Here is a 913,958-nt window from a genome sequence, read left to right on the forward strand (position 1 = left end):
TTCGAGCCGGCGATCGACTATGTAGTCACCAAGATTCCGCGTTTTGCCTTCGAGAAATTCCCCAAGGCAGATGCGCGCCTGACCACCCAGATGAAGTCGGTAGGTGAAGTCATGGCCATTGGCCGCACCTTCCAGGAATCGATCCAGAAAGCTTTGCGCGGTCTGGAAGTTGGGGTCTCCGGCTTTGATCCGATGCTTGACCTGAATGATCCCGAGGCGGAAAGCACGCTACGTCGCGAGCTTACCGTGCCGAGTGCCGATCGCGTCTGGTATGTGGCTGATGCCTTCCGTGCCGGTAAAACAGTCGCCGATGTGTTCGAGCTGACGCGCATTGACGAATGGTTTCTGGTGCAGATCGAGGATCTGATCAAGGAAGAAGAGGCCATCAAAACCCAGGCCCTGTCGACCATAGATCGCGAGCGCATGTACAAGCTCAAGCGCAAGGGTTTCTCCGATGCACGTCTGGCCAAATTGCTGGGCGTGACCGAGAAAACCCTGCGTAGCCATCGGCACAAGCTGAAAGTGTTGCCGGTGTACAAGCGGGTGGATACCTGCGCCGCCGAGTTTGCCACCGATACCGCCTACATGTACTCGACCTACGAGGAAGAGTGCGAAGCCGCGCCGTCCGCTCGCGAGAAGATCATGATTCTCGGCGGCGGCCCCAACCGTATCGGTCAGGGCATCGAGTTCGATTATTGCTGCGTGCATGCCGCGCTGGCCATGCGTGAAGACGGTTACGAGACCATCATGGTCAACTGCAACCCGGAAACCGTATCCACCGACTATGACACTTCCGATCGCCTGTATTTCGAGCCGGTGACGCTGGAGGATGTGCTGGAAATCGTCCGCGTCGAGCAGCCGAAAGGCGTGATCGTGCAGTATGGCGGTCAGACGCCGTTGAAGATCTGCCGTGCTCTTGAGGAGGCGGGTGTGCCGATTATCGGTACTTCGCCGGATGCCATTGATCGTGCCGAAGACCGTGAGCGCTTCCAGCAGATGGTGCAGCGCCTTGGTCTGCGTCAGCCGGCTAACGCCACTGCACGCAGTGAAGATGAAGCACTGAGTCATTCCAAGGTCATCGGTTATCCGCTGGTGGTGCGCCCGTCCTATGTACTGGGTGGCCGTGCCATGGAGATCGTCTACCAGGAAGACGAGCTCAAGCGCTACATGCGCGAGGCGGTAAAAGTCTCCAATGACAGCCCGGTGTTGCTCGATCACTTCCTCAATTGCGCTATCGAGGTAGATGTCGACGCCGTCTGTGACGGTGAAACTGTCGTGATCGGCGCGATCATGCAGCACATCGAACAGGCTGGCGTGCACTCGGGTGATTCCGCGTGTTCGCTGCCACCCTACTCGCTACCGATGCATATCCAGGACGAGATCCGCGACCAGGTCAAGAGAATGGCTCTGGAGCTCGGCGTGGTTGGCCTGATGAATGTGCAAATGGCGGTGCAGGGTGAGGATATCTTCGTTATCGAAGTCAATCCGCGCGCTTCGCGTACCGTGCCGTTCGTCTCCAAATGCGTTGGTGTCTCACTGGCCAAGGTGGCGGCACGGGTCATGGCTGGCAAGTCGCTGGCCGATGCCGGCTACACCACGGAAATCATTCCACCCTTCTTCAGCGTCAAGGAAGCGGTGTTCCCGTTTGCCAAGTTCCCCGGGGTTGACCCGATCCTCGGCCCGGAGATGAAGTCCACCGGCGAAGTGATGGGCGTCGGTGACACCTTCGGCGAGGCCTTCGCCAAGGCTCAGCTGGGTGCCAGTGAGCTTCTGCCGACCTCCGGTTGCGCTTTCATCAGCGTGCGGGAGGACGACAAGCCAGAGGCAGTGCAGGTTGCACGTGATCTGGTGAGTCTAGGCTTCCAGGTCGTAGCCACTGCCGGAACCGCGCGGATCATCGAGGCTGCCGGCTTGCCGGTGCGGCGGGTGAACAAGGTCACCGAAGGCCGTCCGCATGTGGTCGACATGATCAAGAATGAAGAAGTTACCCTGATCATCAATACTACCGAAGGTCGTCAGTCGATTGCCGACTCTTACTCCATCCGGCGCAATGCGCTGCAGCACAAGATTTGCTGCACCACGACTGTTGCCGGTGGGCAGGCTATTTGCGAAGCATTGAAGTTCGGCCCCGAGAAGACCGTGCGCCGTCTTCAGGATCTGCATGCAGGAATCAAGGCATGAATAAATACCCCATGACCGTGCAGGGCGCGCGCGCCCTTGAAGAAGAGTTGCAGCACTTGACCAAGGTCGTGCGGCCCAAGCTCAGCCAGGACATCGGAACCGCCCGCGAGCTGGGCGATCTCAAGGAGAATGCCGAGTACCATGCGGCCCGCGAGCAGCAGGGCATGGTTGAAGCGCGTATCCGCGACATCGAAGGTCGTCTGCAAAATGCCGTAGTGATTGATGTCACCGGGATTGCCCATACCGGCAAGGTGATATTTGGCACAACGGTCGAGATCGCCAACTGCGAAACGGATGAAAGCGTGACCTACCAGATCGTTGGTGAGGACGAAGCCGACATCAAGCAGGGCAAGATTTCTGTCGGCTCTCCGATCGCGCGCGCGCTGGTAGGCAAGGAAGAGGGCGATGTCGTGGTGGTCAAGACACCCAACGGCCTGATCGAGTACGAGATTGTCCAGGTCCGTCATCTTTAAGCAGCCACTGCGGGCAGCCGCCGCAAGTTGGCAGCTGGCACAGATCTTCTGGGTCGGCGGTTTGTGGCTGCTGCACTTTGTCCTGCTGCCGGCGCTTGGCAAATACGGCCTGGCGCCATTGCTGGTCGATGAGCTGGGTGGCGCATTAAGCCGTTTGCTGATCGGGTTTTCGGCATTCTGTGCGCTATTGCAGTTGCTGGTGCTGGTGCAGATCACCCGGCTCAAAGGTTTCTGGCGTGATGTGCGTGGCCAGTTGCTGGTAACCGTGGAGCTTCTGGCGCTGACCTATCTGCTGGTCGGTCACTGGCTGCCGGATGCCTATCGCTGGCTGTTGTTCAATTATCTGCTGCTGGCATTTTGCGGGCTGCTGCTGGTGCTGCAGCCCATCCCGGGAGCGGGCGCCGAGTCGCCAGCTCGGGCGCCCTGACCCGGCGTGCTTCAGCTATTCAAAGTGCCTTGAAGCGGCTGATGTTGGAGAGGTTTTTGTTCGGACGGGCATTTTTTCGATAAATCAGCGCCATTTTGCCTATGGCTTGTACCAGCTCGCAGCTACTGTTCTTGCAAAGCTCGTCGATAATGCTGCGACGCTCTTCGCGCTCCGTGATGCGGAACTGTACCTTGATCAGTTCGTGATCGTTGATGGCGCGCTCAAGTTCTGCCATGACGCCTTCGGTGAGGCCGTTTTCGGCAACAATCAGTACCGGTTTCAGGTGGTGACCGATAGATTTGAATTGTTTTTTCTGCTCCTGAGTGAGCGGCATAATCTGAACCCTTAGTTTGAACCGGTAAAAAGTGGCTGCCAGTGTACCCGAGCAGCCCTGTGAGAGGTATCCAGTGGCACGTTCCAAGACCAGCCCGCGTTGGCTGAAAGAGCATTTTGATGATCCGTTCGTCAAAATGGCGCAGAAAGACGGTTACCGTTCGCGGGCCAGTTACAAGCTGCTGGAAATCCAGGAAAAGGACCGCATCCTGCGGCCGGGGATGACCGTGGTCGATCTGGGTGCAGCGCCGGGAGGCTGGTCGCAGGTAACCAGTCGCTTGATTGGTGGCCGCGGGCGCCTGATTGCATCCGATATCCTGTTGATGGACAGCATTCCGGATGTCACCTTCATTCAGGGTGACTTCACCGAGGATGAAGTGTTCAGTCAGATCCTTCAGGCTGTTGGCGATCAGCCGGTAGACCTTGTGATTTCGGATATGGCCCCCAATATGAGTGGTGTAAGGTCTGCAGATCAGCCGCGGGCCATGTATTTGTGTGAGCTGGCGCTGGACCTTGCCGCACGGGTGCTGGCGCCGGGAGGCGATTTTCTGATCAAGATTTTCCAAGGGGAAGGTTTTGACGAGTATCACAGGCAAGTGCGGACCCTGTTCGATAAGGTGCAGATGCGTAAACCGGTGTCTTCGCGAGACCGTTCCCGCGAGCAATACATGCTGGGTCGCGGGTTTCGCGGCGGGCTGGACGAGTGAAAGTTGCAAAGGGTTACAGAGTGCGCCTGCATGACGAAGCGCAGGTGTAGTAGCTTAGACTTGGTAACTATCAGAGTTAGAGATGCGGTCTGCTGATTCCCAGCCGCTGCACAGAAGGTGATTAATTGAACGACATGGCGAAAAACCTGGTCCTGTGGCTGATCATTGCAGCCGTGCTGGTCACGGTGATGAACAATTTTTCCGGCAAGGCTGAAACCCATCGGCTGAATTATTCCGAGTTCATCGAGCAGGTCAAGGAAGGCAAGGTTGAGCAGGTCACTGTGGATGGCTATGTCATCAGTGGCAAGCGTGCCGATGGCTCGACCTTCGAAACGGTGCGGCCGGCGATTCAGGACAATGGTCTGATCGGCGATCTGATCGACAACAAGGTCACGGTGGTTGGCAAGCAGCCCGAGCAACAGAGCATCTGGACCCAGTTGCTGGTGGCCAGCTTTCCGATCCTGGTGATTATTGCCGTCTTCATGTTCTTCATGCGCCAGATGCAGGGTGGCGCCGGCGGCAAGGGCGGGCCAATGGGCTTTGGCAAAAGCAAGGCGCGCCTGCTCTCCGAGGATCAGGTCAAGACCACCTTTGCCGATGTCGCCGGTTGTGACGAGGCCAAGGAAGAAGTCAGCGAGCTGGTCGAGTTTCTGCGTGACCCCGGTAAGTTCCAGCGTTTGGGTGGGCGGATTCCGCGCGGCGTGCTGATGGTCGGCTCGCCGGGTACCGGCAAGACGCTGCTTGCGAAAGCGGTGGCTGGCGAAGCCAAGGTGCCGTTCTTCACCATTTCCGGTTCTGACTTTGTCGAAATGTTTGTCGGTGTCGGAGCCAGTCGTGTGCGCGATATGTTCGAGCAGGCCAAGAAACACGCCCCCTGCATCATTTTTATCGATGAAATCGATGCCGTCGGTCGGCATCGTGGTGCCGGTATGGGCGGTGGTCATGACGAGCGTGAGCAGACCCTCAACCAGTTGCTGGTGGAGATGGACGGCTTCGAAATGAATGATGGAGTAATTGTTATCGCCGCCACCAACCGGCCGGATGTACTTGATCCTGCGCTGTTGCGGCCAGGGCGTTTCGATCGCCAGGTGGTAGTGGGTCTGCCGGATATCCGCGGTCGTGAGCAGATACTTCAGGTGCATATGCGCAAGGTGCCGATGGGCGATGATGTGCAGGCCGCAGTGATTGCCCGCGGTACGCCAGGCTTTTCGGGGGCGGATCTGGCCAATCTGGTCAACGAGGCTTCGCTGTTTGCAGCCCGTGCCGGCAAGCGTCTGGTCGAGATGAAGGAGTTCGAGCTGGCCAAGGACAAGATCATGATGGGCGCCGAGCGCAAGTCGATGGTCATGTCGGACAAGGAAAAGCTCAACACCGCCTACCATGAGGCGGGGCATGCGATTGTCGGACGCCTGGTGCCCGAGCATGACCCGGTCTACAAGGTCTCCATCATTCCGCGCGGCCGCGCTCTGGGCGTAACCATGTTCCTGCCGGAAGAGGATCGTTACAGCCTGTCCAAGCGTGCGCTTACCAGCCAGATATGCTCGTTGTTCGGTGGTCGAATCGCCGAAGAAATGACCCTCGGTTTCGATGGGGTCACCACGGGGGCCTCGAATGACATCATGCGTGCTACCCAGCTGGCAAAGAACATGGTGACCAAGTGGGGGCTTTCAGAAAAGCTCGGCCCGATGATGTACGCGGAAGAAGAAGGTGAGGTTTTCCTCGGGCGCAGCATGGGCACCCAGCACAGCAATGTGTCTGGAGACACTGCCAAGCTGATTGATCAGGAAGTACGTGGCCTGATTGATCAATGTTACGGGACGGCCAAGCAATTGCTCGCCGACAATCGCGACAAGCTGGACTTGATGGCGCAAGCGTTGATGAAATATGAAACCATCGATGCCGACCAGATTGACGACATCATGAATGGTCGCCCTGCGCGTGAGCCCAAGGACTGGAATGATGGGGGCTCCGGAGTGACCGCAGCACCCGAGCCAGACAAGGCCGAGTCCGGGCCTGATGCACCCATTGGCGGCCCTGCAAGCGAACATTAAGGCTTTTGCATGAGTTTGCAGAATCTTGCGCGGCTTTCCTGTGGAAGCCGCGTTCTTGATTTAAGCCTGCCGCAGGTGATGGGAGTGCTCAATGTCACTCCTGATTCCTTTTCCGATGGCGGTCGTTTTCTAGATATCGACACTGCGTTGCACCATGCCGAAAGCATGGTTGCCGCAGGCGCTGCACTGGTGGATGTGGGGGGTGAATCAACCCGGCCGGGAGCACGCAAGATATCCGAAGCGGAAGAGTTGCAGCGGGTCGCGCCAGTGATTGAGGCGATTGCTGCCCGTCTGGATGTGATCATCTCGGTGGATACCTCTTCGCCTGCCGTGATGCGTGAATCTGCACGGCTTGGTGCCGGCATGATCAATGATGTCCGTGCCTTGCGTGCTGAAGGAGCGTTGCAGGCTGCGGCAGACAGCGGTTTGCCGGTGTGTCTGATGCATATGCGAGGCGACCCTGACACCATGCAGCAGCAGACATGCTACGAAGACCTGCTGGCAGAGGTGCAAGGTTTCCTGTCTGGGCGCATCCAGGCATGCGAGGCGGCCGGCATTCCTGCCGGGCGTATAGTGCTGGATCCCGGTTTTGGGTTTGCCAAGACGCTGGAACAGAATTTGAGCCTGTTCAAGCACCTTGAGCGCCTGCAACAGCTTGGCCGGCCTTTGCTGGTTGGAGTGTCGCGCAAAAGCATGATCGGCGCCGTGCTGGGTCGCGAGGCGAATGATCGGCTCTATGGTAGTTTGGCGCTAGCGGCCCTGGCGGCTGCCCGTGGCGTCAATATCCTGCGTGTGCATGATGTTGCCGAAACCCTGGATGTGGTGCGCATGGTTAATGCAGTGGTTGCTGCAAAATAATAAAAAGGATTTGCTGATGAGCAGAAAATACTTTGGCACCGATGGCATTCGTGGTCATGTCGGCCAGTACCCGATCACGCCGGATTTCATGCTCAAACTGGGCTGGGCTGCGGGTATGGCATTCCGCAAGCAGGGTAGCTGCAAGGTCATGATCGGCAAGGACACGCGAATATCCGGCTACATGTTCGAATCTGCGCTGGAGGCGGGCTTATCTGCTGCCGGAGCTGACGTGATGCTGCTCGGCCCAATGCCGACACCGGCCATTGCCTATCTGACGCGTACTTTTCATGCGGATGCCGGGATTGTTATCAGTGCCTCGCACAATCCGCATTCCGACAATGGCATCAAGTTTTTCTCCGGACAGGGGACCAAGTTGCCCGATGAAGTCGAGTCGATGATCGAGGAATTGCTCGATCAGCCAATGACAGTGGTGGACTCGGCCAGTCTGGGCAAGGTGTCGCGCATTAATGATGCTGCAGGTCGTTACATCGAATTTTGCAAGAGCAGTGTGCCGACCGGCACCGAGTTCTCCGGACTCAAGCTGGTCATTGATTGTGCCCATGGGGCAGCCTACAAGGTTGCGCCAAGCGTATTTCGCGAGTTGGGCGCGCAGGTTGAGGTGCTCTCCGCGCAACCCAATGGTCTGAACATCAATGACGGCTGTGGTTCGACTTATTTGCAACCGTTGCAGGCGGCAGTGGTTGAGCGTCAGGCTGACCTGGGGATAGCCTTTGATGGTGATGCCGATCGGGTGTTGATGGTCGATCGTCATGGCGCGATTGTTGATGGCGATGACCTGCTGTTCCTGATTGCCAAGGACCTGCATCAGCGCGGCAAGCTGAACGGCGGCGTGGTCGGCACGCTGATGAGTAATCTGGGTCTTGAATTGGCATTCAAGGATCTGGGTATCCCGTTTGTGCGTGCAAATGTCGGTGATCGTTATGTCACGGGTGAGTTGCTCGCCCGGGGCTGGCAGTTAGGCGGTGAAAATTCCGGTCATATTCTTTGTTGTCACTTCACGACAACGGGTGATGCGATCATTGCTGCGTTGCAAGTCCTGATGGCGCTCAAGCGTGCCGGGACGGATCTGGACCTGGCGTTGCAGGCGCGCGAGAAGTGCCCGCAGGTCTTGATCAATGTCCGCTACAAGGGCGACGTGAATCCGGCGGAACACCCCGTTGTGGTAAGGGCATCCGAGGAAGTGACGGCGAAAATGGCCGGGAGGGGTCGGGTCCTGTTGCGCAAGTCAGGCACCGAACCGCTGGTCCGGGTGATGGTGGAGGGTGACGATGCGGCGCAGGTGCAGGCTTATGCCGAGCAATTGGCAAAGGTGGTAATTGACGTCTGTGGCTGATTCGGCTTGCCACATTCAGGGTGCTTGGGTAACATCTGCGCCCACTTTGATCGGCGAGGTTGAGTATGCGTCGCGCCATGGTTGCTGGTAACTGGAAGATGCACGGTACCCGCTCCAGCGTACGTGAGCTGATCGGTGCGCTTTTGCAGCAGAAACTTCCGGACAATGTTGATGTGGCGGTGTTTCCACCCAGCCTGTTCATTGCGGAAGTGGTGCAGGCCTTAGCGGAAACTTCGTTGGCTGTTGGTGGGCAGACCTGTGCGGCGCAAGCCGGGCAAGGTGCGCTGACCGGTGAAATAGCTTCATCCCAGTTGGCTGATGCAGGATGCGAACTGGTACTGGTAGGGCACTCCGAGCGACGTCTGATTCTTGGTGAAAGTGACGAGCTGGTTGCGCAAAAGTTTGCTGCAGCATTGGCTGCGGGATTGACTCCGGTGTTATGTGTCGGCGAAACCCTTGAGCAGCGCGAAGCAGGGGAAACCTTGCAGGTCGTGTCCCGGCAGTTGGCTGAGGTGATAAGGGTTTCGGGGATTGCTGCAATGGCTCGAGCGATAATCGCGTACGAGCCGGTATGGGCGATCGGGACAGGGCTTACGGCTTCTCCCGAACAGGCTCAGGATGTACATGAAGCGATACGCCTGCAACTGGCTGCGCAGGATGCTGGTGTGGCGCAGGTTACAAGAATTCTGTATGGCGGCAGTGTCAAGGCCGCCAATGCTGCCGAGTTGTTCGGTATGCCGGATATCGATGGGGGGTTGATTGGTGGTGCCTCCCTCAATGCGAATGAGTTTGGCGCGATTTGTCGTGCCGCAGGAAATTGAGAAATGCTTGAGTCTGTAGTTGTCGTTTTTCACCTTTTGGCTGCGCTGGGCGTTGTCGTGCTGGTATTGCTGCAGCAGGGCAAGGGTGCTGATGCGGGTGCTTCGTTTGGTGCAGGAGCTTCGGCTACTGTATTTGGCAGCCAGGGATCATCTACTTTTTTGAGTAGGTTTACTGCTATACTCGCGGCCGTTTTTTTCGCCAGCAGTTTGAGTCTTGGCTATTTCGCCAAGGAAAAAGCTGCTGCGATGGGTTCGCAGGGTCTTCCTTCGCCAGCAGCGCTTGAGATTCCTCAGGAGCAGCCAGCGGTCAGTGATGTACCTGTGCTCGAGTCGCAAACAAAGGCTGCCGGTGATTCTGCCGACGTGCCGGCGGCTCCGGAGCAGAAGTAAGAGTTTTGCCGAGGTGGTGGAATTGGTAGACACGCTACCTTGAGGTGGTAGTGGCCTTAGGCTGTAGGGGTTCGAGTCCCCTCCTCGGTACCAATTAACAAGAAAGCCCGCCAAGTGCGGGCTTTCTTGTTGCAGGGTGTTTGGTTGACCCTAATGTAGCCTGGCCGTATACTTCGTGCCCGGCTTTGCTCCTGGGTTCTTAACCTGGTAGCTAGTCGGGCATGAAGCTCTTGCGAGCGTCAGGTGCGCTGGCTCTGCAGGTAGCTGTCTCTGAGCCCCTTTTTAGGGGCTTTTTGTTAGCTGGACAGACTGTTGTCGATTTTGTGTCGGGCGGTCTGAATGGATGGGCGTTTCGCCCATTTTTTATTTTTAGGCGTGTGTGAGGAGTGGGCCAGGTGTCGAGCAAGCTAGAACAGTTGCAAGCCTTGTTGGCTCCGGTTATCGAGGCGCTGGGGTACGAGTGCTGGGGTTTGGAGTTCCTTTCACAGGGTCGCCATTCCTTGTTGCGTATCTACATTGATCATGCGAACGGCATCCTCGTTGAGGATTGTGAGAAAGTCAGTCGCCAGGTCAGCGGCGTGCTTGATGTTGAAGACCCCATAAGCAATGAGTACACGCTTGAGGTTTCTTCTCCGGGTATGGACCGGCCCCTGTTTACGCTTGAGCAATTTGCCAAGCATGCCGGAGAGCTGGTGAAGATAAAGTTGCGCTCACCCTATGAGGGGCGGCGCAATTATCAGGGCTCCCTCCGGGGGGTTGAAGAGCAGGATGTAGTGGTGCTGGTGGATGATCACGAGTATCTGTTGCCGATTGATTTGATCGATAAGGCCAACATCGTTCCGCGTTTTGATTAAGGCGCGGATTACGCGGATCCAATGGATTGCGAAACACGAGGCGTGCAATGAGCAAAGAAATACTGCTAGTTGTTGAGTCGGTGTCCAATGAAAAGGGCGTACCGGCGAGCGTTATATTTGAGGCGCTTGAATTGGCGCTGGCGACGGCAACCAAGAAAGGCTATCCCGACGAAGCAGAGTTGCGGGTCGCGATTGATCGGCATACCGGTAACTACGAGACCTTCCGTTGCTGGACGGTTGTTGAAGATGCCGATCTGGAAAACGATGAAGCCGAATTGACCGTCGAGCAGGCCCAGGAACGCAAGCCTGGAGCGAAGGTTGGTGATGTCCTCGAGGACAAGATCGATTCGATCGAGTTCGGCCGGATCGCTGCGCAGACCGCCAAGCAGGTCATCGTGCAGAAGGTTCGTGAAGCCGAACGCGCCATGGTCGTGGATGCTTACCGCGACCGTATCGACGAAATCATTTCCGGCACGGTCAAGAAAGTTACTCGCGACAGTGTGATTGTTGACCTGGGTAACAATGCCGAGGCCATGCTCGCCCGCGAAGATATCATTCCACGCGAAACCTTCCGCGTCGGCACGCGTCTGCGTGCTTTGCTCAAGGAAATCCGCAGCGAGAATCGCGGGCCGCAACTGATTCTTTCGCGTACCGCGCCGCAGATGCTGATCGAACTGTTCAGCATCGAAGTGCCGGAAATTGCCGAAGGGTTTATCGAGATCATGGCTGCGGCACGGGATCCTGGTTCGCGCGCCAAGATCGCCGTGCGTTCAAAGGACAAGCGGATTGATCCGCAAGGTGCCTGCATCGGCATGCGTGGTTCGCGTGTTCAGGCTGTGTCCGGCGAGATCGGTGGCGAACGGGTGGATATCGTCCTCTGGGATGACAATGCTGCGCAGTTCGTGATCAATGCCATGGCGCCGGCTGAAGTGGCTGCGATTATCGTCGACGAAGATACCCACACCATGGATATCGCCGTAGCCGAGGATAATCTGGCTCAGGCTATCGGCCGTGGCGGTCAGAATGTACGACTGGCCAGCCAGCTGACTGGCTGGACGCTCAATGTCATGAGCGAAGAAGACATTCAGGCCAAGCAGCAAGCCGAGACCGGAGACATTCTTCAGCACTTTGTTGCAGAGCTGGATGTTGATGAGGAGCTTGCACAGGTGCTGGTTGACGAGGGCTTCACCAGCCTCGAAGAGATTGCCTATGTGCCGATGGAAGAGATGCTCAGCATTGATGGTTTTGACGAGGATATCGTCAATGAGCTGCGCGCCCGGGCAAAAGACCGTCTCTTGACCAAAGCGATTGCTACTGAAGAAATTCTGGCGGATATCCATCCGGCGGATGACTTGCTTTCGCTTGAAGGCATGAATAGTGAACTGGCGGTGGAGCTTGCCCAGCGAGGCGTAGTGACCCGTGAAGATTTAGCCGAGCAGTCAGTTGATGACCTGCTCGACATCGGCGGTATCGATGCAGATCGTGCCGGCAAGCTGATCATGGCAGCCCGGGCCCACTGGTTCGAATAAGTTGCTGCCACAGGAGAGAAGTGCATGACGCAAGTCACGGTGAAAGAACTGGCCCAGGTGGTCAACACGCCCGTGGAGCGCCTACTGCAGCAAATGCAAGAGGCAGGACTGCCGCACGCCAGTGCCGATCAGGTTGTAACTGATACAGAGAAGCAAGCTTTGCTTGCGCATCTCAAGGGCAGTCACGGCGAAAAAGTGGAAGAACCGCGCAAGATTACCTTGCAGCGCAAAACCACATCCACGCTGAAAGTTGCTGGAAGCAAAACTGTCAGTGTGGAAGTCCGCAAAAAGAAAACCTACGTCAAGCGCAGTCCTGCTGAGCTTGAAGCGGAGCGCCAGCGCGAGCTGGATGAGCAGCGTGCCATTGAAGAGGCGGCGCGGGTTCAGGCAGAAATAGCTGCAGCCAAGCAGGCAGAAGCTGGTGCCAAAGTCGAGGAGCCGGTGGCTCCGGTCAAGCCGGAATTGCCTGCAGCGCCAAGCGACGAGATGGTGCTTGCAGCGGTAGCTGACGCGATTCCGCTGGACGTCAAGCCGGCCGAGCGCAAAAAGAGCGATGAAGTCCGTCGCCCCGAGCGTGCACGCAGCGACGATGAAGAGCGTCGTGATCGCAAGCATGTGCAGCACCGGCCGTCGATCAAGGAAAAAGAAAAAGTACCGGCACCGCGGGTTGCTCCGCGTACTACTGATGATGAAAGCGACAGCTTTGGCCGTCGTGGCGGTCGTGGTGGCAAGTCGAAGCTCAAGAAACGCAATCAACACGGGTTCCAGAGCCCAGCAGGACCCATAGTGCGAGATGTAAACATCGGCGAAACCATCACAGTGGCTGATCTGGCTGCACAGATGACGATCAAGGGCGCCGAAGTTGTAAAGTTCATGTTCAAGCTCGGCACCCCGGTTACCATCAATCAGGTGCTGGATCAGGAAACTGCCCAGTTGATCGCCGAGGAGTTTGGCCACAAGGTCAAGCTGGTCAGTGACAACGCGCTGGAAGAAGCCCTGGCCGAATCCCTGAAGTTCACTGGCGAAGCGCAATCGCGTGCTCCGGTAGTGACCGTCATGGGTCACGTCGATCATGGCAAGACTTCCCTGCTCGACTACATTCGTCGCGCCAAGGTGGCTGCCGGCGAAGCGGGCGGGATTACCCAGCATATCGGTGCCTACCATGTGGAAACCGATCGCGGCATGGTCACTTTCCTGGATACTCCGGGTCACGCGGCGTTTACTGCCATGCGTGCCCGTGGCGCCAAGGCGACCGACATTGTCATCCTGGTGGTGGCGGCCGATGACGGCGTAATGCCGCAAACCATCGAAGCGGTGCAGCATGCCCGTGCAGCGGGTGTTCCGCTGGTAGTGGCGGTCAACAAGATCGACAAGCCGGGCGCCGATCTGGATCGCATCCGCAGTGAGTTGTCAGCCCACGAAGTGACTTCCGAAGAGTGGGGCGGTGATACGCCGTTCGTTCCGGTATCGGCCAAGCTGGGTACCGGCGTGGACGAGTTGCTTGAGGCGGTATTGCTGCAGGCCGAAATTCTAGAGCTCAAGGCAACCCCTTCGGCGCCAGGTCGTGGTGTGGTAGTTGAATCGCGTCTGGACAAGGGCCGCGGACCGGTGGCAACTGTGCTGGTTCAGGACGGTACTCTGCGTCAGGGCGATATGATTCTGGTCGGTTCCAACTTTGGCCGGATCCGCGCCATGCTGGACGAGAATGGCAAGTCCATCAAAGAAGCCGGTCCGTCGATTCCGGTCGAGATTCTCGGCCTGGATGGCACTCCGGATGCCGGTGACGACATGACCGTACTGGCTGACGAGAGAAAAGCCCGTGAAGTGGCGCTGTTCCGTCAAGGCAAGTTCCGCGAAGTGAAACTGGCGCGTGCCCATGCGGGCAAGCTGGAAAATATCTTCGAGAACATGGGTCAGGAAGAGAAGAAAACCCTCAACATCGTGCTCAAGTCCGATGTGCGCGGTTCGCTGGAAGCCCTGCAGGGGTCGCTTACCGGTCTGGGTAACGATGAAGTGCAGGTGCGTGTCGTTGGTGGCGGTGTCGGTGGTATCACCGAGAGCGATGCTAACCTGGCGCTGGCCTCGAATGCCGTTCTGTTTGGCTTCAACGTGCGGGCCGATGCCGGTGCGCGCAAGATTGTCGAGCAGGAAGGTCTGGATATGCGTTATTACAACGTGATCTACGACATCATCGAGGACGTCAAGAAAGCCCTGACCGGCATGCTCGGCAGCGACGTACGGGAGAACATCCTCGGTGTGGCTGAAGTGCGTGACGTGTTCCGCTCGCCGAAGTTTGGTGCGATTGCCGGTTGTATGGTCATCGAGGGTACGGTTTATCGCAACCGTCCGATTCGCGTTCTGCGCGACGATGTGGTGATCTTCGAGGGCGAACTGGAATCGTTGCGTCGCTTCAAGGACGATGCTGCCGAAGTGCGCAATGGCATGGAGTGCGGTATCGGCGTGAAGAGCTACAACGACGTCAAGGTTGGCGACAAGATCGAAGTGTTCGAGAAAGTACAGGTAGCCCGCAGCCTCTGAGGCGTGCAGTTGCAACACGCAGCGCCCGATCAGGCTTAGGCCTGATCGGGCGTTTGCCGCTTAAAGAGTCCCGCGGCCGCACAGCCCGGGGCGCATGCAGGTAGTTGAAATGCCGAAAGAATATAGCCGTACCCAGCGTATCGGCGATCAGATGCAGCGCGAGCTGTCACAGCTGATTCAGCGTGAAATCAAAGACCCCCGTGTTGGTCTGGTTACAGTCACTGCGGTCGAGGTCAGTCGCGACCTGTCCAACGCCAAGGTGTTTGTTACCGTCATGGGTCGTGAGGCCGATGACGCCACAGCCGTGGAAGAAAGCCGCAAGGTATTGCAGGGCGCCGCTGGTTTCCTGCGCATGCAGCTGGGCAAGGCCATGCAGTTGCGTACCGTGCCGCAATTGCGTTTCCACTATGACGCCAGCATCCGTCGTGGTGTTGAGTTGTCGGCATTGATCGAGCGTGCTGTGGCTGAAGACCAGCAGCACGGCGATAGCCCGGACGAACCCAAGGAGTAATCGGGTGGCTCAGGTAAAGCGCATCCGGCGCAAGGTCAATGGCATCCTGTTGCTCGACAAGCCACTGGGGCTGACCTCCAATGCCGCTTTGCAGAAAGTGCGCTGGCTGCTCAATGCGGAAAAGGCCGGTCATACCGGCAGCCTTGACCCGCTGGCCACCGGTGTGCTGCCGCTGTGTTTTGGGGAGGCCACCAAGTTTTCCCAGTATCTGCTGGATGCGGACAAGGGTTATGAAACCCTCATGCAGCTGGGCGCGACCACCACCACCGGGGATGCCGAAGGCGATGTGCTCGAGCGGCGCCCGGTAACTGTGGATGGCGCTGCCATTGAAGCCGTATTGCCACAGTTTCGTGGCGACATACGCCAGGTGCCGCCAATGTACTCGGCGCTGAAGAGGGACGGCCAGCCCCTCTACAAGCTGGCGCGTGCGGGAGAAGTAGTGGAGCGCGAGGCGCGATCTGTTACAATCGCGCGCCTCGAGCTGCTTGACTGCGCAGCCGACCGTGCGAGTTTGCGGGTTGCCTGCAGCAAGGGCACCTATATCCGTACCCTGGTTGAAGACATTGGTCAGGTGTTGGGATGCGGTGCCTACGTTGCCGCTTTACGGCGCACGCAGGCAGGCCCTTTCGGGCTGGAGCAGGCGGTAACGCTGGAAACTCTTGAACAACTGCATGCCGAAGGTGGTGCGCAGGCGCTGGATCAGTTTTTATTGCCGCCGGACAGCGGCTTGCAACATTGGCCGCTGCTGCAGTTCAGCGAACACAGCGCCTATTACTGGTTGCATGGCCAGCCGGTTCGCGCAGCGGATGCACCCAGGTTTGGCTGGGTGCGGGTACAGGATCATCAGGGACGTTTCATCGGTATCGGTGAAGTCTCCGAAGACGGGCGCATAGCGCCACGTCGACTGATTCGGTCAGAGTGACCGAAACGCTGCCTCGGGTTTTGTAGCCGGTGGCAGTTGGCAAAAGAGGGTGGCTGTCAGCAGGCATGGTCATTCCTCCCTTTAAAATACGGGAAGCAGTTCCCGGCCTGTTCACAATAAGGAGCCCATCATGGCACTTAGCGTTGAAGATAAAGCCCAGATCGTAAGCGAGTACCAGCAAGCTGAAGGCGATACCGGTTCTCCGGAAGTGCAGGTAGCCCTGCTCACCGCCAACATCAACAAGCTGCAAGGCCACTTCAAGGCCAACGGCAAAGATCACCACTCGCGTCGTGGTCTGATCCGTATGGTCAACCAGCGTCGCAAGCTGCTGGATTACCTGAAGGGTAAGGACTCCACTCGTTACAGCACCCTTATCGGTCGTCTGGGTCTGCGTCGTTAAGACGTGGCTCAGGCTGGAAGCTGGAAATCTGGAAGCACAGGTCGGGTTTACCCGGCCTGTGCTTTCGGCTTTCCGGCGGAAGGCTTTTTTACCCGGGTAGGCAGCTGGCCGACTCCACTGATTACCTCAGAATTATGCAAAAACCCGTTTCCCCCAAGGCAACCAAAGAGAAGGAAAACACCGTGAACCCGGTTATCAAGAAGTTTCAATTCGGTCAGTCGACCGTAACCCTCGAGACGGGCCGTATTGCCCGTCAGGCCTCCGGCGCAGTGCTGGTTACCGTTGATGATGACGTTGCAGTACTGGTCGCAGTGACCGGCGCGAAAAAAGCCGATCCAAGCAAAGGCTTCTTCCCGCTGTCCGTGCACTATCAAGAAAAAACCTACGCGGCCGGCAAGATCCCCGGTGGCTTCTTCAAGCGTGAAGCGCGTCCTTCCGAGAAAGAGACCCTGACTTCGCGTCTGATCGACCGTCCGATCCGCCCGCTGTTCCCCGAAGGCTTCCAGAACGAAGTGCAGGTTATCTGCACCGTGATTTCCACCAGCAAGAAGACTGATCCGGACATCGCTGCGATGATCGGTACTTCGGCAGCCCTGGCTATCTCCGGAATTCCGTTTGATGGCCCGATCGGTGCTGCCCGCGTGGCATTCCACCCGGAAACCGGTTACCTGTTGAACCCGACCTACGAGCAGCAGAAAGCGTCCAGCCTCGACATGGTTGTCGCGGGTACCAAAGATGCCGTGCTGATGGTTGAATCCGAAGCCAAAGAACTGACCGAAGACCAGATGCTCGGCGCGGTGCTGTTTGCCCACGAAGAGTTCCAGTCAGTGATCCAGGCCGTTACCGAACTGGCTGCTGAAACCGCCAAGCCGCGCTGGGACTGGCAGGCCAAGCCGGAAAACACCGAACTGCTCAACGCTATCCGTAGCGAGTTCGGCGCCGCTATCACCGAAGCTTACGCAATCACCGTCAAGCACGAGCGTTATGACCGTCTGGGCGAGCTGCGCAATCAGGTGGTTGCCAAGCTGGCCGTTGAAGATGGTCAGCCTTCGGCCGCTGAAGTGAAGGATGCCTTCGGCGAAATCGAATACCGCACCGTGCGCGAGAACATCGTTAACGGCAAGCCGCGCATCGACGGTCGTGACACGCGCACCGTACGTGGCCTGAACATCGAAGTTGGCGTACTGGCCAAGACCCACGGTTCGGCACTGTTCACCCGTGGCGAGACCCAGGCGCTGGTGGTGGCTACCCTCGGTACTTCGCGTGACGCGCAGTTCCTCGACACCCTTGAAGGCGAGAAGAAAGACCCCTTCATGCTGCACTACAACTTCCCGCCGTACTCGGTGGGCGAGTGTGGCCGCATGGGTGCTACCGGTCGCCGCGAAATCGGTCACGGTCGTCTGGCCCGCCGCAGTATTGCAGCCATGCTGCCGACCGCTGAAGACTTCCCGTACACCATCCGTGTGGTATCGGAAATCACCGAGTCCAACGGCTCCAGCTCGATGGCCTCGGTCTGTGGTGCCTCTCTGGCACTGATGGACGCCGGCGTACCGATGAAAGCACCGGTTGCCGGTATCGCCATGGGTCTGGTCAAGGAAGGCGACAAGTTTGCCGTACTGACCGACATCCTTGGCGACGAAGATCATCTGGGCGACATGGACTTCAAGGTAGCCGGTACCGCCAAGGGTGTCACCGCGCTGCAGATGGACATCAAGATCCAGGGCATCACCGAAGAAATCATGGAAATCGCACTGGGTCAGGCGCTCGAAGCGCGCCTGAATATCCTCGGCCAGATGAACCAGGTACTGGCTCAGTCGCGTAGCGAGCTGTCGGACAACGCACCGACCATGGTTGCCATGCGCATTGACCAGGACAAGATTCGCGACGTGATCGGCAAGGGCGGCGCGACCATTCGTGCCATCTGCGAAGAAACCAAGGCTTCGATCGACATCGAAGACGACGGTTCGATCAAGATCTTCGGCGAATCCAAGGAAGCTGCCGAAGCAGCCAAGCAGCGCGTACTGGCGATCACCGCAGAAGCGGAAATCGGCAAGATCTACGTCGGCAAGGTTGAGCGCATCGTCGACTTCGGTGCCTTCGTCAACATCCTGCCGGGCAAGGACGGTCTGGTGCACATCTCGATGCTGAGCGATCAGCGTGTCGAGAAGGTCACCGACGTACTCAAGGAAGGTCAGGAAGTGAAGGTACTGGTTCTGGACGTGGACAACCGCGGCCGGATCAAGCTGTCGATCAAGGATGTTGCTGCAGCTGAGGCTTCTGGCGCCTGACGCCGGAAGTGCTGGAGAAAAAGGGCCCTGCGGGGCCCTTTTTCATGGGTGCGTTACAGGCAGGGCCATCAGGCCCGCTATGCTTCCTTCAAGCGCAGCTTTTATCCAGCACAAAGCGCCGGATCAGCTGCAGCAGTGCTTCTTCGATCTGCGGGTAGGGAAGATCCTGTTCATTGGCTACCGCCGATGCACGGATCACCCCGACGAATGACCAGGTCAGCACGAAGGCTTCGGCTTTCGACAGGCGCCGTGTCTGGCCATGTTCGTCGGTTATGCCGCTGGAGCTGAGGATGCCGGCGACCATATTCGCGGTTTCATCCATGAAGTGGTGATTGCCTTGCGCCAGCGTATGGTTGATCAGCTCGCGATGTACCCGCGAGTGGTGGTCGAAGGCACCGAAGATGGTGCGAATCAGGATGCGCGCCTGCTCGTCGGGATTCTTGACGGTCTGCTCCTGCAGACTGCTGCGCAACTTGTCACTCACCTCGCGCAGTACGCGCTGCCCCAGTTTGTCGATGATTGCCTGCTTGTCGGCAAAGTACTGGTAAAGGGTGCCAATGCTGATGCCGGCGATTTCGGCGATGCGGTTGGTGGTCAGCCCGTCCAGACCATCCTTGTCGATCAGCTGTGTAGCGGCCTCCAATATGAGTTCCACCTTGAAGCGGGCGCGCTCCTGCAACGGCTTTCTGCGACTAACTGATTGATTGTTAAGGCTTTCATCTGTCATGTCGGGGTCTGATAAACGCGAGTATGAAAATATGAGTCTAACTCATATCCTTCCAGCTGCTTTAATCAGTGGGTAGCTGCCGGCGGCCGAAAGGCAAGCGCAGCCCTTTTCCCGAGTCTAATCAAGCAGTGAACCGAGCAGATATGAGCGACTCCTACCTGAATTTTGCAAACTCTTCCTTCGGCGCCAGACTGGCCGATCTCGTGGGCCTGCCCAAGCCGCTGCTGCTGGAGCGATACCGGCCCGATCAGCCGGTACTCGATGGCACCTTGTTGCTCGGTGGCGGAGCTGCGTCCGAGCTGTTGCAACCGCTGGCCAAGCTGTTTGCGGCTATGGGCGTACAGAGCGTGGCACACCGCGAGCTGCCGCAATGGCTGTCGATTGCCAATCAGCATGGCCTGCTCAGTGGCCGCTGGGGCGTGCAGGACAAGCCGGGAGCCAGGGTCAAGGCGCTGCTGTTTGACGCCACCGGCATGACCGACAGCAGCCAGTCAGATGCGCTCTACGGGTTCTTTCACGAGACTGTCCGCTCGGTATTGCCCTGTGGCCGGGTGATCGTCATTGGCCGTCCTCCCGAGGCCTGCTCGTCACCGCGCAAGGCCACCGTCCAGCGTGCGCTGGAAGGCCTGACCCGGGCGTTGGGCAAGGAGTTGAAGCGGGCCATCACCGTGAACCTGGTGTATTGCGCCGAAGGTGCCGAGGATCAGCTGGAAGCCACCTTGCGCTTCCTGCTCTCGCCGCGCTCCACCTATGTTTCGGCCCAGGTGATACGTGTCGGCCAGTCGACTCAGCCCGGTGCGCCTGAAATCAATTGGGCACAGCCGCTGGCCGGTAAAAAAGTGCTGGTAACCGGCGCCTCGCGCGGGATTGGCGCAGCAATTGCCGAAGTGATGGCACGCGATGGCGCGCAACTGATCTGTCTCGATGTGCCGCAGGCCCAGCAAGGTCTGGATGAAATCGCTGCACGTCTGGGCGGGCGAGCTCTGGCCATGGATATCTCGGCGCCGGAAGCGCCGGCACTGCTCAGCGAAGCGGCGCTGGCCGACGGTGGCTGGGATGTGGTGGTACACAACGCCGGCATCACCCGTGACAAGACCATCGCCAACATGAAAGCTGAACTCTGGCAGTCGGTGGTCAACGTCAACCTGTCGACACAGGAGCGTATCAACGATGCGCTGGTCGAGTCCGGTGCGCTCATGGCCGGTGCGCGGATTGTCTGTGTTTCCTCGATTTCCGGGATTGCCGGCAATCTCGGGCAAACCAACTACGCCTTCTCCAAGGCCGGCGTGATCGGCATGGTGCAGAGCATGGCACCGCTGCTGGCAGCGCGCGGCATCACCATCAATGCGGTGGCGCCGGGCTTTATCGAAACGCAGATGACTGCTGCCATCCCGTTTGCCATCCGCGAAGCCGGCCGGCGCATGAACTCCCTGGGGCAGGGCGGCTTGCCGGTGGATGTGGCAGAAACCATTGCCTGGCTGGCCAGTCCGGCTTCGGCAGGCCTTAACGGCAATGTGGTGCGTGTCTGCGGCCAAAGTCTGCTGGGTGCCTGAGCATGAAAAGGGTTGAAGTGACACAGGATCCCGGCCTGGCCGCTATGTTTTTCGCGGCGCTGGAAGCCAATCGCAAGCGGCCGGGCATAGTCGAACAGCTGCCCGAGGTCACCCTGGTTCGCCACCAGGTGACGCTGGATGCTGCGCATATCGACCGCTACAAGACGCTCTGCGGTTTTAGCCAGGCACAGGGAGTACCGCTGATCTATCCGCAGATGCTGACCTTTGCCCTGGTGATGCAGTACATGAACTCGGCGGATTGCCCCTGGCCGGCGCTGGGTACGGTGCATCTGGCCAATCTGATTGAACAGACGCGCAGTCTGCAGGCCGCTGATACGGTGCGGGTGGAGATGGCCACCGGCAAGCTTTTCGCCCATGAGAAAGGCCAGGTCTACACACTCGAACTGCGCATCTTTCGCGACGATGAACCGGTCTGGCGTGCTACCCAGAGCTTGCTGCGGCTGGGTGTCAAACAGCCGCGCGGTGAACCCTATGCCAGTCAGGTGGGGGGATCTGCTCCCTTGTCCTGTCAGGCACAGTTCAACGCTGCGGCGAATATCGGCAGGCGCTATGGCGCGGTGTCCGGCGACCGCAATCCGATCCACCTCAGCGCGCTCTCGGCCAGGCTGTTCGGCTTCCGCCGGGCCATCGCCCACGGCATGTGGAGCAAAGCCCGCGCGTTGGCGTGCGTGCTGCCCCAACAAACGCTGGAGCGCGTACGCGTGGCGGTGGATTTCAAGACGCCGCTGTTCCTGCCGGCGCAACCGACCCTGTGGACTGCGCGCAGCAACTGCGCGGCCCTGTTTGAAGTACGCGACAGCCGGGGGCAGAAGCCCCACCTGCGCGGCCAGCTTGACTACTGATTTGCAACTCTTTCCTGTGAGGTAATCCCTATGAGTACTATCCGTCGTGTCGCCATTCTGGGCGGTAACCGCATTCCGTTCGCCCGTTCCAACACCCTGTATGCCAAAGCCTCCAATCAGGAGATGCTTACTGCCACCCTGCAGGGCCTGATTGATCGCTTCAACCTGCACGGCGAGCGTCTGGGTGATGTGGCTGCCGGTGCGGTGATGAAGCATTCGCGGGACTTCAACCTGGTGCGCGAGTGCGTGCTGTCGACCACCCTGTCCCCGCAGACGCCGGCTTACGATTTGCAGCAAGCCTGCGGAACCGGACTGGAAGCGGTGATGCAGGTGGCCAACAAGATCGCCCTCGGCCACATTGACAGCGGTATTGCCGGCGGTGTGGATACCACCTCCGATGCGCCGATTGCGCTCAACGAAAAGTTGCGCAAAATCCTTCTCGAAGCCTCCCGCGCCAAAACCACCGCCCAGCGTCTGGCAGCCTTCACCGCCGTGCGCCCGGCGATGCTGGTCAGCCCTTCCTTGCCGCGCAATGGCGAGCCGCGTACCGGCCTGTCCATGGGCGAGCACGCCGAGTTGATGGCGCAGGAATGGAATATCAGCCGCGAAGCGCAGGATGAACTGGCGCTGAAGAGCCACCAGAATCTGGCCAGTGCTTATGACAGCGGCTTCTTTACCGATTTGCTGACGCCGTTCAATGGTGTGAGCAAGGACAATAACCTGCGCGCTGATCTGACCATCGAGAAATTGCGCACGCTCAAGCCGGTGTTCGACAAGAAAGTCGCGCCCGGGCAAGGCACCCTGACCGCAGGCAACTCGACGCCGCTTACCGATGGCGCCTCGGCGGTGCTGCTGGCCAGCGAAGAGTGGGCCAGCGCGCGCAATATTCCGGTACTGGCCTACATCACCTTCAGTGAAGTGGCAGCGATCGATTTCTTCGACAAGAAAGAAGGCCTGCTGATGGCTCCGGCTTACGCAGTGCCACGCATGCTCGAACGTGCCGGTCTGAAACTGCAGGATTTCGACTTCTACGAAATCCACGAGGCCTTCGCTGCGCAGGTGCTGTGCACCCTGGATGCCTGGCAGGACAAGACCTTCTGCAAGGAACGTCTGGGTCTGGCCAAGCCGCTGGGCAAGATCGACCTGAAGAAACTCAATATCAACGGCAGTTCGCTGGCCGCGGGTCACCCCTTCGCTGCCACCGGTGGCCGTATCGTCGCCACGCTGGCCAAGATGCTGGCGCAGAAAGGTTCCGGCCGCGGCCTGATCTCCATCTGTGCCGCCGGCGGTCAGGGCGTGGTCGCCATCCTCGAAAGGTAATTGCCATGTTGAAGTACCAGGCGCCACTGCGCGATATGCGCTTCCTGCTCAATGAAGTGCTCGACTACCCGGCGCATTACCGCAGCCTGCCCAACGGCGCCGATGCCACGCCGGAGATGGTCGATGCGATTCTCGACGGCGCAGCCACGCTCTGTGAGGAAGTGCTGGCACCGCTGAATGCCTCCGGGGATGCCGAAGGCTGTCATTTCAAGGACGGCGTGGTCACCACGCCTGCCGGTTTCAAGGAGGCGTACGCGCAGTTTGTCGCTGGCGGCTGGCAGGGTGTGTCCTTCCCGGAAGAGTTCGGCGGTCAGGGACTGCCGATGTCGCTCAACGTGTTCAAGTCGGAAATGATGGGCACGGCCAACTGGTCGTTCACCATGTACCCGGGGCTGAGCGTGGGCTGCATCAACACGCTGATGCAGTACGCCAGTGCGGAACAGAAAGCGGCCTATCTGCCGCGTCTGGTCGCCGGCCAGTGGAGCGGCACCATGTGCCTTACCGAAGCCCAGTGCGGCACCGATCTGGGCCAGCTGAAGACCCGCGCCGAAGCGCAGGCCGATGGCAGTTACCGGTTGACCGGCAGCAAGATATTCATCTCCGCCGGCGAGCATGATCTGGCTGAAAACATCATTCACATCGTGCTGGCCCGCCTGCCCGATGCCCCGGCCGGAACGCGCGGCATCTCGTTATTCGTGGTGCCCAAGTTCAAGCTGAATGCCGATCACTCGCTGGGCGAGCGCAATGCGGTGAACTGCGGTGCCATCGAACACAAGATGGGCATCCGTGCCTCGGCTACTGCCACGCTGAACTTCGACGGCGCCACCGGCTACATGCTCGGTGAGCAGAACAAGGGGCTGGAAGCCATGTTCACCTTCATGAACACGGCGCGCATCGGCACCGCGATTCAGGGCGTCTGCCATGCCGAGCTGTCGTTTCAGGGTGCCTTGCCGTATGCCCTGGAACGTCGCTCGATGCGTGCCCTGTCGGGCAAGAAAGAACCTGATCAGGTTGCCGATGCGCTGATCTGGCATCCGGATGTGCGGCGCATGCTGCTCACGCAGAAGGCGATTGCCGAAGGCGGCCGGGCAATGATCTACAGCGCGGCGCAGATTGCCGACAAGATGTTCAGCTCGCTGCTGGCCGGTGACCAGCTAAAGTACGAAGCCTATGACAGCGAGTTGGGCTTCTTTACGCCGATCCTCAAGGGCTTCATTACCGAACTGGGGCTGGAGGCGGCCAACCTGGGCATGCAGGTGTTCGGCGGGCATGGCTATATCCAGGATCACGGCATGGAGCAGATTGCCCGCGATGCGCGCATCGCCACCCTCTACGAAGGCACCACCGGCATCCAGGCCCTCGACCTGCTCGGGCGCAAGGTGCTGCTGGGCAGCAAGGGCAAGTGCGTGCGCGACTTCACCGGCACAGTGCTGCGCTTTGCCAGACCGCATGCGTTGAGTCGTGGCCCGCTGGGCAAGATGGCGCGCAGCCTGATCTGCCGCAGCCTGCAATGGAACCTGCTGACCACCCGGTTGTTGCTGCGCTCGGCCCGCGACCGCGAACAGGTCGGTGCGGCCAGTTTCGATTTCCTGATGTATTCGGGCTACGTGATGATGGGCTACTTCTGGGCGCTGCAGGCGGCCAAAGCCAGCCAGTTACTGGCCGCTGGTGGCGGTGAGGCACCGGCTGAGTTCTATCAGGCGAAAATCGACACCGCCGAATTCTACTTCGCCCGCCTGTTGCCGCGCGCCAATAGCCACTACGCTGCGGCACTGGCCTCCACCGCTTCACTGATGCAGACCGACAAGGCTAGCCTGCGGATCAACTGACTTTCATGGGTGGCCTGGCGGCTACTATCTAGGTGATGCTGAACTACAAAGCGCCTTCGTAGCACTGACTTACAGATCATTGCTACGAGGGGCTAGTTTGCAGCGTTCCAGCTCAAGGCGACGCATGTACCAGGCGTTATGCAGCAGGCCGTATAGGCGGGAGTGTTGCTGTGGTTGAATAACCCCGTGTATCAGCAGATCACCAATTTGCTGACGCGTTAGCCGACTGATTTTAGCAAGCTTGGCAACTGAAAGCGCTTCGCGCACCTTCTGCATATCACTTTTCAAATGTATATGGTGGATAGTCGAACCTCCTTTCTGTATTGAGAATAAGGTTAACAAGAAGGATCTGTTTTTGGCTGATGGTATCTGGATAATTAATCTTTTCCTATATTGTTACTTGAGGAAGCTGTTTCTGTTTATGCTGACATGCAAGTAAGTGCGAAGGCCTGCATCAGGTTTCGGAATGGCCTCAATTGGGTCACGTTTTTTGTGATAAATAAAATCGAAATAGAAATGTTTGGCCGCGACTCTGATAAGCCAGAAGTCGCGGCCTGGATCGTGGAAGTAATCTAACTGCTCATGTTCAGGGTATTAATTCGATGCAACCTGAGTTCCGCATTTCTTGGCTATTGAGGTTTGCTCGACTGCATCATGCTCGCCTTTCAAACTTGCATATTCAGCTTCTTGAGCGTCATTGCCACCAAGAGCGAACAGAGCAGGCCAAAAAAGAAGTCCGCCTCCCCAAGCTATTGCCGTATCGTGAGATGAAGCTGTATCAAGTTGACCTGCAAGGTGGCTGGCTTTCATTTGAATACGTTGTGCTTCGCTAGAAAGTTGGGCGCAATCATATGTCTGATATTGCACAGGAGAGACATAACTTGTTGCGACATCTTTTGAAGCGGTGGCGCAACCAGAAATGATGAACGCACTAGCTAAAACCATTGCAACTGACTTTTTCATTTTTATCTCTCATCGTTTAATTAAATTTTCTTTCCGATGAGTTAATGCTAAAGAACTAGAGTCAGTTCCAGAACTGAACGTTTCCCATATCAGGTATGCACCATGTTCAACCTGCGAAGTATCGATCTGAACCTGCTGCCGGTGTTCGAGGCGGTTTACGAGGAGCGCAACCTTTCACGGGCGGCGGAGCGGCTGGGGATGAGTCAGTCGGCGGTGAGCCATGCGCTGACGCGGCTGCGTGATCTGCTGCGTGATGATCTGTTTATCCGCTTGCCGCAGGGAGTGCAGCGCACGCCGCTGGCCGACCTTGTTTATCTGCGCGTGCGCGATTCATTGGCAGGTGTACGGGATTTGCTGGGGGAAACCCGGGTGTTCGATCCGGCGACTTCAGAACGACGCTTTCAGGTGTCCATACCGCATCCGCTGGGGCCGTTGCTGGCCCAGAAAATGAGGGATCAACTGGCTGTAACCGCGCCAGGTATCGTTCTGGAGTTCAATACGCGCTCATTGCCGGTCGGGCTGGAGCGCAAGCTGGAAGATGGCCGGGTGGATCTGGTCGTGGACTGGATGGTGCCGCAAGGTGGAGCTTTCCGTACGCTTGAGCTGTTCAATGACTGTTTGATGCTGGTTGCCCGGCCAGAGCATCCGGGCTTCATGGCATCTGGCATTGGTCAACTCATAGCAACCGCCCGGTTTGTGGTCATGCGCAAGCGCCGCAGAGTTGAAGAGATACCTTTTGTGCAGCAGGTGATCGGGCTAATTCCGGAAATGCAGTTGCTGGAAATGTCGGAGCAGCTGGAAGTGTTGCTGATAGCGAGCCGTACGGATCGTATTGGCATTACCCCCAGGAGCCTGGGTGATCTGGCAAAGCAGTCATTCGGGTTGGAACTGCTGCCATTTACCTTTGGCGATAAAGACATACCGATTTCGCTGATCTGGCATGAGAGCCGCGAGAACGATCCTGCCCATGCCTTTCTGCGTGAGCAGCTGGCCAGTGGGATGCGGCAGTTCGCCAGGGATAATTTGCTGTTGCCGGGCTAAACCAATTCCTGCGAAACCACCTGATTGCGCCCGCGGCCCTTGCCGCTGTAAAGGCGCTGGTCCACACAGCGATACAGTTCATCAACGCTGCGGCCATCCAGTGGCCATTCTGCGATGCCGAAGGTGGCGGACAGTTCGATGCTGTGTTTGCCGTATTGCAGCGGTGTGTTGCACAGCTGTACGCGCAGGGCTTCCACCAGTGGTTCCGCGCGGGCACGATCGGTATTGCGCAGAATCAGGGCGAACTCTTCGCCACCCAGCCGGCCCAGGGTATCGGTAATGCGCAGGCGTTCGCCGAGTACGCTGCAGGTGTGCTGCAGTGCCTTGTCGCCGGCATCATGCCCCCACTGGTCGTTGACTGACTTGAAATGGTCGATGTCGAGAATCACCAGCGTCAGCGGGTTATGGCTTCTTTCGGCTTCATGGATGCTTTGAATCAGGCTCTGTTCGAAGCTGCCCCGGTTGGCTACACCGGTCAGGGCATCGGTGCGGGCAATGCGCTGCAGTTCCTGATAGGCCTCGGTACGTCGGCCCTCGTATATGTGCATGAACAGGATGATCAGCACGCCGCAGGCTACAGCGTTGACCAGATCGATAAGGCTCGTTGCCTCCAGTGAAATTTCATATTTGAAGAGATAAAGCGCAACTGCCAGCAAACCGAAGGGCACGCTGAGCAGGCCCCCGCCGACACGCCCGAGCAGCAGATAGCAAAGCACCGGCGCCAGGTACGCCCACACGAAGGCAGTGGCAGACGCGCCAGGCATCACGATTATGTAGAGCAGAAAGGAGAACACCAGCACGGTGTAAAGGTTTACCACCAGCAACGGGTTGCGCACGGTAGGGAAGCGCCAGGCGAACCAGAACAGCAGCAGCGTGGCAATCAACTCCAGGCTGGCAAATACATGGTTGCCAGCCAGAAACTGCAGCACGCAGAAGGTTCCCAGCGTGACACCCGTCCCGGCAAACATCAGGCGCACCAGTGCCATCCAGTTACCGTCATGCAGACCGGAGTTGAAGCTTACTGGATGCAGCAAACTGTGGGTTGAGGGCTTATTGGTCATGTCTGATCGGGCGTCTTGAGACCTGGCAAGCGCAGTGTGGATCAAGAACAACCATGCCTTCAACCTTAAATTGGCCGGTTGGATGCTGTATTCGTTGCGCCGTGCGGCTCATCATTGCTTGCGTTTGCTGTCGACCCTGACCAGCCGGCCACCTTCGAAGCGCAGGAACTGGTACATGCCGTTGCGGGGGGCGTAGCTCCATTCTTCGACCTGCAATTCATAACTTTCGCCATAGTTGCCGGTGCGTATGACACTGCCGAGCAGGTCGCGGGCGATGGGTTCGCCGCACTTCTGCAGCACTTCACTGGTGGTGCTGCCGGCGCTGACCAGACCGTTGCCGCAGCGCAGGGTAGTGGAGGCCGATGCGCTGTGGCAGGCCAGCAGGAGGATGAAGGCGGGCAAGGCGGGAAATCGGTTCACGGTAGGTCTGGTCCTGGCAGAGGGGGCAATTTTTGATTCAGGCGCAGGCTGGATTTCAGTCCGCCCGGCGATTTGCCGGCAACCAATGGATTACTGGTTACGCCGGAACTCGATGTTGGTCAGCTTGTTGCCGGTGAAGGTCAGAATGTAATAGGCGCCGTTGGGTGGGCCATAGACCCACTCCGTAATGGGCAGGGACTGGTTGCCATAGACGTCCGTGGTGTAGCCGACCTGATCGCGTAGCGCGGGGGCGCCACATTTGTGTTCCACCTCGAAAGTGCGGTCACCAAGGCTGACCAGCTTGCGCCCGCAGCGCCAGGTGTCATCGGCACTGGCCAGCGCTGGCAGGAGCATTGCAAGGCCGATGCAGAACAAGTACTTGAACATCCGGGAACCCTTTATTCGCTGTCCAGTTGCAGGATGGTGGCCACCTGATCGCCTTCACTGTCCGGTAGCAGGCCGACATCCAGCATGTAGATGCGCTGATCTTCCAGGCCGGCGTCCTTGACCAGGTATTGTTTGACGCTCGCAGCCCGCTCCTGAGCCAGTTTGCGCAGCAGCGTCTTGTTGTTGCCCCAGTAGGCCAGCAACGCATCACGCATTTTGTCGGCGCGCACTTCGCTGTCCAGTTCAGCCCATTCGGCCGGTGGCTGTTGCTTCAGGCGTGCACGATAGATGCCTGCGAGCAGGGCCGGCTGGGCATCCTCGGGCACCTCGATTTCGGCAGCCGAGGCCGGCACCTGCTCACCGGCACGCTGCTGGATCTTGTACCAGTTGTACTGGAACTCGCGTTGCAGGCGCTGTACTGCCAGCAATGGGCCATCGGGGTTGGCAGCGCTGGTGCCTTCGACTTCCAGACGCAGTCCGGGACGCTCCTTGAGTGCATCGGCCAGGGTATTCAGGGTGCCCTGGGCGCCCTTGTCCAGTTCGCTGCTGCCAGCACTGAAGGGCACCTGGCCCAGATCGACATCGGTGCCGCCGCCGGCCAGTCCGGCGATGAAATTGAACGGCGCTGCCACGGCGCGCAGAACCAGATTCCTCAGGGTTTGCCAGATGATCGGGGCAACGCTGAATTCGGGATTGTTGAGGTCGCCGGAGACCGGTAGCTCGATATCGATCTTGCCGTCGGGATCCTTGAGCAGGGCGATGGCCAGGCGAATCGGCAGATCGACGGCATCCGGGCTGTCAACCTGCTCACCCAGCTGCAGCTGCTCGAGGACCACCTTGTTTTCGGCGTTGAGCTGGCCGTTGTTGATTTTGTAGTTGAGGTCGAGATTGAGCCGGCCTTTCTTGATCCGGTAACCGGCGAACTTGCCGGAGTAAGGCGTGACGGTGGTCAGCTCGATACGTTTGAAGTCCACGGCAATATCCAGCTTGGCCAGTGGATCAAACGGATTCAGGCTGCCCTTGATGCTCATCGGGGCATAGCGGTCTACCTTGCCCTGGATGTCGATAGTGGCCGGCTTTTGCTGAACGCTGTCGATGGTGCCGATGCTGCCTTCGAGCTGTTGAATGGCGGTGGCAAAATCCGGGGTCAGGCTGAAGTCGGCGAAATTCGCCGAGCCATCCGCCAGCGTGATGCCGCCCAGGTGAATGGCCAGCGGTGCTTCGTCGCTTTTGGCTGGCGCAGGGGAGGCAGGTTGCGGGATCAGCAGGTCGGACACGTTGGTGCTGCGGTCCTCGTTGATGATGAAGCGCGCGTAGGGTTGCTCCAGCCTGATGCTGTTGATGTCCAGGCGCTTGCCATGCTGGTAGTCGAGGCCGTCAAGCTGGAGGGTTTTCCAGCGTACAAAGTCACGCTGTTTGACCGTGTCCAGGGTATGCAACTGGCTGACCCGGGCATTGCCGGTAATTTGCAGCTGCAAGGGATCGGCGCTTTGCAGGTCGACCTGCAGCTGGCTGCCGAGCATGCCGCTGCGCAGTTCCATGCGAATGAACGGCGAGATGTAGGCCTGGGCCACGCGCAGATCGATATTCTCCGTACCGACTTGCAGCCTGGCGCTTGGCGGACTCAGCTGCACCGGCCCTTCTGCAGTGATCCGGCCCTGCTTGCCCAGACCGGTATCGAGCTTGAGGGTGAAAGGTGCCTGGGCCAGGCTGTCGAAATCCCGGATATCCAGATTCAGCGGACCCAGCTCGAGCTCCACCGGAGTGGCCGGTTGGCGGTCGGCCAGATGTATCTGGTAATCACGTAACTGGCCGTCTTTGAGAATAATCTGCCAGGGTTTTTCCGCCTCGACCGCAGCGACCTGACTGGCCTTGACCGGCTCTTCGGTTGCGGCAACGGCTGTTGTTTCAGGCGTGGGCGCCTGCCCGGCAGCTGCAGTCGGCGCTGCCGGTTTGGCTTGTGCGTCGGCAGTGTCCCGGCTAGCGGTCGCCGGTGTGGCAAACAGTTTCTGCCAGTCCAGCTCGCCATCTTTTTCACGGGCGGCCCAGGTTTCCAGTTTCTGGCTGCGCAACTGGCCAATGCTGACCTGCTGCTTTTCCAGATCGACCGATGTGTCGCTGATGGCCAGGCTGGCCAGATTCAACAGCGGCCGCTGGTCAGGCGCCTGCAGAGCCAGGGCGTCGATGCTGATGCTCAGTTGTTGCAGGTTCAGCTGAACGCTGTCGCCCAACGCCAGCTGGTAGTCGGTGGAGGCTTGCAGTACACCGTCGGCCAGCTCCAGTGGCACCACATCCCGTACATAGGGCCAGATGGCCTTGAGCTTGGCGTCCGTCAGTACCAGGTGGCCGCTGGAGACCAGCGGGTTGACGCTGATGGTGCCGGTCCAGTCGAGATGGCCGCCATTGGGGCCGCGGGCGCTCAAGCTGAGGTCGGCATTGTCGTCGGGCAGGGTGCTGAGGTTATGCAGTTCCAGATTCAGCGAGTCGTAGGTCAGCTCGAACGGCGTTGTCGGTTGCAGGTCCTCGAAGTGCAGCGCCGCTTCAATCAGCGCGATGCGCTCGATCAGCACGGCAGGCATAGGGCTATCCGGCTCATCGGCTGCAGCGGGTTGGCTTTCCGGCAGATTGAACAGGGTTGCCAGATTGAGTTCGCCGTCCTTGCTGCGCAGTGCATCGACATTCGCCTTTTCCAGCTCGATATCACGCAGGTGCAGGGCTTTGCGCCACAGGCTGTCCAGTTCCAGATCAAGGTATAAACGGCCGAAGCCGAGCTGTTCCGCGTCCGGCTCGCCGATGTGCAGACCCCAGAGGCTGAGCTTCAGGCTGAAGGGGTTGAGCTCGATGCGTTCCAGGCGGGCCGGCACCGTTGCGTAGTTGGCCAGTTGCTGATTGACCACCCGCTGCGCTATGCCGGGGAGGATCAGAAAGCCCAGCAGGCTGTAAAGTCCGAGTCCGATCAACAGGGCGCAGAGGGTACGCTTCAGGGCTGTTTTCATCGTGCAAGATCATCTGGGCGGCGAGAGATGGTCTGAGTATGGCACGTCAAAACTGCAGAATCAGGGTCTTTAGTGGTGGATTGTTGTCTGCTGAGGGGAAGTCGCTGGCGGGACCGAGCGCCTGACAGTCGCGCACCGGCCGGCCCAGTTTGCTGGCGCAGCGCAGGACCTGCTCGCGCCAGTCGCTCATGCTCACCCTGGCCAGATTGTTACAGCAGATCAGCACACCGTCTTCGGCGGTGGCCATGATCGCCGGCTTGAGCAGGCTCTGGTAATCGCGCAGCAGATCGACCGTACCAAAGGCGCTCTTGGCCCAGGCTGGCGGATCCAGCAGCACCAGGTCGAACTGCTCCTGCTGGATGCGCGGATAGCCCGGCAGTTTGTGCCCGCGGCGCTGGCTGACGGGCAAGCCGGCAAGTTGGCGGATCGCCGGAAAGTAATCGGACTGCAGAAAGTCCATGGCCGGCAGCTCGGGGTTGAGCAGGCCGTTCTCGCGGCCGACGGCCAGATTGCCTTCGGCGAAATCCAGGTTCAGCACCCGTCTTGCGCCGCCGGCAGCGGCACACAGGCCGACGCCACAGGTATAGGCGAACAGATTGAGTACCGACTTGCCGGCGCTGTGCTGTTTTACCCAGCCGCGGGCGTTGCGCAGGTCGAGAAACAGCAGCGGGTCCTGTCCCGGATGACGGCCGCGTACGCGGTAGTTCAGGCCCCATTCGTGGCCGATCTGGTCTTCCAGCGCAGTGGCGTCGGCGCTGTGCACAGCGTCACTGCGGTCGATACGCGAGTGGTTGCCGGAGCGGTCGTTGTAGACCAGTTGCAAGGGTGCTTGCAGCGATTCGCGACAGGCTTCGGCCAGCGTCAGCAGTTCGTCAGTTGTCAGCGGCTGGTGGAAACTTTGCACCAGCAGTTGCGGCCCGTAACGGTCGCAGGTCAGCCCCGGCGCACCTTCCTGGCTGCCGTGGAACAGCCGGTAGCAGTCGGTGCCCTGTCCGTGCAGTTCGGCGATCAGCGGCTGCCGGCGCGCCAGGGCCGCGTGCAGTGACTGGGGCAGGGTGGACATGGCGGCGACTCGCAAGAAGGGGCGGGCAGGATAGCAGTCGCCGCCCCCCGCGGCGAGTCAGCCGGACTCGGCCTCAGCACCGGCCCGGGCAGGCGGCAGCGGCGCGATATAGCCGATCACCAGCAACAGCAGGCCGACGCTGATAAACGAGACGATGCGCTCCAGGGTGCCGCTGCTGCCCAGATCGACGAGGAACAGTTTGAGCACGGTCAGCCCCAGCAGCAGCGCCCCGCCGATCCACAGCGAGCGCGAGGCGTGCCGGCGCGACAGGGCCATACAGACCAGCCCGGCCAGGGTCCAGAGAATCGCCAGTACGGTTTGCACCTTGTTGCTGGTGAACAGGTCGGCCGCATCCCACGGCAGTTGTAGCTCGATGGCCAGGCTGCGCAGGGCGATGGCATTCAACAGCAGGAAGGCGCCGATGGCGGCGGCTTTATCGGCAATGCCGCTCCAGCGTTCGCGTGCCCACAGCCAGAAAGCGCTCAAGGCCAGCAGTTGTGGCAGATCCAGCGGGTTGAGCAGCAGGTACCAGTTCAGCGGTGCGGCGCCGGGTGCCGGTAACAGCATGGCCAGCCAGAGCAAACTGCCCAGCCCGGTGAGCAGCAGCGGTGTCCATTCATGGTAGGCGACTTCGATCTGTGCGCTCAGTTGCAGGCGCGGCAGTCGATAGACCAGCAGGCTGGCCAGCAACAGTTGCGCTGCGAGATTCCAGTTCAGCTCGGCCGTCCAGTCACCGACCCAGTAGTCCACTTGCACCGCCAGCAACGCCAGGGCCAGCCAGAGGCTGCCGGCATGCCGCAGCGCCAGGCCGTTATCGGCCTCGCGGCCAATCCGCAGCAACAGGCCGCTGCTGCCCAGCGCCAGCGCCCAGGCCAGCCAGCCCCAGCCTTGCAGCGGCTCGCCATGCACGGCATTGAGCAGCAGGCAGAGTGCCAGACCGGCTGGCAGGGCAAAACGGGCCCAGGCCAGCGTGCGCCAGCGCAGACGGATTTCCAGCCAGGCCCAGCCCAGCGCGGAAAGCGCCAGTACGCCGGCCATGCTCCAGGCCAGCTGCAGATCGCTGGTCAGGCGCTGCAGTTGCCACAGCCAGGTGAGGTACCAGAACAGCGCCGCCCAGCCGAGCAACGGCGCTTCCAGCAGGCGCCAGCGCAGCGCGGTACGGCGCAGGCTTTCGGCGCAGCCGAGGGCGCACAGGGCGAGGATCAGGCCGCTCCAGAAACGCGGGTCATACCAGTCTGCAGTGTGCTGAGGGGTGTCGAACAATAGCGAACTGGCCGCGCCCAGTTGCAGCGCCAGGGCAATCAGCACGCCCCAGTGGCGCTGCATGCGCAGGGCGAAGTGCATCACCAGTGCGCCCTCCAGCGCCCAGCACACGGCAGTCCAGTCGCCGGGCAGGGCCAGCGGAATGGCCAGTGAGCCGAGGGCCAGGGCGATACCGGCCAGGGCGTCATTCAGCAGGCGTGGCGCCTGGCTGCGCAAACGCCACCAGAGCACGGCATAGAGTGCGCCGGCGGCTGCCGAACTGAGCGCCAGACCATATTCCCAATGCTCGACCAAGGGCTGTTGCAGGCCGATAAACAGCAGCGGGGTGCCGAACAGGATGCTGCTGTCGATGGCCGGATGCTGGCCTTGCTGGCGCAGGGAGAAGCGCACGCCGATGGCTACATACAGGGCGAAGAACAGCAGCAGGAACGGCTCGACACTGTTGAACTGGCCGGGATGGTACTGGTTGACGCCCCAGAGCACGCCGATGACGAAGGTGAAGGTGAAACCGAGCAGATTCAGTTCGCGCCAGTTTTTCTGCCAGGCAATCACGGCCAGGCCGATATTCAGCAACGCGTAGTAGCTGAACAGCTGGATATGGCTGCCTTCGCCGGTGGAAGCCAGTACCGGCGCGAGAAAGCCGCCGGCCAGGCCGAAGCTGGCCAGCATGCGCGCATCCTGGCGCAGCGCCAGAAATGCCGAGAGCACCGCGAGCACGGCCAGCAGGGCAAAGGCCGCACCGGCGGGAATCAGCTGATACAGACGCAGCGCGGCGAAGGTCGACATATACAGAATGCCCAGCCCCCCGCCTTGCAGCAGCAAGCCGTAGAGGCGCTTGCGCGGCACAAACCACAGGCCCAGCCCAAGCAGCGCAGCGCCACCGGCCGCGATGCCGAGCAGACGCAGTGTCAGCGAGACGCTGATGTGCTCACTGGCGTAGCGCAACAGGAAAGCCACGCCGAAGAACAGCAGCAGCAGACCGATCTTTACTGCCGGGTTGCCTTCGGTAAAGAAGCGGCTGACTGCTTGCAACAGGCGTGCGCTCCAGTCCGGGGTCGCCGCTGCTGCCGCGGTTGCGGGTTGGGCAGTCCAGGCATTGGCGGGTGCCGGCGCAGGTTGTTGTTCGGCTTGAGGCAGTGTGCCTTGCAGCACCTCGTCGGGCAGGGTCCAGTCCAGCTCGGCAGCTGAAGGCGCGGAAACCGGCTCGGCAGGCCGGGCCGGCGCAGGTTGGCTTTGCGCCACAGGCGCAGGCTGACTGTTGCGGCTGGCCAGCTGCTTGAGTTGGGCGTTCAGCTGTTTAAGTTCGCCAGCTTGCCGGCGGGTCTCGGCCAGTAGCCAGCCGAGCAGGCCGCCGGCAACCAGGCCAAAGGCACTTTCACTGGCGGCGGCACCGAGTACGGCGCCGAGCAGGGCAAGCAGCAAGCGACTGACCATTGGCTAAACACTCCTTGTTATGCGTGCATCTGATGGCTCCCTCGCCCTGAGGGGAGAGGGTTAGGGAGAGGGGGGTTGTTCATATTCTGCCCTCTCCCCCAGCCCCTCTCCCGCAGGCGGGCGAGGGGAGCAAGACTCAGTTACGCTCGATTGCCAGCGCCACACCCTGACCGCCGCCGATGCACAGGGTGGCCAGACCTTTTTTCGCGTCGCGCCTGATCATCTCGTGCAGCAGGGTCACCAGCACGCGGCAGCCGGAAGCACCGATCGGGTGGCCGAGGGCGATGGCGCCACCGTTGACGTTGACCTTGGCGGCATCCCAGCCGAGTTCCTGGCCAACCGACAAGGACTGGGCGGCGAAGGCTTCGTTGGCTTCGATCAGGTCCAGATCACTCAGCTGCCAGCCGGCTTTGCTCAGGCAGCGCTGGGTCGCGGTAACCGGGCCGATGCCCATGATCGCCGGATCAACTCCGGCGTTGGCGTAGGCGGCAATTCTGGCCAGTACCGGCAGGCCCAATGCTTCGGCCTTGGCGGCGCTCATCAGCAGCACGGCAGCGGCGCCGTCATTCAGGCTGGAGGCGTTGCCGGCGGTGACGCTGCCGTCTTTCTTGAACGCCGGCTTGAGTTTGCTCAGAGCTTCGGCGGTGGTGCCGGCGCGCGGTTGCTCGTCGATGGCGAAGGCGATGGGGTCGCCCTTGCGCTGGGGGATCATGATCGGGGTGATTTCGTCGGCAAAGCGCCCGGCCTCGATGGCGGCCACGGCTTTCTGCTGGGAGGCGGCGGCGAAGGCATCCTGGGCTTCGCGGCTGATGTTGTATTTGTCCACCAGGTTCTCAGCGGTGATGCCCATGTGGTAGTCGTTGAAAGCATCCCACAGGCCGTCACTGATCATCGTATCGACGACCTTGCCATGGCCCATGCGCAGACCGGTACGGGCGCCAGGCAGCACATAGTTGGCCAGGCTCATGTTCTCCATGCCACCGGCAATGATCACTTCGGCATCGCCGCAGCGGATGGCCTGGGCGCCCAGGTGCAGGGCTTTCAGGCCGGAGCCGCAGACCTTGTTCAGCGTCATGGCCGGCACCGCATGGGGCAAGCCGGCATGCACTGCAGCCTGGCGCGCGGTGTTCTGTCCGGCACCGGCGGTCAGCACGTGGCCGAGAATCACTTCATCCACCTGTGCCGGATCGAGGCCGGTTTGCGCGAGCAACTGGCGGATCACGGCAGCGCCCAGCTCAACGGCTGGAATATTGGCCAGGGCACCCTGAAAACTGCCAATGGCGGTGCGGGTGGCGGCGACGATGACGACTTCTTGCATGATGGCTTCCTCGGCGATTAACAGGCGCAACACAGCGCGACAAAGCGCCTATGGTCGCACAGGGGCAGGGTGGATGCGTAGGCTGGAAAACCGTTGCGCGGGTTTTCCGGCCTGTGGCAAGTCAGCGGTTATGCCGTTTGTCGATCAGGTCGCTGACTACCGACGGATCGGCCAGGGTCGAGATGTCGCCCATGTTTTCCAGTTCGTTGCAGGCGATCTTGCGCAGGATGCGCCGCATGATCTTGCCCGAGCGGGTTTTCGGCAGGCCCGGCGCCCACTGCAGCAGTTCCGGTTTGGCGAAGCTGCCAATTTCCTTGCTGACCAGCGCCAGTAGTTCCTTGGTCAGAGCATCGCCCGGCTCGACGCCGTTCATCAGGGTGATGAAGGCGTAGATGCCCTGGCCCTTGATGTCGTGCGGGTAGCCGACCACCGCCGCTTCGGCCACGGCATCGTGCAGTACCAGCGCGCTTTCCACTTCGGCGGTGCCGATGCGGTGGCCGGAAACGTTGATCACGTCATCCACGCGGCCGGTGATCCAGTAGTAGCCATCCTCGTCGCGGCGCGCACCGTCACCGGTGAAGTAGTAGCCGGGGTAGGGCTTGAAATAGGTGTCGATCATCCGCTGATGGTCGCCGTAGACGCTGCGGATCTGGCTTGGCCAGCTGGCCTTGATCGCCAGTACGCCTGAGCCGGGGCCTTCGATCAATTGGCCCTGTTCGTCGAGCAGTACCGGATGCACGCCAAAAAACGGGCGGGTCGCCGAACCGGGCTTGAGGTCGGTGGCGCCGGGCAGCGGGGTGATCATGATCGAGCCGGTTTCGGTCTGCCACCAGGTATCGACGATCGGGCAGCGCATGTCGCCGACCACGTGGTAGTACCACTCCCAGGCCTCCGGGTTGATCGGTTCACCCACCGAGCCGAGCAGGCGCAGGCTGCTGCGCGAAGTCTTTTTCACCGGACCTTCGCCTTCGCGCATCAGTGCGCGCAGGGCGGTGGGCGCGGTGTAGAAGATATTCACCTGGTGCTTGTCGATTACCTGCCAGAAGCGCGAGGCATCCGGGTAGTTCGGTACGCCTTCGAACAGCAGGGTAATTGCGCCGTTGGCCAGCGGGCCGTAGACGATATAACTGTGCCCGGTGACCCAGCCGACATCGGCGGTACACCAGTAGATGTCGCCCTCGTGGTAGTCGAATACGTACTTGTGGGTCATCGCGGCGGCGAGCAGGTAGCCAGCGGTGCTGTGCAGCACGCCCTTGGGTTTGCCGGTACTGCCGGAGGTGTAGAGGATGAACAGCGGGTCTTCGGCATCCATGGCCGCGGCCGGGCAGTCGGCGCTGGTGCCCGCGATGGCCTGGTGATACCAGAGGTCACGGCCTTCGACCCAGTCGATTGCAGCGGCGGTGCGCTGCACCACCACCACGCTGCTGACATTCGGGCAGCTTTGCAGGGCCTGGTCGACGTTGACCTTGAGCGGAATGGCTTTGCCGCCGCGCACGCCCTCGTCGGCGGTGATCACGGCACGGCAGTCGGCATCGAGAATGCGGTCGCGCAGCGCATCCGGGGAAAAGCCGCCGAACACCACCGAATGCACCGCGCCGATCCGGGTGCAGGCCAGCATGGCGTAAGCGGCTTCGGGGATCATCGGCATGTAGATGCACACACGATCGCCCTTGCCGATACCGCGCCCGCGCAGCACATTGGCCAGCCGGCAGACCTTGTCGTGCAGTTCGCGGTAGCTGATCTGCTGTGAGTCTGCCGGGTTGTCACCTTCCCAGATGATCGCGGTCTGCTCGCCACGGCTGGCCAGATGGCGATCAATGCAGTTTTCACTGACATTCAGCTGGCCGCCCTTGAACCATTCGGCCAGCCCGCTGTGCAGGTCACTGTTGACGACGCAGTCCCAGGGTTTTTTCCAGTCGAGAAAGGCTTTGGCCTGCCCGGCCCAGAATACTTCGGGCTGCTCGATCGACTGCTGATAGAGACGCAGGTAGGCGTCATTGTCGAGCAGGGCGTGTTCACGCACTGCGGGGCTGACAGGGTGGCGTTGAATCTCGAACATGTGCGGGCTCCAGAGTGCTCTGTGAGAGTTCTGCTTGCCAGATATCCGCCGGACGGGCTGCGCTGAAACCAGCTGTGCGGTTGCGCAGCGGACAAGCACTGCTAACAGAATATTAGCTGCTCACACGAGCAACTCTAGGCAAAGTGGCGCAGCACGCAGGCAAACGGCGCAATGCTGAGGGGCATATCACGCCGCAGGCCGCCACGCCGGTCACTGCTTCCGGCCTGTGCCGAAACCGGCGAAAACCCCGCCGTCAGCCGATACCAGACGGCAGCTGCGCCATTCGGGGTGTCGCTGGCGGTCGGGAATTGCTCTCAGCCGCGATGGCGGCCGCGGAAGTAGTTGATCAGGCCCTGGGTCGAGGCGTCGGCAGCCGGAGCCGGCTCCCAGTCGGTGAGGCCCTGGTAAACCCCCTTGCCGAGTTCCTTGCCCAGTTCCACGCCCCACTGGTCGAAGGCATTGATGCCCCACAGCACGCTCTGCACGTAGACCTTGTGTTCGTACATGGCGATCAGCGCGCCCAGCCGCCGCGGGCTTATACGCTCCATCACCAGGGTGTTGCTCGGCCGGTTGCCGGGCACCGCCTTGTGCGGCGCCAGCCGTTGTACTTCGGCTTCTTCCAGGCCTTTGCCACGCAGTTCCGCCTCGGCTTCGCTACGGCTTTTGCCAAGCATCAGCGCCTGGCTTTGCGACAGGCAGTTGGCATACAGCCACTGGTGGTGGTCGGCCACCGGGTTGTAGCTGCTCACCGGCACGATGAAGTCTGCCGGGATCAGCTGGCTGCCCTGGTGCAGCAGCTGGTGGTAAGCGTGCTGCCCGTTGCAGCCGACGCCGCCCCAGATAACCGGGCCGCTGCCGGCAGTAATCGGGGTGCCGTCCTGGCGCACGCTCTTGCCGTTGGATTCCATGTCGAGCTGCTGCAGGTGATCGGTGATGTTACGCAGGTAGTAGTCGTACGGCAGGATCGCATGGCTGCTTGCACCCCAGAAGTCGCCGTACCAGACCCCGAGCAGGCCGAGCAGCACCGGAATGTTGCGCTCGAAGGGCGTATTGCGGAAGTGCAGATCCATGTTGTAGGCGCCGGACAGCAGTTCCTTGAAGTTGGAGATGCCGATCGACATGGCGATCGGCAGACCGATCGCCGACCACAGCGAATAGCGTCCGCCGACCCAGTCCCATAGCGGCAGGATGTTTTCCTCGCTGATGCCGAAAGCAGTGGCAGCGGCCGGATTGCTGGTGACGGCGATAAAGTGCCGGCGCAGATTCTCCTCGCTGCCGCCCTGGGCCAGATACCAGGCCCGCGCGGCCTGGGCATTTTTCAGCGTTTCCAGGGTGGAGAAGGATTTGCTTGAGACAATGAACAGGGTGGTTTCAGCGGATAACCGGCTGACCAGTTCGCGGAACTCGCTGCCGTCCACATTGGCCAGGTAGTGGCAGCGCAGGCCTTTCTGGGCAAAAGGCAACAGGGCTTCGGAAACCAGTTGCGGGCCGAGGAAAGAGCCGCCGATACCGATGTTGACCACATCGCTGATGGGTTTTTCCGTATAGCCGCGCCACAGTCCGTTGTGCAGTTTGCCGACCAGCGTGCTCATCTGCTGCAGGACCTTGTGGATGTCCGGCATGACGTTGCGACCGTTGACCAGCACCTTGTCGCCCAGCGGTCGGCGCAGGGCGGTGTGCAGGGCCTGGCGTTGTTCCGAGGCATTGATCGCGGTGCCGTCGAACATCGCCTGAATGGCATCGCCCAGGCGGGCTTCTTCGGCCAGCTTTACCAGCAGTGCGGTGGTGTCCTGGTTGATCAGGTTTTTCGAGAAATCGAGCATCAGGCCGCAGCTCGACAGGCTGAAGCGCTCGAAGCGCTGCGGGTCGCTGGCAAAGGCTTCACGCATGCTGAAACGGTTCATCTGCGCACGGTGTTCGGTCAGCGCATGCCAGCTGGCCAGTTGCGTGACATCAAGGGGGGTCAGGTGATGATCCATGGAGAACCTTGGGGCTGGGAGTGGGCTGTGTGTGTAGCGGCTGAGGCCTGTCTGTCGATTCTAGCGCGAATAGTTCGCCGCGGCGGCATGCTCTGCACGCAGAGAAAAGGCAGCCTGGGCTGCCTTTGCGGGTGAGGGACGTCGGGCGCTCAGTCTGCGCTGGCGAGGTTGAGCTCAAGGTTGTCGATCAGTCGCGCCTTGCCCATGAAGGCAGCAGCCAGAATAACCAGATGCTGGTCTTGCGGATCGGCGCTGCGCAGGCTTTGTGCTTCGCAGATTTCCAGATAGTCGGGGCGGAAGCCGGCTTTGCGCAACGCCGTCTTGCCCTTGCCGGTCAGCTTGGCGAAATCGCGCTCACCAGCGCGAATGGCACTGGCGATGTCGTTGAGGCAGCCATACAACGCGGGTGCCGCAGCACGCTGGCGTTCGGTCAGGAAACTGTTGCGCGAGGACAGCGCCAGGCCGTCTTCGGCACGCACGGTGGGTTCGCCCATGATCTGGATCGACATGTTGAGATCACGCACCAGCTTGCGAATCACCGCCAGTTGCTGGAAATCCTTCTCGCCAAAAATCGCCAGATCCGGCTGCACTATGTTGAACAGTTTGCTGACCACCGTCGCCACACCATCAAAGTGGCCCGGGCGGCTGGCGCCGCACAAGCCCTCGGAAGCGACCGGAACATGGACCGTGGTCTGGCCCTGCATGCCGTCAGGGTAAATTTCTTCCAGTTCGGGCGCGAACAGCAGATCGCAATCGACTTCGATGAGTTTTTCCTGATCAGCGGCCAGGCTGCGCGGATATTTGCTCAGATCCTCGCTGGGGCCGAATTGCAGCGGATTGACAAAAATGCTGGTGACCACGAAGTCGGCACGCTGTTTGGCCTTTTCCACCAGTGCCACGTGGCCGCTGTGCAGATTGCCCATGGTCGGTACCAGGGCAATGCGCTTGCCCTTGGAGCGGGCGCCGGCGATGGCAGCGCGCAGCTCGCGGACGGTTTTTACGGTATTCATGCAGTAAATCCGTGCTCGCTGCCGGGAAAGGTACGCTGTTTGACTGCACTGACATAAGCGCCAATGGCTGCCTGAATGGAACTCTGGCCTTCCATGAAGTTCTTCACGAACTTCGGCGCGCGGCCACTCAGCGAGAGACCAAGCATGTCGTGCAGTACCAGCACCTGGCCATCGGTATCGACCCCGGCGCCAATACCGATTACCGGAATCTTTACCGACTGGCTGATTTCTGCTGCCAAGGCGCTGGGTACACATTCCAGCAACAGCATGGCGGCACCAGCCTGTTCCAGTGCCATGGCATCGGCGCGCAATTGACGGGCCTGAACCTCCTGGCGGCCCTGCACCTTGTAGCCACCGAACAGGTTGACCGATTGCGGGGTCAGACCAAGGTGTGCGCATACCGGCACGCCACGCTCGGCGAGCAGGCGAACCGGCTCGGCCAGCCAGGCGGCACCTTCCAGTTTGACCATGTGCGCACCGGCCTGCATCAGCGCAGCGCTGCTGGCAAAGGTCTGTTCGAGCGTGGCGTAGGCCATGAACGGCAGGTCCGAGATGATAAAGGCACCCTGATTGCCGCGTTTGACCGAGGCGGTATGGTAGGCCATGTCGGCAAGACTGACCGGCAAGGTACTGTCATGACCTTGCAGGACATTGCCCAGTGAGTCACCCACCAGCAGCACGTCGACACCGGCCTGGCAGGCAGCCTGGGCGAAGGTGGCGTCATAACAGGTAAGCATGGCGATTTTTTCGCCATTCTGCTTGAGGCCTTGCAAGGTGGTCAGGGTAGTGTCGGGCATGTTGAACATCCTTTATGTGGCCTGATCGGTAGGGATTTTCAGCGCTACCGGGCAACGGGAGGCATATAGTCCTGATGAGGGCGTCCGAAGTCAATCACGAGGTGTTACCGCTCTGTTACCGCGTTACCGTCGAGTGCGCTACCGCACAGGCGTTGCAAGCCTGCAGACGGGCACTTTTGCAGCAGGTCGGTCAGTGCTTGACCATCGGGCAGCTGCAGCTCCGGGGCAATTTCGGCCAGCGGGTAGAGGACGAACGGTCGGGCCTGAAGGTGATAGTGCGGCACTTGCAAGCGCGGCAGGTCGATCACCTGCTGGGCATACAGCAGGATGTCCAGATCCAGGGTGCGCGGCCCCCAGCGCTCGGCTTTGCGTTGCCGGCCCTGCTGTAGTTCGATCTGTTGCAGACAGTCGAGCAGTTCGAGCGGTGCCAGGCGGGTGTCCAGTGCTGCAACGGCATTGACATAGTCAGGCTGGTCGGCCGGACCAAGGGGCTGGCTGGCATACAGCGAAGACACGGCCACGAGGCTGGTTTCCGGCAGCGCCGCCAGGGCACTAATGGCCAGCCGCAGTTGCCCGGCGGGCTGTCCGAGGTTGCTGCCCAGGCCGATGTAGGCGCGCTGCAAGCTGTTCATTCGGCGGGCGGTGGCGTGCCTTCGGATTTCGCGCCACGTCGCCGCCGGCTGCCGCCACGGCGTTTCTTGCGTGGGCCGGCGGCGCTGTCATCCTTGTCGCTGAGGTCGCGAATCATGTCGCGACGCTGGCTGTCGCTGGCGTCCTGATAGTCCGTCCACCAGTCGCCCAGACCGCCGAGATTTTCTCCGGCGTCTTCACGCAGCAGCAGGAAGTCGTAGCCGGCACGGAAACGCGGGTTTTCCAGCAGCAGGTCAGCGCGTTTGCCATGCCTTCTTGGCAGACGTTCCTGCATGTCCCAGATTTCGCGAATCGGCATGCTGAAGCGCTTCGGAATGGCGGTGTGCTGGCATTGCTCGGTAATCAGGCTCTGCGCTGCTTCCTGCATGGCCGGTATCGGCGGCAGGCCGCGCGCCTGTTGCTGGGCAACCCGGGCCGGCAGTGCCGGCCAGAGCATGGCGGCAAACAGGAAGGCGGGAGTTACCGGCCGGCCTTCCGCGATGCGTTTATCGGTACTGGCCAGGGCCAGGCGCATCAGGTTGCCGGCATATTGCGGGTCATTCTTGAGTGCCGCCGCACTGGCGGGAAACAGCGGCGCCAGCAGGTCGTATTCGACCAGCAGATCGAAAGTGAACTCGGCATAACCACCGAGAAACAGTTTGAGGACTTCCTCGAACAGGCGTGCCGAAGGAATGTCGCGCAGCAAGTGGGCCAGCGGACGAATCGGCTCGGCAGTGTGTTTTTCGATGTCGAAATCGAGCTTGGCGGCAAAGCGTATCGCCCGCAGCATGCGCACAGGATCTTCCTGATAGCGCTGGGTCGGGTCGCCGATCATGCTGATCTGGCGGTTCTGGATATCCTGAGCGCCGTGGGCGTAATCCAGCACGTGCTCGGTGCTGGGATCGTAATACAGGGCATTGATGGTCAGGTCACGGCGTTGCGCATCGTCTTCCAGGCTGCCGTAGACATTGTCGCGCAGGATGCGGCCACTCTCGTTGCGTGAAGACAGATGGTTGTCTTCTTCGTCATCCCCTTGCGGGTGATTGGCGCGGAAGGTTGCCACTTCGATGATTTCACGGCCGAAATGCACATGCACGAGTTTGAACCTTCGGCCGATCACCCGGGCGTTGCGGAACTCTGCGCGGACCTGTTCCGGCGTGGCGCTGGTCGCGACATCGAAGTCCTTGGGTTTGAGACCGAGCATCAGATCGCGTACACAGCCACCAACCAGATACGCCTGATAGCCCGCTTTTTGCAGACGCTCGACTACGTTGATCGCGTTGCGGCTGATTTGCGCGCGGCGCATCGAGTGTTTGGCGTGGCCAATGACCACCGGGGTGCTGCGGGGGTGCTTGCTGCGGCGCAGGGGCGAACGGAGTGACTGGATCAACTTCTTCAGCATGAGAGGCACTGTCTGGCGGGTTGGGCAGCCGGAATGGCTAATGGCCGCAGGGTGGAGGCGGATTCTAGCATTGGCTGGGGGGATATGTTGACCGCAGATATCGGGGGAGGCCAAAGCACTGGGGGAGCCGAAGCTCCCCCTAAATTCTGCATGCTTTGTTTTCTTATTATTGGTCCGGGCTTGTTTGGTTTTTGTGTCACCCGTTTCCACAAGCCTGAGCTTGCGAAATAACCCCTAGGATCGGGAGTGAAGAGCAAACGGATTTCTTTGGGCGCTGACCGTGCCTTCTACTGCTCCATTTGCAACCAGTGTCTCAGCCACTCGAGTGGTCTTGTTGTCTGACTGGCTACGGAGCAAGCCTCAAAAGCGGCTCTTCCCCAAAAGAATCAGTTAGCTGCGGCTCCGCGTTGTTGTTCTTTTTGTGCTGGAGTCGATACGTATTGTTTTTATTGGTTTCTTGCAGCTTTTTATTCTTGTTGTGCCAGAGATAAAGCACAGGGCGTGCCATCTTTTGAAAATCCTTTTAAAACAGATAGTTATAAAATATGGCGGGATTTTATGACACTGAAATTAAGTCAGTTTGTTACCTGAGGTTGCGGAATTTGTTACTACGTATTTTTCACGGGTAACAGATCGGGCTGGCATGGGGGGAGGCAATGTTACCCGGGTGGCGGGCTTCAGGAGCTGGTAGCGCCCGTCTTGCGGCGGGGAATGCCAAGGCGCTGGCGGCGCTCCCAGAGACATTTGCGGCTAATGCCCAGCTTGCGCGCCAGTTCGGTTTCGGTCATGTGCTCCTGATGTTCGAGCACGAAATGCTGGAAGTAGTCTTCCAGTGACAGGTCTTCGGCAGGATCGCTGTTGCCCGCTGCCGGGGATTTTTCCGCTGGCGGGTCCTGTGGCTCGTCCAGGTCATCCAGGGCGATATCAATGCCCAGCAAGTCGGCCGAGATTTCCGTGCCTTCGCAGAGAATCACCGAGCGCTCGATGGCGTTTTCCAGTTCGCGTACGTTGCCGGGCCAGCTATACAGGCGAATAGCCTGCTCGGCGAGGGCGGAGAAGCGCAGCTCGGGGCGTTCCATGACAGCGCTTTGCCGTGCCAGAAATGCCTGGGCTATTTCCATCACGTCGGCGCCGCGCTCGCGCAGAGCTGGCAGCTGCAGGGAAATCACATGCAGGCGGTAATACAGGTCTTCGCGAAACTGTCCGGTCTTTGCCAGGTTTTTCAGGTCGCGGTGGGTGGCCGCGATCAGACGTACATCCACCCGTTGCGATTGCACCGCACCTACCCGGCGAATTTCGCCATCCTGCAGCACGCGCAACAATCGGGCCTGGGCTTCGAGGGGCAGTTCGCCAATTTCGTCGAGGAACAGGGTGCCGCCGTCGGCAGCCTCTACCAGTCCGGCGCGCCCGGCGCTGGCGCCGGTGAACGAGCCTTTCTCATGGCCAAACAATTCGGACTCGATCAATGATTCGGGGATCGCTGCGCAGTTCACCGAAATCAGCGGTGCACGCGAGCGTTTGGACAGGTTGTGCAGGGCGCGCGCGACCAGTTCCTTGCCGGTGCCGGACTCGCCCTGAATCAGCACGTTGGAGCTGGTCGGTGCGACCTTGCGGATTTTTCCGTAGAGCGCCTGCATGCCGGCGCTGGAGCCGATAATGCCGATTTCGCCATTATCGTCCCGGGCAGCAGTCGCCGGGTTTTCCGCCAGCTTTTCCGGCGTTTGGTTACGGGCTTTGTGTTGATGCTCGCGCAGGATGTGCGCCACGGCCTGGAGCATTTCATCGTGATCGAAGGGTTTGGCGATGTAGTCGACAGCGCCCATCTTCATCGAGTCGACAGCCGAGCGCAGGCTGGCATAGCTGGTCATGATCAGTACCGGCTTGCCTTGCGCCAGTTGAATCATCTCTGTTCCGGGCGCGCCGGGCAGGCGCAGATCGCTGATGACGAGGTCAAAATCCGCCACGCTGAAGTTTTCCCGGGCCTCCTGAACGGAGCCCGCTTCGCTGATCTGGTACTGGTTGCGCTCAAGCAGACGGCGCAAGGCAGATCGGATAATGGTTTCGTCTTCGACGATCAGGATGTGTGGCATTGTTTCAATTCTCTCGACGGTCTGTATGACGGTCCCAATCTTTGCAGTTCATCCGGCCGGTTGAGCAAGGCAACCCGGTTGGCCGATACGGTAGTTCAATCAGCGGCCTGGCTGGCGGTTCAATCCGGCGCAGCCTGTTCCACCGTGGCCTGAAATCTGGGTAGTGTCACCCGAAAGCGCGTGCCGCGTTGCTTGAGTGAGTCCAGGGGACTGTCGATGGCAATCTGTCCATAATGCTCTTCCACAATCGAATAGACCAGCGCCAGACCCAGCCCGGTGCCCCGGCCAGGGTCCTTGGTGGTGAAAAAGGGCTCGAACAAACGTCCCGCGATCTCCTTGGAGATGCCGCTGCCTTCGTCCTCCACGGCCAGCTCGATCTGATGCTCGGTAGCGCTGGTGCTGACGCGGATGGTGCCGCCCGGTAAAGAAGCATCGCGGGCGTTGCTCAACAGGTTGATCAGGATCTGCGCAATCCGCTGCGGGTCGCCCTTGATCCAGTGCTCGGGGTCGCACAGGTTGAAAAACTCGACATCCACGCTTTCGCGGTTCAGCGAAAGCAGGGCAATTGCTTCCTTGGCAACATTCGCCAGGCACACCGGCTCTTCTACCTGCTGCTGCGGGCCGGCATGGGCAAAGCTCATCAGCGACTGCACGATCCGCGAAATTCGCTGGGTCTGCTCGACTATCTGGCTGCTGATCTCCGTCACCTCGGCGTCCTCTTCATGCTCATAGCGCAGGTTCTGCGCCAGGCAGGCGATACCGGTGACCGGATTGCCGATCTCGTGTGCCACCCCGGCGGCGAGCCGGCCAATGGACGCCAGACGTTCGGAGTGCACCAGCTTGTCTTCAAGCAGGTGGGTATCGGTGAGGTCTTCCAGCAGAATTACCAGGCCGCTGTGCTCCGGTGCCAGTGGCTCGTTGATGACTGCCTTGCGCAGATTCAGCCAGCGCAACTGCCCGTGTATCTCCAGGTGTTGCTTGTGCAGGTGCTCGATACGCAATTCGACAAAGCCTTGCAGCAGGTTGCGCCAGGGCTCGTCAATGGAGTCCAGGCGCGAGCCGACAACGTTCTCTGAAGGAATGCCGGTCAGTTCCTCCATGGCCCGGTTCCACATGAGAATTTCCCGGTCCTTGGCCAGCGAGCAGACGCCCAGCGGCAGCTCCTGCAGTGTCTGCCGGTGATAGCGGCGCAGTGCGTCCAGCTCGGCAGCAAGACCGGTCAGGCGTGAGCGGTAATCTTCCAGACGGTTCTCGATGAACTGGATGTCTTCGCTGGCCGAGCCCTCGGGGCCGGATTTGTAGGGCAGGAAGGTGTTGATCATGTCCTGCGCTACGCTCGGTCCCATCAGTCCGGAGAGGTTGGCTTCGAGGCGGTCACGCAGCCTGCGCAGGGCATAGGGCCGGCTTTCATCGAAAGGCAGGTGCAGATCGCGCAGGGCCTGCTCCACTTCGCGCTGGGCAATGATGGCGCCCAGTGGCTTGCTCAGTTCGCTGGCAAATTCCTGCGGTGACAGGGCTTGCAGCTCCCGCCGCTGCGGCCGGCTGACATTGTTCAGGGTGCAGGCGGCGGCCGCGCCGGCCTCTTCCGCGCTGGTTTTGCTGAACAATGAAACCAGCGCAAACACCAGCACATTGGCCGCCAGTGCGCCAATGGCGGTCAGGTGCCAGTTGTCGTCGTTCAGCGTCATGCGCATATCCAGCACGAGCAAGGCGATGTTCCCGGACTGGTCGAGCAGCGGCCACAGATTGCCGGCCAGCCAGATGCCCATGCCGGTCAGCAGCCCGGCAATGAAACCCTGGCGGTTCGCCGCCTGCCAGTACAGCAGCGCCAGCACACCGGGGAGAAACTGCAGGGTGGCGACGAAAGCGCTCAGCCCCAGTGCACTCAAGGCCTGTTTATTATCGAACAGCAGGTAAAAGCCATAGCCGCTGAGGATGATCAGGATGATCAGGGCGCGGCGCGTCCATTTCAGCCAGCGGTAGATGTTGCCATTGGCCGGCGGCTGGTAGAGCGGCAGGAGCAGATGGTTGAGGGCCATGCCGGAGAGTGCCAGGGTCAGCACGATAATCAGTCCGCTGGCGGCTGAGAGGCCGCCGACATAGGCCAGCAGGGTCAGCAGCCTGCTTGTGGAGGCGACGCTGATGCCGATCGCGTAGTACTCCGGTGCCGTGTTCGCCTGCAGGTGCAGACCGGCCCACAGAATCGGTGGTACGGCCAGCGCCATCAGCAGCAGAAACAGTGGCAGTCCCCAGCTTGCGGTGCCGAGGGCGCGCGGATGCAGGTTCTCGCTGAAGATCATGTGGAACATATGCGGCATGACCACCGCCGAGGCGAAGAAAACCAGCAGCAGGGTGCGCCACGCGCCATCTTCAACTGGCGTACGCATGTGCTCGAGTACGTTCTGATTCATGTTCAGCCACAGCTCGAGTCGCTCCAGACCGCCAAACACGCCGTAGATGGCATAGAGCGCAATGGCCGCAATGGCTACCAGCTTGACCACGGACTCGAAGGCAATGGCGAACACCAGCCCTGCATGCTTTTCCCGTGCGGCAATATGGCGTGAGCCGAACAGAATGGTGAACAGTGCGATAAGTGCGCAGAACGCCAGCGCCACTGTTTCCTGCACCGGTTCCCGGGTCAGGATGCCGACGGTATCGGCGACTGCCTTGATCTGCAGGGCCAGCAGCGGCAGTACGCCAAGCAGGGTGAACAGGGCGGTCAGCGCGCCGGCCCAGGTGCTGCGGAAACGAAAGGCGAACAGGTCGGCCAGCGAGGCCAGCTGGTAGGTACGGGTGATGCGCAGGATCGGCTGCAGCATGACCGGCGTGAGCATGAAGGCGCCGGCCACTCCCATGTAGTAAGCCAGAAAGCCGTAGCCGTACTGCTGGGCCAGGGCGATCGAGCCATAAAAAGCCCAGGCACTGGCGTAAACCCCGAGCGACAGTGTGTAGATCGCCGGGTGGTGCACGATTTTTTGCGGGACGAAACCCCGTTCGCAGAGCCAGGCTACGCCAAACAGGGTCAGCAGATAGCTGACGCTGACCAGTAACAGCTGGCCGAAACTAAAGCTCATCGGCATCGTTCTGCCTCTGCAGCACGCAGGTCGCCAGAATCAGTATCAGCCACAACAAATAGGGCCGGTACCAGACACTACCGATACTCGCCCACCAGTCGACGATGGCGGGAGAGAACAGATAGATGCCCACTGCCAGTAGCAGGACCAGTCGGTAGATTTGCATGGGTGCTCTCGGATGGGCGTTCAGCCGATGGTAGCGGAAGCAGCAGGGCACAAGCCAGACACCGCTTTCAGTCGGAGGATGCAGCAGGGACGGTTGCCGGGAGGTTACAGCCGTTCAGCGCAACTGTTGTTCCGCCAGATGGAGCTGGCGCGGAATGCGTTCAGCCTGCCAGTGGCTCGTGCCCCAGACAAGAGTTTCCTGCGCGGTTGCCTGGTCCAGACCAGCCGGCGGCTGCTGGCCGAGGGCGCGCAGGGCACGACAGAGTTGCGCGGCGGCTGCGGCGGCCGGCAGGGCTGGCGAGCGAAACGATTTGCCCAGCTTGTTGCCATCGGCCTGCACGATCAGTGGTACATGCAGATAGCGTGGTTGCGGCAGGCCGAGCAGTTCCTGCAGATACAGCTGGCGCGGCGTCGAGTCGAGCAGGTCGGCACCACGCACGATGTCGGTCATGCCCTGCCAGGCGTCGTCGAGCACCACGGCCAGCTGATAGGCATACAGCCCGTCACGCCGGCGGATGACGAAATCACCCACGTCACGAGCCAGATGCTGCCGATAAAAACCCTGCACGCGATCGGTAAAGTGATATTCCAGCTCGGGCACGCGAATGCGGATGGCCGCGCCGGCGACTGCGTGGTTGGCGTTGCGACAGGTGCCCGGATAGATGCCGCCATGCCCTTCAAGCTGTTTGCGCGAGCAGGTGCAGGCATAGGCCAGGCCCTGGGCGAGCAGGTGCTGGACGACCTCCTGGTAAGCGTTATGCCGTTCACTCTGGAGCAGCACGGCGCCGTCCCACTCAAAGCCGCAGGCTTCCAGGCTGCGCAGGATTTCGTCGCGGGCGCCGGGAATTTCCCGTGGCGGGTCGAGGTCTTCCATGCGCAGCAGCCACTGGCCGCCGACGCTGCGGGCGTCGAGGTAGGACGCCAGCGCAGCGACCAGCGAACCGAAGTGCAGGTAGCCGCTGGGGGTGGGGGCGAAGCGGCCGATATAAGGGGGGGTGGTCATGAGCTGATTGTTCCGTGCTGGCGCGGGTGACGGTAAGTTTCGCCACACTTTCCACGGCACTGGGCTACAGGTTGCGCCTTGCACGGCGCCTCACTTTTCTTGTTTGCCCAAGAAAAGTAAGCAAAAGAAGGGCACCCGACATACGGCCCATCACTTCGCTGCGCTACGTTCCGGGTTCGTTCGCTCCATCGGCGCTCCAGGGGCACGCCGCGAAGGGCCGTCCCTGGCCCATCGCGGCTCTCGCGACATCCATGTCGCTCAACCCCTTCCACACCGATTCCGCTCACCCTCCTGACGGGACTCTCAGTTCGTGCAGCCTTGAAGCACTTTTGTTTCAGGCGTACGCAAAAGATGCGGTGTGTCCTCCTGTCCCCATCAGCAGGCCAAACGGAGGTGCCGTGCAGAGGGGCATTTGGCATGGATGCCAAATGAGGAACGATGGGCCATGGATGGCCCTTCGAGACGACCCTCGGAACGGTACCGCAGTGAGGGAAGTCGAGCGCAGCGAGACCCGGATGCCGGGGTGTGTTTCTTTTGCTTACTTTGCTTTGCACAAGCAAAGAAAAGTGAGGCGCCGTGCAAGGCGCAACCTGTAGCCACAGGCCGAGGAAAGCGATTCGATCTTGCACGGTCTTCAGGCCAGTCAAAAGCAAACCCCACAAATGAAGCGGGGCGCCGAAGCGCCCCGTGGGTGGGTCAGGAACCCAGTTGTTTCTCTTTGATTTCTGCCAGCGTCTTGCAATCGATGCACATGGTCGCTGTCGGGCGGGCTTCCAGGCGACGGATGCCGATCTCCACACCGCAGGAATCACACCAGCCGTATTCGTTGTCTTCAACCAGCTGCAGGGTCTGGTCGATCTTCTTGATCAGCTTGCGCTCGCGGTCACGGGCGCGCAGTTCCAGGCTGAACTCTTCTTCCTGGCTGGCGCGGTCGGCCGGATCGGGGAAATTGGCGGCCTCGTCCTGCATGTGATGCACGGTGCGGTCTACTTCCTGCATCAGTTCGAGCTTCCACTGTTGCAGAATGCTGGTGAAATGCGCGCGCATCCGCTCACCCATGTATTCCTCGCCCTTTTTCTCTTTATAGGGTGCAGGACCTGAAGTCAGCAGCGTGTTCTTGGCTTTTTCTTTGGTGGGCATGGATTAAGCGCCTCTCACTTTTTCTAATTCACTGCGCAGGAAAATCCCCGAAGATAGCGAGGGCCCTGCGATTGCAAGCGCGCGAAATTAGCAGATCGAACCGCTAAGCGCTACTGCCGGTTGTCGTCGTTGCTGGTCTGGCGTGCCGGCTTGGGTAGAATCGCAGCCTGAATCACACAAGGATAGGCCAATGTCCCGGGTATACAGCGCACGCAGTCGTGCCATAGAACCTTTTCATGTCATGGCACTGCTGGCACGGGCCAACGAGTTGCAGGCTGCCGGGCATGATCTGATCCATCTGGAGATCGGCGAGCCGGACTTCAGCAGCGCCGCGCCGATCATTGCCGCCGGCCAGGATGCGCTGGCTGCAGGGCATACGCGCTACACCGCCGCGCGCGGCTTGCCGCAATTGCGCGAGGCGATTGCCGGGTTCTATGCCGAGCGCTATCACCACCCGGTCGACCCGCAGCGTATCCTGATTACCCCCGGCGGCTCGGGCGCACTGCTGCTGGCCAGCAGTCTGCTGGTCGATCCGGGCAAGCACTGGCTGATGGCGGATCCCGGCTATCCGTGCAACCGGCACTTCCTGCGCCTGATCGAAGCGTCGGCGCAACTGGTGCCGGTCGGGGTGGCGGAGCGCTACCAGCTCAATCCGCAGCTGATCAATCAGCACTGGAACAGCAACAGTGTCGGCGCGCTGGTGGCGTCACCGGCCAATCCGACCGGTACTTTGCTGAGCCGGAAAGAGCTGGCGGCACTTTCAGCCAGCCTCAAGCTGCGTGGTGGTCATCTGGTGGTGGACGAGATCTACCACGGGCTGACCTATGGCTGTGATGCCGCCAGCGTGCTGGAAGTGGATGACGATGCCTTCGTGCTCAACAGCTTCTCCAAGTATTTCGGCATGACCGGCTGGCGAATTGGCTGGCTGGTCGCGCCGCCGGATGCGGTGGCTGATCTGGAAAAGCTCGCACAGAATCTCTATATCAGTGCGCCGAGCGTGGCCCAGTACGCTGCGCTGGCGTGTTTTCAGCCGGCGACCCTGGCGATTCTGGAGCGGCGCCGGCACGAGTTTGCCCAGCGCCGCGACTACCTGCTGCCGGCCCTGCGCGAACTGGGCTTCAGGATTGCCGTCGAGCCGCAGGGTGCCTTCTACCTGTACGCGGATATTTCCGCCTTCGGTGGCGATGCCCAGGCTTTCTGCCGGCACTTCCTGGAAACCGAATACGTGGCCTTTACCCCTGGTCTGGACTTTGGCCAGCACAGGGCCGGTCAGCATGTGCGCTTTGCCTATACGCAGAACCTGCAGCGCCTGCAGCAGGCCGTCGAACGCATTGCCCGTGGCCTGAAAAGCTGGCGTCCCGATGCGCTTTGATCCGCCGCTGCAGGAAGGGCGTCTGCTGCAGCGCTACAAGCGCTTTCTGGCCGATATCGAAACAGCCGATGGCCAGCAGCTGACCATTCATTGCCCCAATACCGGCTCGATGCTCAATTGCCTGAGCCCGGGTGCGCGGCTCTGGTTCAGCCGCTCGAATGACCCGAAACGCAAACTGCCGGGCACCTGGGAACTGGTGGAAACGCCGCAGGGGCGGCTGGCCTGCATCAATACCAATCGTGCCAATGGACTTGTCGAGGAAGCCCTGCGCGCCGGGGTGATCAGCGAGCTGAACGGCTTTACCGCGCTGCGTCGAGAAGTGCGCTTCGGTACGGAAAACAGCCGGGTGGATTTTGTCCTGGAGTTTGCCGCGGGGCCGGCCTATATCGAGGTCAAGAGTGTCACCCTGGGCTTCGCTGATTCGGCGGTCGCTGCTTTCCCCGATGCGCGCAGCGAGCGCGCCAGCAAGCATCTGCGTGAGTTGACCCGGCTGGCCGAGCAGGGTGTGCGGGCGCTGCAGCTGTATTGCGTGAATCTGTCCGGGGTCGAGGCGGTGCGCCCGGCAGCGGAAATCGATGCGCAGTATGCCAGCGCCCTGGCGCAGGCCCGCGAAGCCGGGGTAGAGGTGCTGGCCTATGCCTGCGAGCTGTCCACCAGTGCTATCCGCCTGGTCCGGCCGCTGCCGGTGCTGACCTGACGCGCCAGACGCGGAGCCGGTCGGCGTGTTCTGTACTGTCGAGGCACAAATCTGCCGTGCTAGGCTGCGTTCCTTCTATCTGACCGAGCTATCGCAATGTCCAACCACCGCCTTCGCCATTTGTCACTGGCCGCCGGGCTTTGCCTGCTGGCGCCGTTGCTGCAGGCTGAATCCTGGCCCGCCGCTGACTGGGAGCGCGCTGCAACGCCTGCCAGCGCAGCACTCGAGGCCTTCGAGGCCTACAGTTTTCCTGCCCGTGATGACCTAAATCCGACCGGCGTGCGTACCGATGCGGTGGTGGTGATTCGCGATGGCCAGCTGATCTATGAACGCTATGCCGGGCCAACGACAGTAAGCACACCGCACCTGACCTGGTCGGTAAGCAAAAGCCTGATCGGTGCGGTCATGGGCGTTGCCTACGGCGAAGGGCGCTTCAAGCTCAGTGACGCGGTGGCCGAACATTACCCGCCGTTTGCGGCACATCCGCAGACCAAGATGGGCCACCTGTTCAACTGGGCCTCCGGACTGGACTGGGAGGAAGGTTACGAGCTGGCGCCGCTGCGCTCCTCGGTGGTGGCGATGCTGTATACCCGTGGTCGTGATGACATGGGCGCCTTTACCGTCGCGCATAATCAGGAAGTGCCGCCGGGAACGCGCTTCCGCTATTCCAGCGGCGACAGCACGGTGATTGCGGCAACGCTGAAAAGCATGGTCGGTGAGAAGGCCTATGCCGACTATCCGTGGACCGCGCTGTTCGAGCCGCTGGGCATCACCTCCGCCGTCTGGGAAACCGATGGCAGCGGCACCTTTGTCGGTTCCTCCTATGCCTACATGACCGCGCGTGATCTGGCGCGGGTCGGCTTGCTGATGCAGCGCGACGGGCGTTGGGGCGACAGGCAGTTGCTGCCCAAGGCCTGGGTCGATTTCAGCCTGACGCCATTTGCCGATTTCAAGCCCGGCGGCCCTGGCGAGGAAGTCCCCGGTGGCCAGTGGTGGCTGAACCTGGCCTTCGAGGGCGCGCCCAAGCCGTGGCCGGATGTGCCGCCCACCGCCTTTGCCGCGCTGGGTCACTGGGGGCAGAGCCTGTACGTGCTGCCGGAACAGAAGCTGGTGATCGTGCGCTATGCCGATGACCGCGATCAGAGCTATCAGCACAACGAATTCCTCAAGCTGGCCCAGGCCGCTTTTGCCGGTGAGGTACAACCATGATCAAGCGCCATCCGATTCTTGCCGTGCTGGTACTGGCCTTGCTGGTGCTGCTCGGGCTGGGCTGGCAGAACCGTGTCCATCTGGCTGCGTTCCCCGATATCATCAGCGCCTACACCGCCAAGGAGTACTGCTCCTGTCGCTATGTGATGGATAACCCGGCCGATTACTGCGTTAGCTATTCGAAGCAGTTCATTCCCCTGAGCGGTTTTTTCGATGACGTGCAGCACAAGCATGTCACCGCCAGCGGTCTGGGCCGCAGCAACACGGCTGCCTGGCTGGGGCCAAGGCTGGGTTGCCGGCTGCTGGACCAGGCGGATGCCTTGCCGCAATAGCCTGCGGGTAAGCGGCAAGGGCGCGCGTTTGTCACTCACATTTGCGCCAGCTGCTTGCCGGGCGCTATTCCCGACATGGTTTTGAAGAAGTCATCTATGCACAGAGTCTTTGCCTTTCTCCTTGCGCTGCTTGCCGTCCAGCCGGCCTGGGCCGACTGGCGGGTGGACGCCGAGTCTTCGCGGGTTTCCTTCATTGCCAGCAAAGATGCGCAGCAAACCGATGTCGGCCGCTTCTTCGGTCTGCTTGGCGATGTCGACCCGGCAGGCCATGTGCGCCTGCAGATAGAAATCGACTCGCTGCGCACCGGCTCGCTGCTGCAGGACCAGCGTCTGCGCAAGGAGCTGTTTGCAAGCCGCCGTTTTCCCTATGCCGAGGTGCATGCCCGGCTTGAGCTGCAGCCGATCAGCAAGCTGGCCCCCGGCGCGCAGATGGAGCTGAGCGTACCGGCAACCCTCACGCTGCTTGGCAAGGAAAAAGTGTTGAACACCGAGCTGCTGATCACCCGGCTGGATGACCACCGTTTTCAGGTCGTCACCCTCAGCCCGGTAGTGCTGGATGTGACGGACTTCGGTCTGGGTCCGGTAGTCGACAGCCTGCGCCGCAGCGTCGGGCTGCAGAGTGTCAGCCAGGCGGTGCCAGTCACTGCCGTGCTGATTCTTACCGAGCGCTGATGGCCGAGGTCTTTGCCTGGCGCAGCGGCAACCAGTTCGAGTTGCTGATTGACGGAGCGGTATTTTTTCCGCGCATGCTGCAGGCCATCGATCAGGCGCGCAGCTGTATCGACCTGGAACTGTATCTGGTCAGCAGCGGCGCCTGTGCCACGGCCCTGCTCGATCGGCTGGTAGCTGCGGCGGCACGGGGGGTGGCGGTACGCTGCCTGCTGGATGACTTCGGCTGCCAGGGCTTGAATCGTGCCGACCGGCAACGGCTGATCCGCGCGGGGGTCAGTCTGCGCTGGTACAACCCGCTGAGCTGGCGCCACGGCGTGCGCAACCTGTATCGCAATCATCGCAAACTGTTGCTGGTCGATGGCTGCCTGGGCTATGTCGGTGGTGCCGGTGCCACCGATGCCTTCTGGCGGCCCGGCCAGGCGCAGAGTGACTGGCACGAAGTCATGGTCGAGCAGCGCGGCCCGCTGCTGGCTGACTGGCAGGCGCTGTTCGATATCCAGTGGCAGGCCACCGATGCGGCGAAGGCCTGGCAGGCACCTGCGCCGGCCAGTTTGCAGCAATTGCCGGCGCTACCCCATATGGGCAACGGCTGGGGTCGGGTGGCTTATGCCAGTGCCCGCGAGCATCGCGACATCCTGCACTCGCTGCTGCACTCGTTGCAGGGCAGCCGGCAACGCATCTGGCTGGCCACACCGTATTTCCTGCCGACCTGGAAAGTCCGCCGCGCCCTGCGCAAGGCCGCCTCGCGCGGGCTGGATGTGCGCCTGCTGCTGACCAGCCGGCACACCGACAATCAGCCGGTGCGCTACGCCGGGCAACGTTTCTACCCGGCGCTGTTGCGTGCCGGCGTGCGCATCTTCGAGTTCCAGGCGCGCTTCAGCCATCTGAAGATGGTACTGGTGGATGACTGGGTCAGCCTCGGCTCGTGCAATTTCGATCACTGGAACCTGCACTTCAATCTGGACGCCAATCTGGAGGCAGTGGATGCGCCCTTGAGTCAGGCGGTCGAGGCCAGCTTCCTTGCCGACTTCGCCACCAGCGCGGAAACCACCCTGCAGCAGTGGCGGGCATTGCCCTGGTCCGAGCGTCTGCAACAGCGCCTCTGGGGCTGGCTGGATGGTCTGGTGATCCGCTTTCTCAGACGGCGCTGAGGCTCGTTCCCCGGGCAGCGCTTTGTGCGTGGCCGGACTCAGTGCGCAGCGGCGACCAGTGCCGCGCAGGCCTGGCCAGGGTCGCCAGTGCGTTCCCAGGCCTGGATCCAGTCCGGATAGTTGTGCACGACCGGAATGTCATCGGGGTGAAAGTCCGGCTTCATATAGGCGAGAATCTGCTTGCTGAACGAGCCGAATACGCCGTTGCGGCCGTACATCCAGCCAAGATGGCTGAGCAGCAGGCGCTTGCGCTGCAGCCAGCCGAAGCCGTCGGCCTGCAGCAGCATGTCGGTGCTGCGATAGGTCTCGAAGGAGATGTCCAGGGTGGCGTAGATCATCGCTGCGCAGCGCTTGAAATAGCCCACCCGGGCCACGGTGGTCATGACGTTGAACACCACCGATTTGTGTTCCATCTCTTCAATGGCGTGCCAGGCGAACAGCGCCTTCATGCGCGGGTCGGCGCCCTGCATGACTGCCTTGCGGGCGAAGAAGCCTTCGGCGAGCAGGGCGGTGAAATGTTCGAAAGCCGCGGTCAGGGCCAGGTTGAATTCCGGCGAGAAATGCTTGAGCCAGAAGCTGTTGCGCTTCTTCTGCATGGCCAGCATTTTATCCACCGGCAAGCCCTGCTCTTTCAGCAGGTTGTTGAAACGGGTATGGGCGATGCCGTGCTGGGCTTCCTGGCGGGTGAAATCCCTGACGTGTTTGCTCAGGACAGGATCGCTGATGCGTTCGCGGTAATGTCGCACGCAGGTGATGAAATAACGCTCGCCATCGGGAAAATACAGCTGCATGGCGTCCATCATGCGGGTCTTGTAAGGATCGTTTTCCCACCAGTAGCGCGGGATGCTGCTGTCCAGCTTGAAGTCGATGTTCTCGCGCGGCTGAACCCGGTCCGGGTTGCTGATTCGGTTGTGCATGATCTGCTCCATCACTATCGCTGTGGCGTTGTCAGTCTGGCTGAGGCGGGCGCGGCTCAGGGCGCCTTGCGCCAGACCCTGGCATAGACCTTCGGATCCAGCAGTTTCCTGAACTGGGCATACAGCAGGCGGTTGCGCTTCTCCAGTGAAATGCCCCAGGACATCAGCCAGAGCGGCAGTGCCTGATGGCCGGTGACCAGGCGTTGCTTGCCGGAACGGATGCACTGGATGACTTCACGCACCACATCGGCGGGGTCGGTCTTGAGGAACTTGCGGGTGAATTCCTCGCCGTTCGGCGCGCCCTTGGCGATGTTGGTATTGATGCCGCCCGGATGGATCAGATGCACCGACAGCGGGCTTTCCTGCAACTCCACCATCAGCGATTCGGTAAAGCCGCGCACGGCGAACTTGGAGGCGCAGTAGTCCGAGGTGTTGGGTGTGCCGACCAGGCCGAACACGCTCGATACATTGACTATGGCCCCCTCGCCATTGTCCAGCAGTTGCGGCAGGAAGGCGCGGGTGCCGTAGACCACACCGAAGAAGTTGATCTGCAGGGTGCGCTCGTAACTCTGGTCGTCCATCGCCCACACCGGCTGACCGCCACCGCCTACTCCGGCGTTGTTGATGATCACGTGGGCATTGCCCAGTTTGGCCTTCACTTCGCTGGCGAAGCTATTCATCGCGTTCTTGTCGCCGACATCGAAGGCCTTGCTGAGCACGCGTTTGGCCGGCGTGCCCTTGAGCAGTGCAACGGTCTCCTGCAGCCCGCTGGCATCGAAGTCATTCAGTGCCAGTTTGCTGCCCAGTCTGGCGAACTCCAGCGCATAGGCACGGCCCATGCCGGAACCGGCGCCGGTGATCACGATGGTTTTGTTGTTGAAATCTTTCATTATTGTTTTTTCCGTCGGGGTGTCTTGGGTTTACACAGGTGCAGGGCTGGCTGTGCTGGTCGGGTCGGGCTGATGGGATGCGCTCTGGCCTGCCGCCGAAAACTTCAGGCAGGGATCTTCTACCGGGCCGGAGCGCATCAGGCGGATGTCGTCGAGATAATTCATCGACATCAACCACGGCGCCTGCGGCCCCTGACGCGGCAGCATGTCGATCGCCCGCTGTACATAGCCGGCGCCGAAATCCAGCAGCGGGCGGGTGGGCATGTCGGCGGCGGGCAGTTGCGGGCAGCAGACGCTGTGGTCGTGCTGGTCCATGTAGGCCAGCAGACGGCAGAAGTGCTCGCACAGCAGGCCGATCTTGAGGGTCCATGACGAGTTGGTGTAGCCCACGGCAAAGGCGAAGTTGGGTATGCCGTCGAGCATCATTCCCTTGAACGCCACCTTGTGCGACATGTCTATGGCTGCGCCGTCCAGGGTAATCCGGATGCCGCCAAACAGCTGCAGGTTCAGCCCGGTGGCGGTGATGATGATGTCTGCCTGCAGCTCGCGTCCCGAGCGCAGGGTTACGCCTTTGGCAGTGAAGCTTTTGATGTGATCGGTGACGATCGAGGCCGTGCCCGCTGTAATTGCCTTGAACAGGTCGCCATCGGGTACGGCACACAGACGCTGCTCCCAGGGGTTGTAGGGCGGATTGAAATGTTCATCCACCGGGTAACCCTCGGGCAGGGCCTTCCTGTTGAAGTGGCGGATCAGGCGTCGGGCAAGCTTGGGGTATTTCTGGCAGAGCAGCCAGATACCGCGCGAGATCAGCACGTTCTTGCGGCGGGTCAGCGCATAGGCGCGCTCGGTAGAAAACAGCCTGCGCAGCAAACGCGCGAGCGGATCCTCGGAAGGCATGCTCAGCACATAGCTGGGGGTGCGTTGCAGCATGGTCACATGCGCGGCCTGCTCTGCCAGCGCCGGTACCAGCGTCACGGCCGTGGCCCCGCTGCCGATGACCAGCACGCGCTTGCCGCGATAATCGAGGTTTTCCGGCCAGTGCTGGGGATGGACCAGTTGTCCCTGGTATTGCTCGATACCGGCAAAGTGCGGGGTGAAGCCTTCGTCGTAACGGTAGTAGCCGGCGGCCGAGAACAGCCAGTTGCAGGTCATGCTCAGGCGTTCGCCACTGTCCGTGCGCTCGACCTCGACGCTCCAGCGCGCCTCGACACTCGACCAGTTGGCACTGAGTACCCGGTGGCGGAAACGGATCTGCTGGTCGATAGCATATTCCTGCGCGGTTTCCTGCAGATAGGCAAGGATCGAGTCGGCATCGGCGATGGCCTTCGGGTTGAGCCAGGGTTTGAACTCATAACCGAAGGTATACAGATCCGAGTCGGAGCGGATGCCCGGGTAGCGAAACAGATCCCAGGTCCCGCCAATCGCCTCGCGGCCTTCGAGAATGGCGTAGGTTTTTCCCGGCTGATCCCTTTGCAGATAGTAGGCGGCGCCGATGCCGGACAGGCCCGCGCCGATGATCAGTACATCGACGTGCTCTGCGGGTGGACGTATGTGGACTGACAACGGCGGCTCCTTTGCATCTGTGGTGAGTCAGGATGTCGCACCAGTGTTGTTGACAAGGCATTCTGCAGACAAGGGTTAAAAAGCACCTGATTCAATTAATATTGATACAAAATGCACCAGTATGTTCGATTAACGGGGTAAGCAACCATGAGCCTGAGCTATCCGCACCTGCCGTCTGACAAGTGGCCTGTGGTCTCTGCGCGGGTGCGCGAGCTGCTGCGGCAGGGCGCGAATCACGTCCTCAATGCGCCGGCGGAGTGGCTGGAAGAAATCGACCTGGCCAGTCTTTCGCCGCAGAGCATGAAGTCGCTTGCCGATGATCCGGTGCTCATGGCTGCTTCGCGGCGGGCCACCCGCTCCAGCCTGATCCACTGGGCGGCGGCCAATATCGAGAACCCGGGTGCGCCGGTTGCGTCCTACATCCCCGGTGACATGTTCAGTAACGCCCGGGAGCTGATGCGCCGGGGGGAAACCGAGTTGCTGTTCAATGCGTCACGGGCGGCGCAGGGCACTGCCTGGCAGCAGTGGATGCTCATCGCTTTCGAGCTCACCTCTGATCCCGTCGAACTGCGGGAGTTGCTGACGGTCTCTGCGCGTTCGATCGGCACTTTTATCGAAGGCAACATGGAAGTGCTTGCGCAGTTCATCCAGAGCGAACGGGAGGAGCGCATGCGTGGCACCCATGTTGAACGTCGCGAACTGGTCACCGCGATTGTCGAAGGCTCCCTGGTAAATACCCAGCTCGCCAGCCAGCAGCTGGGTTACAGCCTGGAGCAGAGCCACCATGCCGCGGTGATCTGGAGTGAAGAGGCGGAGACCCAGCTGGGCACGCTGGAGCTGGCTGCCGCTGCCCTGATTCGCTGCGCCGGCAGCCGGCATACCCTGAGCGTGATAGCCAATGCGGCAACACTGTGGGTATGGACCAGCGCGGAACAGGACATCGATCTGCAGCAACTGCAAATGGCCATCAAGGGTCTGCCGGGTGTACGCCTGGCCATAGGCTCGACGGGGCAGGGCGGCGAAGGCTTCCGCCGTGCCCATCTTGATGCGCTGACCACGCAACGGGTGCTCGGCAGGCTGCAGTCCAGTGCCCGCGTGGTCAGTTTCGACATGGTCAGACTGGTGGCACTGCTGACCCGTGATCGCAAGGCCTCCCAGCAGTTTGTCACCCACACGCTGGGAAACCTGGCAACTGCCACGCCCTTGCTGCGCCGCACGCTGCTGACTTTTCTCAGCTGTGGTTGCAATGCCACCCAGGCTGCCGAACAGCTGCACACCCATCGCAATACCCTGCTGCGCCGTCTGGCGCGTGCCGAGGAGCTGTTGCCGCGGCCGCTGGAACACAACCGGATTCATGTCGCCGCCGCGCTGGAGGCGCTGAGCTGGACGGTGCAGGAGCAGAAATAACCCGGCCCGTTGCAGTATTTTCCAGCGGTATAACGAATAAAGCTGGCAGGCCTTTGGTTTAACATACCCAAGGGGGTATAGTTAAGAGAGGCGCTTTGCAGTTGCCGGAACACGTTTCAGGTGTCTGGCCTGAAGCCTTAGGGTAATTCGGGGGAGCAAATATGAAGAGTGCACACGACCTGGTGGCCGAGGCCAAACAACAGGTTCATGAAATTGCCGTTGCGGAGGCCGAGCCGGTAATTCGTGACGCCGATGTATTGATCGATGTGCGTGAAGTGGATGAGTTTCACGCGGGGCACATTCCGGGGGCAATCAACATTCCGCGGGGCATTCTGGAGTTCAAGCTGGGCAACACGCCGGAACTGACCGCCCGTGACCTGAAGCTGGTGCTGTACTGCAAGAACAGCGGGCGTTCGGCGCTGGCGGCCTGTTCGCTGCAACAGATGGGCTATCTGCAGGTGCAATCGATCGCTGGCGGGTTTGAGGCCTGGTGCGAAGCCGGCAAACCGCAGGTCAAGCCGGAGTTGCCGTCTTTCGATTAAACCGGCCGGTCACGGCGGTGGCGGCCTGAGGGAAATTGCCTGCGTCAGGTCGAGCGCTCAGGGTCGGGCCGGTTGCCACCACGGGTGCGGGCAAAGGCCACCAGCGTATTCAGGGCGCCGGCGATTTCCAGCAACATTTCCTGGGCCACGAAACCGGTGCCGGTGGCGTTGATCAGACCGTGGGTATGGCCGGAGAAGCGCCGCAACACCGTGGGCACACCGGCTTGGCGCAGTCTGGCAGCATAGGCTTCGCCTTCGTCGCGCAGCGGGTCGAAGCCCGATACCGCCACATAGGCCGGACACAGGCCGGCAAGATCCTCTGCCAGCAGCGGAGAAACCCGCGGATCCAGCGCCTCGTCGGCACTGCCCAGGTATTTGTCCTTGTACCAGTCCATCTGCGCCTCGGTGAGAAAGAAGCCGCTGCTGAACAGTTGGTAGGAAGGGTGTTTGCTCGACAGGTCGGTGACCGGCTGGAACAGCAGCTGGAACGCCGGACTGGCAGCAGATGCGTCGCTGCGCGCACGTTGCGCCGTCATCTGGCTGAGTACCGCAGCAATGTTGCCGCCCGCGCTTTCACCGGCAAGGCCAACCAGTGCCGGATCACAGCCAAACTGCGCAGCGTGCGCCACGGCATAGTCGAAGGCGCACAGGGAGTCTTCGATACCCACCGGAAAACGGTGTTCCGGCGCCAGCCGGTATTCAACCGAGAGGAAGCACACGCCGGTGCGATTGGCCAGATGGCGCAGCATCGAGTCACCCGATTGTAGATCGCCGAGTACCCAGCCGCCACCGTGGTAATAGACCACCAGCGCCGAGTCGGCTGTGGCCTGTGCCGGGCGATAGAGCCTGACGGGTATCGGACCATGGGGGCCGTCAATGCTGAAATTCTGGATCTCGGCCACGTGCGGAGTGTCACCGAAAATCCAGGCTTCGCGGGTCAGTTCGATGCGCCCGGCAGCGATCGGTTTGCTCTCGAAGGTTTCCGCTGCCAGCAGATTCAGCAGGCGCAACCCGAGCTGGGCAGTCGGGTGCAGTTCCTGCCCGTCAATGCGTATGGCTGCACCGCCGAGCTTGCGCTGCAGGCCCATTGGCAGGTTGCCGAGAAAGCGGAACAGGCTTCGGGCGATGCGGTCTGCCCGGGTGATGTGCGTCTGGGACATGGCGACTGTGCTCTGTCGGGTGCGGGTAGGCCGAGATTAAATAATGCCTGCTCGGGTGTATATCTATTGTTCAGGCAAGCGCTGCTGGCACAGCGCTTGCTAAACCTGTGGTAACGACTATTCCGTTGCCACAACGAAAACCCATGAATCAACAGCACGCAGCGCCGCGTAACAATGCCCTGGATTGGGTCGATGGTTCCGATGCGCCGGAAAAGAGCAGCCTGAATATCGGCTTTATGGCGTTGAGTGACAGCGCATCGCTGATCGTCGCGGCTACCCAGGAATTCGCCCAGCCCTATGGCCTGCGCCTGCAGTTGCGCCGGCAGTCGTCGTGGTCCGCGCTGAGCGAGCGCCTGCACAGTGGCGAGCTGGATGCGGCGCAGGGGCTGTATGGTCTGGTTTACGCCATGCAGCTGGGGCTGGCCGGTTTGCCGCAGCTGCCGATGGCAGTGCTCATGGGGCTGGCGCAGAACGGCCAGAGCATCAATCTGTCGACCCGTCTGCAACTGGCCGGCGTGAACAATAGTGAGGCGCTGGTGCGGCATGTGCGCCAGGCTGGTGCACGGCTGACACTGGCGCATACCTTTCCCGGCGGCACCCATGCCCTGTGGCTGTATTACTGGCTGGCCAGCCTGGGCATCCACCCGCTGCGTGATGTCGACACCCTGGTGGTGCCGCCGGCACAGATGGTCGCGCACCTGCAGGCCGGGCGTATCGATGGCTTCTGCGCCGGCGAGCCGTGGGGCGCACAGGCGGTGGCGCAACGCCAGGGCTTTACCCTGTGCACCAGCCAGCAGCTGTGGCCGGACCACCCGGAAAAGGTACTGGCGTGCACCCGCGAGTTTGTCGAAAACTGCCCCAATGCAGCGCGCGCGCTGGTCATGGCGGTGCTCGAGGCCAGCCGCTTTCTGGATGCCAACGAGGAAAACCGGCGTGCCGCAAGTTGTCTGCTGAGTGCCGATGCCTTTCTGGCGGCGCCGCTGACGGCTATCCAGCCGCGCTTTCTCGGTGCCTACGAAGACGGCAATGGCCATGCCTGGCGCGATCCCCATGCGCTGCGCTTTTTTGCCGAAGGGGCGGTGAACATGCCGTACCTGTCCGATGGCATGTGGTTTCTCACCCAGTTCCGCCGCTGGGGCCTGCTGCGCGAGGAGCCGGATTATCTCGGGCTGGCCCGTGCCGTGCAGCAGACCGCCCTGTATGGCGAGGCGGCCAGCCAGCTCGGTGTTGCCGTGCCGGCCGGCATGCGCAGCAGCACGCTGTTCGACGGCAGCTGCTGGGACGGGCAGGATCCGGCCGCCTATGCGCGCAGTTTTGCGCTGCATGCAATGACAGATGCCCGTCCGCTGGCGAGATGCTGAACATGCGCATTCTGCTGATTGACGATACCGCACAGAAACTCGGCCGCCTGAAAACCGCCCTGAGCGAGGCGGGCTTCGAGGTGATCGAGGAGTCCGGTCTGGTCATCGACCTGCCCAAGCGCGTCGAGGTGCTGTGCCCGGATGTGATCCTGATCGACAGCGAGTCACCGGGGCGCGACGTGCTGGCCCAGGTGGTCCAGGTCAGCCGTGACCAGCCGCGGCCGATTGTGCTGTTCACCGACGAGCAGGACCCCGGCGTGATGCGTCAGGCGATCCGCTCCGGGGTCAGTGCCTATATCGTCGCCGGGATTCAGGCCGCGCGCCTGCAACCGATTCTCGACGTGGCTTTGGCGCGCTTCGAGAGCGACCAGGCACTGCGTGCGCAGTTGCACGAACGCGAGGCGCAACTGGCCGAGCGCAAGCGCATCGAGCTGGCCAAGGGCCTGCTGATGAAGATGAAAGGCTGCAACGAAGAAGAGGCCTACACCCTGATGCGGCGGCAGGCCATGAGCCGTCAGCAGAAGCTGATCCAGGTCGCCGAGCAGATCATTGCCATGCAGGACATGCTGGGCGCCAACTGACCTGGCCCGAATTACGTGTGAAAGCTCGGCAAAGCGTCGCTCCTGCATAAGAGTGACCTGTTTGCAGAGCGAATCCACAAGCCGGTTGTAACTATGCCTCGTGTGCGCACTATTGGCGCGCAGTTGCACCAGTTCAGTTCCGTCAGGTCGCCTCGGCCAGGCAGAGACAACACACCAATCCATGAGCGCCTCGCTCGCTCCCACGTTCCTGCGTGGCAGCGCAAAGCCACTGTTTACGGACTGCGCGGCACTTCTCGGCCCCCACAGAACGTACAAATTAAAATGTTGGCCCGCTCTTTGCTCTGTCCATATACGTGGCAGCCAAAGGCGGTTGTCCGACTTCGGCAAAGGCGTCGCATTCGATCATCCCGACAGGGCTGTATTGAAGCGGCGCCTTTTTATTTGCTTTCCGCCAGCGCAGTGACGCAGCGGGTGAGCAGTTCTGCAGCGTTACCCTTGAGGTGTCATATGAATACAAGTTTCTGGAAGTCCGGGCACACACCGACGTTGTTTGCTGCCTTTCTCTATTTCGACCTGAGCTTCATGGTCTGGTACCTGCTCGGCCCGTTGGGCGTGCAGATTGCCGCGGACCTGGATCTGACTACCCAGCAGCGCTCGATGATGGTCGCTACGCCGATCCTGGCCGGTGCGTTGCTGCGCTTCCTGATCGGCATGCTGGCCGATCGCACCTCGCCCAAGGCTGCCGGGTTGCTCGGTCAGGTAGTGGTGATTGCGGCACTGGCGGTGGCCTGGCTGCATGGCATTCACAGCTACGAGCAGGCGCTGTTGCTTGGCGTGTTCCTCGGTGTCGCCGGGGCCTCGTTTGCCGTGGCGCTGCCGCTGGCGTCGCAGTGGTATCCGCCACAGCACCAGGGCAAAGCCATGGGCATCGCCGGCGCAGGCAATTCGGGTACGGTATTTGCGGCGCTGTTTGCGCCGCTACTGGCGGTCGCTTTTGGCTGGAACAATGTGTTCGGTCTGGCACTGATTCCGCTGGTGCTGACGCTGATCATCTTCAGCTTTGCGGCGAAGAATGCGCCAAACCGTCCGGAACCCAAGGCCGTGGCCGATTATCTGAAAGCGCTGGCTGATCCGGACAGCTGGTGGTTCATGCTGTTTTACAGCGTGACCTTTGGCGGTTTCCTGGGCCTGGCCAGCACCTTGCCCGGCTACTTCCATGACCAGTACGGCTTCGATCCGGTCAAGGCCGGTTACTACACCGCCGCCTGCGTGTTTGCCGGCAGCCTGATGCGCCCGCTCGGTGGCGCGCTGGCCGACCGTATCGGCGGTATCCGCGCGCTGCTGGTGATGTACACGGTGGCATCCTTGTGCATCCTGCTGGTGGGTTTCAATCTGTCCAGCTCGAGCGCCGCGCTCGGCTTGTTTGTGGTGGCCATGCTGTGCCTGGGTGCCGGTAATGGCTCGGTATTCCAGCTGGTGCCGCAGCGCTTTCACCGCGAAATCGGCGTGATGACCGGCTTGATCGGCATGGCCGGTGGCATCGGTGGTTTCTGCCTGACGGCCGGTCTGGGTGCGGTCAAGCAGTCCACCGGTGATTACCAGCTCGGTCTGTGGCTGTTTGCCAGTCTCGGTGTGCTGGCCTGGGTCGGTCTGTACAGCGTCAAGCGTCGCTGGCGCACCACCTGGGGTAGTGCCGCAATGACGGTTGCCCGGGTGTAATTTGAGCACTCCCTCTCCCGCTTGCGGGGGAGGGCCGGGGAAGGGGCTGCGTTGGTTAGTCCCCTCTCCCTAACCCTCTCCCCCAGGGGGCGAGGGGACAAAGAGAATAAGAGCGCAACTGCATGAGTCTGCAACTGAGCATCGCCGAAGCCACTGCCACCGGACCGCGTGCGGAGAATCAGGATGCGCTGCGGGTGGTCACGCCTGCGCCGGCGCTGGCCGCCAGCAAGGGCTTTCTGTGTGCGCTGGCCGATGGTGTCAGCCAGTGTGCCGATGGTGGTCTGGCGGCCCGCGCAACCTTGCAGGCGCTGGCGCTGGATTACTACGCGACGCCGGAAACCTGGGCGGTGGCGCAGGCGCTGGATCGCCTGTTGCTGGCACAGAACCGCTGGTTGCGTGCCCAGGGGGGTGGGCAGCCGCTGCTGACTACCCTCAGCGCGCTGGTGTTGCGCGGCCGGCGTTACACCCTGGCGCATGTCGGCGATTGCCGGGTCTATCGCTGGTGTGCCGGCAAGCTGGAAAAACTGACCACTGAGCATGTCTGGGAGCAGCCCGGCATGCAGCATGTACTTAGTCGTGCGCTGGGGCTGGACCAGCATCTGCTGATCGATTACAGCGAAGGCGAGCTGCAGCAGGGCGAGCAATTTCTGCTGCTCAGTGACGGTGTCTGGGCCTGTCTCGACGATGCCTACATCGCCGGCGTATTGCGTGACAGCAGCGAACCGGCGGAGGTGGTCAACACGCTGATCCAGGCCGCCCATCTGGCCGGCAGCCAGGACAATGCCAGCGCCTTGCTGGTACGCGTCGATGCGCTGCCGCAGAGCAATTTGGGCGATACCCTGGCACAACTGCGTGACTGGCCGCTGCCGCCGCGCTTGCGCAACGGGCAACAGTTCGAGGGCTGGCACGTGGTGGCTGTACGTGCGGAGTCGCGCCAGTCGCTGCTGTATCGCGTGCGGGATGCCCAGGGTCAGGCCTGGCTGCTCAAGACCCTGCCAGCCAGTCGCAGCACTGAAATGGCGGCAGGTCCGGCGCTGTTGCTGGAGGAGTGGTTTCTGCGCCGGGTCGCCGGCCGCTATTTTCCCGAGTTGCACCCGTTGCCGCAGCGTCAGCACCTGTATTACGTGCAGCGCGAGTACCCCGGGCAGACGCTGGCCGAGCAGTTTGCCGGGCACGGTCAACTGCCGCTGGCACAATGTCTGCAACTGGCAGCCAGCCTGTTGCGCGGCCTCGGCATGCTGCACCGGCGCAATATCCTGCACCGCGACATCAAGCCGGAGAACCTGCATCTGGGTAGCGACGGCGAATTGCGTCTGCTTGATTTCGGCCTGGCCTATTGCCCCGGCCTGTCCGAGGATCAGGCCCATCAACTGCCCGGCACGCCCAGTTATCTGGCCCCCGAAGCCTTTCAGGGTGCGGCACCGGATGCCAGGCAGGATCTGTATGCCGCCGGCGTCACCCTCTACTGGCTGCTCAGCGGGCATTACCCCTACGGCGAAATCGAGGCGTTCCAGCATCCGCGCTTTGGCCAGCCGACGCCGGTCAGCCGTTACCGGCCGGATGTGCCGTCCTGGCTGGAGCAGATGCTCGTCCGCGCCGTGGCGGTCAATCCGGCGCAGCGCTTCGAGACGGCCGAGGAGTGGTTATTGCAGCTGGAGCAGGGCGAGCGCCAGAGCGATGCACTCAAGCCGCGCCCGCTGCTGGAACGTGAGCCGCTGAAGCTCTGGCGTGGGCTGGCGCTGGCGTCCTTGTTGTTGAATCTGATCCTGCTGCTGTGTCTGTTGCGCGGATGAGCAGAGCGGCTGGCTGAAGATGCGCGGCCATAACCTTCTGTAGGAGCGGGCTTGCCTGCGATCCAGGCCACCAAAGCTTCGCGGGCAAGCCCGCTCCTGCAGGATAAGTAAGCTGCCAGTTTGCACCAAGCCTGTGCAGACAGCCTCAAACGGGTGCGCCTGCAGCGCGTTCAGTTGAGCGGTCCGGTGGGCAAAACAGCGATTTTCAAGGCGTTGCGGCGGGTTGGCACGGCAACTGCAATGTAACCGTCAGTAACAGGCCCGATGGCCACACACATAGTGCAGCAACTCTCAACGGCGAGGGTGCTGCAGCCCGGCATACGGGAACAGGACAAAGGCGTCCTCGCATATTCACTGCGGGACGCCTTTTTTATTTCCCGAAAATTGCTCACAGGGAGAACAAACATGAAGAAGCTCAAACTGGTACTGGTGGGTAATGGCATGGCCGGGGTGCGCACCCTGGAGGAGCTGCTCAAGCTGGCACCCGATCTCTACGAGATCACCGTGTTCGGCGCCGAGCCGCATCCCAACTACAACCGCATCCTGTTGTCGCCGGTACTGGCCGGTGAACAGACCTTCGAGGAGATCGTGCTCAACGACCTCGACTGGTACCAGGACAATCACATCGACCTGCGTCTGGGCCGCAAGGTGGTCAACATCGACCGCCGCCAGCGCCTGGTGATTGCCGATGACGGCAGCACGGCGGAATACGATCGCCTGCTGATTGCGACCGGCTCCAATCCGTTCATCCTGCCGATTCCGGGAAATAACCTGGAAGGGGTGATCGGCTACCGCGACATCGCCGACACCATCACCATGATGGAAACCGCCAAGACCCACAGCCATGCCGTAGTGATCGGCGGTGGTCTGCTCGGTCTGGAGGCGGCCAACGGCCTGCGCCAGCGCGGCATGGATGTGACCGTGGTGCACTTGTCCGACTGGCTGCTGGAGCGCCAGCTGGACAAGACTTCCGGCAAGCTGCTGCAGAGTGCGCTGGAAGCACGCGGCATCAAGTTCCGCCTGAACACGGTCACCGAAGAGTTGATGGACAACGGCGATGGCCGGGTCTGCGCGGCACAGTTCAAGGGTGGCGAAGTGATTGCTGCCGATCTGGTGGTAATGGCTGCCGGTATCCGGCCGAATACCGAATTGGCGGAGAAGTCCGGCATTCCCTGCAACCGCGGCATCCTGGTCAATGACACCCTGCAAACCTACGACCCGCGCATCTATGCCCTCGGCGAGTGTGCCAACCACCGCGGTACCGCCTACGGTCTGGTGGCGCCGTTGTTCGATCAGGCCAAGGTCTGCGCCAATCACCTGGCCCAGCTCGGTTTTGCCCGCTATCAGGGCTCGGTGACTTCGACCAAGCTCAAGGTCACCGGCATCGATCTGTTCTCTGCCGGCGACTTCATGGGCAGTGAGGGCACCGAAACCATCACCCTGTCCGACCCGATCGGCGGCGTGTACAAGAAGCTGGTGATCAAGGACGACATTCTGGTCGGCGGCTGCCTGTACGGCGACACGGCGGACGGCGGCTGGTATTTCCGCCAGATCAAGGAAGGCGCCAATATCGCGCAGATCCGCGATCACCTGATGTTCGGCGAAAGCGCCCTCGGCGACGTCGGTCACCAGGGCCAGAGCAGCGCGGCAAACATGCCCGACAGCATGGAAGTCTGCGGCTGCAACGGCGTGTGCAAGGGCACCATAGTCCGGGCCATTCAGGAGAACGGCCTGTTCTCGGTGGACGATGTCAAGAAGCACACCAAGGCGGCCAGTTCCTGCGGCTCCTGCGCCGGGCTGGTCGAGCAGATTCTGATCAGCACCGTCGGCGGCGCGGCCGATGTGAAGCCGAAAAGCGAAAAGGCCATCTGCGGCTGCAGCGATCTCAATCATGGGCAGATTCGCAAGGCGATCCGTGAAGAGCACCTGACCAGTCTCGGCGAAACCATGAACTATCTGAACTGGAGCAGCCCGAATGGCTGCGCCACCTGTCGTCCGGCACTGAACTACTACCTGATTTCCACCTGGCCGGGTGAGGCGAAAGATGATCCGCAGTCGCGGCTGATCAACGAGCGTGCCCACGCCAATATCCAGAAGGACGGCACCTACTCGGTGGTGCCGCGCATGTGGGGCGGGGTGACCAATCCTTCCGAGCTGCGGCGCATCGCCGATGTCGCCGACAAGTACCAGGTGCCGATGGTCAAGGTTACCGGCGGCCAGCGCATCGACCTGCTGGGGATCAAGAAGGAAGACCTGCCGGGCGTCTGGAAAGACCTCGACATGCCATCCGGGCATGCCTACGGCAAGTCCATCCGCACGGTGAAGACCTGTGTCGGTAGCGAGTTCTGCCGCTTTGGCACGCAGAACTCGACCCAGTTGGGTATCGATCTGGAGCACGATCTTTTCAACATGTGGTCACCGCACAAGGTCAAGCTGGCGGTCTCCGGTTGCCCGCGCAACTGCGCCGAGGCGGGGATCAAGGATGTCGGCATCATCGGCGTGGATTCCGGCTTCGAGATGTATATCGGCGGCAACGGCGGGATCAAGACCGAGGTGGCCGAGTTCTTCGTCAAGGTGAAGACCGCCGACGAAGTGCGTGAATACAACGCCGCCTTCCTGCAGCTGTACCGCGAGGAAGCCTTCTACCTGGAACGCACCGTGCATTACCTGCACCGGGTCGGCATGGATTACATCAAGCAGGCGGTGGTCGAGGATGCCGAACGGCGCAAGGCACTGGTAGCGAAACTGCAGTACGCGCTGTCGTTCGAGCAGGACCCGTGGAAGGAACGCATCGAAACGCCGCAGCTGAAAAAAGAGTTCGACAGCATCCCGCTGGTGCAACTGGAAAACGCCTGAACCACAGCCTCACCCCGGCCTCTCTCCGGCAAGCGAGAGAGGGCCGGGGTGAGGGAACAACATCCGCATTTGGAGAGACACCTATGAACTGGCTGGATATCTGCGCCCTGGAAGAGATCAACCCGCTCGGTTCGCGCATCGTCAGCGGGCCCAAGGGCGATATCGCGATCTTTCGCACCTCGACAGATGAAGTGTTCGCCCTCGACGACCGCTGCCCGCACAAGGGTGGCCCGCTGTCGCAAGGCCTGATCTACGGCAAGCGCGTGGCCTGCCCGTTGCACAACTGGCAGATCGAACTGGACAGCGGCGAAGCAGTAGCGCCGGACCAGGGTTGTGCCCATCGGCACCACGCAAAAGTGCAGAGTGGTCGCGTGTTGCTGGCGCTGAACCACGCCGAGCAGTGTGCATAGATTCGTGGCTTCGTAGGGTGGGCTTTAGCCCACCAATAGCAAAGTGTATTTCGTGGTGGGCTGAAGCCCACCCTACGCCCACCCACCGCCGATCCGGTCGGAGAGTTATCCATGACCACCCAGACCACTGCTTCAACCTGCTGCTACTGCGGCGTCGGCTGCGGCGTGCTGATCGAGCATGACGGCGAGCAGATTCTCGGCGTGCAGGGCGACCCCGAACACCCGGCGAATTTCGGCAAGCTGTGCAGCAAGGGTGCAACCCTGCATCTGACCGGCGATCTGGATGCCCGTGGTCTGTATCCCGAGTTGCGCCTGGGCAAGTCGCTGGCGCGCGGGCGTACCGACTGGGACAGCGCGCTGGACCATGCAGCCAGTGTGTTCGCGGAAACCATCCGCGAGCACGGCCCGGACAGTGTGGCGTTTTACATCTCCGGGCAGTTGCTTACCGAGGATTACTACGCCTTCAACAAGCTGGCCCGCGCGCTGGTCGGCACCAACAATATCGACAGCAATTCGCGGCTGTGCATGTCTTCGGCGGTGGTCGGTTACCAGCGCAGTCTGGGCGCCGATGCGCCGCCGTGCAGCTACGAGGATATCGAGCAGAGCGACTGCCTGCTGATCGTCGGCAGCAACATGGCCTATGCCCATCCGGTGCTGTTCCGGCGCCTGGAAGAAGCCAAGGCGCGACGCCCGCAGATGCAAGTCATAGTGGTGGATCCACGGCGTACCGATACCTGTGAACTGGCCGATATGCATCTGGCGATTCTGCCGGGCACCGATGTCGCGCTGTTCCACGGCATCCTGCACATCCTGTTGTGGGAAGGCTGGATTGACCGGCGCTATATCGATGCGCACACCGAAGGCTTCGACGCACTGAAAAATCTGGTCCGCGACTACACCCCGGGCATCGTTGCCGACACCTGCGGCATTTCGGTGGAGAGCCTGCAGGCCTGTGCCGGGCTGATTGGCAAGGCCCCCAGTTTTCTGTCGTTGTGGTGCATGGGCCTCAACCAGTCGACTTCCGGCAGCGCCAAGAACAGTGCGCTGATTAACCTGCATCTGGCCACCGGGCAGATCGGTCGCGTGGGTGCCGGGCCGTTCTCCCTGACCGGGCAGCCGAATGCCATGGGCGGTCGCGAGACCGGCAGCCTGAGCAACCTGCTGCCCGGCCATCGCGAGGCCGGCAATGCGCAGCATCGCGCCGAAGTGGCGCGCTACTGGCAGGTCGATGCCTTGCCGGAAACCCCCGGACTGACCGCGGTCGAGCTGTTCGATGCAGTGGCCGCGGGCAAGATCAAGGCGCTGTGGATTGCCTGTACCAACCCGGCGCAGTCGCTGCCGGATCAAAGCAAGGTGCATGCGGCGCTGACGGCCTGTCCGTTCGTGGTGGTGCAGGAAGCCTTTTTCACTACCGAAACCTGCGAATACGCCGACCTGCTGTTGCCCGCCGCCAGCTGGGGCGAAAAGGACGGTAGCGTGACCAACTCCGAGCGGCGCGTCAGCCATGTGCGCCGTGCGATAGCCGCGCCGGGTGAGGCGCGTGCCGACTGGTCGATTACCTGTGATTTTGCCCGCCGGCTTGAGCAACGCTTGCGTCCCGGCCTGCCCAGCCTGTTCGACTTCACCAGCTCCGAGGCGCTGTTCGAGGAATACAAGCAACTGACTGCCGGACGTGATCTGGATCTGTCCGGCCTGAGTCACGCGCTGCTGGATAGTCTGGGGCCGCAACAATGGCCATTCCCCAAGGGTGCCCGGCAGGGCACGGCGCGCCTGTATGCGGATGGGCAGTTTCCGACCGAGAGTGGCCGCGCCCGCTTTCTTGCAGAGGCCTATCGCGCGCCCCGGGAAAAACGTGAAGCGCGCTTCCCGTTGACGTTGAATACCGGTCGCCTGCGTGACCAGTGGCATGGCATGAGCCGTACCGGTACTGCCGCGCGCTTGTTCGGCCATGTCGAGGAAGCGGTGCTCGGTCTGCATCCGGATGAAATGCGCCGGCGGCGTCTGCTCAATGGCGAGCTGGTCAAACTGCGCAGCCGGCGCGGCAGCCTGATCGTGCCGGTACAGGCCGATGACAGTGTGCGCTCCGGTCAGGCCTGGTTGCCGATGCACTGGGGCAAGCGCTTTCTCAAGGGGCTGGGCGTCAATGTGCTGACCCAGCCGGCGTTCGACCCTTTGTCGAAACAGCCGGAGTTGAAGCAGGCCGGTGTCGAAGTGGAGCAGGTCGAGCTGCCCTGGCAGTTCTTCGCTCTGGTCGAGGGCGATATCCAGCAGCGCTTCACGGCCCTGCGCCCGTTGTTCGACGACTTTGCCTACGCCAGCCTGAGCCTGACCGGTCGTGAGCGGCCGGCGCTGCAGATTCGTGCGGCCAGCGCGGTGGCGCCGGAGGCCGAGTTGTTGGCCAGCATCGATGCCTTGCTGAATCTGACGGATGGCCCGGTGCTGGCCTACGACGATCCGCAGCGCACGGTGGGCAAGCGCGTGCGCATTGAAGACGGGCGCATCACGGCGCTGCGTCTGGCCGGCGAAACCGCCGCGCGTGACTGGCTGAAAAGCTTGTGGAGCAGCGGTCAGGCGGATGCCGATTTGCGCCGCTGGTTGCTCGCCCCGCTGTCAGCGCCACCCGGCAATGCCGGCCCGGCAGCGGGCAAGACCCTGTGCAACTGCCTGAACGTCAGCGAAAGCGCGGTGTGTGCCGGAATTTTGCAGGGGCTCGACCTCGATGGACTGAAACAGCAGCTCAAGTGCGGCACCAGTTGTGGTTCCTGTGTGCCGGAAATCCGCCGCTTGCTGGCCACCCAAGCAGTGGCGATCAGTGCATAAACGCCGGGACGCAGAGCGTCCCGGATCGGTTCCCACGCTGGAGCATGGGAACCATCAGAGCCGTAGGGTGGGTTAGCCGCAGGCGTAACCCGCCAACCGGCCCGCAGGGCCGGCAATGAGGAGAAACACAGGATGAACGGAAAAGTCTGGCTGGTCGGTGCGGGTCCGGGTGATCCGGAGCTGCTGACATTGAAGGCGGTGAAAGCCCTGGCCCAGGCCGAGGTGGTGATGATCGATGATCTGGTCAATCCGCAAGTGCTCGAGCATTGCCCGACAGCGCGGGTGATCCGCGTGGGCAAGCGCGGCGGCTGCCGTTCGACCCCGCAAACCTTTATCCATCGACTGATGCTGCGTTATGCGCGGCAGGGCAAGTGCGTGGTGCGTCTGAAGGGCGGTGATCCGTGCATCTTCGGTCGCGGCACCGAAGAGGTGGACTGGCTCAGTCAGCACGGGGTACCGGTGGAGCTGGTCAACGGTATTACCGCAGGTCTGGCCGGAGCCACCAGTTGCGGCATCCCGCTGACCCTGCGCGGGGTGGCGCGGGGCGTGACGCTGGTGACCGCCCACACCGAAGACGACAGCAGCCTGAACTGGGCGGCGCTGGCCCAGGGCGGCACCACGCTGGTGGTGTACATGGGCGTGGCCAAGCTGAGCGATGTGCGTGACAGCCTGCTGGCCGGTGGCATGCGCGCTGCTATGCCGGTGGCGATGATCGAGAATGCCTCGCTGCCGGAACAGCGCACCTGTTACAGCGATCTGCAGCAGATGCAGCAGGCCGCGCTGGATTTTCAACTGAAAAGCCCGGCAATCCTGTTGATCGGCGAGGTGGCCGGGCGCTCTGCTGCGACTGCCAGCGGTCTGCTTGAGGAACTGAGGGTAGCGCCAGTGCGCATGGCCTGAGGGTGCTGGCAGCAGCCCGCGCCAGGCAGTACGGGCTCGTGGTTTGCCAGCTATCGATAGCTCCGGCTAACTGCTGCGCGCTTGACGTGCATCAACTGGCATTCTCTGCTCCCGATAGAGACTTCTGCCGGTAACTCTTCCGGCATGCCTTGCAGCTGGAGTGCCGCACATCTACAAAAACAATACAGGGGCAACCGGCTTTGGCGTCTGGCCGGGCCCGGAATTTACATGGACATTCTTGTCGTACTGGCCCTGGCAACCGTCTGCGTGACCCTGGTGTTTGACTACACCAACGGTTTTCACGATGCGGCCAACATAGTCGCCACCATGATTGCTTCGCGCGCCATGCGGCCTGCCCAGGCTGTGGTGTTGGTCGCGGTTTTCGAGTTTCTCGGCCCGCTGCTGGGTGGAACGGCGGTGGCCAATACGATTGGCAAATTTGTTGATCTGGACGGGCTTGAGCCGCAACTGGCGCTGTCCATACTGCTGTGCGGCCTGCTGGGGGCGATCAGCTGGAACCTGATTACCTGGTGGAAGGGTATTCCTTCTTCTTCATCCCACGCGCTGGTCGGAGGGCTGGCGGGTGCTGTAGTGATTTCTGTCGGTACGGATCATGTGGCCTGGGGCTTTGCCGGGCTGTTGCATGGTCAGCTGACGGGTGTGACCAAGGTTTTGCTGGCGCTGTTGCTGTCACCGCTGCTGGGTTTCTGGGTGGCGTTTTTCATCCACAAGCTGATGGCGCGTCTGCTGGCTGGTGCCAGGCCGAAGATCAACCGCGATTTGCGCCGGGCGCAGTTTTTCACGGCCGCCTGGCTGGCCTTTTCCCATGGTGCCAATGATGCCCAGAAGAGCATGGGCATCCTCACGCTGGTGCTGCTGCTGGGCGGCTTCATTGACAGTTTTGCCGTGCCGTTCTGGGTCATGCTGGCCTGTTCCCTGGCCATTACGCTGGGCATCATGTCGGGCGGCTGGCGGATTGTGCGGACCCTGGGTTTTGCCATTTACAAGGTGCGTCCGTTGCACGCGATTGATTCGCAGATCACCTCGGCGGCAGTGATTTTCGGCGCGTCATTCATGGGTGCCCCGGTTTCGACCACCCATGTGGTGGCCACCTCGATAATGGGTATCGGTTATGCCGAACGCCCCAAGGCGGTACGCTGGGAAAAAGCGCGTGAAATTGCCCAGACCTGGGTGATCACCATTCCCTGTGCCGCGCTGATGGGCATGCTGTTCTGTGTTCTCTATCAGGCCGTTCAACAGTTAGTTCAATGAGGTTTTCCATGTCCAGAAACCCGGGTCACGCGCTGATTGCACGGATATTTGATCGGGTGCTGCCCAAAGCCCCGGATTTTTTCCATATGCTGGCCACGCAAAGCGCGAAGGTGGCTGAAACTGCCGAGTTGCTGGTGCGCTTCATGCAAACCAATAGCGCGGAACTGGCTGCGCAGATCAATGCGGACGAGCACGCTGCCGACGATATCAAAGTGGCCAATATCCATATCCTCAACGAGGCGTTTTCCACGCCGATTGACCGCGAAGACATTTACCGGGCGATCACCAACCTTGATGAAATCGTCAATTACTGCAAAGACACCGTGAATGAAATGGCGGCGCTGGAGGTTGAGCCGGATCGTTTCACCCAAGGCATGGCCGAGCTGCTGCTGGTTGGTGCCAGCGCCTTGCGCAAGGGCTTTGGCCGGCTGGGCAAGCATACCGCGGCAGCTTCCGACGATGCCGAGGTGGCGCGCAAGGCCGAGCGCGCAATCGACTACCTTTACCGCGATGCCCTGGCTGCCCTGTTTCAGGGGGACAACTACATCCAGATGTTCAAGAAGCGCGAGATTTACCGGCATCTGACCAATGCCGCCGAGCGCATGGCGCATTGCGCCAGCACCCTGCATGACATTGTGGTGAAAATGGTTTAGCCCGGAGCCATGCTCAATGTCCGTAGTGCCCGGGTGATTACAACTGGTCGCTGCACTCTCGCCTTGCCTGCGCTGCGCCGGGGCCTGCCGGATATCTGCTGGTGCAGGGCATGTAGCGCCACAGGCAGCCGGGCCTGATTGTTCCGGGCAGATCATCTGTGAGCGTTATTGCCGGCTATTCAGCGCGGAATCCGGCATTGCCCGCACGCGTGCGTCCGTGGAAACTGCTCTGCCAGTCAGTTGATTCTTTTGCGGTGAAACAGGGGAGTAGTGCACATGAGCGAAGCGGTCGGGTTTGAAGGCAAGGTGGTAGTGGTCACTGGCGCCGGTGGTGGTCTTGGTCGCGCCCATGCGTTGCTGTTTGCCAGCCACGGTGCGCAGGTGGTGGTGAATGATCTGGGTGGCAGCACCCAGGGCGAAGGGGCCAATGCTTCGGCTGCCGACAAGGTGGTGGCGGAAATTCGTGCCGCCGGCGGCACGGCCGTGGCCAACCATGACTCGGTGACCGATGGTGACAAGATCGTGCAGAACGCGCTGGATGCTTTCGGTCGCGTCGATGTGCTGGTCAACAACGCCGGCATCCTGCGTGACAAGAGCTTCCTCAAGATGGAAGACACCGACTGGGATCTGGTCTACAAGGTGCACGTCGAGGGCGCCTACAAGGTGACCCACGCTGCCTGGCCGCATCTGCGTGAACAGAACTACGGACGGGTGATCTTTACCGCTTCGACTTCGGGCATCTACGGCAACTTCGGCCAGGCCAACTACGGCATGGCCAAGCTCGGGCTGTATGGCCTGACCCGCACCCTGGCGATCGAGGGGCGCAAGAACAATATCTTCGTCAATGCGATTGCCCCGACCGGTGCCACACGGATGACCGATGGCCTGTTTCCGGCGGAAATGTTCGAACAGCTCAAGCCAGAACTGGTCAGCCCGCTGGTGGTGTACCTCGGCAGTGAAGCCTGTCAGGAGACGGCCGGGCTATTTGAGGTCGGCGGTGGCTGGATGGGCAAGGTGCGCTGGGAGCGCAGTCTGGGGCTTGGCTTTGATCCGCAGGCCGGTTTCAGCCCGGCAGATGTAGCCGCCAACTGGCAGCAAATATGCGACTTCGACGGCGCCGTGCATCCGCAGGACAATATGCAGGCAATGCAGCAGATGATCGCCAATCTGCAGCGCTTTGCCCGCTGAACCACTGGCCAGCGGCTGGTGCCCCCTCGCCCCTTTGGGGAGAGGGTTGGGCAGAGGGGCTTGGCAGCTGCATGACCTGTCCTGCCTGGGTAATTCGAGGAGGTAGGTATGTCGGTATTGATCGAGAAGAACGGTCCGGTCACCACGATCATTCTTGATCGTCCGCAGGTGCGCAACGCGGTGGACCGGCCGACTGCCGAAGCGCTGGCAGCGGCGCTGCGTGCGTTCGAAGCCGATGCGCAGGCGCGGGTTGCGGTGCTCACCGGTAACGCCGGTACCTTCTGTGCCGGGGCCGATCTGGCCGCAGTGGCTGAGGACGGTGCGCGGCGCAACCGGCTGGAAGTCGAAGGTGACGGTCCGATGGGGCCAAGCCGCATGAGTCTGGGCAAGCCGCTGATTGCGGCCATCGAAGGCTATGCGGTGGCCGGTGGACTGGAGCTGGCGCTGCTGGCGGATCTGCGCGTGATGGCCAGCGATGCGGTGCTCGGGGTGTTCTGCCGGCGCTTCGGCGTACCGCTGATTGATGGTGGCACGGTGCGTTTGCCGCGCATCATCGGTCAGGGCCGGGCGCTGGATATGATCCTCACCGGCAGGCCGGTACAGGCCGAAGAAGCCCTGCAGATGGGTCTGGTCAATCGGGTGGTGGCGCCGGGTGCGAGCCGTGCGGCTGCCGAACAGCTGGCCTCAGAGATTGCCGCCTTTCCGCAACGCTGCATGCTCGCGGACCGTGCCAGTGCCTACGCACAATGGTCGTTGCCGTTTGCCGAGGCGCTGGCCAACGAATTTGCCGGCGGCCTGAAGGTGCTGGAAAGCGGCGAAACCCTGGAAGGGGCCAGCCGCTTCAAGGCCGGGCAGGGTCGTCACGGCAAGTTCTAGTGGCTGTACCGTGTTGAGGGGGCGGCGACCCGCCGCGAAAGTGCTTGCAAATAGTACAAAAACTCGCGCCGGGGGCGACGCTCTCACGGCTAGAGCTGGCCTGTCTGGTACATGTTGGACAAAGTGTAGGGTGGTCTTCAGCCCACCAAGGGCCTGACTTCGTGACGGTGGGCTGAAGCCCGCCCTACGCAACAGGGCCTACAACACTAGCCAATAATCAGTCGGGTTTTTCAGCTTCCTGCCAGAGTATCTCGGCGATGCCCTGACGTTTGGCGATCAGCCGCGAGGCAACGAAGAGCAAGTCGGAAAGCCGGTTCAGGTAGGCCAGCAGCGTCGGCCGCAGGGCTTCCAGTGCATTCAGTTGCTGGCAGCGGCGTTCAGCGGTGCGCGCCTCGCTGCGGCAGACATGGGCTTGCGCGATCAACCGCGAACCACCGGGCAGGATGAAATTCTGCAGCGGCCCGAGTTCTTCGTTCCAGCGATCGATTGCCTGTTCCAGTTGCCCGATATGTGCCGCGGTGACGGCCTGGTAATCCGGCATGGCCAGTTCGCCGCCGAGATCGAACAGGCGGTGCTGGCAGGGTGCGAGTACCTGCTGCAATTCGGCCAGCGCCGGGCAGGCTGGCAGTTGCAATTGCAGCTCTGCCAGCAGCAGTCCGAGCTGGCTGTTCAGGCTGTCGACCTCACCCATGGCTTCCACGCGCGGATGATCCTTGCTCACCCGCCGGCCGTCAGCCAGACCGGTTTCGCCCTGGTCGCCGGTTCGCGTGTAGATTTTCGACAGTCGTTGTCCCATGGGTTTTGGCCTGTTGCTGGTAGTGATCTGGCTGCGCAGGGTAAAGGATCGGGCGCAAATGTTCAGCAGCGATTCAGTCGTCGGGCAGGCCCAGGACTAACAGCTGGGCGCGCAGGCGCTGCTGCAGCGCGTCAAGTTGTGGCACCGGCAAGCCGCGCTGATGGGCCTGGGTACAGGCATGACCGAGCAGGTAGCGGATCTCGGTGCGTTGCCCGCGCTGGACATCCTGCAGCATCGAGCACTGGTTGCTGGCCGTGGCGCGGATGATCTGTTCAACCTCGGCAAACAGCCCGGCAGCACTTGAGCTTCCCGCGCACTGCTCGAGCAGGGTGACGAGTTCAAGGCACAGGCCGTGCACTTCCTGCAGATGTTCCAGCAGCCCGCCGTTGCGGCAGGCGTGCAGCACGCAGAGTGGATTGATTGCGCAATTGACCGCCAGCTTGCGCCACAGGCGCTGGTCAATCGAGGTGGTCCATTGGTGGGGGATGCCGGCTTGCTGCAGTTCATTCAGCCAGTCCGGAGGGGCCGGGTTGTGCGGATCGCCGAGCCAGTTCTGCCCTGCTCCGGCGAAGTTCACCGAGAAGCTGCCATCGCGAAAGGCACCCTCGGTGCTCGACAGCAGGATGCAGCGTGCCTGGGGGATCTGCGCGGCAACTGCGGCCTGGCTGCCCAGACCATTCTGCAGCAGCAAGACATCGGCGCCATCAACCAGACGCTGGGCGATGCTGGCGATGGCGGTTTCGGCGTCGTAGGCCTTGCAGGCGAGGATCAGGCGGCGAATCGGTTCATCGGTTGCCGCGGTTTGCGCGGACAGGGCAACCGCTGTGCTCTGCTGCTGACGGGTAATGGCGATTGTGCCTGCTTGCAGAAAACTATCCAGGCTGGCCTGGTTGCGCAGGAGCAGACTGGTCGGCAGGCCGCTGGCGGCCAGACGGCCCGCCCAGAGCAGGCCCAGACTGCCTGCGCCGAGAACATGCCAGGACATCGGTTGCGATCAGGCCGGCAGCGGTAGACGCAGTGCTGTGACCCGACCGGAGTCATAGGAATCTGGCAGGATTTTTTCGGCAAGCTGCAGCAGGTCGTCAACCTTTTGCGGCAGGGCTTTCTTGTCCATGCCGACCAGGGCAATACCGGCCTTGAGGCTGACAAAGCCCTCACTGGTTTTGAAAGCTTTCAGATTCAGGCCGTCATGCAGGCGCTTGAAGCTGCTCGGTGAACACTCGCTGAGGTTCTCCAGCACGGTCAACAGCCCGAAGTGATGGTCATCAATGCACACCAGAGTGTCCATCGGGCGCACCAGTTGTTGCAGCCGGCGCGCCACGCAATGCAGCAGTTCTTCCTGGAAGCCCGGGCCGTGCTGGTTTTGCAGTGCGGGAATATCTTTCAGGCCGATCAGCAGATAACACATGGCACCGCCGCGCGACTCGATCTGGCGCAGGCTGTCCGACAGGCGCTGTTGCAGGTAGCGCAGGTTGCCGAGTCCGGTAACCGGTTCGACCAGATTGCGTTGTTCGAGGTTGGCGACATTACGTGCCAGCAAGCGGTTGCTTTGCAGCAGGCGCTGCAAGGTGTGGCAGAGGCGGTCGGCGGCGTAAATGCGTGGCAGCAGTTGCTCGTGCATCACGGCCTTGTTGATGAAGTCGTCCACGCCGTGCTCGAAGGCTTCGCCGAGTACGTTGTCGCCTTCACGGCCGGTAAGCAGAATCACGTAGGTGTAGTGTTCGGTGGTTTCATCCAGCTGGCGAACCTGCTCGGTCAGCTGGAGACCGTTGACATCGGGCATCAGCCAGTCGGCGAGGAGCACGCTGGCAGGCCGTTTTTCCAGCAGGCCGATTGCTTCCTTGGCACTGCTGGCGAAGCGCACATCCTGGTAGCCGGCATTGTTCAGCTCCCGGCCAATCACTGCGCTGGAAAATTTGGCGTCATCCACCACCATTATGCTGAGATGGGTGTTCTGCATTAAACGCTCGCTAGCCTGGTGGGTTGGCTGCAGTCCATTGCCGCAGCGGTTAGTTGTCTGCACAGTTATAATGAACCCACCCCCATACCGCAAGCTAGGTGGTGTCCGCCTGTAGGGCGTGACATGCCGCTCATCTGGAGAAAATTTATGCCATCGTTTGACGTGGTGTCCGAACTGGACCTGCATGAAGTCACCAACGCGATTGATAACACCGCCAAGGAGCTGGAGCGTCGCTATGACCTGCGCGGCAAGTGCAGTCTGGAATACAAGGAAAAAACCGCAACGCTGACGGCCGAGTCGGATTTCCTGCTGGAGCAGATGCGGCCGATTCTCGAGCAGTCGATGGTCAAGCGCAAAATCGACCTGAAATGCCTCGAATACAAGGACGCCTATCCGTCGGGCAAGGTGATGAAACAGGAAGTGCTGTTGCGCGAAGGTATCGACAAGGAACTGGCCAAGAAAATCGTGGCGCAGGTCAAGGATGCCAAGTTGAAAGTACAGGCGGCGATCCAGGGCGAGCAGGTGCGCATTACCGGCAAGAAGCGCGACGACTTGCAGGAAGCCATCGCCTTGCTGCGCAGCAAGGAGCAGGGCATGCCCCTGCAGTTCACCAATTTCCGCGACTGAGTCGCGTGCGCCGGATTGCGGCAGTGGTGGTTACGGCCGCTGCCCCGGTCCCGTCAGGTCACACCGGAACATCATCCCTTGCCGGGGCTGATAGATTCGGCTTTGTTGAATTCAATCAATGGATAAGGAGTTTTTCGTGGAGTTGTTGAGTCTGGAAAATGTAATGAAGATGTCCCAGGACTGGTTGCCGCTGTTGCTCAATTACGCGGGCAAACTGACCCTGGCGTTGCTCACCCTGCTGCTCGGCTGGTGGCTGATCAATATGCTGGTGCGCAAGGTGGGCCGGACGCTGGACGGGCGTGAGGTTGATCGGGCCCTGCATGGTTTTATCGGCAGCCTGGCAAGCATCGTGCTGAAGATATTGCTGCTGGTCAGTGTGGCCTCGATGGTGGGCGTGGAGACTACCTCGTTCATTGCCGTCATCGGCGCTGCCGGCCTGGCAGTAGGTCTGGCGCTGCAGGGCAGTCTGTCGAACTTTGCCGGTGGCGTGCTGATCATGGTGTTTCGCCCGTTCCGGATTGGCGACTGGATCGAGGCGCAGGGTGTGGCAGGATCGGTCGACAGTATCCAGATATTCCATACCACGCTGAAAACCGGCGATAACAAGGTGGTTATCCTGCCCAACGGCAGCCTGTCGAATGGGCATATCGTCAATTATTCACGGGAAGCTTCTCGCCGCGTCGACATCAATGTCGGCATCGATTACGCCAGCGATATCAAGCAGGCACGTGCCGTTCTGCTGCAGATTGCGGCCGATCCGCGGGTGCGCAGCGAGCCGGCCCCGGCGGTGATGGTTACCGGGTTGGGCGATAACGCTGTCAACCTGCAATTGCGCGTCTGGGTGGCAACGGCGGATTTCTGGGCGGTGAACTTCGACTTTATCGAACAGGCCAAAGAGCAACTCAGCGCCGCCGGTATCGGTATTCCCTTCCCGCAGCGGGTGGTGCACCTGGTGCAGGCCGGCTAAGCGTCTGGGCGCAGCCTTGAACGCGGGTTCAGGGCTGCTCCGGCTCCGGGAGCACTTTTGCGTCAGGCAAGCGACTGGCCAATACACGCTCGCGTCGCCATTGCAGCAGAATCAGCAGCAGGGTCGGAATACCCAGTAGCGCGGTGAGGCTGAAGAAGTCGGCATAACCGACACGCTCGACCATGGTGCCCGAGTAGCCGCCCAGCAGCCTTGGCAGCAACAGCATGATCGAGCTGAGCAGGGCGTACTGGGTCGCGGAAAACTTCAGGTTGGTCAGGCTGGAGAGATAGGCCACGAAAGCCGTGGTGGCCAGGCCCGAGCTGAAATTGTCGAAACAGATGGTGACGATCAGCATCTGCACATCGGCGCCCATGCCGGACAGCATGGCGAACAGCAGGTTGGTGGCCGCCGAGGCAATGCCGCCGAGGAACAGAATCGGCATGATGCCGAAGCGCACGATCAGCAGGCCGCCCGCGCCAGCGCCGAACAGGGTCATGAACAGCCCGAACAGCTTGCTGATACTGGCGATCTGGTCCTTGCTGAAGCCCATGTCGATATAGAACACGTTGGCCATCACGCCCATCACGGTGTCCGACATGCGGTAGGTCGAGATCAGGCCGAGCATCAGCAGTGCCTGCCAGCGATAGCGCTGCACGAAGTCACTGATCGGTGTGAGTACCGGTGCCAGACCGCGGCGACCGAATGCCGACAGGCACAGGCCGGTGAGCAGGGTATACATCAGGGCACGCAGAAACGGCCGGTCATTCATCAGCAGGTCGACCAGGCCTGCGCTCTCGGTGGCCAGGCTGTGCCAGTCGCTGCGGTAGAACTGGGTGAACATCGCGGGCACGGAAATCAGCAACACAATCAGCACTATGACCGAGATCAGCTGGTGCTTGATGCCGAAGCTCATGGCGGCTTGCTGGGTTTTTTCCGGTACATTCGGCTCGCGGATCAGCAGGCTGCAGATGATCGCCGGCATCATCAGCATGGCGAACAGCAGGTAGGTGCCGGCCCAGGCGCTGTACTGATAAGTGGGCGAGCTGGCGCCAAACCAGTCGGCGAAATACAGCGCACCGGCCGTGGCGAACAGGGCGGCAATCCGGTAGCCGGCCATGTAGGTGGCTGCCAGCGCCGCCTGGCTTTCGTTCTCGGCAATCTCCAGCCGGTAGGCATCGACCGCAACGTCCTGGGTGGCCGATGCAAAGGCCACCAGCACGGCCAGGCTGATCAGCATGCTCAGGCTTTCCTTGGGATCGCACAGCGCCATGCCCGCCAGGCCGATGGCGACCAGACTCTGCGACAGCACCAGCCAGGAGCGCCGGCGGCCGAGGCGACCCAGTATCGGCAGGCGCCATTGATCGAGCAGCGGTGACCAGACCCACTTGAACGCATAGGTCAGGCCGATCAGGCTGGCGAAGGCAATGGTTTTCAGATCGACGCCGCTTTCCCGCAACCACACCGACAGGGTGGAAAATACCAGCATGTACGGCAGGCCGGCGGCAAAGCCGAGCAGCAACAGGGCAATGGAGGCGGGACTGGAGTAGATTTTCAGCGCATCGCGCCAGGAGTGAGTCGGCATCAGGGCTTGATTCTGAACAAAGAGCCAACTTTACCCGTTCAGCGGGGTTGGATGCCACCCATGCAGCCGCATGTTGACCCGGTCATTCGTCAGGCTGATGCCTTCCTCGCGCAGCCTTAGCCGCTGCTCAACGCCGGATGGACAGTCCGGGCCCAGTCCGGGGCGGCCCGAGGCGGTGATCACCCGATGCCAGGGCAGGCTGGTGCCTTGAGGCAGCTGTGACAGGGTCCGCGCCGCCCAGCGCGCGCCGCGTGGCACGCCGGAGATTGCCGCCAGTTGCCCATAGCTGAGCACCTTGCCGGCAGGAATGCTGGCCAGAGTCAGATACAGGGCTTCCCGGCGCTCTGCGCTGCTTGCCAGCGACAACCCGGGACGGGCATGCTCTGCGGTTAATTTCGGAGTTGAATTCTGCATGCGCTGGCAAAACCTGTGGCTGTTGTTGTGCTGTGTCGGCTTGCCGGCTGCCGCCGATACCGTCTGGCTGAAGAATGGTGATCGCCTGACAGGTGACATAGTGCTGCTGGATGGCGGCAAACTGGCACTCAAGACCAAGTATGCCGGAAGAGTGCTCATCGACTGGAAGGATATCGCCACGCTGAACTCGTCAAAACCTCTGCTGGTCAAGCAATCAGGTTTCGAGCAGGAATCCAGCCGCCAGCTACAGGCGGCGGATAATGGCAAGGTCAAGGTGATTAATGGCGATAGCCGCGAAGTGGCTTTGAGCGATATTCAGCAGTTGATTCCGCCGCGTCCGCTGCTCGAGGATCTGGTCTGGGAAGGCAACGCCGATCTGGATCTGGATATGGATCGCGATGACAACAATACCAACAATTTTTCAGTGTCCGGGGATAGCCGTGTTCGTCATGGCCTCTGGCGGCACGTGCTTGATGGTGAATATGAGCGCGAAAAGGAAAACGGTGAAGAAACCGAAAGCAATTGGCAAGCCGAGTATGACCTGGACCGTTTTTTTACGCAGCAATGGTTCGTGCGTGGCAGTGTTTCCGAACTGCGTGACGATTTCGGCGATATCGAGCGCCAGAGCCTGTATGGCCTCGGGCCAGGCTATCAGTTCTGGGATAACGAACTGGGACGCTTTGATCTGATTGGCCAGTTGGGTCGTGGCAAAGTCAGAAGTTCCAAAGGTGATATCGAATTTGATGCTTATTCGGGCGAGTGGGATTACAAGCGGGTTTTCTGGGGATCGCGCATGGAGTTCTTCAGCACAGCACAAATAGTCATGCCGACAGAAGGCCAAATCGATTATGTGTTTGATGGCGAGGCCGGCTTGCGCTATCGCCTGAATGAATGGGCGCGCCTTTCGCTGCTCTATGAGTTGGATCAGGTCGGCGGCTCGAGAGAGTCCGGGTCTGAAGAGCATTACACACTGGGAATGGGGGTCGCCTGGTAGCAGGGCCCCTGCTGCGTGGGCAGCCGGGGCTTATGCCGGCAGATTACAGACGCGCGCCGCCATCCAGCTCCAGAATACGACCGGTGTAGTAGTCGTTTTCCATGATGTAGGCCACCGAGTGGGCAATCTCGGCCGGCTTGCCCATGCGCTGCAGCGGAATGGTCGCAGTGACTTTGGCCAGGACTTCCGGGCGCATGCTGCCGGTCATCTCGGTTTCGATAAAGCCCGGCGCTACGCCCGCCACGCGGATGCCGTAACGCGCCAGTTCCTTGGCCCAGACCACGGTATCGGCGGCCACGCCCGCCTTGGCGGCGGAGTAGTTGGCCTGGCCCATGTTGCCGGCTCGGGAAATCGAGGAAATGTTGACGATGGCGCCCTGATTCTTCAGTTCGATCATCTTCGCTGCCACTTCACGGGTGCAGAGGAATACGCCGGTCAGGTTGACGTCGATCACCGCTTGCCACTGGGCCAGCGACATTTTGCTCATTTCGCCGTCCTTGACCTTGATGGTCAGGCCGTCACGCAGGATGCCGGCATTGTTGACCAGACCGTTGATCGCACCGAAATCTGCGGCGACCTGGCTCACCATGTGGATGACCTGTTCTTCATTGGCGACATTGCACAGATAGGAACGTGCTTCTGTGCCAGCGGCCTGACAGGCAGCAACTGCTTCATCGAGACGTTCCTGGTTGAGGTCAACCAGCGCCAGCCTGGCGCCTTTGGCGGCCAGATACTCGGCCATGGCACGGCCAAGACCCTGGCCGCCTCCGGTGATCACGATGACTTTGTCTTTCAATTGCATTTGCTTATCCCCTGAAGGTGTGGATTGCTGTACCGGTGTCGGCCCCCAGGCAGGGAACCGACGCTGGTCCGTGTATGACGATTTTCTTTCAAGGAGTCACAAGGTGAACTCGAAGGCCGCAAAGCATGCCCGAGAATTGCTGCTCAAGGAATACCGGGGGGTACTTTCTACGCACTCCAAAGCCATGCCGGGCTTCCCGTTTGGCTCGCTGGTGCCGTATTGCCTGGATGCCCATGGCTGGCCGCTTCTTTTGATCAGCCGGATCGCCCAGCATACGCATAACCTGCAACTGGACTGCCGTTGCTCGCTGCTGGTCGGTGAGCGGGCGGCGGTGGATGTGCAGGCCGCCGGGCGGCTGACCCTGCTGGCCGAGGCGCGGCAACTGGTCGATCCGCCAGCCATCGAGGCTGCTGCAGAGCGCTATTACCGCTACTTTCCGGATTCAGCGGATTACCACGAGGTGCATGATTTCGATTTCTGGCAGTTGCAACCGGTGCGTGCCCGCTATATCGGCGGTTTTGGCGCCATTCACTGGCTGGATCAGGTGACGCTGGGCAATCCGTTTGAGCGTGCGGCTGAAGCCTCGATGGTGGAGCATATGAACAGTGACCATGCGGCGGCTATCGGCCATTACGTAAAACTTGCCGGGTTACCGGAGAATGCCCCGGCCGAACTGGTCGGGATCGACAGCGAAGGCTTTCATCTGCGTATCGGCCAGGCTCTGCACTGGCTGGAGTTTCCCCAGCCCTGCAGCACCGCAGGTGCGGTGCGTCAGGCGCTGGTAGCGCTGGCCGGTGCAGAGCGCTGGCCTGACAGTCAGGCGACCAGCGGTCAGTGCCTGACTTGAATTGTTCTGCGCTAACCTTCATCTAACCCGTTACGGATGCGCAGCATCCTTCAAGGATTTTTCTGATGTTTTTCTTGTTATTCCTCGTGTTCCCCTTTCTTGAGCTGGCGCTGCTGATCAAGGTAGGCGGGGTCATTGGCGTATTGCCGACGCTGCTGCTACTGATAGTTTCGGCCGTGCTCGGCAGCACCTTGTTGCGCGTCGCCGGGCTGGCCACTGCCTTGCGTGCGCGGGAAAAACTGGCCCGCGGCGAGGCGCCCGAGCGGGAAATGCTCGAGGGCATGCTGGTTGCACTTGGCGGAGGTTTGCTGATCCTGCCGGGATTCATCAGCGATGTAATCGGTCTGCTGTGTCTGCTGCCGTTTACCAGGCGCCTGATCCTGCGCCGCCTGCTGGCGCGGATCGAGGAGCAGGCCATGCGCCAGCGGGCATTTGCCGATGATTTGCAGGCGCGCAATGCGCCCGAGCGTCCCAATGTCATCGAGGGCGAGTTCGAGCGGCGTGACCAGTAAAAAATATCGCTGCAGCCCTTGAAATCGCTTTCGACACCCACCATCTACTGATCACCGCAAGGTGCTTGCCGTTCAGGCAAACAGACTTCGCAGTGTGCGTTGCATGCTGCAACCGGCGCCGCCGGACTCAAGAAAACCGTCAGTGCCGGGCACTGGCGCATCATCAACACTAGGGAGATATCGATAATGAAGCTTCGTCCACTGCATGACCGCGTCGTTATTCGTCGCAGCGAAGAAGAAACCAAGACTGCCGGTGGCATCGTGCTGCCTGGCTCGGCTGCCGAGAAGCCGAATCGTGGGGAAATCGTCGCTGTAGGCGCCGGCCGTGTGCTGAAAAGCGGTGAAGTACGCCCTGTCGCCGTGAAAGTGGGTGACAAGGTGGTATTTGGCCCTTATTCCGGCAGCAACACCGTCAAGGTTGACGGCGAAGACCTGCTGGTGATGAGCGAAAGCGAAATCCTGGCTGTCGTTGAAGACTGATAGCCGGTTTTACGACATCGTCGCAATGAATTCTGTTCTACGAAACGAATTGAGGAATACCGATCATGGCTGCAAAAGAAGTTAAATTTGGTGACTCCGCACGCAAGAAGATGCTGGCTGGCGTAAACGTCCTGGCTGACGCGGTCAAAGCTACCCTCGGCCCGAAAGGCCGTAACGTGATCATCGAGAAGAGCTACGGCGCTCCGACCATCACCAAGGATGGCGTATCCGTTGCCAAGGAAATCGAGCTGAAGGACCGCTTTGAAAACATGGGCGCCCAGCTGGTCAAGGACGTCGCCTCGCGCGCCAACGATGACGCCGGTGACGGCACCACCACTGCTACCGTACTGGCTCAGGCCATCGTCAACGAAGGCCTGAAAGCCGTCGCTGCCGGCATGAACCCGATGGATCTCAAGCGCGGCATCGACAAGGCGACCATCGCCATCGTGGCCCAGCTGAAAACCCAGTCCAAGCCTTGCGCCGACACCAAGGCCATCGCCCAGGTGGGTACCATCTCCGCCAACTCGGACAATTCCATCGGCGACATCATTGCCGAAGCCATGGAAAAAGTCGGCAAGGAAGGCGTGATCACTGTTGAGGAAGGTTCGGGTCTGGAAAACGAACTGTCGGTCGTTGAAGGCATGCAGTTCGACCGTGGTTACCTGTCGCCGTACTTCATCAACAAGCCGGACACCATGGTTGCCGAGCTGGAAAGCCCGCTGATCCTGTTGGTCGACAAAAAGATCTCCAACATCCGTGAACTGCTGCCGGTGCTCGAAGCCGTGGCCAAGTCCGGTCGTCCGTTGCTGATCGTTGCCGAAGACGTTGAAGGCGAAGCCCTGGCGACTCTGGTAGTGAACAACATGCGCGGCATCGTCAAGGTTGCTGCGGTCAAGGCACCGGGCTTCGGCGATCGCCGCAAAGCCATGCTGCAGGACATCGCTGTTCTGACTGGCGGTACCGTGATCTCCGAAGAAATCGGTCTGAGCCTGGAAGGCGCCACTCTGGAGCATCTGGGTAACGCCAAGCGCGTGATCCTGAGCAAGGAAAACACCACCATCATCGACGGTGATGGCGTGCAGAACGACATCCAGGCCCGTGTACTGCAGATCCGCAAGCAGATCGAAGACACCACGTCCGACTACGACAAAGAGAAGCTGCAAGAGCGTCTGGCCAAACTGGCTGGCGGTGTTGCCGTAATCAAGGTCGGCGCCGGTTCCGAAGTGGAAATGAAAGAGAAGAAAGCCCGCGTTGAAGACGCCCTGCACGCTACCCGTGCAGCCGTTGAAGAAGGCGTGGTACCTGGCGGCGGCGTGGCCCTGGTGCGCGCTTTGCTGGCCATCAGTGAGCTGAAAGGCGACAACGCCGATCAGGACGTTGGTATCGCGCTGCTGCGTCGTGCCGTTGAAGCGCCGCTGCGCCAGATCGTTGCCAACTCCGGTGACGAGCCGAGCGTAGTGGTCGACAAGGTCAAGCAGGGTACCGGCAACTTCGGCTACAACGCAGCGACCGGTGAATACGGTGACATGATCGAGATGGGTATTCTCGATCCGGCCAAGGTAACCCGCTCTGCATTGCAGGCCGCTGTGTCCGTAGCCAGCCTGATGATCACCACCGAAGCCATGATCGCCGAGATTCCGGAAGACAAGGCCGCTGGTGGCGGCATGCCGGATATGGGCGGTATGGGCGGCATGGGTGGTATGGGCGGCATGATGTAAGCCGACCAGCCTCGCTGTTCAACAAAACCCCCGCCTCGTGCGGGGGTTTTGCATTTTGAGGTCGGCAAAGTTCGGCCCGGTTTTTCTGCAGGTCAGCGAACACCGGGCAGGTGCTCCCGGGCGGGTGTTTCTGCTGAACTGGCGGGTAGCGGAGCCAGCCAGCTGGCTCCGCTAGTGAACAGCAGCTCAGGCCGCCGGCTCGCACAGTTGCACTGTCGCGATCTCGCTGGCCAGCAGCCGTGCCTTGAGCTGCTCGGCCTGTGCGCGGGCCTTGATTACCGAATGCTCCTTGACGTGACCGTAGCCGCGAATCTGTTCCGGCAATTCAGCCAGCGCTACTGCGGTTCGGTAGTTGTCCGGGCGCAACTGCTTGAGCAGCAGCTCGATCAGTGCCTCGTACTCGCCGATCAACGCCTGCTCGAGCTTGCGTTCGGGGCTGTGGCCGAAGGGGTCGAACAGCGTGCCGCGGAGGAACTTGAAGTGCGCCAGCAAGCCGAAGGCCTTGAGCATCCACGGGCCGAACTGGCGTTTGCGTGGCTGTCCGCCGGCATCGGTCTGGCTCAGCCAGGATGGCGCCAGGTGGAACTGCAGGCGGTAATCACCGGCAAACTGTTCCTGTAGTTGCTGGATAAAGCTGCCGTCGCTGTACAGCCGGGCGACCTCATATTCGTCCTTGTAGGCCAGCAGCTTGAAGTAGTAACGCGCGACCGCTTTGCTCAGCGCCTGATCGGCACCCGGGTCAGCGGCACTGACCCGCTGCACCAGTGCACGATAGCGCGCGGCATAACGTCCATTCTGATAAGCGACAAGTCGCGCTGCGCGGTCGTCGAGCAGTTCGTCCAGGGTCACGCAAGGCGCCTTGACTGGCGTCGGCTGCGCCAGCTTTTCCACCGCAGGCAGATCGTGGGCAGCGCGGCGGCCCCAGAGGAAGGCTTGCTGGTTGAGCGCAACGGCCACGCCGTTGAGTTCGATGGCCTTGGCGATAGCCTCGGCGGAAACCGGTAGCAGACCTTGCTGGTAGGCGAAGCCGAGCATGAACAGATTGCTGGCGATGCTGTCGCCGAGCAGGCGGGTAGCCAGGTGGGTAGCGTCGACGAAATGGCACTTGCCTTCGCCCACCGCTTCGATCAGCGCCTCACGCATGGCTGCGCCGGGTATCTGCGCATCCGGGTTGCGGGTGAACTCGGCGGTGGCGGCTTCATGGCTGTTGATCACCGCGTGGGCGATCTTGTCATTCAGCTTGGCCAGGGCTTCTTCGCTAGCGGCGACCACCAGGTCGCAGCCAACCAGCAGGTCGGTCTCGCCGGCAGCAATGCGCACGGCGAAGATGTCGTCCTGTTTGGCCGCGATGCGGATATGGGTAATCACCGGGCCGAATTTCTGCGCCAGTCCGGCCTGATCGAGCACGCTGCAACCCTTGCCTTCCAGATGTGCGGCCATGCCCAGCAGCGCGCTGGCGGTGGTCACGCCCGTGCCGCCGACACCCGGCATCAGGATGTTCCACGGTCGTTGCAGACTTGGCTGGCGCGGCTCCGGCAGGGCCACGAACAGTGCCTTGGCACCCAGCGCCTCGGGCTTGCGCAGGCTGCCACCGTGCACGCTGACGAAGCTCGGGCAGAAACCCTCGACGCAGGAAAAGTCCTTGTTGCAGGAGTTCTGGTCGATCTCGCGCTTGCGCCCCAGTTCGGTCTCCAGCGGCAGCACCGACAGGCAATTGGATTTGACCCCGCAGTCGCCACAACCTTCGCACACCGCCGGGTTGATGAACACGCGCTGCTGCGGATCGACCAGCTTGCCGCGCTTGCGCCGGCGACGTTTCTCGGTAGCGCAGGTCTGGTCGTAAATGAGCACCGAGCAGCCCTTGAATTCGCGCAGCTCGCGCTGCACGGCGTCCAGCTCACTGCGGTGGTGGAAGGTCACTATCGGCGCGAAGGTTTCGCGGCTCGGGTACTTTTCCGGCTTGTCGCTGACCAGCGCAATGCGTTTCACCCCTTCGGCGAACACCTGCTGGCTGAGCTGGTCGACGCGCAGCTCGCCATCGATCGGCTGGCCACCGGTCATGGCCACCGCATCGTTGTAGAGAATCTTGTAGGTGATGTTGACGCCGGCGGCCACGGCGGCGCGCAGGGCCAGTTGGCCGGAGTGGAAATAGGTGCCGTCGCCAAGGTTCTGGAAGATGTGCGGAGTGTCGGTGAAGGGTGCCTGACCGATCCAGGTCGCGCCCTCGCCACCCATCTGGGTAAAGGTGTCGGTGTTGCGATCCATCCACTGGGTCATGTAGTGGCAACCGATGCCGCCCTGGGCGCGACTGCCATCCGGCAGTCTGGTCGAGGTGTTGTGCGGGCAGCCGGAGCAGAAATGCGGGGTGCGCAGGGTGTGGTGCCGGGGCGCGGCCAGCGAAGCTTCCTTGGCGGCGAGGAAGTCCAGGCGTTCTTCGATGGTTGCGCTGCAGTAGATCGGCGCCAGACGCCTGGCAATCACCCGGGCAATCATCGCCGGGGTCAGCTCGGAGAGGTTCGGCAGCAGGGACGTGCCGCCCTCGTCGAACTCGCCGACCACCCGTGGGCGTTTTTCCACCGGCCAGTTGTACAGCTGGCCGGTGACCTGATCTTCGATGATGCTGCGTTTTTCCTCGACCACCAGAATCTCGTCCAGCCCCTGGGCGAACTCATGCACCGATACCGGTTCCAGCGGCCAGCTCATGCCGACCTTGAGCACGCGCAAGCCAACCTGGGCACAAAGCGCTTCGTCCAGCCCAAGGTCTTCCAGGGCCTGGCGCACGTCCAGATAGGACTTGCCGGTGGTGATGATGCCCAGCCGTGGGTTCGGCGAATCGAGCATTACCCGGTTCAGCTGGTTGGCGCGGGCGAAGGCGCGCGCGGCGTAAATCTTGTAAGTGTTGAGGCGGGCTTCCTGGGCCAGCGGCGGGTCCGGCCAGCGGATGTACACACCATCTTCGGGCAGCACGAAGTCCTCGGGAATCTTCACCGTGACCCGCAACGGATCGACCTCGACCACGGCGGAGGAGTCGACGTTCTCGGCGATGGTTTTCAAGGCTACCCAGCAACCGCTGTAACGCGACAGTTCCCAGCCGATGATTCCGTAATCGAGCAGCTCCTGAACGTCGGCCGGATTGAGTACCGGGATCGACGCGGCGATAAACGCATGCTCGCTCTGGTTGGCGATGCTCGACGACTTGCAGCCATGGTCATCGCCGGCCAGCAGCAGCACGCCGCCATGCTCGGAGACCCCGGCCGAGTTGCCGTGCTTGAACACATCGCCACAGCGGTCCACCCCCGGCCCCTTGCCGTACCACATGGCAAACACGCCGTCGTAACGCGCACCGGGAAACAGGCTGGTTTGCTGGCTGCCCCATACCGAGGTGGCGGCCAACTCTTCGTTAACCCCGGGCTGGAAGTGGATGTTATTGGCCTGCAGGAAGGTCTTGGCTTCCCACAGGCTCTTGTCCAGATTGCCCAGTGGCGAGCCGCGATAGCCGGAGATGAAACAGGCGGTGTTCAGGCCGTTGGCCGTATCGCGTTGCTTCTGCAGCATGGGCAAGCGCGTCAGCGCCTGGGTGCCGGTGAGGTACAGGTGTCCGGTGGCAAGACTGTACTTGTCATCCAGATGAATTTCGGCCAGAGACATGCGGGCGCTCCTCTTGTGGGTATCGAGAGCTGCGCGGGCACCGGTTAATGCCTGCGCGGTCGGGTTGCCGGCAGGATCACTGCATGCAACAGCTGAACAAGAATAGGATCGAGCGGTTGCGCTTTTCTTTCTTTTTCAGGTTGAAACGGCAATGTTTTGCATGTCTTATTCAGTAAAGCTGAAATACGGGAATTATTCATGCAGGACAGTCTGAGCCCCATTGATCGCAAGATTCTGCGCCTGCTGCAGCGCAACGCCGATCTGTCTGCGGCCGAGGTGGCAGAAAAAGTCGGGCTGTCCCAGTCGCCGTGCTGGCGGCGAATCAACCGTATGCAGGAAGAAGGGCTGATCGAACGCAAGGTCGCCTTGCTTAATCACAAGAAGCTCGGCTTCAGCATCACCGTGTTTGTCGACATCAAACTGTCGGCCCATGGCCGCAGTCACCTGCAGGAGTTCGAGCAGGCGGTGGTCGGTTATCCGGAGGTGCTGGAGTGCTACACCATGGCCGGTGGCTCGGACTACCTGTTGAAGGTGGTGGCCAAGGATATGACCGGCTACGAGCGCTTCCTGCGCGACCACCTGCTGCAACGCCCGCACGTGCAGGAAGCGCATTCGCATATCGCCATGAGCGAAGTCAAACGCACCAGCGAACTGCCGCTGGATTGAATGCGCAGGTGTGCGGTTGACTGCTTGCCTGGCCGTCGGGTATCGGTAGCGCTGCTGCCGGAATGCATGCGGGCTTGACTGAGCGGATCACGGCTCCAGCCAAACGCAAGATTTTGCAAGCGCTAACAGGTGGTTTGCTGCCAGACTGGCGGCAATTTTCCGGAGTCGTGGCATGAATCTGTCGCTGTATTTGCTTACCGTACTGATCTGGGGCACCACCTGGATCGCCCTCAAACTTCAGCTGGGCGAGGTGGCAATTCCGCTGTCGATTGCCTATCGCTTTGCGCTGGCGGCGCTGGTGCTGTTCGTGTTGCTGCGCCTCAGCGGAAAACTGCAGGTACTCGGTCGTCGTGGCCAGCTGTTCTGCCTGCTGCAGGGTCTGTGCCTGTTCTGTCTGAATTTCATGTGTTTCTACACTGCCAGCCAATGGATACCCAGCGGGCTGGTCGCGGTGGTGTTTTCCACGGCCACTTTATGGAATGCACTGAATGCGCGCTTGTTCTTCGGCCGGCGGCTTGCGGCCAATGTGCTGTGGGGCGGCCTGTTCGGTCTGGGCGGCCTGAGCCTGCTGTTCTGGCCCGAACTGGCTGACCATACCGCCAGCCGCGAGACCCTCCGGGGGCTGGGCCTGGCCCTGCTGGGCACGCTGTTTTTCTCGGCCGGCAACATGCTGTCCAGCGTGCAGCAGCAGGCCGGTCTGCGTCCGCTGAGCACCAATGCCTGGGGCATGCTTTACGGGGCGCTGATTCTGGCCGGCTACTGTGTGGTGACGGGGGTGCCGTTGAGCTTCGACAGCTCGCCGCGCTATCTGGGTTCCCTGTTGTACCTGGCGATTCCCGGCTCGGTGATCGGTTTCACCGCTTACCTGACGCTGGTCGGGCGCATGGGGCCGGAACGTGCGGCGTATTGCACGGTGCTGTTTCCGCTGGTGGCGCTGAATATCTCGGCGGTGCTGGAGGGCTATCAGTGGACCCTGCCGGGCCTGCTCGGGCTGCTGCTGGTGATGCTGGGCAATGTGCTGGTGTTCCGTCAGCCGCGGCCGGTACTGGCCGCAGCGCAACTGGCGCCCTGAGCAGGCTTACAGCTTGCGGTTCAGACCGAAGCGCTTGGTCAGAGCCTTTTCCAGCAGGCCCTGAGGCAGCAAGCGCGCCATCAGCGGCAGGCTGTGGCTGCCATGGCCAAGGCGCACCAGACGTTTGCGCGGTGAGCGCTGCACAGCCCGTAGCAGTTGCCGGGCAAACTCGGCAGCCGGTGTGGGTTTTTCCTGAGAGACATTCGCCCGTGTGCGGATGCCGTCGCGTAGCGGCCACCAGGGCGAAGACTCGTTGATCAGCTGCTCCGCATGCTGGCTGGCGTTGGCGCCAAAATTGGAGGCAATCGCTCCCGGCTGCACTTCCATTACTTCGATGGAGAAGGGCGCCAGCTCCATGCGCAGCGCATCGGATAGTGAGTGCACCGCTGCTTTCGAGGCACAGTAGGCGCCGGCAAACGGGGTGGTCAGCACCCCGGAAACGCTGCCGATATTCACCACCAGCCCCTTGCTCGCACGCAGCAACGGGAAGCAGGCGCGGGTCACGCCGACCAGCGAGAACAGGTTGGTTTCGAACTGCTGACGCATGGCTTCCACGCCGCCGTCGAGCAGCGGGCCGATACCGCCGTAGCCGGCGTTGTTGATCAGCACATCCAGCCGGCCGGCTTCGCTACTCAGACGCTCGACCATCTGCCCGATCACCCGGGCATCGTTGACATCCAGTGCCACTCCCCGGAATCCCGCTGCGTTCAGTTGCTCGAGGTCTGCGGCTTTGCGGGCACCGGCCCAGACCTGATACCCGGCGGCCTTGAAGGCATCCGCCAGCGCCCGGCCGATACCGCTGGAACAGCCACTGATTAGAACGACGGGGAGAGGCATGCTTGCTCCTATTTGAATTGCGATGAATGTGATGCGTGTCGGGCGGCAACACATAACGATGAAGGGTATTGATCACACATCTTGCGGATGGTCGCGCAGGAACACCAGTTTGTCGGCGCTGGACTGCTCTGCGCTGTAGCGATAACCCTGCGCATCGAATTGCTGCAGGGCAACGGGATCGCGCAGCTGATTTTTGATCACGTAGCGCGCCATCAGGCCACGGGCTTTTTTGGCGTAGAAGCTGATGATCTTGTACTGGCCGTTTTTCAGGTCTTTGAATTCGGTTTCGATGACCCGCGCATTCAGCACCTTGCGCTTGACCGAACTGAAGTACTCATTGGAGGCCAGATTGAGCAGGATGTCATCGCCCTGTTTGGCCAGCGCCTGGTTCAGCCAGCTGCTGATGCGCTCGCCCCAGAACTCATAGAGGTTCTTGCCGCGCGGGTTGGTCAGTCTGGTGCCCATTTCCAGGCGGTAAGCCTGCATCAGGTCGAGCGGACGCAACAGGCCATACAACCCGGAGAGCATGCGCAGGTGCTGCTGGGCGAAGTCGAAATCCGCTGCGCTGAAGTCCTCGACCGCCAGGCCGGTATACACATCGCCCTTGAATGCCAGCAGCGCCTGCCGTGCGTTGTCTGTAGTGAAGGGTGTCTGCCAGCTGCCGTAACGGGCGGCGTTCAGTCCGGCCAGCGGATCGGAGAGTTTCATCAACTTGCCGATTTGCGCGGGGTTGAGCTGGCGCAACTGCTCGATCAACAGCTGTGCCTGATCGAGATGTTCGGGCTGGGTAAAGCGTGTGGTAACCGGTTCCGAGTCGTAGTCCAGCGTCTTCGCCGGGGAAATCACCATCAACATGCAAGTGTCTCGCAGGGTTTGTTTGGAATTGACTGCACTAACTAACCGGACGGGACACTAGTGCACTTTGGTGCCGGCAATTCTAACCCATGTGCTTGTACGGGCCGGCGGCTGGCCGCAGATTGGCCGGCAAATTGCGGCACCGGCGCAATGCCGTGACAGGGCTGCTGGAGGTCTTGCGGAGGAAGTGTTCGGGGCGCGGGAGAAAACTGCCAGCGGGTCTGCTCTGGCGAAAAAAGCTGGTTTTCCGGCGGGGCGGACTACCGACTCTAACGGCCATGACAGGTCACGCCAAGCACTTTCTGTCGAATGTGAAAAATAAGCCGCTGAGGGCGAAAAGCGCTTTTTTCCATGGTCGGAAATGCGGTATTAACAACCTAGACCGCCGCAACCTGCCAACACAGGTGGCGTCTTCACTTGCGTAGCTTGCGGCTGGTCGGTCTCAAATTCCGGCGGAGCGCCGCGCAGGCAATCCGTCACCGTCAATTGCATGAGGTGACCGAGTATGGATCAAAGCGGACGCGCAAGTACCGAGCAGCCAATCCTCTACGTCCTTGATACCAATGTCCTGATCCACGATCCCAATGCGTTGCTGAATTTCGAAGAACACCACGTAGCCATTCCGATGACCGTGCTCGAGGAGCTGGACAAGCTCAAGGCCGGCAAGCACTCGGTGGCAGCCGAGTGCCGCCAGGCGATCCGCATGATTGACCAGATTCTCGGCGAGGCTACCCCTGAACAGGTGGAGAGGGGGGTACCGATCCAACGCGGCAAGAGCGGGCCGCGCGGTAGCATGTCGATCCTGATGAGCCGGCGCGCCGAGCCGATCATGCTGCTGCCGGAAAACCTCAACGACAACAAGATCATCAACCAGCTGGTCGAACTGCGCAGCCGTCATCCGGGCACCAGCGTGGTGCTGGTGACCAAGGACATCAACATGCGCCTGAAGGCGCGCGCCTGCGGAATCGAGTCGGAGGATTACCATACCGACCAGCTGGTCGATGATGTGTCGCTGCTGTCGCAGGGTTATCACGACCTTGAGGGCTCCTTCTGGGACCGGGTCAACAAGGTGGAAACCCGCCAGGGGCATGGCAAGACCTGGCACACCGTGCAGATGCTGGAAAAACTGCCGGTGCATATCAATGACTTCATCCTCGATGCCCAGGGCTTTGTCGGCTGGGTCAAGGAAGTTGGTGAAAACGAACTGCTGATCCTCGACATGCATCACGAGCAATTGATGCATCAGGAGGCATGGGGTCTGCGTCCGCGGGATATCTACCAGTCGCTGGCACTGTATGCGCTGCTCGATCCGGACATCCATCTGGTCAACCTGTCCGGCGCTGCCGGTTCCGGCAAGACCATTCTGGCACTGGCGGCAGCGATCGAACAGACCATGGTCAGCAAGCGCTACCGGCGCATTATCGCCACCCGTAGTGTGCAGGGGCTGGATCAGGAAATCGGCTTTCTGCCGGGTACCGAGGCGGAGAAAATGGAACCCTGGCTGGGTGCGATTACCGACAACCTGGAGGCGCTGCACATGGAGGACGAGAGCACCAACGGCAGCGTCGATTACATCCTGCAAAAGGTGCCGATGCAGTTCAAATCGCTCAACTACATCCGTGGCCGCAGCTTCCAGCAGAGCCTGATCCTCATCGACGAGTGCCAGAACCTCACCCCGCACCAGATGAAAACCATCATCACCCGCGCCGGCAGCGGCTCGAAGGTGGTCTGTCTGGGTAACCTGGCGCAGATCGATACGCCTTACCTGTCGGCACCCAGCTCGGGCCTGACCTACCTGACCGAGCGTTTCAAGGACTTCCCGCACGGGGTGCACGTGACCCTGCAAGGGGTGCCGCGCTCTGTACTGGCCGAGTTCGCCGAAGCCAATATGTAGCGAAGATGAACCCGGTCATGAATGTGGCCGGGTTCGAGGTTACAGGCAGCCGCAGCAGGACTCTGCAAGTGGGGCTGCTGGAGGTGCTCCGAGCCTTGCTAGTCAGTGCCGGAGGCCAGGCAAGACCAATAGTTCCCTGGTTCCTTCCCGCAACGGGCAAGCATCAATCCCTTGCGATAGCTTGCGGGTCGCATCCTCCGGCCCAGGCCCACAGGACACGGTTGCGCAGGGCGGCAGGATCCTGCAAGCGGTTGACCGCAAGCTCGGCCAGTTCGCTCCAGTAGGGATCGACTTTGGCCCGGGCAATACTTACCCGCGAAGCCAGATTGGCCCATGCCGGCGGCAGGCGTGTACGGCGGCCGCTAAAGCCGCCGTTGCGGTCGCGGGCCAGATAGCGCACCCGGGGAATGCCCGAGAGCAGGATGCGAGCAAAACACATCAGACAGGGCTGCAGGCTCACATAAAGGGTCAGCGTGTGGCGATCCTGATCAGGATGCAAAGTCTCCAGCTCATCGATTACCTGCATTTCGGCATGCCGGGCGCTGCCATAGTGGCTGCTGAAAACCCGGTTGCGTCCACTGAGCAGCAACTCCCCGGTCTGATTGACCAGCAGCGCGCCTACCGCATAACTGCCTTCCTCCAGCGCCAGCAGTGCCTGTTCGCAACAAAGCCGTGCCCAGAGGTCATCACTGCCGTTACCGGGAGGAGCCTGCTCCAGCAATGCGAGGTGTTTGGGATGCATATTTTCTCCCGTGAGCATCAGGGTTGCCACGGCCTGGCGGAATCCGCTGTCTATGACCTTGCGTTACTACCCTATACCAAGGTCTAGAATGCCTCCCGCTGAATGGGTAGCTGGTTGAATTTAATAGGTTTTTATAATTTAACCGGGAATGGGCGGCAGGTCTAAGACCAAAGTCTAGCTGTTGGCTGGACGGAGTCTGCTGTTAGGTTGAAGGTGTAATAACCCGTTCAATCCGGAGGCAATCATGGATTCTGAAAAAAATAATGCAACGGCGTACTGGAAGGCCAACGTGCGACTGATCACCTGTTGTCTGGTGGTCTGGGCCCTGGTTTCCTTTGGCTTTGGCATTTTGCTGCGTCCCATGCTGGCAGGTATTGCTGTCGGTGGTACTGATCTCGGCTTCTGGTTCGCCCAGCAAGGCTCGATCATTTCATTTATCGGGATCATTTTCTTCTACGCGTGGAAAATGAACAAACTCGATAAAAAATTCGACGTCGAGGAGTAATCCATGAGCCAGTTCGTAATCAACTTGCTGTTTGTGGGCGCCTCCTTTGCGCTCTACTTCGGCATCGCCATCTGGGCCCGTGCCGGCTCGACCAAGGAGTTCTATGTTGCTGGCGGTGGTGTTCACCCTGTCGTCAACGGTATGGCTACGGCGGCTGACTGGATGTCGGCGGCTTCCTTCATTTCCATGGCCGGCCTGCTCGCCGCCGGTGGTTATGTCAACTCGACTTTCCTCATGGGCTGGACCGGTGGCTATGTGCTGCTGGCCATGTTGCTGGCGCCCTACCTGCGCAAATTCGGCAAGTTCACTGTGCCGGACTTCATCGGCGACCGTTTCTACAGTAACGGTGCGCGCATGGCGGCAGTGGTCTGTCTGATCATCATCTGCGTAACCTATGTAATCGGCCAGATGGCCGGTGCCGGTGTGGCCTTCTCGCGCTTCCTCGAAGTGGAAAACGCTACCGGCATCTGGATCGCTGCCGGCGTAGTGTTCGTCTACGCGGTATTCGGTGGCATGAAGGGCATCACTTACACCCAGGTAGCGCAGTACGTGGTACTGATCATCGCCTACACCATTCCGGCGGTTTTCATCTCCCTGCAACTGACCGGCAACCCGGTACCGATGTTCGGCATGTTCAGTGATCATGTCGAGTCCAGTGTGCCATTGCTGCAGAAGCTTAATGATGTCGTCATGGGTCTGGGCTTCACCTCCTACACCGGCGATGTCAGCAGCAAGCTGAACATGTTCCTGTTCACCATGTCGCTGATGATCGGTACTGCCGGTCTGCCGCACGTAATCATTCGCTTCTTCACCGTACCGAAGGTGGCTGATGCACGCTGGTCGGCTGGCTGGACCCTGGTGTTCATCGCCATGCTCTATCTGACCGCCCCGGCTGTGGCTTCCATGGCTCGTCTGAACCTGTTGACCACCGTCTATCCGCAGGGTGACGAGGCAGCACCGATCCAGTACGAAAACCGTCCGGACTGGGTGAAGACCTGGGAAAAGACCGGTCTGATCGTCTGGGAAGACAAGAACGCTGATGGTCGTATCCAGCTGTATAACGACACCAACACGGCCTTTACCCCCACCGCTGAAGCACGCGGCTGGAAAGGTAACGAGCTGACCGTGAACAACGACATCCTGGTACTGGCCAACCCGGAAATTGCCAACCTGCCGAGCTGGGTCATTGGCCTGATCGCTGCCGGTGCAATTGCTGCGGCACTGTCCACGGCTGCCGGTCTGTTGCTGGCGATTTCCTCGGCGGTCAGTCATGACCTGATCAAGAACATGATCAATCCGAAAATCAGCGAGAAGGGGGAAATGCGCGCAGCGCGAATCTCCATGGGTGTGGCTATCCTGCTGGCCACCTATCTGGGGCTCAATCCGCCAGGCTTTGCCGCGCAGGTGGTGGCATTGGCCTTCGGTATAGCCGCGGCCACGCTGTTCCCGGCGCTGATGATGGGGATTTTCTCCAAGCGGGTGAACAATAAGGGCGCCGTTGCCGGCATGCTGGTTGGTCTGGTGTTCACCGTGGTGTACATCTTCCTGTACCTGGGCTGGTTCTTCATCCCCGGCACGGCGACCTATGCCAACACTCCGGATAACTGGCTGTTCGGTATCTCGCCGCTGTCCATCGGTACTGTCGGTGCGGTGATCAACTTCGCGGTGGCCTACGCCGTGTCGCTGGCGACCGAAGCTCCGCCGCAAGCTATCCAGGATCTGGTAGAAAGCGTGCGTACTCCAAAAGGTGCTGGTGCAGCGCCGCATCCTTCGAGTGCGTTGAGTCACTGAGGATAATCATGCCTGATCGTTTTTGATCAGGGTATTATCAGCGGGCCTCCTTGTGAGGCCCGTTTTCATTAGGGAGTGATTCAATGCTGTGGACACTGATCGCGATCGGTATCGCGGGACTGGGGGCAGCAGGCATTGCCATGCTGCTGCGCAAACTGACGCGCAACCGCTTGCCGAAGTGGATCATCCCCGCGTTTGGCGGTCTGGGCATGCTGGGCTACCAGATTTACTACGAGTACAACTGGTTCGAGCATCAATTGCAGCGCCAGCCGGCTGAGGCTGTATTGGTGGCCAGTGAAACCGGCGAAGTGCTCTGGCGTCCGTGGACGTTCTTCCGGCCGATGACCACGGCTTTCACCGTGCTCGACAAGAAGAGTCTGCAGCGCGAGGAAGCTTCGGGCCAAACGGTGGTGGCCTTCAATCTGTACCGTTTTGAAAAGCAGCATATTGACCAGGTCAGTCATCAGTCGTACCTGCTCAATTGCACCACGGCAGAGCTGCTGCCGCTGGACCCGCAGCAAAAGCCGCTGCTGGAGCAGATCAGGCGCATAGAACGGACGGAAACACTTTACCTGCAGGTCTGCGAGTAAGCCGTTGGGGTGTCGCCCCGGGGCAAAGGTTACAACGAGTGGGCAGTTTGTCGGCGGCGCCAGCTGCCGAGCTGCTCATCCAGGGCGGCCAGGCTGTTGATGCCCTGCTGGCGGGCTTTGCTGAACAGGATCAGTGCCAGCTCTGCAGTGACCAGTGCATCGGCGCTGGCGCTGTGTCTTTCCAGTACTTCCAGACTGAAATATTCGACCCAGGCGTCCAGTCCGCCTTTATAGATTCTGGCTTGCGGGCAGAGCATGGGTGCGACTTCAGCCAGATCAAAGAAGCGGTGCCGCAACTCATAGCCAAGGTTGCTTTTCAGCGAGCGTGCCAGCATGCGCTGGTCGAAGGGCGCGTGATAGCCGATCACCGGGCTGTCACCGAGAAAGTCGAGGAAGTCGAGAAGCGCCTCTGCTGGCTCCAGGCCGGCGGCGATGGTGCTGGGTGCAAGGCCGTGAATCAGGATGCTTTCGCTGACTTTGTGATCGCCTTGCAGGGTGCTCTCGTAGCGCGTACCCAGATCAATGCAGCCGTCCTCGATCACCCACGCACCAATCGACAGCACGTGGTCGCGGTTGGTGTTCAGTCCGGTGGTTTCCAGATCCAGTACTACCAGGCGCTGCTCTTGCAGCGGGCGCTGGTCAGGCGCCATAGGGGTGGGCAGGGCGTCAAGGCGGGCTTGCTGGGCTTCCGTGACTTCTGCGGCCTGGCTGCGGCCAAGCCAGCCTAACAGGCGTTTCATAGCTGGTAACGTAACGCGAGACTGGATTGCAGGCGCTGCGCCTGACGGAAGGACTCGCGCAGTACGCGGCGGTCCAGATCGTTGAGATCGTCGGGGTCGATGCGGTTGGAAAACGGCAATCCGGCCTTGGCCTGTGACTGGTGCAGCTGCATGCGAATCAGCTGGATGTAACGGTAGGCTTCTTCATAGGCAGCGCCATCCAGTGCTTCGATGACGCCCTTCCTGACCAGCTGGTCAAGCCGCTCCAGCGTGCTGCAGTCTTCAACGCCATTGGCCAGCGCGAGCAGGCGCGCGGCATCGACAAAAGGCGTGAGCCCCTGCACCTTGAGGTCGAGGGTGTCTTTTTCCGAGCCCTTGCGCGCCACACTGAAATCGCGGAAGAAACCACCCAGCGGTGGCCGGTGGGTCAGGGCATTGGCTGCCATCATTTTCTGGAACAGGCTGTTGCCGGCAATCTGTTCGAGCAGGTCCTGGCGCAATTGCTGGCAGCCTTCTTCCGGGCCCCAGACCACGCGCAGGTCGAAGTAGATGGTGGAGCCGAGCAGATTCTCGGGAGTGGCTTCGTAGACGAAGCCGGAAAGGCGGTTGGCCCACTCTTTTTGCGACAGGCACAGCTGCGGGTTGCTGGCCATGATGTTGCCCTTGCACAGGGTGAACTCACACTGGTCGAGGGCTTCGTTGATGCGCCGGGCCAGCGGCAGCAATTGCTGGCGAATGCGTTCGGCCTCCTGGGCATCGGCCGCATCGAACAGGATGCCGTTGTCCTGGTCGGTATGCAGGGTCTGCTCGCGGCGTCCCTCGCTGCCGAACACCAGCCAGCTGAAAGCGATGCCCGGATCGCCGAGCTCCTTGATACACAGCTCGATCACGCGGCAAACGGTGTGATCGTTGAGCAGGGTGATCAGGTGGGTGATCTGGGTGGAGCTGGCGCCATGGGCGAGCATGCGGTCCACCAGCTTGCGGATGTCGTCGCGCATCAGTACCAGTGCTTCGATGGAGGCGGCATTGCGGATGGTCCGGGCCAGATGTACCAGATCAACGCGCTGCAGGGAAAACAGGTCGCGCTCGGAAATCACACCGCACAGCCGGCCGTTGTCGACCACGCAGACGTGGGCGATATGCCGCTCGGTCATGGCAATGGCGGCATCGAAGGCGCTGGCGCGGGACGGCAGATGGAACGGGTTGGGTGTCATCAGCTGACTGATCGGCTGCTGCAGATCGGTGTGCTCCCGGGCGATGCTCTTGCGTAGATCGCGCAGGGTGAAGATGCCCAGCGGTTTCATGTCTTCTTCAGCAATGACGATACTGCCGACCTGCAGATCGTGCATCAGGCGGACCGCGCCTTGCAGTGTTTCTGTGGGCGGGCAGGTCAACGGCTGGCGCATTGACAGTTCGCCGAGGGTGGTTTCCAGGGAGTATTGCGAACCCAGCGACTCCGCCGCACGTGCCTGCACCTGCTGGTTGACCTGGTCGAGCAGGCTGCTGACTCCGCGCAGGGCGAAGTCGCGAAACGGGTTGGAATTGGTGAACAGGCGGATAAACGCCGGCTTGGCCAGCAGCAGGCAGAAAGTATCAATCGCCGCCAGGTGCTCGGTGCGGGTAGCACGCTCACCCAGCAGGGCGGCTATCGGGAAGCATTCGCCGGTGCTGATCTCGAAGGTGTTCTGCTCGTCACTCGGTTCGGCATCGGCGCGCTTGCCGTGAATGCGCCCCTGCTTGACCACGTAGAAATACTCCACCGGGCCGTCCTGGGGCTTGATGATGGTGTCGCCTGCGGCATAGAAGCGTAACTTGCAGTTCTCCACCATGTAGCCCAGATGGGCGGTGTCCATCTGATTGAAGGGCGGGAACTTGTTCAGGAAATCCAGCGTGCCCTGAATGTTCTGCTGAACGGCGATCTTGCCCGTCTGGTCGAAAGCGTCCGCCTTGCTCATGCTGGCCCCTCAAGAAAAATGGTGTTTGGCTATCCTCGCAACATAGCCCGCCAGCCGCGTCCTGACCATTGCACTTAAGTCTACGGACTTGCCGGCGGCCTGCATTGGATGCAGTCAGACGTGGCTTCGCGAGTTACAATCCAGAGTCATTTTATTTGGAGCCGAACGTGCTGACTCATCTTGATAATCAGGGCCGTGCCCACATGGTCGATGTCACCGACAAGGCCGTTACCGCCCGTGAAGCCGTGGCCGAAGCGCGCATCCGCATGCTGCCGCAGACCTTGCAGATGATTCAGCAAGGTGGCCACCCCAAGGGTGATGTGTTTGCCGTGGCGCGCATCGCCGGCATCCAGGCGGCGAAGAAAACCCACGATCTGATCCCGCTCTGTCATCCGCTGCTGTTGACCAGTATCAAGGTGGAATTGGCTGCTGAAGGCGATGATCGGGTACATATCGTCGCCCGCTGCAAACTGGCCGGACAGACCGGGGTGGAAATGGAAGCCCTGACCGCTGCCAGTGTTGCCGCACTGACCATCTATGACATGTGCAAGGCAGTCGATCGCGGCATGTGCATCGAGCAGGTGCGCTTGCTGGAAAAACTTGGCGGCAAGAGCGGCCACTACCAGGCCGATTCACCAGAGTAGGAGACAGCCGGTGCTGCAGATTCAATATTTCGCCCGTTACCGTGAAATCCTTGGTACGGATGCCGAACAACTGGCCTGGACGCCGGAATTCGATAGTCTCGCTGCGTTGCGCCAGCACCTGCTGGCCCGTGGCGGCGTGTGGGATGTGCTGGCCGAGCAGAACCTGATGTGCGCGCGCAACGAGGAACTGTGCAGTCTGGATGAGCCGTTGCGCGATGGTGACGAAGTGGCGTTTTTCCCCACCGTGACCGGCGGCTAGTGTTCCGTGCGGTTAGTTAGTGCATTCAAGTTCGGATGTCACAGGTTCCGAGACAAGGCGCAGTGACGAGTCATAGCACGGCTATGGCGAGAAGATGCAACGCAGTATCGGGGCCTGTGGCGCCGAAATTGAGTATTCAAATTAACCAAACGGGACACCAACATGGCTATTCGCGTACAGACGGCAGCCTTCGATCCGGGCGCTGAACTGAATGCGCTGCATGCCGCCAATCTGGGTATCGGTGCAGTGGTCGGTTTTGTCGGTTATGTGCGTGACTTCAACGAGGGCCGGGAAGTCGCCGGCATGCTGCTGGAGCACTATCCGGGCATGACCGAAAAAGCCCTGGCGAAGATCGAGGCCGAAGCGCGTGAACGCTGGCCGCTGCTCGGGGTGGAGATTCTGCATCGGGTCGGCCCGCTGCAACCGGGCGAGCCGATCGTGTTTGTCGGCACCACCAGCGCCCACCGGCAAGCCGCGTTCGAGTCCTGTGACTTCATCATGGACTACCTGAAAACCCGCGCGCCGTTCTGGAAGAAGGAAGGCACTGCCGAGGGTGCGCGCTGGGTGGAAGGGCGCGCCAGCGACCAGCAAGCGGCGCAGCGCTGGGAGTGATTTTTGCTGGATAGAAATGCCGTTTGCGGCTTTGCCAGCGGACACAAAAAAGGGTGAAGCAGGAAACCTGCTTCACCCTTTTTTTGATGCGACTGCTCAGTGCTTGCGCGGCACTGCAACCAGCAACTCGGCAGGTGGCTGTTCGCAATTGATCTTGCGCCCGAGCAGGGCTTCGATCGGCGGCAGGGCAAAGGCATCGTCCTCGCCGGCAAAACTGATCGAGGTGCCGCTGGCGCCGGCGCGACCGGTACGGCCGATGCGGTGCACGTAGTCGTCCGGGGTTTCCGGCAGGGTAAAGTTGATCACGTGGCTGATGGCTTCGACATGGATGCCGCGACCGGCAACATCGGTTGCCACCATCACGCGAATCTTGCCCTCGCGGAAACCCTCGAGTGCCTTGATCCGCTTGTGTTGCGGCACGTCACCGGACATCTGCACGGCACTGATGCCGTCGCGGGTCAGGCGCTCTTCGATGCGTCGCACCTCATCCTTGCGGTTGGCAAACACCATCACACGGACCCAGTTGTTTTGCGCGATCAGGTTGTACAGCAGCTTGTACTTGTCTTTGCCGGCAACGGCGTAAACATGCTGCTCGACCGTGTCACTGGCAACATTTTCCGGCTCGATCTCGACAATCGCCGGATCGGTGGTCCACTGTTTGGCCAGGTTCATCACGTCTTCGGTGAAGGTGGCGGAGAACAGCATGGTCTGCCGCTCGCCCTTGATCGGGGTCTGGCGGATGATCTGCCGCACCTGCGGGATGAAACCCATGTCGAGCATGCGGTCGGCTTCATCGAGAACCATGACCTCGACCATGTCCAGATGCACTTCACCGCGCTGATTGAAGTCCAGCAGGCGGCCGGGAGTGGCGACCAGGATGTCGCAATAGCGGGATTCCAGCTGGCGCAACTGCTTGTCGAAATCCATGCCGCCGACGAAGCTCATGACATTCAGCCCGGTGTACTTGTTCAGGTTCAGTGCGTCATTGGCGATCTGCACCACCAGTTCACGGGTCGGGGCAATAATCAGTGCGCGTGGTTCACCCATGAAGCGCTCTTTGGGCGGCGGCGTGTTGAGCAACTGGGTGATGGTCGAGATGAGGAAGGCGGCGGTCTTGCCGGTACCGGTCTGGGCGCGGCCGATAGCATCCTTGCCGCGCAGGGTATGGCCGAGTACCTGGGCCTGGATCGGTGTGCAGTAGGGAAAACCGAGATCGTGGATGCCGTGCATCAGCTCTGGCGAGAGCTTGAAATCGTGGAAGCGTGTCTTGCCTTCCTGCGGCTCGACGACAAAATCCTCCAGTTTCCAGGTGTCTGCAGGTTTGGCGACTTTGTCCCGTGGCGGCCTGGGTGCGCGGGGCTTGTCTGCACGCGGCTGGCGTTCGTTAGTGCCCGGCTTTTCGCCAGCATCCTGATTGCCGGGCGTTGCATTGCCCGGCAGTTTGGCTTCGGTTTGGCTCGGCTTGTGGTTGCCGGCATTTCCAGACGAGGACTTTTCGTCCTTGTTGAACATGTTCTTGAGTGCTTTGAGCACGGTGATCTCATTGTTTGGTTAAGGAATGAACACCGGCCAGTGTAATGCAAGAAAGGCTGGCGGCGAAGCTTCTGCTTGTCTGGTGCCGGCGATTCATGATTGCGGCAGGGTTTTCAGCAACAGATCGCGGATATTGCCACCCATGATCGCGGCAATCTCTTGCTCGCTGAAGCCCGCATCCAGCAGGCCCTGGGTGATCTGCACCAGGCCGGTGGTGTCGAACGGCACGCTGGTGGCGCCGTCATAATCCGAACCCAGCGCCACATGTTCGACGCCGACCAGGTCGGCGCTGTAGCGAATCGCCTTGATGATGTTGTTGATCGACGGGTCGCAGACGGCGCCATCCCAGTAGCCGATGCCGATAATGCCACCGGTGGCGGCGATCGCCTTGAGGTGTTGGTCGGTCAGGTTGCGTGGCCCCGGGCAGGTGCCGGCAACCCCGGTATGGGACACCACCACAGGCTGGGTGCTGATCGCCAGTACATCGTCGATTAGCGGCTTGGAGGCGTGGGCCAGATCAACCAGCATGTGCTTTTGTTGCAGACGCGGAATCACCTGGCGGCCAAAGTCGGTCAGACCACCTTTGTCGATGCCATGGGCGGAGCCGCCGACCTCGTTGTCAAAGAAGTGCGTCAGGCCGGTCATGCGGAAACCGGCGTCATACAGTTTGTCGATGTTTTCCAGCTGGCCTTGCAGCGGGTGCAGGCCCTCCGTGGCGAGCAGGCCGGCCAGCTGTTTGGGCTGCTTTTCGCGGTCAGCCAGATAGCTGCGCAGATCATCCCGGGTGCGAATAATGCGCAGCTGGCCCTGGCTGTTGGCGGCGGCGCTGTGCAGTTTTTCGCTCTGGTACAGCGCTCTTTGCAGCAGGCTGGTCCAGGTTGCCCGTGGCCAGCGCTGGGCCATCACCAGCATGGTTACGCTGTCGCTGTCGCCGCTGTTGCGCTCATAGTTGAGCCCGCGCGGAGTCTTGGTGACGGTGGAGAACACCTGCAGTCCGACGTTGCCTTCGAGCAGGCGCGGCAGGTCGGTGTGGCCATAGTCGATGCGCTGCAGCAGGTCGCGTTGCCAGAGCAGGGCATCATCGTGCAGGTCGGCCACAAACAGCCGGGCGTGCAGTGCACTGGCCTGCGCGCTGGCGCTGTAAGGCGCAGGGTTCAGCACCCGGTTGAAGTCCCGATCGACATAGCCCGGCACGTTGAAGAAAACCGTCAGGCCGATGGCCGCAAGGATCAGCAGGGCAAGCAGGGCTTTGCGCATGGTGGTGGTTCCGTTATCCGATTATTGTTTTTTATCTGGACAGGGCAGGGTAAATCAATGTGCCGCTGCCGTGGTTTCCTCCCGGGGGTCGGCACCGGCGAGCAGTTTGCCGTCTTCGCTGCGGAGTATGCCACCCACAGCGCCGAAGTCTTTATCCCAGTCGGGATCTTCCTGCGTCCGGTAACCCAGTGCTGTCAAAGCATCAGTCTGTTGCAGATACAGCGAGCGCTCCAGCCTGAGTCCGCCCGGCGTGGAGTCGTGGGGTGAAAAAGACGAGGGTGAATTGATGCTGTAAAAGCGCGGTGCGGCTATGGCTTGCTGGATATCCATGCCGAACACGCTCATGTTCAGGAATACCTGAACCAGCGCCTGTGCCTGCATGTCGCCGCCGGGGGTGCTGAACGCCAGCAGAAACCTGCCGTCCCTGAACACCATCACCGAATGCGGCGTGATCCGCGGCCTTTTGCCCGGCTGCAATGCATTGACGTGCCCCGGGTCCAGCTGGAACTGGGTCATACGGTCACCAAGGTTGATCCCCGTAGCGGGCAGCATCGGGCTTTTGGGGAAATCCGAAGGAGTTATGACCACAGCATTGCCGCGCTGGTCAACAATCGAGATTTGCGAAGTGTCCTGACCTGCGGCGAAGCGGGTCAGATTCTGCAGCGTCTGGCGAGTGCCGGAAGCGTCCTGTTGCCGGCCCTGGCGTTTGCCGCCAAAGCCGGCTATCTCACCTGCCGGAGCCGGTCCCTGAAAGGCCCTGGTGGTCATTTGCGACTGTCGCTCAAGGGCGTATGCCGGGCTGAGCAGCACATCGACCGGCACCGCTACAAAATCGGGATCGGCAACGTAGGTGTCGCGGTCGCTCATCGCCAGTTCGATGGCCTGGGTCACTGTGTGGATGTATTCAGGGCTGTTGTGGCCCATGGCGCGCAACGGCAGCGGCTGGAGAATCTGCAGTACCAGCGGTTCCATGATGCCTTGCGACCAGGTGCCGTTACCGAAGAAGGTGTAGTCGCCGATCTGCCCGATAATCGGCTGCTCCCAGCCGCCCTGGTAGTTCTGCAGATCGTTTTCAGTCAGCAAGCCGTTGTGGTCACGGTGGAATTGCGCGATTTGCCCGGCAATCGGGCCGCGGTAAAAGTAGTCGCGCATGGCTTCAATGGCCTGTTTGCGTGACCGCCCTTGTTCCCGCGCACGGGTTTCGGCATCGGCCATGTTCTGCAAGGTATTGGCCAGGTCGGGGAAGGTCATTTTCTGGTGTAGCCGGACCGGTTGCCACCAGCCATGGGGCAGCCAGACTGCGGCCGTGCTGGGCAGCAGGATGCGCATGCCCAGGCGCTGGTACCAAGGCAGATCCATGTTCCGGTGCATGATCGCGTGCATCGGAAAACCGTTGCGCGCCAGGGCGATTGCCGGCGCGGCCAGTTCGGCAAAGGACTTGTTGCCGCACTCCTGCAGCAGCGCGGCGATCACGTCCGGGCCGGCTGGAACCAGCTGGGCGCGGATGTCGAGACTGGGTATTACCTTGTCGCCGGTGTCGGTGAAACTGCTGATGGACGCTGCGGCCGGCGCCTTGCCTGCGCCGATATAGGAGCGAACGCTGCGGTTTTCGGCATCGTAGTACAGGGTTGGCGCAACACCACCGAAGGCAGAGGCCTCGCCGTGGGTGACGTTGAGCATCAGCAGCGCCGCAACAGCTGCGTCACAGGCGCTGCCCTGATTGTCCAGGACCTTCATGGCCGCCTGCGTGGCCCAGGGCGTTCCGGTTACCACGGCGTACTGCTCGCCAGCTACCAGCGCCTTTTCACTGCGGGTTTTATCCGCGTAGGGGAGTATTTCGGCGGTAGTGAAAAAGAATAATGCTGCGCTGGCGCAAAGTGCCAGCAAGGCAATCAAGCGTATGGCTTTGAACATGCTGCTCCGCGCCGGTCAGCGCCAGTGACAGGGTTGAGCGTCATCAACATAATAGGCGAAGGCGTGCGTTGAGCCAGTAGCCGATGTCGCGGATTTCACTTGGCAGTACTTCATGGCCCATCGGGTATTCCTGCCAGGCAGCAGCAACGCCGCGTTCGGCAAGGAAATCGTAGGCGGCACGGCCCATGGCCGGGTTGACCACTTCGTCCTGACTGCCGTGCAGGAAGAAGGTTGGCAGCTGCTGTTTTTCTTCCGGCAACTGCAGGGCGGCGTCAAAGGTCGGCGCATAGGTTGACAGGGCCAGCACACCACCCAGCGGGCCCTGCCAGCGCAGAAACGCGCAGTGCAAGACCACTGCACCACCCTGGGAGAAGCCGGCGAGGATGATGCGCGCCGGGTCGATGCCGCTATCGCGCTGCGCTTCGATCAGGCGGATCAGTTGCAGGGTCGAGCCTTCCAGCTGTTCGCGATTGATCGCCCGTGCCGGGCTCATGGCCAGGATGTCGTACCAGCTGGGCATGGCATACCCCGCATTGATGGTGACTGCCCTGGTGGGTGCCTGGGGGAGTACGAAGCGTGTACTGGGCAGTACTTCCTGCAAGGCTTCGGCGACAGGCAGGAAGTCGTAGCGGTCTGCCCCCAGGCCGTGCAGCCAGATCACGCAGGCATCGGCTTTTTGTCTGGGTTCAATAATCAGCGGTTGGTGCATTGCTTGCTCCATAAGGGTGCGCAGACTGAGGCGGCCAGTATCGCTTTTTTGCTGCCGGCAAGGGGAAAGCCCTGCTCGCAACGATTATCCGCAGTCGGCACCTTAAGCGGCACGAATTGTGCTTTTTAAAAATGACTTTCCTTGATCTTTACCTGCAAGGTCTGTTTTGCTTGTCTGGCCGGTGGACTGAAATATTTCCACCGATTCCCGATGCATCTACTAGGCTTGGTGTTGGACAAGGTAACGAGCAAAGTGCCCTTTCGGGGTGCTCCAGTCTAATAATTTATAAGCTGTACTTTGGAGGTTTTATGAAAATGATGAAATCCACTTTAGCAATCGTGACTGCTGCTGCAGCACTCGGTCTGAGTGGCATCGCACAAGCGGGTGCCACTCTTGATGCCGTGACGAAAAAAGGCTACATACAGTGTGGTATCAGTGATGGTCTGCCAGGCTTTTCCTATGCAGATGCCAAGGGCAATTATCTGGGCCTCGATGTGGATGTTTGCCGTGCCGTAGCTGCCGCAGTATTCGGTGATGCCTCCAAGGTTCGTTACAGCCCGCTGACTGCCAAAGAGCGGTTCACCGCCTTGCAATCCGGTGAGGTGGATATTCTCTCGCGCAACACCACCTGGACCAGTTCCCGCGATGCCGGTCTGGGCCTGAACTTTGCCGGCGTGAACTATTACGACGGCCAGGGCTTCCTGGTGAACAAGAAGCTCGGTGTTACCAGCGCCAAGGAACTCGACGGGGCGACCGTTTGTATCCAGGCCGGTACCACTACCGAGTTGAATCTGGCTGACTACTTCCGTGCCAACGGCATGAAGTACACCCCGATTACTTACGATACCTCCGACGAAAGCGCCACTTCCCTGGAGTCCGGCCGTTGTGACGTGCTGACCTCCGACCAGTCGCAACTCTATGCACAGCGTATCAAGCTGGGCGCGCCTGCTGATTACATCGTGTTGCCGGAAGTGATCTCGAAAGAGCCACTGGGTCCGGTCGTGCGTCAAGGTGATGACGAGTGGTTCAATATTGTCCGCTGGAGCCATTTCGCCATGCTCGGTGCCGAAGAACTGGGTGTGACCTCGGCCAACGTCGAAGAGCTGGCCAAAACCACCAAGAATCCGGACATTGCCCGGATGCTGGGTGCAGAAGGTGACTTCGGCAAGGATCTGAAACTGCCGAAGGACTGGGTGGTCAAGATCGTCAAGCAAGTAGGCAACTATGGTGAGAGCTTCGACCGTAACGTTGGTGCTGGCAGCGATCTGAAAATCGAACGCGGCCTCAACGCCCAGTGGAACAAGGGTGGCCTGCAGTACTCGCCGCCAATCCGCTGATCTGAACCTAGCCGCCCCGTTCCGGGGCGGCGCTGTTTCCTAGTCGATGGCGCCCGCGCACAATAGTGAGCGGGCGTTTGCAAGAGGACTGCCCTATCTATGTCCGCTTCATCTCCGCAAATACGCTCATCCTGGCTGACTGATCCGCAGGTGCGCGCCTGGGTATTCCAGATACTTTCGATAATTGCCGTGGTGGCGATTGGTTGGTACCTGTTTGACAACACCCAGACAAATCTCGAGAAGCGCGGTATCACTTCCGGCTTTTCCTTTCTCAATAACAGTGCCGGATTCGGCATTGCGCAACACCTGATCGACTACACCGAAAGCGACAGTTACGGCCGCGTATTCGTTGTCGGCTTGCTCAATACCTTGCTGGTTTCGCTGATCGGTATCGTGCTGGCGACTATCATCGGCTTCATCCTCGGGGTGGCAAGGCTCTCGCCCAACTGGTTGATCAGCAGACTCGCTACCGTTTATATCGAGACTTTCCGCAATATCCCGCCGCTGCTGCAGATCTTTTTCTGGTACTTCGCCGTGTTGCTGCCACTGCCGGGGCCGAAGCAGAGTCTGAATATCGGTGATGCCTTTTTCCTCAGTAATCGTGGCCTGAACATGCCGGGTCCTGCCCCGGGCGAAGGTTTCTGGCCGTTTGTCATTGCTCTTGCATTGACCATTGCCGCGATATTTTTACTGGTGCGCTGGGTACGCAAGCGTTTCGAAGCGACCGGCGAGACCTTCCCGGCGCTGATCACTTCAATAGCCATGCTGTTGGTGATCCCGGGAATGGCCGTGCTGGTTTTCGGCAACCCTTTTGACTGGACAGTTCCGGAGATGAAGGGCTTCAACTTTCGTGGCGGCCTGGTGGTGATCCCCGAGCTGATCGCGCTGACCCTGGCCCTGAGCATCTATACGGCATCCTTCATTGCCGAGATTGTGCGCTCGGGCATTCAGGCGGTCAGCCATGGCCAGACCGAAGCCGCGCGCTCACTGGGCCTCAAGCCCAGCGTCACGCTGCGCAAGGTGATCATTCCGCAGGCCTTGCGGGTCATCATTCCTCCCCTCACCAGCCAGTACCTCAATCTGGTGAAAAACTCCTCGCTGGCTGCCGGTATCGGCTATCCGGACATGGTGTCGCTGTTTGCCGGCACTGTGCTCAATCAGACCGGGCAGGCTATCGAGGTGATTGCCATCACCATGAGCGTTTACCTGTCCATCAGTATCAGCATTTCGATTCTGATGAACTGGTACAACTCGCGCATTGCACTGGTCGAGAGGTAACAAGATGGCAACGCATACTTTCAAACCGGACCAGCCAGCACCGCTAATGAGCGTTGGCGTGCTGGCTTGGCTGCGCAATAATCTGTTTTCCAACTGGTTCAATACACTACTGACGCTGACGGCCATCTACCTGGTCTGGTTGATCATTCCGCCAGTGCTGAACTGGGCTTTTCTGGACGCCAACTGGAGTGGCAGTACGCGTGCCGACTGCACGGGTGAGGGTGCCTGCTGGGTATTCATCCGCACGCGATTCGATCAGTTCATGTACGGCTTCTATCCGGAAGCGCTGCGCTGGCGGGTTGACCTGACTCTGGCGCTGGCCATTCTCGGTGCAGCACCGCTGTTTGTGCGCTGGATGCCGCGCAAGATTATCTACGGCGCAGGCTTTCTGCTGCTCTACCCGCTGATTGCCTATGCGTTGCTGCATGGCGGCTTCTTCGATATGGAAGTAGTTCGCAGCAGCCGCTGGGGCGGTCTGATGCTGACCCTGGTGATTGCGGCGGTGGGTATTTCCGGTGCGCTGCCGCTGGGTATCATGCTGGCTCTGGGCCGGCGCTCGGACATGCCTGCGATCCGCGTGCTGTGCGTGACCTTCATCGAGTTCTGGCGCGGTGTGCCGTTGATCACGGTACTGTTCATGTCTTCGGTGATGTTGCCGCTGTTTTTGCCCGAGGGCATGAACTTCGACAAGCTGATACGGGCGCTGATTGGCGTGATCCTGTTCCAGTCGGCCTACGTCGCCGAGGTAGTGCGTGGCGGTCTGCAGGCGATTCCCAAGGGCCAGTATGAAGCTGCTGCGGCCATGGGCCTGGGCTACTGGCGGATGATGGGGCTGGTGATTTTGCCGCAGGCCCTGAAGCTGGTGATTCCCGGCATCGTCAACACCTTCATTGCGTTGTTCAAGGACACCAGTCTGGTCATCATCATTGGCCTGTTCGACCTGCTCAACAGTATCAAGCAGGCGACCACTGATCCGGCCTGGCTGGGCATGGCAACCGAGGGCTACGTATTTGCTGCCCTGGTGTTCTGGATTTTCTGTTTCGGCATGTCCCGTTATTCCATGCGCATCGAGCGCAAACTGGACACCGGCCACAAGCGTTAGGAGTAAACATGACTCAAGCAAAGCAGCAGCCCGCAGAAGCACCAATGATCCTGATGGAAAACGTCAACAAGTGGTATGGCGAGTTTCATGTGCTCAAGGACATCAATCTGAGTGTGCAGGCCGGTGAGCGTATCGTTCTCTGCGGGCCATCCGGCTCCGGAAAATCGACGACCATTCGTTGCCTCAATCGTCTGGAAGAACACCAGAAGGGACGGATTGTGGTGGATGGCACCGAGCTGACCAGCGACCTCAAGCATATCGAGGCGATCCGCCGCGAAGTAGGCATGGTGTTCCAGCACTTCAATCTGTTCCCGCACCTGACGGTGCTGCAGAACTGCATGCTGGCACCGATGTGGGTGCGCAAGATGCCCAAGCGCGAGGCCGAAGAAGTGGCCATGCATTACCTGGAGCGGGTGCGTATTCCCGAGCAGGCATCGAAGTTTCCCGGCCAGCTTTCCGGTGGCCAGCAGCAGCGGGTGGCGATTGCACGGGCGCTGTGCATGAAGCCGAAGATCATGCTGTTTGACGAGCCGACCTCGGCGCTGGATCCGGAGATGGTCAAGGAAGTGCTGGATACCATGGTCGGCCTGGCCGAGGACGGCATGACCATGCTCTGCGTGACTCACGAAATGGGTTTTGCGCGGACGGTGGCGAACCGGGTGATCTTCATGGACCGCGGCGAAATCGTCGAAGAAGCCGATCCGGAGACCTTCTTCACCAGTCCGAAGAACGAGCGTACCCAGCTGTTCCTCGGGCAGATCCTGCACTAGGGCCTGTCTTGCCAGCACCCGCCAGGGTGCTGGTGCCAGCCGTCAACTCTCTTCGAAACGCCCGGCAGCGCGGTTTTTCTTTACCTTGCCGGCTTCGAAAATGCGCCCGCTCATGGCGATATAAACCCCGTCCGGCAGTGCCTGCAGCGCACCTACGGCCACCCCGAGATTGAACGCGGCATCGCTGCTGCGCATGCGTGCCGGCTGCATGGCGCCGGTAATCAGGACTACTTTCCCCGTGATTCCCTGCAGGGCCTCTGCCGTGAGTGTCATGGTGTCGGTGCCGTGGGTGATCAGAATGTGGCGGGCAGGGCTGTCAGCTACCTTGCTGCGGATCAGTTCACGGTCTTCCGCGGTCATTTCCAGGCTGTCTTTCTGCAGCAGGCTTTCGGTCTGGTAGGCAAAGGTTACCCGTGCCTCGGCGAGAATTTCCGGTGCCATCGGCTCGCCGATGTGGAAGTCGGAGAGTGCGTCGTAATAGATTTTGTCGAAGGTACCGCCAACGGTGAATATCTGGATCTGCATGGCAATGGCCCTGTATTTTGCGGGTAGTCAGTAGGTGGATTATTGCCTAACCTCGGCATCAGCAACTAATCGGATTTTGCCATGCTCAGACTTTTCCAGTTTCCGCCAAACTTCGGTGTGCCCAACCCCAGTCCTTTCTGCCTGAAAGTGGAGACCTGGCTGCGTATGGCCGGGATGGACTATCAGGTCAAAACCGTCTTCGACCCGCGCAAGGCGCCCAAAGGCAAGTTACCCTTCATCGAGCTGGATGGCCGGGTGATTGCCGACTCGGAAATCATCCTGCGCACCCTGAAAGCCACTGGCACTGATCTGGATGCGCATCTGGATGCGGCCGGGCGTGCCCGCGGGCTGTGCATCACGCGCTTGTGCGATGAGCATCTGGCCCCGTTGATCCTGTATTTTCGCTGGGTAGCCGATGCGGGCTGGGTGCAGACGCGGCCGGCTTTCTTTGGCAAGTTGCCGGCGCCCTTGCAGCTGTTCGTGCCGCGCATGATTCGCAACCAGACGCGCAAGGCCCTGCGGGCACAAGGGCTGGGCCGGCATACGCCGGATGAGCTGTTGCTCTTTGCCCGTGAAGACCTGCAGGCACTCAGTGACCTGCTGGGTGACTCGGCATTCTTCGGTGGCGAACAGCCGTGCAGTGCCGATGCGGCGGCCTATGGTGTTCTCGCCAATATCATTCTGGCCACCCTGGAGACACCAATTGGCCAGATGGCGCGGCAGGAGTTTCCTGCGCTGGTGGCCTACTGCGAGCGGCTGCGCAGTCAGTTCTGGGCATGATCAAGAGCTGGTTTGTCTATCTGGTGCGGGCGCAGAACGGGTCGTTGTACTGCGGCATCAGCGATGACCCGCTGCGGCGTTTTGCCCAACATCAGGCCGGCAAGGGCGCGCGCTTCTTTTTTTCCAGCCCGGCGCAGGCGCTGGTGTATGTCGAGGCCTGTGCCGACAAGCCGGCGGCATTGCGCCGTGAACGGGCAATCAAACGCCTGAGCAAGCCGGCCAAGGAAGCACTGGTGGCCAGCCCGCCATCGATCAGCCTGATAGGGGCCGATAAGCCAGAAGGCATGGCCGATGCCGGGTCTGACGCGTAACCTGCAGACTTAATCGACGTATCAAAGGGTATCGCCATGCACGAAGTCATCCTGCACAACTACGACGCTTCACCTTTTGCCGAAAAAGTTCGCCTGATCATGGGTTACAAACAGTTGAGCTGGCGCTGGGTGGATATTCCGCGAATCATGCCCAAGCCGGATCTGACGGCGCTGACCGGCGGTTACCGGAAAACGCCGGTATTGCAGATCGGGGCCGATGTGTATTGCGATACGGCGCTGATTGCGCGCCGGCTGGAAGCAGAAAAAGCCATGCCGTCGCTGTTTCCCGAAGGTCTCGAATTCATCAGCAGCAGCTTTGCCTTGTGGGTTGATACGGTGGTGTTCCAGCACGCCGTGGCGCTGGCTTTTCAACCGGAGGCGATGGCCTTGCGAATGGCCAAGCTTCCAGCTGCCGCCCAGCAAGCATTTATGGCGGATCGTGCCGGCCTGTTCAGTGGTGGCTCGAGTACGCGCCTGTCACTGGCGCAGGCGCAATTGCAGTGGCCGGTCATGATGGGCCGCCTGCAGGAGCAACTGTCCCGCGCGGATGGCGAGTATCTTTTTGGCCCTCCGTCGATTGCCGATTTTTCCCTGGCGCATTGCCTGTGGTTCGTCAAAAGCGCAGCGTTCACTGCGCCGCTGGTGGATGACTACCCTGAAGTGGCGGCCTGGCTGTCCCGTGTGCTGGGTTTCGGCCATGGTGCGCACAGTCCGATGAGCGGGGAGGAAGCGCTGGCGATTGCCTGTGCGTCCGAGCCGGCAGCCTTGCCGGATGCACCGGCATTAGCGGTGCAGGGCATTGCGCCGGGCCAGCAGGTCAGCATTGCCGCCACCGACTACGGTGTCGACCCGGTACTGGGCGAGCTGGTATATGCCGGCTCCGAGGAACTGGTGATACGTCGTGAAGATGAGCGTGCGGGTCTGTTGCATGTGCACTTTCCGCGGATCGGTTTCAAAATCGAGGCCTGCTGAGTGCAGGCAGGCAAGGGAGCAAGCCAATGATTGTGGTACTGGGAAGTGTGCTGGTGCAGCCGGGCAAGCTGGAACAGGCGCTGGCGTTGAGTCAGGCCCATGTGCAGCGTTCGCGTAAAGAGCCTGGCTGCATTGCGCATGCCGTGCATATTGATTCGGAAAACCCGCAGCGGCTGGTGTTCGTCGAGCGCTGGGCCGATCAGGCGGCCTTGCAGGTGCATTTTGCCGTGCCCGAGTCCGGGCAGTTTGTCGCAGCGCTCACCGGCCTGTTGAGCGAGCCACCGGAAATGACAGTCTACGCGGCCGAACAGCTGCAGTCCGGCTTGTAGGTTGCGGCCCCGCACGGCATAGCCGGCGGGGCACTTCGGTCGTCAGCTGCCACACAGGCGCGCGCGGGTTTCGGCGTACTCACGCTTCCAGCGCGCTATCAGTTCAGCCGCCGGCAGCACTTCGTGAATGGCGCCGATACCCTGGCCGCATCCCCAGATGTCTTTCCACGCCTTGGCGCTGCTTTCGCCTTCGCCGCTGGCGAAGTTCATCTTGCTCGGGTCGCTGTCTGGCAGGTTGTCCGGATCCATGCCGGCGTTGCGGATACTGCCTTTCAGGTAGTTGCCGTGCACGCCGGTGTAGAAGTTGCTGTAGACGATGTCATCCGAATTGCTCTCGGTGATCATCTGCTTGTAACCCTCGACTGCGCGCGCTTCCCGGGTGGCGATAAAGGCCGAGCCGATATAGGCGAAGTCGGCGCCCATGGCCTGCGCCGCGAGAATCGCACCACCCGAAGCCATCGAGCCGGAGAGCGCCAGGGGACCGTCGAACCAGTCGCGGATTTCCTGAATCATCGCAAACGGGCTCTTCACACTGGCATGGCCACCGGCACCGGCGGCTACCGCGATCAGGCCGTCGGCACCCTTTTCAATGGCCTTGTGGGCAAACACGTTGCTGATCACGTCGTGCAGCACCACGCCGCCCCAGCCGTGGATGGCCTGGTTGACGTCTTCGCGGGCGCCCAGCGAGGTGATCATGATCGGCACCTTGTACTTGGCGCACAGCTGCATGTCGTGCTCCAGCCGGTCGTTGCTCTTGTGCACGATCTGGTTGATGGCAAAGGGTGCGGCCGGGTTGTCCGGGTTGGCCTGGTTATAGGCCGCCAGGGTTTCGGTAATCTCCGCCAGCCAGTCATCCAGCTGGGCCGCCGGTCGCGCATTCAGCGAGGGCATCGAGCCGACTACGCCGGCCTTGCACTGGGCGATCACCAGCTCGGGGGTGCTGACGATGAACATCGGGCTGCCGATTACGGGGAAGGGCAGATTGGCTAGTACGGGTGGCAAACGACTCATGCAGTTACTCCGGATCCTGTGCGGTGGGTTTACGCCATGCGCGTTCAGTGCGCTGGCGACATAACGCTGCAACCTTGCTGTTTTGCCGGGCGGGCGTCAACTGTCGGGTCGGCCCTTGCCTGGGGTAAAACCGCCGGGTTGCAGCAAACTGCCGGCGCAAGGCCGGCTCAGGATTCAACCGCCACGCGCAAGCCGACGCGCTGCAGACGCGGCAGTTGCAGGTCGAGCAGGCGCGCGCCGCCCTGCTCGCGCACCCAGCGATCGACGCCGGTCTGCTGGTCTGCCGGCAGCGCGTGCAAGCAGTCCAGCACCCGTTGCGCCATCCACAGGCTATAGGGCAGCGCCGCACGCCTGAACCTCTGGTCACCCATGGGCATTTCGATATCGCCCAGTCCGCGTGGCAAGGGTTTGCCGGCAGGGTAATCGGGCAGCAGTTGCTTGACCTCGCGCAGAATGCCTTCGAGCATCGGCACAAATTCGGCAAAGATGCTGTGGATGACCGGCAGCAGTGTGTCGGCGATCCGGTCATCGGCCAGCAGAGGTGCACTGGATGCCTGTGCTGGCGGGTTGGCCATGCGCTCGATCCAGGCCCGCAGATGCGGGCGCGGCGCAATCAGTTCGCGGGCCGGCCAGGGGTCACGGCCCAGGTGCCCGTACATCGGCCCGGCCAGACTGAAATCGGCCAGGGTCGGGTGACCGCCAAGCAGATAGGGCTGCACGGCAAAGTGCGCTTCGAGCAGGTCGAGCATGTTTTCGCTCCAGGCATTCATCATGTCTGCCTGCTCCGGGCGGATCCCGACGTTATGCAACTTGCTGCGCATGGCTTTGGCCGGGATGGCCGCCGCCTTGCGTTGCAGGAATTTGGGAAAGAACGGCAACAGCGCCGGCCCGGTGTCTTTTTCCCAGAGCGCGTAGTTCTCCGGATAACTCCAGCGGGTGTGCATGGCGATCGGTATCCACCACTCGTCACCCCAGGCCTCCAGCAGGTAAGCAACGAAGCGCTGGCGCGGTGTGGTAGGTACCACCGGTGCCTGCGGAAAGCGCGCTTCCATCCGGTCAATTATTACGCTGGTGTCCTGCAGCCATTCATCTTCCGGTGTGCGCAGCACCGGCATGACGACCACGCCGGTCTTGCGCTTGTTGCGCACCATCAGCGTGTACAGGTTGAGCGGACCTTCGACGAAGGGAATGCCTTTGTATTTCAGGTAGCAGCGTGCCTTGCCGGAAAAATACGACAGGTGCCAGCCATACAGGATGAAGGGTTTGCTCATGTGCTCTGCTCGGAAAGTTGAGGTTGAAGCGGTTTACATCAGTTTTTTCCACAAGCCGTCGGGGATATGCGAAATCAGCGGACGCAGAAACCGCCAGGGGTAACCGGGTACTACGCCGAGGCTTTTGCCCTTCTCGATCAGATCGAGCATCTCCCGTGCGGCCTGGGCGGCAGGCACGGCAAAGGGGAACTTGTCGATATCGGGCATGATGTCGGTGACCACGAAGCCAGGCAGGATCTTGCTGACGCGGATGTTCTTGGCTTTGAGTTCGATGCGCGCGCTGTCCAGGTACATGGAGAAACCGGCCTTGCTGGCGCAGTAAGCGCCCTGGGTCGGCATGCCCTTGAGCGAGGCTAGCGAGGAAATGCCGACGATGTGCCCGCGCCCCTGGGCGAGGAAGTACTCGGCAGCAGCATTCACCGTGGCCACCGCGCCAATCAGGTTGGTCTGCAGTACGTGCTGCTCCTTGCGGAAGTCACCCCGGCCGACCTTGCTGTAGTCGTTGATGCCGGCATTCACCACCACGATGTCCACACTGCCCAGTTGTTCGAACAGGCTGTGCAGGGTGGGCGCAACGGTGTCGGCGGCATCCACGTCGAGGCTGCACAACTCGATGCGTTGCTGGCCTTGCGGGCGGCTGGCCAGCAGTTGCCCGCGCAGCGACTCCAGGGCGTCCATGCGCCGGCCGGTCAGGCCCAGATGGTAACCACGGCGGAAGCATTCTTCGGCCAGCGCGCGGCCGATACCGGCAGAGGCGCCGGTGATGACAATGGTTTTGCTCATGACAACTCCTGAAGGTAGGTGCGTGCATATCTCAGCGCTCTCCCCAGCCCTCTCCCGCAGGCGGGAGAGGGGGGGTGAAACTCTGCCGAGACCTGCGCGTTAGTTCCCTCGCCCCTCTGGGGAGAGGGGGAGGGGTTTGGCTCAGCGGCTGCGCTGGATAAAGTCGATCACTACCCTGGCCAATGCCTCGCCCTGATCTTCCTGCAGGAAATGCCCGCCGTTCTCGATGCTGGTGTGCGGCTGGCCGGCACAGCCGGGAATCAGCTTCTGCAGCACCTTGTCGCCGCCGGCAGTGATCGGATCCTTGTCGCTGAAGGCGGTGAGGAACGGCTTGTCGAATTTCACCAGACTTTCCCACGCCTTGCGGTTGTCTGCCGCCGCAGGATTGTCCGGGCTGCAGGGCACCAGCAGCGGAAACTGGCGGGCACCTTCCTTGTAGCTTTCGTCCGGGAAGGGTGCATCGTAGGCTGCCCGTTCTGCAGCACTGAGTTTGCTGGTGATGGCACCCTGGATCAGCGCACCGACCTCGAATACCGGCACCGACTGGGAAAAGCGCTGCCACTTGAGGAAGGCTTCGCCGGGTGGATGATCACCGGTCGGCAGCATGGTATTGGCGGCCACCACGCGGGCGAAGCGTTCGGGGTGCTCGGCTACCAGGCGCAGGCCGATCAGCCCGCCCCAGTCCTGGCAGACCAGGGTGATGTCCTGCAGGTCCAGTTGTTCAACTACCGCACGAATCCAGTCGACATGCCGCTGGTAGGTGTAATCGGTGCGCCGGGTCGGCTTGTCCGAGCGACCGAAGCCGATCAGGTCCGGGGCAATCACCCGGTAACCGGCAGCAACTACCAGTGGAATCATCTTGCGGTACAGGTAGCTCCAGCTCGGTTCGCCATGCAGCATCAGCACCACCGGTGCATCGGCCGCGCCTTCATCCAGATAGTGCAGGCGCAGTTCACCGCCCTCGGTATCACTGACTTGCAGGTAGTGCGGGGTAAAGTTGAAACCCGGCAGATTGGCAAAGCGTTCATCCGGTGTGCGCAGTGACTGCATGGGAGTTGTCCTCGGTAGATGGATTTAGCGCTGTCTGCGGCGACGGCGCAGCAGCAGGTAAATTCCGCAAATCAGCAGCAACAGGGCGGGGATGCCCCAGCGCTTGAGCTGCGGCAGGTACACATTGACCATCGAGTTGATGAATACCTGCTCGATCGGGTCGTACCCCTCGGGCATCGGCAGCACGTTGTTGGCCTGCGCATAGTCGGCATAGTCCTGTTGCAACTGCTGGAACAGCTCCGGCAATTTCTGCTGCAAGTCGTTGACCTCGCCGGGGTCGCTGCTCAGGTCATACAGATGCCACTGGTTGTCGCCAATCGGCGGCAGGTTGCGCAGCAGCTTGTAGTGGCCCTTGAACACTGCGGCATTGCCCGACAGTTCGTAACCCACCGGCTGATCCGCCGGGTAGACCTTGTCGGCCTGGCCGTGCAGCACCGGCAGCAGATTGCGTCCGATCATGCGCTCCACCGGCTTGCCCCGGTATTCGCCGTCGGGCTGTTGGACCCCGGCCAGTGCCAGCAGGGTCGGCGCTATGTCGGTGACATGGGTAAAGGCCGGGCTGATGCTGTTCGGCGCGACGCCAGGGATGCCGGCGACGATCAGCGGCACGCGGATACCGCCTTCGCCGGCCCAGAACTTGTAGGTGTTGAGCGGCGATGCTGCGGCGCTGGCCCAGCTCGGGCCGATGATCGAGTAGGCGCCTTTGCTGCCCAGACGGTCTATGCTGCGGTCATAGTTGCGGTCCAGCCACAGGCGGCCGGTGACAGTGGCGTAAGGGTCGGAGCCTTCAGCACCGTTATCCGAGAGGAACAGGAACACGGTGTTGTCGTACTGGCCGGTTTGCTTGAGGTAGGCGATCAGGCGACCGACTTCATGGTCCATGGCCTCGGCCATGGCCGCATACACCTCCATGCGCCGTGCCTGGTAGGCCTGCTCCTCGGGGCTCAGGGCGTCCCAGTCCAGCGTGGTGTCCATGGTCACCATGGCTGTGCCGGGCGGGATCAGCCCCAGCTCGATGGCTTTGGCCTGACGTTGCTGGCGCAGTACCGTCCAGCCCTGGTCGTACTTGCCACGGTACTTGTCGATGAAGCTTTGTGGTGCCTGAAGCGGAATGTGATTGGCCTGAAAGGCGATGTAGGAAAAGAACGGCTGGGCACTGTCGCGACTGGATTCGATCTGCTCGATGGCGCGGCTGACGAAGTAGGTCGAAGAATAGAAGTCCGCCGGCAGCGAGTGCATGCGCTGGCCTTCCTCGTACCAGTAGACATCCGGCTTGAGCGAGAGGTACTGCTTCATCTCCCAGTTGTCCGAGCCACTGTCGGCCTGGATCACCGAATGTTCGAAGCCGCGCGCCGGTGGCAGGTTCCATGGCTCATGGCCCAGATGCCACTTGCCGGAAATATAGGTGTGGTAGCCGCTGTCACGCAGCAGGCTGGCCACGGTCACCACATTGGTATCCAGCACGCCGAGATAACCCGGCTTGCCGATGTGTTCCTGCGGGATGGTCTCCGGCATGTTGCCGACGCCGTTGCGGTGGTTGTCGACGCCGGTCATCAGCATCGAGCGGGTCGGTGCGCAGGATGCCGTGACGTGGAAGTTGGAAAAGCGCATGCCGCGCGCGGCGAGCATGTCGAGATTGGGTGTGGCCATCTCGCCACCATAGGCCCCGACATCGCTGAAGCCCCAGTCATCGGCCAGCAGCAGCACGATGTTGGGCCGCTCGCTGCCGGCGGCACCGGCCTGCATGGCCAGCGCGCTGAACAGCAGGACAAAGCCCGACTGCAAGGCTCTGGCTGCGGGCATGCGCCTGCTCATCAGGCGTTGGCGTCGCGGGCAGCCTGGTCGGCCAGTGGCTTCCAGTGCACGAAACCGAACAGCAGGGTCAGCGCGATGCTGTCTATCAGCGGGCCTTTGTGCAGACGGATCTGCTTCTGGCAAGCCACTACTTCGCCCACGTGGGCGATCAGTATGACCAGCATGATGGTTTGCAGTACCGAGCCGCCGGGGATGTTTACCAGCAGCGAGAGGATGGTCAAGGCATAGAGGGCCAGCATGCCGGCTTTCAAGTTGGTGTTGTTCATCGGGTTACTCCGCCCTGCGGGCTGTTGTGGTTATGGAATGCTGCGTCGTGCCGGATGGTTATCAGACAGTCGGCCAGCGCAGTATTGCCGAAAAATCGGGCAGCGGTGGGTGTTTGGTTGCAGAATGCTCCCGGTATCTGCCCGGCATGGTGACAGTCAGCATTGCCGATGTCGATATAGTGGCATTTATGGTGCCATAACATTCCGGCAAATGACCATGTGTCGCAGCAGGAAGCTGTTGCAGAAAATATCTGCCGCATGGACGCCCTGACGGGCGCGCCAGCCAATGAACAAAGGAGTTGTGCCATGCCCCGTACAGAGCAACAGGATTCGCCCGTGGCTGATCAGCCCGGCCAGGCTATTTCCGCTAGCGACAGCGGTGCCGATCTGCGTGGCGTCAGCCAGCTGATCATCAACGCCGTGGCCGGTGTCACCGATATTGTCGAGGACATGCACCGCAATATCGCCACGCCGACCTCGCTGATTGGCAAGGCGCCGGCTGGCCGCACCCGCGGCATTACCGGGCTGGTCTATCGCAGCGTGCGTGGGGTGACCAGGGGGGTTGGCAGCTTGCTGGATGTGGCGCTGGCGCAGCTGTCGCCACTGTTGCCCGGTCAGCCGTTTTCTCCCCGTCGTGAAGCGCTGCTGTCGGCGCTCAATGGCGTACTGGGTGACTATCTGATTGCCGACAACAATCCGCTGGCGATCAGCATGCGCCTGCGACAGGACGGTTTGCCGCTGGAGCTCGACACGGCGGCACTGGCCAGCCGCTTTGCCGGTTCCAACGGGCGCCTGCTGGTGCTGGTGCATGGCCTGTGCATGAACGACCTGCAATGGCTGCGCGATGGCCATGACCACGGCGCCGGTGTGGCCGCGGAGCTCGGCTATACCGCGCTCTATCTCAACTACAACACCGGCCGGCATATCTCCAGTAACGGCCATGAGTTTGCCGCCACGCTGGAACGGCTGGTCGAAGCCTGGCCGGTGCCGGTGAGCGAATTGCTGATCATTGGTCACAGCATGGGCGGACTGGTTGCGCGGGCTGCCTGCCATTACGCCGGACAGGCCGGGCAGCGCTGGCCGGCGCTGCTCAAGAACATGGTGTTTCTCGGTTCGCCGCACCATGGCGCGCCGCTGGAGCGGGCCGGCAATCGGGCCAACCTGTTGATCGGTATCAGCCCGTACAGCGCACCCTTCACCCGGCTGGGCATGATTCGCAGTTCGGGTATCCGCGATCTGCGTTTCGGCAACCTGCTGGATGAGGACTGGCAGAACGTCGATGGCAACCACAAACACGATCCGCGGCAACTGGTGCCGCTGCCTGAAGGTGTCGCCTGTTTTGCCGTGGCTGCCAGCAAACGCAAGGAGCCAGGCCCGCGCTTGCCCGGTGATGGTCTGGTGCCGGTGCGCAGTGCGCTCGGGCAGCACAACAACAGCGCGCTGTCGCTGGCGATTCCCGAGGCCCGTCAGCAGATCGTCTACGCCACCGATCACTTTGCCCTGCTGTCCAGCCAGCCGGTCTATCAGGCACTGCTGGGCTGGCTGCGCCCGGCGAACGCGACCGGGCAATCGCGCGCGGACTAGCGAGCGCGACCTCTTTCCTCGACATGACCGGGGCCGGGGACGGCTGCGTCCACGGCCGGGGTATCCACCCGCACCGGATCCACCACCGGGTTACGCCGCGGATCTATGGCGGCCGCTTCGGCTGCCCTGCGCCGCTCGTAGTCATCGCCGTAATACTCGTTGTCGTCGTAGTCGGCGTTGTCATTCTCATCCGCATAGCTACCGCCGGAGGTTTGCTGCTGGCTGGCCGGTTGCGCTGGTGGCGCGCTGCTGCCCGGAGGCGGCGGCGTGTAGTTGCTGGCAGCCGGCACTTGTGCACCATTGGTTGGCGGTACATTGACGGTCTGCGCGTTGACCCCCTCAGGCGGCGGCTCGTTGGTGAATACCGGATTGCCCTGGGCATCGGTATAGGTATAAACCTGCGCCAGAACCGGCAGGCTGGTGACCAGTAACAGGCTGGCTAGCAGTCGCTTCATGGATGAGTCCCTCAAACGTTGATGGTTGTACGAGCACTTTGCTGGCGTAGTGCGAAGTACAGAAGTTGCTCAACCCGCCACCGCAACACTTGATGATGACTGTAGTACAACCATGGCAACAGAAAATGCTGTCTGCAACGCTTTTCCTTCAAAGTGGCTGGCTGCGAAAGATATGCCGGCCCAGTGCGCTGGCCAGTGGTGCGGTATCGCCGTCCACCCGGTAACGGGCAACCAGTCCCAGTTTCGGGTCCTGTTCGACCTGTAGTTCGCCAAGTGTGGTGCCGACTCTGGCAGCCTCTTCACGCACCACCGATTCGATTTCCAGCATGTTCAGCGCGGGCTTGAAGATCTTGCCCACGGCAGTGACCGGCAGCGCCGGCAGGATGTGCAGGGCCTTGGGTACGGCAGCGCGTTCACTGATGTGCTGTGCGGCGTAGGTCAGCAGCTCAGCGCTGCTGGCTTGGCTACCGACGCGTAACTGTACGTAGGCCACCGGTACTTCGCCGGCATGGGCATCCGGTCGGCCGACGGCAGCGCAGAGGGCGACCGCCGGGTGGCCGGCCAGCACTTCCTCGATACTTTTCGGGTCGATGTTGTGCCCGCCGCGAATGATCAGTTCCTTCTTGCGGCCACTGAGCCAGAAGAAGCCTTCGGCATCCCGGTGGCCGAGGTCGCCGGTATTGAACCAGCGCTGCAGCGAACCATCGGCAGCTTGCAGTTCGATCCAGGCACCCTGGTTGTGATCCGCACTGAGATAGCCGGCGAAGATGTTCGGTCCGCGCAAACAGATAGCACCGACCTGTTCATCCTCGGCCTCGCGGATCTGCGCCTCGTCCACCAGCAGGATGCGCATGTCCTGCCACGGCAGGCGCAGACCGATGGAGCCGATCCGCGATTGGCCATCGGCCGGGTTTATCGATGCCACGCAGCTGCTTTCGGTCAGACCATAGCCTTCGAGGATACGCATGCCGGTTTCACGCTCGAAGCTGCGGAAAAGCTCCACCGGCATCGGCGCAGCGCCACAGATGGCGTGGCTCAGGCAGGACAGATCATGGCCGTCACGGGGCGCCTGCAGCAGTCCGGCATAAATGGTCGGTACGCCGGAGAAGGTATTCACCCGGTGCCGGGCAATGATTTCCCAGAAGCGCGGTATCAGTCCGGCGCTGCGGTAGCCGGCCGGCGACGCCAGCAGCACATGACCGCCGTGGCCGAACGCGGCGAGGCCGCTGGCCAGCTGCGCATTGACATGAAACAGCGGCAAGGCGCACAGCGTGGTGCGGCCGGGCACGAGCATGTGTGGCCCGGTCACGGCGGCCAGTTGCAGGGCGTTGGCCACTTCATTGCGCTGGGTGTGGCGGGCGATTTTCGGCAGGCCGGTGGTGCCGCCGGTGCAGAAATACGAGGCGTAATCTTCAGCTTCGGGTAGCGCAAAGCCCAGCCGCTGTCCGTCTTCGCGAGCCAGTTCGGTGTGAAAATCGAGCACCGGGATACCACCCAGGGTTGCCGGTAATACCTGGGGCTTGTGGTGCCCGGCGATATGGCGCAGCGGATCGACCGCCAGGATACCTGCGAGGTCAGGCAAGCCGGCAATCGCGGTGGCCACGCGCTGCCAGTTTTGCGGATCGGCCTCGGGTCCGCTGGTAACTATCCACTGCGCTTTGGCGGCACGCAGCAGCTGGCCCATCTGTGCGGCCTCCAGTTGCGGGTTCACGGAAAACAGGATGCCGGCGGTCTCCGCTCCCCAGATAGTGAAGTGGGTTTCCGGCAGGTTGGGCAGAATGCTGGCGACCACGCTGCTGTGCGTGCCACGGCGCTCGATGCCCAGCCTACGGAACAGGTTGGCGGCGCGGGTGATTTCCGCCAGTAACTCAGCATGGCTCCAGCGTGCCGGTGTGGCGTGATCTTCGACACGGCTAATGAATGACAGGGCCGGCGCCTGCGGATCGATGGTGGCGCCGCGGGCGATCAGTTGGTAGGTACTGTGCAAGCCATCAATCGGCAGCGGGTTTTGCTCAAGGCGCAGAATGTCCTGCAGACTACGTATGCTCATCGCGTCAGTTTTTCCTTCAGTGCTGGGTTGGGCATGAATTGGTATCGGTAAAGCGCAGAGTACCCCGCAGGGTGGGCTTCAGCCCACCGCAGACCGGTACTTATCTAGCTGGTGGGCTGAAGCCCACCCTACACCATTCTTTGGCTGCAGCAGCTGGCTCAGGCTTCAGCCACGATCCGGTTGTGCTGCACGCCCAGATCGATCTTGCCGTCCTCACTGCGAATGCTCGCCGCGACTCTGTCGCCAACCTGCAGATACTGCGTGCGCGCTGCCTGGGCCTTGAGGAACAGTGCCCACTTTTTGGCTTCCGGCAGTAACGCGGCGATGCGCATCTTCGCCGGCGAGGGAATGCTCAGGGCGCAGCCTGCCGGAGTGCCGGTGGCGATCAGGTCACCGGGCGCCAGATCCTGCACACCTGCCAGTTCGTTGAGGGTGGCGACCGGGCCATGCACCAGATTGGCGGTGCTGTCGTTCTGGCGTATCTGGCCATTTACCGTCAACTTCAGTTGCAGCTTTTTCAGGTAGGGCATGTCTTGCGCTTCCAGCAGGCACAGCCAGGGGCCGACCGGGCCGAAGGTGCGGAAACTCTTGCCCTTGTAGAACTGCATCTGCGGAATCTGGATGTCGCGCGCCGAGTAGTCATTGACGATCACCAGAGCGGCGATGAACTGGTGCAGGTTCTGCTCGCTGACCGTCACCTTGCCGCTGATCTCGCGGCGCATGACCAGGCCCAGCTCGATCTCGTAATCGAGGAACCTGACGCTCGAGGGCTTGATCACCTCGCTGTCGGCAGCACAGATGCAGCTCTGCGCCTTGGTGAAGATCATGTTGTAGTTCTTTGCGTCCGGGTTCATCCCCGATTCGATCATGTGCTGGCGGTAGTTGGCGCCCTGGCAGACGAACTGCTGGTTGCGGGTTACCGGCGACAGCAGGCTGACGTCAGCCAGATTCAGTTCGGCGACTGGCAGGGCCTGGAGTTCACTGATAGTCATGCCCTGGATCAGCTCGCCGGTGGTGGCGTAGTCGCCCGGTATGGGGGCGATCTGTTGCCCGTGAAGGACGCCCCAGCGGGCCTGGTTCTGCTGTTCGAAACGAACGATGTTGATCGCCATGCAAGTGCTCCCGGGGTTGTCTGGGCATTATTTGTTGTTGTAGATGCTTTTGTAGGAGCGGGCTTGCCCGCGATGGCTCATCAAGTACCGCATCGCGGGCAAGCCTGCTCCTGCAGGGCAGGTCGATCGGCCGGGGCATGGGCAAGAGTTCCCCGGCGGGATAGCTGGAAAGTAATCCGGTCTGAGATCCGCCTTGAATACCCGTTGCTGGAATCTCGCCAGGGATATTCGAGGGAAGCCCGGCCGAGTATGCCTGTTTGCTACTAAGGCCTGATGACTTCAGGTAGGTCTGAATCGCCCTTTACCACATAGCCGCTCTTGAGGTTCTGTATCCACAGTACGCGCTCATCAACAGTCAGCATCGTAGTGTTATGACGAACATAGGCGATGCGATGAAGGCCGTCATTGCCTTTAAGGATGCGAGCTATTTCGTATTGGTCTGTTTGTCCTGGACAATCCTTGACAGACCACTCGTATAACGTACTGAAAGTGTCTGTTTCGATAACTGCCCATTTGGTCGTCGGGCAGATTGCTGCCACTTTCTGGTACAGCCCTTTTACCCAGTCGGTGGTCGAGTAATGCTGATTTTCCATGAACTGGATGGAAAAGATTCTCTCCCAGCTGTCCGCGGCCTGATCCTTGGGAATGAACTCGACCAAAGTCATAGTTCCGCGTCGATCAATAACGGTGGCAGTTTTCCATTCAGAAAGATTGACCGGGACATAGACCGTTTCAAGTGGAGTGTTAGCGCATCCAGCCATAAGTGCAGCGCCTATGGCGGTAACAAACGAGCGTGACAGGTGGTTCATGATTTTCCCTTTCATGACGATTTCAAATTCCATTTGCTTGATACAACTGCTTTCGATCAGTTTATTTCTAGCTCCTCCAGCGTAAACGGCAATGGCGGTAGCGGCCATTGCTGGTCGAGTGCTTCGAACTGCCGGGCCAGCAGGCTGCCGAGCAGCAGGTTGCGCAGCCATTTGTGATCTGCCGGCAGTACGTACCAGGGCGCAGCCTCGTGCTGGCTGTTTTGCAGTACAGCAGCCCATTCAGCCTGCAGCTGGTCGAAGCAGCGGTGCGCCGGCAGGTCGCTGGCGTTGATTTTCCAGTGCTTGTGTGGGTTGAGCAGGCGCTTCTTCAGGCGTGCATGTTGCTCTGCCCTGGAGATCTGCAGGTAGACCTTGAGCAGCAGGGTGCCGCTGGCGGTGATTTCATCCTCAAAGCCGGCAATTTGTTGCAGCCGAGCGGGTACGTCCTCCGGCTGGATAAAGCCGTCGCGCAGGTCGCTGACCACGCCTTCATAGGGCGTGCGGTTGAAAATGCCGATGCTACCGGTGACCGGCAGTTGGCGCCGGTAGCGGCTGAGAAAGTCTTCGTTGAGCTCGTCGGGTGTCGGCTGGCGGAAGTTGCTGATCCGCACGCCCTGCGGGTTGAGGCCGCGAAACAGATGGCGGATCACGCCGTCCTTGCCCGAGCAGTCCGGGCCTTGCAGCCAGATCAGCACAGCCTGCTTGCGATTGGCCCAGAGCAGTTGCTGCTGCTCGTCGAGGTACTGCTTGATGGTTTGCAGTTGGCCGATACTGCCGGCTTTATCCAGACCGAAATCGCGCGCCGGATCGCCTGCCAGTGGCGCTGCCGGATTGCAGCGGCAGCTGTCGAGCAGGGCATCGGGCAGGCGCTCAAGCATCAGTCTTTCCTGCGCTTGAGCTGGTCGCGTAGCTGGGTCGGCAGCTGGCGGATGATCAGCTGGTCACGGGCTTCGTCGTACTCGATTTTCGAGCCGAGCAGATGCGCATCGAAGCTGATCGACAGGCCTTCGGCGCGTCCGGTGAAGCGGCGGAACTGGCTGAGGGTGCGCTTGTCGGCGGGAATCTCCGGCGACAGGCCGTAGTCCTTGTTGCGGATATGGTCGTAGAAGGCTTGCGGGCGCTCCTCGTCGATCAGGCCCGAGAGTTCGCGCAGGGTCATCGGTTCGCCGATGCGGGACTGGCTGGTGGCGTAGTCGATCAGCGTGTCGGTTTTCTCGCGGGTCTGCTCTTCGGCCAGATCCTCGCTTTCGACGAAGTCGCTGAACGCCTTGAGCAGCGTGCGGGTTTCGCCGGGAGCATCGACGCCTTCCTGGCAGCCGATGAAATCGCGGAAGTACTCCGAGACTTTCTTGCCATTCTTGCCCTTGATAAAGGAAATGTACTGGCGGGATTGCGCGTTGTTGCGCCATTCGGAGAGGTTGATGCGCGCCGCCAGATGCAGTTGCGACAGGTCGAGGTGACGCGCCGGTTCCACGTCCAGCGCCTCGGTGACGGTGACGCCTTCGCTGTGGTGCAGCAGGGCGATCGCCAGATAGTCGGTCATGCCTTGCTGGTAATGCGCCAGCAGCACATGGCCGCCGACCGACAGGTTGGATTCTTCCATGAGCTTCTTCAGCTGCTCGACTGCCTTGCGGCTGAACTGGGCGAAATTCTCGCTGTCTTCCAGATATAGCTTCAGCCAGCCGCTGAACGGGTAGGCACCGGATTCTGCATGGAAGAAGCCCCAGGCTTTGCCCTGTTTGGCGTTGTAGCTTTCGTTGAGGTCAGCCAGCAGGTTTTCCATGGCCGCCGAATTGCCCAGCTCGGTTTCGCGGGCGTGCAGGATGGCTGGCGTGCCGTCGGGTTTCTTTTCGATCAGGTGGACGATGCAATGGCGGATCGGCATGGGGACTCGGTGCTCGGTACGTCGGGAGCGGCAGTTTAACAGGCGGATGGGTAAACGCTGCGGATGCTGATCTCGGCGCTGCGGGTAGCGCATCTTTTGTAGGAGCGAGCTTGCTCGCGAAGCTCTGGCGCGGCCTGGATCGCGAGCAAGCTCGCTCCTGCAAGTTGAGTGCACTTATCTCAAATGCCGGAACCGGCTACTTGCCTCTGCTTTTGCTGCAATGCCTTGAGCCGTTCGATCACATAGCGCAGATGCACATGCAGTTCATACAGTTCGCTGGAGTAGGACAGCGGCACATCGACCTTGGCCAGTTCATCTTCCAGCCCTTCCAGCCTGACGATCTCCGCATCCAGCTGCGCGGGCAGGGTACCGGCGTTGAGCTGCTGGTCGATCTCGCGCAGGTGCTTGTACCAGCGATAGATGCGCGCGCGGATGCGCCAGCGGTACAGCGGGCCGACGGCCTTGAACAGCGGGATCAGTACCACCAGCAGCGGGATCAGCAGAATGATGTAGCGATCAGCCAGCGAGGCGATGCGGAACGGCAGGTAGCGCTGCAGCAGCGGCAGGCCTTTCTGGTAGTAGTGCGCGGCATCGGAGGACAGTGCGAAGGTGGTCGGCTCGGCACTCGGATAGGCGCCGGGCGGGTCCAGCAGGGTGCCGTCGTGCATGACGTCGCGGGCCGCCTGCAGGATGAGCGCCACCAGTGCCGGGTTGAATTCCTCATTGATTACCAGCGTGGCGACCGGCGACAGGGTGGTGATGTCCTGGTGTGGCGAGTTGTGCGCCAGACTCAGCAGGCCTTCGCCAACCTTGACATGCCGCAGAAACGGAATGCGCGCCTCATAGGCGGCAGCCCGGCGGAAATTGGCCAGCTGCAGTTGCGGGCTGGCTGCCAGTCTCTGGATCAGCGGGCTGTCGGGTGGCGCGACAAAAAACGCGGCATCCAGATCGCCGGCCAGCAGATTGTCGGCGGCGCTTTTGCCTCCGATGGCCTGCCAGCTTGCGGAGTAATCGGCCGGCGCTATCTGGTTGGCCTGCAGAATGGCCCGGGTGACTTCTTCGGTGCCGCTGTTGGCCGAGCCCAACCCGACCCGCAGTTTGCGCAGGTCGGCAATGCCTTGCACCTCATGCTGGCTGCGATAGAACAGCCACAGCGGTTCCTGATAGATTGCGCCGAGGCTTTGCAGACGTTCACGCTGTGGCACATCGAGCTGGCGCTCCAGCCCGCTTTGCACCATGGCCAGGCTGACATCGCTGTCCTCCTTGAGCAGGCGCTGCAGGTTATCCCGCGAGCCGGAGGTGTTGACCAGTTGCAGGTCAAAGCCCTGTTTGGCCAGCTCCACCTGCAGTTGCTCGCCAAACGCGGCATAACCGCTACCGGCCGGGCCGGTGGCCAGGGACGCGGACATCGGTGGTGGTGGTGCCACGAACAGAAATACCGCACCGATCAATCCGCCGAGCACCGGCAGAATCCAGGCATTGGTGAAGATGATGATTTTCAGATCATTGAGCAGGCGCGGCATGGCAGGTTCCGGTTGGCGGGTGGGTTCAGCAAGAATAGCCAGCTGGGCGGCAATACGCTTAAAGCATTAACATAAGATACAAGCGCGCAGGGTCATTTGCGCTGCGCAGCTACCATCGATTTGAATCAAGAGAGCGGCAGTCATGGGTGCACAGTGGAAAGTAAAGGGTAAGGAAGCAGCGGCCAATGCGCGGGGCAAGATTTTTGGCAAGCTGGCCAAGGAAATTGCCATCGCGGCGCGAGCCGGTGCCGATGTGGATATGAATCCGCGCCTGCGGCTGGTGGTCGAGCAGGCGAAAAAAGCCTCGATGCCCAAGGAAACCCTGGAGCGCGCGATCAAGAAGGGCGCCGGTCTGCTGGGTGATGCGGTGCACTATGAGCGGCTCATCTATGAAGGCTTTGCCCCGCATCAGGTGCCGCTGATCGTCGAGTGCCTGACCGACAACATCAAGCGCACCGTGGCGGAGATCCGCGTGCTGTTCCGCAAGGGCCAGCTGGGCGCTTCGGGTTCGGTCGCCTGGGACTTTGATCATCTGGGCATGATCGAGGCTTCACCCGTCACGCCGGATGCCGACCCGGAGCTGGCCGCCATCGAAGCCGGGGCACAGGATTTCGAACCGGCTGAAGAAGGCGCTACGCTGTTTCTCACCGACTCCTCCGATCTGGATGCGGTCTGCCGCGCCTTGCCGGAGTTCGGTTTCAGTGTGAATTCGGCGGAGCTGGGTTATCGTTCGAAAAACCCGGTCAGCCTGAGCGGGGCCGAGCTGGAGGAGGTCGAGGCTTTCCTCGCGGCCATTGATGCGCACGATGATGTGCAGAATATGTATGTGGGGCTGGCGGAGTAACTTTCACGCAGCCCGTGGTCCGGGTGCCGGACGGCTCAGGCACCCTCCCGGACAGGAGGCAAGCAAGATGGATGAATCAGGCAACGCTGGTGCACCGCGCAAGCTGAAATTCTACAAACTGTTCTTTCCCTTTCTGATCCTGCTGGCGCTCGGCGGTGTCGGTTATACCGACATCAATCCGGCGCGCAGCCACCTCTACTGGCTGGCCATGGTGCCGGTATTTGCCGGCGCCTGCCTGCTGCTCGAGTGGCTGCAGGAGCACAACCGCGGGCTGCACTGGGCTGCAGTGCTGCGGGCCCAGTTGATGCTCTGGTTGAGCCTGCTGGTCGGGGTGTTTCTGGTATACGTGCTGCTGCATTCAGGACGACTGGATAACGAGAATGCCGGCCTGATCGTGTTGCTGTTGCTGGCGATGACGGTGTTTGCCGCCGGGCTGCAACTGGGGCCGCTGGTCATGCTGCTTGGTGGTTTTCTCGCCCTGTCGCTGGTGCTGGCGGCTTATATCGAGAGTTACGTCTGGCTGATCATGCTCGGCTTTGTCGTCGGCATTGGCGTTCTGTCTTATCTGTACAGCCGGCGCAATGCCTGATCCGGCAAGCTGAAGCGGTGTGCAACAGCGGCCAGCCAGGCCCACTACAGGAAGCGCAATGATGAGCTTGCAACAACTGCTCGGCATCGAACTGCCCATCATCCAGGCACCGATGGCCGGGGTGCAGGATCACCGCCTGGCAGCGGCAGTGAGCAACGCCGGCGGGCTGGGCTCGCTACCGGCGGCATTGCTCAGTCTGGAAGCCCTGCGCAGTGAGTTGGTTATGCTCAAGGCGCAGACCGCCCGCCCGTTCAGTGTGAATTTTTTCTGTCATCAGCCGGTCGCAGTCGATGCGCAACGCGAGGCGGCCTGGCGGCAGGCGCTGGCGCCCTATTACCGCGAACTGGGGCTGGACGTGGCGAAAATCCCGGAGGGTCCCGGGCGTGCACCGTTCAGTGCCGAAGCGGCGGAGCTGCTGGCTGAATTTCGCCCCGCGGTAGTGAGTTTTCATTTCGGCCTGCCGGCACCGGATTTGCTTGAGCTGGTACGGGTTTGCGGAGCAAAGATCATCGCTTCGGCGACCACCGTCGCCGAGGCTCTGTGGCTGCAGGAGCGCGGTGTCGACGCGATCATTGCCCAGGGGCTGGAAGCCGGCGGGCATCGCGGGCATTTTCTCTCGGAGGATCTGACCGAGCAGGCCGGGACTTTCGCACTGCTGCCGCGCATCGTGCAGGCGGTTGAGCTGCCGGTGATTGCTGCAGGCGGCATTGCCGATGCGCAGGCTGTGCGCGCAGCCATGGCGCTGGGCGCTGCCGGAGTGCAGGTCGGCAGTGCCTACCTGCTGTGTCCGGAAGCCACTACCAGTGCCGTGCACCGCGCCGCACTGCAAAGCCCGGCTGCCGGGCATACGGCGCTGACCAATCTGTTTAGCGGCCGCCCGGCACGCGCCATCGTCAACCGGCTGGTGCGCGAACTCGGCCCGTTGAGCCCGCTGGCACCGGCGTTTCCCATGGCTGTCGGCGCGCTCGTGCCTTTGCGTAGCCATTCGGAAGCTCTTGGAATCGGTGACTTCTCGCCACTCTGGTGTGGCCAGAATGCCAGCGGTTGTCGTGCCGTCGGCGCTGCCCGGTTGACGCTGGAGCTGGCGGCCGGCGTTGCGCCTTGAGCCAGTAAATCCGGCCCGGCAATAGATCGTTTTGGTCCAGGAGCACGCTTGCGGGTGCTGCTTTTTGCAAACCGCATCGCCGGCTATTCACGCCTGAATTGGTCCGGATCAATAAAACATGGTTTTTCATCGACTACGCTGGTTCGGCCGGTTGTCCGCTATGCTGGCTTTCAGGGCTGTACAAGGCTCGTCAATACAATCAGGGATCAGTGATGAAAAAATCAGGCAAGAAAATCTGTTTCGGCGCTGCCATCGTGGCGCTGGTGATGCTGGGTGGTTGCGTATCAAAGAGTGATTACGACGGCTTGCAGCAGGAATACGACATCCTGAAAAACGAGTTCAATGCCGATCAGGCGCAGATCACTCTGCTTAATGGCGAGTTGAAGGTGACGATGGTCAATCAGGTGTTGTTCCCGGAGGGCGGTTACCGGCTTAGTGCTTCGGCCAGGGAAGTGCTCGCCAAGCTGGTGCCATCGTTATCCAATTTCAAGAACACCAGGATCGTGGTGGATGGCTATACCGACAACGTGCCGATCGGGCCGGAGCTGCAGCGCGAAGGTATTTCGTCCAACCTGCAGTTGTCATCTAGGCGCGCTGACGGCGTGGTCGAGTATCTGGTCAAGCAGGGCGTCAATCCGGACCTGATATCCGCCCAGGGTTTTGGTGAAGCGCATCCGGTGGCTTCGAACCAGACTGCCGAAGGCCGCGCTCAGAACCGTCGTATCGAAGTGACTTTGGTCGGGCCGGGGACCTGAGCGGGCAAGACACATTTGCTCAGGCAAGACTTCTGCCGGTGCTGCCAGCCGAAGTCTTGCCGTAGTTAATCCTGCTTGCGCCCGTCCTGGTCGTGGGCATCGTCCTCAAAGGGAATGGCGGCATCCTCTTCAAAGCGCGCCTTGCGCTTTTTACCGAAGGCCCAGAACACAGCACCGGCCAGAACCAGCAAGGCAATGAAGTGGTAGATGGTGAATTGCATTGCGTGATCCTCAGGTAAAAGGCTCCCGCCGGACCGGCGGGAGCTGACGGCTCAAACGGCTTTCTTGACCTTGGCCCAGGCTGCCTTGAGCTTGTCCATAAAAGACGATTGCGGTTCCTCGGTGCAGACCTGAACCAGCATCGGAGTGACACTGGCAATGCCATCTACATCGAGTACGGCATCTTCGACCTTGCCTTTGTTGTTGAGTGCTTCACCCACTGCTACTGCCGTAGGCTGGAAGCTCTCGTCAACTGCGAGAAAGTCGGCACAGGTCCAGGTTGCCATGGGCTTGCCGCTACTGCCCATAGCCATGGTCATTGAGCTGGCAGTAACAAACATTGCCGCAATCAACAGGCGTTGACCTTTCATTGCTGTCTCCTTGATTCATATTGGGGTGTCTGGCAGCGGGCAGAAGCGGGTATCTGCCCGTCAAGTGTAGAAACTAGCGAGCAGGGCCTGCGCTTTCAAGGCGTCTGGCCAATGCAGTCAGGTTTGGCTGACCCAGATCAAGGATTGCCGGAGGATCCTGTCTAGCCGTTCAGATGACTGGGCAAGGTCAGCCATTTGGGCATGCGCCAGTGCCGGTAGATGGCCAGTGAGCGGAAGGCAAAGGTAAAGCCGACGCCGCCAATGCTGGTCAGCAGTGTCTTGCCGAATAGCCCGAGCAAGCCAAGATAGAGCAGGCTGCCGGCAATGATGGTGCTGACGTAGATCTCATGGCTGAGCAGCAGGTTCTGCCGTTGTGCCAGCACATCACGAATCAGCCCGCCGCCAATTGCGGTAAGGGTGGCCATGACCACGGCAACCGGTGCGGAAAACTCCATCAAAAGCGCCTTGTCGATGGCCTGCACACCGAATAGCGCAATGCCGAAGGCATCCAGATAGAGAATCGCCAGCAGGACGCTTTCAGCGCGCATATAGCGCTCGAAGGAGAAGGCCAGCAGCGAGGCGACAATGGCGATCCACACGAAGTTGAAATCCACCACCCAGAACACCGGGGTATCCAGCAGCAGGTCGCGCAGCGTACCGCCGCCGATGGCAGTGACCACGCCCATGAAAGTCAGGCCGATGACGTCCATATCCTTGCGCGCCACGGCCAGTACGCCGGACATGGCAAAGGCGGCGGTGGCGGCCATGCCGATAACATAGTTGATGGTCATAGCAAGGTTGGCCCGGTTGGCTGCTGCGCTGGGGGAGAGTAATGGAGATGCTGCATTGTGCCTGAAGTGTAAACCGTACCTGGCCGGAACGGCGTGATCGCAGAGTTTCACCTGTACGAATGGACACCGGCAAAGTCATGACAACAGAGTCAGGGTTGATGGGGCGTGGGCATTGCCCGAAGGGCCGTTTCGGTGTGCTGCGACTCGCTTCGTGATTGCTGTGCAGCACCCATTTTGGCGAGGTCAGGCTGCAAATGCGGGCAACGAAAACGGCGGCTGGTAGGGAAGTGATTTGGTTCTGGAATGGCAAGTGCGCTACAGGCTGCCTCCGTCATTTTGGTGACGATTTCCCTGCTATTGGTCATGCGCGACTATTAATTGACTTTTTGTCGAGTTGTTAAAATCAATTCGAGATTTCTGTTTCATTTGACCGAAACATGCGGTAAAAATTAGCACCGCTTCTATTCTCAGGCGGGAATAGCTGCTGCAACCGACAGCATCAACATAAAAACAAAGGGTGGGTAAGCGCCATGCAAAACAACAAGATTCAGCCATTCAATTTCCGCAGGGGCCTGCTCGCTTCTGCTGTAGTCGCCGGAATGGGCGTCTCCAGCGTGCAGGCCATCGAGATCGATACCGGCAACGAAGACCTCGCGGTCCGTTTCGATAACACCTTCAAGTACAACTACGGCGTGCGTACCGAAAACGCCGACAAGACCATGCTGGCTACGCCGAACAGCAACGACGGTGACTACAACTTCCGTCATGCCGGTACCAACATCACCAACCGTCTCGATATCCTTACCGAGTTTGATGTGGTCTACAAAGACTCCATGGGCTTTCGTCTGAGTGCCGCCAGCTGGTATGACAAGGCTTATGATAATGTCGGTAGCAACTCCAACCCTTTCGTTAACGGAGCAGGCCAAGGGAACGCTTTGGGGGCCACTTCGCAGCTGGTTGGCGGGCAAAACCCGGCACAGATAAACCCGTTCATCAACACCTATGGCGCGACCAACCCGAGTTCGCATCTGAGCAATAATGCCCAGCGTTACTACAGTGGTCCGTCGGGCGAAATCCTTGACGCCTTTGTCTTCTACAGCACGGAAGTGGGCGAAGAGTCCCTGATGAGCATGAAGGCAGGCCAGACCACCAACTTCTGGGGCGAAACCCTGCTCAACCCGATCCACTCGGTCAGTTACGGCCAGTCCGGTCTCGATATTGCCAAGCTTGCTGGTTCGCCAGGCACCGAAGCCAAAGAATTGCTGATGCCGCGTAACCAGTTGTACGGAAGCTTTACCCTCAACTCCGAATGGACTTTTGGTGCCCAGTACTTCCTCGACTGGCGCGCTGCGCGTCTGCCTGACGCGGGCACCTACTACGGTGGTTCGGATGTGATTGACCAGGGCGGTCAGTCCTTCCTGCTTGGTGGTACCTACGATGGCGTACTGCCTTCAAACCAGTTGAGTACTGTAACCCGTGGTCATGACTACACGCCGGATAACACCGGTGATTTTGGTCTTATGGCCAAGTGGGCGCCCGAGTGGCTGGATGGCACCCTTGGTGCTTACTACCGCAATACTTCCGATATTCTGCCGCAGACCTACCTGAGCGCGCCGAATGTCAAAGCTAATGTTACTCCTCCATTAGTTAACCTCCCGGCTCAGGCGGGTGGTGATCTGGTCAACACGCTGTCAGATTCCTACTATGGGCTTGCCTATGGTGATGACATCGATATCTACGGTCTCAGCCTGTCGAAAAACTTTGGCGGCGTCAGTGTCGGTAGTGATCTGAACTATCGTCACAATATGCCACTGGCCAGCATTACCACCATTTTCAGTCCTGATCTTTACAGCGGGGTTCCAGTCTCTATTGGTGGTGTTAATACTCCAATATTTGCAGTGCCTCCGCGTACGGCGGGTACTGGTGTGGTCAATGATGCCTATGCTGACAACAACACCTTCGCAACCGGCGATACCCTGCACCTGGTTATCAATGGCCTGACCACCTTTGCCGATACGCCGGTGTTTGATTCGGCGGTACTTCTTGGCGAGGTTTACAGCAGCTACCTGGTCAGTCTGGATGACAAGAACTCGGCCTTGTACAAGGGCAAAGGTACCTACCATGGCATTGACAAGCCTACCCGTAGCAACGTGGGTATTGCAGTCAACTTCACTCCGACCTGGTATCAGGTTTTCCCAGGTGTTGATATGACGGCTCCGTTTTCAATCAACACAGGTATCGACGGCAACTCCCCGGTACAAGGCGGCGGTTCACGGGATACCGGAAACTATGCTATCGGTGTAGGTGCTCAGGTTTATAACAAGTACTTTGTTGACCTCAAATATGTCGATGCGTTCGGCAGGACTGATAAGTGCAATGATTCACCAGCATTCACTTCCGCAGGTTCCTCTCCTGTTGGCGATGGCGCGACACCGAACGGGCTGGCGGTTAACGAAGGCTACACTTGCTACGAAGGCGGCTACTCGTCCTTCTCCGGCAGTGCTGCAACTATCGAAGACCGTGGCGCGGTATATCTGACATTCAAGACTACAATCTGATACGAAGCTGATTCAGCCTGAACTCGGCAGCGCCTGCGGGCGCTGCTTATAAAAACAAGCAGGAGAAACTCTACGATGACATTCGTGAAAACCTTGATGGCTGCTTCGCTGGCGCTGGCTTTTGCTGGTGCGGCGCAGGCCGCTGTATCGCTGCAGGAAGCCGAGAAACTCGGTACTACCCTGACCGGAATGGGCGCCGAGCGCGCCGCTAACGCCGATGGTTCGATTCCCGAGTACACCGGCGGTGTAACCGTGGCCCCGGCCGGCTTCAATGCGGGCGATTCCTATCGTCCGGATCCTTTTGCAAGCGAGAAGCCGATTCTGGTTATCGACCAGAGCAATCTGGCCGAATACAAGGACAAGCTGACAGCTACCACTGCCGAACTGGTCAAGCGTTACCCGACTTATAAAGTGAATGTGTACCCGACCCATCGCTCGGTATGGGTGCCCAAGGCCAACCTGGATAACACCAAGCTCAACGCGGTTTCAGCCAAGCTGGTCGATGACGGTAACGGCGTGGACAATGCCTTGCCCGGCGTACCTTTCCCGATCCCGCAAAATGGCAATGAAGCCATGTGGAACCACCTGTTGCGCTATATCGGCCTGACCATCACCAGTAAGTTTGACAACTGGAACGTTGACAGTGCCGGTGTACCGACTCTGGCGACCACGGGTGTGGGTTACGTGAACAGCGAAATCTACGAAGACATGTCCAAGGTCATGGGTCCGAAGGATATTTTCTACCGTATCAAGCTTTACTACACCGGCCCGGCCCGTCGTGCCGGTGAAGCCATCCTGGTTCAGGATGCGGTCAACACCAAGGTGCAACCACGTCGCGCCTGGCAGTATCTGCCTGGTCAGCGCCGGGTGAAACTGGCTCCGGATCTGGCATACGACACGCCAAACCCGGGTTCGGCTGGTGCTTCGACCTACGATGACACCTTCGTCTTCTCCGGTGCTCTGGATCGCTTTGACTGGAAACTGGTAGGCAAGAAGGAAGTGTATGTGCCTTATAACGCCTACAGGCTGGCATACGGCAAAGATGCCAAGGCTCTGGTAACGGCAAACCATATTGCACCCGATGAAGTCCGTTGGGAGAAGCATCGCATGTGGGTAGTCGAGGCCACGCTGAAGCCTGGCAAGCGGCATATCTACCACAAGCGCACCGTTTATCTTGATGAGGATTCATGGGTGGCTCTGGCTTCCGATATGTACGATGCCCGTGGCGACCTGTATCGCGGTTCCTTTGCCTTCCTGGCACCGAGCTACGACGTAGGCGTGCCTAACGCAACACCACACATGATCTATGACCTGATCGGTGGTAGCTACACCATCTCCGGTCTGGTTGGTCCGTATGGTGGCGTCAAGTACATCGACAATCTCTCCAAAGCCAAGTGGACTCCTCAGGCCCTCGCAGGTGCCGGTATCCGCTGATTGCGTGCTGTTGATTTCCAATTCTGTGCTTGACTGTCATTTGAGCGTTCCCACTTGAGGGTGGGAACGTTCGATGCCGGAACCAATCGCACGGGTTGGACGATTGTTTGATCATCAATCGCCGGACTGCATGCAAACAAACATGCGCTCCGGCGATTTTTTCATGTGAGGAAGCCACATGTTATTTTCCAAGAGAATCTTGCTGCCGGCACTTACCGCGGTGCTCTTCATGCAGCAGGGTACGGTACAGGCTGCTGAGTACGTTGACGTGCTGGATATGCCAGCCGCCATGAGCCAACTAGCCATCAAGAGCCCGCTGAATGCAGTTGTGACAGCCGGTACTCGCCTGGTAACCGTCGGGGTTCGTGGCCATATTCTTTTTTCGGATGACGCTGGTAAAACCTGGCAGCAGGCCAAGGTTCCGGTCAGCTCGGATCTGACTTCCGTTTATTTCCCTACACCAACCGATGGCTGGGTCGTTGGTCATGATGGCGTAGTGCTGCATACCACTGACGGTGGGGAGACCTGGACGAAGCAGCTCGACGGCGTGCAGGCCGGCAAGATCATGCTCGATTATTACACTGCGTTGGCTGCAACTGATCCTGCCAACGAGGACTACACCACGCTGGTCGATGAGGCGCAGCGGGTAGTGGATGACGGTGCCGACAAGCCGTTTCTCGGCGTATGGTTTGCCGACAAGCAGAATGGCTATGTGGTCGGTGCTTTCGGCTTGATCTTCCATACCGCTGACGGCGGTGCCAGCTGGACTCCGCTCAACGATAAAGTGGATAACCCGCAGGGCTTTCACCTGAATGCCATCACCGGCAGCGGTTCTGGCCAGGACGTCACCATGGTCAGTGAACAAGGCCTGGTGATGCGTCTTGATCCGGCCAGTGGCAAGTTCGTGACGCTGACCACACCCTTTGAAGGCACGTATTTTGGCCTGCAGCAGACCAGTCATGGGCTGGTGATCTACGGGCTTAGTGGCATGGGGTTCAAGAGCACCGATGGCGGTGCCAGCTGGACAAAACTGGTACTGCCGGTTGACAAGCCTTTAACTGCAGCAGCTACTGATGCGTCCGGCCAGTTGTATTTGTTTGATCAGCCCGGCGAGATTATGAGCAGCATTGATGGCGGTGAGACTTTCCGATTGCGCCCTCAGGCCACAACCGCTGCTATCAGCAGTGCGGTTGCTGTAGGTAATGAGGCGATGGTGCTCGTGGGCCCTCGCGGCGTGCGCGTGTTCCCCATTGAATAAGCCAGAATAATTAGAGAGAGGCGTACCTGATCATGGGAACTAAAAACGACTTTGACATGCCGGTCATTGGCGATCCGAAGGATTTTGATCCAAACACCGGTAGTCTGCTGGAGCGCATGGTATTCAACCATCGCCCCCTGTTTCTGCTGTTTATCGTAGTAATGACAGCACTGCTCGGCTACATGGTGGCTACGCGTCTGGAGATGCGGCCGAGCTTTGAAAAGATGATTCCGCAGAGTCATCCGTACATCAAAAACTTTCTGGAAAATCGCGACCAGTTGCGTGGTTTGGGCAACTCGGTTCGTGTGGTGGTGGAGACTACCGAAGGCGATATTTATGACAAGGACTACCTGCAGACGCTGCAGGAGATCAATGACGAACTGTTTCTGACTCCCGGCGTGGACCGGGCCTGGCAGAAGTCGTTGTGGTCGCCCAATGTGCGCTGGACCCAGGTCACCGAAAAAGGTTTTGAAGGCGGTCCGGTCATGCCGGATACCTATGATGGCTCGCCTGCCAGCATTGAAGACCTGAAACTGAATGTTGCCCGCGCAGGTCTGGGTGGCCAGCTGGTGGCAGGCAACCTGAAGTCGAGCATGATCATTGTTCCCTTGCTGGACAAAGACTCGGCTACCGGTCAGGGCATCAATTACTACGAGTTTGCCCACGTTCTGGAAGACAAGCTGCGCCAGAAGTACGAGTTCGGTGGTGATACCGAGGCCCATGCTTCAGGTGAAGAAGGCACCGGCAAGATCAAGATCCGTGTAATCGGTTTCGCCAAGCTGATTGGGGACCTGATTGATGGTCTGATCGAAGTAATGATGTTCTTCGCCATTGCCGTGGTGTTTGCCTTCATCATCATCTACCTCTACACCCGTTGCTTGCGCAGTACCGCACTGGTGGTTAGCTGCTCCCTGCTGGCAGTGGTCTGGCAGTTGGGCATCGTTGCCTGGATGGGCTATGCGATAGATCCGTATTCGATTCTGGTGCCGTTCCTGGTATTCGCCATTGGTGTGTCCCATGCGTCACAGAAAATGAACGGGATCATGCAGGACATCGGCAAGGGCACGCACAAGCTGATCGCTGCGCGATACACCTTCCGCCGTCTGTTCCTGGCTGGCGTTACGGCGCTGTTGTCGGATGCGGTCGGTTTCGCCGTGCTGATGCTGATTGATATTCCGGTGATCAAGGAACTGGCAATCACCGCGAGTATCGGTGTATTTGTGCTGATCTTCACCACGCTGCTGATGATGCCGGTGGCACTGTCCTACGTTGGTGTCAGTGCCAAAGCGGCAGAGCGGGCGCTGCAGGCTGACAAGAACGTGGAAAACCATCAGGGCATCGCCAAGCTCTGGGATCTGCTCGATCACTTCACCGAGCGTCGCTGGGCCACCATTGCAGTGATAGTCGCTGTGCTGATCGGGGTCGGCGGCTTCTTTGTGAGCAAGCAGTTGAAGATTGGTGATCTGGATCCGGGGGCACCGGAGTTGCGTGCAGACTCGCGTTACAACCGCGATAACGCCTACATCACCGAGAACTACGCGCTGTCCAGTGATATGTTTGCGGTCATCGTCAAGACGCCGCCAGAGGGTTGTCTTAACTACAAGACCCTGGTTCTGGCCGATCGGCTGGCCTGGCAGTTGCAGCAGCACCCGCAGGTGCAGATGTCGGTGTCACTGGTCAACGCAATCAAGCAGATTACTGCCGGGTCCTATGAAGGCAATCCGAAGTTCTTCACCATCCAGCGCAACCAGGATGTTCTGAACTACTCGGCAACTACTGCCTCGAACAATACCCCTGAGCTGTTCAATACCAACTGTACGATCATGCCGGTTGTAACCTTCCTCAAGGACCACAAGGCAGATACGCTCTCGGAAGTCTCGGCGATTGCCGAAGAGTTCTCCGAGCTGAACAGCACGCCTGACCGGCAGTTCCTGCTGGCAGCCGGTACTGCTGGTATCGAGGCAGCTACCAACGAGGTCGTGGCGCATTCCAACCGCATGATGCTGTTCTATGTGTATGGCGCAGTAATCCTGTTCTGCCTGATCACCTTCCGCAGCTGGCGTGCAACCGCAGTGGCGATCCTGCCATTGATCATGACATCGATGCTCTGCGAGGCATTGATGGTGTGGATGGGCATCGGAGTGAAAGTGGCGACCCTGCCGGTGATTGCGCTGGGTGTGGGTATCGGTGTGGACTACGCGCTGTATTTATTGAGTGTGCAGCTGCAATTCCAGCGTGAAGGTTATTCACTCGGCGTGGCCTACAAGAAGGCTGTGGCTTCGACCGGTAAAGTGGTTGCGCTGGTCGGTGTTACCTTGGCTACGGGTGTAATCACCTGGGCCTGGTCACCCATCAAGTTCCAGGCGGATATGGGTATCCTGCTGACCTTCATGTTCCTGTGGAATATGCTCGGCGCCCTGATCCTGATCCCGGCACTGTCGTACTTCTTCCTCAATCCGAAGAAGGCCGAAACAGCCTGAGGTCAGGGGTGCTCGCCTGCTGGCTTATGCCAGCGGGCAAGTGCCTGGAAATAGCCAAACGAAAAGGCCGAGCCCCGGTTTCCCGGGGCTCGGCCTTTTTATTATCCGATCACAAATGCAATTTCCTGCACCAGCTGCGTACAACGACAGCTCGTTCTGTGCCGGTTGCTCAGGAATCGAAATCGTAATCAGCCAGTTGCCGGCGCAGTCGTCGCTCGTCCAGCAGATTGTCAATCACGCGGCGTTTGGCGAGGTTGGTTTTGGCGACTTCGACAGGCTGCTCGCTCTGTTCTTCGGAGTCCTGGCTAACCTGATCGTCGTCGAGTTCGATCTCTTCACTTGCAGTGGTCATAAGAGGCCATCCAGAGTGTGCTTGCTTGGCGCCTCTTATATCGGCAAAGTGCGAGAGGGTAAAAAAGATTTTTTCAATCAGCTGATTAGAATTTTATTAGAGCGTTAATCGTCGGACGTTTTGGCCTTGTATTCACACAGGTCTTCGATCCGGCAACTGCCACAACGTGGTTTGCGCGCCAGACAAACATAGCGCCCATGCAGGATCAGCCAGTGGTGGGCATCAAGCAGGAATTCTGCGGGAACAAAGCGCATCAGCTTCCGCTCCACTTCCAGCACAGTCTTGCCCGGTGCAATGCCGGTACGGTTGCTGACCCGGAAAATGTGGGTATCAACGGCCATGGCCAGCTGACCGAAGGCGGTATTCAGTACGACGTTGGCCGTTTTGCGGCCGACACCGGGAAGGGCTTCAAGTTCTTCACGGGTTTCCGGCACCTGACTGTTATGTCTTTCGATCAGCAGACGACAGGTTTCGATTACATTCTTTGCCTTGGTCGGATACAGACCGATGGTTTTGATGTATTCGCACAGGCCGGTGTAGCCGAGTGCGTATATGGCTTCCGGTGTATTCGCCACCGGATAGAGCCTGGCGGTTGCCTTGTTCACGCCTACATCGGTGGCCTGCGCCGAGAGAATCACCGAGATGAGTAACTCGAAGGGGGAGCTGTAGGCCAGTTCCGTGGTCGGTTGTGGATTGTCTTCACGCAGGCGCCGAAAGATTTCCAGACGTTTGGCTGCATTCATCAGGTGATATTCCAGGTCGCGTTGAAAAGACTATGTGTTGCCATGGCTTTTGTGGGAGTGCTGCATGCAGCGAAAAGCTGTCCAGCAGCACAAGTGCTCGCGCCGCAGGCGACGCTCCTGGGCTTCAGCGCCAAAAAGCCCCTTACTCGATCACGCCGGTTACCCGGACCCGCCGACTTTGCGCCGGCAATGCTGCGGGTTCGGCTGCTTTGGCGCGTGCTGCAACAATTTCATCGATGCGGTTTTTCAAGGCGATCAGCAAGCCCAGAACCAGGAATGCTCCTGGCGGCAGGATGGCCAGTAAAAAGCCCGGATAGTTGTGAAAAACCGTCACCTGCCAGTGCGCTGCGATCGGCCCGAACAGCAGTTGCATGTTGGCAAACAAGGCGCCGGTCCCGAGCAGTTCGCGCACCGCACCGATGGCCAGCAGTACCAGACCGAAACCGGTGCCCATCATCAGCCCGTCGAAGGAGGCAGCGGCTACGGTGTTTTTCGCCGCGAAGGCTTCGGCACGACCAAGGATGATGCAGTTGGTGGTGATCAGTGGAATGAAAATGCCGAGAATCTGGTACAGCTCGTAGGTGAAGGCCTGCATCAGCAGTTCGATACAGGTAGTCAGCGCCGCAATGATCATGACGAACACCGGCAGGCGTACCGCGTCGCTCACCTGGGTGCGGATCAGCGCCACTGTGGCATTCGAGGCGGCCAGCACAATGGCGGTTGCCAGACCCATGCCCAGCGCATTGACGACCGAGTTGCTGACTCCCAGCAGGGGGCAGAGACCGAGCAGTTGCACCAGCCCCGGGTTGTTCTTCCACAGGCCGTTGATGGCTATTTCGCGGAAACTAGTCATGCGGCTTCTCCACTGGTTTCAACAGTTCTGCCCGATGTGCATCGAAATACTGCAGGGCCTGATGCACGGCTTTGACCACCGCGCGGGGGGTAATGGTTGCGCCGGCAAACTGGTCAAAAGCGCCGCCGTCCTTTTTCACTGCCCAGCTTTCCGCGGCCAGATTCTGCAGGGATTTACCGGCGAAGGTCAGCACCCAGGGGCTTTTCGCCAGATCAATCTTGTCGCCCAGGCCAGGGGTTTCCCGATGGTGAATGGCGCGTACGCCAGACAGCGTGCCATCCGCCAGCACGCCAACCAGCAGCTGGATACTGCCACTGTAGCCATCCGGCGCGGTGACTTGCAGGATCACCGCAGTTGCTTTGCCATCGAGGCTGGCGAGATACACCGGGCTATTGCCCTTGCTGCCGAGCAACGGGTCGTGCACCAGATGTACGTCATCCTGTGGATGGTTGTCATAACTGCCGGCCGGTAGCAACTCGCTGAGCGCGCGGTTCTTGGCGGCGCGCTCGGAATCGGCAATGCGCTCTGCGGTGCCCAGCTGGGTAATTGCCACCAGGCCAACGGTGACTATGGCAAACAGGCCCAGTACCAGGCTGTTCTTCAGCATCGAGCGGGAAATTTCCGGGAGTGCCATGCTCATTCTCCCATCCGGAAACCACGTTCCGGCTTGCTATGGCCATAGGCGCGTGGACGGCTGTAGTGGTCGATGGTTGGTGCTGCCAGGTTCATCAACAGTACGGCAAAGGCTACGCCGTCGGGATAGCCGCCCCAGGTGCGAATGATATAGACCAGGATGCCGACACCAGCGCCAAAAATCAGCCGTCCCAGATTGCTGGTGGCACCGCTGACAGGATCGGTAACGATGAAAAAGGCGCCGAGCATGGTCGCGCCGGTGAACAGATGGAACAGCGGTGAGCCATTGGAATCCGAGCCGGAGCCATGCCAGAACAGCAGGCTCATGACAGTCAGGGCCGCGAGCATGCCGACCGGCGCATGCCAGCTGATCAGGCGTTTGTGCAACAGAAACAGGCCGCCAAGCAGGAAGGCCGCGTTAACCCACTCCACCGCTGCCCCGCCAACTTTGCCGAAGGCCGGATTGGCTGCCCACAGCTCGTCCATGGTCAGGCTCTTGTTGATCTTCAGGCTGTCCAGTGCAGTTGCCTGACTCCAGCCATCGGGCAACTGTGCCAGACCGAAAATCTGTTGCAGGCCTTCGAGCAGGCCGACGCCGTGCGGTTTTGGCCAGCTGGTCATCTCCACCGGAAAGGAAATCAGCACCACCACGTAGCCGAGCATGGCCGGGTTGAACGGGTTTTGCCCAAGGCCACCGTACAGCTGTTTGCCGAATACGATGGCAAAGCCCACCGCGACCAGCGTCAGCCACCAGGGCGCATAGGGTGGCAGCGCCAGCGCCAGCAGCACGGCGGTGACCAGGGCGCTGCCGTCACTCAGGTAGAAACCCAGTGGGCGCTGGCGAATCTTCAGGATTGCGGCTTCCACGCCCAGGGCCACCAGGCTGGCCCAGAGCAGGTTGACCAGGGTGCCGATACCGAACAGCCAGGTCAGCGCCAGCGCCCCCGGCGCGCAGGCAGCCAGCACCAGCAGCATGACCCGCTGGGTACGGTTGCTGCCCTTAGCATGGGGCGAGGTGATGCGGGTCAGGGTCATTGCTGCTCCGGTGCTGGCTTCTTCTCGCGCAAGCGGGAGAGGGCTGGGGAGAGGGAGTCATGTGAGGGTGGGCAGCTTGCGCTGCCACGGTGGGTTACGGCCTGCAACCTGACCCAGACCAAGGGTTGCGAGGCCTTCAGCATGCGGATTGCTCCTGATAGGCGGCCAATTGGCGCTCGGCCTCGGCCAGCCGCGTGCGGGCGCTGTCCAGGGCCTGCGCTGCGGCACTGCCGTCACGCTCCAGCTTGCGCAGGTCGGCGCGGGCAAAGGCAACTTCGGTCTTCAGGGCGCGCTGCTGCTCGTCGAGGCCGGATTTGTTGACCAGCACGTGCTCGGGTGCCGGTTTCGGGCTGGCTGCCTCGGCGGCATGCAAGGCGGTTTCGGCAACACTCACAGCTGCACGAAGTGATTGCAGTTCAGCCTCCGCCAGCTCGGCCTTTTCGGCCTTTTTCAGTTCGGCCCGTTTCACCGCCAGTTCGATCTTGGCTTTCTTCAATGCCGCATCGACCACCGGCTTGGCCGGGGTCGCGGCTGGCGTTGGTGCTGGCGTGGGTGAGTTGCCCAGAGCTTGTTCGGCGCTGCTCAACTGGCTGCGCATCTGCTCCAGTTGTGCCTGCTGTTCCGCGTTCGGGCTTTCGACTTTCTCCAGCTTGCGCACTTGCGCCTTGAGCATGGCGGCTTCGATTCTGGCTTTTTTCAGCTGGTCATCAGCGCTGCTTGAGGGTACAGCTGCAGGCTCGGGCGCGTTGGCCTGTGCCTGCTGCAATGCCAGCTGCGCGGCTTCGGCTGCGCGGCGCAGTTGGGCTATCTGGGCCTTGAGTTCATCGGTGTCATGCTGGGCCAGCTGCTTCTCGGCTTTCTTCAGCGCGACCTGGGCCATGCTGGCTTCGATCTTCAGGCGTTTAAGCTGTTCGTCGGCAGGTGCCACAGGGCTGCTGTCAGTCTGGCTGGCGCGGGCCTTGGCATTGCGTTCGGCGCGGGCCTGACGCTCGGCTTCCTTCTGCTCTTCGGCCAGACGCAGTCTTTCCTGGCGAAACTCGAAGCGCTGTTTGGAGTAGTCGGCCTTCTGTTGAAGTTGTTCCTGCTCGCGGATACCGGCCTTGGCCGCGCGGTAGTACTGCACCAGGGGAATGCTCGAGGGGCAGACGTAGGCGCAGGCGCCACACTCGATGCAGTCGAACAACTGGTGCGCCTTGAGCTGATCGGTCTGTTCGCCCAGGGCAAAAAAGTGCAGTTGCTGCGGTAGCAGGCTGGCCGGGCAGACCTGCGCGCAATCGCCACAGCGAATACACGGCTGCGCCGGTGGTGGTGCCGGCAGTTCGGCAGCCGTGCTGGCCAGCAGGCAGTTGGTGGTCTTGATTACCGGCACGTCCAGCGCTGGCAAGGTAAAGCCCATCATCGGGCCGCCCATGATCAGGCGGTTGAGCTTGTCCTGCTGCAGGCCGGCAAATGCCAGCAGTTCGCTGACCGGGGTACCGAGCAGACATTCGACGTTCATCGGTCGGGCCAGCGCTTCACCGGTCAGGGTGGTGATGCGGGAAATCAGCGGGCGACCAAGAATCACCGCATCATGAATGGCCACAGTGGTGCCGACGTTCTGGCAGAGCACGCCGACATCAGCGGGCAATCCGCCACTGGGCACTTCACGCCCGGTGAGGATCTGGATCAGCTGTTTTTCGCCGCCGGAAGGGTACTTGGTCGGGAATACCACGACTTCATAGGGGCGCTCGCCGATCAGCCGGAGAATGGCGGCAGCGGCTTCCGGCTTGTTGTCTTCGATGCCGATCAGCACCTCTTCAGGCTGGATCAGGTGCGCCAGAATATTGATGCCGGACAGCAGTTCTGCGGCCTTTTCGCGCATCAACAGATCGTCAGCCGTGATGTAGGGCTCGCATTCGGTGCCGTTGATGATCAGCGTATGGATCTTCTGCTGTGGCCGTGCGCTGAGTTTGACTGCCGTAGGGAAGCCGGCGCCGCCCAGACCATTGACGCCGGCCGCACGGATTTTTTCCAGCAGTTCGGTCGCAGCAAGCTGATGGAAGTGGTCACAGGGTTGCAGCGGCGCCCATTCGTCCAGACCGTCGCTGTCGATCACGACTGCCGGGGCCAGCATGCCGGACACATGCGGGTAGGGCTGCGCACCGATAAAACTGACCGTGCCGGAAGTGGGCGCGTGAACCGGCACGCTGACCGCACTGGTGGCTTCGGCGATGAGTTGCCCCTTGAGCACGCGCTGGCCAACGCTGACGCAGGGTTCTGCCGGTGTGCCGATGTGCTGGTTGAGCGGCAGAATCAGTCGCTTGGGCAGGGGCGCGGACTGAATCGCCGTGCGGTTGGAAAGCGTCTTGCGTTCGTCCGGGTGGATGCCGCCGGGGATGTCGAAAAACTCTCGGGCACTCATGCAACCTGCTCCCGGTCGGTGGCGATCAGCTGGCTAGGAGGCAAGGGCAGCTCCCACTTCCAGTTCTGCAAGGTTTGCCCCAGTGGAATCATGTCGATGCAGTCCACCGGACAGGGTTCCACGCACAGGTCGCAGCCGGTGCATTCGCTGACAATCACCGTGTGCATCTGTTTGGCTGCGCCGATGATCGCGTCCACCGGGCAGGCCTGGATGCACTTGGTGCAGCCGATGCACTCGGCCTCGCGGATAAAGGCAACCATCTTCGGCTTTTCGCCCTCGACGGCATCCAGTGGTTCCGCCTCGACATCCAGCAGGTCAGCCAGCGCCTGAATGGTGGCTTCGCCGCCGGGAGGGCACTTGTTGATCTTGTCGCCGCCGGCAATCGCTTCGGCGTAAGGCTTGCAGCCCGGATAGCCGCACTGGCCGCATTGTGTTTGTGGCAGCAGGGCGTTGATTTGTTCGGCGATCGGGTCACCCTCGACACGAAAGCGCACCGCCGCAAAGCCGAGCAGGGCACCGCACACCAGGCATAACGCCAGTAGTGCCAGAACGGCACTGAGCACCATGCTCATAGGCGGATCAGTCCGGCAAAGCCCATGAACGCCAGCGACATCAGGCCGGCGGTAATCATGCCGATGGCCGCACCCTGAAAGGATTTGGGCACATCGGCAATGGCAATCCGCTCACGCATGGCGGCAAACAGCACCAGCACCAGCGAAAAACCCAGCCCGGCAGCAAAGCCGTTCAAGGTGGCGCTGACAAAGGTGAACTCGGCCTTGTTGGCGTTCAGCAGGGCCACGCCGAGGACGATGCAGTTGGTGGTGATCAGCGGCAGGAAAATGCCCAGCACGCGGTACAGCAGCGGGCTGGTCTTCTGTACCACCATCTCGGTGAACTGCACCACCACGGCGATCACCAGAATGAAACTGATGGTGCGCAGGAATTCGATGTCCAGCGGCTTGAGCACGTATTGCTGGACCAGATAGCTGCACATGGCGGCCAGGGTCAGGACGAAAGTGGTGGCCAGCGACAGGCCGATGGCGGTTTCGATCTTCTTCGACACGCCCATGAACGGGCACAGGCCGAGGAACTGCACCAGCACGAAGTTGTTGACCAGAATGGAGCTGACCATGAGCAGGGCGAGTTCGGTCATGCGCTATGTACCAACATGGGTGGTTTTGCCAGGCAACTGGCGAATAGGAGCGGGGGCCTATTATCGGGCTACTGGCTATGGCCAGACAAGTTATTGCAGGGTTTGCAGCTGCATCGGCCCTGCAGGCGGGCGGTGCAGCTGCGGGAACGGCGCAGCGCCTGCGGCGGGTACGCCCCGGCCCCTGCTTACCGGGTCGGATTGATCAGGTACTTGCCGCCGGTGCTTGGCTTGCCGTAGGCAGCGATCGCCTCAAGCTGCAGCGCCCCGGCCAGCGATACTTCACGCACATAATTGCAGGCGAAGGTGGTCTTCAGTCCGGCCAGTACCCGGGCCTGGAATTGCTGCATGGCTTCGGGCCCGACCTTGGCCAGGTAGTTGGGCAACAGCCAGCCGGCGACGGCAAAGGCCGGGCCGAAGCTGCGCTTGAGGATGGTCGGGCTGGTATCCAGCGCGCCGTAGATGTACACCTGCTTGTGGGTGGCCGAGCCGTAACGGCTGTAATTCTTGGCCGTGCGGGTGATGGCTGCTTCCATGGCGGTGAGAATCTGGCTGGCCAGTGTGCCGCCGCCAATGGCGTCGAAGGCGATGGTGGCGCCGGTTTCGCTGAGTGCCTGGATCAGGTCCTGGCTGAAGGTCGCTGCGCTGGAATCACACACATACTTCGCGCCCTGGCTGCGCAGTAGTTCGACCTGGGCCGGGCTGCGCACGATGTTCACCAGGTAGATGCCTTCCTGCTGGCACAGACGATTGAGCATCTGTCCCAGGTTGCTGGCGGCGGCGGTATGCACCAGCGCGCTGTGGCCTTCACGGCGCATGGTGTCGAGCATGCTGATGGCGGTCATCGGATTGACGAAGATCGACGCACCGTCGGCCGCGCTGCAGCCTTCGGGCAGCACAATGCACTGGCTGGCCTTGGCGCAGCGGTATTGCACGTACATGCTGCCACCAAAGATGGCCACGGTCTTGCCGAGCAGCGCCTGGGCTGCGGGGGAGTCACCGGCGGCGATCACTGTACCGGCGCCTTCGTTGCCGACAGTCATCGACTGGTCCAGCCGCGCCTGCATGGCGCGCATGGCTGCTTCGGGAATGCTGAAAGTCACCACTGGCGACTCGGCGGTGCCCGAGGCTTTGCCGGTGCTCAGGTCTGCCGGGCCGAGCAGTAGACCCAGATCCGAGGGGTTGAGCGGCGTGGCTTCGACGCGAATGATCACCTCGTCCGCGGCCGGAGCAGGGGTTTCCACGCTGACCAGCGAGAGTTCCAGCTCGCCGCTGTTTTTGACCAGGGAGCGAAGTTGCAGACCGGTGCTGGACATGGTGTTACCTCGGCTAGTGATGTGACGGGTTGGGGTTTTGCCCCGGGCTTACCCTGGGCTTTGTACTGGTTAGGTGCTGTCAGCCGCTTTCTGCTTCCTGTAGGAGCCGGCTTGCTGGCGATGACTGCATGGATGCAGGAGGTAGCGCGAAGCAGGAGCTCCGAGCCGAAACAGGCTGCGCAAGAGCATCGCGAGCAAGCTCGCTCCTACAAAACCGACCTGCACCAACTAACCGGGATATAGCCTTACTTGACGCGTTGCCCCGGCCTGGCGCCGGCGTCCGGGCTAAGCAGGTAGATCTCGTGGCCACCGGGGCCGGCGGCCAGCACCATGCCTTCGCTGATGCCGAATTTCATCTTGCGTGGCGCCAGGTTGGCCACGTACAGGGTATGCCGGCCTTCCAGCTGGCTCGGGTCCGGGTAGGCACTCTTGATGCCGCTGAACACGTTGCGCTTGGCGTCGCCGATATCCAGCGTCAGGCGCAGCAGCTTGTCGGCGCCGTCGACGAACTCGCATTTCTCGATCAGCGCGATACGCAGGTCAACGGCGGCAAAGGCGTCGAAGTTGATCTCGGCGGCGATCGGCTCTTTCGTGAGTTCGCCATTACCGGCTGCAGCAGGGGTGGCGGATTCGGCAATCAGGTCTTCTTTGGAGTCTGCAATCATGGCTTCTATCTTCGCCGGTTCTATGCGCGTCAGCAGCGGGCTGAACGGGTTCAGCTGGTGGTTGGCCAGCGGCGTACTCAGGTCATTCCAGGTCAGCGGCGCGACATTCAGGAAGGCTTCGGCATCGCCGGCCAGTTTCGGCAGTACCGGCTTGAGCAGGATCACCAGCTGGCGGAACAGGTTGACGCCCAGCGCGCAGATTTCCTGCACCTCGGCCTGCTTGCCCTCGACCTTGTTCAGCGCCCAGGGCGCCTTGTCGGCAATCCAGGCATTGGCGCGGTCGGCCAGTGCCATGATTTCGCGCATGGCGCGGGCGAAATCACGCGCTTCGTAGGCCTCGGCGATGGCCGGTGCGGCATTCTGGAAAGCGTTCCACAGCTCGGGTTCGGGATTGGCAGCTACCAGCAGCCCGTTGTTGCCCTTGTGGATGAAGCCGGCACAGCGGCTGGCAATATTCACCACTTTGCCGACCAGGTCGGCGTTGACCTTCTGCACGAAGTCCTCGAGGTTGAGATCGAGATCGTCGACGCTGCGGCCCAGCTTGCTGGCGTAGTAGTAGCGCAGGTATTCCGGGTTCAGATGGTCGAGATAGGTGCGTGCCTTGATAAAGGTGCCGCGCGACTTGGACATCTTCTGCCCGTTGACGGTCAGGTAGCCATGCACGTTGACCGCGGTCGGCTTGCGGTAGCCGGCGCCCTGCAGCATGGCCGGCCAGAACAGCGTGTGGAAGTTGACGATGTCCTTGCCGATGAAGTGGTACAGCTCGGCGGTCGAATCCTTGCCCCAGTAGGCATCGAAATCCAGCTCCGGACGCCGTGCACAGAGGTTCTTGAAACTGGCCATGTAGCCCACCGGCGCATCCAGCCAGACGTAGAAATACTTGCCCGGCTCGTCGGGGATCTCGAAGCCGAAATACGGTGCATCGCGGCTGATGTCCCATTCCTGCAGGCCGGCATCCAGCCATTCGGCGATCTTGTTGGCTACCGCCTCCTGCAGGGTACCGCTGCGCGTCCACTGCTCGAGCATGCTCTGGAAATCCGGCAGCTTGAAGAAGAAGTGCCTGGAATCCCTGAGTACCGGCACCGCGCCGGAGATCGCCGAGCGCGGATTCTTCAGTTCGGTCGGTTCGTAAGTGGCGCCGCATTTCTCGCAGTTGTCGCCGTACTGGTCTTCGGCGGCGCACTTGGGGCAGGTGCCCTTGATGAAGCGATCGGCGAGAAACATGCCCTTTTCCGGGTCGAAATACTGGGTCACCGAGCGCGTGGCGATGTGTCCGGCCTCACGCAGCTTCAGGTAGATGCCGGTGGCCAGTTCGCGGTTTTCTTCCGAGTGGGTCGAGTGAAAGTTGTCGAAGTCCACCAGGAAGTCGGCAAAGTCGGCGCTGTGCTCGGCCTGCACGTTGGCAATCAACTGCTCCGGGGTGATGCCTTCCTTCTCGGCGCGCAGCATGATCGCCGAGCCATGGGCATCGTCAGCGCAGACGTAAGTGGCCTGATTGCCACGCAACTTCTGGAAACGCACCCACATGTCGGTCTGGATGTACTCCAGCATGTGGCCGAGATGGATCGAGCCGTTGGCATAGGGCAGGGCGCTGGTAACGAGAATCTTGCGGGCTTCGGACATGGTTTCGGGCTGCATGGCTGACACGGGAAGGTCGGCAACTATATAGGCGCAGCGGTTTTTTTTCATCCGTGGCGAATGCGGGAGGACTGATGCGCAGCGCATTTCCCCCTCTCGCGCTGGCGGCAGAGGGCCGCGGAGAGGGGCTTTTCGACCCATGAAAAGGCCTTCGGTGATTTTCTGCCGTGCGGTAACATATCCGCCTGTTTTGCTTGGTTTTTAGGGAGTTGTCATGAGTGCTGTCAATCGCCAGCTGGTGGAAACCGTCCTGCGTCAGTTCACCGACCCGCACCTGAACCTCGATCCGGTCAGCGCCGGCTGCGTGCGCGAGATCGATATTCAGGGTGGCACGGTCAATGTGCGCCTGCAGCTGGGCTATGCCTGTGCTCTGTTCAAGAGCGGCTGGGCGCAGATGCTGCAGATGGCGCTGGAGAACCTTGATGGCGTGGATTCCGCCAGCGTGCAGGTGGATGTGCTGATCGAGCCGCACAAGGCCCAGGAGCAGGTGCCGGCGCTGGTCAACGTGAAGAACATCATCGCCGTAGCCTCCGGCAAGGGCGGGGTGGGCAAGTCGACCACCGCGGCCAATCTGGCGCTGGCGCTGGCCCGTGAAGGGGCGCGGGTGGGCATTCTGGATGCGGATATCTACGGCCCCAGTCAGGGCATCATGTTCGGCATTGCGCCAGGTACCCGGCCACAGATTCGCGAGCAGAAGTGGATGCTGCCGATCGAGGCGCATGGCGTGCAGGTGATGTCCATGGCCTTTCTGGCCGATGACGATACACCGATGGTCTGGCGCGGGCCGATGGTTTCCGGCGCGTTGATGCAGCTGATCACCCAGACCGCCTGGGACAATCTGGATTATCTGGTGGTGGACATGCCGCCGGGCACCGGCGATATCCAGCTGACGCTGGCGCAGAAGGTGCCGGTGGCCGGTGCGGTGATCGTCACCACGCCACAGGATCTGGCGCTGCTGGATGCGAAGAAAGGCGTGGAGATGTTCCGCAAGGTGAACATTCCGGTGCTCGGCGTGGTGGAAAACATGGCCGTGCACATCTGCTCTAACTGCGGGCATGCCGAACATCTGTTCGGCGAAGGTGGCGGTGAGAAGCTGGCGGCGCAATATGGCGTCGAGCTGCTGGCATCGTTGCCGTTGTCGATGGCCATCCGCATGCAGTCCGATGGCGGCAAGCCGACCGCCATCGCCGACACCGAAAGCCAGATCGCCATGATCTATCAGGAGCTGGCGCGTAACGTCGGCGCACGCATCGCCCAGGCCGGGCAGGGTGCGCAGGGTATGCCGGCAATCGAGATCAGCGACGACTGAGCTACCTCCTGCAACTTCAATCGTTGTGGGAGCTTTAAAGACACAAGCGCCGCCCCCGGCGCGAGCTTTTGCTTTAGATGGATTGGCGCTGGCTTTTTCGCGGCGAGTCGCCGCTCCCACAGATAGTGCAGTCCCCACAGATTAAGGTGGTTTGCGCAGGCAGCCCTACGCCAGCCAACGATTCGGCTCAGCTTTCCCGCCCATGGGCAACCGCACTGAGCTGCGCGGTATCGGTGCGCACGAAGATCGAATCGCCGATCGCCGTTAGCACGTCGCCGGCATACACCTCGCAGATGATCTTGCTCTTGCGCCCCAGTTCGCCGTCCAGTCTGGCGCGCAGGGTCAGGGTGACGCCCATGGGCGTGGGTTTGATGTACTTGAGGCCCAGATAACCGGTCACGCAGTCAATGCGCGGCAGACTGCCGGGTTCGCGCTGTTCGGCGCGGTAGTGGTAGGCCATGGCGGTCCAGTTCGAATGGCAGTCGACCAGCATGGCGAGCAGGCCGCCATAGACCAGGTCCGGCCAGCCGCAGTACTTGCTGTCCGGCATATGGGTAGCCATTACATGGATGCCGTCTGCGTGCCAGTAGCTCTTCACGTGCAGGCCGTGGGGGTTTTTGCTGCCACAGCCGTAGCAGACGCCTTCCGGGGCAGCGCGATCTTGCAGTGCAATTTCAGTCATTGAACCTTCCTGTCAGTCGGGTGATGGCGGCCATTGTACTGAGCGTGAGGGTGTTCAGTCCTGTTGCAGATCGGGTCCCAGTGGCCCGTCGGCACGCAGCGCATAGCAGGTGTCGACCAGCGTGCGGGTAGCGCGGGTATAGGCCTGGGTATCCTCTGCGGTGCGTGGCGCGACCATGGCGCGGCCCATGGGGATGGTCTGGAAGGCGGTGGTGGCGATCGGCAGCAGCAGTTCTGTGAGGTGTACGCAACCGCCGGTGCCGCCAAACAGTTGCTTGATCTGCCGGGTGAAGCCTGCGCCGATGCGCACGCCGACCAGTTTGGCATAAGCAGCAGCTGCGCCGCGGCACTCGCTGGTCGGCACAGCGGGCATCTGCACATCAATCTCGTGGATGATGAACTCGTCGTCCAGGGTCAGGCGGATCAGCATGCCGTGATAGATCTGTCCGGCCTGCAGATAACGGCCGCTGTGCAGCGTCACCGCATGGGTCTTGCTGTCGCTCAGCCGGCCCTCGATATCCCACAGCCCGTCGGGGCGCAGGAAGCCCTGGCACTCCACCTGACGCCGGTGAATCAGGCGGCGCCCCGTTGCATCTGTCTGGCTGGACATGGCGAAATCTTCCGTTGCGTGGTCAGGCGTGCGGGTCTGCCTGACGCTGTGTCGGCAGCATGAACAATCTTGCGCGCAGCGACAACCGCAGACCATCCGCCAGCAGGCAGTTCAGATCGACAGGTTGCGTATGGTGCGTTTGAGTACATCCATAACGGCGGTTGTCATGGCGGCGGTGGATACGCCAAACATCAGGATGCCGTTGGCGGCTTCCAGCGGGCCGAGCAGCTGCCACTTTGCTGACAGGGTGATGTCGCCATAACCCAGGGTGGTGAAATTGACCCCGGAGTAATACAGCGCAGTGGAGAACTGCTCAAACTCGCCGAGCAGCTGAAACAGTCCGGCCCAGACGACCATCTGCAGGAAGTTGCCCAGCAGCATCAACAGCATGACTATGGCCAATAGCAGTATGTCGAACAGCGGCCTGTCCTGCTGCAGGTGGGTATGTTTGAAGCGCGCATAACGGCGCAGGCTGACGATCAGGAACAGCGCCTGCAACAGCAGGCAAACCAGCATCACGGGTAATCCGACCAGCAGGCTATGGAGCATTTTTACTTCCCTTCAGATGGCGACGCGGCTGCCCGGGGGCTGCCGGCGCCGCAGGTCAATCAGGTGTACTGCCGCCCAGGCATACAGGGTCACGGCGATGAACAGGCCCATGCGCACGGCAAAGGCGGCGTAGACATCCTTGCCGCTGGCACTGTCCTGCACCGACTGCCCCAGCAGCAGAATCATGGTGGTCAGGCTGTTCATCCAGAAGTAGGGCGAGCGTTGCGTAGCGACCAGCTGGTAAAGGCGGCGCGCGACGAACAGGCTGAACAGCAGCGTCCACAGGAAGAACATCCATAACTGCGGAAACACGCTCAGGCCACTCCACAACAGAATGGCAAGCAGGCCGCCGAGCAGGGTCGAGCCGAGCAGTTCGCGTCCGGCATCGCGGGCGCGGATACTGCAGGCCTGTTGCCCGAGGTTGACCGACTGCATGATCAGCGGCATGTAGGTCGCCGGGTTGATCAACGCCAGCAGGTAGGCCGGCAGCACCACCAGTGCGCCGCGCAGGGCAATCCAGGCGGTGTCCAGCGGGTCGTGATTGACCGGCGGAGGCGGGGCTGGCGCGGCGCTGGCCGGTTCGGGGAACAGCAGGTGGCTGATGAAGATCATCAGCAAGGCCACCAGCAGCCCCTTGACCAGGGCTTCGACAACCAGCAGGCCGAGGGCAAAGGCAGCGCTGCCGGCGGCGGAAATCATGGTCAGGCCGATCACCATGAAGGTCACCAGCAGCGGGTTGCCACCGCGCTGGCCATAACGAAAGCACAGGAACAGTCCCAGGCCGACCAGCAGCACACCGCTGAACGGGGCATAGCGCAGCAACGGGGTCAGCAGCAGACCGCTGCCGGTGGCCAGCGCCAGCGCCAGAATCAGGCTGATCGCGGTCTTCAGCGGCAGCGGCTGGTTCATGGCCGCCAGTACAAAAACCGCCAGCATCGGCGCGATGAAGGGCAGCGGCAGGCTCAGACCGAACCCGGCTGCCAGACTCAATCCGGTGCCGCAAGCCAGCCGCAGCGCGCGCTGGGCGCGTGGGTCGCGGGGAATGGATGCGGTTCTGGCCATGGCTTCAGTACGCGTAGGACAGCCAGCTCATCAGGCGCAGAAACACCCGGCCGAGCAGGTTCAGCGGATTGCCCTCGATGGGGAAAGCCATGACCTCTGCCTGCCCGCCGACACGGATGGCACCGGTGTCAGTGAGCTGATCAGGGTCGATGCCGACGATCACCGGGAATCGTTGCGCGGCGCGCAGCCAGTCGCGGCTGTTCTGTACCGTTGGCAAGCTGCCCGGCGGGGTCGGCTGGGACACGCTGACGCCGTAACCGATACTGCGAATCTGGCCGTTGAGTACTTGCCCCGGCAGGGAGTCCAGAACGATTTTGACCGGCGTGCCGGGCTGCAGGTGGCCTAGGTTGTTTTCGGTCATTTCGGCGCTGATCCACACATCCTGCATGGCAATCAGCGTCATCACCGGATTGCCGGCGGCGGCAAACTGGCCGACTTCGGTGCGCAGGTCGGTAATCAGCCCGGCAGAACGCGCATGTATGCGGGTCTTGGCCAGATCCAGTTCAGCCTTGCTCAGGGTGCTGACGGCGCTGCGCAGTTTGGCGTTGTCTTCGCCGCTGCCGCCTTCGGTCTCGCGGGCGCGCTGCACTTCGGCCCGTGCCGCCGCGACCTGACTGCTGGCCTGGACAAAGGTGGCGCGGGAGATTTCCAGTCGGCGCAATGAAATGGTGCCGGCGTCTTCACGGTACAACCGCTCCAGACGATCACGGTCCTGGCGGGCCTTGAGCTCATTGGCCTGGGCCGCACTCAGCGAGGCTTCGGCCGAATCGATGCCGGCAGTGCTGGCGCCAATCTGCTTGCGCACCGACTCCAGGTCGGCGCGGGCGCGCTCAACGGCTATCTCGTACTGCTCGGGGTCGATGGCGAACAGTTCCTGGCCGGCGCTCACCTGCTGGTTGTTGTGCACCAGCACATCCGTCACGCGGCCGGCTACTTCGGCAGCCACCGGCACTATGTAAGCCTGTACCCGGGCTTGCTGGGTATAGGGGGTGAAGCGTTCGGCCAGCAGGTACCAGACCAGGCTGGTGATAATCAGCAGCAGAACGACGCGCATGCCGCTCTTGCTCGGATCCTTGGCTTTGCCGGCCGGCTTGTCTGCGGCTGGCTGCTTGGCGTTGTCAGTCATTCAGGCTGGCCCTGTCAGGTAGGCTGTTGGTGTCAGGGGCGCGCTCGTCATCCAGCAGATCGCCCCAGTCGGTGCGTTGTTGCATCTGTTCGCGGGTCGCCGGGTCAATCAGTGGCAGGTTGTTGTGCCAGCCACCGCCGAGCGCCTTGTACAGGGTAATCAGGCTGCTCACGGCATTGCCGCGGGTAATCAGATAATTGTCCTGTTGCACGAACAGCGCACGCTGGGCATCCAGCACGCGCTGGAAGTCCGAATAGCCCTCGCGGTACTGCGCAGTGGCCAGGCTCGTCGAGCGCTTTGCCGAGAGCGCGGCTTCACGCAGGATGCGCTCACGCTCCAGCGACTTGAGCAGCCCGGTGGCCGCATCGTCTGCTTCGCGGGCAGCCTGCAGCACGCTGTCACGGTAGGCTTCGATCAGCTGCTGCAGGCGCGCATCCTGCACCCGCACGTTGTTGCTGATGCGGCCATGGTCAAACAGGTTCCAGGTCAGGCTGGGGCCGGCAACCAGATCGCGGTTATCTGACACGCCATCCAGTGTGGTGGCTGACCAGCCGATGCTGCCGAGCAGGGTGATCGAGGGATAGAAGTCGGTTTCGGCAATGCCGATACGGGCTGACTGGGCTGCGGCCAGCAGCTCTGCCGCGCGCACATCCGGACGGCGCAACAGCAGGTTGGCCGGCACATCCTGCAGCACGGCGGCATCCACCAGCGGTATCAGTGCCTGGTTCTCGACCAGGTACGGTATGGGGCCGGGAGGCAGACCCAGCAGCACCGCCAGAGCATTGCGTGTGCGCAGTACCAGGGCCTCAAGCTCGGGGACGGTACTGAGGGTGCCGAGGTATTGGGTCTTGGCCTGCTGCAGGTCCAGTTCGGCGCTGTTGCCGCTGTTGAACAGGCGCTCGGTAATTTCGTAGCTGCGTTTTTGCAGCTGGGTATTCTCGCGGGCAATCCGCAGTCTGGCTTGCGCGGTGCGCAGGGCGAAATAGGTGTCGGCGACCTGCGCGCGCAACAGCACCAGCGCATTTTCGTAGTTGGCCTGGGTGGCGAAATAGGTCGCATCCGATGCTTCAATGGCGCGACTGAAGCGTCCCCAGAAATCCAGCTCCCAGCCCAGGTTGAAGCCCGCGCCATACTGCCAGGCATGGGCATCGCGCGGCAGGTTGCCGCCGGACTGGTTACGATCCAGATAGATGCTTTCGGCGGTGGCTTGCTGCACCTGTGGATACAGCCCGCTCTGGGCTATGCCCAGGGCCGCCCGCGCCTCCAGAACCCGGAGGCCGGCTATCTGCAGGTTGGGGTTGCGTGCATCGGCCTCGGCAATCAGTTGGTCGAGTACGCTGTCATTGAATATCGTCCACCACTGCAGCGTGTCAGGTTGCGCCTTCTGCTGGCTGGCCTGCTCCAGGGCAGGGCTGTTCCAGTGATCAATCCACGGCGTCTGCTGCGGGGTGAAATCCGGGCCCAGCTGTACACACCCGCTGAAACCCAGGGTTATCAGCAGGAGCGCAAGCGGGCTACGTGAAAATAATGCAGGCGGCATCCTGGCGGCGGCTCAGGCTTGCTCCCCGGAGGAAGCCTCGGTGTCTTCGGGTTGGTCTTCGACCCACTGCCAGAACAACTGGTAAGCCACCGCCAGAATTACCGGGCCGATAAACAGGCCGATAATGCCGCCGGTGACCATGCCGCCCAGGGCACCAATCAGGATCACCGGCATCGGTACCTCTACGCCACGGCCCAGCAGCAATGGCTTGAGCACGTTATCTGCCATGCCGGCAATGAAGGTATAAATAGAGAAGGTGATGGTAGCAGCGGTTGCGCCTTCGGTACCCAGTACATAGGCGATCACCGGAATGGTGATCAGGGTGGCAGGCAGTTGCATGATGCCGATGATCAATACGGCCATGGCCAGTAATCCGGCACCTTCAATGCCATAGACCACGAAGCCCAGACCGATCAGGAACATCTGGATGAAGGCGATGCCGACCACGCCCTGGGCTACTGCACGAATGGTGGCGGTACAGAGTTTGGCGATGTCCTTGCCCTTGTCTGACCCGGAGATGCGGCTGGCAATCCTGATCGCACTGCGCTCGCCGCTTTTACCGTAAGCCATGATGATGCCGCCGATGATCAGTGCGCCGATGAACACCAGCAAGCCAACGCCGACGCCGGCGATCTGGCCGAGCAGGGTCAGGCTGATACCTTTCAGGTGCGGCGCGAGTTCCTGCACCACGCTGGTCAGGTTGGTGGCGGCTTTGAGCCAGAAGGCATGCAGTTTGGCGCCGATCAACGGCCATTCGGCAATCGAGTCAGTCGGTGGCGGTATATGCAGGCCACCTTCCTTGACCAGTTGCATGGCCGACTGTACGGAAACCGTCAGGGAGTTGCCGAGCAGGTACACCGGAACCAGCAGGATGCCGATGGCAACCAGTACGATCAGAGTGGCGGCACGGCCATCGCGATTGCCCATGCGTCTTTTCAGCATGCCGTGCAGTGGGTACAGGGTAATGGCCAGAATCACTGACCAGAGCATCAGGCCCATGAAGGGCTGGAACACCTTGTAGCTGTATAACGCCAGGGCGGCAACCAGACCGGCACGGATCAGTACATCCAGTAATCCACGCGCAAGCTTTGTCTCATTGATGATATTTGTCGGCATGTCTGTTTCCTGTCTGTTAGGGCCGTGCTGCTTTCCGGCTGGTTTGGCGGACTGTTGGGAATACTAGCGCTAGTTAAGGGCTTAGGGGGCATTCATGGCTAGATTTCTGCCATAAAAAAACCCGCTCGAAAGCGGGTTTTTCTTGATTCGGAACAGGTTAGATAACCTGAACTTCCTCAGCCTGCATGCCTTTCTGGCCGCGGGTAGCGATGAAGGACACGTTCTGACCTTCTTTCAGGCTCTTGAAGCCATCGCTCTGGATTGCCTTGAAGTGAACGAACAGGTCGTCACCGGATTGCGGGGTGATGAAGCCGAAGCCTTTTTCATCGTTGAACCACTTAACTACGCCAGTTTGACGATTCGACATGGTGTATCTCCTGAAACAGATTTAATTTCGGCACGGAAAAGCCCGTACCTAGACTGAGCGCAGAAATGTAAAAGGAGTCGTGGCGATGAACGGATCGAGATCAGACATCAGGTAGCGATTCACGGTGACACATGCAGCACAGGCGGCCACCATACGCCGATTGCTATGAGTGTGGCAACAAAAATCACCGCGTTTTCGAGAGGCTGGGCGGTTATCGGCGAAGGTAGCGGTCCTGGCATGAGGTGCCGGGGTGCGCCGGCATTGATGCCGATGCGTTTTTCCGCGACTGCCACTTACCGCCGGCCCGGCTGTTTTCTGCGGAACCTTTCACCCGAGCGGCCTGCACCGGTAAGATGCGCAGACTTTTTCCAACGACGCTACCCAGGACAGCTGCCATGAGTATCAAACCGGACAAGTGGATTCGCCGTATGGCCCAGGAACACGGCATGATCGAGCCCTTCGTCGAGCGCCAGGTGCGTACCGAAGGGGCCGAGCGGCTGATTTCCTACGGGGTTTCCAGTTATGGCTACGATGTGCGCTGTGCCGACGAGTTCAAGGTATTTACCAATCTGCACTCGGTGACGGTGGATCCGAAGAACTTTGATGAAAAGAGCTTCGTCGACGTCAAGGGGCCGGTGTGCATCATCCCGCCGAATTCCTTTGCGCTGGCGCGTACCGTCGAATATTTCCGCATTCCGCGCAATGTGCTGACTATCTGTCTGGGCAAGAGCACCTATGCCCGGTGCGGCATCATCGTCAATGTCACCCCGCTGGAGCCCGAGTGGGAAGGCCATGTGACCCTGGAGTTCTCCAATACCACCACGCTGCCGGCAAAGATCTATGCCAACGAAGGTGTGGCGCAGATGCTGTTCCTCGAGTCGGACGAAGTCTGCGAAGTGTCCTACAGCGACCGTGGTGGCAAATACCAGGGTCAGACTGGTGTGACCCTGCCCAAGACCTGACAGATTCGCGTCAAGACAAGCCGGTCCGCAGTGGCCGGCTTTTTCTTGCGGCGGATAAACCGTTTCCGCTCTGGCGCCGGGGCGGCTGGCAATTCTTCTGTAGCGGCCCGGCCCTTGGCGGCCTGCACGGAAGGCCGATGCTGCCGTCCTGGCCAGCCTGTTGCGGGGTCGCGGCAGGGTTTTGTGCACAATAAGGGCGCAAGCGGACAAGCATGGTTAGAAACATGCCGTAACTCCTTGATTTTAAACGATCGATTTGTAACTCGTTGATATTTATATACTTTTCAAGTGGCTAAATTTTAACCAATTTGTAACCAATAGCCCTCGGCTCGGCCGAAAGGTGTTTTTTCTTCAGCTTGTGCACAGAGTTATCCACAGCTTTTGTGGATTACTTGCGGGCTTGGCGCCAGGCCTTGAGCCAGAGGCTTTGGCGGCGACAAAGATGCTCGGCCGGATGCCGGCTGGGTATACTGCGGGATAAATTTCAGGGAGCTGCGACATGCCTTTTGACGCTACTTATGCGCTGCCCGGTTTGCTGGGACTGTTGGCCGGTGCCCTGCCTCTGCTGGCCTGGCTGTGGTCGCTGCAGCAGCGTAAGGCAGCCCTGGAAGGTGAGTGCCAGCTGCAGGAAGAGCGGCTGCAGAGTAGTCAGACGGCGCTGCAGGAGCTGACGCTGGACCTGCACCGGCAGGTTGCCGAAGTGCGCAGCCTGAACCAGCACAATGCCAGTCTGCAAGCCGAGCTGGCAGGTGCCAGGCGGGAAAATCAATTGCATGCCATCGAGCGGCAGACGGCACGTGAAGCGGCACAGATTCAGCAGGCTGAAGGCGAGCGGCGCCAGGCCGAATTGCGTCGCCTGGACAGCGAGCGGGCGGCGCTGGTGGCCGAACTGCGCGAACAGCAGGAATCCCACCAGCAACGCCTGGCCGACCTGCAGGGCGCGCGCGATGACCTGCGCGCACAGTTCGCCGAGCTGGCCGGGAAGATTTTTGACGAGCGCGAGGCGCGTTTCGCCCAGACCAGTCAGGAGCGCCTCGGCCAGCTGCTCGACCCGCTCAAGGAGCGCATCCAGGCATTCGAGAAGCGTGTGGATGAAAGCTATCAGCAGGAAGCCCGCGAGCGCTTCTCGCTGGGCAAGGAGCTGGAACGCCTGCAGCAACTCAACCAGCGCCTGGGCGACGAGGCGACCAACCTGACCCGTGCGCTCAAGGGCCAGAAGACCCAGGGCAACTGGGGCGAGCTGGTGCTGGAGCGCGTGCTGGAAAGTGCCGGGCTGGAGAAGGGGCGCGAGTACCAGACCCAGGTCAGCCTGAAAGGCGCCGATGGCGAGCGCTTTCAGCCGGACGTGCTGATCCAGCTACCCGGCGACAAGCAGGTGATCGTCGATGCCAAGGTCAGCCTGACCGCCTGGCAGCAATTCATCGCCGCCGATGACGAGGTGCTGCGCCAGCAGGCGTTGAAGCAGCACCTGCTGTCCTTGCGTACTCATCTCAAGGGCCTGTCGGGCAAGGACTACCAGCGTCTGGACGGCCTGCACAGCCTGGACTTCGTGCTGCTCTTCGTGCCGATCGAGGCGGCCTTTGCCGCGGCCCTGCAGGCCGAGCCCGGGCTGTTTCAGGAGGCGTTCGAGAAGCATGTGGTGATCGTCAGTCCGACCACTTTGCTGGCCACCCTGCAGGTGGTCGACAGCCTCTGGCGCCAGGAACGGCAGAGCCAGAATGCGCGCGACATTGCCGAGCGCGCCGGCCAGCTGTATGACAAGTTCGTGGCCTTTGTCGCTGATCTGGATGAGGTCGGCAGCCGCCTGCAGCAACTCGACAAGGCCTATGCCGCCGCGCGCAACAAGCTGGTGGAGGGCCGTGGCAATCTGGTCGGGCGGGTGGAAAACCTCAAGCTGCTGGGTGCCCGCGCCAGCAAGAGCCTGCCCGATGCCTTGCTGGAGCTGTCTGCCGGGGCGCCAGCGCTGGACGAAGAATAACCGGGGCGGTCAGCTTCTGCCCGGCAGCGTGTTAGATTGGCGGCCTTCAGGCAAAGGATACAGGCCATGCAACAACCTACAGAGCGTCAGTGGCAGGCAGATGCCATCCGCTTGATCGAGGCAGACTTCAATCGTTCGGCCGATACCCATCTGATTCCGCTGAGCCTGCCCGGTTACCCGGATATCGATGTGTATCTGAAGGATGAGTCGAGTCATCCGACCGGCAGTCTCAAGCACCGTCTGGCGCGCTCACTATTTCTCTACGCGCTGGTCAATGGCCGTCTGGCTGCAGGGCGACCGGTGATCGAGGCCTCGAGCGGCTCGACGGCAGTTTCCGAAGCCTATTTTGCCCGCTTGCTGGGTTTGCCTTTCATTGCCGTGATGCCGGCCTCGACTTCGCCGGACAAGCTTGCCGCGATCAATTTCTATGGCGGTCAATGCCATCTGGTCGATGACCCGGCCACCATCCACGAAAACTCCGTGCGCCTGGCGCTGGAGACCGGTGGATATTTCATGGACCAGTTCACCAATGCCGAACGGGCTACCGACTGGCGGGCCAATAACAATATTGCCGAGTCGATCTTCCAGCAGCTGCGCTACGAGCGCCATCCGCAGCCGGCCTGGCTGGTCTGCAGTCCCGGCACCGGTGGCACTTCAGCCACCCTCGGGCGTTATGTGCGTTACCGTCGGCATGCCAGCCAGGTACTGTGCGTCGATCCGGAATTTTCGGTGTTCTTTGACGTGTTCGCCGCCCATAAGGCCGGGCAGGGCCGGCCGGATATCTCGATCGGCAAGGGTTCGCGTATCGAGGGTATCGGCCGCCCGCGGGATGCCGCGAGCTTCCTGCCGGAATGTATCGACAGCATGCTGCGGGTGCCGGATGCCTTGAGTCTGGCGGCCATGCGATACGTCAGCGCGCGCCTGGGCCGGCGCGTCGGCGGCTCCACCGGCAGCAACTTCATCGGCGTGCTGTGGGCGGCCCGCCGCATGCGTGCAGCCGGGCAGTCCGGTTCGATCGTCAGCATTCTTTGCGATGGCGGCGAGCGCTATGCACACAGTTACTACAACCCGGACTGGTATGTGCAGAGCGGTATCGACGTGGCGCTCAGCGACCAGCAGATCCGCAGTGCGGCGGAGGGCGGCCAGCTGCCGGCGCTGGACTACAGATAAGGCACCGGCAGGCTGGCTAGACTTTGGCCTGCTGCTGGTAGGCACCGGCAGAGTAGGTCAGCTCGTAACTGTGGCTGTAGATCTCCAGGATGACGCCGAACGGATCTTCCATGTAGACCATGCGGAACGGCTTCTCGCCGGGGAAGTACTCGCGCACCGGCATGCGCTGCTTGCCACCGGCCGCGACAATTTTCGCCGCCAGGCCTTCCACGTCCGGGTCCTGCACGCAGAAGTGGAACACGCCGCTTTTCCAGTATTCGAAGTTGTTCTGCGGCTTTTCGGCATTGCGGAACTCGAAAATTTCCACGCCGATGCGGTCGCCGGTAGACAGGTGGGCTATACGCAGCGAACCCCAGCCGGCACCGAACACATCGGTGCACATCACACCGATGGCCGAGTCATCCTCGCTGATGCTGGTCGCCGGCATGATCAGATACCAGCCCATGACTTCGGTGTAGAACTTGACGGCGGCATCCAGGTCGGTGACCGACAGGCCTATATGGGAAAAGCTGCGTGGATAGACGTTAGACATGAGTTCAATCTCTGATGGCTTGGGAGTGGCCAGTCTGGGGGAGTAAAGCCATAATGAAAATAAGCGTGATGTTATGGTTTTGATAAGAGATTGTTATGCTTAATCCGCAATGGCTGCGCAGCTTCGCCGCTCTCGCCGAACTGGGAAATTTTACCCGTACCGCCGAGCGCCTTGATCTTACCCAGGCCGCTGTCAGCCAGCATGTGCAGCGTCTGGAGGAGCGCCTGGGCCCGCTACTGATTCGCCGCCCGCGGCAGCTGGAGCTGACTCCTGCCGGCAAGGCCCTGCTGGCCTATTGCGCAGACGTTGCTGGCGCCGACCAGCGCCTGCAGCAACGCTTGTCGGCGGCTGAAACCACCCGGGGCGAGGTAAGCCTGATCAGTCCGGGCAGTATTGGTCTGGCTCTCTATCCGCAACTGTTGCAGCTGCAGCAGGCCTACCCCGGACTGAGTATCCGCCATCGCTTTGCCCCGGATCAGGAGGTGCTCGATGCGGTGCTGGAGAACCGCTTCGAGCTGGGTCTGGTCACACTGCGACCGGATGATCAGCGCCTGAGTGTCAGTCGTTTTGCCGCCGAGCCACTGGAGCTGGTCGCACCTGCGGGCGTGGCCATCCGCAGCTGGACTGATCTGCAGCAACTGGGCTTCATTGATCATCCGGATGGCCAGGCGATGGCCAGCCGCTTGCTCAGCCGGCGCTTTCCGGACGAGCCCGGTGTGCGCAGTTTGCCGTGCAAGGGCTACATCAACCAGATCAGCCTGATTCTCGAACCGGTAGCCGGCGGACTCGGTTTCACCATCATTCCACGTTACGCACGCCTGGCATTTACCCGGCCGGATGCAATTCAGGTCATTAGCGGCGAACCCGAAGTGGTCGATACCTTGTGGTTGCTGCACCGCGCCGAATGGCCATTGTCGGCACGTGCTGAGCTGGTGTTGCAACACCTCCGGCCCGGCTTTGCCGGCCCGTGAGCAGGTCCGCAGCGTGCTGGCTGTGTGGCTTTGCCGCCTGCTTCGTCTTGGGGCGGGCAGGCCGAAGTTGCTGCTGCAGTAATGCCGCTGCGCTCAACCGGCCAGATGGCTGTTGATCAGCGCCCTGAGCGCGGCCGGTTTCACCGGTTTTGGCAGGTATCCGAGATTGGCGGCGTGGACTTCTTCGACCAGGTGCACGCCAGCCGATTGCTGTAAGCCGCCGAACACATCCGCGCAGCCGGGCAGTCCGGTTCGATCGACAGCAACCATTGTGATGGCGTTTATTGCTATGCGGCAGTAACTATAACCCGCAGCGCTATCGCAGTACGGCAAAGCTATGACTGCCATTGAGCCGTTGGTTCTAACAGCGGCAGAGGGCAGCAATCTGTCTGCGCTCTACCGGGTTCAAGTCCTGGAGAAGGCTGCTTGGGATGGTCGTCGAGTCGATTCCGCTAAAGCTATTCGTGAGTATGGGTCAATGGCGGCGGCGAAGAATCACTAGATCCTGATTGGCGGCAATTGCTTCGATAATGTCCAGAACATCAAACCAGCCCCCCCAGCGTGACAGCACGTAGTCGTGAGAATGCATCACGTTGGCATAGAGCGAATTGGCAATGTCAGCAGCTTCAGGATCGCAGGGCAGCCCCTGCGGCACTATGCCATGCCGCTGTTCAGCCTGCAGTTGGTCTGTGGTTGTTCGGTATAGCGCCTTTTGCGCCCGACCGTTGACCGACATCAGTAACAGTCCTCCAGGAATGACAATGCGTTGCAGTTCTGCCAGCCAGGCATCCTGCAGGCGTTCGTCAAAGCGGTTCATTGCTGCCAGTCCGATTACCAGGTCAAAGCTGTCATTGGCAAAAGGGCTTGGAGGGTTGTGAGAAGTCAGCTGGAAGCGCGCTTTCTGGATGCCTTGCGCACAACTCTGGATATTCTCCAAAGCCATATCTGCGCCGCAGACATGGGTATTGAACTGAGCCAGGTAGCGGGTCAGGCGACCTGCACCACAGTTCCAATCAAGTATTGCGCTGAACGAGGAGAGCGGTCGGTCAAAACGCTCAAGCAGTAACTGCTCGATGCGTTTGACAATAGTGGCGCCGCCGAGTCTGAAGTGCAGGGGGTTATCTGAGCCGGTGCTCTGCTCAATGAGCAGAGGCGATGGCAAGGGCAGCTCCAGATGCGGGTCGGCGATGTACCAGGCATTTCGGTAACTGTGCCGGTGTTCGCCGAACTGGCTGGTGAGATTGAAGCGTATAAATCCGTTCTGATAAGGGCTTTGGCCATCCCTGATCCGGTATTTACAGCGGAAACGTGCAGCGCCTGCATTGGGGATAAGGCCGAAAGGAACCAGAAGGTCAGGGGATGTCATGGGCCAATCGATCTCGTCGAAATCCACGCCGTTTAGCAGGAAGCGCAGGTTGCTTGGCTGATCCCAGACGCTCAGCGCCCAGCCTTCGATTGTTACTTCCTGCGCTGTTACGTTGACATGTCCTGGCATCCAGCACATGTATCTGGCAGCACCAAGTTGCATGTCGGCCTGGTAAATATCAGTCGAGGCGGCCAGAGCAGTCTGGTTTGAAACACTTGCGCAATCGCCACCGACTTTCCAGTTGCGGTCATAGGCCAGATAGCGAGGCAGGTATTCCTCAAAGCTCCAGAGGTTGTTGTACCAGTTGAATCTGAAGCCGGGGCTGCAATATTCAAGCTCTAGTGCCTGAGCCACCAGAGGGTGGATGGGCACCTGTACGGAACCCATCCCCGGGAAAGTGGCAAGTTCCGCCTCTATCCTTGCTAGACCGGCGGAAAGCTCGCCACCAAGGATCGGTAAGGCTGCCTGATAGAGTCGCTTTCCCAGTACGCCAATAGCTTCGCTGGATACGTGGCCGGTAGTCCAGAACACATGTTTGCGCCGGAAATTATCCAGCACATAATCGCCGATGATCACGTCGCAGGCCTTATCGTGGCGGCGTATTCTCTCGATATCGCATTGCAGGCGTTGCTGCAGGTCAGGCATGCGTTCTGTTGACAGTTGCATGTAGACGCGGGTAGCCCGTTCACTTTGCAATCCGCTTGCTGCCACTTCAAGTCCGATGGCGTCTCCGTAGGGGTAGCGTCCCCAGACAAAGTCTGGCTCCTGTTGCATGCGAGTCTCGACGCAATCAAATGGCCACAGGCAAAACATCATGAAGGTGGGAAATATCAGCCGTGGACAATCCATGGGGATCGCCTGGCGCAGCATGTCACGAACAGGCAGGTGCTCTTCGCTGTCATATTGCTCCAGATAAAGTATGCATCTACCAAGCTGCTCTGCAGTGGGGAGGACGCGCATCTGCCCGGGTATCTGGTGGTTGAGCACGCAGGCGTAAGTTCGCCCGTTTGGCGATGAGTCAGTTGCGGCAAGCTGACTGGCCAGAAAGGTAGTCTGGCAATTCCCGTAGAGTATTATCAGTTCGGCATCGGGTTCAGAACTTCCATATATATGCATTGGGACTTCCGGTCGGTTCAGATTACGCCTGCAGGTCAACTGCGGGCGTGTTCAATCCTTTATGGCTGTGAAAATGGTGAAATCAGAATTGATCAGATCCGCGGCCATCAGTTGGTCCTCCTGCATGAAGAAACTCTCGAGCAGGGCCGCGTCCGTTGCGCTTTGCGGGTCAAAATTCTGTGCGATGCCACTTAGTCCGATATGTAGTAGTGCTCCGCCCAGTTCCTGTTTCTGCAGAATCCTGAAGTGTCTGGCCAGCGTATCGGCAATCTCCGAAGAACGTATGGCTTCGGAAGGGTCAGCGGCGATAACTTCATCGACGCTGGGGCGCTCTCTGGGGCCCCTGAAAACTCCAGCTGGCGTGTGATTGTAATGGCCGGGCAAACTTTCCAGAAAAGCGTTTATTTTCTCAAGCTGCATGTCGGTCCACTGGAAACGATCTGGTCCCACGTATTCGTGCAGGTGGAAAATTCCGCCGGGTCTCAGAGCCTGTCTGATCTGCTTAAACATGCGGTCAAGGTCGTCGATGTGGTGGATGCAGGAGTAGGCGAAAATCAGGTCGAACTCTGCTTCTGGCAGTTGTAGGCGCTCAAGGTCGGTTACGTGGTAATGCAGTGACGGCAGATGCATTTGCACACCCAATCGGCGAGCTTCAGCGATGGCGCCGCTGGCGATGTCGTAACCATCAATTCGTTCAGCCATATGCTCATTCGCCAAGGCACGTTCCAGGCCGCCGAAGCCACAGCCCAGGCTGGCAGCACGTTTGACCGGGAAATGCCAGCCACGTTGCTCGAGGAACTGGCGAAGTTGCTGATAGCAGCGCAGATCGGGATTACCTGAGACCTTTCTGTTCAAGCGAGAGATGACCTGAGGGTGCTCGAGCCAGTTCAGCCCCTGGGTTTCTCTGCGCTCTAGCGGTGGTTGGCTCCAGTGAGTGGAAACCTTCCCGAGGTAATCCAGCCCGGGATTACTTTTGCCATGCGGTAGGGCATCCTGCAGTAATTGCCAAACGCTGTCGGCAAAGACCTGGGGAGAACAGTCCCGGGTTACGCTCAGCAGGGCCTGCTGACGTAGGTGCAGCCAGAGCACCGGATCACTATACAGACGGGCACAGGCTGCGGCGAAACTGTCTGCAGTATCTGCTGCGAGTAGCTGGATGCCTTCGCTCCAGTCGAGTTGTTCTGCAAGCAGCCTGTTTGCCACGACAGGCAAGCCATTACCGGCGGCTTCGAAAATTTTGAGCGGTATGCCGGCGGAAAAGCGGGTGGGGGCGATGAACAGTCGAGATCGAGCATAAAACGGGCGAATATCCTCGACTCTTCCATGAAAGCATACCCGTTTGCTTTCCAGACTGCGGCGCAGTGTTGCCGAGCAGGCACCGACGACATCAAGTCGATAGGTGTTGCCTAGCAAACGATCAAGCCTGGGCATGACCTCATGCACGAACCAGCGTATCGAGTCAGAATTCGGTGAGTCGTCCTCAGTGAGCCTGCCGACAAACAACAGGTCCTGTCGCTCAGTGAAGCTACTTGCGGTGGGTTGCACCGGGAAGCTGTGGCCAAGCACACGTACGTCTTTGTAACCGGCGTGGGTGAAGTGTGCTGCCTCGGCCTGGTTGACGGTGAGAATGGTCTGCGCAGGGGCAGCCAAGCCGAGTTCTTTGTCTAGTTCGCTTGCTGCCGTCGTCGTAGATTGCCTTTCTAGCACTCGGTCCTTGATGACTTCCCGTTGGGCAAATATTGCCTCGGCATCGTAGATCAATCTGGTTCGGCCCAGCAGTTCAGAATCATCATCCAGTGCAGCACGCAGGGCCGCCATGTTGTGCGGACGGCTTATGATTAATGCATCGTAGTAATTCTTGCGACTGCGCAGGAATGTCCCTAAACCAGCCAGACCTTGTGCGGCAATGATTTCTATTTCGCGTGGCAGGATGGCATAGGCCTCGGCCAGGTCGATGCCGGATGTGGCGGTTGCATAATGGCTGATGAATGCTCCCTGATCATGCAGAGCTAGCAGCAGCTCGCTTGCACGAGGGTAACCAGAGCCCCAAGACGGTATGGGTAGTTGATCGTCGATAACCAGAATGCGCCCATGCAGGCTTTTGCGCATACGCGCCTGTAGCAATGAAGAACCGCTGGCCGGGTGAGTATTGGCCAGGACTTCTGCATGGTGATTGACGAAAGTTTTATGGTTTTTTTGCATGAGCTGCACTGCTGCCTGGCTGCCGTTATCACTACCGTACTCGACGTGCATGATTTCTACGCTGGGCTCATAGATGACTGGGTGACCTGCTTGTCGCAAGCGCATGCATAGGTCGGATTCCTCGTAGTAAGCCGGCTCGAAAGCCTGGTCAAAACGGCCTACCTGCTCAAACAGTCTGCGCGGCAGCATGAGGAAAGCGCCGGAGCAATAATCTACTTCGCGGCGGAACTGGAACTCTTTGTCCTGTGGGTCTCGGCCGCGACCGTAACCCTGGCAGCTGCCATCACTCCAGATGATGCTGCCGGCTTCTTGCAGTGAGCCGTCGAGCAGAATGATCTTGCCACCAACTGCCCCGGTGTCGGGGCGTTGCTGGAAAACCGCGAGCGCAGCGGAGATCGAGCCGGGCTTTACCAGGGTGTCATTGTTCAGGAACAGCAGGTACTGCCCGCAGGCTTTTTCAGAGGCGAGATTGGCTGCTCGCAGGAAGTGCAAATTATCTTGCTGCTGGAGTATCCGGCAGCCTTGTAGCCTGTTCAGCAGCGTGACAGTCAGATCACTGGATGCATTGTCGACAATCAGTACTTCGGCTGGAACGTCGATTGCTTCAGTCAGTGACTGCAGGCAGCGAAAGGTCAGCTGAGCCTGGTTGTGCAGGATTATGATGATCGACAGCAAGGGTTGTTTGGTAGTTGGCAGTTGCAGGGATTTTCCGCTGTCAAGGAAGGCATGCATTTGCCGCAGACTATCTTGACGAAAGGCCGTCTTGGGGTCGGTCTCTTGCCATGTTTCGAGCATTTGGGAAGCTGTGGGTTGGACTGCCTGAAATATTGATTTCAGCGGGAAACAGCGCCCCTCCGTGCGTCCGTGAACTTCGTAGTGGAACAGCGCGTTGACTCCGGCTCCGGCGACGTCAGGATTGTGTCGCAGGTAGTTGCCGGTGGAAAACCATGGTCCTGGATCTCGGCCTTCGACTGCGCCGTGGGCCAGATAGTGGAAGGCCGGGTCGATTCCTGCCATCGCCACGTCAGGGTAAGCGCCGAGGTACCACTGGGTATCAAACAGCGGAGAGCGGCGTACCAGATCGGCCACCGGATTGCGTTGTGCATGTCCTCGCCGCAACATAAGCCGAAGGCGTCTCAGGGTGCCCGGGGGAGCAGGTGGCTTGTGGCGCGTGAGCAGTTCATTGACCATGCGGCTGACCAGTATTTCGGTATTTGCCTGACTGCTGGTGAATGCCTCGCTGATCTGCACGCCATGTGCTTCGGCAGTTTTCAGGGCACTGGAAAGCTCTTCGTTGTCCTGTAGTGTTTGGCTGTACTGCTGTTGCAGGGTCTGTAACTTGTGATTGTCGAGTCTGGCGCTGTCATGCCGCAGGACCTCATGCTTTTTGGTCAGTTCGGCAACTGTTTGCAGTTGTGACGCTAGTTCTGCCGCGCGCTGTTCGGCAACGGCCTGCTGGTTGATGGCGCGAACTCGTTCCTGTTCAAGTTTGTTGACCTGCTCGGCGAACGAATTGGCCATAATGTGTTCGTTGGCATGGCTTTCCCAGCGGCCGCCGAGGCTAGAGAAACGCTCACGCATGGTGGAGCCCTTGTGGCTTACGTTTTCGGCGCAGAGCTGTTGAATTACTTCCGGAACCTGGTCTCCGTAGGCAATAAGCCCAAGGCCATTGCAATGCAGGAACTCGAAATGATCATACTGGTCGGCAAGTTCGCCAAACAGCCGATGCACACCGAAGTCATCACGTCGTACATTGGTATCGTGAAATAGCACCACGGCACGCTTGGAAAGCTTCGGGCGCCATTGCTGAAAGTCACGTGACACCGCAGCATAACTATGGAAACCATCGATATGCAGCAGATCTATGGAGCCATCGGCAAAGTGGTTGACGGTATCGGAAAAGTTTGCACGAATCAGTTCGGAAAAGGACGAGTAACGCGCCTGATTTAACTCCAGTAGGTCACGATAGACCTCCTCGTTAAAATACCCGGCATGTGCATCACCCTGCCAGTTGTCGACAGCATAACAACGGCATGCCAGCCGCTCCCGACTAACCGCTTCGCAGAATGCCGCATAGGACACGCCGTGATGACTGCCAAGCTCAACCAGCAGGCGCGGTCGCAATGCAGCAATCAGCCAGAAGGCGAACGGCACATGCCCCCACCATCCGCTGGGTTTTCCCAGCCGTTGTGGCTGCTGAAACATCCAGGACAGCTGGGGCGAGAGAAGGTCCTCGATAAGTGTAGTGTTGGTCTGGTCCATGCAACTATTACCTGATGGGCGAAGGTTCAGTAAGTACGCTAGGTGTCTTTGTCAGCAGCTCAGGAGCGATGTGCCACTACGGTGAACATGGGAACCTGGAGGCCATCTATCGTGCGCAATTGGTGATGTACGCTGATCTCGGCTTCCCCGAATCCCAGCAGCCCCAAGGCGTTCACGATGAAGTTCGGAGTGAACGCCCACCAGGTGTCAACCTGGGGGATAGTGGAGCGGGCAATCAGCTTTGACAGTGGTTCCTCGCCCAAGCTGGCGTCATACAGTTCGGTGATGATCATGGTTTTCCGTACCCGCCTGGCCAAGCTTTCGATGAGGTTGAATGGTGCTCGGCAATGCAGCAGCACCGCAGCCAGTACGCCGATATCAAAAGTACCTACGGCCTCCGGTATGGCCTGTGGATCGGTTTCTATCAGCTTTACCTGCGAGCCATGCAGATGGTGCATGTACCAGAACGAATTGCGCACCCCGGTAATTGTTTTACTGAAGTCTGTGCGCCATCCGGCTCTGTCGAAGCCGGCCAGCGGAACTACGTCCCAGAGGTGCTCCATCGGCGGTTCGAGCGCCGTTACCTTTGCGCCACGCTGTTCCATGTGAAAGGACAGAAAGCCGCTGGCTGGGCCTATCTCCAGTACGGAACGGCCGCTGAAGTCGACGTGGCCCAGATAGGCATCCACGCGTGGTCGTAAATCCCACGTGCCGGTAATTTCCTCACCGGGGGAGAGATTGACACTGTGATAGAACAGGCACGTTTCAACGGGAGGAGGGGGGCGCAGGACGAACAGGGTCGCGGCTGGATCTGGCAACTTCATTGCTGGGAGGACTCCGGATGGATTTGTGCAGTGCTTGGATACTGGGCGGCTAACACGGCTTCCGCGCTCAGGTGCTCAGTCAGGTAGGCCCGAGGGGGCCAGGCAAGGCTGAAGTCTTCTCTTTCCAGGCTTAGATTGGGGTTGTAGGCAGGGTCGTTGTGCAGCAGATGAGCCCAGTGTTGATGCATATAGGCTACCTCTGAAGCTAGCCTGGTCTGCTTTTCTGGCGTTGTATCGTAGCCGCGCGTGGCGGATTCATGGTGATAAAGCCGGGCGTACGGCGTCCAAAGGGTGCGTTGCCCGAGCTGTGCGGCACGCAGGCACAAGTCGACATCGCTGCAGGCTACTGGCAATTGGTGTTCGTTGAGGCCACCAAGTCGGTCGTACAACTCCTTGCGCATGACCAGACAGGCCCCGGTGACCGCTGAAAAGCCGCTGATCAGCGAGGCTCTACCCCAGCGTCCGGGGGTTTCAGCAGGTTGACCTTTGTGGGCATGACCTGCCCAGCCGGCGATGCCGAGGACGATGCCGGCATGCTGCAGGCTACCGTTGGGGTAGAGCAGTTTGGCGCCGACGGCGCCGATTCCCGGGCGACAGGCATGACTGGCCAGTTCGTCCAGCCAGTGGGCGTCTATTACCTCGGTGTCGTTGTTCAGTAGGCAGATAACCGAACCTTCAGCATGCCGTACACCAAGGTTGTTCAGTGCCGAAAAATTGAAGGGGCCGGGACCTGGTACTACGCGTATGTTCGGCTCCCTATCGAGACTGGCCAGGTAGGCTACTGCTGCCTGCTCATCGGAATCATTGTCGACCAGGATAATCTCGAAGTTCGGGTAATTAGTCTTCTGCAGAATGCTTTCGATGCAGCGCTTGAGCATTTCGATGGCATTGCGGCTGGTGATGACAATGCTGACCTGTGGCGGCGGGCTCGGTAAATCGTAGCGCACCCGGTAGCTATTGCCGTTGGATATCACCTGACAGGAAATCCCGCTGCGGGAGAAATGATCGCGCAAAGCGCGTTCACCAGCCTGCATGGCGTAGGGTTTGGCTGTGCTCCTGGCGGCGGTACTGTCAACATGGCTGCGCCAGTGATAGAGCACGTGGGGAATGTGTATGATCGTCTGCGTCTGTATTTGCTCGATGCAACGCAGAGCCAGGTCGTAATCCTGTGCACCCTCATACCCTGTGCAAAAGCCACCGAGCTGGTCGAGCAGTGACTTGCGGTAGATCGCGAGATGGGTAATCAGGTTATGCGAATAGAACAGATCCGGATTCCAGCTGCTCTTGAAGTAGGGCGCGTGGCGCCGTCCGTGTTTGTCGATCTTGTCTTCGTCGGAATACAGCAGTTGCACTTCTGGGCAGCGCAGAATGTTATCAGCTACGAGGTAAAGTGCCTGCTCGGCCAACAGGTCATCCTGATCGAGAAGAGCTACCCAATCACCTGTAGCAAGTGTCAGGGCGCTGTTGCTGGCCTGCGCTATATGCCCGTTCTCACTGCGCGGGATAAAACGTATGCGCGAGTCACGCTGCGCGTAGCCTTCGAGCAGTATGCGTACCTGCGGGTTCTGTGTAGCGTCGTCAGCAATGCACAGCTGCCAGTGAGGGTACAGCTGATTGCGCACTGACTCGATGGCTGCAATTAGCCAGTCGAGCCGGGGATTGAATACCGGCATAATCACGCTAATCAGTGGTGGTACGCTGAACTCGCTGATTCGTTGACGGATAGTTTGCCGCAGGGCATCGTCGATCTGGCCGTAGCGCTTCAGCCATTCACGATAGTCGTTGCGAAGTACTGGGACACCATTAGCTTTGGTGACGGGTTTACCGTCAGCTACGGCGCCGATGCTCAACATCCGGTAACGTAGCCCGGCAAACCCTTCGTTGCGCCAGACTGTCAAGCCCTTGGCAAAGCTCAACTTCCAGCCACCGCCATGAGCGATGACTCCCCCCAGCAAGCTCCACAGATGCTTAGCAGTGCGGCTCATCGCAAACCTATGGTCAAGGCGCGGTGTTGCAGCCAGCGTTTCAGGGCACTCTTGGCATTCCATACGCGCCCGTTGTCCGGCCGCTGACAAATCAGCAGGCTGTCATGCCAAGAGTCGCTACAGTCAAGATAGCCATGTTCGTGCCATTGTGTGCTGACATGCAGCACATCCATTTGAGCGAACTCTGCCAGTGCCCGCATGCCATCTGGATAGATACGCCAGCAGTCATGAGGGTAACGGTGTTCTGGGCCGCTGGATGGGGCAATCACACAGCACAGGCCGCCCGGTTTCAGAATGCGGGCGACTTCCAGAATGCTTATCCACATGTAGCGGATGTGTTCGAAGGCTTGTCCAGAGATTACTACATCGACGCTTGCACTGGGTATTTCCTGCCAGGCATAAGGTTTGGACAGCACTATGTCAACGTTGTTGCCAGGGGCCATGTCGAGGCCGAGGTACTGCCAGCCAGGGTTGTCGAACAATAGTCGATAACTGCCATTAACATCTTGGCTGCCCAGGTCGAAGATACGTAGGTGTTCCAGACGGCGACTATCCAGATGCTGCTGAACGAAGGCTTGCATCTTGTCGTAGGAGCTGGTGTGCATGCAGATAGCCTCAGTCAGTGTGTCGAAGCAGCCAGGCATCAGGCCAGTAGGTCAGGTTGTTGAGGGTCTTGTCGTCACCAAACAGGGCGGTAGGAGATCGGATAGTGAGCTCGGGGTGCGCTGCGCTGAAGTCGCGCGCGGCCGCGGCTGGATTATCAGTAGTCCAGTCCGGGTCGCCATTTGGTGTATCACTGAGCGATTGCATGACGCCGTCCGCCGCAACGATATAGGAACCTATAGTTACCAGTGGTGCATAAATTTCGAGTTCGTGTAGGACGTGGGACTTGTGGTGGTCGCTGTCGAGGAAGACAAAAACAGACTCCCCTGACCTGATTTGTGTCTTGACTTGCATCGCTACCGCTGCAGCAGCGGAGTCGCCTTCGATCAGTGTGATCAGGTCGGCAAACGGGCTTCTTTCAATAGCTTGTCGTACTTCTTCAGGAAGGTGGATATCTATGGAGATAACTCGGCCGTTACCCAGTAGTCGACACATTGAAGCAAAGAAAATAGCGCTACCGCCGCTGTTGGTTCCGGTTTCAATGATCACGTCAGGCTTCAGGCGCGCCAGCACTTCCTGCAGTCTGAGAATATCTTCCGGTAGCTGCCAGATTTGAAATCCCAACCAGGAAAAGGATTGCCAGTGAAGCTGGTTCCACTCCTGTTTTATCCAGACCTCTGAGACCATGCGGAAGGCTTTTTGCGAGTACAGCGGGATGTGGACATTGCCTGTGGCAGTTTGATATTCAAGGGTCTGCTTTTCGGTGTCGATATTGATTTTCATCGGGAGTGTCTGCGGAGAATGGGGATTGATGCCGAGCTAGAAGTCCTCACGCCCGCACTCGGTGAGCACGCCGTGTTCCAGGCGAAAAAAACGGTTGCAGTAATGCTTGATGATTTCGCCAAAGTGCGAAGCCAGGACAAATATGCCAACAGAGCTTATCAGTGCATCCATTCTTTCCTGGGCCTGTTCCTGGAACTCGACATCGCCAAGCCCGAATATCTCATCTACCAGCAAGATGTCAGGTCGAGTAGACGTCGATATGGCAAAGATCAGTCGCGTAAGCATGCCGCTGGAGTATGTGCGCACAGGCATCTGCAGAAAATCGCCAAGCTGGGTAAAGTTTTCGATTTCTTCAATATGCTGCTTGATGAGCGAGCTGCTCTCCCCCATCAGCAGACACATGCGTGTAATGTTTTCGTAGCCGCTTAGTTCCTGATCCATGCCCGCACCCAGATCAAGCATGGTAGCCACACGGCCAGAGCGCAGAACCTTGCCTGTAGTTGGCGTATAGATTCCGGCCATGGTGCGCAGCAGAGTACTCTTGCCTGAGCCGTTGTGACCAATTAATCCGACTGCATCCCCACTATCAAGCTGAAAGCTGACATCACGCAAAGCAGTTACCATCTGCACGCGTCCGGACTCTCGTTCGATAATGCCACCAGTGCTGACCCTTATAAGGTGATTGCGCAATGACAGGCTACGACTGTTGTAAACCGGGTAGCTGACACTGACCTTGTCGAATTTAAGAGATGCCATGTTTATATCCAGAAAGCCAGACGCTGACGCTTGCGCTGGTAAAGCCATAGTGTCAGCGCACTGCCTGCAAGCAGCATGCCAAGGTTGGTATAGACCACGAAAGCCGGAGCGGGCGCTCCCAGTAACGGCTCCCGGATAATTTCGATCAGATGCGAGACTGGATTCAGCCAGATCACGCTTTCGCTAAAAGGCAGGAAGCTTGGTTTGTAAAACACCGGGCTGAGTAGCATCAATACCGGCATCGACGAGGTAACCAGATATTCGAGGTCACGGAATCGGGCACCAAGCAGCCCAACCAGCAGCGACATCCAGAGCAGATTTAACGAGACCAGAATCAGTCCTGGGATTACCAGTAGCGTACTAGCCGTTACTGGCAGTTGCAGGAAAAGTGAGATCAACAGGTAGACGGGGGCGTAGTGCAGCAGGTTTAACAGGTGACGCAGCAATAGTTGTAACGGGTAAATCGATAGCGGCAGACTTAGATTGCGAATCAAGGATGCTTGACGCACGAACAGTGCGGGCGATTCGCTGATGATTCCTGAAATGAACTGCCAAAGTATCAAGCCTGCGGTGAGGGTTGGAATGAACGTATATACATCCTTGTGCATGAGTTCGCTCCAGATATAACTCATCCCCAGTGCGCCAATCGAAGTGCCAAGGGTCAGCCAGAGCGGGCCCAAAACACTGCGCCGGTAGCGTCCTCGCAGGTCGCTTAGGGTCATGAACAGGATGGCCCGCGAGTAGCGCCAAGTATCCTTGAGGTCGTTCAGGAGAGATGAACCGAATACGGGAAAAAGCATGACTGACTTCTTGTTCTGAAGATGAGTAAGTGTGCCCGTTACATTCGATAATGCAAAAGGGTTCATGACGTAGTTCAGGTGCGCCGGAGGATTGCAGCGAATAACAGGCTGAAAGTGCCGGGTAGTGTCTGGCGATAGTCGCCGGAGTTCAGGGCGCTGCGCAGGCGGCGCCATATAATGGTGCATCGTGGCTTAGGAAAAACGCTCTGGTGTCAGTAGGTTTTCTCCGGTAAGTCGCCGGCGCAGTTTTTCCTGCCCTGCATGATTGAGATCGCTCCAGTGCCCGAAACGCCCCTGCCATAACATCTTCGTGCAAGCAACTCGTGCGCTTCAGCAAGTTTTGACGCCGATCTGGTTTTCGCCGTGCTGACGATATCGCACTGAAGGTTAAGCTGCTCGACCAGATGAATAAGGCCGTTGTAAGTGCATAGTGAAATCGCTACGCAAGGCTTGGCAGTTCTTCTAACGTGGGCGGGCCGAACCATTTTTCGAACTGAGTGGTCGGATAAAACGATGCTCACAGAAAGTGCAGCTGGGATCTAGCGCCTGCGCATGACCACCAGGTCTTGATTGCCGGCAATGGCCTCAACAATTTCCAGCACATCAAAGTAATTGCCCCATTTGGTCATTACATAATCGTGTGAGTGAATCACGTCGACATAATAATCAGGTGCGTCAATGACCTGATCTAGTTGTGAGTTGTTACCTACGTACAGAATACCCTCGCTTCTTACTGCCAGGCAGCGTTCGATGGGTGTCCGATACAGCGCTGATTGAGCCATGCCTTGAATCGACAGTAACACCAGCCCTCCCGGGCAGACGATTCGTTGCAGTTCGGCTAGCCAAGCATTCTGCACAGGCTCCCTGAGATGAGTCAGCACTGAAAGACCGATCACCAGGTCAAAGCTAGCGTTGCCGAATGGTGTTGGGGGATGAAGTTCAGTCTGCAGGAAGTCGACGCCAGGAATGCTTTCCTTGCAGCCCCGGATATTATCCGGGTCGATGTCTACAGCGGTTATCGAAGACGTAAAAAATGGCAGGTAACGGGTCAGTCGTCCCGCGCCGCAACCCCAGTCCAGGATTGAATTGAAGTTGCTGAATGTTCGATCAAAACGTTCCTGCAGTAGCAGCTGAATTCGATTGACGATTGTTGCTCCACCGATTTTGAAAAACTCCAGATGGTCAGTGCCGATTACTCGTTCCCGTTGTGCTGGTGAAGGCACAGCGAACTCCCGGTCTGGGTCACAAAAAAACCAAGCAGTGCGGTAGGACAGGCGATGCTCGCCATACGGGCCTGTAACATTGAATCGAATGAAGCCATTCAGGTAAGGGCTCTTGCCTTTTTCAAGGGTATGCCTGCAGCGAAATCGGGCAGCCTTGGTATTGGGGAGTGTGTCGAAATGCGTTGCTATGTCTGGTGACTCTATAGGCCACTCAATTTTGTCTATGTCCTGCCCGTTGATGAGGAGTCTAGTTTGCTCCGGCTGATTCCATAAGGACAGTGCCCAGCCTTCAATGTAAATCTCGCTATCGGATACCTGAATATGTTCGGGCATCCAGCGAAGATGCCTTGCAGCACTAAGTTGCATGTCTGCCTGATAAATATCCACGTATTGATCCTTGATTATTGGCGGGTGACTATTCTCGGTGATGGACACTTATTAAGCCAATAGCGGTGGTCAATTTATGGGGATTGCGTTTACTCCGGATAGACGAGGCGTTACTTCGTCAGATATCTATTCAGTAGGGCGCGTAGGGCTGCGGGCTTGACCGGTTTGGGCAGGTAACCGAGATTGGCGGCGTGGACTTCTTCGACCAGTTCGCTGCGCGCATCGGCACTGATCACCACGCCTGGCAACTGCTCGCCCAGACGCTGGCGTAGCCAGATCATCAGCCCGGTGCCGGTTTCGCCTTCATTGAGGTGGTAGTCGACCAGTACCAGTTGCGGTGTCACGCCTTCGTCGACCAGGTGTTCGCATTCCAGCCGGTTGCGCGCCGTCCACACTTGCATGCCCCAGCGCGAGAGCAGGCTATGCATGCCGACCAGGATGCTGTCTTCGTTATCGATACACAGCACAACGAGGGATTGCGTGGTCGGTGCTGCGGGTTCTTCCGGCACAACTATTTTCGGCTCGACGGGGTTGCCCAGTGGCACGCTGACGCTGAAAACGGTTCCACGATGCGGCCAGGAGCGGACATTCAACGGGTGCTCGAGTACCCGGCAGAAGCCGTCGGCAATCGCCAGGCCCAGGCCCAGCCCCTTTTCGGCACGGGTCTGGTGACTGTCGAGGCGTTTGAATTCTTCGAAGATGACTTTCTGCCGGTTCACGGGAATCCCCGGGCCACGATCCCAGACTTCCAGACGCAGGCGCTGGCCCTCGCGACGGACTCCCAGCAGTACATGTCCGCCGGCATAGCGAAAGGCGTTGGTAAGGAAATTCTGCAAGACCCGGCGCAGCATTTTCGGGTCGCTGTCGATAGTCAGCTTGCTGCCGCGTATGTGGAAATCCACCCCCTCGTTTCTGGCCAGCACACTGAATTCGGTACCCAGGGCATCGAAGATTTCACTCAGGGGAAAGCTGCGTCTGCGTGGCGTGATGCGACCGTTTTCCAGGCGGGAAATATCCAGCAGATCGCTGATCAGATCTTCGGCCGAGCGCAGCGAAGAGTCGAGGTTGCGCACCAGCTCCCGGCTGTCAGCGGGCAGCTGGTCCTGCTGGTGCGACAGCGAAGCGGAGAACAGCCGTGCGGCATTCAGGGGCTGCATCAGGTCATGGCTGACCGCTGCCAGAAAGCGGGTTTTCGACTGGTTGGCGGTTTCCGCCTCTGTGGTGGCATGGGCCAGTTCGACATTGAGCGCCGATAGTTCACCGGTACGTTCCTGCACCCGTTGTTCGAGGCCTTCATTGGCTTCCTTGAGCGCCCGTTCGGCCTCGCGGAAGGCGGTAATGTCGGTGAAGCTCATGACGAAACCGCCACCGGGCATCGGGTTGCCGATCAGTTCGATGACCCGGCCGTTGGGTAGCTGGCGTTCCGAGGTATGCGCAGTGCCCAGCCGCATCCAGTTGATCCGGCGGTTGACCTGTTCTTCTATATCCTGATCGCCGAACAGGCCGCGCAGGGCATTGAAACGAATGATCTCGGCAATCGGCTTGCCGACCTGGATCAACCCTTCCGGGTAGTCGAACAGCTCCAGATAACGGTGATTCCATGCCACCATTTGCAGGGACTGATCAACTACGCTGATGCCCTGGGTGATGTTCTCGATGGCGCCTTGCAGCAGCGCGCGATTGAAGTGCAGCACCTCGGAGGCTTCGTCGACAATGCGTACGACGTCTTCCACCAGCATCTCGCGCCCTTCGATCGAGGCCTTGACCACGGCGCGTGCAGAAGAGGCTCCGACTACCCCGGCCAGCAGCCGTTCGGTATGGGTAATCCACTCGCCGTTGGCATTCTGTGCCGGGTTGAAAGTGCGATTCTGGCTTTCCGCCAGACGCAAGAAACTTTTCTCGGCACGCTCTTCGCCAACAAAGCGTGCGGCCAGTGCCAGTAGATCCTTGACTTGCACCGCCAGCAGCGGGCGGTTGCTTGAGCGCAGCGAACTGCGCTGACCGATAAAGCGACTGGCCTGCAAATGCTCGGCCACCCGATTCCGCGAAAGCATTGAAAAAATGAAGAAAAACAACAAGTTGCCGCTAAGCGAGATGAAGCTTCCCTGAGTGATCGGGTCAACATCCAGGCCGAAAGGTTGGCTCTGTAACCACACCAGCCCCGGGAAGGTGTGCAGCGACCAGCCAAGTCCGTCAGCCACCATTGGCAGCACCAGCGTGTAGGCCCACAGCCCGACGCCTACGGTAAGGCCGGCAAAAACTCCGCGACTGTTCGCCTGCTTCCAGTACAGCGCGCCAACCATGGCCGGTGCCAGCTGGGTTATCGCGGCAAAGGAGATCTGGCCGATGGAGGCCAGGCTGACATTCGGACCGAACAGGCGATAGCAGAAGTACGCCATCAACAGGATCACCAGAATGCTGATGCGACGAACCGACAGCAGCCAGTGGCGAAACAGTTCGAAAGGGCGCTTGGCTTTCTGCCGGTAGAGAAGAACCGGCAGCACGATGTCGTTGCTGAGCATGGTCGACAGTGCCACGGCTTCGACGATCACCATGCCGGTGGCCGCCGATGCGCCACCGATGAAGGCCAGCAAGGCCAGCGCCGGCTGGTTTTCAGCCAAGGGCAGGCTGATGACGTAGGAATCCGGGTTGATCCCGGCGGGCAGCAGCAGCCCGCCGGCCAGTGCAATCGGCACGACAAAGATGACGGCCAGGATCAGGTAGATCGGGAAAACCCAGCGCGCCAGTTCCAGATCACGTGGTTCGGTGTTCTCCACCACGCTGACATGAAACTGTCGTGGCAGGCAGATGATGGCCATCATGGCCACGCCGGTTTGTACCAGCAGCGTTGACCAGGCCGGGGTGGCGTGCCACAGGTCATTCAGTTGCGGGGCCTCCCTGGCCTGCGCAAGCAGGTCATCCAGACCGTTGAACAGGCCCCAGGTAGCAAACACACCGATGGCGAGGAAGGCCAGCAGCTTGACCAGTGATTCGAAGGCAATGGCCAGTACCAGCCCGCGGTGATGCTCGGTGGCATCCAGGTGGCGTGTGCCAAACAGAATGGCGAACAGGGCCAGCACCAGTGACACGATAAGCGCGGTGTCCTGGGCGCCGAGTCCGGTGGAGTCACTGCTGCCGGTCAGCAGGGTAACGCCAAGCACGATGCCTTTGAGTTGCAGGGCGATATAGGGCACCACACCGACCAGACAGATCAGGGTGATGGCCACTGCCAGTGGCTGGGATTTGCCATAGCGGGCGGCGATGAAGTCGGCAATCGAGGTGATGTTTTCCTGCTTGCTGATCATCACCATCTTCTGCAGCACCCAGGGTGCGAACAGCAACAGCAGTACCGGCCCCAGATAGGTCGGTATGAATGACCAGAGCTGTCCGGTGGCCTGTCCAACGGCACCAAAGAAGGTCCAGCTGGTGCAGTACACCGCCAGTGACAGGCTGAACACCCAGGCGCGCAGGCGCGGGGACAAGGCCGTGCGGCGCTCTCCATAGAAAGCGATGGCAAACAGGATGGCCATGTACGTCAGGCTGACTGCGGCGATCAATACGCTGGACAGCGACATGCAAACTCCGGCAATCAGGACATGGCTGCAGTTTAGTGTGAAACAGGCCCTTCAGGCCAAGGGTGGCAGCCTGAGCATTGCCAGTGTTACAGCAAAAAGTACGGCGGCGGCGCAACTTTCGACCAAAGTCGTAGCCAGCAAAGGCTGTGAATTGTTCAGCACAACAGCGCTGGTGCGCAAACGTCCGAGGGACTTTTGCGCACCAGAGCAGGCGGTCTGCGCGGGTCAGATCCCCTGCGGCAGCTCTTCGCCACCGAGTGCTTCGATCAGTTGCGGCAGGAACTCGATGAAAGTCAGCATCATCAGGGTGAAGCTGGCATCCTGTTGCCCCAGCGCATCATCCCCGCCATCCTCGGCGGCCTGATCCTGCAGCAGATCCTCGAAACGCAGGCGCTTGAGCGCCAGCTTGTCATCGATCAGCAGTGACAGCTTGTCCTCCCAGGCCACACTCAGTTTGGTTACCAGCATGCCTGCCTCGAGATGGTTCTGGATTTCCGCGCTGCCCAGATCCTGCCGCTTGCAGCGAATGGTGCCGCCGTCTTCGTGGGCGTCACGCAGTTCACACTCATCGAGCAGATGCAGGCCGTTGCTGGCTTGCTGTTGCTTCATCCAGCCGGTAAAGGTGGCGGTAGGCGCCATTTTCACCGTCAGTGGCCGTACCGGCAGGGAGCCGATGGCCTCGCGCAGGGTGGACAGCAGGTCTTCGGCACGCTTGGGGCTGGAGGCGTCCACCAGGATCAGCCCCTGTTTCGGCGCAATGGCAGCGAAGGTAACGCCCTTGCGGATAAAGGCGCGCGGCAGAAAGCTCTGCACGATGTCGTCCTTGAGCTGCTCGCGTTCCTTCTTGTAGACCTTGCGCATTTCACCGGCTTCGATTTCGTCGACCTTTTCCTTCAGCGCATCACGCACCACGCTGCTCGGCAGTATGCGTTCTTCCTTGCGTGCGGCGATCAGCAGAAAGTCCTGGCTGGCATGCACCAGCGGCGCATCATCGCCCTTGCCAAAGGGTGCGACAAAGCCATAAGTGGCCATTTCCTGGTGGGTGCAGGGCTTGGCCGGTTTGCTGGCCAGTGCGGCTTCGAGCGTATCGGTGGACAGGTCAATGTCCTGGGTCAGACGGTAAACAAGCAAATTGCGGAACCACATGGGGTGACTCTCCAGACAAGCGGGCGGGCATTATTGTCGGGTTGGCGGCTGAGGCCAAGCCCGAGCTAAGCCTTTGGATAGTCGAGCAATTATATTTTCACTTGGGGGTTGTCAGGCTGTGGCTCGCTCCGTAGAATGCGCCCCACTTCGAGAGCAAGGGTGATTAGCTCAGCCGGGAGAGCATCTGCCTTACAAGCAGAGGGTCGGCGGTTCGATCCCGTCATCACCCACCATCTTGAGGTTACGCGCAGCGGTAGTTCAGTCGGTTAGAATACCGGCCTGTCACGCCGGGGGTCGCGGGTTCGAGTCCCGTCCGCTGCGCCATTTATTCCGAAAACGGGCACTTCGCAAGAAGTGCCCGTTTTTATTTGTCTGCGCTTAAGCCATTGCCGCCCTTGCCCGGAAAGTACCGGGCAAAGTGCACATAGTGCAGTGCGCCTAAAGCGGCCTGTATCTGCGGCTTGACCGCATCGAGAATGCTCAGCAGCGCCGGCATCTGCGCCGGATTCTTCAAGGTAAGAAACAGGTTGAGGGCGTTTTGCACCTGTTGCTCGAGTGCCTGATCGCCCAGATCATAGGGCTGGCGGCAGGCGTCCTCGACGGTCGAAGTAATGGATGTGCCGGTTTTTACTTCATGCATGACGTTCTATTCCCTTAGATTTGTAGCGGCGTCCACAACGGGTAGAGATTGATTCGTTCAGGCGATGGCTGTTCCGGCCAGAACAACCTGATTGCGCCCGTCCGCTTTGGCACGGTACAAGGCGTTGTCTGCCGCTTTGATCAGCGTCTCGGGTGATGCATCCGGGCGCGGAATAACACTGGCTACTCCGATGGAGACTGTCAGGTAACCGACAGCGGAGTCTGCGTGTGCAATGTTGTGGGCGCAAAGTGCAGCGCAGATTTTTTCTGCGAGTTGCGCGGCGTGGTGGCCGTTGGTGTTGGGAACGATAAAGGCAAACTCCTCGCCACCATAGCGAGCAACCAGCTCGGCGGGGCGTGAAACGTTTTGTGTCAGTATCTGCGCCACTGTCTTCAGGCATTCATCGCCTTCAAGATGGCCATAGCGGTCATTGAACTTCTTGAAGTGATCGACATCAAGCAATGCCAGGGCCAGCGGTGTTCCTGTGCGCTCCGCACGTTTCCATTCGTTACCCAGAACGACATCGAACTGGCGGCGGTTGGCAATCCCGGTCAGGCCGTCGGTGACGCTGAGTTCTTTCAGCTTGCGCATTGCCGCACTGAGTTCTTCGGTGCGCTGGATGACGCGTGCTTCCAGTTGCCGCTCGGAGAGCCTGACGCTGTCGAGCAGTTCCTGCTTGCTGTTCAGCGCCTCTTCCTGGGCAAGGATTTTTTCCCGGCGGATCATGTTGAAGCGGTCAGCGAGGGCAAATGCCAGTAGCAGCATTTCAAGGCCTGAACCTATCTGCCCGGCGTTGGCAGTAAAGCCGTTGTGCGCCAGGATGCCCATGGCGGTCAGGGTGTAGGTGATGACGCCCAACAGGTAAAAGGTAAAGGCTATGACAAAGAAGTAGGCACTGCGCTGGCGCTTCAGAACGCAGTAAAACGCTATGCCGAAAATCAGCAGATATACGCACAGGACGAATATCTGCCCGAGAACAAAGGCACCGGGTAGCGAAGCCAGATCCCCGAACAGGAGTAACAGCATTACCCCGACTACCGTGATCAGCAGCCGGTCGAGTCTTGGCACCCTGATTGGTGTGGAGAGCATGTGACGGGTGAAGATGGCGAAGATGCTGGCTTGCATCACTGCTGTAATCGACATGGCCTTTTCTGCCCATATTCCCGCCCCGGGCCATAAAAATTCATGGGCCAGGCCGAAAAATGCCGCAAAGGTCACTACCGTGGTTGCCGCAAAGATGACGTAGATCAGGTAGATTTTTTCCCGCAGCGCAATGAAGAGCAGCAGGTTGAACAAGCCCATGGCGGTAGCAATGCCGTAGTACCAGGCTTGGGTCATGTAGTCCTTGCGTTCATGGGCCTGGAAGGCCTCGGTTGACCAGATCTGCGCAGGTACCAGCAGGTCGGTATTGGATTGCAGGCGGAAATAGTAGGTCTGCTCGGAGTGGGGCGGCAAAGTCACCGGGAATACAAAGTTGCGGTTGGCATAAGGGCGGGTGCTGAAAGGCTTTGCAGCGCCTGTGAGCTCGGATTGGTAACCGCCATCAGCTAACGGAATATGCAGCTGGACATCGGAAATGCGCGGAAAATCCAGTTCGATAATGCGCTGCAGCGCTTGATCCGTAGGATTTTGCAGGCGGAAGCGAAACCAGTAGGGCGTGGCCGTGGTGCCGTAGGCGAGGGGCTGGGTATGCGGATGACCGCCAGCGAAGCGGGTGGCAATCTCTGGTGTCTGCACATCGGCCAGCGACAGACTGGCGCTGTCGTCTTGCAGAACGCTGAAATATCCGGTTAGCGGGATCCGCTCAGCACCAATCTGGCTGGCGTCCAGTGCTTTCTCGCTGGCGAAGGCGCTGCTAACCAGGCCCAAGGCACAGAACAGCAGGGACATCATCATGCGATATCGGTACTGCTTATTCATAATTCCCGCATCCACATCTGTACTTGTGCGTAATTATTATTGAAAGTCGCCCAATTAAACCTGTTCAAACCCGGCTTGTCGAAGGGTCTTTCACCCGGCAAGACACGTCCTCGCAGTTACAGCCACAGTGGGGGCAAGACGTCTGTGCCGCTGGCCGGCATGCAACAAAAGCCAGCAGCCAGACAGAGCAATGCACTGCCGGCGGAACTTATCCGTGGATTACGGTTCCTATCGCGCAACCCCGCCTGCTAAGCTCGCGGCTTCATCAAAACCGCCGCAAGGCATCAGTCATCAAGGAATGCTCATGAAACATCATCGTTTGGCGGCGGCCGTGGTTATGGCCACTCTGGTTCTGGCCGGTTGCAATGCAGAGAAAGCCGAAGCTCCGTTTGAACTCAAGACTCCTGCGCAAAAAGCTTCCTACGGTATCGGTCTGAACATGGGCCAGAGTCTGGTGCAGGAAGGTATGACCGACCTGGATGCCAAAGCCGTTGCCATGGGTATCGAAGATGCCATGGGCAAGAAAGAACAGCGCCTGAAAAACGAAGAGCTGGTTGAGGCATTTGCCTTCCTGCAAAAGCGTGCCGAAGAGCAGAAAGCCCAGCTAACAGAAGAAACGAGCAAAGCGGGCAAGAAGTTCCTCGAAGAAAATGCCAAGCGTGAAGGCGTGGTAACCACGGCTTCCGGTCTGCAGTATGAAGTAGTGACCAAGGGCGAAGGCGCAATGCCAACCGCTACCGATGTGGTCAGTGTGCATTACGAAGGTCGCCTGGTTGACGGCACGGTGTTCGACAGTTCGATTCAGCGCGGTAGCCCGATCGATCTGCCGGTTAACGGAGTGATTGCCGGTTGGGTAGAAGCGCTGCAACTGATGCACGTGGGCGAGAAGGTCAAGCTGTTCATCCCCAGCGAGCTGGCTTATGGCGATCAGAGCCCGACCCCGGCAATACCGCCAAATTCGGTGTTGGTGTTTGATCTGGAGTTGCTCAGCATCAAACAGCCGGAAGCTGCTGAAGCCCAGTAGTAAATCTGCCTGATCTGCCAGCGCCCCGCTTGTCGGGGCGTTGGCATTTTTGGCGTCAGGAATCCGGTTTTACCGCCGTTTGGCGTAATCCTGGCAAGGCCGGTGTTACTGTTATGCACATTTTCACGAAACGCCTGGCAAATAGACTGTAACAGCAGCTGCAGATGCGTTATAAACACGTAACTGTATGATTTTCCTGAATTAAAATATTGAGACTAAAAACTGTTCGATCTGTACGAAAGCCACTGATGGCGCGGCTTCAGGCGTTACTTCAATAGACTGTTCACAGGGTTATCCACAGCTTTTGTGGGTAACTGAGCCGAGCGCAGTAGCCATGCGGGTTCTAGCTTGTTGGGCAGATTCCTGTGGCGGGATTGACGTTGTTACCGGGTGCTTCGGCAAGGTTGATTTTGCCGCTCGGGGATTGGCCGATTCTGTTGTTTTGGCGGGCGCGGGCCAGCGAGTTCGAGAGGCAATTATGCCGTTACAGGGTTCCCGATGACCGCCGCAGGGTGTCAGCCTGCTAAGATTAAGGCGTGCCTGCACAGGGCCGGCCCGTTCGGGGTTTTACCAGAGAGCTGTTGGGAAATGAATGTGCAAGTGATCATGCGTGAAGGTCAGCCGGAGTATGCGGTTCTGCCCTGGCTGGAGTATCAGGCTTTATTGCAGGCTGCGGGAAACCGCAGAGAAGCGGTACCACAGGTAAAAAACGAAACGCGCCCGGCGCTGGCCAGCCTGAGCGAGTTGTCAGCCTTGCGCCAGTCGCGGGCTATCAGCCTGGAAGATCTGGCACGCTCGGCGGGTATCAGTCCGCATTATCTGGCAATGATCGAAAAGGGTGAGCGAGTGGCCGAGGGCCCGATCGCCAGAGCGCTGGCCCAGAGTCTGGGTGTGGCGGGCTGGGAGGACGGACAGTGAGCGTCTCTATCAGCCGTCAGCATTGGAATGCTTTGCTTGAAGCCCTGGAAGAAACCCGTCGGCAAAGGCATGTGCTGACCTACCGGGCCCTGATCGAGCGCTTGCAACTGCCCAGTCCGGCCATGCAGACCCTGACTGCAGCGCTTGAGCATCTGGCCGCGATTGATGCCCGTGCCGAGCGCCCGCTGCGCAGCACGCTGGTTATCAGTCAGGGTGCCAGCCGTCTGCCACGTACCGGTTTTTTCGAGTATGCCTTGCAGTTGGGTCGTTTCAGCGGCCCGCCCGATGGCATGGCCGCGGCCTCCTGGCACTCGGCGGAAATCGTCCGGGTTTTTGAATATACCTATCCGGAAGAAGATATTTGATCCAGCCAGCGCCCTGGTGGTGGAAGCTGCGTGCGCGGCTTGGCTACGTTGTGGCGCGGCGCATGCTGCGCTGGCCGGCACTGGTCAAACAACCGGCTGTGTGGCGCTGGATGGAGGGGCAGTTCTCCAGAATGGCCAACCTTGGCGACACGGTCGCGCAATCCTTTTATGGCCACCTGCTGCTGTACCGTGGCTCTGGGATGGGTGCGCGCCAGGAAGGCCGCCGGCTGCTGCAGCTGGCGGCGCAGGCCGGCGATGGCAAGGCGGCCTATCAGTTAGGGCTGCTGTGCCTGCAGCAGAGCCCCGAGCGGGCGGTGGATGCGGCACAGGCCGCCGACTGGTGGCTGAAGGCTGTCGCTGCCGGCCATCCGCTGGCCGCGCGCAAGCTGGCCGATCTGTATCGCGAAGGTGGTCCCGGTCTGGCGGCTGATGCAGAGCTCGCCCGGCAGATGGATCAGCGTGCGGCCGAGTCGGGTCTGTGACGGCCCTGGCGGGCGCCAAGCGGTGTTAAGTTCAGATCACTGGAGTCATCTGCAGATTTCCCTGCTACGGTTGAGCAGGCAACTTCGCGTTGTGCCTTTCCCAACCTGAGCCAAGGAAGCCCGATGAGCGCCAAGCTGATTCTCGACTACGTCTACCAGCATGAAATTGAACGTTCCGACCAGCTGTTCCTGACCCAGCCAACCGGCAACGGGCAGGTAGCCGAATACACTTGGGCCAGTGCCGTTGATGAAGCCCGGCGCATGGCGGCGCACCTGCAAAGCCTGGAGCTTGCGCCTGGTGCCCGTGTGGCGATGCTGGCCAAGAACAGTGCGCACTTCATCATTGCCGAACTGGCCATCTGGATGGCCGGTGGCACCACTGTTGCGATTTTTCCGACCGAGACAGCCGAGAATATCCACTATGTACTGCAGCATAGTGAAGCCAGCCTGCTGTTTGTCGGCAAGCTGGATAACTGGGAACAACAGCGAAGCGGTGTGCCGCAGGACTTGCCCTGTATCGCCTTGCCGCTGGCGCCAGCTACCGGCTTTGCCGATTGGGATAGCATCGTGGCCAGTACCGGACCCCTGGGCGGGCAGCCGCAGCGGGCTGCCGACGATCTGGCGCTGATTGCGTATACCTCCGGCTCGACCGGGCAGCCCAAGGGCGTGATGCAAACCTTCAGGAGCATTTCGCAGGTGGCAGAAGGGGTTGTCAGCACTACGCTGGAAACCATGGGCGGCAACACGGATAACCGTATGCTCTCCTACCTGCCGCTGGCCCATGTGTATGAGCGTGCCTGGGTTGAGTGCGCGGCGCTGGTGGCCGGTAACATGCAGGTATTCTTTGCCGAATCACTGGATACTTTTCTGGCTGATCTGCGTCGCGCACGGCCGACGGTTTTTCTTTCGGTGCCGCGTCTGTGGATCAAGTTCCAGCAGGGCGTCTTTGCCAAAATGCCGCCGGCAAAACTCGATCTGCTGCTGCGCATACCCTTCCTCGGTCGCCGGGTGGCACGCAAGGTGCTGATCGGTCTGGGCCTGGATGAAGTAAAGATTGCCGGTAGTGGTTCGGCACCGATTCCCCATGAGGTGATTGCCTGGTATCGGCGTCTGGGCCTGCAACTGCTCGAAGGCTATGCCATGACCGAGGATTTCGGTTATTCCTTCGGTGGCACTGAACAGCAGAATGATCCGGGTTATTGCGGGGTGGCCCGCACTGGCGTGCAGGTGCGGATTGCCGATGACGGTGAGGTGCTGATCAAGTCGCCGGGGCAGATGGCCGGTTACTACAAGCGGCCGGAGCTGAATGCCGAGTGCTTCACCGCCGATGGCTTCTTTCACACCGGCGATCTCGGCGAGTTGCGCGCTGATGGGCAGTTGCGCATCAGTGGGCGCAAGAAGGAGCTGTTCAAGACCGGCAAGGGCAAGTATGTGGCACCGGCCCCCATCGAGAACCAGCTCAATGTGCACCCGCTGATCGAGCTGTCGATGGTTTCCGGTGTCGGGCAGTCGGCACCCTATGCGCTGCTGGTACTGGCCGAAGAACAGCGGCACCGGCGTGAGGAAGCGACCTTCCGCCAGCAGGTCGAGACCGATCTGGCGCGGTTGCTGGAGCAACTAAACGCCCAGCTGGTCGCCCATGAGCGTTTGCGCATGCTGGTCATCGCACAGCAGCCCTGGACCATGGAGAACGGTTGCCTGACACCGACCATGAAGCTCAAGCGCAGCAGCATCGAGGCGGCAGTGGCGGCTCAGGTGGACGACTGGTATGCCCGTCCCGGTCCGGTAATCTGGTCCTGAGGTTGATTCATGCGCTATCCGGGCAGCAGCGCAGTTGCCTGGATAGAGCAGGAAGGCTAGCCTCTGGCGAGCTGCCGGCGATCGCTCTGTGCTACCCGGTCAGGTTTGCCGACCATCACTGCGATCAGGCAGCAATAGGCGCCATGCAACAGGTACAGGGCAACCATACCCTCTTGTGTACCCATGAACATCTCGTTACCGGTCAGCGGTGCGCACACGCCAGCTATGGTGCCTAGCAGCAGCGCGTAAAGCAGCCCTTTGACCAGTGGCGAACCCGGGAAGTGACGATAGGGCACCAGCATGTAGCCCAGTGGAAATGCAACCAGCCCGACCAGCAGATGGCCGACCCAGCCAACCAGGCTGTCGGCCGGCAGGCCCAGCACATGATTGATCATCTGGGGAGGCTCAAAAGGGTGGCCCAGCAGGGACGGCGCAAGCTGTGCGGTGGCGATCAGTATGACGACCATCCCGGCAATCGCGCCTATGACTAGCGGTTCTTTTCGGTCAGCGATATCTCTAAAGAATTGGCTATACATGTCTCTTTCCTCTTGATTGAAGAAAAGTTCAGACAGTGCTTCGGGTTGCGATTCAGGCGAGTTCTGAAGATCGTTGATCTACGGCCAACCCACTATTTACCCTAGCCCAATGCGCTAGTAGACACAGATTTTATGGGTCTATTAAGAATTTTTATCATGCGAAATTCGCACAATCGGCCTTGCGTTCGTGCATGCATTGACTGGCCGGTGGCGGGCCATATGCAGCTCGGGACGGCAGGCAGCGAGCCGGCTTGTTGCCCATGAAAAAGGGCCGGCAGTTACCTGCCAGCCCCTGATTGTCAGCAACAGATCCTATTTTAGCTTAGTGTGCAGCCACGCTGGAACTCAGGCCCAGATAGTCGATAAGGATGCGCCCGGTTTCGGTCAGATAGGCATCATCTTCAGGCTTGAGCTTGTCGTCTTCAGCAGGCAGTGCATCTTCGTCCTGCTTCTTCAGTTCGGTAAGGGCGGTTTCACCCTTGGCCACGCGCCGGTTGTTTTCCAGCACCAGTTGCTTGTTATCCAGGTCGGCCTGTTGCTCGCGGCGCTTGCTCTCGTTCAGGCTGATCGTGGTTTCCAGCATCAGTTGCTTGGACAGATCCATGCGTGCGCGGGTGAACACGAAATCGGGATTGTTGTCGGTACGCTTGTCATGCCGTGCGTTCAGTTCAGCGAGGAACGGCTTGAACGGATCGCTCTTGGGGTTGATCGCGGGCTTGATGCGATCCCAGGGCAGGGAGTCATCCAGAGCGCTTTCGCCAATTTCCGCAGTGTCGAGAATCGACGGGTAGGCAATATCCGGGATTACGCCCTGATGCTGGGTGCTTTCACCGGAAACCCGGTAGAACTTGGCCAGGGTCAGCTTGAGTTCACCATGGTTGAGTGGCTGCACGGTCTGCACGGTACCTTTGCCAAAGGTCTGGCCGCCGATGACCAGGGCGCGGTGGTAGTCCTGCATGGCGCCGGCGAAAATTTCCGATGCAGAGGCGGACAGGCGGTTGACCAGCACGGCCAGCGGACCGTTATAGAAAGCCCCCTTGTCTTCATCGGCCAGTACGTCCACGCGTCCATCACTGTTACGCACCAGTACGGTTGGCCCCTGGTCGATGAACAGGCCGGTCAGTTCGGTGGCTTCCTGCAGCGAACCGCCACCGTTGTCGCGCAGATCGAGGACTACGCCATCCACCTTGGCGGCCTGCAGTTCACCCAGCAGGCGCTTGACGTCACGTGTGGTGCTCTTGTATTCGGGGTTGCCCTCGCGATAGGCCTTGAAGTCCAGATAGAACGCCGGAACCGTGATCACGCCCACCGTGTAGTCGCGACCGTCCTGATTCAGCTTGATGATCGACTTGCTGGCGGCCTGATCTTCCAGCTTCACCGCCTCGCGGGTGATATTCACGATTTTGCTGGTCTGGTCGTTTGGCGCATTGCTGGCCGGAATGATTTCCAGCCGCACCAGTGAGCCCTTGGGGCCACGGATCAGCTTGACCACTTCGTCCAGGCGCCAGCCGATCACGTCGACCATTTCTTCATTGCCCTGGGCCACGCCGATGATCTTGTCGGCCGCCGCAACCTGCTTGGTTTTCTCCGCAGGACCGGCGGTTACCAGGCGCACGACCTTGACGTATTCGTTGTCGGTCTGCAGAACCGCGCCGATACCTTCCAGCGACAGGCTCATGTTGATGTCGAAGTTCTCGGCATTCTCCGGGGAAAGGTAATTGGTGTGGGGGTCGTAGGTCTGGGCGAAGGCATTCATGTAGGCCTGGAAGATATCTTCACCCAGCGTCTGATCGATGCGATTCAGCTGATTCTTGTAGCGCTTGGTCAGCAGTTCCTGAATGGCCTTGGAGTCCTTGCCGGCAATTTTCAGGCGCAGCACCTCGTCCTTCAGGCGCTTGCGCCAGAGATCATCCAGTTCGGCGTCGTTCTTCGCCCAGGCAGCATCCTTGCGATCGATTTGCAGACTTTCATCGACACTGAAATCCATGTTGTCGACGCCGCCGGACAACTGTTGCAAGGCGTATTGCAGGCGGCTCTGCTGGCGCTGCAGATATACCTTGTAGATGGTGAAGCCGGGCTTGAGATCGCCGGTTTTCAGGAAGTCGTCAAACTGGTTCTGCCAGACATCGAACCGCGCAATGTCCCCGGCGGTGAAGAAGCTGCGCGAAGGATCGAGCAGCTTCAGGTAGCTTTGGTAGATCTTTGCCGAACGCGCATCATCCAGCGGCGGCTTGTTGTAATGGTGGCGCTTGAGCAGTTCGACGACATTCAGGCTGGCAATCACCTGCTCGCGCTCGGGTTGCAGGGCTTGCCACTTCGCGGACTGAGCGGCGTTATCGGCCAGCAGCAAAGTACTGAAGCAAAGGGATACACCGAGAATGCAGGCTGAGAGTATGCGTTTCATGCGAATTCGACTTGAGAAGGAGTAATAACGCATATTAAGACGTTTATGCGTCGGAAAGGGTTCCGTTGAGTCAGAACAATCACCCGATAATCCGAATAGGCCAGCGGGTCTGATTGCGCGGCGTTATCGAATTAACAGGCGCCTGATTGGCTGAAACTGCCAAACAGGCCTCCACAGCACTATGGGGGTAGCATGCAGGCTTTGCAAGGTGTTGACGGTCGGCTGGAGTGGGGCGATAGCCCGCAACCGGCCTGTGATGTGGGGCAGGTAAGAATCCGCGTAGCGGCAGCCGGACTCAACCGGGCTGACCTGCTGCAGATCGCCGGTCAGTATGCGCCGCCACCGGGTAGCAGCCCCGTGCTCGGGCTGGAATGTTCGGGCGTGATCAGCGAAGTCGGCGCCGGGAGCAGCTGGCGTGTCGGTGAGCGGGTTTGTGCGCTGCTGGCCGGTGGTGGCATGGCCGAAGAGGTGGTGGTGGATGCCCGTCATGTGCTGCCGGTGCCGGAGGGCATCAGCCTGCTGGAAGCCGCCGCCTTGCCGGAAGTCTATGCCACGGCGTGGCTGAACCTGTTCCAGCTGGCCCGACTGGCACCGGGCGAAAAAGTCCTGCTGCATGCCGGTGCCAGCGGTGTCGGCTCGGCAGCCATCCAGCTATGCAAGGCCTTTGGCAACCCGTGCTGGGTCAGCGTCGGTTCGGCCGAGCGGCTGGCCTACTGTGTGGAGCTGGGTGCGCAGGGCGGTGTGCTGCGCGGCGAAGACTTGCAGGGCTTGAGCGATTTTGCCCCCTTTGATGTGATCCTCGATCCGGTGGGCGGTGACTATGCTGCGCTGAACCTGCAGCTGCTGGGTCTGGATGGGCGCTGGGTGAATATCGGGCTCATGGGCGGGCGTCAGGCCCAGCTGGACTTTGCCCTGCTGTTGCTCAAGCGGGTGCAGTTGACCGGTTCAACCCTGCGCAATCGGGATGAGCTGTTCAAGGCGGAACTGCTGGCCGACCTGGTTCGCCAGGTCTGGCCGCTGTTTGCCGAAGGACGGCTCAAGCCGCAGTTGCAGCAGAGCTTCGCTTCCAGTCAGGCCGAAGCAGCTTACGCCACCCTGGCCAGCAACTCGGTGAACGGCAAGCTGGTGTTGCGCCTGGACGAAAGCCTGGGCTGACCGGAGCCGGCTCAGATCAGCTCGGCGCAGCCATAGAAGGCCGTCAGGACCTTGACCAGATGGGCCAGGTCATGGCTGCCGGCCAGTTCGCGAATCGAGTGCATGGCAAAGGTCGGCACGCCGATATCGACCGTGCGAATACCCAGATGGCTGGCGCTGATCGGTCCGATGGTCGAGCCGCAGCCCATGTCGCTGCGGGTAACAAAACTCTGCACCGGCACCTCCTCGGTCAGGCACAGGTGGCGAAAGAAGCCGGCGGTTTCGCTGTTGGTGGCGTAGCGCTGGTTGCTGTTGATCTTGATTACCGGACCGCCATTGAGCAGCGGACCATGGTTGCCGTCGTGCTTGTCCAGGTAGTTTGGGTGCAGTCCGTGGGCATTGTCCGCAGAGACCATCAGCGAGCGCTGGATGCTGCGCACGTAGGCATCCCCGGCCGGCATCAGGCGCTGCAGAACCTGCTCGAGCATCGGACCATCGGCACCGCAGGCGGACCGGGAGCCGACTTCTTCGTGGTCGGTACACACCAGTACACAGCTTTCCTCATTACTGCTGTCCAGCAGCGCCTGCAGGCCGGCATAGCAGGACAGCAGGTTGTCCAGCCGCGCACCGCTGAGAAAGTCGTCTTCCAGACCGATAACCGCAGCACTCTGGGTGTCGTAGAAGCTCAGTTCGTAGTCGAGCACGGCATCGGCGGTGATGCCGTGCTCGCGGCTCAGTTGCTCGGCCAGCAGGTCACGGAATTCACGCTGTTCACCGGCGGCCAGCTGCGCGAGGATCGGCGGCAGTTCGAGCTGCGGGTTGATTTCCCAACCCTTGTTGGCATCGCGATTGAGGTGAATGGCCAGATTGGGGATTACTGCAACCGGTCGCTTGAAATCGATCAGCTGGCTTTCCACCTTGCCCGCTGCGCGATAAGTCACGCGTCCGGCAAGGGACAGGTCGCGGTCGAACCAGGGCGCCAGCAGGGCGCCACCGTAAACCTCTACGCCGAGTTGCCAGAAGCCTTGTTGATGCAGTTCCGGATGTGGCTTGACGCGCAGGCAGGGGCTGTCGGTATGGGCGCCGACCAGGCGCATGCCACTGTCGGCCAGCGGGCGTTTACCCAGTTTGACGGCGATGATCGAGGAGTCGTTGCGGGTGATGTAAAACCGTCCGCCGCTTTCGCTACGCCACGTCTCGCGTTCATCCAGACGCTGATAGCCGGCAGCCTCAAGTCGCTGTGCCAGGCTGCGGGTTGCGTGAAACGGGGTGGGCGAGGATTTGAGAAAATCGATCAGACCCTGATTAAGCTCGGTGCGCATATTCGACTCCAGCACGATAATCCGCAAAGTCTAACGCATCGACCACTTCACCGCGTGTTGCCGCTTAGCCGCAACGCGACTCGCCGCTGAACAGCAGCTGGGTATTGCAGCGGCGGCACTGGTAGCGCTGACCACGCTTGACCATGGCATGCCGCCGCGAGGTGAAGGGAAACTCGCCATCCAGGCACTGGCAGCGATAGATGTAGCGGGTAACCGCCCGGCGCTGAACGGCGTAGTTGTGGCAACGCAGGGGTGGAAGCTGGTAAACGCCCCGCATGATCTGCTGCCATTCGGCCCCGTGCGGGCGGATGCGCGAGCCGAACATGCTATGGGCAATCAGGTGCGCCACTTCGTGGGCTACGGTCTGGCGCAGGAAATCATCCTGATTTTCCCGATAGAGTTGCGGGTTGAAGCGCAGCTTGTTTTCCTGAAGATGGGCGACGCCGGCTTTCTGGCCGCGTAGCTGCAACGAAACTTCGGGACGGCTGAAGGTTCGCTGAAAAAAGCGTTCGGCTTGCTGGTAACAGGTTTCAACCCGCTTTTGAATCTGCTCGTGCATCTGCTACTCCGCTTGGGCAGTCAATTATGCCCAAGGCATAACTTTCCGGCAGCCGAAAATGGCAAAGCCGCCAGAAACGGCGGCTTCGCACGGGCTTGTTGCAGTTGCCTAGCTGGTATAGACCGGCCCGATGCCGAGACCCCAGATCACGATCGACATGGCCATCATGCTGACCAGCATGACCAGGCCGATGGCCAGAATCGAGCTGGCATAGACAAAGCCTTCTTCTTCGGGAATACCCATGAAGGCCGGGATGCCGACATAAAGCAGGTACACCGTGTAGCAAATGGCTGCCGTGCCGACCAGCATGGCCAGCCAGAGGTTCGGGTAGAGTGCGGCCAGTCCGCCGATGAACAGGGGCGTGGCGTTGTACGCAGCAAACACCACGCACTGGGTGATCGTCGGTTTGGCGTCATAAGTGCGCGACATCCAGTGAATGAATGCACCCAGGGTAGCTACGCCCAGCAACATGGCCAGGTAGGTCAGAACGGTCATTTGCAGCGCACTGGCTTCGGTCAGTTTGACCGCGGCACCACCGCCAATTCTCCAGCCGACCTGGCTGGTACCGATATAGGCGCTGACTACCGGTATAGCCGCAAGGAACAGCACATGGGTGAAATACATGTGGCTGATGCTTTCCTCTTCGCCGCGAATTTCCTTCCATTCCTGATGCGGGTGTGTGAATAGCCCCACTACGTGATTGATCATGCAAGCACCTCCCCTTATGGTACGGACGCTTCCGGCTAAGGGCCCTGCGCGCATCGCCAGCGCTGCCGGGTTCAGAGCTCAATCAGTGCGACCGTTCGTCGCAGTATAGGTCAGGGCTTTTCAATGAAACGGCCAGTCATTAGAGCGAATTGGTCTTTAAAAGCTATTTGTAATAGCGATCAAGGATTTCCATTGCTTTGTTGATCGATTGCAGGCGGGTTGTGCTGCCGCCCCGGTCGGGGTGATGGATGCTGACCAGTTGCCGATAACGCTGCTTGATGATGCTCAGGGTGAGGTGCTCGCCGTGCCTGTCCAGCTCGAACAGTTCGATGGCAGCCTGTTTTTCATCACCGCCCTGCATGCGGCTCCAGAAGCTCATCAGCATGCGCTGCACATCCTGTTCGGTGGTGTTGCGCAGGTTGTCCATGTCCAGGTAGTAACCGGCAAGGGCGTCATGCTCGTCGACAGCGCTGCCGGCTGTGTCCATGGCCAGCAGGCGAATGCAGGTCGGGCTGATCAGCAGTCGGCTCCGGCCTTCCTCCAGCAGCTGCTGGCGCAGCCGGTAGAGTGCATTGAACAGCAGGAAATGCGTGCGGAACAGCACCAGCCGATCCTTGATCTCCAGTTGCGGGATATGCGAGCTGTGCCGGGCTTTAAGCTGCCGGATCAGTTCGTATTCGCTGCAACCGCCAGGAAATTCGTGCAGCAGCAAGTGAACCTGATCAGCCAGATCCATTTGCGGGTCGAGTTCTTCATCCATCGTTCGAGTCTAGCAGCCAGCCGTGAACTACAGGGTGGGGCGGCTGCAGCTTTGTGGGTAAAATGGCCGACTTTCTATTGTCTCGAGACACACAGGCATCATGGGCGAGCTTTCGGTAAACCAGAACAAATTGCAGAAGCGGCTGCGCCGCCTTGCCGGTGAGGCAATTGCCGACTTCAGCATGATCGAGGACGGCGACAAGGTGATGGTCTGCCTGTCGGGTGGCAAGGACAGTTACACCATGCTCGATATCCTGCTGTATTTGCAGAAGGTGGCACCCATCCGCTTCGAGCTGGTAGCAGTCAACATGGACCAGAAGCAGCCGGGCTTTCCCGAGCATGTACTGCCGCAGTACCTGGCCTCGATCGGCGTTGCCTACCATGTCATCGAGAAGGACACCTACTCGGTGGTCAAGGAGAAGATTCCGGAAGGCAAGACCACCTGTTCGCTCTGCTCACGCCTGCGCCGCGGCACCCTGTATACCTATGCCGACGAGATCGGTGCGACCAAGATGGCGCTCGGCCACCACCGCGATGACATTCTGGAAACCTTTTTTCTCAACATGTTCTACGGTGGCACCCTCAAGGCCATGCCGCCCAAACTGCGCGCCGATGACGGGCGCAACGTGGTGATCCGGCCACTGGCCTATTGCAGCGAGAAGGACATCGAGGCGTACTCCCAGCTCAAGGCCTTTCCGATCATTCCGTGCAATCTGTGCGGTTCGCAGGAGAACCTGCAGCGTCAGGTGGTCAAGGACATGCTGCTGGAATGGGAGCGCAAGTCGCCGGGGCGCACCGAGATCATGTTCCGCGCCCTGCAGAATGTGGTGCCCTCGCAACTGGCCGACCGCAAGCTGTTCGACTTCAATAGCCTGAAGATCGACGAAACGGCTACGCCGCGCTTTGTCGATGTGATGAATCTCTGAGAATGACCCGCCGGCCGCTGTCCGGGCCGCTTTGCGAGGCCGCTGATGCGTGACTACCAATGGTTGCATGAATATTGCCTGAACCGCTTCGGCTCGGCTGCGGCACTTGAGGCGCGCCTGCCCAGCCCGAATACGGACGCCGAACTGCGTGCGCTGGGCGACGACCGCTACCTGTCGCTGATCGCCTTGCGGGTCTTTCGTGCCGGTCTCAAACACAGCCTGGTGGATGCCAAGTGGCCGGCTTTCGAGCAGGCGTTTTTCGGCTTTGATCCCGAGAAGGTCGTGCTGATGGGCGGCGAGCATATCGAGCGGCTGATGCAGGACAAGCGGCTGATCCGCCATCTGGGCAAGCTCGCCAGCGTGCCGCGCAATGCGCAGTTCGTGCTGGATGTGGCGCGGGAAAAAGGCAGCTTTGGCGCCCTGATTGCGGACTGGCCGGTCAGCGACATCGTCGGCCTGTGGAAGTACCTTGCCCGGCATGGCGCCCAGCTCGGTGGACTGTCGGCGCCGCGGTTGTTGCGCATGATCGGCAAGGATACCTTTGTCCCTACCAATGACGTGGTTGCCGCCCTGAAGGCGCAAGGTATCGTCGACAAGCAACCCACCAGCCTGAAAGAGCTGGCCGCTGTGCAGGCGGCCTTCAGTCACTGGCATGCGCAGAGTGGTCGGCCGTTGTGCCAGCTCTCGGTGATGCTGGCGCATACGGTCAATCACTGATCCTACCCGGCGGGCTTTCAGCAGCATGCGGCTATTGAGGAAGATTCATATGCAGCGGGAGATACTGGCGGTTGCCCGTGCTATCGATAACGCCGAGCGCATCTTGATCATAACCGGCGCGGGGCTCTCGGCGGATTCCGGGCTGCCGACCTACCGTGGCCTCAATGGCCTGTATAACGGTCTGACCGCCGAAGGCATGAGCATCGAGGAAGCACTCTCCGGGCCGGTTCTGCGCGACAACCCGGCACTGTGCTGGAAGTATCTGGCCGAATTGGGGCGAGCCTGTCTGGATGCCGAGCCCAATGCCGGTCATCGGGCTATTGCCGAGTTGCAGCGCCGCAAGCCGCAATGCTGGGTACTGACGCAGAACATCGATGGTTTTCATCGTCGCGCCGGCTCGCCGGCTGAGCGCCTGATCAGCATTCATGGCGATATCGAGCCTTTGTACTGCCAGTCCTGTGGTACCGAGGATAAGAACCTGCTGGCGGCGCTGGAGCACGGCTTGCCGCCAGAGTGTCAGGCCTGTGCCGGCATTCTTCGGCCACCGGTGGTGCTGTTCGGGGAAATGCTGCCCGAGGCGGAAATTGATCTGCTCTACAGCGAATTGAACAAAGGCTTCGAGCTGGTGCTGGTAGTCGGCACCAGTGCCAGTTTCCCCTATATATATGAGCCGGTATTGCGTACGCGGCGGGCGGGCGGGATCACCGTTGAGATCAATCCTGACCTGACAGCCCTGAGCCGCAGTGTTGATGTGCGCCTGGAAGGAAGGGCATTAGATGTCCTGGAAAAGATACTGGGTCACATTCTGAAAGATAAAATTTGAAAAAACAGGGTCTTTCGGGTACTTTCGCGCATCCTTTAATCAAATGACACGGTCGTGCCTATGTTAAATCGCACTGCACCCCTCGTGCCTTTGCTCTTCACTTTGCTCCTCACGGCCTGCGCGGGGAACACCAGTCGTGCCCCTGTTGCTGCATATGTACCGCCGCCTGCAGCCGAGCTTGAACAGGATCAGGTGGCGGACCTGATAGATGACAAGAGCTATGAACTGCCAAGTCTGGCCGACAGTATTCTCGACCGCGGCTTCGAGCTGGTAGGTACCCCTTACCGCTATGGTGGTGCCTCGACCAAGACCGGTTTTGATTGCAGCGGCTTCATCGGCTATCTGTTCCGCGAAGAAGCGGGTATCACCCTTCCCCGTTCAACGCGCGAGATGATCAATCTGGATGCCCCGTTGGTGGCACGCAAGGATCTCGAGCCGGGCGACATCATTTTCTTCAATAACCGCGGCCGTGGTCGCGTCAGTCACGCCGGTATTTATATTGGTGATGACCAGTTCATTCATTCGGCAAGCCGTCACAGCGGTGTGCGGGTTGACAGCCTGTCTGATCGTTACTGGCGCAGCAGTTACATCGAAGCCAAGCGCGTTCTCGATCTGGCTGCCCTGCACACCGGGCCGTCACACCGCTGAGCCTCCGACTGGTCTTGCAGCCTTGCCGGCAAGTCGGCAAAGTGTTGAAAACAAGACCAGCCCGGATCGCTGATGGCCAACTTCACCCGTTTTTTTCTGCTCGGCCTGATTGCATTGCTGTCGGCTTGCGCCAGTGATGTTCAGCGCGAGCCGGTCAGTGCTGCTGCCGGTGTTTATTCGCCGGTTGCCGAAGACGTGCTGATCCGTGCCATTGGCCTGGTGGGTACACCCTACCGCTATGGCGGCAATACACCGGACAGTGGTTTCGACTGCAGCGGGCTGATCGGCTATGTCTACAGGGATGCTGCCGGTATCAGCCTGCCGCGAACCACGCGGGCAATGAGCGGCATGGGTGTGCCGGTGCTGGCGCGCAATGCCTTGCAGCCGGGTGACCTGCTGTTCTTCGCCACCGCCGGTGGCAGAACGGTCAGCCATGCCGGCATATACGTGGGCGAAGGCCGCTTTGTGCACGCGCCAAGCAGCGGTGGAACCGTCAGGCTGGACAGCCTGTCCAACACCTACTGGACCAAATCCTATCTGAACGCCAAGCGAATTCTGGCCGGCAGTTAAAAGACCATGAGCAATCGCACGCTGAATCTGGATGATGCACTTTACGGCTATCTGCTGGATGTCTCCCTGCGCGAGACGCCGCTGCAGCAGCGCCTGCGCGAGGAAACCGCCGCATTGCCGGTGGCCCAGTGGCAAATTGCCCCCGAACAGGGGCAGTTCATGGCGCTTCTGGTACAGCTGAGCGGTGCGCGGCGGCTGCTCGAAATAGGCACTTTTACCGGCTACAGCGCCTTGAGCATGGCAATGGCGCTGCCGGAAGACGGCCATCTGCTGTGCTGCGACATTGACCAGCAGTACACCGACATTGCCCGGCGTTACTGGAAGGAAGCCGGCGTTGCCGGGCGCATCGAGTTGCGTCTGGCCCCCGCGCTTGAAACCCTCGGCGCGCTGGTGCGTGAGGGCAAGGCGGGCAGCTTTGACCTGATATTCGTGGATGCCGACAAGGCCAATTATCCGGCCTATCTGGAGCATGCCCTGATTCTGGCGCGCAGCGGCGGACTGATTCTGTTCGACAACACCCTGTGGAGCGGCCGGGTGCTGGAGAGCCGCCCGGAGACGGCGGATACGCGCGCGATCCAGTCCCTCAACCGGCGCCTCAAGGTGGATCAGCGCGTGGATATTTCGCTGTTGCCACTGGGGGACGGGCTGACGCTCTGCCGCAAACGCTGAGGCTCGATCAGCTGCTCTTCAGTCCCTCGGCATGCTGAGCCAGGTCATCAGTGCGGGCAGCCATGATGAAATCGTTCCTGTGCAGACCGGCCAGCGCATGGGTCCACCAGCGGACCGTCACCTTGCCCCACTCGGTGACCAGTTGCGGATGATGATTCTGTGCTTCGCTGATGCTGCCGACCTGATTGCTGAAGGCCAGCGCCTGGCTGAAATTGCTGAACAGGTAGGTTTTACTCAATTGCGCCATGCCGTCAGTGCTGCTCAGCTGCCACCCAGGCAGTTGCTGCAGCAGTGCTGTGCATTGCTCCGCCGAGAGTGCTTTGCTGCCTGCGCTGCAGGCTTCGCAGGAACTGCGGCTTAAAGGGTTCATGGCCGGCCTCGTCCATGCTGTTGTGACATGCTAGTCATTGGCTGCTGCTGTCCAGGCTGATTGATCCCGGAACCAGCGGGGCCAGCAGTTCAGTGTTGATGCTGAAGTCGCTGATTTCAATTGCCCCCTGGCCCTGGGCGAGCAAATGGAAGGAAAAGGCTTTGCGACCTTCGTCGTTGTCGAAGCCGAAACTGACCTGCATCGGCGTGCCATAGTCGAGGACCGGTAGCGCGGGAATCGGCAGTTGTACTTCGCGGTCGAACTCCTTGGTCTTGAGCTGGAACAGTGCACCCGTGGCGCTGGGATTAAGCGCACGAATGCTCAGTTTTACCGTGGTGTGGGAGCCTTTGGGCAGCTCCAGATACTGTGCGCCAATCAGATTGTCGGCCCAGTCATCGCGACTGGTTTGTTTCAGATTGATGCGTTCACGGGTGGCGAACTGGTATTGCCGGGGCGCCTCACCGCTGAGCAGTGACTGGTCGAGCTGGCTGCTCTGCTGTGCCAGCAAACGGCCCTCGTGCCTGCTGCTACGTCCGAGAAAGCGTGCCTGATCGGCAATGAAGCCGCTGCTGGCATAGCTGCGGCAGATCTGCTGGAAATCACATTCGATGAAGTGACCCTGACCATCGTGCTTGCGCAACATGCCGTTGGTGTAGGAAAGCATCTGACGGCCACTGCTGTAGTTGCGCAGCAGCGAGCGACCGCTGATATTTTCCGGCATCGGCAGTCTCAGGTAGTCGAGTATTGTGGCGGTCAGGTCGACATGCCCGTAGACCCCGGATTTCACTGCCGGCAACTGTGCCTGTTCCGGGGCGAGAAGCAGGTTGAAGCCCCAGGCGGATGCCAGGCGCTGCTTTTCAATGCCGTGGGATTCATCGGATGTGATGATCACCAGGGTGTCCTTGAGTACTCCCTGGCGCTCCAGTGCGCTGAGGAAGCTGGCAACGGCATCGTCCAGATAGGCAATGGCTGCAGTCTTGGCGTCCGGGTAGCGCTGCAGATAAGCATCCGGTGCTGAGTAGGGCTGATGGGTGCCCACCGTCATCAGGGTGAGCATCCAGGGCTGCTTTTTCTTGCGCAACTGTTTCACGTAAAGCAGCGTTCCTTCGAAAAACGCCTTGTCGTCCATGCCCCAGGGGAAATCGATATACGCCTTGTTGGGGAACCAGTTGCGGCCCAGGGTTTTGTCAAACCCCATCTGCGGCATGATGCGATCCTTGGCCATGAAGCGCAGCCCGGCGCCCTGCAGGAAGTGGGTGCTGTAACCTGCGGCATGCAGCTGTGCCGGCAAGCACTGGGCGGCGCGTTGCGGATTGTTCAGCAGTTCGAGCCCTTTCGGTGTGCCGGAGTCGAACTTGTTGTAATCGCCGCAGAGCATCGCGTACAGGCCGCGGATGGTCTGGTGACCGTGCAGGACATAGTCCGGTGTGGTCATGGCACGGGCCGCCCACTGGCTCAGTTTGGGCATCGGATCGAGCGGGTAGCTGCTGCTCAACGCCGCACGGCTGGTGGCGATATAGGCACCGGGTATGCCTTCCAGGGTAATGATCAGTACGTTGCGGGCTTTGCCCTTGCTTTCCAGCAGCGGGCTGCCGGACAGGTCGAGGGCTGTCAGCGGCAGCATGTCCGCCGCTTGCAGGCTGTCATCGGGGCTCAGCCAGCCTTCAATCTTGCGCTGTGCGGCGCTGAGTTCTTCGGCGAGCAATTTGTGCGGCAGGTTGAACTGTTGCCACTGTGCGGCTTCGCTCGGTGCCTGAAATTGATCGAGAGCATGCCCGCCGAGCAAGGCGGCGGGCAGCAGGTACAGCCAGCGGGGCAGGGCCGCAGCTTGCCGGTGGCCACCCAGCAGCACACAGAGCAGTATGCCGCCGGCCAGTGCAGCCAACAGCAGCGGATGGGCAATCTTGCCGCCGTGGGTGGTGTTGCCGACGAACTGCGGATCCAGCAGGTATTGCAGGTCGCCCGGTTCCGGCATGCGCCCCACTGCGGCCACCAGCTCAACGCTGCCCACCAGCATGACAGCCCAGGCGGCCAGCACGATGGCTACCAGCAGCCGGGAACGGTTGAACAGCAGCAACGCCAATAGCAGGCCAATGCCCAGATCGGAGACCACGCCGGCATGATCCCACCAGCCCAGCGAATGGCGGCTGAACAGCGGCACCCCGACCAGCAGGCTGATCAGTGCCAGCCCGGAGAGACTGCGGGATGACAGCAGGTGACCGAGAGGCTTCACAAATGCTCCGCGAGGGCTGGGGCAGCCCGGTGAAAGAAGTAAACAGCGGCGGTGTCGATGGTTTTCATGACATGATTCTGAAACATGCCTGTGCTAAGCGCCAGCGCTTAAACCGCTGGCGGCTCGTAAATGCAGGTGTTTAGGGCCTAGAATGCCGGCCTGGTTCTGTGGGTACTCAAGATGGCGCTGATAGGTCGATTCAACTCGCTGCAGGTGATCAAACATACGGACTTCGGTCTTTACCTCGATGGCGGGCCGGACGGAGAAATTCTCTTGCCCAACCGCTACGTGCCCAAGGGCGAACCGAGCGAGGACGGTGACTGGCTCAACGTGTTTCTCTACCTCGACAGCGAGGACCGGCTGATAGCCACCACCGAGCGGCCGAAAATCCAGGTCGGTGGTTTCGCCAGCCTTAAGGTGGCGGCGATCAACAGCATCGGCCTGTTTCTCGACTGGGGTCTGCCCAAGGACCTGCTCTTGCCGCACTCCGAAGAAAAGCGTCCGTTGCAGGTAGGCGACTACTGTGTGGTGCACGCCTATCTCGACAAGCGCAGCAAGCGCATCACTGCCACGGCGCGGCTCGATCGTTACCTGGACCTGGTGCCGGCCAGCTATGCAGTTGGAGAGGAAGTCGAGTTGCTGGTGGTGGAGAAAACCGACCTCGGTTTCAAGGCCATCATCAATGGCAAGCATTGGGGGCTGATTCACAAGAACGAGGTGTTCCGGTTTCTGCGCCCGGGCATGCAGGAGAAGGGTTTCATTCGCGAATTGCGCACTGACGGCAAGATCAGTCTGAGCCTGCAGCCGGTTGGCCAGGCGCTGGGCGATCTGGGTGAGCAGATACTCGAGGCGCTACGTCAGAATGACGGCCGGATTGAAGTGGGCGACAAGAGTCCGCCTGAGCTGGTGGCCAAACTGTTCGGGGTCAGCAAGGGTAACTTCAAAAAGGCTATCGGCGGCTTGTACAAGCGCGGCCTGATCGTCATTCAGGACGATTGCATCGCGCTGGTCTGAGGTGGCGGATTGCCAGAGGGGGGGCTGCTGTATCGGGTTGTGCAAATGGCCGGTAGACAGATGTACCGGCCAGCTTCGCAGCGAGATATGCGTTACTTCTTGCCGATGGTGATCTGGCGGGAGGAGGTCCAGACCTGGCCGCTGACACCGCGGGCTATCTGCTCGATCTCGCCGCCACTCTTGAGGAAAGCGTTAACCTGATTTTCCAATGATTCACGGGTTTCCACTGCGGCAGCGGCTTTTTTGCTGGATGATCTTCTTGCGGCCATGACTGTGCTCAACCTTCCGGGACATGTATGCGGTCGACCATCCTACGCGATTTGGCCAGAAAAATCTCGAAAAAATAGCGGATTCAGCAGCGGATAGCGCCGGATTGGGTCTTTTAGCGCTTGCCCATCGAGCGTCTGGTGCCTTTCGGTGCTGCACCCGGGCGCTGGTCATGGTTGGATTTGTTGCCCTGCTGATGCCAGGGCTTGTCATTGCGCCTGGTCGGGGCAAACACCTCGGGTGAAAACGGAAAGCTGAAGGGTTTGATGGGCGTTGTTGCAACGCCGTCAGCTACCGCAACAGGCTCGCTGTGCCGGGTTTCTTCGTGCTCGCTGGATGGCTTGGTTGTGCTGTTCATGGGTGTTTGCCAAATGTTCGAATGGGGCGCATGTCAAATGCGCCGCGCATTATACGCATGGGCCCGATTGCCGTGCTTGCGCTCCGGCTGAATGGTTAACCGGCGCGCAGGAACTGGCCAAAGCCGCGGGTCTTGCCCAGATCGTCGGCAAACTGCTCATCGGCAAAAGCCACGCAGCCGTTGATCAGCACGCAATCCACCGCAGAACCGCGATTGACCATGCGCTGCAGTCCGCCAAAGGCCTCCATCGGTGCTTCATGGTACTGGCCGAGGCTGTCGTCGAGCCGCTGTGGATCGAGTACCACCAGATCGGCGCGCTTACCCACCGCCAGCACCCCGGCATCCACACCAAACCACTGCCCCAGCTCGCCGGTCAGCCGCCACACGGCTTTCTCGATCGGCATCACCGGCTTGCCGCTCAACCCGGCATCGCGCACCAGCTTGAGCAAGCGCAGGGCAAAATTGTAGAAAGCCATGTTGCGGATGTGTGCGCCGGAGTCGGCAAAACCGATCAGCGTGCTTGGCTCTGCCACCAGTTTTTTCACCACTTCGGGACGATGGTTGGCCAGCACGGTGCGCCAGCGCAACTGCGGGCCATGTTCGACCAGCAGGTCCAGGAACAGGTCACCGGGGTGCTGGTTGCGCTGCCGCGCCAGTTCGCCAACGCTTTTGCCGACCACACTCTGATCCGGGCAGGCGACTATCCAGGCATCGTCAAAGTCGCGGTGCCAGACACGCGGGCCGAAGCGCTTGTCGACGTCCTCGCGGAAGCGCCGGCGATATTGCGGATCGCGAAACAGTTCGCTGCGCAGATCATGACTGACCAGATGCAGCGCTGCCTCGCCGGCGGGAAACTCCTCGAAGACCACGAATTCCATGCCGTCGGCATAGGTCTCGAACGGCACCGGCAACGTCTGCCAGCGGAAATCGGCCCGCGTCAGGCGGTTCACCCAGCGCGTCAGCGGGCCGAGCATCGGTGCCAGCCAGGGATCCGCCTTGACATCCATCAGGGTGATCAGCGTGGTTTTCAGCGGCTTGCGCAGCCACAGGCCCATGCTGTCCCAGAGGAAGGCCAGCACGTTGAGCTTGGTCACCAGGTTCGGTGCGCCCTGATGAATGCGCTGGCGGCGGCGCAGCACCTTGTTCAGCCGTGCGTATTCGCGCCAGGGGGCATAGACAGACGGCAGCGACTTGGAGCGCTCGCGGTCACCGTCCAGCTTGTCCCAGGGGTTGGTCATGCTCGACAGCCCGAGCAGGCCTTCATCAAGGGCTTCTTCGAGCAGCTGCTCCATGCGTTGCAGCTCTGCTTCGCCCGGCTTGTAGCTGGCATCCACCGAGCGCGCCAGGCCGAGCACCGCCACCCGCAGGTCGGAGTGGCCGAGGAAGGAACAGATATTCGGCCCCAGCGGGTGCTGGTCAAGAAAAGCAGCGTACTCGCGGGCGCTGCTCCAGGTCTTGCGTTCCTTGAGCAATGGCAATACATGCTCACGCGGTACCGATTCGACGCGGGTGAACAGGTCGGAGCAGTCTTCGGCGCCGGATAGCACCATGCTGATCGAGCAGCTGCCGATCATCACCGTGGTCACGCCGTGGCGGATCGATTCCTTGAGTGCCGGGGCGGCCACCAGCTCGGCATCGTAATGGGTGTGCATGTCGACAAAGCCCGGTGTGACCCAGCGTTGGCTGGCGTCGATTACCTGCGGGCAAGCCGTTTCATCCAGCGGGGTTGAGCTGATCGCAGCGACTTTGCCGTCGCGAATGCCGATGTGGCGGATGGCGCCAGGTGCCCCGGTGCCGTCGAAGAAAAGGCCGTTCTTGATCAGTACATCGAACATGCTGGGAACTCGCAATGGAGGCATACCCAAGCATAGGCTGCCGGCAGGCGCGCAACAGGCGACATAAGTGAACAACAGTCAGCCGATTCGGTCAGTTGCCAGGGATTCTGCGTCGGCTCCTTGAGTAATCCGTACAGCGCCCATCTACTATGAAGATGGCCTGTATCCAACCCGCAGAAAGGAGCCTTGTATGCCTGTTGCACAGATCAACCAGCAGCACATCTATTTCGAGGACAGCGGTGGTGACGGGCTGCCTCTGATTCTCGCTCACGGCTTCCTGATGGATCAGCAGATGTTTGCCCCGCAGGTGGCGGCGCTGAGTCCGGAGTTCCGCGTGATCACCTGGGATGAACGTGGTTTCGGTCAGACCGAGTGCGATGGACAGCCATTTACCTACTGGGATTCGGCGCGGGACTGCCTGGGCTTGCTTGATTATCTGGGCATAGAAAAGGCGGTGGTTGGCGGCATGTCGCAGGGCGGCTTTCTGTCCTTGCGCGTGGCCTTGCTGGCACCGCAGCGAGTGCTCGGTCTGCTACTGCTGAATACCCAGGCCGGCCCCGAAGACCCGACGCATGTGGAAGGTTACCGGCTGTTGATGCACAGCTGGGTAGAACAGGGGCTGACCGATGAACAGGCGCAGTACGTCGCCAGTATCATCCTCGCCGAGCCGCAGCAGAATGCCCACTGGATCGCCAAGTGGAAAGCGCGCACCAACCTGCAGTCGCTGATCGCTGCAACCGAGTGTCTGCTCGGGCGCGAAGACATCACCGGGCGTCTGGGCGAAATCAGTGTGCCGGCACTGGTAGTGCATGGCACGGCGGACAATGCCATCCCGGTAGCGCGGGCCGAGACGCTCTGCGCGGGCTTGGTCAACAGTCAGCCGTTGGTATTGGTGGAGGGCGCGGCGCATGCGGCCAACCTGACCCATGCGGAGCAGGTCAATCCGCCGATTGTGGATTTCTTGCGGCGGCTGCAGGCCGGGCGCTGAGGTTGGGTGGAGGATTGGCAATCCGCGGCTGATTTTTGTTATTTCATAGCCGACTGTTGAGGTCGCCTGATAGTTCGGGTTGCGCCCCGCCGGGCGCCTCACTTTTCTTTGCTTGTGCAAAGCAAAGTAAGCAAAAGAAACACACCCCAGCATCCGGGTCGCGCTATGCGCGACTTCCCTCACTCCGGCACCGTTTCGAGGGTCGTCTCGAAGGGCCATCCATGGCCCATCGTTCCTCATTTGGCATCCATGCCAAATGCCCCTCTGCACGGCACCTGCGTTCGGCCTCCTGATGGGGAAATGGTCGCCAGCCGAGCCACCGAGACTAAAACTTAAATGCAACCTGTCTGCACGGACTAATAGTCCCGTCAGGAGGGTGAGCGGAATCGGTGTGGAAGGGGTTGAGCGACAGGGATGTCGCGAGAGCTGCGATGGGCCAGGGATGGCACTTCGCAGCGTGCCCCTGGAACGCAGATGTAGCGAACGCACCCGGAACGTAGCGAAGCGCAGTGATGGCGGGTGCGTTTCTTCCTGGTTACTTCTTCTTGCCGCACAGCAAGAAGAAGTAACTCGCCGTGCAAGGCGAAACCTGGAGCCGAGCGCCGAGGAAAGCGCTGCGATGTAACACGTAATTCTGCGCTCAGAAGAAATCCGATGGCTCCCATGCTCCTGCGCGGGAGCCTGGCTTGCAGACGCTGGAGCGTCGAGGGCTGCATTCCCATGCGGGAGCGTGGGAACGATCATGTATTAACGGATTGCCACTTCCGCGCCAAAACGGCCTGCAGCTCAATCGACTGGCAGTGAAACCACTACCCGCAGTCCGGGGTGTGCATTGCTCAGCCTGAAGCTGCCCTCATGCGCCTCGGCCACCAGCCGGCAGAGATACAAACCCAGCCCTACGCCACCGCTGTTGCGGCCGCGAGCGGCGTCGGGGCGGAAGAAGGGTTGCGCCATCTGTTCCAGCTGGTCCTCAGGCACGCCGGTGCCATGGTCGCGTACCTCGATCACCAGCTGTTGATTATCCACGCGTATCTGCAATTCAACCGGCGCCTGCTTGCCGCCATGGCGCAGGGCGTTGTCGAGCAGGTTGCGCAGCAGCAGGCGCATGCGGGTCTGGTCCAGCTGTTGGGCCGGCAGATCCCTGGCTATCTGCAGCTGCACTGTGCCGGCGTTGGCGTGCTTGGCCTGCAGCTCGCCGATCACTTCCTCTGCCAGTTGCTGCAGCTTGATCGGTTCGCGGTGCAGCGCTGCATGGCGACTGGACAGGCGCTCGCTTTCCAGCAGATCACTGATCAGGCCGGCCATCTCCTGCAGGTCACGCAGCAGGGCGTCACGCTGCGGGGCAACCTCGGCGGTTTCCGGCAACAGCTCGGTATTCAGCCGGGCGCGGGTCAACGGGCTGCGCAGTTCGTGGCTGATTGCCAGCAGCAGCGCACGCTTGGCTTCGAGCATCTGGTGGATGTCATGGCCCATGGTGTTGATGGTATTGGCCAGCAGCCCCAGTTCATCGGGTTTGTCAGAGTGGCAGACGGGGATCTGTTCGCCAAACTGGCCATCGCCAAAGCGCCGCGCTCCGGCCTGGATATCATCCAGTGGCCGCAGCAGCCGCCGCACGTAGAGGAAGGCCAGCAAGGTCAACAGCAACAGAATGCCGAGGGTTATGCCAAAGGCATAGGGATTGGGCTCGAAGGCCTCCTCGTCGATACCGAACACCAGGCGGTGACCATCGGCGGTTGTGCGGGTGAGCAGGCGTTGCCATTTCTCATCGCCTTTCCAGTGATGCGTGCCGTCTTCATGTTGCATCCATTCGGGCAGCTTCTGTCCGGGGTGCGACTGCCAGTTGATGGTCGGCCCGCTGATGCGCACAGTGACCGGCAGGCGAGCGGTAAAAGCCCGGGCGCGTTCGATACTTGGTGTGCCGTCGGGACTGATGTCGGCGGCTACCCGGTCGACATAGTCCGACAGCAGCGGCCCGGCAGCGTGCCGCCAGCTGCCGGAAAAAACCCCTTGCGCGCCGCCGGTGAAGGTCGCCGTCACGGCCACGGCCAGCAGCAGGAAACCGAGCACCAGGCGCAGTTTGATCGAGTGGCCAACAGCATGCCGGGCGCGCTGATGCCAGCGCTGCCGCCGCGTGCTGGTGCAATCAGAATTGATCATGGCAACCGCCGCAAAGCCAGTGAGTAACCTGCATTACGCAGGGTCTTGATGCAGTCCAGTGGTTCGAGCTTCTTGCGCAAACGGCTGACCACGATATCCACCGCGCGTGAGTAGAGGTCAGCCTCATGGCCGCGCAGGTGGTTGAGAATGTCGTCGCGGCTGAACACCCGGCCGCTGTCGCTGGCCAGCATGTGCAGTAGCTCGAACTCGGTGCCGGTCAGCTCCACCGCCTCGCCCTGACGGGTCACGCTGCGCCGGGCCGGGTCAATGCTCAGGCCTTCGAAGCGCAGTTCGTTCTGCGTATCCTGCACCTGGCTGTTGCTGCGCCGGCGCAGCATGGACTGCAGGCGAGCGACCAGTTCACGCGGCTCGAACGGCTTGGGCAGGTAGTCGTCGGCGCCCAGTTCCAGGCCGACCACGCGGTCCATCACTTCACCACGGGCGGTGAGCATGATGATCGGGATGTCGTTGTCCTTGCGAATGCTGCGGCACAGCTCGAAGCCATCCATCTCCGGCAGCATCACATCGAGAATCGCTGCATCGAAATGCTCTTCTCGCAACAGCGCCAAACCCGCCGAGGGTTTCACTGCCTGGGTCAGCGCCAGCTCGTAACGCTGGAAGTAACTGGCCAGCGGGCCGCCGAGTTGTTCGTCGTCGTCAATCAGCAGAATGCGCTGCATGGGATGCCTTCGCTATAAACGTGGAACGTTAGCAGAAACAGCAGTCAGGCCGTGGCGTTGTGCGCTCCGGCCCTGCCTACCTTAACGTATCCGCCAGCGGGCTGTTCAATGCCCGAACCAGCTCTTGTGGCGCTCCAGCTTCTGCCTGAGTTTGCGTTGCTGATCCGGGTTCAGGCTGTCGTAGAAGTCAGCCAGCGCCGTAATTACCTGCGGTCCATCTTGCTGCAGTGCGCTGGTCTTTTCATCCAGCAGTTTCTGGGCGCCATTGCGGTCGAATGTGTCGCCAGTGATCAGTGTTGCAAAGCCGGCGCGCGGGTCATTACTGGTGCCTTTGATGTCGCTGCGCAGCACCTGCAACTGGGCGATCAGGGCGTCGAGTTTCTGCGTCTGCGCCGCATCGAGATCCATCTTGCCGGCGATCCTGTCGCGCACCTTGGCAACGTCGTCTGCACTCCAGTCCGCATGGTGGTCGCGGGAGCAACCGGCCAGCAGTCCGCTGAGCAGGCTGAAGCCGAACAGGGTGACCAGGGTAGTTCTGAGCCAGTTTTTCATGATCTTCACCTCCGGTGATTAGCTGCCAATCCGTCACATGCCAAGCAGCGAGGCAAGTACAGACACGCCATGGCTGTTGGCGGAGATCACTTCGCCCATGCGCAGGGAGCCGATGATCCAGCTGGCGGCGAACAGCGAGGCAATGAAGGCCAGCTGCAGGCGTGCCTTGCTGACTTCGTTGTCGGCAAACAGGTCTTCGGCGATATGGGCAGCAACGGGATGGTTGTTGAGCGAGATTTTCATGATGTTCACCTTTCTTGCGTTGTTGAAGAGGTGAGTTCATGGTGCCGGACAGGGTGGGGTGAAGCGTCTCGGCGGGGTTTCGGTTTATTGCGTTTTGTATCAGGCGGGAGGTTTTGTTGCAGGGTTTGCTACAAAGCGGCTGCTCCGGGCCGCATTGCGCAGGCCCGGTGCGGCATGTGGATCAGTCCTGGCGGCTGGTGACTTCCAGCAGGTGATAGCCGAACTGGGTCTTCACCGGGCCTTGCACGGTATTGAGCGGGGCGCTGAATACCACGGTATCGAATTCCTTGACCATCTGGCCCGGGCCAAACGAACCGAGGTCGCCACCACTGCGGCTGGACGGGCAGGTCGAGTTTTCCTTGGCGATATGGGCAAAATCGGCGCCGCCTTCGATGGCGGTCTTGAGTTCGTTGCACTTGGCTTCAGTGGCAACCAGGATGTGACGGGCAGTGGCGCGGGCCATGGGTGTTCCTCCATTGAGTGAAGGCGCAAAGCCTACCGGAATCAGGGGTTGTTTCAAGCACACAGCGATTGGTGGCACTTGCACGGGCTCGCTGGTGTTACTTTTTCTGCCATTGTCTGGCGGCAGGCAAAGCGTCGGGCCATTGAAGTGGCTGATGTCGCTCTATCGATGAGGCAGGCTTTGCCGGTTTGTTTTACTTCTGTCGCTTGTTGCACAGTAAAGTTGCCCGATACACAGGCTCAGGTACAAGTAGAACGATGAAACGACTTGCCGATATCCGTATTTCCACCCTCGACCTGGCACCGATTCGTGCCGATGGCGGGGCGCAGCAGGCGCTGCACAACTCGCTGGCACTGGCGCAACACGTCGAGGCGCTTGGCTACACGCGCTTCTGGGTGGCCGAGCACCACAACATGGATGGCATCGCCAGTTCGGCGACCGCCGTGCTGATCGGTTATCTGGCCGCCGGTACCCGCAGCATCCGTGTTGGCGCCGGCGGGGTGATGCTGCCCAACCATGCGCCACTGGTGATTGCCGAGCAGTTCGGCACCCTGGAGACGCTCTATCCGGGGCGTATCGATCTGGGCCTGGGCCGCGCGCCGGGCACCGACCCGCTGACCGCCCATGCATTGCGCCGCGCCCGTTCCGGCAGCGCCGATGACTTCCCGGCAGAGGTCGAGGAGCTGCAGGGTTATCTGGCCCCGCTGCAAGCCGGCCAGCGGGTCATGGCCATGCCCGGCGCGGGTACGCAGGTGCCGCTCTGGCTGCTCGGTTCCAGTTTGTTCAGTGCGCAGCTGGCGGGAATCAAGGGCTTGCCCTATGCCTTTGCTTCGCACTTCGCACCGCGGCTGATGCACGAAGCGATCCGCGTCTATCGCAACCATTTCAAGCCATCGGCGGTGCTGGACAAACCCTACGTAATGCTCGGTGTGCCATTGATTGCGGCGGATACCGATGCCCAGGCCGAGTATCTGGCCACCAGTTCCTACCTGCGTTTGTTGTCACTGATCCGTGGCCACAGCCTGGTCCAGCAGCCACCGGTGGACAGCATGGACGGGCGCTGGAATGCCCAGGAACGCCAGGCAGTCAGCGAAATGCTGGGGCTGGCGATGATCGGCGGGCCGGAGAAAATTCGCGCCAAACTGGAAGTGCTGCTGGAGCAGACTGATGCTGACGAGCTGATCTTCACCGGCGATATGTACGAGTTTGCCGACCGGCTGCACTCCTACGAGATTCTGGCAAATCTGCGCTGATCAGAGCAGCAGCAGGCGTGCCAGCTGCTCGGTGGGAGCGCCGACTTCGGCGCGAGCTGTTGCTTTGTTTTAACAGCGTTTCGCGGCGAGTCGCCGCTCCCACAGTTTTTTGATCGTTCCCACGCTCTGCGTGGGAACGCAGCCTGTGACGCTTCCGCGTCACTCCGGGCAGGCAAGTGCTGGCATTTCTGCAGTGCTGCAATGTGCTTTGCCGGCTTCGCTCCCATGCGCGCGCGCGGGAGCAGTCGTCTATCCAGCGCTGCAGCCGAAAATCAGCAGTCTGCTTCGGCATGCCCCAGCTGGCGCAGTGCCGCGCGAATCTTGCCGGCGTTGGCCTGCAGTGATTCGGCATTGACCGCATGGGCGGCGGCGAAGGACAGGTCGCTGAGTTGGTCGATCGGCAGCAGGTGAATGTGCGTGTGCGGCACTTCCAGTCCGGCGATGATCAGACCCACGCGCTGGCACGGATAGACCGCCTTCAGTGCCTTGGTGATGCGCTGCGCAACACTCATCAGGTGATTGGCCAGGGGTGCGGGCAGGTCATCCCAGTGATCGACTTCCGCACGCGGAATCACCAGCAGGTGGCCGTCACGAATCGGCTGGATGGTCAGGAAGGCGACTGCCTCGGCGTCTTTCCAGACGAAATGGCCAGGCAGTTCGCCATTGATGATGCGGGTGAAGATACTGGGCATGGGTGCAACCTCTGCGAGTGAATATCCGGGAAACAACGGCAGTGAACTTGCGTACGCTGCCGTGCATGGGTCAGCGATTGACCACGTTCGGTGGTGTACCGCCCTGCAGGCCGGTGATCAGGTTTTTCAGGGCCAGCATCGCCATGTTCTGACGGGTAGTCGGTGTGGCGCTGCCGATGTGCGGGGTGAACAACAGGTTGGGGCAGGCCAGCAGTTCGGGATGCACCGCCGGTTCGCCTTCCACGCAGTCCAGAGCGGCTGCGGCAATCACGCCGGAACGCAGGGCCTGGGCCAGCGCCGCATCATCCACCACGCCACCACGGCCACTGTGAATCAGCACGGCAGTGGGCTTCATTTTCGCCAGCTGTCCGGCGCCGATCAGATGGTGGGTATCTGCCCGATAAGGCACCTGCAGCACGACGAAATCCGCCCTGGCCAGCAGCACATCCATTTCTACGCGGGTTGCCTGCAGGGCGCTGGCGGTTTCGGCAGCGACCAGGGACGGGTTGCAATACAGCGTCTGCATCTCGAACCCCAGCGCGCGACGGGCGACGGTCTGGCCAATGCGGCCGAAGCCGATGATGCCGAGGGTTTTCTTGCTGACATCCATGCCCATGCCGAAGCCGCCGGGGCTGTCAGCCGACCACAGGCCGCCACGCACGAAGGCATCGGCCTGCGGCAGGCGGCGGGCGACAGCGAGGATCTGGGCGAAGACCAGATCGGCCACGGCATCGTCCATCGCCCCCGGGGTGTTGGTCACTGTTACGCCTTTGGCGGTGGCTGCGGCCACGTCGATGTTGTTGTAACCCACGCCGATATTGCACAGCAGCTTGAGGCGAGTGCAGGCGTTGAGCGTTGCACCGTCGATCTCGTCCAGAGCGGTGACCAGCGCGGCATCGGCATCGCGCAGCAAGTCATGCAGCTCGGCTTTATCCCGACAGACTTCGCCAGCGGGCAGGGCGAGGCTGCCCAGTTTGCCCAGCTGGTCGAGCAGCGGCTGTGGCAGGCGGCGGACTACGGCTATTTTCGGCATCTGGAACTCCTCGGACTTTGTGCAGCCATGGTACGTCACCGCGCGGTTGAGGTTCAGTCGAGTACTGCGCCTTCACAAGCCGGGCGCACGTATTTGCGATACAGGCGCATATAGCCATGGGCTACGGCACCTTCATGGGGCACCCAGTTTTCCCGGCGCTGGCTCAGGGTAGCTTCATCCACCTGCAGCGTCAGTGAGTTGTTGGGGATATCTATTTCGATGATATCGCCATCCTCGATCAGCGCAATCGGCCCGCCCTTGGATGCTTCCGGACAGATGTGGCCGACACAGGGTCCGGAGGTTGCGCCGGAGAAACGCCCGTCGGTGATCAGCGCGGCCTTCTTCAGTCCGGCCATTTTCAGCTCGATGGTGGCGCCGAGCATTTCCGGCATGCCGGGTGCACCCTGCGGGCCCATGTAGCGCAGCACCACCACATGATTGCTGTGGATCTTGCCGGCCTTGATGGCAATCATCGCGTCATTTTCCGAGTTGAAGCAGATCGCCGGGCCGCTGGTTTTCAGCATTTCCAGGGATACCCCGGATTGTTTGATGATGGCCGTGTCCGGCGCCAGGTTGCCGCGTAGCACGCTAATGCCGCCGCTGGGCCGGAAGGCTTTTTCCACCGGCGGAATAACTGTGTCATTCAGCACCCGCGCCCTGTCGATGGTGTCCTTGAGCGGCCTGCCGGTGACGGTCATGGTGCCGGTGTCGAGGAAGCCCTGCATTTGCTTGAGGACAGCAGGCATGCCGCCGGCGGCCCACAGGTCCTGCACGCCGTAGGGGCCATTGGGGCTGATGGCGAGCAGCGTCGGCACCTGGGCGGCGGCTTCGAAGTGGGCCATGGAGAAGGGTACTTCGGCGGCGTGGGCAATGGCGGGCAGGTGCAGGGCGCTGTTGGTGGAACCGCCGATGGCCATGGTCATGCTCACCGCATTACTGAAGGCTGCCGGGGAGAACATCTGCCGGGCGTTGAGCCCTTCGCTGACCATGCCGACAATGCGCTCGCCGGTCTGGCGGGCGGCTTCCAGCTTGTCGGCATGCCAGCCGGGGATATTGCTGGTGCCAGGCAGGCAGATGCCGAAGACTTCGGCCAGACACTGGAAGGTATTCGCCGTGCCCATGATTTCGCAGGCACCGCAGGTGGCGCAGGTAGCGGTCTTGGCGAGCATGAACGGGTCGCTCTGGTAGTCGCCGTGATCGATGCTCTGCTTCGGGTTCGCGGTATTGCGGATGTCCATCTGTCCCGGCCCGCCGGACAGGTACAGCGAGGGCATGTCGAGGCGTGCCATGGCCATCATCATGCCCGGGTTGATCTTGTCGCAGCCGGCGATGAACACCACGCCATCGTAAGGCTGCGAGCGGATGTGGGTTTCGATGATGTCGGCGATCAGGTCGCGCTGGGCCAGCACGAAGCGCATGCCGTCATGGGCCATGGCCACGCCGTCGCAGGGGGCCGGTACGTTGAACTCGGCGCATTCGCCACCAGCGGCAAGCACGCCATCACGGACTTTCTTCGCCAGCCGGTCCAGATGCGCATGGCCGGTGGTCATTTCGGTATGCGAGTTGGCAATGGCAATCAGCGGGCGCTTTTTGATGCGCTCGGCATTGATGCCCGCACCATGCAGCAGACCGCTGCGGAAAACGTTCATCAGCGGGCTTTCGCTGTTGGAAATGATGTCGCTGCGCTTGCTCATGCAGGTTGGCCTTTGATCGGGATTGTCGGGTATCGGCGGGCTTGGGGCAGGCATCGACTGGTGCTGAGCTGCAGCGCGCTGACGGGCGCTTTGTTGTATACCGCATTGGCGCAAGCGCGGATTGATCTGAAGCATGGGCAGCGCTACGTTTGGACGAATCGGGCATTGTGTGTGCGGCTTGCAGCGGTTGTGCGGGCAGCCCGACATTGATTGCGTTGCCTTGGCTAGCAATTAAACTGCCGGTCCCGTGGAACGATGCCGGCCCGCCTGCAGTCCAAACGCGGACATGATTTTCCGCCCAGTCGCGCCCTGCGCGCCTTTTTTCCCAAGAGGTTTATCGATGAATGTTACCCGCAGCCTTTCCCTTGCCGCCGTTTTCAGTCTGACAGCCAGTACGGCATTTGCCTTCGGTCTGGACGACGTGACCAATGCGGTGAATGCGGCCAGTGCCGGCAATAACAGCGCCTCCAGCAGCATGCTGGGCAATCCGCAGACCCTTGATCTGGTCAGTTCGCTGAGCAGCCTCAACCTGTCCCCGCAACAGGCGGTAGGGGGTACCGGGGCCATGCTCGATCTGGCCAAGAATCAGTTGCCGGGGGCGCAGTACGCCCAGCTGCTGCAAAGCGTGCCGGGGCTGGATCAGCTGGTCGGCAGCAATGGCCTGCAGCAACTGAGCGGTCTGGGCAGCATTCTCGGCGGTTCTGCGGCAACGCCGGTGAGCGGCGCAGCTACGGCCGCAGTGTCGAATGTGAATAGCCTGCAAGACCTGAACAACGCCTTTGGCGCGCTGGGCATGGACAGCAGCATGATCGACCAGTTCACCCCGTTGCTGCTGCAGTACTTCGGCAAGCAGGGTGCCGATCCTTCGTTGCTCGGCAGCCTGGGCAGCTTGTGGGGCGCCTGATTTATTGATTGGATATGCAAGGCTGGCAACCGAGGTGCCCTTACGGCACCGGCTGCCAGCCAGTAGGGCACTCAGATCAGCTTTTGCTGATTAGCCTGTTCCAGGCTGCTCTGGCTCAAGCGGGTCAACACGTTATCGGTTGACTCGCCGAACGGCAGCGCAAATACCAGCAACAGCTGCATCCAGGTGGTAATGGTTTCATGCTTCTCGACACTGCCGAGCAGCTTGCCACTGCCATCCATGAATTCGGTCTGCATGCTCAGCGCGTTGCTCGCCGTGCTGGGAATGATGAACAGGGTCAGGCCGGTGATAAAGGCCGCCGCCTTGCTGCTGCTCTCGTGGTTGCTGACCTTCACGTTGATATACAGATCCGCTTCCTGCTCGCTGGTGGCCACCCGGCTGAACAAGCCGCTGTCCTGATACTGCTTGAGCACCAGCTTTTCCAGCCCGGCCTGATTGAAGCCGCCGGTCAGGGGTTGATCGTTATGCAGGTACTGGCCCTCGACGCGGATGTAAGCCGTGGGTTTTGCTGTGCCGGCAGCCGCTGGCGGCCAGGGCTGGACTTGCGCGAGGTTATGGCTGGAGTAGGAAATGCAGCCGGAAAGCAGCAGGCAGCAGGTGAGCATTGCAGCAAAAAGTTTTTTCATGGTTAACGTCCTTGTTGGTGTTATCGGGTGCTGGATTCAGCGTTGCGCGAGTTGATTGCTGCTGTCCTGCAGCAATTGTTCAACCAGTTGGTTGAGCTGGACGGCGCCGAGGGACGGGTTCATGTAGTCCGTGTCCCACAGGCCGGTGTTCTGTGCCACTGCGATGGTCTTGCGGCTGCTGGCCAGCAGCCTGCCACGGGCATCCTCGACCGACAGTTGGCCGGCGAGGTCGTAGCGGTCGACATAGATCGGCCCGTTGAACCAGATCCAGCCCGTCAGCGTCAGCAGGGCGCCGGGGAAGTAGCCCGGATGCGGGGTGCGCTTGCCTTGCAACAGGCTGAAATCGAACTTCAGCAGCACATCCTGCTCGCCAAGGCGGGCCGGGAAGCGGATGACCTGCGCGAAATACGCGCCTTTTTCCAGGCGACGATTGAGCTGTTGGGTGAATTGGCGTGCCATGTTCTGCCGCGCATCGGCGTCGATCGCCGGATCGGAAACCGATACATCGGCCAGCATGGCTGCACGGGGCTGGGTGATAGCTGCAGTTTTTTCCGGGTCACCGATCGGGCCGGCGGGGTGGAAGGAGACGCAGCCGGTCAGCGTCAGGCCGAGCAGGCCGGCAAGCAGGTAATGCAGAGTTTTCATGGTTCATCCTTGAACAGGCGGGAAGGTGATGCAGATGCATCGTTGACAACCCGTCCGTGGGTTGTCTGTGGCTGCGTCAATCGGCAATGTCCCGAGCGACGCCGGCTGATTCTATCCGCTGCTGGCGGTCAGGCGTCAACTGCCATGAGCTGCCGATGTGAGTCAGCGCTTCTGCAAAAGCCGTTGCACAACGGCCAGCACCTGACCGCGCAGTGCCTATTTGAAGGTGTTCCCCAGCAGTTTTTTCGCTTCGGCGAATGATTGCTGATCCGCAGCGGCGTTGTAGGCCGCGCCCTTGCTGTTGTCGTTGCCTGCGCCCATATCGGTAAAGCTGTGCACCGCGCCGGGGTACTGGACCAGGTCATAGCTGACATTGTTGCTCTGCATTTCGTCCTGGAAGGCTGCCAGATCCGCTGCCGACACATAGGGGTCGTCGGCGCCATGCAAGGCCAGTACCCGCCCGGTGATGTTCTGGCCATCGGCTGGATGGGGGCTGTCCAGCCCGCCATGGAAGGAAATGATCGCCTGCAATTCGGCACCGCTGCGGGCCAGTTCCAGTGCGCCGGTGCCGCCGAAGCAGTAGCCGACCACGGCGACCTTCTCGCCATCCACCCCCGGTTGTTGCAGGGCGGTTTGCAGCGCCAGGTTCAGGCGCTGGCGAAACAGTGCGCGGTCGCTTTTGTAGATCGTCGCCTGGGCGCCGGCCTGCTTGGCATCCTGCGGACGAATGCCCTTGCCATAGACGTCCGCGGCGAACACCACATAACCCAGTTCGGCAAAGCGTGCGGCCTGTTTTTCGGTTTCCGCGGTGACACCCATCCAGTTATGCACCATCAGTATCAGCGGGCGTTTCTGTGCCGGGCCTTCGGGCGTTACCAGCAGGCCTTCGAAGACCTGCCCATTGTCCTGATAGTCAACGGTCTTGCTGCTCACGGCAGCCTGGACGGATGCATGCATGGCGACTCCGGCGAGTAGGAAAAAGCTGAGAAGGACTTTGCTGATCATGGCGGGCTCCGGTTGCAAGGCTCCAGGGGGAAGTCACGGTCGAGTGTCAAAGCATAGACGTTCAGGCCCGGCTGGCCAGATGCCCGGCCGCAACCCAGCGTCCAGCAGCCGCTGGATGATCCATGGCGGGCCGGGAGCTGCATGCCGTTGTTCACCATGCATGCCCGTCAGCCCGCTGCCCGGCTTGGCTTCAGACCAGCCTGCGCAACTGGTGCCAGCGGTGCTGCAGGGCCACCACCCAGCCGGGGGAGGCACTGCCGGTACCGGCCAGTTCCAGTTGCGGATGGTGCAGTACTACCCGTGCCAGTGCGGCTTCCTGACGTGGTGCGACATCGACAAAAAACAGATGCCGACCCTGCCGCAAGACATCGTGGAAACCCTGAAAATGCACATTGGGACGTTGCAGGCCGAACAGGCCGCCTTCCCAGACACTGAAGCCGAAGGCAACCAGCGCGAGGAACACGAACGGCATCCAGCCGACGGCTGTTTCCGCCCAGCCGCTCAGGTAGGCAATGGCCAGCACCATTGCGGCCAGGCCAAGTCCAACCAGCCCGCCGAGGCCGCCACTGTGTACCAGGTCTTGTTTCATGAGTGAATTGACATCGTGCAGCTGGTGCTGTTCTACCGCGGCATCCTGATCACTGAGTACATGGATCTGCTCGGTGTTGATACCGCTGGCTTGCAGTTCGCTCTCGATCGTTTCCAGCTCGTCGAGGTTGTCGCTGATGTAGTAATGCCTGTTCATGGCAAACCTCCTGTCGTCGGTTGACAGAGGAGCCCCCAAGCTCTGTGGTAACCCGCCACGCCAGAGGTCATGACCTGCCGGCGCGTAACCCAAGTATAGCCCCGTGGCGTCAGTTGCCCATGGCACCAGCCGCCAGCCAAAGTCCCCAGATCACCAGCAGTAGGCCGCCAAGCAGGCTCAGCCAGCGTTGTTGCGGGAGTAACTTCTCCAGCAGCACGTACAGCCCGAGCAGGGCTACCCAGGTCAGGTTCATCACGCCGCCGACAAACAGCAGGCCCATCAGTGCCCAGCAGCAACCCAGGCAGAACATTCCGTGGGCCAGCCCCATGCGCCAGCTGCCGGCAAGGCCGGCCTGCCAGTGCTCGAGAATGAAGCGCAACGGCATACCGCAACGGCGCAAACAGGCCTGTTTCAGCGGCAGCCACTGGTAGATGCCGGCACCGATCAGCAATGCCGCTGCCAGCCACTGACTGCTGCTGCGCATCTGTGCATCAAGCAGGCGCCACTGCTCCAGTTGCCATTGCAGCAGCGTGGCGAGCAGGCTGAAAGCGCTCCACACCAACAGATAGCCCAGGCCGAATAGCAACAGCGCTTTGCGCACCTGCGTTTTATCGAAGCGCCGGCTTGCCACCTGCCCGTAGAGCAGCAGCATCGGCACGGCACTGGGCAGCATCATGGCCACCATCATCACCGCCCACATGGCAAACATCAGCAGCGCATCGGCGGCAGTCCAGGGCATGCTCATCTCGCCCATGCCCTGCACCATCAGCGCGGAGGTGGCACTCATGCTTGCGCCCATGCGGTACAGCAGCAACCAGCACAGGGCCAGCAGCGCCAGCACACAGCCGAGCAGCAGACGATTGCCCTGCAGAGCCTGAAGCCAGCCGCGAGGCTGGCGGGGCAGGGTGTTCACCGCACCACGCCACGTCCGGTGAAGTGCAGGTTGGCGAAGTGGCCATGGCCGTTTTGCGAGGCGATGGCGATGGCGCCATGGGTCTGGTAGCTGCCACTGGCCATCTCGGCTTCGGTGAATTCGAAACCGTTGGGCAGTTTCAGCTGGATCGACTGCTGCTCACCGGTTACCGGGTTGCGGATCGGTTCGCCGATCGACTCCAGTACGCCGGGAATGCGGATATGTGCCACGCGCTGCGCCAGATCGATGTCCATCTCGATCGGCACGAATTGTGGCTCGTGCATTTCCTCGATGGTGCTGCTGAAGACCTGGAAGACGGTGGCGCCGGGGTCGGTTTCCTGCCCGGAAAGAATAGTCAGCAGGCCTTCACGCTGTGCCGGCGTGGCCGTGTCTTCGAGATACACCTGACAGCTGCCGTTGCCTTCATGGATCGGTCCCGGCCAGGCGAAAACGGCTACCCAGCGCATGCCGTCGAGGCTGGTCTGGTTGAAGTGTCCGTGCTCCACCTGCATGCCGACCACGGCCTCGCAGTAACCCTTGTTTGGCAGTGCGCTGAACTGACAGGGGCAGCCCCAGTCGCAATTGCAGGAAGAAAATTCGACGCCCTGCAGACGCCAGTCGATCATGCTCATGAGATACCTCCCTCGTCATGGCGACGAGAAGTCCGGTTATCCCCCACACATTCAGGTTAGCAGCCGCTGGCCTGCCGGCGTAGATAACAGACCGGAGGTGCCAGCGGCGCCTGCCTGCTGACTGGCGTTGCCGCAGCGGTTTGGCGGCTTGTCTGGTGCATTGCCGAAGCCATTTCGCAGCCGGCTAAAGCGCTGCAGCCTAGCGCTGCACAATCAGCACGATGGTCAGGGCGGTCAGCACGGCCATGACCCGGTTGAAGTGAATCTGTCGCGCAGCAGTAGACAGGAACTGCTGCATCAGCGTGCCGAAACCGGCCCAGACCGAGATGGCCGGCAGATTGATGGTGACAAACACCAGCACCAGCAGCATGCCTGACGCCCAGTAGGCCTCGCCGGCCAGGGTAAAACTGCTGACGGCGGTGATGGCCATGATCCAGGCCTTGGGATTGACGAACTGGAACAACACCGCCTGCCACCAGGCGAATGGCCGGGCGTCGTCAGTGTCCTGCTGCAGGCTGCGTGGCGGGGTTTGCAGAATCTTCCAGCTGAGCCAGAGCAGGTAGCCGATTCCGGCAATCCGCAGCAGTAGCTGTAACAGCGGAAAGCGGCTGAACAACTCGCCGAGCCCGCCGAGCACACAGGTCAGCAACAGGGCCATGCCCAGGGAAATGCCGAGCATGTGCGGCAGGGTGCGGCGAAAACCGAAATTCGCCCCGGAGGCCAGCAGCATCAGATTGTTCGGCCCCGGCGTCACCGAAGTGACAAAGGCGAAACTGGCCATGGCGAGCAGATTCAGCAGGGTCATGACGACAGTTCGGCTCTGGCCAGCGGGTCATCGCGGAATGAGCGCCGGCTTTCCCTCAATGCATCGGCCCGGCTCAGGCCAAGATCCTGCAACGCAGAATCATCGAGCAAGGCCAGCTGGCGCCGCTGCTCCGCCAGTTGCCACCAGCGCCGCAGTTGCTGCCAGGCTTTGCCCGGTTTTGCCAGCAGCGGCGAAGCGTACTGGCGCTCATTGCTTAACGGAAAATGTGCAGTCGAGTTTTTCATTTATCCACCCTCCCTCCGGATAGTGGATACAGCTTGAACTGCACGCTGCTAGCAATACAGATGTAGATAAACAATAATAGACCGGTACAGATTGCATTGACTGCAAAACTGTACTGTTACCAACTGACGAAACTGTGATGGTGCCATGACGCTTTATCGGGAAATTGCCCTGCGAATCAACACCCGCATCGAGCAGGGGCTGTACAAGCCCGGCGACCGGCTGCCCGGAGTGCGCCCGCTCAGTGAACAGTTCGGCGTGAGTATTTCCACCGTGGTGCAGGCCCAGCGGCAACTGGAAAGCCAGGGCTCGATAGAGGCACGCCCGCGTTCGGGTTACTACATTTGCCAGCGCCCGTGGCTCAAGCCGGAAGTACCGACCGCCTCGCGGCCGCCGCAGAAACCGATGCCGGTCAGCGGTCAGGAACTGGTGTTGCAACTGGCCCGTGCTGCCAACCAGAGCGATTTCGTGCAACTCGGGGCTGCCGTGCCGCATGCGGCATTCCTGCCGCTGCGGGCCCTGCAGCGCAGTCTCGGCAAAGCCGCGCGCGGTTATCAGCAACACGCCAATTACGCCTTTCCACCGGGGCTGCCGCAACTGCAGGAAGAAATCGCCCGGCGCATGCTGATCGCCGGTGATGTGGTGAATCCGCAGGACATCGTGATTACCGACGGCTGCCAGGAAGCGGTTGCCCTGTCCTTGCGGGCCGTAGCCAAGGCCGGGGATGTCATCGCCATCGAGTCGCCGACCTTTTACGGCCTGCTGCAGGTGATTGAGTCACTGGGCATGAAAGCCCTGGAAATCCCCACCGATCCGCAGCAGGGCATGAGTCTGGCGGCGCTGCAAATGGCGGTGGAACAGTGGCCGGTTAAGGCCTGCGTGACCATTGCCAACTTCAGCAACCCGCTCGGCAGCCTGATGCCCGACGCGCAAAAGCAGGCGCTGGTAAAGATGGCCCGGCAGCACCGCTTCGCCCTGATCGAGGATGACATCTACGGCGACCTGGGCTTTTCCGGAGAGCGCCCGCGCTCGCTGAAATCCTTTGCCGACGATCCGCTGGATCAGGTTTATTACTGCGCTTCGTTTTCCAAAACCGTGTCGCCGGGGCTGCGCTGTGGCTGGGTGCATGCGCCGCTGCCGAGTGTCGAACGCATCATGTACCTCAAGCATGTGACCAATCTGGCCACCAGTTCGATCTCCCAGCTGGCGCTGGCCGACTATCTGGCCCAGGGCAGCCACGAACGTTATCTGCGCCAGGTACAGACGCTGTACCGCCAGCAGGTGGCGTTGTTCAGTCAGGCGATCAGCAAGTATTTCCCGGCGGGCACACGGGTCACCCAGCCGGCCGGTGGTTTCGTCCTGTGGGTGGAGTTCGATCCGCGTGTCGACACCCTGGCCCTGACCCATAGGGCCATCGAGCACAAGATCAGCATAGTGCCGGGACAGATCTTCTCGGCGACGCAGAAATACCGCAACTGCATCCGTCTCAACTGCGCCCAGCCGTGGTCGGCCAGACTGGAAGCGGCCCTGATGGAACTGGGCCGGCAGGTGCAGGGCATGCTCGACAGCGTCTGAAAACCAGCCGCAACAGCCCTGCAGGTTTACCGGTTTACCCGTCAGTTGATCTGCACAATGACCGGACCTTCGGTAACTATCGGCGGCTCCGCGCGGATGTCTGCGGCATTCTCCTGAATCCACTCGCGCGCAACTTTCAGGCTGGCATCGGTGCTGGTCTTGTCCGTGCAAACAGTCACCGCCGTGCCGCCATCGCCGGTATTGAGCAGGGTGTAGCTGATCAGTCCGGGGACTGTGCGCAGGGCCGCTTCCACCTCGGCCTTGTGCGCTTCCAGATGTTCAAAAAGCTGCTGTGCACCAGCACCCAGATAGGTTCTTATCACTGCATACATGGTCGCCTCCCGGGGAGTTACCCTGTTGATGCCCGTCCAGATCCGTTGGTGGCTTGCCTAACGAAGATTTCCGTTGCTCCTGTGTATTGAGCTTAGCCAAGCCCAGGCGCAAAGCGACATGCACTGACCGCCGGCACAGTTGCTTGACCGCTGCTGTTACTGTGCCCGGCAGGTTTTCAGCCGCGCAATTGTTCGTCAAAGAAGCCGAGCAGTCGCTGTAGCGCGGCCTGGGTCGGATGACCGTCGGTGTCGACCAGATCGCGGGTCACCACCGAGTGTGCCGTGCGCGGAATCCCATCGGGGTTGCCCGGGCCGGAATCGATTTCGATGCCCTCGAAGCCGCTGCCCAGTTCTTCGCGCAGGCGCTCGAAGCGCTCCGGCGGGCTGCTGCGGTCGTGGCTGAAGCGCAGCCCCAGCACCTTCACGTCGCCAGCGGCGACGCGCTGCTTGATGCACTGCAGTTGTGCGTCGCTGACGTGCAGATCGCGCTTGTGCTGCGCACTGACCGGGAAGGGCAGCGAGGGTTGCGACAGCACCGGCGCCATCACCGACTCATCGACCATCAGCGCCAGGGCGAAGTTGCCGGTCAGGCACATGCCGATGGCACCCACACCAACCCCGCCGCATTCCTTGTGCGCATGCCGGCACAGGGCACGTAGCGCGTTGGTGATCGGGCTGGCCTGTTTCAGTGCCAGCACCTGGAATTCGCGGCTGATGCAGGCTTTGCTGATCGAACCGAGCACGTAGGGAATACTGAAGTCCTTGCCCGGCTCGCCGAGTAGCGAAGGCATATACACGCAGTAACCTTCACTGAGCAGACGTTCGGCAAAATCGATCACCGCCGGGTAGATGCCCGGCACCTCATGCATCACCACAATCGCCGGCGGGTTGTCGACGCCCGGTGGCACCTGCTTGTATACCGGAAAGGCGAACTCGCCGTCCTCGAAGCGGAACTGCTGCCAGTTGTCGAGGCGTTTGTCGGTTATGGCCATGGGATTCCTGTCAGTGTGAACGGGCAACTGCATACTAGCCTGCCAATTGCATGAGCGGCGTGCCAGCACCGCGTGAATCAAGCATCATGCACAGTAATCCACTCACGGAGACTGTCATGCACCTTATCGCCTTGTCTGTCCGTGCAGCCGTGCTGGCGCTGGGCCTGCTGTTGGCCAGCGCTGCCATGGCCAGCGAGGAAGCGCAGCTTATTGATTCGATCAATGCCTACCGCAGCCAGGCGCAGTCCTGTGACGGCAAAGGCACGCCCGAGCTGCCGCCGCTGCACAGTGATCCGCGCCTGCTGCTGCCGGTGGACGGGGTGGGTGACCTGCAGGCTGCGCTGGCTGCAGCGGCTTATCCGATGATGAATGTGCAGGCCATCAGCCTGTCCGGCCCGCGCGATGCACAATCGGCGATGCAGGCGCTGCGCGAGAGTTTCTGCCGGGTATTGCTCGATCCGCAGTTCATCGATATCGGCATAAACCGCCAGCAGCGCGACTGGCGCATCGTGCTGGCGCGACCGCTGCTGGCAGGGCGCATGGGTAACTGGCAGGCCGAGGGGCAGAATCTGCTCAAGCAGATCAACGATGCCCGGGCACTGGCCCGCCAGTGTGGCGCTCAGGCTTTTGCCGCCACGGCGCCGCTGAGCTGGAATGCCACCCTCGGCAGCGTGGCCGAGGCCCATAGCCGGGCCATGGCCAATGGCAACTACTTCGCCCACAAGGACCGCAACGGCCACACGCCGGGCGACCGCGCCGAGCTGGCCGGCTATGCCGGGGCGGCGATCGGCGAGAACATCGCCGCCGCCATGGACTCGCCGCAGCGGGTGGTCGAAGGTTGGCTGGCCAGCCCGGCACATTGCGCCAATCTGATGAATCCGCAGTTTCGCGAGTTCGGCGCGGCCTACGCGGTCGACCCGAAAAGCGATGCCGGCATCTACTGGACAGCGCTGTTCGGCAGGCCCTGAAGCGGCAGCCTTGACCGGCGGTTGAGGCTGGCTAGTTGGCGAATGCCTTGTTGATGCAGCGCTGGTAGCGTTCCTGCACGCGGTTGGCAAACCAGGCAGTGGTCAGTTTGCGGGTGATCTTCGGGCTCTCCAGACGGATGTTCGGCAACGCCTCGCGGGTCAGCGGCCGGCCCTTGCGCTGCTCGGCCAGCGCGTAGACTTTTGCATACAAGGCACCTTGCTCGAATTCGAAGCTGCGGCCCTGTTCCAGCGCCTGGCGAATCTGCCCGTCACTCATGCCCAGGGGACCGGCCAGCTTGCGGACGGCGGTCTCGGTGCTGCCGACCTTGTTGCCGAACAGGCTCGCCGGAATCACCAGATCACCATCCTCAACCAGTGGCACATTGGTAGCGGCAGTCACCGCGCCCTGGAAGGCCGCGTTACGGCTGGCATACCAGCCGGCGTTGAAGTCGGCAAAACGGTACAGGTGGCGGGTGTAGCTGTTGCGGTAGTCGAGCAGGTGGGCAATGCCGAAATACAGGCCGCCACGGCGGGTGAATACTTCGTGGCGGATCGACCCTGCGTCGGCATAGGGGTAGTCCAGCTCGGCCGCATGCTGCTCGGCGAAGGCGATGCTCACCTGCATCGGCCCGGCAGTACGCACCGGGTTGGCCCTGGCCAGCAGTTGCGCGCCCAGTGGCACCTGGTCGATGAGTTGTTCGTAAAGCAGGCTCAGGTCGCGCTCGGTCTGCACTTTGGCAATGCGCGTGGCATAGCTGCGCCCATCGGGAGATTTGAGCGACAACGCGGCACTCACCGCCATCTGCGGAATACCCAGACGGGCGGCGCGGCGGTCGATTTCCTCGCGAGCAATGCGGCCCAGCCCCGGCACTGCCGGATCGGCCTTGAAGCCGGTTTCCTGCGCGGTAACCGCCAGCACCGCACAGAGGTTCTCCGTGCTCGGCAATAGCTGCATGCTCTGGAAGGCGAACTGGATATCCGCCGCCCAGCCCTGCCGATCGGCGAGGTTTTCCGGTAACAGCGTGACCAGCTGCGCGCGCACTTCGGCAGGCTCACGGCTGCCCTTGTCCGGCGTCGAACTGCAGCCCGCGAGCAGTATCAGCAGGCTGCAGAACAGGCCGCTGCGCTGCTGCCGGCGGGCCATGTTGCAACCGGGCAAAACCGCCAGAAGATTGCCCACGCAGGCATTCAAGGTGCCGGAAACATTCACGGGTAAATTATTTGCCTTGCGTGGCCTTGCCGGCACTGCGGCCCAGCACTACCAGCCACCAGCCGCCCATCATCAGCTTGAGGCCGAACAGGATGCCCACCGCCCAGACGCCCGAGAGCGGGAACTGGCGCCAGATGATCAGGCCCAGCACCAGGGTCACCAGGCCGTTAAACAGCATCCAGCCCCAGCCGGGGGTGGGGCGCATCTGCATGGCCGCCAGCAGTTCGAAGACACCGGTTGCCAGAAAGTAGGCAGCGAGAAACAGCGTTATCGCTTCAAGTCCCTCAAGCGGCTGGGTGAGCAGGTACATGCCGGCAATCACTGTCAGCAAGCCGATCAGCAAGACCAGCAGGCTCTTGCCGAAGGCGCCGGTGCGAAAGGCCAGCAGACACTGGCCAATACCACCGACTGCCAGCAGCAGGCCTACCAGAATGGTGATGGAAACACCTGCCGCCAGTGGCGCAGCCACGGCCAGCAGGCCGCACAGCAGCAGGATGACGCCGGTAATCACCGCCACCCGTGCGTGAGCCTGGAGCGCTTCGATGAAGTTGGCGGCGAGGTTCTGCGGTGTCGGGTTGTCTGGATTCAAGTGCGTGCTTCCTGAAGGTGGCAAGGAGGATCGGGGTTGCCGGAGGCTAGCAGGTGGCAGGCCCGGTTGAGAAGACATTGTTGTCAGCCGGCCGCTGATTGCAGCCAGCCTGCGGCGCGGGTCTCCGGGGGTTGCCGGGATCGGGCAGGTGTTCGCGATTGAGCTTCAGCTCATTGGGTTGCAAGGGCCTGGTTGCCGGCAACAGCGGGTTTTCCAGCTCGATGACCCGGCGTTGGCCGATTCTGGCGCGGCGCAAAACGTCGCCGAAATTACTGTAGAACAACCGGTCAAACGAGCCATCGGCGATGGCGCGCTGCAGGCCGATGGTCAATGTCCGGGCCAGCGCCCTGTTACCCGGCGCGACAAAGAAGTAGGTGTTACTCGGGTAATGCAATAACAGGTAGGGGTCGGCGACCAGGCCGGTGGATTTCAGCCTGCGCAACTCCTCCTCGATCTCCAGCAACGAGCGCGGAAAGTAATCGAAGCGCCCGGCCTTGAGCATCAGGAACAGGCTGGCATAGCTGGAGCTGGTCACCACCGGCAGATGGCTGGCTTCAAGAATGTAACGATCCGGCCAGTCATGGCCCTGACCGGCGCGCAGCTGTTGCAGGTCCTGCAGACTGGTGACCTGTTGCAGCAGCTGCGCCTTGTCCGCGCTGAGCAAGGCGATGCGCCAGCCAAGCAGACCCTTGTCGATGCTGATGCGGATCGGCAGCAAATCGGCTTCACGGGCTGTGCTGGTCATCGACCAGACCACATCGACGCTGCGGTTGTTTGCCAGCTCGGTCAGCGCCCGACTTTTCTCCATGTAGTTTGCGGATGCTTGCAGTTGCAGGTTGCTGCCAGCCTTGTGCAGTGCCAGTTGCAGCAACTCCAGGGCGTAAGCATCCCGATCCTCGAAGCCGGGAAGGGATTTCGGGTAGCGCAGCACTTCGCTGGCAGGCACGGCACTGGCGAACAGCAGGCACAGCCATACCAGCCGGATCAGGGTGATTGCCGATTTATGTCTGGTGAAATTCAAGAAGTGAAAAATCCTTTTGCCGATGCCTGCAAGTATCGGCAGTGGCTGCACAGCTAGCTAGTGCCCGATAGCGGAAAATTGCTGGAGCCAGAGCGATCAGGGGTGAGCGGGTGGTGCCTCAGCGTGTAGCCCGATGGTGCAAATAGATGGCTGCGTCGCGGATATCGAAAATGAATGAAAAAAGGATTACCGCAGTGACCACGCCGGTCCACACGGCATAGGGTGAAAAGCCCTTGCCGAACGGACGATTTTTCAGCAGCAGGTACAGCGCCGGCGACCAGCAAAGCACATGCACCAGCCCGACCAGTCCGGAAAGGTTGATGATGGAAAGTGCCGGGATCACGAATTTGGTAATCAACAGACCTAGAACCACCCCGGCAACTACCCAGCGCGCCTCGCTATGTTTCCAGACAAAAAATACGCCTGAAAGCATTGCGGCTGCCATAAAGGCGAGCCAGAGCTTGACCCATGCGGCGGCATTTGCCTGGCCCTCGGCATCCCATATCTGCAACGCCCCCGGCCCATGCTCGTAGGCCGCCAGGGCAGGCAGGGCAAACAACGCAGAAATCCCGCCGGCGAGCAGCAGCGTTGTTGCGGTTCGTACGGCTAGCGGATGCATGGCTGCTCTCTGCCCGGTGTGGTTGAGGGTGGAAACTAGCGCGTAGGCGGCAAAACGGCAAAGGCTTTTCCGGCGTGCTGCGCCAGACTGCTGGCTGCGGGATTCAAGCGTCCTGACGGACAAGCGGGAAGGCGGATTTGCCGCAATGTCAGGCGGGCGCGATCAACTACCATGACTAGGTAACCCACCTGTCAGGAGTGCTTGTTCATGTCCATGAAAATCTGCCTGCCCGCATTGCTTGGCCTGACTATGCTCGGCGGCCTGTCAGCCGTGCATGCCGAAACCGTTACCCCGCTCAAGGGCCAGACACCGGAGACGGTCCAGAGCGACGTGGCTGCCTGCCAGAGCCAGGCTACCAGCAGTCAATCCGCCAGCACCGGGAGTGAGCAGTCCGGTGGTGGCCGCTTGCGCGGCGCAGCTACCGGAGCCGTTGCCGGCGCAGCCGCAGCACAAGTGCGCGGCAACCAGCACGAAGAGATATATGACCGGGTGGACGACGACACCAAACAGGAATACCGGCAGAACCAAGCCAGGCAAACGGCGGCCGTCGGTGCCGTGGTTGGTGGCTCGAAACAGCGCAGAGAGCGGCGTGACGATCGCCGCGAGGAGCGCACGGCTGCAAGCACCTCGAGCCAGACCTACACCGACTGCATGACCGCGAAAGGCTACTCGGTCACTCCGTAAGGGCACAGCAAGTCGTCGCTATTTCACTCGCGTGATCGTTCCCACGCTCCGCGTGGGAATGCATCCAGTGACGCGCTGCGTCATGCCCGCGCCACTGGTCGGATCCGGGGCGGATCAAGTGTCTGCCCGGGCGCCCGGTTCAGGTATCATCGCCAGCGCTTTTTTGCCCACGCACGGGCCGATCAGCTGACGCTTACTGATGCGAACGACGAGAGACGTATGAAAAACGAAAACAGAGCCTTGGGGTTTGCGCCACTGATACTGCCGTTTGCCTTCAGTTTCTTTGCCTATTTCGCCGATATTCCCGGCTTCAATATGGATCAGGGGCTGTTGAAGTTTATCGGCTTGTTCCTGGCTATTGCCCTGGTCGGTCTGCCGGTGGCGTACATCTATGAATTCTTTATCGGCTTTCGTTTTTATCAGCTGATCAAGAAAAAGCAGCGCGTGAATATTTTCACTTTGACCCTGGGCGGGGTGCTGATTGCCGACATCCCCATGTTCTTGATCTGGCCGCTGGCCGGCAGTGAGGGCACGATCAGCTTCGCATCGACCGTGCAGTTGTTTTCATTTGTGGGTTTTATGATCGGCCTGAACTTCTGGGTGCTGCTGAATTATGAGCGCCTGCGCGGCCTGCTCAAGCGGTAGTGATTTGCTGCTGGCCAAGCCTGCGGATGTCCGGGCTACCACATACCTGGATGCTCCCATGTTCTTGCGCGGGAACGCTGATGGCGCCACGCAATGTGCCGGGCACACGCTAGAGATAATTCCTGGTTGCCTTGATGATGTTCCGGTACTTTCTCACCTCGTGGAAGCCGGCGCGGATATCCAGCAGGAAGATTTCCGCTGTGCGCCACACCAGCATCCATGCCGTGACGGTGACTATGCCCAGCGGGATTGTGCCTTCCACATTGAACTGGACGGCGAGCGTGACCAGAACAATGGCCAGCGCCAGTAATACCAGTCCCTGCAGGCGCATCCCGCGCATTTCGCTCTTGAGCCGGGCGATACGCTGTTCGAAGGTGTTGCTGATGGCCTTGCCCAGACGCTTCTGCTCCGCCGCCGGGCAGCTGATTTCCAGACTCAGGCGGTATTGGTGGGACGCCTCATCGGACAGGTAATCCGCCAGTTCGGAACACAATTTCGGATTTTTTTCAGCGGCAAAAGGGTTCAGATAATCCTGCGCGATCACCAGATCAATTTTCTTGCTCATTGCAGTCCTCGGAGTTCCAGCGGCGGTGTCGATGGCCCGAGCAGCATATCGCTCGCCTGCTCATGCCGAAAGGGGGCAAGGGCGCCCGGAGGAGGTGATTTGCCCCTGATCGCACGCGCCGCTCGGGAGGGATCAATCCCAGCGATCGATTTCAATCAACCCCTGTTGCCCTGCATAGTTGCGCGCACTTGAATAACGCCAATGCTCCGCGCGATCCACATAGCCACGCTGCAACGGATTGTGATGGATGTAATCGAGCTTTTCGCGCATCACCGCCGGGCTATAGACCAGCTCCGCATGGGCGCCTTCCTGCCAGAGCTGGTAGGCACGGTCGAGCTTGTGTGCGCGCCTGGCAAAACGCAGTCGCTCCAGCAAACGTTCCGCGCCTTGCGCGGTCAGTTGGTCGATAATCCGGCGCGCGGTGAAGGACTTGAAGCTGCTGACACAGCGACTCAGGTCCGGCGCCTGAGCGATGAAATGCAGATGGTTTTCCAATACAACGTAGCCGTACAGCCGCAGCCCTTGATGTGCCTGCTGGTAGCGCCAGCAGTCGAGCAGTATTTCCACCAGTGCAGGTCGGGTGAATAGCGGTAGCCACTCCATGACTGTACAGGTGAGGAAGTGCGGCTTATCCGGTTCGGTAATGACGTAGCGGCTGCGGCCCATGGGATTCGTCCTTGAATCGGCTGGTTGAGATGGTGCTGCCGGAGGCCAGGCAGATCTCCATCGCATATCCCCGATGGCTCCCATGCTCCTGCGTGAGAGCCTAGCCGCTGACGCTCTGCGTCGCCATATGGCGTGGGTCGTGCGGTGGTTGGCGGGTTGACGCTGGAGCGTCAAGGGCTGCATTCCCACGCGGAGCGTGGGAACGATCAATCTCATATCCCCGATGGCTCCCACGCTCCTGCGTGGGAGCCCGGCCGGTGACGCTCTGCGTCGCCATATGGCGTGGGTCGTGCGGTGGTTGCCGGATGGACGCTGGAGCGTCAAGGGCTGCATTCCCACGCAGAGCGTGGGAACGATCAAATGTCCGGACTACTTGCTGTTACCCGATGGCTCCCACGCTCCAGCGTGGGAGCCTGGCCGGTGACGCTCTGCGTCGCCACGTTGCTTGGGTCGTGCGGTAGTTGCCGGATGGACGCTGGAGCGTCGAAGGCTGCATTCCCACGCGGAGCGTGGGAACGATCAATGTCCGGACTACTTGCTAAAAATGCAATATGCCAGTAGCCAAGTAGTTGGAGTGATCCACATCAGCAGAGAAGGCAAGACCTCATCACTGAAAGTCGCTTCTAAGGTGATCGCCTTGAAAGTGGCTGGTAGTAATGCAAGTTGGTATGTGCGAGTTTCGGATCTGTTCAGGGGGAAGAAGTCGGACTGGCTGCCGCCTGCGGTTGGTGCTTGTGTCTGTGGGCGGTAAAGATGACTGGGGTCGAAATGATAGCTGCCATCTAATTTGACGATAGAAAACACCCATCCATCATTAAGATGGTTAAGGCATGCTTTGCGAAGCTCATCTGAAATATCAAAGCGCTGTAGAGCAGCCAAGCACATGGGTCGAATTCGTCGATCATCGTGCGTTCTTAGTCGCACCTCTTCAGAAAAGGCCTTCCAGGGAGAGTCTGCGACAAGCCAATACCTGTAGAGAAAGTAAAGCCAGATTCCCCAGGCAGCAAAAAGCAGAAAATACGGCCTTGAAAACTTGATCGGTAAATACATGAACGTGCCTTCAGGCTCGATATTTCCTCCTGCCAAGGCATAGATGATCAGTACAAGCGACAAAGAAATGAAAGCAATCCGTTGCCTATGGACAATTTCGGTAGGAAAGCGGCGCTGAGCTAAGTTTTTCTTGAGAGTCTTACCTGACATACAGACCTGCCTGATAAATTAAGAGCTGGTATTGAAACGTTTAAATTCAATGTCGATTAAACAAATGAAAAAGCCCCGCACGAGGCGGGGTTCTTAATTTTCAAGCGCCACCCAAAAAATAATAATTTCAGGTAAAGCGTTCACAATCTTTCTGCAAGTGCACTGAATCAATCCCAGCTCAACGCCCCACCTGTTTGATATTCAATAACCCGCGTCTCAAAAAAGTTCTTCTCCTTCTTCAGATCCATGATTTCGCTCATCCACGGGAAGGGGTTCACCGTGCCCGGGTATTCTTCTTTCAGGCCGATCTGCGACAGGCGGCGGTTGGCGATGAATTTGAGGTAGTCCTCCATCATCGCCGCGTTCATGCCGAGCACGCCGCGGGGCATGGTGTCGCGGGCGTATTCGATTTCCAGCTGGGTGCCTTGCAGGATCATCTGGGTCGCTTCGTCCTTCATCTGTGCGTCCCACAGGTGCGGGTTTTCGATCTTGATCTGGTTGATCACGTCGATGCCGAAGTTCAGGTGCATGGATTCGTCGCGCAGGATGTACTGGAACTGCTCGGCGACGCCGGTCATCTTGTTGCGCCGGCCCATGGACAGGATCTGGGTGAAGCCGCAATAGAAGAACACGCCTTCGAGTACGCAGTAGTAGGCGATCAGGTTGCGCAGCAGTTCCTTGTCGGTCTCGACGGTGCCGGTGGTGAAGGTCGGGTCGGAGATCGAGCGGGTGTACTTCAGACCCCAGGAGGCCTTTTTCGCCACGGACGGAATCTCGTGGTACATGTTGAAGATCTCGCCTTCGTCCATGGCCAGCGATTCGATGCAGTACTGGTAGGCGTGGGTGTGGATCGCTTCCTCGAAGGCCTGACGCAGGATGTACTGGCGGCACTCGGGGTTGGTGATCAGGCGGTACACGGCCAGCACCAGGTTGTTGGCGACCAGGCTGTCGGCGGTGGAGAAGAAACCGAGGTTGCGTTTGACGATGCGTCGCTCGTCTTCACTGAGGCCGTCCTTGCTCTTCCACAGGGCAATGTCGGCGTTCATGTTCACTTCCTGCGGCATCCAGTGGTTGGCGCAGCCGTCCAGATACTTCTGCCAGGCCCAGTCGTACTTGAACGGCACCAGCTGGTTGAGGTCGGCACGGGCGTTGATCATCTGCTTGTCGCCGACGTGCACGCGTGCGCTGGCGCCTTCCAGTTCGTCGAGGCCTTCCTGGATGTCCAGCTGGTTCAGTGCGGCCTTGGCGCGGGCGATCGCTGTCGAGTCGCTGGCGGACACCGCACGGGCTTCCTCGACCGAGCCGGCAGCGGCCTTGTCGAGTTTTTCCAGGCTGGCAGCTACTACCGGCGCAGCGGCCTTGGCGGGGGCGGCTGCCTGAGTGTCGCTGCCGTCTTCCTGATCAAATTCGTCCCAGCTAAGCATGGTCTTCTCCTGCTTGTTCGAGCGTGCCGGCAAAGGGGGCCGGCCTTGAATGGGTTTTCCAGTCGTTCTGATGGTTGGTTTTGGCCGAACCGGTAGGAGCGGGCTTGCCCGCGAAACTGCCTTGCGGGCTTGCATTCGCGGGCAAGCCCGCTCCTACAAAGGCTTACTGACAGGCCTCGCAGTCCGGTTCGTCGATGGCGCAGGCTTTCGGTACCGGGGCCGGACCAGCCGGTGCGGCGCTGAATGCTTCATCGATACCGCCATTGGATACCGCGTTCAGCTTGCCGGTGCTGATGGTCGACTTCTCGGTGCTGGTGGCGGCCAAGGCGCGGAGGTAGTAGGTGGTTTTCAGGCCACGGTACCAGGCCATGCGGTAGGTCACGTCGAGCTTCTTGCCGGAGGCGCCGGCGATGTACAGGTTCAGCGACTGCGCCTGGTCGATCCACTTCTGGCGACGGCTGGCTGCATCGACGATCCACTTGGTTTCCACTTCAAAGGCGGTGGCGTAGAGGTCTTTGAGGTCCTGCGGGATGCGCTCGATCTGCTGTACCGAACCGTCGTAGTACTTCAGGTCGTTGACCATGACCGGGTCCCACAGGCCACGGTTTTTCAGGTCGCGCACCAGGTACGGGTTGATCACGGTGAACTCGCCGGAGAGGTTGGATTTCACATAGAGGTTCTGATAAGTCGGCTCGATCGACTGCGATACGCCGGTGATGTTGGCGATGGTCGCGGTCGGGGCGATGGCCATGATGTTCGAGTTACGAATGCCTTTCTGCACACGGGCGCGGACCGGCGCCCAGTCCAGCGATTCAGTGAGGTCGACGTCGATGTACTTCTGGCCGCGCTGCTCAATCAGGATCTGCTGCGAATCCAGCGGCAGGATGCCCTTGGACCACAGCGAACCCTCGAAGCTGGAGTAGCTGCCGCGCTCGTCGGCCAGGTCACAGGAGGCCTGGATGGCGAAGTAGCTGACCGCTTCCATCGACTTGTCGGCGAATTCGACGGCGGCGTCGGAGCCGTAGGGAATGTGCTGCAGGTACAGCGCATCCTGGAAGCCCATGATGCCCAGGCCCACCGGACGGTGCTTGAAGTTGGAGTTCTTCGCCTGCGGCACGCTGTAGTAGTTGATGTCGATGACGTTATCCAGCATGCGCACGGCAGTCTTGATGGTCTTCTGCAGCTTGGCGGTGTCCAGCTGGCCGTCGGTGATGTGGTTCGGCAGGTTGACTGAACCGAGGTTGCATACGGCGATTTCGTCCTTGCAGGTGTTCAGGGTGATCTCGGTGCACAGGTTGGAGGAGTGCACCACACCGACGTGCTGCTGAGGGCTGCGCAGGTTGCACGGATCCTTGAAGGTCAGCCACGGGTGGCCGGTTTCGAACAGCATGGAGAGCATCTTGCGCCACAGGTCCTTGGCGGCGATGGTCTTGTGCAGCTTGATCTTGCCGTAGCCGGCCATGGCTTCGTAGTACTCGTAGCGCTCCTCGAAGGCCTTGCCGGTGAGGTCGTGCAGATCGGGTACTTCGGATGGCGAGAACAGGGTCCACGGGCCGTCGTCGAACACGCGCTTCATGAACAGGTCGGGAATCCAGTTGGCGGTGTTCATGTCGTGGGTACGACGGCGGTCATCACCGGTGTTCTTGCGCAGCTCGATGAACTCCTCGATGTCCATGTGCCAGGTTTCCAGGTAGGCGCACACGGCACCTTTGCGCTTGCCGCCCTGGTTGACCGCGACTGCAGTGTCGTTGACCACCTTGAGGAAGGGCACTACGCCCTGGGATTTGCCGTTGGTGCCCTTGATGTAGGCGCCCAGTGCGCGCACCGGCGTCCAGTCGTTGCCCAGCCCGCCGGCGTACTTCGACAGCATGGCGTTGTCGTGGATGGCGTTGTAGATACCCGACAGGTCGTCCGGCACGGTGGTCAGGTAGCACGACGACAGCTGCGGGCGCAGGGTGCCGGCGTTGAACAGGGTCGGCGTCGAGGCCATGTAGTCGAAGGACGACAACAGGTTATAGAACTCGATGGCGCGCTCTTCCTTCTGCGGTTCTTCAATGGCCAGGCCCATGGCCACGCGCATGAAGAAAATCTGTGGCAGCTCGAAGCGCACGCCATCCTTGTGAATGAAGTAGCGGTCGTAGAGGGTCTGCAGGCCGAGGTAGGTGAACTGCTGGTCGCGTTCGTGGTTGATCGCCTTACCGAGCTTTTCCAGATCAAAGCTGGCCAGCAGCGGATTGAGCAGTTCGAACTCGATGCCCTTGCTGATGTAGACCGGCAGGGCACGGGCGTACAGCTCGGCCATCTCGTGGTGGGTGGCGCTTTCGACTACGCCGAGAAAGCCCAGGCCTTCGGCACGGATGGTGTCCATCAGCAGGCGGGCGGTGACGTAGGAGTAGTTCGGCTCGCGCTCGACCAGGGTCCGCGCAGTCATCACCAGGGCGGTGGTCACGTCGTTGGGCGACACGCCGTCGTAGAGGTTCTTCAGGGTTTCGCGCTGGATCAGCGCGGCATCGACTTCGGCCAGATCGGCACAGGCTTCGCTGATGATGATGTCCAGGCGACCCATGTCCAGTGGCGCCAGGCTGCCATCGGCGAGTTTGATGCGGATGCTCGGGTGCGGCTGCGCCGGCGTGCTGCTGTTGCGCTGGGCGCGCGCCTGGCTGCGTGATTCGCGGTAGATCACGTAGTCGCGGGCGACTTTCTGCTCGCCGGAACGCATCAGCGCCAGCTCGACCTGGTCCTGGATTTCTTCAATGTGGATGGTGCCGCCGGAAGGCATGCGTCGCTTGAAGGTGGCGGTGACCTGCTCGGTCAGCCGTGCCACGGTTTCGTGGATACGCGAGGACGCAGCGGCCGTGCCACCTTCCACCGCGAGGAAGGCCTTGGTGATGGCCACGGTGATCTTGTCATCGGTGTAGGCGACCACGGTGCCGTTGCGCTTGATCACGCGCAGTTGACCGGGAGCGGTGGCCGCCAGTTCCTGGGAGGTATCCGCAGCCTGTTGCTGCGGGGTGGCCTGGGGGTTCTCGCGAGTGGTTTCGGTCAACATGAATAATCTCCGCGGGTTTCTAGTTATTGGTATCGGTTGGCTGATGCTGCACATACAGCGGGTTACTGCAGGGTCGGGAGCCTGCTGCTGGGCATCTCCGCAACCCGGAAAAGGGCTCTGTTGCTATCTGCTGGTGACCACTACAGCTAGTGGTTCACCTGTTTTCGTCACACAACCCGGTTGTGGCTTGCCGGGTTCAACCGGCCCGGCTGTCCGCGGCCATCCGGCCAGGTCTTGCGGGTACTTTGCCAGGCGCTTCAGGAACAGCGGATCAGCAGTCTGGCGGTGATTGCCGTCTTGTGTTTTTGTTTTGGTAAAAACCCAATATGTAGGGTTATATCCACGCTTGGAGTACAAGATAATGCGCTATTGCAGCTACTGCAACACGATATTTCCGGAACAACCTGTGGATAACTTGTGGGTGACCGGAGGGCGCCAGATGGTCACTCTTGCGGGGCTTTCAAAACGCGGGGTTGCGGCCATTTGTCGGCTGTCGGCGGGCGCCGCGGGAGTCTGCGGAGAATTTTTGCTGCCGCAACGGAAACACTACATATAGTGTTTTGCAGGAATGCAGTAGCGGCTTGGGTCGAACCTGTCCAGGGCTGGCTGCTCAGCCCTGACGGCTGGTGGCTGTGGCAATGCTGACCAGACTCAGCAGGTGGCTGCCCAGCGCTGCATGCTGACCGCTGAGCAGACTGTCCTTCGGCCACTGCGGTGCCAGGTCGCGCAGCAAACGTAACTGCAGGCGTCCGTCGGCATGGCATTCGAGCAGTTCGGCATCCTGAAAATAGAAGCGCTGGCCGACCAGCGGGTAGAGCGCCTTGAACAGGCTTTCCTTGCTGCAGAAGGTCAGGCTGACCAGCCAGGCATGTTCGCTTGCGGGCAGGCAGGCCATGCGTTGCAACTCGTCGGGGCAGAGAATCTGCGCGGCCAGCCGCTGGGCCCGTGTGTTGCTCATCAGCACTTCGGCATCCAGGCCAAGGCCGAGGAAGTCTTGCCGTGAGGCGACTGCGGCGGCGGCCAATCCGTTGCTGTGGGTGATCGAGCCGCAGAGCCCGGCGGGCCATTGCGGAGCACCTTCAGCATCCTGGCCGGGAGCCGTCAGGTCGGGCGCTTGTGCTTGCAGGGCACTGCGTGCGCACAGGCGTCCGGCGAGAAATTCAGTCTGGCGTTTGGCCACGGCGCGCTGGATGTGGGCTGGTGCGCTGATGCCGGCCTGCACGAATGCCTGCGGACTCAGCCCTTGCGCATCGAAGCTGCAGCTATACAGCGCTACCGCAGGCTGGGCATGCACAAAAGGCCAGATGCGCAGCGGCGGACTGCAACAGGCGGACAACGGAGTGGTTTGCGCCATCAGCTTTCCTGCGCGCGGTAGGCGCCGGGGGTCAGCCCGGTCCATTTCTTGAAGGCCCGGTGAAACGCCGAAGGCTCGGAAAATCCAAGCTGCTCGGCGATATCCTGGATCGGCAATTCATTGCGCCCCAGATGGTAAATGGCCAGGTCAAGGCGCAACTGGTCCTTGAGCTCCTGAAAGCTCGAGCCGGCTTCACGCAGATGCCGGCGCAGGGTTTGCGGGCTGGTGTTGAGTTGCCGGGCCACGCCGTCCAGATCCGGCCAGTGGTTGCAGTCGCGTCCGAGCAGGCGGCGAATCTGGCTGGGCAGGTTGTCGCCGCCATCCGGGCGCGCCAGCAGGTCGGCGGGGGAGTGCTTGAGGAACTGGCGCAGGGTGCGTTCGTCCTGCAGCAAAGGCAGGTCCAGATAGCGCGCTTGAAACAGCAGGCTGGTGCTGCCGGCACCGAAGCGCCGCGGGCAGGGAAACATCAGCTCGTAGTCATCGGCGTGGGCCGGCTGTGCATAGCTGAAAGTGGTTTCTTCCAGACGGATGCGCTGGCCGATCAGCCAGCTGGCCAGACGATGCCAGATCACCAGCAGGCATTCGGTGAGGAAGTGGTCCGGGTCCCATAGCTGCGAGTTGTCCAGGCTCAGCCGCGCCAGCTCGCCTTCGCGCTGCAACTGCAGGTCCGGTGCCTGCGGGAACAGGTTGTAGAACAGCACGCCACGGCGCAGGGCCTTGTCCAGGGTGCGGCAATGGATCGTGGCATGGCACATCATGGCGAAGGTGCCGGGCTTGCTCTGCACCGGACCGAAGCCCATGTACTCGTCGCCCAGCGCTTCCCACAGCAGGCGGATCAGCCGGGCGAACTGCTCCGGGTCGACGCGCGCCCGCGACTGTTCGAGCAGGGCCGGTTGAATGCCGGCGGCCCGCAGTATGGCCGTGCAGTCATGCCCCTGACGCTGCGCCCCGCGCAGGGCCGCACGAACAAAATGGCTGGGAATGGTGCGCTCGTGCATGAACAGTTTCCGAAGTCGTCAGGCTAGCGATGTTAGCCTGAAATGGCCTGTGCGCGGCGTTGGCGGCATGCTGAAACTGTGGGGGCGTCGCCCTCGGCGCGAGCCTTTGCTTTATATGGGTAGCTTGGCGCTGGCTTTATCGCGGCGGGTCGCCGCTCTCACAGATATCGCCGTTGCAGATGTCTGCAGTGGCGAGGCCGCCCTACGTCAAACCGTGTGGCGTTAGCGCGGATACAGCGGTGGCAGCGGGCTGCTCTCGGCCGCGCCTGGCGTGCTCTTGACGGGTGGCATGTTGCGGATTGCCTGCCACAGGTCCTTGCCGTCCCAGCTCAATTCGTCGGCCCCGTAGAGTGCGCCATTGAGGGCGTCCAGCGCTTCGGCCAGCGGTGTGAAGCGCTCGGCCATGGCGGCCAGGGTTTCCGGTTGCTGGCGCGCCCAGGCGTCGAGGGTCTGCCGCGTGAGCGGGGCGTCGTTGGCCTGGCAGGCGCGTTTCAGTTCGTCGAGCAGGGTGCGCGGACTCGGCCCGCTTTGCACCGTGCTGACCACCGCCGGTTGCTTGCGTGCCCACCACCACAGGCTGAAGCCGAGCAGCGTGGTCAGCGCCAGCAGCGCGCAGGCCAGTTGCCAGGGCCACAACAGATGCTCGTTGCTGATCACTACTGCAGCGGGTTCGCTGGTCGGTGGCTGCACCGGCGTCAGGTTCGGATTCTCCAGAATCTGCAGGCTGCGGCCGGGCACACTGGAGCGGGCCAGGCGATCTTCCCTGGTGTTCCACCAGACCACTTCGATTGCCGGCAGCTGCAATTCACCACTTCGCGTGGGCACCAGCGCCTGGGTTTCCTCGCGGCTGCCGATCACCCCGTTGGCACTGCTCTGATTGACCAGCTTGGGTTGCTCGGGGTAACTGCGTATGCCGGGCGGCAAGGTGGCCGCCAGCGGCGGCAACTGGGCCGCCGAGAGGCCATCGACTTTCATCAGTACGTTGCGCGTCACCGACTGGCCAACCTCCAGATTTTCCGGCTCCGGACTCCAGGCTTCGTTGAGGCTCAATGAACGGGCCGGCAGCCAGGGAGCATCGGCCGGGTAGCTGGCCGGTTTGGGTTTTACCTGCAGCGGAATGCTCGGCGACTTCAGGCGTGTCGGTTTGCCAAAGGGAATGAAACTGGAACCGGCCGAGCGGTCGGCGACGGTGGCACTGAATAGCTGTGAGGGGATTTTCAGCGTGCCACTCTTTTGCGGAAAGATGGCGTAGCTGACTTCAATGACGCCATAGCGCACGCCGTTGATGTCCTTTTCATAATTGCGTGCCGAGCCCAGTGGCTCGACCCGCGCGTCGTCCATTTTCAGCGGTGTCAGGTTGCTGTCGTTGTACAGCGAGACCGAGTGGTAGATGCGCAGGGTAAGGACCACCTGCTGTTGCACGTAGACACTCTCCTGATCGAGGCTGGCGTCGATGAACACCGGTGCGCCGGAAGTGTTGCCGCTGCCGTTGCCCTGGTTGACCTGCAGGGTGATCGGCTGGCTGTGCTGGTCACCCAGTTGCAGTGCCGGGATCACCAGTTCACCGGTGCGCCTGGGCAGCAGGCTGACGTTCCAGGTGGTGGTGGCGCTGGTGTTGCCGTTGATGTTGCTCAGCTGGTTCATCTGCCGGCTGCCGAGTATCTCGAAGTCCTGCTCCAGCGGTGACAGGTCGGGTTTGCCGAACAGGGTCGCATCGTCCGACTGCAGACGCAGTTCGACGGTTTCCCCTTCGCTCAGCTGGTTGCGGTCCACGCTGGCAGTGAAACTGGCAGCGCCGGCCTGTGCCGCGAGCAGGACAAGGAGCAGGGTGCAGAGGTGACGGATCATGGCAAATTTTCCTGACGGCGTTGCTGTTCGTACCAGAACTTGCGGCGCAGCAGTTCCGAGGGGTCATCGGGGATCTGCCGCAGCCATTGTTCCAGGGCCTGACGGCTCTCCTGATCCAGCTGTTCGACATTCTCGCCCGCCTGGCTGGCTGCCGGGCTCTCGCCGGCGTCCGCCTGAGCGCCGGTTGCCTGCGTCTGTGCGGGGGCGCCGGCGTCCTTGTCGCGGGGGTTGGTGCTGTTGCTGGTCAGTGGTTCACTGGCTGCGTTGTTCGCCGCCGGGCTGGTGCTGTCGGCCGGCTTTGCAGCGGTTTGCTGGTCGGCCTGCGCCGGACTGGCTGCGCCATCTGCCGGTGGCTGCGCGGAAGTGGTATCCGGCTGATTGGCAGCATCCGGCTTGCCGGGCTTGTTGCTGGCATCAGCGGATTGCGCCGCGCCGGCCTCGGGCTGCTGGCCCGCCTGGTCCTGCTGTTGATTGCCCTGCTGCGGCTTCTGTTGCTGGCCGCTGTTGCCGGACTGCTGCTGATCCTGTTTGCCTTGCTGGCCCTCGGCCTGCTGTTGATTCTGCTGCTCTTGCTGCTGGCGCAGCAGGTCTTCGATCAGCGCCTTGTTCTGCTGCGCCTGGGGCATCTCGGGCTGGCGCTCGAGTGCGGTTTCATAGGCGTCCAGCGCCGCTTCCAGATCGCCATTCCTGGCCAGCGCATTGCCGCGATTGAAGTGATCGACGGCGCGGTCGCCCTGGGTGAAGGCACTGGCGGCATCGGCATAATTACCCGCCTGATACTGCGCAATGCCCTGCCAGCGGGGATCGGCAAAATGCTCGGCCGCCGCTGCCGGTTGCTCCTGTTGCAGCAGCCGTGCGCCTTGCTGGTCAGGGGTGAGCCAGAGGTCGATGAACTCGAAGGCATACACCGGCCGTGGCGTCACCAGCAGCAGCGGCAGCAGGCAGAACAGCCAGCCACGGCGGCTGGCGCAGGCGGCCAGCAGCAATAGCGGCAGCAGCAACCAGTGCCCTGCATCGGCCCACAACTCCAGGCGTGTCGGTTCGCCGGCTTGCCGGGTGCTGTGTACCTGGTCGAGCAGTTGCAGTTGGTCCAGATCCAGACTGTCCGGGCGCAAGCGGCTGTAATGACCGCCAGTGCTGCCGGCCAGTTGTTGCAGACTGCTTTCATCGAGCCGCGGCAGCAGGATGCTGCCCTTGTCATCCTTGACGAAGCTGCCATCGGCCTGGGTGATCGGCGCTCCTTCGCTGGTACCGACGCCGAGGATATCCACTGACGTACCGCTGTTGCCCAGCAACCGGCGAATCCCGGCCTGCTCCTGATCGTCGAGCTGTGCCGTGATCAGCAGGATGCGGCCCTTGCCGTTGGCACCCTGTTGCAGCAGTTGCAGGGCTTTTTCCACACCCAGATCGGCGCGCCGGCCGGGCACCGGCATGATCGAAGGCTTCAGCGATTCCAGCAGATTGCTCGAAGTCAGCAGGTCATCGGAAAGCGGCACCAGACTGTGGGCGCTGCCGGCGTAGACGACGATCGCGGTCTGCGCATCGTCGCGCGCCTGCAACAGGTCGAGCACTTTGCGCCGCGCCTGTTCCTGACGGCTCGGCGGGGTGTCGGCAGCGAGCATTTCTGCGCTCTGGTCGAGCACCACCACCAGCGGGTCGGCGCGCTTGAGCGGATTGTTTTCGATCTGCTGCCAGCTCGGACCCAGCAGGGCCAGCAGGGCCAGTAGCCAGCCCAGAGTCAGTGCCAGCCAGGGCAGGCGCGTGCTGCGCTGCTGGCCGCCACTGAGCAGGGCGTGATGGAACACCGCGGGGATCAGTGCCTGCCAGCGACCACTGCGCTGCGGGCGATGCCAGAGTTGCCAGGCGAACCAGATCAGCAGCGGCAGCAACAGCAGCCAGCCCGGGCGCAGCCAGTGTGGCCAGAACGCGCTCATGGTTGCCCCCTGAAGAGTGTGCGGGCCTTGCTGCGGGCGTTGGCCCAGCGCTGCGGCCACAGTTCCCGCGATACCAGCAGCAGACTGAGCAGCAGGGCAATGCCCAGTGGCCAGGGAAACAGCGGTCGGGCCGGGCGCGCCTGGGTCGGCTGCTGGGCGACCGGCTCCAGCTGGTCGAGAGCCTGGCTGATCTCGGCCAGCTCGCCGGCGTCACGGGCACGGAAATAGCGGCCGCCGGTGATGCCGGCAATCTCGGTCAGTTGCGGCTCGTCGAGGTCCAGTCCGGGATTCATGCCGAGCAAGCCGGCAATGCCGCTGGCCTTGGGGTCGGCACCGATACCGATGGTGTAGATTTTCACGCCTTCCTCGGCAGCCAGGCGGGCGGCAGTCAGCGGTTCGATCTGGCCGGCGGTGTTGGCACCATCGGTCACCAGTACCAGTACCCGGCTCTGTGCCGGCCGCTCGCGCAGGCGTTTGACTGCGAGGCCGATGGCATCGCCAATGGCGGTATTCTTGCCGGCGATGCCGATCAGCGCTTCATCCAGCCAGGTCCTGACGGTTTGCCGGTCAAAGGTCAGGGGTGCCTGCAGGTAGGCGTTGCTGCCAAACAGGATCAGCCCGAGGCGGTCGCTCTGGCGACCCGAGATGAACTCGCCGACCAGGCCCTTGACCAGGTTCAGACGGCTGACCTCCTGCCCCTGCCATTGCATGTCGGTGTAATCCATCGAGCCGGAAACATCCACGGCGAGCATCAGGTCACGTCCGCTGGTGGCGATCGGCAGTGGTTCGCCGACCCATTCCGGGCGTGCGGCAGCCAGTAACAGCAGCAGCCACAGCAGGCCGATCGGCCAGTGCTGGCGCATGTCCGGGAAGGTCTTGCGCGCACGGCGGCCGGCGAGGGTTTCGAGGTCGGCAATGAAGGTCACGCGCAGCGCCGCTTCGCCACTGTCGGCCGGCGGCAGCAGGCGACGCATCAGCCAGGGCAGCGGGGTGAGCAGGAAAACCCAGGGCCAGGTGAACTCAAACATGTTTGCGAATCCAGGTTTCCACGGACTTGTTGAGGCCGTCGATGGCCTCTTGGTCCAGTTTGCATTGCGGGCGGTAGCCGCCATCGACCAGCACCATCCAGCGCGTCAAACCGGCCGCCGGGCAGCGGCTGTCGAGAAAGGCCAGCCAGGCCCGGCCACTGAGGGTGTGGCTGTGCTGGCTGGGATAGTGCTCACGGCACAGGCGCTTGAGCAGGGCGTTGAGTTGTTGCAGCCAGATGCCGGCGGGCTCGTCGGGCAGCGGCCGTGGCAACTGTTCCAGCTCGTGCAGGGCAGCCAGGCGCAGTGGATCCAGTTCATTGCTGCGCTTGGGCTTGCGCAACTTGCCGGCCAGGCGCTTGCGCAGTTGCCAGAGACCCCAGAACAGCAGCGGCAGCAGAATCAGCAGCAACCACCAGCCGGGCGCGGGCGGCCACCAGGACACTGGTGGCGGGCTGATCGGCGGCAGCAGCTGATCAAGCGGATTCATCGGCGGCCACCACTCTGCAGGTGTTCGCGGATCTGCTCGACGATGTCGCTCCGGGTGTGCAGTGGCATCAGCAGGACACAGAGTTTCTGCGCCAGCCGTTGCCAGCGCGCCTGGCGTGCTGCGCCCAGTGCGGCATAGCCCAGACGCAGATCGGCGTCCTGGGTGTCGATTTCCAGTTGGGTGTAGCGATCGGTAAAGCGCAGCAGACCGGCGGCTGGCAGTGCATGGTCGAGCTGGTCGGAGAGCGGCATGAGGATCAGGTCGGTATGCCGGGCGAGCAGGCTGAGTTGCTGTTCGGCGGTATCGCCGAGGGCGCGCTCGTCACACAGCACCACCACCAGGCTGCCGGGGCGCAGCACTTCGCGGGCGCGGCGCAGGGCCAGGCTGAAGCCGTCGCGCGGGCCCACGGCGCTGTCGGCAGACAGACCCTGGTTGGCCCGCACGGTCCAGTTGAGCAGTTGCAGCAGGCTCTGCTTGCTGCGTCGCGGACGTACTTCATGGTGTTCGCTGTCACTGAACACCAGGCCGCCGATGCGGTCGTTGTGTTCCAGCGCGGCCCAGCCGAGCAGGCTTGCCGCGTGGGCGGCGATGACCGACTTGAAGGCCAGACCGGAGCCGAAAAACAGCCGCCGGCTTTGTTCGACGATGATGAAGATCGGCCGCTCGCGCTCTTCGTGAAAGACCTTGGTGTGCGGTTTTTGCGTACGTGCGGTGACGCGCCAGTCGATGGTGCGCACGTCATCTCCCGGCTGGTAGGCGCGCACCTGGTCGAAGTCGACCCCGCGTCCGCGCAGCCGGGAATGGTGCAGGCCGATCAGCGGACTGCGCCGCGCCGGGGTGGAGAAAATCTGCACCTCATGCACGTGGTGACGCATGCCGATCAGTTCCGCCAGGCTGGTGCGGATGCCGGGTTGAGCGGGCAGGTCATGCATGATCAACAGTGCCCCGGACTGCCACGGTCAGCATCACGCCACCGCCACCACATCGAGAATGCGCTGGATCACGCGATCCTGGTCGATGCCGGCGGCTTCCGCTTCGAACGACAGGATCAGCCGGTGGCGCAGCACATCGAAGAGTACCGCCTGGATGTCTTCCGGACTGACGAATTCACGCCCGGCCAGCCAGGCATGGGCCCGCGCGCAACGGTCGAGGGAAATGGTGCCGCGCGGACTGGCACCGTAGGCCAGCCATTCGGCCAGTTCGGCGTCGAACTTGGCCGGGGTGCGGGTGGCCATGACCAGCTGCACCATGTATTCCTCTACCGCTTCGGCCATGTGCAGGCCGAGAATTTCCTTGCGCGCGGCGAAGATGGTTTCCTGGCTGACCTTCTGCTCCGGGAGGGTTTCGCCATTGAGTGCATCACCGCGGGCCAGATTGAGGATGCGCCGCTCGGTGACGGCATCCGGGAAGCCGATGCGTACATGCATGAGGAAGCGGTCGAGTTGCGCCTCGGGCAGCGGGTAGGTGCCTTCCTGTTCGATCGGGTTCTGCGTGGCCATGACCAGAAACAGTGCTGGCAGTTCGTAGGTGGTGCGACCCACCGAAATCTGCCGTTCGGCCATCGCCTCGAGCAATGCCGACTGCACCTTGGCCGGTGCCCGGTTGATCTCGTCGGCCAGTACCAGATTGTGAAAGATCGGTCCCTGCTGGAACACGAAGCTGCCGGTTTCCGGACGATAGATCTCGGTGCCGGTGATGTCCGAAGGCAGCAGGTCGGGGGTGAACTGGATGCGATGGAATTCGGCCTCCAGGCCTTCGGCCAGCTCCTTGATCGCCTTGGTCTTGGCCAGCCCGGGCGCGCCCTCGACCAGCAGGTGGCCATCGGCAATCAGCGCAATCAACAGGCGCTCGACCAGTTTTTCCTGACCAAGAATCTGGCTGCTGAGAAATTGGCGCAAGGCTACAAGGGCTTCTCGATGTTCCATTTACTGTTCATCCATCAGGGTTGCGGACAAGAGTTGGCCACTGCTGGCCGGTTTGTTCGATTCGAATGCCCGGCTAGCCGTATAGCGGCCCCGCCGGTGTTCCGTGCCTGAGCCTCCGGGCGCGCTCAGGGCCAACCGCGGTGCGGTTGCCAGGCAACGCGGCGGCGGTCGTCACTGTAATGCAATTCGCGGCGCTTCGACCAACCGCCTGCGGAGAATGTTCCGCACGCTTGTGCACGCAGCTGGTGCGGCGGGATAACCGGTTCATTTTCCGGCCTGAACGGTTTCTTGCCGGCTATTGCTCGCCGGGTGCAAGAAAATGTCGCGGCGCTGCAACTGCACTTAAGCGGTGCATGGCTATACTGAAAAGCCTCGTGACTGGCTGGTCATTTTGGTCAGCAGCAGTTGTTCATTGGCAACCCGCAGGGGGTTGGCCGGCTTCGACCGGAGAAGCTTCAGCAAGTTGCATCGGTTCGCCAGAGATTTTCATAGCCTAGGCTTCCCATAGTTCGACTTTCAGCGGAGTAACAACATGGTGTTCTTCACAGCGGCCAGCAAATCCGATTTCCAGCAACAATTGTGTACGGCTCTTGCTGCACATGTGAGCGAGCAGGTGATGCCGCAGCTGGCGCTGTTTGCTGAACAGTTCTTTGGCATTGTGGCGCTGGAAGAGCTGACCCAGCGCCGCCTCTCCGACCTGGTCGGTTCGACGCTGTCGGCCTGGCGCTTGTTGCAGCGCTTTGATCCGGCGCAGCCGCAGGTGCATGTGTTCAATCCGGATTACGAGAAACATGGCTGGCAGTCCACCCATGCCGCCGTGGAGATACTGCATCCGGATATTCCGTTTCTGGTGGACTCGGTACGCATGGAGCTGAGCCGGCGCGGCTACAGCATCCATACCCTGCAGAACAGCGTGTTCAAGGTGCGCCGCAATGCCAAAGGCGAGCTGCAGGAGTTGTTCCCGCGCGGCAGCGACCAACCGGACGCGCAACTTGAAGCCCTGATGTTTCTGGAAATCGACCGCTGTGCTTCGACTGCCGCGCAGCACAATCTGGAAAAAGCCCTGCATGAAGTGCTGGGTGACGTGCGGCTGGCCGTAGCCGATTTCGAGGCAATCAAGCACAAGGCCCACTCGCTGCTGGACGGCATGCACAAGTCCAAGGCCAGGAGCAAGGCGCACGATGCGGCCGATCAGGAGGAAATCAAGGGCTTCCTCGCCTGGCTGCTGGACAACCATTTCACCTTCCTCGGTTATGAGGAATTCAGCGTGGTCGAGGAAGGCGAAGGCGGGCGGGTGCTGTATGTCGAGGATTCTCTGCTCGGCCTGTCGAAAAACATGCGCAGCGGACTGGCCCCCGCCGATCTGCACGTCGAAGCCGGTCCGCTGGCGTTTCTGCGTGAGCCGTGGCTGCTGTCGTTTGCCAAGGCAGCACGGCCCAGCCGGGTGCACCGGCCGGCCTATCCGGACTACGTTTCGCTGCGGGAAATTGACAGCAAGGGCAAGGTGGTCAAGGAATGCCGCTTCATGGGCCTGTTTACTTCATCGGCCTATACCGAGAGCGTGAAGAAAATCCCTTACCTGCGCGGCAAGGTTGCCGAGATTGCCCGGCGTTCGGGTTTCGACAGCAAGGGTCATCTGGGCAAGGACCTCGAACAGGTGCTGGAAGTACTGCCGCGCGATGACCTGTTCCAGACCCCGGTCGACGAGCTGTACGCCACGGCGATCAGCATCGTGCAGATCCAGGAGCGCAACAAGCTGCGCCTGTTCCTGCGCAGCGATCCTTACGGGCGCTTTGTCTATGCGCTGGCCTATGTGCCGCGCGATGTCTATTCCACGGAAACCCGGCTGAAGATCCAGCAGATCCTGATGGAGCGCCTGCAGGCTGCCGACTGTGAGTTCTGGACCTACTTTTCCGAGTCGCTGCTGGCGCGCGTGCAGTTCATCCTGCGCGTCGATCCGAAGAATCCGCTACAGATCGACCTGCCGCGGCTGGAACGTGAAGTCGTGCAGGCCTGCCGTTCGTGGAAGGACGAGTTTTCCGGGCTGATGATCGAAGGCCTTGGCGAAGCCCAGGGCATGCAGGTGCTCACCGAATTCCCCGGCGGTTTCCCCGCCGGCTATCGCGAGCGTTTCGAGCCGAACTCGGCAGTAGTGGACATGCAGCACCTGCTCAACCTGTCCGAGGACCGCCCGCTGGTGATGAGCTTCTACCAGCCACTGACCCAGGATGAACAGCAGCTGCACTGCAAGCTGTATCACATCGATACACCGCTGCCGCTGTCGGACGTGCTGCCGGTTCTGGAAAATCTCGGCTTGCGCGTACTGGGCGAGTTTCCCTACCGCCTGCGCCGCGCGGACGGCCGCGAGTACTGGATACACGACTTTGCCTTCACCACCGCAGCCGGCCTTGAGGTGGATATCCAGCAACTCAATGAAACCCTGCAGGATGCCTTTATCCATATCGTTGACGGCGCGGCGGAAAACGATGCCTTCAACCGCCTGGTGCTGACGGCGACCATGCCCTGGCGGGATGTGGCGCTGTTGCGCGCCTATGCGCGTTATCTCAAGCAGATTCGCCTGGGTTTCGATCTGGGCTATATCGCCAGTGCCCTGCTCAATCATGCGGATATCGCCAGCGAACTGGTGCGGCTGTTCAAGACACGCTTCTATCTGGCGCGGAAAATGACCGCCGAGGATCTCGAGGATAAACAGCAGAAACTCGAACAGGCGATTCTCGCCGCGCTGGACAACGTGGCGGTACTCAACGAGGACCGCATCCTGCGCCGCTACCTGGACCTGATCAAGGCAACCCTGCGCACCAACTTCTATCAGAACGATGCCCAGGGCCGGGCCAAGAGCTACTTCAGCTTCAAGCTCAATCCACGGGCCATTCCGGAAATTCCGCGGCCGGTTCCCAAGTACGAGATTTTCGTCTACTGCCCGCGGGTCGAGGGCGTGCACCTGCGCTTTGGCGATGTTGCCCGTGGCGGACTGCGCTGGTCCGATCGCGAGGAGGATTTCCGCACCGAGGTACTGGGTCTGGTCAAGGCGCAGCAGGTGAAGAATGCGGTGATCGTACCGATGGGCGCCAAGGGTGGCTTCATCCCACGGCGCATGCCGCTGGGCGGTTCGCGGGACGAGATCCAGGCCGAGGGGATTGCCTGCTACCGCATCTTCATCAGCGGTCTGCTGGATATCACCGACAACCTCAAGGAAGGCGCTGTGGTGCCGCCGGTCAACGTGGTGCGGCATGACCCGGATGATCCTTACCTGGTGGTGGCAGCCGACAAGGGCACCGCGACCTTCTCCGACATCGCCAACGGCATTGCCCTGGACTACGGCTTCTGGCTGGGTGATGCCTTCGCCTCGGGTGGCTCGGCCGGTTATGACCACAAGGGCATGGGGATTACCGCCAAGGGCGCCTGGGTCTCGGTGCAGCGGCTGTTCCGCGAGCGCGGCATTGATGTACAGAAGGACCTGACCACGGTGATCGGTATCGGTGACATGGCCGGTGACGTGTTCGGCAACGGCATGCTGTTGTCCGACAAGTTGCAGCTGGTGGCGGCCTTCAACCATATGCATATCGTCATCGACCCCAATCCGGATGCCGCCAGAAGCTTCGTCGAACGCAAGCGGCTGTTTGACCTGCCGCGCTCGAGCTGGGCGGATTACGATGCGTCACTGATTTCCGAGGGTGGCGGCATCTTCCTGCGCAGCGCCAAGAGCATCCCGATTTCGCCGCAGATGCAGGCGCGCTTCGACATCAGCGCCGACAAGCTGGCACCGACCGAACTGCTGCACGCCTTGCTCAAGGCGCCGGTTGATCTGTTGTGGAACGGCGGCATCGGTACCTATGTGAAGTCGAGCCGGGAGTCCCACGCGGATGTGGGCGACAAGGCCAACGATACCTTGCGGGTGAACGGCAACGAGTTGCGCGCCAAGGTGATCGGCGAGGGCGGCAACCTCGGCATGACCCAGCTCGGCCGGGTCGAATACGGCCTGCATGGCGGGTCCTGCAATACCGACTTCATCGACAACGCGGCGGGGGTTGATTGCTCCGACCATGAGGTCAACATCAAGATCCTGCTCAACGAAGTGGTGGCTGCCGGTGACATGACCGGCAAACAGCGCAATAAGCTGCTGGCCGAAATGACCGATACCGTGGGCAGCCTGGTGCTGGCCAACAACTACAAGCAGACCCAGGCCTTGTCGCTGGCACAGCGACTGGCGCAGAAGCGTCTGGGCGAATACAAGCGGCTGATGTCAGCGCTGGAAGCGGATGGCAAGCTGGATCGGGCGCTGGAATTCCTGCCCAACGATGAGGAACTCAACGAGCGTGCCGCTGCAGGCAAGGGGCTGACCCGGGCGGAGCTGTCGGTGCTGATTTCCTATAGCAAGATCGATCTCAAGCAAGCCTTGCTCAAGTCGAGTGTGCCGGACGACAAGTATCTGGCGCGCGAGATGCAAAGCGCCTTTCCGGAGCGCCTTACCAAAACCTTTGGCGAAGCCATGGGCCGTCACCGCCTGAAGCGCGAGATTGTCAGTACGCAGATTGCCAATGACCTGGTCAACCACATGGGCATCACCTTCGTACAGCGCCTCAAGGATTCGACCGGCATGAGTGCGGCCAATGTGGCCGGTGCCTATGTCATCGTCCGTGACGTATTCCGCCTGCATGACTGGTGGCAGCAGATCGAGGCACTCGACTATCAGGTGCCGGCGGAGTTGCAGCTGAGTCTGATGGATGAACTGATGCGTCTGGGCCGGCGTGCTACCCGCTGGTTCCTGCGTAGTCGCCGCAACGATCTGGACGTGGCCCGCGATGTGGCGCATTTCGCACCGAAAATATACGAGCTGGCAAATCAGCTGGATGATTTGCTCGATGGCCCTGCGCGTGCGCAGTGGGTTGCCGGCTACGAGGCTTATATCAGTGCCGGGGTGCCTGATGAGCTGGCGCGCGTGGTCGCCGGCGCCAGTCACCTGTACACCCTGTTGCCGATCATCGAAGCGGCGGATGTCACCGGTCAGGCTGCCACAAGCGTTGCAGAGACTTACCTCACGCTGGGACACCGGCTGGATCTTTCCTGGTACCTGCAGCAGATCAATTCCCTGCAGGTGGAAAACAACTGGCAGGCGCTGGCGCTGGAAGCGTTCCGCGATGATCTGGACTGGCAGCAACGTGCAATGACGGTTTCGGTACTGCAGATGCAGGATGCTTCACCGGATGTCGAACAGCGTATCGCTGCCTGGCTGAAGCACAATGACGTGGCCGTGGCTCGCTGGCGCTCGATGCTGGTCGAGTTGCGTGCGGCAACCGGCGCTGACTATGCCATGTATGCGGTGGCTAACCGTGAGCTGGTTGATCTGGCCCAGAGCGGCAATCACGGGTTGTGCATTCCCTGAGGCCGGGGCGCCGGGCAGTGGGTCAACTACTGCCCCGGGCGCTTATGCGTTGGCGCTGCTTGCCAGTTGGTGCAGGAACGCGCTGACGTCCGGTGCGCCTGCCAGTAACAGGCCCTCGCCGAGGGCAACGGCGTCGGTGTTGTGCTTGGGCAGCATGAGGAACTCGGTGGAGGTCTGGTAGCCCTTCAGGCTCAGGCGTGCATAGGGCAGCCCGGTGTCAACCAGCAGGCGCATGAAGTCGGCGTGGCTCCAGGCCTGCGCCGGCATGGCCAGTATGTGGTAGCTGATGTCGAGTGTTTTCAGCCCGCGCTGGCTGATCTGGTAGGTCGTGAGTTCGGCGGGCAGGTGGACTTCCATCTCGCGGCGCCGGGCATACACGATAGCGCTGGCAAAAGCCTCGGCTTGTTGTTCACCGCTCCAGAAGATGCGCTTGCCATGCCAGTTAGCCTGCCGCAGGTTGATCTGGTGACCGCGCAGGAAGTTCGGCAGAGGCAGGCTGATGGCTTTGACGAAATCCTTGTAGCTGATGATGCGTATCTGGCGCTGTGCCACACCGGCCAGATACTGCTCCAGGCTGGCGCAGGGTGGCAGATTGCCCTTGCTGCAGGTCAGGCCATCGATCTGGCGCAGATCAAAGGTTTCTATTTCTTCCGTGTGCCGCTCAATCAGACGCACCAGCACCGCATGGGCTGCGGATTTGTCGTCCTGCACCGGCCCGGACAGCGCACTGCGCGGTAATTCCGGCAGATCCTGCAGGGGTGCGCCACTGTTCCAGCAGATGCTCTCGGGAGGAATGGTCAGTGGCTCGAAAGGCAGTCGCAATTCCGCCGCGCGCTCCAGCAAATTGCGTGAAGACCTGCCGCTGAGGCCCAGTTTCTGGGTCAGATTGGCAAGTCTTGAGCTCATCGTAGGTGGTGGCGTGGCGCTCATGAACTGAGAGTTTCTCCTGCAGTACTTGCTTGATGTGCCAGAGAACCTTTTACCGCACAGGGATGGCAAAGCAGCTTGGCAGACTGATTTGCGCTGTCGAAAACATTGACGCCCGGTGGCTTACTGGAATGCTTGTCTGGATATTAAGCCAATTAATTGACTTTGTTGATTACCCTTTCAGTTTATTTTCTCCGCATCTGGCGGTGATTGATAAAAGTCAGCATAGCGCCCTGTTTATCCGGAATACTCGGCCTGATCGACGCTTTTTGACGATTGTGCAGTGATTTTCCGCAAACCCGCTGCCAGCAACAGGCTTGCCGGCGCTGGCTGCCTCGCCTGCAGCCCGGCTGCACGGCTATAATGGCCCCCTTCAAAATCGAGCCTGGCCCTTCCATGTATTCACTCGCGCGCAAGCTACTGTTCAAGTTATCCCCGGAAACCTCCCATGAGCTGTCGATCGACCTGATTGGTGCCGGAGGCAGGCTGGGGCTGAACGGTTTGCTGTGTCAGAAGCCGCGTTTGCCAGTAAAGGTCATGGGGCTGGAGTTTGCCAATCCGGTAGGCCTGGCCGCCGGTCTGGACAAGAACGGTGATGCAATTGACGGCTTTGCCCAGCTGGGTTTCGGCTTTATCGAAATCGGCACCGTCACGCCACGTCCGCAGCCGGGCAATCCCAAGCCACGCCTGTTCCGCCTGCCGGAAGCCACGGCGATCATCAATCGCATGGGTTTCAACAATCAGGGCGTTGATCACCTGCTGGCGCGGGTCAGGGCGGCCAGGTACAACGGGGTGCTGGGCATCAATATCGGCAAGAACTTCGATACGCCGGTCGAACGCGCCGTGGACGATTACCTGATCTGTCTGGACAAGGTCTACACCCATGCCAGCTATGTCACGGTGAATGTCAGTTCGCCGAATACGCCGGGGCTGCGCTCGTTGCAGTTTGGCGATTCGCTCAAGCAGTTGCTCGAAGCCCTGCGCCAGCGTCAGGAGGACCTGACGGCCGAACACGGCAAGCGGGTACCGCTGGCGATCAAGATCGCACCGGACATGACTGATGAAGAAACCGTCGAGGTTGCCCGTGCGCTGATCGAAACCGGCATGGATGCGGTGATCGCGACCAACACCACGCTCAGCCGGGCTGGCGTCGAGGGCTTGCAGTTTGCCGATCAGGCCGGTGGCCTGTCGGGTGCGCCGGTGCGTGAGCAGAGCAACCACGTGGTCAGGGTGCTGGCTGCAGAGCTGGCCGGCAGACTGCCGATCATTGCCGCCGGCGGCATCACCGAGGGCGGTCATGCAGCAGAAAAGATCGCTGCCGGTGCCAGTCTGGTACAGGTCTATTCAGGCTTTATTTACCGTGGTCCGGCGCTGATTGCCGAAGCGGTGGATGCCATTGCGGCGTTGCCGAAGCAGTAAGAATTGATTGTTGCGTCGGGTGGATAACGCCGCTTGCGGCTTATCCATCCTGTCACAAAGATGAAGCGCTGCTTTTGTGGGAGGGTCGCCCTCGGCCCGAGCTTTGTGCATGGGTGGGGAAGCTAGGCGGGCTTTATCGCGGCGAGTCGCCGCTCCCACTGGAGTGGTTTCAGTAGTCATAAAAAAGGGCTCCGCTTAGGAGCCCCTGGGCTTGCGCCCGCCGCCCGAGTGGGGCGTGCTGTGAAATCGGTGGTGTCCTGATCAGACAGCGTGAAGTTGATTCAAACGATGGATGCCGGCTGTACCGGTGAAACCGTCCCACTGGTCGCCACGACCTTCTCGCCAGCCGTTGATCCAGGCCTGACGGGCATTGGGATTGGTTAATGGACAAAGATCGCGGGATTTACCATGAACGCCATATTGATAACCGCGCAAAAAAGCTCTTTCTAATGGATCACGCTTAAGTCTTCTCATAGGGTACTGCCCTCGTATTTGACTGTTATGTGCCATTCACCCTCTGGCAGGGTCTGGTGGTAAGCCAGTGGAGTTTGCAGCCGGCGTTGCGAAACTCCAGCCCAGCAGCATTGCGCTGACGGGTTAAGCTGATTTCTAACCAATGCCGGCGAGCAATGGAATGACCGATTTGTAATAAAAGGGTTCTGCTTAAGGCCTGAGACGCTATTTATGCCGCTGGCCTGCGGCGATAGTTCAGCGCAAGCACCGATGGTTCGGGAGTTTGCGTCGCGCTGGTGGATAATGTGCAGACTTTGCTCTGGCGTATTGCCCGGCACTGATTCCGACGAAGGGTCATTAGCATCCCTGGTCACACTTTTTTTGATCCTGCTGCTGCGCTAGCCGGATATGACTGCCTCAGGCACTGGAAGACAAAATGTCGGACCGCATCGAACTGATTCTTACCTGCCCGAAAAGCCTCGAAGGGCTGTTGCTTGAAGAAGCAACTGCTCTGGGCCTGCAGGACGCGCGCGAACAGACGGCGGCGATCCGTGGTTTCGCCGACATGCAGACGGCCTACCGCCTGTGCCTGTGGTCGCGGCTGGCGAATCGCGTGCTGCTGGTGCTCAAGCGCTTTCCGGTGGTGGATGCGCAAAGCCTGTACGAGGGCGTGCTGGAAGTGGACTGGTACGAGCACATGCTGCCCAGCAGCACGCTGGCGGTGGAGTTCAGCGGCATGGGTTCGGGCATCGACAACACCCACTTCGGCGCGCTGAAGGTCAAGGATGCGGTGGTCGACAAACTGCGCACCGCCAGTGGCGAACGGCCCAGTGTAGAGAAGCTCAATCCGGACCTGCGCATTCACCTGCGCCTGGACCGTGGCGAGGCGATTCTGTCGATCGACCTCTCCGGGCACAGCCTGCACCAGCGCGGCTACCGTCTGCAGCAGGGTGCCGCGCCGCTCAAGGAAAACCTCGCGGCGGCGATCCTGATCCGTGCCGGCTGGCCGAAGCTGGCCGCCGAAGGCGCCGCGCTGGCCGACCCGATGTGCGGCGTCGGCACCTTTCTGGTCGAGGCGGGAATGATCGCCGCCGACATCGCACCCAACCTGAAACGTGAACTCTGGGGCTTCACCCACTGGCTCGGTCATGTGCCGGCGCTCTGGAGCAAGCTGCATGCCGAGGCCAGCGAACGGGCAGCGGCCGGGCTGGCCCGACCGGCGTCGTGGATTCGTGGCTATGAAGCCGACCCGCGGCTGATCCAGCCGGCGCGCAACAACATCGAGCGGGCCGGATTGAGCCACTGGATCAAGGTCTATCAGGGCGAACTGGCGACTTTCGAACCGCATACCGACCAGAACCAGAAGGGCCTGGTCGTGTGCAATCCACCTTACGGCGAACGTCTGGGCGATGAAGCCAGCCTGCTCTATCTCTATCAGCATCTGGGCGAGCGCCTGCGTCAGGCCTGTCTGGGCTGGGACGCGGCGGTGTTTACCGGGGCACCGGAACTGGGCAAGCGCATGGGCCTGCGCAGTCACAAGCAGTATGCGTTCTGGAACGGTGCGCTGCCGTGCAAGCTGCTGCTGTTCAAGGTGCAGCTGGAGCAGTTCGTCACCGGTGAGCGGCGTCCGGCCGAGCGTCCGGCAGTCACGGACACTGCTCCGGCCGAGCCTCGCGAGCAGCCTGCCGCGCCGCTGTCACAACAGGCGCGCCTGTCCGAAGGCGGGCAGATGTTTGCCAACCGCCTGCAGAAAAACCTCAAGCAACTGGGCAAGTGGGCGCGCAAGGAAGGCGTGCAGTGCTACCGCCTGTACGACGCCGACATGCCCGAATACGCCGTGGCGGTGGATCTGTATGGCGACTGGGTGCATGTGCAGGAATATGCTCCGCCGCGCAGTATCGATCCGGAGAAGGCACAGACGCGCCTGCTCGACGCACTGGCGGCGATCCCGGTGGCGCTGGGCATTGCCTCGGACAAGGTGGTGATCAAGCGCCGCGAACGCCAGTCCGGCACCCGCCAGTACCAGAGGCAGGGCACCCAGGGCAATTTCCTCGAAGTGCAGGAGGGCGGGGTCAGGCTGCTGGTCAATCTGACCGACTATCTGGATACCGGCCTGTTTCTCGACCACCGCCCGCTGCGCCTGCGTATCCAGCGCGAGGCGGCCGGCAAGCGCTTCCTCAACCTGTTCTGCTACACGGCTACCGCCACCGTGCACGCGGCAAAAGGCGGCGCGCGCACGACCACCAGTGTCGATCTGTCCAATACCTATCTGGACTGGGCGCGGCGCAACCTGTCGCTCAACGGTTTTTCCGACAAGCAGAAGCTTGAACAGGGCGATGTGATGGCCTGGCTGGCCGCCGATCGCGGCGAGTACGAACTGATCTTTATCGACCCGCCGACCTTTTCCAACTCCAAGCGGGTCGAGGGCGTGTTCGATGTGCAGCGCGATCAGGTGCAACTGATCGACCTGGCCATGGCGCGGCTGGCACCGGGCGGCGTGCTGTATTTCTCCAACAACTTCCGCAAGTTCGAACTGGATGCGGGATTGCTGACGCGCTATCAGGTCGAGGACATCAGCGCTGCGACGCTGGATCCGGATTTCGCGCGGAATCCGAAGATTCACCGCGCGTGGCGGTTTCAGGGGTGAGGTTTTAGCGGATTGGTAATCCGTGGCTTTTTTGTTATTTGCCTGGCCGATTATCGATGTTGATTGATGGTTTCTGTTGCGCCCCGCCGGGCGCCTCACTTTTCTTTGCTTGTGCAAAGCAAAGTAAGCAAAAGAAACACACCCCGGCATCCGGGTCGCGCTGCGCACGACTTCCCTCACTTCGGTGCCGTTCCGAGGGTCGTCTCGAAGGGCCATCCATGGCCCATCGTTCCTCATTTGGCATCCATGCCAAATGCCCCTCTGCACGGCACCTGCGTTCGGCCTCCTGATGGGGACGGTCCGACTACCGAAACTCTGCATTTCCAACGCACCAGTGTCTGGCATGCACGGACGGATAGTCCCGTCAGGAGGGTGAGTGGAATCGGTGTGGAAGGGGTTGAGCGACATGGATGTCGCGAGAGCTGCGATGGGCCAGGGACGGCCCTTCGCAGCGTGCCCCTGGAGCGCCGATGCAGCGAACGAACCCGGAACGTAGCGCAGCGTAGGTCCGGGCCGTATGTCGGGTGCGTTTTCTCTTTGCTTACTTTCTCTTTGCGCAAACAAAGAGAAAGTGAGGCGCCGTGCAAGGCGCAATCGGTAGCCGAGAGCCGAGGAAAGCGCTGCGGTCTGGCTCACGCCAAATGCCAAACCAATAAAATCAGCAGCGGATTACCAATCCGCTGCATACCTGCCTGCGCCGCAGCCGGCTACTTCTTCTTCGGCTGATACCACAGATCAGTCAGGAACAGATCGAGTGTCGCGGACGCGCCCCAGGGCCGTGGGTCGTTGAGCATGGCCACCACCGCCCAGGTCTGGCCATTGCGGTCGCGGCTGAAGCCGGCAATTGCCCGCACGTTATTCAGGGTGCCGGTCTTGATATGCGCCTGGCCGAGCATGGGCGTATTGCGCAAGCGCTTGCGCATGGTGCCGTCCATGCCGACCAGCGGCAGTGATGCGGTGAACTCTGCGGCATACGGGCCATTCCAGATATCCTGCAGCACCAGGGACAGCTCGTTGGCCGAGATACGTTCGTTGCGCGACAGGCCCGAGCCGTTCTCCATCACCAGCTGGTCGGGGTTGATGCCCTTGCTCCGCATCAGTTGCTTGATCGCGCGCTGGGCAGCCTGGGCATCGTCCTGGTCGGCGCTGGTGCGCGCCTTGGCGCCGATACTGAGGAACAACTGCCGGGCCATGGTGTTGTTGCTGTATTTGTTGATGTCACGAATGATTTCAACCAGATCCGGCGAGGAGGCGCTGGCCAGCAGGGTTGCCTGCTTGGGTACCGTGCCCTGACGATCCTTGCCGAGAATCTTGCCGCCCAGCTCCTGCCAGATTGCCCGCACCGCACCGGCGGCATAGTTGGCATGGTCGAACAGCGAGATGTAGCTTTGCGAGCTGCAGCCGGCGTTGATCTTGCCGGTGACAATCAGGGTAATGCCGTCAAACTCGCTCACCGGGTTGTAGCGCACATCCGGCCAGCCGGGGCACTTGGCCCGCTTGAGCAGTTTCACCCGGTTGTCGATGCGCACCTTGGCCATCGGCGGCTCCAGTGAAACGCTGATCTTGTCGTCCTCGGCACGGGTGATGATGCGTACGGCTTTCAGATTGACCAGCAAGGAATCCGGGCCGACCAGGTACGGCTTGTTCTTGTCGCCACCGTCATCATTGAAGGCGCTGTGCGCGGGCTGGATGAAGTAGCTGCGGTCGACTACCAGGTCGCCGGTAATCTGCTGCACGCCATTGGCGCGCAGATCGCGCATCAGCAGCCAGAGTTTTTCCAGATTCAGCTTGGGGTCGCCGCCGCCCTTGAGATAGAGGTTGCCATTGAGTACGCCGTTGCGTAGCACGCCATCGGAGTAAAATGCGGTTTTCCAGGTATAGGTCGGGCCGAGCAGTTCCAGAGCGGCCCAGCTGGTCACCAGTTTCATGGTGGAAGCCGGATTCATCGGTTTGTCGGCATTGATCGCCGTGGTGGTTCCGCTGCCGGTCAGGGGGACCAGCATCACGCCCAGCGAGTCGCGGCCAATCTTGTTGGCAGTCAGTGCTTTCTGCACCTGGGTCGGGATGCTGCTGCTTACCGCAGCCACGGCCGGGATGGACAGCGGCAGCAGCAGGCAGGCCAGTGCCAGCTGGCGTAGAGGTCTTGAAGTGAAGGACGTGGCAAGGATGGAGATCACTGAATCAGGCTTCCTGCGGGGCGGTTGAAGAAATGCAGGGCATTATGCCCCAAGGCCGGAGCAAAAGGTTCTCCGGCGGCGTGTGAAGGCCAGGGTTTGCGCGCAAATCAGCCAACTGTTGCGGGCGGCAGGACGGCTAAACTGTTAGAGTGCCGGCCACCGTTACCGCACCGCACTCAAGAGGAACCTTTCATGGCTACCAATCGCTCCCGCCGCATGCGCAAGAAGCTCTGTGTCGACGAATTCCAGGAATTGGGTTTCGAACTCAACCTGAATTACCCCGATGACCTGGCCGACGAGGCCATCGAAGCCTTTCTCGACCAGTTCATCGACATGATCGCGGACAACGAGCTGGGTTATGTCGGTGGTGATGACTACGGGTTTGTCTGCCTCGGCAAGCGCGGCTCGGTGTCAGCCGAACAGCGCGCGACAGTCGAAGCCTGGCTCAAGGGCCGCAGCGAACTGAGCAGCTTCGAGATAAGCCCGCTGATGGATGTCTGGTATCCGGACAAGCCGATCAACGAGGCCTGATTCCGGCGCCTGATCTGCAAGCCTTGCGGTAATGCACAAGGCCCGAACCCTTGACCGGGTTCGGGCCTTGTGCATTCTGGCGATTGCCGCGGACTGGATCAGCAGCTTGATGGCTGGTTCATGGCTGTTGCGCAAGCTTGTCGAAGTCGCTGGCCGCGTGGCGTTCGGGTAGCCGCTCGTGGTCTTCGCCCCAGGTGCGGTTGACCATGCGCCCGCGTTTTACTGCCGGACGTGCGGCGATTGCCTGCGCCCAGCGCTGCACGTTTTTGTAGTCCTGTACCTGCAGGAATTCGCCGGCGCTGTACAGGCCGCCCAGAACCAGCACGCCATACCAGGGCCAGACGGCGATGTCGGCAATGCTGTAGTCGTCACCAGCAAGGTAGGTATTTTCCGCCAGATGGCGGTCCAGGACATCCAGCTGGCGTTTGACCTCCATGCTGAAGCGGTCGATCGCGTACTCGATCTTGATCGGCGCATAGGCGTAGAAGTGACCGAAGCCGCCGCCGAGGAATGGTGCGCTGCCCATCTGCCAGAACAGCCAGTTCAGCGTTTGCGCACGGATAGCCGGATCCTCGGAGAGGAACGCGCCGAATTTTTCCGCCAGATACAGCAGCATCGAGCCTGATTCGAACAGGCGGGTGGGGGTGGCGGTGCTGTGATCCATCATTGCCGGAATCTTCGAGTTCGGATTCACCGCGACGAAGCCGCTGGAAAACTGCTCGCCTTCCATGATGTTGATCAGCCAGGCATCGTACTCGGCGCCGCTATGGCCCAAAGCCAGCAACTCCTCGAGCATCACCGTCACTTTCACGCCGTTGGGGGTTGCCAGCGAATACAGCTGGAACGGGTGCTTGCCCACCGGCAGCGCCTTGTCATGGGTGGGGCCGGCAATCGGCCGGTTGATGCTGGCAAATTTGCCGCCGCTGCTCTTGTCCCAGGTCCAGATGGCGGGAGGCGTGTAAGTCGAAGCATTTTCCATGGTGGATTCCTGTATCGAGTCTTTCTGTTGCGGAGGATTGGAGTATAGGGGCGCGCAGGTCGTCAGGCTGGTTGGGTTTGCCAATATTGCCGGGGCGATCTCAAGCTCCCCAGCGTTGAAGTATCTGTTCGGCGAGACTGCCGAGTTCTGCAGCGACCAGCTCCGGAGCCGGCACGCCCGCAGCCGGCAGCAGCGCGTTGCCGGGTCGGGTCAGCAGTGCCGCATGACATCCGGCCGCCTGGGCACCCAGCGTATCCCATAAATGACAGGCAATCAGGCATAGATCCGGCGTGGCCACGCCCAGGGCCTGCGCCACATGCTGGTAGGTTTCGGGTGCCGGCTTGAATTGGCCAACCGCCTCGACGCTGAAGGACTGCTCGAAGAATTCGCCTAATCCGGCACGCTCAAGCGGCGTCGGTGAGGCGGCACTGGCCGAGTTGCTCAGGGTCACCATGCGCAAACCGGCAGCACGCAGGCGGCTGAGTGCCGGCACGACATCCGGGTGCGCCGGCATGCTGCCCATCAGGGTTTTCAGCTCGGCAATATCGCTGTCACCGAGCGGCTGCTCATGGATGGTTGCGAGCATGCGCAGCGTGCCCACGGCCAGTTCGCCGAAGGGGCTGTACAGCCCGGCGAGGGTCATGCTCTGCGAGTAGAGAATCAGCTGCGCGAACCACTCGCGCAGAACCGCCCGATTGCCGAACAGGCGCTCGAACAGCGGTTCCAGGCTGGTGATATCGAGCAGCGTTTCGTTGACGTCGAATACCAGGATCGGCACGGTTTTTTGCGTAGCCATGATTGACCTCTGTGTTCCTGTGCAAGCGGGCGAGCGATGAAAAGGCTCCTGCGGGGGTGCCCGGAGTAGTCTGCTGTGCTTGCTATGCTTTTGCGCATGTTACAGGCTGATCAGCATTTCTTTCCCCGGTGAATGGAGTCAAATAGGTGTTATCTATCTTCAGCCCGCGTCCTCACCGGTTTACCCGCTTCGTGCTGATAGCCGCCGCAGCCATCCTGACTGCCTGCAATAATCCGCCGGCCAGCAGCAGTTTGCCCCTTGCCCCGGAAAGCGCCTCAGGTTACCGCAGCGACATGCCGTTGCGGTACGCCAGGCAGCATATGGCGGCTGCGGCCAATCCGCTGGCAGCCGAGGCGGGCCGCGACATGCTGCGCCAGGGCGGTTCGGCTATCGATGCCGCGATTGCCATGCAGGCGGTGCTTACCCTGGTCGAACCGCAGTCATCGGGAATCGGCGGTGGTGCCTTTATCCTGCTCTGGGACGGCAAGACCGTGCAGGCCTATGACGGCCGTGAAACGGCGCCGGCGGCAGCTACCGGGTCACTGTTTCTCAACGCCGACGGCACGCCGATGACTTTCCCGCAGGCGCAGATCGGCGGGCGTTCGGTCGGTACGCCGGGTGTGTTGCGCGCGCTGGAAATGGCCCACCGACAGCATGGTCGTCTGCCCTGGGCGCAGCTGTTCGAGCCGGCCATTCGCCTGGCCGAAGAGGGCTTTCCAATTTCTCCCCGATTGCATGACCTGCTCGCTGCCGATCCGTATCTGGCCGGTTCGCCAGACATGGCGGCCTACTTCCTGAATAGCGATGGCTCGGTCAAGGCGGTCGGTAGCGTTCTGAAAAACCCGGCATTGGCCGGCGTGCTGCAGCGCATCGCCACGGAGGGGCCGGATGCCCTGTACTCAGGCGCCATTGCCGAGGAAATCGTCAGCAAGGTGCAGGGCCATGCCAACCCCGGCGGTCTGTCACTGGCTGACCTGCAAAACTACCGCGCCAAACAGCGCACGCCGCTGTGCACCGACTACAAACAATGGCAAGTCTGCGGCATGCCGCCGCCGACCTCGGGCGGCATCGCCGTGGCACAGATTCTCGGCATCCTGCAGGCCCTCGAAGCGCGCGATCCGCGTTATGCCCTGGCACCGCTTCTGCCGCAGAAAACCGCTCTGCCTGCCGGTAGCCAACCGCCGGCCGAGGCGGTGCACCTGATTGCCGAGGCCGAGCGTCTGGCCTATGCGGACCGTGCGCTGTATGTGGCCGACAGCGACTTCGTGCCGGTGCCGGTCGCCGGCCTGGTGTCCCCGCAGTATCTGGCCCAGCGCGCAGCGCTGATCGGTGCGCGCAGCATGGGCAAGGCCGAGCCCGGCAATCCGCCGGGCGCCACACTGGCCTATGCGCCGGACCGCTCGCCGCTGCGCATCTCGACCTCGCAGGTGGTGGCGGTAGACGATCAGGGCGGTGCGGTATCGATGACCACCACCGTGGAATCGGCGTTCGGCGCGCACCTGATGGTGCAGGGCTTCATGCTCAACAACCAGTTGACCGATTTCTCCTTTATTCCCGTGGAGAACGGCCTGCCGGTTGCCAACCGCGTCGAACCGGGCAAACGCCCGCGCTCGTCGATGGCGCCGACGCTGATTTTCCAGCGCGACAGCGGCGAACTGCTGGCTACTGTCGGTTCGCCCGGCGGCTCACAGATCATCGAGTACGTGGCCAAGGCGGTGATCGGCATGCTCGACTGGCAGCTCAACCCGCAAGCGGCCATCGACCTGCCCAATTTCGGCAGCCGCAACGGCCCGACCGAGCTGGAGCAAGGCCAGTTCACCCCGGCACTGCAGCAGGCGTTAAAAGCCATGGGCCATGCGGTGGTGGACATGGAGATGACCAGCGGCACCCAGGCGATAGTGCGGGTGCGTGATGCGCAGGGGAAGGCGAGCTGGGTCGGTGGTGCCGACCCGCGACGCGAAGGCGAAGCCCTGGCGGATTGATTTATACCGGCTGAAGCATCAGGCCTGATCCGGCGCGGGCGCGAGCAGGCGGTTTGCCAGCTGAGCCGGCCGGCATATTCCGGCCAGCAGCTGACGCCAGTGCTAGTTGCCCGGGTATTCGGCGACCACTTGTTCCTCGCCCGAGGCGGTCAGGCCAATCACCTCGTAGGCCTGTACGACCCCGCCGGCTTCCATGCCCGGCGAGCCTTTGGGCATGCCCGGCACCGCGAGCCCGAGCAGATCATTGCGCCTGGAAAGTTCGATGACCTGAGCGGCCGGCACATGGCCTTCGACAAACTTGCCGTTGATCACCCCGGTATGGCAAGACGCCAGACGGTAAGGCACGCCTAGCCCTTGCTTGACGGCGCTCATGTTGTCCTCGACATGGTCGATGACATGGAAGCCGTTGTCTTCCAGATGGCGTATCCAGCTCTTGCAGCAACCGCAATTGGCGTCGCGGTGCACATCGATGGTCAGTGGTTCGGCAGCTTGCGCGGTGGGCAGCAGGAGCAGGGTGCTTAGCGCCAGCAGGCGCAGTAGAGTGCTGTTAATTGTCGTGTGCATGGGCGTTCCCGTTGATGTTGAAGTGGATTTTGCCAGTTACGGCAGCTTCGGCTGCAGACCGCGCAATGTCCAGTGCGTGCAGGCCGCAGATAAACAGCGGGTGGCGGCTCAGAACCACAAGCGTACGCCAGCCACGAAGCGTGCCTCGCTGCTGTCGCCGCCTTCGTCGCGGACATAGTCAGCCGTGTTGCCGTAGGCCTTGCTCCAGCTCACGCCGATATAGGGCGCGAACTGGCGGACGATTTCATAGCGCAGGCGCAGGCCCAGATCGAGGTCGGCAAGCCCCGAGCCGTAGCTACGGGAGGGGTCGTTCTTGCCATGGAAATTGGCCTCGGCGCGCGGCTGCAGAATCAGGCGGTTCGTCAGCAGGATGTCGTATTCGCTTTCCAGTCGGGCAGCAGTCTGGCCGTTCTCGCCAATATAGGCGGTGGCTTCTGTTTCCAGTTTGTACAGCGCCATGCCCTGAATGCCGATGGCGCCCCAGGTTTGTGGCGCGCCGGGTTTGAAGTCCTGACGCACGCCGAGCACGCTTTCCCACCAGGGACTGATGGCATGGCCCCAGAAGGCCTGTACTTCGGCACCTTCGGTGGTGCCGTTGCTGCGCTCACCTTCGGAGCGCCACCACAGACGGTCAATGTCACCACCCACCCAGCCCGAAGCATTCCAGGCCAGAACGCTGCCTGCATCGGCATGCTGGTATTCGAGCTGGTCAAACAGAACCAGGCTGTTGATGCCGTTGCCGTGCATCTGATGGTCGTGGACCTCGGGGAAGGCTGCCGCACGGTCCGCCCCGGTGACCGGCGGGATCGGTGTGCGGCTTTCACTGGTGGGCGGCGCTGCGTCATGCTGCATCTGGCTGTGATCCATGCTGCTGTGGTCCATGGCGGGCACGGGTACTTCATCCATCTGCATTGCACTGTGATCCATGGCGGCGTGATCCATGGTTTCGGCCATTGCCGGCCAGGCGCTGGTCAACGCAGCGCTGAACAGCAGGGCAAGACCCGGCTGGAGCGGGGTTTTACTGAAAAATCCCATGTTTGAAATTCTCACGTGTCCACCCGTATTTCACGGAACATGCCCATTTCCATGTGCAACATCAGATGGCAGTGGTAGGCCCAGCGACCCAGGGCATCGGCGGTGACCCGGTAACTGCGTTTGCTGCCCGGCGGCATGTTGATGGTGTGTTTGCGCAGCATGAAGTTGCCGTGTTCGTCCTCCAGATCACTCCACATGCCGTGCAGGTGGATCGGGTGGGCCATCATGGTGTCGTTGACCAGGGTGATGCGCAGCCGCTCACCGTACTTCAGGTGCAGCGGCTGCGCATCGGCGAAGCTGATGCCATTGATCGACCAGGCATAGCGCTCCATGTGCCCGGTCAGGTGCAATTCGATGGTGCGCCCCGGCTGGCGGCCGTCCGGGTCGGGGAAGCTGCTGCGCAGATCGGCATAGGTCAGCACTTTGCGGCCGTTGTTGCGCAGGCCGATGCCCGGGTCATCCAGTTTGGCGGTGGGCAGCATGGTCAGCATATCCACCAGCGGGTTGTCGTACTCGGAGGCCGGGTGAGTCTGCATGGCCGGCATGTTGCTGTGATCCATGCCCTGCATCTGGCTGTGGTCCATCCCCGCCATCGCGCCGTGATCCATGCCCATATCGGACATCAACAGTTCCGGACGCGGGTCCAGCTCCGGTACGGCGGCATCCAGTCCGTGGCGCACCGCCAGGGTGCCGCGGGCATAGCCGCTGCGATCCATCGACTGGGCGAATACGCTGTAGGCCTGGGCATCCGCCGGCTCGACTATGACGTCGTAGGTTTCCGCCACGGCGATGCGCAACTCGTCGACGCTGACCGGCCTGACGTACTGGCCATCGGCAGCGACCACAGTCATTTTCAGGCCGGGAATGCGGACGTCGAAGTAGCTCATGGCCGAGCCGTTGATCAGGCGCAGGCGCAACTTCTCTCCCGGTTTGAACAGGCCGGTCCAGTTGCTGTTCGGGCTCTGCCCGTTGAGCAGGTAGGTGTAGGTGGAACCGCTGACATCGGCCAGATCGGTCGGGCTCATGTTCATTTCGGCCCACATCAGCCGCTCGGCCATGGTGGCGTCCCAGCCCTTGTCACTGACCGCATTGATAAAGTCGCCGACAGTGCGCTGGTGATGGTTGTAGTAGTCCGACTGCTTCTTCAGCCTGGCGAGGATATTCGCCGGTTGCTCATCGCTCCAGTCGGTGAGCATCAGCACGTGCTCGCGGTCGTAGCTGAACGGTTCGGGTTCTCTGGCGTCGATCACGATCGCGCCATACACGCCGACCTGCTCCTGCAAGCCGGAGTGGCTGTGATACCAGTAGGTGCCGTTCTGCCGGACCTTGAAGCGGTATTCGTACATGCCGTTCGGGGCAATGCCGTTGAAGCTCATGCCCGGCACGCCATCCATGTTGGCCGGCAGGAGGATGCCGTGCCAGTGAATAGAGGTGTCTTCCTGCAGCCGGTTGCGCACACGCAGGGTCACCGTGTCGCCCTCGCGCCAGCGCAGGATCGGTCCCGGCATGCTGCCGTTGACCGTCATCGCGGTGCGCGCCGCGCCGGTGATATTGACCGGGGTTTCACCGATGAATAATTCGAACTCGCTGCCGCGCAGTTCCTGCGCCAGCAGGGCCGGGCTCGCCGCCCAGGCCGGCAGGCGCCAGACGCCCAGCCCGCCCAGCAGGCTGCTGGCGGCCAGGCCTTTGACGAAGGTGCGTCTTGAAGTCTTGCTGTGCATGGATAGCTGCTGTCCTGTCCGCTCCGGGGCGGATTGCAGGATCAACCTTTACCCCGTGGCAAGGTCAAGGGGCAGGCCGCTTGCAGTTGCTGCCGGATGTTGCGCGCCTGATCAGGCTTTTCCATAGCGTATATGCAGAAGCCTGATCAGTGCAGCGAAGTCCCTTACATCGGGCTGGAACGTCCGGTCATCTCGCGGGCCATCTCGGTGGCGTAGCTGTCGGTCATGCCGGCGATGAAATCGATCATGCGCATGAACGAGCGGTGCAGTGGCCACTGCGGGTCCGGTGCACTGTTGCCGAGCAGGTCGAGGATGCGCCGGTGCTTGAACGACGGCGTACGCCCGCCGTGCTGTTCCAGCGCGGCGCCGCAGAAGGCGTTGAGCAGGATTTCCAGGGTGGTATAGGCGCCGATCTCGTGCAGCGTCTTGCGCTTGTCCTGGAAGATCTTCTGCCGCGCCATGCCCTTGGCCTGTTGCACGCAGCGCTGCGCCGGGCCGTGCATGTGCTCGACCAGATCACCCTTGAGGTCGCCACGCAGCAGGCTGTCCTGCTGTTCGACAAAGGCTTCGGCGGCGGCGTTGGTCAGGTGCTCGATGGCCTTGCCACGCAGGATTGCCAGTTTGCGCCGGCGTGAGTCGTCAGGGCCGAGCAGGCGATAGGTTTCCGGCAGGTCGTCACCGACCAGATCGAGCAGCAGCGCCTCGACCTCGGGGTATTCCAGCAGCTCCATTTCCAGGCCGTCTTCCAGATCGATCAGGCCGTAGCAGATGTCGTCGGCGGCCTCCATCAGGTATACCAGCGGATGGCGTGCCCAGCGTTGCGGCTCGAGTTGCGGCAACTGCAGTTTTTGTGCGATCTGTTCCAGCAGCGGCAGTTCGCTCTGGTAACAGCCGAACTTGTGCTTCTTGTAGCCCAGTGCATCGGCATGCCGCGCCGTCCACGGGTACTTCAGGTAGGTGCCGAGGGTGGCGTAGGTCAGCCGGGTGCCGCCATCGAACTGGTGGTATTCCAGCTGGGTAAGTACGCGGAAGCCCTGGGCGTTGCCTTCGAAGTTGAGGAAGTCATCGCGTTCGACCGCGCTCATGGCATCCAGCCAGCCCTTGCCGGCGGCCTGCTGGAACCAGTGGCGAATGGCATCTTCGCCGGAATGACCGAACGGCGGGTTGCCGATGTCGTGGGCCAGACAGGCGGACTGCACGATCACTCCCAGATCGGTGGGTGCGCACCAGTCGGGCAGTTCGCTGCGCAGGTTTTCCCCCACGCGCATGCCCAGCGAGCGGCCGACACAGGCGACTTCCAGCGAATGGGTCAGGCGCGTGTGGATGTGATCATTGCTGGACACCGGGTGCACCTGGGTCTTGCGCCCCAGACGGCGGAAGGCGCCGGAGAAGATGATGCGGTCATGATCCTTGTGGAACGGGCTGCGGCCCAGTTCTTCCGGGCTGTGTACGGGCTTGCCGAGGCGTTCGCGGTTGAGCAGGGTTTGCCAGTCCAAGGTGTGTTCTCTTGATCGGGGGAGGGTGGTGTGCAGTGCGTTGCGGTCAGTTTGGCTGGCCCTGGCTGCCATGCATTGCCTGGGCGTTGAGTTGCTGTTGCAGCTGTGGTTCGAGTTTGCGGCGCTGTTCGACCAGTGCTTCCCAGAAGCGCCAGACCTGCTCGGGGTAGGCAGCATAGAACTTGTGGGTCACCGGCACATACCAGTCGGTTCTGAACAGCGGAATGGGCAGCAACTGCAATTGTGCCTGCAGACCGTTCTGGTTGATCAGTGCCCGCGCGGTCAGTTCTTCCAGCACGTAGCCATCAAGGCGATGGTGGACAATCATTTTCAGCGCCGCTTCCGGGCGGATATTGCTGCTCTGCAGTACGCCCAGCTGGTTCAGGCGATCATTGGCCAGATGGCCCAGTGGTGCGCCCAGACCGTTTTGCAGGTTGTGAAAACTGTTGCCGTCCCAGCCGAGCGGACTGTCACTGGCGACGATGATCGCGTAGCTGACTGCCCAGTCGGAAAATGCCGGATCGCTGCCGCCCGCAATGTTGCGATCGGGGCCGGGGTAGCGTGCCCAGCTTTCGCGCTGCGGCGTCCAGGCAGCCGGCAGAATGGCGTCGGCGATATTCTTCTGCATATCGCTCATGCAGCGGTTCCACGGCCGCCGGTACAGTTCCAGGCTAAAGCCGGCGGCGTTGGCCGCGGGAATCACCAGTTGTTCGATGATCAGTCCCGGATTGCTTGGCGGAACCTGATCGGCGCCATTGAAATAGGGCTGAAATTCAGCTGCCTCATAGCACATGCGCATTTTCGGCGTTTCGGCCAGAGCGGCGAACGGCGGGAAAAGCATGGCTGCGGCGAGCAGATGCAGTAAACGCTTGTGCATGGGCGTTCTGGTCTGGAGGCTGACGACTGAGCTTTGTCGATTCCTGCAGTGCTGTCCAGCGCAACCGGCATTTATTCACGGGAATCGTCACATTTTCCAGTCAGCTGGTACAGCGCTTGCAATGCCATGGTGCGTTATTTGGCCCTTATGCCCTGATCAGGAGCGTTGCGAGTTTTTCGGGCAGTCTGGGGCTTCATCTAACTGATTGATTCTGAAGTGATTTAGAAAATTTTCTGGCGAATACAGCGGGTTGCGCTGGCAAGCACTTCGACTGGCGTGCTGTTGATTTGCCGAATTTCTGCTGTCTTGTGGTGCGTTTGCCCTGGCAGCGACCCAATTTGGTGCTTTCCCGTAACAAGGAGTCCTGAGTAGCAATGGAAAACCTCAATAGTGCCGTGGAAACCCTGGTCCACAGCTCCAATACCCTGTTCATCCTGCTCGGTGCCATCATGGTGCTGGCCATGCATGCGGGTTTTGCCTTTCTCGAAGTGGGCACCGTGCGCCACAAGAATCAGGTCAACGCCCTGTCGAAGATCCTCACCGACTTTGCCGTGTCCACCCTGGCCTACTTCTTTATCGGCTACTGGATCGCCTACGGGGTGACCTTCCTCGAGCCTGCGGCGGTTCTGACTGCCGGCAATGGCTACTCGCTGGTCAAGTTCTTTTTTCTGCTGACCTTTGCCGCGGCAATCCCGGCGATCATCTCCGGCGGCATTGCCGAGCGTGCCCGTTTCGGCCCGCAGGTGTGCGCGACGGTGCTGATCGTGGCCTTCATCTATCCGTTCTTCGAGGGCCTGATGTGGAACGGCAACTTCGGCTTGCAGGACTGGCTGGCCGCGCGCTTCGGCTTTGCCTTCCATGACTTTGCCGGTTCGGTGGTGGTGCATGCCATGGGTGGCTGGCTGGCACTCGGTGCAGTAATGCTGCTGGGCAGGAGGGATGGGCGTTATCGCGAAGGGCGTCTGGTGGCCTTTGCGCCATCGAATATCCCGTTCCTGGCGCTGGGTTCGTGGATCCTGATCGTCGGCTGGTTCGGCTTCAACGTGATGAGCGCACAGACGCTGGGCAGCATCAGCGGGCTGGTGGCGGTCAATTCACTGATGGCGATGGTCGGTGGCACGGTGACGGCGCTGCTGATCGGCCGCAACGACCCGGGCTTTCTGCATAATGGTCCGCTGGCCGGTCTGGTGGCGGTGTGTGCCGGCTCCGACCTGATGCACCCGCTGGGTGCGCTGGTGACCGGTATCGTTGCCGGCGCGCTGTTTGTCTGGGCCTTTACCGCGACCCAGGTCAAGTGGAAGGTCGACGATGTGCTCGGCGTCTGGCCGCTGCACGGCCTGTGCGGTGCCTGGGGTGGTATCGCCTGTGGCATCTTCGGCTCGCAGGCACTGGGCGGCATGGGTGGCGTGAGTCTGGCCAGCCAGCTGATCGGTACCGGTCTGGGTATTCTGCTGGCGTTGCTCGGCGGTTTCCTGGTCTACGGCGTGCTGAAGAAGGCTGTCGGTATCCGTCTCAGTCAGGAGCAGGAGTATTACGGCGCCGACCTGTCGGTGCACAAGATCGGCGCCAACAGCGGCGAGTAAAACCTGCGGTATCAGGCAAAGCCCGCCAGAACTGGCGGGCTTTTGCGTTTCTGCGGGAGGGTTTGCCGCTGGCTGATACAGTCATGTTCCCTGTGCGCAAAGCTCGTCAGGCGTTTGCTGGCGAGTGTCGAGACGGCGATGTCTGGTCTGGTCTGGCTGGCGCCGGTACACTGGCAGGCCTTCCACTGGTCCTAGTTGACCGCGCATTGCGTCGAGTACGCTGAAAGGGTCTGTGCATGCTGCTGTTGTTGATTGTGGCTCTACCTTTTCTCGGTCTGGCTCTGCCGTTGCTGGCCGAGCGTGGCGGACGCCGTCTGTGCATGCTGGCGACGGCACTGGCGCCCCTGCTGGCGCTGGGATTGCTGCTGACGCAGATGGCTACGGTGTTTTCCGGACAGCTGGTGCAGGCCGGCTTCGAGTGGCTGCCGGGCCTGGGCCTGAATCCGGGGTTGCGGCTGGATGGTCTGGGCTTTCTGTTCGCCCTGATGATTCTCGGTATCGGCCTGCTGGTGATTCTGTATGCCCGTTACTATCTGGGCGAAGATGAGCCGGTGGGGCGTTTCTATGCCTATCTCCTGCTGTTCATGGGCGCCATGCTCGGGCTGGTGCTGTCGGACAACCTGCTGCAGATGCTGATGTTCTGGGAACTGACCAGCCTTTCCTCATTCCTGCTGATCGGCTTCTGGGGCCATCGCTCGGATGCCCGGCGTGGTGCGCGCATGGCCCTGGCGGTCACCGGTGGCGGTGGTCTGGCGCTGCTGGCAGGGATTCTGCTGATCGGCCAGGTGGTCGGCAGCTTCGAACTGGGCGCGGTGCTCGCCGCTGGTGACCTTATCCGTGCCAGCGCACTCTACCCGCTGATTCTGGTACTGGTGCTGCTCGGCGTGTTCACCAAGTCCGCGCAGTTTCCGTTTCACTTCTGGCTGCCCCATGCGATGGCCGCACCGACACCGGTGTCGGCCTATCTGCACTCGGCAACCATGGTCAAGGCCGGGGTGTTTCTGCTGGCGCGGCTGTATCCGGCACTGTCGGAGACGGAGCTGTGGTTTTACCTGGTCACTTTCACCGGGCTGGCGACGCTGTTGTTCGGCGCCTTCATGGCGCTGTTCCAGCATGACCTCAAGGGCCTGCTGGCCTATTCGACCATCAGCCATCTGGGCCTGATTACCCTGTTGTTCGGTCTGGATACCAAACTGGCCGCGGTGGCGGCGATTTTCCACATCATCAACCATGCGACTTTCAAGGCCTCGCTGTTCATGGCGGCGGGGATCATCGAGCATGAAACCGGCAGCCGCGACATGCGCCGCATCAACGGCATGTGGCGCTACCTGCCGCATACCGCAATGCTGGCGATGGTGGCCGCTTCGGCCATGGCCGGAGTGCCTTTGCTGAACGGCTTCCTGAGCAAGGAAATGTTTTTTGGCGAGACCCTGTCGGCCGGCCACCTGGGCGGTTATGGCTGGGTGGTGCCGGTTGGCGCGACACTGGCCGGTGCCCTGGCAGTGGCCTATTCGCTGCGCTTTATCCACGATGTGTTCTTCAACGGTGAGCCGATCAATCTGCCCAAGTTCCCGCCCCATGAGCCACCGCGCTACATGAAGGTGCCGGTGGAGGTACTGGTGTTCATCTGCCTGCTGGTGGGCATGGCGCCGGCCTACACCGTCGCGCCGATACTGGCTGCGGCTGCCAGCGCCAGCCTGAACGGGCCGGTGCCCGAGTACAGCCTGTCGATCTGGCATGGCTTCAACATGCCATTGCTGATGAGCTGTGTCGCACTGGTGGCCGGGAGCATTCTGTATGTCCTGCGCCAGCCGTTGTTCCGCTGGTACGCCGGGCTGCCGGAACTGGATGCCAAGGACCTGTTCGAGGCGGCTGTGGTGGCGGTGGTCGAGCGGGCACGGCGTTTCACTGCCTGGCTGGAGCAGGGTTCCCTGCAACATTATCTGGGCCTGATGGTGCTGGCCGCGTTGCTGGCGTTGACCACCGGTCTGCTGTCACTGCCGCAGCTTGGTGGCAGTCTCGGGACGAGCGTACCGGATGGCGCTACCGCGCTGGGTCTGCTGCTGCTGGCAGCAGCGGCACTGGCGGTGACCTTCATGCACCACCAGCGGCTGGCGGCACTGATGGTGCTGGGTCTGGTGGGCTTGCTGGTGGTGTTGCTGTTTGCCCGCTTCTCCGCGCCGGATCTGGCCCTGACCCAGCTGCTGGTCGAAGTGGTGACGCTGATCCTGCTGATGCTGGCGATGTACTTCCTGCCGGCCGAAGGGCGCAAGGAATCCACCAGCCTGCGCGGGCTGGGTGATGTGCTGCTGGCCAGCGGATTTGGTGTGCTGGTGGCGATTGTGACCTTTGCCATCCTGACCCGGCCGTTCGAGAGCATCTCCGGTTTCTTTGTCGAGAACAGCGTCCCCGGTGGCGGTGGCAAGAACGTGGTGAATGTGATCCTGGTGGATTTCCGCGGCTTCGATACGCTGGGCGAGGTCACCGTGCTGGCCATCGCCGCTACCGGTATCTTCGCCATGCTGCAGGGCCTGCAGCTGTTCCAGCCGGTGGTCGACGAGCGCGGGCGGCACTGGGCGCGCGATCGTCATCCGCTGATCCTGTCGATGCTGTCGCGCATCATTCTGCCGATGGCCCTGATGATCTCGGTGTACATCTTCCTGCGCGGGCACAACCTGCCCGGCGGTGGCTTCATCGCCGGGCTGGTCACTGCGGTTGCCCTGATTCTGCAGTACATCGCCAACGGCGCGAGCTGGGTGCGCGAGCGCCTGCCGCTGGACTACCACCTGCTGGCCGGGGTCGGGGTGCTGCTGGCCGGTCTGACCGGACTGGGCAGCTGGTGGTTCGGCTTTCCGTTCCTGACCTCGGCCTTCGGCCATTTCAGCCTGCCGCTGGTGGGCGAGTTCGAGCTGGCCACGGCGATGCTGTTTGATCTGGGCGTGTACCTCACCGTGGTCGGCGCTTCGCTGCTGATTCTGGGCAGTCTGGGCAAACTCAACCGCAACGTACCTGGCGAGGAGGTGCTCTGATGGAAGCGCTGTATGCAATCAGTCTGGGCATACTCAGTGGCTGTGGTGTGTACCTCATGCTGCGCGGCCGGACCTTCCCCGTGGTGCTGGGGCTGACGCTGCTGTCTTACGCGGTGAATCTGTTCCTGTTCGCCATGGGCCGCCTGAAATCCGATGCGCCGGCGGTGGTCGGGGCAGCTGCCGAGGTGGCCGATCCCCTGCCGCAGGCGCTGGTGTTGACCGCCATCGTCATCGGCTTTGCCATGACCGCCTTTCTCATCGTGCTGGCCTTGCGCAGCCTGGGTGAGCAGGGCACCGACCATGTCGATGGCGAGGAACCTGGCGAATGAAGCACCTGATCATGTTGCCGATTCTGCTGCCGCTGTTCAGCGGCAGCCTGCTGCTGATCGGCAACCGTCTCGACCTGCGCTGGCAGCGGCTGTTTTCCTGCCTGGCCTGCTTTCTGCTGCTGCCGGTGGGTGTGCTGCTGGTGCACCAGGCCGATAGCGGCGTGTTGTACAGCTATGCGCTGGGTAACTGGCAGGCACCGTTCGGCATTGCCTTGCTGCTCGACCGCCTGAGCGCCATGTTGCTGCTGCTGACGGCGATCCTCGGCAGCGTGGCGGTGATCTATGCCTGCCGCGGGGATGACCGGCGCGGCGCCAGCTTTCATGCCCTGTTGCAGTTCCAGTTGCTCGGCATCAATGGCGCCTTTCTTACCGCCGACCTGTTCAACCTGTTCGTGTTTTTCGAGATTCTGCTGATCGCTTCCTATGCCCTGTTGCTGCATGGGCATGGCCGGGCGCGGGTCGGTGCCGGTCTGCATTACGTGGCGCTCAACCTGTTCGGCTCGGCGCTGTTCCTGATTGCGCTGGGCATGCTGTATGGCGTGGCCGGTACGCTGAACATGGCCGATCTGGCGCACAAGGTGGGCCTGGCGAATGCCGAACAGCGGCCCTTGCTGGCTGCAGCCGGCTTGCTGCTGCTGGTGGTGTTCGGCCTCAAGGCGGCGCTGTTGCCGCTGTATTTCTGGCTGCCGCGCGCCTACTCGGCGGCTACCGCGCCGGTAGCGGCACTCTTCGCGATCATGACCAAGGTCGGCATCTACTCGATCCTGCGGGTGTACACGCTGGTGTTCGGCAGTGCCGCCGGGGCGCTGGAAAACCTCGCCCATGACTGGCTGTGGCCGCTGGCGCTGCTGACCCTGCTGGCCGGGCTGATCGGCGCACTGGCGGCGCAGAGTCTGGGCATGCTGGTCAGTTATCTGGTGGTGGTGTCGGTTGGCACGCTGACCGCCGGACTGGCACTGGGCACGGCCGAGGCACTCAGTGCCAGCCTGTATTACCTGCTGCACAGCACCCTGATCGCTGCGGGGCTGTTCCTGCTGGTGGACATGATCGCCCGCCAGCGCGGCGACAAGCACGATGCGCTGGTGCAGGGGCCGAAGCTGATGCAGCCGAACCTGCTCGGCGGTCTGTTCTTTCTCGGTGCGATTGCCGTGGCCGGGCTGCCGCCGCTGTCGGGCTTTATCGGCAAGCTGCTGTTGTTGCAGGCGGTCAGCGGCGCTCAGGCGCTGCTGCTCTGGCCGATGCTGCTCGGCGGCGGGCTGCTGACGCTGGTGGCTTTGAGTCGTGCCGGCAGCATGCTGTTCTGGAAAGTCGGGCTGCATATGCATGACCGCGCCACCAGTGATGCCTGGCGTACCCTGGCCTGTTGCAGTTTGCTCGCTGCGAGCATCGTGCTGATGCTGGGCGCCGCGCCGCTGTTGGCCTATACCCGGGCCACGGCGCGCCAGTTGCTCGATCTGGCTCCCTATCTGTCACTGGTCGGAGGTGGCGCATGAAACGCTGGCGCTGGCTGCCTTATCCGATGCTCAGCCTGAGCCTGACGCTGCTCTGGCTGTTGCTGGCCAATCAGCTGAGCGTTGGCCATCTGCTGCTGGGTGCCTTTCTCGGCTGGGCCATTGCCTTGCTGGCGGGCGGCTTCTGGGTTGCGGTACAGCCGGTGGCCAAGCCGCTGACGCTGATCAGGTTCCTGCTGCTGGTACTGATGGATATCGTCACCGCCAACATCGAGGTGGCACGGCGGATTCTCGGCCCGCAGGCGAAGTTGCACCCCGGCTTTGTCGTGGTGCCGCTGGAGTTGCGCGACGAGGTCGGGCTGATCATGCTCACCAGCATCATTTCGCTGACCCCCGGCACCGTCTCGGCGGATATCTCCGATGACCGCTACAGCCTGTTGCTGCATTGTCTGGATGTGACTGATCCGCAGGCGCTGGTACAGCAGATCAAGTCCCGCTACGAGGCCCCGTTGCTCGAGGTATTCCCATGCTCGGCATTGTGATTCCCGTGTGTCTGGTACTGATTCTGGCAGCCTGCCTGCTGGCCGTGCTTCGCCTGTTCAAGGGACCCTCGCTGCCGGACCGGATCCTCGCGCTGGACACCCTGTACATCAATGCCATCGCGCTGATCGTGCTTTATGGCATCTCGTCGAAATCGAACATCGTGTTCGAAGTGGCGATGCTGATCGCCCTGATCGGCTTTGTCGGCACGGTCGCGCTGGCGAAGAACCTGCTGCGTGGTGACATCATTGAATAGCCGGCAACGCAACAGCCAGGAGGTAAACCCGTGAGTAACTGGATCGAGGCGCTGGTGGCGGTATTTCTGCTGCTCGGTAGTGCATTCACCCTGATCGGTGCCATCGGCTTGTATCGCCTGCCGGACTTTTTCACCCGTCTGCACGGGCCGACCAAGGCAACCACCCTCGGTGTGGGCAGCATGGTGATTGGTTCGATGATCTACTTCAGTACCTTGCAGGGCAGCCTGAGCCTGCATGAGGTGCTGATTACCGTGTTTCTGTTCATCACCGCTCCGGTCAGTGCGCACATGCTGGCCAAGGCGGCCATGCAACGCAAAGTACCGGTCAAGCCGGGCACCAGCGGTGAGCCCTGGGAATAGGCGCAACGCTTCCAGTAAAGGAAAGTCATCAACATGTTCACGCAGCGCTGGCTGGCCTTTGCCTGCCTGACCCTGGCCATGGCGCTGTGGGGCAGCTCCTTCATCGCCCTGAAAATCGCCTTTGTCGAGTTGACCCCGATGTGGGTGATCTTTGCCCGCATGGCAATTGGCAGCCTGATTTTCCTGCTGGCCTGGCGCTGGCGCGGACAGCTTGCCTATCGCGCCGGTGACTGGAAATACCTGCTCGGGCTGGCAGTATGCGAGCCCTGCCTGTATTTCATCTTCGAGGCCATGGCCTTGCAGAACACCACGGCGGCGCAGGCGGGCATGATCACCGCGCTGTTGCCGTTGCTGGTGGCCATTGGTGCCTATTTCACCCTGGGCGAGCGCATTACCCGGCTGATTCTGCTCGGTTTTCTGCTGGCAGTGACTGGCGCGGTGTGGATGAGCATGACCGGTAGCAGCGATGCGTCGGCGCCCGATCCGCTGCTGGGCAATTTCTACGAGTTTCTCGCCATGCTCTGCGCAACCGGCTACACGCTGTTGCTCAAGCATCTGTCGACGCGCTATTCGGCCTTTGCCCTGACCGCCATGCAGGCGTTTGTCGGTGCACTGTTTTTCCTGCCGCTGGCGCTGACGGTGGAGCCCGTGCCGCACGAGATCAGCCTGCAGGGGCTGCTGGCCGTGCTCTATCTGGGCATCGTGGTGACGGTGGTTGCCTATGGCCTGTTCAACTTCGGGGTTGGCCGTTTGCCGGCCAGCCAGGCCTCCGGTTTCGTCAACCTGATCCCGGTATTCACCCTGATCTTTGCGTTGCTGATTCTCGACGAGCGCTTGAACGCGCAACAGCTGGCAGGTGGTGTGCTGGTATTTGCCGGAGTGGCGCTGAGCCAGTGGCGGCGCAAGCCGGTACTGCCCGCTGGCGTACTGGATTAACCGGCGCAAATAAAAAGGCCAGCGCAAGCGCTGGCCTTTTTTTGTTGCAGGCGTAATTACTGGCCGGTCTTGACGCTGCTCCAGGCGCGGGTCATGGCACGCATGACCTTGTTTGGCAGGACATCATCGACCCACAGACGCTGCATGGTTGCTTCGTCAGGGTAGATGCTCGGGTCGCCGGTGATTTCAGGATCAACCAAAGCGGTGGCGTCCTTGTTCGGGTTGGCGTAGGCCACGTAGTCGCTGATCGGCGCGATGACTTTCGGCTCGAGGATGTAGTTCATGAAGGTCAGCGCGTTTTCCGGGCTGCGGGCATCAACCGGGATACCCATCATGTCGAACCAGAGTACCGAGCCTTCCTTGGGAATGCTGTACTTGATGACCTGACCGTTCTTCGCTTCTTCGGCACGGGCCGCTGCCTGCATCACGTCACCCGAGTAGCCGATGGCCACACAGATGTTGCCGTTGGCCAGGTCGCCGATGTACTTGGAGGAGTGGAAGTAGGTGATATACGGACGGACTTCCATCAGCTTGGCTGCGGCTTTCTTGTAGTCAGCCGTGTTGGTGCTGTCGTGTGGCAGGCCGATGTAGTTGAGCACGATCGGCATGATTTCGTCGGCCGAGTCGAGGTAGGCAATCCCGCACTTGCTCAGCTTGGAGGCGTACTTGGGATCGAAAACCAGGTCCCAGGAATTGACCGGGGCATCATCGCCGAGGATTTCCTTGACCTTCTTCTCGTTGTAGCCGATGCCGTTGGTGCCCCACAGGTAGGGGATGGCGTAGTCGTTGCCCGGGTCGGCTTTCTGCAACTGCTTCATCAGCGTCGGGTCAAGGTGCACCAGATTGGGCAGCTTGGACTTGTCGAGCTTCTGGAAGGCGCCGGCCTTGATCTGCTTGGACAGGAAGTGTGCGGTGGGTACCACGATGTCGTAGCCGGAGTTGCCGGAGAGCAGCTTGGCTTCCAGGGTCTCGTTGCTGTCGAAGACGTCGTAGACCACCTTGATCTTGGTTTCTTTGGTGAAGTTGGGGATGGTGTCTTCAGCGATGTAGTCGGACCAGTTGTAGATACGCACGGTCTGGTCAGCCTGAACGCTCGCGGCGCAGAAGAGACTGGCCAGGGTCAGACTGACAAGCGATTTGCTAAATAGGCTGGGCATAGGTTTTCCCTTTTTTATTGATCAGCAATATCGGGCAGTGAATGGGCTGCCCTGTTCAAAATGCCACTCGATACTGTTGCATTTACTTTACAAATGCAAGTCTGCAAGACGATGTTGCTGCTACAGAATAGCCGCTAAATACGGCATTAGCGCTGCAATTTGAGGGCCGGAGGCTGCCAGCTGCCGGAGCCGGCGGGCAAAATCGAAGGCGGCTGGGTTTTCGGCCAGTACAGACGCAGCACCAGATAGATTTCGCCATCCGTTCCGGGCAGCCAGTTGCTTTCGCGTTCGGCGCCGGGCGAGTCTTTCTGGATATACAGGGTGATCGAGCCATCGGCATTTTTCTGCAGTTCCGGCAGCATCGGCGAGTTGATCAGGTAGCGGTTGATCGGGTTCTTCACCAGATATTGCGACTGCGCGTCATACAGGGTCACCGACCAGAAGGCGTTCACCGGCGGCAGCTCACCGGCCTGAAAGGTCAGGCTGTAGTCATGCTTGCCGGTATCCAGCGGCGTGCCGTCGTTCAGGGCACGGGTAACCGGGTAGGTGGCTTCCAGCGAGTCCAGGGCATACAGGCCGACCTTGGCGACCATCGCGCGGACCAGCCAGTTGCCGTTGTATTGCTCGGCACTGCCACCGGTCAGCGTGCCGATGGTCCAGCCATTGATCAGGTTCTTGTTGCTGTTGATGGCAGCCTCCAGTCGATCCCTGCCGTTCATCATGCCCCACAGCACCGCCAGCTTGTGCAACCAGGGCAGATCCTTGTACTCGAATTGCTTGTCCGGGCCGACGCCGATGCGCGCCAGCTTGGCGCGAATGTCTTTTTCCTGCGCGGTTGCCGGAATGTACGGCAGGGAGAAATCCAGATACTCGAAGAAGAGCTTCTTCACCTGCTCGCGCTCGTGCAGCGGGAAGTTGATTATGGGCGCTGCCGGCGGGGCCGGCTGCTGCAAAAAGGCCGAGAGCGGTTCGACCTTGTAGCCGGCCTGCACCGCGGCAACCTTGGGCATATCCGCCGGGTTGAACAGCTGGGTGCGGAACAGCGCAAAGGAATACTGGCTGCCGCTGCGGAACAGCTTGTCGATCCCGGCCGGGATCTCGCCCTGCCAGTCCGGACCGACCACCAGGTAGTGGCCGCCGCCATTGCCGGTGGTGCGGCTGCCGAAGATACCGTAGTTGTTGGTGCTGGCATCGATCAGCTGGACCGAGAAGTAGCGGTTCTCAGGCACCGGTGGCACCGTCAGCACTATGGGTTCGGCGCGCAGGTCCAGCCAGGCGGTGGAGTAGGGCGTGTCGCTGTTGGGCGTGACGATGGTGCGGTCTTCCCAGGTCAGGACTTTCTGCACGTTGACCAGATGATTGAACGGCCCGCGATAGGTGGGTGACGCGGGATCGCCGATGGCACCGGCGGTGACGGCGGTATTGATCACAATCGGCAGGCCGTAGATCAGGCCTTCTTCGGCAATCGCCCTGGTTTCCATGAGTCCTGCGCGATTGGGCTGATCATCGCAGCCAGCCAGCATTATGATGCCCAGCAACAGTGCGATTGCGCTAACGCGTGCGAGAGGTGAAGTCATCGGCAGATTTCCCAACAGAGCATGAATGCGGTCGGGGCAGCCTATTTCATGCGGGTCGGCACTGCCAGCCGATAGAGAAAAATCACCCGGATGAATGTTGTCGGCTAAAGAGCAGCGGATAGCCGGGTACTGACGGCAAAGTGCCGCTGGCTGGATTGCTCCCGGCTCAGCGCAGCTTTTCCCGGTACATCCGGGCGAAGGCGTGCAGCAGCGGCAGCACGCCCGCCCAGATCAGCGCCAGCAGGATCAGCGTGATGGTTTCACCCTGGGGAAATTGCACGCCGGCAATCTTGCTGCCCGCCAGGTAGGACAGGCTGCCGCCCACCGCGCCGAGCAGACTGGCGCGCCACCAGGGGCTGGCACTCCAGCGCAGGCTGTGGTCCAGCGTGGTGCCGAGCATGGCCCACAGCAACGCCAGCCAGGCCGGCAGCAGGCGGCTGTCGCTGCCGAAATCCAGCACACCGATATTCAGCAGGAAGGTGTCCAGCACGCTGCCGAGCAACATCACGCTGATCACCAGCCGGCCTTCGGCGGCCCAGCTGCTGGTCCAGAGGAAATGCACCAGCAGCGCCGCCAGCGGCACCAGCAGCAACCACGGCTGCCCGGCGCCGAATACGCAGGCAAACCAGCCGGCCTGGAACAGCAGGGCATTGACCAGCAGTTTGTTCATGGATGGCTTCCGTGGAGGGCTAATTGTGGGTGTCGTTTCATGTTGCCTGAACTATCCATGCAGGTGTGTTAACCGTAGGGTGGGCTTCAGCCCACCATTGAGCAGCCGGATACGGTATCGGTGGGCTGAAGCCCACCCTACACACACCCTGATGGTTCGATCTTCAGTTGAAGCTGCCCAGCAAGGGTGCCGGACGCGACTGTGGCTTGGCCAGCACTAACTGCGCGCAGCCGATGCTGCGTTCGAGGAAACCGCCCTCGCAGTAACACAGGTAGAACTCCCACAGGCGCATGAAGTAGTTGTCATAGCCCAGCTGTTGCAGCGGCGTGTGCGCCCGTTTGAAGTTGCTGTGCCAGAGTTTCAGGGTGCGCGCGTAGTGCAGGCCGAAATCTTCCATGTGATGCAGGTTCATGTCGGTATCGGTCGAGATCACCTCGAGCATGCGGTTCACCGAAGGCAGTGCGCCGCCGGGGAAGATGTAGCGCTGGATGAAGTCCACCGAGTGCTGCGCCTGGCGGTAGCGCTGGTCGCGGATGGTGATCGCCTGCAGCAGCATCAGGCCGTCCGGCTTGAGCAGGTGCGCGCACTGTTTGAAGTAGGTCGCCAGGAAGTCATGGCCGACCGCCTCGATCATCTCGATCGATACCAGCTTGTCGTACTGGCCTTCGAGATCGCGGTAGTCCGAGAGCAGCAGGGTGACGCGATCCTGCAGGCCCTGGGCCCTGATGCGTTGCTCGGTATAGGCATATTGCTCGCGCGACAGCGTGGTGGTGGTCACCCGGCAGCCGTAATGGCTGGCGGCGTACAGCGCCATGGCACCCCAGCCGGTGCCGATTTCCAGCAGGTGATCGCCCGGTTGCAGGTCGAGCTTCTGGCAGATGCGTTCGAGCTTGTTCAGCTGCGCCTGCTCCAGGCTGTCATCGGCACTCAGGAACATCGCCGCCGAATACATCATGGTCGGGTCGAGGAACTGCTCGAACAACGGGTTGCCCAGGTCGTAGTGGGCGGAGATGTTCTTCTGCGAGCCGTGGCGGGTGTTGCGATTGATCCAGTGCAGGGCCTTCATCGCCGGTCTGGCGAACAGGGCCAGGCCGCCTTCGAGACTGTCGAGCACGTCCAGGTTGCTGACGAACACGCGCACCACGGCAGTCAGGTCGGCGCTGCGCCAGTAACCGTGGATATAGGCTTCACCGGCGCCGATCGAACCGTTGCCGGCAACCATGCCCCAGAAGGCTGTATCCAGTACCTCGATCTCGCCCTTGAGTTCGCTGCTGGTGTCGCCGTATTCCAGCAGTTCAGCGTTTTCGTAAATGCGCAGGTGACCGTGACGCAGCTGTTGCAACTGGCGCAGGACGCTGCGGCGCAGCAGGCCAGCAGCCAGACCGGTGTGGCTGAGCAGGGAATATTTGGCGGGAAGGCTAGCGCTTTTCATGGGCAGGCTCCTGAGTGACGGCGGTGGCCACGCGGTATTCACCACTGGCGGGCTGATGGCTGAACAGCGGGATGCGTTTGAGCAGCAGGCGCAGGGCCTGCCAGTAGATGGATACAACGGTCTTGGCGGTCATCCACGGGAAGGCCAGCAGATGCCGGTGCAGGCTGGCGCGCGTCAGCGGCTGGCGCTGCAGGCTGAGACTGGCGTCGAACAGGCGTAGCGGGCCCTGCCAGTCTTCCATGTGAATGCCCAGGCGCTGCTGCGGCTGGCTGAAGTTCATGTGGTGTTCCAGGTCGCGCGGCAGGAACGGCGAAACATGCAGCCCCTTGACCACGGCGACCTGCTGGTGACCGCTGCCGCTGGTGGCCATCACGTAGTGATAGCGCTCGCCCCACGGTGTGTTGCTGACTTCGCAGAGAATCGCCTGCAGCTGTTCGTTGTCGTCGAAGCAATAGAAGAAGCTCGCCGGGTTGAACGCCAGGCCCCAGCTGCGCGGCTGGGTGAGCAGGCGCACCGGCCCGTTGATGCGTCGGCCCAGCGCTTCAGCGACCCGCTGCAGCACCGCCTCCCGCAGGGGCATGCCTTTGCCGGTGAATTGCGGCAGGTAGTCGCTCTCGCGAAAGCCGAAGGCGGCAAAACGTCCGCGCCCGGCCAGCGGCGACAGTGCCAGCACTGCCTCCTGCTCATCCAGATCGAGGTAAAGCATGCCGATGCGGTAGCTGAAATTGTGCACGCGCGGGGCAAAGCGGCGGTGGCCGATGTTGCCGCTGTACAGCGCGCTATGCACGATGGCCTGGTTCATAGCTGCTCTCCGAAGCTTTCAGCCACGCGCAGGGCGCTGACCACGCCGTCTTCGTGGAAACCGCTGGCCCAGTAGGCGCCGCAGAAATGCGTGTGCTGCAGGCCGCTGATTTCGTTCCAGCGCTGTTGTGCGGCGGTGGCGGCCAGACTGTATTGCGGGTGGGCATAGGTGTAGCGCGCGAGAATCCTGGCCGGGTCGATGGCGGCGGTCTGGTTCAGGCTGACGCAGAAGGTTTGCGGCGCCTCGATGCCCTGCAGGATGTTCATGTTGTAGGTCAGTGCTGCGGGGTTCTGCACCGGCCCGCCGAGGCGGTAGTTCCAGCTGGCCCAGGCCAGTTTGCGGCTGGGCAGCAGGCGTGTGTCGGTGTGCAGCACCACGTCATTGTCGGCATAGCGCAGGGCACCAAGAATCTCGCGCTCGCGCAGGCTCGGTGCGGCCAGCAGGCGCAGCGCCTGGTCGCTGTGACAGGCAAACACCACCTCGTCGAACTGTTCGCTACCGGCTGCGCTGATCACCGTTACGCCATCTGCCTGACGTTCCACGCGCTGCACCGGGCAGTTGCGGCGGATGCACCCGGCAAAGCTGGCGGTCAGCGGTTCTATATAGGCACTGGAGCCGCCCTGGATCACCCGCCATTGCGGGCGGTTGGTGACCGACAGCAGGCCGTGGTTGCGGAAGAAGCGCACGAAGAACTGCAGCGGGAAACCGAGCATATCGGCCAGAGACATCGACCAGATGGCCGCGCCCATCGGCACAATGTAGTGCTCGATGAAACGCTGGCCATAACCCTGTTGCTGCAGGTAGTCACCGAGAGTGATCTCGCTGTCGATCTGACCGCCAAGCAGGTCTTTCTGCACCTGCTTGTTGAAGCGCAGGATGTCACGCAACATGCCCCAGAAGCGCGGTGACAGCAGGTTGCGACGCTGGGCGAACAGGCTGTTGAGGTTGTTGCCGTTGTACTCCACGCCGCTGTGCGGATCGCTCACCGAAAAGCTCATCTCGGTCGGTTGCGAGGCCACGCCGAGCTGGTCCATCAGCTTGATGAAGTTGGGGTAGGTCCAGTCGTTGAACACGATGAAGCCGGTGTCGATGGCGTACTGCTTTCCCTCGACGCTGACCGGTACGGTATGCGTATGCCCGCCCACCCAGTCTTCGGCCTCGAAAAGCGTGATGTCGTGGCTGCGGTTGAGCAGGTAGGCACTGGTCAGGCCGGCGATGCCGCTGCCGATAATGGCGATCTTCATGCTGTTGTCCTGTTGGCAGCGTTCATGCTTTTCGTAGGAGCGGGCTTGCCCGCGAAACGGATCACTGACAAATACGCGCTCATGACTGTGCCTCCTCCAGAGCCGCCGGGCGTGTCAGGCGTTTGCCGATGGCCAGTTGCAGCCCGACCGGCAGGGCGCCGAGCAGGCGCAGCACGAGCATGAATGGCAACGGGAAGGCAATCTCGTAAGGCCGGGCCGGCAGGCGGCGGGCAATCCGTTGTGCCGCGCGCTGCGCCGACCAGCGCAGCGGCATGGGGAAATCGTTCTTCTGCGTCAGCGGTGTATCGACAAAACCCGGGCTGACCAGGGTGACGCTGATGGCCTCGGCGGCCAGATCGATACGCAGGGTTTCCATCAGGTAGCGCAGCCCGGCCTTGGACGCGCCGTAGGCTTCGGCCCGCGACAGGGGCGCGTAGGTCACCGAGCTGCCGACTGCCACCAGCTGCGCTTCGTCACCGCGACGCAGCAGCGGCAGCGCGGCTTCGATGCAGTAGGCTGCCGACAGCAGGTTGGCGCGCAGTACGCGCTCGATCATCGCCGCCTCGAACTGGCTGGCCTCGACATATTCGCAGTTGCCGGCATTCAGGATGGCGCAGTCCAGTGCGCCCCATTCGCGCAGGATGCGATTGCCGATCTGCGTGACCTGTTCAGCCTCGGTAAGGTCGCCGCTGACTACCAGCACCTGATGGGGGAAACGTTGGGCCAGCGCCTGCAACGGCGCCTTGCTGCGTGCCGACAGCGCCAGACGATGGCCCTGCTGCAACAGTTCGATGGCCAGTGCGTGGCCGATGCCACTGCTGGCGCCGGTGAGCCAGATGCGTCTGCTGCGGTGCTTCATGCCAGTCTCCCCTTCAGCCAGCGAATGGCCGTGCCCATCAGTGGCAGGTTTTCGTAAAGCAGGGCGCCGGCGTCGAAGTAATCGCGGTGCTGATGCACCTTGGCGTTCCACAGCAGATGGCTGCAGCCTTCGACGCGAATCAGTCCGCCGCGCTTGAGGCGCGGATGGCGGTAGCTCATGGTCCAGCGCAGGTAGCCTTCGCCTTCGCGCACCTGATCAAAGCCGTAGAAATCGAAACGCAGATCGCTGACGTTGCCGTACAACTCTTCGAAGTAACGCCGCACATTGCTCAGGCCGCGCACTTCGTGCAGCGGATCGCAGAAGCGGATGTCTTCGCTGTACAGCTCATTCAGGCGCTGCAGGTTGCCGGCGTTGAGCTCGCTGAAGGTACGCGCGAAGCGGTGCAGAAAATCAGACATGCGGGAACTCCTGAGTGAGCCTGGGTAGTTGCTTGAAGGCCTGCAGCGCGCGCTCGCGGCTGGCGCGCAGGTCGACCATCGGTGCCGGGTAAGCGCGCTGCTCGAACAGGTCGTCAACGGCTTGCGGGTTGTGCAGTTCGCGGTCGCTCAGGTGTGCCAGTTCCGGCAGCCAGTGACGGATAAAGCGGCCTTCGGCATCGAAGCGCTGCGCCTGATTGAGCGGATTGAAGATGCGGAAGTAGGGCACCGCATCGGTGCCGGTGGAGGCGCTCCACTGCCAGCCGCCGTTGTTGGCGGCCAGATCGCCGTCGATCAGCTGACGCATGAAATAGCGCTCACCCTCACGCCAGTCGATCAGCAGGTTCTTGGTCAGGAACATCGCTACCACCATGCGCAGGCGGTTGTGCATCCAGCCGGTGGCGTGCAGCTGACGCATCGCCGCATCCACCAGCGGAATGCCGGTACGGCCCTGCTGCCAGGCGAGCAACTCTTCCGGCGCATCCCGCCAGCCCAGCGCTTCGGTCTGCACCCGGAAGGCGCGGTGCCGCGAGACCCGTGGATAGCCCACCAGTACATGCTTGTAGAACTCGCGCCAGAGCAGTTCGTTGATCCAGCAGACAATCCCGGGGTTGCCGCTGTCGAACTCGCCACGATTGGCCTGCAGCGCCGCATGCAGGCACTGGCGTACGGATATCACCCCGGCGGCCAGATAGGCCGAGAGTTGGCTGGTGCCGGGCACGGCAGGCAGATCGCGCTGGCGCTCATAGGCGTGCATCTGCTCATCGGCAAAACACTGCAGGCGGCGTTGCGCCTCGGCTTCACCGGCTGGCCAGAGGCGGCGCAGGGCTTCATCCGGCGTGGCGAATCCGGCCACGCTGTCGGGTAGGCGGTCGCTGGCCAGCGCCAGTGGTGCCTGGGCCGACGGGTAGGGCAGGCAGGCTGGCAGCGACAGATGCAGGCGCTGCCGGCAGACCTTGCGGAACTGGCTGAACACCTGGAAGTAGTTGCCGGACTGGGTCAGTAGCGTGCCGGGCTTGAACAGCAGCTGGTCGAAATGGCTGTGCCAGGCGATGCCCTGTTGTTCGAGCAACTGTGCGCTGGCCTGATCACGGCGGGTTTCGTGGATGCCGTATTCCTGATTGCTGTGCACCGCGCTGATCTGCAGTTCTGTGCTCAATTGCAGCAATAGCTCCGGCACCTGCTGCCAGTTATCGCACTGGCGCAGCAGCAACGGCACATTCAGGGCGGCGAGACTGTGCTGCAGGCTGTGCAGGTTGCGCAGCCAGAAATCGACCTTGCACGGTGCGTCGTCGTGTTCCAGCCACTGTCCGGGCGTGATGATGTACAGCGCCACAGTCGGGCCGGCGGCCATGGCGGCAGCCAGCGCGGTGTTGTCGCTGCAGCGCAGATCGCTGCGTAGCCAGAGCAATTGGGTCATGACAGCTCTCCATGGCGCTGCATGCGCTGCAGCTCGTTCAAGGCATCGAGTGGTGTAACGGCCAGACTCAGGCCGGGGATATCGCCCAGTTCAGCGACATGCCGGCTGGCAGCCGTGCCGACCAGCAACAGCGGCACCCCGCTGCTGCTGGCCAGACGCGGCAAATGGCGCTGCAGGCAGTCGGCATCCAGCGTCTGGCTGGCATACAGCAGCAGGGCTGCCGGTTGCATGCTGTCCAGGGCCAGGCCCAGTTCCGCCAGCGGCACCGGCCACTGGAAAACATCGATCAGCAACTGGTTACCGGAAGCCAGCCAGGCGGTCAGCCACATTCCGGGATCCAGCGGGTTGTCGCCGAGATTGACCAGCAAAAGGCGGCGGCCATGGGGCTGGCGGTTGCTGTGATAGACCCGTGCACTGAGCTTGCTGTGTAGCCAGGAGTGCAGGAACACGCGCTCGAGCTGGCCGCCGAACTGGCCTTGCCAGCGTTGTTCGAGACTTTCCAGCAGCGGCAGCAGCAGGCGTTCGAGCAGGGTGACCGGCGGATACAGCGCCAGCATGCGGTTGAAGGCTTCGTCGAGCTGCGGCTGGTTGAGCTGCAGCAGGGCCTGCTGCAGTTGCTGGCGCTGTTGGTGCCAGACGCCGTCTTCGCTGACCTCTGGCGTGTCGCGATTTTCCAGCAGCAGGCCGACCTGGCCCACGGCCACACCGCGATTCAGCCAGGTAAGGATATGTTGGATCCGCGCCACATGGCTCTGGTCATACAGGCGATGGCCCTTGGGTGTGCGCTGCGGCTTGAGCAGCCCGTAGCGGCGCTCCCAGGCGCGCAGGGTCACGGCATTAACGCCGGTCTGGCGCGCCACGTCACGAATCGGCAGCCAGCCATCCTGCAGGGCCTGCAGGTAGTCACTGGCGGGTTCGGTGGAGGGCAATTCATTCATGGTCAGAGCGCATTGCGCAGGCTGAGATCTTCGGGGTGCGGCTGCATGTAGGCCTGCAGGGCAATGTAGGGCTGCGGATTGCGGCGGAAGTGGTGCTTGAGCAGGGTCAGCGGCACCACCAGCGGCACGATGCCTTCGCGGTACTGGTGGATGATCTGCTGCATCTCGCTGCGCTCGTCACGGCTCAGCGCCGGGCGCAGATAGCCGGAAATGTGCTTGAGCACGTTGCTGTGGGTACGCCGCGTGGCGGTCTTCTTCAGCGCTGCCATCAGCAGGCTGAAATACTGCGGGCCAATGACGTTGGCATCCTGCTTGCCCATGCTGCCGAGCATGCGCCCCAGTTCGCGGTACTGCTGGGGATGGTTGGCCATCAGCTGGTACTTGTAGCTGGAATGGAAGGCAATGATCGCGTGACGGGTCAGCCCGGCCTGCAACAGGCCCTGCCAGCGCGCATAGGCATACACGCGGGTGATGAAGTTCTCACGGAGTACCGGGTCGTTGAGGCGGCCGTCTTCCTCCACCGGCAGGTCGGGGCGGGCACTGCAGAAGGCGTTGGCGTAGATGCCGCGACCGCTTTTGTCAGCCGGTTTGCCATTGTCCTGATAGACCTTGACCCGCTCGACGCCACAGGAGGGCGACTGCTGCATGAAGATGTAGCCGCAAAGATCCTGCTGGCTGGCGGCCATCTCGCGGCCATAGGCGGCCAGCGGTTCGGTGACATCCAGCTGCCGGTTGACCGTGCCCACGGCGCGCGGCGCTGCTATCTCGCCGACCAGACGGATCGGCTCACGCGGCGTGCCCAGGCCGATGGCCACTTCCGGGCACAGCGGCACGTAGTCGAAATGCCGGGCCAGCGCGTCCTTGCACAGGCTGGAGGCCTTGTGACCACCGTTGTAGCGCACCTCATGCCCGAGCAGGCAGGCGCTGATGGCGATCTTCGGACGGGCAACAGGTTGGTCGGTCATGGCATACACCTCAAAACTGTACAGATAGTTATATTTGTACAAGTGGTGTGTATGTTATGCGATTTCTTGTACATGTCAAATTACTTGTACAAGAAAGGTTAAGTATTGCGCCGAAATGTGGGGTGGGCTTCAGCCCACCACGGCAATTGCGTCGGCACACGGTGGGCTGAAGCCCACCCTACGCAGACTGTCTGCGGCGCGGGTGTCGGGTGAGATGGGCGTTGTAGTGGGGGCGGCGACTCGCCGCGAAAGCGCGTGTCTGGCGGGTAACAGGCAAAGGCTCGCGCCGGGGCCGTCGCTCGCGCAGTCGAGTTGGCGACTTGGTGTTCGTTACCCACAAAAAAGCCGCTGACGCTTGGGGCGGCAGCGGCTCGGTTTGCCGGTCAGCTCAGGACTGTTCAGTCGTGTCCGGCGGCACCATGGCGGCAATGATGTCGCACATGCTGATGGTGCCCAGGTGCTTGCCCTTGCTGTTGGCCACGTTGGCGGCTTCCAGCCCTTCGCAGCTGAGCAGGCGTGCGGCCTCTTCGATGACCAGGCCGGCATCCAGCACCGGGCCCTGGATCGGTGCACCTTCGTTGAGCAGGGTGCGACAGCGGATGACCCGTCCGCGATTGACATCGCGCACGAAGCTTTCAATGTAGTCATCCGCCGGCTTGAGCACGATCTGCTGCCCGGTGCCCTGCTGTACCACCTCGCCGTCACGCAGGATGGCGATGCGATCACCCAGACGCAGCGCCTCGTCGAGGTCATGGGTGATGAACACGATGGTCTTGCCGATTTCCTGCTGCAGGTCGAGCAGTACGCTCTGCATATCGCTGCGGATCAGCGGATCGAGGGCCGAGAAGGCTTCATCCATCAGCAGGATCGGTGCGTCATTGCTCAGCGCGCGGGCCAGGCCGACGCGTTGCTGCATGCCACCGGAAAGCTGGTTCGGATAGTTGTCCTCGTAGCCCTTGAGGCCGACCCGTTCGATCCATTGCATCGAGCGTTCACGGCGTTTTTTCTGCGCGATGCCCTGCACCTGCAAGCCGTATTCGGCGTTTTCCAGCACGGTGAAGTGCGGAAACAGGGCGAACTTCTGGAACACCATGGCGGTCTGCTCGCGGCGGAAGCGCAGCAGTTCCTGATTGCTCATGCGCACCACGTCCTGTTGCTGGCCGGCTACATCGACCAGCACCTCACCGGCCGTAGGGTCGATCAGGCGGTTGATGTGGCGGATCAGCGTGCTCTTGCCCGAGCCGGACAGGCCCATCACCACCTGGATGCCGCCCGCCGGCATGTCTATATTGATATCGCGCAGACCCAGCACGTGACCGTGGACGTCACGCAGCTCCTCTTTGCTCATGCCGCCCTGTACCGCTTCAAGCAGCTTTTCCGGTGTCGGGCCGAAAATCTTGTACAGGTTGCGGATCGAGATGCCGGTACTGGCCGGGTTCGTTGCTGCTGTATTGCTGTTCACTGTGGGATCAGCCATGAACCACCTCCAGATGCCGTTGCAGGCGCTTGCCGTAGGCCTGCGAGGCACGGTCGAAAATGATCGCGATGCCGACAATGGCCAGGCCATTGAGCATGCCCATGGTGAAATACTGGTTGGAAATCGCCTTGAGCACCGGCTGGCCGAGACCCTGTACGCCGATCATGGCAGCGATCACCACCATCGCCAGCGACAACATGATGGTCTGGTTGACGCCGGCCATGATGGTCGGCAGCGCCAGCGGCAGCTGCACCTGATGCATCTTCTGCCAGCCCGAGGCGCCAAAGGCGTCGGCGGCTTCCAGCAGGTCCTTGTCGACCAGACGGATGCCCAGGTTGGTGAAGCGGATTACCGGCGGGATGGCGTAGATCACTACGGCAATCAGGCCGGGCACGCGGCCGATGCCGAGCAGCATCACCACCGGAATCAGATAGACGAAACTGGGCATGGTCTGCATCACGTCGAGGGCCGGATTGACCAGCCGGTTCAGGCGCTCCCAGCGACTCATGGCAATGCCGATCGGTAGTCCGAGCACCAGGGCCACCACGGTGCAGACGAAGATCATCGAAATGGTCTTCATAGTGTTGTCCCACATGCCGAAATAGCCGATCAGCAGCAGGGTAATCAGGGTGCCGAGCACGATCTTCCACGAGCGCGAGGCGAACCAGGCAACGATCAGGATACCGCCCAGCACCAGTGGCCAGGGCGAGCGGGTCAGCAGGTGTTCGGAAAACAGCAGGAAGTCGCGCAAGGGGTCGAACATGCGCTCGATTGTTTCGCCGTATTCGCGGGTAAAGTTGCGAAAGCCGCCGTCTACGGCGCGGCGCATGGCGCTGAGTTGTTCAACGCCCATGGCGGGAAAATCATCTAGCCAAGACATAAGAAAACCTGGGTTGAGGAAGTAACTAAAGGTGATGTGCCGGTGACGTGTCAGGCAAGACCTGTGGTGGGCGGATGGGGTGGGCTTTAGCCCACCGTTGTGGCTCGCGTAGGTATCGGTGGGCTGAAGCCCACCCTACGATCGCCCTGCACCCGGGTGTTTAGCCGACAGGAGACCGGCACATAGCCAGGATCAACTGCAGAAGATCAAAGTGCAGCCTTGACCTTTTCGGCGACTTCCGGAGCTACCCAGGGCGTCCAGATTTCCGGCTGGGACTTGAGGAAGTGGCGTGCAGCATCAGTGCCGGTAGCTTGGTTGTCGCTCATCCATGCCAGCTGCTGGTTAACCGTGGCGTTGCTCCAGGCACGCTTGTTCAGGTAGTCCACTGCAGGGCCGCCGGCTTTTGCAAAACGGTCGGTAACCACGGTGAACACTTCGGCACGCGGCCAGTCACTCTTCTGCGGGTCGGCACAGTCAGCCTTGGTGTTGCAGGGCCAGACTTCCTTGTTATAAGGCACGCCGGCATCCAGCTTGACCATGTCGTACTTGCCGAGGATCGACGTCGGTGCCCAGTAATAGCCCAGCCAGCCTTCGTTGCGCTCGTAGGCCTTGGCGATCGAGCCATCCAGGCCGGCAGCCGAACCGGTATCGAGCAGGATGAAGTCCTTATCGGCAGCGCCATAAGCCTTGAACGCATTGCCGGTGGTCAGCTGGCAGTTCCAGCCGGACGGACAGTTATGCACGACGCCCTTGCCTTCCTGCTCGGCCGAGGGGAACAGCTCCGGGTGCTTGAGCGCATCATCGATGGTCTTGATCGACGGGTTGGCTTCAGCCACGTACTTGGGTATCCACCACCCTTCAACACCACCATCGCTGAGGGCTTCGGCGGCGTAATGCAGGCGGCCATCTTTCACTGCCTTTTCCAGCGGCTCGCGGACGGCATTGATCCAGGCTTCGGGTGCTACATCCGGCTTGCCCTTTTCCATCATGGCAGTCAGGGTCGGCATGGTGTCACCCGGTACCAGTTCGACTTCACAGCCGTAACCATTGGCAAGGATGAATTTGTCGACATTGGCCAGCAGTTCGGCGGACTGCCAGTTCATATTGGCCACCGTGACCTTGCCGCAGGCTTTATCAGCAGGGGCCGTTGCGGCAGTCGTTGTTGCGGCAGGCGCTGTTGCGCTGGCTGCCGGGGCTTCTTCTTGCTTGCCGCAGGCGCTGAGCGCGAGGGCGGAAGCGAGCAGGGCTAGAGACAGTTTTGTCGTCTGGTTCATAGGGTCTTCTCCGGGTTCGAGTGGGGGTTCCACCGACGCGTTGCGCCACTGGTGCTGCATGCACACCCAAGGACCTGAAGATAAGAACGAACGCTGCTGCAAGGCTAACTGACCAGCCGCTCAACCAACAGGGCGTTGGGTTGAACTGGACGTTACCTTAACGTCACAGGCCGTTTTGCGCAAATGCTGCAGCCTGCAAGAAGCTGCTGAAAGCCGTATTTTAGAAGGCGTTCGCTATATTTTCAGTGTTTTTAGCGTAAGCCGTATATGGGCTGATCAGGCCGGTTCCGCACAGCCGGCGCTGGGCCTGGATGGTTGCAAGGCGACTTTGCGAAACCATAGGCGTGGCCGTGCCGGATTGCCTGAAGCCCTTCCGGCACGCCCTGCATCAGGCGGCGTGCACGATACGCGCAGTCAGCGTGCCGCTGACTGCGCAGACCATCAGGCCACTGACCGCTGTACTTGAGCTTCCAGTTCCTGCTTGAGTGCGGGCGCCAGTTGCAGCTGCCGCGCCAGTTCATCCAGATAGGCACGTTCCATGAAGTGCTGCTGGTCGACCATCAGCAGGCTGGCCAGATACATCTCGGCGGCCATTTCCGGGCTGCTGGCGGCGCGTGCCACTTCGCCCGGATCCAGCGGCTTGTTGAGCTCTGCCGCCAGCCACTGCTGCACTTCATGATCCTGGGTCAGCTTGCTGAACTCACCCTCGATTAGCTGGCGTTCGCGATCATCGATATGGCCATCGGCCTTGGCGGCCGCTACCAGCGCACGAAGAATCGCCTGGCTGTGCTGCTCGGCCTGCGGGGCCGGCAGGCGGTCGAGGGTCTGTGGTTCGCTGGCCGGCGTGCTGCCCTGCTGCGCCTGCCAGTTGCCATAGGCTTTGTAGGCCATCACGCCGAGCGCTGCCAGACCACCATAAGTCAGGGCGTTGCCACCGACCTTGCGTACGGTCTTGTTGCTGCCCAGCAGCAAGCCCAGCGCGCCGGCAGCCAGTGCGCTGCCGCCGGCACCGCCGAGCAGGTCGGTGAGGCCGCCGGCTGCTCCGGCCGGATTATTGCCCGCCTGTTTGGCAGCATTGTCCTGCAGCAGGCTTTGTCCGGATTTGAGTAACTGGTCGAGTAGGCCACGGGTAATCATTGCAGGCGCTCCAGTGAGTCGATGGATAGAGACTGTAGGGCTGCAATCGTAAAATATCCGCTGCTGCCGAGGGTGTTCGGGATTGCTTCGGGATGTTGCCCACTGCCAAGGTGATGGCTAGTCCGAAGGTCAGTGGGTTGTCGCCGCCGGCCGATGGTTGAAGGCAAAGATCATCAGGACAATTACCAGCATCAGCGCTGCCGAGGCCGAGTAACGGCTCAGTTCCAGGCCGCCGCTAGTGTAGGGCTTGTCGAGAAAGTCGCCGACTACCGCGCCCAGTGGCCGGGTCAGAATGAAGGCCGCCCAGAACAGCACGGTGCGGGAGATTTTTGTCCGGTAGTAGGCCACGGCAATGGCGGCCAGCAGCCCGCCGAAGATCAGCGCACTGGCCAGATAGCCCAGGCCTTCGGTATCGGCTACCCAGTCACCGAGGGCGGTGCCCAGGGTTTGCGAGAACATGATGGTGACCCAGTAGAAGATTTCCGATTTGGGCGAACTGACCGTGTCCACGGCGACCGAGCCGAGTGTCTGCTTCCAGACCAGCAGCGAGCTCAGCAGCAATCCCAGCAACAGCGCCGAACCGCCGGCATAACCGATACCCAGCGAGCGGTCGGCATAGTCGGCGAGGGTAGTGCCGACCGTGGTGGTGGCGATGATGGTCGCCCAGTAGGTCACCGGATGGAATTTCTTCGAATACATCTGGAAGCTCACGGCGACCATGAATATGGCACCGAAGATGGCGGTGCTGAGCAGGTAGCCCAGTCCCATGGACATGGACAGCGCATCACCGCCGGTTTCGCCCAGTGTTGTCGCGAATATCTTGATCACCCAGAAGATCAGCGTGACTTCCGGAACCTTGCTCAAGGCCTGTTTTACTTCTGTGTTCATGTATTACCCCTGAATGAGTGGATGCAGCGGGGGCAATTGTTCAAGGGCGCTCGTCAATTCGCTGTGAAGCAGAAATGAATTTATGGTGAGCAGCGATTACTGAAGCAGTGGGCTGTTCGCGGATTAGCAATGCCAGTCGGAAACCGCATTGGCTGCGGGTTGCGCAATGGCATGGCAGCTGGCGCAGCACCCGGACCAATGCTTGAAGCCAGGGGCCGCTGCCAGATCGTCAGCGCCACCCGGTTTTCTGGCAGCTGTTCCTTAAACCAGAAAACCGGCTAGTTTCAACGGCTCAAGGCTCGCCCAGATAGAGCCGCTGCACCTTGATCCAGTCGTCGCCGCTCACCGCCCGCAGCAGTTCGAGATTAAGCCGCTCGCGATAGGGGCTGCCATTGGCCAGCGCGAATGCGTAGGACTGGTTCTCGAAGGTACCCGGCAACAGACGCAGACCACCACCGCCCATCTCGCCGTTGCGGTACTGCATGATCGGCAGGTCATAAACCACCGCTTCAGCGTCACCCTGTTGTACCGCAAGCATGGCTTCCATCAGGTTGGGATAATTGCTGTGGCGTATACGCTGGCTTTCCAGATACAGCGACCCGGAGGTCTTGTCGACACTGGCGACATGGGCGCGGCGCAGGTCCTCGGGGCCCTGAATGCCACCTTGCAGGTTACCCACGGTCAACATGCTGGCCACAGCAGCAGTAAAGGTCGACACCATGATCAAACCGGCGAACATCCACACCAGGCCGACCAGGCGTCCGCCCAGGGTGACTGGCGCTTTATCGCCATAGCCAACGGTGGTCATAGTCACTGCCGCCCACCAGAAACTTGAGCCCAGTCCCTGCACCGGCGAACCGCCAAACTGCTCCTGATTCCTGTGACGCTCGAACAGCCAGAGCACCGCGCCGACCAGCATCAGCAAGAGCGCCAGGCCGAAAATCAGGGTGAAGAATTGCCAGGACAACAGCCCTTTCAGGACTCCCCAGCCGCCGCCCTCACTGCTGCGCGGCACACCAATGGCCAGGCCGGTACGGTAGAACGGATGGGTAAAGTCGAAACGCTCCTCGCGTTCGGCGGTCATGGTCAACGCGCCTACCACCACATCCAGCTGGCCGTCTTCAAGGCCGGGGAGCAAACGATCAAACGGCATGGGCAGCAGTTCAAAGCGATAACCGGCCTTGTCGGCAATGCTGTTCCATAAATCAATGCTGATACCGCGCCAGCTGCCATCCGGCTCCTTGATGACGAAGGGCGGTACTTCGGTAATGCCTACCCGCAACAGCGGTTCATCCGGCTGCGCAGCCGTTGCATGCAGCCCCAGCAGTGCCAGCCATAGAAAGATCAGAACTCTCAGCATGTATTACTCCCCTGTTTATCTGGCATCAGGGTAACAAAAACTGCCTGGTAGCCCTGCAATCACGCCTGCCAGCGCAATGCTGAACAGCCATACAGGTCATTTCCTCTTGCCGGTAAGCAGCGCTGCCAGGCTTGTTCGGCTGCGCGCCGGGCAACTTCCTCCACCCGGCCAGGGTTGCGAGTGAGCGCCTAGGCGGCGCTGATGCTCTGCAGGATGTTCCCGGCGGCCATGCGTCCGCTGAGCCAGGCGCCTTCCACGCGTCCGGCCTGGCACCAGTCGCCACAGGCGAACAGGCCCCGTTGTGCATCGGCGAGGGTGCCGAAACCGCTGTCTGCTGCCGGCCGGGCATACAGCCAGCGCTGCGCCAGGCTGAAATCGGCAGCGGGCAGGGTAGTGCCGAGCACGCTGCCGAAGGCTGCCGACAGTTGTTCGATTGCGCTGTCAGGGGACAGGTCCAGATGCTGACGGGTCCACTCGCTGCTGGCGTGCAGTACCCAGCTGTCGATGGCGCCGCCTCGTTGCGGCTTGCTCGCGTTGCGCGCGATCCAGGCCAGCGGGTTGTCCTGAACAAAGCAGGCCTGCATGGGGGTGGGCAGGGCTTGCTGGAAGCCCAGAGCCACGGCCCACACCGGTTGCATGGCGGTAGCCGCCGCCTGTGCTGCCAGTTCGGGAGCGGCGGCCAGCAGCGGGCTGGCCTGGGCGGCCGGGGTGGCCACCAGCACATGGCTGAACGGGCCATGCAGCTGGCCATCGGCATCCAGCAGTTGCCAGTGCTGGTCGCCGCGAAAGACTTCACAGATACGTGTGGCGAAGCGCACCGGCAATTCGCCGAGCAGGCCGCGAGTCAGGGCGCTCATGCGCGGCGTGCCGACCCAGCGCGTCTGCTCATCGGCCGACACTTGCAGCCGGCCCTGGCGGAACTGGTACAGCTGTGGCGACCAGGGTGCGATCCAGCCCTGTTTTTGCCAGTCCGTCACCGCCCGGCAGAAGTCCGGATCACGGGCGGTGAAGTACTGCCCGCCGAGGTCAAGCTCGCCGAACGGGCTACGCTTGCTGGACAGGCGTCCGCCACTGCCGCGGCTCTTGTCGAACAATTGCATGGCATGCCCGGCCTCATGCAGCGTACGGGCGGCAGCCAGGCCGGAAATTCCGGCGCCGATGATGGCAATGTGCGCTTGCATGGCGATTCCTGTTGGCGAGGTGAGTGAAAGTTATTTGACTAAAATTGTACAAAGTATTTAATCTGTACATGATTTAGTCAAGCCGATCCGCTTTGCCACTAGCCTGCGACAAGCCCGATAACCGACCCTGAGGAAATGACCATGCAGATCCTGATTACCGGTGGCACCGGCCTGATCGGTCGTGCGCTATGCAGCTACTGGCTGCAGCAGGGGCATCAGCTAACGGTCTGGAGCCGCAGCCCCGAGCGGGTGGCTTCGCTGTGTGGCGCGAAGGTGCGTGGCATCGGCCAGTTACAGGAGTATGGCGAAGGTGCGCTGGATGCGGTGGTCAATCTGGCCGGTGCGCCGATCGCCGATCGTCCCTGGACCGCCCGGCGCAGGCAGCTGCTGTGGGACAGTCGGATCACCCTCACCGAGCAACTGGTGGCCTGGCTGGCGACCCGCGAGCATAAACCGCAGGTCCTGGTATCCGGCTCGGCCGTGGGCTGGTATGGCGATGGCGGTGAGCGCGAGCTGGATGAACAGCAGGCGCCGGTCACCAGCGACTTTGCCAGTCAGCTATGCCAGGCCTGGGAAAACTCGGCGTTGATGGCCGAAGCGCTGGGTATCCGCGTGGTGCTGGTGCGTACCGGGCTGGTGCTGACTGCCGATGGCGGCTTTCTCAAGCGCCTGCTGCTGCCGTTCAGGCTCGGTCTGGGCGGGCCGATAGGTAGTGGCAAACAATGGATGCCGTGGATTCATCTGCAGGATCAGGTGGCACTGATCGACTTTCTGCTGCGCCAGGAGGCGGCCAGCGGGCCGTATAATGCCTGCGCCATGCAACCGGTGCGCAATGCAGCCTTCACCCGCGCATTGGCCAAAGCCCTGCATCGGCCTGCATTCATGCGGGTGCCGGGCGTGGCGTTGAAGCTGGGCATGGGCGAGTTGTCGGGGTTGTTGCTGGGTGGTCAGTGTTGCCATCCGGTGCGCCTGCTGGAAGCGAATTTCGCCTTTCGATTCAATACACTGGAGGACGCCCTGGGCGACCTGCTATGCAGATGAATTTGGCCCGGGCATGTTCAACGCTCTCTCACCGCAGGGCTGAGGGGAGTACCCGACTGAACCTTTTTTACTGTTTCAACAAGGACTGCGCATGACTCAACAAGCTCTTCTGCTGGCCAATCTGGGTTCCCCGGCCAGCACCTCGGTGGCGGATGTGCGCAGTTACCTCAACCAGTTTCTGATGGATCCCTATGTCATCGACCTGCCGTGGTTTGTGCGGCGGCTGCTGGTCTCGCTGATCCTGATCAAGCGTCCGGCCCAGTCGGCCCATGCCTACCAGTCGATCTGGTGGCCTGAGGGTTCGCCGCTGGTGGCAATCAGCCGGCAACTGACCGAGGCCATCCGTCCGCTGTGGACCCGGGGGCCGGTGGAGCTGGCCATGCGTTATGGCGAGCCGTCGATCGAAACCAGCCTGCGCCAGCTGGCGGGTCAGGGTATTACCAGCGTCACCTTGGCGCCGCTGTATCCGCAGTTTGCCGACAGCACCACCACCACTGCGCTGGTCGAGGCGCAGCGGGTGATTGCGCAGCACAAGCTGCCGATCAAACTATCTGTGTTGCAGCCTTTTTATGACCAGCCCGAGTATCTCGATGCGCTGGCCGAAAGCGCCCGGCCTTATCTGCAGCAGGGTTTCGACCATCTGCTGCTGAGTTATCACGGCCTGCCGGAGCGCCATCTGCACAAGACCGACCCGACCGGCCAGCATTGCCTGAAGTCGGCCGACTGCTGTCAGCGCGCTGCGGGCAAGGTGCTCGACAGCTGCTACCGCGCCCAGTGCTACAGCGTCAGCAATGCCTTTGCAGCCCGTGCCGGTCTGCGCCCCGATCAGTGGTCGGTATCCTTCCAGTCGCGGCTGGGCCGCGCCAAGTGGATCGAACCCTATACCGAGGCACGACTGAACGAGCTGGCGGGGCAGGGGGTGAAGAAGCTGCTGGTGATGTGCCCGGCGTTTGTCGCCGACTGCATCGAGACGCTGGAGGAAATCGGCATTCGTGGCCGTGAACAGTTCATTGCCGCCGGTGGCGAGGACCTGCAGCTGGTGCCCTGTGTGAATACCCATCCGCAGTGGGTGGACGCGCTGGCGAAGATCTGTGCGCGGGTGCCGCAAGCGCTCTGATCGCGCATTCTTTGCGTGTGCGCTACTTGTCCGGCGTGGCGCCGATCAGTAAGGTTGCGCACCTCAATTTAAAAACGCTGGAGCCAAGCCATGTCCGCCGATCTCGCCCAAATCCGCCAGGTGATGGCTGAAGCCGATTGCCTGTACACCGAAGCGCAGATCGAGGCGGCTATCGACAAGATTGCCGCTGCCATCAACAGCCAGCTGGCCGAGAGCAATCCGGTGGTGTTCTGCGTGATGAACGGCGGCCTGATCTTTACCGGCAAGCTGCTGCCCAAACTGGATTTCCCGTTGGAACTGTCCTACCTGCATGCCAGCCGCTACCGCAATGAAACCAGCGGCGGCGACCTGTTCTGGAAGGCCAAGCCGGAAATTTCCTTTATCGACCGCGATGTACTGATCATCGACGACATCCTCGATGAAGGGCACACCCTGGGCGCCATCATCGATTTCTGCCGGCATGCCGGCGCCAGCAAGGTGTATACCGCCGTGCTGATCGACAAGGACCACCAGCGCAAGGCGCGCCCGGACCTGCAAGCCGACTTCATCGGCCTGCCGTGCATCGACCGCTTCATCTTCGGCTATGGCATGGATTACAAGGGCTACTGGCGCAATGCACCGGGCATTTTTGCGGTGAAAGGGCTTTAATCTCAGCGGAACCCGCAGGCTGATCAGGCGCCGTTGTCTGGTGCCTCGGTGAGCGCCTGTTCCGCAGGCAGCCCCAGCCACTGCAGGGCCTTCACCCGTGCCTGCGGCAGATTTTGCCGGTAGGCCAGCCGGCCGCCTTCGCGGTGCACGCCGGCGTGCCGCAGCTTCAGCCGGACGTTGGCCGAGGTGCCGACCAGAATCAGGCCGATATTCTGGCGCTGGTACTCGTGCAGCAGGTTTTCCAGCGAGGCCAGAGCCGTCATGTCGAGCATCTGCACGGCACTCATTTCGACGATCACCACCCGTACGTCCGGATTCAGCCGGCGCAGCACGCTGAGGGCTTTTTCCGCCGCACCAAAGAACAGCGGGCCGCGAATGGCGTAGGCCAGCACCTGTTCCGGGAGGTTTTCCAGCGCCTGATGGAAGTGTCTGGGCAAGGGCGCGGTATCGGTCAGGTCACTCATGCGCTTGATGAACAGGCCGGCTGCCAGCAGCAGGCCGACGCCCACTGCCAGCACCATGTCGAACAGCACGGTGAGCAGCAGGCAGGTGAGCAGCACCAGCACATCGCTGCGTGGTGCGATGCGCAGTGTGTGCAGCACATGCGGTGGTTCGCTCATGTTCCAGGCGACCATCAGCAGCAGTGCCGCCATGGCCGCCATCGGCAGGTAACTGAACAGCGGCGCCAGCAGCAGGATGGCCAGCAGCACCACCCCGGCGTGGGTGATGGCGGCTATGGGCGAGAAGGCGCCGGCGCGGATATTCGCCGCGCTGCGGGCGATGGCCGCGGTGGCGGTGATGCCGCCGAACAGCGGGGCAACCAGATTGCCCAGACCTTGCCCGAGCAGTTCGCCATTCGGGTCGTGTTTGCTGCCGGTCATGCCATCGGCGACTACCGCACACAGCAGCGACTCGATGGCGCCGAGCATGGCGATGGCAAAAGCCGGCGCGAGCAACTGGCGGACCAGCTGGAAGGTCAGCTCAAGCGGTTGGCCATCCGGCCCGGGCAGTTGCCAGGGCCAGGCGAAGTCCGGCAGAAACGGTGGAATGCCCGGATGGCTGACGCCGTCGAGTACATAGGAAAAACGTTCGCCGAGAGTCGCCACCGGCAGGTTGAAGCGTTCCAGCAACAGGCCGAGCAAGGCGCCGGCGGCCAGCGCGATCAGGTGGGCGGGAATTTTCGGCACCCAGCGCGGCCAGACAATCAGAATTGCCAGACAGGCAACGCCGACCAGCAAGTCGCCGGGCTGCAGGCCTGGCAGTGCCTGCAGTAATAGATGGAGCTGATCGAGATAATGCTGGGGTGGGCGGTCCAGTTGCAGACCCAGCAGGTCCTTGATCTGCAGGGTGGCGATGACGATGCCGATGCCGGCGGTAAAACCCAGGGTGACCGGGTAGGGGATGAATTCGATCAGCTTGCCGGCGCGCAACAGGCCCATGGCCAGCAGGATCAGACCGGCCATGCTGGTACACAGCAACAGGCCGCCAATCCCGAATTTCTGCGTGATCGGCAACAGGATCACCACAAAGGCGGCGGTCGGGCCGGAAACATTGAAGCGTGAGCCGCCGGTCAGGGCGATCAGCGGCGCGGCTACCAGAATGGTGTACAAGCCGTGTTGCGGTGCGACCCCCACCGCAATCGCCAGCGCCATGGCCAGCGGAATGGCGATAATACCGACCGTCAGCCCGGCGATCAGGTCGCCGCGCAGTTTTTGCAGGGTGAAACCAGCCCTTCGGGATTGTTGAAGCGCAGCAAACAATGCAGGCAATTGCATGAAACCTCCCGGTTGGTCAGGCCCGATTGTACGCCAGCAGACCGCTGCCGGGCCTTAGGCAATTAGTCGGAACCCTGCGTTGAGCCTGGCCGGCCACGGCGCTAAACTGCCTGCCCTCGAGAATGCGCCAAGGTAAATCGCAATGCGTAAAGACAAGAAGCAGATCATCGGTGAAGAGATCAGCGACGACATGATCAAGGTGTACCTCGGCGCGGAGCCGGCGGATGCCACGCCGCCAGCCCTGCACAAGCTGATCAAGGCCTATCGTGGCTTGCGCGTGGGTGATTTCGAGCGTTTTGTCGGCTTTTTCCTCGAGGCCGGTTATTCGCTGGAAGCCCGTGATGCCGGCGGCAAGGACTTCGTCGAGCTGATTCAGGACCAGCGTCAGGCCGAACCCTACATAGAGGTGATTCGCGCGGCGCGCGGTTAACTTGATCAGATTGTTCCGGGCTATCTCACGTTCACGTGTGGTAGTTATGTACATGCTCTTGCAAAAGCTTTTGCAGGAGCGGCATGGGCCGCGATAGGGCATCAGGCACCACATCGCGGGCAAGCCCGCTCCTACGATAGTCTTGTTTGAGTCCAGGTGCTTGATCTGCAAATTGCACGAATCGGGCCTGCCGGAAAGTCGCTGGAGATAGTCGATGCGCAAGCAGGATACGGACATCGGTGACCCCTACTCTGTCGAAGGTCCGACAACGGCCTGGTACCTGCTGCAGTGCAAGCCAAGGCAGGATGCCCGCGCCGAGGAGAATCTGCGGCGTCAGGGCTACAGCTGTTTTCGACCGCTGCTGCAACGGGAAAAGCTCAGCGGCGGACGCATTCAAAAGGTCGAAGAGTCATTGTTTCCCGGCTATCTGTTCATCCAGCTGGATGCGCAGAGCAACTGGGCACCGCTGCGCTCGACCCGTGGCGTGAGCCGTCTGGTGGTATTCAGCGGCTATCCCTTGCCGGTTCCGGCCGGGCTGATCGAGCAATTGCGTCTGCGCTCGCAGCAGGTCAGCGGGCAAGCAGCGGTACCGGTGCTGAAAAGCGGAGAGAAAGTGCGCATCACCGAAGGCCCGTTTGCCGAGCTGGAAGCGATTTTCCACAGCATGGACGGCCTGCAACGTGCGGTATTGTTGCTGAACATGCTCAACCGCCAGCAGAAGATCCATCTGCCGCTGAGCAGTCTGAGCAAAGACTGAGTCTGGCCATTCAATCAGCCTTGAATCAACCAGATTGCCATCACGCACCTCGCCAATATGCTGGCGAGGTGAGCGGCTTTATGCGCGATGCGGGTTATTTGGCTGCGACGGTTTTGCGGCTTCGGCTGGGCTTGCTGGCTGCTGCTTTTGCCGGGGCTTTCCTGCGCGGGGCGGCAGGTGCTTTGGCTGCTGCGGGCTTTTCAAGGGCTGCCGGGGCGCCGGTTTCCAGCTCGAGGCTGCGCTTGAGCAATTCGGCGTGGGCGTCCTGCATGTACTTGCCCAGGTCGGCGATGTCCGGCATCAGCCGGCGACAGGCGATCAGGCCGAAATCCAGCCAGCCGTTGTAGCTCTGCAGGGTGATGTTCAGGCCCATGCCGTGGTAGGGAATCGACACCGGGAAGGTGCTGATCTGCTTGGCGCCGGCAAAGTACAGGGTCATGTTCGGTCCCGGTACGTTGGAGATCACCACGTTGGCTATCGGCGGCACCGAGTTGGTCAGTCCCGAGCGGGCCAGGATCGCGACTATGCCGCTCATCAGCCAAGGCGCAGCCAGCGACGGGAAGTCGGTCGGCAAGATGGTTTTCACGTCGGAGATGATGGCCTTTACGCCTTCGGCCGAGGCGTGAATGGCCTGCAGGCGCTCCAGCGGATCACGTACCGTGGTGGCCAGGCTCATGCGTGCCATCGACACCTGGTTGGACAGGTCGGTATTGCCTTCCGGACGCAGGCTGACCGGTATCGCCGCCAGCAGTGGCAGGTTCGGCCGGCAACCCAGTTCGGCCAGATAACGGCGCAGGCCTTCGGCGGAAATGGCCATGACCACGTCGTTCAGGCTGACCTTGTTGATCGAGGCGATGCGCTTGCTTTCGGCCAGCGGGATGGAGAAGCGGGCGAAGCTGCGCTGGTTGGTGATCGCCACATTCAGCGGCGTCTTCGGTGCAAACCAGTTCATCCGCTCGCTGCCGTTGCTGCTCTGGTCCTTGGCCGGACGCAGTACCTGCATGGTCTTGCGCAGCAACACCGGCAAGTTTTTCGCCAGCTTCACGGTCTGGCCGATATTGTGCGCCAGACCCGAGGCCGCCAGTTCGGCGATGCCGAAGTTGTCGGTCGGCAGACGCCGGGCGGCACGTGCCGGCTTGACTTTGCGCGGCACCGGCGTGACATCCATGATTGCCTGCATCAGCACCTGGCCGCCCATGCCGTCCAGCGCGGCATGGTGCATTTTCGAGTAGAGCCCGACATAGCGGGTGCCATCGGGAAGATCGTCCGGTACCGGCAAACCGTCGAGCACATACATCTCCCACAGGGGGCGGCTGCGATCGAGCAGGCTGGAGTGCAGGCGTGCGACCAGGCGATCGACCGTGGCGCGGCTGGCCGGTGGCGGTACGATCACGTGACGGATGTGGTGCTCCAGATCGAGGTGTTCGTCCATTACCCAGATCGGGTTGGCCATGTCGAACGGCATGTTGACCAGCTTGCGCTGGAAGATCGGCGCCAGATGCATGCGGCTCTGGATATGTGCGCGCACGTCATCCATGAAATTGCCGGTGTATTCCGGCGGCAACTCGAGAATGCTCAGTCCACCGACATGCATCGGCGTTTCGGGAGTTTCCAGATGCAGGAAGGTTGCGTCCAAACCGCTTAAATGATGCATGGTGTGCCTCTTGTGGGCTGCGTTGGTGTAGTGAGCTTAGTGTGGAAATCCCGCTGCGCGGGTATCCACCGTTTTGTCGCTTGGCCAGCCTGGGGTGGAAAAGGCTGCGCCGTTCTCCACCCCGGCTTGCTTACTTGATTTCCACCGCCAGGCTGTCGTGGATCTTCTGCTGCCACAGTGCCGGCCCGGTGATGTGCACCGACTCGCCCTTGGTGTCGACCGCCACCGTGACCGGCATGTCTTTCACCTCGAACTCGTAGATGGCTTCCATGCCCAGTTCGGGGAAGGCCAGTACGGTGGATTTCTTGATCGCCTGGGACACCAGATACGCCGCGCCACCGACCGCCATCAGGTACACCGCCTTGTTGTCCTTGATCGCTTCGATGGCAATCGGGCCGCGCTCGGACTTGCCGATCATGCCCAGCAGGCCGGTGCTTTCCAGAATCTGCCGGGTGAACTTGTCCATCCGCGTGGCGGTGGTCGGACCAGCCGGGCCAACCACTTCTTCGCGCACCGGATCAACCGGGCCGACGTAATAGATAAAGCGGCCTTTCAGGTCGACCGGCAGCTGCTCGCCCTTGTTCAGCATGTCGACCATGCGCTTGTGCGCGGCGTCGCGGCCGGTGAGCATCTTGCCGTTGAGCAGCACGGTTTCGCCGGGCTTCCAGCTCTGTACGTCTTCCGGGGTGAGGGTGTCGAGATTGACCCGACGTGCGCTCGGGCCGGCTTCCCAGACGATTTCCGGGTAGGCATCGAGATCCGGCGCTTCCAGTTCGGCAGGTCCCGAGCCGTCGAGCACGAAGTGCGCGTGGCGGGTGGCGGCGCAGTTGGGGATCATGCACACCGGCAGGCTGGCGGCGTGGGTCGGGTAATCCATGATCTTCACGTCGAGCACCGTAGTCAGGCCGCCCAGACCCTGGGCACCGATGCCCAGCTGGTTGACCTTGTCGAACAGCTCCAGACGCAGCTCTTCGATGCGATTGGACGGGCCGCGGGTTTTCAGTTCGTGGATGTCGATGGCGTCCATCAGCACTTCCTTGGCCATCACCGCCGCTTTCTCGGCGGTGCCGCCGATGCCGATGCCGAGCATGCCCGGCGGGCACCAGCCGGCGCCCATGGTTGGCACGGTCTTGAGTACCCAGTCGACGATCGAGTCGGACGGGTTGAGCATGGCCATCTTCGACTTGTTTTCCGAGCCGCCGCCCTTGGCGGCAACGTCCACTTCGACCTTGTCACCGGGGACGATGGAGTAGTGGATGACGGCCGGGGTGTTGTCCTTGGTGTTCTTCCTGCTACCTGCCGGGTCGGCCAGGATCGAGGCACGCAGCACGTTGTCCGGCAGGTTGTAGGCGCGGCGTACGCCTTCATTGATCATGTCGTCGACGCTCATGGTCGCGCCATCCCAGCGCACATCCATGCCGACGCGGATAAAGATGGTGACGATGCCGGTGTCCTGGCAGATCGGCCGGTGGCCGGTAGCGCACATGCGCGAGTTGATCAGGATCTGCGCCATGGCATCACGAGCGGCCGGCGACTCTTCCTTCAGGTAAGCCGCGTGCATGGCCTGGATGAAATCGACGGGGTGGTAATAAGAGATGAACTGCAAGGCGTCGGCGACGCTCTGGATCAGGTCATCCTGCTTGATTACGGTCATGGGCTGGGCTCCTAAAGCGGGGTTTGTGTAGAGAGGCTGACTGGTGGCCGCTGCCGGGCGTTACGGGTGGTCGTAGGGTGGGCTTCAGCCCACCATGATTGGCGGACGAACCCTTGGTGGGCTGAAGCCCACCCTACACAGCCTGCGCAACGCACAATTCCGGATCAGCTATGGCTGTTCAGTATAACGCGGCAGTCAAGTCAGACACAGTCGGTAATAGGTCGTGTAGCCGGGTGGGTTTTTCCCGGAACGGCGGTTAGAGTGGGGCTTTGCTGTCTGGCCCCACCCGCCCAACGGAATGCCCCCCGTGTCCGAACTGCTCATTGCCGGCAAGTCGATCAACGCCGCCGACAACGCCAATCTGCTCGATACCCTGCTGGCTGCTGGTCTGGCGATTCCCTATAGCTGCCGCGCCGGCAGTTGCCATGCCTGCATGGTGCGTTGTACGCAGGGCGAGCTGCTGGATGCAAAGCCGGATGCGCTGTCGCCAGCGCAGCGTGCGGAGGGCTGGCGGCTGGCCTGCCAGAGCCGGATACGCGGTGATCTGGCGCTGGAAGTATTCGATCCGCAACGCGACGGAATTGCCGCACGTATCCACAGCCTGGACTGGCCTGCCCCGGATATCCTGCGCCTGCGCCTGTTGCCGGCGCGCCCGCTGCGCTACAGCGCCGGCCAGCACCTGTTGTTGTGGGGTGCCAGCGGCGTAGTGCGGCCCTATTCGCTGGCCAGCCTGCCCGGCACGGATGAATGGCTGGAGTTCCATATCGATTGCAGTCGGCCGGGCGCGTTCAGTAGTCAGGTCCGGCAGCTGGTTGAGGGTGATCAGCTGGGTCTTGGCGAGCTGCATGGGGGTGGGCTGCATTACGATCCTGACTGGCAGGATCGACCCTTGCTGTTGCTGGCTGCCGGCACCGGTCTGGCGCCGCTCTGGGGGCTGTTGCGCGAAGCGCTGCGGCAGGCGCATCAGGGGCCGATCCGCCTGCTGCATGTGGCCCGTGATCCCGCCAGCCATTATCTGGCTGGCGAACTGGCAGCGCTGACCGAAGCGCATCCCAACCTGCAGGTCGAGTTGCCGGTGCAGGCCGAGCTGGCTGCTGCTTTGGCCAATCTGCAGCTTGCCTCGCGGCAAACCATCGCCTTAGTCTGTGGTTCCCCTGCTGCCGTGGAGCATTTTTCCCGGCGTCTGTATCTGGCCGGCCTGCCGCGATCGCAGCTGTATGCCGATACCTATTTGTCCCGCGCCTCCTGAAAGAGCCGCTAACCGGAGTCTGCATGAGCGAACACATTATTGTTGAACGTGAACCGGGTCTGCTGACCCTGCGCATGAATCGTCTGGACAAGATGAATGCCCTGACCCGGCAGATGTACAGCCAGATGGCGCAGGCACTGAATGCGGCGACTACCGATCGCAGCGTGCAGGCGGTGCTGATTACCGGCAGCGAGAGCTGCTTCACCAGCGGCAATGACCTGATGGATTTCATGAATGCGCCCAAGGCCGGTCTGGGTGGCGAAGTGCTGGAATTCATGCAGGCGCTGTTCGAGTTCAGCAAGCCGGTAGTGGCCGCCGTGTCCGGCCCGGCGGTGGGCATCGGCACCACCATGCTGCTGCACTGCGATTTCGTTTATGTCAGTCAGGATGCGCTATTCAAGATGCCTTTCGTCAAGCTCGGCCTGTGCCCGGAATACGGCTCCAGTCTGATCCTGCCGCGTCTGATCGGTCAGGCCAAAGCCAATGACCTGTTGTTGCTCAGCGAATCCTTTAGCGGTGAACAGGCGGTCGCCTGGGGCATCGCCAACGAGGCGCTGGCCGACGGTGCTGCAACTTTGGCCAAGGCCCGTGAAACCGCCTTGCGCTTGCTCGATCTGGCACCTTCGGCGGTGCAGGTAAGCAAGCGCCTGATGCGCGCACCGGGTCGTGAGGAGTTACGCCAGGTGATCAAGGAGGAGGGCGAACTGTTCGGCGCACGCCTGTCGCACCCGGAAGCCATGGAAGCGATTGCTGCCTTCATGCAAAAGCGCAAACCGGACTTCTCGAAGTTTCTTTGACGCAACCTGGAAACGATCAATTGATGTTGTTGTTTTTGCTCGGTGGGAGCGTCGCCCTCGGCGCGAGCTTTTAATTTGGCAACATCAAGATCAACAACTCGCGCCGGGGGCGACGCTCCCACAACAGCGCATATGGCCAGACAGATTGTTCCCGCGTTTTCGCGTATTAGCACACGCTTGCGGGGTTGACGCACGAGCGTCGAGGGCTGCATTCCCACGCGGAGCGTGGGAACGATCAATAGAGGTGTTATCTGCCACCCAGGTGGGCAAACACTGTGCACGTGCACTGCAGCAGGGCAGAGCGCAGCGGGTAAATTCCAGGTGAGGCCTGGCGCAGTTTTGCCAGGTTATTGAAATTAATACTCTTTTCAGTAAATGCAGAAATCTGGCATGAGTCGTGCTTTGGGTAAAGTGCGAGTCCTCGCGATGCTTGGCACAGGCATCGCTACAGGTCTCACGGTAAATCACCTTTCCGCGACACCAGGAGAATACCGATGAAAAAAGCCACTGTACGCCAGCCCAGAGCAGCATTCACCCCAGCTTTTTCGCCAGCGTTTCTGCAGTCCCTGAGCGATTACTTCGACTCGATGTACTTTGCCAATTAGCTGATAGCACAGCTTGTGCGCGCACCGACAAGGACGTCTGGGCCGCACTCGGCGTGTGGCAACGGTCAGGTTATCTGACAGTTGTTGTGGGAGTGGCGACCCGCCACGAAATGCACAGCTAAAATCGCGCCGGGGGCTCCCACAGCAGCGTATGGTCGGCTCAGACCAGCGGGTCACCCACATGCAGGATCTTCATGGTGTTGCTGCCGCCGATGGTGTGGTAGCTGTCGCCCTTGGTCAGGATCACCCAGTCTCCCGCTTGCACCACACCACGTTTGAGCAGTTCGTCCACCGCGGCCTGGCTGACTTTTTCCGGCGCTAATGCGGCCGGGTCGAACGGCACGGTCTGTACCCCGCGAAACAGCGCGACCCGCGCCTGGGTGGCACGGTGCGGAGAGAAGGCGTAGATCGGCATGGATGAGCGGATGCGCGACATGATCATCGGCGTGTAACCGCTTTCGGTCAGGCAGATAATCGCCTTCACACCGGGGAAGTGATTGGCGGTGTACATCGCCGCCAGCGCAATGCTTTCGTCGCAGCGCTCGAAGCGCCGGCCCAGACGGTGGCTGGAGTTCTGGCTGGTCGGGTGTTTTTCCGCACCCAGGCACACCCGTGCCATCGCCTGCACCGCTTCTACCGGGTATTCACCGGCAGCACTTTCGGCCGAGAGCATCACCGCATCGGTGTAGTCCAGCGCGGCGTTGGCCACATCGGAGACTTCGGCGCGGGTCGGCATCGGGCTGCTGATCATCGACTCCATCATCTGCGTGGCGGTAATCACCACACGGTTCAGGCGGCGGGCGTGGGCGATGATCTTCTTCTGGATACCGACCAGTTCGGCATCACCGATTTCCACCGCCAGATCGCCACGGGCGACCATCACCCCGTCACTGGCCTGGATCAGTGCATCGAGAGTAGCGTCATCGGCCACCGCTTCGGCGCGTTCGATCTTGGCGATCAGCCAGGCACTGCCGCCAGCTTCGTCGCGCAGCCGCCGGGCTTCCTGCATGTCGGCAGCATCGCGGGGGAAGGACACGGCCAGATAATCCAGATCCATGTCAGCCGCGTGCTTGATATCGGCACGATCCTTGTCGGTCAGCGCCGGCGCGGTCAGGCCGCCACCACGGCGATTGATGCCCTTGTGATCGGACAGCGGGCCGCCGATCAGCACGGTACACAACAACTCATCCTTGCCCACCGAGTCGACGCGCATTTCCACACGGCCGTCATCCAGCAGCAGTTCGTCGCCGGCCTTGCAGTCGGTGATCAGGTCCGGGTAATCGATGCACACCACTTCCTGATTGCCGGCCTCGCGCGGGTGGCTGATGGAGAAGCGGAATTTATCGCCGGCTTTCAGTTCGATGCGCTTGTTGGCAAAGCGCGCGATGCGGATCTTCGGCCCCTGCAGGTCACCGAGCAGGGCGACGAAGCGACCGTGTCTGGCGGCAATTTCACGAACCAGTCTGGCGCGAGCCTTGTGGTCATCCGGCGTGCCGTGGGAGAAGTTCAGGCGGGCAACATCCATGCCGGCCAGAATCAGCTGCTCGAGCACTTCGGGAGAACTGCTGGCAGGGCCGAGAGTGGCGACTATCTTGGTGCGACGGAAGGTCATGCAGAAGCTCCATTTTCTGGGGAGAGCCAGAGGCTACACCGCCGTGACCGTGTAGTCACTTTTCTGCGCCACTACTTTTCCGCCCTGCTGTTGAGCACCAGTAAATCGCAATCGACCTCCTCCAGGACACGCTCCGCAGTATTGCCGATCAGCGCCGTATCCAGATGGCTGCGCGATACCGCGCCCATCAGCAGCAGGTCTATCGACTCGCTACGCACGAAGTGCGGAATGACTTCCTCCGGGTAACCCTCCACCAGATGGCTGTACGGGCGGATTTGCGGGTACTGCGTGAGCAGCTGGTCAAACGCCAGATGGCGCTGCTCGGCATTGCTCTTCAGGTATTCCGGGTACTCGGCAACCAGCTTGGCGTCAAACAGCATGGACGGCGGCAGCGGCGCATAGCAGTGCAGGCAATGCGGCTCCAGATCAAGCAACCTGCCCAGTTCGCGGGCGGCAATCAGCAGGCGATGATCGAGCGCGGCCGGTTTGTCGATGCTGTGCAGCGGGTCGACCGCCGCGCAGAGCCGACGATAACCACCGAATGCCCCGTGATGCACCAGCCACACTGGCACCTTGCTGTGGCGGATCAGTTGCCAGCAACTGTTGCTGAGGAACAACCGGCGCAGTGCACCATGATCACTGGCTGCCTTGAACAGCATGTCCGGCTTCAGCTCTGCAGCCCGTGCCAGCACCACTTCGTGCAGTGGTTTGCCCCAGCGAACGCAGGTCTGTACCTGCAGACCTTCCTCGCGCAAAGGCTGCGCGAGGGTTTCCAGCCAGGTCTGGCGTTCCTGCAACAGCTTCTCGCGGGCTTTTTCCCGTGAGCTGGGATTGAACAGGGAGCTGCCTTCCAGCGTGGCGTGATACTCGCAGACCAGCAACTCAAGGGCCGAGCGGCTCTGCCGCGCCAGCCAGACAGCCCGCTCCAGAGCCGGTTGGCTTTGCCTGGTCGGATCGATGACCACCAGCAGCATTTTCAGTTTCATGGCGAATTCTCCGCATCTATTTGTTTCATTGCACTGCAAAACCGGCAGGCGCTGCTTGATCTGTATCAGTCAGAGTGATCCCTGTCCGGATTGTCTGTAGGAGCGGGCTTGCCCGCGATTCAGGTCTGATCAATCGGTCGCGGGCAAGCCCGCTCCTGTGAATACTTCTGACTCCGGCGTGGGAACGATATCAATGTAGGCTGGGCTTCAGCCCACCGATATCCTGCCCGACTGCTTAATGGTGGGCTGAAGCCGCCCTACACAAACGTGGGTTGCCGGATTAAGCTGGTTGTTCACCGGCTGGAGACCTGCCAATGCGCCGCCTGATCATCCTGATGCTGCTGCTTGCCCCGCTTACCGGCTGGGGCGAGATCTATCGCTGGACCGATGCCAGCGGCCGGGTGCACTTCGGTGAACAGCCCGGGCCGGGGGGCGAAGCCATAGAGGTCAAGCCGCAGGTGATCGAGCGTGATGCGGCAACCCGGCAGAGTCAGGAGCGTTTACAGAAGGTGCTGGATGCCCGCAAGCAGGAGCAGACAGCAGCCGCCCAGAAGCAGGCCGGCATCACGGCAAAGCGTAATGAAGAGTGCGCCAAACTGCGCCAGACGCTGGAAAATCTCGGCCATGGTGGCCTCTATTTCAGCGATGATGCCAATGGCGAACGCACATTTTATAGTGACCAACAGGTAGAGGTGGCACGCAGCAAGGTGGCCAGCCAGTTTGCCGCCAAGTGCCAGTGAAGAAAGAGCATGTCCCGGTTACGTGTAGGCTAAACCATTGCTGGCCGTAGGGTGGGTTTCAGCCCACCATTAAACAGTCGAGTACAGTCTTGGTGGGCTGAAGCCCACCCTACGGGCGCCGGACAAAACTTGGCCAGCAATACGAATAAGCCCTGCGCCGGCAAGCGAGAAGCTGAATGTCTGAACAGCGCCGCATCGAAAGACAGCAGTTGGTGCACTATTTACAGGTGTTCAACTGCATTACCGGCAAGCCCGTCGGCAGTATCGGCAATATCTCGCCGGATGGCCTGATGCTGGTCAGTCCGTTGCCGATGCTGGTGGGTGCGCGCTTTGCGTTGCGCGTTAAGATACCGGAGGAGGGCGGGGCGCTGCGCTGCATCGACTTCCAGGCCGATTGCCAATGGAGTCGCGAAGACGTGACTCCGGGTACCTTCGACTCTGGTTTTGCCCTGGTGGAACCGCCGGCGGACTATGTGCAGATGGTCGCAGTGCTGCATGACTACTTCCGTTTTGTGCCTGAAATTTCTTCCTGAGCGAATGGTTTCTCCCCATAGCCTTGAATGCGCGCGGGCTTTCGATCCGGCCCGCTATTTCCGCTTTCACAGTTAGATGTCAGGTTGCGCGCGTACCAGCCCCGTGGTTCTTGGCTTCGCCTTGAAGGCAAATACCTTTAAGATGTTGCAGCGGCAGGAAGTCGCGTGAAATACCCGCCCGGAATGAATCCACTCAACTATTAATCGCCTGTTTTATTGACGGACGGGCGTGTGCGATTGCATGGCCGGGGCAAGACACAACGCCAGCGTTTTCAAGATCTGACGCCAAATCTTGGGGCGGTAGCGTGTCTGAAGGGGTTAAGATGGCAGAATTACAGTCATTGATAGTGTCGGCAGTGTAACCTTGCCCACAATATCCTGCGCGGCAGGAAAATTCTGTGCAGTCAGACACAGGCTAACCAACAGTTTCAGCCAGCGATCAAAAGACGTGCTTGCGGGCGGGTCGGCAACACAAGTGAGGATGCTCATGATGACAAGAACCTTTACCAGTCTTTCCCTGCTTCTGGCACTGACCTGCACCCAGGCGTATGCCGATCAGGCGACTTACGAAGGGCTTAAAGCCGCCGGAGTAAAACTGACCGGACAGCAGGCACAGGAAGTTGCCGAAGCCGAGACAGAGGCTTTGCCTGAGGTAATTGCCAGTCTGGTCGCGGCCAATCCCGCAGCAGCCCCGACCATCGTGGCTACCGCCGTTTGCACCGCGCCTGATCAGGCACAGACCATCCCGCCAGCAGCGGTGAGCGAGTTACCCGAGCAAGCGGAAGCGATCAACGCCGAAGTGGCGCTGGGTTGCCCGGCCTTTGCTGATGATGAAGTGCTTGGCCGGGGCCTGGCTGCCCCCACATCCAGTATCCCCAGCGGTGGTGGTGCCGGCGGTGGCGAACTGGCCAGCCCCAACTGATACTCATCTGCCAATTACAATAATTGATATTTTTTTCGCTGAACAAAGCGCTGCATCAGCAACACTTGGGGATTTTTATGCGTTGTAAGTTGATCAACTGCTCTTCGATAGCAGCTATTTCAGCAGTGCTGGCTACCAATGCCTGGGCCATCGAGCCGGAAAGCATCCGCTTTGGTGATGGTCTGAAATTCACCCCGACGCTGAAAACCGAAGAGCGTTATGACGACAATATCCGTGCGGAGGAATACAACACTCAATCCTCCTGGGTAACGGCCATTTCGCCGACCTTCAAGTTGTCCACCGAAAACCGGAACAGCGCCTATGCACTGACCTATTCGCTGGACAATGAAAATTACGCCTCCAGCCACAACGATGACCACACCGACCATCATGTCGATCTCGATGCCGGCTTCCAGTTCGATGTGCGCAACAAGCTGCGGCTGAATGCCGGTTACGACAAGGTCGAGACCATCGCCAACGACGATTACATCGATTCAGACAACGGCAATATCGTGCCGCTGGGCAATAGCGGCGAACCGGCCAAGTACACCCAGACCAATGCCGGTGGTGTCTACACCTACGGTGCCAGCAGCGCGTTGATGCAGCTCGAACTGGCGGCCGATTACCAGCAGTGGCGTTATCAGAACAGCAACGGCTTCAACGACGATCAGGAATACGATGCCCTGCCGCTGCGGGCCACCGGTTTCTATCGCATCGCGCCGAAAACCCGTCTGCTGCTCGAAGGCCGCCACACCCATTACGACTACGTCAAAGACAACGACCAGAACAGCGACAACAATGCCGTACTGGGTGGCGTAACCTGGGATGCCACTGCAAAAACCAGCGGCACCATCAAGATCGGTGCCGAGCAGAAGAGTTACGACAACGGCTATTACAACGACGAAAACAACAGCACCTGGGAAGCGGGTGTTCAGTGGAAACCGCGGACTTACTCCACCTTCAGTCTGAATACCAATCAGAGCTTTCAGCAGGGCACTGACGGCGCCGGCGCCATCGACTCGCAAACCACCAGCCTGAGCTGGAGTCACGCCTGGCTGGAGCGTCTGAGCTCGGATGTCAGCTACAGCTACACCAGCAATGACTATCAGGGCACCAGTCAGCAGGATTACATCGACATCGTCGGTGTTGGTCTGACCTATCAGATGCGCCGCTGGCTGGATATCGGTGTTGGCTACAAGTACGCCACCGATGACTCCAACGAGCCTGGGCAGAGTTATAACCGCAACATCTTTTCGGTCAGCTTCACCGCCGGTCTGTAAAACGCTACCTACCCATCTGTAGGAGCGAGCTTGCTCGCGATAACTGCATGGATGCCCGGCTCGAATCAGGCAACTCAAGCGCATCGCGAGCAAGCTCGCTCCTACACAAAAGCGTGCAACAGCATCAAAGTAGGCTGGGCTTCAACCACAGGGGGGCGTAGCTCCCCTTTGCATTTCAACGATTCACAAGAGCAACCCGGATCTATGGTCATTCGCACTTTACTCAGCCTGATGCTTGGCCTGCTGCTATTCGCCAGCGGAGTTGCGCTTGCGGAAGGCAATTCCTCGTACAAACTGGCGTCAGGCGATGTCATCAGCATCAATGTGTTCGGCGAGCCGGACCTGAGTTTCAAGGAGCTGCGCCTTACCGATGCCGGCAGCTTCTCCTATCCCTTTATCGGTGAAGTGCAGGCCAAGGGAAAAACCGCAGCAGAAATCGAGCAACTGATCATAAGCAGACTCAAGGGTGACTATCTGGTCGACCCGCGGGTATCCGTCAGCGTGCTGAAATACCGCGAGTTCTTTATCAGTGGTGAAGTGAAAGCACCCGGCGCCTACCCATTCCAGCCCGGCCTGACCCTGCGTCGCGCTGTGGCGCTGGCCGGCGGCCTGACCGAGCGCGCCTCCGAAGGGCGCATCAGTATCATCCGTGACAACAACCCTGACCGCACACCGGAACCGGCAACTCTCGACACCGCCGTCATGCCCGGTGACTCGATCAATATCGACCAGGGGTTTTTCTGAGGCTATGTCGTAGGGTGGGATTTAGCCCACCGTACTCTGGTGCAGTTGCCATGGTGGGCTGAAGCCCACCCTACGCAAAAGCAAAAAGCGCGCGCCGGAGCTGAAGCCACGGGCACCAAGCCGCAGCGTTTTTGTAGGAGCGTGCTTGCCCGCGAATGTTTCAGCGGATACTGCAATCGCGTAATGCGGCGACAGATCAATAGCATCGCAGGCAAGCCAGCTCCTACGGAAGTAGAAGGCGCGCACCGGAGCTGAAGCCACAGGCACCATGCCGCAGCGTTTTTGTAGGAGCGGGCTTGCCCGCGAATGTTGCAGCGGATACTGCAATCACGTAAGCAGGCAACAGATCAATAGCATCGCAGGCAAGCCAGCTCCTACGGAAGTAGAAAGCGCGCACCGGAGCTGAAGCCACAGGCACCAAGCCGCAACGTTTTTGTAGGAGCGGGCTTGCCCGCGAATGTTGCAGCGGATACTGCAATTGCGTAAGCAGGCAACAGATCAATAGCATCGCAGGCAAGCCGGCTCCTACAAGAGCCAAAGATTGCACCGGGGCGCCGCGCCCACGAAGCTAATACGCCACCGGACAACTGGCATCATTGCTGCCAACTTCGCAACTTTTCAGAGTCTCTCGTCGCATGGAATCCAATAGTCAAATCATCGAGCGCAACCCGACTGCCCAGCGGCAGGATGAAGAGGGCGGCGAGATCGATCCGCTCAAGCTGGCGCTGGTTGTCTGGCAGCGTAAATGGAGCATTCTTGCTCTGGTGCTGGTGGTCGGCATGCTCGCCAGCCTCTGGGCCAACTCGCTGACCCCGATTTACCGCGCCGAGTCGACCATGCTGTTCGAGCGCAAAACGCCACCGGTGATGTCGCTTGAAATGATGTATGGCTTTGACAGCTTCGGTTTTGAATTCCTTGAAACCCAGATCGAGCTGCTCAAGTCGCGCGCCTTGGCCGAGCGCGTGGTGCGTGACCTCAACCTGACCAGCCATCCGGCCTTCGATCCCGCCCAGCAACCGAAGCAGGAACCTTCGCTATTCAGCCTGAGCGGTTTGCGCCAGAGATTTGCCGCCAACGAGGTGGTGCCGGTTACCTTGCCGGAAGATCTGCAGACCGAGCAAGCCGCAAGCGCGGCGCAAGTCTTTGATGCCGCCACCAGTGCGGTGATGGGCAGCACCAGCGTGGAGAAACTCGGCGACAGTATGCTGGTGCAGATCCAGGTGACCATGGCCGACCCGCAGCTGGCTGCCAGCATTGCCAATGCCCTGGGCAGCAGCTTTATCGAGAGTCAGCTGGAAGCCAATATGGACATGTCCATGAGCGCCACCAGCTGGATGAACAGCCGTCTTGAAGATCTGCGTGACAAGCTCAAGGTCGCCGAAACCAACCTGCAGGCCTACCGCGAGTCGGAAGGTCTGGTTGATGTGAACGGGGTCGGCACCATCAGTGCCGCCGAGCTCAGCGGCACCGGTGACCGCATGATTGAAGCGCGCAGCCAGCGTGCCGAAGCCGAGAGCCAGTACCGTCAGGTACAGGGCATGCAGGGTAACTGGGAGCGTCTGTCCAGCGTGCCGGCGGTACTCGGTAACCCGCTGATCCAGTCGTTCAAGGGCGATGAAGCCAAGGCCCGGGCCCGAGTTCAGGAGCTGTCGCGACGCTATGGCCCCAAGCACCCGTCGATGCTGGCCGCGCAATCTGACTTGAATGCGGCTTCAGCCAGTTTGCGTGCCCAGGTCGAGCAGGTGGTGGCCGGCATCGAGCGCAACTACCAGCTGGCAGTGGCCAACGAGAACTCCCTGAAATCGTCCTTTGAGGCCAACAAGGAGCAGATGCAGGATATCTCGCGCAAGGAATTCAAGCTGCGCGCCCTGCAACGTGAGGTGGATGCCAACCGCACTCTTTACGAGACCTTCATGAACCGCCTGAAGGAAACCTCGGCCACGGCCGATCTGGACCAAAGCAACGTGCGGGTGATCGACAAGGCCATCACCCCTGGCGGTCCGATCGCTCCGCAGAAGTCACGCATCGTACTGATTGCGGTGGCACTCGCCGCCCTGTTCGGTGTCGGTCTGACATTGCTGCTGGACTTCCTCAGCAATACCTTCCGTGGCACCGATGATGTCGAAAGCCGCCTGAACCTGCCGGTGCTGGGCATCCTGCCGCTGCTGAAGAACAAACAGCGCACCGAGCTGATCGGCATGTTCAAGAGCGACAAGGACAAGAGCTTTTCCGAATCGGTGCGTACCATCCGTACCGGTGTGGTGCTCAGCGGCGTTGATCATCCGCACAAGGTACTGGTCATCACCTCGTCCATCCCGGGGGAGGGCAAGAGCACCGTGGCTTCGAACCTGGCCTTCGCCCTCGGGCAGATGGAGAAGGTTCTGCTGATCGATGCCGACCTGCGTCGCCCGAGCCTGGCCAGGAGCTTCAAGTTCCCGGTCGGTACTCCGGGGCTGGCCAACCTGATTGCACACACGGCCAACCTGGAAGAGTGCATCAAGACCGTCGATGGCATCGACGTGATGTGCGCCGGCACTGTGCCGCCCAACCCGCTTGAGCTGTTGTCCTCGCCGCGCTTTGCCAAAGCCATTGAGGCACTCAAGGCCCGCTACGAGCGCATCATCATTGACTCTCCACCGACTCAGGCGGTCAGCGATGCCATGGTGCTGGCCAAACAGGCCGATGGACTGATCTACGTGATCAAATCCGACTCCACGCACATCCCGCTGGTGGAAAAAGGCGTCGGCCAGCTGCTGCAGAAGAACGTCCCGATCAAAGGCGTCGTACTTAACCAGGTCGACATCAAGAAAGCCCAGAAATACGGCTACAGCTACGGCGGCTATTACGACTACTACGGCTACAACGAAGGCAAAAAGTCCAAGGCCTGATTCACAGGTTAAGTCTTTACTCCTCTCCCCATAGGGGATAGCAGCAAGGAGTTTGCGATTTTTGCGGGAGCGGCGCCCCGCCGCGAAAGGAGCCGTCAGCGAGGTACCGCGCCAAACCGTAGGAGCGGGCTTGCCCGCGAATGCTTTCCCGGAAAGCGCAAACGCGCTACTTGGCAACAGAGCAAAAAACAGCGCAGGCCAGCCAGCGCCTAGGCAAAGCAGCTCCAGCAAGAACCAATAACCAACCCATCGCTTAACTGTGGAAATCCAATGCTCGAACTGAAGGACGCCAGAATCGCGGTTATCGGCCTGGGCTATGTCGGCCTGCCGCTGGCGGTGGAGTTTGGCAAGCGTTACCCGACTACCGGTTTTGATATTCGCGCTGCGCGTATCGATGAACTGCGCCAGGGCAAAGACGCCACGCTGGAGGTTTCGGCAGAAGAACTGGCTGCATCGGCGCAGCTGAGCTTCAGCGCCAGCCCTGAAGACTTGCGTGCCTGCAACGTCTACATCGTCACCGTACCCACGCCCATCGATGCCGCCAAACGTCCCGACCTGACGCCGCTGATCAAAGCCAGCGAGCTGGTTGGCAGCCTGCTCAAGGGCGGTGATCTGGTGGTCTACGAGTCCACCGTCTACCCCGGTTGCACCGAAGAAGTCTGTGTGCCGATCCTGCAAAACCACTCCGGCCTGCAATTCAACAGCGACTTCTTCTGCGGCTACTCGCCCGAGCGCATCAATCCCGGCGACAAGCAGCACCGGCTGAGCAGCATCCTCAAGGTCACCTCCGGCTCCACGCCGCAGGCTGCCGATTGCGTCGATGCGCTGTACCGCTCGATCATCCAGGCCGGCACCCACAAGGCTGCCAGCATCCAGGTGGCCGAAGCTGCCAAGGTCATCGAGAACACCCAGCGCGACGTCAATATCGCCCTGATCAACGAACTGGCGCTGATTTTCAACCGCATGGGCATCGATACCGAAGACGTGCTCAAGGCAGCCGGCACCAAGTGGAACTTCCTGCCGTTCCGCCCCGGTCTGGTCGGCGGGCACTGCATTGGTGTCGATCCGTATTACCTGACGCACAAGGCACAGCAGGTCGGTTACCACCCGGAAGTCATCCTTGCCGGCCGCCGCCTCAACGACAACATGGGCGCCTATGTCGCCAGCCAGCTGGTCAAAGCCATGCTCAGGCAACGCATCCAGGTGGACGGCTCGCGCGTGCTGATCATGGGCCTGGCGTTCAAGGAAAACTGCCCGGATCTGCGCAACACAAGGGTGGTCGACATCATCAGCGAGATGCGCGAATACAACGTCAGCGTCGACGTCCACGACCCATGGGCGGATGCCGCCGAAGCACTTCACGAATACGGCCTCACCCCGGTCAGCCAGCCGCAGACCGGGCACTACGACGGCATCGTCCTCGCCGTCGCCCACGATCAGTTCAAAGCCATGGGCGAAACGGCATTGCGCGCCCTCGGCAAGCCGCAGCACATCCTCTACGACCTCAAATACATCCTGCCCAAAGAAGCCAGCGACCTGCGGCTCTAACCCCACCCGTTGGCCTGTGCAGTGATATTTTGTGGGAGCCCCGACCCGGGGCGAGCTTTTGCTTTGGCAACGCCCCGGCAGAAGTTACAGACACACATGCACCGTAGGGTGGGCTTGAACCCACCAAAACCCAGATCCAGAGGTGGTGGGCTGAAGTCCACCCTACAAAGCTAAACCCGCAGCCAACGCTGTTAAACGAATCCACCGGCCACCCCAATGACCCGCTACCAACAACTGCTCGCCGAACTGCCCAAAGTGCCCAAGACCTGGTTGATCACCGGGGTCGCCGGCTTTATCGGCAGTAACCTGCTGGAAACCCTGCTCAAGCTCGACCAGCGTGTCGTCGGCCTGGACAACTTCGCCACCGGCCACCAGCGCAATCTGGATGAAGTCCAGTCACTGGTCACCCCGCAGCAATGGGCGCGCTTCCAGTTCATCAACGGCGACATCCGCAATCTCGACGACTGCCGCCAAGCCATGACCTTCACTGCACCGAACGTCGACTCGCCCACGAACACCATCGCTTCCGTAGGAGCGGGCTCGCCCGCGAATGCTTCACCGATTATCGAAAGCGCAGCACAAAACAACAGAACCAATCCATCGCAGGCAAGCCAGCTCCTACAAGAGCAAAACCAGACACCCCGGCAGGAAGGTTCAAACAGCTCGCCCGCGACTGCCGCTGCGTCTGTAGGAGCGGGCTTGCCCGCGAATGCTTCCCCCCACCCAGCACAATCAATCCCCGTCGACTACGTCCTCCACCAGGCTGCCCTCGGCTCCGTCCCGCGCTCGCTGGAGGACCCCATCACCACCAACGCCACCAACATCGACGGCTTCCTCAACATGCTGGTCGCCACCCGTGATGCCCGGGTGCACAGCTTCACCTACGCCGCCAGCAGCTCCACCTACGGAGACCACCCCGGCCTGCCCAAGGTCGAAGACCTGATCGGCAAGCCGCTCTCGCCCTATGCCGTGACCAAATACGTCAACGAGCTGTATGCCGATGTCTTCGCCCGCAGCTACGGCTTCAACAGCATCGGCCTGCGCTACTTCAACGTATTCGGCAAACGCCAGGACCCGGACGGCGCCTACGCCGCCGTGATCCCCAAATGGACCGCCGCCATGATCAAAGGCGAAGAGCTGTTCATCAACGGCGACGGCTCCACCAGCCGCGACTTCTGCTATATCGACAACACCGTACAAGCCAATCTTTTAGCCGCCACGGCCACCGATGCGGCGGCGCGTAACCAGGTCTACAACGTCGCCGTCAGCGGTCGCACCGATCTCAACCAACTGCTGGCCGCCCTCAGGCAAAGCCTCGCCAGCAACGGCCTGAACTACGACAAACCAGCGGTCTACCGCGATTTCCGCGCTGGGGATGTGCTGCACTCCCAGGCCGACATCAGCAAGGCCCGGCGCCTGCTTGGCTATGCGCCGCAGTTCGACTTCTCGGCGGGCATAGAACAGGCGATGCCTTGGTATATAGGTTTTATGAAATGAGCTTGCTCAACTGGATTGAGTTTCAATCTTTGGGGGATGAAAGAGGCGGTTTAGTAGCGCTCGAGATTGGCATGGAAAAAGCGGTGCCTTTTGAAATCAAGCGGGTTTATTACATCCACCATACTGAAGCTGGCGTAAGCCGAGGCTTTCACGCCCACCACAATCTACGGCAAGTTGCCATTTGCGTAGCGGGCAAGTGTCGCATGGTGCTGGATGATGGTTTTAGCCGTGAGGAGACCTGGATGAATTCGCCTACCAGGGGGTTGCTAATTGAGACTATGGTCTGGCGCGAAATGCACGACTTCAGCGACGACTGCGTACTATTGGTATTGGCTAGCGAACATTACGATGAATTAGATTACATTAGAAATTATAATAGATTTATCGCTTCTAAGAAAACTCGAATTGTTAAGTATGACGAGCGTTTTTTAAAGTTATCTTGGGAGTGGCTTAATGATCCTGAAATAAAAGCGCTCACAATGACGCCGGACTTCACTCGGTTGCAGCAGCTGGAGTTTTACAAGTCTCTGGATGGGAGGAGTAATTACAAGATTTTCGGTGTGATGTTTGGTGCTGAGCTTGTAGGCGCTTGCGGATTGAAAAATATTGAAGCTGAGGTTGCTGAGCTTTGGCTGTATATTGGAGTGAAAAAATACTGGGGAATAGGTATTGGAAGGGAGGTTGTCAATTTTTTGGAAGGTGAGGCGGCTTCAATTGGTTTAAAAGGCTTGTATCTAAAAGTTGCGGTTTCAAATATTTCGGCGCAAACATTGTATAAAAAAAATGGATTTAAGGAAGTGATTACTGAAGCTGAAAGTTATCTTGTGATGGAGAAAAGCTTTGATTCTATCAGTAACAAGGTATGACTCAGAACAAAAAAGTGAGTGGGACAGCTTTGTAGCTGATTGTAAAAATACTCACTTTATGTTTTATCGTGATTATATCGAATATCATGCAGACAGATTTTTTGATTACTCCTTGGTGATAAGGGATGACCGCGGGACTATAGTTTCAGTTTTGCCGGCTAATGTTTCTGAGGGTATTATTTACAGCCACCAAGGACTTACGTTTGGAGGTTATTTAACGAATAATAAGATTGGCACAGAATTAATGCTTGCTGTTTTTGATGAGGTAAATTTATTCTTAAACAATAAAGGATTTAGTAAGCTTATTTATAAGTGCTTGCCTCATATTTATCATGAGTTGCCGGCCGAAGAAGATCGTTATGCGCTTTTTGTTAATGATGCGACTCTTATTCGAAGGGATGTATCGGCATCTATTTTTTTGGAGAATAAAGTTTCATATAGCAAGTTGAGAAAGCGCTGTATTAATAAGGCAATAAAAGAGAATGTGATAATAGAGCTTTCGACTTGTAATGAAGAATTTTGGGCTTTATTGGGGAATGTTTTACTAAAAAAACACGGCGTGAAGCCTGTGCATGATTTGAAAGAAATTACAAGGTTGAGAGACCGGTTTCCTGAAAATATAAAAATCTTCGTTGCAAGACACCATGGTGTTGTGGTTTCAGGTGCTGTTATCTTTGAAACTAAAACAGTGGCGCACGCTCAGTATTTGGCAAGTGATGAACTTGGGCGTAGCTTGGGTGCTCTAGACTTGTTAATCGATAATTTAATCAATGAGCGATATCGAGATAAGAGGTTTTTTGATTTTGGAATATCAAATGAGAATTGTGGTCGCTTTCTAAATAAAGGTCTGATTGCCCAGAAAGAGGGTTTTGGTGCTCGCGCGATCGTGCATGATTTTTATGAGATCGAAATTAAATGATTCCCTTCCTCGATCTCAAAGCCATCAATGCAGTCAATCGTGACGAACTGATCGAAGCCTGCACCCGCGTGATCGACTCCGGCTGGTATATCACCGGCAACGAACTGGCCTGCTTCGAAAATGACTTCGCCAGATACTGCGGTACCAGTCATTGCATCGGTGTGGCCAATGGACTGGATGCCCTGACGCTTACCCTGCGCGCCTGGAAAGAGCTGGGCAGGCTCAAGGAGGGCGATGAAGTCATCGTCCCCGCCAATACCTATATCGCCAGCATCCTTGCCATCACCGAGAACCGTCTGATACCGGTACTGGTTGAGCCCGATGAGGCCAGCTACAACCTGTGCCCTCTCAAGGCAGAAGCTGCAATCACGCCAAAAACCCGCGTCATTCTGGCTGTGCATCTTTACGGTCAGCTGGCCGACATGCCAGCCTTGCTGGAGGTTGCCGAACGTCACAACCTGCTGGTACTGGAAGACGCAGCACAAGCCCACGGTGCCAGCCTGGATGGCCGTAAGGCCGGTAACTGGGGCGATGCCGCAGGCTTCAGCTTCTACCCCGGCAAGAACCTTGGTGCCCTGGGTGATGCGGGTGCCATCACCACCAGCGACGACGACCTTGCGCAAACCTTGCGTGCCCTGCGCAACTACGGCTCCCACGAGAAGTACCAGAACCTCTATCAGGGAGTGAACAGCCGTCTCGATGAAATTCAGGCAGCCATGCTTGGTGTCAAACTCAAATATCTGGATAAACAAACCGCGCAGCGCCGGCAGATTGCCAACCTCTACCTTGAAGGCATTAGCAACTCCGCCATCCAGCTGCCCTGTTGCCCCAACCCGGAACAACACGTCTGGCACCTGTTTGTCGTCCGCAGTCAGCAGCGCGATGCCTTGCAGCAGCACCTGACCGAAGCGGGAGTACAGACACTCATCCACTACCCGATACCGCCCCATCTGCAGCAGGCTTACGCGCAATGGAATGGCAGAAATTATCCGTTGACCGAGGCCATGCACCAGCAAGTGCTCAGCCTGCCGATGGGGCCGACCATGAGTGCCGATGATGCCCAAGCTGTTGTTCGGGCATGTAATCAATGGGCAGGTTGATGCATATCCAGCCAGTACCAGCTCAGTCAAGTGCACACTTCGTAGGAGCGTGCTTGCTCGCGAAGTTGTGGCGTAGTCTGTATCGCGAGCAAGCTCGCTCCTACAGATGCAGCGTGCTCACGTTTAACTCGTCCCGGCTCAGCATTTGCAGGCACTACCGGTGACCGAGAAATCCTCCCACCGCCAGATTCTGCGCAGCTCTTTCATTATTGGCGGGGCTTCAGTGATCAATATTCTGATCGGCCTGCTGCGCATCAAAGTGGTTGCCCTTCTGCTCGGGCCTGCAGGTGTTGGTTTGATAGGCCTGCTTCACAACCTGATGGCCACCGCGTCCACTATCGGTGCGCTGGGAATTGGCACTGTCGGCACCCGACAGATTGCCGAGGCAGCAGGACGTTGCGATCAGGCCGGCATTGACACGGCGCGGCGCGCCTTGTTCTGGGGTACTTTGTGCTTGGCTGCCCTAAGCGGCTTGCTGCTATGGGCGCTGCGCCATGTGCTGGCCGAAATGGTGCTGGCCGACCCAAGCCAGGCATCCCTGGTAGGTTGGCTGGCGCTTGGTGTAGCACTGACGATTGCCTCCGGGTCGCAGGCCGCGCTACTCATCGGCATGCGCATGATAGGCGATGTCGCCAGAGTGCAGGTGTATTCGGCAATCCTCTTCACCGTCCTTGGCATTGGCGCCATCTGGTGGCTGGGTGAGGTCGGCTTGCTGCTGTTTATCTTGGCAGGGCCATTTGCCGGCTTTCTAATCAGCCACCTTTACGTGGCGCGTTTGCCACCAGTCTCCACGCCGCCAGTGCCATTGGCGGCGCTGATCGGGCAATGGCAAACCATGGCCCGGTTGGGTACGGCCTTCATGGTCGCCAGCCTAGTCGGCGTGCTCGGCCAGTTGGCCGTGCGTACGCTGGTGCAGCGCGAGTTGGGTGTTGAGAGTCTCGGTTACTTCCAAGCCGCCTGGATGCTTTCCATGGCCTACTTAGGCTTTGTGCTGGGTGCTATGGGTACCGATTACTACCCGAGACTGACCGCTGCCATCAACGACCACGCTACCGCCAATCGCCTGGTCAACGAACAAACCGAAGTAGCTCTGTTGCTGGCAGGGCCGGTATTGCTCAGTATGCTGGCGTTGATGCCTTGGGTGATTCAGTTGCTCTACACGGCAGACTTTGCCCCTGCCACCAGTATTCTGCGGTGGCAACTTCTCGGTGACGTACTGAAAATCGCCAGCTGGCCACTTGGCTTCATTATCCTTGCCACTGGGGCTGGCCGTACTTATATGTTCACTGAGTCGGTAGCTATGGCCGTATTTGCCGGTACCACCTGGCTGGCCTTGCCTCGACTGGGTATACAGGCTACCGGCATCAGCTTTCTTTTGATGTACATAGTTTATTTGCCCCTAGTGTACTGGCTGGCAAAACGGCGAACAGGGTTTTGCTGGAGTCGTGGCGTTCTGCTCGACATGGCCCTGCTGGCTGTTGCTTGCGTTACTGTGACAGCTTGTGGTTTCTGGAACGACTGGTTGGGCGCAGCGGTTGGTTTGTTTGCAGCGTGCAGTTTTGGTGTGGCAGCCTTGCTGCGCTTGGCGCGGATGGCAGAGGTGGGCGGGCCGTTGGGTCGCTTGGTATTTTCGACTCGGCGCTTTATATCCAAATTGGGTGCGTTTCATGGGTGAAAACGGTAAGCCGCTGGTGACCTTTGCTTTGTTTGCTTACAACCAGGAAAAATATATCCGCGAGGCGGTAGAGGCCGCGCTGACGCAGGATTATTCCCCGCTGGAGATCATCCTGAGCGACGACTGCTCGATCGATGCAACATTCGAGATCATGCGGGAAATGGCTGATTGCTACACCGGGCCGCATTCAGTAGTACTCAATCGCAACACACGGAATCTCAATGTTGGCGGCCACATAAATAACGTAAACAGGTTGTCTAACGGCGAATTGATAGTTGCTGCAGCCGGTGACGATATTTCACAACCAGACCGCGTCAGTCGACTGGTTGATGCGTGGTTGGCGACCGGGAAAAAGTCCGGGTTATTGCACTCTGCATGCATCATGATCACAGAGGCCGGCGCCTTGATTGGGGAAAGAGGTTTTCCAGCACTGGAGGAGCTGAAATCCGCAGAGTCAGCGATCGTTAACAATGTCCGTGTCATGGGTGCGACCGAGGCGTGGGACAGACGTCTTTTCAATAGTTATGGTGATTTTCGAGACGGGTTGGTCCATGAAGACCAAGCCCTTACTTTCCGGTCATTACTGGCAGGTCGGCCCGTGACCTACGTAGATCGTCCATTGGTATTCTATCGATACGCGGTAGGCATCACGGCCAGTTACTTTGGGCCGGCTGCACGAAATACTTCAAAGAGGGTGATTGAGCTCGGGCGCTTGCGTACCGATGCGCTGCAGCGGCTGGACGACTTAAAGGTGTTTCCAAATCCTCTTATTGAGGCTGCTGCTTCTTCAGCTTGGAACAAGTACGACGTCGCCCTGAGATTCGAGGAGAGTATGCCTGGCCTTTTCGAGCTCACCGGATTGTTTAGGAGAGTGGGCATTGCCTGTGTTGCGCGCCTAGTCATAAAGCGCTTGGTAAATACATGGCGGAAAAGATGTTGAGTGGCATTGCCACCTGAGGCCATTCGTCCCTTCTGGTACAGAAATTGGAAGCGACTGTAACGTTTAAATTTTGCTTTGGTTTGGGGAAGGTGGGCTGGATACGGCTTAGCTGGCGGGCGGTTGCCAGTATTGGCTCTGCGGATTGTGCTGCCTGGTGCAACCGGCGGACTGGTTGCAAGTGAGTATTCGATCTGCTGCCGGCTTTGGTATAGACGTGCAAGCTGAGCTTGGAGCGGGTTTCGTAGCTGGGTAGTGAGTTCGGGCGCCTAGCCGCTAAGGTGCGGCGCTAATTATTCAAGTTGGATGGTGCAATGCATGAGTGATAACGAAAAGCCCCTGGTGACCTTTGCCTTGTTTGCCTACAACCAGGAACAGTTTGTTCGCGAGGCTATAGAAGGTGCTTTTGCTCAGACTTATGAACCGCTAGAGATCATCCTGTCTGATGATTGTTCGATGGATCGAACGTTTGAAATCATGCAGGAGATGGCGGCGGGGTATGAAGGGCCGCATCGAGTATTAGCGCGCAAGACGCAAGCCAATCGAGGTTCACTGCTTCATGTAGCCGAGGTCGCTGCAATAGCTCATGGCGCCCTTCTGATACTGGCCGCGGGTGACGATGTTTCGATAAGTAATCGAACAGAAAAATTGGTTATGACCTGGATGACTACGCGTGCATGGGGTCTCTATTCAAGGCATGACCGAATTTCTGAGAGCGGGGCTATTATATCTCGGCGTGATGAAGTCAAAATACTGACCTCGCCACAATACAGGCTGCGTCAATATTTTCTGACTCGCCGCGATGAGATAAGAATTATTCATGGAGCAACTTCGGCATATGATAGAAGACTTTTCGATTTTTTAGACACTACTCCAGCCGACTACATTTTGTCCGAAGATGGTGCATTGAGTGTTCTCCTAAATTTACTGAACAAGGAAATTAAATTTCTCGACGACTCGCTTGTTCTATATAGGGAAAGCGAGCAGTCCTTAACGCAAGGAACTCGTTCTGGCCCATTCACTTATAAAACAGCTAGGAGTGACGAGCTTGCTATTCAAAGATTTGCACGCTCGCAAGCAAATCGTTGTAATCTCTTTCTTAGAATGAATGACAAATATGGTCAGGAAAGTAAGGTAACACTAGATGTTGCCGCCATTCAAGATGACAGAGAAAGACAAACGATACGCTCCAAGTGGTGGTGCTCGTTAACACTCTGCGATAAGTTTAATTATCTACTTCGCGTGCGTAATTTGCAGGACCAAAAGTGGAGTATTCCACGAATGTTGCCAAATCCAATATTTCTATATACAAAAGTCCTTTTCAAAAAAATAGTTAATATAAAAAAATATGTGTTTATTAAAGCGAAGTGGTCGAAGTAATATCGATAAGGTGTTAGTTGGTAATGAATCAATATAAATTGTTAAAAAGACTTGCAAGGAGTCTTGCTCATTATTTAAGGAATACTTTGAAGCGCGCGCAACTGTATCCGCTTGGATTGCGTACGTGTGCTTCGACATCTATTGCTTGGACGGTCTCGGTAGACGGAGGCGGAAGTAGTTGTCTTGTCAGGGTCGGACAGTACTCAACACTTGATGCTGGGGTAATTCTCCGTGCGTATGGTGGGTATATAGAAATCGGAGAACACTGTAGCATTAACCCATATAGTGTTTTGTATGGCGGTGGGTCGATAAAAATTGGCAATGGTGTGCGTATTGGTCCGCACAGCCTAATTGTTGCCTCGAATCACATATTCGATGACGCTACGAAGTATATATATCAACAAGGTGAAACCACAAAGGGAATTACAATCGAAGATGATGTTTGGATCGGTGCTGGCGCGAAAATTCTTGACGGTATTGTTGTTCGAAAAGGTACAGTTGTTGGAGCTGGCGCAGTGGTAACTAAATCAACTGAATGTTACTCAGTTATTGTCGGGGTACCAGCAAAACAGATATCTTCAAGAGTATCTTGAGAGCGTGCTTAGGTGTTTCCCCTTTTATTATATTTTAAATAATATTTTTTTGATTGCTCGGTAGTCAAGAGTCGTGATGTTGTTACTCCTATGGCTTTATCTGCTGAAATCAGCGTAACTTATCGGAAAGCAGAGTAAAAAGTTTCACAAAAATGAGAAATTACTTATGTGGGAAAGTGAAGCTCAATGGATGGCAAGGAAGGTTAGGCAGATTTTCTATGGCGGCCCATTATCGAATGCTAACTGTCTTAATCTTGGTAGTTCAACTATAGAGTATAGAGCATCAAAAAAGCCATATATTGGGTTGTTAATGGATGTCATATTAAAGCAAGGTTTAGATATTACGCATGTTGATTTTAAAAAAGGTGATGGAATAAATATATCCGGAGATTTCTGCGACGAAGCATTTAGGTTGAAGTTGAGTGAAATTAAATACGATTTAATATTATGTAATAATGTTCTAACGCATGTTGAAAGTCCTTCGTGCGTCTATAAAATAATTGACAAATGCTTAGTTGTTGGCGGCTACGTAATTGTAAGTGCGCCAACTATTTACCCTTACTGCGCAGATCCTTATGACTCGAAATATAGGCCTTCAGTCCAAGACGTAATGAGCAATCTTCCAAGGTTGCAAGTCGTAGAATGGGTTGAAATAGAATCTTCAGAAACACACCTGACCAGGCTAAAGGAAAACCCGCGTCAGTTAGTTTCATTCCTATACAATATTTTTGTTCCAATTAGAGGGTATCGGCGTTGGGTGAACGTGCTTAAAGATATTTATAATATAAACAGAAAATTTAAAACTATATGTGTCCTTATGAAGTGCTCTGCTGAGTGAATGTGAAAATAAAATAAAATGAATATCCGATCGATTTTTTTGAAGAGAAGACTGTGGAAAATCGGAATTTATGAGATATATAACGAAGATGAAATATTCAAGCGCGCGCTTGTTCAGCCTTTCCATATTATAGGTGAGAAGGGTTTTCGTAAAAATTTTAGCTATCAGTCAACTATTGCAGATCCATTTTTATTTGTCAAAGATTTGGTTCTGTATGTTTTTTATGAAGCGCAAACAGATTTTGGTGCTGGCGAAATATGGGCTCAATCAATGAATGCTGTTGGTGAGTGGAGTAATCATGGTTGTGTGATTAAAGAAAGCTTTCATCTCTCCTACCCGCAGGTGTTTGCATATAATAATAATATTTATATGGTTCCGGAAGCAGCGGCATCGGGCAACGTATTTCTTTATCGTTCAACTTTATTTCCGATTAAATGGGAGCGTTCGAAGGTTCTAGTGGCAGAGTCGCTATTGGATCCTTCAATAATCATCCGGCCAGAGGGCATATATTTATTCGGAACAACAAGATCGGATGATTTAAAAATGTACCATTCTCGTTCTTTTGAGGATGAATTCGTTGAGTTAGATGTAGTCATATCAAATTGTAAATCAACTGCACGAAATGCTGGTGCAATATTGGAAGTTAACAATAAAATCTATCGCGTCGCGCAGGACTGTAAGCGTACTTATGGTGAAAAAATACACGTCTTTGAAATAAATAAATTGGGACTGAATGGTTATAGTGAACGACTTATCGAGTCTGAAATTTTTGCAAATAGACCTAGTTGGGCATCAGAGGGTTATCATCACCTAAGTTTAGCGCGGTTGGGCGATCGCACTTTTGTTGCAGTAGATGGCTTTGCATGGGACACAAGACTGAACAAAGCATCCTTGATTTGGCTAAAATTTATTTTTTTAATTAAGAAGCATATAGGCTTGTAATTTACTAATTTGAGTAATAAGGAAATGAGCATAAAACTTGTGCTGAAAAAAATAGCTAATATGGCAGGGTTTGAGTTATACAGAAAAGGGAATTTACACACAACAATCGATACTCATTTATCGGCTCTTTTCAATAAATACATGATTGATTGCGTAATGGATGTGGGTGCAAATTCTGGTCAGTATGGAAAATTTCTTAGAGGTCTTGGGTACCAAGGGTGGATTATTTCGTTTGAGCCTGTAAAAGCTGTTTTCGAAAGGCTGGAATATCTCGCTGAAACCGATGAGAAATGGCTTTGCTATAATTTTGCTCTCGGTGAGAAAATAGAAGAAAAAAAGATAAATATCTATAGCAGTACTGTATTTTCTTCTTTTTTAGAGGCAAATGATTATGCAAAAGGAATTTGGAGCTCTCTCAATAGTGTCTCCTCTCAGAAGGTTTCAGTAGTAAGTCTTGACAGTATTTTTCCTGAAATTAAAGAACGAACTCTCGCTGAAAACTTTTATCTGAAACTCGATACCCAAGGGTATGATCTAAACGTTTTTCGTGGTGGAATTGTTTCGCTGGATCATATTACAGCAATGCAAGCAGAGCTTTCACTCATACATGTTTATGATGAGATGGAAGATCCACATGAGGCTCTTAAAGAATTTAACTCTAATGGATTCTTTGTAAGTGGAATGTTTCCGATAAATAGGGATGAATCATTAGCTGTTATTGAATTTGATACGGTTTTGGTTAGGCGGTCATCTTAGTTTATGGTTGACTCTAATTGCAAAACTACCGTTATGTTAGTAACAAAACAGTTGCAGGACTCACCTGCCGGTGGGCGGGAGCTTCTGTGCAAGTTGAACCATGATGCGCTCAGGGATATATATGGTGACCGCCTGATACTGCTTGAGCTGCCGTCTCAACCGCTTCGCGGGTTGAAGTCTGCTATCAATGCTTTCAAGGGGCATATAGATGGCTTGAGTCAGCCGATAATAGAGAAGGCATTACAAACGATTCAGGTGGGAGGTGTCAGCAAGGTGTTTGTTGATGGCTCCAATCTCGGTGCATTCGTTAGCGCTGCCAAGCACAGATTCCCTGATGTGGAGGTTACTACCTTCTTTCACAATGCGGAGGCCCGGTTCTTCTGGGGTGCGCTGAAGCAAACCAAATCGCTACGTGCCCTGGCAGTATTGGTGGCGAATTACCTCGCAGAAAGGAAGGCTGTCCGTTATAGCGACAAGATCATTTGCTTGAATGAGCGAGATAGTCGCTTGCTTGGCAGGCTCTACGGTAGAGAGGCAACCCACCTATCAGCAATGGCACTCCAGGATAAACTGCCACTTGATCTCTGCTTGTCGCCGGTCGTCAAGCGTGAAAAGTTTGCCCTGTTTGTCGGTGGTGTGTTCTACGCCAACCGCGCGGGAATTGCCTGGTTCGTCAAGCATGTTGTGCCGCATATCAACATCAAGATATGCATTGTTGGCTGTGGGTTCGAAGACCTGAAGCCTGAACTGGAGCGTGATGGCAAGGTCGAGGTCATTGGTGCAGTAGAAAGCCTGGCGCAGTGGTACCTGGATTCACACTTCGTGATTGCCCCCATCTTCGATGGCTCAGGGATGAAGACCAAGGTTGCCGAAGCGTTGATGTTTGGTAAGAAGGTGGTTGGCACGCCGGAGGCATTTACCGGGTATGAAGCTATCACCAAGCAGGTGGGTTGGACGTGTACAACAGCCGATGAATTCATTGCCGCGATTGAGCGGGCCAATGAATCAATCACGCAGTCGTATGACGCGGACATGCGCGCGATCTATCTGGAAAAGTATTCGTACGCAGCAGCACGTTTGCGCATTAGTGAAGCTATGGATTCGGTTGTTCTGAGATGACTAAGAAGATATATTTTTTTATCGCAAGATACTCTATTTCAGGTGTTCCGCTCGCACAAATACGTTTGGCAAAATCTTGGCAGCGGCGCGGTTATCAAGTTGAGTTCGTTATTGGTTATGTTCCTCATGATCTTCTAGTTCCTGTTATTGAAGGTATTAATGTTGTAAATCTTGATGTGCAGCGCACCTATAAACTTCTGCTACCTATTTTTTCAATCATTCGTTCGAACAGGCCGGATGTAATATTTACCGCTGAAGATCATCTCAATGCAGTTGTGACGCTTGCCGTGATCCTTGCTGGCTCTAAGGCAAAGCTTAGCGCATCTTCCCGGGTTACTCCTTACGACACTTATTCAAATAAATTGTTTTCAAAGCGTTGGATTTTGAAGTGCTTTAGTATTTTTCTTCGAGCCAGAGTGGACGCACTTGTATGTGTTTCTGAGGATATGGTTAAGCAATATGAGGATGTATTTGGTCGGGCGAATTATCAATGTATTTACAATGTAATTTGCGACACGGACATGCCGCGAAAAATAAGTGAGCCGTTAGATGAGCCCTGGTTAACTGAAAGCCCCGTTCCGATTATTATAACTGCGGGCCGTCTTGCGCCTGAAAAAGGATTTTTTGATCTTATTCTTGCTGTAAAGGAGCTTGCCCAGCGCATCGAAGTGCGGCTTGCAATATTGGGTGATGGGCCATTGAGAGCGGACTTGGAAGCGCTTATTAAAAAGCATGGATTGACTGATTGTGTTCGTCTTCTTGGTTTTAAGGACAACCCACTTAAGTATTTCAGTAGGTCAAAAGTTTTTGTTCTGTCTTCTTATGTTGAGGGGCTTCCAAACGTGTTGGTAGAAGGTATGGCATGTGGCTGCACACCTGTTGCTACTGACTGCCCTACAGGGCCAAGAGAAGTACTTCAGGATGGTAAGTATGGGTATCTTGTCCCTATGAGCGACCCGGTTGCATTGGCTCTCGCAATAGAAAAGGCTTTGGCTAATCCTATGACACCTGCTCTGCTCGGTGAAGCTATTGCACCATTCACGGAGGACCAGGTTATCCGCAGGCATCAGAGTGTCCTTGGCATTTAGATAAGCCAAGCCTTTCGTTCAGTTAAGCCTTTGTGATTTTTTAGTCGAGAAATCTCTATGACCAGCTTGCTCGACAAGTGCAGTTTAAGCAAAGTGGTACACCTCATTCCCTATGATGGAATTGGCGGTGTTGAGGTTGCGGCCAAGTCATTGCCTGGTGGTATTCACGGATGCTTCGAGTTTCATAAGTATTTTCTTGCGGACAAGGGGAGGGCTGGAAAGGCCGCATTTCAGCATGCCGGTCTGTTAGCTTCAGTTAATGATCCACGCAATTTTATTCGCGCTATTTCTTGGCTTATTGAATTTAGGCCGAATCTTGTAATTGCATCGCTTTGGCGCAGTTGTGTGCTGCTCATACTGCTTAAAATTGTCCGCCCATGGACGAAGTCAGTTGTATTTCTTCATTTTGCAAACGATGTTCATTTTCTGGACAAGGTTTTTACCCGCATGGCTATGGCTATCGCGACTGAAATATGGACGGATTCCGAAGCAACGCGCCAAGCGCGGATACCCAAGCGGTTGCTTCACCGGAGCCGGGTAATTTCCTTCATGGTCGAGCCGGTATTGCAAAAAGCCATACCCATGGTGCGTCCAAAATTTATCTTTTGGGGCAGGCTGAATTCCCAAAAAGGGCTTGACCGGGCTCTTGAACTCTTTTCTCGGATAAAGTTTGAGTTTCCAGCTGCGAGCTTCGCAGTGATTGGCCCGGATGGGGGGCAAAGGAGCGATCTTTTAAAACAGGTTGACCGGCTAGGACTGAGACATGCGGTTGAGTTTCACGGCCCCATGTCTCGCTCACAAATCACCCAGCTAGCGGCAGAGCATTCCTTTTATCTGCAGACCAGCGTTATGGAAGGCATGGCGATGTCTGTTGTCGAGGCCATGCAGTTAGGGCTTGTGCCAGTGGTTACACCCGTAGGTGAGATTGCTAACTACTGTACGGATGGTGAGAGTGCAATCTTTGTCAGTGATATTCAGCAGGCAGTGCTGCGGATAGGTGCGCTACTTGAGCACCCTGCAGCTTTTTCACTTATGGCATCTGCAGCGCAGGCTCTCTGGCAAGGGAAACGGCTTTATCGTGACGATGTCCTTGCGGCTTGCAATGAGCTTTTGAATTCGAGGACTACTAGTTGAGCAGCATGACTAGGTTTTGGCAGGTACATTCTTGCGCCGTGGCCCTGTCGTTGCTGTCCTTTGGATAGATGAATAGATGAAAAAGAACCTTGATGATGCCACTGTAGATAGTTTCGGTGATGAGTGGTCGCGCTTTGATCAGGCCGAGCTCGACAATGAAGAGGCGTGTCGGATCTTCGATGAGTATTTTGCGGTTTTCCCTTGGGACTCCTTACCCGAGCATGCGACAGGTTTTGATATGGGCTGCGGTACGGGCCGCTGGGCAAGGTTGATGGCACCAAGAGTTGGGCATCTGCATTGCATTGATCCCTCGCGTGCGCTCGATGTTGCCAAGCGCATGCTGGCAGAGAATGCCAATGTCAGCTTTTTGCAGGGGGCAGTTGGCGATGGCGTGTTGCCCGCCAACAGTCAGGATTTTGGTTACTCCCTCGGGGTGCTTCACCACATACCGGACACTCTGGAAGGTATTCGTGCCTGCGTTGCACTGCTCAAGCCGGGTGCGCCCTTACTTGTGTATCTGTATTACGCCTTCGATAACCGCACAACCCTGTTCAAGTTGGCCTGGCGTTGTTCGGACTTGCTACGTCGAGGCGTGCACCGCTTGCCCTCCGGCCTGAAGAATCTGGTTACCGATGTACTGGCGGCCACGCTCTATTTCCCGCTGGCAAGGTTGTGCGGGCTTGTGGAACGTTCGGGTTTTAACGTCTCGAATATCCCGTTGTCTTATTACCGTAACCACAGCTTTTACACCATGCGCACCGATGCCAGGGATCGCTTTGGCACTCCGCTCGAGCAGCGATTTACCCGCGAGGAAATTCGGCGAATGATGCTCTCGGCGGGACTGCGCGACATCTGCTTTTCGGAGCGCGCGCCCTATTGGTGCGCTGTAGGTATCAAGGAATGATCAAGGCATTAAGGAGCAGGGGTGCTTTATGCTGATTCAATATATGGCCCGTAGCGCACCTACAAGTAAGAGTAAAGAAGTGCAGAAGCGTATCGAATGTGTGGTTTAAGCGGATTCCTCCAGGGGCGCTCCAGTAGCTTTTCGCTAGCAACGACTATCGAGGGTATGACCGAGCGACTGATTCATCGAGGCCCGGACGAGACGGGCGTCTGGGTCGATGAGTCTATTGGCCTGGCGTTGGGCCATCGGCGTCTAGCTGTCCTAGAACTTTCGCCTGCTGGTGCCCAACCTATGCACTCGGCTGGCGGGCGCTTTGTGCTGGCCTTCAATGGCGAGATCTACAATCACTTGGCATTGCGTGAGCAGCTTGCTGTTGAAGGGGCTACGCCTGCCTGGCTTGGACATTCGGATACCGAGACCTTGCTGGCGTGCTTCGAACGGTGGGGTATACAGAAAACGCTACAACAGACCGTAGGTATGTTCTCCATTGCCGTGTGGGATGTGCAGGGGCTGATATTGCACCTGGCGCGGGATCGCTTTGGTGAGAAGCCGTTGTATTACGGCTGGGTGGGGCAGGGCGGCGGGCGGGCTTTTGCCTTTGCTTCCGAATTGAAGGCGCTGCGTGCATATCCCGGTTTTGCCAACCCGATAAGCCGGGAGGCACTGGCACTGTATATGCGCTTCACCGTGGTGCCGGCACCGCACAGCATTTATCAGAGCATCTACAAGCTGGAGCCGGGTTGTTTGCTGAGCATCAGTGCGGATGCGGCGCCGGGTGACATGCCCGCTTTCGAGAAGCCGCTGCGCCCGCCGTTTGATCAGGAAGGGGTCACTTTGCAGCGCTGGTGGGCGCTGGGCGATGTGGTGCAGGCCGGTGCGCAAAGTCTCATTCGCGATGAAACCGAGGCGATCAGTACGCTGGAGCAGCGACTGGCTGAAGCCGTGCAGTTGCAGTCGCTGGCTGATGTGCCGCTGGGGGCGTTCCTGTCCGGCGGGATCGATTCTTCGATCATCGTTGCGTTGATGCAGCAGCAGGCCTCGCGGCCGGTCAAGACCTTTACCGTGGGTTTCGAAGAAGCGGGCTTCGACGAATCACCTCACGCCCGCGCGGTGGCGCAGCATCTGGGTACTGAGCACAGTGAGCTGTTTGTCACCTCGGCCCAGGCCCAGGCAGTGATCGCCGGACTGCCGGAAATGTATGACGAACCGTTTGCCGATTCATCGCAGATACCTACGCACCTGGTGTGCAAGGCGGCGCGCCAGCAGGTCACAGTGGCGCTGTCTGGGGATGCCGGGGATGAGCTGTTTGGTGGTTACAACCGTTATTTCTGGGGCCCGCGCATCTGGAGCCGGCTGGCCTGGATGCCAGCGCCGCTCAGACGGGCGCTGGGCGCTACAATTGCGGCATTGCCCGTGGCCGGCTGGAATGCGCTGGGTCGTCCGTTGAATGCTTTGCTGCCTTCGGGTAAGGGAATTGCTCGGGCTGGCGACAAGGCGCACAAGCTGGCTGCACGATTACATGGTGTGCGTGATCTGGATGATCTGTATCTGAGTCTGGTGTCCGAATGGCAGGACCCGGCACAGGTAGTGCGCGGTGTGGCTGGCGCTCGACTGGTTGAGCCGGCCAGCTTGCTGGATGATGTCTTGCCCGCTCATGGAGTGGAGCCGAGCCAGCTGCGCATGATGTACCGTGACAGCCTCACCTATCTGCCGGATGACATTCTGTGCAAGGTCGACCGGGCAGCCATGGCGGTGAGCCTGGAAACCCGCGTGCCGTTTCTCGATCACCGGGTGGCGGAGTTGGCCTGGCAGTTGCCGTTGGACATGAAGATTCGTGGAGGGCAGGGTAAATGGGCACTGCGGCAGGTGCTGTACAAATACGTGCCGCGCCAATTGATCGAGCGGCCCAAGGCGGGTTTTGCCATTCCGGTAGGTGAATGGTTGCGCGGGCCGCTGCGTGATTGGGCGGAAAGTCTGCTGGATGAGCAGCGCCTGCTAACGGAAGGCTATTTCTACCCGGCTCCGATCCGTAACCGCTGGGCCGAGCACCTGAGCGGTCGCCGCGACCATACAGCCAGCCTGTGGGCGGTGTTGATGTTTCAAGCCTGGCTGGAGCGGCAGTGATTCGGTTTTTGTAGGAGCGGGCTTGCCCGCGAAGCGCTTGTGCAGGCTGAATCGCGGGCAAGCCCGCTCCTACAGGGCCGGTGTGATCTTGATGGATCTGTGGTGGATACAAAGTGGGCAAGCCCGCTCCTACGGAAAAGCCCAAGATTGCACACGATGGCCATTGTGGGAGTGGCGCCTCGCCACGAAAGAGCTCGCGCCGGGTCGGTGCTCCCACAGGTGAGAAGGCATATTTGTTGTACTGGCGATTTCACGATTACATCGATTTCGATTAAATCAACGCTACTTTCACCAATAGAAGAATCAACCCTTTTGAATAGCAAACAATCCACATGACCGTTTACTGGTTGATGTTCTTGCTGGCGGTTGTGACCTGTGTGGTCAGCCAGCGCCGTGCCGGTATTGGCAGCAGTACCCATGTGCTGAAACTCGGGGCTGCTTGGTGGGCGGTGGTGCTCATTCTCACACTGTTGATCGGTTTTCGTTTCAAGGTGGGTGGTGATTGGGGTACCTATCTCGGTTATGTGATACGTGCTGGTAGATCGAGCTTTATGCACTCGTTGCGCGGCAGTGATCCGGGTTATCAGGTGCTCAACTGGCTGAGTGCGCAGCTGGGTTTTGGTATCTGGGGCGTTAACGTAGTGTGCGGGTTGATTTTCTCCATCGGCCTGGCCCGCTTTTGCCGGCATCTGCCGCGCCCCTGGCTGGCACTGGCAGTTGCCATGCCTTATCTGGTGATTGTGGTAGCCATGGGTTACACCCGGCAGGGCGTGGCGCTGGGGCTAGCCATGCTGGGGCTGGTAGCACTCAGTGGACGGCAGGTACGCTGGTTCGTAGTCTGGGTGATGCTTGCTGTCACCTTCCACAAGTCGGCCATTTTGCTGTTGCCGATTGCTGTACTGGCACATGCGCGCAATCGTTACTGGACAGCCGTGTGGGTGGGCGTGGTTAGCATCGTGGCGTATTACCTGTTTCTGGTTGATTCGGTTGATTCGCTGTACACCAACTATGTAGAAGCCCAGTACCAGTCCACGGGGGCTTTGATCCGCTTGTCGATGAATGCATTGCCGGCGGCGATTCTGCTGGTCTGGCGTAAGCGTTTCAATTTTCCCTTTGACGAGGCGAACCTCTGGCGCTGGTTCGCGATTATTTCCATTGTGCTGCTGGTATTGCTGCGGCTGACCCCAGCGTCTACCGCCGTGGACCGTGTGGCGCTGTACATGCTTCCGCTGCAGTTGGTGATATTTGCCTATCTGCCGGATGTGATTGCGCGCAACCAGCAGCAACGCAGTTTGCTGGTGATGGGGGTTTTGGCTTATTACGCGGCGGTGCAGTTTGTCTGGCTGAACTTTGCCGACAATTCTCTTTACTGGCTGCCGTACCGGTTTTATCTGTTGTAGGTTTGCTGCAAGAACGCAGGCGCCGTAGGAGCTGGCTTGCCTGCGATTGCTATTGTTTTGCAGGCATTGGCGTTTTGCTGGATATGGCTTCGCGGGCAAGCCCGCTCCTACGGGGACGTACTGCAGCAGTGCTGTTTGTAGGGGCTGGCATGCCTGCGATTGCTGTTGTTTTGCAGGCATTGGCGTTTTGCTGGGTATAGCTTCGCGGGCAAGCCCGCTCCTACGAAGAGCGGTGGGGGGCGGGGCATGTTCATACGAATTCGGGTTCATCTTTTGACTGGAACTGTGTTTTGAAAATCCTGCTGTTCGCCAACACCGAGTGGTATCTCTACAACTTCCGTCTTTCTCTGGCCATGGCCTTGCGCGACGCCGGGCATGAGGTGTTGCTGGTGTCGCCGCCGGGGCCCTATGGCGAGAAGTTGCAGGCGCTGGGGTTTCGCTGGTTGCCGGCGCCGATGCAGCGTCTGAGCCTGAATCCGCTGCGTGAGCTGGCGCTACTGTGGTGGCTTTACCGCTTGCTGCGCAACGAACAGGTCGATCTGGTGCACGGCTTTACCATCAAGTGCGTGGTGTATGGCGCGCTGGCCGCGCGGCTGGCGGGGGTGCCGGCGCGGGTCAGCGCGGTGGCTGGCATGGGTTATGTGTTTATCAGTGATTCGGCCAAGGCCAGGCTGTTGCGGCCATTGGTGCGCTTGCTGATGCGTGCCGCGCTGGATGGGCGTAATGCGCGGCTGATTCTGCAGAATCCGGATGACGTGGCCTTGTTCGAGCAGGCACGTCTGGTCAATCCGCAGCGCATCCGGCTGATTCCCGGCTCGGGAGTGAATTGCCAGCGCTTTGTGCCGCGTGCTGCTGAATTGCCCGCTGGCGAATTTCGCGTAGTGCTGCCGGCGCGTCTGTTGTGGGACAAGGGGCTGGCGGAATACGTGCAAGCGGCCCGGCTGTTGCGTGCCGAGGGGCGGGCGCTTGTCTTTCAGCTGGCGGGTGAGCCGGACGCGGGCAATCCGGCGTCGGTGCCTGCCGCTACGGTGCAGGGCTGGGTCGATGAGGGGCTGATCCAGTGGCTGGGGCATGTCGACGATATGCCGGCGCTGTTCCAGTCGGTCAATGCGGTGATTCTGCCCAGCTACCGCGAAGGGCTGCCAAAGGGACTGATTGAAGCGGGCGCCTGTGCGTTGCCATTGGTAACTACCGATGTGCCTGGTTGCCGGGAAGTAGTTGAGGATGGGGTAAACGGCTTGCTGGTGCTGGTGAAGGACGCAGCAGCATTGGCAGCGGCGATAGCCCGGCTGCAGGACGATCCTGATTTGTGCGCACGGCTTGGGCAGGCAGCACGCGCAAAGGCTCTGGCCGAGTTTGATGAGCGGATCGTGATTGCCCGCACTCTGGATGTGTATCGGGAGTTACTGGGCGAAGTTTGATTTTGTTGGTTTTATGCAACCGGTCCGTACTTTTGTGAGAGCGGCGACTCGCCGCGATTAAGCTCGAAGCTCGCGCCGAGGTCGGCCCTCCCACAAAAGCCTTGGTGTTGCACGACCTTGTAGGAGCTGGCTTGCCTGCGATGCCCGGCTTTTTGCTGCACAATTCGCGGGCAAGCCCGCTCCTACATGAACCTTTTGTGCTCTGTGGTTTGGGTAAGGGTACAAAGCTTTTGTGAGAGCGGCGACTCGCCGCGATAAAGCTCAAAATCTCGCGCCGAGGTCGGCCCTCCCACAGAAGCTCTGGTGTCGCACGACCTTGTAGGAGCTGGCTTGCCTGCGATGCTCTGCCTTTTGCTGCTCTATTCGCGGGCAAGCCCGCTCCTACGTGAGCCTTTGTGTTCTGTGGTTTGGGTAAGGGTACAAAGCTTTTATGGGAGCGGCGACTCGCCGCGATAAAGTCCAGGAACTCGCGCCGAGGTCGGCCCTCCCACAGCAGCTCTGGTGTCGCACGACCTTGTAGGAGCTGGCTTGCCTGCGATGCTCGGCTTTTTGCTGCACTATTCGCGGGCAAGCCCGCTCCTACATGAACCTTTTGTGCTCTGTTGTTTGGGTAAGGGTGCAAAGCTTTTGTGAGAGCGGCGACTCGCCGCGATTAAGTCCAGGAACTCGCTCCGGGTCGGTGCTCCCTCAGGAAAGGTCATTAGGTGAAATCTTTATCAGCGTCACCGTGGAAAGAGGCAAACAGATGAAGCGTCTGGGTTGGGCCGGGTTGGGGCTTGCGCTTGCCGTGCTGGCTACTGCGGTGCTGGTGCCGAATACAACGCTGGCCTGGCTGCGGGTTGAGAGCCCCTTGCTTTCCGAGGGCATCAATCGGGTCGAGGCACTGTGGCCGGCTGCCGATACGGTACACATGCTGGCCTTTGCGGTGCTGGGGGTGATTGCCCGGTTGGCCTTGCCGCGCACCCGTGCCGGCTGGATCATTCTTGGCGTTCTGCTGTTTTCAATCGTCACCGAGCTGCTGCAGTTCTATGTGCCGGGGCGCACGCCGCTGGTCTCCGACGTGCGCGACAATATGCTCGGTCTGGTGGCCGGGTTGGGTTTTATATCACTCATTCTGTGGCTGTATCGCCACCTCACGCAGCGCTTCGGATAACGGCATGGACACTCTGATCTACATCATCAGCAAACTGGTTGGCGCGCTGGTGCGCCCCGAGAGCTGGCTGATCATCGGTATGGGGCTGGCGCTGCTTGCCCTGTTGCTCAGACGTCTGCAGCTCGCCGGTTTTGTTCTGGGGCTTACTTTCTGTGCCACGCTGCTGGTGGCGATTTTTCCCCTTGGCGAACTGTTGCTGCAGCCGCTGGAAGCGCGCTATCCGGCCAATCCAACGCTGGAACAGGTGGATGGCATCATCGTGCTGGGTGGCGGCGAAGACCCGGCGAAAAGTGTCTTCTGGGGTCAGACTCAGTTGCGTGAAGGTGCCGAGCGCTACACCGCTGCGCTGGAGCTGGCCCGGCGCTTTCCGCAGGCACAGGTGCTGTTTGCTGGCGGCAAGGGCCAGTTGCGCGATCTGGCTGGTGGCGGGACAAGCGAAGGCAGTGTGGCGCAGGCCTTCTTTAGCGCTCAGGGTCTGGCTCCCGGGCGATTGCTGCTGGAGCAGGAATCACGCAATACCAGCGAGAATGCGAGCCATAGTTTCGTACTGGCCCAGCCAAAAGTCGGGCAGACCTGGGTGCTGGTCACCAGTGCTTTTCACATGCCGCGTGCGATGTACGCATTCACTCAGGCCGGCTGGCCGGGGCTGGTGGCATATCCGGTGGATTACCGCAGCGGCAAATTTGTCGATGGCATCGGCTGGGATCTTGCCGATAATCTGCGCGTACTGAACACGGCGCTGAAGGAGTATGTCGGGTTACTGGTGTATGGTGGCTGGCGCCGCGATGCACTGCCGGGGCAGGCCGGGTCTGAATAAGTGGCCTTGCCCCCGTGATGCTGGAAAACCGCTTTCGTAGGAGCGGGCTTGCCCGCGAAGCGCCCTCTGCCCAGGTATCCTGTCTTGCATGACCACCTGCATTGCATGGGTAAAGCCAATACCTGGTTGAGCAGGCCATTTGTGGGAGCGCCGCCTCGGCGCGAGCTGTTGATTGTCGGTAGGGTTGTGCCAGCTAAATTCGCGGCAAGGCGCCGCTTCCACAGAAAGCTTTGAGCTCTGTTTGTATGGAGAAAGCATGTTCGCCGTAGTATCCAATTTCTTTGGATCGTTGCTGATCTGCATGGCAGTCATTGCCCTGTTGCTGCCGCTGTCGCACCGTCTGGGCTGGCTGGACAAGCCCGATGCGCGCAAGCAGCACGAAGCCCCGACGCCGGCGATCGGTGGCTTTGGCGTGTTTCTGGGTATCGTGTTGCCGTTTCTGCTGGGCAATGGCCTGAGCGTCGAAACCCTGAGTTTTGTCGCGGGCGGCTTGCTGCTGGTGCTGGTTGGCGCGCTGGATGACCGCTTTCATATCAACTGGAAAATCCGCCTTGCCGTGCAGTTGCTGGCAACCCTGGTGATGATCTACGGCACCGGCGCACGCGCCGAGCATATCGGGCCGCTGTTCGGTTTTGGCGACATCGAGCTGGGTGCGTGGAGCGTGCCGTTCACCGTCTTTATTACGCTGTCGCTGATCAATGTGCTGAACATGTTTGACGGCATTGATGGCCTGATCGGCATGGTCACTGCGGCGGTGACTTCCATGTTCGTCTGCGCAGCGGTGTATTCCGGTGCCTACGACATTGCTGAAGGGCTGTTCTGCGCACTCGGGGCGCTGACGGGTTTTCTCTGGTTCAACCTGCGTCGCCCCGGGCAGGCCAGGGCGCGGGTGTTTCTCGGTGACGCCGGTAGCGGTTTCATCGGCTTCCTGCTGGCTTTCGTGATCTTCCGGCTGACGCAGAATCCCGGGCATCCGGTCAGCCCGGTGCTGGGCCCTTATCTGCTGGTGCCGCCGATTGTTGATGGTCTGGTAGTCATCGTGCACCGCGTGCGCAAGGGCATTTCACCCTTTGCGGCAGGCCGTGACCATGCCCATCATCTGATGCTGGATGCAGGTTTCAGCGTCACCCGGATTGTGGTGCTAATGACTGCGCTGACATTGGTCGCCGGCCTTTTCGGCGCCCTGAGCATGTTGCTTGATGTGCCAGCGCCGGTGCTGGTGATGCTCTACATCCTGATGACTTTCACCTGGTTCTGGATAACCGAAACCCGCGAGCGGGCCTTGCGTTTTCTTGGCTGGCTGCAGCGCAAGGTGATCGGGGGTGTGTCAGCTGTTGAGCAGTCTTCGTAAAACAGCTTGCTGCGTCCAACCATTCGCGGGCAAGCCCGCTCCTACACAAAACCACCAGTCCCGCACGGACCTGTAGGAGCGGGCTCGCCCGCGAATGCCTTTTGCTTCTGCCATTTCTAATGTGATGTTGCTCTGATGATGGTGCCAGGCTTCGCGGGCAAGCCCGCTCCTACGAGAAGGTGCTAACGCGCTCGGGCTTTGTAGGAGCTGGCTTGCCTGCGAAGAAAAGGTCAGAGCCATACAGCATCCCACAATGGGTAGTCACCGATCTGTTTGACCAATCCGGCGCGCAGTGGATTGGCGACTACATAGCGCGCCACCGCCCTCAAGTCTTCCTCCTGGCGCACGGCATGATCATGGTATCCAGGCTGCCAGAGGGGCCCTGTCCGCCCTGTCAGGCGGTTTAGCGCAAGGGCGCTGCGAGACTTTACCCTGCGCATCAGCGCGTCCAGCTTTCCGGCGTTGAGCTCAACCAGCCAATGCAGGTGATCCGGCATGATGACCCAGGCCAGCGACTGTATTTGTCCCGTAAGCGCTTCATCCCGCATGCCGCTCACTAGCAATCGCCCGAGCTGCCAGTTCCGGAATATGGGTTCTCGTTCTTTTACGACGGTAGTCAGCAGGTAGGTGCGGCCGATCTCTGAATGCCGGCCAGTTCTGAGGCGGTGTCCTTGAGCGTCATGAAATGCAGGCATTCCTTTGCCTCCTTCAATTACGTTGCAAAAATCACTTTAGCGTGGGTGGGCAAGGGCGCAAAACCAGCGTGGATTGTGCATGCCATTTGCGCTGTCAGTGCTCGCGGGCAAGCCCGCTCCTACGCAAAAGCGCTAACCCCGCACGGGCTTTGTAGGAGCGGGCTTGCCCGCGAATTGGGGCAACGTTAGCGGTCAAAGTGCCGTTTCCGGCGTCACCAGCGGTACATAGCCGCTGATATCGCCGCCGGTGATGATCTGCTCGTTGCAGGTCAGCCAGGCGTGGGCCTGGAAGGTGCCGTATTGGTCCTTGCGGGTGCCGATCATCAATGCGCTGGCAATGCCTTTGCGCTGCAGCCAGCGCTGGGCGGCCATGGCCTGGATGAAGCAATCAGCACGCCATGGCAGCCGCGCGGCTACGCGTGGAATGGCGAAGGCTACCCGCTGCGCAATGACTCCATCCCGGAGCGTTGCTGATGGCCTTGGCTGGCTGAACTGACGGGCTTGTTGCAGCAGTTGCCTGGGTTGTTGCGCTCCCAAGCGGTAGCGGGCCAGCGCCAGTTCCAGCATGGCACGCAGCAGGTCGTGCCAACCGCTGGGGCCCAGTCGCAGGACTCTCCCCATATCCTGCAGCAGGTGGCGAATCAACTGTTTAGCCACTGACCACGATGCCGTGGGTTTGCAGGTCGGTGAGAAAGCGCCGCAGATCGTTTTCGATTACTGCGGTTTCAACTTCGTACTCCGCGACCAGCAGAGGCACGATCTCTCTCGGCGTATGGTCTTCCTTGAGCAGCGCCCAGATGCGCGTGCCCACCGGGTCGAGGCCGTAGTAGGTGCCGTTGGCCAGATTCAGCAAAACGGTTTCGTCACCGACACTGCTTTCGATGGCCTGGTCGGAAGGGATCAGCGGGATGTCGAGAATATCCATCGGGTGAGCCTGCAAGAATGTTGGAAAGGTACAAGCCTTACTTTACCCCCTCTCCAGTCTGCGGGAGAGAGCTGGAATGAGTGCTTCAGATTATTCGTAGGCTGGGCTTCAGCCCATCAGGGCCTTGGTGCGGCATTGGTGGGCTGAAGCCCACCCTACGTTAAGGCAGATCAATAACGTCCGGCCAGCGCTGCGACGTGGTTGAGGGCGGTAGCATTGTCCTTGAAGCGTTCTGGAAATCGCTCCTGCAGAATGCTGGCGATCTCGCCGAGGGAGCGCTGGCCGTCCATCAGCGACAGCACCAGCAGGTCGGCTGCCTGGGCGGGTGACGGCTCCGGTACGTGGGTGTGCGCACGGCGGGCCAGGCTTTCCGGGGACATCACCTGGGCGAGAAAGCTGGATTGGCGCAAGGTCAGTTCCGGTCTGGCGGCATCGGCGCGGAACAGGCTGCTGGTCCAGGTCCAGACATAGCTGTCATCAACCAGATTGGCTTTGACCGACGCCTCGACGCGGTCACCTCTGATCATGACCAATGGTTGCTCGAACGGAAAGAACGCCTGTCCGTAGACCAGCCTGGGCTGCCCCGGCGCATTGGAGAAACCGATGCCGGGCGCCAGTTCGGCGTCGAACCAGATCAGCAGGCCATGGGCGGTGCCGTCCTTTTCTGCCTTCAGCGTCACCGTACCGGCCATGTTCGGCTCGGTAATGCTGCGGTAATCAAGCACAGCCAGTTCAGCGCTGGCCGAGAGCAGCTGTTCAGGCTTGAGATTGGCCTTGCTCCAGCTGTTCACGGCATAACGATGCCCTGCGCGCAGGTCCAGCCCGTAGTCATTCTGCAGCCAGGGTTCCGTGCAGGGCTGGTAGCTTTCCGGATGTTCTGCCAATGCCGCGAATAGCGTGTCGCGCATCGGGATAAGTGTGCCACCCGGCGCCAGCAACCGCTCGCGGGCATCGCAGATGGTGGGGATGTGGTGCTCGAACAGCGGCATTACGCCACGAATGTCGGAGACAATGACATCAGCCTTTTGCTCAGGCACATGTTCGGTGGACAGTCCCTGAACCATCTTGATGCGCTCGCTAAAACCATTGGCCGCAGCGGTTTCGCGCAGCAGCATCAAAGCATCTGCCGGCTCGATGGCGGTCACCGTGCCGGCGCCGTACTGGCAGGCAAGCAGCGAGAAAATGCCGGTGCCGGCACCGATGTCGATCACCGTGCAACCCGGTGTGATCGCCTGGCGCAGGGCTTCGGCATAGGCCGGCATGCGCGGCTGGTTGGTGATCATGTCGCCGTAGGATGTTACCGAGTAGAGGGTAGGGCCGCTCATAGGGAGTCTGTGTCTGTTTTCCGAGGGAGGCATTCTGCCATCTGTGTGCGAATTTTGGCATGCACTTGCGGCAGGCTGGCGTAGTCACGCGGATAGCTCAGGGCAAAGGAGGGAATCTGGTTGGCCAGCGCCGAGGCCTGCTGCAGCTTGCCGCGTGCCAGCAGCGAGTCCGTCGGATCCAGACTGAAGCTGTTGCGAATCAGGGCGATACAGCTTTCAGCCGGCGACATCCGGCGCAGAGTGATTTCCTGGTCGCTGGATGGCGGCTCCAGAAAAAACAGCGCGCCCAGTTGTTGTGGGGACGTGTTCTGGTTCTCCGGAACGGCAATCGTCAGCCGTTGCTTGCTGCTGTAATGGGCCATCGGCCGGGTTTCGGTCTGCGCCGGAAACAGCGAAAGCAGCGAGTCGGGCAGCAGGCGCAGGCCACGATAGAGTGACTGCCCATAAAAGCTGCCGTGATCGGCACTGACCAGCAATGCATCATCCCCCAGCAATGATGCACCGGCCTGATACAGGCTGGCGACCAGGGTCGATTTACCCAAGCCGGATTCACCAAGGAACAGCGCCAGGCGGCCTTCGATGGCTACTGCTCCCGCATGAACTACCAGTTGCCCCTCATGGGCCAACAGGCGCGGAAAGACCTGATCGTGAAGCAGATGCTCAAGGGTGGCGGGCGTGCTGTCCGGTGACAGCGCATGCATGTGGATGGTTTTTTGCTGAGGATCGATTAGCGCTACAGCCTCGTCCCAGAATTGCAGCTGGTACTCGATTTCGGTGTCTGAGCCATACTGCATGAGGGTCAGGCCATCATCGTCGGTCCAAAGCAGTTTGGAGGCTGTTGCCGAAGTTGGCTGGCCCACTGGAGAACCGAAGCTGACCTGCCAGTCGGTTGCTAGATCAATCTTGAGCATGGCGTTGTATGTCGGGGAGAGCGGTGGGCATAGGTGTTGAGGCTTTCAATCGGATGTGATGGTAAATAGATACATTCTTTGTGGGAGCGGCGACTCGGCGCGAGCTGTTGACTGTTATCGCGGCGAGTCGCCGCTCCCACAAAGCTGGTGAAATTGACTGTTACTAAGAGGGGGGCCGGACTCGGAGTGTTGCAACAATCAAAACCGGTTCAGCTCATTTGCCTGCAAACGGTCACTCCATTCATGTTAGTCATGCAGCCTTCTCTACCATTCTTGGAACCTGCTGTGGTCAGGAGCACCATTCCGCCATATATAAGCAGTTGCGGTGCTTTATAGGCGTATTTCAGTCTGGATCTATTGGAGTGTTGGTTGCTCATGATATTTCGGCAGGTTGGAGATTCAGAGTAAAAAATTAGGTGTCACCGGATTATATTTCAGGTTCTGCCTCTGTCTTCCCTGGCTTTAGGTGCGTTGCCTATCACTCTGACCGTTACCTTGAGGATTGCCCCTTTCAGCATCACCTTTGCTTCCAGATGCTGTCGTTTCGGCCATGCCCCCATACACCATCAGTTGTGGTGGTTTGTAGGGGCTTTTCCGGTTGGCAGTGTTCGTTGGCTGGTGGTTCATGGTGCTTCAGGGGTGGATGTTTTCAGAGACTGGGAAAGAAGAGTACAGGAGATTGCACTTATCGTTTTCGCACCAGCTTCAGGGCGTCCCGGATTGTTTACCACGCAGACCGTGAGAACCATTAATTGGATGGCGTGCCTAAGTGCTGCATAGGAAACATCAAATGTCTTTGTAGGCGTTCTGTACTATGAGCGTTGGTATTCCATACAAAAATTCGTCATGGAGGCCCAGCCATTAGGTGGTGTACACGCACCGAGAAAAACAGATTCAGCAGTACTCCCCGTTCCTGAGGCAGTAAACTTCCTCATCTCCCCATAAATAATCAGGGTAGGGGTCGAATATAAAGCGAATTTTTCTGTTAGTTCTTTTTTATTTGGCTGCGTCATAACTGCGCTCTAAAATTATCTCAGCGGGTCTGTGCTTCCCGTCAATTTGGCGTTTTGCACCCACCAGTTGGTCAGGAACAAAGCCATCATTCGTTCGAACTCTAAGGGCTCAGCTGGAATATGTCCACTTGCATCCAGTATGTTCGGCTTGAGCCAGGGGTTGATAGCTTCTGTATCTGATGGCTGAGAACTTTTCCAGTCCGGACAGTAATCCAGCAAGCGCGTGGTAAAGGTCCAGCCCAGATGTTGTTTGCCGCGTCGCCAGCGCACAGCATCGGGCAGCAGGCCCTGCATGGCCCGGCGCAGCAGGATTTTCGGCCAACCGCCAGATTCCAGCTGGCTGCCGGGTAGCGACAGGCAGAAATTCACTACCCGTAGGTCCATAAATGGATCGCGCGGTTCGATGCCCAGCGCGGCGGCGGTGCGGTCGTAGCGTTCGCGGCCGACCACCAGATGGCTCTGGCTCAGCGCGTTTACCCGGGTGCGGGCAAAGTCGATGCGTTCAATCAGTCCATGGCTGCGGTTCTGTTCGACCCGTGCGGCGAGGTTGACCCGTTTGGCCAGTGCCGGGTTCATTAGCGGATTTGGCGTGACCTGGCTGGGATCGCGTAATCGGTTACGCAGACGGCGTGCCCAGTTGGGTGTGATAGCGCGACGAATGTACAACAGCAAGGGCCTTAGCCAGCCGCTGCCATCGCCCCAGAAACGGGCCTCGCCGCGCGCATCCCGGATGGCTTGCAGCCAGTGGCCGCTGCGCAGCAGCTGGATGATGCGGTCGCTGTAGGACAGCATCACATCACCGGCAACGCCATCGAGCATGACCTTGATGCCGTTGCGCTGGGCGCGCAGGTAGACCGCACGGATCAGGTTCATCTGTGCGTCAAAGGGTTCATCGACTTCTTTCAGCAGACGCAGCAGCTCTTCGGCATCCGGCTGCATTTCTGCCCAGCTGATCAGATGCGGCTGTATACCGGGCACCTTGATTGATTCGAAGATGGTGCGGGTTTCGATGCAGCTTTCAGGGTCGGGGCCAACTGCGGAAAAAGTCTGTAGCGGGCCGCTTCCAGCCGCCTGCAAAAGGCGTGTGGCTACGGCCACTACCGAGCCGGAGTCCATGCCGCCGGAGAGCATCGAGCCGACCGGACCGGCACTGCGCAAACGGCTTTTTACGGCCTGGGTAAATACCTTGAGAAAGGCATCGACGTAAGCCTGATCGCTATCCAGCTTCAGCAGCGGTTGTGGTTGTAGTTCCCAGTAGCGGCGGATGTTCAGGCCGCTGGCATCGACGCTCAGGCAGTGTGCCGGCGGCAGGCGGTAGACTTCTTCGAAGAAGGTCGAGGTCAGGTCGATTGGCTCCAGATAGTCTTCGATAAAGTCGGCGATGCGCCCTTCGTTGATCCGTCGCGGCACGCCGGGCGCCTTGAGCACGGCGCGTGGTTCGCTGGCAAAGGCGAACAGCTTGCCCGGCACATGGCTGTAAATCAGCTGACGCATGCCCATCTGGTCGCGGGCGGCGAACAGCCGCTGGCTGCGTGGATCCCAGATGGCGAAGGCGAAGTCGCCGAGCAGATGCTGCAGGCAGGCTTCGCCCCATTGCAGGTACGCGCGCAGCAGCAATTCGCCATCGCCGATCACACGGCTTACTTCGTTTAGGCCCAAAGCGGGAAGCAGTTCTTCACGGTTATCCAAGCGTACATCGGCGGTGATGCAGCAGCCGCTGGCCGGATCGAGGAACGGTAGGCTTTCATGCAGAGCTTCGGGCGTGGTGGCTAGCAGGGTGTGACCCAGTGCAACCGGGCCGTCCTGATAATGATGGGTGCCATCCGGGCCGCGCCGTTGCAGGGGTGCGCTCATGGCTTCGATCTGGCCGGGCTGGGGCGTAGTGCCATCCAGGAAAAACAATCCGCAGATACCGCTCATGTATTGGTTTCCGTTGTTTCGACCAGCACGCCGCTTTCCATGCGCAGGATGCGTTGGGCCAAAGCCAGGCTGGCCGGGCGATGGGTGATGAGGATCACTGTGCGGTCGTGCAGGGCATCAGCGCAGGCTTCGACGAAGGCACTTTCGCCTTCCAGGTCATACATTGAGGTGGCTTCATCGAGAACCAGAATCGGCGGGTCCTTGACGAAGGCGCGGGCCAGGGCGATGCGCTGGCGCTGGCCGCCGGACAGGCGCACGCCGTGATCACCGATCTGCGTGTCGAAGCCTTGTGGCAGATGCTGAATGAATTCCCAGGCCTGGGCCAGGCGTGCGGCCTTTTCGATCTGCGCATCAGTGGCGCCGGGCAGGCCGTAGGCAATATTGGCGCGCACGCTGCCGTTGAACAGCAATGCACGCTGCGGTACCACGCCGATCTGCCGGCGCAGGTCCTTGAGGTTGATGCCGGCGATGTCCTGACCGTCAAGCAGGATGCGCCCGGCGCCGGGTTCGTACATGCGCAGCAGCAGGGCGATCAGGGTGCTTTTGCCGGCGCCGTTGGGGCCTGTCAGGGCCACGGTTTCGCCGGGACGGATCAGCAGGTCGATACCGTGCAGGGTGGTGTCGCGGCCGGGGTAGGCAAAGCGCAGGCCTTCCACGCGAATCTCGCCCTCGGCGCGCTCCAGCTTTCCAGTTGCCGAGTAGCCGGTTTCGGGCTTTTCGCGCAGCACGCTCTGCAGGCGCGCCAGAGTGCCGCGGGTGGTCTGGATCTGTCCGTAGAGGTTGGCCAAAGTGCCAACCGGCTGGGTCAGTAGCGCCGCGTAGAACAGAAAACTGAACAGCTCGGCAGGACTCAGGCTACCGGCGTGTACGCTTTTGCCCGCGAAAAACAGCAGCAGTACGGCAGCCGCGGCGGCGACCAGGCCGATCAGCGGCTCCATGGCGGCGTAGATGCGGTTTTCTTTCAGCGTCAGCTGCATGGCGTGGTCGATATGCGTGCGGTAGCGCTGCGATTCCTCGCGCTCGCGGGTAAAGCTTTTCAGCGCCGGCAGCATCTCCAGATTTTCTTCGGCCAGCCCGACCACCCCGGCCTCGGCCTGTTGCAGCTGTTGCGCCAGCCCGCGCAGGCGCCGGCCGACGATTTTCAGGATCAGATAGAAGGCCGGTACCAGCAGCGGCACCAGCAGGGCCAGCAGCGGATCAATGCGCAACATCAGCACACAGGCGCCGAGCACGGTGAGCAACAGCGGCGGAATGCTGATCAGGGTGCTGCTGAGAAACTGGCTCAGGCGCGCCACTTCATAGGTCATCAGCGCCAGTGTGTCACCCTGGCGGTGCGCCTGGTGAAAGGCCAGCGGCAGGCTCTGTAGGTGGTCATACACACGCTGGCGCAGGTCGGCGAGCATGCGTGCCGAGACGGCCCCGGAAAGATTGGCGACGATGATTTTCAGCAGGGTGATCAGCAGCAGTGCCAGCAACAGCCAGCCGACCAGCTTGCCCAGATCCTGCGCCTGCTCACTGAAAATGCCACCGAGCATCTGTCCGGCCAGCCAGGGTACGGCCAGGGTCACTGCCGAGCTGGCCAGCATCAGCGCTGCGACCAAGGCAAGACGCCCGCGATAGGGTGCGGCGTAGGTGAGCAGGCTGCGCAGTTGCATCAGTGCTTCATTCCTTTGGGGCGCGGCCGGAGAAAGTCCAGCAGCCGGCGCAGGTGCAGCAACAGCAGTGGTGAGTTGCGCATGCGTGGGTACTTCTCGCGCAGGAAGCTGGCCGAAGGCAACAGGCGCAGGCGGATAAAACGCAGTTTGCGCTGCAGGCCCGGAATCGCACGCAGATCCAGCAGTGCCCGGCGTACCTGGCGCCCGCCCAGCAGGTAACTGGTGGCGTGCTGCCCGGGCGCTGTACGCAGGCGCGCCATTGCGTCTGCTGGCAGTGGTGTGCCGAGCCGCGATTGAGCAATTTCCAGACCATTCAGGCAGACCCCGGCACTGCCGTTTGCAATGGCGATCTGGCACAGCTGCGCCCAATCCGCTGGCGTCAGCGCACTGGCCAGCAGATGTATGTCGTTGGCCCAGATCAGCCGGTCGCCGCCGTAATAAGTCACGCCATCCACATGGTAGGGCGTACTGATGTGCTGGGCGCGGTGCAGGCAGGCATGCAGCAGGGCTCTTGGCCGGTCCAGTCCGCGTGCGGCCGGGTGCAGTTTTGCTAACGGCAGCGAATGGGCTGCGCACTGGTTGAAATCGAACAGCTCCTGCAGCGCCAGCGAGTTCAGGGCCCGCCAGTGCAGGTCGATGTCGTGGCGGCTGCCGTCTGGCGTGACCAGTTCCCAGAGCTCCTGCAGGTTCAGGTCTTCCAGATCTTCGTGTTGCTCGCTGAGCAGTTGATAGCCGAGGCCGGCCAGCAACTCGCGGGCTCGCGGCACATCCTGCACCGCGATAAACAGATCGCTATCGCCACGGGCACGGCTGGCGGGTGTGGCATAGAGGTCATAGGCAAAGGCGCTGCCCTTGAGAATCAGCGGCTGAATGCCGGCCTGGCTGAAGGCTTTGAGCAGTTCGCCGAGCACGATCCTGTGGCGCATTTCCCACATGGTCAGGGCGATGCTCTGCTCGCGCAGGGCCGCGAGTACACTCTGCGGCCAGTTGAGCAACTGTGCGGACTGTTCAAACAGCAAGCCGGCGATGCCGTGATAAATCACCCGCTGCACAAGCAGCAGTTGCTCTTGGCTAGTCTGCCATTCTGCCGGCCACGGTGACGCTTCACCGGCCAATGTGCGGGCCAGCAGATTGTCGATCGTCGCCGTCTCAGGCACTGTCGGTTGCCGGATTTTTTGGCCGCGCAACATCAGCGCAGCAGAATGACGGGCAGGTAAAAACCCACATGGGCGCAACACTCTATCTGTAAGTTGGTGGAGGGCAACTCGGGCCGCCCCGAAGCGGCCGAATGACATCATACTCGTCGGGCAGCGGCAACCGTGACCGTCCACCGTAACGACATGCTACCTGTGGGAGTGCTGCCCTTGGCACAAGCTTGAAAGTTTTCGCGGCGAGGCACCGCTCCCGCAAAAGCGCTCATGGCAAGGTGTCATTGAGCCGCAGTGGATTAAACGCGACAACTTGCTTGTTATGAAACCTGCGTAACATGGGCCTTACTCCGTGTAACTGCGGTCGCATAGAATCTGCCTTTAATATTGTAAATGACCCGGCAATAGCCCCCATGATCGACCTGCACAACCACCTGCTTCCCGGCATCGATGACGGGGCGCCTGATCTCGACACCGCGCTGGAGCTGGCGCGCATCGCCGTGGCTGATGGCATCACGCATCTGGTGTGCACGCCACATATTCATCCGGGGCGCTACGACAACACGCCGGCGACCATTCAGGCCGCCCATGGGCAGTTTGTTGCAGCACTGGCGCAGGTGGGTATCCCGTTACAGGTCGCCACGGCGGCGGAAGTACGTTTCGGTGCCGAGCTGATGCAGGGCATTGCCCAGGGCAGCATTCCGTTTCTGGGCGAATGGCAGGACAGAAAGGTGCTGCTGCTGGAGTTCCCCCATGGCGAGATTCCGTTTGCCGCCGAGCGCATGACCGACTGGCTGTTGCAGCGCAATATTCTGCCGATGATCGCCCACCCGGAGCGCAACAAGGGCATCATGCGCACACCGTCACGGCTCAAGCCGTTTATCGAGCAGGGCTGCCTGCTGCAGGTGACGGCCGGTTCGGTGGCCGGCAGTTTTGGCCCGGCCGCCCAGGCCATCGCCCATGACCTGCTGCAGCAGGGGCTGGTGAGCATTCTGGCTAGCGATGCGCATAACGTTGATTATCGGCCACCGATTCTGACTGACGGCTTGCAGCAAGCCGCTCAGCTGATTGGCGAAGCACAGGCTGAGGCACTGGTGCTGCAAACGCCCTGGCAGATTGCTCAGGGCCATTTTCAGTGAGTGCTGTGCTTGAATCTTCGCGCACCGGTCTGGGCCAGCGGCTGATGCGGCGGCGGATTTCGGCATTGCTGGCAGGGCTGCTGGCCATCGGGCTGCTGCTGTTTGGCGGACGTCTGCTGCTGGCGGGGATTGCCGATTATCAGGCCGAAGCCTTTCTCGACGCCTGGGAGACCACAGCCAATGAGCCGGACGCACGCGCCTGGGATATCGCCCATGCCGCCGCACAGCGCGCCATCAACCTGTATCCGGTGGCCGACGGTGAACGCCTGGATCGCTTGGGCCGTATCTACAGCTGGAAACAGTTCCGCCAGCCGTTTGCCGCACCGGCTGCACAGGCTTCGCGGCAGGCCGCGCTGGATGCCTACCGCGCTTCGGTCAGCGCCCGCCCGACCTGGCCGGATAGCTGGGCGCGACTGGCCCACGCCAAGCTGTATCTGCAGCAGTTCGATGACGAGTTTGCCCATGCGTTAACCCAGGCCTTTGCCCTGGGGCCGTGGCGCATCGCGGTGAACCGCGAGCTGGTACAGGTCGGCCTGATTGCCTGGCCGCATCTGAGCACCGATCAACGTCAGGCGACGCTGGAGTCGGCACGGCGGGTGGCAGCCTTTAGTCCGGTTGAAGCGCAACAGCTACTGCAACTGGCAGGGCAGACCGGCACCCTGCAGCAGGTCTGTGGGGTGCTGGATAGCGAGAAGCCAGCGGTGGAATGCCAGCACTGAAGTTGCCACATCCTTTGTGGGAGTGCCGATCCGGCACGAGCTTTTGCTCTATGTTCATATCCCGGTGCTGGCTTAATCGCGGCGAGTCGCCGCTCCCACTGGTTCGGTACTCCATTTCGGTTATATGTTTGTGTGGGAGCCACGACTTAGGGGCGAGATTTGTATCCAATGGAAAAGGATTTCCATATGCCAGAAATACGCAAGGGTTCTTCCCGTCTGCTGCGCAAGGGCCGCTTTTCACAATCCGGGCAAATTTACCTGGTGACTACTGCTACGTTGCAGCGCAGGAAAGTGTTTGCAGACTTCGAGGCAGCCAGACTTCTGGTCAACATACTGAGAATCGAGTCCGCTTCTGGAAGCTGCAAAACCCTTGCGTTTGTAGTGATGCCGGATCATTTGCATTGGTTGGTGCAGCTTGAGCAGGGGGCGTTGTCAGTGGTGGTTGGCCGGGTCAAGTCAATTTCGGCCAAACGCCTTGGTCGGCCGGTGTGGCAGGACGGATTTCATGACAGGGCGTTGCGCAGTGATGACGATTTGCCGGCGTTGGCCCGGTATGTCGTTACTAATCCGTTAAGGGCGGGGTTGGTGAAGCGAGTCGGGCTCTACCCGCATTGGGATGCTGTCTGGTTGTAGGCCTGTTTTGTGGAGTAGATTTTGTGGGAGTGCCGACCCGGCACGAGCTTTTGCTTTATATGGATTGATTGGCGCTGGCTTTATCGCGGCGAGTCGCCGCTCCCACAGATGCTGCCTCTCCCACAGCTGTCGCCGTACCTACAGTTTTTACACCGGTTTCTCTTGCGTGGTGTCTCTTGTGCGGATGGCTGTGACTGCCGGCCAGCACGGCGATGGCGCAGAGGATGATCAGCGTGGCGGCGTTGGCCGGGATCTGCAGGTTGAAGTCGGTGCCGGAGTGGATCAGCAGGGCGATGATGCCCATGGCTGCCCCGAAACCCACGCCGCTGCGATACACCGACTGGCGTTGCCACAGGGCGCGCAGCGCATGCCACAGCGCCAGCAGCATGAAGGCGGCCAGTGGCAGGCTGCCGAGCAGGCCATACTCGATGCCGAACTGCAGATAATCGTTGTGGGCGTGGTCGAAGCGCAGGCGAATATCGGCGCCCGGGTATTTCGGGAAGGCTGCCTCGAAGCTGCCGGCGCCCTGGCCGGTCAAGGGTTTTTCAAGCAACAGCGGGTAGGCATAGGCGAACACATCCGGGCGGTCCTCGGTGGACTTCTGCACCACCACGCCTTCGACCACCACATCGCGCAGTTGCGTGTTGACCAGCCGGTCTTTCAACTGCTCAAGGCCGAAGTACTGGCTGATGATCAGCACGTCGATCAGGATGATGCTGCCAAGGATCAGGCTGTTGCGCAGGCGGTGCTGTTTTTCGATCAGCACGAACAGCCCGCCGGTGAGCAACAGGCTGATGAAAAAGGCGCTGTTGCCGGTGCGCGAACGGGTCAGCACCAGCGCAATGACCATCACCACCAGTGCCAGGCGCAGACGGGCTTTCGGCCCCAGCAGCAGCTCCAGCAGGTTCACCCAGCTGAATGGTCGCCCATCGCGCAGGGCCAGCATCAGGCCGATGCCGCAGGCCAGGGTCATTTCCAGATAGCCGGCCAGGTGGTTGCGGTTGATGAAGGTGCCGCTGGCCACGCCAACGCCGCTGGTCTTCGGCCCGACCAGCAGCCATTCGGTACCCGACAGGGTCATGAACGAGCCCCAGAACGCCTGCAGTGTGCCGCTGACCACCAGCGTGCCGAGCAGCAGGCTGAGGCGCTTGCGGGTGTGGCACAGGCTGACGCAGAGCATGAACAGCAGGCAGTAGCCCAGACCCAGCAGCAGGCTCTGGAAGGTCGCGCCGCTGTCGACACTGAGCCCGCCAAGCCACTGCACGGCTACCCACAGTTGTGCAGCCAGCAGCAACAGCACCATCGGCCGTGCCGCCTTCAGGGTGTTCTGGCTGTGGTGCCCGAGCAGGCCGCGCCAGCGCGCCCAGGCCCAGCCCAGTCCGAGCACGCCGATACCCAGCAGCAGCACGCCGATCGCCCAGTCGCGGTTGCTGCCCAGCGGCAGAGGCAGCCACAGCAGCAGCAGGAGTAGACCGGCTACGAGAAAGCGTTCGGCAAGACTGCTGGGTTGAGGCATTGCGGGGCTGGTCCGTAGCGGCATGGGTTTACACGTGGTGGATTGTAGGGGCTTCTGCGGGATGGCTGTAACCCCGTACGGTGCAGGGGTGAGCTTGATCGATACAAATCGAATAAATAGATATTTATGCAGGATTAATTGCGCTATTCATATTTGTTTTGTAGATGCAATATCGCTGCCTACCGATCAAACACGATTTTCAGGAGGCTCCATGAATACCCGGGTAGTCCAGCAGATTCTGCCGGCACGCAGCAGCCGTGATGGCGATGGCGTGCGCATCCAGCGCGTGGTGGGCCAGCGTCAGCACGATATGGATCCATTTCTGATGCTCGATGAAATCCGTTCGGATGATCAGGCCGATTATGTCGGCGGCTTTCCGCCTCACCCCCATCGCGGCATCGAAACCCTGACCTACATGCTCTCCGGCGGCTTTGTGCATGAAGACGATTTCGGCAATCGCGGCGAGTTGCGCAATGGTGGCGCGCAATGGATGTCCAGCGGGCGCGGCATCATTCACTCGGAAATGCCGCTGATCCATGAGGGCCTGCTGCACGGTTTCCAGTTGTGGATCAACCTGCCGGCGGCGCACAAGCTGAAAGCCCCGGAATACCGTCAGGCCACGGCCGAGGAGCTGCCGCTGATCACGCTGGAAAACGGCGCAACGCTGCGTGTGTTCGGCGGCAGCTGGCAGCTTGATGGCCGCACGCTGGGTAGTCCGCTGGACAGCATGGCAGCAGCGGCGCGCAGTCTTGATTTGCATCTGCCGGCGGCAACCGCCTTGCGCCTCGAATTGCCGGCCAGTGACACCTTGCTGGCCTATGTCTACGAGGGCGCGCTGGAGGTCGGCTCGACCATCCAGAAGGGCCAGCTGGTGCGCTTCAGCACGGGCGAGCAGGTCACGCTGACTGCAGGCAAGCAGGGCGTGCGCCTGCTGTTGCTGGCCGGCACGCCGCTGGGCGAACCGATTGTGCAGCACGGGCCGTTCGTGATGAATACGGAAGCTGAAATCCGCCAGGCAATCGCCGACTACCATGCTGGTTCACTGAGCAACACCCATTGATTGCGACATTACTCACAAAGGAGCTACACCATGCAATTGCAGAAAATTCTCGCTACTGATAACTCGCTGGCCGGCCTGGTGCTGCGGGTTGGCCTGGGCCTGGCGCTGATCCCGCATGGCGCGCAAAAGCTGTTCGGCTGGTTTGGCGGCCATGGCTTGCAAGGCACTGGGCAATGGATGGAGTCCATCGGTTTGCAGCCGGGCCTGTTGATGGCTGCGCTGGCCGGTGGTGCCGAGTTCTTTGGCGGGCTGGCGCTGTTGCTCGGCCTGCTGACCCGTCCGGCAGCCGCTTTGACTGCCTTTACCATGCTGGTGGCGATTTTCAGCGCGCACTGGAGCAGCGGGTTCTTCCTCGCTAACGGCGGCTACGAGTACGCGTTCGTGCTGCTGGTTGCGTCGCTGGCGCTGCTGATTTCCGGAGCCGGACGGCTGTCGCTGGATCGCCTGCTGGTGCGCAGTGCGTAAGATTGTGTAGGGTGGGCTTCAGCCCACCATTGTTCAGTCGGGCAGGGTAGTGGTGGGCTGATGCCCACCCTACGATTACTCTGTGAAAGCGACCGAATCGGCCTGCTGATCAGGACATGATCACCGGGCCGCCAACCTTGATTGCCCGCTGGTAAGCCGGGCGTTTCACCAGGCGCTCGCGGTAGGCCTGCAGGTGTGGATACTGGCCGGCAGCGCTGCCACGCGCCAGGGCGGCTTCCACGGCAAAGCTCATCTGGAAATCCGCCACCGTGATGTTGTCCCCGGCAAACCACTTGTGACTGGCCAGATGCTGGTCCATGAACGCCAGCGCAGTGTTGACGTTCGGATCGACCAGTTTCTGCTGAACCTGCTCGCAGAGCTTGCGGGCGATCGGTCGCACAAAGAACGGCATCGGCTGGGTCGGGATGGTGGTAAATACCAGCTTCATGACCATCCAGTTCATCAGCGAGCCCTCGGCGTAGTGCATCCAGAATCGGCACTGCCGGTGTTCTTCGCTGCCGACAGGCGGGTTCAGCTTGGCCAGCTCCTTCTTGCCCAGATCGCCATAGGTTTCCACCAGATATTCGAGAATCGCCCCGGATTCGGCGACGGTGATTTCACCATCGGTAATCACCGGCGACTTGCCCAGCGGGTGGACGGCTTTCAGTTCCGGCGGTGCCAGGCGGGTTTTCGCGTCGCGCTGGTAGACCTTCAGCTCATAGGGGATTTTCAGTTCTTCCAGCAGCCACAGGATGCGCTGCGAACGGGAGGTTTCCAGGTGATGAAGAGTGAGCATCGGGCAAGTCCTTGGGGTGTTGAAGTTGGAATTCATTGATCGGGCATGATTCTGTTCAGCGGCGCATATATGCAATATGCGTGTTGGGTAAAATCCGTGGGCTTCAGCCCACCGCACTCCAGTGCAATTGTCTTGGTGGGCAGAAGCCCACCCTAGGCCCACCCCGCGTGGCTGCTGCTGTGTCAGAGCACGCCGGCCTTTTTCCAGGCCAGATAGCGGCTGACCAGTTCCGGGCCGAGCTCTCCGGGGCGTACGTCCAGCAGCGGCACGCCATGGGCGAGCAGGCGTTCGTGCAGGCTGCTGCGCGCATTCAGGTAACCGACAGTGCCACAGTAAGCCAGCGCCTGGTCGAAATTTTCTACCGGCTGCTCGCGCAGCTGATCGAGAACCTCCTCGCGCAGGCTGGCGAGCAGCACCCGATGCTGGCGGCCCAGGCGCTTGAGCGCGGCCAGCAGTTCCTCGTCCTCGTCGTCGCGCAGGTTGCTCAGCACCACCACCAGCGCCCGGCGCTTCTGCCGCGCCAGCAACTGGCTGACTGCCGCCGCGTAGTCGGCCGGGCGCTGGCTGCTGTGCAGGTCGTACACCGTATTGAGTAGCGCGGTGAGTTGCGCCGGGCCCTTGGTCGGGGCGAGAAAGCGCGGTTGTTCGCTGGCAAAGGTGCTCAGACCGACGGCATCGCCCTGGCGCAGGGCGACATAGGCCAGCAGCAGGCTGGCATTCAGCGCGTGGTCGAAGTGCGACAGCTCGCCGTCCTGGCTGCGCATGCGCCGGCCGCAGTCGAGCAGGAAGATGATCTGCTGGTCACGTTCGTCCTGGTACTCGCGGACGATCGGCGTGCGTTTGCGCGCGGTCGCTTTCCAGTCGATCTGCCGCAGGATGTCGCCGTCGCGGAATTCGCGCAGCTGGTGAAACTCCATGCCCAGACCGCGACGTGGCTGCTGGCGCACGCCGAGCCGGTTGAGCCAGTCTTCCACGCCCATCAGACCGGCGCCGTGCAGGCGGGTAAAGTCGGGGTAGACGCGGGTCTGCCCGGGCAGCTCCAGCAAGCGCCGGTCTTGCCACAGGCCCAGCGGGCCGGGCAGCTGCAACTCGCAGGCAGCGAAGTGGAAATGGCCACGTTGCAGCGGGCGCAAGCGGTAATTGAATGTGCTGGACTGGCCGGGTAGCAGGGTCACTGTCCGGGGAAAGTCGTCACATTCCATGTTGGCCGGTACATGGTCGAACACGCCGATCTGCAGTGCGCTGCTGCCGCTGTGCTGCAGGCTCAGGCGCACCTCGCTCCAGCGCCCCAGCGGCAGGTTGCCGTGCAGTTCGCGGCTTGCCGTGGGCGTTGGCAGGCGGCGCAGCAGCAGGGCGTCGACCAGGGCGATCAACAACAGGCCGCACAACAGGCCCCAGCTCAGCGGGGTGAGCAGTCCGGGCAGCTCGATATCCAGCAGCGGCAGAGTGCCGAGCAGGATGGCCAGTCCGGCGACCAAAGCGGTCAGGCCGAGCAGGCGGCGGGAGGGTTTCAGGGTGGTGGAGTTCAAATGAGCCGGCCTCTGCTGATGAGCTGGCTCGCAACACTTTCTTCGATATTTAACCGCCACCTGTAGCTCTGTGCCGAGGAAAGCGCATCGTCCCGATACACGCGCCCCGGCAGCTCGGTGCTGTTATAGGCAAACATCCTGAACAGGCTCATAAGCGCGGTGCCGGCACCTGGTTGATCAACTGCTGCAATACCTGATCCACCGTCAGACCCTCGATATCCAGTTCCGGCGACAGGCGCACGCGGTGGCGCAGCACCGCCAGCGCGCAGCCCTTGACGTCATCCGGCAGCACGAAGTCGCCGCCACGCAGCAAGGCGCGGGCCCGTGCGCCGCGCACCAGGGCGATGGAGGCACGCGGGCCGGCGCCGAGGACCAGGCCCGGCCAGCTGCGCGTGGTACGCGCTAGACGCACGGCGTAGTCGAGCACCTGGGTGTCGATCGGCAGGTCGCTGGCGATCTTCTGCAGGGCCAGCACGTCCTTGGGTTGCAGCAGGGTGCGCAGCGCCGCTACATCGAGAATCTCGCCGCGTGCCGAGCGGGTCACCTGGCGCACCATCTCCAGCTCTTCGTCCTGTTGCGGGTAGTCCATGCGCAGCTTGAGCATGAAGCGGTCCAGCTCGGCTTCGGGCAGCGGATAGGTGCCTTCCTGTTCGATCGGGTTCTGCGTGGCCATCACCAGGAACGGCAGCGGCACCGGCAGGGCGCGGCCTTCCAGGGTGACCTGACGTTCCTGCATGACCTCCAGCAGCGCGGCCTGGGTCTTGGCCGGGGCGCGGTTGATCTCGTCGGCCAGCAGCAGGTGGCAGAACACCGGACCCTTGCGCAGCTTGAACTGCTCGGACTGCAGGTCGTACACCGCATGGCCGGTGACGTCGCTGGGCATCAGGTCGGGGGTGAACTGGATGCGCGCGAACTCGCCGCCGAAGCAACGCGCCAGCGCACGCACCAGCAGGGTCTTGCCGAGGCCCGGAACGCCCTCGACCAGCACATGGCCGCCGGCGATCAGGGCAGTGAGCAGATCCTCGATCACCGCATTCTGGCCGATCACTGCCTTCTGCAATTCGCCGCGCAGGGCCTGGGCCAGCTGGGTGGCACGCTGGCGGTTGGTATTGCTCTGGTTCGGCGCCGGGGCTGCGGGTTGATCACTCATGGTCGTGTCCTGTTCTGAAAATGGGTCGATGAAGGCTTCTGTAGGAGCGGGCTTGCCCGCGATAGCGAGTCGGCTGCCCTGTCGCGGGCAAGCCCGCTCCTACAGGGTTGGCGGTGCGGCCGTTGATGGTTTGGCTGGGTCCTTTTTACGCATGGCTGATTCGGGTTTGACACTACCGGCGTTGGCCCGGTCCAGACGATTACGCAGCTGCTGCAACTGGCCGACCTTGCGGGTGAAGGCCGCTGCCGCCAGCGCTTGTTTGGCCGGCGGGCGCATCAGCTGACTGATGGTGCCGGAAGTCAGCCGGCTGAAACCACCGAGCAGCTGCCACTGTTCGGCTACCGGCAAGCGCTCGAAACCGGGATGGCGGCGCTGCGCACACTGGCGGATATCCTTCTGCAGCTCCGTCAGCAGTGCCTGCTGCCCGCCATGCCGCAGCAGGAAGTCGGCGCTGCCGTGCAAGTGCTCCTGCAGTTGCCGCCGCGCGCGGCTGACCGGCGCCAGCAACGGACCCTGACGCACGCCGTGGTACCACAGGCTGAACAGGGCGAGCAGGGCGAGGGCGCTGACGGCCAGCGGGAAATGCTTGAACAGCAGGCTCAGCAGGTTCGGCCGGTCGGCACGGTAGACCAGCTGTACCGTGCTGTCCTGGGTCAGGTACCAGAGCAGCCAGGCGTTGTCGTGCAGGTCGATTTGCTGGTTTTCCCAGAGCCAGACGTCGGTCAGCACGGTGACCATGCCGGCGCCGGCATACAACTGCAGCATATGGGTGGCATCGCCACTGTTGGCCCAGGCATGGGCGCGGTTCTGGCTGTCGTTGAGGTGAAATTCGGTATCGAAGCCGACATAGGCCGGCGCTTGTTCGTCAGGCAGGTAGAGTTTGGTCAGCTGCGGGTAATGGTCGAGTGCTTGCGCATCTTCTGTGGGCAGGTCAGCGGTGCTGCTCTGCGCAGGCTGCGACGGTTCCGTTGGGTTCACGCCTGTGTCGGGGACATCCGCCCCCGGTTCGCCCTGATCCGCCTGCGGCAGGTCGGCGCTGAGAAACTGCTGGATGCCCAGCGGGTCGAGCAGCGGGTCGCCACTGGCGGCTTTTTTCTCGTCCCACAGGCGTTCGGCGACCAGCACCAGATGCCCGCCGCGACTGGTCCAGTCCATCAGCTGTTGGACGGTGTCGGCATTCATGCCCTGACGGTCGCTGAACAGCAGCAGCGTGTGGCCCTCACTGGGCAGCTTGGCCAGCTGGTGCAGGTCGTCGGTATGGGTTACCTGCAGGCCGCGCTGGCGCAGAAAACTTTCGGCGGCCAGATAGGGGTTGTTGCGCGCTTCCGGCGCCGGGCCGTGTTTGACTTCATCGTTATAGGGCTGCAGATGGCCGAGCAGCGCAATGGCCAGCAGCCCGAGCAGCAGAAACAGCCCGGCACCCAGATAGAACCTGCGCTGGCGGCTCATGCGCCACCTGCCTGCGGGAACAGTTCGCGCCAGGCTTCGCACAACTGCGGACCGGCGTCAGCGGCGGGCAGTTGATGGCCATAGGCAACTCGTTGCCAGTCGCGGGTGAGTTGCTGGCTGAACTGCTCGAGTGCCGGTTGTTCGAGATGGCGGACCAGTTGCAGTACTTCGTTTTCGGTGTGCGAGCCTTTCAATGGCAGCTGGAAGTCGTGCAGCAGATGGCTTAGCAGGCCGCGATAGAGCAGACCGAGGGCTGCACGCGGCTGGCTGGCCCACAGCTGTTCGGCACTGCCGGCGATATCGTCCGGCAAGCTGTGCGGTGCCACCTGCAGACCGAACAGCACCTCGGGGGCATCGCGGCGCGGGCGTTGCGGCAGATGCAGACGCCGGCTGAAGGTGCGCAGCCAGTCGCGGTAACGCCATAGCAGCAGGCCGACCAGACAGAACAGGCTGCCCCACAGCATTGCTTCCAGCAGCAGCGCCAGCCATTCCACGCTGCCCAGCCCGCCAAGCAGAAGCAGCAGGTTTTTCAGACCCTGCAGCCAGCTGCTGTCGCTGTCGTCCGCCGGCTTGTCGGTAGCGGCATCACCCAGCCGCCAGCGCGTGACGGTTTCACGGTTCTCGAACGGTGGCTGGTCGAGCAGGGCCTTGATCTGCTGTTGCGCCGCAGAGCTGGTCAGCTGCTGATGTTCGAGGCGCGGTTTGTCCGGGCCGAGCGGGTCGTCAAACGGAATCGGGCAAGTGCTCGGGCCGGCTTCGGCGGCCTGCAGCGGGTTGTGCGGCTGCGCCAGCAGCAGGGCAAAACCGAGCAGCAGGGCGTAGGCCGAGCCCCCCAGACGCTGGCGCAGGCGGCGGAACTGCAGTTCGATGTCCCAGGCTTCCAGTGCGGTGCGCCGGTTCAGGTACAGGCTGAAACCGCAGGCCACATACACCGGCTCCCAGACGCACAGCAGCAGGGCATAGAACAGGTTGGACAGGTGCTCCAGCCACAGCCAGTCGCCACCGGCACTGCCGAGCAGGATCTGCCAGCGCCAGTCGATTTCCATCTGTTGCGGCAGCAGCAAATACATCAGTGCCAGCAGGCCGAGCCACAGTGCACTTTCGATATGCACACCGACCACCGTCAGCCAGCTGGCGGCGCCGCTGTCGCGCTGGCCGAGTACCACCAGCCGCTGGCTGCGGGCACTGCCGGACAGACCTTCGAGTTGCAGCACCGGCAGATCGAAGCTGCGCGTCGGACTCAGGCGGCGCCAGGTCAGGCTGGCCAGCAGTTGCGGCCGCAGCAGGTCGGGCAGGGCGCGCAGTGCCTCTTTCAGTGTTGGCGGAGCGCCAAACAGGCTGCGCGAGAGGATATGCAGCGGCAGGCGCTCGAACAGCGGCTTGAGCCACCAGAACAAGGCCAGGCTCCAGAACGGCGCTTGCCAGAACAGCAGGGTCAGCAGGGCGAACACCGGCAGGGTCAGCAACGCCCAGCTGCTGACCAGCAGGCGCGCCTGCCGACGGGCCAGCAGCGTGCCGAGATCCAGCGCTTCCCAGGCACTGCGCGGGCGGATCGCCGCGTTGGCGTCAGTCAGGCGCATGGGTTGTTCGTCCGGCCAGACCCAGATAGGCCAGCACCAGCAGCCACAAGCCGGCACCCACGGCATATTTCACTGCCGGCCCGGTGTAGGTCATGGAAGACCAGTAGGCCTCGATAAAGGCGGCAAGCAACAGGAACAGCGCTGCACCACTGAGCAGGCGGATCGCCGGTTGCGCGGCCAGGCGCAGGGCTTCGCTGCGCGTGTGGCGGCCCGCTGCCAGCAAGGCCCAACCCAGTTTCAGACCCGCTGCGCCAGCCAGCACGATGGCGTTCAGTTCGAAGGCACCGTGGCCGACGACGAACGACCAGAAGGGTTCGCCATAACCGATCTGGCTCAGATGGCCGGATACCGCGCCGATCATCAGGCCGTTGAACAGCAGGAAGAACAGGCTGCCCAGCCCGAACAGCAGGCCACTGGCGAAGGTCTGAAAGGCGATGCCGATGTTGTTCATGATGTAGTAGCCGAACATCACCCAGTCCTGCTCCGAGCCGCGCTCGCCGAAGCGTCCCAGGCGGCTGGCATCCGGGTCGTACATGCTTTCCATGGACTGCACCTGGGCCGGGTCCATCACGCTGTAGACCAGTTCCGGCACCAGATAGACCAGCAGACCCATGATCAGCATGCCGCCGTAGAAGCACAGCGCCGCCGCCAGCACGAAGCGCCACTGGCTGCGCACCAGCTGCGGCAAGCCGCCGAGCAGGAAGGCAATCAGCCGTGCGCGCAGGTGGCTGCGGTGGCGGTAGAACTGCTGGTGGCCGCGCAGGGTCAGTTGCTGCAGGCGCTCGATCAGCCGGTTGCTGTAACCGCGCGCCTCGGCCAGCGCCTGTTGCTGGCAGATCTGCCGGTAGTCGCTGGCAAAGGTTTCGCAATCCTTGCCACTCAGCTTGCCGCGTTCCAGGGCCGCAAGCTGGCGGGCAAAGCGTTGCCAGGTGGACTGATGGCGCTTCTCGAAGGATGCCTGTTTCATGCCGGCGCCCGGGTCATGTCAGCAGCCCGCGGGCGATGCCATTCAGGCGCGCACCTGCCTGTTCAGCAGGAACCTGCAGGGTGTCGGCGAGGATGCCGGCGAGTTCTTCGCGGCGGGCCGCGGACAAGCCGGCCTGGCGTTCGGCAAAGGCCAGTATGGCCCTTTGCTCGTCACGACTGAGGACCACTGGTGCGACCTCGGCGGCCACTTCCGGCAGCTCGCTGGCGGCTGGCGGCAGGTCGCGGTAGACCACCAGGGTGCCGGCGGCCAGATCACCGAGCCGCTTGAAGGCCGGATGGTTCAGGCAACTGAGAATGCCCAGGGTGTAGCCGAACGGTAGCAGGTCGACGAAGCGCAGCAGGTTGCGCGTCAGCGAGGCGGCCCAGCCGACCGGCGTGCCGTCGTCATGGATCACCCGCAGGCCGAGCCATTGCTTGCCCGGCGAACGGCCCTGGTTGAGCACCTCGAACAACACCATGTACCACCAGGTCACCAGAAACAGCAGGATCGCGCCGAGGCCGGCACCCAGCTCGCCGAGCAGGCCAAGCACGATATACAGCACCAGCAGGATCGCCCCGCGAATGCCCAGATCGATGGCAAACGCCAGCGCCCGCGGCACCAGCCCGGCCGGGCGCAGCAGCAGGTCGATACCTTCCGGCGTTTCCACGCGCAGACGGGTATCCAGCAGGGTTTGCTGGGTACCTGACGGGCCGGGGTTGGCTGGGGGAGCAATCGGTGACATGCGCGGGCTGCAAAGACAAAGCCCGATGCTAGCCAGCCACGCACGGCGAAGCAACCGCCATGCGTAATTGCTGGTGCGCGGATGGGAGAATCAATTGGCTGGCGGCAGCACGCCGAAGATTATGCGGTACAGCACGCCAAAACTTAGTGTGAGCAATGGCATCGTCCAGATCAGGCCAATGCCCAGCGGGACGATGCTCAGCAGAATTATCAGACCCAGTGTCAGGCACAGCCCAAGTACCTTGAACCAGTGCTGGTGAATCGCCTTGCGCGAGGTTTCCAGTGCTTGCCAGGGTGACAGGCCGCGCTCGGCGACCAGGGGAATGGCCAGCAGGTAGGCGATACTCAGGTAAATACCCGGGATAACCAGCAACATGTAACCTACGGCGATCAGTATGGTCATGAGTACGCCGGTGACCAGCAACGGCAAGAACTTGCTGAATTGACTGAATACCAGATTGATCGAAACCGCTTGGCCGGCTGCCCGGCGGATGCCGATCAGGTAGATGCCGGCCACAAAGGGATAGGTCAGTGCGCTGCTCAACAGGTTGAACAGTTGATCGGAAAAAATCCGGTTCTCCGAACTGGCAGTATCCAGCAGGCCAAGCAGGGTCAGAACCACGGCAAGTGCAAACATGCCGGCAAACATTGCGACATAGAGCAGCAGATAACCACCGATGATCAACCCCTTGCTGCCTTTTACCAGCGCCCAGGCCTGATTGATGACGTTATCAACGCCGAAGTCATAGCCGCGGGAAAGGGCCTCCTGGACTGAGGGGGCTTGCTCGCTGGCCACAGCGCTTTGCAGCTGGCTGGCAGGTGGCGTGTAGGGATTGGTATCCGCATCATTCATGGTCAGCATCCTTATTGACCGGGTTTGCCGGCAAGCCCGATATGCTATCGAAGGCTGGTTGGTTCCGGCAATAAAGCCGGGCTATGCGCTGTGCGGGAAGCTTTTGCCAGCATTCCGGGTTAGTGCTGGTTTCCTTTAAGTGCGGCAGGCTCCTAAACTGCAAAGCCGTCGCTGCGGGCCGCTGATTTTCTGTGGGAGGGCCGCCCGCGGCGCGAGTTGCTGGATTTTCGCGGCGAGTCGCCCCACATGCACTCTCGACTTTTATGGGAGAGGGATAATCCTCTAGGACTGACATAAGGAATTCGTCTTGGCTGCAAGCATCTTCTGGTACGACTACGAAACCACCGGCATCAACCCGCGCTGCGACCGGCCGCTGCAGGTGGCCGGCATCCGCACCGATGAGGCGCTGAATGAAATCGGTGAGCCGCTGAACATCGATTGCCGGCCGGCCGATGACATTCTGCCGCATCCGATCTCCTGCCTGATCACCGGCATCAGTCCGGCGCGGCTGCAGGCCCGGGGCCTGAGCGAGGCCGAGTTCATCACCCGCCTGCATGCCGAGCTGGCCTTTCCGGGAACCTGTACGGCGGGCTACAACAACCTGCGTTTTGATGACGAGATGACCCGCTACACGCTGTACCGCAATTTCTTCGACCCCTATGCGCGCGAGTGGCAGGGCGGCAACAGCCGCTGGGATCTGATCGACCTGATGCGCTGTGTGTATGCGTTGCGCCCGGAAGGCATCGTCTGGCCGGAAAACGACGGGCGCGTCAGTCTCAAACTGGACCAGCTAACCGTGGCCAACGGCATCGAGCATGGCCAGGCCCACGATGCGCTGGCCGACGTGCGCGCCACCATCGCCCTGGCCCGGCTGGTGCGCGAGCGGCAGCGCAAGCTGTACGACTACCTGTTCGATTTGCGCAGCAAGCAGCAGGTAATGCAGCGCATCAAGCTGCTAGAACCGGTTCTGCATGTTTCCGGGCGCTTTTCTGCCGCGCGCAGCTTCCTTGGCGTGGTGCTGCCGCTGGCCTGGCATCCGCAGAACAAGAATGCCCTGATCGTCTGCGATCTGCAGGCCGACCTGCGGCCGTTGCTGGAAGAGTCAGCCGAGACCTTGCGGCAGCGCCTGTATACCCGCCACGAACAGCTGGGCGAGGGCGAGCTGCCAGTGCCGTTGAAACTGCTGCATATCAATCGCTGCCCGGTGGTGGCGCCGTTGTCGGTGTTGCGTGAGCAGGACCTGCAGCGCTTGCAGCTGGATCTGCCGGCATGCGAAGTACAGCGTGCGCTGCTGGAACAGCAAACCGCTATCTGGCAGGCCAAGTTGCCGCAGATTTACGGCAAGGACGAGTTTGCCGGCAGTGCCGATCCCGAGCAGCAGTTGTATGACGGTTTTATCAGCCCGCGCGATCGCGACCTGTGTACCCGCGTGCGCGATGCCGATCCGGCAGCTTTGGGCAAACAGAACTGGCCGTTTGCCGATGAGCGCTTGCCCGAATTGCTGTTTCGTTATCGGGCGCGCAACTTTCCACAGACTCTGACTAATCAAGAGCAACAACAGTGGCAGTTGTTTTGTCAGCAGCGCTTGTTGCAGGCAGAACTGGGTGCGCCTATTACCCTGGCCGGTTTTTATCAGGGGCTGGATCAGGCGGGAGATGAACTTTCCCCGGCCCAGCAGCAACTGCTCGACGACTGGCGTGCATATGCCACTGCATTGCAGCAGCGCATCGGCATGGATATATAGACTGCCTGTTATTTGACGGCCCAATAAAAAACGCCAGTAATACTGGCGTTTTTTATTGTCTGGTTATTGCCGTGTAGCAATTAGCCGATCAGCTTGGCCCAGGCTTCTACTACGTCGGCGCCCCACTTGGCTTTCCACTCTTTCAGGGTCTTGTGATTGCCGCCTTTGGTTTCAATCACTTCACCGGTATTCGGGTTGGAATACTGTTTCAGCTTGCGGGTACGGCGGCCAGTGGCCGGCTTGGCTGCACGGACGGGTTTGGTGCCACGGGATTCCGGATCGAGAATGGCAATGATATCCGGCAGGGCCTTGTTGTATTCGGCCATGAGTCCGCGCAGTTTGCTTTCGAATTCCAGTTCCTTTTTAAGCTTGTCGCTTTGTTGCAGATCATTCAGGCGTGCCTGAAGTTGCTTGATGGCTTCTTCGGTGTCGCGGTATTCATTGATCAGGGACATTGCAGTTACCTTGTATGTTGAGGGTGTACGAATAAGGTTTTGCAATACTAGATAGGGTTTAAAGATAAGTAAACTAACGGTTAATAATTTTTCTGGTACGGCAGTTTCAATATGTTTAACGTCCGGTTAAACCATCCGCTTATATTGGTTAAGCATTTCATGCCCTTCTCTGGTGCGTGTTTTGCTTATGCATAATTGTTTTCACGATAGCCCGACCGGTAATAAGCAAATAAAAGGCTGTTGCAGCATTGCTGCGTGGTTTTGTGCCGGCGCGGGGGGGCTGATCGCGATATGGCAGGCTGCCGGTTGCAACTTGAATTCACAAAGCAGTCCAACAAGCCACTAGAATGGCGGCCTGATTTATACACGGGGAGTTTTTTGATGCGCACCTTTCGACTGGTAATCGCCTGTCCGGATCGCGTGGGGATTGTCGCCAAGGTGAGTGGTTTTCTGGCGACCTATAACGGCTGGATTAACGAGGCCAGCCATTATTCGGACAACCAGAGCGGTTGGTTCTTCATGCGTTACGAGATCCGTGCCGATTCCCTGCCGTTTGAACTGGATGGTTTTACCCAGGCTTTCTCACCGATCGCCCGCGAGTTTTCCATGGACTGGCGGGTGACCGATTCCGCCCAGCCCAAGCGCGTGGTGCTGATGGCCAGTCGCGAATCCCACTGCCTGACGGATTTGCTGCACCGCTGGCACAGCGACGAGCTGGATTGCGAAATTCCCTGCGTGATTTCCAACCACCAGGACCTGCGCAGCATGGTCGAGTGGCATGGCATACCGTTCTTCCATGTACCGGTCGATCCGCAGGACAAGTCGGCGGCGTTTGCCGAAGTCTCGCGACTGGTCGAGGCGCACGCCGCCGATGCCGTGGTGCTGGCGCGCTACATGCAGATCCTGCCGCCAGAATTGTGCCAGCGCCTGGCCGGGCGGGTGATCAACATCCATCACAGTTTTCTGCCCTCGTTTGTCGGCGCCAAGCCGTATCATCAGGCATCCTTGCGCGGGGTCAAACTGATCGGCGCAACCTGTCATTATGTTACCGACGAGCTGGATGCCGGGCCGATCATCGAGCAGGATGTGGTACGCATCAGTCACAGCAACAGCATCGAGGATCTTGTGCGGCTGGGGCGTGATGTGGAGAAAATGGTGCTGGCGCGTGGACTACGCTATCACTTGCAGGATCGTGTTCTGGTCCATGACAACAAGACAGTGGTGTTTGCCTGAGCCAGGCGCTGGCGCACCGCGTAAATAAAATCTGGAGAACTGTGCATGCTCAATTCCATCTCTGTGCGCGATTACATGACGCGCCACCTGCTGACCTTTCATGCCGATACGGAGTTGTTCACTGCCGTCGACCGCTTGCTCGAACATCGTGTCCATGCGGCACCTGTGGTGGATGAGCATGGTCATCTGATCGGCCTGCTGTCCTCCGATGACTGTATGAAGAGCGTGCTTGAGGGTACCTATTACGAAGAAGTCGGCGGCACCGTTGGCGCAAGCATGAAGCGCGATGTGTTCTCCATCGCCCCGGACACCGACATCATGGAAGCTGCCAATTTGCTGGTGAATGGTGGACGTCGCTGCCTGCCGGTGGTGGAAAATGGCCGGCTGGTCGGCCAGGTCAGCCGCCACGACCTGCTGCGTGCGGTCAAGGAATTTGCCCAGCACCAGCACGATCACAAGAATAAGCACTGAAAGCCGGATGAGTGACCCACGCAATCGCGGAGCCGCCGCAGCTACACCGACTACCGGTGAGGGCTGCCTGCGGCGCTTTGACCCGGATGCCGTGAGTGAGCAGCATGGCGCCGACTTCACGGCTGCGGCGGCGCTCTGGCAGGCTTTGCAGTCCGAACCGGAGAAACCGTCGGCAACCGCGCCGGCCAGTCCGGACGATGCAGCGACCAAGGGGTAACCCGATCCCGGGCGGTTAATCACTGTGCGGATTTTCTGATCGTTCGCAATACCAATACAGCTAGCAGGGAGTGATGTCATGCCGTCGGGAAATTCTTTGGTACTCGGAGCTGATCCGGCCGGGCAGCCGGTCGAGCAGCTGCTCAAACTGGCCAATCGCCATGGCCTGATTGCCGGCGCAACCGGTACCGGCAAGACCGTCACCCTGCAGCATCTGGCGGAAGCCTTCAGCGATGCCGGCGTGGCGGTATTCGCTGCCGATATCAAGGGCGACCTCAGCGGACTGGGCGCGGTGAGCAATCCCCAGGGCAAGGTGGCCGAACGGATTGCCAGCATGCCGTGGCTGAACTTCCGTTCGCAGGCCTATCCGGTCACCCTGTGGGACGTGGCCGGCAAAAGCGGTCACCCGCTGCGTACCACCATCAGCGAAATGGGCCCGCTGCTGCTGGGCAACCTGCTGCAGCTGACCGACAGCCAGCAGGCCGCACTCTATGCCGCCTTCCAGGTGGCCGACCGTGAAGGCCTGCTGTTGCTGGACATGAAGGATCTCAAGGCCCTGCTCAATTATCTGGCCGAGCATCCCGAAGCGCTGGCCGATGACCGTGCGCTGTTCACCAATGCTTCGGCCCAGGCCTTGCTGCGCAAACTGGCCGGGCTGGAACAGCAGGGCGCCGAGGCGCTGTTTGGCGAGCCGGCGCTGCAGCTGGAAGACATCCTGCACCCGGATGCCGATGGCCGCGGACGCATCCATCTGCTGGATGCCAGCCAGCTGGTGCATCAGGCGCCCAAGGTCTATGCGACCTTCCTGCTGTGGTTGCTGGCCGAGCTGTTTGAACAGCTGCCCGAGCGCGGCGACGCCGACAAACCTGTGCTGGCGCTGTTCTTCGATGAAGCCCATCTGCTGTTTGCCGATACTCCGAAAGCCTTGCAGGATCGGCTGGAGCAGGTGGTGCGGCTGATCCGCTCCAAGGGTGTCGGTGTGTACTTTGTCACCCAGTCACCCGGCGACCTGCCCGATAGCGTGCTGGCCCAGCTGGGCCTGCGTGTCCAGCACGGCCTGCGCGCCTTTACCGCCCGTGAACAGAAAGCCTTGCGCGCGGTGGCCGACGGCTTCCGGCCGAATCCGTCGCTGGACGTGCTGGCGACACTGACCGAGCTGGGCATCGGTGAAGCGCTGGTGGGTACCCTGCAGGACAAGGGCACGCCGGCCATGGTGCAGCGGGTTGCGATTGCGCCGCCGCAGTCGCGCATCGGCCCGTTGAGCGACAGCGAACGCGCCGACCTGATTCGCCGTTCGCCGCAGGCCGGGCGTTATGACAAGCCGTTTGACCGCGAGTCGGCCTATGAAATGCTGCTGGCACGCGCCGCCACGCGGGTTGCCGAGCAGGCCCCGACAGCACCGGCGAAACCGGCGGCAAAGGCCGACGAAGGTGGTTTTTCCGACATGCTCGGCAGTGTCGCCGGCAAGGCGTTGCAGAGCGCCGCGCGAACCATGGCCAATCAGGTCGGGCGCGAACTGGTGCGCGGGCTGCTCGGTTCGTTGCTGGGCAAGCGGCGCTGATAAAGGAAGTCAGCTGCGATTGTGGGAGCGGCGACCCGCCGCGAAAAGGCTAAAAGCTCGCGCCGGGGCGGCGCTCCCACACAGGCGTCCTGTGTTCCGGAGAAAGTCGCTGCAAGCACGGCAGGGGCGCGGCGGGTTTATTCGGTCTGGCGTTCTTTCTCGATCTTCTCGAGTTCCTTGGTAAAGGCCTCGTCAAGCAGGCTGGGGCGTTTGCGCCAGGGTTTGCGCTCGGGATCGGGCTGGGCGGCGTAGGTGATCACCTCACCCTTGTATATCTCCTTGTAGCGCTGCGCCTGTCGCTCGAGTTCGGCGCGAAGTTGCTCTTTGTTCACGTGGTTTCCTTTTGAACCCTGGTTGTTGGATGGCTGGTCAAGCTTGCCACTCGGCCAATACGGTCCGTGTGATTATATCCACGGCGGCCCGGCTGTTGGCTGCAGGCGGGCCTTGCTGCACGCAAGCTGTGCTGGTTAAACGCCGCTTTCTTCCGGCCACATACGGATCGGCTTGCCTTCGGCCGGCCACAGGCGCAACTGGTCGGTGGCGGACAGGTCCCAGCGTTGTACCTTGCCCAGTGCGTCGAGAAAGCGCTGCTCCTGTTCCATCAATGCCGGCGCACACATCATCCGCGTACTGCCGGCCTGACCGAAGCTGATCTGCTGATCCTTCAACGTGTAGGAAGCAAACCAGTGGTTGCAACCACCGGTGCCGAAGGCGCGTCCGTCATCGTCCAGGGTGATGGTGACGTAACTGTTGTCGATCAGCGGACGTTCACCAATCCATTCCACCACGTAGGTGCGGTTCGGTTCCAGCTTGACCTTGTCACTGGCACAACCGGCCAGTACCAGGCTGGTGCCCAGCAGGAAAACAGTGCTCAGGTGTTTCATGGGCGAATCTCCAGGCAGGTTGGGCAAAGGTGTTTGCTGTCGCGGTTGCGCCAGCCTAACTCGGTGATGCGTTGTTCGGCTGCAGCCGTGCGGGCTTTTTCGCCCAGCGCAGCGTCCACCGCGAATTCAAAGTCGAGCTGTTTGCCGCAATGGTCGCAGTTGACCTTCCAGTTGAGAATAGACAGTTCGGCGAAAGCCGGGCCGCTGGCCACCGCAATCCATTGACCTGGCGGGCTGATCAGGTGGCGAACCTTGTCCACCGAGAGCTGCATGCTCAAGTCACGGCTGCCCTTGAGGGTAACCAGTAACTGGTCGCCGCTGTGGATCGAGCCGCCGTTGCCGGTGACCTGATAACGCCCGGCAGACAGTGCGCGGCACTCGATCAAGGTATGGGCCGGGTTGAGCAGGTTGTAACGGAAATCGTGCTGGGCCATGGGTCCTCCGCGCAAGCGCGGCCTGGTGTGCTGAAGTCTGGACGGCTGGTTAGCTGTCCCGGGTGGCGTATTGATCGGCAAGCCCGGCAGACGCCTGTCGCAGGCGGTTGATGGCCTGATCCAGCTGGTCGAGGGCTGGTCCGGCTGGGGCATTGTCCTGGCGGAGCAGATTTTCGCAGTGTTGGCAGATCGTGCGCAATTGTGGCACACCGCAGTAGCGCGTGGCGCCAAGCAGCCGGTGTACGCGCTCGGCCAGCTCGACGGCGTTATTGCTGGTACGTGCCCGGGCTATGGCCTGTTGTTCCTCGTCGAGCGAGCCGAGCAGCATGGCGAGCAGGTCACTGGCCAGTTCGGGTTTGCCGCCGGCCAGACGCAGCGCCTCATGCTGATCGAGTATTTCCAGTGATTCGCTGGCGGGCATGGCCGTCGGCGCAATTGCTGCGGATAGCTGTTTGCCGGCCCATTTGTGCAGCAATCGGCCCAGTTGTTGCTCGTCGATCGGCTTGCTCATCAGATCATTGATGCCGACTTGCAGCAGGGTGCGCTTCTGGTTGGGCAGGACATGGGCGGTGAGGGCGACGATCGGCACGGGCGGGCGTTGCTGCTGCTGTTCGCGCTGGCGAATGGCCATGCTGGCCTGCAGGCCGTCCATGCCCGGCATGCGGATATCCATCAGGATCAGCTCGAAGCGCTGCGCATCTGCGGCCGCAAGCGCGGCGTAGCCACTGTCGACTGCCGTGACCCGGGCACCCATATCGCTCAGCAGGCTCTGCACCAGCAGCAGGTTGGCCGGGTTGTCATCGACACAGAGTACCCGCGGTGCTGGCTGTGCATCTGCCGGCGCTGACGGGTACGGCTGTGTGCGGACTGCTGCCTGCGGCTCGAGCAGTTCCTCGAGGGCCTGGGCCATTTTGCGGCCATAGGCTGGCTTGGACTGCAGCCGGCAACCTGCGCGGGTTGTCAGACCATGCAGCAAGCCCAGGCTGGAGACCGGGCACAGCAGCAGGGTCTTGCAGTCGTGTTGCTGCAGCGTTCGCAACTGCAGGTCCAGCTGCTCGACGGAGATACCATCGGCACCGCTGCCGAGCACGGCCAGGCTGATCGGCTGGGCATCGTGCTGCTGCTCGGCGACGGCCTGAAGCAGCGCGTCCATCTGTTCAAAGCAGAGCACTTCCAGCCGGTAATCCTGCAATTGATGGAGCAGGGACTGACGTGCCAGCTGGTGCCCTTCGAAAATCGCGATGCGCTGCCCCGACAGTACGCTCGATTCCGGCTCGGACAGTGCCACGGTTTTCGCCAGGCTGATTTCAATCCATAACCGGGCGCCCTCATCCGGTGTGCTTTCCACGCCGATTTCGCCGCCCATGAGCTCACCCAGGCGTCTGGCGATAGCCAGTCCCGTCGCGCTGCCGACCGAGCCCGGTACGGCGGGGTTGCCGCTTTGTTCGAGCGCCTGCAGCACTTGCTGCAGCTCATCTGCGCTCAGGTCATGGTTACTGTACTGAACGCTGATGCGCAGTCTGGCAAATTCGCTGCAGTCGTCTTCGAGCATGGCGCGCAGGACGATGCTGCCCTGCCGCGCAAGCCTGATGGCATTGCCCAGCAGGTGAATGAATATCTGTTTGAGCAGTGCCGGATCGCCAGTCAGTCGTTGTGGCGTATCGCGGTAAACCATCGAGACCAGTTCCAGCTGTTTTTCGTGCGCAGCCAGGGACACCACGGACAGGCAGTCGTGGACCAGTTCGCGCAGATCGAATGGCTGGCTGTCCAGGCGCAGGCTGCCACTTTCAAGGGCGGAAGGATCCAGTGCCTGATCGAGCATGCCGAGCAGGTTTTCCGCCGAGTGGCGGATTGTCTGCAAATGGTCGCGTTGCTGGGCGTTCAGTGCGGTCTTGTGCAACAGCTGGCTGAAGCCGAGGATGCCGTTGAGCGGCGTGCGGATTTCGTGGCTCATGTTGGCCAGAAAGCTGTTTCTGCTGCGGCTGGCGGCACGGGTTTCCTTGCGTGCCATATCCAGTTCAATGCGTTGCACTTCTGCTGTCTGGCGCTGCTCGCGGCTGTCTTCCAGACTTTGCGTGAGCTGCCGCTGCAGCTCCTTACGCTGGCTGTGCAGAGTCATGCCGAGTTGGTTGATGCTCTCGGCCAGGGCATTGAACTCGGGACTGGGCAGCCTGTGCAGCGGCTGCTCCAGCTGGCCGTTTTGCAGGCTGGCAATACCCAGCTGCAGTTGCTTTGCCTGATTCTCCAGCGAGCGGCCAAGACGCCAGAACAGCAGACTGCTCAGGGCCACTGTGAGTAAAGCCAGGCAAAAGCCGGGGTAGTTCTGTTGCAGGTTGGCCGGGCTGAAAAGCGCCGGAGCAGCAATAATCAGCACGACAATCAGCAGGCAGACGGGTAGCAGGCCAAGCATGAGCATCCGGCTCTTGATGCCAGGTTCCTTGAACACGGGGTTCTCCAGCCTCGAAACAGGACGGCAGTCTAACCAGTCAGGGCCGGGCAGGAAAAGCGGCCGCGCCCGCGGCTAACTGCGGGCTTTTCACAATATAAAGAGATGGTGTGTCCGCCGGTACGAAAATAGCTGGCGCAGGAGTAGGATGCCCGGCAGATTTTCTACCACTCTTCGAGGTTTACGCCATGTCCCCTGTGCACAAGTCCCTGTCCCGCCTGTTGGTGTGTTGTGGCGCCCTGATGCTGGCGGCCTGCGCCACCCAGCATGACGATGAACTCAGTGGCTCGACCGTCGGTTCGCATGTCTTCAAGCAAGGCCAGCCAGGCAGCGTGAGTACGCAGATCACCACCATTGAAGCCGATGTCGTTGCCATCGATTACAAAAAACGTGACGTGACCCTGCAGGATGCCCAGGGCAACAAGCGCACGCTGACGATCAGTTCTGAAGGGACCAATTTCAATCAGGTCAAGGTTGGCGATCATTTTCTGCTGGAGAGCGCAACGGAAATGTCGGTGTTCCTGCTCACCGATCAGAACAGCGCAATCAACGCCGAACGCTCGGTTAACCTGAAGGCGCCGCAAGGTGAGAAGCCGGCCTTTCTGGTCGCCGAAACCACGGAATTCAAGGCGCTGATCAGCGCGGTGGATCCTGCCGCGCAGATGGCTACGCTGACCTTTGAAGATGGCAGCCGGGATACCTTTAAAGTTCGCCCGGATTTGCAGCTAAGCGAGAAAATGCTTGGTCAGGTCATACTTATCCGCGTGACCGAGGCAATCGCGCTGACGGTCAGCGCCAGGTAATTCAGCGGTGCGCGCAGGTGGCGATACAGGTGCCGCGAGCTGTGCCGCAGCTCGACGGATGACGCCCGGATGCCTGCTGCAACAACTCGGCGATAGGGTGCCCGGCGGTTTGCCGTTATCATGGGCGCCCCTTGTTGAAGCCGGATTGTCGCACTCGCCATGAGCTTGCAGTTTCCCACCATTGCCGATTGCATCGGTAATACCCCGCTGGTGCGCCTGCAGCGCCTGCCGGGCAACACCTCGAATACCCTGCTGGTCAAGCTGGAAGGGAATAATCCCGCCGGTTCGGTGAAGGACCGGCCGGCCCTGTCGATGATCAGTCGGGCCGAGCTGCGCGGTGACATTCGTCCCGGCGATACGCTGATCGAGGCCACCTCCGGCAATACCGGCATCGCCCTGGCCATGGCGGCCGCGATCAAGGGCTACCGCATGATCCTGATCATGCCCGACAGCTCCACGGCCGAGCGCAAGTCAGCCATGAGTGCCTATGGCGCCGAACTGATTCTGGTGGACGGCATGGAGACTGCCCGCGACCTCGCCCTGCAGATGCAGGCCGACGGTCGGGGCAAGGTGCTTGACCAGTTCGCCAATGGCGATAACCCGCTGGCGCATTACAGCAGCACCGGCCCGGAAATCTGGCAGCAGACCGCGGGCAGCATTACCCATTTCGTCAGTTCGATGGGCACCACCGGCACCATCATGGGCGTCTCGCGCTACCTCAAGGAGCAGAATCCGGCGGTGCAGATTGTCGGTCTGCAACCCGAGGAAGGTGCGGCGATTCCCGGCATCCGCCGCTGGCCGCAGGCCTACCTGCCAGAGATTTTCGATGCCACGCGGGTTGACCGGGTGATCGACATGGGCCAGACCGAGGCCGAGCAGACCATGCGGCGTCTGGCGCGCGAAGAGGGCATCTTTTGCGGTGTGTCCTCCGGTGGTTCGGTGGCGGGCATGCTGCGCTTGTCGCAGGAAGTGGAAAATGCGGTGATGGTGGCGATCATCTGTGATCGTGGTGATCGCTATCTGTCCACCGGTGTGTATGACCAACCGGCATAAACAGGCTGTACCAGGCTGGGCTTTAGCCCACTGCGCCCGAGTGCCGCAATAATTGGTGGGCTGTAGCCCACCTAACGCCAGCTGCAGGTATCCAACGTGGCTAAAACGAGTTCCGGGTTGCGCTTTCAACCGGCCAGTGGCACCAAGAGCGCCGGCCTGCCGGTGGGCAAGAAGCAGCTGCTGCAGATCGACAAGCTGGCCAATGACGGGCGTGGCATCGGTTATGCCGATGGACGCACCTGGTTCGTCAGCGGTGCGCTGGCTGGTGAACAGGTCGAGGCGCGGGTTCTGGCGGCGCGCAGCAAGGTAGTCGATGCGCGGGTCGAGCGGGTGTTGCAGGCCAGTGCCTTGCGCCGCCAGCCGGCTTGCGCGGTGGCAGACCGTTGCGGTGGCTGCACCCTGCAGCATTTGCCGCATGCCGAACAGCTGCAACTCAAGCAGCACAACCTTGCCGGGCAATTGCAGCGGGTCGCCGGCGTGCAACCGGTGGAGTGGGCCGCAGCGCTGACCGGGCCGGAGCTGGGCTATCGCCGGCGTGCACGTATTGCGGTGCGTTGGGACATCAAACAGAAGTACCTGCATGTCGGCTTTCGCGCGGCCGCCAGCCAGGACATAGTGCCGATCGGCGCCTGCCCGGTACTGGTGCCGGCACTGCAATCCATCGCCCTGGCCCTGCCGGAGATGTTGCGCGGCCTGCAACGGCCCGAACGCATAGGCCATGTCGAGTTGTTCAGCGGCACTACCGTGGTGCTGTTGCTGCGCCACACCGCTGCGCTGCCCGAGGAAGATTGCCAGCGCATCCGCCGCTTCTGCATCGAGCAGCAGGCGCAGTTGTGGTGGCAGGCCGAAGGTGAGCCGCAGGCGGATGAGCCGCAGGCCGTTGCCGGCTTCGCGCTGGAAGGGTTCGATGTGCAGCTGGCATGGCGACCCGGTGATTTCGTCCAGGTGAATGCGCAGATCAACACTGCCATGCTGCGTCAGGCGCTGGACTGGCTGGCGCCGCAGGCCCATGAGCGGGTACTCGATTTGTTCTGCGGGCTGGGCAACTTTGCCTTGCCGCTAGCCCGGCAGGTGCGCGAGGTGGTGGCCGTCGAGGGGGTTGCGAGCATGGTGCAGCGAGCCCGGGACAATGCCCTGAGCAATGCGCTGGAAAACGTGCAGGTATATCAGGCGGATTTGTCCGGTCCGCTGCCTGCGGCAGACTGGTTGCAGGAGGGTTTTGCGGCGGTGTTGCTGGATCCCCCGCGCGACGGCGCTCTGGAAGTGATTCGGCGGATGAGCGAACTAGGTGCGCAGCGGCTGGTCTATGTGTCCTGTAATCCGGCGACCCTGGCCCGCGATACGCTTGAACTGATTGGTCAGGGTTACCGGTTGCAGCGTGCCGGCATTCTCGACATGTTTCCGCAGACGGCGCATGTCGAGGCCATGGCCCTGTTTACAAAAGCATGATGCAGGGCGGGCTGCAGCCGGCCCTTGCAGGTACATTTTGCCGGGCTGACGCCCGGCTCACGTTTGCGTCAAACGGCTCTCAGTAGAGGAAACAAGATGGTTCAGGTGCGGGTGCAACAGCCACTGAATACAGATGGCAGCATCAATCTGGAGGCCTGGCTGGATACGGTGATCAGTATTGATCCGGCCCTTGATCGACAGGCCCTGCGCGACGCCTGCGAATTTGCCCGCGAAGCCGAGCAGCAGTCCAGGGTCAAGCCGACGCACTGGTCCGAGCGCAGTTCGGCCTTTCGCATCGGTCTGGAAATTGCCGAGATTCTGGCGGATCTCAAGCTGGATCAGGACTCGCTCGTGGCTGCCGTGGTTTACCGCGCCGTCCGTGAAGACATGACCTCGCTGGAGGTGGTGCAGGAGCGTTTCGGTCCGGTGGTCGGCAAGCTGGTGGATGGCGTGCTGCGCATGGCAGCCATCAGCGCCAGTCTGAATCCGCGCAAGTCGCTGGTGCTGCCGCCCCAGGCGCAGGTCGAGAACCTGCGCAAGATGCTGGTAGCGATGGTCGATGACGTACGTGTGGCGCTGATCAAGCTGGCCGAGCGCACCTGTGCGATCCGCGAGGTCAAGGATGCGGATGACGAAAAACGCCAGCGGGTGGCCCGTGAAGTGTTCGATATCTACGCACCGCTGGCCCACCGGCTGGGTATCGGGCATATCAAGTGGGAACTGGAAGATCTGTCGTTCCGCTATCTGGAACCGGTGCAGTACAAGCAGATCGCCACCTTGCTGCATGAGCGCCGGCTGGATCGCGAGCAATACATTGCCGGGGTGATGCAGCAATTGCGCGACGAGCTGACGGCCACCGGCATTCAGGCCGATGTCAGCGGGCGCGCCAAGCATATCTACTCGATCTGGCGCAAAATGCAGCGCAAGGGTCTGCAGTTCAGCCAGATCTACGACGTCCGGGCGGTGCGCATTCTGGTGCCGCAGGTGCGCGACTGCTACACCGCGCTGGGTATCGTGCACACCCTGTGGCGGCACATTCCCAAGGAATTTGACGACTACATCGCCAACCCCAAGGAAAACGGCTACCGCTCGCTGCACACCGCAGTACTCGGCCCGGACGGCAAGGTGCTGGAGGTGCAGATACGTACCGTGACCATGCATGAAGAAGCCGAACTGGGTGTCTGTGCCCACTGGCGTTACAAGGGGACCGACATCAAGGGCGGCTCCAACCAGTACGAGGAAAAGATTTCCTGGTTGCGTCAGGTGCTGGAATGGCATGAAGAGCTGGGTGATATCGGCGGTCTGGCCGAGCAGTTGCGCGTGGACATCGAGCAGGACCGGGTCTATGTGTTTACCCCGGAAGGGCATGCCATCGACCTGCCGGTCGGCGCCACGCCGCTGGACTTTGCCTACCGGGTGCATACCGAAGTCGGTCACAACTGCCGTGGTGCCAAGGTCAACGGGCGCATCGTGCCGCTCAATTACAACCTGCAGACCGGCGAACAGGTGGAGATCATCCAGGGCAAGAACGGCGCGCCCAGCCGTGACTGGCTGAACAGCAACCTGGGCTATATCAGCACCTCGCGGGCGCGGGCGAAGATCGTCCACTGGTTCAAGCTGCAGGCGCGTGACCAGAACGTGGCTGCCGGCAAGAACATGCTCGAGCGGGAATTGCTGCGCCTGGCATTGCCATTGCGGGACTTTGAAAAGCTCGCCGAGAAATGCAATCTGAAAACCGCCGAGGATATGTATGCTGCCCTCGGCGCCGGTGATCTGCGGCTGGCCCAGGCGGTCAACCATGCCGAGCAGCTGATTGATCCGCAACGCAATGACCAGCAGCTGGATCTGCTGCCGCTGCGTGCCGTTGCCAACAAGCCGGGGCAGGCAAGCGATATCCGCATCGAGGGTGTTGGCAATCTGCTGACGCAGATCGCCGGTTGCTGCCAGCCGCTGCCGGGTGATCCGATTGTCGGTTACATCACCCATGGCCGTGGCGTCACCATCCACCGCCAGGACTGTGCGACCGGCCTGCAATTGTCCGGCCGCGAGCCGGAAAGGACGATCCAGGTCAGCTGGGGTCCGGTACCGCAGCAGACCTATCCGGTGGATATCCTGATTCGTGCCTACGACCGCTCCGGCCTGCTGCGCGATGTTTCGCAAGTATTGCTCAACGAGAAGATCAACGTGCTGGAAGTCAGCACCCGTTCGAACAAGGACGACAACACGGCGAGCATGTTGCTGACCATCGAGATCACCGGGCTGGACCGCCTTGGCCGCTTGCTCGGGCGTATCTCCCAGTTGCCCAACATCATCGAGGCACGGCGCAACCGGCATAACGGCTAGCGATGAACCGAGGAAGTACAACTGCCATGTACCAGCTCAATGACCTGCTGTATCTGATGCAGCGCTTGCGCGACCCGCAGACCGGCTGTCCGTGGGACTTGCAGCAGAATTACGCGAGCATCGTGCCGCACACGCTGGAGGAGGCCTACGAAGTGGCCGATGCCATCGAGCGCGGTGACTTCGAACACCTGCCGGGCGAGCTCGGGGATTTGCTGTTCCAGGTGGTTTTCTATAGCCAGCTGGCCACGGAAGAAGGACGCTTCGACTTTGCCGGGGTGGTCGATGGCATCACCCGCAAGCTGGTGCGGCGACATCCCCATGTATTCCCGGCGGGCGATCTGCATGCCGTGGCCGATGCACAGACCGTGGCTGAAGCGGCGGTCAAACAGCGCTGGGAAGAACTCAAGGCCGAAGAACGCGCCGGGCAGGCCGCTGCACCGCAGCAGCTGTCGTTGCTCGATGACGTACCCACGGCCTTGCCCGCCTTGAGCCGCGCCGGCAAGTTGCAGAAGCGTGCCGCGCAGGCCGGTTTCGACTGGCCGGAGGCGTTGCCGGTGCTGGACAAGGTGCGCGAAGAGCTGGATGAAGTACTCGAGGCCATGGCGACCGAGGATGCGGCGGCCATCAGCGATGAGCTGGGTGACCTGCTGTTTGCCGTGGTCAACCTGAGCCGGCATCTCAAGGTCGATGCCGAAGCAGCCTTGCGCCAGGCCAGTGCCAAGTTCGAGCGGCGCTTTCGCGGTATCGAACAAAGGTTGCGCGAACGCGCTGTAGCCATCGAGAATTGCACCCTGGAACAACTGGACGCTCTCTGGGCGGAAGTCAAACAGCTGGAAAAGTCTGCCGCTGACTGATCGAGCCCTGTACTGGAAGAGCTTTTCGTAGGGTGGGCTTCAGCCCACCGGATCCGAACCGTTATGTCCTTGGTGGGCTGAAGCCCACTCTGGGCTCACCCGACACTATTGAGACTGAACGATCTTATGAGCATGTCCCTACGCGACCAGCTGCTGAAAGCTGGCCTGGTCAATGAAAAACAGGTCAAACAGGCCGGCAAGCAGCAAAAGAAGCAGGAGCGTCTGGAGAAGAAAGGCCAGGTCGAAGTGGATGACGCCCGCCAGCAGGCGGCCCTGCTGGTCCGCACGGAAAAGCTGGCGCGCGACCAGGAACTCAATCGCCAGCAGCAGGCCAAGGCCGAGCAGAAGGCCCGTGCCGCGCAGGTCAAGCAACTGATCGAAACCACTCGCCTGCCCAAGCTGACCACCGAAGACTATTACAACTTCGTTGACGAGAAGAAGGTCAAGCGCATCTCGGTGAATGCCCTGATGCGCAACAAGCTCAGTGGCGGTGCGCTGGCGATTGTTCGCCATGCCGGTGGCTATGAAGTGGTGTCGCGCGAGGTGGCGCTGAAGATCCAGGAGCGCGATGCACGGCGTGTGGTATTGCTCAATACGCCCACCGAAGCGCCGGATGCCGATGATCCCTACGCAGCCTATCAGGTGCCCGATGACCTGATGTGGTAATGCTCGCGCTCTGCACAGAAACGACAAAGCCGGCTGATCAGCCGGCTTTGTCGTTTACGGGGCTACTACTGACGCTTAGCGATGGCCGTAGGCGCCGTTGGGCTCCGGCTCGATGCAGAAGAACGCGGGTACCTTGTCTTCATGGGCATAGGCCGGCAGGTTGGAGTTGCTCATGCAGACATTGCCGTCCTCGCTGAACTCCAGATCACGGAACCAGATGACCTGTTGCGGCATCGGGTAGGGGATGAAGCGCTTGTCCTTGGGAATGTAGCGCAGCACGCGGTCCGAGTTGTTCGAGGCAATCCATACATCGCCTGATTTCGGATGCACATTCAGCGCGTAAGGCACTTCGTACTCGTCGCTGGCCAGCAGCGGCAACTTGGTGCTTTCGAATTTTTCGGTCTTCGGATCAAAACGCATCAGGTAGCCTTCATCAAACGAAGGTATCCACAGGATGCCGTCCGGGCCGAAACGCAGACGCCGCGGGCCTTTGTACGGAGTATCGTATTCAGTGACTTCCAGGGTGTCCTTGTTGACCATGCCGATACGGTTGCCCAGCACCTTGGAGTACCAGACATTGCCGGTGACCGGGTCAATATCGATGCCATAGGCCAGGGTGAATGCCGAGTCGCCGAAGTTCAGCCATTTGTGATGGCTCAGACCCAGATGGTAGTTCTTGCCCGGGAACAGCCCGGCAATCTTCAGCACCACGCCCATGAAGGTGTCGCTCATCCAGGTGGCAAAGCCCTGACTCGGGAGCTTGACGCGGGTGAACTCGCCGGTGGTGGTATTGAGTTTGTAGACTTCGCTGGAGTAGGCCGTGGTAAACCAGACATTGCCGTCCTTGTCAGCCCGGATGGTGTGCGGGTAGATACCGTTGCGCCAGAGGAAGCCGCGTGGAATCTGGTAGGTCTTGAACTCCTTGGTCTTCGGATCGAAGCTCATGATGCTGCTGTCCAGCGAGGCGGTCATGAACATGCGTCCGTCCGGAATCTGCGCGGCACTGTGCAGGCCGACCTTGCCGGTGAAGATGCCCAGCGGCAGTTGTACGCCATTGAAATCGCCACCCACACCCACGTCCGGGTCGGCAGGCACTTCGTATTCTTCCAGCTTGCCGGTCTTGCGATCCTGGATGTAAATCATGTCCTTGCCTTCATCGAAGCCGTAGAGCTTCTCGTCGAAGCCGACAATGGCATCGTGAATGAAGGACAGGCCATTACCGGCATGCCACTCGTAGACCTTGGCAATTGACAGTTCGGGGTTGTAGGGGTTGTCCTGCCTGGCTACTACCGGCTTGCCGGTAAAACCTTTCAGCTGGGTATCAACGATGCGTGCATGCTCACCGTAGGTGATGTAGGCACCATAGCCTTCCATGCGCCAGTCGGTATCACTCCAGGCCTGCTTGTCGCGCGGGCGACGGGTCAGCGAGTTGCCCTGCTGGTGACAGTAGGTGCATTCGCGGATGAAGACATCCTTGGTGTCGGTGTCGTAGAACGGCAAGGCGGCCGCATGTGCCGAAGCAGTCAGCTGGTCGGAGATGCCTTCCGGGGCCGTCAGGGGCTGCAGGGTAACGTCGGTTTGCAGATCGGTATCGGCGGCCAGATCCAGCGCGTTGTTCTGGTCCTTGTAGCTGGACATGCGGGTACGCAAGACAACCTTGCCGGTAAAACCGGTGGTCAGCGAGTACTGTCCCTGCTCGTTGGTATAGACCGTCTCTTTGGCGTTCTTCGCGGTATTCCACAGGGTGACCATGGCGCCGGCTACCGGTTGGCCATCTTGCGCGGTCACCGTACCAATCAGCAGGGCAGCATTGGCAGGGTTGGCAGCAATTGTGCATGCACCAAGCATGGCCAGAGTCAGAAGTTTATTTGCTGGCTTCATGCTCAATTGCCTCCCAGGGCGAGGGGTACATAACCAATCAGGTAGGAAACCACATGGCCAGTTGAAATGATTGCCACGGTGAGCAGAATGTTCATCAGGATCAGATCGATGACGGTTATTTTTATGACTTTCTTCAAGAAGCTCATGAACCTTCTCCATGCGGATGTTGTTTGGCAGACACTAAACACTAGGCCATTTCCACCCGTTGTGGTGCCCGCAACCAACTGGTGGCGAGATCCGTGCGCTGTGATGGGGCGCGGGGTATCGATACGCGCTCCGTTAGCGGTTACCGACATGCCGTATTTGCCAGAAACCAGCCAGGGCGATTCGGGGCGATTCGGGGCGATTTTAGAAAAACTGTATGCTATTCCAATTTTTCCGGGTTGTACAAATATTATCAATGGATACAATCTGCCGATGAGCATAACCACCAGCAAAACCCGCACCCAACGCAAGGCGGCTGCCACGCGCCAGACCATCATTGCCACGGCAAAACATCTGATTGTCGAGGGCGGCCTGAACTCCCTGACGCTGGAGGCGGTGGCTGAACGTGCCGATATCGCCGTGCAGACCATCTATAACCGTGTCGGCGGGCGTCCAGCCCTGCTCATAGCGGTGGCAGAACTGGCCCTCGAGGAGCACAACAAGTACATGCAGGCGGCGCTTGCAGTCGAGGCTCCAGCCCGCGAAAAGATCCGCTTGATCGCCAACTCCTATTCGCGCTTTGCCTTTGAACGACCGAACGAGTTTCACCTGCTGCTCGATCCCCAGGGCGAGCCTGAAGCCTTGCTGCGTATCAGTGAGTTGATCAAAGAGCAGAACGCAAAAATCGCTGTGATCATTCGCGCCGGAATTGCCGATGGCAACTTGCGCGCTGACCTCGATCCGGATGAGATGGCACTGGCCGCCTGGGCCATGATGAACGGCATACTGAGTCTGGCCTTTCGCGACGACCAGACCCACTACTACGCCAAGCAGGTACCGTCGCTGATTGAGACGGCGATCAGCATGCTGATCGATGGCCTGTTTATCGAGCAGAAAAACGGCTGACCCGAGCGGCTCCGTTCAGCGAGCCTGACGACGCAGTTCTGCGGCATGTGGCTATTGATAAAAAAAGACTTGATAAAAGTACTGTATATGCATACAGTTTGGTTGTGGCGCTGACAGCCCCTGCGACTCCTGCCGTAAAAGGAGACCAGGCCAGCAACCACAGCCTTTTATCCAGACGGAGCATTATCATGCTGCTGACCACCTCGATTCTCGAAAGCTCGTTGCTGCTGACCCCCATGTTGCTGATCATGCTTGGTCTGGCCAAAGTGGCCTACGGCCCGGGCGAGTAAAACCGCCGGTGATGTTCGGCTGGTGGCCGGCGGCCAAAGCGTCTGATCACCGCTCAAAAATACCCGCGGGCAAACAGTTCCGGCCAGGTGGCGAACCTGAGCCGTGATCCCCGGGCAATGCTCAATCCGCACTGCCTGCAAGCCCGCCTCCCAGCGTTTTATACAGAGTGATGCGGTTGCTTTGCTCGGTCAGTTGCAGGCTGATCAGATCCTGCCGCGCGGCGTACAACTGGCGTTGCGCGTCCAGTGCATCGAGATAACTGCTGGCCCCGTTGCGATATAGCGCCTCAGCCAGATCGTGGCTTCTGGCGGTGGCATCGGTCAGCGCCTGCTGGGCTTCAAGTCGTTGCTTCAGGGTACTGCGCACGGCCAGCGCATCGGCCACTTCCCGGAAGGCGGTTTGCAGGCTTTTCTCATAGCTGGCCAGCTGGATCGCCTGCTCGCTTTTTGCGGCATCCAGATTGGCCTGATTGCTGCCGGCATTGAAGATCGGCAGGCTGATATTTGGCGCAAAGCTCCAGGCCCCGCTACCGCTTTTGAACAGCCCGGAGAGGTCGCTGCTGCTGGTGCCGGCTGCTGCAGTGAGGGTGATGCTCGGGAAGAAGGCGGCGCGTGCTGCGCCGATATCGGCATTGGCGGCTTTCAGGTTGTGCTCGGCAGCCAGCACATCCGGGCGCTGTTGCAACAGGCTGGAGGGCAGGCCGGCAGGGATTTCCAGCAGTTCGGCAGTGTTCTGCTGCAGTGTCATCGGTAGCAGGTCGTCGGCGACAGTGGCACCGACCAGCAGGTCGAGGGCGTTGCGGTCCAGTTGGACCTGGCTCTGGTACGCCGCCACATCGACCCGCGCGGATTCCACGGTGGTCTGGGCCTGGGCCAGGCTCAGCCCCGAGGTGTTGCCCAGCCCATGGCTGCGCTGCTGCAGGTCATAGCTGGCTTGCTGGCTGGTCAGGGTGCTGTTGGCCAACTCGAGCAGGGCAGAGTCGGCCGCCAGCGTCAGCCAGGCATTGGCGACTTCGCTGATCAGGCTGATCTGCGTACTGCGCCGGGTTTCTTCCAGGCTCAGGTAGTCCTCAAGGGCCGCATCACTGAGGTTGCGCAGGCGGCCGAACAGATCCAGTTCGTAATTGCTGAAACCCAGAGCAACGCTGTTCTGGTGACTGGTCACAGCGGAGTCGCTGCCGTTCAGGTCGGCGGGTGTATTGCTGTGGCTACCACTGCCATCCAGGCTGATCGCCGGTAACAACTCGGCACGCTGAATGCGGTAGAGCGCACGCGCCTTTTCCACGTTGAGCAGGGCCACCCGCAGGTCGCGATTGTTCTGCAGGCTTTGCTCGATCACCTGACGCAGACGCTGGTCAATAATGAACTGGCGCCAGCCCAGGTCAATGCTGGCCTGCCCGAATTGGCTGGTGCTGGCGCCCGGCCACTGTTGCGGTAGCGGTGCCTTGGGCTGCTGGTAGTCCGGCGCCAGGTTGATGCAGCCGCTGAGTAGCAATGCGGCGCTGAGCAGGGTAAGTCGGCTGGGATGCATCATGCGTCTGCTCCGGAAGTAGGGGTTGCCGGGCGGTCAGCCAGGCTGCGGATCAGCACGAAAAACAACGGCACAAAGAAGATGCCCAGCACGGTGGCGCCGAGCATGCCGCCCAGCACCCCGGTGCCGATGGCCTGACGGCCTCCCGCACCGGCGCCGCTGCTCAGGGCCAGTGGCAGAACACCGAACATGAAGGCCAGGGAAGTCATCAGGATCGGACGCAGACGCACGCGGCAGGCTTGCAGGGTTGCCTTGACCAGCCCCATGCCCTGTTCCTGCAGGTGCTTGGCAAACTCGACGATAAGAATGGCGTTCTTCGCCGCCAGCCCCACGGTGGTCAGCAAACCGACCTGGAAGTAGACGTCATTGGCCATCCCTGCCAGACCGCTGCCGAGTACCGCACCGAGTATGCCGAGTGGCACGGCCATGATCACCGCGAAAGGCACTGACCAGCTTTCGTAAAGTGCTGCCAGGCAGAGGAACACGAACAGGATCGACAGGGCATACAGCAGGGGTGCCTGGGAGCCGGACACGCGCTCCTGATAGGACAGGCCGGACCACGCGTAGCCAATGCCTTCGGGTAGCTGGGCGATCAGGCGCTCCACTTCAGCCATGGCCTCGCCGGAACTGACACCGGCCGCCGGCTCGCCGACCAGACCCACTGAAGGATTGCCGTTGTAGCGCTCGAGCAGCGGTGAGCCATAACGCCAGGAACTGCTGGCAAAGGCGCTGAACGGCACCATCTGTGAGTCGCTGTTGCGCACATACCAGTTGTCGATCTGCTCTGGCTGCATGCGACTGCTGGCCTCGCCCTGCACGTAAACCTTCTTGATCTTGCCGTTGTAGATGAAGTCGTTGATGTAACTACCGCCCATGGCGGTACCCAGGGTGGTGTTGATGTCGGCGGTGCTGAGTTTGTAGGCGCCGGTTTTACGGTCATCGATGCTGACATTCAGCTCCGGAGTGTCGTCCAGGCCGTTGTTGCGTACGCCAATCAGCTTGTCGCTTTTGGCTGCCAGGGCGAGAAACTGGTCACGGGCGGCTATCAGTGCCGTGTGACCCAAGCCGCCGACGTCGAGAAGTTGCAGGTCAAAGCCGGAACTCTGTCCCAGGCCGCGGATTGCCGGTGGCTGCATGACAAAGATCCGCGCATCGCGCAGGCTCGACAGCTGCATGGTGGCGCGGCGGGCGATGGCTGCGGACGATTCGTCGGCACCCTCGCGCAGGCTCCAGTCCTTGAGCTTGATAAACGAGCGGCCAGCGTTCTGTGCGTTGCCGCTGACACCGGTACCGGTAATGCTGATCAGCATCTCGACTTCCGGTTGCGCACGCATGTAGTCGATGTACTGATCGGCTGCGGCCAGCGTGCGCTGGTCGGTGGCGCCAACCGGCAACTGGTACATGGCCATCAGAATGCCCTGATCCTCATCCGGCAGGAAAGAGCCGGGCAGGCGCATGAAGCCTGCGACCATCACGCCGAGGATCGCCGCGTAGAGCAACAGCATGCGTGGCTGGCGCTGCAGGATGCGGCCAACAGCGCTTTGATAACGCGTGGTGTTGCGCTCGAAGGTGCGGTTGAACCAGGCAAAGAAGCCGCGCTGCGGTGCGCTGCCGTGACCCGGTTTGAGCAGGGTGGCACACAGTGCGGGCGACAGGCTCATGGCCACCAGTACCGAGAGCACCATGGCGCTGACGATGGTCAAGGAGAACTGGCGGTAGATCATCCCGGTGGAACCACCGAAGAACGCCATGGGGATAAACACCGCCGACAGCACCAGGGCAATGCCTACCAGTGCGCCGCTGATCTCGCGCATCGACTTGCGCGTGGCCTCCAGTGGTGACAGCTGTTCTTCGGCCATCACCCGTTCCACGTTCTCCACCACCACGATGGCATCGTCGACCAGCAAGCCGATGGCCAGAACCATGGCAAACATGGTCAGGGTGTTGATCGAGTAGCCGAACAGGGCCAGCACGCCGAAAGTACCGAGCAGTACCACCGGCACCGTGATGGCCGGAATCAGGGTGGCGCGCCAGTTCTGCAGGAACAGGTACATGATCACCACCACCAGCACGATGGCTTCGAACAGGGCTTTGACCACCTCTTCGATGGACAGGCTGACAAAGGGCGTGGTGTCGTAAGGGTAGGTGGTCGACAGTTGCATCTCGGACGGGAAGTTGGCTTCCAGCTCGGCAATTTTGGCTTTGACCGCCTTGCCGGTGTCCAGGGCATTGGCGTTAGTGCCAAGGGTGATACCCATGGCGGCAGAGGTCCTGCCGTTGTTGGTGGCGACCACATCGTAGCTTTCGCTGCCGAGTTCAACCGTGGCGACATCGGACAGCAGCACCAGCGAGCCATCACTGGCCGATTTGAGCACGATGTTCTGGAACTGCTCCACCGTTTGCAGCTTGCTGCGCGCACTGATGGTGGCATTCAGTTGCTGGCCGGCCACGGCGGGCAATGCACCGAGTTGCCCGGCGGAGACTTCGGTGTTCTGCGCCTGCAGGGCGGCACTGATGTCGCCGGGCTGCAGGGCATATTGTTGCAGTTTCGCCGGGTCCATCCAGATGCGCATGGCATAGGGTGAGCCGAGCAAGCGCACCTCACCGACTCCGTTGACCCGGCTGACCTGGTCGATCAGGTAGCTGTCGATAAAGTCGCCGATGTCGGTATTGCTGATCGTGGGATCAGCGGATACCAGCGAGGCAATCAGCAGGAAATCCGAGCCACCCTTGGTTACCGTGATGCCCTGGCTTTGCACCGCCGCGGGCAAGCGGGATTCGGCCTGTTGCAGCTTGTTCTGCACCTGCATCTGCGCCACGTCCGGATCGGTGCCAGAGATGAAGGACAGACTGAGCTTGGCACTGCCGGCGGAGCTGCTGGTGGCGGACATGTAGATCAGGCCATCGAGGCCGGTCATTTGCTGTTCGATCACCTGGGTGACCGAGTTGTCGATGGTCTCCGCCGAAGCACCGGTATAGGTCGCGGAAATGTTGATGGTCGGCGGTGCAATGTCCGGGTACTGCTCCAGCGGCAACTGGCTGATCGACAGCCCGCCGGCCAGCATGATGAGGATGGCGATTACCCAGGCAAAGATCGGCCGGTCGATAAAGAAAGCTGCCATTACCGGCTCCTTACTGATTCGTCACGGTGGCTGTAGAGGCAAATTGCGCCGGATCGAGGCTGACTGTGCTTACCGTCTCGCCCACCCGGACTTTTTGCCCGCCCTCGACAATCAGCTGGTCGCCGCGGCTCAGGCCCGCGCTGATCCACCATTGATTGCCCACGCTACGGGCAATGCTGACTTCGCGTTGTTCCACCTTGCCGTCGACTACCAGCAGCACATAGGTGTTGCCATTGTTGCTGCGGTTCACGGCCTGCTGGGGCACCAGCAGGGCCTTTTCATCCACGGCCTCTTCGAGCACCGCCCGCACATACATGCCCGGCAGCAGCAGGCCGTCCGGGTTGGGTACCACGGCTCGCAAGGACACACTGCCGGTTCCTTCAGATACGCTGGCGCCACTGAATTGCAAACTGCCCGGATGGGCATACTCGCTGCCATCTTCCAGCAGCAGGGTGATGCGTGCTGCGTTATCGCCGGATTTGCTCAGCTGGCCTGCGGCCAGTTGGCGTTTCAGGCGCAACAGTTCGGCGCTGGACTGGGTGACGTCGACATACAGCGGGTCGAGTTGCTGCACCGTGGTCAGAGCACTGTCCTGATTGGCGGTGACCAGTGCGCCGGGTGTCACAGTGGAAGTCTCCACGCGACCGCTGATCGGTGACTTGATGGCGGTGTAAGTGAGGTCGATTTTGGCGCTTTCCTGCTCGGCTTGAGCGGCCTGATAGCTCGCCTGGGCGTTTTGCAGGGCGCTCTGGACATCTTCGTTGTCCTGTTGGCTGATGGCGTCGATCTGGATCAGGCTGGCGTAGCGTTTGGCCTTGAGCTGCGCTGCGCTCAGGGTGGCGCGGGCCTGTGCCGTGCTGGCGCGGGCCTGATCGTAGGCGGCCTGATAGGGTGCCGGATCAATCTTGTAGAGCACTTCGCCGGCCTTGACCTGGGCACCTTCGGTAAACAGGCGCTGCTGCAAAATGCCGCTGACCTGCGGGCGAATCTCTGCGCTCATCCAGGCCTTGGTACGCCCGGGTAGTTCGCTGGTGAGGCGTTGCGTCTGCTCTTGCAGGGTAACAATGCCGACCTCGGCCTGCGGTTTTTCCGGTGGGGTAAAATTCGGCTTGCAGCCGGCCAGCGTCAGGCTGGCGGTCAATGCCATGGCGAGCGTGAGCCGGTTATTGTGTTTGCGGGTTTGCATCAGTCTCTCCAGCCGGCCGGTAGGCCAGACAGTCGTTTTTCATGCTGCTGATGCTGCCGGGCAAATGTGCAGAGAGTTTGAAGATTGCCGCGCTGCAGTTGAAAGCGGCGCAGGCAAGGGCGTTAATACAGCTATCCACCACTGTTAGCGGCCTGCCATGAAACTCAGCCTGTCACGCAAACTGTTCCTCGCCGTGCTCGGTACCTCCCTGCTGGTTGTTCTGAGCATGGGGCTGGCCGATAGCTGGAGCTTCGCCCGCGGCTTTGTCGGTTACATCAATGGCTTGACCGAGGAACGCATGCGCATCGTGATGCCGGCGTTGCGTCAGTACTATCGGGACCATGGCAGCTGGGAGGCGTTGCGCGGCAATCGCAAGCCATGGTTGCAGCTGATCCGCCCGCAGTCGGCAATGGATAACGCCGCACTGGGCGCCAGCGTGCCGATATCGGATCTGACCGGTGCGCTATTTCGCATTGTCCTGCTGAATGCCGATAACCAGCCGGTAATCGGCTTCGTCAACCTGCCGGAAGATTACCTGAGCTTGCCGATCGAGGTGGATGGGCAGCCGGTGGGCTATCTGGCCATGGCACCGTTCCAGAGTGTCACCGAGGCCGGTGGCGCGTTGCTGCTGCGCCGGCAATTGCTGGCCAGTCTGGTAGTGGGGGTGCTGGCTTTGTTGCTGGCGGCCTTGATTGCCGGCTGGGCCGCCAGGCGTTTGCTGACCCCGGTGCGCCAGGTGGCGGCGGCCACCCACCGTCTGGCGGCTGGCGACTATAGCGAACGGGTGCAGGTGCAGACGGACGACGAAGTTGGCCAGCTTGCCCGCGACTTCAACCATCTGGCACTGACCCTGGAGCGCAACGAGAAAATGCGCCGCTCGTTCATGGCCGATATTTCCCACGAGCTGCGTACACCGCTGTCGGTACTGCGCGGTGAGCTGGAGGCGCTGGAAGATGGTGTGCGTACGCTGGATGGCAACTCGTTGCGTTCGTTGCAGCAGGAAGTCGATCAGCTGACCAAGCTGGTTGCCGATCTCTACGAATTGTCGCTGGCGGACGTCGGCGCATTGACCTACCGCAAGCAATCGCTGGATCTGGTGGAGCTGCTGCAACAAGCCCTTGCCGGTGCGGCAGAGCGTTGTCAGGCACATGGGCTGACACTGGAGTTGCGCCTGCCGTTGCAGGCCATGCCGGTGCTGGGCGACCCCGGCCGCCTGCGCCAGTTATTCAGCAACCTGCTGGAAAACAGCCTGCGCTATACGCAGAGCGGTGGTCTGGTGCGCATCGAGCTGCGCGAAGAGGCGGGACGCATCTGTCTGGACTGGCAGGACTCGGCGCCGGGGGTGCAGGACGTTGATCTGTCGCAGCTGTTCGAACGCTTCTTCCGTGGCGATGCCTCGCGCTGCCGCGCCAAAGGTGGTTCGGGCCTCGGACTGGCAATCTGCCGCAGTATTGCCCAGGCCCATGACGGCAGCCTGGATGCCCGCGCCTCGCCGCTCGGCGGTCTGGGCCTGTACCTGCGCCTGCCACGGGAAGACGCCCATGCTCAGTAATGAACATCTGGCGCCCGCCGACATCCTGGTGGTGGAGGATGAACCCAAGCTGGCCGCGCTGCTGTGCGACTACCTGCGGGCCGCCGGCCACCGGGTAATCTGGCTGGACAATGGGCTGGCCGTGGTGCCGGCGGTGCGCAGTGCAGCGCCCGACCTGATCCTGCTCGATATCATGCTGCCCGGCCGTGATGGCCTGGATATCTGTCGTGAGCTGCGCACCTTCAGCGAGGTGCCGATCATGCTGATCACCGCGCGGGTGGAGGAGGTGGATCGCCTGCTCGGGCTCGATCTGGGTGCCGACGACTACATCTGCAAACCGTTCAGCCCGCGTGAAGTGATGGCCCGCGTGCGCGCCATTCTGCGCCGGCTGCCACCGCGTACGACAGCCGGTTTGCAGCTGGATGCCAGTGCTTACCGGGCCAGTTATGACGGCGTGGAACTGGACCTGACACCGGTGGAATTCCGTCTGCTGCATTGCCTGGCGGCGACACCGGGGCGGGTGTATTCCCGCGATAAACTGATGGATCACCTGTATCACGATCACCGCGTGGTCACCGACCGCACCGTGGACAGTCACGTCAAGAACCTGCGGCGCAAACTGGAGCAGGTAGCACCGGAGCAGGAGCTGATCCATTCCATCTACGGGGTCGGTTACAAGCTGGAGCTTTAGCTGCGCAGACGGCCGGGCATGTGCCAGCGCAGGCGGCACAAGGGCTTGCCGGTGCCAAAAGCACAAAGCCCCGCCGGCAGTTAAGCGGCAGGGCTTTGTTGATCTGGAGCGGGCGAAGGGAATCGAACCCTCGTCATGAGCTTGGGAAGCTCAGGTAATGCCATTATACGACGCCCGCAAGGGCGGCCTTTTTACCAGATGCCGGGGCAAAGTTAAAGCCGCTAGCGTTGCCTGTCGGGAAGATGCGCTCAACCGGCAAGCGCTGCGATGCGCTGAATTGTCCCGCAACGGTAGCCAGTTCCGCTGGCCGGGCTGAGGAAACTCAGCAGTTCGTGACGCATCTGTTTCCAGGCTTGCCGGTGTTCCATGTCGAGAAAGTGTCCGGCATCCGCCAGGGTGCGGAACTGGCTGTTTTGCACCAGGTCGGCAAAGCCCAGCGCATCGGCGGGCGAGGTATGAATATCCCGTTGGCCGTTGATGAACAGCAGCGGAATCTCGATGTTGCGGCATGGCCTGGTGTAGCAAAGGTTGTCGGCCTGCAGTACGCGCTGGATGTTGAACAGCATCTGCGCGTACTCATGTTCATCCAGGCTGCTGATGTGGCGATGGTTGTAACGCTTGAACAGGGTGGGCAGGTGCTGGCCGAGGTTGTCATTGACCAGGCTGGCGATCTTGTCCCGCTCGTTGTTGGCGAACAGCTGCAAGCCCTGTTGCAGGTAGTCGCGCATCGCCGCATTGATCCTTGGCGTGAACGAGGCGATCACGGCTTTCTCGATCAGTGGCGGGCGTTGTGCCAGCGCCAGCAGGCAGGGCAGCCCACCCCAGGAGAAGGACATCAGCAGGCTGGCCTGGAAGTGCTCGATGAGGCTAAGCAGAATCGCTGCTTCCTCTTCACTTTTCAGCGGCTGCGAGTGGTTGTTGTGCGCCTTCGAACCGCCGGCATAAGGCTGGTCGTAAAGCACCACGTTGAATTGTCCCAGCAGGTACTTGAGGGTCTGGGCGAAGGCCGCAGTGGTCGACAGCGAGCCGTTGACCAGCAGGATGGTCTGGCTGGCGGCCGGGTTGTAATAGAACTCGGTGTGGATCTTGTACTGGCGGTTAATCTCGAGAATGGCGGTATGGGCGCGCATGACCTGAATCCCCCGATGAGTGGATGGTGTTTAGTCAGCTCTTGCGCAAATCGTGCCACAGTGAAGGAAATCGTCATTTTTCTGACTGGCGGGTCGCAATTGGCCCGGATGCTGCCTGCTTCCTGACGCCAGGCGGATTCCTTGTGCTTGCCGCTGGCGGAGTCCGGCTACTGGCTTTGGTGCAGTGTGGCGAGTTCCTGCACCGTCAACGGGCGCCAGTGGCCACACGGCAGGTCGTCCAGGGTCAGGTTGCCGATGCGTTCACGGTGCAGGCTCATGACCTTGTTATGGAAGTGGGCGAACATGCGCTTGATCTGATGGTGGCGCCCTTCGTACAGCGTCAGGCGTGCCGAGTGGCTGTCGAGCAGCTCCAGCCCGGCGGGGAGGGTGGCCCGGGTCTCGTTGGCCAGCAGCATGCCGTGGCTGAACAGCTCGACGTATTCCCCGGTAATGGGTTCCGCCGTGGTCACAAGGTAGGTCTTGGCCAGATGGCTGGCAGGCAGGGTCAGCTGGCGAGACCAGTGGCCGTCGTTGGTAAGCAGCAGCAAACCACTGGTATTGAGATCAAGCCGGCCGGCCAGATGCAGTTCGTCCTTATCGGCAACATCGAGTAAATCGAGGACAGTCGGGTGCTGCGGGTGGCGGGTGGCACTGACGTAGCCGCGCGGCTTGTGCAGCAGGTAAAAGCGCGCAGCCTTGCCGGCCTGCAGCACTTCGCCGTCGAGCTGGATGCAATGGAATTCGCGGATCTGCAGGCAGCCGTCACGAACTACCTGATGGTCAACCTGCAGGCGTCCGCTGGCCAGCAACAGCCGGGCAGCCTGGCGGTTGAAGCGCGGCAAATTGCTGATGAATCGATCAAGGCGCATCAGCTTCTTTCGCTGGCACGGCCTGCGCGCAGGCCGGACACAGGCAGGCATTGCGGTTTTGCGCAGCTGCCGGCTGGGCCAGGGTGTGGGCGTCGATGTTTGCGCTGTAGCACCAGCAGGGCCGGGTGGCTGTCGCGGGGATAGCCAGTGCACAGAGGTTGCTCTGGCCGCAGACGGGACAGCTTGCTGGATTGCGGGTTTGCGGGTCAGGCATGGTTGGTGGATTCCGGGATGCTGCGGGTGAAGTACGGGTGCAATGTGCAGTTGAGGGTGCACGCTACCTTCTGGCCTGCGAATTTGCCAGTGCCTGCGTATAGGGCTACCTTGGCGGCAAGTGAAGTGCCCCCTCGGTGACTCTCAGCTCGCCTGTGCCAGCTGTCCCTTGCTGATCTGTCCATTTCTGTGACGACCGCCTTTTCAGCAAATCGAGTTGCCCATGCCTGGCTACCGCATCAAATATTCCACCCTCAGCATCGGTGCTGAAGATTTTCATCTGTGCTCGCTGCGCGACAAGCAGCAATTCGCCGATGCCGAAGGCCTTGCCGAGCAGGCGGGAATTTCCTCGGCCACCTGGCCCCTGTTTGGCCAGTTATGGCTGTCCGGCGAAGTGCTGGCCTGTACCATGCAGGACTATCCGGTTGCCGGTTTGCGCATTCTTGAACTGGGTTGCGGGCTGGGGCTGTCCAGCCTGGTGCTGCAGCGCCTCGAAGCGGATATCACCGCCAGTGACTACCACCCGCTGGCCGGCGAATTCCTCGCTCGCAATACTCTACTGAACCAGTTGCCGCCGATTCCCTACAAGCGTTGTGACTGGGCTGTGGATTACCCGGAGCTGGGCCTGTTCGACCTGATCATCGGTAGCGACCTGCTGTATGAGCGCGATCACCCGGCATTGCTGGCCGGCTTCATCGATCGCCATACCGCGAAGACGGCCCGGGTGCTGATTGTCGATCCACGGCGCGGTCATACGGCCAGCTTCAGTCGGGAAATGGCAGTTTTCGGTTATCAGCAGAATGCCGATCTGGGCAACGCCCATGACAGTGCCGATGTGGCCTTCCGGGGGCGCATCCTTAACCTCAGTCGCAAGGCTGCCTGACTCCGGCTGCGCTAAACCCCGTGGCATCTGTCAGGCCTCGAGCCAGCGCTGGCGCAGGCTGTTGCTGCTCACGTCCACCAGCAATACCAGTAGCAGCATGGCGATGATCACGGTTGCCGCCTGGGCTTCCTGGAACAGGCTGAGACTGACATAGAGCATCTGCCCCAGCCCGCCGGCGCCGACAAAGCCGAGCACGCTGGCCATGCGGATATTGTTCTCCCAACGGTACAGGCTGTACGCCAGCAGCTGCGGCAGAATGCCCGGCAGGGTGCCGTAGCAGAAGGCGCTGAACGCCGAACTGCCGGACAGGCGCAGCGCTTCGGTTGGCTCCGGTGGGCAGTTTTCCAGGGCTTCGGCAAACAGCCGGCCGAGTACGCCGGTGGTGTGCAGGGCCAGGGCCAGGGTGCCGGCGTTCGGCCCCAGCCCGGCGGCCAGTACCATCAGCGCGGCCCACACCAGTTCCGGCACTGCACGCAGGGCATTGAGTAGCAAGCGCGAAACAGCTTGGGCCAGCTTGCCCAGCCGACCCGCCGCCGGTAAGGCCAGCAGCAGGCCGAGGATCACCGCGAGCAGGGTGCCAAGGGCGGACATGGCCAGGGTTTCCAGCGCGCCCTGGCCGATGCGCTGCAAATAATCAGTACTGAAATCGGGCTGCAGGAAGTTGCCGGCATAGCGGCCCATTTGCGCCAGGCTCTGGCTGCTGAACAGGCTGGCCAGATCCAGTTGCAGATAGGCAAAGGAGCTGACCACGGCCAGCAACAAGCCGAGCAGCAGGCTGTAATTGATCAGTCGCTTCATTGCAGCCGGCTCCGCAGCAGGCGGCTGAGACTGTCGGCCAGCAACACCAACAAGAGGAAGGTCAGCAGCAGACTGGCCACTTCCGCGCCGGCGAACATGCGCAGGGAAAAGTCGATCTGCTGGCCGAGGCCGCCGGCACCGACAAAGCCCATCACTACCGAGGCGCGAATGGCGCATTCCCAACGGTATACGGTGTAGGACAGCAGTTCGCCGGCGGCGCTGGGCAGGGTGCCGTAGACAAACGCGGCCAGCCGCCCGCTGCCGGCCAGCAGCAGGGCGCGTGCCGGGCGCGGGTCGACCGATTCGAAGATTTCCGCATAGACCTTGCCGAGCATGCCGCTGTAGGTGATGGCGATGGCCAGCACCCCGGCCGTGGGGCCCAGGCCGACGGCGCGCACGAACAGCAACGCCCAGACAATCTCCGGAATGCTGCGCAGTACGATCAGCAGGCCGCGTACCGGCCAGCGCAGGAGTTGCGTCCACCACACGGGGCGTCCGCCACGCGGCAGTGCCGACAACGACAGGGCGCGGCTGGCGAACAAAGACGCCGGAATGGCCAGCAGCAACGCCAGAAACAAACCGGCGGTGGCCATGGCCAGGGTTTGCAGGGTGGCTTCGCCGAGTAGCTGAAGAAACTCGCGGTCATGGGCCGGGGGCCAGAAGCCCTGCAGAAACTTGCCCATGCTGGCGGCATTATCTGCCTGCCAGAGCACCGCCGGATTCAGCTCGCTGAGCTGCAGGCCGGGCCACAACAGCAGCACCGCCAATACCGCCAGCAACAGGCGGGGGAGTGCGGCCGGGTCGCGTTGTGCGGGGTTCAGCATCGCGGAATATGCACGACGACGGGGGGCGGTTGCGGCGAGGCGGGTACATTGCGCTGCAGTTGCTCGTTGGCGTACAGCGCCTCCAGATCCGCCGGGCTTACCGCATCGCTGGCCTTGTCGAACAGGATGCGCCCGTCGCGCAGGCCGATGATGCGCGGGAAGTGCTGCAGCGCCAGCTCCACCGCATGCAGGCTGGCAATCAGGCTGATGCCGCGGGCGCCAGCCTCATCACACAGGGTATGCAGGGTATGTCCGGCCAGTACCGGATCCATGGCCGAGACCGGTTCGTCGGCCAGCAGTAGCTGTGGGCTTTGATAGAGCACGCGGGCGATGCCGACCCGCTGCAACTGGCCACCGGAGAGCTGATCGCAATGGGCATGCAGCTTGTCGGCCAGATCCATGCGCGCCAGCGCAGCGGCGGCTGCGGCACGCTCCAGCGGATAGAGCAGGTTGAGCAGGGCCTTGCCCAGTGACCATTGGCCCAGACGCCCGGCCAATACGGCGGTGACCACCCGTTGCCGGGGCGGCAGCGGTGGTGACTGATGAATCAGGCCGATAGCACTGCGCAGCTTCTGCCGCTGTCCGGCCGACAGCGCCCAGGGCTGCTGATCCAGCAGCTTCAGGCTGCCACTGCTGGGTTGCAGGGCAGTGGCCAGCACGCGCAGCAGGCTGGTTTTGCCGGCACCCGAGGGGCCGATAATCGCCAGCCGTTCGCCGCGCGTCACTCGCAGGTTGATATCGCGCAGCGCAATGTGGCCATTGGCGTGGGTCAGGCCCACGCCATCCAGCTGCAGTGTCACTTGAGCAGACCGGCAGCCTTGGCAGCAGCTTCGATGCCTTTGTAGTTGTCGGCATTGGTCGGGATGAAGCGGGTCGCGGCTTGCAGATCGAGAATCGCCTTGTCTGCCGGCTTGGCCGGGTCAAGGGCGAGGAAGGCGGCGGTGATTTTCTCGATCAACACCGGATCAAGGTTGCCGCGTACGGTCCAGTTGTAGTCGTAGTAGGTCGGGGTGGTGGCGAACACGTGCACCTTGCTGGTATCGACCTTGCCGCTGGCGACCAGTTTGTCCCAGACGCTGGCATTCAGCACGCCGCCATCCACTTTGCCTGCTTCAACCCAGGCTGCGGTGGCGTCATGGGCGCCGGAGTAGGCCACGCGGCTGAAGAACTGCTCCGGCACGATTTCTTCCTGCAGCATGAAGTAGCGCGGCATCAGGCTGCCGGAGGTGGACGACACCGAGCCGAAGGCAAAGGTCTTGCCCTTGAGGTCGGCCAGGGATTTCACCGCAGGATCACTGCTGATGAACTTGCTGGTGAACACCGCATCCTGCTCGCGCTGTACCAGCGGGATGGCATTGCCGGTCTTCAGGCGCGCCTGGACGAAGGTGAAGCCACCGAGCCAGGCCAGATCAACCCGATCGGCAGCCAGCGCTTCGACCACGGCCGGGTAGTCGGCCACCGGGGTGAACTCGACTTTCATGCCCAGTTGCTGCTCAAGGTACTCACCCAGGGGTTTGAACTTGCGTTGCAGTTCGGTAGGGGCTTCGTCAGGAATAGCGGTCACGCGCAGCACATCGGCGGCGTGGGCAACGGCGGTGGTGAGGGACAGGGCAAATGCGGCGGCAAGCGCCAGAGCGCGATTAAGCATGGAGTTCTCCGGTTCAATAGCGGAAAAAACGAAAGAGAAGCGCCTTTACGGCTATTCGAGCGACGTAAAAAGGCTTCATCGGCGTGGGTAAAGAGCCCGCCGATTATACGGGGACAGGCGTGAAAGGCCAGCCGAAGCTGTCGCCGGCTGAACCGGGCGCAGAACTGGCGCTGCGCGGAAAAACGGCTAAAACTGTACAAAGATTGATCAATCACAGAGGTGGCGAAGGCGCAGGAGGTTCCCATGGCGCAGGGGAAATTTTCTTCACAGGCGGCTGATCAACTGCATCAGCACAGTACCGGGCGGCGGGCGCGCGACATTGTCGAAGCCCTGTTGCAACACGCCGCCATTCAGATTGACGGCAGGCAGCCGTGGGATATGCAGGTGCATGACGAGCGCCTGTATGACCGGGTGCTGTCAGACGGCACCCTCGGCCTCGGCGAAGCCTGGATGGACGGCTGGTGGGATTGCGCACAGCTCGACGAGTTCACCTGCCGGGTGTTGCGTGCGCACCTTGATCGGCATCTGCGCATTGGCTGGTATGCCCTCTGGCGCAGGTTCTGCGGTCTGCTGGGCAATCTGCAGTCGCGCTCGCGGGCCTTCATCGTTGGCCAGCAGCATTATGATCTGGGCAATCAGCTGTACCAGTGCATGCTCGACCAGCGCATGACCTACACCTGTGGCTACTGGGCGCAGGCCAGCGATCTCGATCAGGCACAAACCCACAAGCTGGATCTGAGTTGCCGCAAACTCGGCCTGCAAGCCGGTCAGCGCATCCTCGATATCGGTTGTGGCTGGGGCAGCTTCGGCGAATTTGCCGCCCGCCATTACGGCGTGGAAGTGGTCGGCATCACCATCTCCCGCGAGCAGGCCGAGCTGGCCCGGCAACGCTGTCAGGGCCTGCCGGTGGAAATCCGGCTGCAGGATTACCGTGACCTGGATGAACGCTTCGATCACATCGTGTCACTGGGCATGTTCGAACACGTCGGCTGGAAAAACTACGCCACCTACATGCAGGTGGTGCAGCGTTGTCTGGCCGATGGAGGGCTGTTTCTGCTGCACAGCATCGGCGGTAACCGCAGCTTGCGGCATACCGACCCATGGATCGACCGCTATATCTTTCCCAATGGCGGGTTGCCTTCGATTGCCCAGATCGGCAGGGCCTGCGAGCCCGGGCTGGTGATGGAGGACTGGCATAACTTCGGCGCCGATTACGACCGTACGCTGATGGCCTGGCATGCCAACTTCGAGCGCCACTGGCCGCAGCTGGAGGGGCAGTACGATTCGCGTTTCCGCCGTATGTGGCGCTACTACCTGCTGAGCTGTGCCGGCGCCTTCCGCGCCCGTGATATCCAGTTGTGGCAGGTGGTGCTGAGCAAGGGCGGGGTGCCTGGCGGCTATCGTTCGCTGCGCTGATCTCCGGGTAAGCCGGTAGGGTGGGCTTCAGCCCACCGTTGATGAATTTCAATTTGGTGGGCTGAAGCCCACCCTTGTATCTCGACAATCACTCAGTTACTGGGTGATTGTATCCGACAGATCATCGGAAGCAGGGTCAGAAAGACGAGCCCACCCTCAGGCCTTGAGTCTGTGACGTAGATAGTTCTTCGACCCTGCGCACTCACTCGTGAAGTTCGAACGGTATCTTGAGCCAGCTTTGCGCGAGAGCTCGCATTGACAAGGTTGAACAGAGTGTCGTGATGATCAAACGGATCAACTTGAGGAGATCGACCATGTCCAGCGTAGTTGGTATCGACATTGCCAAAGGCAGCTTTGATATTGCCACCCTTCAGATCAACGACAAGTACCGCACCAAAGCCCGTCTGCCGAATAATCCCAAGGGGTTTGATGCCCTGCAGGCATGGCTGGGCAAACATGCCACGGCCGATGCCTGGCTGGTGATGGAGGCAACCGGTATTTATCACCTGGCGTTGGCTGAACACATGTACAACCTGGGCTATCAGGTTGCAGTGATCAACCCTGCGTGCATTTCCAGCTATGCCAAGAGCCAGTTGCAGCGGGTCAAAACCGACAAGGTCGATGCCAAATTGATCGCACTTTATGGCCAGCGCCATAAAGATGAGCTTGTCGCCTGGCAGCCCGAACCCCTTGCGCAGCGCCGCCTGCGTGCCTTGGTACGGCGTCTGGAAGACCTCAAGGGGCTTGAGCAGATGGAGCAAAATCGATTGGATGTCTCTGATGCCAGCGTGCAAGGCTCTATCCGCTCGGTCATCCAGCATTTGGAGCAAGAGATTACGGCGACCCTGAAAGCCATCAAAGAACATATTGATGATGATCCTGACTTGCGTGGCCAGCGTGAACTGCTGGTCAGCATTGACGGGATCAGCGATAAAACTGCAGCGTTGATAATGGCCGAGCTGGCGAATCCGTTACGCTTCAAGAGCTCCCGCGCCGTTGTCGCATTCGCCGGGCTGAACCCTCGACTGCAAGAGTCCGGCAAGCACAAAGGGCATGTGCGTATATCGCGCACGGGGTCCGCAAGTCTACGTGCAGGTTTGTACATGCCGGCACTCGTGGCCATGACGCACAATCCGGCAGTAAAAGCCCTGAGTGAGCGGCTAAAAGCCAAAGGCAAGCCGGGTAAACAGATCGTCTGCGCAGCGATGCGTAAACTTCTACACATTGCTTACGGCGTATTGAAGTCAGGCAAGCCTTTTGATGCTCAACTGGCTATTGCGCACTGACCGGCAAGACGGTATCTACGGTAAAGGCTGCCACAGGCACCCCCGACGCTCGGGCAAGGCTGTTAGAATCGCCGGCCTGACATGAGCAACCGGACAGATTTTATGAGCGAGCCAATCCGCCTGACCCAGTACAGCCATGGTGCCGGTTGCGGCTGCAAGATTTCGCCCAAGGTGCTGGAGGTGATTCTCGCCGGCAGCGGCGCGCAGAATCTCGATCCAAAACTGTGGGTCGGCAATGCCTCGCGCGATGACGCGGCGGTGTATGCCATCGATGAAGAGCGCGGGGTAGTTTCTACCACCGACTTCTTCATGCCGATTGTCGATGACCCGTATGACTTTGGCCGTATCGCCGCCACCAACGCCATCAGTGACATCTACGCCATGGGCGGTGACCCGCTGATGGCCATCGCCATACTCGGCTGGCCGGTGAATGTGCTGGCGCCGGAAGTGGCGCGCGAGGTGATTCGTGGTGGGCGTGCGGTCTGTGACGAGGCCGGTATTCCCCTGGCTGGTGGCCATTCGATCGATGCGCCGGAGCCGATCTTCGGTCTGGCGGTCACCGGGCTGGTGGACAAGCGCCACATGAAGCGCAATGACACGGCCGAACTGGGCTGCAAGCTGTATCTGAGCAAGCCGCTGGGTATCGGCATTCTCACCACGGCGGAGAAGAAGTCCAAACTGCGGGCAACCGACGTGGGTCTGGCGCGGGACTGGATGTGCACCCTGAACAAACCCGGCAGCCGCTTCGGCAAGCTGGCCGGGGTCAAGGCGATGACCGATGTCACCGGCTTTGGTCTGCTCGGTCATCTGCTGGAAATGGCCGAGGGCAGCGGGCTTACTGCACGCCTGACCTACAGCGCCGTGCCGCGTTTGCCCGGCGTGGATTACTACCTGGCCGAGGGCTGCGTACCCGGCGGCACCCTGCGCAACTTTGAAAGCTACGGCGAGAAGGTCGCGCCGCTGAGCGAGGAGCAGAAACACCTGCTCTGTGATCCGCAGACCAGCGGCGGGCTGCTGGTGGCGGTGGCGGCAGAGGGTGAGGCGGAGTTTCTCGCGTTGGCGGCTGAGCTGGGTCTGCAGCTGGCGCCGATTGGCGAACTGGTGGCGCGCCAGCCGTTTGCCGTCGAGGTTTGCTGATGCGCGACAACAGCAGCGATTACCGGGCGATATTCCTCAGCGGCGCGCCGATGATGGATGCCCGCGCGCCGGTGGAGTTCGACAAGGGTGCCTTCCCCGGTACCGTCAATCTGCCGCTGATGAATGATCTGGAGCGGCAGAAGGTCGGTACCTGTTACAAGCAGAAAGGCCAGCAGGCGGCCATCGAACTGGGTCATCAACTGGTCAGCGGCGAGCTGAAGGCGGCACGCATTGCCGCCTGGGCAGCCTTTGCCCGGGCCAATCCCGAGGGTTATCTGTATTGCTTCCGCGGCGGCCTGCGCTCGCAACTGGTGCAGCAGTGGCTCAAGGAAGCCGGCATCGACTACCCGCGGGTGCTCGGTGGTTACAAGGCCATGCGCAGCTTCCTGCTGGAGACCATCGAACAGGCCGTGGCGCAGTGTGATTTTGTGGTGGTCGGTGGTCTGACCGGCACCGGCAAGACCGATGTGCTCTATGCGCTGGATAACCGCCTGGATCTGGAAGGCCACGCCAATCACCGCGGCTCGAGTTTCGGCAAACGTGCCACCGCGCAGCCCGGCCAGATCGATTTCGAAAACAGCCTGGCCATCGACATCCTGCGCAAGCGCGCTGCGGGCATCGAAAGCTTCGTGCTGGAAGATGAAAGCCGGCTGGTCGGGCGCTGTTCGCTGCCGCTGCCGTTGCATCAGGGCATGCAGGAGTATCCGCTGGTTTGGCTGGAAGACAGTCTGGACGGGCGAGTGCAGCGCATCCTGCGCGATTACGTGATCGATCTGTGTGCGGAATTTGTTGACCTGCATGGAGTAGAAACGGGGTTTGCACTGTTCAGCGCGCGCCTGCTGGAAAGTCTGGCGAATATTCGCAAGCGCCTGGGCGGGGAGCGCTACCAGCGTTTTCAGCAGATGATGCAGGCAGCGCTGGATGAGCAGCAGAGCAGTGGCGATACCGCTTGGCATCGCAGCTGGATTGTCGGTTTGCTCACCGAGTACTACGACCCGATGTACGCCTTCCAGCGCGAGAGCAAGGGGCAGCGCATCGAGTTTTCCGGTACCCGGGACGAAGTGGTGGCCTATCTGCGCGAGCGCAAGCGCCCCTGAGTAGCGGGGCGGTTATTCGAGGCCTTTCTGTGGGTCATCGTTGATCAGCATCAGGCTGCGCGCCATCGACAGGCCGATGAACAGCACACCGGTTACCGCCTCGAAAGACACCAGCATCCGCGCAAGCGGGTGCATGGGGTAGATGTCGCCGTAGCCCACAGTAGTCAGGGTGATCATGCTGAAGTAGGTAAAGTCGTCATGCTCCAAAGGCAGGACGCCCGCTGTTGCAGCGAATGCATTGGGATACAGCGTCTCGATGGCTTGATAGAAAATGGCGAACAGCAGGGCGATTTGCAGGTAGATGGCCACCAGGCCATAGAGCAGTTCACCGGTTACCGGGCGTTCGCGGGTAAGCCGGTGGATCAGCGAGGAGAACAGCACGATATACAGGGCGGCCATGCTTAAATTGCTGACCTGCAATCGGATCAGGTCGAACTGCACCAGCGTCATCATCAGGGTATTGATCACCCCCAGCGCAATGACCACTTTGTACATCGGCTTATGGCTGGGCAGGGCGTTGATGCCGGCCAGGGTGAGCAGCAAGGCACAGCAGAAAACGGCAAAGTGGTCAGCCCGATGCCACATCATCGTCACCATCAACGCCACCGTAGCAGCCAGCAGCAGGCGGAAACGCGCACGGTTAAAGAAGGTTTTGAACAAGGTGCTCTCCAGCAGAATGCGGGTTTGGCAGCCCGGTGACGTGGTGGTTTCCGGGCCGCTGAATAATTGTTGCAGTCAGATCAGGCTGTTGTCGTCATCACCGATCAGCCGGTTAAGACCGCCAAGCCCTTCACGCGCCTGTGAGCGGTGGACCAGCTTGTGCTGGGCGGCAGCGGGCAGGTCGGTAATGCGCAGTACGCCCTTGGTCGTCAGCAGGTGAATCAGATCCTCGAGTACGCGGATCATCTCCGGGTCGGTCTGCCGCAGCTGCAGCAGGCTGCTTTCAACGGACTGGTTGGCGAACCAGGATTGAATCTCCTGATCCTCGGCATCGAGCTGACCGCTGCTTTCTGCGAAAGGGGCCGCTTCTACCCGGATCAGACGGCCTTCGGCATCTCGCTGAACATGAAACATACAACACCTCCGAGGCTGTCAGCCGGATGGCGACCTGTGCCCAACATGCCGTTTGCCGGACATTTTGTAAACCGCCGGCAAAAATGTGCCGGTATTCGGGGGTGGTGAGCAAGCTCTGCGTAGTAACCATCAAGCGCATGAGAAAGCATTCGCGGGCAAGCCCGCTCCCACAGCTTGGCGCGGCGTCACGGCTTTTGCTCTTGCGCAGGAGCGGGCTTGCCCGCGATTGGGTTAAAGAATGCTGCCGGCTTCAGCTCATCAAATTCCATCGAGGCAGTAGTGCAGGCAATCACAGTGACTGCCTGCACTACTGCCTGACTTATGGCCTGCTTAGCTGTGATCGACCTTTACCAGCGGGTCGGCGCCGGCAATCAGCGAGCTGATGATTTGGGACGGTGTTTTGCCATAGGCGTACAGATCCACACCTTGTAGTTCGATAGTCACATCCGGATTACCGCTGCTACCAAACTGGCCGTTGCTGCTGACTTCCAGGATTGATGAGTCCGCACTGCTCACCCGCAGATAATCATTGATATCGGCACCTGGTAGCTGTTCATCTATCAACAGAAGACCGCTCAGGTCAATGCGGTCGCCTTCGCTGGGCTTGAAGTCGGTGATCACGTCGTGATCAGTCGCGCCGCTCGTCAGATCGTCTTTATTCCAGATAAACAGATCAGCACCTTTGCCACCCGTGAGTATGTCGCTGCCGGGGCCTCCGGTCAGGCTGTCGTTGTGATCAGTGCCGATGAGCATGCTGCTGCCATCATCCATTATGGGATTGCCGGTGCCGGCGCTAGACAGATTGAGCTGCAGGTTGGCGCTGGTTACCCCCGACACATTGTCGCCGGGCGAGTCGGTGGTATAGGCATCTATCTGCAGGTCGTAGCTGCCGGCCTTCTGTATCACGCCCAGCCGGTCAACCTGTGCCGGAGTCAGATTGCTCAGGGTGTAGGTATCGGTTACCAGGTCATAACTGGCCGTCAGCAGGGTGCTGTTGGTGTAGAAGGCAGCATGCGCGCCAAGATTCTTGATGCTCAGGGTGGCCAGTTCAGAACCGTCGGAGTCGGGCATCGTACTGTTCAGGTTGAGCGGTACTATGGCTCCTGCCGCGCCAAACGACAGGGTAGGTGTCATGTTGATACCGTCGGCAACGCCATTTACCGTCACGTCGAAGCTGCTGCTGGTGAGCGTCGGATCCAGCCCCACCTCACCGGACCAGACGCCGAACTCCAGACCGCTGATCACGCCACTCCAGTTGGCCGGTGGTTGCAGTGCGATATAGGCCGGTACTGCGCCAGCTATCAGCGGAATGCCCCAGTTCCCACCGCCAAGGTTGATCGCCAGTGAACCGGGCGAGCCATTGCCCGCATAAACCAGTACGCCGTCCGGGACGTTGCTCAAAGTGAGCGATGCAATCTTCTCGGAAGGGTCGGTGAGAGTTACGCTGACCGGCAGCTGGACAGCTGCATCTTCGTTGCCCGTTTGGTCAGTGATGTCAACGGTCACTCCGTAGATCGGGTCGCCGCCAGGCGTGGTGCCGCCTTCGTTGACGGGGCTGACTGTCAGGCTGCCACTGGCCATGCTGGTGGTGATGTCTGTGCTGACTGTGTTGTCTTCCTTGCCCAGGACATAGGCGGCATAGCCAAGTGTCCCGTTGGCATTGGCCGGAGGCTGGTATTCGAGGGTCAGGTTGGCTGTGCTGGTGACACCGGTAAGCACGTAGTAAGAACCGTCAGGTACGCCATTGACCCCTGTGACCGACTCAAGAACCAGTGGCGAGCCGCCGAAGCTGAGGGTGCCGCCAGTTGCACTCAGTCCACTTTCATTAAGGCTGATATAGACCTTGCCATCATCGATAACCTTTGAAAAGGCACCATCCTCAGGGTTGGCCAGGGTCAAGGTAATGGTTGCCGAGGTGTCCTCATCGATACCGGGTGCGCTGATGACCAGATCAATGGCATCGGTAATCGGTTCGGCGACGGGATTGAACGTCAATGAAGCATCGTGGCGCCCGCCACCCACATCATAAGTGGTGAGTGTAGTGGTGAAGCTGAATCCACCTGGGGTGTTGTTCAGGTTCGAGTCGACAGGTGGTGTGATGGTGATGCCATTCAAAACAGCCTGCAGGGCAGCATCGTCACCCTCGCCCTGAACAGTCCAGACATCGATGCCGTTGACATTCTCCCGTGTCATTCCGCTGACCTGGGTGCCAGCAGACAAACCGGTGATGGTGACGGCAAATGTCGAGCTGCCGCTGATCTGGGCATCGACATAATCAGACAACGTCAGCGGGGCATCTTCGAGTACCGGCGGAAGTGTTGTATCGGGTACCCAGCTATCGATGATTGCCGGGTTGGTTGGCGGCTTCAGCGAATCATCGAAATTACTGCCGGTCTGCAGGTGCCAGTCGGTGGATGACGTCAGAACGAAGCCGCCGCCGTCCTGGGTATAGGCAGTGATTGTGATGTATTCATCGAGGTCGGAGAGTTGCAAGCTACTACCATCCAGCGCGAACTGGAAGGACTGAACCAGCGAGGCAGAACTGAACGGCGCATCCGTGTTGTCAACCTGCCAGCGCCCGGTGTTGCGATCGGGCTGATCGTCATTGCCGATGTATTTTCCGCCCACCACGGTAACGCCAGCCGGAACTCCGTCAATGGTGAAGTAGAGCAGTTTTTCGCTGCCATCGATGTCTTGGGCACCACCGGCCTTGTCGTCACCAAGCTGAGTGACAGTGACATTGATGGTCACCGTTTCCGATTGGGTAAATACGTGGTCTTCGCCATAGGTCGTTTCAAAGTCGTTTTTCGATTCGGTCGGGTCGGTGACAGCTGTTACGTTGAGCGTATAGATTGCACTCTTGCTCTCGATTGTCGTTAGCGTGCCATCAGTGGACGTATCTCGGATTTCGTACTGGATGCCGAAGTTATAGTCGTCATCGCTGTTGGCTGCGCCCTGGGCGAAAACATTGCCTGCCTGGATGGCGGTGAGCTTGTACCAACCGGCATCGAGCACAACATCCGAGGCAAGGTCACCCAGCAGAATACCGTTGTGAAACAGCTGAAACGGCTGGCCATCTACATCAACTGCCTTGATCCACACTGATTCCACGGTTTCGTCACTGTCGACATTCGGCGCCTTGATCTTGAAGTCGAGCTGGGTGAGGGTATCTTCCGCCAGGGTAGTCTGGCTAACCAGAGTCGCCTCCGGGGAAGGTGCCACCTGAATGGTCACCGTAGGGGTCGGGCCGGTCAGGCTGTTGCCATCGTTTTCAGTGGAAACGGCCTTAATCTGGAACTCGATGGTGCCACTGTAATGGGCATCCTTGATCACCAGTTGGGCATCTTTGATCTGTGCCGGTGTACCCGACCAGACGCGGTTGATGCCGGTGCCACTGATGTAGGTCAGCCCTTCGATATTCACGTTTGCCGGGACGCCGGTGACCACCAGCGAAACCGTTTCGGAACCGTCTTCGTCGGTCGGCTCCACCGTGGTGATTACGCTGGAAAGAGCGATTTTCTGGCCGCTATTTTCGACCGTGAGTTCGCTGGTCTCCAATTCGTGGGTTTCTACTGTCACCGGGTCGGCCACGCCGCGGACATCGACCAGCATGTTCAGGCTGACCGGCGCCGAGGTGCTGGTGAAAACGTCGCCAGTGTCTGCGTCTATGTAAGTGTCTACCGACACGCCGGAAATGTTGAGGGTGAAGTCCACATTGCTGTTCGGCGGCGGGGTAATGCCCAGGGCAACTGCTGCGCTGAAGTTGGCGATTGTTACGCTGCCGTCGCTGCTCGTTAGTGTATTACCGCCATAGGTGATCACCGCGTCAGTGGGGATATTGCTGATAGTGATAGTGAACGTTTCCGAAGAGTCGGCACTGGTCGGGCGGATGTTCAACGGAATCGACGTATCTTCCTTGCCTACCGCCGGCGCATCGACGGCCAGGGTTACCGCATCGGCTACCGGAGCAATCACCAGGTTGGTCAGGGTGGCCGAGCCGGAGATGGCAGTATCCGTTGTGCCAGTTTCCGGATCAGTGTCGATGGTCTTGGCCTGAATCTGGATTTCGAACTTCCCGGCAACGTTGGCGGCGGCCTTGAACTGGACGCTGTCCAGCGCTGACAGCGGGATCTGCAGGGCGGTACCGGTATAGGTCAGTACGTGTGTACCCGTACCGTCGGTGTATCTGAATTCCGAACCGATGGCCGAGCCGGCAGCCAATACCGGCGTTAGCAAGGCAAAGGTCTGCTCGCTGCCGTATGGAAGGGTGCCTTCAGCATCCTGATTGCTCCAGCCGGCCTTGAGGTCGAAACCATCGCTGTTGATGGTGAACCACTGATCTTCCGCACCCTGACTGGTGTAGATGAACCCGGGGGTAAGGGTCAGATCGAGAATGCCGTCATTGTTGGTGTCGGTGACACTGTCTACGACCAGCCCTGTCTGCTCGGCCACAGCAGACACGCTGACCGTAGGTGTCAGGGTCACAGTTTTAGTGTCTGTTACAGAGGCGCCATTGACCACCTGGGTATCTGTGCTGGTCACACTCAGCGACAGCGTGATGTCCGCGCTGCTGTTGCCGGGCGGTGTGAGCGTGTAGTTACGGAAGTCGCCGTTACTGACTTCGCCTGCCGGAACGGTGAAGGTAGCAGCCCCATTGCCGGTAAATACCACTGCCCCGGCATCATCACGGACGACCCAGCCGGTTGGCAGCGCATTGACCGCAATGCCGGTGATGGATTCGCTGCCATCGGTATCGGTGAGGGCCACGTTCTGCAGGAATTTGACTGCGGTATCTTCGGCCGTGCTGACGTTCGGTGCAGTTACATCGCCGGCCACCGGGGTGACGTGCAGGTTCAGGGTCACGCTGGCGGTCTGGGTGCCCGGAGTCGCAGTCGGCGAATCGTTATCGGTATCCGTGGCGCTCAAGGTAACCGTGATGCCATTCAGATCACCGCTAAAATTGGCGCCTCCTGCAATCCAAATGGCTGGGAAGCCGCTCTGCGAGGTTTCCAGATTGTTGCCCGCAGCCTCCGAGTCAATCTTATATTCGTCCCCTGCAACTACGGCGTTGCCGTTGACGTAGATGGTGCTGTTCCCTGATGGATTTTTGATGATGATGTCGCGATGCTCGCTGCCATCCAGATCCTGGAAGCTGGCGGTTAGCTTGCCCGCGAGGTCGAATGGGGTGTCTTCGGGAATAGTCTCACTGTAGCTGTCAGAACCGGCGATTTTCAGCTCAACCGTATCGGTAACGGCAAGAACTTCAACGTGTATGACGCGGGTAGCCGGAACTCCAGCTATTGCTGTCAATCTGTTGCCGCTGTCATCTGTTTCGTAGCTGGTGACGCGCAGCGTCATATCTACATCGTTGTGCTTGTTGGCAGGAGGCAAGACCTTGAGGGCTTCAAACTCGACTTGTGTCAGCTTGATGGCGCCTGCATACAAGGAGTCAGTTACCAGGTTGGTGTAGTGAACGCTGGTATCCAGATTGCCAGTGTCATCGACGATGGCAATGCGCATAGTGTTATTGGCACCGGTAAACAGCAGCGTCGTTCCATCGCCTTTATAAATCTTCGTTCCAGTGTCGATACTTTCCAGGGTAATAAAGCCGAGTTGTTGGGAATGATCACCGGGAAGGCTACCATTTTGATCTGTCGTATCTTTGATGATGGGCATCTGCAGATTCAGACTGGTCTGTACATCCTCATCCGGAGTAACGCCTTTGTGCTGCAGCCATGTTGGCGCATCAGAAACAGGCGTTACGGTCAAGGTAAGAGTGGCGGTATCGCTTTCCCCCGTGCTGCTGAGCAGGGTGTAGGTGATTACCGGTACCGGGCCGCTGTAATCGCCATTATGCGGTGCAAAAGTATAGTCCCCGTTAGCTTTCATGGTCAGGACACCCAAGGTGCCGGATGGCGTGGTCACGGTGACCGAGGTGCCGCCAGCTGTCGGAGTAAAGGTTTGCTGCGCACCGTTACCATTGGCGTCCAGACTGAAGCTACTGACCGCCGTCGTCACACCGTAATCAAGGTCGAGCGTGTCATTGCTCAGCACATTGCCACCGCGTGCTGTGCCGGTGGCGTTTTCGGCAATGCTCTGAGTGTCGTCCATCGCCACGACGCCATCGTTGGTACCGACAATGGTGATTGTTACATCGTGATCGTCCGTGGCGCCGTGGCTGTCGGTGGCGCGCACGGTGTAGGTGAGTATCAGCGTTGCGTCTTTAGGAATGGCGTCGAACGCCTGAGTGCCGGAGTTGAAGGCCCAGTTGATGCCGTGGAGAGCGTCCTGGCCGGTGGTGCTGGTTTCGCCACCGCTGACCGAGAACATGGCCTTGAGCTCATTTACGTTGAAGGCCGGACCGCTGTAGGTGCCGCCGACGGTGAGGGCATCGACTTTAGTGGCCGCTACGGTGTCGAGGGTGTCGACATCAAACACGCTCAGGGTGCCGGCGGTGCTCAGGCTGGCGTTGGTTTCAGTGAGACCTGCCGTGTCGGTATCACTGCCACGCACGCTGATCACCGGGGTGTCATTGGCACCGCTGACGCTGACGGTCAGGGTGGTGGAGCTGGTTGCGCCCTGACCGTCGGTGATGGTGTAGGTGAAGGTGTCGGTGACCGACTGGTCTTCGGCCAGCGCCTGTACATTGCCTTTGCTGTTGTCCAGGGTGTAGGTGTAAGTACCGTCGGCATTGATCAGCACGCTGCCGTAGGTGCCGGCAACACTGCTGGCCACATTGCCACTGGCGCTGGCCGGGGTACCTGCTGCCACACCGGTCACGCTGCGTGTATCACCGCTATCGACATCGGTGTCGTTGCTCAGCACATTGCCGCCGACGATGCTGGTGGTAGCGAGGCTGTCGTTGTAACCGGACTGATCTGCCGAATCCTCAATGACGCTGTTGACATCCGCCACGGCGACTGGCTTGTCGTTGGTGCCGTTGATGGTGATGGTGAGCGTCTGGTCGACGTAGGCACCGAAATCGTCGGTGACGCGGGCGGTGTAGGTCTGGGTGACGCTCTGGCCTTCCTTGAGCGCCTGGGTGGCGGCAAGGGTGTTGTCCAGGGTATAGGTCCATACGCCGGTCATGCTGTCCAGCTGCATGCTGCCGTAAGTAGTGCTAGGTGTGCCCTGCAAAGTCCAGGTCTGGGTGGCATCGGTATCCACATCGGTAGCGGTGAGGCTACCGGTGGCGCTTGGCGTGCCAGGCACCTCGTCGCCATTGTCCAGGTGACCGGCCTCGGTAACGCTGCCGACCAGTTGGGTGGCGGCGTTGGTTATCACCGGTACGTCATTGGTGCCGTTGATGGTGATGGTGACGGTCTGGTCGACATAGGCACCTTTGTCATCAGTGACGCGGACAACATAGTCCTGGGTAACGCTCTGGTTTTCTTTAAGCGCCTGGGTGGCTGCCAGATTGTTATCCAGGGTGTAGGCCCAGTCCCGGGTGCCCGGATCGAACGTAAAGGTGCCGTAAGTGGCGCTCGGCGTGCCCTGCAAAGTCCAGGTCTGGGTGGCATCGGCATCCACGTCGGAGGCGGAAAGGGTGCCGCTAGCGCTAAGCGTCCCGGCTACCGTGCCGCCGCTATCTGTATGGCCAGCTTCGGTTACCGTGCCCAGCGCAGCTGCCGGAAGGTTGCTGAATACCGGCTTGTCGTTGGTGCCGTTGATGGTGATGGTGATGGTCTGATCGACGTAGGCACCGAAATCGTCGGTGACGCGTGCGGTGTAGGTCTGGGTGACGCTCTGGCCTTCCTTGAGCGCCTGGGTGGCGGCAAGGGTGTTGTCCAGGGTATAGGTCCATACGCCGGTCATGCTGTCCAGCTGCATGCTGCCGTAAGTAGTGCTAGGTGTGCCCTGCAAAGTCCAGGTCTGGGTGGCATCGGCATCCACATCGGTAGCAGTGAGGCTACCGGTGGCGCTTGGCGTGCCAGGCGCCTCGTCGCCATTGTCCAGGTGACCGGCCTCGGTAACGTTGCCGACCAGTTGGGTGGCGGCGTTGGTTATCACCGGTACGTCATTGGTGCCGTTGATGGTGATGGTGACGGTCTGGTCGACATAGGCACCTTTGTCATCAGTGACGCGGACAACATAGTCCTGGGTAACGCTCTGGTTTTCTTTAAGCGCCTGGGTGGCTGCCAGATTGTTATCCAGGGTGTAGGCCCAGTCCCGGGTGCCCGGATCGAACGTAAAGGTGCCGTAAGTGGCGCTCGGCGTGCCCTGCAAAGTCCAGGTCTGGGTGGCATCGGCATCCACGTCGGAGGCGGAAAGGGTGCCGCTAGCGCTAAGCGTCCCGGCTACCGTGCCGCCGCTATCTGTATGGCCAGCTTCGGTTACCGTGCCCAGCGCAGCTGCCGGAAGGTTGCTGAATACCGGCTTGTCGTTGGTGCCGTTGATGGTGATGGTGATGGTCTGATCGACGTAGGCACCGAAATCGTCGGTGACGCGTGCGGTGTAGGTGAGGTCGAAGCTGTCGCCTTCCTTGAGTTCCTGGGTAGCGGTTTTGGAGTTATCCAGAGTGTAGGTCCACACGCCAGTCGTCGGGTGTAGTGCCATGCTGCCGTAGGTGGTGTCTTGTGCCCCCTGCAGGGTCCAGGTCTGGGAGGCATCGGCATCCACATCGGAGGCGGTTAGAGTGCCTGTGGCCGTGGCATTGCCAGGGACGACGGTGCCGTCATCCTCATTGCCTGCTTCTTTCACGCTGCCAGCAAGTGCGGTGGTGGCGTTGGTGATTACCGGCACATCGTTGGTGCCGTTGATGGTGATGGTGATGGTCTGGTCAACGTAAGCACCGAAGTCATCGGTAACACGGGCAGTGTAAGTCTGGGTAACACTCTCACCCTCCTTGAGCGCTTGGGTAGCAGTCTTGGTGTTGTCCAGGGTGTAGGTCCACACGCCGGAACTACTGTCCAAAGCCATGGTGCCGAAGGTAGTGCTTGGGGAGCCTTGCAGGCTCCAGGTCTGGGTGGCATCAGCATCCACGTCGGAGGCAGTGAGAGTGCCCGTAGATGTGAGGGTGCCGGGCACAATAGTGCTGTCATCCTCATTGCCGGCTTCGGTAACGCTGCCGACCAGTTGGGTGGCAGCGTTGGTGATCACCGGCACATCATTGGTGCCGTTGATGGTGACGGTAATGGTCTGATCGACAAAAGCGCCTTTATCGTCGGTAACACGCACTACATAGGTCTGGGTGACGCTCTGGCCTTCCTTCAGCTCCTGGGTAGCTGGCAAGCTGTTGTCCAGTGCGTAAGTCCAGACCTGGGTGTCGGAATCGAACGTAAAATTGCCGTAAGTGGTGCTCGGTGTGCCCTGCATGCTCCAGGTCAGGATGGCGCCGGCATCTGCATCAGATGCCGAGAGGGTGCCCGTAGCGCCGGGTACGCCGGGTGCTGAAGTGCCGTCATCCAGATGACCAGCTTCAGTAATCAGGGCGGCAATATCAGCCGGTAGATTGGTAATCAACGGCACATCGTTGGTGCCGTTGATGGTGATGGTGATGGTCTGGTCAACGTAAGCACCGAAGTCATCGGTAACACGGGCAGTGTAAGTCTGGGTGACACTCTCACCTTCCTTGAGCGCCTGAGTGGCAGCAAGGGTGTTGTCCAGGGTGTAGGTCCACACGCCGGTAGCGGAGTTCAGTGCCATGGTGCCGTAGGTGGTACTTGGCGTGCCTGTCAGTGTCCAGGTCTGGGTGGCATCGGCGTCCACATCAGAGGCACTGAGTGTGCCGGTGGCGGTAGCAGTGCCAGGCACAACGGTGCCGTCATCCTCATTGCCTGCTTCGGTCACCGAACCGGCACGGGCGGCGGCGGTATTGGTGATTACCGGCTTGTCGTTGGTGCCGTTGATGGTGACGGTGAGGGTCTGGTCGACATAAGCGCCGAAGTTGTCGGTAACGCGGGCTACGTAGGTCAGGTCGAAGCTGTCGCCTTCCTTGAGCGCCTGGGTGGCGGCAAGGCTGTTGTTCAGGGTGTAGGTCCATTTACCGGTGGAGGAGTTCAGCACCATAGTGCCGTAGGTGCTGTCTGGCGTGCCTTGCAGGCTCCAGCTGCGCGTGGCGCTGGAGTCGACATCGGTAGCGGTGAGGGTGCCGGTGGCGCTGGCCTTGCCGTTGACCACGGTGCCGTTATCCAGATGCCCGGCTTCGGTGACGGTACCGAGGGTGGCGGCGGGCAGGTTGGTGATCACCGGCACATCGTTGGTGCCGTTGATGGTGATGGTGATGGTCTGGTTGACGTAGGCACCGAAATCGTCAGTGACGCGGGCGGTGTAGGTCTGGGTAACGCTCTGGCCTTCCCGTAGGGCCTGGGTGGCGGCTTTGCTGTTGTCCAGGGTATAGGTCCACACGCCAGTGGCGGAGTTCAGCACCATGTTGCCGTAGGTGGTGCTTGGCGTGCCTGTCAGTGTCCAGGTCTGGGTGGCATCGGCATCCACATCGGAAGCGCTAAGGGTGCCGGTAGCGGTAGCAGTGCCAGGCACAACGGTGCCGTCATCCTCATTGCCTGCTTCGGTCACCGAACCGGCACGGGCGGCGGCGGTATTGGTGATTACCGGCTTGTCGTTGGTGCCGTTGATGGTGACGGTGAGGGTCTGGTCGACATAAGCGCCGAAGTTGTCGGTAACGCGGGCTACGTAGGTCAGGTCGAAGCTGTCGCCTTCCTTGAGCGCCTGGGTGGCGGCAAGGCTGTTGTTCAGGGTGTAGGTCCATTTACCGGTGGAGGAGTTCAGCACCATAGTGCCGTAGGTGCTGTCTGGCGTGCCTTGCAGGCTCCAGCTGCGCGTGGCGCTGGAGTCGACATCGGTAGCGGTGAGGGTGCCGGTGGCGCTGGCCTTGCCGTTGACCACGGTGCCGTTATCCAGATGCCCGGCTTCGGTGACGGTACCGAGGGTGGCGGCGGGCAGGTTGGTGATCACCGGCACATCGTTGGTGCCGTTGATGGTGATGGTGATGGTCTGGTTGACGTAGGCACCGAAATCGTCAGTGACGCGGGCGGTGTAGGTCTGGGTAACGCTCTGGCCTTCCCGTAGGGCCTGGGTGGCGGCTTTGCTGTTGTCCAGGGTATAGGTCCACACGCCAGTGGCGGAGTTCAGCACCATGTTGCCGTAGGTGGTGCTTGGCGTGCCTGTCAGTGTCCAGGTCTGGGTGGCATCGGCATCCACATCGGAAGCGCTAAGGGTGCCGGTAGCGGTAGCAGTGCCAGGCACAACGGTGCCGTCATCCTCATTGCCTGCTTCGGTCACCGAACCGGCACGGGCGGCGGTATTGGTGATTACCGGCTTGTCGTTGGTGCCGTTGATGGTGACGGTGAGGGTCTGGTCGACATAAGCGCCGAAGTTGTCGGTAACGCGGGCTACGTAGGTCAGGTCGAAGCTGTCGCCTTCCTTGAGCGCCTGGGTGGCGGCAAGGCTGTTGTTCAGGGTGTAGGTCCATTTACCGGTGGAGGAGTTCAGCACCATAGTGCCGTAGGTGCTGTCTGGCGTGCCTTGCAGGCTCCAGCTGCGCGTGGCGCTGGAGTCGACATCGGTAGCGGTGAGGGTGCCGGTGGCGCTGGCCTTGCCGTTGACCACGGTGCCGTTATCCAGATGCCCGGCTTCGGTGACGGTACCGAGGGTGGCGGCGGGCAGGTTGGTGATCACCGGCACATCGTTGGTGCCGTTGATGGTGATGGTGATGGTCTGGTTGACGTAGGCACCGAAATCGTCAGTGACGCGGGCGGTGTAGGTCTGGGTAACGCTCTGGCCTTCCCGTAGGGCCTGGGTGGCGGCTTTGCTGTTGTCCAGGGTATAGGTCCACACGCCAGTGGCGGAGTTCAGCACCATGTTGCCGTAGGTGGTACTTGGCGTGCCTGTCAGTGTCCAGGTCTGGGTGGCATCGGCGTCCACATCAGAGGCGCTGAGGGTGCCGGTGGCGGTAGCAGTGCCAGGCACAACGGTGCCGTCATCCTCATTGCCTGCTTCGGTCACCGAACCGGCACGGGCGGCGGCGGTATTGGTGATTACCGGCTTGTCGTTGGTGCCGTTGATGGTGACGGTGAGGGTCTGTTCGACATAAGCGCCGAAGTTGTCGGTAACGCGGGCTACGTAGGTCAGGTCGAAGCTGTCGCCTTCCTTGAGCGCCTGGGTGGCGGCAAGGCTGTTGTTCAGGGTGTAGGTCCATTTACCGGTGGAGGAGTTCAGCACCATAGTGCCGTAGGTGCTGTCTGGCGTGCCTTGCAGGCTCCAGCTGCGCGTGGCGCTGGAGTCGACATCGGTAGCGGTGAGGGTGCCGGTGGCGCTGGCCTTGCCGTTGACCACGGTGCCGTTATCCAGATGCCCGGCTTCGGTGACGGTACCGAGGGTGGCGGCGGGCAGGTTGGTGATCACCGGCACATCGTTGCTGCCGTTGATGGTGACGGTGATGATCTGGTCGACATAGGCACCGAAGTCATCGGTGACACGGGCGGTGTAGGTCAGGTCGAAGCTGTCGCCTTCCTTGAGCGCCTGGGTGGCGGCAAGGCTGTTGTCCAGGGTGTAGGCCCACACGCCCGTGGCGGAGTTCAGTGCCATGCTGCCGTAGGTGGTGTCCGGTGTGCCCTGCAGGCTCCAGGTCTGGGTGGCATCGGCATCCACATCGGAAGCTCTGAGGGTGCCGGTAGCGGAAAGAGTGCCAGGCACAACGGTGCCGTCATCTTCGTGGCCGGCTTCGGTCACGCTGCCGGCCAGTTCGGTGACGGCATTGGTCACTACCGGCACATCGTTGCTGCCGTTGATGGTGACGGTGATGATCTGGTCGACATAGGCACCGAAGTCATCGGTGACTCGGGCGGTGTAGGTCAGGTCGAAACTGTCGCCTTCCTTGAGCGCCTGGGTGGCGGCGAGGCTGTTGTCCAGGGTGTAGGTCCACACGCCCGTGGCGGAGTTCAGTGCCATGCTGCCGTAGGTAGTGTCCGGTGTGCCCTGCAGGCTCCAGGTCTGGGTGGCATCGGTATCCACGTCGGAGGCACTGAGGGTGCCGGTAGCGGTAGCAGTGCCAGGTACAACGGTGCCGTCATCTTCGTGGCCGGCTTCGGTCACGCTGCCGGCCAGTTCGGTGACGGCATTGGTCACCACCGGCACATCGTTGCTGCCTTTGATGGTGACGGTGATGGTCTGGTCGACGTAGGCGCCGAAGCTATCGGTGACACGGGCGGTGTAGGTCAGGTCGAAGCTGTCGCCTTCCTTGAGCGCCTGGGTGGCGGCGAGGCTGTTGTCCAGGGTGTAGGTCCACACGCCGGAACTGCTGTCCAGAGCCATGCTGCCGTAGGTGGTGTCCGATGTGCCCTGCAGGCTCCAGGTCTGGGTGTCACCGGCATCTACGTCGGAGGCGCTGAGGGTGCCGGTAGCGGAAACAGTACCAGGCACAACGGTGCCGTCATCCTGATTGCCGGCTTCGATAACCTCTCCGAGGAGCGCTGCGGGCGGGTTGGTAATTACCGGCGCATCGTTGTCCGGATTAATGGTCAGGTGGACCGTCCGGGTAAGGCTCTCGCCCGATGCTGCATCGGTTACGGTGTAGGTAAAACTGTCGGTGCCGTTGTAGTCGGGAGCAGGGGTGTAGGTATAACTGCCGTTGCTGTTGAAAACCAGAGTGCCGTTGCTGACGTCGCTGGCAACTGCATAGCTGAGGGAGCCGCCCGAGGTGGTGCTGTCGTTGGCTGTTACATCGCCATTGATGATGGCTACATCTTCGTCCGTGGTGGCGTAATCGTCGGCAGCCACCAGGTCGACGACCGGATTGACGGTAATGAATACGGTCGCGGTGGCGGTGTCGCCATTACTGTCCCCGGCGATGTAATCGAAGCTGACATCGCCGTGGTAGTTGGCGTCCGGTGAAAAACTGATACTGCCATCGGCAGCAATATTGACGGTGCCGTTGGGTACGCTGATTGACTGGGCGCCGCCGGTCAGCGTGGTGCCGTTGATGCTGATGATTTTCAGCCCGCCGTCCGCAGCGAGGTCATTGTCGAGCATGAACAGGGGGAGCGTACCGTCCTCGTCGATGCTGTAGCGGTCATCTTCGGCGATGACGATATTGTTTTTCGCCGGCGTGCCGTCGTCCTTCGAGTTGTCGGCAAACTCCAAGCCGCGAATGTAATTACCAGCTCCTATCGGACCGGTGGGATAGCCGACGTTGGGGTCTACGCGCTGACCGGTCTCGGAAAGGATGTAGTCCCATGCATTATCCGGACTGCCCAGGATGACGTGGGTGTTGCCGTCATTGTTGCGCTCCGGCGGCTGGTCGTCGCCGGTATTTTTCGGCTGTTCATCTGCTGCAACGGTTTGCGTAGGGGTATGCAGTTCGCTGCCGCTCCAGCTGGAAGCCGGGCCGACGACGAGGGGAGCGGCCCTGCCGCTGGCGCTTTCAGCAAGCATCTGGTCGGAGCCGAGCGTAGACGCAACCAGCGCCTGGCCTTCTGCGGTCAGCGCAAGACTGACGGAGTCGGCCGGCCCGGTAACCAGCTTCTCGCCCTGTAAAATGTGATCGCCTTCAGCCAGCTGGCGCTGAACGCCGTCAGCAGAAATGGCTATGGCCTGGCCGACCAGGCTCTTGACGATGGCGATCACGTTGCTCATTGCATTGCTCCGGATATATGACGGCGACGATTCTACCAAAACGGTATTTTTGTATCGCTCTTAATGTGACGTGGTTCACTATATCGAGGATAAATGGTAAAGTCAGTAAATTGACGTCAAATAAATGTGCATTTCGTCGGCTAATGAATGGCTTTTTTGTAAAATGCGCGGCTGGTGAACCACTGAAGGCCAGGGTTTGCCAGCGGCAAGTTGTCGGGAAATAGCTGATTCGGCGTTATTGCCGGTGCGATTGAGTTAAGTTAGCGCCTTTGTATGCCCTTATCCGGGTCTCATCATTTACGAGTGATCCAGCGTGGAAGCACAAGCCAGTTCTGTTCCTTCTAGCCAGGACCCGCGCGGTCAGTACGATGACCCGTTGCTGGACAGTCTGTTGACGCTCTGTGAGTTGCACCAGAAGTCGGCCAGTCGAGCCATGTTGACCAGTGGGTTGCCGTTGCCGGCCCAGCGTCTGACGGCAGAACTGTTGCCGCGGGCGGCCGCCCGTGCTGGCTTGCAGGGGCGCTTGCTGCGCCGCCGGCTGGAGCAGATTCCGGCCATAGCCTTGCCGGCACTGCTGCTGCTCGGGGGCGGGCGCTGCGCCATATTGCAGGGCTGGCTTGAAGACGGCCGGGCGCGGCTGCTGCTCAGTGAGAGCGATGGCGGCACGGTCGAGGTTGAGCGCTCGACGCTGGCGGAAGACTATGCCGGCGAAGTGTTTTTTGCCCAGCCACGGCATAAATACGATCTCAACTCCGGCGAACTGGTGCCGCGCACCCAGTCCTGGTTTCGTGACACGCTCAAGCGCTCGCGCTGGTTGTATGTCGATGCGATAGCCGCGACCTTTCTGGTCAACCTGATCGGCCTGTTTGCTCCGCTGTTCGTAATGAATGTGTACGACCGGGTGGTACCCAATCAGGCATTTGCCACCCTGTGGATGCTGGCGATCGGGATTTCCGGGGCCTACCTGTTTGATCTGCTGCTCAAGAGCATGCGTGGCTTGTGTCTGGATCTGGCCGGCAAGAAAACCGACCTGATGATTTCGGCGACGCTGTTCGAGCGGATTGCCGGCATGTCGATGCGCTTCCGGCCCAAGCGGGTCGGCAGTTTCGCGCAGAACATCCATGAGTTTCAGACCCTGCGGGATTTCCTCTCCTCGCTGACCCTGACCACATTGATTGATTTGCCGTTCACCTTGCTGATCCTGCTGGTGATCGGTGTGCTGGGTGGTCCGCTGGTGTGGATACCGATTCTGGCCTTCCCGTTGGCGCTGTTTTGCGGCTGGCTGCTGCAGAAGCCGCTGGCGGAAACCATGGAGCGCACCATGGCGCTCGCTGCCGAGCGCCAGTCGGGGATGATCGAGACCCTGGCCGCGCTGGATGCGGTAAAAGTGAATAATGCGGAAAGCGATCGTCAGTACAGCTGGGAGCAGACCATCGGTACGCTCAGCCGCCTGGAGTTGCGTGTGCGCATGCTCTCCAGTCTGGCGTTGAACCTGACCCAGTTCGTCCAGCAACTGGCTGGCGTGGTGATGATCGTTGGCGGTGTCTACCTGATCAGTGACGGCCTGCTCAGCATGGGCGGCCTGATTGCCTGCTACATGCTCAACGGCCGCGCCCTGACACCTCTGGGGCAGTTGTCGGGGCTGCTTGCCCGCTATCAGCATGCGCGGGTGAGCATGGTCTCGGTCAACCAGATGATGGATCTGCCGCAGGAACGCAGTGCCGGGGAGCGCCCGCTCACCCGCGCCCGTTTGCAGGGCGCGATCGAATGCCGCGAGCTGAGCTTCAATTATCCCGAACAGAAAAATGCCGCTTTGCAGGGCGTCAACCTGCTGATCCGGCCGGGCGAGAAGGTTGGCATCATTGGCCGCAGCGGCTCGGGCAAGAGCTCGCTGGCCAAGCTGCTGGTCGGGCTTTACCAGCCCGACTCGGGCAGTTTGCTGGTTGACGGAGTGGACGTCAGTCAGCTGGATGTCAGCGACCTGCGCCACAACATCGGCTATGTCGCCCAGGATATCCAGCTATTCAGCGGCACCCTGCGCGACAACCTGGTTTCCGGGGCGCGCTATGTGGAGGACAGCCTGATGCTGCAGGCCGCCGAGCTGGCGGGTGTACATGAGTTTGCGCGGGTGCATCCCGAGGGTTACGAGATGCAGGTCGGCGAGCGTGGCCAGCAGCTCTCCGGTGGCCAGCGCCAGAACGTTGCGCTGGCCCGGGCGCTGTTGCTCGACCCGCCGATACTGCTGCTCGACGAGCCGACCAGCGCGATGGACAACACCGGTGAAGAGCGGCTCAAGCAGCGCCTGCTGCCACTGATTGCCAACAAGACCCTGGTGCTGGTCACCCACAGAATGTCCATGCTGGCGCTGGTCGATCGGGTGGTGATCATCGACAAGGGACGCATCATTGCCGACGGGTCCAAGAACAGTGTCATGGAAGCTTTGAAAAAGGGGCAGATCAGTGTTGCTTAAGCAGGGGCCGAGAGGCTGGCTGACGGCTGTCAGGGCGTACTTCAACGGCACCGGCAGTCATTCCGATGAGCCATTGCCGGAAGTGCGCAAGGCACTGTTTGAAGACGCGCCGAAAGTGGTGCGCCTGACCATCTGGTCGCTGGTCGGCTTCTTCCTGTTCGCGGTGCTGTGGGCGCACTACGCCCAGGTTGACGAAGTCACCCGTGGCGAGGGCAAGGCTATCCCTTCCTCCAAGTTGCAGAAAGTGCAGAACCTTGAGGGCGGGATTGTCGAGGAGCTGTTCGTGCATGAGGGGCAGGTGGTGAATGTCGGTGATCCGCTGATTCGCCTGGATGACACGCGCTTTTCCTCGAATGTCGGTGAAACCGAAGCCGATCGCCTGGGCCTGATGCTGCGCGTACAGCGTCTGACCGCCGAAAGTGCTGGCCGGCCGCTGGAATATTCGGATGCCATCAAGGAGGTTTCGCCGGAGCTGGTGAGCAATGAGCAGGCCTTGTTCGAGAGCCGGTATCAGCAGCTCGAGGATGAAGTGGCTGGCCTGAAAGAACAGCTGATCCAGCGCCGCCAGGAATTGCGCGAGTTGCGTTCCAAGCAGGAGCAGTACCGTTCCAGCCTGGTGTTGCTGCGCAAGGAAATCGGCATGTCCGAACCGCTGGTGGCCACCGGCGCGATTTCGCAGGTGGAAATCCTGCGGCTCAAGCGCGCCGAAGTGGAAAGCCGCGGCATGCTGGACTCCACCAGTCTGGCAATCCCGCGCGCCGAATCGGCGATCACCGAAGTCGAGCGCAAGATCGACGAGACCCGTGGACGCTTCCGCAGCGAGGCATTGGCGCAACGGAATGAAGCGCAAACCGAACTGAACAAGCTCACCGCCACTGGCAAGGCACTGAAAGACCGGGTGCAGCGCACTCTGGTCACTTCGCCGGTGCGCGGTATCGTCAAGCAGTTGCTGGTCAATACTATTGGCGGGATTGTCCAGCCGGGCAGTGATCTGGTGGAGATCGTGCCGCTGGATGACACCCTGCTGGTCGAGGCGCGCATTCGTCCCCAGGACATTGCGTTCCTGCATCCGGGGCAGGAGGCGATGGTCAAGTTCACCGCTTACGATTTCACCATCTATGGCGGTTTGCCGGCCAAGCTGGAGCAGATCGGCGCCGACACCATCACCGACGACAAGGGCAACAGCTTTTACCTGATCAAGTTGCGCACCGACAAAAGCTACCTGGGTCCGGCCGATCACCCCTTGCTGATCATTCCGGGCATGGTTGCTTCGGTAGACATCATCACCGGCAAGAAGAGCGTGCTCAGCTACCTGCTCAAGCCGATCCTGCGCGCCCGGGCCGAGGCACTGCGCGAGCGTTGAGGTTAGGCCGGATTACGCCGGGAAACGTAGGGTGGGCTTCAGCCCACCGCGCTCGGGAGCATTATTTTGGTGGGCTGAAGCCCACCCTACGCCCACCCTGCGCGTACTCGAGCTGGACGCTGCTGTTACTCGACAAACAGCTTCTGCACCGCCGAGAAGTCCAGCTTGCCTTTGCCCTGTTTGATCATCAGGCGGTACAGCTGCAGTGCCAGCGAACCCATTGGCGTGCTGCTGCCGGTGGACTGCGCGGCTTCCTGGGCCAGGCCCAGATCCTTGGTCATCAGCTCGGTAGCAAAACCGCCGCTGTAATCATGGGACGCCGGGGCATTTTCCATGACGCCGGGCCACGGATTGTATTTCTCCAGCGACCAGTTGCCGCCGGAGCTCTGGCGCATGATCTCGGCCAGGGCCGACGGATCCAGACCATTGGCCACGCCGAGCGCCATGGCTTCGGCAGTGCCGAGCATGTGCACCGCGAGTAGCTGGTTGTTGCACACCTTGGCTACCTGTCCGGCACCGGCCGGGCCGGCGTGGAAGATGTTCTTGCCCATCGCGGCGAGGATTTCGCGGGCCTTTTCCAGCGTCGCTGCCGCGCCACCGGTCATGAACGTCAGGGTGCCGGCAGCGGCACCGGCGGTGCCGCCGGAGACGGGGGCGTCGAGCATCTCGATACCCATTTGCGCTGCTGCGGCGTGCACCTTGCGGGCGGCGTCGGGGGCGATGGTCGAGCACTCGAGTACCAGACTGCCGGCCTGGATATAGGACAGCAGGCCGTCGTCGCCCAGATACAGGCCTTCGACGTGGCGGCTGGCGGGCAACATGGACACCACAATCTGCACGCCTTCGATGGCATCCCGGGCGCTGTTGCTGGCCTTGCCGCCGGCCGCGACCAGTTGCTCGAGCGCGCTCGGCACCAGATCAAAGCCGCTAACCTCATGGCCGGCCTTGACCAGATTGCAGGCCATTGGCAGGCCCATGTGGCCGAGGCCGATAAACGCGATCTTGCTCATTGTGGTTCTCCTTGGTGTTACGGGGAGCACGTAGGGTGGGCTTCAGCCCACCACGACGGCGCATTTTGGTGGGCTCAAGCCCACCCTACGAGAGTTTGATCAGCTATTGCTCACAAATCGGCCAGCGGATGCGCACCTTCCCAGCTTGGGTTGAAATGCGCGTCAATCACCGCCTGGGGAATATTCGCAATGGCTGGCCAGTGCCAGTGCGGGCTGTTGTCCTTGTCGATCAGCAGGGCACGCACGCCTTCGGGAAACTCCGGATTACGGCAGCAGTTCAGGCTCATGGCGTATTCCATGCGGAATACCTCGGCCAGCGACAGGTAACGGGCGCGGGCGATCTGCTCCCAGGCCAGCTGTGCCGAGAGCGGGCAGCCTTTGCCCAGTGTCTTGGCGGCGCGGGCAAACAGTGCATCGCTGTCGTCCTGCAGGCTGCTCAGGGCGGCCCAGGCGCCGGCGGCATCGGTGACATCGAGCAGCGCATCGATACGTTCCCGGCGGGGCAGCAACTGCGCTGCGGGTAACAGCTCGCGTGCTTCGTGTTCCAGCGCGCGCAGCAGGCTGTTCAGTTGCGCGGCGGCCTGACTCTGCCAGTTCAGTTGCAGCAGGCCATCGATGAGGTTTTCCTGCTGGTCTTCGCCCAGACAGCGATCGGCCATACCCAGGTCCAGCGCATCGCGGGCATTGACCTGGGCAGCGCTGAGGCCGAGGAACAGGCCCAGTTTGCCCGGCAGGCGCGAGAGGAACCAGCTGCCACCGACATCGGGGAACAGGCCGATGCTGATTTCCGGCATCGACAACTTGCTCGACGGGGTGACGATGCGCACGCCGGCGCCCTGCATCAGGCCCATGCCGCCGCCCATCACGTAGCCGTGGCCCCAGCAGAGCAGAGGTTTCGGGTAGGTGTGGATGCGGTGGTCGAGGCGGTATTCGTCGGCGAAGAAGCGTGCCGCCAGCGGTGGTACCTCGCCCGGGTGGGCACGGCAGGCTTCGACCAGCTGGATCACGTCGCCTCCGGCGCAGAAGGCTTTCGGCCCGTTGCCGCGCAGCAGCACGCAGACGATTTGCGGGTCAGTCGCCCAGGCCTGCAGTTGTGCGTCGAGCGCATGAATCATGCCCAGAGTCAGGGCATTCAGGCTCTTGGCCGCATCCAGTGTGGCAATGCCGATGCGTGCCCCGTGTTGCCCTTGCAGCTCTTCGAAAATCACGTTCATTGATGCTCTCAAACGTAGGGTGGGCTTGAGCTCACCGGCAGAAAGATCGTGGTGGGCTGAAGCCCACCCCGGGGTTACTTGTTATGCCACTGCGGGTCGCGTTTTTCGAGGAAGGCATTGACTCCCTCGCGGGTGTCCTGGGCGTCGAACAGTTGCACGAAGCGCTCGCGCTCCTCCGGCAGCCAGCTGTTCGGGCTGCGTTCACGGGCGCCCTGGATCAGCGGCTTGATGGTGCGTACCGACACCGGGCTCTGCCGCGCCACCTTGGCCGCCAGCAACAGGGCGGTGCCGCGGGCTTCGCCGCTATCCACCACCTGCTCGACCAGCCCGATGCGCAGGGCGGTTTCGCTATCCACCCGGTCGCCGCAGAGAATCATGCGCTTGGCCCAGCCTTCACCGACCAGCCAGGACAGGTTCTGTGTGCCACCGGCGCAGGGCAGCAGGCCCACTGCGGCTTCCGGCAGGGCCATCTGCGCCTGGCGCTCGGCGATGCGGATATCACAGGCCAGTGCGCACTCCAGTCCGCCACCCATGGCGTAGCCGTTGATCGCGGCAATCGATACGCCGCGGAAATCGCGCAGGGCCTCGAAGGCTTCACCAAAGCGTCGCGCCATTTCCTGGGCACGGGCCTTGTCGCCATCGGCAAACAGGTTGAGGTCGGCGCCGGCGCTGAAGAACTTCTGCCCCTGGCCAGTGATCACCAGCGCGTAGATGTCGTCGTCGCGGTTGAGGTGTTCGACCAATTGCTTGAGGCCGATCAGCGATTCGCGATCCCAGGTGTTGGCTGGCGGGTTATTGATGGTCACCAGGGCCGTGTGGCCGTGCTTTTCCACGGTCAGCTTGTGGGTCAGGTCGAAACTGCCGGGTTTGTAGACTTCCATGGCGGTGTTCATAAGAATTTCATTCCTTCTCAGTCGTAGGGTGGGCTTGAGCCCACCAAGGCTGTGATGCGTGTCGGTGGGCTGAAGCCCACCCTACGGGTTCGGTTACAGCAGGTTATCCAGCATGCCGCCCTGTTCGAGCAGGCGGCGTGCGGTAATTACCCGCATGATTTCGTTGGTGCCTTCAAGTATCTGGTGCACGCGGCTGTCGCGTACCCAGCGCTCCAGCGGGTAGTCGTTTAAATAACCGTAGCCGCCATGCAGTTGCAAGGCCTGGTTGCACAGGTCGAAGCAGTGGTCGGTGGCAAAGCGTTTGGCCATGGCGCAATAGAGAGTGGCCTCGGCGTGCTGGTGGTCCAGTTTGTGTGCGGCCAGGCGTACCATCTGGCGGCTGGCGGTGAGGTCAGTGAACATGTCGGCCAGCTTGAACTGCAGGGCCTGGAACTCGGCCAGGGCCTTGCCGAATTGCTTGCGCTCCTCGACATAGCGCAGGCTCTGCTCCAGTGCGGCCTGGGCAGCACCGAGCGAGCAGCTGGCGATATTCAGCCGGCCACCGTCCAGGCCCTTCATGGCGTAGACGAAGCCCTGGCCCTCCGGCCCGATGCGGTTGCTGGCCGGGATGCGGGCGCCTTCAAAGGTGATGGTGCGTGTAGGTTGTGCACACCAGCCCATCTTCAGTTCGTTGCGGCCGTATTTCACCCCGGGGGTGTCGCCGGGCACCAGGAAGCAGGAAATCCCCTTGGGTCCGTCTTCACCGGTGCGGGCCATGACGATCAGTACGTCGGTACTGCCGGCGCCGGAGATAAAGCACTTGCTGCCATCCAGCACATAGTCGTCGCCATCGCGGCGGGCGCGGGTGCGCAGACGGCCGGCATCGGAGCCGGCATCCGGTTCGGTGAGGCAGTAGGAGGCGAGAAACTCACCGCCGATCAGGCCTGGCAGCCATTGGTCTTTCAGCGCCTGGTCGCCAAAGCAGGCGAGCATGTTGGCGGCCATGTTGTGGATGGTCATGAACGCAGTGGTGGCCACGCAACCGGCAGCCAGTTGTTCGAAAATCAGCGAGCTGGTCAGGCGCGACAGGCCCAGACCACCGTCGTCTTCACTGATGTACAGGCCGAGAAAGCCCTGTTCGGCGGCGCGCCTGATCACGTCGACCGGGAAGTGATGATCACGATCCCAGTCGGCTGCGTGTGGTGCCAGTTCGGCGGCGGCAAAGGCGCGGGCGCTGTCGACCAGCAGGCGTTGTTCTTCGTCGAGTTCAAAGTCCATAGGGTTCCTTGAATGCTTCACGTAGGGTGGGCTTCAGCCCACCAGAACGATTGTGCTTTGCAGCGGTGGGCTGAAGCCCACCCTACGGTTTTGCCGCTGAATTACTTCAGGCTGATGGTGGTGTTGACGTGGCCCACTTCGCTTTCGTCCAGCCAGCGCTGGGTGATGGTCTTGGCCTGGGTATAGAACAGGATCACCTGCTTGCCGTAAGGGCCCAGATCGCCGAGCTTGGAGCCGCGCGAACCGCTGAAGGAGAACAGCGGCACCGGTACCGGAATCGGCACGTTGATACCGACCTGACCGACATCGATCTCTTCCTGGAAGTGCCGCGCCGCCGCGCCGGAGCGGGTGAAGATGGCGGTGCCGTTGCCGTTCGGATTGGCGTTGACGATGTCGATGGCGGCGTCGAGGTCCTTGGCCTCCATCACGCACAGCACCGGGCCGAAGATTTCTTCCTTGTAGATGGTCATTTCGGCAGTCACCCCGGAGAACACGGTAGGGCCGACGAAGTTGCCTTTGTTGTAGCCGGCAACCTGCGGGTTGCGCCCGTCCAGATCGAGGCTGGCACCTTCGGCCACGCCTTTGCCGATCAGGCCGTTGATGCGCTCCAGCGCCGAGCAGGAGACCACCGGACCGATGTCGGTGCCGGACTCGACACCGGCGTTGATCTTCAGGGTTTTGGCTTTCTCGATCAGCTCCGGCAGCCACTCGCGTGCTTCACCGACCATGATCACCACCGGCAGAGCCATGCAGCGCTGGCCAGCCGCGCCGAAGGAGGCACCGAGCAGGTTGTTCAGGGTTTGCTCGCGCGGTGCGTCGGGCATGACGATGGCGTGGTTTTTCGCCCCCATCATGCACTGCGCACGCTTGCCGTTCTGCGTGGCGCGGTTGTAGACGTGGGTGCCGACCTTGGTCGAACCGACAAAAGACACCGCCTTGATATCGGGGTGATCGCAGATCAGGTTGACCGCGTCGACACCGCCGTGAATGACGTTGAGCACGCCGGCCGGAATCCCGGCTTCGATGGCCAGTTCGACCAGACGCATGGTGACCATCGGGTCCTGCTCGGACGGCTTGAGCACGAAGGTGTTGCCGCAGGCGATAGCCATCGGGAACATCCACAGCGGAATCATCGCCGGGAAGTTGAACGGGGTAATCCCGGCACACACGCCGATCGGCTGCATCAGGGTGTAGGTATCGACACCGTTAGCCACGTTGTTGGCCATCTCGCCCATTTGCAGGGTGCCGATATTGGCCGCATGTTCGACCACTTCCAGACCGCGGAATACATCGCCCTCGGCATCCGGCAGGGTCTTGCCCTGTTCGGCGGTGAGAATGGCGGCCAGCTCTTTCATGTTCTCGCGAATCAGTTGCTGGTACTTGAGGAAGATCCGTGCGCGGGCGCCGATCGGGGTTTTCTTCCAGGTCTTGAAGGCTTGCTTGGCGCTGGCAACGGCTGCGTCCATTTCTTCGGCGGTGGCGAAAGGCACACGGGCCAGTACTTCCTGGGTCGCCGGGTTGACGATGTCGCGCCATTGGGTGGTTTTTGACTCGACGAATTCACCGCCGATCAGCAGTTTTACCGTAGGTACGGCACCTTGCGTGTTTGCTTGGGTAGTCATTTTTCACACCAGTCTTGGGGACGAAAGTTGATAAGAATTTCCAGCGTGGCTGGTAAGGCCTGTGCCTGGATGGTAACAGTGCGTTTTTGCATATAGCAATGGGAGTATTTGCAGGGTTATTCTGCGTTTTTGCACAGAGGGGCTGATCATGGAATGGGACAATCTGCGTTTTTTCCTCGAACTTTCACGCGCCGGGAAGTTGACTGTAGCTGCTCGCCGGCTGGGCGTGGATCACACCACGGTAGCGCGGCGGGTGCAGGCGCTGGAAAAAAGCATGGATACCCAGTTGTTCCTGCGCGCCGCTGCCGGTTACAGCCTGACCGAGGCCGGGCGCAACCTGGTGCCGCAGGCAGAAGCCATGGAAAGCGCCTTTGCGGCCATTGAAAAGGCGCGCCAGGGACAAAAAGACCACCTGTCCGGTCAGGTGCGTATCGGTGTGCCGGAAGGCTATGGCACGCTGATGCTGGCCCCGCAACTGGCCGAGCTGACCCGGCGTTACCCCAATCTGGGGATCGATTTGCTGGCCGCGCCGCGCATGCTGCAGCTGTCACGCCGCGAGGCGGATATCGTGATCACCCTGGAGCGGCCGGAGCGTGGCCCGTTCATCATCAGCAAACTGACCGACTACGTGCTGCGGCTGTACGCGTCGCTGGAGTATCTGCAGCAGCACCCGCCGATTGGCGGGCGCGAGGATCTGCGCGAGCATGGTTTTGTCAGCTATATCGACGACCTGCTGTTCAGCAAGGAGTTGCTGTTTCTCGACGAGATCGGCAAACCCGGCCACGTGGCCTTGCGCAGCACCAGTATTCTTGCCCAGCAACAGGCTACTGCGGCGGGGGCGGGGATTGCCATGCTGCCATCCTTTGCCGCCGATGCCGATCCGCGCCTGCAACGGGTGCTGGGTGACGAGGTGTGCTTTACCCGCACTTTCTGGATGCTGATGCCGATCGAACTCAAGGACATCGCGCGGATGAAAACCACCTGGAATTTCCTGCGCGAAAAGGCTCAGGCGAATCAGGATGCCCTGATGGGGCACATCAGCGGATAATGGGGTTATCCGCTATCGTCTGAAACATTCACCGCTTGATTACCGAGAGTGCCGAAATATGCTGGATATGGGCAAGCTGCAACCCTTTGTTCTGGATATGCTGCCGTTTCTCGGGGTGTGCCTGGGGGTTTTTCTGCTGCTCGGGTTGAGCCACTGGTTGCTGCTGGCACGCCACCCGGACATGGGCAATGAAAAGCGCTTTCCGCGGCAACTGATACTGCTCGGTGCCACCCTGGCCGGCTTGTTGCTGATATTACTGGTGATGCCGATCGATCAGGGCACACGGGGGCAGGTGATAGGCCTGCTCGGGCTGCTGATTTCCGGCCTGCTGGCATTTTCCTCGACCAATGTGCTGGGCAACCTGATGTCGGGTTTGCTGTTGCGCATGACCAAACCATTTCGCCTGGGTGACTTTATCCGGGTGGGCGAGCATTTCGGCCGGGTCTCCGAGCGCGGTCTGTTTGATACCGAAATCCAGACCGAGAACCGTGAGCTGGTGGCGCTGCCCAATACCTATCTGATCAGTAATCCGGTAACCACCATTCGCAGTTCCGGCACCATCGTATCCACCGAACTGTCGCTGGGTTTTGATGTGCACCATGCGCAGATCGAGCCTTTGCTGCTGCAGGCAGCCAGTGCCAGTGGCTTGCAGGATGCCTTCGTGCATGTGCTGGAAATCGGCAATTTCGCCGTGACCTATCGCATCGCCGGTTTTCTCGAGGACCCCAAGCACCTGCTTACGGCGCGTTCCGATCTGTGTCGCCAGGTGCTGGATGCGCTGCATGGACAGGACATCGAAATTCTCTCGCCAACCTATATGGTGCAGCGTCCGCTGGAAGCAACCGCGCGGGTGATTCCGCCGCCTGTCTGTGCCGCTACTGCCGACAAGACTGCGGCCGAAACGACCGAGGCTCCGGAGGAGTTGCTGTTCGACAAGGCCGAGCAGGCGGAAAAGTTATCTGCCGAGCGCAAGGCCCTGCGTGCTTCCATCGAGGAAATGCAGGCAAACCTGAAAGCGGCGGCTGCCGATGCACGGGCGCAGATCAAGGCTGGCATCGAGGAAGCGCAGGCGCAGTTGCAGGCGCTGGAGCAGGCCCGGCCCGATGAAGAGGAGCAATCGGCCGGTTTGTATTGAGCTTCGCGCAGCCTGAACCTGCGATTTGCTGGATAGGTTGCTGTGAAGGCAATGGCTTTTCCCGCGGCATGAGCGCTCACGGGCGGCTTTCGATCCACTGCTGCAGCGCTACACCGTTTATCCAGTGCTGTGATTGCCGTGCCTTGCCGGGGCTGTCCTTGACTTGCCCGGCCTGCTTGCTTAGCGTGCCGCCTTCTTTGTTCGGGCAGGTTTGCCGATGACCAGCGATGACCGCATCAAACTCGAAGCCGGCTGGAAGCAGGCACTGCAGGGCGAGTTCGGGCAGCCCTATATGCGCCAGCTGGGTGATTTCCTGCGCAGCGAGAAGGCCGCCGGAAAGGTGCTTTATCCGCCGGGGCCGCTGATCTTCAATGCATTGAACTCGACGCCGCTGGACCGGGTGAAGGTGGTGATCATCGGTCAGGATCCCTACCACGGCCCCGGCCAGGCCCATGGCCTGTGTTTCTCGGTGCAGCCGGGGGTGCCGGTGCCGCCGTCACTGCTGAATATCTTCAAGGAGCTCAAGCGCGACCTGAATATCGATATACCCGGGCATGGCTGTCTGCAGTCCTGGGCGGAGCAGGGCGTGCTGCTGCTGAATACTTCGCTGACGGTCGAGCAGGGCAATGCCGGCGCGCACAAGGACAAAGGCTGGCAAACGTTTACCGACAAGGTGATCGAGGTGGTCAACCAGCACTGCGAGCACCTGGTGTTTCTGCTCTGGGGCGCCCATGCCCAGAGCAAGGCGCGGCTGATCGATGCCAGCAAGCACCTGATCCTGAAGTCGGTGCATCCGTCACCGCTGTCGGCCTATCGCGGTTTCCTCGGCAACGGACACTTCAGCCGGACCAACAAGTTCCTGCAGCAGCACGGACAGGCCGCTATCGACTGGCGCTTGCCGCCCCTGTAAGCAGGCTTTATTCGGTGTCTATACGGCGCATGTAGCTGTCGTAAGCCCCGCTGTCCTTGAGCCGCTGCAAACCGTGATTGAAACGCTTGAGCAGCTTCTGGTTGCCGGGAACCTTGCGGCTGAGTAGTAGATACAAGGGGTCGGTGCGGATGGTCAATGGATGGAAGGCCAAGCTGGCCCGTTGTTCCGCGTTGAAGTCCTGGCGCAGCATGGCCTGCGCGGCAACTTTGTCGATCGGGAAAATATCCAGTCTGCCGGCCAGCAGCATGCGGATGCCCAGTTTTTCGCTGGGCAGGCGCGTGAGCGTGATCTGGCCATTGCGCTCGGCTGTCTGCATCGCGATGCCATAGTCGTAACCGATAGTGCCGCCGATGACCAGGCCGTGCAGGTCCTCGATGCTTTTCCAGTCGAAGGGCTGGCTTTTGCGATAGAGAAAATGCGTCTGGTTATTGAGGATTGGCTGGCTGAAATAGAACGCCGCCCGGCGCTGTTTGCTGCTGGACCAGACGGCGGTTCCGTCACATTGGCCGTTCTCTGCCACCAGCATGGCGCGCGCCCAGGGATAGAACTGCCAGTGCACTTCGATCCCTTCCAGGGCAAAGGCTTGCTCGATGATGGCGGAAACCGGGCCGTAGTCCGGTAAATCCTTGCCCATGTAGGGCGGCCACTCGCCATTGGTAATGCAAATGCTCTGGGCATGACAGAGGCTGCCGAGCAGACTGAGCAGCAGGCCCGAAAGCAGATACCTGTAGTTCAACGGCAGGCCCGAAACGGACGTGTCCGCAGCATTACCCCTTGGTGATTGCACATAGCGTGAGCATTCCCTATTGCCCGGTGCCAGGTCAGCGCTGGATTTCGCGCTCGGAATCCAGCGAGTAGGGCAGATCCAGCAGATGCATGCCCGGCCCTTCGACTGATTGTAGACTCAGGCGCCCGTCCGTCACGGCGTCTTGCTGCAGAACGGCAAGTATTTCTACGCAGTCCCCGGCACTGGCCGCCAGGACAACTTCGCCGACTGCGGAGGAATGCACCGGCGAGAAGATTTCACTGCCGATGTCCGGTATTTGCGCGCCGGACAGGCTCAGCCGGTACAGGCGGCGCTTGAGTTTGCCCAGGTACTGCATGCGCGCGACTATTTCCTGGCCGGTGTAGCAGCCTTTCTTGAAACTCACACCGCCGAGCGCCTGCAGGTTGATCATCTGCGGAATGAACAGTTCACGGGTTGCCCCAAACACCTGGCCGATGCCGGCACGCACCTGAGCCAGCAGCCAGTCGTTCAGCGGCGCTTCGCTCAGCCGATCGTCCAGCAGGGTCTGCGTGGTGGCGGCCTGCCCGGCGGCTACCCAGAGTTCGGCGCGGCCATCCGGCAAACGTATGGCCACTAGCCCGGGCTGGGTGGCCAGGCTGTTGGCCGTGGCCGGCAGCTGGATGCCCAGTTCACTCAGCAGTGCATCGGCATTGATCAGGCCGAAACGTGTCCAGGAGGCTGTTTCATCGCCGAGTTTGACCTTGGAGAACACCGCGAATTTCTGCAGTTCGGCCAGTTGCGGCTCCAGCAGTTCGCTGGCCATGGCCAGCAGATAGCCATCAGCCTGAGGCACGATGCGGAAACTAGAAAGCATGCGGCCCTTGGGCGTGCAGCGGGCGCCGAGACTGCAGGTGTTCTCGTCCAGATAGTTCAGATTGCAGGTCAGCTGGCCTTGCAGGAACTTGTTGGCGTCCACGCCGCGAACGGCGAGCAGGCTTTCGTGAGTAAGTTTGCAGAAAAAACCGGGGTTGGCCATGGGAAGGTCGCTGCGTGTAAAACGGGTGGTCATGATAGGCCTCGTCCGCCAGCTTGTCAGCGGGTGCAGCAGGCACAAGCTGACGGCTATAATGCCGGGCGTTCTTCTGGAGCAAGACAATGACCGATGCAACTGAACTCAACCGTCTGTTCTGGCATAGCCGACGGGGCATGCTGGAACTGGATGTGCTGCTGGTGCCTTTTGTCAGGGAGGCATTTTCTGACCTGGAGGAGGCCGACCAGCAGCGCTATCGCAAGTTGCTCGAGTGCGAGGACCAGGACATGTTCGGCTGGTTCATGCAGCGCAGCGAGCCGGATGATCCGGATCTGCGCCGGATCGTGCGGATGATTCTGGACCGTGTCCAACCCAAGTGAGTTCTTCGAGTGCCACTGGCAACCTTCGCGTTGCCTGCTGGCGCTCTACCTGTTCACGCTGACGCTGGCAATCAGCGCCTTGTGGCTTACCGCCATCCCGTTCTGGGCCGCGCTGGTTGCAACCCTGCTGTGCCTTGCCCACGCGTGCCGGGTGTTGCCGGGCCAGATACTGCTCGGCAGACCCGCCTCATTCAGCGGCTTGCGCCATGACGGGGCAGGTTGGCATCTGCGTACCCGCAGCGGCGAGTGGCTGCCGGTGCAGTTGCGTCCCGATAGTCTGGCCCTGCCGCTGGCAGTGATCTTGCGCTTTCGTCTGGCTGGTGAGCGGCGGGTGCGTGGCCTGTGCATCCTGCCCGATGCGCTGGATGCCGCAACCCACCGGCGCTTGCGCGTACGGCTGAAGTTCAGTCGGCGAAGGTGGGCGGCTGCAGAATAGTGTCACGGGCTTCGGGCAGCAGATCGGGATAATCCAGCGTGTAGTGCAGGCCCCGGCTTTCCAGGCGCTGCATGGCCGAGTTGATCATCAGTTCGGCTACCTGAGCCAGGTTGCGCAGTTCGATCAGGTCGCGACTGACGCGGTAGTTGCTGTAGAACTCGTCGATTTCGCTGAGCAGCAGCAGCACGCGATGCTGGGCACGTTGCAAGCGTTTGGTGGTGCGCACGATACCCACGTAGTCCCACATGAATCGCCGCAGTTCGTCCCAGTTGTGCGCAATGATCACGTCCTCGTCGGAGTCGGTGACCTGGCTGGCGTCCCAGCACGGCAGGTTGCCGGGCATGCTGACCTGTTCAAGCCGGCCGCTGATGTCTTCGGCAGCAGCGCGGGCAAACACAAAACATTCCAGCAGGGAATTGCTGGCCATGCGGTTGGCGCCGTGCAGGCCGCTGAAACTGGTTTCACCGATGGCATACAGGCCCGGCAGGTCGGTATGTCCGGCCTGATCGATGACTACCCCGCCGCAGGTGTAGTGGGCCGCCGGTACCACCGGGATCGGTTCGCGGGTGATGTCGATACCGAATTCCAGGCAGCGCTCGTAGACCGTGGGGAAGTGTGACTTGATGAAATCAGCCTCGCGGTGGCTGATGTCCAGGTAGACGCAGTCGATACCCAGACGCTTCATTTCATGGTCGATCGCCCGGGCGACGATGTCGCGCGGTGCCAGTTCGGCCCGCTCATCGAAGCGCGGCATGAAGCGTGTGCCATCCGGCAGCTTGAGCAGGGCGCCTTCACCGCGCAGGGCCTCGGTGACCAGAAAGCTCTTGGCCTTGGGGTGGTACAGGCAGGTCGGGTGAAACTGGTTGAATTCCAGATTGCCGACCCGGCAGCCGGCACGCCAGGCCATGGCAATGCCATCACCGCAGGCGCCGTCCGGATTGCTGGTATACAGGTAGACCTTGGCTGCGCCACCGGTTGCCAGCACCACAAAGCGTGCGCTGCAGGTATCGACTTCGCCACTGTTGCGATTCAATACATAGGCGCCCAGGCAGCGGTTGCCAGGCAGGCCGAGTTTGCGTTCAGTGATCAGGTCCACCGCGACGCGCTGCTCCAGCAGTTCTATATTCGGGCGCAGGCGGGCCTTTTCCAGAAGTGTGGTAAATATTGCTGCGCCGGTTGCATCGGCCGCGTGAATGATGCGCCGGTGGCTGTGGCCGCCTTCACGGGTCAGGTGAAATTCACAGCCGGTTTCACGCGCATCGGGGTCTTCGCGGGTGAACGGCACGCCTTGTTCGATCAGCCAGGCAATGGCTTCACGGCTGTGCTCGACGGTAAAGCGCACGATGTCCGCATGGCACAGCCCGGCCCCGGCATTCAGTGTGTCATCCACATGCAGGTCGATGGTGTCGGCTTCGTCCAGCACGGCGGCGACACCGCCCTGTGCCCAGTAGGTCGAGCCGTTGGACAGGCTGCCTTTGCTGAGTACGGCGATTTTCAGGCTGTCCGGCAGGTTCAGGGCAAGGGTCAGACCGGCTGCGCCGCTACCGATTACCAGAACATCATGTTGCAAGTGTTGGCTCATGAGCGGGTTTCGTGTGCCTTGCGGCCTAGTAGTATATGAGGGGAGATGCCCGGCACAATAACGGTTCGTGCGGGTGGCGTGAAGGCTTCCGGAGCAAAGCCGTAGCTGGCGGCCACCGGCATTGCCGGTTTTACAGGGGTCGCCTTCGGGCCCCGGATGTGCCGGAGTATCGTCCGGCACTGAATATTATTGGCATGGCATCACCTGCGCAGGGAACTTTTCCAGCGCCATTGGTTCAATAAGAGGTAGATATGCACGTTGCATGGTTGTCGTTGCTGCGATCACTGCCTGGCGTTGGCTTGAAGAAATTTCCGAGTAAGGGGCTGGTAGTGTCGCAAGGCGGATTAATACGGATTTGCCGCTGGGAGGTTGTTGAACAAGCGCTTTTACATCGTTGTCGTGTCTGCCGAACGCAATGGTTGCTGGGTTCCGTGCCTTGTTTGCCGCTGGTCGAGGGTAAGGCATGAGTCTTGAGGAAGACCAGCAACTGGTTGAGCGGGTACAGCGTGGTGACAAACGGGCTTTTGATCTGCTGGTGGTGAAGTACCAGCACAAGATCCTTTCGCTGGTGACGCGTTTCGTGCGTGATCATCACGAGGCTCAGGATGTCGCCCAGGAGGCTTTTATCAAGGCCTACCGGGCGTTACCGAACTTTCGCGGTGAAAGTGCTTTTTATACCTGGCTTTACCGTATTGCCATCAACACGGCAAAGAACCAGTTGGCGTCCCGCAGCAGGAAACCGCGGGAAGTGGATGGCAGTGTTGAAGACGTCGAGTTTTATGAGGGAGAGCATGCCCTCAAGGATATTGATTCTCCGGAGCGACTGTTATTGCGAGACGAGATTGAAACGACGGTCAACCAGAGCATCCAGCAGTTACCGGAAGATTTGCGTATGGCATTGACCCTGCGCGAATTTGACGGATTGAGTTACGAGGACATTGCAGAAGTCATGCAGTGTCCGGTAGGTACGGTCAGGTCGCGTATTTTCCGGGCCCGAGAAGCCGTTGATAAAGCCTTGCAGCCATTGCTGCAGGACAGCTGATAACAAGGCGCAAGCCAAGAGAGGAATTTCATGAGTCGAGAAGCCCTGCACGAGTCGCTTTCCGCGCTGCTGGATGACGAGACCACCGAACTTGAGTTGCACCGCATTCTGGCGGCCAATGGAGATGCGCAGTTGCGCGCTACCTGGTCGCGCTATCAGGTGGCCCGTGCAGCCATGCACAAGGAATTGATCGAGCCCCGTCTGGATCTGGCATCAGCGGTTTCCGCTGCGCTGGATGATGAGCCGGTGCATGCCGTCAAATCCGCGCGCCCTGTCTGGCAGGGTCTTGGCCGGTTTGCCGTTGCGGCATCAGTGACAGTTGCCGTTCTTGGTGGTGTGCGGCTGTACAACCAGAACCAGCTCGATGGCGTGCAACTGGCGCAGCAGGACAGCCCGACCATGCAGGTAACGCCAATGGCCCAGTCGCCCGTGGTGCTGGCCAGTTACAACCCGATGGCCGAGTCACGCCCGGTGCAAGCCAGCCAGCCGGAACTGGCCGGGAGCGAGTGGTACAAGCAGCATGTGCCGGGCTATTTGCGCCAGCATGCGCAGCAGGCATCCTTTGCTGCACCGGATGCGGCGCTACCCTTTGCGCGCTCCGCCAGTTTTGAAGGTCGCTGAGGGCGTTCATGCGTTTACCTTTTCTGGCCCTGTTGCTGGGCAGTTTTCTGAGTCCTTCGTTGCAAGCAGCTGATGCCCGTGACTGGCTGGTGCGCATGACCGGGGCGGGGGCCAGCCAGAGTTTCAGCGGAACCTACATTTACGAACGCAGCGGCATCTTTTCCACCCACCATATCTGGCATCAGGCACTGCCACCGGCCTCGATTACCGAGCGCTTGCTGCAACTGGACGGTCAGGAGCAGGAAGTCCTGCTGTCCAACGGGCGTGTGCGTTGTGCCACCAGAAATCAGTTTGAAAACCTTGCTGAGGTGCAACAGCTGGATGGCAGCAGGTTTGATGTGGCCAGACTGGAAAAAACCTATGAGCTGAAGCTGCTGGGCAGTTCCCGGGTTGCGGGGCGCGCGGCGGTGGTAGTGCTGTTGCTGCCCAGGGATAACTATCGCTACGCCAGGGAGTTGCACCTGGACAGTGAAACCGGTCTGCTGCTCAAGTCCTTGTTGCTCAATGGCCAGGGCCAGCTGCTCGAACGAATGCAATTCACCAGCCTGGCGCCGAAGCTCGAACACGGCCAGCAGGATCTGCAGCCCGTCACTGACTGTGTTGCGCCCATCGGTGCCCCCCAATCGGCGGAAAGAAAATCGGCATGGCAGGTTGGCTGGATGCCTGCCGGATTTGTCCTGAGCGCTACCCGGCAGCAGCATGATCCGGAGACTAACGCTTCGGTGCAGAGCCTGGTTTTTGATGACGGGTTGGCCCGTTTTTCCATTTTTCTTGAGCCTCTGAACGGGGTCATGGCCGGCAACGCCCATGCCCAGATGGGCCCTACCGTGGTCGTGTCCAGGCCGCTCAGCAACGGCAAAGGCCAGTTTATGGTGACGGTGGTCGGCGAGATTCCCCTTACGACCGCCGAACAGGTGGTCTTGTCGGTCACCAGCAAGGATTTGGCAGGTACGCAGCCATGATCGAAGAAACCGGCCGGGTGGTCGCCATCGAAGAGGGTGCGGTCTGGGTTGAAACCCTGCGCAAGACCACCTGTTCGAGTTGTTCGGCCAATGCAGGCTGTGGCCAGGGGCTGATGGACAAGATCGGGGTAGGGCGTCAGCGCGGTTTTGTCCGTGTGCTGTCGGATCTGCACCTGGCGTTGAACGATGTGGTGGTCATCGGTATCCGCGAAGACTTGCTGCTGCGTTCGGCGGTACTGGTCTATTTGCTGCCATTGCTTGGTCTGTTGGCGGGGGCGTTGCTGGCCAGCAGCCTGGCGCTGTCTGAAGGCCTGGTCATCCTCAGTGCCATGGTTAGTCTGTTTGCTTCCTGGCTGGCGGTGCGCTGGCATTGCCGGCGCAGCGAAAATGATCCGGCGCGCCAGCCCGTGGTGTTGCGTGCCATGTTGGCCGGAGCGACTGGTCAGCAGTGATTTCTGTTCAATTCTGAAATAGCCATAGGGGTCGTTTTGCGATGCTCAAGTTGAAGTCTGCTTTGTCGTTGAGTGCCTTGCTGATGCTGTTGCTGCAGCCGGTCGCGGCTCATGCGGAGTTGCCTGAATTTACCAAACTGGTCGAAATGGCCTCGCCTGCGGTGGTGAATATCAGTACTACCCAGAAAGCTGCGCCTCGAAATGCTGGCGCAGGGTTGCAGCAGATGCCCGATCTTGAAGGTTTGCCGCCGATGTTCCGCGAGTTTTTCGAGCGCATGCCGCAGATGCAGCCTCGTCAGGACCAGAGACAGCAGCCTGAAGCCCAGTCGCTGGGCTCCGGCTTCATCATTTCTGCGGATGGCTATGTGCTGACCAATAACCATGTGGTGGCTGATGCCGACGAGATCATGGTGCGCCTGGCTGATCGCAGTGAGCTGGAAGCCAAGCTGATCGGGGCCGATCCGCGTACCGACGTGGCGTTGCTCAAGGTGGAAGCCAAAGGCTTGCCAACGGTAAAGCTGGGCAACTCGGATGACATCAAGGTGGGTGAGTGGGTGCTGGCAATCGGCTCGCCATTCGGTTTCGACCACTCGGCGACATCCGGCATCATCAGCGCCAAGGGCCGCAGCCTGCCCAACGAAAACTATGTACCGTTCATCCAGACCGATGTGGCGATCAATCCGGGCAATTCCGGTGGGCCCCTGTTCAATCTGGACGGTGAGGTGATCGGCATCAATTCGCAGATTTTCACCCGCTCGGGCGGTTACATGGGCGTCTCCTTCGCGATTCCGATCGATGTGGCAATGGCCGTTGCCGATCAGCTGAAAGCCGGTGGCAAGGTCAATCGTGGCTGGTTGGGTGTGATGATCCAGGAGGTCAACAAGGATCTGGCCGAGTCATTCGGCCTCGACAAGCCGGCTGGTGCCCTGATTGCCCAGGTGCTTGAAGACGGACCGGCCGCCAAAGGCGGTGTGCAGGTAGGAGATGTGATTCTGCAGGTCAATGACCAGCCGGTGATCATGGCATCCGATTTGCCGCATCTGATCGGTGCCCTGAAGCCGGGCGAAAAAGTGCAGCTGCAGGTTCTGCGCAATGGCAACAGCAAGTCACTCTCACTGGCCGTCGGCGCTTTGCCGGCAGATGGGGATGAGCCACTGGCAGCCAATGCGGCCGCGCCGCAACACAACGATAACCGGCTGGGTGTCAGTGTGGATGCGTTAAGTGCGGAGCAGAAAAATGAGCTGGATATCCAGGCCGGGGTCATGGTCAAGTCGGTTGCCGAAGGCCCGGCGGCAATGATCGGTTTGCGCCCCGGTGACGTGATCACCCACCTGAATAATCAGCCCATCACCTCGGTTGCGCAGTTTCAGACGGTGGTGAAGCAGTTGCCTGCAAACCGCTCGGTTTCGATGCGCGTACTGCGGCAGGGTCGTGCCAGCTTCATTACCTTCAAGTTGCCTGGCTGATCAGGCGAGGTGCAGGCAAGGGCCGCTTCGGCGGCTTTTGCTGTGCAGGGGCGGCGTCCAGCGGGCGTGACGCTGGCCCCGGCATTCAGGTAAACTCGCCGGCTATTTGCATTGGGCAGCCTGCCCGCAGCTATTTCGAGTGCTGATCCGTGAGTGACCTGAGTCATATCCGTAATTTTTCCATCATCGCCCACATCGATCACGGCAAATCCACCCTTGCCGACCGCTTTATCCAGATCTGTGGCGGTCTTGCCGAGCGCGAAATGGAGGCACAGGTTCTTGATTCCATGGATCTTGAGCGTGAGCGCGGAATAACCATCAAGGCCCACAGTGTGACCTTGTACTACAAGGCGCGGGATGGTCAGACCTATCAGCTGAACTTTATCGACACCCCGGGCCACGTGGACTTCACCTATGAAGTCAGCCGCTCGCTGGCGGCTTGCGAGGGGGCCTTGCTGGTGGTGGACGCGGGTCAGGGCGTCGAGGCACAGTCGGTGGCCAACTGCTACACCGCCATCGAGCAGGGCCTCGAGGTCATGCCGGTATTGAACAAGATTGACCTGCCGCAGGCCGATCCGGACCGGGTCAAGGAAGAAATCGAGAAAATCATCGGTATCGATGCCACGGACGCCGTGACCTGTAGCGCCAAGACCGGACTGGGTGTCGACGAGGTGCTGGAGCGTCTGGTGAAAACCATTCCGGCACCGACCGGCAATATCGAAGACCCGCTGCAGGCGCTGATCATCGACTCCTGGTTTGACAACTATCTGGGCGTGGTCTCGCTGGTGCGGGTGCGCCACGGGCGGATCAAGAAGGGTGACAAGGTGCTGGTGAAGTCCACCGGCAAGATCCATCTGGTCGACAGCGTCGGTGTGTTCAACCCCAAACATTCGGCAACGGCGGACCTGAAGGCCGGTGAGGTGGGTTTCATCATCGCCGGTATCAAGGATATTCACGGTGCGCCGGTGGGGGACACCCTGACCCTCAGTTCGACCCCGGATGTGCCGGTGTTGCCGGGCTTCAAGCGGATTCAGCCGCAGGTCTATGCCGGCCTGTTTCCGGTCAGTTCGGATGATTTCGAGGATTTTCGCGAGGCGCTGCAAAAGCTCACGCTGAATGACTCATCCCTGCAATACACCCCGGAAAGCTCGGATGCGCTGGGCTTCGGCTTCCGCTGCGGCTTCCTCGGCATGCTGCACATGGAGATTATCCAGGAGCGTCTGGAGCGTGAGTACGATCTGGATCTGATCACCACCGCACCCACGGTGATTTTCGAGTTGCTGCTGAAGAACGGCGAGACCATCTACGTCGACAACCCGTCCAAGCTGCCGGACCTGTCGAGCATCGAGGACATGCGCGAGCCGATTGTCCGCGCAACCATCCTGGTTCCGCAGGAGCACCTGGGTAACGTGATTACCCTGTGCATCGAAAAGCGCGGCGTTCAGCACGATATGCTGTTCCTCGGCACCCAGGTGCAGGTGACCTATGACCTGCCGATGAACGAGGTGGTGCTGGACTTCTTCGACCGGTTGAAGTCCACCAGCCGCGGCTACGCTTCGCTCGACTACCACTTTGACCGCTACCAGTCGGCCAATCTGGTCAAGCTGGATGTGCTGATCAATGGCGAGAAGGTCGATGCACTGGCGCTGATCGTGCATCGTGACAACGCCAACTACAAAGGCCGCGCCCTGACCGAGAAGATGAAGGAACTGATTCCCCGGCAGATGTTCGATGTGGCGATCCAGGCGGCAATCGGCGGGCAGATTGTTGCCCGCACCACGGTCAAGGCGCTGCGCAAGAACGTTCTGGCCAAGTGCTACGGTGGTGACGTCAGTCGCAAACGCAAGCTGCTGGAAAAACAGAAAGCGGGTAAGAAACGCATGAAGCAGGTCGGTAATGTGGAAATTCCACAGGAAGCGTTTCTGGCTGTTCTCAAGTTGGAAGGTTGAATCCCATGTCGCTGAATTTTCCGTTGTTGCTGGTAATCGCCGTAGCGGTCAGCGGGCTGCTGGCGCTGGTCGACCTGCTGTTTTTTGCACCCCGCCGCAAGGCGGCAATTGCGGCCTATGGCAGCCAGGTAGCGGAACCGGATCAGGCCGTTGTTGATCGGCTGAACAAGGAGCCGGTACTGATCGAGTACGGCAAATCCTTTTTTCCGGTGCTGGCGATCGTGCTGGTGCTGCGCTCGTTCATTGTCGAGCCGTTCCAGATTCCTTCGGGGTCCATGCGACCGACCCTCGAGGTGGGCGATTTCATCCTGGTGAACAAATTCGCCTATGGCATCCGTTTGCCGGTGCTGGATACCAAAATCATCCCGATCGGTGACCCGCAGCGCGGTGACGTGATGGTGTTTCGTTACCCCAGCGATCCACAGGTCAATTACATCAAACGGGTAATTGGTCTGCCGGGTGATCGTATTCGCTACAGCAGCACCAAGCGCCTGTATATCAACGACAAGCTGGTTGCCGAGACCCTGCTCGGGCAGGAACCGGCCAGCCTGGGCACTGCGGAGCTGTTTACCGAGAAGCTGGGCAAGGTAGAGCACATGATTCGCAAGGAAATGGGCCGTTACCGCATGGAGCCGGGAAAGGAATGGGTGGTTCCTGCGGGGCACTATTTCATGATGGGCGACAACCGTGACAACTCCAATGACAGCCGTTACTGGAACGATCCGAAAATCCCGAAAGACCTGCTGGGCATGGTTCCCGACCAGAATATCGTTGGCAAGGCGTTTGCCATCTGGATGACCTGGCCCGATCCGAAGTTGAAAAATTTGCCAAGTTTTTCACGGGATCGGCTGATTCATTGAAACAATTACCGCCATGCGCGGGTGTAGGGGGTATACATTAAGCCTGCCGGTTTTCCGAAAATTCCAATAAAAAGCTGATCGAGGTCGACTATGAGCTTTGCAAAATCGCAGAAGGGTGCATCGGTACTGGGGATTATGGTGGTCCTGGCTCTGGTGGCTTTCTTTTTGAGTGCAGGCCTGAAGATGATGCCGCACTATCTGGATAACAATGCTCTGTCCGGGATTATCAAGAAAATTGAATCGGATAAGGCGGCAGATGTACGCACCATTGCCGATTTTTATACCTACGTTAAAAAGGGAATGACCATCAACGCCATTCGCGATCTGGATCTGGAAAAGGCTCTTGAGGTCAAAATCGAAAATAATGAGTTTCGGGCCCATCTGAAATACGAAAAGCGCGAGCCACTGATCCAGAACCTCGACCTGGTTGCCCGCTTCGACAAAGAATTCCGCGTGCGTATGCCGTGAGCTCCAGCCTAAGTCGTCTTGAGCGCAGGCTGGGCTATAGCTTTCGCGACCAGGAGCTGATGCTGCTGGCATTGACTCACCGCAGTTTCGCTGGACGCAACAACGAACGTCTCGAATTTCTCGGCGATGCGATTCTCAACTTCATTGCCGGTGAAGCGCTGTTCGAGCGTTTTCCGCAGGCCCGTGAGGGGCAGTTGTCGCGTTTGCGCGCGCGCCTGGTCAAGGGTGAAACCCTGGCGGTGCTGGCGCGCGGCTTTGAATTGGGCGATTTCTTGCGGCTGGGCTCGGGTGAGCTGAAAAGTGGCGGCTTTCGCCGCGAATCTATTCTGGCGGATGCCCTTGAGGCGCTGATTGGCGCCATCTATCTGGACCGCGGCATGGACGCTGCGCGCGAGCGGGTTTTGGCCTGGCTTGCCGATGAAATGAATGACCTTACCCTGATTGACACCAACAAGGATCCGAAAACGCGCCTGCAGGAATTTCTGCAATCGCGCGGCGGTGAGTTGCCCCACTACGAGGTGGTGGATATTCAGGGAGAACCGCATTGCCGGACTTTCTTCGTGCAGTGCTCGATTGACTTGCTGAGTGAAACAACCCAGGGGCAGGGCGCCAGCCGGCGGATTGCCGAACAAGTAGCTGCTGCTGCCGCGCTGACGGCGCTGGGGGTTGAAAACGGACGCGTGGAGAATGGACATGACTGATACACCGGTAAGCCGCTGCGGTTATGTGGCTATTGTCGGGCGGCCCAATGTGGGCAAGTCCACACTGCTCAACCATATTCTCGGGCAGAAGCTGGCAATTACTTCGCGCAAGCCGCAAACCACCCGGCACAACATGCTCGGCATCAAGACCGAGGGCGCGGTGCAGGCCATTTATGTCGACACGCCGGGCCTGCACAAGAACAACGACAAGGCGCTCAACCGGTTCATGAACAAGACCGCCAGCAGCGCCTTGAAAGACGTCGATGTGGTGATCTTCGTAGTCGATCGCACGCGCTGGACCGACGAGGACCAGCTGGTGCTTGAGCGTGTGCAGTATGTTGAAGGTCCGCTGATATTGGCAGTGAACAAGGCTGACCGTATCGAGGACAAGAGTGACCTGCTGCCGCATCTGGAATGGCTGGCGAGCCAGTTGCCGAATGCCCAGGTGGTACCGGTTTCCGCCTTGCAGGGGCACAATCTCGACACCCTGGAACGGCTGGTGGCCGAAAATCTGCCCGAGGGCGAGCATTTTTTCCCGGAAGACCAGATCACCGACCGCTCCAGCCGCTTCCTGGCAGCCGAGCTGGTGCGCGAGAAAATCATGCGCCAGCTGGGTGCCGAGTTGCCGTACCAGATCGCCGTGGAAATCGAGGAATTCAAGCTCGATGGGCGCATCCTGCACATTCATGCACTGATTCTGGTGGAACGTGAAGGGCAGAAGAAGATCATCATTGGCGACAAGGGCGAGCGCATCAAGCGTATTGGCCAGGAAGCGCGCAAGGACATGGAAAGCCTGTTCGACAACAAGGTCATGCTCAACCTGTGGGTCAAGGTCAAGGGTGGCTGGTCGGATGACGAGCGCGCCCTGCGCTCACTGGGTTATTCCGATCTCTGATCCTTCGAGGCTGCGGACTTACCATGCAGCATGCTTGCAGCCAGCCAGCCTACGTATTGCACAGCCGTGCCTACAAGGAAAGCAGTTCGCTGGTCGACCTGCTGACCCCGCAGGGGCGTACCCGTGCGGTGCTGCGCGGCGCACGGGGCAAGGCCGGCAGTCTGGTGCGGCCGTTCATTCCGCTGGAACTTGAACTGCGTGGCCGCAGCGAACTGAAAACGGTTGCCCGTCTGGAAGCGGCCGGTACCCCCAATATGCTGTCCGGCGATGCCTTGTTCAGCGGGCTGTACCTGAATGAATTGCTGATCCGCCTGTTACCCGCCGAAGATGCCCATCCGCTCCTGTTTGAACATTACGCCGCAACCTTGCCATTGCTGGCGGCCAGTCAGCCACTGGAACCGCTGCTGAGGGCGTTCGAGTGGTTGCTGTTGGGCGAGCTGGGCTATGGTTTTTCCCTGGCAGAGGACCTGACCGGCCAGCCGATAGAAGCGCAACGGCTGTACCGCCTGATCGCGGATGCCGGGCTGGAGCGGGTGGCAGAACTGCAGCCCGGGGTGTTTCAGGGCGCTGATTTGCTGGCGATGGCCGATACCCGGTGGACTACCCCCGGCGTATTGGCTGCCGCCAAGCGCCTGATGCGCCAGGCGCTGGCGCCCCATCTGGGCGGCCGGCCACTGGTCAGTCGCGAGTTGTTTCGCAAGTTCTGAGCAAGCCATGGCTGATCGGGTAAAGTGAACCCAATGAATTTTCTGGAGATCCTGTTGTGACAGATGCCAACCGTATTCTGCTGGGTGTGAATATCGACCATGTGGCGACCCTGCGCCAGGCGCGTGGCACGCGCTATCCGGACCCGGTCAAGGCGGCACTGGATGCCGAGGAGGCGGGCGCCGATGGCATTACCGTGCATTTGCGTGAAGACCGCCGGCATATTCAGGACCGCGATGTGTTGCTGCTCGGTCAGGTGTTGCAGACGCGGATGAACTTCGAAATGGGTGTGACCGAAGAAATGCTGGCGTTTGCCGAGCGCATTCGTCCGCCGCATGTCTGCCTGGTACCGGAAACTCGTCAGGAGCTGACCACCGAAGGCGGCCTGGATGTGGCCGGGCAGGAGGCACGTATCCGTGCCGCGGTCGAGCGTCTGGCACGCATCGGTTGCGAGGTTTCATTGTTTATTGATCCGGATGCGCGGCAGATCGAAGCGTCCAGGCGCGTTGGCGCGCCGGCGATCGAGCTGCATACCGGGCGTTATGCCGATGCACAGACACCGAGCGAGGCTGCCCGTGAGCTGGCGCGTATCCGCGAGGGCGTGGCCTGCGGGCTGGCCCATGGGCTGATCGTGAATGCCGGGCACGGCCTGCATTACCACAATGTCGAGCCGGTGGCGGCGATTGCCGGGATCAATGAACTGAATATCGGCCATGCGATAGTCGCGCACGCGCTGTTTGTCGGCTTCAAACCGGCGGTCGCCGAGATGAAGGCACTGATACTGGCGGCGGCTACACGCGGCTAGGGGCTTTTGTGGGAGTGGGCTTGCCCGCGAAGTTGCTGTTACCTTTCGCGGGCAAGCCCGCTCCCACAATCGCTCAGGCTGGCTTGCGCGCAATCAGCACGGCGCGGGTCGGTGCCGGCAATCCTTCGAGGGTGCGGCTGTGATCGGCCGGATCGAGAAAGTCCGGCAGCGACTGGAACTTCATCCAGTCGGTCGCGCGTTGTTCCTCGATGCTGGTACGGCTGACATCCACGCAACGGATATCGACAAAACCGGCGCGGCGCAGCCATAACTCCAGAGCTGGCACCGACGGCAGGAACCACACATTGCGCATCATCGCGTAACGGTCTTCGGGCACCAGTGCCTGCTGGGCATCCCCCTCGACCACCAGCGTCTCCAGCACCAGTTCGCCACCCTTGAGCAGGCAGTCCTTGAGTTCCAGCAGATGGTCGATCGGCGAGCGCCGGTGATACAGCACGCCCATGGAAAATACCGTGTCGAAGCCTTCCAGCTTGCCCGGCAGCTCTTCCAGTGCCAGTGGCAGGTGCCAGGCCGGCAGGTCGGGCAAGTAGCTCTTGGCCGCCAGGAACTGGCAGAGAAACAGCCAGTTCGGGTCGATACCTACCGCGCTGGCCGCCCCGGCGCCAAGCATGCGCCACAGGTAGTAGCCGTTGCCGCAGCCGACATCGAGGATGCGTTTGTTCTGCAGATCGAGGTGCGCTGCCACTCGCGCCCACTTCCAGTCCGAGCGCCATTCTGTATCGACATGTACGCCAAACAGATCAAACGGCCCCTTGCGCCATGGAATCAGGCCTTGCAGAGCGGCCAGCAGGGCAGCCTGCTGTGCCTGGCTGAGCGGGGCCTCAAGGGTGAAGCTGTCGCGCAGTTCGACCTTGCAGGCTGTCAGTTCCGGCAAAGCGTCAACGGCAGCCATCCAGCGCTGCAGATCACCGTGGCCCTTGGCCAGTTTGCGGTCGAGCTGGTTGGGCAGGTCGCTGGCCCAGTCGATCAGCGGGGTACCGGCCAGTTGTTGTTGCAAGGCGTCGAGATCGAGGCGGCGGATCATGGCGAGGGGCTCAGGGCAGGGCGATCAGGGAGGCAAAATTCAGGCATTGAAACCACGGTACCACCTTGCTGAATCCGGCGGCCTGCAGGCGTTCGCGGTGCTGTTCCAGGCTGTCCGGTTGCATCACGTTGTCCAGCGCCGTGCGTTTCTGGGCGATTTCCAGTTCGCTGTAGCCGTTGGCGCGCTTGAAGCCGATATGCAGGTTGGTGAGCAATTGCTGCTCGCCGGCATCGGCGAAACGCAATTTTTCCGAGAGAATCAGGGCGCCGCCGGGCAACAGGCTCTGGTGTATTCGTGTCAGCAAGGCCAGGCGCTGTTCGGGCGCAATGAATTGCAGGGTGAAATTCAGCGCCACCACCGAGCAGGGCTGGAAATCCAGGTCAAGGATGTCGCCCTCCTGCACCGTTGCCGGCAGTAACTCCTGGAACATCGAATCCTGGGCATGCAGGTACTCGTGGCAGCGCTCGACCATGGCCGCCGAGTTGTCCACCGCGATCACCCGGCAACCTGCGGCCTGCACATGCCGGCGCAAGGCCTGGGTAACCGCCCCCAGCGAGGAGCCGAGATCATAGAGAACAGAGTCTGGCCGGGCGAACTGCGCCGCCAGCACGCCGATATTCTCGACGATGGTCGGGTAACCGGGCACCGAACGCTTGATCATGTCCGGGAATACCCGCACCACGGCTTCGTTGAAGGTGAAGTCGCTGACTTGCGCTTGCGGCTGGGCGTAAATGCGGTCGTTGTCACTCACGAGGATGCTACCAGTGGAGGCAAGGCCGGCATTCTAGCGAAGTGAAGGTGTATGCCCAAATTATTGAGCAGGCCATGCCGATCCTTTGGTGCAGGGTGCGCTCGGATGTGCTTGTTGGGCAGGGCAGTGGTCACCGGAGTTCTGCTAGCATGCGGACATCCAGTGCCGTGCTTGCAACCGTTGCAGTTCATCCGAAGGAGTACCTATGGATCCCCATGTTTCATTGTTCGTCGGCATGTTCACCACGCTGCTGGCGATCATCAACCCGCTGGAAGCCATACCGGTTTTTCTCGGTCTGATGAAGGGTCGGGATGCCGCCGAGCAGCGCCGCACGGCCATCAAGGCCTGCACCTATGCGGTGTTGCTGATGTTCTTCTTCCTGTTCTTCGGCAACCTGTTGCTGCGTCTGTTCGAAGTGCCGATGAGCATGATTCGCGTGGTCGGCGGGGTGATCCTGATGCGCATAGGTTTCGAGCTGTTTGCGCCTTCGGACAGCGGTGGCATGATTCCCAAGAGCAACAAGCCGGGCGAGGATGTGTCCTTCATTCCGATGGCCATGCCGATCATGTTCGGACCGGGAGCGATCGCTACCGTGATGGGGCTGACCTCGACCATCAAGGATTCGGATCGCATAGTCCTGTCCTTTCTGGCCGTGGCCCTGGCGATTATCGGCGCGATGTTTGTTACCTGCCTGTCGCTGATCTATTCCAAAGCCATTCTGCAGAAGATTGGCCCGCAGGGCATTGATGCGGCGACACGCATCGTCGGTTTCTTTGTTGCCTCCATGGGTGTCGGCATGATCTGCCACGGCATAGTGGAGTTCCTGCAGTCGTATGGCTTGTTGCACGGCGGTATTGGCGCCCACTGAGGCGCCTGCGCGGCTTTTCCGCTATGTGCCGCGCAGCTGGATCAGCTGTTGCGGCGCATGGCCGATGCAGCAATGCCGAACTGGCCCAGCCAGTAGGTGATGATGATGGCGTATTTGGCTTCGTCGAACGGCTGCACGAAGCGGTTGACGCCGATCAGGCTGTCCGAGATGACAAACAGCAGGGCGCCAGCGGCCGCCAGCAGGGCCGAGTCGCGGGGTATGCCGCGCACTCCCAGCCGGGCAATGGCGCGCCAGAGCATGCAGCTGATAACCAGCGCATAGACGGCTACCGGCAGGAACAATGGCCCCAGGCCGTCAGGCGAGCTGTTGAGCATGCCAAGCATGCCGCCACCACAGAGCAGCGCAAACAGCAGGCCCACGGGTGCCAGCCGGCGGGTATCGCTGGTAAATGCGCGGATATAGGCCAGATGGCCGATCAGGAAAGAGCCCAGACCGAACACGAACTGGTTGGCCAGATGCTCTTGCGGTATGTCCAGCAGGATATCCCCGCCCAGACCGAACAGCAGCCCGAGACTGATCCAGCGCCGGTAGGTGCTTGCCGGTGCAGCGCCCAGCCAGAAAATCAGCGCAATCACCGGCAACCCCTTGGTCAGCAGGCGCAGTGTTGTCGAATCGATGTAAAGGCCGTAGATGAATATCAGGCCGGTGATCAGGGCCAGCAGCAGCCAACGCATTGGCAATCTCCGTCAGGCAGATGGGTGGGGTAAGTGTGCAGCAATCAGTCGACGCTGATCTCGCAGGCGAAGGTCTTGGCCGGGGCCACGCCCTGTTCCCAGGGGCGCTGGTATTGCATCAGCAAAGCGTCCTCGCCGGCCTGATAGGCCTTGAAGCGCCAGGTCGATTTGCCGCCACTGCCGACCATGCCGGCATCCTCGGGGTTGGTATAAACCTCGGGGCCCATGGATTTCAACACGCCGGCTGCGGGCTTGGTGACTATCCAGCGAAAGCCGGTGGTGGGATTGCTCGGCAGGCTGATCATCAGGGTCTGGCCGATATCCAGCTCCAGCGGGCAGTCGCTTTGCTGGTCTTCCTGAATCGTCACACTGGTTGGTTTGGCTGCGCAGGCTGTCAGCAGCATGCAGCCCAGTGCCACTGACAGGCGGGTATTTCGCACAGGTTTCATAACAAAGCTCCGGATGGCAAAGCAGAGCGCAAGCATAGCTGCAAGTTAAGGCGCAGGGCAGGGCGAGTTGGTACGCAACAGCGCGCCCGTGTGGCCAACTGCAGACAGGGTGTACGCCTGGTCGATCTCAGGTGTTGAAAAGTTCGGCGTTGAGCACAGTGTCTTTCGCGAAAATTTCTGCCTCCATGGCCCTGACTTCCTGCATATACGCCAGAGATGCGGGAGACAGCGAGCGATCGCGCAGATAGATGAAGCCATAACCTACCCGCAGCTTGAAATTACTGATGATTAATCTGTGTGCCCGACCTTCGCGCAGTGCCTGTTCCATGACTTTTAATGGCGCCATGACCAATGCATTGCTGTCTTTGAGGAATTCCCCCAGTTGCATGGGTACATTGAGTTCGATGGCCGGTATGAAATCACCGGTCAGGGGATCTATCGAGCCGGCCGCACTGTGCTCTGGCGGCAGATTGGCAGCCACGTGCGGTGGAAACCGCGTAGCCACCCAGGGGTACTGAACCAGTTCTTTCAGACTTATCCGTGCATTGCCGAGGATCGGGTGTTCCGGGCGGCAAAAGAAATAGCCGGAGTTCTGGTCAAGCGCTTCGGTGATGAACTGCTCGTCGCTGCGTATTGTGGTGATGTCGGCGATACCGAGGTCTACCTTGCGTAACAGCACGTGTTCGGCCACCTCGCGCCAGCTGGCGACGTGCACCGACAGGTCCAGGTCCGGATGTTTGGCGTGCAAGCGGGCGGCGCTGGCGAAGCCGGACAATATGCTCGGATAAGGGCCCAAAGCGACTTTCAGTGAGCCGGTCTCAAGCCCAGTCAGCATATCAATTTCACGGCGCAAATCGGCTTCAGCAGAAAGTGCCGCCTGGCTATGCCGCAGCACCAGCTGACCAAACAGCGTCGGTATTACTTCGCCATGCTTGCGCTCGAGCAGTGTCACGCCGACTTCCGCTTCCAGTGCCTGAATGCTCTTGCTCAGCGCGGGTTGCGAAATATTCAGTGCATGGGCTGCCCGGCCAAAGTGGGCGTGGTTGACCAGTGCCAGTAAGTGCTGAAGGCGGCGTGGCGTGAGCATAATAACCTTTTAGTTATCGTTTTAATAAAAAGAGATATTTCCATGAATTGTTAAACTTTACTACTGTGCTCAGGTAACAAGGCTCAATGTACTTGAGTTCAACACCTGACTTCCTCGCACGCACGGAGCAAACGATGAAAAAACTAATGTGTTCAGTGGCACTTGCCGCGACCACTGCACTTGGCGCCATCACTCCGGTGTTAGCGGCTACCGAAACGAAACCCAACATCCTGTTCATCATGGGCGACGATATCGGCATCATGAACGTCGGTGCCTACCATCAGGGCCTGATGGTTGGCGAGACGCCGAACATTGACCGGCTGGCAAAGGAGGGTACGCGATTCATGACCGCTTACGCGGAGCAGAGTTGCACCGCCGGGCGTACAGCGTTCTCCACCGGTATGAACCCGATGCGCGCGGGCATGATCATGCCCCAGTTGCCAGGCTCTACCACGTCCCTGCTGCCGGGCACCCCGGCAATCGGCAAGTTCCTGCTTGACCAGGGCTATACCACCGGCGAGTTCGGCAAGAACCACCTCGGTGACAAGACCGACTCGCTGCCTACCGCTCATGGTTTTCAGGAGTTCTGGGGCTACCTGTATCACCTCGACGCGATGCAGGGCGTGAGTTTCCCGGACATCAACAAGTCGCCGACTGAACAGGGTGTTGTGCCGCCCTGCAAAAACACGCCGGTTCCTGGCCTTGCCGAAGTTCCGGGTGCTGTAGACCCGAAAACTACCCTGTGCATGACCCCGCCACGGCCGGTTATCGCTTGCAAATCTTCGGATGGCACGGCGAAAAACCAGAGCTGCAAAGACCAGGGTCCATTGACGCTGGAGCGTTCGAAGACCGTGGATGAGGAGATTTCGGCCAAGGTCATCGACTTCCTCGACCGCAACGATCCGAAGGATACCAACAAGCCGTTCTTCGTCTGGTACAACCCGGCGCGCATGCACGTTACCACCATGCTGTCGCCCAAGTACCAGGCGATGCTGGGTGAAGAGGGCGGCAAGGACTGGGGCATCAATGAAGTCGGCATGAAGCAGATGGACGACAACATTGGTCTGGTACTGAAAAAGCTGGAAGACATGGGCCAGCTCGACAATACGCTGGTGGTCTTTACCACCGATAACGGCGCGGAAGTGATCACCTATCCGGATGGCGGTGTCACGCCGTTCCGCGGCGGCAAGCTGACCACCTGGGAAGGCGGTATGCGCGTACCAATGATCGCCAGGTGGCCTGGGCATATCAAACCGGGCCTCAATGACCAGATTTTCTCGATGCTCGACTGGTTGCCTACTCTGGTTGACATCGCTGGCGGCCCCAAGGGTGACGAGCTGAACAAGCAGATTCAGGCCGGCAAGTACCCTGGCATTCTCAAAACCAAACTGGATGGGGTTAATCAGCGCGCCTATCTGGAAGGCAAGGCCGACTCCGCACGTGACACGCTGTTCTATTACAGCGGTACGCATCCTTCGGCTGTGCGCTACAAGAACTGGAAGTTCTACTACGCGATGGCCGCTTCGGATGCCGAAGGCGGATTGCTCGGCGTCCAGAGCTATCACTGGACACAGGTAAACAACATCAAGCGCGATCCGTTTGAGATTTCAGTGGGTGGTGGTTCTACGCTTCTGGGAACCGGCGGCGCGCTGGCTGCACCGAGCACTGCCTACATCTACGACTGGAACCTGCTGCCCATCGGGCAGATGCTGTGGATGAAGGAACTGATGAGCTACAAGGAATTCCCGGCTCTACAGACTCCGTCGAGCTACAACCTCGATCAGATCATTACTGAAATGAGCGAGTCGAAGCTCGGCAGCCACGCTGGCGAGTAACGGTTGTCTTGGTTAACGTGAAGTAATGAAACGGACGGCCTGTAAAGGTCGTCCGTTTTTTATGTGATCAGCGCGGTTTGAGCTGCGTTTCTGCATATCTATCCGACACACCATGTGCTGCGTTTAAAAGGAGAAAGCCATGCGAAATCAATTCTTTTCCAAATTCTCGTCGGCTCTGGCGCTCGGCGTGTTGCTTGCATTCGGCGGCCAGGCCCAGGCGCAGACCGACCCGCTGCCCTCGTGGAACGAAGGTGCAACCAAGCAGGCAATCGTTGATTTTGTAAAAGTCACCACGACTGAAGGCAGCGAGCAGTTTGTGCCGCCGGCCGAACGCATCGCCACCTTTGATCAGGACGGCACCCTGTGGGTCGAGCAGCCGATGTATTCGCAGGTGATGTACATCCTCGAAAGCGTGCCGGCACTGGTCAAGGCCAAGCCGGAACTGGCCAAGGAAACGCCATTCTCGACAGTGCTGGAAGTGCTCAAGGGCGATCACGCGGCGATCAAGAAGCTGACCGAGAAGGACCTGTTCAAACTGCTGGCTGCCACCTCGACCGGTATGTCGGAAGAAGCTTTCAGCGCCGAGGCGAAGAAGTGGCTTGCGGCTGCCAGGGACCCGCGCTGGAAGCGGCCCTATACCGAGCTGACCTACCTGCCGATGCAGGAGTTACTGGCCTATCTGCGCGCCAATGGCTACAAGACCTATATCGTCACCGGTGGTGGTCAGGATTTCGTGCGCACCTATGCCGAGAAGGTCTATGGCATACCACCGGAGCAGGTGGTGGGTTCTGCCCTCGATACCAAGTACACCTACGGCACCGATGGCAAGCCGCTGTTGATCAAAGAGCCCAAGTTGCTGCTTAACAACAACAATGACGGCAAGGCGAAGGACATCAATCTGATGATCGGCCGCCGTCCGTTCGCAGCCTTCGGTAACTCCACCGGTGACCAGCAGATGCTCGAGTACACCAAGGCCGGTGACGGTGCGCGCTTGTCAGTCCTGCTGCTGCATGACGATGCCAAGCGCGAATACGCCTACGGGCCGGCGCAAGGCCTGCCGGCGACCAAGGTCGGTGAGTTCACCCAGCCACTCTACGATGAGGCGGTGAAGCAGGGCTGGACAGTGATCAGCATGAAGAACGACTGGAATCAGGTGTTCTCTTTCGAGCCCTGATAGCAGCACCGGCCGGCGCTGACAGACCGGCTCAGACCGAGCCGGTCTGCTCCAGCCACTGGCGGTAGCGGCGGGTCAGGCGCTGGATGCGCAGGCGATCGAGAATCAGCGAGAGTAGTGGCGAGGCCTGAGGCTTGCTGTTGCGGCGCGTGCCAAGCCGACGCAGTTGGCGTTTGATGACTGCCATGGTGGCCAGAGCTGCCAGCGTCTTGTCCGACCAGCTTACCGCCGGCATGCTGGCTTGCGTATCTTCGCCGGCTTGCCAGCGCGCCGGCAGGTCGGGCTCCAGGGTCAGTGCGGTGGCCATGCCGGCCATGGCGACGCCCTCGGCAATGACCTGTTCGGCCACGGCGCGCCGGTGGATGCCGCCGGTGGTCATCAGCGGCATGCGTGCTTGCTGCGTCAGGCTGCTGGCAAATTCAAGAAAGTACGCTTCGCGCGCGAGAGTCCGGCCATCGGCTGTACGCCCCTGCATGGCCGGGCTTTCGTAGCTGCCGCCAGAGAGTTCGAGCAGATCCACCGGCAATTCGTTGAGTAGTTTGAGCGTGGCCAGCGCATCGGCAGCGTCGAAACCGCCGCGCTGGAAGTCGGCCGAGTTGAGTTTGACCGCCACGGCAAAACCGGCTGAGACCCGCGAACGTATGGCGCGGATCACTTCGCAGAGTAGCCGCGCACGGTTTTCCAGCGAGCCCCCCCAGCGGTCATTGCGCTGGTTGCTCAACGGCGAAAGGAATTGCGAGAGCAGATAGCCGTGCGCGGCATGAATCTGCACGCCATTGAAGCCGGCCTGTTCGGCCATCCGGGCGGAAGTGGCGAAGCGTTCGATCAGCTCGGCAATCTGGTCTTCGTCCATGGCTTTGGGAGTGGCGAACAGGTGCGAGTGCTTGCCCATGTCCAGCGCTACCGCAGAGGGTGCCCAGCAGTTGCCACCCATGCTGGCAAATACCTGACGGCCCGGATGGTTGAGCTGCATCCACACCTGCGCCCCGCCTTCCTGTGCGGCTTTGGCCCACTGGCTGAAGGGCTCCAGCGGCGTGCCCTGTTGCAGTACCACACCGCCGGGACCGGTCATGGCGCGGCCATCAACCATCACATTGCCGGTGATGAGCAAGCCGGCACCGCCCCGGGCCCAGCGGCGGTAGAGGCCGATCAGCGTCGTGCCGGGCAGCTGGCCGGGCTCCGACATGTTTTCTTCCATGGCCGCCTTGCCCAACCGGTTGGGAATGACGGCGCCGCAAGGCAGTGCCAGTGGCGTGAACAGGGCAGATCGGGACATGCAGATAATTCCGTTTTGGCTGGAGATGAATCTATCGTAAGCTTGAAGTCAGCTTTAAGGTCAAGCGCGGAGAACAGCATGCGAATCGGTGAACTGGCAGGTTTGAGTGGCGTGGCGGCCTCGACCTTGCGATTTTATGAGGCCAATGGCCTGCTTCCGGCGCCGCGCAGGGCCGGTAATGGCTACCGCGATTACCCGCCGGAAACCCTCGAACGTGTCGGGCTGATCCGGCTGGCGCAGAGTCTCGGCTTCAACCTCGAACAGATCCGCAAGGTACTTTCCAGCCATGGCAGCGAAGGCTCCCACGCCATGATCGTGCAGGGCTTGCAGGGTCGCCTGGCAGAAATCGAACAATTGCAACGCAAGCTGAACGAACAGCAGCTGGCCATTCGCGAGATGCTTGATGACATGCAGAACAATCCCGGCACGGGCAATTGCCTGCGTCTGGCCAAGGTGATTGGTAGCACGGCGCAGCAGCGAGTGCCGGGCAGCTAGTCAGCCGGTTACACCTTGTCCGCAGGTTCCCGGGTGTGGTGCCTGCGCGCCATCCATTGATAGCAACAGGAGTTGCCTGCTGGTGAACACACAAGACCCGTTACACGGAATTACTCTGGAAGCCCTGCTTACCGAACTGGTCGCCCGCTATGGTTGGGACGGACTGGCGCGGCAGGTGGATGTACGCTGTTTCAAGAACGATCCGAGCATCAAGTCGAGCCTGTCGTTCCTGCGCAAAACACCCTGGGCGCGGCAAAAGGTCGAGGCAATGTTTGTGCAGATGCGGCGCGACACTTGAGCACTATTGCGTAGGGGGGCTTCAGCCCGTCGATTCGGATTCTCGAGCGAAATACTGGGCTGAAGCCCACCCTGCGTATGCCTTGCATACCTTTTCGACGGGTTTTCTAGCGTGCTTTTCCCTGAAATAGTTGCACCCGCTGCTCCGGCGTCAGCGTGCCGGCAATCCCGATCAGCATCTGCTGCCGCAGGTCCTGCATCTTCTCCTGGATTTCACGCTGCCCGGCAAAGGCGGCCTGCAGTTGTCCGGTATCCAGTTGCGGAGCCTGCATCAGTTGCTCGATGGCCTGGCGTTGCTCGCGGGAAGCCTTGACCAGCGCCTGCATTTGCGGGGCCAGTTCGCGCATTTTTTCGCGGATCTGCTGGCGTTGTTCATCCGGCAGTTTCTGCATGCGCCCCATGAGATGTTTCAACCTTGGCCCGCCGGGATCACCCTGCATCTGCGCAAAGCCGGAATGATGTGCCGAGCGCGTCAACAGCCAGCTGCCGAGAAAGACATTAGCGGCCAGTGACAGTAGCAGGGCGCCAGCGAGCAGCCGGGATTTGTTCATAGGTCCTCCGTGTACAGGGCGCTGTCGAGCATCTGTGCACTGATCAGCAGTTCAGTATTGTCAGTGGCTGCTTGCCACTGCCCGGCAAACACACCGAGCACGCCGCACAGAGCCAGACTGGCCAGTTTGAACTGCCAGGCATAAGTGAATTCGTTCAGGGCCCGTTGCCAGCGCTGCTGCCAGCCTGTCTGTTGCGTCTGAAGGGTGGCCTGGCGCACGATTTGCGCCGCCAGATCCTCGCGCGGCAGCGGCCGCGGACTGGCCAGCAATTGCCTGACAAGCGGATCATCGGCGTTATTCATGGGCGCTCCTCCCGGTGTCGGTGCAGCCAGATACGTAGTTGCTTGCGTGCACGCACCAGCAAGCCCTCGACAGCCTTGACATGCAGGCCCATGACTGCAGCCGCCTGGCTATTGCTGTGCTCTTCGAAATAGCACAGCACCACGGCCATGCGCTGTTGTGCCGGCAGCCGTTGCAGGGCCTGATCGATGTCAGCGGCCTGCTGTTGCTGGCCATAGATGCTGGCACCGCCGGGTGCCGGGTCGGGCAGTTCGGCCAGTAGCGCTTCGCCATCATTGACCTGCCGGCGCGCCGTCTGACGACGGCCGTGATCCAGGCTGGCATTCACCAGAATGCGCCCCAGCCAGCTGGAAAAGCTGCCGCGTCGGGGCTTCCAGTCGCGGGCGTGGGTCCAGACTCTGGTGAAGGCTTCCTGCGCTACATCTTCGGCGTCTGCTGATTGCCCCAGTACGCGGAAGGCAATGGCATAGGCGCGCGGCAGATGCCGTTCGACCAGCATGGCAAAGGCCTGCTGGTCGCCCTCACAGACGCGGGCCATCAAGGCTTCGTCAGTCGGGTTTGCGGTCATCAATCAGCGGGGCTTTACTGTGGCGCGTCCTGTCCACCCATCTGGCCCTTGTGCTGTTGCTTCCATTTGGCTCTCATCTGCTGGCGTTCTTCCGCAGTGATCTGCCCGTCGCCGTTGGCATCCATTTTGGCGAAACGCTTCTCGCAGTTGGCCATGAACTCTTCCTTGGAAATGTTGCCATCGCCATTGGTGTCCACTTCCTTCATGTGTTGCTGCATTTTTTGTTGCATCTGCCCTTTCATCTGGCCATTCATGGGCATTTGACCGGGCGCTGGAGCTGTTGTGTCGCTGGCAGCCATGGCCAGACTGCTGGCACTCAGGACAAGGCTCAGGGCGATCAATTTTTTCATGGCGTTCATGCTGTTTCCTCGGTTGTTCAAGCGGAATGCTCAATACATATACGTAGCCGCCGAGCATTCCCCTGCGTTTATTTTCACATTACGTAGTGGCCGCGAAAGTGTCGGCACGGGCCATGTCCCACATGCGTTGGTAAAACTCGTACTGGATTTTTCCATCCAGCATCTCGCCCGGAGTGAGGAATACATGCACCTGCGCATAATTGCGCACTTCGGTATCACTGATACGGCGCACCAGATGGTGCGGCTTGAGCTGTTCGGGATGTTCAAGCCCTGCCGAAGCCAGCATTTCCGCCAGTGCGTGGAGGGTGTTGTGGTGGAAGTTGTAAACCCGGTCGCCTTTGTCTTCCACGACCAGAGCGCGCTGGCGCAGTGGATCCTGGGTGGCTACGCCGGTAGGACACTGGTTGGTATGACAGGCCTGGCTCTGGATACAGCCGATGGCGAACATGAAACCGCGTGCCGAGTTGGTCCAGTCGGCACCCATGGCCAGTACGCTGATAATGTCGAAGGCGCTGATGATCTTGCCGCTGACCCCCAACCGGATGTGCTCTCGCAGATTCAGTCCGACCAGGGTGTTTTGCACGAACAGCAGCGCTTCACGCAAGGGCACGCCAAGATGGTCACTGAACTCCGATGGGGCTGCGCCGGTGCCACCCTCGGTGCCATCAATGACGATGAAGTCGGGCATGATGCCGGTTTCCAGCATGGCCTTGGCGATAGCCGTGAATTCCCATGGATGACCGATGCACAGCTTGAAACCGACCGGTTTGCCGCCAGACAGTTCGCGCAACCTGGCGATGAACTGCAGCAGTTCGATGGGGGTACTGAAGGTGCTGTGGGACGAGGGCGATATACAGTCCTGACCCATCGGTATGCCGCGGGTTGCGGAAATTTCCTGGCTGATCTTGTGTTTCGGCAGTATCCCGCCATGGCCGGGCTTGGCGCCCTGACTGAGCTTGATCTCGATCATCTTTACTTCGGGGCGCCTGGCCTGCTCGGCAAAACGTTCCGGGTTGAAGTGGCCATCGGCGGTGCGGCAACCGAAGTAGCCGCTGCCGATCTCCCAGACCAGATCGCCACCGTATTCCAGATGGTAAGGGCTGATACTGCCCTCGCCGGTGTCGTGGTAGAAACCGCCCAGTTTGGCGCCTTTGTTGAGTGCCCGGATCGCATTGGCGCTGAGCGAGCCGAAGCTCATTGCCGAGATATTCATTACCGAGACGTCATACGGCTGCGTGCAGGCCGGGCCGCCAACACGCACCCGAAAGGTTGCGGGATCCGCGAGTTTTGCCGGCACCATGGTATGGGTCATGAACTCATAGCCGTGCTGGTAAACATCGAGCAGCGTGCCAAAGGCCTTGTCCGAGTTCTCCTTCTTGGCCCGGGCATAGACCATCGAGCGTTGCGCGCGCGAAAACGGCAAAGCTTCGCGGTCGCCTTCGATCAGGTACTGGCGAATTTCCGGGCGGATGCTTTCCACCAGATAGCGGATATTGCCGATCACCGGATAGTTGCGGCGGACTGCATGGCGTTTTTGCAGCAGGTCGAAGATGCCGACCAGGCTGAGTACCGCAGTTATCAGGTTCATCAACCATAGGCGCGGGATGGTGATGCCGAAAGGCAAGTGGAGCGGCACATCCATGACTACATAGGGCAGGGTGGCCAGAGTGAACAGGACACAGAAGACGAATACCGTATAACGGAGAAGCAGCGACAGGCTCATAGAGGCTCCGGTGTACCGATTGGGAAAGCTGGGACAAGTGCTGAGCGTAGTCTGGCAGGCTGGCGGAAACCAGCATTGCTTTACAGGTCAGGCACCTGTTTGCCTGGAGTGCATGGCGAACCAGTCATTCGCCAGACTTGCCAGTAGATCGGGCTGCTCCTTGGGAATCCAGTGCCCGCAATTCTCGATACGCTGGTAGCGCCACGGCGCATCCATCTGTTTCTCCGAATCGCGCATCTGTGCTTCGGTGAGAAACCGGTCCTGACTGCTCCAGATTCCCAGCGTCGGGCGACTGCAGCGTGGCCAGTCGCTCAATACCACCGGCAGCAGATTGGCCCGGTACCAGTTGAGCCCGGCAGTCAGCCGGCCCGGGCGTGACATGCGCCGGATGTTCTCTGCGCTATCCGGCTCATTACCCAGCCAGCGCGCCAGGCCGCCGCGCTTGAGCAGATACCATTCAGCCACACCGCGCAGCTGAAACCACAGGGTGTACAGGCCCTTGCCCAGCTTCTGCTGCAGGCCGGCCCGCCCGTAGCTGCGCAGATGACCGACCGATACGGCCACCAGTGCGCGGACGCTTTGCGGGTAATAGAGGGCAAAGGCCCAGCCGATTGCCGAACCCCAGTCATGGCCCATGACGTATACCGGCTCGCGGATTCCCAGCTGTTCGAGTACAGCAGGAATGTCATCGACGAGCTGGCGGATGCGGTATTGATCAACGCCCTGCGGTATATCGCTCTCGCCGCAGCCGCGCTGATCGAGGGCGATGACCCGGTAGCCGGCCGCCAGCAGCAGCGGCGTTACCTTCGACCAGATGTGCAGGTCATCGGGGAAACCATGCAGTAGCAGCAGCGGTGCCCCGACGCCCTGATCAGATACACGGAAGGTCAGGCCACGGGTCCTGACCCTGAGCAAGCCGTCAGCATTGGCAGTTTGCAAACGGCGTACTCCAGTGCCGGGGTAAATAGTGCAAAGGTTATTTTGCCGCTTTCATGCTGAGGATCAGATCGGCATTGGTCTTCTTCAGGATGCTTTCGGCGCCACTGCTGTATTTCGCCGGATCAGCGGTAACACTGAAATCGCGGCTCTGGTTGGTACCGCCACCTAGCAACGCGCTGGCAGCGTTGACGGTGGTTTCCAGTGCGACCATGCCGCCAGAGGTGGTATTGGTGATTTCGCCGAACGGCTCCGGTGAGGCGATCGGCTGGCCCAGTTTTACCGAGCCATTGGTGGTGCTGAAGGTGCCGCCCTGGCCGCCGATCAGGATGATGCCACTGCCGGGAGTAACCGAGAGTGCCTGCCCGACCTCCACTGCGGAGAAGCTGGCAAAAGCGCCTGTCTCGCTTTTATTGGAAGAAAAATCCAGGTTGTACATGACTGAAATGATTGGCAGTTTGTTCTTGTCGGCAAAGCCCGAGGCGGCCATGTCCGGGGTATTGAAGTTGAAGCCGTTTCCCTGACCGGTCTCGCCCATGAAAAAGTACAGCTTGCCGATGGACTCGGGTGCCACATAGGTCACGGTGTTGTCGCTGCCGAAGAAGGACGCCTCTTCGGTGAACGGCGAGGCTTTGCTGGCGGATTTTTCGAACTCGCTGCTGGCCAGTTGTCCACGGTCGGCGACTTCGTAACCGGCTGCTTGCAACTGGGCAAGCAGATCCTGATAAGCCTTGTCGGTGATGCTCTGCATGACGGCCGGGGTTATGCCATGCAGTTCCATCATTGCGCTGGAGTTGCCGCCGACACCACTACCGGCTTTTGCATGCTCTTTTTTGGTGGTGATGAAGCCGACCTTGAACGAGCCAATCACCAGTTTCTTTACCCCGACGAAGGCTTTACCGCCTTCAACCTTGACGGCGTCATGGGTAAACATGCCGAAAGGGCCGGAGGCTTGCTCTGCGGGTTTGATGACCTCATTGGTGGACGTCACCGAACAGGCAGCAAGGGACGTCAGTGCGATGGCGGCAGTCAGGACTTTGATGGCATTCATGCGGTTTTCCTTGTTTTTTTCTGAATTGTTAGAGCCGGGGTCGATTATAGGTAGACTTTTGCGGGTTTCCAGCCCCCGGCGCCGGGTGATTCGGCAGGCGTGTCCCGGCTCTGATTGCAGCGCCCGGAGCAGGATGATTTCATACGCGCCTGATCTTCAGTGAGTCCGCTTATGGCTAACCTGCGTCGTCTGTTATTGCTGGGATTCCTGGCTCTGGCTGTACCGGCCCAGGCAGCTGCCTTTCGCGTGGTTACCGAAGAGTGGGCCCCCTACAACTTCCAGCAAGACGGTCAGCCGGCAGGCTTTTCCGTGGAGTTGCTGCAAGCGGCACTCAAGCTGCTTGGGGAGCATCCGCGCATCGAGTTCATGCCGTGGAATCGTGCCTACAAAACCGCGCTGGAACAGCCTGATGTGCTGATCTTCAGCATTGCCTGCACCCGTGAGCGGGAACAGCTGTTCAAGTGGGTAGCGCCGGTCTTGCCGCGCAAGATGTATCTGTACCGGCTGGCCAGTCGCCAGGATATCGATTTGCAGTCGATCGAGGATGCCAAGCGCTGGCAGGTTGGCAGTAATGCCGAGCAGGATGCCTCGACCCGGGATCTGCTACGGCTTGGTTTCGTGCAGGGCAAAAATCTGCAACTGATCACCGGCAAGGATGTGCAGAACCTGCACAAGTTGCAGCTGGGCCGCATTGATCTACTGGCATCTAGCCAATTGCAGATGGCTGCCGCCGCCCGCGAGGCCGGTTATCCACTGATGGACTTCGTGCCGACCCTGTTGCTCTCGGGTGAAGGTGAGGATTATTACTTTGCCTTCAGCCTGGGTACTCCGGATAGCCGGGTGGCGGCCTTGCGTGAGGCGTTCGAGCGCTTGCATGCCAATGGAACCTATGCAGCGTTGCTGGAGAAATATACCCGTTGAAGTCATCGGCTGGCGGCGCAGGTTGCTTCAAAGCACCTCGTCCGGTGCCTGTCGACACGGCACACAGTGGTTGCCGCGCTCGAACTGCAGCGTGCTGTGCTGGATGGCAAAGTGCTCGTGCAACTCTTCCGCGATTTCGGTCAGCAGTTCGTCATCCAGATTGCCATCGGGTTTGACCAGATGCGCCGTGAGTGCCACTTCGGTGGTGCTCATGGCCCAGATGTGCAGGTCGTGCACCTCGCTGATGCCGGGCAGGCTCTGCAGGTAGGCCAGTACCTGGTCCGGCTGGATATGGGCGGGAACCGCGTCCAGCGACAGGTTCACCGATTCGCGCATCAGCCCCCAGGTACCGAAGGCGATGATGATCGCAATCAGGATGCTGACCAGCGGATCGAGCCACAGCCAGCCGGTGAAGAGCATGGCGATTGCCGCCAGTACCACGCCGAAGGAAATCGCCGCATCGGCAGCCATGTGCAGATAGGCGCCGCGGATGTTCATGTCATGGTCCTTGCCGGACATGAACAGCCAGGCGGTATAGGCATTGATGAGGATGCCGATGCCGGCCACCACGATTACCGTAACGCTGGCAATCGGCTGCGGGTCGGACAGCCGCAACAATGCCTCCCAGGCGATGGCAGCCACGGCAATCAGCAGGAACAGTGCATTGAACAGCGCAGCCATGACCGATGAGCGGCGCAGACCATAGGTATGGCGGCGGGTCGGACGCTTCTGCACCAGCACATTGGCACCCCAGGCCAGCAGCAGGCCGAGCACGTCACTCAGGTTGTGCCCGGCATCGGCGAGCAATGCCAGAGAGTTGGATAACACACCGAACAGGGCTTCAAGCAGGACGAAGCCAAGGTTCAGCGTGACGCCGATGGCAAAGGCGCGGTTGAAGCTTTGCGGCCCATGACTGTGCGCATGCCCGTGGGCATGCGGGTGATCTTGAGCAGTTTTGTCGTGCATCAATTACGTGCGTCTTTCGGCTTGTTGCCGTTGGCGTAATCGTTTTTGGCACCAGCGAATGCGGGCCGCGGCTGATGGGTGAAGTAGGCGGCTATATCCACCGCTTCCTGATCGCTGAGGGTGTTGCCCTGACCCAGCGGCATGTTGTGCTTGATGAAGGCGGCGGCGGTATAGGTGCGAGCCATGCCGGCGCCTATATTGAACGAGTCATTGCCCCAGAGCGGCGGAAAGCTGTAACTGCCATCGGTGTTTTTCATGCCTTCGCCATTCGCCGCATGGCAGGCGGCACATTTCTGGGCGTATAACTGCTTGCCGTTATCGGCATCGGCTACCAGGTCCTTGTTGATGCTGCCCATGCCACGGCCAACCACGGCGGTGCCGACCGGTACGCCGGTGGACAGCCACTGGATGTACATCAGCATGGCGTTCATTTCTTTCGAATCGAAGGCCAGCGGCTTGCCGTTCATCGAGCGCTCGAAGCAGTCGTTGATACGTTCCTGCAGCGAATTGATCGATCCCGAGCGGGTACGGTACTCGGGGAACACCCCCCACAGGCCCACATAAGGGCCGGCATTGGCCACGGTGCCGCCACCCAGATGGCAGCTGCTGCAGTTGAGGCCGCCACCGACATTCTCCGGTAGCTGCTTGCGGGTGTCCGTAACCAGCAGTTTGCCCAGCTTGATGGCGTCGCCTGTCGGCCCTTGCGGAATGCTGGTTTCAGCAGGCGGGTTCATCGGTACCGGTTCGGCATGCAGGGTCATGCTGCAGGCTGCGCTGAGCAGGGTGATCAGTAGGACGTTGGCGTATGGTTTTTTGAGCATGGAGTATTTCTCTTCATCTTGCGGGGAGCGCTAATCGGCGATGGCTTAACCTTAGCCGAAAGCGTTGGTTGTCAACCAGTCAGGACCCTTTCGAAGTGCTCCACGACCGGGAATGGCTGGTAGAAATCATGCAGCAACAGGCGCCATTGCTGGTATTGCTCCGACTGGCGAAAGCCGATGGTGTGATCCTCCAGCGTTTGCCACTGCACCAGCAACAGGTATTTGTCCGGCACCTCGAGGCATCGCTGCAGCTGATGTGAAACATAGCCGGGCATCGCGCTGATAATCGCCTGCGCCTGGGCAAAGGCCTGCTCGAATGCAGATGCCAGCCCGGGTTTAACCTGCAGCATTGCTGCCTCAAGGATCATCGCTGGTCTACTCTGGCTGGCCGCGCGGATAGTCACCGGCTTGCAGCCAGGACGCCAGGCGGGCTTTGGCCTGTGGCCATTCGCTGGCCACTAGGCTGAAAATTACCGAGTCGCGGATGCGCCCGTCGCCCATCAGCATATGGCTGCGCAGGATGCCTTCTTCGCGCGCGCCGATGCGGGCAATCGCCGCCCGGGACTTGAGGTTGAGAAAGTCGGTCAGCAATTCCACCCGGTTGCACTGCCAGTGCTCGAAGGCATGTTTGAACATCAGGTACTTGGCTTCGGTATTGATATGGCTGCGTTGCCAGGACTGGGCAATAAAGGTGAAGCCGATTTCTACCCGTTTGTGCGCACTCTCGATGTTGCGGAAGCGGGTGCTGCCGACCACTTTGCCGGAACCTTCGTCGATGGTGGCGAAGGACAGCTCCTTGCCGGCGTGGAACTGGGCTTCGGCGTTCTGCAGAAACTGCGGCAAATCCTCCGGGTGCGGCACGATAGTGACCGGCAGTTGCCACAGCGCGCCGTCTTCAATGGCTTCAGCCAGCCCCGGCAGGTGCTCTTGACTGAGCGGTTCCAGACGGACGTTACGGCCACGCAGAGTGGTTTTTTCGATGTGCATGCAGACAGCCTTCCGGGAGCGTCAATTGTTCTGGTTGCTTGTGTCAGCTTGCTGCCGGTTATTGCAAGAGTCTCCGACGAATCGCGCACTACGGCAAGACTGTATGCAGCAACTGGAGGCATCGGGCTATGCCGGCGTCTGTACTGCCGCTGCGAAACAGTCGCAGAGGTAGTATGCGCAGCACCGGCTGGCGCATCATGAGGCAAGCCCTGAACAGTGAATTTTCCATGTCCGTCCAGTTTTTCCAGTTCGAATCGCGCCCACAGGCACTGGCTGCCGTTGCTCAGGCGTTGCTGCTGCCATTGCAGGCAGCATTGCGCGGGCAAGGCCGGGCGCAGGTGCTGTTGCCCGGTGGCAGCACGCCGCAGCAGCTGCTGCCCTTGCTGGCCGCGCTGCCCGTGGACTGGTCGCGGATACTGGCCAGCCCTACGGATGAGCGCTGGGTCGCGGCGGATGCGGCGGATAGCAACCTGCAGCTGCTGCGCGAAGGATTGCCTGCTGCGCGCTGGCTGGACCCGCGGCAGGGTAGCGAGGCGCGTGCTGCGGCACGGCAATGGGGCGACCGGCTGGGTGATTGGCTGCCGTTCAGCGCGGTGCTGCTGGGCATGGGTGAGGATGGCCATTTTGCTTCGCTGTTTCCGGGCATGCCGGGGCTGGCATCAGCGCTGGATGTGGAGCAGCCGGCTGGCTGTGTCGTTGGCCGTGCGCCGGTCGAGCCCCAGCTGCGCCTGTCGCTCAATTTGCCCATGCTGCTGAGCACCCGGTGGCTGGGGTTGCTGGCCTTTGGCGCGCGCAAAGCGGAGTTGATCGAGCAGGTGCTCGCCGATCTGCCGGAAACCCGCACCTTGCCCCTGCATGCCTTGCTGCATCAGCAACGCGTGCCGCCGGGCATTTATTGGGCGCCCTGAATGGGTACACTGGGGCCAGTACAGTGCGAGGATCGAATGCATGCTGCATAGCGTGGTGGAACAGGTAACGATGCGCCTTGAAGTGCGTTCGGCAGCTCGGCGTGCACGCTATCTGCAAGGTGTGCAGGAGGCTGCCGGGCGCGCGCCGCGCGAACATCTGGGTTGCTCCAACCTGGCCCATGCACTGGCTGCGCAACCGACCGATGCCCGCCTGATCATCAAACAGGGCGGGGCGCCGCACATCGCCATTGTCTCCAGTTACAACGACCTGCTCTCGGCCCATCAGCCGCTGCGCGATTATCCCGAACAGTTGAAACAGGCGCTGGCGCGGGTTGGCGCCACCGCGCAGTTTGCTGCCGGGGTGCCGGCCATGTGTGATGGCATCACCCAGGGCGAGGCGGGCATGCAGCTGTCACTGTTCTCCCGCGACCTGATTGCCCAGGCCACAGCCATCGGCCTGACCCACGGGATTTTCGATGGCGGTCTGTACCTCGGTGTGTGCGACAAGATTGTTCCCGGGCTGCTGATCGGCGCCCTGCATTTCGGTCATCTGCCGGCGGTGTTTGTTCCGGCCGGGCCGATGCACTCGGGCCTGGCCAACAAGGACAAGGCGGCGCTGCGCCAGCGCTTTGCCCGTGGTGAAGCCAGCCGCGAGGAACTGCTGGCCGCCGAGCAGGCCGCCTATCACGAGGCCGGCACCTGCACCTTTTACGGCACCGCCAACACCAACCAGCTGCTGATGGAGGCCATGGGTCTGCATGTGCCGTGCAGTGCCTTTGCCCATCCGCACAGCCCCCTGCGCACGGCATTGACGGATGAGGCGGCACGACTGGTGGCGCGCAACAGCCGGCAGGGTGAGCGCTATCTGCCGCTGGGTTTGCAGGTTGATGCCCGGTGCCTGGTGAACGCGGTGGTGGCCTTGCTGGCCAGTGGCGGCTCGAGCAATCACAGCCTGCACCTGCCAGCGATTGCCCGCGCTGCCGGGTATCAATTGCTCTGGGAGGACTTTGCCGAGTTGTCAAAGGTGGTGCCCTTGCTGGCGCGGGTGTATCCCAACGGCGCGGCCGATGTGAACCAGTTTCAGGCCGCCGGTGGCCCGGCCTGGCTGATTCGTGAGCTGCTCGGTGGCGGCTTGCTGCACGGCGATGTGCCGACCGTCGCGGGGCAGGGGCTGGCAGATTACGGTCGCGAGGCCTGGCTGGAGCAGGGCGCACTGGGCTGGCGTGATTTGCCTGCAAGCAGCCCGGCGCCGGCTATCGTGCGTGCGCTGGCTGAGCCGTTCAGCGCTGAAGGCGGACTGGGCCTGCTGCAGGGGAATCTGGGCCGGGCGATTATCAAGACCTCGGCCCTGCCAGCGTCGAACTTGCACGTACGGGCACAGGCGCGGGTATTCGAGAGCGAGGCCGCTGTGCAGGCAGCCTATGCCGCCGGTGAGCTGCTTGGCGATCTGGTGCTGGTGGTGCGCTTTCAGGGGCCGCGCGCCAATGGCATGCCCGAACTGCACAAGCTGATGCCGCTGCTGGCCAATCTGCAGCAGGCCGGGCAGAAAGTGGCACTGGTCACCGATGGACGCCTGTCCGGTGCCTCCGGCCAGGTCCCGGCCGCTTTGCATCTGACCCCGGAAGCGGCGCTGGGCGGGCCGCTGGCCTGGTTGCAGGATGGTGACTGGATCGAGCTGGATGCCGAACGGGGGCTATTGCACGTCGAGCAGGATGTGGCCCAATGGGCTGAACGCAAACCCGCCAGCACCCCCCCGGCCTCAGCGGCAGGTTATGGTTTGCAACTGTTTGCCCTGCAGCGGCGCATGGTTGGCCCGGCCGATCAGGGCGCTACAAGCCTGGAATGGGAGGAATGAGATGGGTCTGACAATCGAAGCCGTGTTGCAGCGGGCGCGTCCGGTACTGCCGGTACTGGTCCTTGACGATGTGGCGCTGGCGGTTGATCTGGCTGCGGCACTGCAGGCCGGTGGTGTCGAAGTGCTGGAAGTGACCCTGCGCACCGAGCGGGCACTGGATGCACTGGCGGCCATCGGCAAGGCATTTCCGTCGTTGCTGGTCGGTGCCGGCACGCTGATTCACCCCGAACAGTTTGCCGAGGCGCGTGATGCCGGCGCGCAGTTTGTCGTCAGTCCGGGGCTTACCGCACGGCTGGCCAGGGCAGCGGATGATGCCGGTTTACCTTATCTGCCAGCGGTCAGCACGCCTTCTGAAGTGTTACTGGCACTGGAATATGGTTATCGTTCGCTGAAGCTGTTTCCGGCCAACGGCAATGCCAGCATCAAGCTGTTGAATACCCTCAAGGGGCCGTTTACCGGTATACGCTTCTGCCCGACGGGCGGAATAACTGCAGAAAATCTGCTGAACTTCCTGCGCCTGCCGAATGTCACTTGTGTCGGCGGCACCTGGATAGCACCGTCCAATCTGATCCGCGCCCGCGCCTGGGATCAGATCACCCAAATGGCGCTGGAAGCCCGCGCGCTGGCTGCCAGTCTGGAGCATCGAACATGAGCTGGGATCTTGCTGTACAACCTTACGTGATCGACCTGCAGGTGCAGGCCGATGAAATCGATGCCCTCGGGCATGCCAACAATGCCGTGTATGTCAGCTGGCTGGAACGTTGCTCCTGGCACCATTCGCAAAGCCTGGGGCTGGATCTGGCCGACTATCAGCGCCTGGATCGGGCCATGGCCGTGGTGCGTAATGAAATTGACTATCTGGCCAGCGCCTATCTGGGGCAGCATCTGCAGGTGGCGACCTGGATCATCGAGTCCGATCACCGTTTCAAGATGACCCGGCGCTTTCAGGTTGTGCGGCCGGCAGACGGAGTCACCTTGTCACGGGCTTTCACCACCTTTGCCTGCATCGAGATGTCCAGCGGCAAGCCCCGGCGGATGCCGGTGGAGTTTGTCGAGGGGTATGGGGCGGCGGTGATAGAACAGTTTCCGCGGGAGTTGTAGAAGGGTTGCGGATTGGCAATCCGTGACTTTTTGCCCTTTTGCTAGCGGCGGTTGCCACGCTTGGCTGATAGCTTTGTTCCGCTCTACTGGGCGTGTCACTTTTGCCAGGGGTTGCGGCAAAAGTAAGCAAAAACGCTTGCCCCATCATCCGGCCCTGCGCTGCGCTTCGGGCTCCCTCACTCCGGTGCCGCTCCGCAGGCACGCCCCGAAGGGCCATCCTTGGCCCATCGGGGCATTTTGATCGTTCCCACGCTCTGCGTGGGAATGCAGCCCTCGACGCTCTAGCGTCTGCAAGCCAGGCTCCCACGCTGGAGCATGGGAGCCATCGGAACGGTGCCGCAGTGAGGGAAGTCGTGCGCAGCGCGACCCGGATGCAGGGGGGTGTTTCTTTTGCTTACTTTGCTTTGCACAAGCAAACGTAGCGCAGCGGAGTAACAGCCGAAGGCTGGCCCGAAAGGCGAGCGCAGCGAGTCAAGAAAGTAAGGCGGCCGGCGGGGAGCAACCTGAACTATCCAGCAACTTCGGAAATCGGTCGAAAAAGAACAAAAAACATCCTGGGATTGCCAATCCGCTACCACCCCAGGCTTTCCGGTAAACTCCGCAGCCCGTTCAATTCCGCTTCCCGGTCAGATCAATCATGCAAATCGCCCTGGCACCGATGGAAGGTCTGGTGGATGAAATCCTCCGCGATGTGCTGACCCGTGTCGGAGGCATCGACTGGTGCGTGACGGAATTCATCCGCGTATCAGAGCGCCTGTTGCCGGTTGGCAGCTTCACCAGGTTGGCGCCTGAACTGGCGTGTGGTGCGCAGACGCCGGCAGGTACGCAGTTGCGCGTGCAGTTGCTCGGCTCCGATCCGGCTTGCCTGGCAGATAACGCCGCGCTGGCATGCGAGTTGGGTGCGCCGGTTATTGATCTGAATTTTGGGTGTCCGGCGAAAACGGTAAACAAGTCACGAGGCGGTTCGGTTCTGCTTAAAGAGCCTGACTTGCTCCACGACATCCTCTATGCGGTGCGCAAGAGCGTGCCAAAGCAGATAGCGGTTACCGCGAAAATGCGTCTGGGTTACGACAGTCCGGATGGTGTGCTGGATTGTGCGAGGGCTCTGGAATCTGGCGGTGCGGAGCAGTTGGTGGTGCATGCGCGAACCAAGCGCGATGGCTATAAACCGCCGGCGCACTGGGAGTGGATTGCCCGGGTGGCGGATACGGTCAAGGTGCCGGTGTACGCCAATGGCGAGGTCTGGTGTGTTGAGGACTGGCAGCGCTGCCGGGAAGTCAGTGGCGTCGAGGACTTGATGCTGGGCCGCGGCCTGGTTTCAAGGCCGGATCTGGCCCGGCAGATCGTCGCGGCACGGGCTGGCGAATACCTCGCGCCAATGCCGTGGTCCGAGGTGCTGGGTCTGCTGCAAGCGTTCTGGTTGCAGGTGCGGGAGCGCCTCACCGAGCGTTCGGCGCCGGGTCGCCTGAAGCAGTGGCTGGGCATGTTGGCGCGCAACTACCCCGAGGCTTTTGACCTGTTCACTCGGATAAAGCGCGAAACAGACTTCGCACGTATTGATGCTTTGCTGGGGATGTCAGGGCTGGCAATGGTTAGTCAAGACTAGGCTTTTGCTGCTGCAGCAGCTGACGCAGTTCTGCAAATGCGACAGGCTTGCTGAACAGGTAGCCCTGGTAAATGTGACAACCTTCGCGTGTCAGAAAGTCCAGCTGCTGCTGGTCTTCGACCCCTTCGGCAATGATGCCCAGCTTGAGACTTTGGGCCATGGCGATGATGGCGCGAATGATTTCGACGTCGTTGGACTCGCGGGTGGCGTCGTGAATGAATGAGCGGTCGATTTTCAGCACATCCACCGGCAGGCGCTTGAGATAGGTCAGCGACGAGTAGCCGGTACCAAAGTCGTCCATGGCAAAGTTGACACCACCTTGCTGCAACAGCTGCATCCTGGTGACGGTACTTTCCATGTCCTTGATGACGATGCTTTCGGTTACTTCCAGCTTGAGCATGCTGGCCGGCACGCCGGTTTGCTTGAGAATGCTGAATACACCCTCGGCAAAGTTCGGCTGGGCGAACTGGGCGGCACTGATGTTGACTGCCATGCTGAACTGGTCTGCGCTTGCCAGCCGGTCCTCAAGCAGGGTGGCGCACACCCGGCAGGCCTGCTCAAGAACCCAGTGACCAACGCTGACGATCTGGCCGCTCTCTTCAAGGACATGAATGAACTGGTTGGGCAGTTGTATGCCCAGTGTCGGATGCTGCCAGCGCAGCAAGGCTTCGGCGCCGATGATGCGACCATCGCGTGCATCCACCTGCGGTTGGTAGTGCAACCTGAACTGTCCGGATTCGAGGGCCTGGCGCAGGTCAGTGTCCAGGCGCAGGCGCTCATTGGCCTGTTCCAGCATCGAAGGCTGGAATATTTTTATGGCATTGCGTCCGGCATCCTTGGCCCGGTACAGGGCAATGTCGGCATGCTTGAGCAGATCGACCGGTTCCTCGCCGTGATCCGGAATAATGGCAATGCCGATGCTCGGGGTGATATGCAGATAATGCCCGTCAAACAGCATGGGTTCGGCCAGGAGTGCCCGCAACTTTTCTGCCAGCGCCATGGCATCCAGTTGGGCACAGTTCAGGTCGCCTTCAATTGCGCTGAGCAGGATGACGAACTCATCGCCACCCAGACGGGCAACGGTGTCCTCCGCGCGCACGGCCTTTTCCAGCCGGCTGGCAACCCTTTTCAGGACGCTGTCGCCGGCAGCGTGACCAAGGGAGTCGTTGATGGTCTTGAAGCGATCGAGGTCCATGAACAGCAGGGCGCCGCGCATGTTGTGCCGCTTGAACAGCGGAATTTGCTGGTGCAGGCGGTCGGTCAGCAGGGTGCGGTTGGGCAGGTTGGTCAGCGGGTCGTGATAGGCCATGTGCTCAATGCGCGCTTCAGCACTTTTCAGCTCTGAAATGTCGCGGCTGGTGGTCAACAGGCAAGGCCTGCCATTGAGTTCGAACTGCTCCACGGAGACCGAGAGTGTCAGGGAAGTGCCATTCTTGTGCCGCCCGAATGTTTCCTGATTGCGTATCCGTCCGTCGCGCTGAAAAATTTCATTCAGCCTGGCGACCTGGTCGGAGGTACTCCAGATGCCGACATCGTGAAAACTTTTGCCGACTACTTCATTGGCGGTAAGACCACTTACGCGGGTGAAACCCTCATTGATTTCCAGATAGAGGGTGCTGTTTAGGTCGACGATGCTGATGGCATCCGGGCTGTTATGAAAGGCTTTGGAAAACTTGTCCTGACTGGTGCGCAAGGCCGCTTCCGCCTTGAGTTGCGCGGTGATGTCGAGAATGCTGGCGGTAACCACGCTTTCGATGCCGACCTGTAACTGGCGCATGGAGCACAGGCATTGGAGGATGTGTCCCTGCTTGTGGCGGAGACGGATCGGGTAATTGCGGATCACGCTCTGGTGCTGCAGCAAATTGCTGATTTCTTCGACGTGCGCAGGATCCGTCCAGAAGTTCAGCGCCGAGGGTGGCAGGCCGATGATTTCTTCCGGGGTCCAGCCAAAGGTTTCGCTGAAACTCTGGTTGATCTCCATGAACTTGCCGCTATCCCGCTGCACCACACAGCAAGGTTCCATGCTTGCTTGAAACAGCGCGGTGAATTTCTCTTCGGAGGCCTTGATCTGTTGTTCGTGCTGTACCTTTTCACTGATATCGAGAACGATACCGACCATGCGGATCGGCTTGTTCTGCTCATCCCGATACAGGTGGGCGATAGCTTCCAGATGCCGGGTGGCGCCGGAGGGCAGAGTGATCTGGTAGGTAAAGGTGACCGGCTGTCTGGTGGCTTCCAGAACCAGCCTGTAGCTCCTGTGGACTGCGCGCCGGGTTTCCAGTGGCATGCTCTGGAACACAGTGTCGATCGAGTCATTCAGCGGTTCTTTGCCAAGCCCGTGCAGGCTTGCCGTGCGGGCCGAGGCATAATAATGGCCGCTATCGATCTGCCAGTCCCAGAACCCCTGGCGGGCAGACTCCAGCGCCATGTTCAGGCGTTCTTCACTGTCGCGGATGGCTTGTTCCTGTTGGCGTTGCCGACTGATGTCGCGGACGGTCAGCAGCAGGGTTGGTTCGCCGTTGAGCATGAACTCCGCGCCATACACCTCGGCCAGGGTCTGGCTGCCATCGCGGGCTTGCGCCATGGCCTCGATCTGGAAGGCCGAGTTGGCATTGATTCCCTCGATCAGTCGTTCGCGGTCACGGGCATTGGCCCAGAGCCCCAGGTCAAAGGCCGAGCGGCCAATGGCTTCGCTGGCTTTCCAGCCAAACAGGCGCTCGAAGCTGCTGTTGACCTCAACCAGGCAGCCGCTGCGCCGGTCGGTGATGACCACGGCGTCAGGTGACATACGAAAGGCCAGGGAAAATTTTTCCCGACTGATGCGCAGGTCTTCTTCGGTGCGCTTGATATCGGTCTGGTCGTGCAGGGAAAGCAGCAGAAATTCCTGATCCTGCTGTCGGGTATAGCGCACCCAGGCCTGCACATCGATCAGTTGTCCTGACTGACTGGAGAGTTGCAGATCAAATGCGATCGGCTCCTGATGGGCGCGCGCGCGCTGGATAATTTGCTCGCGCTGCTGCAGGTCTACCAGGAGTCCGAGTTCCCGGGTAGTGCGGCCACACATCTGCTCCGGGGTCCAGCCGAGCAACTCTGCAATCTGATGATTTGCGGCGAGAATCGTCCCTTCCGGGTAGCGGACCAGGGTCATGGCCATGGGTGCCAGATGTACCCATTCCCGGAGCATTTGCAGTTGCACACCCCGATTCTCGGTCAAGGACGGATTGTCTGACTGATTGGCCGTTGCCGGCGGATCGGATGGTGCTGTGGTTTTAGGCAAGCTGGGTCCTCAAAATTGGACGGACATGATTACGATAGCAGTCGTCAGGCCTGCTGACCTTGACTGCGTTGCTGGTCAAGCAGGGCCATAAACGCTCTGGCGGCATTCGAAAGGGTGCGTTCGCTATGCAGAATGTAACCCAGTTGGCGATCCAGCTGGATGCCCGGCAAGGGCAGGCGCGTGACCTGTTCGTCGAGCATGGTGCGTGGCAGTACGCTCCAGGCAATGCCGATCGACACCATCATTTTGATGGTCTCCAGATAGTTGGTGCTCATGCCGATGTTGGGCGTCAGCCCCTGCCCCTCGAACAGCCGTCGCACGATGTGGTGGGTAAAAGTATTGCCGCCGGGAAATACCGCCGGATGTTGTGCCACATCCGCCAGGCTGATCTGCTCCTTGCGGGCCAGCGGGTGCTCGGGTGCCGCGACAAAATCCAGCGGGTCGTTCCAGACCAGTGTGGCGCGCACCGATTCGCGGGTTTCCGGTGCCAGGGTGATCACCGCCAGTTCGGCGCGGCCATGCAGCACTTCTTCATAGGCCACTTCCGAGTCGAGAAACTGGATGTCCAGGGCAACCTGGGGATGGGCGCGGGTAAAGGCGCGCAATAGTGGCGGCAGGCGATGCAGGCCGATGTGGTGACTGGTGGCCAGGGTCAGGCGTCCGCTGATCTCACCGCTCAGGTTGGTCAGGGCGCGCCGGGTGTCGTCCAGTACGCCAAGAATCCGGTAAGCCCTGGGCAGCAAGGCGCGTCCCGCTTCGGTCAGGCCGATCTCCCGGCCCAGGCGATCAAACAGGCGCACATCGAGTTGTTGTTCCAGCCCGGCGATGCGTTTGCTGACGGCTGGCTGGGTCAGGTGCAGTTGTTCAGCAGCCAGGGAAAAGCTGCCGGTTTCGGCAATGGCAATAAAGGCATGCAGATTGGCGATATCCATCGGGCAAGCTCCTTTCCGTGCGCTGCGGGGTGACTGGATGTCCTGCCGCAGTTTAACTGCAACATTCCATAATGTTATCCAAAGCATGAAAAGAATGAATTGGAGTTATTTATAAATAGTCCTTAGCATTCCCCTATGTCATTCGGGGTGAAAACCCTTTCACATTCCAAGCCTGAAGATGAGGATTGACCCATGGCCGGCAAAACGTTGTACGACAAGCTCTGGGATATGCATGAAGTGAAGCGCCGCGATGATGGCTCTTCGCTGATCTATATCGATCGCCACATTCTGCATGAAGTGACTTCGCCCCAGGCCTTTGAAGGGCTGCGTCTGGCCGGGCGCAAGCCGTGGCGGATCGACGCCAACATCGCCACCCCGGACCATAACGTACCGACTACCAGGGCCGAACGTCAGGGTGGTCTGGAGTCGATCGCCGACGAAGTCTCGCGCTTGCAGGTGCAGACGCTGGACGAGAACTGCGATGACTTCGGCATCCTCGAATTCAAGATGAACGACAGCCGTCAGGGCATCGTGCATGTGGTCGGTCCGGAGCAGGGCGCGACCTTGCCGGGCATGACCGTGGTCTGCGGCGATTCGCACACCTCCACCCACGGTGCCTTCGGCGCGCTGGCCCACGGCATCGGTACTTCGGAAGTCGAGCACGTGCTGGCGACCCAGTGTCTGGTGGCGAAGAAAATGAAGAACCTGCTGGTGCGGGTGGAAGGCAAGCTGCCGTTTGGCGTCACCGCCAAGGACATCGTACTGGCGATTATCGGCAAGATCGGTACCGCCGGCGGTAACGGCCATGCCCTCGAATTTGCCGGCAGCGCGATTCGCGACTTGTCGCTGGAAGGGCGCATGACCCTGTGCAACATGGCCATCGAAGCCGGCGCGCGGGTCGGCGTGGTGGCGGTGGATGAAAAGACCATCGCCTATGTGGAAGGTCGCCCGTTTGCGCCGAAAGGCGCGGATTGGGACAAGGCCGTGGCGCAGTGGCGCGGGCTGGTGTCGGATGCCGATGCCCAGTTCGACAAGGTGGTTGCGCTCAATGCTGAAGATATCAAGCCGCAGGTCAGCTGGGGTACCTCGCCGGAGATGGTGTTGGCCGTCGACCAGAATGTGCCGGACCCGGCCGCCGAGGCCGATCCGGTCAAGCGCGACTCGATCGTGCGGGCGCTCAAGTACATGGGCCTGACGGCCAATCAGCCGATCACCAGCATTGCGCTGGATCGGGTGTTTATCGGTTCCTGCACCAACTCGCGGATCGAAGACCTGCGTGCAGCGGCGGAAGTGGCCAAGGGCCGTAAAGTGGCCAGTACGATCAAGCAAGCGCTGGTGGTGCCGGGCTCCGGTCTGGTCAAGGCGCAAGCCGAGGCGGAAGGGCTGGACAAGGTGTTTATCGAGGCCGGTTTTGAATGGCGTGAGCCGGGCTGCTCGATGTGCCTGGCGATGAATCCGGACAAGCTGGGCAGTGGCGAGCATTGCGCGTCCACCTCCAACCGCAACTTCGAAGGCCGTCAGGGTGCCGGTGGGCGTACCCATCTGGTCAGTCCGGCGATGGCCGCGGCGGCTGCGGTAACCGGCCGCTTTATCGATGTGCGTGAATTGATCCAGGCCTGAGGAGAACAGTGATGAAAGCCTTTACCCAACACACCGGCCTGGTCGCACCGCTGGATCGTGCCAACGTCGACACCGACCAGATCATCCCCAAGCAGTTCTTGAAATCGATCAAGCGCACCGGCTTTGGCCAGAACCTGTTCGACGAGTGGCGTTATCTGGATGTCGGCCAGCCCAATCAGGATTGCGCGCAGCGCCCGCTGAATGCCGATTTCGTGCTCAATGCGCCGCGCTATCAGGGTGCCAGCGTGCTGCTGGCGCGGGAAAACTTCGGCTGCGGCTCCAGTCGCGAGCATGCGCCCTGGGCACTGGAAGAGTACGGCTTCAATGCAGTGATCGCGCCGAGTTTTGCCGACATCTTCTTCAACAACAGTTTCAAGAACGGCTTGCTGCCGATCATTCTCAAGGAAGAAGAAGTCGATGAGCTGTTCCAGCAATGTGAAGCGACCGAGGGTTACCAGCTGACGATTGATCTGGCCGCGCAGACGGTGGTTCGTCCGGATGGACGTTTTTACTGCTTTGAAGTGGATGCTTTCCGCAAACACTGCCTGCTGCATGGTCTGGATGATATCGGCCTGACCTTGCAGGACAGTGATGCGATCAAGGCCTTTGAGCAGCGTCATCAGCAAAATCAGCCCTGGTTGTTTGGCGCGTTGTAAGTACGACCTTGCCGGATTGCATGGGCACAGGGAGAGAATCATCGGAGGCACGGCATGAGTGAGCATGAGCAAGTGGTGCAGCGCCAGTTCGGTGAGCAGGCCAGTGCCTACCTGAATAGTGCCGTGCATGCGCAGGGGGCCGAATTTGCCTTGTTGCAGGCCGCCGTAGCCGGGCGCAGCGCTGCGCGTGTGCTGGATCTGGGTTGTGGCGCCGGGCATGTGAGTTTTCATGTGGCGCCAGCGGTGGCCGAGGTAGTGGCTTACCACCTGTCCGAACAGATGCTGGCTGTCGTGGCAGCTGCAGCCCGGGAGCGTGGGCTGAACAATGTGCAGACCCGTCTGGGTGCTGCCGAGCGTCTGCCTTTTGCCGATGGCGAGTTTGATTTCGTTTTCAGCCGATTTTCGGCGCATCACTGGAGTGATCTGGGCCAGGCACTGCATGAGGCGCGGCGGGTATTGAAACCGGGCGGGGTGGCGGCCTTTATCGATGTGATGGCGCCGGGCCTGCCGCTGCTGGATACCCATCTGCAAACGGTCGAGGTGCTGCGCGATACCAGTCATGTGCGCGATTACTCTGCTGCCGAGTGGCTGCAACAGGTTGGTGCGGCAGGCTTGCAGGTGACCGCGCACAGTCGCCAGCGACTGCATATCGATTTTTCCACCTGGGTCGAGCGGATGCGCACGCCGGAGGTCTTCCGTCAGGCCATCCGCGCTTTGCAACAGGCCGTGGGTGACGAGGTGCGCGAGTATTTTGAAGTGGCCGCTGACGGCTCCTTCAGTTTTGATGTGCTGGTTCTGTGGGCGGAGCGTTAAGCCGCCACTACACAATGGTTTGAGTGAGAGAGAAATTCATGAGCAAACAAATTCTGGTACTCCCCGGTGATGGCATCGGTCCGGAAATTATGGCTGAAGCGGTCAAGGTGCTGCGCCTGGCCAACGACAAGTACAAGCTGGACTTTGAACTGGCCTTTGACGAACTGGGCGGTGCTGCGGTCGACAAGTACGGCGTACCGCTGGCTGACGAAACACTGGAACGCGCGCGTGCGGCTGATGCCGTACTGCTCGGTGCCGTTGGCGGGCCCAGGTGGGACAAGATCGATCCGGCCATCCGCCCCGAGCGCGGGCTGTTGAAGATCCGCTCGCAGCTGGGTCTGTTCGGCAACCTGCGTCCGGCGATTCTCTATCCACAGCTGGCCGATGCGTCCAGCCTCAAGCCCGAGGTAGTGGCGGGGCTGGATATCCTGATCGTGCGCGAGCTGACCGGCGGGATTTATTTCGGCCAGCCGCGCGAAAGCAAATTGCTGGAAAACGGCGAGCGCATGGCTTACGACACGCTGCCGTACAGCGAAAGCGAAATCCGTCGGATCGCCCGTGTCGGTTTCGACATGGCGATGGTGCGCGGCAAGAAGCTCTGCTCGGTCGACAAGGCTAACGTGCTGGCGTCCAGCCAGCTGTGGCGGGCAGTGGTCGAAGAAGTGGCAAAGGATTATCCGCAGGTCGAGTTGAGCCACATGTACGTGGACAATGCAGCGATGCAGCTGGTGCGTGCGCCAAAGCAGTTCGATGTGATGGTGACCGACAATATGTTTGGCGACATCCTCTCCGATGAAGCCTCCATGCTTACCGGCTCTATCGGCATGCTGCCGTCCGCCTCGCTGGATGCCAACAACAAGGGCATGTACGAGCCGTGCCATGGCTCGGCACCGGATATCGCCGGGCAGGGGATTGCCAACCCGCTGGCGACCATCCTTTCGGTATCGATGATGCTGCGTTACAGCTTCAACCAGGCTGTAGCGGCGGATGCCATTGAAAAAGCGGTGAGCCTGGTACTGGATCAGGGTTTGCGTACTGGTGATATCTGGTCGCAAGGCAAGACCAAAGTAGGTACCTCTGCCATGGGTAATGCGGTAGTCGAAGCGCTGCGCAATCTGTAATCTTTCCAGCCCTCCGCATCTTTAGCGGAAGGCGGTTAACAAAGGTGTTGTGGTTATGAAACGTGTAGGTCTGATCGGTTGGCGCGGTATGGTCGGTTCAGTGCTCATGCAGCGCATGCTGGAAGAGCGGGACTTTGACCTGATAGAGCCGGTGTTCTTTTCAACCTCGAATGTCGGTGGCCAGGGACCTGCCGTGGGCAAGGATATTGCCCCGCTGAAAGATGCCTACAGCATTGACGATCTGAAAGGTCTGGATGTGATTCTGACCTGTCAGGGCGGCGACTACACCAACGAGGTTTTCCCCAAGCTGCTCGAAGCCGGCTGGGATGGTTACTGGATAGATGCGGCTTCGGCGCTGCGTATGGCGGATAACGCGGTCATCGTGCTGGATCCGGTCAACCGCAAGGTTATCGATCAATCGCTGGATGCGGGCATAAGGAACTACATCGGCGGCAACTGCACGGTCAGCCTGATGCTGATGGCGCTCGGCGGTCTGTACGAGGCTGGCCTGGTCGAGTGGATGAGCGCCATGACCTATCAGGCGGCTTCCGGTGCCGGCGCGCAAAACATGCGTGAGCTGATCAAGCAGATGGGCGCAATCCATGGTGCGGTGGCGGACGATCTGGCCAATCCGGCCAGCGCTATCCTGGATATCGACCGCAAGGTCGCTGAAGCCATGCGTAGCGACAGCTTCCCGGTGGACAATTTCGGCATGCCGCTGGCGGGCAGCCTGATTCCATATATCGACAAGGAACTGCCCAACGGGCAGAGCCGTGAAGAGTGGAAAGGCCAGGCCGAGACCAACAAGATTCTCGGCCGCAACAAGAGTCCGATTCCGGTCGATGGCCTGTGTGTGCGCATCGGCGCCATGCGTTGCCACAGCCAGGCCCTGACCATCAAGCTGAACAAGGATGTGCCGATGGCTGACATCGAAAGCCTGATCAGCCAGCACAATCCGTGGGTCAAGCTGGTACCCAATCAGCGTGACGCCAGTATCCGCGAGCTGGGGCCGACCGCCGTAACCGGCACTTTGAGCGTGCCGGTGGGACGTCTGCGCAAGCTGAATATGGGCTCGCAATATCTGGGGGCTTTCACCGTTGGTGATCAGCTGCTCTGGGGTGCTGCCGAGCCGTTGCGGCGCATGCTGCGGATTCTCCTGGAGCGCTAGTCGCAGGGAAGCAATCAACTGGCCCCCCTTTCCAGGAAGGGGGGCTGCAGTCTGCCTGAGCTGATGCGGGTTATAAAAAAGCAGTTTCCAGGTACTTCAATGGGCCTGTTTGCATAAGGAATTTGGTGTTTTGCATGGCCGTTTTAGTCGCCGTGCATGTTCTGAATTGTGGATTGCTTCCAAATTAGTCGAAAAGCATTGTGTCTGACGGGTGTGCAGCCGGGGCAAAAGTTGATAAAACACTATCTGTGAAAGATACTTACCGCAAAATTTGAAGAATCTTTCTAGCTTGACGATACTGCTTTAGTCACTGACTTGGTGGGGAAGCGCTTTGCGGCGTGGGCAATCAGTGGCAACAGACCCTCTCGCTGGTCGAGAAAAAAAAGATAAGACAAGGGATATCGCTATGATTCGGGTTCGCAAACTGGTACTGGCAATCGCGGCTGCTACATCGCTGACTTCCGGTATGGCTCATGCGTTGGGGCTCGGAGAAATTTCTCTACAGTCAGCGCTCAATCAGCCCCTCAACGCCGATATCGATTTGCTCGAAGTGCGTGATCTCGACAATACCGAGATCATTCCACGGCTGGCTTCAGCCGAAGATTTCAGCAAGGCCGGGATCGAGAGGGATTTCTTCCTGACCAATCTGAAGTTCACGCCGGTGATCATGCCGAATGGCAAGAGCATGATCCATGTCACATCAGCCAAGCCGGTGCGTGAGCCGTACCTTAATTTCCTGGTCGAAGTGATCTGGCCAAGTGGTCGGGTGTTGCGTGAGTACACCCTGTTGCTCGACCCGCCGCTGTATTCGCCTGAAACTGCAGCAGCGGCGCCAAGGCTGCCGGCAACTGCGCCTGCTCCGGTTTATCGCGCCCCGTCCAAGCCGGTTGATGGTCCTTTCAAGGTCGGATCATTGCCGGGTTCCAAGTACTCTGCATCAGCGGCTTCCAGCCAGTCACGTCCTGCGGCCGCCAAGCCGGCAACGCTGGAGGGGCAATACAAGACCGGCAAAAATGACACGCTGTGGGAAATAGCCCGGCGCGTCAAAGGCGGCGGTACCGCCAACCAGACCATGCTGGCGATTCAGGATTTGAATCCTGACGCGTTTACGGCGGGCAACATCAATCGACTCAAGAGCGGGCAGGTCCTTCGTCTTCCCGATGCCGCCCAGATCAATGCGCGCAGCAGTTCCGAAGCGACAGCCGCAGTTGCTGAACAAAACTCGGCCTGGCGTGAGGGCCGCAGTCTGGCGCCAGTAGCAGCACGTCAGCTGGACGCTACCAAACGTGATGCGGCAGGTGTTGCTCCGGCCCAGGTAGAGACCAGTGACAGCCTGCGACTGGTTGCAGCTGATGCTGGCAAGGCCGCTTCAACCAGCGAGAAAGGTGCTCCCGGCGATAGCAAGGCACTCTCGGACAAACTGGCGGTGACCCAGGAAAGTCTCGATACCTCGCGTCGGCAGGGAGAAGAACTGTCGGGGCGTGTCAGCGATCTTCAGGGTCAACTGGAAAAGCTGCAGAAACTGATCGCCTTAAAGGATAGCCAGTTGGCACAACTGCAGGCCGAATTGGCGGCAAAAGGCAAGCTTGCAGCTGAACCTGCACCAGCTGCCGTGGATGCCCAGCCAGAGGTCGCCAGTCCGGCTGCGCCGGAGGTTGCTGCTGTGGAGCCACCGGCCACCACTCTGCCAACCCCGGATGTGACTGCCGCCGATGAGCAGGCCGAGGTGCTGGCTCAGGGCATATACGATACTCAGCTCCAGCCTGGAGCAGCCCCGGCGGCGGCCCCGCAACCTGCTGTCGAGCCAGAAGTGGTTGCCAAGCCGGTAGAAGCAGCAAAACCGACCGAAGCGGTCGAGCCGGTGCAGATTGTCACTGAAACTGTCGCGGTTGAAGAGCAGCCTGAGCCAGTCAGTCTGCTGGATGAAGTGCTCGGCAACCCTTTGCTGCTCGGTGCAGGCGGTGCGGGCCTGCTGGTCATTCTGCTCGGGCTGATGGCGATGGCGCGGCGTAATGCCCAGAAAGAAGAGGATGAGGCATCCGATTCGCCGTTCCTGGATTCGTCCGATGACAACAGCTTTGCCGACGAGATTGACCTGCCCGAAGAATCGTTCGAGGGTCTGGATGACGGCGAGGCCGAGCGTGCAGAAGAATCCGCCAAGGGCGCGGTGGGTGATGCACTGGCTGAAGCGGATATTTATATTGCCTATGGCAAGTTCAACCAGGCTGAAGAATTGTTGCAGGGCGCGATCAACGAAGAGCCGCAGCGCACCGATCTGCAGCTCAAGCTTCTCGAAGTGAAGGCCGAGCTTGGTGATCGCGAGGGCTTTTTACGCCAGGCTGCCGACCTGGAAGAGCTCGGTAGTGTCGGTGCGCAGCTTGATCAGATAAAGGCCAGATACCCGGCGATGGCAGCTGCCGGATTTGCTGCCGGAGTGGGAGCTGTTGCCGCTGACAGTGTGACGCCTGATCTGGATATCGATGATTTGATATCTGACGCTCCGCTGGGCTCTGAGCCGCAGGATGCGGATGACGCTTTCGATCTGAGTCTGGACGATCTGGAAGCGGACAATGACGATCTGCAGGGTGCATCGAGCCCGGCGACTGAACAGAATCTTGACGAGTTTTCGCTGGATATCGATTTTGATAAGCCGGATACCAAATCCAGTGACGATCTGGATTTTGATCTGGCACTCGATGATCTCTCGGTTGAGCCTGCAGAGTTGACTTCAAAACCTGCCACGCAGGCGGATGATGATTTCTCTGATTTTGACCTTGATCTGGGCAGCGATACTTCTTCCGCTGATAGCGAAACGGAGTTTTCGCTGGGTACTGACAGTGACTTCGAGTTTGAAGCGTTGTCAGAGGACAGTGCTCCGCTAGCAAGCGATGAAAGTCCGGTAGCAGGTGCTGCCCCGCTGGCGCCAGGCGATTTTGATTTGTCGGTTACCGATGATCTGCCATCGTTTGAGCCTATAGAGGATGAGCTGGACGCAAAAGTGGATGCAGCTCTCGACGATTTTACTTCCGAGGGTCTCATGGGTTCGCTGGAAACGGACGAGATGCCGCCGATGGGTGAGGACGAGGATGAGGACTTTGACTTCCTGTCCGGCACCGATGAGACAGCCACCAAGCTTGATCTCGCACGGGCCTATATCGATATGGGTGATGCAGAAGGTGCCCGCGATATTCTGGAAGAGGTGATCGCTGAGGGAAGCGAGACCCAGCAGCAGGAAGCCCGCGAGCTGATCGGTAAAATGGTCTGAGCAATGGCTGATGCATTACCACCAGCGGCAGCCGATATGGCTGCCGCTGGCGTTTTCAGGATTGCCCTTGGTGTCGAATACAAGGGCGCACGCTACCGTGGCTTCCAGCGCCAGCGAGATGGCGTGCCCACTGTTCAGGAGAGTCTTGAGCGGGCCTTGTCAAAGGTAGCCGGCGGTGCACCTGTCACCCTCAGTTGTGCCGGGCGTACGGATGCGCTGGTGCATGCCTGCGGGCAGGTGGTGCATTTCGATACCCGGATTGATCGCCCGATGCTGGCCTGGGTCATGGGCGCCAACCGAAATCTTGCAGCGGATATAAGTGTCACCTGGGCGCAAGCCATGCCGCTGCATTTCGATGCGCGTTTCAGTGCGATGGCGCGTCGCTACCGTTATGTCATCTACAACGACCAGATTCGTCCTGCACATATGGCCGAAGAGGTAACCTGGAATCATCGCCCGCTGGATATCAGTCTGATGCGCCAGGCGGCAGCATGCATGATCGGCACCCACGACTTCAGCGCCTTTCGCGCCCGGCAATGCCAGGCCAAGTCCCCGATCAAGACGGTGCACCATTTGCGCCTGATCGAGCACGGACGCTTTATCGTTCTGGATATCCGTGCCAATGCCTTTCTGCATCATATGGTGCGCAATATTGCCGGTGTATTGATGACCATTGGTGCTGGCGAACGCCCGGTCGAGTGGGCCAAGGAAGTACTTGATGCCGGTGTCAGGCGGACGGGCGGAGTGACTGCGCACCCCTTTGGCCTGTATCTGGTCAAGGTGGATTACCCGGCGGAGTTCACGCTGCCCGAGCGCTACATAGGCCCGCATTTTCTTTCGGCACTGGCGGATCATCCGGGCTGACGCTTTGGGGCGGGCTTTGCTACCATCCGGCTACTTACCTGGGAAAACAAATGCCAGCCTCCGTACGCATCAAGATCTGTGGAATAACCCGTATAGAAGATGCATTGGCCGCTGCCGAGGCAGGAGCCGATGCTATTGGCTTGGTGTTTTATGCCAAAAGCCCGCGTGCGGTGAGCGTGCAACAGGCCCGGCAAATAATTGCGGCACTGCCGCCGTTTATCACCACCGTCGGTTTGTTTGTAAACAGCAACCGCTGCGAGCTCAATGAAATTCTCGCAGCGGTGCCACTGGATCTTCTGCAATTTCATGGCGATGAAAATGCAGCTGACTGTGAAGGCTACCATCGCCCTTACCTCAAGGCCCTAAGGGTCAAGGCAGGCGATGATATTCAGGCTCAAATAGATATGTACCCCTCTGCAGCAGGCGTTCTGCTGGATACCTTCGTTGAAGGTGTGCCGGGGGGGACCGGTGAGTCTTTTGACTGGTCACTGGTACCGCCCAGGGCGAGCAAGCCGATTATTCTGGCAGGGGGCTTGTCGGCGGAAAATGTAGGGTCGGCGATTGCCCGGGTGCGGCCTTATGCAGTGGATGTCAGTGGCGGGGTAGAGCGCAGCAAGGGCATAAAGGACGAGGAAAAGATTCGGGCTTTTATTGCCGCCTGCAAAGAAATATCTTTGTGACGGAGCGCTGGATAGGGCCGTCAGCTAGCCTGTTATAGGCAGCGTACATAATGGAAAATGCCGGGATTTGCTTGTTCAGCAAGTGTCCGGCGCAAGTCATCAGGTTTGCCGGACGTGTTTGTCATGGCAGATGAAAGTGAATTTTCAGCAGGCTTGGTGGGGTTGAACCCTGCGGCTTGCCGAGCTGGTATTTGGAGAACTAGAGCATGAGCAACTGGCTGAGAGACAAGTTGATCCCCTCGATAATGCGTTCCGAGGAGACAAAAAGCTCTGTGCCTGAAGGCCTCTGGCACAAGTGCCCTTCCTGTGATGCGGTTTTGTACCGGCCGGAGCTGGAAAAGACCCTGGATGTCTGCCCCAAGTGCAATCATCACATCCGTATTGATGCACGCAAGCGTCTGGATATCTTTCTGGATGCGGAGGATCGGCTGGAGATTGCCGCCGATCTGGAGCCGGTTGACCGCTTGAAATTTCGCGATACCAAGAAATACAAGGATCGTCTGCAGGCTGCACAAAAGGCTACTGGCGAAAAGGATGCACTGATTGCCTTGAGCGGCAAGTTGCAAGGTCTGCCTGTGGTGGCCTGTGCATTCGAATTCGATTTCATGGGCGGCTCCATGGGAGCCATTGTCGGTGAGCGTTTCGTCCGTGCGGCAAATGTGGCCCTTGAACAGCGTTGTCCGTTTCTCTGCTTTGCCGCTTCGGGTGGTGCGCGGATGCAGGAAGCATTGATATCGCTGATGCAGATGGCCAAGACCTCGGCAGTGCTGGCGCGACTGCGTGAGGAGGGCATTCCTTTCATTTCCGTACTGACAGACCCTGTTTATGGCGGTGTTTCAGCCAGTCTGGCCATGCTCGGTGACGTGATTGTCGCTGAGCCGCGTGCCCTGATTGGCTTTGCCGGTCCGCGAGTCATTGAGCAGACTGTTCGCGAGAAGTTGCCCGAAGGCTTCCAGCGCAGCGAATTTCTGCTGGACCATGGCGCGATCGACATGATCATCGACCGGCGTGAGCTTCGCCAGCGTCTGGCCAGATTGCTGGCGCAAATGCAGAACCTGCCCAGTCCTGCCCAGACCGCATGACGCAACGAAGCCTGGCAGACTGGCTTGCGTATCTGGAGCAGTTGCATCCTTCTGCAATTGATATGGGTCTGGAACGGGTACGTCAGGTTGCCGGTCGCCTGCAGTTGCAACGGCCGGCGGCAAAGGTAATTACGGTTACCGGAACCAACGGCAAGGGCTCTACCTGTGCGTTTCTTGCCGAACTGTTGTTGACCGAAGGGTTGCGTGTAGGCGTTTATTCCTCGCCGCATCTGCTGCGGTATAACGAGCGCGTGGTGATTAACCGTGAACCTGCCACGGATGCCGAGTTGTGCATGGCATTCGCGGCAGTCGAGTCAGCCCGCGCCGACATTTCACTGACTTATTTCGAGATGGGCACGCTGGCTGCTTTCTGGCTGTTTCAGCGGGCGGGCCTGGACGTAGCCGTTCTGGAAGTCGGGCTGGGTGGACGGCTGGATGCGGTCAATCTGCTGGATGCGGATCTGGCTCTGGTGACCAGTATCGGGCTGGATCATGCCGAGTGGCTGGGTAATACCCGCGAGAGCGTGGCATTCGAGAAGGCGGGAATCTTTCGTAACGGCCGTCCGGTCATCTGTGGCGAGATTGATCCGCCGGATACCCTCTTGCAGCAGGCGGCCCAACTGGATGCCCCGGTTTATCTGCGTGGCAGGGATTTCGATCTGGCTGTTGGCGCAGGCAATTGGCACTGGCGCGGGGTTGATCAGGACGGATCGCCGCTGGAGCTGCATGATCTGCCACTGCTTGACCTGCCGATGGAGAATGCGGCTTTGGCACTGCAGGCGTTCATTCTGCTTGGGCTGGCCTGGAGCCCGGAGCGTTGTTCTTCTGCCTTGCAGCGAACCGTTCTGCATGGGCGCTGTGAGCGCTGCCGCCTGCAGTATCAGGGCAAGAAGCTCACGCTGATCCTGGATGTTGGGCATAATCCCCATGCTACAGACTTTGTTGCCGGTCGTTTGCGCGCAAGACCGATAGCGGGTCGGCGGCTGGCCGTTTTCGGCATTCTGGCCGACAAGGATCTTGCGGGTGTAGTGGCAGCGATCCATCAGGTCATCGATCATTGGGCGGTTGCGCCATTAGCTACAGTGCGCACGCGAACGGCAGACGAGTTGTCCGCGGAGCTGGCTGAATCCGGCGAGCTGGCAGAGCAGTGCGCTACGATAACCCTGGCGCTTGAGGCACAATGTGAGCGGGCTCGGGATGGTGACGAAATACTGGTCTTCGGGTCTTTTTATTGTGTGGCAGAGGCGTTGGCATGGCTGGCGCAGAGGGGAGATGGCAATGGCGGCACTGGATAAGAATCTCAAGCAGCGCATTGTGGGTGCTCTGGTTCTGGTAGCGCTCGCGGTGATTTTCCTGCCGATGCTGTTTTCCCGTCCGGATGACCTGCGTCAGGTGGTGGTTGATGCGCCGCCCATGCCGAGTACTCCCGAAATGCTTCCCGTCAAGCAGGAGCCGGTCATAGTTCCAGAAGCCGAGCCCTTGCCGGATGAGCCTCAAGCAGCGGAAGTTGATTTACCGGTAAGTCCAGAGGTTGCAACGCCGGCGCCCGAGGAAAGTCCAGCTGCTGCGCCGCCTGTTTCACGTCTGGATGCCAATAGCCTGCCTGTTACCTGGTCAGTGCAGCTTGCCAGTCTGGCGACCCGGGCTAGTGCCGAGGATCTGCAGAAAAAGCTGCGCAGCAAGGGCTACAACGCCTATGTGCGCACTTTCGAAGACAAAAACCGGGTGCTGGTCGGGCCGGTTGTGGATAGAGCTGAAGCCGATCGGCTGCGTGATTTGCTGGATCGCCAGATGAAGCTCAAAGGCTTTATCGTCCGTTTCGAACCCGAACCGCTTTAGTAGATGCCTTACTCGGGCTGAACCGCTCTGCTAGAATGCACGTCCTTTTCATTGGCGGGCGAAACAGTGGCATTCACTTGGGTAGATTGGGGCATTGTCGCCATCATCTGCGTTTCCTGCCTGATCAGTCTGCAACGCGGCTTCGTCAAGGAAGCGCTTTCTTTGCTGACCTGGATTGTGGCCGGTACAGTTGCCTGGATGTTTGGTGGCGCTCTGGCAGAGCATCTGGTCGACTTCATCGAGATACCCTCGATCCGCGTCATTGCAGCTTGCGGCATTCTTTTTATCGCAACCCTGGCGCTCGGGGCGTTGGTCAACTATCTGATCAGTGAGCTGGTCCGGGTTACCGGTTTGTCGGGTACAGACAGGTTTTTGGGTATGGCATTTGGTGCTGCCCGGGGCTCCCTGCTGGTAGTGATTCTGGTGGGCCTGATCAGTCTGGCGCCGGTGCAGCAGGACATCTGGTGGAAGGAGTCGGTCCTGATACCGCATTTTCTTCTGGTGGCTGACTGGACCAAAGGTTTCATATTGAATCTGACCGGGGGTTTTTCTCCGGCCAGTGCCTTGCATTCGGGTTGATAGCGGGCTTACTGCCTGAGTGCAGCAGTTAAATTCTGGGTATACAACGTAGGGGTTGCGTCACATGTGTGGCATCGTCGGAATTGTCGGAAAGTCGAACGTAAACCAGTCGCTGTATGACGCGCTTACCGTTCTTCAACATCGCGGCCAGGATGCTGCCGGTATCGTGACCAGCAACGAGGGCAGGCTGTTTCTGCGCAAGGACAACGGCCTGGTTCGCGATGTGTTCCAGCAGCGCCACATGCAGCGTCTGGTTGGCAAGATGGGTATTGGTCATGTGCGCTACCCCACCGCGGGAAGTTCCAGTTCGGCCGAAGCGCAGCCGTTCTATGTCAACTCGCCTTATGGCATCACGTTGGCGCATAACGGCAACCTGACCAATGTCGAACAGTTGGCCAAGGAAATTTACGAGTCGGATTTGCGTCACGTGAATACCAATTCCGATTCTGAAGTACTGCTTAATGTACTGGCCCATGAGCTGGCACAACGCGGCAAACTGCAGCCCACCGAGGATGATGTGTTTGCTGCGGTGGCAGGCGTGCACGCGCGTTGCATCGGTGGCTATGCGGTGGTGGCGATGATTACCGGTTACGGTATTCTCGGCTTCCGCGACCCGAATGCAATTCGTCCGATAGTATTTGGTCAACGCCATACGGATGAAGGCGTCGAATACATGATCGCTTCCGAGAGCGTTGCTCTGGATGTGCTCGGTTTCACCCTGATTCGTGATCTGGCTCCCGGCGAGGCGGTTTACATCACGGAGGAGGGCAAGCTGTTTACCCGCCAGTGCGCACAGAATCCGCACTATGCACCGTGCATTTTCGAACATGTCTATCTGGCTCGTCCGGACTCGATCATGGATGGTGTCTCGATCTACAAAGCCCGCTTGCGCATGGGGGAAAAACTGGCCGAAAAGATCATGCGCGAGCGCCCTGAGCATGGCATCGATGTAGTGATCCCGATTCCGGATACCAGCCGCACTTCGGCGCTGGAACTGGCCAACCGGCTTGGCGTCAAGTTTCGCGAAGGCTTTGTGAAGAATCGCTATATCGGCCGGACCTTCATCATGCCCGGCCAGGCCGCAAGGAAAAAATCCGTGCGACAGAAGCTCAATGCCATCGAACTGGAGTTCCGCGGCAAGAATGTGATGCTGGTCGATGACTCGATTGTGCGTGGTACCACCTGCAAGCAGATCATTCAGATGGCACGCGAGGCGGGGGCTAAAAGTGTCTTTTTCTGCTCGGCGGCGCCGGCGGTGCGTTACCCGAATGTGTATGGTATCGACATGCCCAGCGCCCATGAGCTGATTGCCCATGGACGCAATACCGAGGAGGTGGCCGAGCTGATTGGTGCCGACTGGCTGGTGTATCAGGAGCTGCAGGATCTGGAAGATGCGGTCAGTGAAGGCAATGCCAATATCCAGGGCTTTGACAGCTCGGTGTTCACTGGCGAATACATCACCGGCGATATCAACGCAAGCTACCTCGACCGCATTGACCAGGCCCGTAATGATTCTTCGCAGACTCGTTTGCAAGCTGTCAGCGCAATCATTGATCTGCACAACAACTAAGGAGAAATCGGCATGACGCAGGAATGGGAGGCCGGCCGGCTGGACAGTGATCTCGAAGGTGCCGGCTTCGACACCCTGGCGGTACGTGCGGGCCAGCGTCGCACGCCAGAGGGCGAGCATGGCGAAGCCATGTTTTTCACTTCCAGTTATGTCTTTCGCTCTGCGGCCGATGCCGCTGCGCGTTTTTCCGGTGAAGTGCCGGGCAACGTCTATTCGCGTTACACCAATCCTACCGTGCGGGCATTCGAAGAACGCATCGCGGCACTGGAAGGCGCCGAGCAGGCAGTAGCTACAGCCTCAGGCATGTCGGCGATATTGGCTACCGTGATGAGTCTGTGCAGCGCCGGTGACCATATCCTGGTTTCGCGCAGCGTATTCGGCGCCACGGTGTCGCTGTTCGAGAAGTACTTCAAGCGCTTTGGTGTGCAGGTGGACTATGTGCCGCTGGCCGATCTGTCGGCATGGCAGGCTGCATTCAAGCCCAATACCCGTCTGTTGTTTGTCGAATCGCCATCCAATCCGTTATCGGAGCTGGTAGATATCGCTGCCCTTGCCGAGCTTGCGCATGCCAAAGGTGCGTGGTTGGCGGTGGACAACTGTTTCTGTACGCCGGCGTTGCAACGGCCCCTAGCTATGGGTGCGGATATCGTTATTCATTCGGCGACCAAGTTTATTGACGGTCAAGGCCGCTGCCTCGGTGGTGTGGTTGCTGGTCGATCCGCGCAGATGAATGAATTGGTGGGCTTTTTGCGCACGGCAGGTCCTACCTTGAGCCCGTTCAATGCCTGGGTGTTTCTCAAGGGGCTGGAGACCTTGCGTCTGCGTATGCAGGCACATTGCGCCAGCACCCAGGCCTTGGCCGAATGGCTGGAGCAACAGCCTGGCGTTGAGCGGGTGCATTACTCGGGCTTGCCCAGTCATCCGCAGCATGAGCTGGCCAAACGCCAGCAGAGTGCCTTCGGTGCGGTGCTGAGCTTTGAGGTGAGCGGTGGCAAGGAAGGTGCCTGGCGCTTTATTGATGCTACACGGCTGATTTCTATCACCGCCAACCTGGGGGATAGCAAAACTACCATCACCCATCCGGCCACCACTACCCATGGGCGCTTGTCGCCTGAAGATCGGGCCGCTGCAGGCATCAAGGACAACCTGATTCGCATCGCTGTCGGCTTGGAAGAGCTGGCCGATCTGCAAAAGGATCTTGGTCGCGGGCTCGCAGCTCTCTGATGCCTGGCGCAATAGCTTGGTTTGCCTGAGCCGCTTGATGGCGTCCCGGTGGAATTGATTTCCTCAGGGAGTTGACTTGCGTTTGTTGCCTGCGTAAATTGCGCGCCTCGCAAGTCTTGCCGGTTTCTCCGGTCAGGTTTGTGATTCGGATGAAAGTCCGACCGACATGCAGCGGTAGTTCAGTCGGTTAGAATACCGGCCTGTCACGCCGGGGGTCGCGGGTTCGAGTCCCGTCCGCTGCGCCATATCAGGAAACCCTTGAGCCTAAAAGCTCATGGGTTTTTTGTTTTTACGGGCTGGTATGTGGCAACCAGGTGAAAGGGTCTACGGCTTAATTGATCTGCCTGCTTCCCGGTACTAGCCTGCACAACTTGCGGTCAAACCTTGCGACTGTTTGGTCTGCTGTATATAGTCCGGCGCTGACTCAAGTAGCACCATCGCCCCGATGGTGAAATTGGTAAACACAGCAGACTTAAAATCTGCCGACTTAACGGTCTTACCGGTTCGATTCCGGTTCGGGGCACCATTGACGTGCTTTTGGCTTAATCCGGGTTCGCCCGAATAAGACTCAAAGCTCAGAGAAACCGGCACTTAAGCCGGTTTTTTTGTATCTGGGTTCTCCCGCCTTCATCTGGATAGTCCCGGGTTTTAGGTATATGTTTAGGTATACGTCGGTTCGATTTGAGACTGTATACCTATGGCGCGCACCGTAACTCCCCTGACTGACCCAAAATGCGAGGCGGCCAAGCCGCGAGACAAGGACTATTCACTGTTCGACGGGCAGGGGCTTTTCTTGTTGGTGAAGGCCAGCGGCACCAAGACCTGGCGATTCAAGTTCGTCCGACCTGATGGCCGTCAAGGGCTGGCGACCTTTGGCAACTACCCGGCGCTAGGCTTGAAGTCTGCACGAGAGCGTCGTGCTAGTGCTCTGGAGCTATTGGCGCATGGCCAAGATCCTATTGAGGCGGCCAAGACGGCCAAAGCCGAAGAAGCCCAATCCCGGGCAAACAGCTTTGAAGCGTTGGCGATGGAGTGGCACGCGGCTTGTGCTCGCAAGTGGTCGCCCGATCATGCGGCAACCGTGCTACGCCGCATGGAGCTTTACCTGTTCCCTGCGATTGGCTCCCGCCCTGTTGCTGATCTGAAAGCGCGCGACCTGCTGGCACCGCTCAAGGTAGTGGAAAGCCGGGACGCGCTGGAAACGGCTAGCCGCCTGCGCCAGTACATCACCGGAATCATGCGTCTGGCTGTTCAGCATGGCTACATAGACAACAACCCCGCGCACGACTTGATTGGTGCGACGGCAACACGCAAAGCTAAACACCATCCAGCTTTGCCATTGGATCGCATACCCGAGTTGCTAGAGCGTATCGATGCCGTTACCGGACGCCCGATCACTCGCCTTGCCATCAAGCTGACGCTGCAAGTATTCATTCGCTCTAGTGAGTTGCGGTTTGCCCGTTGGGGAGAAATCGATGGTGCCAGAGCAATGTGGACGATCCCCGCCGCTCGGGAAGAAATTGTGGGAGTGAAGCACTCCACTCGTGGCGCCAAGATGACTACGCCGCACCTTGTACCGTTGAGCCGTCAGTCACTCGCGCTTCTGGATGAAGTGCGGCAGCTAACCGGGCGTTTTGATCTGGTGTTTGCCGGAGACCATCATCACTGGAAGCCTATGTGCGAGAACACCGTAAACTCGGCGCTGCGCCGGATGGGCTATGACACCAAGGTCGACGTATGCGGCCATGGCTTCCGCACCATGGCCTGTTCTGCGCTGGTGGAGTCGGGCTTGTGGGGACGTGACGCGGTAGAGCGGCAGATGAGCCATCAAGAGCGTAACGGGGTGCGAGCTGCCTATATCCATAAAGCTGAGCATATTGAAGAGCGTCGGCTCATGTGCCAGTGGTGGAGCGACTACCTGGACGCCTGCCGTCAGAAGTACGTGACGCCTTACGATTTCGCACACATTAGCGACAGCGCAGTCAATGTGGTGAGCATCAAGCGCGCATAACAAGTTTTGGCTGGCCAATCCCGACGTGGAGAGAAGCAGACTTCCCATCTGTCTGGCCGATTTATTCAAGGATGTTAGCCCCAGGAGACGTAGCGATGGCTGGTAGCTTTCTTAAGTTCAAACCTGTACTGACCTCAAGTGAGGCGGTGGAATTGCTGTCCGAACTAGTCCGGGTGTCTCCGACTGATGAGGATATTAGAGAACTGATAACCAACGGCTATCTCACGCCGATTTATGGGTATGGGCGAACTTTATTTGGAATCAGCCAAGAATCATTTGAAAGTGACTCTAACGCAGCCATTTTGGCCGTGAGTCATATAGGTGTCGTCTCATCTTTCGGATATGGGAATAGTGATATGTATGGGCCGCTATCAGAAACGACTGATGGGCAAAGCCTTGTATTTCTCGCTACCGATGAAGATTACGATCTAGCTGCAGATTTCGTTGACATCAACCATTTTGCGACTGTGCACATGGATCACGAGGATGCGAGTTTCTTGACCGCCGAGATTTTTTCGATTGCACACATGGCAATTTCTAATGACTTACCAGTGTCGCCAGAAGAAAAGTCTCTGCCGCGCATAAGCTTCAATGCCGATAATGACCTGCCATTCCTCATGTATAAGGAAGTCGCGAGCCTTCACGGTTTTAATACACCATCCGGCATCTTTTCATCGCGACCAAAACCCGTAGTAATGGATCGTCAACCAGCGATACAGATAGCGCGGCCATCTCATCTTCTTGCAATCGCCGGGCTTCTCGAACTTTTACTAGACGACAGCCGGCCACGCTACCAGCAAGGTACGGCAGCCGAAGCAATCGAGGAAAAGGGTTGGAGAGGTGCCAGTGCTAGCGGGCTAACCAAGCTTTTTGCAGAAGCTAGGGCGGCAGCAACGGAAGCCGAAAAAGTAGCTCAAGCCAAAGCTGAAGCTAGAGGGAAGGCAGCGAGCAGGGCAAAAATCTAAAAGCCTGCAAAAAGTCTGTCAGAGTATTTTGCAATTGCAAAAATGGGTTTTGCAGTTGCAATGACTGGCTCCACCTGGGCACCTAAATTGCGTTCCGCGGACTAACCGAGGAGAACGCAACATGACAAAACCTAACCCAGCATCACCACAGCACAGCGGCCATACACCAACCCTTCCCGAGCTTTGGACAATGACGGAGGTCGCGCACACTATGCGCCGCACTCGCTCCGGCGTAGACAAGCTGCGCGCTCGTGATCCGAAGTTTCCGAAGCCCTTGAAAGATGGCGACGACCGCCGCAGTCGCATCTACTTTGTGCGTCAGGAAATAGAAGCCTATCTAGCTGCCCGTCTCGATGCTCGCGTGGTGGCCTGATATGAAAAAGGCCAATTCCCCAATAAATGCAGAAGCTAGCCCATCGCACGGCAATTCTATCACCAGCACGGCCCCGACCAAGATAGCCTGTGTGCTGGAATATATGGTGTTCACTGGATCGCTCAACACCTTTGAAGGCGAGCGGGAGGTGGGCGACCACTCTTTGCCGTCAACCATTAGCGATCTGGCCAACGGTTACGGTCTGAGCATTACGCGCACCGATGAAAAGGTGCCGACCAGATGGGGTCGACCTACCATCGTAACCCGCTACAGCATCCCTGACAGCGAGCACATGAAAGCCAAAGTAGTGCTGGCGATACTGTGCAAGCGCTCCAAGCAAAGCCCAGTGGTGACTCATGAATAATCCGGAGATTCAGTTCCGTGACGCCATGCAAGTCACGCTAGGGCCGTTGGATTTGTTGCCTGTACCAGACAGCAATATTCACCGCTTTCACGTTCCTGGCGATAAGGCCGGCACGGTAAATGGTTGGTACATTTTGCACGCTGATCGCATTGCCGTTGGCGTATATGGCAGCTGGAGGGCTGGCGGCTCGCAAACCTGGAGCAGCCGCCAACCTGCTGACCATCTTGAGGCTGTGTTAATCCGCCAGCGTATAGAGCAAGCCAAGCATAAGCGCGAAGCCGAGCAGTACCAGCGCAACCAAGCCGCTGCCGAGAATGCCAATCGCCTATGGCGTGACGCCCGCTGTGCCGATCCTCAGCACCCGTACTTGATTGCCAAGGGGGTTATGCCGCACAGCCTGCGCCAGCGTGGTGCTGTGCAGCTAGTGCCGTTGTACCTAAATGGCGAGTTGGTGAATCTGCAACGCATCTTTCCGGATGGCAGCAAACGGTTCTTAAGGGGCGGCATGGTCAAAGGCTGTTACTCGCCCATTGGCAGCATCGAGCCGGGCCGACCGCTGTACATCTGCGAAGGCTGGGCAACGGGCGCAACGCTTTACGAAGAAACAGGTGCTGCCGTCGCCTGCGCCATGAATGCCAACAATCTGCTGGAAGCTGGGCGCCGCCTGCAACTCCGTCACCCGGACGCTCTGTTGATTATCGCCGGAGATGACGACCGCCAAACCGAAGGAAACCCCGGCAAGACAGCAGCCAGTAAGGCAGCTGCCGCGCTGGGCTCTGAACTGATCATGCCGCCATGGTCGGGTGCTGAGCCGCTGACCTGCTCCGATTTCAACGATCTACGCCAATGGAGGAACGCCCAATGAGCGCTGCCGGACCAACATTATCTCTTGTGCCGCCGGCTACCTCACCAGCGATTGCGCCTGAGCGGCCTTGCTGGGGCGCGTATGAAAGCTGGGTGGTGAATGAGGCTGGCCGCAAGCTGCGCCCTGGTGTGTACTGGCATGGCTTCAAACGTGCCGCCGCTGATGACGACTGCGAGGAAAGCGCACGACCCATAGTTGACGATTGGCTAGCCACCCCCATGACCGTGATAGCACGCACCACCAATAGCGATGACGGCAGCGAAGGTCGACTACTGCGCCTGTTGACCGACAGCGGTTACAAGGAATGGATCATCCCTATGGAGGTGTTTGGCGGTAGTGGCGAAGATGCTCGCCGTGCGCTGTTTGGTATGGGTGCAATCATCGCCCCACGCAAACGCGGCCAGTTTATGGAGTACCTGCTAGAGCAGCGCCCAGCGCAAACCATCACCACCACCGCGCGGCCAGGCTGGCATGTCTCTGGCGCGTTTGTGCTGCCCCACCGCACCATCGGCAGCGATACCGTTCGTTATCAGGCTGGGGCACGCAGCCTCAACCTGTACAGCACCAGCGGCACACTAGAGCAGTGGAAAGCTGAAGTGGCGGCTAAATGCGCTGGCAATCCGGTACTGACTTTGGCTATCGGCTGCGCACTGGCCGGCCCATTGCTGACCTTGGTTGGCGTAGTCGGTGGTGGCGTTCACTTAGTTGGCGATAGCTCAAGCGGTAAGTCCCTGGCGCAGTTGGTGGGATCGTCGGTGTGGGGTGATCCTGGTGTATTTGCCGCTAGCTGGGATATGAGCAAAGGCGGGCTTGAGATTGAAGCGTCCAGTCGGAATGACACCATCCTGCCGCTGGACGAAATCAAGCGCGCAGACCCCAAGCAGGTACAGGCAATGGCCTACTCCCTCGCCAACGGGCAGGGCAAAGGCACCATGACCCGAGAGCGCGAGGGCCGCCCAAAGCTCACGTGGAGGCTTCTGGCGCTGTCCAGTGGTGAGCGCTCACTGTCTGAGCACGCCGCCATATCCGGCAACGCTGCCCATGCAGGTGCCGAGTTGCGCATGGTGGACGTTAACGCAGGCACTCGCACACACCGCGCCTTTGACCAATTGCACGGACTTGAGGGTGCGGACTTCCACCGTCTGTTGACTGTTGCAGTGGGGCGCCAGCACGGCCACCTAGGCCCGGAGTTTGTCGAGCGACTGCTGACAGCCGATGACCGTCCCGGCCTACTGCAAGACTTCGCCAAGTTGCGCGCCCAGTTCGTGGAAGACAATGCTCAAGCAGGACGAGTGGCCGACCGCTTTGCTGTGATAGCTCTAGCTGGGGAAATGGCCATTGCTTACGGCCTTCTGCCTTGGGCTGCTGGTGATGCCTTGGCTGACTGTCAGTTGCTGTATGGCGAATGGCTGAGTCGAGTAGGCAGCGGCAACGCCGAAGACCGACAAATACTGGCCGGCGTTCTCGACTTTATCGACAAGCACGGCAGTAGTCGGTTCTCTGACGTAGATGAGGCAACTCTGGACGCCAAGGTATTCAACCGCGCCGGATATTGGGAATTGATTGGAAGCAAACGGCTGTACCTATTCCACAAGTCGGCACTGGTGGAAGCAGCACATGGTTATGGCATAAGTCGCATCGTCAAAGCGCTGGAAGGTGCCGGGGCACTTGTCGGACGTGATACCGACCGCAAAACCAAAAACTACCGGCTCCCCGGTGGAGGGCAATCACGACTGTATGTGATCGATCCGGCGACCATGGATGGAGAGGTGACAGGGGCATGATCACATCCAAAACAGCACCTACCGGCGTAAACCAATTACACAGGAACCTAAAATCACTGGCAACAGTGGCAACAACGACAACGGGCTTGCGGAACGGGGCTTACAGCCGTTGCCGCTTAATAAAAGAAGTGGCAACAGGTGGCAACACAAACTCGTTTTTGAATATAGGTTGCCTACACAGGCCGCTGTTTTGGTTATTACTGTTGCCGGTAAAAAAGCAGCGGCAACAAAACATGGGCATTGGCAGCGCCTGGAAGGCCCGTAATCCGTGGCTGCTGCCATTGTTGCCGCTGTTGCCTGTGTTTTTGAAACTAGAGGAGCATGTGTGTTCGTGTTTTTCGGAAGTGGGTGCGACATGAGCCTGCTGTCTGACCTGTTTGCCAAGATCGAAAAAGGGGGCGCGCCACGTTTTGTCGCTAATGAAAACGTAGCGCTCAGAGCAGCGCCAGCGGCACACCCTGATCTGAACCAGCAACACAGCAGCGAGAGCGCGCAAGAGTGTGTAGATCAACGCCGTGCGCAGAAACCGGCTCACGCGCAGCATCTACCTATGCTGATACTTGAGGCCAAGCAGTTTGATAACCCTGCGCCGTACTACATAAAGACAGCCGCCACGGCTTCATCTGAATGGATTGCTGCGCGTGACCAGTGGCACAACCACTTTGCAGCGTGCGGCGCCTGCCATGCGCCTACGGGACGGTATTGTGCCGCTGGTGCCGAACTGCGTCAGCGATATAACGCGCTAACTGAAGAACAAGCACCATGAGCAGCAATCAAGCCGAGTTGCGTAGGCTGGTTGGTAGCTCTCTCTGCCGTAATGCCTCCGGGATGGTTGGCCAGCCCTGTAGCTGACAAGGTCGACCTCGATCAGAATTTTGTGTTTGCACCCTCGAAGTTGGTGCGTAATTGCATCGCAACTGACCTGCCGTTTGCATTCGATTTGACCCGGTATGCGCATTCGCGCTGACACAGCATTGTAATTGATGGGCCTGTCAGTAGGCGCCACCAAGAGTGCGTCAGCCAAGCATTGAAGGACTGCGACCCGTAGGAGGCGCTCAAATTTATCGACAAAGCAGGGTTATTTCATCTCAATTAAAACTACTGCCCGAGCTTTAATCGAGCCGTTTCTCCCGTAGCGAACGGCTTTGTATCTACAGGATAGCCATTAAAGGCGACCTGAGCGCCTGGGGTGTAGCCTAAGCGCACCTCCAAAGGCAATTTGGCAGCAACAAGCAAGCTCTCACCAGGACGCTTCAGGCCGTTGAACAAGACCTTGCCATCCGCATCGCTCACCTGTGTCCAGCAAATATTGGTAAAGCTAATAGATAGCAGCCCCTCGCCCGGGCCAGCGACTACAGGACCAGTCTTAACTGCAGCGGGAGGAATCACAGGGGCGGGGGCAGGAGCAATAGAAACGGCAGCAGGCACTGCTACTGAAGTGGACACTGGCATAGGGGGGGCAATAGGGTAAATCGATGTTTCAGCTTGCGAATGAGTGCTTGTAGTTTTTATCGGCCCAGTAAGAAAGATACTCGTAATTAAAACCACCACCAGAACAATAGCTCCGAATGCCCACAAGGGCTTGCGCAGAGTTCTTGATCGAACTTCCGTGGGTTTATCACTTGGGGTCATTGTTGGCGCTTCAGGTGCGGATTCCGGTGCTTTATCTACAGCCTCAGCGCTGCGCTTGGCACTCAGTGAGTCATCATACTTTTTGCGCAGTACAGGATCAGAAAGCACTTCAAAGCTACTGGTGATTATTTTAAAGTTACGATCTGCTTTCGCGCTCTGTTCCAAATTCTTATCAGGGTGCCACTTCTGGGCGAGTACCTTGTAAGCAGCCCTGATTACTTCAGCCCCGGCAGTCTCCGTAATTTGCAGATTTTCGTAGTGTGTTCGCATTCCGCTTGTCCATTCAATGAGATTTAAGATGCGCACACACACAGCGAGTGCGGTAGGCTCTAAGCATGACGCAAATCACCGACCAATTGCGATTCAACGGCTTGCTGCAGTACCAAATCGCAGCCCCGATCGTTCGCAAAAAGCGGGGCTTTTTTTGGTCGAGAGACAGCAGCTCGCCTGGCTGAAACGTATCAAGGCCGTAGTGGTGCAAAACCTTGTGACGTAATGTTCTGTAGGCATCGACAGCTGACGACAGATGATCGGCGGTAACGTTAGATAGTTCTCGTCAGGGGCAGCTTGACCCTTTGATGGTTCTGATTTTTGAGATTGATCCTGCTGGGATTTAGGGCTCACCTTTTGTTTGCCTGATCTGATATTCGGTCGCCATGTTCGCTGCGTAGCTTTTTTGCCAGATCGCGGCTTTGCTATCGTTTTATCTAGGTCGTTGTTGCGGCGAGCTATGTCACGCGCAACCGAATATTTGGCAGTGTCCATCGTCGTGCCAGTGGCGACCTTCTTGTTAGGCTCATGGATTTTCTGGATTAAAGTTTCTTCAAGCCCTGCGTAGGGGGTTGCAGTCGGGTCAAGCCCATCAGCTTGAACAGCCGCTTCAACCCAGTTCGACGCGGCGCCTTTACAACAAAGCCGTGCGCGGCTCCCTCCTTGGGCAATTGGAGCCTTCTGGGCTGGAGCTATTCACGGCTTTTTTGTACGTGCCTATAAAGCAGCCGCACTACTCCGTGTCGTTAGTTTTCTTGACCGGGGGGCAGTAAATAAGCTCGCCATTAAGGCCGTGAGCAAAGACACCGCTGCCGCCAGACTTGTATTCACCAGTTACGCAACGCTTCCAGTTGAAGAGTGCGAGTCCGCGGCTAGTAAGGGCGCGAAGTCGGGGGAGGTTGAGGCGACTCATTAGGATGGCGAGACCCATATGGATGGAGGAGCGCATGGTTTCAACGTAAATCGGCAATTGTAGAGCTAAGCATTGCGCGTTACATTGCGAGTACATTAGTAATCACAATAATAGGTCGCAATGAAAACTGCCACCCTAAACCTTCGAATCAATCCAGCACTAAAAGAAGCTGTGCGTATCGCCGCCAATCGAGAGCACCGCAGCATTGCCAATTTGGTCGAGGTGTTGATTCGCCAGCATTGCGAGCAAGCAGGCATCAGTATTCCAGATCAGGCTGAGCTGTTCCCTGGAGACTCTGCTGATGAATGAGCGCGAGCTGAAGTTGTTGCTTGAGGCAGGGGCCATCAAGGCCGTCCTGCTAATTGCGCAAGGTGCTGCTTTCCATCTGGAGATTAAAACTGCAGGCGCCCTTAAAGTGTTGATGACCGGGCGCGGGGAGGTTCGGCTGTGGCGATCTTTAGATTCCTGCGTCAAGTGGTTGCGCAAGGCCGGAATTGGCCAGGCCACGATTCAAATTGATCAGTGGCAGCCAGATCAAAAACCACTTGAGCTAAATCGGAGCAGAAAAAATGCATACTGAAACTCTGCTGCTTGAGTTCATGGCAGGAATTAATGACGCGCTCAAGAGTGACGACTCGGAAACAGCAAAACTGGAAGCCATCTACCGAGTAAAGCAATGGGCAGAAGATGAGTACGCGAAGCTGAGTATTGGCGAACAGAAACCTTGGTTGGATGGCGACAATTGAAGGGGAAGGACATGCGTACTCACTACGACAACCTGCACATAGCTGAGACTGCCAGTATTGAGGTGGTCAAGGCTGCATACAAAGCGTTAGCCCAGAAGTGGCACCCAGATAAGCACCCAGACCAAAGAGAGAAGGCTGAACGCTATTTCAATATCATCTGCCGAGCCTTTGAGGTGATTTCTGACCCCGTACAGCGCCGCAAATACGATGCTTATCTGGTGAAGCAACGTAGCGAAAAAGACGACGACTCGGCACCGGAGCCAGTCAAAGAGCCGCCACCGATGACGCCTGCTCAACGTGCCAGCGAAGCATTTCAAGACGGGAAGCGCTCACGAGAGCAAGGATTTTCGGCGTTTGGCTGCCCTTATCAGGACGAAATTCTTGCTGGCGCCTGGCAGCGAGGGTATCAGTCTGCCGCCCCCGGAAAGCAGGAACCACAGTCACAGCCTGTTTCTGCAAAATCCAATCTGCTTGAGCGGTTGTGGCGGGGGGAAGCTGGCCTGACTAAAACATTCTTCCTGTATGGCGTTGTCGGGTTTGTGGTGGTTTTTGTCATCAGCATGCTTGTTGCCACCTTGTTTGCTTCGGACTCAAAAGATATTGGCCGCATAATTCGAACAGCCCAACTGTTCTACCTCCCTTATTTGGTTTTCATACTTATTTGCAACTTCCGGGCCTTGGTTCGGGCTATGTCTGGCAAGAAAATTGATAGTGGTAAATAGCTACTTGATTCGGCCGCCACGCGAGAGGTAACTGCAACTACGCATCAAGTACTTTCAGCTACTCAGCCAACCTCAAATGGCAAAATCCTTTCCGTGCGGGTGAATAGCGCATTGCCAAGGGCGCGTTTGGCTCTGACTCCAAGGTATCGAAGGCAGCCCTCTACAAGACAGGGGGCTGCCCGTTACACTTCTGCCACTAAATACGCCAAATACAAAAACGATGACGCTCCCCAATAGGCAAGATGCCAAATGAATGCAGTTGAAATTGAGTCCGCCATATCAGACCTCGCACTTGAACCTTTTGACGCAGCGGAATTCCCGTATGCCTTCCTGGCCGCGTTTGGTAATAAAGACACCACGCTTAAGCGCCTGCGCGCGGGTAATAACAACGCCTCGGACGTGCCCGGCGGCGTGCTACTGCGCAGCAACATTCATATTGCTGCCTGTGCGCCAGGCACCGTAGGCGAAACGCTTAAGACGTTGCGGGCCAGCCCGGCCACTACTAAAGCCAAAGCCAAGTTCATTCTCGCCACCGACGGGCAAACCCTGGAGGCTGAAGAGCTGAGCACGGGTGAAACCATCGCCTGCGATTATGAGGACTTTCCCAACCACTTCGGCTTCCTGCTACCGCTGGCTGGCATCTCCACCATCAAGGAGATCAAGGAAAACCCTATCGACGTGCGCGCCACCAGCCGCCTGAACAAGCTGTACGTCGAGCTGCTCAGCGAGAACCCGGACTGGGCCAGAGCCGAGCGCCGTGCCGACATGAACCACTTCATGGCGCGGCTGGTGTTCTGTTTCTTTGCGGAAGACACTGACATTTTTCAGGGCGATGGTCTGTTTACCAAGACGGTTGAGCAGTACAGCGAACGTGACGGCTCTAACAGCCATGAAGTGCTGTCGGAAATTTTCCGTGCCATGGACCTCAAACTGGCCGAGCGCCCGAGTGCCGAGCCGCGCTTGCCTGGCTGGGCGAATAAATTCCCCTATGTGAATGGCGGCCTGTTCGCAGGCTCAACCGAGACGCCGCGCTTTACCCGCATGGCGCGTACTTACCTGGTGCACGCCGGCAACCTGAACTGGCAAAAAATCAATCCGGACATCTTCGGCAGCATGATCCAGGCCGTGGCCGATGATGAAGAGCGCGGCGCGTTGGGCATGCATTACACCAGCGTCCCCAACATCCTCAAGGTGCTGAATCCGCTGTTTTTGGATGACCTGCGCGGGCAACTGGAGGCGGCCGGCGACAACAAGGCCAAGCTACTCAATCTGCGCAAACGCATAGCGCGTATCCGTGTATTTGATCCAGCCTGCGGCTCCGGAAACTTTCTGGTGATTGCTTACAAGCAGATGCGCGAGATCGAAGCCGCGATCAATCAGCGTCGCGGTGAGGCTCACAATAAATCGGAAATCCCGCTGACTAACTTCCGTGGCATTGAGTTACGCGACTTTCCAGCCGAGATTGCTCGCCTGGCGCTGATCATTGCCGAGTACCAGTGCGACGTGCTGTATCGCGGCCAGCAGGATGCGTTAGAAGAGTTTCTGCCGCTGGATACGCAGAACTGGATTATCTGTGGCAATGCGCTACGGCTGGATTGGTTGAGCATCTGTCCGCCCACGGGAACGGGCGTAAAAGTGCTTGCAGACGACTTATTCGGTACGCCGCTGGATCAGTCGGAAATCGAATTCGAGAACGAAGGCGGTGAGACATATATTTGTGGAAATCCGCCGTACAAGGGAAGTAAGTATCAGTCCACAGAACAAAAAAATGATTTGAAAGAGGTTTTCAAAAACACAAAAGCTGGCTGGAAGTCTCTCGATTATGTTTCAGGCTGGCTAATCAAAGCAAAGGAATATGGGCGTCACGTCAAGTCGGCCTTTGCATTTGTGACAACAAATTCAATCTGCCAGGGAATTCAAGTGCCAGAGCTCTGGCCGCATTTGATTCGGGACAATTTCGAGATTAACTTTGCCTACACCTCTTTTAAGTGGAGCAACCTTGCAAGCAACAAGGCTGGCGTTACTGTAGTCATCGTTGGAATGTCAAACTACTCAAAGTCCGACAGAAAGATTTTTAGCTTAGACGATAAAGGGCTCGCGACGGCCGCTAGGACTGTTCCAAACATAAATGCCTACCTTATTTCTGGCCACAACATTTTCATTCAAAAGAAATCCAGACGAACTGACAATGTTTCAAACATGGACTTTGGAAACAAGGCGGTTGATGGTGGACATCTTTACCTTGAGCGCGAAACCTTAAAAGACTTACCCGAAGAGGTTTCAAGTAAATTTGTTCGAAAAATCTATGGGGCAACCGAGCTTATAAAGGGTATTCCTAGGTTTTGTCTTTGGATTCCTGACTCAGAAGTGGAGTATGCACAAGAGAACTCTCTTATCGCGTCTCGACTAAACCTTGTCAGAGAAATGAGGCTGACAAGTGAGAAGCTGCCCACTCGTCGTGGAGCAGAGCAACCGCATAAATTTGAAGAGCGTCGGCAGCGCGGAGGCGAAAAAATAATAGCCCTCCCCCGTATTACTTCCGAAAATCGAGAATACCTGCCTGTTGGCCTGCTAGATTCCGGAACAATCGTTAGCAGTCAACTCTTTGCCTTTTACAACGAAGACGTTTTTCTTTTCGCGCTATTGGTTTCTCGATTGCACTGGGTATGGATGGCAACTGTTTGCGCCAGAATGCGAACTGACTTCAGTTACTCGAACACCCTCGGCTGGAACACCTTCCCCATCCCGCTGCTCACCGAGCAAAACAAGGCTGATCTAACCGCCTGCGCCGAGGCCATCCTGCTGGCCCGCGAAGTCCATTTTCCGGCCACCATCGCCGACTTGTACGACGCGGAAACCATGCCGGACAACTTGCGTCATGCCCACGAGCGCAACGATGAGGTGCTGGAACGCATTTATATTGGTCGCCGCTTCAAAAACGACACTGAACGGCTGGAAAAGCTGTTTGAGCTTTATACCAATATGACGGCAGGCCAAGCCAAAGCCGCACCCAGAACAAAAAAGGAAAAAAGCGCATGACGGAATCCTTGCGGAACCCGACGAATGCCTACACCGTCCCGTCGGTATCCATCACCATCGCGCACACCGGGGCTTCCAGCAAAGCCAATGAACTGGGTATGCGTACCATGCAAGAGCGCGCCTATGCCAAGCGTGGTGAGCAATATTTGCTGATCAAATCACCGCCCGCATCGGGCAAGTCCCGCGCATTGATGTTCATTGCGCTGGATAAGCTGCATAACCAGGGCTTACAACAGGCCATTGTCGTGGTGCCTGAGCGCTCCATTGGTGGCAGCTTCGCCGATGAACCGCTGAGTTCGTTCGGCTTCTACTGGGACTGGCAAGTAGCCCCGCAGTGGAACCTGTGTAATGCACCAGGAATCGACGAGCCGCGTGTAGCTAAGTCCAAGGTGCAAGCTGTGCGAGCTTTCCTGGCAAGCACGGACCAGACGCTGGTCTGCACTCATGCCACCTTCCGTTTTGCTGTGGAAGAGTTGGGCATCGAAGCCTTCGACAATCGCCTGATCGCCATTGATGAGTTTCACCACGTTTCCGCTAATCCAGACAGCATTCTGGGTAGTCAGCTAAGCGCGTTGATCGAGCGCGATAAAGTGCACTTGGTGGCCATGACGGGCTCGTATTTTCGGGGCGACGGCGAGGCTGTGCTGGCCCCGGAGGAAGAATCCAAGTTTGAGACGGTAACCTACACCTACTACGAGCAACTCAATGGTTACCGCTGGCTAAAGTCGCTGGACATCGGTTATTTCTTTTACACCGGCCGCTATGTGGATGCGGTCGCCAAGGTGCTTGATCCAGCGCTGAAAACCATCGTCCATATCCCCAATGTAAATGCTCGTGAAAGCCTCAAAGACAAGGAACGTGAGGTCAACGAAATCATGGGGGCACTTGGTGAATGGCAAGGTGTCGATACTGCAACCGGCTTTCATCTCATCAAAGCCAAGGATGGTCGTACGCTGAAAGTGGCCGACCTGGTGGATGACAGCGACGCAGCAAGGCGCTCCAAGGTGCTTGGCTCCCTCAAAGACCCTGCACAAAAGAACAACCGCGATAACGTCGATGTGATCATTGCGTTAGGTATGGCGAAGGAAGGTTTTGACTGGATCTGGTGCGAGCATGCACTAACCATCGGCTACCGTTCGAGTCTGACTGAAATCGTGCAAATCATTGGTCGCGCTACGCGTGATGCTGAGGGTAAAGAGCGCTCCCGATTCACTAACCTGATCGCAGAGCCGGCAGCAGATCAGGCAGCGGTGGCTGAGGCCGTAAACGACATGCTCAAAGCCATCTCCGCGAGCTTGCTGATGGAGCAAGTACTGGCCCCGAGGTATGAGTTCACCCCTAAGAACACTGGCCCGAAGGAAGGCTTTGATTACGGCGACGAAGGTTACAAAAACGACGGCCACAACATCGGCGTGAACAAAGATACAGGCCAGATTCATGTGGAGATAAACGGGCTTTCCACGCCAAGTAGCCCAGAAGCAACGCGCATCTGCAAGGAAGACCTTAACGAAGTCGTTACCAGCTTCCTGCAAGACAAAACCGTGGTGGAGCGCGGCCTGTTTGACAAAGAAAACACTTTGCCGGAAGAGCTGACCCAGCTGCGAATGGGCAAGATCGTACGCGAGCGCTACCCGGACTTGAGCGATAGCGATCAGGAAGCAATCCGCCAACACGCCATCGCCGCGATGAACATCACCCAGCAGGCCAAGTTGGCCTTGGGCCAGGCCGATACTAACGGCTCTGACGCCATACAAGGCAGCACGGCGCTGCTGGATGGCGTACGCAAGTTCATCAACGTGCGCGACCTGGATATTGATCTGATCGACCGCATCAATCCCTTCGATGCCGCCTATGCCGTGCTGGCGAAAGCGATGGATGAAAAATCCCTGCGCCAAGTGCAAGCCAGCATAGCTGCCAAGAAGGTGAGTATTCCTGAAGACGAAGCCCGAGAGCTGGCAAGGCGTGCCCTTCAGTTCAAGAATGAGCGTGGCCGTCTGCCGGACATCTACTCCGCCGACGCCTGGGAAAAGCGTATGGCTGAAGGTGTAGCCGCATTGGCACGCTACCGCGCCCAAGCGAAGGCTAAAGCGGCGTCGGGAGAGTCTGCCAATGGCTGACATGAATGATGATGATTTGCTGGATGCGCTAGGGGTCGAAGTACCTTTACTCAAGACAGCCAATCGAACCCCGCGCGAAGAACGCATCATCGCCGGTTTCGAGGACATTCTGCGCTTTCACCAAGCCCACGGCCGCGCCCCTTTGCATGGTGAAAACCGCGACATCTTCGAGCGCTTGTATGCCGTGCGCCTGGACCAACTTCGCAAGTTGCCCGAGGCGCAAACCCTGCTGGCTGAGCTGGATAGCCCAGGGTTGCTGTCAGGAGCCTCGGTCGCCACAGTAAATGTGGATGACCTGGACGAAGACGCTTTGCTGGCGGAGCTGGGCATCGGCAGTGAATCCGCCGACCAGGACGACATCACCGTACTACGGCATGTGCGATCCCATGCTGCGATAAAGGCGGCGGAAGAAATCGCCGCCCGAACCCCATGTAAAGACTTTGAGAGGTTTAAACCACTGTTTGATGAGGTGGACACGGGCCTCAAGCAAAAATCGTGGATAACCAAGCCCTTTGGCAAGAATGCCAGCATCGAGGTTGGGGATTTTTTCATCCTCAGCGGATTGATCGCTTATGTCGCCGAGATAGGCGACACCTACAAGACACCAAATGCGGAGATGAATGGACGGTTGCGCGTCATTTACTCCAATGAGACGGAAAGCGATCTGCTACTGCGATCTTTGCAGCGGGCGCTCTACAAAGACAGCGAGGGGCGTGCAGGGTCTCGCGTCATCAAGGTCGATGCCGGCCCGATGTTCAGCGATAGTGCGGAGCCGGACGACATAGCAAGCGGCACCATCTATGTACTGAGAAGCCAATCCGACCACCCCTTCGTCACCGAACACCGCGAGCTGATCCACAAGATTGGCGTGACCGGCGGCAAAGTGGAAACCCGCATCGCCGGCGCAAACAAAGATGCCACTTACTTGTTGGCCGACGTGGAAGTGGTCGCCACCTACAAACTGCACAACCTGAATCGCACCCGGCTGGAAAACATCTTCCACCGTCTGTTCGGTGCCGCACAGCTGGACCTAACCATCGAAGACCGCTTCGGCCACCCGGTTAAGCCGAGGGAGTGGTTCCTGGTGCCGCTCCAGGTGATTGACGAGGCGGTTGAGCGTATTCGGGATGGATCGATTACCAATGTGAGCTATGACCCGCAAACAGCTCGATTGGTCGATAAAAAAGATCAATAAGCTGGCAGGGCGTGATGCTATCACTCCATTTAATGTCTATTTGTAGTTAGGTGTGAAATCCAGGAGGCATGCATTGGAACATTCCCACGAGGATCTTGATTGGCACACCATATACGAGGGGAGTGGCTCAGTCGCCGACAATAGCTGGATCGAAGAAGTCGCATATCTTGGAAGCGAGAAATGGTTACTGAGGCTTTACGATGATCCAGCTTGGTCATTTGAGCCTGAGGCACCGATGGAGCCAGAGGCGAAAACCTCCCAAGAGTTAGTGGCTTGGGTTGAGTCAATCGATTCTGCAAGTGACGAGGATGTAATAGAAAAGCCAAGGCAAAAATCTCTATATGAGGCGGCAGTTAATTCAGGCGCAAAAGAGTGCGCCGAACTGCTCGAGAACATCCTCAGAAAACCTTAGATTCAGCCATGGTTTCGGGAGCAGTACGCGCCCGCGCGCGAGGAACACTCAGCCGCTCGTAGTGGGCGTGCCGAATACTGCGACCCGTAACGACATGTCCTGAGTTGATTGCTGTGCACTACCTATCTATGTGTGGATACCTGAATGGATACCTCACTTTCGGATACCGTTACGCTATGAGAGCACGATCTGAGTTGGTACGCACCTTCATGCGCTTCTAAGCTGAGCGCCCGGAAAGTCAATCCGTTCAGTCTGATTGTCGAGAGTAGTTCGGGCTTTCAGCCGTAATGGCTATTTGAAGAGCTTTATTACTACTACAGATAGTAGGGAGCCGGTGATGAGTTTTAGAGTTGTAATAACCGTGGCGTTGCTTTTCTCACCACTTGCACAGGGGCAAGCATTTAAATGCGTGACCCCAGATGGGCAGACGATCTTCTCCCAAGTTCCATGCCCAGTAGAGGTTGGCACAACAACAGAGCTGCGCTTGCCGACTGGCAGCGTGTCTCGGTCTGGCGCTGGCCCCAGCCTTCCTCCGGCGCAGACGGACAACCAGTTGGAGCGTTTGCAAGTTGCTGCAGATTGGGTAATGAATCGTTACCCATTTTTTGATGGCGAATCTCCATCGGCAAATGGGCAGGCAATCACCGAAGTACTTGCACTTCGTGATTCTGAAATTGAAAGGGGAGGAGACCCGGCGGAAGCACTGCTTAATGCGGCAAAGCTGGTTGGGCCGAGGTACGAGGCCACTGAGGCAATTCGAAGATATGACGCTGCGGCCTCTATAAAGCAATCATCCTCACCACGTTCAAGCATGAAAGTGACCATCGTGGAGGATAGTTCCCGATCAGAGGCGGGATATAGGGAAAGAATCGAAAAGCAGCTTGAGTCTTTACCGAGTGAGACAGCCGAGCGCTTCAGGTTGGCGCCACAGAATGCAGACACCCTTCAGCGTGCAAAAGAGGCAGCATCTCAAGCGGATAGGGGTAATGCAGGCGATGCGCTTCGCCTATCCAATAGTGCTGCCAAAAATTCGGCTGAAGGTCGTTCATATTTGGAGGGAAAGCGAGCGGCTGAAGATGCGGTGTTCACCAAGAAAAGGCTGGAGAAACAGCCTGATGCAATAGATCTAAAAACCGGCCAAGTGCTGCCTAATGTGGGCGGCGGAGTCATCGATCCACGAACTGGAAAGTTTTACCCCGATGCTGGTGCCGGGTATGTAGATCCGGAGACCGGTCGGTTTATGCCTAAGCAGTAGTCGCCAAGGCCACGTATGCCCGTTAGGAAGTTGCTCAAATCGATGGGCTTGGCTCTGTTGTAAACAAAGAGCAGGCATTGGTACGAGCCCAGGTACGAACCTCCGCGTGTGTGAGAGGGTACGCAGTACGCACTAATGGTACGCACCCCCTACGTGCGTGAGAGTGTTTGCGGTTCGCACTAAGGTTCGCACCCGCTATGTGAGCAAGGTGATCCGAGCAGTGCTAACAATGGTGTACTTGCCGCCATTTGGAGGGGGTGCTTTCCGTTTTAGGTATACGTTTAGGTATACGATTTGTCTTCAAGATACTTGATGTCGAGTGTTTGTTAGGCTGTAGATCGATGTTCGATTCCGGTTCGGACCATTGAGATCCCTACAGGCTTTGATTGTTGCGCACACTGATTTTCGGTGTTGACAGCCTCTTCCACTCCTGTAGAATTCGCCTCCCGCTACCGGCCCTTGGCAAGTAGTCGGGAGTTGCAAGCGGTTGAGATGAAACGAAAATTTCTTCGAAATGTGCTTGACGGATGTAGAGGCTGCTGTAGAATGCGCGGCCTTGGTTGAGGCGAAGGTCTCCTCCAAACGCTCTTTAACAATTTGAATCAAGCAATTCGTGTGGGTGCTTGTGGGGTAAGACTGATCGTCGAATGATTGTCAGCAACACAAGTATCACTGCGAGAAATCATAGTTTTATTTGCGATTGCTGAGCCAAGTTTAGGGTTTTCTCAAAACCCGATCAGTATTGAACTGAAGAGTTTGATCATGGCTCAGATTGAACGCTGGCGGCAGGCCTAACACATGCAAGTCGAGCGGTAGAAGGGAGCTTGCTTCCTTTGAGAGCGGCGGACGGGTGAGTAATGCCTAGGAATCTGCCTGGTAGTGGGGGATAACGTTCGGAAACGGACGCTAATACCGCATACGTCCTACGGGAGAAAGTGGGGGATCTTCGGACCTCACGCTATCAGATGAGCCTAGGTCGGATTAGCTAGTTGGTGAGGTAATGGCTCACCAAGGCGACGATCCGTAACTGGTCTGAGAGGATGATCAGTCACACTGGAACTGAGACACGGTCCAGACTCCTACGGGAGGCAGCAGTGGGGAATATTGGACAATGGGCGCAAGCCTGATCCAGCCATGCCGCGTGTGTGAAGAAGGTCTTCGGATTGTAAAGCACTTTAAGTTGGGAGGAAGGGTAGTAGCTTAATACGTTGCTACTTTGACGTTACCGACAGAATAAGCACCGGCTAACTCTGTGCCAGCAGCCGCGGTAATACAGAGGGTGCAAGCGTTAATCGGAATTACTGGGCGTAAAGCGCGCGTAGGTGGTTATGTAAGTTGAATGTGAAATCCCCGGGCTCAACCTGGGAACTGCATCCAAAACTGCATGGCTAGAGTACGGTAGAGGGTGGTGGAATTTCCTGTGTAGCGGTGAAATGCGTAGATATAGGAAGGAACACCAGTGGCGAAGGCGACCACCTGGACTGATACTGACACTGAGGTGCGAAAGCGTGGGGAGCAAACAGGATTAGATACCCTGGTAGTCCACGCCGTAAACGATGTCAACTAGCCGTTGGGTTCCTTGAGAACTTAGTGGCGCAGCTAACGCATTAAGTTGACCGCCTGGGGAGTACGGCCGCAAGGTTAAAACTCAAATGAATTGACGGGGGCCCGCACAAGCGGTGGAGCATGTGGTTTAATTCGAAGCAACGCGAAGAACCTTACCAGGCCTTGACATGCAGAGAACTTTCCAGAGATGGATTGGTGCCTTCGGGAACTCTGACACAGGTGCTGCATGGCTGTCGTCAGCTCGTGTCGTGAGATGTTGGGTTAAGTCCCGTAACGAGCGCAACCCTTGCCCTTAGTTACCAGCACGTAATGGTGGGCACTCTAAGGGGACTGCCGGTGACAAACCGGAGGAAGGTGGGGATGACGTCAAGTCATCATGGCCCTTACGGCCTGGGCTACACACGTGCTACAATGGTCGGTACAGAGGGTTGCCAAGCCGCGAGGTGGAGCTAATCCCACAAAACCGATCGTAGTCCGGATCGGAGTCTGCAACTCGACTCCGTGAAGTCGGAATCGCTAGTAATCGTGAATCAGAATGTCACGGTGAATACGTTCCCGGGCCTTGTACACACCGCCCGTCACACCATGGGAGTGGGTTGCTCCAGAAGTAGCTAGTCTAACCGCAAGGGGGACGGTTACCACGGAGTGATTCATGACTGGGGTGAAGTCGTAACAAGGTAGCCGTAGGGGAACCTGCGGCTGGATCACCTCCTTAATCGAAGACATCGGCTTCTTCATAAGTACCCACACGAATTGCTTGATTCACTTGCGAAAAGCGATTGGGTAATACAGCCCGAGAGTAAGACGATTGGGTCTGTAGCTCAGTTGGTTAGAGCGCACCCCTGATAAGGGTGAGGTCGGCAGTTCGAATCTGCCCAGACCCACCAATTGTCATGGGATGTGGCCGGTCATTAGATGGGGCCATAGCTCAGCTGGGAGAGCGCCTGCCTTGCACGCAGGAGGTCAGCGGTTCGATCCCGCTTGGCTCCACCATTTACTCTGCAATCGCTGAAAGCTCAGAACTGAGCATCTACCTGGAAGGGTTGGGGTGTTGAGTTCTGGTCTTTGCGCCAGACTGTTCTTTAAAAATTTGGGTATGTGATAGAAGTAAAAAGACCAAGCAATCTCTTTCACTGGTGATTGTTTGCGTCAAGGTAAAATTTGCGTGTTCTCTAATATTGCAAATTTTCGGCGAATGTCGTCTTCACGTTTGAGACAGTAACCAGATTGCTTGGGGTTATATGGTCAAGTGAAGAAGCGCATACGGTGGATGCCTTGGCAGTCAGAGGCGATGAAAGACGTGGTAGCCTGCGAAAAGCTTCGGGGAGTCGGCAAACAGACTTTGATCCGGAGGTGTCTGAATGGGGGAACCCAGCCATCACAAGATGGTTATCTTGTACTGAATACATAGGTACAAGAGGCGAACCAGGGGAACTGAAACATCTAAGTACCCTGAGGAAAAGAAATCAACCGAGATTCCCTTAGTAGTGGCGAGCGAACGGGGACTAGCCCTTAAGCTTCTTTGATTTTAGCGGAACGCTCTGGAAAGTGCGGCCATAGTGGGTGATAGCCCTGTACGCGAAAAAGTCTTAGAAGTGAAATCGAGTAGGACGGAGCACGAGAAACTTTGTCTGAATATGGGGGGACCATCCTCCAAGGCTAAATACTACTGACTGACCGATAGTGAACTAGTACCGTGAGGGAAAGGCGAAAAGAACCCCGGAGAGGGGAGTGAAATAGATCCTGAAACCGTATGCGTACAAGCAGTGGGAGCAGACTTTGTTCTGTGACTGCGTACCTTTTGTATAATGGGTCAGCGACTTATATTCAGTGGCGAGCTTAACCGAATAGGGGAGGCGTAGCGAAAGCGAGTCTTAATAGGGCGCTTTAGTCGCTGGGTATAGACCCGAAACCGGGCGATCTATCCATGGGCAGGTTGAAGGTTGGGTAACACTAACTGGAGGACCGAACCGACTACCGTTGAAAAGTTAGCGGATGACCTGTGGATCGGAGTGAAAGGCTAATCAAGCCCGGAGATAGCTGGTTCTCCTCGAAAGCTATTTAGGTAGCGCCTCATGTATCACTGCTGGGGGTAGAGCACTGTTTCGGCTAGGGGGTCATCCCGACTTACCAAACCGATGCAAACTCCGAATACCAGCAAGTGCCGAGCATGGGAGACACACGGCGGGTGCTAACGTCCGTCGTGAAAAGGGAAACAACCCAGACCGTCAGCTAAGGTCCCAAAGTTATGGTTAAGTGGGAAACGATGTGGGAAGGCTTAGACAGCTAGGAGGTTGGCTTAGAAGCAGCCACCCTTTAAAGAAAGCGTAATAGCTCACTAGTCGAGTCGGCCTGCGCGGAAGATGTAACGGGGCTCAAACCATACACCGAAGCTACGGGTATCACGTAAGTGATGCGGTAGAGGAGCGTTCTGTAAGCCTGTGAAGGTCAGTTGAGAAGCTGGCTGGAGGTATCAGAAGTGCGAATGCTGACATGAGTAACGACAATGGGTGTGAAAAACACCCACGCCGAAAGACCAAGGTTTCCTGCGCAACGTTAATCGACGCAGGGTTAGTCGGTCCCTAAGGTGAGGCTGAAAAGCGTAATCGATGGGAAACAGGTTAATATTCCTGTACTTCTAGTTACTGCGATGGAGGGACGGAGAAGGCTAGGCCAGCACGGCGTTGGTTGTCCGTGTTTAAGGTAGTAGGCTGGGATCTTAGGTAAATCCGGGATTTCAAGGCCGAGAACTGATGACGAGTCGTCTTTTAGATGATGAAGTGGTTGATGCCATGCTTCCAAGAAAAGCTTCTAAGCTTCAGGTAACTAGGAACCGTACCCCAAACCGACACAGGTGGTTGGGTAGAGAATACCAAGGCGCTTGAGAGAACTCGGGTGAAGGAACTAGGCAAAATGGCACCGTAACTTCGGGAGAAGGTGCGCCGGTGAGGGTGAAGTATTTACTACGTAAGCCCCCGCTGGTCGAAGATACCAGGCCGCTGCGACTGTTTATTAAAAACACAGCACTCTGCAAACACGAAAGTGGACGTATAGGGTGTGACGCCTGCCCGGTGCCGGAAGGTTAATTGATGGGGTTAGCGCAAGCGAAGCTCTTGATCGAAGCCCCGGTAAACGGCGGCCGTAACTATAACGGTCCTAAGGTAGCGAAATTCCTTGTCGGGTAAGTTCCGACCTGCACGAATGGCGTAACGATGGCGGCGCTGTCTCCACCCGAGACTCAGTGAAATTGAAATCGCTGTGAAGATGCAGTGTATCCGCGGCTAGACGGAAAGACCCCGTGAACCTTTACTGTAGCTTTGCACTGGACTTTGAATTTGTTTGTGTAGGATAGGTGGGAGGCTTTGAAGCGTGGACGCCAGTTCGCGTGGAGCCAACCTTGAAATACCACCCTGGCAACTTTGAGGTTCTAACTCTGGTCCGTTATCCGGATCGAGGACAGTGTATGGTGGGCAGTTTGACTGGGGCGGTCTCCTCCTAAAGAGTAACGGAGGAGTACGAAGGTGCGCTCAGACCGGTCGGAAATCGGTCGTAGAGTATAAAGGCAAAAGCGCGCTTGACTGCGAGACAGACACGTCGAGCAGGTACGAAAGTAGGTCTTAGTGATCCGGTGGTTCTGTATGGAAGGGCCATCGCTCAACGGATAAAAGGTACTCCGGGGATAACAGGCTGATACCGCCCAAGAGTTCATATCGACGGCGGTGTTTGGCACCTCGATGTCGGCTCATCACATCCTGGGGCTGAAGCCGGTCCCAAGGGTATGGCTGTTCGCCATTTAAAGTGGTACGCGAGCTGGGTTTAGAACGTCGTGAGACAGTTCGGTCCCTATCTGCCGTGGACGTTTGAGATTTGAGAGGGGCTGCTCCTAGTACGAGAGGACCGGAGTGGACGAACCTCTGGTGTTCCGGTTGTCACGCCAGTGGCATTGCCGGGTAGCTATGTTCGGGAAAGATAACCGCTGAAAGCATCTAAGCGGGAAACTTGCCTCAAGATGAGATCTCACTGGAACCTTGAGTTCCCTAAAGGGCCGTCGAAGACTACGACGTTGATAGGTTGGGTGTGTAAGCGCTGTGAGGCGTTGAGCTAACCAATACTAATTGCCCGTGAGGCTTGACCATATAACACCCAAACAATTTGCTGTTTGCGTGTCAGACGGTTGAAGTCGACACAAAGCCGAAAATTTGCAAGTAACACGCAATACCGGCTTCTATCACATACCCGATTCGGGGAAGCGACCTAAACAGCGACTCCCCAGCAAAATTGCTTGACGACCATAGAGCGTTGGAACCACCTGATCCCATCCCGAACTCAGAAGTGAAACGACGCATCGCCGATGGTAGTGTGGGGTCTCCCCATGTGAGAGTAGGTCATCGTCAAGCACCTATACCAAACCCCCGATCAGGTAACTGGTCGGGGGTTTATTTTTGTGCATCAGAAACGACATGAAGTCGCACAAAGTTCTGAAACAACAACGGCGCCCTTGGGCGCCGTTGTTGTTTGTTTCTTGTGGAGAGTCAGCCCTTCCAGCGTTGTAGCACCAGAGTGGCATTGGTACCACCAAAGCCGAAGCTGTTAGACATAACCGTGTCCAGAGCAACATCCTCCCTGGTTTCTCGCAAAATCGGCAAATCGGCCAACTCTGGATCAATTGTCTCGATATTGGCTGAGCCGGTAACGAAATTTCCTTCCATCATCAGCATGCAGTAAATCGCTTCATGAGCGCCGGCAGCACCCAGCGAATGTCCTGAAAGGCTTTTGGTCGAGCTGATCATCGGGGCTTTATCGCCGAATACTTCGCGCACTGCCCTGGCTTCGGCTGCATCGCCAACCGGGGTAGAGGTGCCGTGGGTGTTCAGGTAGTCGATAGGTGTGGAGACTGTCGCAAGGGCCTGTTGCATGCAGCGGATTGCACCCTCACCACTCGGTGCAACCATGTCATAGCCATCGGAGGTAGCCCCGTAGCCAATGATTTCCGCATAGATTTTTGCGCCACGCTTGAGTGCATGCTCAAGCTCTTCAACCACGACCATGCCGCCGCCGCCAGCAATTACAAATCCATCGCGGTTGGCGTCATAGGCGCGGGAAGCTTTTTCAGGCGTGTCGTTGTATTGAGTGGAGAGTGCGCCCATGGCATCGAAGAGGAAACTCTGGCTCCAGTGCTCTTCCTCACCACCGCCGGCAAAAACGATATCCTGCTTGCCCATCTGGATCTGTTCCATGGCATGGCCGATGCAGTGAGCACTGGTGGCGCAGGCCGAGGAGATGGAGTAATTGACACCCTTGATCTTGAACGGCGTCGCCAGACATGCGGATACGGTGCTGCTCATCGTGCGGGGAACGCGGTAAGGGCCAACCCGCTTTACGCCTTTTTCGCGCAGGATATCGAAAGACTCGAGCTGGTTGATGGTCGATGCACCGCCCGATCCGGCTACCAGGCCGATCCGCGGATCCGAGATTTCTTCGACACTCAGGCCTGCATCAGTAATGGCTTGCTGCATCGCCAGATAGGCATAGGCAGCAGCATTGCCCATGAATCGATAGACCTTGCGATCAATCAGTTCCTCCAGATTGAGGTCGACGGAACCAGAAACCTGGCTGCGCAGCCCCATCTCTGCATAGGACGGATTGAAGCGTATGCCGGGGCGGCATGCGCGCAAACTGGCAGAAACGCTTTCTTTATCATTGCCAAGACAGGAAACAATACCGATACCGGTGATCACGACGCGACGCATAGTGGGATCCTTTAGAAGCTGTCTGTGGAACTGAAGAGGCCTACTCGCAGGCCTTCAGCGCTGTAAATTTCGCGGCCATCGACGCTGACGGTACCATCGGCGATGCCCAGGATGAGGGAGCGGCTGATGGTGCGTTTGATATGTATGTTGTAGGTGATTTTCTTGGCTGTTGGCAGAATCTGGCCGAAGAATTTAACTTCGCCTGAGCCAAGTGCCCGTCCCCGCCCGGGATTGCCTTGCCAGCCCAGGTAGAACCCTACCAATTGCCACATGGCGTCAAGCCCGAGGCAGCCTGGCATGACGGGATCGCCCTCGAAATGGCAAGCAAAAAACCAGAGATCAGGATTTATATCGAGCTCGGCAACAATTTCGCCCTTGCCATACTTGCCGCCAGTGTCGCTGATGTGTGCAATGCGATCGATCATCAGCATGTTGGGTGCAGGAAGTTGGGCATTCCCGGGACCAAAAAGCTCGCCGCGGCTGCAGCGCAGAAGGTCTTCCCGGGTGTAGGCGTTTTGTTTGCTCATTCGAACTCCTTTGCAAACCCCGTCCGAGGGTTGCGTTATTGAACTTGTTGCAGTCTGCTCAGGCGCGGAGGCCGGCAACTGCGCGAACGTTAGCTTTGACAGATGATATTCAGGCCAGGTCACAGCCGAAAATATACGCTTGAATAAATGCCTGTTTGGCTAACTTTAGCATTCCTCGACCGTTACAGGCCGGTTGCTGATTGCGACCTTAGTACAGGTGCAATCTTGGTAGTCCATTATTGGAGCGCTCAAGGCTGTGCACTATGGGATAACTTTCAGTCGTTGAGCGATTGCTCCCCTCGGCTTTAACGACCCTATAATGCCATTAAATCAACTCCTCTAATTATTTCGGATCAAACATGACAGTCAGGCAATCCATTGCAGTTTTGGGCGGCGGAAGTTTTGGTAGCGCCATCGCTAATCTGCTGGCTGGAAACGGGCAGGCAGTGCGCCTGTGGATGCGCGACCCGGAGCAGGCGTCTTACATTCGCCAGCATGGCGAGAATCCGCGTTATCTCAAAGGCGTGAAGATCAATCCTCTGGTCGAGCCGATCTGTGATCTGGAACAGGCTATTGCCGGCAGCGACCTGATTTTCGTGGCGTTACCGTCAACCGCATTGCGTGAAGCACTGCAGCCATATGCCGCGCAACTGGCTGGCAAGATGCTGATCAGTACCACCAAGGGCATTGAAGCCAATACCTTCAAGCTGATGAGTGAAATTCTCCAGGAGGTTGCGCCGCAGGCGCGGATTGGTGTCATGTCAGGCCCCAATCTGGCCCGCGAGGTGGCCGAGTACGCATTGACGGCCACAGTGGTGGCCAGCGAAGACGAAGCGCTCTGCCAGGAAGTGCAGCGTGTGCTGCACGGACGCAGTTTTCGGGTGTATGCCAGTGCTGACCGGTTTGGTGTCGAGCTGGGCGGGGCATTGAAAAATGTCTACGCAATCATGGCCGGCATGGCTGCAGCCATGGGTATGGGCGAGAACACCCGCAGCATGCTGATCACGCGGGCGCTGGCTGAAATGACCCGGTTTGCCGTCAAGCTCGGTGCCAATCCGATGACTTTTCTCGGTCTTTCCGGGGTTGGCGACCTGATCGCTACCTGCTCTTCGCCGAAAAGCCGCAACTATCAGGTAGGTTATGCGCTGGGCGAGGGGCTCAGTCTGGACGAGGCGGTGGATCGGCTCGGTGAAGTGGCGGAAGGCGTCAATACGATCAAGGTGCTCAAGGCCAGAGCCGAGCAACTGGAAGTTTATATGCCGCTGGTAGCGGGCCTGCATGCCATTCTGTTCGAGGGGCGCACGTTGCAGCAGGTGATCGGTGCGCTGATGAGCGGTGAGCCGAAAACCGATGTTGATTTCATCTCGGTCAGTGGATTCTGATTTTTTCTTACGAGGAGCTAGCCATGGCAAGTGCCAATGATCAGGCGGAGCGTGAATCGCTGCTGCTGCGGGTTTTCTGGATGCTGGTTTTTACGCTGGTCTGGTACGTAGCTGAAGTCGTGCTGGCGGTTGTGGTGATTCTGCAGCTGGCTTTTCGTCTGGTGCAGGGCAAAGTCAATTTCGAGCTGTTGCAGTTAGGGAACAGCCTGAGTCAGTATCTGGCACAAATCGGGCAATTCGGTTCCTTCAATAGCGAAGAAAAACCCTGGCCATTTTCCGACTGGCCCACGCCCATAGCTGCCAACGAGCAGTCTTCAACGTCAGCATCTCCTGCTGATCGGGCAGCTGGCGCGTGAGGCTCTGGTTGCTGCGTCACGGTCATGCCGAACCCCATGCCGGCAGTGACGCCCTGCGCCGTCTGACCACCCACGGTCGGCAGGAGGTGTTGCAAAGTGCAGCACAACTCATCGGTCGACCGCTGGAGGCAATTCTTTGCAGCCCCTACGTGCGTGCCCGGCAGACGGCTGAACTGGTTGTCGAGGCCTTGCAAAGCCGGCTGATCATCGAAATCGTGCCGTGGCTTACACCGGAAAGCAGCCTCGGCAGTGCACTGGCGTATCTGGCCGCAAGGCCGGAGTCGGAGCTTCTCGTCGTTAGTCATCAACCTTTGATCGGCGACCTGGCCGGCATGCTTGAGCATGGCCATCGTCAACAGGCCTTGCCCATGGCCACGGCGGGTCTGGCCGAACTGGTAGGTGACATGCCGCTGGCTGGTGGTATGCAGCTCGATTCGCTGTTTCAGCCGCATAAGTAACCTGAATGGCAGGACTGGCGGGCAACTGTACAGCCTTGCCTCTGGGTGGATGTGTATGAAATAGTGAGCCAAGCAAGTGCTTGGTTGGCTATTCTATTTCGCTCGGAGGTGTGTGTTGACCGCTTATCAAATGCCGCTGGATATTTTCTACGAGCGTGAGGCTCGGCATCCCAACAAGCGCTTCATGGTTCAGCCACAGGCAGATGGCCGGGTCGAAGAGTTGACCTGGTCCGAGGTGGGTGAGCAGGCGCGGCGTGCAGCAAACTGGCTGCGTGGCCAGGACATCGAGCAGGGCAGCCGCATTGCGATCATTTCCAAGAACTGCGCACACTGGATCATTGCCGATCTGGCAATCTGGATGGCCGGCATGGTCTCGGTGCCGCTGTATCCCAACCTGACGGCCGAATCGGTACGCCAGGTTCTGGAGCATTCCGAGTCGAAAGTGGCCTTTATCGGCAAGCTGGATGACTGGGAGGCGATGGCTCCCGGGATTCCCGAAGGCGTGCAGTGTGTCGGTTTGCCATTGCGGCCGGAAGGCCGCTTTGACCTGCTCTGGAGTGACCTGCAGGCCTCTACGCCGATTCGTGACAACCCAAGCCCCGCAGCGGATCAGCTCGCCACCATCATCTATACCTCCGGGACTACCGGCATGCCCAAAGGGGTCATGCACAACTTCAACAACTTTGCCTTCACGGCTACCCAGGGCCGCGAATTGTTTGCCGTGAGTGAAAGCGACCGGGTCTTGTCCTACCTGCCTCTGTGCCATGTAGCGGAGCGCTCATTTGTCGAGATGTCATCGTTGTATGGCGGGGTGGAAATCTATTTTGCCCAGAGCCTGGATACCTTCGTCGAGGATATCCGTAGAGCGCGTCCTACCATATTCTTTGCCGTGCCGCGGATCTGGACCAAGTTCCAGATGGGCGTGCTGGCGAAGATGCCGGCGAAACGACTGGACTTCCTGCTCAGTCTGCCGCTGGTCGGGCGCATGATCGGCCGCAAGGTGCTGGCCGGCCTCGGGCTGGATGCCGTGCGCTTTGCCTTGTCCGGTGCCGCACCCACGCCCGCCGCCTTGTTCAGCTGGTACCGGCGTCTGGGGCTGGAATTGCTGGAGGTCTATGGCATGACCGAAAACTGCGGCTACTCCCACGTATGCCGGCCCGGCAAGGTCAAGCCGGGCTGGATTGGCCAGAATTGCCCGGGTGTCGAGGTACGTATCAGTGATGAAGGTGAGGTGCTGGTGCGTAGCGAAGCAACCATGCAGGGCTATTTCAAGGAGCCTGGAAAAACAGCCGAGGCGCTGACTCTGGACGGCTCGCTGCGCACCGGCGACAAGGGTGAGCAGGATGCTGAAGGCAACCTGCGCCTGACCGGCCGCATCAAGGAAATTTTCAAGACCAGCAAGGGCAAGTTTGTCGCGCCGGCGCCGATTGAAAATCGCATGGCCACGGAAACCCGGCTGGAACAGATCTGCGTGGTCGGTGAGGGCATGGTGCAGCCCCTGGCCATCTGCGTGCTATCCGAAACCGCCCGGGCTGAGGCTGACGGCGCCGGGCGAGCGGCGCTGGAAGCCAGCCTCAAGGCACTGCTTGCCCAGGTTAATGGCAGCCTGGACAAACACGAGCAGTTGCGCGGCATGGTACTGGTCAAGGATGTCTGGGCGGTCGAAAACGGCTTCCTGACGCCGACCCTGAAAATCAAGCGTGCAGTGATCGAAAGCAGTTACGGCAAGCATTTTGAAGACTGGCTGCAGCGCTGTGATGCAGTGCTGTGGCACGAATAGGACTTTGACTATGGCAATCTGGCGCGAAACCCCCGATCTCGATCGGATAAATGCACTACAGAAAAACACCATTTCGGAAGTGCTGGATATTCGTTTCGAATCCTTCACCGATGACACGATCACCGGCAGCATGCCGGTGGACTCCCGCACCCATCAACCCTATGGATTGCTGCATGGCGGCGCTTCAGTGGTGCTGGCGGAGTCCATTGGCTCCATGGCCAGCGCGCTGTGTATCGATACCGCGAAATTTTACTGTGTCGGCCTGGAGGTCAACGCCAACCATCTGCGTGGTCTGCGCAGCGGCCGGGTGACTGCTGTGGCACGTGCCGTGCACCTGGGCCGCACCACCCATGTGTGGGATATCCGCCTGCACGGCGAAGACGGCAAGACCAGCTGCATTTCGCGCTTAACCGTGGCGGTAGTACCGCTGGGCGAAAACGCTCCCGCCAACCGCTGACTTCCGGGTTGTCCACGCCGAAGCGGATCCGGCGTGGTTTTCCGCTTGCCGAATGATGAGCCTGCAATGTCCCAAGCGCTTTTCTTTACCCATGCCAACGGCTTTCCTTCAGCCACCTACAGCAAACTGTTCGGCTTGTTGCGACCTGCTTACCAGATACATTACCTGGAGCAGCACGGGCACGATCCACGCTTCCCGGTGGGCGATAACTGGGAGCGGCTGGTTGACGAGCTGATCCATCACCTGCAGCAACTGGCTGAACCGGTCTGGGGCGTCGGGCATTCGCTGGGCGGTGTTCTGCACTACCATGCCGCGCTGCGCGAGCCGCAACTGTATCGCGGGCTGGTGCTGCTGGATTCGCCGCTACTCAGCCGCGCCGAGTGCCTGATGGTACAGATGGCCAAGCGCTTTGACCTGATGGACCGGATCACCCCGGCTGGCCGCACGCTGGGTCGTCGTGAACTGTTCGGTGACCGGAGCGAAGCGCGTGACTATTTTGCCGGCAAGACGCTGTTTCGTGATTTCGATCCGGTCTGTCTGGACGATTATGTAGAGCATGCACTGGTCGAGACCGGCAGCGATCTGCGCTTGCGCTTTGATCCGGCAGTGGAGGTCAGTATCTATCGTAATGCCCCCCACGTTGCGCCAGGTCAGCCGCAACAGCTGAAATTGCCGTTGGCACTGGTTCGCGGGCGGCATAGCCGGGTAGTCATGCCGCGCCATGCCCGGCAGGCAAAGCGTCTGGCCCAGGGCGAATACCTGACCCTCGCAGGCGGGCACATGTTTCCTCTGGAGCGCCCGCAAGCCACCGTAGAATTACTCCATTCACTGTTGCAGCGCTGGGATCAGCGCGCCCGCCAGGAGAGCCCATGACCGTTCAGGTTGAAGAAATCCGTCTGAATCTGCCACACATCGAAATGGCAGCCCATCTGTACGGTCCGGAGGATGGTCACCCGGTCATCGCTTTACATGGCTGGCTGGATAATGCGGCAACCTTCACCCGTCTGGCACCGCTGTTGCCCGGGTTGCGCATTCTGGCGCTGGACTTTGCCGGGCATGGTTATTCGGCCCACCGGCCAGCGGGCGGCAACTACCTGCTGTGGGAGAATGTGCTGGATGTACTGCTGGTGGCCCAGGCCATGGGCTGGGAGCGGTTTTCCCTGCTCGGCCATTCGATGGGTGCAATTGTCTCGGTGATGCTGGCCGCTGCCATGCCGGAGCGGGTCGAGCGGCTGGCCCTGATCGACGGTCTGATGCCGTATACCGGGGAGGCGGATCAGGCGCCGGAGAAACTGGGTGAAGCCTTGCGTGCCCAGTTGGCACTACCGAACAAGCGCAAGCCGGTGTATGCCGATGTGCAGCTGGCGGTGAATGCGCGCATGAAGGGCGTTGGCTCGGTGAGCCGCGAAGCCGCCGAAATACTCGCGCGGCGTGGCCTGATGCCGGTAGCCGGTGGCTACACCTGGCGCAGTGACAGCCGCCTGACGCTGGCTTCGCCGGTGCGGCTGACCCGCGCCCATGCGGTAGCTTTTCTGCGCAAGATCAGTTGCCCAGTCAGTCTGGTGCTGGCCGAGCAGGGCATGCTGCATCACGAACCGAACATTCAGACGTTGCTGCAGGGGTTGCCCTTTGATGTGCATACCCTGGCTGGCGGGCATCACCTGCATCTGGATGACGACACCGGAGCGCGCGCTGTCGCAGACTGTTTCAAACCGTTCTTTGCCTCGGCTTGACTTGCGCGCCTGATCTCGGGAGTCTGGTGACCCCATGCAGGGGCCCGTCCGCGATCTGTATCCGGTTGCGGATCTGCTAGTCAAAAATTCTGAGTCGATAGAGCCAAACATGCAAAAACTGTTTTTCTGCCTGCTGCTTGCCAGCAATCTGGTTATGGCCGCTGATTCCAGCGGCAGTCAGGACTTGCCGGCCCTGCCGCGCTTTCCCCATGCCGAGATCGTTGCCTACAGCAGCAGTGCCGATGCCGAGCGGATCTACCCGCAAAGCTCGATCCGCCGTATCAGCAACCAGCTACGGGTCGAGCAGTCGATAGAAGTAACAGGGCAGTTGACCGCATTGACTTATCAACTGCCGAGCGGACGTAGCTCGGCGGAAGCATTTACCGCGGCGCGCAAGGCCCTGCTGGCGGAAGGCGCCGAGCCGCTGTTCTGGTGCGAAGGGCGCGACTGTGGATCGAGCAGCCAGTGGGCCAATGCGATATTCGATAACTCGCGCCTGTATGGCCCGGATGACCAGCAGGCCTACCTGCTGGTGCGGCTGGCAGCGCCGCAACACAATAGTCTGATTGCCCTGTATGGCATTACCCGCGGTAATCGTCGTGCATACCTGCATGTGGAGCAGCTGGCAGCGAGCAGTTCTATCGCCGAGGTGCTGCCTACTCCCGCGACGTTGCTACGCGAACTGCAAAGCAGTGCAGTGCTGCGCCTGCCCGATTTGCCGGAGGTACCGCAGGCGCGCTGGGTCGAGGTGTTGGCCCGTGCCCTCAAGCTCGACAGTACTTTGCCGGTGGTCATCAGTGGCACTTCCGCTGCTGCCTGGCGTGAGGCATTGCTGGCGCAGGGGTTGAAGGGCAACCGTTTGCAGCTGGGTGACAGCGATGCTGCAGGGCTGCAACTGGAGATTCGCCGTTGAACGCATTGACGGTTCGCCAGCAAGGGAGCAACTGACTGTGGATAACGACCGCCTGCTGGTGCAGATCCTCCTGTTCGGCTTGCTCGGCGCCACCTTGTGGGTATTGGCGCCGTTCTGGTCAGCGCTGTTCTGGGCCGGGGTACTGGCCTTTGCCAGCTGGCCACTGATGCGCCTGCTGACCCGTTTGCTCAATGGCCGGGAAACCGCCGCCGCCGCGACTTTGACCGCCGGCTGGATGCTGATAGTTGCGGTACCGCTGACCATGCTCGGCCTCAATCTGGCCCGTCATGTGAAAGATGCCGAGAAGCTGGCCAGGAGCCTGCAGGCAGACGGCCTGCCGCCACCGCCGGACTGGCTGGCCGGGCTGCCGATGGTCGGCGCGCAACTGAATGAACTCTGGTTGACGGTTGATGCACAGGGCACAGCGCTGTTTGCCAGCATCCAGCCCTATCTGGGCGGCATGGGCAACTGGGTGCTGGCGCGCAGCGCGCAGATCGGTACGGGGGTTATCGAGCTGGTGCTGAGCCTGGTGCTGGTGTTCTTTTTCTACCGGGATGGCCCGCGCCTGGCGCTGATTTTCGAACATGCGCTGGAGCGTCTGATCGGTGTGCGCGCTGCCCACTACCGCGAACTGATTGCCGGTACGGTGCAGCGGGTGGTCAATGGCGTCATCGGCACAGCCGCAGCGCAGGCGATTCTGGCATTGATAGGCTTCCTGATTGTCGGCGTACCGGGTGCCGTGGTGCTGGGGATTCTGACCTTTGGTCTGAGTCTGATCCCGATGGGCCCGCCGTTGCTCTGGTTGCCGATCACTGGCTGGCTCGCCTACCACGGTAATTATGGGTTGGCGATCTTTCTGTTTGCCTGGGGCACCTTCGTGGTCAGCGGAGTGGATAACGTACTCAAGCCTTACCTGATCAGTCGCGGCGGCAACCTGCCGCTGGTGGTGGTGCTGTTCGGGGTTTTCGGCGGTCTGCTGGCCTTCGGCTTCATGGGCCTGTTCCTTGGTCCGGTATTGCTGTCGGTGGCCTACAGCCTGATCGATGACTGGATAGCCCACGGCCAGAATGCAAAAAAACTACTGGAAGTCGATAAGGAATCCAACCCGTGAAAAATCTTTTAGTTGTCATTTTGGGCGGCGTTTTGCTGGCAGGTTGTGCCAGTAGCGGCCCGGGAAAAGCCGAATGCGACAGTCAGTTGAGTACGGCGTGGAAAGAGCTGGATATGGCCAAGGCTGAAGGGATGGCAGGTGGTGTCAGTTACTCGCAGGCACTGGTTTTCCTTACTGCAGCCAAGGCTGACCAGTCGATGGCTTCTTATGGTGGCTGTGCCGATTCAGCCAGGAAGGCGCGCTTCTATATCACCGAGTCGCGCGCCGGGCGCTGAGTTCTGGCCAACAATCAATAGGTTGTAAGTGCCGAGTTGGAGTCGTTGATGGCGTTGCAGGTGTCCGGGTTCAGGCACCAGGTGATATAAACCGCCTGCTTGCCGCAGCCACGTACACCGATGGTGTATTCGGTGCGCTCGTAACCCCAGGCGGTAATCGGCTGGCTGACTTTGCTGGAGATCAGGGTTGGTTTGGCATCCTGGCAGTTCAGATCGAAGGCGGCTCGGGCCATGGTGGTTTGCATCGCGGCTGCCTGGTTCTGCTCGAGAAACTGCTGGTGGCTCTGGCAGCCCGCCAGGGTAGCAATGGCCATAAATGCCGTTAAAGATTTCATCTGCGTCATGCTCAACATGGGACTACTCCTGACTGGAAAAGGCTTTGGAAAATTATAGGCTGGCATTTTTGCGTTGTGCAAAGCGCCGGTTTGAATCGGTAACAGAAACAGCCAGACACTGATTTTCTTTGCTCGCCAGCAAACGGGGAGCGGCATCAATGACCGGTTATAAGGAGATTGCGGATGCTCAAGCCCCTGGAAGATTGCCTGCACGCGGTGAACCGTGTGGTGTTGGGCAAGGAGCCGCAGGTGCGTCTGGCGCTGACTTGCCTGCTGGCGCGCGGCCATTTGCTGGTCGAGGACTTGCCGGGGATGGGCAAGACCACCCTGAGTCAGGCCTTGGCGCGGGTACTGGGCCTGAGTTATCAGCGCATCCAGTTCACTTCCGATCTGTTGCCCGGCGATATTCTCGGCACCTCGATTTTCAACCGGGATACCAGTCAGTTCGTCTTTCATCCGGGGCCGATCTTTGCCGAGCTGGTACTGGCCGACGAGATCAATCGGGCCACGCCGAAAAGCCAGAGCGCGCTGCTTGAAGCCATGGAGGAGGGGCAGGTGACCATCGAGGGCGCCACCCGGCCGTTGCCGCAGCCATTCTTCGTGATTGCCACACAGAACCCGGTCAGTCAGGGCGGCACCTTTGCCTTGCCGGAGTCGCAACTCGACCGATTTCTGATGCGTCTGTCGCTCGGCTATCCGGCGCGCTCGGCCGAGAAGGCCCTGTTGCAGGGACAGGCACGACGTGAATTGCTGCCGCAGCTGGAGCCGGTACTGGATCATGCTGCGCTGGCTGTTCTGCAGGCCGAAGTGCCGTTGATTCGTGCCAGCGATGCATTGCTCGACTACATATTGCGCCTGGTCGAAGCCACCCGGACGCAACCATCCTTTGCCTGGGGCCTGTCACCAAGGGCCAGCCTGGCAATGCTGGCAGCGGCGCGTGCCTGGGCGTTGCTGGCCGGGCGCGACTATGTGATTCCCGAAGACGTGCAGGCGGTATTGCCATCGGTGGTCGGCCATCGCTTGCGCGAGCGCGCTGATCCGGCCGGGCACGGTGCGGGCTCGCTGGTGCAGTGGCTGTTGCGCGAGGTGCCGGTGCTTTGAGCTTTAGCCGCTGGCGTCAGCTGCGCTGGAAACGCTGGCTGCAGCGGCGTATTCCGCCCTCCAGCAGTGTGCTGCTGGATCAGCGGCGCATCTTTATCATTCCCAGCCGCACCGGGGCCGCATTCGGTGGTGCGTTGATATTGATGCTGCTGGCCGGGATCAACTACCAGAACAGTCTGGCTTACGGGCTGACTTTCTTTCTGATGGCGGTGTTCGTCGTAGCGATCCTGCATACCTACCGTAATCTGGCCGGTCTGACCCTGCAGGCGGCCGGCAGTGCACCGGTGTTTGTCGGGGAGCACGCGGCCTTTCGTATTCGCCTGCTGAGCAACCAGCGTACGCATCAGGCCATAGCCTTGAGCTGGCCACCGGCGCCCGGGCAGGTGCTGGATGTTCCGGCGCAGGCGGTTGTCGAGTGCCAGCTGGATTTGCCGGCTTTACAGCGCGGCTGGCTACGGCCGCAGCGTCTGCGCGTGGAAAGCCAGTTTCCGCTGGGCTTGCTGATGGCCTGGAGCTGGGTCGATCTGGATCAGGCGGCACTGGTCTATCCGCGTCCTCTGTCCGGCAGCTTGCCACTTTCGGCTGGCGCCGGTCAGGATCAGCAGGAAGAGGGTGGTCAGGCCCGTGGTCAGGGTGCGGATGACTTTCAGGGTTTGCGCAGCTTTCAGCCTGGCGATACACAGTCTCGCCTGCACTGGAAAGCCTTTTCCCGCGGCCAGGGCCTGCTGGTCAAGAATTTCGTCAGCCTATCCGGAAACGAGCAGTGGCTGGAGTTGGAGGCGCTGGATGGCGACCTGGAAACCCGCTTGTCGTTGCTTTGCCACTGGGTGCTGCAATTTTCCGAGCGCCAGCAACCGTTCGGCCTGCGGCTGCCCGGCTGTGAAATAGCCATCGACAGCGGCGAAGCCCACCGCGATGGCTGCCTGCAGGCACTGGCGCTGTTCGGGTTGCCGTCATGAGCCGGGTGCAACCGATTCCGCGCATCAGCCTGATCTGGCTGTTGATTGCCCAGGTGCTGGTGATCCTTCCGCATCTGTTGCATCTGCCCGTCTGGATAATCGGCTTGTGGCTGTTCTGTGCCGGCTGGCGGGTGCAGATCTTTCGCATGCGCGCTCGCTATCCCAATGCCTGGGCCAAAGCCCTGCTGATGCTGGTGGCCGGTTTTGGCGTGTTCTTTTCCCGTGGCAGTCTGATCGGCCTGGAGGCCGGCACCGTGCTGCTGGTGGCTGCCTTCATCCTCAAGCTGGTGGAGATGCGCAACCGGCGCGATGCGCTGGTACTGATCCTGCTGGGCTTCTTCACCGTGGTCACCTCCTACCTGTTTGATGACAGCCTGCTGGCAGGCCTGTACAGCCTGTTGCCGGTCTGTGCCTTGCTGGCGGCACTGATCGGCTTGCAGCAGTCACTGTTTGCCGAGCAGCCGCTGGCCACCTTGCGCCTCTCGGCCACCCTGCTGTTGCAGGCATTGCCGTTGATGTTGCTGATATTTCTGTTTTTTCCGCGCATCGATCCTTTGTGGAGCATGCCGCTGCTAGGTGGCAAAGCCCTGAGCGGCTTATCCGACAGCATGACTCCGGGCGATATTGCCGAACTCAGCCGCTCCGATGCGCTGGCCTTCCGGGCCAGTTTTGTCGGGCCGGTTCCACCGCAGGCACAGCTTTACTGGCGGGCCCTGACCATGGAGCGCTTCGATGGCAAGCGCTGGTCACAGGCCCCGGCGCGCGCATTGGCCGCTTCACCGGCCTGGCAGAAACGCGGCGAGCCCTGGCGTTACAACATTGTCATGCAGCCGAGTGCTCACCAGTGGCTGTTTGGCATGGATCTGGCGCAGACCAGTCTGCCCGGCGCCAGGCTGCTGGGCGATTTCAGTTTGCAAGCCGCCTCAGCCGTCGATCGCAGCCTGTTGTATCAGGTGGAGTCCTGGCCGCAGGCCCTGCGCGAGCCGGATGCGCCAGAAAGTACACTGCAGCGCAACCTGCAGCTGCCGCAACGCGGTGATCCGCGGACCAGGGCCTGGGCTCAGGAATTGAAGGCCCGCTATCAGCAGCCCGATGCCCTGGTGCAGGCGTTGTTGCAGCATTTCAACCGTGAAGCGTTTTTCTACACATTGAAGCCTCCACGCACCGGGCCTGACCCGGTGGACGCGTTTCTCTTCGACACCCGCCGCGGCTTCTGCGCCCATTATGCCGGGGCCATGACCTATGTATTGCGCGCTGCCGGCATCCCGGCCCGGCTGGTGGCAGGCTATCAGGGCGGCGAGGTGAATCCGGCCGGCAAGTTTGTCTCGGTTCGGCAATTTGATGCGCATGCCTGGGTCGAGTACTGGCAAGCAGGCAAGGGCTGGCAGACAGTCGATCCGACTTTTCAGGTGGCCCCCCAACGCATTGAGGCAGGCCTCGAAGAAGCGCTGGCCGGGGAAGGCAGCTTTCTGGAAGGTTCCCCGTTATCCCTGCTGCGTTACCGGCAGTTGAGCTGGCTGAATGACCTGCGACTGGGCTGGGACAACCTCAACTATGGCTGGCAGCGCTGGGTGCTTGGCTATCAATCGCGGCAGCAACTGGATTTGCTCAAGGACTGGTTCGGCGAACTGCAGGCCGGTCGGCTGGCCATGGTGCTGGTGGGTGGTGGCGGCCTGTTGTTCGGCGTGCTGGCACTCTGGCTGCTGAAGCCCTGGCAGGGCAGAGCGAGGCCCTTGCACAGACGGTTTCAGCAATTTGAACGATTGCTTCTCAGGCAGGGTCTGAAACGGAGAACAGGTGAGGGCGCGCGCGCGTTTGCCGAACGCTGCGCTGGCAGCCTGCCGGATCAGGCCGCGCGGATCCGGCACTTTCTGCAGCTGTGGGAGGCACAGTGTTATGCCGGCAAGCCGGTTGATCCGGTTTTGTTGAAACGGGCATTGCGTGATTTGCGCAGAGCATTGCCGTGGCGTTTTGTCCATGCATCGAGCCGGGAGCAAGGCCACAGTAACTGAGTTTTACCTCCCCCTGGAGCCCGCAAAAACTGAGCCAGACTAGTCTGTTACGAAATACGAAAGGACATAAAACAGCGTTATCGAGTGGTATTATGAAGGTATGTGCTGACATGCCGATTTGACCGGGCGTAATTGAAAGCATTGCGGCTCTCGCCTTCCGCGGAGTGCTCCAGATGACGGAGGAAAAATGACACAGTTTGCGGCCAGCTTGCTGGCAAGAATCCAGATGCTCGAAGTTCATCTGCAGTGCTGCAGGGCGCGCCTGCAGGACAGGACAGATGTCGAAGCGCTGCATGATTTGCGCATCAACCTGCGTACCCTGCGCAGCCTGTTGCGGCCGCTGCGTGAACTGCCTTCAGTTGACCTGCTGGAGCAATCCGCCGCCGATCTGGGCAGGCTGACCAACCCGATCCGCGAGTTGCAGGTGCTGGTTGCCGAGCTTGAGCAAGCGGGCCTGAGCGATGTCGCTGCGCAGTACCGTGAGGGTCTCGAGCCGGCGTTTCAACAGCTTTTGGCCAGTGCCGAATTGCCGCGTTTGTTCGAGGTGCTGGATGCGTTCCCGCAGATCTGGCGGTTGTCCGCACGGGAGGGCTGCCTGCGTGGCTTGCGGCGCAGGGTGCGGCGGCAGTTCAGGCATGATTTGCGTCACTTGCCCAGGCATCCGGACTCCTCGGATGCCGATCTGCACTCCCTGCGCCTGAAGGTAAAACGGCTGCGCTATTGCAGCCAGGTGTATCCGGAGCTGAGCCCACTGGGGCCTCGCCAGCTGAAAATGCTGCGCAAAATGCAACAGTTACTGGGTGACTGGAACGATTGCCAATACTGGCTGCTGTGTACGGCACAGGATCAGCGGTTAACGGAGTTGCGCAAAGGCTGGCTGACTCGTGGCCACGACTCGGCCAACCAGGCAGAGGCCTTGCTCAAGCGCTTCAGGAACACAGGCAGCTGATGCGGGACTGAATTGCCGGATATTTGTCTGGTTTATATGCCACTGTTCCGTGTTCATGTGGCTGGCGCATCAATTAACATCGGTTGATTGATTGCCTCAGGAGCTACCAGTGAACCTCGCGCACTTCCTGCAAGCCTTGCATGCTGACCCGCAACAGGTGGTCATCCCTTCCAGCTGGGCTAACGGCCGCGCCAGTTTTGGCGGCCTGGTTGCCGCTCTGGTCTATGAAGTCATGCGCCAGCAGGTTCCCGAGGGTCGGCCTTTGCGCTCGCTGGCGATCACTTTCGTCGGTCCGCTGGCACCGGATGAGCCTGCAAGCTACGAGGCACAGGTATTGCGGGAGGGCGGCTCTGTCAGTCAGGTGCTGGGCAAGGCCATCCAGAATGGGCAGGTCTGTGCGCTGGTGCAGGGCAGCTTCGGTGCTGCACGCAGTTCAAAGGTCCATCTTCAGGGTGAGCGCGCTCCGTTGATAAAAGCCGTCGAAGACTGCACGGAACTACGCTATCTGCAAGGTCTGACGCCGGAACTGGTGCAGCATCTGGCCATGCGCTGGGCAGTTGGCGGCATGCCTTTCAGCAACAATCCATCGCGCGAAATGAGTGGCTGGGTACGTTTGCGTAATGGCTCGGCCGACGAGACGGTCACTGAAGCGCACCTGCTGGTGCTGGTAGATGCCTGGCCGCCAGCGGTTTTGTCCCATCTGAGCACCTTTGCCGCTGGCAGTTCGCTGACCTGGACCATCGAGTTCATGCAGCCGGCACCGGCCCTGCATGGTCTGGACTGGTGCCAGTACCGGGCGCTGATCGAGCATGCGCAGGATGGCTACAGCCACATTGCGGCATCCCTGTGGGCGCCAGGCGGTGAACTGGTGGCGATCAGCCGGCAAACCGTGACGGTATTTGGCTGAGACTATTCAGCCGGGTCACTACTTGGGTTCCGGCACCGGCAGTGCAAAAAACTGCCGGGCACAGGCGGTGCTGTGGGCGGCCAGTTGCTCCGGGGTTTCCCCGCGATGCCGGGCTACCTCATGCAATACGGCGCTCAGGTAAGCCGGCTCATTCTGGCCGCTTTTGGGTTTTGGTTTGAGCGTGCGCGGTAACAAATAGGGCGCATCGCTTTCCAGCATCAGCCGCCCCTGTGCAATCTGGCCGACCAGTTCATGCAGATGGCTGCCGCGACGCTCGTCGCAGATCCAGCCGGTGATGCCGATATGCAGGTCCAGATCCAGATAGCCATACAGGGCGGCCTTGTCAGCGGTGAAGCAATGCACCACTGCAGCGGGCAGGCGGTCTCGAAATTGCCGCAGGATTGCCAGCAGGCGCTCGCTGGCATCGCGCTCGTGCAAAAACACCGGCATCTGCAATTGCACGGCCAGCGCCAGCTGTTCTTCCAGGGCTTTTTCCTGCTGTGGTCGCGGCGAGAAGTCGCGGTTGAAGTCCAGCCCGCATTCGCCCACGGCACAGATCCGCGGTTGTTCCAGCAGCGCCTGCAGTTCGCTGGCCGTGCTGCTGCTCCAGGCGCTGGCATGGTGCGGGTGAACTCCGGCGGTACTGAACAGGCGTTGCCCGGATTCATCCAGGTGGCGGGCCAGATTTGCGGCCTGCTGACTGTCCGGCAGATCGGTGCCGGTCAGGATCATTTGCTTCACGCCAGCGGCATAGGCGCGTTCAACCACGGCCTGTGCATCACGGGCCAGGCTTGGGTGGGTCAGGTTTACGCCGATGTCGATCAACTGCATGCTCGCTTCTCGTGTTGCGGGCGGGCAGCATAGCAAAGCTTTAACAGCGCCATTAGTCTTGGCAGCGCAGCAATAATCCCCGGCGTCAATTTAAGCGCTGGCCGGCTGCTGAAGCTTGTGCCACGCTGCTCGCCTTGCTCTTGATTCCGCGAACCAGGACTCCTATTTGATCAGGTCACTACTGCTGTTGCTGGTTGTGCTGGTGCAGTCATTGCCGGCGGCTGCACGCCTGCCTGACGAGCCGACAGCCAAGCCACCGCGCGATCTGCAGCAGATTCGTGACAGCGGCGAATTGCGCGTGCTGATCAACCAGACCCGCAATACCTACAGCAGTGTACGCGGCAAGCCGGTAGGCATTGAAAACCTGCGCCTTGAAGCGTTTCTGGCGTTTCTCAATCAGCCCCGTGGCGGCAGCACGCGCAGTGTCAGCCTGAAAGTCATTCCCCTGCCCAAGACCCGACTGCTGGAAGCCATGCAGCGTGGTGAAGGCGATCTGCTGGTGGCCGGGGAAGTGCTTGAAGTACCGGCGCAGAGTTCGCTGGTTGCCAGTCAGCCGATCGTGCGGCAAGTGCCGCTGGTGTTTGTCACCCGACAGGGGCAGCGCCGTTACAAAAGTATCGAACAGCTGGCCGGGCGCATGGTCGTGTTGCCGTACGGCAGCGCAGCATGGCCTGCCATCCATCGCCTGAACCAGCAATTGCGTGATCTCAAACAGGCGCCGTTGATGATCAAATGGGCAGCGCCCACGCTGGGCCCGGAGGATGTGCTGGAGATGGTTGCCGCCGGTATTTACCGCCTGGCGGTGGTCGAGTTGCCGGTGGCCGAGCGCTGGGCCAAAGTCCTGCCGGGCCTGCGCATCGATCGACATCTGGAACTGGAACGCAGCGGCAGCCTGAACTGGCTGATGCAGGCGGATGCACCGGACCTGCTGGCCAGTGTCAATTATTTCCTGCGCAACTACAGCCCGCCAAAGTCTGCTGATAATGCCTTCCGCAGCGCCTATCGCAACCAGTACAAGGTGCATGATCCGCTCACCGCTTCTGCTCAGCGGCGGCTGGAGAAGGTTCGTCCGGTGTTGCAGAAGTATGCCGCTGAACAGCAGTTTGACTGGCTGCTGCTGGCGGCTATCGCGTACAAGGAATCGAGCCTGAATCCGGCAGCCCGCAGCCCGAACGGAGCGATAGGGCTGATGCAAATAACCCCGGTGGCTGCGCGTGCGGTGGGGATGAGTGATTTCCACAGTCTGGATGACAATGTGCAGACCTCGGCCAAATATCTGGCGCGGATCAGGCGCAATTTTTTCTCCAGCCCGCAAATGGACGAGCGCGAGCGCCAGGCCTTCATTCTTGCCGGTTACAATCTGGGTCCGCAGCGGGTACAGAATTTGCGCACTGAAGCCCGCCGGCAGGGGCTGAATCCGGATCAGTGGTTTTTCCAGGTCGAGCGCGTTGCCGCTGAAAAGTTCGGCTTGCACACAGTCACCTACGTCAACAGCCTGAACAAGTACTATCAGGCCTTTGTCGAGCAGCGCGACTTCCTGGAGCCCCCGGTGAAGCTGTTGACTTCCGCCGATCAGTGAAGCCCAGCCCATAGCCTGGCTGACGTATACTGCGCGGCTTGCAAGCGGAGTATCCATGCTCGATCAGGCTCAAAAAGTTCTCAAGGCGGTGTTCGGCTACGATGCCTTTCGTGGCGAGCAGGCCGCCATTATCCAGCGCGTGGCAGAGGGTGGCGATGCGCTGGTGCTGATGCCCACCGGCGGTGGCAAGTCGCTGTGTTTCCAGGTGCCGGCGCTGTTGCGTGAAGGGCTCACGGTGGTGGTGTCGCCGCTGATTGCCTTGATGGATGATCAGGTGGCGACTCTGGACGAGCTGGGGGTAGCTGCAGTCGCACTGAATTCGACCCAGGATGCCGGCCAGCAGCGCGAGATTGCCCAACGCATCCGTGCCGGCGAGATCAAGTTGCTCTACGTGGCCCCGGAACGCCTGGTGCAGCCGCGCATGCTGAATTTTCTGCAGGGGCTGAAGATTGCCCTGTTTGCCATCGACGAAGCCCATTGCGTGTCGCAGTGGGGACACGACTTTCGGCCTGAATACCTGCAACTGGGCCAGCTGGCCGAACTGTTCCCCGGCGTACCACGCATCGCCCTGACAGCTACTGCCGATCTGCGCACCCGTGAGGAAATCATCCAGCGCCTGCACCTGCAGGGCGCAGAGCGCTTTCTCGCCAGTTTTGACCGGCCGAACATCTTTTACCGCATTGTGCCCAAAGAGCAGCCACGCAAGCAGCTGCTGGCATTTCTCGGCGAGCGCAAGGGCGATGCCGGGATCGTCTATTGCCTGTCGCGCAAGAAGGTCGAGGAAGTCGCGGCGTTCCTTGCCGAACAGGGGTATCCGGCGCTGCCGTACCACGCCGGCCTGAGCAATGACCTGCGCGCCTATCACCAGAAGCGCTTTCTCAACGAGGAAGGCCTGATCATGGTCGCTACCATCGCCTTTGGCATGGGGATCGACAAGTCCAACGTACGCTTCGTCGCGCATCTGGATCTGCCCAAGTCGCTGGAAGCCTATTACCAGGAAACCGGTCGTGCCGGTCGCGACGGTCTACCGGCAGATGCCTGGATGGCTTACGGGCTGCAGGATGTGGTGATGCTCAAGCAGATGCTCAACAATTCGGAAGGTGATGAGCGGCACAAGCGTGTCGAACAGCACAAGCTGGAGGCCATGCTCGGCTTGTGCGAGGAAATCCGCTGCCGGCGCCAGGCGTTGCTGGCCTATTTCGACGAAGTGCTGGCACAGCCTTGCGGCAATTGCGACAACTGCGTGGATGGCGTGCAGACCTGGGATGCCACCGAACCGGCGCGCCAGGCATTATCGGCGATTTTCCGCAGCGGCCAGCGTTACGGCGTAGGTCATCTGGTGGATATTCTGCTGGGGCGTGACAACGAGCGGGTGCGCACCTTGGGCCATCAGCACCTGTCGGTCTTTGGCGTCGGCAAGGCGCTGGGTGAGGGCGAGTGGCGTACGCTGTTTCGCCAGCTGGTGGCCCGCGGCCTGGCGGATGTCGACCTGGATGGCTATGGCGGTCTGCGTCTGACCGAGCGTTGCCGGCCACTGTTGCGTGGTGAGGTCGGTTTGCAATTGCGCCGCGATCTGTCGAGCAAATTGCCGAAAGCGGCTGCCAGCAAGGCCAGCCAGCTGGTACGCAGTGATCAGCGCGAGCAGTGGGAAGCCTTGCGCAGCCTGCGCCGCAAACTGGCGGAAGAGCACAGCGTGCCGCCCTATGTGATTTTTCCCGACTCGACCCTGCTGGAGATGCTGCGGCAGCAGCCTGCTTCATTGGCGGATATGGCCCGGGTCAGTGGCGTGGGTGCGCGCAAGCTGGAACGCTACGGCGAGGCTTTTCTGGCAGTCCTGGCAAATAACGAGCCGGTTGCAGAGGTAGTGGATCTGCGTCACGAACTGGTCAGTCTGGCGCGGGCCGGGATGACCCCGGCGCAAATAGCCAGCCAACTGAAGTGCTCGGAAAAAAACGTCTATACCTTGATGGCAGAGGCCATTGCCAGCCAGCAATTATCCCTGGAGCAGGCACTGGATTTGCCCGAGGATCTGCTCGGTGAAATCCAGGATGTGTTTCTTGACGGGGAAGGGCAATTACCAAGTGTCGCTTCGGTTGCCGGCAGCTTCGCCGGTCAGGTCAGTGAAGGGGTGTTGCAGTGCGTCAGGGCAGCGTTGCAGGTCGAGTTCGAAGCGAGTCAATGATCTGGCGTTACTACCCGGACTTTTTGCACAGCACTTGTAACCGGCCGTTCGGGAGGCGCTATGGCTGAGGCCAATACATGGCTTGAAGAGGTAAGTTCGAGCCCATATGCCGCACAGCTGGCCAAAGGCTTTGCGCTGTTGCGCTTCGACAAGCGGCTGGAATCTGAATTCCGCCGCTTCAGTCTGCGGCAGAATTACCGCCTGCGTCTGTGGTACCTGTATTTCGCGATCGCCATGTGGCTGCTGTTTGCCGTTGCCGATCAGCTATGGGCGCAGTCAGGCGAGCGCTGGTGGATGCTGCTGGTGCGGCTGCTGAGTCTGGGTGTGCTGCTGGCACTGATCCGGCCAATGCAGCTGACAAAGGATGAGCGCAAGGTCGACCGGCTGGTGATTTACGCGCTGCTGGTTCTAAGTGGCAGTGTTGCGGTCATCGTTGCCATCGGACATGCGGTGAATCAGGCATACCCCTATGAAGGGCTGATCCTGATCATTTTCTCGATTTACTTTCTGACCGGTTTGCGCCTGGCCCAGGCAGTAACCGTGTCCTTGCTGCTGGTCCTGTTTTACGCACTACTGGATATATGGGCCGGATATCCGCCGGATGTGCTGGTCAGGAACCTGCTGTTTCTGTTGTCCGGGAACCTGATTGGCGCGATGGGTTGTTACCTGCTCGAGTACAAATCCCGCGAGCACTTTCTGCATCATCACCTGATGCGTGAACTGGCTGACCATGACAGCCTCACCGGTTTGCACAATCGCCGCAGTTTCGCGCGAAAGTTCGAAGAACTATGGCGTCAGGCGCAGCGGGAGAATGCCGATCTGGTGCTGTTGCTGGTCGATGTGGATCATTTCAAGGCATTCAACGATTGTTATGGCCATCAGGCAGGCGACTCTGCACTGCGCAAGCTGGGTCAGGTCATCCGGCATGCCGCGCGGCGGCCGCTGGACATAGCGGTACGCATGGGCGGGGAAGAGTTTGCCGTACTGCTATATGGCATGAGTGCAGAACAGGCTCTGCTGCATGCCGAGGCGCTGCGAACGGCCGTGCTGGAATTGGCCATTCCCCACGCGCGCTCGACGGTTGCCGAGGTGTTGAGCATTTCAGTCGGTCTGGCTTGCGTCAGGCCGGAAGTGGCCAGGCCCATGTCGGTGCTGTACGAACGTGCCGACAAGGCCCTGTACCGGGCCAAAGCCAACGGGCGAAACCAGGTCGTGCAGTGGGATCAGGTGGGCCAGGTGGCAATTAATTGACGTTTTCGCTGCCAGCTGGTATTTCACTGTTATGGCTTGCAACATATTTAGCCCGCAAGGGGCTATCCTGTTACTGGAATGTACAGCTGTACGTTCACCCGTTTTCGCTGAGTGCTGTTGGCGAAGACTGACGGGGTTTCTGTCGCTGCGACAGTCCAGTGCAATTGAACAACGGCGCAACAAAAGTGCTTGTCTGGCAGAATCAGGCTGGATGATGCGGAGGTAACATGGCTCGAGTTCGCAAACTTATTTTATCCATTGCTTCAGGTTCCGTTCTGTATTCGGGAATGGTGCCGGCTATTGGCCTGGGTGAGATAACCATCAATTCAGGACTCAATCAGCCACTCGAGGCTGAAATCGAGTTGCTGGAAGTGGGCGACCTGAGCGAGAGCGAAATGCGCATTGCCCTGGCGCCTGCGGATGTGTTCCAGCGTGCCGGGGTTGACCGCACTTCGTTTCTCGATGACCTGCGCTTCACCGCACTGTTGCGCGGTAACAAGAGTGTTATCCGGGTTGTCTCGAGAAAGCCGGTGAGGGAGCCCTATCTGAATTTTGTGGTCGAAGTGGCCCGTCCCAGCGGTCGCCTGCTTCGTGAATATACCTTGCTGATTGATCCGCCCGAGAGTCTGGCCAATCGCCCGCAGGCTGCCGGCTTTCAGCGCAATAGCGAGCCGGCTGCGCCAAGCATGGTATTGCCGCAGGTGGCCGCAACCCCGCAGGCTAGTCAGGGCAATACCTATCAGGTTGTCAGCGGTGACAGCCTGTGGAAAATTGCCAGACGTCTGCAGTCTGCCGGCAGCCAGGTTTCCCTGCCGGATCTGATGGCCGATATCCACGCCTTGAACCCGCAGGCATTCGTTGGCGGGAACATAGACCGGCTGGTATCCGGGGCAACTCTATTGCTGCCCGACCGGGCCAATCCTGCCCCCAGCGCACCGCTAGCCTCTGCCCAGCCTGCTAGCCAGACCGAGCCGCTGGCACCTTCAACCGAACAGCTTTCCGCGGCGGTTGCTCCTGAAGAGGTTGCCCGGGTCCAGCAGCAGCTGGATGAAGTCCAGGCTGCACAGGATCAGCAGAACCTGCAGTTGCAGCAGCAGATGAGCGAGCTGCAGAACCAGCTGGCAACCTTGCGCGAGCAGGTGTCGAGCAAGGATCAGCAGGTAGCGGCACTCCAGTCACAGTTGCAGCAACAGGCAAAGCCCGCCCCCGCAGCTGTCAGCGAGACCGTCATGGTGTCTGCCAATACTGGCGGTGCGCCTTCGGGCTGGTTTTCCGGTTGGCTGTTCGGCCTTGGAAGTGGCGGATTGCTGGCCGCGATTATTGGCGGGGTTTTCTGGTGGCGGCGGCGCAGTCAGCCTGAGCCGGAGCCCGAGAGGGTCTTTTCGGAGTACCAGAGGTTGCAGCCATCGCTGGGCCTGCCGCCAGTTCGCAGCAGGGTGATGGAACAGCCTGAGCCGCTGGCAGAGCCTGCCGCTGAACCGGTTGCTGCAGTACCCCCGAAACCGCTGGAGAAACAATCCGCCGTTGTGGCTGAGCCGGACGCGCTTGATGGGGCCAATATCTATATTGCTTATGGCCGGCTGGATGAGGCGCGGGAGGTGCTCGAACGCAGTCTGGAGCAGGAGCCCGGGCGCAACGAAATACGTTTGCGGCTGCTCGAGCTGCTGGCCAGGATGGGCGATAGCGCGGCCTTCGAGCGCCATGAACGTCTGCTGATTGCCAATGCCAATGCGAGTGATCGGGCTCTGCTGGAGCGTATCAAGATTGCCCACCCGAACTTTGCCGAAGATCAGGAAGGGGCTGATGACCCGCTGGCTGAAGCGGTGTTGCATCTGGACGGGGCAGTTGCGCCCGAGGCAGGACGCAACCAGCTGGAGGATGCGCCGTTGAATCTGGACAACCTGGAGCTTGATGAGGACTGGGGGCTGACCAGCCCGTTTGATCCGTCAACGCCGGAAAAGCCAGAGCTCGTGGAAGAACCCATCAGTGGCAAGCTGGAGTTGCCGGAAGTGACGGATATTCCTGCAGAGGCCGGCGCACAGGTGTTTTCCCCGTTTGCCAACTTTCATATCAAGAGCAAGCCGGCTGACGAGCTGTTGCATGGGGGTTCGCTCGAAGCAGGCGTGCCGGAAAAACAGAATTCGGCCAGGGATCTGGATCATCTGGCCGGTGACCCGCAGAGTATTTCCCGCCTGAACATGGCGCTGGCTTACATCGATCAGGGGGACCTGCAGAGTGCCTGCAATATCCTCAACCAGCTGATCAGCGAAGGCGATGACAAGCAGAAGAAACAGGCCCGCGAGATTCTTTCACGCATTGCCTGAGCGACAGGCTTGATGCAACGCCGCCGGACTGGTTCTGGCGGCGTTGTTTTTTCAGCGCAGAATAATCCAGAGGGCTGTCGGGGGCCGTTGCATGCAGCACAAGGCAATCATCGAAATACGTTATTGCACGCAGTGCCAGTGGCTGTTGAGAGCAGCGTGGCTGGCCCAGGAGCTGCTCAGCAGCTTTTCCGAAGATCTGGAGCGGGTCGCATTGCTGCCGGCTACGGGTGGTGTGTTCAGCATCACCTGCAACGGCCAGCAGATCTGGGAGCGCAAGACCGATGGTGGTTTCCCTGAAGCGCGGGTGCTCAAGCAGCGGGTGCGTGACCTGATTGATCCGGCACGGGATCTAGGCCACAACGACAAAGTCTAGAGATTCAGGGCGAACAGCTGACAATCCGTGCAGGCGGGCGCTGCCCGGACGGATATTCGCCCGGGCTGTCGAGGCTGTTCGTGAACTTAGCGGATGATTTTGTCGCGCAGTTTTTCTGCAGCCTGATTGAGTGCCTGGATCACCCGGTCCTTGTCGAAGTTCTGGATGCTGTTGGTGTCCAGATACATGGAAAAACCGGGCAGTTCGTGTTCGAGATAACTCGAGGTGGCACCCAGATCGCGGCGAAAATCGACAATCTGGTAGACCTGAACCGGGCGCGTGAAGCCTTTCACGGTAGCCTGGCCCTTGTCACGGCACATGATCACGTCTTTGGTCAGTGAGTAGGTTTCGTGGGAAATAAGTATCTCGCCGGCCTCCGCACTGCTTTCCAGGCGACTGGCCAGATTCACTTCGCGGCCGATGATGGTGTAATCCATGCGCGTATCGGCGCCAAAATTACCCACGGTACAAAATCCGGTATTGATGCCCATGCGGATTTCCAGCGGTTTGGTAATGCCGCGGGCACGCCATTGCTGGCGCAACACCTTCATGTGCTTGCGCATGGCAATGGCCATGGACACGGCAGCCACGGCATCTTTCTTGGCGCCCTGGGTGGTGGGGTCGCCAAAGAACACCATGACGCTGTCGCCGATGAACTTGTCGATGGTGCCGCCGAATTTCAGGGCGATTTTCGACATTTCATTCAGATAGTTGTTGAGCAGCTCGGTCAGTGCCTCGGCTTCCATCTCTTCGGTCAGTTCGGTAAAGCCGCGGATATCGGAAAAGAATACGGTGAGTTTCTTGCGCTGGGTTTCCAGGCGTACGGTCTTCTTGCCGCTGAAGATGGATTCCCACACCTGTGGCGACAGGTACTTGGCCAGATTGCGTGCCAGTCTGGCAGCCTTTTCCTGCTCAACTTTGAGCTCGGTGCGGGCAGCGCCCAGATGCAGGCCCTGCTGGTAGATGAAGTAGGCGATCAGGCAAATGAACGATGCGGAAAAGAACAGGCTGACTATCGAGACGACAACCGGGGTTTCCAGGCGCAGTGAGCTTCCGGCTGCCGGTCCGATCACCAAGGCGCTGCCGCAGCTGATCAGCAGCACCAGCAACATGGAACGCAGACCGCCAAGGATCATGGCAATGAAGCACATGATGGTCAGCAGCATCAATCCGGGTACTGCCGGGTAGTCGAGCAGTGCGATGGCAATGCCGCAATTCAACGCGTCAAGCAAAAGCAGGCTCAGCCCCATTTGCCGGGGATTAACCCGGTTGAAACGCTTGCTCAGCAGTTGCGCGACATGGGGATAGAGCAGTGCATAGGGCACCATCCAGAGAATTTCATAGCTGAAATGCTGCATGTAGGTGCCGGCAGCGATGGTGGCCGCGGCGGCAAGATAGGCCAGGATGCGCGAATAATATTCCCGCAGCAGGAAGTTTCTGGCGGGATCGGTCATTCGGGGAAAGCTTTCTTTCATGGGTGGATGCTGGTGCCTCAGGAGGTATTGCCGTGAACTACAAGGGTATTGCTGTGGCAAGGGGGCGATCATAGCCAACCCTTGCCTGCGCGCCAAATGCATTCGCCCGGATGCGCGGTTTCACCGCTGGAAGGTAGTGCTTTGCAAAGGATCAGTGATGCCCGGCTGGCCCAAGCATCCGCGCCGCATTCACCCATTGATCGAAATCTTCTGGCTTGACCAGCCCCAGACCTGAAGCCGCTTCGCGTAGTGTCAGGTTCTCGCTATAGGCCGTTTTGGCAATCTGCGCCGCCTGGTCATAACCGATATGCGGGGTCAGGGCGGTCACCAGCATCAGGCTGCGCTGCAGGTTGTCGGACATGCGCGAGATATCTGGCTGCAATCCGGCCAGGCAGTGCTGCTGAAAGTTGTTGCAGCCGTCGGCCAGCAACTCGATGGATTGCAGCAGGTTGAAGATGATCACCGGTTTGAACACGTTCAACTGCAGGTGGCCCTGGCTGGCGGCGATGCTGATGGTCATGTCGTTGCCCAGCACCTGGCAGGCCAGCATCGACAGGGCTTCGCACTGGGTCGGATTGACCTTGCCGGGCATGATTGAGCTGCCCGGCTCGTTGGCCGGCAGACGTACCTCGGCAAAGCCCGCGCGCGGTCCCGAAGCCAGCAAGCGCAGGTCATTGGCCAGTTTCATCAGCGTACAGGCCAGTGTTTTCAAGACGCCGGACAGCAGCACAAGGGACTCGTGGCCTGCCAGTGCGGCGAACTTGTTGGGTGCCGAGGTGAAGGCCATGCCGCTGAGTTCGCTGATTTCAGCGGCCATGGCGGCGGCGAAGCCTGCCGGCGCGTTGAGTCCGGTGCCCACCGCAGTGCCGCCCTGGGCCAGCTGCAGAACAGCCTGCTGCATCTGCTGCAAGGCTTCTTCGGAGTACTGCAGCTGGGCAACGAAGGCGGACAGTTCCTGACCAAAGGTGATCGGGGTGGCGTCCATCAGGTGGGTGCGGCCGATCTTGATCAATCCGGCATGCTGTTCGGCCAGCTGCTCAAGGCCACGGCGCAGATTGCCCAGGGCCGGCAGCAGGCTGTCTTCGACGGCCCTGGCGGTAGCGATGTGCATGGCTGTTGGAAAGCTGTCGTTGGAACTCTGCGCCAGATTGACGTGATCATTGGGGTGCACCGGAGTTTTCCCGCCACGTCCGGTGCCGGCCAGCTCGTTGGCACGCCCGGCGATCACTTCGTTGACGTTCATGTTGCTTTGTGTGCCGCTGCCGGTTTGCCAGACACTCAGCGGAAACTGCTGCTCATGCTGGCCGGCCAGTACTTCATCGGCAGCCTGTTCGATCAGTTGCGCGATGGGTTGCGGCAGCTGTCCCAGGCGGCAGTTGACTCGCGCTGCGGCTTTCTTGATCAGTGCCAGCGCCTGTATCACGGCCCTGGGCATGAGCTGCTGGCCAATGGCAAAGTTGCCCAGCGAGCGTTGTGTCTGCGCGCCCCAATAGGCCTCCTCAGGTACTTCCATGTCACCCAGGGTGTCGCTTTCGATTCTGTTCATGACTGTACTCCAAGCCTGCGCTTACCCTGAGTCTAGGCCTTTGCCGGGAATGCGGCCGGCACATGCAGATCATCGCTCCGGCTTGAGCCGCAGGCGCGGAGAGCGCAGAATGTGCCTCCCCGGAAGATCCGGTGCCCACAACCCATCAAGGATCAATCATGCTCAACGTTCGTGCTTTTTTTGCTGCGCTATTGCTGGCACTGATCAGTACCCAGGCCATGGCCGATGCTGCCAGCCATGCCGCTGCGGCCAAGCAGTTGCTCAAGCTGGTGAATGCCGACCAGATCGCCGGCCCCTGGTACGGCCAGGTAAACCAGATGTTTGGCCAGCGCTTTGCTGAAACCCAGGCCCCGGAAAGCAAGAAGGCCGTCCTCGAGCGCTATCAGGCCAAGGCCGATGCAACGCTGGACAAGGCCGTCGGCTGGGACAAGCTCGAGCCGGAAATGGTCAAGCTGTACACCAAAGGCTTCAGCGAAGCGGAGCTCAATGAGCTGATTACCTTCTACAAGTCGCCGCTGGGGCAGAAAGTCCTCAAGCAAATGCCGGCACTCTTCGCCGAGTCAATGAAAATGACCCAGGCCAAGCTGGAGCCTGTGGTGCCGCAGATCAATCAGCTGCTTGAGCAGATGACCAAAGAACTGGCGCCGAAGAAGTAATTGCGATGAGTATGCAGCAGCGCATCCTTCAGGCCCTTGAGTCCACGCAGGCGACCTACCTTGACGTGCAGGACGAGAGTCACCTGCATAGTCGCGGGCTGGAAACCCATTTCAAGGCCGTGGTGGTCAGCCCGCTGTTCGACGGTCTGAATGCGGTCAAACGTCATCAGCGCGTCTATGCCACGCTGGGTGAGCTGATGGGACAGGTACATGCCCTGGCTCTGCATACCTACACCCCGGGGGAGTGGGCGGAGCAGGGCGCAGCCCCGGCTTCACCCACCTGTCGTGGTGGCAGCAAGCATGATCAGGCGCAGTCCTGACGACTGTGCCCGGTTAGTTCTACACATTGCGCCGGCATTTGCCGGCGCAGTTGTTTAATCCCCGGTCCGCCATTTGCGTTGGCGAACACTGGAGCTTTCATGAGTAACAACATTGTTGTGGCGGCACTCTACAAGTTCGTCACCCTGGCGGATTACCCCGAGCTGCGCGAGCCGCTGCTGCAGGTCATGCTGGCCAATGAGATCAAGGGCACGCTGCTGCTGGCCGAAGAGGGCATCAATGGCACGGTTTCCGGAAGTCGCGCAGGCATAGATGCGCTGTTTGCCTGGTTCAGGGCTGATCCGCGACTGGCCGATGTCGATCACAAGGAATCCTACTGTGACGAGCAACCCTTCTATCGCGCCAAGGTCAAGCTGAAGAAGGAAATCGTCACCCTCGGCGTGCCCGGGGTGAATCCCAACCTGCAGGTGGGCACCTATGTCGAGCCACAGGACTGGAATGCCCTGATCGATGACCCGGAAGTGCTGCTGATCGATACGCGCAACGACTACGAAGTGGCAATCGGCACCTTCAGTGGCGCCATCGACCCGAAGACCACTTCGTTTCGCGAGTTTCCCGAGTACATCAAGAACCACTTCGATCCGTCCAGGCACAAGAAGGTCGCGATGTTCTGCACGGGTGGCATTCGCTGTGAAAAGGCCTCCAGTTACATGCTCGGCCAGGGTTTTGCAGAGGTATTTCATCTCAAGGGCGGCATCCTCAAGTATCTGGAAGAAGTACCCGAGGATCAGACCCGCTGGCAGGGCGATTGCTTTGTCTTCGATAATCGCGTGACGGTACGGCATGATCTCAGCGAAGGTGATTTTGACCAGTGCCACGCCTGCCGCACACCGATCTCGGCAGCTGACCGGCTTTCCGAGCACTTCGCGCCGGGTATCAGCTGCCCGCATTGCTGGAATAACCTGAACGAGAAAACCCGCGCCAGTGCCCGTGAACGGCAGAAGCAGATCGAGCTGGCCAAGGCACGCAACCAGCCGCACCCGCTGGGGCGGCGCTACGACGAGTAAGTGTTTCAATCAGCCCCGGGCCGGATTTGCAGCGGCGGCCGGTCTAGCGGAGAGAACGACTGATGACGGTACGTCTGTTGTATGTGATGGATCCGATGTGTTCCTGGTGCTGGGGTTTTGCTCCGGTGCTTGAAGCGCTGGCCGAGCAGGCAAGTGAAGCCGGCGTCGGCCTGCATCTGGTCGTCGGCGGGCTGCGTTTCGAGCAGCAGGCGCTGGATGAGGCCGGGCGTGAACGCATTCTCGGCCACTGGCAGGCGGTGCAGGCCAGTACCGGCCAGTCATTTGATTTTGTCCGCGGGATGCCGGACGGCCTGGTGTACGACACCGAACCGGCCTGTCGAGCGCTGGTGGCTGCCCGTCAGCTGGATCCGGACAAGGTCTGGCCGTTTGCGCAGCTGATCCAGCAGGCGTTTTACTGCGAAGGCTGCGATGTCAGCCGGGCGGCCGAGTTGCGCCGGCTGGCAGGTTTGGCCGGCCTGCAGGAGATGGAATTTGCCGATGCCTTTGACGACCATGCCAGTCATACCGCTACCCAGAGCGACTTCAGCTGGGTGCAGGGTCTGGGTATCGCCGGCTTTCCCACCCTGCTGGCGCAGAATGCGGGCATGACGGCGCTGCTGACCAACGGCTATCAGCCGCTGGAGAGTCTGCAGCCCTTGCTGGGGCGCTGGCTGGAGCATCTGCAGCAATCTAGACTCCAGGGATAAGGCGCAGGTTGGTTGGCTTGGCGGTCGGCAGTCTTGCTTCCACTCTGATTCAACTACTGGAACCCGACGGGTCAGCCAATGAAAGTATCCGACCTACTCAGTCTTGAACGGTTTCTGCCGGGTTTGGGAGACCTGCTGCGCTACCGTCGGGCCGATCTGCCACATGATCTGGCTGCCGGGCTGGCGGTGGCGGCCGTGGCACTGCCGGTGGGTGTGGCCTATGCCCAGCTGGCAGGATTTTCAGCAGAGGCAGGACTGTATTCGAGCATCCTGCCGTTATTGGCCTACTTCCTGTTCGGTACCTCGCGTCAGCTGATTCTCGGGCCGGATGCGGCCACATGCGCGCTGGTTGCGCTTACCGTTGCACCTATGGCTGGCGGTGATCCGGCAGCCTACATTGCCTTGTCGGCGTGGCTGGCATTGATTGCCGGGGTGTTCTGCATCCTTGCCAGTTTTCTCAAGTTGGGCGCGATGGCAGATTTTCTTTCGCGGCCCATTCTGGTGGGCTTTCTCAACGGTGTTGCGATCAGCATTGCCTTGAGTCAGTGGGGCAAGCTTTTTGGCTTCAGCACGGAAAAACACGGGGTGATTCCGGCAACGCTCGAGCTGTTCAACAAGTTTGGCCAGGTGCACTTGCTGACCATAGCGATCAGCTTGCTGGCATTTGTCGTGCTGTTCCGCGCTCCGCGCTATATCAAGCGTCTGCCCGCAGCCCTGGTTGCCATGATTATCACGGGTGTCGTGGTGGCCTTGTTTGATCTCGGCAGTTTCGGGGTGGCTACGCTGGGTAAGGTACCTGCCGGATTGCCGGAATTCGGCTTGCCCGACAAGGCCCTCGAAGTGCTCGGTGCAAACCTTGAGTCATTGCTGGCGGCCGCTGCCGGTATTGCCCTGATCAGCTTCTCCAGTGCGATGCTGACGGCTCGCAGTTTTGCCGCGAAAAACAAGTACGACATCGACGTGGATCGCGAGTTTGCTGCGCTGGGCGTGGCCAATATCGCCTCGGCCCTTTCCCAGGGTTTCGCCATTTCCGGAGCAGATTCGCGTACGGCCATGAGCGACTCGGCAGGCGGCCGTACCCGGCTCACCGGCCTGTTTGCCGCGGCCACGGTGGCGCTGGTGCTGATCTTCTTTGCCGAGGCCTTGCAGTTTGTCCCGGTTGCAGCGCTGGGAGCGGTGTTGATCATGGCTGCGCTGTCCCTGCTCGATCTGGAATCGCCAAAACACTTCTGGGCTGTCGACAAGCGCGAGTTTGCCCTGGCGCTGGTTGCCACCATAGGCGTGATCTGGGTGGGCGCCCTGCAGGCGATCCTGTTTGTGGTCTTTCTTGCCATAGTGCGTTTTGTGCAGCTTACGGCAAGACCACGCGCGGAGGTCCTGGGAACGATCGAGGGCACATCGGGGTTTCACTCGCTGGATCGGCATGCCGATGCAGTGGAGGAGGCCGGGCTGGTGATGTTCCGCTTCAATGGGCCGCTGGTTTTCTTCAATGCCGGCTATTTCAAGCGCGAGGCCTTGGCCGCGGCCAACCAGCAGGGGGATGCGCTGCGCTGGTTTGTGCTGGATCTGATACCACTGACACAGCTGGACCTGACCGGGCTGGATGCATTGATGGATGTGCAGGCCGAGTTGATGTCCCGCGGGGTGCGTTTTGTCAGTGCCGGTCGGCGCAGCGAAATTCAATACGAAGGGCTGTATTTCCAGCGCGAAGGCCTGAGCTTTCCGACGCTGCGTAAAGCGCGCAATGGCTACCTGAAAGCCTTCAAACCGGCCGAGACGCTGGTGGGCGAGGTGCCTGCAAGCCCTGAAGATGCAGCGCCGGCCTGATATCGAGAGCGTATTGCCTGATTTTTTTGTCTGACCAAACTAACCCGGAGAACTGCATGAATACTCGTATATGGATAGCTGCATTGCTGGTTGCTGGCCTGTTGTCTGGTTGCGCTGGCTCCGCTGCGGATAACCAGATAGTCAACGTTACGCTGAATGCCACGCCGGCAAATCAGGGCCAGACGGGCATGGCCGTGTTTGTCGACAAAGGCGCTGAAACAGGACTCGACTTTACCATCGGTGGCGTGCCGTCCGGTGTCAGTTCGCCGTTGCAACTGCAGGCCTTCATCTATCCGGGCAGCTGCGCCAATCCCGGTGCCCAGCCGGCCTATTCGCTGAATCAGGATACCCAGGCTTATGAAGGACAGGCGGGCTGGGTAATGAGCAAGGTGGTGCCGGTTGCGCTTGGCAGCCTGACGGCTACTGAGCACACCGTGGTGGTACGCACCAGTCAGGCAGATGGCAATCAGGATATTTTCTGCGGGGATATTCGCTGAGGGCGGGCATCGTCAGTCCTCAGCCCCGAGGCTTCAGGCCGCCTGCAGGCTGCCATCCAGGCAATTGTGCCAGGCCTGAAGGAAATCACCTGACAGGCCTGCCGGGTTGAATACCTGTTGCCAGATCCGCGCAAAGCGCTGGATGTCAGGTGTTGCGGGCAGCTCGATATGCTGTGCCTCGATCAGAAACCAGGCAATGGCGGTGGCGTAACGCAGGTTTACTGCCAGCTCCAGATGCGGGTCCTGCAGGAAGGCATGCTGGCTGGCCAGCCCGCGTACCTGACTGGCGAGGCATGGGTCAGCGGCCAGATAGCTGTCCCAGCAGGACTGATGCTGGTCGGCGCTGATCTGGAAGATGCCGTAACAGTTGCTGTCGGCCAGCTGGCAGCCCAGACCGGACTGGCAGGCCGCAACGGCCAGCAGCAGCGCTTCAGCGCTTGCCGAGTGACGTTGCAGATGGTGCAGGGTTGGTGCAATGACCAGCTGGCGAAGTTGACTGGCGTCGATTCCCATAGCAATCCCCGAGAATGGTGGTCCGGTGGGGCCGGAGCGCGTGGCAGATTCTTGTTGGTGTACTAAAGGCCCCACCGGAAGCGGGGTTAGCCGCTTGTCTTGAAGTTTAACGCGATATTTGTGCTTTAACGAACTGTTTTTAAACTGATTATTGATTCCAGAGCCTGCCCTTAGATCACTTGGAAATTAACGCCTTCATCTATACAAGACGGGATGAAGCGCTGACCCATTGGCGTGCGCCGGGCTTTGTTGGAATGCTGAATCGGGCTAGGCTGCACGCCTTGCGCCCAGTCCCTGTGGCGCTAACTAGCGGAGACTGAAGCTTGAGTTGTCAGCGAGAAATTGTGCGGCGCCTGCGAGAGGGCATTCCGGGCTTCGAGTGTGTGGCGGGTTGCCATGATTGCTGTGGCCCGGTGACCACATCATCTGAAGAAATGTCCCGTCTGCCGGTCAAGAGCGATGCCGAACATGCCGAGGCGCTTGAACAGTTCAATTGTGTGCACCTGGGAGCCAATGGCTGCGAAGTCTATGCCGAACGCCCGCTGATCTGCCGTCTGTTCGGTACTACGCCGCGTATGCCTTGCCCGAACGGGCGCAGGCCGCAGCAGATGATCGATCCCAGGCACGAGCAACAGATTCACAACTACATTGCCAGTACCCGCCAGGTGCTGGTGTAACGCGCTGCAGGGCAGTTTCTTCAGTCGCCGGTGGCCACCGGTCGTTGCGGGTCGGTAATCCACTCGCTCCATGAGCCTGCATACAGCGGGGCCAGCTCGAAGCCGGCCAGACACAGGGCAAACAGGTTGTGGCAAGCGGTGACACCGGAGCCACAATAGGCGACCAGGGTTGTCGGGCTGCGCTCCCCGAGCAAACCCTGAAAGCGCCGGCGCAGTTCTTCCGCGCTGCGAAAGCGCCCTTCGGCATCCAGGTTGTCGGTAAATGCGGCGCACTGGGCACCGGGAATGTGTCCGGCCACCGGGTCGACAGGCTCCACTTCGCCACGAAAACGTGGCAGGCCGCGGGCATCCAGCAGGGTTAATTCGCCCTCTGCCAGACGGTCCTCGAGGGCCTTGCTGTCGAGTACCAGACGGCTGTCGGCTTGCCCCTGAAAACTTCCTAGGGCAACCGGAGCAGCAGCGCTTTCCAGTGGCAAACCGGCCTGGTTCCAGGCTTGCAGGCCGCCATCGAGCAGGTAGACCCCCTCGCGCTTGCCCAGCCATGCCAGCAGCCACCAGGCGCGTGCGGCAAACGCGCCGGGACCATCGTCGTAGAGTACGATGCGCGAATGATTGTTGATGCCCCACAGGCGCAGCTTGCCCAGCAGGATTTCACTATCCGGTAACGGATGACGGCCGGTAACGCCGGCAACCACCGGGGCGGATAGATCCTGGTCGAGATCGGCAAAGCGGGCAGCGGGAATATGTGCGCTGTTATAACTACGCTGTCCGTAGGCCGGATCGTCCAGCGCGAAGCGACAGTCCAGAATCACCAGATCGGCATCCTGCAGCCAGTTTGCCAGTTGTTGTGGATCAAGCAGTTGGGCGATGGCCATCGGGGCATCCTGTGTCTTGTGGGGAGCAATGGCTATGATAAAGGCCGCCAGGCTGGATGTTACCGTTGCAGATGGATAAATCCGTACTTTGACTAGCGCGCTTTACAGGAGAGAAATGATGCTGGAGAGTCTGCAGCCCCTGGCCCGGAGTGCCACGCTGATTCGCACCCTCGGCGTGATCGTGGAAACCCTGCTGCTGACGGCCCTGTTCAGTATCAAGGTGATTCTGCGTTCGGCGCTGGGCCAGCTCGACCGTCCGCGGATGGACTATTACACCCGCGCCTGGGCCGCCCGCCTGCTGTATCTGGTGCGCATGCAGCTGAGTGTGCGCGGCCACTTTCCGGAGATTGTCGACGGCCGCCGTTATCTGGTGCTGTGCACTCACTCCAGTCACTACGACATCCCGGTGAGCTTCGTCGCGATGCCCGGTTCGATCCGCATGCTGGCGAAAAAGGAGCTGTTCCGCATTCCGCTGCTGGGCTCGGCGATGAAGGCCGGGGAGTTCCCCTCGATTGACCGGCATCATCGCGAGCAGGCGCTGGCCGACTTGCAGAAGGCCCGGCAGATGATGGAAAGCGGCATAGTGCTGTGGGCGGCGCCGGAAGGTACGCGCTCGGCTGCAGGTGATCTGTTGCCGTTCAAGAAGGGTTGTTTCCATCTGGCGCTGGATACCGGTGCCATCATCATTCCGGTAGCGATACGCGGCATTCACCGCGTGCTGCCGGCGCGAACCTTTCGCCTCACCCTCGACCAGCCCGTGCAGTTCCAGATTGGCACCCCGATCGACGCCACGGCATTCGATGCCGGTCACATCGATGCTCTGATGGCGCAGGTGCGCAGCCAGATGCAGGCGATGCTCGACGCCGGCGACAGCTGAGTCGTGCCAGCGCATAGCGTCAGTTCCAGCGCGGTGGCCTCCTGCAGGCCGTGTGCACCCTCAGCCTCCGCGCAGGGCAGCGGCCCAGAGCCGGTCAACTCGGGCAAAGTCACCTTGCGCATGCTGCTGGCGGGTCTGGTGCTGCTGCTGGCGAGTGCCTGCAGCAACTTGCAGATCGGCTACAACCTGGGTGACACCGTGACCCTGTATTACCTGGACGGTTACCTCGATCTCGATACCCGGCAAAAACACCAGGTTTCGGCAGAGCTGCAGAAGCTGTTTGCCTGGCATCGCCAGCATGAGTTGCCGGCTTATGCCCGGGAGCTGGGCAAGATCCGGCAGATGCTGCAGGAGCCTTTGGCGGTAGGGCAACTGCGTGCAATCAATGACTTCATGCGCGCTGCGTTGCAACGTATCGCCTTGCAGTCGGTACCCATGTTTTCCCAGTTGCTGCTCAGCCTGACGCCGCAGCAGGTCGCCTATCTGCGCGTGCAACTGGACGAAAGCAATACCCAGTGGCGGGACGAGCATCTGGCCGGCTCGCTGCCTGAGCAACAGCAGCAGCGCCATGAGTTGCTGCTGGAGCAGTTCGAGCAATGGTTCGGGCCGCTGGATGCCCAGCAGCAGGCAACCCTGCGCGTGGCCAACGAGCAATGGCCAGTGGGTCAGGAGTTCTGGTACGGCGAACGGCTGATCCGGCAACAGGAAATGCTCGCGCTGGTAGACTACGCGGTGATGCAGAAGCCGCCTCGGGCGCAACTTTCCGAGCGCCTGCGCCAGTATATTGAGGGCTTTGAAACGCGCCGCTCGCCACAACGCCAGGCCCGCGTGGACAGCTCGCGCGAGCACCTGATGCGTCTGATCGTGACGTTGACCAACAGCGCGAGCCCCGAGCAGAAACAGCACATTGTGGCGCGTGCAGAGGATCTGATCGATGATTTCGCCGCGCTGGTGGCACAGCATTGAAGGTGGGTGGTTGATCCCCGGGCATACAGCGGGCTAATGGCTCTGGCAGCCGGCAGGCGAGAAGAGCAGACTGCAGTCGCTTGCCCAGAACCGTGTTACCTGACAGCAATAATTCGAATAATCAGCCAGGAGCTTGTTACATGACCAATCAGCGGTTTATCCGTGCACTGTTGGGCAGCCTGCTGCTGGCCCTGCCTTCGGCCTGGCTGTTGCAGGCGGCCGAGACACCTGCCAGTTTCCAGCTGGATGCAAGCAGCTTCCGCTGTATGCGCGACATGACCCCGGTGCGGCATTTCTATGTGGACAACCTGGCCGGCAATCTGGACGGCACACTGGCAGCGGCCAATGCTCCCGAGGGTGCAATTTACCCGACAGGCTCGGTGGTGCAGCTGGTGCCGACCGAAGTGATGGTCAAGCGAGACCCGGGTTTCAGTCCGGTGACCGGGGACTGGGAATTTTTCGAGCTGGACGTTTCTGCCAATGGCTCGACCATCCAGAAGCGCGGCTTTGCCGAGGTGAATAACCGGTTCGGCAAGAACTGCTTCGGCTGTCACGTACCGGCGAAGGAAAAATGGGACTTTATCTGCGAAGAGGGTCATGGCTGCGAGCCGATTCCGGTTACCCACGCCATGACCGCTGCACTGCAGCGCTCCGACCCGCGCTGCGGCGAGCCCGAGCTGCAATCCGGGGATAGCTGGGAGTTGTTCAAGCTGAAGTCACTGGTGGTGCTCGGTAGCGTCGTTAAAACGGTAAAAGGCTGGTTCTGACGCATGCGGTATAAAACCGGAGGCCTGCCGAATCCGCTGGGCTTTTGCGTTGCAGGGGACGCTGTGGCACCTGTCAAAAGCGGATATGGATGGAATGCAGCATGAAGCCCTGGCTGGTTGGCGGCACCCTTGTTGTTCTTCTGGCTGCCTGGTGGCAGGGCAGTGCGCCTGCACCCTATATCGTTGCGGCACCTGCGCACCATATCGGTGAGGTTCCGGCTGCAGTGCAGGCTGCCGGGCTGGGCGACCTGATCAGCACGACGGCCATGCGCACGGCCACCGAACTGCCAGGACACGATGAAGTGCTGTTGCAGGAGGATCTTGGCCGGGCCTTTGTCAGTGCCCGGGATGGCTGGGTGTGGCGGGTCGATCTGCACAGTGGCAAAGCCGGGCGCTTTGCCAAGGCTCCGCTGTCACCCACGGGGGCGCGGCTGGTTCCGGGTAATCCCGATGCGGCCTATTTCTGTATGGCGCGGCTGGATGACGAGCAATACCCCGATACGCTCAGCCCGGGTATCTACCAGCTGGATCTGCGCAGTGCCGAGTTCACGCCGGTCGCCCTGCGCGTACCCTTGCTGCCTTCCACCGACAGCACTGAAGGTCTGGTGCATGTACCGCCCAAAGGTACGCTGGCGATGGCGGACATGACCGACCGCAACAGCCGGCCGGTCGCGTTCTGCAATGATCTGGATGTTTCAGCCGATGGCCAGCGGCTGTACATGAGCGAACCCTATCCCTGGCCAGACGCCGCCTCCGGCACTGGTGCAGTACGTGATGCCATCACACTGGCCGCCAATGGTCGGCTGTGGATGTTTGACCTGCAGGCCGGAACTGCCGGGCTGGTGGCGGAAGACTTTGTGTTTGTCGATGGCGTGCTGCTGGAAAGTGGCGCGGACGGCAAGGAAATCGCCGTACTGATTACGGAAACGCCCAAGTTTCGCCTGAGCCGCCTGCATCTCGCCGGCTCGTCAGCGGGCAGCTCCGAACTGTTGTGGGATGCTTTGCCAGGGATGCCGGATGGGCTGGATCGGGATGCGCAGGGCAGGGTCTGGGTTGCACTGCTCAAGTCACGCTCGCCCTTGATGAGCTGGATGCATGCCAATCCGTGGATCAAGCCGTTGATGTTGCGTATTCCGCAGCAACTGTTGCCGGTGGACAAGAGCACCAGCATTCTGCTGCTCAGCCCCGATGCCGGGCAGGTGCTGGCTTACATCAAGCATGACGGCTCGCTGGTCAGTGATATCTCGGTGGTGGTTCCCGGGCGCAATCGCATCTATCTGCCGAGTTTCGACCGCAACAATCGGGGGCTGGTGTCGATGCCCTATCCGCCTTTGCCCTGATATGCAGGCAGGCGAGTTCATTTCATTACCGGATTGAAGGGAGCAAGGCATGTTTGTCGGACACTATTGTGCAGCCTTTGTCGCCAAGCGCATCGAACCACGTTTGCCACTCTGGACATTGCTGCTGGCAGTGCAGGTGGTCGATGTCTTCTGGGGCTTGTTCATCCTGCTTGGCATAGAGCGCGCAAGTCTGGATCCCGGTTTGCCCGGCAATCCGCTGGTGCTGTCCTTCATGCCCTATACCCATAGCCTGCCGGCCACGCTGTTGTGGTCAGCGGCGGCAGGGGTGCTGGGTGTGGCGCTCTGGGCACGCGGCGAGCACAAACTGAAGCTGGGCCTGACACTGGCGGCTGCAGTAGCTTCGCACTGGTTGCTGGATCTGCTGGTACACCGGCATGACCTTGGCTTGTGGGGCGATGCGCACAAGGTCGGGCTTGGCCTGTGGGATTTGCCGATGGCCGCCTATGCACTGGAAATCTTGCTGCTGGCGGGGTCGGTGCTACTGCTGGCTTTTTCACCGGTCTGGCCGGGGAGCCGGCGCCGGGCGCTGGCTGTGCTCTGCCTGGGGTTGCTGGTATTGCAAACGGCCAGTCAATTTGGCGCTACGCCGGGAAACCTGAAGGCGATGGTGGTGTCGGCGCTAGCGGTGTATTTGCTGGTGCCACTGGCAGGCAGGTGGGCAGAGGGAAAATAAAAATCGGGCTGGTGCCCGAGTTTTTTATAAAGTCGGCGGAGTAGTATGAATTTTCTAATTTTGCTCGGTAACCTCACTGCATGCCTGAGAGATGGCAGCCAGTTAATTAATCTAAACCCTGAGGTGTACCATGACTAAAGCAAACGTTAGCAAGAAAGTAGAAACTGCCAAGAAAGACATCGAGAAGGCCTTCAGCAACGCCAAGGATTATTCGCGCAATCTGTATCTCGCCGGTCTGGGTGTATATAACACCACCGAGCAGCAGCGCAGCAAGGCGTACAAAGAAGTCGTCAAGACTGGCACCAGCATCTTCAAGGATCTGGTCAAGGCTGGCGAAGGTCTGGAAAAGAAGGGCAAGAAACTGGTCAACGAGCAGACCAAAGCTGTTAACGATCAGATCAGCAACGTGAAGAGCACTGTCAACAAGCGCTTCAACACTGCCAAGAGCACTGTGACCAAGAACATCAACAAGCTTGAGTCCTCTGCCAAGAAAACCATCAAGACCGAAGCCAAGGCTGTTGAAAAGGCCGCTGTAAAGGTTCAGGCAAAAGTAGCTGCCAAGGCTCCGGTCAAGGCTGCTGTGAAGAAGGCTCCTGCCAAGGCTCCAGTAAAAGCCGCTGCTGCCAAAGCTCCGGTAAAAGCTGCTCCCAAGGCTGCTGCTCCCAAGGCTGCCGCTCCGGCCGCACCTGCAGCTCCTGCAGCTCAGGCTTAAGTCGCTGTAACCGTATCAGGTTGAGTTCTTCAGCCTGATTCAGGAAAACAAAACGCCCGGTGCATTGCATCGGGCGTTTTGCTTTTATGGGCTGGAGTGCGCGGCGGATTGCCGGCAAGTACAACGCATTACCGTTATTTCACTTTTACGACCTGAATAGTCCCTGATTTCATAGACGTCTTTATGCGATCTCTGCTTGCCGCATGCACGAGCGGATCCAGCTTGCCGGCATCCAGGGCCGGCCTGGGACGATACACAATGTCGCCACCTGCGCCAGACGAGCCTTTGCGCATCAGTTTCTCCATCATGCCGAAGTAGGTCGATTCGTTTTCCCTCAATCTTGAACTGAATCTAACAGCTTGCGCGTTGTCGCTGCTGGCTAGGGTGGGAGTGCCGATAGAGACTGGGCGATGAGCCGCACCTTGTGCTACTACTATTTGAAAGTCATTTCGAAGCGTCTGCCAAGCTGAGTCTGCAACCGCGTAAGTCTTGTCTTGCATTCAGAAAAGTGGTCTGAAAGTTCCGGGTCAGGGCAGGATGAGTTCTGAAGGGTTTCAGCTGCGTTGTACTAAGGATGGAGTATCACAATGAAACGTCTGCTTGTTTGGATCGTAATTCTGGCGGTGGTAGGCACTGTAGTCGGCGGCGGGCTTTTTTATGTCTTTCCCAATCGGATGTCTGATTATGGCGGCATCGTGATCAACTATTTGCGCACACTGACCGCACCAAAAGGCACGCTGGTTATAGAGGCCAATCCAGGCTTCAAGTACTCGACAGCCACTGCAGCTCCGGTCGCACAGCAAACAGACGGGGTGGATTGGCCTAGCTACAACAGAACACTGACCTCCGATCGCTACTCTCCGCTGACTACGATCTCTACTGAAAACGTCAGTAACCTGAAAGTGCTCTGCACCTACGACACCGGCGAGATTACCTCCTTTGAGACCGGTTTGATCATGATCAACGGCTCACTGATCGGCACCACTGAATTTGATATTTTCGCCCTGGATCCGGCCACTTGTGCCGAAAAATGGCGTACCCATGAGGACTATCCACCGAGCATTTTACCGGTCAACCGGGGCGCCGCGTACCTTGACGGCATGCTCTTTCGTGGCACCCAGGATGGGCGAGTACTGGCCTATGATTTCGACACTGGCAAGCGAGTGTGGGAGACCACCATTGCTGACCCGAGCATTGGCGAATCAGTACCAGCAGCGCCGATTGCCTGGGAGGGCATGGTTTATGTCGGCCAGGCTGGCGGCGACTACAAAGGTGTCAAGGGACGCATGTACGGGCTCGATGCCAAGACCGGTAAAATCGTCTGGGAGTTCTACCTGGTGCCCTACGCCGAAGGCGACGTAGTGCGTGGCCCGCTGGGCAAGTCACCACTGGACGCCTCAACCTGGGGTGATACCCCGGGCATTCCAATCAGCGGTGGTGCAACCTGGACATCAACCACCCTTGACCCTGCAACCGGCTCGATTTACGTACCCGGCGGCAACCCGGCACCGGATTTTGCCATCGGCCAGCGTGAGGGCGACAACCTCTATTCGGGTTCCGTGGTTGTACTGGATGCCAAGACCGGCGACTACCGCAATAACTTCGAGATCGCCGGCGAAGACTGGCATGACTGGGACGTGTCCAACCCACCCATCCTGATTACAACGCACGCAGGCAAGAAGCTGATGGCGGTGGCACCGAAGGACGGGCACGTTTATGGTTTCGATCTTGCCACGGACAAATTGCTTTATCGGGTACCCGCCACACAAATCGAGAATGTGGAGGCACCTTTTGTAGTGGGCAAGTCCGTGCGTTTCTGCCCCGGCTCGGTCGGCGGCGCGGAGTGGAACAGCCCCGCTTACAGCCCGAAAACCAATCTCATCATGGTCGGCGAGGTCGACTGGTGTTTTGCCGTCACCCTGGCGGACACCAAAGAACTTGAAACTACTCCCATTGGCCATCCCTGGATGGGCACTGCAGCACTGAACCCGCTCAACGCCTTCGGTGTTCCTCAGGAAAGCGACACGAGCTGGCACGGTTGGGTCTATGCGATTGATGCCGACAGCGGCGAGTGGGCCTGGCGCGCCAAGTTGAACTACCCGGTAGTGAGTGGCATGACTCCTACCGCTGGCGGCGTGGTGTTCTTTGGCGATGTTGGCGGCAACTTCTACGCGCTCAACGCCACAACCGGCGAAAAGCTCTGGGGTGAAAAAATCGGCGGCGCCATTGGCGGTGGCGTAATCACCTATACAGCCGGCGGTGTTCAGAAGGTCGCAGTAGCCACCGGATTCACCTCACCCGTCTGGCCAGTCGTGATCGATACGGCCAAGGTGGTCATCCTCGGTCTGGAAGCTGCGAACTGAGAAGCAGCCAATTGCAGAATAGCTGCAGCCCTTGAGCATTTAGGCTGGCAATGGACTGACAAATGCAGAGCGGTGATCACGCTTTATTGATCCGGCGTGATTTTTCCGTGAATGCTGTAGCCGCCGTTCAGGCAGCAGTCGGCTAACATGGTGGACCGTTCGCAACTCGCCCGATACCGCCCTACAACACCAGCGGCACCGTGCACTCGAAGTGACTCAAGGCAGATGACAGACAATCGAATAACAAGGAATACCCATGGATTTTGACCCGGTCCTGCTCTCGCGAATCCAGTTTGCTTTCGTGATCAGCTTTCACATCATCTTTCCGGCATTCACCATCGGTCTGGCAGCCTGGCTGGCGACCATCGAGGGTGTGCGTCTGGCAACCGGCAATCCGCTGTACCGGCGGGTTTTCGATTTCTGGATCAGGATTTTCGCGGTGTCTTTCGGTATGGGCGTGGTCACCGGCATAGTCATGGCCTTCCAGTTCGGTACCAACTGGGGCGTGCTGGCCGAGCGCACCGGCTCGATTCAGGGGCCATTACTGGGCTATGAGGCGTTCACCGCGTTCATGCTGGAGGCGAGCTTCTTCGGCGTCATGTTGCTCGGGCGCAATCGTGTCTCTCCGCGCTTTTTCTTTTTCGCCTGTTGCATGGTTTCGCTCGGCACCATGTTTTCCTCGTTCTGGATTCTTGCCAACAACTCCTGGATGCAGGTGCCGGTTGGTTATGAAATTATCGACGGCAAGATCATTCCGACCGATTGGCAGGAAATCGTGCTCGGCGCGGTGATGCTGGTGCGCTGGCCACACATGTTGTTTGCGGCATTCCTGACCACGGCGATGTGTATCGCTGCTACGGGTGCCTGGTATGTGCTGCGCGACATTCATCGTCCGGAAGCTCGCGTCATGTTGCACTGGGGGCTGGGTCTGGCGGCAGTGCTGATCGGTGTGCAACTGTATTTTGGCCATCTCACCGGCCTGTATGTGCTGGAGCACCAGCCGGCGAAATTTGCCGCGATCGAGGCACGCTGGCAAACCCAGCAGCCCGCTTCCGAGGTGCTGATCGCCTGGCCGGACAGTGCTACCGAGTCCAATCATTTTGCGCTGGAAATCCCCAAACTCGGCAGCCTGATTGCATCGGGCAACTTGACCTCGAAAGAAATCGGGTTGGACAGTTTTCCGGTTGAAGATCGCCCGCCAGTGCTGATTCCGTTTTTTGGATTTCGCATCATGGTCGCAATGGGACTGATCATGCTGGGGATCTCATGGCTGGGAAATCTGCTGCGCCTGCGCGGCAAGCTGGAGTCATCGCGCTGGTTCCTCCGTGCGACTTTTCTGGCGTGGCCGAGCGGTTTCATTGCGACTTTGTGCGGTTGGTACACCGCCGAGGTGGGGCGCCAGCCCTGGGTGGTCTACGGCTTGCTGCGCACCAGTGATGCGGTGACACCGTCCTTGACCGGCAGCGACGTGCTGCTGTCACTCAGCGTGTATATGGTGGTGTATGCCGTGATCTACGGCTTTGGCATTTATTACATTTTCAAATTGCTGCGTCAGGGGCCGACTGCGGAGGAAGGAACATTCACCTACGCGACGGCCAATCGCCCGCTGGCATTTGCCGATACGGCGGCCAGTTCTACCGGAAATCCCAAGGAGCCAGGCCAATGACGCCCGAACCAAGTGAATTGGCCCTGTTCTGGGCCGGGGTCGTGGCTATCTCGATTCTGGTCTATGTGATTCTTGACGGTTTCGATTTAGGCATCGGCATCCTGTTCGGCCTTACTCAGGATGAAGACAAGCGCGGGCAGATGATGACCAGCATTGCACCGTTCTGGGACGGTAATGAAACCTGGCTGGTGGTGATCGGCGCCAGCCTGTTTGCCGCTTTCCCTGCGGTTTATGCGGTGTTTCTCGGGGCCTTTTACCTGCCGGTACTATTGATGCTGATGGGCTTGATCTTCCGCGGTGTGGCCTTCGAATTCCGTGAGCGCAGTCAAAACATGCGGCGCTTCTGGACTGTCGGTTTCTGGCTGGGCTCGGTTCTGGTCGCTTTTGTACAGGGCGCTGCGATCGGCGCGATGATGCGCGGTGTGCCGGTGGAAAACATGCAGTTTGCCGGTGATGCCTTCTTCTGGCTGAAACCCTTCCCGATACTGACCGGTATCGGTCTGGTGTTCGGTTATGCCCTGCTCGGCGCCGGCTGGCTGGTGATCAAAACCAAAGGCCCGATGCAGGACTGGGCCTACGCCTACCTGCCGCGTTTGATTTTCGGTGTTCTGTTGATTATTTCAGTGGCATTTATGGCGACGTTGTCGATTGATAATGCTGCCATTGCGCAGAGCCACTTCAGTGAGCGCAGTTGGGCTTGGGTATTCCCGGTCCTGGCTGCCGCAAGCTTGCTCGGCGTGCTGGTCGCCGCTCGCCTGCGCCGTGAGCATCTGCCGTTTGCCTTGACCGTAGCCTTCTTCATCAGCTCATTCCTGACCCTGGGATCCATGCTGTGGCCGTACATGATCCCGTATGCGCTGACCATTGCCGACGCCGCAGCGCCGGAGTCTTCGCTGCAGTTCTTCTTTTATGGCGGGGCAATCGTGTTGCCGGTAATCGCCATCTACACCATCGGCGTGTATTGGGTATTCCGCGGCAAGATTGAGTGGCGGCAGGACTGATCAGGCCAAAAAATGTGCGCGCAACAGGGCTCTAGCTACTGCGCGCACAGCTCCATTCCACGCCTTCGCGGCGTGGAATGCTGGCTGGCGTGGTCGCTGGCCTAGTTGCGGAAGCCGGGATCGATTTTGTCCAGTTTGCGCAGCAGTGCCGGCCAGGCGATCTGGCCACCCATGCCGCTGGTGCCGGTGGCCATGACCTGCTTGGTGTCGCCCTGGATATCCGGCGAAATGTGTAGCAGGTCGCCAGCCGCCTGCGCGGTGATCTGGATCTGGCAGGTGGATTCGAAGAAGTACATGGCCAGGAAGGTGTCGGCGATGCTCGGACCAACCACCAGCAGGCCGTGGTTGCGCAGCATGAGGAAGGTCTTGTCGCCAAGGTCGTGCTGCAGACGTGGCTTCTCATCATCGCGCAGCGCGATACCTTCGTAATCGTGATAAGCCAGCGAGGACAGCACCAGGGTCGACTGCTGGGAAATCGGCAATACGCCGCCTTTCTGCGCGCTGACAGCAACGCCTGCACGCGAGTGGGTGTGCATCACGCAGCTGACGTCTTCACGCCCGGCATGAATGCAGCTGTGGATGGTGAAGCCGGCCGGGTTCACCGGGAAAGGGGAGTCATGCAGCTTGTTGCACTGCTGGTCGACCTTGATCAGCGAGGAGGCGGTGATCTCGTCGAACAGCATGCCGTAGGGGTTGATCAGGAAGTGATGCTCGGGGCCTGGGATGCGCACGCTGATATGGGTGAACACCAGATCGGACCAGCCATAGAGTGCGGTCAGGCGGTACAGCGCAGCCAGGTCCACGCGTAGTTGCCATTCTTCGGGACTTACCTGATCTTTCATGGAGGGAATCTGCATCACTTGCTCCTTCGGGTTATGTGCACAAGATGTGCGGTTGCTTGAGTCTAGTTAGCGCTGAACAATCGGTGTTTCTGTTACCAGGGCGTGCTGTCGATATTGTCGCGGCTGATATCAGCAATGCGCGTCACGCCAGACAGGGCCATGGCGATTTCCAGTTCACGCTTGAAGACGGCAAGAAGATCTCTCACCCCTTGCTCGCCGGCCCCGGCCATGGCCCACACCCAGGGGCGGCCAATCATTACCGCGCTGGCGCCGAGGGCGATGGCCTTGAATACGTCAACGCCGCTACGCACGCCGCCGTCCATGAGGATTTCCATCTGCCCGCCGACGGCCTCGGCAATCGCCGGCAACTTGGAAATGCTCGAAGCCACGCTGTCCAGCTGGCGGCCGCCGTGGTTCGACACGATCAGGCCATCGGCCCCGACGGCAAGGGCATCCCGTGCATCGCCGGTTTGCAGAATGCCCTTGATCAGCAATTTGCCTTTCCAGATGCCGCGCAGCCATTCGATGTCCTTCCAGGTCACCGAGGTATCGAACTGGCGGTTGATCCACTGGCTGAATACGGCCAGATCGGTGGGGTCGGGCACCACATGGGCCAGATTGCCGAATGAATGCGGCTTGCCCTTGACCCCGACATCCCATACCCAACCCGGACGGGTGCCTAGTTGCCAGACCTTGCCCAGCTTGCCGCGCAGGCCTGTATCGAGCATGCCGTTGCGCACATCGCGGTGGCGCATGCCGGGCATCGGCAAGTCGACGGTGAACACCAGGGTGTCACAACCGTTGGCCATGGCCCGTTGCAACAGGTCGCGAATCACTTCGCGGTCGCGGATCATGTACAGCTGGAACCAGAAGGGTACGCTGGAAGCGCTGCGGATCTCGTCGAGCGGGCAGATGCCGACGGTCGACAGGGTGAAGGGCACGCCAGCGGCGTTGGCCGCACGCACGCCCTGTACTTCGCCACGCCGGCCGAACAGGCCGGCCATGCCGACCGGCGCCAGCACCACGGGCATGCTGGCCGGCTTGCCGGCAATCTCGGTGGAGGTGTCGAGGTTGTCGACATTGCGCAGTACCTGCTGCTTGATCAGCACTCTGGCGAAGTCATCGACATTGCTGGCCAGGGTGCGCTCGTCGTTGGCGCCGCCGTCGATGTAGTCGAACAGAAAGCGTGGCAGGCGTGCTTCAGCCAGACGCCGGTAATCCAGCGGCGTGACGGGTATCAGGTTGAGGGTCTTGCCCATGCTTGGTCTCCTAGAGCACTTTGCCGGGGTTGAGCAGGTTGAGTGGGTCCAGGGTCTGCTTGATGCTGCGCATCAGCGCCAGTTCACTGGCATTGCGGCTGACCGGCAGGTAAGGCTTTTTCTCCAGGCCGATACCGTGCTCGGCGGATACCGAGCCGCTGCAATGCTGCAGCGCACCGTACACCAGTTTTTCCACCTTGGGCCGCGCTGCGGCATATTGCTCGGGCCTGACCGCCACCGCGACATGCAGATTGCCATCGCCCAGATGGCCGAAGATGAACAGCCGGTGCTCGCCAATGGCAGTCGGCAGGGCCGTGGCCAGATTGTCGGCGAACTGCTGCATCTCGCTGATCGGTAGCGAGATGTCGAAGACGATTGGCAGGCCATGCTGCAGCACTTGCTCGACGTCATCCCGCAGCGCCCAGAAGTCGTGGCAGTCGGCAGCCGACTGGGAAATTGCCGCATCGACAATCAGGCCGCTGTCGAAGGCCGATTCCATGGTGGCGTTGAAGCGCTGGGTGTCCAGTTGTTCGTCGGCGCCCTGGCTCTCGACCAGCACATAGAAGGGGTAATCCCGGGCAATCGGCGGCTTGCCCCTGGCCGGTGCAGTGGACACCAGCCGGTAGAAGTCCTGCCACATGACCTCGAAGGCCGAGAGGGTGCCGCCGAGGGATTTGTCCATGTGCTTGAGCAGGTGCGCGAGGTGCTCGAAGCTGTCCACGCCGATAAAAGCCATGTTGGTACTGGTCGGTTTCTCGCGCAGGCGCAGTACCAGACGGGTGATCACGCCGAGGGTGCCTTCGGAGCCGATGAATAGCTGTTTGAGGTCGTAGCCGGTGTTGTTCTTGATCAGGTTGTTCATCGAGGACAGCACAGTGCCATCGGCCAGCACCACCTCCAGACCGAGCACCATGTCGCGGGTCATGCCGTAACGGATCACCCGGTTGCCGCCGGCATTGGTCGCGGCATTGCCACCCAGGGTGGCCGTGCCGCGGGCGCCGAGATCGAGCGGGAAGGACATGTCATGACTTTCGACCGCTTCCTGCAAGCCTTGCAGGGTAACCCCGGCCTGTACGGTGGCGGTGCGCTGCAACGGGTCGATCTGCTCGATGCTGCGCATGCGTTCGAGCGACAGGATCAGTTCTTCGCTGGACGCATCGGCGCCATGCACCAGGCCGGTGAGGCCGCCCTGGGTGACCACGGCGATCCGGTTGGCATGGCACCAGCGCAGCACCGCCGAGACTTCTGCAGTGCTGGCCGGGCGCACCAGCGCCCTGGCCTTGAGGTTGTCAGGCCGCCAGATGCCCGCCGAGCGGGTGGCTACCTCGGCTGCATCCAGCACGCCGTTGTCGCCAACCAGCGCGCGTAGTTCCTCGAGCATGCCCATGCTGGCGCCTCCTCAGATCATCACTTCGATCAGCCGCGGACCTTTCTGCTGCATGGCCGCAGCGTACTGGCTGGCGAACTCCTCGCAGGTGGTTGCGCGGCTGGCCTCGACGCCCAGGCCTTCGGCAATCTTCACCCAGTTCATTTCCGGGTTGTGCAGATCGAGCATCGACAGTGCCTTGGCGCCGGCGCCGGTAGCGCCAACCCGTTGCAGTTCGATGTTGAGGATGGCGTAGGAGCGGTTGGCGTAGATCACCACGGTGATATCGAGTTCTTCCCGCGCCATGCTCCACAGGGCCTGCATGGTGTAAGCCGCGCCACCGTCACCGTGCGGGCAGATGACCTTGCGCTCTGGTGCGGCCAGCGCGGCACCGACGGCCAGCGGCAGGCCCTGGCCGATCGAGCCGCCGGTCAGTGGCAGATGGGTGTGTGGCCGGGCGGTACTGAGGGTAACCAGTAGCGGCATGCCCGAGGTGGCCGCTTCTTCGGCAAAGATGGCATCGTCAGGGGTCAGTTCGGCGATGATCTGTCCCGCACTCATGGCGTTCAGCGGGCCTTTGGGCAGGCCGCCGAGTTGCAGCGGAACGCGGATCGACGATTGTGCCGGGGCGTTCAGTGCATCGGCCAGGGCGGCCAGGGCGCCGGCAGCGTCTTCGTGTGGATGCGCCAGATGACTGAACTGGCAGTCTTGCGGTGCACACCAGCTCGGCTTGCCGGGGTAGGCGAAGAATGACACCGGCGGCTTGGCGCCGACCAGCACGATCTGCTCGATGCCCTTGAGGAAGTCGACGATCTGTTCGGCAAAGTAGGGGATGCGCTCGACCGGCACGCGCCCGGCACCCACCTCGCTATGCGGCGCAAAGGTGTCGCAGAGCAGGCGCGCACCAGTCTTGGCCTGTACCCGTCCGGCAGCTTCCAGACCGGCGCCATGCAGCGCGCTACCACGCAACAGGAAGGTCGTCTTCTTGCCGTTGCCAAGCAGCCTGGCAATGTCGTCGACGGCCTGGCTGCTGACCGGTGCCGGGCCGATATCACGCAGCATCTGCGCCGGACGCTCGGCCTCGTTCCAGGCGGTATCGGCCGGCAGGATCAGGGTGGCCACCCCGCCTGGCGCGGAACGTGCGGCCTGCACGGCACGGGCAGCATCGCCGGCCACCGTCTGGGCGCTTTTCGATTCGCAGATCCACGCGGAAACCGGGCGGGCAAAGCCGACGATATCCGAGGTCAGCAGGGCGTCGTATTGCAGGTGGTAGGTAGCGTGGTCGCCGACGATATTGACGATCGGCGTATTCGCCCGCCGCGCGTTGTGCAGGTTGGCCAGACCGTTGGCCAGACCGGGGCCGAGGTGCAGCAGGGTGGCGGCCGGCTTGCCGGCGACGCGGCCATAACCATCGGCAGCGCCGGTCACCACGCCTTCGAACAGGCAGAGCACCGCGCGCATCTCGGGCACCGAATCCAGCGCCGCGACAAAGTGCATTTCCGAGGTGCCCGGATTGGCAAAACACATGTCGACCCCGCAGTTGGCCAGGGTCTTGATCAGGGATTGGGCTCCGTTCATGGTGTTCTCCGGCGGTGAAATTGTTGTGCGGGGAGTATGCATGGCTATGAAAAAGTCACAAAATGCATTTTTTGCGTCTTAATGATGCGCTTTGTGCATTTAAGGTGTTGTCATGGACTTGCGTCATCTCGAACATGTGCTGCTGTTGGCCGAGGAGCTTAACTTTAGTCGCGCTGCGGAGCGGGCGCACCTGACCCAGTCTGCCTTCAGTCGCAGCATTCAGGCGGCGGAAGCGCTTGCCGGGGTCGCCTTCTTTGATCGTACCCGGCGCTCGGTCAGCCCTACGGCGGTTGGCCAGCGCATCATCGAACGGGGTCGGCGGATTCTTGCCGAAGCCAGCGATCTGGATCGCGAGATCCGCTTTCTCGAAGCCGGTGTGGGCGGCGAGATTCGCATCGGTGCCGGCCTGACCCAGGCCGCGAGCATCCTGCCGGATGTGGCGCAGGACTTTCACCGCCAGTACCCGGGGGTCAAGCTGACCTTTCAGGTCGGTCACTGGAGTTCACTGCTGGATGATCTGATGCATGAGCGCATCGACTTTCTGATTTCCGATATCTCCGAGCTGGGCAATCAGACAGAACTGCAGATAACCCATCTGCCGCCGCGCGAAGGTTCGCTGTTCTGCCGTGCCGGCCACCCGCTACTGCAGGGGCCGATCAGCCAGGAGCGGCTGGCGGCCTGTGAGTACGCCGGCTCACCACTGCCGACGCGAATTGCAACCGAGATGGGCCGCCTGATTGACCCCGATGGGCAACGGGAAAACCTGCTGGCAATCGAGTGCAACAGCATGGGCATGCTGCGCCGCCTGACCCTGGAGTCGGATCTGGTGCTGCTCAATCTGCAGATATCGGTGGCCCGCGAAGTCGAGCAGGGCTTGCTGGTTGATCTCAAGCCGCTGTTACCCAGGGAGCTGGCCGAGAGCATGGCGGTAATGAGTCACTGGGGCATCGCCCGGCGTGCCGGGCGTACCCAGAGCCCGGCAGCCGAGCGTTTCATTGCCTGCCTGATCGCCGGCTGCCAACCGGCCTGAGTTGCCTGGCGCACGCTCCTGTAGGAGCGAGCTTGCTCGCGAAGCGGTTGTTTTATTTGGTTATGCCCCAGGTTGCGTATTGGGCACAAACTCTAGGCTGTGCTTCAGCCCACCAAAGCCCTGACCCAGTAACGGTGGGCTGAAGCCCACCCTATGCCCGACCTGCCAAAAGCACTCAATCCAGCTTGAGTTTGCCGATGCGGTCGTTTTCCAGGCTGCCCAGATACAGATAGCCATCGACCGGTTTGGCCGAGGTGATCATGCGCAGATGGGTGGCGCTGGTGTCGTGCAGGCTGCGGATGATCTGGCCGTTCTCGTCGACCTGAATCACCAGTCCGTAGGGTGTGGCCTTGGGCCACAGGCTGCGCGGCAGTTTGCTGATCTGTGCCTTCAGCCACGGGTAGCGGTGCAGCATGTCGGCATCGGCCTTGCGCGGTGAGGGCAGGGCAACCCAGAAGGTGCCGGCGCCATCGCCCTGCAGGTTGTCCGGCATGCCCGGCAGGTTGTCGATGAACACGTCGTGACTGCCGGCCTTGTCGCCCTTGAGCCAGTAACGGGTGATGCGGTAACGGTAGGTTTCGTTGACCAGTACGAAGTCTTCATTCTGCGACAGGGTCACACCGTTGGCGAAATACAGGCCATCGAGCAGCTGCTCGGTCTTGCCGGTGGCCGGGTCATAGCGCAGCAGGCGACCGTGCGGGCGCGCTTCGAGCAGGTCGAGCATGTAGTCGTGCTGCTCGAATTTGTCCGAGGCATCGGAGAAGTAGATACGCCCGTCACTGGCGATTTCCAGGTCATCGGTGAACCTGAAAGGTACGCCATCAGCTTCGGTAGTCAGCACCGTGATCTGCCCTTGCGGGTTGATGCTCAGCAAGCCTTTGAAGGCATCGGCGACGATCAGGTTGCCGTTGGCATCGAAGGCCATGCCCAGCGGGCGGCCACCGGTCTGCGCGAAATCCTCCACTGCGCCATCGCTGCCGATGCGCACAATGCTGCCGTCCTGCTGGCTGCCGTATACGCGGCCCTGGCTGTCGATGGCGGTGTCTTCCGGCCCGTTGAGCTGGCCTTTGCCGAGCAGTTCGGCCTTCATCAGGGTGTCATTGGGTTCCATCACGCCGGTCAGCAGTGGTGCTGGCGGTGCGTCCCAGGCCAGCGGATCGATTTTGCTCGGCGTTATCAGCAGATAAAGGGCGGCGGCAGCAATCAGAACGAGCAGCAAGCCCAACAGCTTTTTCATGGGAGTCCCTGATGGTTGTGCAAAGAGGCTTGCAGCATAAGAGTGTTGGCGAGTTACCGACAAGCCGTGAATACCCGGTAATCAGTGACAGCGCGATATACTGCCCGCCACTTAGAGGAGAGCCCCTTGCCCGACGACATTCAATGGATTCGTGATAATGAAAGCCTGGCCCGCCACTGCACGACCTGGCGCCAGTTGCCGTTCGTGGTGCTGGACACCGAGTTCATGCGCACCGAAACCTTCTATCCGATTGCCGGGCTGATCCAGGTCGGTGACGGCGCGACGGCTTTTCTGGTCGATCCGCTGCTGATCAGCGACTGGCGACCGTTTGCCGCCCTGCTGGAAGACACCGCCGTGGTCAAGGTGCTGCATGCCTGCAGTGAGGATCTGGAAGTGTTCCTGCGCCTGACCGGCAGCCTGCCGGCACCGCTGTTCGATACGCAACTGGCTGCCGGTTATCTCAACCTGGGTTTTTCCATGGGTTATTCGCGGCTGGTGCTGGCCGTGCTGCAGATCGACCTGCCCAAGGACGCCACCCGTTCCGACTGGCTGCAGCGGCCGTTGAGCGAGATACAGGTGCAATATGCCGCCGCCGACGTGATCCATCTGGCGGCGGTCTACCGACAGCTGGCCGCGCAACTGGATGCGCGCAAGCTGGCCTGGTTGCTCGAGGATGGCGCCGAGCAGGTGGCCAATCTGCGCCGCGAAGTGGATCCTGAACAGCTCTACCGTGAGTCGAAGCTGGGCTGGAAATTGTCGCGCCAGCAACTGGCGGTGCTGCGCGCACTCTATGCCTGGCGTGAACGGCAGGCGCGTGAGCGTGACCAGGCACGCAACCGGGTGATTCGCGAGCACTCGCTGTGGCCGCTGGCGCGCACCCAGCCGGATAATCTCGCTGATCTGGCGAAAATCGAGGACATGCACCCGCGTACGGTGCGTCAGGATGGCGAAAGCATCCTGCAGGTCATCCGCACCTCCGCACAGACCCCGGTGGCCGACTGGCCGGAAGCGCTAGCGGAGCCGCTGCCGGTGGATGCGGCAAAACTGCTGAAAAAGCTGCGCGCAGTCGGTCAGGCCGAGGCGGAAAAACAGGGCATGGTGGTCGAACTGATGCTGCGCAAGAAACATCTGGAGCAACTGCTGAAAACCGGCTACCCGGATGGTCCCTACAGTCTGCCCGAAGGTTTGCGCGGCTGGCGTCGCGAACTGATGGGCGCGGCGCTGCTTGCAGCCCTGGCAGGAGATGCAGCATGAAACGTATCTGTTCGATCTATCACAGCCCGCGCAAGAACGGCATGTACCTCTATGTGCTCAAGGCGGATGCCCTGAGCCGGGTGCCGGAGCAGCTGATGACCGCCTTTGGCACACCCAGGCATGCCTTCGATCTGGTGCTGACACCCGAGCGCCAGCTGGCCCGCGAAGACATCGTCAAGGTGCTGGAAAATCTCGACAGCCAGGGCTATCACCTGCAGATGCCGCCGGCGGAAGATGAGTACATCGAGCACCTGCCCGAAGAACTGCTGCGGCGCAACGATCCGGTCTAGACCATGCGCATTCTGATCGCCGAGCAGCAGTGCGCAACCTATGCCGCGTTGCTGCATGAGGCACAGCCGGCGCTGACGCTTTGCCCGGCGGCCACGCTGGACCAGCTGCCGGGGTTGGCCGCTGGCTGTGACATCTGGCTGGGCCAGCCGGATCTGCTGGCTGCCCTGTTGCGACAAGGCCTCCGGCCACAGTGGGTGCAATCGACCTGGGCCGGGATCACCCCGTTGCTGGCGGCGGATTTGCCGCGCGATTACCGCTTGAGCCGTGCCAGCGGCATTTTCGGTGAGCTGATGGCCGAATACCTGCTGACCTATCTGCTCGCCCATGAGCGTCAGCTGCTGTCGCGGATGGCCAGCCAGAACAGCAAGCGCTGGGATGATTGTCTGCCCGGCACGCTGGCCGGACGGCGCGTATTGCTGATTGGCTGCGGCGCTATCGGTCAGCAGGTGGCGCTGCGTCTGGCACCCTTAGCCGTGCAGTTGGTCGGCGTGGCCAGCACGGCACGCGAGCAGCCGCCGTTCCTGCAGGTGGTCGGTCTGGAACAACTGGCCGACCAGGTGGCGCAGGCGGATTACCTGATCAACCTGCTGCCGGACACCCCGGCAACACACAATCTGTTCGACCGCAGGCTGTTCGCGCGGTGCAAGCCCGGTGCCGTATTGATCAATGCCGGGCGTGGCTCGGCGGTGGTCGATGACGATCTGGTCGCAGCGCTGGCAGACGGGCAGCTGGCTGCTGCGGTGCTGGATGTCTGCCGCGAAGAGCCTTTGCCGGCAGGGCATCCGTTCTGGCAGACGCCCGGCCTGCTGCTGACCGGGCATACGGCTGCGCCGACCTTGCCGGGGCCTATGGCGGAATTGTTTCTGCGCAACCTGCAGGCCTATCAAACAGGTCAGGCCTTGCGCGGCGAGGTCAGTTTCGCCCGCGGTTACTGACTGCCCCCGGCAGCCGCGGCTTGGCCGTGCCGGACCGGCAGGCTAGACTGCCGGCTTCCCGTACTGCCCGAACCCCAGCCATGGCCGCCAAAGTAGAACCCTTCTGGAAACGCAAGACCCTGGAGCAACTCGACCAGGAAGAATGGGAGTCGCTGTGTGACGGCTGCGGACTATGCTGTCTGCAGAAGCTCGAGGACGAGGATGATGGCAGCGTCTATTACACGCGCATTGCCTGCAAGCTGCTCGACCATGACAGTTGCCGCTGCAGCAATTACCCGAATCGCCGGCAGTTCGTCCCCGACTGTATCCAGCTGAGCCCGGCGCAGGCCGAAGAGTTCCGCTGGTTGCCGCCGACCTGCGGTTATCGTCTGGTCAGTGAGGGCGCAGATTTGCCGCCCTGGCATCATCTGGTGTGTGGTGACCCGCAGGCGGTGCACAATGCCGGCATCTCCCAGGCCGGGCGTATGCTCAGGGAAGACAGCGTGGCCGAGGACGACTGGGAGCAGCATCTGATCTTTCGTGCCGGCTGAGCAATACCCTGCTCCGGATGTCCTGATCATTTTTCGAGGTTGCGTCTATGAAACTGCTTGGTTATCTGACCCTTGTGCTGGTCACGCTGGGTTGCCTGGGTTCTCCGGCAATGGCCGCGAAGAAACACCGCGTGGATCTCGAATACCAGGTGCGCTTCCTGCCGGAGACCGGGCAGGCCGCGGTGAAGGTCGTGCTCGAGGAAAGTGCGGCGGTAGTCAGCCTGCAGTTCGATCTGGGCAGCAAGGGCTATTACAGCGACTTCAAGGCCAGCGGCACGTTCAGCGAGGAGGACGGGAAACTGCTCTGGACTCCCGGTGATAGCAAGGGCAAAGGCAGCCTGAGTTATCTGGTGAAGATCGATCATCCGCGGGACAACGGCAAGTTTGACGCACGCATCACCCCGGACTGGGCGCTGCTGCGTGGCGACGACCTGATCCCCAGTGCGAAACTGATCCAGCAGGACAATATCGAACTGGTGTCGCGCCTGAAGTTCGAGCTGCCGTCTGGCTGGACATCGGTCGAGACCGGCTGGCCCAAGGTCGGCAAGAACCTTTTCCGCATCGATAACCCGTCGCGCAAGCTGGATCGGCCGACCGGCTGGATAGTCGCCGGCAAGATCGGCAGCCGTCGTGACCAGCTTGGCGATGCCAATGTCAGCGTGGCCGCACCGATCGGTGAGGGCATGCGGCGCATGGACATCCTGACCATGCTGACCTTTGTCTGGCCACAGGCGGCCCATGCGTTCCAGCGGGAGCCGGGCAAGCTGCTCATCGTCGGTGCCAATGACCCGATGTGGCGCGGCGGGTTGTCGGCGCCCAACTCCTTTTTCATGCACGCCGACCGGCCGCTGGTCAGCGAAAACGGCACCAGTTCGCTGGTGCACGAGCTGGTGCATGTATTTACGCGCATCCGTGACACCGATAACAGCGACTGGATCAGCGAAGGGATTGCCGAGTTCTATGCCATCGAACTGGTGCGGCGTGCCGGTGGCATGAGCGAGTACCGTTATCAGATCGTGCGCAAAAAGTTGCAGAAGTGGTCGAAGGGCGTGAAAACCCTGCGCGGACCCAGTTCCTCCGGGCCGGTGACGGCGCGCGCGGTATTGCTGTTGCAGGAACTGGATCAGGAAATTCGCAAGAAGACCGACAACCAGCGCTCGCTGGACGATGTCACCCGCGGCCTGATGCGCCTGGAAAAGGCCAGCACCAAGGATTTCATCGAAATCTGCGAAAGCATTCTCGGCGGCAAGTCGGCTGTACTGGATACCCGCCTGTTGCGTTAGGCCGGGAGTATCCGCGCAGGTGTATTGCAGGGGGCTGCAATGAAAGATATCGATGTCTACACGCGCGCCAATCGTGACGCATGGGATGTATCGGCACCGTTGCATGGCCAAGGCCCCGAATGGGAGGCGCTGTTGCAAGGTTTCGCCACGCCCGGCTACTCGGTGCTGGATGAAACACTCACTGCTACCCTCGTTGCACTGGCTCCGCAGGGCAAGCGTGCGGTGCAGATCGGCTGCAACAACGGCCGCGAGCTGCTGTCGCTGGCGGCGCTGGGTGCCATTCCGGCACTGGGTATCGATCAGTCGTCAGCTTTTCTGCAGCAGGCAGCCCGTCTGGCCAAAGCCGGCGACACGAGCTGTGAATTTATCTGCAGCGATATCTATGCGCTGGAGAAGACATATACGGATCAATACCAGCTGGCCTTGATCACCATCGGCGTACTCAACTGGATGCCCGATTTGCAGCGCTTTTTCGCTGTTGTCGCAAGGCTGATGTTGCCCGGTGCAGTCCTGGTGATCTACGAGACCCACCCGATTCTGGAGGTCTTTGACCCGCTGGCCGCCGATCCCTTCAAGCCGCAGACCTCGTACTTCTGTAAACAACCCCAGGTCGAAACGGCAGCCATTACCTATGACGGCAGTGATGGCGGCGAGGGCGCTCCGGCCTATTGGTTTATTCATACCCTGGGCGAGATTGTTACTGCTTGTGCGCAAGCCGGGCTGATCATCGAACGGCTGACCGAGCATGCTCACTGCAATCGTGAAGTCGAATACCAGCAGTACCAGCAACAATCCGCACAACTGCCACTGTGTTACACGCTGGTGGCGCGCAAACCGCTCGGCTAAACGACTGCATCAGGCTTTGCGCGCAAATGCCCGTACCTGATCCAGCCAGCGTTCACGCTGCTGCTGGGTCGAGAAGCGCAGCGGCCCGAACGAGCTGATCTTCACCGGTTTGATGCCGCAGAACTCGAGAATGGTGCGCTTCATCTGGTTGTGTCCGGGCATGCGGTATACCAGCCGGAAATACCACGGTGGTGTATCCATGCTCACCAGCGCATGGGCACTGCGGCCGCTGAGCAGGCGATCCCAGAACTGCGAGCCTTGCCGGTAACGGAAGGCGTAGCCGGGCAGAAATACCCTGTCGAACAGGCCCTTGAGCAGGGCCGGCGGACCACCCCACCAGATCGGATAGACGAACACCAGATGCTGGGCCGCACTGATCGCCTCGCGTATCTCCAGCAGGCAGGGCTCCAGTTCCTGGCGTTGCCGGTAGCCATGACGCAGCACCGGATCGAAGGTCATCTCGCCGAGCCGGAACAGGCGTGCGCTATGCCCGGCAGCCAGTGCGGACTGCAGATAGGCGTCAGCCATGGCGCCGCAAAAACTGTCTGCGTCCGGGTGGCCGAGAATGATCAGGATGTTCCTGGTGGGCATAAAAGGGTTTCCAGGGGCAGGGGGGCTGCATGCCGCGGAGCAGCAAAGGTGAACTTTACCGACTAATGACTAAGCTGTGTGGATGCGCTGGTGACTGTAGGCGGTACGCGGTGGTTATCCTGCGCAGCCAGCGGTATCTGTATGCACTGCCTCGCCCGGAATCTCAATCAAGGAACATGGCCATGAAAAAAATACTGCTTGTTATCGCCTCGTTGCTGTTCAGCGGGATTGCCCTGTCAGCCACCATTGAAGGGCATCAGATTCCTGATCAATTGCCGGCAGCCGACTCGCAGCTGCTGCTCAATGGTGCCGGCCTGCGCGAAAAATACATGATCGACCTGTATATCGGCGGCCTGTATCTGCAGGCCAAAAGCTCAGACGCAACGGCCATCATCAATGCTGATGAGCCGATGGCGCTGCGCCTGCTGATTGTTTCCAGCCGGATAAACAGTGAAAACATGACCGAGACCACCCTGGAGGGATTCCAGAACTCACTGGGCGACAAGCTGGCGGCCATGCAGCCCAGGATCGATCAGTTCATGCTGAGCTTCAAGGAGCCGATCAAGGAGGGTGATGTATTCGAGATGCTTTATCTGCCGGCTTCCGGCGTGATCATTTCGAAGAATGGCAAACAGCTGAATACCGTCGAAGGAGTGGACTTCAAGGCGGCACTGTTCGGTATCTGGCTGGGCGAGGAACCTGCCCAGAAAAGTCTTAAGGAAGACATGCTGGGCAAGTAACTTGTTCCGGGGGCGGCACGAGCCGCCCGTTCAGCTTTTCCTCAGGCTCCGGTAGATAAACAGCAGCAGCATCGCGCCGAGGATCGAACCGATCCAGCCTACCGGTCCGGCCATGCCAAGCAGGCCTGCAATGTATGAGCCGACAAATGAGCCGGCGATACCCAGTGCAATGGTTACGATCCAGCCGCCCGGATCTTTGCCAGGCATGAAGAATTTGGCAATCGCGCCGACGATCAGACCGAAAACCAGTGTGCCGATGAGTTCCATGTGTCTCTCCTGTCGTAGTAGGTGGGGGTGAGAATGGTTAAACGGAACAGTCGTGGAACATGATCCTAAAGCAAGCGAGCCAACCTTGTGGCAATCAATGCTGCTGTCGCGCTTTGCTGGACGTCCTTTCGTGCCCTCCGGGCTCGCCTGATTGTTGTAGAAATATCAGCAGTTATCGCTGCACGCCCGTCATCCCTGCCGTTGCCGGCGCACGGATTGTCCGCGTGATGTGTCCCGAGGCCGTCCGGCGACGTCAGCGGGGTGTGTCCAAGTTACAAAGGGTAACGTTATGTGTGTCATTCAGCTGGTACCTGAATCCGATAAGCGCGCCGAAGGATGGATCGCCAGACTCCATAAGCTTAACAAAGGTTATCTGGTCATCCCCGGAGGCAATGCCAACGGTGCCTGCACTTACATCATCTCGCTGAATACCGTCAGCCTGCGGGTCAAGCAGGGGCTCAATCGGGCGCTGAAAACCGACCTGTTTGACCTGACACCGAGTGAACGGGAAATTCTGCAGGATATGAAGCAGGTCGGCATTCTGGTGTAGACCTTTGCGGATTCCCCCGGGCGGCCTGGTTGAAGTGATCAGGCCGCTTGTCAGCCTTCTAGTAATATCCCCGCTTCACCCCGCATTTTGCCGGTTCCTCCCGGATCACGCCCGACGAGTCATTGCGCAAACCCGGCACCACATGGCCGGGTCAGATAAGTCTCTGCCTGCCCGGTTTTCAGCGTCAGATAAAACGCTTGCTTGCAACCCGTTTCGTGCTGGCTCTCACAACGCAGTGGGCGCATCATTATGAGGAGAGCTGCAGCAAACACAGTCTTGTCGCGCTCTTGCATTCCAAACTGCTTACAGGAGTTTTTAGCATGTTCAAAAGAATCGCACAGGTCTTCATTCTGCTGCTGGCGAGTGTCATGGCCTCATTCAGTTTTGCGGCAGCGAGTAATGCGGATTGTCAGGAAACCCTGAAACAGTTTCATGGGCTCGGTGATACCGGCAAGTTCATCGATGAGGCTTATGGCTATGCAGTGTTTCCCACGATCGGCAAGGGTGGTATCGGCATCGGTGGTGCATTCGGCGAAGGCTGTGTCTACCGCGGTGGTGTGCATGTCGGTAGCGTAGACATGGGCCAGGTCAGCATCGGCCTGCAACTGGGTGGCCAGGCGTTCAGTCAGCTGGTGCTGATGCGCGACAAGGAAACCTTTGACGTCTTTACCTCCGGTTCGTTTGCCTTCGGCGCCGACGCCAGCGCGGTTGCGTTGACCTATGGTGCCAATGCCGGTGCCGGTACTTCAGGTGCCTCGGCCAGTGCCGGTGAGCAGAAGGGTGTCGCCCGCTGGTTCAACGGTATGGCGGTATTCACGCTGGCCAAGGGCGGCCTGATGTACGAGGCAGCGATTGGCGGGCAGAAGTTCAAGTACACGCCCAATTGATGAGTGGAGCCTCCCTGCGCTGTGGTTGGCGCAGGGAGGCATCCTTCAGTTGCCGTCCAGTCGGGCAGCTCTGGTTTTGCCCAATAGCAGTTCCGCCATGCCTCCTGACAACCTGTGGCTGATGACCAGTAGATAAGTGCTCAGGAAGAAGGCACCACCGAACACGGCCAACACTCCAAGCAGCAGCCCTGCTGCGCAGAAGTGGTGCCGCCAGGACACCCATAGTCCGGATAACAGCAGCATGCACATGAAGTCCAGATTGAACTGGCCGGGCCAGGCCATCCGGGTCATGTCGCCAAAGAAGACCGGCAGCAGGTTCAGCCCGTGCGTGGCAACCACCACGGCCGTATAGCCTGCGATGGCAATCCAGAGAACGGCGAGAAAAACGCGAAATTTGCTCATGAGTTGAATTCTCGGATAAGGGTTTGATCAGACCTGTGCGGCGGCTTTACCAGTTGTTGTGTATGTGTACTGGCTTGCGGGTGAGCAGATAGACTAGCGGCCCGAACGATCCTGTTGCCAGTGTAGCCACGATCCAAATCCATGGATTTCGGCCGGTTGCCCTGGCGTCGTGCCAGATCCAGACCATTGCCAGTGTCAGGGCAATCACCAGGTCGACGAACACCTGCGCTCCGCCAAAACTCTGCAGGTGTGGTTCGATAATGCCCCACAGGCCTCCTTCCCCGAGGGCTGCTGCGGTAAGGGTGCCGAACAGTACAAGCGTGATGACAATCAATGTGCGTTGCATGGTGGAACCTCCTGTCGTTGTCGGGTTCACTATCCGGCGTGAAGGTTATTGCCGCAATTACCTCGCAGGTTATTGAATCACTGCGGCGTTATGCTTCAATGCAGGCATGAACCTGTTTACCCCCAATTTGCCCACCACTTTGCTGCAAGCACGCAGAGCCAGGCGCTTCAGTCAGCTGGAGTTGTCGATGCGCCTGGGCGTGTCGCAGCGGCATGTGAGTTTTGTCGAAAGTGGCCGATCCAAACCCAGTCGCGAGCTGCTGCTGGCCTGGCTGCAGGAACTGGACGCTCCGCTGGCCGTGCGCAACGAAGCAATGCTGCAGGCCGGATTTGCACCCGCCTATAGCGCAGAGCCGCTGACAGCCCCTAGCATGGTTCCAGCCACTGATGCGCTGGTGCAATTGCTCAAGGTCCATGATCCGATGCCAGCCATGGTCATCGATGCACAGTGGAATGTGCTGCAGTTCAATCGTGGCGCACACTGGTTGCTGACCACATTGATGCCATGGACTGCCGATCTGCCGGCAGACACACCGGTGAACATGCTGGATTTGCTCGCGCATCCAAAGGGCTTGACCCTGCATATGCTCAACCTGCAGGAGAAGGGCCCCGCCATGCTTGCCCAGTTGCGCGACGAGCTCGCGGCACAGCCGGCTCTGGCGCCGAAGATGGAGGCGCTGGCGGCCCTGCTGTATTCACGCCTGGGCGGCAATATCTACAGTCTCTGCTCGCACCCCTCTGCACCGTTACTCACCACACATTTCACCACTGCTTATGGCAAACTGGCCTTTTTCAGTATGTTCAGCACTTTCGGTACGCCCCAGGACATCACCCTGGCCTCGCTGCGGGTAGAGCATCTGTTTGCGGCAGATGCAGCTACCCTGGCCGTGATGAATACTCAGGTGGGACAAGACGTAAAGGTGTCCCGCTAGCGGTCAGCCGCCAAACGGACGCACGCCGATCAACGGGCCGTGCAGCCAGAGGGCAAACACCACCCAGGCCACCAGGCCGATAAGTACGGCACCGATGTCGCGCGAGAGCGGCCCGGCGGCGTAGGTGATGCCGGCGGCGCGGTCACGCCGATTGGCGGAAATGGTGTCCGCTACCGCCCAGGCCAGAAATGAACCAAACAGCAGCACGTCGGCCAGCATGCCGTTGGCCAGCAGATGGGCAAAGGCCCAGACCTTGACGCTGATTACCATGGGTTGACCAACTTTCTGCTTGATGCGCGTGCCCGGCACATAGGCGGCTACCAGCAGGATAAAGGCCGGGATGGTCAATAGTGCAGCCAGATGCCGCGTCCACACGGGTGGACTCCAGATCACCACGGGTGACAGGCGTGCTTCGCCATAGCCGTAAATGATCAGCACGAAGCCCAGCAGCGAAATAACCGAATAGATCGCCTTCCAGCCGAGCAATCCGAATCTGGCAACCTGTGCGCTGCGAAAACCCTCGGCACAGATGCGGATCGAGTGCATGCCGAGAAAAAGGATGAGGCCGAGAATCAGCAGGGTCATGGTGGCTCCTGGGTAGGCTGCCGTAGTGGCAGGCATGGCGTTGAGGTTACGTTGTTTTTGCAGGGGGTTTTCAATTCATCCGTGGGCAGTCGTGATTCAGCGCCGTATGAAGAAGGGCGCAGCCAGCAGTAGTGCGCCGATAACCACCAGCAAACCGGTGCTGTTTACAAAGTAGGGATACACCATCAGCGCCACGCCGGAAACCGTCGGAATCAGCGCATCCTGCTTCCTGCCATAGATGAAATAGCCCAGTCCGGCGGAGCCGAACAGCAAGCTCCAGAGGAGTGACGAGGTTTCCATCAGGGCGTACCTCTCAGTCAGATGTGTGTGCGCCAGGCTGATTCAACAATAGTTCCGGGATGGCACGGCTGTCCACTTGCCGCCGGCTCGCGTGGTGAAGCGCTTAGCCAGTGCCATTCAGCACCCTGATGATCCCTGAGTCCGCTGCCGTCCTTGATTACACTCTACCCATCATTCCCAGGCCTGAGGCTGACCCCATGCAAAAACGCATCATGATCACTGGCGCCGGCTCCGGCCTTGGCCGCGAAATAGCTTTGCGCTGGGCCCGTGAGGGCTGGCAGCTGGCCTTGTCGGACGTCAACGATGCCGGACTGGCGGAAACCCTCAAGCTGGTGCGCGAAGCCGGGGGCGATGGTTTCACCCTGCGTTGTGATGTACGTGACTACAGCCAGCTGACGGCCTTTGCCCAGGCTTGCCAGGAGCGTCTGGGCGGCATTGATGTGATCGTCAACAATGCCGGTGTGGCTTCGGGCGGATTCTTCGGTGACCTGACCCTGGAAGACTGGGACTGGCAGATTTCCATCAACCTGATGGGTGTGGTCAAGGGCTGCAAGGCCTTCCTGCCGTTGTTGCAGAAGAGCCATGGCAAGATCATCAACATTGCCTCGATGGCGGCGTTGATGCAGGGGCCGGCGATGAGCAACTACAACGTGGCCAAGGCCGGTGTGGTGGCATTGTCGGAAAGCCTGCTGGCGGACCTGCATCAGGATCAGATCAGCGTGCATGCGGTTTGCCCGTCGTTCTTCCAGACCAACCTGCTGGATTCCTTTCACGGGCCGAATCAGCAGATGAAAGCGGCGGTTGGCAAGTTGCTGGAGTCCTCGCCAATTACCGCCAGTGATGTTGCCGACTATATCTACCAACAGGTGGCTGCCGGCGAATTCCTGATCCTGCCGCACGAGCAGGGCCGCATGGCCTGGAAGCTCAAGCAGCACAACCCGCAGGCGCTGTACGACGAGATGGCGGCCATGGCTGCACGCATGCGCGAGAAAGCCAAGGCCTCCTGAGTCTTGAAAGGGCTGCGCTAGCGGCCTGAACGCCTGTATCCTCGGGCTTCAGGCCGTTTGCTGTCGGCGGTCTGGTGTCCGAGCCGCCCGAGAGACTTGTCGTTTTGTCGCCATTTCGCCGCCTGATCTACCTGATGGCCTGTATCAGCCTGCTCTGGTTCGGCTGGGCGCTGCTCAAACCTGCCACTCCGTTGCCGTCGCTGCAGGTTGATGGCAGTTACCAGCGCGAGGGCTATCGCATCACGCCGTTGCAGCCATTCAGTCTCTCGGCACGCGTGCTGGCGCGGGAGGATTATCGCTTCGATGCAGGTGCCAGGCTGGCACCGACGGACCTGGTTCTGGGCTGGGGGCCGATGGCTGATCCGCAGGTACTGGCAAGCATCAAGGTGACACAGGGCAACCGCTGGTATCACTGGCAGGTGGATGAATTTCCCATTCCGCGCCGCGAAATCGAAACCCACAGCGCCAATATGCACATGATTCCTGCCGGTCCGGCGGTGGCGCAAACCCTCGCCAGCCTGCAGCCGGGCGAGCGCATAGCGCTGTCGGGTCAGCTGGTCCGGGTAGACGGTGCTGACGGCTTTCGCTGGGTCAGCTCGCTGACCCGAGAAGACACCGGGGCGGGGGCCTGCGAGCTGATCCTGGTGGAGCATCTCCGGCGGCTGGATTAGCCGATCAGGCTGAGAAACTCGCTGCGGGTGGCGGCATTCTCGCGGAACTCGCCGAGCATCACCGAAGTGACCATCGAGGAGTTCTGCTTCTCCACGCCGCGCATCATCATGCACATATGCTGGGCTTCGATGACCACCGCCACACCGAGCGCGCCGGTAACCTGCTGGATGGCATCGGCAATCTGCCGGCTTAGATTTTCCTGGATCTGCAGGCGCCGTGCGTACATGTCGACGATGCGTGCCACCTTGGACAGCCCCAGCACCTTGCCGCTGGGGATGTAGGCCACGTGGGCCTTGCCGATAAAGGGCAGCAGGTGGTGTTCGCACAGCGAATACAGCTCGATGTTCTTCACCAGCACCATTTCGCTGTTGTCAGAGCTGAACAGTGCGTTGTTGGTGACTTCTTCCAGCGTCTGCTGGTAGCCGCGACAGAGGAATTGCATGGCCTTGGCGGCACGCTTGGGGGTGTCGATCAGGCCTTCGCGGCTGACGTCTTCGCCGAGTTGGCTGAGGATGGCGGTGTAATGCTGTTCCATGGGCATGCTGATGCTTCTCGAAAGTGCAGATGCGCAGGGTAGGGGGCAGGCTGGCGGCTGGCAAGCCACAGATGGCGTTGAATGGCCACATTGCCTTGGCATTTGGCCGAACTCTGCTCTGTGGCGCCCGGGTGATTGCGCTAACGTGGCGAGCACTTCCTGATGCTGAGCATGACTATGCATACCCCGCTTGATGGCCTCGGCCTGCGTCAGTTGTATGCCTGCTACGGCAATTTGCCAGCGGTGCCGGCGTTGCACCGCCGGGGTAGCTGGCGTGCGGTGTTTATCGGACCCTGGTGGCTGCGTCTGAGCGCTGCCCCGGCGATTGCCCTGAGCGGCATGCCCGGCTGGTATGGCAAGCGCTTTGCAACGCCGGAATCGGCGGTGAATCTGCTGCGTTCGGATCAGGGCTTGCGTGAGGTGTTGTCGATGCGCTGTGACCAGCGGGCTTCCTGGCACGACGGTCGGCCGTGCGCCGCACTGGCTTATGCAAGCCGCGCCCGCTGGCCCTGGCGCCGGGTGCGCGACGAGTTGCGCCAGCTGGATGACGAACACTGGCTGTGCATGACCTATGTCGATCTGCCATTGCTGCGCCGACTGGGTTGCCCCTTTCTGCTGGTGCGGGATGCCGCTGGGCAGGCAGGCTGAAAGCGCAGTCGTTGCCGGCTATCGGCCCGGTGTGCCGGAACAGCCGCCTGCGCGGTTTGCCAGCCGGCGAGTGCAGTTGGCCGGTTACTCGTCGCGCCCTTCGAGCATGGTGCGCTTGAGCAGCAGGTAGATTGCCCCGGCGCCGCCATGCCGGGGCAGGCAGGAGGTGAAGCCGAGGGCTTGCGGATGCTGGCGCAGCCAGGTGTTGACGTGGCTTTTGATCATCGGCCGTTTGCCATCCATGCGCGCGGCCTTGCCGTGGGTCACGCGCACGCAGCGGATTTCCAGGCGAGTGGCCTCTTCGAGAAACGCCCAGAGGGTTTCGCGGGCTTTTTCCACCGACATGCCGTGCAGGTCGAGACTGCCTTCGAAGGGCACCTGACCGGCCTTGAGCTTGCGCATCTGGCTTTCCTGCACGCCGTCGCGGGCCCAGTAGAGTTCGTCCTCGGCGCCGACATCAATGACGAACTGGTCGGACAAACCATCCACCTTGAGCTCATTGCTGCGCACCGTTGCGTTCAGGCGCCGGGTGTTGAGTTGCTGGCGGTCGGTTCGGGGCTTGCCGGTATCGGCGCGGTCATGCTGGATGCGCTTGACGCCGCGCATCTGCGTGGCGAACAGGCTGTTGTCGGAGTCATAGGCATTGTCGGTCATGGCAGCTGTGTTTGATTGCTCGGGAAATTCCGCGCAGTTTAACTGTTCAAGGCTATTTGAGCAGGCCCGGCGCCATCTCGAGGCCACCCGACTGGCGTTGCCGCCGGCAGCGGCGCCAGCCGGCAATCCCCAGGATGATCAGTAATATTCCGCCGCTGATCACTGCCAGCGGGCCAAGCCCGGCAAGTAATTGCGTAGATTCGCCCAATGCCATGGCAATGCCGCTGAGCAACAGCAGGATGCCGAGGCAGATCAACAACACGCAAAGTAGCGCACAGAAGCGCCGCCGCCATCGGCCGGGCGGTCTGGAGCGCAAGCGGTTGGCGTTGAATCCGCCAGTAAGTTTCATCAATAGATTCTCCACAACATGTTGTTCTGACGCCTGCCTGCGCCGTTAGGTTCCTTGGCAAGGCCGGCTTTGTTGCGCGCTGTGACGTACTTCCGCAGCGTGGCGGGCTGTTAAACTGCGTTCTGAATTGTTTCTGCACTGATTTTTTTCTGGAGAATGCCGTGAGCGAGTCCCGACTGCGTACCCTGCGTGACCATATCCGGTGGGCGGTCAGCCGCTTCCATGCGGAAAGCCTGTTTTTCGGCCACGGCACCGACAATGCCTGGGACGAGGCGCGCCAGCTGGTGCTGGGCGCCGTGCATCTGCCGTTCGAGATGGCGGACAGCTATCTCGACTGTGCGCTGGAGGATGACGAGCGCGAACACCTGCAGCAGTTGCTCACGCGGCGCATCATCGAGCGCGTGCCGACCGCTTACCTGCTCGGCGAAGCCTGGTTCTGCGGCTTGCCGTTCATCGTCGATGAGCGCGTACTGGTGCCCCGCTCACCGATTGCCGAGCTGATCGGCCAGCGCTTCGAGCCCTGGCTGCCCGCCGATCCGGCGCGCATTCTGGATCTGTGCTGTGGCTCGGGCTGTATCGGCATTGCCGCGGCCTATGCCTTTCCCGAAGCGGAAGTGGTGCTCAGCGACCTGTCTTTCGATGCGCTGGAAGTGGCTAACCAGAATATCGAACGGCATGACCTCGAAGAGCGTGTGTATACCGTGCAGGGCGACGGCTTCGGTGGCTTGCCGAAGCAGCGCTTCGATCTGATCCTGTCCAACCCGCCCTATGTGGATGCCGAAGACTTTGCCGACATGCCGGCCGAATTCCAGCATGAACCGGCACTGGGCCTGGCCTGTGGCGAAGATGGTCTGGACCTGGTGCGGCGCATGCTGGCCGAAGCGGCCGACCATCTGAGCGAGCAGGGGCTGCTGATAGTCGAGGTGGGCAACAGTCAGGCGCATGTCGAGGAACTCTATCCGGAGGTGGATTTCACCTGGCTGGAGTTCGAGCAGGGCGGTCATGGCGTGTTCCTGCTGGCCGCGGCGCAGTGCCGCGAGCACCAGGCGCTGTTTCGTCAGCGCCTTGCATAAGCCTTAAGCGGCCGCCAGTCGTGCCGCAGACATTGCCTGCGGTATATACTGCCGGCCTTTCTTTCCTGCCTCCGCGGAGCTTTTCTGCATGTCCGGCAACACTTACGGCAAGTTGTTCACTGTCACCACCGCTGGCGAAAGCCATGGCCCGGCGCTGGTCGCCATCGTCGATGGTTGCCCGCCGGGGATTGAGCTCGGCCTGGCAGACATGCAGCGTGATCTGGACCGGCGCAAGCCCGGCACCAGCCGGCATACCACCCAGCGCCAGGAAGATGACGAAGTGGAAATTCTCGCCGGGGTCTTCGAGGGCAAGACCACCGGCTGCCCGATAGGTCTGCTGATCCGTAACACCGACCAGAAGTCCAAGGACTACTCGGCGATCCAGGACCTGTTCCGCCCGGCCCATGCCGATTACACCTATCACCACAAGTACGGTATCCGTGATTACCGTGGCGGTGGCCGCAGCTCGGCGCGGGAAACCGCCATGCGTGTGGCTGCCGGCGCGATTGCCAAGAAGGTGCTGGCCGGTTTCGGCATCAGCGTGCGCGGCTACATGAGCCAGCTGGGGCCGATCGAGATTCCGTTCAAGAGCTGGGATGGCGTCGAGGACAATGCGTTTTTCTGCCCCGATCCGGACAAGGTGCCCGAGCTGGAGGCCTATATGGACCAGCTGCGCCGTGACCAGGACTCGGTCGGCGCGAAGATCACGGTAGTGGCCGAAGGTGTGATGCCGGGTCTCGGCGAGCCGATTTTCGACCGTCTGGATGCCGAGCTGGCCCATGCCCTGATGAGCATCAACGCGGTCAAGGGCGTCGAGATCGGTGCCGGTTTTGCCTGTGTGGCCCAGCGCGGTAACGAACACCGTGACGAAATGACCCCGGACGGTTTTCTGTCGAACCATGCCGGCGGCATCCTCGGCGGGATTTCTTCGGGTCAGCCGATTGTGGCCCATCTGGCCCTCAAGCCGACTTCCAGCATCACCACGCCGGGTCGCTCGATCGACATTCATGGCAATCCGGTGCAGGTCATCACCAAGGGCCGGCATGATCCCTGCGTCGGCATCCGTGCCACGCCGATTGCCGAGGCGATGATGGCCATCGTGCTGCTCGATCATCTGCTGCGGCATCGCGCGCAGAATGCCGATGTGCAGGTGATCACCCCGGTACTGCCACAGCTGTGAATCAGGCCGCCTTGCCCTACTGGCGGCTGTCCGGCTTCTATCTGTTCTATTTCGCCCTGCTCGGGGCGACCGCGCCGTATCTGGCGCTGTATCTCGACTATCTGGGTTTCTCCAGCGCTCGCATCGGCGAACTGCTGGCAATTCCCATGCTGATGCGCTGCATCTCGCCGAACCTGTGGGGCTGGCTGGGGGACCGCAGTGGCCGGCGGCTGGCCATCGTGCGCTTTGGCGCACTCTGCACCTTGTTCAGTTTCTGCCTGATTCTGCTGGGCAAGAGCTATGCCTGGCTGGCGCTGATCATGGCGCTGTATGCGTTCTTCTGGCATGCCGTGCTGCCGCAGTTCGAGGTGCTCACGCTGGCCCATCTGGGCGAACAGACCGAGCGCTACAGCGAGGTGCGGCTGTGGGGCAGTGTCGGTTTCATCGTCACCGTGGTCGGCTTGGGCGAGCTGTTCGAGCGGGTCAGCCTGGAGGTTTTCCCCTGGGTGCTGATCGGCATTATCAGCTGCATTTTCATCAGCAGCTGGTGGGTGCCCAATGCCCAGCTCAGCAGCGCGCGGGATAACCCGCTGTCGGGTGGTTTCCTGCGCCAGTTGCGCCAACCGGGCGTACTGGCGTTCTTCATCGTGGTCGGCCTGATGCAGCTGTGCCACGGGCCTTACTACACCTTCATCACGCTGTATTTGGAGTCGCTGGGTTACACGCGGGGCGTGATCGGCCAGCTGTGGGCGGTCGGCGTGGTGGCCGAGATTCTGGTGTTCCTGCTGATGGTGCGCCTGCTGCGGCATGTCAGCCTGCGTCAGGTGTTGATTGCCAGCCTGCTGCTGGCGGTGTTGCGCTGGCTGCTGCTCGGCACGCTGGCCGATCACTGGTTCTGGCTGCTGCTGGCGCAACTGCTGCACGCCGCCACTTTCGGCAGCTTTCACTCGGTCTGTGTGCTGGTGGTGCGGCGCAGTTTCAATGCCCGCCAGCAAGGGCAGGGGCAGGCGCTGTATGCTGCGGTATCCGGTGTCGGCGGCGGGCTCGGCGCCCTGTTTGCCGGCTACAGCTGGACCGGTCTGGGGCCGACCCTGACCTTCTTCTGTGCCAGTCTGGTGGCCCTGCTGGGTGCTTTCATCCTCTACCGGAAAATGCCGGAAAACCCATCCTGATTCGAGTCAGTCGTCATGCCCTGTCTGAGTGTTTTCGCTGCTGCCCATCCGCAACATCCGCTCAAGGTGCTCGGTTGGCCGGAGCATGTCAGCAGTACGCTGGCAGAGCTTGGCCTGCACTATGTGCAGTGCTTTCCAGCGCAACCGCTGAACCGGGCGTCAAGCGATGCCGAGGTGCTGCAGGCCTATGCTGCGCCGGTCGCGCAACTGCTGGCGATGGGGAACGGCATGACGGTGCAGCTGGTGCGCATCAGCCACGGCCAGCCACCTGCTGACGCGCCGCACGGGCACTGCCTGGAGGAACACAGCCACCGCGCGGACGAGCGTCACCTGATGGTGGCAGGCCAGATGCTGCTGAGCCTGCATGTCGACGACTCGGTGTATCAGCTGCTCTGCGAGAAGGGCGACCTGATAGTCATCCCGGCCGGCATGCGCCACTGGCTGGATGTCGGCACTCAGGATAATTGCGTAATGATCCGCGTGACGGGCAGCAAGCAGGGTGAAGAAATCGGTCTGAGCGGCAATCCGATAGCCACGGGTTTTCCGCGGCTGGAGGGTTGAGCAGAGCAGGCTGGCCTGGCGTTTCCGCGCCCGGTGCGGCAGCCGCTCACTAACCCCTGAGCGGCAAAGCCAGACCGATGGCTATGAATATGCCACCGCAGGCCTGGTTGAAGCGCCTGCCGCTTTTCTGCAGCCAGGGCGCAATGCGATTGGCCATGCTGGCAATCAGCAGTTCGGTCAGCAACTCGACGACGGCAAAGGTGCCGGCCATGATCAGGAACTGCAGAAACAGGCTGCGCTCGGGGTCGACAAACTGCGGCAGAAAGGCACTGAAAAACAGCAGCACTTTCGGGTTGCTGACGGCTGCCAGCAAGCCCTGGCGGAACAGTGAAGAGCCGCTTCTCGGGGTTGCCGACTTGCCGACATTGATGCCCACGGGTGGGGCCCGCCACAACTGGATGCCGAGCCAGACCAGATAGGCACCGCCGAGCCATTTCAGCACCACCAGCCACATCAGCGAAGCCTTGAGCAACGCGCCAATGCCGAACATCGCCAGCGCCACCACGCCGATAAAGCCGAGTACGCCGCCACTGATGGTGTAGAGCGCCATGCGCTGGCCGTGGAGGGCGCCGTGGGTCAGGGCCAGCAAGCCGTTGGGGCCGGGCGACAGGGATAAGCCGATCACCGCCAGCAGATAGATAAGCCAGGTGCTGCTGTTCATTGTTCGAGGTTCCGAAGGGCCTGGAGGAAAATACGCGCAGAGCGCCAGAGGCTGCAGCAATATAGCCGGACCGGCAGGGGCAGGCTGCGGTTTTTCGCCATTATTGCAGCTGGCAGCCTCCGGGCAGGGCTGTTGCCGCTTCAGGCTGCGCGATCTTTCCATTACCTTGCGGACCCGATTAAGGTAAAAAGTCAGCCGGCAAAGATTGATTTCAGCTGTACCGCATATCCCCACACCATCCGGAGCTTCTTGACGATGAGCGATACCCGCGACCTGTTCGAACCCGTCAGCAGCCAGCAGTCGCTGCTCAGGCAGTTATTACGCTGGACCTTGCGCGTGTTTTTCCGTGGTCTGATCCGGCCGCCGCTACCGGTCTGGCTGCAGCGCGGCATCGTTCGCCTGCTGACCCTGCTCAAGGTCACACCAGCCGGGGTGGTGCGTGGTCTGCAAACCATCAACGGCGTGCCTTGCGAGTGGCAGCATGGCGATGCCGGGCGCGGCAGGGTCATGCTCTATCTGCATGGTGGCGCCTTCATGGTCGGTTCGCCGGCTACCCATCGGGCCATCACCGTCGGGCTGGCGGCGCGTGCCGGGATGTCGGTGTGTGTGCCGGATTACCGTCTGGCGCCCGAGCACCCTTATCCGGCGGCCCCGGATGACTGTCTGGCGGTCTATCAGGGACTGCTGGACATGGGCTATGCGTCCTCGCAGATCAGCATCGCCGGCGATTCGGCCGGCGGTAACCTGACGCTGGTGACTGCGCTGCGGGCCCGTGATCTGGGGCTGCCGCTGCCGGCGGCACTGGTGTGTTTCTCGCCGGTGACGGATTTCAGTGCAGAAGCCCTGCATACGCCGCCCGCCGGTGATCCGCTGATCAATCTGCTGTGGATGAATCAGGCACTGGAGGCCTATTGCCCGGCGCCGCTGGATCCGCACATGCCCGGTGTCTCGCCGCTGAATGATGATCTGGCTGGCTTGCCGCCGGTGCTGCTGCAGGTGGGCGAGGATGAAGTGCTGCGCAATGACAGCCTGCGTTTTGCCGAACGCGCCCGGGAAGCGGGTGTCGACGTATATTTGCAGCGTTATGCCGGCCTCTGGCATGTGTTTCAGGCCCATGCCGGCATACTCAGGGTGGCCGATCTGGCGCTGGGGCGGGTGGTGGATTTTCTGCGCGAACGGGTGAAATGAGATGAACAATATCCTGATCAGCGGGGCAGCTTCGGGCATTGGTGCCGCGACCGCGCGGCTGTTTCATCAGCGTGGCTGGCAGGTCGGCTTGCTGGATATCAATGCGGATGCCCTTGCCGAACTGGCCGCCGAGCTGGGCGGTGCCTGGCATCGGGTGCTGGATGTCAGTGATGCCGGAGCCGCCGCTGTGGCGCTGGCGGATTTCACCGAAAGCCGCAAGGGCCGTTTGCGCCTGCTGTTCAACTGCGCCGGGATTCTGCGCGTGGGGCGTTTCGAAGAGATCAGTCTGGCCGAGCATGCGCAGATCATGCAGGTCAATGTCATCGGCATGATGCAGATGACCCTTGCCGCCTTTCCCTATCTGCGTGCCATGCCGGGTGCGCAAGTGATCAATATGGGTTCCGCCTCCGGGGTTTATGGCGTGCCGCAATTTGCCAGCTATTCGGCCTCGAAGTTCGCCGTACGCGGTTTTACCGAGGCGCTGGAACTGGAATGGCAGCGTTATGACATTCGCGTTGGCGACGTGATGCCGCCGTTCGTGCGTACGCCGATGGTCAGCAGCCAGACCAGCGTCGCGCCCATCCTGCAACGGCTCGGGGTGGATCTGGAAGCCTCGGACATCGCCGACGCAGTCTGGTTGCAGGCGCACGATGCACGGGTGCATCGGCCGGTAGGTAGACAGTTCGGCTTGCTCTACCGCCTGGGGCAGATCACTCCTTCTGCGCTGATGCGCGTGCTGATGCGCTGGGTCAGCCGCGACTGAGCCGGCACTTGTAAATTCTATCGCCCGGATGTCAATTTTCCAGCGCAATCCGGCGGCAGAGGTGAGCCATGTCCGACATTCTTGTACTGACCCACGTGGATTACTGCCCGGCAGCCTATCTGGGTGAATTCCTTGATGCGCGCGGGGAAGCCTGGCGCGAGGTGCGCTGCGATCTGGGCGAACTGGCGGCGCTGGATCTGGACCGGCCCAAGGCCGTGGCGGTGATGGGCGGCGGCATGAGTGTCAACGACCCGCTGCCGTGGATCGAAGCAGAGCTTGCCGCACTCAGGCACTTCATCGGTCGTGACATTCCGTTGATCGGGCATTGCCTGGGTGGGCAGATGCTGGCCCGTGCGCTGGGTGCCGAGGTACGCCACATGGGCTACAACGAAGGCGGCTGGCAACCGCTGCGGCGCCTGACCGCCAGCCCGTGGCTGGAGCATCTGCCGGATGAATTTCCGATCTATCAGTGGCACAACGACACCTTCGCCATTCCGCAGGGTGCCGTTCGCCTGCTCTCCAGTCCGTGGTGCGCGAACCAGGGCTTCAGTTGGGGCGACAAGCTGCTGGCACTGCAGGGGCACCCGGAAATGACTGTCGGGCTGGTCGAGGAATGGTTTCGCGATGCCGGGCATCTGCTCGATGAGTCCCAGCCGAGCCAGGAAAAGCGCGAACAGACCCGGGAAAATCTGCATGACAAGGTAACGGCCATGAATCGGCTCGCTGATGGGCTGTATAGCCACTGGCTAGGCCTGGCCAACGGCTGAAGGGGTCTTGCTGGTCGGCATGCTCGCGCTCGCCTGCGCGCTTTTGCCGGGCGTGCTGCCGGCAATTGCCGATCTGCGGTCGAGTCTTCGGAAAAGCTGACCGTAGAGTCTTTTTCTGACCAGGTGTTTGGAGTGGCGTTCGTCAGAAATAACCCCGTTATTGGCCGAGTCACAGCCAATTTGCTCTTGGTTTTCATGCCCATAAAAGTGTAACTTGGGATGTTTTTTGGGGGGCACTTGGCGGTGCAGTCCTCAGGACCGCAAAAATACAGCGACCAAACAGGTTGCGATAACAAGAGGGGCAAGTATGACCACTGGTGGATTGATGATGGAGGGAGTCGAAATCATGCTGTACGGCGTGGGTTTCGTTTTCCTGTTTCTGGTGTTGCTGATCTACTGCATCAAGGGAATGAGCGTGGTGATCTCTCACCTGGCGCCCGAACATCCGGTGCAAGCCACGGCAGCAGCGCTGCACGTTAAACCTTCTGCCATCGCGGCAGGACCTTCATCGGACGAGCTGGCAGCGATCCAGACCGCCGTCAACCAGCACCGCGCTCGTCGCAGCTGATCCAGATTTGCCAGGGGAAAATCCAATGACCGTTGCTAAAAACGCACTCGGTATCACCGACGTTATCTTGCGTGATGCCCATCAATCGATTCTTGCTACCCGTGTCCGTCTGGACGACATGCTGCCGATCGCTCCTCTGCTCGACCAGGTCGGCTTCTGGTCGGTCGAGTCCTGGGGCGGCGCGACCTTTGACGCCTGCATTCGCTACCTGGGTGAAGACCCATGGCACCGCATCCGCGAGCTGAAAAAAGCCATGCCCAATACCCGTCAGCAGATGCTGCTGCGCGGGCAGAACCTGCTGGGCTATCGCCACTATGCCGATGACGTGGTGGAGAAGTTCGTCGAGCGTGCAGCGGTAAATGGTGTCGATGTGTTCCGTGTGTTCGATGCGATGAACGATCCGCGCAACCTGCAAACCGCACTGCAGGCGGTGAAGAAACAGGGCAAACACGCCCAGGGCACCATTTCCTATACCACCAGCCCGGTGCATACCCTGGAAATGTGGGTCGATCTGGCCAAGCAGATCGAAGATATGGGCGCTGACTCGATCGCGATCAAGGACATGGCCGGTATCCTCAATCCGTACATCGCTTTTGATCTGGTAACGCGCCTCAAGGAAACCCTGGAAATCCCGATCCACATGCAGTGCCATGCGACGGCCGGCCTCTCCACTGCCGCCATCGTCAAGGCCGCCGAAGCCGGTATCGACAACGTCGATACGGCGATCTCCTCGCTGTCGATGACCTACGGTCACTCGCCAACCGAATCAGTAGTCGCGATCTTCCAGGGCACCGAGCGTGATACCGGTCTGAACCTCGAACTGCTTGAGGAAGTTGCTGCGTATTTCCGCGAAGTGCGGAAGAAGTACGCCAAGTTCGAAGGCAGCCTCAAGGGTATTGATTCACGCATTCTGGTGGCTCAGGTACCCGGCGGCATGCTGACCAACATGGAAAACCAGCTCAAGGAGCAGGGCGCTGCCGACAAGTTCGATCTGGTGCTGGCTGAGATTCCACGGGTGCGTGAAGACCTCGGCTTCATCCCGCTGGTGACCCCGACCTCACAGATCGTTGGCACCCAGTCGGTGATCAACGTGCTGACCGGCGAGCGTTACAAGTCGATCACCAAGGAAACTGCCGGCATCCTCAAGGGCGAATACGGCAGCGCACCGGCGCCGTTCAACAAGGAACTGCAGGCCCGCGTACTGGATGGTGCCGAAGCCATCACCTGCCGTCCGGCCGACCTGCTCGAGCCGGAAATGGACAAGCTCACCGCGGAACTGACCGCACTGGCCAAGGAAAAAGGCATCAAGCTGGCTGGCGACGAGATCGACGACGTGCTGACCTATGCACTGTTCCCGCAGATCGGTCTGAAGTTCCTGGAGAACCGCGACAACCCTGCGGCCTTCGAGCCCGTACCAACCGGTAACGAGCTGGTGGCGCGCGAAGCCGGCACGCCTGAGGTTTACACCGTTGAAGTCAACGGCAAGTCGTTTGTCGTGCAGGTCAGCGAGGGTGGCGATATCGAAGGTATCAAGCCGCTCGGTGCCGCCAGCCATGAGCTCCCAGTGGTTGCGGCGCCAAGCGGTAATGCCGAGCCGCAGAAAGCACCGTTGGCCGGCAATATCTTCAAGGTAATGGTCAAGCCTGGCGAGGCGGTGGAAAAGGATCAGCTGATCGTGATCCTCGAAGCGATGAAGATGGAAACCGAAATCCGTGCTTTCAAGGCCGGCACGATAGCCGAAGTGAATGTGAAGGTCGGCGATGCAGTGGTCGTGGGCGCCAGCCTGCTGACCATCGCCTGAGGAGAGAAGACCCATGGAAAAGCTTCTTAACCTCTGGCACGGCACCGGTATTTATCATCTTGAGCCGGGACAGGCGCTGATGATGGCCGTCTGCATGCTGCTGATCTATCTGGCGATCAAAAAGGGCTTCGAGCCGCTGTTGCTGATCCCGATCGGCTTTGGCGGCATTCTGGCCAACATCCCGGTGGCCAATATGGCCGTGGGCGGCGGCATCCTGCATCTGTTCTATGAAGTGGGTCTGCCCACCAGCGTGTTCCCGCTGCTGATCTTCATGGGTGTCGGTGCAATGACCGACTTCGGCCCGATGCTGGCCAACCCGAAGACCCTGCTGCTCGGGGCTGCGGCGCAGATCGGCATCTTCGGCACCCTGCTCGGCGCTTTGGCGATTACCGCGATGGGTATTCCGGGCATGGAGTTCACCATGCGTGAAGCCGGTTCGATCGCGATTATCGGCGGTGCCGATGGTCCGACCTCGATCTTCGTCACCTCGAAACTGGCACCGCACCTGCTCGGTCCGATTGCAGTGGCGGCGTACTCGTACATGGCACTGGTGCCGTTGATCCAGCCGCCGATCATGCGCTGGCTGACTACCAAGGAAGAGCGCTGCATTGTCATGGAGCAATTGCGCCATGTCAGTCAGGCCGAGAAGATCATCTTCCCGCTGGTGCTGACCGTGCTGATTGGTCTGTTGCTGCCTGACGCAGCGCCGCTGGTGGGCATGTTTGCCTTCGGCAACCTGCTGCGTGAAGCCGGTGTGGTAGAGCGTCTGGCCGATACCTCGCGGAATGCGCTGATCAACATCGTGACCATCTGTCTGGGTCTGACGGTCGGCTCCAAACTGTCGGCGGAAGCCTTCCTCAACCTCAAGACGCTGGGCATTCTGGCACTGGGCATGGTGGCATTCAGCGCCGGAACAGCCGGTGGCGTGCTGATGGCCAAGTTCATGAACCTGTTCAGCAAGCACAAGATCAACCCGTTGATCGGCTCTGCCGGGGTATCGGCGGTGCCGATGGCAGCGCGGGTGTCGAACAAGGTCGGGCTGGAAAGCAATCCGCAGAACTTCCTGCTGATGCACGCCATGGGGCCGAACGTGGCCGGTGTGATCGGCTCGGCGGTAGCGGCAGGTATCCTGCTCAACTTCATTTCCTGAGCCGTCAGGCTGGTGCGAAGCGCATTCGCACCAGGCTTTAACGCAAAACGCCCCGAAAGCCGGGGCGTTTTGCGTTTCAGGGTCGGATTGGCTGCTCAGTGCCCGATAGCGCGCAGATCCAGCTTGCCGTTGCGTAGCGGCGGGCACCAGAAGTAGCTGCCGCTGAGCGGAGTGCTGAACTGGAACAGCGCGTCACGGATACCGTCCTCGGCGCCGACCATGCGGCGCATCTGCGCTTCATAGGCGTCGAAGGAATGGCCGAAGGCGCTGAACATCAGGCCGGAGTCAGCATCCCGCGCCCAGGGCATGGAACGGCGCAGCACGAAGGCTTCGGGCTCGAAACTTTCCTGGGCGGTGCGCTTCACGTGGGCTGACTCGGGGGCATCGTCGAGCTCTTCGTTATCGCTCTTGCGGCGGCCGATGGCATGGTCCTGGGCCTGCGTGGACATGCCCTCGAAACGGCTGAAATCATGCTGCCATTGCTGCAGGGCGAGAAAGCTGGAAGCGTCCAGCCCCGGGCCCTGACCCTGCACGAAAGCGGTTTCCTCGGCAGCCGCGCCGACCGGGTTTTCGGTGCCGTCCTCGTAACCGGTCAGATCCAGTCCGCTGCCATAGCGAAAGGCATCCACGCCACGCTGCAGTTCAAATCCCGCAGCCAGGGTCTGTTCAACCTGGCGCCCCAGATGTACCAGTTCGCCGCGTTCCTTGCTGCGCAGCCAGCAGCACAGATCGCAAGGCGTAGCCGGAATGTTCAGGCCGGGCATGGAAAAGTCGGGAAAGCTGCGCAAACCGGCAACCTCTGTGCCAAGTGCGCTCACCAGTGAATGCCCGAGCCCGACCACCAGCGTGTGGCCGTCAGCCAGCTGTGCCAGTTTCTCCAGTGCGGCACCTGCCAGGGAGGCTGTGCGCGCAGTGAAGAACAGGTAACGGCCAAAGGCCGGGATGGGTTCGAGAATGCCGGGTTGTGCGTGTGTCATTGCTTCTCCTTGGTAGGCGGTGTCCTGTGCCTTGCCGGCCAGTATATCTGCGCAGCGTGGACGGGTCGCTGGCCAGCTGTTGCCCGCGCGTGCAGCGGGCAGGGCTGACAGGTCAGCTGCACGCCATCGGCATTGCCCCTCAGCAGTTGCTGCAGGCCGGGGTCTGTTGCGCGGCAACGGCATGACTGAGCTTTTCGTAGCCGCCAGCGTTGGTCACATTGTGATAACCCAGTTCATGCAGGGTCTGCTGGGCAATGCCCGAGCGCCTGCCGCTGCGGCAATAGAGAACAATCGGCTGGTTCTTGTCCGGTGCGATGGCGGCTATCTGTCCGGCGATCCGGTCGAACTCGATCTGCCGGGCTCCGGGCAGCGCGCCCTGGGCGAACTCCTCGGGTGTGCGCACATCGATAAGGATGGCATCCGGCTGGCTCAGGGCATTCAGAACCACCCGTTCATCAGCGGTTTCGGCCAGAACGGGGCCGCCGAGCAGTACCAGCAGGGATAAAGGCAAGGCAAGCAGAAGGGCGCGCATGTGAGTCTCCTTCGGGGGGTGGGTCTGGTTACGCTATCACAGCGCGTGGTTCTGGCGTATGGCCGGTGCGGTCAGGCGGATGTCAGCGCCATGGCACTGAGCCCAGTGGTCAATCGGCTTGAGCGCATTGGTCATTGAGTGCCATGGTGGTGCGGTTAAGGTGTAGCTAACGGGTAAATTTTCTTTTTACCTGCGGATCAATCGCAACGAGAGAAGGCCATGACCGAAGCATATATTTTTGATGCCGTGCGTACCCCGCGTGGCAAGGGCAAGAAAGACGGCGCGCTGCACAGCGTCAAGCCGGTTGATCTGGTAGCCGGGCTGCTGCGCGCGCTGCAAGTGCGCAACCAGCTGGATACCAGCCAGGTTGACGATATCGTGCTCGGTTGCGTGACGCCGGTAGGCGATCAGGGAGCCGATATTGCCAAGACCGCGGCGTTCGTCGCCGATTGGGACGAGAGCGTATCGGGCCAGCAACTCAACCGTTTCTGCGCTTCGGGCCTCGAGGCGGTCAATCTGGCGGCGATGAAAGTGCGTTCCGGTTTCGAGGATCTGGTGGTTGCCGGTGGCGTGGAGTCGATGTCACGGGTGCCAATGGGCTCCGATGGCGGCGCCTGGGCCCTGGATCCGGCCACCAACCTGCACACCGGCTTTGCTCCGCAGGGCATTGGCGCCGATCTGATCGCCACTCTGGAAGGCTTCTCCCGTGAAGACGTGGATGCCTTTGCCCTGCGCTCGCAAAAGAAGGCGGCGCGCGCCAGTGCCGATGGTTCGTTCAGCAAGTCGCTGATTCCGGTAACCGACCAGAACGGCATCGTGATTCTCGATCACGACGAATTCATCCGCGGGGATTCCACTCCGGAAGGTCTGGGCAAGCTCAAGCCGAGCTTCGAGATGATGGGCCAGATGGGCTTCGATGCCACCGCGCTGCGCAAGTACTCGCATGTCGAGAAGATCAATCACGTGCACACGCCGGGCAACAGCTCGGGCATCGTCGATGGTTCCGCACTGATGCTGATCGGCAGCGAAGCCAAGGGCAAGGAGCTGGGCCTCAAGCCACGGGCGCGCATCGTCGCGACTGCCGTGACCAGTACCGATCCGACCATCATGCTCACCGGCCCGGCGCCGGCCACGCGCAAGGCGCTGGCCAAGGCCGGCATGCAGGCCAGCGATATCGACCTGTTCGAAGTCAATGAAGCCTTCGCCTCGGTGGTGATGAAGTTCATGAAGGAAATGGGCGTGTCCGAGGACAAGGTCAACGTCAATGGCGGCTCGATCGCCATGGGCCACCCGCTGGGCGCCACCGGTTGCGCGATTCTCGGCACCCTGCTCGACGAGCTGGAGAAGCGCCAGCTGCGCTATGGCCTGGCCACGCTCTGTGTGGGCGGCGGCATGGGTATCGCGACGATTATCGAGCGCGTGTAGGAGCCAGCTTGCTGGCGATTCGTCACGACCCTGATCGCGAGCAAGCTCGCTCCTACAGGTCAGACAGCACAAGAAATTACGGGAACAAAAAATGACAGAAGCTATCCGTTACGAAAAAGGCCAGGACAATATCGTCGTCCTGACCATGGACATGCCCGGCCAGAGTGCCAACACCATGAACGCGGAATACCGCGAAGCCATGGCCAAGATCGTCGACCGCCTGGAAGCCGAGAAAGACAGTATTACCGGGGTGATCCTCACCTCGGCGAAAAAGACCTTTTTTGCCGGCGGCGACCTGAATGAACTGATCAAGGTCAGCAAGGCCGACGCCAAGTCCTTCTACGACATGATCCTGCGGATCAAGGGCCAGTTGCGCCGTCTCGAATGTCTGGGCAAGCCGGTGGTGGCGGCGATCAACGGTGCGGCGCTGGGCGGCGGCTGGGAAATCGCCCTGGCCTGTCACCACCGTATCGCGCTGGACAACCCGGGCGTGCAGATCGGCCTGCCGGAAGTGACCCTCGGCCTGCTGCCGGGCGGTGGCGGGGTGGTGCGCATGGTGCGTCTGCTCGGTCTGGAAAAGGCCCTGCCGTACCTGGCTGAAGGCAAGAAGGTGCGTCCGGATGCGGCGCTCAAGGCCGGGTTGATTCACGAGTTGGCGACCTCGGCGGAAGACATGCTGGCCAAGGCTCGCGCCTGGATTGCGGCCAATCCGGCCGCCGTGCAGCCGTGGGACGTCAAGGGCTACAAGATCCCCGGCGGCACCCCGAGTACACCTGCCGTGGCACAGATGCTCAGCATCGCGCCGAGCGTGCTGCGCGCCAAGACCCAGGGCTGCTTCCCGGCCCCTGAGAAAATCATGTGTGCTGCGGTTGAAGGCGCACAGGTTGATTTCGATACCGCGCAGATCATCGAGGCGCGTTATTTCACCGAGCTGACCACCGGCCAGGTGGCGAAAAACATGATTGGCACCTTCTGGTTCCAGCTCAATGAAATCAACGCCGGCAGTTCGCGGCCGCAGGGCTTGCCCAGGTACGTGACGAAAAAGGTTGGTGTACTGGGTGCCGGCATGATGGGTGCGGGCATCGCTTACGTCAGCGCTGCCGCCGGCATCGAAGTGGTGCTCAAGGATGTCTCGCTAGAGGCGGCGGAGAAGGGCAAGAACTACTCGGCCAAACTGCTCGACAAGAAAGTTTCCCGTGGCCAGATGACCACCGAGAAGCGCGAGGCCTTTCTCGCCCTGATCAAGCCGACGGTCAGCGATGCCGACTTTGAAGGTTGCGACCTGATCATCGAGGCGGTGTTTGAAGACCGCAACCTCAAGGCCAAGGTTACCGCGGCTGCCGAAGCGGCGGCATTGCCGGATGCGGTGATTGCTTCCAACACCTCGACGCTGCCGATTACCGGTCTGGCTAGCGCAATAGAGCAGCAGCAGCGCTTTATCGGCCTGCACTTCTTCAGCCCGGTAGACAAGATGCCGCTGGTGGAAATCATCTGCGGCGAAAAGACCAGCGACGAAACCCTGGCGCGCGGTTTTGACTACGTCATGCAGATCAAGAAGACGCCGATCGTGGTCAGCGACAGCCGTGGCTTCTTCACCTCGCGGGTATTCGGCACCTTCACCAATGAAGGTCTGGCCATGCTCGGTGAAGGCGTTAGCGCCGCCATGATCGAAACCGAGACACGCAAGGCCGGTATGCCGGTCGGGCCGCTGGCAATCAGCGACGAAGTGTCGATGAGCCTGCAACAGCATATCCGCCAGCAAACCATCAAGGATCTGGCGGCCGAAGGCAAGCAGATGCCGGAGCATCCGGCCTACGCGGTGATCGACGTGATGCTTGGCGAGTTCAATCGTCCGGGCAAGGCTGCCGGCGCGGGCTTCTACGAGTACCCCGAAGGTGGCAAGAAGTTCCTCTGGCCGGGGCTCAGGGAGCGTTTCGAGAAGGCCGACCGGCAGATCTCCCAGGAAGACGTGCGTGACCGCATCCTGTTCATTCAGGCGCTGGAAACCGTGCGTTGTCTGGAAGAGGGCGTGCTGCGCTCGGTAGCCGATGCCAACATCGGTTCGATCTTCGGTATCGGTTTCGCGGCCTGGACCGGTGGTGCGCTGCAGTTCATCAACCAGTACGGGGTGCAGGACTTTGTCGCCCGCGCCCAGTACCTGGCCGAGCAGTACGGCGAGCGCTTCCTGCCGCCGGCACTGCTGCTGGAGAAAGCCGCCAAAGGCGAGACGTTCTGAGCCACTGAACGGAAAGACAAAACCGGCTATTTGGCCGGTTTTGTTTATTCTGAAGCAGCTGATTGATTGCTACCGGGCTCTGCGCTGGAATGCAGTTTCTGACGCTCCGGGGTCAGTCAGGGCTCACTTTTCAGGCCTGATTGCGGTAGGCGAGAATCGCCGCGGCGAGGTCTTCACGCGAGTCGCCGACCGACTTGAACAGGGTCACCGCCTGTTCTGCGTCCTCCAGGCCGGTGCGACCGGCGTGCTGACCGCGGCACAGTTCGGCGAGTTCGGCGAGAATCTTGTCGGCGCGGATCGCACCTTCGCGGATCGGCAGGATCAGGTCGCCGGTCTCGCTCAGCGCCCCGGCGCGGGTATCGACGAACACCGCGCAGCGTTGCATGGCGGCGCTGTCGGTTTCGCGCATGCCCGGGGTGAAGCTGCCGACCAGATCGAGGTGGGCGCCGGGCTTGAGCCAGTCGCCGAATATGACTGGCTCGGTTGCCAGGGTCGCGCAGCTGATGATGTCGGCCTCACCGGCAACTTCCTGCAGTTGTGCGGTGCTGCAGACGCGGGCATCGATGTCGCTGGCGCGCAATTCGGCCACCAGCGATGCCGAGGCCGCTTCATTGCGGTTCCATACCTGCACGCTCTGGATCGGCCGGACGCTCATGTGCGCCGGGATCAGGTAGCGGCTCATGCGGCCGGCACCGACCATCAGCAGGTTGCGGGCATCCGTGCGGGACAGCAGGCTCGAAGCCAGCGCCGAGGCGGCGGCAGTGCGCCGGGCGGTCAATTCATTGCCGTCCAGCAGCGCCAGCGGAAGGCCGCTGTTGCCGCAACTGAGCATGTAGTGGCTGCTCAGACCGGGCAGTTTGCGCGTATTGTTGCCGGGGAACACGTTGACCTGCTTGACGCCGAGGTATTCGCCTTCGATCCAGGCCGGCATCAGTAGCAGGGTGGCTGCCGGTTCGCCTGGCACGTTGAGACTGTGATGGTGGCGAATCGGCGAGCGCACATCGTCGCGGATGAAGATGTCCCGCAGTGCCTCAATCAAACTGTCCCACGGCAGGGCGTTGCGTACCTGGTCGGCATTCAGTTGCATGCTGGCGCTTCCTGTTGGCGAGGTGTTTTTTCATGGTACCCAATTTTCGCTTTATGGCATTGAGTCTGCCGCTGCTGATCTGTAGCCAGCAGATCGCTACCGGCTAAAAACCCTGCCAAATCGCCTGCAACGGCTGCCCTAAGATCAGCCTTCGGCTATTTTTGTGCTGCTGGCAAACAGCAACAGGCAGGCAACGCTGATTTCCACGGCAATCATTTGTCCCGCCAAAGCGGCATCGTGCAGCAGCCAGGCGAGTATCCGCACAATCGCCACCGTTATCAGCATCAGCGCGGGCACATGGAACCAGCGGCGCTTGCCGGTGATCAGGGCAACCATGATCATCGTGCCGATGCTCAGAAAGCACACGGCCAGATCGGCCATTTGCGAGCTGCGCGCAATCCCTTCAAGCAGCGGCATGCCGAGTGATGCGGCAGCGGACTGCGGTTGAATAATCCAGCGCAAGCCGATCACCACAAACAGCAAAGCGGGCAGGGCGACCAATACACGTAATAATTTGTTCAAGGGGTGACTCCGATGATGCTCTGGCTTGAGAGCAAAGTGACCTGCTGTGCAGACGTATGCCTGGAACAACATGGCTGGTGAGGTTGCGTCGTGCAGTGTGACAGGTTCTGAAATGGTGCCTTGTACCGGCTGGAGGCAGCGTTGGATGCCGAAAATCTGCTGGTTGAAGCGCGCCGCGCAAGACAGCCACTCGTCTCTGCACTTAGGCTATGCAGCATTATCAATCATTGCGGAGCCTGGCCAATGCGCGACTGGCGTTCAATCAGTCTGTGGATGGATCAACTGGGCGAGCAGCTGACGCCACGCCCTGCGCTAAGCGGTTCGCTGGACGTCGACGTCGCCATTATCGGTGCCGGTTACACCGGCTTGTGGACGGCTTACTACCTCAAGCAGCTGGATCCTGCGTTGCGCATTGCGATCGTTGAAGCCGAGATCGCCGGCTTTGGTGCTTCCGGGCGCAATGGTGGCTGGCTGATGGGCAATATCCTTGGCGAAGACCAGCTGCTGGCCGGTTTGTCTGCCGAGCGGCGCCGGGCCGGTTATGCGCTGCTGCACGGCATTCCGGACGAGGTTGGGCGGGTCATCCGCCAAGAGGGTATCGACTGCGATTACCGCAAGGGCGGCGTGCTGTATTGCGCGGCGCGCTATCCGGAACAACTGCCGCGTTTGCAGGCACAGTTGCAGGCGCTGCGCCACGAGGGACTGGGCGAGCAGGACTACCGCTGGCTGGATACCGCCGAGCTGGGACAGCAGGTGCGGATCAACGGTGCCTATGGCGGCCTGTTCAGTCCGCACTGCGCGACCATCCAGCCGGCCAAGCTGGTGCGCGGGCTGGCGGCCTGCGTCGAGCGACTGGGGGTGCAGATTTTCGAGGGCAGTCCGGTCAGCCACTGGCAGCCGGGCCGGTTGGTCACTGCCTGCGGTGAAGTGCGCGCGCAATGGCTGGTGCCGGCGATCGAGGGCTATGCCGCCAGCCTGCCGCCGCTGGATCGCCACCATCTGGCGGTGCAGAGCCTGCTGGTGGCGACCGAGCCGCTCAGTGAAGAAGTTTGGGCAGAGATTGGCCTGGCGCAGGGGCAAGCCTTCAGCGAGAACAGCCGGCAGGTCACCTACGGCCAGCGCACGCTGGATAATCGTCTGGTATTCGGTGCGCGCGGCGGCTATCGCTTTGGCGGCCGTTTGCGCACCGATTTCAATCTGACGGAAGAGGAGCGAGGCCTGCGTCGCTACCTGTTCAGCGAACTGTTTCCGCAGCTGCGCGATGTGCGTATCACCCATGCCTGGGGTGGCAATCTGGGCATGGCGCGGCGTTTCCGGCCGCACATGCTGCGCGATCCGGCCTACCGTGTGGTACTGGCTGGCGGCTATGGCGGTGAGGGCGTGGGTGCGACCAATCTGGCGGGTCGCACCCTCGCCGATCTGATTCTCGGGCACGACAGCAATCTGCTGCAGCAACCCTGGGTGCAAGCGAACAGGCGTATCGACCAGCTGCCGCGCTGGGAGCCGGAACCGCTACGCTGGTTGGGCTACAACGCGATCATTCGCAGCTTTGTGGCGGAAGACAGGGTGCTGGCTGATCCGCGTTCAGCGCGCTGGCGGCGCAAACTGGTGCAGTGGTGGGCCCGCTTTATGGAAAGCCTGATGCGTTGAGGCGGGTTTGAGCTGTAGTCGGGCGGCGAATGTCGTGGAGCATCGCGAGAGGCTCGCTCCTGCAAAAAGCAGGCATCCGGGGTGTTCTTTTTTCTGATAGGAGCGTTTTATACTTTGCACACTTATCGTGCCTTGCTATCGTGGCGGGGCAGCAGATAACGGCTGTTTTTCTGTACTTTCCAGCTCTGGAGGTAACCACCCCGCAATGGCCCTACGTATCTGCATTCTTGAAACAGACTTCATTAGCCCCGAATTTTACGAGGAGTACCACAGCTACGGGCGCATGTTCCGGCAGTTGTTCTCCAAGCAGCCGATTCCGGCAGAATTCGAGGTGTTCAATGTGGTCGACGGGCATTACCCCGATGACAGCGAGCACTTCGATGCCTACCTGGTAACCGGCAGCAAGGCTGACTCGTTCGGCCCCGATCCCTGGATCCAGACCCTCAAGGCTTATTTGCTCAAGCGCTACCAGAACGGCGACAAGCTGCTCGGTGTGTGCTTTGGCCACCAGTTACTGGCGATCATTCTGGGTGGAACTACCGAGCGCTCCGAAAAGGGCTGGGGCATGGGCATCCATAGCTACCAGATGACCGAGACCAAGAGCTGGATGACTCCCGAAGTCAGCGATCTGAAGATGATCGCCGTACACAAGGATCAGGTCACGCGTTTGCCGGAAAATGCCACGCTGATTGCCTCCAGCGAGTTTTGCCCCTATGCCGCCTACTCGGTCGGCGATCAGGTGCTGTGTTTCCAGGGACATCCGGAGTTCATCCACGATTTCTCCCGGGCCGTTATCGAGCTGCGCCGTCCGTTATTCAGCGAAACGCTTTACCAGCGCTCGGTGGATAGCCTGCGTCACGAACAACAGGGTGTCACCGTTGCCGAATGGATGATGCGTTTCGTGGCCGAAGGCAAACAGCCGGGCTGATTTCCGGGCTGAGGCTGGCGCCAGCCTGTTAAGCTGGCGCCATGTCCTACGGAGTGACCCATGAAATTCATCCACCAGCGCGAGCACCTCAACGAAGACGATCTGGTCATCATTGATTGCTCGCAGACCTGCAATATCCGCCTGATGAACGATGCCAATTTCCGCAGTTTCAAGAATGGCGGCCGGCACAACTACCATGGTGGTGCCTTCGATACCTTCCCGGTGAAAATCACCGTGCCCAGCACCGGCTTCTGGAATATCACCATCGACACCGTGAGCCGCAAGGCCGTAAGCCTCACGCACAAACCCAAACTGACCCACTCGATCAAAATTGTGCGTCGTTCAGGTTCCAAGCTCAGCTGAGCGTTGGCACCTGAGGCAGCCTGCGAGAGCTGCATCCCTGCCGTATCGGGTATAAAAACAGATACCGCTGGTCACTTTTTACGGGTTGTGCAGTGGGGGCATCCAGAGGCTGCAAAGGCCGTGAAACGGCCCTCCCAGGGAATCGCTGGAACCCGCATGGCGCCTGATGCCGGGCCCATTTATCGCAGGTCTTGAAATCGTCTGTTTGCACAGGCGAAATGCTGTGTTAAAAAGCGCGCGTTTTTTCCATTCCTGTACCCGGCAAGAGGTAACCAGCCCCAACTATGACCCTGCGCATCTGCATCCTGGAAACCGACATCCTCCGCCCGCAACTGATCGATCAGTATCAGGGCTATGGCCGCATGTTCGAACAACTGTTCGAGAAGCAGTCGATTCCGGCGCAGTTCGATGTGTTCAACGTGGTCGAGGGCCGTTATCCCGAAGACGGGCAGGCTTACGATGCCTATCTGGTTACCGGCAGCAAGGCCGATTCGTTTGGCAGTGATCCGTGGATCATGCAGCTGCGCGAGTATCTGCTGCAGCGTTATGAAAATGGCGACCGCCTGCTCGGCATCTGTTTCGGTCACCAGCTGCTGGCTTTGCTGCTGGGCGGCAAAACCGAGCGTGCCGCGCAGGGCTGGGGCATTGGGGTGAATCGTTACCAGCTGCTGGAGCAGCCCGAGTGGATGAGCCCGCCGCTGGAAAACCTTGATCTGCTGGTGTTCCACCAGGATCAGGTGGTCGAGTTGCCGGAAAACGCCACCCTGCTGGCCAGCAGTGAATTTTGTCCAAATGCGGCCTACCGCATCGGCGACCAGGTATTGTGCTTCCAGGCGCATCCAGAATTTGTCGATGACTACGAGAGGGCCTTGCTCGACCTGCGTCGCGAGTTTCTTGGTGAAGCACTCTGCGCTGAGGCCATGCGCAGTATGGCCATGCAGCACCATGGCGTAGTGGTGGCCGAATGGATGCTGCGTTTCGTTACTCAGGAAAAGGCCCAAAACCGCCTCGCAGCCTGAGCGGAAACACGCAAAAAAGCCCCGCCAGTTCTGCTGGCGGGGCTTTTTGCTATAACTGCAGTAGGCCTGGTGCTGACTGCTTGCCCGCTGGACTGAAACAGGTTTTGCCGGTCAGGGCGCTGCAGTAGCTGGAATAAAGAAGAAGGCCAGGCCGAATACCAGATAAGCGGCCAGCAATTGCACACCTTTGAGCCAGTCAGAGCGACCATCGCCGGCCACCTGCCCGGTGACTATCACCGATAGCAACACGGTCAGTGTCAGGCCTGCAGGAAAGGCCAGATCCATGGGTTGTGGTCCGATGAACAAACTGCCCAGCACCAGCACCGGTGCGACGAACAGCGCGACCTGGATACTGGAGTCGATGGAAATCGACAGTGCCAGATCCATGCGGTTCTTCAGCGCAGCGGTAATTGCCGTGGTGTGTTCGGCAGCGTTGCCGAGAATGGCTACGACAAAAACCCCGATAAACATATTGCTCAGGCCGAATGCCTTGGCACTCGGCTCGATGGCACCGACCAGAATTTCACTGATCCAGGCAATAAAACAGGTCGCTGCCGCCAGTACACCGAGGGCTTTGCCCATTGGCCAGAGATCGCTGGCGGCGCTGATATCCTCGCGCATGCCGGCGAACAGCGCCTTGTGCGTGACCAGCGAGTAATAGAGGAAAAGTGCGTAGGCCAGCAGCAGCACAATCGAGATGGCGTTGCTCAGGTGCTGTACCTTGCCGAGCAATTCGGGAATCTCCAGGGCTCGCTGCATGTAAACCGCTGGCAGCACCAGAGCGATGGCGGCCAGGGTGAGCAGGGTGGCTTCCGCACGGGCGCCGTTGGAGTTGAAATGCTGTTCCTTGAACTTCAGCCCGCCGCAGAGCATGGCCGCGCCGAGTACCAGCAGGATGTTGCCAATGATCGAGCCGGCCAGCGAAGCCTTGACCACGTCATGCAGGCCCGCGCGCAATGCGGCGATGGCGATGATCAACTCTGTGGCATTGCCGAAAGTGGCATTGAGCAAACCGCCGACGCCCTCGCCGGAGCGTTCGGCCAGTTGTTCGGTGGCCTGGCCCAGCCAACCGGCCAGAGGAATGATGGCCACGGCGGCGCTGATGAAGATCAGCAAATGCTGCTGCGCGGCCAGATACTCCAGCGCCAGGGTCAAGGGAACAAACAGCAGCAGCCAGTTGAGCATGATGGGCAACTCCCCGCGGATCTTTACCCAGCCATGATAGCGGACGCCGGCGCGCCAGGAAGCCGGTCAATGCTCACAGGCCCGGGCGGCTCGGCGGTTTTCCGGGGAGTCCGCCGCGACAAAGCGCGACGGCCGGGGCAAAGCTGCCCGGGCGCCGACACCGTGGTTCGCAAAATGCTTGCTTGCACAAAGCAACAGGCCCTGCACCAATCCGCGTGCAGGGCCGGTATATCTGGACGGGCAACTGGTCGCCCGTTGAGGTTTGCGCTTACGCCTGGCGCTGGGCCTGCTGGTATTCCAGTTCGGCCTTGTCGAAGTTGCGCAACATGACCGCCGAGGGGCCGTTGCCAGTGCGGCTGAACAGCAGGATGCCGAGAGTGGCGAGGATAAAGCCCGGAATGATCTCGTACAGGCCGGTCCAGCCGAAGAAGTTCTTCCACAGGATCACCGTCACGGCGCCAAGGACCATGCCGGCCAGTGCGCCGTTACGGGTCATGCCTTTCCACACCAGTGACAGGATCACCACCGGACCAAAGGCGGCACCGAAGCCGGCCCAGGCGTAGGACACCAGCCCGAGTACGCGGTTGTCCGGATTGGATGCGAGCCAGATAGCCACCAGCGCTACCAGCAGCACCATGCCGCGGCCGACCCAGACCAGCTCGGTCTGGCTGGCCGACTTGCGCAGGAAAGCTTTGTAGATATCCTCGGTCAGCGCGCTGGAGCAGACCAGCAACTGGCAGCTCAAAGTACTCATTACTGCCGCCAGAATGGCGGACAGCAACACCCCGGCAACCCACGGGTTGAACAGCACTTTGGCCAGTTCGATAAACACCCGTTCATGGTTCTCGTTGACCGCGCCGGCCACTTCGGGATGCGCCGAAAAGTAGGCGATGCCGAACAGGCCCACGGCTACCGCGCCGCCCAGACACAGGATCATCCAGGTCATGGAAATGCGTCGGGCACTGGCGATCGAGTTGACCGAATCCACCGCCATGAAACGGGCGAGGATGTGCGGCTGGCCGAAATAACCCAGGCCCCAGGCCATCAGCGAGATCACGCCGATAAAGCTGGCGCCTTTGAACATGTCGAGGTTGCCGGGGTTCACCGCCTCGATGGCGATGAAACTGCTGTCGACGCCGCCGGTGGCAATGATCACCACGATCGGCGTGAGGATCAGCGCAAAGATCATCAGCGAAGCCTGCACGGTATCGGTCCAGCTCACTGCCAGGAAACCGCCGATAAAGGTGTAGACAATGGTGGCTGCCGCGCCGGCCCACAGTGCCGTTTCGTAGGACATGCCGAAGGTGCTCTCGAACAGTCGCGCACCGGCGACGATGCCCGAGGCACAGTAGATGGTGAAGAACACCAGGATCACCAGGGCGGAGAAGATCCGCAGGATGCGGCTGTTGTCCTCGAAGCGCGAGGTGAAGTAGTCCGGCAGGGTCAGCGCGTTGCCGTTGTGCTCGGTCTGCACGCGCAGCCGCCCGGCGACAAACAGCCAGTTGAGGTAGGCGCCGGCGATCAGGCCGATACCGATCCAGCCTTCCGACAGGCCGGACATATACACGGCCCCCGGCAGGCCCATCAGCAACCAGCCGCTCATGTCCGAAGCGCCGGCCGAGAGTGCGGTGACAAAGCTGCCCAGACTGCGGCCGCCGAGAATGTAGTCGGAGAGGTTTTTCGTGCGCCAGTAAGCGATGAAACCGATCAGGAGCATGCTGCTGATGTAGATAACGAAGGTGACCAGTGTTGGAGTGCTGACAGTCATGGGTTTGTTGCCCTTTTTAGTGTTGTATTGGTGCAACGAAGCAGGGCTCGTTGCGTAGTTCAGCCTGTCTGCTCGCAGCACGCGGGCAACCGGCAAGGCTTCCGGCACAGGTGCGCCGGAAGCGGGATGCAACTCTGAGGCTTAAGCTTTGCTTTCGAGGGACAGCAGCGAGGCATTGCCGCCTACTGCGGTGGTGTTGACCGAGGTAGTGCGTTCATTGGCAAAGCGCAGCAGGTAACTGGGGCCACCAGCCTTGGGTCCGGTACCGGATAACCCGCAGCCGCCAAAGGGCTGAACGCCGACCACTGCACCGATCTGGTTGCGGTTGACGTAGAGGTTGCCGACCCGTGCCAGTTGTTCGATGCGCCGTGCGGTTTCCTCGTTGCGACTGTGCACGCCGAGTGTCAGGCCATAACCGGTGCCGTTGATGGCGGCCACCACTTGTTCCAGTTCGCTGGCAGCAAAGCGCACCAGGTGCAGCACCGGGCCGAACTGTTCCTTGTCCAGTTCGCTGATGGTGCTGATCTCGAACGCCACCGGCGCCACGTAGTGCCCGTTCAGGCCGGTTGGCAACGTTACCTCGGCCAGCAGCTTGCCCTGACTCTTGAGTTTGCTGATGTGCGCTTCGAGGCCGGCCCTGGCTTCGGCATCGATTACCGGGCCAAGGTCGCTTGAACGCAGATGCGCCGGACCAACCTTGAGTTCGGCCATCGCGCCCTTGAGCAGCTCGATGACGCGCCCGGCAATATCGTTCTGCACATACATGACGCGCAATGCCGAACAGCGCTGGCCGGCACTGGTGAAGGCTGACTGCACGGCATCCTTGATCACCTGTTCAGGCAGTGCCGTGGAGTCGACGATCATCGCGTTCTGCCCGCCGGTTTCGGCGATCAGCGTGGCAATCGGCCCGGCCTTTTCCGCCAGTTGCCGGTTGATGATGCGGGCGGTATCGGTCGAGCCGGTAAAGCACACGCCGGCTAGCCGCGCATCCCGGCAGAACACGCCACCCAGTACCGTGCCTTCGCCCGGCAGGAAGGCAATCACCTGCGGCGGCAAGCCGGCTTCGAACAGCAGCTGCAGGGTGCGCGCGGCGATCAGGCTGGTCTGTTCGGCCGGTTTGGCCAGCACACAGTTGCCGGCCAGCAAGGCCGCGCTGATCTGCCCCAGGTAAATGGCCAGCGGAAAATTCCACGGGCTGATGCAGGCAAAGATGCCGCGGCCTTCGTGGAACAGTTCGTTGCGCTCACCGGTCGGCCCCTGCAGCGTTTCATGGCCCAGACGCAGGCGCGCCTGCTGCGCGTAATAACGGCAGAAGTCCACCGCTTCGCGCACTTCATCGATGCCGTCCTGCAAGGTCTTGCCGGCTTCCAGGGTACAGAGGGCCATCAGCTCGGCGCGGTGCTGTTCCAGCAGGTCTGCCAGCCGCTCGAAAATCGCCGCGCGTTGTTCGACCGGCGTGGCATTCCAGCGTGGCCAGGCGGCGGCCAGAGCGTCCAGCGCCTCGGCAGTCTGGGCGGCGCTGGCGAATTCAGCTATGCCAACCTGCTTGTCCAGTTGGTAAGGGCAAAGCACGGTCTGCGGGCTGCCGCCAAGGGTCTTGCCGTTGATCACCGGCGCGGCATGCCACTGCCGGTTGAACTGTGCCTGATAGGCCTGCTGCAGCGCCTGCCATTGTGTCTGGATATTCATGTTCAGCCCTTGTGAATTGCGCCGTGCCGTGCCGAACAGCGCCGGCGGCAGGGGGATTTTGTGGTTGGCCAGGGTGGCGAACTGGCGCAGCTGGGTGACCGGATGATCGATCAGCGATTCCACCGGCACGCGCGGGTCGACCAGCTGGTGAACGAAGGAGGAGTTGGCGCCGTTTTCCAGCAGGCGCCGCACCAGGTAGGGCAGCAGATCCTTGTGGGCGCCGACCGGTGCATAGATGCGGACGCTTTTGCCGTGTTTTTCCAGCACGGTGTCGTAAAGCGCATCGCCCATACCGTGCAGGCGCTGGAATTCGAATTCGCGGGGTTGGCCCTCGGCGGCCAGGGTCAGGATGCAGCTGACGGTATGCGCATTGTGGCTGGCGAACTGCGGGTAGATTACCCCGCGGGTATGCTCGCTGAGCAGATAGCGGGCGCAGGCCAGGTAGGAGGCATCGGTGCCTTCCTTGCGGGTGAACACCGGGTAGTTGTCCAGCCCCTGCTGTTGCGAATACTTGATCTCGGTATCCCAGTAGGCTCCCTTGACCAGCCGCAGCGGCATGCGCGCACCGAGTTCCTTGCCGAGCAGGGTCAGCCACACCAGTACCGGCAGGCAGCGTTTGGAGTACGCCTGCAGGACCAGGCCGAACTCGCCCCAGCCGGCCAGCGCCGGGTCACGCAGGAGTTTTTCGTAGAGTTCCAGGGACAGTTCGAGGCGATCGGCCTCTTCGGCATCCACCGAAATGCCGACATTGAGCCGGCGCGCACGGATGGCCAGCTCCAGCACGTTGGCAAACAGCTCGGTAAGTACGCGTTCGCGCTGGGCAACTTCATAGCGCGGGTGCAGCGCCGACAGCTTGATCGAGATGGACGGCCTGGGCCCGGGGCCGCCCCGGGGTTCGGCACCCACGGTGTCGATTGCCGTGCGGTAGTCGGCCATGTACTTCTCGGCATCGGCCGCTGTGAGTGCCGCCTCGCCGAGCATGTCGAAGGAATAGCTGTAGCCTTTTTCGCGCTCCGGGCGGCCATTCTTCAGGGCTTCGCTGATCGTGCGACCGAGCACGAACTGCTTGCCCATCAGCTTCATGGCCTGATTCATCGCGGCGCGAATCACCGGTTCGCCGGAGCGCTTGAGCAGTTTGCCGAGGACTTTTTTCGGGCGGCCGTCGCGGGTTTGCGGATCAACCACCTTGCCGGTCATCACCAGCCCCCAGGCGGCAAAGTTGACCAGCACGCTGTCGCTCTGGCCCAGATGGCGCTCCCATTCGGCAGCGCTCATCTTGTCGCGGATCAGCGCATCGGCGGTGCTGCTGTCCGGTACCCGCAACAGGGCCTCGGCCAGGCACATGAGCATCAGTCCTTCCTCGGTATCGAGGCTGTACTGGCGCAGCAAGGCGTCGAGGGTATCGACGGCGTTGTCACGTTTGCGTACCTGTTCGATCAGGCTGCGGGCATTGCGGCTGATCAAGGCGATGCCGCTCTCGCCGGGGTCGGCAAGCTGCAGCAGTTCATTCAGGTAGCTCTCTTCATCGACGCAATAGTTGGCGCTGATGGCGGGGAAAAATCCGGCAGCGCTTTGTTGCAGGAAATCACCTGCCAGAACCTGGCTTGCTTTGAACATCACGCCAATCCTCACGGGAAAGTTGTTGTTAGAGGCCTGCGGCTGCAGTTGCAGGACAGGCGCTGGACGCGTGGCCACTCAGGGCGTTACGGACTCTAATGGCAGGTGGCTGCAGAATTCTTGCGAAAACCTCCGGAGTTTTTACAAAAGGCTCCAGCAATGCGCGCTTGCACTGAATGCGCTGGTGCGCCTGTGGCGCATGCTGGAATCCGGCAGGAAGAGCTGCCGTCCTAGTCTGCAATAACCTTGCGCAGACCTTTGGGGGTTATCCCGAGGTAGTGCCGCAATGCGGTGGTCAGTGCGCTCTGGCTGGAAAAGCCACAATCGTCGGCGATGCGTGCCAACGGCAGGTGGCTGCCGCGCAACAACTTGCTGGCATGCTCAAGGCGGGCCTTGAGCATGTACTGATAGGGTGTCAGGCCGACACTTTTCCTGAACTGTTCATGGAAGTGGCTGGGACTCAGGCAGGCCACATTGGCCAGTTCGGCGACACTGATGCGTCGGCCCAGATGGTCGCCGATGTAGGCATCCAGACGCGCCATGTTCAGCGGGCCGGCTGTGGCGCGCTGTGACTGTTCAAACAGCCGCAAGTGCAAGGCCCGCAGCAATACGCCGCCGAGGGCACGGGTCAGGTGTTGCTCGCTGCCGTAGCGCTGCAGTTCGGCACCGGCGTAGTTCAGCAGGTTCAGAAAATCGCTATCAAGGGTGGGGTAGCGCGGGCTTTCGAACAGCTCGAACAGCAGTGCCAGATCAGCTTCGGCCATGTCCTGTTCGTTGAGGTCGAGAATCAGCATGCGGTTGTCGCCAACGCCGGCGAACTGGTGTTCGGCATCGCCGGGTACCAGACAGGCACGCATCCGGCAGACTTCGCCGCCGTGGCCGTTGACCTCAAATGCAGCGCGCCCGCTCAGGGCCAGAATCAACTGGTGATAATGATGGGCATGCTCATGGGCTTGATCATCCAGGCGCAGCAGGCGGGCAGTCAGCATGGTCGGTCAACCGGCAGGGACACAACTGGAGTTTAACCAGTTGCAGCCGCTACTGACAGAAAGCGGACCGGTGGATAGTACAGACGCGCTGCAACACAACAGCTGTGCTGCAGCGCGTCTGTGCTGCTATGCGGCTTTAATCGTCATAGCCCAGATTCGGCGACAGCCAGCGTTCGCTCACACTGAGTTCCTGACCCTTGCGCGCGGTGTAACTCTCGACCTGATCCTTGTCCACCTTGCCGACGGCGAAGTACTGCGCCTGTGGGTGGGCGAAGTACCAGCCGCTGACCGCTGCAGCCGGGAACATGGCGTAGTGCTCGGTCAGGAACACCCCGCTGCGGCCGGCCTTGCCTTCCTCGGCCTGCGGGTCGAGCAGTTTGAACAGCGTGCTTTTCTCGGTGTGATCCGGGCAGGCCGGGTAGCCGGGAGCGGGGCGGATGCCTTTGTACTGTTCCTTGATCAGCTCATCGTTGCTCAGCTGTTCGTCGTTGGCATAGCCCCAGTAGTGCTTGCGCACCTGTTCATGCAGCCACTCGGCGCAGGCTTCGGCCAGGCGGTCGGCCAGTGCCTTGACCATGATCGAGTTGTAGTCGTCGCCGGCGTTCTGATACGCCTTGGCCACTTCCTCGGCGCCGATGCCGGCGGTGGTGATAAAGCCGCCGACATAGTCGGTCAGGCCACTGTCCTGCGGCGCGACAAAATCAGCCAGCGAGAAGTTCGGCTTGCCGTCGGTCTTGATCATCTGCTGACGCAGGTGATGCAGCCTGGCCAGTGGCTGGCCGGCATCGTCGTAGAGCTGGATGTCATCGTCCTGCACCTGGTTGGCCGGCCAGAAGCCGAACACCGCGCGGGCGCTGATCAGCTTCTCGTCGATCAGCTTGGTGAGCATTTCGCGGGCATCCTTGTACAGCGCGCTAGCCGCTTCACCGATCACTGCGTCGGTGAGGATGCGCGGGTACTTGCCGGCCAGATCCCAGGAGATGAAGAACGGCGTCCAGTCGATGTAGTCGACCAGCACGTTCAGGTCGATATCATCCAGCACGCGAGTGCCGGTAAAGGTTGGTACCGGCGGCTGGTAGCTGGACCAGTCGAACACCGGCTTGCTGGCAACGGCGGCAGCGTAGGGCAGACGCTCGGTGCGCGCGCTGCGGGCGGCGGTGCGTTCGCGCACCACGGCGTAGTCTTCCTGGGTCTTGCGCACAAACTCGGGCTTCAGCTCTTTCGACAGCAACTGGGTGGCCACGCCCACCGCACGCGAGGCGTCGGTGACGTAGATCACCGCGTCATTCTGATACCTGGGTTCAACCTTCACCGCCGTGTGGGCCTTCGAGGTGGTGGCGCCGCCAATCATCAGCGGCAGGTGGAAGTTCTGCCGCTGCATTTCGCGGGCGACATGCACCATCTCGTCCAGTGACGGGGTGATCAGGCCGGACAGGCCGATGATGTCGCACTTCTCGGCAATCGCCGTTTGCAGGATCTTCTCCGCCGGCACCATCACGCCCATGTCGACGATGTCGTAGCCGTTGCAACCGAGTACCACACCGACGATGTTCTTGCCGATGTCGTGCACGTCGCCTTTCACCGTAGCCATGAGGATCTTGCCCTTGGCTTCCGGCTTGTCGCCTTTCTCGGCTTCGATAAAGGGGATCAGGTGGGCCACCGCCTGTTTCATCACGCGGGCGGATTTGACCACCTGCGGCAGGAACATCTTGCCGCTGCCGAACAGGTCGCCGACCACGTTCATGCCGGCCATCAGCGGGCCTTCGATCACTTCAATCGGCCGCGCGCATTGCTGGCGGCACTCTTCGGTGTCCGCGACTATATGGCTGGTGATGCCCTTGACCAGCGCATGCTTGAGCCGCTCAAGTACATCCCAGCTGCGCCATTCTTCGGTTTCGACTTCCTTGACGCTGCCGTCACCGCGATAGTTGTCGGCAATTGCCAGTAGCGCCTCGGTAGCGCCGGCGCTGCGGTTGAGCACCACGTCCTCGACTATGTCGCGCAGCTCGCGGGGAATCTGGTCATAGATTTCCAGCTGGCCGGCGTTGACGATGCCCATGCTCAGGCCGTTCTGGATCGCGTAGTAGAGGAACACCGAGTGAATCGCTTCGCGCACCGGGTTGTTGCCGCGGAACGAGAAGGACACGTTGGACACGCCGCCGGAGGTCAGCGCGTGGGGCAGGTGGTCGCGGATGTAGGCGCAGGCTTCGATGAAGTCCACGGCGTAGTTGTTGTGCTCCTCGATGCCGGTGGCGATGGCGAAGATGTTCGGGTCGAAGATGATGTCTTCCGGCGGGAAGCCCACTTCATTGACCAGAATGTCGTAGCTGCGCTGGCAGATCTCGCGCTTGCGCGCGGCCGTATCCGCCTGGCCGGCTTCGTCGAAGGCCATCACCACCACGGCGGCGCCATAGCGCTTGCACAGCCTGGCCTGGTGCTTGAACTGCTCGACACCTTCCTTCATCGAGATCGAGTTGACGATGCCCTTGCCCTGGATGCACTTGAGGCCGGCTTCGATGACTTCCCATTTGGAGGAGTCGATCATGATCGGTACGCGCGAGATGTCCGGCTCGCCGGCAATCAGGTTGAGGAAGGTGACCATCGCCTTCTTCGAGTCGAGCATGCCCTCGTCCATGTTGATGTCGATGATCTGGGCGCCGGCTTCCACCTGCTGCAGGGCGACTTCCAGCGCCTCGGTGTAGTTGTTCTCGCGGATCAGCCGGGCAAACCTGGCCGAGCCGGTGATATTGGTGCGCTCGCCGACGTTCACAAACAACGAGCTGCGGTCGATGGTGAACGGCTCCAGACCGGACAGGCGACAGGCTTTGGGGATATCCGGCAGCGGGCGCGGCGGGTACTTGGCCACGGCTTCGGCAATTGCCTGGATATGTGCTGGCGTGGTGCCGCAGCAACCGCCGACGATATTCAGAAAACCGCTGGCAGCAAATTCCTCGACCACCACGGCCATTTCCGCCGGCGACTCGTCGTATTCTCCGAAGGCATTCGGCAGGCCGGCATTCGGGTGCGCGGAAACGTGGGTCTCGGCCTTGGTCGCCAGCTCTTCCAGATAGGGGCGTAGTTCCTTGGCGCCGAGGGCGCAGTTCAGGCCCACCGAGATCGGTTTGGCATGGCGTACCGAGTTCCAGAAGGCTTCGGTGGTCTGCCCGGACAGGGTGCGCCCGGAGGCGTCGGTGATGGTGCCGGAGATCATGATCGGCAGTTCGACGCCGTCTTCCTCGAATACCTGCTGCACGGCGAAGATCGCCGCCTTGGCATTCAGGGTATCGAAGATGGTCTCGATCAGGATCAGGTCGGAACCGCCCTCGATCAGGCCGCGGGTGGCCTCGGTGTAGTTCTCCACCAGTTCATCGAAGGTGACGTTGCGGTAGCCGGGGTTGTTGACGTCCGGTGACAGCGAGCAGGTGCGGCTGGTCGGGCCCAGTACGCCGGCGACGAAGCGCGGCCTGTCCGGGGTTTCCAGGGTCTTGGCGTCGGCCACACGGCGCGCCACGCGGGCGCCTTCCACGTTCAACTCATAGACCAGCGCCTGCATGCCGTAGTCGGCCTGGGATACCTGCGTGGCATTGAAGGTGTTGGTTTCCAGGATGTCGGCACCGGCATCCAGATAGGCCTTTTCGATGGCGGCGATGACGTCCGGGCGGCTGAGCAGCAGCAGGTCGTTGTTGCCCTTGACGTCACTCGGCCAGTCGGCAAAGCGCGCGCCACGGTAGTCCTCTTCCTCCAGCTTGTAGCTCTGGATCATGGTGCCCATGCCGCCGTCGAGGATCAGGATGCGCTCGCGCAGGGCATTGTGCAGTGCTTGCAGGCGGGTTTGACGATCGGACATGAGGGGCTACCTGTGCTACATGGAAACTGGGTCGGCGATGATAGCAAAGCTGAATGGCTTAATGGGGTGCCGAGGTTTTGCATGAATATCATTCATGTTGTGGCCGGTGGGGGGATTTGCGCTGTCGGCGCTTTGCGCTAATCGGCTACCATCGCTGCGTCGCAGTTGCCACTTTGCAGGACATTCCATGGTTTATCTCCGGGTTCTCACTCTTCTGTCTGCCGCCATCAGTGCTCCGCTGCTGGCAGCGCCGATTTCCTACAGTAAAGATGTGCAGCCGATTTTCGAACGCAACTGCATCGCCTGCCATGGTTGCTATGACGCACCCTGCCAGCTGAAGCTGACCAGCGGCCCGGGTGCCCTGCGTGGCGCCAGCAAAGAGCTGGTGTATGACGGCGGCCGCTTGAAAGCCGCTCAGCCAAACGAGCTGTTCTTTGATGCGCAGACCACCGAACAATGGCGCAACCGCGGGTTTTACTCGGTGCTCGATCAGGATGGCGAACAGGCAGCGTTGATGTCGCGCATGCTCGAACTGGGTCACCAGACCACGCTCACGCCGAATGCCCGCTTGCCGGATGATCTGGATATCAGCAGTTACCGGAAAAACCAGTGCCCCAAGCCTGACGAGTTCGCGGCCTTCAGCAAGAAGTATCCGGGCGTCGGCATGCCCTTTGCGGTGACCGGTCTGCCGGCAGCAGACTACAAAACCCTGCAGGACTGGCTGGCCCAGGGTGCGCCGGTCGACCAGCAGCCGATCGTCGCCAATGCCGTCGAGGCCGCGCAGATCGCCGACTGGGAAAACCTGCTGAATGCCCCGGGGCCGCAGCAGGCACTGGTCGGGCGCTGGCTGTACGAGCACCTGTTCATTGCCCACCTGTATTTCGAGGGTTCCGGCAGCGGGAACTTTTTCCAGGTGGTGCGTTCGCGCACGCCCAGCGGGCAGCCGGTGGATGTAATTGCCCGGCGTCGGCCCAATGATGACCCGGGTACGCAGTTCTTTTATCGCATCCGGCCGATCCAGGGTGTCATCGTGCGCAAGACGCACATCACCTATCCGCTGAGTGCCAGCAAGCTGGCGCGGGTCAAGCAGCTGTTCTTTAGCGGCGACTGGAGCGCAGACAGCGTGCCCGGTTATGGCGTGGGATCGCAGGCCAACCCGTTTGTCACCTTCAGCGCCATACCGGCGCGGGCGCGCTACCAGTTCATGCTGGATAACGCCGAGTATTTCGTGCGTACCTTCATTCGTGGCCCGGTGTGCCGTGGCCAGATCGCCACCGACGTGATTCGCGATCAGTTCTGGACGCTGTTCCAGGATCCGGAACATGACCTGTACATCACCAATGCCGAATACCGGACGCAGGTGGACCCGCTGCTGAAAATGCCGGGACTGGCTCCCGACCTGGCCAGTGCCATGCGTGACTGGCCGGCCTATCGGGATCGCCGTAATGACTATCAGGCCATCCGGCAAAGCGCCTATGAAGATGTGGCGCCGCCGGACTGGAGCACCATCTGGACCGGCAATGACAATGCCCTGCTGACCATTTTCCGCCACTACGACAGTGCCGAGGTACACAAGGGGCTGGCGGGCGCCGTGCCTCTCACCACCTGGCTGATGGACTTCCCGCTGCTGGAGCGCACCTACTATGCGCTGGTGGTGAATTTCGATGTGTATGGCAGTGCTGCCCATCAGGCGCAGACGCGGATGTATTTCGATCTGATTCGCAACGGTTCGGAAGTCAATATGCTGCGCTTGCTGCCGGCGGATTCGCGCCAGGACATTCTGGACAGCTGGTATGGCGGTGCCAGCGGCCGGCTCGCCCTGTGGATGGATTATCAGGATGTCGACACCGATAGCGATACCGCGCTGCAACTGCCACCAGGCGAGCCCTATCGGGCGTTTGCCAATGCCCTGCTGGCGCGCAACACGTCTCTCAATGTGACTCCGGACCCGATCAATCGCTGTACCGGTGATGCCTGCTTCAATCCGGCTGCGCCGCCTGCCTTGCAGGATGCCGAACAGGAGCTCAGCCGTCTCGCTGGGCGCCGCGCGGTGTCGCTGCCGGTAATTGACCAGCTGCCGGAAGTCACGCTTCTGCGGATCGAGACTCCCGATGGGGGGCGCGGCATCTATAGCCTGTTGCGCAATCGCGCGCACAGCAATGTGGCCTACATGCTGGGCGAATCGCTGCGTTATGAGCCGCTGAAGGACACACTGACCATCGCACCGGGAATACTCGGGAGTTATCCGAATTTCATGCTCAACATGAAGTCTTCAGAGGTAGCCGACTTCGTGGACGCCATGGAGCAGGTAACCGCGCCGGATACAATTGGCGGGCTGATTGACTCCATCGACCAGACCCAGTCCGAATCGGGCTTCAGGAAAATTGCCGAGCGCTGGGGCGTACGGCGCAGCAACCCGCAGTTCTGGTTCTATTTCAATGACCTGACGGCCTATCAGCGCGAAACCGCACCGCTCGAAGCCGGTGCGATGGATATGAGCCGTTTCGAGAACCTTTGATCGGACGCATTGGCCGGGCTTGAGCAAGCCCGGCGCTGGCGCGGGCTTTATTCCTACCAAAATACTAGGGCTTTATCGCGAGACAGCGCTGGCGTACAATTGCTGCAGGATTTCGAGGAGTTATCATGAGCAACATTACCATCACCGACGCAGCCCAGGACTACCTGGCTGACCTGCTGAGCAAGCAGAACACGACTGGCATCGGTATCCGGATTTTCATCACCGAGCCGGGCACGCCGCGTGCCGAAACCTGTATTGCCTATTGCAAGCCGGGCGAAGAGAAGCCGGAAGACAGCGTGCTGGGTCTGAAAAGCTTTACCGCCTATATCGATGCCGCCAGCGAACCGTTCATGGGCGATGCGGTAGTCGATTACGCCAATGACCGCATGGGTGGCCAGCTGACCATCAAGGCGCCGAATGCCAAGGTGCCGATGGTCAACGAGGACAGCCCGATCAGCGAACAGATCAACTACTACCTGCAGACCGAAATCAACCCGGGTTTGGCCAGCCATGGTGGACAGGTGAGTTTTGTCGACATAGATGAAGGCATTGTGATTCTGCGCTTCGGCGGTGGCTGTCAGGGTTGCGGTCAGGCGGATGTGACACTCAAGGAAGGTATCGAGAAGACGCTGCTCGAGCGCATTCCCGGCCTCAAGGGCGTGCGCGACGTGACCGATCACAGCAACCGCGAAAATGCCTATTACTGAGTGATTGGCCAGCCGGGCTGAGGGCAGGCAAAGCCTGCAGATGATCCGGGTGGTTGTTGCTAGGAGCAGGTTCCGCTCGGTGGTTGCCAATCGATTATCCGCGAGTGGACCTGCTCGCGATGCTCTGGCGGCGCCTGTTTCACGATAGTGCAACTGCTATGCTGGCAGCACGGTTCAGCCGGAAGCGCTGGAACCGAGCTGAGAATGGATAGACAGTATGGCCTCCAAGCGCTTCAAGTCCCCGTTGCACTGGCGCATCACGCTCAGCTTTGCGGTCCTGACTGTCATGCTGGGCGCTGGCTTGAGTGCGTACTATCTGGTTCGCACCTCGGATATGTTGATCACGGCGACTGACGGGGTGTTTGACCGGGTTGCTGCGGAGTTGACGCTCAACTTCCAGCTCAGCTATCAACCTGTTCACGAGATGGTCAGCCTCCTGTCCCGCTCTGAAATTGTTGAGGCAACCGACCTGGACAGCCGTCTTGCGCTGTTGCCAATGGTTGCCGCCGGCCTTGAAGCCTTGCCCGAGGCGGTCAGCTTTCAGGTTGGCTATGGGAACGGCGATTACTTCATTGTCCGCTCGCACGCGCCGGCAACCCTGCAGGCGCTTTTCGATGCACCTGCAGGCACCCGTTGGGTCGTAGAGAATATCGATCGCGCCAACCGTAGCGGCGAGGTTCCGTACCGACGTTATTTCCTCGATGGCAATTTCCATCTGATTGCCCGGGCTGACCTTGGCCTGTCCGTTTATGATCCGCGCGAGCGGCCCTGGTATGCCCAGGCCAAGGCCAGTACGCAAACCATCGCTACGCCACCCTATGCGTTTTTTTTCCTGCACAAGCCGGGCCTGACCGTGGCTCGTCAATCGGCTAACGGGCAGGCCGTCGCTGCTGCGGATATTCCACTGGAAGTGTTATCCAGGGTGTTGCTGGACGTTATCAGCACGCCCGGAGCCGAGAGCCTGCTGTACCTGCCGGACGGTACGCTTATGGCAGACGCACAACCGCAGCGACTTCTGGTTCGCCAACCCGACGGCGAGTTGCGCGTGGCCAGGGTGGAGGATTTGAACCGGCGTGCAATACCGCCCGAGCAGGGACCTAATGCAGTAACCAGCCAATGGATTCATCGAACACGGACGCTCGATCTGGCGCCAGGCCTGCAACCGGTATTGACGGTTGCCGTGCCACGCGAGGAATTGCTCGGAGATGCCTACAGTCGGTGGTGGCAGGCCTTGCTGGTTGCAGTCCTGGTGATTCTGCTCTCGTTGCCGGCGACCTGGTGGGTGGCGCGTTCGGTAACGGCGCCCTTGCGCAAGTTGCGTGAGGCTGTGGCAGAGCTGGGCAGTGGCAACCTGGATGTCGATTTGCCCGTGCTGCAGAGAACCGATGAAGTGGGGGAGTTAAACAAGAGCTTCAGGCAGATGCAGCTGTCGTTGAAGGAGCACATTGCCGACCTGCAAAAAGCCACTGCAGCACGTCAGCATCTGGAAAGCGAACTGAGCATCGCCCGTGATATCCAGATGAGCATGCTGCCCGGGGGCGGTGCGCTTCAGATGGATGAAGGCGAATGGCAGGTTGCGGCACGCCTGATACCGGCTCGGGCAGTAGGCGGTGACCTGTTCGAGTTGATTGGCAGTCAACAGAACAGACTCGTGGTGGTGGGTGATGTATCGGACAAGGGTGTTCCGGCAGCGCTGTTCATGGCCCGCGTGGTTACTCTGATCAAGTACTTGCACCATCAGGCAACACCACTGGAGCAGCTGCTGCTGGAGCTCAATCAGCAGTTGTGCGAGGACAATGACAGTTGCATGTTTGTCACGCTGATCTGCGGCACTCTTGATCTGCGCAGCGGCGAATTCTGTTACGTGAGTGCTGGCCATAATCCGCCGATCCTGAGCTCTACCGGCGCCAGCAAGTTTGTCGATTGTTGCAATGGTCCGCCGCTGGGTTTGCATGAAACAGCCAGCTTTCCACTGAATCGTTTGCTACTGCCCGCACAGTCCATGTTGACCCTGTACACGGATGGCATAACCGAAGCGTTCAATACGGACCGGCTTGAGTTCGGCAACCAGCGCCTGCTTGCAGTCCTGCAGGAAATGCCGCCTTCGGCAGCTGCAGCGCTTGATGGCGTACTGGCGGCGGTGGACGGTTTTGTCCACGGGGCCGAACAATCCGACGACATCACGCTAATGATGCTGAAGAGGAGCTGAAATGGGTTTCATGATTTTGCACGGCTCCGAGCAGCTCGATCAGGCGCTGGATTGGCTGCAGTCCCTGCTCGAGATGGAAAAGGTGGCAGTGGAGGTGATCTGTGACTTGAAGGTGGTGGTGGATGAAATGGTTGCCAATACCTTCATGTACGGACGAAGCGGGCATCAGGGTGGCTGGATCAAACTGAGTCTGGAACGACAGGGCAATTGTCTGAACCTGATGATTGAGGACAACGGCGATCCCTTTGACCCTTTGCAGCAGGCACCTGCCGAAATAACCGGCGCTATGCAGGATCGACCTGTTGGTGGTCTGGGCTTGTTACTGGTAAAAAGCCTGACAGACGTTCAGCAGTATCAGCGTGCCGGGGACAGGAATATTCTTGTCCTGAGCAAGAACCTCAACTGAAATGGACATGCCATGCCTCTCGACATAGACGTAAAAAATCCCTCGCCAGAGACTCTCAGGGTGGTGCTTGCAGGTTCACTGGACAGCCAGACGGCCCCCCGCCTTGATCACGCGCTGGATGCTGCGTACCAGCCGGAATGCCGGCTGCTGGCATTTGATATGGGCAGTCTTGAATTCATCAGCTCAGCCGGCCTGCGCGTGATATTCAAGAATGTAAAGAGAATCAAGAAAAGCGGCGGGCGCGTGGGTGTTTCACGGATGAATGCCGGTGTGCGCAAAGTCTTCGAGATCGTGCAGGCAATTCCCGATCTGGACATTTTTGCCAGTGTGGAAGAGATGGATGAATACCTGGCGACCATCCAGCGGCGTGCGCTGGACGACGACTGGGAATAACGGTTTTCGGGCCTTGATGCCGCTTCGTTCCGCTCGCCCCAGCTATACCTGAACAATCAAATCAGCCAGCAGATGCCGGGCTGACTTGATTGTGGCTGCCATGGCTGTTTAGCTGAAACTCGCGTTATTCCCCGGTTTCAGCCACAAAGTCTTCCTTGGCCCGTACTGCACAGTCCGGGCAGACAAAGTCCTCGGGCAAATCGGCAAACAGGGTGCCGGGTTTGTAGCCTTCATGGGCATCACCGAGCTGTTCATCGTAAATGTAGCCACAGTCGGGGCAGGTGTATTTGCTCACGGGAACTCCTAGGCGGTTTTCTGTTGGGTCTGCAGCGCCCGGCTGTACCTGGCTTCAAGGGCAGCACGGCGGCCGGGTGCAATGTTGATCTTATCGAAGTCGCCGGCAATGTGCGGCAGCGCCAGCAGGCGACGATCCATCAACCAGTACCACAGTGGCGGGACCAGGGCGATCAGAAACATACCGAAGTAGCCGGTGGGCATGCTCGGCAGGTCGGCAAAGCTGCGCAGGCTCTGGTAGCGACGGGTCGGGTGGGCGTGGTGGTCCGAGTGACGCTCCAGATGATAGAGCAGCAGGTTGGAGGCAATGAAATCGGCATTCCAGCTGTGGTACGGCTGGCAATGCTCAAAGCTGCCATTGGCCTTGCGCTGGCGCAGCAGACCGTAGTGCTCGATGTAGTTGGCGCTGGTCAGCTGCCACCAGGCGTAGAAGTTGTGGATGGCGAGGAACGGCAACATGATCCAGCCGAAGGCGATGACCAGACTGAGCTGCAGGATCGCGCCCAGTATGTAGGATTGCAGTGCTTCGTTTTCCAGGCTCCATTGGGATTTGCCCAGCCGCTGCAGGCGCTCCTTCTCCAGATTCCAGCCGCGCCTGAAGGCGCCGGGAATCTCGCGACAGGCGAAGCTGTAGATGTTTTCGCCCATGCGCGAGCTGGCCGGATCTTCCGGGGTGGCCACGTGGCGGTGGTGACCGCGATTGTGCTCGATACAGAAATGCCCGTAGAAAGGCACGGCCAGGACTATTCGCGCCATCCAGCGTTCCAGGTTGGTTTTCTTGTGGCCGAGTTCATGGGCGGTGTTGATGCCCAGACCGCTGTACAGGCCGGCGGTCAGTGCCAGCACCAGCACGCTGGGCCAGGCCAGATCATGACTGGCCGTGAAGCCGGCGATGATCACCAGAACCACCAGGTGCAAGGGCACGGTGAGGATCGGCAGCCAGCGGTAGTAAGGATCGTCTTCCAGTTGTGGCACCAGCTCCTCGGGCGGGTTGCTCTGGTCGGTGCCCAGTAGCGCGTCGAAGAGGCTGGCGCCGCCATAGATGCCTACCAGCGGCGCGATCAGTGTCCACTCGCTGCCGGTCAACAGGTACAGGCCGACACCGCTGAGGGCGAGCAAGGGGTAGAGCATGGAGAATAGCCACAGATGGCGTTTGCGATCCTGATAGGTAATCAGGCGGTTGTCAGCGAGTTGCAGGCTATAGGTTTTCATTGTGTTCCTACCTCGGCAGTACGGAATTGCGTGATTGCACAGTAGGTCGTTTGGGTTTATTGATAAATTTCAGTTAACGACAATAATATGGTCATTTACCGCCACTTGAGCCGCTGATGCCGCATCCCATAGATCTGTTGCCCGTACCGGCCACCTATACGCGGGTGCTTTTGCAGCGTCTGGCGGGTGCCGAGGAGCGCTTGTTGGCAGGTACCGGATTACTGCCCGAGAGCAGTAATCTGCCCGCCGAGATTACGGTTGCCCAGCAGTTGCAGGTATTTCGCAATGCCATGGCGATTGCCCGGCGCCCGGACTGGGCGGTCGAGTTCGGCAAGTTGCTGAATATCTCCAGCCATGGGCCGCTGGGCTTTGCCGCGCTGAGTGCATCGACCCTGGGAGAGGGGTTGGAAGTACTGGCACGCTTTGCGCGCATCCGCGCGCCTTATCTGAATTTTCGCGTGCGTGAAACAGCCGAGCGCCTGATTTTTGAATTGCTCACGGATAGCTACCCGTTGGGCGATCTGGAGATTCCGCTTGGCGAAATTGTGCTGCAGATAGCCTGTTCCTACGCCGAGGCGGTGATGGCGGACCGCATTGGTGAGGCATTCGTTCTGCTGGCCTTTCCGGCACCGGACGATCTGGCCGGTTATTGCGCACAATACCGGGCACAGTGCGAATTCCGGGCGCCTGTTAGCGGCTTTGCCATTCCGTTGTCCCTGCGCGACCTGGCGTGTCCGTTACAGGACGACAAGACCTTCCGCGCCTCGCTGCTGCGTTGCAACGAGGCGCTGGATAAACTGCTGGCTCCGGCAGATATAGTCCTGCGCAGCGAGCACTGGCTGGCAGAGCAGTTCGAGATGTTGCGCTCGGATCAGGTTGCCCGGTGCTTGCCGGGTCTGGAGCAGCTGGCCTCGGCCCTGGCCATGTCGCCGCGTACGCTGATCCGTCATCTGGCTGCGCGCAATACCAGTTTTCGCGAACTGCGCGATGCCCAGCAGCGTGAGCTGGCGGTGCGTTTGCTGGCTAATGCCAGCTACACCGTGCAGGAAGTCGGGTCCTTGCTGGGCTATCCGGATGCGGCGAATTTCGGCCGGGCTTTTCGCCGCATGTTTGGTGTGTCGCCGGGGCAGTATCGCCGGCGCCAACGCTAACCGGGCTGCCTGGCCAGGCTCTTGCGCATGGGCAGTCTGAGCAGGGCCAGCGCCAGCAGTGGCAGCATCGCCATGTTCAGCGCACTCCAGCCCAGATTGCTGATCAGCGCGCCCGAGGCAAAGGATGCACAGGCGGCCACCAGGCCATTGCCCAGCTCCATCAGCCCCTGTGCCTGGCCGCGCTCATTTGGCGCATGCCCCTGGGCCAGCAAGGTGGTCCCGGCGACCATCAGCAGGTTCCAGCCCAGTCCAAGCAGGAACGAGCTGATCAGGAAGTACGCCTGGCCCAGCCCGGACAGTGCAATCCCGGCGCTGCTGATCAGGATCAGACAGCCGATCACGGCCATGCGCGTCGAGCCCAGCCGGTCAACCAGCGGTCCGGCGACAAAAGCCGGCAGAAACATGCCGAGCATGTGCCAGCGAATCACTTCGGCACTGGTTTCCAGCGACAGTCCGCAGAAACTCATGGCCAGCGGGGTAGCATTCATCACCAGAATCATCAGACCGTGGCCGATGGCGGTGGTCAGCATGGCGGTGCGCACCAGCGGACGGCCGAGCATCTCGCGTATAGCCGCAAAGCCATTGCCTGCGGGGATCGAAGATCCGCCCGGCGGCAGGCGCCAGAGCAGCAACAGTGCGCATCCGGCCAGCGCAGCAATCAGCAGGTAAGCGCCCGTGAAGGGGACGGGCAGTGCATTGCGCGCCCAGATGGCCATGGCCGGGGCAAACAGCGCGGCGCACACACCGCCCCCGAGCACATAAGCCGTGGCGCGGCCCCGGTGCTGCTCATCCACGGCATCCTGGGCGGCAAAGCGGTAGTACATGGCGGATGCCTGGTAGGCGCCGATGGGCAGGGCACCCAGACAGAACAACAGGAAACTCTCCAGACTGATGGCCAGGGCGCTGAAGATGCCACCGGCAATGCCGCAGACTGCGCCGAGCAATAAGCCGCTGCGCCGGCCATGGCGCTGCATGAACAGTGACAGCGGCTGGACGCTGAGCAGATTGCCGATCACCAGCATCGCCAGTGGCAGTGTTGCCAGTGCGTTGCCCGGTGCCAGTTGCAGGCCGATCAGGGCGGTCAGGGTGATGCCGATCATCGCGCAGCACCAGTACAGGGCTTGCGCGCTGAACAGCAGGGCTATCGACGGATTGAGCATCAGGACCCGGAGTCGGTTGCGCCATTGGCTATTGGCGCTGCCACTGACTCATCGGGAGCGGAAAGTTTCGGCAATTTTTCCAGGGGACGACGCGGGCGTGGCAGCAGTTCGCCGCCACAATTGGGGCACTGACCATTTAGCCAGTTACTGGCGCAGGACTCACAGAAGGTACATTCAAAGGAGCAAATGCGTGCTTCGGTCGAGTCGACTGGCAACTCGCAATGGCAGGATTCGCAGTTCGGGCGCATTTCCAGCATGACGGTCTCCCGCTGTGTAGACAGCTGATAGTGTCCCAGAAGGCGTCCGGATTGGATAGGGCGGGCAGGTTGTAGCGGGGAAGGGGCTTTTGATCAGGGGGCGTTGTGGCGCAGGCAGCGAAATGGCAATTCAAGGATGCAGCCAACGGGTTTGCCAGTTTGCATGGCAAACCCGTCGGGGGCTTGTCAGCCGGCGAATGCGCTGCCGGGCATCTGCCAAGGCTCGAGGCGATAGCCCTGTTCAATCAGGTCTTCGCGGGACTTCTGCAAGGCAGCGGACAGTTGGCCGGCATCCATATGGCTGCAACCGGTGAGGGCTACCCGACCGAGCAGGCGGCTGCTGGTGCGGTCAACCACAGACAGGCTAAGGTCGTCAGAGCCATTGGCCGGGGTCCAGGCAATGCATTGGAAAGGCAGAAAGGCACGGTCTGCAATCAACAGGGCTTCGTTCATGCGCAGCGTGGAATTCATGGTGTGTTCTCTCTATCAGGCGTCGGGGATGGGCCACCGCTGGCGGTGACCTGTATCCCTGCGATGCCGGATTCTGACCAGAAAGTCACATTGTGTTGCAGATAGCGGATTTATTCTTCAAGGGCCACAGTGGCTGACCCGCTCTGAAGGGTTCTGTCAGCCCAAATCTGCTCGGCCCGCCTGAACGCTTCCTCGCGTGTATGGCCGAGACCATGCAGGGCCAGGGCGATGGTGCCAAGAACCGCCTGCAAGCCATACTCACAGGTTTCCAGGCCCTGCCAGACGGCCACCAGGCGGTCAGTTTCCAGCTGTGCCGGTTTCACGTGACGCTGCGCGAACACGGCTGGCCACTCGTCTTCCCGGCATCCTTGTGCCGAGGCACCAAGCAACTGGCAAGGGCTATCCGGATTGATTTCGATCTCGCCACCTTCGCCTTTGATCACGATCGCGTGATCCCCGAGCAGCTGGCTGGCATCGCGGTGTACCGCCTGATAACCAGGGTGGAAGATGCTTTGCAGGCCACAGCGCGCCTGCAAGGGGTTGAGAATGCGCGCCAGTGAGTGAATCGGCGAACGCAGGCCAAGGACGTTGCGCAGATCGATCATGTGCTGCAGTTCCGGCATCCAGCTGCCCAGCGGGATAAATGCCAGCTGCTGTCGATCCAGGGCAGTGGCAACCTGAGCCCAGTCGTGGCATAGCGGAATGTCGAGCAGTTCCAGCAGCTGTTCGCTGTACAACCTGCCAGCGGTATGTGCGCCACCACCGTGCATGAGGATGCGCACGCCACTGCCAGCCAGTGCCTTGACCGCCAGCAGGAACCACGGCAAATGACGTTTTTTGCCGGCATAGCTGGGCCAGTCGAGATCAACCTGGATTGGCGGGGCGTTGATCCGCGCACGGACCGCATCGGCAAATCCGGCCAGCTCCCCGGCACTCTCTTCCTTGTGCCGCAACAGCATGAGAAACGCGCCCAGCTGGGCTTCTTCAGTCTCGCCATCGAGCAGCATGCCCATGGCCTGGGCAGCTTCTTCACGGCTCAGGTCGCGCGCACCGCGCTTGCCCTTGCCGAGGATGCGTACGAACTGGGCAAAGGGGTGTTCTTCAGGGGTAATCAGGTTCATAGACAATTGGTCGGTTTGGGCAGGCCGGCCAGCTTGGCGGCCAGCTTGGCGGGTGTGCCCTTGAATAGAAGGTTGAGGTGCTGGCTGTTGCCTTTCGCCGGGCCAAGTCTGGCGGCGGCATATTTGACCAGCGGACGGGTAGCCGGCGATAGCTGGAACTCGGTGTAGAAACTGCGCAGCAGTTCGATGATCTCCCAGTGCGCGGCAGTCAGCACCATGCCTTCCTGCGCGGCAAGCACGGTGGCGACCTCGGGTGTCCAGTCTTCCAGGTTTTGCAAGAAACCATGTTTGTCGAGTTGCAGGGTTTTCCCTGCGGCGATCAGGGTACTCATAACCAGCTGTTGACGCGGGAGTAGTGCCCGCAGAGTGCGACAAAGGTGGCGTAATCGATGGCCGTTACCCGCTGCGGATATTCGCTCAGCCCGCGCGCCAGCAAGTCTTCCTGCAAGGCATTGATGGATATGCCGGCAGGCAGCTGGAGCAGCGCCCGCAGTGCCGCGCTGCCGGGCTGCAATGCATACACGGCATCGCCGGTCAGGAGCAGGCCGTCGTCGTCCGCCAGCAGCGGCAGACAACTGTCGAGGCGGTTGTCACTGAAAGGCGAGTGCGCCAACAGGTGCAAAGTACTCATCAGAGGGTAATCACCTGGTCATAGCGTTCGAAAAGCACGCGAATCTGCAGGTCATCCAGGATGTGCGCCGGCATGCTCAGGCTGTGATCTTCCAGTCCGCGCTGCTGCAGGCTGCGGGCGGAGACGAAGAGCGCTTCCACGCCGAAGAGCGGCAGTGCCTGCAGGTTTGCACAGAGGTTCTTCTGCTCAATGGCACTGGCCTGCTGGTTATTCTGCAGCTGAAAAACCCCATCGTCGAGGAACAGCAGGCCCAGCGGCAGATCAAAGGCGCCACCCGCCAGTACCAGATCAAGGGCTTCCCTGGCGTCAGGGCCGGACCAGGGCGCTTGCCGACTAACCACCAGCAAAGACTTGGGCATGCTCAGTGGCCTCCGAAGCAAATCAGACGGTCGGCTGACTGGATGGCATCGTGCAGCTGGCCAAGCCCGGAGAGCTCCCAGGGCGGGCTTACGCAGGCTGCCCGGCGTTCATGGCGTTCGGCTTCCTGCTGGTCAAGAACCCCGCGGCGCAGGGCTGCAGCGATGCACACGACCGAGTCCAGCTGGTGGCAGCTGATGAAATTCTGCCACTCGCCGGCCACATTGTTTTCATCCTGTGGTGTCACGATCGAGCTGCAGGCGTTGTGCACGCCATCCTGATAAAAGAACAGCCGGACAATTTCATGGCCGCTGCCCAGCACGGCCTCGGCGAAGCGCAAGGCGCGCCGGGAGGCGGGTGCGTGGGGCGGCGAGTAGACGGCTATGGCAAATTTCATGAAAGTCCGGCTTGAGCATGGCTGGTTGCATGATAAAACGATTTGCCTGACCCCAGACAGCAAAAAGCCCGCCGGAGCGGGCCTTGTGTGCTGCTGGTTATCAGTCGTTGCTGCTGAACACTCCGATCAGCTGCAGCAGGCTGATGAACAGGTTGTAGATGGAAATGTACAGGCCAATGGTGGCCATGATGTAGTTGCGCTCCCCGCCCTGGATGATGGCGCTGGTCTGGAACAGGATGGCTGCCGAGGAGAACAGCACAAAGCCTGCGCTGATCGCCAGTTGCAGGCCGCTGATCTGGAAGAACAGGTTGGCCAGTACCGCGCCAAGCAGAACCCAGAAGCCGGCCATCAGGAAACCGCTGAGGAAACTCATGTCCTTGCGGGTGATCAGCACATAGGCTGACAGGCCGAAGAACACCAGTGCGGTCATGCCCAGTGCCGAGGCCACCACGTCGCTGCCATTGGGCAGACTCAGGTACATGTTGAGGATCGGCCCGAGGGTGTAACCCATGAAGCCGGTCAGGGCGAAGGTGGAGACCAGTCCCCAGCCGCTGTTGCGCAGCTTGGTGGTCAGGAAGAACAGGCCGTAGAAGCCAACCAGAACCACGAAGATATTCGGGTAGGGCACCGCCATCTGCTGGGCGACATAGGCAACCACGCCACTGAACAGCAGTGTCATCGACAGCAAGCCGTAGGTATTGCGCAGCACGCTGCTTACTTCACTTTGCTCGGCCTGGGCATATCCCGGTGCAATTTCACGTTCCTGCATGGCAAATCTCCTGATTGCGTAGGATCAAAACTATTTCCGCGTCGATCATAACAGAGGCTGCAGTCCTGCCTACCCGGGTTATTTAACCAACTGTTGCAGGTAGCGGACAGGCCGGGCAGTTGATTCTGGCTGCGGCAGCTGAGGCCGCTGCCGTCTGGCAGGCCGCTCGCGCAAGGCCGCAACAAAGACCATTTGAAATAATCGGGTGTTTCGGTATATTGCGCAGCGCAGCAAGATGGAGGGTTGGCAGAGCGGTTGAATGCACCGGTCTTGAAAACCGGCGAACGTTAGTAGCGTTTCCAGGGTTCGAATCCCTGGCCCTCCACCACTCTTGCAGCGTTGTGCAGGGCTTGGTGCGGTTGACTTCATTCTGAAGCGGCCCGCAAGTTGAAAGATCAGGCTGGTAAAAGGATTTTCCAGTTGTTCACTCGATTTCTGCAGCATAACGAGGTAAAGGTTTGATCAGAGTACTGGTGGTAGATGACCACGATCTGGTTCGTGCCGGTATTACCCGGATGCTGGAGGATGTGCCCGGAATTCAGGTGGTCGGTGAAGCCGGTTCTGGTGAAGAAGCACTGAAGAAAACCCGTGAACTCAAGCCAGACGTGATCCTGATGGACATCAAGATGCCGGGCATCGGCGGTCTTGAAGCAACACGCAAACTCATGCGCAGTAACCCCGACCTGAAAATCATCGCTGTCACTGCCTGTGAAGAAGAGCCCTTTCCCAGCCGGTTGCTGCAGGCGGGAGCGGCTGGTTACCTGACCAAAGGCTCGGCCCTCTCGGACATGCTGCAGGCCATCCGCCAGGTATTTTCCGGTCAGCGCTACATCAGCCCTCCGATTGCCCAGCAACTGGCCTTGAAAGCTTTCCAGCGCGTGCCTGCGGACTGCCCCTTTGATGCGCTGTCCGAGCGTGAAATCCAGATCGCCCTGATGATCGCCAATTGCAACAAGGTGCAGGGCATCTCCGACAAGCTGTTTTTGTCACCCAAGACAGTCAACACCTATCGCTACCGCATCTTTGAAAAGCTCTCGATCTCCAGTGATGTGGAACTGGCGTTGCTGGCCGTGCGGCATGGCATGGTTGATGCAGTCGGTTGATGTGAATAACGGCGCGTTCGACCCCGCAGAGTTTCTCAAGACTTGCAGTAGCCGGCCGGGTGTTTATCGGATGCTCGATCTGGCCGGTCGTTTGCTCTACGTCGGCAAGGCCAAGAACCTGAAGAAGCGTCTGGCGAGTTACTTTCGCCAGACCGGCCTGGCGCCAAAGACGGCGGCGCTGGTGGCCAAAATCGCGCAGATTGAAACCACCATTACGGCCAATGAAACCGAAGCATTGCTTCTTGAGCAAACCCTGATCAAGGAATGGCGTCCGCCGTACAACATCCTGTTGCGCGACGACAAATCCTACCCCTATGTGTTTCTGTCCGATGCCGAGTTTCCGCGGCTGAGCCTGCATCGCGGGGCGAAAAAGGCCAAGGGCCGCTACTTTGGCCCGTATCCGAGCGCCGGGGCGATTCGTGAAAGCCTGCATCTGTTGCAAAAAACCTTTCTCGTCCGGCAATGCGAAGACAGCTATTTCAAAAACCGCACCCGACCCTGCCTGCAGTATCAGATCAAGCGCTGCAAGGCGCCTTGTGTCGGTCTGGTTGATGCTGACGAGTACGCCGAAGACATTCGTCATTCGGTGATGTTTCTGGAAGGCCGCAGCAACCAGCTGTCTAGCGAGCTGGTCGCCGGGATGGAGCAGGCTTCTGCGCAGCTGGACTTTGAACGGGCGGCGATTCTTCGCGATCAATCAGCCCTGCTGCGCCGGGTGCAGGATCAGCAGAGCATGGATGGCGGTAGTGGCGATGTGGATATCGTCGCCGCCAGAGTCAACCCGGGTGGTGCCTGCGTGCATCTGGTCACGGTGCGCGGGGGCAGGGTGCTGGGCAGCAAGAACTACTTTCCCCAGGTGGCTATCGAGGAAGAAACCAGTGACGTGCTGCTGGCATTTCTGGCCCAGTACTATCTGGGTAACCAGGAGCGGGAACTGCCGTCAGAGCTGATCGTCAATGCCGTGCATGAAGACTTTCCGGTGTTGGTAGCCGCCCTGCAGTCGGCGCGTGGCCGCCAGCTAGTGATCAGCCACAGGGTGCGGGGCAACCGTGCACGCTGGCAGCAGCTGGCAGTGACCAATGCCGAGCAGGCACTCAGCGCACGCTTGTCCGACCGTCAGCATCTGGCGGCAAGGTTCGAAGCCTTGACCGAGGCCCTGCAGCTGGAAGAGGCACCGCAGCGGCTGGAGTGTTTCGATATCAGCCATTCCAGCGGGGAAGCAACGGTTGCTTCCTGTGTGGTGTTTGGGCCGGAAGGCGCGCTGAAATCGGACTATCGGCGTTACAACATTGAAGGCGTGAGTGCCGGCGATGATTACGCGGCCATGCATCAGGCCCTTACCCGGCGCTTCAGCAAGCTCGCTGAAGGCGAAGGCAAACTGCCGGACATTCTGCTGGTGGATGGTGGCAAGGGCCAGCTGAACATGGCGCGCGAGGTGCTTGAAGAGCTGTCCGTGCCCGACATGCTGTTGCTTGGTGTGGCCAAGGGGGTAACGCGCAAGCCCGGTTTCGAGTTGTTGTACCTGAATGACGCGGCCCACGAGTTCACCCTGCCGGCAGATTCACCAGCCTTGCATCTGATCCAGCAAATACGTGACGAAGCCCACCGTTTTGCCATTACCGGTCATCGTGCCCGGCGCGGCAAGGCAAGGCGTACTTCTACGCTGGAAGATGTTGCCGGTGTTGGTCCCAAGCGGCGCAGGGACTTGCTCAAGCACTTTGGCGGCCTGCAGGAATTGACGCGTGCCAGCGTTGAAGAGATAGCCAAGGCGCCGGGAATCAGTAAAAAGCTGGCTGATTTGATTTATGCGACATTGCACAGTGAGTAGAATGGCCACTCACTTCGCACACATGGCGTGCTGATGAATATTCCCAATCTGTTGACCGTGCTGCGCGTTTTGTTGATTCCGGTCTTTATCCTGTTGTTTTATCTGCCGTTTTCATGGAGTTACATGGCTGCCAGCGGTGTTTTCGCGGTGGCCGGTTTCACCGACTGGCTGGATGGCTATCTGGCTCGTCGTCTGCAGCAAAGTACTCCGTTTGGCGCTTTTCTGGATCCGGTAGCCGACAAGCTGATGGTTTCAGTGGCGCTGGTACTGCTGGTTGCGGAACATTCCAGCCTCTGGCTGACCTTGCCGGCAGCAATCATCATTGGTCGTGAAATTGTCATTTCCGCACTGCGCGAATGGATGGCGGAGATCGGTGCCCGTGCGCATGTTGCCGTGTCCCGGCTGGGCAAGTGGAAAACCGCAGCCCAGATGCTGGCCTTGGTGATTTTGCTGGCAAACCCGCCACAAATGAGTCTGTGGGTCGCCTTGGGCTTTGCATTGTTGATAATCTCTGCCGCCCTGACCCTGTGGTCGATGGTGATGTACCTGAAGGCCGCATGGCCGCATTTGCAAAAAGCACAGGACAACAAATAGTATTTTTGAATCAAAGGGTTGACGGGAGCCTTCGAGTCGATAGAATGTCGCCCGTCAATGCGACGCGGGAATAGCTCAGTTGGTAGAGCACGACCTTGCCAAGGTCGGGGTCGCGAGTTCGAGTCTCGTTTCCCGCTCCAAATTTAACGGGCCGTTCAACGGCCCGTTTGCATAATGGCTGAGTAGCAGAGTGGTTATGCACCGGATTGCAAATCCGTGAACGCCGGTTCGATTCCGACCTCAGCCTCCAAATAAAAAGCCCCAAGCAGATCAACTGCTTGGGGCTTTTTATTGTCCGGGGTTTAATCCGCTTATCCGCTAGGTTTTTCCCGTGCTGGGTTATCTAGCGCTGGTCTCTGCGTGCCAGGTTGTTTTTAAGTTGCTGGTTGCAGCCACTGACACCTATCGAATTGCTTGCCAGCTTGCCGTCGTCGGCTTGCAGGTCTGCCAGTGCGCTTTCAATCGCTGTCTGGGCGGCGAACAGGCAAGGCGTGCTGTAAATGATCAGTGAAACGCCGGACTCAAGCAGTTCGGTCTGGGTGTAGGCGGGTGATTTGCCGCCGGCAATCTGGTTGAAGGCGAACGGCTTGTCCACACGGCTGGAAATCTCGCGGATGACTTCCAGATTCGGCAGGCCATCAATCAGGACGGCATCGGCTCCGGCTTCGGCAAAGGCCAGTACACGCCGCACCATATCGTCCGGGTCGGTGGTATCGGTGCGGGCAATCACTGCCATGTCACGCCGGGTGGCGAGTACGGCGCGCAGCTTGGCCAGATACTCGTCCAGATCCATGATCTGCTTGCCATCGAAATGACCGCAGCGGCGCGGGCGTTTCTGGTCTTCCAGCACGACTCCAGCGGCACCGGCTTTTTCCAGCACGGAAACGACATGGCAGGCCACATCCGGATCGCAGTAGCCGTCATCGATATCGACCAGCAGGTTGTGTTTCGGCAATACGGTATTCAGGCGCTGGACGAAATCGACAATATCCGGCCAGGCAATGAAGCCGATGTCCGGCAAGCCGTAGTGGCTTGCCGCAAAGCTGAAGCCACTGACAAACAGGTTGTCATAGCGGTTGCCGGCCAGTGACGCGGAAAAAACGTCATACACGCCGATAAAAGGCAGTACCGGAGTTGCCGCCATGGCTTGTCGCAAACGCTTGCCGGCAGACTGTGGCTGTTCTTGCGAATCACTCATGCGGCGGACTCTTCTATCAGTTGCAGGATGTTCGACATGCTCGACAGCTGCTCGGGATTGAAGCCGAGCAGCGAGAAGTCGATGTTGTACTTGCGCTCCAGATACAGGGTGATCTGGATCAGCGCGAGCGAATCAATCAGGCCGATCTGGACGATATTGTCCTCTGGCTTGACCTGCTCCAGCGACAATCCCGGTCGCTGGATACTGCGCAAAAAGACCTTCAGGTCCTGTAAACGCTCGGCGTTCACTTCGCTCATGCGCCAGCCTCGTTGGACAGGATGCCGACCAGATCTATCGCATCGCGCTCCAGGCAGTACTGCTTGACCTGATCCCGGTTGATCTTGCCGCGGGAAGTGCGCGGAATGTCCTCGACGATCCACCAGCGCTGCGGCATCTTCGGTTCCGCCAGGCGGCCGGTCATCCACTGGTACAGCGAGCGGATGGTTGCATCGTCCTGCTTTGACAGCACCACGGCCATGGCCACGTTCTGTCCGTAGATTTCATCATCCAGCGCGAAGGTGCAGACATCGCTGGCGTGCTCGAACTGTTCGACCACGGTATCCACATCCGACGGGTAGATTTTCATTCCGCCCTTGTTGATTTCATCGCGCTCGCGGCCACGCAGCACCAGTTGGCCGTTTTCGTCGATCAGGCCGATGTCGCCGGTAAGGAACCAGCCATCATTGACCGCCTTGCTGGTCAGGTCGTCGCGCTGGAAATAGCCTTTCATCAGTGCCGGGGTGTTCAGCCAGACATAGCCGCTCTCGCCAACCGGGCATTCCATGCTGCTATCCAGTGGCTTCGAGGTGTCATCGGTATTCAATACCTTGATTACCGCGCCCCAGCCCTGGCCGATCAGGCCGTCTTCGGCGGCGCAACTGGCATCATTCAGGCCGGCTACCCAGCTGCCGGTCTCGGTAATGCCGTAGGAGTTGCATACCTGCTGCGTACCGGTCCACTTGCGAATGCTTTCCCACACATGGGCGGACAGGGGCGCCGAGCCGCAATGCACGCGGCGCATCGAGCCACCCTGGGGAGGGCGTGAAAGCTTCAGCGCCAGGCGCCAGATGGACGGCACCGAAGACATGAAGGTGATCTGATGCTCATCGATCATCGCGCCCAGCTTCATGATGATGTCGGGGCGGAACGGTGGTGTGATGTACAGGTCCTGTCCCGCCAGCCACGGGTAGAGGCTGTTGCAGATCAGGCCGTGGCCGAAGTGGGTAGGCAGCATGCACAGGGAGCGGGCAAAGGCTTCCACCCCCAGATGGTCGCGCAACGATACCCAGCGGGCGCGCAGCGAGCGATGGGTATGCACCACGCCCTTGGGCGCGCCGGTCGAACCGGAGGTGAACAGGATCAGCGCATCGTCGTCCAGCAGGCTCATGCCCACGGACACCTCTTCATCACCGGTGTCCGTGGTATTCACGGTGGCTACCCCGGCGGCGGCCAGGGCATCGACCACGCTGCTGTCGGTGGCATCATCCACCACGGCCATGTGCGGCAGGGCGGCACCGACCAGGGTAGTGATTTCGTAGGCGGTCAGCCGCGCATCGATCGGAATGGCACAGGCACCCAGACGCCAGATGGCGATCAGTTCGGCAAAGAATTCCAGACGGTTGCCAAAGGGCATGAATACGCGATGCCCACGGGCCAGGCCATGGCGCTGAAAGCGCGCGGTGCGTTTGGCTATCTCGTGGTGGATCTCTTCCTGGGTCCATTTGCGGCCGCTGATCGGCTCCACGATCTGCCCAACATTCAAATCAAGAAACATACGACGCTCCGTTAGTTAAATAACGTTTGAAAGACCAAACAAACTCGCAAAAAACTCGACGCGGGTAACAAAATCCGCCGCTGAGCTCACGTTCCAGATGTAGATGAGTCCGAAAAAAGTCCAGACCCCGAACATCCGCTTTCCACGCGCCAGCCAGCTGGTTGAAACCGGTTTCTGCGCGCGCATCTGCAAGCGCCGCATCGATACATAGATGCCCACCGCCAGCAGCAAACAGTAGAAAAAGCGCGAGCGCAGCCCGTACACAATGCCAAACACGTCCCCGGCTGCCAAGGCGCCATGCAGTTTGATGATGTGGTAATACATGTTGCCAATGAAGGCGGCGGCGAATACGGCGATGAACAGGCGCAGATTGGGCCAGTTCTGCAGTCTCCGGCCCAGCTGCATGAAGGTCGGCATAAAGAAGAAATTCGCCAGAATTTCCTTGAAGTAGTAGTAGTAGCGATTCCAGAAATCCACGATGGATTCGGCCAGCAACGGCTTGTAAGTGTTGCGGAAGATATTGAAGCCGAACAGGCTGATGATGCCGACAATCTTGTGGCCCGCAGCTGCATGATCGAGCACCTGATAGAACAGCTCGCAGTAGACACTGGCCCAGGATGCGCCAATGCTGGCGGTGGAACCCGGTACCAGCAGTTCGGCCAGCTCCGGAATGCCACTGCCCTGGACACCGAGCAGGCTCTGCTGGCCATAAAACAGGGTATGCATCAGCTTGGCGGCGTAATCCCAGCAGACCGACAGCAACAGCAGTTTGATCCCCCTGAGTTGCGAGCGCGCCAGTTCCTCGCTGGTTTTCGCTTCGCAACTGGACAGATAGCCATGACCCTTGCCGATCGGGGTGTCGGTGCCGCCATAGGCAGGCCACAGGTAATAGATATGATCCCTGAAGGAGGTCTTGGCCGCCTGCCCCTGTTGTCCGGCCTGCAGCAGGTAGGCGCAACGCCAGATCAGGAAAGGGAAGACCACGGCAATACCCAGCATCACGCTGCGCGGCCAGCCCAGGGTTGGCGGAGTTGCCCAGAGGCCGAGCAGAAACAGCCAGAAAAGCCCGTGCAGGGTCATCTGCGGATGGCGGCGAACCGCCATTGGCAAGGTTTTGAAGCGGAAAGCTGCCTGGTAGATCAGCCACAGAATGGCCAGCAGGCCGAACACCACCGCGGCTTTGCCCAGCCAGTCCTCGGGCAGGCCGAGCAGCTCCTCTTTCTTCATCAGTTTGAGGGGTTTGACGATGCCTATATAAATTGCAGCAACGGCGAGAATCAGCCGGCGTCTGACCGGCGTCAGCCAGTTCAGGGCACGTTCGAAACGGGTGTTCCACCAGGCAATGACGGCTGCATTCTCATGGAACTGCATGAGTTGACTCATACGAAAAGGTCTCGGGGTAAACGTGCTGAATTATTTTTATAGCGGTGTTTCTGTGGCCGGCCTGAATTACACATAAAGGGCGCAGGGCGCGCCTGCTCTGCAAATGACGTCAATCCCGAACTGTTGCAGCTGTTTGAAGGAGCTTGTCTGGCCGTTTTTGCCATCCGGACAAGTTTCGCGGGCTGATTCCAACGAAATACCCTGTGCATTGCAACCCTGAAAACAGCGGCTGGTGGAAAAACCGACGAACTGACGCTGGCTGGCGACATGATCAATAGAGCGCTGTCTGGTGCTCAAAGTGCTTCGTCTGCGGCTCGCTGGCAGTGCTGAAGGCCCTGGCCAGACGGGCCATTCTCCCAGCGATCAAATGAAAAAAACGTCAAATGCGGGCTGTCCGTGCCAGCGCAGTGACGGGCCCGGGCAATAGATATCTCGCATTCCCCGCACGCCTGGTTATGGAAATGCCACTGCTGCTGCGCGGGCAATGCAAACAGCGCACGGATCGTTGCGGCAGAGCAGTCAAAACCGAGCTGTTGCAGCGAGACGCCGGCAATCGTCTGGCCAATAGCTTTGATATAGGCCTCCTTGCAGGTCCACAGGCGGAAAAACAACTGCCTGCGCTGTGCAACGTCCGTAATGGCTTGCAGTGCCTGTATTTCATCCGGATGAAAAAAGCGCTGCGCGACTTCATCGACATTGATGGCCCGCTGGCGGTTTTCAATGTCGATGCCCAGGCAAATGCCTCTGCTTACCGCACAGGCGACCCGTCCCAGCGTGTGGCTGAGATTGAATTGCAGCGGATCAGCTCCCTGCTGCATCAGGTAGGGCTTGCCGTTGGCTGTTCTGGCAAGTTGCGCCTGCCCGGCAGGCAGGTAGTGGCCAAGGACTTCGCGCAGGATGGCATCCGTCGGCAGGCCCGTGTCCGGGCCAAGCCAGATATGAATGTCGTTGTCTTGCAGGTTCACTTCAAAAGCTTCGCTGTAAAAAGTCCGGGCCAGCCGGGCTGGATGCAAGGCGGATGTCTGCAGGCGATCTATTCATCGGGTTGCCAGAGATTTTTATCACGCCAGATGTTCTCCTCGCGCCAGTGCTCCGGCAGTTCTGCATTGGTGTGCTGGATGAGTTTGCCAAGCAGGAGCTTGAATTGCTGGGTTTCTTCATAACTGAACTCGGCCAGTGCGGTCATTTCTGCGGCTTTGGCGAATGCCAGCCACTGAACCACCAGGGCGCGCCCGGCCGTGCTCAGGTGCAAACGGAGCGGCTCCTCGCCCTGTTGCAGCGTAACCAGCAGGCCCCTGGCAATCCAGGGTTGCAGATCTTCCGCCTGCAAGTCCTTGCCGACAAACTCCAGCGTCTGTTGCAGCTCCGCCAGCGTCCGGTCTTCCTCTACGCTGAGCAGGGCCAGCAGCTCGAAATCTGGTTCGGGCTATATGGAAAATGATTGAAGGAGGGGGTTGTTGCTGATGGACGTGTCCTGCGCGAACTTCTGCTAACAGTGCTTTCGCCGAGCCTGGTAGTCCAGAGCATCAAAGAAAAATTGTGGATTCAATTGGCGTCCCAGAGCCGATTCGAACGGCTGACCTGCCCCTTAGGAGGGGGCTGCTCTATCCAGCTGAGCTACTGGGACTTTTGAATGACCAGAACGGCCGGGCGGAATCTTATCGGGCCGGGAAAGATTTGTCATGCCGCAAGCGGGCTTGGCACTGACATGTCGCTGAATAAGGGCTGCCTGTTTGGCTTTACTGGCATGTGGCCGAGTCAAGGGGGCGCCACATGCCAGCAAGGGTTCAGGCCGGTACGATGAGGATTTTACCGCCGCGTTCACCGCCAGCTGCGGCGGCCACGGCCTGCTTGATTTCGCTGACGTCATAGGTCGCGGCAATTTTTGTCTTCAGTTTGCCGCTGGCAATCAGGCCGATCAGTTCGCCGAACACGGCCATCTGTTCAGCCGGCGTGGCGTTGCGGTACCACTTGAGCAGCCAGAAACCGCGCAGGTCTATTTCACGGAAGATCAGGGCGCTGGCAGGCATCTGGCAGGGCTTGCCGCTCATCAGGCCATAGTTGACCAGCACCGCGCCTTCGCTAAGGCAGTTGGCCATATTCTCGGTGCTGGCTCCGCCCACGGCATCTATTCCCAGCCTGATCGCAGCGCCAGCGGTAGCAGCCTTTACCTGTTTGTGCAGGTCAGGGCCGTCGACCAGCACCACATCACCGCCGATAGCCTGCACGTCTGCTACGGCTGATTCACGGCGCACGATGTTGACGGTTTTCAGGCCGCGGGCCTTGGCCAGCTGGATCAGGTAGCTGCCGACACCGGAGTTGGCCGCATTCTGGATTACCCAGTCGCCGGGTTGCAGGTCGACAAAATTCTTCAGCAGCAACAGCGCGGTCGGCGGGTTGACCGTGAGCATGGAAAGTTGCTGCGGGTCGGCGTCGGGTAGCGCCACCAGCTTGCTGGCTTTGGCCAGCATATGACTGACCCAGGTGCCGTTGCCCGGTGGTAGCAGAACGGTCTGGCCAGCCTTGAGGTTGCTGACGCCTTCGCCAAGTTCTTCAACCCGGCCGACACCTTCGCTTCCGCCGGTGGCCGGCAGGGGTGGCAGCATGCCGTACTCGCCGGTCAGGGTCAGGACGTCGGAGGGATTGATTGGCGCGGCCAGCACCTTGAGCAGTACCTCGCCGGCTGCCGGTGCCGGCAACTGGCATTCGACGGCTTCGATAACATCCTGCGGCACCGGGCCACGCTGCTGATAGACGGCTTTGAGCATGCTGTATCTCCCTCGGGGGGTTGCGGATTGCTGCAGTGTAGTGCGCTTTGCCAGCGGTCAGAGGGGCTGAATGGCGGCCTATCAGTGTGGCCGATAGATCACGCAGAACCCGCCCGGTAACCTCTGGTCTGCGCTGGCAGGAGAGTGTCATTGCACTGAACACTTGTTACCCTGCGTACATCTGTTTCTGGTCGTTCCAGAGGAAAGCTGCATGAGATTTTCAGGTCTTGTCCTGTGTGCCTTGCTCGGTGGTTTGTCTGCGCCGGTACTGGCCTGGTCAAACCACTCGCTGGGGAGTGCGCTGGCTTTGCGAGATGCGCAGGGTGTGAAGGACGTTGCGCCTGTCGAGGTTGAGTCGCTGGACGACTTCCTGGCTGCCGAGGGCGTCGGTTTGCAGGCTCTGCTCGACCAGCAGGAGGCGTTTGTCCGGGCCAATTTCCAGGGCTACCCGGCGCGCCCGGATGCGTTGCGCTGGCAAGCCGAGGGCGCCGGTGACCGGCGTCAGGACTTCTATCAGGCGTTGCGCATCAATCCCGAGATCAAGCTGGCCGGCTTTGTGCAGCCGGTACCGGGTACGTCCGACTGGAAAGGCCGCACATTGTTGCCGATCAATCAGGTGATGGTGTTCAAGGATTTCAGCCAGTGGAGTGACCGCTACCGTTTTTATCAGGTCAATCCCGGTGACAAGCTGAGTGCGTTGAGTGTGGTGGCCACCGCGGCGGATGAGCCGGACTACGGGCATGACATCAATCTGTTCAGTGACAATCCGGGCACGGCCGGCGCGCGTTACAACTTCGGCGCCCAGCCGTTTGGTGATTCCCGCTTCGAGTATTCGTCACAGGCGCCGTTCCATATGGGCTTCTATCACGAGTCGCCGGTTATCACCACAGCCGCACCCTACCTGACGCAGACTTATCCGGAGCAGCGCGCCTACCAGTATTTCGGTCTGGCGCGCTTTGCCTTCGAGACCGGCCACCCGTACTGGGGTTATCGCTTTCTCGGCTGGGGCCTGCACTACATCCAGGATCTCACCCAGCCGTACCACGCCAAGGTGATGCCCGGCAGCAGCACCGCCGGGCTGCTCTGGGTGTCGGCCAGGGACATGCTCGGCTACCCCGAGGGCAAGGCCGCCGTGGTCAAACGCGTAGCTGATCGGCATACCGCGCTGGAGAGCTTCCAGCTGGCCTGGTTGAGCAGCCTGCTGGCCGAGGGCAAGACGGACAATCCGATGTTCATGGCGTATTCCAACAGTGCGACCGATGCCGGCTATCCGGACTATGACGCCGGTTACCTGCGCAACACCGTGTCGGCCGAGGCGTATGCCGATGCTGACGGTCTGGATGAGCAGATCGGCGTGTGGATGCAGGGCGCTGCGCCTGCCGCCGGGTTCAGTGCAGGCAACCAGCTGGCTCCCGGTGATTCGGTTGACCCGCAGATGCAGGCAATGCTGGTGGAGTTGATCACTCATTTTGGCGCGCACAGCCGCAAGGCGGTTGCCGCCACCACGGCCCCGGTGCAACAGTAGCCGAGCGAGCCGCTCGGCGAACCGGGCCAGGCCCGGCAGTCTTTATCCACCGTCAACCTTTTGCCCATGGAACCAACGATGAAATCAGCACGCCTGCATGCCTTCACCCAGAACCCTGCCGACATTCGTGTGGAGGATATTGCCGTGCCGGAGCCTGGTCCGGGGCAGGTGCGGGTGCGCATGCTGTTCAGTCCGGTCAATCCGTCCGATCTGAATTTTGTGCATGGCACCTACCATTCGGCGTTGCAGCGGATTATCTGGAATTACACGCCCGGCCAGAAACAGGCGGAGGTCTATTACGATCCGGCCCGCCGCAACAAGTGCCCGGTTCCGCCGTACTCGCTGGGCGGTGAGGGCGTTGGTGTGGTGGAAGCCTGTGGTTCCGGCTTTCTGGCCAGGCGCCTGCTCGGCAAGCGCGTGGCGATTGCCGGTGGGCCGCCAGCCGGTTGCTGGCAGGAGTACTGCATCGCCGATGCCAAAAAGGCCGTGGCGATGACAGATGACATTCCGGATCAGCAGGCGGCGATGTTTTTCATCAATCCGCTGACCGCCTATGTGCTGATTCGTGAAGTGCTGCGTGTACGCAAAGGTCAATGGGTGTTGTTGTCGGCTGCCGGCTCGGCTTTGGGCAAGAGCGTGGTGCGCATGGGGCAACGCGATGGTTTCAAGACTATCTGCGTGGTGCGTTCGAGCACCAATAGTGACGAGTTGCGCGCCCTGGGTGCGGACGCGGTGATTGAAACCGACAAGCAGGATCTGCTCGCTGAGGTATTCCGTATCACCGGCGGGCAGGGCGCACGGCATGCACTGGACTGCATCGGCGGCAAGCTGGCGGATGATCTGGTGCAGTGCCTGGGGCTGGATGGCCAGCTGGTGGTCTACGGCACCCTTTCAGGTACGCCGATGCAGATTCCCGGGCGTGACCTGATGATGCCGGTGGCACGTATTTCCGGCTTCTTCCTGAGCAACTGGCTGGCGCAGCAATCGCCGCTGAAACTGTTAGGCACGTTACGGGCGGTCAAGCAGCTGACCCGGCAAGGGGTGTTTCACACCGAGGTTACTGAGGTATTCCCGCTGGAGCAGGTGGTTGATGCTGTGGCGGCTGCCAGCAAACCCGGGCGCACGGGCAAGGTGCTGCTGCGTTTGAGCGCCGGGTGACAGATTTTCGACTAAGGTCGCATGGCGGGCGCGTTTGCCAGGGCTTAAATTGACCACTCTGACTGTTGTTAAACACTCAGCGTTTTGCATGCGATTACTTGTTTGGTGATTAATTTGGCGGCCCTTGGGCCGCTTTTTTTTGCCTGGCTGAAAGCTGGCCAGTGCGCCAGCGGAGGTCGCCTTGTTAGCGGCTGCCTGTTGCCGGTTTTCTGCCGGGTGCGCGCCTGCCGCCGGTCTTTTTTGCTGTCCTGCCGGCCGCTGTTGCACCGGGCGCTGCCAGCGGTTTGCCCAGCACCGCGTATTCGAGTTCGACCAGCGCCTGATTGGTGTAATCCACCAGGCACCGGGCATCCGGTAGTGCCTGGCCGCAGGCGATATAGCCAAAGCCGAGCACGTCGCCATAGCCGGTGAGGGTGATGTTCAGGTTCACGTAGTCCGTGGGAATCGATACCGGGTAAACCTCCTCCAGACGGGCACCGTTCAGGTAAAGGGTTACCCCGGGGCCGGGTACGTTGGAGACGATCACATTGAACAGCGGGTGCCGGCGGGCCTCGCCAGTAAACATCAATGGTGCTGCAAGGGCGGCAATCGGCGCGATATAGGACCATTTTTCCAGGCGGGTCATGCTTTGCAGATGCTGTTTGGCGCTGCGGGTTGACTGCAGAATGGCCTGCAGGCGTTTGCGCGGGTCGGCAATATTGGTTGCCAGTTTGGCCAGCAGCAGGCCGATCTGGTTGCCTTCGGCGGAACCGGCTTCATGCAGCGATACCGGCACCATGGCGACCAGCGAGCGCCGGGGCAGGCTGTGATGGGTCATCAAGTATTGCCGCAATGCGCCGGCGCACATGGCCAGCGCGATGTCGTTGACCGTTGCGCCGCAGGCATGCCCGAGGTTGTGCAGACGCTCCAGCGAATAGGGTTGGGCAGCAAAGCTGCGGGTGTTGCCGATGGCAACGTTAAGCGGGGTAGGCGGGGCCTGCAGAGGCAGCACTTCACCGGTTTCCGGGTGGGCCGGGCGCAGAATGTCCCAGATGCCGCTGAGCATGCCGGGAATGATTTCCTGCCCGGCATGCACAGCGCTGCTGATTTCGTGCAGCAGCTGCTCACTGCGGCTTGCTGCTGCGCTGCTGGCCGCTGCCGGAGCGGGAAATTCGTAGGCCCAGAACGGTGCTTTCTGTTCGTCGGGGCTCTGGCACAGGTTCTGCGCGATCATTCTGGCACCGCTCACACCGTCCACCAGCGCATGATGGATTTTTATATAGGTGGCAAAGCGTCCGCCCGGTAATCCCTCGATGATGCAGGCCTGCCATAGCGAGCGCTGGCGATCCAGCGGCTCGCTGTGCAGGCGCGCAACGAGTGCCGTCAGGTCATCCATGCATGCAGGCTCGGGCAGTTGCAGATGCCGGATGTGCTGGTCCAGGGCAAATTTTCTGTCTTCCTCCCAGCACCACACGCCCATGTGCTGCACGGCGCGCTGGTTGAATGGCGGCAGTGCCCGGTCATGCCGGCGCCAGTCAGCCAGCAGATCGGCCACAAAGGTCGCCGCAACGTTGGCGGGCGGGCTGTAGATATTCAGGCCTGCCACATGCATGGGCGAGTTGGCGGTTTCCAGCAACAGGAATATCAAGTCTGCCGGGGCGACGATCTGCATACTGTGGTTACTCCCTATGGGCGGAATTCAGTGGCTGGGCGCAGGTTGCCGGGCATGCGCGTGTTAATCAGCTTAAACCAGCGACATCATTTTCTGTGGCGTTTCCACGGGAAAAGACGGAACCTGATGGGCAGTTGACCAGCTGCAGTTTGCCGGTAGCGCAATCCTGCCGGCCATTCGCTACCCTGATGGAGGACTTTGGCACGGCTGAATATGTGGTGTTGCTGGCAGATTCTTTGTCGCCCTTGAAGATGCGCTCAATGCCTATGCCGGGGTTGTTGCCGACATGCCAACAGGCGGTAGCAACAGCCTTGCTGATGAACACGCAAGCCGCGCGCAAAGCGGGGTTTGCTGCCCTGGAAGCGGGTGTCTAGACCATGGTCGAATTGTTGACATTCGTGCCAGAGGTTAAAAAGTCCGCACTTTATTCAATTGGTTCGCCGGAGAGGTCATTACCATGTGTGCTGCTGCTGTTTACCCCGTAACTCCCGAGTCGGCTGCCCGGACGCTGACTGACGAGGCCACCTACAAGGCCATGTACCAACAGTCAATCGTCAACCCGGACGGCTTCTGGCGCGAGCAGGCCCAGCGGCTTGACTGGATCACTCCCTTCACCAAGGTCAAGCAGACCACCTTCGATGACCATCATGTGGATATCAAGTGGTTTGCCGATGGCACGCTGAATGTCTCGGCCAACTGCCTGGACCGGCATCTGGCCGAGCGTGGCGACCAGCTGGCGATCATCTGGGAAGGCGATGATCCGGCCGACCACAAGGAAATTACCTACAAGCAGTTGCACGAGCAGGTATGCAAGTTCGCCAACGCGCTGCGTGGCCAGGACGTACACCGTGGCGACGTGGTGACCATCTACATGCCGATGATTCCGGAAGCGGTAGTGGCAATGCTCGCCTGTACCCGTATCGGTGCCATTCACTCGGTAGTGTTCGGCGGTTTCTCGCCGGAAGCACTGGCCGGGCGGATTATCGACTGCAAGTCGAAACTGGTGATCACTGCCGATGAAGGGCTGCGTGCCGGCAAGAAAACCCCGCTCAAGGAAAACGTTGACGAGGCACTGACCAACCCGGAAACCGCCAGCGTGCAGAAAATTGTGGTGGTCAAGCGCACCGGTGGCCAGATCAAGTGGCACGGCCATCGCGATATCTGGTACGACGATCTGATGAATGTGGCATCCAGCCAGTGCGCACCGAAGGAAATGGGCGCCGAAGAGGCCCTGTTCATCCTCTATACCTCCGGCTCCACCGGCAAGCCCAAGGGCGTGTTGCACACCACCGGCGGTTATCTGCTGTACGCATCGCTGACCCACGAGCGGGTATTCGATTACCGCCCTGGCGAGGTCTACTGGTGCACCGCCGATATCGGTTGGGTCACCGGTCACAGCTACACCGTCTATGGCCCGCTGGCCAACGGCGCAACCACCCTGATTTTCGAGGGCGTACCGAACTACCCGGACATTACCCGGGTGTCGAAAATCGTCGACAAGCACAAGGTCAATATCCTCTACACCGCGCCGACCGCGATCCGCGCCATGATGGCCGAAGGCAAGGCCGCCATTGACGGTGCTGACGGCTCCAGCCTGCGCCTGCTCGGCTCCGTCGGTGAGCCGATCAACCCGGAAGCCTGGCAGTGGTATTACGAAACCGTTGGCCGCTCACGCTGCCCGATCGTCGATACCTGGTGGCAGACCGAAACCGGTGCCTGCATGATGAGTCCGTTGCCGGGTGCCCATGCCCTCAAGCCGGGTTCGGCGGCCAAGCCGTTCTTCGGTGTGCAGCCGGCGCTGGTGGACAACCTGGGCAACCTGCTTGACGGGGCTACCGAAGGTAATCTGGTGATCATCGATTCCTGGCCGGGACAGGCACGTACCCTGTTCGGTGACCATGATCGCTATGTGGATACCTACTTCAAGACCTTCAAGGGCATGTACTTCACCGGTGACGGTGCTCGTCGCGATGAAGACGGTTACTACTGGATCACCGGTCGCGTGGATGACGTACTGAATGTCTCCGGGCACCGCATGGGTACCGCCGAGATCGAGAGCGCCATGGTTGCCCATCCGAAGGTTGCCGAAGCTGCCGTAGTCGGGATTCCCCATGACCTCAAGGGTCAGGGTATCTACGTCTATGTCACGCTGAACAGCGGCGTGGAAGAGTCCGACGAGTTGCGCCTGGAACTGCGCAACTGGGTGCGCAAGGAAATCGGTCCGATTGCTTCGCCGGACGGTATCCAGTGGGCACCGGGGCTGCCCAAGACCCGCTCGGGCAAGATCATGCGCCGCATCCTGCGCAAGATTGCCGCCTCCGAGTATGAAGGACTGGGCGACATCTCCACGCTGGCAGATCCGGCAGTGGTGCAGAACCTGATCGACACCCATCGTGGTATGCGCAAGGCCTGACCGCACAACTGTCAGCTTCGCCCGCACCGGGCCGGCAGTGACCACAAGTCACTGCCGGCCCGGTGTTTTTTTGTCTTTGCAAAAGCGCCGCCGATGCTCACTGTGCGCACCGTAGCCCAGCCGCCTGGAGCACTGATTCGCGCCCCGGGCGGCTGTGTGCAAATGCCAAGACTTTTGTAACTACATGTCGCATTGAAGAATTATTGCCAATCCTCCTCTCGTTAGAATGCGCTTCGCCCGGTTCTCGGCCCCTGTCAGTGACGGGGGACGTGGCTGGCTATACTGGCTTTATGTTCTCCTTGCCCGCCAAGGCCGAGCAGCCAGACAACTGCCCATTCACTGCCCATACGAAGGAGTTACACAATGAAAAAAATCATGCTTCTTGGCGCGCTGCTGTTTTCTGCCATGGTCCCGCTGGCACAGGCTGCGCAGGACACCATTCGTATCGGTATCGAAGCTGCGTACCCGCCCTTTGCGATGAAAACCCCGGATGGCCAGATAACCGGTTTCGACTACGATATCGGCGTGGCCTTGTGTGAGCAGATGCAGGTCAAGTGCGTATGGGTCGAGCAGGAATTCGACGGGCTGATTCCTTCGCTGAAAGTACGCAAGTTCGACGCGGTGCTGTCCTCGATGTCGATCACCCCGGAGCGCCTGAAGTCGGTGGACTTCACCAAGAAGTACTACCACACCCCGGCCAAGCTGGCGATGAAGGCCGGCACTGTGGTCAACGACCCCCTGGTTGACCTCAAGGGCAAGAAAGTCGGTGTGCAGCGTGCTTCCATTTACGACCGCTATGCCACCGAAGTGATGGCGCCGGCGGGGATCGAAGTGGTGCGCTATGGCTCGCAGAACGAGGTGTTCCTTGATCTGGCTGCCGGTCGTGTCGATGCCACCCTGGCCGATGTGGTCAATATTGACGACGGTTTTCTCAAGACTGACGCCGGCCAGGGTTTTGCCCTGGTAGGGCCGGACTATACCGACAACCAGTATTTTGGTGATGGCGCCGGCATCGCGGTGCGCAAGGGCGACAAGGCCACCGCCGACAGATTCAACGCCGCCATCGATGCCATTCGTGCCAATGGCAAATACCAGCAAGTGCAGGACAAGTACTTCACTTTCAACGTGTACGGGGATTAAGTCCGTACGGCGTTCTTTGCACAAGGACGCCTTTCCCGCCGGCCCTCGCTGCCTGTCGGTGCAGCGCAGGTTCTCCTTATGGCGCTCGCTGCGCCCTGCATGAGGTGGTGAAAGCATGCCGAACGGTTATGGTGCCAGTATCCTTGACGGTAGCTGGCTGACCCTGCAACTGGCGCTCAGCGCGATGGCCGTGGCCATCTTTCTCGGGCTGGTTGGCGCCGCCTTGCGCATTTCTCCGGTCAGGTGGCTGGCGGCAATGGGTGATGCCTATGCCACGGTGATTCGCGGTATTCCCGATCTGGTACTGATCCTGCTGATTTTCTATGGCGGTCAGGACATGGTGAACCGGCTGGCACCCTTGCTCGGGCATGACGAGTACATCGACATCAACCCATTCATTGCCGGGGTCGGCACCCTGGGTTTCATCTATGGCGCCTACCTCTCGGAAACCTTCCGCGGTGCTTTCATGGCCATTCCCAAAGGGCAGGGCGAGGCAGGCTTTGCCTACGGCATGAGCGGCCTGCAGGTGTTCTTCCGGGTGCTGGTGCCGCAGATGATCCGGCTGGCGATTCCCGGCTTTACCAACAACTGGCTGGTGCTGGTCAAGGCCACCGCGCTGATCTCGGTGGTCGGCCTGCAGGACATGATGTTTCGCGCCAAGAACGCCGGGGATTCAACCCATCAGCCGTTTACCTACATTCTCGCCGCGGCTGCGCTGTACCTGCTGATCACCAGTGTTTCGCTGTTGCTGCTGCGTTATCTGGAACAGCGCTACTCGGCAGGCGTCAAGGCGGTGGAACTATGAGGGCGCCGGCATGATTTTCGACTACACGGTGATCTGGGACAGCCTGCCGCTGTATTTTACCGGCGTACTGGTGACGCTCAAGCTGCTGGCCATTTCGCTGGCGATCGGACTGGCCATGGCCGTGCCGCTGGCCCTGATGCGCGTCTCCAGGCAGCCGGCAGTGAACTTCCCGGCCTGGCTGTATACCTATGTGATTCGCGGTACGCCGATGCTGGTGCAGCTGTATCTGCTGTATTACGGGCTGGCGCAATTCGAGGCGGTGCGCGACAGCGTGCTCTGGCCGCTGTTGTCGAATGCCACCTTCTGTGCCTGTCTGGCCTTTGCCATCAATACCAGCGCCTATAGTGCCGAGATTCTGGCCGGCAGTATCAAGGCCACACCGCCTGGCGAAATCGAGGCGGCCAAGGCCATCGGCATGTCGCGCTTCAAGCTCTATCGGCGGATCCTGTTGCCTTCGGCATTGCGTCGCTCGCTGCCGCAGTACAGCAATGAAGTGATCATGATGCTGCATGCCACCAGCCTGGCTTCGCTGGTGACGCTGGTGGACATCACCGGTGCCGCGCGCACGGTCAATTCGCAGTTCTACATGCCCTTCGAGGCGTATATCACCGCAGGGGTTTTCTACCTGTGTCTGACCTTCATCCTGGTGCGCCTGTTCCGGCTGGCGGAAGCACGCTGGCTGGTGTATCTCGCGCCACGCAAGCATTGAGGTTCGCACATGCACAGAATCAATCATTCGTTGCCGTGGGGCTGTCTTGGTACAGAGCGCAGCCTGTCGGTCTTCAGCTTCGGTAGCGGCGCACGCAAGGCCTATATCCAGGCCAGCCTGCATGCGGACGAATTGCCGGGCATGCGCGTCGCAGTAGAACTCAAACGGCGCCTGCAAGAGCTGGAGCAGGCCGGACAGTTGCTGGGTGTGATCGAACTGGTGCCGGTAGCCAACCCCATAGGTCTTGGCCAGCTGGTGCAGGGAGCTCATCAGGGCCGCTTCGAGCTGGGCAGCGGGCAGAACTTCAACCGCCATTTTGTTGCGCTGGAGGAGCTGGTCGGCGAGCAGTTGACCGACCGGCTCGGGCCCGATGCAAAAGCCAATGTGCAGCTGATTCGCCAGAGCATGCTGGCTGCGCTGGATGGCCTGCCGCCGGCGGGTTCCGAATTGCAGGGCTTGCAACGCCTGTTGTTGCGCCATGCCTGTACGGCGGATGTGGTGCTCGACCTGCATTGCGACTTCGATGCGGCAGTGCACCTGTATGCGATTCCCCAGCACTGGCCGGCCTGGCAGCCGCTGGCGGCGCGCATGCAGGCCGGTGCAGTGTTGCTGGCCGAAGATGCCGGCGGCAGCTCCTTCGATGAAGCCTGCGCGGCGCCCTGGTTGCGACTGGCGCGGCAGTATGCCGACTACCCGATCCCGCTGGCCTGCATGGCTACGGCGCTGGAGTTGGGCGGTATGGCCGATACCGGGGCGGAGCGCGCAGAGGCCCAGGCCGAAGCGATTCTCGGCTTTCTGGCTGATCAGGGCTTGCTGGCCGGGGACTGGCCAGCCGTGCCTGCCGAATGTTGCCGTGCCACGCCGTTTTCCGGCACCCAGTACGCCCTGGCGCCACATGCCGGTGTGGTGAGTTTTTGCTGCGCGACGGGTCAGCAGGTTGCCGCCGGTGATCCGTTGTTCGAAGTGCATGACCCGCTGGACGACCGCCATAGTGTCGTGCTCGCGGAAACGGCGGGGGTGGTTTATGCCCGCGAGCGCCTGCGCTTTGCCCAGCCCGGTTTGTGGCTGGCCAAGGTGGCGGGCGCAACCCCTATCCGGCAAGGTCGCCTGCTCAGCGACTGATGCGTTCCCAGAGAGTTGAAAGCATGTACAAACTAGAAGTTCAGGATCTGCACAAGCGCTACGGCAGCAACGAAGTGCTCAAGGGTGTGTCGCTGGCGGCCAAAGCCGGAGACGTGATCAGCATCATCGGCTCCAGCGGTTCGGGTAAAAGTACCTTCCTGCGCTGCATCAACCTGCTGGAGCAGCCGCATGCGGGAAAAATCCTGCTCAACGGCGAAGAGCTGAAACTCACACCGAACAAGGACGGCGCGCTCAAGGCGGTGGATGCCAGACAGCTGCAGCGCATGCGTTCACGCTTGTCGATGGTATTCCAGCATTTCAACCTGTGGTCGCACATGAGCGCCCTGGAAAACGTCATGGAAGCGCCGGTGCATGTGCTGGGCGTACCAAAAAGCGAAGCGCTGGAAAAGGCCGAGTTCTATCTGGCCAAGGTCGGCGTGGGCCACCGCAAGGATGCCTACCCGGCACACATGTCCGGTGGCGAGCAGCAGCGGGTGGCGATCGCCCGGGCGCTGGCGGTGGAGCCGGAGGTGATGCTGTTCGATGAGCCGACTTCGGCGCTCGATCCGGAACTGGTCGGTGAGGTGCTGCGAGTCATGCAGGACCTGGCGCAGGAAGGCCGCACCATGGTGGTGGTTACCCACGAAATGGGCTTTGCCCGCGAAGTATCCAACCAGCTGATTTTCCTGCATCAGGGTCTGGTCGAGGAGAGTGGCTGCCCGAAAGAGGTACTGGGTAATCCGCGTTCCGAGCGCCTCAAGCAGTTTCTTTCCGGTAGTTTGAAGTAAGTGTTGCGCACTCCGGCTAGACTGCGCCCATGACTGCCTCTGCCCAGCGTATCGGCCTGCTTTACTGGTCGTGCACCCGCCCACTGACTTTGGCGCTCGCCGAAGAAGCGCTGCAGCAGGCTTGCCGGTTACACCCGGAAGCCGGTTATCAGCTGGTCTTTCTCAAGGCCGATCATTCTGCGGCAGACGGCTGGACCCTTCCCGGGGCTTCATGGGAGGGGCGGCTGGAAGGTTGCCAGCGTCTGTTTCTGGTCGCCGACGAAGCGCAACAGCATGCGTCACCGGCACTTGGCCAGGCACTCAAGCAACTGTTGCGTGCCGGCTGTGTGATTGGCGCGATTTCCGCCGGAGTCTATCCACTGGCCTATCTGGGTTTGCTCGACGGCTATCGGGCAGCCGTGCACTGGCGCTGGCACGATGATTTTTCCGAACGCTTCCCCAGGGTGGTCATCACCAGTCACCTGTTCGACTGGGATCGTGATCGTCTGACGGCTTCGGGTGGTTTGACCGTGCTGGACATGCTGCTGGCGCTGTTGGCGCACGAGCAGGGTGCCGAACTGGCCGGTGCGGTCAGTGAGGAGCTGGTGGTCGAGCGTATTCGCGAGGGTGGCGAGCGGCAGCGCATTCCCTTGCAGAACCGCATTGGCTCGAGTCATCCCAGGCTCACCCAGGCGGTGTTGCTGATGGAGGCCAATATCGAGGAGCCGCTGACCACTGATGAAATAGCCCGGCACGTCTGTGTATCACGGCGTCAGCTGGAGCGTATCTTCAAGCAGTATCTGGGCCGCGTGCCCAGCCAGTATTACCTTGAACTGCGTTTGAACAAGGCACGCCAGCTGTTGCTGCAGACCAGCAAGTCGATCATCCAGATCGGTCTGTCCTGTGGTTTTTCCTCCGGCCCGCACTTCTCCAGTGCCTACCGCAACTTTTTCGGTGCGACCCCGCGAGAGGATCGCAACCTGCATCGAGGCACGACCGCCTTCGAAAAGCGTCCTTCCGGACAGGTGCTCTAGGGCCGCCGGTTCAAGCCTGGCGCCAGAAGTTCCGCGGCGATTCTTGTGGCTACTGACATAAAAACTACACTTTCCGGCATACCCTGCGTTTTGCCGGTTTCGGCAGGAATCGCTTCGGGTGGGTGGTTGAAGTTTTTCTTGCGCGGTGATCGTTGCTGACCTGCTTGCTGTCGATTATTCGTGATCGGAAAAAATCATCAATAAAATGACGCCATTAGTTTGACTGTCTGCTAGAATTCCGGCAGATTGATAACTGCTTCACGGTTTTTGAGCTGATCTGTCCTCCGGCCACCCTACGTAATGAGCCTGAATAACAAATGTTGCGTGAAACCAAGATCCTTCTGATCGAAGACGATGCCGAGCGCCGTCATGATCTCACCGTCATCCTGAGCTTTCTGGGCGAAGAGCACCTGTCGACCACCAGCACGGAGTGGCGTGCTGCCGTTGCCGGCCTTGGTGCAAGCAGTGAATTGCTCGGCGTGTTGCTGGGTACCTGTGACTGCAAGCACGGCTCGATTGAAGTGCTCAAACAGCTGGCTGGCTGGGATGAGTTCCTGCCGGTGATTCAGCTGGGCGAAGTGGTGCCGGCAGATTGCCCGGAAGAGTTGCGTTCGCACTTGCTGGCTACGCTCGATGTGCCGCCAAGCTACAGCCGTCTGGTGGACTCGATGCACCGTGCGCAGGTCTACCGCGAAATGCATGACGAGGCGCGCGAGCGTGGCTGGCATCGTGAACTGAACCTGTTCCGCAGCCTGATCGGCACCAGCCGTGTCATTCAGGATGTCCGGCAGATGATGCAGCAGGTGGCGGATACCGATGCCACGGTGCTGGTCATCGGTGAGACCGGCACCGACAAGGAAGTGGTCGCGCGTAATCTGCACTACAACTCATCACGCCGTGATGCCCCCTTTGTGCCGGTCAACTGTGGTGCTATCGCTGGCGAGTTGCTGGAAAGCGAGTTGTTCGGTCACGAGAAAGGTGCCTTTGCCGGCGCTCTCACCAGCCGGGCAGGGCGTTTCGAACTGGCGCAGGGCGGAACGGTATTCCTCGATGAAGTAGATGCCATGCCGCTGACGCTGCAGGTGAAGCTGTTGCGGCTCCTGCAGGACCAGGTATTCGAGCGGGTGGGCAGCAACAAGACCCAGCGTGTGGATGTGCGGATCATTGCCGCTACGCAAAAGAACCTCGAGAAGCTGATCGAGGAAGAGCGTTTTCGCGAAGACCTGTTCTATCGGCTGAATGTGTTCCCGATTGAAATGGCACCTTTGCGCGAGCGTACGGAAGATATTCCGTTGCTGATCAATGAGCTGATCTCGCGCATGGAGCACGAGAAGCGCGGTTCGATTCGCTTCAACTCGGCGGCAATCATGTCGCTCTGTCAGCATGACTGGCCGGGCAATGTGCGTGAACTGGCGAACCTGGTCGAGCGCATGGCGATCATGCATCCCTACGGCGTCATCGGTGTTGCCGAACTGCCCAAGAAGTTTCGCCATGTTGATGATGAAGCCGCTGATCTGGCTGGTGGCGTGAGCCATGATCAGGAGGAGCGGGAGTCATTCAACTTCAACCAGATACCGGCCACGAGCGTCACCCAGTTGCCGACAGAAGGTCTGGACCTAAAGGATTATCTGAGCAATCTGGAGCAAAGCCTGATTCAGCAAGCGCTGGATGAGGCCAATGGTGTGGTTGCGCGGGCTGCCGAGCGTCTGCGTATCCGCCGCACCACGCTGGTCGAGAAAATGCGCAAGTACGGTATGAGCCGTCGTTATGAAGATGACGGTGAGGACGAGTAATGCTGGCTCAAGGGCAGGTGCTGTTGCGCGCGTCAGGAGAGCTGGAGCGCAAGCCATCGTGAACAAGGAAGCTGCGGGCATGAACATTCATCCGGTACAGGTAATCGCCGTGACCAGTGGCAAGGGTGGCGTCGGCAAGACCAATATCGCCGTCAACCTGTCGGTTGCCCTGGCCGAGCTGGGGCGCCGGGTCATGCTCATGGATGCAGACCTGGCGCTGGCCAACGTTGATGTGCTGTTGGGGCTCAGCCCGAGACAAACGCTGGAAGATGTTATCAACGGTGACTGCGATCTGGCGGACGTGCTGCTTGAAGGGCCGGGCGGTATCCGTATCGTGCCTGCAGCATCCGGGGCCAGTGTCATGGTGCAGTTATCTGCCGCGCAGCATTCCGGGCTGATCCAGGCTTTCAGCACGCTCAGTGAAGAGCTGGATGTGCTGATCATCGACACTGCAGATGGTATCGGTGATGCCGTGGTGAGCTTTGTGCGCGCAGCCCAGGAGGCGATTGTGGTGGTGTGCGACGAGCCTACCTCCATTGCCGATGCCTACGCGCTGATCAAATTGCTGAATCGTGATCATGGCATCAGCCGCTTTCGTATCCTGGCCAACATGGTCTATACCCCGCAGGAAGGCCGCAACCTGTTTGGCAAGCTGACGCGGATTTCCGAGCTGTTTCTCGACGTCTCGCTGCACTACCTGGGCGCCGTGCCCTATGACGAGTCGGTGCGCAAGGCAGTGCAGAAGCAGAAGGCGGTTTACGAGGCGTTCCCCAGATCCAAGTCGGCCCAGGCGTTCAAGGCTATTGCGCAGAAAGTGGATAGCTGGCCGCTGGCAGACTCGCCGCGCGGCCATCTGGAATTTTTTGTCGAGCGCCTGGTGCAGCGCAAAACCGCGTGAATTAGCTTCATCCGGCGAGAATTACCGCCAAAAAAAACGCCCCGCTAAGCGGGGTGTTTTTTTTGGCGGGATCTGCTCAAGCGGTAAGTTTCACCACTTGAGCAGCCGTCACTTTCCAGACCTCAGGCTTCTACCGCCTGACTCTTGGCTTTTTCCGCAGATTCACGGAACTCGGCAATCTGGTCGAAGCTCAGGTAGCGGTAAACGTCGGCAGCCATGCTGTCGATGTCCGCCGCGTAGCCCAGGTACTCTTCAACTGTTGGCAGCTTGCCGAGAATGGAGGCGACTGCCGCCAGTTCAGCCGAGGCCAGGTACACATTGGCACCATCGCCGAGGCGGTTCGGGAAGTTACGGGTCGAAGTGGAGACCACGGTGGCGTTGGCTTCTACCCGTGCCTGGTTACCCATGCACAGCGAGCAGCCCGGCATTTCCATGCGCGCGCCGGCCTTGCCGTAGATGCCGTAGTAGCCTTCTTCGGTCAGCTGGTGAGCATCCATCTTGGTCGGCGGCGACAGCCACAGACGCGTTGGAATACCGCCTTTGACCTTTTCCAGCAGCTTGCCGGCAGCGCGGAAGTGGCCGATGTTGGTCATGCAGGAACCGATGAACACTTCGTCGATCTTCTCGCCCTGTACGGTCGAGAGCAGACGGGCGTCATCCGGATCGTTAGGCGCGCAGAGGATTGGCTCGTTGATTTCGGCCAGGTCGATTTCGATGACCTCGGCGTACTCGGCATCCTTGTCAGCCGACATCAGCTGCGGGTTGGCAATCCAGGCTTCCATCGCGCGGGCGCGACGTTCCAGAGTGCGTGGGTCGCCATAACCTTCGCTGATCATCCAGCGCAGCAGGGTGATGTTGGAGGTCAGGTATTCGGCAATCGCCTTCTCGGGCAGCTTGATGGTGCAACCGGCAGCAGAACGCTCGGCCGAGGCGTCGGACAGTTCGAAAGCCTGTTCTACGGTCAGTTCGTCGAGTCCTTCGATCTCGAGGATGCGGCCGGAGAAGGCATTCTTCTTGCCTTTCTTCTCGACAGTCAGCAAGCCCTTCTGGATGGCGTAGTAAGGGATGGCATGTACCAGGTCACGCAGGGTGATACCCGGTTGCAGTTTGCCCTTGAAGCGCACCAGAACCGACTCCGGCATGTCCAGCGGCATGACGCCGGTGGCAGCGGCAAAGGCCACCAGGCCGGAACCGGCCGGGAAGGAGATGCCGATCGGGAAACGGGTGTGCGAGTCGCCGCCGGTGCCGACGGTATCCGGCAGCAGCATGCGGTTCAGCCAGCTGTGGATGATGCCATCGCCGGGACGCAGCGAGACGCCGCCACGGGTGCGGATGAAGTCCGGCAGAGTGTGGTGGGTGTTGACGTCGATCGGCTTCGGATAGGCCGCGGTGTGGCAGAACGACTGCATGACCAGATCGGCGGAGAAGCCCAGGCAAGCCAGGTCTTTCAGCTCGTCACGGGTCATCGGGCCGGTGGTGTCCTGGGAGCCGACGGTGGTCATCTTCGGTTCGCAGTAGGTGCCCGGACGAACGCCGGCAACACCACAGGCCTTGCCCACCATCTTCTGTGCCAGGGTGAAGCCTTTGTTGCTGGCAGCAGGCTGTTCGGGCTTCTTGAACAGGTCGGAAGAACCCAGGCCCAGTTCGGCGCGGGCTTTTTCGGTCAGGCCACGGCCAATGATCAGCGGAATACGACCGCCGGCACGAACTTCGTCGAGCAAAACCGGGGTTTTCAGTTCGAAGGTGGCGAGAACGTCGTCGGTACCGTGCTTGGTAACTTTGCCTGCATAAGGGTAAACGTCGATCACGTCGCCCATGTTCAGGTTGGCTACGTCGAACTCGATCGGCAGGGCGCCAGCGTCTTCCATGGTGTTGTAGAAGATCGGGGCGATCTTGTTGCCGAAGCAGAAGCCGCCGCCGCGCTTGTTCGGTACATAAGGGATGTCATCGCCGAAGAACCACAGCACCGAGTTGGTGGCGGATTTACGCGAAGAACCGGTACCTACCACATCGCCCACGTAGGCAATCGGGAAGCCTTCGCCGCGCATGCTTTCGATCTGTTTCATCGGACCGGTAACGCCCTGGGCGTCTGGCACGATACCGTCACGGGCCATTTTCAGCATGGCCAGAGCGTGCAGCGGGATGTCCGGGCGCGACCAGGCATCCGGAGCCGGCGACAGGTCGTCGGTGTTGGTTTCGCCAGGCACCTTGAATACGCGCAGGCTGATTTTCTCGGCCAGGGCAGGGCGGTTCTTGAACCATTCGCCGTCAGCCCAGGACTGCACCACGGCTTTGGCGAGGGCATTGCCGTTCTTGGCTTTTTCGGCCACGTCATGGAAAGCATCGAACATCAGCAGAGTGTGCTTGAGTTCTGTAGCTGCGACAGGCGCGAGTTCTGCGTCATCCAGCAGATCGACCAGCGTGACGATGTTGTAACCGCCCTGCATGGTACCCAGCAGTTCAACCGCGCGGGTCTTGTTGATCAGCGGGGAGCTGGCTTCGCCTTTGGCTACGGCAGCGAGAAAGCCGGCCTTGACGTAAGCAGCCTCGTCCACGCCTGGTGGTACACGGTTGGTGATCAGGTCAAGAAGGAAGGCTTCTTCGCCAGCCGGCGGATTCTTCAGCAGTTCGACCAGGCCTGCAGTTTGTTCAGCGTTCAGCGGCTGGGGCACAATACCTTGCGCGGCGCGCTCTGCTACATGTTTGCGATAGGCTTCAAGCACAGTTATTACCCTCTTAGATGGCCCCGTGGAATTGTTCGGGACACTTGACCAGTGACTCTCCAAACCAAGCGCTTGAGCTACCTTTTGGGTGTTTCAGCCAGGGTTTTGGAGATTTCCAAGCAGAAGCTGTTTTCAAAGTTTTACGTTGCCTGCGGACATTTGGCAGAGCCGGAACATCGGCTGTTCAGCCCTTGAAGATGCGGCCAGACAGCTCAGGGCAGAGCCAGGTGTAGTCGTTACGCTTTGAAAACAGCTTCCAACGGACTGTTGGTGCCTTATACGGCCCTACGAGTTTAATGGATTAATGCCTTAAAGTTAAGCATGGCAGCACCTCCGTCAGGGTGACCTTGCTTCGACAAAGGTCTAATATTGGCCGCTTCCTGCGCGCCGGCTTCCCCGAATTCCCGAATGACCAGCCAAATCATCAAAACGCCTTGCATCGGACTCTGCTCGACGGTTTACGGTGATCTGGTGTGTCGCGGCTGCAAACGCTTCCACCATGAAATCATCAACTGGAATCTGTACGGCGATGAGGAGAAGCGTGCGGTCTGGTTACGCCTGGAGCTGTTGCTGGTTCAGGTGATGACCGCCAAGCTGGAAATTTTCGACAGCACGCGCCTGCGTGACCAGCTGGAGCAGCGCCAGATACGCTACTTGCCCGAGCAGTCCGCATATTGCTGGGCCTATCAGCTGATAGCCCGCGGCGCCCGGCTGATCAATCAGCTGGATGCCTACGGCATGAGTCTGTTGCCGGAGTTTCGTGGCTGGAGCCTGCCGCAACTGCGCGATGCCATCGATCGCGAGTTTTTCCTGCTGTCGGAAGCGCATTATGAGCGTTATATCGCCCCGCGCTTTTTGCTGGAAGGAATGCATACGCGGGTTTGAGTAGCTGCTTTGCGCTCAGTTGCCGCGGTATTCGCAGCCACTGGTACAGGTTTCCATGATGCGAATGCGCGACAGGTCGGGCAGTAACGGCTTGAGTTCCTGCCAGATCCATTTGGCCAGAACTTCGCTGGTAGGATTTTCCAGGCCGGGAATTTCGTTCAGATAATTATGATCAAGCCGCTCATAGATGGGCTTGAAGATCGCCTTGATCTCGGAAAAATCGCGAATCCAGCCGGTATGCGGGTCAACTTCGCCCTCGATGAAGATGGCAACACGAAACGAGTGGCCATGCAGTCGCCCGCATTTGTGCCCTTGCGGCACGTGTGGCAGGCGATGGGCAGCTTCGAAAATGAATTCCTTGAACAATTCCACTTGCTAACGCTCTGTTAGAGGCGCGCCAGACTGGCGCTGCAGACCGGGCAGTTTACCAGCATCCCGGCTGATGGGATAAACCGGATGCTGACGGGTGTGGCTCAGGCGGCCCCGCGCAGGGGTTGCAGTCGTTCGGCCAGGCGCCCGCTCTCGCTCAGTTCAAGAAACTCGTCACCCAGCCGTGCACTCTCGGCCATGGCCTTGCGCCAATAGCGCTCGCGACCTTCATCGTCACCCATGTAACGGCTGAAGTCCCGGCGATCGGGCAGCTTGCCGTGGGGCAGGTTGGCCAGGTACCCGGCAGAAGGCGCCAGCAGCAATACGTCCTGCAAGCGCGTTGCATCGCCGTTTCGCCAGGGCAGACTCTTGTCGAACCAGCCGGGAATGATGCGGTCGGTAAAGTGCGGATACAGCACCAGACCGTCACCGGCATAGGGCAGGTCTAGGTGATAGTCGAGCAGGCCGCCATCGCGGAAGCTGCCGTGGCCGATGCCGGGGATCTCGCGGACAGCTTCCATTACCAGCGGGATCGACGCAGAGGCCATAAGGGACTGGCGCAAATTGGCGGGTTGCAGGGGATGGAAGTGCGAGCGGAAGTCATCCAGCTTGCCCAGCGGCGGTTGCGAGCGCGCATCGTGAATGATCAGCCGCTCGAAGTGGCGGGCCAGACGCTGGCGGCCCAGCAGGTTATTGCCGATCACGGCAGACAAGCCAAGTCCCAGCGCGCCTCTGCGGTCATGTACCAGCAGGCCGTGGCTTTTCACCACGACGATATTCAGGTGATAGAGCGGATTGGCAAAGATTGCACTGTCTTCGCCCTGCAACAGATCGTGCAGCAGCTGGCGGCAGCTCTGGCTGACTTCCTTCATGCTGACGCCCTTGGCGTAGCGCTGGCTGGTATACAGTTCGCCAAGGCGGCGGATGCCCGCGACCGGGTCAGGCAGGCACGCACTGGCAAAGCGCCAGGAGCCTATCGAAGCGCCAATCAGGCTGCGCTGGCGTGGTGCGCGAGGCAACCAGTCGCCAAACAGTGCCAGATCCAGCCCCTGAAGCCCGATGCCTTTGGGACCGCCGGCAGCACCGGGAAGGGTGGCGATATCGGCCGGTTGCAGACCCTGTTGGCGAATATGCGCGGCGGCACGCTTGCCGGCGCGCAGGGTCAGTGCTGGATATTTGATGTGTATGGCGCCCATGAGCAACTTCCTGGAGTGACTGCGTCAGTTTACATGGCCTATAGTTGATTGGCGGCTGGATTCAGACTGTGAATGATTATGTGGAACCATTTGCGCGCAGCCTGATCCAAAGCCGCGTTCGGCATAGCCAGAACTGATCGAAAAAGTGCTGTGCCAAACTGAAACGGCATTCAATTCCAAGGAGATTTTTCATGAAACAACTGATTACGCTGTGCGCTGGTGCTTCGCTGATTATCGCGGCTGGTGTTGCCCAGGCACGTGATCTGGGACCGGATGAGGCTTTGCGCTTGCGTGATGCCGGAACCATTCAGTCATTCGAGAAACTCAATGCCCTGGCAACGGCCAAACACCCTGGCGCCGTAATCGAGGATACCGAGCTGGAACAGACAGCCGGTCGTTACGTTTATGAGGTTGAGTTGCGTGATCCGCAAGACGTTCAGTGGGACATGAAGCTGGATGCAGTCAGCGGCGAAGTGCTGCAGGATCAGCAGGAAAATTAAGTCCAAGCGCTTGAAGCCTGCGGTCTGCATCGCAGGCTTTCCCTTCTCCCGACAGCGCCGCGTCGGTTGTCGCGACAGGTCTGTTACATCCCGTTGCTGAAAGCCGGGTTGCTGATGTCGATACTGGCCCGCACGGGCTGCAGGGCAAGCGCATATTTGTTGAGAATATCCAGTGCATAGTCGATGCGCGCACGAATGCGTTGGTCATCTTCATTGCCGGCTTCCGGCGTATTCAGCAATTGTTCGACATGCCGCACGATCAGGTGTTCAGGCAAATAGCAGAGCCGGCAATTCTTGTAGCTGGAGGCGCGCAGTTCACTGATCGGGTAAGCACCGCCCACTCCAGCAGACACCCCGACCAGCAAGCCGGGTTTGTGTGCCAGCTCGGTCTTGCCGGCATAAATGAAGAAGTTCTTGATCGCCGGGCAGGCCATGCCGTTCCATTCCGGAGCGATCACGACCAGGGCATCGGCAGCACTCAGTTGCTCTTTGTACTCTGCCCAGGGGCCAGTGTTTTCGGCCGGCCAGAGGGGCAGGGGCTGAGCACCCAGATCGATCAGGCTGCTTTGTTGTGCAGTGCAATAGCCCAGTTCAATGAGGCGTTTTTGCAGATAACGGGCAACTTTGGCCGACTGGCTGTCGTGCCGGCTTGAGCCTGATACCAGAGCGATATTCAGCATTGCATCCTCATGTTCATTGCCTTGCGACTCGGCCGGCTCAATGTACCAGGCCGGTGCCTTGCAGCAGCTGCAGTAGTGGTTGGGGGTGCACGCCGATCAGAAAGGTGAAGATGGCAATTGCCACCAGCATGATGCCGCCGGCCCGTTGTCCCCAGTTGAGCGGTGCGTCGTGGGTCAGCGAGGTGTGCTCCTGCATGTACAGGGTGACCATGACCCGCAGGTAATAGAACACCGCAATCGCGCTGCCGATGACCAGTGCACCGAGCAGCCACCACAGGTGCGCCTCGACGCCGACCGTGATGATGTAGAACTTGCCGATGAAACCGGCAGTCAGTGGAATCCCCGCCAGTGACAGCATCATCAGCGTCAGCACCGCCGTCAGGTAAGGCCGGCGCCAGAACAGCCCGCGGTATTCGAACAGGGCATCGGCATCACGGCCGTGATACGGGGTGGACATCAGGGTGATGACGCCGAAGGCACCCAGGCTGCTGACCACATAGGTTGTCAGGTAGACGCCAATGGCTTCGACGGAGATGCCATCGCTGGCAATCAGGGCAATCAGCAGATAACCGAAGTGAGCAATCGAGGAATAACCGAGCAGGCGCTTCAGGTTGCTCTGGGTCAGAGCCAGCAGGTTACCGACCAGAATCGAGGCAACGGCAATCACGCTGAGCAGATCGGTCAACCAGCCGCCGGCGGTAACCGGTGACATCTGGTACAGGCGCAACAGAACGGCAAACACGGCGACCTTGCTCGCGGAAACCAGGAACGCAGTGACCGGGGCGGGTGCACCCTGGTAGACATCCGGGGTCCACAGGTGGAACGGTACCAGTGACAGTTTGAACGCCAGGCCGATCACCAGCATGCCGATGCCGATATGTGCCAGGGTGTTTTGTGCCGTGGCGCTGGCCAGACTGGCACCGATACCGGCAAAGGTCAGGCTGCCCGAGTCGGCATACAGCAGCGCCATGCCAAACAGCACGAAGGCCGAGCCAACCGCCGACAGCACCATGTACTTGATGCCGGCTTCCAGTGTGTTCCTGTTGAAAAAGGCGTAAGCCACCATGCCGTAAAGCGGCACCGACAGCAGTTCCAGACCGATGAACAATCCCGCCAGATGCTGGGTGCTGACCAGAACCAGGCCGCCGGCGGAGGAAAGCAGCATCAGCAGATAGAGCTCTTCACGGTTGCCTGGAAAGCCTTCCATGTAGGCATGTGCCAGCGTCACGCAGGCCAGCGTGGCCACCAGTATCAGTGCCATATAGAAGCCGGCGAAGCCGTCAACGTACATCAGCGGGGTGATCGCCAGTGGTGCGACCTGCATGGCCGGAATGATGGAAAGCAGGGCGAGGTTGAGGCCGACAACCGACAGGATAAACGTCGTCGAATGGCTGCGTTTCCAGGCGATTGCCAACATCAGCAGCACGATGGTCAGGCTGGTAACCAGCAGCGGCAGCAGGGCGATAAAGTGTTGTGAGGTAAGTTCCATTGCGACTACCGGACCGAAGCGAGTTGGGAGAGGGCAGCGCCTAGCCATTGCTGCACGCCATGCATGCTGGCCGCGGTGGTATCCAGCACCGGTTGCGGGTATATGCCCAGAATGATGATCAGGACTGCCAGACCAAGGGTCATACCCAGTTCGCGGGCGTCAGGCCCGGCCAGCGCGTGCTCGGCCCGGGCCGGGCCGAAGTAGGCGCGATGAATCATGATCAGCGAATAGACCGAGGCGAATACCAGCCCGGCAGTGGCTATGGCGGTGATCCATGGCACGGATTTGAACGAGCCGAGCAGAATCAGGAACTCGCCGACGAAGTTGCCGGTGCCCGGTAGCCCCAGCGAAGCGGATGCAAAGAACAGGCTGATCGCCGGCAGGTAGGGCATGCGCGCCCAGATACCGCCCATTTCCCGCATGTCACGGGTATGCAGGCGCTCGTACAACTGGCCGCAGAGAATAAACAGCGCGGCTGCCGAAAGACCGTGGGCGAGCATCTGTACTACCACACCCTGTAGCGCCAGCTGGCTGCCGGCGTAGATGCCGATGAGGATGAAGCCCATGTGCGAAACGCTGGAGTAGGCAACCAGACGCTTGATGTCGGTTTGCGCAAAGGACAGCACTGCACCGTAGAAAATACCGATCAAACCCAGCGTCATGGCAATTGGCGCGAATTCGGCCGAGGCATTCGGGAACAGCGGCAGGGCAAAGCGCAGCAGGCCATAGGCCGCGGTCTTCAGCAGAATGCCGGCGAGGTCTACCGAACCGGCGGTAGGCGCCTGGGCATGGGCATCGGGCAGCCAGGAGTGCAGCGGCACGATGGGCAATTTCACGGCGAAGGCGATGAAGAAACCGAGCATCAGCAGGTATTCCAGCTCGGGTGCCAGTTTGGCCTGCAGCAGGGTGCTGTAATTGAAGGTGAACACGCCGGTGTTGTGATAGTTGGCAAATACCAGGCCGAGGATGGCAACCAGCATGATCAGGCCGCTGGCCTGGGTGTAGATGAAGAACTTGGTGGCTGCGTAAATCCGGGTTTTCTTGCCGTCACTGGAGCTGTGTCCCCACAGCGCAATGAGGAAAAACATCGGCACCAGCATCATTTCCCAGAAGAAGAAGAACAGGAACAGGTCCATGGCCAGGAAGACGCCGATCACCCCGCCGAGAATCCACATCAGGTTGAGGTGGAAGAAGCCGATGCGCATCTGGATCTCGCCCCAGGAGCAGAGCACCGAGAGCACGCCGAGCAGGCCGGTCAGCATGATCATCAGCAGCGACAGGCCATCCATCGCCAGATGGAAGCTGATACCCAGGCGCGGAATCCAGCTGGAGCGGAATTCCAGGGCCCAGACCTGATCGGCGCCGGGGGCAGGTGCCAGCTGGAAGTCGCCGGTCATCCACAGCCAGATGGACAGGCCGAGCACCAGCGACATGGTCAGCAGGGCGACCAGACGTGTCGGGGTTTCACCGAGGTGCTCGGTTCTCCAGCAGATCAGTCCGCCGATAAAGGGAATCAGGATTAGCCAAGGCAGAATCATAACGGGCTCAATCTCTCCAGAAATACTTGCATCGCCAGGCCATCAGCCCAGCACGATAATGCCGAGAACCAGTACAGCACCGCCAGCCATGCTGGCTGCATACCAGCGTAAATAGCCGTTCTCTGTAACCTTCAACGCTTTATGTGCACTGCGGACTATCCGCGGCACCGCACCCAACAGGCGATCCATCGGGTCTTTGGCAAGCAGCCGGCTGGTACGCAGGTAGGGTTGCACGAACAACTTGTCGTAGAGCCAGTCAAAGCCCCAGGCGGCATACCACCAGGCCGACAGGAAACGTCCGGCAGCGCTGCCGGCAATCGAGTTGACCAGCTGGCGACGGCCCAGATAGAGCGCGGCGGCCAGCAGGATGCCGGCAATGGCAATTGCCCCGGAGAGCAGTTCCAGCCCGTGCTTGGCTTCACCACCGGCATAGCCGACGCTTTCCGGCAGCACGCCTGACAGTGGCTGGTTGATCAGAGCACCGATAAAGGTCGAGAGCACGATCAGGGTCGATAACGGCAACCAGTAGGCGACGCCATGTCCCGGATGGGCATCGATCTTGGCCTCGCCATGGAAGGCGATGAAGATCAGCCGGAAGGTGTAGATCGAGGTCAGGAAAGCACCGGCCAGGCCGGCGTAGAGCAGCTTGTCATGACCGCTGGCCAGCGCTTCCCAGAGGATTTCGTCTTTCGAGTAGAAACCGGCAGTCACTATCGGCAGGGCTGCCAGAGCCGCGCCGCCTACAATGAAGCTGGCATAGGCCAGTGGCAGTTTTTTCCACAGGCCGCCCATCTTGAAGATGTTCTGCTCATGATGGCAGGCATTGATCACTGCACCGGAGGCGAGGAACAGCAGGGCCTTGAAGAAGGCATGGATCATCAGGTGGAAGATCGCCGCATCCCAGGCGGCGACCCCCAGTGCGAGGAACATGTAGCCCAGCTGGCTCATGGTCGAGTAGGCCAGAATGCGCTTGATGTCGGTTTGCACCACGGCAGCAAAGCCGGCGAGCACCAGCGTCACGGCGCCAACCATGCCAACCAGTTCGAGCACTTCCGGCGTGAGCAGGAACAGGCCATGGGTGCGGGCTATCAGATAGACACCGGCGGTGACCATGGTAGCGGCGTGGATCAGCGCTGAAACCGGTGTCGGACCGGCCATGGCATCGGCCAGCCAGGTCTGCAGCGGCAGCTGGGCGGACTTGCCGACGGCACCACCGAGCAGCATCAGGGTGGCCAGATTCATCCACGGATCGCCAGAGGTGAATTTCTGCGGTGCCAGAACCATCAGCTCCTGAATGTTCAGGGTGCCCAGTTGCACGAACAGGATGAACAGGCCGATGGCCATGAACACGTCACCGATGCGCGTGACAATAAATGCCTTGAGCGCGGCGTTGCCGTTGGGCACATGTTTGAAATAGAAGCCGATCAACAGGTAGGAACACAGGCCGACGCCTTCCCAGCCGAAGTACAGCACCAGCAGGTTGTCGCCCAGTACCAGCAGCAACATGCTGAAGATGAACAGGTTGGTGTAGGCGAAGAAGCGTGAATAGCCCTCTTCACCACGCATGTACCAGCTGGCGAACAGGTGGATCAGGAAGCCGACACCCGTCACTACGCCGAGCATGGTCAGCGACAATCCATCCAGATACAGGGTGAAGCCCGGGGTAAAGCCGTCCACCGCAAACCATTGCCACAGGTGCTGGACATAAGCACCGCCTGCGGGTGGTGTGACATTGAACTGCCAGATCAGCCAGGCACCGCAGAGCGCGGAAAGACCTACCGAACCAACCCCGACCAGCGCCGCGAAATTTTCCGACCAGCGCCCGCGCGAGAAGGCCAGCAACAGGAAGCCGCACAGGGGAAACAGCAAGGTGAGAAATAGAATGTTCATCCGCGCATCTCGCTGGCAGCATCGATATCGAGGGTGTGGAAGCGGCGATACAGTTGCAGCAGGATGGCCAGACCGATGCTGGCTTCGGCAGCGGCCAGGGTGATCACCAGAATGAACATGATCTGCCCATCGGCCTGCGCCCAGCGACTGCCGGCGACCACGAAGGCCAGCGCGGTAGCGTTCATCATGACTTCAAGGCTCATCAGGATGAACAGGATGTTGCGTCGCACCATCACCCCGGTCAGGCCCAAACTGAACAGCAGGGCGGCCAGTGCCAGGCCATGCTCCATAGGAATCGAATGCATGATTACTCCTTGGCCTCATTGCGCCCGAGGTGGAAGGCGGCAACCAGCGCCGCCAGCAGCAGCATCGAAGCCAGTTCCACCGCCAGCAGGTAGGGGCCGAACAGGCTGATGCCGACCGACTTGGCGTCAACCGTGGTATGACCAATGCTGCCGTGATCGCTGCCGTTGAACAGCACATACAGCAGCAGCGCCAGCAACAGGGAGGACAGCAGCCCCGGACCGAACCAGATTCCCGGTGCCATCCAGCGGGTTTCCTGCTGGCTTACCGCCGGTCCCAGGTTGAGCATCATCACCACGAAGACGAATAGCACCATGATTGCCCCGGCATACACGATGATTTCCAGGGCACCGGCGAAAGGTGCGCCGAGGCTGAAAAAGCACATGGAAACGGCCAGTAGTGAAACGATCAGATAGAGCAGGGCATGCACCGGATTGGTATGCGTGATCACCCGCAATGTGGCGATGGCAGCAATGCCGGCAGCGAAATAGAAAGCGAATTCCATCTTTCGTCCTTAGGGCAGTAAGCCTTTCACGTTGATCGGTTCGGCTTCGCTCTGGGCTGCACCTTTCGGCTTGCCGGCGATGGCCATTCCTGAAACGCGGTAGAAGTTGTAGTCCGGATTCTTGCCCGGGCCGGAAATCAGCAGGTCTTCCTTCTCGTACACCAGATCCTGGCGCTTGAATTCGCCCATTTCGAAATCCGGAGTGAGCTGGATCGCCGTGGTCGGGCAGGCTTCCTCGCACAGGCCACAGAAAATGCAGCGGGAAAAATTGATGCGGAAAAACTCCGGGTACCAGCGACCATCCTCGGCTTCGGTTTTCTGCAGTGAAATGCAGCCGACCGGGCAGGCCACCGCGCACAGGTTGCAGGCCACACAGCGCTCTTCACCGTCCGGGTCGCGGGTCAGGACAATCCGGCCGCGATAGCGCGGCGGCAGATACACCGGCTCTTCCGGATACTGCAGGGTGTCGCGCGGACGGAAGGCATGGCCGAACACCATCACCAGGCTGCGCAACTGGGTGTAGGTGCCGTACAGGACTTCCCGGATATATTTGAACATCGGTGGTTCTCCTTACTGGGCCGCGGCCAGCACAAGTGCGCCGGTCACCAGCAGGTTGATCAGGGTCAGCGGCAGGCAGAACTTCCAGCTGAACGCCATCACCTGGTCATAGCGCGGGCGCGGTATGGCAGCCCTCAGCAGAATGAACAGCATGATGAAAAAGGCGGTTTTCAGGGCAAACCAGAAAAACGACAGCCACGGCAGGTACTCAAGAAACGGACCATGCCAGCCGCCGAAGAACAGGGTCACCAGCAGCGCGGAAACCAGCACGATGCCGATGTACTCGCCAACGAAGAACATGCCCCACTTCATCCCCGCATACTCGATGTGGTAGCCGTCGGCCAGTTCCTGCTCGGCTTCGGGCTGGTCGAACGGGTGGCGGTGCGTCACGGCTACGGCGGCGATGAAGAAGGTACAGAAGCCGAAAAATTGCGGCACGATGAACCACCAGTGCTGATGCTGGTATTCGACGATGTCGCGCAGATTGAACGAGCCGGTCTGGGCTACCACGCCCATCAGTGCCAGGCCGAGGAACACTTCGTAGCTGAGGGTTTGTGCGCTGGCACGCAGGCTGCCAAGCAGGGCGAACTTGTTGTTGCTCGACCAGCCGGCAAACAGCACTGCATACACCGTGATGCCGGCCATGGCGAAAAAGAACAGCAAGCCGATATTCAGGTCGGCGACACCCCAGGTCGGGGTGATCGGTATGACCACGAAGGCGATCAGCAGCGAGCTCATGGCAATCACGGGCGCCAGGGTAAAAATCATCCGGTCGGCAAACGGTGGCGTCCAGTCTTCCTTGAAAAACATCTTGATCATGTCGGCGCCGAGCTGGAAGGCACCGAAAGGTCCGACCCGGTTGGGGCCGTAGCGATCCTGCCAGAGGCCCAGCATGCGCCGTTCGACCCAGCTGAGCAGGGCGCCGGTAATCACCACGGCAAGCAGGATGACGATGGCCTTGAGTACTGCAATCAGGATGTCGATGATCTCGGGCGTCAGCCAGCTCATTGCGCAACCTCCTGCAGGCTCTCGGCAAAGCGCCCGCTGAGGACGGCAGGAATACCCGCCAGGCCGACCGGTAGCCCGATCAGGCCGTCTGCCAGTTCACTGTCGATATGCACCGGCAGGTTCAGGGTTTGCTGGTCAATCGTCAGGCGCAGTCGCGAGCCTTCCTGCAACCCCAGTCGCTCGGCGGCCGTGCTGCCTAGTGCGGCATAGGCGGCGGGAATGCGGCTTTGTAGCGGTGCTGCAGCGGCGGAAGTTTCATCGCTGCCAAACAGGTGATGCAGGGGCACCAGTTGCCAGCGCGTTGCACTGGGCACGTAGGCGGCTGGCACGGCAAACCAGGGCAGGGCTGTGCCTTTGGCTTCAATCAGGCGTGCGCCGGGATCGCCGGCGCGCAGGTGACCACCGACTTCATCCTGGAATTTGTTCCAGGCCTGGGGGGAGTTCCAGCCCGGTGACCAGGCAAAGGGGATCTGCTGGCGATCTTCCACGGAACCTGAATAGCCTTCCATGGAAAAGGCAAAGGCGCTGTCCTGATCCTGCGGTGTGCGTGGCTCATGCACGCTGAGATTGGCGCGCATCGCCGTGCGTCCGCTGTAACGCAACGGTTCGCGGGCCAGCTTCAGGCCCTTGATGCGGAAGCTTGCAGCAGGTGCCGCGTCGAGAATGCCGGCCAGTTGCGGATGGCTCTGGGCGCAGGCCGCGGTGACCTGATCGAGATGGGTCCAGTCGACCGGCTTGCCTTGCATTGTGCAGTGCAGGGCGTGCAGCCAGCGCCAGCCTTCGCGAATCAGGATTTTCGGGTCGTAGTAGCCGGCGTCGAATACCTGGAAGAAGCGCTGCGCGCGACCTTCCTGGCTGACCAGGGTGCCATCGCCTTCGGCAAAGCTGGCAGCCGGCAACAGCAGATGTGCTTTGGCCGTGGTCGCGGTGCTCTGGTGATCGGCAACCACCACCGTTTTTGCCTTGCCCAGTGCCGCATCGACCTTGTCTTTTTCGGCACGGCGGTAGAGGTCGTTCTCCAGCACCAGCACGGAATTGGCCGAACCACTGAGCAAGGCATCCAGCGCGGCATCCACCGATTTGTCAGCGGACTCTTCCGCCAGCAGCATGGCAACGCCGAGGCTGTTGGCTTCAGGGACGATCAGGCTGAGTGAGGCGTTTTTTTCACGATTCTTCAGGGCCGAAGCGATATTTGCTGCAGCTTCCAGCAGTTCACGGCAACCCAGTGAGCTGCCGGCAACCAGTAGCGGGCGCTCGGCCTGCAACAGTGCGGCGGCGATGCGTTCTGCCAGCGCGGCGGCTGCCGGATCAAGTCCTTTGACGGCCGGTGCACTGGAATCAATGGCGTGCGCCACGGCAAAGCCGAGGCGGGCGAGATCTGCCGGCGCGGCATGGGCGCACTCTTCGGCCACATCGTCCAGGCGGGTGGCATTCACCGAGCAGATGAACAGCGGGTTCAGGGCATTTTGCGCGGCATTCTGTACGGCTGCGGCGTTCCAGTCCTGAATCTTCAGGGACTGGGCAATGTCCACCGCCTTGCCCTTGACCGCCTGGCGCAAGGCCAGGGCAACCCGGGCAGAGGTCTGGGTCAGGTCTTCGCCGAGCACCAGCACGGCATCGTGAGCTTCCATGTCACGAATAGTCGGTACCGGTAGCGGGCCATTCTGCAGAATCGAACGGATCAGCTGCAGCAGTTCCAGCTCGGGACGGCTGATCCCGGAGTAGAAGTTATCGGCGCCCACCAGTTCACGGAGGGCGAAATTGCTTTCCAGACTGGCACGGGGCGAGCCGATACCGATGAGCTTGTGGTTGTTCAGCAACGCCGCAGCCTGATCCAGCGCGGAGTCGATGCCCATGGTCATCTTGCTCAGCATCATCATCGGCTGGCGCGGGCGATCCTTGCGGTTCACATAGCCATAGCCGAAGCGGCCACGGTCACACAGGAAGTAATGGTTGACCGAGCCGTTGTAGCGATTCTCGATCCGGCGGATTTCGCCATAACGTTCGCCCGGACTGATGTTGCAGCCGGCGGCGCAGCCATGGCAGATGCTCGGGCTGAATTGCATGTCCCACTTGCGGTTGTAGCGCTCGGAGTGGGTTTTGTCGGTGAATACGCCGGTCGGGCAGACTTCGGTCAGGTTGCCGGAAAACTCGCTTTCCAGTACACCGTCTTCGATGCGGCCGAAGTACAGGTTGTCATGGGCGCCGTATACGCCAAGGTCGGTGCCGCCGGCGTAGTCCTTGTAGTAGCGCACGCAGCGGTAGCAGGCGATGCAACGGTTCATCTCATGGCCGATGAACGGGCCGAGATCCTGGTTTTGGTGGGTGCGCTTGCTGAAGCGGTAACGCCGTGCGTTGTGCCCGGTCATCACGGTCATGTCCTGCAAGTGGCAATGGCCGCCTTCTTCGCAGACCGGACAATCGTGCGGGTGGTTGGTCATCAGCCACTCGACCACGCTGGCACGGAACGCCTTGGCTTCCTCGTCATCAATGGAAATCCAGGAGTTGTCGGTGGCCGGCGTCATGCAGGACATGACCAGCCGGCCGCGTTTGTCCGTCTCGTCACTGTATTGCTTGACTGCACACTGGCGGCAGGCACCAACACTGCCCAGTGCCGGGTGCCAGCAGAAATAGGGGACGTCGAGGCCAAGGGACAGACAGGCCTGAAGCAGGTTGTCTGCGCCGTCAACTTCGAACGCTTTGCCGTCTACGTGGATAGTGGCCATGGTTCAGGTTTCTTCTTTATCCGCCGCAGCGGACTTGGCTAATGGAAATATTTTGCCGGACCGGCCCTGGCCAATCCGTACTGATCTTTATTGCTGAAGCGCTGGCTCCAGTGGTTCGACGGAATCTGGCTGGGCAATCCCGGCTTCAAACTCATCGCGGAAATATTTGATCGCACTCCCGATAGGTTCCACCGCGCCAGGCGCGTGGGCACAGAAAGTACGGCCCGGACCAAGGTCGGTGACCAGCTGCTCAAGGGTCTCGATATCACCTGGCTGGCCTTCGCCATGCTCCAGGGCGCGGAGAATTTTTACACTCCAGGGCAGCCCGTCACGGCAAGGGGTACACCAGCCGCAGGACTCGCGGGCAAAAAACTCTTCCATGTTGCGCAGCAGGCCGACCATGTTGACGCTGTCATCCACGGCCAGCGCCAGGCCGGTGCCCATACGGGTACCAACCTTGGCGATGCCGCCGGCGTACATGGCCGCATCCAGATGTTCCGGCAACAGGAAGCCGGTACCGGCACCGCCGGGTTGCCAGCACTTCAGGCTGTAGCCGTCACGCATGCCGCCGGCGCAGTCTTCAAACAGTTCACGGGCAGAGATGCCGAAAGGCAGTTCCCACAGGCCGGGATTGTTCACCTTGCCGGAGAAGCCCATCAGCTTGGTGCCATGATCCTCGCTGCCGGGACGCGCCAGCGCCTTGTACCACTCGACCCCGTCGTTGACGATGGCCGGCACATTGCACAGGGTTTCCACGTTGTTGACGCAGGTCGGTTTGCCCCATACGCCGACGGCGGCCGGGAAGGGCGGCTTGGCCCGAGGGTTGGCGCGGCGGCCTTCGAGGGAGTTGATTAGCGCGGTTTCTTCGCCGCAGATATAGCGTCCGGCACCGGTGTGCACGAACAGTTCGAAATCGAAACCGCTACCGAAGATGTTCTTGCCGAGCAGGCCGGCGGTCCTGGCTTCGTCGATCGCACGGTTGAGGATGCGCGCGGCATCCACGTATTCACCACGCAGGAAGATATAGCCGCGATAGGCCTTGAGCGCCCGCGCGCTGATCAGCATGCCCTCGATCAACAGATGCGGCAGCTGCTCCATGAGCAGACGGTCTTTCCAGGTGTTGGGCTCCATTTCATCGGCGTTGCACAGCAGGTAACGGATGTTCATCGATTCGTCAGTGGGCATCAGGCCCCACTTCACGCCGGTCGGGAAGCCGGCACCGCCACGGCCCTTGAGTCCGGCATCCTTGACGGTTTGCACAATCTCGTCGCTGGCCATTTGCTGCAACGCCTTGCTGGCCGCGCTGTAGCCGTTTTTCTTGCGGTATTCGTCCAGCCACACCGGCTCGGCATCGTCGCGCAGACGCCAGGTCAGCGGGTGGGTTTCGGCGCTGCGCCGGGTACGGTTGGCCGGCGACATCGAAGGGAGCGTCATGGGTATGCCTCCAGCAGCTGGGAGACTGTTTCAGGCGTCACGTCGCCGAAGGTGTCATCGTCAATCATCAAGGCCGGTGCCTTGTCGCAGTTGCCCAGACAGCAAACGGGAAGCAGGGTGAAACGGTCGTCTGTGGTGGTCTGGCCCAGACCGATGCCAAGTTGTTCCGTGATGCGGGCAACCACCGACTCATGCCCGCCGATGTAGCAGGTCATGCTGTCGCATACGCGGATGATGTGGCGGCCTACCGGCTGGCGGAATATCTGGCTGTAGAAAGTGGCAACCCCTTCGACATCGCTGGCGGGGATGCCGAGGATTTCGCCAATCGCCGGGATCGCTCCGTCCGGCACCCAGCCGCGGGCTTTCTGCACGATTTTCAGTGCTTCGATGGAGGCGGCACGGGCATCTTCGTAATGATGCAGTTCATGTTCGATGGCTGCGCGCTCGCTGTCGCTGAGGGCGAAACGGTCGGATTGGATCAGGCTGTTTGCGCTCATGCTTAGCGGTCCACGTCGGCCATAACAAAGTCGATACTGCCCAGATAGGCGATCAGGTCAGCCACCATGCTGCCGCGGATCACCGAAGGGATCTGCTGCAGGTGCGGAAAGCTCGGTGTGCGAATGCGCGTCCGGTAACTCATGGTGCCGCCGTCACTGGTCAGGTAATAACTGTTGATGCCCTTGGTTGCTTCGATCATCTGGAAGGCTTCGTTGGCCGGCATCACCGGGCCCCAGGAAACCTGCAGGAAGTGGGTGATCAGCGTTTCGATGTGCTGCAGGGTACGTTCTTTCGGTGGCGGGGTAGTCAGCGGGTGATCCGCCTTGTACGGGCCTTCGGGCATATTGCGCAAACACTGGTCGATGATGCGGATGCTCTGGCGCATCTCTTCCACGCGGACGATGCAGCGGTCGTAGGCATCGCCGTTGTGTGCCAGCGGTATTTCGAATTCGAAGTTCTCGTAACCGGAGTAGGGCCGCGCCTTGCGCAGGTCAAAGTCAAGACCGGTCGAGCGCAGGCCGGCACCGGTAACACCCCATTCCAGGGCTTCTCTGGTGTTGTACTTGGCGACACCGATGGTGCGGCCCTTGAGGATGCTGTTCTGCAGCGCGGCTTTCTCGTACTCGTCGAGACGTTTGGGCAGCCAGTCGACGAACTCCTTGACCAGTCCATCCCAGCCGCGTGGCAGATCGTGAGCGACGCCGCCGATACGGTACCAGGCAGGATGCAGGCGGAAGCCGGTAATCGCCTCGATCACCTTGAATGCGCGCTGGCGGTCGGTGAAGGTGAAAAACACCGGCGTCATGGCACCGACATCCTGGATGTAGGTGCCGAGGAACAGCAGGTGGCTGGTGATGCGGAAGAACTCGGCGAGCATGATACGGATCACGTCGACCTTCTGCGGCACCTGGATGCCCGCCAGTTTCTCTACCGCCAGCACGTAGGGCAGGTTGTTCATCACCCCGCCCAGATAGTCGATACGGTCGGTGTAGGGGATAAAGCTGTGCCAGGACTGGCGCTCGGCCATTTTCTCGGCACCACGGTGGTGGTAACCGACTTCAGGTACGCAATCGACGATCTCTTCACCGTCCAGCTGCAGGATGATGCGGAAGGCGCCGTGGGCGGAGGGGTGGTTGGGGCCGAGGTTGAGGAACATGTAGTCCTCGTGCTCGCTGCCACGCTTCATGCCCCAGTCTTCCGGACGAAAACGGGCGGCTTCTTCCTCAAGCTGCTGTTTGGCCAGGGTCAGGCTGAACGGATCGAATTCGGTGGCGCGCGCCGGGTAGTCCTTGCGCAGCGGATGGCCTTCCCAGGTCGGCGGCATCATGATGCGGGTCAGGTGCGGGTGGCCGGCGAAGGTAATGCCGAACATGTCCCAGACTTCGCGCTCGTACCAGTTGGCGTTTGGCCAGATGTGCGTGCAGGTCGGCAGGTTCAGGTCGTTCTCGGCAAGCGCGACCTTGATCATCACATCGCTGTTCCGCTCGATCGACAGCAGGTGATAGAACACGCTGAAATCAGCCGCCGGCAGTCCCCGGCGCTGGGTGCGCAGGCGCTCGTCCATGCCATGCAGGTCATAGAGCATGACGTAAGGACGGGGCAGGTTGCGCAGGAAAGCCAGAACCTCAACGAGCTTTTCGCGGGCTACCCAGATCACCGGCATGCCGGTACGCGTGCTCTGGATGCACAGGGCCTCGGCGCCGAAATGCTGGTTCAGCTCAACGACAACTGCTGGGTCATCGGATTGATAGGGTGGAACGAGCAGCGCAGTGTTTGCAGTCATGGTTCTCGGTCGCTATTGGTCAACTGAAGAATGCAAGTCCGGTCTGTCGGCCAGGCTTCAAACTTCGTCGGGGCTGCGCAGGTTGGTAACCTTGATGCGCTCTTCGCGGCGCTGTTCTTTTTGCGAGGGCATTTCGGCCCGGTATACACCCTGGTCGCCGACCACCCAGGACAGCGGGCGGCGCTCCTTGCCAATCGACTCCTGCAACAGCATCAGGCCTTGCAGAAAAGCTTCAGGGCGTGGCGGGCAGCCGGGGATGTAGACGTCCACCGGCAGAAACTTGTCGACACCCTGGACTACCGAGTAGATGTCATACATGCCGCCGGAGTTGGCGCATGAACCCATGGAAATCACCCACTTGGGCTCGAGCATCTGTTCATACAGGCGCTGGATTACCGGTGCCATTTTGATAAAGCAGGTGCCGGCGATAACCATGAAGTCGGCCTGGCGGGGTGACGCGCGGATAACCTCGGCCCCGAAGCGGGCGATGTCATGCGGTGCGGTAAAGGCCGTGGTCATCTCTACGTAGCAGCAGGAGAGGCCGAAGTTGTAGGGCCACAGCGAGTTCTTGCGCCCCCAGTTGATCGCGCCATGCAGAACATCCTCGAGTTTCCCCATATAGATGTTCTTGTGTACCTGGTCTTCCAGCAACGGGTCTGAAACCGTTTCCCGCTTGCCGATCGGGTACTGCTCGTTGGGCGCATCCGGATCAATACGGGTGAGATTGTAGTGCATTACAAAAACCTCATTGTTTCAGCTTCGCCTGCCGATTGCGGCGTGCTTCGGGAGCCCAGTCGAGAGCCCCGATACGCCAGAGATAGACAAGACCTGCCAACAGAATTGCGATAAAGATAGTGGCCTCGATCAGGCCGGCCCAGCCGCTTTCGCGCACTGAAACGGCCCAGGCAAACAGAAACAGGGCTTCAACGTCGAAGATGACGAAGAGCATGGCAACCAGATAGAACTTGGCGGAAAAACGCAGGCGGGCGGTGCCGGTTGGCAGCATGCCGGACTCGAAGGGATCATTTTTGCTGCGCCCCCAGGCTTTGCTGCCGAGCAGGCTGGAAACACCGAGCATGAAGCCGATCAGGGCAAACACGCCGAGCAGAAAGACGGCAAAACCCCAGTTGTGGGTCAGTACGCTGCTGGCTTCACTCATCATGACCATCCCTTGTGCCATCGTATTGATTCAGGCAGATGCTGCGTGTGGCACGTAACTACCTGTATAGAAAAGAAAACAGGCTTAAAATTTCCTGGACGATTCTACTTGCCCGAAGGCATGTTAGTAAATGTGTCAAAGCGACTTCTTCATCTATCCGAAGTCCGGTGCAATGGCTGAATTCCGGGGTAAATGGCTGTGTAAGCTTAACCGGAATAGGTGGATTAGCCAGTCATTTGCAGGCATTTGGCCTTGTGCGCCGGCAAGCCATAGACAAAAAAGCCCCGGTATCGCTACCGGGGCCTTGGTGTTGCCTGCTCAACCAGAAATCGCTTTCCGGTTGAGTGAGCCAGTGCTTATCAGCTGAACTGGTTCATGGTGTTGTCTTTACCACCGGCTTTCAGAGCGGCTTCGCCAGCGAAGTACTCTTTGTGGGCGTCGCCGATGTCGGAACCGGACATGTTCTGGTGCTTGACGCAGGCGATACCCTGACGGATCTCCTGGCGCTGAACACCTTTCACGTAGGCCAGCATGCCCTGGTCTGCGAAGTAACCTTTGGCCAGGTTGTCGGTGGACAGCGCGGCGGTGTGGTAGGTCGGCAGGGTGATCAGGTGGTGGAAGATACCTGCCTGGGCCGAAGCATCGCGCTGGAAGGTGCGGATCTTCTCGTCAGCAACCTGAGACAGTTCGCTTTCGTCGTACTCGACGCTCATCAGGTTGGCGCGGTCGTAGGCGGAAACGTCCTTGCCTTCAGCGGCGAAGGCATCAAATACCTGCTGACGGAAGTTCAGGGTCCAGTTGAACGATGGGCTGTTGTTGTACACCAGCTTGGCGTTCGGGATGGTTTTACGGATTTCGTTAACCATGGCTGCGATCTGGCCAACGTGCGGCTTCTCGGTCTCGATCCACAGCATGTCAGCGCCGTTCTGCAGCGAAGTGATGCTGTCCAGTACGCAACGTGCCTCACCGGTGCCAGAGCGGAACTGGAACAGGTTGGAAGGCAGGCGCTTGGGACGCAGCAGCTTGCCGCCACGGTTGATCACGACGTCGCCGTTGCCCAGATCGGCAGCAGAAACTTCTTCGCAATCGAGGAAGGAGTTGTACTGGTCGCCCAGGTCGCCCGGCTCTTTGGTCACGGCGATTTGCTTGGTCAGGCCGGCACCCAGGGAGTCGGTACGCGCAACGATTACACCGTTGTCGATGCCCAGCTCAAGGAAGGCGTAACGCACGGCGTTGATCTTGGCGATAAAGTCGGCGTGAGGAACGGTTACTTTACCGTCCTGGTGACCGCACTGCTTCTCGTCGGAAACCTGGTTCTCGATCTGGATGCAGCAAGCGCCTGCTTCGATCATGCGCTTGGCCAGCAGATAGGTGGCTTCCGGGTTGCCGAAACCGGCGTCGATGTCAGCAATGATCGGCACTACGTGGGTTTCGTAGTTGTCGATCTGGTTCTGCAGGTCAGCGGCTTTGGCGCTGTCGCCAGCGGCGCGGGCAGCGTCCAGTGCGGTGAACAGCAGGTCCAGTTCGCGGGCGTCAGCCTGGCGCAGGAAGGTGTACAGCTCTTCGATCAGGGCAGAAACCGAAGTTTTCTCGTGCATCGACTGGTCTGGCAGCGGACCGAATTCCGAACGCAGGGCAGCAACCATCCAGCCGGACAGGTAGAGGTAGCGCTTGTTGGTGGTCTTCAGGTGCTTTTTGATCGAGATCAGCTTCTGCTGGCCGATGAAACCGTGCCAGCAACCCAGCGACTGGGTGTAGACGGAAGAGTCAGCATCGTACTCGGCCATGTCTTTGCGCATGATGTCGGCAGTGTACTGAGCGATTTCCAGACCGGTCTTGAAGCGGTTCTGGGCGCGCATGCGGGCTACGGACTCGGGGTCGATAGCGCTCCAGCTGCTGCCGGCGGCTGCTTTAAGGGCGGCAACGGCTTTGATGTCGTTTTGATATGCGGACATGGTCAATCCTTCAAAGTGTGAGTGTGGTTAGGCACCGGTTTCCCGCAAGAGCCGTTGTTCCAACGAGGTTGCACACTGTAGGTCGCGAAGTCATGACTGGTTCGGCGTGTCTGCCGGAGAGGGGGTGTACGAACGGCAGGATGACGATCATTCAGAAGTGAGGGTGTCACTCTTCGCTAATCAGGCGAACGCCTTGCGGCTTGAAGATCTGTGGGTCATTCCGGCTGCTACGTTAAACGCTTCCCCGTCCCTCGGGACAACTTCGTTCCAGTCGCAACCTCGTCGAACTGCCTTGTGGGCCTGGTAAGACACAGATCACAGCGAGGGTTATCGCTGCAATCCGGAGGGCCTCTAGGGTCCTCTGGCTAGCGGGAGCGGGGCAATAATGCGCTTGCAGCTGGCATTCGTCAAACGTTTTGTAGTGTTTTTTTTCCACTACTACATAATTTTTGGCCAGAGCATTCGCAGGCTTTTCAGGGGGCAACTTCGACTTTGATGCGCATCGACATATCGTCTGCACTGCCCGAGGTGGAGCGTTGCAGGAAGCCCGAATCCTGCCCCTGGCTCTGGCTGCTGACGCCGCCCAGTGAAATCCATTCGCCAAGGCGGCCGTTGACTCGCGTATCGGTGCTCTGCACGTTGATTACGCCCGGCTGCGAGCGGCTCAGGCTGTCGTTGTTGCTGCGAATGCTGAGGTTGACCCGGTCGCCCGAAACCGTGGCGGTAACCAGGAAGCCACTGGTGACATTCCGGTACTGGGTGTTCTGGATGGTCTGGCCGTAGGGTCCGCTGCTGGTGGTCCTGAGAGGCACGCTCTGGCCCACCTGGATCAGCGCGGGATAGCCCTCTGTGGCCTGCACCTGTTGCACGCCGCCACTGTTGCTGGTGCTTTTGTTGTTGATGATGCGGACCTGGTCCTTGCCATTGATTTCGCCGCGTCCGGCAATGATCTCGACATTGCCTGCACTGGCCGAGCCGTCCACGCGATAGCCTCTGTCGGAATCCGAAGCCGTTCCGCTGGTGTCGAGGGTGATCAGCAGGCGCCTGGGCTGCGTGTCCAGTTGCTGGATGACGCTGCGTAGCTCTGCAATTTTTTCCGCTGGTGCGCTGACTATCAGCTGATTGCCGTAAACACTCGCCCGGCCTTCGCTGCCGAGCACCGACTGGGCCGTGGCCAGCACGTCATCGGCGGTCAGGTAGTCGAGCGCTATCACTTCCGTGGCTGCCTGCGCGGTAAAACTGATGCCGAGCAGAACAGTCAGGCAGAGCCGGCGAAAAGTCATAGCAGAAAGCTCCTCAGGTCGGGGTCGAGCACACTGCTGTCCCAGGCCTGATCGAACTGGGCCTGGCGCAGGCGGGTACGACCGGGATCATTGAACAAGGCGTAACCGGCATATTGGTCGATCTCGGGGCGCAGCAGCAAGCCGCGATCATCTGCCAGCAGAAATGCCACTTCTTCGGCCGGATAGTCCGGATGCAGCTTGCGGATATGCAGGTTGCTCGACAGGCGCCGGGACAGGGTGAGTAGCCGGTGGCCGTCCCTGACCGCTCTGCCACTGTCGCGGAGCAGGATGCGTAACCGGTTGTGCGGATGGCCGAGCAGAAAAGCCCTGCAGCTATCCTGAATCAGGTTGTGGTTGTACAGCCAGGGTTCCAGGTCGGGGGTGTACAGGCACAGGCTGCGGCGTGCCTGCTGGAGCATTGCCAGCATCAGGCAGCGCGCCTGTTCGGCGCTATTGAAACGCTGCAGTTCGGTGGTCTCGCCGAGGGTGAACGGGGCAGGCTCCCAGACCTGGAGCCTCGCCGGGCTGGTAGACGGGTTGTTGATGCTGAAGCGCCCCGGTGAGTCGAACTCGATGGGGGCCAATTCCGCATCGGGCTGATGGTCTGTATCCGGGCTGTCCTCGTTCATGCGGGCCTCGCTCAGTGACTATCGCGCACCATGTCGACATGCGGTATGCCGGCGTCCAGATATTCGCCGCTGACTACCTTGAAGCCTAGCCGTTCATAGAAAGGTGTGGCGTGAACCTGTGCGCTGAGCATCTGCCGCTTCAGGCCAATCCGTTCGGCTTCGGCGATCGCGCGGTGCAGGATGGCGTCGCCTACATGCAGGCCGCGCCAGTCCTTGAGCACCGAAACCCGGCCGATATGGCCGTCCGGCAACAGGCGTGCGGTGCCGATCGGGTAGTCGCCTTCGTAGGCCAGGAAGTGGATGGCATCTGCATCCTCGGCATCCCACTCAAGCTCCGGCGGCACCGATTGCTCGTTGATAAACACATTTTCACGTATCTGCCGCAATACGGCGTTGTCATCTTGCCAGCTGGCAATGCGTACATGAATCTCACTCATCAGCAAACTCCAGACTCCCTTGTCTGATCAGTTCAAGGATCAATTTAGCTGCCTCGTCATCCTTCAACCAGGCTGCAAGGTTTTCCAGGTGCAGTGCGTCGGCGGCACAAATGCTGCGTACCAGGTCGCGCAGGTTGCCGGGCAGCAGCCGGCTGTTGCCACTGGCAAACAGCAGGACATCTCCATCCACTTCAGACCAGGCCAGGCGGGCGCTGGGGTTGCGCACCAGCAGGGCGCCCTGGTGCAGCGCGTCAAGTAATTCGGCGTCATCGATGGCGCAGCCGCCGAGCCGTTCCGGGTAGCGGGGTTCGGTCATGAACTGGCCAAACCAGCTCAACAGCAGGCGGTCGTCACTCAGCTGCTCGGTGAGCATGCTTCTGAGGCGCTGTACGGCGTCCGGGCGGATCTGTTGAGGATCGCTGGCGGGCAGGGCGCCGGCATCGCTGTAGCGCTCCTCGTCGGTGAGGAACTGGGCAATGAAGTCGGTGTAGTGGGTCAGTACCTCGGCGGTACTCGGCGCGCGAAAGCCGATCGAGTAGGTCATGCAGTCGTTTTCTGCAGTGCCGTAGTGGGCCAGGCGTGGTGGCAGGTAAAGCATGTCGCCGGGCTCCAGCAGCCACTCCTCCTGCTGTTCGAATTCGGCGAGGATGCGCAGTTCCGCATGCTCCAGCAGCGGGCTGTCGGCATCACACATCTGGCCAATGCGCCAGCGGCGCTGGCCATGGCCCTGCAGCAGGAATACATCGTAGTTGTCGAAGTGCGGACCCACGCCGCCGCCGGGAGCAGCGAAGCTGATCATCACGTCGTCAATGCGCCAGCTGGGCAGGAAGCTGAATTGTTCGCGCAACTCGGCGACTTCCGGAATGAACTGATCGACTGCCTGCACCAGCAGGGTCCAGTCACGCTCGGGCAGATTCTGGTAGGTGTCCTCGGCAAAGGGGCCGCGGCGCAATTCCCAGGGTTGCTCGCCATGCTCGATGACCAGACGTGACTCGATTTCTTCTTCCAGTGACAGGCCGGCCAGCTCGTCGGGTGACAGCGGGCTCTCGAAGTCCGCAATGGCCTGGCGAATCAGCAAGGGTTTTTTCTGCCAGTAGTCACGCAGAAATTCGCGGGCAGTCAGGCCGCCTAGAAGTTGCAGGGGTGATTCAGCAGTCATTGATTTTGGTCTTCGGCAAAAGAAAACGCCCGACACGGCCGGGCGTGAGCGACAGCAGGTTATTCAGATGCGCCTGGCCTGGGCGACCGCGTTACCGATGTAGTTGGCGGGTGTCAGCTTGCGCAATTCGTCCTTGGCCTCGGCCGGCATGTCCAGACTATCGATGAAAGTCTGCAGTGCTTCCGGGCTGATGCCCTTGCCGCGGGTCAATTCCTTGAGTTTTTCGTAGGGGTTCTCGATGGCGTAGCGGCGCATCACGGTCTGGATCGGTTCGGCCAGCACTTCCCAGCAGGCATCCAGGTCGGCAGCAATGCGCGCTGCGTTGAGCTCCAGTTTGCCAATGCCCTTGAGGCTGGCTTCATAGGCGATGATGCTGTGGGCAAAGCCGACACCGAGGTTGCGCAGCACGGTGGAGTCGGTCAGGTCACGCTGCCAGCGCGAGATCGGCAGTTTGCTGGCCAGGTGCTGCAGGAGGGCGTTGGCGATACCCAGATTGCCTTCGGAGTTTTCGAAGTCGATCGGGTTGACCTTGTGCGGCATGGTCGATGAGCCGATCTCGCCGGCGATGGTCTTCTGCTTGAAGTAGCCCAGCGAGATGTAACCCCAGACATCGCGGTCGAAATCGATGAGGATGGTGTTGAAACGGGCTACCGCGTCAAACAGTTCGGCAATGTAGTCGTGGGGCTCGATCTGCGTGGTGTAGGGGTTGAAGCTCAGGCCCAGGTCAGCTTCGATAAACTCGCGGGCATTGGCTTCCCAGTCGATGTCCGGGTAGGCCGACAGGTGCGCGTTGTAGTTGCCCACGGCACCGTTGATCTTGCCCAGCAAGGGTACGGCGGCAACCTGGGCGATCTGCCGTTCCAGGCGATAGACCACGTTGGCCAGTTCCTTGCCCAGCGTGGTTGGCGAAGCCGGTTGACCGTGGGTGCGCGAGAGCATCGGCACATCGGCAAACTGTACCGCCAGGGCACGAATGGCGTCGGCAACCTGACGCATCAGTGGCAGCAGCACATCATCACGGCCTTCACGCAGCATCAGCGCGTGGGACAGGTTGTTGATGTCCTCGCTGGTACAGGCAAAGTGGATGAACTCGCTGACTGCGGCCAGTTCCGGCAGCTTGGCAGCCTGTTCCTTGAGCAGGTATTCCACGGCTTTGACGTCGTGGTTGGTGGTGCGCTCGATTTCCTTGATGCGTTCGGCATGCTCCAGCCGGAAGTTGTCCACCATCTCGTTGAGCAGGGCATTGGCGCTGGCAGAGAAAGGTGCCACTTCCGCAATGCCGGTGTGCGCAGCCAGGCGTTGCAGCCAGCGAACTTCTACCTGCACGCGGCAGCGGATCAGACCGTACTCGCTGAAGATCGGGCGCAATGCGCTGGTTTTGCCGGCGTAGCGGCCATCGACTGGTGAAACCGCGGTGAGCGAAGAAAGCTGCATGGAGGCGTTCTCGGGCAATCGGTGAAAAAAGGGCGCACATCATACATGAAACAGGCTGTTGACTGCGCGCTTTGCCGGTGCCGCTCAGGCTTTGCGTCGGGTAATCGACAACAGGCTGGCGGAGAAGATCAGCGCGGCGCCGATCAGGAAGGTCAGATCCGGCGTTTCGCCCCAGCGTAGCCAGGCAATGATGCCGGCGAAAACGATGGCCAGATAGGCAAAGGGACCGATCACTCCTGGTGGAGCCAGACCATAGGCCTTGGACATGACAATCTGACTGGTAGTGGCCAGCAGGCCGACCACCAGCAGCAAGCCGTATTCATGGGTATGCAGTGGCTGCCAGGACCAGCTCAGCGGAATGGCCGAGACCAGTGCGCTGAACAGCGAGAAATAAAACACGATGCGGTAGGCCGGCTCGGTATCGCTCATTTCCCGAATCGAGACAAAGGCGAACGCCGCCAGAATGCTGGCGGACAGGCCGACCAGTGCCTGACCCTCAAATAGCGTATGACCGGGTTTGGCCACCAGCAGCACACCAATCAGGCCAATGCCGGTGGTCAGCGCCATACGCTTGCTCAGGGGCTCCTTCAGCCACCACCAGGCGATAAGCGGGGTGAACACCGGCGCCGAGTAGGTAAACAGCATGGCATCGGCCAGCGGCAGGTGGGCGATGGCGTAGAAGAAGCAGTACATCGCTGCCAGGCCGTAGGTGGTACGCCACATATGCGACTTCAGGCGGCGGGTCTTGAGCGGTTGTACGCCTTTGAGCAACAGCAGTGGCAGGAAAAACAGCACGCCGACCAGATTGCGAAAAAACACCACCGATTCGTTATTGACCGTTGCCGAGGCTTCGCGAATCACCACGCCCATCAGCGAGAAAAGCAGCGCCGACAGGGCCAGATAAAGAGCGCCCTGAAGGGGCTTTACGCTGCGTATCGGCAGGTTCAAGGTGCGGAGCTGCGCAGGAGCGGTTGCAGTTCCCGAAGCAGTTTGTTGCGGCTCAACAACAGCTGCCAGCGATGACCGCCGAGTTGTCGCCACAGTCTTGCCGAGCGGATACCGGTCAGCAAAATAGCGCGGATTTTTGCCGCGTTGCCGGCTTGCTGGAGATAGCGCATTTCGCCCTGCACCTGGATGCGCAGACGGAAGGTGCTGATGGTGTCCTGATACAGCGCGCCGCAGGCGGCAATCACATTGTCATGGGCAATGCCGAAATGGCTGACCTGCTGTTCAATGCTGTCCAGACGCTTGCCGATGATTTCCAGTAGGTCGTCGCGTTTGGCCAGCTGCCGCTCGAGGGCGAGCAGGGCGAGGGCGTATTTCAGCGGCTCGCGTTGCAAATTGCCCGGGTTGCGCTCCAGGGCGTTGGCCAGGGCGCGATAACCTTCACGCAGATTCAGATCGTCGCCGCCATAGACCTGAAGTGTGCTGTCCGGATCGCGCACCAGCAGGGCGCCGAGCAGGCAGCTGATGGCGGGGGTGCTGGCCTGGCCGGTCTTGGCCAGCTTGTCGACCAGCGCTGCGGCCTGAAAAACGGCGGCCAGTGCGACTAATTGTTCCTGGGTCTGATTCATGCGCGGATTGCCCTGTTGACGGTTGCTTCAGCGCTCTCGATCACGCCGCCACCCAGGCAGATCTCGCCATTGTAGAAAACCACTGACTGGCCGGGTGTCACTGCGCGTTGCGGTTGCTCGAAGACGGCCCGATAACCGGTGGCGGTCTGCTCCAGTGTGCAGGCCTGATCCGCCTGGCGATAACGCACCTTCGCTGTGAGCCGCCGCGGCGTGTCCAGCTCCACAGGATTGACCCAGTAGATGTGCGAGGCCAGCAGGGCATCGGAAAACAGCCAGGGATGATCATTGCCCTGACCGACGACCAGCACATTGCGCTGCAGATCCTTGACCAGCACGTACCAGGGGTCGTCACCGGCGTCCTTCAGCCCGCCAATTCCCAGCCCCTGGCGCTGGCCGATGGTGTGGTACATCAGCCCGTGGTGACGGCCGATGACGGTGCCTTCGGTGGTTTCGATGTCACCTGGCTGGGCCGGCAGGTATTGCTTGAGGAAATCACTGAAACGTCGCTCGCCGATAAAGCAGATGCCGGTGGAGTCCTTCTTCTTGGCGGTGGCCAGGCCATATTTTTCCGCGATGGCGCGAACCTGCGGTTTTTCCAGTTCGCCGACCGGGAACAGCGTCTTGCCGATCTGCTCACCACCCACGGCATGCAGGAAGTAGCTCTGGTCCTTGTTCGGGTCCAGGCCCTTGAGCAGCTCGCTGCGGCCGTCGATGTCGCGGCGGCGTACATAGTGGCCGGTGGCAATCAGCTCGGCGCCCAGGTTCAGCGCATAGTCGAGGAAGGCCTTGAACTTGATTTCGCGGTTGCACAGGATGTCCGGATTGGGTGTGCGGCCAGCCTTGTATTCAGCGAGAAAGTGCTCGAAGACGTTATCCCAGTACTCGGCCGCGAAGTTGGCGGTGTGTAGCGGGATGCCGATGCTGTCACAGACTGCTTGTGCATCGGCCAGGTCGGCCATGGCGGTGCAATATTCGGTGCCGTCGTCTTCCTCCCAGTTCTTCATGAACAGGCCTTCCACCTGATAGCCCTGTTCCAGCAGGAGCAGGGCGGAAACCGACGAATCGACACCGCCGGACATGCCGACAATCACGCGGGGTTTGTTTTTGCTGGGGGTGAGGCTGGTCATGGCGGCTGGAAGTTACGGCAAAAGGGCGCTGATTCTAACAGGCGTGAACGGGCTGGGGTGAATCAGCTGCGTGGGCGGATCAGCTTCAGCGGGAACAGTTCACCTTGCAGGTAGTCGTCTATGCAGCGCAGAACCAGCTCGCTGCGCCAGCGTTCGGGTTGGCTGGCCAGTTCATCGCGGGTCAGCCAGCGCGGGCCGATAATGCCTTCATCCAGCGGACTGTCGGCTCTTTGGCGCAGGGCTCTGCCGGCAAAACACACGCGCTGGTAGGTCACGCCGTTGCTCGGCGCGGTATACAGGTAGATGCCGATCACTGCAGTCAATTCGACTTCCCAGCCGGTTTCTTCCAGGGTTTCGCGCAGGGCGGCTTCGCTCAGGCTCTCATCGGCGTCCAGATGCCCGGCGGGCTGGTTGAAGACCGCGCGGCCTTCAGCCATTTCCTCGACCAGCAGAAAGCGCCCTTGATCTTCGATGACCGTGGCGACGGTGATGTGTGGCTGCCAATCCATAAATTTTCCCTTGCGGTTCAAGGAGCAAGAATAACCGGAGTATCCGCTTGCGGGTCAGACTGAAAGCACAAACCCCGACGCAGAGGCCGGGGTTTGTGCTGGTGCAGCGTTTGAAGTCGCTGATCAGGCGATCAAGCCAGCGCAGCCAGAGCGTTGTTGAAGGTAGCGCTCGGGCGCATGACCTGGCTGGTCAGTTGCGGGTCGGCGTGATAGTAGCCGCCGATATCGACCGGCTTGCCCTGCACGGCCGAGAGCTCGGCGACGATCGTCGCTTCGTTGTCGCTCAGTGCCTTGGCCAACGGCGCGAAATGCGCCTGCAGTTCGGGATCTTCGCTCTGCGCCGCCAGTTCCTGTGCCCAGTACAGGGCCAGGTAGAAGTGGCTGCCGCGATTATCCAGCTCGCCGGTTTTGCGTGATGGCGACTTGTCGTTGTCCAGCAGTTTGCCGGTTGCCTTGTCCAGGGTTTTGCCCAGCAGGGTGGCTTTGGCGTTTTTGGTCTTGATACCGGTGTCTTCCAGCGAGACAGCCAGTGCCAGGAACTCGCCGAGCGAATCCCAGCGCAGGTGATTTTCTTCCAGCACTTGCTGCACGTGCTTGGGTGCCGAGCCGCCTGCGCCGGTTTCGTACATGCCGCCACCGGCCATCAGCGGCACGATGGAGAGCATCTTCGCCGAGGTGCCCAGCTCCATGATCGGGAACAGGTCGGTCAGGTAGTCGCGCAATACGTTACCGGTGACCGAAATGGTGTCCTTGCCACGAATCAGACGCTCCATGGTCAGGCGGATGGCTTCGTTGTAACCCATGATGCGGATGTCGAGGCCGCTCAGGTCGCATTCCTGCAGCGTGGCTTCGACCTTTTTCTGCAGCTCGCGGTCGTGGGCACGCTCGGGATCGAGCCAGAAGATGGCGGGTGTGTCGGACTGGCGGGCACGGGTTACGGCCAGCTTGACCCAGTCGCGGATCGCCGCATCCTTGGTCTGGCAGGCGCGCCAGATGTCACCGGCTTCCACTTCGTGCTGCATCAGCACTTTGCCGTCTGCATCAACCACGCGCATGGTGCCGTCGGCGGTCATTTCGAAAGTCTTGTCGTGGGAGCCATATTCTTCGGCTTTCTGCGCCATCAGGCCGACGTTCGGCACGCTGCCCATGGTGGTCGGATCAAAGGCGCCATTGGTTTTGCAGAAGTTGATCATTTCCTGATAGATGCGCGCATAGGTGCTCTCGGGCATGACTGCCTTGGTGTCCTTGAGCTTGCCGTCCTTGCCCCACATCTGCCCGGAGCTGCGGATCATGGCTGGCATCGAGGCATCGACAATCACATCACTGGGAATATGCAGGTTGGTAATGCCTTTGACCGAGTCCACCATGGCCATTTCCGGGCGATCGCTGTAGCAGTCATGGATGTCGTGGAGGATTTCTTCCTGTTGCGAATCCGGCAGACTCTTGATCTTGTCGTAGACACTGCTCAGGCCGTTGTTCGGATTGACGCCGAGTTCGCGGAACAGGTCGTGATACTTGTCGAACACACCCTTGTAGTACACGCTCACGGCATGCCCGAAGACGATCGGGTGGGACACCTTCATCATCGTGGCCTTGACGTGCAGCGACCACATGACGCCGGTTTCCTTGCAGTCCTGCAGGGTCTTTTCGAAGAATTCACGCAGCTTGCGACCACTCATGAACATGCTGTCGAAAACTTCGCCATCCTGCAGGCTGAGTTTTTTCTTGACCTCGACCTGGCCGTCCCTGCCAACGAACTCGATGCGTACTTCGCCAGCCTTGGGCATGGTGATCGATTGCTCGCTGGAGAAAAAGTCGCCGCCGCGCATGTAGTCGGCGTGGGAGCGTGAAGCCATGCTCCATTTGCCCATGCTGTGTGGACGCTTGCGGGCAAAGGCTTTGACCGCCGCTGGCGCACGACGGTCGGAGTTGCCTTCACGCAATACCGGGTTTACCGCGCTGCCAAGTACCTTGCTGTAACGCGCGTGGGCGTCCTTTTCAGCATCCGTTTTGGGATCGTCAGGGAAATTCGGGATGTTGTAACCGTGTGCCTGAAGCTCGGCGATGGCAGCCTTGAGCTGTGGAATCGAGGCGCTGATGTTTGGCAGCTTGATGATGTTGGCTTCTGGCGTGGTGGCCAGCTGCGCCAGCTTGGCGAGTTCATTCTCGACAGGCTTGTCGGCATTCAGTTGATCGGCAAAGCTGGCGAGGATGCGCCCGGCAAGAGAAATATCGCTGGTTTCGACGGCTATTCCGGCCGAAGCAGCGAAGGCTTCCACGATAGGCAGAAGCGAGTAGGTTGCCAGGGCAGGTGCTTCGTCGGTGAAGGTATAGATGATCTTCGAGCTGGTGGACATTTGGAGTTAACCCTCTTTGTTTTCTGGGCGTAAAGTATCTTGAAATGCACAGGGTAGCTGCTTGGCCGAACCATGAAAGGGGTGCCGGCTATCGAGAAATTGCAGTGATGATACTGGCAACGCTCGCAGAGTTTTGAGCAGTGGAGATTATGCTGGCAGCGTAACCGGATGACACTCGAACGAATGTCTAATCCTGTTGAATGAACCCTCGGTCGATAATGTAACCATTTCGTCAATTGTATCTTGTAGTTTTGCTACATATAAAGCGTTTATCTGCGCATTTGATGACATTCAGTATTCATTTCATGACTGACTATCTGTCCGGAAGAATGAATGAGCGTCGTGTCAAGGGTGCTGCATAGCAAGAGTGAGCGGGCGTCATTACCGCTCGGTAACCTGTTTATTTGTTTGAATGCATGTCGGTGAGTTGGAAAGGGTGGCTTCATCTCGAGGAGGTGGGCTACGCTCATTGACTAGATGATTCTTAACCATAACGTGGAGTCCAGCATGGGATACCAAAAGATCCAAGTGCCAACAACCGGTGACAAAATCACCTTCAATGCCGACATGTCGCTGAACGTACCGAATAACCCGATCATCCCCTATATCGAGGGTGATGGCATTGGTGTTGATATCAGTCCGGTGATGATCAAAGTGGTCGATGCTGCTGTTGAAAAAGCCTATGGCGGCAAGCGCAAGATTTCCTGGATGGAGGTGTATGCCGGCGAGAAAGCCACCCAGGTCTATGACGTAGACACCTGGCTGCCTCAGGAAACCCTGGATGCGGTAAAGGATTACGTGGTTTCCATCAAGGGGCCGCTGACGACGCCGGTGGGCGGTGGTATTCGTTCGCTGAACGTGGCCTTGCGCCAGCAGCTCGATCTGTATGTCTGCCTGCGCCCGGTGCGCTGGTTTACCGGCGTGCCCAGCCCGGTCAAGCGTCCGCAGGATGTCGACATGACCATCTTCCGTGAAAACTCGGAAGACATTTATGCCGGTATCGAGTGGAAAGCCGGCTCGGCAGAAGCCAACAAGGTGATCAAGTTCCTCAAAGAGGAAATGGGTGTCACCAAGATCCGCTTCGACGAAGACTGCGGCATTGGCGTCAAGCCGGTTTCCAAAGCGGGTACCAAGCGTCTGGCGCGCAAGGCACTGCAGTACATCGTCGACAATGATCGCGAATCGCTGACCATCGTTCACAAGGGCAACATCATGAAGTTCACCGAAGGTGCCTTCAAGGAGTGGGCCTACGAAGTTGCCGCCGAGGAGTTTGGCGCAACGTTGCTCGATGGTGGCCCGTGGATGCAGTTCAAGAACCCGAAGACCGGACGCAATGTGGTGGTCAAGGACGCCATTGCCGATGCCATGCTGCAGCAGATCCTGCTGCGTCCGGCCGAGTACGATGTCATTGCAACCCTCAACCTCAACGGTGATTACCTGTCCGATGCGCTGGCAGCCGAAGTGGGCGGTATCGGCATCGCGCCGGGCGCCAACCTTTCCGATACCGTAGCCATGTTCGAGGCTACCCACGGCACGGCACCGAAGTACGCCGGTCTGGACAAGGTGAACCCCGGTTCGCTGATCCTGTCTGCCGAGATGATGCTGCGGCACATGGGCTGGATTGAGGCGGCGGACCTGATCATCAAGGGCACCGAAGGAGCGATCGATGCGAAGACGGTTACCTATGATTTCGAACGTCTGATGGATGATGCCAAGTTGCTGTCATGCTCGGAGTTTGGTGACGCCACCATCGCGCACATGTAAGCAGGTGAAATAAAAAAGCCGGACTTTGCTCCGGCTTTTTTGTATCCGTGTTTTACGCCTTGGCCGGCTGGGCCTGGGAGTCAGCCTTCGGCTCGGCCGTTGCCTCGTCCAGCTCTGCAGCACAGATGTTTACCGCATGCAGTCCCTTGGGGCCCTGTACGATTTCAAAACTGACCGGCTGACCGGCTTTGAGGGTTTTGTAACCACCCATGCGGATCGCGGAAAAGTGCGCAAAGAAGTCCTCGTCATGCCCTTCGGCGACAATAAAGCCAAATCCCTTGACGTTGTTGAACCATTTGACCTTGCCACTGGGCATGCTGGCCTCCCACTGCAAATGCCGGTGTGGTGGGGTATCATGCAAGGCGTCTGGCAAAGTGCAATTCAGTCAGCCTTTGCCGCTAGATGCGGATACCCGTTACGGGGGGTATTTGTTTGGTTTAACACCGTTTCTGCGATAGTCAAGGTAATCGGGCGCTGAACTTGAAATTCATTGCTGTCAGCCCCATTAATATTCCCAACCCTAGAAGCATTCTTTCCAGCATGCATGCATTCAGTCAGATTCGACTAACATCAGATAAAGATCACCCTGCCGAACGCGAGGGTGGTTCGACCGGTCTGGCGCTGGAAGAGGCCAAGCCGGCACTGCAGGCTCCACCGATGTACAAGGTGATCATGAACAATGATGACTACACGCCGATGGATTTTGTAGTTGAAGTGCTTGAGGTGTTCTTTGGTTTGAGCCGGGAAGCCGCAACCCGGGTAATGTTGACCGTGCACACCGAGGGCCGGGCAGTTTGTGGCCTGTTTACCCGGGATATTGCAGAAACCAGAGCCATGCAGGTCAATCAGTACGCGAGGGAATGTCAGCATCCGCTGCTTTGTGAGATCGAGAAAGACGGCTAGCGCCGAACACTTTGGTATGAGGTGAAGCTATGTTAAATCGCGAACTCGAAGTTACCCTCAATCTTGCCTTCAAGGAGGCTCGTGCCAAGCGTCATGAGTTCATGACGGTTGAGCATCTGTTGCTGGCACTTCTGGATAACGAAGCCGCTACCGCGGTATTGCGCGCCTGTGGCGCCAGTCTGGAAAAGTTGCGTCGGGAGCTTCAGGAGTTCATTGACTCGACCACGCCGCTGATCCCGCAAAATGACGAGGAGCGTGAAACCCAGCCGACGCTGGGCTTCCAGCGGGTATTGCAACGCGCCGTGTTCCACGTGCAAAGCTCCGGCAAGCGTGAAGTCAGCGGCGCCAACGTGCTGGTGGCGATTTTCAGTGAGCAGGAAAGTCAGGCGGTATTTTTGCTCAAGCAGCAGAACATCGCGCGAATTGATGTAGTGAATTTTATCGCCCATGGCATCTCGAAAGTGCCGGGTGCGCCCGAGCCGCGTGAAGGCGATCAGGAAATGCAGGACGAAGAGGGCGGTGATGCACCGACTTCGTCCAATCCGCTGGACGCTTACGCCAGCAATCTGAATGAGCTGGCACGCCAGGGCCGCATCGACCCGCTGGTCGGGCGCGAGCATGAGGTCGAGCGGGTTGCCCAGATTCTGGCGCGCCGGCGCAAGAACAACCCGCTGCTGGTCGGAGAGGCTGGCGTTGGCAAGACCGCCATTGCCGAAGGTCTGGCCAAGCGCATCGTGGATAACCAGGTACCTGACCTGCTGGCAGAGAGTGTGGTCTATTCGCTGGATATGGGCGCCTTGCTTGCCGGTACCAAATACCGCGGTGATTTTGAAAAGCGCTTCAAGTCACTGATCAACGAACTGCGCAAGCGCCCCCATGCGATTCTGTTCATTGACGAAATTCACACCATTATCGGTGCCGGCGCTGCCTCGGGTGGTGTCATGGATGCCTCGAACCTGCTCAAGCCGGTGCTGTCCAGTGGCGAGATCCGCTGTATCGGTTCCACCACCTTCCAGGAGTTTCGCGGCATCTTCGAAAAGGATCGCGCGCTGGCGCGTCGCTTCCAGAAAGTCGATGTGGTCGAGCCTTCGGTGGAAGATACCTACGGTATTCTCAAGGGGCTCAAGGGCCGCTTCGAGCAGCACCATCATATCGAGTACAGCGATGCGGCCCTGCGTGCCGCGGCCGAGCTGGCCGCGCGTTACATCAACGACCGCCATATGCCGGACAAGGCGATTGATGTGATTGACGAGGCGGGTGCCTACCAGAGGTTGCAGCCGGAGGCTTCGCGGGTCAAATGCATCGAGGTGCAACAGGTCGAGGACATCGTGGCCAAGATCGCGCGCATTCCGCCGAAGCATGTCAGTAGCTCCGACAAGGAACAGCTGCGCAACCTGGATCGCGATTTGCGACTGACGGTGTTTGGTCAGGACGATGCAATCAGCGCCCTGTCGACCGCCATCAAATTGTCCAGGGCTGGTCTGAAATCTCCGGACAAGCCGGTGGGTTCATTCCTGTTTGCCGGCCCGACCGGGGTGGGCAAGACCGAAGTGGCGCGGCAGCTGGCCAAATCCATGGGTATCGAGCTGGTGCGTTTCGACATGTCCGAGTACATGGAGCGGCATACCGTTTCGCGGCTGATCGGCGCTCCGCCGGGTTATGTCGGGTTTGATCAGGGCGGCCTGTTGACCGAGGCGATCACCAAGATGCCGCACTGCGTGTTGTTGCTCGACGAGATCGAAAAGGCCCATCCGGAAGTCTTCAATCTGCTGTTGCAGGTCATGGATCACGGTACCCTGACCGACAACAACGGGCGCAAGGCGGATTTCCGCAATGTGATCCTGATCATGACCACCAACGCCGGTGCCGAGACGGCGGCGCGGGCATCCATGGGCTTCACCCATCAGGATCATTCCTCGGATGCCATGGAGGCGATCAAGAAGGGCTTTACTCCCGAGTTCCGCAACCGTCTGGATACGATCATCCAGTTTGGCCGTCTGAGTCCTGTCGTGATCAAGAGCATCGTCGACAAGTTCCTGGTCGAGTTGCAGGTGCAGTTGGAGGATAAGCACGTGCATCTGGAGGTCAGTGAAGCTGCGCGCAACTGGCTGGGTGAGCGTGGTTATGACGTACAGATGGGTGCACGTCCCATGGCCAGGCTGATACAGGACAAGATCAAGCGTCCGCTGGCCGAGGAAATCCTGTTCGGAGAACTGGCTGAGCGCGGTGGCGAGGTGCATGTGGACGAGAAGGACGGCGAGCTGGTCTTCGAGTTCGAGACCACGGCAGAAATGGCCTGACGGACTAAACCCTGACCAGCAAAAACGCCCGGCAAGCCGGGCGTTTTTCATCGTGACCTGTTAGCGGGCGCGATAGGTGATGCGGCCTTTGCTCAGGTCGTATGGGGTCAGTTCAACGCGAACCTTGTCGCCTGTCAGAATGCGGATGTAGTTTTTGCGCATCTTTCCGGAGATGTGCGCGGTAACGACGTGCCCGTTTTCCAACTCCACACGGAACATGGTGTTGGGCAGGGTGTCGACGACAGTGCCTTCCATTTCGAAGCTGTCTTCTTTCGACATGCAGTAAAGCCCTCGGTAGCAAAGAGTGGCCTGACGCAAGGCGCGCCGGGCAAAACGGCGAGCATTGTGCCCGAAAAAACCGCTAAACGCCAAGATTCTCAGCTGATGGCTGTCCAGCGCTGATTGATCAGCAGTTCAATTGGCCGGTATTCGGTCTTGTAACTCATCTTGCGGCAGTTTTTTATCCAGTAGCCCAGATAGAGAGCGTCCAGATTCAGGCGAACAGCCTCGCCAATCTGCCAGAGAATGGCATAGCGGCCCAGGCTGCGTTGCTCCTGTTGCGGGTCGAAGAAGGTATAAACCGCAGAAAGGCCATTGGGCAGGAAATCGGTGACGGCGATAGCCAGCAGTTGCTCGCCCAGTCGGAACTCGAGAAAGCGGGCAAACGGCAGCGTGGTCACCAGGAAGGTATTGAATTGTTCGCGGCTTGGCGGGTACATGTCGCCATCGGCATGGCGGGCTTCTATGTAGCGCAGGTACAGGTCGTAGTAGTCCTCGCTGAAGTGGGGTTTGACCGGTGTGACCTGAATATCCGCATTGCGTTTGAGGATTTTGCGTTGTTGCCGGTTGGGCGTGAACAGCTCAACCGGAATTCTTGCCGGTATGCATGCCTGGCAGTTCTGGCAATGCGGACGATATAAATGATCGCCACTGCGGCGAAAGCCGAGCGTGGACAGTCGGGCATAAACGTCCGCATCCATTGGCTGGCTGGGATCCAGAAACAGGGTGGTGGCCTGCTCGTCGTCCAGATAGCTGCATGGATGTGGCTGAGTGGCGTAGAACTTGAGATGGGCCAGCTCGGTCATGAATCAGCTCTCGCGGAACCTTGTTACAAGTGTAAGGCAGCTGTTCCGGCTCGCCTAGTTAGTTGGCCCAGTCTGCAGTGTTCGGCTGGTCCAGACAGGTTTCCAGATATTTGGCAAACAGGCTGCGCGGGATCGGACGGGCGCCGAAATTCTGCAGGTGCTGGGTCGGCATCTGGCAGTCGATCAGCACAAAGCCCCATTGCTGCAGATGAGTTACCAGATGCACGAAGCCGGCCTTGGAGGCGTTGCTGGTGTGGCTGAACATGGATTCACCAAAAAACAGGCGGCCCATGGCCAGACCATACAGGCCGCCTACCAGTTCTCCGTTACTGCGGACTTCTACCGAATGCGCTATGCCGCGCTTGTGCAGCTCGCGATAAGCCTGCTGCATGGGGCTGGTGATCCAGGTGCCGTCTGCGTAGCTGCGCGGCCCGGCACAGGCGCCGATGACTTCCGCGAATGCCTGATCGAAGCTGATCTCGAATAGCCCCTGGCGCAGCACCTTGGCCAGGCTTCGGGAGACGTGCAGCTCCTCGGGAAACAGTACGGTGCGCGGGTCGGGAGACCACCAGAGCAGCGGCTGGCCGTCCTGGTACCAGGGAAAGCAGCCATGCCGATAGGCCTGGATCAGGCGCTCAGGGGAGAGATCACCGCCGGCGGCCAGCAGTCCGTTGGGCTCCCGGAGGGCTTTTTCCAGGGGCGGAAAGCTCAGTGTGTCGCGTTGCAGCCAGCTCAGCATCGGGGTAGGGCGGTTCGCAGGTGCGCACCGCCACTCACTCAGAGGTCGAGGTAGGATTCGGCGTCCAGTGCGGCCATGCAGCCGGCACCCGCCGAGGTAATGGCCTGGCGATAGACATGATCGGCCACATCGCCTGCGGCAAATACGCCGTTAATGCTGGTTGCCGTGGCATTGCCTTCACTGCCGCCCTTGACCTTGAGGTAACCATCCTTCATCTCCAGCTGGCCGCTGAACAGGTCGGTATTGGGTTTGTGGCCAATGGCGATGAATACGCCGGCAAGGGCGAGTTCGCTGGTGGCACCACTCTTGACATCCTTGATACGCACGCCGGTAACACCGCTGGCATCACCAAGTACTTCATCCAGTGAATGATTCCAGTGCAGGCGAATATTGCCGTTGGCCGCCTTTTCGAACAGCTTGTCCTGCAGGATCTTTTCCGAGCGCAGCTTGTCGCGGCGATGGATCAGGTGTACTTCCCTGGCAATATTTGACAGGTACAGGGCTTCCTCAACGGCCGTATTGCCGCCGCCGATGACGCAGACCACCTGGTTGCGGTAGAAGAAGCCATCGCAGGTGGCGCAGGCTGAAACGCCCCTGCCGGAGAAGGCTTCTTCACTGGGCAGGCCAAGGTACTGGGCGCTGGCGCCGGTCGCTATAATCAGGGCGTCACAGGTGTAGGTAGCGCTGTCGCCCTTCAGGGTAAAAGGCTTCTTCTGCAATTCTGCGGTATGGATGTGGTCGAAAACGATTTGCGTGTCGAAACGCTCGGCATGTTTCTGCATGCGTTCCATCAGTGCCGGTCCGGTCAGTCCTTCGACATCGCCGGGCCAGTTATCGACTTCTGTCGTTGTGGTCAGCTGGCCACCGGCCTGCATGCCGGTGATCAAAACGGGCTTGAGGTTGGCGCGCGCGGCGTATACCGCAGCGCTGTAGCCTGCCGGGCCGGAGCCCAGGATGATCAGGCGTGAATGCTTGACTTCACTCATAAAAAGACTCCATAAGTCTTTGTCGCAAAAGAGAATGCGTGCTCAAATTGAACAGCCCGAAAGATACTGGCGATTATGCTACACCGAAGCACAAGTCAGGGGAAAACGTGCAACTGCAATGCCCCGAGTGGGTGTCAGCCAATCCGCCAAGCATGCTATCCCCGGGCTAAATCCGTACAATAGATTGCGTTAATCCAGTCGATGCTTGAAACCCCGATGATGTGCAGGAATCCGTTGTTTTGAAGAAATCCGCCACTCCCCCACAGTCTCCGGCCTGGAGCAGTCAGCTGAAGTACCGACTGCAGGATGGCGTGCTGATTGCCCTGGCTGCCATGTGTCTGTTCATGTGGATGGCGTTGCTCACCTACGATCAGGCCGATCCCAGCTGGACGAATGCCAGCTCACTGGAGCAGGTACATAATGCCGGCGGTCGCATTGGCGCCTGGTGTGCCGGCGTGCTGTTCATGACCCTTGGCTATTTCGCCTATATCTTTCCACTGCTGTTGATGATCAAGACCGTGCAGGTCTACCGCCGTCACAAGCAGCCGCTGGACTGGAATGGCTGGCAGTTTTCCTGGCGTGTGCTGGGCCTGATTTTCCTGATTTTGTCCGGTTCGGCGCTGGTCGACATTCATTTTGCGGCTGATCCGCGTCTGTCGTCCTCTGCAGGTGGGGCATTGGGTGAAAGCCTTGGCCAGTTAGCCCTGGATTCCTTCAATGTGCAGGGCAGTACGCTGCTGTTCATTGCATTTTTTCTTTTCGGGCTGACTGTTTTTACCGATCTGTCCTGGTTCAAGGTGCTGGACGTTACCGGCAAGATCACCCTTGACCTGATCGAGCTGATCCAGAGCCTGATCAATCGCTGGTGGGATGCGCGCAGCGAGAAACAGCAGCAGCTGGCCAAGCAGCGCGCTGTCGATTTGCGGGTGCGTGAGGTGGCGGAGCCGGTCGTGGCCGACAGCAAGGAGCGCGCCAGAATCAAGGAGCGCCTGATCCAGCGCGAGGATTCGCTGGCCAAGAGCGTCAGTGATCGTGGCAAACGCATACCACCGGTTATTTCCTCACCGGAGCCGCCCAAACCGGCAGAGCCGAGCAAGCGCGTACAAAAGGAAAAGCAGGCGCCATTGTTCGTGGACAGCGCAGTTGAAGGCACCTTGCCGCCGTTTTCCCTGCTGGATCGCGCCGAGAAGAAGCAGAAGAGCTATTCGCCCGAGTCTCTGGAGGCCATGTCGAGATTGCTGGAAATCAAGCTCAAGGAGTTTGGTGTCGAAGTGATTGTCGAGTCGGTGCATCCCGGTCCGGTCATTACCCGCTTCGAAATCCAGCCGGCAGCCGGTGTCAAGGTCAGCCGCATCTCCAATCTGGCCAAGGATCTGGCGCGCTCGCTGGCGGTGATCAGTGTGCGGGTGGTGGAAGTCATTCCCGGCAAGACGACTGTCGGTATCGAGATCCCCAATGAAGACCGGCAGATTGTGCGTTTCTCCGAAGTGCTCGAATCGCCGGAGTACGATGATTTCAAGTCGCCGGTGACCATTGCCCTTGGCCATGATATCGGTGGCAAGCCGGTGATAGCCGATCTGGCACGCATGCCGCACCTGCTGGTGGCCGGTACAACCGGTTCAGGCAAGTCGGTCGGCGTGAATGCAATGATCCTGTCGATTCTTTTCAAGTCCACGCCGGAAGAGGCGCGGCTGATCATGATCGACCCGAAGATGCTCGAGTTGTCGATTTACGAAGGCATTCCGCACCTGCTCTGTCCGGTTGTGACCGACATGAAGGAAGCTGCCAATGCGCTGCGCTGGAGCGTGGCCGAGATGGAGCGGCGTTACAAACTGATGTCTTCCATGGGGGTGCGCAACCTGGCCGGTTTCAACCGCAAGGTGAAGGATGCCATCGAGGCGGGCAAACCATTGACCGATCCGCTGTACAAGCGGCAGAGCATGGAAGACGAAGCACCACTATTGAAAACATTGCCGACTATTGTGGTCATCGTCGATGAATTTGCCGACATGATGATGATTGTCGGCAAGAAGGTCGAAGAGCTGATTGCGCGCATTGCGCAGAAGGCCCGTGCTGCCGGTATCCACCTGATTCTGGCTACCCAGCGGCCATCGGTAGATGTGATCACCGGGCTGATCAAGGCCAACATCCCGACCCGGATGGCGTTTCAGGTTTCCAGCAAGATCGACTCGCGGACCATTCTCGACCAGGGTGGCGCGGAGCAGTTGCTCGGTCACGGCGACATGCTTTATCTGCCGCCGGGTACCGGCCTGCCGATTCGCGTGCATGGTGCCTTTGTTTCCGATGAAGAAGTGCATCGGGTGGTGGATGCCTGGAAACTGCGCGGTGAACCGGATTACATCGAGGATATTCTGGCCGGTGCGGATGAGGGCTTCTCTTCCGGCGGTGAAGGCGGCTATGGCGAGGGCGGTGAGGGCAGCGAGGAAGATGCGCTGTATGACCAGGCCGTACAGTTTGTTCTGGAAAGCCGCCGCGCGTCGATTTCCGCCGTACAGCGCAAGCTGAAGATCGGTTACAACCGTGCTGCCCGGATGATCGAAGCCATGGAAATGGCCGGGGTGGTCACTTCGATGAGTACCAACGGGTCGCGTGAAGTGATTGCGCCCGGACCGAGTCGCGACTGATTCCAGCCAATTTTTTTCATCCAGACCTAATGAGGATTTCCATGGGCTTTATCCGCATGCTGTTGATTGCATTGCTCGCCATTCCGGGTTTGCCGTTGCAGGCAGCCGATGACACGGCAGTTCAGCGCCTGACCGGCCTGCTCAACCAGGCCCAGACCATCAGCGGGCGTTTTTCCCAGCTGACTCTGGATGGCAGTGGTACCCAGTTGCAGGAAACCTCCGGCGACATGTCACTCAAGCGTCCCGGACAGTTTCGCTGGCACACCGATGCGCCGATGGAGCAGTTGCTGGTCTCCAATGGTGAAACCATCTGGCTCTACGATCCCGATCTGATGCAGGTGACTATCCAGAAGATGGACCAGCGCCTGACTCATACGCCAGCGTTGTTGCTGTCGGGTGATGTATCGAAAATCGCTGAAAGCTTCGATATCACCCTGAAAGAGGGGGGTAATGTGGTTGATTTCATCCTCAAGCCGAAGGCTGCCGACAGCCTGTTCGAGAGTCTGCGCCTGTCTTTTCGCGGTGGCATGATCAACGACATGCAGCTGATCGATAACGTCGGTCAGCGCACCAACATCCTGTTTCTCGGGGTGAAGATGAATCCTCCGATTGCCGCCAGCCAGTTCACCTTCGAAGTGCCTGAAGGCGTTGACGTGATTCAGGAATAACAACCGGTTAGCCGAGGTCTTCAGTCCATTTCATGGAACTGTTCCGCAACGAACCGCTCGTTCAGCCGCTGGCTGCCCGGTTGCGTGCCACCTGTCTGGATGAGTACGTGGGCCAGCAGCACCTGCTGGCACCGGGCAAGCCGCTGCGCGAAGCGCTGGAGCAGGGTGCGCTGCACTCGATGATCTTCTGGGGGCCGCCGGGGGTAGGTAAAACCACCCTGGCGCGACTGCTGGCAGAAGTGTCCGATGCGCATTTCGAGACGATTTCGGCAGTGCTCTCCGGGGTCAAGGAGATCCGTCAGGCCGTCGATCTGGCGCGCCAGCAGGCTGCCCAGTACGGCCGCAGGACCATCCTGTTTGTTGACGAAGTGCATCGTTTCAACAAGAGCCAGCAGGATGCTTTTCTGCCCTTTGTCGAAGATGGCACGCTGATCTTTATTGGCGCCACAACGGAAAATCCTTCCTTTGAACTGAATAACGCTTTGCTCTCGCGGGCCCGGGTGTATGTGCTGAAAAGCCTGGACGAGGCAGCACTAAGGCGTCTGGCCGAGCGCGCGCTGAGCGAAGAAAAGGGTCTGGGCAAGCGCGGTTTGAGCCTGCCCGAGGAAAGTCTGCAATTGTTGCTGGCAGCCGCTGACGGCGATGGCCGGCGCCTGCTCAATCTGCTGGAAAACGCCGCGGATCTGGCCGAGGACGGTCAGGCGATTAGTGCGGATTTGCTGCAGAGCCTGCTGGGTGATGGCGTCAGGCGTTTCGACAAGGGCGGTGAAGCGTTTTACGACCAGATTTCCGCCCTGCACAAGTCGGTGCGTGGCTCCGATCCGGATGCCACCCTGTACTGGTATGCGCGCATGCTCGACGGTGGTTGTGATCCGCTGTATATCGCCCGCCGGGTGGTGCGCATGGCCAGTGAGGATATCGGCAATGCCGATCCGCGTGCCCTGACGCTATGCCTGAATGCCTGGGATGTGCAGGAGCGTCTGGGCAGCCCGGAAGGCGAACTGGCTGTAGCGCAGGCATTGGTTTATCTGGCCTGCGCGCCGAAGAGCAATGCTGTTTACAGTGCGTTCAAGGCGGCCATGCGTGACGCCGCCGAACAGGGCTCGCTGGAAGTGCCGCTGCATCTGCGCAATGCGCCGACCAGATTGATGAAGGAACTGGGTTATGGCGGTGAATACCGTTATGCCCATGATGAACCGGAGGCATACGCCGCCGGAGAGGATTACTTTCCCGAACAGCTGCAACCGCGTCGCTATTATCAGCCGGTGCCGCGCGGGCTTGAACTCAAGATTCGCGACAAGCTCGAGCATCTGGCCACACTGGATAGCCAAAGCCCCCGGCAAAGGAGAAAACCATGATTCAGGTGGCCATGGCGGTTGCGGCGGGTGGAGCACTGGGTTCGTTGCTGCGCTTTCTGGTCAGCAGCTGGGTGGTGGACAACTGGCCGCGGCATTTTTATCTGGGCACTTTTGCAGTGAACCTGCTGGGCTGTTTTGCCATCGGATTTCTTTCGGCCGTGTTTCTGCTGCGTGCAGATCTTCCGCTGCCCCTGCGTACGGGCCTTACCGTCGGCGTGCTAGGTGGTCTGACTACCTTTTCCAGTTTCAGCCTTGAAGTGGTCACCCTGCTGGAGTCCGGGCAGCACGGAACTGCAGCCGGTTACCTGCTGGGCAGTGTACTGGGCGGACTGGCCGCCGCCTGGCTGGGGATGACGCTGGCACGCCTGTGAAGGCTTGACTGCGCTGTTTTCAGGCACGCTTTTGCAGGGTGGGCTTCACCCGCCGAAACAGGGCAGTTGCTGGGCTGAAGTCCACCCTGCTTGGTTTGCCCGGCATGTATCCGGCGCATGGCCATAGAAAATGCTCGGCTTGACGCCCTGCAGTTCGTAAACTGTGAGGCTTGCCTGACCTTTCAATCATTCCGTTTGTCGAGATACACAATATGCTTGATGCCAAACTCGTCCGTTCGCAACTCCATGAAGTCGCCGAACGCCTTGCTACCCGTGGCTTCCAGCTCGACGTGGCGCGCTTCGAGGCCCTCGAGAGCCAGCGCAAGAGCGTGCAGACGCGTACCGAGCAGCTGCAGAACGAGCGCAATACCCGCTCCAAGGCCATCGGCCAGGCCAAGGCCCGTGGCGAGGACATCGCGCCATTGCTGGCTGAAGTGGATCAGCTGGGCAGCGATCTCGAATCCGGCAAGCGCGAACTGGAAGCCCTTCAGCTCGAGCTGGATAACCTGATGCTGAACATGCCCAACCTGCCGGATGCATCGGTGCCGGTGGGTGCTGACGAGGAGGGCAATGTCGAGGTACGGCGCTGGGGCACACCGCGCAGCTTCGATTTCACCATTCAGGATCATGTGGCCCTGGGCGAAAAGTATGGCTGGCTGGATTTCGAGACTGCTGCGAAGCTTTCGGGTGCCCGCTTTGCCCTGCTGCGCGGGCCAATAGCCCGGCTGCATCGGGCGCTGGCGCAGTTCATGGTCAACCTGCACACCGCCGAGCATGGCTACGAAGAGGCCTATACCCCGTACCTGGTGCAGGCGGGCGCACTGCAGGGCACGGGCCAGTTGCCCAAGTTCGAGGAAGACCTGTTCAAGATCGCCCGCGAAGGCGAAGCCGATCTGTACCTGATCCCGACAGCCGAAGTGTCGCTGACCAATATTGTCGCCGGTGCCATTCTCGATGCCAGACAATTACCCTTGAAGTTTGTCGCGCACACTCCGTGCTTCCGCAGTGAAGCGGGCGCCTCCGGGCGTGATACGCGCGGCATGATTCGCCAGCATCAGTTCGACAAGGTCGAAATGGTGCAGATCGTCGAACCGGACAAGTCAGCCCAGGCCCTTGAGGAGCTGACCGGCAATGCCGAGAAAGTCCTGCAGTTGCTCGGTTTGCCCTACCGCGTGCTGGCGCTGTGCACCGGCGACATGGGCTTCGGTGCGGTGAAAACCTATGACCTGGAAGTCTGGGTGCCGAGCCAGGACAAGTACCGCGAAATTTCCTCCTGCTCCAACTGCGGTGATTTCCAGGCGCGACGCATGCAGGCGCGTTACCGCAACCCGGAAAGCAACAGGCCGGAGCTGGTACATACCCTCAATGGTTCAGGTCTGGCGGTTGGCCGCACGCTGGTGGCGGTGCTGGAAAACTACCAGCAGGCCGATGGCAGCATCCGGGTGCCTGACGTGCTGAAACCCTATATGGGCGGCATCGAAGTCATCGGTTGAACCAGCTAGGTGGGCTTTAGCCCACCACTGCTGGGTCAGCATCCTGCAGGGCGAAAGCCCGCCCTGCGTTCTTGCATATCCGAGGCTGCCATGGATTACTTGCCGCTGTTCCATAATCTCAAGGATCGTCCGGTGCTGGTCGTCGGCGGTGGCGAAGTGGCGCTGCGCAAGTCGCGCCTGCTCAGCGAATCCGGTGCGCAGTTGCGCGTGGTTGCGCCAGAGGTGGGTGAAGAGTTGCGGACACTGGCCGGTGCAGGTGTGCATTTGCGCAGCTATCAAACGGCAGACTTGCAGGGCGTGGTGCTGGTGATTGCGGCCACCGATGATGAAGCACTGAATGCACGTATTTCCGCAGAGGCGCAGGCCTTGTGCGTTCCGGTCAATGTGGTCGATGCCCCCAGGCTTTGCTCGGTGATTTTCCCGGCAATTGTCGACCGCTCGCCGCTGATCGTGGCGGTTACCAGTGGCGGCGATGCGCCGGTACTGGCGCGGCTGATTCGCGCCAGAATCGAAACCTGGATTCCTTCCACTTACGGGCAATTGGCCAGTCTGGCGAAGCAGTTTCGGGCCCGGGTAAAAAGCCTGCTGCCGAATGTGCAGCAGCGCCGGGTGTTCTGGGAAGAGGTGTTTCAGGGCCCGATAGCCGAGCGGGTGTTTGCCGGGCAGCCGGCCGAGGCCGAACGTCTGCTGGCCGAGAAAGTGGCCGGTGGGGCACAGGCGGTGCAGGGCGAGGTCTATCTGGTCGGTGCCGGTCCCGGCGACCCGGATCTGCTGACCTTTCGCGCCCTGCGTCTGATGCAGCAGGCCGATGTGGTGCTGTATGACCGCCTGGTGGCGCCAGCGATTATCGATATGTGCCGGCGCGATGCCGAGCGCATCTATGTTGGCAAACAACGCAGCGAGCACAGCCTGCCGCAGGAGCAGATCAACCAGCGTCTGGTTACTCTGGCCCGGGCCGGCAAGCGCGTGTTGCGTTTGAAAGGGGGCGATCCGTTCATCTTTGGCCGTGGCGGTGAAGAGATCGAGGAACTGGCCGCCCATGGCATTCCTTTTCAGGTGGTGCCGGGTATTACCGCCGCGTCGGGCTGTGCCGCTTATGCCGGCATCCCGTTGACCCATCGCGATCATGCGCAGTCCGTGCGTTTCGTTACTGGCCATCTGAAAGACGGCAGCTGTGATCTGCCCTGGAAGGATCTCACTGCTCCCGGTCAGACCCTGGTGTTTTACATGGGGTTGGTTGGTCTGCCGCTGATTTGCCAGCAGCTGATCGCCCACGGCCGCAGTGCTGACACCCCAGCGGCGCTGGTGCAGCAGGGCACTACCAAAAATCAGCGGGTTTTCACCGGAACCCTTGGCAGCCTGCCGCAGCTGGTGGCCGAGCACGAGGTGCATGCACCTACGCTGGTCATCGTCGGTGAAGTGGTGCAATTGCGCGGGAAGCTGGCGTGGTTTGAAGGGTTGGCGAACGCCTGAAATCTGCCTGCAAGCGCCTCTGGCCATGTACTTAGCGGGTCTGGACGGCGGCCCTTTGAGCCAAAGCTGAAATATCTCCCCGGTTTTTTAGCGCAAACCGATCCATCGAATATGTCAATTTATTGCTACTTTCTAGTGGGCAGGTTGGTTTTTTGACTATCGATTGAGGTTCATATGCATCCTGTTGTTGCAGAACCTCGCCGGCTGTTGGTGATTGAGCCATGCGAGGAGTGTCGTGGGTTGTTTCCCAGCCTGCAGAAGGCAGGCTGGCTGGTCGAGGCGCGGGCCTTGGGTGAGCAGGTCCATCATCCTTGTCAGGTTGGCATGCTTTGCGTGCATTCAGGAGTCGAGTCCCGTCTGGATGAACTGCGCGCCATCATTCTTGCCAGTTCGGCCGAGTGGGTAGCCGTGGTGCGTCCCGAGGACATGTCCAGCGCCAAGGTGCGTGACTTCATCAGCGAGTGGTTTTTTGATTTTCACACCAAGCCGGTCGATCTGGAGCGCTTGCTGGTTACTCTGGGGCGTGCCTGCGGCATGGCGCATCTGCGTGAGCACAGCGACAAGTATCTGGCGGATCACAGCCACGAACTGCTTGGTGAAAGCGCTTCGATCCGGGCTGTTCGGCGCTTGCTGGAAAAGCTGGGTCCGACAGACACCCCGGTGCTGGTGCGTGGTGAAAGTGGCACCGGCAAGGAGCTGGTAGCCAATACACTGCACCGCCTCTCTGCCCGCGCCAGGCAACCTCTGGTGGCGATCAACTGCGGGGCGATTCCGGAAAACCTCATCCAGTCGGAACTCTTCGGGCACGAGAAGGGGGCCTTTACCGGCGCCCATCAGCGCAAGATCGGGCGCATCGAGTCGGCCGACGGGGGCACGTTGTTTCTGGACGAGATCGGTGATCTGCCGCTGGAGATGCAGGCCAATCTATTGCGCTTTCTTCAGGAAATGACCATCGAGCGGGTCGGCGGAACCAAACCGATCAATGTCGATGTACGGGTCATTGCCGCTACCCATATCAACCTGGAAGAGGCGGTGGCCAAGGGTACTTTCCGGGAAGACTTGTATTACCGCCTGAATGTGCTGCAGGTGCAAATGCCCTCGTTGCGCGAACGCCTGCTCGATCTGCCGCAACTGGCACACCATTTTGCCAGTGTATTCAGTGAGGAGGCTGGTCGCCGGCCGCGCCGCTTCAGCCAGGCAGCGCTGCTGGCCATGACTGCACATGGCTGGCCGGGTAATGTACGCGAACTGGCCAATCGGGTCAGGCGCGGACTGGTGGTGGCGGAGGGGCGGCAGATCGAGGCCGAGGACCTGGGTCTCGAACGCACCAGCAAATTGCCGCCGGTTCTCGGCACTCTGGAAGAATACAAGCTGCAGGCCGAGCGCCAGGCCATCGGCGATGCGTTGCTGCAATACTCGCAAAACCTCAGCCAGGCAGCCCGTGCCCTGGGCGTTTCCAGACCCACCCTGTACCGCCTGTTGCACAAGCACCAGCTAAGCTGGGCAGGGCTGGATATACGGGATGCAGGCTCCTAGAAGTACAGGCTCCTAGAAGTAATAGGGGAATTTCAGGCTGAAGCTGAAGTCCGGTGCATCGGGTGTCAGGCCAATCGCCAGATTCGGCACGATGCTCAGATTCGGGGTTGGCGCAAAGGTCATGCCGATATTGTAGTAGGCAGCGTTGTAGTCACTGTTATCCACCGATTCCCAGCCCTGGCCATCTGCTTTGACTTTACTTTTCTGCGCTATGAGTTCAGAGAACGACATGGCCAGACTCATTTTCTCGTTCAGCGCGAAGGCCACACCCAGGCCGAAATTGAAGGTGTTGCCAAGATTCACCTTGCCCGGCACCTTCACCCCTTGCTGGGCACTGATATCGTTGAAACTGTCCTCGAAGTTGTAGGTGTAGCCCAGGTTGGCAAACACGATGGCCGGGTCATAGGTTTTAACCACCGAGACGCCTGGCGTAACGCCCCAGACGCCGTTGCCGGTCGGCAAATCTTCCGGTACGTAGAGATTGTCATTGGCATCGGTTTGCACCAGTTTGATCCCGTACGGATCCTTGCCGGTGGGCGCGCGGACATCGAAGCTGAATACCGCGTCGGGCTGATCGACGGTTTCGTCCATAAACTTGTAAGCCACGCCGAAAGTGACATCGCCAATACGCGGGTCTCCGTCTACCGTCTCTTCGCTGTAGGAAGTGGTTGAGCCACCGGCGCCAGCCGAGGAGTAGGTGGACTGGCGATAGTTGGTTGGCACATTCAGGCTGAATTGCCAGCGATCCCAGTTGTAGCGGCCGGTCACATCCAGGGTATAACTGTCGGACTTGATCTCATCGATATTGATGTTGCCGAGAAATATCGAATCCAGTGCCAGAAAACCGTTGAGGGCCAGCTGGCTGGAGTCGTAGTGGGTATAGGTGATACCGGTTTCCAGGCTAAACGCACCATTGCCGTAGAAACCACTGGCCTGTTGGTAGACGTCCTCGACACTGTCTGCCGGTTTCGAATCGTCCTTGAGACTGTCGCCGTAGCTGGTTGAAGTCGAGGGTGGCCCGCCAGCGGCAATGCCGGCCTGGGCAATGCTGCGTTGCGGTGCCGGGGCAGGTTGCTGGTTGCGAGCCTCCATGGCGCGCAACCTTTGCTCCAGTATCATCAGTGCATTCTGCTGTGCCTCATAACGTTTCTGCAGTGCTGCCATTTCATCACGCAGTGCTTGAGTCTCGCTTACTTCAGCTGCCTGGGCAGTCGCAATGGCGACTGCCAGAGGTAACATCAACAGACTTTTTGGCATGTGCATTAGAGGCATCTCCTTGCAAGGCACTTTTGATTTTCATCGCTCAGCATTCATGCATTTCAATAACCAGCACGGCGCATGATGGCCAGGTCCGACAGGTTGCAGTTGACCCGTTGTGCCCTGGCGGTGTTCTGCTGGAGGGCGACAGTAAGGCTGGTGAGATTGCGCACCTGATTCATCTGGCCGCTGATATTGGCCTGCTGGGCAATGCCCCCGCGGCCGATCGACTGGCTGGCCAGTCCCTGGTTCTGTCCGGCGACCAGGTCAAGTTTCAACCCGCCATTGGCAGAAGAAACCTGTACAGCGCCAGCCTCGTTGCTGAACTGCTGGTTCCCGCCCCAGCTTTTCCCTTCTGTGCTGAAGGTCTGGCCGGGGCTGCGGTCAATGTGCACGTCTACATAGTTCTCGCCGCTGTTGAAATCACCGGCGGTACGCACACTCTGGGAAATTCCCTGTACCTTGTTCAGTCCCTGGCCACCAATTACCTGGCCGCTGGCGTAATCTGGCAGATTGCTATTGCCGGATTCGTATAATGGATTAACCGTCAGGTTGGCCTGGGCCAGTCTGTTGACGGTCAAGTTGACCTGGGCGCCAATGCTGGCACCGCTGTTGTTGCGCCATTGGGTCGCCATGGTCACGCCAAAATGCACGATGCCCTCGGGCAATACATAGCGGCCACGCAAAGTGGCCATTTCGGCATCGCTGATCTCGACGGGTTTGAACAGGCTGGATCCATTAACCGGGATTGCTGGTAGCAACAGGCTGACAATCATCCATGGCTTGATTCTGAATTTCATCTCATGCTCCCGGGACATCCTGTCCGCGTGCACCAAGTGCTAGAAAAAATCACTTTGAATAAATCCGAACTCCATGAGCTCGGCATCGTTGACCAGTTTGTAACCGGGTAGCCGGTGCCTGGCGGTCAATGGCTCAGGCGGGGAGAGCAAGGGGTTGTTGCGGTCATAGTTGGGCCCGATCAGGGCGAACACGATACCGTTCCAGCCCTTGCTGAATTCTTCCTTGGTCAATTTCTGGTGTCCCAGCACGGGGTCGCCGACATACACCGCATCACCTTCGCTGCGCTGCATCACCACGAAATGCTTGTAACCGCGTACTTCGATCAGCACGATCACCGGAATACTGACACTGTCCAGCTGGCTGGTTTGAATCCGGTAGCCACGTGCCCGCATTCCCAGACTGGCTGCGTAGTTCTTCATATCCAGCATTGAAAAACCCTGGGTGCGTACCAGGTTTTCATCGGCCTGGGCAAGCATGCCCAGGATCACATCCTCTTCTGTCAGTGACCAGCCGTAGGCCTGATTGAGGATGGTGGCCATGGAAGCAGCACCACAGCTGAAGTCGGTCTTCTGTTCGACCAGATCGCTGAAGCGACGCTCGCGAATACTTTCCACCGGTTTGTACACCAGACCACCGCCGGGTAGAGCAGCGACCGGCATGCGTGCAGCTTGCGCCGGGGCGTGCCATGGCAGTGTGAGTACGCTACAGATCAGCAGCAAAAACCAGAGGCGAAACATGCTGGCAAACTCCTGTAAAAAGCGCGGAGCCCCTTTATGAGGAGCCCCGCACTATTCCGGCCTAGAGTTCGCCGCCACAGACCTGGCATCCAACCGCCATGGTCAGTGAGTTGCTCTGCTGGTTGCCACCACCGGCAGCTACGTTGACGCCGACGTTACCGCTGACGTTATTCAACGAACCGGTCACGCTGGCATTGTTGACCACTGCTTGTTTGAAGCCAGCAACCACGGGGACATTCCCGCTGACCGAGCCTTGCAGGCCAATCTTGCCGGCCTCGACAAAGCCCAGATGGCCTCTTTCCGAGCCGCTGTAGGTGCCTTCTTCGTTGAAGGCCAGAGCACCGCCGTCATTGTTAAGGTCGGAGCCGCCTTGGGTCTGGGTATCCAGGTCGAAGTGACCATCAGCCCTGCCGCCCTGGTGGCTGTTGCCAGTCCAGATATCCGGATAGACATTACCGATCTGGTCGGCAGTGCCACTGGTAGTGCCGCCTGCACGGCCGGAGTAAGAACCTCCACCAGCACCCGCATAACCGCCACCGAAGCCGCCGCTAAGCGTAACGCCCACTGAGCCGTAGTCCAGTGTGGCATTGTTGTTGGTGACATTGCCGTGGGATTGCTGCGAGGTATTGGATACGGCAAGTGCGTTGTTCGCGTCACCCGAATAGGCAATCGCCATATCGTTTTTCTGCTGATTGTAGTTGCCTGCAGTAATGTTGATACCAACGTTACCACTGGACCCGTTGGCCGAATTTTTCAGCGAGGCATTGTTTGGTACGCTGAAGTTATTCAGTGCGTTGTTACGGCCTACCTGACTAATATCGGATGTAGCAAAGATGAAGGCCGAGTCGGCAGCAGCAATTGCGGCCGCATTGGCTTGCTGGTTGTTGTCACCGGCGGCGACGTTGACGCCGACATTACCGCTGGCACCACCCAGAGAACCATCAACGGAGGCAGTGTTCTTGGTGCCTTCGTTCTTGACCAGATTGTTACCGTTGATCTGGCTGTCATTCAGCACGGCGCCAGCTTCGGTTTTGTTACGGTCGTTGTTGTCATTTCCACCGGGTCTGCCTTCAGCGTAAGCACCGGCCGACAGAACAGTGGCAAGCGCTAGTGCCAGAGGGGTGAGCAGATATTTGGTTTTCATTTTTGTATCTCCCATCACAGTTGTGTTGACGGATAAACGGAGTTATTCCGAAATCCGGATGCCGAGGCTATTCAGGCTGCGATTACCTACCCCGGCGCTCTGGTTCAACTGGACCACACCACGGCTGTTACCAAATGCGGCATCGTCTATCGAGACGACCCGCCCTCCGCTTTGAGGTTCTGTTGCACCCGAGAGGTTTGCAGGCGTGACGCTTTGTTGCGCCAGCGCACTGTCATCCAGGCCTTGCGGAGCGCCACCGGCGATGCGCAAGGCATTGATCTGTTGGTTGCCGCCACCGGCACCCTGATTGATTCCCACGATGCCCTGACTGCCGGCAAAGGAACTGCCGCCAATATGGGCAGCGGCATTCACTTGTGTCGGGTTGGCAATCTGGTTGTTGCTTTGCTGGACATTGGTCTGCGCGGCAGACTGGTTGCCGATGGCAATGGCGCGGGCATTGGCCTGCTGCTGGGCATCACCGGCAGCCTGATTGAACATCAGGTTGCCCTGGAAGTTTTGACCGCTCCGGTTGATGCTGGCATCGGCCTGCATGGCAGGTTCGGCCAACAACAGCTGGCTGCACAGGGCACTGACGAGGAAAAGGGTTAGCCGGCGCATGTCATTGTCCTGGAAGTGCTTGCGTGAGAGGTCGCAGGCCTTGCTGGACACCCCGGTTGACGGTGCCGGCAATTCCGCCGGTCGCACCGCCACCACCGCCAGCCTTGCCGCCTATGCCGGAAGTGGCACGGGTGATGCGCTGATTGCTGACACCGTTTTGCTGCAAGGAACCGGGGCGCCCGGTGAGCATGTGCATGGAAGCTGCCATGCCACTGTTTACATGGGCGAAGTCGGAGTCGCTCAACTCACCGGCCGCCACCGCATTGCTAATGTCGACATAGGCTTCCGGTGAAGTCTTGACGACCCGCGGGTTGGGATCCGGGGCCAGTGGCGTGCGGGTTGCGGTGCGCGGCTGTACCTCACGCATAAGTACAATCTGGCCGTCATTTTCGGCACTTGCCGGCCCGCCCAACAAGACCGCGAGGCTGGTGCCGAGTAACCAGATGATTATGCCGGACTGCCTGTTCATTCTTCCGCTCCTGCTGTGAAGTGTTGAACCCTTTGCGGTTCTAACAACGCAGAGAACGTGCCAGTAATTAATATTCCTATAAAATCAATAAGTTAGATTTTAGTATGGAAGTGGTTTTCAGCGACTGTAAAGCTGCTGAGACAGTCATCGAATGGTCGTAAACCTCCCGGCAGTGCGGTGGGGCTAGCAGTAACGGCTTTTGTCGGGTCGCGTGCGCTGCACAAAGTGTTTCATTGCTGATACACCCCTAAGCACCCCGAAACGGCAGATTTCCGCAGAACGGGAGTAGCGGAACAACCGCTGGCAGCTTTTGCTGCGGGCCCTGTAGCGCGTTCAGGGCTGCACGAGGCGCGCTATCTTGCCGATCAGCCACTGTAACGCCGGGTCGCTTTCACGCAAGGCGACGCTGGTGATCTCCAGCTCAAAGGGTTCCAGCGCAAACGGCAGCTCGTGCAGTTGTAATGGCAACAGGCCGGCGAAGTAGCGCGCCAGGCGGCGAGGCAATACGGCGACCAGATCGGTACTGGCAGCTATATGGGCCGCTTGCAGGTAGTTGGCCGTGGTGCAGGTAATCTGCCGTTGCAGGCCTTGCTCGTTCAGCCACTGGTCGACCATGCCCTTGCTCTGGCCGCCATGCACCCACAGATGACGCAGTGCCAGAAAACCTTGCAGGTCCGGTGCGCGTTGTACCTGCGGGTGGTCACGGCGTACCGCCAGCTGCAGGGTTTCCTGCAGCCACGGGCGGCGCATGACGCGTGGCGGCAGTTCGGCAAAGCGCCCCAGTGCCAGATCCAGTTCGCCCTTGTCGAGGGCATCCAGCGGCAGGTTCGGGCCGAGGTTGCAGGTATCGATGCGTACCTGCGGCGCTTCAATGCTGAGTTGTTGCAGCAGGCGTGGCAGGCACAGCAATTCGACATAGTCGGTCATGGCAATGCGAAACCGCTAGCGACTGGCCGGATCAAACCATCCACCCTGACTGAGACTTTGTTCGATTTGCTGCAAGGCCCGGCGAATCGGCGCTTCCAGTTCCAGAGCTTTCGGCGTGGGCTGCATACTGCGTCCGGCACGTACCAGCAGCGGATCTTCCAGCTGTTCGCGCAGCCTGCCCAGTGCGTTCACGCAGCAGGGCATCCAGCACCCGCAGCAGGTTGAGGTCGAAAGTAGAGATATTCATCTGATAAATACCGCGTATCACAAGAATAAATTTCTAAAATAGTAACGGCATGCCTATGGTGTCGAAGGGATTTTTTCCGGCAGGTGAATGCAATGGGCAGCAGCGACTGCAGCATCCGGCAGCCGGCGGTGATCGGCGCCGGTTGCCTGATGGCGCTGCCGGAAACCAGCTTCGCTTTTTGAGTGCTTCCCAGCGTTCCCAAGCTCCAGTGCGGGTATGCAGTGACAGGCGCTGCGCAGAGCATCCCCGGCTGGTTCCCACGCTGGAGCATGGGAACCATCAAGCGATCAAGCCATCAACTTACAGATGAGCAATAAAGGAATCAGTCATGCAACCTTTCAGCTTCGCCACCACTGCACAAATTCTTTGCGAATCCGGTGCCGCTGTCCGTCTTGGGGCGGTGTGCCGGGAGCGCGGTGCACAATCGGTGTTGATCGTTACCGATCCCGGGATCACCCGCCTGGGCATGCTCGATAGCATCCTGCCGGTTTTTGCCGGCGAAGGGGTGACGGTGCAGGTGTTCGATCAGGTTCTGGCTGATCCGCCGGAGTCGGTGGTGCTGGCTGCGGCTGATCAGGCGCGGGCGATGCAGGCGCAACTGGTAATCGGTTTTGGCGGCGGCAGTTCAATGGATGTCGCCAAGCTGGTGGCCCTGCTGGCGCATCCGCTGTGCCTGCAATCGCTCAAGGATATTTACGGCGTGGGCAATGCCAAGGGTCAGCGCCTGCCGCTGATCCAGGTGCCGACCACCGCAGGCACCGGCTCGGAAGTCACCCCGGTGGCGATCGTCACCACCGGTGAAACCACCAAGATGGGCGTGGTGTCACCTTTGCTGCTGCCGGATCTGGCGCTGCTGGATGCCGATCTGACCCTCGGTCTGCCGCCGGCGATAACCGCTGCCACCGGTATCGATGCCATGGTGCATGCCATCGAGTCCTATACCAGCAGGATCAAGAAGAACCCGCTGTCCGATCTGCTGGCCCGTGAAGCCCTGCGCCTGCTGGCAGCGAATCTGGCGGCGGTTATGCAGGATGGCAAGAATCGTGAGGCGCGTCAGGCCATGCTGCTGGGTGCCTGCCTGGCCGGGCAGGCGTTTGCCAATGCGCCGGTGGGTGCGGTGCATGCGCTGGCCTATCCGCTGGGCGGGCATTTTCATATTCCCCATGGCCTGAGCAACGCGCTGGTATTGCCGGCGGTGTTGCGCTTCAACGCAGCGGTCGCCGCGCCGCTGTACGCCGAGCTGGCGCCGTTGCTGCTGGGCGCGCGCTTGCAGCCGGGCTCCGTGGAAAACCTGTGCCAGCAGTTCATCGATGAACTGAGCCAGCTCAATCAGCGCTGCGGCTTGCCCAGCCGCCTGCGCGATGCCGGCGTGCCGGAAAGCATGCTGGCGCAACTGGCCAGCGATGCCATGCTGCAACAACGACTGCTGGTGAATAACCCGCGTGAAGTCAGTGAGGCTCAAGCGCTGGCGATTTATCAGCAAGCCTATTGAGGCACTCTCTTGCAAACGGGAGAGTTTTTAGGGGGAGCGTCGCCCCCGGCGCGAGCTTTTGATCTGCTTGAAAACTTTTCCGCGGCGAGTCGCCGCTCCCGCAAAAAATGGCGTTGGATCGGGTACCCTCCGGGAGGGTGAATGACAAGGACTGAAGCATGAACCAGCCGCAGCAACTGCGTAGCGACTACCGCCACTTCCAGCCGATTACCACGCGCTGGCATGACAATGACGTCTATGGTCATGTGAACAACGTCATCTACTACAGCTTCTTCGACAGCGCGGTGAACACCTACCTGATCGAGGCGGGCGGGCTGGATATCCATGGCGGGCCGGTGGTCGGTTTCGTGGTCAGTTCAAGTTGCGATTATTTTGCTTCCATCGCCTTTCCCGATTGCATCGAAGTCGGCTTGCGGGTCGGCAAGCTGGGCAACAGCTCGGTGCAATACGAGCTGGGTATTTTCAAACAGGGTGAAGCGCAGGCCTGCGCGGCCGGGCGCTTTGTCCATGTGTTCGTCGACCGTGAAAGCAACCGGCCGACCAGTATTCCCGAATCATTGCGCGTCGCATTGGCGCGACTACTTCCATCCACTGCGGAGATTTAACCATGCAAGAAGCCGTGATCGTTTCCACTGCCCGCACACCGATTGCCAAGGCCTTTCGTGGTGCCTTCAATGACCTGAAATCACCCAGCATGGCGGCTGTGGCCATTCGTGCTGCGGTCGAGCGCGCCGGCGTCGAGCCGGGCGAAATCGATGATCTGGTGATGGGCACCGCCATGCAGGGTGGCACTGCATCGACCAATCTGGCTCGGCTGTCGGCGCTGGCTGCCGGTTTGCCACTCACCGTCAGTGGACAGACCATCGACCGCCAGTGCGCCTCCGGTCTGATGGCTATCTCGATTGCGGCCAAACAGATCATGGTCGATGGCATGCAAGTGGCAGTCGGCGCCGGTCAGGAACAGATCAGTCTGGTGCAGAACCAGCACGGCGCCTGGGCCTATAGCGAGCGTGACGAGAATGTCATCGCCATGGCCGAGCATGCCTACATGCCGATGCTGCAGACCGCCGAGCTGGTGGCCAAGCGCTACGGCATCAGTCGCGAAGCCCAGGATGCCTATTCGCTGCTGTCACAACAGCGCACCGCCGCCGCGCAGGCTGCCGGGTTGTTTGCCAACGAGATAGTGCCGGTTACTGCGCGCAAGAAGCTGGTCGACAAGGAAACCAAGGCCGTCAGCTATGAAGAGGTTACCCTCAGCCATGATGAGGGCAATCGCCCGCAGACGGTGCTCGAGGATCTGAGCAAACTCAAGCCGGTGATTGAGGGCGGGGTGATTACTGCCGGTAACGCCAGTCAGTTGTCCGACGGCGCCAGCGCCAGCGTACTGATGAGTGCCAGCCTGGCGGCGCAGCGCAATCTCAAGCCGCTGGGGCTGTATCGCGGCATCGCCGTGGCAGGTCTGGCCCCCGAGGAGATGGGCATCGGCCCGGTCTTCGCAGTCCCCAAGCTGCTCAAGCAACACGGGCTGACGGTCGATGATATCGGTCTGTGGGAGCTCAACGAAGCCTTTGCCGTACAGGTGCTGTATTGCGCCGAAAAGCTTGGCATCGATCCGGCCAGACTGAACGTCAACGGCGGTGCCATCTCCATCGGTCACCCCTACGGCATGAGCGGTGCGCGCATGGTCGGGCATGCCTTGCTTGAAGGTAAAAGGCGTGGCGTGAAGTACGTGGTAATCACCATGTGCGTCGGTGGCGGCATGGGTGCTGCCGGTTTGTTCGAAGTTCTCTGAGTACTTTCAGTGCAAGCCCAGGGCTGCCCTGGGCTTGGGTCTATCCGGCATTGCTGCCAGAAAAAGTTAATCGATTTTTCTAATGCGACTTCCAGAGGCATTGGGGAAGTGCTGCAAAAGGCTGAAGAAAAATACATCGTGTTTCACATAATTTTCAGTTGAACCAAGCGATTGCTTGGTTGTAGTCTTGTGACCTTGCACGCTCGTACCATTCACTGGTTTGAAGGGTTGAGTCGGGAGTTGTTGCAAGCTGTTGCAAACTGTTGCAAGTTATCCCGAGCGTCTGCGCTCACGGATGAAGTCAAGCGTGACGCGTGCCCCGGCTCGATCCGTGGCGCAATAAATAAGAACAATGAGTCCTCGGAGTAATGTCGATGCAAATCAAACCGCGAAAGTCTGTGTTGCGCCTCGCCCCGGCAGCCGCCGGTTTTACCCTGGCCGGCATGTTGCCTCTGCTGATGGCAGCACAGGCACAGGCCCTCGAATTCAGTTTTGCCGGCGATGAAGTCAGCGGTTCGCTGAACAGCACTGCCTCTTATGGCCAGTTGTGGCGCGTGAAGAAGCAGGCCAGTGAAAACAATGACGACATCAACGGCAACGACGGCAACCGCAATTTCGACACTGGTCTGGTTTCCCAGGTGTTCAAGCTCACCTCCGAGCTGACCATGCAATACCAGAATTACGGTGGTTTCATGCGTGGCACCGCGCTGTACGACACCGAGTTGATGAATCACAACAGTGACTACTACAGCAACAACGATCCATCGCAACCGAGCCAATCTTACCCGCACGACAGTCACTTCGGCAGCGAAGCCCAGAGCATTTCCGGCCAGGATGCCAAGCTTCTTGATGCCTACCTTTGGGGCGACTGGGATGTTGCCGGTATGCCGCTCAACGTCAAGGCCGGCAAGCAGGTATTCAACTGGGGTGAAGCACTGTTTGTGCGCGACGGTATCAACACCTCCAACCCGGTGGATGCCTCGGCGTTCCGCCTGCCGGGTGCTGAAGTCAAGGAAGTACTGATTCCGACCCAGGCCCTGGGTTTCAACCTCGGCGTCACCGATGACCTTTCGTTTGAAGGGTATTACCAGTGGGAATGGACCGAAACCGTTCAGGATCCGGTAGGCACCTACTACTCGACTGATGACCTTTTCTCGCCCGGTGGGAATTACGCTTATAACAACGCAACTTCTTTAGCCGCAGCTATGCCTGTTTATCAAGCATTTAAGGACGGTGCCTTTGGTGGGCCTGGAGGCATTGTTACGCAACTCACCGGTCTGCAAGGCAACAACTTTATTTATCCCGGAAATAACTACGCCCAGAATAATTCGATTATGCGCGTGGCAACCATTGGTCAGGATATCGATGCGCGTGATGGCGGGCAGTGGGGAACAAATGTCAAGTACATAGCGGAAGAGTTGAACTCAACCGAGTTCGGCCTGTATTTCATCAATTACCATACAAAAGAGCCGATTATTAATGCCAACCTTGATGGGTACCAAGGGGTTGATTTGACGACTCTTGCAGGTGCAGTCGGCGTTCCTGGGGCAATCGGTCTTTCTACTATCGATCTGGCCGGCAATATCAACGCCCAGCGGCAATACATCGAAGATGTACGCATGTATGGCTTCAGCTTCAGTACTACTGTCGGCGACAATTCTTTCTTTGGTGAGTTGGCTTACCGGCCAAATATGCCGATTGGTGTTTCTACATCGGATGACGCACTTAATGACACCCTGTCGCAGACGGTAATCATCGATGGAGGTAGCAAAGCTGAGGTGGGCGGCAAGCAGCTTGGACTTGGCGACACTCTGGAGAATTACAAACGCGTTGAAATGTACAACTACTCGGTTGGTAGTATTCAGAACTGGGGTCCGTCGCTGGGCTTCAATTCGCTTTTCAGCGTGGTAGAACTTGCTGGTGTTTCCTACCGCGGCGATAGCTTGCAGTACGAAGGTTGTGTCATGACGCCTACCGGGCCTACAACAGGCGTTTGTACCTATGAAAATCGCTACTTTTCTGGCGCCTCCAATTCTGAATATCTGAACGTAGACAACAGCCGTGACGACCAGATCAACCGCAACGCCTACAGCTATACGCTGGTCGCGCAAGGTACCTGGAACGATGTGTTTGCCGGGGTAAACCTGTCGCCGAGCGTAGCCTGGAGTCACGATTTCGAAGGCAACTCGCATCAGGCCGGCAGCTATGTCGAGGGCAATAAGGCCTATACCATCGGTCTGGATGCCGATTACCAGAACACCCTGCAGGCCGGTATTGCCTACACCGACTTTATCGATAGCGGCATTGACGATCGCGACAACATCGGCGTCAACGTCAAGTACTCCTTCTAATAACCTGATGCGAATCGGTCGGGCCGCAAGGCCCGGCTGTAAACCAATCAATACGGAGCATAACCATGCTGATCAAGCATTCGCTGATTGCCACGGCCATAGCACTGACGCTGGCCGGTAATGCCTACGCTGCGGTTTCCGCCCAGGAAGCTGACACACTGGGCACCACACTCACGCCGCTGGGCGCTGAAAAAGCCGGTAACGCGGCGGGCACCATCCCCGAGTGGACCGGTGGTATCACTGGCGCACCTGCCGGTGTCACCTACAAGCCGGGCGACCACCATCCCGATCCGTTCCCTGAAGACAAGGTCGAGTTCACCATCGACAAGTCCAATATGGATCAATACAAGGCCAACATGACTCCGGGTGAAATGGCGCTGATGAATGCCTACCCGAGCACCTTCAAGATGCCGGTGTACCAGACCCGGCGTTCGGGGGCAGCCCCGCAGTGGGTGTATGACAACACCAAGAAAAATGCCACCACGGCCAAGCTGGTTGATGGCGGCAATGGTTTCAAGGATGCCGTCGGCGGCATTCCGTTCCCGATTCCGAAGAGCGGTGTAGAGGCGATCTGGAACCATATTGCCCGTTACCGTGGTACCTATGTACTGCGTACCGGTGCCGAAGTGGCGGTGCAGCGCAATGGTAGTTACGTGCCGGTCAGCGGTAACACCCAGGTGCTGTTCAAGTACTACGTGCCGGGTGCGACTTACGAAAGCATCAACAACCGCATGTTCTTCTATCTGAACCAGATCAAGAGCCCGGCGCGTCTGGCCGGTGGTGCCACCCTGGTACATGAAACCCTCGATCAGGTTGCCGAACCGCGTCAAGCCTGGCAGTACAGTTCCGGTCAGCGTCGCGTACGCCGTGCGCCAAACCTGGCATACGATTCGCCGATCGACGAGTCGGATGCTCTGCGTACGGCGGATGACACCGACATGTACAACGGTTCGCCAAACCGTTACGACTGGAAGCTGATCGGCAAGAAGGAAGTCTATATCCCGTACAACAACTATCGCCTGACCGCGAAAGGTGTGAAGTACGACGATATTCTCAAGCCGGGCCATCTCGATCCTGCATTGACCCGCTGGGAATTGCACCGTGTGTGGGTAGTGGAAGCCAACCTGAAGGCTGATGCCCGGCACATCTACTCCAAGCGCGTGTTCTTCCTCGACGAGGACAGCTGGCAAGCAGCAGAAGTGGATCAGTACGATGGCCGTGGTGACCTGTGGCGCGTTTCGCTGGCCTACCTGAAGAACTACTACGATCTGCCGACTACCTGGAGTGCGCTGGACGTTTATCACGACCTGCAGTCCGGCCGTTACCACGTGCAGAACCTGGATAGTGAAGAAGAGACCACCCTGCAGTTCAACCTGCCGGTTCCTGCTGACGGTGAGTTCACTCCGGCTGCGCTGCGTCGCGGCGGCAGGTGATCGGACCGAGGTGAAGAAAAGCCGCTACCTGCTAGCGGCTTTTTTTTAGCTGATGTCAGTGCCATGTGTTTCCGGCTAATGGATATGCTTTTGTGGGAGCGGGCATGCCCGCGATAGAGTGCCAGGCAATGTATCGCGGGCATGCCCGCTCCCACAGGGTTCGGATAACCTGTGACAGATAACTCGGATATTTGCGCTACGTTTCTTGAGTCAGTTGTCGGGAGTTTTCACAACATGGCTTTGAACACATTCACAAACGCTCTTGCCAAAGGCGTAACCGCCAAAGCGGGTACGCTGCGATTTAAACGCTGCATCTGCCGCAAGAATCTTCAGGGGGAAACATGATCGAACTTTTCAGTAGCAGGTCTGTAGCGAGCAGCATTGCAAGCCTCGCACGACCAGCGAAGCGCTTTTCACTATCCGCCTTGATGGCCGCACTGATGCTTGCTGGCTCCGGCTTGCCGGTGCTGGCAGCGCAGGATTCTGTTGCGACCAGTGCCATCGAAGTGCCGGTGGACAAGATCACCAGCACCTTGCTACTCGATGTGGCGAATGCCGGCCAGCGTCTGGTGGCTGTCGGCCAGCGTGGTCACATCATCTATTCCGATGATCAGGGCAAGAGCTGGACACAGGCCAAGGTGCCGACGCGCCAGTTGCTCACCGCTGTGTACTTTGTCGATGCACAGCACGGCTGGGCGGTTGGCCACGATGCGCAGATTCTGGTCAGCACCGATGGCGGCGAGACCTGGGCACTGCAGTTTGAAGACCCCGAGCGCGAGTCGCCGCTGATAGATGTCTGGTTTGAAAACCTGGAACATGGCTTTGCCGTCGGCGCATACGGCACCCTGCTGGAGACCAGTGATGGCGGCCAGAGCTGGGAGGATGTTGCCGATTTGCTGGACAACGAAGACGGCGCGCATCTGAATTCGATCATCCAGGTCAAGGATGCCGGGCTGCTGATTGCCGGCGAAATGGGCATGATATTTCGCTCGGCAGATAACGGGCTGACCTGGGAAACGCTTGAGTCACCCTATGAAGGGTCGCTGTTTGGTGCCTTGCCGCTGATGCAGTCGCGCAGCCTGCTGGTGTTCGGCTTGCGCGGCAGTGTGTTCCGCTCCACTGATTTTGGCGACAGCTGGCAGCAGATCACCTTGCCGGGCGATGGCAGCGAGCCGTTCAAGTTCGGTCTGGCCGGGGCATCGACTCTGCCCGATGGCAGCGTGGTGTTGGTAGGTAATGGCGGCAGCGTGGCAGTCAGTCACGATGACGGGCTCACTTTCAGTGTCAGCAACCTGGCCGACCGCAAGCCGTTGAGCAGTGTGGTAGCCGGGGCGGATGGACAGCTGGTTACTGTCGGACAGGGCGGGGTACAGATGATCAATCAGCCGGGTAGTGCGGCGGCGTCAGGGCAAATGGAGAGTGCGCAATGACACAGATTTGCGAAGGTGAAAAAACCACCTATCTGGAACGTCTGGTTTTCAACAACCGCTTGAAGGTCATCCTGATCTGTACCCTGGTCACCCTTTTCCTGGCCTTTCAGGCCACAAAGATGCGGCCGCAGACCAGTTTCGAGAAGATGATTCCACTGCATCATCCCTTCATCGTCAACATGATGGACAACCGTGAGGATCTGGGTGGCGGCAACAGCATCCGCATCTCCCTGGAGGCCAAGAACGGTGACATCTTCAACAAGGAATACATGGAAACCCTGCGTCAGATGCAGGATGAACTGTTTTACATGCCGGGGGTCGAGCGTTCCGGTTTGCGTTCCTTGTGGAGCGCCGGGGTACGCTGGACTGAGGTCACCGAAGAGGGCTTTACCGGCGGCGAGGTAATTCCGCAATCCTACAACGGCGACGAACAGAGTCTGGAAGTACTGCGCAACAACCTGCTCAAATCCGGGCAGATTGGCCGTATGGTGGGCAACAACTTCAAGTCGAGCATCATCGAGGTGCCGCTGCTGGAGGTGTATCCGGACCCCGAAGACAAAGGCAAGCTGCTGAATCTGGATTATCAGGAGTTTTCCCATCTGCTGGAAAAACAGCTGCGTGACAAATACCAGGCGCAGAATCCCAACGTCGAGATTCACATTGTCGGCTTTGCCAAGAAGGTCGGTGATCTGATTGATGGTCTGACCATGGTGGTGACCTTCTTCTTCGCCGCCTTCCTGATCACGCTGGTGCTGTTGTACTGGTTCACCCGCTGCATGCGCAGCACCATCTCGGTGTTGTCGACCACGCTGATCGCGGTGGTCTGGCAGATCGGTCTGATGCATCTGGTCGGCTTCGGGCTGGATCCCTATTCGATGCTGGTGCCGTTCCTGATCTTTGCCATCGGTATCTCCCATGGTGTGCAGAAGATCAACGGTATCGCCCTGAACTCCAGTGAAGCGGATACCCCGCTGATTGCCGCCCGGCGGACTTTCCGCCAGCTGTTCCTGCCGGGGATGATCGCCATCCTCGCCGATGCGGTGGGCTTCATCACGCTGATGGTGATCGATATCGGGGTGATTCGCGAGCTGGCCCTGAGTGCGTCCATGGGTGTGCTGGTGATCGTGTTCACCAACCTGATCCTGCTGCCGGTGGCGATTTCCTATCTGGGTATCAGCAAGAAGGCCATCGATATCAGCAAGCGTGATGCCGTGCGCGAGCACCCGTTCTGGCGTCTGCTGTCGAACTTTGCCAATCCGAAAGTGGCGGCATTTTCCGTGGTCATCGCGCTGGTGGTGGGTACTTCCGCCTTCTGGTACCAGAAGCACAACCTGCAGATCGGTGATCTCGACCAGGGTGCACCGGAATTGCGTCCGGACTCGCGTTACAACAAGGATAACGACTTCATCATCAGCAACTATTCGACCAGCTCCGACGTGCTGGTGGTAATGGTCAAGAGCAAGGAGGAGATGTGCATGCAGCACCCGAATCTGGTGCTGCTGGATGAGTTGATGTGGAAGCTGGATAACACCGAAGGGGTGCAATCCACGCTGTCGCTGATTACCGTGTCCAAACAGATGATCATGGCCATGAATGAGGCCAGCCTGAAGTGGCAGTCGCTGTCGCGCAATCAGGATGTACTCAATGGTTCGGTGGGGCGCTCTTCCGGCCTGTATAACCCGACCTGCTCGATGGTACCGCTGGTAGTGTTCCTCAATGACCACAAGGCGCATACCCTGGATCGGGTGGTCAATACGGTGGAGACCTTTGCCAAGGACAACAACAGCGATGACCTGCAGTTCCTGCTGGCTGCCGGTAACGGCGGTATCGAGGCGGCTACCAATGAGGTGATCAAGACCAACGAGTTGCTGATTCTGATCATGGTCTACATCTGTGTTGGCGTGATGTGCATGATCACCTTCCGTTCGTTCCCGGCGACCATCTGTATTGTCATTCCGCTGGTACTGACCTCGGTGCTGGGTAATGCGCTGATGGCCTTCCTCGGCATAGGCGTGAAGGTGGCGACGCTGCCGGTGATTGCCCTGGGGGTAGGTATCGGTGTGGATTACGGCATCTATATCTACAGTCGTCTGGATACCTATCTGCGTGCCGGCTTGCCGTTGCAGGAAGCCTATTACCAGACGCTCAAGTCGACCGGCAAGGCGGTATTGTTCACTGGCCTGTGCCTGGCGATCGGTGTGGCGACCTGGATGTTCTCGGCGATCAAGTTCCAGGCGGATATGGGGCTGATGCTGACCTTCATGTTCCTGCTGAACATGTTCGGTGCGCTGTGGCTGCTGCCGGCCCTGGCCAACTACCTGATCAAGCCGGAGAAACTGGCAGGCAAGAAGGGCGGTTCGCTGCTCGCTCACTAAGGTTGCACTGCTGACAAAAACCGCGGCCCTGTGCCGCGGTTTTTGTTTGTGCTGCCGGCTGACCGAATGGGTCAACCGTGCTGAGCGCTTGCGTCATTGAGCCACAGGTACACGATTGCCTACTCTGAGGCTGGTCATTCCGGAGAGTCACTAGCCATGCAACGCATTCATTTTGAAACCGAGCACAACATGTTCCGCGAGTCCTTTCGCGCTTTTCTGCAAAAGGAAGTCGTGCCCCATCAGGATGCCTGGGAAGAGGCCGGCATAGTCAGTCGCGATGCCTGGAAGAAAGCCGGTGAAATGGGCTTCCTGCTGCCGTGGGCGGACGAGGAGTACGGTGGCAGCGGACTGAAGGATTTCCGCTACGAGCAGATCATGTGCGAGGAGCTGGCCAACATCAACGAGGCCGGTTTCATGCTGCCGCTGCATTCGGCCCTGTGCGGTCCGTACATTGCCGAGTACGGCAATGCCGAGCAGAAGGCACGCTTCCTGCCGGGCATCATCAGTGGCGATATCATCCTCGCCGTAGCCATGACCGAGCCCGGCGCCGGCTCCGATCTGGCCGGTATGAAAACCACTGCGGTGGACAAGGGTGACCATTACGAACTCAATGGCTCCAAGGTGTTCATCTCCAATGGCCTGCTGGCTGATCTGGTGATTGTCGCGGCAAAAACCGACCCGTCGAACAAGCATGGTATGGGCCTGTTTCTGGTCGAGCGCAATATGCCCGGCTTCGAGCGCGGCACACCACTGAAGAAACTCGGCATGAAAAGCCAGGACACCGCCGAGCTGTTCTTCAACAACGTCAAGGTGCCGAAGGCCAATCTGCTCGGCGACGCCCGCGGTGGTTTCATCTACCTGATGAACATGCTCGCCCAGGAGCGCCTGACCAATGCCTGTGGCGCGGTAGCCGGCGCCGAAGCGGCGTTGCAGACCACCATCGACTATGTGAAGCAGCGCAAGGCCTTTGACCGGCCGATCTCGCACTTCCAGAACACCCGCTTCAAACTGGCAGAAATGCGCACGCAGATCGACGTGGCGCAGGTGTTTGTCGACCGCTGCGTGATGGATCACAACCAGAAGCTGCTCAGTGCCGAAGTGGCGGCAGAGGCCAAGCTGTTCACCACCGAACTGCTCGGCAAGGTGGTCGATGAAGGCGTGCAGTTGCACGGTGGCTGGGGTTACATGTGGGAATATCCGATCTGCAAGATGTATGCGAATGCGCGCATCCAGCGCATCTTTGCCGGTACCTCGGAGATCATGAAAGAGATCATCAGTCGCGGTATGAAACTCTGAAAATGTTGCCCTTTCCGGAAAGGAGAGGGCAAGTTCGCATTTCAGGTGATTCTTGCGTAACCGAAGGAATATGTAGATGAGTGGTCCGTTGTCCTCACTGAAGGTTCTCGATTTCTCCACCTTGCTGCCCGGGCCGTTTGCTTCGCTGATGCTGGCCGACATGGGTGCAGAAGTGCTGCGCATCGAGTCGCCGACGCGGGTCGATCTGACCCGCCTGTTTCCACCGCATGTCGATGGTGTATCGGCCAGCCATGCCTATCTGAATCGCAACAAGCGCTGCATCTCGCTGGATCTGAAAGCGCCGGCCGCGGTCGAGGTGGTCAGGCAACTGGTGCGCGAGTACGACATCGTGCTCGAGCAGTTCCGCCCGGGCGTAATGGACCGGCTCGGGCTTGGCTATGAAGCACTCAGGGCGATCAATCCCGGGCTGATTTACGTCTCCATCACCGGCTATGGCCAGACCGGCCCCTACCGCGACCGTGCCGGACATGACATCAACTATCTGGCCCTGGCCGGCATCGCCAGCCACACTGGCCGCACCGAAAGCGGGCCATTGCCGCTGGGTGTGCAGGTGGCCGACATTGCTGGCGGCTCATTGCATGGTGTGGTCGGCTTGCTGGCTGCGGTGGTGCAACGGCAGGCAACCGGCCAGGGGCAGCATGTGGATGTAAGCATGACCGACTGTTCCTTCAGCCTGAATGCCATGGCCGGTGCCGCTTATCTGACCGCGGGTATCGAACCGTCGATGCAGGGCAATGCCATCAACGGCGGCAGTTTTTACGATTACTACTGCAGCAGAGACGGTCAGTGGTTCTCGGTGGGCAGCCTGGAGCCGCAATTCATGCAGCAGCTGTGCAGTGCGCTGGGGCGTCCCGAGCTGGCCGTGCTGGGTTTGCGCCCGGACAAACAGGCGGAACTCAAGAGTGCCCTGCGCGAAGAGTTCGCCAAGCGCGATGCAGCCGAATGGCGCGAAGTGTTTGCTGCGCTGGATGCTTGCGTGGAGCCGCTGCTGAAATTTTCCGAAGCGGTCGAGCACCCGCAAATCCGCGCCCGTGAACTGGTAGTGGACGTGCCGCGTGAGGGGAAACCGGCGCAGCGCCAGCTGGCCCATCCGATCAAGTTCTCTGCCGGGGTTGGCGAACCTCGCCATATAGGTGCGCCGTTGGGCGCGCATAACGAGGAGGTCCTGCGCGGCCTGGGCTATTCACCGGAGCAGATCGCCGAACTGAAGGCGGCGAAGGTGATTGGCTGAGGCGTTCAGCCGGTTGCTCGTCAATTACCGGGTGCCCGGCAAACCGGCTTGTCCGATCGGGGCTTGTGCAGGCTAAAACGGTGCCGGGCACTCGAAGCGCAGGCGTTCGCCGCTTTGCGGGTGTGTCAGGCTGAGCATGCTGGCATGCAGGCACAGGCGGTCTGCGGCAGCCAGCGCCTGTTCATGGGCATACAGCATGTCACCAAGCAGCGGATGGCCGATGGACAGCATATGCACCCGTAGCTGATGTGAGCGCCCGGTGATCGGCGTCAGCTCGACCCGGCAATACTCCGCATGCCGTTCGAGCACGCGCCAGAAGGTCTGTGCATGTTTGCCCAGTTCATGATCAACCACGTGGCGTGGCTTGGTCGGCGGGTCATAGCGGAGGGGCAGGTCGATCTGCCCGCTATCGCCTTGCGGCTGGCCCCAGCACAGGGCGGTGTAGGTTTTTTCGGTTTCGCGGTCATGGAACTGCCGGGACAGTTCGCGATGGCTGTCGGCATCGCGGGCCAGCACGATCAGGCCGGAGGTTTCCCAGTCCAGACGATGCACGATACGCGCTTCCGGATAGCCGTTTTCCTGCAGGCGGGTGACCAGACAGTCGCGGTTGTCTTCGGCGCGGCCGGGCACAGAGAGCAGCAGGGTCGGCTTGTTGATCACCAGTAGCGCAGCATCCTGGTGAACGATCTGGATAGTTGACAGCGGCATCGGCATTCCAAAAATGACAACGGCGACCAGAGGGTCGCCGTCGATTGTCCTGCAGGCGATCAGCGATCGGGCAGGGTGATGTTCAATTCCAGGATCGAGCAGGTGCCCTGGTTCTCCAGAGCGACATGCACCTGGTCCTGATCGATATTGACGTACTTGCGAATCACCTCGACCAGTTCTTTCTGCAGGGCTGGCAGGTAGTCCGGCTGGGTGCGCTGGCCGCGTTCGTGGGCAACAATGATCGACAGTCGCTCCTTGGCGACGGAAGCGGTGGTGTTTTGCGTTTTGCGTTGACGGAAGAAATCAAAAATATTCATTCGCGACCTCCGAAGAGGCGCTTCATCAGGCCTTTCTTCTGGATTTCGAGGAAGCGGTGGGGTACTTCCTTGCCCAGCAGGCGGTCAACGGCATCGCCATAGGCCTGGCCTGCATCGCTCTCTTCATCGAGAATCACCGGCTGGCCGGTGTTTGATGCCTTGAGTACCGCTTGTGATTCGGGGATTACGCCGAGCAGTTTGATCGAAAGGATTTCCTCGACGTCCTGCACACCGAGCATCTCGCCTTTCTGCACGCGCTCGGGGTTGTAACGGGTCAGCAGCAGACATTCCTTGATCGGCTCGCGGCCTTCTTCAGCACGCTTGGACTTGCTTGCCAGCAGGCCGAGCATACGGTCGGAGTCACGTACCGAGGATACTTCCGGGTTGGTCACGACAATCGCTTCGTCGGCGAAATACATGGCGAAGAACGCGCCTTTTTCGATACCGGCGGGGGAGTCGCAGACCACGTAATCGAAATCGTTGGCCAGTTGCGTGATGATCTTCTCCACGCCTTCCTTGTTCAGCGCGTCCTTGTCGCGGGTCTGGCTGGCAGCCAGTACGTAGAGATTCTCCAGCCGCTTGTCCTTGATCAGGGCCTGGGTCAGCGTGGCTTCATTGTTGATGACGTTGACAAAGTCATACACCACACGGCGTTCGCAGCCCATGATCAGGTCGAGGTTGCGCAGGCCGACGTCGAAATCGACGATTACCGTTCTGTATCCGCGAAGCGCCAGGCCGGTACCGATTGCGGCGCTGGTGGTAGTTTTGCCTACGCCACCCTTGCCGGAAGTGACTACAAGAATCTTGCCCAAGGTATCAAACCCCAAATATCAGTAATAACAGTAAGTTAGACGCGTTAATTGGTGCATTGTCTGCACTGGTGACGCTTTGATTTGTGCGGCAGTATCCGTTAAAGGCGGGTGATGTTCAACACGTCTTCGGTCAGGTAGACCTGAACCGCTTGCCCCCAGTTCGGGTCACGCCTGAGTTCTTCTGCGGTCTTGTAGTTGCCGGCGATGGAGAGCATTTCGGCGCCCAGCTGCTGGCAGAAAATACGTGCATCGGTGTTGCCCCGCACACCGGCCAGAGCGCGTCCGCGCATGGCACCGTAGAGGTGAATGTTGCCGTCAGCCAATAACTCGGCCCCGGCGCTGACTGGAGCCATCACGATGAGGTCGGCGCCCTGGGCATAGACTTGCTGGCCGCCACGAATCGGTGAGGTGACCAGTTTGCTGGGGCGCAGCACCGGTTCGGCCGGCTTTTCCACTGTTTTGGCCGGGTTGGCTGCCGGTTCGATGGTTTTCTCGCGTGCTCCGGAGGGCGGCAGCAGTGGAATATCCAGCGTATTGGTTGCAGCAATGTGTGATTCGAGTACCGCCCTGACTGCCAGGGTGCGCAATCCGTGGCGCCGGCAAACGCTCATCAGTTCGGCGATATCGATCGAACCTTCACCTTCGGGAAGCTTGTCGAGGGCCAGAATCAGCGGTGTGTTCTGAAAAAATCCGGGGGCTTTCGCGACTTTTTCTGCCAGTTGCAGATTCAGGCGCTGCAGGTCGTTATGCATCAGCTCCAGAATGGTGATGGCCAGCATGCTGCCCTTGAGCTGGAAAACGGGGTCTTGGTCTAGGAGATCGGCTTGGCTCATGGTTGGCCTGCGGCGGTAAAAGGCCACGAGTTATAACCATTAGCCCGTTTTGCCGCAAGCGGCTTGGCTGGAGATTGCTGGATGGTTGGTTAACTTGCGATGGTCGTGGTTATGTAGAATCGTGGGACCTGTCTCGTCTGGAAGCCCTGGCTCATGGATCGACCGCAATTTCGCCGTGCATTTCTTCACCCGCGTTACTGGCTGCTCTGGCTGGGGTTTGCCTTGCTCTGGCTGCTGGCACAGTTGCCTTACGCCGTTCTGTTGCTGCTCGGGCGCGGGCTGGGAAGATTGATGCTGCTGGTCGCCAAATCGCGCCGGCATATCGTCGCGCGCAATCTTCAATTGTGCTTCCCGCAGCTTTCGCCGGCAGAGCGCGAACAGCTGCTGCGCAAGAACTTCGAATCGACGGCCATTGCCTTCTTCGAGATGGCCATGAGCTGGTGGTGGCCGAAAGCGCGTCTGCGCAAGCTGGCTCATGTAGAAGGGCTGGAACACCTGCAACAGGCCCAGGCAGCAGGCCAGGGCGTGATTCTGATGGCCGTGCATTTCACCACGCTGGAAATCGGCGCTTCGCTGCTCGGCCAGTTGCATACCATCGACGGCATGTACCGCGAGCATGACAATCCGTTGTTCGATTATGTGCAACGCCGCTCCCGTGAGCGGCATAACCTGGATGCCACAGCCATCGAGCGTGACGATGTGCGCGGCATGCTCAAGGTGCTGCGAGCGGGGCGGGCCATCTGGTATGCGCCGGATCAGGATTACGGACGCAAGCAGAGTATTTTTGTCCCGCTGTTTGGCGTGATGGCGGCGACGGTCACTGCGACCAGCAAGTTTGCCAAGCTGGGCAGGGCACGGGTGATACCCTTTACCCAGGAGCGCCTGGCAGACGGTTCCGGTTATCGTCTGGTGATTCACCCGCCGCTGGAGGACTTTCCGGGTGACAGTGAAGAAGCCGATTGCCTGCGCATCAACCAGTGGGTCGAGTCGGTAGTGCGGGCCAATCCCGAGCAGTATCTGTGGGCCCATCGGCGCTTCAAGACCCGCCCCGAAGGTGAAGCAAAGCTGTATTAGGCTCAGATCACGCCAGTTTGGCGAAAATGTGGAAATCTTCTGATGAGTGCAAGCGATAGCACCCCTGCGGTTACCGGGCTGATACTTTCCGGTGGCGGTGCGCGCGCTGCCTATCAGGTCGGCGTCCTGAGCGCGATTGCCGACTTGCTGCCGGATGCCGCGCATAACCCTTTTCCGGTGATCGTCGGTACCTCGGCCGGTGCTATCAATGCAGTTGCCCTGGGCTGCGGTGCGTTGCACTTTACCGATGCCATTCGCCAGCTGGCCAAGGTCTGGCAGGGCTTCCATTCGCATCAGGTATACCGCAGCGACTGGCCGGGGGTGATCCGCCAGGCCGGTCGTTTTATCGGTCATAGCCTGCTGGGAATGGGCAAGGAAGTTCCGGTGGCACTGCTGGACAATTCACCACTGCGAGAACTGCTGGAGCGCGAGCTGGACCTCAGTGGCATTGGTGCATCCATGGCGCGGCGGCGCTTGCGGGCGCTGGCTGTTACCGCGTTTGGCTATGAGTCAGGGCAGGCTGTGACCTTTTACCAGAGCCGGGCGGCGATCGAGCCCTGGGCTCGGCACGGCCGGATCGGTGTGCAGACCCGGCTGGATCTGGAACACCTGCTGGCCAGCGCGGCGATGCCGGTGATTTTTCCACCGGTCAAGGTCAATCGCGAGTATTTCGGTGATGGCGCCCTGCGTCAGGCGGCACCGATCAGCCCGGCGCTGCATCTGGGCGCCACCCGCGTACTGGTGCTGGGCGTCAGCGGCAGTACCGATTCCGGCCGGAATGCCGATTCGCGTCCCCTGACCGGCCGGCCGCCGAGCCTGGCGCAGATCAGCGGCCACATGCTCAACAGCACGTTCATCGACAGTCTGGAGGGCGATATCGAGTTGCTGGATCGCATCAATCGCATGAACGGCATGCTGCCAATGTCGGCAGAATCGGTAACGCCTGGCTTCAAGTCGGTTGAGGTGCTGGTGGTATCGCCCAGTCAGCCGCTGGACCGGATTGCTGCACGCCATCGGCATGAGTTGCCACGAGCGCTGCGGTTCTTCCTGCGCGGCGCCGGTGCCACACGCTCCAGTGGAGCCGGGGTGCTGAGTTACCTGCTGTTTGAAGCAGGTTACTGCAACGAGCTGATCGAGCTGGGTTACCAGGATGCGATGAACCAGAAAGACAAACTCAGTCAGTTTCTCGGCCTGGAGGCTGTGGCGCCTGCAGTGGTCGCAGCGAATACGCCACACGCAATGCCGGTCAGCCCAGTTGCGCCGGGATTGGTCCAGGCAGGCAGCTGACGAGGTCTTGCGAGGAGAATCTGGAAGAAAAGGGCGGGTGTAAGCGGATGCCGCCTGCCTGACATTGCGTCAGGCAGGCGTGGCACGGATCAATCGTCGGCGTTGATCTTCAGCTGGCGCATCTCGGTGTAGAGATAACGCACCTTCAGATACTCGAACGGCGAGTTCAGCTGACCGTATTCAAAGGGCGTGGTGTAGCGCTTGTCGATGCCCTGAAGCACGTATATTTCCGGATTTTCCGAACTTGCCGTAGGCACGTTGAGGAAGTCGATACTGCTGTTGGCCACGGTATCCACGACAAAGCCGGAGGTATCACGCAGGTTGGACGGGCCGAGCAGTGGCAGCACGATATACGGGCCATCGCCGGCACCGTAGTGGCCCAGGGTAGTACCGAAGTCTTCCTTCTCCTTGGGCAGTCCCATCATGGTCGCAGGATCCCACAGGCCGGCCACGCCGATAGTGGTGTTGAACAGCAGCCGTGCAGTGATGCGCATCGACTTTTCACCCTTGAGCTGCAGGACGCTGTTGAGCAGGTTGCCTACATCGCCCAGGTTGCTGAAGAAGTTGCTGACGCCGGTACGGGCGACTTCCGGGGTGACGTACTTGTAGCCGCGCACCACCGGCAGCAGCACATACTGGTCTGCCTGGTAGTTGAAACGGTAAATGGCACGGTTCACGGTTTCGAAGGGATCGTAGACATCCATGGTCTGATAAGCCGATTGCTCATAGACCTCCGAATGCAGGCTGGGGTCAAAATTCAATGACTCCAGCGGGCGGGTGTAGCCGTCTGCGTCCGGTGCGTTGGTACTGCCGGCAAATGCCAGATTGCTGCCCAGCATGAGGGCGAGCAGGAGGTATTTCTTAGCCACGGAAGAACTCCAGCATGGCGTCGGTATTGACGCGGTAGTTGATGTTGCCGCAATGCCCGCCGAGCGGATAAACGGTCAGACGGTCGCCGAAGGTGGTGCGCAGAAAGCCCAGATCACCCGGCCCGAGAATGATGTCATCGGCGTTGTGGAAGACCGCAATCTTGGGGCTGCTCTGCAGGTAGTCCTGGATATTGGCCAGACCTGTTTCATGCACCAGTTGCTGCAGGTCGCCCTGCGGATTGCTTTTCTTCCAGTGAGGCATCACCTGCTGGTTCAGGTAGCAGACGAAGTTGCAGTCCAGCGACTTGCGGTAGAGCGGAACCAGTGCGGTCTTGAAGCTTTCCTCGGTATCCAGTTTGTCTATGGTAGCCACCGGCGTGATCAGGCCACGCTTGTTGATGAAATCCGAGGTGAAGATGATGTCTGCCGAAGAGGAGCGGAACGAAGAACCGATGAGCATGGCCATCTGTTCGTCGGTCAGGCGCTCTTTGGATTCCTGGAACTTGTAGGCGGTGGCATCGGAAATACTGATGCGTCCTTCTTCCTTGAAGTACTTCGTCAGCTTGTCGGTCAGTTCGTCAAGGAAGGTGTACTTGTTGTTTACCCCGGGAATTACCACATTCACCAGGCTGTCGAGATTGTTCACCGAGGTATATAGATTGACCGAAGGGTTGATCAGCAGTACCCGGTTGAAATTGAAGCGCTTGCGCTCCTCGTCGAGCTTGCTGACAAAGGCGGCATCCGTGGCGCCCAGGCTGTAGCCGGTCAGGTCGTAATGAGTGACTTGCAGATCCTTGTGCTGATTGCTGATGGCTTCCATGACGCGGTACAGATCCCGGGCGTCGGCTGTGGAAATGCCCGGTGTGGCATCGGTAGATGCGGAAACAATGAAGTCGAAGCTGGTTGGCGAGGAAATCTGCACTACGTGGTAACCGGCGCCGTAGAACAGTTTCTTGAGGAATTCAGGCTTGCTGTCATCGTACTTGGCACCGGTGCCGGCGATGATGAAGATCAGCGGGGCCGGGCCTTTTTGCACGGCCAGCCGGTATTTCAGCTGCTTCACCGCCCAGAAGGCGTCCGGTAGCTGTTCAGCGCGCCCGGGCATCAGATCCAGCGCGTAGTCGCTCTGATCGATATCGTCGTCAGCAGGCAGTACGGGTTGTTGCGCTGGTGGTGTTGAAGCGATGGTTGCTTCGAAGGGGTTGGTCACCGGAAAACCGTAAGTGGCACGGTCGATATCGGCTGCATGGGCCGCGAAGCTCAGGGATAATCCGCCCAGAAAGGCGGCTAGAAGTTGCAAACTGCGCATGGGACAGTCTCTCAGGTTGACAATCGCCATGTAGTAGAACGATTTGAACCCGAATGCGCAATAGCTCGTAACAATATCTGCCACCAGGGGCTGTTGATTTTAATTGGCCCGGTGCTCCGTCCTGTGTTTTTCGATGCATTGACGGCGCAATCATGAACTTCTCGGGAAGGCTGTATGACACACCGTTCATTGCTGTTGTTGGTTGTACTGATTGCGTTGTGTCTTGCTGCCAGCTATGGCTTGCGTTTTGCCCTGATGGAAGATGCCCGCTGGGTCGGTCTGTGCGTGGAGCAGACGCCGCGCTGGGAGTGTCAGCTGCGATCAGTGCTGGGCTGGCTGATCCATTTTCGGGTGATTGCCTGGCTGGCATTGGCCCTGGCCTTGCCGGGTTTTTTCATTGCCCGCAAAAGTGGCGCGGTACTGGCAGTGCTGGCGCTGTGCTGCGCCATTGCGGCGCTGATCCTGTACAGCGCCAGCCTGGCGGTTTTCGCTCTGGTACTGGCTGCCTTGCGTCTGGTGCGCCGCCCGGCCGTCAGCGCCTGACGCTCGGAGCCGGGCGGGAAAGCCGCGCCGAGCGAATCAGCGCCGCACCCAGCAAGAGGCTGACCAGTGCCCAGCCGATTGCCTGCAGATTGCCCGGACCCTCCTGATACAGTTGCAATGGTACGCCGAGTCCGATCAGCGCAGCCAGCAACAACGCTTCGCGACGAGCCAGCACGACCGGTTGTAGTGCATAAAACAGCGCCGGCAGAAGCAGGGCGGCGCTGGGAAAACTCCGATAGCGGGCATCGAACACCAGCCCGAGCATCAGCACGGCGCCGGCAAAGCCGGAAGCCAGCAGCCACCAGCCGGCACGCTGGTGCAAGGCGTTGAACAGCGGCTGGCGCCAGCCACCACGGGCGGACAGGCTCAGCAGCGCATAGATCAGGACCAGCACGTTGAGGCCCAGCAAAGATCCGGCCCACAGCCACTCGCCGACAAAGCGGCTGGTAATCAGCGCCAGTTCAGCCCACAGCAGCATGCATGCCGAGCCCAGCCCGGTCAGCAGCGGCAGCAACAGGGCGGAGCGTACCGATGCAGGGCGGCCCGCCAGCAGCAGGGCGGCGAGCCCCAGCAGCAGACTGGCGCCAAACCAGCATGGCCAGGCCGGCAGGTTGGAGACGCTGCCGGCGAGGATATTTTTTTCCGCGCGATCGGCAGCAAACAGGCCCCAGTAACCACCTACGGCGCCTTCGCTTTCGCGCTTCCACGGCTGGTCAAAGGCTTCAATCAGGTTGTAGTGCCAGCCGTTCTGCTCGGCCAGTTGCACGAATCCGCGAATGAAACGTGCCTGGTTGATCCGGCTGGGCAGGGCGGTGTCCCGCTGGCGACCCTCGCTGGGCCAACCGGTTTCGCCGATGAGGATGTCCTTGGGTGCGTACTGCTCGCCGAAACGCTCACGCACCCGGGTCACCTGCGCCAGTGCCGCGTCGATGCCGGTTGGCTGGTCTTCCCAGTAGGGCAGCAGGTGGATGGTAATGAAATCCACGGCAGGCGCGACTTCCGGGTACTGCTCCCAGAACTCCCAGACATCGGCATAGGTCACCGGTTGCCTGACCTGGCTTTTTACCTGGGCGATCAGGCTGACCAGTTGTGCGCCGGTGACTTCCTTGCGCAACAGCGCCTCGTTGCCGACGATCACGCTGCGGACCACATCCGGGTTGGCGTTGGCACTTGCTATCAGTGCGTCGACTTCGCGTTGCGTGGCCAGCGGGTCGCGGCTCACCCAGGCCCCCTGCATCAGTTGCAGGCCATGTTTGCGCGCCAGTGCCGGCAGTGCCTGCATGCCGTCCATCGAATAGGTACGGATGCACCGGAAGCGTTTGGCCAGCAGCGCCAGGTCAGCGTCCATGCGTTCGGGCCGTAGCACGAAGGGCTGGTCGAAGGGCGACTGGTCCTTGTCGAACGGGCTGTAGGAGACACATTGCAGCTTGTGCGAGGGGGTCGCGCTGTCTGCCAGGGTGACGGGCTGCCCTATGCCGTACCAGAGGCCGCCAAGGGCAAACAGGGCCAGGGCGCAGGAAAACAGGTATGGCAGCAGGAGGGAACGCGAAGAGCTGGGCATGAGGGGGCGCGCTGTGAGTGATCAGGCGCGCATATTAGCGGAATCGAGCGCTGGATAAACGCGCTGTTTGTTTGCCGCGGTTAGCGTTCTGATTGGCCGGCAGACCTTGTGTTTCTGCCGCGCAATGACCAGTACAGCCGAGCTGCGCTTGCACTGCTGTGGCTGACAAAAAAGCAGCGGGATTGCTAACCGGAAAGGGGCGTGCCTGGCCGGCAAACGGTGTGCCAACTGGCCGGTTAAATCTTTGGTCGTATGTGCCCTGTTTCTACGACTTTAGTCGTCTGTTTTCCGCCATTGGCAGGAATAGAGTTCCGCCACCTTTCACCACCCGCGGGAAATCGAAAAATGAACGACGACATGTTCCAGCGGATTTCTTCTAATCCGCATTACCAGGAGCTCAAGGCCAAGCGCAGCCGCTTCGCCTGGATGCTCACCCTCATCATGCTGGTGGTCTATTACGGCTATATCCTGCTGATTGCCTTTGACAAGGAGTGGCTGGCCAAGCCGATTGGTGACGGCGTGATGACGCTGGGCATTCCGGTCGGTTTCGGTGTGATTGTTTTCACCGTGCTGATAACCGGTTTCTATGTGCGCCGGGCCAACACCGAGTTTGACGAGTTGACCCGCAAGGTCATCGAGGAGTCGCGTAAATGAAACGCCATAACCTTCAGGCTTTGCTGGCACTGCTGGCTACCGGCTTCTCCGGCACGCTGCTGGCGGCCGGTGGTGATCTTGGCCAGCTGGAAAAGCAGGCCACCAACTGGACGGCCATCGGCATGTTCACCGCTTTTGTGGTGATGACCCTGTTCATCACCAAGTGGGCGGCCTCGAAAACCAAATCGGCTTCCGACTTCTATACCGCCGGTGGTGGCATCACCGGCTTCCAGAACGGTCTGGCGATTGCCGGTGACTACATGTCGGCGGCCTCCTTTCTGGGTATTTCCGCTGCGGTCATGGTGGGCGGTTACGATGGCCTGATCTACTCGATCGGCTTCCTCGTCGGCTGGCCGATCCTGACCTTCCTGATGGCCGAGCGCCTGCGCAATCTCGGCAAGTTCACCTTCGCCGATGTGGCGGCCTATCGCTTCCAGCAGACGCCGATCCGCCTGTTCGCCGCGTCCGGTACTCTGGTGGTGGTGGCCTTCTACCTGATTGCACAGATGGTCGGTGCCGGTCAGTTGATCAAGCTGCTGTTCGGTCTGGAGTACTGGATTGCCGTGGTGCTGGTCGGTGGCCTGATGATGGTCTATGTACTGTTCGGCGGCATGACGGCCACTACCTGGGTGCAGATCATCAAGGCCGGACTGCTGCTGTCGGGTGCTTCCTTCATGGCGTTCATGGTGTTGCAACACTATGGCTTCTCGCCGGAAGCGATGTTTGCTGCCGCAGTGCAGGTCAAGGAAGCCGGTGCGCTGGCTGCCGGTCAGGATGCTGCCCAGGCAGCCAAAACCGGCCTGTCGATCATGGGCCCGGGCAGCTTCGTCAAGGATCCGATTTCAGCCATCTCCTTCGGCATGGCCCTGATGTTCGGTACCCTCGGTCTGCCGCACATCCTGATGCGCTTTTTCACCGTGCCGGATGGCAAGGAAGCGCGCAAGTCGGTGTTCTGGGCAACTACCTGGATCGGCTACTTCTATCTGCTGACCTTCATCATCGGTTTCGGTGCCATCGTTATGGTCTCGACCAATCCGCAGTTCCTTGATGCCGCCGGTGCCCTGCGCGGTGGTGGCAACATGGCAGCAATCCATCTGGCTGATGCGGTGGGTGGCAACCTGTTCCTCGGCTTCATCTCGGCGGTCGCCTTTGCCACCATCCTCGCGGTGGTGGCCGGGCTCACTCTGTCCGGTGCTTCGGCGGTATCGCACGACCTGTACGCCACCGTGATCAAGAAGGGCAAGGCTGATTCGGCTTCCGAGCTGAAAGTGTCGCGGCGCACCACCATGGTGCTGGGTGTGGTGGCAGTGGTTCTGGGGATTGCCTTCGAGAAGCAGAACATCGCCTTCATGGTCTCGCTGGCCTTCGCCATCGCGGCATCGGCCAACTTCCCGGTGCTGTTCATGTCGCTGATGTGGAAAAACTGCACCACCCGTGGCGCCATGGTTGGTGGCTTCATGGGGCTGATCGTGGCAGTGGTGCTGACCGTGCTGTCGAAGTCGATCTGGGTGGATATCTTCGGCAACGCCGAAGCGCTCTTCCCTTACACCTCGCCCGCGCTGTTCTCGATGATTGCCGGCTTTGGCGGGATCTGGTTCTTCTCCGTCACCGACAAGAGCGACCGTGCCCGCATCGACCGGGCCGGTTACCCGGCACAGGCCATGCGCGGCGAAACCGGTATCGGTATCTCTGCTGCTTCAGCGCACTGATCTACTGGCTACAAGGTTCCATTCAGGCAGCCTGCGGGCTGCCTTTTTCATGGACGTTGAATTTTATTCCTTGCATGGCGCGGTGGTGCAAGAGGCAAGTCAGGCGTGACGAAATGTTCGGCCATGCAGCCGCAACAGGCACAGGACAGAGTCAGGACCAGACAGCCCACTGCATAGCCGGCTAGCGATACTGCTTGTCTATTGCCTGCCGGGTGATTACGCCGTCTATCATCGACTTGCGTAGCCCGGTGACCACCGCCAGCGCGCCCAGCTCTGCCTTGCGCAACACCACCATGGCTTCCTGCAGATTGGCCCGTGCGTCAATCGTGCCGAGTTGCATGCCCTGTTTTTCCAGGCTTTGCAAAGGCGCGGGAGCGTTATCTTCGGCCGGCAGGTTGACGATGCCACGGGCCACCTCGGCGGCGGACAGCAAGACTCTGGGACCCTCGTCATGCTCGACCACCAGCCACAACGGGTGACCCTGCAAGGTCTGGCGAACCTCGTCCAGCGCTGCATCGACGCGGATGCGTGCGAAGCGCCGGTCCATTACCTGATTGACGCTGATGCTGCGCAAATGCCGGGTAATCGCGTTGGGTTCATAGTCCAGGCCGCGTTCACGCAACAGCATGTGGAATACCGACTTCTTGCCGAAGACCTCGCTGACCACCAGATTGGCCCCGACCACGACCAGCATGCCGGGCAGAATGATGTTCAGGTTGCCACTCAATTCGAGCATCGCAATCAGCGCTGCCAGGGGTGCCTGTAGCGTTGCACTCATCATGCCGACCATGCCCAGCAGGACATAGAACCCGGGCGATGCCGCAGCGTCGCCAAACACCCACGCAGCCAGCACGCCAAACAGCCCGCCCATGGCGGCGCCCACCACCAGGGTCGGGCCGATCACGCCACCCGGCAAGCCCAGGCCGATGGCGAAGGTCGTCGCCAACAGTTTCGCCACCAGCAGGGTCAGCAGCGCCGGAACCAGGTAATTGCCCAGCAGCGCGTTATTCACCGAGTCATAGCCAATCCCCATGACTTCAGGGGCCAGCATGGCAATCAGGCCGGTTGCCAGCCCGGCCAGAGTGAAGCGTAACCACAGCGGAATGCGCTGACTGAAACGTACCACCTTCGTCAGCATTTCGATGAACAGCGCCGAGATCGATCCCAGCAGCAAGGCCATGGCGAGCAGCAGGAGGATTTCCCAGTTGGTGCCAAGGCTCAGCGTCGGCACAGCGAATGCAACATGGTGGCCGTAGACAAACTGCGACACCAGCGCGGCCGACACCGAGGCCACCAGCACCGGAGTGAATCTGGCGATGCTGTATTCCATCATCACCACTTCCATCGCGAAAATGACGCCCGCCAGTGGCGTATCGAAGGAAGCAGAAATGGACGCAGCCGTCCCGCAGGCCACCAGCACCAACAGGCTGTTGTTGGGCAGCCCGAAGCGATAACCAATCACGCTGGAGGTGGCCGCGCCCAGATGCACCGCCGGACCTTCGCGGCCAACCGACTGGCCACTGACAATGCACAGGGCGGCGCCAAAGAACTGCACCAGCGCATTGCGCAGCGGCATCCGGCCGTAGTGGTAGGCGACCCGTTCCATGACGTGGGTAACACCCACCGAGCCAGCCTTGCCGAGGCGCTGGAAGATCAGCCCGACCAGCAATCCGCCGGCAACCGCCAGCCCCAGCCGCTCCAGTGGCAGTAGCTGCTCGAAATCATCCACGCCGCCGCTGAGCAGGAAGTTCTGGCCGAAAGAAATCAGCCCGCGGAATGCAACAATGATCAAGCCGGTACCCAGCCCCGCAATGGCGCCAAGCACAACCATTACCCAGAGCACTTCGCCACTGGCGAATTTTGCGCGCAGCCAGTAGAGCATGCGCACCCACAGTGCTTCACCGCTGGCGAATTTCGCCTGCAACCAGGTCAGCATCAGTACCCGCCTTGCGGTCGCAGTTGCACCGGCAGGCAGGGAGTCGGGAGAGGCAGGCAGAGGGCAGGGCGATTTGGGCTGTTCATCGGCTAACTATAACCAATTGCATCGCTGAAATTGCAGCTGGCTGCATCTGCGCTTGCAGGTATCCACAGCAACACCCGCAGCGGGTTATTCCGCCGCTGCGTCGAGACTGGCGCAGGCAAGCTCGTTCGCCGGTCTGTCACCTTCAGCACTGCACAAGCTGGCCGGTGGCTGCAAGCTGCCGGTCGTTATGTGAAGAAAAGCTGCATCCAGTTCCGCAGACTGTGACTCCAGCACCGCTCGGTGAGTGAAGGGTGACTCTCGTCGGTTAATCAGCCCCGGGCGGGAACAATCACCGCCATGGGTGTTAGCATCGGGGTGACAGAGGTCGGTTCTGGCTGTTCTGCAGGGGTGATCCGCTGCAGGCGTTTCCCGGGCAGGCCTGCCCATGCCGCCGGCGCGCCAGCGTTTGCGGCAAATTGCCATTCATACAGGGGGGCAGGATGTTCAAAGGTTTGCTGCGTCAGCTTGCATGCCTGATAGCGGGCCTGATGGTCTGTGCGGTTGCCGTTGCGCAAAGCCGTGAGCCGATAACCATCCGTTACTCCGAACGCAAGCCATTCCAGTACACCGATCAGACGGGGCAGCCGGCCGGCCTGCTTATCGGGCCAACGGTGAGCGTGTTTGCCAAGGCCGGTATCCCGGTCATCTGGAAGTCGGAGCCGTTCAATCGCAGCATGATGCGCATCCAGGCAAACCAGGGCAAAGATTGCTCGGTGGGCTGGTACAAGACTGCCGAACGGGAAACTTACGCCCGCTTCACCCAGCCCATCTATCACGACAGCCCGCAAGTGGGCTTTGCCCGCGCGGATTTTCCGGTGGCTGAAGGGGAAACCGCCAGGGCACTGCTTGCCGATGGGCGAACGCGCCTGTTGCTCAAGCAGAGTTTTGTCTACGGGGAATATCTGGACGGGCTGATCAGCAAGATTCCAGAAGACAAAGTGCAGCGCGTCTCGGTTGAAATCCCTACCTTGTTGCAGATGCTGCAGGCCGATCGGGCCGATCTGACCTTCATCAGCAAGGAGGAAGCCGCGTTCTATGCCACTGAAGCGGATTTCCCGATCAACGACTTCCAGACAATTTCGCTGCCGGATATTCCAAAGGGCGATTTTCGTTACCTGATTTGCAGCCAGCGCGTATCGCCTTCGGTGATCCAGCGTCTGGACAAGGCGATTCGCTCCGAGCTCAAGGTAGACGCAACGGATTCCCCGACCAGCTGAATCCTGCCCGCAGCTTGTCTGCAGCGCCCGGGAGCAAGTCACCTTGCGACATTCTGCTCACTGGGCACTGCGCACCGGCTGTGGTGAAATGCAGTTCAGTGCTCCGGAATCATCCTATTGAAACAGTCCAGCCCCTCCAGTCCAACCAGCCAAGGCTCGCGCTATGGCGGCCAGCACGGGCATCGCATTGTGTTTGTTACCGGCAAGGGTGGCGTTGGCAAGTCGGTGGTGGCGGCGGCGACCGCCCTGCAGTTTGCCCGTCGCGGGCACAACGTGCTGCTGGCGGAAATGGGCAGCCGCAGCTTCTACGGACCGCTGCTGGGTTTGCCGGTGGGGGTCGAGCCGGTGGCCTGGCAACAGAACATCGGCATTGCGCGCTGGGATGTTGAATCGACCCTGCGCGAATATATTTCCCATTACCTGCCGATCAAGGGCCTGACCGACAGGATTCTCGGCAACACCATGATGAAGGCACTGGTGGCGGCGGCGCCGAGCCTCTCTGAACTGGCCATGCTCGGCAAGCTGACCGCGCCGATGCGGCACACCTGGTACAAGCGTGATGTCGATGTGGTGGTGGTCGATGCCTACGCCACCGGCCAGTTCATGGCACTGCTGCGCGCCCCGCGGGGCATGGCGCAGACCGCCACGAGCGGACCGATGTACAAACACAGTTCGATCATGGCGAAGATGCTTGCCGATCCTCAGGTCTGCGAGTACCGGCTGGTGACCCTGGCCGAGGAAATGCCGGTGACCGAGGCCTGCGAGATGGCCGTCGAGTTACAGGCCGAGGTCGGCATCGCGCCACGCCTCTACTGCAATCGCCTGCTTGACCTGCCGGAGCATATTCCAGCGGCCGACCGGCATGATCCGGCCCATGATTTCGTCACCCAGATGCGCCGCATTGAGCGTCTGCAAAAATCCAGCATGGCGCGGCTCGAGGCTCTCGGCCCGGTGCAGCGCCTGCCGCTGGTGACGCGTCTGGAAACCGCTTACCTGCTCGAACAGCTGGCCGATGTGCTGGATGCCGGGGAGGGCGCAAAGCCATGAAGAGCCTGCTGGAAAATCATCGGGTGATCGTCTGCACCGGCAGTGGCGGGGTAGGCAAGACCACCACTTCGGCTGCGCTGGGTATTGCCGCGGCAAAAATGGGCAAGCGCGTGCTGGTGCTGACCATCGATCCGGCACGGCGTCTGGCTACCAGTCTGGGCATCGAGAACTGCTCGGACGATGTCTACGTACCGGGGCAGAATTTCCCCGGTGAGCTGTATGCCGGGATGATCGATCCGTCGACCATCTTCGTCGATTACATCCAGCGGCATAGCCGCAACCGCGAGGCCGCCCAGCGCCTGTTCGATTCGGTGCTCTACCAGCAGCTGTCGACCACCCTGTCCGGCTCCCAGGAGTTCACTTCGCTGGCACGTCTGCAAGATGCCGCCAGCAGTGGCGATTACGATCTGGTGATTCTGGATACACCGCCGGCGGCCCATGCGGTGGACTTCCTGCTGGCGCCGGAAAAGCTCAATGCGGTGTTTGATTCGACCATCGTCAGCCTGTTCATGGGCCGCTCCAGTGGTTTCGGCCTGGCTGCCAGCGCCTGGAAGCAGGGCATGAAGATGATCCTCGGCACCCTGACCTTTCTCACCGGTTCCGAGTTCGTGCGAAATTTCACCGAATTCTTCACCGCCATCGATGCACTGGCCCCGGAAATCCGCCAGACCAACCTGCAGGCCCAGCAACTGCTGCTCGATCCGACTACCGCCTTCGTGCTGATCAGCAGTTTCGATGCGGCGAAAATCCAGGAAGGCGAGGCCTTCCATGACCAGCTCAGCGCGGCCGGTTATCACTTGCGCAAGGTCATCGTGAACCGCGCCTGGCCACAGTGGTCACAGGCCGACGACAGCCGGCAGGCGGCGGTGCAGCAGGCATTGCGCGATGGCAAAGACCATGAGCTGGCAGCCTGTCATGCCCGTTTGCAGGCCTACTACAGTGCCCGGCGTACGCTGCATACGCGCTTCAGCGAGATCCTCAACGTGCCGGAAATGGACGGCGAGATGATCGGCCTGCCGGCACTGGAACGTCTGGCCCGCGTACTGCTGGCGGATAGCTCAGGACTTGTTCTTGAGTAACGCCGCCAGATCGGCAAACGGATTGTGTTTGGCCTGACTGGCCGCACCGCGCCCGGCATCACTGGTCTGGTAGTGCGCATCAACCTGGCGCTGGTGTTCGTTGTCGTGGCAGAACAGGCACAGCAGCTCCCAGTTGGAGCCGTCTTCGGGGTTGTTGTCGTGGTTGTGATCGCGGTGGTGCACGGTCAGTTCCATCAGCCGCTTGCCACTGAACTCGCGGCCGCAGCGTCCGCAGATATGCGGGTACATCTTCAGCGCCTTCTCGCGATAACTGGTTTCGCGGTTGCGCTGGGCCTCGGCAAGGATCTTGTCGAGTTTGCTGGTCGGGTTCTGGCTGCTCATGAGGGCGCTCTACCTGTGACGTGTCCCGTCAGTGTAATTCGCCGGGCAGCTGCTGCGAAGCGCGGGCGTAATCCACAAGCCCGAAAAAAGTGTGCCGTTATGGGTCCGGCCAGTATCAGTCTTATGTGCTTGCAGGGCAGTGCAGTCCTGTGGGAGCGCCGCCCCGGCGCGAGCTATTGGTTTATAGGTGTGGATTGGCGTTGGCTACATCGCGGCGAGTCGCCGCTCCCACAAAAGCTTTGAAATATACAGCTTGCGGCTTTACCAGCAAGCCGGGTAACGCTTTGCAGTTACCCAGCCGGCAAACAGGATCAGCGGATCCTATGCAGGTACTGCAGGTGCCGTTCGTACTGGTCGATGATGTCGCCGATCACGGCATCACGGGACCAGCCCATGATGTCGTAATCCAGCCCGCCTTCGGCCAGATGCACTTCGGCACGAAAGTATTCGCGTGTTTCTTCCGTCTCTTCGTCGCTGTCCAGCAGGGCAAAGTTGGGTTGCTCCAGCCCGTGCGGACGTACTTCATAGTGGAAGTCGGCTTCGGCGCCATGGGACACGTCAAGCCATACGCGAGAGTTCTTGAACGTCACTTCGGCGTGCAGACCCTGCTTCTGCAACTCGCTGCAGACATCCTTGCATGCCGGCAGTACCACTTTGACGATGAAGCTTTTCACATCGCTGCGCTCGGGTAGCGTCGCGATGTTGTGCAAGCGCAGCTGCCAGTCAATCGTGCCGGCAGCGGTGCCGCCACTACTGCTCGGAATCTGGTGAAACTCGCGCTTGGCCGCATCCAGGCGCAGCGCCTTGAACAGCCCCCACATGGCCGCAAGCAGGATCATGGCAAAGGGCAGCGCGCTGGCAATGGTGGCGGTTTGCAGGGCTTTCAGTCCATCGGCCAGCAGCAGCGTAGCGGCCACTACACCGATCAGGGTCGACCAGAACAGCCGTTGCCAGAGCGGTGAATCGCCCAGTTTATGGCTGCGCGAGGAGAGCATGTCGAGCACCAGTGCACCGGAGTCGGCCGAGGTGACGAAGAACACAATGACCATGACCACGGCAATCATCGATAGCAGCGTGGACCAGGGCAGTTGTTCGAGCATGGCGAACAGTGCCAGCGAGCTGTCGGCTTTGACCGTCTCGGCCAGGCTGCCGAGGTTCTCGTAGAGCACCATGTGAATGCCGGTATCACCAAAGACGGTCATCCACAGCAGGGTGAAGGCTGCGGGTACCAGCAGCACACCCAGGATGAATTCGCGGATGGTACGACCACGGGAAATCCGTGCAATGAACAGCCCGACAAAGGGCGACCAGGACAGCCACCAGCCCCAGTAAAACAGGGTCCAGCCGCCGATCCAGTCGGTCGGCTCGTAGGCGTAGAGGTTGAACGTCTTGCTGACGATCTCCGACATGTAAACGCCGGTGTTCTGCACAAAGGCCTGCAGCAGGAACGAGGTAGGCCCGACCAGCAGGACGAACATCAGCAACAGCACGGCCAGCCCGAGGTTCAGCTCGGAAAGGATGCGGATCCCTTTGTTCAGGCCGCTGGCTACCGAAATGGTGGCCAGGGTACAGGTGGCGGCGATCAGTCCGACCTGGATCGGTGCACTGACGGGCAGGCCGAACAGATGATGGAAGCCGCTGTTGATCTGCAGCACGCCAAAGCCCAGGGAGGTGGCGATGCCGAACACCGTACCGACCACGGCAAAGATATCCACCGCATGGCCGATCGGCCCGTAGATGCGTTCGCCGATCAGCGGGTAGAGCGCCGAGCGCAAGCTCAGCGGCAAGCCGTGGCGAAAACAGAAGTAGGCCAGAATCAGTGCGACGATGGCGTAGATTGCCCAGGCATGCAGGCCCCAGTGGAAGAAGGTCAGCTGCATCGCCTCACGGGCGGCCTGTACCGTGCCGCCAGCACCCACCGGCGGGCTGGCGAAGTGCATCAGCGGTTCGGCCACGCCGAAGAACATCAGGCCGATACCCATGCCGGCGCTGAACAGCATGGCAAACCAGCTGGCGTTGCGGTACTCGGGTTGACTGTGTTCAGGGCCGAGCTTGATGTCGCCATAGCGGCTGATGGCGAGAAATACCACGCTGATCAGGATCAATGCCACCGTCAGCACATAGAACCAGCTGGCGTCAGTAACGATCCAGCTCTGCGCTGCGGCGAACAGAATTTGTGTCTGTTCCTTAAAGGCAAGGCTGAACACGATGATGATGGCAATCAGGACGGTGGCTACGAAAAACACCGGCGGATTGATGGTTGAGCGCGAAGACGATTTTGCCTCCATGGATTCAGCTCTCCTTTGGATCGGATGGCCGCCAAGGGCGGAAGACTTTCAATGCAGGCCGTTAGGGTAGCCTAGATATTAATCAGACTCAAAAGAATGATAGTTTTTCTGGATTGATCAGAGTCTCTCCGGGACTGTTCCCTACGGCCTGTCACAGTCCCTCGGTAGGGTGGGCTTCAGCCCACCATTGCTGGTCGCCAGGTCGCCGGACTGCCGGTCTGAAGCCCGCCCCGGGTTAATTCTGGCGGTTAGCCTTGCCAAAGCCGGTAACCAACGCGCAGTTGTTGTGCCGCTCTCAGTCCGGCGCCAGGGTGAAGCCCTGTTTGGGGAAGTGCAGATGAATACTGCCGACCTCGGCTACGTCTCTGGCCAGAATCCAGCGGGTTGGCGTGGCACCGACCAGCTTGCCGCTGGTGGCAACCTGTCCGTAGTCGGAGGGTGTGATCCGGACCTGCTGGCCAATCTGCGGGTCTTTGCGATGCACGGCCGCGATGGCGCGGGGGGTCGCTTCTCTGGCGATGTCCAGTGCCTGCTGCGCGCTGATTTCACGCCGCCCGCCGTGGCCGAAGGCCTGCATGCGATCCATCCAGGCCAGGGTCTGCGGATAGTCGTCGAGCAAGCTGGACTCCGCCAGATCACGCAGAAACCACAGGCTGTGATAGGTGGAGAAATCGGCGTGATTGGGCTGCTTGCCGAACAGGAATGGCTGTTTCAGCATGCGTTCCAGACTCTCCAGATGCAGGCGCACACGCTGTCGCGCGGCCCGCAGGCTCAGTACCGGCAAACCAAAATTGAGGCGATCCCAGATAAACCGTGCCATGTCGGCAACTGACAGCGACTGGCGGAACTTGCGGCCCATGGCACGGGTGCTGGCGGCCATGGCGCAGGCTATGAACACTTCCAGATCCACTTCGCTGGCAAAACCCTGCTGCTGGGTGGTGAGCTTTTCCAGCGCCAGTCTGGGTTTGCCGGACAACGTGGCAATCTCGGCGGCAATCGTGCGCGTATCGCAAAAGATGTCGGCGCCGATCTGCGCCACCGGAATCTTGCGGTAACCACCGGCCAGAATCGCCAGCTGCGGACGTGGCGGCATTTCCCGGGTTATCACCGATTGCCAGTCGAGCCCGGTGTAGCCGAGCATGACGCGGATCTTTTCCGAGAAGGGTGACATCGGGTAGTGATGCAGGATCAGGTCTGACATGGGGGCTCCGCGGCTACTGATTCATGAGTGCTGACCAAGCATAGGGTAGTTGTTGCAGTGGCAGCAGGTGATTGAACGTTTCATGACAGATGACGGCTTTCCGGTTCAGTCTGGAGATTTATCTGGTAGCTCTTAACTTGGTGACTGCTTCCTTTGGCTTCTCGATGGCTGAGTCCAGATGGGCAAGCCTTCATGTAACAGCAGCTACCGGATGATGAGGGCTGCTTTTATTCTGCAAAACCAGCACCTCCGACGGCACACCGAACGGCGTCACGACAGCCTGATGCAGTATCTGCCAGTTCTCCCGGTCAGCGAAGGCGATCAGCTGCATGGGGCGGCACCCGCCAACGATGGCTGGATTCAGGCGGAATAGCGCAGACCAGACGCTGGCTACCAGGCGTGACCTGCGATTGCTGCCTTTGCCAAGGCTGGCCAGGCAGAGCAGACCATCCGGCTTCAGCACGCGCCGGGCTTCTGTGAAGAAGCAATGGATGTCCTTTTGCGAAAGCAGATCCAGTACATAGCAGCAAACAACGCGATCTACTGACTGGTCTTTGAGCGGAAATTCTATGGTGCCATCCGTCAGGGCTGCCTGTGCACGCCGGGGGTACGCTGCCAAACGCTGCCGGGTGAGATCAAGCATGACCGGGCTGATATCGCAGCCCAGATAGCGGGCTTCAGCCGGCAAGTGCCCGGCGAGCAGGCGTTGCGCCAGCTTGCCGGTGCCGCAACCGAACTCGAAGACACTGCGGGCATTGGCAAAGTCGCCATGGGCAATCAGCTCATCCAGCGCCGGGTCTTCATAGAAGCCTTGGCTATCCTGCTTCTTGCCGAAGCGGTCGTAGTAAGCCTGCGCCTCGGCCGGGGTCAAGACGTTGTCTGTGTCTGCCATCCGGACCTCACTGCGAACGGGCCTGCGCGGGCTGTGGCTTTTCCAGAATGACCAGCGCAATACCGCCGAGAATCGCCACGGACGCCACCAGCAGTCGCAGGGTCAGGGGCTCGCCGAGCAGCACAACGCCCCCTGCGGCGGCAATCACCGGCACACTCAGTTGTACCGTTGCTGCATGGCTGGCTTGCAGCAGCGGCAATGCGGTGTACCAGATGGCATAACCGATTCCGGAAGCCAGTGCGCCGGAGGCGATGGCGTAGGCAACTCCGGCGCTATCGAGTTGCGTGTTTTGCCACAGCAGCAGGCTCAGGACTGCCGCCATGGGTACTGTGCGCAGGAAATTGCCTGCAGTTACCCGGGTCGGATCGCCGCTGCCCTTGCCGCGCAGGGAATAGATGCCCCAGGCAACCCCGGCGCCGATCATCAGCAGCGAGCCCGTCAACGGGGGGGCGGAAAGCCCCGGCAGCAGGAGCCCGACCAGTCCGGCCAGTGCCAGCAGCAGGCCCAGCACCTGCAGTTTCAGCAGGCGCTCTCCGGCCCGGATGGCATAGCCGATCATCGTTGCCTGGACCGCACCAAACAGCAGCAGGGCACCGGTTCCGGCAGGCAGACTGACATAGGCCAGGGAAAACCCGCCGGCGTAGGCAAACAGCGCGAAAGCCGACGGCCAGTTGCCCGCACCGCTGGCGCTTGTCTGCCTGGAACGGACGATCAGCCAGAGAATCAGCGCACCGGAAATCAGGCGGATGCTGGTGAAACTGGCCGCATCAATGGCGGTGTCTTTGAGCGCGGCCCGGCACAGCAGCGAGTTGCCGGCAAAGGCCAGCATGGCAAGCGAGGTCAGGCTGGCGCTGCGGATATAGGACATGCAAATCTTCCTGCGAAGCATCGCTGCGAAAATGACCTGCAGCTTAATTCAGGCAGGATTCTGCCGTCTGCTGTTCTGCTTCAGGCGCCAGCGCTCATTCGTTCACGATCATCTGGAAACCGCCGAAGATCATGCGTTTGCCGTCGAAGGGCATCGGCTCGTCCGGGTTGCCCATACGCGGATCCTGCCTGGCTTTTTCCATGCCGGCATCGCGGACTGCTTTGGACGGCCAGCTGATCCAGGAGAAAACCACGGTTTCGTCCTCCTGACATTTCACCGCCATGGGGAACGAAGTCAGCTTGCCCTCCGGCACATCGTCACCCCAGCACTCCACCAGTTGCAAAGCGCCATACTCCTTGAATATGGCCGCCACCTTCCTGGCGAGTGCTATGTATTGTTGCTTGTTTGCATTCGGTACAGCGATAACGAAGCCGTCTATGTAGTCCATCTGCTGTTCTCCAGTTCAAATGCCGCGCTTGTTCAGCGGCACGCTTTGGCAGGGTTATTCCTGAATCTCCGCTTCAACCAGCATGGCCAGTTGCACCAGCGATTCCTGCCAGCCGAGGTAACACATCTCCAGCGGGATCGCCTCCGGGATGCCTTCCTGCACGATGCTCAGTTCGCTGCCGCAGGCAACGGCCTTGAGCCGGATGGTGGTGATCATGATGCCTGGCAGGGCAGGGTCATCGAAGACGTCGCTGTAGCACAGCAGCTCGTTGGGCAGTATTTCCACATACTCGCCCCCAAAGCTGTGACTGTGCTGGTTGCTGAAGTTGCAGAACGACATCCTGAATCGGCCGCCAATGCGGGCGTCCAGTTCATGCACGGTGGCGGTAAAGCCATTGGGCGGCAGCCACTTGGCCAGCGCCTCCGGGGTGATGAACGCACGAAAAATCCGTTCTGCCGGGGCGCGCAGCACCCGATGCAGGCGAACCGTATTTTCTGCCATGAGGCTGCTCCTGTGCCGGCCGCTACCGCTTGACTATAGAAGAAACTTTGCACCTTCGAGGATGCCAGTCGGCGGCTGCAAAGCTTCAGGTCTGCGGGTTCAACGCAAGCGCTGCAGGGTATAGCGGGCGATTTCCGCCAGATCATCACGCTTGACAAACAGGCCGTCGGCCGCCAGCTGCGCCAGCCCGTGCATGGCCGCCCACAGCAGTTGCGCCAGGCGCAAGGTGTTTTCTTCCGGCGGCAGTTCGCCAGCTTCCCTGAGCAAGTCAAACAGCTGCACGTACTGACGAAAGCAGTCCTTGGCGTAGCGCTGGAACTCGTCGGTATCGCTGCGCGTCTGTTCGCTGCGCCAGAGGGTCTGGCCAAACATCAGGCGATACAGCGCGCGGTGCTCCAGGGCGAAGTTCAAATAGCCCATAACCGCGCGGTACAGGCGTTCGTCCAGGCTGATGGCCGGATCATCGGTAAATCTGCCGAGCATCTGGTTGAGCAGGGCAAAACCTTGCTCGCCGATGGCGGCCAGCAATGCCTGCTTGTCGCGAAAGTGGTGGTAGGGCGCCTGCCGCGAAACGCCGACCTGTTCCGCCAGCCTCCGCAGGGAAAGCGCTTCCAGCCCTTCGCTGTCCAGCAGTGCCACACTGGCATCCAGCAGGCTTTGACGCAGGTTGCCGTGATGATAATCCGCTGTGCTGATGGCCATGTATGGGCTGTCCTGATGAACTTGACAGTGTCAGGATGGCGTCTTTATCTTGACGCCGTCAACATCCGGTTTCAGAGCCCAATTTCAAACAAGGTGCCCCCATGTCCTACAAGAGTTTCAACGTCAGCCTGCAAGACCAGATCGCCCACGTGCAGTTGTCCCGGCCCGAGGCGATGAACTCGATGAACGTCGATTTCTGGCAGGAACTGCCGCAGTGCATGCGTGAACTGGAAGCCAGTGGCGAGGCGCGGGTGATCGTTATTTCCTCCACCGGCAAACACTTCTCCGCCGGCATGGATCTGGGCGTGTTCACCAATCCCAAAGCCCTGCCCATGGGCGGGGAACAGGGGCGCATGGCGGAAAACCTGCGACGCACCGTGCTGCAATTGCAGGAGACCCTGAGCTCGCTGGAGGAAATCCGCGTGCCGGTGCTGGCCGCGATTCATGGCGGCTGCATCGGCGGGGCGCTGGACATGGTGTGTGCCGCCGACAGCCGCTATTGCAGTGCCGATGCCTATTTCACCATCAAGGAAACCGAGCTGGGCATGACCGCCGATGTCGGCACCCTGCAGCGCTTGCCCAAGTTGCTGCCGCAAGGCCTGGTGCGCGAGCTGGCCTACACCGGCCGCAAATTCAGCGCCGCCGAAGCCAAGGCGCTGGGCTTTGTCAACGAGGTGTACGAGAGTCAGGAAGCCCTGCTCGAAGGCGTGCTGGCCATCGCCGCGCAGATCGCCGCCCATTCACCGCTGGCGGTGAGCGGCTGCAAGGAAATGCTCAACTACAGCCGTGATCACAGCGTGGCAGACAGCCTGAAGTACATGGCGACCTGGCAATCGGGCATGTTCCGCCCCAACGACATGCTGAAAACCTTCCAGGCCAAAGCCAGCAAAACCACCGCCACCTTCGACAACCTGTTGCCGGTGAAAGCGGTTTTTTCCGAATAACCAAACTGTTGCTGAATGCCCCGGATGCTGGTGATGGCGCCGGGGTGCTGCGCTGCAACGGCAGACGCGTCGCGTTGCCTGCGCGGGGCAGCACCCGGACCGCTGGCTAAACGTTGATCGTGTAATTCAGGGTAGCTTCATCGCCGGTCATGCCGCGAAATCCCCAGCAATGCGCGGGTTGCTCGAACAGCGTGATTTCGACATCAACCGGCGGTATCGCCAGTTCACGCTCGAAGGCCGCAAAAATTTCCTTGATCAGCTGCTTTTTGCTGGCTTCGCTGCGCCCGGCAATCATGCTGATTTCGATCACGGTGTACTGCTCTGATCGGCCGCCCGGGTAATAGAAGTTGCTTTTATCCAGCGGGACAAAGCGCTGGGCACGTTTGTCTTCGGGCAAGCCGAGCACCCGGGTCATGCAGCCATGCAGTACATCAGACATCTTTGCCTTGTTGGCATTGAGCAGGGTATCGATGCCATAAATGGTGATCATCCGGATTCCTTGGTAATTCTTGAGCAGTTCGGCCTTGCGCCATTGCGTCTCACTTTACCGCCAAATTGAATCGTCAGTGCTCAGTCGTTTGCATTCGCACTGACCCGGTGATTGCAGATCATGGGCTGGTCAATAGCGGGAGGGCGGACAGTGCTGCAAAATAAATCTGTCCCCTTTTGAATTGCGGACTATGCTGCTGCAAAATAAATCTGTCCCCTTTTTTCCTTGAGTCCATTGCAGCAGTATCAGGATGAAAGTCTAACTGAGAGATGAACTAATGTTTGTGAAAACTAAATATGCACCTATTAAACTGGTTGTGTGTGCTGGTCTATTAATATTTATATTTTCTTTTGAGTTAAAGGCTCAAAATTATATTCAGCCAACTGGCCCTGTAGAGGGAATTAGCCAGGAAAAGCTTAAGGAGCTTAGGGCTAGAGTTTCACCTTTAATATATAGACAGTCTCCAAGTGATTTTGGGGGTGCGATTGCATGCTCTAAAGCTTTATGTGATCGTTTTGGAGTCCCGGTACCGGAAGGTATGGAAATTGATTCAAAAGAAGAAATAGGTGTTGAGGTGCGTTTGCAAATTAAGCCGGAATGGATAACGGAAAAGCCTGCAACTATCCCGCCATCGCATTATACCTGCCAGTTTATTGTAATGTTTCCCTCTAAATGGGATGTTTATACAGCAGACGGATCCAGTGATTGGGCTCAAGTTGAGTTGGTTGCGAAATCTTCCCTTGTACGCAGTCTAAGATTTGACGACAAAAAATTCAGTCGTGAAAAAATTGAAAAAATTAATAATATTCACTCTTACAGAAGCATTAGGTCAGCAGATAAGAGTAGAAATATTACAAATTCTCTAGAGGCTTTAGAGGTTCATAAAGAAATCGCTCCTGGGCTGGGCATTGCAATAGTCCGAGATATCGGCTGCGATAAGATTATAAGTGAGGATCGTATCGAGCTTTATATTCCGACTAAATCCGCATATCCATCCGGCCCTGACAAGACAAGGGCGACGTTGAGTGATAAATTTTTTAAAGAAATATTACTTCCCTCTAGATTCTCTCAAGAAATGAATAAATTCACATTTAATAACCGACCTGCAAGCTAAGGATTTGTCCATGAACAACACGAGTGCTTCTGGCACTTCTCTGCCGTTCGTTTATATCTTGCCACTGCAACTCACTGGTCAGCCTGATGCAATCACTCAGGCTTTGAAAAGAATGCGTTTCTTGCCTTCCCACAGCGTGGCAACGCCAATTTCCCTGAGCTTGTCGAGGTCGGAGGTGATGGTCGCAAAGTGATTGCCGGCCAGGGTGCCGGCTTTCGAGGCGAACTGGACGCAGCCGTAGGCGATCTGGGAAAAAGGGGACAGATTTATTTATTGGGTCATTGTCTGCTTCTGGCACTTCTCTGCCGTTCGTTTATATCCTGCCACTGCTACTCACTGGTCAGCCTGATGCAATCACTCAGGCTTTGAAAAGAATGCTTTTCTTGCCTTCCCACAGTGTGGCAACGCCAATTTCCCTGAGCTTGTCGAGGTCGGAGGTGATGGTTGCAAAGTGATTGCCGGCCAGGGTGCCGGCTTTCGAGGCGAACCGGACGCAGCCGTAGGCGATCAGTATTTCCGTTTCGCTTTTGCCCTTGGGATACAGGAGTATCTGGCCGGGGGCGGGGTAGGAGGTGGCGTCTTCGTACTCGACAGCAAAGTCCCTGTCACCCAGCGGAATCCACACACCCTCGCCACTCCAGCGCACATGGACGATCTCGCCGGCAAAGGGCATCGCTTTGCGAAAGATGGCGCAGGTTTTCGGGGATTTGCGCTCTTCAAATACGGCTGTAAACGCATGTCCGGCTATTTCGATAATCATCCTGACCTCGCTGGCTTGCTGCGGCTGGTTGACGTCTGGTGCTGATGGGTTCGGCAAATCATGGTTGGTCTTTCCGGCGCCGCAACTGTGCGTGCCCTGGCGGAAACCACCACCATGAAGCCGCGACCGCCAGGGCAAACAGCGTGTAGGCGGCGGTGAAGACCCAGGGCGAGGCCTCCCAGAACAACAGGGCTTGCAGCCAGTGCTCGATGAAGCTGCCCTGGTAAGTGCCGGTGTTGGCTTGCCGCCGTAGCCACTGCTCCAGCGTGGTGAGCGGGCAATCGATGCCCAGCCAGGCTTGTGTCGCTACAAAGACGATAGTCGCCAGATGGGCCAGCCGGAACCAGAGCGAGTTGACCCAGTGCCATTTGCGCAGATTGCCGATCACTATCAGAGCCAGCCCACCGATGACGAACAGCACCAGAGCGGTATGCAGGATAAGTACGGCATCGGCCAGCAACTGAAAATGCAGGGGCTCGGTCATGTGAAATGCCTGACGATCAGGTTAGCTGCCGCAGAACAACTACTGCGCTTGATGCCCGGGGCGTTTATTCAAGCCATTTTCTGAGCTTGGCCTTCATATCGTTGACCTTGCCTTCGCCGGCATCCTTGAGTTCGGCAATCGCCTGATTGGCTTCATTGATATTGCTTTTGAGGCTTTCGAGGGCATTGGCAATATTCAGTTTGAGTTCGGCGCTGGCTTTCTGGTTTTCCGCTTCGGCCTTTTCCTTTTCGGCGTCTGCAGTGAGCGATTCCAGCTGTTTGTTCCAGAGTTCGATCTGGCTTTCCAGCTTCTTGGTCAGATTGTCTTTGATGCTCATGCTTTGGTCCTTTTGATGCCCGGGGGCAGGGGTAATCGAGCCTTCAACAATAACCCTTCAATCCATTGCCTGCCATGTCGCATTCCAGCACTTTGATCAGAAAGCTGTACTCCAGCGCCACATCGCGCAGCGCCTGATAGCGGCCGCTCATGCCACCGTGACCGGCGTCGAGGTCGGTTTTCAGCAGCAGCAGGTTGTTGTCGGTCTTGTGCGCACGCAGCTTGGCAACCCATTTGGCGGCTTCCCAGTACTGCACGCGGCTGTCGTTGTAGCCGGCGACCACCAGCAGCGGCGGATAAGCCTGGTTGCTGACATTCTCGTAGGGCGCGTAGCTCTGGATGCGCGCGAATACCGCAGGATCACGGGGGTCGCCCCATTCATCGTATTCGGTGACGGTCAGCGGCAGATCGGGGTTCTGCATGGTGTTGAGCACGTCGACGAAGGGCACTTCGGCTATTGCCGCGCCGAACAGTTCGGGACGCTGGTTGAGCACCGCGCCGATCAGCAGGCCACCGGCACTGCCGCCGCTGATGGCCAGTTGCGCGGGGGTGGTGTAGCCATCGGCGATCAGCTGTTCGGCGCAGGCGATGAAGTCGCTGAAGCTGTTCTGCTTGTGTTCCAGCTTGCCGGCGCGGTACCAGGCTTCACCCAGCTCGCCACCGCCGCGCACATGGGCGATGGCGAAGATGAAGCCGCGCTCCAGCAGGCTCAGGCGGGCATGGGAAAACCACGGATCGAGGCATTCGCCGTAGGCGCCGTAGCCGTAGAGATAGAGCGGCGCGGGCTGGCCGAGCACCTCGCGCCGGGCCACCAGACTGATCGGTACGCGGGTGCCGTCCGGCGCGCTGGCCCAGACCCGCTGGCTGACATAGGCATCGGCGTCGAAGGGGCCGAGCACGGCAGTTTCCTTGAGCACCTGCTGGGCGCCGCTGGCGAGGTCGAGCTGGCGGATCTGCGCCGGGCGGTTGAGGGCTTCGTAGCGCAGGCGAATCTGCGGGCTGGCGAACTCCAGGGTGTCCTGGATCGACAGGCTGTAGGCGGCATCCGGCAGTTGCACGCGGTAGCCGGGCAGGCCGGCGGGATGCACCTGGATCACCGGCAGGCCGGCTTCGCGCAGGCTGAGGACAAAGGCGCCGGCATTCAGGCTGAAGCCTTCGAGCATCACCTGCGGATCATGGGCGATCAGCTCGTGCCACTGTGCGCGACCGGGGAATTGTTGCGCGGCAGCGCTGGCCTCGACGGCGTACAGGGCGAAGTTGATGCCGCTCTGGTTGCTGCGGATCAGCCAGTGCCACTGGCCATCGAGCAGGCCGTGATCGACATCGTAGTCATGTTCTTCTTCCCGTGCGGCGATGCAGCGGAAGGCGTCCTGCGGCGTGGCGGCATCCAGCACCCACACCTCGCTGGTGGTTTTGCTGCCCAGATGCAGGATCAACTGGCGTTCGGAACTGCTGCGGTAGCAGTGCAGGAAGAAACGCCCGTCGCTTTCCTCGAAAACCATCTCGGCGCCTGTGTTGCCCAGCGTATGCCGGTAGAGCTTGTGCGGGCGGTGGGTGTCGTCCAGTTCGCCGAAGAACAGCGTGCGGTTGTCATTGGCCCAGGTCAGGCTGCCATCGCAGTCGGCAAAGGGCAGGGCGGTGATGGTGCCGCTGCTGAGGTCCTTGACGAACAGCTGGTAAATCTCGTCGCCACTGCTGTCGAGGCTGTAGGCCAGCTGGTTGTGATCGGGGCTGATGCTGAACGCGCCGAGGGCAAGATAACCGCCCGCCGCCAGTGCGTTGGGGTCCAGCAGCAGTTGCTCGCCGGCTTGATCGACCTCCAGCGAACCGTCCGCCGGACGTGGGCAACGGTAGTGCCGCGGGTATTCATCGCCGGCAGTGGTGCGCTGGTAGTACAGCCACGGGCCCCAGGGCGAGGGCAGCGACAGGTCGGTTTCGCGGATGCGGCTCTTGATCTCGTGGAACAGGCTTTCGCGCAGCTCGGCCTGATCGGCCAGTCGGGCTTCGAGCCAGGCATTTTCCTGCTGCAGATAGGCCAGCACCTCGGCATCATCGCGCTGCTCCAGCCAGGCGTAGGGATCCGGTGTATCGGCGAGGCGGGCGACGGGAACTGCAGGCATGGGAGATTCTCTGGGGGATACGGGGGCGCCGGAGCGGCGAAAAGCCGTTATCATAAGCGCCCCTTTGCCAGCCCGGCCATCGACCATCATGACCGAAAACGATTATCTGCTTGCCTGGAGCGCCTACGCCGTTGCCGGACTCGGTTGCCTGCTGGTGTGGTGCCTGATGACTGACTGGATGTGGCGCTGGCTGCGCGAGCCGCTGCGGCTGGTGGTGGCGGTGCTGCTGTTTACCCCGACCGTGGTCGATCCGGGCAAGGATTTCATGGCGCCGGCGATCGCCATTGCCGCGATGGATCTGCTGCTCAAGGTCGGTGATAACGCCTGGCGGGCCCTGGCCGATCTTTCCAGCTACATGCTGGTAGCTTTTGCCGTGTATCTGGTGCTGGTTGTCATCCGCTGGCCGATCGAGCGTGCCATACGCCGTTTGCGTCAGCCGCGCGCTCCGGCAAACAACCTTGAGCCGGAACCGACCCTGCGCGAGATACTGGATGACGGCAATACCTGGATCGACCAGAACGGCGACCGCCGGCTACGGGTTGATCCGCACCTCTGACAGCCCGGCGGCGGGCTGCATCCCCGGCCAATGCCAACTGCAACTGCGGGTGAAGCATGTGTGAATTGCTCGGCATGAGTGCCAGCGTACCTACCGATATCGTGTTCAGCTTCACCGGCCTGATGCAGCGCGGCGGGCGCACCGGGCCGCACCGTGACGGCTGGGGCATTGCCTTCTACGAGGGGCGTGGCCTGCGCCTGTTCCAGGACCCGGCCGCCAGCAGCGAATCGGAAGTGGCGCGACTGGTGCAGCGCTACCCGATCAAGAGCGAGACGGTGATCGGGCATATCCGCCAGGCCAATGTCGGGCGCATCTGTCTGGCCAACACCCATCCCTTCGTGCGGGAGCTGTGGGGGCGCAACTGGTGTTTTGCGCACAACGGGCAACTGGCGGACTTTCACCCGCAAGCGGGTTTTTACCGGCCGGTGGGCGATACCGACAGCGAGGCGGCTTTCTGCGAGCTGCTCAATCGCGTGCGTCAGAGCTTTCCCGAACCGGTGGCGCTGGAGCTGCTGTTGCCCGGGCTGGTTGCCAGCTGTGCGGGTTTCAGCCGGCTGGGGGTATTCAACTGCCTGCTGAGTGATGGCGACTGGTTGTTCACCTTCTGCTCGACCAAGCTGGCGCATATCACCCGGCGCGCGCCCTTTGGCCCGGCGCAACTCAAGGACGCCGAGTTGACCGTGGATTTCCAGGCAGAAACCACGCCCACGGATGTGGTCAGCGTGATTGCTACCGAAGCACTGACGGCGAATGAGCCATGGACACTGTATGCGCCGGGCGAGTGGCGCCTGTGGCGCGCCGGCGAGTGTATTGCCAGTGGTGTGGTTGCTGGCTGATCCGGCCCCCTGTAGGAGCGGGCTTGCCCGCGATCAGTGGCGGGCTAATGCATCGCCGGCAAGCCGGCTCCTACGCAGACTTTATTCGCTGGCAGGTTCTGTGCCGGACCTGCTGCCAGTGCAACTCAGTTTGCGGTACGGCTGGCCGCCTGCTCCTGACGGGCATAAAACAGGCACAGCGGCAGCAGGATCGGCAGGCTGCTGAGCAGGATCACCAGCAGCATCAGGATGACTCTGGGGTCCGTGAAGTTCTGGCTGACGATCACCAGGGCTGCGGCCAGGTTGGGTTGCGCGCAGTTGATTGAAAGCACTCTGCGCCGGCCAGGCTGCGGGCCGCCGAGCAGCCAGCCGGCCAGACAGGCAAGCAGCAGGAACATGAACGCTGCAAGGAACGCATGGCTGCCGATAATTCCGAGCAATTCCTGCCAGTGCACGGCCGGCAGCAGAATGCAGATCAGTACGGTGCACAGTGTCGAGATGCCTTGCACGCTGTTGTGCAGCATGGTCGCCCAGTAAGGCAGGCGCGCGCGCATCACCAGCCCGATGAGCAGCGGCAGCAGGACGGTGAAAATCAGCGTGAGTACGATGGACTGCGCGCTTACGTGAACGCCGTCGAGCAGCAGTGGCAGCAGCACCGGCTGGCTGAACACAGCCAGCACCAGAACGATTATCAGCAGGCCGACGGTAATCGCCGGTTCACCTTTGGCCAGGGCGACCAGCTTGATCACTACCGGACCGCCGGGGGCGGTTGCCAGTACCATCAGGCCGGCGGTGAGCATCGGGTCCAGTTGAAACAGCCGGGCAACGCCGAAGGCCAGCGCAGGCAACACCACAAAGTTGGCCAGCAGCGCCCGCGCCAGCCAGCCACGATCGGTTAGTGACGAGGAGATTTCGCGCACGCTCAGCAACATGCCGACACCGAGCATGGTCGAGACTACGAAGACGATGGCAAGCAACTGGCCGATGATCTGCATCAGACAAACCTTGAGCGCAGCGGGGCGTGCAGGGCCCGAATGGCCGGCAGCACGCTGCTGCGGAGTTGAATGGAGGATGGATAACCGTGATCCATGGTGCCATTTCCTGTGATGGGTGAACTAGAGGACGCTGGTATCGCCAGCCGCCGAGTGCAGGCGGATTTGCGCGTATGCACAGTCGCCGGTACCGCGCTGGAAGATGCTGTTGGCGATCAGCCAGACGCGGGTAATGCGCGCCGGTGGTTCGCCCATGTACTTGCGGTAGTCGTCGTGCAGGTTGCGGCGTTCGTCCAGCCACTGTCCCAGCCCCGCCTGACCGCTGCGCACCACCACGTGGTACTCGATGCCTTTCCAGTTCGGTAACGGGCAGTCATAGCCGGTGCCTTCGGGCAGGGTGCTGCTCCAGTAGTAGGTGATGTCGCGGCCGTTATCGAACTCTACCGCCAGGCTCAGGTAGTCATGGCTGGGCACGGCATCCTCGCGCAGGGTCGAGGGCAACTGGTTGATGCACCAGCGCCAGCTGATCTCGCTGTGTGCCGTCAGCGGCAGGTCGACATCCTTCTGCAGGATGCCGACGTCGGCGTGGGTGTGGCAGTGGATGCACGCCTGGCCGTGCGCGTCCTGCTGTTGCCGGTAGATTTCGCCCGGGCCCAGATGCCACAGGTAGTGCCAGCCGGGCGGGGTGGTGTCGCCCTGCTCGATGCGTTGCAGTTCGGCCTGGATACGGCCCTGATAGTCGCCATGGGCGAGCAGCTGTTGCAGGCCTTCAGCTGCGCTGCCGTTCCAGCGGATCATCAGAATTTTCAGCTCGCCGCCGAGGGACTGGTACACCGCGTCACTCTGCTTGCGCTGACCCTGGGCATCGGCCCAGTCATTGGGAAAGTAGTTGCCGAAAGTCAGCTCGCCGCCGCTTTGCGCGACAAACGAGTGACTGTTGCGCGTACCACGAAAGATCTCGCCCTGGGCACCGACCTTGCACCACAACTGCAGGGCAGGATTCAGGTAGATATCGAGGAAGCGGTTGGCATACACGCGGCCTTCGACGAAGTAGCTGACCGCGTCGCCTGCCTGCAGCACAAAGTTGCCGGGAAACCAGGGTGCCTGGGTGGCCGGCAGGGTCAGCCAGGCGTAGTTGCCCACGCTGGCCGGGGTGGCCTGATCGAGCAGTTGCTGCATGCCGCGGGTAAAGGCCTGCAGATCCGGCGGTGCGCTAACCTCGGCGCGCAGACGCCTGAGCAGTGAACGACCTGCCAGCCTGCCGGCTACGCCGAGTTCGGTGAAGATGCCTGCCATGGGTCAATCCTTGGGTCGTGCCAAGCCGGAGCTGTCAGGCAGTGAGCATGGCCCACTCTGCGCGGCTGCACAAACCGGCGTTTGCCGCTGCCGCAAGCAAGCGCCAGGCGCGGTCGCGGCTCATGGCTGTTTTGTCTCTATGGTGGTGACAGATCTGCCGGGCTGGCGCAGGGGCGGGAAATCCTCGGGGGTCAGGGTTTCCTTGTCCAGCAGCAGGCGGGCACCCTGGCGGAGGTTGTCGTGCTGTTCCTGCAGCAGGGCTTTGGCTCTGGCATAGGCTTCGTCGAGCAGGGCTTTGACGCACAGGTCGATTTCCCGCGCGGTCTGTTCCGAGTAGTCCTTTTCCCGCAGGCTGATCGCATGCTCGCCCAGGTAGCTGGCACTCTGGCGTTCCAGTACCGCCTGGCCGACATCACTCATGCCGAAGCGGGTGACGATCTGCCGGGCAATATCGGTTGCCTTGCCCAGATCATCGGCCGCGCCGGTGGATATTTCAGCGAATACCAGCTGTTCCGCCGCACGCCCGGCCAGCAGCACCACCATGCGGTTCTTGAGCTCCTGCAGGGTAATCAGGAAGCGGTCTTCGGTGGGCCGCTGCAGGGTGTAGCCCAGCGCGCCGACCGAGCGCGGGATGATCGAAACCTTGTGTACCGGGTCCATGCCTTCGAGACTGGCGGCGGCCAGCGCGTGGCCCATTTCATGGTGGGCCACCACTTCCCGCTCATGGGGCAGCAGCAGCCGACCATGGCGTTCACTGCCGACCACGATGCGCTCCACCGCTGCCGTGAAATCTTCCATGCCTACCTGCTCGGCACCACGGCGGGTGGCGAGGATGGCCGCTTCGTTGACCAGGTTGGCCAGATCGGCGCCGGAAAAGCCGGTGGTAATGCCGGCAACCGGTTCCAGGTCGAGATCTGCGGCTACCTGGATGCGTTTCACATGGACCTTGAGAATCTCGATACGGCCGCGGCGATCGGGGCGGTCGATGACAATCTGGCGGTCGAAGCGGCCGGCGCGCAACAACGCCGGATCGAGTATTTCCGGACGGTTGGTGGCCGCCAGCAGCACCACGCCTTCGCGTGTATCGAAACCGTCGAGTTCGGCGAGCAACTGGTTGAGGGTCTGCTCCTTCTCGTCGTTGCCACCGAAGCTGCCGGCGCCACGGGCCTTGCCCAGCGCGTCGAGTTCATCGATGAAAATGATGCAGGGCGCGGATTTGCGCGCCTGTTCGAACAGGTCACGCACCCGCGCCGCACCGACACCGACAAACATCTCGACGAACTCCGAGCCGGAAATGGAAAAGAACGGCACATTGGCTTCGCCAGCCACCGCCTTGGCCACCAGCGTCTTGCCGGTGCCGGGCGGCCCGACCAGCAGGATGCCCTTGGGTATGCGCGCACCCAGGCGGCTGTACCTGGGCTGGTCCTTGAGGAAGGACACCACTTCCATCAGCTCGCTTTTGGCCTCGTCGATTCCGGCGACGTCGTTGAAGGTCACCCCGGTGTCACGCTGCACGAATACCTTGGCCCTGGACTTGCCGACGCTGACCATGCCGCCCAGCCCCTGTTTGTCGACCATGCGCCGGATCAGCAGGCTCCAGAGGGCGAAGATCAGGATAAACGGCAGCAGCCAGCCGAGTATGTTGCTCAGCAGCCCGCCCTGCAGGGTGCCGGTGAAGGTGACATTGGATTGCTCCAGCGCCTGCGCCAGTTCGGGCTCCACCCGTATGGTGCGGAACTGGCTGTGCTGGTTGATCGGCTCCTTGAGGGTGCCGGTGATTTCCTGCTGCTCGATGCGCAGATCACCGAGTTTGTTTTCCTTGAGCAGGCGCAGGAATTCGCTGTAGGGCAGCGCTTCGATGGTGCTGCGCTCGGCCCACCAGCCCTGTGCGGTCAGCAGCAGGCTGAAGGCCAGCAGAAAGTACCAGACGGTCCATTGATTGGGCTTTTGCATGGTGACAGTCCTTGCAATGCATACCGGCTTATTTTGCTGCTGCTGCCGTAGCGATGCATTGATCTGGACAAGGTTTTGCGTGCAAGAAGGGGCGGATTCCGGGCGTGAGGCCGGTTATGCCAGATTCGCGGCTGGCAAGCTCGTCAGGCCGACACGCCAGGTGCGTGTCGGCGGGTGCGAAGGGTGGCAGGCGCTTTGCAGTGTGCGTGCCGGGGTTGGCGCCACGCCTGCCATGGCCTGAACGGCAACCCGTGGCCGATTGGCCGGTGGGTCGGGAGCTGGCTCAGTCGGTTTGTTCGACGGTGACGCGTACCGGAATCCACTGGTTGAGCACTTTGTCCACGCTGCCGTCCTGCTGCATCGCGGCCAGCTGCTGGTTGAGCATGTCGAGCAATTGCGGCTGGTCCTTGTTGACGGCCCAGGCCAGATGTTCTTCGGTCAAAGGGTTGCGCAGGCTCATCAGGCTTGAGTAGCGGCGGTCCTGATCGACCATCCAGCTGGTCACCGAGTCATGCACCAGACAGTCGATTTCACCCTTGAGCAGGGCATCGAGGGCCGGTTCCACCGAGGCAAACGAGCGCAGCGTGGTCATGCCGGCGAATTTCTGTACAAAGGCGGCACCGGTGGTGTCGGCGACATAACCGATACGCACATTCGGCTGCAGGATATTGGTCGGGCTGCTGTAGCGGGCTACATCCTCAACGCGAATGATCGCCATCTGGCCGATGCTGAAGTAGGACTTGGTGAAATCGACTTTTGCGGCACGCTCGGGGGTGATGCTCATGCCGGACATGATCACGTCGATATCGCCTTGTTGCAGCGCCATGATCAGGCTGCTCCAGGGCATCACCTTGAACTGGAAGTCCTTGCCGCTGCGCAGGCTCAGCATGCTGGCGAAGTCCGCATCGATGCCGACCACCTTGCCATCGACCACTTCACTTAGTGGCGGATAGTCGCCGGAGGTGCCGACGCGGATGACCTTGTTGTCCAGCACGTTGCCGGCAACAGCAGCGCCAGTAGCCAGCAGGCAGCACCAGGCAAGCAGAAGAGAACGCAATGAAGGCATGTCAGTAGATCCTTTGAGAGGCGGATGATGGCTGTCCCAGCCGTACAGGCCCGCAGTCTAGAACAGCAGGCTCATCCGTTGCCAATAACCCGGGTAATTTGTGAATGCCCCGACGTTCAGGCAGCCTGCACGGCTATGATGCGCACCTTGCTGTGCGCCAGTTGGAGAAGCGGGTGAGCAAAGAGTTCAATCAAGAGGTGCTATTGGCGGAAGTGCATGATGCCTTCGGCCGCATCCGCGTGGTCGAGATCGGTGACTACCGTTTTCTCGAATTCGGCGAGCAGGTCGAGCAGAGCTGCGTGTTCACCCGTGATCCGGCCTGGCTGGAGTACGACTACACACGGGCCATGCTGCTCGGTGCCTTGCTCCACGAGGCGCCGGAAACCGCGCTGTTTCTCGGCCTGGGAGCGGGCAATCTGACCCAGTGTTGCCTGCAGTTCCTGCCCCTGGAGGACGTCGAGGTCATCGAGTTGCGCCCGGAGGTGCCACGTCTGGCCATGGAATTTCTCGGTCTGGGCGATGATCCGCGGTTGACCCTGCGCATTGGTGATGCGCTGGAACTGCTGGCCAGCGCCGAAACGGCCGACCTGATCTTCCTCGACCTGTATACCGACACTGGTCCGGGCGCCGGCCATCTGGCCTGGCGCTTCCTGCAGGACTGCCAGCAGAAACTCAACCCCGGTGGCTGGCTGGTGATCAACCAGTGGGGCACGGATAATGACAAGCCCCTCGGCGCGGCGCTGTTTCGCGGGCTGTTTCACCGGCATTACTGGGAAGTTCCGGTCAAGGAAGGCAACGTGGTTCTGCTGATCCCGGCCAGTCTGGAGCAGACCCTGGATGTTGCGGCTGTGCAGCAACGGATTGAGCGACTGGCGCCGGCGCTGGGTTATTCGCTGTTGCCCCTGCTGGATGCGCTGCGTCCGGCCAGTTGAGTGGCCGGCGGGACGAACAGTACCGATCCATTTTCTGATTTCACGAGTGATCCACGGCAGTGACCCAGCTTCCACCCTCCACAAGTATTTCCGCGCTGGCGCTGACCGCCCCGGTGGCCATGGGCTATATCCCGCTGGGCACGGTGTTCGGCTTTCTGTTTGTGCAGGCCGGCGGTGCCTGGTGGCTGGCCATCTGCAGCAGTCTGCTGGTCTACGCCGGCGCCGCGCAGTACATGATGATTCCGCTGCTGGCGGCCGGCATGTCTACCGCCAGCATTGCGCTGGCCACGCTGATCATCAATTCGCGACACGTGTTCTACGGTTTGTCGCTGCTGAATCGTTTGCCCGCAAGTCGCTGGCAGCGCTGGTATGTGATCTTCGGCCTGACCGATGAAACCTATTCGCTGATCACCACGCTGCCCGCCGGTAGCGACGAGCGCACCATGTTCCGCGTGACCCTGCTCAATCAGGGCTGGTGGGTGCTGGGTACGGCGCTCGGTGCATTGATCGGCGCACAGGCCAAGGTGACGCTGGCCGGACTGGATTTTGCCCTGGTCGCCCTGTTCTGTGTGTTGACGGTGGAGCAGTGGCGCACGCGTAAAAGTTCTGCACCGCTGTGGATAGCCCTGCTGGCCTTGGCCATTGCCTGGCCCTTGTCGGCCCGCCACGCCATGGTCATCGCGATTGCCCTGAGCGTACTGGCCGTGGTGTTTCTGGAGTTGCAGCGCAAGCGCAGCAACGGGGTAAAGCGATGACCGACAACCTCTATGTGCTCGGGGTGATCGTTGCCATGGCGCTGGTCACCCTGGCCTTGCGCGCCTTGCCGTTTGTCGCCGGGCAGTGGTTGCAGCAGCACCCGCTGGTGCATCGTCTGGGCCAGTTTCTGCCGCTGGCGATCATGACCCTGCTGCTGGCAAGCTCTACCCTGGGCGCCATGGCCGACGATCCCCACAGCCCCTGGCCCGAGCTGACGGCCGTGTTGCTGGTGGCGCTGCTGCAATGGTTCAGCAAAAACGCCTTGCTGAGTATTCTGCTGGGCACCGGGGTTTATGTGCTGTTGCGCAACTTCAGTTGAAATGCGGATTGTGGCGGAATTGCCGGTCGCTTATAGCGGCAGGCTGCAGTCCTGCTGGGCTATGCTGGAAGCTGTTGACCATTGACCGAATGACGGGAAATCCGAAGATGCTCAAACGCCTGCTCAGGGGTTTCACACTGTGTATCGCGCTGTTGGCCTGGCCGGTGACCGGCGTGCTGGCCGAGATTCAGCCCGAGCAGGCCGGGGTCGAGGTTCTGCCGGCCCATGACGGGCAGCACTGGTTCTGGATATGGGGCAACCGTGCGCCAAGCATGATCGACGGCCGCGCCCTGTTGTTCGATGACAACGGCAAGATGCTCGGTCAGCTGGATACCGGTTTCTGGTTCAACAGCCTGTTGCCGGCGCCGTCACGCAACGAACTGTTTGCCGTTGAAACCTATTTCAGCCGTGGCACCCGTGGCACCCGCAGCGACATGGTCACGGTCTATGACCCGCTGACCCTCAGCCCCAAGCGCGAAATTGCCATTCCGCCCAAGCGCATCAATGCTCTGGGCAATACCGGCCTGAGTGTGCTGTCGGATGACGAGCGTTTTCTGCTGGTGCTGAATTTCACCCCGGCGCAGTCGATCAGCATTGTCGATCTGGATGCCGACCGCTTTGTCGGCGAGGTGGAGACGCCCGGTTGTGCCTCGATCTATCCGGCCGGTGCGCGGGATTTCTATTCCATCTGTGGTGACGGCGGTTTCCTGCATCTGCGGCTGGGCGAGCAGGGCGAGGTGGTGCTCAAGGAACGCAGCAAACCGCTGTTCGATCCGCTCAAGGACCTGCTGTCCACGGCCGCTTCACGGATTGGCGATACCTGGTACTTCGTCTCCCGCGAGGGTCAGGCCTATGCGATTCAGATGGGCGCCGAACAGCTGCAGGTGAGCAAGCAGTGGTCGCTGGTCAGTGCCAGCGAACGGGATGACGACTGGCGCATCAGCGGCGTGCAGCACACGGCGGTGCACGGCGAAAGCGGCCGGCTGTTTGTGCTGATGCACCAGGGCGGGCCGGAGACCTTCCAGGAGCCGGGCACCGAGGTCTGGGTTTACAACGTGCGCAGCGGCGAGAAAGTGCAGAGCATCGAGCTGGAAGAACAGAGCATCGCCATCGGCGTCAGCCCCGGCGCGCAGCCGCGCCTGTACAGCGTGGATTTCGTGTTGCCAATGCCGCTGCTGGCCGGTGCCTGGATCTACCTGACCGAAGGCCAGGACGGCGTGCTGCGGCGGCTGCAGCAGGCGGTCAATCTGTATGACGCCGACAGCGGCAAACACCTGCGCAGTGTCGAAGGTTTGCCTTACGGTTATCTGAATATGGTGCTGCCATGGTGATGGAACTGTTGCGCGACCCGGTCTGGCTGACTGCCGTCAGTCTGGGTCTGGCCCTGCTGTTCGGCGCGGCGGGTTGGCACAAGCTGCGCAACCGGGCGGGCTTTAGCGCGATCCTGCAAAGCTATGCCCTGCTGCCTGAGCGACTGGTGCGTCCGGCCGCTTTGTTAGTGCCCTGGCTGGAGCTGGCTGCTGCCGCGGGTCTGCTAATTTCATCGGGCTATCCGCTTGCCGCCGTGCCGGGCGCCGCTTTGCTGCTGGCCTATGCCGCCGCCATGGCCCTGAGCCTGCTCAAAGGCCGGCGCATTGCCGACTGCGGCTGTCACTTCGGCGCGCAGCATCAGGCCGTCAGTGCCGCGCTGGTCTGGCGCAACCTGTTGCTGAGCGGGCTGGCGCTGAGTCTGCTGCAGGCACCGCGCAGCCGTGAACTGGGCGTTTACGACGGGCTGGTGATCGCGGCGGTGCTGCTGTGTGGCTGTGTCCTGTATTTACTGGCGAACAGCCTGATCGCCAATCAACAGACTGCCCGGGAGTTGTCCCTATGATTCAGGCGCTGGTTGTCTCGAATATTCTGGCCTGGCTGGTGATTCTGGCGTTGCTGCTGACGGTGCTGGCGCTGGCGCGGCAGATCGGCCTGCTGCACGAACGCATCCGTCCGGTGGGTGCGCTGGCGCTGGGCAAGGTAATCAAGGCCGGCGAGGATGCGCCGCTATTCAATCTGCCGGGCCTGACGGGCGGAGCCGTGAGCCTGGGCGGGGTGCAGCCTGACGGGTTAGCGACCTTGCTGTTTTTCCTCTCGCCGACTTGCCCGGTATGCAAAACCCTGTTGCCGGTGCTCAAGTCCATGCAAAGCCGCGAGCGCGACTGGCTGCGGGTGGTGCTGGCCAGTGACGGCGAGGAGGGCGAACAGCAGGCCTTTATCCGCCGTGAAGGGCTGGACGGCTTCCCCTACCTGTTGTCGCCTGAGGTGGGCATGGCCTACCAGATCGGCAAGCTGCCCTATGGCGTGCTGATTGACGGTCAGGGCAAGGTGGCGGCCCACGGTCTGATCAATACCCGTGAACATCTGGAAAGCCTGTTCGAGGCGCACCGGCTGGGCTATGCATCGGTGCAGCAATTTCACGCGGCCCATGGCTGAGGGGCAATGAAGATGGAGAATAACTGGCTGGATCGGCTGACCGAGAAAATGACCCGGCAGAGCGCGCGCAGCACCTCGCGCCGTGGCTTTCTCGGCAGTCTGGGGACCCTGCTGATTGGCGCCGGCGCCTTTACCTTGCTGCCGGTGTATCGCCAGGGTGCGTTTGCCGCGACCAGCGTGGCGGAAGAGGGTGACCCCAACAGTTGCGACTACTGGCGGCATTGCGCCATCGACGGTTTTCTCTGCGGTTGTTGTGGTGGCACGGCCAGCACTTGCCCGCCGGGTACGGTGAAGTCGGATATCACCTGGATCGGCACCTGTCGCAACCCCGTGGACGGCAAGGACTACATCATTTCCTACAACGATTGCTGCGGCAAAAGTAACTGTGGCCGCTGCATCTGCCAGCGTGACCAGGGCGATACACCGATCTACCGGCCGCAGAGCTCCAACGATCTCAACTGGTGTACCGGCAGCCAGGCCAATGTGCCGTACCACTGCTCGCTGTCGGTGGTGATCGGGGTGAAAGAGCATTGATCCGGCGCATCGCGCTGGTGTTGCTGCTGGCGGCAGGCCCGGCCTGGGCGACCGAGCCGGCGCAGGCCGACTACATGCTCAACTGCCAGGGCTGTCACCTGCCTGACGGCCGTGGTTTTCCGCAACGCCAGGTCCCCGACCTGCGTCAGCAGATGGGGCGCTTTCTCGCTGTACCCGGTGGCCGCGAGTATCTGGTGCAGGTGCCGGGCTCGGCACAGTCGGCCCTGGATGATGAGGGGCTGGCACGGGTGCTGAACTGGATGCTGCACAACTTCAGCGGCGCCGAACTGCCCGGTGGCTTCCTGCCGTACAGCGCAGCCGAAGTCGGCCAGTTGCGCCAGCAGCCGCTGACCAATCCCTCGGCGATCCGCGTGCAGCTGCTGGTGCAGATCGCCCGACAGCCAACGCCGCCCACAGGAGCCTTGTCCGATGAATAAGCTGATTATTCTGGCCGTGCTGTTGCCGCTGGCACTGACGGCCCGGGCGCAGCAGCCGGATGCCGCCCTGCTGGCCAGCTGTGCGGCCTGCCACGGCGCCCAAGGGCTGGGCGATCAGGCCCTGGGTGCGCCGCGTCTGGCCGGGCAGGGCGAGCAGTACCTGACACGCCAGCTGCAGAACTTCAGGGCCGGCCGGCGCGGCTATGCCGAACAGGATCAGCCCGGCCAGCAAATGCGTAGCATGGCAGCCAGCCTGAGCGATACGCAGATAGCCGGGCTTGCCGGGTACTACGCTGCCCTGCAGCTGGCCAGGCAGCCTGTCCCGGCGAGTGCTGCCAGCCAGTCCGGCGCCGCGCTCTATGCGGATGCCTGCGCCGCTTGCCACGGGCAGTTCGCCCAGGGCTACCCGCAACAACAGACACCTGACCTGCGCATCCTCGGCGGCTGGTATATCGACCAGCAGTTGCAGGCATTCGTGCAAGGCTGGCGCGGCGCGGATGCGCACGCCGATATCCGCGCCAAGTGGATGCGCACGGTGGCTACCCAGATCAACGATGAGCAGCAACGCCAGGCGGTGGTGGCTTACATCGAAACCCTTGGTTCGGGTTCATAGTCAGGCTGGTAGCTGCGCCGGTTACTCGGGTCTGGCTGCGCGCATCTGCTCTGCGAGTTGCAGCTTGCCCCGGGCCTGCAGGCCTTGCGCCGCGCCTTCGATATCCCGCGCATCCTTGTTCTGGCTGAGCTTGAACTTGCCTTCCAGCCGCGTCAGTTCGATCTCGATACCGACAATCGCCGCCAGCATCTGTGCGATGAATTCGGGGCTGGAGTCGGTGATCTTCCAGGGCTTCTCGGCGCCTGCCCGGGCTTCATGGGTGCGGGTCAGACGTGCGACGACACCACGCACGAACTGCTCATCGTCGCGCACCCGCAGGCGGCCGTGGGCATGTACCACGCGGTAATTCCAGGTCGGTACTTGTCTGTGTTGCTCATGCTTGCTCGGATACCAGTTCGGCGAGAGGTAGGCTTCTTCGGCACGAAACACCACCAGCACATCCAGGCCTTCACTCGCTTCGCGCCATAGCGGATTGGCCCGCGCGACGTGACCGATCAGCGTGCCGCAGGGACCCTGATCGGCCAGCAGCTCGAAGGGCAGGTGATTGGCATCCAGGCCTTCATCGCCGTGGGTGATCAGCACTCCAAGCGGGTATTGGCGGATCAGTTGCTGCAGTTGTTCCGGGCGGTGTTCAGCGAAATGGGCGGGCACGTACATGGGGAGCGGGTCTCGGCAAAGTCAGGCTGCAACAATAACGCAGTCAGCGGCCCTTGAACTGCACCGGCCGGCGTTCCTGCATGGCCAGCAGGCCCTCGCGGGCGTCTTCGCTGGTGAGCAGTTGCGCGACCAGCGGCTTGAGGCTGCGCGCAGCTACCTCAGGGCCCTGAGTGAAGGCCTGACGGGCACTGGCCAGTGTGGCCATCACCCCCAGCGGTGCTTGTGCGGCGATCCGTTCTGCCAGCCAGAGTGCCCGTGGCAGCAGGTCTTCGCTGGCCAGCACTTCCTGGGTCAGGCCGATGCGGTAGGCTTCGGCTGCGTCGAATTCGTCGCCGGTCAGCAGCCAGCGCATGGCATTGCCCCAGCCGGCAACGTGCGGCAGGCGCAGGGTGGCGCCGGCAAAGGGCAGGATGCCGCGCTGTACTTCCTTTTGTGCAAAACGGGTGTTGCTGGCACACAGGCTGATATCGGCAGCCAGCATCAGCTCGATGCCGATGGTGAAGCAGGCGCCCTGTACCGCAACGATCAACGGCTTGCTCAGGCGCGGACCGCCGAAGGTGCCCCAGGGGTCAATGGCGTCTCTGGGCAGTTCCCAGCCACTGCGCAGCAGTTCGCTGACACTGGCCTGATCAAGGCCGCCGGTGAAGTGTTCGCCATGGGCGAAGATCAGGACGCAGCGCGCACTGGCATCGCGCTCGTATTCACCCAGGGCGAGAACCAGATCGGTGAGCATGGGTTGATCAAAGGCATTGCGCCTGGACACCCGGTCCAGGCCGATGAGCATGATGTTGCCGCGCTTCTCACGCGTGACACGGCCGGCGCTGGAGGCTGTCATGGCTTATTCCTTGATCCGGGCAGCAGTTAAGTACTTGCCTGATGGGATATAGCTGCCAGCACCGGGGTTGTCCATGTGCGGAGCGGCTTTCATTCGGTTCAGGCGCAATAGATAACCGCTGCGCGGGGTTTTCCTGTATGATTCGCGCCGGCCAAACGATTGGCCTCGTTCAGGTTCAACATCTCGAAGCCGCGCTTCGACTGCTGGTCCGCCTTGCGGACCTCCTTGACGCAACTTATTTCACCAGCGTTCACGCAATTACTCTTCATTTCAGGCTGCCAGGGCGACCCACAAGGTCTTTCACGGCAAGTGCAGCCTAGAGGGCTTGGGTCTTTGCGGATGCATATGAGGCAGACCCATGACCCAGATACCCGGCGGCTTCGCCGCGCTCGGACTTCACCCCAATGTTCTCGCGGCAGTGTCCGCAGTTGGCTACGAAGAGCCGTCCCCGATTCAGGAACAAGCCATTCCGGTGATTCTCGCCGGCCACGACATGATCGGCCAGGCACAGACCGGTACCGGCAAGACGGCAGCCTTTGCCACGCCGATCCTGTCGAAGATCGATCCGACCAGGCGCGAGCCACAGGCGCTGATTCTCGCGCCGACCCGCGAACTGGCTTTGCAGGTGGCTACCGCCTTTGAAACCTACGCCAAGCAGATGCCCGGCCTTAATGTGGTAGCCGTTTACGGTGGCGCGCCGATGGGCCCGCAGCTGGCTGCCATCCGCAAGGGCGCGCAAGTGATAGTGGCGACCCCGGGCCGTCTGGTGGATCACCTGAGCCGCAACAATCAGGTGCTGTCGACCATCCGCTTCCTGGTACTCGACGAAGCCGATGAAATGCTCAAGCTGGGCTTCATGGATGACCTGGAAGTGATCTTCGAGGCCATGCCGGCCGAGCGCCAGAGCGTGTTGTTCTCCGCCACCCTGCCGGCTTCCATTCGTGGTATCGCCGGCAAGCACCTGCGTGAGCCCAAGCACATCAAGATCGCCAACAAGACCCAGACCGTGGAAGCCATCCAGCAGGCCTTCCTGATGGTGCATGCCGATCAGAAAATCGCTGCCGTATCGCGCCTGCTCGAGGTGGAAGACTTCGATGCACTGATCGCTTTCGTGCGCACCAAGCAGGCTACCCTGGATCTGGCTTCAGCACTGGAAGCCAGGGGCTACAAGGTCGCCGCACTGAATGGCGACATTGCGCAGAACCAGCGCGAGCGGGTCATCGAGTCGCTGAAAGACAAGCGTCTGGATATCGTGGTGGCTACCGATGTGGCCGCGCGTGGTCTGGATGTACCGCGCATCACCCACGTACTCAACGTCGACATGCCTTACGACCCGGAATCCTACGTGCACCGGATCGGTCGTACCGGCCGTGCCGGCCGGGAAGGGCGTGCCTTGCTGCTGGTGACACCGCGCGAGCGCCGCATGCTGCAGTCGGTCGAGCGGGTGACCGGGCAGAAAATTGCCGAAATCCGCCTGCCGGATGCCAAGCAGGTACTTGATGCACGCATCAAGAAGCTTACTAACAGCTTGGCACCACTGGTTGCCGATGCGGAAAGTACCCATGGTGATCTGCTCGATCGTCTGGTTGCCGACATCGGCTGCAGTCCGCGTGCGTTGGCCGCTGCATTGTTGCGCAAGGCCACCAACGGGCAATCGCTGACACTGGCCGAGGTCGAGCGTGAACAGCCGCTGGTACCCAACGCCTCCGGCCCGCGCGAGCGTAACGAGCGCAGCAGTCGCAGCACCTCCGGTTCTTCCGACAGCCGTCCGCCACGGGCCCCGATGCCGCTGACCGAAGGCCGCGCACGTTGCCGTACCGCTCTGGGTACCCGCGACGGCATTGCCGCGAAAAACCTGCTCGGTGCCATCCTTAACGAGGGTGGTCTGAGCCGTGAGGCCATCGGGCGCATCCAGATCCGTGAAGCCTTCAGTCTGGTGGAGTTGCCCGAAGAAGGCCTCGACCGCCTGCTGGCCAAGCTCAAGGACACCCGCGTAGCCGGCAAGGCCCTGAAGCTGCGTCGCTACCGCGAGGATTGATCAGCGCCCAGGCCTGATCTGCCATACCAACGGCCCGCTGCCCTGTGCAGTCGGGCCGTTTTTTTGTGTGGCGGATTGTGCCGGCGCGGTTGAAAGTTGCCGTTAAGCCGTTACAATGGCGCCGCTTACCGCAAGGGTGAGCAGCGTTATGGCGGCCCTATCGGTCCCCCCGCAACGATCAGCCGTGAACCCGGTCAGGCCTGGAAGGGAGCAGCCGCAGCGGTGACATTGTGTGCCGGGGTGTGGCTGGTAGGGTTGCCACCATTCAAGGCATGAAAATCCGCTTTCCCGACCTTCCCGGCGCGCAGCCAGACGCAGCTTTGGATGCAATTTGCCGCCTGCTCCGTTAGCATTGCCGTCTTCTGCACCCGTGGCGATGAATATCAATGAGTTATCAGGTTCTTGCACGCAAATGGCGTCCGCGCTCGTTCAGCGAAATGGTCGGGCAGACCCACGTACTCAAGGCCCTGATCAACGCTCTGGATAACCAGCGCCTGCACCATGCCTATCTGTTCACCGGCACCCGCGGGGTGGGCAAGACCACCATCGCGCGCATTCTCGCCAAGTGCCTGAACTGCGAAACCGGGGTCAGCTCCACACCCTGCGGCACCTGCTCGATCTGCAGGGAAATCGACGAAGGTCGCTTCATGGACCTGATCGAAGTGGATGCGGCCAGCCGTACCAAGGTCGAGGACACCCGCGAACTGCTGGATAACGTGCAGTACGCACCGACCCGCGGGCGCTACAAGGTCTACCTGATCGACGAAGTGCACATGCTCTCCGGGCACTCGTTCAATGCGCTGCTGAAAACCCTGGAAGAGCCGCCACCCCACGTCAAATTCCTGCTCGCCACCACCGATCCGCAGAAGCTTCCGATCACCGTGTTGTCGCGCTGCCTGCAGTTCGCCTTGAAGAACATGCCGCCGGAGCGGGTGGTCGAGCACCTGACCCATGTACTGACTACGGAAAACATCCCCTTCGAGGAGGACGCCCTGTGGCTGCTCGGCCGTGCTGCCGACGGTTCGATGCGCGATGCCATGAGTCTGGCCGATCAGTCCATCTCCTTTGGCGATGGCAAGGTACTGGCCGCCGATGTGCGGACGATGCTCGGCACCCTCGATCAGGGCCAGGTCTATGGCGTACTCGATGCGCTACTGGCGGGCGATGCGCGGGCTTTGCTCGAAGCCGTACGGCATCTGGCCGAGCACGGGCCGGACTGGAACGGCTTGCTGGCGGAGATTCTCAATGTGCTGCACCGCATCGCCATCGCCCAGGCTCTGCCCGAGGCGGTCGACAACGGCCAGGGTGATCGCGAGCGCGTGCTGGCACTGGCCCAAGCCCTGCCGGCTGAAGATGTGCAGTTCTATTACCAGATGGGCCTGATCGGCCGGCGCGACCTGTCATTGGCGCCGGATCCGCGCAGCGGTTTCGAAATGGTGCTGCTGCGCATGCTGGCGTTTCGTCCGGCAGACAGCGAGGACGCGCCGCAACGACCACTAAAGACGCTGGGGATCAGTCAGGCCACGGCTGATTCCACTACCAACCCAGTGGCCGGTGTTGCAGTAACGGCGCCGGTTGCCGCTGCAGTGCCCCCCGTAGCTGCTGAAACCAGGCCGGCACCTGCGGCTGCGGTGGTCCAGGCCGTAACAGCCGCTGATTCGCCAGCTGCTGTTGCGCCAGTGCAGCCTGCAGAGGCGATTGATCTGCCATGGGATGTACCGGGCAAGCCGGCGCAAGCAGCACTTGCCCCTGCTGTTGCAGCGGTTGAGGCGGCAGACAGTGAAAGTGACGAGCCGCCGAATTCGGATGAGGGCTACTACGATTCCGAAGCTGCCGATCTGCTGCAGATGGATGTATTGCTCGATGCTCAACCGGCTGCCGAGGCCGGGGTAGACATCCTGCCGGCCGTGCAGCCGGCCACCGGGCTGGCCGCCGAATGGCTTCTGCTGTGTCCGCAGATCGGCTTGTCCGGCATGACCGGCAGCATTGCGGCCAACTGTACGCTGGTGGCCAGGGAGGGCGATGCCTGGACGCTGCATCTGGACCCGGCGCAAAGCGCGTTGTTCAATGCCAGCCAGCAGCAGCGCCTGAACGATGCACTGAACCAGCACCTGGGCCGCAGCATCCAGCTGCAGATCGAGGTGATCAAGCCTGCGCAGGAAACTCCGGCGCAGGCCAATGCGCGCAAGCGAATCGAGCGCCAGCACCAGGCCGAGGAGGCGATCCGTAACGATCCGCTGATTCGCCAGATGATTGAACAGTTCGGGGCCAGCATTCGCCCCGAATCCATAGAACCCCTGTAACGCCGAGGAAGAGCAAAATGATGAAAGGTGGCATGGCCGGTCTGATGAAGCAGGCCCAGCAGATGCAGGAAAAAATGCAGAAGATGCAGGAAGAACTGGCCAACGCCGAAGTGACCGGTCAATCCGGCGCCGGGCTGGTCAGCGTGGTGATGACCGGTCGGCATGACGTCAAGCGCATCAGTCTGGATGACAGCCTGATGCAGGAAGACAAGGAAATCCTTGAAGACCTGATCGCTGCGGCGGTGAACGACGCGGTGCGCAAGATCGAGGCCAACAGCCAGTCGCAGATGGCCGGCATGACTGCCGGGATGCAGCTTCCCCCAGGCTTCAAAATGCCTTTCTGAACGAGGCGTCCGCCACTGCACATAGCTGCGTTGCAATCCGGATCGGGCATGCGCATTTACGGCCAGTAAACGCCGCTGCCCGATCCGGACTGCGCCTTGCTCTGCACAGCGTCTGATCAGCACTTGCACCCCGGGTTATTCGTGCGTTATTGATCAGGTGACTCCGTAGGAGCGAGCTTGCTCGCGATGCTTTTGCTTTGCTGTGGACCGCGAGCAGGCTCACTCCAGTGCAAGGCAATCATGTTTTGCCAGTCACATACCTGGCCACGCTGGAGAAGGCCTTGCGCCGTTCTCCACCATCCGAATATTTCAGGTAATCCCCATGAGCTTCAGCCCGCTGATTCGCCAATTGATCGATTCGCTGCGCATCCTCCCCGGTGTCGGGCAGAAGACCGCGCAGCGCATGGCGTTGCAGATGCTTGAGCGCGATCGCAGCGGTGGCCTGCAACTGGCGCGGGCGCTGACGGCAGCGATGGAAGGGGTAGGGCATTGCCAGCGCTGTCGCACCCTCAGCGAGGACGCCTTGTGTCCGCTGTGTGCCGATCCGCGCCGGGATGACAGCCTGCTGTGTGTGGTGGAAGGTCCGCTGGAGGTGTTTGCCGTGGAGCAGACCGGCTTTCGCGGGCGCTTCTTCGTGCTCAAGGGCCATCTGTCACCGCTGGACGGGCTGGGCCCGGAAGCCATCGGTATCCCCGAGTTGCTGGCGCGGGTCGAGGCCGGCAGTTTCAGCGAGATCATCCTGGCCACCAACCCGACCGTCGAAGGCGAAGCCACCGCCCACTACATCGCGCAGATGCTCGCCGGCAAAGGCCTGAGCATGACGCGCATCGCCCACGGTGTGCCGCTGGGTGGAGAGCTGGAGATGGTCGATGGCGGCACCCTGGCCCACGCACTGGCCGGCCGCCGGCCGATGGGTGCCTGAGCGATTGGCTGCTGCGCAGCGCTAGCCTTTGCATCTGCAGGGCGCAATGCTGCAGCATGGGCGGATGAGGCGTTTTGCCCATCGCGACAACACTGCGGATCAGAAAACCCGGCATGCCGACACCTATCGACCTTATCGCTGCGCGCTTGCAGGCTCACGCTGCCCGACGGATTCCCGGCCGGCGCTGGGTCAGGCGTTGCGGCGTGGTGCTGTTGCTCGCCGATTGCGGCCTGGATGGCAACCCGGATGAACCCGTGGTGTTGCTGATGAAACGCGCCGAACGCGCTGGCGATCCCTGGTCGGGCCATGTCTCCTTCCCCGGTGGCAGGGTGGCGCGGGAGGATGCCAGCACCCGTGCCGCGGCCTTGCGCGAATTGCAGGAGGAAACCGGGTTTGATCCTGCCGGGCGGGTCGAAGCCATTGGTCGGCTTTCCGATGTCTTGACCAAAGAGCATGCGCGACCGCTGCCCATGGTGGTTTCGCCCTATGTCTACCGCACGCCGCAGGCGCTCCGGCTCAAGCCGGGTATCGAAGCTGCCGAGCTGCACTGGGTACCCTTGTCCTGGCTGAGTGATCCGCTGCGCCGGCAGACCCTGATCTGGCGTGTTGCCGGTCTGCGCGTTCCGGCGCCCTGTATCGATCTGGACGGGGCGCGGCTGTGGGGCCTGTCGCTGATGATGACCAGGGAGTTGCTGCGGGTAGCCCGTCCCGGCGCGTAACAGGCATAAATGACCTGTTGCATGGCCAGACTCCCCTTTGTTTGCCAAGCAAGCGCTTGGTATGGTCTCTGCAGCAATTACAGGAGTCGGTCATGTCCGCAGCACAGCAATACTTCAATCAGGAACACCAGTTGGTCCGCGACTCGGTCAGCCGTTTTGTCGAGCGTGAAATCCTGCCGTTCATCGATGAGTGGGAGGAGGCTGAAGAATTTCCCCGCGAGTTGTACCTCAAGGCCGGCGCCGCCGGGATTCTCGGTATCGGCTATCCGGAACAATATGGCGGCAGCTATGAAGGTGACCTGTTTGCCAAGGTGGCGGCCAGTGAGGAGCTGATGCGTTGCGGCTCCGGCGGTCTGGTGGCCGGTATCGGCTCGCTGGATATCGGCATGCCGCCGCTGCTCAAGTGGGGCAAGCCGGCGCTGCGTGAGCGGGTGGTGCCACAGGTGCTGACTGGCGAAAAGATCATGGCGCTGGCCATCACCGAGCCGTCCGGCGGTTCCGACGTGGCCAGCCTGAAAACCCGCGCCGTGCGCGACGGGGATTTTTATCGCGTGAGCGGTAGCAAGACCTTTATCACCAGCGGTGTGCGTGCCGATTACTACACGGTGGCGGTGCGTACCGGCGGTGACGGTTTCGGCGGCGTCAGTCTGCTGCTGATCGAGAAGGGCACGCCGGGGTTCACCGTCGGCCGTTCATTGAAGAAGATGGGCTGGTGGGCCTCGGACACCGCCGAGCTGTTTTTCGACGATTGCAAGGTGCCGGTGGAGAACCTGATCGGCATGGAGAACATGGGTTTTGCCTGCATCATGGCCAACTTCCAGAGCGAGCGGTTGTCGCTGGCGATCATGGCCAACATGACTTCGCAACTGGCGCTGGAAGAGGCGTTGAAATGGGCTAAAGAGCGCGCGGCCTTCGGCAAGCCGATCGGCAAGTTCCAGGTGCTCAAGCACCGCCTGGCCGAGATGGCTACCCAGCTGGAAGTGTCCCGCGAGTTCACCTATCGCCAGGCCGCGCAGATGGCTGCCGGCAAGAGCGTGATCAAGGAAATCTCCATGGCCAAGAATTTCGCCACGGATGTCTCCGACCGCATCACCTATGACGCCACGCAGATTCTCGGCGGCATGGGCTTCATGCGCGAAAGCCTGGTCGAGCGGCTGTATCGGGATAACCGCATCCTGTCGATCGGCGGCGGTACCCGCGAAGTGATGAACGAAATCATCAGCAAGCAAATGGGGCTGTAAATCAGCGCCGCCACGCCATGCAACGAGGGGCAAACCGCCATGAGCGAGCAACTGGTTAGCCGTCATGATCATCAGGGTGTCTGCACCCTGACCCTGAATCGTCCGGACAAGCTCAATGCGCTGTGCCCGCAGAGTTTTGTCGAGTTGCGAGCCCACCTGACGGTATTGGCGACGGACAAAAGCATTGCTTGCGTGGTGCTGGCCGGCGCCGGGCGTTCGTTCTGCGCCGGACACGACCTGTCCACCATCAGCGAAGAGAAGGGTGCGCTGGAGGGCGAACTGTTTGCGGCAGAAACCATCGATGCGCTGGAAGCCTTGCCGCAACCGACCATCGCCCGCCTGCAGGGCCACTGTTTTACCGGCGGTCTGGAGCTGGCACTGGGCTGCGACATCCTGATTGCAGCCGAGTCGGCCCGGCTCGGGGATACCCATGGGCAATGGGGTCTGGTGCCGGTGTGGGGCATGTCGGTGCGCCTGCCGCTGCGGGTCGGTCGCTCGATGGCCAAGGAGCTGATGTTCACCAGCCGCCGCATCAGCGCGGCGGATGCCTTGCAGATCGGGCTGGTCGATCACTGTGTGGCCGATGACCAGCTGGATGCCGCTGTGGGCAAGCTGGCCGCCGAGATCGTCGCCAACTCACCGGGCACCAATCGCATCGTCAAGGCGTTGCTGCTGGCTGCGCAGGAGCAGACTTACCAGCAAGCCTTGCGCTTTGAGCGCGAATGTCCGTTCGGGCTGCCCGAGGACATGCAGCAGCGCATGCAGGCCGGCCTGAAGTAGCCGGGCGGGCAGCCTGCCGGGAAAAGCATTGGGGTCTGTTGCGGCCTGATGCTTTAATCTGCAGCCAGTCCGTTCGCAACCAGGGAACCCCTCACCATGATGATGCTAGCGCTGGCCGCCACCCTGATCCTGACCATCTATCTGCGGCAGCGCAGCCAGCTCGGGCTGGTGATCATTCCGCTGGCGGCCTTGCTCATGCCCCTGGCCATCCTGTTTTCCGCCTTCATCTATCCGGGCGACCCGGAGCTTCAGGAGTGGTGGCTGATGGCTGTCGGGGTAGGTCTGTTCTTCGGCGGGCTGATCGCCAGTTTCGGCTATTTCATCACGCCGATGCTCGGCAACCGGCTGCCCTAGTCGGGCGCCAGCGGTTTTCTGCGCCGCCCGGGTACACCTGCGCCGGGGCTGATCCTTCCTCAGCGCCTATGCTCAGAATATCGGTAACGCCTTCCGCTGTTGCAAAACAAGCAATCGAAGCCGTGCCGCGGCCGGCTTTGCTGGAGGGGTGCAGCCTTGAATTTGCGCACATTGACGGTATTGCTGCTGCTCGGCGGGTGTGCATCCAGGAGCCCTGAGCCGCCCCCGGTAGTGGTCCCGCAAAGCACCTGGGAATGGGTTGACTGGGACATTGTCGCAGCCTCACAAACCGCGGCGGATGGTGCGCAGGCATACGCGCGCAGCAACATGGAGCAGTGGAAGACACTGGTCCGCCAGCGTACGGAAAAAGAATTCATTCCCTGGTACAGCGGCTACTGGACCCAGCAATGGCTGGGCATGAAAGTCGCCTGGTACCAGGTGCGCGAAGGTGGCGAGTCCGAAGCTACGGCGGCCCGGCTGGCCGGCTATCTGCAGGAGGAGTATCAGGATCAGGTGCTCGATCCGGTTGCCAGGCAGATTTCGCCAGAGTTGATTCGAGAACAAACAACCCACTTCTACGTCTATCACCTGGGCAAGCAGCTGCAGCAGATTCCCGAGCGCTATGCCGTGCCGGAAGAGCAGTTCGAGCAACGCCTGCAGGAAATACCGGCAATCAGCCTCGGTGCTCCGCCAGCCCGCAGGGCCTCGCTCTACCAGCTGGTGAATACTGTCCCGCTGGGCAAGCTGCCAGCCTATAAAGCCCTGTCGGGCAGGATCAATGCGGCAGCGGACAACGCGGCGGAAAATGCTTCCGGCAAAGGAATTTCTGCAGTGGCGCAGCGCGCCGGTGAAAAGCTGGAGTCGGAACTGGCGACCAGGGGTGCGGCCAGTTCGCTTTCGGCCGTGGTGGGCAAGGCCGCCAGCCTGATCATATCTGTCGGTTCCGCCGCCTATGGGGTGGTCGCCCATCAGGCCGGCAAGGCGGAAATGGAGGCGCAACTCGGGACTGTCCTCAATCAGGCTTTTGAGGAGGACTGGCAGGCGTTGCTGGATGACCGGGAAGCCGGGGTGCTGGCCGGGGTGTATTACCTGTCCGCCGAAATCGAGGGCAATCGTCTCAAGCTGCTGACCCGGCCGCTACAAATGGAACTGCCGCCAGCAGGTATTGCCGCCCCGGCTAAGCCGGCGCTCGAGTATCAGCAGCAGCCGGCAGCGCCTGTCGATTATCCGGACATGTACCGGCCCCGCTGAAACTGCAATCCGCTTCAGGCTTTGCTGTGCATATAGGCGCGCCAGCCGCCGAAGTGGCTGATGTCCAGCGCTCCCTCCAGGCCATAGGGCTCGCAGATAAAGCCACTTTCCCAGCGCCCGTCGGCCAGCTGCACCTTGCCCAGACCCAGCGGCGCCGGGATGCCGCCGAGGAAGGAACCCAGCTCGCTGCTGGGCAGCTCCCAGACCTCGACTTCGATGGCCACGCCGCCTTCGGCCACCCGCAGCATGCCCGGGCGAAAGGGCGGGCCACCGGCCAGGGCGTACAGCTGGTAATCCGGCGAGCTGTGGGTGGCCTGCAGCAGGCGGCCGCCGCGCTGCTTGAGCTGCCAGTTCAGTGGCAGGCCGTCGAGATGGGCGCCACACACCACCACCCGGGCCCTGTCGTTGCGTGCCGGGTTGGTAGGTGCGGGTAGATCCGACTGGCGTTCACCGGCCAGCGGCAAGTTGTGCTGGCGTTGCAGGGCATCGGCCAGACCGAGCAGGTACTGATCGGTAAACACCCGGCCGAACAGGGTGATGCCCCAGGGCAAACCGTTGGCCATAAAGCCGGCCGGCACCGCGACGGCGGCGTAATCCAGCATGTTCATAAAGTTGGTGTAGTAGCCCAGGTCGGAATTGCGCAGCACCGGTTCGGCGTGCAGTTCGGCCAGCGTCACCGGGCGCGGGTAGGCCGGGGTCAGTACGCAATCGAGCTCCGTCAGGATCAGGTCGCACTGGGTTTTCAGCGCCTGCAGGCGGTATTGCGCCTGGAAGGTGGCGACGCCGGTCACGCCGGGTGCTTTGGCCAGCACATCCTTGATCACCGGCAACACGGCATCCGGCTGCTGTTCGATCAGGGCGCCGGCCACGCTGTAGCGTTCCGCCACCCAGGGCCCGGCATACAGCAGGCGCGCGGCTTCGAGGAAAGGCGCGAAGTCGATTTCCACCGCTTCGCCGCCCATGGCTTTGAGCTGTGCGATGGTCTGCGCAAACAGCGCCGGGCTTTCCGCGCAGCCGAGAAACTCCAACTGTTTGGGTACGCCAAAACGGAAGCTTTTGCGTGGCGCACCGAAGGCGCTGGCGTCGTTCCACAATGGGTTGCTGCGGCTGTATTCATCCCGCGGGTCCAGCTTGGCGGTCAGGGCCAACAATTGACTGGCTTCGCGCGCCGTAGCGGTGAAGTAGGTAACGCAATCCAGACTGCGACAGGCCGGCACCACGCCGGCGGTGGAGAGCAGGCCCTTGCTGGCTTTTAATCCGACCAGATTATTCAGCGCCGCCGGTACCCGGCCTGAGCCTGCGGTATCGGTGCCCAGGGCAAAGCTGGCCACACCCAGGGCCACGGCCAGCGAGGAGCCGGCGCTGGAGCCGCCGGACGGGTAGTCCGGGTGCAGGCTGTTGCGGCATTCGCCATAGGGCGAGCGGGTGCCGTTGAGGCCGGTGGCGAACTGGTCGAGGTTGGTCTTGCCCAGCGGCACCGCGCCCAGAGCAATCAGCTGCTCGACGATGGTCGCGCTGCGCTCCGGGGTGTAGGCAAAGGCCGGGCAGGCGGCGGTGGTAGGGATACCGGCCAAGTCGATATTGTCCTTGATGGCGAAGGGCACGCCGAACAGTGGCAACTCGGCCGGGGATTTACCGTCCAGCGCGGCCAGGTAAGGTTCCAGCTCGGCTTCGTTGCAGAGATGGATAAACAAATTGAATTCGGGATTCAGCGCGGCCGCGCGTTTACCCAGCGCGAGCAACAAGGTACGCGGAGTCAGAGTGCCATCGCGGTAAGCGGCTTGCAGCGCGTCGAGGCGCAGGTCGAATGGATGTAGCATGTTCGGCTTCCTTACCTGCGGTTTGGCAGGTGTAGGGTGGGCTTCAGCCCACCGTGTTTGATGGCTCCCATGCTCCCGCGTGAGAGCCCACTTCGGGAGGTTGGAGCGTCCGGGCGGCGTTGCCACGCGGGAGCGTGGCAACGAGCAGCGGCTGTACCTGTTTCAGGCTTCTTCCAGCACCACCACGCGCTGGCCGGCGCGTACCGGCGAGCCGGGTTGCACCCGTACCTCGCGCACCACGCCGTCGCGCGGGGCGAGCAGGGGAATTTCCATTTTCATCGACTCCAGAATCACCAGCACATCACCGGCTTTCACCGTCGCGCCTTCCTCGACCTGCACCTGCCACAGGTTGCCGGCAATATGGCTGTCGATGCCGTGCTGGCCGGCGCCGAGCGGGCTGTCCTCGCCGATGTCCACGGCCACTTCCTCGCTGTCGAAATGGGCCTGACCGGAGTCGATCCAGCGTTGCCGCTCGGCAGCAAAAGCCCCGCGCTGCTGCTGGCGGAAGGCGTCGATGCCTTGCGCTTCCTTGTCGAGAAAATCCTGGTAGTCGGCCAGCGCCAGTTCGCTGTGTTCGATGCGCAAGTCATAACGACCGAGCGGGAAATCACGGCGAATTTTCAGCAGCTCATCGGCACTAACTGGATAGAAACGAATCTGGTCGAAGAAGCGCAGCAGCCACGGCTTGCCATCGAAGGCGGCGACTTCGCGGTAGCGGTTCCACATCTGTAAGGTGCGGCCGACGAACTGATAACCACCGGGGCCTTCCATGCCGTACACGCACATGTAGGCGCCGCCGATACCCACCGAGTTTTCCGCGGTCCAGGTGCGCGCCGGGTTGTACTTGGTGGTGACCAGCCGGTGGCGCGGGTCCAGCGGCGTGGCCACCGGTGCGCCGAGATACACATCCCCCAGGCCCATCACCAGGTAGCTGGCGTCGAACACGGTTTTGTAGACCTCATCCAGATTGGGCAGGTCGTTGATGCGGCGGATAAATTCCAGGTTGCTCGGGCACCAGGGCGCGTCCTTGCGCACCGTGGTCATGTACTTGTTGATGGCCAGCTGGCAGGCCGGGTCATCCCAGGACAGCGGCAGATGGACGATGCGCGAGGGTACTTTCAAGTCCTGCGCATTGCACACCGCGTCCCACTCGCCGGCGACTATCTCGAGCAACTCATTTAGCGCCAGCGTTTCGGGTTGATAGTGCACTTGCAGTGAGCGGATGCCGGGCGTGAGATCAATCACGCCCTTGGCGAACTGAGTCAGAGCTGCTGCGTTTGCCGATGGGTTGTTAAAACCCGGCTCAGAATACTCATTTGCTCCATGCAAACTGCGCTTCTTCGCCGAATTTTGCCTAGCCTCGGCCGCACTCGCGACGCCCTGACGCAGTCCGAATTTGCGCTCCAGCGCCTGCATCAGCGCATGGCCACGGAAACGCAGCACCAGGTCCAGCTCCGGCGCGCCGATTTCCAGCAGCAGGTGGGTGTCGCCGGACAGGCGTGCCACCAGGCGTTTGTCGGCGTCGCCGATGTCGAGCACGATGGGCGAGGCCAACACATTCGCTTGCGTAGGAGCGAGCTTGCTCGCGATCAGGGGTGCCGCAGGATCGCCAGCAAGCTGGCGCCTACAGAGGTCAGCGCATTCGTTGTTTTTCGCTTTGGCCAGCTGCCGCGCCGTGGCGATAGCCACCGGTACAAACTTGAGCTTGTCGCCGGCCTTGAGCTGGCCGAGCTGCCAGAGGTCGGCCTCGATCACCGTCACCGGGCAGACGAAACCGCCTAGGCTCGGGCCGTCAGGGCCGAGGATTACCGGCATGTCGCCGGTGAAGTCCACCGCGCCGATGGCATAGGGGTTGTCGTGGATGTTGGAGGGGTGCAGACCGGCTTCGCCGCCGCTGTCGCGTACCCATTCCGGCTTGGGCCCGATCAGGCGCACGCCGGTGCGGCTGGAGTTGAAGTGCACTTCCCAGGCGGTGTTGAAGAAGGTGTCGATGTAGGCCGGAGTGAAGTATTCCGGTGCGCCATGGGGGCCGTAGATCACACGGATTTCCCGCACCGCTGGCAGGGCTGCGCACAGTTCGCTCGGCAGGGTTGCGCCGGCGGTGAGGTCGCTTAGGGCTGGAATATGCAGCACGTCGCCGGCGCGCAGGGCGCGGCCGCCGTGGCCGCCGAACTGGCCGAGGGTGAAGGTGCTTTTGCTGCCCAGATAGTCCGGCACTTGCAGGCCGCCGCGCAGGGTGAGATACGCACGTGCGCCGCTGCCGGCGATGGTGCCGAGGCTGACGGTGCTACCGGCCTTGATCAGCAGGGCGCTGTTCATCGGTTGTTCGACGCCGTCCACACTCAGGGGAATCGCCGCGCCGGTGACCGCCACCACCGCGTCGGTGTTAAAGCGCAGCAATGGGCCGCTCATGGTGATTTCCAGGCCGGCGGCACCTTCGGCGTTACCCAGCAGGCGGTTGCCCAAACGCAGGGCGCGGTCGTCCATCGGCCCGGACGGTGGCACGCCGACCGCCCAGTAACCGAGTCGGCCGGGGAAGTCCTGCACCGTGGTCTGGGTGCCGGCGGAAAGCACCTCAAAGGTGTGAGCCTGATAGACCAGGCCTTCGAGGCAGCGCGTCCAGGGTTCGCCGCTGGCGAAGGGCTTGTCGCACAGAATCTGCCGCAGGTACTGGCTGTTGGTTTCCACGCCATACAGCAGGGTGTCGGCCAGAACCTGGTTCAGCGCGGCGCTGGCTTCTTCGCGGGTCGGCTGCCAGGTGATCAGCTTGGCGATCATCGGATCGAAGTAGGGCGGAATCTCGCAGCCGGCTTCGACCCAGGTGTCGATACGCAGGTGCTTGCCGTCGGCCGCCGGGAACTGCACGGCGGTGAGCAGACCGGGGCTGGGCTGGAAATCGCGGCCCGGGTCTTCGGCATACAAGCGTGCCTGAATCGCATGACCGCTGGCTTTCAGGCCTTTGCCCAGCTCACTCAGCGGCGGCAGATCGCCGGCCGCCAGCTCGATCATCCAGCGCACCAGGTCGACGCCCCACACCTGTTCGGTGACGCCGTGTTCCACTTGCAGGCGGGTGTTCACTTCGAGGAAGTAGAAGCGCGCGGCTTCGCTGTCGTAGACGAATTCCACGGTGCCGGCGCTGCGGTAATTGACCGCCTTGGCCAGCTTGATCGCCGCCGCGCACAGCTCATCCGCCATGCCGGCCGGCAGGTTGGGTGCCGGGGTTTCTTCCAGCACTTTCTGGTTGCGCCGCTGCACCGAGCAATCACGCACGCCGAGGGCCAGCACGTCACCTTGGCCGTCGCCGAACACCTGCACTTCCAGATGGCGGGCGCGCTGGATGTATTTTTCGATAAACACGCCGCTGTCGCTGAAGTTGTTCTGCCCCAGGCGCTTGACCGCCTCAAAGGCATCGCTCAGCTCGGCAGCGCTGTGGCACACGCGCATGCCAATCCCGCCACCACCGGCGGTGCTTTTCAGCATTACCGGGTAGCCGACCTGTTCACCGGCAACCAGCGCGGCGTCGAGGTTTTCCAGCAGTTCGGTGCCTTCCAGCATGGGTACGCCGTGCTGTTTGGCCAGCGCGCGGGCGGTGTGCTTGAGGCCGAATACCCGTAGCTGCTCGGGCGTCGGGCCGACAAAGGCGATACCGGCGGCCTCGCAGGCTTCGGCAAAGGCGGCGTTCTCCGAGAGAAAGCCATAGCCGGGGTGAATGGCCTTGGCGCCGGTCTGCCGGGCCACGGCGAGGATTTTCTCCACCACCAGATAGGTGCCGGCCGCCGGGCCTTCGCCCAGACTGTGGGCCTCGTCGGCCTGCTGGATATGCAGGCTGGCGGCGTCGGCTTCGGAATAGACGGCCACGCCTTGCACCTTGAGCTCGCGCAGGGTGCGCAGGATGCGGCAGGCAATGGCGCCACGGTTGGCGATCAGCAGTTTGTCGAACATGGATTTGCCCTCGAAAGGCAAGGCGGGCCGTCCCGCAGTATTCGGTCTGCACCACGGTCGTCCGTGGTGGAATAATTAGTTGCTCGCGCGCTAACCCGGCAGGGTGGGCTTCAGCCCGCCGGCGGGGCAGATTGGTGGGCTGAAGCCCACCCTACAAATTGGCATTTCAATCCCACACCAGCACCTCGGCCGGGGTCGGGTTGTAGGCGTTGCACGGGTTGTTCAATTGCGGGCAATTGGAGATCAGCACGATTACGTCCATTTCTGCCTTGAGTTCCACATACTTGCCGGCGCCGGAGATGCCGTCCTCGAAGGTCAGGCCGCCTTCGGGAGTGACCGGCACGTTCATGAAGAAGTTGATGTTGGCGCCGATGTCGCGCTTCTCCAGGCGGCCGTCGTGCAGGCTGGCGCGCAGGAAGTTGTCGCGGCAGCTGTGCATGTGGCGCTTGTCCAGGGCGTAACGCACGGTGTTGCTTTCCTGGGCGCAGGCGCCGCCGAGGGTGTCGTGGCGGCCGCAGGTGTCGGCCACTATGGTCAGCAGCGGGTTGCCCAGGTTGGAATACAGCACGGTGCCGGTGGTCAGGTACACGCTGTTTTGTTTGCGCAGGGTGCGTTGCGGGTCGTAGCGCTCGCGCGGATTTTTCGCGCTGAAGAACAGCGTGTCCACCGCCTGGTTGCCTTCCAGGTCGAGCAGGCGCACGGTCTGCCCGGCTTTGACTTCGCAGAGGAAGGGCTCGCCGGCCGGGATTTCGTGGCGGTAGACCGCGCTGGCGGCATGTTTATCGCTTGCAGTAAGGCTCATCGGGGCGCCCTCAGAGGTATTGACGTTCGGTGTTGTGAAAGCCGCGCGCGTTTTCCGCTCGCGAGGTGCGGCAGAGCACGCTGATGCCATCGCTCTTGACCTTGTGCCAGCTCAGTTGCACCGGCCTGGGCGCATAGATCGGGTCGGGGTCCATCGGGTGTTGCAGGGCGGTGAGTACCACCAGGGTATCCATCGGCGCATACAGCTCGATGTAGTCGCCGGCCCTGGAGTTATCCGGCACAAACTGGAAGCGGCCGTCGCCATCCACCGTGACCTTGCTGAACAGGTTGAGGTTCATCAGCAGGTCTTGCAGGTTGAGGTTCCACTTGCCCATTTCCACCAGCAGGTTGTCCACGCCGTTGCGGAAGAAACCGTTGCGCAATTCCTGATAGCGGCCCTGGCCGTATTTCTCGGCGACTTCTTCGGCGTTGAGTACACCGCCGAAACTGTCGTGCCAGCCACAGGTGTCGGCAGTGATCGCCGCCAGCACCCGGCCCATGTCCGAATACAGGCAGTGGCCGGCCGTGAGTTTGGCGGTGTGCTGGCACTTGAGGCTGTCGGGCAGGTTCAGCCGCTCGCTTTTCTCGCTGGCCGAGAGCAGCAGCAGGCTGACATTGGCACCGCCTTCAAGGTCGCTGATGCGCAGCAATTGGCCGCGCTTGAGCACAAAGGAGGTGTGGCCACCGCCGGGCAGCAGTTCTTCATAGAGGGTGGGACGCAGGCTCAGGGCAGCTGTCATTGCGAGGCTCCTTGCAATTGCGCGCCGAGTTGCGGCGGCAGGTGGGCGACGGCCTCACGGCGGGCGCGGCGGTCGCTGTTGAGGGGGATGTCGTAGGTGATGCGTGCGCCATAGGCGCCGGGCTCATGGGGGTCGAGGCGCACCTTGTCGAACACCAGCAGGCGAGTGCCCAGGCTGAAACCTTCACTCAGATCATGGGTGACCATGAACACGGTGAGGCGGGTTTCCTGCCAGAGTTCCAGCAGCAGGGCGTGCATGTCCTTGCGGATACCCGGGTCGAGGGCGCCGAACGGCTCGTCGAGCAGCAACACCCGTGGCTGCATGATCAGTGCCTGGGCAATCGCCAGGCGTTGCTGCATGCCGCCGGACAGCTGGCTGGGGTATTTGTCCAGGGCATGGCCGAGGCCGACCTTGTGCAAAATTACCGCCGCCTGATCACGGGCTGCACGCTTGGCGGCGCCGAACAGCCGGCCGAGGAAGGGTGCTTTGGGCAGCTCCAGACCGATGGCAACGTTGTCCAGTACGGATAGATGAGGGAATACCGAGTAGCGCTGGAACACCACACCACGGCTGGCGTCCGGCTCGCCGGCCAGGGGTTCGCCGCCGAGGAGGATTTCGCCCTTGCTCGGTCGTTCCTGCCCCAGCAGCAGGCGCAGGAAGGTCGACTTGCCACAGCCGGAAGCACCGACCAGGGTGCAGAACTCGCCTTCGTTGACCGACAGGTTCAAGCGCTCAAGTACCACCTGGTCACTGTAGCTCTGCCATACATTGCGGACTTCGATAAAGGGCTTCATGCCTTGACTCCCTCGAACCAGGGAAAGGCCAGCCGGGTCAGGCGGCGCAGGCCCAGGTCCATCAGCCAGGCCAGCAGGGTGATCCACAGCACGTAGGGCAGGATCACATCCATGGCCATATAGCGGCGCACGAGGAAGATGCGGTAGCCGAGGCCGTCGGTACTGGCGATGGCTTCGGCGGCAATCAGGAACAGCCAGGCCGAGCCGAGCACCAGACGCAGGGCGATCAGCAGGCGCGGCAGCAGTTGCGGCAACACCACCCGCAGGATCAGGGTCCAGGTGCTGGCACCGAGGGTCTGCGCCTTGATCAGGATTTCCGTGGGAATCTCGCGGGCACGCTGTTCCAGATCACGGGCCAGCACCGGGGTGATGCCGATCACGATCAGCATCACCTTGGACAGTTCGCCCAGACCAAACACGATAAACAGAATCGGCAGTATCGCCAGCGGCGGCACCATCGACAGCACCGTTAGCAGTGGCGACAGCGGTGCGCCGAACAGCGGCAACACGCCGGCAGCGATGCCCAGGCACAACCCCAGCAGGGCGGCGATGCCGATACCCATGCCCAGCCGCGCCAGGCTGGAGCCGGTGTCTTCCCAGAACAGGTAGTTGCCGCTGCGCTTGTCTTCGGTAAACGCCAGGCGATCCACCGCTGCTGCCATCTGGCTGGCGCTGGGCAACAGTTTGTCGTTGGGGTTCTCTGCCAGTCTGGAAACAGAGCCGGCAAAGTAGGCAAACAACAGCAAGGCAAAGGGCAACAGGATCAGCAGCAAACGGCCACCGCGATCGGGGTGTCGGTTGATCAGGCGCATAGTGCTTCTCACGGTTAAGGATGGTTCCCACGCTCAGCGTGGGAACCCGGAATCGGACGCTCTGCGTCCACAGGCTGAGACGCGGAGCGTCTCGGGCTGCATTCCCAGGCAGTGCGTGGGAACGATCAAACACATATCCTGCCGGTTAGAGCGTGCCGTCAGCCGCCATCTGCATGTAGGCCGGGTCGAAGCGCAGTTTGAGGTTGTTCTGGTCGCCGGTGGTCACGCCCTTGGCGAAGCTCATGCCAATGGCTTCGGCGCTGGGTGCACCCTCGCCGAGCAGGCCGTGGGCAAAGGAGAACTCCGCCACCTTGCTCATGGTCGCCGGCAGTTTCGCGCTGTTGGCAAAGGCCACGGCATCTTTGGCTGTGTAGAACATCTTGGTCGCGGCCAGCTGGGCGTCGTAACCGGCCAAGTCAGTACCGGAGGCTTTAGCCATTGCCTCGCGAGCAGCCTTGCCGGCCGGGGTGTCGGCACTCATGGTGGCCATGATTTCGTACCAGGCGCCGGTCAGCGCCTTGCCCAGCTTCGGGTTGTCCCTGAGGGTGTCGCTGTTGACCACCATCAGGTCGATGATTTCACCGGGGATCTGGCTGGAGTCGAATACCTTGCTCACGTTCGGTGTGGCTTCGATCTCGGCCAGCAACGGGTTCCAGGTGGTTACTGCCTTGACGTCTGGCGTGGCGAAGGCGGCGACCATGTCGGCGTCGGAGGTGTTGACCACACGCAGGTCCTTCTCGGCCAGACCGACTGATTCCAGACCGCGAGCCAGCAGGTAGTGGGAGACGGACAGTTCGACCAGATTGACGTCCATGCCTTTGAGGTCTTGCAGGGTCTTGTTGTCGCCTTTGACCACGACGCCGTCGTTGCCGTTGGAGAAGTCCCCGATGATCAGCGCGGTACTGTCCACACCGCCGGCAGCAGGAATGGTCAGGGCATCCATGTTGGTCATGGTGCAGCCGTCAAACTGGCCAACGGTGTACTGGTTGATCGATTCGACATAGTCGTTGATCTGGGTGACATCGATACTGATGTCGTATTTCTTCGCCCACTTGTCGACGATGCCGGAGGCTTCGCCGTATTGCCATGGCATCCAGCCTGCATAGATGGTCCAGCAGACGTTGAAGTGGTCTTTCTGTTCGGCGTGGGCGGGCAGGCTCAGGGCGGCAGACAGGCCGGCAACGATCAGCGAGGAGAGCAGGTTCTTGTACATGGGTGTTCCTCCGGTTCGATGAATACGGGCAGGAGCGGAGCGGCATCACCCTGGATATCAAGGTGTGTTCTCCCGGGCTTTTATCCCGCCGTGTAACCTCGAAGGAGGTCGCCAACTCTCGGACCAGTCACTCGCGCATCCTGTTGGAGATAGGCGAGCCGGAACCCTAGTCAGCTATTGCAAATTGTTGTGCCGCAGCCCCGAAGGGTTGCTCCTGCATACCCTTGGTATAGCGAAGAGCGTGCCAGCTTTACCGTTTGGTCGATGTTTTCATGTTTTGTCGGTTTCGGCCGGGCGGTGCAAACTCCGCAGCGGCCTGCAAGCCCGGGGTTCTCCGGTGATTCAGGTGCGGCAGAACAGGCACTGCAAGGATCGGGCGTGCATGTCGGGTGGCCGGGCAGTGGTGAATGTTTGCACCAGATTGGTGCCGGCGAGGGCAGCCAGCACTTTTGTGGCGCCATACCGGGGCCAAATGCAGCAGACCGCCCGGAGGCGGTCTGCTGGGGCTAGTGGCACAGCACAGGGTGTGCAAATGCCGAAAGCCGTTTCACACACCAGCCAGATGCAGAACCAGTTTGACCACGCCAAAAATCACCAGAATAAACACCAGGGTAAACGCCAGGCCGAGGAAGATGAAATGGCTGGGTTTGCCCTTGCTGAAATCACGTTCGCGATTCTTGCCGCTCTGCACACCGAATGCGGCAGCTGCAACGCTTTGCGCCATTTCCTTGAGCCCAAGCTCTTTGTCCGCTGGTGCCGGTTCTTTCTGTTCTTCGCTCATAAGCGCTGCTTGCTCCGTCGATGCTTGAAGAGAACTTTCAGCTTAGGCCATGGGAGCGGTTACGTATCAATCGCTCAGGCAGTTTCGCTTCTGGCTTCAGTTTCAAATGCCGGTGCCAGTCTGTCTGGCTGGCAATCCGCTAGCACTGGTTTCGCATATACAGCTAAGATCAATGGGGCAACTGCCTTCCATAACAACAAGTCAGGGTACGACCATGAAGCAACTCAGCGGCAGCGACAATATTTTCCTGTTTCAGGAGCAGAAGAACGTCTTCAACCATGTTGCCAGTCTGATGATTTTTGACGTCAGCACTGCACCAGAGGGAAGGGTGCGCTTCAAGGACATTCTCAAGCACTTCGATGACCGCATGTACCTGCATCCGATTTTCCGCCAGCGCCTGGCCAATGCACCTTTCGGGATTGACCGGCCGTACTGGGTAGCTGACAAGGATATCGATGTCGAATACCACATTCGCCACATTGCATTGCCCGAGCCGGGTGACTGGCGCCAGTTGATGATCCAGGTGGCCCGCCTGCATTCGCGGCCACTGGATCGCAGTCGTCCGTTGTGGGAGGCCTATATCATCGAAGGCCTGGACAATATCCCGAAGCTGCCCAAGGGCTCCTTTGCCATGTTCATGAAGTTTCACCATGCCTCGGTTGACGGCATGGCCGGCCTGCATCTGGCCAGCCAGCTGCTTTCCCTGTCGCCGACCACGGCTGCGCCCAGTTCGGAGCAGAGAACCGTCTACGTCGATCGGGATCCGTCTTCGGTCGAGTTTGTTTCGCGGGCAGTGTCCAACGGTATCAGCCGGGTTCTGCAAGCCGGCAAGCTGTCGGCCCGACTGGCAAGCAAGGTTGTCGAGATTGGCAGCGAGCAATTGATGTCGCAAAAAGGCAGCAGCAATCCGGACGAGCAGCTCAGCTTCCCCAAAGCACCTCCTACACGGTTCGATACCGAGGTGTCCGCACACCGGGTTTTCGACGGCTTCGGTATGCCGTTGTCGCGAATCAAGCGCGTGCGTGAAAAGGTTCCTGGCGCCACTCTCAACGACATCTTTCTAGCTGTTGCTGGCGGTGCCGTACGCAAGTATCTGAAGGCCAAGAAAGAATTGCCCGAAGAGTCATTGCTGGCGCTGATGCCGATGACACTACGCACGGATGCCTCGGCCGGCGGCAACTCTATTGGCGCGGCAACTGTACGGGTCTGCTCGGATATCGAGGACCCGCTGGAGCGCCTGCAGGCGGCCCACCACGCAGCCAAGGCGGGCAAGTTCCAGGCGGAAAAGCTCGGTCTGGATCTGTTCAGCAAGCTGCTGGATACCGTTCCCAGTTTTGTCGGCGATTTCCTGACGAGAAAAATGCTCCTGCAATCGCTCAACATGACCGTGTCCAACGTGCGCGGGCCGGATGTAGCTATGTATCTGGCCGGGGCCAAGGCCATGTGCCTGTATCCGGTGAGTATCCCGACCAATGGTGCAGGGCTGAATCTTACGGGGGTCAGCTATAACCGGGTCATGTGGCTGAGTATGGTTTCCTGTCGCGAGATGGTTCCGGATCCGGCGTTCTTTATCGCCTGCATGCAGGAAGCCTGGGATGAGTTGTTGGCCGCTGCAGATGCCCTGCCAGTGATCCCGCCAGCCAAGGCCAAACCGGCGGCAAAGGCAGCAAGCACGCGTAAACCGACAGCCAGAGTTGCCGCTGCGAAGAAAACAGCTGCGGCGAAACCCGCTACGGCTAAAACAGCTGCCACGAAAACAGCAACAGCGAAACCTGCGGCCAAGGCTGCAGTGCGCAAACCGGCTGCAGCGAAGAAGCCCGTAACCCAGAGCAAGTAAGTCGACACCGAGCCCCCGTTATGCCGCAAGGATGCTGTTCATCCGGCCCGGCACAACGTGGCACCAACCACCTGGCTCAGGCCACACACCGAGGGTTGTCTCTTGATCGGATCCATTCTGCTGACACTTATCATCCTGCTGATTATCTGGTTCGCCGTTGCACGCTATCTGGGAGGTGCTGATCTGCGCGCACTGGATGCCCCGGATCAGGCTGCCAAAGCTCGCCGGCAAAGCTTTTCTACCGGCGACTATCTGAATGCCGAGCATCGGCAGGTGCTCAAGCGACTGGCTGACCTGGACACGGACTTGAAGAAAATTCCGTTTTCGCAGCACCTGGGCCACCTGCGGCGCTTCATGGACAGCATGAGTGACGGCCATGAATTCACCGCCAGCTTCACTCCGGTGGATGCCGGTGGCGTCAAGGCCGAGTGGGTGGTGGCGCCCGGTGCCGACAGCAGTCGGCGTACGCTGTATATCCATGGCGGCGCCTGGATGATGGGTAGTCCGCGCAGTCACCGGGTGATCACCAACAAGTTTGCCGAGTTGACTGGCGGCGCGGTGCTGGCCATCGATTACCGGCTGATGCCGGAAAACCAGCGTAAAGCGGGTATTGAAGATTGCCGCGCAGCCTATCGCTGGATACTCGACAACGGCCCCGATGGTCCGGAGCCGGTTTCTGCATTGGTGGTGGCGGGTGATTCGGCAGGCGGCAACATGACGCTGACCACCATCGCCTGGGCGCGTGACCAGGGCCTCAGGCCTGCCGATGCGGCAGTGGCAATGTCACCGGCCACCGATGGCACCCTCAGCGGCAGGACGCTGAAAACCAACCTGGCTACCGATGCGATGCTCGGTCCGCTGTTCGGCGTGGTAGTCCGTATGCCCCATTCAGCACTGCTCTGGCTTGGCTTGCTGATCAACCGCATGCGCCCGTGCAATCCGGATATTTCGCCGGTGCATGGCTACCTGGGCAATCTGCCACCGCTGCTGATCCAGGGCAGTGAAGACGAAATGCTGCAGGATGATGCCCAGCGCTACCTGAACAAGGCGCTGGCAGCGGGTTCGCCGGTACGCTTGCAGACCTGGCGGCATGCGGTGCATGTCTGGCAGATGTTCTATCCCGAGCTGACCGAGGCCAGGCAGGCCTTCGAGGAAATCGATGGATTCCTGCAGCAGTCGCTACCGCCGGCCAAGCCAAATCCACCCGCAGTTACCGAATCGAAGGCCGCGGACTAGTTGTTTCCGGCGCGGCTGAACTGTTGCTTGCCGGCCAGATACACCGCCTCTACCTGCAGCTGATCGAGTTCAGCTGCAGGTGTTGCGTAGGGGTTGCGATCGACGACCAGCAGATCCGCCCACTTTCCCGGTTCCAGACTGCCGGCGCGGTCTTCGATGCGCAGCTGGTAGGCGCCATTGATGGTCATGGCGCGCAGTGCCTGCTGGATGTTGATGGCTTCACGCGGATTGAGTTGCTGGCCCGAACTGGTCTGGCGGGTCATGGCGGTCTGCATCAGGCTGAATGGCTCGGGCGGAAACATCGGGCTGTCGGCATGCAGGGTAGGGCGCAACCCGCTGGCCAAGGCGCTGCTGACCGGCAGCACCTGTTGTGCCATGTGTCTGCCGATAATCGAGTTCTGCAGGGCATCGCCGTAATACAGGATGTGGTTGATATGAAAGGAGACGGGCACCTGCAGCCTGGCCAGTGCCGGCAGCCGGTCCAGCGGCAGTTCGACGGCGTGCTCGATACGCAGGACCGGTAACTGGCCGCTTAGCGGCCCGGCGGCAGAAATCGCATGTACCACGGCGCGCATCGACGCATCACCCTGGCTATGGATGGCCACCTGCCAGCCATCGGCCGTGTACTGGCGAATCTTCGACTGCAAGTCCTGCTCACTGAGCATCGCCTCGCCGCGGCTGCCGGGCGGGATACCCAGGGTTTTCGCCAACGGGCTGTCCAGATAGGGCGAGCTGGTGAACATGCTGCCGGTATAGGGCGAGCCGTCATGCCAGAGCTTTATGCCGAGAATCCGGAAGTAGTCATTGTCAGTGTCGGGTTTGGCCGGCAAATAGCCAACTTCATCTTCCACCAGATAGAAAAACTGGCGGATGCGTGGCTGAAAGTTCTTCGATGCGACAAAGCGCGCCATCAGCGGCGGTACGTTGTAGCCCAGTGAGGCGACCGAAGTGAAGCCGTTGGCCTGCAACCCGTTGAGAACGTCGGCATAGCGACCCAGCAGGCCCCAGGGTGACTTGAGTTCCTTGAGCAGCGGCATGGCGGCCCGGCCTTCCGCGATGAAGCCGCTCAGCTCGCCGTTGCGGTCGTGTTCGTAGTAGGCGCCGGGTCCCGGATCCGGTGTGTCCCTGGTGATGCCGGCTTCGGCAAAGGCCAGCGAGTTGGCCCAGTAGGAGTGCATGGTCTGGGATACCAGAACCAGCGGATTGTCCGGGGCGATTTCATCCAGCGCCTGGCGCATCGGTACTGTCAGATCGCTGGTGAGAATCGGGTCGAGCCCGCCGGCATAGATCCATTGGCCCTTGGCTGCCTCGCTCACCGCCTGGCGCAGGGCTGCCCAGACCTCGTCATTACTCTTGTAGGTAAATCCGGACAGGTCAATGGCACCCTGGAACACCGCGCTCAGGGCGGGATGCTCGTGGGCGGCAATAAAACCCGGCATCAGGGTTTTTCCGTGCAAATCAATCACGGTCGTCGATGGACTTTTCAGCGGCATGATCTTGGCAACGCTGCCGGCGGCCAGGATCAGCCCGTCGCGCACGGCAATGGCTTCAACCACCTGATCCGTCGCGTTGACCGTCAGTATCGGGCCGCCATGGATGATCAGGTCGGCGCCATTGTCTGCCGGGCAGGCACCGAGCAACAGGGTGATCAGGGTCAGGCAGACCAGCCTCAGGGGTTTGTGCTGCATCGAGTCAGCTTCCTGTTACAGGTGTCAGGGCAGAATCAGCTTCCGGGTATGGCGTTTGCGTGAGATGGGCTATGGATGTTGGCCGCGCAGATCACAATTACTGCCAGGAAAGTGTTTTACCAGCCAGGGGCTGCCCGTACCAGCAAGCCAGAAGCGGTTTGGCGAGGGAATTGAAATGAAAGAAGCCGCTCACAGAACAGCGTGAGCGGCTTCGGGGTGGATGCTAAAGGTGCGGCTGTACTATTTTCCTGCCGGCTTGGCATAGCCCTTGGCTTGCATGCAGCTATCCATGGCTGCGCGATCGGGGCGACCGTTGCTGTCCTCGCCGGCATTTTCCGCACATTCCTTGCGTGCAGCGTCGAGTTCGGCATCACCACTACTGGCTCCCTCCGGGCCGCCACGGTTCGGACCGCGACCTTCGGGCTTGGCAAAACCTTTGTCTAGCATGCAGCTATCCATGGCTGCGCGATCGGGGCGGCCGTTACTGTCCTTGCCGGCACTTTCTGCACACTCTTTGCGTGCTGCATCGAGTTCGGCATTACCGCTACTGCCCGGAGGCGGGGCTGCCAGGACGGGGGTCGCCAGGACCAGAAGCATTGCGGTGATGATCAGTTTGGCGTGTTTCATGCGGAATCCTCAATCAGTGGTGGACAGGGCTGGATCAGGACTCAGTCTAGGTTTTGCCAAGGTAAACCCGGGTTAGGCTGTGGTAAATAAACGTAAAGTTGCTGCTGCTTCGGCATGCAGCGTGGCCGCTTTGGCTATCGCCAGGCAGTGTCCAAACGCCTGCGTGTCTTGCAAGAATGCGTCTGCAACCGGGTTGCTTCGGCGCAACAGATTGCGCCAAAGGCGATGCGTTACACGCTTTCAGTCGGGTGAAGACCAAGCGCGAGCTGTTTAGCTGCTTATAATGAGCAACCAGCGCAGTGAGCCAGCCTCGCCGGGCCGGCAGCCAGAGCGCCGGCGGTTAGGCAGTACAGCCTGCATGCTTTTTCGCTGCTTGATTGCAGCGCTGGCCGTCCCACCGTAATGACTTTAGAGAGCAACTGATGGATGCACTGCTGATACTGGCCGGATTGCTACTTTTTCTCAGCGCTTTTGTCTGGCTGGTGATGCGTGCCTTCGATACCAGCCTGTTGTGGGGCTGGGGCAGCCTGATTCCACCGATAACCCTGTTGTTTATCTTCCGCAAATGGTCGAAGGCGCGCACGCCGGTGATTCTCGGCGGGCTGGCGTTGGGGACGATGATTGTTGGCCTTGCGCAGATGGCCGCCAGCAGTCCCGAGCGGGTTTCCGATATCTTCAGCCTGCGCTGGATGCACGCAGAGCCGGCTGGCGGCAATCCGCAGATCCGTCTGGCCGGAGAATTGAATGGTCAGTCGTTCAATCCGCAAACTGCCGAATTGATTGACGGCGTACTGACCTTGCGCGAGGGCCAGGATTTTTACGCGCGGCGTGAATTGACTATCCGCCTGCCTGCGCAGCCAGCTGGCGCACTGAAGCTGGACGTCCTGCCGCAGGACCGGCAGCGGGTGCCTGTCATCGAGTTGAACTGGTTGTTGCCCGAGCAGGATCTCCCCGAAGCCAGACGCATTACCCGTGGTTACAGCCTGCGCCTGAATCTGCAGCCGGTGGCCCCGAACAAGCTGGCCGGCGAGTTTCATCTGGTGTTGCCCGCGCGCTTCAAAACCTCCCTGAGCGGTGAACTGGAGCTGTATACCGACCGCTTGCGCTATCGGGACGGCAAACTGGATACCGGCTACGACTCCCGGGAAACCCTGGGCCGGGTTATCGAGGACTATCTGCAGCGACGCTTCCGGTCGACCAATGTCGTAATGGGCGAACTGCCGCCAATCCGCTTCCCCAGCAAGAAACTGGCTCTGGAGGTCGCTACGCAGGTCAATGGGCAAAAGGTCCAGCTGCCCCTGGAGCTTGAAAAAGATGACTGGCATGGCTGGCGGGTAGCCAATGACCGTTATCCGGCGTTACCCAGGGCGCAGAAAGTTGCCGAGCCCGCCAGGCTGGAACAGCCGGATGCACCGGAACAGGCTGAACCGCGCAATATGCTCGACCGCCGGGTGCGTTTTTCCCTCCAGCGCCTTCTGCTCAACCCGGATAACTACCAGCACCTGATGATGCGGGTGGAGACGGACGGCGGCGTCACTGCACAAGGGCGCTTTGCCGGCATCAGCAAAGAAGGTGACCTGATCATTCGTAGCCAGATCAGTGGCGCCGGCGAAGCCACCTTCAACCTGCATGCGGCTGAAGTGGTGAATATCGAGTTGCTCGAGCCCTGAGCTGCCGATAACCGGCCGGCTACTTGAAATTACCGGCATAGCCCCCATCTGCTTAGCATCCGCCGCTGTTGCGGCTTTTACCTGCAGATGGAGTTAACTGACGATGAGTGTGGAAACTCAAAAAGAAACCCTGGGCTTCCAGACCGAGGTAAAGCAGCTGCTGCACCTCATGATCCATTCGATGTATTCGAACAAGGAAATCTTCCTTCGCGAACTGATTTCCAACGCCTCGGATGCCGCCGACAAGCTGCGCTACGAAGCGCTGGCCAAGCCCGAGCTGCTCGAAGGTGGCGCCGAACTGAAGATTCGCCTGTCCTTCGACAAGGATGCGAAAACGGTCACGCTCGAAGATAACGGTATCGGCATGAACCGCGCCGAGGTCATCGCGCATCTGGGCACCATTGCCAAGTCCGGCACTGCCGACTTCATGAAGCACCTGAGCGGTGACCAGAAGAAGGATTCGCACCTGATCGGCCAGTTCGGCGTGGGCTTCTATTCGGCTTTCATCGTGGCCGACAAGGTCGACGTGTTCAGCCGCCGTGCCGGCGACGCCGCCAGCGAAGGCGTGCACTGGTCGAGCAAGGGCGAGGGTGATTTCGAGGTGGCCAACGTCGAAAAGGCCGAGCGCGGTACGCGTATCGTTCTGCACCTGAAAGCCGGCGAGGAAGAGTTCGCCGATGGCTGGCGTCTGCGCAACATCGTCAAGAAATACTCCGACCACATCGCCTTGCCGATCGAACTGCCGAAGGAATTCCACGGTGAGGAAAAAGACCGGCCGGCCGAACCCGAGTGGGAAACCGTCAACCGCGCCAGTGCGCTGTGGACGCGGCCGCGCAGCGAGGTCAAGGATGAGGAGTATCAGGAGTTCTACAAGCATGTCGCCCATGACTTCGAGAACCCGCTGAGCTGGAGCCACAACAAGGTCGAGGGCAAGCTGGAGTACACCTCGCTGCTCTATGTGCCGGGCAAGGCACCGTTCGATCTGTACCAGCGTGAAGCGCCCAAGGGCCTGAAGCTCTATGTGCAGCGCGTATTCATCATGGATCAGGCCGACGAATTCCTGCCGCTGTACCTGCGCTTCATCAAGGGCGTGGTCGATTCCAATGACCTGTCGCTGAACGTCTCCCGCGAAATCCTGCAGAAGGACCCGGTGATCGACTCGATGAAGTCGGCACTGACCAAGCGTGTACTGGACATGCTGGAGAAACTGGCCAAGGACAAGCCGGAAGACTACCAGGCGTTCTGGAAATCCTTTGGCCAGGTGCTCAAGGAAGGCCCGGCGGAAGACTTCGCCAACAAGGAAAAGATTGCCGGTCTGTTGCGTTTTGCTTCGACTGCCGACGACTCCGGCGAACAGTCCGTCAGCCTGGCCGAGTATGTGGGGCGCATGAAGGAAGGTCAGGACAAGGTCTACTTCCTCACCGGCGAATCCCATGCCCAGGTCAAGAGCAGTCCGCACCTGGAAGTGTTCCGCAAGAAAGGCATCGAGGTGTTGCTGCTCACCGACCGCATCGACGAGTGGCTGATGAGCTACCTGACCGACTTCGACGGCAAGCAGTTCGTCGATGTGGCGCGGGGTGATCTGGATCTGGGCAAGCTCGATTCGGAAGAGGACAAGAAGGCCCAGGAAGCAGTGGCCAAGGACAAGGAAGGCTTGATCGAACGCCTCAAGGGTGCGCTGGGCGCGCAGGTCGCCGAGGTGCGGGTATCCCATCGGCTGACCGATTCGCCGGCGATTCTGGCCATTGGCGAGCAGGATCTTGGCTTGCAGATGCGGCAGATCCTCGAAGCCAGCGGACAGAAAGTGCCGGAGTCCAAGCCGATCTTCGAGTTCAATCCGTCCCATCCGCTGATCGAGAAACTCGATGCAGAGCCGGACGAGGAGCGTTTCGTCGATCTCTCGCACATTCTGTTCGATCAGGCCGCGCTGGCTGCCGGCGACAGCCTGAAGGATCCGGCCACTTACGTCCGGCGTCTGAACAAGCTGCTGGTCGAACTGTCTGTCTGAGGTCTGAGCGCGTGCAACAAAGACAAGGGCCCGTTTGCGGGCCCTTGTTCATTCTGCTGTTTATTGCATATCTCAGGCTGCACGGTTGCCGGGGAGATGCTCCTTGATGTAATCACCGACAGTCCTGGCCGCATGCCGGGCCTCTATGACTATGTCGGCTACATGCAGGTCGAATTTGACCCAAGGTAACAAATTCGCAGGTATTTCCTGCGAGAGTTTGGTTTCTATCAGCCACAGCATGTGCGCATGGGTCTCATGGTCATACCTGGGGTGATCGTCTGTGCCGAGCAGTTCCAGTGCGGCTTGGCGTGCTTCCTGCCAGAACTGGTGAACCGTCTCGTCATTCAGGCCGGCACTGCTCGCCAGAATGTGGAGTTCTTTGGGTGCGTACATTGTTTGGTCCTCGCCAAATTGAGTCTGTTCAAGACTGACTACTGCAAATTAATCAGTCGTACTGGTCAGATTGACTGGCTTGACTCGCCGGGTTGCCTGCAGCGCTGAGGTGAAGCGCTTATCGTCGGATCAGTAACACCAGCTTGCGCTGCGGACCTGAAACACTGCTCTGCAGCGCCGGGCCGACAGAATGGAGGTCGGGGTAAGTCATTGCCAGATCAGTTCAAACGGATGCTTGTGGATAATCGGTTGGGTGCCATTTCACCTGCCTTCAGCCGCTATAGCAGTGCAGCTGTCGATGAATGAGCCTGCTAACAGTGGACCCGTTGAATCCTGCAAGATTCACTGCCGGGCTAGACCGATTGGGAATGGCTAAAGCTGCTTTAGCACTAACTCAAATCAGCCAGATACCGACTTGCCATTTATAATGGGCGCCCATTCCGCAAAACAGCCGATCATGTTGCCAGCCGAAATTGAAAGCTTCCTGCTCTGTCCGACACCGCAAGCCTGGATCGAGCAAGCCCTGCAGCAACAGGATGTGTTGCTGATCGATCATGCCAATTGCGAGAAAAAGGCCGCCGCAACCGCGCTGAACCTGATGTTCCGCTACATCGAGCGGCCGGACCTGCAGCACAAGCTGTCGCGTCTGGCGCGCGAGGAATTGCGGCATTTCGAGCAGGTTGCGGCAATCATGAAGAAGCGCGGCATTCCTTACCGGCCGGTGAGTGCATCACTCTATGCCGGGCGTTTGCGTGCCCATGTACGCAGCAGCGAGCCGGGCAAGCTGATCGATACGCTGGTGGTGGGCGCTTATATCGAGGCGCGCTCCTGTGAGCGCTTTTACCGCCTGGCGCCGTATCTGGATGAGGAGCTGGCCAAGTTCTACCGCTCGTTGCTCAAGTCCGAGTCACGGCATTACCAGGACTATCTGGCCATGGCCGAGAAATTTTCCGGTGTGGATATTGCCGACCGGGTGGCGTTTTTTGCGCAAGTAGAACGCGAGGCGATTCTCACGCCGGACAGCGAATTTCGTTTTCACAGCGGTGCAGCAGCCTGACCCCGCCAGCTTTTGACCGGTAGTTTTCTACCGGCTGTCAGGCGCTGATCGGGAAGGGCGCCTGCACAAAGTCGTTGCCATCCACCTGCAGGGCCCAGCCCTGCTTGTCCCAGTCGCCGAGGACAATCCGCCGCGCCGGTTTGCCCGCCACTTGCAGTTCGTGTACCGCAGGGCGGTGGGTGTGGCCGTGGATCAGCGTCTGCACGCCGTACTTGTGCATGATCCGCGGGATTTCTTCCGGGGTGACATCGATGATGTCGGCGGCCTTCATTGCGGTTCTTTCCAGGCTCTCGTTGCGCAGCTTGCGCGCCAGAGCCTGACGCTTGGACAGCGGCATGATGTGCCGCAGGATAAACAATCCCAGCGGGCTGCGGATGCGTGCGCGTTTGCGCAGGTACTGCACGTCACGGGTACACAGGGTGTCGCCGTGCATCAGCAATACCGTTTCGCCGCCCAGTTGCACCAGGCTCGGGTCCGGCAGGAAGGTGCAGCCGGCCTTGCGGCAGAAGTCCTTGCCGATCATGAAATCGCGGTTGCCGTGCATCAGGTAGATCCGCGTACCACTGTCGGCCAGCTGGCGCAGGGCGCTGGCTATGCCGTCGTGGTAGGGCGTCATGCCGTCGTCACCGATCCACACTTCAAAGAAGTCGCCGAGGATGTACAGCGCTTCGGCACCGCGGGCGCGGTTGTGCAGGAAGTCGAAAAACGTCCGGGTCACATCCGGACGTTCCTCTTGCAGATGCAGATCGGATATCAGCAGTACAGTCATCGGCTTACTCGACGATCTCGGCCTTTTCGATGATCACGTCTTCCTGCGGCACGTCCTGATGGCCGCCACGGGAGCCGGTGGCCACGCCCTTGATCTTTTCCACCACATCCATGCCGTCAGTCACCTGACCGAACACGGCATAACCCCAGCCCTGCGGAGTTGGCGAGCTGTGATCGAGGAAATCATTGTCCTTGACGTTGATGAAGAACTGCGCGGTTGCCGAGTGCGGATCATTGGTGCGCGCCATGGCAACGGTGCCGATCTTGTTGGAAAGTTCTTTCTTGGCTTCGTTCTTGATCGGCGTGCCAACTTCTTTCTGCTGCATGCCAGGTTTGAAACCGCCGCCCTGGATCATGAAGTTGCTGATCACCCGGTGGAAGATGGTGCCGTCGTAGTGACCCTCCTTCACGTATTTCTTGAAGTTGGCAGCCGTTTGCGGAGCCTGTTCTTCAAACAGTTCGAGGGTAATCACGCCGTGGTTGGTATGTAGTTTGATCATGAATTAATCGCTCCTGGATGACTGAAAGTGTCCGTATGGCCGGCTGATCGAGGAAAATGGTCATGAATCAGCTATGCCAGCTGCTTTGCGACTGACAGGGCTTGGACGGGTTCGCTATCATAAGCGCTTTGTTTTGGCCGGCCTACCCTGAGCCGGCTGTCATCCAAGCCTAAGGTCATCATGAGCACGCCTGAAACGCCCGTTGTTGCAAACTTCCTCCGTCCGATCGTGCAGTCCGATCTGGACAGCGGCAAACACTCGAAAATCGTCACGCGCTTCCCGCCAGAGCCCAATGGCTATCTGCATATCGGCCATGCCAAGGCGATCTGCCTGAACTTCGGTCTGGCCAAAGAGTTCGGTGGCGAATGCAACCTGCGCTTCGATGACACCAATCCGGCCAAGGAAGACCAGGAGTACATCGACGCGATCAAGGCCGATGTGCAATGGCTGGGCTTCCAGTGGGCCGGGCAGGAGCGCTATGCCTCCAGCTATTTCGAGCAGCTGCACGACTGGGCGGTGTTCCTGATCAAGGCCGGTGATGCCTATGTCTGCGACCTGTCGCCGGAGCAGGCGCGCGAGTACCGCGGCAATCTGACCGAGCCCGGCCGCAACAGCCCGGGGCGTGAGCGCGGTATCGAGGAGAATCTCGAGCTGTTTGCGCGGATGAAGGCTGGCGAATTTGCCGACGGAGCCATGTCCCTGCGCGCCAGAATCGACATGGCTGCGCCGAACATGAACCTGCGCGACCCGGTGCTCTACCGTATTCGCCATGCCCATCACCACCAGACCGGAGATAAATGGTGCATTTACCCCAGCTATGACTTCACCCACGGCCAGTCAGACGCCATCGAGGGCATCACCCATTCGATCTGCACCCTGGAGTTCGAGGATCACCGGCCGTTGTACGAATGGTTCCTCGCCAGGTTGCCGGTGCCGGCACAGCCGCGCCAGTACGAATTTGCCCGGCTCAACCTGAACTACACGGTGACCAGCAAGCGCAAGCTCAAGCAGCTGGTTGACGAGAAGCACGTGGCGGGTTGGGATGATCCGCGCATGTCAACGCTGGTGGGTTTCCGTCGTCGCGGTTACACCCCGGGTTCGATCCGCAATTTCTGCGACATGATCGGCGTCAACCGTGCCGGTGGTGTAGTGGATATCGGCATGCTCGAATTCAGCATCCGTGAAGACCTCGATGCCAGCGCACCGCGGGCCATGTGCGTACTGCAGCCACTCAAGGTGGTGATTACCAACTATCCGCAAGGGCAGGTGGAAAACCTCGAACTGCCGCGTCACCCGAAGGAAGACATGGGTGTGCGGGTGTTGCCGTTTTCCCGCGAGATCTATATCGATGCCGGCGATTACGAAGAAAACCCGCCCAAGGGTTACAAGCGCCTGGAGCCGGGCAGTGAAGTACGCCTGCGCGGCAGTTACGTGATCCGTGCCGACGAGGCGATCAAGGATGCCGCAGGCAAGGTGATCGAATTGCGCTGTTCCTACGATCCGCTGACCCTGGGCAAGAATCCTGAAGGGCGCAAGGTCAAGGGGGTGATTCACTGGGTGCCGGCGGCTGAAAGCGTCGAGTGCGAAGTGCGCCTCTACGATCGCCTGTTCCGTTCGGCAAGTCCGGAAAAAGCCGACGAGGAAGGTGGCAGCTTCCTGGATAACATCAATCCGCAGTCGCTGGTGGTACTCAAGGGTTGCCGCGCCGAACCGTCGCTGGCACTGGCGCAGCCGGAAGAGCGCTTTCAGTTCGAGCGCGAGGGTTACTTCTGTGCCGACCTGAAGGACAGCCAGCCCGGAGCGCCGGTCTTCAACCGCACCGTGACACTGCGGGACTCCTGGGGGCAGTAATGACGCTTTCGATCTACAGCACGCTGAGCAAGGCCAAGGACGTATTCAAGCCGCTGGTGGGTAACCAGGTACGCATGTATGTGTGCGGCATGACCGTCTACGACTACTGCCATATCGGCCATGCGCGGGTAATGGTGGCGTTCGACGTGATTTCGCGCTGGTTGCGCAAGAGTGGTTACGACCTGACCTATGTGCGCAACATCACCGACATCGACGACAAGATCATTCGTCGTGCCCGGGAAAACGGCGAACCGTTCGAGGCGCTGACCCAGCGCATGATCAGCGCCATGCATGATGACGAAGCGCGCCTGAACGTGTTGCGTCCGGATCTTGAGCCGCGTGCCACAGAGCATGTGCCAGGCATGCACACGATGATCCAGACCCTGATGGACAAGGGCTACGCCTACGCACCGGGCAATGGCGACGTGTATTACCGGGTCGGCAAGTTTGCCGGCTACGGCAAGCTGTCGCGCAAGAAGATCGAGGACCTGCAGTCGGGCGCGCGTATCGAGGTCGATGAAGCCAAGGACGATCCGCTGGACTTCGTGCTGTGGAAAGGTGTCAAACCGGGCGAGCCGAGCTGGCAGTCACCCTGGGGTGCAGGCCGGCCGGGCTGGCACATCGAGTGTTCGGTGATGTCCAACTGCTGTCTGGGCGAGACGTTCGATATTCATGGTGGTGGCCCCGACCTGGTGTTCCCGCACCACGAAAACGAGATCGCCCAGAGTGAAGCGGCCAACGGCAAGCCCTATGCGCTGACCTGGATGCACGCCGGAGCGGTGCGGGTGGATGGCGAGAAGATGTCCAAGTCACTGGGCAACTTCTTCACCATCCGCGAGGTGCTGGAAAAGTACCATCCGGAAGTGGTGCGCTATCTGCTGGTATCCAGCCATTACCGCAGCCCGATCAACTATTCGGAAGACAGCCTGAAGGAAGCCCGCGGTGCACTGGAGCGCTTTTACCACGCCCTTAAAGGTCTGCCGCCCGTAGCGCCGGCCGGTGGTGAAGCCTTTGTCGAGCGCTTCAATGCCGCCATGGATGATGATTTCAATACACCCGAAGCCTGTGCCGTGCTGTTCGAGATGGCCCGCGAGAGCAACCGTTTGCGTGAACTCGACGCGCCGGCAGCAGCCGGGCTGGCGGCGCGGCTGAAGAGCCTGGCCGAAGTGCTGGGGGTGCTGCAGCTTGAGCCGGATGACTTTCTGCAGGCCGGTGCCCGGGAGCGGGTGGATGCGGATGCTGTGGAAGCACTGATAGCTGCCCGCCTGCAGGCGCGGGCAGACAAGGACTGGGCCGAGTCTGACCGCATCCGCGATCAGCTGACGGCCATGGGCATAGTGCTGGAAGATGGCAAGGGCGGTACCAGCTGGCGGCTGGCGCAATAAAATCTGCTTTGCCTGTGCGCTGTCACTGCAGTTTGAGCTGACTGGTTGCCGGCAGGCGGGCTGTCAGCAGGGTGCAGATAGTCGCCAGGAAGGCGCACAGGCAAATGACCGTAGCCATGGGTTGCGCTGTGCCGTTATGCAGCAGCCCGACCAGCGCCGAAGCTGAGGCCGCCAGCGTGAACTGGATAAAGCCGAGCATCGCCGAAGCACTGCCGGCCTGGTTTCCGTGCCCGGCCATGGCGCACGCGGAGGCATTGGGCAGCAGACAGCCAAGGCTGGCAATGATCACGAACAAGGGCAGCAGCAAACACCATAACGCGTCGGGCTGCAGCCAGCTCACAGCCAGCAGGCAGACTGCGCCGAGCAGAAATACCCAGATCAGGTGCTGCAACCAGTACCCCGGACCATGCCGGCCGAGCAGTCGGGCATTGACCTGGGCGAACAGAATGAAGCCTGCGGCATTCATGCCGAACAGCCAGCCATAGTGCTGTGTCGGTACTTTGTACAGCTCGATAAAGACAAACGGCGAACCGGCGATGTAGGAGAACATGCCGGCCATTACCAGTCCGCCGGTCAGCGCGTGGCCTACAAACTGGCGATCCTTGAGTAGTGCCAGATATTTGCCCGGTGCCTGCCGTAAGGAATGAGGTGGTGTTTCCTGCGTCAGGGTTTCCGGTAGCCACAGGGCTATGGCCAGTGCGCAGGCTGCGCTGAACAGGGTCAGGCAGAGAAAGATCGATTGCCAGCCAAACTCTGCCAGCAGCAGGCCGCCGAGCAGGGGAGCCAGAATCGGCGCAACACCCATCACCAGCATCAATTGCGAGAAGACCTTTGCCGAAGCCAGCGGATCGCAAAGGTCGCGCACCACGGCGCGGGAAATCACCATTCCTGCGCAGCCGCCCAGTGCCTGCAGGAAGCGTGCGGCAATCAGCCATTCCAGACTACCGGCCAGGGTGCAAATTGCCGAAGCAAGGCTGAACAGCAGTACGCCAAACAGCAGTGGCTTGCGCCGGCCAAAGCGGTCTGCCAGTGGGCCGTAGATCAACTGGCCGCCGGCCAGTCCGATAAAGTAGGCGGACAGTGTCAGCTGGACATGTTCGATGTCGGTGGCAAATGCCAGCGCCAGCGTCGGAAAAGCGGGCAGGTAAAAGTCGATTGCCAGCGGACCGAAAGCGCTAAGGGCTCCGAGCAACAGCACTATGCGCAGATTCATGGGTTCCTTGCCGGTCAGATGGCCGGATGATTTGGCGCAGTCCGGTGGTGTGCCCGGAAATTGGTTGCCAGGGTGCGCTGTCTGCCCGGAACAGGCTTGATGCAACAAAGCTGAAGCCGGATGGGGTCAGGCGTGCAGGTTCTCTGCTGCGTACAGGGTGTTTTCCAGCAGGCAGGCGCGGGTCATCGGGCCGACACCGCCCGGTACTGGCGTAATCCAGCCGGCACGGGGCAGTGCTTCGGCGTAGCCCACATCGCCGATCAGCTTGCCGTCACCCTGACGGTTGATGCCGACGTCGATCACGATGGCTCCAGGCTTGATCCATTCCCCTTTCACCAGGCCGGGCTTGCCGACTGCGACCACCACGATGTCGGCCTGTGCCACCAGGTTTGCCAGGTCCCTGGTAAAACGGTGAGTGACGGTAACCGTGCTGCCCGCCAGTAATAGCTCCATTGCCATCGGACGTCCGACGATATTGGAGGCGCCGACTATCACCGCATGCTGGCCGTGCAGGTCAACACCGGTGGACTCCAGCAGGGTCATGATGCCCTTGGGCGTGCACGGGCGCAGCAGCGGCATGCGCTGGGCCAGGCGGCCTATGTTGAACGGATGAAAGCCGTCCACATCCTTGTCCGGTCGGATACGCTCGAGCAACCCGGACGCCTGCAGGTGCGAGGGCAGGGGCAGTTGCAGCAGAATGCCGTCAATCGCGGGATCGTCATTCAGCTGGTCGATCAGCTGTTCAAGCTCGATCTGCCGGGTCTGCGCTGGCAGGTCATAGGCTTTTGACAGAATGCCGACCTCCTCGCAATCCTTGCGCTTGTGTGCAACATAGACCTGCGAGGCAGGGTCGGTACCAACCAGAATCACTGCCAGGCCGGGTGTGCGTAGCCCTTTGTCGTTGCGCTCGGCGACACGTTGGGCTATCTGCAGGCGCAGTTGGGCAGCAATTGCCTTGCCATCGATCAGTTGTGCAGTCATCGCGATTTACAAACCATCATCAGCTATATAGAAAGTCGCTTATTCTGGCATGCAGGGCCCGTTGGACAAAAGCACTCACGCATCTGTTTCATCCAAGCCCTTTATCTGTCTGATTTTTTTATATTTGTCGTTGACTTGGGTTGAAGCGCCTCTGTAAGATTCGCCCGCTTGTCGAGCACAGCGTCAGCTGGGTGCGAAGGCACTGCGAACCGGTTGGTTCTGCTGCAGCCAAGGCTTGGATCGGCATCGTTGATGCAGATTGATAAGCGCCCGTAGCTCAGCTGGATAGAGCACCCGCCTTCTAAGCGGGTGGTCGCAGGTTCGAGTCCTGCCGGGCGCGCCATCTGGCGGTTCTGGTACAAGTGGTTGATATGGTGGGCGTAGCTCAGTTGGTAGAGCACAGGATTGTGGCTCCTGGTGTCGAGGGTTCGATCCCCTTCGTCCACCCCATATTTCGGAAACGCCAGGCTCAGGTCTGGCGTTTTTGTTCCAAGCGTTGCCGCGGACGTGGTGGAATTGGTAGACACACTGGATTTAGGTTCCAGCGCCGCAAGGTGTGAGAGTTCGAGTCTCTCCGTCCGCACCATCTGTTTATCTCTTCTGTTCATGCAGACTTATCCTGCCGAGTGACTTCTGTCATTTGAGCTACTAGAATGCATGCCCTTGATTCTGGGGCCGGTTCAACGGCCATGTCTGTGCAACGAGGAATATCCATGCAAGTTTCTGTCGAAAACACCTCAGCCCTTGAGCGCCGTATGACCATTGGCGTGCCTGTCGAGCGTATCGAGAGCGAAATCAACAAGCGTCTGCAACAGACTGCCCGCCGTGCCAAGGTTCCGGGGTTTCGTCCCGGCAAGGTACCGATGAGCGTGATCCGCCAGCGTTACGAGAGCTCGGCTCGCCAGGAAGCACTGGGTGATTTGATTCAGGCCACCTTTTATGAAGCCGTGATGCAGGAGAAGCTCAATCCGGCAGGCTCGCCAGCGGTAGAGCCGAAAGTCTTCGAAAAGGGCAAGGATCTCGAGTACGTTGCCACCTTCGAAGTGTTCCCCGAGTTCAAGGTTGCCGATTTCGACAGCATCGAGGTTGAGCGCCTGCAGGCAGAAGTTTCGGATGCAGACCTCGACAACATGCTGGAAATCCTGCGCAAGCAGAATACCCGTTTCGAAGCCGTAGACCGTGCGGCCGAAAATGGCGATCAGCTGAACATCGATTTTGTCGGCAAGATTGATGGCGAAGCCTTTGCCGGTGGTTCGGCCAAGGGCACCCTGCTGGTGCTGGGTTCCGGCCGGATGATTCCTGGCTTTGAAGATGCGCTGGTTGGTGCAACCAAGGGCGAGGAGCGGGTTATCAACCCGGTTTTCCCGGCGGATTACCAGAACCTCGATCTGGCAGGCAAGACCGCAGAGTTCACCGTCACTGTGAACAGCGTCGAAGCACCAACCCTGCCCGAGCTGAATGAGGAGTTCTTTGCCTTGTTCGGTGTCAAGGAAGGCGGTCTGGAGGATTTCCGTGCCGAAGTGCGCAAGAACATGCAGCGCGAACTGGGTCAGGCCATCAAGTCCAAGATCAAGAACCAGGTTATGGACGGTCTGCTGACCTCCAACCCGATCGAAGTGCCCAAGTCTCTGGTAACCAGCGAAATTGGTCGTTTGCGTGTGCAGGCGGTCCAGCAGTTCGGTGGCAACATCAATCCTGACCAGCTGCCTGCCGAGTTGTTTGAAGAACAAGCCAAACGCCGCGTGGTACTGGGTCTGGTGGTCGCCGAAGTGGTCAAGCAAAACGAGCTCAAGCCCGATGATGCCCGTGTTCGGAGCATGATCGAGGAGATGGCTTCGGCCTATCAGGAGCCTGAGCAGGTGGTGGCCTGGTACTACAAGAATGACCAGCAAATGAACGAGGTTCGTTCGGTTGTGCTGGAAGAACAAGTTGTAGATACTGTTCTGCAGAAGGCCAAAGTGACTGACAAGACCGTCTCCTACGAGGAAGCGATCAAGCCTGCCGAGGCACCCAAGGCAGAGTGATCGTCCTCCGGACAGGAAGTACAACATAAGCCAGCGCATTGCTGGCTTATGTGTCTATAAGGCATGACTAATTTGACTTGGGAGCGATTGCTGGAGATGTCTCGTACTTCTTTGATGCAACAAACGACTGAAATCCAGGCTGCTGGCGGCCTGGTTCCAATGGTTGTCGAACAGTCTGCCCGCGGTGAGCGTGCATACGATATCTACTCGCGCCTGCTCAAGGAGCGGGTGATCTTTCTGGTTGGTCCGGTTGAGGATTACATGGCCAACCTGGTGGTTGCCCAGTTGCTGTTCCTTGAGGCGGAGAACCCGGACAAGGATATTCACCTCTACATCAACTCCCCCGGTGGTTCGGTTACTGCAGGCATGTCGATCTATGACACCATGCAATTCATCAAGCCGGATGTTTCCACCATCTGTGTTGGTCAGGCTTGCAGCATGGGTGCTTTGCTGCTGGTCGGCGGGGCTGCCGGCAAACGTTACTGTCTGCCGCATTCGCGCATGATGATCCATCAGCCATTGGGCGGATTTCAGGGCCAGGCATCGGATTTCGAGATCCATGCCAAGGAAATCCTGACCATTCGTGACCGGCTGAACCGCATCATGGCGCAACATACCGGCCAGCCAATGGACGTTATTGCCCGCGATACTGACCGCGATAATTTCATGAGCGGCGATGAGGCTGTGGCTTATGGTCTTATCGACAAAGTCATCAGTAAGCGTGAAATGGCAGGCTGAAGAACTGTGCCTGAAGTGTGACCACTGGCTACGCGGTCACGTTTCCGGCTTGAAAATAGCTGCATTTGGCTCCATCTTGTGATGAGCGCATATCGGATTGGATTGAACGAATGACTGACATCCGCAACGGCGAAGATACTGGCAAGCTTTTGTATTGCTCCTTCTGTGGCAAGAGCCAGCATGAAGTGCGCAAGCTGATTGCCGGGCCTTCCGTATTTATTTGCGACGAGTGTGTCGATCTTTGCAACGACATCATCCGCGAGGAAGTGCAGGAAGCACAGGCAGAAAGCAGCGCGACCAAGTTGCCTGCGCCGAAAGAAATCAGCGGCATTCTTGATCAGTATGTAATCGGCCAGGAACGCGCCAAGAAGGTGCTTGCCGTGGCTGTTTACAACCACTACAAGCGACTGAATCAACGCGACAAGAAAGATGATGTCGAGTTGGGCAAGAGCAATATCCTGCTCATCGGTCCTACGGGCTCAGGCAAGACCCTGCTGGCTGAAACCCTTGCCCGTCTGTTGAATGTGCCATTTACCATCGCCGATGCGACGACCCTGACCGAAGCCGGCTACGTTGGCGAGGACGTCGAGAACATCATCCAGAAGTTGCTGCAGAAGTGCGATTACGATGTGGAAAAGGCCCAGATGGGCATTGTCTACATCGACGAAATCGACAAGATTTCGCGCAAGTCGGACAACCCGTCGATCACCCGCGATGTATCCGGTGAGGGTGTGCAGCAGGCGCTGCTCAAGCTGATTGAGGGTACGGTTGCATCAGTGCCACCCCAGGGCGGCCGCAAACATCCGCAGCAGGAGTTCCTGCAGGTTGATACGCGCAATATCCTGTTCATTTGCGGCGGTGCGTTTTCCGGTCTGGAAAAGGTCATTCATGGCCGTTCCACCAAGGGCGGCATAGGTTTCAGTGCTGAAGTACGCAGTCAGGATCTGGGCAAGAAGGTTGGGGAAACCTTGCGTGATATCGAGCCGGATGATCTGGTCAAGTTTGGCCTGATTCCGGAATTCGTCGGACGTCTTCCGGTTATCGCAACACTGGATGAGCTGGATGAAGCTGCATTGATGCAGATTCTGATCGAACCCAAGAACGCCTTGACCAAGCAGTACGCCCGCTTGTTCGAGATGGAAGGGGTTGGTCTGGAGTTTCGTGCGGATGCGTTGAAGGCGATTGCCCACAAGGCGCTGGAACGCAAGACCGGTGCGCGTGGTTTGCGTTCGATTCTCGAGGGAGTTTTGCTGGATACCATGTACGAAATTCCTTCCCAGGAAGAGGTGAGCAAGGTCGTGGTGGACGAGAATGTGATTCTCGGTACCTCGAAACCCTTGTTGATCTACGAGAACCCGGAAAAGCCGGCCAAGGCATCGCCTGAAGCTTGATGTAACAAAGGGGCCTGACGGCCCCTTTGCTTTTCCGGAGTTACAGCTTGTTTTTTGCTTGCCTGAACCCCATCTTGAAAACAGCACTTATTTGCAAATTCTGAATTTGGCTAGCAAGCCATCGTGGGGTTGAATCATGAAAACAATCGTTGAACTGCCGCTGCTTCCATTGCGTGACGTGGTGGTTTTCCCGCACATGGTCATTCCCCTGTTCGTTGGACGAGAAAAGTCCATAGAGGCCCTTGAGGCCGCCATGAAAGGGGATAAGCAGATACTCCTGGTAGCGCAGAAGAACTCGGCGGATGACGATCCGGCTGAGGATGCGCTGTACCGCATGGGTACCGTAGCGACCGTACTGCAGATGCTCAAACTGCCCGATGGCACGGTCAAGGTGCTGGTCGAGGGTGAGCAGCGCGGGATCATCCAGCGCTTTACCGAGGTGGACGGACATTGTCGGGCTGAAATCGAATTGATCGAGGAGCAGGATTCTGCTGCCCGGGATTCCGAAGTGTTTAACCGCACTTTGATGAGCCAGTTCGAACAATACGTCCAGCTGAGCAAGAAAGTACCCGCCGAGGTACTGGCTTCGCTTTCCGGCATTGATGAGCCTTCACGGCTGGTCGATACCATGGCGGCGCATATGGTGCTGAAGATCGAGCAGAAGCAGGCGGTGCTGGAGATCGTCGAGCTTGCGCCCAGGGTCGAGCACGTACTGGCCTTGCTGGATGCCGAGCTGGATCTGCTACAGGTGGAGAAGCGCATCCGTGGCCGGGTCAAGAAGCAGATGGAAAAGAGCCAGCGCGAGTACTACCTGAATGAGCAGATGAAGGCGATTCAGAAAGAGCTGGGTGATATAGAGGAAGGTCACAATGAACTGGATGACCTGAAGAAGCGCATCGACAATGCGGGCCTGAGCAAGGAAGCCCTGGCCAAGGCCACTGTCGAGCTCAACAAGCTCAAGCAGATGTCGCCGATGTCGGCTGAAGCTACCGTGGTCCGTTCGTACATCGACTGGCTGGTCAATGTACCGTGGACGGCAGCGAGCAAGGTGCGTCTGGATCTGAGCAAGGCAGAAGAAATCCTTGATGCCGACCACTACGGTCTGGAAGAGGTCAAGGATCGTATTCTGGAGTTTCTCGCCGTGCAAAAGCGGGTGAAGAAGCTCAAGGGTCCGGTGCTCTGTCTGGTTGGTCCGCCCGGTGTCGGCAAGACCTCACTGGCTGAGTCGATTGCCAGGGCCACCAATCGCAAATTTGTACGCATGGCGTTGGGCGGTGTCAGGGACGAGGCGGAAATTCGCGGTCACCGGCGTACCTATATCGGCTCGATGCCGGGTCGCCTGATCCAGAAAATGACCAAGGTCGGCGTGCGCAATCCGTTGTTCCTGCTCGACGAGATCGACAAGATGGGCAATGACATGCGCGGCGACCCCGCATCGGCATTGCTCGAGGTGCTCGATCCGGAGCAGAACCACAATTTCAATGATCACTACCTGGAGGTTGATTACGACCTCTCGGATGTGATGTTTCTCTGTACAGCCAACTCGATGGACATCCCTGCACCGTTGCTGGACCGGATGGAGATAATTCGCCTGCCGGGCTACACGGAAGACGAGAAGGTCAATATCGCCATCAATTACCTGGTTCCCAAGCAGGTCCAGTCCAATGGCGTGAAGAAAGGCGAACTGGCGTTTGATGAGGCAGCTATCCGCGACATCATCCGTTATTACACTCGCGAAGCGGGTGTGCGTGGTCTGGAGCGGCAGATTGCCAAGGTCTGCCGCAAGGCCGTCAAGGAAAATACCCGGGAGAAGCGTTTCCAGGTACAGGTGACCAGTGACTTGCTCGAGCATTATCTGGGTGTACGCAAGTTCCGCTATGGTCTTGCCGGACTGCAGGATCAGGTCGGTCAGGTGACCGGGCTGGCGTGGACGCAGGTGGGCGGGGAGTTGCTCACCATCGAATCTGCCGTGGTGCCAGGCAAGGGGCAGTTGATCAAGACCGGCTCGCTGGGCGATGTGATGCTTGAGTCGATTACCGCGGCACAGACGGTCGTCCGCAGCAGGGCGAAAAGCCTCGGCATCGCGCCTGATTTCCATGAGAAGCAGGATATCCATATCCACATGCCCGAAGGTGCGACACCCAAGGACGGGCCGAGTGCCGGTGTTGGCATGTGTACGGCGATTGTCTCGGCCCTGACCCAGATTCCAGTGCGCGCCGATGTGGCAATGACCGGTGAAATTACGTTGCGCGGTCAGGTTCTGGCGATCGGCGGACTGAAGGAGAAACTGCTGGCCGCGCATCGGGGCGGAATCAAGACGGTTATCATTCCGGAGGAGAATGTGCGCGATTTGAAGGAGATTCCTGAAAATATTAAGCAGGACCTGCAGATTAAGGCGGTCAAATGGATTGACGAAGTCCTGCAAATTGCGTTGCAATACATGCCGGAGCCTTTGTCCGTATCTGTTGCTGAAATACCGGCAAAAGATGAGAAGCGTGAGTCAGACGCCAAGGACAGAATCAGCACCCATTAGAGAGTGTGTCATCCTTGACACAATTTTGGTCTGCTTGCTATAAAACGGCACTAGTCGGCTAAGGGCCACTCTCACCGGATTCTCGCTTTACCACCAACACTAAGAATACAACTGAAAAATAAGGGGACTTAGAGTGAACAAGTCGGAACTGATTGATGCAATTGCCGCCTCTGCCGATATTCCAAAAGCTGCCGCTGGCCGCGCTTTGGATGCAGTTATCGAATCCGTAACTGGTGCTCTCAAGGCTGGTGATTCGGTAGTGCTGGTTGGCTTTGGTACTTTCTCTGTGAAAGATCGCGCCGCACGTACTGGTCGTAATCCCCAAACTGGTAAGGCTATCAGCATTGCTGCTGCCAAGATTCCAGGCTTCAAAGCTGGCAAGGCACTGAAAGACGCTGTTAACTAAGCTTCTTTTGATAATTGCCGATCAGTCCGGAGTTGCTTCGGGCTGATTGTGGAGCGGTAGCAAAACCGGTGATCCCGGTGTTACACAACAAGGTTTATCGACCTGTACGTTCCGCAAGTCACGAGAAGGCGCATCCCCGGATGCGCCTTTCTTCTTTCTGACACTACCCATGCTGCACGGCTGTTGAATGCATACAGCCATTTCTGGGGGAAGCATGCTGCAAAATATCAGGGATAACTCCCAAGGCTGGATTGCCAAAACCATCATCGGTCTGATGGTGGTCTTGATGGCACTCTTCGGCGTAGACCAAATTTTTCAATCGACCAGCAATGCACAGGATGCTGCCGAGGTAAATGGCGAAGCCATCAGTCTGAATGAGCTGGCCAAAGCCGAGGATCTGCAGCGTCGTCGTTTGCAACAACAGTTGGGCAGTAACTTCGATGAGTCGCTCATCGACGAAAAGCTGCTGCGTGATGCTGCCCTGAAGGGGCTGATCGAGCGCCAGTTGCTGCTACAGGGTACCGCTTCCGCCGATTTTGCACTTTCCGATGCAGCGCTTGATCAGGTGATGCTGCAGGAACCGCAATTCCAGATTGATGGCAAGTTCAACCCTGACCGCTTTGACATGGTCATCCGCCAGATGGGTTACAGCCGTCCGCAATTCAGGCAAATGCTGCGTGAAGAGATGCTGATCGTGCAGCTGCGCGCCGGTCTGGGCGGCAGCAGTTTTGTCACCGATGCTGAAATCAACAATTTTGCCCGGCTGGAGAAGCAGCGCCGGGATTTCGCCACACTTACCCTGAAAGCCACGACACAGGGTATTGATGTGACGGAAGCCGATATCCAGGCTTTTTACGATGAACATGCTGCCGAGTTTCTCAGCCCCGAGCAGGTTCAGCTTGAATATGTCGAGCTGAAAAAGGATGGCTTCTTCGATCAGGTTGAAGTGACCGCTGACGAATTGCAGAGCCAGTACCAGAAGGAAATTGCCGGTCTGGCCGAGCAGCGCCAGGCAGCGCATATCCTGATTGAAGTAAATGACCAGGTCAGCGATGAGCAGGCCAAACAGAAGCTGGTTGAGCTTCAGCAGCGACTGGCTGCAGGTGAAGACTTTGCCGTACTGGCCAAGGAGTTCTCGGCAGATCCGGGTTCCGCCGGCAATGGCGGTGATCTGGGCTATGCCGGTCCGGGTGTGTATGACCCGGCGTTCGAACAGGCGCTCTACGCGCTCAAGCAGAATGAGATTTCTGCGCCGGTGCGCAGTGCCTATGGCTGGCATCTGATCAAGCTGCTGGGAGTGCAGGGGGCTGACGTACCGCCCTTTGACAGCCTCAAGGAAAAGCTGACCAAGGACCTCAAGACCGAAAAGGTCGAGCAGCGTTTTGTCGAGGCCAGCAAGGAGCTGGAAAACTCCTCATTCGAGTCTGCCGATCTGGTTCAGCCGGCACAGGAGCAGGGGCTGGAAATCAAGCTCAGCGAAGTGTTTGGCCGCGAAGGCGGTAAAGAAGGTCTTGCTGCCAATCGTCAGGTACTGCAGGCAGCCTTCAGCGAAGACTTGCTGGAAAATGCCGCAAACAGCCAGTTGATCGAGCTGGATCCGGATACCGTTGTAGTGGTGCGGGTCAAGACGCATGACAAGCCCGAGCAGTTGCCTCTGGCAACCGTCTCTTCGGCTATCCGTGAAGAACTGCTGATGCAGCGGGCTGCCAAGGCGGCCAGAGAGAAGGGCGAACAGCTGCTGGCGGCCTTGCGCGACGGCAAGACACTGGCGGACGAGAAGCTGGCTGATCAAACCTGGACCGTTGTCGAGGCTGCAGCGCGAAATCAGGAAGGCGTGGCTCCCGAGGTACTGCAGGAGTTGTTCCGCATGCCCAGACCCGGGGCGTCAGGCAAACCGAGTTACGATGGCATAGCCACGCGCAACGGTGACTACATCCTGATTCGACTCAATGGCGTCAATGAGCCGCAGAATGACCTGAGCAACGAAGAGAAGGCGGAATACCGCAAGTTCCTTTCTTCCCGCCAGGGCGAGCTGGATTTTGCTGCTTATCGCCGGCAGTTGCAGGATAAGGCCGATATCGAGCGCTTCTGAAGGCTCACCGGCCAGCGGGCGGCAGACACATTGCCGCTCCGCTGAAACAAAAACGCCCCGAACTGTCGGGGCGTTTTTGTTTGCAGGGCAGTCGCATCTAGTTGTGTAAACCCAGTACGTTGTTCAGTGAAAGTGGTGCGCGACTGATGGGCGGATGGTAACCGAGGCTGGCGTGCGGCCGGTGCCAATTATATTGATGTAGCCAGGGCATCAGGTGCTGTGCGCGTTGCGCTGAACTTTCGTAGCTACGGGCATAGGCCCACTCGCGCAGACTGGTCTGGATGAAGCGCTCAGCCTTGCCGTTGGTCCTTGGCGTATAAGGCTTGGTGCGCAGATGGCGTAACCCCAATCGCTTGACCAGACGGCGGAACTTGCGTGAGCCATAGCAGCTGCCGTTGTCGGTCATGATGCGGGTGAAGCGAATACCCAGCGCGCGATAGTAGCGCAGCGCTCGGAGCAAGGCTTGGCAAGCACTGGGTCCCCGTTCATCGGGGTGCAGACTGCTGAAAGCGATGCGGCTGGCATCATCGATGGCGACATGGACGTACTCCCAGCCCGCGCCGTTGGAGTTCTGCTGGCGATCGCCCGTGGCCCTATGGCCTGGTCGCCAGAAACGCCCCAGTTTCTTGATATCCAGATGCAGTAGATCACCGGGGATCGGATACTCGTAGCGCACTACCGGTGGCGCGGGCTCCAGTTCCGCCAGACGATGAAAGCCGGCTTGTCGCAGGCGGCGTGCAATGGTGCTGACGGCCACGGCCACTTCCCCGGCGATCTGGCGGTAGGTTTTGCGTGCACGGCGTAGCTCAATCGCGCGCGCTATCAGCGTATCGGCGGTTGCATGCGGGCAGTGCCGAGGTCGTGACGAGCGGTCTTGTAGACCGGTCTCGCCTTCCTCGCGAAAGCGCTTGAGCCATTTGTAGGCGGTTCGCACGCTCACCCCGGCAGCCTGAGCGGCTTCCTCGACTCTCAAACCATGTTGAATGCGCTGAACCAAAAGGGCTCGACCGCGGGGAGTAAGACGGGCATGTTTATGCAAGTTCATTCGGGGCTCCTGGAAGGCATGGTGGGTCGCACTTCCAGAATTCCGGGAAAGCCCCGGATGAACAACCTACTGAGAGATCACATCTAGTCTTCGATGGCGCCCATGGCGGTGGTGTTGAAGCCGCCATCCACGTAGAGGATTTCGCCGCTGATGCCGGAAGCCAGATCGGAGCAAAGGAAGGCGCCAGCGTTGCCGACTTCTTCAATGGTTACATTGCGCCGCATCGGGGTCTGCTTCTCGTTCGCCGCCAGCATCTTGCGGAAGCTCTTGATGCCCGATGCTGCCAGTGTGCGGATCGGTCCGGCAGAGATGGCGTTCACCCGTGTGCCTTCAGGGCCGAGACTGCCTGCGAGATAGCGTACGCCGGCCTCAAGGCTGGCCTTGGCCATGCCCATGACATTGTAGTTGGGCATGGTGCGCACGGCGCCCAGATACGACAGGGTAAGGATGCTGCCATTGCGTCCCTGCATCAGCTCACGCCCTGCACGGGCCAGCGCGACCAGGCTGTAGGCGCTGATATCGTGGGCGATTTTGAAGCCTTCACGGGTGGTGACCGCAGTGAAGTCGCCATCCAGCTGATCACCCGGAGCAAAGCCCACCGAGTGCACAATCACATCCAGGCTGTCCCACTTCTTTGCCAGCGCGGCAAAGGCGCTGGCAATTTCATCGTCACTGGCCACATCACAGGGAAAGCACAGTTCGGGGCCCGAGCCCCAACCTGTAGCAAACTCCTCGACGCGCCCCTTGAGCTTTTCGTTCTGGTAGGTGAAGGCGAGTTCAGCGCCTTCACGGTGCATGGCTGCGGCAATACCCGAAGCAATTGAAAGTTTGCTGGCTACGCCAACGATCAGGACACGCTTTCCGGTGAGAAATCCCATTGTTATTTTTCCTCTTTCTGCTTAGTCGACAGCAGTGTGCGGTGCCATGAAGGCGGCTTCCAGCAACTGCTGAGTGTAAATGTGCTGTGGTGCGGCAAAAATCTCTGGTGCCGGCCCCTGTTCAACCACCTGACCCTGCTTGATCACCATCAGTTGATGACTCAGCGCCCTGACCACCGCCAGATCATGGCTGATGAACAGGTAGGTCAGGTTGTACTTTTCCTGCAATGCCCTGAGCAGTTCGACCACCTGTTTCTGTACGGTACGATCAAGTGCCGAGGTAGGTTCGTCCAGCAGTATCAACTCGGGCTTCAGAACCAGCGCCCGGGCTATGGCAATTCTTTGTCGCTGTCCTCCGGAAAACTCGTGGGGGTAACGGTGGCGGGTGTGCGGATCAAGATCTACCTCGATCAACGCATCAATGATCGCCTGCTGCTGTTCCTTTTCGTTGCCAATACGGTGAATCCGCAATCCCTCGCCAATGATCTGGCCTACCGACATGCGCGGGCTCAGGCTGCCATAAGGGTCCTGAAACACCACCTGCATCTGTCGCCGCAACGGTCGTACGGCATGCTGGCTGATGCCATCCAGCGCCTGCTCCTTGAAACGGATCGAACCCTGACTGGCGATCAAACGGAGTATCGCCAGACCCAGTGTAGACTTGCCCGAGCCACTTTCGCCGACAATGCCCAGCGTTTGTCCCTGCAGCAGATTGAAATCGATGCCATCCACGGCTTTGACATGATCAACCGTATGCCGCAGGAAACCTTTCTTGATCGGAAACCAGACCTTCAGGTCATCCACCTTCAACAATGACTGCCCCGCAGTCGTGGCTGCCGGCTCGCCACTGGGTTCGGCATCGAGCAACTCCCGGGTATAGGGATGTTGCGGATTGCTGAACAGTGTCGCGCAGTCGGATTCTTCGACGATCCGACCCTGCTGCATGACACATACGCGCTGGGCAATTCTTCTGACCAGGTTCAGATCGTGGCTGATCAGCAGCAAGGCCATGCCCAGTCTGGCCTGCAGATCCTTGAGCAGTTCGAGAATTTTCAACTGGACAGTCACATCCAGTGCCGTGGTCGGCTCGTCGGCAATCAGCAATTCAGGCTCGTTGGCCAGCGCCATGGCAATCATCACCCGTTGTCTTTGGCCGCCCGAGAGTTCGTGGGGATAGGCTTTCAGGCGTTTGGCCGGCTCCGGAATGCCGACCATATCCAGTAGCTCCAGCACGCGCTCACGCGCCGCGTTGCCGCGCAGGCCCTTGTGCAGTTGCAGGATTTCGCTGATCTGTTTTTCGATGCAGTGCAGCGGATTGAGGGCCGTCATTGGTTCCTGAAACACCATGGCCACTCGGTTGCCGCGAATGTTGCGCAGCTTGTTCTCGGGCAGTTGCAGCAGATCCTGGTCGCCGAAGTGAATGCTGCCGCTGGGATGGCTGGCAGTCGGGTATGGCAGCAGGCGCAGGATCGAGTGGGCAGTGACGGATTTGCCGGAGCCGCTCTCGCCGACCAGGGCGAGGGTTTCACCGTGGCGGATATCAAAAGACACGTTATGCACAACGCGCTGCACCTGCTTGCCGGTAACGAACTCCACCGACAGGTCGCGCACCTCGATCAGGTTCTGCGGATTGTTTGGCGCGCTCATATTTTGCTCCGTGGATCAAAAGCGTCACGGGCGGCTTCGCCGATGAATACCAGCAGGGCAAGCATGATGGCCAGGACGGCAAAGGCACTGATGCCCAGCCAGGGTGCCTGCAGGTTGGCTTTGGCCTGGGCCACCAGTTCGCCGAGGGAAGGGGAGCCCGGCGGTAGTCCGAAGCCGAGGAAGTCCAGCGCGGTCAGGGTGCCGATGGCGCCGGTGAGAATGAACGGGACAAAGGTCATGGTCGACACCATGGCGTTGGGCAGGATGTGATGGATCATGATGCCGCCGTTTTCCATGCCCAGCGCCCGTGCCGCGCGGACGTACTCCAGATTGCGCCCGCGGAGGAATTCGGCGCGCACCACGTCGACCAGACTCATCCAGGAGAACAGCAGCATGATGCCGAGCAACCACCAGAAATTCGGCTGCACGAAGCTGGCCAGAATGATCAGCAGATAGAGCACCGGCAGCCCCGACCAGACCTCCAGAAAACGCTGGCCGACCAGATCCACCCAGCCGCCGTAAAAGCCCTGCAGGGCGCCGGCAAGTACACCGATCAGCGAGCTGAACAGGGTCAGGGTCAGGGCGAACAGCACGGAAATGCGGAAGCCGTAGATCACCCGCGCCAGCACGTCACGGCCCTGGTCATCGGTGCCCAGCCAGTTCTGCGCAGAGGGCGGGGCGGGCGCCGGGACCTGCAGGTCGTAGTTGATGCTCGAGTAGCTGAACGGAATCACCGGCCAGATCATCCAGCCACCCTTGTCGGCAATCAGCTCGCGCACATAGGGGCTTTTGTAGTTGGCCTGCAGCGGGAACTCGCCGCCAAAGGTGGTTTCCGGATAGCGCTTGAGCACCGGGAAGTACCAGCCGCCGTCGTAATGCACCACCAGCGGCTTGTCGTTGGCGATGAATTCGGCACCCAGGCTCAGCACAAACAGGCCAAGGAACAGCCAGAGTGACCACCAGCCACGTTTGTGGGCCTTGAAGCGATCGAAGCGACGCCGGTTGATCGGGGATAGCTGCATGTCAGTTAGCCCTGTTTTCGAAGTCGATGCGCGGGTCGACCAGCGTATAGGTCAGATCACCGATCAGTTTCAGTACCAGTCCGAGCAGGGTGAACAGAAACAGCGTGCCGAAGACTACCGGATAGTCACGGTTGATCGCGGCTTCAAAGCTCAGTAGTCCCAGGCCGTCAAGGGAGAAGATCACCTCGATCAGCAGCGAGCCGGTGAAAAAGATGCCGATCAAGGCCGATGGGAAACCGGCAATCACCAGCAGCATGGCGTTGCGGAACACATGGCCATAGAGCACGCGGTTTTTTGACAGGCCCTTGGCCTTGGCGGTGACCACGTACTGTTTGTTGATTTCATCGAGGAAGCTGTTCTTGGTCAGCAGCGTCAGGGTGGCGAAGTTGCCGATGACCAAGGCCGTTACCGGCAGCGCCAGGTGCCAGAAATAGTCGATGATCTGTTCGTGCAGGGTCATCTCGGCAAAATTGTTGGAAGTCAGTCCGCGCAAGGGAAACCAGTCCCAGTAACTGCCGCCGGCAAACAGCACGATCAGCAGGATGGCGAACAGGAAGGCCGGAATGGCGTAACCGACGATAATTGCCGAGCTGGTCCAGATATCAAAGGCGCTGCCATGCCGCACGGCCTTGGCGATGCCCAGCGGGATCGACACCAGATACATGATCAGGGTGCTCCACAACCCCAGCGAAATCGAGACCGGCATCTTCTCGACTATCAGCTCGGTCACCGAGGCATCGCGAAAGAAGCTCTGGCCGAAGTCCAGGTGCGCATAGTTTTTCAGCATGATCCAGAAGCGTTCTGCCGGCGGCTTGTCAAAGCCGTACATGCGTTCGATTTCCGCCACCAGATCCGGATCCAGGCCCTGGGCTCCGCGGTAGTTGAGGCTGCCGGTTGCTACTTCGGCACCGCCTCCGGAAATCCTGCCGGTGGCACCGCCGGTGGCGGCATCAAAGCCTTCGAGCTTGGCAATCATCTGCTCGACCGGGCCGCCGGGAGCCGCCTGGATAATGATGAAATTGATCAGCAGAATGCCGAACAGGGTCGGGATGATCAGCAGCAGGCGCCGCAGGATATAGGCCAGCATCTAGTTGTTTCCAGCCTGGTTCGGTATCGGGTCGGTGTGCTCTGCCTGGGCCTCGGCGGCAGCGGTACTCCACCAGCTCATCAGGGCAAAATCGTAGAGCGGCGTCACGGCAGGGTGTTCGATGCTGTTCCAGTAGGCCAGGCGCCAGGTCTTGATATGCCAGTTGGGCACCACATAGTGACCTGCCAGCAGCACCCGGTCGAGGGCGCGGGCATGGTTGATCAGGCTTTCCCGCGAGTCGGCCTTGATCAGGCCGTCTACCAAGGTGTCGATGGCCGGATCGCGCAAGCCGATCAGGTTGCGGCTGCCGGGATTGTCTGCACTGGAGGAATGCCAGTATTCCCGCTGTTCATTGCCCGGTGAGCTGGATTGACCAAAGCCGCCGACCAGCATGTCGAAATCACGCGAGCGCAGGCGGTTGATGTACTGCGAGATATCCACCCGGCGGATTTCCAGTTCGATACCCAGATCGTTCAGGTTGCGCTTGTAGGGCAGCAACACGCGCTCGAATTCGGTTTGTGCCAGCAGGAATTCGATCTTTACCGGTTTGCCATCGGCATCGAGCATGCGATCGCCCTCGATTTTCCAGCCGGCTGCGGTCAGCAGGTCATAGGCGCGGCGTTGCTGGTCGCGGATGATCCCGCTGCCATCGGTGACGGGCAGGGTGAACGGCTGGCTGAACACCTCTTCGGGGATGCTGCCGCGCAGCGGTTCGAGAATTTCCAGTTCGGCTGCCGATGGCAGGCCGCGTGCGGCCATTTCAGAGTTCTCAAAGTAACTGCTGGTGCGTGTATAGGCGCCGTTGAACAGTTGTTTGTTGGCCCATTCGAAATCAAACAGTAACGACAATGCCTCGCGTACCCGGGGATCCTGCAGGTTATGGCGCCGCGTATTGAAGATGAAGCCCTGCATGCCGGTCGGGTTGCTGTTGAGCAATTCTTCCTTGCGCAGTTTGCCCTCGCTGACAGCCGGAATGTCATAGGCGGTGGCCCAGTTCTTGGCACTGGTTTCCAGCCAGAAATCGAATTGATGGGCCTTGAAGGCTTCCAGTGCCACCGTGTTGTCGCGGTAGTAGTCGGTCACCAGCTTGTCGAAGTTGTAGAAACCGCGATTGACCGGCAGATCCTTGCCCCACCAGTCAGTGACCCGCTCGAAGCTGATGCTGCGTCCGGCCTGCACGTCGGCGACCCGGTAGGGTCCGCTACCCAGCGGAATGTCCAGATTGCCACTATTGAATTCACGCCCGGCCCACCAGTGTCTGGGCAGTACCGGCAACTGGCCGAGAATCAGCGGCAACTCGCGATTGCCCTTGTGTTTGAAATCGAAACGTACTCTGGTCGGGCTTTCCGCCGTGGCCTTGCTGACGTCTGCGTAATAGGACTTGTACTGCGGAGCACCGTCACGCATCAGGGTCTCGAAGGTGAACACCACGTCATCGGCGGTCACTTGCTTGCCGTCATTGAAGCGGGCTTCCGGGCGCAGGTAGAAACGCACCCAGCTGTTGTCCGGGGCGCGCTCGATCTGGCTGGCAATCAGGCCGTACTCGGTGAAGGGTTCATCCAGGCTGTGACGGGTCAGCGTCTCGTAAATCAGGCCGATATCATCGGCGGGCACGCCCTTGTTGATGAACGGGTTGAGACTGTCGAAGCTGCCAAAGCCGGCCTGGCGCAGCACACCACCCTTGGGCGCTTGCGGGTTCACATAGTCGAAGTGCTGGAAGTCGGCAGGGTACTTGGGCGGTTCGTCGTAGAGGGTAATGGCATGTTGCGGTGCAGCCTGCAGGCCACTGCCGAGTAGCAGCAGAAGCAGGCTGCAGCGGGAAAACAGGCGAATCATTTGGCGGTCTCCACGGGTTTCAGCCACCACGCACGCAGGCCCAGTGTGTAGGGGGGTGTCGGCAGGTGTTCGAAGCGGTTGCGATAGGCCAGCCGATGCTGGCTGATATACCAGTTGGGTATCACGTAGTGCTGCCATAAAAGCACACGATCCAGCGCTTTCGTAGCGCTGACCTGCTCGGCACGGGTCTGCGCAGCCAGCAGTTTTTCCAGCATGGCATCGACCACCGGATGGGCGACGCCGGCGTAGTTCTTGCTGCCCTTGACGTTGACCTGGCTGGAATGGAAATACAGCCATTGTTCCAGGCCGGGGCTGAGGCTCTGCTGCAGGGTCATCAGAATCATGTCGTAGTCGAACTGGTCAAGGCGCTGCTTGTACTGCGCACGGTCAACGGTGCGCAAGCGAACCTCGATGCCGATAGTGGCCAGATTGCTCACGTAGGGCTGAAGGATTCGTTCCAGATTGGGGTTGACCAGCATGATCTCGAAACTCAGCTTCTCGCCGCGCGCATTGAACAGACCTTGCCCGGTAGGCTTCCAGCCGGCTTCCTTGAGCAGGCCGAGTGCCTTGCGCAGTGTGTCACGGGGTATGCCGTTGCCATTGGTCTGGGGCAACTCGAACGGTTCGAGAAACATCCGGGATGGCAGTTGTTTGCGGTAAGGCGAAAGTAACAGCCACTCCTGGCCCTTGGGCTTTTCCAGAGCGGCAAACACGCTGTTCGGGTAGTAGCTGCGTGAGCGCTTGTAGGAATTGCTGAACAGCGTGCGGTTGGTCCATTCGAAGTCGAACATCATGCCCATGGCTTCGCGAACGCGACGGTCCTGGAAGACCTCGCGCCGGGTATTCATGAACAGGGCCTGGGTTTGAGTGGGAATTTCGTGGCTTATTTCTTCGCGCTTGATTTCGCCATTGAGCAGCGCCGGGAAGTTGTAGCCCGAGGTCCAGTTCTTCGCCTGGTTATCAATGTAAAAGTCGAACAGTCCGGACTTGAAGGCCTCGAAGGCAATATTGCTGTCACGGTAGAAGTCCACTTCCACTCGGTCGAAATTGTATTTGCCCGCATTGACGGCGAGATCCTTGCCCCACCAGTCCTTGACCCGTTCGAATACCAGGCGACGGCCCGGTGCTACCGAGGTAATGCGGTAGGGTCCGCTACCCAGCGGGGGATCGTAGGTGGTTGCGGTGAAATCGCGATCTTTCCAGTAGTGCTGCGGCAGCACCGGCAACTCGCCCAGACGCAGGATCTGCAGCGGATTGCCGCTGCGTTTGAACACAAAGCGGATGCGATGGCGGTTGAGGATGTCGACACGTTCGACATCCTGCAGGCTGGTGCGATAGGACGGATGCCCGTCGCGCAGCAGGGTGCGGTAGGAAAAGGCCACGTCGAAGGCGGTGATCGGCGTGCCGTCGTGGAAGCGGGCTTCCTCGCGCAGGTTGAAGACAACCCAGCTGCGGTCTTCCGAGTACTCCACGGATTTGGCGATCAGGCCATAACTGGAGGCCGGCTCGTCGCCGGAGGGGTCGTAGATGCCGGTGCCGACCATCAAGGGCTCGTTCAGTTCGAACACGCCGTATTGCAGGAAGTTGGAGGTAGCCGAAGGGCTGGAGCCCTTGAGAGTGTAGGGGTTGAGGCTGTCAAAGGTGCCGGAAGCCATCAACCGCACGGTGCCGCCTTTTGGCGCGTCAGGGTTGGTCCAGTCGAAGTGTTTGAAATTGGCCGGGTACTTGAGTTCGCCAAACTGCGCATAGCCATGGCTTTTGCTGACCTTTGCCTCCACCGGAAAGATTGCCAGCAAGCAGGCCATGAGCAGGTAAAGTGAACGCATCGGGCGGATATCCGGACCGTAACAGACATGAAAAAATACGAGGCGGTACAGTAACAGCTTGTATCCGCAGGAAAAAGGCTGGTAACTGCAGTCCCGCGCCTGCCAGGCCGACGCCACGCCCGGTCCGGCGTACGTCGCGCTGAGGTGCTGCCGGTATCCGGGGACAAGACCCGGATGCTCACCCTTCAGCAATCAGTAACTGTTGATGGCCAGCTTCTGACCAACCTTCAGGTGCTTGCCGACCCCCGGGTTCCATTTCTGCAGCTGCTTGAGATCGACCTTGTAAAGCTGGGCGATGCGGTACAGCGTGTCCCCGGAACGTACTTTATGGGTGGTGGCCTTTGTGCTTTTGCTGCCTGTTGCGGCGGTCCCGCCGCGTAGCTGCAGTTTCTGGCCGATTTTCAGATGGTTGTTGCGCAGCTGGTTCCAGCGCTTGATATCCGCCACCGCAACGCCGTTGTTCTTCGCGATCAGACCGAGATTGTCACCGGCGCGAACAACATACTGGCGGTTGACGGGAGCTTTTCTGGCCGGGACTTCATACACCGGCGTGGCATATTTCTGCTTGGGGTCCACCGGAATGCTGAGGCGCTGACCGACGCGCAGATGGTTGCTTTTCAGCTGGTTGATGTCCTTCAGGGTGTTGACCGTCAGGTAGTAACGATTGGCAATGCTGTGCAGGCTGTCACCGGGACGCACCTGGTACTCCTGCCAGTCGAGGGTTTCTTCCGGCTTGTGCAGGGCCAGGTTGGCTTCAAACTGCTCGGCCATGGCCACCGGTACCAGCAGATGCTGCGGGCCGTCCATGGTCAGGCCCTTCTTGTAGGCGGGGTTGAGTACCAGCAGTTCGTCTTCGTCGATCTCGGTAATTTTCGCCACGCTGGACAGTTGCATGCGTTCGCGAAACTCGACTATTTCAAAGTAGGGCTGGTTGGCCACGTCGGGCAGGTTGACTCCGTAAGCCTCGGGGCTGAGCACGATCTGCGAAACGGCCAGCAGCTTGGGTACGTACTCGGTGGTTTCCTTGGGCAGCTGCAGGTTCCAGTAGTCGGTCGGCAGGCCGAGTTTCTGGTTGCGCTCGATAGCCCGGCTGACAGTGCCTTCACCGGCATTGTAGGCGGCCAGGGCGAGCAGCCAGTCGCCGTTGAACATCGAGTGCAGGCGATCCAGATAGATGATCGCGGCATTGGTCGAGGCGGCAATGTCACGCCGGCCGTCATACCAGCTGGTCTGCTGCAGGTTGAAGTGGCGCCCGGTGGAGGGAATGAACTGCCAGATGCCGGCGGCACTGCTGCGCGAATAGGCCATGGGGTTGTAGGAACTTTCGATCACCGGCAGCAGCGCGAGCTCCAGTGGCATGTTCTTCTGGTCCAGCTGTTCGACCACATAGTGGATATAGGGGCTGCTGCGCTGGGCCGATGTGGTGATGATGCTGGGACGACTGGCGAACCACAGACGCTGGCGGCTGATCCGCGGGTTGGTGCCGATCTGGTCCTGCAGCTTGTAGCCCAGGCGAATCCGCTCCCAGATATCATCCGGCGCCTGCTCGACCAGCAGTGGCGATGGTGGGGTTTCCAGACCAATGGCGCGATCGGTGGTGCTGCCGTTGTCGTTGTCGTCGGGGCTGTGCATGGACTGGCAGCCGGCCATTGCCAGAACCAGAAAACAGCCGATTGTCGTCGCTCGAAACAAGCGGGCCAGTGCGTCCAGATAGGTGTGCGTGCAAGGCAAAGACGACATTGGCGGGGGCTGATTCCAGACGAAATGTGCGGCGATTCTAGGAATCGACTGCCGGAGGGTCAACCCTGACCGCCCCGGCGCCGGCTCAGAACTGGTCTTTCCAGCCCCTGATAGCAGCAAAAACGGCTACTGCTGAAAGATTTTTTTCGCCACTGCGTTGCGCCGCAACTGCCTGTACCGCCGGGATATCGCTGCGCAGGAACGGGTTGGTGGCTTTTTCCCTGGCGATGGTGGTGGGCAGGCTGATCAGGTTTTTTTCACGCAGCTGGCTGACCTCGGCAAAGCGCTGGCTGATCGCCTGATTCTGCGGCTCGACGGCACAGGCGAAGCGCAGGTTGCTCAGGGTGTACTCGTGGGTGCAATACACCAGCGTCTGGTCGGGCAGTGCCGCCAGACGTGACAGTGAATGATGCATCTGCTCCGCAGTGCCCTCGAACAGGCGGCCACAACCGGCAGCAAACAGCGTATCGCCGCAGAGCAGCAGCGGCTGTTGGGCATCGGCGTGGTAGTAGGCGATGTGTCCCAGGGTATGCCCCGGCACGTGCATTACCTGCCAGTCGAGGCCAAGTATGCGGATATGCTGGTTGTCCTCCAGCGCCACATCTCGCTGCGGAATGTTTTCCAGTGCCGGGCCCCAGACCCGGGCTCCGGTGGCAGCCTTGAGGCTGGCGACGCCGCCGACATGATCCGCATGGTGGTGGGTGACCAGAATGTCGGTCAGTTGCCAGTCGGGGTTGGCGGCCAGCCATTGCAGCACCGGCTGGGCATCGCCAGGATCGACGATCGCGCAATGCTGGCGCTGTGGATCCTGTAACAGCCAGAGATAATTGTCTGTGAAGGCGGGGAGAGCTTCGATCTGTATCATGATGACAATTCGCTAGTATTCGCCAAAGACCCTTTCATAGTAGGGCCAACTGCAGGGAGAACGCCATGAATGAGGATGCATTCGCGCGGGCCGATGCTGACTGGCTGAAGCTCACCGGTGCTGCGCGGCTATGGCTTAAAGGGCCGCTCGGCGGCCTGCTGCAGGCAGAAGGACAGCGCCTGTTGAATGCTGAGCTGGCCCGTTATTTTGGTGGCTATCTGGTGCATTACGGCCCCAATGCGCTGCCACCAGCGGGGGCGAAACAGATCAAGTGCAGTGTTGCCCTCGGCGCACCCTTGCCCGGCGTGCATATTGCCTGTGACGAGCAGGCCTGGCCGCTCAGCGAGCATGCGGCAGATGCCGTGGTGCTGGAACATGGTCTGGATTTCAGCCTTTCGCCCCACGATCTGCTGCGCGAGGCTGCGCGTAGCGTGCGTCCGGGTGGTCATCTGCTGATTGTCGGGATCAACCCCTGGAGCGCCTGGGGATTACGCCATCTGTTTGCCCGCGATGCTCTGGCCGAGGCGCACTGCATTACGGCCGGACGTGTCAGTGACTGGTTGCGTCTGCTCGGTTTCTCGCTGGAGAAACGCCAATCCGGGTGTTATCGTCCGCCGCTTTCCTCGCCGGCCTGGCAAACGCGTCTGCAGCCGCTGGAACGCTGGGGCAACCGTTTCAATGCCCCGGGAGCCGGCTGTTACCTGCTGGTGGCGCGCAAAGTCGTGGCCGGTCTGCGGCCGTTGCGGCCACAGCGGCGGGAGATGATGGGCAAGCTGCTACCCATGCCGGTGGCCAAGGTCAGCCGGCGTGACGCAGAGCCCTGAGAGTCGATAGCCCGTTTACAGTCATCCAAGGTTCAGAATCAGAGCATGAGTGAAGAAGTGGTGATCTACACCGATGGTGCCTGCAAGGGCAATCCCGGCCCTGGCGGCTGGGGAGCCTTGCTGGTTTACAAGGGCGTGGAACGTGAGCTGTGGGGAGGGGAAGCGGATACCACGAATAACCGCATGGAGCTCAGTGCGGCGATCCAGTCACTGGCCAGCCTTACCCGCAGCTGCCGGGTCAAGCTGGTTACCGACTCCGAATACGTCATGCGCGGCATGCAGGAATGGCTGCCGAACTGGAAGAAACGCGGCTGGAAAACCGCAGCCAGACAGCCGGTAAAGAACGCCGATCTCTGGCAGCAGCTGGATGAGCAGGTCAACCGCCATCAGGTCGAGTGGCAGTGGGTGCGCGGGCACACCGGGCATCCGGGCAACGAGCGTGCCGACCAGCTGGCCAATCGCGGTGTCAGTGAACTGGGCAGTCGCTAGACAATTAAAGGATCAAACATGCGCTACGTCGTGCTGGATACAGAAACCACCGGGATGCCGGTCACCGATGGCCACCGCATCATCGAGATTGGCTGTGTCGAGATGGAAGGCCGGCGGCTGACCGGTCGGCACTTTCATGTCTATCTGCAGCCCGAACGCGAGATCGACGAAGGCGCGATTGCGGTGCATGGCATCACCGACGAGTTCCTGCAGGACAAGCCGCGCTTTCGCGAGGTAGCCGACGAGTTTTACGAGTTTATTCGCGGCGCCGAGTTGATCATTCATAACGCCGCGTTCGATATCGGCTTTATCAACAACGAATTTGCCCTGCTGGCGCAGGACGAGCGCAGTGAAGTCAACGACTACTGCACGGTGCTGGATACCCTGGCAATGGCCCGCGAGCGCCATCCGGGCCAGCGCAACAGCCTGGATGCGCTGTGCAAGCGTTATGGCGTTGACAACTCTGGTCGCGAACTGCACGGCGCATTGCTGGATGCCGAGATTCTCGCAGACGTCTATCTGGCCATGACCGGCGGGCAGACCAATCTGTCACTGGCCGGTGAAATCGGTGACGGCAACGGTAGCGGGCGGCAGCAGGCCAGCCCGATTCGCCGCCTGCCGGCCGAACGCCAGCCGACCCCGGTCATCAAGGCTGGCGCGGCGGATCTCCAGGCCCACGCAGAACGCATGGCTGCCATCGAGAAGGCGTCCGGAAGCCAGCCGCTGTGGCTGCAGATGGAAGCGCAGCAGAGCCTGCCGTCGCAATAGGGCAAGCCTGCTCAGGCGTTTTGCGGTGGCTGTTGCTGCAGCCAGCTGTACAGGCGCTGCGTGTCCTCCAGTGTGCATAGTCCGCTGCCACTGACCGTTATCGCCGCACTGCCGGCAGCCACACCGTAGCGGGCTGCTTCACTGAGGCTGGCGCCACTGGCCAGTTGCAGCAACATGCCGGCCAGCAGGCTGTCACCGGCGCCGACCGTACTGACTTTCCTGACGATGGGCGCATGAATGCGCTCGATGCCGTCGCGACTAACCAGCAAACCACCCTGGGCGCCCAGGGATACCATCACCACCGCGCACTTGCCGCTGGCGACCAGCTGCCCGGCGACCCTGGCCAGTTGCTCGGGGTCACTGATGTCCTCGCCGGCGAGGGCGCCCAGTTCACTCAGGCTGGGCTTGATCAGGAACAATCCGCCGCATTGCAGGGCCTGCTGCAAGGCCGGGCCGGAGCTGTCGAGAACGCTGCGGGCGCCTTTTTCCCGCGCAAGCTGCAGCAGGCGTGGCAAGAAATCGGCGGCAAGGCCGTCCGGCTGGCTGCCGCTGATGACCAGATAGTCGAGGGTTTCCAGGGCCTGCAAGCGTTCCAGCAGTTGTTGCTGTTCGGCAGCGCTCAAGCTGGCGGCAGGCAGGATAAAACGGTATTGCTGGCCGTGGGCCTGTTCATCGACGTTGAAGCACTGGCGCGTCCAGGCCTGGGTGCTGACTGGCTGGCAGTCCACCCCTTCAGCCAGCAGCAGGTCGCTCAGGTGCTGGCCGCTCGGGCCGCCGGCAGGGTAAATGGCCAGCGCCTTGCCGCCGAGATTGCGAAGCGCACGGGCAACATTGATGCCGCCACCGCCCGGCGCGTAAGCCGGCTCGCTGCAGCGCAGTTTTTTGTCGGGACAAAGGTGCGCAACGCTGGTCGCGCAGTCGAGCGCCGGGCTCAGGGTCAGGGTGACGATACTGGGCATGCACGATTCCTTGGCGCGAAATGGCGGTCCGCAATGTTCATTGGCAAAGCTGCAGCAGCGGCTGACAAGGTAGCAGCCTGCCAGCCCCAGGCAAATTGCCTTAGGCCGGATGCTGCCGATTATCTTGCTGCTATGGAGGGTTTGACGGCAGTTCGGGCCGGGGTTTGTGTCGCATCCAGAGTGCAATCTGTCGCACTCTTGTAGAACCATGAATTCTTTTCAGCCAATGGCTTGCGGTCAAGCGATTTACCTGCCGGAATGGGCGGCACAAGCAGCCGTTGCCGCAGGATACAACCATGTACAAAGACCTGAAATTCCCCATCCTGATCGTTCACCGCGACATCAAGGCCGACACCGTTGCCGGTGACCGGGTGCGCGCAATCGCACGTGAACTGGAGCAGGACGGCTTCACCATCCTGTCCACCGCCAGTCCGGCCGAGGGGCGGATTGTCGCTTCCACCCATCATGGACTGGCGTGCATTCTGGTCACGGCCGAAGGTGCCGGGGACAATCAGCGTCTGTTGCAGGACGTGGTCGAGCTGATCCGCATTGCCCGGGTTCGCGCCCCACAGTTGCCGATTTTCGCCATCGGCGAGCAGGTGACCATCGAGAATGCGCCCGCCGAAGCAATGGTCGACCTGAATCATTTGCGTGGCTTGCTCTACCTGTTCGAGGACACCGTGCCGTTCCTCGCAAGGCAGGTGGCGCGGGCGGCGCGCAACTATCTGGACAAGCTGCTGCCGCCATTCTTCAAGGCGCTGGTAAAGCACACCTCGGAATCCAACTACTCCTGGCATACCCCCGGACATGGCGGTGGCGTGGCCTATCGCAAGAGTCCGGTGGGACAGGCATTTCACCAGTTCTTCGGCGAAAACACCCTGCGTTCGGACCTTTCGGTGTCGGTGCCCGAACTGGGCTCGCTGCTCGATCACACCGGTCCGCTGGCCGAGGCCGAAGCGCGGGCGGCACGCAACTTCGGTGCCGACCACACCTTCTTCGTGATCAACGGCACCTCGACGGCAAACAAGATCGTCTGGCATTCGATGGTGGCCCGCGATGACCTGGTGCTGGTGGATCGCAACTGCCACAAGTCGATCCTGCATTCGATCATCATGACCGGCGCGATTCCGCTGTACCTGTGCCCGGAGCGCAACGAGATGGGGATCATCGGGCCGATTCCGTTATCGGAGTTCAGCCGGGAATCGATCCAGGCCAAGATCGACGCCAGCCCGTTGGCCCGCGGCCGGGCGCCGAAGGTCAAGCTGGCGGTGGTGACCAACTCCACCTATGACGGCCTGTGCTACAACGCCGAGATGGTCAAGCAGGCACTGGGCGACAGTGTCGAGGTGCTGCACTTCGACGAGGCCTGGTACGCCTATGCCGCTTTTCACGAGTTCTATACCGGGCGTTACGGCATGGGTACCCGCTGTGACGCGAACACGCCGCTGGTGTTCACCACCCATTCCACGCACAAGCTGCTGGCGGCGTTCAGTCAGGCCTCGATGATCCATGTACAGGATGGCGGGGTGCGCCAGCTGGATCGCGATCGCTTCAACGAAGCCTTCATGATGCACATCTCGACCTCGCCGCAGTACGGCATCATTGCCTCGCTGGACGTCGCCTCGGCGATGATGGAAGGGCCGGCAGGGCGCTCGCTGATTCAGGAAACCTTTGACGAGGCGCTGAGTTTCCGTCGCGCGCTGGCCAACCTGCGGCAGAACCTGGCTGAAGATGACTGGTGGTTCAGTGTCTGGCAACCCGGGCAGGCTGCCGGTGTGGATGCCGTAGCTACCGCTGACTGGATCCTGCAGCCCGGTGCGGACTGGCACGGATTTGGCGATATTGCCGGGGATTACGTGCTGCTTGACCCGATCAAGGTGACGCTGGTGATGCCCGGACTGAGTGCTGACGGCACGCTGGACGAGCGCGGCATACCGGCGGCAGTGGTCAGCAAGTTTCTCTGGGAGCGCGGACTGGTGGTGGAAAAGACCGGTCTGTACTCCTTCCTGGTGCTGTTCTCGATGGGCATTACCAAGGGCAAGTGGAGCACGCTGCTGACCGAGTTGCTCGAGTTCAAACGGCATTACGATGCCAACCTGCCGCTGCAGCAGTCCTTGCCGAGCATTGTGCAGATCGATAGCAGTCGTTATCAGGGCATGGGTCTGCGCGACCTGTGTGACCAGCTGCATGCCTGTTACCGCGAGAACGCCACCGCCAAGGCCTTGCGCCGCATGTATACCGAGTTGCCGCAGATTGCCATGAAGCCGGCGGATGCTTATGACAAGCTGGTGCGCCGCGAAGTCGAAGCGGTTGCCCTGGAGCAGCTGGAAGGGCGCATATCCGCGGTGATGCTGGTGCCGTATCCGCCGGGCATTCCGTTGATCATGCCGGGGGAGCGCTTTACCGAGAAGACCCGTTCGATTATCGAGTACCTGCAGTTTGCCGGTCGCTTTGATCGCAGCTTCCCGGGTTTTGAAGCCGACGTGCATGGCCTGCAATGCCGCGAAGGCGAAAACGGCCTTGAATACACAGTCGAGTGCCTGGTCTGAGGGCGCTCGGCCGGCTGTGTTGGCATGGCCTTTCTGCAGGGTGGTTCAGGCCCGCCCGGTGAGCACAACCGGCAGCTCGGCGGATGCTGCCCGGGCAAAATTCTCGCGCTGTTTGCTGCAGTGGCTAGACTCCAGTCAGATCAATTGGTTAAAGCAGACATCCAGACTTGGTCGCAAGTCATGACGCGTGCCTCACTATCGTTGCGGTCTGCTTCGACTTTTGTTGCGTGCTTGTTATAGTTGCGCGGTTTTCACGCTGACAGCCTCGGCAATTACCCATAACAAGAACGGCAGCGCTTGCGCCCACTGCTTCAGAGGATGACCTGGTGTCTGATTACAAAGCATTCAAAGTGGCAGTCCTGGATACGGTCGCTCACGTCCAGATCAATCGTCCCGAGAAGATCAACTCGATGAACGCCGATTTCTGGCGGGAAATTACCGAAATATTCAACTGGGCTGACGCCACAGACGGCATCAGGGCCGTGGTCCTTTCGGGGGCAGGCAAGCATTTTTCTTCGGGTATGGATCTGACGGTGCTGGCCGGCATCGGCAGCCAGCTGGGTACCGATCCCGGACGTAATGCGCTCAAGCTGCGGCGCAAGATCATGGGCTTTCAGGAATCCTTCAATGCCGTGGAACGCTGCGCCAAGCCGGTGCTGGCGGCAATCCACGGCTATTGCCTGGGCGGCGCCATCGATCTGATCGCGGCCTGTGACCTGCGCTATTCAACAGTCGATGCGCAGTTCTCGATCAAGGAAATCGATATCGGCATGGCCGCCGACGTCGGCACGTTGCAGCGCATGCCCCATCTGATCGGTGACGGCATGTTGCGCGAACTGGCATTTACCGGGCGCACTTTCGCTGGCGAGGAAGCCTGCAGCATGGGGCTGGTCAACCGTACCTATGCCGACCATGAAAGCCTGCTTGCCGGAGTGCTTAAACTGGCTCGCGAGATAGCTGCGAAGTCGCCGGTGGCGATCCGCGGCACCAAGGAAATGCTGCGCTATATGCGTGATCACCGTATCGATGATGGTCTCGAATACATCGCCACCTGGAATGCCTCGATGTTGCAGTCCGAGGATTTGCGTATTGCGATTGCGGCACATATGAGCAAGCAACGCGCAGAGTTTGCCAATTGAGCTGGTGTCAGCCCGTCCCGATGGAGGCGAATGATTTATGACTACTGGTGCCACATCTCTGAGCATGGTTCGCGACGAACTGTTCTCGACCATGGAGCAGACCGAAATCCTGCTCGAGCAGTTCATCGCCGAGCGCAACAACGGCAGTTATCTGCAGCAGGCGGTGGAAAGCCTGCAGCAAATTCGTGGCACCTTGAACATGATCGGGCTGGCAGGTGCGGAGCTGCTGGCGCAGGAGATTTTCCAGCAGGCTAACGATATCCCGGCGGGCGCCGGTGAAGAGCGCAATGCCCAGTTGTCAGCACTGAGCACCTCGCTGTTCGTGTTACGCCGTTATCTGGAGTCGGTTGACTTGCACCGGCAGGAGTTTCCCGAACTGCTGCTGCCGACCATCAACGAATTGCGCCAGAGCAATGCCCAGCCGCCTTTGCCGGAAAGCTTTCTGTTCAGTGTGCGACTGGATTCGCCGCGCCCCGAACGTGGTACTGCGGCCGCGAATGCGGTTATCCCGGCGGCCCAGGCCAAACGCTTGCGGCACATGTATCAGGTGGGCCTGCTTGGCTTTCTGCGCGGTGATGATCCGCAGTCCAGCCTGAAGCTGATGGCGCGGGCCATGTCCCGGCTTGAGCAGATGTTTGCTGCCGGGGATCGCGGGCGTCTTTGCTGGGTAGCGGCCGCTGCACTGGAATCCTGTGTGGACGGCAAGCTGTTGCCACGCCAGTCGCGCAAACAGTTGTTTGCCAGGGTTGATCGTGAATTGAAGCAGCTGTTCAGCAATCCGCAATACGATGCGCCGCGGCTGATGCTCAAGGAACTGATCTATCTGGTAGCGCTGGCCGACAGCAAGGGGCCTCTGGCACGCGAAGTGCGCACTGCCTTCGGGCTGAATGCGCTGCCGTTCACCGATCATCTGCTTGAAGATGCCTATCGCGGGCTGGCCGGGCCCGGGCAGGCGGTAGTGCGTTCGCTGACCAGCGCCATCAATGACGAGCTGGTCAACGTAAAGGATTATCTGGATCTGATCGAGCGCGAGAACGCTCCTGCCGATTGCCTGAGCAAATTGCACGCGGTTGTCGGCAAGCTGTCCAAGACCCTGGGTATGGTTGGTCTGAGTTCGGCAGGCAATGCACTGCAGGTTCAGCTGCCAACTATTGCCGCCTGGCTTGACGGCGCAGCGGTCGAGCCTGAGGCGTTGCTCAAGCTGGCCGATACGGTTTTGCATGTCGAAGGCATGGTTGCCACTTTCAAACAGGGTCCGACGCGCGCGCCACTGGTTTCCGGGGCGCAGGACGAGCAGCAGTCATTCGCCATGAACCAGCTGCGCGAGGCGCGCATCGTGGTGGCAGACGAGGCCTTTAACGGGCTCACGATGACCAAGCGCGCCATTACGGCTTACCTGGAGTCCGGCGGCGACAAGCTGCATCTGGCGAATCTGCCGACGGTTCTGCATTCCGTGCAGGGCGGTTTGCTGTTTATCGAACAGGACCGGGCGGCGGGGCTGGTGCAGCGCTGTTCCGAATATATCCAGCAGCACATGCTCGAGGCGCCGCAAATGCCTTCCGAACAAATGCTCGATACCCTGGCAGATGCGCTGACCAGCCTTGAGTACTATCTGGAAGGCGGCGCCATCCTGCGCAACGAGATGCGTACCAGCGTCCTCGATCTTGCCGAGGAAAGTATCAAAGCGCTGGGCATGCAGGTTTGACTCTGGTGGAGGAGCTCCGCTGGCAGGCCCTCTGGCTTGACCCGTCAAACCCGGGGGGCTGGGCGATGGTCTGCTGTCGCGGCGCCTTCCTCAGCGACAGCAACGGCCTGCTGTTTCCACGGGAGTGGCTCAAACGCCAGGACCTGCCGTTGCAGTCAGAGCAGGGGCTGGGGCATTTCGCTGGCGATGAGGTTTATCTGCTGATAGTGGATCAGCCGCTGGAATTGCCCGGCTGCAGCTGGCAGGGCATGCGCCAGTTGATGTTGATGCAACCTATCGATAGCGCAACCTTCCAGATGCTCGGCTATGCCGGTCAGATTGCCACCTGGGCCGAGCAACACCGTTTCTGCGGCAGCTGCGGCCGGCCCATGCAGCGGGTTGCCGGTGAAAATGGCATGCGTTGCGAACCGTGCGAAGTGACTCATTACCCGCGCCTTTCGCCAAGCATGATCGTGCTGGTCACCCGCGGCGAGGAAATCCTGCTGGCGCGCTCTTCGCGCTTTCCCAACGGCATGTTCAGCACCCTGGCCGGCTTCGTCGAGCCGGGGGAATCGGTAGAACGTTGTGTGGTGCGCGAGGTGCGGGAAGAGGTCGGCGTGGAGATCAGCGACCTGCAGTACATCACCAGTCAGGGCTGGCCATTTCCACACTCGTTGATGCTGGGTTTTCATGCCCGCTACGCCGGCGGTGAGATTGTTCCGCAGGCGGGTGAAATTGAAGATGCGCGCTGGTTCCGGCTTGATCAGTTGCCGCAGTTGCCGCCACGCAGAACCATCTCGCGCTATCTGATCGATCTTTACCTGGCACGCCAGACCGGTTCAGCTGAGCCAGTGTTGCCAGACTAAGCGCGCCGTCAGCGCCAGTACCACGCTGAGAAATACCGGCCGGATAAATTTAGCCCCACCGCGGATGGCACTGTGGGCGCCGAGGTAGGCGCCGAGCATCAGCGCCAGCCCCATGCCCAGTCCGAGCATCCAGAGCACCTGTCCGGTGCTGATGAACACGGCCAGAGCCATGGCATTGCTGACAAAGTTCATGCTGCGGGCCACGCCGCTGGCACGCAACAGATCCAGCGGGTACATGAGCAGGGTGCTGACAGTCCAGAAGGCGCCGGTGCCGGGGCCGGCAACGCCGTCATAAAACCCCAGCGCCAGTCCTTGCGGCCACTGCCTGTGCTGCCCGATCTTGCCGTTCCGGGTTGCTGCCGGGTCCGGTACCCGGCCGAACAGCAGGTACAGACCGCAGGCAAAGACCACCACCGGCAGCATCTGGTTCAGCCAGGTTGACGGCATCCAGTGCGCGGCCAGGGCGCCGAGCAGGGCGCCAACGGCGGTAGACAGCAGGGCGTTTTTCCAGAGGCCCGGCTCGAACAGACCGCGCCGGTAAAAGGTGAAGCTGGCGGTGGCCGAGCCAAAGGTCGCGCACAATTTGTTGGTGCCGAGTACCAGATGGGGTGGCAGTCCGGCAGTCAGCAGCGCCGGGATGGTCAGCAAGCCGCCACCGCCGGCTATGGCATCGATAAAACCGGCGATGAAGGCTACCGCGATCAGCAGGCCAATAGTCAGCGGAGCGATTGAGGGATCCACAATTGCGAGCATTTGCTTCCAATTAATATCTGTGAGGGACTGTTGATCTGGCTGGCAGGTACTTGTCTGGTCATAATGCAGTGAAACGCTTCGGGAAGGAATTGTGCAATGCAGTACGACGGGATGGCCTGGGGAATAGGGTTACTGGCCCTGCTGGCAATTTGGGTAGCAGCCCGGATCTTGCTCAACGGATCGTGGTTTTTCGGCTGGTTGCGCGGCACCCTGGGCTTGCTGCTGGTCGCAGTGGCGGCGGTGATCGTGACTCTCGCGCTGGATCTGGGCACCTATTCGGCAGTTCCGGCGGACAAGCCACTGGTCACCATCGGTTTCGAGGCCGATGGTCCCCAGCGCTACCGCGTCAACCTGTTGCAGGGCGGCACCGAGCACACGGTCAGTCTGGATGGCGACCTCTGGCAACTCGACGTGCGCCTCCTGCAATGGAAAGGCCTTGCCGCGCTGATTGGTCTGGAGCCCGGCTATCGACTGGAAAAGCTCACCGGCCGCTATCTCTCGATGGAACAGCAGCAGCAATCGCTGAGCACCAAGGTAGCTCTGTCGCAGAGCCGCTATGGCATCGACCTGTGGCATTGGCTGCGCATGGGCAATTCGGACCTTTATGTGTTTGATCCACAGGCGCGTCGGGTTAATTACCTGCCGATGGCCAATGGTGCTGTCTACACGATCTCCCTGGCGGCCACCGGCTTGCTGGTGCATCCGTTGAACCTGGCGGCTGAACAGGCGCTGAAGAACTGGCAGTGAGCGCCTGTTGGCAGGCTGCACGGAAGATCTTTCAACTAAGCGGTGCATGACGCACGGAGCACATTCAGTATGGCGAACTATCAGTTAGTGGTTTACGGAGCGAGCAGTTTTGTCGGGCAGTTGTTGACCCGTTACCTGTTTCAGCGTCACGGAATCAACAATGGCCTGACTTGGGCGATAGCCGGCCGTTCGCAGGAAAAGCTGCAGACACTGCGCGAGAGTCTTGGTGCTGACGCCAGCACTTTGCCGATCATCCTGGCAGATGCCGACGATGAGAAAGCCTTGCGCAAGCTATGCAAACAGACCGGCGTGGTGGCTTCCACGGTCGGTCCTTATGTCCTCTACGGCTCGACGCTGGTCAAAGTTTGTGCAGAAACCGGCACCGATTACTGCGACCTCGCCGGTGAGCCGCACTGGATCGCGCAAATGATTCAGGAACATTCTGCAGCTGCGCAGAAGAGTGGCGCGCGCATTGTGCCCAGCAGCGGCTTTGATTCGGTTCCTTCGGACGTGGGCGTGTATTACCTGCAACAACAGACCCTCAAGCGCTTCGGACAGCCTGGGCAGCGCGTCAAGTTGCGCGTGAAAGCCATGCGGGGCGGAGCCTCCGGGGGCACGGTGGCGAGCATGCTGGAAACCGTCCGTGAATCGGTGGGCAATCCGGCACTGCGCAGGCTGCTGAACAACCCCTATGCCTTTTTCACCAGCGATAGCAGTGGCCTGCCGCGCCAGCCCAATCCGCAGTTCGCCAGTTATGACCAGGATGCGCAGAAGTGGATGGCGCCTTTTATCATGGCGGTGATCAACACCAAGGTCGTACATCGCAGTAATGAGTTGAGTGGCTTCTCCTACGGGCGGGATTTTGTCTACGACGAAGCCATGCTGACCCGTGGTGGTATTGGCGGCCGGGCAGCCGCCATGGCAATTGCCGCGGGTCTGGCAGCCTTTACCGCGGCGATAGCCCTGAAGCCGAGCCGGGCCTTGCTGGAACGCTTTGTATTACCCAAGCCCGGCGAGGGCCCGACACCGGCACAACAAAAGGCCGGCTTTTACGATCTGCGCTTTTTCGCCAGCACACCAGCTGGTGACAAGTTGCAGGTCAAGGTAACCGGCGACCGCGATCCGGGTTACGGCTCCACCTGCAAGATTCTCGGTGAAGTCGCCCAGTGCCTGGCGCTGGATGTGAACAGAAGCGAAAGGCCCGGCGGCTTCTGGACGCCTTCGACACTCGGTGGTGAAAAGCTGATCGCACGCTTGCAGGAGCATGCCGGGCTGACCTTCAGCGTGGTCGAATAACAGCAGCCAGAGGTTCGCCGATGCCTATCAGAGAAGTCAGTCACCCGTTGATCCGTCACAAACTCGGACTGATGCGTGATGCCGCACTTTCAAGCAAGAGCTTTCGCGAATTGAGCGGAGAGGTTGCCGCACTGTTGGCCTATGCAGCGACTGCCGATCTGCCGCTGGAAAAGCAGCAGATCCAGGGCTGGTGCGGCCCGGTGACAGTGGAAAGACTCTCCGGCAAGAAGCTGACGCTGGTGCCGATTCTGCGTGCCGGTGTAGGCATGCTCGATGGTGTGCTCAGCCTGATCCCGAATGCCAGGATCAGCGCCGTGGGTGTGGCGCGCAACGAGCAAACCCTGCAAGCACATACCTACCTGGAAAAACTGGCGCCGCAGATCGATCAGCGCCTGGCGTTGATTGTCGATCCGATGCTGGCTACCGGCGGCTCGCTGATAGCCACCATCGACTTGCTGAAAAAGGCCGGCTGTCGCGAGATTCGCGCCATGGTGCTGGTGGCGGCGCCGGAAGGTATCCGGGCGCTGGAGGCAGCACACCCGGATGTGCAGATTTTCTGTGCGGCGATCGACCAGCAGCTGAATGCGCAGGGTTACATCATTCCGGGGCTGGGCGATGCCGGCGACAGGATCTTCGGCACCCGGCACAAGGGTGTCTGAGCCGGATCAGCAGAGAAATCCGCCGTCAACCTTGAGTGCCACACCGGTGGTGTAGCTGGAGGCACTACTGGCCAGGTACAACACCGCGCCAGCCATTTCCGACGGGTCGGCCACGCGCTTGAGCGGGATGCGCTGCAACGCCATTTTCAGGATGGCATCGTTGCCGGTCAGCGCTGAAGCGAACTTGGTATCGGTCAGGCCGGGCAGCAAGGCATTGCAGCGGATACCGAACTGCGCGCATTCCTTGGCGAATACCTTGGTCATGCTGATCACTGCGGCCTTGGTGACCGAGTAGACACCCTGCATTTCGCCCGGGGTGACGCCGTTGACCGAGGCCACGTTGATGATGCTGCCGCCACCGTTGGCCTTCATCAGCTTGCCGCCCTCGATGGACATGAAGTAATAGCCGCGGATGTTGACGTCGACGGTTTTCTGGAAGGCGGTGAGGTCGGTATCCAGTACATTGCCGAACTGCGGGTTGGTTGCGGCGTTGTTGACCAGAATATCCAGCCGGCCGAAGTTGTCACGGATGAAGGCGAAGACCTCCTGGATCTGCTGCATTTCACCGATATGGCAGGCGACCGCAGTGGCCTTGCCGCCCGCCGCGTTGATTGCGTCGGCCACTGCCTGGCACCCTTCGATCTTGCGGCTGGAAACGATCACGTGGGCGCCTTGCTGGGCCAGCAGTTGGGCGATGGCGGCACCAATGCCGCGGCTGGCGCCGGAAACAAAGGCGATCTTGCCGTCGAGATCGAACAGGTTGGTCTTGGACATGCGGTTCTCCAGTAGTGATACGGTTTTCAGAGTGTCGATTTGTCGATGACTTGCAGGCTGATCTGCTCCAGCAGCTTGTTCATCATGATGAATTGCGCGAAGCGTTTGTCCTTGGTCTGGCCGTGGTAGAAGCGGTAGTAGATCTGCTGGACGATACCGGCCAGGCGGAACAGGCCGTAGGTGTAATAGAAGTCGTAGTTGTCGATACGGATACCGGCACACGCGGCGTAGTAATCGACGAATTCACGGCGCGTGAGCATGCCCGGGGCATTGCTCGGCTGGCGGCGCATGAGTTGCATCGGTGCCGGGTCGCCGGCCTCGATCCAGTAGGCCAGGGTGTTGCCCAGATCCATCAGCGGGTCGCCGATGGTGGTCAGTTCCCAGTCGAGCACACCGATGATCTGCATCGGGTTGTGCGGATCGAGGATCACGTTGTCGAAGCGGTAATCGTTATGCACGATGCCCGGCTTGGCATGATCGGCCGGTTGCTTGTCCTTGAGCCAGGCTTTGACTGCGGTCCACTGCGGTGCATCGGGCGTCATGGCCTTTTCATAGCGATCGCTCCAGCCACTGATCTGCCGCGCTACATAGCCCTCGGGCTTGCCCAGGTCGCCAAGCCCGCAGGCCTGATAATCGACATTGTGCAACTCGACCAGCCGGTCGATGAAGCTTTTGCACAGGCGGGTGGTTTTTTCGGCATCCAGATTCAATTCGGCCGGCATGTCCGATCTCAGGATGATGCCGTTGATGCGCTCCATCACATAGAACTCGGAACCGATCACGGCCTCGTCGGTGCAGTGCACGTAGGCTTTGGGGCAGTAAGGGAAGCTGCTGCCGAGCTGGCTGATGATGCGAAACTCGCGGCCCATGTCGTGGGCGGATTTGGCCTTGTGGCCAAAGGGCGGGCGGCGCAGCACCAGTTGCAGGTCGGGATATTCGAGCAGATAAGTCAGGTTCGACGCACCGCCGGGGAACTGGCGGATTTGTGGTGTTCCGCTCAGTCCGGGGATCGTTGACTTGAGGTAACTGTCGATAACCGAGCTGTCGAGTTCTTCACCCTCGCGGCTGGCGATGGTCTGATCATTCAGTGTCATGCTTATCCTTTGTGCTTATGATGAAGGCCGCTGATCATTAGTGAATGTAATGTGCATTGCAGGTGGTCACAAGCGCCTCCGGAGGTTTATAGCGCTTCGTGTTGCCGGCCAATCAGTAAGCCTGATTGAAGCGGTTTTTCGGGTAAAAAAAACCGGAGTATCAATACTCCGGTTCTTGTCTGTCAGGCAGTTGCTCAGACAGGGAACAGCTCGCTGAGCTTCATGGCCAGCATCATGTCGCCTTCGGCGCGCAGTTTGCCGCCCATGAACGCCTGCATGCCGTCGGTTTCGCCCGAAGCGATGCCGGCCAGGGTGTCGGTGTCCATCAGCAGGGTGACGTTGGCATTGGCTGCCTCACCCAGACCGAGGTCGCAAGTGCCGTCCTTGACGGTCAGTGAAAAGCTTTCGCCGTCATCGATCTTGAAACCGAAAACCAGATCCAGGCCGGCGGCAGCGCCTGCATTGAACTTGCTTTTCATGGTGTGGGCGATTTCGTCAACTCTGCTCATGGTTATATCCTTTTCTCAGGGTTTTCAGTCGACCTTGCGGCCGTGTGGACCGGTACTCAGCGGTAAGTGATGAGTTCCGGGGCCTTCAACAGATCCAGATGCACCTGACTGTTGAAGGAAGCCAGTACCACCTCGGAGCCGCGAAACTTCAGGCGGCTGAGCGAAGTGTTGATGATTTGCCAATTGAGTTCGAAGGCCTTGTCGGTGCTGACACCGGTAACCAGGTGCAGCAGGGCGGTGATGGTGCCGCCGGAGGTGAATACGGCAATGTTCTGACTTTTGTCGGCCTGGCTGAGCAGGCGTTGCAGACCGTCGGCGACCCGTTCGACAAAGCAGTCCCAGCTTTCCACGCCGGGTGTGGCGTGTTCGCCACTGATCCAGCGGCCAATCAGCAATTCGAACAGGCGCTGGAATTCGGCGCGACTCTCGCGCGGGTTGCGCATCACTTCAAGGGCCGTGGGTTCGTCGGCCAGCAGGTCAGGCAGCAGCGCGCGGATCACGGCATCCGCATCAAATTCGTTAAAGGCCTTGTCCACTTCAAGCGCGGGTGTTTGCACGCCGTTATGGCGGATATGCTGTAGGGCGGTCTGGGCCGTGTGCCGCTGGCGCTGCAGGTCGCCGCTCAGGCAACGATCCAGACGCAGGCCCAGCTGACCAAGGTGCTGTCCAAGGGCTTCCGACTGGCGAAATCCGAGTGGCGAAAGCACATCGTAATTGTCTGCGCCGAAAGAAGCCTGGCCGTGTCGAATCAGGTAGATGCTGCCCAAGTGCGCTGGTGTCCGCTGTAGGTTTGATAGCAGCCGAGGGTAGGGGCAGAGCGGTGATGCTGTCAACGGAAAAACATACGCTTGTTTGAAACTGCATTATCTACTGACATATCGCCCTTGCCGGCCCGGGCGGGGGCGCGTCACTATGCTGACCTTATATACAGCCAGACATTTTTTCGGGGGATCATGTGGAGCATCTAGCAGAGTACGCGGGCTTTCTGGCACGTGTGGTAACGGTGGTGGTGGCTGTTTTACTGGTGCTTGCCAGTGCAGCTGCGCTGCGCAGCAAGGGGCGGCGCCAGCCGGGGCAGTTGCAGGTGAACAAGCTGAATGATTTTTTCCAGGAACTGCAGCAGCGCATGGAGCGCTCGATTCTGGACAAGAAGCATTTCAAGGCGGCCCGCAAGGCACAAAGCAAGACGAGCAAACTGGAGCGCAAAACCGATCAGCAGAAACCGCGGGTGTTTGTGCTCGACTTTGATGGTGATATCAAAGCCTCGGCCGTCGACAGCCTGCGTCACGAAGTGACGGCCCTGCTGGGGATTGCCACGGCTGCAGACGAGGTTGTGCTGCGCCTGGAAAGTGGTGGCGGCATGGTGCACAGCTACGGCCTGGCATCCTCCCAGCTGGCGCGAATTCGTCAGGCCGGCGTGCCGCTGACGGTGTGTGTCGATAAAGTGGCTGCCAGTGGCGGCTACATGATGGCCTGTATCGGCGACAGGATACTTTCAGCACCGTTCGCCATTCTCGGCTCCATCGGTGTGGTCGCCCAGGTGCCCAACGTGCACCGGCTGTTGAAGAAGCACAACATCGACTTCGAGGTGCTGACTGCCGGCGAGCACAAGCGCACGCTGACCATCTTCGGTGAAAACACGGACAAAGGCCGGGAAAAATTCCAGGAAGACCTGCAGATAACCCATGAGCTGTTCAAGGATTTCGTGGCGCGTTACCGCCCGCAACTGGTCATGGATGAAATCGCCACGGGCGAGGTCTGGCTGGGGCAGGCGGCAATCGGCAAGCAGCTGGTTGACGAGCTCAAGACCAGCGACGAGTACCTGGCCGATAAAGCCAAGGATGCAGAGCTGTTTCATCTGCACTATGCCGAACACAAGACGCTGCAGGAGCGTGTGGGCCTGGCGGCTAGCCTGACCCTCGACCGTGTTCTGCTTAACTGGTGGAGCCGGCTTACCCAGCAACGATTCTGGTAATAGGGGAACCATTCAATGCAATTCAAGGCGCTATTGGTCAGCGAGACCGCAGACAAGCAATTCGTTCCGCAGGTAGTCACTCGTGAGCTGGATGAGCTACCCGCAGGCGAAGTATTGATTCGGGTCAGCTATTCATCGCTCAACTACAAGGATGCTTTGTCGGCCTCGGGCAATCGCGGAGTCACCCGCAACTACCCGCATACACCGGGCATCGATGCCGCCGGTGTGGTCGAGCAGTCGAGCAGTAGCGCCTTTACCCCGGGCGATGAGGTGATCGTTACCGGCTACGATCTGGGCATGAATACCGCAGGCGGCTTTGCCCAGTACATCAGGGTGCCGGCTGCATGGCTGGTACGCCGCCCGACGGGCCTGTCATTGCGCGAATCCATGCTGCTGGGAACGGCAGGCCTGACGGCTGCGCTGTGCGTGGCCAAACCCGAGCAGAATGGGTTGGCCAAAAGCGCCGATCCGTTGCTGGTGACCGGCGCCACCGGAGGCGTGGGCAGCATCGCTGTCGCCTTGCTGAGCAAGCTGGGTTACACCGTAGCCGCCGCCACCGGCAAGGCCGAGCAGGCGGATTTCCTCCGTCAGCTGGGCGCGCAGCAGATTGTCAGCCGTCAGGAACTGCAGGACGGCAGCGACAAACCCATGCTCAAGGAGCGCTGGGGCGGGGCGGTGGATACGGTCGGTGGCGACATTCTGTTCAACGTGGTCAAGTCGTTGCGCTATGGCGCCAGTGTCGCCTGCTGTGGCCTTACCGCCGGCATAGGTTTCAATGCCAGCGTGTTGCCGTTCATCCTGCGCGGCGTCAACCTGCTTGGTGTGGACTCGGTCGAGTTGCCCCTGGCGGTCAAGGCAGCCATGTGGGACAAGCTGGCCGGGCCCTGGAAGCTCGACAATCTGGACGAACTGGCCAGCGAGATCAGTCTTGAAGCATTACCTGAAGCGATCCAGCAGATGCTGGCGGCCAAGGTTGCCGGCAGGTTTTTGCTGAATCTGGCCTGAACCCGGACTTCGACGTTTGTCGGATGGCGTGTAAGGCTGTTGGAGAGCATGGTCGGCTTATGGTTTGCGCCGCATTTTTGTCACCCGCCGGGAGGGCGCCAATAGCCTGGCGAAGCGTGTTTTTGCGGCCCGGGCAACAGCGCAAGCCTTGATGTACAGCGGTCGCCCCGCGCTTGAATCGATACCGGGATGGGAGTACCGTCTGCGCCTTGAATTGAACCTGCCAGGCTGAAAGGCTGTATTTTCCGGCCTTCAGCCTGACTTCTTTCCCCGGCGAAGCATGCCTGGACATTCAATGCTGAATCCAAGTATCACGCTGCTGATTATCGACGACGACCCGGTCGTCCGTGCCCGTCTGGCGTCCTACCTTGAGGCCGCCGGTTTCGCTGTGCTTGAAGCGGATAACGGTGTACAGGGCATGCAGCTGATTCAGGAAGCCACCCCTGATCTGATTATCTGTGACTTGTACGTGCCGCAACTGACGGGGCTGGAGCTGCTTGCGCAGTTGAATGAGCAGGGGTCGGAAACACCGGTCATTCTGCTTTCGGCCAGCGGCAGCATGAGTGATGCGGTCGAGTCCTTGCGGCTAGGCGCTGCCGATTACCTGACCAAACCACTGGATGATCTGGCCGTGCTGGAGCATTCGGTGCGGCGGGCGTTGCAGGAAGCCTCCTTACTGCTGGAAAACCGCCTGTATCGGGAAACCCTCGAAGCGACCAATCGCGAGCTGCAAACCAGTCTCAGCCTGCTGGAGGAAGACCAGAACGCCGGACGCCAGATGCAGCTGAGCATGCTGCCGCAAACCCCGTGGCAGGCCGATGACTACCAGTTTGCCCATCAGGTCATTCCTTCGTTGTACCTCTCGGGCGACTTCGTCGATTATTTCCGTCTCGACCAGCAGCGCATAGCCTTCTATCTGGCGGATGTCTCCGGGCATGGTGCGTCGTCGGCCTTTGTCACGGTTTTGCTCAAGTTCATGACCACCCGTCTGCTGTATGAATCGCGACGCGATGGCCAGTTGCCACAGTTCAAACCATCGGCGGTACTGGGGCATATCAATCGCGGGCTGCTCAATTGCAAGCTGGGCAAGCATGTCACCATGATTGGCGGAATCATTGATCAGCAGACCAATCAGCTGACTTATTGCATCGGCGGGCATTTGCCGCTGCCGGTGCTGTACAGCGAGGGCAAGGCGCGCTTCCTTGAGGGCAAGGGCCTGCCGGTCGGGCTGTTCGAAGAGGCCGCGCATGAAGACTACGTTCTCGATCTGCCGGACAGTTTCAGCCTGACCATGCTCTCGGACGGTATTCTGGAGGTATTGCCGGGCGCCTCGCTGAAAGACAAGGAAGCATCCTTGCCCGGATTGATCAGTGCGGCAGGCGGCTCGCTGGAAGGCATGCTCGAGACCCTTGGTCTGGCTGCTATCGATGAGACACCAGACGATATTGCCGTGCTGGTTTTGAGCAGGAATCTGGCATGAGTTGCGGCACTATCAAGTTTGCCGAGCAGGACGGCACCTTCGTGCTGAAGTTCATCGGTGAAGTGCGCCTGACGCTTTGTTCGGCGCTGGATGCCACAATCCAGCGCATGTTCAACTCCAGCAATTTCTCGTCAATTGTCATTGATCTGACCGAAGCGCAGAGCATTGACAGCACCACGCTGGGGCTGATGGCCAAGCTGTCGATCCTCTCGCGGCAGAAGATCGGTCTGTTGCCCACCGTGGTCACCACTCACCCGGATATCACCCGCCTGCTCAACTCGATGGGCTTCGAGCAGGTGTTCAATATCATCGATCAACCGATGACCTGCCCGGAGTGTCTGGAAGATTTGCCTTCGCAGGACCAGTCCGAAGAGGTGGTCAAAGCCAAGGTTCTGGAAGCGCACCGCATATTGATGGACCTGAACGAGTCGAACCGCGAAGCATTCCGTGACCTGGTCAGCGCGCTGGAGCGTAACTGAAGAGCTGGCAAGTGCGTGCTTGCATTCCGCTTGGCCAGTACATGCCTTCGTTATTGCAAGCTGTCTATTCGACTTGATCTGCGTGTATTCGCACTGACCCGCTGTTTGCAGCGAATTGGCCTTTCTGTGGTGCCTGTCAGGCAAGAACCGAAGGACAGCTTCCGACCCACAGCGGTCATTGCCCAACGACTAGGTTAAGGGTGGCGGCGCACAGGAGTAGTGAGCGAATCGACTGGTTTGAACCACTAACTAGGGCTCATTAGCTTCGGCTGTCACTTTGCGATGATGGGTTGCTCAAGCTAAACGGAATTTTAACGATTAAATACAAGCCCAAGTTACCCATTAAAAAAAGAGGAAAACTTACAAGTCCAAGCCATAGCTCACTTCTTAAACTGACGCGATACAGTGCCCGAGCACCGCGACCATACTGTATATCAGGGAAATCACTAGACCAAACGTTTAACGTTATCCAATAAAAAAATAAAAAAAGTGCACCGCCGAATATGAGGCAGCCATACCATTCGAATACTTGTATTGCCGTATAATCATCTTTGCTTAATAGGGAGTAAATAACTGCACTGATCAGACAAAATATTATAGAAAGACTTAATCCAGCGGCTGCTGTGGAGTTAATTTTTGAAGAAACACCCTTGGAAGACGGCGTTAAATTTATTAAGCCAGACAATTCACTAATAAAAGAAAAGTTTCCTATAGCATGCCCAAGAATTATTGCGATGATCGTCAACGTTGCAATTTTGCGAGCTAGCACTTACTTGCCTCGTATACTTATCAGCCTACGCTTGCAGGCTATTTCAATGCTACGGTGCCTGCTGACCATTGGCCTATTTCGACCCGAAGTAGCCAGTAAGCTATTTCTATATAAGTCTTCGTAGGATTTAGCGGCCAATAGAGCAACAGCATGCTTGTTCTACAAAGTGAGTGGCATGCTCCATGTCCGCCGATTTTAAAGCTCCCACCCCTCATGCTCTTTTGAATAAATTGAGCATCCAAGCTCAAATAATATGCGGACTTGGCCATATACGCTAATGCCGACAAATAAAGAAAGTGGAATGTACGAGGAAATATGCAAGCCATTAATTTTTTGATAAATCGCAAACGGTAAGATAATAAAAAAACAAATAATAGTTCCAACCATAAATCCGATATCTTTACTGACCGATCCTTTTGGAAAAAATATTTCAACACGCAGGGCCTTGTAAACATTAGGTAAATCAATCACACCGTCAAAAGCGCCTTTGGCTAAAATTTCCGTCTTGATGTATATACAAATAATACTGTATAAACAAATTATTAATCCGTACGAGAGCGCGAAATACCCGGACACGCTAAACAAATCAGCCAAATCACGAAAGTAAAAAGCCGCCGCTACAAATGCAATAAAAAATATCCAGCAAGGCACCACAAATTGAGGTTTAAAATTAATCGCTCTCATGCAAGCTTCCTTCATCTTCAATGGCATCGTTGGAAATACTTACTACGATCGTACAAGTGCACGAGAAAAATCGTTTTTGAAATTACTCTATTCACCATGCACAGGTATATCGCGAATGGCAACTTCTGGTACGTTTCTGCCCACGCCAGGGGCAGCAGGCAACCGATTGTGTTGAAAAAGTCGCTTCGGCCTGGCTACCCATGTATTGAGCAGCGAAAACGTCATTTTTGCGCGCCCCTGCGTCAAATCAAGATCCTAAACCTTGTGCGCGAGACGCGGATTTTAAACTCCGACGCGCACTTTTCTGTCGTGAAAACTGAGCCCGACTTTTTCAACAGAATCAACCCATTGCGGACGTTCGCTAACGATTAAGCTAAGGGGCCGCAGCAAGCGGCCCCAGCGAATGAAATGAGCGATTTCAGCGCCTTTTAGAAACTTTTGATAGATGAATTTAAAAGAGTAATTAATTTTTCTCTATCATCAAGTGACAGCATCTTCGCAGGTATCCTTGAGGAGTTAAAGCGACCAGCCCCCTTAAGAACAAGGCCTTGATTAATGTCATTCTCTATAGATTTGATTTCACTAAACAGTACTGTTTTGGACTTGTTAAATGGAGCTTGTATTGTAATCTCAGAGTCAGTGACAACAAGAATTGGATTGGTTTTTATTTTTCTGCCGCAGCTCATTAAATATAAACCTGGAGCAAGAGAGAATAATAATATAAATGCTATGGCTGTCGTGCTTGTGCCTAATTTTATTAATCCATAAAAAGGGAAGACAATAATAAATAAAAGCCCGGAGAGCAGTAGGATCTTTGAGGATTTTGGTGCCGCCCAGAATTCTTGCTTTGTTGACATTGCAGATACTCCTAACGTTCAGGTTAAGGGGCCGGTCTTAGCCAGTCCCAGCGAGCAAAGCGAACAGTTTTATTCACTAGTTAAGTTTTAGCGTGCTCTTATGTTAGTTAGTATGCAGGCACCTAGCGTTAGTAACCACATGATACCAAATATCTTGGCAAGAGCATTAAATTCTTTAGTTTGTCTTTTATTTATGAATAGTAAGAATATTGATATTGCTGCGGATGATAGTAAAAACAAATAGCCGAGCCAGAGGTTTTCACCTGCCATTAGGAGCGAATGACGCCTTTTCCCGACCTCAATTATTCCGGTGATGTATCCAATATATGCATAGTTAACGCAAGCAATAATCATAGCGACTCCTACCATGCGTAGGATCACTAATTTCCTGCCTTCAATTTTTGGCGCGCCGTCCATAGAGCTAATACCTAACGTTTAGGTTAAGGGGTGGCGGTACGCCGTCCCAGAGAGCGAAGCGAACTATTTGAACCGCTAGTTAGGCGCATCACAAAGCAATGGTGAGGTTTTTTGTTTTTTTAACTCGATCCATAGATAGATGAATGCTAAAGCAATTGCCGTGCCAAATGGAAAGCCTAGCAGGAGGTTCCATAAGGTATGAGTCCAAAATATAATTTTCAAAAGTAAATTATCGCTTGTAAGCCCCTTGTATGCATAATAAGAGAATATGGCCCACAGTAATAATACTGCGATAAAAATCAGCAGATGTAGGCCGATATCACCCCGCGGAAATGGCTTAGCTATTGAATAACCAATGAATCCTATGGATAAAGCTGCCAGCAGCATATTTGTTGAATATGCAATTATTGCAATTTTTAATTTATCTGGCTGCATGATTTCTCCTTGATGTACCTAACGCCTCAAAAAGCGGCGGCGTTAGCCGTCCGACTAATTTGACTTGTTACATGCTGAACCCACTCAAGTTGTTTTGCGTAGATTCTCGGTAGTGGGTGATAGTACGAGTATCTGGTATTTGATTTTAAAATCCCTAGAGGGTTGTTAATACACAATGCTTCTATGGCCTGTTTAGCTAAAGGTACTAAAGCTTGGTTTACGCCCCAACCAAAAATAACCGGAGTACCATTAACAAATAACTGCTCTCGTTCAGATTTGCGATTAGGTGAAAAAATAGAATACTCTACTTCACTACTCTTTTCTGACTTTAAAAAACGATATAGCTCACTTGAATCCGGTGTTCGGAGATCAGACAAATTTAGAATTCTAGCGTAGTTAAGCGCCGCAACATCCATGACTTTCATAATTTGTTGTTGTGTATTATCCGGCTCTTTCTCTGATGGCACGGTGTTATTATTTATTTCGTCCAAAGGATAAGAAGAACCAGGATTCATCATTACAGCCATGAGATCAGGGTCATTGAGTTCTGCGCCAATTCGCTTGATGTCAAGATTCTTTCTTAATTTGTACCCATTGGACTCGTAGAAGAGACCTCTAACTTCAAATTTAGTGCTCAACTTGATTCCTTGATGGCATGCAACTATAAATAGACAAAAAATGGGGCAATAACACTTTTACGGGCTTGGTGGATAACATTCTTTTCCTTTTCCCAGACCCCATCAAGATAGGGGTTTGCTAGGGCTTGATTACCGTATAAGGGAGTTATACACCATGGCCGAAAGGCTCAAACTGCTCCATAAATTGCATGAGCAAAGACGCTTGCGACATTACTCGATTCGCCCCGCGCAGGTCTATCGCGAACGGCCGCTTCTGGCACTTCTCTGCCGGTCGTCACTTCGGAACAGGACGGGGCACGTTGACGGCAAACCGGCGCTCACGTTTAAGGGATTTTGCAGGAAGGGCCGGGCAGGCTGTGCAATGCCTTTGCCCGGCTATTCGTTCAAAGCCTGGCTTTGAGTAATGCTTCGAGTTTTTCCTGGTCGCGGGCAAACAGGCGGATGCCTTCGGCAAGCTTTTCCGTGGCCATGGCGTCCTCGTTCAGCGCCCAGCGGAACCGGGCTTCGTCGAGTGTTTGTCGAGGTTCATGGTCATCGCCGGCATGCAGCTGTCGTTTGAGTTCGCCCTGGTCGCTGGCCAGTTGATTGAGCAGGTCCGGGCTGATGGTCAGGCGGTCACAGCCGGCCAGTGCTTCGATCTGCCCGATGTTGCGAAAGCTCGCGCCCATCACCACGGTCTGGTAGCCGTGGGCTTTGTAGTAGCGGTAGATCCGTGAGACCGACTGCACGCCGGGGTCTTCAGTGCCTGTGAAGTCGCGATTCTCGGACTTCTTGTACCAGTCGTAGATGCGCCCGACGAAGGGTGAAATCAGGAAGGTGCCGGCCTCGGCACAGGCCACCGCCTGGGCAAAGGAAAACAGCAGGGTCAGGTTGCACTGGATACCGTCCCGCTCCAGTTGTTCGGCGGCGCGAATGCCTTCCCAGGTGGCGGCAATCTTGATCAGTACCCGCTCGCGGCCGATGCCGGACTGTTCATACAGGTCAATCAGTCGCTGTGCCCGCTGCAGGGTGGCCCGGGTATCGAACGACAGTCGCGCATCCACTTCGGTGGAAATGCGTCCGGGAATAACCTGCAGAATCTCCTTGCCTACCGCTACGCCGAAGCGGTCGCAAGCCAGGCCGATATCGCCGTTGCAGCCACTGACCGCAGCCTCCAGCAAGGCGGCATAGTGCGGCAGGCTGGCGGCTTTCAGCAGCAGCGACGGGTTGGTGGTGGCATCCACCGGCTGCAGACGGGTGATGGCTTCAACATCGCCGGTATCGGCAACCACGGTGGTGAACTGTTTGAGTTGATCCAGCTTGGAAGTCATGAAATAGCCTTGTGTTTGTTATGGGCTGACATTACCCGAGCCGGTCGTCTGGCTCAACGGCGGTTAATGGCCTTCCAGCAGCTTTGTTGCCTGATCGAACACATCCAGCGGCTTGTCGGTCTTGTGCACGTCAACCGAGAGCAGCTGGCGGAAGCGTCTGGCCCCGGCAAAGCCCTGGCCGAGGCCGAGCACATGACGGGTGATGTGGTGCATGGCGCCACCCTCGGCCAGATGCGCTTCGATGTAGGGGCGCAGGCGTTGCAGGGTTTCGGCGCGGCTCGGCGCCTGATGGTCATCGGCAAACAGACGCTGATCCACCTGGGCCAGCAGATAGGGGTTGTGATAGGCCTCGCGGCCGAGCATCACGCCATCAAAGGTCTGCAGGTGCTGCTGGCACTCGTCGAGGGTCTTGATGCCGCCATTGAGGATGATTTCCAGCTGCGGGAAGTCCTGCTTGAGTTGCGCCACCACGTCATAGCGCAGGGGCGGCACGTCGCGGTTCTGCTTGGGCGACAGACCCTCAAGAATGGCGATGCGCGCGTGTACGGTAAAACTTTCGCAACCGGCCTGCTCTACGGTGGCGACGAAATCGCAAAGCTGCGCGTAACTGTCACGGCCATTGATGCCGATGCGGTGTTTGACGGTGACCGGAATGCTTACGGCATCGCGCATCGCCTTGACGCAATCGGCCACCAGCTGCGGATGGCCCATCAGGCAGGCGCCGATCATATTGTTCTGCACCCGGTCACTGGGGCAGCCGACATTCAGGTTCACTTCGTCGTAACCGGCTTGTTTGGCCAGCTTGGCGCAAGCGGCCAGTTCTGCCGGGTTGCTGCCACCCAGCTGCAGGGCCAGCGGGTGCTCGCTTTCGTCATAGCGCAGAAAACGTTGACGATCACCGTGCAGCAGGGCACCGGTGGTGACCATTTCGGTGTAGAGCAGGGCATTGCGGCTGAGCAGGCGCAGGAAGTGGCGGCAATGCCTGTCTGTCCAGTCCATCATCGGCGCAACGCTGAATCTTCTGCTGACAAGATGCTGATTTGTATGGGTTTTTTTCAATTCAAAGCCTGCAAAAACGGGGCGCTCCGAGGCGCAATTGCACACCGGGTGCACAGGCGGGGAATTATACAGGTCTGGCTATGGCGATCATGCTGTCCGCTGGAGTCATCCCGGTTGCCGGAGGGCTTGCGGCTGGAAACTGCCTTGCCACCGCAGCAAGCTGCTCAGCCAACTCGTGCAAGCTACGCTCAGGCCCGGATGGCCGGATACCGGCCACCTTGGCGGGTCCGCTCAGCCTTCGGGGCTATACCAGATCGGCGAGCTCCAGGCGCGTTCCTGCAGGGTGGCCGGCACATCGCCCAGCGGTGCCATTTTCTGCCGCACGGCATCGTAGGTGTTCCAGCGCGGGGTCGGTATTTCGAGCACGCGGGCATAGTAGAAGGCGTGCTGATCGGCGTTGAAGTCGGGATCGGTCCAGCCGGTGGCGAGTGCAGCGGCGCCGATCTTGTCGGTGTAGGTGGCGGTGCTCAGGTCAACACTGCTGCCAACCGCAGGCAGTTTGCCGTCGGCGCCGATCTTGCGCTCGCCGGACCAGCTGACATCGTAGATTTTCTCCTGCTGTTTGCCGCTCTCGTCGATCCAGCCCTTGACGATCTGGATGCGGTCCAGATTGCCACTCTTGGGGTCTTTCAGCGCGCTGACCAGGAACGTCGGCGCTTTGCCGCTGCCCGGTTTCAGGTCGCCCCCCATTGGCACGCCCCTGGCGTAGGCGCGTTTGACGAAATCGGCCTTGTCCACGTCATCGACGGCGTAATCGAAGCTGCCGAAAAAGCGCACTTTCAGCATGGGCCCGGAGGTGGCAAAGGTCTCTTTACGCTGCATGGCATCGTAGATTGCTTCACGGGTATTTTGCGGCGCCCAGACGCCGGCCAGACCGCCAGAGCTGAATTCGCGAATCTGCAGAATCTGCGCCGGCGGCTGCCCGGGCAATCCGGTCAGGCGTTCCTTGGGGTTGTTCTCGAAGGCAAACTTGCCGGTGTAGTTGAACTCTTCGTTGCTGCCTGCGGCATTGTGCGAGTCCGAATCGCCGATCAGGCCATACTTGAACGGATTGCCCAGGCCTTTCACGGCTTCACTCATGCCATCGAGCAGGGCCGGGCGCAGGAAGCTGCCGCGGCGATGGCTGGGGCGCTCGGAGTCAGCAGAGAGGGTGTAATCCCATTGCTCGAAGCCGGCAAATTCATCATTGGGTGACAGGCTCGGATAGGTTTCCGAAGTACCCTTGATCTGGCTGATTTCATACAGCGGTTCGTTGGCTGCGCGTGCCTTGTTGTAGGCAGCATCGAGCGGTTTGCCGTCGAACTTGCGCATTTCGAACATGCGCCCGTCGCTGGCATTGCCATTATGCGGAATGGCCAGCAGGGTAGCGCCCCTGGCGCGCTGATCATCCATCCACTTCCACAGCACTTCCGGGTCGCTGGAATCGAGCGCCGACAGCACCAGGTCGGGCAAATGCTCGGTGTCGCGGAACACCACGACGCGGTGCAGGTTTCTCGCTTGCGGGTTGGACGTCCATTCGAAGCCGGCGAAAGTGGTGAACTTGCCGGGGACATAGTTTGCGTCCGCCGCCTTGATGATCTGCTCCCACACCGAATGGGCCAGCTTGGGGTCGCTCAGGTCCGGGTCGCGTTTGCCGGCGCTCATTTCACGCAGGACCTTGGCAAAGGTCTGTATGCGAATACCGGGGTCGGGCGAGGTGACAAACTTGGCCAGCGGAATCTTGCTCAGCGGACTGTCAGGGTTGGTCATCTGGTTGAAAATGCCCATGTATTCGGCATGGTCGGCCACCATGTAGAAATCCAGTGGCGTCCGGATCTGCATGTCCGGGCCGCCGCTGCCGGTGATGGTCTTGCCCTGGGCCCAGGCATAGGCATCGGTCGGTGTGGTTTTCGAGCCATTGGTAAAGCCGTCGAACGACCAGCCGGTGTGTATGTGCAGGTTGCCGAAGTAGGCATTATTTTCGGGGTTCGCTGGCGGTAGCGCTGCAGCCTGCGCAGAGGCGGCTGCTTGCGCACAGAGGATGGCTGCGAAGGTGATGGATCTGCTGGCTTTCATGGGCTTTACCCTCCGGGAACTGGTGTTTGACCCAGAACGTTGCTGACCGCGAGCGGCCAGACGCCTGACAAGTACCTATCGAGAGTAGTTTGGTTTTTTGAATCGGACAGAGCCGTCGGCTATCCGCAGCTCTGGCGGGACTGTCGGTGTTAAGCAGCGAGGCATGCCAGCGCGCTGACATGCCTCGGCAACGCACTACTTGGACAGGTAGCGCATGCCTTCTTCCAGGCCCTGCAAGGTCAGCGGGTACATCTGCTCTTCGACCAGTTCGCGCACCAGACCGGTTGAGGCGGTGTAGCCCCAGGAGTCCTTGGGATAGGGGTTGATCCAGATGAGCTTCTTGAACTGCTCCTTGAAGCGCTTCATCCACAGGTAACCGGCTTCCTCGTTCCAGTGTTCGACGCTGCCGCCGGCCTGGGTGATCTCGTAGGGCGCCATGGCCGCATCGCCGATGAAGATCACCTTGTAGTCCGAGGTGTATTTGTGCAGCAGATCGTGGGTAGCGAATCGCTCGGAGCTGCGGCGCAGATTGTTCTTCCACACCGATTCGTAGATGAAGTTGTGGAAGTAGTAGTACTCCAGATGCTTGAACTCGGTCTTGCAGGCGGAGAACAGTTCCTCGCAGACTTTGACATGGGCGTCCATCGAGCCGCCGATATCGAACAGCACCAGCAGCTTGACCTTGTTGTGGCGCTCGGGACGCATCTGGATATTCAGCAGGCCGGCATCGCGGGCGGTGTGATCGATGGTGCCGCCGAGATCGAACTCTTCCGCCGCACCTTCGCGGATGAACTTGCGCAGGCGACGCAGGGCCACCTTGATGTTGCGCGTGCCCAGCTCGACGGAGTCGTCCAGATTCTTGTATTCGCGCTGGTCCCAGACCTTGGCCGCACGGCCCTGGCGCTTGCCGGCATCGCCGACGCGGATGCCTTCCGGGTTGAAACCGCCGGAACCAAACGGACTGGTACCACCGGTGCCGATCCACTTGTTGCCGCCTTCGTGGCGTTCTTTCTGTTCTTCCAGGCGCTTCTTGAATTCCTCGATCAGCTTGTCGAGGCCGCCGAGGGACTGGATCTGCGCGCGTTCCTCATCGGTCAGCAGGCGCTCGAACTCCTTGCGCAGCCATTCTTCCGGGATCAGCGCTTCGATATGTTCGTTGAGATTCTGCAGGCCGTTGAAGTAGGCACCGAAGGCGCGGTCGAACTTGTCGAAATGCCGTTCGTCCTTGACCAGCACGGTACGCGCCAGATAGTAGAACTCGTCCATGTCGGCGAAGATCACCCGCTGTTTCAGCGCATTGATCAGATCGAGCAGTTCACGCACCGACACCGGCACCTTGGCCGCGCGCATTTCATTGAACAGGTTGAGCAGCATGGCTGCGGACCTCTTGGAGTATGCGAACAATTCCCTCTCCCCTGGGGGAGAGGGCCAGGGAGAGGGTGAGCGGTTTGCCCATGACCCGCGCTCCCGGCCCCTCTCCCGCAAGCAGGAGAGGGGGGAGTAAAAAACCTAGCGGTTGGCGCGGCGGCTCATGAACGCCAGACGCTCGAGCAACATGACATCCTGCTCGTTTTTCACCAGGGCGCCTGCCAGTGGCGGGATGGCCTTGGTCGGATCGCGTTCACGCAGCACCGCCTCGCCGATATCATCGGCCATCAGCAGCTTCAGCCAGTCAACCAGTTCACTGGTGGAAGGCTTCTTCTTCAGGCCCGGCACCTTGCGTACATCGAAGAACACATCCAGCGCTTCGCTGACCAGATCGGCCTTGATGTTGGGGTAGTGCACATCGACGATGGTCTGCAGGGTTTTGCGGTCCGGGAAAGCGATGTAATGGAAGAAGCAGCGGCGCAGGAAGGCGTCCGGCAGTTCCTTCTCGTTGTTCGAGGTGATGATGATGATCGGGCGTTTCTTGGCCTTGATCGTCTCGTCGGTCTCGTAAACGTAGAACTCCATCTTGTCGAGTTCCTGCAGCAGGTCGTTGGGGAACTCAATGTCGGCCTTGTCGATCTCGTCGATCAGCAGCACCACGCGCTCGTCAGACTCGAACGCCTCCCACAGCTTGCCCTTCTTGATGTAGTTGCGCACATCGTGAACCTTGTCCGAGTCCAGCTGCGAGTCACGCAGGCGGCTCACTGCATCGTATTCGTACAGGCCCTGATGCGCCTTGGTGGTCGATTTGATGTGCCAGGTGATCAGCCGGGCACCAAAGGAGTCGGCCAGTTGCTCGGCGAGCATGGTCTTGCCGGTACCGGGCTCACCCTTGACCAGCAGCGGACGCTCCAGGGTAATGGCGGCGTTGACGGCCAGTTTGAGATCGTCGGTGGCGACGTAAGACTGGGTACCTTCGAATTTCATCAGGATCATCCTCGAACGGGAAAGCCGGAACAGAACCCGGCAGTTCAGTAATTGCAGAACACGGACTATACCGTGCAGGCCGAAGCCTGTGAACGAACTAGCCTTATTCAGGTCTTGAATGATTATCTGTGACACTGCCCTTTGCCGACTGGACGCTATGCGGTTGGCGACTTAGGCTTGATGTCTGTAACTCACTGTAGGGAGCACGAAATGAGCCGTATCTTTGCTGACAATGCCCAGTCGATTGGCAACACGCCACTGATCCGTATCAACCGCCTGGGGCCAGCCGGGGTGACCATTCTGGCCAAGATTGAAGGGCGCAACCCGGGGTATTCGGTGAAGTGCCGGATCGGCGCCAGCATGATCTGGGATGCCGAGCAGCGTGGCGTGCTCAAGCCGGGCATGACCATTGTCGAGCCGACTTCCGGCAATACCGGTATCGGCCTGGCCTATGTGGCTGCGGCCAAAGGCTACAAACTGGTATTGACCATGCCCGCCTCGATGAGTCTGGAAAGGCGCAAGGTGCTCAAGGCCCTCGGTGCCGAACTGGTACTGACCGAGCCGCCCAAGGGCATGAAAGGGGCGATCGAGAAAGCCGCCGAGATTGCCGCCTCCGAGCCTGGCAAGTACTTCATGCCGCAGCAATTCGACAATCCGGCCAACCCGGCGATCCATGAAAAAACCACCGGGCCGGAAATCTGGAACGATACCGATGGTGTTGTCGATGTGCTGGTTGCCGGCGTCGGTACCGGCGGCACCATTACCGGGGTTTCCCGCTACATCAAGAATGTTCTGGGCAAACCACTGATTTCGGTGGCCGTGGAGCCGGTCAGCTCGCCGGTGATCAGCCAGACCCTGACCGGTGTCGAGGTCAAGCCCAGCCCGCACAAGATCCAGGGTATCGGCGCGGGTTTTGTGCCGAACAATCTTGATCTGTCGATGGTCGACCGGGTCGAGCAGGTTACTGACGAGGAGTCCAAGGCAGTCGCCCTGAACCTGATGCAGAAGGAGGGCATTCTCTGCGGTATTTCCTGCGGGGCGGCCATGGCGGCGGCGCTGAAGATTGCTGCCGAGCCTGAAATGCAGGGCAAGACCATTGTGGTGATTCTGCCGGACTCGGGAGAGCGCTATCTGTCGAGCATGCTGTTCAGCGACATGTTCAGCGAGCAGGAATTGCAGCAGTGAAGGCAGGCTGTGCATTTGCACTGATGCTGGTATGCGGTTTCGCCCAAGCCAACGCCACTGATGATTACCTGGCCGGCCTCAAGGCGCTGGAGCAGGGTCGTCGCGAAGACGGCCTGTACCTGCTGGAACAGGCTGCAGTGGCCGGCTCCGTGGCGGCGCAGCTGAAATTTGGCGAGTTGACCCCGGGCCAGCCCGGCGAGCGCTGGCTGCGCGCAGCGGTACGCAAGGGTTCGCTGCCGGCGGCCGAGGCACTGGCACAGCGCTATTACGATGACCGCAGTTACCGGCGCGCGGCGCAGTGCTGGCTGGCTGCGGCCAAACGCGGCAGCAGTTCGGCGCAGGCCCATCTGGGTGCTTTGCAGGTGGTCGGCCTGGGTCTGCCCAGAGATCGCCTGCAGGCATTTGCCTGGATGAATCTGGCGGCTAGCGCCGGTGACCCTGAAGTGATTGCCCTGCGCGACAATCTCGCTTCGCAGCTGGATGCAGTGCAGCTTGCGCAGGGCGAAGCACTGTCACGGGAGTTGCCGCAGAAGCAGGATTACCTGCCGGGTGAGCCACCCTGCGGGGAGTGAGGCTGCTCAGGCAGGCACTTTCTCGCCGGGCTTGAGCACCAGCCACAGCGCCAGCACTATCAGTGTGCCCCCGGACAGGTAGGCCCAGGACAGTGGTTCATCCAGCAGTAATACGCCCCAGAACACGCCAAACGGCGGGATCAGGAAGGTTACGGACATGGATTTCAGCGGCCCGATGTCGGTGAGCAGCTGGAAATACAGGACGTAGGCAAACGCCGTACACACCAGTCCCAGCGCAAGCAGCGAAGCCCATACCGACCAGCCGCCCCAGTTGCCCGGCGGCTGCATGAGCAGCGAACCGAGAAACAGCGGCAGCAACAGCAGCGAGGCGCCGATCATGCTGCCCAGAGAGGCCAGGCGGTTGTCGAGGCCGCCTTGCTGGTTGAGCCAGCGCCTGGTCAGATAGCCGGCAAAGCCGTAACAGGTGGTGGAGACCATGCAGGCCAGTGCCCCGAGCAGCAGTTCCGGGCTGAACGCCAGCGGTCCGGTACGTGTCAGCAGAGCGACGCCGGACAACCCGAGGAAAACCCCGATGCCTTTGGCCCAGGTCATCTGCTCGGCGAAGAACAGTGCGCCGATCAGCACGCCCATCAAGGGGGTGGTGGCATTGAATATCGATGAATAACCCGCCGGCAAGACCAGTGCCGCGAGGCTGTACATCAGGGTCGGAATGCCGGAGTTGATCAGCCCGAGCAGCAGGGTGATTCTGAATTTGCCCTGAAAATCGAGCTTTACCTGCAAGGTTGTCAGCAGGACGAACAAGCCAATCGCGGCAAGACTGACGCGCAGAAACGCGGTGGGCATGGCGCCGATAACCGGAGCCGCCACGCGCATGAACAGAAAGCTGGCACCCCAGATCGCTGCCAGCAGATTCAGTTGCAGAAGATTGCGCAGGCTCATTGCGGTCGGTTCCAGATAGCTGTCGAGGTTTGCTTGCGGGGCCTTCTTCAACGACGGAAGACGGCTGGTTCAGGCCGGCAAGACTACGCCGTGGCAAAACAGAAGCAATGCCTATCTGGCTTTCAAACGCCCGAGCGGTTTGTCCAAGCGCGATACTGGCGTGCGCTTATGTCTTTAACTTGCCCGCAGCACTGGCTAAGCTCGTGGCTCATTCAATGCTGTCGAGGGTTGTTCATGCCTAAACAAAAGCCTGCAGCCGACATTGCTGCTGCGATTCTCGCCGGCTTTGATGACTACCGCGAGGATTTCCGGCGAATTACCAACGGAGCGCGGCTGCGTTTCGAGAAAGCCCAGTGGCAGGAAGCCCAGCAGGCCTCTGCCGAGCGGATCAGCCTGTATGAACAGAAGGTGGCGAAGACCAGACTGGCTCTGCTGGAGCATTTTCAGCGTGAAATGCTGCTCGAAGTCGATCTGTGGCCGCTGGTCAAGAGTGCCTACATCGGTTTGATCGACCCGCGCTTTGACGATGAACTGGCAGAAACCTGGTACAACTCGATTTTCTGCAGTTTGCTCAGTCACGACCAGATCAATGACGGCAACATGTTCGTGCACACCACGCGGCCTTCCTTGCGTGCTTCGGCACCGGTGCCACAGACGCGCAGCTATCACCCGCATGGCAATCTGCTCAAGGCGCTGGAGGAGATTTTCGAGGACAACCGTTTCGAGGTCGGCTACGAAAACCTGGAGCGTGATCTGCTGCATCTGGAGCGGCAGTTGCGCGTCTGTTTGCCGGATTGGGTGTGCAAGGACCCCGACCTGTGCATCGAGCTGTTTGCCTCGCGGCTCTACCGCAACAAGGGTGCGTATCTGGTCGGACGCATTTATAACCGTGATGAACAATGGCCGCTGGCGATCGCCCTGTTGCACCTCGAAGGGCAGGGGATCAAGGCCGATGCGCTGATTACCGACGAGGCCGAGGTGTCGATCATCTTCTCCTTCACCCGTTCCTATTTCATGGTGCGGGTGGGCTATCCCGCCGAGTTCATCAGCTTTCTCAAGCGCATCCTGCCAGGCAAGCACATTGCCGAGCTGTACACCTCGATCGGTTTTTACAAGCAGGGTAAATCGGAGTTCTACCGCGCCCTGATCAACCATCTGGCCAATGTCGATGACAAGTTCATCATGGCGCCCGGGGTGCGCGGCATGGTCATGAGCGTATTCACGCTGCCCGGTTTCAATACGGTGTTCAAGATCATCAAGGACCGTTTTTCACCCTCGAAGAATGTCAGTCGGGATACGGTTCTGGAGAAATATCGACTGGTCAAACACGTCGACCGTGTCGGGCGTATGGCCGATACCCAGGAATTTGCCGATTTCCGGTTTCCCAAATCCAAGTTTGATCCTGAGTGTCTGGCGGAACTGGTCGAAGTGGCGCCTTCGACGGTGGTGGTGGAGGGCGATATGGTGCTGGTACGTCACTGCTGGACCGAGCGGCGCATGACGCCGCTGAATATCTATGTGGAAAGCGCCAGTCCGGCGCAGTTGCAGGCGGCGCTGGATGACTACGGCATGGCCATCAAGCAGCTGGCGGCGGCGAATATCTTTCCCGGTGACATGCTGCTGAAAAACTTCGGTGTGACCCGCCACGGGCGTGTGGTTTTTTACGATTACGACGAAATCTGCTATCTGACCGAAGTGAATTTCCGCGATATTCCCGAGGCACGCTATCCGGAAGACGAAATGGCCAGTGAACCCTGGTATTCGGTTGGCCCCAATGATGTGTTCCCCGAAGAGTTTCCGGCTTTCCTGTTTGCCGATATCCACCAGCGCCGGGCGTTCAACAAGCTGCATGGGGAGTTGTTCACCGCAAAGTACTGGAAGGGCCTGCAAGAGGCGATACTGTCGGGCAAGGTGATTGATGTGTTTCCCTATCGGCGCAAGGAGCTGTCAGAAACTTTGCAGTAAATCGACTTGCGGTGCGGCATTTTTGTGAAGTATCGCCTATGCTCAAGTCAGGCAACGATGGTTGCCAAGCGGGATGATGAATTCGGGAGGTGGAAAGATGATCGACAAGCTGAAAAGTGCAATGCACGAAGTGCTCATGGCTCTCGGCCTGATCGAGACGCCTCGCCTGCAACCCGTTCCGCTGCGTACCCGGCAGCTGCCGCGCCCAACGCGACGCGACTGAGACTGCCGGAATAACAAGCCCCGCTTTCGCGGGGCTTTTTTATGCCATAAGCAAAACCGCGGCAGCCCGGTTCAGCTTAGAAAACTGACCCCGGTAAGCTCCTCGGAAACGGTCCAGAGCTTTTTGGCTGCTGCTTCATCCCGTGAAGCACGGTTGGAGCCCACCTTCACCGGTGCGCCGCGCATCTGCTGCAGATTTTTCGGGCCACAGTAGTCGCCGCCCTGAATGTCCTCACCAAGTGCAGCATACAGCGTAGGTAACGCACCGTCTGCGGCGGACTGGCCGAACACCGGCATGAAGGCGCTGAGAATGCGCGGAAAGTGCTGTGCCAGGTTGGTTGCCGATACGCCGGGGTGGGCCGCCACGGACAGGGTTTTGCTACCGGTTTTTTGCAGGCGCCGATTCAGCTCGTAGGCAAACATCAGGCAGGCAAACTTGCTCTGGCCATAGGCCTTGCGCTTGTTGTAGCCCTTGCTGAATTGCAGGTCATCGAAACGCATGCCGCTCCAGTTGTGCGCCAGCGAACTGAGACTGACTACCCGCGAGCCGGGCGTCTGCTCCAGCAGCGGCAGCAACAGGCCGGTCAGGGCAAAGTGCCCCAGGTAGTTTGCTGCCAGCTGGCTTTCGAAGCCGTCTTCGCTGAGCGAGTAGGGCGGCATCATGATGCCGGCGTTGTTGATCAGCAGATCCAGACGTTTGTGTTTGGCGGAAAACTTTTCGGCAAACGCGCGTACCGATTTCAGGCTGCCCAGATCCAGTTGCAGGCATTCAACTTTGGCCTTGGGGAGTTGCTGCAGAATTTCGGCCTTGGCGGCAGCCGCCTTGTCGAGGTTGCGACAGGCCAGCACGACCCGGCAGCCCTTGCCGGCCAGTTGCAGTGCGGTATTGAGTCCCAGACCGATATTGGCCCCGGTAACGATGGCGACACGGCCATCCTGTTTGCCTGCCTGATCGATTGTCCAGCTCATGGGCGGGTTCCTTATGCTTGCGTCGGCGATTGGTTAAAAAAGTGTGTGCTTTGCCTGGTGGCGACATTAAGTCACTATTCAGTGCGCTAACAATAACCCATCTGCGGTGTGTCACCGCTCGTCAGGAGCGCCATGTATGTCCCGTGCGCAATGTTCGCGCTGCGAGCGGCCGTTATCCCATTGTCTGTGTGCCCTGATTCCGCGCTTGCCCAGTCGCACACGGGTGCTGATTCTGCAGCATCCGCAGGAAGCCCGGCATGCACTCAATACCGCGCGTCTGGCGGCCCTGGGGCTGACCAATAGCCAGCTGCTCTGTGCCGAGCGCTTCGATGAGCTGGCGGACCTGTTGGGCGATCCGCACTGGCACAGCTGCCTGCTGTTTCCCGGTGAGCAAGCTGTTCCGGTGGCCCGATTCGCCACAGACCACCCCGGTCAGCCATTGCAGCTGGTGGTGCCGGACGGTACCTGGCGCAAGGCGCAAAAGCTGTTGTATCTCAATCCGCTGCTGCTGGCGTTGCCGCGGGTAACCCTGGCCACGCTTTCGCCCTCACGCTACCGCCTGCGCAAGGCGGCCATGCCTGGTGCATTGTCGACCATCGAGGCGATTACCCAGGCGCTGGAGGAACTGGAGGGCGCAGGGCGCTTCCGGCAGTTGCTGCAACCCTTTGAGGCGTTGATTGAGGGGCAGATCGCGGCGATGGGTACGGAAACCTACCGGAACAATCATGCGCAAGCTGCAGATGAACCGCTCAGCGTTCGCGCAGTGCCTCCGAGCGAGCCTTGAGCACCGGCTTGAGCAGGTAATCGAGCACGCTCTTTTGGCCGGTGATGATGTCTACGGTGGCGACCATGCCGGGGATGATCAGCAGCGGGTGTTCATCGCTGCCCAGATGGCTTTTGTCGGTGCGCACCTGGATCAGGTAGAAGCTGTTGCCTTTCTCGTCGGTGATGGTGTCGGCACCGATCAGTTCAAGCTTGGCCTTGAGGCCGCCATAAATCGTGTAGTCATAGGCACTGAACTTGACCATGGCGCTCTGCCCGGGGTGCAGAAATGCCACGTCCTGCGGACGAATGCGCGCCTCGATCAGCAGGTTGTCTTCCAGTGGCACGATTTCTAGCAGGTCACTGCCTGGCTGTACCACGCCGCCGATGGTGTTGACCTTCATCTGCTTGATGATGCCGCGCACCGGTGATTGCACAATGGTGCGGCTGACACGATCCTCGATAGCCATACCGCTGGCAGTGTTTTTCTGCAGTTCGGTGCGGGCCTCGTTGAGTTCTTTGGCAGCTTCCGCGCGAAATGCCAGCTCGGACTCCTCGATGCGCTGTTCGATTTCATTGATGGCGGCTTGTGCCCGTGGAATGGCCAGGCGCGTGGCGTCCATGGAGCCACGCATTTCCACCGCGCTGCGGCGCAGGCGGAGAATTTCAACGGGTGAAATAGCGCCGCTTTTGACCAGAGGCTGCGACATGTTCAGTTCCTGCTGAATCAGCGCCAGGCTGGAACTGTACTGGGCTTGCTTTGATTTGAACTCTGCCAGCTCCTGCTGCTTCTGTCGTAGCTGCTCGCCCAGTACGCTTTGTTCGCTTTTCAGGCGTTTTTGCCGTGATTCGTACAAGGCCAGTTCATCTTTAGCCTGGCGCGCTGCCTTGCTGCTGATTTCTGCTGAAATCTTCAGCGGAATGCCTTCGGCTTCGGCTGTTAACCGCTCGATACGGGCGGTGAGTGCCATGCGATCAACTTCGGACTCGCCCATGTTTGACATGAAGCGGGTGTCGTCCAGCCGCAGCAGGGTGTCGCCTTTCTCCACGATCTGGCCTTCGCGGATGAATATCTCGGCAACGATCCCGCCCTCGAGATTCTGGATGGTCTGCACCTTGCCGGCCGGGATGGCCTTGCCTTCGCCACGGGTGACTTCCTCGAGTTGGGCGAAGTAGGCCCAGAGCAGGGCGACAATCAGCAGGCACAAGACTACCCAGACCGTGAGACGGGCAACGCGTGGCGAGTCCTCAAGGATGGCACCCTCGACCTCGGGCATGAACTCGATGTCCTGCTTGTGCTTCTGCAGGCTGCTGAAATAGCGGCGGATCGAATCAATCACTGACATACGCAGATCCTTAACCCGGGGCCTGGCCGACACGGCCTTTGCGCAGGGCTTCGATTACCGTTTCTTTCGGGCCGTCGGCAACCACGTGGCCGTTATCCAGCACGATCAGGCGATCAACCAGGCTGAGCATGGATGCGCGATGGGTAATCAGCAGGAGGGTCTTGCCGATGGCGAGTTTTTGCAGGCGCGAGCGAATGACCTCTTCGCTGGCGTTGTCCAGCGAACTGGTGGGTTCGTCGAGGAGCAGTATCGGCGGCTCAAGCAACAGTGCGCGGGCCAGCAGCAGTATTTGCCGCTGGCCACCGGACAGCAGCTGGCCGCGCTCACCAACCGGCCGGTCAAAGCCTTGCGGGTGCTGGCGGGCCAGTTCGGTGACACCGGTCAGGTTGGCCACTTCGAGCATGCGTGCATCGCTGACATAACGCGCACCGAGTGTCAGGTTGTCGCGCAGGCTCCCGGCAATAAGCGGCATGTCATGGGCCATATAACCTATCTGGTTGCGCAAGTCGGTCACGTCCAGCTGGCGCAGATCCAGATTGTCGACGAGGATCTGGCCACTATCGGGCTGGTAGAAACCCATCAGCAACCTTGCCAGGGTGCTCTTGCCGGAGCCGCTGCGGCCGATGATGCCGACATGCTCGCCGGTCCTGATACTCAGACTGGCGTTTTGCAACGCCGTTGATTCCTGGCCCGGATAGGAGAAGCTGACCTGGCGAAAATCCACATCGCCGCGGATCTCGGTGCGTTCAAGTGGCCGTTGTCCGGGTTGGCGCTCCTGCGGCAAGGCCATCAGTTCGTCGGTGGTGAGCATGGTCAGGCGTGCATGCTGATAACGCGTGATAAGGCCGGCAATCTGCCCCAGTGGGGCCAGCACCCGGCTGCCGAGCATATAGCAGGCAACCAGCGCACCGACGCTCATGTTGCCGTCGATGATCAGGTACACCCCGGCCACGATTGTCGACATGCCGGCCACCTGCTGGATGAACAGCGTGCCGTTGGTTGCCAGCGAAGCGAGAAAGCGCGCGTGCATGTCCAGGCGGGTGAGGGCGCCATGGGTCTTTTCCCAAAGGTTTTGCCGCTCGCTTTCCGCGCCACTGGCTTTGAGCGTCTCCAGTCCGGAGAGGGTTTCAATCAACACCGCCTGACGTTGCGTCGCCAGCGCCAGCGAACGCTGTACGGTGTCACGCAGGCGTACCTGAACCAGCAGGGCGAAGATCACCGTCAGCGGAAAGGCCACCAGCGGAATCACTACCAGCGATCCGCCCAGCAGAAAGATCACGGCAATCATCAGCAGCGAAAACGGCAGATCAATCACACTGGTCAGGGTGACGGCAGTGAGAAATTCGCGCAGCCCCTGGAAGTCATGGATGTTCTGGGCGAAGCCGCCGATGCTGTTCGGCCGGGCTTTCATCGCCATGCCGGTGATACGTTCAAACAGCGTGGCAGACAGCACGATGTCGGTTTTCTTGCCGGCCATGTCCAGCAGGTGAGCGCGCAGCACCCGTAACAGCAGATCGAACGAGGTGCCGATAAACAGGCCGATGGCCAGCACCCAGAGGGTTGCCGTGGCCTGGTTGGGTACCACGCGGTCGTAGGTCTGCATGACGAACAGCGGCACCAGCAGACCGAGGACGTTGATCAGCAGGCTCGCCAGCAGGGCATCGGTATACAGCCAGCGCGACAGCTTCAGGGTGTCGCGGAACCAGGCTTCCATACGGGGCAGCAGGGGATGGCGCGCAGCCTCCAGATCATGCACCGGACGGGCGAATAGGGCCTCGCCGGAATACTGCGCATCCAGCTCTGCAAGACTGACGGACTGCTCGCCACCATCGGCTTCGCACGGCAGGATCAGCGCCTGCTGGTTCTCTCCGAGCTGTTTGAGAACGGCGCTGCGGCCATCCTTGAGCAGTAGCAGCACCGGCAGATTGAGCGTGGAGATACCGGACAGCGGTCGGCGCAACACGCGGCCACGCAGGCCGGCACGTGCTGCCGCGCGTTGCAGAAGATCCGCACTGAGGCGCTGGTTGGCCAGCGGCAAACCCGCTGTCAGGCTGGAACGACTGGCCGGGCAGTCGTGCAGCCGACAAAGGATCAGCAAGCCATCCAGCAGGGGGTCATCATGACTCAAGCGCGGGTCACTGGACGAGGTGGCCCGTTCCATGGTGGTCAATCAGTACTACTCCCGGTCTAACGCCTACTTCATTTCAGGCAACAGTTGCGCCATGTTTTCCACCGGGCTGACAGCCGTGGCGGTTGTCGGCAAAACCACTTGCTGAGTGCTCAGCAATTCACCAGTGGTGCCCAGTACCCGGTACATCGAGAATTCTTCGGTGTAGCGAATTTCGGTGTACCGGCGATTGGCGGTAAACAGTTCGTTCTCGCTGTCCAGCAGATCCAGCAGGCTGCGCTGGCCCAGGCTGAATTGCTGCTGGTAGGCCTCGCGGCTACGGGCGCTGTAATCCGCATAGTCGCGGGCTTTGGGGGTTTGCTTCTTGGCGTTTTCCAGCGCGTTCCAGGACAGCGCCAGATCCTCGTTGATCACGCGCAGGGCGTTGTTGCGGGTTTCCATGGCCTGGTTGACCTTGTAGGCCGCAGCCTGCATGCCCGCCTTGTCGCGCATGCCGTTGTACAGGTTGTAAGTCATGGTCACGCCGGCACGCCAGCCATGCCAGTTGCCTTCATCGTCATTGAAGTCGTAGTCGGAGTTGGAGCTGTCGTTGTTATTGGCTGCCAGCTCACCGTCGAAGCGGGGATAGAAAGTCGACTTGGAGGACTCGTATTGCTTTTCGGCTGCCTGCACGTCGGCCTGGGCTGACTTCAGGTAGGGGTTGTTAAGCAGTACCGCCTGCCGCGCTGCCGACAGGTTGGCTGGCACTTCGCCGCGAATGGAAGCGGGCGTCTCGATCTCGTCAGGCATGCGGCCGGTGACGCTATAGAAGTTGGCTTCGGCATCAGCCAGATTGACTTCTTCGGTGTAAAGATTGTTTTCGGCCAGGGCCAGACGAGCTTCCGACTGGTCCTGATCGGCACTGCTGCCGACACCTTGCTTGTTGCGCAGGCTGATCTGGTCGTTGATGCGCTGGTGTGCCTTCAGGTTGTTCTGCGCCAGAGTGACCATTTCGCGCCGCTTGAGCACATCTAGATAGACCTCGATGGTGCGCAGGCCAAGCGACTCGGCGGTTGCCTGCACGTAGTAGGCACGGGAGTTGGCGACTGCTTCGGTGCGGGCTACCTCATTGGGCGTGTTGAAGCCATCAAAGAGCATTTGCCGCAGACGGATTTCGGCATTGCCGTAAACGGTGCCTTCGGATTTGTCATTGGTCTGGATTTCGTCATACCGACCTTTTTCGTAGGTATAGCCATATCCGCTGATCAGATCGACTGAAGGCTGGTAACCACCCTTGGCGATTTTTACTTCCTCGTCGGCAATTTGCCTTCCGCTTGAGCTGGCCTGGATTTCAGGGTGGTTATCCAGAGTGCTCTGGATTGCCTCGGAAAGGGTCATTGCCTGCAGTTGACTGCAGGTCGTTGCCAGCAGGATGGCACTGCAAAGTGGGGTCAGTCCGCGCATGGAAGGTGTTCTCCTTAAATTTTTAACTACAAGCGCCATTTATTTGGCGATTTAAAAATTGGCATTTCCAGGTTGGCTAAGTTGAACTCTTATAGTTACTTGTGGAATAGCTGAAGTTGAAATAATCACAAGGTTTATGACAAAAAATTCTTACGCATGATGATGATTATTAGACCATCATGGTGGGGACTACGCCGTATTTAGCGGCCTTTAGCTGTATCCATAGCAAATCACAGGGTTCAGGGTAGTAAATGGCGGTCAGGGTTGATTTGGATTTGAAGTGGTGATGGAAAATTGACGCTTACTTGATGAGCATCAATTTGCCGCTTCGCCCAAGTGTCACCCTGAAAGCACATGTTGAACATTCTAGCGGAAGTTCAACGAAATTCTGATTTATGTAAGCCAAGAGTCGCCAGTAGTTGGCAGCAGTATTCGAGAGGAATTAGTCATGGCCACTTTGATCGGTGTTATCAAGCAAGCAGTTGGTGAGGTTTTCGCAGTAGCGGAAGACGGCTCCCGGCGAGCGCTCGGAGAGGGTGACCGGGTCTACGCAGGCGAGCAGCTGGTGACCGGGCCGAATGGCGCGGTCGCGCTTGCACTGACCAATGGCCAGTCCCTGACTCTTGGCCGGGAAAGCGCATTGCCGCTTACGGGTGATCTGCTGGCGACTTCGGCAGAAATCGCTGCGCAAGCACAAGCAGAGGCTTCAGCTGCGCCAGCCCCGGTGACACCTACGGCAGACGACCAGCAAAGTGTGGACGATCTGGTTGCGGCCATTGAAGCCGGCGCCGACCCGACGCAAACCGCTGAACCCACTGCGGCTGGCCCTGGTGGCAGCGGCGGCCCCGGAGGCACTCACCAGTTCGTGCTGCTGGATGCAGTCGGAGGGCAGCTTGCGCCTGAAGTCGGCTACCCGACCGGACCGATTACCTCCGGGCCTGAATTCCTTTACGGGGAAGGCAGTAACAACGGTGGTGGCGATGCCTTGCCGAGCATTGAAATCGAGTACCTTGATCATCAGGGCCAACTGATTGTCGGCCCAGGCGTAGTGGATGAAGAAGCCCTCAGCGATGGCAGTAACCCGGACAGCACCGCCGAGCAGGCCAGCGGCAAGGTGGTCATCACTTCCCCCGATGGCGTGTCTGCCCTGCAGATTCAGGACGTTAACGGCACCTGGGTAGACGTAACCCATGGCGGCGTGGTGCAGGGGAAATACGGCACATTGAGCCTCGATGCTGCCGGCAACTGGACCTACACCCTTACCGACAACACTCTGGATCACTCCAACCCGAATGCATCGGGTGCCGACGACCAGGTTGGCGAGAGCTTTGCCGTACGTATGTTCGACGGCGACGGCGATGTTTCGCCGACTGTTCAGCTGAATGTGACGGTTTACGATGACAATCCGCTGGTAGACCTTGGTGAGGGAGATTTCTCTGCCCTTGTGGTCGATGAAACGATGCTGAATCTGACCACGACCGGCAATTTTTCCGGTGCTTTCCAGGTAGACCTGGGGGCTGATGGTGGTGCTGTTGCCTACTCCCTGACTATCAGCAAAGTGGATAGCGGTCTCGTCGATGTGGCTAGCGGCAAGACGATTGAACTGCATCTGGTTGGCGAGGCCATTCAGGGCTGGGTAGATGGAGACCCTACCCAGATAGCCTTCACTGCAGCAGTCAATGCCGATGGTGATGTCAGCCTGACGCAGCTGCGTGCACTGCAGCACCCCGACACCACCAGTAATGACGAGCCGCTGGGCATTGCCGGCGGTGTCATCAAGCTGGTCGCTGTAGCAACCGATGGTGATGGTGACACTGCGTCAGCCAGTCTGGATCTGGGTGGATTCCTGATCTTCCGAGATGACGGCCCGACCCTGACAGTCGAAGCAGATGTTTCACGGGAAGAACAGGCAGCACTGGCAGTGCGTCTGGATGAAACTGTCGGTGTTGATCGTGCTGCGCCGGGTGAAGTTGCCAACGGCAATACCGATGATGCCGGCCCTGGCCTGGGCCAGGTAACCACCAGTGTCGCGGGGGGGCTGACCAGCCTGTTTGCAGCACTGGGTGGCAGTTATGGCGCGGACGGTGCGGGTACGACTACGGGCGTACTGAGTTTTGCTGCCTTCCCGGGCAATACAGGCCTGGCGACCAATCTGCTGGCGCTGAATGGTGGCGCCATTACGCTTGAGCGTACAAGTGCAACACTCCTGAGTGGCGTTGACGAGCAAGGCGATACGGTGTTCACCATCGAGATCGTCGGCAACCAGTTGCAGACCACCCTGTTTGAGGCGCTGGTGCATCCGGACAACTCGACCTTTGACGAGGCAGTCCAGTTGCAATTGCTGCAAGACGGCGCTGTGCAACTGCAATACGAGGTTACCCGGATTGATGCCGATGGCGACAGCGTTACCCGTTCAGCCACGGTGGACCTGATCAGCCATACCAGTGGCGGTGAGGATCAGCAAGGCAGTGCAACCGATACCAGCTACTTCAGCTTCGAGGACGATGGGCCAAGTGTTGACCTGTCCGATGCGCCCGATACCGTTCAGGAAGGCGCCAGCATCAACGGCACCTGGGCCCACACCGATGGTGCGGATGGGGCGACCACGCAGGTGCTGTTTGGCGCCAACAGCTACAACCTCGATACGCCGATCGATACCGGCAAGGGCACGCTGACGGTCAAGGCCGATGGGACCTGGACCTTCCAGGCCGCCAACGGGCTGGATCAGGACGTGGCACAGAGCGTCAGCTTCACGGTCAAGGTGACCGATGGTGACAATGACGTGGCCACCGACAGCCTGACCATCAGCATCACCGACGGTGAAGGCCCGAGTGCCGGTGCACCGATCAGTCTGCTGGTGGATGACCAGAACCTGGCCGATGGCAGCACGCCGGCAGGTGCGGATTTTGATTCGGATTCGATCACTTTCACCCCCGGCTCGGATGCGATATCGAACATCGTCTTCAGTGGTGACTTGAGCAATCTGGTTGGTGGTTTGACCTGGGATCGTGTGTCGGACACACAGATAGTCGGTAGTGACGGAGCAAGCGCGATTGTCACCCTCGATCTGACGGTGCTGAACAACGTGGCTACGGTCACCGCGACGCTTAACGACAATTACGCCAGCCATCCGTTGAGTGGGGATGATCTGCAGCAGTTGGGCTCAGTCAATGTCATTGCCACCGACATCGACGGCGACAAGGTTGAAGGTTTGGTGAATGTTGCCGTGTCGGATGACGTACCTAGGGTTTCTGCGGCTGTGGTGGATGACAGCCAGATCAGCCTGACTACGCAAGATGCACAGACCATCGGTGCGGCTTTCGATACCGCCAGTGCCAGCTTTGCCACGGCCATGCTGGCCGCCGTGACGCCGGTTTACGGTGCGGACGGTGCGGGTAATACGCAACTGGGCGGCTACACGCTGAGCGTTGACAACGCGGCCTCCGGGCTGAGCAGTGATGGCCTGGCAATCACCCTGGCCAAAGTCGGCAATGACGTGGTCGGTAGCACCGCTAATGGCGAGGTGTTCCGCATCAGCGTGAATGGCAGCGGCACAGTGACCCTGACCCAGTACGCGGAAATTGACCATCTGCCGGAGAGTCTGAACACCAGCAATGACAACGCCAACATCGCGTTGGCCGATGGCAAGGTCTCACTGAGCGCCACGGCAACGGTGACCGACGGCGACAATGATCAGGCAACCACCCAGGTCCGTGTGGATCTGGGCGGCAACATCAGCTTCGACGATGACCTGCCGAGCGTTACCGCAGGCGTGGTGGCGGACAGCCAGATCAGCCTGACTACGCAAGATGCACAGACCATCGGTGCGGCTTTCGATACCGCCAGTGCCAACTTTGCCACGGCCATGCTGGCCGCCGTGACGCCGGTTTACGGTGCGGACGGTGCGGGTAATACGCAACTGGGCGGCTACACGCTGAGCGTTGACAACGCGGCCTCCGGGCTGAGCAGTGATGGCTTGGCAATCACCCTGGCCAAAGTCGGCAATGACGTGGTCGGCAGCACCGCTAATGGCGAGGTGTTCCGCATCAGCGTGAATGCCAGCGGCACGGTGACCCTGACCCAGTACGCGGAAATTGACCATCTGCCGGAGAGTCTGAACACCAGCAATGACAACGCCAACATCGCGCTGGCCGATGGCAAGGTCTCACTGAGCGCCACGGCAACGGTGACCGACGGCGACAACGATCAGGCAACTACCCAGGTCCGTGTGGATCTGGGCGGCAACATCAGCTTCGACGATGACCTGCCGAGCGTTACCGCAGGCGTGGTGGCGGACAGCCAGATCAGCCTGACTACGCAAGATGCACAGACCATCGGTGCGGCTTTTGATACCGCCAGTGCCAACTTTGCCACGGCCATGCTGGCCGCCGTGACGCCGGTTTACGGTGCGGACGGTGCGGGTAATACGCAACTGGGCGGCTACACGCTGAGCGTTGACAACGCGGCCTCCGGGCTGAGCAGTGATGGCCTGGCAATCACCCTGGCCAAAGTCGGCAATGACGTGGTCGGCAGCACCGCTAATGGCGAGGTGTTCCGCATCAGCGTGAATGCCAGCGGCACGGTGACCCTGACCCAGTACGCGGAAATTGACCATCTGCCGGAGAGTCTGAACACCAGCAATGACAACGCCAACATCGCGCTGGCCGATGGCAAGGTCTCACTGAGCGCCACGGCAACGGTGACCGACGGCGACAACGATCAGGCAACTACCCAGGTCCGTGTGGATCTGGGCGGCAACATCAGCTTCGACGATGACCTGCCGAGCGTTACCGCAGGCGTGGTGGCGGACAGCCAGATCAGCCTGACTACGCAAGATGCACAGACCATCGGTGCGGCTTTCGATACCGCCAGTGCCAACTTTGCCACGGCCATGCTGGCCGCCGTGACGCCGGTTTACGGTGCGGACGGTGCGGGTAATACGCAACTGGGCGGCTACACGCTGAGCGTTGACAACGCGGCCTCCGGGCTGAGCAGTGATGGCTTGGCAATCACCCTGGCCAAAGTCGGCAATGACGTGGTCGGCAGCACCGCTAATGGCGAGGTGTTCCGCATCAGCGTGAATGGCAGCGGCACAGTGACCCTGACCCAGTACGCGGAAATTGACCATCTGCCGGAGAGTCTGAACACCAGCAATGACAACGCCAACATCGCGCTGGCCGATGGCAAGGTCTCACTGAGCGCCACGGCAACGGTGACCGACGGCGACAACGATCAGGCAACTACCCAGGTCCGTGTGGATCTGGGCGGCAACATCAGCTTCGACGATGACCTGCCGAGCGTTACCGCAGGCGTGGTGGCGGACAGCCAGATCAGCCTGACTACGCAAGATGCACAGACCATCGGTGCGGCTTTCGATACCGCCAGTGCCAACTTTGCCACGGCCATGCTGGCCGCCGTGACGCCGGTTTACGGTGCGGACGGTGCGGGTAATACGCAACTGGGCGGCTACACGCTGAGCGTTGACAACGCGGCCTCCGGGCTGAGCAGTGATGGCTTGGCAATCACCCTGGCCAAAGTCGGCAATGACGTGGTCGGCAGCACCGCTAATGGCGAGGTGTTCCGCATCAGCGTGAATGCCAGCGGCACGGTGACCCTGACCCAGTACGCGGAAATTGACCATCTGCCGGAGAGTCTGAACACCACCAATGACAACGCCAACATCGCGCTGGCCGATGGCAAGGTCTCACTGAGCGCCACGGCAACGGTGACCGACGGCGACAATGATCAGGCAACCACCCAGGTCCGTGTGGATCTGGGCGGCAACATCAGCTTCGACGATGACCTGCCGAGTGTCGGGCCGAATGTTTCTGTGCAACTGGATGATGATGCTTTGTCAGGTGGTATCCCGGGCGGTATCGGGGATGATGCAAACGCCGTCAACGTCAGCGGTACGCTGGCGCACTCATTTGGCGCTGATGGTGCCGGTTCGATCGAGTGGCTTACTACCGGTAATCCTGCCGGCTTCACCTACGTCAGCTCGGGTGATGATCTGTTGATTCAACAGGGCGGCACCACGGTGGTTACCGTTACCCTGAATACAGCCACCGGCGCTTATAGCGTCACGCAGAATGCAGTGATCAATCACCCCTTGGGTCTTGATGAAAACAATGTGTCCTTTGATCTGGCTTATCGGGTTATTGATGGTGATAACGACACCGCTACCGGCAAGCTGACCATCAACGTTGATGATGATACGCCGCAGGCTTTCCCGGACTCAGGCTCGGTAACCGAGGCTGCGGGCAAGAACATCAATGCGGCTTTTGTGCTGGATTCCAGCGGCAGCATCAGCAACTCCGAGTTCGCCACCATGATGGCTGCCGTGAAGTCGGCAGGACAGGCGCTGTTCAATGGCAATGACGGTGATGTGAAGGTCACTATAGTGGCGTTCTCTTCCGACTCAGTGTCTTATCCAGCGGTAACCACGCTGGCAGCCTTCAATGCGCTAGTTGACAACATTGCAGCCAACCGGCCATTTAACGGCCAGACTGACTTTACCGACGCGATTCAGGAAACCATGCTGGCCTATACGCCGATTGCCGGTTCGAGCAATCAGGTGTTCTTTATCAGTGACGGTAATCCGAACCAGCAAACCGGTACGGGGGGTAATTCGCTGACGGATACCACGGCAAGCGACTGGAACAACTTTGTCGACAGCAACGCGATCAATGTCACCACTATCGGTGTAGGCAATGGTATTGATGAGGACCGGCTGCAGGATGTCGATCTGGATGGCAGTGGCTCACCAATAGTAGTGTCCGGTTTCAATGCTCTAGTTGCTGCGCTACTCGATGCAGTATCTCCACCGGTTGTACCGATTGAGGGCAATGTGCTGAGCAATGATGCTTCAGGAGCCGATGCGCCACTGTCATTCGTCGGCTGGAGTGCGGGCAATGCGGCGGCAATCGCTGATCTGTCCCAGTACGGCACGCTGGTTCTGGATGCCAACGGGCACTACAAGTTCACCCTGAACAACGATGCAGCGGCTACCCAGGCACTGGATGATGGCGATACGGTGGTCAAGGTATTGCATTACACCGCTCAGGATGCCGATGGCGATCCAACCAGCAGCACCCTGACCATCACTATCAATGGCAGCAACGACTCGCCGATTGCCCGTGGCGACAGCAACTGGGCGCAGGAGGATGTCAGCAATGCCAGTGGCAACGTACTGCAGAATCAGGCTCACAATGGTGCGCCGGACAATGCATTGCGCGCTGATGTTGCCGATACCGATGTCGATGACAGCCTTACCGTTACCGGTGTAACCGGTGGCAATGCCTATGGCACCCTGACGCTTGGTGCCAATGGCGATTACACCTATGCACTCAATAACAACAACCCGACGGTGCAGGCCCTGAACGATGGCGACACGCTGACCGAGGTTTACACCTACACCGTGACTGACGGAGACGTATCGCGCACGGCGTCATTGACCATCACCATCTTCGGTGGAGATGAGAATGCGCTGGTGGTGGGCGAGAATGTCAGCGACACGTCGGACCAGACAGTCGATCACCGGGTCGATACTTCGCGCTACGGGCCAGATGGAGCCATCGAAGGCAGTAGTGGCAATGATGTTTTGATCGGCGATGTGGGTGGCGGTAAAGGGCCTGTGATTAATCCGGCCAAGGATTACAACATTGCGCTGATCCTGGACAGTTCGGGAAGTATGACCAGCGATCCGGATGGTCCGGGAGGCTACTCCAGTCGGCTGGCTCTGTTGAAAGATTCCGTGCGCAGTTATCTGGACAAGCTGGACAGCCATACTGGGCAGATCAACATTGCGCTGATTTCCTTCGCAACCGGCTCTTCGTTGATGCTCAGCGGCACTCTGGCAGAGGTGCAGGCGCAACTCGATGCGCCGGGTAATCCGTTGAATGCCTTGTCAGCCAACGGCTCCACTAACTATGAGTCTGCACTGCAGACAACCAATAGCTGGTTTGCCGGTGTCGAAGGCAATGGTTATGAGAATGTTGCCTACTTCCTTACAGACGGAAATCCGACTTCACGCATTGGCAATACCAGTACTGGCAATTCCGTAGACTACCTGGATGTGGTCAACGCTCTGGATGATTTCAACACCTTGAGCGCTAGAGCGGAAGTGCATGCTATTGGTATCGGCTCGGGCATCAACGAAAACATCTTGCGCTACTTCGATGACACTGCGCAGCTTGCCGGCAACGTAACTACCAGTGTGGGGGGCAGCAATGTCACAGCTCCAGTGGGAGAGCCGCAGATAGTGCTTACCCCCGATGAGCTCAATGCAGCGCTTGACCCTGGAAGCACGACGCCTGGTTCATTGAGTCCGTTGGGCAATGATCATCTGATCGGTGGTGCAGGTGATGATCTGATATTTGGTGATGCCCTCAACACCAGCTTGATTGCTGGTCTTGAATCGGTTCCGCCGGGTTATCAAGCGTTGGTCGATCATCTGCAGGCCGGCAATGGCGGTGTTGCACCGACTCAGGCGCAGATAGTCGAATTCATTACGACGCATGCCGAGCAACTGGGCGCTTCGGTACCCAACTCCGGTGGCAATGACACGCTGGAGGGGGGAGCTGGCAATGACGTTCTGTTCGGTCAAGGAGGCAACGACAGGCTGATCGGTGGAGCCGGTGACGACTTGCTGGTCGGTGGCGGCGGCAACGACACCTTTGTCTGGCAAGCCGGAGAGACTGGAAACGATACGGTGCAGGATTTCCATCGGGTAGCCGGAGATAACGATGTGCTGGATTTGTCGCAGCTGTTGTCGGGTCTGGATCTTGGCTCCATGGGTAGCAATGATGCAATTGCCACCTTCCTGACCAGTCCGGCCAATTCCTACCTGAGCGTCAACACCGTAGGTACGAACAGCCTGACTGTCGATGTGGGCGCGGGCAGCCAGTCGATTCAGCTCGAAGGCGTGGATCTTGCCGGCGCGTACGGTGGTGGTGGCAGCAGCGAGTTCGATATCGTTCGCAACATGCTGGAGGACGGTTCACTCAAGGTGGTCTTAAGCTAGTAATGTAAAAAACCACCACCTGCTAGGGTGGTGGTTTTTTATGCCTGAGGATTGTTATTGGTGGTTCAAGGCAATGTGGTTTCACAGCTTGGCACAGCAAATGCGGTACCGAAGTCAATCTGTGGGAGTGGCGCCCTAGCTGCGATAAAGACCGCAAAGTATCTCATGCACAAAACTCGGGCCGAGGTGGCCCTCCTGCATGAAGTGCAGACACCTGACAGAGGCTCTTAGGCAGGTACATTCAAAGGCGGGTGTAGGGAGAAGGTCGAGCCTGTGCCAACTTCAGGCTGCACCTCGATACGCCCTGGTGTTTCTCGACGATCAATCTGACGATATCCAGTCGATACACCCTAGACTTCACCAGCTGCTTTGGTTTGTGTGCCCTGCGTTATTCAGGAGCAGCACCTATCCTTTCCACGGAGCGGGCGCTCCAATCAGGCTTCCCATGGCTCCCGCTAACCCCATCTCCTCAAGCACAGCAAGCTCCTCCGCAGTCTCCACCATTTCGGCAATCAATGGCATGTCTATGCTGTTGGTTGCCCGGTAAATGGCTTCGATAAAGGCTCGCTTGTCGGCTTCCTGGTCGATGGCACGAATGTAACTACCATCGACTTTGAGATAGGCCAGGCCAAGATAGGTCAGGTTGCTGATCAGGTTGAAGTCGCCGCCAAAGTGTTGCAGCCCCAGCTTGTAGCCGGCTGCGCGAACGCTCTGGCTGAGTTGCTCCAGTTGCGCTGGCGGCGGCAGGGCGCGCTCATCCAGTTCGAGGGTAAGTAGCGGTTTTTTCTGTGGATGGTTGCGCAGGATTTGCAGCACTCTGGCCTGGCTTTCGGCATCGCGCAGGGTTTGTCCGGAAAGGCTCAAAGCCAGTGGCTGCGGATGTGTGGCCAGGTGCTTGATGCAGTTTTCCAGCATCGCAATATCCAGCCGGGCTGACCAGCCAAGGCGCTCGATCCAGGGCAGGAACTGGCCGGCAGCGATGGCTTCGCCCTGCGGGTCGATTAGCCGCGCGAGGACTTTGTGATGGAGCAGCTTGCCGTCGTTGGCGCACTCCGTGACCGGCTGAAAGTACAGCTTGAGTTTGTTCTGCTTCAGCGCGTCATCGATCCAGCCACGCCAGTCCTGGGCATTGGCATCAACCCGGGCAGCGCTGTCATCCAGACGCGCCCAGGTTGTGCCAGGGGTGCCCTGGGCCTGGGCGAGGGCCTGGTCAGCCCGATCCAGCACGGCTTTGGCCTGATCACCGGGATTGAAAGCCCCGATGCCGATATATGCCAGTGGCGACATGCGGCTTTCCCTGGCCAGTGCGAGGTTTTCCAGGGTGTTGACCAGTTCCACAGCCAGCTGGTCGGCATCCTCCGCGGTCAGGCCGGGCGCGACTATGGTGAATTCACCGGCCCGACTGCGCGAGCCCAGCCATTCGAAGCGATGGGGTTTTGTCAGGTACTGCTTGATGACCGTGGCGATATTCCTGATCAGTTCATCGGTCTTGGCGCCGCCCAGTGTCTGGTTGAGCCCGGCAAGGTCGGCCAGACGCAGGAACAGCAGATAGCCGGCAGCATTATGTTCGCTATCCATCAACTGTTCGCTCAGACGGATATCCAGCAGGCGGTGGTTGGCCAGCCCGGTAAGCCGATCCTGATAGGCCTCCACGCGGAGTTTTTCGCTGCGTGCTGTTTCTTCGGCAAATAGCGCCTTGAGTTTTTCCACCATCAGGTTCATGGCCTGTACCACACGGCGCAGTTCCGGCGTTTTGGGCACTTTTTGCGCCGAAAGAAATTCGCGGCGGCTGATGGCTTCAGCCTGATCGACCATGTTGTCCAGCGGCCGCAACTGGGTGCGCAGCAACCAGCCACCAAGCAGGGCGCTGAATATGCCGACCAGCAACAACCACATCAGACTGGCCCGACTGCTGTCCCACAGCTTGGCCAGCAGAAATTGCGGGTCGCTGAGGACCTCTACCCGGGCGGCCTGCTCCCAGCCGCGCATGAGCAGGGCATCACCCCATTCTGGCTGCAGATTGACCACGCGGATGAACCAGTCCGGTACTTGCTGTTCCTTGTCGAGGCCGTCGGACTGGCGTTCGACGATGATCGATTCGTCGGCGATATTGACTACGCGGATGGTCTGGAAATAGCCGCTGTCGAAGATCGAGCTGACCATCAGTTCGATCATGGCCGGGTCATCGACATGCGGACTCATGGACAGGCCCAGTGCAGTGGCGGCGTCCTGTGCATGCGAGCGCAACTGGCTGAGAGCTTGCTCGCGGGAACTCTCGACACCGGTAATGAAGCTGCCGGTGAAAGCAATCACGATGAGCAGGCAAATTGCCAGAAACAGCTGTTTGAGCAGTGACATAGTTCTCTCCTAACCATCGCCTACGGCGAAGCCTTCAGCACGCATTTTCTTGAGCACATCCTGCCAGCGCGACAGCCGCTTGCTGTCGCCGCTTTTCTTGCCCGGAAGGTAAAGGCCTTCGGCATTGAAGGCGTAGACCGGCAACAGATCGCGGCGCTGTGAGGCAGGCCGGATATCGGCAATCAGGTTGTCCAGCACCAGGGGGTCGGCTGTGGGGGTGGCGTAGTAAGTCAGCACCATGTGCGCCTGGTTGTAGGCGAGTGCCTTGACGTAAGTGATGCGCAACTGCGAGCTGGGTATGCCCAGGCGGCGCAAGGTGAAGTATTTGGCGATGGAATAATCTTCGCAGTCGGCGGCGCCCTTGATGGTGGCTTCAACCGGTGTGGCCCAGTAATCGTCCTGCTGCCAGTTGCTCAGATCATCGACAAAGCGGTACTGGCGGTTGAAGAAGTTGTTTACCGCTTCGAGCTTTTGCTGGTCATCAAGGCCTTCCGTCTGTTTGATCAGTTCTTCCCAGCCAAGGATCTTGTCGCGGGTGAGGATGTCCAGCGTGCCGTACTTCATTTCTGCATTCTTCAGGACCAGCTGGAAGTCCCAATCGTTGTAGTCGGCCCACAGGCTGCTGATGCCGGCCAGCAATGTCAGGAGTATTGCCAGAACCGCTGGCAACCGGCCTTTGTGCCAGAGAGCATGCACATCTGCTGTGGTGCGCTTACGCCACATCAGGACTCTCCGGTGGGGGGCTGGCATGCATGCGACTGGGCGGCTCGCTGAACGGTGGGAATTCGGGGTGAACAACATCGCCGGCGCACCGGCACGCACTCAGATTAGCGGAAAAACGGGCGTTTCGCGGCACCCATGAAAAAGGGCCGCATATGCGGCCCTGGGGGATATCCGGGGTTTGCCCGGATGTCAGTGATGACGTGGCTTGAGCAGCGCCGGTTTTTCATCCGGTGAATTGAACAGCAGGAACATGGCGGTCAACAGCTCGGGAATCTGCTCGATCATGCTGTCGGTCAGATCGCGGTCGCTGGCAATGTCGGCAAACTCGGGTTGGTCGTCGAACAGTCCGGAGCCGACCATGATCGGCAACAGCAGCTCACTGACTTCGTCTTCGGCATTCTCGAACCAGATGCTCTCGCGCAGAAACACACCTTCCATGAAGCCGATACACCAGCCGCGCAGTTCGGAATCATCCGGATCATCGCCAAGATCCAGATCACAGGGGATTTCCGGCTCTTCATCTCCGGCCATGTGGCGGGCAATGTGCTCCTTCAGTTGCTGCAGGGTGGCTTCAATATCTTCGCGCTCTGCATCACTGCGATAGTGCGGCGGCTCGGCAAACAGGGCGTCGATCCACTCCCGTGAAGGCACCTGTTCAGGGCAAATCGACAAGGCTGTCAGATAGCCATGGGTGGCCATGTAGTCCAGGGCTTCCTCATGCAGGTCGTCAGCATCGAGAAAGCCTTGCAGGCGGGTCAACTGTTCGGCAAACGACATTGTAGGGCTACCTTGATGGGATGAACTGTACGGATTCTATCCCTCCAGACCGGCAAAAGCACGGCGCAAGGGCTTGATTGTGCGGGGTTATTGATCTGGATCGGGATATTGCGGCCTCTCTGTTACGCCTTGATGGCTGGCAATTCGCCGTCCACTCATCCATTGCCCGGGGTCGCCGCTTGAGAAAAAACTCTCCGGACAGCTAGAATAGCCGTCAAAGCGCCGATTTAGACAGCTACTTGCGGGGCGCCGGGAATCTTTCACCGATTCCGAAATACCGCTAAAGCGCTGGTTCGGTGTCGCAGTTCACCGCTATCCAGTGGGACTGACGAGCCGGAGACCTTCCCGATGATTTGCCCTCAACCCCTATGCCGCCTGGCACCCATCACTACCGGGATGAACTCGGGCAACCCGCGCATTCTGTTGTGCGCGAAACAGGCATCCGGCCTGGTGCGCTATATGGAAGGCTGGTCGCTGGATACCCGCCGTCGGCAGTTGCGGATCGAGAGTCTCGATCAGCCGGAATTGCTTGCCGGCATGCTCAGTGACAGCTTCGATCTGGCGGTGGTTCAGGCGGTGCCTGCGGTCGAACTGGATGGTCTGGTGCATGAGTTGGTGCGCGTGGCCAGGCAAGGCTTGATTACCCGGCCCCGCAAGTCGCTCTGAGCCCCGCTGGTAGCCAGGACTCAGCGGTATTCGATGGCCACCAGATACCAGCATTTTTCGCCGGTGGGTGTCTGTACGCGGATTTCCGCGTCGAGCAGCTTGCCGAGCAGGGCCCGGGCCAGCGGTGAATCGATGCTGATCAGCCCCTGTTTCAGATCCAGCTCATCCGGGCCGACAATGCGGTAGAGCTGCTGCTCGCCAGCTTCGTCTTCCAGCGTCACCCAGGCACCGAAATACACCTTGTTGGCATCCGAAGGAGGCTGATCGACGACCTTGAGGTTTTCCAGGCGTTTGCTGAGAAAGCGCACGCGGCTGTCTATCTCGCGCAGCATTTTCTTGCCGTAGGTGTACTCGGCGTTCTCCGAACGATCACCCTGAGCCGCCGCCTCACTAACCGAGCGGGTGACCTGTGGCCGGCGCACATGCCAGAGTTCATGCAGCTCGGCACGCAGGCGGGCTTCACCTTCCGGCGTGATCAAGGCAGTGCCGGCTGTGCGTGGCGGGCGATAACGGCTCATTCTCGAGGCTCCTGATCAGGCTTCGCGCAACACGGTGATCGGGCTGACATTAAGCGAGCGGCGCGTACCGGCGACCCCCGCGCTGCCGACCAGCAATGCACCGATTAGCGGCAGCAGCAACAGCCAGGGGTGCGGATGCCAGATCAGGTCGAAGGCGTAGCTGTAGAGCAGGGCGCTGATCAGTTCGCAACCGACTGCCGCCAGCAGGCCACTGGCTGCACCCAGCAGGCCGAACTCGGTCCAGCGGGCGCGCTTGAGCAGGCGCCGCTCGGCACCCAGTGTGCGGAGCAGGGCGCCCTGGTGGATGCGTTCATCCAGCGTCGACTGCAGGCCGGCGAACAGCACGCTGAGGCCGGCGGCCAGGACAAAGAGCAGCACGAACTCCACGGCCAGGGTGACTTGCGCCAGGATGCTGCGCAGTTGCGTCAGGATGGCATCAACCTGCAACAGGGTGACGGCCGGGAAGCTTCGCGACAGCGCGACCAGTTCGCGCTCGCTTTTCGCTGGAAGATAAAAACTGGTCAGGTAGGTGGTCGGCATCCCGGACAGGCTGCCGGGGGAAAATATCATGTAGAAGTTCGGTTTGAGATTGCCCCAGTCCACTTCGCGCAGGCTGCTGATACGCGCCTCAAGGGACTGGCCGCCGATACTGAAGGTCAGGCGGTCACCGACCTCAACCTGCAGGTTTTTGGCGAGTTTGGATTCGACCGAAACCTCCGGCAGGGCGTCTGCGGGAGTGTTCACTGACCACCACTGGCCGGCAACCAGGCGGTTGTCACTGGGCATCTCGGCAGCCCAGGTCAGGCTCAGATCGCGCTGGGTTGCGCGCTCGCCGGAGGATTCCTTGCTCACCAGTTTCTTCACCGGCTCGCCATTGATCCTGATCAGGCGTCCCTGAATCATCGGATACAGCGGCTCAGGGGTTGCAGCCAGTTTTTCCAGTTGTGCGGTAAAGGCATCCTTGTCGGCTGGCAGCACGTTCATGGCGAAGTAATTGGGTGCGTTTTCCGGTAACTGCTTCTGCCAAGTATCCAGCAATTCGCCGCGCAGCAGGGCGATCAAGGCCATGCACAACAGAATCAGACCGAAGGCCAGTGCCTGGCCGGCAGCATTCAGCGGGTGGCGCAGCAGTTGCCCCAGACCCAGGCGCCATGCCAGCGACGCGTTCTTCAGCAGCCGGCGCAAGGCCCGCAGGGACATCAGCAGCAGGCCGCCGAGCAGCAAGGCGGCCAGCAGACCGCCACCGAGCAGGCTGAGAGTCAGTTGCAGGTCGAGACTCAGGCGCCACATGATCACGCCGAGCGCCAGCAGCGCCGCACCGTAGACCAACCAGCCACTGGCCGGCAGCGGCAACAGATCACGCTGCAGGACCCGCAGTGGTGGCACCCGTCCCAGGGCCGCCAGTGGCGGCAGGGCGAAGCCGGTCAGCGCCACCAGGCCGGTGGCAATCCCGGCCAGCATGGGCCACAAGCCGCCGCTGGGAATTTCCTGGGGTAGCAAGGTTCCCAGCATCTGGAACAGCCCCAGCTGTGCCAGCCAGCCGAGCAGGGCGCCAACCAGACAGGCGAACAGGCCGAGCAGGGCCAGTTGCAGGCTGAACAGCTGCATGACTTCATGGCGGCTCATGCCCATGCAGCGCAGCAGGGCACTTGAGTCGAAGCGGCGCTGTGCATAGCGGCTGGCTGACAGGGCAACGGCGACACCTGCCAGCAGAATGGCCGCGAGGCTGGCCAGGTTCAGATAGCGTTCGGCGCGGCCGAGCGCACCGCCAACCTGCTGGTTGCCATCCTGCGCTCCCAGCAGTCTCTGGCTGGGTGTCATGCCTGGTTTGATCTGCTGGCGGTAAGCCGCGATTTGTTCCGCTGTGCCGCGCCAGAGTTCGCTGTACTTGACCCGGCTGCCGGGCTGCACCACGCCGGTAGCGGGCAGGTCGGCCAGGTTCATCAGCAGGCGCGGAGTCAGGCTGTAGAAGTCGCCGGCCCGGTCGGGCTCATAGGTGAGTACGCGAGTCAGGCGCAGGACTTTCTGGCCTACCTCCACCGGGTCGCCAATGCGCAGATCCAGCGCCGTCAGCAGGCGGCTTTCAACCCAGGCTTCGCCGGGCTGTGGCCCCCCGCCGGCGCGCTCCTGCCCGTAGGGGGCTTCAGCACTTTTCAGTTCGCCGCGCAGCGGGTATGCCGCGTCTGCGGCCTTGACGCTGCTTAGCTGGATGCCCTTGTCGGTGGCAATGACGCTGGAGAACTCGACCAGCTGAGCATGCTGCATGCCCAGCTGCTTGCCGCTTTCGATCTGTTCCGCGGTGGCCGGTGCGGAGCCGTTGAGCAGCAGGTCGGCACCGAGAAATTCACTGGCACGCAGCAGCATGGCGCCATTCAGGCGGGCGCCGAAGTAACCGATGGCAGTACTCGCAGCCACCGCCACCAGCAGTGCAAAGAACAGTACGCGCAGCTCGCCGGCACGGGAGTCGCGGCGCAGCTGGCGAATGGCCAGTGGCAGCAGGCGGCGTATGGATAGCTTGTTCATCAGAGCGCCGGCGCAACCAGCTGGCCGCCCTCCAGGCGAATCTGCCGCGCACAGCGTGCAGCCAGACGGGCATCGTGGGTAACCAGCACCAGTGTGGTGCCGCGCTCCTGATTGAGCTGGAACAGCAGGTCGCTGATGCGTTCGCCGGTGTGGCTGTCGAGGTTGCCCGTCGGTTCATCGGCAAACAGTACGTCGGGATCGGCCGCAAAGGCGCGGGCAATGGCCACCCGCTGCTGCTCGCCGCCGGAAAGCTGGCGCGGGTAGTGGCTCAGTCGCTGACCGAGGCCGACCCGCTCCAGCAGCTCGCGGGCGCGCTTGCCGGCATCCTCACGTCCTTCCAGCTCCAGCGGCAGCATGACGTTTTCCAGGGCATTGAGGCTGTCCAGCAGTTGAAAGGACTGGAACACGAAGCCGACATGCTCGGCGCGCACCCGGGCGCGCTGGTCTTCGTCGAGCTGGTTGAGATGGTGGCCGGCCAGGCTGATTTCACCACTGCTCGGCAGATCAAGGCCGGCCAGCAGGCCGAGCAAGGTGGATTTGCCTGATCCGGAGCTGCCAACAATTGCCAGGCTCGCGCCGCGCGCAAGCTCGAAATCGATTTGTTCCAGGATGGTCAGTTCGCCTTCCGCACTGGGAACCACTTTGCTAAGGTGCTGCACGTTCAGAATGCTGGCGTTCATGGAGAGTCCGATGCGAGTTTGGTTGTTGGCCCGTTGCCTGGTGCTGTTGCTGCTGGCGCCACCGGCACTGGGCAGTACGCTACTGGTGGTCGGCGATAGTATCAGCGCCGGTTTTGGCCTGGATACACAGCAAGGCTGGGTCGACCTGCTTGGCGAGCGCCTGAAACAGCAGGGTTCGGACCTTGAAGTGGTGAATGCATCGATCAGTGGTGATACCAGTGCAGGAGGCCTGGCGCGCCTGCCGGCGCTGCTTGCAGAGCATCGGCCGGCGCTGGTGATCATCGAACTGGGCGGCAATGACGGGCTGCGGGGACAGCCGCCAGAGCAATTGCAACAAAACCTTGCAGCAATGATTGCCGACTCGCGCCAGCAGGGTGCAAAGGTATTGCTGTTGGGCATGCAGTTGCCGCCCAATTACGGGGCGCGCTATACCAAGGCGTTTGCCCGGGTGTACAGCGATCTTGCTGCGTCTGCGGATGTTCCGCTGGTGGATTTCTTTCTGCAGGGCGTCGGCGGGCAGCCGCAGCTGATGCAGGCCGATGGCATTCATCCGAACGCCAAGGCTCAGCCGCAGTTGCTGGAGAATGTCTGGCCAACGCTGGAGCCTATGCTGTGAGGCTTTTCCGGGCATTTTCTTTCAGCTAAGGTGGCGGGCCTTTCTGGAGTCACGAATGCCGCGTCCCGCCTGGTCCCTGCATGCCTATCTGTTTATCGAGCCGGACGAGCAGCTGGACCTGTTTGCTTGCCGTGAAGTACGGGTGCATCTGTTGCCGCGTCAACTGGAGCTTGGACAGTACGCGGATCGTACACTGTGTGGCGGGCTGTTGCCTGCCAGGCCCAGATTGTTGCCGCTGGGTCGTACCCAGTTGAAAGACAAGCGCTTGTGCCTTGAGTGCCTGAAAGTTATGCAACTTCAGCAACAGGGTGCTTAGCCTTATCTCACCCACACACATACATTCATACACACGGATTCCTGTCGGTAGCCGTCTACGTGTACAATTCTTGACCATTTTTTAGTGTCATCTCGCAAAGGATTTTCCGGATGTTTTGCCGCGCCTCTGTCGTCGCCCGCCTGGTTTCACCAGCCTTCCTGCTTATTGCGGGGCAGGCTGCTGCATTGAGTTTTCCCTTGCCGCCACCCGGTGAAGACGTCGTCGGTGAAGTTCGGGTAATCCAGGCCAAATATGAAGATACCTTTGCCGATATAGCCAAGGCCAATGACATGGGTTATCTGGAGATGGTAGCGGCCAACCCGGGCGTCGATCCATGGCTGCCGGGAGAAGGCAGGAACATTGTTCTGCCAACCCGCTACATCCTGCCGCCGGGGCCGCGTGAGGGTATCGTCATCAATCTGGCCGAGTACCGCATGTACTACTACCCCAAGGGCGAGAACGTGGTTTACACCTATCCGCTGGGTATTGGCCGTGAAGGCTGGGGCTCGCCGGTGACGAATACATCCATCATCGACAAGATTCCGAATCCGGCCTGGTATCCACCCAAGTCGATCCTTGAAGAACATGCCGCAGAGGGCAATCCGTTGCCGAAAGTGGTTCCTCCCGGCCCGGATAATCCACTGGGGCCGTTCAAGTTCAGGCTGGGCACACCGGGTTACCTGATTCATGGATCGAACAAGAAGTTCGGTATCGGCATGCGTGTCAGTCACGGCTGCTTCCGCATGCTCAATGACAATGTGCTCGAACTGGCCAAAATGGCACCTGTCGGGACCAAAGTGAGAATCTTCAGCGAACCCTACAAGTTCGGTGTGTCACAGGGGCAGTTGTTTCTCGAAGCGCATACGCCGCTGGATGATCATGGTGAACCGTCGGTAGTTGATAAGCACACGGCTGTACTTACGGCACTGCACAACAATGAGCAGATCACCGCCGGCTATCAGCTTGACTGGAATGTAATCAGGGAAGTTGTAGCCGGTGAAGACGGGATGCCGGCCGAGGTTTCAGTTCCAGTCAGCAACGTGGCCAGCACTGAAGCAGAAATGCCTTTCTGATTAGTGCTTCCGGTGCCGGCGCAGATGTTGCGTCGGTATTTTCGGGAAAACGCAGGCAATAAAAAAGCCGACCCGTTTCCGGGTCGGCTTTGGAAGATCAAGCCTTGTGGGCTATTACTTCTTGCTGGCTTTTTCCAGCATACGCATAGCGCGCTCGTTGGCTTCGTCAGCAGTCATCTGAGCTTTCTGGGCAGCAGCGACAGCTTCGTCAGCTTTACGATAGGCTTCATCAGCACGAGCCTGAGCACGGGCAGTAGCGTCTTCGTTAGCAGTCAGACGAGCTTCGATTTCTTTGGTGTTGCTGCAACCAGCAGCCAGCAGAGCAGCCAGAGCAACAGCGGAGATTTTCAGTGCGGTAGTCATAGGTTTCCCCTCGAGTGGACTTTCCATAAAGCAATTCCTCGAAACGAGAAATTAGCGGCGTACATATTACCGCTTCACATCAATAAGTAAACGTAGCCAGATCATTTTGAAGAACTTTTTTTCATAAAAACTAGCGGTTTGGCAGTCTTGCTTGCTGCATGCGGTTAAAAAGCGAACAAACTTGTATAGTCTGGAACTTAAGAGAGTTGCAATTGCCCAACGAACTAAGGCATCAGGTGCAACAACGTGGGGGTTGAACAACCCTGTGTGTAAAGGCTCAGGAGGAATGTATGACAGACTCGTTGCCGGTGATGCACGACAAGTCCGGACTGCAGTTTGAAGTACAGCTGGACGGGCATCGTGCTTACTTGTCCTACATGGATCTTGGCAAGCAGACTCTGGACTTCTACCGTACTTTTGTTCCGACAGGTCTGCGTGGCAAGGGTGTGGCGGCAGCGCTTACCCAGGCGGCGCTGAATTACGCCGACGCTGAAGGCTATACAGTGATTGCCTCCTGCTCTTACGTGGAACGCTATATGGAACGTGCCGAGCGCAACAGTAATAGAAAAAACTGATATCCATCGCTGACGATTTGTTCTGTGCCTGTCCGCCAGGGCAGGGCTTTGGTCTGCTGCAACCGCAATGGTTGCCAGGGGCAGTCTGATTGCGCTCCGGCGCATAACCTCCGAATAACCCGCCACCTTTTATGTCACTGCTACCAGTTACCTTCTGGCGATTTCTGTCCGGATTATCCGCAGGAGTCATGCAGGTTGGCTTGCCTGGCATTGTGTGGTTACAACCTGTCGGCAATGCGCGCTTTAGAGGCTCAGGCTGGCGTGTATAATGCCCCGCCGCCCGCCAAGGCAGCTTTCTGATTGTGTCGGCGCAGGCGAAGTTTGAACCACTCAGGTATGCATTTGATGACCCAGCCCTTTCTGGAAAGCAGCGGCCTCGCTTGTGAGCGGGATGGTCGTCTGCTGTTCGAGGGGTTGGCATTGCGCGTACAGGCCGGGGACATGCTGCAGGTCAGCGGTCCCAATGGCAGCGGCAAGTCCAGCCTGCTGCGGTTGCTGTCCGGCTTGATGCAGCCGGTGGCCGGTGAAGTGCGTCTGGCAGGCAAGACCCTGGTTGAGCAGCGTTCGGAACTGGCGCGCAATCTGTTGTGGCTTGGCCATGCGGCCGGTATCAAGGGCTTGCTGACTGCCGAAGAAAATCTGGCCTGGCTGTGTGCCTTGCACCGCCCGGCGACAGCTGCGGCCATTGCAGCAGCGCTTGGCGCCGTCGGCTTGCGCGGATTTGAAGATGTTCCCTGTCATACCCTCTCGGCCGGGCAGCAACGCCGTGTAGCGCTGGCGCGCCTGTATCTGGATGCGCCGCCGTTATGGATTCTGGATGAGCCTTTTACCGCGCTGGACAAGCAGGGCGTGGCGCAGCTGGAACTGCACTTGTGCCAGCATTGCGAGCAGGGCGGCATGGTTATCCTGACTACCCACCACCAGTTGGCCCGGCGTCCATCGCGCTACACGGAAATCGATCTGGGGCAGCTGGCCGCATGAGCAATGTATTTACCCAGTTGCTGGCCCGTGAAGCCCGTCTGCTGTTTCGTCGGCCGGCTGAACTGGCCAATCCGCTGGTTTTCTTTGCCATCGTCACGGCGCTGTTTCCTCTGGCAGTAGGTCCGGAAAGCCAGCTGTTGCAGACTCTTTCGCCCGGTTTGTTGTGGGTTGCCGCGCTGTTGGCGGTACTGCTGTCCCTGGATGGCCTGTTTCGCAGTGATTTCGAGGATGGCTCTCTGGAACAGTGGGTCCTTTCGCCGCATCCCTTGCCGGTTCTGGTGCTGGCCAAGGTTCTGGCACACTGGCTGTTTTCCGGATTGGCACTGGTGTTGCTGGCGCCGTTGCTGGCTTTGATGCTCGGTTTGCCGGTACGTTGTCTGCCGGTATTGTTGTTGTCGCTGTTGCTCGGTACGCCGGTGCTGAGTCTGCTGGGTGCCGTGGGTGCGGCGCTGACAGTGGGACTCAAGCGTGGCGGTCTGTTGCTGGCTTTGTTGATTCTGCCGTTGTATATCCCCGTGCTGATCCTTGGCAGTGGCGCCCTGCAGGCCTCGCTACAGGGGTTGCCGGCAGACGGCCAACTATTGTGGATGGCCAGTCTGGCGGTATTGACGGTCACCTTGTCACCCTTCGCCATTGCTGCCGGCCTGACCATCAGCGTGGGTGAATGAATAATTTAATGATTAGGCAGCACTGGCTAGCGCTGCAAAGACTGCGAGTTACCCGATGAACTGGACGTGGTTTCACAAGTGGGGGTCGCCCAAGTGGTTTTATGAGGTCAGCGGACGCTGGCTGAGCGCTTTTGCCTGGGCGGCCGC

General features: G+C 60.0%; 817 protein-coding genes, 15 tRNA genes, 3 rRNA genes, 1 other RNA gene, 2 pseudogenes and 1 riboswitch (2 of these 839 only partly in view). Of the genes and pseudogenes, 428 read left to right on the forward strand and 410 right to left on the reverse strand.

Going from position 1 to position 913,958, the window contains the following annotated elements; genetic code table 11:
- The 3 genes in view from carB to BLT89_RS02770 are tightly spaced (at most 7 nt apart) and all read left to right on the forward strand, a layout consistent with a single transcriptional unit that may run on beyond the window.
- A protein-coding gene (carB, locus tag BLT89_RS02760; protein WP_090192985.1) for a carbamoyl-phosphate synthase large subunit crosses the window boundary here: on the forward strand, positions 1-2,181 show its 3' portion. Its footprint begins 1,041 nt before the window's first position; the window shows 2,181 of its 3,222 coding nt (coding positions 1,042-3,222); its start codon lies off the left edge, out of view; the stop codon is at positions 2,179-2,181.
- Entirely contained in the window at positions 2,178-2,654 is a 477-nt protein-coding gene (greA, locus tag BLT89_RS02765) for a transcription elongation factor GreA (protein WP_090192986.1), read from the forward strand. Before carB ends, greA begins: the two co-directional genes overlap by 4 nt.
- A gap of 7 nt (positions 2,655-2,661) precedes the next feature.
- The gene (locus BLT89_RS02770; protein ID WP_090198628.1) at positions 2,662-3,081 is read left to right on the forward strand and encodes a DUF4149 domain-containing protein; all 420 of its coding nucleotides are present in this window, start codon (positions 2,662-2,664) and stop codon (positions 3,079-3,081) included.
- A 19-nt stretch (positions 3,082-3,100) separates the two neighbouring features.
- Here the strand turns inward: BLT89_RS02770 and yhbY are convergent, their stop codons facing one another.
- On the reverse strand, positions 3,101-3,415 hold the full coding sequence (gene yhbY / locus BLT89_RS02775) for a ribosome assembly RNA-binding protein YhbY (RefSeq protein WP_090192987.1): 315 nt from the start codon (positions 3,413-3,415) through the stop codon (positions 3,101-3,103).
- A 73-nt stretch (positions 3,416-3,488) separates the two neighbouring features.
- On the opposite strand from yhbY, the gene rlmE reads away from it, so the two are divergent.
- The 14 genes from rlmE (at position 3,489) to pnp (ending at position 18,637) form a co-directional block, all read left to right on the forward strand.
- Complete coding sequence (gene rlmE, locus BLT89_RS02780; protein WP_090192988.1) at positions 3,489-4,121, forward strand: 23S rRNA (uridine(2552)-2'-O)-methyltransferase RlmE; 633 nt, start codon at positions 3,489-3,491, stop codon at positions 4,119-4,121.
- A gap of 134 nt (positions 4,122-4,255) precedes the next feature.
- Positions 4,256-6,172, forward strand: coding sequence for an ATP-dependent zinc metalloprotease FtsH (ftsH, locus tag BLT89_RS02785; protein ID WP_090192989.1), 1,917 nt, complete (start codon positions 4,256-4,258; stop codon positions 6,170-6,172).
- A 9-nt stretch (positions 6,173-6,181) separates the two neighbouring features.
- Entirely contained in the window at positions 6,182-7,030 is an 849-nt protein-coding gene (gene folP / locus BLT89_RS02790) for a dihydropteroate synthase (RefSeq protein WP_090192990.1), read from the forward strand.
- A gap of 16 nt (positions 7,031-7,046) precedes the next feature.
- Entirely contained in the window at positions 7,047-8,384 is a 1,338-nt protein-coding gene (gene glmM, locus BLT89_RS02795) for a phosphoglucosamine mutase (protein ID WP_090192991.1), read from the forward strand.
- A 65-nt stretch (positions 8,385-8,449) separates the two neighbouring features.
- On the forward strand, positions 8,450-9,205 hold the full coding sequence (tpiA, locus tag BLT89_RS02800; RefSeq protein ID WP_090192992.1) for a triose-phosphate isomerase: 756 nt from the start codon (positions 8,450-8,452) through the stop codon (positions 9,203-9,205).
- 3 nt (positions 9,206-9,208) lie between these two features.
- A complete protein-coding gene (gene secG, locus BLT89_RS02805; RefSeq protein ID WP_090192993.1) occupies positions 9,209-9,595 on the forward strand; it encodes a preprotein translocase subunit SecG in 387 nt (128 codons plus the stop codon).
- A gap of 7 nt (positions 9,596-9,602) precedes the next feature.
- A tRNA-Leu gene (locus BLT89_RS02810) sits at positions 9,603-9,688 on the forward strand.
- Between the two features lie 302 nt (positions 9,689-9,990).
- Positions 9,991-10,449, forward strand: coding sequence for a ribosome maturation factor RimP (gene rimP / locus BLT89_RS02815; RefSeq protein WP_090192994.1), 459 nt, complete (start codon positions 9,991-9,993; stop codon positions 10,447-10,449).
- 47 nt (positions 10,450-10,496) lie between these two features.
- Positions 10,497-11,978, forward strand: a complete 1,482-nt coding sequence (nusA, locus tag BLT89_RS02820; protein WP_090192995.1) for a transcription termination factor NusA — start codon at positions 10,497-10,499, stop codon at positions 11,976-11,978.
- A gap of 24 nt (positions 11,979-12,002) precedes the next feature.
- Entirely contained in the window at positions 12,003-14,516 is a 2,514-nt protein-coding gene (infB, locus tag BLT89_RS02825; protein ID WP_090192996.1) for a translation initiation factor IF-2, read from the forward strand.
- 109 nt (positions 14,517-14,625) lie between these two features.
- On the forward strand, positions 14,626-15,027 hold the full coding sequence (gene rbfA, locus BLT89_RS02830) for a 30S ribosome-binding factor RbfA (RefSeq protein WP_090198631.1): 402 nt from the start codon (positions 14,626-14,628) through the stop codon (positions 15,025-15,027).
- 4 nt (positions 15,028-15,031) lie between these two features.
- Complete coding sequence (truB, locus tag BLT89_RS02835) at positions 15,032-15,949, forward strand: tRNA pseudouridine(55) synthase TruB (protein WP_090192997.1); 918 nt, start codon at positions 15,032-15,034, stop codon at positions 15,947-15,949.
- A 130-nt stretch (positions 15,950-16,079) separates the two neighbouring features.
- Entirely contained in the window at positions 16,080-16,349 is a 270-nt protein-coding gene (rpsO, locus tag BLT89_RS02840) for a 30S ribosomal protein S15 (protein WP_090192998.1), read from the forward strand.
- Positions 16,350-16,531: 182 nt separating this feature from the next.
- Positions 16,532-18,637: a polyribonucleotide nucleotidyltransferase gene (pnp, locus tag BLT89_RS02845; protein WP_090192999.1), complete on the forward strand. Its 2,106-nt coding sequence runs from the start codon at positions 16,532-16,534 to the stop codon at positions 18,635-18,637.
- A gap of 88 nt (positions 18,638-18,725) precedes the next feature.
- Here pnp and BLT89_RS02850 read toward each other — a convergent pair whose 3' ends face one another.
- A complete protein-coding gene (locus BLT89_RS02850) occupies positions 18,726-19,280 on the reverse strand; it encodes a TetR/AcrR family transcriptional regulator (protein ID WP_157718770.1) in 555 nt (184 codons plus the stop codon).
- Positions 19,281-19,507: 227 nt separating this feature from the next.
- Between BLT89_RS02850 and BLT89_RS02855 the strand changes: the two genes are divergently transcribed.
- From BLT89_RS02855 to BLT89_RS02870, 4 genes are read left to right on the forward strand one after another with little or no spacing between them, the layout of a single operon-like run.
- Positions 19,508-20,917 (forward strand): 3-oxoacyl-ACP reductase, encoded by a 1,410-nt coding sequence (locus BLT89_RS02855; protein ID WP_090193001.1) that lies wholly within the window; start codon positions 19,508-19,510, stop codon positions 20,915-20,917.
- A gap of 2 nt (positions 20,918-20,919) precedes the next feature.
- A complete protein-coding gene (locus tag BLT89_RS02860) occupies positions 20,920-21,780 on the forward strand; it encodes a MaoC family dehydratase (protein ID WP_090193002.1) in 861 nt (286 codons plus the stop codon).
- 30 nt (positions 21,781-21,810) lie between these two features.
- Positions 21,811-23,100, forward strand: a complete 1,290-nt coding sequence (locus BLT89_RS02865; RefSeq protein ID WP_090193003.1) for an acetyl-CoA C-acetyltransferase — start codon at positions 21,811-21,813, stop codon at positions 23,098-23,100.
- 5 nt (positions 23,101-23,105) lie between these two features.
- The gene (locus BLT89_RS02870) at positions 23,106-24,929 is read left to right on the forward strand and encodes an acyl-CoA dehydrogenase C-terminal domain-containing protein (RefSeq protein WP_090193004.1); all 1,824 of its coding nucleotides are present in this window, start codon (positions 23,106-23,108) and stop codon (positions 24,927-24,929) included.
- Between the two features lie 594 nt (positions 24,930-25,523).
- Here the strand turns inward: BLT89_RS02870 and BLT89_RS17540 are convergent.
- Complete coding sequence (locus BLT89_RS17540) at positions 25,524-25,892, reverse strand: hypothetical protein (protein WP_157718771.1); 369 nt, start codon at positions 25,890-25,892, stop codon at positions 25,524-25,526.
- 102 nt (positions 25,893-25,994) lie between these two features.
- Here BLT89_RS17540 and BLT89_RS02880 point away from each other — a divergent pair, with 102 nt between their 5' ends.
- On the forward strand, positions 25,995-26,933 hold the full coding sequence (locus tag BLT89_RS02880) for a LysR family transcriptional regulator (RefSeq protein ID WP_090193006.1): 939 nt from the start codon (positions 25,995-25,997) through the stop codon (positions 26,931-26,933).
- On the opposite strand, the gene BLT89_RS02885 is transcribed toward BLT89_RS02880, so the two are convergent.
- The 19 genes from BLT89_RS02885 to dksA all read right to left on the reverse strand — a co-directional run bounded on the left by BLT89_RS02885 (position 26,930) and on the right by dksA (position 52,224).
- Positions 26,930-27,994 (reverse strand): GGDEF domain-containing protein, encoded by a 1,065-nt coding sequence (locus tag BLT89_RS02885; RefSeq protein WP_090193007.1) that lies wholly within the window; start codon positions 27,992-27,994, stop codon positions 26,930-26,932. The genes BLT89_RS02880 and BLT89_RS02885 overlap by 4 nt on opposite strands.
- A 111-nt stretch (positions 27,995-28,105) precedes the next feature.
- Positions 28,106-28,414, reverse strand: coding sequence for a DUF2845 domain-containing protein (locus BLT89_RS02890; protein ID WP_231975055.1), 309 nt, complete (start codon positions 28,412-28,414; stop codon positions 28,106-28,108).
- A 90-nt stretch (positions 28,415-28,504) separates the two neighbouring features.
- Entirely contained in the window at positions 28,505-28,801 is a 297-nt protein-coding gene (locus BLT89_RS02895) for a DUF2845 domain-containing protein (RefSeq protein ID WP_090193008.1), read from the reverse strand.
- An 11-nt stretch (positions 28,802-28,812) separates the two neighbouring features.
- Complete coding sequence (locus tag BLT89_RS02900; protein ID WP_090193009.1) at positions 28,813-31,797, reverse strand: DUF748 domain-containing protein; 2,985 nt, start codon at positions 31,795-31,797, stop codon at positions 28,813-28,815.
- Positions 31,798-31,843: 46 nt separating this feature from the next.
- On the reverse strand, positions 31,844-32,860 hold the full coding sequence (locus tag BLT89_RS02905; RefSeq protein WP_090193010.1) for a class I SAM-dependent rRNA methyltransferase: 1,017 nt from the start codon (positions 32,858-32,860) through the stop codon (positions 31,844-31,846).
- A 57-nt stretch (positions 32,861-32,917) separates the two neighbouring features.
- Entirely contained in the window at positions 32,918-35,557 is a 2,640-nt protein-coding gene (locus BLT89_RS02910) for a DUF2339 domain-containing protein (protein WP_090193011.1), read from the reverse strand.
- A gap of 136 nt (positions 35,558-35,693) precedes the next feature.
- A complete protein-coding gene (locus BLT89_RS02915; protein ID WP_090193012.1) occupies positions 35,694-36,875 on the reverse strand; it encodes an acetyl-CoA C-acetyltransferase in 1,182 nt (393 codons plus the stop codon).
- A gap of 121 nt (positions 36,876-36,996) precedes the next feature.
- Positions 36,997-38,934: an acetate--CoA ligase gene (acs, locus tag BLT89_RS02920; RefSeq protein ID WP_090193013.1), complete on the reverse strand. Its 1,938-nt coding sequence runs from the start codon at positions 38,932-38,934 to the stop codon at positions 36,997-36,999.
- Positions 38,935-39,248: 314 nt separating this feature from the next.
- Positions 39,249-40,913 (reverse strand): glucose-6-phosphate isomerase, encoded by a 1,665-nt coding sequence (pgi, locus tag BLT89_RS02925; RefSeq protein WP_090193014.1) that lies wholly within the window; start codon positions 40,911-40,913, stop codon positions 39,249-39,251.
- Between the two features lie 149 nt (positions 40,914-41,062).
- Positions 41,063-41,923, reverse strand: coding sequence for a pantoate--beta-alanine ligase (panC, locus tag BLT89_RS02930; RefSeq protein WP_090193015.1), 861 nt, complete (start codon positions 41,921-41,923; stop codon positions 41,063-41,065).
- Positions 41,920-42,720 (reverse strand): 3-methyl-2-oxobutanoate hydroxymethyltransferase, encoded by an 801-nt coding sequence (gene panB, locus BLT89_RS02935; protein ID WP_090193016.1) that lies wholly within the window; start codon positions 42,718-42,720, stop codon positions 41,920-41,922. The genes panC and panB overlap by 4 nt, the downstream gene beginning before the upstream one ends.
- 104 nt (positions 42,721-42,824) lie before the next feature.
- Positions 42,825-43,343, reverse strand: coding sequence for a 2-amino-4-hydroxy-6-hydroxymethyldihydropteridine diphosphokinase (gene folK, locus BLT89_RS02940; protein WP_090198636.1), 519 nt, complete (start codon positions 43,341-43,343; stop codon positions 42,825-42,827).
- Between the two features lie 5 nt (positions 43,344-43,348).
- Positions 43,349-44,752, reverse strand: coding sequence for a polynucleotide adenylyltransferase PcnB (locus tag BLT89_RS02945; protein ID WP_090193017.1), 1,404 nt, complete (start codon positions 44,750-44,752; stop codon positions 43,349-43,351).
- Positions 44,753-45,098: 346 nt separating this feature from the next.
- Positions 45,099-45,260 carry a hypothetical protein gene (locus tag BLT89_RS17545; protein ID WP_157718772.1) on the reverse strand — a complete coding sequence of 54 codons (162 nt, stop codon included), beginning with the start codon at positions 45,258-45,260 and terminating at the stop codon, positions 45,099-45,101.
- Positions 45,261-45,429: 169 nt separating this feature from the next.
- Entirely contained in the window at positions 45,430-46,842 is a 1,413-nt protein-coding gene (locus BLT89_RS02950) for a sigma-54-dependent transcriptional regulator (RefSeq protein WP_090193018.1), read from the reverse strand.
- A 119-nt stretch (positions 46,843-46,961) separates the two neighbouring features.
- Positions 46,962-49,922: an ATP-binding protein gene (locus BLT89_RS02955; protein WP_090193019.1), complete on the reverse strand. Its 2,961-nt coding sequence runs from the start codon at positions 49,920-49,922 to the stop codon at positions 46,962-46,964.
- The gene (locus tag BLT89_RS17785) at positions 49,906-50,082 is read right to left on the reverse strand and encodes a hypothetical protein (RefSeq protein ID WP_090193020.1); all 177 of its coding nucleotides are present in this window, start codon (positions 50,080-50,082) and stop codon (positions 49,906-49,908) included. The genes BLT89_RS02955 and BLT89_RS17785 overlap by 17 nt, the downstream gene beginning before the upstream one ends.
- A 114-nt stretch (positions 50,083-50,196) precedes the next feature.
- On the reverse strand, positions 50,197-51,084 hold the full coding sequence (gluQRS, locus tag BLT89_RS02965; RefSeq protein WP_090193021.1) for a tRNA glutamyl-Q(34) synthetase GluQRS: 888 nt from the start codon (positions 51,082-51,084) through the stop codon (positions 50,197-50,199).
- A gap of 696 nt (positions 51,085-51,780) precedes the next feature.
- Positions 51,781-52,224 (reverse strand): RNA polymerase-binding protein DksA, encoded by a 444-nt coding sequence (dksA, locus tag BLT89_RS02970; protein WP_090193022.1) that lies wholly within the window; start codon positions 52,222-52,224, stop codon positions 51,781-51,783.
- Between the two features lie 190 nt (positions 52,225-52,414).
- Between dksA and BLT89_RS02975 the strand changes: the two genes are divergently transcribed.
- From BLT89_RS02975 to BLT89_RS03000, 6 genes are all read left to right on the forward strand, one after another.
- Positions 52,415-53,596, forward strand: a complete 1,182-nt coding sequence (locus BLT89_RS02975; RefSeq protein WP_090193023.1) for a pyridoxal phosphate-dependent aminotransferase — start codon at positions 52,415-52,417, stop codon at positions 53,594-53,596.
- Positions 53,586-54,293: a DNA/RNA nuclease SfsA gene (gene sfsA / locus BLT89_RS02980; RefSeq protein ID WP_090193024.1), complete on the forward strand. Its 708-nt coding sequence runs from the start codon at positions 53,586-53,588 to the stop codon at positions 54,291-54,293. The genes BLT89_RS02975 and sfsA overlap by 11 nt, the downstream gene beginning before the upstream one ends.
- Positions 54,294-54,389: 96 nt before the next feature.
- Entirely contained in the window at positions 54,390-55,502 is a 1,113-nt protein-coding gene (locus BLT89_RS02985) for a serine hydrolase domain-containing protein (protein ID WP_090193025.1), read from the forward strand.
- Positions 55,499-55,834: an amidase gene (locus BLT89_RS02990; protein ID WP_090193026.1), complete on the forward strand. Its 336-nt coding sequence runs from the start codon at positions 55,499-55,501 to the stop codon at positions 55,832-55,834. The genes BLT89_RS02985 and BLT89_RS02990 overlap by 4 nt, the downstream gene beginning before the upstream one ends.
- Before the next feature lie 96 nt (positions 55,835-55,930).
- Positions 55,931-56,506 carry a YceI family protein gene (locus BLT89_RS02995; RefSeq protein WP_090193027.1) on the forward strand — a complete coding sequence of 192 codons (576 nt, stop codon included), beginning with the start codon at positions 55,931-55,933 and terminating at the stop codon, positions 56,504-56,506.
- Complete coding sequence (locus BLT89_RS03000; protein WP_090193028.1) at positions 56,503-57,657, forward strand: phospholipase D-like domain-containing protein; 1,155 nt, start codon at positions 56,503-56,505, stop codon at positions 57,655-57,657. The genes BLT89_RS02995 and BLT89_RS03000 overlap by 4 nt, the downstream gene beginning before the upstream one ends.
- 38 nt (positions 57,658-57,695) lie before the next feature.
- Here the strand turns inward: BLT89_RS03000 and BLT89_RS03005 are convergent, their stop codons facing one another.
- The 3 genes from BLT89_RS03005 to BLT89_RS03015 are packed head-to-tail and all read right to left on the reverse strand — an operon-like array spanning position 57,696 to position 61,027.
- Positions 57,696-58,574, reverse strand: a complete 879-nt coding sequence (locus tag BLT89_RS03005; protein ID WP_157718773.1) for a metal-dependent hydrolase — start codon at positions 58,572-58,574, stop codon at positions 57,696-57,698.
- Positions 58,575-58,630: 56 nt separating this feature from the next.
- On the reverse strand, positions 58,631-59,464 hold the full coding sequence (locus tag BLT89_RS03010) for an SDR family NAD(P)-dependent oxidoreductase (protein ID WP_090193030.1): 834 nt from the start codon (positions 59,462-59,464) through the stop codon (positions 58,631-58,633).
- Between the two features lie 30 nt (positions 59,465-59,494).
- Positions 59,495-61,027 (reverse strand): flavin-containing monooxygenase, encoded by a 1,533-nt coding sequence (locus BLT89_RS03015; protein WP_090193031.1) that lies wholly within the window; start codon positions 61,025-61,027, stop codon positions 59,495-59,497.
- A gap of 147 nt (positions 61,028-61,174) precedes the next feature.
- Between BLT89_RS03015 and BLT89_RS03020 the strand changes: the two genes are divergently transcribed.
- Together BLT89_RS03020 and BLT89_RS03025 are read left to right on the forward strand one after the other, a co-directional pair.
- The gene (locus BLT89_RS03020; protein ID WP_197673531.1) at positions 61,175-62,434 is read left to right on the forward strand and encodes a PucR family transcriptional regulator; all 1,260 of its coding nucleotides are present in this window, start codon (positions 61,175-61,177) and stop codon (positions 62,432-62,434) included.
- 161 nt (positions 62,435-62,595) lie between these two features.
- On the forward strand, positions 62,596-62,976 hold the full coding sequence (locus BLT89_RS03025; RefSeq protein WP_090193032.1) for a rhodanese-like domain-containing protein: 381 nt from the start codon (positions 62,596-62,598) through the stop codon (positions 62,974-62,976).
- 44 nt (positions 62,977-63,020) lie between these two features.
- Here BLT89_RS03025 and BLT89_RS03030 read toward each other — a convergent pair whose 3' ends face one another.
- Positions 63,021-64,136: an alpha/beta hydrolase gene (locus BLT89_RS03030; protein WP_090193033.1), complete on the reverse strand. Its 1,116-nt coding sequence runs from the start codon at positions 64,134-64,136 to the stop codon at positions 63,021-63,023.
- A gap of 143 nt (positions 64,137-64,279) precedes the next feature.
- On the opposite strand from BLT89_RS03030, the gene BLT89_RS03035 reads away from it, so the two are divergent.
- The 12 genes from BLT89_RS03035 (at position 64,280) to BLT89_RS03090 (ending at position 80,526) form a co-directional block, all read left to right on the forward strand.
- Positions 64,280-65,497: a CmpA/NrtA family ABC transporter substrate-binding protein gene (locus BLT89_RS03035; protein ID WP_090193034.1), complete on the forward strand. Its 1,218-nt coding sequence runs from the start codon at positions 64,280-64,282 to the stop codon at positions 65,495-65,497.
- A gap of 2 nt (positions 65,498-65,499) precedes the next feature.
- The gene (locus BLT89_RS03040) at positions 65,500-66,078 is read left to right on the forward strand and encodes an ANTAR domain-containing response regulator (protein WP_090198643.1); all 579 of its coding nucleotides are present in this window, start codon (positions 65,500-65,502) and stop codon (positions 66,076-66,078) included.
- 468 nt (positions 66,079-66,546) lie between these two features.
- Positions 66,547-67,758 carry a nitrate/nitrite transporter gene (locus BLT89_RS03045; protein ID WP_090193035.1) on the forward strand — a complete coding sequence of 404 codons (1,212 nt, stop codon included), beginning with the start codon at positions 66,547-66,549 and terminating at the stop codon, positions 67,756-67,758.
- A gap of 122 nt (positions 67,759-67,880) precedes the next feature.
- Complete coding sequence (locus tag BLT89_RS03050) at positions 67,881-69,551, forward strand: bifunctional protein-serine/threonine kinase/phosphatase (protein ID WP_090193036.1); 1,671 nt, start codon at positions 67,881-67,883, stop codon at positions 69,549-69,551.
- A gap of 405 nt (positions 69,552-69,956) precedes the next feature.
- Complete coding sequence (gene nirB / locus BLT89_RS03055; protein WP_090193037.1) at positions 69,957-72,407, forward strand: nitrite reductase large subunit NirB; 2,451 nt, start codon at positions 69,957-69,959, stop codon at positions 72,405-72,407.
- Positions 72,408-72,490: 83 nt separating this feature from the next.
- Positions 72,491-72,817 (forward strand): nitrite reductase small subunit NirD, encoded by a 327-nt coding sequence (nirD, locus tag BLT89_RS03060; protein WP_090193038.1) that lies wholly within the window; start codon positions 72,491-72,493, stop codon positions 72,815-72,817.
- Between the two features lie 111 nt (positions 72,818-72,928).
- On the forward strand, positions 72,929-75,637 hold the full coding sequence (locus BLT89_RS03065) for a nitrate reductase (protein ID WP_090193039.1): 2,709 nt from the start codon (positions 72,929-72,931) through the stop codon (positions 75,635-75,637).
- A gap of 132 nt (positions 75,638-75,769) precedes the next feature.
- Entirely contained in the window at positions 75,770-76,537 is a 768-nt protein-coding gene (gene cobA / locus BLT89_RS03070) for a uroporphyrinogen-III C-methyltransferase (protein WP_090193040.1), read from the forward strand.
- Between the two features lie 228 nt (positions 76,538-76,765).
- A complete protein-coding gene (locus BLT89_RS03075) occupies positions 76,766-77,809 on the forward strand; it encodes an inorganic phosphate transporter (RefSeq protein ID WP_090193041.1) in 1,044 nt (347 codons plus the stop codon).
- A gap of 8 nt (positions 77,810-77,817) precedes the next feature.
- On the forward strand, positions 77,818-78,462 hold the full coding sequence (locus tag BLT89_RS03080) for a DUF47 domain-containing protein (RefSeq protein WP_090193042.1): 645 nt from the start codon (positions 77,818-77,820) through the stop codon (positions 78,460-78,462).
- A gap of 276 nt (positions 78,463-78,738) precedes the next feature.
- The gene (locus BLT89_RS03085; protein WP_090193043.1) at positions 78,739-79,650 is read left to right on the forward strand and encodes an SDR family oxidoreductase; all 912 of its coding nucleotides are present in this window, start codon (positions 78,739-78,741) and stop codon (positions 79,648-79,650) included.
- Between the two features lie 108 nt (positions 79,651-79,758).
- Positions 79,759-80,526 (forward strand): crotonase/enoyl-CoA hydratase family protein, encoded by a 768-nt coding sequence (locus BLT89_RS03090; protein ID WP_090193044.1) that lies wholly within the window; start codon positions 79,759-79,761, stop codon positions 80,524-80,526.
- Between the two features lie 217 nt (positions 80,527-80,743).
- Here BLT89_RS03090 and BLT89_RS03095 read toward each other — a convergent pair whose 3' ends face one another.
- The 3 genes from BLT89_RS03095 to BLT89_RS03105 form a co-directional block, all read right to left on the reverse strand.
- Entirely contained in the window at positions 80,744-81,322 is a 579-nt protein-coding gene (locus tag BLT89_RS03095; protein WP_090193045.1) for a cob(I)yrinic acid a,c-diamide adenosyltransferase, read from the reverse strand.
- Between the two features lie 73 nt (positions 81,323-81,395).
- Positions 81,396-82,307 (reverse strand): putative 2-dehydropantoate 2-reductase, encoded by a 912-nt coding sequence (locus BLT89_RS03100; RefSeq protein WP_090193046.1) that lies wholly within the window; start codon positions 82,305-82,307, stop codon positions 81,396-81,398.
- 9 nt (positions 82,308-82,316) lie between these two features.
- On the reverse strand, positions 82,317-83,282 hold the full coding sequence (locus BLT89_RS03105; RefSeq protein ID WP_090193047.1) for a GGDEF domain-containing response regulator: 966 nt from the start codon (positions 83,280-83,282) through the stop codon (positions 82,317-82,319).
- A gap of 147 nt (positions 83,283-83,429) precedes the next feature.
- On the opposite strand from BLT89_RS03105, the gene BLT89_RS03110 reads away from it, so the two are divergent.
- Complete coding sequence (locus BLT89_RS03110; RefSeq protein ID WP_090193048.1) at positions 83,430-83,909, forward strand: YajQ family cyclic di-GMP-binding protein; 480 nt, start codon at positions 83,430-83,432, stop codon at positions 83,907-83,909.
- A gap of 118 nt (positions 83,910-84,027) precedes the next feature.
- The gene (locus BLT89_RS03115) at positions 84,028-84,876 is read left to right on the forward strand and encodes a mechanosensitive ion channel family protein (protein ID WP_090193049.1); all 849 of its coding nucleotides are present in this window, start codon (positions 84,028-84,030) and stop codon (positions 84,874-84,876) included.
- A gap of 28 nt (positions 84,877-84,904) precedes the next feature.
- Here BLT89_RS03115 and BLT89_RS03120 read toward each other — a convergent pair whose 3' ends face one another.
- Entirely contained in the window at positions 84,905-86,458 is a 1,554-nt protein-coding gene (locus tag BLT89_RS03120; RefSeq protein WP_090193050.1) for an AmpG family muropeptide MFS transporter, read from the reverse strand.
- Positions 86,459-86,488: 30 nt separating this feature from the next.
- On the reverse strand, positions 86,489-86,872 hold the full coding sequence (locus BLT89_RS03125) for an MGMT family protein (protein ID WP_090193051.1): 384 nt from the start codon (positions 86,870-86,872) through the stop codon (positions 86,489-86,491).
- Between BLT89_RS03125 and BLT89_RS03130 the strand changes: the two genes are divergently transcribed.
- The gene (locus BLT89_RS03130) at positions 86,871-87,866 is read left to right on the forward strand and encodes a DUF481 domain-containing protein (RefSeq protein ID WP_090193052.1); all 996 of its coding nucleotides are present in this window, start codon (positions 86,871-86,873) and stop codon (positions 87,864-87,866) included. The genes BLT89_RS03125 and BLT89_RS03130 overlap by 2 nt on opposite strands.
- 43 nt (positions 87,867-87,909) lie before the next feature.
- Here the strand turns inward: BLT89_RS03130 and BLT89_RS03135 are convergent, their stop codons facing one another.
- A complete protein-coding gene (locus BLT89_RS03135; RefSeq protein WP_090193053.1) occupies positions 87,910-88,668 on the reverse strand; it encodes an SDR family oxidoreductase in 759 nt (252 codons plus the stop codon).
- Between the two features lie 103 nt (positions 88,669-88,771).
- Between BLT89_RS03135 and BLT89_RS03140 the strand changes: the two genes are divergently transcribed.
- The 4 genes from BLT89_RS03140 to groL all read left to right on the forward strand — a co-directional run bounded on the left by BLT89_RS03140 (position 88,772) and on the right by groL (position 92,225).
- On the forward strand, positions 88,772-89,515 hold the full coding sequence (locus BLT89_RS03140; protein ID WP_090193054.1) for a HugZ family pyridoxamine 5'-phosphate oxidase: 744 nt from the start codon (positions 88,772-88,774) through the stop codon (positions 89,513-89,515).
- A 65-nt stretch (positions 89,516-89,580) separates the two neighbouring features.
- A complete protein-coding gene (locus BLT89_RS03145; protein WP_090193055.1) occupies positions 89,581-90,027 on the forward strand; it encodes an FxsA family protein in 447 nt (148 codons plus the stop codon).
- 186 nt (positions 90,028-90,213) lie between these two features.
- Positions 90,214-90,507, forward strand: coding sequence for a co-chaperone GroES (locus tag BLT89_RS03150; protein WP_090193056.1), 294 nt, complete (start codon positions 90,214-90,216; stop codon positions 90,505-90,507).
- A gap of 65 nt (positions 90,508-90,572) precedes the next feature.
- Positions 90,573-92,225: a chaperonin GroEL gene (gene groL / locus BLT89_RS03155; protein WP_090193057.1), complete on the forward strand. Its 1,653-nt coding sequence runs from the start codon at positions 90,573-90,575 to the stop codon at positions 92,223-92,225.
- Positions 92,226-92,411: 186 nt separating this feature from the next.
- Here groL and BLT89_RS03160 read toward each other — a convergent pair whose 3' ends face one another.
- The gene (locus BLT89_RS03160) at positions 92,412-95,873 is read right to left on the reverse strand and encodes an indolepyruvate ferredoxin oxidoreductase family protein (RefSeq protein ID WP_090193058.1); all 3,462 of its coding nucleotides are present in this window, start codon (positions 95,871-95,873) and stop codon (positions 92,412-92,414) included.
- A 198-nt stretch (positions 95,874-96,071) separates the two neighbouring features.
- On the opposite strand from BLT89_RS03160, the gene BLT89_RS03165 reads away from it, so the two are divergent.
- Positions 96,072-96,539 (forward strand): Lrp/AsnC family transcriptional regulator, encoded by a 468-nt coding sequence (locus BLT89_RS03165; protein WP_090193059.1) that lies wholly within the window; start codon positions 96,072-96,074, stop codon positions 96,537-96,539.
- Positions 96,540-96,711: 172 nt separating this feature from the next.
- Positions 96,712-97,611 (forward strand): DMT family transporter, encoded by a 900-nt coding sequence (locus BLT89_RS03170; RefSeq protein WP_090193060.1) that lies wholly within the window; start codon positions 96,712-96,714, stop codon positions 97,609-97,611.
- 6 nt (positions 97,612-97,617) lie between these two features.
- Here the strand turns inward: BLT89_RS03170 and BLT89_RS03175 are convergent, their stop codons facing one another.
- Together BLT89_RS03175 and yaaA are read right to left on the reverse strand one after the other, a co-directional pair.
- Positions 97,618-98,448, reverse strand: a complete 831-nt coding sequence (locus tag BLT89_RS03175) for an SDR family oxidoreductase (RefSeq protein WP_090193061.1) — start codon at positions 98,446-98,448, stop codon at positions 97,618-97,620.
- A gap of 72 nt (positions 98,449-98,520) precedes the next feature.
- The gene (gene yaaA, locus BLT89_RS03180) at positions 98,521-99,303 is read right to left on the reverse strand and encodes a peroxide stress protein YaaA (RefSeq protein ID WP_090193062.1); all 783 of its coding nucleotides are present in this window, start codon (positions 99,301-99,303) and stop codon (positions 98,521-98,523) included.
- A gap of 505 nt (positions 99,304-99,808) precedes the next feature.
- Here yaaA and BLT89_RS03185 point away from each other — a divergent pair.
- Complete coding sequence (locus BLT89_RS03185; RefSeq protein ID WP_090193063.1) at positions 99,809-101,197, forward strand: PhoH family protein; 1,389 nt, start codon at positions 99,809-99,811, stop codon at positions 101,195-101,197.
- A 163-nt stretch (positions 101,198-101,360) separates the two neighbouring features.
- Here BLT89_RS03185 and BLT89_RS03190 read toward each other — a convergent pair whose 3' ends face one another.
- A complete protein-coding gene (locus BLT89_RS03190; RefSeq protein WP_090193064.1) occupies positions 101,361-101,939 on the reverse strand; it encodes a nucleoside deaminase in 579 nt (192 codons plus the stop codon).
- A gap of 244 nt (positions 101,940-102,183) precedes the next feature.
- Here BLT89_RS03190 and BLT89_RS03195 point away from each other — a divergent pair, with 244 nt between their 5' ends.
- The 3 genes from BLT89_RS03195 (at position 102,184) to BLT89_RS03205 (ending at position 104,825) form a co-directional block, all read left to right on the forward strand.
- Positions 102,184-102,444 (forward strand): DUF4212 domain-containing protein, encoded by a 261-nt coding sequence (locus BLT89_RS03195; RefSeq protein WP_090193065.1) that lies wholly within the window; start codon positions 102,184-102,186, stop codon positions 102,442-102,444.
- A 3-nt stretch (positions 102,445-102,447) separates the two neighbouring features.
- A complete protein-coding gene (locus BLT89_RS03200; RefSeq protein ID WP_090193066.1) occupies positions 102,448-104,235 on the forward strand; it encodes a sodium:solute symporter family protein in 1,788 nt (595 codons plus the stop codon).
- 83 nt (positions 104,236-104,318) lie between these two features.
- Positions 104,319-104,825 carry a hypothetical protein gene (locus tag BLT89_RS03205; protein ID WP_090193067.1) on the forward strand — a complete coding sequence of 169 codons (507 nt, stop codon included), beginning with the start codon at positions 104,319-104,321 and terminating at the stop codon, positions 104,823-104,825.
- Between the two features lie 29 nt (positions 104,826-104,854).
- Here BLT89_RS03205 and BLT89_RS03210 read toward each other — a convergent pair whose 3' ends face one another.
- Both BLT89_RS03210 and BLT89_RS03215 read right to left on the reverse strand, forming a co-directional pair.
- Entirely contained in the window at positions 104,855-105,565 is a 711-nt protein-coding gene (locus tag BLT89_RS03210; protein ID WP_090193068.1) for a 3'-5' exonuclease, read from the reverse strand.
- Positions 105,562-107,499 carry a putative nucleotidyltransferase substrate binding domain-containing protein gene (locus BLT89_RS03215; RefSeq protein ID WP_090193069.1) on the reverse strand — a complete coding sequence of 646 codons (1,938 nt, stop codon included), beginning with the start codon at positions 107,497-107,499 and terminating at the stop codon, positions 105,562-105,564. Before BLT89_RS03215 ends, BLT89_RS03210 begins: the two co-directional genes overlap by 4 nt.
- 167 nt (positions 107,500-107,666) lie before the next feature.
- Here BLT89_RS03215 and moaC point away from each other — a divergent pair, with 167 nt between their 5' ends.
- The 3 genes from moaC to moaE all read left to right on the forward strand — a co-directional run bounded on the left by moaC (position 107,667) and on the right by moaE (position 109,014).
- Positions 107,667-108,143: a cyclic pyranopterin monophosphate synthase MoaC gene (moaC, locus tag BLT89_RS03220; RefSeq protein WP_090198646.1), complete on the forward strand. Its 477-nt coding sequence runs from the start codon at positions 107,667-107,669 to the stop codon at positions 108,141-108,143.
- 10 nt (positions 108,144-108,153) lie between these two features.
- Positions 108,154-108,402, forward strand: a complete 249-nt coding sequence (locus BLT89_RS03225) for a MoaD/ThiS family protein (protein ID WP_090193070.1) — start codon at positions 108,154-108,156, stop codon at positions 108,400-108,402.
- A gap of 162 nt (positions 108,403-108,564) precedes the next feature.
- Positions 108,565-109,014 (forward strand): molybdopterin synthase catalytic subunit MoaE, encoded by a 450-nt coding sequence (gene moaE / locus BLT89_RS03230; RefSeq protein WP_090193071.1) that lies wholly within the window; start codon positions 108,565-108,567, stop codon positions 109,012-109,014.
- A 96-nt stretch (positions 109,015-109,110) separates the two neighbouring features.
- On the opposite strand, the gene rhlB is transcribed toward moaE, so the two are convergent.
- From rhlB to BLT89_RS03250, 4 genes are all read right to left on the reverse strand, one after another.
- Positions 109,111-110,547, reverse strand: a complete 1,437-nt coding sequence (gene rhlB / locus BLT89_RS03235) for an ATP-dependent RNA helicase RhlB (RefSeq protein WP_090193072.1) — start codon at positions 110,545-110,547, stop codon at positions 109,111-109,113.
- Between the two features lie 93 nt (positions 110,548-110,640).
- Positions 110,641-111,804, reverse strand: a complete 1,164-nt coding sequence (locus tag BLT89_RS03240) for a dipeptidase (RefSeq protein ID WP_090193073.1) — start codon at positions 111,802-111,804, stop codon at positions 110,641-110,643.
- 54 nt (positions 111,805-111,858) lie between these two features.
- Positions 111,859-113,718 (reverse strand): gamma-glutamyltransferase family protein, encoded by a 1,860-nt coding sequence (locus BLT89_RS03245; RefSeq protein WP_090193074.1) that lies wholly within the window; start codon positions 113,716-113,718, stop codon positions 111,859-111,861.
- A 43-nt stretch (positions 113,719-113,761) separates the two neighbouring features.
- On the reverse strand, positions 113,762-114,427 hold the full coding sequence (locus BLT89_RS03250) for an alpha/beta hydrolase (protein ID WP_090193075.1): 666 nt from the start codon (positions 114,425-114,427) through the stop codon (positions 113,762-113,764).
- Between the two features lie 308 nt (positions 114,428-114,735).
- Between BLT89_RS03250 and BLT89_RS03255 the strand changes: the two genes are divergently transcribed.
- The 4 genes from BLT89_RS03255 (at position 114,736) to BLT89_RS03270 (ending at position 118,914) form a co-directional block, all read left to right on the forward strand.
- On the forward strand, positions 114,736-115,764 hold the full coding sequence (locus BLT89_RS03255) for an amino acid ABC transporter substrate-binding protein (protein WP_090193076.1): 1,029 nt from the start codon (positions 114,736-114,738) through the stop codon (positions 115,762-115,764).
- Positions 115,765-115,863: 99 nt separating this feature from the next.
- Positions 115,864-117,042: an amino acid ABC transporter permease gene (locus BLT89_RS03260; protein WP_090193077.1), complete on the forward strand. Its 1,179-nt coding sequence runs from the start codon at positions 115,864-115,866 to the stop codon at positions 117,040-117,042.
- A gap of 4 nt (positions 117,043-117,046) precedes the next feature.
- Entirely contained in the window at positions 117,047-118,144 is a 1,098-nt protein-coding gene (locus BLT89_RS03265; RefSeq protein WP_090193078.1) for an amino acid ABC transporter permease, read from the forward strand.
- An 8-nt stretch (positions 118,145-118,152) separates the two neighbouring features.
- On the forward strand, positions 118,153-118,914 hold the full coding sequence (locus BLT89_RS03270; RefSeq protein WP_090193079.1) for an amino acid ABC transporter ATP-binding protein: 762 nt from the start codon (positions 118,153-118,155) through the stop codon (positions 118,912-118,914).
- Positions 118,915-118,956: 42 nt separating this feature from the next.
- On the opposite strand, the gene BLT89_RS03275 is transcribed toward BLT89_RS03270, so the two are convergent.
- A complete protein-coding gene (locus BLT89_RS03275; RefSeq protein ID WP_090193080.1) occupies positions 118,957-119,439 on the reverse strand; it encodes an asparaginase domain-containing protein in 483 nt (160 codons plus the stop codon).
- Between the two features lie 81 nt (positions 119,440-119,520).
- Between BLT89_RS03275 and BLT89_RS03280 the strand changes: the two genes are divergently transcribed.
- Genes BLT89_RS03280 through BLT89_RS03295 form a run of 4 tightly spaced genes read left to right on the forward strand, consistent with a single transcriptional unit; the run spans position 119,521 to position 121,831 of the window.
- Complete coding sequence (locus BLT89_RS03280; RefSeq protein WP_090193081.1) at positions 119,521-120,219, forward strand: glutathione S-transferase family protein; 699 nt, start codon at positions 119,521-119,523, stop codon at positions 120,217-120,219.
- Positions 120,216-120,530 (forward strand): GIY-YIG nuclease family protein, encoded by a 315-nt coding sequence (locus tag BLT89_RS03285; RefSeq protein ID WP_090193082.1) that lies wholly within the window; start codon positions 120,216-120,218, stop codon positions 120,528-120,530. Before BLT89_RS03280 ends, BLT89_RS03285 begins: the two co-directional genes overlap by 4 nt.
- 36 nt (positions 120,531-120,566) lie before the next feature.
- Positions 120,567-121,502 carry a glutathione S-transferase family protein gene (locus BLT89_RS03290; RefSeq protein ID WP_090193083.1) on the forward strand — a complete coding sequence of 312 codons (936 nt, stop codon included), beginning with the start codon at positions 120,567-120,569 and terminating at the stop codon, positions 121,500-121,502.
- 26 nt (positions 121,503-121,528) lie between these two features.
- Positions 121,529-121,831: a putative quinol monooxygenase gene (locus tag BLT89_RS03295; protein WP_090193084.1), complete on the forward strand. Its 303-nt coding sequence runs from the start codon at positions 121,529-121,531 to the stop codon at positions 121,829-121,831.
- A 42-nt stretch (positions 121,832-121,873) separates the two neighbouring features.
- Here BLT89_RS03295 and BLT89_RS03300 read toward each other — a convergent pair whose 3' ends face one another.
- The 6 genes from BLT89_RS03300 to BLT89_RS03325 form a co-directional block, all read right to left on the reverse strand.
- Positions 121,874-122,842, reverse strand: coding sequence for an NAD(P)H-dependent flavin oxidoreductase (locus tag BLT89_RS03300; RefSeq protein WP_090193085.1), 969 nt, complete (start codon positions 122,840-122,842; stop codon positions 121,874-121,876).
- A 167-nt stretch (positions 122,843-123,009) separates the two neighbouring features.
- A complete protein-coding gene (locus tag BLT89_RS03305; RefSeq protein WP_090193086.1) occupies positions 123,010-124,113 on the reverse strand; it encodes a glutathione S-transferase family protein in 1,104 nt (367 codons plus the stop codon).
- Between the two features lie 33 nt (positions 124,114-124,146).
- A complete protein-coding gene (locus tag BLT89_RS03310; RefSeq protein ID WP_090193087.1) occupies positions 124,147-124,896 on the reverse strand; it encodes an SDR family NAD(P)-dependent oxidoreductase in 750 nt (249 codons plus the stop codon).
- Between the two features lie 141 nt (positions 124,897-125,037).
- Positions 125,038-125,946 (reverse strand): haloalkane dehalogenase, encoded by a 909-nt coding sequence (locus tag BLT89_RS03315; RefSeq protein WP_090193088.1) that lies wholly within the window; start codon positions 125,944-125,946, stop codon positions 125,038-125,040.
- 24 nt (positions 125,947-125,970) lie between these two features.
- Positions 125,971-127,749 (reverse strand): arylsulfatase, encoded by a 1,779-nt coding sequence (locus BLT89_RS03320; RefSeq protein WP_090193089.1) that lies wholly within the window; start codon positions 127,747-127,749, stop codon positions 125,971-125,973.
- Positions 127,750-127,760: 11 nt separating this feature from the next.
- A complete protein-coding gene (locus tag BLT89_RS03325) occupies positions 127,761-128,027 on the reverse strand; it encodes a hypothetical protein (protein WP_090193090.1) in 267 nt (88 codons plus the stop codon).
- Positions 128,028-128,333: 306 nt separating this feature from the next.
- Here BLT89_RS03325 and BLT89_RS03330 point away from each other — a divergent pair, with 306 nt between their 5' ends.
- Positions 128,334-129,611: an esterase/lipase family protein gene (locus tag BLT89_RS03330; protein ID WP_090193091.1), complete on the forward strand. Its 1,278-nt coding sequence runs from the start codon at positions 128,334-128,336 to the stop codon at positions 129,609-129,611.
- On the opposite strand, the gene BLT89_RS03335 is transcribed toward BLT89_RS03330, so the two are convergent.
- The 7 genes from BLT89_RS03335 to BLT89_RS03365 form a co-directional block, all read right to left on the reverse strand.
- A complete protein-coding gene (locus BLT89_RS03335; RefSeq protein ID WP_090193092.1) occupies positions 129,608-130,066 on the reverse strand; it encodes a DUF4124 domain-containing protein in 459 nt (152 codons plus the stop codon). The genes BLT89_RS03330 and BLT89_RS03335 overlap by 4 nt on opposite strands.
- 148 nt (positions 130,067-130,214) lie before the next feature.
- Positions 130,215-132,116, reverse strand: coding sequence for an acyl-CoA synthetase (locus BLT89_RS03340; RefSeq protein WP_090193093.1), 1,902 nt, complete (start codon positions 132,114-132,116; stop codon positions 130,215-130,217).
- A gap of 158 nt (positions 132,117-132,274) precedes the next feature.
- Positions 132,275-133,228 (reverse strand): fumarylacetoacetate hydrolase family protein, encoded by a 954-nt coding sequence (locus BLT89_RS03345; RefSeq protein WP_090193094.1) that lies wholly within the window; start codon positions 133,226-133,228, stop codon positions 132,275-132,277.
- Positions 133,229-133,491: 263 nt separating this feature from the next.
- The gene (locus BLT89_RS03350; protein ID WP_157718774.1) at positions 133,492-134,145 is read right to left on the reverse strand and encodes a hypothetical protein; all 654 of its coding nucleotides are present in this window, start codon (positions 134,143-134,145) and stop codon (positions 133,492-133,494) included.
- The gene (locus BLT89_RS03355) at positions 134,094-134,915 is read right to left on the reverse strand and encodes a polyphosphate kinase 2 family protein (protein WP_172829110.1); all 822 of its coding nucleotides are present in this window, start codon (positions 134,913-134,915) and stop codon (positions 134,094-134,096) included. Before BLT89_RS03355 ends, BLT89_RS03350 begins: the two co-directional genes overlap by 52 nt.
- Positions 134,915-135,922 carry a nucleoid-associated protein YejK gene (yejK, locus tag BLT89_RS03360; protein ID WP_090193097.1) on the reverse strand — a complete coding sequence of 336 codons (1,008 nt, stop codon included), beginning with the start codon at positions 135,920-135,922 and terminating at the stop codon, positions 134,915-134,917. The genes BLT89_RS03355 and yejK overlap by 1 nt, the downstream gene beginning before the upstream one ends.
- 179 nt (positions 135,923-136,101) lie before the next feature.
- Positions 136,102-137,445: a TAXI family TRAP transporter solute-binding subunit gene (locus tag BLT89_RS03365; RefSeq protein ID WP_090193098.1), complete on the reverse strand. Its 1,344-nt coding sequence runs from the start codon at positions 137,443-137,445 to the stop codon at positions 136,102-136,104.
- Positions 137,446-137,587: 142 nt separating this feature from the next.
- Between BLT89_RS03365 and BLT89_RS03370 the strand changes: the two genes are divergently transcribed.
- From BLT89_RS03370 to BLT89_RS03385, 4 genes are all read left to right on the forward strand, one after another.
- Complete coding sequence (locus BLT89_RS03370) at positions 137,588-138,289, forward strand: YebC/PmpR family DNA-binding transcriptional regulator (RefSeq protein ID WP_090193099.1); 702 nt, start codon at positions 137,588-137,590, stop codon at positions 138,287-138,289.
- Between the two features lie 67 nt (positions 138,290-138,356).
- Entirely contained in the window at positions 138,357-138,878 is a 522-nt protein-coding gene (locus BLT89_RS03375; protein WP_090193100.1) for a hypothetical protein, read from the forward strand.
- Positions 138,879-138,939: 61 nt separating this feature from the next.
- Positions 138,940-139,983: an NAD(P)H-dependent flavin oxidoreductase gene (locus tag BLT89_RS03380; RefSeq protein WP_090198649.1), complete on the forward strand. Its 1,044-nt coding sequence runs from the start codon at positions 138,940-138,942 to the stop codon at positions 139,981-139,983.
- A 212-nt stretch (positions 139,984-140,195) separates the two neighbouring features.
- Positions 140,196-140,738, forward strand: a complete 543-nt coding sequence (locus BLT89_RS03385; RefSeq protein ID WP_090193101.1) for an OmpA/MotB family protein — start codon at positions 140,196-140,198, stop codon at positions 140,736-140,738.
- 65 nt (positions 140,739-140,803) lie between these two features.
- Here BLT89_RS03385 and BLT89_RS03390 read toward each other — a convergent pair whose 3' ends face one another.
- From BLT89_RS03390 to BLT89_RS03400, 3 genes are all read right to left on the reverse strand, one after another.
- Entirely contained in the window at positions 140,804-140,959 is a 156-nt protein-coding gene (locus BLT89_RS03390; RefSeq protein ID WP_090193102.1) for a cbb3-type cytochrome oxidase subunit 3, read from the reverse strand.
- Between the two features lie 51 nt (positions 140,960-141,010).
- Positions 141,011-141,328, reverse strand: coding sequence for an acid-activated periplasmic chaperone HdeA (gene hdeA, locus BLT89_RS03395; protein ID WP_090193103.1), 318 nt, complete (start codon positions 141,326-141,328; stop codon positions 141,011-141,013).
- A gap of 161 nt (positions 141,329-141,489) precedes the next feature.
- Positions 141,490-142,119 (reverse strand): trimeric intracellular cation channel family protein, encoded by a 630-nt coding sequence (locus tag BLT89_RS03400; protein ID WP_090193104.1) that lies wholly within the window; start codon positions 142,117-142,119, stop codon positions 141,490-141,492.
- Positions 142,120-142,649: 530 nt separating this feature from the next.
- Between BLT89_RS03400 and BLT89_RS03405 the strand changes: the two genes are divergently transcribed.
- The 4 genes from BLT89_RS03405 (at position 142,650) to BLT89_RS03420 (ending at position 149,849) form a co-directional block, all read left to right on the forward strand.
- Positions 142,650-144,677 (forward strand): DUF1302 domain-containing protein, encoded by a 2,028-nt coding sequence (locus BLT89_RS03405; RefSeq protein ID WP_090193105.1) that lies wholly within the window; start codon positions 142,650-142,652, stop codon positions 144,675-144,677.
- 75 nt (positions 144,678-144,752) lie between these two features.
- Positions 144,753-146,111: a DUF1329 domain-containing protein gene (locus BLT89_RS03410; protein ID WP_090193106.1), complete on the forward strand. Its 1,359-nt coding sequence runs from the start codon at positions 144,753-144,755 to the stop codon at positions 146,109-146,111.
- A gap of 178 nt (positions 146,112-146,289) precedes the next feature.
- Entirely contained in the window at positions 146,290-147,369 is a 1,080-nt protein-coding gene (locus BLT89_RS03415; protein ID WP_231975056.1) for a WD40/YVTN/BNR-like repeat-containing protein, read from the forward strand.
- Between the two features lie 32 nt (positions 147,370-147,401).
- Positions 147,402-149,849 carry an efflux RND transporter permease subunit gene (locus BLT89_RS03420; RefSeq protein WP_090193107.1) on the forward strand — a complete coding sequence of 816 codons (2,448 nt, stop codon included), beginning with the start codon at positions 147,402-147,404 and terminating at the stop codon, positions 149,847-149,849.
- Positions 149,850-150,018: 169 nt separating this feature from the next.
- Here the strand turns inward: BLT89_RS03420 and BLT89_RS03425 are convergent, their stop codons facing one another.
- The 10 genes from BLT89_RS03425 to metG form a co-directional block, all read right to left on the reverse strand.
- Positions 150,019-150,201, reverse strand: a complete 183-nt coding sequence (locus BLT89_RS03425; protein WP_090193108.1) for a PA3496 family putative envelope integrity protein — start codon at positions 150,199-150,201, stop codon at positions 150,019-150,021.
- 104 nt (positions 150,202-150,305) lie between these two features.
- Positions 150,306-150,944: an endonuclease III gene (gene nth / locus BLT89_RS03430; protein WP_090193109.1), complete on the reverse strand. Its 639-nt coding sequence runs from the start codon at positions 150,942-150,944 to the stop codon at positions 150,306-150,308.
- Positions 150,945-151,086: 142 nt separating this feature from the next.
- Positions 151,087-151,797, reverse strand: coding sequence for an electron transport complex subunit E (locus tag BLT89_RS03435; RefSeq protein ID WP_090193110.1), 711 nt, complete (start codon positions 151,795-151,797; stop codon positions 151,087-151,089).
- On the reverse strand, positions 151,790-152,431 hold the full coding sequence (gene rsxG, locus BLT89_RS03440) for an electron transport complex subunit RsxG (RefSeq protein ID WP_090198654.1): 642 nt from the start codon (positions 152,429-152,431) through the stop codon (positions 151,790-151,792). The genes BLT89_RS03435 and rsxG overlap by 8 nt, the downstream gene beginning before the upstream one ends.
- A gap of 2 nt (positions 152,432-152,433) precedes the next feature.
- The gene (locus tag BLT89_RS03445) at positions 152,434-153,465 is read right to left on the reverse strand and encodes an RnfABCDGE type electron transport complex subunit D (RefSeq protein WP_090193111.1); all 1,032 of its coding nucleotides are present in this window, start codon (positions 153,463-153,465) and stop codon (positions 152,434-152,436) included.
- Positions 153,466-153,601: 136 nt separating this feature from the next.
- On the reverse strand, positions 153,602-155,866 hold the full coding sequence (gene rsxC / locus BLT89_RS03450) for an electron transport complex subunit RsxC (RefSeq protein ID WP_090193112.1): 2,265 nt from the start codon (positions 155,864-155,866) through the stop codon (positions 153,602-153,604).
- On the reverse strand, positions 155,863-156,438 hold the full coding sequence (gene rsxB / locus BLT89_RS03455; protein ID WP_090193113.1) for an electron transport complex subunit RsxB: 576 nt from the start codon (positions 156,436-156,438) through the stop codon (positions 155,863-155,865). The genes rsxC and rsxB overlap by 4 nt, the downstream gene beginning before the upstream one ends.
- Complete coding sequence (gene rsxA / locus BLT89_RS03460; protein ID WP_090193114.1) at positions 156,435-157,019, reverse strand: electron transport complex subunit RsxA; 585 nt, start codon at positions 157,017-157,019, stop codon at positions 156,435-156,437. Before rsxA ends, rsxB begins: the two co-directional genes overlap by 4 nt.
- 185 nt (positions 157,020-157,204) lie before the next feature.
- Positions 157,205-158,332 carry a zinc-binding dehydrogenase gene (locus BLT89_RS03465; RefSeq protein WP_090193115.1) on the reverse strand — a complete coding sequence of 376 codons (1,128 nt, stop codon included), beginning with the start codon at positions 158,330-158,332 and terminating at the stop codon, positions 157,205-157,207.
- Positions 158,333-158,577: 245 nt separating this feature from the next.
- Entirely contained in the window at positions 158,578-160,620 is a 2,043-nt protein-coding gene (gene metG, locus BLT89_RS03470) for a methionine--tRNA ligase (RefSeq protein WP_090198656.1), read from the reverse strand.
- Between the two features lie 229 nt (positions 160,621-160,849).
- On the opposite strand from metG, the gene apbC reads away from it, so the two are divergent.
- Complete coding sequence (apbC, locus tag BLT89_RS03475) at positions 160,850-161,944, forward strand: iron-sulfur cluster carrier protein ApbC (protein WP_090193116.1); 1,095 nt, start codon at positions 160,850-160,852, stop codon at positions 161,942-161,944.
- A 187-nt stretch (positions 161,945-162,131) separates the two neighbouring features.
- On the opposite strand, the gene BLT89_RS03480 is transcribed toward apbC, so the two are convergent.
- From BLT89_RS03480 to BLT89_RS03515, 8 genes are all read right to left on the reverse strand, one after another.
- Positions 162,132-162,626 carry a PaaI family thioesterase gene (locus BLT89_RS03480; protein ID WP_090193117.1) on the reverse strand — a complete coding sequence of 165 codons (495 nt, stop codon included), beginning with the start codon at positions 162,624-162,626 and terminating at the stop codon, positions 162,132-162,134.
- Positions 162,627-162,680: 54 nt separating this feature from the next.
- A complete protein-coding gene (locus BLT89_RS03485; RefSeq protein WP_090193118.1) occupies positions 162,681-163,235 on the reverse strand; it encodes a DUF2889 domain-containing protein in 555 nt (184 codons plus the stop codon).
- Between the two features lie 111 nt (positions 163,236-163,346).
- Complete coding sequence (locus BLT89_RS03490; RefSeq protein ID WP_090193119.1) at positions 163,347-163,784, reverse strand: potassium channel family protein; 438 nt, start codon at positions 163,782-163,784, stop codon at positions 163,347-163,349.
- A gap of 12 nt (positions 163,785-163,796) precedes the next feature.
- Positions 163,797-164,846, reverse strand: coding sequence for a DUF2955 domain-containing protein (locus tag BLT89_RS03495; RefSeq protein ID WP_090193120.1), 1,050 nt, complete (start codon positions 164,844-164,846; stop codon positions 163,797-163,799).
- 4 nt (positions 164,847-164,850) lie between these two features.
- Complete coding sequence (locus tag BLT89_RS03500) at positions 164,851-165,972, reverse strand: HlyD family secretion protein (protein ID WP_090193121.1); 1,122 nt, start codon at positions 165,970-165,972, stop codon at positions 164,851-164,853.
- Positions 165,965-167,512, reverse strand: a complete 1,548-nt coding sequence (locus tag BLT89_RS03505) for an efflux transporter outer membrane subunit (protein ID WP_090193122.1) — start codon at positions 167,510-167,512, stop codon at positions 165,965-165,967. Before BLT89_RS03505 ends, BLT89_RS03500 begins: the two co-directional genes overlap by 8 nt.
- Before the next feature lie 12 nt (positions 167,513-167,524).
- Positions 167,525-168,628, reverse strand: coding sequence for an AI-2E family transporter (locus BLT89_RS03510; RefSeq protein ID WP_090193123.1), 1,104 nt, complete (start codon positions 168,626-168,628; stop codon positions 167,525-167,527).
- A gap of 157 nt (positions 168,629-168,785) precedes the next feature.
- Positions 168,786-168,995, reverse strand: a complete 210-nt coding sequence (locus BLT89_RS03515; RefSeq protein ID WP_090193124.1) for a cold-shock protein — start codon at positions 168,993-168,995, stop codon at positions 168,786-168,788.
- Positions 168,996-169,390: 395 nt separating this feature from the next.
- Here BLT89_RS03515 and dcd point away from each other — a divergent pair, with 395 nt between their 5' ends.
- The 3 genes from dcd (at position 169,391) to BLT89_RS03530 (ending at position 173,105) form a co-directional block, all read left to right on the forward strand.
- Positions 169,391-169,957 carry a dCTP deaminase gene (dcd, locus tag BLT89_RS03520; RefSeq protein WP_090193125.1) on the forward strand — a complete coding sequence of 189 codons (567 nt, stop codon included), beginning with the start codon at positions 169,391-169,393 and terminating at the stop codon, positions 169,955-169,957.
- 499 nt (positions 169,958-170,456) lie between these two features.
- Entirely contained in the window at positions 170,457-171,935 is a 1,479-nt protein-coding gene (rmuC, locus tag BLT89_RS03525) for a DNA recombination protein RmuC (protein ID WP_090193126.1), read from the forward strand.
- A 66-nt stretch (positions 171,936-172,001) separates the two neighbouring features.
- Positions 172,002-173,105 carry a PLP-dependent cysteine synthase family protein gene (locus BLT89_RS03530; protein WP_090193127.1) on the forward strand — a complete coding sequence of 368 codons (1,104 nt, stop codon included), beginning with the start codon at positions 172,002-172,004 and terminating at the stop codon, positions 173,103-173,105.
- Between the two features lie 16 nt (positions 173,106-173,121).
- On the opposite strand, the gene BLT89_RS03535 is transcribed toward BLT89_RS03530, so the two are convergent.
- Entirely contained in the window at positions 173,122-173,637 is a 516-nt protein-coding gene (locus BLT89_RS03535) for a lactoylglutathione lyase family protein (RefSeq protein WP_090193128.1), read from the reverse strand.
- 95 nt (positions 173,638-173,732) lie between these two features.
- Between BLT89_RS03535 and BLT89_RS03540 the strand changes: the two genes are divergently transcribed.
- The gene (locus tag BLT89_RS03540) at positions 173,733-174,608 is read left to right on the forward strand and encodes a LysR family transcriptional regulator (protein ID WP_090193129.1); all 876 of its coding nucleotides are present in this window, start codon (positions 173,733-173,735) and stop codon (positions 174,606-174,608) included.
- A gap of 93 nt (positions 174,609-174,701) precedes the next feature.
- Here the strand turns inward: BLT89_RS03540 and BLT89_RS18055 are convergent.
- From BLT89_RS18055 to rdgC, 12 genes and pseudogenes are all read right to left on the reverse strand, one after another.
- A pseudogene (locus BLT89_RS18055) lies at positions 174,702-174,800 on the reverse strand (hypothetical protein); the annotation flags it as partial.
- Between the two features lie 283 nt (positions 174,801-175,083).
- A complete protein-coding gene (locus tag BLT89_RS17790) occupies positions 175,084-177,090 on the reverse strand; it encodes a WcbI family polysaccharide biosynthesis putative acetyltransferase (RefSeq protein WP_172829111.1) in 2,007 nt (668 codons plus the stop codon).
- Positions 177,091-177,141: 51 nt separating this feature from the next.
- A complete protein-coding gene (locus BLT89_RS03550) occupies positions 177,142-181,554 on the reverse strand; it encodes a class I SAM-dependent methyltransferase (protein ID WP_090193130.1) in 4,413 nt (1,470 codons plus the stop codon).
- A 59-nt stretch (positions 181,555-181,613) separates the two neighbouring features.
- Entirely contained in the window at positions 181,614-182,378 is a 765-nt protein-coding gene (locus BLT89_RS03555; protein ID WP_157718776.1) for a class I SAM-dependent methyltransferase, read from the reverse strand.
- Positions 182,375-184,426, reverse strand: coding sequence for a glycosyltransferase family 2 protein (locus BLT89_RS03560; RefSeq protein ID WP_197673532.1), 2,052 nt, complete (start codon positions 184,424-184,426; stop codon positions 182,375-182,377). Before BLT89_RS03560 ends, BLT89_RS03555 begins: the two co-directional genes overlap by 4 nt.
- On the reverse strand, positions 184,360-184,968 hold the full coding sequence (locus tag BLT89_RS03565) for a methyltransferase domain-containing protein (protein ID WP_157718777.1): 609 nt from the start codon (positions 184,966-184,968) through the stop codon (positions 184,360-184,362). The genes BLT89_RS03560 and BLT89_RS03565 overlap by 67 nt, the downstream gene beginning before the upstream one ends.
- Positions 184,969-184,978: 10 nt before the next feature.
- The gene (locus BLT89_RS03570) at positions 184,979-185,749 is read right to left on the reverse strand and encodes a CmcI family methyltransferase (RefSeq protein ID WP_090193133.1); all 771 of its coding nucleotides are present in this window, start codon (positions 185,747-185,749) and stop codon (positions 184,979-184,981) included.
- A 36-nt stretch (positions 185,750-185,785) separates the two neighbouring features.
- Positions 185,786-186,505, reverse strand: coding sequence for an ABC transporter ATP-binding protein (locus BLT89_RS03575; RefSeq protein ID WP_090193134.1), 720 nt, complete (start codon positions 186,503-186,505; stop codon positions 185,786-185,788).
- A gap of 2 nt (positions 186,506-186,507) precedes the next feature.
- Positions 186,508-187,305, reverse strand: coding sequence for an ABC transporter permease (locus BLT89_RS03580; RefSeq protein ID WP_157718778.1), 798 nt, complete (start codon positions 187,303-187,305; stop codon positions 186,508-186,510).
- A 539-nt stretch (positions 187,306-187,844) separates the two neighbouring features.
- Positions 187,845-188,915 (reverse strand): class I SAM-dependent methyltransferase, encoded by a 1,071-nt coding sequence (locus BLT89_RS03585; RefSeq protein ID WP_090193136.1) that lies wholly within the window; start codon positions 188,913-188,915, stop codon positions 187,845-187,847.
- A gap of 110 nt (positions 188,916-189,025) precedes the next feature.
- The gene (locus BLT89_RS03590; protein WP_090193137.1) at positions 189,026-192,490 is read right to left on the reverse strand and encodes a hybrid sensor histidine kinase/response regulator; all 3,465 of its coding nucleotides are present in this window, start codon (positions 192,488-192,490) and stop codon (positions 189,026-189,028) included.
- Positions 192,491-192,715: 225 nt separating this feature from the next.
- The gene (gene rdgC, locus BLT89_RS03595; protein ID WP_090193138.1) at positions 192,716-193,636 is read right to left on the reverse strand and encodes a recombination-associated protein RdgC; all 921 of its coding nucleotides are present in this window, start codon (positions 193,634-193,636) and stop codon (positions 192,716-192,718) included.
- Between the two features lie 157 nt (positions 193,637-193,793).
- Here rdgC and BLT89_RS03600 point away from each other — a divergent pair.
- A tRNA-Val gene (locus BLT89_RS03600) sits at positions 193,794-193,869 on the forward strand.
- 14 nt (positions 193,870-193,883) lie between these two features.
- Positions 193,884-193,960: transfer RNA gene (locus tag BLT89_RS03605), tRNA-Asp, on the forward strand.
- A gap of 40 nt (positions 193,961-194,000) precedes the next feature.
- On the opposite strand, the gene BLT89_RS03610 is transcribed toward BLT89_RS03605, so the two are convergent.
- On the reverse strand, positions 194,001-194,276 hold the full coding sequence (locus tag BLT89_RS03610) for a hypothetical protein (RefSeq protein WP_090193139.1): 276 nt from the start codon (positions 194,274-194,276) through the stop codon (positions 194,001-194,003).
- 57 nt (positions 194,277-194,333) lie between these two features.
- Positions 194,334-196,172 (reverse strand): sensor domain-containing diguanylate cyclase, encoded by a 1,839-nt coding sequence (locus BLT89_RS03615; RefSeq protein WP_172829112.1) that lies wholly within the window; start codon positions 196,170-196,172, stop codon positions 194,334-194,336.
- Between the two features lie 328 nt (positions 196,173-196,500).
- Here BLT89_RS03615 and BLT89_RS03620 point away from each other — a divergent pair, with 328 nt between their 5' ends.
- The 5 genes from BLT89_RS03620 to BLT89_RS03640 all read left to right on the forward strand — a co-directional run bounded on the left by BLT89_RS03620 (position 196,501) and on the right by BLT89_RS03640 (position 200,785).
- A complete protein-coding gene (locus BLT89_RS03620) occupies positions 196,501-197,220 on the forward strand; it encodes an FKBP-type peptidyl-prolyl cis-trans isomerase (protein ID WP_090193141.1) in 720 nt (239 codons plus the stop codon).
- A 588-nt stretch (positions 197,221-197,808) separates the two neighbouring features.
- Complete coding sequence (locus BLT89_RS03625; RefSeq protein WP_090193142.1) at positions 197,809-198,138, forward strand: helix-turn-helix domain-containing protein; 330 nt, start codon at positions 197,809-197,811, stop codon at positions 198,136-198,138.
- The gene (locus tag BLT89_RS03630) at positions 198,135-198,503 is read left to right on the forward strand and encodes a hypothetical protein (protein WP_090193143.1); all 369 of its coding nucleotides are present in this window, start codon (positions 198,135-198,137) and stop codon (positions 198,501-198,503) included. Before BLT89_RS03625 ends, BLT89_RS03630 begins: the two co-directional genes overlap by 4 nt.
- Before the next feature lie 62 nt (positions 198,504-198,565).
- Positions 198,566-198,985 carry an SEL1-like repeat protein gene (locus BLT89_RS03635; protein WP_090198664.1) on the forward strand — a complete coding sequence of 140 codons (420 nt, stop codon included), beginning with the start codon at positions 198,566-198,568 and terminating at the stop codon, positions 198,983-198,985.
- 123 nt (positions 198,986-199,108) lie between these two features.
- Positions 199,109-200,785, forward strand: coding sequence for an AMP-binding protein (locus BLT89_RS03640; RefSeq protein ID WP_090193144.1), 1,677 nt, complete (start codon positions 199,109-199,111; stop codon positions 200,783-200,785).
- Positions 200,786-200,841: 56 nt separating this feature from the next.
- Here the strand turns inward: BLT89_RS03640 and BLT89_RS03645 are convergent, their stop codons facing one another.
- Positions 200,842-201,321 (reverse strand): DUF6789 family protein, encoded by a 480-nt coding sequence (locus BLT89_RS03645; protein ID WP_157718779.1) that lies wholly within the window; start codon positions 201,319-201,321, stop codon positions 200,842-200,844.
- A gap of 322 nt (positions 201,322-201,643) precedes the next feature.
- Positions 201,644-203,725, reverse strand: a complete 2,082-nt coding sequence (locus BLT89_RS03650; protein WP_090193146.1) for a carboxy terminal-processing peptidase — start codon at positions 203,723-203,725, stop codon at positions 201,644-201,646.
- A gap of 192 nt (positions 203,726-203,917) precedes the next feature.
- Between BLT89_RS03650 and BLT89_RS03655 the strand changes: the two genes are divergently transcribed.
- Positions 203,918-204,880 (forward strand): NAD(P)H-quinone oxidoreductase, encoded by a 963-nt coding sequence (locus BLT89_RS03655; RefSeq protein WP_090193147.1) that lies wholly within the window; start codon positions 203,918-203,920, stop codon positions 204,878-204,880.
- Between the two features lie 11 nt (positions 204,881-204,891).
- On the opposite strand, the gene BLT89_RS03660 is transcribed toward BLT89_RS03655, so the two are convergent.
- From BLT89_RS03660 to BLT89_RS03675, 4 genes are all read right to left on the reverse strand, one after another.
- Positions 204,892-206,181 carry a M18 family aminopeptidase gene (locus BLT89_RS03660; protein ID WP_090193148.1) on the reverse strand — a complete coding sequence of 430 codons (1,290 nt, stop codon included), beginning with the start codon at positions 206,179-206,181 and terminating at the stop codon, positions 204,892-204,894.
- Positions 206,182-206,245: 64 nt separating this feature from the next.
- Entirely contained in the window at positions 206,246-206,740 is a 495-nt protein-coding gene (locus BLT89_RS03665; RefSeq protein WP_090193149.1) for a SprT family zinc-dependent metalloprotease, read from the reverse strand.
- A gap of 108 nt (positions 206,741-206,848) precedes the next feature.
- A complete protein-coding gene (locus BLT89_RS03670; protein ID WP_090193150.1) occupies positions 206,849-207,448 on the reverse strand; it encodes a Yip1 family protein in 600 nt (199 codons plus the stop codon).
- Between the two features lie 163 nt (positions 207,449-207,611).
- On the reverse strand, positions 207,612-208,208 hold the full coding sequence (locus tag BLT89_RS03675) for a DNA-J related domain-containing protein (RefSeq protein WP_090193151.1): 597 nt from the start codon (positions 208,206-208,208) through the stop codon (positions 207,612-207,614).
- 100 nt (positions 208,209-208,308) lie between these two features.
- On the opposite strand from BLT89_RS03675, the gene ttcA reads away from it, so the two are divergent.
- The 6 genes from ttcA (at position 208,309) to BLT89_RS03705 (ending at position 212,560) form a co-directional block, all read left to right on the forward strand.
- On the forward strand, positions 208,309-209,133 hold the full coding sequence (gene ttcA / locus BLT89_RS03680) for a tRNA 2-thiocytidine(32) synthetase TtcA (protein ID WP_090193152.1): 825 nt from the start codon (positions 208,309-208,311) through the stop codon (positions 209,131-209,133).
- Between the two features lie 45 nt (positions 209,134-209,178).
- Positions 209,179-209,850, forward strand: a complete 672-nt coding sequence (locus BLT89_RS03685) for a DNA-3-methyladenine glycosylase I (RefSeq protein ID WP_090193153.1) — start codon at positions 209,179-209,181, stop codon at positions 209,848-209,850.
- A 49-nt stretch (positions 209,851-209,899) separates the two neighbouring features.
- Positions 209,900-210,673 (forward strand): NAD-dependent deacylase, encoded by a 774-nt coding sequence (locus BLT89_RS03690; RefSeq protein WP_090193154.1) that lies wholly within the window; start codon positions 209,900-209,902, stop codon positions 210,671-210,673.
- A 60-nt stretch (positions 210,674-210,733) separates the two neighbouring features.
- Positions 210,734-211,321, forward strand: coding sequence for a C40 family peptidase (locus BLT89_RS03695; RefSeq protein WP_090193155.1), 588 nt, complete (start codon positions 210,734-210,736; stop codon positions 211,319-211,321).
- Positions 211,322-211,393: 72 nt separating this feature from the next.
- A complete protein-coding gene (locus BLT89_RS03700; RefSeq protein ID WP_090193156.1) occupies positions 211,394-211,891 on the forward strand; it encodes a C40 family peptidase in 498 nt (165 codons plus the stop codon).
- A gap of 6 nt (positions 211,892-211,897) precedes the next feature.
- Positions 211,898-212,560 (forward strand): class I SAM-dependent methyltransferase, encoded by a 663-nt coding sequence (locus BLT89_RS03705; protein ID WP_090193157.1) that lies wholly within the window; start codon positions 211,898-211,900, stop codon positions 212,558-212,560.
- 7 nt (positions 212,561-212,567) lie between these two features.
- On the opposite strand, the gene BLT89_RS03710 is transcribed toward BLT89_RS03705, so the two are convergent.
- Positions 212,568-212,930 (reverse strand): 4a-hydroxytetrahydrobiopterin dehydratase, encoded by a 363-nt coding sequence (locus BLT89_RS03710; RefSeq protein WP_090193158.1) that lies wholly within the window; start codon positions 212,928-212,930, stop codon positions 212,568-212,570.
- Between the two features lie 34 nt (positions 212,931-212,964).
- On the reverse strand, positions 212,965-215,163 hold the full coding sequence (locus BLT89_RS03715; protein ID WP_090193159.1) for an LTA synthase family protein: 2,199 nt from the start codon (positions 215,161-215,163) through the stop codon (positions 212,965-212,967).
- Positions 215,164-215,343: 180 nt separating this feature from the next.
- On the opposite strand from BLT89_RS03715, the gene BLT89_RS03720 reads away from it, so the two are divergent.
- Positions 215,344-216,177 carry a CvfB family protein gene (locus BLT89_RS03720; protein ID WP_090193160.1) on the forward strand — a complete coding sequence of 278 codons (834 nt, stop codon included), beginning with the start codon at positions 215,344-215,346 and terminating at the stop codon, positions 216,175-216,177.
- A 92-nt stretch (positions 216,178-216,269) separates the two neighbouring features.
- On the opposite strand, the gene BLT89_RS17795 is transcribed toward BLT89_RS03720, so the two are convergent.
- The 3 genes from BLT89_RS17795 to BLT89_RS03735 all read right to left on the reverse strand — a co-directional run bounded on the left by BLT89_RS17795 (position 216,270) and on the right by BLT89_RS03735 (position 218,637).
- Positions 216,270-216,446: a hypothetical protein gene (locus BLT89_RS17795; protein WP_090193161.1), complete on the reverse strand. Its 177-nt coding sequence runs from the start codon at positions 216,444-216,446 to the stop codon at positions 216,270-216,272.
- A 113-nt stretch (positions 216,447-216,559) separates the two neighbouring features.
- Entirely contained in the window at positions 216,560-216,802 is a 243-nt protein-coding gene (locus tag BLT89_RS03730; RefSeq protein WP_090193162.1) for a hypothetical protein, read from the reverse strand.
- A gap of 95 nt (positions 216,803-216,897) precedes the next feature.
- Complete coding sequence (locus tag BLT89_RS03735) at positions 216,898-218,637, reverse strand: N-acyl-D-amino-acid deacylase family protein (protein WP_197673533.1); 1,740 nt, start codon at positions 218,635-218,637, stop codon at positions 216,898-216,900.
- Positions 218,638-218,827: 190 nt separating this feature from the next.
- Between BLT89_RS03735 and BLT89_RS03740 the strand changes: the two genes are divergently transcribed.
- Entirely contained in the window at positions 218,828-219,625 is a 798-nt protein-coding gene (locus BLT89_RS03740) for an alpha/beta fold hydrolase (RefSeq protein WP_090193164.1), read from the forward strand.
- Between the two features lie 786 nt (positions 219,626-220,411).
- Here BLT89_RS03740 and BLT89_RS03745 read toward each other — a convergent pair.
- The 5 genes from BLT89_RS03745 to BLT89_RS03765 form a co-directional block, all read right to left on the reverse strand.
- Positions 220,412-221,782 (reverse strand): HAMP domain-containing sensor histidine kinase, encoded by a 1,371-nt coding sequence (locus BLT89_RS03745; protein WP_090193165.1) that lies wholly within the window; start codon positions 221,780-221,782, stop codon positions 220,412-220,414.
- On the reverse strand, positions 221,779-222,462 hold the full coding sequence (locus BLT89_RS03750) for a response regulator transcription factor (protein WP_090193166.1): 684 nt from the start codon (positions 222,460-222,462) through the stop codon (positions 221,779-221,781). The genes BLT89_RS03745 and BLT89_RS03750 overlap by 4 nt, the downstream gene beginning before the upstream one ends.
- A gap of 105 nt (positions 222,463-222,567) precedes the next feature.
- Positions 222,568-223,014, reverse strand: coding sequence for a Spy/CpxP family protein refolding chaperone (locus BLT89_RS03755; RefSeq protein WP_090193167.1), 447 nt, complete (start codon positions 223,012-223,014; stop codon positions 222,568-222,570).
- A gap of 33 nt (positions 223,015-223,047) precedes the next feature.
- A complete protein-coding gene (locus BLT89_RS03760; protein WP_090193168.1) occupies positions 223,048-223,257 on the reverse strand; it encodes a hypothetical protein in 210 nt (69 codons plus the stop codon).
- A 181-nt stretch (positions 223,258-223,438) separates the two neighbouring features.
- Entirely contained in the window at positions 223,439-223,720 is a 282-nt protein-coding gene (locus BLT89_RS03765; protein WP_090193169.1) for a peptidylprolyl isomerase, read from the reverse strand.
- 257 nt (positions 223,721-223,977) lie between these two features.
- Here BLT89_RS03765 and BLT89_RS03770 point away from each other — a divergent pair, with 257 nt between their 5' ends.
- Positions 223,978-224,973 carry an LLM class flavin-dependent oxidoreductase gene (locus BLT89_RS03770; protein WP_090193170.1) on the forward strand — a complete coding sequence of 332 codons (996 nt, stop codon included), beginning with the start codon at positions 223,978-223,980 and terminating at the stop codon, positions 224,971-224,973.
- Between the two features lie 272 nt (positions 224,974-225,245).
- Here BLT89_RS03770 and BLT89_RS03775 read toward each other — a convergent pair whose 3' ends face one another.
- From BLT89_RS03775 to ilvD, 3 genes are all read right to left on the reverse strand, one after another.
- Positions 225,246-225,665, reverse strand: coding sequence for an HIT family protein (locus BLT89_RS03775; protein WP_090193171.1), 420 nt, complete (start codon positions 225,663-225,665; stop codon positions 225,246-225,248).
- 70 nt (positions 225,666-225,735) lie between these two features.
- Positions 225,736-226,698, reverse strand: coding sequence for a 2-hydroxyacid dehydrogenase (locus tag BLT89_RS03780; protein ID WP_090193172.1), 963 nt, complete (start codon positions 226,696-226,698; stop codon positions 225,736-225,738).
- A 53-nt stretch (positions 226,699-226,751) separates the two neighbouring features.
- On the reverse strand, positions 226,752-228,392 hold the full coding sequence (gene ilvD / locus BLT89_RS03785) for a dihydroxy-acid dehydratase (protein WP_090193173.1): 1,641 nt from the start codon (positions 228,390-228,392) through the stop codon (positions 226,752-226,754).
- A gap of 340 nt (positions 228,393-228,732) precedes the next feature.
- On the opposite strand from ilvD, the gene BLT89_RS03790 reads away from it, so the two are divergent.
- Positions 228,733-229,296 (forward strand): DUF2780 domain-containing protein, encoded by a 564-nt coding sequence (locus BLT89_RS03790; protein WP_090193174.1) that lies wholly within the window; start codon positions 228,733-228,735, stop codon positions 229,294-229,296.
- A 71-nt stretch (positions 229,297-229,367) separates the two neighbouring features.
- Here BLT89_RS03790 and BLT89_RS03795 read toward each other — a convergent pair whose 3' ends face one another.
- From BLT89_RS03795 to BLT89_RS03830, 8 genes are all read right to left on the reverse strand, one after another.
- Complete coding sequence (locus tag BLT89_RS03795) at positions 229,368-229,943, reverse strand: hypothetical protein (protein WP_090193175.1); 576 nt, start codon at positions 229,941-229,943, stop codon at positions 229,368-229,370.
- A 36-nt stretch (positions 229,944-229,979) separates the two neighbouring features.
- Positions 229,980-230,588, reverse strand: coding sequence for a hypothetical protein (locus BLT89_RS03800; protein ID WP_090193176.1), 609 nt, complete (start codon positions 230,586-230,588; stop codon positions 229,980-229,982).
- Between the two features lie 216 nt (positions 230,589-230,804).
- Positions 230,805-231,545 (reverse strand): dienelactone hydrolase family protein, encoded by a 741-nt coding sequence (locus tag BLT89_RS03805; RefSeq protein ID WP_090198668.1) that lies wholly within the window; start codon positions 231,543-231,545, stop codon positions 230,805-230,807.
- A gap of 238 nt (positions 231,546-231,783) precedes the next feature.
- The gene (locus tag BLT89_RS03810; RefSeq protein WP_090193177.1) at positions 231,784-232,338 is read right to left on the reverse strand and encodes a hypothetical protein; all 555 of its coding nucleotides are present in this window, start codon (positions 232,336-232,338) and stop codon (positions 231,784-231,786) included.
- A 109-nt stretch (positions 232,339-232,447) separates the two neighbouring features.
- Positions 232,448-233,251, reverse strand: coding sequence for a DUF2182 domain-containing protein (locus BLT89_RS03815; RefSeq protein ID WP_231975057.1), 804 nt, complete (start codon positions 233,249-233,251; stop codon positions 232,448-232,450).
- The gene (locus tag BLT89_RS03820) at positions 233,248-233,883 is read right to left on the reverse strand and encodes a DUF1326 domain-containing protein (protein WP_090193178.1); all 636 of its coding nucleotides are present in this window, start codon (positions 233,881-233,883) and stop codon (positions 233,248-233,250) included. The genes BLT89_RS03815 and BLT89_RS03820 overlap by 4 nt, the downstream gene beginning before the upstream one ends.
- A 199-nt stretch (positions 233,884-234,082) precedes the next feature.
- Complete coding sequence (locus BLT89_RS03825) at positions 234,083-234,688, reverse strand: LysE family translocator (protein ID WP_090193179.1); 606 nt, start codon at positions 234,686-234,688, stop codon at positions 234,083-234,085.
- Positions 234,685-234,933, reverse strand: coding sequence for a DUF1127 domain-containing protein (locus BLT89_RS03830; protein WP_090193180.1), 249 nt, complete (start codon positions 234,931-234,933; stop codon positions 234,685-234,687). The genes BLT89_RS03825 and BLT89_RS03830 overlap by 4 nt, the downstream gene beginning before the upstream one ends.
- A 145-nt stretch (positions 234,934-235,078) precedes the next feature.
- Between BLT89_RS03830 and BLT89_RS03835 the strand changes: the two genes are divergently transcribed.
- A complete protein-coding gene (locus tag BLT89_RS03835; protein WP_090193181.1) occupies positions 235,079-236,506 on the forward strand; it encodes an aminotransferase-like domain-containing protein in 1,428 nt (475 codons plus the stop codon).
- 41 nt (positions 236,507-236,547) lie between these two features.
- Here BLT89_RS03835 and BLT89_RS03840 read toward each other — a convergent pair whose 3' ends face one another.
- Complete coding sequence (locus BLT89_RS03840) at positions 236,548-236,838, reverse strand: hypothetical protein (protein WP_090193182.1); 291 nt, start codon at positions 236,836-236,838, stop codon at positions 236,548-236,550.
- A gap of 176 nt (positions 236,839-237,014) precedes the next feature.
- Positions 237,015-237,830, reverse strand: a complete 816-nt coding sequence (locus BLT89_RS03845) for a dienelactone hydrolase family protein (RefSeq protein WP_090193183.1) — start codon at positions 237,828-237,830, stop codon at positions 237,015-237,017.
- Between the two features lie 116 nt (positions 237,831-237,946).
- Between BLT89_RS03845 and BLT89_RS03850 the strand changes: the two genes are divergently transcribed.
- Positions 237,947-238,798: a CAP domain-containing protein gene (locus BLT89_RS03850; protein ID WP_090193184.1), complete on the forward strand. Its 852-nt coding sequence runs from the start codon at positions 237,947-237,949 to the stop codon at positions 238,796-238,798.
- A gap of 31 nt (positions 238,799-238,829) precedes the next feature.
- On the opposite strand, the gene BLT89_RS03855 is transcribed toward BLT89_RS03850, so the two are convergent.
- From BLT89_RS03855 to BLT89_RS03870, 4 genes are all read right to left on the reverse strand, one after another.
- Positions 238,830-239,942: a DUF1615 domain-containing protein gene (locus tag BLT89_RS03855; protein WP_090198674.1), complete on the reverse strand. Its 1,113-nt coding sequence runs from the start codon at positions 239,940-239,942 to the stop codon at positions 238,830-238,832.
- Positions 239,943-240,015: 73 nt separating this feature from the next.
- A complete protein-coding gene (locus BLT89_RS03860; protein ID WP_157718780.1) occupies positions 240,016-240,597 on the reverse strand; it encodes an HdeD family acid-resistance protein in 582 nt (193 codons plus the stop codon).
- A 46-nt stretch (positions 240,598-240,643) separates the two neighbouring features.
- A complete protein-coding gene (locus tag BLT89_RS03865) occupies positions 240,644-241,618 on the reverse strand; it encodes a substrate-binding periplasmic protein (protein ID WP_197673534.1) in 975 nt (324 codons plus the stop codon).
- 118 nt (positions 241,619-241,736) lie between these two features.
- Positions 241,737-242,237: a hypothetical protein gene (locus BLT89_RS03870; protein ID WP_090193186.1), complete on the reverse strand. Its 501-nt coding sequence runs from the start codon at positions 242,235-242,237 to the stop codon at positions 241,737-241,739.
- 213 nt (positions 242,238-242,450) lie between these two features.
- Here BLT89_RS03870 and BLT89_RS03875 point away from each other — a divergent pair, with 213 nt between their 5' ends.
- Positions 242,451-242,921 (forward strand): hypothetical protein, encoded by a 471-nt coding sequence (locus BLT89_RS03875; RefSeq protein WP_408003064.1) that lies wholly within the window; start codon positions 242,451-242,453, stop codon positions 242,919-242,921.
- Positions 242,922-243,140: 219 nt separating this feature from the next.
- Positions 243,141-243,566 carry a hypothetical protein gene (locus BLT89_RS03880; protein WP_090193188.1) on the forward strand — a complete coding sequence of 142 codons (426 nt, stop codon included), beginning with the start codon at positions 243,141-243,143 and terminating at the stop codon, positions 243,564-243,566.
- 109 nt (positions 243,567-243,675) lie between these two features.
- Here BLT89_RS03880 and BLT89_RS03885 read toward each other — a convergent pair whose 3' ends face one another.
- The 13 genes from BLT89_RS03885 to BLT89_RS03945 all read right to left on the reverse strand — a co-directional run bounded on the left by BLT89_RS03885 (position 243,676) and on the right by BLT89_RS03945 (position 260,044).
- Positions 243,676-244,131 carry a hypothetical protein gene (locus BLT89_RS03885; protein WP_090193189.1) on the reverse strand — a complete coding sequence of 152 codons (456 nt, stop codon included), beginning with the start codon at positions 244,129-244,131 and terminating at the stop codon, positions 243,676-243,678.
- Between the two features lie 132 nt (positions 244,132-244,263).
- Positions 244,264-244,797, reverse strand: a complete 534-nt coding sequence (locus tag BLT89_RS03890; RefSeq protein ID WP_090193190.1) for an REP-associated tyrosine transposase — start codon at positions 244,795-244,797, stop codon at positions 244,264-244,266.
- Positions 244,798-245,328: 531 nt separating this feature from the next.
- Positions 245,329-245,997 (reverse strand): hypothetical protein, encoded by a 669-nt coding sequence (locus BLT89_RS03895; protein ID WP_090193191.1) that lies wholly within the window; start codon positions 245,995-245,997, stop codon positions 245,329-245,331.
- A gap of 167 nt (positions 245,998-246,164) precedes the next feature.
- Entirely contained in the window at positions 246,165-247,421 is a 1,257-nt protein-coding gene (locus BLT89_RS03900; RefSeq protein ID WP_090193192.1) for a ribonucleotide-diphosphate reductase subunit beta, read from the reverse strand.
- 163 nt (positions 247,422-247,584) lie between these two features.
- On the reverse strand, positions 247,585-250,470 hold the full coding sequence (locus BLT89_RS03905; protein ID WP_090193193.1) for a ribonucleoside-diphosphate reductase subunit alpha: 2,886 nt from the start codon (positions 250,468-250,470) through the stop codon (positions 247,585-247,587).
- Positions 250,471-251,080: 610 nt separating this feature from the next.
- Positions 251,081-251,824: a 4'-phosphopantetheinyl transferase family protein gene (locus tag BLT89_RS03910; protein ID WP_090193194.1), complete on the reverse strand. Its 744-nt coding sequence runs from the start codon at positions 251,822-251,824 to the stop codon at positions 251,081-251,083.
- Positions 251,824-252,822, reverse strand: a complete 999-nt coding sequence (locus BLT89_RS03915; RefSeq protein WP_090193195.1) for an AraC family transcriptional regulator — start codon at positions 252,820-252,822, stop codon at positions 251,824-251,826. Before BLT89_RS03915 ends, BLT89_RS03910 begins: the two co-directional genes overlap by 1 nt.
- Positions 252,823-253,044: 222 nt before the next feature.
- Positions 253,045-254,670 (reverse strand): BatD family protein, encoded by a 1,626-nt coding sequence (locus tag BLT89_RS03920; RefSeq protein ID WP_090193196.1) that lies wholly within the window; start codon positions 254,668-254,670, stop codon positions 253,045-253,047.
- Positions 254,667-256,604: a VWA domain-containing protein gene (locus tag BLT89_RS03925; RefSeq protein ID WP_090193197.1), complete on the reverse strand. Its 1,938-nt coding sequence runs from the start codon at positions 256,602-256,604 to the stop codon at positions 254,667-254,669. Before BLT89_RS03925 ends, BLT89_RS03920 begins: the two co-directional genes overlap by 4 nt.
- A complete protein-coding gene (locus BLT89_RS03930; protein ID WP_090193198.1) occupies positions 256,601-257,632 on the reverse strand; it encodes a vWA domain-containing protein in 1,032 nt (343 codons plus the stop codon). Before BLT89_RS03930 ends, BLT89_RS03925 begins: the two co-directional genes overlap by 4 nt.
- Positions 257,625-258,119 carry a DUF4381 domain-containing protein gene (locus tag BLT89_RS03935; RefSeq protein ID WP_090193199.1) on the reverse strand — a complete coding sequence of 165 codons (495 nt, stop codon included), beginning with the start codon at positions 258,117-258,119 and terminating at the stop codon, positions 257,625-257,627. The genes BLT89_RS03930 and BLT89_RS03935 overlap by 8 nt, the downstream gene beginning before the upstream one ends.
- The gene (locus tag BLT89_RS03940; protein WP_090193200.1) at positions 258,116-259,051 is read right to left on the reverse strand and encodes a DUF58 domain-containing protein; all 936 of its coding nucleotides are present in this window, start codon (positions 259,049-259,051) and stop codon (positions 258,116-258,118) included. The genes BLT89_RS03935 and BLT89_RS03940 overlap by 4 nt, the downstream gene beginning before the upstream one ends.
- A gap of 33 nt (positions 259,052-259,084) precedes the next feature.
- Complete coding sequence (locus BLT89_RS03945; RefSeq protein WP_090193201.1) at positions 259,085-260,044, reverse strand: AAA family ATPase; 960 nt, start codon at positions 260,042-260,044, stop codon at positions 259,085-259,087.
- A gap of 532 nt (positions 260,045-260,576) precedes the next feature.
- On the opposite strand from BLT89_RS03945, the gene BLT89_RS03950 reads away from it, so the two are divergent.
- The gene (locus BLT89_RS03950) at positions 260,577-265,448 is read left to right on the forward strand and encodes an NAD-glutamate dehydrogenase (protein ID WP_090193202.1); all 4,872 of its coding nucleotides are present in this window, start codon (positions 260,577-260,579) and stop codon (positions 265,446-265,448) included.
- A 42-nt stretch (positions 265,449-265,490) separates the two neighbouring features.
- On the opposite strand, the gene BLT89_RS03955 is transcribed toward BLT89_RS03950, so the two are convergent.
- Positions 265,491-266,378, reverse strand: a complete 888-nt coding sequence (locus tag BLT89_RS03955; RefSeq protein ID WP_090193203.1) for a DUF6685 family protein — start codon at positions 266,376-266,378, stop codon at positions 265,491-265,493.
- Between the two features lie 393 nt (positions 266,379-266,771).
- Here BLT89_RS03955 and BLT89_RS03960 point away from each other — a divergent pair, with 393 nt between their 5' ends.
- Positions 266,772-267,794 (forward strand): quinone-dependent dihydroorotate dehydrogenase, encoded by a 1,023-nt coding sequence (locus tag BLT89_RS03960; protein WP_090198680.1) that lies wholly within the window; start codon positions 266,772-266,774, stop codon positions 267,792-267,794.
- 261 nt (positions 267,795-268,055) lie between these two features.
- Here BLT89_RS03960 and rmf read toward each other — a convergent pair whose 3' ends face one another.
- Positions 268,056-268,268 carry a ribosome modulation factor gene (gene rmf / locus BLT89_RS03965; protein ID WP_090198683.1) on the reverse strand — a complete coding sequence of 71 codons (213 nt, stop codon included), beginning with the start codon at positions 268,266-268,268 and terminating at the stop codon, positions 268,056-268,058.
- Positions 268,269-268,683: 415 nt separating this feature from the next.
- On the opposite strand from rmf, the gene rlmKL reads away from it, so the two are divergent.
- Positions 268,684-270,894 carry a bifunctional 23S rRNA (guanine(2069)-N(7))-methyltransferase RlmK/23S rRNA (guanine(2445)-N(2))-methyltransferase RlmL gene (gene rlmKL / locus BLT89_RS03970; RefSeq protein ID WP_090193204.1) on the forward strand — a complete coding sequence of 737 codons (2,211 nt, stop codon included), beginning with the start codon at positions 268,684-268,686 and terminating at the stop codon, positions 270,892-270,894.
- Between the two features lie 707 nt (positions 270,895-271,601).
- Here the strand turns inward: rlmKL and dacB are convergent.
- Positions 271,602-273,071: a D-alanyl-D-alanine carboxypeptidase/D-alanyl-D-alanine endopeptidase gene (gene dacB, locus BLT89_RS03980; protein WP_231975058.1), complete on the reverse strand. Its 1,470-nt coding sequence runs from the start codon at positions 273,069-273,071 to the stop codon at positions 271,602-271,604.
- A gap of 192 nt (positions 273,072-273,263) precedes the next feature.
- On the opposite strand from dacB, the gene BLT89_RS03985 reads away from it, so the two are divergent.
- On the forward strand, positions 273,264-273,602 hold the full coding sequence (locus BLT89_RS03985; RefSeq protein WP_090193205.1) for a 50S ribosome-binding protein YggL: 339 nt from the start codon (positions 273,264-273,266) through the stop codon (positions 273,600-273,602).
- Positions 273,603-273,720: 118 nt separating this feature from the next.
- Here the strand turns inward: BLT89_RS03985 and yghU are convergent, their stop codons facing one another.
- On the reverse strand, positions 273,721-274,581 hold the full coding sequence (gene yghU, locus BLT89_RS03990) for a glutathione-dependent disulfide-bond oxidoreductase (RefSeq protein WP_090193206.1): 861 nt from the start codon (positions 274,579-274,581) through the stop codon (positions 273,721-273,723).
- 100 nt (positions 274,582-274,681) lie between these two features.
- Positions 274,682-275,377 carry a haloacid dehalogenase type II gene (locus BLT89_RS03995; RefSeq protein ID WP_090193207.1) on the reverse strand — a complete coding sequence of 232 codons (696 nt, stop codon included), beginning with the start codon at positions 275,375-275,377 and terminating at the stop codon, positions 274,682-274,684.
- Positions 275,378-275,523: 146 nt separating this feature from the next.
- On the opposite strand from BLT89_RS03995, the gene ggt reads away from it, so the two are divergent.
- Entirely contained in the window at positions 275,524-277,359 is a 1,836-nt protein-coding gene (ggt, locus tag BLT89_RS04000; protein ID WP_090193208.1) for a gamma-glutamyltransferase, read from the forward strand.
- A gap of 102 nt (positions 277,360-277,461) precedes the next feature.
- Here ggt and BLT89_RS04005 read toward each other — a convergent pair whose 3' ends face one another.
- From BLT89_RS04005 to BLT89_RS04025, 5 genes are all read right to left on the reverse strand, one after another.
- On the reverse strand, positions 277,462-277,923 hold the full coding sequence (locus tag BLT89_RS04005; RefSeq protein WP_090193209.1) for a DUF411 domain-containing protein: 462 nt from the start codon (positions 277,921-277,923) through the stop codon (positions 277,462-277,464).
- Between the two features lie 108 nt (positions 277,924-278,031).
- Positions 278,032-278,958, reverse strand: coding sequence for a copper resistance protein B (locus BLT89_RS04010; protein ID WP_090193210.1), 927 nt, complete (start codon positions 278,956-278,958; stop codon positions 278,032-278,034).
- An 11-nt stretch (positions 278,959-278,969) separates the two neighbouring features.
- Positions 278,970-280,679, reverse strand: a complete 1,710-nt coding sequence (locus BLT89_RS04015) for a copper resistance system multicopper oxidase (protein ID WP_090193211.1) — start codon at positions 280,677-280,679, stop codon at positions 278,970-278,972.
- A 164-nt stretch (positions 280,680-280,843) separates the two neighbouring features.
- Positions 280,844-282,175 (reverse strand): deoxyguanosinetriphosphate triphosphohydrolase, encoded by a 1,332-nt coding sequence (locus BLT89_RS04020; RefSeq protein ID WP_090193212.1) that lies wholly within the window; start codon positions 282,173-282,175, stop codon positions 280,844-280,846.
- 46 nt (positions 282,176-282,221) lie between these two features.
- The gene (locus BLT89_RS04025) at positions 282,222-283,052 is read right to left on the reverse strand and encodes a type 2 periplasmic-binding domain-containing protein (protein ID WP_090193213.1); all 831 of its coding nucleotides are present in this window, start codon (positions 283,050-283,052) and stop codon (positions 282,222-282,224) included.
- A gap of 374 nt (positions 283,053-283,426) precedes the next feature.
- Between BLT89_RS04025 and BLT89_RS04030 the strand changes: the two genes are divergently transcribed.
- The 8 genes from BLT89_RS04030 to BLT89_RS04065 all read left to right on the forward strand — a co-directional run bounded on the left by BLT89_RS04030 (position 283,427) and on the right by BLT89_RS04065 (position 291,536).
- The gene (locus tag BLT89_RS04030; protein WP_090193214.1) at positions 283,427-284,635 is read left to right on the forward strand and encodes an ammonium transporter; all 1,209 of its coding nucleotides are present in this window, start codon (positions 283,427-283,429) and stop codon (positions 284,633-284,635) included.
- Between the two features lie 236 nt (positions 284,636-284,871).
- Positions 284,872-287,664 (forward strand): monovalent cation/H+ antiporter subunit A, encoded by a 2,793-nt coding sequence (locus tag BLT89_RS04035; protein ID WP_090193215.1) that lies wholly within the window; start codon positions 284,872-284,874, stop codon positions 287,662-287,664.
- Positions 287,664-287,993 carry a Na+/H+ antiporter subunit C gene (locus BLT89_RS04040; RefSeq protein ID WP_090193216.1) on the forward strand — a complete coding sequence of 110 codons (330 nt, stop codon included), beginning with the start codon at positions 287,664-287,666 and terminating at the stop codon, positions 287,991-287,993. The genes BLT89_RS04035 and BLT89_RS04040 overlap by 1 nt, the downstream gene beginning before the upstream one ends.
- On the forward strand, positions 287,990-289,486 hold the full coding sequence (locus tag BLT89_RS04045; RefSeq protein ID WP_090193217.1) for a monovalent cation/H+ antiporter subunit D: 1,497 nt from the start codon (positions 287,990-287,992) through the stop codon (positions 289,484-289,486). The genes BLT89_RS04040 and BLT89_RS04045 overlap by 4 nt, the downstream gene beginning before the upstream one ends.
- Positions 289,483-289,986: a Na+/H+ antiporter subunit E gene (locus tag BLT89_RS04050; protein WP_090193218.1), complete on the forward strand. Its 504-nt coding sequence runs from the start codon at positions 289,483-289,485 to the stop codon at positions 289,984-289,986. Before BLT89_RS04045 ends, BLT89_RS04050 begins: the two co-directional genes overlap by 4 nt.
- Complete coding sequence (locus tag BLT89_RS04055) at positions 289,971-290,240, forward strand: K+/H+ antiporter subunit F (RefSeq protein ID WP_090193219.1); 270 nt, start codon at positions 289,971-289,973, stop codon at positions 290,238-290,240. Before BLT89_RS04050 ends, BLT89_RS04055 begins: the two co-directional genes overlap by 16 nt.
- 30 nt (positions 290,241-290,270) lie before the next feature.
- On the forward strand, positions 290,271-290,600 hold the full coding sequence (locus tag BLT89_RS04060; RefSeq protein ID WP_090193220.1) for a Na+/H+ antiporter subunit G: 330 nt from the start codon (positions 290,271-290,273) through the stop codon (positions 290,598-290,600).
- 33 nt (positions 290,601-290,633) lie between these two features.
- Positions 290,634-291,536, forward strand: coding sequence for a DMT family transporter (locus BLT89_RS04065; RefSeq protein WP_090193221.1), 903 nt, complete (start codon positions 290,634-290,636; stop codon positions 291,534-291,536).
- Positions 291,537-291,592: 56 nt separating this feature from the next.
- Here the strand turns inward: BLT89_RS04065 and BLT89_RS04070 are convergent, their stop codons facing one another.
- From BLT89_RS04070 to BLT89_RS04155, 18 genes are all read right to left on the reverse strand, one after another.
- The gene (locus BLT89_RS04070) at positions 291,593-292,693 is read right to left on the reverse strand and encodes a polyamine ABC transporter substrate-binding protein (protein ID WP_090193222.1); all 1,101 of its coding nucleotides are present in this window, start codon (positions 292,691-292,693) and stop codon (positions 291,593-291,595) included.
- A gap of 146 nt (positions 292,694-292,839) precedes the next feature.
- Positions 292,840-294,270, reverse strand: coding sequence for a DUF1254 domain-containing protein (locus BLT89_RS04075; RefSeq protein ID WP_090198689.1), 1,431 nt, complete (start codon positions 294,268-294,270; stop codon positions 292,840-292,842).
- A 166-nt stretch (positions 294,271-294,436) separates the two neighbouring features.
- The gene (locus tag BLT89_RS04080; RefSeq protein ID WP_090193223.1) at positions 294,437-294,940 is read right to left on the reverse strand and encodes a DUF2878 domain-containing protein; all 504 of its coding nucleotides are present in this window, start codon (positions 294,938-294,940) and stop codon (positions 294,437-294,439) included.
- Positions 294,941-295,103: 163 nt separating this feature from the next.
- The gene (locus BLT89_RS04085) at positions 295,104-296,372 is read right to left on the reverse strand and encodes an SAM-dependent methyltransferase (RefSeq protein WP_090193224.1); all 1,269 of its coding nucleotides are present in this window, start codon (positions 296,370-296,372) and stop codon (positions 295,104-295,106) included.
- On the reverse strand, positions 296,359-297,159 hold the full coding sequence (locus tag BLT89_RS04090) for a DUF1365 domain-containing protein (RefSeq protein WP_090198692.1): 801 nt from the start codon (positions 297,157-297,159) through the stop codon (positions 296,359-296,361). Before BLT89_RS04090 ends, BLT89_RS04085 begins: the two co-directional genes overlap by 14 nt.
- An 11-nt stretch (positions 297,160-297,170) precedes the next feature.
- Positions 297,171-298,418, reverse strand: coding sequence for an NAD(P)/FAD-dependent oxidoreductase (locus BLT89_RS04095; protein ID WP_090193225.1), 1,248 nt, complete (start codon positions 298,416-298,418; stop codon positions 297,171-297,173).
- 79 nt (positions 298,419-298,497) lie between these two features.
- Complete coding sequence (locus tag BLT89_RS04100; protein ID WP_090193226.1) at positions 298,498-299,277, reverse strand: SDR family NAD(P)-dependent oxidoreductase; 780 nt, start codon at positions 299,275-299,277, stop codon at positions 298,498-298,500.
- On the reverse strand, positions 299,274-299,696 hold the full coding sequence (locus tag BLT89_RS04105; RefSeq protein ID WP_090193227.1) for a nuclear transport factor 2 family protein: 423 nt from the start codon (positions 299,694-299,696) through the stop codon (positions 299,274-299,276). Before BLT89_RS04105 ends, BLT89_RS04100 begins: the two co-directional genes overlap by 4 nt.
- Positions 299,689-301,134 (reverse strand): deoxyribodipyrimidine photo-lyase, encoded by a 1,446-nt coding sequence (gene phrB / locus BLT89_RS04110; RefSeq protein WP_090193228.1) that lies wholly within the window; start codon positions 301,132-301,134, stop codon positions 299,689-299,691. Before phrB ends, BLT89_RS04105 begins: the two co-directional genes overlap by 8 nt.
- A complete protein-coding gene (locus BLT89_RS04115) occupies positions 301,131-302,072 on the reverse strand; it encodes a MerR family transcriptional regulator (protein ID WP_090193229.1) in 942 nt (313 codons plus the stop codon). The genes phrB and BLT89_RS04115 overlap by 4 nt, the downstream gene beginning before the upstream one ends.
- A 2-nt stretch (positions 302,073-302,074) precedes the next feature.
- Entirely contained in the window at positions 302,075-303,037 is a 963-nt protein-coding gene (locus BLT89_RS04120) for a YbgA family protein (RefSeq protein ID WP_090198695.1), read from the reverse strand.
- 388 nt (positions 303,038-303,425) lie between these two features.
- Complete coding sequence (locus tag BLT89_RS04125; protein ID WP_197673535.1) at positions 303,426-304,514, reverse strand: quaternary amine ABC transporter ATP-binding protein; 1,089 nt, start codon at positions 304,512-304,514, stop codon at positions 303,426-303,428.
- Entirely contained in the window at positions 304,507-305,394 is an 888-nt protein-coding gene (locus tag BLT89_RS04130; RefSeq protein WP_090193231.1) for an ABC transporter permease, read from the reverse strand. The genes BLT89_RS04125 and BLT89_RS04130 overlap by 8 nt, the downstream gene beginning before the upstream one ends.
- 206 nt (positions 305,395-305,600) lie before the next feature.
- Positions 305,601-306,668 (reverse strand): ABC transporter substrate-binding protein, encoded by a 1,068-nt coding sequence (locus BLT89_RS04135; RefSeq protein ID WP_090193232.1) that lies wholly within the window; start codon positions 306,666-306,668, stop codon positions 305,601-305,603.
- 441 nt (positions 306,669-307,109) lie between these two features.
- On the reverse strand, positions 307,110-307,805 hold the full coding sequence (locus BLT89_RS04140) for a tellurite resistance TerB family protein (protein WP_090193233.1): 696 nt from the start codon (positions 307,803-307,805) through the stop codon (positions 307,110-307,112).
- Between the two features lie 129 nt (positions 307,806-307,934).
- Positions 307,935-308,693: a COG4705 family protein gene (locus BLT89_RS04145; RefSeq protein ID WP_090193234.1), complete on the reverse strand. Its 759-nt coding sequence runs from the start codon at positions 308,691-308,693 to the stop codon at positions 307,935-307,937.
- Positions 308,694-308,985: 292 nt separating this feature from the next.
- The gene (locus tag BLT89_RS04150; RefSeq protein WP_090193235.1) at positions 308,986-310,053 is read right to left on the reverse strand and encodes a transporter substrate-binding domain-containing protein; all 1,068 of its coding nucleotides are present in this window, start codon (positions 310,051-310,053) and stop codon (positions 308,986-308,988) included.
- A 188-nt stretch (positions 310,054-310,241) separates the two neighbouring features.
- Complete coding sequence (locus BLT89_RS04155; RefSeq protein ID WP_090193236.1) at positions 310,242-311,234, reverse strand: NAD(P)/FAD-dependent oxidoreductase; 993 nt, start codon at positions 311,232-311,234, stop codon at positions 310,242-310,244.
- Positions 311,235-311,375: 141 nt separating this feature from the next.
- On the opposite strand from BLT89_RS04155, the gene BLT89_RS04160 reads away from it, so the two are divergent.
- From BLT89_RS04160 to BLT89_RS04170, 3 genes are all read left to right on the forward strand, one after another.
- A complete protein-coding gene (locus BLT89_RS04160) occupies positions 311,376-312,275 on the forward strand; it encodes a TIGR01777 family oxidoreductase (protein WP_090193237.1) in 900 nt (299 codons plus the stop codon).
- A gap of 91 nt (positions 312,276-312,366) precedes the next feature.
- On the forward strand, positions 312,367-313,392 hold the full coding sequence (hemH, locus tag BLT89_RS04165; protein ID WP_090193238.1) for a ferrochelatase: 1,026 nt from the start codon (positions 312,367-312,369) through the stop codon (positions 313,390-313,392).
- A gap of 90 nt (positions 313,393-313,482) precedes the next feature.
- Complete coding sequence (locus tag BLT89_RS04170) at positions 313,483-314,040, forward strand: hypoxanthine-guanine phosphoribosyltransferase (protein WP_090193239.1); 558 nt, start codon at positions 313,483-313,485, stop codon at positions 314,038-314,040.
- A 23-nt stretch (positions 314,041-314,063) separates the two neighbouring features.
- On the opposite strand, the gene dauA is transcribed toward BLT89_RS04170, so the two are convergent.
- On the reverse strand, positions 314,064-315,815 hold the full coding sequence (gene dauA, locus BLT89_RS04175; protein ID WP_090193240.1) for a C4-dicarboxylic acid transporter DauA: 1,752 nt from the start codon (positions 315,813-315,815) through the stop codon (positions 314,064-314,066).
- Positions 315,816-315,957: 142 nt separating this feature from the next.
- On the opposite strand from dauA, the gene BLT89_RS04180 reads away from it, so the two are divergent.
- Positions 315,958-316,245 carry a PA4642 family protein gene (locus BLT89_RS04180; RefSeq protein WP_090193241.1) on the forward strand — a complete coding sequence of 96 codons (288 nt, stop codon included), beginning with the start codon at positions 315,958-315,960 and terminating at the stop codon, positions 316,243-316,245.
- Positions 316,246-316,459: 214 nt separating this feature from the next.
- Positions 316,460-317,002 (forward strand): transcription/translation regulatory transformer protein RfaH, encoded by a 543-nt coding sequence (gene rfaH / locus BLT89_RS04185; protein WP_090193242.1) that lies wholly within the window; start codon positions 316,460-316,462, stop codon positions 317,000-317,002.
- 94 nt (positions 317,003-317,096) lie between these two features.
- On the opposite strand, the gene BLT89_RS04190 is transcribed toward rfaH, so the two are convergent.
- Positions 317,097-318,656, reverse strand: a complete 1,560-nt coding sequence (locus tag BLT89_RS04190; RefSeq protein WP_090193243.1) for a WS/DGAT/MGAT family O-acyltransferase — start codon at positions 318,654-318,656, stop codon at positions 317,097-317,099.
- Between the two features lie 130 nt (positions 318,657-318,786).
- Entirely contained in the window at positions 318,787-320,310 is a 1,524-nt protein-coding gene (locus BLT89_RS04195) for a fumarate hydratase (protein ID WP_090193244.1), read from the reverse strand.
- A gap of 298 nt (positions 320,311-320,608) precedes the next feature.
- Between BLT89_RS04195 and BLT89_RS04200 the strand changes: the two genes are divergently transcribed.
- Positions 320,609-321,559 (forward strand): iron-sulfur-binding ferredoxin reductase, encoded by a 951-nt coding sequence (locus tag BLT89_RS04200; protein WP_090193245.1) that lies wholly within the window; start codon positions 320,609-320,611, stop codon positions 321,557-321,559.
- 23 nt (positions 321,560-321,582) lie between these two features.
- On the forward strand, positions 321,583-322,356 hold the full coding sequence (locus tag BLT89_RS04205; protein WP_090193246.1) for an enoyl-CoA hydratase: 774 nt from the start codon (positions 321,583-321,585) through the stop codon (positions 322,354-322,356).
- Between the two features lie 765 nt (positions 322,357-323,121).
- Here BLT89_RS04205 and pyk read toward each other — a convergent pair.
- Together pyk and BLT89_RS04215 are read right to left on the reverse strand one after the other, a co-directional pair.
- Complete coding sequence (gene pyk / locus BLT89_RS04210) at positions 323,122-324,573, reverse strand: pyruvate kinase (protein ID WP_090193247.1); 1,452 nt, start codon at positions 324,571-324,573, stop codon at positions 323,122-323,124.
- Positions 324,574-324,644: 71 nt separating this feature from the next.
- On the reverse strand, positions 324,645-325,559 hold the full coding sequence (locus BLT89_RS04215) for a universal stress protein (protein ID WP_090193248.1): 915 nt from the start codon (positions 325,557-325,559) through the stop codon (positions 324,645-324,647).
- A gap of 314 nt (positions 325,560-325,873) precedes the next feature.
- On the opposite strand from BLT89_RS04215, the gene BLT89_RS04220 reads away from it, so the two are divergent.
- The 28 genes from BLT89_RS04220 to BLT89_RS04350 all read left to right on the forward strand — a co-directional run bounded on the left by BLT89_RS04220 (position 325,874) and on the right by BLT89_RS04350 (position 358,228).
- Positions 325,874-326,299, forward strand: coding sequence for a DUF4124 domain-containing protein (locus BLT89_RS04220; protein WP_090193249.1), 426 nt, complete (start codon positions 325,874-325,876; stop codon positions 326,297-326,299).
- A 176-nt stretch (positions 326,300-326,475) separates the two neighbouring features.
- Entirely contained in the window at positions 326,476-326,832 is a 357-nt protein-coding gene (locus tag BLT89_RS04225) for a pilus assembly protein PilZ (RefSeq protein WP_090193250.1), read from the forward strand.
- 487 nt (positions 326,833-327,319) lie between these two features.
- Positions 327,320-327,754, forward strand: coding sequence for a hypothetical protein (locus BLT89_RS04230; protein ID WP_157718781.1), 435 nt, complete (start codon positions 327,320-327,322; stop codon positions 327,752-327,754).
- A gap of 77 nt (positions 327,755-327,831) precedes the next feature.
- A complete protein-coding gene (locus tag BLT89_RS04235; RefSeq protein WP_231975059.1) occupies positions 327,832-329,034 on the forward strand; it encodes an outer membrane beta-barrel protein in 1,203 nt (400 codons plus the stop codon).
- A gap of 204 nt (positions 329,035-329,238) precedes the next feature.
- Positions 329,239-329,778 carry a polysaccharide biosynthesis/export family protein gene (locus tag BLT89_RS04240; RefSeq protein ID WP_090193252.1) on the forward strand — a complete coding sequence of 180 codons (540 nt, stop codon included), beginning with the start codon at positions 329,239-329,241 and terminating at the stop codon, positions 329,776-329,778.
- Positions 329,779-330,413: 635 nt separating this feature from the next.
- The gene (locus tag BLT89_RS04245; protein ID WP_090193253.1) at positions 330,414-332,666 is read left to right on the forward strand and encodes a GumC family protein; all 2,253 of its coding nucleotides are present in this window, start codon (positions 330,414-330,416) and stop codon (positions 332,664-332,666) included.
- 270 nt (positions 332,667-332,936) lie between these two features.
- Positions 332,937-334,214, forward strand: a complete 1,278-nt coding sequence (gene tviB, locus BLT89_RS04250) for a Vi polysaccharide biosynthesis UDP-N-acetylglucosamine C-6 dehydrogenase TviB (protein ID WP_090193254.1) — start codon at positions 332,937-332,939, stop codon at positions 334,212-334,214.
- Positions 334,215-334,430: 216 nt separating this feature from the next.
- A complete protein-coding gene (locus tag BLT89_RS17885) occupies positions 334,431-335,711 on the forward strand; it encodes an NAD-dependent epimerase/dehydratase family protein (RefSeq protein WP_231975060.1) in 1,281 nt (426 codons plus the stop codon).
- Positions 335,708-336,577 (forward strand): GNAT family N-acetyltransferase, encoded by an 870-nt coding sequence (locus BLT89_RS18030; protein ID WP_157718782.1) that lies wholly within the window; start codon positions 335,708-335,710, stop codon positions 336,575-336,577. Before BLT89_RS17885 ends, BLT89_RS18030 begins: the two co-directional genes overlap by 4 nt.
- Positions 336,552-337,496, forward strand: coding sequence for a GNAT family N-acetyltransferase (locus BLT89_RS04270; protein ID WP_197673536.1), 945 nt, complete (start codon positions 336,552-336,554; stop codon positions 337,494-337,496). The genes BLT89_RS18030 and BLT89_RS04270 overlap by 26 nt, the downstream gene beginning before the upstream one ends.
- Positions 337,493-338,596 carry a DegT/DnrJ/EryC1/StrS family aminotransferase gene (locus BLT89_RS04275; RefSeq protein WP_090193256.1) on the forward strand — a complete coding sequence of 368 codons (1,104 nt, stop codon included), beginning with the start codon at positions 337,493-337,495 and terminating at the stop codon, positions 338,594-338,596. Before BLT89_RS04270 ends, BLT89_RS04275 begins: the two co-directional genes overlap by 4 nt.
- Positions 338,597-338,756: 160 nt before the next feature.
- Positions 338,757-340,271 (forward strand): O-antigen translocase, encoded by a 1,515-nt coding sequence (locus BLT89_RS04280; protein ID WP_090193257.1) that lies wholly within the window; start codon positions 338,757-338,759, stop codon positions 340,269-340,271.
- Positions 340,264-341,211: a glycosyltransferase gene (locus tag BLT89_RS04285; RefSeq protein WP_090193258.1), complete on the forward strand. Its 948-nt coding sequence runs from the start codon at positions 340,264-340,266 to the stop codon at positions 341,209-341,211. The genes BLT89_RS04280 and BLT89_RS04285 overlap by 8 nt, the downstream gene beginning before the upstream one ends.
- Positions 341,212-341,526: 315 nt before the next feature.
- Positions 341,527-342,588, forward strand: a complete 1,062-nt coding sequence (locus BLT89_RS04290) for a glycosyltransferase family 2 protein (RefSeq protein WP_172829115.1) — start codon at positions 341,527-341,529, stop codon at positions 342,586-342,588.
- A 23-nt stretch (positions 342,589-342,611) separates the two neighbouring features.
- Positions 342,612-343,181: an acyltransferase gene (locus BLT89_RS04295; protein ID WP_090193260.1), complete on the forward strand. Its 570-nt coding sequence runs from the start codon at positions 342,612-342,614 to the stop codon at positions 343,179-343,181.
- A 166-nt stretch (positions 343,182-343,347) separates the two neighbouring features.
- Positions 343,348-344,019, forward strand: a complete 672-nt coding sequence (locus tag BLT89_RS17560) for a class I SAM-dependent methyltransferase (RefSeq protein WP_157718783.1) — start codon at positions 343,348-343,350, stop codon at positions 344,017-344,019.
- 18 nt (positions 344,020-344,037) lie between these two features.
- Positions 344,038-344,961 carry a glucosamine inositolphosphorylceramide transferase family protein gene (locus tag BLT89_RS17565; RefSeq protein ID WP_157718784.1) on the forward strand — a complete coding sequence of 308 codons (924 nt, stop codon included), beginning with the start codon at positions 344,038-344,040 and terminating at the stop codon, positions 344,959-344,961.
- Positions 344,962-344,985: 24 nt separating this feature from the next.
- Complete coding sequence (locus BLT89_RS04300; protein WP_090193261.1) at positions 344,986-345,717, forward strand: FkbM family methyltransferase; 732 nt, start codon at positions 344,986-344,988, stop codon at positions 345,715-345,717.
- A 33-nt stretch (positions 345,718-345,750) separates the two neighbouring features.
- Entirely contained in the window at positions 345,751-346,836 is a 1,086-nt protein-coding gene (locus BLT89_RS04305) for a glycosyltransferase (RefSeq protein WP_157718785.1), read from the forward strand.
- Complete coding sequence (locus BLT89_RS04310; protein WP_090193263.1) at positions 346,833-347,924, forward strand: glycosyltransferase; 1,092 nt, start codon at positions 346,833-346,835, stop codon at positions 347,922-347,924. The genes BLT89_RS04305 and BLT89_RS04310 overlap by 4 nt, the downstream gene beginning before the upstream one ends.
- Positions 347,925-347,981: 57 nt before the next feature.
- Positions 347,982-349,058, forward strand: a complete 1,077-nt coding sequence (locus BLT89_RS04315; RefSeq protein ID WP_090193264.1) for a glycosyltransferase family 4 protein — start codon at positions 347,982-347,984, stop codon at positions 349,056-349,058.
- A 76-nt stretch (positions 349,059-349,134) separates the two neighbouring features.
- On the forward strand, positions 349,135-349,962 hold the full coding sequence (locus BLT89_RS04320; RefSeq protein ID WP_090193265.1) for a class I SAM-dependent methyltransferase: 828 nt from the start codon (positions 349,135-349,137) through the stop codon (positions 349,960-349,962).
- A 96-nt stretch (positions 349,963-350,058) separates the two neighbouring features.
- Positions 350,059-352,086, forward strand: coding sequence for an asparagine synthase (glutamine-hydrolyzing) (gene asnB, locus BLT89_RS04325; protein WP_090193266.1), 2,028 nt, complete (start codon positions 350,059-350,061; stop codon positions 352,084-352,086).
- A 332-nt stretch (positions 352,087-352,418) separates the two neighbouring features.
- Positions 352,419-353,486, forward strand: coding sequence for an EpsG family protein (locus tag BLT89_RS04330; protein WP_090193267.1), 1,068 nt, complete (start codon positions 352,419-352,421; stop codon positions 353,484-353,486).
- Between the two features lie 290 nt (positions 353,487-353,776).
- Entirely contained in the window at positions 353,777-354,907 is a 1,131-nt protein-coding gene (locus tag BLT89_RS04335) for a glycosyltransferase family 4 protein (protein ID WP_090193268.1), read from the forward strand.
- A 745-nt stretch (positions 354,908-355,652) separates the two neighbouring features.
- Positions 355,653-356,060 carry a VanZ family protein gene (locus BLT89_RS04340; RefSeq protein WP_157718786.1) on the forward strand — a complete coding sequence of 136 codons (408 nt, stop codon included), beginning with the start codon at positions 355,653-355,655 and terminating at the stop codon, positions 356,058-356,060.
- 4 nt (positions 356,061-356,064) lie between these two features.
- Positions 356,065-356,877, forward strand: coding sequence for a YdcF family protein (locus BLT89_RS04345; protein WP_157718787.1), 813 nt, complete (start codon positions 356,065-356,067; stop codon positions 356,875-356,877).
- Between the two features lie 256 nt (positions 356,878-357,133).
- On the forward strand, positions 357,134-358,228 hold the full coding sequence (locus BLT89_RS04350; RefSeq protein WP_090193271.1) for a glycosyltransferase family 4 protein: 1,095 nt from the start codon (positions 357,134-357,136) through the stop codon (positions 358,226-358,228).
- Positions 358,229-358,458: 230 nt separating this feature from the next.
- Here the strand turns inward: BLT89_RS04350 and BLT89_RS04355 are convergent, their stop codons facing one another.
- The 8 genes from BLT89_RS04355 to BLT89_RS04390 all read right to left on the reverse strand — a co-directional run bounded on the left by BLT89_RS04355 (position 358,459) and on the right by BLT89_RS04390 (position 367,829).
- Complete coding sequence (locus tag BLT89_RS04355; RefSeq protein WP_090193272.1) at positions 358,459-358,923, reverse strand: REP-associated tyrosine transposase; 465 nt, start codon at positions 358,921-358,923, stop codon at positions 358,459-358,461.
- A 192-nt stretch (positions 358,924-359,115) separates the two neighbouring features.
- On the reverse strand, positions 359,116-359,580 hold the full coding sequence (locus BLT89_RS04360) for a lasso peptide biosynthesis B2 protein (protein WP_090193273.1): 465 nt from the start codon (positions 359,578-359,580) through the stop codon (positions 359,116-359,118).
- A complete protein-coding gene (locus tag BLT89_RS04365) occupies positions 359,573-359,848 on the reverse strand; it encodes a PqqD family protein (RefSeq protein ID WP_090193274.1) in 276 nt (91 codons plus the stop codon). Before BLT89_RS04365 ends, BLT89_RS04360 begins: the two co-directional genes overlap by 8 nt.
- Positions 359,849-360,018: 170 nt before the next feature.
- The gene (locus BLT89_RS04370; RefSeq protein WP_157718788.1) at positions 360,019-361,173 is read right to left on the reverse strand and encodes a 50S ribosomal protein L11 methyltransferase; all 1,155 of its coding nucleotides are present in this window, start codon (positions 361,171-361,173) and stop codon (positions 360,019-360,021) included.
- Positions 361,170-362,084 carry a phosphoenolpyruvate carboxykinase (ATP) gene (locus tag BLT89_RS04375; RefSeq protein WP_090193276.1) on the reverse strand — a complete coding sequence of 305 codons (915 nt, stop codon included), beginning with the start codon at positions 362,082-362,084 and terminating at the stop codon, positions 361,170-361,172. Before BLT89_RS04375 ends, BLT89_RS04370 begins: the two co-directional genes overlap by 4 nt.
- A 1,028-nt stretch (positions 362,085-363,112) precedes the next feature.
- Positions 363,113-365,017 carry an asparagine synthase-related protein gene (locus BLT89_RS04380; protein ID WP_090193277.1) on the reverse strand — a complete coding sequence of 635 codons (1,905 nt, stop codon included), beginning with the start codon at positions 365,015-365,017 and terminating at the stop codon, positions 363,113-363,115.
- Positions 365,014-366,672 carry an ABC transporter ATP-binding protein gene (locus BLT89_RS04385; RefSeq protein WP_090193278.1) on the reverse strand — a complete coding sequence of 553 codons (1,659 nt, stop codon included), beginning with the start codon at positions 366,670-366,672 and terminating at the stop codon, positions 365,014-365,016. Before BLT89_RS04385 ends, BLT89_RS04380 begins: the two co-directional genes overlap by 4 nt.
- Positions 366,672-367,829 carry a nucleotidyltransferase family protein gene (locus BLT89_RS04390; RefSeq protein ID WP_157718789.1) on the reverse strand — a complete coding sequence of 386 codons (1,158 nt, stop codon included), beginning with the start codon at positions 367,827-367,829 and terminating at the stop codon, positions 366,672-366,674. The genes BLT89_RS04385 and BLT89_RS04390 overlap by 1 nt, the downstream gene beginning before the upstream one ends.
- A gap of 404 nt (positions 367,830-368,233) precedes the next feature.
- Here BLT89_RS04390 and BLT89_RS04395 point away from each other — a divergent pair, with 404 nt between their 5' ends.
- The 3 genes from BLT89_RS04395 to BLT89_RS04405 all read left to right on the forward strand — a co-directional run bounded on the left by BLT89_RS04395 (position 368,234) and on the right by BLT89_RS04405 (position 370,311).
- Complete coding sequence (locus BLT89_RS04395) at positions 368,234-368,959, forward strand: tyrosine-protein phosphatase (protein ID WP_090193280.1); 726 nt, start codon at positions 368,234-368,236, stop codon at positions 368,957-368,959.
- Positions 368,956-369,678, forward strand: coding sequence for a hypothetical protein (locus BLT89_RS04400; protein ID WP_090193281.1), 723 nt, complete (start codon positions 368,956-368,958; stop codon positions 369,676-369,678). The genes BLT89_RS04395 and BLT89_RS04400 overlap by 4 nt, the downstream gene beginning before the upstream one ends.
- A 186-nt stretch (positions 369,679-369,864) precedes the next feature.
- Positions 369,865-370,311, forward strand: coding sequence for an REP-associated tyrosine transposase (locus tag BLT89_RS04405; protein WP_090193282.1), 447 nt, complete (start codon positions 369,865-369,867; stop codon positions 370,309-370,311).
- Positions 370,312-370,366: 55 nt separating this feature from the next.
- Here BLT89_RS04405 and BLT89_RS04410 read toward each other — a convergent pair whose 3' ends face one another.
- Entirely contained in the window at positions 370,367-371,827 is a 1,461-nt protein-coding gene (locus BLT89_RS04410; protein WP_090193283.1) for an O-antigen ligase family protein, read from the reverse strand.
- 211 nt (positions 371,828-372,038) lie between these two features.
- Here BLT89_RS04410 and BLT89_RS04415 point away from each other — a divergent pair, with 211 nt between their 5' ends.
- Both BLT89_RS04415 and BLT89_RS04420 read left to right on the forward strand, forming a co-directional pair.
- Positions 372,039-372,887, forward strand: a complete 849-nt coding sequence (locus BLT89_RS04415) for a pirin family protein (RefSeq protein WP_090193284.1) — start codon at positions 372,039-372,041, stop codon at positions 372,885-372,887.
- Between the two features lie 30 nt (positions 372,888-372,917).
- Positions 372,918-373,352, forward strand: coding sequence for a DoxX family protein (locus BLT89_RS04420; protein ID WP_090193285.1), 435 nt, complete (start codon positions 372,918-372,920; stop codon positions 373,350-373,352).
- Positions 373,353-373,461: 109 nt separating this feature from the next.
- Here the strand turns inward: BLT89_RS04420 and BLT89_RS04425 are convergent, their stop codons facing one another.
- The 8 genes from BLT89_RS04425 to BLT89_RS04460 all read right to left on the reverse strand — a co-directional run bounded on the left by BLT89_RS04425 (position 373,462) and on the right by BLT89_RS04460 (position 382,417).
- On the reverse strand, positions 373,462-374,148 hold the full coding sequence (locus tag BLT89_RS04425) for a glutathione S-transferase family protein (protein ID WP_090193286.1): 687 nt from the start codon (positions 374,146-374,148) through the stop codon (positions 373,462-373,464).
- Between the two features lie 182 nt (positions 374,149-374,330).
- Positions 374,331-375,662 carry a DUF58 domain-containing protein gene (locus BLT89_RS04430; protein WP_090198701.1) on the reverse strand — a complete coding sequence of 444 codons (1,332 nt, stop codon included), beginning with the start codon at positions 375,660-375,662 and terminating at the stop codon, positions 374,331-374,333.
- Positions 375,663-375,825: 163 nt separating this feature from the next.
- Complete coding sequence (locus tag BLT89_RS04435; protein WP_090193287.1) at positions 375,826-376,827, reverse strand: AAA family ATPase; 1,002 nt, start codon at positions 376,825-376,827, stop codon at positions 375,826-375,828.
- A 99-nt stretch (positions 376,828-376,926) separates the two neighbouring features.
- The gene (locus tag BLT89_RS04440) at positions 376,927-378,276 is read right to left on the reverse strand and encodes a DUF4350 domain-containing protein (protein WP_090193288.1); all 1,350 of its coding nucleotides are present in this window, start codon (positions 378,274-378,276) and stop codon (positions 376,927-376,929) included.
- Positions 378,273-379,856, reverse strand: coding sequence for a DUF4129 domain-containing protein (locus tag BLT89_RS04445; protein ID WP_090193289.1), 1,584 nt, complete (start codon positions 379,854-379,856; stop codon positions 378,273-378,275). The genes BLT89_RS04440 and BLT89_RS04445 overlap by 4 nt, the downstream gene beginning before the upstream one ends.
- Positions 379,843-380,823, reverse strand: coding sequence for a stage II sporulation protein M (locus BLT89_RS04450; protein WP_090193290.1), 981 nt, complete (start codon positions 380,821-380,823; stop codon positions 379,843-379,845). Before BLT89_RS04450 ends, BLT89_RS04445 begins: the two co-directional genes overlap by 14 nt.
- Before the next feature lie 13 nt (positions 380,824-380,836).
- On the reverse strand, positions 380,837-381,565 hold the full coding sequence (locus tag BLT89_RS04455) for an RDD family protein (RefSeq protein ID WP_090193291.1): 729 nt from the start codon (positions 381,563-381,565) through the stop codon (positions 380,837-380,839).
- Between the two features lie 90 nt (positions 381,566-381,655).
- Entirely contained in the window at positions 381,656-382,417 is a 762-nt protein-coding gene (locus BLT89_RS04460) for a hypothetical protein (RefSeq protein WP_090193292.1), read from the reverse strand.
- 307 nt (positions 382,418-382,724) lie between these two features.
- Here BLT89_RS04460 and sbcB point away from each other — a divergent pair, with 307 nt between their 5' ends.
- Positions 382,725-384,161: an exodeoxyribonuclease I gene (gene sbcB, locus BLT89_RS04465; RefSeq protein WP_090193293.1), complete on the forward strand. Its 1,437-nt coding sequence runs from the start codon at positions 382,725-382,727 to the stop codon at positions 384,159-384,161.
- 80 nt (positions 384,162-384,241) lie between these two features.
- Here sbcB and mvaT read toward each other — a convergent pair whose 3' ends face one another.
- A complete protein-coding gene (gene mvaT, locus BLT89_RS04470) occupies positions 384,242-384,616 on the reverse strand; it encodes a histone-like nucleoid-structuring protein MvaT (RefSeq protein WP_090193294.1) in 375 nt (124 codons plus the stop codon).
- A gap of 381 nt (positions 384,617-384,997) precedes the next feature.
- Here mvaT and purU point away from each other — a divergent pair, with 381 nt between their 5' ends.
- From purU to BLT89_RS04490, 4 genes are all read left to right on the forward strand, one after another.
- The gene (purU, locus tag BLT89_RS04475; RefSeq protein WP_090193295.1) at positions 384,998-385,849 is read left to right on the forward strand and encodes a formyltetrahydrofolate deformylase; all 852 of its coding nucleotides are present in this window, start codon (positions 384,998-385,000) and stop codon (positions 385,847-385,849) included.
- A 45-nt stretch (positions 385,850-385,894) separates the two neighbouring features.
- Positions 385,895-386,320, forward strand: coding sequence for a CBS domain-containing protein (locus BLT89_RS04480; protein ID WP_090193296.1), 426 nt, complete (start codon positions 385,895-385,897; stop codon positions 386,318-386,320).
- 7 nt (positions 386,321-386,327) lie between these two features.
- On the forward strand, positions 386,328-386,537 hold the full coding sequence (locus BLT89_RS04485; protein ID WP_090193297.1) for a hypothetical protein: 210 nt from the start codon (positions 386,328-386,330) through the stop codon (positions 386,535-386,537).
- Positions 386,538-386,615: 78 nt separating this feature from the next.
- Positions 386,616-388,097 (forward strand): helicase HerA-like domain-containing protein, encoded by a 1,482-nt coding sequence (locus tag BLT89_RS04490; protein WP_090193298.1) that lies wholly within the window; start codon positions 386,616-386,618, stop codon positions 388,095-388,097.
- A gap of 137 nt (positions 388,098-388,234) precedes the next feature.
- On the opposite strand, the gene BLT89_RS04495 is transcribed toward BLT89_RS04490, so the two are convergent.
- The 4 genes from BLT89_RS04495 to BLT89_RS04510 all read right to left on the reverse strand — a co-directional run bounded on the left by BLT89_RS04495 (position 388,235) and on the right by BLT89_RS04510 (position 391,861).
- A complete protein-coding gene (locus BLT89_RS04495; protein WP_090193299.1) occupies positions 388,235-388,429 on the reverse strand; it encodes a hypothetical protein in 195 nt (64 codons plus the stop codon).
- Between the two features lie 135 nt (positions 388,430-388,564).
- Positions 388,565-388,981: an META domain-containing protein gene (locus tag BLT89_RS04500; RefSeq protein WP_090193300.1), complete on the reverse strand. Its 417-nt coding sequence runs from the start codon at positions 388,979-388,981 to the stop codon at positions 388,565-388,567.
- Positions 388,978-389,415, reverse strand: a complete 438-nt coding sequence (locus BLT89_RS04505; protein WP_090193301.1) for a hypothetical protein — start codon at positions 389,413-389,415, stop codon at positions 388,978-388,980. The genes BLT89_RS04500 and BLT89_RS04505 overlap by 4 nt, the downstream gene beginning before the upstream one ends.
- A 49-nt stretch (positions 389,416-389,464) precedes the next feature.
- Positions 389,465-391,861 carry a response regulator gene (locus BLT89_RS04510; RefSeq protein ID WP_090193302.1) on the reverse strand — a complete coding sequence of 799 codons (2,397 nt, stop codon included), beginning with the start codon at positions 391,859-391,861 and terminating at the stop codon, positions 389,465-389,467.
- 188 nt (positions 391,862-392,049) lie between these two features.
- Here BLT89_RS04510 and BLT89_RS04515 point away from each other — a divergent pair, with 188 nt between their 5' ends.
- From BLT89_RS04515 to BLT89_RS04540, 6 genes are all read left to right on the forward strand, one after another.
- Positions 392,050-392,664, forward strand: coding sequence for a hypothetical protein (locus BLT89_RS04515; RefSeq protein WP_090193303.1), 615 nt, complete (start codon positions 392,050-392,052; stop codon positions 392,662-392,664).
- Positions 392,665-392,823: 159 nt separating this feature from the next.
- Positions 392,824-393,717 (forward strand): cysteine synthase CysM, encoded by an 894-nt coding sequence (gene cysM, locus BLT89_RS04520; protein ID WP_090193304.1) that lies wholly within the window; start codon positions 392,824-392,826, stop codon positions 393,715-393,717.
- Between the two features lie 96 nt (positions 393,718-393,813).
- Positions 393,814-395,166: a 23S rRNA (uracil(1939)-C(5))-methyltransferase RlmD gene (rlmD, locus tag BLT89_RS04525; protein ID WP_090193305.1), complete on the forward strand. Its 1,353-nt coding sequence runs from the start codon at positions 393,814-393,816 to the stop codon at positions 395,164-395,166.
- Positions 395,167-395,262: 96 nt separating this feature from the next.
- Complete coding sequence (gene relA / locus BLT89_RS04530; RefSeq protein ID WP_090193306.1) at positions 395,263-397,509, forward strand: GTP diphosphokinase; 2,247 nt, start codon at positions 395,263-395,265, stop codon at positions 397,507-397,509.
- A 26-nt stretch (positions 397,510-397,535) separates the two neighbouring features.
- Entirely contained in the window at positions 397,536-398,363 is an 828-nt protein-coding gene (mazG, locus tag BLT89_RS04535) for a nucleoside triphosphate pyrophosphohydrolase (protein ID WP_090193307.1), read from the forward strand.
- 126 nt (positions 398,364-398,489) lie between these two features.
- The gene (locus tag BLT89_RS04540; RefSeq protein WP_090193308.1) at positions 398,490-399,029 is read left to right on the forward strand and encodes a DUF2058 domain-containing protein; all 540 of its coding nucleotides are present in this window, start codon (positions 398,490-398,492) and stop codon (positions 399,027-399,029) included.
- Between the two features lie 75 nt (positions 399,030-399,104).
- On the opposite strand, the gene BLT89_RS04545 is transcribed toward BLT89_RS04540, so the two are convergent.
- Both BLT89_RS04545 and BLT89_RS17570 read right to left on the reverse strand, forming a co-directional pair.
- Complete coding sequence (locus BLT89_RS04545) at positions 399,105-400,910, reverse strand: carboxypeptidase regulatory-like domain-containing protein (protein WP_157718790.1); 1,806 nt, start codon at positions 400,908-400,910, stop codon at positions 399,105-399,107.
- Between the two features lie 2 nt (positions 400,911-400,912).
- Positions 400,913-401,341: a hypothetical protein gene (locus BLT89_RS17570; protein WP_157718791.1), complete on the reverse strand. Its 429-nt coding sequence runs from the start codon at positions 401,339-401,341 to the stop codon at positions 400,913-400,915.
- Here BLT89_RS17570 and BLT89_RS04550 point away from each other — a divergent pair.
- Positions 401,328-401,960 carry a TetR/AcrR family transcriptional regulator gene (locus BLT89_RS04550; protein WP_090193310.1) on the forward strand — a complete coding sequence of 211 codons (633 nt, stop codon included), beginning with the start codon at positions 401,328-401,330 and terminating at the stop codon, positions 401,958-401,960. The two genes, BLT89_RS17570 and BLT89_RS04550, sit on opposite strands and share 14 nt — an antisense overlap.
- Before the next feature lie 411 nt (positions 401,961-402,371).
- Here BLT89_RS04550 and BLT89_RS04555 read toward each other — a convergent pair whose 3' ends face one another.
- From BLT89_RS04555 to BLT89_RS04565, 3 genes are read right to left on the reverse strand one after another with little or no spacing between them, the layout of a single operon-like run.
- Positions 402,372-403,781: an efflux transporter outer membrane subunit gene (locus tag BLT89_RS04555; RefSeq protein ID WP_090198704.1), complete on the reverse strand. Its 1,410-nt coding sequence runs from the start codon at positions 403,779-403,781 to the stop codon at positions 402,372-402,374.
- The gene (locus BLT89_RS04560; protein WP_090193311.1) at positions 403,781-406,903 is read right to left on the reverse strand and encodes an efflux RND transporter permease subunit; all 3,123 of its coding nucleotides are present in this window, start codon (positions 406,901-406,903) and stop codon (positions 403,781-403,783) included. The genes BLT89_RS04555 and BLT89_RS04560 overlap by 1 nt, the downstream gene beginning before the upstream one ends.
- A 10-nt stretch (positions 406,904-406,913) precedes the next feature.
- On the reverse strand, positions 406,914-408,089 hold the full coding sequence (locus tag BLT89_RS04565; protein WP_090193312.1) for an efflux RND transporter periplasmic adaptor subunit: 1,176 nt from the start codon (positions 408,087-408,089) through the stop codon (positions 406,914-406,916).
- Between the two features lie 157 nt (positions 408,090-408,246).
- Between BLT89_RS04565 and BLT89_RS04570 the strand changes: the two genes are divergently transcribed.
- Both BLT89_RS04570 and BLT89_RS04575 read left to right on the forward strand, forming a co-directional pair.
- Complete coding sequence (locus BLT89_RS04570; RefSeq protein WP_090193313.1) at positions 408,247-409,641, forward strand: ATP-binding protein; 1,395 nt, start codon at positions 408,247-408,249, stop codon at positions 409,639-409,641.
- Entirely contained in the window at positions 409,631-410,311 is a 681-nt protein-coding gene (locus BLT89_RS04575; protein ID WP_090193314.1) for a response regulator, read from the forward strand. The genes BLT89_RS04570 and BLT89_RS04575 overlap by 11 nt, the downstream gene beginning before the upstream one ends.
- 104 nt (positions 410,312-410,415) lie before the next feature.
- Here the strand turns inward: BLT89_RS04575 and BLT89_RS04580 are convergent.
- From BLT89_RS04580 to BLT89_RS04595, 4 genes are all read right to left on the reverse strand, one after another.
- Positions 410,416-410,489: transfer RNA gene (locus tag BLT89_RS04580), tRNA-Gly, on the reverse strand.
- 70 nt (positions 410,490-410,559) lie between these two features.
- Positions 410,560-411,441, reverse strand: a complete 882-nt coding sequence (locus BLT89_RS04585) for an alpha/beta fold hydrolase (protein WP_090193315.1) — start codon at positions 411,439-411,441, stop codon at positions 410,560-410,562.
- Positions 411,442-411,608: 167 nt separating this feature from the next.
- The gene (locus tag BLT89_RS04590) at positions 411,609-412,310 is read right to left on the reverse strand and encodes a pseudouridine synthase (protein ID WP_090193316.1); all 702 of its coding nucleotides are present in this window, start codon (positions 412,308-412,310) and stop codon (positions 411,609-411,611) included.
- Positions 412,300-412,524 carry a cysteine-rich CWC family protein gene (locus BLT89_RS04595; protein WP_090193317.1) on the reverse strand — a complete coding sequence of 75 codons (225 nt, stop codon included), beginning with the start codon at positions 412,522-412,524 and terminating at the stop codon, positions 412,300-412,302. Before BLT89_RS04595 ends, BLT89_RS04590 begins: the two co-directional genes overlap by 11 nt.
- A gap of 222 nt (positions 412,525-412,746) precedes the next feature.
- Between BLT89_RS04595 and BLT89_RS04600 the strand changes: the two genes are divergently transcribed.
- The gene (locus tag BLT89_RS04600) at positions 412,747-413,406 is read left to right on the forward strand and encodes a class I SAM-dependent methyltransferase (RefSeq protein ID WP_090193318.1); all 660 of its coding nucleotides are present in this window, start codon (positions 412,747-412,749) and stop codon (positions 413,404-413,406) included.
- A gap of 30 nt (positions 413,407-413,436) precedes the next feature.
- Here BLT89_RS04600 and phnE read toward each other — a convergent pair whose 3' ends face one another.
- Genes phnE through BLT89_RS04620 form a run of 4 tightly spaced genes read right to left on the reverse strand, consistent with a single transcriptional unit; the run spans position 413,437 to position 416,676 of the window.
- Positions 413,437-414,204: a phosphonate ABC transporter, permease protein PhnE gene (phnE, locus tag BLT89_RS04605; protein ID WP_090193319.1), complete on the reverse strand. Its 768-nt coding sequence runs from the start codon at positions 414,202-414,204 to the stop codon at positions 413,437-413,439.
- Positions 414,201-415,028 carry a PhnE/PtxC family ABC transporter permease gene (locus tag BLT89_RS04610; RefSeq protein ID WP_090193320.1) on the reverse strand — a complete coding sequence of 276 codons (828 nt, stop codon included), beginning with the start codon at positions 415,026-415,028 and terminating at the stop codon, positions 414,201-414,203. Before BLT89_RS04610 ends, phnE begins: the two co-directional genes overlap by 4 nt.
- On the reverse strand, positions 415,022-415,828 hold the full coding sequence (locus BLT89_RS04615; RefSeq protein ID WP_090193321.1) for a phosphonate ABC transporter ATP-binding protein: 807 nt from the start codon (positions 415,826-415,828) through the stop codon (positions 415,022-415,024). The genes BLT89_RS04610 and BLT89_RS04615 overlap by 7 nt, the downstream gene beginning before the upstream one ends.
- Complete coding sequence (locus tag BLT89_RS04620; protein WP_090193322.1) at positions 415,825-416,676, reverse strand: putative selenate ABC transporter substrate-binding protein; 852 nt, start codon at positions 416,674-416,676, stop codon at positions 415,825-415,827. Before BLT89_RS04620 ends, BLT89_RS04615 begins: the two co-directional genes overlap by 4 nt.
- A gap of 243 nt (positions 416,677-416,919) precedes the next feature.
- Between BLT89_RS04620 and cfa the strand changes: the two genes are divergently transcribed.
- From cfa to mnmH, 4 genes are all read left to right on the forward strand, one after another.
- Complete coding sequence (gene cfa / locus BLT89_RS04625) at positions 416,920-418,092, forward strand: cyclopropane fatty acyl phospholipid synthase (protein ID WP_090193323.1); 1,173 nt, start codon at positions 416,920-416,922, stop codon at positions 418,090-418,092.
- 314 nt (positions 418,093-418,406) lie between these two features.
- Positions 418,407-419,378 (forward strand): IS110 family RNA-guided transposase, encoded by a 972-nt coding sequence (locus BLT89_RS04630; RefSeq protein ID WP_090193324.1) that lies wholly within the window; start codon positions 418,407-418,409, stop codon positions 419,376-419,378.
- A gap of 102 nt (positions 419,379-419,480) precedes the next feature.
- Positions 419,481-420,515 (forward strand): selenide, water dikinase SelD, encoded by a 1,035-nt coding sequence (selD, locus tag BLT89_RS04635; RefSeq protein WP_090193325.1) that lies wholly within the window; start codon positions 419,481-419,483, stop codon positions 420,513-420,515.
- Complete coding sequence (gene mnmH / locus BLT89_RS04640) at positions 420,515-421,612, forward strand: tRNA 2-selenouridine(34) synthase MnmH (protein WP_090193326.1); 1,098 nt, start codon at positions 420,515-420,517, stop codon at positions 421,610-421,612. The genes selD and mnmH overlap by 1 nt, the downstream gene beginning before the upstream one ends.
- Positions 421,613-421,624: 12 nt before the next feature.
- Here mnmH and BLT89_RS17800 read toward each other — a convergent pair whose 3' ends face one another.
- The 3 genes from BLT89_RS17800 to BLT89_RS04655 form a co-directional block, all read right to left on the reverse strand.
- Positions 421,625-422,272, reverse strand: coding sequence for a potassium channel family protein (locus BLT89_RS17800; RefSeq protein ID WP_172829116.1), 648 nt, complete (start codon positions 422,270-422,272; stop codon positions 421,625-421,627).
- 75 nt (positions 422,273-422,347) lie between these two features.
- Positions 422,348-422,686 carry a tryptophan synthase subunit beta gene (locus BLT89_RS04650; protein ID WP_090193327.1) on the reverse strand — a complete coding sequence of 113 codons (339 nt, stop codon included), beginning with the start codon at positions 422,684-422,686 and terminating at the stop codon, positions 422,348-422,350.
- A gap of 330 nt (positions 422,687-423,016) precedes the next feature.
- Positions 423,017-437,278: a VCBS domain-containing protein gene (locus BLT89_RS04655; protein ID WP_090193328.1), complete on the reverse strand. Its 14,262-nt coding sequence runs from the start codon at positions 437,276-437,278 to the stop codon at positions 423,017-423,019.
- A gap of 313 nt (positions 437,279-437,591) precedes the next feature.
- Here BLT89_RS04655 and BLT89_RS04660 point away from each other — a divergent pair, with 313 nt between their 5' ends.
- Positions 437,592-439,748, forward strand: coding sequence for a type I secretion system permease/ATPase (locus tag BLT89_RS04660; protein ID WP_090193329.1), 2,157 nt, complete (start codon positions 437,592-437,594; stop codon positions 439,746-439,748).
- A complete protein-coding gene (locus BLT89_RS04665; protein ID WP_090193330.1) occupies positions 439,738-441,111 on the forward strand; it encodes an HlyD family type I secretion periplasmic adaptor subunit in 1,374 nt (457 codons plus the stop codon). The genes BLT89_RS04660 and BLT89_RS04665 overlap by 11 nt, the downstream gene beginning before the upstream one ends.
- Before the next feature lie 125 nt (positions 441,112-441,236).
- Here the strand turns inward: BLT89_RS04665 and mmsB are convergent, their stop codons facing one another.
- The 5 genes from mmsB to BLT89_RS04690 all read right to left on the reverse strand — a co-directional run bounded on the left by mmsB (position 441,237) and on the right by BLT89_RS04690 (position 447,107).
- Positions 441,237-442,121 carry a 3-hydroxyisobutyrate dehydrogenase gene (mmsB, locus tag BLT89_RS04670; RefSeq protein ID WP_090193331.1) on the reverse strand — a complete coding sequence of 295 codons (885 nt, stop codon included), beginning with the start codon at positions 442,119-442,121 and terminating at the stop codon, positions 441,237-441,239.
- A 110-nt stretch (positions 442,122-442,231) separates the two neighbouring features.
- On the reverse strand, positions 442,232-443,335 hold the full coding sequence (locus BLT89_RS04675) for an enoyl-CoA hydratase/isomerase family protein (protein WP_090193332.1): 1,104 nt from the start codon (positions 443,333-443,335) through the stop codon (positions 442,232-442,234).
- A gap of 74 nt (positions 443,336-443,409) precedes the next feature.
- Positions 443,410-444,228 carry an enoyl-CoA hydratase gene (locus tag BLT89_RS04680; protein ID WP_090193333.1) on the reverse strand — a complete coding sequence of 273 codons (819 nt, stop codon included), beginning with the start codon at positions 444,226-444,228 and terminating at the stop codon, positions 443,410-443,412.
- A gap of 93 nt (positions 444,229-444,321) precedes the next feature.
- Positions 444,322-445,485: an acyl-CoA dehydrogenase family protein gene (locus BLT89_RS04685; RefSeq protein ID WP_090193334.1), complete on the reverse strand. Its 1,164-nt coding sequence runs from the start codon at positions 445,483-445,485 to the stop codon at positions 444,322-444,324.
- 101 nt (positions 445,486-445,586) lie between these two features.
- Positions 445,587-447,107: a CoA-acylating methylmalonate-semialdehyde dehydrogenase gene (locus BLT89_RS04690; RefSeq protein ID WP_090193335.1), complete on the reverse strand. Its 1,521-nt coding sequence runs from the start codon at positions 447,105-447,107 to the stop codon at positions 445,587-445,589.
- A 148-nt stretch (positions 447,108-447,255) separates the two neighbouring features.
- On the opposite strand from BLT89_RS04690, the gene BLT89_RS04695 reads away from it, so the two are divergent.
- The 3 genes from BLT89_RS04695 (at position 447,256) to ung (ending at position 450,200) form a co-directional block, all read left to right on the forward strand.
- Positions 447,256-448,155, forward strand: coding sequence for a LysR family transcriptional regulator (locus BLT89_RS04695; RefSeq protein ID WP_090193336.1), 900 nt, complete (start codon positions 447,256-447,258; stop codon positions 448,153-448,155).
- A gap of 58 nt (positions 448,156-448,213) precedes the next feature.
- Complete coding sequence (locus tag BLT89_RS04700) at positions 448,214-449,290, forward strand: mechanosensitive ion channel family protein (protein ID WP_090193337.1); 1,077 nt, start codon at positions 448,214-448,216, stop codon at positions 449,288-449,290.
- A 217-nt stretch (positions 449,291-449,507) separates the two neighbouring features.
- Positions 449,508-450,200 (forward strand): uracil-DNA glycosylase, encoded by a 693-nt coding sequence (gene ung / locus BLT89_RS04705; RefSeq protein WP_090193338.1) that lies wholly within the window; start codon positions 449,508-449,510, stop codon positions 450,198-450,200.
- A gap of 7 nt (positions 450,201-450,207) precedes the next feature.
- Here the strand turns inward: ung and BLT89_RS04710 are convergent, their stop codons facing one another.
- Positions 450,208-450,957: a substrate-binding periplasmic protein gene (locus BLT89_RS04710; RefSeq protein ID WP_231975061.1), complete on the reverse strand. Its 750-nt coding sequence runs from the start codon at positions 450,955-450,957 to the stop codon at positions 450,208-450,210.
- 85 nt (positions 450,958-451,042) lie between these two features.
- The gene (gene ygfZ / locus BLT89_RS04715) at positions 451,043-451,984 is read right to left on the reverse strand and encodes a CAF17-like 4Fe-4S cluster assembly/insertion protein YgfZ (protein WP_090193339.1); all 942 of its coding nucleotides are present in this window, start codon (positions 451,982-451,984) and stop codon (positions 451,043-451,045) included.
- A 119-nt stretch (positions 451,985-452,103) separates the two neighbouring features.
- On the opposite strand from ygfZ, the gene BLT89_RS04720 reads away from it, so the two are divergent.
- Together BLT89_RS04720 and BLT89_RS04725 are read left to right on the forward strand one after the other, a co-directional pair.
- Complete coding sequence (locus tag BLT89_RS04720) at positions 452,104-452,358, forward strand: FAD assembly factor SdhE (protein WP_090193340.1); 255 nt, start codon at positions 452,104-452,106, stop codon at positions 452,356-452,358.
- Positions 452,342-452,794, forward strand: a complete 453-nt coding sequence (locus BLT89_RS04725; protein WP_090193341.1) for a protein YgfX — start codon at positions 452,342-452,344, stop codon at positions 452,792-452,794. Before BLT89_RS04720 ends, BLT89_RS04725 begins: the two co-directional genes overlap by 17 nt.
- Here the strand turns inward: BLT89_RS04725 and nadB are convergent.
- A complete protein-coding gene (gene nadB / locus BLT89_RS04730; RefSeq protein ID WP_090193342.1) occupies positions 452,763-454,376 on the reverse strand; it encodes an L-aspartate oxidase in 1,614 nt (537 codons plus the stop codon). The genes BLT89_RS04725 and nadB overlap by 32 nt on opposite strands.
- Before the next feature lie 463 nt (positions 454,377-454,839).
- Between nadB and rpoE the strand changes: the two genes are divergently transcribed.
- From rpoE to pdxJ, 12 genes are all read left to right on the forward strand, one after another.
- Positions 454,840-455,418, forward strand: a complete 579-nt coding sequence (gene rpoE, locus BLT89_RS04735; protein ID WP_090193343.1) for an RNA polymerase sigma factor RpoE — start codon at positions 454,840-454,842, stop codon at positions 455,416-455,418.
- Between the two features lie 30 nt (positions 455,419-455,448).
- Positions 455,449-456,039 carry a sigma-E factor negative regulatory protein gene (locus BLT89_RS04740; RefSeq protein ID WP_090193344.1) on the forward strand — a complete coding sequence of 197 codons (591 nt, stop codon included), beginning with the start codon at positions 455,449-455,451 and terminating at the stop codon, positions 456,037-456,039.
- Positions 456,040-456,047: 8 nt separating this feature from the next.
- A complete protein-coding gene (locus BLT89_RS04745) occupies positions 456,048-457,001 on the forward strand; it encodes a MucB/RseB C-terminal domain-containing protein (protein ID WP_090193345.1) in 954 nt (317 codons plus the stop codon).
- On the forward strand, positions 456,998-457,453 hold the full coding sequence (locus BLT89_RS04750; RefSeq protein ID WP_090193346.1) for a SoxR reducing system RseC family protein: 456 nt from the start codon (positions 456,998-457,000) through the stop codon (positions 457,451-457,453). Before BLT89_RS04745 ends, BLT89_RS04750 begins: the two co-directional genes overlap by 4 nt.
- 41 nt (positions 457,454-457,494) lie before the next feature.
- A complete protein-coding gene (locus tag BLT89_RS04755; RefSeq protein ID WP_090193347.1) occupies positions 457,495-458,919 on the forward strand; it encodes a DegQ family serine endoprotease in 1,425 nt (474 codons plus the stop codon).
- Positions 458,920-459,068: 149 nt separating this feature from the next.
- Entirely contained in the window at positions 459,069-460,868 is a 1,800-nt protein-coding gene (lepA, locus tag BLT89_RS04760) for a translation elongation factor 4 (protein ID WP_090193348.1), read from the forward strand.
- Positions 460,869-460,873: 5 nt separating this feature from the next.
- The gene (gene lepB, locus BLT89_RS04765; RefSeq protein WP_090193349.1) at positions 460,874-461,728 is read left to right on the forward strand and encodes a signal peptidase I; all 855 of its coding nucleotides are present in this window, start codon (positions 460,874-460,876) and stop codon (positions 461,726-461,728) included.
- 90 nt (positions 461,729-461,818) lie between these two features.
- The gene (locus tag BLT89_RS04770) at positions 461,819-462,196 is read left to right on the forward strand and encodes a DUF4845 domain-containing protein (protein WP_090193350.1); all 378 of its coding nucleotides are present in this window, start codon (positions 461,819-461,821) and stop codon (positions 462,194-462,196) included.
- On the forward strand, positions 462,193-462,897 hold the full coding sequence (gene rnc / locus BLT89_RS04775; RefSeq protein WP_090193351.1) for a ribonuclease III: 705 nt from the start codon (positions 462,193-462,195) through the stop codon (positions 462,895-462,897). The genes BLT89_RS04770 and rnc overlap by 4 nt, the downstream gene beginning before the upstream one ends.
- A complete protein-coding gene (era, locus tag BLT89_RS04780) occupies positions 462,890-463,792 on the forward strand; it encodes a GTPase Era (RefSeq protein WP_090193352.1) in 903 nt (300 codons plus the stop codon). The genes rnc and era overlap by 8 nt, the downstream gene beginning before the upstream one ends.
- A 23-nt stretch (positions 463,793-463,815) precedes the next feature.
- The gene (recO, locus tag BLT89_RS04785; protein ID WP_090193353.1) at positions 463,816-464,499 is read left to right on the forward strand and encodes a DNA repair protein RecO; all 684 of its coding nucleotides are present in this window, start codon (positions 463,816-463,818) and stop codon (positions 464,497-464,499) included.
- 56 nt (positions 464,500-464,555) lie between these two features.
- Entirely contained in the window at positions 464,556-465,302 is a 747-nt protein-coding gene (gene pdxJ / locus BLT89_RS04790) for a pyridoxine 5'-phosphate synthase (RefSeq protein WP_090193354.1), read from the forward strand.
- 73 nt (positions 465,303-465,375) lie between these two features.
- On the opposite strand, the gene cmoB is transcribed toward pdxJ, so the two are convergent.
- Both cmoB and cmoA read right to left on the reverse strand, forming a co-directional pair.
- Complete coding sequence (gene cmoB / locus BLT89_RS04795) at positions 465,376-466,347, reverse strand: tRNA 5-methoxyuridine(34)/uridine 5-oxyacetic acid(34) synthase CmoB (protein ID WP_090193355.1); 972 nt, start codon at positions 466,345-466,347, stop codon at positions 465,376-465,378.
- A gap of 10 nt (positions 466,348-466,357) precedes the next feature.
- The gene (gene cmoA, locus BLT89_RS04800) at positions 466,358-467,098 is read right to left on the reverse strand and encodes a carboxy-S-adenosyl-L-methionine synthase CmoA (protein WP_090193356.1); all 741 of its coding nucleotides are present in this window, start codon (positions 467,096-467,098) and stop codon (positions 466,358-466,360) included.
- Between the two features lie 205 nt (positions 467,099-467,303).
- On the opposite strand from cmoA, the gene BLT89_RS04805 reads away from it, so the two are divergent.
- A complete protein-coding gene (locus BLT89_RS04805) occupies positions 467,304-467,966 on the forward strand; it encodes a MarC family protein (RefSeq protein WP_090193357.1) in 663 nt (220 codons plus the stop codon).
- A 41-nt stretch (positions 467,967-468,007) separates the two neighbouring features.
- Here BLT89_RS04805 and BLT89_RS04810 read toward each other — a convergent pair whose 3' ends face one another.
- From BLT89_RS04810 to BLT89_RS04820, 3 genes are all read right to left on the reverse strand, one after another.
- The gene (locus tag BLT89_RS04810; protein ID WP_090193358.1) at positions 468,008-468,661 is read right to left on the reverse strand and encodes a lysoplasmalogenase; all 654 of its coding nucleotides are present in this window, start codon (positions 468,659-468,661) and stop codon (positions 468,008-468,010) included.
- 44 nt (positions 468,662-468,705) lie between these two features.
- Positions 468,706-469,110, reverse strand: coding sequence for a protease inhibitor I42 family protein (locus tag BLT89_RS04815; protein ID WP_090193359.1), 405 nt, complete (start codon positions 469,108-469,110; stop codon positions 468,706-468,708).
- A gap of 127 nt (positions 469,111-469,237) precedes the next feature.
- Complete coding sequence (locus tag BLT89_RS04820; RefSeq protein WP_090193360.1) at positions 469,238-470,197, reverse strand: LysR family transcriptional regulator; 960 nt, start codon at positions 470,195-470,197, stop codon at positions 469,238-469,240.
- A gap of 134 nt (positions 470,198-470,331) precedes the next feature.
- Between BLT89_RS04820 and BLT89_RS04825 the strand changes: the two genes are divergently transcribed.
- Together BLT89_RS04825 and BLT89_RS04830 are read left to right on the forward strand one after the other, a co-directional pair.
- Complete coding sequence (locus BLT89_RS04825; RefSeq protein ID WP_090193361.1) at positions 470,332-472,032, forward strand: arylsulfatase; 1,701 nt, start codon at positions 470,332-470,334, stop codon at positions 472,030-472,032.
- Between the two features lie 139 nt (positions 472,033-472,171).
- Positions 472,172-473,206, forward strand: coding sequence for an HAD family hydrolase (locus tag BLT89_RS04830; protein ID WP_090193362.1), 1,035 nt, complete (start codon positions 472,172-472,174; stop codon positions 473,204-473,206).
- Positions 473,207-473,237: 31 nt separating this feature from the next.
- Here BLT89_RS04830 and BLT89_RS04835 read toward each other — a convergent pair whose 3' ends face one another.
- Positions 473,238-474,482 carry an NADH:flavin oxidoreductase/NADH oxidase family protein gene (locus BLT89_RS04835; RefSeq protein ID WP_090193363.1) on the reverse strand — a complete coding sequence of 415 codons (1,245 nt, stop codon included), beginning with the start codon at positions 474,480-474,482 and terminating at the stop codon, positions 473,238-473,240.
- Positions 474,483-474,560: 78 nt separating this feature from the next.
- On the opposite strand from BLT89_RS04835, the gene BLT89_RS04840 reads away from it, so the two are divergent.
- The gene (locus BLT89_RS04840) at positions 474,561-474,977 is read left to right on the forward strand and encodes a MerR family transcriptional regulator (protein ID WP_090193364.1); all 417 of its coding nucleotides are present in this window, start codon (positions 474,561-474,563) and stop codon (positions 474,975-474,977) included.
- A 76-nt stretch (positions 474,978-475,053) separates the two neighbouring features.
- Positions 475,054-475,275 carry a VF530 family protein gene (locus tag BLT89_RS04845; RefSeq protein WP_408003065.1) on the forward strand — a complete coding sequence of 74 codons (222 nt, stop codon included), beginning with the start codon at positions 475,054-475,056 and terminating at the stop codon, positions 475,273-475,275.
- 106 nt (positions 475,276-475,381) lie between these two features.
- On the opposite strand, the gene BLT89_RS04850 is transcribed toward BLT89_RS04845, so the two are convergent.
- From BLT89_RS04850 to BLT89_RS04880, 7 genes are all read right to left on the reverse strand, one after another.
- Positions 475,382-475,825: a periplasmic heavy metal sensor gene (locus BLT89_RS04850; RefSeq protein ID WP_090193365.1), complete on the reverse strand. Its 444-nt coding sequence runs from the start codon at positions 475,823-475,825 to the stop codon at positions 475,382-475,384.
- Entirely contained in the window at positions 475,822-476,127 is a 306-nt protein-coding gene (locus BLT89_RS04855) for a hypothetical protein (RefSeq protein ID WP_090193366.1), read from the reverse strand. The genes BLT89_RS04850 and BLT89_RS04855 overlap by 4 nt, the downstream gene beginning before the upstream one ends.
- Positions 476,124-476,663: a sigma-70 family RNA polymerase sigma factor gene (locus BLT89_RS04860; RefSeq protein WP_157718792.1), complete on the reverse strand. Its 540-nt coding sequence runs from the start codon at positions 476,661-476,663 to the stop codon at positions 476,124-476,126. The genes BLT89_RS04855 and BLT89_RS04860 overlap by 4 nt, the downstream gene beginning before the upstream one ends.
- A 44-nt stretch (positions 476,664-476,707) precedes the next feature.
- Positions 476,708-477,052 carry an EF-hand domain-containing protein gene (locus BLT89_RS04865; protein WP_090193368.1) on the reverse strand — a complete coding sequence of 115 codons (345 nt, stop codon included), beginning with the start codon at positions 477,050-477,052 and terminating at the stop codon, positions 476,708-476,710.
- A 79-nt stretch (positions 477,053-477,131) separates the two neighbouring features.
- Positions 477,132-478,775: an FMN-binding glutamate synthase family protein gene (locus BLT89_RS04870; RefSeq protein ID WP_090193369.1), complete on the reverse strand. Its 1,644-nt coding sequence runs from the start codon at positions 478,773-478,775 to the stop codon at positions 477,132-477,134.
- An 87-nt stretch (positions 478,776-478,862) separates the two neighbouring features.
- Positions 478,863-479,714 carry an alpha/beta fold hydrolase gene (locus tag BLT89_RS04875; protein ID WP_157718793.1) on the reverse strand — a complete coding sequence of 284 codons (852 nt, stop codon included), beginning with the start codon at positions 479,712-479,714 and terminating at the stop codon, positions 478,863-478,865.
- Between the two features lie 37 nt (positions 479,715-479,751).
- Complete coding sequence (locus tag BLT89_RS04880) at positions 479,752-480,762, reverse strand: hypothetical protein (RefSeq protein ID WP_090193371.1); 1,011 nt, start codon at positions 480,760-480,762, stop codon at positions 479,752-479,754.
- 171 nt (positions 480,763-480,933) lie between these two features.
- Here BLT89_RS04880 and BLT89_RS04885 point away from each other — a divergent pair, with 171 nt between their 5' ends.
- Positions 480,934-481,683, forward strand: a complete 750-nt coding sequence (locus BLT89_RS04885; protein WP_090193372.1) for a substrate-binding periplasmic protein — start codon at positions 480,934-480,936, stop codon at positions 481,681-481,683.
- Positions 481,684-481,710: 27 nt separating this feature from the next.
- Here BLT89_RS04885 and BLT89_RS04890 read toward each other — a convergent pair whose 3' ends face one another.
- The 4 genes from BLT89_RS04890 to BLT89_RS04905 form a co-directional block, all read right to left on the reverse strand.
- The gene (locus BLT89_RS04890; protein WP_090193373.1) at positions 481,711-482,649 is read right to left on the reverse strand and encodes a cation diffusion facilitator family transporter; all 939 of its coding nucleotides are present in this window, start codon (positions 482,647-482,649) and stop codon (positions 481,711-481,713) included.
- Positions 482,649-483,470: a c-type cytochrome gene (locus BLT89_RS04895; protein WP_172829117.1), complete on the reverse strand. Its 822-nt coding sequence runs from the start codon at positions 483,468-483,470 to the stop codon at positions 482,649-482,651. Before BLT89_RS04895 ends, BLT89_RS04890 begins: the two co-directional genes overlap by 1 nt.
- 71 nt (positions 483,471-483,541) lie before the next feature.
- The gene (locus BLT89_RS04900) at positions 483,542-483,838 is read right to left on the reverse strand and encodes an antibiotic biosynthesis monooxygenase family protein (RefSeq protein WP_090193374.1); all 297 of its coding nucleotides are present in this window, start codon (positions 483,836-483,838) and stop codon (positions 483,542-483,544) included.
- 7 nt (positions 483,839-483,845) lie between these two features.
- Positions 483,846-484,457 (reverse strand): GNAT family N-acetyltransferase, encoded by a 612-nt coding sequence (locus tag BLT89_RS04905; RefSeq protein ID WP_090193375.1) that lies wholly within the window; start codon positions 484,455-484,457, stop codon positions 483,846-483,848.
- A 227-nt stretch (positions 484,458-484,684) separates the two neighbouring features.
- On the opposite strand from BLT89_RS04905, the gene BLT89_RS04910 reads away from it, so the two are divergent.
- The 5 genes from BLT89_RS04910 (at position 484,685) to BLT89_RS04930 (ending at position 489,927) form a co-directional block, all read left to right on the forward strand.
- Complete coding sequence (locus tag BLT89_RS04910) at positions 484,685-485,365, forward strand: 6-phosphogluconolactonase (RefSeq protein WP_157718794.1); 681 nt, start codon at positions 484,685-484,687, stop codon at positions 485,363-485,365.
- A gap of 43 nt (positions 485,366-485,408) precedes the next feature.
- The gene (edd, locus tag BLT89_RS04915; protein WP_231975086.1) at positions 485,409-487,220 is read left to right on the forward strand and encodes a phosphogluconate dehydratase; all 1,812 of its coding nucleotides are present in this window, start codon (positions 485,409-485,411) and stop codon (positions 487,218-487,220) included.
- Position 487,221: 1 nt separating this feature from the next.
- Positions 487,222-487,872: a bifunctional 4-hydroxy-2-oxoglutarate aldolase/2-dehydro-3-deoxy-phosphogluconate aldolase gene (eda, locus tag BLT89_RS04920; protein ID WP_090193378.1), complete on the forward strand. Its 651-nt coding sequence runs from the start codon at positions 487,222-487,224 to the stop codon at positions 487,870-487,872.
- Positions 487,869-488,321 (forward strand): acyl-CoA thioesterase, encoded by a 453-nt coding sequence (locus BLT89_RS04925; protein ID WP_090193379.1) that lies wholly within the window; start codon positions 487,869-487,871, stop codon positions 488,319-488,321. Before eda ends, BLT89_RS04925 begins: the two co-directional genes overlap by 4 nt.
- A 637-nt stretch (positions 488,322-488,958) precedes the next feature.
- The gene (locus BLT89_RS04930; RefSeq protein WP_090193380.1) at positions 488,959-489,927 is read left to right on the forward strand and encodes a tRNA dihydrouridine synthase; all 969 of its coding nucleotides are present in this window, start codon (positions 488,959-488,961) and stop codon (positions 489,925-489,927) included.
- Here BLT89_RS04930 and BLT89_RS04935 read toward each other — a convergent pair.
- Both BLT89_RS04935 and BLT89_RS04940 read right to left on the reverse strand, forming a co-directional pair.
- On the reverse strand, positions 489,914-493,204 hold the full coding sequence (locus tag BLT89_RS04935) for a bifunctional diguanylate cyclase/phosphodiesterase (protein WP_157718795.1): 3,291 nt from the start codon (positions 493,202-493,204) through the stop codon (positions 489,914-489,916). The two genes, BLT89_RS04930 and BLT89_RS04935, sit on opposite strands and share 14 nt — an antisense overlap.
- Before the next feature lie 44 nt (positions 493,205-493,248).
- Positions 493,249-494,136, reverse strand: a complete 888-nt coding sequence (locus tag BLT89_RS04940; RefSeq protein ID WP_090193382.1) for a LysR family transcriptional regulator — start codon at positions 494,134-494,136, stop codon at positions 493,249-493,251.
- A gap of 192 nt (positions 494,137-494,328) precedes the next feature.
- Between BLT89_RS04940 and leuC the strand changes: the two genes are divergently transcribed.
- From leuC to BLT89_RS17900, 24 genes are all read left to right on the forward strand, one after another.
- Positions 494,329-495,756, forward strand: coding sequence for a 3-isopropylmalate dehydratase large subunit (gene leuC, locus BLT89_RS04945; RefSeq protein ID WP_090193383.1), 1,428 nt, complete (start codon positions 494,329-494,331; stop codon positions 495,754-495,756).
- Positions 495,757-495,767: 11 nt separating this feature from the next.
- On the forward strand, positions 495,768-496,412 hold the full coding sequence (gene leuD / locus BLT89_RS04950; RefSeq protein WP_090193384.1) for a 3-isopropylmalate dehydratase small subunit: 645 nt from the start codon (positions 495,768-495,770) through the stop codon (positions 496,410-496,412).
- Between the two features lie 54 nt (positions 496,413-496,466).
- On the forward strand, positions 496,467-497,225 hold the full coding sequence (locus BLT89_RS04955; protein WP_090193385.1) for a class I SAM-dependent methyltransferase: 759 nt from the start codon (positions 496,467-496,469) through the stop codon (positions 497,223-497,225).
- Between the two features lie 38 nt (positions 497,226-497,263).
- On the forward strand, positions 497,264-498,346 hold the full coding sequence (gene leuB / locus BLT89_RS04960) for a 3-isopropylmalate dehydrogenase (protein WP_090193386.1): 1,083 nt from the start codon (positions 497,264-497,266) through the stop codon (positions 498,344-498,346).
- 55 nt (positions 498,347-498,401) lie between these two features.
- Positions 498,402-499,514 (forward strand): aspartate-semialdehyde dehydrogenase, encoded by a 1,113-nt coding sequence (gene asd, locus BLT89_RS04965; RefSeq protein WP_090193387.1) that lies wholly within the window; start codon positions 498,402-498,404, stop codon positions 499,512-499,514.
- A gap of 406 nt (positions 499,515-499,920) precedes the next feature.
- On the forward strand, positions 499,921-502,779 hold the full coding sequence (locus BLT89_RS04970) for a FimV/HubP family polar landmark protein (protein WP_090193388.1): 2,859 nt from the start codon (positions 499,921-499,923) through the stop codon (positions 502,777-502,779).
- Between the two features lie 3 nt (positions 502,780-502,782).
- Positions 502,783-503,643: a tRNA pseudouridine(38-40) synthase TruA gene (gene truA, locus BLT89_RS04975; protein ID WP_090193389.1), complete on the forward strand. Its 861-nt coding sequence runs from the start codon at positions 502,783-502,785 to the stop codon at positions 503,641-503,643.
- A 50-nt stretch (positions 503,644-503,693) separates the two neighbouring features.
- Complete coding sequence (locus tag BLT89_RS04980; protein WP_090193390.1) at positions 503,694-504,323, forward strand: phosphoribosylanthranilate isomerase; 630 nt, start codon at positions 503,694-503,696, stop codon at positions 504,321-504,323.
- Positions 504,324-504,529: 206 nt separating this feature from the next.
- Positions 504,530-505,405, forward strand: coding sequence for an acetyl-CoA carboxylase, carboxyltransferase subunit beta (gene accD / locus BLT89_RS04985; protein WP_090193391.1), 876 nt, complete (start codon positions 504,530-504,532; stop codon positions 505,403-505,405).
- Positions 505,402-506,700, forward strand: coding sequence for a bifunctional tetrahydrofolate synthase/dihydrofolate synthase (folC, locus tag BLT89_RS04990; protein ID WP_090193392.1), 1,299 nt, complete (start codon positions 505,402-505,404; stop codon positions 506,698-506,700). Before accD ends, folC begins: the two co-directional genes overlap by 4 nt.
- Positions 506,684-507,244 (forward strand): SPOR domain-containing protein, encoded by a 561-nt coding sequence (locus tag BLT89_RS04995; protein WP_090193393.1) that lies wholly within the window; start codon positions 506,684-506,686, stop codon positions 507,242-507,244. The genes folC and BLT89_RS04995 overlap by 17 nt, the downstream gene beginning before the upstream one ends.
- 66 nt (positions 507,245-507,310) lie before the next feature.
- Positions 507,311-507,823 (forward strand): CvpA family protein, encoded by a 513-nt coding sequence (locus BLT89_RS05000; RefSeq protein WP_090198718.1) that lies wholly within the window; start codon positions 507,311-507,313, stop codon positions 507,821-507,823.
- A gap of 64 nt (positions 507,824-507,887) precedes the next feature.
- On the forward strand, positions 507,888-509,393 hold the full coding sequence (gene purF, locus BLT89_RS05005) for an amidophosphoribosyltransferase (RefSeq protein WP_090193394.1): 1,506 nt from the start codon (positions 507,888-507,890) through the stop codon (positions 509,391-509,393).
- Between the two features lie 12 nt (positions 509,394-509,405).
- Positions 509,406-510,617 (forward strand): O-succinylhomoserine sulfhydrylase, encoded by a 1,212-nt coding sequence (locus BLT89_RS05010; RefSeq protein ID WP_090193395.1) that lies wholly within the window; start codon positions 509,406-509,408, stop codon positions 510,615-510,617.
- A gap of 168 nt (positions 510,618-510,785) precedes the next feature.
- A tRNA-Asp gene (locus tag BLT89_RS05015) sits at positions 510,786-510,862 on the forward strand.
- 194 nt (positions 510,863-511,056) lie between these two features.
- Positions 511,057-511,143: transfer RNA gene (locus BLT89_RS05020), tRNA-Leu, on the forward strand.
- Between the two features lie 171 nt (positions 511,144-511,314).
- Positions 511,315-512,628: a tyrosine-type recombinase/integrase gene (locus BLT89_RS05025; RefSeq protein ID WP_090193396.1), complete on the forward strand. Its 1,314-nt coding sequence runs from the start codon at positions 511,315-511,317 to the stop codon at positions 512,626-512,628.
- Between the two features lie 95 nt (positions 512,629-512,723).
- Positions 512,724-513,593 (forward strand): hypothetical protein, encoded by an 870-nt coding sequence (locus tag BLT89_RS05030; protein ID WP_090193397.1) that lies wholly within the window; start codon positions 512,724-512,726, stop codon positions 513,591-513,593.
- A gap of 121 nt (positions 513,594-513,714) precedes the next feature.
- The gene (locus BLT89_RS05035; RefSeq protein ID WP_090193398.1) at positions 513,715-513,966 is read left to right on the forward strand and encodes a transcriptional regulator; all 252 of its coding nucleotides are present in this window, start codon (positions 513,715-513,717) and stop codon (positions 513,964-513,966) included.
- 1 nt (position 513,967) lies between these two features.
- Complete coding sequence (locus BLT89_RS05040; RefSeq protein ID WP_090193399.1) at positions 513,968-514,330, forward strand: hypothetical protein; 363 nt, start codon at positions 513,968-513,970, stop codon at positions 514,328-514,330.
- A complete protein-coding gene (locus tag BLT89_RS05045; RefSeq protein WP_090193400.1) occupies positions 514,323-515,195 on the forward strand; it encodes a toprim domain-containing protein in 873 nt (290 codons plus the stop codon). Before BLT89_RS05040 ends, BLT89_RS05045 begins: the two co-directional genes overlap by 8 nt.
- On the forward strand, positions 515,192-516,979 hold the full coding sequence (locus BLT89_RS05050; RefSeq protein WP_090193401.1) for a DUF927 domain-containing protein: 1,788 nt from the start codon (positions 515,192-515,194) through the stop codon (positions 516,977-516,979). Before BLT89_RS05045 ends, BLT89_RS05050 begins: the two co-directional genes overlap by 4 nt.
- Entirely contained in the window at positions 516,976-517,338 is a 363-nt protein-coding gene (locus tag BLT89_RS17575; RefSeq protein ID WP_157718796.1) for a hypothetical protein, read from the forward strand. Before BLT89_RS05050 ends, BLT89_RS17575 begins: the two co-directional genes overlap by 4 nt.
- Complete coding sequence (locus BLT89_RS17900; protein WP_231975063.1) at positions 517,335-517,745, forward strand: hypothetical protein; 411 nt, start codon at positions 517,335-517,337, stop codon at positions 517,743-517,745. Before BLT89_RS17575 ends, BLT89_RS17900 begins: the two co-directional genes overlap by 4 nt.
- A 332-nt stretch (positions 517,746-518,077) precedes the next feature.
- On the opposite strand, the gene BLT89_RS18060 is transcribed toward BLT89_RS17900, so the two are convergent.
- Positions 518,078-518,881 (reverse strand): RodZ domain-containing protein, encoded by an 804-nt coding sequence (locus tag BLT89_RS18060; RefSeq protein ID WP_090193402.1) that lies wholly within the window; start codon positions 518,879-518,881, stop codon positions 518,078-518,080.
- A gap of 1,033 nt (positions 518,882-519,914) precedes the next feature.
- Here BLT89_RS18060 and BLT89_RS05065 point away from each other — a divergent pair.
- From BLT89_RS05065 to rrf, 14 genes are all read left to right on the forward strand, one after another.
- A complete protein-coding gene (locus tag BLT89_RS05065; protein WP_090193403.1) occupies positions 519,915-520,103 on the forward strand; it encodes a hypothetical protein in 189 nt (62 codons plus the stop codon).
- Complete coding sequence (locus BLT89_RS05070) at positions 520,096-520,374, forward strand: hypothetical protein (protein ID WP_090193404.1); 279 nt, start codon at positions 520,096-520,098, stop codon at positions 520,372-520,374. Before BLT89_RS05065 ends, BLT89_RS05070 begins: the two co-directional genes overlap by 8 nt.
- Positions 520,364-520,540: a hypothetical protein gene (locus tag BLT89_RS17580; protein ID WP_157718797.1), complete on the forward strand. Its 177-nt coding sequence runs from the start codon at positions 520,364-520,366 to the stop codon at positions 520,538-520,540. Before BLT89_RS05070 ends, BLT89_RS17580 begins: the two co-directional genes overlap by 11 nt.
- A gap of 11 nt (positions 520,541-520,551) precedes the next feature.
- The gene (locus BLT89_RS05075) at positions 520,552-521,262 is read left to right on the forward strand and encodes a J domain-containing protein (RefSeq protein WP_090193405.1); all 711 of its coding nucleotides are present in this window, start codon (positions 520,552-520,554) and stop codon (positions 521,260-521,262) included.
- A gap of 249 nt (positions 521,263-521,511) precedes the next feature.
- Entirely contained in the window at positions 521,512-524,301 is a 2,790-nt protein-coding gene (locus tag BLT89_RS05080) for a class I SAM-dependent DNA methyltransferase (RefSeq protein ID WP_090193406.1), read from the forward strand.
- Positions 524,298-526,418: a DEAD/DEAH box helicase gene (locus BLT89_RS05085; RefSeq protein ID WP_090193407.1), complete on the forward strand. Its 2,121-nt coding sequence runs from the start codon at positions 524,298-524,300 to the stop codon at positions 526,416-526,418. The genes BLT89_RS05080 and BLT89_RS05085 overlap by 4 nt, the downstream gene beginning before the upstream one ends.
- The gene (locus BLT89_RS05090) at positions 526,411-527,613 is read left to right on the forward strand and encodes a GIY-YIG nuclease family protein (protein WP_090193408.1); all 1,203 of its coding nucleotides are present in this window, start codon (positions 526,411-526,413) and stop codon (positions 527,611-527,613) included. Before BLT89_RS05085 ends, BLT89_RS05090 begins: the two co-directional genes overlap by 8 nt.
- A 73-nt stretch (positions 527,614-527,686) precedes the next feature.
- Complete coding sequence (locus tag BLT89_RS05095) at positions 527,687-528,025, forward strand: hypothetical protein (RefSeq protein WP_090193409.1); 339 nt, start codon at positions 527,687-527,689, stop codon at positions 528,023-528,025.
- A 337-nt stretch (positions 528,026-528,362) separates the two neighbouring features.
- Positions 528,363-529,280 (forward strand): DUF4124 domain-containing protein, encoded by a 918-nt coding sequence (locus tag BLT89_RS05100; protein WP_090193410.1) that lies wholly within the window; start codon positions 528,363-528,365, stop codon positions 529,278-529,280.
- A 744-nt stretch (positions 529,281-530,024) separates the two neighbouring features.
- Positions 530,025-531,561, forward strand: a 16S ribosomal RNA gene (locus BLT89_RS05105).
- Positions 531,562-531,656: 95 nt separating this feature from the next.
- A tRNA-Ile gene (locus BLT89_RS05110) sits at positions 531,657-531,733 on the forward strand.
- 30 nt (positions 531,734-531,763) lie between these two features.
- Positions 531,764-531,839: transfer RNA gene (locus BLT89_RS05115), tRNA-Ala, on the forward strand.
- A gap of 250 nt (positions 531,840-532,089) precedes the next feature.
- Positions 532,090-534,982, forward strand: a 23S ribosomal RNA gene (locus BLT89_RS05120).
- Positions 534,983-535,127: 145 nt separating this feature from the next.
- Positions 535,128-535,243: ribosomal RNA gene (rrf, locus tag BLT89_RS05125) — 5S ribosomal RNA — on the forward strand.
- Together the 16S, 23S and 5S rRNA genes with 2 tRNA genes alongside form the textbook arrangement of a ribosomal RNA operon.
- Before the next feature lie 135 nt (positions 535,244-535,378).
- On the opposite strand, the gene fabB is transcribed toward rrf, so the two are convergent.
- A complete protein-coding gene (gene fabB / locus BLT89_RS05130) occupies positions 535,379-536,596 on the reverse strand; it encodes a beta-ketoacyl-ACP synthase I (protein ID WP_090193411.1) in 1,218 nt (405 codons plus the stop codon).
- A gap of 11 nt (positions 536,597-536,607) precedes the next feature.
- Positions 536,608-537,123 (reverse strand): 3-hydroxyacyl-[acyl-carrier-protein] dehydratase FabA, encoded by a 516-nt coding sequence (gene fabA, locus BLT89_RS05135; RefSeq protein ID WP_090193412.1) that lies wholly within the window; start codon positions 537,121-537,123, stop codon positions 536,608-536,610.
- A 359-nt stretch (positions 537,124-537,482) separates the two neighbouring features.
- On the opposite strand from fabA, the gene BLT89_RS05140 reads away from it, so the two are divergent.
- The 10 genes from BLT89_RS05140 to BLT89_RS05185 all read left to right on the forward strand — a co-directional run bounded on the left by BLT89_RS05140 (position 537,483) and on the right by BLT89_RS05185 (position 545,588).
- Positions 537,483-538,505 carry an NAD(P)H-dependent glycerol-3-phosphate dehydrogenase gene (locus BLT89_RS05140; protein WP_090193413.1) on the forward strand — a complete coding sequence of 341 codons (1,023 nt, stop codon included), beginning with the start codon at positions 537,483-537,485 and terminating at the stop codon, positions 538,503-538,505.
- A gap of 23 nt (positions 538,506-538,528) precedes the next feature.
- Positions 538,529-538,861 carry a DUF4389 domain-containing protein gene (locus BLT89_RS05145; RefSeq protein ID WP_090193414.1) on the forward strand — a complete coding sequence of 111 codons (333 nt, stop codon included), beginning with the start codon at positions 538,529-538,531 and terminating at the stop codon, positions 538,859-538,861.
- On the forward strand, positions 538,858-539,319 hold the full coding sequence (sixA, locus tag BLT89_RS05150) for a phosphohistidine phosphatase SixA (protein ID WP_090193415.1): 462 nt from the start codon (positions 538,858-538,860) through the stop codon (positions 539,317-539,319). The genes BLT89_RS05145 and sixA overlap by 4 nt, the downstream gene beginning before the upstream one ends.
- A 112-nt stretch (positions 539,320-539,431) precedes the next feature.
- Positions 539,432-541,099, forward strand: coding sequence for an AMP-binding protein (locus BLT89_RS05155; RefSeq protein ID WP_090193416.1), 1,668 nt, complete (start codon positions 539,432-539,434; stop codon positions 541,097-541,099).
- 10 nt (positions 541,100-541,109) lie between these two features.
- Positions 541,110-541,556, forward strand: a complete 447-nt coding sequence (locus BLT89_RS05160) for a hotdog fold thioesterase (protein WP_090193417.1) — start codon at positions 541,110-541,112, stop codon at positions 541,554-541,556.
- Positions 541,557-541,622: 66 nt separating this feature from the next.
- Positions 541,623-542,429 carry an alpha/beta fold hydrolase gene (locus BLT89_RS05165; protein ID WP_090193418.1) on the forward strand — a complete coding sequence of 269 codons (807 nt, stop codon included), beginning with the start codon at positions 541,623-541,625 and terminating at the stop codon, positions 542,427-542,429.
- Complete coding sequence (locus BLT89_RS05170) at positions 542,426-543,289, forward strand: alpha/beta hydrolase (protein WP_090193419.1); 864 nt, start codon at positions 542,426-542,428, stop codon at positions 543,287-543,289. The genes BLT89_RS05165 and BLT89_RS05170 overlap by 4 nt, the downstream gene beginning before the upstream one ends.
- Before the next feature lie 109 nt (positions 543,290-543,398).
- Positions 543,399-544,202, forward strand: coding sequence for a DUF4892 domain-containing protein (locus BLT89_RS05175; protein WP_090198724.1), 804 nt, complete (start codon positions 543,399-543,401; stop codon positions 544,200-544,202).
- A 37-nt stretch (positions 544,203-544,239) separates the two neighbouring features.
- Positions 544,240-545,313: an AI-2E family transporter gene (locus tag BLT89_RS05180; protein ID WP_231975064.1), complete on the forward strand. Its 1,074-nt coding sequence runs from the start codon at positions 544,240-544,242 to the stop codon at positions 545,311-545,313.
- The gene (locus BLT89_RS05185; protein ID WP_090193421.1) at positions 545,310-545,588 is read left to right on the forward strand and encodes a putative periplasmic lipoprotein; all 279 of its coding nucleotides are present in this window, start codon (positions 545,310-545,312) and stop codon (positions 545,586-545,588) included. Before BLT89_RS05180 ends, BLT89_RS05185 begins: the two co-directional genes overlap by 4 nt.
- A 14-nt stretch (positions 545,589-545,602) precedes the next feature.
- Here BLT89_RS05185 and BLT89_RS05190 read toward each other — a convergent pair whose 3' ends face one another.
- Positions 545,603-545,941: a hypothetical protein gene (locus tag BLT89_RS05190; protein ID WP_090193422.1), complete on the reverse strand. Its 339-nt coding sequence runs from the start codon at positions 545,939-545,941 to the stop codon at positions 545,603-545,605.
- A gap of 165 nt (positions 545,942-546,106) precedes the next feature.
- Here BLT89_RS05190 and BLT89_RS05195 point away from each other — a divergent pair, with 165 nt between their 5' ends.
- From BLT89_RS05195 to BLT89_RS05215, 5 genes are all read left to right on the forward strand, one after another.
- Complete coding sequence (locus BLT89_RS05195) at positions 546,107-547,024, forward strand: AAA family ATPase (RefSeq protein ID WP_090193423.1); 918 nt, start codon at positions 546,107-546,109, stop codon at positions 547,022-547,024.
- A complete protein-coding gene (locus tag BLT89_RS05200) occupies positions 547,021-547,983 on the forward strand; it encodes a DUF58 domain-containing protein (RefSeq protein WP_231975065.1) in 963 nt (320 codons plus the stop codon). Before BLT89_RS05195 ends, BLT89_RS05200 begins: the two co-directional genes overlap by 4 nt.
- Positions 547,980-549,995, forward strand: a complete 2,016-nt coding sequence (locus BLT89_RS05205; protein ID WP_090193425.1) for a transglutaminase TgpA family protein — start codon at positions 547,980-547,982, stop codon at positions 549,993-549,995. The genes BLT89_RS05200 and BLT89_RS05205 overlap by 4 nt, the downstream gene beginning before the upstream one ends.
- Before the next feature lie 187 nt (positions 549,996-550,182).
- Entirely contained in the window at positions 550,183-550,944 is a 762-nt protein-coding gene (locus BLT89_RS05210) for a CHAD domain-containing protein (protein ID WP_090193426.1), read from the forward strand.
- Between the two features lie 109 nt (positions 550,945-551,053).
- On the forward strand, positions 551,054-551,851 hold the full coding sequence (locus BLT89_RS05215; protein WP_090193427.1) for an acyl-CoA thioesterase: 798 nt from the start codon (positions 551,054-551,056) through the stop codon (positions 551,849-551,851).
- An 18-nt stretch (positions 551,852-551,869) separates the two neighbouring features.
- On the opposite strand, the gene BLT89_RS05220 is transcribed toward BLT89_RS05215, so the two are convergent.
- Positions 551,870-552,682, reverse strand: a complete 813-nt coding sequence (locus BLT89_RS05220) for a TatD family hydrolase (RefSeq protein ID WP_090193428.1) — start codon at positions 552,680-552,682, stop codon at positions 551,870-551,872.
- A 166-nt stretch (positions 552,683-552,848) separates the two neighbouring features.
- Between BLT89_RS05220 and BLT89_RS05225 the strand changes: the two genes are divergently transcribed.
- The 5 genes from BLT89_RS05225 to BLT89_RS05245 all read left to right on the forward strand — a co-directional run bounded on the left by BLT89_RS05225 (position 552,849) and on the right by BLT89_RS05245 (position 560,391).
- Positions 552,849-554,261 (forward strand): MltF family protein, encoded by a 1,413-nt coding sequence (locus tag BLT89_RS05225; protein WP_090193429.1) that lies wholly within the window; start codon positions 552,849-552,851, stop codon positions 554,259-554,261.
- A 55-nt stretch (positions 554,262-554,316) separates the two neighbouring features.
- Positions 554,317-556,443, forward strand: a complete 2,127-nt coding sequence (gene recQ / locus BLT89_RS05230; RefSeq protein ID WP_090193430.1) for a DNA helicase RecQ — start codon at positions 554,317-554,319, stop codon at positions 556,441-556,443.
- Between the two features lie 60 nt (positions 556,444-556,503).
- Positions 556,504-557,694, forward strand: a complete 1,191-nt coding sequence (locus BLT89_RS05235) for a GGDEF domain-containing protein (protein WP_090193431.1) — start codon at positions 556,504-556,506, stop codon at positions 557,692-557,694.
- A gap of 227 nt (positions 557,695-557,921) precedes the next feature.
- Positions 557,922-560,018 carry a FimV/HubP family polar landmark protein gene (locus tag BLT89_RS05240; RefSeq protein WP_090193432.1) on the forward strand — a complete coding sequence of 699 codons (2,097 nt, stop codon included), beginning with the start codon at positions 557,922-557,924 and terminating at the stop codon, positions 560,016-560,018.
- A gap of 91 nt (positions 560,019-560,109) precedes the next feature.
- A complete protein-coding gene (locus BLT89_RS05245; protein ID WP_090193433.1) occupies positions 560,110-560,391 on the forward strand; it encodes a SelT/SelW/SelH family protein in 282 nt (93 codons plus the stop codon).
- A gap of 86 nt (positions 560,392-560,477) precedes the next feature.
- Here the strand turns inward: BLT89_RS05245 and BLT89_RS05250 are convergent, their stop codons facing one another.
- Together BLT89_RS05250 and BLT89_RS05255 are read right to left on the reverse strand one after the other, a co-directional pair.
- On the reverse strand, positions 560,478-561,866 hold the full coding sequence (locus BLT89_RS05250) for an adenylate/guanylate cyclase domain-containing protein (RefSeq protein WP_090193434.1): 1,389 nt from the start codon (positions 561,864-561,866) through the stop codon (positions 560,478-560,480).
- Positions 561,867-562,017: 151 nt separating this feature from the next.
- Positions 562,018-563,412 carry a class II fumarate hydratase gene (locus BLT89_RS05255; protein ID WP_090193435.1) on the reverse strand — a complete coding sequence of 465 codons (1,395 nt, stop codon included), beginning with the start codon at positions 563,410-563,412 and terminating at the stop codon, positions 562,018-562,020.
- A 158-nt stretch (positions 563,413-563,570) separates the two neighbouring features.
- Here BLT89_RS05255 and BLT89_RS05260 point away from each other — a divergent pair, with 158 nt between their 5' ends.
- The 6 genes from BLT89_RS05260 to BLT89_RS05285 all read left to right on the forward strand — a co-directional run bounded on the left by BLT89_RS05260 (position 563,571) and on the right by BLT89_RS05285 (position 568,445).
- The gene (locus BLT89_RS05260; protein ID WP_090193436.1) at positions 563,571-564,068 is read left to right on the forward strand and encodes a DUF2059 domain-containing protein; all 498 of its coding nucleotides are present in this window, start codon (positions 563,571-563,573) and stop codon (positions 564,066-564,068) included.
- A gap of 5 nt (positions 564,069-564,073) precedes the next feature.
- On the forward strand, positions 564,074-564,388 hold the full coding sequence (locus BLT89_RS05265; protein ID WP_090193437.1) for a BolA family protein: 315 nt from the start codon (positions 564,074-564,076) through the stop codon (positions 564,386-564,388).
- A gap of 99 nt (positions 564,389-564,487) precedes the next feature.
- The gene (gene trhO / locus BLT89_RS05270) at positions 564,488-565,414 is read left to right on the forward strand and encodes an oxygen-dependent tRNA uridine(34) hydroxylase TrhO (protein WP_090193438.1); all 927 of its coding nucleotides are present in this window, start codon (positions 564,488-564,490) and stop codon (positions 565,412-565,414) included.
- A 62-nt stretch (positions 565,415-565,476) separates the two neighbouring features.
- A complete protein-coding gene (locus BLT89_RS05275) occupies positions 565,477-566,121 on the forward strand; it encodes a DsbA family protein (RefSeq protein WP_090193439.1) in 645 nt (214 codons plus the stop codon).
- Positions 566,122-566,199: 78 nt separating this feature from the next.
- Positions 566,200-567,948: a SulP family inorganic anion transporter gene (locus tag BLT89_RS05280; RefSeq protein WP_090193440.1), complete on the forward strand. Its 1,749-nt coding sequence runs from the start codon at positions 566,200-566,202 to the stop codon at positions 567,946-567,948.
- A 56-nt stretch (positions 567,949-568,004) separates the two neighbouring features.
- Positions 568,005-568,445, forward strand: coding sequence for a substrate-binding domain-containing protein (locus BLT89_RS05285; protein ID WP_090193441.1), 441 nt, complete (start codon positions 568,005-568,007; stop codon positions 568,443-568,445).
- 33 nt (positions 568,446-568,478) lie between these two features.
- On the opposite strand, the gene BLT89_RS05290 is transcribed toward BLT89_RS05285, so the two are convergent.
- Positions 568,479-568,958 (reverse strand): hypothetical protein, encoded by a 480-nt coding sequence (locus BLT89_RS05290; RefSeq protein ID WP_090193442.1) that lies wholly within the window; start codon positions 568,956-568,958, stop codon positions 568,479-568,481.
- 323 nt (positions 568,959-569,281) lie between these two features.
- Between BLT89_RS05290 and BLT89_RS05295 the strand changes: the two genes are divergently transcribed.
- Positions 569,282-569,635 carry a YkgJ family cysteine cluster protein gene (locus BLT89_RS05295; protein WP_090193443.1) on the forward strand — a complete coding sequence of 118 codons (354 nt, stop codon included), beginning with the start codon at positions 569,282-569,284 and terminating at the stop codon, positions 569,633-569,635.
- Between the two features lie 20 nt (positions 569,636-569,655).
- Here the strand turns inward: BLT89_RS05295 and BLT89_RS05300 are convergent, their stop codons facing one another.
- Positions 569,656-570,510 carry a sulfurtransferase gene (locus BLT89_RS05300; RefSeq protein ID WP_090193444.1) on the reverse strand — a complete coding sequence of 285 codons (855 nt, stop codon included), beginning with the start codon at positions 570,508-570,510 and terminating at the stop codon, positions 569,656-569,658.
- A 121-nt stretch (positions 570,511-570,631) separates the two neighbouring features.
- Between BLT89_RS05300 and BLT89_RS05305 the strand changes: the two genes are divergently transcribed.
- From BLT89_RS05305 to cydB, 9 genes are all read left to right on the forward strand, one after another.
- Positions 570,632-571,387 carry a lysophospholipid acyltransferase family protein gene (locus BLT89_RS05305; RefSeq protein WP_197673555.1) on the forward strand — a complete coding sequence of 252 codons (756 nt, stop codon included), beginning with the start codon at positions 570,632-570,634 and terminating at the stop codon, positions 571,385-571,387.
- Between the two features lie 120 nt (positions 571,388-571,507).
- Positions 571,508-572,353 carry a DUF6279 family lipoprotein gene (locus BLT89_RS05310; protein ID WP_090193446.1) on the forward strand — a complete coding sequence of 282 codons (846 nt, stop codon included), beginning with the start codon at positions 571,508-571,510 and terminating at the stop codon, positions 572,351-572,353.
- A gap of 140 nt (positions 572,354-572,493) precedes the next feature.
- Positions 572,494-573,120 carry a hypothetical protein gene (locus BLT89_RS05315; RefSeq protein WP_090193447.1) on the forward strand — a complete coding sequence of 209 codons (627 nt, stop codon included), beginning with the start codon at positions 572,494-572,496 and terminating at the stop codon, positions 573,118-573,120.
- A gap of 101 nt (positions 573,121-573,221) precedes the next feature.
- Positions 573,222-574,460, forward strand: a complete 1,239-nt coding sequence (locus BLT89_RS05320; protein ID WP_090193448.1) for an SMP-30/gluconolactonase/LRE family protein — start codon at positions 573,222-573,224, stop codon at positions 574,458-574,460.
- A gap of 49 nt (positions 574,461-574,509) precedes the next feature.
- The gene (locus BLT89_RS05325) at positions 574,510-575,154 is read left to right on the forward strand and encodes a hypothetical protein (RefSeq protein ID WP_090193449.1); all 645 of its coding nucleotides are present in this window, start codon (positions 574,510-574,512) and stop codon (positions 575,152-575,154) included.
- A gap of 130 nt (positions 575,155-575,284) precedes the next feature.
- Positions 575,285-575,866: a phasin family protein gene (locus tag BLT89_RS05330; RefSeq protein ID WP_090193450.1), complete on the forward strand. Its 582-nt coding sequence runs from the start codon at positions 575,285-575,287 to the stop codon at positions 575,864-575,866.
- A 587-nt stretch (positions 575,867-576,453) separates the two neighbouring features.
- Positions 576,454-578,229 carry a pyrroloquinoline quinone-dependent dehydrogenase gene (locus tag BLT89_RS05340; protein ID WP_090193452.1) on the forward strand — a complete coding sequence of 592 codons (1,776 nt, stop codon included), beginning with the start codon at positions 576,454-576,456 and terminating at the stop codon, positions 578,227-578,229.
- Between the two features lie 256 nt (positions 578,230-578,485).
- Positions 578,486-579,895, forward strand: coding sequence for a cytochrome ubiquinol oxidase subunit I (locus BLT89_RS05345; protein ID WP_090193453.1), 1,410 nt, complete (start codon positions 578,486-578,488; stop codon positions 579,893-579,895).
- A complete protein-coding gene (gene cydB / locus BLT89_RS05350; protein ID WP_197673537.1) occupies positions 579,892-580,896 on the forward strand; it encodes a cytochrome d ubiquinol oxidase subunit II in 1,005 nt (334 codons plus the stop codon). Before BLT89_RS05345 ends, cydB begins: the two co-directional genes overlap by 4 nt.
- Before the next feature lie 101 nt (positions 580,897-580,997).
- On the opposite strand, the gene BLT89_RS05355 is transcribed toward cydB, so the two are convergent.
- The 4 genes from BLT89_RS05355 to BLT89_RS05370 form a co-directional block, all read right to left on the reverse strand.
- Positions 580,998-581,753, reverse strand: a complete 756-nt coding sequence (locus tag BLT89_RS05355; RefSeq protein WP_090193454.1) for a class II aldolase/adducin family protein — start codon at positions 581,751-581,753, stop codon at positions 580,998-581,000.
- Positions 581,754-581,830: 77 nt separating this feature from the next.
- Complete coding sequence (locus BLT89_RS05360) at positions 581,831-582,979, reverse strand: L-lactate dehydrogenase (RefSeq protein ID WP_408003066.1); 1,149 nt, start codon at positions 582,977-582,979, stop codon at positions 581,831-581,833.
- Positions 582,980-583,007: 28 nt separating this feature from the next.
- Positions 583,008-584,384, reverse strand: coding sequence for an FAD-binding oxidoreductase (locus tag BLT89_RS05365; RefSeq protein ID WP_090193456.1), 1,377 nt, complete (start codon positions 584,382-584,384; stop codon positions 583,008-583,010).
- 12 nt (positions 584,385-584,396) lie between these two features.
- Positions 584,397-585,941 (reverse strand): acetolactate synthase large subunit, encoded by a 1,545-nt coding sequence (locus BLT89_RS05370; protein WP_090193457.1) that lies wholly within the window; start codon positions 585,939-585,941, stop codon positions 584,397-584,399.
- 112 nt (positions 585,942-586,053) lie between these two features.
- On the opposite strand from BLT89_RS05370, the gene BLT89_RS05375 reads away from it, so the two are divergent.
- On the forward strand, positions 586,054-586,971 hold the full coding sequence (locus tag BLT89_RS05375) for a LysR family transcriptional regulator (RefSeq protein ID WP_090193458.1): 918 nt from the start codon (positions 586,054-586,056) through the stop codon (positions 586,969-586,971).
- 175 nt (positions 586,972-587,146) lie between these two features.
- On the opposite strand, the gene BLT89_RS05380 is transcribed toward BLT89_RS05375, so the two are convergent.
- Positions 587,147-588,208 carry an SMP-30/gluconolactonase/LRE family protein gene (locus BLT89_RS05380; RefSeq protein WP_090193459.1) on the reverse strand — a complete coding sequence of 354 codons (1,062 nt, stop codon included), beginning with the start codon at positions 588,206-588,208 and terminating at the stop codon, positions 587,147-587,149.
- Between the two features lie 126 nt (positions 588,209-588,334).
- Between BLT89_RS05380 and rnd the strand changes: the two genes are divergently transcribed.
- From rnd to BLT89_RS05410, 6 genes are all read left to right on the forward strand, one after another.
- Complete coding sequence (gene rnd / locus BLT89_RS05385) at positions 588,335-589,462, forward strand: ribonuclease D (protein WP_090193460.1); 1,128 nt, start codon at positions 588,335-588,337, stop codon at positions 589,460-589,462.
- Positions 589,459-589,752 carry a YcgL domain-containing protein gene (locus tag BLT89_RS05390; RefSeq protein WP_090193461.1) on the forward strand — a complete coding sequence of 98 codons (294 nt, stop codon included), beginning with the start codon at positions 589,459-589,461 and terminating at the stop codon, positions 589,750-589,752. The genes rnd and BLT89_RS05390 overlap by 4 nt, the downstream gene beginning before the upstream one ends.
- 3 nt (positions 589,753-589,755) lie before the next feature.
- Complete coding sequence (locus BLT89_RS05395) at positions 589,756-590,688, forward strand: D-2-hydroxyacid dehydrogenase (RefSeq protein ID WP_090193462.1); 933 nt, start codon at positions 589,756-589,758, stop codon at positions 590,686-590,688.
- An 80-nt stretch (positions 590,689-590,768) separates the two neighbouring features.
- Complete coding sequence (locus BLT89_RS05400; protein WP_090193463.1) at positions 590,769-591,218, forward strand: YcgN family cysteine cluster protein; 450 nt, start codon at positions 590,769-590,771, stop codon at positions 591,216-591,218.
- Between the two features lie 47 nt (positions 591,219-591,265).
- Entirely contained in the window at positions 591,266-592,501 is a 1,236-nt protein-coding gene (locus BLT89_RS05405) for a hypothetical protein (RefSeq protein ID WP_090193464.1), read from the forward strand.
- 39 nt (positions 592,502-592,540) lie between these two features.
- Entirely contained in the window at positions 592,541-593,347 is an 807-nt protein-coding gene (locus BLT89_RS05410) for a class I SAM-dependent methyltransferase (protein ID WP_090193465.1), read from the forward strand.
- A gap of 9 nt (positions 593,348-593,356) precedes the next feature.
- Here the strand turns inward: BLT89_RS05410 and BLT89_RS05415 are convergent, their stop codons facing one another.
- Positions 593,357-593,938, reverse strand: a complete 582-nt coding sequence (locus BLT89_RS05415) for an NAD(P)H-dependent oxidoreductase (protein ID WP_090193466.1) — start codon at positions 593,936-593,938, stop codon at positions 593,357-593,359.
- A gap of 182 nt (positions 593,939-594,120) precedes the next feature.
- Here BLT89_RS05415 and BLT89_RS05420 point away from each other — a divergent pair, with 182 nt between their 5' ends.
- Positions 594,121-594,678 carry a chalcone isomerase family protein gene (locus BLT89_RS05420; protein ID WP_090193467.1) on the forward strand — a complete coding sequence of 186 codons (558 nt, stop codon included), beginning with the start codon at positions 594,121-594,123 and terminating at the stop codon, positions 594,676-594,678.
- 30 nt (positions 594,679-594,708) lie between these two features.
- Here the strand turns inward: BLT89_RS05420 and BLT89_RS05425 are convergent, their stop codons facing one another.
- Complete coding sequence (locus BLT89_RS05425) at positions 594,709-594,945, reverse strand: GlsB/YeaQ/YmgE family stress response membrane protein (protein ID WP_090193468.1); 237 nt, start codon at positions 594,943-594,945, stop codon at positions 594,709-594,711.
- 289 nt (positions 594,946-595,234) lie between these two features.
- Between BLT89_RS05425 and BLT89_RS05430 the strand changes: the two genes are divergently transcribed.
- Both BLT89_RS05430 and BLT89_RS05435 read left to right on the forward strand, forming a co-directional pair.
- Positions 595,235-595,495, forward strand: a complete 261-nt coding sequence (locus BLT89_RS05430) for a hypothetical protein (protein ID WP_090193469.1) — start codon at positions 595,235-595,237, stop codon at positions 595,493-595,495.
- A gap of 320 nt (positions 595,496-595,815) precedes the next feature.
- Positions 595,816-596,382, forward strand: a complete 567-nt coding sequence (locus tag BLT89_RS05435; RefSeq protein WP_090193470.1) for a YSC84-related protein — start codon at positions 595,816-595,818, stop codon at positions 596,380-596,382.
- A gap of 45 nt (positions 596,383-596,427) precedes the next feature.
- Here the strand turns inward: BLT89_RS05435 and BLT89_RS05440 are convergent, their stop codons facing one another.
- Entirely contained in the window at positions 596,428-596,784 is a 357-nt protein-coding gene (locus BLT89_RS05440) for a hypothetical protein (RefSeq protein WP_090193471.1), read from the reverse strand.
- Positions 596,785-596,830: 46 nt separating this feature from the next.
- Positions 596,831-597,130, reverse strand: a complete 300-nt coding sequence (locus tag BLT89_RS05445; protein WP_172829118.1) for a DUF2834 domain-containing protein — start codon at positions 597,128-597,130, stop codon at positions 596,831-596,833.
- A gap of 106 nt (positions 597,131-597,236) precedes the next feature.
- Between BLT89_RS05445 and BLT89_RS05450 the strand changes: the two genes are divergently transcribed.
- On the forward strand, positions 597,237-598,061 hold the full coding sequence (locus BLT89_RS05450) for a helix-turn-helix domain-containing protein (protein ID WP_197673538.1): 825 nt from the start codon (positions 597,237-597,239) through the stop codon (positions 598,059-598,061).
- 3 nt (positions 598,062-598,064) lie between these two features.
- Here BLT89_RS05450 and BLT89_RS05455 read toward each other — a convergent pair whose 3' ends face one another.
- Positions 598,065-598,646, reverse strand: a complete 582-nt coding sequence (locus BLT89_RS05455) for an NnrU family protein (RefSeq protein ID WP_090193472.1) — start codon at positions 598,644-598,646, stop codon at positions 598,065-598,067.
- A 96-nt stretch (positions 598,647-598,742) separates the two neighbouring features.
- Positions 598,743-598,946 (reverse strand): hypothetical protein, encoded by a 204-nt coding sequence (locus tag BLT89_RS05460; protein WP_090193473.1) that lies wholly within the window; start codon positions 598,944-598,946, stop codon positions 598,743-598,745.
- 197 nt (positions 598,947-599,143) lie between these two features.
- On the opposite strand from BLT89_RS05460, the gene BLT89_RS05465 reads away from it, so the two are divergent.
- Together BLT89_RS05465 and BLT89_RS05470 are read left to right on the forward strand one after the other, a co-directional pair.
- Positions 599,144-599,953 carry an SDR family oxidoreductase gene (locus BLT89_RS05465; RefSeq protein WP_090193474.1) on the forward strand — a complete coding sequence of 270 codons (810 nt, stop codon included), beginning with the start codon at positions 599,144-599,146 and terminating at the stop codon, positions 599,951-599,953.
- 104 nt (positions 599,954-600,057) lie between these two features.
- The gene (locus BLT89_RS05470) at positions 600,058-600,624 is read left to right on the forward strand and encodes a hypothetical protein (protein WP_231975066.1); all 567 of its coding nucleotides are present in this window, start codon (positions 600,058-600,060) and stop codon (positions 600,622-600,624) included.
- On the opposite strand, the gene folE is transcribed toward BLT89_RS05470, so the two are convergent.
- Complete coding sequence (gene folE, locus BLT89_RS05475) at positions 600,621-601,166, reverse strand: GTP cyclohydrolase I FolE (RefSeq protein WP_090193475.1); 546 nt, start codon at positions 601,164-601,166, stop codon at positions 600,621-600,623. The two genes, BLT89_RS05470 and folE, sit on opposite strands and share 4 nt — an antisense overlap.
- 165 nt (positions 601,167-601,331) lie before the next feature.
- Between folE and BLT89_RS05480 the strand changes: the two genes are divergently transcribed.
- A complete protein-coding gene (locus BLT89_RS05480) occupies positions 601,332-601,808 on the forward strand; it encodes a hypothetical protein (RefSeq protein WP_157718799.1) in 477 nt (158 codons plus the stop codon).
- Positions 601,809-601,892: 84 nt separating this feature from the next.
- Here the strand turns inward: BLT89_RS05480 and BLT89_RS05485 are convergent, their stop codons facing one another.
- Complete coding sequence (locus BLT89_RS05485; RefSeq protein WP_090193477.1) at positions 601,893-602,462, reverse strand: Smr/MutS family protein; 570 nt, start codon at positions 602,460-602,462, stop codon at positions 601,893-601,895.
- Positions 602,463-602,514: 52 nt separating this feature from the next.
- Complete coding sequence (locus BLT89_RS05490) at positions 602,515-602,811, reverse strand: hypothetical protein (RefSeq protein WP_090193478.1); 297 nt, start codon at positions 602,809-602,811, stop codon at positions 602,515-602,517.
- Between the two features lie 161 nt (positions 602,812-602,972).
- Between BLT89_RS05490 and prmB the strand changes: the two genes are divergently transcribed.
- From prmB to BLT89_RS05510, 4 genes are all read left to right on the forward strand, one after another.
- On the forward strand, positions 602,973-603,884 hold the full coding sequence (gene prmB / locus BLT89_RS05495) for a 50S ribosomal protein L3 N(5)-glutamine methyltransferase (protein ID WP_090193479.1): 912 nt from the start codon (positions 602,973-602,975) through the stop codon (positions 603,882-603,884).
- 88 nt (positions 603,885-603,972) lie between these two features.
- Positions 603,973-605,064 (forward strand): chorismate synthase, encoded by a 1,092-nt coding sequence (gene aroC / locus BLT89_RS05500; protein ID WP_090193480.1) that lies wholly within the window; start codon positions 603,973-603,975, stop codon positions 605,062-605,064.
- A complete protein-coding gene (locus BLT89_RS05505; RefSeq protein ID WP_090193481.1) occupies positions 605,061-606,215 on the forward strand; it encodes an MFS transporter in 1,155 nt (384 codons plus the stop codon). Before aroC ends, BLT89_RS05505 begins: the two co-directional genes overlap by 4 nt.
- A gap of 15 nt (positions 606,216-606,230) precedes the next feature.
- Positions 606,231-606,776: a cupin domain-containing protein gene (locus BLT89_RS05510; protein ID WP_090193482.1), complete on the forward strand. Its 546-nt coding sequence runs from the start codon at positions 606,231-606,233 to the stop codon at positions 606,774-606,776.
- Positions 606,777-606,825: 49 nt separating this feature from the next.
- Here the strand turns inward: BLT89_RS05510 and BLT89_RS05515 are convergent, their stop codons facing one another.
- Positions 606,826-607,437, reverse strand: a complete 612-nt coding sequence (locus BLT89_RS05515; protein WP_090193483.1) for a LysE family translocator — start codon at positions 607,435-607,437, stop codon at positions 606,826-606,828.
- A gap of 255 nt (positions 607,438-607,692) precedes the next feature.
- Here BLT89_RS05515 and BLT89_RS05520 point away from each other — a divergent pair, with 255 nt between their 5' ends.
- The 6 genes from BLT89_RS05520 to BLT89_RS05545 all read left to right on the forward strand — a co-directional run bounded on the left by BLT89_RS05520 (position 607,693) and on the right by BLT89_RS05545 (position 613,674).
- Complete coding sequence (locus tag BLT89_RS05520; RefSeq protein ID WP_090193484.1) at positions 607,693-608,625, forward strand: alpha/beta hydrolase; 933 nt, start codon at positions 607,693-607,695, stop codon at positions 608,623-608,625.
- A gap of 1 nt (position 608,626) precedes the next feature.
- Entirely contained in the window at positions 608,627-609,388 is a 762-nt protein-coding gene (locus BLT89_RS05525) for an SDR family oxidoreductase (protein ID WP_090193485.1), read from the forward strand.
- A gap of 68 nt (positions 609,389-609,456) precedes the next feature.
- Positions 609,457-610,155, forward strand: coding sequence for a type 1 glutamine amidotransferase (locus BLT89_RS05530; RefSeq protein WP_090193486.1), 699 nt, complete (start codon positions 609,457-609,459; stop codon positions 610,153-610,155).
- Between the two features lie 307 nt (positions 610,156-610,462).
- Positions 610,463-610,723, forward strand: coding sequence for an OadG family protein (locus BLT89_RS05535; RefSeq protein ID WP_090193487.1), 261 nt, complete (start codon positions 610,463-610,465; stop codon positions 610,721-610,723).
- A 25-nt stretch (positions 610,724-610,748) separates the two neighbouring features.
- On the forward strand, positions 610,749-612,524 hold the full coding sequence (oadA, locus tag BLT89_RS05540) for a sodium-extruding oxaloacetate decarboxylase subunit alpha (protein WP_090193488.1): 1,776 nt from the start codon (positions 610,749-610,751) through the stop codon (positions 612,522-612,524).
- Between the two features lie 13 nt (positions 612,525-612,537).
- Complete coding sequence (locus tag BLT89_RS05545) at positions 612,538-613,674, forward strand: sodium ion-translocating decarboxylase subunit beta (RefSeq protein ID WP_090193489.1); 1,137 nt, start codon at positions 612,538-612,540, stop codon at positions 613,672-613,674.
- A 95-nt stretch (positions 613,675-613,769) separates the two neighbouring features.
- Here BLT89_RS05545 and BLT89_RS05550 read toward each other — a convergent pair whose 3' ends face one another.
- Both BLT89_RS05550 and BLT89_RS05555 read right to left on the reverse strand, forming a co-directional pair.
- Entirely contained in the window at positions 613,770-614,651 is an 882-nt protein-coding gene (locus tag BLT89_RS05550; protein WP_090193490.1) for a Dyp-type peroxidase, read from the reverse strand.
- A gap of 139 nt (positions 614,652-614,790) precedes the next feature.
- On the reverse strand, positions 614,791-615,183 hold the full coding sequence (locus BLT89_RS05555; protein WP_090193491.1) for a rhodanese-like domain-containing protein: 393 nt from the start codon (positions 615,181-615,183) through the stop codon (positions 614,791-614,793).
- Positions 615,184-615,402: 219 nt separating this feature from the next.
- Here BLT89_RS05555 and BLT89_RS05560 point away from each other — a divergent pair, with 219 nt between their 5' ends.
- Entirely contained in the window at positions 615,403-616,608 is a 1,206-nt protein-coding gene (locus BLT89_RS05560) for an acetyl-CoA C-acetyltransferase (protein ID WP_090193492.1), read from the forward strand.
- 91 nt (positions 616,609-616,699) lie between these two features.
- A complete protein-coding gene (locus BLT89_RS05565; RefSeq protein ID WP_090193493.1) occupies positions 616,700-618,844 on the forward strand; it encodes a 3-hydroxyacyl-CoA dehydrogenase NAD-binding domain-containing protein in 2,145 nt (714 codons plus the stop codon).
- A 130-nt stretch (positions 618,845-618,974) separates the two neighbouring features.
- On the opposite strand, the gene lhpI is transcribed toward BLT89_RS05565, so the two are convergent.
- Together lhpI and BLT89_RS05575 are read right to left on the reverse strand one after the other, a co-directional pair.
- The gene (gene lhpI / locus BLT89_RS05570) at positions 618,975-619,931 is read right to left on the reverse strand and encodes a bifunctional Delta(1)-pyrroline-2-carboxylate/Delta(1)-piperideine-2-carboxylate reductase (RefSeq protein WP_090193494.1); all 957 of its coding nucleotides are present in this window, start codon (positions 619,929-619,931) and stop codon (positions 618,975-618,977) included.
- A gap of 144 nt (positions 619,932-620,075) precedes the next feature.
- The gene (locus BLT89_RS05575; RefSeq protein ID WP_090193495.1) at positions 620,076-620,453 is read right to left on the reverse strand and encodes a hypothetical protein; all 378 of its coding nucleotides are present in this window, start codon (positions 620,451-620,453) and stop codon (positions 620,076-620,078) included.
- 243 nt (positions 620,454-620,696) lie between these two features.
- Here BLT89_RS05575 and BLT89_RS05580 point away from each other — a divergent pair, with 243 nt between their 5' ends.
- The 4 genes from BLT89_RS05580 (at position 620,697) to BLT89_RS05595 (ending at position 624,413) form a co-directional block, all read left to right on the forward strand.
- Entirely contained in the window at positions 620,697-622,103 is a 1,407-nt protein-coding gene (locus tag BLT89_RS05580; RefSeq protein ID WP_090193496.1) for an NAD(P)/FAD-dependent oxidoreductase, read from the forward strand.
- Between the two features lie 205 nt (positions 622,104-622,308).
- Complete coding sequence (locus BLT89_RS05585) at positions 622,309-623,031, forward strand: amidotransferase (RefSeq protein ID WP_090193497.1); 723 nt, start codon at positions 622,309-622,311, stop codon at positions 623,029-623,031.
- 60 nt (positions 623,032-623,091) lie between these two features.
- Positions 623,092-623,394 carry a DUF1883 domain-containing protein gene (locus BLT89_RS05590; RefSeq protein ID WP_090193498.1) on the forward strand — a complete coding sequence of 101 codons (303 nt, stop codon included), beginning with the start codon at positions 623,092-623,094 and terminating at the stop codon, positions 623,392-623,394.
- Positions 623,395-623,678: 284 nt separating this feature from the next.
- On the forward strand, positions 623,679-624,413 hold the full coding sequence (locus tag BLT89_RS05595) for an amidotransferase (RefSeq protein WP_090193499.1): 735 nt from the start codon (positions 623,679-623,681) through the stop codon (positions 624,411-624,413).
- Between the two features lie 111 nt (positions 624,414-624,524).
- On the opposite strand, the gene cax is transcribed toward BLT89_RS05595, so the two are convergent.
- The 5 genes from cax to metH all read right to left on the reverse strand — a co-directional run bounded on the left by cax (position 624,525) and on the right by metH (position 635,508).
- A complete protein-coding gene (cax, locus tag BLT89_RS05600; RefSeq protein ID WP_090193500.1) occupies positions 624,525-625,598 on the reverse strand; it encodes a calcium/proton exchanger in 1,074 nt (357 codons plus the stop codon).
- Between the two features lie 268 nt (positions 625,599-625,866).
- Positions 625,867-627,366, reverse strand: coding sequence for a sodium/proline symporter PutP (gene putP, locus BLT89_RS05605; RefSeq protein ID WP_090193501.1), 1,500 nt, complete (start codon positions 627,364-627,366; stop codon positions 625,867-625,869).
- Positions 627,367-627,507: 141 nt separating this feature from the next.
- Positions 627,508-630,672, reverse strand: a complete 3,165-nt coding sequence (gene putA / locus BLT89_RS05610; protein WP_090193502.1) for a bifunctional proline dehydrogenase/L-glutamate gamma-semialdehyde dehydrogenase PutA — start codon at positions 630,670-630,672, stop codon at positions 627,508-627,510.
- A gap of 230 nt (positions 630,673-630,902) precedes the next feature.
- Complete coding sequence (locus BLT89_RS05615; RefSeq protein WP_090193503.1) at positions 630,903-631,661, reverse strand: AraC family transcriptional regulator; 759 nt, start codon at positions 631,659-631,661, stop codon at positions 630,903-630,905.
- 136 nt (positions 631,662-631,797) lie between these two features.
- The gene (metH, locus tag BLT89_RS05620; RefSeq protein WP_090193504.1) at positions 631,798-635,508 is read right to left on the reverse strand and encodes a methionine synthase; all 3,711 of its coding nucleotides are present in this window, start codon (positions 635,506-635,508) and stop codon (positions 631,798-631,800) included.
- A gap of 187 nt (positions 635,509-635,695) precedes the next feature.
- Between metH and BLT89_RS05625 the strand changes: the two genes are divergently transcribed.
- The 5 genes from BLT89_RS05625 to BLT89_RS05645 all read left to right on the forward strand — a co-directional run bounded on the left by BLT89_RS05625 (position 635,696) and on the right by BLT89_RS05645 (position 641,741).
- Positions 635,696-638,026 carry a fatty acid cis/trans isomerase gene (locus tag BLT89_RS05625; RefSeq protein ID WP_090193505.1) on the forward strand — a complete coding sequence of 777 codons (2,331 nt, stop codon included), beginning with the start codon at positions 635,696-635,698 and terminating at the stop codon, positions 638,024-638,026.
- 125 nt (positions 638,027-638,151) lie between these two features.
- On the forward strand, positions 638,152-638,733 hold the full coding sequence (nfuA, locus tag BLT89_RS05630; RefSeq protein ID WP_090193506.1) for a Fe-S biogenesis protein NfuA: 582 nt from the start codon (positions 638,152-638,154) through the stop codon (positions 638,731-638,733).
- A 217-nt stretch (positions 638,734-638,950) separates the two neighbouring features.
- On the forward strand, positions 638,951-640,942 hold the full coding sequence (locus BLT89_RS05635) for a SpoIIE family protein phosphatase (protein ID WP_090193507.1): 1,992 nt from the start codon (positions 638,951-638,953) through the stop codon (positions 640,940-640,942).
- Position 640,943: 1 nt separating this feature from the next.
- Entirely contained in the window at positions 640,944-641,348 is a 405-nt protein-coding gene (locus BLT89_RS05640; RefSeq protein ID WP_090193508.1) for an ATP-binding protein, read from the forward strand.
- A gap of 12 nt (positions 641,349-641,360) precedes the next feature.
- Positions 641,361-641,741: an STAS domain-containing protein gene (locus BLT89_RS05645; RefSeq protein WP_090193509.1), complete on the forward strand. Its 381-nt coding sequence runs from the start codon at positions 641,361-641,363 to the stop codon at positions 641,739-641,741.
- A 124-nt stretch (positions 641,742-641,865) separates the two neighbouring features.
- On the opposite strand, the gene BLT89_RS05650 is transcribed toward BLT89_RS05645, so the two are convergent.
- A complete protein-coding gene (locus BLT89_RS05650) occupies positions 641,866-642,036 on the reverse strand; it encodes a rubredoxin (protein WP_090193510.1) in 171 nt (56 codons plus the stop codon).
- 8 nt (positions 642,037-642,044) lie between these two features.
- Positions 642,045-643,247: an alkane 1-monooxygenase gene (locus tag BLT89_RS05655; protein WP_090193511.1), complete on the reverse strand. Its 1,203-nt coding sequence runs from the start codon at positions 643,245-643,247 to the stop codon at positions 642,045-642,047.
- A gap of 116 nt (positions 643,248-643,363) precedes the next feature.
- Between BLT89_RS05655 and BLT89_RS05660 the strand changes: the two genes are divergently transcribed.
- On the forward strand, positions 643,364-644,398 hold the full coding sequence (locus BLT89_RS05660; RefSeq protein ID WP_090193512.1) for an AraC family transcriptional regulator: 1,035 nt from the start codon (positions 643,364-643,366) through the stop codon (positions 644,396-644,398).
- On the opposite strand, the gene BLT89_RS05665 is transcribed toward BLT89_RS05660, so the two are convergent.
- The 9 genes from BLT89_RS05665 to BLT89_RS05705 all read right to left on the reverse strand — a co-directional run bounded on the left by BLT89_RS05665 (position 644,395) and on the right by BLT89_RS05705 (position 649,561).
- A complete protein-coding gene (locus BLT89_RS05665; RefSeq protein ID WP_090193513.1) occupies positions 644,395-645,558 on the reverse strand; it encodes an MFS transporter in 1,164 nt (387 codons plus the stop codon). The two genes, BLT89_RS05660 and BLT89_RS05665, sit on opposite strands and share 4 nt — an antisense overlap.
- On the reverse strand, positions 645,558-645,815 hold the full coding sequence (locus tag BLT89_RS05670; RefSeq protein ID WP_090193514.1) for a DUF1272 domain-containing protein: 258 nt from the start codon (positions 645,813-645,815) through the stop codon (positions 645,558-645,560). The genes BLT89_RS05665 and BLT89_RS05670 overlap by 1 nt, the downstream gene beginning before the upstream one ends.
- 186 nt (positions 645,816-646,001) lie before the next feature.
- Positions 646,002-646,286 (reverse strand): hypothetical protein, encoded by a 285-nt coding sequence (locus tag BLT89_RS05675; protein WP_090193515.1) that lies wholly within the window; start codon positions 646,284-646,286, stop codon positions 646,002-646,004.
- A gap of 110 nt (positions 646,287-646,396) precedes the next feature.
- Positions 646,397-647,407: a glycosyl transferase family protein gene (locus BLT89_RS05680; protein ID WP_090193516.1), complete on the reverse strand. Its 1,011-nt coding sequence runs from the start codon at positions 647,405-647,407 to the stop codon at positions 646,397-646,399.
- Positions 647,404-647,739 (reverse strand): TusE/DsrC/DsvC family sulfur relay protein, encoded by a 336-nt coding sequence (locus tag BLT89_RS05685; protein WP_090193517.1) that lies wholly within the window; start codon positions 647,737-647,739, stop codon positions 647,404-647,406. The genes BLT89_RS05680 and BLT89_RS05685 overlap by 4 nt, the downstream gene beginning before the upstream one ends.
- Complete coding sequence (gene tusB, locus BLT89_RS05690; protein WP_090193518.1) at positions 647,736-648,038, reverse strand: sulfurtransferase complex subunit TusB; 303 nt, start codon at positions 648,036-648,038, stop codon at positions 647,736-647,738. The genes BLT89_RS05685 and tusB overlap by 4 nt, the downstream gene beginning before the upstream one ends.
- Complete coding sequence (gene tusC / locus BLT89_RS05695; protein WP_090193519.1) at positions 648,038-648,397, reverse strand: sulfurtransferase complex subunit TusC; 360 nt, start codon at positions 648,395-648,397, stop codon at positions 648,038-648,040. The genes tusB and tusC overlap by 1 nt, the downstream gene beginning before the upstream one ends.
- A gap of 2 nt (positions 648,398-648,399) precedes the next feature.
- The gene (tusD, locus tag BLT89_RS05700; RefSeq protein ID WP_090193520.1) at positions 648,400-648,792 is read right to left on the reverse strand and encodes a sulfurtransferase complex subunit TusD; all 393 of its coding nucleotides are present in this window, start codon (positions 648,790-648,792) and stop codon (positions 648,400-648,402) included.
- 100 nt (positions 648,793-648,892) lie between these two features.
- Positions 648,893-649,561 (reverse strand): Bax inhibitor-1/YccA family protein, encoded by a 669-nt coding sequence (locus tag BLT89_RS05705; RefSeq protein WP_090193521.1) that lies wholly within the window; start codon positions 649,559-649,561, stop codon positions 648,893-648,895.
- Positions 649,562-649,798: 237 nt separating this feature from the next.
- Here BLT89_RS05705 and BLT89_RS05710 point away from each other — a divergent pair.
- From BLT89_RS05710 to BLT89_RS05735, 6 genes are all read left to right on the forward strand, one after another.
- Positions 649,799-649,889, forward strand: a tRNA-Ser gene (locus BLT89_RS05710).
- A gap of 130 nt (positions 649,890-650,019) precedes the next feature.
- A complete protein-coding gene (gacA, locus tag BLT89_RS05715) occupies positions 650,020-650,664 on the forward strand; it encodes a response regulator transcription factor GacA (RefSeq protein ID WP_090193522.1) in 645 nt (214 codons plus the stop codon).
- Positions 650,651-652,492, forward strand: a complete 1,842-nt coding sequence (gene uvrC / locus BLT89_RS05720) for an excinuclease ABC subunit UvrC (RefSeq protein ID WP_090193523.1) — start codon at positions 650,651-650,653, stop codon at positions 652,490-652,492. Before gacA ends, uvrC begins: the two co-directional genes overlap by 14 nt.
- A 33-nt stretch (positions 652,493-652,525) precedes the next feature.
- Positions 652,526-653,086 (forward strand): CDP-diacylglycerol--glycerol-3-phosphate 3-phosphatidyltransferase, encoded by a 561-nt coding sequence (gene pgsA / locus BLT89_RS05725; RefSeq protein WP_090193524.1) that lies wholly within the window; start codon positions 652,526-652,528, stop codon positions 653,084-653,086.
- Positions 653,087-653,150: 64 nt separating this feature from the next.
- Positions 653,151-653,226: transfer RNA gene (locus BLT89_RS05730), tRNA-Gly, on the forward strand.
- A 36-nt stretch (positions 653,227-653,262) separates the two neighbouring features.
- Positions 653,263-653,336: transfer RNA gene (locus BLT89_RS05735), tRNA-Cys, on the forward strand.
- Positions 653,337-653,429: 93 nt separating this feature from the next.
- Here BLT89_RS05735 and BLT89_RS05740 read toward each other — a convergent pair.
- The 5 genes from BLT89_RS05740 to BLT89_RS05765 all read right to left on the reverse strand — a co-directional run bounded on the left by BLT89_RS05740 (position 653,430) and on the right by BLT89_RS05765 (position 658,406).
- Entirely contained in the window at positions 653,430-654,284 is an 855-nt protein-coding gene (locus BLT89_RS05740; protein ID WP_090193525.1) for an isocitrate lyase/PEP mutase family protein, read from the reverse strand.
- Positions 654,281-654,541 (reverse strand): acyl carrier protein, encoded by a 261-nt coding sequence (locus tag BLT89_RS05745; protein ID WP_090193526.1) that lies wholly within the window; start codon positions 654,539-654,541, stop codon positions 654,281-654,283. The genes BLT89_RS05740 and BLT89_RS05745 overlap by 4 nt, the downstream gene beginning before the upstream one ends.
- Positions 654,538-656,058, reverse strand: coding sequence for a class I adenylate-forming enzyme family protein (locus BLT89_RS05750; protein WP_090193527.1), 1,521 nt, complete (start codon positions 656,056-656,058; stop codon positions 654,538-654,540). Before BLT89_RS05750 ends, BLT89_RS05745 begins: the two co-directional genes overlap by 4 nt.
- 15 nt (positions 656,059-656,073) lie before the next feature.
- The gene (locus tag BLT89_RS05755; protein ID WP_157718800.1) at positions 656,074-657,441 is read right to left on the reverse strand and encodes a hypothetical protein; all 1,368 of its coding nucleotides are present in this window, start codon (positions 657,439-657,441) and stop codon (positions 656,074-656,076) included.
- A 293-nt stretch (positions 657,442-657,734) separates the two neighbouring features.
- Positions 657,735-658,406 (reverse strand): 4'-phosphopantetheinyl transferase family protein, encoded by a 672-nt coding sequence (locus BLT89_RS05765; protein ID WP_157718801.1) that lies wholly within the window; start codon positions 658,404-658,406, stop codon positions 657,735-657,737.
- Positions 658,407-658,459: 53 nt separating this feature from the next.
- Here BLT89_RS05765 and BLT89_RS17585 point away from each other — a divergent pair, with 53 nt between their 5' ends.
- A complete protein-coding gene (locus tag BLT89_RS17585; protein ID WP_157718802.1) occupies positions 658,460-658,882 on the forward strand; it encodes a hypothetical protein in 423 nt (140 codons plus the stop codon).
- Between the two features lie 109 nt (positions 658,883-658,991).
- Here BLT89_RS17585 and BLT89_RS05775 read toward each other — a convergent pair.
- Together BLT89_RS05775 and BLT89_RS05780 are read right to left on the reverse strand one after the other, a co-directional pair.
- Positions 658,992-659,068 (reverse strand) — tRNA-Arg (locus BLT89_RS05775).
- Between the two features lie 160 nt (positions 659,069-659,228).
- Positions 659,229-660,209 (reverse strand): zinc-dependent alcohol dehydrogenase family protein, encoded by a 981-nt coding sequence (locus BLT89_RS05780; protein WP_090193532.1) that lies wholly within the window; start codon positions 660,207-660,209, stop codon positions 659,229-659,231.
- A gap of 211 nt (positions 660,210-660,420) precedes the next feature.
- On the opposite strand from BLT89_RS05780, the gene BLT89_RS05785 reads away from it, so the two are divergent.
- Both BLT89_RS05785 and BLT89_RS05790 read left to right on the forward strand, forming a co-directional pair.
- Positions 660,421-661,734, forward strand: a complete 1,314-nt coding sequence (locus BLT89_RS05785; protein ID WP_090193533.1) for a phospholipase C/P1 nuclease family protein — start codon at positions 660,421-660,423, stop codon at positions 661,732-661,734.
- A 78-nt stretch (positions 661,735-661,812) separates the two neighbouring features.
- Positions 661,813-662,892 (forward strand): zinc-dependent alcohol dehydrogenase family protein, encoded by a 1,080-nt coding sequence (locus BLT89_RS05790; protein ID WP_157718803.1) that lies wholly within the window; start codon positions 661,813-661,815, stop codon positions 662,890-662,892.
- A gap of 184 nt (positions 662,893-663,076) precedes the next feature.
- Here the strand turns inward: BLT89_RS05790 and BLT89_RS05795 are convergent, their stop codons facing one another.
- Positions 663,077-664,543: a WS/DGAT/MGAT family O-acyltransferase gene (locus BLT89_RS05795; RefSeq protein WP_090193535.1), complete on the reverse strand. Its 1,467-nt coding sequence runs from the start codon at positions 664,541-664,543 to the stop codon at positions 663,077-663,079.
- 67 nt (positions 664,544-664,610) lie between these two features.
- Positions 664,611-664,868, reverse strand: a complete 258-nt coding sequence (locus BLT89_RS17590; protein WP_157718804.1) for a hypothetical protein — start codon at positions 664,866-664,868, stop codon at positions 664,611-664,613.
- Between the two features lie 132 nt (positions 664,869-665,000).
- Between BLT89_RS17590 and acs (BLT89_RS05805) the strand changes: the two genes are divergently transcribed.
- From acs (BLT89_RS05805) to BLT89_RS05845, 9 genes are all read left to right on the forward strand, one after another.
- Positions 665,001-666,956, forward strand: a complete 1,956-nt coding sequence (gene acs, locus BLT89_RS05805; RefSeq protein WP_090193537.1) for an acetate--CoA ligase — start codon at positions 665,001-665,003, stop codon at positions 666,954-666,956.
- Positions 666,957-667,319: 363 nt separating this feature from the next.
- Positions 667,320-668,096 (forward strand): ABC transporter substrate-binding protein, encoded by a 777-nt coding sequence (locus tag BLT89_RS05810; RefSeq protein ID WP_090193538.1) that lies wholly within the window; start codon positions 667,320-667,322, stop codon positions 668,094-668,096.
- Between the two features lie 115 nt (positions 668,097-668,211).
- Entirely contained in the window at positions 668,212-668,901 is a 690-nt protein-coding gene (locus tag BLT89_RS05815) for an ABC transporter permease (protein WP_090193539.1), read from the forward strand.
- 10 nt (positions 668,902-668,911) lie between these two features.
- Positions 668,912-669,610 carry an ABC transporter permease gene (locus BLT89_RS05820; protein ID WP_090193540.1) on the forward strand — a complete coding sequence of 233 codons (699 nt, stop codon included), beginning with the start codon at positions 668,912-668,914 and terminating at the stop codon, positions 669,608-669,610.
- Positions 669,611-669,619: 9 nt separating this feature from the next.
- Entirely contained in the window at positions 669,620-670,732 is a 1,113-nt protein-coding gene (locus BLT89_RS05825; RefSeq protein ID WP_090193541.1) for a succinylglutamate desuccinylase/aspartoacylase family protein, read from the forward strand.
- Between the two features lie 23 nt (positions 670,733-670,755).
- A complete protein-coding gene (locus BLT89_RS05830) occupies positions 670,756-671,520 on the forward strand; it encodes an ABC transporter ATP-binding protein (protein ID WP_090193542.1) in 765 nt (254 codons plus the stop codon).
- Between the two features lie 29 nt (positions 671,521-671,549).
- Positions 671,550-672,533 (forward strand): GlxA family transcriptional regulator, encoded by a 984-nt coding sequence (locus tag BLT89_RS05835; protein ID WP_090193543.1) that lies wholly within the window; start codon positions 671,550-671,552, stop codon positions 672,531-672,533.
- Between the two features lie 317 nt (positions 672,534-672,850).
- Positions 672,851-674,326 carry a sigma-54 dependent transcriptional regulator gene (locus BLT89_RS05840; RefSeq protein ID WP_090193544.1) on the forward strand — a complete coding sequence of 492 codons (1,476 nt, stop codon included), beginning with the start codon at positions 672,851-672,853 and terminating at the stop codon, positions 674,324-674,326.
- 79 nt (positions 674,327-674,405) lie between these two features.
- Positions 674,406-675,224 carry a MinD/ParA family protein gene (locus BLT89_RS05845; RefSeq protein WP_172829153.1) on the forward strand — a complete coding sequence of 273 codons (819 nt, stop codon included), beginning with the start codon at positions 674,406-674,408 and terminating at the stop codon, positions 675,222-675,224.
- A gap of 122 nt (positions 675,225-675,346) precedes the next feature.
- Here the strand turns inward: BLT89_RS05845 and acnB are convergent, their stop codons facing one another.
- Positions 675,347-677,947: a bifunctional aconitate hydratase 2/2-methylisocitrate dehydratase gene (gene acnB / locus BLT89_RS05850; protein WP_090193545.1), complete on the reverse strand. Its 2,601-nt coding sequence runs from the start codon at positions 677,945-677,947 to the stop codon at positions 675,347-675,349.
- A gap of 408 nt (positions 677,948-678,355) precedes the next feature.
- Here acnB and BLT89_RS05855 point away from each other — a divergent pair, with 408 nt between their 5' ends.
- On the forward strand, positions 678,356-678,832 hold the full coding sequence (locus BLT89_RS05855; RefSeq protein WP_090193546.1) for a DUF1289 domain-containing protein: 477 nt from the start codon (positions 678,356-678,358) through the stop codon (positions 678,830-678,832).
- A gap of 15 nt (positions 678,833-678,847) precedes the next feature.
- Here BLT89_RS05855 and queD read toward each other — a convergent pair whose 3' ends face one another.
- Together queD and BLT89_RS05865 are read right to left on the reverse strand one after the other, a co-directional pair.
- Positions 678,848-679,204, reverse strand: coding sequence for a 6-carboxytetrahydropterin synthase QueD (gene queD / locus BLT89_RS05860; protein ID WP_090193547.1), 357 nt, complete (start codon positions 679,202-679,204; stop codon positions 678,848-678,850).
- Between the two features lie 101 nt (positions 679,205-679,305).
- A complete protein-coding gene (locus BLT89_RS05865; protein WP_090193548.1) occupies positions 679,306-680,397 on the reverse strand; it encodes a hypothetical protein in 1,092 nt (363 codons plus the stop codon).
- A gap of 191 nt (positions 680,398-680,588) precedes the next feature.
- On the opposite strand from BLT89_RS05865, the gene BLT89_RS05870 reads away from it, so the two are divergent.
- A complete protein-coding gene (locus BLT89_RS05870; protein ID WP_090193549.1) occupies positions 680,589-680,897 on the forward strand; it encodes a PepSY domain-containing protein in 309 nt (102 codons plus the stop codon).
- A gap of 83 nt (positions 680,898-680,980) precedes the next feature.
- On the opposite strand, the gene BLT89_RS05875 is transcribed toward BLT89_RS05870, so the two are convergent.
- The 25 genes from BLT89_RS05875 to BLT89_RS05995 all read right to left on the reverse strand — a co-directional run bounded on the left by BLT89_RS05875 (position 680,981) and on the right by BLT89_RS05995 (position 708,932).
- Positions 680,981-681,577, reverse strand: coding sequence for an NADPH-dependent FMN reductase (locus BLT89_RS05875; RefSeq protein WP_090193550.1), 597 nt, complete (start codon positions 681,575-681,577; stop codon positions 680,981-680,983).
- 37 nt (positions 681,578-681,614) lie between these two features.
- Positions 681,615-683,066 carry an NADH-quinone oxidoreductase subunit NuoN gene (nuoN, locus tag BLT89_RS05880; protein ID WP_090193551.1) on the reverse strand — a complete coding sequence of 484 codons (1,452 nt, stop codon included), beginning with the start codon at positions 683,064-683,066 and terminating at the stop codon, positions 681,615-681,617.
- Positions 683,067-683,071: 5 nt separating this feature from the next.
- On the reverse strand, positions 683,072-684,604 hold the full coding sequence (nuoM, locus tag BLT89_RS05885; RefSeq protein ID WP_090193552.1) for an NADH-quinone oxidoreductase subunit M: 1,533 nt from the start codon (positions 684,602-684,604) through the stop codon (positions 683,072-683,074).
- A 42-nt stretch (positions 684,605-684,646) separates the two neighbouring features.
- A complete protein-coding gene (nuoL, locus tag BLT89_RS05890) occupies positions 684,647-686,494 on the reverse strand; it encodes an NADH-quinone oxidoreductase subunit L (protein WP_090193553.1) in 1,848 nt (615 codons plus the stop codon).
- Positions 686,491-686,799 carry an NADH-quinone oxidoreductase subunit NuoK gene (nuoK, locus tag BLT89_RS05895; RefSeq protein WP_090193554.1) on the reverse strand — a complete coding sequence of 103 codons (309 nt, stop codon included), beginning with the start codon at positions 686,797-686,799 and terminating at the stop codon, positions 686,491-686,493. Before nuoK ends, nuoL begins: the two co-directional genes overlap by 4 nt.
- 2 nt (positions 686,800-686,801) lie before the next feature.
- Positions 686,802-687,302 carry an NADH-quinone oxidoreductase subunit J gene (nuoJ, locus tag BLT89_RS05900; protein WP_090193555.1) on the reverse strand — a complete coding sequence of 167 codons (501 nt, stop codon included), beginning with the start codon at positions 687,300-687,302 and terminating at the stop codon, positions 686,802-686,804.
- A 9-nt stretch (positions 687,303-687,311) separates the two neighbouring features.
- Positions 687,312-687,860, reverse strand: coding sequence for an NADH-quinone oxidoreductase subunit NuoI (nuoI, locus tag BLT89_RS05905; RefSeq protein WP_090193556.1), 549 nt, complete (start codon positions 687,858-687,860; stop codon positions 687,312-687,314).
- A 12-nt stretch (positions 687,861-687,872) separates the two neighbouring features.
- Entirely contained in the window at positions 687,873-688,868 is a 996-nt protein-coding gene (gene nuoH, locus BLT89_RS05910) for an NADH-quinone oxidoreductase subunit NuoH (RefSeq protein WP_090193557.1), read from the reverse strand.
- Complete coding sequence (gene nuoG / locus BLT89_RS05915; protein WP_090193558.1) at positions 688,865-691,594, reverse strand: NADH-quinone oxidoreductase subunit NuoG; 2,730 nt, start codon at positions 691,592-691,594, stop codon at positions 688,865-688,867. The genes nuoH and nuoG overlap by 4 nt, the downstream gene beginning before the upstream one ends.
- An 87-nt stretch (positions 691,595-691,681) precedes the next feature.
- A complete protein-coding gene (gene nuoF / locus BLT89_RS05920) occupies positions 691,682-693,028 on the reverse strand; it encodes an NADH-quinone oxidoreductase subunit NuoF (RefSeq protein WP_090193559.1) in 1,347 nt (448 codons plus the stop codon).
- Entirely contained in the window at positions 693,025-693,525 is a 501-nt protein-coding gene (gene nuoE / locus BLT89_RS05925) for an NADH-quinone oxidoreductase subunit NuoE (protein WP_090193560.1), read from the reverse strand. Before nuoE ends, nuoF begins: the two co-directional genes overlap by 4 nt.
- A gap of 2 nt (positions 693,526-693,527) precedes the next feature.
- Complete coding sequence (gene nuoC / locus BLT89_RS05930; RefSeq protein WP_090193561.1) at positions 693,528-695,309, reverse strand: NADH-quinone oxidoreductase subunit C/D; 1,782 nt, start codon at positions 695,307-695,309, stop codon at positions 693,528-693,530.
- 57 nt (positions 695,310-695,366) lie between these two features.
- Positions 695,367-696,044 (reverse strand): NuoB/complex I 20 kDa subunit family protein, encoded by a 678-nt coding sequence (locus BLT89_RS05935; protein WP_090193562.1) that lies wholly within the window; start codon positions 696,042-696,044, stop codon positions 695,367-695,369.
- 10 nt (positions 696,045-696,054) lie between these two features.
- Entirely contained in the window at positions 696,055-696,468 is a 414-nt protein-coding gene (locus BLT89_RS05940) for an NADH-quinone oxidoreductase subunit A (RefSeq protein ID WP_090198743.1), read from the reverse strand.
- 359 nt (positions 696,469-696,827) lie between these two features.
- The gene (locus BLT89_RS05945) at positions 696,828-698,423 is read right to left on the reverse strand and encodes an isocitrate lyase (protein ID WP_090193563.1); all 1,596 of its coding nucleotides are present in this window, start codon (positions 698,421-698,423) and stop codon (positions 696,828-696,830) included.
- Between the two features lie 473 nt (positions 698,424-698,896).
- Complete coding sequence (locus BLT89_RS05950) at positions 698,897-699,706, reverse strand: secretin N-terminal domain-containing protein (RefSeq protein WP_090193564.1); 810 nt, start codon at positions 699,704-699,706, stop codon at positions 698,897-698,899.
- Complete coding sequence (locus BLT89_RS05955) at positions 699,703-700,335, reverse strand: DUF7931 domain-containing protein (RefSeq protein ID WP_090193565.1); 633 nt, start codon at positions 700,333-700,335, stop codon at positions 699,703-699,705. The genes BLT89_RS05950 and BLT89_RS05955 overlap by 4 nt, the downstream gene beginning before the upstream one ends.
- A gap of 11 nt (positions 700,336-700,346) precedes the next feature.
- Positions 700,347-700,772, reverse strand: coding sequence for a GNAT family N-acetyltransferase (locus tag BLT89_RS05960; RefSeq protein WP_090193566.1), 426 nt, complete (start codon positions 700,770-700,772; stop codon positions 700,347-700,349).
- On the reverse strand, positions 700,765-701,931 hold the full coding sequence (locus BLT89_RS05965) for a ribosomal protein uL16 3-hydroxylase (RefSeq protein ID WP_090193567.1): 1,167 nt from the start codon (positions 701,929-701,931) through the stop codon (positions 700,765-700,767). Before BLT89_RS05965 ends, BLT89_RS05960 begins: the two co-directional genes overlap by 8 nt.
- 63 nt (positions 701,932-701,994) lie before the next feature.
- Positions 701,995-703,365, reverse strand: a complete 1,371-nt coding sequence (gene purB / locus BLT89_RS05970) for an adenylosuccinate lyase (protein ID WP_090193568.1) — start codon at positions 703,363-703,365, stop codon at positions 701,995-701,997.
- An 84-nt stretch (positions 703,366-703,449) separates the two neighbouring features.
- Positions 703,450-704,313 carry a DMT family transporter gene (locus BLT89_RS05975; RefSeq protein WP_231975067.1) on the reverse strand — a complete coding sequence of 288 codons (864 nt, stop codon included), beginning with the start codon at positions 704,311-704,313 and terminating at the stop codon, positions 703,450-703,452.
- Positions 704,310-704,939, reverse strand: a complete 630-nt coding sequence (gene hflD / locus BLT89_RS05980; protein ID WP_090193569.1) for a high frequency lysogenization protein HflD — start codon at positions 704,937-704,939, stop codon at positions 704,310-704,312. The genes BLT89_RS05975 and hflD overlap by 4 nt, the downstream gene beginning before the upstream one ends.
- The gene (gene mnmA, locus BLT89_RS05985) at positions 704,936-706,066 is read right to left on the reverse strand and encodes a tRNA 2-thiouridine(34) synthase MnmA (RefSeq protein WP_090193570.1); all 1,131 of its coding nucleotides are present in this window, start codon (positions 706,064-706,066) and stop codon (positions 704,936-704,938) included. The genes hflD and mnmA overlap by 4 nt, the downstream gene beginning before the upstream one ends.
- Before the next feature lie 62 nt (positions 706,067-706,128).
- Positions 706,129-706,575 carry an NUDIX hydrolase gene (locus BLT89_RS05990; protein ID WP_090193571.1) on the reverse strand — a complete coding sequence of 149 codons (447 nt, stop codon included), beginning with the start codon at positions 706,573-706,575 and terminating at the stop codon, positions 706,129-706,131.
- A gap of 131 nt (positions 706,576-706,706) precedes the next feature.
- On the reverse strand, positions 706,707-708,932 hold the full coding sequence (locus BLT89_RS05995; protein WP_090193572.1) for an NADP-dependent isocitrate dehydrogenase: 2,226 nt from the start codon (positions 708,930-708,932) through the stop codon (positions 706,707-706,709).
- Between the two features lie 507 nt (positions 708,933-709,439).
- Between BLT89_RS05995 and icd the strand changes: the two genes are divergently transcribed.
- Positions 709,440-710,696: an NADP-dependent isocitrate dehydrogenase gene (gene icd, locus BLT89_RS06000; protein WP_090193573.1), complete on the forward strand. Its 1,257-nt coding sequence runs from the start codon at positions 709,440-709,442 to the stop codon at positions 710,694-710,696.
- A gap of 52 nt (positions 710,697-710,748) precedes the next feature.
- Here icd and cspD read toward each other — a convergent pair whose 3' ends face one another.
- Positions 710,749-711,012, reverse strand: a complete 264-nt coding sequence (gene cspD / locus BLT89_RS06005) for a cold shock domain-containing protein CspD (protein ID WP_090198749.1) — start codon at positions 711,010-711,012, stop codon at positions 710,749-710,751.
- 224 nt (positions 711,013-711,236) lie between these two features.
- On the opposite strand from cspD, the gene clpS reads away from it, so the two are divergent.
- Positions 711,237-711,599, forward strand: coding sequence for an ATP-dependent Clp protease adapter ClpS (gene clpS / locus BLT89_RS06010; RefSeq protein WP_090193574.1), 363 nt, complete (start codon positions 711,237-711,239; stop codon positions 711,597-711,599).
- Between the two features lie 29 nt (positions 711,600-711,628).
- Entirely contained in the window at positions 711,629-713,899 is a 2,271-nt protein-coding gene (clpA, locus tag BLT89_RS06015) for an ATP-dependent Clp protease ATP-binding subunit ClpA (protein ID WP_090193575.1), read from the forward strand.
- Positions 713,900-713,959: 60 nt separating this feature from the next.
- Here the strand turns inward: clpA and infA are convergent, their stop codons facing one another.
- From infA to trxB, 4 genes are all read right to left on the reverse strand, one after another.
- Positions 713,960-714,178, reverse strand: coding sequence for a translation initiation factor IF-1 (infA, locus tag BLT89_RS06020; RefSeq protein ID WP_002553999.1), 219 nt, complete (start codon positions 714,176-714,178; stop codon positions 713,960-713,962).
- A gap of 98 nt (positions 714,179-714,276) precedes the next feature.
- Positions 714,277-714,984 carry an arginyltransferase gene (locus tag BLT89_RS06025; RefSeq protein ID WP_090193576.1) on the reverse strand — a complete coding sequence of 236 codons (708 nt, stop codon included), beginning with the start codon at positions 714,982-714,984 and terminating at the stop codon, positions 714,277-714,279.
- A 58-nt stretch (positions 714,985-715,042) separates the two neighbouring features.
- A complete protein-coding gene (gene aat, locus BLT89_RS06030) occupies positions 715,043-715,723 on the reverse strand; it encodes a leucyl/phenylalanyl-tRNA--protein transferase (protein ID WP_090193577.1) in 681 nt (226 codons plus the stop codon).
- 38 nt (positions 715,724-715,761) lie between these two features.
- Positions 715,762-716,709, reverse strand: coding sequence for a thioredoxin-disulfide reductase (gene trxB, locus BLT89_RS06035; RefSeq protein ID WP_090193578.1), 948 nt, complete (start codon positions 716,707-716,709; stop codon positions 715,762-715,764).
- A gap of 221 nt (positions 716,710-716,930) precedes the next feature.
- On the opposite strand from trxB, the gene BLT89_RS06040 reads away from it, so the two are divergent.
- The 7 genes from BLT89_RS06040 to BLT89_RS06070 all read left to right on the forward strand — a co-directional run bounded on the left by BLT89_RS06040 (position 716,931) and on the right by BLT89_RS06070 (position 726,253).
- Positions 716,931-719,354: a DNA translocase FtsK gene (locus BLT89_RS06040; RefSeq protein ID WP_172829119.1), complete on the forward strand. Its 2,424-nt coding sequence runs from the start codon at positions 716,931-716,933 to the stop codon at positions 719,352-719,354.
- A gap of 41 nt (positions 719,355-719,395) precedes the next feature.
- On the forward strand, positions 719,396-720,022 hold the full coding sequence (gene lolA / locus BLT89_RS06045) for an outer membrane lipoprotein chaperone LolA (RefSeq protein WP_090193580.1): 627 nt from the start codon (positions 719,396-719,398) through the stop codon (positions 720,020-720,022).
- Between the two features lie 32 nt (positions 720,023-720,054).
- Entirely contained in the window at positions 720,055-721,380 is a 1,326-nt protein-coding gene (locus tag BLT89_RS06050; RefSeq protein WP_090193581.1) for a replication-associated recombination protein A, read from the forward strand.
- Entirely contained in the window at positions 721,377-721,751 is a 375-nt protein-coding gene (gene crcB / locus BLT89_RS06055) for a fluoride efflux transporter CrcB (RefSeq protein ID WP_090193582.1), read from the forward strand. Before BLT89_RS06050 ends, crcB begins: the two co-directional genes overlap by 4 nt.
- A gap of 212 nt (positions 721,752-721,963) precedes the next feature.
- Positions 721,964-723,244, forward strand: a complete 1,281-nt coding sequence (gene serS, locus BLT89_RS06060; RefSeq protein WP_090193583.1) for a serine--tRNA ligase — start codon at positions 721,964-721,966, stop codon at positions 723,242-723,244.
- Between the two features lie 90 nt (positions 723,245-723,334).
- A complete protein-coding gene (cysG, locus tag BLT89_RS06065; RefSeq protein ID WP_090193584.1) occupies positions 723,335-724,717 on the forward strand; it encodes a siroheme synthase CysG in 1,383 nt (460 codons plus the stop codon).
- A gap of 174 nt (positions 724,718-724,891) precedes the next feature.
- Positions 724,892-726,253, forward strand: coding sequence for a sigma-54 dependent transcriptional regulator (locus BLT89_RS06070; protein WP_090193585.1), 1,362 nt, complete (start codon positions 724,892-724,894; stop codon positions 726,251-726,253).
- 12 nt (positions 726,254-726,265) lie between these two features.
- On the opposite strand, the gene BLT89_RS06075 is transcribed toward BLT89_RS06070, so the two are convergent.
- The 7 genes and pseudogenes from BLT89_RS06075 to BLT89_RS06105 all read right to left on the reverse strand — a co-directional run bounded on the left by BLT89_RS06075 (position 726,266) and on the right by BLT89_RS06105 (position 732,453).
- Complete coding sequence (locus BLT89_RS06075; RefSeq protein WP_408003060.1) at positions 726,266-727,516, reverse strand: transporter; 1,251 nt, start codon at positions 727,514-727,516, stop codon at positions 726,266-726,268.
- Between the two features lie 56 nt (positions 727,517-727,572).
- Positions 727,573-728,310 carry a hypothetical protein gene (locus BLT89_RS06080; protein ID WP_090193586.1) on the reverse strand — a complete coding sequence of 246 codons (738 nt, stop codon included), beginning with the start codon at positions 728,308-728,310 and terminating at the stop codon, positions 727,573-727,575.
- Positions 728,311-728,349: 39 nt separating this feature from the next.
- Positions 728,350-729,048, reverse strand: a complete 699-nt coding sequence (locus tag BLT89_RS06085) for a C39 family peptidase (RefSeq protein WP_090193587.1) — start codon at positions 729,046-729,048, stop codon at positions 728,350-728,352.
- A 61-nt stretch (positions 729,049-729,109) separates the two neighbouring features.
- The gene (locus BLT89_RS06090; protein WP_090193588.1) at positions 729,110-730,192 is read right to left on the reverse strand and encodes a hypothetical protein; all 1,083 of its coding nucleotides are present in this window, start codon (positions 730,190-730,192) and stop codon (positions 729,110-729,112) included.
- 42 nt (positions 730,193-730,234) lie between these two features.
- Positions 730,235-730,810, reverse strand: a complete 576-nt coding sequence (locus BLT89_RS06095) for a hypothetical protein (protein WP_090193589.1) — start codon at positions 730,808-730,810, stop codon at positions 730,235-730,237.
- A 1-nt stretch (position 730,811) separates the two neighbouring features.
- The gene (locus tag BLT89_RS06100; RefSeq protein ID WP_090193590.1) at positions 730,812-731,279 is read right to left on the reverse strand and encodes a hypothetical protein; all 468 of its coding nucleotides are present in this window, start codon (positions 731,277-731,279) and stop codon (positions 730,812-730,814) included.
- Between the two features lie 333 nt (positions 731,280-731,612).
- Positions 731,613-732,453: pseudogene (locus BLT89_RS06105) on the reverse strand (LysR substrate-binding domain-containing protein).
- 328 nt (positions 732,454-732,781) lie between these two features.
- Between BLT89_RS06105 and BLT89_RS06110 the strand changes: the two are divergent.
- The 9 genes from BLT89_RS06110 (at position 732,782) to BLT89_RS06150 (ending at position 745,874) form a co-directional block, all read left to right on the forward strand.
- Entirely contained in the window at positions 732,782-733,945 is a 1,164-nt protein-coding gene (locus BLT89_RS06110) for an iron-containing alcohol dehydrogenase (RefSeq protein ID WP_090193591.1), read from the forward strand.
- A 158-nt stretch (positions 733,946-734,103) separates the two neighbouring features.
- Positions 734,104-734,550, forward strand: coding sequence for an acyl-CoA thioesterase (locus tag BLT89_RS06115; RefSeq protein ID WP_090193592.1), 447 nt, complete (start codon positions 734,104-734,106; stop codon positions 734,548-734,550).
- A 2-nt stretch (positions 734,551-734,552) separates the two neighbouring features.
- Entirely contained in the window at positions 734,553-735,737 is a 1,185-nt protein-coding gene (locus BLT89_RS06120) for an acetyl-CoA C-acyltransferase (RefSeq protein ID WP_090193593.1), read from the forward strand.
- Between the two features lie 374 nt (positions 735,738-736,111).
- Positions 736,112-738,088: a DUF1302 domain-containing protein gene (locus tag BLT89_RS06125; RefSeq protein ID WP_090198756.1), complete on the forward strand. Its 1,977-nt coding sequence runs from the start codon at positions 736,112-736,114 to the stop codon at positions 738,086-738,088.
- 65 nt (positions 738,089-738,153) lie between these two features.
- Positions 738,154-739,521, forward strand: coding sequence for a DUF1329 domain-containing protein (locus BLT89_RS06130; RefSeq protein WP_090193594.1), 1,368 nt, complete (start codon positions 738,154-738,156; stop codon positions 739,519-739,521).
- A 440-nt stretch (positions 739,522-739,961) separates the two neighbouring features.
- Positions 739,962-740,951, forward strand: a complete 990-nt coding sequence (locus BLT89_RS06135) for a WD40/YVTN/BNR-like repeat-containing protein (RefSeq protein WP_231975068.1) — start codon at positions 739,962-739,964, stop codon at positions 740,949-740,951.
- On the forward strand, positions 740,948-743,326 hold the full coding sequence (locus BLT89_RS06140) for an efflux RND transporter permease subunit (RefSeq protein WP_090193596.1): 2,379 nt from the start codon (positions 740,948-740,950) through the stop codon (positions 743,324-743,326). The genes BLT89_RS06135 and BLT89_RS06140 overlap by 4 nt, the downstream gene beginning before the upstream one ends.
- A 156-nt stretch (positions 743,327-743,482) precedes the next feature.
- Positions 743,483-744,622 (forward strand): acyl-CoA dehydrogenase family protein, encoded by a 1,140-nt coding sequence (locus tag BLT89_RS06145; protein WP_090193597.1) that lies wholly within the window; start codon positions 743,483-743,485, stop codon positions 744,620-744,622.
- 76 nt (positions 744,623-744,698) lie between these two features.
- Complete coding sequence (locus tag BLT89_RS06150; protein ID WP_090193598.1) at positions 744,699-745,874, forward strand: CaiB/BaiF CoA transferase family protein; 1,176 nt, start codon at positions 744,699-744,701, stop codon at positions 745,872-745,874.
- 72 nt (positions 745,875-745,946) lie between these two features.
- Here BLT89_RS06150 and BLT89_RS06155 read toward each other — a convergent pair whose 3' ends face one another.
- The 4 genes from BLT89_RS06155 to minC form a co-directional block, all read right to left on the reverse strand.
- Positions 745,947-746,582, reverse strand: a complete 636-nt coding sequence (locus BLT89_RS06155) for an RluA family pseudouridine synthase (protein WP_090193599.1) — start codon at positions 746,580-746,582, stop codon at positions 745,947-745,949.
- Between the two features lie 59 nt (positions 746,583-746,641).
- Positions 746,642-746,899, reverse strand: a complete 258-nt coding sequence (gene minE, locus BLT89_RS06160) for a cell division topological specificity factor MinE (protein WP_090193600.1) — start codon at positions 746,897-746,899, stop codon at positions 746,642-746,644.
- Positions 746,896-747,711 carry a septum site-determining protein MinD gene (gene minD / locus BLT89_RS06165; protein WP_090198759.1) on the reverse strand — a complete coding sequence of 272 codons (816 nt, stop codon included), beginning with the start codon at positions 747,709-747,711 and terminating at the stop codon, positions 746,896-746,898. The genes minE and minD overlap by 4 nt, the downstream gene beginning before the upstream one ends.
- Before the next feature lie 98 nt (positions 747,712-747,809).
- Positions 747,810-748,544 (reverse strand): septum site-determining protein MinC, encoded by a 735-nt coding sequence (minC, locus tag BLT89_RS06170; RefSeq protein ID WP_090193601.1) that lies wholly within the window; start codon positions 748,542-748,544, stop codon positions 747,810-747,812.
- Positions 748,545-748,697: 153 nt separating this feature from the next.
- Here minC and BLT89_RS06175 point away from each other — a divergent pair, with 153 nt between their 5' ends.
- Positions 748,698-749,618, forward strand: coding sequence for a lipid A biosynthesis lauroyl acyltransferase (locus BLT89_RS06175; protein ID WP_090193602.1), 921 nt, complete (start codon positions 748,698-748,700; stop codon positions 749,616-749,618).
- A 42-nt stretch (positions 749,619-749,660) separates the two neighbouring features.
- A complete protein-coding gene (locus tag BLT89_RS06180) occupies positions 749,661-750,905 on the forward strand; it encodes a patatin-like phospholipase family protein (RefSeq protein WP_090193603.1) in 1,245 nt (414 codons plus the stop codon).
- 89 nt (positions 750,906-750,994) lie between these two features.
- Here the strand turns inward: BLT89_RS06180 and BLT89_RS06185 are convergent, their stop codons facing one another.
- Together BLT89_RS06185 and BLT89_RS06190 are read right to left on the reverse strand one after the other, a co-directional pair.
- On the reverse strand, positions 750,995-751,774 hold the full coding sequence (locus BLT89_RS06185; protein ID WP_090193604.1) for an MlaA family lipoprotein: 780 nt from the start codon (positions 751,772-751,774) through the stop codon (positions 750,995-750,997).
- Positions 751,767-753,083: a serine/threonine protein kinase gene (locus BLT89_RS06190; protein ID WP_090193605.1), complete on the reverse strand. Its 1,317-nt coding sequence runs from the start codon at positions 753,081-753,083 to the stop codon at positions 751,767-751,769. Before BLT89_RS06190 ends, BLT89_RS06185 begins: the two co-directional genes overlap by 8 nt.
- Before the next feature lie 174 nt (positions 753,084-753,257).
- On the opposite strand from BLT89_RS06190, the gene BLT89_RS06195 reads away from it, so the two are divergent.
- Positions 753,258-753,626, forward strand: a complete 369-nt coding sequence (locus BLT89_RS06195) for a hypothetical protein (RefSeq protein WP_090193606.1) — start codon at positions 753,258-753,260, stop codon at positions 753,624-753,626.
- On the opposite strand, the gene BLT89_RS06200 is transcribed toward BLT89_RS06195, so the two are convergent.
- On the reverse strand, positions 753,616-755,187 hold the full coding sequence (locus BLT89_RS06200) for a glycoside hydrolase family 17 protein (RefSeq protein WP_090193607.1): 1,572 nt from the start codon (positions 755,185-755,187) through the stop codon (positions 753,616-753,618). The genes BLT89_RS06195 and BLT89_RS06200 overlap by 11 nt on opposite strands.
- 345 nt (positions 755,188-755,532) lie before the next feature.
- Between BLT89_RS06200 and BLT89_RS06205 the strand changes: the two genes are divergently transcribed.
- Together BLT89_RS06205 and BLT89_RS06210 are read left to right on the forward strand one after the other, a co-directional pair.
- On the forward strand, positions 755,533-755,841 hold the full coding sequence (locus tag BLT89_RS06205; RefSeq protein WP_090193608.1) for a DUF485 domain-containing protein: 309 nt from the start codon (positions 755,533-755,535) through the stop codon (positions 755,839-755,841).
- A complete protein-coding gene (locus tag BLT89_RS06210) occupies positions 755,838-757,550 on the forward strand; it encodes a cation acetate symporter (RefSeq protein ID WP_090193609.1) in 1,713 nt (570 codons plus the stop codon). Before BLT89_RS06205 ends, BLT89_RS06210 begins: the two co-directional genes overlap by 4 nt.
- A gap of 181 nt (positions 757,551-757,731) precedes the next feature.
- Here BLT89_RS06210 and BLT89_RS06215 read toward each other — a convergent pair whose 3' ends face one another.
- Complete coding sequence (locus BLT89_RS06215) at positions 757,732-759,486, reverse strand: chloride channel protein (RefSeq protein WP_090193610.1); 1,755 nt, start codon at positions 759,484-759,486, stop codon at positions 757,732-757,734.
- 527 nt (positions 759,487-760,013) lie between these two features.
- Between BLT89_RS06215 and BLT89_RS06220 the strand changes: the two genes are divergently transcribed.
- The 3 genes from BLT89_RS06220 to BLT89_RS06230 all read left to right on the forward strand — a co-directional run bounded on the left by BLT89_RS06220 (position 760,014) and on the right by BLT89_RS06230 (position 762,916).
- Positions 760,014-760,790: a substrate-binding periplasmic protein gene (locus BLT89_RS06220; RefSeq protein WP_090193611.1), complete on the forward strand. Its 777-nt coding sequence runs from the start codon at positions 760,014-760,016 to the stop codon at positions 760,788-760,790.
- Positions 760,791-760,907: 117 nt separating this feature from the next.
- The gene (locus BLT89_RS06225; protein ID WP_157718805.1) at positions 760,908-761,837 is read left to right on the forward strand and encodes an ArsA family ATPase; all 930 of its coding nucleotides are present in this window, start codon (positions 760,908-760,910) and stop codon (positions 761,835-761,837) included.
- Complete coding sequence (locus BLT89_RS06230; protein ID WP_090193613.1) at positions 761,834-762,916, forward strand: ArsA family ATPase; 1,083 nt, start codon at positions 761,834-761,836, stop codon at positions 762,914-762,916. The genes BLT89_RS06225 and BLT89_RS06230 overlap by 4 nt, the downstream gene beginning before the upstream one ends.
- Here the strand turns inward: BLT89_RS06230 and BLT89_RS06235 are convergent.
- The 8 genes from BLT89_RS06235 to BLT89_RS06270 form a co-directional block, all read right to left on the reverse strand.
- A complete protein-coding gene (locus tag BLT89_RS06235) occupies positions 762,896-763,258 on the reverse strand; it encodes a YajD family HNH nuclease (RefSeq protein WP_090193614.1) in 363 nt (120 codons plus the stop codon). The genes BLT89_RS06230 and BLT89_RS06235 overlap by 21 nt on opposite strands.
- Before the next feature lie 311 nt (positions 763,259-763,569).
- Complete coding sequence (locus tag BLT89_RS06240) at positions 763,570-765,546, reverse strand: BCCT family transporter (RefSeq protein ID WP_090193615.1); 1,977 nt, start codon at positions 765,544-765,546, stop codon at positions 763,570-763,572.
- Positions 765,547-765,841: 295 nt separating this feature from the next.
- The gene (locus BLT89_RS06245; RefSeq protein WP_090193616.1) at positions 765,842-766,747 is read right to left on the reverse strand and encodes a glutathione S-transferase family protein; all 906 of its coding nucleotides are present in this window, start codon (positions 766,745-766,747) and stop codon (positions 765,842-765,844) included.
- Between the two features lie 190 nt (positions 766,748-766,937).
- A complete protein-coding gene (locus BLT89_RS06250; protein WP_090193617.1) occupies positions 766,938-767,639 on the reverse strand; it encodes a class I SAM-dependent methyltransferase in 702 nt (233 codons plus the stop codon).
- Between the two features lie 7 nt (positions 767,640-767,646).
- Complete coding sequence (locus BLT89_RS06255; protein ID WP_090193618.1) at positions 767,647-768,507, reverse strand: DMT family transporter; 861 nt, start codon at positions 768,505-768,507, stop codon at positions 767,647-767,649.
- Positions 768,508-768,601: 94 nt separating this feature from the next.
- Entirely contained in the window at positions 768,602-768,955 is a 354-nt protein-coding gene (locus BLT89_RS06260; protein WP_090193619.1) for a DUF1428 domain-containing protein, read from the reverse strand.
- A 54-nt stretch (positions 768,956-769,009) separates the two neighbouring features.
- The gene (locus BLT89_RS06265; protein WP_090193620.1) at positions 769,010-769,456 is read right to left on the reverse strand and encodes an SRPBCC family protein; all 447 of its coding nucleotides are present in this window, start codon (positions 769,454-769,456) and stop codon (positions 769,010-769,012) included.
- Between the two features lie 99 nt (positions 769,457-769,555).
- Positions 769,556-770,158, reverse strand: coding sequence for a TetR/AcrR family transcriptional regulator (locus BLT89_RS06270; RefSeq protein WP_090193621.1), 603 nt, complete (start codon positions 770,156-770,158; stop codon positions 769,556-769,558).
- Between the two features lie 101 nt (positions 770,159-770,259).
- Here BLT89_RS06270 and BLT89_RS06275 point away from each other — a divergent pair, with 101 nt between their 5' ends.
- Positions 770,260-771,102, forward strand: a complete 843-nt coding sequence (locus BLT89_RS06275) for a crotonase/enoyl-CoA hydratase family protein (RefSeq protein ID WP_090193622.1) — start codon at positions 770,260-770,262, stop codon at positions 771,100-771,102.
- A gap of 106 nt (positions 771,103-771,208) precedes the next feature.
- On the opposite strand, the gene BLT89_RS06280 is transcribed toward BLT89_RS06275, so the two are convergent.
- Positions 771,209-771,592 (reverse strand): tautomerase family protein, encoded by a 384-nt coding sequence (locus tag BLT89_RS06280; protein ID WP_090193623.1) that lies wholly within the window; start codon positions 771,590-771,592, stop codon positions 771,209-771,211.
- A gap of 277 nt (positions 771,593-771,869) precedes the next feature.
- Here BLT89_RS06280 and BLT89_RS17595 point away from each other — a divergent pair, with 277 nt between their 5' ends.
- A complete protein-coding gene (locus BLT89_RS17595; protein WP_157718806.1) occupies positions 771,870-772,706 on the forward strand; it encodes a hypothetical protein in 837 nt (278 codons plus the stop codon).
- A 96-nt stretch (positions 772,707-772,802) separates the two neighbouring features.
- Here BLT89_RS17595 and BLT89_RS18065 read toward each other — a convergent pair whose 3' ends face one another.
- The 5 genes from BLT89_RS18065 to BLT89_RS06305 form a co-directional block, all read right to left on the reverse strand.
- Positions 772,803-772,976: a DUF3830 family protein gene (locus tag BLT89_RS18065; protein WP_090198762.1), complete on the reverse strand. Its 174-nt coding sequence runs from the start codon at positions 772,974-772,976 to the stop codon at positions 772,803-772,805.
- 88 nt (positions 772,977-773,064) lie between these two features.
- Positions 773,065-773,466, reverse strand: a complete 402-nt coding sequence (locus BLT89_RS06290; protein ID WP_090198765.1) for a DUF3830 family protein — start codon at positions 773,464-773,466, stop codon at positions 773,065-773,067.
- A gap of 58 nt (positions 773,467-773,524) precedes the next feature.
- On the reverse strand, positions 773,525-773,950 hold the full coding sequence (locus BLT89_RS06295) for a DUF2784 domain-containing protein (protein ID WP_090193624.1): 426 nt from the start codon (positions 773,948-773,950) through the stop codon (positions 773,525-773,527).
- 64 nt (positions 773,951-774,014) lie between these two features.
- The gene (locus tag BLT89_RS06300) at positions 774,015-774,287 is read right to left on the reverse strand and encodes a hypothetical protein (RefSeq protein ID WP_090193625.1); all 273 of its coding nucleotides are present in this window, start codon (positions 774,285-774,287) and stop codon (positions 774,015-774,017) included.
- 43 nt (positions 774,288-774,330) lie between these two features.
- On the reverse strand, positions 774,331-776,406 hold the full coding sequence (locus tag BLT89_RS06305; protein ID WP_090193626.1) for a S9 family peptidase: 2,076 nt from the start codon (positions 776,404-776,406) through the stop codon (positions 774,331-774,333).
- A gap of 88 nt (positions 776,407-776,494) precedes the next feature.
- On the opposite strand from BLT89_RS06305, the gene BLT89_RS06310 reads away from it, so the two are divergent.
- Together BLT89_RS06310 and BLT89_RS06315 are read left to right on the forward strand one after the other, a co-directional pair.
- Positions 776,495-776,962: an MFS transporter gene (locus BLT89_RS06310; protein WP_090198768.1), complete on the forward strand. Its 468-nt coding sequence runs from the start codon at positions 776,495-776,497 to the stop codon at positions 776,960-776,962.
- A gap of 56 nt (positions 776,963-777,018) precedes the next feature.
- Positions 777,019-777,798 (forward strand): class II glutamine amidotransferase, encoded by a 780-nt coding sequence (locus BLT89_RS06315; protein ID WP_090193627.1) that lies wholly within the window; start codon positions 777,019-777,021, stop codon positions 777,796-777,798.
- A 125-nt stretch (positions 777,799-777,923) separates the two neighbouring features.
- Here BLT89_RS06315 and BLT89_RS06320 read toward each other — a convergent pair whose 3' ends face one another.
- The 4 genes from BLT89_RS06320 to BLT89_RS06335 all read right to left on the reverse strand — a co-directional run bounded on the left by BLT89_RS06320 (position 777,924) and on the right by BLT89_RS06335 (position 783,084).
- A complete protein-coding gene (locus tag BLT89_RS06320) occupies positions 777,924-778,772 on the reverse strand; it encodes a bile acid:sodium symporter family protein (RefSeq protein ID WP_090193628.1) in 849 nt (282 codons plus the stop codon).
- Between the two features lie 120 nt (positions 778,773-778,892).
- Positions 778,893-780,065 (reverse strand): DUF3047 domain-containing protein, encoded by a 1,173-nt coding sequence (locus BLT89_RS06325; RefSeq protein WP_090193629.1) that lies wholly within the window; start codon positions 780,063-780,065, stop codon positions 778,893-778,895.
- Between the two features lie 120 nt (positions 780,066-780,185).
- Positions 780,186-782,018 (reverse strand): ATP-dependent zinc metalloprotease FtsH, encoded by a 1,833-nt coding sequence (gene ftsH / locus BLT89_RS06330; protein ID WP_090193630.1) that lies wholly within the window; start codon positions 782,016-782,018, stop codon positions 780,186-780,188.
- Between the two features lie 283 nt (positions 782,019-782,301).
- On the reverse strand, positions 782,302-783,084 hold the full coding sequence (locus BLT89_RS06335) for a substrate-binding periplasmic protein (protein WP_090193631.1): 783 nt from the start codon (positions 783,082-783,084) through the stop codon (positions 782,302-782,304).
- A 104-nt stretch (positions 783,085-783,188) separates the two neighbouring features.
- Between BLT89_RS06335 and BLT89_RS06340 the strand changes: the two genes are divergently transcribed.
- The 9 genes from BLT89_RS06340 to BLT89_RS06380 all read left to right on the forward strand — a co-directional run bounded on the left by BLT89_RS06340 (position 783,189) and on the right by BLT89_RS06380 (position 789,141).
- The gene (locus tag BLT89_RS06340) at positions 783,189-784,016 is read left to right on the forward strand and encodes a spermidine synthase (protein WP_157718807.1); all 828 of its coding nucleotides are present in this window, start codon (positions 783,189-783,191) and stop codon (positions 784,014-784,016) included.
- A 59-nt stretch (positions 784,017-784,075) separates the two neighbouring features.
- Positions 784,076-784,771, forward strand: a complete 696-nt coding sequence (locus tag BLT89_RS06345; RefSeq protein WP_197673539.1) for an AzlC family ABC transporter permease — start codon at positions 784,076-784,078, stop codon at positions 784,769-784,771.
- On the forward strand, positions 784,768-785,091 hold the full coding sequence (locus tag BLT89_RS06350) for a branched-chain amino acid transporter permease (RefSeq protein WP_090193633.1): 324 nt from the start codon (positions 784,768-784,770) through the stop codon (positions 785,089-785,091). Before BLT89_RS06345 ends, BLT89_RS06350 begins: the two co-directional genes overlap by 4 nt.
- A 107-nt stretch (positions 785,092-785,198) precedes the next feature.
- Positions 785,199-786,422 (forward strand): amine dehydrogenase large subunit, encoded by a 1,224-nt coding sequence (locus BLT89_RS06355; protein WP_090193634.1) that lies wholly within the window; start codon positions 785,199-785,201, stop codon positions 786,420-786,422.
- A complete protein-coding gene (locus BLT89_RS06360; RefSeq protein WP_090193635.1) occupies positions 786,416-786,964 on the forward strand; it encodes a MauE/DoxX family redox-associated membrane protein in 549 nt (182 codons plus the stop codon). The genes BLT89_RS06355 and BLT89_RS06360 overlap by 7 nt, the downstream gene beginning before the upstream one ends.
- Entirely contained in the window at positions 786,961-787,557 is a 597-nt protein-coding gene (gene mauD, locus BLT89_RS06365) for a methylamine dehydrogenase accessory protein MauD (protein ID WP_090193636.1), read from the forward strand. Before BLT89_RS06360 ends, mauD begins: the two co-directional genes overlap by 4 nt.
- Positions 787,558-787,569: 12 nt before the next feature.
- Positions 787,570-788,091: a methylamine dehydrogenase light chain gene (locus BLT89_RS06370; RefSeq protein ID WP_090198772.1), complete on the forward strand. Its 522-nt coding sequence runs from the start codon at positions 787,570-787,572 to the stop codon at positions 788,089-788,091.
- Positions 788,088-788,528: a cytochrome c family protein gene (locus BLT89_RS06375; RefSeq protein ID WP_090193637.1), complete on the forward strand. Its 441-nt coding sequence runs from the start codon at positions 788,088-788,090 to the stop codon at positions 788,526-788,528. Before BLT89_RS06370 ends, BLT89_RS06375 begins: the two co-directional genes overlap by 4 nt.
- Positions 788,521-789,141, forward strand: a complete 621-nt coding sequence (locus BLT89_RS06380; RefSeq protein WP_090193638.1) for a c-type cytochrome — start codon at positions 788,521-788,523, stop codon at positions 789,139-789,141. The genes BLT89_RS06375 and BLT89_RS06380 overlap by 8 nt, the downstream gene beginning before the upstream one ends.
- Before the next feature lie 21 nt (positions 789,142-789,162).
- Here the strand turns inward: BLT89_RS06380 and BLT89_RS06385 are convergent, their stop codons facing one another.
- The 3 genes from BLT89_RS06385 to BLT89_RS17600 form a co-directional block, all read right to left on the reverse strand.
- Entirely contained in the window at positions 789,163-789,798 is a 636-nt protein-coding gene (locus tag BLT89_RS06385; RefSeq protein ID WP_090193639.1) for an FMN-binding negative transcriptional regulator, read from the reverse strand.
- A 43-nt stretch (positions 789,799-789,841) separates the two neighbouring features.
- A complete protein-coding gene (locus tag BLT89_RS06390; protein WP_090193640.1) occupies positions 789,842-790,633 on the reverse strand; it encodes a crotonase/enoyl-CoA hydratase family protein in 792 nt (263 codons plus the stop codon).
- A 98-nt stretch (positions 790,634-790,731) separates the two neighbouring features.
- Entirely contained in the window at positions 790,732-790,887 is a 156-nt protein-coding gene (locus tag BLT89_RS17600) for a hypothetical protein (protein WP_157718808.1), read from the reverse strand.
- Positions 790,888-790,991: 104 nt separating this feature from the next.
- Between BLT89_RS17600 and BLT89_RS06395 the strand changes: the two genes are divergently transcribed.
- The 10 genes from BLT89_RS06395 to BLT89_RS06440 all read left to right on the forward strand — a co-directional run bounded on the left by BLT89_RS06395 (position 790,992) and on the right by BLT89_RS06440 (position 800,585).
- Positions 790,992-792,671 (forward strand): DEAD/DEAH box helicase, encoded by a 1,680-nt coding sequence (locus BLT89_RS06395; protein ID WP_090193641.1) that lies wholly within the window; start codon positions 790,992-790,994, stop codon positions 792,669-792,671.
- 158 nt (positions 792,672-792,829) lie between these two features.
- An RNA gene (gene ffs, locus BLT89_RS06400) (signal recognition particle sRNA small type) lies at positions 792,830-792,926 on the forward strand.
- Between the two features lie 131 nt (positions 792,927-793,057).
- Positions 793,058-794,974: a DNA polymerase III subunit gamma/tau gene (gene dnaX, locus BLT89_RS06405; RefSeq protein WP_090193642.1), complete on the forward strand. Its 1,917-nt coding sequence runs from the start codon at positions 793,058-793,060 to the stop codon at positions 794,972-794,974.
- Between the two features lie 17 nt (positions 794,975-794,991).
- Complete coding sequence (locus tag BLT89_RS06410) at positions 794,992-795,318, forward strand: YbaB/EbfC family nucleoid-associated protein (protein ID WP_090193643.1); 327 nt, start codon at positions 794,992-794,994, stop codon at positions 795,316-795,318.
- Positions 795,319-795,640: 322 nt separating this feature from the next.
- A complete protein-coding gene (gene recR / locus BLT89_RS06415; protein ID WP_090193644.1) occupies positions 795,641-796,240 on the forward strand; it encodes a recombination mediator RecR in 600 nt (199 codons plus the stop codon).
- A gap of 113 nt (positions 796,241-796,353) precedes the next feature.
- On the forward strand, positions 796,354-796,959 hold the full coding sequence (locus BLT89_RS06420; protein WP_090193645.1) for an NUDIX hydrolase: 606 nt from the start codon (positions 796,354-796,356) through the stop codon (positions 796,957-796,959).
- A 92-nt stretch (positions 796,960-797,051) separates the two neighbouring features.
- Positions 797,052-798,200 (forward strand): acyl-CoA dehydrogenase family protein, encoded by a 1,149-nt coding sequence (locus BLT89_RS06425; RefSeq protein ID WP_090193646.1) that lies wholly within the window; start codon positions 797,052-797,054, stop codon positions 798,198-798,200.
- A gap of 39 nt (positions 798,201-798,239) precedes the next feature.
- Entirely contained in the window at positions 798,240-798,980 is a 741-nt protein-coding gene (locus tag BLT89_RS06430) for an enoyl-CoA hydratase/isomerase family protein (protein WP_090193647.1), read from the forward strand.
- A gap of 96 nt (positions 798,981-799,076) precedes the next feature.
- The gene (locus BLT89_RS06435; RefSeq protein WP_090193648.1) at positions 799,077-799,334 is read left to right on the forward strand and encodes a hypothetical protein; all 258 of its coding nucleotides are present in this window, start codon (positions 799,077-799,079) and stop codon (positions 799,332-799,334) included.
- Positions 799,335-799,490: 156 nt separating this feature from the next.
- Positions 799,491-800,585, forward strand: a complete 1,095-nt coding sequence (locus BLT89_RS06440) for a hypothetical protein (RefSeq protein ID WP_157718809.1) — start codon at positions 799,491-799,493, stop codon at positions 800,583-800,585.
- A 14-nt stretch (positions 800,586-800,599) separates the two neighbouring features.
- Here the strand turns inward: BLT89_RS06440 and atzF are convergent, their stop codons facing one another.
- From atzF to BLT89_RS06480, 8 genes are all read right to left on the reverse strand, one after another.
- On the reverse strand, positions 800,600-802,405 hold the full coding sequence (gene atzF, locus BLT89_RS06445) for an allophanate hydrolase (protein ID WP_090193650.1): 1,806 nt from the start codon (positions 802,403-802,405) through the stop codon (positions 800,600-800,602).
- Between the two features lie 162 nt (positions 802,406-802,567).
- The gene (uca, locus tag BLT89_RS06450) at positions 802,568-806,347 is read right to left on the reverse strand and encodes an urea carboxylase (RefSeq protein ID WP_090193651.1); all 3,780 of its coding nucleotides are present in this window, start codon (positions 806,345-806,347) and stop codon (positions 802,568-802,570) included.
- A 166-nt stretch (positions 806,348-806,513) separates the two neighbouring features.
- Positions 806,514-807,149, reverse strand: coding sequence for an urea amidolyase associated protein UAAP2 (locus BLT89_RS06455; protein ID WP_090193652.1), 636 nt, complete (start codon positions 807,147-807,149; stop codon positions 806,514-806,516).
- A gap of 10 nt (positions 807,150-807,159) precedes the next feature.
- On the reverse strand, positions 807,160-807,888 hold the full coding sequence (locus tag BLT89_RS06460; protein ID WP_090193653.1) for an urea amidolyase associated protein UAAP1: 729 nt from the start codon (positions 807,886-807,888) through the stop codon (positions 807,160-807,162).
- Positions 807,885-808,682, reverse strand: a complete 798-nt coding sequence (locus BLT89_RS06465) for an ABC transporter ATP-binding protein (RefSeq protein ID WP_090193654.1) — start codon at positions 808,680-808,682, stop codon at positions 807,885-807,887. Before BLT89_RS06465 ends, BLT89_RS06460 begins: the two co-directional genes overlap by 4 nt.
- Positions 808,679-809,494 carry an ABC transporter permease gene (locus tag BLT89_RS06470; RefSeq protein ID WP_090193655.1) on the reverse strand — a complete coding sequence of 272 codons (816 nt, stop codon included), beginning with the start codon at positions 809,492-809,494 and terminating at the stop codon, positions 808,679-808,681. The genes BLT89_RS06465 and BLT89_RS06470 overlap by 4 nt, the downstream gene beginning before the upstream one ends.
- A 145-nt stretch (positions 809,495-809,639) precedes the next feature.
- On the reverse strand, positions 809,640-810,707 hold the full coding sequence (locus BLT89_RS06475) for a putative urea ABC transporter substrate-binding protein (protein ID WP_090193656.1): 1,068 nt from the start codon (positions 810,705-810,707) through the stop codon (positions 809,640-809,642).
- A 67-nt stretch (positions 810,708-810,774) separates the two neighbouring features.
- Positions 810,775-810,888, reverse strand: a riboswitch (guanidine-I (ykkC/yxkD leader).
- A gap of 366 nt (positions 810,889-811,254) precedes the next feature.
- Positions 811,255-811,488, reverse strand: coding sequence for a DUF2970 domain-containing protein (locus BLT89_RS06480; RefSeq protein WP_090193657.1), 234 nt, complete (start codon positions 811,486-811,488; stop codon positions 811,255-811,257).
- A 214-nt stretch (positions 811,489-811,702) separates the two neighbouring features.
- Between BLT89_RS06480 and BLT89_RS06485 the strand changes: the two genes are divergently transcribed.
- Both BLT89_RS06485 and BLT89_RS06490 read left to right on the forward strand, forming a co-directional pair.
- A complete protein-coding gene (locus BLT89_RS06485) occupies positions 811,703-813,325 on the forward strand; it encodes a wax ester/triacylglycerol synthase family O-acyltransferase (RefSeq protein ID WP_157718810.1) in 1,623 nt (540 codons plus the stop codon).
- Between the two features lie 102 nt (positions 813,326-813,427).
- Positions 813,428-814,561, forward strand: a complete 1,134-nt coding sequence (locus tag BLT89_RS06490; RefSeq protein ID WP_197673541.1) for an alpha/beta hydrolase — start codon at positions 813,428-813,430, stop codon at positions 814,559-814,561.
- On the opposite strand, the gene BLT89_RS06495 is transcribed toward BLT89_RS06490, so the two are convergent.
- Positions 814,558-816,249, reverse strand: coding sequence for an amidohydrolase (locus tag BLT89_RS06495; RefSeq protein WP_090193659.1), 1,692 nt, complete (start codon positions 816,247-816,249; stop codon positions 814,558-814,560). The two genes, BLT89_RS06490 and BLT89_RS06495, sit on opposite strands and share 4 nt — an antisense overlap.
- A gap of 240 nt (positions 816,250-816,489) precedes the next feature.
- Positions 816,490-816,876: a hypothetical protein gene (locus BLT89_RS06500; RefSeq protein WP_090193660.1), complete on the reverse strand. Its 387-nt coding sequence runs from the start codon at positions 816,874-816,876 to the stop codon at positions 816,490-816,492.
- 422 nt (positions 816,877-817,298) lie between these two features.
- Here BLT89_RS06500 and BLT89_RS06505 point away from each other — a divergent pair, with 422 nt between their 5' ends.
- Positions 817,299-818,546, forward strand: coding sequence for an MFS transporter (locus tag BLT89_RS06505; protein ID WP_090193661.1), 1,248 nt, complete (start codon positions 817,299-817,301; stop codon positions 818,544-818,546).
- Between the two features lie 103 nt (positions 818,547-818,649).
- Complete coding sequence (gene htpG, locus BLT89_RS06510) at positions 818,650-820,554, forward strand: molecular chaperone HtpG (RefSeq protein WP_090193662.1); 1,905 nt, start codon at positions 818,650-818,652, stop codon at positions 820,552-820,554.
- Between the two features lie 72 nt (positions 820,555-820,626).
- Here htpG and BLT89_RS06515 read toward each other — a convergent pair whose 3' ends face one another.
- Positions 820,627-820,947: a hypothetical protein gene (locus BLT89_RS06515; protein ID WP_090193663.1), complete on the reverse strand. Its 321-nt coding sequence runs from the start codon at positions 820,945-820,947 to the stop codon at positions 820,627-820,629.
- Between the two features lie 457 nt (positions 820,948-821,404).
- Here BLT89_RS06515 and miaE point away from each other — a divergent pair, with 457 nt between their 5' ends.
- Entirely contained in the window at positions 821,405-822,004 is a 600-nt protein-coding gene (gene miaE, locus BLT89_RS06520) for a tRNA-(ms[2]io[6]A)-hydroxylase (protein ID WP_197673542.1), read from the forward strand.
- Positions 822,005-822,041: 37 nt separating this feature from the next.
- On the opposite strand, the gene lpxH is transcribed toward miaE, so the two are convergent.
- Complete coding sequence (lpxH, locus tag BLT89_RS06525; RefSeq protein WP_090193665.1) at positions 822,042-822,773, reverse strand: UDP-2,3-diacylglucosamine diphosphatase; 732 nt, start codon at positions 822,771-822,773, stop codon at positions 822,042-822,044.
- 4 nt (positions 822,774-822,777) lie between these two features.
- Entirely contained in the window at positions 822,778-823,272 is a 495-nt protein-coding gene (locus tag BLT89_RS06530) for a peptidylprolyl isomerase (RefSeq protein ID WP_090193666.1), read from the reverse strand.
- A 180-nt stretch (positions 823,273-823,452) separates the two neighbouring features.
- Here BLT89_RS06530 and BLT89_RS06535 point away from each other — a divergent pair, with 180 nt between their 5' ends.
- The gene (locus BLT89_RS06535; protein WP_090193667.1) at positions 823,453-825,123 is read left to right on the forward strand and encodes a glutamine--tRNA ligase/YqeY domain fusion protein; all 1,671 of its coding nucleotides are present in this window, start codon (positions 823,453-823,455) and stop codon (positions 825,121-825,123) included.
- The gene (gene cysS / locus BLT89_RS06540; protein ID WP_090193668.1) at positions 825,123-826,508 is read left to right on the forward strand and encodes a cysteine--tRNA ligase; all 1,386 of its coding nucleotides are present in this window, start codon (positions 825,123-825,125) and stop codon (positions 826,506-826,508) included. The genes BLT89_RS06535 and cysS overlap by 1 nt, the downstream gene beginning before the upstream one ends.
- Before the next feature lie 22 nt (positions 826,509-826,530).
- On the opposite strand, the gene BLT89_RS06545 is transcribed toward cysS, so the two are convergent.
- Together BLT89_RS06545 and folD are read right to left on the reverse strand one after the other, a co-directional pair.
- Complete coding sequence (locus tag BLT89_RS06545; RefSeq protein WP_090193669.1) at positions 826,531-827,721, reverse strand: Bcr/CflA family multidrug efflux MFS transporter; 1,191 nt, start codon at positions 827,719-827,721, stop codon at positions 826,531-826,533.
- Positions 827,722-827,847: 126 nt separating this feature from the next.
- Entirely contained in the window at positions 827,848-828,702 is an 855-nt protein-coding gene (gene folD, locus BLT89_RS06550; RefSeq protein WP_090193670.1) for a bifunctional methylenetetrahydrofolate dehydrogenase/methenyltetrahydrofolate cyclohydrolase FolD, read from the reverse strand.
- 266 nt (positions 828,703-828,968) lie between these two features.
- Here folD and BLT89_RS06555 point away from each other — a divergent pair.
- From BLT89_RS06555 to BLT89_RS06595, 9 genes are all read left to right on the forward strand, one after another.
- Positions 828,969-829,045, forward strand: a tRNA-Arg gene (locus tag BLT89_RS06555).
- 31 nt (positions 829,046-829,076) lie between these two features.
- Positions 829,077-829,152: transfer RNA gene (locus BLT89_RS06560), tRNA-His, on the forward strand.
- A gap of 51 nt (positions 829,153-829,203) precedes the next feature.
- Positions 829,204-829,288: transfer RNA gene (locus BLT89_RS06565), tRNA-Leu, on the forward strand.
- Between the two features lie 127 nt (positions 829,289-829,415).
- Positions 829,416-830,726 (forward strand): trigger factor, encoded by a 1,311-nt coding sequence (gene tig / locus BLT89_RS06570; protein WP_090193671.1) that lies wholly within the window; start codon positions 829,416-829,418, stop codon positions 830,724-830,726.
- Positions 830,727-830,822: 96 nt separating this feature from the next.
- On the forward strand, positions 830,823-831,464 hold the full coding sequence (gene clpP, locus BLT89_RS06575) for an ATP-dependent Clp endopeptidase proteolytic subunit ClpP (RefSeq protein WP_090193672.1): 642 nt from the start codon (positions 830,823-830,825) through the stop codon (positions 831,462-831,464).
- 110 nt (positions 831,465-831,574) lie between these two features.
- Positions 831,575-832,855, forward strand: a complete 1,281-nt coding sequence (clpX, locus tag BLT89_RS06580) for an ATP-dependent Clp protease ATP-binding subunit ClpX (protein WP_090193673.1) — start codon at positions 831,575-831,577, stop codon at positions 832,853-832,855.
- Between the two features lie 136 nt (positions 832,856-832,991).
- Complete coding sequence (lon, locus tag BLT89_RS06585) at positions 832,992-835,388, forward strand: endopeptidase La (protein ID WP_090193674.1); 2,397 nt, start codon at positions 832,992-832,994, stop codon at positions 835,386-835,388.
- 133 nt (positions 835,389-835,521) lie between these two features.
- On the forward strand, positions 835,522-835,794 hold the full coding sequence (gene hupB, locus BLT89_RS06590) for a nucleoid-associated protein HU-beta (protein WP_090193675.1): 273 nt from the start codon (positions 835,522-835,524) through the stop codon (positions 835,792-835,794).
- A gap of 214 nt (positions 835,795-836,008) precedes the next feature.
- On the forward strand, positions 836,009-837,886 hold the full coding sequence (locus BLT89_RS06595) for a SurA N-terminal domain-containing protein (protein ID WP_090193676.1): 1,878 nt from the start codon (positions 836,009-836,011) through the stop codon (positions 837,884-837,886).
- A 97-nt stretch (positions 837,887-837,983) separates the two neighbouring features.
- On the opposite strand, the gene BLT89_RS06600 is transcribed toward BLT89_RS06595, so the two are convergent.
- From BLT89_RS06600 to gloB, 9 genes are all read right to left on the reverse strand, one after another.
- The gene (locus BLT89_RS06600; protein WP_090193677.1) at positions 837,984-838,931 is read right to left on the reverse strand and encodes an IS481 family transposase; all 948 of its coding nucleotides are present in this window, start codon (positions 838,929-838,931) and stop codon (positions 837,984-837,986) included.
- Between the two features lie 83 nt (positions 838,932-839,014).
- On the reverse strand, positions 839,015-839,809 hold the full coding sequence (gene fabI / locus BLT89_RS06605) for an enoyl-ACP reductase FabI (protein WP_090193678.1): 795 nt from the start codon (positions 839,807-839,809) through the stop codon (positions 839,015-839,017).
- 21 nt (positions 839,810-839,830) lie between these two features.
- Positions 839,831-841,456: an ABC transporter ATP-binding protein gene (locus BLT89_RS06610; protein ID WP_090193679.1), complete on the reverse strand. Its 1,626-nt coding sequence runs from the start codon at positions 841,454-841,456 to the stop codon at positions 839,831-839,833.
- Entirely contained in the window at positions 841,453-842,478 is a 1,026-nt protein-coding gene (locus tag BLT89_RS06615) for an ABC transporter permease (protein WP_090193680.1), read from the reverse strand. The genes BLT89_RS06610 and BLT89_RS06615 overlap by 4 nt, the downstream gene beginning before the upstream one ends.
- A 1-nt stretch (position 842,479) precedes the next feature.
- Complete coding sequence (locus tag BLT89_RS06620) at positions 842,480-843,565, reverse strand: microcin C ABC transporter permease YejB (protein ID WP_090193681.1); 1,086 nt, start codon at positions 843,563-843,565, stop codon at positions 842,480-842,482.
- A complete protein-coding gene (locus BLT89_RS06625; protein WP_090193682.1) occupies positions 843,566-845,401 on the reverse strand; it encodes an extracellular solute-binding protein in 1,836 nt (611 codons plus the stop codon).
- Positions 845,398-847,227, reverse strand: coding sequence for an extracellular solute-binding protein (locus BLT89_RS06630; RefSeq protein WP_090198778.1), 1,830 nt, complete (start codon positions 847,225-847,227; stop codon positions 845,398-845,400). The genes BLT89_RS06625 and BLT89_RS06630 overlap by 4 nt, the downstream gene beginning before the upstream one ends.
- A gap of 192 nt (positions 847,228-847,419) precedes the next feature.
- A complete protein-coding gene (locus BLT89_RS06635) occupies positions 847,420-848,967 on the reverse strand; it encodes a lytic transglycosylase domain-containing protein (protein ID WP_090193683.1) in 1,548 nt (515 codons plus the stop codon).
- A gap of 85 nt (positions 848,968-849,052) precedes the next feature.
- Complete coding sequence (gene gloB / locus BLT89_RS06640) at positions 849,053-849,832, reverse strand: hydroxyacylglutathione hydrolase (protein ID WP_090193684.1); 780 nt, start codon at positions 849,830-849,832, stop codon at positions 849,053-849,055.
- Between the two features lie 65 nt (positions 849,833-849,897).
- Here gloB and BLT89_RS06645 point away from each other — a divergent pair, with 65 nt between their 5' ends.
- Genes BLT89_RS06645 through dnaQ form a run of 3 tightly spaced genes read left to right on the forward strand, consistent with a single transcriptional unit; the run spans position 849,898 to position 851,913 of the window.
- Entirely contained in the window at positions 849,898-850,656 is a 759-nt protein-coding gene (locus BLT89_RS06645; RefSeq protein WP_090193685.1) for a class I SAM-dependent methyltransferase, read from the forward strand.
- 45 nt (positions 850,657-850,701) lie between these two features.
- A complete protein-coding gene (gene rnhA / locus BLT89_RS06650; RefSeq protein ID WP_090193686.1) occupies positions 850,702-851,145 on the forward strand; it encodes a ribonuclease HI in 444 nt (147 codons plus the stop codon).
- Between the two features lie 18 nt (positions 851,146-851,163).
- The gene (gene dnaQ / locus BLT89_RS06655) at positions 851,164-851,913 is read left to right on the forward strand and encodes a DNA polymerase III subunit epsilon (protein WP_090193687.1); all 750 of its coding nucleotides are present in this window, start codon (positions 851,164-851,166) and stop codon (positions 851,911-851,913) included.
- Positions 851,914-851,924: 11 nt separating this feature from the next.
- Here the strand turns inward: dnaQ and BLT89_RS06660 are convergent, their stop codons facing one another.
- The gene (locus BLT89_RS06660) at positions 851,925-852,872 is read right to left on the reverse strand and encodes a 1-phosphofructokinase family hexose kinase (RefSeq protein WP_090193688.1); all 948 of its coding nucleotides are present in this window, start codon (positions 852,870-852,872) and stop codon (positions 851,925-851,927) included.
- A gap of 296 nt (positions 852,873-853,168) precedes the next feature.
- On the opposite strand from BLT89_RS06660, the gene BLT89_RS06665 reads away from it, so the two are divergent.
- From BLT89_RS06665 to nudC, 4 genes are all read left to right on the forward strand, one after another.
- A complete protein-coding gene (locus tag BLT89_RS06665) occupies positions 853,169-855,421 on the forward strand; it encodes an Orn/Lys/Arg family decarboxylase (RefSeq protein ID WP_090193689.1) in 2,253 nt (750 codons plus the stop codon).
- Between the two features lie 326 nt (positions 855,422-855,747).
- Positions 855,748-856,560: a crotonase/enoyl-CoA hydratase family protein gene (locus tag BLT89_RS06670; protein WP_090193690.1), complete on the forward strand. Its 813-nt coding sequence runs from the start codon at positions 855,748-855,750 to the stop codon at positions 856,558-856,560.
- A gap of 37 nt (positions 856,561-856,597) precedes the next feature.
- Complete coding sequence (locus tag BLT89_RS06675; RefSeq protein WP_090193691.1) at positions 856,598-858,265, forward strand: ferrous iron transporter B; 1,668 nt, start codon at positions 856,598-856,600, stop codon at positions 858,263-858,265.
- A 5-nt stretch (positions 858,266-858,270) separates the two neighbouring features.
- The gene (gene nudC / locus BLT89_RS06680; RefSeq protein WP_090198781.1) at positions 858,271-859,110 is read left to right on the forward strand and encodes an NAD(+) diphosphatase; all 840 of its coding nucleotides are present in this window, start codon (positions 858,271-858,273) and stop codon (positions 859,108-859,110) included.
- On the opposite strand, the gene BLT89_RS06685 is transcribed toward nudC, so the two are convergent.
- Positions 859,084-859,863, reverse strand: a complete 780-nt coding sequence (locus BLT89_RS06685; RefSeq protein WP_090193692.1) for a TSUP family transporter — start codon at positions 859,861-859,863, stop codon at positions 859,084-859,086. The two genes, nudC and BLT89_RS06685, sit on opposite strands and share 27 nt — an antisense overlap.
- 96 nt (positions 859,864-859,959) lie before the next feature.
- On the opposite strand from BLT89_RS06685, the gene BLT89_RS06690 reads away from it, so the two are divergent.
- The 3 genes from BLT89_RS06690 (at position 859,960) to upp (ending at position 862,565) form a co-directional block, all read left to right on the forward strand.
- Positions 859,960-860,610: a hypothetical protein gene (locus BLT89_RS06690; RefSeq protein WP_090193693.1), complete on the forward strand. Its 651-nt coding sequence runs from the start codon at positions 859,960-859,962 to the stop codon at positions 860,608-860,610.
- 69 nt (positions 860,611-860,679) lie between these two features.
- On the forward strand, positions 860,680-861,906 hold the full coding sequence (locus BLT89_RS06695) for a saccharopine dehydrogenase family protein (RefSeq protein WP_090193694.1): 1,227 nt from the start codon (positions 860,680-860,682) through the stop codon (positions 861,904-861,906).
- 20 nt (positions 861,907-861,926) lie between these two features.
- Complete coding sequence (upp, locus tag BLT89_RS06700; protein ID WP_090193695.1) at positions 861,927-862,565, forward strand: uracil phosphoribosyltransferase; 639 nt, start codon at positions 861,927-861,929, stop codon at positions 862,563-862,565.
- 6 nt (positions 862,566-862,571) lie between these two features.
- Here upp and BLT89_RS06705 read toward each other — a convergent pair whose 3' ends face one another.
- The 4 genes from BLT89_RS06705 to BLT89_RS06720 form a co-directional block, all read right to left on the reverse strand.
- Positions 862,572-863,339 (reverse strand): SDR family oxidoreductase, encoded by a 768-nt coding sequence (locus BLT89_RS06705; RefSeq protein WP_090193696.1) that lies wholly within the window; start codon positions 863,337-863,339, stop codon positions 862,572-862,574.
- Positions 863,340-863,365: 26 nt separating this feature from the next.
- A complete protein-coding gene (locus BLT89_RS06710) occupies positions 863,366-864,433 on the reverse strand; it encodes a phosphotransferase family protein (protein WP_090193697.1) in 1,068 nt (355 codons plus the stop codon).
- Between the two features lie 194 nt (positions 864,434-864,627).
- Positions 864,628-864,942 (reverse strand): SCP2 sterol-binding domain-containing protein, encoded by a 315-nt coding sequence (locus tag BLT89_RS06715; protein ID WP_090193698.1) that lies wholly within the window; start codon positions 864,940-864,942, stop codon positions 864,628-864,630.
- 56 nt (positions 864,943-864,998) lie between these two features.
- Positions 864,999-865,709: a histidine phosphatase family protein gene (locus BLT89_RS06720; protein ID WP_090193699.1), complete on the reverse strand. Its 711-nt coding sequence runs from the start codon at positions 865,707-865,709 to the stop codon at positions 864,999-865,001.
- 188 nt (positions 865,710-865,897) lie between these two features.
- Between BLT89_RS06720 and sohB the strand changes: the two genes are divergently transcribed.
- The 4 genes from sohB to rssC all read left to right on the forward strand — a co-directional run bounded on the left by sohB (position 865,898) and on the right by rssC (position 869,881).
- Positions 865,898-866,917, forward strand: coding sequence for a protease SohB (gene sohB / locus BLT89_RS06725; RefSeq protein ID WP_090193700.1), 1,020 nt, complete (start codon positions 865,898-865,900; stop codon positions 866,915-866,917).
- A gap of 15 nt (positions 866,918-866,932) precedes the next feature.
- Positions 866,933-867,922: a YhdH/YhfP family quinone oxidoreductase gene (locus BLT89_RS06730; RefSeq protein ID WP_090193701.1), complete on the forward strand. Its 990-nt coding sequence runs from the start codon at positions 866,933-866,935 to the stop codon at positions 867,920-867,922.
- 295 nt (positions 867,923-868,217) lie between these two features.
- Positions 868,218-869,402, forward strand: coding sequence for a two-component system response regulator RssB (rssB, locus tag BLT89_RS06735; protein ID WP_090193702.1), 1,185 nt, complete (start codon positions 868,218-868,220; stop codon positions 869,400-869,402).
- Positions 869,399-869,881 (forward strand): anti-sigma factor antagonist RssC, encoded by a 483-nt coding sequence (rssC, locus tag BLT89_RS06740; RefSeq protein WP_090193703.1) that lies wholly within the window; start codon positions 869,399-869,401, stop codon positions 869,879-869,881. Before rssB ends, rssC begins: the two co-directional genes overlap by 4 nt.
- Positions 869,882-870,140: 259 nt before the next feature.
- On the opposite strand, the gene BLT89_RS17605 is transcribed toward rssC, so the two are convergent.
- From BLT89_RS17605 to BLT89_RS06780, 10 genes are all read right to left on the reverse strand, one after another.
- Complete coding sequence (locus BLT89_RS17605; protein WP_157718811.1) at positions 870,141-870,650, reverse strand: hypothetical protein; 510 nt, start codon at positions 870,648-870,650, stop codon at positions 870,141-870,143.
- Between the two features lie 195 nt (positions 870,651-870,845).
- Positions 870,846-871,334, reverse strand: coding sequence for a hypothetical protein (locus BLT89_RS06745; protein ID WP_090193704.1), 489 nt, complete (start codon positions 871,332-871,334; stop codon positions 870,846-870,848).
- A 428-nt stretch (positions 871,335-871,762) separates the two neighbouring features.
- On the reverse strand, positions 871,763-872,191 hold the full coding sequence (locus BLT89_RS17610) for a hypothetical protein (protein WP_157718812.1): 429 nt from the start codon (positions 872,189-872,191) through the stop codon (positions 871,763-871,765).
- Positions 872,192-872,683: 492 nt separating this feature from the next.
- Positions 872,684-873,043 carry a hypothetical protein gene (locus BLT89_RS06750; RefSeq protein WP_090193705.1) on the reverse strand — a complete coding sequence of 120 codons (360 nt, stop codon included), beginning with the start codon at positions 873,041-873,043 and terminating at the stop codon, positions 872,684-872,686.
- Positions 873,044-873,069: 26 nt separating this feature from the next.
- Positions 873,070-873,681, reverse strand: a complete 612-nt coding sequence (locus tag BLT89_RS06755; RefSeq protein ID WP_090193706.1) for a DUF1643 domain-containing protein — start codon at positions 873,679-873,681, stop codon at positions 873,070-873,072.
- 383 nt (positions 873,682-874,064) lie between these two features.
- Positions 874,065-874,991 (reverse strand): transaldolase, encoded by a 927-nt coding sequence (gene tal, locus BLT89_RS06760; RefSeq protein ID WP_090193707.1) that lies wholly within the window; start codon positions 874,989-874,991, stop codon positions 874,065-874,067.
- 63 nt (positions 874,992-875,054) lie between these two features.
- Positions 875,055-876,050, reverse strand: coding sequence for a tRNA dihydrouridine(20/20a) synthase DusA (gene dusA / locus BLT89_RS06765; protein WP_090193708.1), 996 nt, complete (start codon positions 876,048-876,050; stop codon positions 875,055-875,057).
- Positions 876,051-876,281: 231 nt separating this feature from the next.
- Positions 876,282-878,105: a DUF3604 domain-containing protein gene (locus BLT89_RS06770; RefSeq protein WP_090193709.1), complete on the reverse strand. Its 1,824-nt coding sequence runs from the start codon at positions 878,103-878,105 to the stop codon at positions 876,282-876,284.
- Positions 878,106-878,300: 195 nt separating this feature from the next.
- Positions 878,301-879,479 (reverse strand): vWA domain-containing protein, encoded by a 1,179-nt coding sequence (locus BLT89_RS06775; protein ID WP_090193710.1) that lies wholly within the window; start codon positions 879,477-879,479, stop codon positions 878,301-878,303.
- A 135-nt stretch (positions 879,480-879,614) separates the two neighbouring features.
- Positions 879,615-880,460, reverse strand: coding sequence for an AAA family ATPase (locus tag BLT89_RS06780; RefSeq protein ID WP_090193711.1), 846 nt, complete (start codon positions 880,458-880,460; stop codon positions 879,615-879,617).
- A 210-nt stretch (positions 880,461-880,670) separates the two neighbouring features.
- On the opposite strand from BLT89_RS06780, the gene cysK reads away from it, so the two are divergent.
- Positions 880,671-881,645 carry a cysteine synthase A gene (gene cysK / locus BLT89_RS06785; RefSeq protein ID WP_090193712.1) on the forward strand — a complete coding sequence of 325 codons (975 nt, stop codon included), beginning with the start codon at positions 880,671-880,673 and terminating at the stop codon, positions 881,643-881,645.
- Complete coding sequence (locus BLT89_RS06790) at positions 881,642-882,217, forward strand: tetratricopeptide repeat protein (RefSeq protein WP_090193713.1); 576 nt, start codon at positions 881,642-881,644, stop codon at positions 882,215-882,217. The genes cysK and BLT89_RS06790 overlap by 4 nt, the downstream gene beginning before the upstream one ends.
- A 6-nt stretch (positions 882,218-882,223) precedes the next feature.
- Here BLT89_RS06790 and BLT89_RS06795 read toward each other — a convergent pair whose 3' ends face one another.
- On the reverse strand, positions 882,224-883,117 hold the full coding sequence (locus BLT89_RS06795) for a DMT family transporter (protein WP_090193714.1): 894 nt from the start codon (positions 883,115-883,117) through the stop codon (positions 882,224-882,226).
- 234 nt (positions 883,118-883,351) lie between these two features.
- Between BLT89_RS06795 and aceK the strand changes: the two genes are divergently transcribed.
- Positions 883,352-885,082, forward strand: coding sequence for a bifunctional isocitrate dehydrogenase kinase/phosphatase (gene aceK / locus BLT89_RS06800; RefSeq protein WP_090198783.1), 1,731 nt, complete (start codon positions 883,352-883,354; stop codon positions 885,080-885,082).
- A gap of 97 nt (positions 885,083-885,179) precedes the next feature.
- Positions 885,180-885,305 (forward strand): PA1414 family protein, encoded by a 126-nt coding sequence (locus BLT89_RS17980; RefSeq protein WP_269457171.1) that lies wholly within the window; start codon positions 885,180-885,182, stop codon positions 885,303-885,305.
- 71 nt (positions 885,306-885,376) lie between these two features.
- Here the strand turns inward: BLT89_RS17980 and BLT89_RS06805 are convergent, their stop codons facing one another.
- A complete protein-coding gene (locus BLT89_RS06805) occupies positions 885,377-886,273 on the reverse strand; it encodes an oxidoreductase (RefSeq protein ID WP_090193715.1) in 897 nt (298 codons plus the stop codon).
- A 136-nt stretch (positions 886,274-886,409) separates the two neighbouring features.
- Here BLT89_RS06805 and BLT89_RS06810 point away from each other — a divergent pair, with 136 nt between their 5' ends.
- On the forward strand, positions 886,410-887,057 hold the full coding sequence (locus BLT89_RS06810) for a tRNA-uridine aminocarboxypropyltransferase (protein ID WP_090193716.1): 648 nt from the start codon (positions 886,410-886,412) through the stop codon (positions 887,055-887,057).
- Here BLT89_RS06810 and BLT89_RS06815 read toward each other — a convergent pair.
- Genes BLT89_RS06815 through BLT89_RS06825 form a run of 3 tightly spaced genes read right to left on the reverse strand, consistent with a single transcriptional unit; the run spans position 887,023 to position 891,952 of the window.
- A complete protein-coding gene (locus tag BLT89_RS06815; RefSeq protein WP_090193717.1) occupies positions 887,023-888,381 on the reverse strand; it encodes an HlyD family type I secretion periplasmic adaptor subunit in 1,359 nt (452 codons plus the stop codon). The two genes, BLT89_RS06810 and BLT89_RS06815, sit on opposite strands and share 35 nt — an antisense overlap.
- 10 nt (positions 888,382-888,391) lie before the next feature.
- A complete protein-coding gene (locus BLT89_RS06820) occupies positions 888,392-890,542 on the reverse strand; it encodes a type I secretion system permease/ATPase (RefSeq protein ID WP_090193718.1) in 2,151 nt (716 codons plus the stop codon).
- A 33-nt stretch (positions 890,543-890,575) separates the two neighbouring features.
- A complete protein-coding gene (locus BLT89_RS06825) occupies positions 890,576-891,952 on the reverse strand; it encodes a TolC family outer membrane protein (protein WP_090193719.1) in 1,377 nt (458 codons plus the stop codon).
- 448 nt (positions 891,953-892,400) lie between these two features.
- On the opposite strand from BLT89_RS06825, the gene BLT89_RS06830 reads away from it, so the two are divergent.
- Positions 892,401-900,974 carry a retention module-containing protein gene (locus BLT89_RS06830; protein WP_090193720.1) on the forward strand — a complete coding sequence of 2,858 codons (8,574 nt, stop codon included), beginning with the start codon at positions 892,401-892,403 and terminating at the stop codon, positions 900,972-900,974.
- Positions 900,975-901,379: 405 nt separating this feature from the next.
- Here the strand turns inward: BLT89_RS06830 and BLT89_RS06835 are convergent, their stop codons facing one another.
- The 3 genes from BLT89_RS06835 to BLT89_RS06845 form a co-directional block, all read right to left on the reverse strand.
- Positions 901,380-903,332, reverse strand: a complete 1,953-nt coding sequence (locus BLT89_RS06835) for an EAL domain-containing protein (RefSeq protein ID WP_090193721.1) — start codon at positions 903,330-903,332, stop codon at positions 901,380-901,382.
- A 9-nt stretch (positions 903,333-903,341) separates the two neighbouring features.
- Positions 903,342-904,055, reverse strand: coding sequence for a transglutaminase-like cysteine peptidase (locus BLT89_RS06840; protein ID WP_090193722.1), 714 nt, complete (start codon positions 904,053-904,055; stop codon positions 903,342-903,344).
- 189 nt (positions 904,056-904,244) lie between these two features.
- The gene (locus tag BLT89_RS06845) at positions 904,245-904,832 is read right to left on the reverse strand and encodes a UPF0149 family protein (RefSeq protein ID WP_090193723.1); all 588 of its coding nucleotides are present in this window, start codon (positions 904,830-904,832) and stop codon (positions 904,245-904,247) included.
- A 348-nt stretch (positions 904,833-905,180) separates the two neighbouring features.
- Between BLT89_RS06845 and BLT89_RS06850 the strand changes: the two genes are divergently transcribed.
- Complete coding sequence (locus tag BLT89_RS06850) at positions 905,181-905,498, forward strand: hypothetical protein (protein WP_090193724.1); 318 nt, start codon at positions 905,181-905,183, stop codon at positions 905,496-905,498.
- Between the two features lie 20 nt (positions 905,499-905,518).
- On the opposite strand, the gene greB is transcribed toward BLT89_RS06850, so the two are convergent.
- The 3 genes from greB to BLT89_RS06865 are packed head-to-tail and all read right to left on the reverse strand — an operon-like array spanning position 905,519 to position 909,219.
- Positions 905,519-906,016, reverse strand: coding sequence for a transcription elongation factor GreB (greB, locus tag BLT89_RS06855; RefSeq protein ID WP_090193725.1), 498 nt, complete (start codon positions 906,014-906,016; stop codon positions 905,519-905,521).
- Between the two features lie 15 nt (positions 906,017-906,031).
- Positions 906,032-908,539, reverse strand: coding sequence for an ABC transporter permease (locus BLT89_RS06860; protein ID WP_090193726.1), 2,508 nt, complete (start codon positions 908,537-908,539; stop codon positions 906,032-906,034).
- A complete protein-coding gene (locus tag BLT89_RS06865) occupies positions 908,539-909,219 on the reverse strand; it encodes an ABC transporter ATP-binding protein (RefSeq protein ID WP_090193727.1) in 681 nt (226 codons plus the stop codon). Before BLT89_RS06865 ends, BLT89_RS06860 begins: the two co-directional genes overlap by 1 nt.
- A 10-nt stretch (positions 909,220-909,229) precedes the next feature.
- Between BLT89_RS06865 and BLT89_RS06870 the strand changes: the two genes are divergently transcribed.
- The 3 genes from BLT89_RS06870 (at position 909,230) to BLT89_RS06880 (ending at position 911,224) form a co-directional block, all read left to right on the forward strand.
- Positions 909,230-909,835: an arylesterase gene (locus BLT89_RS06870; RefSeq protein ID WP_090198786.1), complete on the forward strand. Its 606-nt coding sequence runs from the start codon at positions 909,230-909,232 to the stop codon at positions 909,833-909,835.
- A gap of 55 nt (positions 909,836-909,890) precedes the next feature.
- Positions 909,891-910,151, forward strand: a complete 261-nt coding sequence (locus tag BLT89_RS06875; protein WP_090193728.1) for a hypothetical protein — start codon at positions 909,891-909,893, stop codon at positions 910,149-910,151.
- Positions 910,152-910,261: 110 nt separating this feature from the next.
- Entirely contained in the window at positions 910,262-911,224 is a 963-nt protein-coding gene (locus tag BLT89_RS06880; protein ID WP_090193729.1) for a L,D-transpeptidase family protein, read from the forward strand.
- 114 nt (positions 911,225-911,338) lie between these two features.
- Here the strand turns inward: BLT89_RS06880 and BLT89_RS06885 are convergent, their stop codons facing one another.
- The gene (locus BLT89_RS06885; RefSeq protein ID WP_090193730.1) at positions 911,339-911,587 is read right to left on the reverse strand and encodes an Lpp/OprI family alanine-zipper lipoprotein; all 249 of its coding nucleotides are present in this window, start codon (positions 911,585-911,587) and stop codon (positions 911,339-911,341) included.
- A 290-nt stretch (positions 911,588-911,877) separates the two neighbouring features.
- Here BLT89_RS06885 and BLT89_RS06890 point away from each other — a divergent pair, with 290 nt between their 5' ends.
- The 4 genes from BLT89_RS06890 to BLT89_RS06905 all read left to right on the forward strand — a co-directional run.
- Positions 911,878-912,162, forward strand: coding sequence for a GNAT family N-acetyltransferase (locus BLT89_RS06890; protein ID WP_090193731.1), 285 nt, complete (start codon positions 911,878-911,880; stop codon positions 912,160-912,162).
- A 345-nt stretch (positions 912,163-912,507) separates the two neighbouring features.
- The gene (gene ccmA / locus BLT89_RS06895) at positions 912,508-913,143 is read left to right on the forward strand and encodes a cytochrome c biogenesis heme-transporting ATPase CcmA (RefSeq protein WP_090193732.1); all 636 of its coding nucleotides are present in this window, start codon (positions 912,508-912,510) and stop codon (positions 913,141-913,143) included.
- The gene (gene ccmB / locus BLT89_RS06900; RefSeq protein WP_090193733.1) at positions 913,140-913,811 is read left to right on the forward strand and encodes a heme exporter protein CcmB; all 672 of its coding nucleotides are present in this window, start codon (positions 913,140-913,142) and stop codon (positions 913,809-913,811) included. The genes ccmA and ccmB overlap by 4 nt, the downstream gene beginning before the upstream one ends.
- A gap of 55 nt (positions 913,812-913,866) precedes the next feature.
- On the forward strand, positions 913,867-913,958 hold the start of the coding sequence (locus BLT89_RS06905; RefSeq protein ID WP_090193734.1) for a heme ABC transporter permease. 664 nt of this gene lie beyond the right edge of the window; 92 of the gene's 756 nt are visible here — the first part of the coding sequence; it begins with the start codon at positions 913,867-913,869; its stop codon lies off the right edge, out of view.

Source organism: Pseudomonas pohangensis (assembly GCF_900105995.1).
Classification (GTDB): domain Bacteria; phylum Pseudomonadota; class Gammaproteobacteria; order Pseudomonadales; family Pseudomonadaceae; genus Aquipseudomonas; species Aquipseudomonas pohangensis.

What these genes read in the sequence shown, in the direction of transcription:
- greA (WP_090192986.1), top strand. Translation starts at nt 2,178, where the DNA reads ATGAATAAATACCCCATGACCGTGCAGGGCGCGCGCGCCCTTGAAGAA.
- yhbY (WP_090192987.1), bottom strand. Translation starts at nt 3,415, where the DNA reads ATGCCGCTCACTCAGGAGCAGAAAAAACAATTCAAATCTATCGGTCAC.
- ftsH (WP_090192989.1), top strand. Translation starts at nt 4,256, where the DNA reads ATGGCGAAAAACCTGGTCCTGTGGCTGATCATTGCAGCCGTGCTGGTC.
- folP (WP_090192990.1), top strand. Translation starts at nt 6,182, where the DNA reads ATGAGTTTGCAGAATCTTGCGCGGCTTTCCTGTGGAAGCCGCGTTCTT.
- glmM (WP_090192991.1), top strand. Translation starts at nt 7,047, where the DNA reads ATGAGCAGAAAATACTTTGGCACCGATGGCATTCGTGGTCATGTCGGC.
- tpiA (WP_090192992.1), top strand. Translation starts at nt 8,450, where the DNA reads ATGCGTCGCGCCATGGTTGCTGGTAACTGGAAGATGCACGGTACCCGC.
- secG (WP_090192993.1), top strand. Translation starts at nt 9,209, where the DNA reads ATGCTTGAGTCTGTAGTTGTCGTTTTTCACCTTTTGGCTGCGCTGGGC.
- nusA (WP_090192995.1), top strand. Translation starts at nt 10,497, where the DNA reads ATGAGCAAAGAAATACTGCTAGTTGTTGAGTCGGTGTCCAATGAAAAG.
- infB (WP_090192996.1), top strand. Translation starts at nt 12,003, where the DNA reads ATGACGCAAGTCACGGTGAAAGAACTGGCCCAGGTGGTCAACACGCCC.
- rbfA (WP_090198631.1), top strand. Translation starts at nt 14,626, where the DNA reads ATGCCGAAAGAATATAGCCGTACCCAGCGTATCGGCGATCAGATGCAG.
- rpsO (WP_090192998.1), top strand. Translation starts at nt 16,080, where the DNA reads ATGGCACTTAGCGTTGAAGATAAAGCCCAGATCGTAAGCGAGTACCAG.
- BLT89_RS02855 (WP_090193001.1), top strand. Translation starts at nt 19,508, where the DNA reads ATGAGCGACTCCTACCTGAATTTTGCAAACTCTTCCTTCGGCGCCAGA.
- BLT89_RS02860 (WP_090193002.1), top strand. Translation starts at nt 20,920, where the DNA reads ATGAAAAGGGTTGAAGTGACACAGGATCCCGGCCTGGCCGCTATGTTT.
- BLT89_RS02865 (WP_090193003.1), top strand. Translation starts at nt 21,811, where the DNA reads ATGAGTACTATCCGTCGTGTCGCCATTCTGGGCGGTAACCGCATTCCG.
- BLT89_RS02870 (WP_090193004.1), top strand. Translation starts at nt 23,106, where the DNA reads ATGTTGAAGTACCAGGCGCCACTGCGCGATATGCGCTTCCTGCTCAAT.
- BLT89_RS17540 (WP_157718771.1), bottom strand. Translation starts at nt 25,892, where the DNA reads ATGAAAAAGTCAGTTGCAATGGTTTTAGCTAGTGCGTTCATCATTTCT.
- BLT89_RS02880 (WP_090193006.1), top strand. Translation starts at nt 25,995, where the DNA reads ATGTTCAACCTGCGAAGTATCGATCTGAACCTGCTGCCGGTGTTCGAG.
- BLT89_RS02885 (WP_090193007.1), bottom strand. Translation starts at nt 27,994, where the DNA reads ATGACCAATAAGCCCTCAACCCACAGTTTGCTGCATCCAGTAAGCTTC.
- BLT89_RS02895 (WP_090193008.1), bottom strand. Translation starts at nt 28,801, where the DNA reads ATGTTCAAGTACTTGTTCTGCATCGGCCTTGCAATGCTCCTGCCAGCG.
- BLT89_RS02900 (WP_090193009.1), bottom strand. Translation starts at nt 31,797, where the DNA reads ATGAAAACAGCCCTGAAGCGTACCCTCTGCGCCCTGTTGATCGGACTC.
- BLT89_RS02905 (WP_090193010.1), bottom strand. Translation starts at nt 32,860, where the DNA reads ATGTCCACCCTGCCCCAGTCACTGCACGCGGCCCTGGCGCGCCGGCAG.
- BLT89_RS02910 (WP_090193011.1), bottom strand. Translation starts at nt 35,557, where the DNA reads ATGGTCAGTCGCTTGCTGCTTGCCCTGCTCGGCGCCGTACTCGGTGCC.
- BLT89_RS02915 (WP_090193012.1), bottom strand. Translation starts at nt 36,875, where the DNA reads ATGCAAGAAGTCGTCATCGTCGCCGCCACCCGCACCGCCATTGGCAGT.
- acs (WP_090193013.1), bottom strand. Translation starts at nt 38,934, where the DNA reads ATGTTCGAGATTCAACGCCACCCTGTCAGCCCCGCAGTGCGTGAACAC.
- pgi (WP_090193014.1), bottom strand. Translation starts at nt 40,913, where the DNA reads ATGGATCATCACCTGACCCCCCTTGATGTCACGCAACTGGCCAGCTGG.
- panC (WP_090193015.1), bottom strand. Translation starts at nt 41,923, where the DNA reads ATGAATACCGTAAAAACCGTCCGCGAGCTGCGCGCTGCCATCGCCGGC.
- panB (WP_090193016.1), bottom strand. Translation starts at nt 42,720, where the DNA reads ATGCCCGACACTACCCTGACCACCTTGCAAGGCCTCAAGCAGAATGGC.
- BLT89_RS02945 (WP_090193017.1), bottom strand. Translation starts at nt 44,752, where the DNA reads ATGCTGAAGAAGTTGATCCAGTCACTCCGTTCGCCCCTGCGCCGCAGC.
- BLT89_RS17545 (WP_157718772.1), bottom strand. Translation starts at nt 45,260, where the DNA reads ATGGCACGCCCTGTGCTTTATCTCTGGCACAACAAGAATAAAAAGCTG.
- BLT89_RS02950 (WP_090193018.1), bottom strand. Translation starts at nt 46,842, where the DNA reads ATGCCACACATCCTGATCGTCGAAGACGAAACCATTATCCGATCTGCC.
- BLT89_RS02955 (WP_090193019.1), bottom strand. Translation starts at nt 49,922, where the DNA reads ATGCCGATGAGCTTTAGTTTCGGCCAGCTGTTACTGGTCAGCGTCAGC.
- BLT89_RS17785 (WP_090193020.1), bottom strand. Translation starts at nt 50,082, where the DNA reads ATGCAAATCTACCGACTGGTCCTGCTACTGGCAGTGGGCATCTATCTG.
- gluQRS (WP_090193021.1), bottom strand. Translation starts at nt 51,084, where the DNA reads ATGACCACCCCCCCTTATATCGGCCGCTTCGCCCCCACCCCCAGCGGC.
- dksA (WP_090193022.1), bottom strand. Translation starts at nt 52,224, where the DNA reads ATGCCCACCAAAGAAAAAGCCAAGAACACGCTGCTGACTTCAGGTCCT.
- BLT89_RS02975 (WP_090193023.1), top strand. Translation starts at nt 52,415, where the DNA reads ATGTCCCGGGTATACAGCGCACGCAGTCGTGCCATAGAACCTTTTCAT.
- sfsA (WP_090193024.1), top strand. Translation starts at nt 53,586, where the DNA reads ATGCGCTTTGATCCGCCGCTGCAGGAAGGGCGTCTGCTGCAGCGCTAC.
- BLT89_RS02985 (WP_090193025.1), top strand. Translation starts at nt 54,390, where the DNA reads ATGTCCAACCACCGCCTTCGCCATTTGTCACTGGCCGCCGGGCTTTGC.
- BLT89_RS02990 (WP_090193026.1), top strand. Translation starts at nt 55,499, where the DNA reads ATGATCAAGCGCCATCCGATTCTTGCCGTGCTGGTACTGGCCTTGCTG.
- BLT89_RS02995 (WP_090193027.1), top strand. Translation starts at nt 55,931, where the DNA reads ATGCACAGAGTCTTTGCCTTTCTCCTTGCGCTGCTTGCCGTCCAGCCG.
- BLT89_RS03005 (WP_157718773.1), bottom strand. Translation starts at nt 58,574, where the DNA reads ATGCACAACCGAATCAGCAACCCGGACCGGGTTCAGCCGCGCGAGAAC.
- BLT89_RS03010 (WP_090193030.1), bottom strand. Translation starts at nt 59,464, where the DNA reads ATGAAAGATTTCAACAACAAAACCATCGTGATCACCGGCGCCGGTTCC.
- BLT89_RS03020 (WP_197673531.1), top strand. Translation starts at nt 61,175, where the DNA reads ATGAGCCTGAGCTATCCGCACCTGCCGTCTGACAAGTGGCCTGTGGTC.
- BLT89_RS03025 (WP_090193032.1), top strand. Translation starts at nt 62,596, where the DNA reads ATGAAGAGTGCACACGACCTGGTGGCCGAGGCCAAACAACAGGTTCAT.
- BLT89_RS03030 (WP_090193033.1), bottom strand. Translation starts at nt 64,136, where the DNA reads ATGTCCCAGACGCACATCACCCGGGCAGACCGCATCGCCCGAAGCCTG.
- BLT89_RS03035 (WP_090193034.1), top strand. Translation starts at nt 64,280, where the DNA reads ATGAATCAACAGCACGCAGCGCCGCGTAACAATGCCCTGGATTGGGTC.
- BLT89_RS03040 (WP_090198643.1), top strand. Translation starts at nt 65,500, where the DNA reads ATGCGCATTCTGCTGATTGACGATACCGCACAGAAACTCGGCCGCCTG.
- BLT89_RS03045 (WP_090193035.1), top strand. Translation starts at nt 66,547, where the DNA reads ATGAATACAAGTTTCTGGAAGTCCGGGCACACACCGACGTTGTTTGCT.
- BLT89_RS03050 (WP_090193036.1), top strand. Translation starts at nt 67,881, where the DNA reads ATGAGTCTGCAACTGAGCATCGCCGAAGCCACTGCCACCGGACCGCGT.
- nirB (WP_090193037.1), top strand. Translation starts at nt 69,957, where the DNA reads ATGAAGAAGCTCAAACTGGTACTGGTGGGTAATGGCATGGCCGGGGTG.
- nirD (WP_090193038.1), top strand. Translation starts at nt 72,491, where the DNA reads ATGAACTGGCTGGATATCTGCGCCCTGGAAGAGATCAACCCGCTCGGT.
- BLT89_RS03065 (WP_090193039.1), top strand. Translation starts at nt 72,929, where the DNA reads ATGACCACCCAGACCACTGCTTCAACCTGCTGCTACTGCGGCGTCGGC.
- cobA (WP_090193040.1), top strand. Translation starts at nt 75,770, where the DNA reads ATGAACGGAAAAGTCTGGCTGGTCGGTGCGGGTCCGGGTGATCCGGAG.
- BLT89_RS03075 (WP_090193041.1), top strand. Translation starts at nt 76,766, where the DNA reads ATGGACATTCTTGTCGTACTGGCCCTGGCAACCGTCTGCGTGACCCTG.
- BLT89_RS03080 (WP_090193042.1), top strand. Translation starts at nt 77,818, where the DNA reads ATGTCCAGAAACCCGGGTCACGCGCTGATTGCACGGATATTTGATCGG.
- BLT89_RS03085 (WP_090193043.1), top strand. Translation starts at nt 78,739, where the DNA reads ATGAGCGAAGCGGTCGGGTTTGAAGGCAAGGTGGTAGTGGTCACTGGC.
- BLT89_RS03090 (WP_090193044.1), top strand. Translation starts at nt 79,759, where the DNA reads ATGTCGGTATTGATCGAGAAGAACGGTCCGGTCACCACGATCATTCTT.
- BLT89_RS03095 (WP_090193045.1), bottom strand. Translation starts at nt 81,322, where the DNA reads ATGGGACAACGACTGTCGAAAATCTACACGCGAACCGGCGACCAGGGC.
- BLT89_RS03100 (WP_090193046.1), bottom strand. Translation starts at nt 82,307, where the DNA reads ATGTCCTGGCATGTTCTCGGCGCAGGCAGTCTGGGCCTGCTCTGGGCG.
- BLT89_RS03105 (WP_090193047.1), bottom strand. Translation starts at nt 83,282, where the DNA reads ATGCAGAACACCCATCTCAGCATAATGGTGGTGGATGACGCCAAATTT.
- BLT89_RS03110 (WP_090193048.1), top strand. Translation starts at nt 83,430, where the DNA reads ATGCCATCGTTTGACGTGGTGTCCGAACTGGACCTGCATGAAGTCACC.
- BLT89_RS03115 (WP_090193049.1), top strand. Translation starts at nt 84,028, where the DNA reads ATGGATAAGGAGTTTTTCGTGGAGTTGTTGAGTCTGGAAAATGTAATG.
- BLT89_RS03120 (WP_090193050.1), bottom strand. Translation starts at nt 86,458, where the DNA reads ATGCCGACTCACTCCTGGCGCGATGCGCTGAAAATCTACTCCAGTCCC.
- BLT89_RS03130 (WP_090193052.1), top strand. Translation starts at nt 86,871, where the DNA reads ATGCGCTGGCAAAACCTGTGGCTGTTGTTGTGCTGTGTCGGCTTGCCG.
- BLT89_RS03125 (WP_090193051.1), bottom strand. Translation starts at nt 86,872, where the DNA reads ATGCAGAATTCAACTCCGAAATTAACCGCAGAGCATGCCCGTCCCGGG.
- BLT89_RS03135 (WP_090193053.1), bottom strand. Translation starts at nt 88,668, where the DNA reads ATGCAATTGAAAGACAAAGTCATCGTGATCACCGGAGGCGGCCAGGGT.
- BLT89_RS03145 (WP_090193055.1), top strand. Translation starts at nt 89,581, where the DNA reads ATGTTTTTCTTGTTATTCCTCGTGTTCCCCTTTCTTGAGCTGGCGCTG.
- BLT89_RS03150 (WP_090193056.1), top strand. Translation starts at nt 90,214, where the DNA reads ATGAAGCTTCGTCCACTGCATGACCGCGTCGTTATTCGTCGCAGCGAA.
- groL (WP_090193057.1), top strand. Translation starts at nt 90,573, where the DNA reads ATGGCTGCAAAAGAAGTTAAATTTGGTGACTCCGCACGCAAGAAGATG.
- BLT89_RS03160 (WP_090193058.1), bottom strand. Translation starts at nt 95,873, where the DNA reads ATGTCTCTGGCCGAAATTCATCTGGATGACAAGTACAGTCTTGCCACC.
- BLT89_RS03165 (WP_090193059.1), top strand. Translation starts at nt 96,072, where the DNA reads ATGCAGGACAGTCTGAGCCCCATTGATCGCAAGATTCTGCGCCTGCTG.
- BLT89_RS03170 (WP_090193060.1), top strand. Translation starts at nt 96,712, where the DNA reads ATGAATCTGTCGCTGTATTTGCTTACCGTACTGATCTGGGGCACCACC.
- BLT89_RS03175 (WP_090193061.1), bottom strand. Translation starts at nt 98,448, where the DNA reads ATGCCTCTCCCCGTCGTTCTAATCAGTGGCTGTTCCAGCGGTATCGGC.
- yaaA (WP_090193062.1), bottom strand. Translation starts at nt 99,303, where the DNA reads ATGTTGATGGTGATTTCCCCGGCGAAGACGCTGGACTACGACTCGGAA.
- BLT89_RS03185 (WP_090193063.1), top strand. Translation starts at nt 99,809, where the DNA reads ATGGATCAAAGCGGACGCGCAAGTACCGAGCAGCCAATCCTCTACGTC.
- BLT89_RS03190 (WP_090193064.1), bottom strand. Translation starts at nt 101,939, where the DNA reads ATGCATCCCAAACACCTCGCATTGCTGGAGCAGGCTCCTCCCGGTAAC.
- BLT89_RS03195 (WP_090193065.1), top strand. Translation starts at nt 102,184, where the DNA reads ATGGATTCTGAAAAAAATAATGCAACGGCGTACTGGAAGGCCAACGTG.
- BLT89_RS03200 (WP_090193066.1), top strand. Translation starts at nt 102,448, where the DNA reads ATGAGCCAGTTCGTAATCAACTTGCTGTTTGTGGGCGCCTCCTTTGCG.
- BLT89_RS03205 (WP_090193067.1), top strand. Translation starts at nt 104,319, where the DNA reads ATGCTGTGGACACTGATCGCGATCGGTATCGCGGGACTGGGGGCAGCA.
- BLT89_RS03210 (WP_090193068.1), bottom strand. Translation starts at nt 105,565, where the DNA reads ATGAAACGCCTGTTAGGCTGGCTTGGCCGCAGCCAGGCCGCAGAAGTC.
- BLT89_RS03215 (WP_090193069.1), bottom strand. Translation starts at nt 107,499, where the DNA reads ATGAGCAAGGCGGACGCTTTCGACCAGACGGGCAAGATCGCCGTTCAG.
- moaE (WP_090193071.1), top strand. Translation starts at nt 108,565, where the DNA reads ATGGCTATTCGCGTACAGACGGCAGCCTTCGATCCGGGCGCTGAACTG.
- BLT89_RS03240 (WP_090193073.1), bottom strand. Translation starts at nt 111,804, where the DNA reads ATGCGCAAAGCCCTGCTTGCCCTGCTGATCCTTGCGGCCATCGGCCTG.
- BLT89_RS03245 (WP_090193074.1), bottom strand. Translation starts at nt 113,718, where the DNA reads ATGTTCAAAGCCATACGCTTGATTGCCTTGCTGGCACTTTGCGCCAGC.
- BLT89_RS03250 (WP_090193075.1), bottom strand. Translation starts at nt 114,427, where the DNA reads ATGCACCAACCGCTGATTATTGAACCCAGACAAAAAGCCGATGCCTGC.
- BLT89_RS03255 (WP_090193076.1), top strand. Translation starts at nt 114,736, where the DNA reads ATGAAAATGATGAAATCCACTTTAGCAATCGTGACTGCTGCTGCAGCA.
- BLT89_RS03260 (WP_090193077.1), top strand. Translation starts at nt 115,864, where the DNA reads ATGTCCGCTTCATCTCCGCAAATACGCTCATCCTGGCTGACTGATCCG.
- BLT89_RS03265 (WP_090193078.1), top strand. Translation starts at nt 117,047, where the DNA reads ATGGCAACGCATACTTTCAAACCGGACCAGCCAGCACCGCTAATGAGC.
- BLT89_RS03270 (WP_090193079.1), top strand. Translation starts at nt 118,153, where the DNA reads ATGACTCAAGCAAAGCAGCAGCCCGCAGAAGCACCAATGATCCTGATG.
- BLT89_RS03275 (WP_090193080.1), bottom strand. Translation starts at nt 119,439, where the DNA reads ATGCAGATCCAGATATTCACCGTTGGCGGTACCTTCGACAAAATCTAT.
- BLT89_RS03280 (WP_090193081.1), top strand. Translation starts at nt 119,521, where the DNA reads ATGCTCAGACTTTTCCAGTTTCCGCCAAACTTCGGTGTGCCCAACCCC.
- BLT89_RS03285 (WP_090193082.1), top strand. Translation starts at nt 120,216, where the DNA reads ATGATCAAGAGCTGGTTTGTCTATCTGGTGCGGGCGCAGAACGGGTCG.
- BLT89_RS03290 (WP_090193083.1), top strand. Translation starts at nt 120,567, where the DNA reads ATGCACGAAGTCATCCTGCACAACTACGACGCTTCACCTTTTGCCGAA.
- BLT89_RS03295 (WP_090193084.1), top strand. Translation starts at nt 121,529, where the DNA reads ATGATTGTGGTACTGGGAAGTGTGCTGGTGCAGCCGGGCAAGCTGGAA.
- BLT89_RS03300 (WP_090193085.1), bottom strand. Translation starts at nt 122,842, where the DNA reads ATGAGTCGTTTGCCACCCGTACTAGCCAATCTGCCCTTCCCCGTAATC.
- BLT89_RS03305 (WP_090193086.1), bottom strand. Translation starts at nt 124,113, where the DNA reads ATGAGCAAACCCTTCATCCTGTATGGCTGGCACCTGTCGTATTTTTCC.
- BLT89_RS03310 (WP_090193087.1), bottom strand. Translation starts at nt 124,896, where the DNA reads ATGAGCAAAACCATTGTCATCACCGGCGCCTCTGCCGGTATCGGCCGC.
- BLT89_RS03315 (WP_090193088.1), bottom strand. Translation starts at nt 125,946, where the DNA reads ATGCAGTCACTGCGCACACCGGATGAACGCTTTGCCAATCTGCCGGGT.
- BLT89_RS03320 (WP_090193089.1), bottom strand. Translation starts at nt 127,749, where the DNA reads ATGCCCGCAGCCAGAGCCTTGCAGTCGGGCTTTGTCCTGCTGTTCAGC.
- BLT89_RS03325 (WP_090193090.1), bottom strand. Translation starts at nt 128,027, where the DNA reads ATGAACAACACCAACTTGAAAGCCGGCATGCTGGCCCTCTATGCCTTG.
- BLT89_RS03330 (WP_090193091.1), top strand. Translation starts at nt 128,334, where the DNA reads ATGCCCCGTACAGAGCAACAGGATTCGCCCGTGGCTGATCAGCCCGGC.
- BLT89_RS03335 (WP_090193092.1), bottom strand. Translation starts at nt 130,066, where the DNA reads ATGAAGCGACTGCTAGCCAGCCTGTTACTGGTCACCAGCCTGCCGGTT.
- BLT89_RS03340 (WP_090193093.1), bottom strand. Translation starts at nt 132,116, where the DNA reads ATGAGCATACGTAGTCTGCAGGACATTCTGCGCCTTGAGCAAAACCCG.
- BLT89_RS03345 (WP_090193094.1), bottom strand. Translation starts at nt 133,228, where the DNA reads ATGGCGATCAACATCGTTCGTTTCGAACAGCAGAACCAGGCCCGCTGG.
- BLT89_RS03350 (WP_157718774.1), bottom strand. Translation starts at nt 134,145, where the DNA reads ATGGCCGCTACCGCCATTGCCGTTTACGCTGGAGGAGCTAGAAATAAA.
- BLT89_RS03355 (WP_172829110.1), bottom strand. Translation starts at nt 134,915, where the DNA reads ATGCTTGAGCGCCTGCCCGATGCCCTGCTCGACAGCTGCCGCTGCAAT.
- yejK (WP_090193097.1), bottom strand. Translation starts at nt 135,922, where the DNA reads ATGCCGATCCGCCATTGCATCGTCCACCTGATCGAAAAGAAACCCGAC.
- BLT89_RS03365 (WP_090193098.1), bottom strand. Translation starts at nt 137,445, where the DNA reads ATGCCGCGCCTGCTCAATGATCTGAAAATCATCATCTTCACCAATGCC.
- BLT89_RS03370 (WP_090193099.1), top strand. Translation starts at nt 137,588, where the DNA reads ATGGGTGCACAGTGGAAAGTAAAGGGTAAGGAAGCAGCGGCCAATGCG.
- BLT89_RS03375 (WP_090193100.1), top strand. Translation starts at nt 138,357, where the DNA reads ATGGATGAATCAGGCAACGCTGGTGCACCGCGCAAGCTGAAATTCTAC.
- BLT89_RS03380 (WP_090198649.1), top strand. Translation starts at nt 138,940, where the DNA reads ATGAGCTTGCAACAACTGCTCGGCATCGAACTGCCCATCATCCAGGCA.
- BLT89_RS03385 (WP_090193101.1), top strand. Translation starts at nt 140,196, where the DNA reads ATGAAAAAATCAGGCAAGAAAATCTGTTTCGGCGCTGCCATCGTGGCG.
- BLT89_RS03390 (WP_090193102.1), bottom strand. Translation starts at nt 140,959, where the DNA reads ATGCAATTCACCATCTACCACTTCATTGCCTTGCTGGTTCTGGCCGGT.
- hdeA (WP_090193103.1), bottom strand. Translation starts at nt 141,328, where the DNA reads ATGAAAGGTCAACGCCTGTTGATTGCGGCAATGTTTGTTACTGCCAGC.
- BLT89_RS03400 (WP_090193104.1), bottom strand. Translation starts at nt 142,119, where the DNA reads ATGACCATCAACTATGTTATCGGCATGGCCGCCACCGCCGCCTTTGCC.
- BLT89_RS03405 (WP_090193105.1), top strand. Translation starts at nt 142,650, where the DNA reads ATGCAAAACAACAAGATTCAGCCATTCAATTTCCGCAGGGGCCTGCTC.
- BLT89_RS03410 (WP_090193106.1), top strand. Translation starts at nt 144,753, where the DNA reads ATGACATTCGTGAAAACCTTGATGGCTGCTTCGCTGGCGCTGGCTTTT.
- BLT89_RS03415 (WP_231975056.1), top strand. Translation starts at nt 146,290, where the DNA reads ATGTTATTTTCCAAGAGAATCTTGCTGCCGGCACTTACCGCGGTGCTC.
- BLT89_RS03420 (WP_090193107.1), top strand. Translation starts at nt 147,402, where the DNA reads ATGGGAACTAAAAACGACTTTGACATGCCGGTCATTGGCGATCCGAAG.
- BLT89_RS03425 (WP_090193108.1), bottom strand. Translation starts at nt 150,201, where the DNA reads ATGACCACTGCAAGTGAAGAGATCGAACTCGACGACGATCAGGTTAGC.
- nth (WP_090193109.1), bottom strand. Translation starts at nt 150,944, where the DNA reads ATGAATGCAGCCAAACGTCTGGAAATCTTTCGGCGCCTGCGTGAAGAC.
- BLT89_RS03435 (WP_090193110.1), bottom strand. Translation starts at nt 151,797, where the DNA reads ATGACTAGTTTCCGCGAAATAGCCATCAACGGCCTGTGGAAGAACAAC.
- rsxG (WP_090198654.1), bottom strand. Translation starts at nt 152,431, where the DNA reads ATGGCACTCCCGGAAATTTCCCGCTCGATGCTGAAGAACAGCCTGGTA.
- BLT89_RS03445 (WP_090193111.1), bottom strand. Translation starts at nt 153,465, where the DNA reads ATGACCCTGACCCGCATCACCTCGCCCCATGCTAAGGGCAGCAACCGT.
- rsxC (WP_090193112.1), bottom strand. Translation starts at nt 155,866, where the DNA reads ATGAGTGCCCGAGAGTTTTTCGACATCCCCGGCGGCATCCACCCGGAC.
- rsxB (WP_090193113.1), bottom strand. Translation starts at nt 156,438, where the DNA reads ATGAGCATGGTGCTCAGTGCCGTTCTGGCACTACTGGCGTTATGCCTG.
- rsxA (WP_090193114.1), bottom strand. Translation starts at nt 157,019, where the DNA reads ATGACCGAACTCGCCCTGCTCATGGTCAGCTCCATTCTGGTCAACAAC.
- BLT89_RS03465 (WP_090193115.1), bottom strand. Translation starts at nt 158,332, where the DNA reads ATGTCCAGCACCGGTCTGCAACTTCGCTCCCTGGTCAAAAACAGCGGC.
- metG (WP_090198656.1), bottom strand. Translation starts at nt 160,620, where the DNA reads ATGTCCGAAGCCCGCAAGATTCTCGTTACCAGCGCCCTGCCCTATGCC.
- apbC (WP_090193116.1), top strand. Translation starts at nt 160,850, where the DNA reads ATGAGTGCTGTCAATCGCCAGCTGGTGGAAACCGTCCTGCGTCAGTTC.
- BLT89_RS03480 (WP_090193117.1), bottom strand. Translation starts at nt 162,626, where the DNA reads ATGACTGAAATTGCACTGCAAGATCGCGCTGCCCCGGAAGGCGTCTGC.
- BLT89_RS03485 (WP_090193118.1), bottom strand. Translation starts at nt 163,235, where the DNA reads ATGTCCAGCCAGACAGATGCAACGGGGCGCCGCCTGATTCACCGGCGT.
- BLT89_RS03490 (WP_090193119.1), bottom strand. Translation starts at nt 163,784, where the DNA reads ATGCTCCATAGCCTGCTGGTCGGATTACCCGTGATGCTGGTTTGCCTG.
- BLT89_RS03495 (WP_090193120.1), bottom strand. Translation starts at nt 164,846, where the DNA reads ATGGCCAGAACCGCATCCATTCCCCGCGACCCACGCGCCCAGCGCGCG.
- BLT89_RS03500 (WP_090193121.1), bottom strand. Translation starts at nt 165,972, where the DNA reads ATGACTGACAACGCCAAGCAGCCAGCCGCAGACAAGCCGGCCGGCAAA.
- BLT89_RS03505 (WP_090193122.1), bottom strand. Translation starts at nt 167,512, where the DNA reads ATGCCGCCTGCATTATTTTCACGTAGCCCGCTTGCGCTCCTGCTGATA.
- BLT89_RS03510 (WP_090193123.1), bottom strand. Translation starts at nt 168,628, where the DNA reads ATGCCGACAAATATCATCAATGAGACAAAGCTTGCGCGTGGATTACTG.
- BLT89_RS03515 (WP_090193124.1), bottom strand. Translation starts at nt 168,995, where the DNA reads ATGTCGAATCGTCAAACTGGCGTAGTTAAGTGGTTCAACGATGAAAAA.
- dcd (WP_090193125.1), top strand. Translation starts at nt 169,391, where the DNA reads ATGAGTATCAAACCGGACAAGTGGATTCGCCGTATGGCCCAGGAACAC.
- rmuC (WP_090193126.1), top strand. Translation starts at nt 170,457, where the DNA reads ATGCCTTTTGACGCTACTTATGCGCTGCCCGGTTTGCTGGGACTGTTG.
- BLT89_RS03530 (WP_090193127.1), top strand. Translation starts at nt 172,002, where the DNA reads ATGCAACAACCTACAGAGCGTCAGTGGCAGGCAGATGCCATCCGCTTG.
- BLT89_RS03535 (WP_090193128.1), bottom strand. Translation starts at nt 173,637, where the DNA reads ATGTCTAACGTCTATCCACGCAGCTTTTCCCATATAGGCCTGTCGGTC.
- BLT89_RS03540 (WP_090193129.1), top strand. Translation starts at nt 173,733, where the DNA reads ATGCTTAATCCGCAATGGCTGCGCAGCTTCGCCGCTCTCGCCGAACTG.
- BLT89_RS17790 (WP_172829111.1), bottom strand. Translation starts at nt 177,090, where the DNA reads ATGCATATATATGGAAGTTCTGAACCCGATGCCGAACTGATAATACTC.
- BLT89_RS03550 (WP_090193130.1), bottom strand. Translation starts at nt 181,554, where the DNA reads ATGGACCAGACCAACACTACACTTATCGAGGACCTTCTCTCGCCCCAG.
- BLT89_RS03555 (WP_157718776.1), bottom strand. Translation starts at nt 182,378, where the DNA reads ATGAAGTTGCCAGATCCAGCCGCGACCCTGTTCGTCCTGCGCCCCCCT.
- BLT89_RS03560 (WP_197673532.1), bottom strand. Translation starts at nt 184,426, where the DNA reads ATGGAATGCCAAGAGTGCCCTGAAACGCTGGCTGCAACACCGCGCCTT.
- BLT89_RS03565 (WP_157718777.1), bottom strand. Translation starts at nt 184,968, where the DNA reads ATGCACACCAGCTCCTACGACAAGATGCAAGCCTTCGTTCAGCAGCAT.
- BLT89_RS03570 (WP_090193133.1), bottom strand. Translation starts at nt 185,749, where the DNA reads ATGAAAATCAATATCGACACCGAAAAGCAGACCCTTGAATATCAAACT.
- BLT89_RS03575 (WP_090193134.1), bottom strand. Translation starts at nt 186,505, where the DNA reads ATGGCATCTCTTAAATTCGACAAGGTCAGTGTCAGCTACCCGGTTTAC.
- BLT89_RS03580 (WP_157718778.1), bottom strand. Translation starts at nt 187,305, where the DNA reads ATGCTTTTTCCCGTATTCGGTTCATCTCTCCTGAACGACCTCAAGGAT.
- BLT89_RS03590 (WP_090193137.1), bottom strand. Translation starts at nt 192,490, where the DNA reads ATGTCGCTGTCCAGCGTATTGATCGCCGCAGTCAGCCTGACGTACATG.
- rdgC (WP_090193138.1), bottom strand. Translation starts at nt 193,636, where the DNA reads ATGTGGTTCCGCAATTTGCTTGTTTACCGTCTGACCCAGGACATTGAC.
- BLT89_RS03610 (WP_090193139.1), bottom strand. Translation starts at nt 194,276, where the DNA reads ATGCATGAAGTAAAAACCGGCACATCCATTACTTCGACCGTCGAGGAC.
- BLT89_RS03615 (WP_172829112.1), bottom strand. Translation starts at nt 196,172, where the DNA reads ATGATGATGTCCCTGCTGTTCTGTGCCTTGGGCCTGGTTAGCAGCGCC.
- BLT89_RS03620 (WP_090193141.1), top strand. Translation starts at nt 196,501, where the DNA reads ATGAAACATCATCGTTTGGCGGCGGCCGTGGTTATGGCCACTCTGGTT.
- BLT89_RS03625 (WP_090193142.1), top strand. Translation starts at nt 197,809, where the DNA reads ATGAATGTGCAAGTGATCATGCGTGAAGGTCAGCCGGAGTATGCGGTT.
- BLT89_RS03635 (WP_090198664.1), top strand. Translation starts at nt 198,566, where the DNA reads ATGCTGCGCTGGCCGGCACTGGTCAAACAACCGGCTGTGTGGCGCTGG.
- BLT89_RS03640 (WP_090193144.1), top strand. Translation starts at nt 199,109, where the DNA reads ATGAGCGCCAAGCTGATTCTCGACTACGTCTACCAGCATGAAATTGAA.
- BLT89_RS03645 (WP_157718779.1), bottom strand. Translation starts at nt 201,321, where the DNA reads ATGTATAGCCAATTCTTTAGAGATATCGCTGACCGAAAAGAACCGCTA.
- BLT89_RS03650 (WP_090193146.1), bottom strand. Translation starts at nt 203,725, where the DNA reads ATGAAACGCATACTCTCAGCCTGCATTCTCGGTGTATCCCTTTGCTTC.
- BLT89_RS03655 (WP_090193147.1), top strand. Translation starts at nt 203,918, where the DNA reads ATGCAGGCTTTGCAAGGTGTTGACGGTCGGCTGGAGTGGGGCGATAGC.
- BLT89_RS03660 (WP_090193148.1), bottom strand. Translation starts at nt 206,181, where the DNA reads ATGCGCACCGAGCTTAATCAGGGTCTGATCGATTTTCTCAAATCCTCG.
- BLT89_RS03665 (WP_090193149.1), bottom strand. Translation starts at nt 206,740, where the DNA reads ATGCACGAGCAGATTCAAAAGCGGGTTGAAACCTGTTACCAGCAAGCC.
- BLT89_RS03670 (WP_090193150.1), bottom strand. Translation starts at nt 207,448, where the DNA reads ATGATCAATCACGTAGTGGGGCTATTCACACACCCGCATCAGGAATGG.
- BLT89_RS03675 (WP_090193151.1), bottom strand. Translation starts at nt 208,208, where the DNA reads ATGGATGAAGAACTCGACCCGCAAATGGATCTGGCTGATCAGGTTCAC.
- ttcA (WP_090193152.1), top strand. Translation starts at nt 208,309, where the DNA reads ATGGGCGAGCTTTCGGTAAACCAGAACAAATTGCAGAAGCGGCTGCGC.
- BLT89_RS03685 (WP_090193153.1), top strand. Translation starts at nt 209,179, where the DNA reads ATGCGTGACTACCAATGGTTGCATGAATATTGCCTGAACCGCTTCGGC.
- BLT89_RS03690 (WP_090193154.1), top strand. Translation starts at nt 209,900, where the DNA reads ATGCAGCGGGAGATACTGGCGGTTGCCCGTGCTATCGATAACGCCGAG.
- BLT89_RS03695 (WP_090193155.1), top strand. Translation starts at nt 210,734, where the DNA reads ATGTTAAATCGCACTGCACCCCTCGTGCCTTTGCTCTTCACTTTGCTC.
- BLT89_RS03700 (WP_090193156.1), top strand. Translation starts at nt 211,394, where the DNA reads ATGGCCAACTTCACCCGTTTTTTTCTGCTCGGCCTGATTGCATTGCTG.
- BLT89_RS03705 (WP_090193157.1), top strand. Translation starts at nt 211,898, where the DNA reads ATGAGCAATCGCACGCTGAATCTGGATGATGCACTTTACGGCTATCTG.
- BLT89_RS03710 (WP_090193158.1), bottom strand. Translation starts at nt 212,930, where the DNA reads ATGAACCCTTTAAGCCGCAGTTCCTGCGAAGCCTGCAGCGCAGGCAGC.
- BLT89_RS03720 (WP_090193160.1), top strand. Translation starts at nt 215,344, where the DNA reads ATGGCGCTGATAGGTCGATTCAACTCGCTGCAGGTGATCAAACATACG.
- BLT89_RS17795 (WP_090193161.1), bottom strand. Translation starts at nt 216,446, where the DNA reads ATGGCCGCAAGAAGATCATCCAGCAAAAAAGCCGCTGCCGCAGTGGAA.
- BLT89_RS03730 (WP_090193162.1), bottom strand. Translation starts at nt 216,802, where the DNA reads ATGAACAGCACAACCAAGCCATCCAGCGAGCACGAAGAAACCCGGCAC.
- BLT89_RS03735 (WP_197673533.1), bottom strand. Translation starts at nt 218,637, where the DNA reads ATGTTCGATGTACTGATCAAGAACGGCCTTTTCTTCGACGGCACCGGG.
- BLT89_RS03740 (WP_090193164.1), top strand. Translation starts at nt 218,828, where the DNA reads ATGCCTGTTGCACAGATCAACCAGCAGCACATCTATTTCGAGGACAGC.
- BLT89_RS03745 (WP_090193165.1), bottom strand. Translation starts at nt 221,782, where the DNA reads ATGATCAATTCTGATTGCACCAGCACGCGGCGGCAGCGCTGGCATCAG.
- BLT89_RS03750 (WP_090193166.1), bottom strand. Translation starts at nt 222,462, where the DNA reads ATGCAGCGCATTCTGCTGATTGACGACGACGAACAACTCGGCGGCCCG.
- BLT89_RS03755 (WP_090193167.1), bottom strand. Translation starts at nt 223,014, where the DNA reads ATGAAAAACTGGCTCAGAACTACCCTGGTCACCCTGTTCGGCTTCAGC.
- BLT89_RS03760 (WP_090193168.1), bottom strand. Translation starts at nt 223,257, where the DNA reads ATGAAAATCTCGCTCAACAACCATCCCGTTGCTGCCCATATCGCCGAA.
- BLT89_RS03765 (WP_090193169.1), bottom strand. Translation starts at nt 223,720, where the DNA reads ATGGCCCGCGCCACTGCCCGTCACATCCTGGTTGCCACTGAAGCCAAG.
- BLT89_RS03770 (WP_090193170.1), top strand. Translation starts at nt 223,978, where the DNA reads ATGAAACGACTTGCCGATATCCGTATTTCCACCCTCGACCTGGCACCG.
- BLT89_RS03775 (WP_090193171.1), bottom strand. Translation starts at nt 225,665, where the DNA reads ATGCCCAGTATCTTCACCCGCATCATCAATGGCGAACTGCCTGGCCAT.
- BLT89_RS03780 (WP_090193172.1), bottom strand. Translation starts at nt 226,698, where the DNA reads ATGCCGAAAATAGCCGTAGTCCGCCGCCTGCCACAGCCGCTGCTCGAC.
- ilvD (WP_090193173.1), bottom strand. Translation starts at nt 228,392, where the DNA reads ATGAGCAAGCGCAGCGACATCATTTCCAACAGCGAAAGCCCGCTGATG.
- BLT89_RS03790 (WP_090193174.1), top strand. Translation starts at nt 228,733, where the DNA reads ATGAATGTTACCCGCAGCCTTTCCCTTGCCGCCGTTTTCAGTCTGACA.
- BLT89_RS03795 (WP_090193175.1), bottom strand. Translation starts at nt 229,943, where the DNA reads ATGAAAAAACTTTTTGCTGCAATGCTCACCTGCTGCCTGCTGCTTTCC.
- BLT89_RS03800 (WP_090193176.1), bottom strand. Translation starts at nt 230,588, where the DNA reads ATGAAAACTCTGCATTACCTGCTTGCCGGCCTGCTCGGCCTGACGCTG.
- BLT89_RS03805 (WP_090198668.1), bottom strand. Translation starts at nt 231,545, where the DNA reads ATGCATGCATCCGTCCAGGCTGCCGTGAGCAGCAAGACCGTTGACTAT.
- BLT89_RS03810 (WP_090193177.1), bottom strand. Translation starts at nt 232,338, where the DNA reads ATGAACAGGCATTACTACATCAGCGACAACCTCGACGAGCTGGAAACG.
- BLT89_RS03820 (WP_090193178.1), bottom strand. Translation starts at nt 233,883, where the DNA reads ATGAGCATGATCGACTGGCGTCTGCAGGGCGTCGAATTTTCTTCCTGC.
- BLT89_RS03825 (WP_090193179.1), bottom strand. Translation starts at nt 234,688, where the DNA reads ATGACCCTGCTGAATCTGCTCGCCATGGCCAGTTTCGCCTTTGTCACT.
- BLT89_RS03830 (WP_090193180.1), bottom strand. Translation starts at nt 234,933, where the DNA reads ATGAAAAACTCGACTGCACATTTTCCGTTAAGCAATGAGCGCCAGTAC.
- BLT89_RS03835 (WP_090193181.1), top strand. Translation starts at nt 235,079, where the DNA reads ATGACGCTTTATCGGGAAATTGCCCTGCGAATCAACACCCGCATCGAG.
- BLT89_RS03840 (WP_090193182.1), bottom strand. Translation starts at nt 236,838, where the DNA reads ATGTATGCAGTGATAAGAACCTATCTGGGTGCTGGTGCACAGCAGCTT.
- BLT89_RS03845 (WP_090193183.1), bottom strand. Translation starts at nt 237,830, where the DNA reads ATGGCCATAACCGACAAACGCCTCGACAACTGGCAGCAGTTCCGCTTC.
- BLT89_RS03850 (WP_090193184.1), top strand. Translation starts at nt 237,947, where the DNA reads ATGCACCTTATCGCCTTGTCTGTCCGTGCAGCCGTGCTGGCGCTGGGC.
- BLT89_RS03855 (WP_090198674.1), bottom strand. Translation starts at nt 239,942, where the DNA reads ATGGCCCGCCGGCAGCAGCGCAGCGGCCTGTTCTGCAGCCTGCTGATA.
- BLT89_RS03870 (WP_090193186.1), bottom strand. Translation starts at nt 242,237, where the DNA reads ATGCATCCGCTAGCCGTACGAACCGCAACAACGCTGCTGCTCGCCGGC.
- BLT89_RS03875 (WP_408003064.1), top strand. Translation starts at nt 242,451, where the DNA reads ATGAAAATCTGCCTGCCCGCATTGCTTGGCCTGACTATGCTCGGCGGC.
- BLT89_RS03880 (WP_090193188.1), top strand. Translation starts at nt 243,141, where the DNA reads ATGAAAAACGAAAACAGAGCCTTGGGGTTTGCGCCACTGATACTGCCG.
- BLT89_RS03885 (WP_090193189.1), bottom strand. Translation starts at nt 244,131, where the DNA reads ATGAGCAAGAAAATTGATCTGGTGATCGCGCAGGATTATCTGAACCCT.
- BLT89_RS03890 (WP_090193190.1), bottom strand. Translation starts at nt 244,797, where the DNA reads ATGGGCCGCAGCCGCTACGTCATTACCGAACCGGATAAGCCGCACTTC.
- BLT89_RS03895 (WP_090193191.1), bottom strand. Translation starts at nt 245,997, where the DNA reads ATGTCAGGTAAGACTCTCAAGAAAAACTTAGCTCAGCGCCGCTTTCCT.
- BLT89_RS03900 (WP_090193192.1), bottom strand. Translation starts at nt 247,421, where the DNA reads ATGCTTAGCTGGGACGAATTTGATCAGGAAGACGGCAGCGACACTCAG.
- BLT89_RS03905 (WP_090193193.1), bottom strand. Translation starts at nt 250,470, where the DNA reads ATGTTGACCGAAACCACTCGCGAGAACCCCCAGGCCACCCCGCAGCAA.
- BLT89_RS03910 (WP_090193194.1), bottom strand. Translation starts at nt 251,824, where the DNA reads ATGGCGCAAACCACTCCGTTGTCCGCCTGTTGCAGTCCGCCGCTGCGC.
- BLT89_RS03915 (WP_090193195.1), bottom strand. Translation starts at nt 252,822, where the DNA reads ATGCACGAGCGCACCATTCCCAGCCATTTTGTTCGTGCGGCCCTGCGC.
- BLT89_RS03920 (WP_090193196.1), bottom strand. Translation starts at nt 254,670, where the DNA reads ATGATCCGTCACCTCTGCACCCTGCTCCTTGTCCTGCTCGCGGCACAG.
- BLT89_RS03925 (WP_090193197.1), bottom strand. Translation starts at nt 256,604, where the DNA reads ATGAGCGCGTTCTGGCCACACTGGCTGCGCCCGGGCTGGCTGCTGTTG.
- BLT89_RS03930 (WP_090193198.1), bottom strand. Translation starts at nt 257,632, where the DNA reads ATGTTTGAGTTCACCTGGCCCTGGGTTTTCCTGCTCACCCCGCTGCCC.
- BLT89_RS03935 (WP_090193199.1), bottom strand. Translation starts at nt 258,119, where the DNA reads ATGAATCCGCTTGATCAGCTGCTGCCGCCGATCAGCCCGCCACCAGTG.
- BLT89_RS03940 (WP_090193200.1), bottom strand. Translation starts at nt 259,051, where the DNA reads ATGCATGACCTGCCCGCTCAACCCGGCATCCGCACCAGCCTGGCGGAA.
- BLT89_RS03945 (WP_090193201.1), bottom strand. Translation starts at nt 260,044, where the DNA reads ATGGAACATCGAGAAGCCCTTGTAGCCTTGCGCCAATTTCTCAGCAGC.
- BLT89_RS03950 (WP_090193202.1), top strand. Translation starts at nt 260,577, where the DNA reads ATGGTGTTCTTCACAGCGGCCAGCAAATCCGATTTCCAGCAACAATTG.
- BLT89_RS03955 (WP_090193203.1), bottom strand. Translation starts at nt 266,378, where the DNA reads ATGAGCGCCACGCCACCACCTACGATGAGCTCAAGACTTGCCAATCTG.
- BLT89_RS03960 (WP_090198680.1), top strand. Translation starts at nt 266,772, where the DNA reads ATGTATTCACTCGCGCGCAAGCTACTGTTCAAGTTATCCCCGGAAACC.
- rmf (WP_090198683.1), bottom strand. Translation starts at nt 268,268, where the DNA reads ATGAGAAGACTTAAGCGTGATCCATTAGAAAGAGCTTTTTTGCGCGGT.
- rlmKL (WP_090193204.1), top strand. Translation starts at nt 268,684, where the DNA reads ATGTCGGACCGCATCGAACTGATTCTTACCTGCCCGAAAAGCCTCGAA.
- BLT89_RS03985 (WP_090193205.1), top strand. Translation starts at nt 273,264, where the DNA reads ATGGCTACCAATCGCTCCCGCCGCATGCGCAAGAAGCTCTGTGTCGAC.
- yghU (WP_090193206.1), bottom strand. Translation starts at nt 274,581, where the DNA reads ATGGAAAATGCTTCGACTTACACGCCTCCCGCCATCTGGACCTGGGAC.
- BLT89_RS03995 (WP_090193207.1), bottom strand. Translation starts at nt 275,377, where the DNA reads ATGGCTACGCAAAAAACCGTGCCGATCCTGGTATTCGACGTCAACGAA.
- BLT89_RS04005 (WP_090193209.1), bottom strand. Translation starts at nt 277,923, where the DNA reads ATGCACACGACAATTAACAGCACTCTACTGCGCCTGCTGGCGCTAAGC.
- BLT89_RS04010 (WP_090193210.1), bottom strand. Translation starts at nt 278,958, where the DNA reads ATGGGATTTTTCAGTAAAACCCCGCTCCAGCCGGGTCTTGCCCTGCTG.
- BLT89_RS04015 (WP_090193211.1), bottom strand. Translation starts at nt 280,679, where the DNA reads ATGCACAGCAAGACTTCAAGACGCACCTTCGTCAAAGGCCTGGCCGCC.
- BLT89_RS04025 (WP_090193213.1), bottom strand. Translation starts at nt 283,052, where the DNA reads ATGCACAAGCGTTTACTGCATCTGCTCGCCGCAGCCATGCTTTTCCCG.
- BLT89_RS04030 (WP_090193214.1), top strand. Translation starts at nt 283,427, where the DNA reads ATGGAAAACCTCAATAGTGCCGTGGAAACCCTGGTCCACAGCTCCAAT.
- BLT89_RS04035 (WP_090193215.1), top strand. Translation starts at nt 284,872, where the DNA reads ATGCTGCTGTTGTTGATTGTGGCTCTACCTTTTCTCGGTCTGGCTCTG.
- BLT89_RS04040 (WP_090193216.1), top strand. Translation starts at nt 287,664, where the DNA reads ATGGAAGCGCTGTATGCAATCAGTCTGGGCATACTCAGTGGCTGTGGT.
- BLT89_RS04045 (WP_090193217.1), top strand. Translation starts at nt 287,990, where the DNA reads ATGAAGCACCTGATCATGTTGCCGATTCTGCTGCCGCTGTTCAGCGGC.
- BLT89_RS04050 (WP_090193218.1), top strand. Translation starts at nt 289,483, where the DNA reads ATGAAACGCTGGCGCTGGCTGCCTTATCCGATGCTCAGCCTGAGCCTG.
- BLT89_RS04055 (WP_090193219.1), top strand. Translation starts at nt 289,971, where the DNA reads ATGCTCGGCATTGTGATTCCCGTGTGTCTGGTACTGATTCTGGCAGCC.
- BLT89_RS04065 (WP_090193221.1), top strand. Translation starts at nt 290,634, where the DNA reads ATGTTCACGCAGCGCTGGCTGGCCTTTGCCTGCCTGACCCTGGCCATG.
- BLT89_RS04070 (WP_090193222.1), bottom strand. Translation starts at nt 292,693, where the DNA reads ATGCCCAGCCTATTTAGCAAATCGCTTGTCAGTCTGACCCTGGCCAGT.
- BLT89_RS04075 (WP_090198689.1), bottom strand. Translation starts at nt 294,270, where the DNA reads ATGACTTCACCTCTCGCACGCGTTAGCGCAATCGCACTGTTGCTGGGC.
- BLT89_RS04080 (WP_090193223.1), bottom strand. Translation starts at nt 294,940, where the DNA reads ATGAACAAACTGCTGGTCAATGCCCTGCTGTTCCAGGCCGGCTGGTTT.
- BLT89_RS04085 (WP_090193224.1), bottom strand. Translation starts at nt 296,372, where the DNA reads ATGAAAAGCGCTAGCCTTCCCGCCAAATATTCCCTGCTCAGCCACACC.
- BLT89_RS04095 (WP_090193225.1), bottom strand. Translation starts at nt 298,418, where the DNA reads ATGAAGATCGCCATTATCGGCAGCGGCATCGCCGGCCTGACCAGTGCC.
- BLT89_RS04100 (WP_090193226.1), bottom strand. Translation starts at nt 299,277, where the DNA reads ATGAAGCACCGCAGCAGACGCATCTGGCTCACCGGCGCCAGCAGTGGC.
- BLT89_RS04105 (WP_090193227.1), bottom strand. Translation starts at nt 299,696, where the DNA reads ATGTCTGATTTTCTGCACCGCTTCGCGCGTACCTTCAGCGAGCTCAAC.
- phrB (WP_090193228.1), bottom strand. Translation starts at nt 301,134, where the DNA reads ATGACCCAATTGCTCTGGCTACGCAGCGATCTGCGCTGCAGCGACAAC.
- BLT89_RS04115 (WP_090193229.1), bottom strand. Translation starts at nt 302,072, where the DNA reads ATGAATGAATTGCCCTCCACCGAACCCGCCAGTGACTACCTGCAGGCC.
- BLT89_RS04120 (WP_090198695.1), bottom strand. Translation starts at nt 303,037, where the DNA reads ATGACCGACCAACCTGTTGCCCGTCCGAAGATCGCCATCAGCGCCTGC.
- BLT89_RS04125 (WP_197673535.1), bottom strand. Translation starts at nt 304,514, where the DNA reads ATGGCTGATCCCACAGTGAACAGCAATACAGCAGCAACGAACCCGGCC.
- BLT89_RS04130 (WP_090193231.1), bottom strand. Translation starts at nt 305,394, where the DNA reads ATGTCTTGGCTAGATGATTTTCCCGCCATGGGCGTTGAACAACTCAGC.
- BLT89_RS04135 (WP_090193232.1), bottom strand. Translation starts at nt 306,668, where the DNA reads ATGAACCAGACGACAAAACTGTCTCTAGCCCTGCTCGCTTCCGCCCTC.
- BLT89_RS04140 (WP_090193233.1), bottom strand. Translation starts at nt 307,805, where the DNA reads ATGATTACCCGTGGCCTACTCGACCAGTTACTCAAATCCGGACAAAGC.
- BLT89_RS04145 (WP_090193234.1), bottom strand. Translation starts at nt 308,693, where the DNA reads ATGAACACAGAAGTAAAACAGGCCTTGAGCAAGGTTCCGGAAGTCACG.
- BLT89_RS04150 (WP_090193235.1), bottom strand. Translation starts at nt 310,053, where the DNA reads ATGCTGAGAGTTCTGATCTTTCTATGGCTGGCACTGCTGGGGCTGCAT.
- BLT89_RS04155 (WP_090193236.1), bottom strand. Translation starts at nt 311,234, where the DNA reads ATGCAAGCGCACATTGCCATCATCGGCGCCGGAATTTCCGGCCTGGCT.
- BLT89_RS04160 (WP_090193237.1), top strand. Translation starts at nt 311,376, where the DNA reads ATGCAGATCCTGATTACCGGTGGCACCGGCCTGATCGGTCGTGCGCTA.
- hemH (WP_090193238.1), top strand. Translation starts at nt 312,367, where the DNA reads ATGACTCAACAAGCTCTTCTGCTGGCCAATCTGGGTTCCCCGGCCAGC.
- BLT89_RS04170 (WP_090193239.1), top strand. Translation starts at nt 313,483, where the DNA reads ATGTCCGCCGATCTCGCCCAAATCCGCCAGGTGATGGCTGAAGCCGAT.
- dauA (WP_090193240.1), bottom strand. Translation starts at nt 315,815, where the DNA reads ATGCAATTGCCTGCATTGTTTGCTGCGCTTCAACAATCCCGAAGGGCT.
- BLT89_RS04180 (WP_090193241.1), top strand. Translation starts at nt 315,958, where the DNA reads ATGCGTAAAGACAAGAAGCAGATCATCGGTGAAGAGATCAGCGACGAC.
- rfaH (WP_090193242.1), top strand. Translation starts at nt 316,460, where the DNA reads ATGCGCAAGCAGGATACGGACATCGGTGACCCCTACTCTGTCGAAGGT.
- BLT89_RS04190 (WP_090193243.1), bottom strand. Translation starts at nt 318,656, where the DNA reads ATGCATCATTTAAGCGGTTTGGACGCAACCTTCCTGCATCTGGAAACT.
- BLT89_RS04195 (WP_090193244.1), bottom strand. Translation starts at nt 320,310, where the DNA reads ATGACCGTAATCAAGCAGGATGACCTGATCCAGAGCGTCGCCGACGCC.
- BLT89_RS04200 (WP_090193245.1), top strand. Translation starts at nt 320,609, where the DNA reads ATGCCCCCCGTGTCCGAACTGCTCATTGCCGGCAAGTCGATCAACGCC.
- BLT89_RS04205 (WP_090193246.1), top strand. Translation starts at nt 321,583, where the DNA reads ATGAGCGAACACATTATTGTTGAACGTGAACCGGGTCTGCTGACCCTG.
- pyk (WP_090193247.1), bottom strand. Translation starts at nt 324,573, where the DNA reads ATGACCTTCCGTCGCACCAAGATAGTCGCCACTCTCGGCCCTGCCAGC.
- BLT89_RS04215 (WP_090193248.1), bottom strand. Translation starts at nt 325,559, where the DNA reads ATGAAACTGAAAATGCTGCTGGTGGTCATCGATCCGACCAGGCAAAGC.
- BLT89_RS04220 (WP_090193249.1), top strand. Translation starts at nt 325,874, where the DNA reads ATGCGCCGCCTGATCATCCTGATGCTGCTGCTTGCCCCGCTTACCGGC.
- BLT89_RS04225 (WP_090193250.1), top strand. Translation starts at nt 326,476, where the DNA reads ATGTCTGAACAGCGCCGCATCGAAAGACAGCAGTTGGTGCACTATTTA.
- BLT89_RS04230 (WP_157718781.1), top strand. Translation starts at nt 327,320, where the DNA reads ATGATGACAAGAACCTTTACCAGTCTTTCCCTGCTTCTGGCACTGACC.
- BLT89_RS04235 (WP_231975059.1), top strand. Translation starts at nt 327,832, where the DNA reads ATGCGTTGTAAGTTGATCAACTGCTCTTCGATAGCAGCTATTTCAGCA.
- BLT89_RS04240 (WP_090193252.1), top strand. Translation starts at nt 329,239, where the DNA reads ATGGTCATTCGCACTTTACTCAGCCTGATGCTTGGCCTGCTGCTATTC.
- BLT89_RS04245 (WP_090193253.1), top strand. Translation starts at nt 330,414, where the DNA reads ATGGAATCCAATAGTCAAATCATCGAGCGCAACCCGACTGCCCAGCGG.
- tviB (WP_090193254.1), top strand. Translation starts at nt 332,937, where the DNA reads ATGCTCGAACTGAAGGACGCCAGAATCGCGGTTATCGGCCTGGGCTAT.
- BLT89_RS17885 (WP_231975060.1), top strand. Translation starts at nt 334,431, where the DNA reads ATGACCCGCTACCAACAACTGCTCGCCGAACTGCCCAAAGTGCCCAAG.
- BLT89_RS18030 (WP_157718782.1), top strand. Translation starts at nt 335,708, where the DNA reads ATGAGCTTGCTCAACTGGATTGAGTTTCAATCTTTGGGGGATGAAAGA.
- BLT89_RS04275 (WP_090193256.1), top strand. Translation starts at nt 337,493, where the DNA reads ATGATTCCCTTCCTCGATCTCAAAGCCATCAATGCAGTCAATCGTGAC.
- BLT89_RS04285 (WP_090193258.1), top strand. Translation starts at nt 340,264, where the DNA reads ATGGGTGAAAACGGTAAGCCGCTGGTGACCTTTGCTTTGTTTGCTTAC.
- BLT89_RS04290 (WP_172829115.1), top strand. Translation starts at nt 341,527, where the DNA reads ATGAGTGATAACGAAAAGCCCCTGGTGACCTTTGCCTTGTTTGCCTAC.
- BLT89_RS04295 (WP_090193260.1), top strand. Translation starts at nt 342,612, where the DNA reads ATGAATCAATATAAATTGTTAAAAAGACTTGCAAGGAGTCTTGCTCAT.
- BLT89_RS17560 (WP_157718783.1), top strand. Translation starts at nt 343,348, where the DNA reads ATGTGGGAAAGTGAAGCTCAATGGATGGCAAGGAAGGTTAGGCAGATT.
- BLT89_RS17565 (WP_157718784.1), top strand. Translation starts at nt 344,038, where the DNA reads ATGAATATCCGATCGATTTTTTTGAAGAGAAGACTGTGGAAAATCGGA.
- BLT89_RS04300 (WP_090193261.1), top strand. Translation starts at nt 344,986, where the DNA reads ATGAGCATAAAACTTGTGCTGAAAAAAATAGCTAATATGGCAGGGTTT.
- BLT89_RS04305 (WP_157718785.1), top strand. Translation starts at nt 345,751, where the DNA reads ATGTTAGTAACAAAACAGTTGCAGGACTCACCTGCCGGTGGGCGGGAG.
- BLT89_RS04310 (WP_090193263.1), top strand. Translation starts at nt 346,833, where the DNA reads ATGACTAAGAAGATATATTTTTTTATCGCAAGATACTCTATTTCAGGT.
- BLT89_RS04315 (WP_090193264.1), top strand. Translation starts at nt 347,982, where the DNA reads ATGACCAGCTTGCTCGACAAGTGCAGTTTAAGCAAAGTGGTACACCTC.
- BLT89_RS04320 (WP_090193265.1), top strand. Translation starts at nt 349,135, where the DNA reads ATGAAAAAGAACCTTGATGATGCCACTGTAGATAGTTTCGGTGATGAG.
- asnB (WP_090193266.1), top strand. Translation starts at nt 350,059, where the DNA reads ATGTGTGGTTTAAGCGGATTCCTCCAGGGGCGCTCCAGTAGCTTTTCG.
- BLT89_RS04330 (WP_090193267.1), top strand. Translation starts at nt 352,419, where the DNA reads ATGACCGTTTACTGGTTGATGTTCTTGCTGGCGGTTGTGACCTGTGTG.
- BLT89_RS04340 (WP_157718786.1), top strand. Translation starts at nt 355,653, where the DNA reads ATGAAGCGTCTGGGTTGGGCCGGGTTGGGGCTTGCGCTTGCCGTGCTG.
- BLT89_RS04345 (WP_157718787.1), top strand. Translation starts at nt 356,065, where the DNA reads ATGGACACTCTGATCTACATCATCAGCAAACTGGTTGGCGCGCTGGTG.
- BLT89_RS04350 (WP_090193271.1), top strand. Translation starts at nt 357,134, where the DNA reads ATGTTCGCCGTAGTATCCAATTTCTTTGGATCGTTGCTGATCTGCATG.
- BLT89_RS04355 (WP_090193272.1), bottom strand. Translation starts at nt 358,923, where the DNA reads ATGCCTGCATTTCATGACGCTCAAGGACACCGCCTCAGAACTGGCCGG.
- BLT89_RS04365 (WP_090193274.1), bottom strand. Translation starts at nt 359,848, where the DNA reads ATGGATATTCTCGACATCCCGCTGATCCCTTCCGACCAGGCCATCGAA.
- BLT89_RS04370 (WP_157718788.1), bottom strand. Translation starts at nt 361,173, where the DNA reads ATGAGCGGCCCTACCCTCTACTCGGTAACATCCTACGGCGACATGATC.
- BLT89_RS04375 (WP_090193276.1), bottom strand. Translation starts at nt 362,084, where the DNA reads ATGCTCAAGATTGATCTAGCAACCGACTGGCAGGTCAGCTTCGGTTCT.
- BLT89_RS04380 (WP_090193277.1), bottom strand. Translation starts at nt 365,017, where the DNA reads ATGAGCGGTATCTGCGGATTGTTTTTCCTGGATGGCACTACGCCCCAG.
- BLT89_RS04385 (WP_090193278.1), bottom strand. Translation starts at nt 366,672, where the DNA reads ATGCAACTGCGCAGCCTGCTCACCTACGCCGCACCCTATCGCGGGCGT.
- BLT89_RS04395 (WP_090193280.1), top strand. Translation starts at nt 368,234, where the DNA reads ATGATCGACCTGCACAACCACCTGCTTCCCGGCATCGATGACGGGGCG.
- BLT89_RS04405 (WP_090193282.1), top strand. Translation starts at nt 369,865, where the DNA reads ATGCCAGAAATACGCAAGGGTTCTTCCCGTCTGCTGCGCAAGGGCCGC.
- BLT89_RS04410 (WP_090193283.1), bottom strand. Translation starts at nt 371,827, where the DNA reads ATGCCTCAACCCAGCAGTCTTGCCGAACGCTTTCTCGTAGCCGGTCTA.
- BLT89_RS04415 (WP_090193284.1), top strand. Translation starts at nt 372,039, where the DNA reads ATGAATACCCGGGTAGTCCAGCAGATTCTGCCGGCACGCAGCAGCCGT.
- BLT89_RS04420 (WP_090193285.1), top strand. Translation starts at nt 372,918, where the DNA reads ATGCAATTGCAGAAAATTCTCGCTACTGATAACTCGCTGGCCGGCCTG.
- BLT89_RS04425 (WP_090193286.1), bottom strand. Translation starts at nt 374,148, where the DNA reads ATGCTCACTCTTCATCACCTGGAAACCTCCCGTTCGCAGCGCATCCTG.
- BLT89_RS04435 (WP_090193287.1), bottom strand. Translation starts at nt 376,827, where the DNA reads ATGAGTGATCAACCCGCAGCCCCGGCGCCGAACCAGAGCAATACCAAC.
- BLT89_RS04440 (WP_090193288.1), bottom strand. Translation starts at nt 378,276, where the DNA reads ATGAGCCGCCAGCGCAGGTTCTATCTGGGTGCCGGGCTGTTTCTGCTG.
- BLT89_RS04445 (WP_090193289.1), bottom strand. Translation starts at nt 379,856, where the DNA reads ATGCGCCTGACTGACGCCAACGCGGCGATCCGCCCGCGCAGTGCCTGG.
- BLT89_RS04450 (WP_090193290.1), bottom strand. Translation starts at nt 380,823, where the DNA reads ATGAAACAGGCATCCTTCGAGAAGCGCCATCAGTCCACCTGGCAACGC.
- BLT89_RS04455 (WP_090193291.1), bottom strand. Translation starts at nt 381,565, where the DNA reads ATGTCACCGATTGCTCCCCCAGCCAACCCCGGCCCGTCAGGTACCCAG.
- BLT89_RS04460 (WP_090193292.1), bottom strand. Translation starts at nt 382,417, where the DNA reads ATGAATGATGCGGATACCAATCCCTACACGCCACCTGCCAGCCAGCTG.
- mvaT (WP_090193294.1), bottom strand. Translation starts at nt 384,616, where the DNA reads ATGTCCCTGATCAATGAATACCGCGACACCGAAGAAGCCATCAAGCAA.
- purU (WP_090193295.1), top strand. Translation starts at nt 384,998, where the DNA reads ATGCGCACCTTTCGACTGGTAATCGCCTGTCCGGATCGCGTGGGGATT.
- BLT89_RS04480 (WP_090193296.1), top strand. Translation starts at nt 385,895, where the DNA reads ATGCTCAATTCCATCTCTGTGCGCGATTACATGACGCGCCACCTGCTG.
- BLT89_RS04485 (WP_090193297.1), top strand. Translation starts at nt 386,328, where the DNA reads ATGAGTGACCCACGCAATCGCGGAGCCGCCGCAGCTACACCGACTACC.
- BLT89_RS04490 (WP_090193298.1), top strand. Translation starts at nt 386,616, where the DNA reads ATGCCGTCGGGAAATTCTTTGGTACTCGGAGCTGATCCGGCCGGGCAG.
- BLT89_RS04500 (WP_090193300.1), bottom strand. Translation starts at nt 388,981, where the DNA reads ATGAAACACCTGAGCACTGTTTTCCTGCTGGGCACCAGCCTGGTACTG.
- BLT89_RS04505 (WP_090193301.1), bottom strand. Translation starts at nt 389,415, where the DNA reads ATGGCCCAGCACGATTTCCGTTACAACCTGCTCAACCCGGCCCATACC.
- BLT89_RS04515 (WP_090193303.1), top strand. Translation starts at nt 392,050, where the DNA reads ATGTCCCCTGTGCACAAGTCCCTGTCCCGCCTGTTGGTGTGTTGTGGC.
- cysM (WP_090193304.1), top strand. Translation starts at nt 392,824, where the DNA reads ATGAGCTTGCAGTTTCCCACCATTGCCGATTGCATCGGTAATACCCCG.
- relA (WP_090193306.1), top strand. Translation starts at nt 395,263, where the DNA reads ATGGTTCAGGTGCGGGTGCAACAGCCACTGAATACAGATGGCAGCATC.
- mazG (WP_090193307.1), top strand. Translation starts at nt 397,536, where the DNA reads ATGTACCAGCTCAATGACCTGCTGTATCTGATGCAGCGCTTGCGCGAC.
- BLT89_RS04540 (WP_090193308.1), top strand. Translation starts at nt 398,490, where the DNA reads ATGAGCATGTCCCTACGCGACCAGCTGCTGAAAGCTGGCCTGGTCAAT.
- BLT89_RS04545 (WP_157718790.1), bottom strand. Translation starts at nt 400,910, where the DNA reads ATGAAGCCAGCAAATAAACTTCTGACTCTGGCCATGCTTGGTGCATGC.
- BLT89_RS04550 (WP_090193310.1), top strand. Translation starts at nt 401,328, where the DNA reads ATGAGCATAACCACCAGCAAAACCCGCACCCAACGCAAGGCGGCTGCC.
- BLT89_RS04555 (WP_090198704.1), bottom strand. Translation starts at nt 403,781, where the DNA reads ATGCATCCCAGCCGACTTACCCTGCTCAGCGCCGCATTGCTACTCAGC.
- BLT89_RS04560 (WP_090193311.1), bottom strand. Translation starts at nt 406,903, where the DNA reads ATGGCAGCTTTCTTTATCGACCGGCCGATCTTTGCCTGGGTAATCGCC.
- BLT89_RS04565 (WP_090193312.1), bottom strand. Translation starts at nt 408,089, where the DNA reads ATGCAAACCCGCAAACACAATAACCGGCTCACGCTCGCCATGGCATTG.
- BLT89_RS04570 (WP_090193313.1), top strand. Translation starts at nt 408,247, where the DNA reads ATGAAACTCAGCCTGTCACGCAAACTGTTCCTCGCCGTGCTCGGTACC.
- BLT89_RS04575 (WP_090193314.1), top strand. Translation starts at nt 409,631, where the DNA reads ATGCTCAGTAATGAACATCTGGCGCCCGCCGACATCCTGGTGGTGGAG.
- BLT89_RS04585 (WP_090193315.1), bottom strand. Translation starts at nt 411,441, where the DNA reads ATGCGCGCCCATACCGCCATTCTCGAGATTAACCGCCAGTACAAGATC.
- BLT89_RS04590 (WP_090193316.1), bottom strand. Translation starts at nt 412,310, where the DNA reads ATGCGCCTTGATCGATTCATCAGCAATTTGCCGCGCTTCAACCGCCAG.
- BLT89_RS04595 (WP_090193317.1), bottom strand. Translation starts at nt 412,524, where the DNA reads ATGCCTGACCCGCAAACCCGCAATCCAGCAAGCTGTCCCGTCTGCGGC.
- BLT89_RS04600 (WP_090193318.1), top strand. Translation starts at nt 412,747, where the DNA reads ATGCCTGGCTACCGCATCAAATATTCCACCCTCAGCATCGGTGCTGAA.
- phnE (WP_090193319.1), bottom strand. Translation starts at nt 414,204, where the DNA reads ATGAAGCGACTGATCAATTACAGCCTGCTGCTCGGCTTGTTGCTGGCC.
- BLT89_RS04610 (WP_090193320.1), bottom strand. Translation starts at nt 415,028, where the DNA reads ATGCTGAACCCCGCACAACGCGACCCGGCCGCACTCCCCCGCCTGTTG.
- BLT89_RS04620 (WP_090193322.1), bottom strand. Translation starts at nt 416,676, where the DNA reads ATGCTTAATCGCGCTCTGGCGCTTGCCGCCGCATTTGCCCTGTCCCTC.
- cfa (WP_090193323.1), top strand. Translation starts at nt 416,920, where the DNA reads ATGGCGCAGGGGAAATTTTCTTCACAGGCGGCTGATCAACTGCATCAG.
- BLT89_RS04630 (WP_090193324.1), top strand. Translation starts at nt 418,407, where the DNA reads ATGTCCAGCGTAGTTGGTATCGACATTGCCAAAGGCAGCTTTGATATT.
- selD (WP_090193325.1), top strand. Translation starts at nt 419,481, where the DNA reads ATGAGCGAGCCAATCCGCCTGACCCAGTACAGCCATGGTGCCGGTTGC.
- mnmH (WP_090193326.1), top strand. Translation starts at nt 420,515, where the DNA reads ATGCGCGACAACAGCAGCGATTACCGGGCGATATTCCTCAGCGGCGCG.
- BLT89_RS04650 (WP_090193327.1), bottom strand. Translation starts at nt 422,686, where the DNA reads ATGTTTCATGTTCAGCGAGATGCCGAAGGCCGTCTGATCCGGGTAGAA.
- BLT89_RS04655 (WP_090193328.1), bottom strand. Translation starts at nt 437,278, where the DNA reads ATGAGCAACGTGATCGCCATCGTCAAGAGCCTGGTCGGCCAGGCCATA.
- mmsB (WP_090193331.1), bottom strand. Translation starts at nt 442,121, where the DNA reads ATGAGCAAGATCGCGTTTATCGGCCTCGGCCACATGGGCCTGCCAATG.
- BLT89_RS04675 (WP_090193332.1), bottom strand. Translation starts at nt 443,335, where the DNA reads ATGAACGTGATTTTCGAAGAGCTGCAAGGGCAACACGGGGCACGCATC.
- BLT89_RS04680 (WP_090193333.1), bottom strand. Translation starts at nt 444,228, where the DNA reads ATGAACACCGCCATGGAAGTCTACAAACCCGGCAGTTTCGACCTGACC.
- BLT89_RS04685 (WP_090193334.1), bottom strand. Translation starts at nt 445,485, where the DNA reads ATGGACTTTGAACTCGACGAAGAACAACGCCTGCTGGTCGACAGCGCC.
- BLT89_RS04690 (WP_090193335.1), bottom strand. Translation starts at nt 447,107, where the DNA reads ATGACTACCCAAGCAAACACGCAAGGTGCCGTACCTACGGTAAAACTG.
- BLT89_RS04695 (WP_090193336.1), top strand. Translation starts at nt 447,256, where the DNA reads ATGGAATGGGACAATCTGCGTTTTTTCCTCGAACTTTCACGCGCCGGG.
- BLT89_RS04700 (WP_090193337.1), top strand. Translation starts at nt 448,214, where the DNA reads ATGCTGGATATGGGCAAGCTGCAACCCTTTGTTCTGGATATGCTGCCG.
- ung (WP_090193338.1), top strand. Translation starts at nt 449,508, where the DNA reads ATGACCAGCGATGACCGCATCAAACTCGAAGCCGGCTGGAAGCAGGCA.
- ygfZ (WP_090193339.1), bottom strand. Translation starts at nt 451,984, where the DNA reads ATGGCCAACCCCGGTTTTTTCTGCAAACTTACTCACGAAAGCCTGCTC.
- BLT89_RS04720 (WP_090193340.1), top strand. Translation starts at nt 452,104, where the DNA reads ATGACCGATGCAACTGAACTCAACCGTCTGTTCTGGCATAGCCGACGG.
- nadB (WP_090193342.1), bottom strand. Translation starts at nt 454,376, where the DNA reads ATGAGCCAACACTTGCAACATGATGTTCTGGTAATCGGTAGCGGCGCA.
- rpoE (WP_090193343.1), top strand. Translation starts at nt 454,840, where the DNA reads ATGAGTCTTGAGGAAGACCAGCAACTGGTTGAGCGGGTACAGCGTGGT.
- BLT89_RS04740 (WP_090193344.1), top strand. Translation starts at nt 455,449, where the DNA reads ATGAGTCGAGAAGCCCTGCACGAGTCGCTTTCCGCGCTGCTGGATGAC.
- BLT89_RS04745 (WP_090193345.1), top strand. Translation starts at nt 456,048, where the DNA reads ATGCGTTTACCTTTTCTGGCCCTGTTGCTGGGCAGTTTTCTGAGTCCT.
- BLT89_RS04750 (WP_090193346.1), top strand. Translation starts at nt 456,998, where the DNA reads ATGATCGAAGAAACCGGCCGGGTGGTCGCCATCGAAGAGGGTGCGGTC.
- BLT89_RS04755 (WP_090193347.1), top strand. Translation starts at nt 457,495, where the DNA reads ATGCTCAAGTTGAAGTCTGCTTTGTCGTTGAGTGCCTTGCTGATGCTG.
- lepB (WP_090193349.1), top strand. Translation starts at nt 460,874, where the DNA reads ATGTCGCTGAATTTTCCGTTGTTGCTGGTAATCGCCGTAGCGGTCAGC.
- BLT89_RS04770 (WP_090193350.1), top strand. Translation starts at nt 461,819, where the DNA reads ATGAGCTTTGCAAAATCGCAGAAGGGTGCATCGGTACTGGGGATTATG.
- era (WP_090193352.1), top strand. Translation starts at nt 462,890, where the DNA reads ATGACTGATACACCGGTAAGCCGCTGCGGTTATGTGGCTATTGTCGGG.
- recO (WP_090193353.1), top strand. Translation starts at nt 463,816, where the DNA reads ATGCAGCATGCTTGCAGCCAGCCAGCCTACGTATTGCACAGCCGTGCC.
- cmoB (WP_090193355.1), bottom strand. Translation starts at nt 466,347, where the DNA reads ATGATCCGCCGCCTCGATCTCGACGCCTTGCAACAACAACTGGCCGGT.
- BLT89_RS04805 (WP_090193357.1), top strand. Translation starts at nt 467,304, where the DNA reads ATGGATCCCCATGTTTCATTGTTCGTCGGCATGTTCACCACGCTGCTG.
- BLT89_RS04810 (WP_090193358.1), bottom strand. Translation starts at nt 468,661, where the DNA reads ATGCGTTGGCTGCTGCTGGCCCTGATCACCGGCCTGATATTCATCTAC.
- BLT89_RS04815 (WP_090193359.1), bottom strand. Translation starts at nt 469,110, where the DNA reads ATGAAACCTGTGCGAAATACCCGCCTGTCAGTGGCACTGGGCTGCATG.
- BLT89_RS04820 (WP_090193360.1), bottom strand. Translation starts at nt 470,197, where the DNA reads ATGCTCACGCCACGCCGCCTTCAGCACTTACTGGCACTGGTCAACCAC.
- BLT89_RS04825 (WP_090193361.1), top strand. Translation starts at nt 470,332, where the DNA reads ATGAAAAAACTAATGTGTTCAGTGGCACTTGCCGCGACCACTGCACTT.
- BLT89_RS04830 (WP_090193362.1), top strand. Translation starts at nt 472,172, where the DNA reads ATGCGAAATCAATTCTTTTCCAAATTCTCGTCGGCTCTGGCGCTCGGC.
- BLT89_RS04835 (WP_090193363.1), bottom strand. Translation starts at nt 474,482, where the DNA reads ATGTCCCGATCTGCCCTGTTCACGCCACTGGCACTGCCTTGCGGCGCC.
- BLT89_RS04840 (WP_090193364.1), top strand. Translation starts at nt 474,561, where the DNA reads ATGCGAATCGGTGAACTGGCAGGTTTGAGTGGCGTGGCGGCCTCGACC.
- BLT89_RS04850 (WP_090193365.1), bottom strand. Translation starts at nt 475,825, where the DNA reads ATGAACAAATCCCGGCTGCTCGCTGGCGCCCTGCTACTGTCACTGGCC.
- BLT89_RS04855 (WP_090193366.1), bottom strand. Translation starts at nt 476,127, where the DNA reads ATGAATAACGCCGATGATCCGCTTGTCAGGCAATTGCTGGCCAGTCCG.
- BLT89_RS04860 (WP_157718792.1), bottom strand. Translation starts at nt 476,663, where the DNA reads ATGGCCCGCGTCTGTGAGGGCGACCAGCAGGCCTTTGCCATGCTGGTC.
- BLT89_RS04865 (WP_090193368.1), bottom strand. Translation starts at nt 477,052, where the DNA reads ATGAACGCCATGAAAAAATTGATCGCCCTGAGCCTTGTCCTGAGTGCC.
- BLT89_RS04870 (WP_090193369.1), bottom strand. Translation starts at nt 478,775, where the DNA reads ATGAGCCTGTCGCTGCTTCTCCGTTATACGGTATTCGTCTTCTGTGTC.
- BLT89_RS04880 (WP_090193371.1), bottom strand. Translation starts at nt 480,762, where the DNA reads ATGAATGCCATCAAAGTCCTGACTGCCGCCATCGCACTGACGTCCCTT.
- BLT89_RS04885 (WP_090193372.1), top strand. Translation starts at nt 480,934, where the DNA reads ATGGCTAACCTGCGTCGTCTGTTATTGCTGGGATTCCTGGCTCTGGCT.
- BLT89_RS04890 (WP_090193373.1), bottom strand. Translation starts at nt 482,649, where the DNA reads ATGCACGACAAAACTGCTCAAGATCACCCGCATGCCCACGGGCATGCG.
- BLT89_RS04895 (WP_172829117.1), bottom strand. Translation starts at nt 483,470, where the DNA reads ATGCTCAAAAAACCATACGCCAACGTCCTACTGATCACCCTGCTCAGC.
- BLT89_RS04900 (WP_090193374.1), bottom strand. Translation starts at nt 483,838, where the DNA reads ATGATCCTTGAGGCAGCAATGCTGCAGGTTAAACCCGGGCTGGCATCT.
- BLT89_RS04905 (WP_090193375.1), bottom strand. Translation starts at nt 484,457, where the DNA reads ATGCACATCGAAAAAACCACTCTGCGTGGCCGTAACGTCCGTCTGGAA.
- BLT89_RS04910 (WP_157718794.1), top strand. Translation starts at nt 484,685, where the DNA reads ATGTCCGTCCAGTTTTTCCAGTTCGAATCGCGCCCACAGGCACTGGCT.
- eda (WP_090193378.1), top strand. Translation starts at nt 487,222, where the DNA reads ATGGGTCTGACAATCGAAGCCGTGTTGCAGCGGGCGCGTCCGGTACTG.
- BLT89_RS04925 (WP_090193379.1), top strand. Translation starts at nt 487,869, where the DNA reads ATGAGCTGGGATCTTGCTGTACAACCTTACGTGATCGACCTGCAGGTG.
- BLT89_RS04930 (WP_090193380.1), top strand. Translation starts at nt 488,959, where the DNA reads ATGCAAATCGCCCTGGCACCGATGGAAGGTCTGGTGGATGAAATCCTC.
- BLT89_RS04940 (WP_090193382.1), bottom strand. Translation starts at nt 494,136, where the DNA reads ATGGATATCGCCAATCTGCATGCCTTTATTGCCATTGCCGAAACCGGC.
- leuC (WP_090193383.1), top strand. Translation starts at nt 494,329, where the DNA reads ATGGCCGGCAAAACGTTGTACGACAAGCTCTGGGATATGCATGAAGTG.
- leuD (WP_090193384.1), top strand. Translation starts at nt 495,768, where the DNA reads ATGAAAGCCTTTACCCAACACACCGGCCTGGTCGCACCGCTGGATCGT.
- BLT89_RS04955 (WP_090193385.1), top strand. Translation starts at nt 496,467, where the DNA reads ATGAGTGAGCATGAGCAAGTGGTGCAGCGCCAGTTCGGTGAGCAGGCC.
- leuB (WP_090193386.1), top strand. Translation starts at nt 497,264, where the DNA reads ATGAGCAAACAAATTCTGGTACTCCCCGGTGATGGCATCGGTCCGGAA.
- asd (WP_090193387.1), top strand. Translation starts at nt 498,402, where the DNA reads ATGAAACGTGTAGGTCTGATCGGTTGGCGCGGTATGGTCGGTTCAGTG.
- BLT89_RS04970 (WP_090193388.1), top strand. Translation starts at nt 499,921, where the DNA reads ATGATTCGGGTTCGCAAACTGGTACTGGCAATCGCGGCTGCTACATCG.
- truA (WP_090193389.1), top strand. Translation starts at nt 502,783, where the DNA reads ATGGCTGATGCATTACCACCAGCGGCAGCCGATATGGCTGCCGCTGGC.
- BLT89_RS04980 (WP_090193390.1), top strand. Translation starts at nt 503,694, where the DNA reads ATGCCAGCCTCCGTACGCATCAAGATCTGTGGAATAACCCGTATAGAA.
- accD (WP_090193391.1), top strand. Translation starts at nt 504,530, where the DNA reads ATGAGCAACTGGCTGAGAGACAAGTTGATCCCCTCGATAATGCGTTCC.
- folC (WP_090193392.1), top strand. Translation starts at nt 505,402, where the DNA reads ATGACGCAACGAAGCCTGGCAGACTGGCTTGCGTATCTGGAGCAGTTG.
- BLT89_RS04995 (WP_090193393.1), top strand. Translation starts at nt 506,684, where the DNA reads ATGGCGGCACTGGATAAGAATCTCAAGCAGCGCATTGTGGGTGCTCTG.
- purF (WP_090193394.1), top strand. Translation starts at nt 507,888, where the DNA reads ATGTGTGGCATCGTCGGAATTGTCGGAAAGTCGAACGTAAACCAGTCG.
- BLT89_RS05010 (WP_090193395.1), top strand. Translation starts at nt 509,406, where the DNA reads ATGACGCAGGAATGGGAGGCCGGCCGGCTGGACAGTGATCTCGAAGGT.
- BLT89_RS05025 (WP_090193396.1), top strand. Translation starts at nt 511,315, where the DNA reads ATGGCGCGCACCGTAACTCCCCTGACTGACCCAAAATGCGAGGCGGCC.
- BLT89_RS05030 (WP_090193397.1), top strand. Translation starts at nt 512,724, where the DNA reads ATGGCTGGTAGCTTTCTTAAGTTCAAACCTGTACTGACCTCAAGTGAG.
- BLT89_RS05035 (WP_090193398.1), top strand. Translation starts at nt 513,715, where the DNA reads ATGACAAAACCTAACCCAGCATCACCACAGCACAGCGGCCATACACCA.
- BLT89_RS05040 (WP_090193399.1), top strand. Translation starts at nt 513,968, where the DNA reads ATGAAAAAGGCCAATTCCCCAATAAATGCAGAAGCTAGCCCATCGCAC.
- BLT89_RS05045 (WP_090193400.1), top strand. Translation starts at nt 514,323, where the DNA reads ATGAATAATCCGGAGATTCAGTTCCGTGACGCCATGCAAGTCACGCTA.
- BLT89_RS05050 (WP_090193401.1), top strand. Translation starts at nt 515,192, where the DNA reads ATGAGCGCTGCCGGACCAACATTATCTCTTGTGCCGCCGGCTACCTCA.
- BLT89_RS17575 (WP_157718796.1), top strand. Translation starts at nt 516,976, where the DNA reads ATGATCACATCCAAAACAGCACCTACCGGCGTAAACCAATTACACAGG.
- BLT89_RS17900 (WP_231975063.1), top strand. Translation starts at nt 517,335, where the DNA reads ATGAGCCTGCTGTCTGACCTGTTTGCCAAGATCGAAAAAGGGGGCGCG.
- BLT89_RS18060 (WP_090193402.1), bottom strand. Translation starts at nt 518,881, where the DNA reads ATGCGAACACACTACGAAAATCTGCAAATTACGGAGACTGCCGGGGCT.
- BLT89_RS05065 (WP_090193403.1), top strand. Translation starts at nt 519,915, where the DNA reads ATGAAAACTGCCACCCTAAACCTTCGAATCAATCCAGCACTAAAAGAA.
- BLT89_RS05070 (WP_090193404.1), top strand. Translation starts at nt 520,096, where the DNA reads ATGAATGAGCGCGAGCTGAAGTTGTTGCTTGAGGCAGGGGCCATCAAG.
- BLT89_RS17580 (WP_157718797.1), top strand. Translation starts at nt 520,364, where the DNA reads ATGCATACTGAAACTCTGCTGCTTGAGTTCATGGCAGGAATTAATGAC.
- BLT89_RS05075 (WP_090193405.1), top strand. Translation starts at nt 520,552, where the DNA reads ATGCGTACTCACTACGACAACCTGCACATAGCTGAGACTGCCAGTATT.
- BLT89_RS05080 (WP_090193406.1), top strand. Translation starts at nt 521,512, where the DNA reads ATGAATGCAGTTGAAATTGAGTCCGCCATATCAGACCTCGCACTTGAA.
- BLT89_RS05085 (WP_090193407.1), top strand. Translation starts at nt 524,298, where the DNA reads ATGACGGAATCCTTGCGGAACCCGACGAATGCCTACACCGTCCCGTCG.
- BLT89_RS05090 (WP_090193408.1), top strand. Translation starts at nt 526,411, where the DNA reads ATGGCTGACATGAATGATGATGATTTGCTGGATGCGCTAGGGGTCGAA.
- BLT89_RS05100 (WP_090193410.1), top strand. Translation starts at nt 528,363, where the DNA reads ATGAGTTTTAGAGTTGTAATAACCGTGGCGTTGCTTTTCTCACCACTT.
- fabB (WP_090193411.1), bottom strand. Translation starts at nt 536,596, where the DNA reads ATGCGTCGCGTCGTGATCACCGGTATCGGTATTGTTTCCTGTCTTGGC.
- fabA (WP_090193412.1), bottom strand. Translation starts at nt 537,123, where the DNA reads ATGAGCAAACAAAACGCCTACACCCGGGAAGACCTTCTGCGCTGCAGC.
- BLT89_RS05140 (WP_090193413.1), top strand. Translation starts at nt 537,483, where the DNA reads ATGACAGTCAGGCAATCCATTGCAGTTTTGGGCGGCGGAAGTTTTGGT.
- BLT89_RS05145 (WP_090193414.1), top strand. Translation starts at nt 538,529, where the DNA reads ATGGCAAGTGCCAATGATCAGGCGGAGCGTGAATCGCTGCTGCTGCGG.
- BLT89_RS05160 (WP_090193417.1), top strand. Translation starts at nt 541,110, where the DNA reads ATGGCAATCTGGCGCGAAACCCCCGATCTCGATCGGATAAATGCACTA.
- BLT89_RS05165 (WP_090193418.1), top strand. Translation starts at nt 541,623, where the DNA reads ATGTCCCAAGCGCTTTTCTTTACCCATGCCAACGGCTTTCCTTCAGCC.
- BLT89_RS05170 (WP_090193419.1), top strand. Translation starts at nt 542,426, where the DNA reads ATGACCGTTCAGGTTGAAGAAATCCGTCTGAATCTGCCACACATCGAA.
- BLT89_RS05175 (WP_090198724.1), top strand. Translation starts at nt 543,399, where the DNA reads ATGCAAAAACTGTTTTTCTGCCTGCTGCTTGCCAGCAATCTGGTTATG.
- BLT89_RS05190 (WP_090193422.1), bottom strand. Translation starts at nt 545,941, where the DNA reads ATGTTGAGCATGACGCAGATGAAATCTTTAACGGCATTTATGGCCATT.
- BLT89_RS05195 (WP_090193423.1), top strand. Translation starts at nt 546,107, where the DNA reads ATGCTCAAGCCCCTGGAAGATTGCCTGCACGCGGTGAACCGTGTGGTG.
- BLT89_RS05205 (WP_090193425.1), top strand. Translation starts at nt 547,980, where the DNA reads ATGAGCCGGGTGCAACCGATTCCGCGCATCAGCCTGATCTGGCTGTTG.
- BLT89_RS05210 (WP_090193426.1), top strand. Translation starts at nt 550,183, where the DNA reads ATGACACAGTTTGCGGCCAGCTTGCTGGCAAGAATCCAGATGCTCGAA.
- BLT89_RS05220 (WP_090193428.1), bottom strand. Translation starts at nt 552,682, where the DNA reads ATGCAGTTGATCGACATCGGCGTAAACCTGACCCACCCAAGCCTGGCC.
- recQ (WP_090193430.1), top strand. Translation starts at nt 554,317, where the DNA reads ATGCTCGATCAGGCTCAAAAAGTTCTCAAGGCGGTGTTCGGCTACGAT.
- BLT89_RS05235 (WP_090193431.1), top strand. Translation starts at nt 556,504, where the DNA reads ATGGCTGAGGCCAATACATGGCTTGAAGAGGTAAGTTCGAGCCCATAT.
- BLT89_RS05240 (WP_090193432.1), top strand. Translation starts at nt 557,922, where the DNA reads ATGGCTCGAGTTCGCAAACTTATTTTATCCATTGCTTCAGGTTCCGTT.
- BLT89_RS05245 (WP_090193433.1), top strand. Translation starts at nt 560,110, where the DNA reads ATGCAGCACAAGGCAATCATCGAAATACGTTATTGCACGCAGTGCCAG.
- BLT89_RS05250 (WP_090193434.1), bottom strand. Translation starts at nt 561,866, where the DNA reads ATGAAAGAAAGCTTTCCCCGAATGACCGATCCCGCCAGAAACTTCCTG.
- BLT89_RS05255 (WP_090193435.1), bottom strand. Translation starts at nt 563,412, where the DNA reads ATGAACAGAATCGAAAGCGACACCCTGGGTGACATGGAAGTACCTGAG.
- BLT89_RS05260 (WP_090193436.1), top strand. Translation starts at nt 563,571, where the DNA reads ATGCTCAACGTTCGTGCTTTTTTTGCTGCGCTATTGCTGGCACTGATC.
- BLT89_RS05265 (WP_090193437.1), top strand. Translation starts at nt 564,074, where the DNA reads ATGAGTATGCAGCAGCGCATCCTTCAGGCCCTTGAGTCCACGCAGGCG.
- trhO (WP_090193438.1), top strand. Translation starts at nt 564,488, where the DNA reads ATGAGTAACAACATTGTTGTGGCGGCACTCTACAAGTTCGTCACCCTG.
- BLT89_RS05275 (WP_090193439.1), top strand. Translation starts at nt 565,477, where the DNA reads ATGACGGTACGTCTGTTGTATGTGATGGATCCGATGTGTTCCTGGTGC.
- BLT89_RS05280 (WP_090193440.1), top strand. Translation starts at nt 566,200, where the DNA reads ATGAAAGTATCCGACCTACTCAGTCTTGAACGGTTTCTGCCGGGTTTG.
- BLT89_RS05285 (WP_090193441.1), top strand. Translation starts at nt 568,005, where the DNA reads ATGAATACTCGTATATGGATAGCTGCATTGCTGGTTGCTGGCCTGTTG.
- BLT89_RS05290 (WP_090193442.1), bottom strand. Translation starts at nt 568,958, where the DNA reads ATGGGAATCGACGCCAGTCAACTTCGCCAGCTGGTCATTGCACCAACC.
- BLT89_RS05300 (WP_090193444.1), bottom strand. Translation starts at nt 570,510, where the DNA reads ATGGCCATCGCCCAACTGCTTGATCCACAACAACTGGCAAACTGGCTG.
- BLT89_RS05310 (WP_090193446.1), top strand. Translation starts at nt 571,508, where the DNA reads ATGCTGCTGGCGGGTCTGGTGCTGCTGCTGGCGAGTGCCTGCAGCAAC.
- BLT89_RS05315 (WP_090193447.1), top strand. Translation starts at nt 572,494, where the DNA reads ATGACCAATCAGCGGTTTATCCGTGCACTGTTGGGCAGCCTGCTGCTG.
- BLT89_RS05320 (WP_090193448.1), top strand. Translation starts at nt 573,222, where the DNA reads ATGAAGCCCTGGCTGGTTGGCGGCACCCTTGTTGTTCTTCTGGCTGCC.
- BLT89_RS05325 (WP_090193449.1), top strand. Translation starts at nt 574,510, where the DNA reads ATGTTTGTCGGACACTATTGTGCAGCCTTTGTCGCCAAGCGCATCGAA.
- BLT89_RS05330 (WP_090193450.1), top strand. Translation starts at nt 575,285, where the DNA reads ATGACTAAAGCAAACGTTAGCAAGAAAGTAGAAACTGCCAAGAAAGAC.
- BLT89_RS05340 (WP_090193452.1), top strand. Translation starts at nt 576,454, where the DNA reads ATGAAACGTCTGCTTGTTTGGATCGTAATTCTGGCGGTGGTAGGCACT.
- BLT89_RS05345 (WP_090193453.1), top strand. Translation starts at nt 578,486, where the DNA reads ATGGATTTTGACCCGGTCCTGCTCTCGCGAATCCAGTTTGCTTTCGTG.
- cydB (WP_197673537.1), top strand. Translation starts at nt 579,892, where the DNA reads ATGACGCCCGAACCAAGTGAATTGGCCCTGTTCTGGGCCGGGGTCGTG.
- BLT89_RS05355 (WP_090193454.1), bottom strand. Translation starts at nt 581,753, where the DNA reads ATGCAGATTCCCTCCATGAAAGATCAGGTAAGTCCCGAAGAATGGCAA.
- BLT89_RS05365 (WP_090193456.1), bottom strand. Translation starts at nt 584,384, where the DNA reads ATGGGCATGCTCGAGGAACTACGCGCGCTGGTTGGCGACAACGGCGTG.
- BLT89_RS05370 (WP_090193457.1), bottom strand. Translation starts at nt 585,941, where the DNA reads ATGAACGGAGCCCAATCCCTGATCAAGACCCTGGCCAACTGCGGGGTC.
- BLT89_RS05375 (WP_090193458.1), top strand. Translation starts at nt 586,054, where the DNA reads ATGGACTTGCGTCATCTCGAACATGTGCTGCTGTTGGCCGAGGAGCTT.
- BLT89_RS05380 (WP_090193459.1), bottom strand. Translation starts at nt 588,208, where the DNA reads ATGAAAAAGCTGTTGGGCTTGCTGCTCGTTCTGATTGCTGCCGCCGCC.
- BLT89_RS05390 (WP_090193461.1), top strand. Translation starts at nt 589,459, where the DNA reads ATGAAACGTATCTGTTCGATCTATCACAGCCCGCGCAAGAACGGCATG.
- BLT89_RS05395 (WP_090193462.1), top strand. Translation starts at nt 589,756, where the DNA reads ATGCGCATTCTGATCGCCGAGCAGCAGTGCGCAACCTATGCCGCGTTG.
- BLT89_RS05400 (WP_090193463.1), top strand. Translation starts at nt 590,769, where the DNA reads ATGGCCGCCAAAGTAGAACCCTTCTGGAAACGCAAGACCCTGGAGCAA.
- BLT89_RS05405 (WP_090193464.1), top strand. Translation starts at nt 591,266, where the DNA reads ATGAAACTGCTTGGTTATCTGACCCTTGTGCTGGTCACGCTGGGTTGC.
- BLT89_RS05410 (WP_090193465.1), top strand. Translation starts at nt 592,541, where the DNA reads ATGAAAGATATCGATGTCTACACGCGCGCCAATCGTGACGCATGGGAT.
- BLT89_RS05415 (WP_090193466.1), bottom strand. Translation starts at nt 593,938, where the DNA reads ATGCCCACCAGGAACATCCTGATCATTCTCGGCCACCCGGACGCAGAC.
- BLT89_RS05420 (WP_090193467.1), top strand. Translation starts at nt 594,121, where the DNA reads ATGAAAAAAATACTGCTTGTTATCGCCTCGTTGCTGTTCAGCGGGATT.
- BLT89_RS05425 (WP_090193468.1), bottom strand. Translation starts at nt 594,945, where the DNA reads ATGGAACTCATCGGCACACTGGTTTTCGGTCTGATCGTCGGCGCGATT.
- BLT89_RS05430 (WP_090193469.1), top strand. Translation starts at nt 595,235, where the DNA reads ATGTGTGTCATTCAGCTGGTACCTGAATCCGATAAGCGCGCCGAAGGA.
- BLT89_RS05435 (WP_090193470.1), top strand. Translation starts at nt 595,816, where the DNA reads ATGTTCAAAAGAATCGCACAGGTCTTCATTCTGCTGCTGGCGAGTGTC.
- BLT89_RS05440 (WP_090193471.1), bottom strand. Translation starts at nt 596,784, where the DNA reads ATGAGCAAATTTCGCGTTTTTCTCGCCGTTCTCTGGATTGCCATCGCA.
- BLT89_RS05445 (WP_172829118.1), bottom strand. Translation starts at nt 597,130, where the DNA reads ATGCAACGCACATTGATTGTCATCACGCTTGTACTGTTCGGCACCCTT.
- BLT89_RS05450 (WP_197673538.1), top strand. Translation starts at nt 597,237, where the DNA reads ATGAACCTGTTTACCCCCAATTTGCCCACCACTTTGCTGCAAGCACGC.
- BLT89_RS05455 (WP_090193472.1), bottom strand. Translation starts at nt 598,646, where the DNA reads ATGACCCTGCTGATTCTCGGCCTCATCCTTTTTCTCGGCATGCACTCG.
- BLT89_RS05460 (WP_090193473.1), bottom strand. Translation starts at nt 598,946, where the DNA reads ATGGAAACCTCGTCACTCCTCTGGAGCTTGCTGTTCGGCTCCGCCGGA.
- BLT89_RS05465 (WP_090193474.1), top strand. Translation starts at nt 599,144, where the DNA reads ATGCAAAAACGCATCATGATCACTGGCGCCGGCTCCGGCCTTGGCCGC.
- folE (WP_090193475.1), bottom strand. Translation starts at nt 601,166, where the DNA reads ATGCCCATGGAACAGCATTACACCGCCATCCTCAGCCAACTCGGCGAA.
- BLT89_RS05480 (WP_157718799.1), top strand. Translation starts at nt 601,332, where the DNA reads ATGACTATGCATACCCCGCTTGATGGCCTCGGCCTGCGTCAGTTGTAT.
- BLT89_RS05485 (WP_090193477.1), bottom strand. Translation starts at nt 602,462, where the DNA reads ATGACCGACAATGCCTATGACTCCGACAACAGCCTGTTCGCCACGCAG.
- BLT89_RS05490 (WP_090193478.1), bottom strand. Translation starts at nt 602,811, where the DNA reads ATGAAACTTACTGGCGGATTCAACGCCAACCGCTTGCGCTCCAGACCG.
- aroC (WP_090193480.1), top strand. Translation starts at nt 603,973, where the DNA reads ATGTCCGGCAACACTTACGGCAAGTTGTTCACTGTCACCACCGCTGGC.
- BLT89_RS05510 (WP_090193482.1), top strand. Translation starts at nt 606,231, where the DNA reads ATGCCCTGTCTGAGTGTTTTCGCTGCTGCCCATCCGCAACATCCGCTC.
- BLT89_RS05515 (WP_090193483.1), bottom strand. Translation starts at nt 607,437, where the DNA reads ATGAACAGCAGCACCTGGCTTATCTATCTGCTGGCGGTGATCGGCTTA.
- BLT89_RS05520 (WP_090193484.1), top strand. Translation starts at nt 607,693, where the DNA reads ATGAGCGATACCCGCGACCTGTTCGAACCCGTCAGCAGCCAGCAGTCG.
- BLT89_RS05525 (WP_090193485.1), top strand. Translation starts at nt 608,627, where the DNA reads ATGAACAATATCCTGATCAGCGGGGCAGCTTCGGGCATTGGTGCCGCG.
- BLT89_RS05530 (WP_090193486.1), top strand. Translation starts at nt 609,457, where the DNA reads ATGTCCGACATTCTTGTACTGACCCACGTGGATTACTGCCCGGCAGCC.
- BLT89_RS05535 (WP_090193487.1), top strand. Translation starts at nt 610,463, where the DNA reads ATGACCACTGGTGGATTGATGATGGAGGGAGTCGAAATCATGCTGTAC.
- oadA (WP_090193488.1), top strand. Translation starts at nt 610,749, where the DNA reads ATGACCGTTGCTAAAAACGCACTCGGTATCACCGACGTTATCTTGCGT.
- BLT89_RS05545 (WP_090193489.1), top strand. Translation starts at nt 612,538, where the DNA reads ATGGAAAAGCTTCTTAACCTCTGGCACGGCACCGGTATTTATCATCTT.
- BLT89_RS05550 (WP_090193490.1), bottom strand. Translation starts at nt 614,651, where the DNA reads ATGACACACGCACAACCCGGCATTCTCGAACCCATCCCGGCCTTTGGC.
- BLT89_RS05555 (WP_090193491.1), bottom strand. Translation starts at nt 615,183, where the DNA reads ATGCGCGCCCTTCTGCTTGCCTTGCCTTTATCCCTGCTGGTACTGCTC.
- BLT89_RS05560 (WP_090193492.1), top strand. Translation starts at nt 615,403, where the DNA reads ATGACCGAAGCATATATTTTTGATGCCGTGCGTACCCCGCGTGGCAAG.
- BLT89_RS05565 (WP_090193493.1), top strand. Translation starts at nt 616,700, where the DNA reads ATGACAGAAGCTATCCGTTACGAAAAAGGCCAGGACAATATCGTCGTC.
- lhpI (WP_090193494.1), bottom strand. Translation starts at nt 619,931, where the DNA reads ATGCAACTGAATGCCGACCAGGTACGCAACGCCCTGCCGTGGGACAGT.
- BLT89_RS05580 (WP_090193496.1), top strand. Translation starts at nt 620,697, where the DNA reads ATGCGCGACTGGCGTTCAATCAGTCTGTGGATGGATCAACTGGGCGAG.
- BLT89_RS05585 (WP_090193497.1), top strand. Translation starts at nt 622,309, where the DNA reads ATGGCCCTACGTATCTGCATTCTTGAAACAGACTTCATTAGCCCCGAA.
- BLT89_RS05590 (WP_090193498.1), top strand. Translation starts at nt 623,092, where the DNA reads ATGAAATTCATCCACCAGCGCGAGCACCTCAACGAAGACGATCTGGTC.
- BLT89_RS05595 (WP_090193499.1), top strand. Translation starts at nt 623,679, where the DNA reads ATGACCCTGCGCATCTGCATCCTGGAAACCGACATCCTCCGCCCGCAA.
- cax (WP_090193500.1), bottom strand. Translation starts at nt 625,598, where the DNA reads ATGCTCAACTGGCTGCTGCTGTTTGTTCCCTTGACCCTGGCGCTGGAG.
- putP (WP_090193501.1), bottom strand. Translation starts at nt 627,366, where the DNA reads ATGACTGTCAGCACTCCAACACTGGTCACCTTCGTTATCTACATCAGC.
- putA (WP_090193502.1), bottom strand. Translation starts at nt 630,672, where the DNA reads ATGTTCAAAGCAAGCCAGGTTCTGGCAGGTGATTTCCTGCAACAAAGC.
- BLT89_RS05615 (WP_090193503.1), bottom strand. Translation starts at nt 631,661, where the DNA reads ATGCTGACTGCCCGCCTGCTGCGCCTGGATGATCAAGCCCATGAGCAT.
- metH (WP_090193504.1), bottom strand. Translation starts at nt 635,508, where the DNA reads ATGTCCGATCGTCAAACCCGCCTGCAAGCACTGCACAATGCCCTGCGC.
- BLT89_RS05625 (WP_090193505.1), top strand. Translation starts at nt 635,696, where the DNA reads ATGGTTTATCTCCGGGTTCTCACTCTTCTGTCTGCCGCCATCAGTGCT.
- nfuA (WP_090193506.1), top strand. Translation starts at nt 638,152, where the DNA reads ATGAGCAACATTACCATCACCGACGCAGCCCAGGACTACCTGGCTGAC.
- BLT89_RS05635 (WP_090193507.1), top strand. Translation starts at nt 638,951, where the DNA reads ATGGCCTCCAAGCGCTTCAAGTCCCCGTTGCACTGGCGCATCACGCTC.
- BLT89_RS05640 (WP_090193508.1), top strand. Translation starts at nt 640,944, where the DNA reads ATGGGTTTCATGATTTTGCACGGCTCCGAGCAGCTCGATCAGGCGCTG.
- BLT89_RS05645 (WP_090193509.1), top strand. Translation starts at nt 641,361, where the DNA reads ATGCCTCTCGACATAGACGTAAAAAATCCCTCGCCAGAGACTCTCAGG.
- BLT89_RS05655 (WP_090193511.1), bottom strand. Translation starts at nt 643,247, where the DNA reads ATGAAAACCTATAGCCTGCAACTCGCTGACAACCGCCTGATTACCTAT.
- BLT89_RS05660 (WP_090193512.1), top strand. Translation starts at nt 643,364, where the DNA reads ATGCCGCATCCCATAGATCTGTTGCCCGTACCGGCCACCTATACGCGG.
- BLT89_RS05665 (WP_090193513.1), bottom strand. Translation starts at nt 645,558, where the DNA reads ATGCTCAATCCGTCGATAGCCCTGCTGTTCAGCGCGCAAGCCCTGTAC.
- BLT89_RS05670 (WP_090193514.1), bottom strand. Translation starts at nt 645,815, where the DNA reads ATGCTGGAAATGCGCCCGAACTGCGAATCCTGCCATTGCGAGTTGCCA.
- BLT89_RS05675 (WP_090193515.1), bottom strand. Translation starts at nt 646,286, where the DNA reads ATGAATTCCACGCTGCGCATGAACGAAGCCCTGTTGATTGCAGACCGT.
- BLT89_RS05680 (WP_090193516.1), bottom strand. Translation starts at nt 647,407, where the DNA reads ATGAACCTGATTACCCCTGAAGAACACCCCTTTGCCCAGTTCGTACGC.
- BLT89_RS05685 (WP_090193517.1), bottom strand. Translation starts at nt 647,739, where the DNA reads ATGAGTACCCTGATCGCCGCAGGGAAAACCCTGCAACTCGACAAACAT.
- tusB (WP_090193518.1), bottom strand. Translation starts at nt 648,038, where the DNA reads ATGAGTACTTTGCACCTGTTGGCGCACTCGCCTTTCAGTGACAACCGC.
- tusC (WP_090193519.1), bottom strand. Translation starts at nt 648,397, where the DNA reads ATGCCCAAGTCTTTGCTGGTGGTTAGTCGGCAAGCGCCCTGGTCCGGC.
- tusD (WP_090193520.1), bottom strand. Translation starts at nt 648,792, where the DNA reads ATGAAATTTGCCATAGCCGTCTACTCGCCGCCCCACGCACCCGCCTCC.
- BLT89_RS05705 (WP_090193521.1), bottom strand. Translation starts at nt 649,561, where the DNA reads ATGCAGGAACGTGAAATTGCACCGGGATATGCCCAGGCCGAGCAAAGT.
- uvrC (WP_090193523.1), top strand. Translation starts at nt 650,651, where the DNA reads ATGCAGTCGGTTGATGTGAATAACGGCGCGTTCGACCCCGCAGAGTTT.
- pgsA (WP_090193524.1), top strand. Translation starts at nt 652,526, where the DNA reads ATGAATATTCCCAATCTGTTGACCGTGCTGCGCGTTTTGTTGATTCCG.
- BLT89_RS05740 (WP_090193525.1), bottom strand. Translation starts at nt 654,284, where the DNA reads ATGAGTGATTCGCAAGAACAGCCACAGTCTGCCGGCAAGCGTTTGCGA.
- BLT89_RS05745 (WP_090193526.1), bottom strand. Translation starts at nt 654,541, where the DNA reads ATGAGCGAAGTGAACGCCGAGCGTTTACAGGACCTGAAGGTCTTTTTG.
- BLT89_RS05750 (WP_090193527.1), bottom strand. Translation starts at nt 656,058, where the DNA reads ATGTTTCTTGATTTGAATGTTGGGCAGATCGTGGAGCCGATCAGCGGC.
- BLT89_RS05755 (WP_157718800.1), bottom strand. Translation starts at nt 657,441, where the DNA reads ATGAGTCAACTCATGCAGTTCCATGAGAATGCAGCCGTCATTGCCTGG.
- BLT89_RS17585 (WP_157718802.1), top strand. Translation starts at nt 658,460, where the DNA reads ATGTCTGCAGGCGATCTATTCATCGGGTTGCCAGAGATTTTTATCACG.
- BLT89_RS05780 (WP_090193532.1), bottom strand. Translation starts at nt 660,209, where the DNA reads ATGCTCAAAGCCGTCTATCAGCAGCGTGGCCCGGTGCCGCAGGATGTT.
- BLT89_RS05785 (WP_090193533.1), top strand. Translation starts at nt 660,421, where the DNA reads ATGAGATTTTCAGGTCTTGTCCTGTGTGCCTTGCTCGGTGGTTTGTCT.
- BLT89_RS05790 (WP_157718803.1), top strand. Translation starts at nt 661,813, where the DNA reads ATGAAATCAGCACGCCTGCATGCCTTCACCCAGAACCCTGCCGACATT.
- BLT89_RS05795 (WP_090193535.1), bottom strand. Translation starts at nt 664,543, where the DNA reads ATGCAGATCGTCGCCCCGGCAGACTTGATATTCCTGTTGCTGGAAACC.
- acs (WP_090193537.1), top strand. Translation starts at nt 665,001, where the DNA reads ATGTGTGCTGCTGCTGTTTACCCCGTAACTCCCGAGTCGGCTGCCCGG.
- BLT89_RS05810 (WP_090193538.1), top strand. Translation starts at nt 667,320, where the DNA reads ATGAAAAAAATCATGCTTCTTGGCGCGCTGCTGTTTTCTGCCATGGTC.
- BLT89_RS05815 (WP_090193539.1), top strand. Translation starts at nt 668,212, where the DNA reads ATGCCGAACGGTTATGGTGCCAGTATCCTTGACGGTAGCTGGCTGACC.
- BLT89_RS05820 (WP_090193540.1), top strand. Translation starts at nt 668,912, where the DNA reads ATGATTTTCGACTACACGGTGATCTGGGACAGCCTGCCGCTGTATTTT.
- BLT89_RS05825 (WP_090193541.1), top strand. Translation starts at nt 669,620, where the DNA reads ATGCACAGAATCAATCATTCGTTGCCGTGGGGCTGTCTTGGTACAGAG.
- BLT89_RS05830 (WP_090193542.1), top strand. Translation starts at nt 670,756, where the DNA reads ATGTACAAACTAGAAGTTCAGGATCTGCACAAGCGCTACGGCAGCAAC.
- BLT89_RS05835 (WP_090193543.1), top strand. Translation starts at nt 671,550, where the DNA reads ATGACTGCCTCTGCCCAGCGTATCGGCCTGCTTTACTGGTCGTGCACC.
- BLT89_RS05840 (WP_090193544.1), top strand. Translation starts at nt 672,851, where the DNA reads ATGTTGCGTGAAACCAAGATCCTTCTGATCGAAGACGATGCCGAGCGC.
- BLT89_RS05845 (WP_172829153.1), top strand. Translation starts at nt 674,406, where the DNA reads ATGAACATTCATCCGGTACAGGTAATCGCCGTGACCAGTGGCAAGGGT.
- BLT89_RS05855 (WP_090193546.1), top strand. Translation starts at nt 678,356, where the DNA reads ATGACCAGCCAAATCATCAAAACGCCTTGCATCGGACTCTGCTCGACG.
- BLT89_RS05865 (WP_090193548.1), bottom strand. Translation starts at nt 680,397, where the DNA reads ATGGGCGCCATACACATCAAATATCCAGCACTGACCCTGCGCGCCGGC.
- BLT89_RS05870 (WP_090193549.1), top strand. Translation starts at nt 680,589, where the DNA reads ATGAAACAACTGATTACGCTGTGCGCTGGTGCTTCGCTGATTATCGCG.
- BLT89_RS05875 (WP_090193550.1), bottom strand. Translation starts at nt 681,577, where the DNA reads ATGCTGAATATCGCTCTGGTATCAGGCTCAAGCCGGCACGACAGCCAG.
- nuoN (WP_090193551.1), bottom strand. Translation starts at nt 683,066, where the DNA reads ATGGAACTTACCTCACAACACTTTATCGCCCTGCTGCCGCTGCTGGTT.
- nuoM (WP_090193552.1), bottom strand. Translation starts at nt 684,604, where the DNA reads ATGATTCTGCCTTGGCTAATCCTGATTCCCTTTATCGGCGGACTGATC.
- nuoL (WP_090193553.1), bottom strand. Translation starts at nt 686,494, where the DNA reads ATGAACATTCTATTTCTCACCTTGCTGTTTCCCCTGTGCGGCTTCCTG.
- nuoK (WP_090193554.1), bottom strand. Translation starts at nt 686,799, where the DNA reads ATGCATTCGATTCCTATGGAGCATGGCCTGGCACTGGCCGCCCTGCTG.
- nuoJ (WP_090193555.1), bottom strand. Translation starts at nt 687,302, where the DNA reads ATGGAATTCGCTTTCTATTTCGCTGCCGGCATTGCTGCCATCGCCACA.
- nuoI (WP_090193556.1), bottom strand. Translation starts at nt 687,860, where the DNA reads ATGTTCAAATATATCCGGGAAGTCCTGTACGGCACCTACACCCAGTTG.
- nuoH (WP_090193557.1), bottom strand. Translation starts at nt 688,868, where the DNA reads ATGAGCTGGCTGACGCCCGAGATCATCGACATCCTGATTGCAGTACTC.
- nuoG (WP_090193558.1), bottom strand. Translation starts at nt 691,594, where the DNA reads ATGGCCACTATCCACGTAGACGGCAAAGCGTTCGAAGTTGACGGCGCA.
- nuoF (WP_090193559.1), bottom strand. Translation starts at nt 693,028, where the DNA reads ATGACGCTCCCTTCGATGTCGCCGGCCAACCGTACCCGGCGCAGCGCC.
- nuoE (WP_090193560.1), bottom strand. Translation starts at nt 693,525, where the DNA reads ATGAGCGCAAACAGCCTGATCCAATCCGACCGTTTCGCCCTCAGCGAC.
- nuoC (WP_090193561.1), bottom strand. Translation starts at nt 695,309, where the DNA reads ATGACTGCAAACACTGCGCTGCTCGTTCCACCCTATCAATCCGATGAC.
- BLT89_RS05935 (WP_090193562.1), bottom strand. Translation starts at nt 696,044, where the DNA reads ATGCACTACAATCTCACCCGTATTGATCCGGATGCGCCCAACGAGCAG.
- BLT89_RS05940 (WP_090198743.1), bottom strand. Translation starts at nt 696,468, where the DNA reads ATGAGTGAAGCCAGCAGCGTACTGACCCACAACTGGGGTTTTGCCGTC.
- BLT89_RS05945 (WP_090193563.1), bottom strand. Translation starts at nt 698,423, where the DNA reads ATGTCCGCATATCAAAACGACATCAAAGCCGTTGCCGCCCTTAAAGCA.
- BLT89_RS05950 (WP_090193564.1), bottom strand. Translation starts at nt 699,706, where the DNA reads ATGACTTTTCGCCGGCTCTGCCTGACTGTTCTGCTCGGCATCAGTTTT.
- BLT89_RS05955 (WP_090193565.1), bottom strand. Translation starts at nt 700,335, where the DNA reads ATGAACGAGGACAGCCCGGATACAGACCATCAGCCCGATGCGGAATTG.
- BLT89_RS05960 (WP_090193566.1), bottom strand. Translation starts at nt 700,772, where the DNA reads ATGAGTGAGATTCATGTACGCATTGCCAGCTGGCAAGATGACAACGCC.
- BLT89_RS05965 (WP_090193567.1), bottom strand. Translation starts at nt 701,931, where the DNA reads ATGACTGCTGAATCACCCCTGCAACTTCTAGGCGGCCTGACTGCCCGC.
- purB (WP_090193568.1), bottom strand. Translation starts at nt 703,365, where the DNA reads ATGCAGCTTTCTTCGCTCACCGCGGTTTCACCAGTCGATGGCCGCTAC.
- hflD (WP_090193569.1), bottom strand. Translation starts at nt 704,939, where the DNA reads ATGAATCAGACCCAGGAACAATTAGTCGCACTGGCCGCCGTTTTTCAG.
- mnmA (WP_090193570.1), bottom strand. Translation starts at nt 706,066, where the DNA reads ATGACCAGCCTCACCCCCAGCAAAAACAAACCCCGCGTGATTGTCGGC.
- BLT89_RS05990 (WP_090193571.1), bottom strand. Translation starts at nt 706,575, where the DNA reads ATGGATTGGCAGCCACACATCACCGTCGCCACGGTCATCGAAGATCAA.
- BLT89_RS05995 (WP_090193572.1), bottom strand. Translation starts at nt 708,932, where the DNA reads ATGTCCACCAGCTCGAAGATCATCTATACCTTCACCGACGAAGCACCT.
- icd (WP_090193573.1), top strand. Translation starts at nt 709,440, where the DNA reads ATGGGATACCAAAAGATCCAAGTGCCAACAACCGGTGACAAAATCACC.
- cspD (WP_090198749.1), bottom strand. Translation starts at nt 711,012, where the DNA reads ATGCCCAGTGGCAAGGTCAAATGGTTCAACAACGTCAAGGGATTTGGC.
- clpS (WP_090193574.1), top strand. Translation starts at nt 711,237, where the DNA reads ATGCATGCATTCAGTCAGATTCGACTAACATCAGATAAAGATCACCCT.
- clpA (WP_090193575.1), top strand. Translation starts at nt 711,629, where the DNA reads ATGTTAAATCGCGAACTCGAAGTTACCCTCAATCTTGCCTTCAAGGAG.
- infA (WP_002553999.1), bottom strand. Translation starts at nt 714,178, where the DNA reads ATGTCGAAAGAAGACAGCTTCGAAATGGAAGGCACTGTCGTCGACACC.
- BLT89_RS06025 (WP_090193576.1), bottom strand. Translation starts at nt 714,984, where the DNA reads ATGACCGAGCTGGCCCATCTCAAGTTCTACGCCACTCAGCCACATCCA.
- aat (WP_090193577.1), bottom strand. Translation starts at nt 715,723, where the DNA reads ATGCTGAGCTGGCTGCAACGCGACACACTGAGCTTTCCGCCCCTGGAA.
- trxB (WP_090193578.1), bottom strand. Translation starts at nt 716,709, where the DNA reads ATGAGTGAAGTCAAGCATTCACGCCTGATCATCCTGGGCTCCGGCCCG.
- lolA (WP_090193580.1), top strand. Translation starts at nt 719,396, where the DNA reads ATGGGCTTTATCCGCATGCTGTTGATTGCATTGCTCGCCATTCCGGGT.
- BLT89_RS06050 (WP_090193581.1), top strand. Translation starts at nt 720,055, where the DNA reads ATGGAACTGTTCCGCAACGAACCGCTCGTTCAGCCGCTGGCTGCCCGG.
- crcB (WP_090193582.1), top strand. Translation starts at nt 721,377, where the DNA reads ATGATTCAGGTGGCCATGGCGGTTGCGGCGGGTGGAGCACTGGGTTCG.
- serS (WP_090193583.1), top strand. Translation starts at nt 721,964, where the DNA reads ATGCTTGATGCCAAACTCGTCCGTTCGCAACTCCATGAAGTCGCCGAA.
- cysG (WP_090193584.1), top strand. Translation starts at nt 723,335, where the DNA reads ATGGATTACTTGCCGCTGTTCCATAATCTCAAGGATCGTCCGGTGCTG.
- BLT89_RS06070 (WP_090193585.1), top strand. Translation starts at nt 724,892, where the DNA reads ATGCATCCTGTTGTTGCAGAACCTCGCCGGCTGTTGGTGATTGAGCCA.
- BLT89_RS06075 (WP_408003060.1), bottom strand. Translation starts at nt 727,516, where the DNA reads ATGCACATGCCAAAAAGTCTGTTGATGTTACCTCTGGCAGTCGCCATT.
- BLT89_RS06080 (WP_090193586.1), bottom strand. Translation starts at nt 728,310, where the DNA reads ATGAAATTCAGAATCAAGCCATGGATGATTGTCAGCCTGTTGCTACCA.
- BLT89_RS06085 (WP_090193587.1), bottom strand. Translation starts at nt 729,048, where the DNA reads ATGTTTCGCCTCTGGTTTTTGCTGCTGATCTGTAGCGTACTCACACTG.
- BLT89_RS06090 (WP_090193588.1), bottom strand. Translation starts at nt 730,192, where the DNA reads ATGAAAACCAAATATCTGCTCACCCCTCTGGCACTAGCGCTTGCCACT.
- BLT89_RS06095 (WP_090193589.1), bottom strand. Translation starts at nt 730,810, where the DNA reads ATGCGCCGGCTAACCCTTTTCCTCGTCAGTGCCCTGTGCAGCCAGCTG.
- BLT89_RS06100 (WP_090193590.1), bottom strand. Translation starts at nt 731,279, where the DNA reads ATGAACAGGCAGTCCGGCATAATCATCTGGTTACTCGGCACCAGCCTC.
- BLT89_RS06110 (WP_090193591.1), top strand. Translation starts at nt 732,782, where the DNA reads ATGCAACCTTTCAGCTTCGCCACCACTGCACAAATTCTTTGCGAATCC.
- BLT89_RS06115 (WP_090193592.1), top strand. Translation starts at nt 734,104, where the DNA reads ATGAACCAGCCGCAGCAACTGCGTAGCGACTACCGCCACTTCCAGCCG.
- BLT89_RS06120 (WP_090193593.1), top strand. Translation starts at nt 734,553, where the DNA reads ATGCAAGAAGCCGTGATCGTTTCCACTGCCCGCACACCGATTGCCAAG.
- BLT89_RS06125 (WP_090198756.1), top strand. Translation starts at nt 736,112, where the DNA reads ATGCAAATCAAACCGCGAAAGTCTGTGTTGCGCCTCGCCCCGGCAGCC.
- BLT89_RS06130 (WP_090193594.1), top strand. Translation starts at nt 738,154, where the DNA reads ATGCTGATCAAGCATTCGCTGATTGCCACGGCCATAGCACTGACGCTG.
- BLT89_RS06135 (WP_231975068.1), top strand. Translation starts at nt 739,962, where the DNA reads ATGCTTGCTGGCTCCGGCTTGCCGGTGCTGGCAGCGCAGGATTCTGTT.
- BLT89_RS06140 (WP_090193596.1), top strand. Translation starts at nt 740,948, where the DNA reads ATGACACAGATTTGCGAAGGTGAAAAAACCACCTATCTGGAACGTCTG.
- BLT89_RS06145 (WP_090193597.1), top strand. Translation starts at nt 743,483, where the DNA reads ATGCAACGCATTCATTTTGAAACCGAGCACAACATGTTCCGCGAGTCC.
- BLT89_RS06150 (WP_090193598.1), top strand. Translation starts at nt 744,699, where the DNA reads ATGAGTGGTCCGTTGTCCTCACTGAAGGTTCTCGATTTCTCCACCTTG.
- BLT89_RS06155 (WP_090193599.1), bottom strand. Translation starts at nt 746,582, where the DNA reads ATGCCGCTGTCAACTATCCAGATCGTTCACCAGGATGCTGCGCTACTG.
- minE (WP_090193600.1), bottom strand. Translation starts at nt 746,899, where the DNA reads ATGAATATTTTTGATTTCTTCCGTCAACGCAAAACGCAAAACACCACC.
- minC (WP_090193601.1), bottom strand. Translation starts at nt 748,544, where the DNA reads ATGAGCCAAGCCGATCTCCTAGACCAAGACCCCGTTTTCCAGCTCAAG.
- BLT89_RS06175 (WP_090193602.1), top strand. Translation starts at nt 748,698, where the DNA reads ATGGATCGACCGCAATTTCGCCGTGCATTTCTTCACCCGCGTTACTGG.
- BLT89_RS06180 (WP_090193603.1), top strand. Translation starts at nt 749,661, where the DNA reads ATGAGTGCAAGCGATAGCACCCCTGCGGTTACCGGGCTGATACTTTCC.
- BLT89_RS06190 (WP_090193605.1), bottom strand. Translation starts at nt 753,083, where the DNA reads ATGCGCAGTTTGCAACTTCTAGCCGCCTTTCTGGGCGGATTATCCCTG.
- BLT89_RS06195 (WP_090193606.1), top strand. Translation starts at nt 753,258, where the DNA reads ATGACACACCGTTCATTGCTGTTGTTGGTTGTACTGATTGCGTTGTGT.
- BLT89_RS06200 (WP_090193607.1), bottom strand. Translation starts at nt 755,187, where the DNA reads ATGCCCAGCTCTTCGCGTTCCCTCCTGCTGCCATACCTGTTTTCCTGC.
- BLT89_RS06205 (WP_090193608.1), top strand. Translation starts at nt 755,533, where the DNA reads ATGAACGACGACATGTTCCAGCGGATTTCTTCTAATCCGCATTACCAG.
- BLT89_RS06210 (WP_090193609.1), top strand. Translation starts at nt 755,838, where the DNA reads ATGAAACGCCATAACCTTCAGGCTTTGCTGGCACTGCTGGCTACCGGC.
- BLT89_RS06215 (WP_090193610.1), bottom strand. Translation starts at nt 759,486, where the DNA reads ATGCTGACCTGGTTGCAGGCGAAATTCGCCAGCGGTGAAGCACTGTGG.
- BLT89_RS06220 (WP_090193611.1), top strand. Translation starts at nt 760,014, where the DNA reads ATGTTCAAAGGTTTGCTGCGTCAGCTTGCATGCCTGATAGCGGGCCTG.
- BLT89_RS06230 (WP_090193613.1), top strand. Translation starts at nt 761,834, where the DNA reads ATGAAGAGCCTGCTGGAAAATCATCGGGTGATCGTCTGCACCGGCAGT.
- BLT89_RS06235 (WP_090193614.1), bottom strand. Translation starts at nt 763,258, where the DNA reads ATGAGCAGCCAGAACCCGACCAGCAAACTCGACAAGATCCTTGCCGAG.
- BLT89_RS06240 (WP_090193615.1), bottom strand. Translation starts at nt 765,546, where the DNA reads ATGGAGGCAAAATCGTCTTCGCGCTCAACCATCAATCCGCCGGTGTTT.
- BLT89_RS06245 (WP_090193616.1), bottom strand. Translation starts at nt 766,747, where the DNA reads ATGTCAGACCTGATCCTGCATCACTACCCGATGTCACCCTTCTCGGAA.
- BLT89_RS06250 (WP_090193617.1), bottom strand. Translation starts at nt 767,639, where the DNA reads ATGGCAGACACAGACAACGTCTTGACCCCGGCCGAGGCGCAGGCTTAC.
- BLT89_RS06255 (WP_090193618.1), bottom strand. Translation starts at nt 768,507, where the DNA reads ATGTCCTATATCCGCAGCGCCAGCCTGACCTCGCTTGCCATGCTGGCC.
- BLT89_RS06260 (WP_090193619.1), bottom strand. Translation starts at nt 768,955, where the DNA reads ATGGACTACATAGACGGCTTCGTTATCGCTGTACCGAATGCAAACAAG.
- BLT89_RS06265 (WP_090193620.1), bottom strand. Translation starts at nt 769,456, where the DNA reads ATGGCAGAAAATACGGTTCGCCTGCATCGGGTGCTGCGCGCCCCGGCA.
- BLT89_RS06270 (WP_090193621.1), bottom strand. Translation starts at nt 770,158, where the DNA reads ATGGCCATCAGCACAGCGGATTATCATCACGGCAACCTGCGTCAAAGC.
- BLT89_RS06275 (WP_090193622.1), top strand. Translation starts at nt 770,260, where the DNA reads ATGTCCTACAAGAGTTTCAACGTCAGCCTGCAAGACCAGATCGCCCAC.
- BLT89_RS06280 (WP_090193623.1), bottom strand. Translation starts at nt 771,592, where the DNA reads ATGATCACCATTTATGGCATCGATACCCTGCTCAATGCCAACAAGGCA.
- BLT89_RS17595 (WP_157718806.1), top strand. Translation starts at nt 771,870, where the DNA reads ATGTTTGTGAAAACTAAATATGCACCTATTAAACTGGTTGTGTGTGCT.
- BLT89_RS06290 (WP_090198765.1), bottom strand. Translation starts at nt 773,466, where the DNA reads ATGATTATCGAAATAGCCGGACATGCGTTTACAGCCGTATTTGAAGAG.
- BLT89_RS06295 (WP_090193624.1), bottom strand. Translation starts at nt 773,950, where the DNA reads ATGACCGAGCCCCTGCATTTTCAGTTGCTGGCCGATGCCGTACTTATC.
- BLT89_RS06300 (WP_090193625.1), bottom strand. Translation starts at nt 774,287, where the DNA reads ATGAGCATCAAAGACAATCTGACCAAGAAGCTGGAAAGCCAGATCGAA.
- BLT89_RS06305 (WP_090193626.1), bottom strand. Translation starts at nt 776,406, where the DNA reads ATGCCTGCAGTTCCCGTCGCCCGCCTCGCCGATACACCGGATCCCTAC.
- BLT89_RS06310 (WP_090198768.1), top strand. Translation starts at nt 776,495, where the DNA reads ATGACCGAAAACGATTATCTGCTTGCCTGGAGCGCCTACGCCGTTGCC.
- BLT89_RS06315 (WP_090193627.1), top strand. Translation starts at nt 777,019, where the DNA reads ATGTGTGAATTGCTCGGCATGAGTGCCAGCGTACCTACCGATATCGTG.
- BLT89_RS06320 (WP_090193628.1), bottom strand. Translation starts at nt 778,772, where the DNA reads ATGCAGATCATCGGCCAGTTGCTTGCCATCGTCTTCGTAGTCTCGACC.
- BLT89_RS06325 (WP_090193629.1), bottom strand. Translation starts at nt 780,065, where the DNA reads ATGGCAGGCATCTTCACCGAACTCGGCGTAGCCGGCAGGCTGGCAGGT.
- ftsH (WP_090193630.1), bottom strand. Translation starts at nt 782,018, where the DNA reads ATGCAAAAGCCCAATCAATGGACCGTCTGGTACTTTCTGCTGGCCTTC.
- BLT89_RS06335 (WP_090193631.1), bottom strand. Translation starts at nt 783,084, where the DNA reads ATGCCTTCATTGCGTTCTCTTCTGCTTGCCTGGTGCTGCCTGCTGGCT.
- BLT89_RS06340 (WP_157718807.1), top strand. Translation starts at nt 783,189, where the DNA reads ATGCCCCGACGTTCAGGCAGCCTGCACGGCTATGATGCGCACCTTGCT.
- BLT89_RS06350 (WP_090193633.1), top strand. Translation starts at nt 784,768, where the DNA reads ATGACCGACAACCTCTATGTGCTCGGGGTGATCGTTGCCATGGCGCTG.
- BLT89_RS06355 (WP_090193634.1), top strand. Translation starts at nt 785,199, where the DNA reads ATGCTCAAACGCCTGCTCAGGGGTTTCACACTGTGTATCGCGCTGTTG.
- BLT89_RS06360 (WP_090193635.1), top strand. Translation starts at nt 786,416, where the DNA reads ATGGTGATGGAACTGTTGCGCGACCCGGTCTGGCTGACTGCCGTCAGT.
- mauD (WP_090193636.1), top strand. Translation starts at nt 786,961, where the DNA reads ATGATTCAGGCGCTGGTTGTCTCGAATATTCTGGCCTGGCTGGTGATT.
- BLT89_RS06370 (WP_090198772.1), top strand. Translation starts at nt 787,570, where the DNA reads ATGGAGAATAACTGGCTGGATCGGCTGACCGAGAAAATGACCCGGCAG.
- BLT89_RS06380 (WP_090193638.1), top strand. Translation starts at nt 788,521, where the DNA reads ATGAATAAGCTGATTATTCTGGCCGTGCTGTTGCCGCTGGCACTGACG.
- BLT89_RS06385 (WP_090193639.1), bottom strand. Translation starts at nt 789,798, where the DNA reads ATGTACGTGCCCGCCCATTTCGCTGAACACCGCCCGGAACAACTGCAG.
- BLT89_RS06390 (WP_090193640.1), bottom strand. Translation starts at nt 790,633, where the DNA reads ATGACAGCCTCCAGCGCCGGCCGTGTCACGCGTGAGAAGCGCGGCAAC.
- BLT89_RS06395 (WP_090193641.1), top strand. Translation starts at nt 790,992, where the DNA reads ATGACCCAGATACCCGGCGGCTTCGCCGCGCTCGGACTTCACCCCAAT.
- dnaX (WP_090193642.1), top strand. Translation starts at nt 793,058, where the DNA reads ATGAGTTATCAGGTTCTTGCACGCAAATGGCGTCCGCGCTCGTTCAGC.
- BLT89_RS06410 (WP_090193643.1), top strand. Translation starts at nt 794,992, where the DNA reads ATGATGAAAGGTGGCATGGCCGGTCTGATGAAGCAGGCCCAGCAGATG.
- recR (WP_090193644.1), top strand. Translation starts at nt 795,641, where the DNA reads ATGAGCTTCAGCCCGCTGATTCGCCAATTGATCGATTCGCTGCGCATC.
- BLT89_RS06420 (WP_090193645.1), top strand. Translation starts at nt 796,354, where the DNA reads ATGCCGACACCTATCGACCTTATCGCTGCGCGCTTGCAGGCTCACGCT.
- BLT89_RS06425 (WP_090193646.1), top strand. Translation starts at nt 797,052, where the DNA reads ATGTCCGCAGCACAGCAATACTTCAATCAGGAACACCAGTTGGTCCGC.
- BLT89_RS06430 (WP_090193647.1), top strand. Translation starts at nt 798,240, where the DNA reads ATGAGCGAGCAACTGGTTAGCCGTCATGATCATCAGGGTGTCTGCACC.
- BLT89_RS06435 (WP_090193648.1), top strand. Translation starts at nt 799,077, where the DNA reads ATGATGATGCTAGCGCTGGCCGCCACCCTGATCCTGACCATCTATCTG.
- atzF (WP_090193650.1), bottom strand. Translation starts at nt 802,405, where the DNA reads ATGCTACATCCATTCGACCTGCGCCTCGACGCGCTGCAAGCCGCTTAC.
- uca (WP_090193651.1), bottom strand. Translation starts at nt 806,347, where the DNA reads ATGTTCGACAAACTGCTGATCGCCAACCGTGGCGCCATTGCCTGCCGC.
- BLT89_RS06455 (WP_090193652.1), bottom strand. Translation starts at nt 807,149, where the DNA reads ATGAGCCTTACTGCAAGCGATAAACATGCCGCCAGCGCGGTCTACCGC.
- BLT89_RS06460 (WP_090193653.1), bottom strand. Translation starts at nt 807,888, where the DNA reads ATGACAGCTGCCCTGAGCCTGCGTCCCACCCTCTATGAAGAACTGCTG.
- BLT89_RS06465 (WP_090193654.1), bottom strand. Translation starts at nt 808,682, where the DNA reads ATGAAGCCCTTTATCGAAGTCCGCAATGTATGGCAGAGCTACAGTGAC.
- BLT89_RS06470 (WP_090193655.1), bottom strand. Translation starts at nt 809,494, where the DNA reads ATGCGCCTGATCAACCGACACCCCGATCGCGGTGGCCGTTTGCTGCTG.
- BLT89_RS06475 (WP_090193656.1), bottom strand. Translation starts at nt 810,707, where the DNA reads ATGTACAAGAACCTGCTCTCCTCGCTGATCGTTGCCGGCCTGTCTGCC.
- BLT89_RS06480 (WP_090193657.1), bottom strand. Translation starts at nt 811,488, where the DNA reads ATGAGCGAAGAACAGAAAGAACCGGCACCAGCGGACAAAGAGCTTGGG.
- BLT89_RS06485 (WP_157718810.1), top strand. Translation starts at nt 811,703, where the DNA reads ATGAAGCAACTCAGCGGCAGCGACAATATTTTCCTGTTTCAGGAGCAG.
- BLT89_RS06495 (WP_090193659.1), bottom strand. Translation starts at nt 816,249, where the DNA reads ATGCAGCACAAACCCCTGAGGCTGGTCTGCCTGACCCTGATCACCCTG.
- BLT89_RS06500 (WP_090193660.1), bottom strand. Translation starts at nt 816,876, where the DNA reads ATGAAACACGCCAAACTGATCATCACCGCAATGCTTCTGGTCCTGGCG.
- BLT89_RS06505 (WP_090193661.1), top strand. Translation starts at nt 817,299, where the DNA reads ATGGATGCACTGCTGATACTGGCCGGATTGCTACTTTTTCTCAGCGCT.
- htpG (WP_090193662.1), top strand. Translation starts at nt 818,650, where the DNA reads ATGAGTGTGGAAACTCAAAAAGAAACCCTGGGCTTCCAGACCGAGGTA.
- BLT89_RS06515 (WP_090193663.1), bottom strand. Translation starts at nt 820,947, where the DNA reads ATGTACGCACCCAAAGAACTCCACATTCTGGCGAGCAGTGCCGGCCTG.
- miaE (WP_197673542.1), top strand. Translation starts at nt 821,405, where the DNA reads ATGTTGCCAGCCGAAATTGAAAGCTTCCTGCTCTGTCCGACACCGCAA.
- lpxH (WP_090193665.1), bottom strand. Translation starts at nt 822,773, where the DNA reads ATGACTGTACTGCTGATATCCGATCTGCATCTGCAAGAGGAACGTCCG.
- BLT89_RS06530 (WP_090193666.1), bottom strand. Translation starts at nt 823,272, where the DNA reads ATGATCAAACTACATACCAACCACGGCGTGATTACCCTCGAACTGTTT.
- BLT89_RS06535 (WP_090193667.1), top strand. Translation starts at nt 823,453, where the DNA reads ATGAGCACGCCTGAAACGCCCGTTGTTGCAAACTTCCTCCGTCCGATC.
- cysS (WP_090193668.1), top strand. Translation starts at nt 825,123, where the DNA reads ATGACGCTTTCGATCTACAGCACGCTGAGCAAGGCCAAGGACGTATTC.
- BLT89_RS06545 (WP_090193669.1), bottom strand. Translation starts at nt 827,721, where the DNA reads ATGAATCTGCGCATAGTGCTGTTGCTCGGAGCCCTTAGCGCTTTCGGT.
- folD (WP_090193670.1), bottom strand. Translation starts at nt 828,702, where the DNA reads ATGACTGCACAACTGATCGATGGCAAGGCAATTGCTGCCCAACTGCGC.
- tig (WP_090193671.1), top strand. Translation starts at nt 829,416, where the DNA reads ATGCAAGTTTCTGTCGAAAACACCTCAGCCCTTGAGCGCCGTATGACC.
- clpP (WP_090193672.1), top strand. Translation starts at nt 830,823, where the DNA reads ATGTCTCGTACTTCTTTGATGCAACAAACGACTGAAATCCAGGCTGCT.
- clpX (WP_090193673.1), top strand. Translation starts at nt 831,575, where the DNA reads ATGACTGACATCCGCAACGGCGAAGATACTGGCAAGCTTTTGTATTGC.
- lon (WP_090193674.1), top strand. Translation starts at nt 832,992, where the DNA reads ATGAAAACAATCGTTGAACTGCCGCTGCTTCCATTGCGTGACGTGGTG.
- BLT89_RS06595 (WP_090193676.1), top strand. Translation starts at nt 836,009, where the DNA reads ATGCTGCAAAATATCAGGGATAACTCCCAAGGCTGGATTGCCAAAACC.
- BLT89_RS06600 (WP_090193677.1), bottom strand. Translation starts at nt 838,931, where the DNA reads ATGAACTTGCATAAACATGCCCGTCTTACTCCCCGCGGTCGAGCCCTT.
- fabI (WP_090193678.1), bottom strand. Translation starts at nt 839,809, where the DNA reads ATGGGATTTCTCACCGGAAAGCGTGTCCTGATCGTTGGCGTAGCCAGC.
- BLT89_RS06610 (WP_090193679.1), bottom strand. Translation starts at nt 841,456, where the DNA reads ATGAGCGCGCCAAACAATCCGCAGAACCTGATCGAGGTGCGCGACCTG.
- BLT89_RS06615 (WP_090193680.1), bottom strand. Translation starts at nt 842,478, where the DNA reads ATGCAGCTATCCCCGATCAACCGGCGTCGCTTCGATCGCTTCAAGGCC.
- BLT89_RS06620 (WP_090193681.1), bottom strand. Translation starts at nt 843,565, where the DNA reads ATGCTGGCCTATATCCTGCGGCGCCTGCTGCTGATCATCCCGACCCTG.
- BLT89_RS06625 (WP_090193682.1), bottom strand. Translation starts at nt 845,401, where the DNA reads ATGATTCGCCTGTTTTCCCGCTGCAGCCTGCTTCTGCTGCTACTCGGC.
- BLT89_RS06630 (WP_090198778.1), bottom strand. Translation starts at nt 847,227, where the DNA reads ATGCGTTCACTTTACCTGCTCATGGCCTGCTTGCTGGCAATCTTTCCG.
- BLT89_RS06635 (WP_090193683.1), bottom strand. Translation starts at nt 848,967, where the DNA reads ATGTCGTCTTTGCCTTGCACGCACACCTATCTGGACGCACTGGCCCGC.
- gloB (WP_090193684.1), bottom strand. Translation starts at nt 849,832, where the DNA reads ATGATACAGATCGAAGCTCTCCCCGCCTTCACAGACAATTATCTCTGG.
- BLT89_RS06645 (WP_090193685.1), top strand. Translation starts at nt 849,898, where the DNA reads ATGAATGAGGATGCATTCGCGCGGGCCGATGCTGACTGGCTGAAGCTC.
- rnhA (WP_090193686.1), top strand. Translation starts at nt 850,702, where the DNA reads ATGAGTGAAGAAGTGGTGATCTACACCGATGGTGCCTGCAAGGGCAAT.
- dnaQ (WP_090193687.1), top strand. Translation starts at nt 851,164, where the DNA reads ATGCGCTACGTCGTGCTGGATACAGAAACCACCGGGATGCCGGTCACC.
- BLT89_RS06660 (WP_090193688.1), bottom strand. Translation starts at nt 852,872, where the DNA reads ATGCCCAGTATCGTCACCCTGACCCTGAGCCCGGCGCTCGACTGCGCG.
- BLT89_RS06665 (WP_090193689.1), top strand. Translation starts at nt 853,169, where the DNA reads ATGTACAAAGACCTGAAATTCCCCATCCTGATCGTTCACCGCGACATC.
- BLT89_RS06675 (WP_090193691.1), top strand. Translation starts at nt 856,598, where the DNA reads ATGACTACTGGTGCCACATCTCTGAGCATGGTTCGCGACGAACTGTTC.
- BLT89_RS06685 (WP_090193692.1), bottom strand. Translation starts at nt 859,863, where the DNA reads ATGCTCGCAATTGTGGATCCCTCAATCGCTCCGCTGACTATTGGCCTG.
- BLT89_RS06690 (WP_090193693.1), top strand. Translation starts at nt 859,960, where the DNA reads ATGCAGTACGACGGGATGGCCTGGGGAATAGGGTTACTGGCCCTGCTG.
- BLT89_RS06695 (WP_090193694.1), top strand. Translation starts at nt 860,680, where the DNA reads ATGGCGAACTATCAGTTAGTGGTTTACGGAGCGAGCAGTTTTGTCGGG.
- upp (WP_090193695.1), top strand. Translation starts at nt 861,927, where the DNA reads ATGCCTATCAGAGAAGTCAGTCACCCGTTGATCCGTCACAAACTCGGA.
- BLT89_RS06705 (WP_090193696.1), bottom strand. Translation starts at nt 863,339, where the DNA reads ATGTCCAAGACCAACCTGTTCGATCTCGACGGCAAGATCGCCTTTGTT.
- BLT89_RS06710 (WP_090193697.1), bottom strand. Translation starts at nt 864,433, where the DNA reads ATGACACTGAATGATCAGACCATCGCCAGCCGCGAGGGTGAAGAACTC.
- BLT89_RS06715 (WP_090193698.1), bottom strand. Translation starts at nt 864,942, where the DNA reads ATGAGCAGAGTTGACGAAATCGCCCACACCATGAAAAGCAAGTTCAAT.
- BLT89_RS06730 (WP_090193701.1), top strand. Translation starts at nt 866,933, where the DNA reads ATGCAATTCAAGGCGCTATTGGTCAGCGAGACCGCAGACAAGCAATTC.
- rssB (WP_090193702.1), top strand. Translation starts at nt 868,218, where the DNA reads ATGCTGAATCCAAGTATCACGCTGCTGATTATCGACGACGACCCGGTC.
- rssC (WP_090193703.1), top strand. Translation starts at nt 869,399, where the DNA reads ATGAGTTGCGGCACTATCAAGTTTGCCGAGCAGGACGGCACCTTCGTG.
- BLT89_RS06745 (WP_090193704.1), bottom strand. Translation starts at nt 871,334, where the DNA reads ATGAGAGCGATTAATTTTAAACCTCAATTTGTGGTGCCTTGCTGGATA.
- BLT89_RS17610 (WP_157718812.1), bottom strand. Translation starts at nt 872,191, where the DNA reads ATGTCAACAAAGCAAGAATTCTGGGCGGCACCAAAATCCTCAAAGATC.
- BLT89_RS06750 (WP_090193705.1), bottom strand. Translation starts at nt 873,043, where the DNA reads ATGCAGCCAGATAAATTAAAAATTGCAATAATTGCATATTCAACAAAT.
- tal (WP_090193707.1), bottom strand. Translation starts at nt 874,991, where the DNA reads ATGACTTCCAAGCTGGATCAACTCAAACAGTTCACCACCGTGGTTGCC.
- BLT89_RS06770 (WP_090193709.1), bottom strand. Translation starts at nt 878,105, where the DNA reads ATGAAAGCCAGCAGATCCATCACCTTCGCAGCCATCCTCTGTGCGCAA.
- BLT89_RS06775 (WP_090193710.1), bottom strand. Translation starts at nt 879,479, where the DNA reads ATGCTGCTCAACCTGTTCAATGAAATGCGCGCGGCCAAGGTGCCGGTG.
- BLT89_RS06780 (WP_090193711.1), bottom strand. Translation starts at nt 880,460, where the DNA reads ATGAAATTCGAAGGTACCCAGTCTTACGTCGCCACCGACGATCTCAAA.
- cysK (WP_090193712.1), top strand. Translation starts at nt 880,671, where the DNA reads ATGAGCCGTATCTTTGCTGACAATGCCCAGTCGATTGGCAACACGCCA.
- BLT89_RS06795 (WP_090193714.1), bottom strand. Translation starts at nt 883,117, where the DNA reads ATGAGCCTGCGCAATCTTCTGCAACTGAATCTGCTGGCAGCGATCTGG.
- aceK (WP_090198783.1), top strand. Translation starts at nt 883,352, where the DNA reads ATGCCTAAACAAAAGCCTGCAGCCGACATTGCTGCTGCGATTCTCGCC.
- BLT89_RS17980 (WP_269457171.1), top strand. Translation starts at nt 885,180, where the DNA reads ATGATCGACAAGCTGAAAAGTGCAATGCACGAAGTGCTCATGGCTCTC.
- BLT89_RS06805 (WP_090193715.1), bottom strand. Translation starts at nt 886,273, where the DNA reads ATGAGCTGGACAATCGATCAGGCAGGCAAACAGGATGGCCGTGTCGCC.
- BLT89_RS06810 (WP_090193716.1), top strand. Translation starts at nt 886,410, where the DNA reads ATGTCCCGTGCGCAATGTTCGCGCTGCGAGCGGCCGTTATCCCATTGT.
- BLT89_RS06815 (WP_090193717.1), bottom strand. Translation starts at nt 888,381, where the DNA reads ATGTCAGTGATTGATTCGATCCGCCGCTATTTCAGCAGCCTGCAGAAG.
- BLT89_RS06820 (WP_090193718.1), bottom strand. Translation starts at nt 890,542, where the DNA reads ATGGAACGGGCCACCTCGTCCAGTGACCCGCGCTTGAGTCATGATGAC.
- BLT89_RS06825 (WP_090193719.1), bottom strand. Translation starts at nt 891,952, where the DNA reads ATGCGCGGACTGACCCCACTTTGCAGTGCCATCCTGCTGGCAACGACC.
- BLT89_RS06830 (WP_090193720.1), top strand. Translation starts at nt 892,401, where the DNA reads ATGGCCACTTTGATCGGTGTTATCAAGCAAGCAGTTGGTGAGGTTTTC.
- BLT89_RS06835 (WP_090193721.1), bottom strand. Translation starts at nt 903,332, where the DNA reads ATGTCACTGCTCAAACAGCTGTTTCTGGCAATTTGCCTGCTCATCGTG.
- BLT89_RS06840 (WP_090193722.1), bottom strand. Translation starts at nt 904,055, where the DNA reads ATGTGGCGTAAGCGCACCACAGCAGATGTGCATGCTCTCTGGCACAAA.
- BLT89_RS06845 (WP_090193723.1), bottom strand. Translation starts at nt 904,832, where the DNA reads ATGTCGTTTGCCGAACAGTTGACCCGCCTGCAAGGCTTTCTCGATGCT.
- BLT89_RS06850 (WP_090193724.1), top strand. Translation starts at nt 905,181, where the DNA reads ATGATTTGCCCTCAACCCCTATGCCGCCTGGCACCCATCACTACCGGG.
- greB (WP_090193725.1), bottom strand. Translation starts at nt 906,016, where the DNA reads ATGAGCCGTTATCGCCCGCCACGCACAGCCGGCACTGCCTTGATCACG.
- BLT89_RS06860 (WP_090193726.1), bottom strand. Translation starts at nt 908,539, where the DNA reads ATGAACAAGCTATCCATACGCCGCCTGCTGCCACTGGCCATTCGCCAG.
- BLT89_RS06865 (WP_090193727.1), bottom strand. Translation starts at nt 909,219, where the DNA reads ATGAACGCCAGCATTCTGAACGTGCAGCACCTTAGCAAAGTGGTTCCC.
- BLT89_RS06870 (WP_090198786.1), top strand. Translation starts at nt 909,230, where the DNA reads ATGCGAGTTTGGTTGTTGGCCCGTTGCCTGGTGCTGTTGCTGCTGGCG.
- BLT89_RS06875 (WP_090193728.1), top strand. Translation starts at nt 909,891, where the DNA reads ATGCCGCGTCCCGCCTGGTCCCTGCATGCCTATCTGTTTATCGAGCCG.
- BLT89_RS06880 (WP_090193729.1), top strand. Translation starts at nt 910,262, where the DNA reads ATGTTTTGCCGCGCCTCTGTCGTCGCCCGCCTGGTTTCACCAGCCTTC.
- BLT89_RS06885 (WP_090193730.1), bottom strand. Translation starts at nt 911,587, where the DNA reads ATGACTACCGCACTGAAAATCTCCGCTGTTGCTCTGGCTGCTCTGCTG.
- BLT89_RS06890 (WP_090193731.1), top strand. Translation starts at nt 911,878, where the DNA reads ATGACAGACTCGTTGCCGGTGATGCACGACAAGTCCGGACTGCAGTTT.
- ccmA (WP_090193732.1), top strand. Translation starts at nt 912,508, where the DNA reads ATGACCCAGCCCTTTCTGGAAAGCAGCGGCCTCGCTTGTGAGCGGGAT.
- ccmB (WP_090193733.1), top strand. Translation starts at nt 913,140, where the DNA reads ATGAGCAATGTATTTACCCAGTTGCTGGCCCGTGAAGCCCGTCTGCTG.